The organism is Sinorhizobium numidicum, assembly GCF_029892045.1.
Taxonomy (GTDB): domain Bacteria; phylum Pseudomonadota; class Alphaproteobacteria; order Rhizobiales; family Rhizobiaceae; genus Sinorhizobium; species Sinorhizobium numidicum.
The window spans coordinates 1,354,681-2,264,813 of record NZ_CP120368.1; the positions used below are offsets into that span (position 1 = coordinate 1,354,681).

The 910,133-nt window shown below is 60.8% G+C and carries 846 protein-coding genes, 18 tRNA genes, 37 pseudogenes and 4 riboswitches (2 of these 905 only partly in view); of the genes and pseudogenes, 499 read left to right on the top strand and 402 right to left on the bottom strand.

From position 1 onward, the window contains the following. The 12 genes from nuoG to PYH37_RS17635 all read left to right on the top strand — a co-directional run. On the top strand, window positions 1-1,853 hold the 3' portion of the coding sequence (gene nuoG / locus PYH37_RS17580; protein WP_280732757.1) for an NADH-quinone oxidoreductase subunit NuoG. 229 nt of this gene lie to the left of the window's left edge; 1,853 of the gene's 2,082 nt are visible here — the last part of the coding sequence; the start codon falls outside the window, past its left edge; its stop codon occupies window positions 1,851-1,853. Window positions 1,854-1,873: 20 nt separating this feature from the next. Next, entirely contained in the window at window positions 1,874-2,917 is a 1,044-nt protein-coding gene (gene nuoH / locus PYH37_RS17585; protein WP_280732758.1) for an NADH-quinone oxidoreductase subunit NuoH, read from the top strand. Window positions 2,918-2,981: 64 nt separating this feature from the next. Continuing rightward, window positions 2,982-3,473 (top strand): NADH-quinone oxidoreductase subunit NuoI, encoded by a 492-nt coding sequence (gene nuoI, locus PYH37_RS17590; RefSeq protein WP_280736079.1) that lies wholly within the window; start codon window positions 2,982-2,984, stop codon window positions 3,471-3,473. 152 nt (window positions 3,474-3,625) lie between these two features. Further along, the gene (locus PYH37_RS17595; protein ID WP_280736080.1) at window positions 3,626-4,240 is read left to right on the top strand and encodes an NADH-quinone oxidoreductase subunit J; all 615 of its coding nucleotides are present in this window, start codon (window positions 3,626-3,628) and stop codon (window positions 4,238-4,240) included. A gap of 28 nt (window positions 4,241-4,268) precedes the next feature. Next, window positions 4,269-4,577 (top strand): NADH-quinone oxidoreductase subunit NuoK, encoded by a 309-nt coding sequence (gene nuoK / locus PYH37_RS17600; RefSeq protein ID WP_003531854.1) that lies wholly within the window; start codon window positions 4,269-4,271, stop codon window positions 4,575-4,577. A 7-nt stretch (window positions 4,578-4,584) separates the two neighbouring features. Continuing rightward, window positions 4,585-6,579 (top strand): NADH-quinone oxidoreductase subunit L, encoded by a 1,995-nt coding sequence (nuoL, locus tag PYH37_RS17605; protein WP_280732759.1) that lies wholly within the window; start codon window positions 4,585-4,587, stop codon window positions 6,577-6,579. Next, window positions 6,579-8,090, top strand: a complete 1,512-nt coding sequence (locus PYH37_RS17610; protein WP_280732760.1) for an NADH-quinone oxidoreductase subunit M — start codon at window positions 6,579-6,581, stop codon at window positions 8,088-8,090. The genes nuoL and PYH37_RS17610 overlap by 1 nt, the downstream gene beginning before the upstream one ends. Window positions 8,091-8,109: 19 nt before the next feature. Beyond that, complete coding sequence (gene nuoN, locus PYH37_RS17615; protein WP_280732761.1) at window positions 8,110-9,552, top strand: NADH-quinone oxidoreductase subunit NuoN; 1,443 nt, start codon at window positions 8,110-8,112, stop codon at window positions 9,550-9,552. Continuing rightward, complete coding sequence (locus tag PYH37_RS17620; RefSeq protein WP_280732762.1) at window positions 9,549-10,316, top strand: biotin--[acetyl-CoA-carboxylase] ligase; 768 nt, start codon at window positions 9,549-9,551, stop codon at window positions 10,314-10,316. Before nuoN ends, PYH37_RS17620 begins: the two co-directional genes overlap by 4 nt. Before the next feature lie 20 nt (window positions 10,317-10,336). Continuing rightward, entirely contained in the window at window positions 10,337-12,004 is a 1,668-nt protein-coding gene (locus PYH37_RS17625) for a ribonuclease J (RefSeq protein WP_280732763.1), read from the top strand. 51 nt (window positions 12,005-12,055) lie between these two features. Further along, entirely contained in the window at window positions 12,056-12,460 is a 405-nt protein-coding gene (mce, locus tag PYH37_RS17630) for a methylmalonyl-CoA epimerase (RefSeq protein ID WP_280732764.1), read from the top strand. Between the two features lie 254 nt (window positions 12,461-12,714). After that, window positions 12,715-12,984, top strand: a complete 270-nt coding sequence (locus PYH37_RS17635) for a DUF1467 family protein (RefSeq protein ID WP_280732765.1) — start codon at window positions 12,715-12,717, stop codon at window positions 12,982-12,984. Between the two features lie 64 nt (window positions 12,985-13,048). Here the strand turns inward: PYH37_RS17635 and PYH37_RS17640 are convergent, their stop codons facing one another. Further along, a complete protein-coding gene (locus PYH37_RS17640; protein WP_280732766.1) occupies window positions 13,049-13,348 on the bottom strand; it encodes a hypothetical protein in 300 nt (99 codons plus the stop codon). Between the two features lie 370 nt (window positions 13,349-13,718). Between PYH37_RS17640 and proS the strand changes: the two genes are divergently transcribed. The 3 genes from proS to PYH37_RS17655 are packed head-to-tail and all read left to right on the top strand — an operon-like array spanning window position 13,719 to window position 17,077. Then, entirely contained in the window at window positions 13,719-15,047 is a 1,329-nt protein-coding gene (gene proS, locus PYH37_RS17645) for a proline--tRNA ligase (protein ID WP_280732767.1), read from the top strand. 16 nt (window positions 15,048-15,063) lie between these two features. Continuing rightward, on the top strand, window positions 15,064-16,374 hold the full coding sequence (locus tag PYH37_RS17650) for a lipoprotein-releasing ABC transporter permease subunit (protein WP_280732768.1): 1,311 nt from the start codon (window positions 15,064-15,066) through the stop codon (window positions 16,372-16,374). Between the two features lie 16 nt (window positions 16,375-16,390). Next, window positions 16,391-17,077, top strand: coding sequence for an ABC transporter ATP-binding protein (locus tag PYH37_RS17655; RefSeq protein ID WP_280732769.1), 687 nt, complete (start codon window positions 16,391-16,393; stop codon window positions 17,075-17,077). Window positions 17,078-17,141: 64 nt separating this feature from the next. Here the strand turns inward: PYH37_RS17655 and PYH37_RS17660 are convergent, their stop codons facing one another. Together PYH37_RS17660 and PYH37_RS17665 are read right to left on the bottom strand one after the other, a co-directional pair. Beyond that, on the bottom strand, window positions 17,142-17,609 hold the full coding sequence (locus PYH37_RS17660; protein ID WP_280732770.1) for a DUF5680 domain-containing protein: 468 nt from the start codon (window positions 17,607-17,609) through the stop codon (window positions 17,142-17,144). An 82-nt stretch (window positions 17,610-17,691) separates the two neighbouring features. Beyond that, a complete protein-coding gene (locus tag PYH37_RS17665; protein WP_280732771.1) occupies window positions 17,692-18,267 on the bottom strand; it encodes a hypothetical protein in 576 nt (191 codons plus the stop codon). Window positions 18,268-18,770: 503 nt separating this feature from the next. Between PYH37_RS17665 and dnaE the strand changes: the two genes are divergently transcribed. Beyond that, window positions 18,771-22,268, top strand: coding sequence for a DNA polymerase III subunit alpha (gene dnaE, locus PYH37_RS17670; RefSeq protein WP_280732772.1), 3,498 nt, complete (start codon window positions 18,771-18,773; stop codon window positions 22,266-22,268). 29 nt (window positions 22,269-22,297) lie between these two features. Here the strand turns inward: dnaE and PYH37_RS17675 are convergent, their stop codons facing one another. Beyond that, a complete protein-coding gene (locus PYH37_RS17675; protein ID WP_280732773.1) occupies window positions 22,298-23,530 on the bottom strand; it encodes a L,D-transpeptidase family protein in 1,233 nt (410 codons plus the stop codon). 284 nt (window positions 23,531-23,814) lie between these two features. After that, complete coding sequence (locus PYH37_RS17680; protein WP_280732774.1) at window positions 23,815-25,107, bottom strand: DNA polymerase IV; 1,293 nt, start codon at window positions 25,105-25,107, stop codon at window positions 23,815-23,817. 75 nt (window positions 25,108-25,182) lie between these two features. Between PYH37_RS17680 and PYH37_RS17685 the strand changes: the two genes are divergently transcribed. After that, window positions 25,183-25,770 carry a GNAT family N-acetyltransferase gene (locus PYH37_RS17685; protein WP_280732775.1) on the top strand — a complete coding sequence of 196 codons (588 nt, stop codon included), beginning with the start codon at window positions 25,183-25,185 and terminating at the stop codon, window positions 25,768-25,770. A gap of 73 nt (window positions 25,771-25,843) precedes the next feature. On the opposite strand, the gene PYH37_RS17690 is transcribed toward PYH37_RS17685, so the two are convergent. Next, window positions 25,844-26,116, bottom strand: a complete 273-nt coding sequence (locus tag PYH37_RS17690; RefSeq protein ID WP_280732776.1) for a DUF3572 domain-containing protein — start codon at window positions 26,114-26,116, stop codon at window positions 25,844-25,846. Window positions 26,117-26,269: 153 nt separating this feature from the next. On the opposite strand from PYH37_RS17690, the gene PYH37_RS17695 reads away from it, so the two are divergent. Then, on the top strand, window positions 26,270-26,641 hold the full coding sequence (locus PYH37_RS17695) for a response regulator (protein ID WP_003537642.1): 372 nt from the start codon (window positions 26,270-26,272) through the stop codon (window positions 26,639-26,641). A gap of 17 nt (window positions 26,642-26,658) precedes the next feature. Continuing rightward, complete coding sequence (locus PYH37_RS17700) at window positions 26,659-28,026, top strand: PleD family two-component system response regulator (RefSeq protein WP_280732777.1); 1,368 nt, start codon at window positions 26,659-26,661, stop codon at window positions 28,024-28,026. Window positions 28,027-28,605: 579 nt separating this feature from the next. On the opposite strand, the gene rpmG is transcribed toward PYH37_RS17700, so the two are convergent. From rpmG to PYH37_RS17750, 10 genes are all read right to left on the bottom strand, one after another. Continuing rightward, the gene (rpmG, locus tag PYH37_RS17705; RefSeq protein WP_280732778.1) at window positions 28,606-28,773 is read right to left on the bottom strand and encodes a 50S ribosomal protein L33; all 168 of its coding nucleotides are present in this window, start codon (window positions 28,771-28,773) and stop codon (window positions 28,606-28,608) included. A gap of 93 nt (window positions 28,774-28,866) precedes the next feature. Further along, entirely contained in the window at window positions 28,867-30,051 is a 1,185-nt protein-coding gene (locus PYH37_RS17710) for an MFS transporter (RefSeq protein ID WP_280732779.1), read from the bottom strand. 13 nt (window positions 30,052-30,064) lie between these two features. Next, the gene (locus PYH37_RS17715; RefSeq protein ID WP_280736081.1) at window positions 30,065-30,688 is read right to left on the bottom strand and encodes an NUDIX hydrolase; all 624 of its coding nucleotides are present in this window, start codon (window positions 30,686-30,688) and stop codon (window positions 30,065-30,067) included. A gap of 89 nt (window positions 30,689-30,777) precedes the next feature. Beyond that, window positions 30,778-31,233, bottom strand: a complete 456-nt coding sequence (locus PYH37_RS17720) for a DUF983 domain-containing protein (protein ID WP_280732780.1) — start codon at window positions 31,231-31,233, stop codon at window positions 30,778-30,780. A 46-nt stretch (window positions 31,234-31,279) separates the two neighbouring features. Continuing rightward, window positions 31,280-33,649, bottom strand: a complete 2,370-nt coding sequence (rnr, locus tag PYH37_RS17725) for a ribonuclease R (RefSeq protein ID WP_280736082.1) — start codon at window positions 33,647-33,649, stop codon at window positions 31,280-31,282. A gap of 2 nt (window positions 33,650-33,651) precedes the next feature. Next, entirely contained in the window at window positions 33,652-36,321 is a 2,670-nt protein-coding gene (gene topA / locus PYH37_RS17730; protein ID WP_280732781.1) for a type I DNA topoisomerase, read from the bottom strand. A 228-nt stretch (window positions 36,322-36,549) separates the two neighbouring features. Next, the gene (gene dprA / locus PYH37_RS17735; protein ID WP_280732782.1) at window positions 36,550-37,701 is read right to left on the bottom strand and encodes a DNA-processing protein DprA; all 1,152 of its coding nucleotides are present in this window, start codon (window positions 37,699-37,701) and stop codon (window positions 36,550-36,552) included. Further along, window positions 37,701-38,312 (bottom strand): glycerol-3-phosphate 1-O-acyltransferase PlsY, encoded by a 612-nt coding sequence (gene plsY, locus PYH37_RS17740; protein WP_280732783.1) that lies wholly within the window; start codon window positions 38,310-38,312, stop codon window positions 37,701-37,703. The genes dprA and plsY overlap by 1 nt, the downstream gene beginning before the upstream one ends. Before the next feature lie 28 nt (window positions 38,313-38,340). Then, window positions 38,341-39,633, bottom strand: a complete 1,293-nt coding sequence (locus PYH37_RS17745; RefSeq protein ID WP_280732784.1) for a dihydroorotase — start codon at window positions 39,631-39,633, stop codon at window positions 38,341-38,343. After that, window positions 39,630-40,571, bottom strand: coding sequence for an aspartate carbamoyltransferase catalytic subunit (locus PYH37_RS17750; RefSeq protein ID WP_280732785.1), 942 nt, complete (start codon window positions 40,569-40,571; stop codon window positions 39,630-39,632). Before PYH37_RS17750 ends, PYH37_RS17745 begins: the two co-directional genes overlap by 4 nt. Before the next feature lie 158 nt (window positions 40,572-40,729). Here PYH37_RS17750 and PYH37_RS17755 point away from each other — a divergent pair, with 158 nt between their 5' ends. Continuing rightward, complete coding sequence (locus PYH37_RS17755; RefSeq protein ID WP_280732786.1) at window positions 40,730-42,382, top strand: acyl-CoA dehydrogenase family protein; 1,653 nt, start codon at window positions 40,730-40,732, stop codon at window positions 42,380-42,382. On the opposite strand, the gene PYH37_RS17760 is transcribed toward PYH37_RS17755, so the two are convergent. Beyond that, window positions 42,364-43,299 carry an AEC family transporter gene (locus PYH37_RS17760; RefSeq protein WP_280732787.1) on the bottom strand — a complete coding sequence of 312 codons (936 nt, stop codon included), beginning with the start codon at window positions 43,297-43,299 and terminating at the stop codon, window positions 42,364-42,366. The genes PYH37_RS17755 and PYH37_RS17760 overlap by 19 nt on opposite strands. 287 nt (window positions 43,300-43,586) lie before the next feature. Here PYH37_RS17760 and PYH37_RS17765 point away from each other — a divergent pair, with 287 nt between their 5' ends. Together PYH37_RS17765 and PYH37_RS17770 are read left to right on the top strand one after the other, a co-directional pair. Next, window positions 43,587-43,724, top strand: a complete 138-nt coding sequence (locus tag PYH37_RS17765) for a hypothetical protein (RefSeq protein WP_280732788.1) — start codon at window positions 43,587-43,589, stop codon at window positions 43,722-43,724. Continuing rightward, window positions 43,721-44,059: a DUF6105 family protein gene (locus PYH37_RS17770; RefSeq protein WP_280732789.1), complete on the top strand. Its 339-nt coding sequence runs from the start codon at window positions 43,721-43,723 to the stop codon at window positions 44,057-44,059. The genes PYH37_RS17765 and PYH37_RS17770 overlap by 4 nt, the downstream gene beginning before the upstream one ends. Here the strand turns inward: PYH37_RS17770 and ruvX are convergent. Then, on the bottom strand, window positions 44,002-44,490 hold the full coding sequence (ruvX, locus tag PYH37_RS17775) for a Holliday junction resolvase RuvX (protein ID WP_280732790.1): 489 nt from the start codon (window positions 44,488-44,490) through the stop codon (window positions 44,002-44,004). The two genes, PYH37_RS17770 and ruvX, sit on opposite strands and share 58 nt — an antisense overlap. Before the next feature lie 174 nt (window positions 44,491-44,664). Here ruvX and PYH37_RS17780 point away from each other — a divergent pair, with 174 nt between their 5' ends. From PYH37_RS17780 to gatA, 3 genes are all read left to right on the top strand, one after another. Continuing rightward, window positions 44,665-45,369 carry a metal-dependent hydrolase gene (locus PYH37_RS17780; RefSeq protein WP_280732791.1) on the top strand — a complete coding sequence of 235 codons (705 nt, stop codon included), beginning with the start codon at window positions 44,665-44,667 and terminating at the stop codon, window positions 45,367-45,369. A 109-nt stretch (window positions 45,370-45,478) separates the two neighbouring features. Beyond that, window positions 45,479-45,766 (top strand): Asp-tRNA(Asn)/Glu-tRNA(Gln) amidotransferase subunit GatC, encoded by a 288-nt coding sequence (gatC, locus tag PYH37_RS17785; protein ID WP_280732792.1) that lies wholly within the window; start codon window positions 45,479-45,481, stop codon window positions 45,764-45,766. 48 nt (window positions 45,767-45,814) lie between these two features. Next, the gene (gene gatA, locus PYH37_RS17790; RefSeq protein WP_280732793.1) at window positions 45,815-47,296 is read left to right on the top strand and encodes an Asp-tRNA(Asn)/Glu-tRNA(Gln) amidotransferase subunit GatA; all 1,482 of its coding nucleotides are present in this window, start codon (window positions 45,815-45,817) and stop codon (window positions 47,294-47,296) included. Between the two features lie 121 nt (window positions 47,297-47,417). Here the strand turns inward: gatA and PYH37_RS17795 are convergent, their stop codons facing one another. After that, window positions 47,418-47,672 carry a YjhX family toxin gene (locus tag PYH37_RS17795; protein ID WP_280732794.1) on the bottom strand — a complete coding sequence of 85 codons (255 nt, stop codon included), beginning with the start codon at window positions 47,670-47,672 and terminating at the stop codon, window positions 47,418-47,420. Between the two features lie 356 nt (window positions 47,673-48,028). On the opposite strand from PYH37_RS17795, the gene gatB reads away from it, so the two are divergent. The 5 genes and pseudogenes from gatB to PYH37_RS17820 all read left to right on the top strand — a co-directional run bounded on the left by gatB (window position 48,029) and on the right by PYH37_RS17820 (window position 51,595). Further along, complete coding sequence (gatB, locus tag PYH37_RS17800; RefSeq protein ID WP_280736083.1) at window positions 48,029-49,531, top strand: Asp-tRNA(Asn)/Glu-tRNA(Gln) amidotransferase subunit GatB; 1,503 nt, start codon at window positions 48,029-48,031, stop codon at window positions 49,529-49,531. 2 nt (window positions 49,532-49,533) lie between these two features. After that, window positions 49,534-50,031, top strand: a complete 498-nt coding sequence (locus PYH37_RS17805) for a GNAT family N-acetyltransferase (protein WP_280732795.1) — start codon at window positions 49,534-49,536, stop codon at window positions 50,029-50,031. 36 nt (window positions 50,032-50,067) lie between these two features. Then, a pseudogene (locus PYH37_RS17810) lies at window positions 50,068-50,533 on the top strand (N-acetyltransferase family protein). 108 nt (window positions 50,534-50,641) lie between these two features. Beyond that, window positions 50,642-51,037 carry an NADH:ubiquinone oxidoreductase subunit NDUFA12 gene (locus PYH37_RS17815; protein WP_280736084.1) on the top strand — a complete coding sequence of 132 codons (396 nt, stop codon included), beginning with the start codon at window positions 50,642-50,644 and terminating at the stop codon, window positions 51,035-51,037. Window positions 51,038-51,157: 120 nt separating this feature from the next. Next, window positions 51,158-51,595, top strand: coding sequence for a DUF2155 domain-containing protein (locus tag PYH37_RS17820; RefSeq protein WP_280732796.1), 438 nt, complete (start codon window positions 51,158-51,160; stop codon window positions 51,593-51,595). Between the two features lie 55 nt (window positions 51,596-51,650). Here PYH37_RS17820 and aat read toward each other — a convergent pair whose 3' ends face one another. From aat to PYH37_RS17845, 5 genes are all read right to left on the bottom strand, one after another. Beyond that, on the bottom strand, window positions 51,651-52,265 hold the full coding sequence (gene aat / locus PYH37_RS17825) for a leucyl/phenylalanyl-tRNA--protein transferase (RefSeq protein ID WP_280732797.1): 615 nt from the start codon (window positions 52,263-52,265) through the stop codon (window positions 51,651-51,653). 9 nt (window positions 52,266-52,274) lie between these two features. Continuing rightward, window positions 52,275-53,618, bottom strand: coding sequence for an acetyl-CoA carboxylase biotin carboxylase subunit (gene accC, locus PYH37_RS17830; RefSeq protein ID WP_280732798.1), 1,344 nt, complete (start codon window positions 53,616-53,618; stop codon window positions 52,275-52,277). Window positions 53,619-53,630: 12 nt separating this feature from the next. Further along, window positions 53,631-54,098 carry an acetyl-CoA carboxylase biotin carboxyl carrier protein gene (gene accB / locus PYH37_RS17835; protein WP_280732799.1) on the bottom strand — a complete coding sequence of 156 codons (468 nt, stop codon included), beginning with the start codon at window positions 54,096-54,098 and terminating at the stop codon, window positions 53,631-53,633. A gap of 24 nt (window positions 54,099-54,122) precedes the next feature. Continuing rightward, complete coding sequence (gene aroQ / locus PYH37_RS17840) at window positions 54,123-54,569, bottom strand: type II 3-dehydroquinate dehydratase (RefSeq protein ID WP_280732800.1); 447 nt, start codon at window positions 54,567-54,569, stop codon at window positions 54,123-54,125. Window positions 54,570-54,699: 130 nt separating this feature from the next. Further along, window positions 54,700-55,467, bottom strand: a complete 768-nt coding sequence (locus PYH37_RS17845; protein ID WP_280732801.1) for a DsbA family protein — start codon at window positions 55,465-55,467, stop codon at window positions 54,700-54,702. Between the two features lie 328 nt (window positions 55,468-55,795). Here PYH37_RS17845 and PYH37_RS17850 point away from each other — a divergent pair, with 328 nt between their 5' ends. After that, a complete protein-coding gene (locus PYH37_RS17850) occupies window positions 55,796-56,953 on the top strand; it encodes a pyridoxal phosphate-dependent aminotransferase (protein ID WP_280732802.1) in 1,158 nt (385 codons plus the stop codon). Between the two features lie 173 nt (window positions 56,954-57,126). Here PYH37_RS17850 and PYH37_RS17855 read toward each other — a convergent pair whose 3' ends face one another. After that, complete coding sequence (locus tag PYH37_RS17855; RefSeq protein WP_280732803.1) at window positions 57,127-59,913, bottom strand: Rne/Rng family ribonuclease; 2,787 nt, start codon at window positions 59,911-59,913, stop codon at window positions 57,127-57,129. 794 nt (window positions 59,914-60,707) lie between these two features. Between PYH37_RS17855 and PYH37_RS17860 the strand changes: the two genes are divergently transcribed. Next, window positions 60,708-61,907 carry an N-acetylmuramoyl-L-alanine amidase gene (locus PYH37_RS17860; protein ID WP_280732804.1) on the top strand — a complete coding sequence of 400 codons (1,200 nt, stop codon included), beginning with the start codon at window positions 60,708-60,710 and terminating at the stop codon, window positions 61,905-61,907. Here PYH37_RS17860 and PYH37_RS17865 read toward each other — a convergent pair. Further along, a complete protein-coding gene (locus PYH37_RS17865; protein ID WP_280732805.1) occupies window positions 61,845-62,201 on the bottom strand; it encodes a hypothetical protein in 357 nt (118 codons plus the stop codon). The genes PYH37_RS17860 and PYH37_RS17865 overlap by 63 nt on opposite strands. Before the next feature lie 68 nt (window positions 62,202-62,269). On the opposite strand from PYH37_RS17865, the gene PYH37_RS17870 reads away from it, so the two are divergent. Continuing rightward, complete coding sequence (locus PYH37_RS17870) at window positions 62,270-64,723, top strand: penicillin-binding protein 1A (RefSeq protein ID WP_280732806.1); 2,454 nt, start codon at window positions 62,270-62,272, stop codon at window positions 64,721-64,723. Between the two features lie 97 nt (window positions 64,724-64,820). Continuing rightward, window positions 64,821-65,952 (top strand): peptide chain release factor 2 gene (prfB, locus tag PYH37_RS17875; protein WP_280732807.1). Its coding sequence is split into 2 segments (ribosomal slippage): window positions 64,821-64,889 and window positions 64,891-65,952, totalling 1,131 coding nucleotides; the frame shifts between segments, so codons are not numbered across the junction. A 70-nt stretch (window positions 65,953-66,022) separates the two neighbouring features. Here the strand turns inward: prfB and PYH37_RS17880 are convergent. Further along, on the bottom strand, window positions 66,023-66,523 hold the full coding sequence (locus PYH37_RS17880) for a hypothetical protein (RefSeq protein WP_280732808.1): 501 nt from the start codon (window positions 66,521-66,523) through the stop codon (window positions 66,023-66,025). A gap of 87 nt (window positions 66,524-66,610) precedes the next feature. Beyond that, window positions 66,611-67,384, bottom strand: coding sequence for an NAD kinase (locus tag PYH37_RS17885; RefSeq protein WP_280732809.1), 774 nt, complete (start codon window positions 67,382-67,384; stop codon window positions 66,611-66,613). 157 nt (window positions 67,385-67,541) lie between these two features. Between PYH37_RS17885 and PYH37_RS17890 the strand changes: the two genes are divergently transcribed. Further along, window positions 67,542-67,617 (top strand) — tRNA-Thr (locus PYH37_RS17890). A 117-nt stretch (window positions 67,618-67,734) separates the two neighbouring features. Here PYH37_RS17890 and PYH37_RS17895 read toward each other — a convergent pair. Then, complete coding sequence (locus PYH37_RS17895) at window positions 67,735-68,676, bottom strand: LysR family transcriptional regulator (protein ID WP_280732810.1); 942 nt, start codon at window positions 68,674-68,676, stop codon at window positions 67,735-67,737. A 133-nt stretch (window positions 68,677-68,809) separates the two neighbouring features. Here PYH37_RS17895 and PYH37_RS17900 point away from each other — a divergent pair, with 133 nt between their 5' ends. Together PYH37_RS17900 and PYH37_RS17905 are read left to right on the top strand one after the other, a co-directional pair. Next, the gene (locus PYH37_RS17900) at window positions 68,810-69,430 is read left to right on the top strand and encodes an FMN-dependent NADH-azoreductase (RefSeq protein WP_280732811.1); all 621 of its coding nucleotides are present in this window, start codon (window positions 68,810-68,812) and stop codon (window positions 69,428-69,430) included. A 159-nt stretch (window positions 69,431-69,589) separates the two neighbouring features. Then, complete coding sequence (locus tag PYH37_RS17905; RefSeq protein ID WP_280732812.1) at window positions 69,590-69,856, top strand: hypothetical protein; 267 nt, start codon at window positions 69,590-69,592, stop codon at window positions 69,854-69,856. 9 nt (window positions 69,857-69,865) lie between these two features. On the opposite strand, the gene PYH37_RS17910 is transcribed toward PYH37_RS17905, so the two are convergent. After that, window positions 69,866-70,741: a TrmH family RNA methyltransferase gene (locus tag PYH37_RS17910; RefSeq protein ID WP_280732813.1), complete on the bottom strand. Its 876-nt coding sequence runs from the start codon at window positions 70,739-70,741 to the stop codon at window positions 69,866-69,868. A gap of 215 nt (window positions 70,742-70,956) precedes the next feature. Between PYH37_RS17910 and PYH37_RS17915 the strand changes: the two genes are divergently transcribed. The 14 genes from PYH37_RS17915 (at window position 70,957) to rpoC (ending at window position 87,025) form a co-directional block, all read left to right on the top strand. After that, window positions 70,957-71,041 (top strand) — tRNA-Tyr (locus PYH37_RS17915). Window positions 71,042-71,064: 23 nt separating this feature from the next. Beyond that, window positions 71,065-71,138: transfer RNA gene (locus PYH37_RS17920), tRNA-Gly, on the top strand. Window positions 71,139-71,398: 260 nt separating this feature from the next. Further along, window positions 71,399-72,574: an elongation factor Tu gene (gene tuf / locus PYH37_RS17925; protein WP_280732814.1), complete on the top strand. Its 1,176-nt coding sequence runs from the start codon at window positions 71,399-71,401 to the stop codon at window positions 72,572-72,574. Window positions 72,575-72,807: 233 nt separating this feature from the next. After that, the gene (locus tag PYH37_RS17930) at window positions 72,808-73,473 is read left to right on the top strand and encodes a hypothetical protein (RefSeq protein ID WP_425336155.1); all 666 of its coding nucleotides are present in this window, start codon (window positions 72,808-72,810) and stop codon (window positions 73,471-73,473) included. Between the two features lie 111 nt (window positions 73,474-73,584). Then, window positions 73,585-74,478, top strand: coding sequence for an NAD-dependent epimerase/dehydratase family protein (locus PYH37_RS17935; RefSeq protein ID WP_280732816.1), 894 nt, complete (start codon window positions 73,585-73,587; stop codon window positions 74,476-74,478). A gap of 167 nt (window positions 74,479-74,645) precedes the next feature. Continuing rightward, a tRNA-Trp gene (locus PYH37_RS17940) sits at window positions 74,646-74,721 on the top strand. 196 nt (window positions 74,722-74,917) lie between these two features. After that, window positions 74,918-75,118, top strand: a complete 201-nt coding sequence (gene secE, locus PYH37_RS17945) for a preprotein translocase subunit SecE (protein ID WP_012707741.1) — start codon at window positions 74,918-74,920, stop codon at window positions 75,116-75,118. Window positions 75,119-75,134: 16 nt separating this feature from the next. Next, window positions 75,135-75,665, top strand: coding sequence for a transcription termination/antitermination protein NusG (gene nusG / locus PYH37_RS17950; protein ID WP_280732817.1), 531 nt, complete (start codon window positions 75,135-75,137; stop codon window positions 75,663-75,665). 214 nt (window positions 75,666-75,879) lie between these two features. Continuing rightward, complete coding sequence (gene rplK, locus PYH37_RS17955) at window positions 75,880-76,308, top strand: 50S ribosomal protein L11 (RefSeq protein WP_280732818.1); 429 nt, start codon at window positions 75,880-75,882, stop codon at window positions 76,306-76,308. 4 nt (window positions 76,309-76,312) lie between these two features. Next, window positions 76,313-77,011, top strand: coding sequence for a 50S ribosomal protein L1 (gene rplA / locus PYH37_RS17960; RefSeq protein WP_280732819.1), 699 nt, complete (start codon window positions 76,313-76,315; stop codon window positions 77,009-77,011). Between the two features lie 326 nt (window positions 77,012-77,337). Continuing rightward, a complete protein-coding gene (rplJ, locus tag PYH37_RS17965; RefSeq protein WP_280732820.1) occupies window positions 77,338-77,856 on the top strand; it encodes a 50S ribosomal protein L10 in 519 nt (172 codons plus the stop codon). Between the two features lie 58 nt (window positions 77,857-77,914). Next, window positions 77,915-78,298 carry a 50S ribosomal protein L7/L12 gene (gene rplL / locus PYH37_RS17970; RefSeq protein WP_280732821.1) on the top strand — a complete coding sequence of 128 codons (384 nt, stop codon included), beginning with the start codon at window positions 77,915-77,917 and terminating at the stop codon, window positions 78,296-78,298. Window positions 78,299-78,492: 194 nt separating this feature from the next. Beyond that, a complete protein-coding gene (rpoB, locus tag PYH37_RS17975; RefSeq protein ID WP_280732822.1) occupies window positions 78,493-82,635 on the top strand; it encodes a DNA-directed RNA polymerase subunit beta in 4,143 nt (1,380 codons plus the stop codon). A gap of 184 nt (window positions 82,636-82,819) precedes the next feature. After that, window positions 82,820-87,025 (top strand): DNA-directed RNA polymerase subunit beta', encoded by a 4,206-nt coding sequence (gene rpoC / locus PYH37_RS17980; protein ID WP_280732823.1) that lies wholly within the window; start codon window positions 82,820-82,822, stop codon window positions 87,023-87,025. Between the two features lie 110 nt (window positions 87,026-87,135). Here rpoC and PYH37_RS17985 read toward each other — a convergent pair whose 3' ends face one another. Beyond that, window positions 87,136-87,429: a transcriptional regulator gene (locus tag PYH37_RS17985; RefSeq protein ID WP_280732824.1), complete on the bottom strand. Its 294-nt coding sequence runs from the start codon at window positions 87,427-87,429 to the stop codon at window positions 87,136-87,138. A 673-nt stretch (window positions 87,430-88,102) separates the two neighbouring features. Between PYH37_RS17985 and rpsL the strand changes: the two genes are divergently transcribed. The 31 genes from rpsL (at window position 88,103) to rplQ (ending at window position 107,296) form a co-directional block, all read left to right on the top strand. Then, the gene (rpsL, locus tag PYH37_RS17990; protein WP_003507760.1) at window positions 88,103-88,474 is read left to right on the top strand and encodes a 30S ribosomal protein S12; all 372 of its coding nucleotides are present in this window, start codon (window positions 88,103-88,105) and stop codon (window positions 88,472-88,474) included. A gap of 58 nt (window positions 88,475-88,532) precedes the next feature. Beyond that, entirely contained in the window at window positions 88,533-89,003 is a 471-nt protein-coding gene (gene rpsG, locus PYH37_RS17995; RefSeq protein ID WP_280732825.1) for a 30S ribosomal protein S7, read from the top strand. Window positions 89,004-89,032: 29 nt separating this feature from the next. Beyond that, window positions 89,033-91,132, top strand: a complete 2,100-nt coding sequence (fusA, locus tag PYH37_RS18000) for an elongation factor G (protein ID WP_280732826.1) — start codon at window positions 89,033-89,035, stop codon at window positions 91,130-91,132. A gap of 72 nt (window positions 91,133-91,204) precedes the next feature. Next, on the top strand, window positions 91,205-92,380 hold the full coding sequence (gene tuf / locus PYH37_RS18005; protein WP_280732814.1) for an elongation factor Tu: 1,176 nt from the start codon (window positions 91,205-91,207) through the stop codon (window positions 92,378-92,380). A gap of 145 nt (window positions 92,381-92,525) precedes the next feature. Beyond that, entirely contained in the window at window positions 92,526-92,834 is a 309-nt protein-coding gene (gene rpsJ / locus PYH37_RS18010) for a 30S ribosomal protein S10 (protein WP_003507767.1), read from the top strand. A gap of 121 nt (window positions 92,835-92,955) precedes the next feature. Further along, complete coding sequence (rplC, locus tag PYH37_RS18015; protein WP_280732827.1) at window positions 92,956-93,642, top strand: 50S ribosomal protein L3; 687 nt, start codon at window positions 92,956-92,958, stop codon at window positions 93,640-93,642. 12 nt (window positions 93,643-93,654) lie between these two features. Next, window positions 93,655-94,275, top strand: a complete 621-nt coding sequence (gene rplD, locus PYH37_RS18020) for a 50S ribosomal protein L4 (protein ID WP_280732828.1) — start codon at window positions 93,655-93,657, stop codon at window positions 94,273-94,275. Beyond that, on the top strand, window positions 94,272-94,565 hold the full coding sequence (locus tag PYH37_RS18025) for a 50S ribosomal protein L23 (RefSeq protein WP_012707756.1): 294 nt from the start codon (window positions 94,272-94,274) through the stop codon (window positions 94,563-94,565). The genes rplD and PYH37_RS18025 overlap by 4 nt, the downstream gene beginning before the upstream one ends. A 43-nt stretch (window positions 94,566-94,608) precedes the next feature. Further along, complete coding sequence (gene rplB / locus PYH37_RS18030; RefSeq protein ID WP_280732829.1) at window positions 94,609-95,445, top strand: 50S ribosomal protein L2; 837 nt, start codon at window positions 94,609-94,611, stop codon at window positions 95,443-95,445. 15 nt (window positions 95,446-95,460) lie between these two features. Beyond that, window positions 95,461-95,739 carry a 30S ribosomal protein S19 gene (gene rpsS / locus PYH37_RS18035; RefSeq protein WP_280732830.1) on the top strand — a complete coding sequence of 93 codons (279 nt, stop codon included), beginning with the start codon at window positions 95,461-95,463 and terminating at the stop codon, window positions 95,737-95,739. Between the two features lie 2 nt (window positions 95,740-95,741). Further along, a complete protein-coding gene (gene rplV, locus PYH37_RS18040) occupies window positions 95,742-96,131 on the top strand; it encodes a 50S ribosomal protein L22 (RefSeq protein WP_280732831.1) in 390 nt (129 codons plus the stop codon). Beyond that, window positions 96,131-96,844 carry a 30S ribosomal protein S3 gene (gene rpsC / locus PYH37_RS18045; RefSeq protein ID WP_280732832.1) on the top strand — a complete coding sequence of 238 codons (714 nt, stop codon included), beginning with the start codon at window positions 96,131-96,133 and terminating at the stop codon, window positions 96,842-96,844. The genes rplV and rpsC overlap by 1 nt, the downstream gene beginning before the upstream one ends. Window positions 96,845-96,882: 38 nt before the next feature. After that, entirely contained in the window at window positions 96,883-97,296 is a 414-nt protein-coding gene (rplP, locus tag PYH37_RS18050; protein ID WP_011975175.1) for a 50S ribosomal protein L16, read from the top strand. 12 nt (window positions 97,297-97,308) lie between these two features. Continuing rightward, the gene (gene rpmC / locus PYH37_RS18055; RefSeq protein ID WP_153442057.1) at window positions 97,309-97,509 is read left to right on the top strand and encodes a 50S ribosomal protein L29; all 201 of its coding nucleotides are present in this window, start codon (window positions 97,309-97,311) and stop codon (window positions 97,507-97,509) included. A 13-nt stretch (window positions 97,510-97,522) separates the two neighbouring features. Beyond that, window positions 97,523-97,759 (top strand): 30S ribosomal protein S17, encoded by a 237-nt coding sequence (gene rpsQ, locus PYH37_RS18060; RefSeq protein ID WP_018239490.1) that lies wholly within the window; start codon window positions 97,523-97,525, stop codon window positions 97,757-97,759. 178 nt (window positions 97,760-97,937) lie between these two features. After that, window positions 97,938-98,306 carry a 50S ribosomal protein L14 gene (rplN, locus tag PYH37_RS18065; protein WP_012707761.1) on the top strand — a complete coding sequence of 123 codons (369 nt, stop codon included), beginning with the start codon at window positions 97,938-97,940 and terminating at the stop codon, window positions 98,304-98,306. Between the two features lie 14 nt (window positions 98,307-98,320). After that, entirely contained in the window at window positions 98,321-98,632 is a 312-nt protein-coding gene (rplX, locus tag PYH37_RS18070; protein WP_280732833.1) for a 50S ribosomal protein L24, read from the top strand. Beyond that, complete coding sequence (gene rplE / locus PYH37_RS18075) at window positions 98,625-99,182, top strand: 50S ribosomal protein L5 (RefSeq protein ID WP_280732834.1); 558 nt, start codon at window positions 98,625-98,627, stop codon at window positions 99,180-99,182. Before rplX ends, rplE begins: the two co-directional genes overlap by 8 nt. Window positions 99,183-99,216: 34 nt before the next feature. After that, window positions 99,217-99,522: a 30S ribosomal protein S14 gene (gene rpsN / locus PYH37_RS18080; RefSeq protein WP_280732835.1), complete on the top strand. Its 306-nt coding sequence runs from the start codon at window positions 99,217-99,219 to the stop codon at window positions 99,520-99,522. Window positions 99,523-99,534: 12 nt separating this feature from the next. Beyond that, window positions 99,535-99,933, top strand: a complete 399-nt coding sequence (gene rpsH, locus PYH37_RS18085; protein WP_280732836.1) for a 30S ribosomal protein S8 — start codon at window positions 99,535-99,537, stop codon at window positions 99,931-99,933. Between the two features lie 40 nt (window positions 99,934-99,973). Beyond that, on the top strand, window positions 99,974-100,507 hold the full coding sequence (gene rplF / locus PYH37_RS18090; protein ID WP_280732837.1) for a 50S ribosomal protein L6: 534 nt from the start codon (window positions 99,974-99,976) through the stop codon (window positions 100,505-100,507). Window positions 100,508-100,519: 12 nt separating this feature from the next. After that, complete coding sequence (rplR, locus tag PYH37_RS18095; protein ID WP_280732838.1) at window positions 100,520-100,882, top strand: 50S ribosomal protein L18; 363 nt, start codon at window positions 100,520-100,522, stop codon at window positions 100,880-100,882. 133 nt (window positions 100,883-101,015) lie between these two features. After that, window positions 101,016-101,585, top strand: a complete 570-nt coding sequence (gene rpsE / locus PYH37_RS18100; protein WP_280732839.1) for a 30S ribosomal protein S5 — start codon at window positions 101,016-101,018, stop codon at window positions 101,583-101,585. A gap of 12 nt (window positions 101,586-101,597) precedes the next feature. Then, window positions 101,598-101,801: a 50S ribosomal protein L30 gene (rpmD, locus tag PYH37_RS18105; protein ID WP_280732840.1), complete on the top strand. Its 204-nt coding sequence runs from the start codon at window positions 101,598-101,600 to the stop codon at window positions 101,799-101,801. Between the two features lie 13 nt (window positions 101,802-101,814). After that, complete coding sequence (gene rplO / locus PYH37_RS18110; RefSeq protein ID WP_280732841.1) at window positions 101,815-102,285, top strand: 50S ribosomal protein L15; 471 nt, start codon at window positions 101,815-101,817, stop codon at window positions 102,283-102,285. A 234-nt stretch (window positions 102,286-102,519) separates the two neighbouring features. Continuing rightward, window positions 102,520-103,860 carry a preprotein translocase subunit SecY gene (secY, locus tag PYH37_RS18115; protein ID WP_280732842.1) on the top strand — a complete coding sequence of 447 codons (1,341 nt, stop codon included), beginning with the start codon at window positions 102,520-102,522 and terminating at the stop codon, window positions 103,858-103,860. Then, complete coding sequence (locus PYH37_RS18120; protein ID WP_280732843.1) at window positions 103,857-104,435, top strand: adenylate kinase; 579 nt, start codon at window positions 103,857-103,859, stop codon at window positions 104,433-104,435. The genes secY and PYH37_RS18120 overlap by 4 nt, the downstream gene beginning before the upstream one ends. Window positions 104,436-104,667: 232 nt before the next feature. Continuing rightward, entirely contained in the window at window positions 104,668-105,036 is a 369-nt protein-coding gene (rpsM, locus tag PYH37_RS18125) for a 30S ribosomal protein S13 (RefSeq protein ID WP_280732844.1), read from the top strand. Between the two features lie 230 nt (window positions 105,037-105,266). Further along, the gene (rpsK, locus tag PYH37_RS18130) at window positions 105,267-105,656 is read left to right on the top strand and encodes a 30S ribosomal protein S11 (RefSeq protein ID WP_003536496.1); all 390 of its coding nucleotides are present in this window, start codon (window positions 105,267-105,269) and stop codon (window positions 105,654-105,656) included. 102 nt (window positions 105,657-105,758) lie between these two features. Then, on the top strand, window positions 105,759-106,769 hold the full coding sequence (locus PYH37_RS18135) for a DNA-directed RNA polymerase subunit alpha (RefSeq protein ID WP_280732845.1): 1,011 nt from the start codon (window positions 105,759-105,761) through the stop codon (window positions 106,767-106,769). A 101-nt stretch (window positions 106,770-106,870) separates the two neighbouring features. After that, window positions 106,871-107,296: a 50S ribosomal protein L17 gene (gene rplQ, locus PYH37_RS18140; RefSeq protein WP_280732846.1), complete on the top strand. Its 426-nt coding sequence runs from the start codon at window positions 106,871-106,873 to the stop codon at window positions 107,294-107,296. A gap of 145 nt (window positions 107,297-107,441) precedes the next feature. Here the strand turns inward: rplQ and msrQ are convergent, their stop codons facing one another. Both msrQ and msrP read right to left on the bottom strand, forming a co-directional pair. After that, window positions 107,442-108,104 carry a protein-methionine-sulfoxide reductase heme-binding subunit MsrQ gene (msrQ, locus tag PYH37_RS18145; protein WP_280732847.1) on the bottom strand — a complete coding sequence of 221 codons (663 nt, stop codon included), beginning with the start codon at window positions 108,102-108,104 and terminating at the stop codon, window positions 107,442-107,444. Window positions 108,105-108,106: 2 nt separating this feature from the next. Continuing rightward, the gene (gene msrP / locus PYH37_RS18150; protein WP_280732848.1) at window positions 108,107-109,048 is read right to left on the bottom strand and encodes a protein-methionine-sulfoxide reductase catalytic subunit MsrP; all 942 of its coding nucleotides are present in this window, start codon (window positions 109,046-109,048) and stop codon (window positions 108,107-108,109) included. Window positions 109,049-109,331: 283 nt separating this feature from the next. Here msrP and PYH37_RS18155 point away from each other — a divergent pair, with 283 nt between their 5' ends. The 3 genes from PYH37_RS18155 to sugE all read left to right on the top strand — a co-directional run bounded on the left by PYH37_RS18155 (window position 109,332) and on the right by sugE (window position 112,513). Then, on the top strand, window positions 109,332-110,729 hold the full coding sequence (locus PYH37_RS18155) for a DegQ family serine endoprotease (protein ID WP_280732849.1): 1,398 nt from the start codon (window positions 109,332-109,334) through the stop codon (window positions 110,727-110,729). Then, complete coding sequence (locus PYH37_RS18160; RefSeq protein WP_280732850.1) at window positions 110,726-112,036, top strand: replication-associated recombination protein A; 1,311 nt, start codon at window positions 110,726-110,728, stop codon at window positions 112,034-112,036. The genes PYH37_RS18155 and PYH37_RS18160 overlap by 4 nt, the downstream gene beginning before the upstream one ends. 162 nt (window positions 112,037-112,198) lie before the next feature. Next, entirely contained in the window at window positions 112,199-112,513 is a 315-nt protein-coding gene (sugE, locus tag PYH37_RS18165; protein ID WP_280732851.1) for a quaternary ammonium compound efflux SMR transporter SugE, read from the top strand. Window positions 112,514-112,573: 60 nt separating this feature from the next. Here the strand turns inward: sugE and PYH37_RS18170 are convergent, their stop codons facing one another. From PYH37_RS18170 to lipB, 9 genes are all read right to left on the bottom strand, one after another. Continuing rightward, window positions 112,574-113,353, bottom strand: a complete 780-nt coding sequence (locus tag PYH37_RS18170) for an ATP12 family chaperone protein (RefSeq protein WP_280732852.1) — start codon at window positions 113,351-113,353, stop codon at window positions 112,574-112,576. After that, window positions 113,346-114,011 carry an HAD-IA family hydrolase gene (locus tag PYH37_RS18175; protein ID WP_280732853.1) on the bottom strand — a complete coding sequence of 222 codons (666 nt, stop codon included), beginning with the start codon at window positions 114,009-114,011 and terminating at the stop codon, window positions 113,346-113,348. Before PYH37_RS18175 ends, PYH37_RS18170 begins: the two co-directional genes overlap by 8 nt. Then, window positions 114,008-115,003, bottom strand: coding sequence for an RluA family pseudouridine synthase (locus PYH37_RS18180; protein ID WP_280732854.1), 996 nt, complete (start codon window positions 115,001-115,003; stop codon window positions 114,008-114,010). The genes PYH37_RS18175 and PYH37_RS18180 overlap by 4 nt, the downstream gene beginning before the upstream one ends. A gap of 154 nt (window positions 115,004-115,157) precedes the next feature. Beyond that, window positions 115,158-115,991, bottom strand: a complete 834-nt coding sequence (gene fghA / locus PYH37_RS18185; protein WP_280732855.1) for an S-formylglutathione hydrolase — start codon at window positions 115,989-115,991, stop codon at window positions 115,158-115,160. Further along, the gene (locus tag PYH37_RS18190; RefSeq protein WP_280732856.1) at window positions 115,988-116,668 is read right to left on the bottom strand and encodes a DUF1345 domain-containing protein; all 681 of its coding nucleotides are present in this window, start codon (window positions 116,666-116,668) and stop codon (window positions 115,988-115,990) included. The genes fghA and PYH37_RS18190 overlap by 4 nt, the downstream gene beginning before the upstream one ends. A gap of 36 nt (window positions 116,669-116,704) precedes the next feature. Beyond that, window positions 116,705-117,145: a YaiI/YqxD family protein gene (locus PYH37_RS18195; protein ID WP_280736085.1), complete on the bottom strand. Its 441-nt coding sequence runs from the start codon at window positions 117,143-117,145 to the stop codon at window positions 116,705-116,707. Window positions 117,146-117,227: 82 nt separating this feature from the next. Further along, a complete protein-coding gene (locus tag PYH37_RS18200; protein ID WP_280732857.1) occupies window positions 117,228-118,355 on the bottom strand; it encodes an S-(hydroxymethyl)glutathione dehydrogenase/class III alcohol dehydrogenase in 1,128 nt (375 codons plus the stop codon). Between the two features lie 194 nt (window positions 118,356-118,549). Next, window positions 118,550-118,948, bottom strand: a complete 399-nt coding sequence (locus PYH37_RS18205) for a helix-turn-helix domain-containing protein (protein WP_280732858.1) — start codon at window positions 118,946-118,948, stop codon at window positions 118,550-118,552. 225 nt (window positions 118,949-119,173) lie between these two features. Next, window positions 119,174-119,893 (bottom strand): lipoyl(octanoyl) transferase LipB, encoded by a 720-nt coding sequence (lipB, locus tag PYH37_RS18210; protein ID WP_342394675.1) that lies wholly within the window; start codon window positions 119,891-119,893, stop codon window positions 119,174-119,176. 192 nt (window positions 119,894-120,085) lie between these two features. On the opposite strand from lipB, the gene PYH37_RS18215 reads away from it, so the two are divergent. The 4 genes from PYH37_RS18215 (at window position 120,086) to PYH37_RS18230 (ending at window position 125,617) form a co-directional block, all read left to right on the top strand. Then, a tRNA-Leu gene (locus PYH37_RS18215) sits at window positions 120,086-120,170 on the top strand. A gap of 597 nt (window positions 120,171-120,767) precedes the next feature. After that, a complete protein-coding gene (locus PYH37_RS18220; protein ID WP_280732859.1) occupies window positions 120,768-122,717 on the top strand; it encodes a PrkA family serine protein kinase in 1,950 nt (649 codons plus the stop codon). Window positions 122,718-122,741: 24 nt separating this feature from the next. Next, window positions 122,742-124,058, top strand: a complete 1,317-nt coding sequence (locus PYH37_RS18225; RefSeq protein WP_280732860.1) for a YeaH/YhbH family protein — start codon at window positions 122,742-122,744, stop codon at window positions 124,056-124,058. 11 nt (window positions 124,059-124,069) lie between these two features. Beyond that, window positions 124,070-125,617, top strand: coding sequence for a SpoVR family protein (locus PYH37_RS18230; RefSeq protein ID WP_280732861.1), 1,548 nt, complete (start codon window positions 124,070-124,072; stop codon window positions 125,615-125,617). A 91-nt stretch (window positions 125,618-125,708) separates the two neighbouring features. Here PYH37_RS18230 and PYH37_RS18235 read toward each other — a convergent pair whose 3' ends face one another. The 3 genes from PYH37_RS18235 to PYH37_RS18245 all read right to left on the bottom strand — a co-directional run bounded on the left by PYH37_RS18235 (window position 125,709) and on the right by PYH37_RS18245 (window position 127,038). Continuing rightward, entirely contained in the window at window positions 125,709-126,080 is a 372-nt protein-coding gene (locus tag PYH37_RS18235) for a hypothetical protein (RefSeq protein WP_280732862.1), read from the bottom strand. A gap of 128 nt (window positions 126,081-126,208) precedes the next feature. Then, complete coding sequence (locus tag PYH37_RS18240; RefSeq protein ID WP_280732863.1) at window positions 126,209-126,472, bottom strand: hypothetical protein; 264 nt, start codon at window positions 126,470-126,472, stop codon at window positions 126,209-126,211. Between the two features lie 62 nt (window positions 126,473-126,534). Continuing rightward, on the bottom strand, window positions 126,535-127,038 hold the full coding sequence (locus PYH37_RS18245) for a peptide deformylase (protein ID WP_280732864.1): 504 nt from the start codon (window positions 127,036-127,038) through the stop codon (window positions 126,535-126,537). A 285-nt stretch (window positions 127,039-127,323) separates the two neighbouring features. Between PYH37_RS18245 and mgtE the strand changes: the two genes are divergently transcribed. Both mgtE and PYH37_RS18255 read left to right on the top strand, forming a co-directional pair. Next, a complete protein-coding gene (mgtE, locus tag PYH37_RS18250) occupies window positions 127,324-128,745 on the top strand; it encodes a magnesium transporter (RefSeq protein ID WP_280732865.1) in 1,422 nt (473 codons plus the stop codon). A gap of 69 nt (window positions 128,746-128,814) precedes the next feature. Continuing rightward, window positions 128,815-129,201 (top strand): MerR family transcriptional regulator, encoded by a 387-nt coding sequence (locus PYH37_RS18255; RefSeq protein ID WP_280732866.1) that lies wholly within the window; start codon window positions 128,815-128,817, stop codon window positions 129,199-129,201. A gap of 65 nt (window positions 129,202-129,266) precedes the next feature. Here PYH37_RS18255 and PYH37_RS18260 read toward each other — a convergent pair whose 3' ends face one another. From PYH37_RS18260 to PYH37_RS18270, 3 genes are all read right to left on the bottom strand, one after another. Next, window positions 129,267-129,740, bottom strand: a complete 474-nt coding sequence (locus PYH37_RS18260; protein WP_280732867.1) for a methyltransferase family protein — start codon at window positions 129,738-129,740, stop codon at window positions 129,267-129,269. Window positions 129,741-129,743: 3 nt separating this feature from the next. Beyond that, window positions 129,744-130,760, bottom strand: coding sequence for a heparan-alpha-glucosaminide N-acetyltransferase (locus PYH37_RS18265; RefSeq protein WP_280732868.1), 1,017 nt, complete (start codon window positions 130,758-130,760; stop codon window positions 129,744-129,746). A gap of 126 nt (window positions 130,761-130,886) precedes the next feature. Then, a complete protein-coding gene (locus PYH37_RS18270; RefSeq protein ID WP_280732869.1) occupies window positions 130,887-131,576 on the bottom strand; it encodes a DUF599 domain-containing protein in 690 nt (229 codons plus the stop codon). A gap of 157 nt (window positions 131,577-131,733) precedes the next feature. Between PYH37_RS18270 and PYH37_RS18275 the strand changes: the two genes are divergently transcribed. The 3 genes from PYH37_RS18275 (at window position 131,734) to PYH37_RS18285 (ending at window position 134,264) form a co-directional block, all read left to right on the top strand. Further along, a complete protein-coding gene (locus tag PYH37_RS18275; RefSeq protein ID WP_280736173.1) occupies window positions 131,734-131,958 on the top strand; it encodes a hypothetical protein in 225 nt (74 codons plus the stop codon). Between the two features lie 299 nt (window positions 131,959-132,257). Next, window positions 132,258-133,658 (top strand): L-serine ammonia-lyase, encoded by a 1,401-nt coding sequence (locus tag PYH37_RS18280; protein WP_280732870.1) that lies wholly within the window; start codon window positions 132,258-132,260, stop codon window positions 133,656-133,658. Window positions 133,659-133,826: 168 nt separating this feature from the next. After that, on the top strand, window positions 133,827-134,264 hold the full coding sequence (locus PYH37_RS18285; RefSeq protein ID WP_280732871.1) for a DUF1489 family protein: 438 nt from the start codon (window positions 133,827-133,829) through the stop codon (window positions 134,262-134,264). Between the two features lie 90 nt (window positions 134,265-134,354). Here PYH37_RS18285 and PYH37_RS18290 read toward each other — a convergent pair whose 3' ends face one another. The 6 genes from PYH37_RS18290 to PYH37_RS18315 form a co-directional block, all read right to left on the bottom strand. Continuing rightward, on the bottom strand, window positions 134,355-134,624 hold the full coding sequence (locus PYH37_RS18290; RefSeq protein WP_280732872.1) for a hypothetical protein: 270 nt from the start codon (window positions 134,622-134,624) through the stop codon (window positions 134,355-134,357). Window positions 134,625-134,701: 77 nt separating this feature from the next. After that, on the bottom strand, window positions 134,702-136,180 hold the full coding sequence (locus PYH37_RS18295; RefSeq protein WP_280732873.1) for a D-alanyl-D-alanine carboxypeptidase family protein: 1,479 nt from the start codon (window positions 136,178-136,180) through the stop codon (window positions 134,702-134,704). Between the two features lie 182 nt (window positions 136,181-136,362). After that, the gene (locus tag PYH37_RS18300; RefSeq protein ID WP_280732874.1) at window positions 136,363-137,097 is read right to left on the bottom strand and encodes a hypothetical protein; all 735 of its coding nucleotides are present in this window, start codon (window positions 137,095-137,097) and stop codon (window positions 136,363-136,365) included. A 299-nt stretch (window positions 137,098-137,396) separates the two neighbouring features. Continuing rightward, window positions 137,397-138,005, bottom strand: coding sequence for a transglutaminase-like cysteine peptidase (locus PYH37_RS18305; protein WP_280732875.1), 609 nt, complete (start codon window positions 138,003-138,005; stop codon window positions 137,397-137,399). A gap of 613 nt (window positions 138,006-138,618) precedes the next feature. After that, window positions 138,619-139,227, bottom strand: coding sequence for a PilZ domain-containing protein (locus tag PYH37_RS18310; protein ID WP_280732876.1), 609 nt, complete (start codon window positions 139,225-139,227; stop codon window positions 138,619-138,621). 106 nt (window positions 139,228-139,333) lie between these two features. Continuing rightward, on the bottom strand, window positions 139,334-139,948 hold the full coding sequence (locus tag PYH37_RS18315; RefSeq protein ID WP_280732877.1) for a PAS domain-containing protein: 615 nt from the start codon (window positions 139,946-139,948) through the stop codon (window positions 139,334-139,336). A 357-nt stretch (window positions 139,949-140,305) separates the two neighbouring features. Between PYH37_RS18315 and PYH37_RS18320 the strand changes: the two genes are divergently transcribed. After that, window positions 140,306-141,037, top strand: a complete 732-nt coding sequence (locus PYH37_RS18320; protein ID WP_280736086.1) for a rhomboid family intramembrane serine protease — start codon at window positions 140,306-140,308, stop codon at window positions 141,035-141,037. 422 nt (window positions 141,038-141,459) lie between these two features. After that, entirely contained in the window at window positions 141,460-141,888 is a 429-nt protein-coding gene (locus tag PYH37_RS18325) for a CBS domain-containing protein (protein WP_280732878.1), read from the top strand. 142 nt (window positions 141,889-142,030) lie between these two features. Here the strand turns inward: PYH37_RS18325 and PYH37_RS18330 are convergent, their stop codons facing one another. The 3 genes from PYH37_RS18330 to folE all read right to left on the bottom strand — a co-directional run bounded on the left by PYH37_RS18330 (window position 142,031) and on the right by folE (window position 144,389). Continuing rightward, window positions 142,031-142,993, bottom strand: coding sequence for a patatin-like phospholipase family protein (locus PYH37_RS18330; protein ID WP_280732879.1), 963 nt, complete (start codon window positions 142,991-142,993; stop codon window positions 142,031-142,033). Between the two features lie 302 nt (window positions 142,994-143,295). Then, on the bottom strand, window positions 143,296-143,748 hold the full coding sequence (hisI, locus tag PYH37_RS18335; protein ID WP_280732880.1) for a phosphoribosyl-AMP cyclohydrolase: 453 nt from the start codon (window positions 143,746-143,748) through the stop codon (window positions 143,296-143,298). A 23-nt stretch (window positions 143,749-143,771) separates the two neighbouring features. Continuing rightward, on the bottom strand, window positions 143,772-144,389 hold the full coding sequence (gene folE, locus PYH37_RS18340; protein WP_280732881.1) for a GTP cyclohydrolase I FolE: 618 nt from the start codon (window positions 144,387-144,389) through the stop codon (window positions 143,772-143,774). A gap of 340 nt (window positions 144,390-144,729) precedes the next feature. Between folE and PYH37_RS18345 the strand changes: the two genes are divergently transcribed. From PYH37_RS18345 to thrS, 5 genes and pseudogenes are all read left to right on the top strand, one after another. After that, window positions 144,730-145,176 (top strand): iron-sulfur cluster assembly scaffold protein, encoded by a 447-nt coding sequence (locus tag PYH37_RS18345; protein WP_280732882.1) that lies wholly within the window; start codon window positions 144,730-144,732, stop codon window positions 145,174-145,176. 3 nt (window positions 145,177-145,179) lie between these two features. Continuing rightward, the gene (gene yidD, locus PYH37_RS18350; protein WP_280732883.1) at window positions 145,180-145,542 is read left to right on the top strand and encodes a membrane protein insertion efficiency factor YidD; all 363 of its coding nucleotides are present in this window, start codon (window positions 145,180-145,182) and stop codon (window positions 145,540-145,542) included. After that, a complete protein-coding gene (locus PYH37_RS18355) occupies window positions 145,539-145,967 on the top strand; it encodes a DUF2267 domain-containing protein (protein WP_280732884.1) in 429 nt (142 codons plus the stop codon). The genes yidD and PYH37_RS18355 overlap by 4 nt, the downstream gene beginning before the upstream one ends. A 15-nt stretch (window positions 145,968-145,982) precedes the next feature. Further along, window positions 145,983-146,521: pseudogene (locus PYH37_RS18360) on the top strand (DUF1697 domain-containing protein). 215 nt (window positions 146,522-146,736) lie between these two features. Beyond that, a complete protein-coding gene (gene thrS / locus PYH37_RS18365; RefSeq protein WP_280736087.1) occupies window positions 146,737-148,719 on the top strand; it encodes a threonine--tRNA ligase in 1,983 nt (660 codons plus the stop codon). A gap of 173 nt (window positions 148,720-148,892) precedes the next feature. Here the strand turns inward: thrS and PYH37_RS18370 are convergent, their stop codons facing one another. Continuing rightward, window positions 148,893-149,894, bottom strand: coding sequence for a hypothetical protein (locus tag PYH37_RS18370; RefSeq protein WP_280732885.1), 1,002 nt, complete (start codon window positions 149,892-149,894; stop codon window positions 148,893-148,895). 100 nt (window positions 149,895-149,994) lie between these two features. On the opposite strand from PYH37_RS18370, the gene PYH37_RS18375 reads away from it, so the two are divergent. Both PYH37_RS18375 and PYH37_RS18380 read left to right on the top strand, forming a co-directional pair. Next, entirely contained in the window at window positions 149,995-150,579 is a 585-nt protein-coding gene (locus tag PYH37_RS18375; RefSeq protein WP_280732886.1) for a nitroreductase family protein, read from the top strand. Then, complete coding sequence (locus PYH37_RS18380; protein WP_280732887.1) at window positions 150,579-151,181, top strand: flavin reductase family protein; 603 nt, start codon at window positions 150,579-150,581, stop codon at window positions 151,179-151,181. The genes PYH37_RS18375 and PYH37_RS18380 overlap by 1 nt, the downstream gene beginning before the upstream one ends. 3 nt (window positions 151,182-151,184) lie before the next feature. Here PYH37_RS18380 and PYH37_RS18385 read toward each other — a convergent pair whose 3' ends face one another. Next, on the bottom strand, window positions 151,185-151,913 hold the full coding sequence (locus PYH37_RS18385; protein WP_280732888.1) for an aldolase: 729 nt from the start codon (window positions 151,911-151,913) through the stop codon (window positions 151,185-151,187). A gap of 72 nt (window positions 151,914-151,985) precedes the next feature. On the opposite strand from PYH37_RS18385, the gene PYH37_RS18390 reads away from it, so the two are divergent. Further along, entirely contained in the window at window positions 151,986-153,125 is a 1,140-nt protein-coding gene (locus PYH37_RS18390) for a DUF2336 domain-containing protein (RefSeq protein ID WP_280732889.1), read from the top strand. Window positions 153,126-153,247: 122 nt separating this feature from the next. Here the strand turns inward: PYH37_RS18390 and PYH37_RS18395 are convergent, their stop codons facing one another. Beyond that, window positions 153,248-153,664, bottom strand: a complete 417-nt coding sequence (locus tag PYH37_RS18395; protein ID WP_280732890.1) for a hypothetical protein — start codon at window positions 153,662-153,664, stop codon at window positions 153,248-153,250. A 235-nt stretch (window positions 153,665-153,899) separates the two neighbouring features. Between PYH37_RS18395 and PYH37_RS18400 the strand changes: the two genes are divergently transcribed. Then, window positions 153,900-154,370: a GNAT family N-acetyltransferase gene (locus PYH37_RS18400; RefSeq protein WP_280732891.1), complete on the top strand. Its 471-nt coding sequence runs from the start codon at window positions 153,900-153,902 to the stop codon at window positions 154,368-154,370. Window positions 154,371-154,524: 154 nt separating this feature from the next. Here PYH37_RS18400 and parE read toward each other — a convergent pair whose 3' ends face one another. After that, complete coding sequence (gene parE, locus PYH37_RS18405) at window positions 154,525-156,585, bottom strand: DNA topoisomerase IV subunit B (protein WP_280732892.1); 2,061 nt, start codon at window positions 156,583-156,585, stop codon at window positions 154,525-154,527. Between the two features lie 206 nt (window positions 156,586-156,791). Between parE and PYH37_RS18410 the strand changes: the two genes are divergently transcribed. Continuing rightward, window positions 156,792-157,721 carry an alpha/beta hydrolase gene (locus tag PYH37_RS18410; RefSeq protein WP_280732893.1) on the top strand — a complete coding sequence of 310 codons (930 nt, stop codon included), beginning with the start codon at window positions 156,792-156,794 and terminating at the stop codon, window positions 157,719-157,721. Between the two features lie 54 nt (window positions 157,722-157,775). Beyond that, window positions 157,776-159,089: an FAD-binding oxidoreductase gene (locus PYH37_RS18415; protein ID WP_280736088.1), complete on the top strand. Its 1,314-nt coding sequence runs from the start codon at window positions 157,776-157,778 to the stop codon at window positions 159,087-159,089. 19 nt (window positions 159,090-159,108) lie between these two features. Here PYH37_RS18415 and PYH37_RS18420 read toward each other — a convergent pair whose 3' ends face one another. Both PYH37_RS18420 and PYH37_RS18425 read right to left on the bottom strand, forming a co-directional pair. Beyond that, window positions 159,109-159,699, bottom strand: a complete 591-nt coding sequence (locus tag PYH37_RS18420; RefSeq protein ID WP_280732894.1) for a YceI family protein — start codon at window positions 159,697-159,699, stop codon at window positions 159,109-159,111. After that, a complete protein-coding gene (locus PYH37_RS18425) occupies window positions 159,696-160,316 on the bottom strand; it encodes a cytochrome b (RefSeq protein ID WP_280732895.1) in 621 nt (206 codons plus the stop codon). The genes PYH37_RS18420 and PYH37_RS18425 overlap by 4 nt, the downstream gene beginning before the upstream one ends. A 271-nt stretch (window positions 160,317-160,587) precedes the next feature. Between PYH37_RS18425 and tpiA the strand changes: the two genes are divergently transcribed. From tpiA to PYH37_RS18520, 19 genes and pseudogenes are all read left to right on the top strand, one after another. Beyond that, window positions 160,588-161,358, top strand: coding sequence for a triose-phosphate isomerase (tpiA, locus tag PYH37_RS18430; protein WP_280732896.1), 771 nt, complete (start codon window positions 160,588-160,590; stop codon window positions 161,356-161,358). 135 nt (window positions 161,359-161,493) lie between these two features. After that, window positions 161,494-161,943 carry a preprotein translocase subunit SecG gene (secG, locus tag PYH37_RS18435; RefSeq protein WP_280732897.1) on the top strand — a complete coding sequence of 150 codons (450 nt, stop codon included), beginning with the start codon at window positions 161,494-161,496 and terminating at the stop codon, window positions 161,941-161,943. Window positions 161,944-162,081: 138 nt separating this feature from the next. Then, window positions 162,082-163,719 carry a CTP synthase gene (locus PYH37_RS18440; RefSeq protein WP_280736089.1) on the top strand — a complete coding sequence of 546 codons (1,638 nt, stop codon included), beginning with the start codon at window positions 162,082-162,084 and terminating at the stop codon, window positions 163,717-163,719. Window positions 163,720-163,917: 198 nt separating this feature from the next. Next, the gene (locus PYH37_RS18445; RefSeq protein ID WP_280732898.1) at window positions 163,918-164,805 is read left to right on the top strand and encodes a VOC family protein; all 888 of its coding nucleotides are present in this window, start codon (window positions 163,918-163,920) and stop codon (window positions 164,803-164,805) included. Next, window positions 164,805-165,647, top strand: coding sequence for a 3-deoxy-8-phosphooctulonate synthase (gene kdsA / locus PYH37_RS18450; protein WP_280732899.1), 843 nt, complete (start codon window positions 164,805-164,807; stop codon window positions 165,645-165,647). Before PYH37_RS18445 ends, kdsA begins: the two co-directional genes overlap by 1 nt. 136 nt (window positions 165,648-165,783) lie before the next feature. Continuing rightward, complete coding sequence (gene eno, locus PYH37_RS18455; protein ID WP_280732900.1) at window positions 165,784-167,058, top strand: phosphopyruvate hydratase; 1,275 nt, start codon at window positions 165,784-165,786, stop codon at window positions 167,056-167,058. A 145-nt stretch (window positions 167,059-167,203) separates the two neighbouring features. After that, on the top strand, window positions 167,204-167,524 hold the full coding sequence (locus PYH37_RS18460; protein ID WP_280732901.1) for an FtsB family cell division protein: 321 nt from the start codon (window positions 167,204-167,206) through the stop codon (window positions 167,522-167,524). 137 nt (window positions 167,525-167,661) lie between these two features. After that, window positions 167,662-168,708, top strand: coding sequence for a pyruvate dehydrogenase (acetyl-transferring) E1 component subunit alpha (gene pdhA / locus PYH37_RS18465; RefSeq protein ID WP_280732902.1), 1,047 nt, complete (start codon window positions 167,662-167,664; stop codon window positions 168,706-168,708). 17 nt (window positions 168,709-168,725) lie between these two features. Beyond that, complete coding sequence (locus tag PYH37_RS18470; protein WP_280732903.1) at window positions 168,726-170,102, top strand: pyruvate dehydrogenase complex E1 component subunit beta; 1,377 nt, start codon at window positions 168,726-168,728, stop codon at window positions 170,100-170,102. Between the two features lie 15 nt (window positions 170,103-170,117). Continuing rightward, the gene (locus PYH37_RS18475) at window positions 170,118-171,476 is read left to right on the top strand and encodes a pyruvate dehydrogenase complex dihydrolipoamide acetyltransferase (RefSeq protein ID WP_280732904.1); all 1,359 of its coding nucleotides are present in this window, start codon (window positions 170,118-170,120) and stop codon (window positions 171,474-171,476) included. A gap of 15 nt (window positions 171,477-171,491) precedes the next feature. Next, window positions 171,492-171,983 carry a hypothetical protein gene (locus tag PYH37_RS18480; RefSeq protein ID WP_280732905.1) on the top strand — a complete coding sequence of 164 codons (492 nt, stop codon included), beginning with the start codon at window positions 171,492-171,494 and terminating at the stop codon, window positions 171,981-171,983. Further along, window positions 171,984-172,625, top strand: coding sequence for an SGNH/GDSL hydrolase family protein (locus tag PYH37_RS18485; protein WP_280732906.1), 642 nt, complete (start codon window positions 171,984-171,986; stop codon window positions 172,623-172,625). Window positions 172,626-172,627: 2 nt separating this feature from the next. Continuing rightward, window positions 172,628-173,209, top strand: a complete 582-nt coding sequence (locus PYH37_RS18490) for a GNAT family N-acetyltransferase (RefSeq protein WP_280732907.1) — start codon at window positions 172,628-172,630, stop codon at window positions 173,207-173,209. Between the two features lie 18 nt (window positions 173,210-173,227). Beyond that, window positions 173,228-174,673 carry a dihydrolipoyl dehydrogenase gene (lpdA, locus tag PYH37_RS18495; protein WP_280732908.1) on the top strand — a complete coding sequence of 482 codons (1,446 nt, stop codon included), beginning with the start codon at window positions 173,228-173,230 and terminating at the stop codon, window positions 174,671-174,673. Between the two features lie 78 nt (window positions 174,674-174,751). Next, window positions 174,752-175,003: a GlsB/YeaQ/YmgE family stress response membrane protein gene (locus tag PYH37_RS18500; protein ID WP_280732909.1), complete on the top strand. Its 252-nt coding sequence runs from the start codon at window positions 174,752-174,754 to the stop codon at window positions 175,001-175,003. A gap of 135 nt (window positions 175,004-175,138) precedes the next feature. Beyond that, on the top strand, window positions 175,139-176,110 hold the full coding sequence (gene lipA, locus PYH37_RS18505) for a lipoyl synthase (protein ID WP_280732910.1): 972 nt from the start codon (window positions 175,139-175,141) through the stop codon (window positions 176,108-176,110). Window positions 176,111-176,168: 58 nt separating this feature from the next. After that, window positions 176,169-176,519: pseudogene (locus tag PYH37_RS18510) on the top strand (P-loop NTPase family protein); the annotation flags it as partial. Between the two features lie 247 nt (window positions 176,520-176,766). Continuing rightward, window positions 176,767-177,966 (top strand): NAD-dependent formate dehydrogenase, encoded by a 1,200-nt coding sequence (locus PYH37_RS18515; protein WP_280732911.1) that lies wholly within the window; start codon window positions 176,767-176,769, stop codon window positions 177,964-177,966. Between the two features lie 232 nt (window positions 177,967-178,198). Next, on the top strand, window positions 178,199-178,648 hold the full coding sequence (locus tag PYH37_RS18520; protein ID WP_280732912.1) for a type II toxin-antitoxin system RatA family toxin: 450 nt from the start codon (window positions 178,199-178,201) through the stop codon (window positions 178,646-178,648). Here PYH37_RS18520 and PYH37_RS18525 read toward each other — a convergent pair. Next, the gene (locus PYH37_RS18525) at window positions 178,636-179,133 is read right to left on the bottom strand and encodes a CinA family protein (RefSeq protein ID WP_280732913.1); all 498 of its coding nucleotides are present in this window, start codon (window positions 179,131-179,133) and stop codon (window positions 178,636-178,638) included. The genes PYH37_RS18520 and PYH37_RS18525 overlap by 13 nt on opposite strands. After that, window positions 179,133-180,347, bottom strand: coding sequence for a bifunctional 2-C-methyl-D-erythritol 4-phosphate cytidylyltransferase/2-C-methyl-D-erythritol 2,4-cyclodiphosphate synthase (locus tag PYH37_RS18530; RefSeq protein ID WP_280732914.1), 1,215 nt, complete (start codon window positions 180,345-180,347; stop codon window positions 179,133-179,135). Before PYH37_RS18530 ends, PYH37_RS18525 begins: the two co-directional genes overlap by 1 nt. Window positions 180,348-180,496: 149 nt before the next feature. Between PYH37_RS18530 and dusB the strand changes: the two genes are divergently transcribed. The 9 genes from dusB to hflX all read left to right on the top strand — a co-directional run bounded on the left by dusB (window position 180,497) and on the right by hflX (window position 192,037). Then, window positions 180,497-181,525 carry a tRNA dihydrouridine synthase DusB gene (gene dusB, locus PYH37_RS18535; RefSeq protein ID WP_280732915.1) on the top strand — a complete coding sequence of 343 codons (1,029 nt, stop codon included), beginning with the start codon at window positions 180,497-180,499 and terminating at the stop codon, window positions 181,523-181,525. After that, complete coding sequence (locus PYH37_RS18540) at window positions 181,522-182,679, top strand: two-component system sensor histidine kinase NtrB (protein ID WP_280732916.1); 1,158 nt, start codon at window positions 181,522-181,524, stop codon at window positions 182,677-182,679. The genes dusB and PYH37_RS18540 overlap by 4 nt, the downstream gene beginning before the upstream one ends. Then, window positions 182,676-184,130 carry a nitrogen regulation protein NR(I) gene (gene ntrC, locus PYH37_RS18545; protein ID WP_280732917.1) on the top strand — a complete coding sequence of 485 codons (1,455 nt, stop codon included), beginning with the start codon at window positions 182,676-182,678 and terminating at the stop codon, window positions 184,128-184,130. The genes PYH37_RS18540 and ntrC overlap by 4 nt, the downstream gene beginning before the upstream one ends. A gap of 139 nt (window positions 184,131-184,269) precedes the next feature. Beyond that, window positions 184,270-186,585, top strand: a complete 2,316-nt coding sequence (locus tag PYH37_RS18550) for a sensor histidine kinase NtrY-like (protein WP_280732918.1) — start codon at window positions 184,270-184,272, stop codon at window positions 186,583-186,585. Beyond that, a complete protein-coding gene (gene ntrX, locus PYH37_RS18555) occupies window positions 186,575-187,939 on the top strand; it encodes a two-component system response regulator NtrX (RefSeq protein ID WP_280732919.1) in 1,365 nt (454 codons plus the stop codon). Before PYH37_RS18550 ends, ntrX begins: the two co-directional genes overlap by 11 nt. Before the next feature lie 90 nt (window positions 187,940-188,029). Beyond that, the gene (trkA, locus tag PYH37_RS18560) at window positions 188,030-189,406 is read left to right on the top strand and encodes a Trk system potassium transporter TrkA (protein WP_280732920.1); all 1,377 of its coding nucleotides are present in this window, start codon (window positions 188,030-188,032) and stop codon (window positions 189,404-189,406) included. Window positions 189,407-189,417: 11 nt separating this feature from the next. Further along, window positions 189,418-190,281 carry a D-amino-acid transaminase gene (locus tag PYH37_RS18565; protein ID WP_280732921.1) on the top strand — a complete coding sequence of 288 codons (864 nt, stop codon included), beginning with the start codon at window positions 189,418-189,420 and terminating at the stop codon, window positions 190,279-190,281. 109 nt (window positions 190,282-190,390) lie between these two features. Then, a complete protein-coding gene (gene hfq / locus PYH37_RS18570) occupies window positions 190,391-190,633 on the top strand; it encodes an RNA chaperone Hfq (RefSeq protein ID WP_112594048.1) in 243 nt (80 codons plus the stop codon). Between the two features lie 6 nt (window positions 190,634-190,639). After that, window positions 190,640-192,037, top strand: a complete 1,398-nt coding sequence (hflX, locus tag PYH37_RS18575) for a GTPase HflX (protein ID WP_280732922.1) — start codon at window positions 190,640-190,642, stop codon at window positions 192,035-192,037. Between the two features lie 24 nt (window positions 192,038-192,061). Here the strand turns inward: hflX and mazG are convergent, their stop codons facing one another. After that, the gene (gene mazG, locus PYH37_RS18580) at window positions 192,062-192,895 is read right to left on the bottom strand and encodes a nucleoside triphosphate pyrophosphohydrolase (RefSeq protein WP_280732923.1); all 834 of its coding nucleotides are present in this window, start codon (window positions 192,893-192,895) and stop codon (window positions 192,062-192,064) included. 4 nt (window positions 192,896-192,899) lie between these two features. Next, window positions 192,900-193,487: a deaminase gene (locus PYH37_RS18585; protein WP_280732924.1), complete on the bottom strand. Its 588-nt coding sequence runs from the start codon at window positions 193,485-193,487 to the stop codon at window positions 192,900-192,902. 228 nt (window positions 193,488-193,715) lie between these two features. Between PYH37_RS18585 and cysG the strand changes: the two genes are divergently transcribed. The 5 genes from cysG (at window position 193,716) to PYH37_RS18610 (ending at window position 198,664) form a co-directional block, all read left to right on the top strand. Next, window positions 193,716-195,176: a siroheme synthase CysG gene (gene cysG / locus PYH37_RS18590; RefSeq protein ID WP_280732925.1), complete on the top strand. Its 1,461-nt coding sequence runs from the start codon at window positions 193,716-193,718 to the stop codon at window positions 195,174-195,176. 11 nt (window positions 195,177-195,187) lie between these two features. Next, window positions 195,188-195,502 (top strand): DUF2849 domain-containing protein, encoded by a 315-nt coding sequence (locus PYH37_RS18595; protein ID WP_280732926.1) that lies wholly within the window; start codon window positions 195,188-195,190, stop codon window positions 195,500-195,502. Between the two features lie 14 nt (window positions 195,503-195,516). Then, entirely contained in the window at window positions 195,517-197,190 is a 1,674-nt protein-coding gene (locus PYH37_RS18600; protein WP_280732927.1) for a nitrite/sulfite reductase, read from the top strand. Window positions 197,191-197,205: 15 nt separating this feature from the next. Further along, window positions 197,206-197,706: a DUF934 domain-containing protein gene (locus tag PYH37_RS18605; RefSeq protein ID WP_280732928.1), complete on the top strand. Its 501-nt coding sequence runs from the start codon at window positions 197,206-197,208 to the stop codon at window positions 197,704-197,706. A gap of 145 nt (window positions 197,707-197,851) precedes the next feature. Further along, entirely contained in the window at window positions 197,852-198,664 is an 813-nt protein-coding gene (locus tag PYH37_RS18610) for a ferredoxin--NADP reductase (RefSeq protein ID WP_280732929.1), read from the top strand. A gap of 139 nt (window positions 198,665-198,803) precedes the next feature. On the opposite strand, the gene PYH37_RS18615 is transcribed toward PYH37_RS18610, so the two are convergent. Further along, window positions 198,804-199,421 (bottom strand): GntR family transcriptional regulator, encoded by a 618-nt coding sequence (locus tag PYH37_RS18615; RefSeq protein WP_280732930.1) that lies wholly within the window; start codon window positions 199,419-199,421, stop codon window positions 198,804-198,806. Window positions 199,422-199,512: 91 nt separating this feature from the next. Here PYH37_RS18615 and PYH37_RS18620 point away from each other — a divergent pair, with 91 nt between their 5' ends. Then, complete coding sequence (locus tag PYH37_RS18620) at window positions 199,513-200,406, top strand: dihydrodipicolinate synthase family protein (RefSeq protein ID WP_280732931.1); 894 nt, start codon at window positions 199,513-199,515, stop codon at window positions 200,404-200,406. A gap of 134 nt (window positions 200,407-200,540) precedes the next feature. Here PYH37_RS18620 and PYH37_RS18625 read toward each other — a convergent pair whose 3' ends face one another. The 4 genes from PYH37_RS18625 to PYH37_RS18640 form a co-directional block, all read right to left on the bottom strand. Beyond that, complete coding sequence (locus PYH37_RS18625) at window positions 200,541-201,317, bottom strand: amino acid ABC transporter ATP-binding protein (protein ID WP_280732932.1); 777 nt, start codon at window positions 201,315-201,317, stop codon at window positions 200,541-200,543. Window positions 201,318-201,330: 13 nt separating this feature from the next. Then, entirely contained in the window at window positions 201,331-202,485 is a 1,155-nt protein-coding gene (locus PYH37_RS18630) for an amino acid ABC transporter permease (protein WP_280732933.1), read from the bottom strand. Between the two features lie 4 nt (window positions 202,486-202,489). After that, the gene (locus PYH37_RS18635; RefSeq protein ID WP_280732934.1) at window positions 202,490-203,683 is read right to left on the bottom strand and encodes an amino acid ABC transporter permease; all 1,194 of its coding nucleotides are present in this window, start codon (window positions 203,681-203,683) and stop codon (window positions 202,490-202,492) included. 91 nt (window positions 203,684-203,774) lie between these two features. Then, window positions 203,775-204,800: an amino acid ABC transporter substrate-binding protein gene (locus tag PYH37_RS18640; RefSeq protein ID WP_280732935.1), complete on the bottom strand. Its 1,026-nt coding sequence runs from the start codon at window positions 204,798-204,800 to the stop codon at window positions 203,775-203,777. 339 nt (window positions 204,801-205,139) lie between these two features. On the opposite strand from PYH37_RS18640, the gene PYH37_RS18645 reads away from it, so the two are divergent. Continuing rightward, window positions 205,140-206,327 carry a cystathionine beta-lyase gene (locus PYH37_RS18645; RefSeq protein WP_280732936.1) on the top strand — a complete coding sequence of 396 codons (1,188 nt, stop codon included), beginning with the start codon at window positions 205,140-205,142 and terminating at the stop codon, window positions 206,325-206,327. 62 nt (window positions 206,328-206,389) lie between these two features. On the opposite strand, the gene PYH37_RS18650 is transcribed toward PYH37_RS18645, so the two are convergent. Together PYH37_RS18650 and PYH37_RS18655 are read right to left on the bottom strand one after the other, a co-directional pair. Continuing rightward, a complete protein-coding gene (locus tag PYH37_RS18650) occupies window positions 206,390-207,562 on the bottom strand; it encodes an FAD-dependent oxidoreductase (protein WP_280732937.1) in 1,173 nt (390 codons plus the stop codon). 27 nt (window positions 207,563-207,589) lie between these two features. Beyond that, window positions 207,590-207,835, bottom strand: coding sequence for a zinc-finger domain-containing protein (locus tag PYH37_RS18655; RefSeq protein WP_280732938.1), 246 nt, complete (start codon window positions 207,833-207,835; stop codon window positions 207,590-207,592). Window positions 207,836-208,065: 230 nt separating this feature from the next. Between PYH37_RS18655 and PYH37_RS18660 the strand changes: the two genes are divergently transcribed. The 8 genes from PYH37_RS18660 to PYH37_RS18695 all read left to right on the top strand — a co-directional run bounded on the left by PYH37_RS18660 (window position 208,066) and on the right by PYH37_RS18695 (window position 215,134). Further along, window positions 208,066-208,851 (top strand): alpha/beta fold hydrolase, encoded by a 786-nt coding sequence (locus PYH37_RS18660; protein WP_280732939.1) that lies wholly within the window; start codon window positions 208,066-208,068, stop codon window positions 208,849-208,851. A gap of 146 nt (window positions 208,852-208,997) precedes the next feature. Next, complete coding sequence (gene cysE / locus PYH37_RS18665) at window positions 208,998-209,825, top strand: serine O-acetyltransferase (protein WP_280732940.1); 828 nt, start codon at window positions 208,998-209,000, stop codon at window positions 209,823-209,825. A 185-nt stretch (window positions 209,826-210,010) separates the two neighbouring features. After that, complete coding sequence (locus tag PYH37_RS18670; protein WP_280732941.1) at window positions 210,011-210,214, top strand: DUF3126 family protein; 204 nt, start codon at window positions 210,011-210,013, stop codon at window positions 210,212-210,214. Between the two features lie 212 nt (window positions 210,215-210,426). After that, a complete protein-coding gene (locus PYH37_RS18675) occupies window positions 210,427-210,780 on the top strand; it encodes a phasin family protein (protein WP_280732942.1) in 354 nt (117 codons plus the stop codon). 331 nt (window positions 210,781-211,111) lie between these two features. Beyond that, entirely contained in the window at window positions 211,112-211,465 is a 354-nt protein-coding gene (gene clpS, locus PYH37_RS18680) for an ATP-dependent Clp protease adapter ClpS (RefSeq protein WP_280732943.1), read from the top strand. Between the two features lie 9 nt (window positions 211,466-211,474). After that, window positions 211,475-213,970: an ATP-dependent Clp protease ATP-binding subunit ClpA gene (clpA, locus tag PYH37_RS18685; protein WP_280732944.1), complete on the top strand. Its 2,496-nt coding sequence runs from the start codon at window positions 211,475-211,477 to the stop codon at window positions 213,968-213,970. Window positions 213,971-214,055: 85 nt separating this feature from the next. Further along, entirely contained in the window at window positions 214,056-214,793 is a 738-nt protein-coding gene (locus PYH37_RS18690) for an AzlC family ABC transporter permease (RefSeq protein WP_280732945.1), read from the top strand. Beyond that, window positions 214,790-215,134, top strand: coding sequence for an AzlD domain-containing protein (locus PYH37_RS18695; protein WP_280732946.1), 345 nt, complete (start codon window positions 214,790-214,792; stop codon window positions 215,132-215,134). The genes PYH37_RS18690 and PYH37_RS18695 overlap by 4 nt, the downstream gene beginning before the upstream one ends. 152 nt (window positions 215,135-215,286) lie before the next feature. Here the strand turns inward: PYH37_RS18695 and PYH37_RS18700 are convergent, their stop codons facing one another. The 4 genes from PYH37_RS18700 to PYH37_RS18715 are packed head-to-tail and all read right to left on the bottom strand — an operon-like array spanning window position 215,287 to window position 218,157. Next, window positions 215,287-215,706 (bottom strand): HIT family protein, encoded by a 420-nt coding sequence (locus PYH37_RS18700; RefSeq protein WP_280732947.1) that lies wholly within the window; start codon window positions 215,704-215,706, stop codon window positions 215,287-215,289. A gap of 51 nt (window positions 215,707-215,757) precedes the next feature. Next, complete coding sequence (locus tag PYH37_RS18705) at window positions 215,758-216,945, bottom strand: GNAT family N-acetyltransferase (protein WP_280732948.1); 1,188 nt, start codon at window positions 216,943-216,945, stop codon at window positions 215,758-215,760. Window positions 216,946-216,949: 4 nt separating this feature from the next. Beyond that, window positions 216,950-217,675 carry a glycerophosphodiester phosphodiesterase gene (locus tag PYH37_RS18710; protein WP_280732949.1) on the bottom strand — a complete coding sequence of 242 codons (726 nt, stop codon included), beginning with the start codon at window positions 217,673-217,675 and terminating at the stop codon, window positions 216,950-216,952. Between the two features lie 14 nt (window positions 217,676-217,689). After that, window positions 217,690-218,157: a RidA family protein gene (locus PYH37_RS18715; protein ID WP_280732950.1), complete on the bottom strand. Its 468-nt coding sequence runs from the start codon at window positions 218,155-218,157 to the stop codon at window positions 217,690-217,692. 138 nt (window positions 218,158-218,295) lie between these two features. Here PYH37_RS18715 and PYH37_RS18720 point away from each other — a divergent pair, with 138 nt between their 5' ends. From PYH37_RS18720 to lpxB, 14 genes are all read left to right on the top strand, one after another. Then, entirely contained in the window at window positions 218,296-219,120 is an 825-nt protein-coding gene (locus PYH37_RS18720) for a cell envelope integrity EipB family protein (protein ID WP_280732951.1), read from the top strand. Between the two features lie 176 nt (window positions 219,121-219,296). Then, window positions 219,297-220,064, top strand: coding sequence for a 30S ribosomal protein S2 (gene rpsB, locus PYH37_RS18725; protein ID WP_280732952.1), 768 nt, complete (start codon window positions 219,297-219,299; stop codon window positions 220,062-220,064). 252 nt (window positions 220,065-220,316) lie between these two features. Further along, complete coding sequence (gene tsf, locus PYH37_RS18730) at window positions 220,317-221,240, top strand: translation elongation factor Ts (RefSeq protein WP_280732953.1); 924 nt, start codon at window positions 220,317-220,319, stop codon at window positions 221,238-221,240. Between the two features lie 191 nt (window positions 221,241-221,431). Next, window positions 221,432-222,154, top strand: coding sequence for a UMP kinase (gene pyrH, locus PYH37_RS18735; RefSeq protein ID WP_280736090.1), 723 nt, complete (start codon window positions 221,432-221,434; stop codon window positions 222,152-222,154). Between the two features lie 57 nt (window positions 222,155-222,211). Continuing rightward, window positions 222,212-222,772: a ribosome recycling factor gene (frr, locus tag PYH37_RS18740; protein WP_280732954.1), complete on the top strand. Its 561-nt coding sequence runs from the start codon at window positions 222,212-222,214 to the stop codon at window positions 222,770-222,772. A 36-nt stretch (window positions 222,773-222,808) separates the two neighbouring features. Further along, on the top strand, window positions 222,809-223,552 hold the full coding sequence (locus PYH37_RS18745; RefSeq protein WP_280732955.1) for an isoprenyl transferase: 744 nt from the start codon (window positions 222,809-222,811) through the stop codon (window positions 223,550-223,552). Beyond that, on the top strand, window positions 223,552-224,385 hold the full coding sequence (locus PYH37_RS18750; protein WP_280732956.1) for a phosphatidate cytidylyltransferase: 834 nt from the start codon (window positions 223,552-223,554) through the stop codon (window positions 224,383-224,385). Before PYH37_RS18745 ends, PYH37_RS18750 begins: the two co-directional genes overlap by 1 nt. Before the next feature lie 126 nt (window positions 224,386-224,511). Continuing rightward, window positions 224,512-225,636, top strand: a complete 1,125-nt coding sequence (gene rseP / locus PYH37_RS18755) for an RIP metalloprotease RseP (protein WP_280732957.1) — start codon at window positions 224,512-224,514, stop codon at window positions 225,634-225,636. A gap of 250 nt (window positions 225,637-225,886) precedes the next feature. Beyond that, the gene (bamA, locus tag PYH37_RS18760; RefSeq protein ID WP_280732958.1) at window positions 225,887-228,220 is read left to right on the top strand and encodes an outer membrane protein assembly factor BamA; all 2,334 of its coding nucleotides are present in this window, start codon (window positions 225,887-225,889) and stop codon (window positions 228,218-228,220) included. A gap of 43 nt (window positions 228,221-228,263) precedes the next feature. Continuing rightward, complete coding sequence (gene lpxD, locus PYH37_RS18765) at window positions 228,264-229,328, top strand: UDP-3-O-(3-hydroxymyristoyl)glucosamine N-acyltransferase (protein WP_280732959.1); 1,065 nt, start codon at window positions 228,264-228,266, stop codon at window positions 229,326-229,328. Then, a complete protein-coding gene (gene fabZ / locus PYH37_RS18770) occupies window positions 229,321-229,785 on the top strand; it encodes a 3-hydroxyacyl-ACP dehydratase FabZ (protein ID WP_280732960.1) in 465 nt (154 codons plus the stop codon). Before lpxD ends, fabZ begins: the two co-directional genes overlap by 8 nt. 2 nt (window positions 229,786-229,787) lie before the next feature. Continuing rightward, complete coding sequence (lpxA, locus tag PYH37_RS18775; protein ID WP_425336096.1) at window positions 229,788-230,600, top strand: acyl-ACP--UDP-N-acetylglucosamine O-acyltransferase; 813 nt, start codon at window positions 229,788-229,790, stop codon at window positions 230,598-230,600. Window positions 230,601-230,605: 5 nt separating this feature from the next. Further along, window positions 230,606-231,487: an LpxI family protein gene (locus PYH37_RS18780; protein WP_280732961.1), complete on the top strand. Its 882-nt coding sequence runs from the start codon at window positions 230,606-230,608 to the stop codon at window positions 231,485-231,487. After that, complete coding sequence (gene lpxB / locus PYH37_RS18785) at window positions 231,484-232,668, top strand: lipid-A-disaccharide synthase (RefSeq protein ID WP_280732962.1); 1,185 nt, start codon at window positions 231,484-231,486, stop codon at window positions 232,666-232,668. The genes PYH37_RS18780 and lpxB overlap by 4 nt, the downstream gene beginning before the upstream one ends. A gap of 31 nt (window positions 232,669-232,699) precedes the next feature. Here the strand turns inward: lpxB and gltA are convergent, their stop codons facing one another. Together gltA and PYH37_RS18795 are read right to left on the bottom strand one after the other, a co-directional pair. Next, window positions 232,700-233,989 (bottom strand): citrate synthase, encoded by a 1,290-nt coding sequence (gene gltA, locus PYH37_RS18790; RefSeq protein ID WP_280732963.1) that lies wholly within the window; start codon window positions 233,987-233,989, stop codon window positions 232,700-232,702. Between the two features lie 75 nt (window positions 233,990-234,064). After that, window positions 234,065-234,535: a hypothetical protein gene (locus tag PYH37_RS18795; RefSeq protein WP_280736174.1), complete on the bottom strand. Its 471-nt coding sequence runs from the start codon at window positions 234,533-234,535 to the stop codon at window positions 234,065-234,067. A 141-nt stretch (window positions 234,536-234,676) separates the two neighbouring features. On the opposite strand from PYH37_RS18795, the gene PYH37_RS18800 reads away from it, so the two are divergent. The 9 genes from PYH37_RS18800 (at window position 234,677) to exoR (ending at window position 248,090) form a co-directional block, all read left to right on the top strand. Further along, window positions 234,677-236,779 carry a ComEC/Rec2 family competence protein gene (locus PYH37_RS18800; protein WP_425336097.1) on the top strand — a complete coding sequence of 701 codons (2,103 nt, stop codon included), beginning with the start codon at window positions 234,677-234,679 and terminating at the stop codon, window positions 236,777-236,779. Between the two features lie 170 nt (window positions 236,780-236,949). Beyond that, window positions 236,950-237,939: a tonB-system energizer ExbB gene (gene exbB / locus PYH37_RS18805; RefSeq protein ID WP_280732964.1), complete on the top strand. Its 990-nt coding sequence runs from the start codon at window positions 236,950-236,952 to the stop codon at window positions 237,937-237,939. 4 nt (window positions 237,940-237,943) lie between these two features. After that, window positions 237,944-238,369 (top strand): TonB system transport protein ExbD, encoded by a 426-nt coding sequence (exbD, locus tag PYH37_RS18810; RefSeq protein WP_280732965.1) that lies wholly within the window; start codon window positions 237,944-237,946, stop codon window positions 238,367-238,369. A gap of 231 nt (window positions 238,370-238,600) precedes the next feature. Further along, window positions 238,601-239,260, top strand: a complete 660-nt coding sequence (locus PYH37_RS18815) for a protein-L-isoaspartate O-methyltransferase family protein (RefSeq protein WP_280732966.1) — start codon at window positions 238,601-238,603, stop codon at window positions 239,258-239,260. Window positions 239,261-239,547: 287 nt separating this feature from the next. Beyond that, window positions 239,548-240,918 carry an outer membrane channel protein TolC gene (tolC, locus tag PYH37_RS18820; RefSeq protein WP_280732967.1) on the top strand — a complete coding sequence of 457 codons (1,371 nt, stop codon included), beginning with the start codon at window positions 239,548-239,550 and terminating at the stop codon, window positions 240,916-240,918. A gap of 273 nt (window positions 240,919-241,191) precedes the next feature. Beyond that, window positions 241,192-241,992 (top strand): PopZ family protein, encoded by an 801-nt coding sequence (locus PYH37_RS18825; protein ID WP_280732968.1) that lies wholly within the window; start codon window positions 241,192-241,194, stop codon window positions 241,990-241,992. Between the two features lie 296 nt (window positions 241,993-242,288). Further along, entirely contained in the window at window positions 242,289-245,132 is a 2,844-nt protein-coding gene (locus PYH37_RS18830) for a valine--tRNA ligase (protein WP_280732969.1), read from the top strand. 441 nt (window positions 245,133-245,573) lie between these two features. Next, entirely contained in the window at window positions 245,574-246,821 is a 1,248-nt protein-coding gene (locus PYH37_RS18835; RefSeq protein WP_280732970.1) for an OmpP1/FadL family transporter, read from the top strand. A gap of 468 nt (window positions 246,822-247,289) precedes the next feature. After that, the gene (exoR, locus tag PYH37_RS18840) at window positions 247,290-248,090 is read left to right on the top strand and encodes an exopolysaccharide production regulator ExoR (protein ID WP_280732971.1); all 801 of its coding nucleotides are present in this window, start codon (window positions 247,290-247,292) and stop codon (window positions 248,088-248,090) included. A gap of 175 nt (window positions 248,091-248,265) precedes the next feature. Here the strand turns inward: exoR and xth are convergent, their stop codons facing one another. Continuing rightward, on the bottom strand, window positions 248,266-249,057 hold the full coding sequence (xth, locus tag PYH37_RS18845; protein ID WP_280732972.1) for an exodeoxyribonuclease III: 792 nt from the start codon (window positions 249,055-249,057) through the stop codon (window positions 248,266-248,268). 206 nt (window positions 249,058-249,263) lie between these two features. Here xth and PYH37_RS18850 point away from each other — a divergent pair, with 206 nt between their 5' ends. Further along, window positions 249,264-250,727: a phospholipase D-like domain-containing protein gene (locus tag PYH37_RS18850; RefSeq protein WP_280732973.1), complete on the top strand. Its 1,464-nt coding sequence runs from the start codon at window positions 249,264-249,266 to the stop codon at window positions 250,725-250,727. Window positions 250,728-250,902: 175 nt separating this feature from the next. On the opposite strand, the gene erpA is transcribed toward PYH37_RS18850, so the two are convergent. Further along, window positions 250,903-251,235, bottom strand: coding sequence for an iron-sulfur cluster insertion protein ErpA (gene erpA, locus PYH37_RS18855; RefSeq protein ID WP_280732974.1), 333 nt, complete (start codon window positions 251,233-251,235; stop codon window positions 250,903-250,905). A 294-nt stretch (window positions 251,236-251,529) separates the two neighbouring features. Here erpA and PYH37_RS18860 point away from each other — a divergent pair, with 294 nt between their 5' ends. The 15 genes from PYH37_RS18860 (at window position 251,530) to PYH37_RS18930 (ending at window position 269,026) form a co-directional block, all read left to right on the top strand. Further along, a complete protein-coding gene (locus tag PYH37_RS18860) occupies window positions 251,530-252,747 on the top strand; it encodes a deoxyguanosinetriphosphate triphosphohydrolase (protein WP_280732975.1) in 1,218 nt (405 codons plus the stop codon). 94 nt (window positions 252,748-252,841) lie between these two features. Then, the gene (argS, locus tag PYH37_RS18865) at window positions 252,842-254,602 is read left to right on the top strand and encodes an arginine--tRNA ligase (protein ID WP_280732976.1); all 1,761 of its coding nucleotides are present in this window, start codon (window positions 252,842-252,844) and stop codon (window positions 254,600-254,602) included. 63 nt (window positions 254,603-254,665) lie between these two features. Beyond that, window positions 254,666-257,629: an SPOR domain-containing protein gene (locus tag PYH37_RS18870; RefSeq protein WP_280732977.1), complete on the top strand. Its 2,964-nt coding sequence runs from the start codon at window positions 254,666-254,668 to the stop codon at window positions 257,627-257,629. A gap of 142 nt (window positions 257,630-257,771) precedes the next feature. After that, entirely contained in the window at window positions 257,772-258,788 is a 1,017-nt protein-coding gene (gene nagZ, locus PYH37_RS18875) for a beta-N-acetylhexosaminidase (protein WP_280732978.1), read from the top strand. A 28-nt stretch (window positions 258,789-258,816) separates the two neighbouring features. Beyond that, the gene (locus PYH37_RS18880; protein ID WP_280732979.1) at window positions 258,817-259,683 is read left to right on the top strand and encodes a segregation and condensation protein A; all 867 of its coding nucleotides are present in this window, start codon (window positions 258,817-258,819) and stop codon (window positions 259,681-259,683) included. Continuing rightward, window positions 259,676-260,404 (top strand): SMC-Scp complex subunit ScpB, encoded by a 729-nt coding sequence (scpB, locus tag PYH37_RS18885; RefSeq protein WP_280732980.1) that lies wholly within the window; start codon window positions 259,676-259,678, stop codon window positions 260,402-260,404. The genes PYH37_RS18880 and scpB overlap by 8 nt, the downstream gene beginning before the upstream one ends. An 80-nt stretch (window positions 260,405-260,484) precedes the next feature. Beyond that, a complete protein-coding gene (locus PYH37_RS18890) occupies window positions 260,485-261,597 on the top strand; it encodes an ABC transporter ATP-binding protein (protein ID WP_280732981.1) in 1,113 nt (370 codons plus the stop codon). Between the two features lie 95 nt (window positions 261,598-261,692). Continuing rightward, window positions 261,693-261,899 (top strand): twin-arginine translocase TatA/TatE family subunit, encoded by a 207-nt coding sequence (locus tag PYH37_RS18895; RefSeq protein ID WP_280732982.1) that lies wholly within the window; start codon window positions 261,693-261,695, stop codon window positions 261,897-261,899. Window positions 261,900-261,973: 74 nt separating this feature from the next. Next, window positions 261,974-262,651, top strand: a complete 678-nt coding sequence (gene tatB, locus PYH37_RS18900; protein ID WP_280732983.1) for a Sec-independent protein translocase protein TatB — start codon at window positions 261,974-261,976, stop codon at window positions 262,649-262,651. Then, window positions 262,648-263,490: a twin-arginine translocase subunit TatC gene (tatC, locus tag PYH37_RS18905; protein ID WP_280732984.1), complete on the top strand. Its 843-nt coding sequence runs from the start codon at window positions 262,648-262,650 to the stop codon at window positions 263,488-263,490. The genes tatB and tatC overlap by 4 nt, the downstream gene beginning before the upstream one ends. Window positions 263,491-263,638: 148 nt before the next feature. Then, window positions 263,639-264,922 (top strand): serine--tRNA ligase, encoded by a 1,284-nt coding sequence (gene serS / locus PYH37_RS18910; protein WP_280732985.1) that lies wholly within the window; start codon window positions 263,639-263,641, stop codon window positions 264,920-264,922. Between the two features lie 26 nt (window positions 264,923-264,948). Next, the gene (surE, locus tag PYH37_RS18915) at window positions 264,949-265,719 is read left to right on the top strand and encodes a 5'/3'-nucleotidase SurE (protein WP_280736093.1); all 771 of its coding nucleotides are present in this window, start codon (window positions 264,949-264,951) and stop codon (window positions 265,717-265,719) included. A 35-nt stretch (window positions 265,720-265,754) separates the two neighbouring features. After that, complete coding sequence (locus PYH37_RS18920) at window positions 265,755-266,369, top strand: protein-L-isoaspartate(D-aspartate) O-methyltransferase (protein WP_425336156.1); 615 nt, start codon at window positions 265,755-265,757, stop codon at window positions 266,367-266,369. A gap of 305 nt (window positions 266,370-266,674) precedes the next feature. After that, entirely contained in the window at window positions 266,675-267,319 is a 645-nt protein-coding gene (locus PYH37_RS18925; RefSeq protein ID WP_280732987.1) for a biotin biosynthesis protein BioC, read from the top strand. A gap of 162 nt (window positions 267,320-267,481) precedes the next feature. Then, entirely contained in the window at window positions 267,482-269,026 is a 1,545-nt protein-coding gene (locus PYH37_RS18930; protein WP_280732988.1) for a peptidoglycan DD-metalloendopeptidase family protein, read from the top strand. Here PYH37_RS18930 and PYH37_RS18935 read toward each other — a convergent pair. Beyond that, window positions 269,014-269,907, bottom strand: a complete 894-nt coding sequence (locus tag PYH37_RS18935; protein ID WP_280732989.1) for an ATP-binding protein — start codon at window positions 269,905-269,907, stop codon at window positions 269,014-269,016. The genes PYH37_RS18930 and PYH37_RS18935 overlap by 13 nt on opposite strands. Before the next feature lie 340 nt (window positions 269,908-270,247). Here PYH37_RS18935 and yajC point away from each other — a divergent pair, with 340 nt between their 5' ends. The 5 genes from yajC to PYH37_RS18960 all read left to right on the top strand — a co-directional run bounded on the left by yajC (window position 270,248) and on the right by PYH37_RS18960 (window position 275,040). Next, window positions 270,248-270,583: a preprotein translocase subunit YajC gene (gene yajC / locus PYH37_RS18940; protein WP_280732990.1), complete on the top strand. Its 336-nt coding sequence runs from the start codon at window positions 270,248-270,250 to the stop codon at window positions 270,581-270,583. 54 nt (window positions 270,584-270,637) lie between these two features. Next, window positions 270,638-273,214, top strand: coding sequence for a protein translocase subunit SecDF (gene secDF / locus PYH37_RS18945; protein WP_280732991.1), 2,577 nt, complete (start codon window positions 270,638-270,640; stop codon window positions 273,212-273,214). Between the two features lie 2 nt (window positions 273,215-273,216). Next, on the top strand, window positions 273,217-273,603 hold the full coding sequence (locus PYH37_RS18950) for an Mth938-like domain-containing protein (protein WP_280732992.1): 387 nt from the start codon (window positions 273,217-273,219) through the stop codon (window positions 273,601-273,603). Window positions 273,604-273,624: 21 nt separating this feature from the next. Beyond that, the gene (locus tag PYH37_RS18955) at window positions 273,625-274,467 is read left to right on the top strand and encodes a phytoene/squalene synthase family protein (RefSeq protein WP_280732993.1); all 843 of its coding nucleotides are present in this window, start codon (window positions 273,625-273,627) and stop codon (window positions 274,465-274,467) included. Between the two features lie 90 nt (window positions 274,468-274,557). After that, window positions 274,558-275,040: a hypothetical protein gene (locus PYH37_RS18960; RefSeq protein ID WP_280736094.1), complete on the top strand. Its 483-nt coding sequence runs from the start codon at window positions 274,558-274,560 to the stop codon at window positions 275,038-275,040. 43 nt (window positions 275,041-275,083) lie between these two features. Here the strand turns inward: PYH37_RS18960 and trmFO are convergent, their stop codons facing one another. From trmFO to PYH37_RS18970, 3 genes are all read right to left on the bottom strand, one after another. Further along, entirely contained in the window at window positions 275,084-276,502 is a 1,419-nt protein-coding gene (gene trmFO / locus PYH37_RS18965; RefSeq protein WP_280732994.1) for a methylenetetrahydrofolate--tRNA-(uracil(54)-C(5))-methyltransferase (FADH(2)-oxidizing) TrmFO, read from the bottom strand. 100 nt (window positions 276,503-276,602) lie between these two features. After that, complete coding sequence (locus PYH37_RS32455; RefSeq protein ID WP_425336098.1) at window positions 276,603-276,746, bottom strand: DUF1127 domain-containing protein; 144 nt, start codon at window positions 276,744-276,746, stop codon at window positions 276,603-276,605. Between the two features lie 433 nt (window positions 276,747-277,179). Then, window positions 277,180-277,323 (bottom strand): DUF1127 domain-containing protein, encoded by a 144-nt coding sequence (locus tag PYH37_RS18970; protein WP_280732995.1) that lies wholly within the window; start codon window positions 277,321-277,323, stop codon window positions 277,180-277,182. A 1,071-nt stretch (window positions 277,324-278,394) separates the two neighbouring features. On the opposite strand from PYH37_RS18970, the gene PYH37_RS18975 reads away from it, so the two are divergent. From PYH37_RS18975 to tig, 4 genes are all read left to right on the top strand, one after another. Next, a complete protein-coding gene (locus tag PYH37_RS18975; protein ID WP_280732996.1) occupies window positions 278,395-279,507 on the top strand; it encodes a DUF2157 domain-containing protein in 1,113 nt (370 codons plus the stop codon). Further along, complete coding sequence (locus PYH37_RS18980; protein ID WP_280732997.1) at window positions 279,504-280,097, top strand: GDYXXLXY domain-containing protein; 594 nt, start codon at window positions 279,504-279,506, stop codon at window positions 280,095-280,097. The genes PYH37_RS18975 and PYH37_RS18980 overlap by 4 nt, the downstream gene beginning before the upstream one ends. A gap of 269 nt (window positions 280,098-280,366) precedes the next feature. Beyond that, a tRNA-Leu gene (locus PYH37_RS18985) sits at window positions 280,367-280,451 on the top strand. Between the two features lie 177 nt (window positions 280,452-280,628). Next, window positions 280,629-282,110 carry a trigger factor gene (gene tig / locus PYH37_RS18990; protein ID WP_280732998.1) on the top strand — a complete coding sequence of 494 codons (1,482 nt, stop codon included), beginning with the start codon at window positions 280,629-280,631 and terminating at the stop codon, window positions 282,108-282,110. A gap of 74 nt (window positions 282,111-282,184) precedes the next feature. Here the strand turns inward: tig and PYH37_RS18995 are convergent, their stop codons facing one another. Continuing rightward, window positions 282,185-282,406: a hypothetical protein gene (locus PYH37_RS18995; RefSeq protein WP_280732999.1), complete on the bottom strand. Its 222-nt coding sequence runs from the start codon at window positions 282,404-282,406 to the stop codon at window positions 282,185-282,187. Window positions 282,407-282,546: 140 nt separating this feature from the next. Beyond that, entirely contained in the window at window positions 282,547-283,953 is a 1,407-nt protein-coding gene (gene sthA / locus PYH37_RS19000) for a Si-specific NAD(P)(+) transhydrogenase (protein ID WP_280733000.1), read from the bottom strand. Between the two features lie 288 nt (window positions 283,954-284,241). Here sthA and PYH37_RS19005 point away from each other — a divergent pair, with 288 nt between their 5' ends. After that, window positions 284,242-285,225, top strand: a complete 984-nt coding sequence (locus tag PYH37_RS19005; RefSeq protein ID WP_280733001.1) for a magnesium and cobalt transport protein CorA — start codon at window positions 284,242-284,244, stop codon at window positions 285,223-285,225. Window positions 285,226-285,361: 136 nt separating this feature from the next. On the opposite strand, the pseudogene PYH37_RS19010 reads toward PYH37_RS19005, so the two are convergent. Continuing rightward, window positions 285,362-285,520: pseudogene (locus tag PYH37_RS19010) on the bottom strand (JAB domain-containing protein); the annotation flags it as partial. 528 nt (window positions 285,521-286,048) lie between these two features. Between PYH37_RS19010 and PYH37_RS19015 the strand changes: the two are divergent. Together PYH37_RS19015 and PYH37_RS19020 are read left to right on the top strand one after the other, a co-directional pair. Further along, window positions 286,049-286,672 carry a hypothetical protein gene (locus tag PYH37_RS19015; protein WP_280733002.1) on the top strand — a complete coding sequence of 208 codons (624 nt, stop codon included), beginning with the start codon at window positions 286,049-286,051 and terminating at the stop codon, window positions 286,670-286,672. A gap of 173 nt (window positions 286,673-286,845) precedes the next feature. Beyond that, window positions 286,846-291,054, top strand: coding sequence for a choice-of-anchor X domain-containing protein (locus tag PYH37_RS19020; RefSeq protein WP_280733003.1), 4,209 nt, complete (start codon window positions 286,846-286,848; stop codon window positions 291,052-291,054). 120 nt (window positions 291,055-291,174) lie between these two features. On the opposite strand, the pseudogene PYH37_RS19025 reads toward PYH37_RS19020, so the two are convergent. The 4 genes and pseudogenes from PYH37_RS19025 to PYH37_RS32240 form a co-directional block, all read right to left on the bottom strand. Further along, a pseudogene (locus PYH37_RS19025) lies at window positions 291,175-291,390 on the bottom strand (CopG family transcriptional regulator); the annotation flags it as partial. After that, window positions 291,391-292,371, bottom strand: a complete 981-nt coding sequence (locus tag PYH37_RS19030; protein WP_280733004.1) for an MBL fold metallo-hydrolase — start codon at window positions 292,369-292,371, stop codon at window positions 291,391-291,393. Between the two features lie 291 nt (window positions 292,372-292,662). After that, window positions 292,663-293,376: a calcium-binding protein gene (locus PYH37_RS19035; RefSeq protein WP_280736705.1), complete on the bottom strand. Its 714-nt coding sequence runs from the start codon at window positions 293,374-293,376 to the stop codon at window positions 292,663-292,665. A 78-nt stretch (window positions 293,377-293,454) separates the two neighbouring features. After that, window positions 293,455-293,619, bottom strand: a pseudogene (locus PYH37_RS32240) (hypothetical protein); the annotation flags it as partial. Between the two features lie 116 nt (window positions 293,620-293,735). On the opposite strand from PYH37_RS32240, the gene PYH37_RS19045 reads away from it, so the two are divergent. Continuing rightward, the gene (locus PYH37_RS19045) at window positions 293,736-294,242 is read left to right on the top strand and encodes a BA14K family protein (protein WP_280733005.1); all 507 of its coding nucleotides are present in this window, start codon (window positions 293,736-293,738) and stop codon (window positions 294,240-294,242) included. A 348-nt stretch (window positions 294,243-294,590) separates the two neighbouring features. On the opposite strand, the pseudogene PYH37_RS19050 reads toward PYH37_RS19045, so the two are convergent. Then, window positions 294,591-295,414: pseudogene (locus PYH37_RS19050) on the bottom strand (substrate-binding domain-containing protein); the annotation flags it as partial. An 11-nt stretch (window positions 295,415-295,425) separates the two neighbouring features. Here PYH37_RS19050 and PYH37_RS19055 point away from each other — a divergent pair. The 10 genes and pseudogenes from PYH37_RS19055 to PYH37_RS19100 form a co-directional block, all read left to right on the top strand. After that, window positions 295,426-296,050 (top strand): annotated as a pseudogene (locus PYH37_RS19055) (LacI family DNA-binding transcriptional regulator). Between the two features lie 440 nt (window positions 296,051-296,490). Then, entirely contained in the window at window positions 296,491-296,877 is a 387-nt protein-coding gene (locus PYH37_RS32460) for a DUF2950 family protein (protein WP_425336099.1), read from the top strand. An 80-nt stretch (window positions 296,878-296,957) separates the two neighbouring features. After that, window positions 296,958-298,820, top strand: coding sequence for a sensor histidine kinase (locus tag PYH37_RS19065; protein WP_280733007.1), 1,863 nt, complete (start codon window positions 296,958-296,960; stop codon window positions 298,818-298,820). A 4-nt stretch (window positions 298,821-298,824) separates the two neighbouring features. Then, window positions 298,825-299,439, top strand: a complete 615-nt coding sequence (locus PYH37_RS19070; protein ID WP_280733008.1) for a response regulator transcription factor — start codon at window positions 298,825-298,827, stop codon at window positions 299,437-299,439. A 123-nt stretch (window positions 299,440-299,562) separates the two neighbouring features. Next, entirely contained in the window at window positions 299,563-299,946 is a 384-nt protein-coding gene (locus tag PYH37_RS19075) for a response regulator transcription factor (protein ID WP_280733009.1), read from the top strand. A gap of 245 nt (window positions 299,947-300,191) precedes the next feature. Further along, window positions 300,192-301,829 carry an arylsulfatase gene (locus PYH37_RS19080; RefSeq protein ID WP_280733010.1) on the top strand — a complete coding sequence of 546 codons (1,638 nt, stop codon included), beginning with the start codon at window positions 300,192-300,194 and terminating at the stop codon, window positions 301,827-301,829. A gap of 77 nt (window positions 301,830-301,906) precedes the next feature. After that, window positions 301,907-302,461: a hypothetical protein gene (locus PYH37_RS19085; protein WP_280733011.1), complete on the top strand. Its 555-nt coding sequence runs from the start codon at window positions 301,907-301,909 to the stop codon at window positions 302,459-302,461. 49 nt (window positions 302,462-302,510) lie between these two features. Further along, window positions 302,511-303,509: an HAD family hydrolase gene (locus tag PYH37_RS19090; RefSeq protein WP_280733012.1), complete on the top strand. Its 999-nt coding sequence runs from the start codon at window positions 302,511-302,513 to the stop codon at window positions 303,507-303,509. 111 nt (window positions 303,510-303,620) lie between these two features. Further along, a complete protein-coding gene (locus PYH37_RS19095) occupies window positions 303,621-304,541 on the top strand; it encodes a formylglycine-generating enzyme family protein (protein WP_280736096.1) in 921 nt (306 codons plus the stop codon). A gap of 149 nt (window positions 304,542-304,690) precedes the next feature. Continuing rightward, window positions 304,691-305,041, top strand: a pseudogene (locus PYH37_RS19100) (IS110 family transposase); the annotation flags it as partial. A gap of 61 nt (window positions 305,042-305,102) precedes the next feature. On the opposite strand, the gene PYH37_RS19105 reads toward PYH37_RS19100, so the two are convergent. Continuing rightward, the gene (locus PYH37_RS19105) at window positions 305,103-306,257 is read right to left on the bottom strand and encodes an ROK family protein (RefSeq protein WP_280733013.1); all 1,155 of its coding nucleotides are present in this window, start codon (window positions 306,255-306,257) and stop codon (window positions 305,103-305,105) included. 204 nt (window positions 306,258-306,461) lie between these two features. Between PYH37_RS19105 and PYH37_RS19110 the strand changes: the two genes are divergently transcribed. From PYH37_RS19110 to PYH37_RS19135, 6 genes and pseudogenes are all read left to right on the top strand, one after another. After that, entirely contained in the window at window positions 306,462-307,742 is a 1,281-nt protein-coding gene (locus tag PYH37_RS19110) for an ABC transporter substrate-binding protein (RefSeq protein ID WP_280733014.1), read from the top strand. Between the two features lie 127 nt (window positions 307,743-307,869). After that, window positions 307,870-308,754 (top strand): carbohydrate ABC transporter permease, encoded by an 885-nt coding sequence (locus PYH37_RS19115; RefSeq protein WP_280733015.1) that lies wholly within the window; start codon window positions 307,870-307,872, stop codon window positions 308,752-308,754. Then, window positions 308,754-309,605, top strand: a complete 852-nt coding sequence (locus tag PYH37_RS19120) for a carbohydrate ABC transporter permease (protein WP_280733016.1) — start codon at window positions 308,754-308,756, stop codon at window positions 309,603-309,605. The genes PYH37_RS19115 and PYH37_RS19120 overlap by 1 nt, the downstream gene beginning before the upstream one ends. A 24-nt stretch (window positions 309,606-309,629) precedes the next feature. After that, complete coding sequence (locus tag PYH37_RS19125; protein WP_280733017.1) at window positions 309,630-310,766, top strand: ABC transporter ATP-binding protein; 1,137 nt, start codon at window positions 309,630-309,632, stop codon at window positions 310,764-310,766. Window positions 310,767-310,780: 14 nt separating this feature from the next. Continuing rightward, window positions 310,781-312,913 carry a beta-galactosidase gene (locus PYH37_RS19130; protein ID WP_280733018.1) on the top strand — a complete coding sequence of 711 codons (2,133 nt, stop codon included), beginning with the start codon at window positions 310,781-310,783 and terminating at the stop codon, window positions 312,911-312,913. A gap of 59 nt (window positions 312,914-312,972) precedes the next feature. Next, window positions 312,973-313,287 (top strand): annotated as a pseudogene (locus PYH37_RS19135) (hypothetical protein); the annotation flags it as partial. A 207-nt stretch (window positions 313,288-313,494) separates the two neighbouring features. On the opposite strand, the gene PYH37_RS32465 reads toward PYH37_RS19135, so the two are convergent. Together PYH37_RS32465 and PYH37_RS19140 are read right to left on the bottom strand one after the other, a co-directional pair. Further along, complete coding sequence (locus tag PYH37_RS32465; protein ID WP_425336100.1) at window positions 313,495-313,755, bottom strand: DsbA family protein; 261 nt, start codon at window positions 313,753-313,755, stop codon at window positions 313,495-313,497. A 31-nt stretch (window positions 313,756-313,786) separates the two neighbouring features. Next, complete coding sequence (locus PYH37_RS19140; protein ID WP_342394677.1) at window positions 313,787-314,710, bottom strand: LysR family transcriptional regulator; 924 nt, start codon at window positions 314,708-314,710, stop codon at window positions 313,787-313,789. Between the two features lie 82 nt (window positions 314,711-314,792). Between PYH37_RS19140 and PYH37_RS19145 the strand changes: the two are divergent. After that, a pseudogene (locus PYH37_RS19145) lies at window positions 314,793-315,656 on the top strand (NmrA family NAD(P)-binding protein); the annotation flags it as partial. Here PYH37_RS19145 and PYH37_RS32470 read toward each other — a convergent pair. From PYH37_RS32470 to PYH37_RS19160, 3 genes and pseudogenes are all read right to left on the bottom strand, one after another. Then, window positions 315,597-315,776 (bottom strand): annotated as a pseudogene (locus PYH37_RS32470) (Acg family FMN-binding oxidoreductase); the annotation flags it as partial. The pseudogenes PYH37_RS19145 and PYH37_RS32470 sit on opposite strands and share 60 nt — an antisense overlap. 124 nt (window positions 315,777-315,900) lie before the next feature. Then, window positions 315,901-317,037 carry a PQQ-dependent sugar dehydrogenase gene (locus tag PYH37_RS19155; RefSeq protein WP_280733021.1) on the bottom strand — a complete coding sequence of 379 codons (1,137 nt, stop codon included), beginning with the start codon at window positions 317,035-317,037 and terminating at the stop codon, window positions 315,901-315,903. A 43-nt stretch (window positions 317,038-317,080) separates the two neighbouring features. Continuing rightward, the gene (locus PYH37_RS19160; protein WP_280736097.1) at window positions 317,081-317,338 is read right to left on the bottom strand and encodes a hypothetical protein; all 258 of its coding nucleotides are present in this window, start codon (window positions 317,336-317,338) and stop codon (window positions 317,081-317,083) included. A gap of 548 nt (window positions 317,339-317,886) precedes the next feature. Between PYH37_RS19160 and PYH37_RS19165 the strand changes: the two genes are divergently transcribed. After that, window positions 317,887-319,044, top strand: coding sequence for a ceramide glucosyltransferase (locus tag PYH37_RS19165; protein WP_280736098.1), 1,158 nt, complete (start codon window positions 317,887-317,889; stop codon window positions 319,042-319,044). 258 nt (window positions 319,045-319,302) lie between these two features. Here PYH37_RS19165 and PYH37_RS19170 read toward each other — a convergent pair whose 3' ends face one another. Continuing rightward, complete coding sequence (locus PYH37_RS19170) at window positions 319,303-321,135, bottom strand: PHA/PHB synthase family protein (RefSeq protein ID WP_280733022.1); 1,833 nt, start codon at window positions 321,133-321,135, stop codon at window positions 319,303-319,305. Window positions 321,136-321,444: 309 nt separating this feature from the next. Further along, the gene (locus PYH37_RS19175) at window positions 321,445-322,260 is read right to left on the bottom strand and encodes a class I SAM-dependent methyltransferase (protein WP_280733023.1); all 816 of its coding nucleotides are present in this window, start codon (window positions 322,258-322,260) and stop codon (window positions 321,445-321,447) included. Window positions 322,261-322,556: 296 nt separating this feature from the next. Here PYH37_RS19175 and PYH37_RS19180 point away from each other — a divergent pair, with 296 nt between their 5' ends. Continuing rightward, window positions 322,557-323,651, top strand: coding sequence for an extracellular catalytic domain type 1 short-chain-length polyhydroxyalkanoate depolymerase (locus PYH37_RS19180; protein WP_280733024.1), 1,095 nt, complete (start codon window positions 322,557-322,559; stop codon window positions 323,649-323,651). Window positions 323,652-323,763: 112 nt separating this feature from the next. On the opposite strand, the pseudogene PYH37_RS19185 reads toward PYH37_RS19180, so the two are convergent. Next, a pseudogene (locus tag PYH37_RS19185) lies at window positions 323,764-324,046 on the bottom strand (Ros/MucR family transcriptional regulator); the annotation flags it as partial. On the opposite strand from PYH37_RS19185, the pseudogene PYH37_RS19190 reads away from it, so the two are divergent. Next, window positions 324,043-324,651, top strand: a pseudogene (locus tag PYH37_RS19190) (DUF899 family protein); the annotation flags it as partial. The pseudogenes PYH37_RS19185 and PYH37_RS19190 overlap by 4 nt on opposite strands. A 378-nt stretch (window positions 324,652-325,029) precedes the next feature. Continuing rightward, window positions 325,030-325,713, top strand: coding sequence for a DUF899 family protein (locus tag PYH37_RS19195; protein WP_280733025.1), 684 nt, complete (start codon window positions 325,030-325,032; stop codon window positions 325,711-325,713). A gap of 256 nt (window positions 325,714-325,969) precedes the next feature. Here PYH37_RS19195 and PYH37_RS19200 read toward each other — a convergent pair whose 3' ends face one another. The 14 genes and pseudogenes from PYH37_RS19200 to PYH37_RS19260 all read right to left on the bottom strand — a co-directional run bounded on the left by PYH37_RS19200 (window position 325,970) and on the right by PYH37_RS19260 (window position 338,343). Continuing rightward, the gene (locus tag PYH37_RS19200; protein ID WP_280733026.1) at window positions 325,970-327,505 is read right to left on the bottom strand and encodes an ABC transporter transmembrane domain-containing protein; all 1,536 of its coding nucleotides are present in this window, start codon (window positions 327,503-327,505) and stop codon (window positions 325,970-325,972) included. Then, a complete protein-coding gene (locus PYH37_RS19205) occupies window positions 327,502-328,548 on the bottom strand; it encodes a P-loop NTPase family protein (RefSeq protein ID WP_280733027.1) in 1,047 nt (348 codons plus the stop codon). The genes PYH37_RS19200 and PYH37_RS19205 overlap by 4 nt, the downstream gene beginning before the upstream one ends. Further along, a complete protein-coding gene (locus PYH37_RS19210; RefSeq protein ID WP_280736706.1) occupies window positions 328,541-329,398 on the bottom strand; it encodes an alpha/beta hydrolase family protein in 858 nt (285 codons plus the stop codon). The genes PYH37_RS19205 and PYH37_RS19210 overlap by 8 nt, the downstream gene beginning before the upstream one ends. Window positions 329,399-330,076: 678 nt before the next feature. Then, complete coding sequence (locus PYH37_RS19215) at window positions 330,077-331,282, bottom strand: NAD(P)/FAD-dependent oxidoreductase (protein ID WP_280733029.1); 1,206 nt, start codon at window positions 331,280-331,282, stop codon at window positions 330,077-330,079. 253 nt (window positions 331,283-331,535) lie between these two features. Beyond that, window positions 331,536-332,372 carry an alpha/beta fold hydrolase gene (locus PYH37_RS19220; protein ID WP_280733030.1) on the bottom strand — a complete coding sequence of 279 codons (837 nt, stop codon included), beginning with the start codon at window positions 332,370-332,372 and terminating at the stop codon, window positions 331,536-331,538. A gap of 121 nt (window positions 332,373-332,493) precedes the next feature. Next, entirely contained in the window at window positions 332,494-332,913 is a 420-nt protein-coding gene (locus tag PYH37_RS19225; RefSeq protein WP_280733031.1) for a cupin domain-containing protein, read from the bottom strand. A gap of 61 nt (window positions 332,914-332,974) precedes the next feature. Beyond that, entirely contained in the window at window positions 332,975-333,727 is a 753-nt protein-coding gene (locus PYH37_RS19230) for an SDR family oxidoreductase (RefSeq protein ID WP_280733032.1), read from the bottom strand. A 157-nt stretch (window positions 333,728-333,884) separates the two neighbouring features. After that, window positions 333,885-334,841 (bottom strand): MBL fold metallo-hydrolase, encoded by a 957-nt coding sequence (locus PYH37_RS19235; protein ID WP_280733033.1) that lies wholly within the window; start codon window positions 334,839-334,841, stop codon window positions 333,885-333,887. 195 nt (window positions 334,842-335,036) lie between these two features. After that, window positions 335,037-335,287: pseudogene (locus PYH37_RS19240) on the bottom strand (helix-turn-helix transcriptional regulator); the annotation flags it as partial. Window positions 335,288-335,360: 73 nt separating this feature from the next. Then, window positions 335,361-335,525 carry a hypothetical protein gene (locus PYH37_RS19245; protein WP_280733034.1) on the bottom strand — a complete coding sequence of 55 codons (165 nt, stop codon included), beginning with the start codon at window positions 335,523-335,525 and terminating at the stop codon, window positions 335,361-335,363. A gap of 426 nt (window positions 335,526-335,951) precedes the next feature. Next, window positions 335,952-336,899 (bottom strand): helix-turn-helix transcriptional regulator, encoded by a 948-nt coding sequence (locus PYH37_RS19250; RefSeq protein WP_280733035.1) that lies wholly within the window; start codon window positions 336,897-336,899, stop codon window positions 335,952-335,954. Window positions 336,900-337,053: 154 nt separating this feature from the next. After that, a pseudogene (locus PYH37_RS19255) lies at window positions 337,054-337,206 on the bottom strand (ATP-binding protein); the annotation flags it as partial. 5 nt (window positions 337,207-337,211) lie between these two features. Next, a pseudogene (locus PYH37_RS32475) lies at window positions 337,212-337,291 on the bottom strand (Mu transposase domain-containing protein); the annotation flags it as partial. Between the two features lie 131 nt (window positions 337,292-337,422). Then, window positions 337,423-338,343, bottom strand: a complete 921-nt coding sequence (locus tag PYH37_RS19260) for a LysR family transcriptional regulator (protein WP_280733036.1) — start codon at window positions 338,341-338,343, stop codon at window positions 337,423-337,425. A gap of 72 nt (window positions 338,344-338,415) precedes the next feature. Here PYH37_RS19260 and PYH37_RS19265 point away from each other — a divergent pair. Continuing rightward, window positions 338,416-339,163, top strand: a pseudogene (locus PYH37_RS19265) (SDR family NAD(P)-dependent oxidoreductase). Window positions 339,164-339,496: 333 nt separating this feature from the next. Here PYH37_RS19265 and PYH37_RS19270 read toward each other — a convergent pair. Next, window positions 339,497-339,787 (bottom strand): annotated as a pseudogene (locus tag PYH37_RS19270) (L,D-transpeptidase); the annotation flags it as partial. On the opposite strand from PYH37_RS19270, the gene PYH37_RS19275 reads away from it, so the two are divergent. Further along, window positions 339,759-340,142 carry a hypothetical protein gene (locus PYH37_RS19275; protein WP_280733037.1) on the top strand — a complete coding sequence of 128 codons (384 nt, stop codon included), beginning with the start codon at window positions 339,759-339,761 and terminating at the stop codon, window positions 340,140-340,142. The pseudogene PYH37_RS19270 and the gene PYH37_RS19275 sit on opposite strands and share 29 nt — an antisense overlap. 242 nt (window positions 340,143-340,384) lie before the next feature. Here the strand turns inward: PYH37_RS19275 and PYH37_RS19280 are convergent, their stop codons facing one another. Next, window positions 340,385-340,783 (bottom strand): RidA family protein, encoded by a 399-nt coding sequence (locus PYH37_RS19280; RefSeq protein ID WP_280733038.1) that lies wholly within the window; start codon window positions 340,781-340,783, stop codon window positions 340,385-340,387. 207 nt (window positions 340,784-340,990) lie between these two features. Between PYH37_RS19280 and greA (PYH37_RS19285) the strand changes: the two are divergent. Next, window positions 340,991-341,472, top strand: a pseudogene (gene greA / locus PYH37_RS19285) (transcription elongation factor GreA). Between the two features lie 485 nt (window positions 341,473-341,957). Here greA (PYH37_RS19285) and PYH37_RS19290 read toward each other — a convergent pair. The 5 genes from PYH37_RS19290 to PYH37_RS19310 form a co-directional block, all read right to left on the bottom strand. Then, window positions 341,958-343,208, bottom strand: a complete 1,251-nt coding sequence (locus tag PYH37_RS19290) for a bifunctional alpha/beta hydrolase/OsmC family protein (RefSeq protein WP_280733039.1) — start codon at window positions 343,206-343,208, stop codon at window positions 341,958-341,960. Between the two features lie 253 nt (window positions 343,209-343,461). Further along, window positions 343,462-343,968: a peptide-methionine (S)-S-oxide reductase MsrA gene (gene msrA / locus PYH37_RS19295; protein WP_280733040.1), complete on the bottom strand. Its 507-nt coding sequence runs from the start codon at window positions 343,966-343,968 to the stop codon at window positions 343,462-343,464. After that, a complete protein-coding gene (gene msrB, locus PYH37_RS19300; protein ID WP_280733041.1) occupies window positions 343,969-344,412 on the bottom strand; it encodes a peptide-methionine (R)-S-oxide reductase MsrB in 444 nt (147 codons plus the stop codon). A gap of 114 nt (window positions 344,413-344,526) precedes the next feature. Then, window positions 344,527-345,402, bottom strand: coding sequence for a LysR family transcriptional regulator (locus tag PYH37_RS19305; protein WP_280733042.1), 876 nt, complete (start codon window positions 345,400-345,402; stop codon window positions 344,527-344,529). A 1,777-nt stretch (window positions 345,403-347,179) separates the two neighbouring features. Beyond that, complete coding sequence (locus PYH37_RS19310; RefSeq protein ID WP_280736099.1) at window positions 347,180-347,815, bottom strand: response regulator transcription factor; 636 nt, start codon at window positions 347,813-347,815, stop codon at window positions 347,180-347,182. Between the two features lie 493 nt (window positions 347,816-348,308). Here PYH37_RS19310 and PYH37_RS19315 point away from each other — a divergent pair, with 493 nt between their 5' ends. After that, window positions 348,309-348,701 (top strand): response regulator transcription factor, encoded by a 393-nt coding sequence (locus PYH37_RS19315; protein WP_280733043.1) that lies wholly within the window; start codon window positions 348,309-348,311, stop codon window positions 348,699-348,701. 69 nt (window positions 348,702-348,770) lie between these two features. Here the strand turns inward: PYH37_RS19315 and PYH37_RS19320 are convergent, their stop codons facing one another. The 3 genes and pseudogenes from PYH37_RS19320 to PYH37_RS19330 form a co-directional block, all read right to left on the bottom strand. Beyond that, a complete protein-coding gene (locus tag PYH37_RS19320; RefSeq protein ID WP_425336101.1) occupies window positions 348,771-351,917 on the bottom strand; it encodes a PAS domain S-box protein in 3,147 nt (1,048 codons plus the stop codon). A gap of 157 nt (window positions 351,918-352,074) precedes the next feature. Further along, a pseudogene (locus tag PYH37_RS19325) lies at window positions 352,075-352,547 on the bottom strand (class I SAM-dependent methyltransferase). Between the two features lie 23 nt (window positions 352,548-352,570). Further along, the gene (locus tag PYH37_RS19330; protein WP_280733045.1) at window positions 352,571-353,233 is read right to left on the bottom strand and encodes a YybH family protein; all 663 of its coding nucleotides are present in this window, start codon (window positions 353,231-353,233) and stop codon (window positions 352,571-352,573) included. Between the two features lie 1,022 nt (window positions 353,234-354,255). Here PYH37_RS19330 and PYH37_RS19335 point away from each other — a divergent pair. From PYH37_RS19335 to PYH37_RS19365, 7 genes are all read left to right on the top strand, one after another. Next, on the top strand, window positions 354,256-355,044 hold the full coding sequence (locus tag PYH37_RS19335; RefSeq protein ID WP_280733046.1) for an ABC transporter ATP-binding protein: 789 nt from the start codon (window positions 354,256-354,258) through the stop codon (window positions 355,042-355,044). Next, window positions 355,041-355,913, top strand: a complete 873-nt coding sequence (locus PYH37_RS19340) for an ABC transporter permease (RefSeq protein WP_280733047.1) — start codon at window positions 355,041-355,043, stop codon at window positions 355,911-355,913. Before PYH37_RS19335 ends, PYH37_RS19340 begins: the two co-directional genes overlap by 4 nt. Next, window positions 355,913-356,545 (top strand): hypothetical protein, encoded by a 633-nt coding sequence (locus PYH37_RS19345; RefSeq protein ID WP_280733048.1) that lies wholly within the window; start codon window positions 355,913-355,915, stop codon window positions 356,543-356,545. Before PYH37_RS19340 ends, PYH37_RS19345 begins: the two co-directional genes overlap by 1 nt. Before the next feature lie 180 nt (window positions 356,546-356,725). Then, window positions 356,726-356,935, top strand: a complete 210-nt coding sequence (locus PYH37_RS19350; RefSeq protein WP_280733049.1) for a hypothetical protein — start codon at window positions 356,726-356,728, stop codon at window positions 356,933-356,935. Window positions 356,936-356,968: 33 nt separating this feature from the next. Then, window positions 356,969-357,961, top strand: a complete 993-nt coding sequence (locus tag PYH37_RS19355) for an ABC transporter substrate-binding protein (protein WP_280733050.1) — start codon at window positions 356,969-356,971, stop codon at window positions 357,959-357,961. A 74-nt stretch (window positions 357,962-358,035) separates the two neighbouring features. Further along, a complete protein-coding gene (locus PYH37_RS19360) occupies window positions 358,036-358,779 on the top strand; it encodes an ABC transporter permease (protein WP_280733051.1) in 744 nt (247 codons plus the stop codon). Next, window positions 358,751-359,485, top strand: coding sequence for an ABC transporter ATP-binding protein (locus PYH37_RS19365; RefSeq protein ID WP_280736101.1), 735 nt, complete (start codon window positions 358,751-358,753; stop codon window positions 359,483-359,485). Before PYH37_RS19360 ends, PYH37_RS19365 begins: the two co-directional genes overlap by 29 nt. Before the next feature lie 149 nt (window positions 359,486-359,634). Here the strand turns inward: PYH37_RS19365 and PYH37_RS19370 are convergent, their stop codons facing one another. Next, window positions 359,635-359,934 (bottom strand): hypothetical protein, encoded by a 300-nt coding sequence (locus PYH37_RS19370; protein WP_280736102.1) that lies wholly within the window; start codon window positions 359,932-359,934, stop codon window positions 359,635-359,637. 508 nt (window positions 359,935-360,442) lie between these two features. On the opposite strand from PYH37_RS19370, the gene PYH37_RS19375 reads away from it, so the two are divergent. The 7 genes from PYH37_RS19375 to PYH37_RS19405 all read left to right on the top strand — a co-directional run bounded on the left by PYH37_RS19375 (window position 360,443) and on the right by PYH37_RS19405 (window position 366,852). After that, a complete protein-coding gene (locus PYH37_RS19375; protein WP_280736103.1) occupies window positions 360,443-362,314 on the top strand; it encodes a methanol/ethanol family PQQ-dependent dehydrogenase in 1,872 nt (623 codons plus the stop codon). Window positions 362,315-362,467: 153 nt separating this feature from the next. Then, entirely contained in the window at window positions 362,468-362,989 is a 522-nt protein-coding gene (locus PYH37_RS19380) for a c-type cytochrome, methanol metabolism-related (protein ID WP_280733052.1), read from the top strand. 1 nt (window position 362,990) lies between these two features. After that, window positions 362,991-363,854: a substrate-binding domain-containing protein gene (locus tag PYH37_RS19385; RefSeq protein WP_280733053.1), complete on the top strand. Its 864-nt coding sequence runs from the start codon at window positions 362,991-362,993 to the stop codon at window positions 363,852-363,854. A 104-nt stretch (window positions 363,855-363,958) separates the two neighbouring features. After that, window positions 363,959-365,086, top strand: a complete 1,128-nt coding sequence (locus PYH37_RS19390) for an S-(hydroxymethyl)glutathione dehydrogenase/class III alcohol dehydrogenase (RefSeq protein ID WP_280733054.1) — start codon at window positions 363,959-363,961, stop codon at window positions 365,084-365,086. Window positions 365,087-365,155: 69 nt separating this feature from the next. Continuing rightward, a complete protein-coding gene (gene gfa / locus PYH37_RS19395; RefSeq protein WP_280733055.1) occupies window positions 365,156-365,731 on the top strand; it encodes an S-(hydroxymethyl)glutathione synthase in 576 nt (191 codons plus the stop codon). 252 nt (window positions 365,732-365,983) lie between these two features. Beyond that, on the top strand, window positions 365,984-366,385 hold the full coding sequence (locus tag PYH37_RS19400) for a hypothetical protein (protein WP_280733056.1): 402 nt from the start codon (window positions 365,984-365,986) through the stop codon (window positions 366,383-366,385). A 278-nt stretch (window positions 366,386-366,663) separates the two neighbouring features. After that, window positions 366,664-366,852, top strand: a complete 189-nt coding sequence (locus PYH37_RS19405; protein WP_280733057.1) for a hypothetical protein — start codon at window positions 366,664-366,666, stop codon at window positions 366,850-366,852. Between the two features lie 368 nt (window positions 366,853-367,220). On the opposite strand, the gene PYH37_RS19410 is transcribed toward PYH37_RS19405, so the two are convergent. Next, on the bottom strand, window positions 367,221-367,595 hold the full coding sequence (locus PYH37_RS19410) for a VOC family protein (protein ID WP_280733058.1): 375 nt from the start codon (window positions 367,593-367,595) through the stop codon (window positions 367,221-367,223). 381 nt (window positions 367,596-367,976) lie between these two features. Between PYH37_RS19410 and PYH37_RS19415 the strand changes: the two are divergent. The 3 genes and pseudogenes from PYH37_RS19415 (at window position 367,977) to PYH37_RS19425 (ending at window position 369,163) form a co-directional block, all read left to right on the top strand. Next, window positions 367,977-368,277: pseudogene (locus PYH37_RS19415) on the top strand (type II toxin-antitoxin system RelB/DinJ family antitoxin). After that, window positions 368,274-368,562 (top strand): annotated as a pseudogene (locus PYH37_RS19420) (type II toxin-antitoxin system RelE/ParE family toxin). The pseudogenes PYH37_RS19415 and PYH37_RS19420 overlap by 4 nt, the downstream one beginning before the upstream one ends. Window positions 368,563-368,596: 34 nt before the next feature. Continuing rightward, window positions 368,597-369,163, top strand: a complete 567-nt coding sequence (locus PYH37_RS19425) for a hypothetical protein (protein ID WP_280733059.1) — start codon at window positions 368,597-368,599, stop codon at window positions 369,161-369,163. Window positions 369,164-369,451: 288 nt separating this feature from the next. On the opposite strand, the gene soxR (PYH37_RS19435) is transcribed toward PYH37_RS19425, so the two are convergent. Next, window positions 369,452-369,886: a redox-sensitive transcriptional activator SoxR gene (gene soxR / locus PYH37_RS19435; protein WP_280733060.1), complete on the bottom strand. Its 435-nt coding sequence runs from the start codon at window positions 369,884-369,886 to the stop codon at window positions 369,452-369,454. A gap of 87 nt (window positions 369,887-369,973) precedes the next feature. Here soxR (PYH37_RS19435) and PYH37_RS19440 point away from each other — a divergent pair, with 87 nt between their 5' ends. Then, on the top strand, window positions 369,974-370,696 hold the full coding sequence (locus PYH37_RS19440; RefSeq protein WP_280733061.1) for an SDR family NAD(P)-dependent oxidoreductase: 723 nt from the start codon (window positions 369,974-369,976) through the stop codon (window positions 370,694-370,696). Then, window positions 370,693-371,853: an S-adenosylmethionine:tRNA ribosyltransferase-isomerase gene (locus PYH37_RS19445; protein ID WP_280733062.1), complete on the top strand. Its 1,161-nt coding sequence runs from the start codon at window positions 370,693-370,695 to the stop codon at window positions 371,851-371,853. The genes PYH37_RS19440 and PYH37_RS19445 overlap by 4 nt, the downstream gene beginning before the upstream one ends. Window positions 371,854-372,633: 780 nt before the next feature. Here the strand turns inward: PYH37_RS19445 and PYH37_RS19450 are convergent. Next, window positions 372,634-373,347 (bottom strand): BA14K family protein, encoded by a 714-nt coding sequence (locus tag PYH37_RS19450; RefSeq protein WP_425336157.1) that lies wholly within the window; start codon window positions 373,345-373,347, stop codon window positions 372,634-372,636. A gap of 427 nt (window positions 373,348-373,774) precedes the next feature. Here PYH37_RS19450 and PYH37_RS19455 point away from each other — a divergent pair, with 427 nt between their 5' ends. Both PYH37_RS19455 and PYH37_RS19460 read left to right on the top strand, forming a co-directional pair. Next, complete coding sequence (locus tag PYH37_RS19455) at window positions 373,775-374,419, top strand: DUF2267 domain-containing protein (protein ID WP_280736104.1); 645 nt, start codon at window positions 373,775-373,777, stop codon at window positions 374,417-374,419. Beyond that, the gene (locus PYH37_RS19460) at window positions 374,394-374,729 is read left to right on the top strand and encodes a hypothetical protein (RefSeq protein ID WP_280733064.1); all 336 of its coding nucleotides are present in this window, start codon (window positions 374,394-374,396) and stop codon (window positions 374,727-374,729) included. Before PYH37_RS19455 ends, PYH37_RS19460 begins: the two co-directional genes overlap by 26 nt. A 405-nt stretch (window positions 374,730-375,134) precedes the next feature. On the opposite strand, the gene PYH37_RS19465 is transcribed toward PYH37_RS19460, so the two are convergent. From PYH37_RS19465 to PYH37_RS19485, 5 genes are all read right to left on the bottom strand, one after another. Continuing rightward, window positions 375,135-375,920: an SDR family oxidoreductase gene (locus tag PYH37_RS19465; RefSeq protein ID WP_280733065.1), complete on the bottom strand. Its 786-nt coding sequence runs from the start codon at window positions 375,918-375,920 to the stop codon at window positions 375,135-375,137. 49 nt (window positions 375,921-375,969) lie between these two features. Continuing rightward, window positions 375,970-376,920, bottom strand: coding sequence for a sugar-binding transcriptional regulator (locus PYH37_RS19470; protein ID WP_280733066.1), 951 nt, complete (start codon window positions 376,918-376,920; stop codon window positions 375,970-375,972). Between the two features lie 22 nt (window positions 376,921-376,942). Next, window positions 376,943-378,412, bottom strand: coding sequence for an FGGY family carbohydrate kinase (locus tag PYH37_RS19475; RefSeq protein WP_280733067.1), 1,470 nt, complete (start codon window positions 378,410-378,412; stop codon window positions 376,943-376,945). A 75-nt stretch (window positions 378,413-378,487) separates the two neighbouring features. Continuing rightward, window positions 378,488-379,456 (bottom strand): transketolase family protein, encoded by a 969-nt coding sequence (locus PYH37_RS19480; RefSeq protein WP_280733068.1) that lies wholly within the window; start codon window positions 379,454-379,456, stop codon window positions 378,488-378,490. After that, on the bottom strand, window positions 379,456-380,265 hold the full coding sequence (locus PYH37_RS19485; protein WP_280733069.1) for a transketolase: 810 nt from the start codon (window positions 380,263-380,265) through the stop codon (window positions 379,456-379,458). Before PYH37_RS19485 ends, PYH37_RS19480 begins: the two co-directional genes overlap by 1 nt. 207 nt (window positions 380,266-380,472) lie before the next feature. Here PYH37_RS19485 and PYH37_RS19490 point away from each other — a divergent pair, with 207 nt between their 5' ends. The 4 genes from PYH37_RS19490 (at window position 380,473) to PYH37_RS19505 (ending at window position 384,829) form a co-directional block, all read left to right on the top strand. Continuing rightward, window positions 380,473-381,447, top strand: a complete 975-nt coding sequence (locus PYH37_RS19490; protein ID WP_280733070.1) for an ABC transporter permease — start codon at window positions 380,473-380,475, stop codon at window positions 381,445-381,447. A 126-nt stretch (window positions 381,448-381,573) separates the two neighbouring features. Further along, window positions 381,574-382,506, top strand: coding sequence for a substrate-binding domain-containing protein (locus PYH37_RS19495; protein WP_280733071.1), 933 nt, complete (start codon window positions 381,574-381,576; stop codon window positions 382,504-382,506). Window positions 382,507-382,537: 31 nt separating this feature from the next. Beyond that, window positions 382,538-384,025 (top strand): sugar ABC transporter ATP-binding protein, encoded by a 1,488-nt coding sequence (locus PYH37_RS19500; protein ID WP_280733072.1) that lies wholly within the window; start codon window positions 382,538-382,540, stop codon window positions 384,023-384,025. 15 nt (window positions 384,026-384,040) lie between these two features. Beyond that, a complete protein-coding gene (locus PYH37_RS19505; RefSeq protein WP_280733073.1) occupies window positions 384,041-384,829 on the top strand; it encodes an SDR family oxidoreductase in 789 nt (262 codons plus the stop codon). Window positions 384,830-384,887: 58 nt separating this feature from the next. Further along, window positions 384,888-385,034: riboswitch (FMN riboswitch) on the top strand. 91 nt (window positions 385,035-385,125) lie between these two features. Here the strand turns inward: PYH37_RS19505 and PYH37_RS19510 are convergent. Then, the gene (locus PYH37_RS19510) at window positions 385,126-385,941 is read right to left on the bottom strand and encodes a class I SAM-dependent methyltransferase (protein ID WP_280733074.1); all 816 of its coding nucleotides are present in this window, start codon (window positions 385,939-385,941) and stop codon (window positions 385,126-385,128) included. A 155-nt stretch (window positions 385,942-386,096) separates the two neighbouring features. On the opposite strand from PYH37_RS19510, the gene PYH37_RS19515 reads away from it, so the two are divergent. Continuing rightward, window positions 386,097-387,122, top strand: coding sequence for an AraC family transcriptional regulator (locus PYH37_RS19515; RefSeq protein WP_280733075.1), 1,026 nt, complete (start codon window positions 386,097-386,099; stop codon window positions 387,120-387,122). Here the strand turns inward: PYH37_RS19515 and PYH37_RS19520 are convergent. Next, the gene (locus PYH37_RS19520; protein ID WP_425336102.1) at window positions 387,081-387,332 is read right to left on the bottom strand and encodes an aldehyde dehydrogenase family protein; all 252 of its coding nucleotides are present in this window, start codon (window positions 387,330-387,332) and stop codon (window positions 387,081-387,083) included. The genes PYH37_RS19515 and PYH37_RS19520 overlap by 42 nt on opposite strands. Window positions 387,333-387,594: 262 nt before the next feature. Beyond that, a complete protein-coding gene (locus tag PYH37_RS19525) occupies window positions 387,595-388,920 on the bottom strand; it encodes an NAD(P)/FAD-dependent oxidoreductase (RefSeq protein ID WP_280733076.1) in 1,326 nt (441 codons plus the stop codon). Between the two features lie 234 nt (window positions 388,921-389,154). On the opposite strand from PYH37_RS19525, the gene PYH37_RS19530 reads away from it, so the two are divergent. Then, complete coding sequence (locus PYH37_RS19530) at window positions 389,155-389,631, top strand: Lrp/AsnC family transcriptional regulator (protein WP_280733077.1); 477 nt, start codon at window positions 389,155-389,157, stop codon at window positions 389,629-389,631. A 229-nt stretch (window positions 389,632-389,860) separates the two neighbouring features. Here the strand turns inward: PYH37_RS19530 and PYH37_RS19535 are convergent, their stop codons facing one another. The 7 genes from PYH37_RS19535 to PYH37_RS19565 form a co-directional block, all read right to left on the bottom strand. Beyond that, on the bottom strand, window positions 389,861-391,516 hold the full coding sequence (locus tag PYH37_RS19535) for an ABC transporter ATP-binding protein (RefSeq protein ID WP_280736105.1): 1,656 nt from the start codon (window positions 391,514-391,516) through the stop codon (window positions 389,861-389,863). Further along, window positions 391,516-392,379 (bottom strand): ABC transporter permease, encoded by an 864-nt coding sequence (locus PYH37_RS19540; protein ID WP_425336158.1) that lies wholly within the window; start codon window positions 392,377-392,379, stop codon window positions 391,516-391,518. The genes PYH37_RS19535 and PYH37_RS19540 overlap by 1 nt, the downstream gene beginning before the upstream one ends. Window positions 392,380-392,381: 2 nt before the next feature. Continuing rightward, window positions 392,382-393,332 carry an ABC transporter permease gene (locus tag PYH37_RS19545; protein WP_280733079.1) on the bottom strand — a complete coding sequence of 317 codons (951 nt, stop codon included), beginning with the start codon at window positions 393,330-393,332 and terminating at the stop codon, window positions 392,382-392,384. A 91-nt stretch (window positions 393,333-393,423) separates the two neighbouring features. After that, the gene (locus PYH37_RS19550; RefSeq protein WP_280733080.1) at window positions 393,424-395,034 is read right to left on the bottom strand and encodes an ABC transporter substrate-binding protein; all 1,611 of its coding nucleotides are present in this window, start codon (window positions 395,032-395,034) and stop codon (window positions 393,424-393,426) included. Between the two features lie 70 nt (window positions 395,035-395,104). Next, a complete protein-coding gene (locus PYH37_RS19555; RefSeq protein WP_280733081.1) occupies window positions 395,105-395,818 on the bottom strand; it encodes an HAD-IA family hydrolase in 714 nt (237 codons plus the stop codon). A gap of 229 nt (window positions 395,819-396,047) precedes the next feature. Then, window positions 396,048-397,424, bottom strand: coding sequence for an aspartate aminotransferase family protein (locus tag PYH37_RS19560; RefSeq protein ID WP_280733082.1), 1,377 nt, complete (start codon window positions 397,422-397,424; stop codon window positions 396,048-396,050). A 14-nt stretch (window positions 397,425-397,438) separates the two neighbouring features. Beyond that, entirely contained in the window at window positions 397,439-398,275 is an 837-nt protein-coding gene (locus tag PYH37_RS19565; protein WP_280733083.1) for a GNAT family N-acetyltransferase, read from the bottom strand. A gap of 317 nt (window positions 398,276-398,592) precedes the next feature. On the opposite strand from PYH37_RS19565, the gene PYH37_RS19570 reads away from it, so the two are divergent. Together PYH37_RS19570 and PYH37_RS19575 are read left to right on the top strand one after the other, a co-directional pair. Then, complete coding sequence (locus PYH37_RS19570; protein ID WP_280733084.1) at window positions 398,593-399,261, top strand: haloacid dehalogenase type II; 669 nt, start codon at window positions 398,593-398,595, stop codon at window positions 399,259-399,261. A gap of 70 nt (window positions 399,262-399,331) precedes the next feature. Then, window positions 399,332-400,606, top strand: coding sequence for an NAD(P)/FAD-dependent oxidoreductase (locus PYH37_RS19575; RefSeq protein WP_280733085.1), 1,275 nt, complete (start codon window positions 399,332-399,334; stop codon window positions 400,604-400,606). Window positions 400,607-400,945: 339 nt separating this feature from the next. On the opposite strand, the gene PYH37_RS19580 is transcribed toward PYH37_RS19575, so the two are convergent. The 6 genes from PYH37_RS19580 to argE all read right to left on the bottom strand — a co-directional run bounded on the left by PYH37_RS19580 (window position 400,946) and on the right by argE (window position 407,910). Beyond that, the gene (locus tag PYH37_RS19580) at window positions 400,946-402,403 is read right to left on the bottom strand and encodes an NAD-dependent succinate-semialdehyde dehydrogenase (protein ID WP_280733086.1); all 1,458 of its coding nucleotides are present in this window, start codon (window positions 402,401-402,403) and stop codon (window positions 400,946-400,948) included. Between the two features lie 16 nt (window positions 402,404-402,419). Next, complete coding sequence (locus PYH37_RS19585) at window positions 402,420-403,463, bottom strand: tartrate dehydrogenase (RefSeq protein ID WP_280733087.1); 1,044 nt, start codon at window positions 403,461-403,463, stop codon at window positions 402,420-402,422. A gap of 9 nt (window positions 403,464-403,472) precedes the next feature. After that, window positions 403,473-404,936 carry an aldehyde dehydrogenase family protein gene (locus PYH37_RS19590; protein WP_280736707.1) on the bottom strand — a complete coding sequence of 488 codons (1,464 nt, stop codon included), beginning with the start codon at window positions 404,934-404,936 and terminating at the stop codon, window positions 403,473-403,475. Window positions 404,937-405,462: 526 nt separating this feature from the next. Then, entirely contained in the window at window positions 405,463-405,816 is a 354-nt protein-coding gene (locus PYH37_RS19595) for a cupin domain-containing protein (protein ID WP_280733089.1), read from the bottom strand. A 25-nt stretch (window positions 405,817-405,841) separates the two neighbouring features. Then, window positions 405,842-406,765 (bottom strand): 2-hydroxyacid dehydrogenase, encoded by a 924-nt coding sequence (locus tag PYH37_RS19600; protein WP_280733090.1) that lies wholly within the window; start codon window positions 406,763-406,765, stop codon window positions 405,842-405,844. A gap of 20 nt (window positions 406,766-406,785) precedes the next feature. Continuing rightward, window positions 406,786-407,910, bottom strand: coding sequence for an acetylornithine deacetylase (gene argE / locus PYH37_RS19605; protein WP_280733091.1), 1,125 nt, complete (start codon window positions 407,908-407,910; stop codon window positions 406,786-406,788). Between the two features lie 300 nt (window positions 407,911-408,210). Here argE and PYH37_RS19610 point away from each other — a divergent pair, with 300 nt between their 5' ends. From PYH37_RS19610 to PYH37_RS19625, 4 genes and pseudogenes are all read left to right on the top strand, one after another. Further along, window positions 408,211-409,068: a GNAT family N-acetyltransferase gene (locus PYH37_RS19610; RefSeq protein ID WP_280736106.1), complete on the top strand. Its 858-nt coding sequence runs from the start codon at window positions 408,211-408,213 to the stop codon at window positions 409,066-409,068. Between the two features lie 106 nt (window positions 409,069-409,174). Continuing rightward, a pseudogene (locus tag PYH37_RS19615) lies at window positions 409,175-409,650 on the top strand (lyase family protein). A 321-nt stretch (window positions 409,651-409,971) separates the two neighbouring features. Further along, window positions 409,972-410,664 (top strand): TylF/MycF/NovP-related O-methyltransferase, encoded by a 693-nt coding sequence (locus PYH37_RS19620; protein ID WP_280733092.1) that lies wholly within the window; start codon window positions 409,972-409,974, stop codon window positions 410,662-410,664. 108 nt (window positions 410,665-410,772) lie between these two features. After that, a pseudogene (locus PYH37_RS19625) lies at window positions 410,773-411,204 on the top strand (CorA family divalent cation transporter); the annotation flags it as partial. Window positions 411,205-411,340: 136 nt separating this feature from the next. Here PYH37_RS19625 and radC read toward each other — a convergent pair. From radC to phaC, 4 genes are read right to left on the bottom strand one after another with little or no spacing between them, the layout of a single operon-like run. After that, entirely contained in the window at window positions 411,341-412,132 is a 792-nt protein-coding gene (gene radC, locus PYH37_RS19630; protein ID WP_280733093.1) for a RadC family protein, read from the bottom strand. Next, window positions 412,129-412,968: a type I methionyl aminopeptidase gene (map, locus tag PYH37_RS19635; protein ID WP_280733094.1), complete on the bottom strand. Its 840-nt coding sequence runs from the start codon at window positions 412,966-412,968 to the stop codon at window positions 412,129-412,131. The genes radC and map overlap by 4 nt, the downstream gene beginning before the upstream one ends. A 28-nt stretch (window positions 412,969-412,996) precedes the next feature. Then, window positions 412,997-413,716 (bottom strand): DNA/RNA nuclease SfsA, encoded by a 720-nt coding sequence (gene sfsA / locus PYH37_RS19640; RefSeq protein ID WP_280733095.1) that lies wholly within the window; start codon window positions 413,714-413,716, stop codon window positions 412,997-412,999. A gap of 17 nt (window positions 413,717-413,733) precedes the next feature. Next, the gene (gene phaC / locus PYH37_RS19645; RefSeq protein WP_280733096.1) at window positions 413,734-415,578 is read right to left on the bottom strand and encodes a poly(3-hydroxyalkanoate) polymerase subunit PhaC; all 1,845 of its coding nucleotides are present in this window, start codon (window positions 415,576-415,578) and stop codon (window positions 413,734-413,736) included. Between the two features lie 108 nt (window positions 415,579-415,686). Here phaC and PYH37_RS19650 point away from each other — a divergent pair, with 108 nt between their 5' ends. From PYH37_RS19650 to recJ, 4 genes are all read left to right on the top strand, one after another. Beyond that, the gene (locus PYH37_RS19650; protein WP_342394656.1) at window positions 415,687-415,992 is read left to right on the top strand and encodes an SHOCT domain-containing protein; all 306 of its coding nucleotides are present in this window, start codon (window positions 415,687-415,689) and stop codon (window positions 415,990-415,992) included. 123 nt (window positions 415,993-416,115) lie between these two features. Next, complete coding sequence (locus PYH37_RS19655) at window positions 416,116-417,333, top strand: LL-diaminopimelate aminotransferase (RefSeq protein ID WP_280733098.1); 1,218 nt, start codon at window positions 416,116-416,118, stop codon at window positions 417,331-417,333. A gap of 82 nt (window positions 417,334-417,415) precedes the next feature. Continuing rightward, window positions 417,416-418,738 (top strand): homoserine dehydrogenase, encoded by a 1,323-nt coding sequence (locus PYH37_RS19660; protein ID WP_280733099.1) that lies wholly within the window; start codon window positions 417,416-417,418, stop codon window positions 418,736-418,738. A 129-nt stretch (window positions 418,739-418,867) separates the two neighbouring features. Then, the gene (gene recJ, locus PYH37_RS19665) at window positions 418,868-420,670 is read left to right on the top strand and encodes a single-stranded-DNA-specific exonuclease RecJ (RefSeq protein ID WP_280733100.1); all 1,803 of its coding nucleotides are present in this window, start codon (window positions 418,868-418,870) and stop codon (window positions 420,668-420,670) included. A gap of 84 nt (window positions 420,671-420,754) precedes the next feature. Here recJ and PYH37_RS19670 read toward each other — a convergent pair. After that, window positions 420,755-420,830, bottom strand: a tRNA-Glu gene (locus PYH37_RS19670). A gap of 437 nt (window positions 420,831-421,267) precedes the next feature. Here PYH37_RS19670 and PYH37_RS19675 point away from each other — a divergent pair. Continuing rightward, window positions 421,268-422,044, top strand: a complete 777-nt coding sequence (locus PYH37_RS19675) for a sulfite exporter TauE/SafE family protein (protein WP_280733101.1) — start codon at window positions 421,268-421,270, stop codon at window positions 422,042-422,044. 134 nt (window positions 422,045-422,178) lie between these two features. On the opposite strand, the gene PYH37_RS19680 is transcribed toward PYH37_RS19675, so the two are convergent. The 5 genes from PYH37_RS19680 to gloA form a co-directional block, all read right to left on the bottom strand. Continuing rightward, window positions 422,179-422,253, bottom strand: a tRNA-Glu gene (locus PYH37_RS19680). Between the two features lie 90 nt (window positions 422,254-422,343). Next, window positions 422,344-422,419, bottom strand: a tRNA-Glu gene (locus PYH37_RS19685). A gap of 174 nt (window positions 422,420-422,593) precedes the next feature. Next, window positions 422,594-422,669: transfer RNA gene (locus PYH37_RS19690), tRNA-Glu, on the bottom strand. 122 nt (window positions 422,670-422,791) lie between these two features. Continuing rightward, window positions 422,792-424,117, bottom strand: a complete 1,326-nt coding sequence (locus PYH37_RS19695; RefSeq protein ID WP_280733102.1) for a D-Ala-D-Ala carboxypeptidase family metallohydrolase — start codon at window positions 424,115-424,117, stop codon at window positions 422,792-422,794. Window positions 424,118-424,517: 400 nt separating this feature from the next. Next, entirely contained in the window at window positions 424,518-424,958 is a 441-nt protein-coding gene (gene gloA, locus PYH37_RS19700) for a lactoylglutathione lyase (protein WP_280733103.1), read from the bottom strand. A 193-nt stretch (window positions 424,959-425,151) separates the two neighbouring features. Between gloA and PYH37_RS19705 the strand changes: the two genes are divergently transcribed. From PYH37_RS19705 to PYH37_RS19725, 5 genes are all read left to right on the top strand, one after another. Beyond that, window positions 425,152-425,730 carry a cold-shock protein gene (locus PYH37_RS19705; protein WP_280733104.1) on the top strand — a complete coding sequence of 193 codons (579 nt, stop codon included), beginning with the start codon at window positions 425,152-425,154 and terminating at the stop codon, window positions 425,728-425,730. Further along, a complete protein-coding gene (locus PYH37_RS19710) occupies window positions 425,730-426,212 on the top strand; it encodes a DUF192 domain-containing protein (RefSeq protein ID WP_280733105.1) in 483 nt (160 codons plus the stop codon). Before PYH37_RS19705 ends, PYH37_RS19710 begins: the two co-directional genes overlap by 1 nt. Before the next feature lie 90 nt (window positions 426,213-426,302). Next, window positions 426,303-426,379, top strand: a tRNA-Pro gene (locus PYH37_RS19715). A 324-nt stretch (window positions 426,380-426,703) separates the two neighbouring features. Continuing rightward, a complete protein-coding gene (locus tag PYH37_RS19720) occupies window positions 426,704-427,009 on the top strand; it encodes an ETC complex I subunit (RefSeq protein ID WP_280733106.1) in 306 nt (101 codons plus the stop codon). A gap of 31 nt (window positions 427,010-427,040) precedes the next feature. After that, window positions 427,041-427,117, top strand: a tRNA-Arg gene (locus PYH37_RS19725). A 218-nt stretch (window positions 427,118-427,335) separates the two neighbouring features. Here PYH37_RS19725 and PYH37_RS19730 read toward each other — a convergent pair. The 6 genes from PYH37_RS19730 to PYH37_RS19755 all read right to left on the bottom strand — a co-directional run bounded on the left by PYH37_RS19730 (window position 427,336) and on the right by PYH37_RS19755 (window position 431,681). Continuing rightward, complete coding sequence (locus tag PYH37_RS19730) at window positions 427,336-427,620, bottom strand: copper-binding protein (protein WP_280733107.1); 285 nt, start codon at window positions 427,618-427,620, stop codon at window positions 427,336-427,338. Window positions 427,621-427,640: 20 nt separating this feature from the next. Further along, complete coding sequence (locus tag PYH37_RS19735; protein ID WP_280733108.1) at window positions 427,641-428,120, bottom strand: cupredoxin domain-containing protein; 480 nt, start codon at window positions 428,118-428,120, stop codon at window positions 427,641-427,643. Between the two features lie 40 nt (window positions 428,121-428,160). Further along, complete coding sequence (locus PYH37_RS19740; RefSeq protein WP_280733109.1) at window positions 428,161-429,510, bottom strand: multicopper oxidase family protein; 1,350 nt, start codon at window positions 429,508-429,510, stop codon at window positions 428,161-428,163. A 15-nt stretch (window positions 429,511-429,525) separates the two neighbouring features. Continuing rightward, window positions 429,526-430,989 carry a TolC family protein gene (locus PYH37_RS19745; RefSeq protein WP_280733110.1) on the bottom strand — a complete coding sequence of 488 codons (1,464 nt, stop codon included), beginning with the start codon at window positions 430,987-430,989 and terminating at the stop codon, window positions 429,526-429,528. After that, window positions 430,986-431,213 carry a hypothetical protein gene (locus tag PYH37_RS19750; RefSeq protein WP_280733111.1) on the bottom strand — a complete coding sequence of 76 codons (228 nt, stop codon included), beginning with the start codon at window positions 431,211-431,213 and terminating at the stop codon, window positions 430,986-430,988. The genes PYH37_RS19745 and PYH37_RS19750 overlap by 4 nt, the downstream gene beginning before the upstream one ends. 90 nt (window positions 431,214-431,303) lie before the next feature. After that, on the bottom strand, window positions 431,304-431,681 hold the full coding sequence (locus PYH37_RS19755) for a hypothetical protein (RefSeq protein ID WP_280733112.1): 378 nt from the start codon (window positions 431,679-431,681) through the stop codon (window positions 431,304-431,306). A 219-nt stretch (window positions 431,682-431,900) separates the two neighbouring features. Here PYH37_RS19755 and PYH37_RS19760 point away from each other — a divergent pair, with 219 nt between their 5' ends. From PYH37_RS19760 to PYH37_RS19775, 4 genes are all read left to right on the top strand, one after another. Further along, a complete protein-coding gene (locus PYH37_RS19760) occupies window positions 431,901-432,353 on the top strand; it encodes a YqaA family protein (RefSeq protein ID WP_280733113.1) in 453 nt (150 codons plus the stop codon). Between the two features lie 66 nt (window positions 432,354-432,419). Then, window positions 432,420-432,746 carry a hypothetical protein gene (locus tag PYH37_RS19765; protein ID WP_280733114.1) on the top strand — a complete coding sequence of 109 codons (327 nt, stop codon included), beginning with the start codon at window positions 432,420-432,422 and terminating at the stop codon, window positions 432,744-432,746. Window positions 432,747-432,779: 33 nt separating this feature from the next. After that, window positions 432,780-433,208: a CopM family metallochaperone gene (copM, locus tag PYH37_RS19770; protein WP_280733115.1), complete on the top strand. Its 429-nt coding sequence runs from the start codon at window positions 432,780-432,782 to the stop codon at window positions 433,206-433,208. Window positions 433,209-433,239: 31 nt separating this feature from the next. Then, window positions 433,240-433,572 carry a four-helix bundle copper-binding protein gene (locus PYH37_RS19775; protein ID WP_280733116.1) on the top strand — a complete coding sequence of 111 codons (333 nt, stop codon included), beginning with the start codon at window positions 433,240-433,242 and terminating at the stop codon, window positions 433,570-433,572. A 43-nt stretch (window positions 433,573-433,615) separates the two neighbouring features. Here the strand turns inward: PYH37_RS19775 and PYH37_RS19780 are convergent, their stop codons facing one another. Together PYH37_RS19780 and PYH37_RS19785 are read right to left on the bottom strand one after the other, a co-directional pair. Further along, window positions 433,616-435,844, bottom strand: coding sequence for a copper-transporting P-type ATPase (locus tag PYH37_RS19780; RefSeq protein ID WP_425336103.1), 2,229 nt, complete (start codon window positions 435,842-435,844; stop codon window positions 433,616-433,618). A gap of 177 nt (window positions 435,845-436,021) precedes the next feature. Beyond that, entirely contained in the window at window positions 436,022-436,375 is a 354-nt protein-coding gene (locus PYH37_RS19785; RefSeq protein WP_280733117.1) for a hypothetical protein, read from the bottom strand. Window positions 436,376-436,470: 95 nt separating this feature from the next. On the opposite strand from PYH37_RS19785, the gene PYH37_RS19790 reads away from it, so the two are divergent. Then, window positions 436,471-436,722 (top strand): hypothetical protein, encoded by a 252-nt coding sequence (locus tag PYH37_RS19790; protein WP_342394657.1) that lies wholly within the window; start codon window positions 436,471-436,473, stop codon window positions 436,720-436,722. Window positions 436,723-436,786: 64 nt separating this feature from the next. Here the strand turns inward: PYH37_RS19790 and PYH37_RS19795 are convergent, their stop codons facing one another. Together PYH37_RS19795 and PYH37_RS19800 are read right to left on the bottom strand one after the other, a co-directional pair. After that, window positions 436,787-437,311, bottom strand: coding sequence for a hypothetical protein (locus PYH37_RS19795; protein ID WP_280733118.1), 525 nt, complete (start codon window positions 437,309-437,311; stop codon window positions 436,787-436,789). Then, on the bottom strand, window positions 437,308-437,487 hold the full coding sequence (locus PYH37_RS19800) for a hypothetical protein (RefSeq protein ID WP_280733119.1): 180 nt from the start codon (window positions 437,485-437,487) through the stop codon (window positions 437,308-437,310). The genes PYH37_RS19795 and PYH37_RS19800 overlap by 4 nt, the downstream gene beginning before the upstream one ends. Before the next feature lie 149 nt (window positions 437,488-437,636). Here PYH37_RS19800 and PYH37_RS19805 point away from each other — a divergent pair, with 149 nt between their 5' ends. Next, window positions 437,637-438,233, top strand: coding sequence for a TetR/AcrR family transcriptional regulator (locus tag PYH37_RS19805; protein WP_280733120.1), 597 nt, complete (start codon window positions 437,637-437,639; stop codon window positions 438,231-438,233). 4 nt (window positions 438,234-438,237) lie between these two features. On the opposite strand, the gene cueR is transcribed toward PYH37_RS19805, so the two are convergent. The 3 genes from cueR to PYH37_RS19820 form a co-directional block, all read right to left on the bottom strand. Continuing rightward, on the bottom strand, window positions 438,238-438,681 hold the full coding sequence (cueR, locus tag PYH37_RS19810; protein ID WP_280733121.1) for a Cu(I)-responsive transcriptional regulator: 444 nt from the start codon (window positions 438,679-438,681) through the stop codon (window positions 438,238-438,240). Window positions 438,682-438,764: 83 nt separating this feature from the next. Then, the gene (locus tag PYH37_RS19815; protein ID WP_280733122.1) at window positions 438,765-441,248 is read right to left on the bottom strand and encodes a heavy metal translocating P-type ATPase; all 2,484 of its coding nucleotides are present in this window, start codon (window positions 441,246-441,248) and stop codon (window positions 438,765-438,767) included. A 184-nt stretch (window positions 441,249-441,432) separates the two neighbouring features. Beyond that, window positions 441,433-441,999 (bottom strand): Crp/Fnr family transcriptional regulator, encoded by a 567-nt coding sequence (locus tag PYH37_RS19820; RefSeq protein ID WP_280733123.1) that lies wholly within the window; start codon window positions 441,997-441,999, stop codon window positions 441,433-441,435. A 58-nt stretch (window positions 442,000-442,057) separates the two neighbouring features. On the opposite strand from PYH37_RS19820, the gene PYH37_RS19825 reads away from it, so the two are divergent. Next, the gene (locus tag PYH37_RS19825) at window positions 442,058-442,576 is read left to right on the top strand and encodes a Spy/CpxP family protein refolding chaperone (protein WP_280736108.1); all 519 of its coding nucleotides are present in this window, start codon (window positions 442,058-442,060) and stop codon (window positions 442,574-442,576) included. A gap of 98 nt (window positions 442,577-442,674) precedes the next feature. On the opposite strand, the gene PYH37_RS19830 is transcribed toward PYH37_RS19825, so the two are convergent. Next, on the bottom strand, window positions 442,675-442,896 hold the full coding sequence (locus PYH37_RS19830) for a heavy-metal-associated domain-containing protein (RefSeq protein ID WP_280733124.1): 222 nt from the start codon (window positions 442,894-442,896) through the stop codon (window positions 442,675-442,677). 259 nt (window positions 442,897-443,155) lie between these two features. Here PYH37_RS19830 and PYH37_RS19835 point away from each other — a divergent pair, with 259 nt between their 5' ends. The 9 genes from PYH37_RS19835 to PYH37_RS19875 all read left to right on the top strand — a co-directional run bounded on the left by PYH37_RS19835 (window position 443,156) and on the right by PYH37_RS19875 (window position 452,643). Beyond that, window positions 443,156-443,560: a hypothetical protein gene (locus PYH37_RS19835; protein ID WP_425336104.1), complete on the top strand. Its 405-nt coding sequence runs from the start codon at window positions 443,156-443,158 to the stop codon at window positions 443,558-443,560. A 112-nt stretch (window positions 443,561-443,672) separates the two neighbouring features. Next, the gene (locus tag PYH37_RS19840; protein ID WP_280733126.1) at window positions 443,673-444,071 is read left to right on the top strand and encodes a FixH family protein; all 399 of its coding nucleotides are present in this window, start codon (window positions 443,673-443,675) and stop codon (window positions 444,069-444,071) included. Continuing rightward, window positions 444,068-445,495, top strand: coding sequence for an efflux RND transporter periplasmic adaptor subunit (locus PYH37_RS19845; RefSeq protein WP_280733127.1), 1,428 nt, complete (start codon window positions 444,068-444,070; stop codon window positions 445,493-445,495). The genes PYH37_RS19840 and PYH37_RS19845 overlap by 4 nt, the downstream gene beginning before the upstream one ends. Further along, window positions 445,492-448,662, top strand: coding sequence for an efflux RND transporter permease subunit (locus PYH37_RS19850; RefSeq protein WP_280733128.1), 3,171 nt, complete (start codon window positions 445,492-445,494; stop codon window positions 448,660-448,662). The genes PYH37_RS19845 and PYH37_RS19850 overlap by 4 nt, the downstream gene beginning before the upstream one ends. Window positions 448,663-448,988: 326 nt before the next feature. After that, a complete protein-coding gene (locus PYH37_RS19855; RefSeq protein WP_280733129.1) occupies window positions 448,989-449,255 on the top strand; it encodes a hypothetical protein in 267 nt (88 codons plus the stop codon). Window positions 449,256-449,348: 93 nt separating this feature from the next. Further along, the gene (locus tag PYH37_RS19860) at window positions 449,349-450,788 is read left to right on the top strand and encodes a multicopper oxidase family protein (protein ID WP_280733130.1); all 1,440 of its coding nucleotides are present in this window, start codon (window positions 449,349-449,351) and stop codon (window positions 450,786-450,788) included. Between the two features lie 30 nt (window positions 450,789-450,818). Next, complete coding sequence (locus PYH37_RS19865) at window positions 450,819-451,259, top strand: DUF411 domain-containing protein (RefSeq protein WP_280733131.1); 441 nt, start codon at window positions 450,819-450,821, stop codon at window positions 451,257-451,259. Continuing rightward, a complete protein-coding gene (locus tag PYH37_RS19870) occupies window positions 451,256-451,903 on the top strand; it encodes a TlpA family protein disulfide reductase (RefSeq protein WP_280733132.1) in 648 nt (215 codons plus the stop codon). The genes PYH37_RS19865 and PYH37_RS19870 overlap by 4 nt, the downstream gene beginning before the upstream one ends. Next, on the top strand, window positions 451,900-452,643 hold the full coding sequence (locus PYH37_RS19875; RefSeq protein ID WP_280733133.1) for an SCO family protein: 744 nt from the start codon (window positions 451,900-451,902) through the stop codon (window positions 452,641-452,643). The genes PYH37_RS19870 and PYH37_RS19875 overlap by 4 nt, the downstream gene beginning before the upstream one ends. Before the next feature lie 100 nt (window positions 452,644-452,743). Here the strand turns inward: PYH37_RS19875 and PYH37_RS19880 are convergent, their stop codons facing one another. After that, window positions 452,744-453,355: a class I SAM-dependent methyltransferase gene (locus PYH37_RS19880; protein ID WP_280733134.1), complete on the bottom strand. Its 612-nt coding sequence runs from the start codon at window positions 453,353-453,355 to the stop codon at window positions 452,744-452,746. Between the two features lie 229 nt (window positions 453,356-453,584). On the opposite strand from PYH37_RS19880, the gene PYH37_RS19885 reads away from it, so the two are divergent. Next, entirely contained in the window at window positions 453,585-453,839 is a 255-nt protein-coding gene (locus PYH37_RS19885) for a hypothetical protein (protein ID WP_280733135.1), read from the top strand. Between the two features lie 95 nt (window positions 453,840-453,934). On the opposite strand, the gene PYH37_RS19890 is transcribed toward PYH37_RS19885, so the two are convergent. The 3 genes from PYH37_RS19890 to PYH37_RS19900 form a co-directional block, all read right to left on the bottom strand. Continuing rightward, window positions 453,935-454,180: a hypothetical protein gene (locus PYH37_RS19890; protein ID WP_280733136.1), complete on the bottom strand. Its 246-nt coding sequence runs from the start codon at window positions 454,178-454,180 to the stop codon at window positions 453,935-453,937. 298 nt (window positions 454,181-454,478) lie between these two features. Further along, window positions 454,479-454,739, bottom strand: a complete 261-nt coding sequence (locus tag PYH37_RS19895) for a hypothetical protein (protein ID WP_280733137.1) — start codon at window positions 454,737-454,739, stop codon at window positions 454,479-454,481. Between the two features lie 127 nt (window positions 454,740-454,866). Then, the gene (locus PYH37_RS19900) at window positions 454,867-455,514 is read right to left on the bottom strand and encodes an outer membrane protein (protein ID WP_280733138.1); all 648 of its coding nucleotides are present in this window, start codon (window positions 455,512-455,514) and stop codon (window positions 454,867-454,869) included. 278 nt (window positions 455,515-455,792) lie between these two features. On the opposite strand from PYH37_RS19900, the gene PYH37_RS19905 reads away from it, so the two are divergent. After that, window positions 455,793-456,818: a GlxA family transcriptional regulator gene (locus PYH37_RS19905; RefSeq protein ID WP_425336105.1), complete on the top strand. Its 1,026-nt coding sequence runs from the start codon at window positions 455,793-455,795 to the stop codon at window positions 456,816-456,818. Window position 456,819: 1 nt separating this feature from the next. On the opposite strand, the gene PYH37_RS19910 is transcribed toward PYH37_RS19905, so the two are convergent. The 3 genes from PYH37_RS19910 to PYH37_RS19920 form a co-directional block, all read right to left on the bottom strand. Continuing rightward, the gene (locus tag PYH37_RS19910) at window positions 456,820-457,125 is read right to left on the bottom strand and encodes a hypothetical protein (protein ID WP_280733139.1); all 306 of its coding nucleotides are present in this window, start codon (window positions 457,123-457,125) and stop codon (window positions 456,820-456,822) included. Window positions 457,126-457,374: 249 nt separating this feature from the next. After that, entirely contained in the window at window positions 457,375-457,557 is a 183-nt protein-coding gene (locus PYH37_RS19915; protein ID WP_280736110.1) for a hypothetical protein, read from the bottom strand. A gap of 83 nt (window positions 457,558-457,640) precedes the next feature. After that, window positions 457,641-457,973 carry a hypothetical protein gene (locus PYH37_RS19920; protein ID WP_280733140.1) on the bottom strand — a complete coding sequence of 111 codons (333 nt, stop codon included), beginning with the start codon at window positions 457,971-457,973 and terminating at the stop codon, window positions 457,641-457,643. Between the two features lie 179 nt (window positions 457,974-458,152). Here PYH37_RS19920 and PYH37_RS19925 point away from each other — a divergent pair, with 179 nt between their 5' ends. Then, on the top strand, window positions 458,153-458,461 hold the full coding sequence (locus PYH37_RS19925; protein ID WP_280733141.1) for a hypothetical protein: 309 nt from the start codon (window positions 458,153-458,155) through the stop codon (window positions 458,459-458,461). Between the two features lie 401 nt (window positions 458,462-458,862). On the opposite strand, the gene PYH37_RS19930 is transcribed toward PYH37_RS19925, so the two are convergent. Beyond that, a tRNA-Lys gene (locus PYH37_RS19930) sits at window positions 458,863-458,938 on the bottom strand. A 249-nt stretch (window positions 458,939-459,187) separates the two neighbouring features. Here PYH37_RS19930 and PYH37_RS19935 point away from each other — a divergent pair. Together PYH37_RS19935 and PYH37_RS19940 are read left to right on the top strand one after the other, a co-directional pair. Continuing rightward, window positions 459,188-459,934 carry a cytochrome c biogenesis CcdA family protein gene (locus tag PYH37_RS19935; protein ID WP_280733142.1) on the top strand — a complete coding sequence of 249 codons (747 nt, stop codon included), beginning with the start codon at window positions 459,188-459,190 and terminating at the stop codon, window positions 459,932-459,934. Window positions 459,935-459,996: 62 nt separating this feature from the next. Beyond that, window positions 459,997-460,959 (top strand): AEC family transporter, encoded by a 963-nt coding sequence (locus tag PYH37_RS19940; RefSeq protein WP_280733143.1) that lies wholly within the window; start codon window positions 459,997-459,999, stop codon window positions 460,957-460,959. Here PYH37_RS19940 and PYH37_RS19945 read toward each other — a convergent pair. Beyond that, on the bottom strand, window positions 460,927-462,138 hold the full coding sequence (locus PYH37_RS19945; protein ID WP_280733144.1) for a UbiH/UbiF family hydroxylase: 1,212 nt from the start codon (window positions 462,136-462,138) through the stop codon (window positions 460,927-460,929). The two genes, PYH37_RS19940 and PYH37_RS19945, sit on opposite strands and share 33 nt — an antisense overlap. Window positions 462,139-462,415: 277 nt before the next feature. On the opposite strand from PYH37_RS19945, the gene pcsA reads away from it, so the two are divergent. The 8 genes from pcsA to PYH37_RS19985 all read left to right on the top strand — a co-directional run bounded on the left by pcsA (window position 462,416) and on the right by PYH37_RS19985 (window position 471,317). After that, on the top strand, window positions 462,416-463,141 hold the full coding sequence (pcsA, locus tag PYH37_RS19950) for a phosphatidylcholine synthase (protein ID WP_280733145.1): 726 nt from the start codon (window positions 462,416-462,418) through the stop codon (window positions 463,139-463,141). Between the two features lie 9 nt (window positions 463,142-463,150). Beyond that, window positions 463,151-464,128, top strand: coding sequence for a quinone oxidoreductase family protein (locus PYH37_RS19955; protein WP_280733146.1), 978 nt, complete (start codon window positions 463,151-463,153; stop codon window positions 464,126-464,128). 47 nt (window positions 464,129-464,175) lie between these two features. After that, on the top strand, window positions 464,176-465,750 hold the full coding sequence (locus tag PYH37_RS19960) for an ABC transporter ATP-binding protein (RefSeq protein ID WP_280733147.1): 1,575 nt from the start codon (window positions 464,176-464,178) through the stop codon (window positions 465,748-465,750). After that, window positions 465,740-466,834, top strand: a complete 1,095-nt coding sequence (locus PYH37_RS19965; RefSeq protein WP_280733148.1) for an ABC transporter permease — start codon at window positions 465,740-465,742, stop codon at window positions 466,832-466,834. The genes PYH37_RS19960 and PYH37_RS19965 overlap by 11 nt, the downstream gene beginning before the upstream one ends. Next, window positions 466,834-467,754: an ABC transporter permease gene (locus PYH37_RS19970; RefSeq protein WP_280733149.1), complete on the top strand. Its 921-nt coding sequence runs from the start codon at window positions 466,834-466,836 to the stop codon at window positions 467,752-467,754. The genes PYH37_RS19965 and PYH37_RS19970 overlap by 1 nt, the downstream gene beginning before the upstream one ends. A gap of 46 nt (window positions 467,755-467,800) precedes the next feature. Continuing rightward, window positions 467,801-468,871 carry a BMP family ABC transporter substrate-binding protein gene (locus tag PYH37_RS19975; protein WP_280733150.1) on the top strand — a complete coding sequence of 357 codons (1,071 nt, stop codon included), beginning with the start codon at window positions 467,801-467,803 and terminating at the stop codon, window positions 468,869-468,871. A gap of 253 nt (window positions 468,872-469,124) precedes the next feature. Beyond that, on the top strand, window positions 469,125-469,880 hold the full coding sequence (locus tag PYH37_RS19980) for a FadR/GntR family transcriptional regulator (protein WP_280733151.1): 756 nt from the start codon (window positions 469,125-469,127) through the stop codon (window positions 469,878-469,880). 144 nt (window positions 469,881-470,024) lie between these two features. Then, on the top strand, window positions 470,025-471,317 hold the full coding sequence (locus PYH37_RS19985; RefSeq protein ID WP_280733152.1) for a hemolysin family protein: 1,293 nt from the start codon (window positions 470,025-470,027) through the stop codon (window positions 471,315-471,317). 176 nt (window positions 471,318-471,493) lie between these two features. On the opposite strand, the gene PYH37_RS19990 is transcribed toward PYH37_RS19985, so the two are convergent. Genes PYH37_RS19990 through PYH37_RS20010 form a run of 5 tightly spaced genes read right to left on the bottom strand, consistent with a single transcriptional unit; the run spans window position 471,494 to window position 476,957 of the window. Then, entirely contained in the window at window positions 471,494-472,714 is a 1,221-nt protein-coding gene (locus tag PYH37_RS19990; RefSeq protein WP_280733153.1) for a molybdopterin molybdotransferase MoeA, read from the bottom strand. After that, a complete protein-coding gene (gene moaC, locus PYH37_RS19995; RefSeq protein WP_280733154.1) occupies window positions 472,714-473,208 on the bottom strand; it encodes a cyclic pyranopterin monophosphate synthase MoaC in 495 nt (164 codons plus the stop codon). The genes PYH37_RS19990 and moaC overlap by 1 nt, the downstream gene beginning before the upstream one ends. Beyond that, window positions 473,208-474,023, bottom strand: a complete 816-nt coding sequence (trpC, locus tag PYH37_RS20000; RefSeq protein WP_280733155.1) for an indole-3-glycerol phosphate synthase TrpC — start codon at window positions 474,021-474,023, stop codon at window positions 473,208-473,210. Before trpC ends, moaC begins: the two co-directional genes overlap by 1 nt. Before the next feature lie 9 nt (window positions 474,024-474,032). Next, window positions 474,033-475,046, bottom strand: coding sequence for an anthranilate phosphoribosyltransferase (gene trpD / locus PYH37_RS20005; RefSeq protein ID WP_280733156.1), 1,014 nt, complete (start codon window positions 475,044-475,046; stop codon window positions 474,033-474,035). A gap of 18 nt (window positions 475,047-475,064) precedes the next feature. Next, window positions 475,065-476,957 carry a peptidylprolyl isomerase gene (locus tag PYH37_RS20010; protein WP_280733157.1) on the bottom strand — a complete coding sequence of 631 codons (1,893 nt, stop codon included), beginning with the start codon at window positions 476,955-476,957 and terminating at the stop codon, window positions 475,065-475,067. A 379-nt stretch (window positions 476,958-477,336) separates the two neighbouring features. Here PYH37_RS20010 and PYH37_RS20015 point away from each other — a divergent pair, with 379 nt between their 5' ends. The 5 genes from PYH37_RS20015 to PYH37_RS20035 all read left to right on the top strand — a co-directional run bounded on the left by PYH37_RS20015 (window position 477,337) and on the right by PYH37_RS20035 (window position 483,746). Continuing rightward, a complete protein-coding gene (locus PYH37_RS20015; protein WP_280733158.1) occupies window positions 477,337-478,983 on the top strand; it encodes a Na/Pi cotransporter family protein in 1,647 nt (548 codons plus the stop codon). A gap of 222 nt (window positions 478,984-479,205) precedes the next feature. Then, window positions 479,206-480,576: a bifunctional UDP-N-acetylglucosamine diphosphorylase/glucosamine-1-phosphate N-acetyltransferase GlmU gene (gene glmU, locus PYH37_RS20020; RefSeq protein ID WP_280733159.1), complete on the top strand. Its 1,371-nt coding sequence runs from the start codon at window positions 479,206-479,208 to the stop codon at window positions 480,574-480,576. A gap of 144 nt (window positions 480,577-480,720) precedes the next feature. After that, a complete protein-coding gene (glmS, locus tag PYH37_RS20025) occupies window positions 480,721-482,547 on the top strand; it encodes a glutamine--fructose-6-phosphate transaminase (isomerizing) (RefSeq protein ID WP_280733160.1) in 1,827 nt (608 codons plus the stop codon). Further along, a complete protein-coding gene (locus tag PYH37_RS20030) occupies window positions 482,544-483,041 on the top strand; it encodes a GNAT family N-acetyltransferase (protein ID WP_280733161.1) in 498 nt (165 codons plus the stop codon). The genes glmS and PYH37_RS20030 overlap by 4 nt, the downstream gene beginning before the upstream one ends. Window positions 483,042-483,059: 18 nt before the next feature. Next, entirely contained in the window at window positions 483,060-483,746 is a 687-nt protein-coding gene (locus tag PYH37_RS20035; RefSeq protein WP_280733162.1) for a DUF502 domain-containing protein, read from the top strand. A gap of 35 nt (window positions 483,747-483,781) precedes the next feature. Here PYH37_RS20035 and recG read toward each other — a convergent pair whose 3' ends face one another. Next, window positions 483,782-485,887 carry an ATP-dependent DNA helicase RecG gene (gene recG, locus PYH37_RS20040; RefSeq protein ID WP_280733163.1) on the bottom strand — a complete coding sequence of 702 codons (2,106 nt, stop codon included), beginning with the start codon at window positions 485,885-485,887 and terminating at the stop codon, window positions 483,782-483,784. Between the two features lie 116 nt (window positions 485,888-486,003). Between recG and PYH37_RS20045 the strand changes: the two genes are divergently transcribed. Continuing rightward, window positions 486,004-486,306, top strand: coding sequence for an FAD assembly factor SdhE (locus tag PYH37_RS20045; protein WP_280733164.1), 303 nt, complete (start codon window positions 486,004-486,006; stop codon window positions 486,304-486,306). Between the two features lie 9 nt (window positions 486,307-486,315). Next, window positions 486,316-489,825, top strand: coding sequence for a transcription-repair coupling factor (mfd, locus tag PYH37_RS20050; RefSeq protein ID WP_280733165.1), 3,510 nt, complete (start codon window positions 486,316-486,318; stop codon window positions 489,823-489,825). A gap of 127 nt (window positions 489,826-489,952) precedes the next feature. On the opposite strand, the gene PYH37_RS20055 is transcribed toward mfd, so the two are convergent. Next, entirely contained in the window at window positions 489,953-490,618 is a 666-nt protein-coding gene (locus PYH37_RS20055; RefSeq protein ID WP_280733166.1) for a DsbA family oxidoreductase, read from the bottom strand. An 85-nt stretch (window positions 490,619-490,703) separates the two neighbouring features. Beyond that, window positions 490,704-492,491 (bottom strand): extracellular solute-binding protein, encoded by a 1,788-nt coding sequence (locus tag PYH37_RS20060; RefSeq protein ID WP_425336159.1) that lies wholly within the window; start codon window positions 492,489-492,491, stop codon window positions 490,704-490,706. Window positions 492,492-492,881: 390 nt separating this feature from the next. Here PYH37_RS20060 and PYH37_RS20065 point away from each other — a divergent pair, with 390 nt between their 5' ends. After that, window positions 492,882-493,511 (top strand): invasion associated locus B family protein, encoded by a 630-nt coding sequence (locus PYH37_RS20065; RefSeq protein WP_280733168.1) that lies wholly within the window; start codon window positions 492,882-492,884, stop codon window positions 493,509-493,511. 149 nt (window positions 493,512-493,660) lie between these two features. On the opposite strand, the gene hspQ is transcribed toward PYH37_RS20065, so the two are convergent. The 3 genes from hspQ to PYH37_RS20080 form a co-directional block, all read right to left on the bottom strand. Beyond that, complete coding sequence (gene hspQ, locus PYH37_RS20070) at window positions 493,661-493,990, bottom strand: heat shock protein HspQ (protein ID WP_280733169.1); 330 nt, start codon at window positions 493,988-493,990, stop codon at window positions 493,661-493,663. A 188-nt stretch (window positions 493,991-494,178) separates the two neighbouring features. Further along, window positions 494,179-495,588 (bottom strand): type I glutamate--ammonia ligase, encoded by a 1,410-nt coding sequence (gene glnA, locus PYH37_RS20075; RefSeq protein ID WP_280733170.1) that lies wholly within the window; start codon window positions 495,586-495,588, stop codon window positions 494,179-494,181. 81 nt (window positions 495,589-495,669) lie between these two features. Continuing rightward, window positions 495,670-496,008 carry a P-II family nitrogen regulator gene (locus PYH37_RS20080; protein ID WP_003528058.1) on the bottom strand — a complete coding sequence of 113 codons (339 nt, stop codon included), beginning with the start codon at window positions 496,006-496,008 and terminating at the stop codon, window positions 495,670-495,672. Window positions 496,009-496,353: 345 nt separating this feature from the next. On the opposite strand from PYH37_RS20080, the gene PYH37_RS20085 reads away from it, so the two are divergent. After that, window positions 496,354-497,829 (top strand): NAD(P)H-hydrate dehydratase, encoded by a 1,476-nt coding sequence (locus PYH37_RS20085; protein ID WP_280733171.1) that lies wholly within the window; start codon window positions 496,354-496,356, stop codon window positions 497,827-497,829. A 36-nt stretch (window positions 497,830-497,865) separates the two neighbouring features. Here PYH37_RS20085 and gpt read toward each other — a convergent pair whose 3' ends face one another. Next, window positions 497,866-498,363 (bottom strand): xanthine phosphoribosyltransferase, encoded by a 498-nt coding sequence (gene gpt, locus PYH37_RS20090; protein ID WP_280733172.1) that lies wholly within the window; start codon window positions 498,361-498,363, stop codon window positions 497,866-497,868. Window positions 498,364-498,578: 215 nt separating this feature from the next. Continuing rightward, window positions 498,579-499,325, bottom strand: coding sequence for a competence/damage-inducible protein A (locus PYH37_RS20095; RefSeq protein ID WP_280733173.1), 747 nt, complete (start codon window positions 499,323-499,325; stop codon window positions 498,579-498,581). A 385-nt stretch (window positions 499,326-499,710) separates the two neighbouring features. Between PYH37_RS20095 and PYH37_RS20100 the strand changes: the two genes are divergently transcribed. Together PYH37_RS20100 and PYH37_RS20105 are read left to right on the top strand one after the other, a co-directional pair. Then, complete coding sequence (locus PYH37_RS20100) at window positions 499,711-499,953, top strand: DUF2188 domain-containing protein (RefSeq protein WP_280733174.1); 243 nt, start codon at window positions 499,711-499,713, stop codon at window positions 499,951-499,953. 90 nt (window positions 499,954-500,043) lie between these two features. After that, window positions 500,044-500,262 carry a hypothetical protein gene (locus PYH37_RS20105; protein WP_280733175.1) on the top strand — a complete coding sequence of 73 codons (219 nt, stop codon included), beginning with the start codon at window positions 500,044-500,046 and terminating at the stop codon, window positions 500,260-500,262. Window positions 500,263-500,436: 174 nt separating this feature from the next. On the opposite strand, the gene PYH37_RS20110 is transcribed toward PYH37_RS20105, so the two are convergent. Beyond that, window positions 500,437-500,607: a hypothetical protein gene (locus PYH37_RS20110; RefSeq protein WP_280733176.1), complete on the bottom strand. Its 171-nt coding sequence runs from the start codon at window positions 500,605-500,607 to the stop codon at window positions 500,437-500,439. Beyond that, window positions 500,604-500,843, bottom strand: a complete 240-nt coding sequence (locus PYH37_RS32245; RefSeq protein ID WP_342394658.1) for a hypothetical protein — start codon at window positions 500,841-500,843, stop codon at window positions 500,604-500,606. The genes PYH37_RS20110 and PYH37_RS32245 overlap by 4 nt, the downstream gene beginning before the upstream one ends. A 918-nt stretch (window positions 500,844-501,761) precedes the next feature. On the opposite strand from PYH37_RS32245, the gene PYH37_RS20115 reads away from it, so the two are divergent. Next, window positions 501,762-501,846: transfer RNA gene (locus PYH37_RS20115), tRNA-Leu, on the top strand. A 19-nt stretch (window positions 501,847-501,865) separates the two neighbouring features. On the opposite strand, the pseudogene PYH37_RS20120 reads toward PYH37_RS20115, so the two are convergent. From PYH37_RS20120 to PYH37_RS20130, 3 genes and pseudogenes are all read right to left on the bottom strand, one after another. Further along, window positions 501,866-502,123 (bottom strand): annotated as a pseudogene (locus PYH37_RS20120) (HAD family hydrolase); the annotation flags it as partial. Between the two features lie 15 nt (window positions 502,124-502,138). Further along, the gene (locus PYH37_RS20125; RefSeq protein ID WP_342394678.1) at window positions 502,139-502,729 is read right to left on the bottom strand and encodes a hypothetical protein; all 591 of its coding nucleotides are present in this window, start codon (window positions 502,727-502,729) and stop codon (window positions 502,139-502,141) included. 81 nt (window positions 502,730-502,810) lie between these two features. Then, window positions 502,811-504,265, bottom strand: coding sequence for a TrkH family potassium uptake protein (locus PYH37_RS20130; RefSeq protein WP_280733178.1), 1,455 nt, complete (start codon window positions 504,263-504,265; stop codon window positions 502,811-502,813). Between the two features lie 159 nt (window positions 504,266-504,424). Between PYH37_RS20130 and ilvA the strand changes: the two genes are divergently transcribed. Further along, window positions 504,425-505,672 (top strand): threonine ammonia-lyase, encoded by a 1,248-nt coding sequence (gene ilvA / locus PYH37_RS20135; RefSeq protein WP_280733179.1) that lies wholly within the window; start codon window positions 504,425-504,427, stop codon window positions 505,670-505,672. A 179-nt stretch (window positions 505,673-505,851) separates the two neighbouring features. Next, window positions 505,852-506,172 (top strand): HlyU family transcriptional regulator, encoded by a 321-nt coding sequence (locus tag PYH37_RS20140; protein WP_280733180.1) that lies wholly within the window; start codon window positions 505,852-505,854, stop codon window positions 506,170-506,172. 97 nt (window positions 506,173-506,269) lie between these two features. On the opposite strand, the gene PYH37_RS20145 is transcribed toward PYH37_RS20140, so the two are convergent. After that, on the bottom strand, window positions 506,270-508,252 hold the full coding sequence (locus PYH37_RS20145; protein ID WP_280733181.1) for a bifunctional 2',3'-cyclic-nucleotide 2'-phosphodiesterase/3'-nucleotidase: 1,983 nt from the start codon (window positions 508,250-508,252) through the stop codon (window positions 506,270-506,272). Between the two features lie 216 nt (window positions 508,253-508,468). On the opposite strand from PYH37_RS20145, the gene PYH37_RS20150 reads away from it, so the two are divergent. Further along, window positions 508,469-509,716, top strand: a complete 1,248-nt coding sequence (locus PYH37_RS20150) for a GGDEF domain-containing protein (protein WP_280733182.1) — start codon at window positions 508,469-508,471, stop codon at window positions 509,714-509,716. A gap of 12 nt (window positions 509,717-509,728) precedes the next feature. On the opposite strand, the gene PYH37_RS20155 is transcribed toward PYH37_RS20150, so the two are convergent. Next, window positions 509,729-510,190: an Lrp/AsnC family transcriptional regulator gene (locus PYH37_RS20155; protein ID WP_280733183.1), complete on the bottom strand. Its 462-nt coding sequence runs from the start codon at window positions 510,188-510,190 to the stop codon at window positions 509,729-509,731. Between the two features lie 156 nt (window positions 510,191-510,346). On the opposite strand from PYH37_RS20155, the gene ald reads away from it, so the two are divergent. Further along, window positions 510,347-511,465, top strand: coding sequence for an alanine dehydrogenase (gene ald / locus PYH37_RS20160; RefSeq protein ID WP_280733184.1), 1,119 nt, complete (start codon window positions 510,347-510,349; stop codon window positions 511,463-511,465). Window positions 511,466-511,511: 46 nt separating this feature from the next. On the opposite strand, the gene PYH37_RS20165 is transcribed toward ald, so the two are convergent. The 5 genes from PYH37_RS20165 to PYH37_RS20185 form a co-directional block, all read right to left on the bottom strand. Then, complete coding sequence (locus PYH37_RS20165) at window positions 511,512-511,979, bottom strand: DUF1203 domain-containing protein (RefSeq protein ID WP_280733185.1); 468 nt, start codon at window positions 511,977-511,979, stop codon at window positions 511,512-511,514. A 90-nt stretch (window positions 511,980-512,069) separates the two neighbouring features. Beyond that, window positions 512,070-512,630, bottom strand: a complete 561-nt coding sequence (locus PYH37_RS20170) for a GNAT family N-acetyltransferase (RefSeq protein WP_280733186.1) — start codon at window positions 512,628-512,630, stop codon at window positions 512,070-512,072. A gap of 8 nt (window positions 512,631-512,638) precedes the next feature. Beyond that, window positions 512,639-513,502, bottom strand: coding sequence for a 3-mercaptopyruvate sulfurtransferase (gene sseA / locus PYH37_RS20175; protein ID WP_280733187.1), 864 nt, complete (start codon window positions 513,500-513,502; stop codon window positions 512,639-512,641). An 18-nt stretch (window positions 513,503-513,520) separates the two neighbouring features. Beyond that, on the bottom strand, window positions 513,521-514,270 hold the full coding sequence (locus PYH37_RS20180; protein WP_280733188.1) for an alanyl-tRNA editing protein: 750 nt from the start codon (window positions 514,268-514,270) through the stop codon (window positions 513,521-513,523). A gap of 7 nt (window positions 514,271-514,277) precedes the next feature. Then, on the bottom strand, window positions 514,278-515,318 hold the full coding sequence (locus tag PYH37_RS20185) for a cysteine synthase A (protein ID WP_280733189.1): 1,041 nt from the start codon (window positions 515,316-515,318) through the stop codon (window positions 514,278-514,280). Between the two features lie 326 nt (window positions 515,319-515,644). Between PYH37_RS20185 and PYH37_RS20190 the strand changes: the two genes are divergently transcribed. Beyond that, window positions 515,645-516,484: an SDR family NAD(P)-dependent oxidoreductase gene (locus tag PYH37_RS20190; RefSeq protein ID WP_280733190.1), complete on the top strand. Its 840-nt coding sequence runs from the start codon at window positions 515,645-515,647 to the stop codon at window positions 516,482-516,484. Here the strand turns inward: PYH37_RS20190 and PYH37_RS20195 are convergent. From PYH37_RS20195 to PYH37_RS20205, 3 genes are all read right to left on the bottom strand, one after another. Continuing rightward, entirely contained in the window at window positions 516,472-516,798 is a 327-nt protein-coding gene (locus PYH37_RS20195) for an SMR family transporter (RefSeq protein WP_280733191.1), read from the bottom strand. The two genes, PYH37_RS20190 and PYH37_RS20195, sit on opposite strands and share 13 nt — an antisense overlap. After that, window positions 516,785-517,141, bottom strand: a complete 357-nt coding sequence (locus PYH37_RS20200) for an SMR family transporter (protein ID WP_280733192.1) — start codon at window positions 517,139-517,141, stop codon at window positions 516,785-516,787. The genes PYH37_RS20195 and PYH37_RS20200 overlap by 14 nt, the downstream gene beginning before the upstream one ends. 81 nt (window positions 517,142-517,222) lie before the next feature. After that, window positions 517,223-517,297, bottom strand: a tRNA-Asn gene (locus PYH37_RS20205). Window positions 517,298-517,435: 138 nt separating this feature from the next. On the opposite strand from PYH37_RS20205, the gene PYH37_RS20210 reads away from it, so the two are divergent. The 3 genes from PYH37_RS20210 to PYH37_RS20220 all read left to right on the top strand — a co-directional run bounded on the left by PYH37_RS20210 (window position 517,436) and on the right by PYH37_RS20220 (window position 519,067). Beyond that, window positions 517,436-517,732 carry a hypothetical protein gene (locus tag PYH37_RS20210; protein ID WP_280733193.1) on the top strand — a complete coding sequence of 99 codons (297 nt, stop codon included), beginning with the start codon at window positions 517,436-517,438 and terminating at the stop codon, window positions 517,730-517,732. A 487-nt stretch (window positions 517,733-518,219) separates the two neighbouring features. Continuing rightward, a complete protein-coding gene (locus tag PYH37_RS20215; RefSeq protein ID WP_280733194.1) occupies window positions 518,220-518,747 on the top strand; it encodes a c-type cytochrome in 528 nt (175 codons plus the stop codon). A gap of 246 nt (window positions 518,748-518,993) precedes the next feature. Continuing rightward, window positions 518,994-519,067: transfer RNA gene (locus PYH37_RS20220), tRNA-Cys, on the top strand. Window positions 519,068-519,379: 312 nt separating this feature from the next. Here PYH37_RS20220 and lexA read toward each other — a convergent pair. The 3 genes from lexA to PYH37_RS20240 all read right to left on the bottom strand — a co-directional run bounded on the left by lexA (window position 519,380) and on the right by PYH37_RS20240 (window position 522,285). Next, window positions 519,380-520,096 (bottom strand): transcriptional repressor LexA, encoded by a 717-nt coding sequence (gene lexA / locus PYH37_RS20225; protein ID WP_280733195.1) that lies wholly within the window; start codon window positions 520,094-520,096, stop codon window positions 519,380-519,382. Window positions 520,097-521,208: 1,112 nt separating this feature from the next. Next, window positions 521,209-521,298 (bottom strand) — tRNA-Ser (locus PYH37_RS20235). 138 nt (window positions 521,299-521,436) lie between these two features. Next, window positions 521,437-522,285, bottom strand: coding sequence for a hypothetical protein (locus tag PYH37_RS20240; RefSeq protein ID WP_280733197.1), 849 nt, complete (start codon window positions 522,283-522,285; stop codon window positions 521,437-521,439). Window positions 522,286-522,664: 379 nt separating this feature from the next. Between PYH37_RS20240 and PYH37_RS20245 the strand changes: the two genes are divergently transcribed. The 4 genes from PYH37_RS20245 (at window position 522,665) to PYH37_RS20260 (ending at window position 526,709) form a co-directional block, all read left to right on the top strand. Next, window positions 522,665-523,708 (top strand): septal ring lytic transglycosylase RlpA family protein, encoded by a 1,044-nt coding sequence (locus PYH37_RS20245; RefSeq protein WP_280733198.1) that lies wholly within the window; start codon window positions 522,665-522,667, stop codon window positions 523,706-523,708. Between the two features lie 57 nt (window positions 523,709-523,765). Beyond that, window positions 523,766-524,920 carry a D-alanyl-D-alanine carboxypeptidase family protein gene (locus tag PYH37_RS20250; protein WP_280733199.1) on the top strand — a complete coding sequence of 385 codons (1,155 nt, stop codon included), beginning with the start codon at window positions 523,766-523,768 and terminating at the stop codon, window positions 524,918-524,920. 80 nt (window positions 524,921-525,000) lie between these two features. Next, the gene (tmk, locus tag PYH37_RS20255; protein WP_280733200.1) at window positions 525,001-525,681 is read left to right on the top strand and encodes a dTMP kinase; all 681 of its coding nucleotides are present in this window, start codon (window positions 525,001-525,003) and stop codon (window positions 525,679-525,681) included. After that, entirely contained in the window at window positions 525,678-526,709 is a 1,032-nt protein-coding gene (locus tag PYH37_RS20260; protein WP_280733201.1) for a DNA polymerase III subunit delta', read from the top strand. The genes tmk and PYH37_RS20260 overlap by 4 nt, the downstream gene beginning before the upstream one ends. Here the strand turns inward: PYH37_RS20260 and PYH37_RS20265 are convergent. Then, window positions 526,704-527,008 (bottom strand): annotated as a pseudogene (locus PYH37_RS20265) (pyrophosphatase). The gene PYH37_RS20260 and the pseudogene PYH37_RS20265 overlap by 6 nt on opposite strands. Before the next feature lie 179 nt (window positions 527,009-527,187). Here PYH37_RS20265 and metG point away from each other — a divergent pair. The 4 genes from metG to PYH37_RS20285 all read left to right on the top strand — a co-directional run bounded on the left by metG (window position 527,188) and on the right by PYH37_RS20285 (window position 531,966). Beyond that, entirely contained in the window at window positions 527,188-528,738 is a 1,551-nt protein-coding gene (gene metG, locus PYH37_RS20270; protein ID WP_280733202.1) for a methionine--tRNA ligase, read from the top strand. Between the two features lie 14 nt (window positions 528,739-528,752). After that, window positions 528,753-529,532: a TatD family hydrolase gene (locus PYH37_RS20275; protein ID WP_280733203.1), complete on the top strand. Its 780-nt coding sequence runs from the start codon at window positions 528,753-528,755 to the stop codon at window positions 529,530-529,532. A 1-nt stretch (window position 529,533) separates the two neighbouring features. Continuing rightward, window positions 529,534-530,370 carry an MBL fold metallo-hydrolase gene (locus tag PYH37_RS20280; protein ID WP_280733204.1) on the top strand — a complete coding sequence of 279 codons (837 nt, stop codon included), beginning with the start codon at window positions 529,534-529,536 and terminating at the stop codon, window positions 530,368-530,370. Between the two features lie 186 nt (window positions 530,371-530,556). After that, on the top strand, window positions 530,557-531,966 hold the full coding sequence (locus PYH37_RS20285; RefSeq protein WP_280732137.1) for an ISNCY family transposase: 1,410 nt from the start codon (window positions 530,557-530,559) through the stop codon (window positions 531,964-531,966). Here the strand turns inward: PYH37_RS20285 and PYH37_RS20290 are convergent. Beyond that, window positions 531,953-532,690: a hypothetical protein gene (locus PYH37_RS20290; protein ID WP_280732136.1), complete on the bottom strand. Its 738-nt coding sequence runs from the start codon at window positions 532,688-532,690 to the stop codon at window positions 531,953-531,955. The two genes, PYH37_RS20285 and PYH37_RS20290, sit on opposite strands and share 14 nt — an antisense overlap. A 349-nt stretch (window positions 532,691-533,039) precedes the next feature. Here PYH37_RS20290 and PYH37_RS20295 point away from each other — a divergent pair, with 349 nt between their 5' ends. After that, the gene (locus PYH37_RS20295; RefSeq protein ID WP_280732137.1) at window positions 533,040-534,449 is read left to right on the top strand and encodes an ISNCY family transposase; all 1,410 of its coding nucleotides are present in this window, start codon (window positions 533,040-533,042) and stop codon (window positions 534,447-534,449) included. Here the strand turns inward: PYH37_RS20295 and PYH37_RS20300 are convergent. Next, complete coding sequence (locus tag PYH37_RS20300) at window positions 534,436-535,173, bottom strand: hypothetical protein (RefSeq protein ID WP_280732136.1); 738 nt, start codon at window positions 535,171-535,173, stop codon at window positions 534,436-534,438. The genes PYH37_RS20295 and PYH37_RS20300 overlap by 14 nt on opposite strands. A 341-nt stretch (window positions 535,174-535,514) precedes the next feature. On the opposite strand from PYH37_RS20300, the gene PYH37_RS20305 reads away from it, so the two are divergent. Then, window positions 535,515-536,525, top strand: coding sequence for an IS30 family transposase (locus PYH37_RS20305; protein WP_280733205.1), 1,011 nt, complete (start codon window positions 535,515-535,517; stop codon window positions 536,523-536,525). Between the two features lie 62 nt (window positions 536,526-536,587). Beyond that, window positions 536,588-537,113, top strand: a pseudogene (locus PYH37_RS20310) (IS30 family transposase); the annotation flags it as partial. A 330-nt stretch (window positions 537,114-537,443) separates the two neighbouring features. Here PYH37_RS20310 and PYH37_RS20315 read toward each other — a convergent pair. After that, on the bottom strand, window positions 537,444-538,487 hold the full coding sequence (locus tag PYH37_RS20315; RefSeq protein ID WP_280731917.1) for an IS110 family RNA-guided transposase: 1,044 nt from the start codon (window positions 538,485-538,487) through the stop codon (window positions 537,444-537,446). Between the two features lie 120 nt (window positions 538,488-538,607). Between PYH37_RS20315 and PYH37_RS20320 the strand changes: the two are divergent. Next, window positions 538,608-538,858 (top strand): annotated as a pseudogene (locus tag PYH37_RS20320) (transposase); the annotation flags it as partial. An 83-nt stretch (window positions 538,859-538,941) separates the two neighbouring features. Here PYH37_RS20320 and PYH37_RS20325 read toward each other — a convergent pair. Continuing rightward, the gene (locus PYH37_RS20325) at window positions 538,942-539,430 is read right to left on the bottom strand and encodes a RidA family protein (RefSeq protein ID WP_280733206.1); all 489 of its coding nucleotides are present in this window, start codon (window positions 539,428-539,430) and stop codon (window positions 538,942-538,944) included. Between the two features lie 197 nt (window positions 539,431-539,627). Between PYH37_RS20325 and PYH37_RS20330 the strand changes: the two genes are divergently transcribed. Both PYH37_RS20330 and PYH37_RS20335 read left to right on the top strand, forming a co-directional pair. Continuing rightward, window positions 539,628-540,326 carry a TetR/AcrR family transcriptional regulator gene (locus PYH37_RS20330; protein ID WP_280733207.1) on the top strand — a complete coding sequence of 233 codons (699 nt, stop codon included), beginning with the start codon at window positions 539,628-539,630 and terminating at the stop codon, window positions 540,324-540,326. Between the two features lie 208 nt (window positions 540,327-540,534). Next, entirely contained in the window at window positions 540,535-540,927 is a 393-nt protein-coding gene (locus PYH37_RS20335; protein ID WP_280733208.1) for a GFA family protein, read from the top strand. Window positions 540,928-541,017: 90 nt separating this feature from the next. Here the strand turns inward: PYH37_RS20335 and PYH37_RS20340 are convergent, their stop codons facing one another. Next, window positions 541,018-542,532: a winged helix-turn-helix domain-containing tetratricopeptide repeat protein gene (locus tag PYH37_RS20340; RefSeq protein ID WP_280733209.1), complete on the bottom strand. Its 1,515-nt coding sequence runs from the start codon at window positions 542,530-542,532 to the stop codon at window positions 541,018-541,020. 128 nt (window positions 542,533-542,660) lie between these two features. Here PYH37_RS20340 and PYH37_RS20345 point away from each other — a divergent pair, with 128 nt between their 5' ends. Together PYH37_RS20345 and PYH37_RS20350 are read left to right on the top strand one after the other, a co-directional pair. Then, entirely contained in the window at window positions 542,661-542,918 is a 258-nt protein-coding gene (locus PYH37_RS20345; protein WP_280733210.1) for a DUF1127 domain-containing protein, read from the top strand. Window positions 542,919-543,020: 102 nt separating this feature from the next. Beyond that, the gene (locus PYH37_RS20350) at window positions 543,021-544,187 is read left to right on the top strand and encodes an MFS transporter (RefSeq protein ID WP_280733211.1); all 1,167 of its coding nucleotides are present in this window, start codon (window positions 543,021-543,023) and stop codon (window positions 544,185-544,187) included. A 627-nt stretch (window positions 544,188-544,814) separates the two neighbouring features. Here PYH37_RS20350 and PYH37_RS20355 read toward each other — a convergent pair. The 3 genes from PYH37_RS20355 to PYH37_RS20365 all read right to left on the bottom strand — a co-directional run bounded on the left by PYH37_RS20355 (window position 544,815) and on the right by PYH37_RS20365 (window position 548,950). Next, a complete protein-coding gene (locus PYH37_RS20355; protein WP_280733212.1) occupies window positions 544,815-546,143 on the bottom strand; it encodes a hypothetical protein in 1,329 nt (442 codons plus the stop codon). Continuing rightward, the gene (locus PYH37_RS20360; protein ID WP_280733213.1) at window positions 546,131-547,507 is read right to left on the bottom strand and encodes a UbiA family prenyltransferase; all 1,377 of its coding nucleotides are present in this window, start codon (window positions 547,505-547,507) and stop codon (window positions 546,131-546,133) included. Before PYH37_RS20360 ends, PYH37_RS20355 begins: the two co-directional genes overlap by 13 nt. Window positions 547,508-548,194: 687 nt before the next feature. Further along, the gene (locus tag PYH37_RS20365; protein WP_280733214.1) at window positions 548,195-548,950 is read right to left on the bottom strand and encodes an SDR family NAD(P)-dependent oxidoreductase; all 756 of its coding nucleotides are present in this window, start codon (window positions 548,948-548,950) and stop codon (window positions 548,195-548,197) included. A 320-nt stretch (window positions 548,951-549,270) separates the two neighbouring features. On the opposite strand from PYH37_RS20365, the gene PYH37_RS20370 reads away from it, so the two are divergent. From PYH37_RS20370 to PYH37_RS20400, 7 genes are all read left to right on the top strand, one after another. Next, window positions 549,271-549,855, top strand: coding sequence for a L,D-transpeptidase (locus tag PYH37_RS20370; RefSeq protein WP_280733215.1), 585 nt, complete (start codon window positions 549,271-549,273; stop codon window positions 549,853-549,855). 190 nt (window positions 549,856-550,045) lie between these two features. Further along, complete coding sequence (locus PYH37_RS20375) at window positions 550,046-550,186, top strand: ABC transporter (protein ID WP_280733216.1); 141 nt, start codon at window positions 550,046-550,048, stop codon at window positions 550,184-550,186. A gap of 150 nt (window positions 550,187-550,336) precedes the next feature. After that, on the top strand, window positions 550,337-550,921 hold the full coding sequence (locus PYH37_RS20380) for a hypothetical protein (RefSeq protein ID WP_280733217.1): 585 nt from the start codon (window positions 550,337-550,339) through the stop codon (window positions 550,919-550,921). Between the two features lie 145 nt (window positions 550,922-551,066). After that, on the top strand, window positions 551,067-551,654 hold the full coding sequence (locus PYH37_RS20385) for a protein-S-isoprenylcysteine O-methyltransferase (RefSeq protein ID WP_280733218.1): 588 nt from the start codon (window positions 551,067-551,069) through the stop codon (window positions 551,652-551,654). A 10-nt stretch (window positions 551,655-551,664) separates the two neighbouring features. Then, window positions 551,665-552,447, top strand: a complete 783-nt coding sequence (locus PYH37_RS20390; RefSeq protein WP_280736111.1) for a hypothetical protein — start codon at window positions 551,665-551,667, stop codon at window positions 552,445-552,447. Further along, window positions 552,444-553,304, top strand: a complete 861-nt coding sequence (locus PYH37_RS20395) for an SDR family NAD(P)-dependent oxidoreductase (RefSeq protein ID WP_280733219.1) — start codon at window positions 552,444-552,446, stop codon at window positions 553,302-553,304. Before PYH37_RS20390 ends, PYH37_RS20395 begins: the two co-directional genes overlap by 4 nt. Before the next feature lie 278 nt (window positions 553,305-553,582). Next, the gene (locus PYH37_RS20400) at window positions 553,583-553,993 is read left to right on the top strand and encodes a DUF4864 domain-containing protein (RefSeq protein ID WP_280733220.1); all 411 of its coding nucleotides are present in this window, start codon (window positions 553,583-553,585) and stop codon (window positions 553,991-553,993) included. Window positions 553,994-554,013: 20 nt separating this feature from the next. Here the strand turns inward: PYH37_RS20400 and tgt are convergent, their stop codons facing one another. From tgt to coaD, 5 genes are all read right to left on the bottom strand, one after another. Then, window positions 554,014-555,144: a tRNA guanosine(34) transglycosylase Tgt gene (gene tgt / locus PYH37_RS20405; RefSeq protein ID WP_280733221.1), complete on the bottom strand. Its 1,131-nt coding sequence runs from the start codon at window positions 555,142-555,144 to the stop codon at window positions 554,014-554,016. Beyond that, on the bottom strand, window positions 555,145-556,227 hold the full coding sequence (gene queA / locus PYH37_RS20410; RefSeq protein ID WP_280733222.1) for a tRNA preQ1(34) S-adenosylmethionine ribosyltransferase-isomerase QueA: 1,083 nt from the start codon (window positions 556,225-556,227) through the stop codon (window positions 555,145-555,147). A 76-nt stretch (window positions 556,228-556,303) separates the two neighbouring features. After that, a complete protein-coding gene (locus PYH37_RS20415) occupies window positions 556,304-556,813 on the bottom strand; it encodes a peptidylprolyl isomerase (RefSeq protein WP_280733223.1) in 510 nt (169 codons plus the stop codon). Window positions 556,814-556,836: 23 nt separating this feature from the next. Then, the gene (locus PYH37_RS20420; RefSeq protein WP_280733224.1) at window positions 556,837-557,409 is read right to left on the bottom strand and encodes a peptidylprolyl isomerase; all 573 of its coding nucleotides are present in this window, start codon (window positions 557,407-557,409) and stop codon (window positions 556,837-556,839) included. A 34-nt stretch (window positions 557,410-557,443) separates the two neighbouring features. Next, window positions 557,444-557,938: a pantetheine-phosphate adenylyltransferase gene (gene coaD, locus PYH37_RS20425; RefSeq protein ID WP_280733225.1), complete on the bottom strand. Its 495-nt coding sequence runs from the start codon at window positions 557,936-557,938 to the stop codon at window positions 557,444-557,446. 229 nt (window positions 557,939-558,167) lie between these two features. Between coaD and PYH37_RS20430 the strand changes: the two genes are divergently transcribed. Further along, a complete protein-coding gene (locus PYH37_RS20430; RefSeq protein WP_280733226.1) occupies window positions 558,168-558,299 on the top strand; it encodes a hypothetical protein in 132 nt (43 codons plus the stop codon). Window positions 558,300-558,561: 262 nt separating this feature from the next. On the opposite strand, the gene PYH37_RS20435 is transcribed toward PYH37_RS20430, so the two are convergent. The 3 genes from PYH37_RS20435 to PYH37_RS20445 all read right to left on the bottom strand — a co-directional run bounded on the left by PYH37_RS20435 (window position 558,562) and on the right by PYH37_RS20445 (window position 562,488). After that, entirely contained in the window at window positions 558,562-559,986 is a 1,425-nt protein-coding gene (locus tag PYH37_RS20435; protein WP_280733227.1) for an MATE family efflux transporter, read from the bottom strand. Window positions 559,987-560,162: 176 nt separating this feature from the next. Continuing rightward, window positions 560,163-561,422 (bottom strand): TCR/Tet family MFS transporter, encoded by a 1,260-nt coding sequence (locus PYH37_RS20440; RefSeq protein ID WP_280733228.1) that lies wholly within the window; start codon window positions 561,420-561,422, stop codon window positions 560,163-560,165. A 157-nt stretch (window positions 561,423-561,579) separates the two neighbouring features. After that, a complete protein-coding gene (locus PYH37_RS20445) occupies window positions 561,580-562,488 on the bottom strand; it encodes a LysR family transcriptional regulator (RefSeq protein ID WP_280733229.1) in 909 nt (302 codons plus the stop codon). 120 nt (window positions 562,489-562,608) lie between these two features. Here PYH37_RS20445 and PYH37_RS20450 point away from each other — a divergent pair, with 120 nt between their 5' ends. Further along, window positions 562,609-563,607, top strand: a complete 999-nt coding sequence (locus tag PYH37_RS20450; protein ID WP_280733230.1) for an aldo/keto reductase — start codon at window positions 562,609-562,611, stop codon at window positions 563,605-563,607. A gap of 45 nt (window positions 563,608-563,652) precedes the next feature. Here the strand turns inward: PYH37_RS20450 and ypfJ are convergent, their stop codons facing one another. Further along, complete coding sequence (gene ypfJ, locus PYH37_RS20455; RefSeq protein WP_280733231.1) at window positions 563,653-564,585, bottom strand: KPN_02809 family neutral zinc metallopeptidase; 933 nt, start codon at window positions 564,583-564,585, stop codon at window positions 563,653-563,655. Between the two features lie 43 nt (window positions 564,586-564,628). On the opposite strand from ypfJ, the gene PYH37_RS32480 reads away from it, so the two are divergent. The 3 genes from PYH37_RS32480 (at window position 564,629) to carB (ending at window position 569,537) form a co-directional block, all read left to right on the top strand. Beyond that, the gene (locus PYH37_RS32480) at window positions 564,629-564,784 is read left to right on the top strand and encodes a twin-arginine translocation signal domain-containing protein (protein ID WP_425336160.1); all 156 of its coding nucleotides are present in this window, start codon (window positions 564,629-564,631) and stop codon (window positions 564,782-564,784) included. Window positions 564,785-564,790: 6 nt separating this feature from the next. Continuing rightward, a complete protein-coding gene (locus PYH37_RS20460; protein WP_280733232.1) occupies window positions 564,791-565,819 on the top strand; it encodes a zinc-dependent alcohol dehydrogenase family protein in 1,029 nt (342 codons plus the stop codon). 232 nt (window positions 565,820-566,051) lie between these two features. Further along, a complete protein-coding gene (gene carB, locus PYH37_RS20465; protein WP_280733233.1) occupies window positions 566,052-569,537 on the top strand; it encodes a carbamoyl-phosphate synthase large subunit in 3,486 nt (1,161 codons plus the stop codon). A gap of 54 nt (window positions 569,538-569,591) precedes the next feature. On the opposite strand, the gene PYH37_RS20470 is transcribed toward carB, so the two are convergent. Further along, window positions 569,592-571,046, bottom strand: coding sequence for an MFS transporter (locus tag PYH37_RS20470; RefSeq protein ID WP_280733234.1), 1,455 nt, complete (start codon window positions 571,044-571,046; stop codon window positions 569,592-569,594). Window positions 571,047-571,331: 285 nt separating this feature from the next. Here PYH37_RS20470 and greA (PYH37_RS20475) point away from each other — a divergent pair, with 285 nt between their 5' ends. Together greA (PYH37_RS20475) and PYH37_RS20480 are read left to right on the top strand one after the other, a co-directional pair. Then, window positions 571,332-571,808 (top strand): transcription elongation factor GreA, encoded by a 477-nt coding sequence (gene greA, locus PYH37_RS20475; protein ID WP_280733235.1) that lies wholly within the window; start codon window positions 571,332-571,334, stop codon window positions 571,806-571,808. Between the two features lie 82 nt (window positions 571,809-571,890). Next, complete coding sequence (locus PYH37_RS20480) at window positions 571,891-572,946, top strand: glycosyltransferase family 4 protein (protein ID WP_280733236.1); 1,056 nt, start codon at window positions 571,891-571,893, stop codon at window positions 572,944-572,946. Between the two features lie 178 nt (window positions 572,947-573,124). Here PYH37_RS20480 and PYH37_RS20485 read toward each other — a convergent pair whose 3' ends face one another. Next, on the bottom strand, window positions 573,125-573,595 hold the full coding sequence (locus tag PYH37_RS20485) for an Lrp/AsnC family transcriptional regulator (protein ID WP_280733237.1): 471 nt from the start codon (window positions 573,593-573,595) through the stop codon (window positions 573,125-573,127). 509 nt (window positions 573,596-574,104) lie between these two features. Here PYH37_RS20485 and trxB point away from each other — a divergent pair. From trxB to PYH37_RS20515, 6 genes are all read left to right on the top strand, one after another. After that, entirely contained in the window at window positions 574,105-575,079 is a 975-nt protein-coding gene (gene trxB, locus PYH37_RS20490; RefSeq protein ID WP_280733238.1) for a thioredoxin-disulfide reductase, read from the top strand. 115 nt (window positions 575,080-575,194) lie between these two features. Beyond that, a complete protein-coding gene (locus PYH37_RS20495) occupies window positions 575,195-576,091 on the top strand; it encodes a LysR family transcriptional regulator VtlR (protein ID WP_342394659.1) in 897 nt (298 codons plus the stop codon). A gap of 612 nt (window positions 576,092-576,703) precedes the next feature. Continuing rightward, on the top strand, window positions 576,704-576,994 hold the full coding sequence (locus PYH37_RS20500; RefSeq protein ID WP_280733240.1) for an ArsR/SmtB family transcription factor: 291 nt from the start codon (window positions 576,704-576,706) through the stop codon (window positions 576,992-576,994). A gap of 53 nt (window positions 576,995-577,047) precedes the next feature. After that, window positions 577,048-578,169, top strand: a complete 1,122-nt coding sequence (locus PYH37_RS20505) for an alkene reductase (RefSeq protein WP_280733241.1) — start codon at window positions 577,048-577,050, stop codon at window positions 578,167-578,169. 129 nt (window positions 578,170-578,298) lie between these two features. Beyond that, window positions 578,299-579,093 carry an aminoglycoside phosphotransferase family protein gene (locus PYH37_RS20510; RefSeq protein WP_280733242.1) on the top strand — a complete coding sequence of 265 codons (795 nt, stop codon included), beginning with the start codon at window positions 578,299-578,301 and terminating at the stop codon, window positions 579,091-579,093. Window positions 579,094-579,338: 245 nt separating this feature from the next. Next, entirely contained in the window at window positions 579,339-580,325 is a 987-nt protein-coding gene (locus PYH37_RS20515) for a lytic transglycosylase domain-containing protein (protein WP_280733243.1), read from the top strand. 53 nt (window positions 580,326-580,378) lie between these two features. On the opposite strand, the gene PYH37_RS32485 is transcribed toward PYH37_RS20515, so the two are convergent. Together PYH37_RS32485 and gyrA are read right to left on the bottom strand one after the other, a co-directional pair. Then, window positions 580,379-580,663, bottom strand: coding sequence for a Rossmann-fold NAD(P)-binding domain-containing protein (locus PYH37_RS32485; RefSeq protein ID WP_425336106.1), 285 nt, complete (start codon window positions 580,661-580,663; stop codon window positions 580,379-580,381). Window positions 580,664-581,416: 753 nt separating this feature from the next. Next, entirely contained in the window at window positions 581,417-584,197 is a 2,781-nt protein-coding gene (gene gyrA, locus PYH37_RS20525) for a DNA gyrase subunit A (RefSeq protein ID WP_280733244.1), read from the bottom strand. Between the two features lie 303 nt (window positions 584,198-584,500). Here gyrA and PYH37_RS20530 point away from each other — a divergent pair, with 303 nt between their 5' ends. Continuing rightward, a complete protein-coding gene (locus tag PYH37_RS20530) occupies window positions 584,501-585,130 on the top strand; it encodes a MarC family protein (RefSeq protein ID WP_280733245.1) in 630 nt (209 codons plus the stop codon). A 42-nt stretch (window positions 585,131-585,172) separates the two neighbouring features. Here the strand turns inward: PYH37_RS20530 and PYH37_RS20535 are convergent, their stop codons facing one another. Then, on the bottom strand, window positions 585,173-586,087 hold the full coding sequence (locus tag PYH37_RS20535; RefSeq protein ID WP_280733246.1) for a 5'-methylthioadenosine/S-adenosylhomocysteine nucleosidase: 915 nt from the start codon (window positions 586,085-586,087) through the stop codon (window positions 585,173-585,175). 180 nt (window positions 586,088-586,267) lie between these two features. After that, entirely contained in the window at window positions 586,268-586,783 is a 516-nt protein-coding gene (locus PYH37_RS20540; protein ID WP_280733247.1) for a single-stranded DNA-binding protein, read from the bottom strand. 282 nt (window positions 586,784-587,065) lie between these two features. On the opposite strand from PYH37_RS20540, the gene uvrA reads away from it, so the two are divergent. From uvrA to PYH37_RS20565, 5 genes are all read left to right on the top strand, one after another. Then, on the top strand, window positions 587,066-589,987 hold the full coding sequence (gene uvrA / locus PYH37_RS20545) for an excinuclease ABC subunit UvrA (RefSeq protein WP_280736112.1): 2,922 nt from the start codon (window positions 587,066-587,068) through the stop codon (window positions 589,985-589,987). A gap of 207 nt (window positions 589,988-590,194) precedes the next feature. Then, window positions 590,195-590,998, top strand: a complete 804-nt coding sequence (locus PYH37_RS20550) for a DUF72 domain-containing protein (protein WP_280733248.1) — start codon at window positions 590,195-590,197, stop codon at window positions 590,996-590,998. Window positions 590,999-591,704: 706 nt separating this feature from the next. Beyond that, a complete protein-coding gene (locus PYH37_RS20555) occupies window positions 591,705-595,496 on the top strand; it encodes a vitamin B12-dependent ribonucleotide reductase (protein ID WP_280733249.1) in 3,792 nt (1,263 codons plus the stop codon). 243 nt (window positions 595,497-595,739) lie between these two features. Beyond that, window positions 595,740-595,815 (top strand) — tRNA-Ala (locus tag PYH37_RS20560). A gap of 136 nt (window positions 595,816-595,951) precedes the next feature. Then, window positions 595,952-596,440 (top strand): GNAT family N-acetyltransferase, encoded by a 489-nt coding sequence (locus PYH37_RS20565; RefSeq protein ID WP_280733250.1) that lies wholly within the window; start codon window positions 595,952-595,954, stop codon window positions 596,438-596,440. A gap of 637 nt (window positions 596,441-597,077) precedes the next feature. Here the strand turns inward: PYH37_RS20565 and PYH37_RS20570 are convergent. Next, window positions 597,078-598,025 (bottom strand): alpha/beta fold hydrolase, encoded by a 948-nt coding sequence (locus PYH37_RS20570; RefSeq protein WP_280733251.1) that lies wholly within the window; start codon window positions 598,023-598,025, stop codon window positions 597,078-597,080. Window positions 598,026-598,268: 243 nt separating this feature from the next. Between PYH37_RS20570 and PYH37_RS20575 the strand changes: the two genes are divergently transcribed. Further along, window positions 598,269-598,649, top strand: coding sequence for a hypothetical protein (locus tag PYH37_RS20575; RefSeq protein WP_280733252.1), 381 nt, complete (start codon window positions 598,269-598,271; stop codon window positions 598,647-598,649). A 66-nt stretch (window positions 598,650-598,715) separates the two neighbouring features. On the opposite strand, the gene PYH37_RS20580 is transcribed toward PYH37_RS20575, so the two are convergent. Both PYH37_RS20580 and PYH37_RS20585 read right to left on the bottom strand, forming a co-directional pair. Beyond that, window positions 598,716-599,699, bottom strand: coding sequence for a DUF1775 domain-containing protein (locus PYH37_RS20580; RefSeq protein WP_280733253.1), 984 nt, complete (start codon window positions 599,697-599,699; stop codon window positions 598,716-598,718). A 93-nt stretch (window positions 599,700-599,792) separates the two neighbouring features. Then, window positions 599,793-600,182 (bottom strand): hypothetical protein, encoded by a 390-nt coding sequence (locus tag PYH37_RS20585; RefSeq protein ID WP_280733254.1) that lies wholly within the window; start codon window positions 600,180-600,182, stop codon window positions 599,793-599,795. A gap of 163 nt (window positions 600,183-600,345) precedes the next feature. Further along, a riboswitch (glycine riboswitch) is annotated at window positions 600,346-600,433 on the top strand. 141 nt (window positions 600,434-600,574) lie between these two features. Here PYH37_RS20585 and gcvT point away from each other — a divergent pair. The 3 genes from gcvT to gcvP are packed head-to-tail and all read left to right on the top strand — an operon-like array spanning window position 600,575 to window position 604,957. Next, window positions 600,575-601,714, top strand: coding sequence for a glycine cleavage system aminomethyltransferase GcvT (gcvT, locus tag PYH37_RS20590; RefSeq protein ID WP_280733255.1), 1,140 nt, complete (start codon window positions 600,575-600,577; stop codon window positions 601,712-601,714). Between the two features lie 16 nt (window positions 601,715-601,730). After that, window positions 601,731-602,093: a glycine cleavage system protein GcvH gene (gcvH, locus tag PYH37_RS20595; RefSeq protein ID WP_280733256.1), complete on the top strand. Its 363-nt coding sequence runs from the start codon at window positions 601,731-601,733 to the stop codon at window positions 602,091-602,093. Continuing rightward, a complete protein-coding gene (gene gcvP / locus PYH37_RS20600; protein WP_280733257.1) occupies window positions 602,093-604,957 on the top strand; it encodes an aminomethyl-transferring glycine dehydrogenase in 2,865 nt (954 codons plus the stop codon). The genes gcvH and gcvP overlap by 1 nt, the downstream gene beginning before the upstream one ends. A gap of 123 nt (window positions 604,958-605,080) precedes the next feature. Here gcvP and sufA read toward each other — a convergent pair whose 3' ends face one another. From sufA to PYH37_RS20640, 8 genes are all read right to left on the bottom strand, one after another. Further along, window positions 605,081-605,473, bottom strand: a complete 393-nt coding sequence (gene sufA / locus PYH37_RS20605) for a Fe-S cluster assembly scaffold SufA (RefSeq protein WP_280733258.1) — start codon at window positions 605,471-605,473, stop codon at window positions 605,081-605,083. A 92-nt stretch (window positions 605,474-605,565) separates the two neighbouring features. After that, a complete protein-coding gene (locus tag PYH37_RS20610) occupies window positions 605,566-605,946 on the bottom strand; it encodes an SUF system Fe-S cluster assembly protein (RefSeq protein WP_280733259.1) in 381 nt (126 codons plus the stop codon). Between the two features lie 10 nt (window positions 605,947-605,956). Beyond that, a complete protein-coding gene (locus PYH37_RS20615; protein WP_280733260.1) occupies window positions 605,957-607,198 on the bottom strand; it encodes a cysteine desulfurase in 1,242 nt (413 codons plus the stop codon). A gap of 12 nt (window positions 607,199-607,210) precedes the next feature. After that, a complete protein-coding gene (gene sufD, locus PYH37_RS20620; RefSeq protein ID WP_280733261.1) occupies window positions 607,211-608,488 on the bottom strand; it encodes a Fe-S cluster assembly protein SufD in 1,278 nt (425 codons plus the stop codon). A 22-nt stretch (window positions 608,489-608,510) separates the two neighbouring features. Continuing rightward, window positions 608,511-609,266, bottom strand: coding sequence for a Fe-S cluster assembly ATPase SufC (sufC, locus tag PYH37_RS20625; protein ID WP_280733262.1), 756 nt, complete (start codon window positions 609,264-609,266; stop codon window positions 608,511-608,513). A gap of 11 nt (window positions 609,267-609,277) precedes the next feature. Next, window positions 609,278-609,469, bottom strand: coding sequence for a hypothetical protein (locus PYH37_RS20630; RefSeq protein ID WP_280733263.1), 192 nt, complete (start codon window positions 609,467-609,469; stop codon window positions 609,278-609,280). A 38-nt stretch (window positions 609,470-609,507) separates the two neighbouring features. Continuing rightward, window positions 609,508-610,977: a Fe-S cluster assembly protein SufB gene (gene sufB / locus PYH37_RS20635; RefSeq protein ID WP_280733264.1), complete on the bottom strand. Its 1,470-nt coding sequence runs from the start codon at window positions 610,975-610,977 to the stop codon at window positions 609,508-609,510. Window positions 610,978-611,130: 153 nt separating this feature from the next. Beyond that, entirely contained in the window at window positions 611,131-612,297 is a 1,167-nt protein-coding gene (locus tag PYH37_RS20640; RefSeq protein WP_280733265.1) for a cysteine desulfurase family protein, read from the bottom strand. A 222-nt stretch (window positions 612,298-612,519) separates the two neighbouring features. Here PYH37_RS20640 and PYH37_RS20645 point away from each other — a divergent pair, with 222 nt between their 5' ends. Then, window positions 612,520-613,197, top strand: coding sequence for an alpha/beta hydrolase (locus PYH37_RS20645; protein ID WP_280733266.1), 678 nt, complete (start codon window positions 612,520-612,522; stop codon window positions 613,195-613,197). 92 nt (window positions 613,198-613,289) lie between these two features. Here the strand turns inward: PYH37_RS20645 and PYH37_RS20650 are convergent, their stop codons facing one another. Together PYH37_RS20650 and PYH37_RS20655 are read right to left on the bottom strand one after the other, a co-directional pair. Further along, complete coding sequence (locus PYH37_RS20650) at window positions 613,290-614,468, bottom strand: GGDEF domain-containing protein (protein WP_280733267.1); 1,179 nt, start codon at window positions 614,466-614,468, stop codon at window positions 613,290-613,292. 131 nt (window positions 614,469-614,599) lie between these two features. Then, window positions 614,600-615,733: an anhydro-N-acetylmuramic acid kinase gene (locus PYH37_RS20655; protein ID WP_280733268.1), complete on the bottom strand. Its 1,134-nt coding sequence runs from the start codon at window positions 615,731-615,733 to the stop codon at window positions 614,600-614,602. Between the two features lie 128 nt (window positions 615,734-615,861). On the opposite strand from PYH37_RS20655, the gene tyrS reads away from it, so the two are divergent. Next, window positions 615,862-617,115: a tyrosine--tRNA ligase gene (gene tyrS / locus PYH37_RS20660; protein ID WP_280733269.1), complete on the top strand. Its 1,254-nt coding sequence runs from the start codon at window positions 615,862-615,864 to the stop codon at window positions 617,113-617,115. A gap of 52 nt (window positions 617,116-617,167) precedes the next feature. Here tyrS and PYH37_RS20665 read toward each other — a convergent pair whose 3' ends face one another. Continuing rightward, the gene (locus PYH37_RS20665) at window positions 617,168-620,554 is read right to left on the bottom strand and encodes a YhdP family protein (RefSeq protein WP_280733270.1); all 3,387 of its coding nucleotides are present in this window, start codon (window positions 620,552-620,554) and stop codon (window positions 617,168-617,170) included. Between the two features lie 397 nt (window positions 620,555-620,951). Between PYH37_RS20665 and PYH37_RS20670 the strand changes: the two genes are divergently transcribed. The 5 genes from PYH37_RS20670 to PYH37_RS20690 all read left to right on the top strand — a co-directional run bounded on the left by PYH37_RS20670 (window position 620,952) and on the right by PYH37_RS20690 (window position 625,825). Then, on the top strand, window positions 620,952-621,419 hold the full coding sequence (locus PYH37_RS20670) for a peroxiredoxin (protein WP_280733271.1): 468 nt from the start codon (window positions 620,952-620,954) through the stop codon (window positions 621,417-621,419). A gap of 18 nt (window positions 621,420-621,437) precedes the next feature. Further along, a complete protein-coding gene (locus PYH37_RS20675) occupies window positions 621,438-622,268 on the top strand; it encodes a ferritin-like domain-containing protein (RefSeq protein ID WP_425336107.1) in 831 nt (276 codons plus the stop codon). Between the two features lie 92 nt (window positions 622,269-622,360). Then, on the top strand, window positions 622,361-623,698 hold the full coding sequence (locus PYH37_RS20680; RefSeq protein ID WP_280733272.1) for a M23 family metallopeptidase: 1,338 nt from the start codon (window positions 622,361-622,363) through the stop codon (window positions 623,696-623,698). 199 nt (window positions 623,699-623,897) lie between these two features. Beyond that, window positions 623,898-625,406 (top strand): DEAD/DEAH box helicase, encoded by a 1,509-nt coding sequence (locus PYH37_RS20685; protein WP_280733273.1) that lies wholly within the window; start codon window positions 623,898-623,900, stop codon window positions 625,404-625,406. Window positions 625,407-625,417: 11 nt separating this feature from the next. Continuing rightward, window positions 625,418-625,825: an NUDIX hydrolase gene (locus PYH37_RS20690; RefSeq protein ID WP_280733274.1), complete on the top strand. Its 408-nt coding sequence runs from the start codon at window positions 625,418-625,420 to the stop codon at window positions 625,823-625,825. 12 nt (window positions 625,826-625,837) lie between these two features. On the opposite strand, the gene PYH37_RS20695 is transcribed toward PYH37_RS20690, so the two are convergent. From PYH37_RS20695 to PYH37_RS20725, 7 genes are read right to left on the bottom strand one after another with little or no spacing between them, the layout of a single operon-like run. Next, a complete protein-coding gene (locus PYH37_RS20695; RefSeq protein ID WP_280733275.1) occupies window positions 625,838-626,155 on the bottom strand; it encodes a TfoX/Sxy family protein in 318 nt (105 codons plus the stop codon). A 4-nt stretch (window positions 626,156-626,159) separates the two neighbouring features. Then, complete coding sequence (locus PYH37_RS20700) at window positions 626,160-627,776, bottom strand: NTP transferase domain-containing protein (protein WP_280733276.1); 1,617 nt, start codon at window positions 627,774-627,776, stop codon at window positions 626,160-626,162. Beyond that, on the bottom strand, window positions 627,773-628,480 hold the full coding sequence (locus PYH37_RS20705) for an XdhC family protein (protein WP_280733277.1): 708 nt from the start codon (window positions 628,478-628,480) through the stop codon (window positions 627,773-627,775). The genes PYH37_RS20700 and PYH37_RS20705 overlap by 4 nt, the downstream gene beginning before the upstream one ends. Window positions 628,481-628,483: 3 nt before the next feature. Further along, entirely contained in the window at window positions 628,484-628,816 is a 333-nt protein-coding gene (locus PYH37_RS20710; RefSeq protein WP_280733278.1) for an XdhC family protein, read from the bottom strand. 59 nt (window positions 628,817-628,875) lie between these two features. Further along, window positions 628,876-630,147 (bottom strand): vWA domain-containing protein, encoded by a 1,272-nt coding sequence (locus tag PYH37_RS20715; protein WP_280733279.1) that lies wholly within the window; start codon window positions 630,145-630,147, stop codon window positions 628,876-628,878. A gap of 5 nt (window positions 630,148-630,152) precedes the next feature. Further along, a complete protein-coding gene (locus PYH37_RS20720; protein WP_280733280.1) occupies window positions 630,153-631,082 on the bottom strand; it encodes an AAA family ATPase in 930 nt (309 codons plus the stop codon). 24 nt (window positions 631,083-631,106) lie between these two features. Beyond that, window positions 631,107-631,598 carry a flavin reductase family protein gene (locus tag PYH37_RS20725; protein ID WP_425336161.1) on the bottom strand — a complete coding sequence of 164 codons (492 nt, stop codon included), beginning with the start codon at window positions 631,596-631,598 and terminating at the stop codon, window positions 631,107-631,109. A 194-nt stretch (window positions 631,599-631,792) separates the two neighbouring features. Between PYH37_RS20725 and PYH37_RS20730 the strand changes: the two genes are divergently transcribed. From PYH37_RS20730 to PYH37_RS20760, 7 genes are all read left to right on the top strand, one after another. After that, window positions 631,793-632,881: a branched-chain amino acid ABC transporter substrate-binding protein gene (locus tag PYH37_RS20730; protein ID WP_280733281.1), complete on the top strand. Its 1,089-nt coding sequence runs from the start codon at window positions 631,793-631,795 to the stop codon at window positions 632,879-632,881. Then, window positions 632,878-633,882, top strand: a complete 1,005-nt coding sequence (locus PYH37_RS20735; protein WP_280733282.1) for a P1 family peptidase — start codon at window positions 632,878-632,880, stop codon at window positions 633,880-633,882. Before PYH37_RS20730 ends, PYH37_RS20735 begins: the two co-directional genes overlap by 4 nt. Before the next feature lie 175 nt (window positions 633,883-634,057). After that, complete coding sequence (gene rpe / locus PYH37_RS20740; protein WP_280733283.1) at window positions 634,058-634,735, top strand: ribulose-phosphate 3-epimerase; 678 nt, start codon at window positions 634,058-634,060, stop codon at window positions 634,733-634,735. Continuing rightward, window positions 634,732-635,475 (top strand): DUF2259 domain-containing protein, encoded by a 744-nt coding sequence (locus tag PYH37_RS20745; protein ID WP_280733284.1) that lies wholly within the window; start codon window positions 634,732-634,734, stop codon window positions 635,473-635,475. The genes rpe and PYH37_RS20745 overlap by 4 nt, the downstream gene beginning before the upstream one ends. Further along, window positions 635,475-636,032, top strand: a complete 558-nt coding sequence (locus tag PYH37_RS20750; RefSeq protein WP_425336108.1) for a hypothetical protein — start codon at window positions 635,475-635,477, stop codon at window positions 636,030-636,032. The genes PYH37_RS20745 and PYH37_RS20750 overlap by 1 nt, the downstream gene beginning before the upstream one ends. A 63-nt stretch (window positions 636,033-636,095) precedes the next feature. Then, window positions 636,096-637,403, top strand: a complete 1,308-nt coding sequence (purB, locus tag PYH37_RS20755) for an adenylosuccinate lyase (RefSeq protein WP_280733286.1) — start codon at window positions 636,096-636,098, stop codon at window positions 637,401-637,403. 123 nt (window positions 637,404-637,526) lie between these two features. Then, window positions 637,527-637,832 (top strand): PilZ domain-containing protein, encoded by a 306-nt coding sequence (locus PYH37_RS20760; protein ID WP_280733287.1) that lies wholly within the window; start codon window positions 637,527-637,529, stop codon window positions 637,830-637,832. Between the two features lie 50 nt (window positions 637,833-637,882). Here PYH37_RS20760 and PYH37_RS20765 read toward each other — a convergent pair whose 3' ends face one another. Further along, complete coding sequence (locus PYH37_RS20765; protein ID WP_280733288.1) at window positions 637,883-638,689, bottom strand: DUF2189 domain-containing protein; 807 nt, start codon at window positions 638,687-638,689, stop codon at window positions 637,883-637,885. A gap of 158 nt (window positions 638,690-638,847) precedes the next feature. On the opposite strand from PYH37_RS20765, the gene PYH37_RS20770 reads away from it, so the two are divergent. Next, complete coding sequence (locus PYH37_RS20770; protein ID WP_280733289.1) at window positions 638,848-639,402, top strand: RBBP9/YdeN family alpha/beta hydrolase; 555 nt, start codon at window positions 638,848-638,850, stop codon at window positions 639,400-639,402. Between the two features lie 115 nt (window positions 639,403-639,517). Here the strand turns inward: PYH37_RS20770 and PYH37_RS20775 are convergent, their stop codons facing one another. Next, on the bottom strand, window positions 639,518-639,835 hold the full coding sequence (locus tag PYH37_RS20775) for a DUF1476 domain-containing protein (protein ID WP_280733290.1): 318 nt from the start codon (window positions 639,833-639,835) through the stop codon (window positions 639,518-639,520). 227 nt (window positions 639,836-640,062) lie between these two features. On the opposite strand from PYH37_RS20775, the gene purC reads away from it, so the two are divergent. The 4 genes from purC to PYH37_RS20795 all read left to right on the top strand — a co-directional run bounded on the left by purC (window position 640,063) and on the right by PYH37_RS20795 (window position 642,368). Continuing rightward, window positions 640,063-640,827, top strand: coding sequence for a phosphoribosylaminoimidazolesuccinocarboxamide synthase (gene purC, locus PYH37_RS20780; RefSeq protein WP_180941342.1), 765 nt, complete (start codon window positions 640,063-640,065; stop codon window positions 640,825-640,827). Between the two features lie 16 nt (window positions 640,828-640,843). Continuing rightward, a complete protein-coding gene (gene purS / locus PYH37_RS20785; protein ID WP_280733291.1) occupies window positions 640,844-641,086 on the top strand; it encodes a phosphoribosylformylglycinamidine synthase subunit PurS in 243 nt (80 codons plus the stop codon). 149 nt (window positions 641,087-641,235) lie between these two features. Beyond that, complete coding sequence (gene purQ, locus PYH37_RS20790; RefSeq protein ID WP_280733292.1) at window positions 641,236-641,907, top strand: phosphoribosylformylglycinamidine synthase subunit PurQ; 672 nt, start codon at window positions 641,236-641,238, stop codon at window positions 641,905-641,907. A 53-nt stretch (window positions 641,908-641,960) separates the two neighbouring features. Next, on the top strand, window positions 641,961-642,368 hold the full coding sequence (locus PYH37_RS20795; protein ID WP_280733293.1) for a hypothetical protein: 408 nt from the start codon (window positions 641,961-641,963) through the stop codon (window positions 642,366-642,368). A 53-nt stretch (window positions 642,369-642,421) separates the two neighbouring features. On the opposite strand, the gene PYH37_RS20800 is transcribed toward PYH37_RS20795, so the two are convergent. Together PYH37_RS20800 and PYH37_RS20805 are read right to left on the bottom strand one after the other, a co-directional pair. Beyond that, window positions 642,422-642,715, bottom strand: coding sequence for a DUF1330 domain-containing protein (locus PYH37_RS20800; RefSeq protein ID WP_425336109.1), 294 nt, complete (start codon window positions 642,713-642,715; stop codon window positions 642,422-642,424). A 209-nt stretch (window positions 642,716-642,924) separates the two neighbouring features. Then, entirely contained in the window at window positions 642,925-643,260 is a 336-nt protein-coding gene (locus PYH37_RS20805; protein WP_280733294.1) for a DUF1127 domain-containing protein, read from the bottom strand. 1 nt (window position 643,261) lies between these two features. On the opposite strand from PYH37_RS20805, the gene PYH37_RS20810 reads away from it, so the two are divergent. The 7 genes from PYH37_RS20810 (at window position 643,262) to PYH37_RS20845 (ending at window position 651,430) form a co-directional block, all read left to right on the top strand. Then, window positions 643,262-644,680, top strand: a complete 1,419-nt coding sequence (locus tag PYH37_RS20810; RefSeq protein WP_280733295.1) for an aminotransferase-like domain-containing protein — start codon at window positions 643,262-643,264, stop codon at window positions 644,678-644,680. A gap of 349 nt (window positions 644,681-645,029) precedes the next feature. Then, the gene (gene purL, locus PYH37_RS20820; RefSeq protein WP_280733296.1) at window positions 645,030-647,261 is read left to right on the top strand and encodes a phosphoribosylformylglycinamidine synthase subunit PurL; all 2,232 of its coding nucleotides are present in this window, start codon (window positions 645,030-645,032) and stop codon (window positions 647,259-647,261) included. Between the two features lie 126 nt (window positions 647,262-647,387). After that, window positions 647,388-647,621, top strand: a complete 234-nt coding sequence (locus tag PYH37_RS20825) for a BolA family protein (RefSeq protein ID WP_057248940.1) — start codon at window positions 647,388-647,390, stop codon at window positions 647,619-647,621. Between the two features lie 7 nt (window positions 647,622-647,628). Further along, window positions 647,629-647,871, top strand: coding sequence for a hypothetical protein (locus PYH37_RS20830; protein ID WP_280733297.1), 243 nt, complete (start codon window positions 647,629-647,631; stop codon window positions 647,869-647,871). Between the two features lie 133 nt (window positions 647,872-648,004). After that, the gene (gene grxD, locus PYH37_RS20835) at window positions 648,005-648,340 is read left to right on the top strand and encodes a Grx4 family monothiol glutaredoxin (protein ID WP_280733298.1); all 336 of its coding nucleotides are present in this window, start codon (window positions 648,005-648,007) and stop codon (window positions 648,338-648,340) included. A gap of 466 nt (window positions 648,341-648,806) precedes the next feature. Then, the gene (locus PYH37_RS20840) at window positions 648,807-650,045 is read left to right on the top strand and encodes a multidrug effflux MFS transporter (RefSeq protein WP_280733299.1); all 1,239 of its coding nucleotides are present in this window, start codon (window positions 648,807-648,809) and stop codon (window positions 650,043-650,045) included. Window positions 650,046-650,140: 95 nt separating this feature from the next. Then, window positions 650,141-651,430, top strand: coding sequence for a multidrug effflux MFS transporter (locus PYH37_RS20845; RefSeq protein WP_280733300.1), 1,290 nt, complete (start codon window positions 650,141-650,143; stop codon window positions 651,428-651,430). Between the two features lie 58 nt (window positions 651,431-651,488). Here PYH37_RS20845 and PYH37_RS20850 read toward each other — a convergent pair whose 3' ends face one another. The 7 genes from PYH37_RS20850 to PYH37_RS20880 all read right to left on the bottom strand — a co-directional run bounded on the left by PYH37_RS20850 (window position 651,489) and on the right by PYH37_RS20880 (window position 658,613). Next, on the bottom strand, window positions 651,489-652,313 hold the full coding sequence (locus tag PYH37_RS20850) for an inositol monophosphatase family protein (protein ID WP_280733301.1): 825 nt from the start codon (window positions 652,311-652,313) through the stop codon (window positions 651,489-651,491). Beyond that, window positions 652,310-653,194: a tRNA 2-thiocytidine(32) synthetase TtcA gene (gene ttcA, locus PYH37_RS20855; RefSeq protein WP_280736116.1), complete on the bottom strand. Its 885-nt coding sequence runs from the start codon at window positions 653,192-653,194 to the stop codon at window positions 652,310-652,312. Before ttcA ends, PYH37_RS20850 begins: the two co-directional genes overlap by 4 nt. Before the next feature lie 111 nt (window positions 653,195-653,305). Beyond that, window positions 653,306-654,253, bottom strand: coding sequence for a glutaminase (locus PYH37_RS20860; protein WP_280733302.1), 948 nt, complete (start codon window positions 654,251-654,253; stop codon window positions 653,306-653,308). A 249-nt stretch (window positions 654,254-654,502) separates the two neighbouring features. After that, on the bottom strand, window positions 654,503-655,120 hold the full coding sequence (gene rpsD / locus PYH37_RS20865; RefSeq protein WP_280733303.1) for a 30S ribosomal protein S4: 618 nt from the start codon (window positions 655,118-655,120) through the stop codon (window positions 654,503-654,505). A 248-nt stretch (window positions 655,121-655,368) separates the two neighbouring features. Beyond that, window positions 655,369-656,883 carry a helicase HerA domain-containing protein gene (locus PYH37_RS20870; protein ID WP_280733304.1) on the bottom strand — a complete coding sequence of 505 codons (1,515 nt, stop codon included), beginning with the start codon at window positions 656,881-656,883 and terminating at the stop codon, window positions 655,369-655,371. Window positions 656,884-657,001: 118 nt separating this feature from the next. Further along, window positions 657,002-657,799: a glutamate racemase gene (murI, locus tag PYH37_RS20875; protein ID WP_280733305.1), complete on the bottom strand. Its 798-nt coding sequence runs from the start codon at window positions 657,797-657,799 to the stop codon at window positions 657,002-657,004. Then, window positions 657,786-658,613: an RNA methyltransferase gene (locus PYH37_RS20880; protein ID WP_280733306.1), complete on the bottom strand. Its 828-nt coding sequence runs from the start codon at window positions 658,611-658,613 to the stop codon at window positions 657,786-657,788. Before PYH37_RS20880 ends, murI begins: the two co-directional genes overlap by 14 nt. Window positions 658,614-658,824: 211 nt before the next feature. Between PYH37_RS20880 and PYH37_RS20885 the strand changes: the two genes are divergently transcribed. The 3 genes from PYH37_RS20885 to PYH37_RS20895 all read left to right on the top strand — a co-directional run bounded on the left by PYH37_RS20885 (window position 658,825) and on the right by PYH37_RS20895 (window position 662,988). After that, on the top strand, window positions 658,825-660,039 hold the full coding sequence (locus PYH37_RS20885; RefSeq protein ID WP_280733307.1) for an NADP-dependent isocitrate dehydrogenase: 1,215 nt from the start codon (window positions 658,825-658,827) through the stop codon (window positions 660,037-660,039). 203 nt (window positions 660,040-660,242) lie between these two features. Beyond that, on the top strand, window positions 660,243-660,995 hold the full coding sequence (locus PYH37_RS20890) for an HAD-IIB family hydrolase (RefSeq protein WP_280733308.1): 753 nt from the start codon (window positions 660,243-660,245) through the stop codon (window positions 660,993-660,995). Window positions 660,996-661,332: 337 nt separating this feature from the next. Further along, window positions 661,333-662,988 (top strand): SulP family inorganic anion transporter, encoded by a 1,656-nt coding sequence (locus tag PYH37_RS20895; protein ID WP_280733309.1) that lies wholly within the window; start codon window positions 661,333-661,335, stop codon window positions 662,986-662,988. A gap of 143 nt (window positions 662,989-663,131) precedes the next feature. Here the strand turns inward: PYH37_RS20895 and alaS are convergent, their stop codons facing one another. After that, on the bottom strand, window positions 663,132-665,795 hold the full coding sequence (alaS, locus tag PYH37_RS20900) for an alanine--tRNA ligase (RefSeq protein ID WP_280733310.1): 2,664 nt from the start codon (window positions 665,793-665,795) through the stop codon (window positions 663,132-663,134). A gap of 324 nt (window positions 665,796-666,119) precedes the next feature. Continuing rightward, a complete protein-coding gene (gene recA / locus PYH37_RS20905) occupies window positions 666,120-667,205 on the bottom strand; it encodes a recombinase RecA (RefSeq protein ID WP_280733311.1) in 1,086 nt (361 codons plus the stop codon). Between the two features lie 331 nt (window positions 667,206-667,536). Here recA and PYH37_RS20910 point away from each other — a divergent pair, with 331 nt between their 5' ends. Next, complete coding sequence (locus tag PYH37_RS20910; protein WP_280733312.1) at window positions 667,537-668,484, top strand: carbohydrate kinase family protein; 948 nt, start codon at window positions 667,537-667,539, stop codon at window positions 668,482-668,484. A 141-nt stretch (window positions 668,485-668,625) separates the two neighbouring features. Then, a complete protein-coding gene (locus tag PYH37_RS20915) occupies window positions 668,626-669,555 on the top strand; it encodes a pseudouridine-5'-phosphate glycosidase (RefSeq protein WP_280733313.1) in 930 nt (309 codons plus the stop codon). A gap of 78 nt (window positions 669,556-669,633) precedes the next feature. Here PYH37_RS20915 and cckA read toward each other — a convergent pair whose 3' ends face one another. After that, window positions 669,634-672,252, bottom strand: coding sequence for a cell cycle histidine kinase CckA (gene cckA, locus PYH37_RS20920; RefSeq protein WP_280736117.1), 2,619 nt, complete (start codon window positions 672,250-672,252; stop codon window positions 669,634-669,636). Between the two features lie 375 nt (window positions 672,253-672,627). Here cckA and PYH37_RS20925 point away from each other — a divergent pair, with 375 nt between their 5' ends. Continuing rightward, window positions 672,628-673,599, top strand: a complete 972-nt coding sequence (locus PYH37_RS20925; RefSeq protein WP_280733314.1) for a flagellar biosynthetic protein FliO — start codon at window positions 672,628-672,630, stop codon at window positions 673,597-673,599. A gap of 161 nt (window positions 673,600-673,760) precedes the next feature. On the opposite strand, the gene dksA is transcribed toward PYH37_RS20925, so the two are convergent. After that, on the bottom strand, window positions 673,761-674,180 hold the full coding sequence (dksA, locus tag PYH37_RS20930; RefSeq protein ID WP_280733315.1) for an RNA polymerase-binding protein DksA: 420 nt from the start codon (window positions 674,178-674,180) through the stop codon (window positions 673,761-673,763). Between the two features lie 421 nt (window positions 674,181-674,601). Between dksA and PYH37_RS20935 the strand changes: the two genes are divergently transcribed. The 4 genes from PYH37_RS20935 (at window position 674,602) to PYH37_RS20950 (ending at window position 678,591) form a co-directional block, all read left to right on the top strand. Then, window positions 674,602-675,135 (top strand): SixA phosphatase family protein, encoded by a 534-nt coding sequence (locus PYH37_RS20935; protein WP_280733316.1) that lies wholly within the window; start codon window positions 674,602-674,604, stop codon window positions 675,133-675,135. A 177-nt stretch (window positions 675,136-675,312) separates the two neighbouring features. Then, complete coding sequence (locus PYH37_RS20940; protein ID WP_280733317.1) at window positions 675,313-676,806, top strand: YcjX family GTP-binding protein; 1,494 nt, start codon at window positions 675,313-675,315, stop codon at window positions 676,804-676,806. Then, window positions 676,803-677,876 (top strand): YcjF family protein, encoded by a 1,074-nt coding sequence (locus PYH37_RS20945; protein WP_280733318.1) that lies wholly within the window; start codon window positions 676,803-676,805, stop codon window positions 677,874-677,876. Before PYH37_RS20940 ends, PYH37_RS20945 begins: the two co-directional genes overlap by 4 nt. A 169-nt stretch (window positions 677,877-678,045) precedes the next feature. Next, a complete protein-coding gene (locus PYH37_RS20950) occupies window positions 678,046-678,591 on the top strand; it encodes a hypothetical protein (protein ID WP_280733319.1) in 546 nt (181 codons plus the stop codon). Window positions 678,592-678,675: 84 nt separating this feature from the next. On the opposite strand, the gene folK is transcribed toward PYH37_RS20950, so the two are convergent. Genes folK through folP form a run of 3 tightly spaced genes read right to left on the bottom strand, consistent with a single transcriptional unit; the run spans window position 678,676 to window position 680,421 of the window. Continuing rightward, the gene (gene folK / locus PYH37_RS20955; RefSeq protein WP_280733320.1) at window positions 678,676-679,197 is read right to left on the bottom strand and encodes a 2-amino-4-hydroxy-6-hydroxymethyldihydropteridine diphosphokinase; all 522 of its coding nucleotides are present in this window, start codon (window positions 679,195-679,197) and stop codon (window positions 678,676-678,678) included. Continuing rightward, window positions 679,184-679,555 (bottom strand): dihydroneopterin aldolase, encoded by a 372-nt coding sequence (gene folB, locus PYH37_RS20960; RefSeq protein ID WP_280733321.1) that lies wholly within the window; start codon window positions 679,553-679,555, stop codon window positions 679,184-679,186. The genes folK and folB overlap by 14 nt, the downstream gene beginning before the upstream one ends. Further along, window positions 679,552-680,421: a dihydropteroate synthase gene (gene folP / locus PYH37_RS20965; protein ID WP_280733322.1), complete on the bottom strand. Its 870-nt coding sequence runs from the start codon at window positions 680,419-680,421 to the stop codon at window positions 679,552-679,554. Before folP ends, folB begins: the two co-directional genes overlap by 4 nt. A 204-nt stretch (window positions 680,422-680,625) precedes the next feature. Between folP and PYH37_RS20970 the strand changes: the two genes are divergently transcribed. Further along, window positions 680,626-681,255 carry a DUF922 domain-containing Zn-dependent protease gene (locus PYH37_RS20970; protein ID WP_280733323.1) on the top strand — a complete coding sequence of 210 codons (630 nt, stop codon included), beginning with the start codon at window positions 680,626-680,628 and terminating at the stop codon, window positions 681,253-681,255. A gap of 517 nt (window positions 681,256-681,772) precedes the next feature. On the opposite strand, the gene PYH37_RS20975 is transcribed toward PYH37_RS20970, so the two are convergent. Further along, a complete protein-coding gene (locus PYH37_RS20975) occupies window positions 681,773-682,093 on the bottom strand; it encodes a 2Fe-2S iron-sulfur cluster-binding protein (RefSeq protein ID WP_280733324.1) in 321 nt (106 codons plus the stop codon). Window positions 682,094-682,392: 299 nt separating this feature from the next. Next, entirely contained in the window at window positions 682,393-682,761 is a 369-nt protein-coding gene (locus PYH37_RS20980; RefSeq protein WP_280733325.1) for an Hpt domain-containing protein, read from the bottom strand. Between the two features lie 500 nt (window positions 682,762-683,261). Between PYH37_RS20980 and PYH37_RS20985 the strand changes: the two genes are divergently transcribed. Next, entirely contained in the window at window positions 683,262-689,507 is a 6,246-nt protein-coding gene (locus tag PYH37_RS20985; RefSeq protein ID WP_280733326.1) for an apolipoprotein A-IV repeat region-like domain-containing protein, read from the top strand. Window positions 689,508-689,810: 303 nt separating this feature from the next. Here the strand turns inward: PYH37_RS20985 and PYH37_RS20990 are convergent, their stop codons facing one another. Then, window positions 689,811-690,887, bottom strand: coding sequence for a D-alanine--D-alanine ligase family protein (locus tag PYH37_RS20990; protein ID WP_280733327.1), 1,077 nt, complete (start codon window positions 690,885-690,887; stop codon window positions 689,811-689,813). A 476-nt stretch (window positions 690,888-691,363) separates the two neighbouring features. On the opposite strand from PYH37_RS20990, the gene PYH37_RS20995 reads away from it, so the two are divergent. Further along, window positions 691,364-691,786 (top strand): VOC family protein, encoded by a 423-nt coding sequence (locus PYH37_RS20995; RefSeq protein WP_280733328.1) that lies wholly within the window; start codon window positions 691,364-691,366, stop codon window positions 691,784-691,786. Window positions 691,787-692,017: 231 nt separating this feature from the next. On the opposite strand, the gene PYH37_RS21000 is transcribed toward PYH37_RS20995, so the two are convergent. The 5 genes from PYH37_RS21000 to PYH37_RS21020 form a co-directional block, all read right to left on the bottom strand. Further along, on the bottom strand, window positions 692,018-692,908 hold the full coding sequence (locus PYH37_RS21000; RefSeq protein WP_280733329.1) for a cytochrome c1: 891 nt from the start codon (window positions 692,906-692,908) through the stop codon (window positions 692,018-692,020). Between the two features lie 32 nt (window positions 692,909-692,940). Further along, a complete protein-coding gene (locus PYH37_RS21005; protein ID WP_280733330.1) occupies window positions 692,941-694,221 on the bottom strand; it encodes a cytochrome b in 1,281 nt (426 codons plus the stop codon). A 14-nt stretch (window positions 694,222-694,235) separates the two neighbouring features. Beyond that, window positions 694,236-694,814 carry a ubiquinol-cytochrome c reductase iron-sulfur subunit gene (gene petA, locus PYH37_RS21010; protein ID WP_280733331.1) on the bottom strand — a complete coding sequence of 193 codons (579 nt, stop codon included), beginning with the start codon at window positions 694,812-694,814 and terminating at the stop codon, window positions 694,236-694,238. Window positions 694,815-695,124: 310 nt separating this feature from the next. Then, on the bottom strand, window positions 695,125-696,990 hold the full coding sequence (locus PYH37_RS21015; protein WP_280733332.1) for an ABC transporter ATP-binding protein: 1,866 nt from the start codon (window positions 696,988-696,990) through the stop codon (window positions 695,125-695,127). A gap of 114 nt (window positions 696,991-697,104) precedes the next feature. After that, window positions 697,105-698,958, bottom strand: a complete 1,854-nt coding sequence (locus PYH37_RS21020; RefSeq protein WP_280733333.1) for an ABC transporter ATP-binding protein — start codon at window positions 698,956-698,958, stop codon at window positions 697,105-697,107. 482 nt (window positions 698,959-699,440) lie between these two features. Here PYH37_RS21020 and PYH37_RS21025 point away from each other — a divergent pair, with 482 nt between their 5' ends. Continuing rightward, a complete protein-coding gene (locus PYH37_RS21025; protein WP_280733334.1) occupies window positions 699,441-699,902 on the top strand; it encodes a tRNA (cytidine(34)-2'-O)-methyltransferase in 462 nt (153 codons plus the stop codon). A gap of 14 nt (window positions 699,903-699,916) precedes the next feature. Here PYH37_RS21025 and PYH37_RS21030 read toward each other — a convergent pair whose 3' ends face one another. Together PYH37_RS21030 and PYH37_RS21035 are read right to left on the bottom strand one after the other, a co-directional pair. Beyond that, complete coding sequence (locus PYH37_RS21030; protein WP_280733335.1) at window positions 699,917-701,149, bottom strand: MFS transporter; 1,233 nt, start codon at window positions 701,147-701,149, stop codon at window positions 699,917-699,919. Then, on the bottom strand, window positions 701,146-701,721 hold the full coding sequence (locus PYH37_RS21035) for an NADPH-dependent FMN reductase (RefSeq protein ID WP_280733336.1): 576 nt from the start codon (window positions 701,719-701,721) through the stop codon (window positions 701,146-701,148). The genes PYH37_RS21030 and PYH37_RS21035 overlap by 4 nt, the downstream gene beginning before the upstream one ends. Before the next feature lie 75 nt (window positions 701,722-701,796). Here PYH37_RS21035 and soxR (PYH37_RS21040) point away from each other — a divergent pair, with 75 nt between their 5' ends. After that, window positions 701,797-702,285: a redox-sensitive transcriptional activator SoxR gene (soxR, locus tag PYH37_RS21040; RefSeq protein WP_280733337.1), complete on the top strand. Its 489-nt coding sequence runs from the start codon at window positions 701,797-701,799 to the stop codon at window positions 702,283-702,285. A gap of 72 nt (window positions 702,286-702,357) precedes the next feature. On the opposite strand, the pseudogene PYH37_RS21045 reads toward soxR (PYH37_RS21040), so the two are convergent. After that, window positions 702,358-703,573 (bottom strand): annotated as a pseudogene (locus PYH37_RS21045) (MFS transporter). A gap of 166 nt (window positions 703,574-703,739) precedes the next feature. Continuing rightward, window positions 703,740-704,000: a hypothetical protein gene (locus tag PYH37_RS21050; RefSeq protein WP_280733338.1), complete on the bottom strand. Its 261-nt coding sequence runs from the start codon at window positions 703,998-704,000 to the stop codon at window positions 703,740-703,742. 258 nt (window positions 704,001-704,258) lie between these two features. Between PYH37_RS21050 and hemF the strand changes: the two genes are divergently transcribed. Together hemF and PYH37_RS21060 are read left to right on the top strand one after the other, a co-directional pair. Next, window positions 704,259-705,170 carry an oxygen-dependent coproporphyrinogen oxidase gene (hemF, locus tag PYH37_RS21055; protein ID WP_280733339.1) on the top strand — a complete coding sequence of 304 codons (912 nt, stop codon included), beginning with the start codon at window positions 704,259-704,261 and terminating at the stop codon, window positions 705,168-705,170. An 83-nt stretch (window positions 705,171-705,253) separates the two neighbouring features. Further along, on the top strand, window positions 705,254-705,532 hold the full coding sequence (locus PYH37_RS21060; RefSeq protein ID WP_280733340.1) for a BON domain-containing protein: 279 nt from the start codon (window positions 705,254-705,256) through the stop codon (window positions 705,530-705,532). A 120-nt stretch (window positions 705,533-705,652) separates the two neighbouring features. Here PYH37_RS21060 and PYH37_RS21065 read toward each other — a convergent pair whose 3' ends face one another. The 4 genes from PYH37_RS21065 to PYH37_RS21080 form a co-directional block, all read right to left on the bottom strand. Next, the gene (locus PYH37_RS21065; protein ID WP_425336162.1) at window positions 705,653-706,270 is read right to left on the bottom strand and encodes an ABC-type transport auxiliary lipoprotein family protein; all 618 of its coding nucleotides are present in this window, start codon (window positions 706,268-706,270) and stop codon (window positions 705,653-705,655) included. Between the two features lie 87 nt (window positions 706,271-706,357). Further along, window positions 706,358-707,728, bottom strand: a complete 1,371-nt coding sequence (locus PYH37_RS21070; RefSeq protein WP_280733342.1) for an MlaD family protein — start codon at window positions 707,726-707,728, stop codon at window positions 706,358-706,360. Between the two features lie 92 nt (window positions 707,729-707,820). Then, window positions 707,821-708,633: an ABC transporter ATP-binding protein gene (locus tag PYH37_RS21075; RefSeq protein ID WP_280733343.1), complete on the bottom strand. Its 813-nt coding sequence runs from the start codon at window positions 708,631-708,633 to the stop codon at window positions 707,821-707,823. A gap of 12 nt (window positions 708,634-708,645) precedes the next feature. Further along, window positions 708,646-709,800, bottom strand: a complete 1,155-nt coding sequence (locus tag PYH37_RS21080) for an ABC transporter permease (RefSeq protein WP_280733344.1) — start codon at window positions 709,798-709,800, stop codon at window positions 708,646-708,648. Window positions 709,801-710,036: 236 nt separating this feature from the next. On the opposite strand from PYH37_RS21080, the gene dgcA reads away from it, so the two are divergent. After that, window positions 710,037-711,020 carry an N-acetyl-D-Glu racemase DgcA gene (gene dgcA, locus PYH37_RS21085; protein WP_280733345.1) on the top strand — a complete coding sequence of 328 codons (984 nt, stop codon included), beginning with the start codon at window positions 710,037-710,039 and terminating at the stop codon, window positions 711,018-711,020. On the opposite strand, the gene PYH37_RS21090 is transcribed toward dgcA, so the two are convergent. Continuing rightward, window positions 710,972-712,195, bottom strand: a complete 1,224-nt coding sequence (locus tag PYH37_RS21090) for an MFS transporter (protein ID WP_280733346.1) — start codon at window positions 712,193-712,195, stop codon at window positions 710,972-710,974. The two genes, dgcA and PYH37_RS21090, sit on opposite strands and share 49 nt — an antisense overlap. A gap of 128 nt (window positions 712,196-712,323) precedes the next feature. Then, a complete protein-coding gene (locus PYH37_RS21095; protein ID WP_280733347.1) occupies window positions 712,324-713,169 on the bottom strand; it encodes a UDP-2,3-diacylglucosamine diphosphatase in 846 nt (281 codons plus the stop codon). A gap of 178 nt (window positions 713,170-713,347) precedes the next feature. Between PYH37_RS21095 and PYH37_RS21100 the strand changes: the two genes are divergently transcribed. From PYH37_RS21100 to PYH37_RS21115, 4 genes are all read left to right on the top strand, one after another. Further along, window positions 713,348-715,660: an NADP-dependent malic enzyme gene (locus PYH37_RS21100; RefSeq protein ID WP_280733348.1), complete on the top strand. Its 2,313-nt coding sequence runs from the start codon at window positions 713,348-713,350 to the stop codon at window positions 715,658-715,660. 174 nt (window positions 715,661-715,834) lie between these two features. Next, window positions 715,835-716,572 (top strand): LuxR C-terminal-related transcriptional regulator, encoded by a 738-nt coding sequence (locus tag PYH37_RS21105; protein WP_280733349.1) that lies wholly within the window; start codon window positions 715,835-715,837, stop codon window positions 716,570-716,572. A 154-nt stretch (window positions 716,573-716,726) separates the two neighbouring features. Further along, window positions 716,727-717,371 carry an acyl-homoserine-lactone synthase gene (locus PYH37_RS21110; RefSeq protein WP_280733350.1) on the top strand — a complete coding sequence of 215 codons (645 nt, stop codon included), beginning with the start codon at window positions 716,727-716,729 and terminating at the stop codon, window positions 717,369-717,371. Window positions 717,372-717,536: 165 nt separating this feature from the next. Then, a complete protein-coding gene (locus PYH37_RS21115; RefSeq protein ID WP_280733351.1) occupies window positions 717,537-718,682 on the top strand; it encodes a DUF2865 domain-containing protein in 1,146 nt (381 codons plus the stop codon). Between the two features lie 57 nt (window positions 718,683-718,739). Here PYH37_RS21115 and bluB read toward each other — a convergent pair whose 3' ends face one another. The 3 genes from bluB to PYH37_RS21130 form a co-directional block, all read right to left on the bottom strand. Further along, on the bottom strand, window positions 718,740-719,468 hold the full coding sequence (gene bluB, locus PYH37_RS21120) for a 5,6-dimethylbenzimidazole synthase (protein WP_280733352.1): 729 nt from the start codon (window positions 719,466-719,468) through the stop codon (window positions 718,740-718,742). 44 nt (window positions 719,469-719,512) lie between these two features. Beyond that, window positions 719,513-719,724, bottom strand: a riboswitch (cobalamin riboswitch). Window positions 719,725-719,784: 60 nt separating this feature from the next. Then, window positions 719,785-720,606: an SDR family oxidoreductase gene (locus PYH37_RS21125; protein WP_280733353.1), complete on the bottom strand. Its 822-nt coding sequence runs from the start codon at window positions 720,604-720,606 to the stop codon at window positions 719,785-719,787. A gap of 85 nt (window positions 720,607-720,691) precedes the next feature. Continuing rightward, complete coding sequence (locus PYH37_RS21130; RefSeq protein ID WP_280733354.1) at window positions 720,692-721,885, bottom strand: phytanoyl-CoA dioxygenase family protein; 1,194 nt, start codon at window positions 721,883-721,885, stop codon at window positions 720,692-720,694. A gap of 314 nt (window positions 721,886-722,199) precedes the next feature. On the opposite strand from PYH37_RS21130, the gene PYH37_RS21135 reads away from it, so the two are divergent. After that, the gene (locus tag PYH37_RS21135) at window positions 722,200-723,222 is read left to right on the top strand and encodes a LacI family DNA-binding transcriptional regulator (RefSeq protein ID WP_280733355.1); all 1,023 of its coding nucleotides are present in this window, start codon (window positions 722,200-722,202) and stop codon (window positions 723,220-723,222) included. Between the two features lie 52 nt (window positions 723,223-723,274). On the opposite strand, the gene PYH37_RS21140 is transcribed toward PYH37_RS21135, so the two are convergent. After that, window positions 723,275-724,102 carry a TolB family protein gene (locus tag PYH37_RS21140; protein WP_280733356.1) on the bottom strand — a complete coding sequence of 276 codons (828 nt, stop codon included), beginning with the start codon at window positions 724,100-724,102 and terminating at the stop codon, window positions 723,275-723,277. Window positions 724,103-724,104: 2 nt separating this feature from the next. Then, window positions 724,105-725,787 (bottom strand): NAD+ synthase, encoded by a 1,683-nt coding sequence (locus PYH37_RS21145; protein WP_280733357.1) that lies wholly within the window; start codon window positions 725,785-725,787, stop codon window positions 724,105-724,107. 269 nt (window positions 725,788-726,056) lie between these two features. Between PYH37_RS21145 and PYH37_RS21150 the strand changes: the two genes are divergently transcribed. The 5 genes and pseudogenes from PYH37_RS21150 to PYH37_RS21170 all read left to right on the top strand — a co-directional run bounded on the left by PYH37_RS21150 (window position 726,057) and on the right by PYH37_RS21170 (window position 732,109). Continuing rightward, the gene (locus PYH37_RS21150) at window positions 726,057-727,979 is read left to right on the top strand and encodes an LTA synthase family protein (RefSeq protein ID WP_280733358.1); all 1,923 of its coding nucleotides are present in this window, start codon (window positions 726,057-726,059) and stop codon (window positions 727,977-727,979) included. A 70-nt stretch (window positions 727,980-728,049) separates the two neighbouring features. Continuing rightward, a pseudogene (locus PYH37_RS21155) lies at window positions 728,050-728,594 on the top strand (DUF1003 domain-containing protein). A 283-nt stretch (window positions 728,595-728,877) separates the two neighbouring features. After that, entirely contained in the window at window positions 728,878-729,300 is a 423-nt protein-coding gene (locus PYH37_RS21160) for a TadE/TadG family type IV pilus assembly protein (protein WP_280733359.1), read from the top strand. Between the two features lies 1 nt (window position 729,301). Beyond that, entirely contained in the window at window positions 729,302-731,029 is a 1,728-nt protein-coding gene (locus PYH37_RS21165) for a pilus assembly protein TadG-related protein (RefSeq protein WP_280733360.1), read from the top strand. A gap of 177 nt (window positions 731,030-731,206) precedes the next feature. Beyond that, window positions 731,207-732,109 (top strand): hypothetical protein, encoded by a 903-nt coding sequence (locus PYH37_RS21170; RefSeq protein WP_280733361.1) that lies wholly within the window; start codon window positions 731,207-731,209, stop codon window positions 732,107-732,109. Between the two features lie 12 nt (window positions 732,110-732,121). Here the strand turns inward: PYH37_RS21170 and PYH37_RS21175 are convergent, their stop codons facing one another. From PYH37_RS21175 to rpiA, 5 genes are all read right to left on the bottom strand, one after another. Continuing rightward, entirely contained in the window at window positions 732,122-732,520 is a 399-nt protein-coding gene (locus PYH37_RS21175; RefSeq protein ID WP_280733362.1) for a GFA family protein, read from the bottom strand. Between the two features lie 179 nt (window positions 732,521-732,699). Next, a complete protein-coding gene (locus PYH37_RS21180) occupies window positions 732,700-734,073 on the bottom strand; it encodes a class II 3-deoxy-7-phosphoheptulonate synthase (RefSeq protein ID WP_280733363.1) in 1,374 nt (457 codons plus the stop codon). A gap of 244 nt (window positions 734,074-734,317) precedes the next feature. Continuing rightward, window positions 734,318-735,709 (bottom strand): glutathione-disulfide reductase, encoded by a 1,392-nt coding sequence (gor, locus tag PYH37_RS21185; RefSeq protein WP_280733364.1) that lies wholly within the window; start codon window positions 735,707-735,709, stop codon window positions 734,318-734,320. 178 nt (window positions 735,710-735,887) lie between these two features. Then, window positions 735,888-736,433, bottom strand: coding sequence for a DUF2059 domain-containing protein (locus PYH37_RS21190; RefSeq protein WP_280733365.1), 546 nt, complete (start codon window positions 736,431-736,433; stop codon window positions 735,888-735,890). A gap of 116 nt (window positions 736,434-736,549) precedes the next feature. Beyond that, window positions 736,550-737,245 carry a ribose-5-phosphate isomerase RpiA gene (gene rpiA / locus PYH37_RS21195; protein WP_280733366.1) on the bottom strand — a complete coding sequence of 232 codons (696 nt, stop codon included), beginning with the start codon at window positions 737,243-737,245 and terminating at the stop codon, window positions 736,550-736,552. Between the two features lie 225 nt (window positions 737,246-737,470). On the opposite strand from rpiA, the gene PYH37_RS21200 reads away from it, so the two are divergent. Beyond that, entirely contained in the window at window positions 737,471-738,154 is a 684-nt protein-coding gene (locus tag PYH37_RS21200; RefSeq protein WP_280733367.1) for an HAD family hydrolase, read from the top strand. A 30-nt stretch (window positions 738,155-738,184) separates the two neighbouring features. Here the strand turns inward: PYH37_RS21200 and PYH37_RS21205 are convergent, their stop codons facing one another. After that, the gene (locus PYH37_RS21205; RefSeq protein ID WP_280733368.1) at window positions 738,185-740,080 is read right to left on the bottom strand and encodes a L,D-transpeptidase family protein; all 1,896 of its coding nucleotides are present in this window, start codon (window positions 740,078-740,080) and stop codon (window positions 738,185-738,187) included. A 521-nt stretch (window positions 740,081-740,601) separates the two neighbouring features. Between PYH37_RS21205 and fumC the strand changes: the two genes are divergently transcribed. The 3 genes from fumC (at window position 740,602) to PYH37_RS21220 (ending at window position 744,071) form a co-directional block, all read left to right on the top strand. Then, a complete protein-coding gene (gene fumC / locus PYH37_RS21210; protein ID WP_280733369.1) occupies window positions 740,602-741,993 on the top strand; it encodes a class II fumarate hydratase in 1,392 nt (463 codons plus the stop codon). Window positions 741,994-742,175: 182 nt separating this feature from the next. Next, window positions 742,176-743,246 (top strand): GGDEF domain-containing protein, encoded by a 1,071-nt coding sequence (locus tag PYH37_RS21215; protein ID WP_280733370.1) that lies wholly within the window; start codon window positions 742,176-742,178, stop codon window positions 743,244-743,246. A gap of 174 nt (window positions 743,247-743,420) precedes the next feature. Further along, window positions 743,421-744,071: a L,D-transpeptidase gene (locus PYH37_RS21220; RefSeq protein ID WP_280733371.1), complete on the top strand. Its 651-nt coding sequence runs from the start codon at window positions 743,421-743,423 to the stop codon at window positions 744,069-744,071. An 18-nt stretch (window positions 744,072-744,089) separates the two neighbouring features. Here the strand turns inward: PYH37_RS21220 and PYH37_RS21225 are convergent, their stop codons facing one another. Continuing rightward, a complete protein-coding gene (locus PYH37_RS21225; protein WP_280733372.1) occupies window positions 744,090-744,695 on the bottom strand; it encodes a pyridoxamine 5'-phosphate oxidase family protein in 606 nt (201 codons plus the stop codon). A 93-nt stretch (window positions 744,696-744,788) separates the two neighbouring features. After that, window positions 744,789-745,706 (bottom strand): alpha/beta fold hydrolase, encoded by a 918-nt coding sequence (locus PYH37_RS21230; protein ID WP_280733373.1) that lies wholly within the window; start codon window positions 745,704-745,706, stop codon window positions 744,789-744,791. 49 nt (window positions 745,707-745,755) lie between these two features. Here PYH37_RS21230 and PYH37_RS21235 point away from each other — a divergent pair, with 49 nt between their 5' ends. Next, complete coding sequence (locus PYH37_RS21235; RefSeq protein WP_280733374.1) at window positions 745,756-746,241, top strand: MarR family winged helix-turn-helix transcriptional regulator; 486 nt, start codon at window positions 745,756-745,758, stop codon at window positions 746,239-746,241. A 107-nt stretch (window positions 746,242-746,348) separates the two neighbouring features. On the opposite strand, the gene PYH37_RS21240 is transcribed toward PYH37_RS21235, so the two are convergent. Next, window positions 746,349-746,726, bottom strand: coding sequence for a gamma-butyrobetaine hydroxylase family protein (locus PYH37_RS21240; RefSeq protein ID WP_280736118.1), 378 nt, complete (start codon window positions 746,724-746,726; stop codon window positions 746,349-746,351). 363 nt (window positions 746,727-747,089) lie between these two features. Here PYH37_RS21240 and moaA point away from each other — a divergent pair, with 363 nt between their 5' ends. After that, entirely contained in the window at window positions 747,090-748,139 is a 1,050-nt protein-coding gene (moaA, locus tag PYH37_RS21245; protein ID WP_280733375.1) for a GTP 3',8-cyclase MoaA, read from the top strand. Between the two features lie 312 nt (window positions 748,140-748,451). Here moaA and PYH37_RS21250 read toward each other — a convergent pair whose 3' ends face one another. Next, window positions 748,452-751,001, bottom strand: coding sequence for a methyl-accepting chemotaxis protein (locus tag PYH37_RS21250; protein ID WP_280733376.1), 2,550 nt, complete (start codon window positions 750,999-751,001; stop codon window positions 748,452-748,454). A gap of 400 nt (window positions 751,002-751,401) precedes the next feature. On the opposite strand from PYH37_RS21250, the gene PYH37_RS21255 reads away from it, so the two are divergent. The 3 genes from PYH37_RS21255 to mobB are packed head-to-tail and all read left to right on the top strand — an operon-like array spanning window position 751,402 to window position 753,495. Beyond that, window positions 751,402-752,310, top strand: coding sequence for a DMT family transporter (locus PYH37_RS21255; RefSeq protein WP_280733377.1), 909 nt, complete (start codon window positions 751,402-751,404; stop codon window positions 752,308-752,310). A gap of 13 nt (window positions 752,311-752,323) precedes the next feature. Beyond that, window positions 752,324-752,986 (top strand): molybdenum cofactor guanylyltransferase MobA, encoded by a 663-nt coding sequence (mobA, locus tag PYH37_RS21260; RefSeq protein WP_280733378.1) that lies wholly within the window; start codon window positions 752,324-752,326, stop codon window positions 752,984-752,986. Then, on the top strand, window positions 752,983-753,495 hold the full coding sequence (gene mobB, locus PYH37_RS21265; protein ID WP_280733379.1) for a molybdopterin-guanine dinucleotide biosynthesis protein B: 513 nt from the start codon (window positions 752,983-752,985) through the stop codon (window positions 753,493-753,495). Before mobA ends, mobB begins: the two co-directional genes overlap by 4 nt. Before the next feature lie 122 nt (window positions 753,496-753,617). On the opposite strand, the gene PYH37_RS21270 is transcribed toward mobB, so the two are convergent. Beyond that, window positions 753,618-755,894, bottom strand: coding sequence for an OmpA family protein (locus PYH37_RS21270; protein ID WP_280736119.1), 2,277 nt, complete (start codon window positions 755,892-755,894; stop codon window positions 753,618-753,620). Window positions 755,895-756,310: 416 nt separating this feature from the next. Between PYH37_RS21270 and PYH37_RS21275 the strand changes: the two genes are divergently transcribed. The 4 genes from PYH37_RS21275 (at window position 756,311) to PYH37_RS21290 (ending at window position 759,363) form a co-directional block, all read left to right on the top strand. After that, window positions 756,311-757,093 (top strand): ABC transporter substrate-binding protein, encoded by a 783-nt coding sequence (locus PYH37_RS21275; RefSeq protein WP_280733380.1) that lies wholly within the window; start codon window positions 756,311-756,313, stop codon window positions 757,091-757,093. A 164-nt stretch (window positions 757,094-757,257) separates the two neighbouring features. Then, window positions 757,258-758,061: an ABC transporter permease gene (locus tag PYH37_RS21280; RefSeq protein WP_280733381.1), complete on the top strand. Its 804-nt coding sequence runs from the start codon at window positions 757,258-757,260 to the stop codon at window positions 758,059-758,061. Then, entirely contained in the window at window positions 758,058-758,888 is an 831-nt protein-coding gene (locus PYH37_RS21285) for an ABC transporter permease (protein WP_280733382.1), read from the top strand. Before PYH37_RS21280 ends, PYH37_RS21285 begins: the two co-directional genes overlap by 4 nt. 208 nt (window positions 758,889-759,096) lie before the next feature. Beyond that, window positions 759,097-759,363, top strand: coding sequence for an usg protein (locus PYH37_RS21290; protein ID WP_280733383.1), 267 nt, complete (start codon window positions 759,097-759,099; stop codon window positions 759,361-759,363). A 23-nt stretch (window positions 759,364-759,386) separates the two neighbouring features. Here the strand turns inward: PYH37_RS21290 and PYH37_RS21295 are convergent, their stop codons facing one another. Both PYH37_RS21295 and PYH37_RS21300 read right to left on the bottom strand, forming a co-directional pair. After that, window positions 759,387-760,091, bottom strand: coding sequence for an SDR family oxidoreductase (locus PYH37_RS21295; protein ID WP_280733384.1), 705 nt, complete (start codon window positions 760,089-760,091; stop codon window positions 759,387-759,389). Between the two features lie 207 nt (window positions 760,092-760,298). Further along, complete coding sequence (locus PYH37_RS21300; protein ID WP_280733385.1) at window positions 760,299-761,024, bottom strand: DUF2270 domain-containing protein; 726 nt, start codon at window positions 761,022-761,024, stop codon at window positions 760,299-760,301. Window positions 761,025-761,305: 281 nt separating this feature from the next. Between PYH37_RS21300 and PYH37_RS21305 the strand changes: the two genes are divergently transcribed. From PYH37_RS21305 to PYH37_RS21315, 3 genes are all read left to right on the top strand, one after another. Continuing rightward, entirely contained in the window at window positions 761,306-762,133 is an 828-nt protein-coding gene (locus PYH37_RS21305) for a class I SAM-dependent methyltransferase (RefSeq protein WP_280733386.1), read from the top strand. A 174-nt stretch (window positions 762,134-762,307) separates the two neighbouring features. Beyond that, entirely contained in the window at window positions 762,308-763,177 is an 870-nt protein-coding gene (locus PYH37_RS21310) for an NAD(P)-dependent oxidoreductase (protein WP_280733387.1), read from the top strand. Continuing rightward, on the top strand, window positions 763,158-763,871 hold the full coding sequence (locus tag PYH37_RS21315) for a DNA alkylation repair protein (RefSeq protein ID WP_425336110.1): 714 nt from the start codon (window positions 763,158-763,160) through the stop codon (window positions 763,869-763,871). Before PYH37_RS21310 ends, PYH37_RS21315 begins: the two co-directional genes overlap by 20 nt. Window positions 763,872-763,951: 80 nt before the next feature. Here PYH37_RS21315 and PYH37_RS21320 read toward each other — a convergent pair whose 3' ends face one another. The 3 genes from PYH37_RS21320 to PYH37_RS21330 form a co-directional block, all read right to left on the bottom strand. Beyond that, the gene (locus PYH37_RS21320) at window positions 763,952-764,437 is read right to left on the bottom strand and encodes an Lrp/AsnC family transcriptional regulator (RefSeq protein WP_280733388.1); all 486 of its coding nucleotides are present in this window, start codon (window positions 764,435-764,437) and stop codon (window positions 763,952-763,954) included. A gap of 64 nt (window positions 764,438-764,501) precedes the next feature. Then, window positions 764,502-765,140, bottom strand: a complete 639-nt coding sequence (locus PYH37_RS21325) for a uracil-DNA glycosylase family protein (RefSeq protein ID WP_280733389.1) — start codon at window positions 765,138-765,140, stop codon at window positions 764,502-764,504. After that, on the bottom strand, window positions 765,133-765,816 hold the full coding sequence (locus PYH37_RS21330; RefSeq protein ID WP_425336111.1) for a thermonuclease family protein: 684 nt from the start codon (window positions 765,814-765,816) through the stop codon (window positions 765,133-765,135). Before PYH37_RS21330 ends, PYH37_RS21325 begins: the two co-directional genes overlap by 8 nt. Window positions 765,817-765,985: 169 nt before the next feature. Between PYH37_RS21330 and PYH37_RS21335 the strand changes: the two genes are divergently transcribed. Continuing rightward, on the top strand, window positions 765,986-767,521 hold the full coding sequence (locus PYH37_RS21335) for a sensor histidine kinase (RefSeq protein WP_280733390.1): 1,536 nt from the start codon (window positions 765,986-765,988) through the stop codon (window positions 767,519-767,521). 30 nt (window positions 767,522-767,551) lie between these two features. Here PYH37_RS21335 and PYH37_RS21340 read toward each other — a convergent pair whose 3' ends face one another. Together PYH37_RS21340 and cobT are read right to left on the bottom strand one after the other, a co-directional pair. Further along, a complete protein-coding gene (locus PYH37_RS21340) occupies window positions 767,552-767,965 on the bottom strand; it encodes a diacylglycerol kinase (protein WP_280736122.1) in 414 nt (137 codons plus the stop codon). Window positions 767,966-768,202: 237 nt separating this feature from the next. Then, window positions 768,203-769,219, bottom strand: a complete 1,017-nt coding sequence (gene cobT, locus PYH37_RS21345; protein WP_280733392.1) for a nicotinate-nucleotide--dimethylbenzimidazole phosphoribosyltransferase — start codon at window positions 769,217-769,219, stop codon at window positions 768,203-768,205. A 140-nt stretch (window positions 769,220-769,359) separates the two neighbouring features. On the opposite strand from cobT, the gene PYH37_RS21350 reads away from it, so the two are divergent. The 3 genes from PYH37_RS21350 to PYH37_RS21360 are packed head-to-tail and all read left to right on the top strand — an operon-like array spanning window position 769,360 to window position 771,115. Next, entirely contained in the window at window positions 769,360-770,148 is a 789-nt protein-coding gene (locus PYH37_RS21350) for an adenosylcobinamide-GDP ribazoletransferase (RefSeq protein ID WP_280733393.1), read from the top strand. 47 nt (window positions 770,149-770,195) lie between these two features. Next, entirely contained in the window at window positions 770,196-770,417 is a 222-nt protein-coding gene (locus tag PYH37_RS21355) for a DUF1289 domain-containing protein (protein ID WP_280733395.1), read from the top strand. After that, window positions 770,414-771,115 (top strand): TIGR02281 family clan AA aspartic protease, encoded by a 702-nt coding sequence (locus PYH37_RS21360; RefSeq protein ID WP_280733396.1) that lies wholly within the window; start codon window positions 770,414-770,416, stop codon window positions 771,113-771,115. Before PYH37_RS21355 ends, PYH37_RS21360 begins: the two co-directional genes overlap by 4 nt. Before the next feature lie 3 nt (window positions 771,116-771,118). Here PYH37_RS21360 and PYH37_RS21365 read toward each other — a convergent pair whose 3' ends face one another. The 8 genes from PYH37_RS21365 to PYH37_RS21400 all read right to left on the bottom strand — a co-directional run bounded on the left by PYH37_RS21365 (window position 771,119) and on the right by PYH37_RS21400 (window position 779,512). Next, window positions 771,119-771,880, bottom strand: a complete 762-nt coding sequence (locus tag PYH37_RS21365; protein WP_280733398.1) for an ABC transporter permease — start codon at window positions 771,878-771,880, stop codon at window positions 771,119-771,121. Further along, window positions 771,877-772,803 (bottom strand): ABC transporter ATP-binding protein, encoded by a 927-nt coding sequence (locus PYH37_RS21370; RefSeq protein WP_280733399.1) that lies wholly within the window; start codon window positions 772,801-772,803, stop codon window positions 771,877-771,879. Before PYH37_RS21370 ends, PYH37_RS21365 begins: the two co-directional genes overlap by 4 nt. 98 nt (window positions 772,804-772,901) lie before the next feature. Continuing rightward, a complete protein-coding gene (locus tag PYH37_RS21375) occupies window positions 772,902-773,249 on the bottom strand; it encodes an ArsR/SmtB family transcription factor (RefSeq protein WP_280733400.1) in 348 nt (115 codons plus the stop codon). Window positions 773,250-773,261: 12 nt separating this feature from the next. Beyond that, window positions 773,262-774,152, bottom strand: a complete 891-nt coding sequence (locus PYH37_RS21380) for an MBL fold metallo-hydrolase (protein ID WP_280733401.1) — start codon at window positions 774,150-774,152, stop codon at window positions 773,262-773,264. 139 nt (window positions 774,153-774,291) lie between these two features. Next, entirely contained in the window at window positions 774,292-775,113 is an 822-nt protein-coding gene (locus PYH37_RS21385; RefSeq protein ID WP_280733402.1) for a sulfite exporter TauE/SafE family protein, read from the bottom strand. 253 nt (window positions 775,114-775,366) lie between these two features. Then, window positions 775,367-776,608, bottom strand: coding sequence for an extensin-like domain-containing protein (locus tag PYH37_RS21390; protein WP_280733404.1), 1,242 nt, complete (start codon window positions 776,606-776,608; stop codon window positions 775,367-775,369). A gap of 300 nt (window positions 776,609-776,908) precedes the next feature. After that, window positions 776,909-777,415 carry a Kazal-type serine protease inhibitor domain-containing protein gene (locus PYH37_RS21395; protein ID WP_280736123.1) on the bottom strand — a complete coding sequence of 169 codons (507 nt, stop codon included), beginning with the start codon at window positions 777,413-777,415 and terminating at the stop codon, window positions 776,909-776,911. Window positions 777,416-777,694: 279 nt separating this feature from the next. Beyond that, window positions 777,695-779,512, bottom strand: a complete 1,818-nt coding sequence (locus tag PYH37_RS21400; RefSeq protein ID WP_280733405.1) for a methyl-accepting chemotaxis protein — start codon at window positions 779,510-779,512, stop codon at window positions 777,695-777,697. A 214-nt stretch (window positions 779,513-779,726) separates the two neighbouring features. On the opposite strand from PYH37_RS21400, the gene PYH37_RS21405 reads away from it, so the two are divergent. The 5 genes from PYH37_RS21405 (at window position 779,727) to PYH37_RS21425 (ending at window position 783,650) form a co-directional block, all read left to right on the top strand. Next, the gene (locus PYH37_RS21405; protein ID WP_280733406.1) at window positions 779,727-780,116 is read left to right on the top strand and encodes an acyl-CoA thioesterase; all 390 of its coding nucleotides are present in this window, start codon (window positions 779,727-779,729) and stop codon (window positions 780,114-780,116) included. 11 nt (window positions 780,117-780,127) lie between these two features. After that, a complete protein-coding gene (locus PYH37_RS21410; RefSeq protein WP_280733408.1) occupies window positions 780,128-780,718 on the top strand; it encodes a hypothetical protein in 591 nt (196 codons plus the stop codon). A 170-nt stretch (window positions 780,719-780,888) separates the two neighbouring features. Beyond that, window positions 780,889-781,842, top strand: a complete 954-nt coding sequence (locus PYH37_RS21415) for an aliphatic sulfonate ABC transporter substrate-binding protein (RefSeq protein WP_280733409.1) — start codon at window positions 780,889-780,891, stop codon at window positions 781,840-781,842. Window positions 781,843-782,008: 166 nt separating this feature from the next. Next, window positions 782,009-782,791, top strand: a complete 783-nt coding sequence (locus tag PYH37_RS21420) for an ABC transporter permease subunit (RefSeq protein ID WP_280733410.1) — start codon at window positions 782,009-782,011, stop codon at window positions 782,789-782,791. Window positions 782,792-782,825: 34 nt separating this feature from the next. Beyond that, a complete protein-coding gene (locus PYH37_RS21425; protein WP_280733412.1) occupies window positions 782,826-783,650 on the top strand; it encodes an ATP-binding cassette domain-containing protein in 825 nt (274 codons plus the stop codon). 13 nt (window positions 783,651-783,663) lie between these two features. Here PYH37_RS21425 and PYH37_RS21430 read toward each other — a convergent pair whose 3' ends face one another. Next, complete coding sequence (locus PYH37_RS21430; protein WP_280733413.1) at window positions 783,664-784,017, bottom strand: DMT family protein; 354 nt, start codon at window positions 784,015-784,017, stop codon at window positions 783,664-783,666. 268 nt (window positions 784,018-784,285) lie between these two features. On the opposite strand from PYH37_RS21430, the gene uvrB reads away from it, so the two are divergent. Together uvrB and PYH37_RS21440 are read left to right on the top strand one after the other, a co-directional pair. Then, window positions 784,286-787,438, top strand: a complete 3,153-nt coding sequence (uvrB, locus tag PYH37_RS21435) for an excinuclease ABC subunit UvrB (protein WP_280736124.1) — start codon at window positions 784,286-784,288, stop codon at window positions 787,436-787,438. Between the two features lie 271 nt (window positions 787,439-787,709). After that, complete coding sequence (locus PYH37_RS21440; protein ID WP_280733414.1) at window positions 787,710-788,333, top strand: hypothetical protein; 624 nt, start codon at window positions 787,710-787,712, stop codon at window positions 788,331-788,333. A gap of 196 nt (window positions 788,334-788,529) precedes the next feature. On the opposite strand, the gene PYH37_RS21445 is transcribed toward PYH37_RS21440, so the two are convergent. Continuing rightward, window positions 788,530-789,141: a J domain-containing protein gene (locus tag PYH37_RS21445; RefSeq protein WP_280736125.1), complete on the bottom strand. Its 612-nt coding sequence runs from the start codon at window positions 789,139-789,141 to the stop codon at window positions 788,530-788,532. A 601-nt stretch (window positions 789,142-789,742) separates the two neighbouring features. On the opposite strand from PYH37_RS21445, the gene PYH37_RS21450 reads away from it, so the two are divergent. Beyond that, window positions 789,743-789,955, top strand: a complete 213-nt coding sequence (locus tag PYH37_RS21450) for a cold-shock protein (RefSeq protein WP_280733415.1) — start codon at window positions 789,743-789,745, stop codon at window positions 789,953-789,955. A gap of 274 nt (window positions 789,956-790,229) precedes the next feature. Here PYH37_RS21450 and dusA read toward each other — a convergent pair whose 3' ends face one another. Further along, window positions 790,230-791,450, bottom strand: a complete 1,221-nt coding sequence (gene dusA / locus PYH37_RS21455; protein WP_280733416.1) for a tRNA dihydrouridine(20/20a) synthase DusA — start codon at window positions 791,448-791,450, stop codon at window positions 790,230-790,232. 283 nt (window positions 791,451-791,733) lie between these two features. Here dusA and PYH37_RS21460 point away from each other — a divergent pair, with 283 nt between their 5' ends. Together PYH37_RS21460 and PYH37_RS21465 are read left to right on the top strand one after the other, a co-directional pair. Then, window positions 791,734-791,961, top strand: coding sequence for a hypothetical protein (locus tag PYH37_RS21460; RefSeq protein ID WP_280733417.1), 228 nt, complete (start codon window positions 791,734-791,736; stop codon window positions 791,959-791,961). 367 nt (window positions 791,962-792,328) lie between these two features. Then, window positions 792,329-792,631 carry a hypothetical protein gene (locus PYH37_RS21465; RefSeq protein WP_280733418.1) on the top strand — a complete coding sequence of 101 codons (303 nt, stop codon included), beginning with the start codon at window positions 792,329-792,331 and terminating at the stop codon, window positions 792,629-792,631. A 154-nt stretch (window positions 792,632-792,785) separates the two neighbouring features. Here PYH37_RS21465 and PYH37_RS21470 read toward each other — a convergent pair whose 3' ends face one another. Together PYH37_RS21470 and PYH37_RS21475 are read right to left on the bottom strand one after the other, a co-directional pair. Next, the gene (locus tag PYH37_RS21470; RefSeq protein WP_280733419.1) at window positions 792,786-793,049 is read right to left on the bottom strand and encodes a hypothetical protein; all 264 of its coding nucleotides are present in this window, start codon (window positions 793,047-793,049) and stop codon (window positions 792,786-792,788) included. 668 nt (window positions 793,050-793,717) lie between these two features. Continuing rightward, on the bottom strand, window positions 793,718-794,020 hold the full coding sequence (locus PYH37_RS21475; RefSeq protein WP_280733420.1) for a hypothetical protein: 303 nt from the start codon (window positions 794,018-794,020) through the stop codon (window positions 793,718-793,720). Between the two features lie 676 nt (window positions 794,021-794,696). On the opposite strand from PYH37_RS21475, the gene PYH37_RS21480 reads away from it, so the two are divergent. Then, entirely contained in the window at window positions 794,697-795,407 is a 711-nt protein-coding gene (locus PYH37_RS21480) for a DUF1236 domain-containing protein (RefSeq protein ID WP_280733422.1), read from the top strand. Between the two features lie 192 nt (window positions 795,408-795,599). Here the strand turns inward: PYH37_RS21480 and PYH37_RS21485 are convergent, their stop codons facing one another. Then, entirely contained in the window at window positions 795,600-795,815 is a 216-nt protein-coding gene (locus PYH37_RS21485; protein WP_280733423.1) for a hypothetical protein, read from the bottom strand. Between the two features lie 410 nt (window positions 795,816-796,225). Further along, window positions 796,226-796,474 (bottom strand): hypothetical protein, encoded by a 249-nt coding sequence (locus PYH37_RS21490; protein WP_280733424.1) that lies wholly within the window; start codon window positions 796,472-796,474, stop codon window positions 796,226-796,228. A gap of 524 nt (window positions 796,475-796,998) precedes the next feature. Between PYH37_RS21490 and PYH37_RS21495 the strand changes: the two genes are divergently transcribed. From PYH37_RS21495 to PYH37_RS21510, 4 genes are all read left to right on the top strand, one after another. Beyond that, a complete protein-coding gene (locus tag PYH37_RS21495; protein WP_280733425.1) occupies window positions 796,999-797,235 on the top strand; it encodes a DUF982 domain-containing protein in 237 nt (78 codons plus the stop codon). A gap of 435 nt (window positions 797,236-797,670) precedes the next feature. Next, the gene (locus tag PYH37_RS21500) at window positions 797,671-797,877 is read left to right on the top strand and encodes a hypothetical protein (protein WP_280733426.1); all 207 of its coding nucleotides are present in this window, start codon (window positions 797,671-797,673) and stop codon (window positions 797,875-797,877) included. Between the two features lie 200 nt (window positions 797,878-798,077). Then, complete coding sequence (locus PYH37_RS21505) at window positions 798,078-798,764, top strand: fumarylacetoacetate hydrolase family protein (RefSeq protein ID WP_280733427.1); 687 nt, start codon at window positions 798,078-798,080, stop codon at window positions 798,762-798,764. A 229-nt stretch (window positions 798,765-798,993) separates the two neighbouring features. Beyond that, window positions 798,994-799,524 carry a gamma carbonic anhydrase family protein gene (locus PYH37_RS21510; RefSeq protein WP_280733428.1) on the top strand — a complete coding sequence of 177 codons (531 nt, stop codon included), beginning with the start codon at window positions 798,994-798,996 and terminating at the stop codon, window positions 799,522-799,524. Between the two features lie 112 nt (window positions 799,525-799,636). On the opposite strand, the gene PYH37_RS21515 is transcribed toward PYH37_RS21510, so the two are convergent. From PYH37_RS21515 to PYH37_RS21525, 3 genes are read right to left on the bottom strand one after another with little or no spacing between them, the layout of a single operon-like run. Continuing rightward, window positions 799,637-800,032 (bottom strand): Fur family transcriptional regulator, encoded by a 396-nt coding sequence (locus PYH37_RS21515; protein WP_280733429.1) that lies wholly within the window; start codon window positions 800,030-800,032, stop codon window positions 799,637-799,639. Further along, entirely contained in the window at window positions 800,032-800,856 is an 825-nt protein-coding gene (gene znuB / locus PYH37_RS21520; RefSeq protein WP_280733431.1) for a zinc ABC transporter permease subunit ZnuB, read from the bottom strand. The genes PYH37_RS21515 and znuB overlap by 1 nt, the downstream gene beginning before the upstream one ends. Continuing rightward, window positions 800,849-801,757, bottom strand: a complete 909-nt coding sequence (locus PYH37_RS21525; protein WP_280733432.1) for an ATP-binding cassette domain-containing protein — start codon at window positions 801,755-801,757, stop codon at window positions 800,849-800,851. The genes znuB and PYH37_RS21525 overlap by 8 nt, the downstream gene beginning before the upstream one ends. 148 nt (window positions 801,758-801,905) lie before the next feature. Between PYH37_RS21525 and znuA the strand changes: the two genes are divergently transcribed. Then, window positions 801,906-802,919, top strand: coding sequence for a zinc ABC transporter substrate-binding protein ZnuA (znuA, locus tag PYH37_RS21530; protein WP_280733433.1), 1,014 nt, complete (start codon window positions 801,906-801,908; stop codon window positions 802,917-802,919). Between the two features lie 114 nt (window positions 802,920-803,033). On the opposite strand, the gene PYH37_RS21535 is transcribed toward znuA, so the two are convergent. Next, window positions 803,034-803,402 carry an RcnB family protein gene (locus PYH37_RS21535; RefSeq protein ID WP_280733434.1) on the bottom strand — a complete coding sequence of 123 codons (369 nt, stop codon included), beginning with the start codon at window positions 803,400-803,402 and terminating at the stop codon, window positions 803,034-803,036. Between the two features lie 126 nt (window positions 803,403-803,528). Beyond that, entirely contained in the window at window positions 803,529-805,145 is a 1,617-nt protein-coding gene (locus PYH37_RS21540) for a glycoside hydrolase family 43 protein (RefSeq protein WP_459117318.1), read from the bottom strand. 346 nt (window positions 805,146-805,491) lie between these two features. Here PYH37_RS21540 and PYH37_RS21545 point away from each other — a divergent pair, with 346 nt between their 5' ends. Both PYH37_RS21545 and PYH37_RS21550 read left to right on the top strand, forming a co-directional pair. Beyond that, window positions 805,492-806,067, top strand: a complete 576-nt coding sequence (locus PYH37_RS21545) for a TRAP transporter small permease subunit (protein WP_280733436.1) — start codon at window positions 805,492-805,494, stop codon at window positions 806,065-806,067. Continuing rightward, on the top strand, window positions 806,064-807,860 hold the full coding sequence (locus PYH37_RS21550) for a TRAP transporter large permease (protein WP_280733437.1): 1,797 nt from the start codon (window positions 806,064-806,066) through the stop codon (window positions 807,858-807,860). The genes PYH37_RS21545 and PYH37_RS21550 overlap by 4 nt, the downstream gene beginning before the upstream one ends. Window positions 807,861-807,963: 103 nt before the next feature. Here PYH37_RS21550 and PYH37_RS21555 read toward each other — a convergent pair whose 3' ends face one another. The 11 genes and pseudogenes from PYH37_RS21555 to PYH37_RS21595 form a co-directional block, all read right to left on the bottom strand. After that, window positions 807,964-809,070: a TRAP transporter substrate-binding protein gene (locus PYH37_RS21555; RefSeq protein ID WP_280733438.1), complete on the bottom strand. Its 1,107-nt coding sequence runs from the start codon at window positions 809,068-809,070 to the stop codon at window positions 807,964-807,966. A gap of 294 nt (window positions 809,071-809,364) precedes the next feature. Continuing rightward, the gene (gene mgrA, locus PYH37_RS21560; RefSeq protein WP_280733439.1) at window positions 809,365-810,393 is read right to left on the bottom strand and encodes an L-glyceraldehyde 3-phosphate reductase; all 1,029 of its coding nucleotides are present in this window, start codon (window positions 810,391-810,393) and stop codon (window positions 809,365-809,367) included. A 148-nt stretch (window positions 810,394-810,541) separates the two neighbouring features. After that, the gene (locus PYH37_RS21565) at window positions 810,542-811,675 is read right to left on the bottom strand and encodes a Gfo/Idh/MocA family protein (RefSeq protein WP_280733440.1); all 1,134 of its coding nucleotides are present in this window, start codon (window positions 811,673-811,675) and stop codon (window positions 810,542-810,544) included. A 19-nt stretch (window positions 811,676-811,694) separates the two neighbouring features. Next, on the bottom strand, window positions 811,695-812,456 hold the full coding sequence (locus PYH37_RS21570) for a sugar phosphate isomerase/epimerase family protein (RefSeq protein ID WP_280733441.1): 762 nt from the start codon (window positions 812,454-812,456) through the stop codon (window positions 811,695-811,697). A 122-nt stretch (window positions 812,457-812,578) separates the two neighbouring features. Then, window positions 812,579-815,053 (bottom strand): beta-mannosidase, encoded by a 2,475-nt coding sequence (locus tag PYH37_RS21575; protein WP_280733442.1) that lies wholly within the window; start codon window positions 815,051-815,053, stop codon window positions 812,579-812,581. 88 nt (window positions 815,054-815,141) lie between these two features. After that, window positions 815,142-815,411: pseudogene (locus PYH37_RS32490) on the bottom strand (TOBE domain-containing protein); the annotation flags it as partial. A gap of 12 nt (window positions 815,412-815,423) precedes the next feature. Then, window positions 815,424-815,513 (bottom strand): annotated as a pseudogene (locus PYH37_RS32495) (hypothetical protein); the annotation flags it as partial. Then, window positions 815,489-816,227, bottom strand: a pseudogene (locus PYH37_RS21580) (ABC transporter ATP-binding protein); the annotation flags it as partial. The pseudogenes PYH37_RS32495 and PYH37_RS21580, both read right to left, overlap by 25 nt. A 6-nt stretch (window positions 816,228-816,233) precedes the next feature. Beyond that, complete coding sequence (locus PYH37_RS21585) at window positions 816,234-817,151, bottom strand: carbohydrate ABC transporter permease (RefSeq protein ID WP_425336163.1); 918 nt, start codon at window positions 817,149-817,151, stop codon at window positions 816,234-816,236. Between the two features lie 19 nt (window positions 817,152-817,170). Next, window positions 817,171-818,079 carry a carbohydrate ABC transporter permease gene (locus PYH37_RS21590; protein ID WP_280733445.1) on the bottom strand — a complete coding sequence of 303 codons (909 nt, stop codon included), beginning with the start codon at window positions 818,077-818,079 and terminating at the stop codon, window positions 817,171-817,173. A gap of 204 nt (window positions 818,080-818,283) precedes the next feature. Further along, window positions 818,284-819,519: an ABC transporter substrate-binding protein gene (locus PYH37_RS21595; RefSeq protein ID WP_280733446.1), complete on the bottom strand. Its 1,236-nt coding sequence runs from the start codon at window positions 819,517-819,519 to the stop codon at window positions 818,284-818,286. A 637-nt stretch (window positions 819,520-820,156) separates the two neighbouring features. Here PYH37_RS21595 and PYH37_RS21600 point away from each other — a divergent pair. After that, window positions 820,157-821,218, top strand: coding sequence for a LacI family transcriptional regulator (locus PYH37_RS21600; RefSeq protein ID WP_280733447.1), 1,062 nt, complete (start codon window positions 820,157-820,159; stop codon window positions 821,216-821,218). Between the two features lie 135 nt (window positions 821,219-821,353). Here PYH37_RS21600 and PYH37_RS21605 read toward each other — a convergent pair whose 3' ends face one another. Continuing rightward, the gene (locus PYH37_RS21605) at window positions 821,354-821,593 is read right to left on the bottom strand and encodes a hypothetical protein (protein ID WP_280733448.1); all 240 of its coding nucleotides are present in this window, start codon (window positions 821,591-821,593) and stop codon (window positions 821,354-821,356) included. Window positions 821,594-821,823: 230 nt separating this feature from the next. Between PYH37_RS21605 and PYH37_RS21610 the strand changes: the two genes are divergently transcribed. Further along, on the top strand, window positions 821,824-822,129 hold the full coding sequence (locus tag PYH37_RS21610; protein ID WP_280733449.1) for a DUF718 domain-containing protein: 306 nt from the start codon (window positions 821,824-821,826) through the stop codon (window positions 822,127-822,129). Window positions 822,130-822,257: 128 nt separating this feature from the next. Here the strand turns inward: PYH37_RS21610 and PYH37_RS21615 are convergent, their stop codons facing one another. Further along, on the bottom strand, window positions 822,258-822,530 hold the full coding sequence (locus tag PYH37_RS21615) for a hypothetical protein (protein WP_280733450.1): 273 nt from the start codon (window positions 822,528-822,530) through the stop codon (window positions 822,258-822,260). A gap of 113 nt (window positions 822,531-822,643) precedes the next feature. Beyond that, the gene (gndA, locus tag PYH37_RS21620) at window positions 822,644-824,074 is read right to left on the bottom strand and encodes an NADP-dependent phosphogluconate dehydrogenase (RefSeq protein WP_280733451.1); all 1,431 of its coding nucleotides are present in this window, start codon (window positions 824,072-824,074) and stop codon (window positions 822,644-822,646) included. A 539-nt stretch (window positions 824,075-824,613) separates the two neighbouring features. Here gndA and PYH37_RS21625 point away from each other — a divergent pair. The 4 genes from PYH37_RS21625 (at window position 824,614) to PYH37_RS21640 (ending at window position 827,926) form a co-directional block, all read left to right on the top strand. Further along, window positions 824,614-826,032 carry an alanine/glycine:cation symporter family protein gene (locus PYH37_RS21625; protein ID WP_280733453.1) on the top strand — a complete coding sequence of 473 codons (1,419 nt, stop codon included), beginning with the start codon at window positions 824,614-824,616 and terminating at the stop codon, window positions 826,030-826,032. Between the two features lie 93 nt (window positions 826,033-826,125). Then, complete coding sequence (locus PYH37_RS21630; RefSeq protein WP_425336112.1) at window positions 826,126-826,995, top strand: helix-turn-helix domain-containing protein; 870 nt, start codon at window positions 826,126-826,128, stop codon at window positions 826,993-826,995. Window positions 826,996-827,145: 150 nt separating this feature from the next. Beyond that, the gene (locus PYH37_RS21635; protein WP_280733454.1) at window positions 827,146-827,589 is read left to right on the top strand and encodes an SRPBCC family protein; all 444 of its coding nucleotides are present in this window, start codon (window positions 827,146-827,148) and stop codon (window positions 827,587-827,589) included. Further along, a complete protein-coding gene (locus PYH37_RS21640; RefSeq protein ID WP_280733455.1) occupies window positions 827,573-827,926 on the top strand; it encodes a VOC family protein in 354 nt (117 codons plus the stop codon). Before PYH37_RS21635 ends, PYH37_RS21640 begins: the two co-directional genes overlap by 17 nt. 558 nt (window positions 827,927-828,484) lie before the next feature. Here the strand turns inward: PYH37_RS21640 and PYH37_RS21645 are convergent. From PYH37_RS21645 to PYH37_RS21705, 14 genes and pseudogenes are all read right to left on the bottom strand, one after another. Next, complete coding sequence (locus PYH37_RS21645; RefSeq protein ID WP_280733456.1) at window positions 828,485-829,195, bottom strand: PAS domain-containing protein; 711 nt, start codon at window positions 829,193-829,195, stop codon at window positions 828,485-828,487. A 370-nt stretch (window positions 829,196-829,565) separates the two neighbouring features. Beyond that, complete coding sequence (locus PYH37_RS21650) at window positions 829,566-830,489, bottom strand: lipid A biosynthesis lauroyl acyltransferase (protein WP_280736127.1); 924 nt, start codon at window positions 830,487-830,489, stop codon at window positions 829,566-829,568. A gap of 11 nt (window positions 830,490-830,500) precedes the next feature. Further along, on the bottom strand, window positions 830,501-831,529 hold the full coding sequence (locus PYH37_RS21655; RefSeq protein ID WP_280733457.1) for a zinc-binding dehydrogenase: 1,029 nt from the start codon (window positions 831,527-831,529) through the stop codon (window positions 830,501-830,503). A gap of 45 nt (window positions 831,530-831,574) precedes the next feature. After that, the gene (locus PYH37_RS21660) at window positions 831,575-832,858 is read right to left on the bottom strand and encodes a beta-ketoacyl-ACP synthase (protein ID WP_280733458.1); all 1,284 of its coding nucleotides are present in this window, start codon (window positions 832,856-832,858) and stop codon (window positions 831,575-831,577) included. A 12-nt stretch (window positions 832,859-832,870) separates the two neighbouring features. Further along, complete coding sequence (locus PYH37_RS21665) at window positions 832,871-834,073, bottom strand: beta-ketoacyl-ACP synthase (RefSeq protein WP_280733460.1); 1,203 nt, start codon at window positions 834,071-834,073, stop codon at window positions 832,871-832,873. Window positions 834,074-834,075: 2 nt separating this feature from the next. Further along, window positions 834,076-834,552: a 3-hydroxyacyl-ACP dehydratase FabZ family protein gene (locus tag PYH37_RS21670; protein WP_280733461.1), complete on the bottom strand. Its 477-nt coding sequence runs from the start codon at window positions 834,550-834,552 to the stop codon at window positions 834,076-834,078. A 115-nt stretch (window positions 834,553-834,667) separates the two neighbouring features. Continuing rightward, entirely contained in the window at window positions 834,668-834,946 is a 279-nt protein-coding gene (locus PYH37_RS21675) for an acyl carrier protein (protein ID WP_012708338.1), read from the bottom strand. 132 nt (window positions 834,947-835,078) lie between these two features. Next, window positions 835,079-835,420 carry a hypothetical protein gene (locus PYH37_RS32250; RefSeq protein WP_342394680.1) on the bottom strand — a complete coding sequence of 114 codons (342 nt, stop codon included), beginning with the start codon at window positions 835,418-835,420 and terminating at the stop codon, window positions 835,079-835,081. A 160-nt stretch (window positions 835,421-835,580) separates the two neighbouring features. Beyond that, window positions 835,581-835,853 (bottom strand): annotated as a pseudogene (locus tag PYH37_RS32255) (glycerophosphodiester phosphodiesterase family protein); the annotation flags it as partial. A gap of 27 nt (window positions 835,854-835,880) precedes the next feature. After that, on the bottom strand, window positions 835,881-836,864 hold the full coding sequence (cbiB, locus tag PYH37_RS21685; RefSeq protein WP_280733463.1) for an adenosylcobinamide-phosphate synthase CbiB: 984 nt from the start codon (window positions 836,862-836,864) through the stop codon (window positions 835,881-835,883). Beyond that, on the bottom strand, window positions 836,865-837,866 hold the full coding sequence (gene cobD, locus PYH37_RS21690; RefSeq protein ID WP_280733465.1) for a threonine-phosphate decarboxylase CobD: 1,002 nt from the start codon (window positions 837,864-837,866) through the stop codon (window positions 836,865-836,867). Next, a complete protein-coding gene (locus PYH37_RS21695) occupies window positions 837,863-839,164 on the bottom strand; it encodes a cobyrinic acid a,c-diamide synthase CobB (RefSeq protein ID WP_280733467.1) in 1,302 nt (433 codons plus the stop codon). The genes cobD and PYH37_RS21695 overlap by 4 nt, the downstream gene beginning before the upstream one ends. After that, window positions 839,161-840,003: a uroporphyrinogen-III C-methyltransferase gene (cobA, locus tag PYH37_RS21700; protein ID WP_280733468.1), complete on the bottom strand. Its 843-nt coding sequence runs from the start codon at window positions 840,001-840,003 to the stop codon at window positions 839,161-839,163. Before cobA ends, PYH37_RS21695 begins: the two co-directional genes overlap by 4 nt. Window positions 840,004-840,139: 136 nt before the next feature. Beyond that, window positions 840,140-840,601, bottom strand: a complete 462-nt coding sequence (locus tag PYH37_RS21705) for a cobalamin biosynthesis protein (RefSeq protein ID WP_280733469.1) — start codon at window positions 840,599-840,601, stop codon at window positions 840,140-840,142. A gap of 448 nt (window positions 840,602-841,049) precedes the next feature. On the opposite strand from PYH37_RS21705, the gene PYH37_RS21710 reads away from it, so the two are divergent. Further along, window positions 841,050-841,835: a TSUP family transporter gene (locus tag PYH37_RS21710; RefSeq protein ID WP_280733470.1), complete on the top strand. Its 786-nt coding sequence runs from the start codon at window positions 841,050-841,052 to the stop codon at window positions 841,833-841,835. A gap of 105 nt (window positions 841,836-841,940) precedes the next feature. Here the strand turns inward: PYH37_RS21710 and cobO are convergent, their stop codons facing one another. From cobO to cobU, 4 genes are read right to left on the bottom strand one after another with little or no spacing between them, the layout of a single operon-like run. Next, window positions 841,941-842,585, bottom strand: a complete 645-nt coding sequence (gene cobO / locus PYH37_RS21715; RefSeq protein WP_280733471.1) for a cob(I)yrinic acid a,c-diamide adenosyltransferase — start codon at window positions 842,583-842,585, stop codon at window positions 841,941-841,943. A 10-nt stretch (window positions 842,586-842,595) separates the two neighbouring features. Beyond that, on the bottom strand, window positions 842,596-846,846 hold the full coding sequence (gene cobN, locus PYH37_RS21720) for a cobaltochelatase subunit CobN (protein ID WP_280733472.1): 4,251 nt from the start codon (window positions 846,844-846,846) through the stop codon (window positions 842,596-842,598). 11 nt (window positions 846,847-846,857) lie between these two features. Next, window positions 846,858-847,922: a cobalamin biosynthesis protein CobW gene (gene cobW, locus PYH37_RS21725; protein ID WP_280733473.1), complete on the bottom strand. Its 1,065-nt coding sequence runs from the start codon at window positions 847,920-847,922 to the stop codon at window positions 846,858-846,860. Window positions 847,923-847,925: 3 nt separating this feature from the next. Further along, the gene (gene cobU / locus PYH37_RS21730) at window positions 847,926-848,453 is read right to left on the bottom strand and encodes a bifunctional adenosylcobinamide kinase/adenosylcobinamide-phosphate guanylyltransferase (protein WP_280733474.1); all 528 of its coding nucleotides are present in this window, start codon (window positions 848,451-848,453) and stop codon (window positions 847,926-847,928) included. Between the two features lie 131 nt (window positions 848,454-848,584). Further along, window positions 848,585-848,988, bottom strand: a riboswitch (cobalamin riboswitch). A gap of 275 nt (window positions 848,989-849,263) precedes the next feature. On the opposite strand from cobU, the gene PYH37_RS21735 reads away from it, so the two are divergent. Continuing rightward, window positions 849,264-850,202 carry a FecR family protein gene (locus tag PYH37_RS21735; protein ID WP_280733475.1) on the top strand — a complete coding sequence of 313 codons (939 nt, stop codon included), beginning with the start codon at window positions 849,264-849,266 and terminating at the stop codon, window positions 850,200-850,202. A gap of 322 nt (window positions 850,203-850,524) precedes the next feature. Here the strand turns inward: PYH37_RS21735 and PYH37_RS21740 are convergent, their stop codons facing one another. Both PYH37_RS21740 and PYH37_RS21745 read right to left on the bottom strand, forming a co-directional pair. After that, on the bottom strand, window positions 850,525-852,708 hold the full coding sequence (locus PYH37_RS21740) for a CHASE2 domain-containing protein (protein ID WP_280733476.1): 2,184 nt from the start codon (window positions 852,706-852,708) through the stop codon (window positions 850,525-850,527). A 187-nt stretch (window positions 852,709-852,895) separates the two neighbouring features. Further along, window positions 852,896-853,711 carry an alpha/beta fold hydrolase gene (locus PYH37_RS21745; RefSeq protein WP_280733477.1) on the bottom strand — a complete coding sequence of 272 codons (816 nt, stop codon included), beginning with the start codon at window positions 853,709-853,711 and terminating at the stop codon, window positions 852,896-852,898. 93 nt (window positions 853,712-853,804) lie between these two features. Here PYH37_RS21745 and PYH37_RS21750 point away from each other — a divergent pair, with 93 nt between their 5' ends. Next, on the top strand, window positions 853,805-854,428 hold the full coding sequence (locus PYH37_RS21750) for a class I SAM-dependent methyltransferase (protein ID WP_280733478.1): 624 nt from the start codon (window positions 853,805-853,807) through the stop codon (window positions 854,426-854,428). Window positions 854,429-854,472: 44 nt separating this feature from the next. Here the strand turns inward: PYH37_RS21750 and PYH37_RS21755 are convergent, their stop codons facing one another. Then, window positions 854,473-855,927 (bottom strand): cobyric acid synthase, encoded by a 1,455-nt coding sequence (locus PYH37_RS21755; protein WP_280733479.1) that lies wholly within the window; start codon window positions 855,925-855,927, stop codon window positions 854,473-854,475. Between the two features lie 246 nt (window positions 855,928-856,173). Here PYH37_RS21755 and PYH37_RS21760 point away from each other — a divergent pair, with 246 nt between their 5' ends. Further along, window positions 856,174-856,317, top strand: coding sequence for a hypothetical protein (locus tag PYH37_RS21760; RefSeq protein ID WP_280733480.1), 144 nt, complete (start codon window positions 856,174-856,176; stop codon window positions 856,315-856,317). Between the two features lie 162 nt (window positions 856,318-856,479). Here the strand turns inward: PYH37_RS21760 and PYH37_RS21765 are convergent, their stop codons facing one another. Next, window positions 856,480-857,142, bottom strand: a complete 663-nt coding sequence (locus tag PYH37_RS21765; protein ID WP_280733481.1) for a dihydrofolate reductase family protein — start codon at window positions 857,140-857,142, stop codon at window positions 856,480-856,482. A 1,105-nt stretch (window positions 857,143-858,247) separates the two neighbouring features. Here PYH37_RS21765 and PYH37_RS21770 point away from each other — a divergent pair. Together PYH37_RS21770 and PYH37_RS21775 are read left to right on the top strand one after the other, a co-directional pair. Next, complete coding sequence (locus PYH37_RS21770; RefSeq protein WP_280733482.1) at window positions 858,248-859,246, top strand: ABC transporter substrate-binding protein; 999 nt, start codon at window positions 858,248-858,250, stop codon at window positions 859,244-859,246. A 151-nt stretch (window positions 859,247-859,397) separates the two neighbouring features. Beyond that, a complete protein-coding gene (locus PYH37_RS21775; protein WP_280733483.1) occupies window positions 859,398-860,444 on the top strand; it encodes a quaternary amine ABC transporter ATP-binding protein in 1,047 nt (348 codons plus the stop codon). Between the two features lie 71 nt (window positions 860,445-860,515). Here PYH37_RS21775 and PYH37_RS21780 read toward each other — a convergent pair whose 3' ends face one another. Continuing rightward, the gene (locus PYH37_RS21780) at window positions 860,516-860,926 is read right to left on the bottom strand and encodes a tautomerase family protein (protein WP_280733484.1); all 411 of its coding nucleotides are present in this window, start codon (window positions 860,924-860,926) and stop codon (window positions 860,516-860,518) included. A 107-nt stretch (window positions 860,927-861,033) separates the two neighbouring features. On the opposite strand from PYH37_RS21780, the gene PYH37_RS21785 reads away from it, so the two are divergent. Together PYH37_RS21785 and bmt are read left to right on the top strand one after the other, a co-directional pair. After that, complete coding sequence (locus PYH37_RS21785) at window positions 861,034-861,897, top strand: LysR substrate-binding domain-containing protein (protein ID WP_280733485.1); 864 nt, start codon at window positions 861,034-861,036, stop codon at window positions 861,895-861,897. A gap of 115 nt (window positions 861,898-862,012) precedes the next feature. Next, the gene (gene bmt, locus PYH37_RS21790; RefSeq protein ID WP_280733486.1) at window positions 862,013-863,032 is read left to right on the top strand and encodes a betaine--homocysteine S-methyltransferase; all 1,020 of its coding nucleotides are present in this window, start codon (window positions 862,013-862,015) and stop codon (window positions 863,030-863,032) included. A 70-nt stretch (window positions 863,033-863,102) separates the two neighbouring features. Here the strand turns inward: bmt and PYH37_RS21795 are convergent, their stop codons facing one another. Both PYH37_RS21795 and PYH37_RS21800 read right to left on the bottom strand, forming a co-directional pair. Next, window positions 863,103-864,254: an aminotransferase class I/II-fold pyridoxal phosphate-dependent enzyme gene (locus PYH37_RS21795; RefSeq protein WP_280733487.1), complete on the bottom strand. Its 1,152-nt coding sequence runs from the start codon at window positions 864,252-864,254 to the stop codon at window positions 863,103-863,105. Window positions 864,255-864,294: 40 nt separating this feature from the next. After that, a complete protein-coding gene (locus PYH37_RS21800; protein ID WP_280733488.1) occupies window positions 864,295-864,933 on the bottom strand; it encodes a helix-turn-helix transcriptional regulator in 639 nt (212 codons plus the stop codon). Window positions 864,934-865,052: 119 nt separating this feature from the next. Here PYH37_RS21800 and PYH37_RS21805 point away from each other — a divergent pair, with 119 nt between their 5' ends. Further along, window positions 865,053-865,397 carry a hypothetical protein gene (locus tag PYH37_RS21805; RefSeq protein WP_280733490.1) on the top strand — a complete coding sequence of 115 codons (345 nt, stop codon included), beginning with the start codon at window positions 865,053-865,055 and terminating at the stop codon, window positions 865,395-865,397. Window positions 865,398-865,449: 52 nt separating this feature from the next. Here the strand turns inward: PYH37_RS21805 and PYH37_RS21810 are convergent, their stop codons facing one another. The 3 genes from PYH37_RS21810 to PYH37_RS21820 form a co-directional block, all read right to left on the bottom strand. Next, on the bottom strand, window positions 865,450-866,196 hold the full coding sequence (locus tag PYH37_RS21810; protein WP_280733492.1) for a phosphodiester glycosidase family protein: 747 nt from the start codon (window positions 866,194-866,196) through the stop codon (window positions 865,450-865,452). A 73-nt stretch (window positions 866,197-866,269) separates the two neighbouring features. Continuing rightward, window positions 866,270-866,974, bottom strand: coding sequence for a 4Fe-4S dicluster domain-containing protein (locus tag PYH37_RS21815; RefSeq protein WP_280733493.1), 705 nt, complete (start codon window positions 866,972-866,974; stop codon window positions 866,270-866,272). 107 nt (window positions 866,975-867,081) lie between these two features. Further along, window positions 867,082-868,656: a trimethylamine methyltransferase family protein gene (locus PYH37_RS21820; RefSeq protein WP_280733494.1), complete on the bottom strand. Its 1,575-nt coding sequence runs from the start codon at window positions 868,654-868,656 to the stop codon at window positions 867,082-867,084. A 515-nt stretch (window positions 868,657-869,171) separates the two neighbouring features. Here PYH37_RS21820 and PYH37_RS21825 point away from each other — a divergent pair. Then, complete coding sequence (locus PYH37_RS21825) at window positions 869,172-869,870, top strand: corrinoid protein (protein WP_280733495.1); 699 nt, start codon at window positions 869,172-869,174, stop codon at window positions 869,868-869,870. Between the two features lie 110 nt (window positions 869,871-869,980). Here the strand turns inward: PYH37_RS21825 and PYH37_RS21830 are convergent, their stop codons facing one another. Then, a complete protein-coding gene (locus PYH37_RS21830; RefSeq protein ID WP_280733496.1) occupies window positions 869,981-870,139 on the bottom strand; it encodes an entericidin domain-containing protein in 159 nt (52 codons plus the stop codon). A 39-nt stretch (window positions 870,140-870,178) separates the two neighbouring features. Here PYH37_RS21830 and PYH37_RS21835 point away from each other — a divergent pair, with 39 nt between their 5' ends. The 3 genes from PYH37_RS21835 (at window position 870,179) to PYH37_RS21845 (ending at window position 872,474) form a co-directional block, all read left to right on the top strand. Beyond that, entirely contained in the window at window positions 870,179-870,808 is a 630-nt protein-coding gene (locus PYH37_RS21835; protein ID WP_280733497.1) for a DUF1638 domain-containing protein, read from the top strand. A gap of 727 nt (window positions 870,809-871,535) precedes the next feature. Then, entirely contained in the window at window positions 871,536-872,249 is a 714-nt protein-coding gene (locus PYH37_RS21840; RefSeq protein WP_280736128.1) for a formyl transferase, read from the top strand. Between the two features lie 27 nt (window positions 872,250-872,276). Next, entirely contained in the window at window positions 872,277-872,474 is a 198-nt protein-coding gene (locus PYH37_RS21845; protein WP_280733499.1) for a hypothetical protein, read from the top strand. Window positions 872,475-872,539: 65 nt separating this feature from the next. Here PYH37_RS21845 and PYH37_RS21850 read toward each other — a convergent pair whose 3' ends face one another. Both PYH37_RS21850 and PYH37_RS21855 read right to left on the bottom strand, forming a co-directional pair. Continuing rightward, window positions 872,540-872,689 carry an entericidin gene (locus tag PYH37_RS21850; protein WP_280733500.1) on the bottom strand — a complete coding sequence of 50 codons (150 nt, stop codon included), beginning with the start codon at window positions 872,687-872,689 and terminating at the stop codon, window positions 872,540-872,542. A gap of 512 nt (window positions 872,690-873,201) precedes the next feature. Further along, a complete protein-coding gene (locus PYH37_RS21855; RefSeq protein ID WP_280733501.1) occupies window positions 873,202-873,687 on the bottom strand; it encodes a BA14K family protein in 486 nt (161 codons plus the stop codon). 348 nt (window positions 873,688-874,035) lie between these two features. On the opposite strand from PYH37_RS21855, the gene PYH37_RS21860 reads away from it, so the two are divergent. The 6 genes from PYH37_RS21860 to PYH37_RS21885 all read left to right on the top strand — a co-directional run bounded on the left by PYH37_RS21860 (window position 874,036) and on the right by PYH37_RS21885 (window position 879,519). After that, a complete protein-coding gene (locus tag PYH37_RS21860; protein ID WP_037423594.1) occupies window positions 874,036-874,338 on the top strand; it encodes a virulence factor in 303 nt (100 codons plus the stop codon). Beyond that, entirely contained in the window at window positions 874,331-874,915 is a 585-nt protein-coding gene (locus PYH37_RS21865; RefSeq protein WP_280733504.1) for a methylenetetrahydrofolate reductase C-terminal domain-containing protein, read from the top strand. The genes PYH37_RS21860 and PYH37_RS21865 overlap by 8 nt, the downstream gene beginning before the upstream one ends. Next, window positions 874,912-876,003: a methylenetetrahydrofolate reductase gene (locus tag PYH37_RS21870; RefSeq protein ID WP_280733505.1), complete on the top strand. Its 1,092-nt coding sequence runs from the start codon at window positions 874,912-874,914 to the stop codon at window positions 876,001-876,003. Before PYH37_RS21865 ends, PYH37_RS21870 begins: the two co-directional genes overlap by 4 nt. 143 nt (window positions 876,004-876,146) lie before the next feature. Further along, window positions 876,147-877,112: a methyltetrahydrofolate cobalamin methyltransferase gene (locus PYH37_RS21875; RefSeq protein WP_280733506.1), complete on the top strand. Its 966-nt coding sequence runs from the start codon at window positions 876,147-876,149 to the stop codon at window positions 877,110-877,112. Window positions 877,113-877,114: 2 nt separating this feature from the next. Next, window positions 877,115-877,450 (top strand): hypothetical protein, encoded by a 336-nt coding sequence (locus PYH37_RS21880; protein ID WP_280733507.1) that lies wholly within the window; start codon window positions 877,115-877,117, stop codon window positions 877,448-877,450. A gap of 20 nt (window positions 877,451-877,470) precedes the next feature. Beyond that, window positions 877,471-879,519 (top strand): ASKHA domain-containing protein, encoded by a 2,049-nt coding sequence (locus PYH37_RS21885; protein ID WP_280733508.1) that lies wholly within the window; start codon window positions 877,471-877,473, stop codon window positions 879,517-879,519. A gap of 12 nt (window positions 879,520-879,531) precedes the next feature. On the opposite strand, the gene PYH37_RS21890 is transcribed toward PYH37_RS21885, so the two are convergent. The 4 genes from PYH37_RS21890 to PYH37_RS21905 all read right to left on the bottom strand — a co-directional run bounded on the left by PYH37_RS21890 (window position 879,532) and on the right by PYH37_RS21905 (window position 882,305). Further along, complete coding sequence (locus tag PYH37_RS21890; RefSeq protein WP_280733509.1) at window positions 879,532-880,248, bottom strand: hypothetical protein; 717 nt, start codon at window positions 880,246-880,248, stop codon at window positions 879,532-879,534. 246 nt (window positions 880,249-880,494) lie between these two features. Continuing rightward, window positions 880,495-880,956, bottom strand: a complete 462-nt coding sequence (locus PYH37_RS21895; protein ID WP_280733510.1) for an SRPBCC family protein — start codon at window positions 880,954-880,956, stop codon at window positions 880,495-880,497. 55 nt (window positions 880,957-881,011) lie between these two features. Beyond that, window positions 881,012-881,347 carry an ArsR/SmtB family transcription factor gene (locus PYH37_RS21900; RefSeq protein ID WP_280733511.1) on the bottom strand — a complete coding sequence of 112 codons (336 nt, stop codon included), beginning with the start codon at window positions 881,345-881,347 and terminating at the stop codon, window positions 881,012-881,014. Window positions 881,348-881,414: 67 nt separating this feature from the next. Then, a complete protein-coding gene (locus tag PYH37_RS21905; RefSeq protein ID WP_280733512.1) occupies window positions 881,415-882,305 on the bottom strand; it encodes a LysR substrate-binding domain-containing protein in 891 nt (296 codons plus the stop codon). Between the two features lie 166 nt (window positions 882,306-882,471). Between PYH37_RS21905 and PYH37_RS21910 the strand changes: the two genes are divergently transcribed. Beyond that, window positions 882,472-882,816: a hypothetical protein gene (locus PYH37_RS21910; RefSeq protein WP_280733513.1), complete on the top strand. Its 345-nt coding sequence runs from the start codon at window positions 882,472-882,474 to the stop codon at window positions 882,814-882,816. A 98-nt stretch (window positions 882,817-882,914) separates the two neighbouring features. Continuing rightward, window positions 882,915-883,112 carry a hypothetical protein gene (locus PYH37_RS21915; RefSeq protein ID WP_280733514.1) on the top strand — a complete coding sequence of 66 codons (198 nt, stop codon included), beginning with the start codon at window positions 882,915-882,917 and terminating at the stop codon, window positions 883,110-883,112. A gap of 248 nt (window positions 883,113-883,360) precedes the next feature. Here the strand turns inward: PYH37_RS21915 and PYH37_RS21920 are convergent. Then, window positions 883,361-884,364: pseudogene (locus PYH37_RS21920) on the bottom strand (alpha/beta hydrolase family protein). Between the two features lie 190 nt (window positions 884,365-884,554). On the opposite strand from PYH37_RS21920, the gene PYH37_RS21925 reads away from it, so the two are divergent. Next, on the top strand, window positions 884,555-885,718 hold the full coding sequence (locus PYH37_RS21925) for an FAD-dependent monooxygenase (RefSeq protein ID WP_280733515.1): 1,164 nt from the start codon (window positions 884,555-884,557) through the stop codon (window positions 885,716-885,718). 174 nt (window positions 885,719-885,892) lie between these two features. After that, complete coding sequence (locus PYH37_RS21930) at window positions 885,893-886,501, top strand: YdeI/OmpD-associated family protein (protein ID WP_280733516.1); 609 nt, start codon at window positions 885,893-885,895, stop codon at window positions 886,499-886,501. 115 nt (window positions 886,502-886,616) lie between these two features. Here the strand turns inward: PYH37_RS21930 and dmeF are convergent, their stop codons facing one another. Both dmeF and PYH37_RS21940 read right to left on the bottom strand, forming a co-directional pair. Next, window positions 886,617-887,591, bottom strand: a complete 975-nt coding sequence (gene dmeF / locus PYH37_RS21935) for a CDF family Co(II)/Ni(II) efflux transporter DmeF (protein WP_280733517.1) — start codon at window positions 887,589-887,591, stop codon at window positions 886,617-886,619. After that, window positions 887,588-887,866, bottom strand: coding sequence for a metal/formaldehyde-sensitive transcriptional repressor (locus tag PYH37_RS21940; protein WP_280733518.1), 279 nt, complete (start codon window positions 887,864-887,866; stop codon window positions 887,588-887,590). Before PYH37_RS21940 ends, dmeF begins: the two co-directional genes overlap by 4 nt. Before the next feature lie 427 nt (window positions 887,867-888,293). On the opposite strand from PYH37_RS21940, the gene PYH37_RS21945 reads away from it, so the two are divergent. Continuing rightward, window positions 888,294-889,298 carry a GlxA family transcriptional regulator gene (locus PYH37_RS21945; protein WP_280733519.1) on the top strand — a complete coding sequence of 335 codons (1,005 nt, stop codon included), beginning with the start codon at window positions 888,294-888,296 and terminating at the stop codon, window positions 889,296-889,298. Window positions 889,299-889,508: 210 nt separating this feature from the next. Here PYH37_RS21945 and PYH37_RS21950 read toward each other — a convergent pair whose 3' ends face one another. Beyond that, complete coding sequence (locus PYH37_RS21950) at window positions 889,509-890,753, bottom strand: GGDEF domain-containing protein (protein WP_280733520.1); 1,245 nt, start codon at window positions 890,751-890,753, stop codon at window positions 889,509-889,511. Window positions 890,754-891,327: 574 nt separating this feature from the next. Beyond that, on the bottom strand, window positions 891,328-892,188 hold the full coding sequence (locus PYH37_RS21955) for a response regulator (protein WP_280733521.1): 861 nt from the start codon (window positions 892,186-892,188) through the stop codon (window positions 891,328-891,330). A gap of 452 nt (window positions 892,189-892,640) precedes the next feature. On the opposite strand from PYH37_RS21955, the pseudogene PYH37_RS21960 reads away from it, so the two are divergent. After that, window positions 892,641-893,062: pseudogene (locus PYH37_RS21960) on the top strand (hypothetical protein). A 422-nt stretch (window positions 893,063-893,484) separates the two neighbouring features. On the opposite strand, the gene PYH37_RS21965 reads toward PYH37_RS21960, so the two are convergent. From PYH37_RS21965 to PYH37_RS21985, 5 genes are all read right to left on the bottom strand, one after another. Next, window positions 893,485-893,868, bottom strand: a complete 384-nt coding sequence (locus tag PYH37_RS21965) for a YybH family protein (protein WP_280733522.1) — start codon at window positions 893,866-893,868, stop codon at window positions 893,485-893,487. 232 nt (window positions 893,869-894,100) lie between these two features. Continuing rightward, entirely contained in the window at window positions 894,101-895,333 is a 1,233-nt protein-coding gene (locus PYH37_RS21970) for an MFS transporter (RefSeq protein WP_280733523.1), read from the bottom strand. Window positions 895,334-895,461: 128 nt separating this feature from the next. Further along, entirely contained in the window at window positions 895,462-895,710 is a 249-nt protein-coding gene (locus PYH37_RS21975; RefSeq protein WP_280733524.1) for a dihydrofolate reductase family protein, read from the bottom strand. Between the two features lie 35 nt (window positions 895,711-895,745). Continuing rightward, window positions 895,746-896,279, bottom strand: coding sequence for an SRPBCC family protein (locus tag PYH37_RS21980; protein WP_280733525.1), 534 nt, complete (start codon window positions 896,277-896,279; stop codon window positions 895,746-895,748). Then, window positions 896,276-896,656: an ArsR/SmtB family transcription factor gene (locus tag PYH37_RS21985; protein ID WP_280733526.1), complete on the bottom strand. Its 381-nt coding sequence runs from the start codon at window positions 896,654-896,656 to the stop codon at window positions 896,276-896,278. The genes PYH37_RS21980 and PYH37_RS21985 overlap by 4 nt, the downstream gene beginning before the upstream one ends. Before the next feature lie 532 nt (window positions 896,657-897,188). Here PYH37_RS21985 and PYH37_RS21990 point away from each other — a divergent pair. Together PYH37_RS21990 and PYH37_RS21995 are read left to right on the top strand one after the other, a co-directional pair. Next, window positions 897,189-897,827: a LysE family translocator gene (locus PYH37_RS21990; RefSeq protein ID WP_280733527.1), complete on the top strand. Its 639-nt coding sequence runs from the start codon at window positions 897,189-897,191 to the stop codon at window positions 897,825-897,827. A gap of 17 nt (window positions 897,828-897,844) precedes the next feature. Continuing rightward, window positions 897,845-898,735, top strand: a complete 891-nt coding sequence (locus PYH37_RS21995; protein ID WP_280733528.1) for a dihydrodipicolinate synthase family protein — start codon at window positions 897,845-897,847, stop codon at window positions 898,733-898,735. A 122-nt stretch (window positions 898,736-898,857) separates the two neighbouring features. Here the strand turns inward: PYH37_RS21995 and PYH37_RS22000 are convergent, their stop codons facing one another. Further along, window positions 898,858-899,451 carry a TetR/AcrR family transcriptional regulator gene (locus tag PYH37_RS22000; RefSeq protein WP_280733529.1) on the bottom strand — a complete coding sequence of 198 codons (594 nt, stop codon included), beginning with the start codon at window positions 899,449-899,451 and terminating at the stop codon, window positions 898,858-898,860. Between the two features lie 118 nt (window positions 899,452-899,569). Between PYH37_RS22000 and PYH37_RS22005 the strand changes: the two genes are divergently transcribed. Continuing rightward, window positions 899,570-900,793, top strand: coding sequence for an MFS transporter (locus PYH37_RS22005; protein WP_280733530.1), 1,224 nt, complete (start codon window positions 899,570-899,572; stop codon window positions 900,791-900,793). A 245-nt stretch (window positions 900,794-901,038) separates the two neighbouring features. Here PYH37_RS22005 and PYH37_RS22010 read toward each other — a convergent pair whose 3' ends face one another. Then, window positions 901,039-902,043, bottom strand: coding sequence for an NAD-dependent epimerase/dehydratase family protein (locus tag PYH37_RS22010; RefSeq protein ID WP_280733531.1), 1,005 nt, complete (start codon window positions 902,041-902,043; stop codon window positions 901,039-901,041). Window positions 902,044-902,240: 197 nt separating this feature from the next. Here PYH37_RS22010 and PYH37_RS22015 point away from each other — a divergent pair, with 197 nt between their 5' ends. From PYH37_RS22015 to PYH37_RS22040, 6 genes are all read left to right on the top strand, one after another. Then, window positions 902,241-902,822: a TetR/AcrR family transcriptional regulator gene (locus PYH37_RS22015; RefSeq protein WP_280733532.1), complete on the top strand. Its 582-nt coding sequence runs from the start codon at window positions 902,241-902,243 to the stop codon at window positions 902,820-902,822. Window positions 902,823-902,835: 13 nt separating this feature from the next. Beyond that, window positions 902,836-903,129: a YciI family protein gene (locus PYH37_RS22020; protein WP_280733533.1), complete on the top strand. Its 294-nt coding sequence runs from the start codon at window positions 902,836-902,838 to the stop codon at window positions 903,127-903,129. Further along, window positions 903,126-903,731 carry a DNA-3-methyladenine glycosylase I gene (locus PYH37_RS22025; protein ID WP_280733534.1) on the top strand — a complete coding sequence of 202 codons (606 nt, stop codon included), beginning with the start codon at window positions 903,126-903,128 and terminating at the stop codon, window positions 903,729-903,731. Before PYH37_RS22020 ends, PYH37_RS22025 begins: the two co-directional genes overlap by 4 nt. A gap of 287 nt (window positions 903,732-904,018) precedes the next feature. After that, the gene (locus PYH37_RS22030; RefSeq protein ID WP_280733535.1) at window positions 904,019-904,456 is read left to right on the top strand and encodes a YybH family protein; all 438 of its coding nucleotides are present in this window, start codon (window positions 904,019-904,021) and stop codon (window positions 904,454-904,456) included. A 218-nt stretch (window positions 904,457-904,674) separates the two neighbouring features. After that, window positions 904,675-906,054: a transposase gene (locus PYH37_RS22035; protein ID WP_280731359.1), complete on the top strand. Its 1,380-nt coding sequence runs from the start codon at window positions 904,675-904,677 to the stop codon at window positions 906,052-906,054. Window positions 906,055-906,309: 255 nt separating this feature from the next. Then, the gene (locus tag PYH37_RS22040; RefSeq protein ID WP_425336113.1) at window positions 906,310-906,900 is read left to right on the top strand and encodes a hypothetical protein; all 591 of its coding nucleotides are present in this window, start codon (window positions 906,310-906,312) and stop codon (window positions 906,898-906,900) included. A gap of 140 nt (window positions 906,901-907,040) precedes the next feature. On the opposite strand, the gene PYH37_RS22045 is transcribed toward PYH37_RS22040, so the two are convergent. Then, window positions 907,041-908,801, bottom strand: a complete 1,761-nt coding sequence (locus tag PYH37_RS22045; protein WP_280733537.1) for an adenylate/guanylate cyclase domain-containing protein — start codon at window positions 908,799-908,801, stop codon at window positions 907,041-907,043. Window positions 908,802-909,240: 439 nt separating this feature from the next. Between PYH37_RS22045 and PYH37_RS22050 the strand changes: the two genes are divergently transcribed. Further along, entirely contained in the window at window positions 909,241-909,387 is a 147-nt protein-coding gene (locus PYH37_RS22050; RefSeq protein ID WP_280733538.1) for a hypothetical protein, read from the top strand. Further along, window positions 909,384-910,133 carry the 5' portion of a calcium-binding protein gene (locus PYH37_RS22055; protein WP_425336164.1) on the top strand. The gene runs 717 nt beyond the window's last position, so 750 of the gene's 1,467 nt are visible here — the first part of the coding sequence; it begins with the start codon at window positions 909,384-909,386; its stop codon lies off the right edge, out of view. Before PYH37_RS22050 ends, PYH37_RS22055 begins: the two co-directional genes overlap by 4 nt.

Here is a 910,133-nt window from a genome sequence, read left to right on the forward strand (position 1 = left end):
AACTGCCGGAAATCTTCACGACCACGCCGATGGTCAAGAAGGCGCGCGAAGGCGTCATGGAATTCCTCCTGATCAACCATCCGCTGGACTGCCCGATCTGCGATCAGGGCGGCGAGTGCGACCTGCAGGACCAGGCGATGGCCTTCGGGATCGACACGTCGCGCTACCAGGAAAACAAGCGCGCGGTCGAGGACAAGTATATCGGTCCGCTCGTCAAGACCGTGATGAACCGCTGCATTCACTGCACGCGCTGCGTTCGTTTCACGACTGAAGTTGCCGGTATTGCCGAACTCGGCCTGATTGGTAGAGGCGAGGACGCCGAAATCACCACCTATCTCGAACAGGCGATGACTTCGGAGTTGCAGGGCAACGTCGTCGATCTGTGCCCCGTCGGCGCCCTGACCTCGAAGCCATTCGCCTTCACCGCGCGTCCGTGGGAGCTCAACAAGACCGAATCGATCGATGTCATGGATGCTCTCGGCTCCGCGATCCGTGTCGACACGCGCGGCCGTGAAGTCATGCGCATCATGCCGCGCGTCAACGAGGACATCAACGAGGAGTGGATTTCCGACAAGACCCGCTTCATCTGGGATGGACTTAAGACCCAGCGCCTCGACCGGCCCTACGTCAAAAAGGACGGGCGGCTGCAGCCGGCAAGCTGGGGCGAGGCATTCCAGGCGATCAAGACCGCCATCGACGCGATCTCGGGCGACAGGATCGGCGCTATTGCCGGCGACCTTGCATCCGTCGAGGAAATGTACGCGCTGAAGGAATTGGTCTCCTCGCTCGGCTCTGAGAATATCGATTGTCGCCAGGACGGCGCAGCACTCGACCCGTCGCTCGGCCGCGCAAGCTACATCTTCAATCCGACGATCCAAGGCATCGAAAACGCCGACGCCCTGCTCATCATCGGCTCTAATCCGCGCTTCGAGGCTTCGGTCCTCAATGCCCGCATCCGCAAGCGCTATCGCATGGGCAACTTCCCGATCGCCGTCATCGGCGAACAGGCGGAACTGCGCTACGAATACGAATATCTCGGCGCCGGTGCCGATACGCTTGCCGAGCTCGTTTCGGGTAAGTCCAAGTTCTTTGCGACGCTGCAGAAGGCTCAGCGCCCGCTGATCGTGATTGGCCAGGGCGCGCTGATAGGGGAGGGCGGCGGAGCTGTTCTCGCTGCCGCGGCGAAGCTTGCAGCGGCTGTCGGTGCGATCGGCACGGACTGGAACGGCTTTGCGGTCCTCCACACTGCGGCCGCTCGCGTCGGCGGTCTCGATCTCGGCTTCGTCCCCGGCACGAGGGGCAAGTCGGCTGCCGAAATGGTCGGCGCGATGGACGTGCTCTTCCTTTTGGGTGCGGATGAGATCGACCTTTCGGCGAGAAAAGCCGGCTTCACGGTCTACATCGGTTCGCACGGCGACAACGGCGCGCATGCGGCCGACGTTATCCTTCCGGGCGCCACCTACACGGAAAAATTCGGCACATGGGTGAATACCGAGGGTCGCGTGCAGATCGGCAACCGCGCCGGTTTCGCGCCAGGCGACGCGCGTGAGGATTGGGCCATCATCCGCGCGCTCTCGGACGTGCTCGGCAAGAAGCTGCCCTTTGACTCGCTTGGCGAATTGCGTGCGAAGCTTTATGCGGCTCAGCCGCATTTCGCAGAGGTCGACGCGATCGCCGCCGGCAGGAGCGACGAAATTGCCGCACTTGCGCAAAAAGCCGGTGAGATGGCGAAATCCGTGTTTGCGTCTCCGGTCAAAGACTTCTATTTGACGAACCCGATAGCGCGCGCATCCGCCGTCATGGCCGAATGTTCGGCTTTGGCACGCAACAATTTCAAAGCTGCGGCGGAATGAGCGCGAGGGAATAGAGCATCATGGACGCTTTCGTTTCGACCTATGTCTGGCCCGCGGCCATCATCATCGGCCAGTCGCTCCTGCTGCTGGTCGCGCTGCTGATCTTCATCGCCTATGTTCTCCTCGCAGACCGCAAGGTCTGGGCTGCTGTGCAGCTTCGCCGCGGTCCGAACGTCGTCGGCCCCTGGGGGCTGTTCCAGTCCTTTGCGGACCTTCTGAAATTCGTCTTCAAGGAGCCGGTCATTCCAGCCGGCGCCAACAAGACGATCTTTCTGCTTGCGCCGTTGGTTTCGGTGACGCTCGCGCTCGCCGCCTGGGCCGTTATCCCGCTCAATGCGAACTGGGTCATCGCGAACATCAACGTCGGCATCCTCTTCGTCTTCGCCATATCTTCTCTCGAGGTTTATGGCATCATCATGGGCGGCTGGGCCTCGAACTCCAAATATCCGTTCCTCGGTGCATTGCGCTCGGCGGCGCAGATGGTCTCCTATGAAGTCTCGATCGGCTTCGTCATCGTGACCGTGCTGCTCTGCGTCGGGTCGCTCAATCTGACGGATATTGTCACCGCGCAGACCGACGGTCTCGGAACGATGATCGGACTTCCGGCCTCCTTCCTCGACTGGCACTGGCTGTCGCTGTTCCCGATGTTCATCGTGTTCTTCATTTCGGCGCTTGCTGAAACGAACCGTCCGCCCTTCGATCTGCCCGAGGCCGAATCCGAACTCGTCGCCGGCTTCATGGTCGAATACGGCTCGACCCCGTACATGATGTTCATGCTCGGGGAATATGCGGCGATCTGCCTGATGTGCGCGCTGACGACGATTCTCTTCCTCGGCGGCTGGCTGCCGCCGGTCGATGTCTGGTTCCTGAACTGGGTCCCGGGGATCATCTGGTTCGTGCTGAAGGCCTCGTTCGTATTCTTCATGTTCGCGATGGTGAAGGCTTTCGTGCCGCGTTACCGCTATGACCAACTGATGCGTCTCGGCTGGAAGGTCTTTCTTCCGCTCTCGCTCGCCATGGTCGTCATCGTCGCATTCGTTCTGAAGCTGATGGGGTGGGCGTAATGTCCGCTCAAGCTTCGCTGCATACCGCCGGCGCATCCCAGGCCGGCAAGTTTGGAGGTAAATGATGGCCGGTCTTTCGCAAGCCGTCAGCTCACTGTTCCTCAAGGAATTCGTCGGCGCATTCCTGCTGTCGATGCGCTATTTCTTCCGGCCGAAGGCCACGCTGAACTATCCTTTCGAAAAAGGACCGCTCAGCCCACGTTTTCGCGGCGAGCATGCGCTTCGCCGTTATCCGAACGGGGAAGAGCGCTGCATCGCCTGCAAACTCTGCGAAGCGATCTGTCCTGCCCAGGCGATCACCATCGAAGCCGGTCCGCGCCGCAACGACGGCACCCGCCGCACGGTGCGCTACGACATCGATATGGTGAAATGCATCTATTGCGGTTTCTGCCAGGAGGCCTGCCCGGTCGACGCCATCGTCGAAGGGCCGAATTTCGAATTCGCCACCGAGACGCGCGAAGAGCTCTACTACGACAAGGAAAAGCTGCTCGCCAATGGCGACCGGTGGGAGCGAGAAATCGCGCGCAACATTGCAATGGACTCGCCCTATCGCTGAGGCCATTTGCGTAACGCAGCATAGCGCCGCTCCCAAGAAAAGGCGGTGCGTGCGTAACGAGTTTGGGCACTGGCCGGACGGAATGTCCGGCTATGTCTCATGGAGTGGGGCGGAGCGCCTTCACGCCGAGCAAGACGAAAAAGGCACCGATCATGGGTCTGCAGGTTCTTTTTTTCTATCTCTTTGCCTTCATCGCTGTGGCGTCGGCATTCATGGTCATTGCGGCTAAGAACCCGGTCTATTCGGTTCTGTTCCTCATTCTGACCTTCTTCAATTCGGCAGGCCTCTTCCTGCTGACCGGTGCCGAGTTCCTGGCGATGATCCTGCTTGTGGTCTATGTCGGTGCGGTAGCGGTTCTTTTCCTTTTCGTCGTCATGATGCTCGACATCGATTTCGCCGAGCTGCGCGCCGGTGTGCTTGAATATGCACCGGTCGGCGCGCTGATCGGTCTGATCCTTGCCGCGGAACTCATCATCGTCGTCGGCGGCTCGACCTTCTCGCCTGAAATCGCCAAGGGGATCGCGATGCCGATCCCGCCGGTCAGCGAGCGGACCAACACCGCCGCGCTCGGCGACGTCCTCTACACGCACTACGCCTATTTCTTCCAGATCGCAGGGCTCGTACTGCTCGTCGCCATGATCGGCGCCATCGTGCTGACCCTGCGCCACCGTGAGAACATCAAGCGCCAGAGCGTTCCGCGCCAGGTTGCCCGCACGCCCGAGACCGCCGTAGAGGTGATCACGGTCAAGCCGGGGCAGGGTATCTAATCGGGACGCGAGGTCGAGGAACTACAATATGGAAATCGGAATTTCCCACTATCTGACCGTCAGCGCCATTCTCTTCACGCTCGGCGTCTTCGGCATCTTCCTCAACCGGAAGAACGTCATCATCATCCTGATGTCGGTGGAGCTCATTCTCCTCGCGGTCAACATCAACATGGTGGCCTTTTCGGCGTTCCTGAACGACATCACCGGCCAGGTCTTCGCGCTGTTCATTCTGACCGTGGCGGCCGCCGAGGCGGCCATCGGACTTGCAATTCTCGTCGTCTTCTATCGCAACCGCGGTTCGATCGCCGTCGAAGACGTCAACATGATGAAGGGCTGATAGGGCTATGGACACCATCATCAAGGCTATCGTCTTTCTGCCTCTGATCGGCTTTCTCATTGCCGGCCTCCTCGGCACGCAGATCGGTGCGAAGGCATCCGAGTATCTGACCAGCGGCCTGATGATCATCGCGGCCGTACTGTCGTTTTTCGTGTTCTTCGACGTTGCGCTCGGCGAAGAGGAGATGATCAAAGTTTCGGTCCTGCACTGGATCCAGTCCGGCAGTTTCGACGTCGAATGGGCATTCCGTGTCGACACGCTAACGGCAGTCATGTTCGTCGTCGTCAACACGGTTTCGACGCTGGTGCACGTCTATTCGATCGGATACATGCACCACGATCCGCATCGCCCGCGCTTCTTTGCCTATCTGTCGCTCTTCACCTTCGCGATGCTGATGCTCATCACGTCGGACAACTTGCTGCAGATGTTCTTCGGCTGGGAAGGCGTGGGCCTGGCGTCGTATCTGCTGATCGGCTTCTGGTATAAGAAGCCTTCGGCCAACGCCGCGGCGATCAAGGCCTTCATCGTCAATCGCGTTGGCGATTTCGGCTTCTCGCTCGGTATTTTCTGCGTCTTTGTTCTCTTCGGTTCGATCAATCTCGAAACAGTCTTTGCCGCCGCGCAGAGCTATCTGCCGGCCGAAGGTGCCGAAGCAGGGGAGGCCGTGATCACGCTGTTCGGCATGCAGCTCGACAAGGCGCATGCGTTGACGGCGACGTGCCTGCTTCTCTTCATGGGGGCGATGGGCAAGTCTGCGCAGTTTCTGCTGCACACCTGGTTGCCGGACGCCATGGAAGGCCCGACGCCGGTTTCGGCCCTCATCCATGCCGCAACCATGGTCACCGCCGGTGTCTTCCTGGTCGCCCGCATGTCGCCGTTGTTCGAGCTGTCGCCGGACGCGCTGACGGTCGTCACGCTGGTCGGGGCGATCACTGCCTTCTTCGCCGCAACCGTCGGTCTCGTACAGAACGATATCAAGCGAGTCATCGCCTATTCGACCTGTTCGCAGCTCGGCTATATGTTCGTGGCGCTTGGGGTCGGTGCCTATGGCGCAGCCATCTTCCATCTCTTTACGCACGCCTTCTTCAAGGCGCTCCTGTTCCTCGGCGCGGGCTCGGTAATCCATGCCGTCGATGGCGAGCAGGATATGCGTTACATGGGCGGACTGCGCACCCACATCCCCGTCACCTACTGGATGATGTTCGTCGGCACGATCGCGCTCACGGGCGTCGGCATCCCCGGTACGGTCATTGGCACGGCCGGCTTCTTCTCGAAGGATGCCATCATCGAGTCCACCTTCGCCTCGCACAGCGTCGTTTCCGGCGTCGCCTTCATCTTGCTGGTGATTGCGGCCCTGTTCACCAGCTTCTACTCTTGGCGCCTGACCTTCATGACGTTTCACGGCAAGCCGCGCGCTTCCTCCGACGTCATGCACCACGTTCACGAGTCGCCGCAGGTCATGCTGGTACCGCTCTATATTCTTGCGGCCGGCGCACTCCTCGCAGGCTTCCTGTTCCATGATTATTTCTTCGGCCATCACTATGTTGAGTTCTGGCAGGGCTCTCTCTTCACGCTGCCGGAAAACGAAATCCTCGAGGAGTACCATCACGTTCCGTTGTGGGTGAAGTGGAGCCCGTTCGTGGCGATGGCGCTCGGTCTCTACACGGCCTGGTACATGTACATCCGTTCGCCGGAGACCCCGAAATACCTCGCTCAGCAGCATCGTGGTCTCTACCAGTTCCTGCTCAACAAGTGGTATTTCGACGAGCTCTACGATTTCCTCTTCGTCCGTACCGCCAAGCGCCTCGGCACCTTCCTCTGGAAGGAGGGTGACGGCAGAGTGATCGACGGCTTTGGGCCGAACGGGGTTGCGGCGCGCGTGCTCGACGTCACGGATCGCGTTGTCCGACTGCAGACCGGTTACCTCTATCACTACGCGTTCGCCATGCTGATCGGCATTGCAGCGCTCGTTACATGGATGATGCTCGGGAGTTCCTTCTGATGACCGATTGGCCCGTACTTTCCGCGGTCACCTTCATGCCGCTCGTCGGCGTTCTGCTTCTCTTGCTGACAAGGGAAGACAGCGCTTACGGCCGCCGCAACATCCTGAACGTATCGCTGCTGACGACGATCTTCACCTTCGCCGTGTCTCTCTATATCTGGTACCAGTTCGATAGCTCGAACGCCGGCTTCCAAATGATCGAGAAGCACGAGTGGCTCGGCACCGGCATTTCCTATCATCTCGGCATTGACGGGATCTCGGTGCTGTTCCTTCCGCTTACCGCGCTTCTGATGCCGTTCTGCGTGCTCGCGAGCTGGGTCACGATCGAGAAGCGGCTGAAGGAATACATGATCGCGTTTCTGATCCTGGAGACGCTCATGCTCGGTGTCTTCGTATCGCTCGACATCGTGCTCTTCTACGTCTTCTTCGAGGCGGGCCTCATCCCGATGTTCATCATCATCGGCGTCTGGGGCGGCAGGGATCGCGTTTACGCGAGCTACAAGTTCTTCCTTTATACATTGCTCGGCTCGGTGCTTATGCTGCTCGCCATCATGGCGATGTACTGGCAGGCCGGCACGACCGACATCACCCAACTGCTCGCCTATAGTTTCCCGCGCGAGATGCAGACATGGCTATGGCTTGCCTTCTTCGCATCATTCGCGGTGAAGATGCCGATGTGGCCGGTCCATACCTGGCTTCCAGACGCGCACGTCCAGGCGCCGACGGCGGGTTCGGTGATCCTGGCCGGCATCCTGCTGAAGCTCGGCGGCTACGGCTTCCTACGCTTCTCGCTGCCGATGTTCCCGTTGGCGTCGGACTATTTCGCGCCGTTCGTCTATACTCTGTCGATCATCGCGATCATCTACACCTCGCTGGTGGCGATGATGCAGACCGACATCAAGAAGCTCATCGCCTATTCGTCCGTCGCGCATATGGGCTATGTGACGATGGGGACCTTCGCGGCCAACATACAGGGCGTCCAGGGCGCCATTTTCCAGATGCTGTCGCACGGCGTCGTCTCGGGCGCGCTCTTCCTTTGCGTCGGCGTCGTCTATGACCGGCTGCATACCCGTGAGATCTCCGCCTATGGCGGCCTCGTCAACAACATGCCGAAATATGCCGTCGCCTTCATGGTCTTTACCATGGCGAACGTCGGTCTTCCGGGTACCTCGGGCTTCGTCGGCGAAGTGCTGACACTGGTGGGCGCGTTCCGGGCCAATACCTGGGTTGCCTTCTTTGCGACCAGCGGCGTCATTCTGTCGGCAGCTTACGCCCTCTGGCTCTACCGGCGGGTGATCTTCGGCGCGCTCGAGAAGGAAAGCCTTAAGACTTTGCTCGATCTCTCCGCGCGTGAGAAGCTCATCCTCTATCCGCTGGTGGTTCTGACGATCTTCTTCGGAATCTATCCCGCGCCGGTCTTCGACGCGACCGCGGCCTCCGTGGACCTCCTCGTCAACAACTACTCCGCAGCCCTGCAGGCAGCGCAAAACGTTGCGCTTTCGGTGCAATGACCACAGGACGTGATTGGACATGACTGCTGAAACCCTTTTCGCAAGCCTGCAACTTTCCATCCCGGAAATCATCCTGGCGATCGGCGCGATGGCGCTGCTGATGATCGGAGTCTTTTCGAGCGAAAAGTCCACGTCGACAGTGACCGGGCTTGCGGTCGCCTTGCTCATCATCGCCGGGCTGTGGCTCGTTCTGAAAACAGGCGAGGGACAGGCCTATGGCGGCGCCTTCCTCTCCGATCCCTTCTCGAAGTTCATGAAGGTTCTAGCCCTGATCGGTTCCATCACCGTGATGGTCATGACCGTCGGCCATGCTCGCTCGGCACAGATCGACCGTTTCGAATTTCCAGTGCTGCTGGTGCTCGCGACGCTCGGCATGCTGCTGATGATTTCGGCCAACGATCTGATGTCGCTGTATCTGTCGCTGGAGCTACAGTCGCTCGCCCTCTATGTGGTGGCGGCGATCAACCGCGACAGCGTACGTTCGACCGAAGCCGGCCTGAAATATTTCGTTCTCGGCGCCTTGTCGTCCGGCATGCTGCTCTACGGCATGTCGCTGGTCTACGGGTTCACCGGTCATACCGGTTTCGATGAGATTGCCGCTGCGCTGACGGCGGAAGGTCGCTCGCTCGGCCTCGTCTTCGGGCTGGTGTTCATTCTCGCCGGTCTGGCCTTCAAGATTTCCGCCGTTCCGTTTCATATGTGGACGCCGGATGTTTACGAAGGTGCGCCGACGCCGGTGACCGCGTTCTTCGCGGCGGCACCGAAGGTTGCGGCCATGGCGATCCTCGTTCGCATCGTCATCAATGCATTCGAGCCGATCGTGGCCGACTGGCAGCAGATCGTCGTCTTCATCTCGATCGCTTCGATGCTGCTCGGTTCCTTCGCCGCCATCGGGCAGCGGAACATCAAGCGGCTGATGGCCTATTCTTCGATCGGGCACATGGGCTATGCGCTCGTCGGTCTTGCAGCCGGCTCGATGGCCGGCGTGCGCGGAGTGATCCTCTACATGCTGATCTACATGGTCATGACGCTCGGCAGTTTCGCCTGCATCCTCGCCATGCGGCGCAAGGAGGGTGAGCACGTCGAAAACATCGATGATCTCGCCGGGCTTTCGCAGACCAATCCGTTCATGGCGACGGTGCTGACGCTCCTGATGTTCTCGCTCGCCGGCATTCCGCCGCTTGCCGGCTTCTTCGCAAAGTATTTCGTGTTCGTCGCGGCGATCGAGGCGCATCTCTACGCGCTCGCGATTATCGGCGTGCTCGCTTCCGTCGTCGGCGCCTATTATTACCTGCGTGTCATCAAGGTCATGTGGTTCGACGAGGCCAAGGGTGAGTTTGCCCGCACCGCCGGCGAACTGCGTCTGGTCTTTGGCCTTTCCGGTCTGTTCGTGCTCGGATACGTGCTAATCGGCGGACCGCTCGGGAGCGCCGCGGAAGTTGCGGCGCGGACGTTCTTTTGACCAGCGGGCAAGGCGGCGGCCGGATTTCGCCTGACGATTTCCGGCATGTCGCGCTCGCCGAGACCGTCTCCACCAACAGCGAGTGCCTGGCGAGGGCACGGGAGGGTGATCCGGGCAATCTCTGGATCACCGCGACGCGCCAGACCGGAGGGCGGGGACGGCGTGGCCGTGCCTGGTTCTCCGAGCCTGGCAACCTCTACGCCTCTTTGCTGCTCATCGATCCGGCGCCGGTCGAGCGTCTGCATTCGCTGCCGCTTGCCGTGGCCGTCGCCGTCCATCGGGCCATTCACAGGGTAATGCCTCCGGGCTCGGCGGACGTGGCGATCAAATGGCCGAACGACATTCTGATCGACGGTCGAAAAGTCTGCGGCATTCTCCTGGAAGGCGAAAGATTGCCGGACGGGCGCCACGCGCTGGTGATCGGCTGCGGAATCAATGTTGCCGTCATCCCGGAGGAAGCCCTTTACCCGGTCACCTCGCTTCGGCGCGAAGGCGCTACAATCTCGCCGGATGAACTCTTCGCCCATCTTTTCGCCACGATGGCGGAAGCCCTGTCCGTTTGGTATCGGGGCGCTGGCGTCGGTGTCATCATCGACCAGTGGCGAGCGGCTGCGAGAGGCATCGGGGAGCCAATCACCGTGAATTTGCCGGACCGGTCGCTTTCCGGGCGCTTTGCCGGTATTGATCAAGACGGCCGGCTGATGCTCGACACGGGCTCCGGCACGCTGCAAGCCATTGCGGCGGGCGATGTATTTTTCAGATGAATAAGGAATAGAGGCGCACAATGGCGCAGGAAGAAGAATTGGTTTTCTTGCCGCTTGGCGGCGTGGGCGAAATCGGCATGAACCTCGGCCTTTACGGCTATGGGCGGCCAGGCAATCGCCAATGGATTATGGTCGACTGCGGCGTCACCTTTCCCGGACCGGAGTTGCCGGGTGTCGAACTGGTCTTGCCCGATATCGCCTTCCTCGCCGAGGAGCGCCGCAATCTGAAGGCGATCATCATTACGCATGCGCATGAAGACCACTACGGTGCACTGAACGATTTGTGGCCGGGTCTGAACGTTCCCGTCTACGCCTCCCCCTTCACCGCCGGCATGCTTGAGGCCAAGCGCGATTTCGAGAGGGGCCGTGGCGAGATCCCGGTCACCATTTTCAAGCAGGGGGACCGCATTAATGTGGGTCCCTTCAGTATCGAGGCAGTCGGCGTCAACCATTCGATCCCGGAACCGATGTCGCTCGTTATCCGCACGCCGCTGGGCACAGTCGTGCACAGCGGTGACTGGAAGATCGATCTGGAGCCGTCGCTCGGGCCTGTTACCGACGAGGCGCGCTTTCGTAAGATCGGCGAGGAAGGCGTGTTGGCCCTCGTCTGCGATTCTACCAATGCGCTGCGTGACGGTGTGTCGCCCTCGGAGAGACAAGTTTCCGAAAGCCTCGCCAAGATCATTGCCGACGCGGAAGGTCGTGTCGGCATTACTACGTTTTCTTCGAACGTCGGTCGTATTCGCTCCATTGCTGAAGCCGCCGAGGCAGCGGGCAGAGAGGTTCTCCTGCTTGGCAGCTCGATGAAACGCGTCGTCAACGTCGCCAGGGACCTCGGGCTCATGGAAGGACTGAAGCCTTTCCTCGCAGAGGATGAATTCGGATATATTCCGCGCGACAAGGCTGTCGTTATCCTGACGGGCAGCCAGGGAGAGGCGCGGGCCGCACTTGCCAAGCTTTCCCGCGACGAGATGCGCAATGTTGCGTTTTCCGCCGGCGACACCATTGTCTTCTCGTCACGCACCATCCCCGGCAACGAAAAGGCGATCAACGATATCAAAAACGGCTTGATCGAGCAGGGTGTCCACATCATTACCGACAGTGAGGCGCTGGTGCACGTCTCCGGTCATCCGCGCCGCAACGAGCTTCAGCAGATATATCAATGGCTCAAGCCGCAGATCGTCGTGCCCGTACACGGCGAGGCGGCTCATCTGACGGCACATGCCGAGCTGGCGCGGCATTCCGGCATCCCCAGCGTGCCGCGATTGCGTAACGGTGAAATGCTACGCCTTGCGCCAGGACCGGCGGAAGTCATCGACCAGGCGCCGCACGGCCGCATCTACAAGGATGGAACGCTGATCGGTGATTTCGACGAGATGGGAATCGGCGAGCGCCGCAAGCTCTCCTTCGCGGGCCATGTTTCCGTTAACGTGGTGCTCGATAATCGTTATGATTTCCTCGGCGATCCCGTTGTGGTTCCGATCGGACTTCCGGAGTTCGACGACGAGGGCGAGGACATGGACGATACGCTTTACGACGCCGTGCTCGGCGCTGTGGAGAGCATTCCACGGGCAAAGCGGAAGGACCTTTCGACACTCCAGGAAGCAGTCCGGCGCGCCGTGCGCAGCACCGCCAATCAGGTTTGGGGCAAGAAGCCGCTGGTGACCGTCTTTGTCACCAAAGTCTGATTCCCCTGACGATGGCCTGGTGGCCGTCGATGAAGGGGAGGGAAGGGATCGATGCTCGGAAGAGTGAACCACGTAGCGATCGCCGTGCCGGACCTATCGGCGGCCGCCGACAGCTATCGCTCGATGCTGGGCGCCGATGTCACAGCGCCGCAAGCGCTTCCCGAACACGGTGTTACCGTCGTCTTCGTCACGCTTCCGAACACGAAGGTGGAATTGCTGGAACCGCTCGGCGACGCATCACCGATCGCCGCTTTCCTTGCCAAAAATCCGGCCGGCGGCATCCACCACATCTGCTACGAGGTGGCGGATATCATTGGGGCACGTGACCGGCTGAAGCAGGCAGGGGCGCGCGTGCTTGGCGACGGAACGCCGAAGATCGGTGCTCATGGTAAGCCCGTTCTCTTTCTCCACCCAAAGGACTTCCAGGGTACCTTGATCGAACTGGAAGAAGTGTGACAGTCGGGCGCGCTCGATTTACTGCAGGTTTTCCTTAAGTCGGAGCCGATTTAGGATAAAAACATGCAGCAGTTCAAAGTGTTACAGCGAGCTTTGTGCGTCTGAAAAGACGCATGGCGCTGTAATTGCCGGCCGCGCCGCGCGGGGCTATAACGCAGGCGAGATCGCCTCGGCAGCTGTCTACAGCGCCGTGGGTCTTTTCAGACGCACAAAGCTCGCGGTAATGCTTCCAATTGAGACACGGGATTTCCGCAATGTCCGCTTTTTCGACCTTTGCCATCTACTTCATCATTTGGTGGCTGACGCTTTTCGCGGTGCTGCCGCTGGGGGTCAGGACTCAGGCCGAAGAGAACGATGTCGTGCCGGGCAGCGTCGAGAGCGCTCCTGCGCGGTTCCGCGCTTTGCGCGTCGTTGTTCTCACCACCATCATCGCCGCTGCCATACACCTCGGCTGGTATATCGTTTCAGTGAGGCTCGGATACGGCATCGATGCCATACCGCGCTTCGCACCGGAGTTCTATTGAACGGCCACTCAGAGCAAAAATCATGCCAGCGGGCAAATGCTCGTCGCCGCACCCTCCAGTGTCATCAGCGGGTGCCGGCGGTCGCGGCAGGCAAGAGAGGCGTTATGCCGAGGCGGGGCATAAGGCCTCTCTTGACAGTCATCAAATTGGCGAATTCGGTGGGATGATTCGTTGGAAGGCGATCGCGAAAAGCAAAAAAAAACAAGGCCAAAGCCTTGTTTTCTAAGTTTCGCGTGATCTTTAATCCGTTTCCGGCGGCAGCGACAAGCGCGCCTAAGATCTTATCCTCCCAAGACTTGACCGCGAATTTCGGCAGGAATTTGGTCTTCTTGCCTGTTTTGTGAGCCGAAATTAGCTCAAACATTGGGCGCTGTCATCTGCTTTTTTTGCATTTTTGCTACAGTCTGGCAAAATTTTCCCGTTGACAGCTACCGTCTTCGTCCTGTTACTAACGTGCTCTTTTGACGCAGGGTGCGGCCCCGCGTTTCCTCCTCAAGGATCGATCCTTCCACGGCTCTCTTCCGCTGCGGCAGGGTTTTCTTCCGTGCGCGAAGCGGCTATGAACGCTTAACTCGAAAGCTTCCCGCCGGCGATCTCGGCAGGAAAATCAAGAGCCCGATTTCAAAGGCAACAGCTGCCCTTTCCTGTTCGCAGGCGAAGAGAGTAGCCCAAGCACAACGTCATTTCGCCCGAATCCATCGATAGTGCGAAATTCACCAGTTCTGGAAACCGTCATGCGCCTGTCCCGCTTTTTCATGCCCATCTTGAAGGAAAACCCGAAGGAAGCGGAAATCGTTTCCCATCGCCTAATGCTGAGGACGGGCATGATCCGGCAGCAATCGGCCGGCATCTATACATGGTTGCCGCTCGGCAAGCGCGTGCTCGAGAAGGTGAACGCGATCATCCGCGAGGAGCAGAACCGTTCCGGTGCGATCGAACTGCTGATGCCGACCTTGCAATCCGCGGAGCTGTGGCAGGAGAGCGGGCGCTACGACGCCTATGGCAAGGAGATGCTGCGCATCAAGGATCGGCAGGACCGGCCGATGCTTTACGGCCCGACGAACGAGGAGATGATCACGGACGTATTCCGCGCCTACGTGAAGTCCTATCGTAACCTGCCGCTCAATCTCTATCACATCCAGTTGAAGTTCCGCGACGAAATCCGCCCGCGCTTCGGCACCATGCGCTCGCGCGAGTTCCTGATGAAGGATGCCTACTCGTTCGATCTCGACCGGGAGGGAGCGGAGCATGCCTATATAAGGATGTTCGCCGCTTACCTGCGCACCTTCGACCGCATGGGCCTGCGCGCCATTCCGATGCGGGCCGATACCGGTCCGATCGGCGGCAATCTGAGCCATGAATTCATCATTCTCGCAGATACCGGCGAGTCCGAGGTGTTCTGCCACGAGGATTTCCTCAGTTTTGACGTTCCGGGCGAAGACACGAATTTCGACGACGTCGTCGGCCTGAAGGCGATCTTCGACAAGTGGACGTCGCGCTACGCGGCGACTTCGGAAATGCATGACGAGGCAGCCTTCAACGCTGTTCCGGAGGACCAGCGCCTGTCGGCGCGCGGCATCGAGGTCGGCCATATCTTCTATTTCGGTACCAAATATTCCGAGGCGATGGGGGCCAAGGTGCTCGGACCTGACGGCAAGGAACACGCGGTGCACATGGGTTCCTACGGCATCGGCCCGACCCGCCTCGTGCCTGCGATCATCGAAGCCTCACATGACGATAACGGTATCATCTGGCCGAAGGCGATCGCACCCTTCGATATGGTCGTCATCAACATGAAAGCGGGGGATGCCGCTTGCGATGCTGCCTGCGGCACGCTCTACTCCGATCTCGGCAAGGCGGGATTCGACGTCCTTCTGGACGACACGGACGATCGCGCCGGAGCGAAGTTCGCGACTGCCGACCTCATCGGCGTTCCGGTGCAGATCATCGTCGGGCCGCGTTCGGTTGCCAATGGCGAAGTCGAGATCAAGGACCGCAAAACCGGTGAGCGCGAGACGATGACGATTGATGCCGCGATCAACAAGCTGATTGCGACGAGATAAAGCGAAGGGAACGAAGATGACCGCGGCCACGGAAGAGCAGGTGCAGGCTGCCGCTCAGTCTGGAATATCTTCCGGCCGTCCTTTTTCCGCTTTCGAACGCATGGTTGCCTGGCGCTACCTGCGCTCACGGCGAAAAGAAGCGTTCATCTCGGTCATCGCCGGCTTTTCCTTCATCGGCATCATGCTCGGTGTGGCAACGCTGATCATCGTCATGGCGGTGATGAACGGTTTCCGCACTGAGCTCATTTCCCGCATCCTCGGCATGAACGGGCATATGATCGTTCAGCCGCTCGATGGTCCGCTCACCAATTATGCCGATCTGGCCACCAAGTTCTCCGCGGTTCCAGGCGTAACGATGGCGATCCCGATGGTCGAGGGGCAGGTTCTCGCGCAGGGCATCGGCGATGCCTCGACGGGTGCTCTCGTTCGCGGCATCCGCGCCGACGACCTCATGAAGATGAAATCCATCTCGGAGCATATCCAGTCGGGCGATCTCGTCGGCTTTGCGTCGGGCAGCGGCGTCGCGATCGGCTCCCGGATGGCCGAACAATTGGGAATCCGCGTCGGCGGTACGATCACGCTGACCTCGCCGAACGGTGACGTGACCCCGTTGGGAATGAACCCGCGCGTCAAGGCCTACACGGTTTCGGCGATCTTCGAGATCGGCATGTCCGAATATGACGCGACGATCATCTTCATGCCGCTCGAGGAAGCCCAGCTCTACTTCAACGCCGAAGGCCTCGTCCAGTCCATCGAAATTTTCGCCGAACGTCCGGATGCCGTCGATACCTTGCGCAAGCCCATCGAAGATGCGGCCGGTCGACAAATCTTCATTACCGACTGGCGAGACCGCAACAAGACCTTCTTTTCGGCGCTCCAGGTGGAGCGCAACGTGATGTTCATGATCCTCACCCTGATCGTCCTCGTCGCGGCGCTGAACATCGTTTCGGGTCTGATCATGCTGGTCAAGGACAAGGGCAGCGACATCGCAATCCTGCGCACCATGGGTGCGACATCCGGATCGGTGATGCGCATTTTCTTCATGACCGGCGCCGCGATCGGCGTCGCCGGGACGGTTGCGGGTGTGCTGCTCGGAATTGTCGTCTGCCTCAACGTCGAGTCCATTCGCCAGTTCTTTTCCTGGGCCTCGGGCGAGACGCTCTTCAATCCGGAGCTCTACTTCCTGAGCCAGCTTCCAGCGGACATGAATGCCGACGAGACCATCTCCGTCGTCGTGATGGCAATCGCGCTTTCCTTCCTTGCCACGATCTTTCCGGCCTGGCGCGCCTCGCGCCTCGATCCGGTGCAGGCCTTGCGGTACGAATAACAAGGACAAGAACTGAATGAATGCGCGCGTGGCACTGCAGCTCACCGGTATCGAGCGGCACTATGGACAGGGCGACACCTTCCTTTCGATCCTCAAAGGAGCGGATTTCACCTTGAAGGGCGGCGAGACGGTTGCGCTCGTTGCGCCGTCGGGTACGGGCAAGTCGACGCTGCTTCACATTGCCGGTCTGCTTGAACATCCGGATGCAGGCGAGGTGATCGTGAACGGCATCGCCTGCAACGGGCTCAGCGATGATCGGCGAACGGCGATCCGTCGCAATGAGATCGGTTTCGTCTACCAGTTCCATCACCTCCTGCCGGAATTCTCCGCGCTCGAAAACATCATGATGCCGCAGTTGATCGCCGGTCTGTCCAAGGCGGAGGCGGCGGAAAGGGCAAAGGCCCTGCTCGACTACATGCGCATCAGCCACCGCGCCGCGCATCGTCCGACCGAGCTTTCCGGCGGCGAGCAGCAGCGCGTCGCGATCGCACGGGCGGTGGCAAATGCGCCGCTTGTTCTCCTGGCTGATGAGCCGACCGGCAACCTCGATCCCGAGACCGCCGGCTATGTCTTCGAAGCACTGGAGGCGCTGGCGCGTCAGTCGGGGCTGGCTGCGCTGATCGCCACCCACAATCACGAACTGGCCTCCCTGATGGACCGTCGCGTGACGATCGAGGACGGCAAGGTCGTCGAAATGAAATAGCTCGAAGGCGCCGCGACTGTTCAGAGGCGTAAAGGTCGCGGTAGCATTTTGATTTGCTGCCTGATCAGGGAACGATGAGCCCGCCGCGATAATTAAGCTCATAGGCTTCCTCGCCATCGACGAAGATCGTCTCGCGTCCGGAAAAATGCTCGGTCTCGCCGCTGCTGCTGTCGATGTAGCATCCATAAGCGTGCTGATACGCCATGCCGCCGAGGAAATGGCCTTTCTCGCGGTACATCGCCTGAAGTGCTGCCTTGATGATGATGCCGGTTCTTTGCGCGTCGATCAGATCCGGGCGGACGATGCGGCCGAAATAGTTCATCGCCCATCGGGGTTTCCCGTCGTGCCAGACGGTTTCCTGGCCGGCGAAATCGGTCCCGCCGAAATAGCTATCGAGATAGCGCCATGCGCCGCGTTCATGGCCGATATCGTTGGAGCCTGGCCGGCAGGCCGGAAGCATCGTGCCATTGCCCACATACGTCTTCGACTTGGCTTCGACGACGAAGTCCCTGAGTTCTTCGATGCTGACCATGATGTTTCCTCGATCTCCGCGCGCAAGATGCCGCAACATCCTCCGCGTGTAAAGAACAAATAGGGAACAAATAGCGGAAGTTTTACTCGGCACCGCAAGCCTTCTGACCGATGTCGTCACTCCAGTCCTTGAGCAAAACGGTCGCGCCTCTGGCGGTGATCGGCTTGTTGTTTCTCGTTCCTTTGCCACTCAATACGCTGAAATCGCATTGCATTGTGGCATTGGGGTCGAGCGTGTCGTAGGACGAGTAGGTGTAGCCGGCGACGACGAAATCGGATTTGCGAAAGGCGATCGTGAGCTTTTGTTCCCAGCGTTCACGGCCGATAGCGTCATTGTGCGATGTGATCTGTATCGAGCCGTTCGACAGGCCAGTAATCGATGGCGCCTGGCCATAGAGTTCGAACGTTCCCCATACTTTGTTGGGTATCTGCGACTTCAACGTGAGCCTGCCGACCTCATTGCTAAGATAGAGATAGATGGCATTGTCCTCGTCGCTGCCGTCGGCAGGCGCTACGAGAAGTGCCAGATCGCTTGCTCCATTCTTGTCCCAATCACCCGTTGCGGCAGAGACGATTCGGGCCGGGTCTATAGGCTCGGCGGCAAATCCGGGGGAGGGCAGCAGCAAAAGGAGAAAGGCGGAAATCAGACGTTTTTGCATTGGGACTCCCTGAGATGCAGTGTTCTTAAGAGCAGAACGAAGAGAGCATGGATAATTCGCCGCGCGCATCCCGCATCTTCGCGGCTGGGTTTCGATCGCTTTCACGATTTTGGATTGATTCGATCCGGGCCGCCATGGCTTGCAGGCCGTATGCACGGCAAGCCGGATTAGCTGGCGCATGCGCGCGCGTTAACCATAGTTGCTGAATAGCGGGTCTTTTATGCGCGCTTGCTTGACTATTGAACGAAAAAAGAACAAAAAGGGAACACTAGCGGAAAAGGAGCCATGTTATGACTGATTTCGTTCGTGATCTTGCCGCCTTCGCATCGATGAGCCTTTTCATCGCAAGCATTTCGGTGATTGCACTCAGCATGTGATCGCTGCTCGCCGGAACGCGGGCAATTTTCAGGCCGGCAAAAAACGCCCTGTGCTCGTCGTAAGGCTGGACAGCAGGGAACGGAAACGGGATATCCTCCGCACTGGACAGGAATCGGAGTGCGGCGATGGCAAGTGATGAAGGCGTTGGGCAGGGCGTGACGGGTGCAGCAGATCCGCAGTTCGTTCATCTGCGCGTGCATTCGGCATTTTCGCTGCTCGAAGGCGCCCTGCCGCTGAAGAAGATCATCGGCAAGGCTGTCGCGGACGACCAGCCTGCGATTGGTATTGCCGACACCAACAATCTATTCGCTGCCCTTGAGTTTTCGCAGAAGGCCGCGGAAGACGGGTTGCAGCCGATCATTGGCTGCCAACTGTCGATCGACATGGAGGATGAGGCGGAAGGCGAGCGACGCGGCCACAGTCAGCATCTCGCAAGGCTTCCCGCGGTCGTTTTGATCGCCGCGACGGATGAGGGCTATGTTCGCCTTGTGGATCTTGTCAGCCGCGCTTACCTAGATGGCGAAGGCAGTCATGCGGTGCGCATAACACGCTCGTGGCTCGCCGATGGCGGTACGGATGGGTTGATGGCGCTGACCGGCGCCGGCGGCGGCCCGGTCGACATGGCGCTCAAGGCGGGCTCGCCGGCCCTGGCTGAAGCGCGCCTGAAGGCATTGATCGAGCTTTTCGGCAATCGGCTTTACGTAGAGTTGCAGCGGCATGGCAACTTTGATCGTCGTCACGAAAATCGCATGATCGATCTTGCCTATCGGCTTGATGTTCCTCTCGTCGCGACCAACGAACCCTTCTTTCCATCGCCGTCCGATTATGACGCTCATGATGCGCTGATGGCCGTCGCCCATAACGCAATGGTGTCCGACGACAGCCGTTTCCGCCTGACGCCCGATCATTACCTGAAGAGCCGCAAGGAGATGGCGGCTCTGTTCGCCGATCTGCCCGAAGCGCTGGAAACCACTGTCGAAATCGCCCGCCGCTGCTCGTTTATACTGAAAACCCGCGGTCCGATCCTGCCGCGCTTTACCGGTGCATCGGACGATCCGGAGGAGGCCGGGCGCGCCGAAGCTGCGGAGTTGCGCCGCCAAGCGGAGGAGGGGCTCGAGAATCGTCTGGCAAAGCTTGGCATGGCGCCCGGCTACAAGGAGGAGGATTATCGGGAGCGGCTGGCTTTCGAACTCGGCGTTATCGAGCGGATGAAGTTTCCGGGCTATTTCCTGATCGTTTCGGACTTCATCAAATGGGCCAAGCAGCATGATATTCCGGTCGGCCCCGGCCGCGGCTCGGGCGCCGGATCGCTGGTTGCTTATGCGCTGACGATCACCGACGTCGATCCGATGCGTTTCTCACTGCTGTTCGAGCGGTTCCTCAACCCGGAACGCGTGTCGATGCCAGACTTTGATATCGACTTCTGCCAGGATCGCCGCGAAGAAGTCATCCGCTACGTCCAGAAAAAATACGGTCGTGAGCAGGTAGCCCAGATCATCACCTTCGGTTCACTGCAGGCGCGTGCAGCCCTGCGCGACGTCGGTCGGGTGCTCGAAATGCCCTATGGCCAGGTCGATAAGATCTGCAAGCTCGTGCCGAACAACCCGGCGAACCCGACGCCACTTTCGAAGGCGATTGAAGAGGAGCCGCGGCTGCAGGAGGAGGCGGAAAAGGAGCCGGTTGTCGCTCGGCTTCTTGACATAGCGCAGAAGATTGAGGGCCTCTACCGCCACGCCTCGACGCATGCGGCCGGCATCGTTATCGGCGACCGGCCTCTGTCGCAACTGGTGCCGATGTACCGCGATCCGCGTTCCGACATGCCGGTTACCCAGTTCAACATGAAATGGGTGGAGCAGGCCGGGCTCGTCAAATTCGACTTCCTCGGCTTAAAGACACTGACGGTCCTGAAGACCGCGGTCGATTTCGTCGCCAAGCGCGGGATTCACATCGATCTCGCGAGCATCCCGCTCGACGACACGAAGACTTATGAGATGCTGTCGCGCGGCGAAACGGTCGGCGTGTTCCAAGTGGAAAGCGCCGGCATGCGCAAGGCGCTGATCGGCATGCGTCCCGACTGCATCGAGGACATCATTGCGCTGGTTGCGCTCTACCGCCCCGGCCCGATGGAAAACATCCCGGTCTACAATGCCCGCAAGCACGGCGAGGAAGAGATCGAATCGATCCATCCGAAGATCGACTATCTGCTCAAGGAAACGCAGGGGGTTATCGTCTACCAGGAACAGGTGATGCAGATCGCCCAGGTGCTCTCGGGCTATTCGCTCGGCGAGGCCGACCTTCTGCGCCGCGCGATGGGCAAGAAGATCAAGGCGGAGATGGACCAGCAGCGTGCCCGCTTCGTCGACGGCGCCGTCAAGAACGGCGTGTCGAAGCCGCAGGCCGATCTGATTTTCGATCTTCTCGCGAAGTTCGCGAACTACGGCTTCAACAAGTCGCATGCGGCAGCCTACGCCATCGTTTCCTACCAGACCGCCTATATGAAGGCGCACTATCCGGTCGAGTTTCTAGCTGCCTCCATGACGCTCGACATGTCGAACACGGATAAGATCAACGACTTCCGTCAAGACGCGATGCGCCTCGGCATTCAAGTGAGTGCCCCCTCGGTGCAGAGCTCCTTCCGCCATTTCGAGACCGGCGACAATCGCATCTATTATTCGCTCGCCGCGATCAAGGGCGTGGGCGAATCGGCGGTCGAGCACATCGTTGCGGTTCGCGGCGATCGCCCCTTCGCCAGCCTTGAGGATTTCTGCCTCAGGATTGATCCCAAACTCTTGAACAGGCGTGTTTTCGAAAGCCTGATTGCCGCCGGCGCTTTCGATTGCTTCGGATATGACCGGGCCGAGCTGATCGGAGGGCTTGACCGGATACTTGGCTTCGCCCAGCGCGCCCAGGAAAACAAGGTGAGCGGGCAGAGCGACATGTTCGGTGCCGGCGCTGCGACCGGGCCGGAAAAGATCGCTCTGCCTGCCTACACGCCCTGGCTCGCCTCGGAGAAATTGCACCGGGAGTTTCAGGTCCTGGGCTTCTACCTTTCCGCCCATCCGCTCGATACCTACAACAAACTGCTGGCGAAGATGCGCGTGCAAACGTTTGCGGATTTTGCCGCGGCTGTGAAACAGGGGGCGACGGCAGGCAGGCTTGCGGGAACAGTGACGTCGAAACAGGAGCGCAAGACGCGCACCGGCAACAAAATGGGTATAGTCGCCTTCTCGGACGCTTCGGGCCAGTTTGAAGCCGTGCTCTTTTCGGAGATGCTGCACCAGTACCGCGACCTGCTGGAACCCGGCAAATCGCTGGTGATGACCGTGGCGGCGGAAGAGCGGCCGGAGGGCATTGGCCTTCGCATACAAACCTTGCGATCTCTAGAAGAGGAATCGCTGCAGATGCAGAAGGCGCTGCGCGTCTATGTACGCGACGCCGGACCCCTCCGCTCGATAGCCTCCCATCTGAATACCAAGGGCGACAGTCTCGTTTCCTTTGTCGTCATCAAGGATAACGGCCAGCGGGAGATCGAGGTCGAACTCAGCGAGAAATATCGGATCTCGCCCGAGATCGCCGCCGCACTTCGCTCCGCGCCCGGCGTTGTCGACGTCGAACTTGTCTAGACCCTTCAGCCATGATCGGGGCAGGGGAGTCAGCCGCCTGTCACCGTTCTTGTGATGGTGATGAAGTCCGTGCCCTCGCCGGTTTCCAGGCCGGAATCTGTATCGGAGATCGACAGCGACGAGCCGTTGGCGAGAAGACCTGCAATACGCTTACGGACGTCATCGGGGATGCCGATACGGCTGAGGCTTTGCTGCAGGCTATTGGAGGCTGGCGGATCCGCATCGGCCGTGATGCCGAGCCGTTTTCTCGTCGCTTTCGGCAGCTCGTTTTCGAGGGAAACGCCGAACCATTTGCCCTCTCCGGTCTTGGCGTCGAAATTTTGGAACTGCAGAAAATGCGTTCCGAGTGCCGCTTCGGGTTTGTCGATGGTGACGCCAGCTTCAAAGAGTGGCTGAAATTGCCGGCGTACGCGAAGAACACCGTTCGGCGGCATTTCACGTTGGGCCTTGCGAAATACGGCCTCGATCAGTTCCGGCGTTATTTTGCCATCCGCGGGTAGCCGTTCCGCCGTTTGAAATGCGCGGATCGCTGCGAGCGTCGCCGGGCCGCTAAGACCATCTGCCAAGCCCGCCTCGTGGCCAAGCATGTTCAAAAGGACCTGGAGGTCGCGTACGGTCTCGCGCATCCCGCGTCTGGTGATCAGGATGCGGATCGCCGCCTGCTCTTCGGCGGAGGCGGCCGGGGCCGGAGGCTTGACGGTCATCGCCACCTCGACGGCATTGTTATGGAGTTGGCCGATCGACGGGCGCAGAGGAACGTCCGACAGCGGCGGCAGTTCATGCTGTCGTGACTGTTTCGGTTGGAAGAGCACCGCACTCGACACCGCGGCAGGTGTCACCTGACGATCCGATATCAGGACGTGCATCCCATGGACGGTCATCTTGAAGAGATTGGCGGCGAACTTGCTCGGGAGCCGCACGCAGCCATGCGACGCGGGATAATCCGGCACGTGGTTCGAGCCATGGAGCGCGATCCCGGACCAGGTCAGCCTTTGCATGAACGGCATCGGCGCATTCGAATAGATGTTGGACTGGTGTTTCCGGCGCTTTTCGAGGATCGAAAAGATGCCTGTTGGCGTTCCGTGACCGGCTTTCCCGGTGGAAACTTTCGACGTGGCGACAATGGTGTCGCCGTCATAGACGACGAGGGATTGCTGCTCCGTCGAAACGATAATCTGCAATGGCGCCTTGGTCCCGCCGGCAACTGCTGCCGGCGATGACATGAACAGAACGGCAAACCCGACCCTGAGAGTGAAACGCAAAACCTACCCTCATCCGACACTGGAGCGCCGTACGTCCATGAGCGCGCAACGGCCGCACCTTCGATCAGAGCGCCTCATCCGCTTCCCTAAGACGGGCCGAAAGCGGAACACGCCCGAGTTGTCGAACGAGGGTATCGCTCAATATTTAAGGAATTGGATCACAGGCAGGCGAGGCTACAGCGCCGTGCTTTTTTCACGCGCAAAGGCGCTGTAGCACTTGAAGTGTGCATGATTTCATCCTTCCAATTCGAGGAATCATGCCGTAGCGAGCAGGGCCTCATAAACTACCGATCACGTCGGCGATGGCCGAAGGTATATCCGGTTTCGACGCTCGTTTTGCCGAATTTGTCGCGCAGCTTGTTGATCGCATCCTCCGCGGCCGCCCGTCTCGTCGCCAGCGGATCCACAAGGTCCGGCGGGTCGGCGCGAGCCGGATCCGAGAGGTCGCTGACACCGATGCCGATCAACCTGTATTTCGTTCCGTCGACCTCCTTTTCGAGCAGTCGCAGCCCAGTGCGGAAAATGCGGTCCGCAAGGCGCGTTGGGCTGTCCAGACGACGGTTGCGGGTGCGGCTCTTGAAATCGGCAGTCTTGAGCTTGAGCACGACGGTTTGTCCTGCAAGCGCCGACTTGCGTAGGCGCAGCGCGACCTGTTCGCTCAGTCGTCTGAGATGCGCAATGAGTTCTTCGGGACGCGAAATATCCGCGTTGAAGGTCGTCTCGGAGGACACGCTCTTCGCTTCACCGTTCGTCTCGACCGTCCTCTCGTCGAGCCCTCGGGAAAGCCGATAGAGCCTCTGTCCCATCGTGCCGTAGCGGCGCATGAGATCGGCCTCCTCCATCGTCTGCAACTGGCCGATCGTGCGGATGCCGTCCCGCTCCAGCGTCGTGGCAAAGCCCTTGCCGACGCCCCAGATCAGTGTAACAGGCCGCTCCTTCAGGAAGTCCACCGCTTCGGCCTGGCCGATGACGGAAAAGCCGCGCGGCTTCTGCAGGTCGGAGGCGACCTTGGCAAGGAACTTGCAGTAGGAGAGCCCCACAGAGACGGTGATGCCGACTTCCTGCTCTATGCGTCTGGCAAAGCGGGCAAGGGTGCGAGCAGGCGCATCATGATGAAGCCGTTCCGTGCCGCTGAGATCGAGAAATGCCTCGTCTATGGAGAGCGGCTGGACGAGCGGAGTCAATTCCAGCATCATCGCTCGCACTTCCCGCGTGACGCGCGAATATTTCTCCATGTCCGGCTTGATCACCACCGCCTGTGGGCAGGCTTCCAGAGCTTTGAACATCGGCATGGCCGAGCGGACGCCGTTGATCCGGGCGATATAACAGGCGGTGGAAACGACGCCACGTTTGCCGCCGCCGATGATCACCGGCTTATCCGCGAGTTCCGGATTGTCGCGCTTCTCGACCGAGGCATAAAAGGCGTCGCAATCGATATGGGCCAGGCTCAGGCTGCGGAGTTCCGGATGGCGGAGAAGTCGGGGGCTGCCGCAGGCCAGGCAGCGTCGCGCCCCGGAGGTTTGTTCCTTGAGGCAGTCTCGGCAGAACCCAGGAATCGATGCAGCGCTGTCGGGCATATCCGGAACAAATGTTGAACGTGGCGACTTTACGCTCTACGCTATTGAGTCTCAAGGCGGCGGTCGGAGGCGAGTTTGGATAATGCCCTACAGTTTGCTCCGGTGACAGCGGATCGCTGGCGGGATTTCGAGCAGCTCTTTGGTCCCCAGGGAGCATTCTGCGGCTGCTGGTGCGCGGCCTTGCGCCTGCCGCATGCCATTCGTACCAAAATGTCGGCTGCGGAACGCAAGGACTTCATCAAAAATCGGATCGAAACCGGCCCGCCGCCCGGCATTCTCGGTTACCGTGAGGGAGCGCCCGTTGCCTGGGTTCAGGTCGGACCACGCCATGACGTTCCCCAATTCAATTCGCCGCGCACGGTCTCGCGGCCGCTCGAGGATCGCGAGGCAGAGGACGAAACTGTTTGGGCACTGAGCTGCCTTTTCCTGTTGTCGCCGCTGCGCGGCAAGGGATTGAGTCGCAGCATGCTCGCCGCCGCCATCGACCATGCACGTGCCGGGGGTGCCCGCTATCTCGACGCGTGCCCGATCGATCATGCGAAACAATCGAAATCAGTCGTGCTCTGCACAGGCTCGACGGCGATCTTCGATGCTGCGGGCTTCGAGATCGTCGCCCGCCGGAAGGATGGGAGGCCCCTGATGCGATTGGACCTAATGCAGTGAAGAACGAGCTCGTCGACATCACTAACGATCAGCGGACGATCGCTGAGATGAATGCCTCGGGACGTGGGCATGATCAGTCGCCGTCAAAATCCATGGGGCCGGAGAGCGCCTGGTATGCCCGCACCACCTCTTCCGGAGGCGTTTGCGTTGCCGCACAGAAGGACATCAGCGTCGGCTCGTGGTCCATGAGAAAGGCGACCAGCCCACCCATGAAGCCTGGCTCACCGATCGCCGTGCGTAGCGAGGCCGCGTCGGTGCCCGTCAGCGTCAGGAAGCGCGACATGAGTTCCTGCTCGTCTGCAAGCCAGCCGAGAATGGCGATTGCCGTTTCATCAGCGCCCTTCATGGCATTGAACCTCTTTTCATTTTGCGGCGGGAATTACCTATTTTTCAACCAAATAGCGTTAGCCTGGCAACTACGGAAATGGGTCGAGTCGCTGATCGTGAAACTTATATGTCTCCGAGGGACTTGCAAGGCGGCGGACAGCAAGGGGTCGACATGCCCAAACAGGTGATGATTGTTGAGGACAACGAGCTGAACATGAAGCTCTTCCGCGACCTGATTGAGGCTTCGGGCTACGCGACGATCCAGACGCGCAACGGCATGGAAGCGCTCGAGCTTGCGCGCAAGCACCGGCCCGATCTTATTCTGATGGACATCCAGCTCCCGGAAGTTTCCGGCCTCGAAGTTACCAAATGGCTCAAGGAGGATGACGAGCTTCATGTCATTCCGGTCATCGCCGTGACTGCTTTCGCCATGAAGGGCGACGAGGAGCGCATCCGCCAAGGTGGATGCGAAGCCTATGTTTCCAAACCGATTTCTGTTCCAAAATTTATTGAAACGATCAAGACTTACCTGGGCGATGCCTGAATTCCGGGAAAATTGATATGACTGCGCGTATCCTCGTCGTCGATGACGTACCAGCCAATGTCACCCTCCTGGAGGCGCGCTTGATGGCTGAGTATTTCGACGTCTTGACGGCCGCAGACGGGCCTTCGGCATTGGCGATCTGCGAAAAGACATCGGTCGATCTGGTTCTGCTCGATATCATGATGCCGGGCATGGACGGGTTCGAGGTGTGCGCGAGACTGAAGGCGAACAGCCGAACCGCGCATATTCCGGTCGTCATGGTCACCGCGCTGGATCAGCCGTCCGATCGCGTGCGTGGATTGAAGGCGGGCGCGGACGATTTCCTCACCAAGCCGGTCAACGATCTGCAACTGATGTCGCGGGTGAAAAGTCTGGTGCGGCTGAAAAACGTCAGCGACGAGCTGCGCCTCAGGGCGCAGACCGCGCAGACGATCGGCCTGCAGGAACTCGCCCGCCACGATCGTCCGGACGAGCCCGGCAATGTGCTGTTGGTCGATGGGCGCGCCTCATCCCAGGAGCGGCTTCTGCGTGCCCTGAAACCGATCGCAGAGGTCTCGATCACATCGGATCCTCAGGCCGCCCTGTTCGAAGCGGCGGAGAGCAATTTCGATCTGGTGATCGTCAATGCGAACTTCGATGGCTACGACCCACTACGTTTGTGTTCGCAGTTGCGCTCGCTCGAGCGCACGCGCTTCATACCGATCCTGCTCGTCGCGGAGCAGGGGAGCGACGAAATGATCGTTCGGGCGCTTGAACTGGGTGTGACGGACTACATCATGCGCCCCGTCGATCTCAACGAGCTGGTCGCTCGCTCTCTGACGCAAATTCGGCGCAAGCATTGCAATGACCAGCTGCGCGCGAGCGTGCAGCAGACGATCGAACTGGCGATCACGGACGATCTCACCGGACTGCACAATCGCCGCTATCTGGACAGTCATTTGAAGATGCTGACGGATAGAGCGACCGCGCGGGGACGGCCGCTCTCCATCTGCATTACCGACATCGACCGCTTCAAGCGGGTTAACGACACTTATGGCCACGACGCGGGCGACGAGGTGCTGCGGGAATTTGCCAGCCGTGTCCGCGCAACCGTGCGCGGAGCCGACCTTGCGTGCCGGTTCGGCGGCGAGGAATTTGTGATCGTCATGCCGGATACCACGCCGGAGATGGCCGCAATAGTCGCCGAGCGCCTTCGGCTTATGGTTGAAAGTCGCGGATTTGGCATCCCGCAGGCGGATACGGTTCTAAGTGTCACCGCATCTCTCGGCATCGCCAGCCTGCGGCCGGAGGGCGATACGGCAGAAGCTTTGTTGAAGAGGGCTGACACGGCCCTTTACCAGGCGAAGAACAGCGGGCGAAACCGCGTTGTCGCGGCGGCGGCCTGACGCCCCGAAAGCCGCCAGTTCGAGAACCCCACGACTGTCGAAACGCGTGCTCGGCCCTTGCGCAGCTTCTCTTAAGTTGTATTCTCTGCCGCATCGCTGATGCTGGGGCAAAGCATTTCCATAAGCGGCGGGTTCGGTTCTGTCCGAATCCGAGACAGAATTAACCAAACGCCGAGCAACCTTGCTTCGGCGGTTAAGAATCCGTTGATTTTTTTTTATTTTCAGGCAATGCTGATAAGCAAGGAAGTATAGCTTCCACCATCAATCGGTTACCCCATGATGCTCAGGTCCGCCGCATCTCCTGGGTCGTGGGGTCGGCCGGCTGGCTTCCGGTGTCCGCGGATTCCTCGTGCCGCAACCGGAGCCAGCCGGCCCCCTTTCAAAAACGCCGCTTCGAAAGAAGCGGCGTTTTTCGTTTCGGCTCTGCTGCAAGATTCTCTTGGGTCGGAATCAATTTGAGCGACCTTTGTACGTGTGAAAGGACGCACGGCATCGATCGAGCAACTGGGGGCAGCGCTGAACGAAAAAGAGCGCCGAACCTTGCGGTCGGCGCTCTCCGAACGAATGGAAACGCTGATCTTACTTGATCTTCGCTTCCTTGAATTCGACGTGCTTCCTGGCGATCGGGTCGTATTTCGTCTTCGTCATTTTTTCCGTCATCGTACGGCTATTCTTGGTGGTGACGTAGAAGAAACCCGTGTCGGCCGTCGACAGCAGCTTGATCTTGATAGTGGTAGCTTTCGCCATGGTCGTCCTGCCTTTACAAAAATGGAAGCCGTGGACAACCGGTTGCGGGCCACGGTCAAGGTTGGCGCGAAACTACAAATCGCGACCGAAAAGTCAAGGCCGTTTTGGCTTCAAAACGATCCGCACAACGGAAAGCGCAACATAAAGCCCGAAGAAGCCCGCGATAGCCCAGGCAAAACCGTCGTTGCCGGTGACGTCCATTGCCGCTCCGATCGCCTGTGGTCCCGCTACGGTTCCGACGGCATAGGAGAACACGAAGGCGGCATTGGCAGCGGCAAGATCGGCGCCCTGAAGCCGAGAGCCGAGGTGGCTGAGACCGACGGTGTAAAGACCGGAAACGCACCCGCCCCAGAACAACAGCACAAGCGCCATCATAATCCAGCTCTCAACCAGCATCGGCAGAAACAAGGCGCCGATGAGTCCAATCAGCGTCATCGCCGATAGAAGCGTGCGGCGATCCTTCACGCGGTCGGAGAGCATGCCGATCGGGATCTGAAAGATGAAGTTCCCCACACCCATCACCGTCAACAACAGCGCGGCTTGCGATTCGGTGAAGCCCGCTCGCGTGCCGAAAATCGGAAAGAGCGAGAGCCCGCCTGATTCGACCGCGCCGAAGATGAACACGGCGGCGGTCGCCGTCGGTACCAGAAAAACGTAGCGCATGAAATGCCGGTCCGGCTTCTCGTCGAGGACGGGGCTCTCGTCGCGGGCGAGAAAGATCGGTATGGCCGCAAGCAGGATCACGCCCGCCCCGACAGCGAAAGGCAGGATCCCTTCGCTGCCGAGAATGGAAAAGAGCAGGGGACCGCTCGCAAAACCGAGCGAGAGCACGGTGCCGTAGATGCCGAGCACGAAACCGCGGCGATTGGGCGGCGCCGTCGCATTGATCCAGAACTCCGAGAGGATGAAGAGGACGGTGATCGCGCCGTGAAAGACCACGCGCAAGGGGAACCAGAGCCAGAAGTCGGTGATGTAATAGAAGCCGAGCGCACTGGCGGCCGCAAAGACGATCGCCAGCAGCATCGTCGGCGCGACACCGTGACGATGCGCGAACTTCGTCGTGAACGGAGCGGCGGCCATGGAGGCAAGACCGGCCATGGCAGAATTCAACCCGATCAGCGTGGAGGGAATCCCGCGCTTCTCCATGATGATGCTGAGCAACGGAAGACCAAGGCCGATGGCGATGCCGACGGCGCTGATCGCAGCGACCGCCGCGATCAGCGACGGCCAGTGGATTTCGTCAACCGGTGCAGGCGTACCGGACGGCGGCTTTGACATTCAGCAAGAATCCTTAGAGAAGCGTGCGGACGAACCGCCCATGGCGCGTGAAATAAAACGGTACGGCCCTTTCAGGAGGAAGCGAGGGATCCGATTCGAGGCCGCTTTTCAGATCCGCGAGGATGATGGCGGTGATCTCCGGTATGCGGAGGGACGAAAAATCGTTCACATCGATCCACTGCAAATCCTGAAGCTCCCGGCTGTCCAGCACCAGCGAAGGGTCGATGTCGGCTTCGTCCGCGAAAAGCGCGAAGAAACGCGTGTCGAACCGCCTCGGGTGTCCCGGAGGAGTGATGGCCCGAGCCATATAGCGCAAGTTTGCAAGATCGGGAAGAAAAGGAAGGATGGGCTCTGCCCGCTTATGCGGCCTGCCGACGCTGACGCCGGCCTCTTCGTAGAGTTCTCTTACGGCAGCGATCGCGAGCGCCCGCGCGCGTGCGTCGGTAATCGGGCGTCCTTCGCTTGTCTTGAGCGTCCGCAAAACCGTTGGATGAAGATCGCTGGCAAATCCCAGCCGATGATCGCCAGGATCCCGGCGCCCACCCGGAAAGACGTAAAGGTCCGGCATGAAAGCATGGGCGCCGTGGCGTCTTCCGACCAATACGCGAACGCGTGCGCCTGAGCGGTCAAGAAGCATGATCGAGGCCGCGTCGCGCGGCCTTACCGGCAAGCGCTTGGGTGTTTCAGACGGAGGCGAGGGGAGACTGGCGCTGCCGCGCTCCGGCATCATGCCGAAGGGTCTCGCTTCGGCAAGACGTCTTCCGGCCTATCTTCCTCACCGCCGAACCCATGCATTTTCAAAGCCCATTGCAGCCCGATGACTGCGCCCTTCACCGGTTGCAACAGGCCTATCGAACTTGCAAGCGTGACCGGTGCCCAGATCGCCAAATGCTGCCATGTCGAAAGCGGCAGCACGAGGTCCGTCATCATGTAGCCGCCGAGTACGAGGTGGCCGACGATCGTGACGACGATATAAGGGGGGAAGTCATCGGCGCGGTGATGGTCCATGCGCTCGCCACAGGCGCTGCAGGCATCCACCGATTTGATGAAGCTGCGAAACAGGCGTCCGCTGCCGCAGGCCGGGCAACTTCCGAGAAAGCCGCGCTTGATCGAGCGGCCAACAGGCCGTTCTTCCTTCTGCGCTCCGCCGAGCTGAAGCATATCCGTTGCGGTTGCCTTCATGTCATTTCCTTCGTCTCGAACGGGCAGTAGCTCCGCCGGCCGATTATTACCGCCCGCCGCGTGGCGGTCGCGTGCCCGGTCGCTTGCGTGCGCCGGCGCGATCGCGGCGGCCCGCCTTATGGAACGAGCGCGTCGCCGCTGGCATTTTTCGCCCCTCGCTCAACATCTCGAAGCGAAGCGCACCGGCAAGCGGTACCGCTTCGACAAGCTTGACACGCACCGGGTCGCCCAACCGATAGCCAAGTCCGGATTTTTCGCCGGAGAGGGCCTGGTGCGCTTCGTCGTAAATGAAGTAGTCACGCCCGAGCGTAGATATAGGGATGAAGCCGTCGGCACCATAGGCGGGGAGGGTGACAAAAAGTCCCGCCTTGATCACGCCGGAAACGCGTCCGTCGAATTCCTCGCCGACACGACCGTTCAGGTGATGAGCGATGAGCCGATCGACAGTGTCGCGTTCCGCCGCCATCGCGCGTCGTTCAAAGGTGGAGATTTCCGCCGCGATGTCGTCCAGTACGCCTTCTTCCTGCGGCGTGATTCCGCCTTCACCGAGGCCGAGCGTTCCGACCAGGGCGCGGTGCACGATCAGATCCGCATAACGCCGGATCGGCGAGGTGAAGTGTGCATAACGCATCAGGTTTAGCCCGAAATGGCCGATATTCTCCGGGCTGTAGATGGCCTGACTTTGCGAGCGCAACACCATCTCGTTGACTATCGTCTCGTACGGCTTGCCGTCGGCTTTCGAAAGAATCCCGTTGAAATGGTTCGATCGCATGCTGCCGCCCTTGGCGAGCGAGATGTCGAGGGTCGCAAGGAACTCGCGCAAGCTTTCCTGCTTGGCAAGCGAGGGCTGGTCATGGACGCGGTAGATCAGAACCTGCCGCTTCTGCTCCAGCGTTTCCGCTGCCGCGACGTTGGCCTGGATCATCATTTCCTCGATCAGCTTATGGGCATCAAGGCGGTCCGGCACGAAGACGCGATCGACAGTGCCGTCCGGCTTCAGGATGATCTTGCGTTCAGGTAGATCGAGTTCGAGCGGCTGGCGCCGCTCCCGGCCGTGACCGAGGATGCGATAGGCCTCCCACAGAGGTTTCAGGATCGTTTCCAGGATGGGGCCGGTTTTCTCGTCCGGGCCCCCGTCGATCGCAGCTTGCGCTTGGCTGTAGGAAAGCTTGGCGGCGCTCCGCATCATGATGCGGTGGAACGTGTGGCCCGCTTTGCGGCCTTCCTTCGAAAAGCGCATCCGCACCGCCAGTGCCGGACGGTCGACGCCTTCCTTCAGCGAGCAGAGGTCGTTGGAAATGCGCTCGGGCAGCATCGGCACGACGCGGTCGGGGAAATAGACCGAATTTCCGCGTTTCAACGCCTCGTTATCGAGCGCCGATTTCGGCCGCACATACCAGGAGACGTCGGCGATCGCGACCGTGACGATCACGCCGCCAGGATTATCCGGCGAAGGATCGGGCTCCGCATAAACGGCATCGTCGTGATCCTTGGCGTCTGCGGGGTCGATCGTGATGAGCGGCAGCGCGCGCCAGTCCTCCCGATGGGCCATGGTTGCAGGGGTCGCCGCTTCGGCTTCATCGAGGACGCGTTGCGGAAAGATGTGCGGGATTCCGTGCGCGTGAATGGCGATCATCGAGATCGCCTTCTCGGAGGCGACCGAGCCGATGACGGTCTGCACCTGCGCGCGCGGCAGTCCGTAGCGTCCGACCCGCGCAAGATGTACCTCGACGAGATCGCCGTCCTTGGCTTCGCCGGTGAACTCCGGGTCGACGAGAACTTCCTCGCCGCGCTTGTCGATCGGCATCAGCCGGCCACCGCCGCCCGGGGTGGCGCGGAAAACGCCGAGCACCGCATCCTTGCGCTTGTCGAGCACCTTGATGATGCGTGCGGTGTAGGCCGGGCCGCCGCGGTCCTTCGAGGGGAAGATCTTGGCGAGGACCCGATCCCCGAGGCCGCCGACCGGCGTCTTGCCCTTCGCCTTGCCAACTGCCGACTGCCGGATAAGAACCGCCGGCGCGACGCCGTCGTCATCCAGCCACTCCGCCGGCCGACCGATCAGTTCGCCGTCAATGTCGCGTATGGTGATGTCGAGAACGGTGACTGGCGGGAGGCTGCCCGGCCGGACGAGCGACTTGCGCTTCTTTTCGACGAGACCGTCCTCCTCCAGCGAGCGCAACAGGGCCTTGAGCTCGGCTCGGGCCTCCCCCTTAAGACCGAATGCCTTGACGATTTCCCGTTTTGAAGCTTGCTGCGGGTTTTCGGCGATGAAGCGCATGAGCACGTCGCGCGGCGGAACCGCACCGTGAATGATCGGTTCTTTTTCGGAGACAGATGCCGCCTTGGCCGCGCGCTGGGTCTTTTTGCCTGCGCCCTTTGCGGGCCGTTCGGTCGGGTCGCGCGGAATTCTGGTCAACATCAGTCCTTCTTGGCTTTTGCGGCCGTCTTCGGTTTAGCCTTGGTCGCGGCCTTCGCTTTGGCACTCTTTGCTGCACCATTCGCGGAAGCCTTGGTGGTCTTCGCCGCAGTCGATCTGGTTTTGCCGTTTTTCGTTGCGCCGCCCTTGCCGGCGCGCTCGGCGATCAGGGCAAGCGCCTCTTCGACGCTGATGGATTGCGGATCCTTGCCCTTCGGCAGGGTCGCGTTGACCTTGCCCCAATTGACGTATGGGCCGAAGCGTCCGTCGCGCACGGTGATCGCACCGCCATCGGGATGCTCGCCAAGTTCCTTCAGAGCCGCCGCTCCCGTACGCCCGCGCCCGCCACCGGCCGCCTTCGACTGCTTGTCGGCCAGCACCGAAACCGCACGGTTGAGCCCGATCGAGAAGACATCCTCGATCGAGTCCAGATTGGCATAGGTGCCGTTGTGGAGAAGGAACGGACCATAGCGGCCGAGTCCGGAAGAAATCATCTTGCCGGTTTCCGGATGTGGGCCGATGTCGCGCGGCAGCGAAAGAAGGGCGACGGCCTTTTCGTGATCGATCGATACGGGCGTCCAGCCCTTCGGCAGGCTGGACCGCTTCGCATCCTTGCCGTCGCCACGCTGCACATAGGGCCCGAAGCGGCCGCTGCGCAGCGTGATTTCTTCGCCCGTATGTGGATCCTTGCCGAGGCTCTGCGGCTCATTCGACGCGGACGCTTCCGCATCGCCGTTGCTTTCGGAAGAAAGCTGGCGCGTATAGTTGCACTCCGGGTAATTTGAGCAGCCGACGAAAGCGCCGTATTTGCCGAGCTTCAGGGAAAGCTTGCCGGTTCCGCAAACCTGGCAGATGCGTGGATCGCTGCCGTCCTCCCGCTTTGGAAAGACGAGCGGCGCCAGCTCTTCGTTGAGCGCGTCGAGCACATTGGTGACGCGCAACTCCTTTGTGTCCTCGATCTGGGAGAAGAAGTCGTTCCAGAACTCGCGCAGAACATCCTTCCAGTTGAGTTCGCCGGCGGAAATCTGATCGAGCTTTTCTTCGAGCGATGCGGTGAAATCATATTCCACATAGCGGGTGAAGAAGCTCTCGAGGAATGCCGTCACGAGGCGGCCCTTGGCCTGCGGCACCAGCTTGCGCTTGTCGGTCGTGACATAGTCCCGGTCGATGAGCGTGGTGACTGTCGCGGCATAGGTGGAGGGGCGGCCAATGCCGAGCTCTTCCATCTTCTTGATCAGCGTCGCTTCGGAATAGCGCGGCGGCGGTTCGGTGAAGTGCTGTGTCGCGTTGATCTTCTGTTTGGCGAGAGCCTCGCGCGCGTTGATCTCCGGCAGACGACCGCCTTCGTCACCCTCGTCCGCCTGCTCGCCATCTTCCTTCATGTCGGTGTAGGCGGCGATGAAGCCGTCGAAGCGGATGACCGAACCGGTCGCCCGCAGACCGGCCCTCTTGCCGCCGTTGTCGGCGGTAATCTCCGCAGTCGTCCTCTCGATCTCCGCAGACGCCATCTGGCTGGCGATGCCGCGCTTCCAGACGAGGTCGTAAAGCCTCAGCATGTCGCCGTCGAGAAAACGGCGCACCTGGTCGGGCGTGCGGTTGAAATCCGTCGGACGGATGGCCTCGTGCGCTTCCTGGGCGTTCTTCGCCTTGGTGGAATAGAAGCGCGGCTTTTCCGGCATGTAGCGTTCGCCGAACTGGCTGCCGATCGCACGGCGTGCGGCATCGATTGCTTCCGGCGCCATCTGCACGCCGTCGGTACGCATATAGGTGATGAGACCGACCATCTCTCCGCCGATGTCGACGCCTTCGTAGAGCTTCTGCGCGACCTGCATCGTGCGCGATGCCGAAAAGCCCAGCTTTGACGATGCCGCCTGCTGGAGTGTCGATGTCGTGAAGGGCGGCGACGGATTGCGCTTGACCGGCTTTGCTTCGACGCTGTCGACCACGTAAGTCGCGCCATCGAGCAGCGCCTTCAGCCGATTGGCCTCCTCGCTGTTGCCGATCGCCTTTGGCTGCAGCCGTTTGCCCTCCGCCGAGACAAGGCGCGCTTCGAATTCATCGGCCCGTGGCGTTTTGAGAAGCGCCGAAATGTTCCAGTATTCTTCCGAAACGAAGCGTTCGATCTCCCCTTCGCGATCGCAAACGAGGCGCAGCGCCACCGATTGCACGCGTCCGGCCGAGCGAGCTCCCGGCAGCTTGCGCCAGAGGACGGGCGAAAGGTTGAAACCGACGAGATAGTCGAGCGCGCGGCGGGCAAGATAGGCATCCACCAGCGAAATGTCGATGTCGCGCGGCTCGGCCATTGCGTCGAGCACGGCCTTCTTCGTGATCGCATTGAAGACGACGCGCTTGACCGGCTTGTCGCCGATGACCTTCTTCTTCTTGAGCAGATCGAGCACGTGCCAGGAGATGGCCTCACCCTCGCGATCGGGGTCGGTGGCAAGAATTAAACCATCGGACGACTTCACCGCGTCGGCAATATCTTTCATCCGTTTCGCGGAGGCGGCATCGACTTCCCAAGACATTTCGAAGTCTTCATCCGGACGGACCGAACCATCCTTCGCCGGCAGATCTCGCACATGGCCAAAGGAAGCAAGTACCTTGTAGCCGGGGCCCAGGTACTTGTTGATCGTCTTGGCCTTGGAAGGCGATTCCACCACTACAACATTCATCGTCATTCTCTGAGACAATCTGTTCTGGCAAAGCGCAAGCCCTGCGCGCCGATTATTGACGCCACGAAATGGACAGGGATTCGGGCGCGGTCAAGAGGGTTCCCTGAAAATAGCGATATCGCGAGCGACCGCAACCAAACGGCAACATTCGCCGTTACGCAACCAGAGGTCGTCTCTCTTCCTGTTTTGCAGGTGCCCCGATGTGGCAAACGGCGGCCGGTCGAAAGGTCATTCCTGCGGCGCGAGAGATACTAGGTTCCCCCCGTGCCGCGAGAGCTGGCCTGCAAGATCGAGTTCCAGAAGCACCAGATGGATCTGCGAGGCGGAAAGCTCCGTATGGCGGATGACATCGTCGATCGCGACCGGTGTCGGTCCGAGCGCCTCGATAATTCGGGCGCGGTCGCTATCATCCGGTGCCGCAGGCGTCGACCGGCTGTCTTCAACTGCCGGCTCCTTGACGTTGAGACGGGCGAAAAGATCTTCGCGGCTAAGGGGAGCTAGCGCCTCGAGCACATCCGCCGGAGATGTCGTGACGATCGCACCCTGTTTCAAGAGGTCGTTGGTACCATGACAGCGCGGATCGAGCGGGGAGCCCGGGACGGCAAAGACAAGCCTGCCGAAATCGGCGGCATAACGAGCGGTGATCAGCGAACCAGAGCGGCTGGCCGCTTCGATGATGGCAACGCCGAGGCTCACTCCGGCTATGAGCCGATTGCGCCGCGGAAAATCGCGTGCACGCGGCTCCCAGCCGAAAGGCATTTCGCTGATCGCCAATCCTTCACCGGACGTGATCTCCTGCAACAGCGCAACGTTCTCGGGCGGATAGGGCTGATCGAGCCCGCCGGCGAGCGCGGCGACGGTGCCGGTTTGAAGACTGGCGCGGTGGGCGGCGGTGTCGATGCCGCGAGCAAGCCCGGAGCTTATGACATAGCCGGACATACCCGCGTCGCGGGCGATCATGGCCGCAAATTTCGCTCCGCTGACCGAGGCGTTGCGCGAACCGACGATGCCGAGTGAGGGGCGGGTTACCGCCTTGAGATTGCCTTTGACGGCAAGAAGTGGAGGGGCGCCGTCGATCTGCCGCAAGGCGGGCGGATAGTCGGGTTCGCCGATGCCGACGAACACGGCGCCGAACCGATACGCCGCCTCGAGTTCCCGTTCGGCATCGGCAGCAGTTGCGACGCGAACTGCCCGAGCCGAGCCGCCGCGCCGGGAAAGCTCGGGTAATGCGTCGAGCGCGGCCTCTGCCGTACCGAAGTGATTGATCAGGTCCCGGAACGTGGCGGGGCCGACATTGTCGCTGCGGATCAGGCGCAGCCAAGCGATTTTCTGCCGTTCCGTCAGCGCGACCCCGGTTCGTTGAGCGCTGGCGTTCAGCATTATCCGTTTTCTCCGATCCTGCTTTCGGTGCCGCTCAGCAATCGTTGGATGTTGGCACGATGCTTGATCCAGGTGATGAGCGTCATTACGGCAAAGAGCACAGCCACGTTTCCGTGTCCAGTTGCATAAAGCGCAATCGGAGTAATGGCGGTTGCAACCAGGGCCGAGAGGGAGGAATAACGCGTGATCCTCGCCATCGCGAGCCATATCGCGCCGAACACGAGCACCATGACCGGAGCAAGGCCGAGCAGCACGCCGATATAGGTCGCGACGCCCTTGCCGCCCTTGAAGAAAAGCCAGACGGGATAGAGATGACCGAGAAAGGCAGCAAGGCCGGCGGCGATGCCGGCGTCGATACTCCACTGGGACGCGATCGCGGCAGCGGCCGTTCCCTTAAGGGCGTCCAGGAGCAGTGTGGCCGCGGCAAGCTTCTTGTTGCCGGTCCTGAGCACGTTAGTCGCGCCGATATTACCCGAGCCGATCTTGCGAACGTCGCCCAGTCCCGCCATGCGGGTGAGAATGAGGCCGAAGGGTATCGAGCCCAGAAGGTAGCCGAAGACGAGGCACAAGAGCGTTGCAGGCAGTCCGAGCTGCCAGGAAAACATATCCATCGGTTCCTCCCCGCCTAACCCGTTCGGCTCACAATGAATGAACGAGTTTACCGGCAACATAGGTTTGCACGACACGGCCGGTAAAGCGCGCATTTTCGAAAGGCGTGTTCTTTGAGCGGGAGACCAAGGCTTCCTTGTAAAGAACCCACGGCTCGTCGAGATCCAGCACGGCGATGTCCGCCTTCGCGCCCGGTTTCAGCGTACCGGCGGCGAGGCCGAAAATTTCGGCCGGGCGCGTGGACACCGCATCGATCAGCCGCATCAGCGGCACCTCGCCACTGTGATAGAGCCGGAGGGCGGCCGCCGCCAGCGTCTCGAGGCCGATCGCGCCATCCGCAGCATCTGCAAAGGGCAGCCGCTTGGTGTCCACGTCCTGCGGATCATGCGAGGAGACGATGATATCGATCGTGCCGTTGGCAAGCGCCTCGACCATCGCCACCCGATCGTCCTCACCGCGCAGCGGCGGCGACAGCTTGAAAAACGTCCGATACTCGCCGATGTCGTTCTCGTTCAGCGTCAGGTGGTTGATCGAGATGCCGCAGGTGACATTGGTCCCACGCTCGCGCGCCACGCGGACCGCCTCGGCCGATTCGGGAACGGAGATCTTGGCGGCGTGGTAAGCGGCCCTGGTCAGACCGGCGATGCGCAGGTCGCGCTCGAGTGGGATGATCTCGGCCTCGCGCGGCACGCCTGGAAGGCCGAGCAAGCTTGCGAGCAGTCCTTCGTTCATGACGCCATTGGCGCCGAGGTACTTGTCGCGGGTTTCAAGCGCGATCACTGCACCAAATTCCCGCGCGTAAGTCATGGCGCGACGAAGGACCAGCGTATCGTGAACCGGCTCCCTGCCGTTGGTGAAGCAGACAGCGCCGGCATCGCGAAGCAATCCAAGCTCGGTCATCTCTTCGCCGAGCAATCCCTTGGTGAGGGCGGCGGCCGGGTGGACGTTGACGAGCGCCCTGTCGCGGGCGGTCTTCTGCAGGAACTGAACGAGTGCGATCTCATCGATGACGGGATCGGTGTCCGGCATGGCGATGAACGAAGTGACCCCGCCCGTCGCTGCGGCCTTTGCTGCGGACTCGATCGTCTCACGGTGCTCGCTGCCCGGCTCGCCGACGAAGACCCGCGCATCGACGAGACCTGGGACGGCGACGAGGCCGGCGCAATCCTTCACGAACGCGCCGTCCGGTGCGCCCTGGTTCTGCGCATCCTTTCCTGCCGCAAGGATCCGGCCGTCGCTCCCGACGATGACAGTGCCTGTCTCGTCGAGATTTCGGGATGGATCGATTATACGCAGATTTTTCAGAACGAGTGGTCTGGTCATAGGCGCGGCCCCTGGTTCTGCGAGAGGAGAAGCGTTTCCATCACTGCCATGCGAACGGCGACCCCCATCTCCACCTGCTGTTCGATGACGCTTTGCGGCCCGTCTGCGATCTCGGAGGCGATCTCGACGCCGCGATTCATCGGCCCCGGATGCATGACCAGCGCATCGTCCTTCGCCGCCTTCAGCTTTTCCGCGTCGAGGCCGTAGTAGTGGAAATATTCGCGCACCGACGGCACGAAGGAGCCGGCCATGCGCTCGCGCTGCAGGCGAAGCATCATTACCACGTCCGCGTTCTTCAGGCCTTCCGCCATGGAATGGTAGACCTCCACACCCATCTGGGCGATCCCGGCGGGAAGCAAGGTCGCCGGTGCGACGACACGCACACGCGCACCCATCTGGTTGAGGAGCAGGATATTGGACCGGGCAACGCGCGAATGCAGCACGTCGCCGCAGATCGCGACGATGATCCGGGAAAGCTTGCCTTTGGCACGGCGGATCGTCAGCGCGTCGAGGAGCGCCTGCGTCGGATGTTCATGCTGACCGTCGCCCGCATTGACGACGGAGCAGGAGACCTTCTGGGCGAGCAGCGCCGCGGCGCCGGCCGAAGAGTGCCGGACGACGAGCACATCCGGGTGCATCGCGTTCAGCGTCATCGCGGTATCGATCAGCGTCTCGCCCTTCTTCACCGAGGAGTTGCCGACGGACATGTTCATGACGTCGGCGCCGAGCCGCTTGCCGGCCAGTTCGAACGAGGATTGGGTCCGTGTCGAGGCCTCGAAAAAGAGATTGATCTGCGTCAGTCCGCGCAGCGTCGACGTTTTCTTCTCCCTTTGCCGGGAGATTTTGACGGCTTCGTCGGCGCGGTCGAGCAGGAGCGTGATATCCTGTTCCGTCAGCCCCTTGATGCCGAGCAGGTGGCGATGCGGGAAAGTGATCATAAGCCGCCCTTGCATTTCTGGAATTTGGCTCGCTCTATAAAGCGTGGCCCCTGGCGCGGCAAGCGGCGCACGGCGCCTTGCGAGGAAAACTTGTGCGGGGCCGGTGATCTTCCCGCGCGCCTGTTTCGCACCCGCGAAACTTGCGCTAGAACCGGCGCATGAATCAGATGAACCGGACCGAACAGAAACTCGCCGAGCTGAACCAGCCCAAGCCCTGGTCCGGTATCAACGCCTATCGTTCCGATCCGCTGGTGGTCGATATCACCTCGAGCATGCCCAAGGCGCTGCGCGACGAATTCGACGCGCTCGGCCGTTATGTGACCTCGCCGGAGGCGCAGGAGCTGGCACGCATGGCGAACGAGGGCGTTCCGAAGCTGAGGACCCACGGGCCGCGCGGCGAGCGCCTCGATGTCGTCGAGTTCCATCCGGCCTGGCATGCGCTGATGCGCCGGTCGATGACGACCGGATTGCACTCGTCCGCCTGGGAGAATTTGCCGGACGAGCAGGGTCGATCGCACAAGGCGAGGGCGATCCGCTTCTATCTGACGGCGCAGCTCGAATGCGGCCATCTCTGCCCGCTGACGATGACGAGCGCCTCGGTTGCCGCGATCACCGCCTCGCCTGCCGTCCAGAAGGAATGGGCGCCGAAGATCCTCTCCCGCAAGTATGATTCGTCCAACCGGCCGTGGATGCAGAAATCCGCTGTCACGATTGGCATGGGTATGACGGAAAAGCAGGGCGGCACGGATGTGCGCGCCAACACGTCTACCGCCGAACGCGTGGGCGAGGGCATCTACCGTTTGAACGGACACAAGTGGTTCATGTCCGCGCCGATGAGCGACGCCTTCGTGATGCTCGCACAGACACGCGAGGGACTCGGTTGCTTCCTGGTGCCCCGGCTGCTCGAGGACGGTGGCGCCAATGGCTTGCGCTTCCAGCGGCTGAAGGACAAGCTCGGCAACCGCTCCAACGCGTCCACCGAGGTCGAGTTTTCGGATACTTTCGGGTTCTTGCTTGGAGCGCCGGACGCCGGCATCCGCACGATTCTCGACATGGTCACCCTGACGCGGCTCGATTGCGCGCTGGCTTCGGCCGGAATGATGCGCGCCTCGCTCGCCGAGGCCGTGCATCACACCCGCGGTCGCAAGGTTTTTGGCAAGGCGCTTGTCAGCCAGCCGATGATGACGCGGGTTCTCGCTGACATGGCTCTCGACGTCGCTGCTGCAAGTGCGCTCTCGTTCCGCCTCGCGGAGGCTTTCGACAAGGCCCACAGCAGTGCCGAGGACGCCGCGTACGCCCGCATTATGACGCCGGTGGCGAAATACTGGTGCTGCAAGATCGCCCCCGCCTTGATCTACGAGGCGATGGAGTGCCTCGGCGGCAACGGCTATGTCGAAGAAAGGGCGCTTGCCCGCCACTACCGCGAGGCGCCGGTCAACGCGATCTGGGAAGGCTCCGGCAACGTGATGGCGCTCGACGTATTGAGGGTGCTCGGACGCGGCAAGGAACTGTTCGAGCAGCTCTTCGCGGTCTTCGGTCGTGATCTTGGCCCTGCCGGTCGAAAGACGGTCGAAGTCCTGCGTGCAGCCATGTCACTCTGCGAGCGCGATGAAGGCGCGGCGCGCATGCTGGTCGAGCAACTGGCGCTCGCTGCGGCCGCGGCCGAACTCTATCGGCTCGGAGCCGGGCGCATCGCCGATGCGTTCCTGGAGTCGCGGCTGGCTGCCGGCTGGCGCTCGACCTACGGCATGCTCGATTCGCGCTTTGATTCGGCCTACGTGCTCGATCTGCTCTATCCGGCAGCGACATAACGGGTGATGGAAAGGACGAGCGGTATGGTGAAGAACGACACGGCCGTTTGTACCGTGGCGACGGCGGCGTAAAGCTCCGCATCTCCTCCCATCTGCTTGGCAAGAAGATAGCCGTTCATCGCGGTCGGAACGGCAGCACCAAGGGCGATGACCAGCAAGGCATCGCCGCGGATGCCGAGCAGGGCGCTTGCGCCGACCATGAAGACAGGCATGACGATCAGCTTGAGCGCCACCGCGAGCACCGCGGCTCCGCTCGGCTTCAAGGCATCCGCGATCTTGAGGCCGGCGCCGACCATGATTAGACCGAGGCTGAGTGAGGCGGTCGCCAGCATGTCGATCGCCGTCATTACGGGCGTATAGAGCTCGACACCTGCGAGATTGAACAATATCCCAAGTGCCGACGAGACGATGAGCGGATTGGTGATGATCTTCAAAAAGAAGTATCCGAGCCCGCGGCTGCGCCCGCTGAACCAGACCAGCACGGCAACATTATAGAAGTTGATCGGGATGATGATCAGCGTCATTACCAGCGCGGTCAGGCTGAGGCCGATCGCGCCGTAAAGCTTTTGTGCGATCGCGAGCGCCATGAACCCGTTCCAGCGCGTCGCGGTCTGAAAGATCGACGTGAAGGAGGCGCTGGAAATCCGCCTGCTGCGCAGGAAAGGCCAGGTGAGGAGGAGCGCTGCCGCCATCAGCGTCACGCTGCCGATCGTCGCGATCGCCGTCGCGTCCGCCTTCATTCCGGTGAAATCCGCCTGCGCCAACGTCGAGAAGAGCAGCGCCGGAAAGAGGAGATAATAGCCGAACTGCTCAAGCCCGACCCAAAGTCCCTGGTCGATGAGCTTCGTCCGCCGAAGCCAGATGCCGAGAAGCACGAGCAGAAAGACAGGCAGAATGCTTTCGAAAATAATCGTCATGACGAGCCCGAGCAGAAGGAGGGCCTACGGCGCCGCGCGTCTGATCAGACGCACAAAGGTCGCTGTAGCACTTTGAATTACCGCATGATTTTGCCCTTAAATCGGTTCCGATCTAAAGAATCATGCGACAGGCATAGTTCGCCGGATTGCCGCCCGCAAGCCGGAGTTCGTCTGTGAATATTAACCTTAACAAATGGTTTACGTTGCGCAGGGCCGCCGAGCGCGGAGATACTGCTTCGCAATTCACTGGAAATCCGGAGCGGAGCGGCTCGGTGAGAACTGGCTTATTGATCATCACAATGATGTTTTTTGCCGGACTGGCGCTGGACATAGGCAGCCTCGCGGTTGCGCTGGTCGCGTTTGTTCTGGCGGAACGCGCGATTTACCCGCTGTTTCGCGAGCCGAGCGCGGGGAGGGCAGCATGAAGTGGCTTCTGATCTTCTGGGGCGGCCCCGTGGTGCTTTTGACCGGCTGGTATGGCCTATCGTACCATGACATGAGCTTCGGCGTCTTCATGTTGACCCGCGAGGCGCATGATCTGGTATTTCGCGTCTACGGGCATGTTCTCGGAATTCCGCCGGAGAGCATTCCGCCGCTTGTTGCCCGGGCGATGGTTGTCGACAGCCTGATCGTATTTGCTCTCGTCGCGCTCAGGAAACGCCGGCAGATCGTCGCGTGGTATCGGTCCCGTTTCGCCGCGGCTCAATCGCCGGAATCGCTGTCGGCCGCGAGCGAGGCCAATCTGTCCAGCGCTCCCTGAAGGATGAAGGAGGCGGCAGCCGAGTCGATGCGCTCGGCTCGCTTCTTTCGGGAAACGTCCATCTCGATCAAGGCCCGCTCCGCCGCGACCGTCGAAAGCCTTTCGTCCCAGAGCACGAAGGGAATGTCCGTCTTCTCTCCCATATTCCGCACGAAGGCCCGGGTGGCTTGGCAGCGTGGCCCTTCGCTGCCGTCCATGTTGATGGGTAGTCCAATGATAAAGGCCGCAATCTTTTCCCTTGCAGCCATCGAGAGAAGAGCCTCGGCATCGACGCCGAACTTGACGCGGCGGATCACGCCGCGTGGCGTCGCAAAGCGCCGCCCGAGGTCGGACACCGACACGCCGATCGTCTTCGTGCCAAGATCCAGACCGGCGACCGCCTGGCGGGGCGGCAGCCATGCCGCCAGTTCTTCGATGGTGAGAATTGCCATGAGATTTGCCGATTCGATCTTTCCAATGATCTCGTTTGATCCATATGCTGGCCGACGAGACAAATCACAAGAGCGGATCGAGGAAACGCCGGCAGCGGTTTTCGACCGTCGTCAACTTATCAGAAGCGACCGCGCTGGATTGATCCGAATCCATCATGGTCGAAGGAGAATCTCATGAAGATCAAATGGCTGGGCCATTCCGCCTTCCATATCGAGACCGCGAAGTCCAAGATCCTGATCGATCCGTTCTTCAGCGGCAATCCGGCGTTTCGCGACAGCGAGCGCAAGGCGGCGACGGCAGGGCTCACGCATATCCTGCTGACGCACGGCCATGGCGACCACGTCGGAGACACGGTGGCGATCGCCAAGGAAACGGGGGCGACGGTCCTTGCCAATTTCGACCTTTGCATGTGGCTCGGTCGGCAGGGCCTGTCGAAGCTGGAGCCCGGCAACACCGGAGGCACCATCCAGCTCGGTGCGTTCTCGGCAACGTTCGTCAATGCGCTTCACTCCTCGGCGCAGATCACCGAAGATGGTGTCTCTCATTCGCTCGGCAACGCCAACGGTCTGGTTCTTCACTTCGATGATGAGCCGACGCTCTATCACATGGGCGATACCGATATCTTCTCCGACATGGCGCTGATTAACGAGTTGCACGAGCCGGATATCGGCATGGTGCCGATCGGCGACCGCTTCACCATGGGCGGTGCCGTCGCGGCTCTCGCATGCCAGCGCTACTTCAAGTTCGGCACTGTCTTTCCGTGTCACTACCGTTCGTTCCCGATCATCGACCAGACGCCGGAAACCTTCATAGCCGGTATGGACGGCGCCTCTACGTTTGTCGCAACGCCCGAGGTGGGCGACGTAGTCACGGCCTAGCGAAAGCCCTATGCGGCCGCCTTAGGCGGACGGCCCCTTGATTCCCCCGTTGCACGCCATGCAACTCGCCTTTATAGCGGGGGGAAATCTTCAGATACCGGAGACGATCATGTCCGTAGACATTGCCACCGTGAAGCGCGTCGCGCGCCTTGCCCGAATCGCCGTCAGCGAACAGGAAGCCGAGCGCATGACGGGCGAGCTCAATGGCATCCTCGGCTTCGTCGAGCAGCTCTCCGAAGTCAATGTCGAAGGCGTCGAGCCGATGACTTCGGTAATGCCCATGAAGATAAAGAAGCGGCCCGACATCGTTTCGGACGGCGACAAGGCGGACGACATCGTTGCCAACGCGCCGAATTCGGACCGCAACTTCTTCGTCGTGCCCAAGGTGGTCGAGTAACGAGCTGTCTCCCGCCCCGACCCCTTATTGCGAAAGTCCGATTGCACCATGACCGAACTCACGAGCCTTACGATCGCCGAAGCCCGCGCGAAGCTTTCCGCCAAGGAAATCACCGCCGTCGAACTGGCCGATGCCTATCTCGCCGCGATTGAGTCAGCCAACGAAACGATCAACGCCTACATCGCTGTCACGCCGGAAAAGGCGCGTGAAATGGCCAAGGCTTCCGACGTCCGTATTGCGGCCGGCAAGGCCGGCGCTCTCGAAGGCATCCCCCTCGGCATCAAGGATCTGTTCGGTACCGAAGACATTCATACACAGGCCTGCAGCCACGTTCTCGACGGCTTTAAGCCGCGCTACGAATCGACCGTCACCCAAAATCTCTGGAATGACGGTGCGGTTATGCTCGGCAAGCTCAATATGGACGAGTTCGCCATGGGCTCCTCCAACGAGACGTCCTATTACGGTCCCGTGAAGAACCCGTGGCGCGCCAAGGGCTCGAATCTCGACCTCGTTCCGGGTGGGTCCTCCGGCGGCTCGGCGGCTGCGGTCGCAGCCCATCTTTGCGCCGGCGCCACGGCAACCGACACCGGCGGCTCGATCCGCCAGCCGGCGGCTTTCACCGGCACCGTCGGTATCAAGCCCACCTACGGGCGCTGCTCGCGCTGGGGTATCGTCGCCTTCGCGTCGTCGCTGGACCAGGCCGGGCCGATTGCGCGCGACGTGCGCGACACGGCGATCCTTCTGAAGTCGATGGCAAGCGTCGACCCCAAGGACACGACCTCCGTCGACCTTCCGGTCCCGGATTACGAGGCGTCCATCGGCCAGTCGATCAAGGGCATGAAGATCGGTATTCCGAAGGAATATCGTGTAGAAGGCATGCCGGAGGAAATTGAGGCGCTCTGGCAGCAAGGTGTTGCCTGGCTGAAGGATGCCGGCGCCGAGATTGTCGACATCTCGCTGCCGCACACGAAGTATGCGCTGCCTGCCTATTACATCGTCGCGCCTGCCGAGGCGTCTTCCAACCTCGCGCGCTACGACGGCGTGCGCTATGGCCTGCGCATCGACGGCAAGGACATTATCGACATGTATGAGAAGACGCGCGCCGCCGGCTTCGGCCAGGAGGTCAAGCGCCGCATCATGATCGGTACCTACGTCCTCTCGGCCGGCTATTACGATGCCTATTACCTGCGTGCGCAAAAAGTCCGCACGCTGATCAAGCGGGACTTCGAGCTTGCCTTTCACGCTGGTGTCGATGCGATCCTCACACCGGCGACCCCTTCCTCGGCTTTCGGCATCGCCGACGAGGATCTCGCAGCCGATCCGGTCAAGATGTACCTGAACGACATCTTCACGGTGACGGTTAACATGGCGGGGCTTCCGGGCATTGCCGTGCCGGGCGGGCTCGACCACAAGGGCCTGCCGCTCGGGCTGCAGCTCATAGGCAAACCGTTCCAAGAAGAAACGCTGTTCAAGACGGCGCATGTCATCGAACAGGCAGCCGGCCGCTTTACGCCGGCCAAGTGGTGGTGACGCGTAAAGAGGCTGCGAGCCAGAAGTGACCTGAGCCGAGATCGGCCGACTCTTTGTCCGGATACCGGAGATGGGCGACACCCCCGGTATCCAACCTGCAGGTTGGGCGCTTTGCCGGTGCTCAGCGGTTGTCGAGCTCCGATCTGACGAGATGCAGTCCGCGTTCGGTAATGCGATAGGGCTTACCGGCCGACGATTTGATCGCCCTCTTGCGTTTCAGCTTGCGGAAAAGCTCGAGATCAACGCCAGGATAGACCCAGCCGTCTCTCGTAAAGCAGCGAATTTCCGCGATCGCTTTGCCATCGCGGGTGATTTCAATGCGGCCGCCCTGGGCCAAATGGTGAAGAATGCGCTGTTCTGCGCGTGAAATGTCCATGGTTGAGTATTCCGGAATGGCGTTCCTGAGAACGCAGAAAACGTTCCGCAAATCGTGAGATAAGCGGGGTTCACGTTTCCGGCCCGCGCGCGCAATCCTATTGATGCGGGCAGGGGCCCTTACCGGGACTCAGACTCAAGGTACATAAAGACTCCATTCGGACGTCAGGATTTCTAGGGAAGAGCAGCGTGACCGTCAAGATGATGTCGGGGCATCTTCAGCGGCAGCAGGACGGCGTGGCTCGGACGTCGGCAAGAAGCGACGCCTCGGCCGGCCGGCTGCTCTCAAGCCTTGCACCGGCGGATCAATTGCTCTACCGAGAAACCTCGAATTCAGGCTTCAAAGAAGAGCATGACATGAGCATTGTCGACGTCCGCACACCCGATCCGAAACGCTTCATTCCCGGAGCCACCGGCGACTGGGAAGTCATCATCGGCATGGAGGTCCATGCCCAGGTACTCAGCAATTCGAAGCTGTTCTCGGGAGCGTCGACGGAATTCGGCAACGCACCGAACTCCAATGTATCGCTCGTCGACGCGGCGATGCCCGGCATGCTGCCGGTCATCAACGAGGAATGCGTGAAGCAAGCTGTGCGCACCGGCCTCGGCTTGAAGGCCCAGATCAACCACCGCTCCATCTTCGACCGGAAGAACTATTTCTATCCGGATCTGCCGCAGGGCTATCAAATCTCACAGTACAAGGATCCGATCGTCGGCGAGGGCAAGATCATCATTTCCATCGGCCCGGACCGTCAGGGCCAGTTCGAAGATGTCGAGATCGGCATCGAGCGCTTGCATCTGGAGCAGGATGCCGGCAAATCCATGCATGACCAGCAGCCTTTGATGTCTTACGTCGATCTCAACCGCTCGGGCGTGGCGCTGATGGAAATCGTGTCGAAGCCTGACATGCGGTCGTCGGACGAGGCGAAGGCCTATCTCACCAAGCTGCGCTCGATCGTCCGCTATCTCGGCACCTGCGATGGCAACATGGACGAAGGCTCGATGAGGGCCGACGTCAATGTTTCCGTTCGCCGCCCCGGCGAGCCCTTCGGCACGCGTTGCGAAATCAAGAACGTCAATTCTATTCGTTTCGTCGGCCAGGCGATCGAATACGAAGCGCGCCGCCAGATATCGATCTTGGAGGACGGCGGCGTAATCGATCAGGAAACCCGGCTCTTCGATCCGAACAAGGGCGAGACCCGTTCCATGCGCTCGAAGGAGGAGGCGCACGACTATCGCTATTTCCCGGATCCGGACCTGTTGCCGCTCGAGTTCGACGACGCTTTCGTGGAGGCGCTGAGGGCGGATATTCCCGAACTGCCTGATGACAAGAAGGAGCGCTTCGTTCGCGATCTCGGGCTCTCCGTCTACGATGCTTCGGTGCTCGTATCCGAAAAGGCGATTGCTGACTATTTCGAGGCCGTGGCCGAAGGGCGTGACGGCAAGACGGCGGCGAACTGGGTCATCAACGACTTGCTAGGTGCGTTGAACAAAGCCGGCAAAACCATTGAAGAGACTCCCGTTTCTCCTGCCCAGCTCGGCGGTATCATCGATCTCATCAAAGCCGGGACCATTTCCGGAAAACTAGCCAAGGATCTCTTCGAGATCATCTGGAACGAGGGCGGGGATCCGGCGGAGATCGTCGAGACCCGTGGCATGAAGCAGGTCACCGATACGGGCGCCATCGAGAAGGCGGTAGACGAAATCATCGCCGCCAATCCCGATCAGGTGGAAAAGGCTAAGGCTAAGCCGTCGCTTGCCGGCTGGTTCGTCGGCCAGGTGATGAAGGCCACCGGCGGTAAGGCGAACCCGCAGGCGGTCCAGGCCCTGGTCAAGTCCAAGCTTGGCATCGAGGAATAGCGGTGTTCTTCGTCCGTACGGCAAGCGATCGCGACCTGGAAAAGGTGTGCGCCCTTTTGGCCGAGACATGGCATGCGACCTACGACACCTTCTACGGCGTCGACAAGGTCAATGAATTGACGGCCAAATGGCATTCGATCGGGGCTCTGAGAGCCCGGTTGCATCGGAAGAATGCGGAGTTTGTCGTTGCGGATAATGGCCGCGAACTGGCGGGCATGGGCTACGCCGCGATGTCGGATACCTTGAAAAAGACCGTCATCCTTCACCAGCTTTATGTTCTGCCGAAGTATCAACGGCACGGTATCGGCAGGGAGATGTTCGCAGAGCTTGAGACCTGTTTTCCCGATGCGGAGCTCATGCAGCTCGAAGTCGAACCGCAAAACCTGCATGCCCTGGCATTCTACCGGGCGCATGGGTTCTCCGAAGTCGGCAGGACAGCGAGTTGCGGAGACGAGGAATCCGGCGTGCCCGCGCTCATTCTGGAGAAGCGTCTTTCCTAACGTTGCGGCGGCCGGCACACGGGCGGGAAAACGGAAATGACGGTGGATGTTGATATTCGCGAAGCCGAACCGGCGGACCTGCCGGCAATCATTGCGCTTTTTCGCGAGTGACAGGGTCGGTGGACACGGCGATACGACTGAACCGGAAGTCTTCCGTGACTATCTAGCCGCCTTCGAACAAATCCGTGCCTCTTGTTACCAGGCCCTTTATGTCGCTCTGCTCGAAGGCGAGGTCGTCGGAACATTGCAGACGGCGAGCTTGATATCGCTCCCCGGCCGCGGCAGTTCCAGCCTCGTCATTGAGGCGGTACGGACGCGCGAGGACATGCGCGGCCTCGGCATCGGAGAATGTATGGTTCGCCACGCGATCGCGGAGGCGCGGCAGAAGGGAGCGTCGAAGGTCCAGCTCACGTCAAACGCGGCGCGTGTCGACGCGCACCGGTTCTACGAACGCCTCGGTTTCGAGCGCAGCCATATCGGCTTCAAGATGCGGGTGAAATGACCGCAGGCAAAGCGGAATCACTGGACAAGGCATGAGCGGCGCGGCATAAGCGGGTGCATAATATTGATATCCGGCTGCCTTCCCATCGGCCGGAAAAGGACGATGCCCATGAAACTTCTGCTGCAGATTTTCACCTGGTGGAACGGACAGACGATCGGTACGCGTTTTCACACCTGGCGCCATGGTGAGCGTGTGGGCGAGGACGAATTCGGCAATGTCTATTATCAGGGCGGCAAGGATTCCGAGGGCCGGACGCGCCGTTGGGTGATCTATGACGGTCCCGCCGAGGCATCGGCCATCCCGCCGGGCTGGCACGGCTGGATGCATCATCGTACCGATGTTTCCCCTGCCGACGAAAAATATGCCGCGCGTGAGTGGCAGAGGCCCCATCGCCCGAACCTGACCGGCAGTCCCTATGCCTATCGCCCGAAGGGATCGCTTGCCGGCAGGGGGCAGCGCCCGCGCGTTACCGGTGATTACGACGCCTGGACGCCGCGCTCCTGAGCGTTTTCACAATCTGCACGCATGCGAACGAGACATGTCGATCACGGCGCAGCCACATTTGCGGGTTAGCGCCTGATGTCTATCAAGGATGAACGAAAAGCGCGCGGGAGACTGGCGGAAATGGCGTGTTCCTCTCTGCAGAATTGGATCGGCCGGACGGGGCTTGCTCTTGTCGTGGCCCTGCCTTTGATTTCCGCCACGGAAACGGCGGCCACGCGCCTTTCTAGCCCGGTCGCCATCTTTTCCGGCATCGACAAGATCACCGGCCGCATCACCACGTTTGACGTCTATATCGGCGAAACGGTGCAGTTCGGCGCCCTGCAGGTAACCCCACGCGTGTGCTACAGCCGCGACGACACGGAAGCCCCGAAGACGACAACCTTCGTAGAGGTCGATGAAATCACCCTCGACCGCAAGATTCGCCGTATTTTCACCGGCTGGATGTTTGCCGATAGCCCGGGCCTTAATGCCGTCGAGCACCCCGTCTATGACGTCTGGTTGCAGTCCTGCAAGGCAAAATCCGACCTGCCCCCGCCGGATACAGCGGCGAAGCAATAGCGCTCATTCAACGGGAAGCGGCTAAGACCGGACCGGCGATCAGAAGCGGATCTACCTAAAACGCAAGATCCGGCGAGGCGATCGCCTTCGCGAGCAGAACTTCATATTCGGCTTTAGGCACATCGATCGCTCCGAACGATTTCAGGTGTTCGGTCGTAAATTGCGTATCAAGGAGCTGGAAGCCCTTTGCGCGGAGCCGCTCCACGAGGTGAACGAGGCAAATTTTCGAAGCGTCCCTGCGTCGCGAGAACATGCTCTCGCCAAAGAAGGCTGCTCCTAGCGAGACACCGTAGAGGCCGCCGACAAGCGTGTTGCCTTCCCAGGCTTCGACGCTGTGGGCATAACCCATATGGTGAAGTGCAGCATAAAGAGAGCGGATCTTATCGTTGATCCAGGTCGTCGGCCTGTCACGTGCGGGTGCTGCACATCCGTCCACCACCGCTTCGAAAGCCGTGTCGTAGCGAATGTCGAAGGGGCGCCTGCGAATCGTCTTGGCAAGACTGCGTGAGACGTGGAAGCGATCCAGCGGTATGACGCCGCGGATTTCCGGTTCGACCCAGAAAAGTTCCGGATCATCGGCGGAATCGGCCATGGGAAACAGGCCGATCGAATAGGCGCGCAACAGCATGTCCGGCGTTATGTCCGGTTGTCTGCTGCGCGGCCCTTTCAAAGCAGTATCCTATGCGGATGTCGTGGCCAGATGGTGCTCCAGCCAGTGGATGTCGTAGTCACCGTTGGCAATGTCCTGATTGTTGATCAGGTCCTGGAAAAGCGGAAGCGTCGTCTTGATGCCGTCGATGACGAATTCGTCGAGCACGCGGCGCAGGCGCATCATGCATTCGACGCGTGTCCGCCCGTGAACGATCAGCTTGCCGATCAGGCTGTCATAATAAGGGGGAATACGGTAGCCTTGGTAGGCGCCGCTGTCGACACGCACGCCGAGGCCGCCGGGCGCGTGGAAATGCGTAATCGTGCCCGGGGAGGGGACGAAAGTGCGCGGATCCTCGGCGTTGATGCGGCATTCGATGGCATGGCCCGAGAAAACGACGTCTTCCTGCTTGACCGAAAGCCCGGCGCCGGATGCGACGCGGATCTGCTCGTGCACGAGGTCGATACCGGTAATCGCTTCGGTGATCGGATGTTCCACCTGGAGGCGCGTGTTCATTTCGATGAAATAGAACTCGCCGTTTTCGTAAAGGAACTCGATCGTGCCGGCGCCGCGATATTTCAATTTCTTCATCGCGTCGGCGCAGATCTGTCCGATCTTCATGCGCTGCTCGACGTTGAGAGCGGGAGAATTAGCCTCTTCCCAGACCTTCTGGTGGCGGCGCTGCAACGAGCAGTCGCGTTCGCCGAGATGAATCGCATTGCCTTCGCCGTCGCCCACGACTTGGATTTCGATATGGCGCGGCTTGCCGAGAAATTTCTCCATGTAGACCGCGTCATTGCCGAACGCCGCCGCCGCTTCGGTACGCGCGGTCGCCACGGCATGTTCGAGATCGGCTTCGTTCCTGGCGACTTTCATGCCCCGACCACCGCCGCCGGCGGTGGCTTTGATGAGCACGGGAAAGCCGATCTCCCGGGCGACCTCAAGGGCGTTCTCGGGCTTTACTTCGCCGTCGGAACCGGGGACGACCGGAATGCCAAGCTTCTCCGCCGTCTTCTTGGCGGTAATCTTGTCACCCATGAGGCGGATGTGTTCGGCCGTCGGGCCGATGAAGGTTATGTCATGGGCGTCGAGGATGTCCGCAAACTTGGCGTTTTCGGAGAGGAATCCGTAACCCGGATGCACCGCATCAGCGCCGGTGATTTCGCAGGCGGCGACGATCTGGTGAATGTTCAGGTAGCTTTCGCGCGACGGCGGCGGACCAATGCAGACGCTCTCGTCTGCCAGCCGTACATGCATCGCGTCACTGTCCGCCGTCGAATGTACGGCAACGGTTGCAATGCCGAGTTCCTTGCAGGCCCGCAGGACGCGCAGAGCGATTTCGCCGCGATTGGCAATGAGGATTTTCGAGATCATCGCCACCGTGCCTTACTCGATCACGATCAAGGGTTCGCCATATTCGACCGGGGCGGCGTCCTGCACGAGAATCTCGATAACCTTGCCGGAGCGAGGAGACGGAATCTGGTTCATCGTCTTCATCGCCTCAATGATCAGGATAGTCTGACCTTCCTTGACCGTCGCACCGACCTCGACGAATGGGCGAGCGCCCGGAGCCGGCGCGAGATAGCAGGTGCCGACCATGGGCGCCGTTACTGCGTTCTTCGAGTTACGTCCGGTCTCGGGGGCAGGCTGAGCGGCCGTGGCGGGCTGCGCTGCGGCGACCGCGGGCGACGCCTGATAGGCGGGCATGGGCATTGCGACAGGCGTGCCGTTCCGCGAAACGCGGATGCGCAGATCTTCCTGTTCCACCTCGATCTCGGTCAGGTCGGTATCCTTGAGGATATTGGCGAGATCGCGGATCAGCGCCTGGTCGATACTCGGTTTCTTGTCAGCCATGGGAATATGAGCCTCGTGTTCTTCTTATTTCGACTTGTCTGTCAGGTTCTTTAGCGCATGCAGCGCCAGAATGTAACTCTGCGCGCCGAAACCGCATATCACGCCCTTTACGGCCGGTGCGATCATCGACTTATGCCGGAATTCCTCACGCGCATGAATGTTGGAAAGATGCAGTTCCACCACGGGGACCGTGATCGCGCGAATGGCATCGTGCATGGCGATCGAGGTGTGTCCGTAGGCGGCGGGATTGATGGCAACGCCGGCGGCCTTGTCGCCCGCCTCGTGCAGCCAGTCGACCAGCGTGCCTTCGTGGTTCGACTGCCGGAAGTCGACCTCGAACCCGAGCAACTTTCCTTCAGACTTGCACATTGCCTCGATGTCGGCCAGCGTCTGGCCGCCGTAAATGCCTGGCTCGCGCTTGCCGAGCGCATTCAGGTTTGGGCCATTCAGCACAAAAATCGTCGAGGGCATAAGGGATTCCGGTCAGATAATGGAGGGTTACCTATAGACTGATGGTTCCGCGAGGAAAAGCCCCTAGGGTCCTCGCGGGATTTGTCCACAAGTCACGGTGATTCTGGGAAGAAGCGGCCCTCGAGAGTGGTCAGCAGACGGTCTTGCCGCAACTGCGCATGTTTGCGACCTTCGTTTCGATTTCAGCGGCTCCCACGGCGCCGAAGACCGCCTCGTTGCCGATGACGTAGGAGGGGGTGCCGGTGATGCCGAGATCGTTGGCGAGTGTATAGGCCTCGCGCACGGCAGCGTCATTCGGTTCCTTTTCCATCTTCGCCCGCAGTTGCTCTTCGGTGACACCGAGCTTCGCGGCGACGGCAATCGCCGTTTCCTCCGTCGCGCGCTCTTCGCCGCCGAGCAAGGCGCGATGAAAGTCTCCGTATTTTTCGGGCGCGATCAGCCGAAACGCGGCGCTGACCTTGTGGGCTGCGAGCGAATCGGGGCCGAGAATCGGCAGTTCTTTCAACACGAAGCGGACGTTCTTGTCCTTGGTGAGAATCTCATCCATGTCGGAGAGCGCCCGTTTGCAATAACCGCAATTGTAGTCGTAGAACTCAACAATCGTCACATCCCCTTGCGGATTGCCCAGCGTCACGTCGTAAGCGGACTGGAAGATCGCCTTCTTGTTCTCGGCGATCGCCGCCTCGGCTGCTTCCTGCTGTTTGGCCCGTTGCTTGGCTGCAAGCGCTTCCTGGACCTCCAGCATGATTTCCGGATTGGCAAGCAGGTATTCTTTGATGAAGGCGCCGAACTCCTCCTTCTGCTTAGCATCAAGCGCTGCGGCCGACTGGGGCAGGGCGATGCCGGTTGCAAGCGCGATCAGCGTTCCGGCGGCAATCATCTTCCTGTTGAACGTCATTCTTTCCTCGTTGTCTTTCCGTGCCCTGTCTTTCGTCCATTTCTTAGCAGCGCGTCAATGCGCCTGTTTGAAAGACAACAATGACTTGATCACGGTGATTTTCGGTTCGATGAACCAAAAACACCGCGATGGGTCCTAATAAATGAGACCGGATGCGGGCGAGAAGCCGCGCCTCATCCCCGGCTTGCACCGGTTTGGTGGGAGCATAGAGTGAGCCGCAATGAAACGAAACGGCAATATCGGCGGAAATGCGGCACTCGCGGACTTGTGAAGCCGAAAGCGATCAGGCAAAGGGGCGGAATGCAGCCAACTCATGAGGAATTTGCCATTGGTAGAGATGTCGAAACGCAGCGCCGTCGAGCCTTTTCACGCCATGGATGTGCTGGCGGAAGCCACGCGGCGCCGTGATGCCGGCCATCCGGTAATCTCGATGGCAGTGGGCCAGCCGACCCATCCCGCCCCGAAGGCCGCTCTCGAGGCGGCGCGGCGCGCGCTCGAGCATGGCCGACTTGGCTATACGGACGCACTCGGCACCCTGTCCCTGAAGACTGCGATTGCACGCCATTACCATAGCCGCCACGGCATCACGCTCGATCCGCAGCGGATTGCGGTCACCACCGGATCGTCGGCCGGCTTCAACCTCGCGTTCCTCGCCCTCTTCGATCCGGGGGACTGGGTCGCCATAGCCCGGCCGGGATATCCAGCTTATCGCAACATCATGGCCGCGCTCGGTTTGAACGTGATCGAGATTGAGGCAAATGCCGAGACCGGCTTCACACTGACGCCCGATAGCCTTGAGAGCGCGGCAGCGCGTGCTGGCAAGCCGCTGAAGGGCGTGCTCCTTGCAAGCCCCGCCAATCCGACCGGAACGGTGACAGGAAAGGCGCGCCTGAAGGCTCTGGCTAACTACTGCCGCGCACAATCGATCGCTTTCATTTCCGACGAGATCTACCATGGCTTGACTTTCGCCGGCGAAGAAACCACCGCCTTGGAAGTTGCCGACGATGCGTTTGTGATCAACTCGTTCTCCAAGTATTATTGCATGACCGGTTGGCGCATCGGCTGGATGGTGCTGCCAGAGGGAGAGGTGCGTGCGTTCGAGCGCATCGCGCAGAGCCTCTACATCTCGCCGCCGGAGCTTTCGCAGATCGCTGCCGAGGCAGCGCTTGGCGCACATGAGGAACTCGACGGCTACAAGAGGGCCTACGCCGCTAACCGGGACCTTTTGCTTGAGCGTCTGCCGCAGATCGGTTTTTCGATCGTCTCGCCGATGGATGGAGCCTTCTACGCCTATGCCGATGTCAGCCGTTTCACGAACGACAGCATGGTCTTCGCCCGTCGAATGCTCGCAGAGATCAATGTCGCCGCGACACCCGGCTTCGACTTCGACCCGCTCGAAGGCCACCGCACAATGCGTTTCTCCTATGCGGGATCCGCGGCCGAGATGGCGGAAGCGATGGACCGGATAACGCGCTGGCTGGCGTAGGAGAGGGCCTGCAGCGCGTGCATTTTTCAGACGCACAAAAGGACGCTGTAGCACTTTGAACTGCTGCATGTTTTTGTCCTTAAATCGGCTCCGCTTAAGGAAACATGCAGTGGTCCTCACAAAAAAAGCCCGGAACACTCCGGGCTTTTTTGTTTCAGTTGACCTGCTTCCTCTCAGAAGAAACCGCGGCGTTGCCACCAGCCGCCCTTTTTGGGCTTGGCCTGCTCGTCGTCATTACCCTCTGTTTTGGTCGGCGCGTTCGACGTGATGACCGGCTCGGAGGCGATCGTTGCCAGGTCGCGATTTGCACGCGCCGGCTTTGCGCCTTCGAGGTCCGCAGCGGCTTCTTCGACAGCCGTTGCGTCTGCGGCTTCCGGCTGCGCCTCGACGGATTTCCCGGCGGCCGCGTCGATGTCCTCTGCGGCTTCCTCAGGCTTTGCCGCCTTCTTGCGGCTGCGCTTCGGCTTTGCGGGCTTCGGCTCTTCGATCACTTCTTCCGCGGCGGAGACTGCGGGAGCTGCGGCGACTTCTTCTACCGAAGCGGCCGCGGCACGATCCGCATCGTCGCCGCCAGCCTCCTCGTCACCGGCCTCGGCTGCAACCTCGCTCTCGTCTTCCGACTGCTCCAGTCGGTTGCGGCGACCGCCCCGCTTGCCACGGCGGCGGCGCTTGCGCTTTTGCTCGCTGTCGTCGGCTAAAGTCCCAGTGTCCCGAACGTCGCTCTCTTCCTCGGCTTCGTCGGTCTCGTCAGCCTCGTCGTCACCGGCGTCCCCGGCTTCGGAGGCGACTGCCTCCGGCGCCTGAGCTGCGCCTTTGCCGCGCCGGCGGCGGCGGCGCTTACGCTTGCGCTCAGCTTGACCGTCCGACTGCGTCTTTTGCTGCTCCGCACGTTCGGCCGGCTTCTCTTCCGCGTCCTCTTCGTCCAGATCGTCCTCGATCACGATCTCTTCTTCATCTTCTTCCGGCTCTGGTCCGAAGTGCAGGAGCTGTTCGATCTTGACCGGATTTTCGACCGGCTCGCCGCGGTCGATTGCAAAGTGCTGTGCGCCCACATGCGCATCGGCCTCGATGATGATCGAAACGCCGAAGCGCTGTTCATAATCCATGATCGAGCTGCGCTTCTGATTGAGCAGGTAGAGCGCGATTTCCGGAATCGTCCGCACGGTGATGTCGTGCGTGGTGTTCTTGAGCAGATATTCCTCAATACCGCGCAGGACATGCAAGGCGACGGAGGATTGCGAGCGGACGTGGCCCGTGCCGTTGCAGTGCGGGCAGGTCTGCATCGTGCTTTCCAGAACCGAAGCGCGAATGCGCTGGCGCGACATTTCGAGCAGACCGAAATGCGAGATCCGGCCGACCTGGATGCGCGCCCGATCGTTCTTCAGGCAGTCCTTGAGCTTCTTCTCGACGGAGCGGTTGTTCCGCTTCTCTTCCATGTCGATAAAGTCGATGACGATCAGGCCGGCGAGGTCGCGAAGTCGCAACTGTCGTGCCACTTCCTCGGCTGCCTCGAGGTTCGTCTGAAGGGCGGTGTCCTCGATCGAGTGCTCGCGGGTGGAGCGACCGGAGTTCACGTCGATCGAAACGAGCGCTTCAGTCTGGTTGATGATGATATAGCCGCCCGATTTCAGCGTGACCTGCGGCTGCAGCATGCGATCGAGCTGCGCTTCGATGCCGGAACGCGAGAAGATCGGATGCACGTCGCGATAGGGCTGAACGACCTTCGCGTGGCTCGGCATCAGCATCTTCATGAAGCTCTTGGCTTCCTTGTAACCCTCTTCGCCGGCGACGATGATCTCGCTGATATCCTTGTTGTAGAGGTCGCGGATCGAGCGTTTGATGAGGCTGCCTTCCTCATAAACCAGGCAGGGGGCGGTCGAGTTCAAAGTCAGTGTGCGGACGTTCTCCCATAGGCGCATGAGATATTCGAAGTCACGCTTGATTTCGACCTTGGTGCGGTTCGCACCGGCCGTACGCAGGATCACACCCATGCCTTGCGGCACTTCGAGGCCGCGGGCGATTTCCTTCAGGCGCTTGCGGTCCTGCAGGTTGGTGATCTTGCGGGAGATGCCGCCGCCGCGTGCTGTATTCGGCATCAGAACCGAGTAACGGCCCGCGAGCGAGAGATAGGTCGTCAGCGCCGCACCCTTGTTGCCGCGCTCTTCCTTCGCTACCTGAACCAGCAGGATTTGCCGGCGTTTGATCACTTCCTGAATACGATATTGTTTGCGCGGCCTGCGAATCTGGCGGTCGGGAACCTCTTCCATCGCATCTTCGGCACCGACGGACTCGATGACTTCCTTCTCGCCGTCATGGCCGTAGTCGTCGTCGTCTTCGTCCCGGCGGTGGCGCGGATCGACTTCCTCGGAAATCGAATCGGTATCGACCATGGCAGCCATTTCGCCGCCGCTGCTGCCTTCTTCGCTGAACTCTGCGCTCGCGTCCGTCTCGGCCGCCTCCTCCGCCGCCTTGGCTTTCGTGCGGCGCGCACGCTTTGGCTTAGCCTTCGCCTTGGGCTTCTCCGCCGGAGCTTCGAGCTCGGCCACTTCTTCTCCCGCCTCGCTCGCTTCGGCGTCCTCTGGCTCCATCACCGCGTCGGCTTCCGCCTCGAAGGATGCGGGCTTCCGATCGGCTGCGGTCTCAACCGGCTCGATATCGTCATCGCGGCGGGCCTCTTCGGCTTCCGCTTTCAACAGTGCCTGACGATCGGCGAGGGGAATTTGGTAGTAGTCGGGGTGGATTTCGGCGAAAGCCAGAAAACCGTGGCGGTTGCCGCCGTAATCGACGAAGGCCGCCTGGAGCGACGGCTCCACTCTGGTCACCTTCGCCAGGTAGATATTGCCGCGGATCTGCTTCTTATGTTCCGATTCGAAATCGAATTCTTCTATGCGGTTCCCGCGAACGACAACGACGCGCGTCTCTTCTGAGTGAGACGCATCGATAAGCATTTTCTCTGCCATCTAAGCTGTGCTCCTCGGCGCAACATTGCAACGGGAGACAGACCTGCTTCCTTGGGAAGGCTGCCAAACACGTTAGAAGCTGCGCCGGATGTGAAATATCCTGTTTGGCGCAGGTGATGGTGCAGCAGACAGACGGCAGCCGGAACGTTCATGTCCCGGGGCCTCTTTACTTCTGACCGATACTGCTGAGTCACATCAAAGACCAAACAAGAATGCCAATGTCCTGGACCTTAGGGAGGTCCGATGAATTGCCCGCGTGGGGCAGTGGTGAGAATCACCATCAAGAACTCCGGCCACCGCCGGAAATTTGCGATCCAGTATACGGGGAGGAAATGCAGCGACGGCGGATGAACACCTGCGGCCGCGGAAGTATGATACGGTTGCAACCGGCTGTTCCGGCTCGATCACTCCCTGGCGCCAAGCTCTGGAAAGCTCCGGCTGCCCGGCCGACGATTCTATCCCGTCAACACTTTCTCCTTGTGACGCTTTTATGTTTTCTATGTCACATTGGCAAGGGAAAAGCCTTTGCCGCCACAATATTGATCGATTCGGTTGCCCCGGTGAAAATTGACGTTAAGGAAGAGAATCAACCCGCCGAGCCGCGTCGCGCAGTGCCCATCCAAAGGCCTTGTCAAGGTTTGATTAACCATGAAGGTTCATTGGTTGGGGTGATGGCGGCTGGTGCCGAAAGGCCGCCGCTGGCATCTGAGAGGACTTATGGGAGACAGGGCGTGGTAGAGCCTTCAGCAGCAGAGCTGCGTTCCGTGTGCGCGATAGCGGCGTGGCGCTGCCGAATGCGAGCAATTGCGGTTGCCGTGGTGGCTGCCTTAGCGCTTCCGATTGCCGCAGTGGGGGCCGCCGAGCCAGCTCCGCTGCTCGCTTTCGGCGCCCGGATCGCCGGCGACGACGCCCGTACCCGCCTTGTGATCGAATTCGATCGCAAACCGGAGTTCTCGATTCACTATGTTGCAAATCCGCCTCGCGTCATCGTCGACCTGCCCGAGACGTCCTTTGGCTTGAAGCCGGAGAGCCTCGAACCGCGTGGGCTCTTCGATGCCATCCGCTATGGCGGGATGGGAGCAGGGGCGTCGCGCCTTGTGCTTTCCGCGAAGGGGCCGACCGAGGTGACGCATGCGGAAGTGAAGTCGGAGGAGGACGGCAAGGGGTTCCGGCTCGTGCTTGATGCCGCCAGAATAGACCAGGCCCGCTTCGACGAACTTCTCGGCGAACAGCGCTGGACGGGAACCGTACGTGCCGTCAAGACCGATCGACCGGTCATCGCCCCCGTCAAGAAGCCCGGCGCCTTCGTCATTGCCGTGGATGCCGGGCACGGCGGCATCGATACCGGTGCGATCGGCAGCCTCACCAAGACCGAGGAAAAACACGTAACGCTGGCTTTCGCAAAGGAACTGGTGGCGACGCTCAATCGCCAAAGCGGCATCGAGGCATTTCTGACGCGCGACCAGGATCAATTCCTCTCGCTGCCTCAGCGCGTGCAAATCGCTCGGCAGAGAAGTGCCAATCTGTTTATTTCCATCCATGCCGATACGCTGAAGCAGAAGGATATTCGCGGAGCCACCGTCTATACCATCTCCGATAAGGCATCCGACAACCTTGCCGCCGATCTTGCCGCGCGTGAGAACCTTTCCGACGAAATCGCCGGCGTGCCTCTGGAAAGCGAGCCGGCGGAGGTTGCGGATATTCTCATTGATCTCACGCGTCGCGAAACCCAGGCTTTTTCAGTCAATCTCGCGCGTAGCGTCGTTTCTTCTTTCGAAGGACAGATCAAGCTGATCAACAATCCGCATCGCCATGCCGGTTTCCGTGTCCTGCAGGCGCCGGATGTACCCTCTATCCTGCTGGAAATAGGTTTCATGTCGAACAAGGACGACGAGAAGCAATTGCTCGATCCGGAATGGCGCAAGAAAGTGTCAGAACTGCTTGCGGTTGCGGTTCAGCGCTACCGGCAGACAGCGGTTGCGAACGGCGGTTGAGTTCATGTCGCCCGCGGCGGGCGTATTGCGCGGGCTCGGCGGGCGCTTGCGTTCCGGAAGTGATTTGTGTCGCGCGGGTAACAGCGATATGCTTTTCAACAGGATGCGCACGGGATAATCGGAAATCAGCCCTATTTTACTCACAATCCGGGCACTTAGGAGATAGCCGCTCCGATTTGTCGGGAAACGGTGTTGATGCTTGAATTTCCTCGCCATATGAGGAAGCCGCAAACGCGTGTAGCTGATACCAGACGATTTCTGATGGAAGAGTTTGGCGAAGTCGATTTCGTTCACGGAAGACGGAGCCTTCAAGCACTCGGCGACCTGGCAATGGACGACAATAAGGTACCGGTATCTGACTGATGATCAGACTGATTGGATATTTTTTCGGCATTGGTGCGTTTCTGCTGCTTGGCATCGCCGCGGCCGTCGCGGTTTATCTCGGTGCTGTCACCAAGGACCTGCCTGACTATGAAGTGCTGGCCAAATATGCGCCGCCGGTAACCACCCGTTTTCATGCCGGCAACGGCGCGCTGATGGCTGAGTACGCGCGGGAGCGTCGGCTTTATCTGCCCATCCAGGCGATACCGGATCGCGTCAAAGCCGCCTTCATTTCGGCCGAGGACAAGAATTTCTACCAGCATCCCGGCGTCGACATTACCGGCCTTGTCCGCGCTATCGCAGTCAATGTCCAGAATTTCGGTTCCGGCCGTCGTCCGGTCGGCGCGTCGACGATCACGCAGCAGGTCGCGAAGAACTTCCTGCTGACCTCCGACCAGACGATCGACCGCAAGATCAAAGAAGCGATCCTCTCCTTTCGCATTGAGCAGGCCTACAGCAAGGACCGCATTCTCGAACTGTACTTGAACGAGATCTTCTTCGGACTGAATTCCTACGGAATTGCCGGCGCTGCGCTAACTTATTTCGACAAGTCGGTGACGGAGCTGACCGTCGCCGAGACGGCTTATCTCGCCGCCTTGCCGAAAGGCCCGGCCAACTACCACCCGTTCCGCAAGACGGAAGCCGCGGTCGAGCGCCGCAACTGGGTGATCGACCGCATGGTTGAAAACGGCTACGTAACCAAGGCGGACGGCGAGGATGCGAAGAGGCAGCCGCTCGGCGTCAGCCCGCGGCGCGGCGGGGCCCACCTTTTCGCCTCGGACTTCTTTGCCGAGGAGGTACGCCGGCAGATCATCCAGAAATACGGCGACAATGCCCTCTACGAGGGCGGGCTTTCGGTGCGTACGTCGCTCGATCCGAACCTGCAGATCGTGGCACGCAAGGCGCTGCAGGAAGGGCTCCTGAGCTATGACGAGCGTCGCGGTTTTCACGGCCCGATCAAGACGATCGAGATTGGCGGCGACTGGGGTGAGCCGCTCGGTAATATCCCCATGCTGAGCGATGTCCCGGAATGGAAGCTCGCTGTCGTGCTATCGGTCGACAGTGAGGGGGCGGAGATCGGCATTCAGCCGGCTAAGGAAGCGTCCGGAAAGATCGTCGCGGAACGTGTGACGGGACATATTTCGGCAAAGAACATGCAATGGGCCTATCGCTCGGCGGGTGGTCAGCGCAAGACAGCGAAATCGCCGGAAGGCGTCGTCGGCCCCGGTGACGTCGTCCATGTCGAGCCGCTGGAAGAGCAGGGCGAATATCGCCTTCGCCAGCCGCCGAGGGTGCAGGGCGGACTGGTTGCCATGGATCCCCATACCGGACGTGTGCTCGCGATGGTCGGTGGCTTTTCCTACGGCCAATCGGAATTCAACCGCGCCACGCAGGCAATGCGCCAGCCCGGCTCCTCCTTCAAGCCATTTGTCTATGCAGCGGCGCTCGATAACGGCTATACGCCCGCTTCGGTCATCCTCGATGCGCCCATCGAGATCGTCGCCGGCGGCCAGGTCTGGCGTCCGGAAAACTACGGCGGAGGCTCCGCCGGCCCGTCGACGCTCCGCCTCGGCATCGAAAAGTCGCGCAATCTGATGACGGTGCGGCTGGCGAACGACATGGGCATGAACCTCGTTGCGGAATATGCCGAGCGTTTCGGGATCTATGACAAGATGCCGCCGCTTCTTTCCATGTCGCTTGGCTCCGGTGAGACGACGGTGCTGCGGATGGTTTCCGCCTACGCGGTTCTCGCCAATGGCGGCAAGCAGATCAAGCCGTCGCTGATCGACCGTATTCAGGATCGTTACGGCAAGACCATTTTCCGGCACGAGGATCGCACCTGCGACAATTGCAATGCCAATGATTGGGCCGCTCAGGAAGAGCCAGTGCTGACCGACAACCGCGAACAGGTCCTTGATCCGATGACCTCCTATCAGATCACCTCGATGATGGAGGGGGTGATCTCGCGCGGAACGGCCGCGGGCAAGATCAAGCTCGACCGGCCGATCGCCGGCAAGACCGGCACCACCAACGACGAGAAGGATGCCTGGTTCGTGGGCTACACTCCCGATCTTGTTGCAGGTCTCTATCTCGGCTTCGACAATCCGGCACCGCTCGGCCGCGGTGCCACCGGCGGCAGCCTTTCGGCGCCGATCTTCAATGCCTTCATGCAGGAGGCAGTCAAAGGGACGCGTCCGAGCAAGTTTGTGGTGCCTGAGGGCATGAGCCTTATCCCGGTCAATCGCAAGACCGGCATGGCCGCCGTAGAGGGCGAGCCGGACACGATCATCGAAGCTTTCAAGCCGGGGACGGGCCCCGCCGATACCTTCTCCGTCATCGGCGGTCTCGACCAGTATGTGCCGCCGGAGGAGATTCTTAAGAACTCTCCCCAGGCCAATCAGGCCGTGACTTCCGGCTCAAACGGCCTGTTCTGACCTTTACCTGCCCTATAGCTGCCCGTCGCCTTTACATCGGCGGCGGGCGTCGCTATTTGAGCGTCAAATTCTTCAAAGGCACACAAGAAGCAGGATCATGCGCAGCGAAATCGAGAATATTGTCGACGAAATCAAGCAGGCCATAAGCCTGCTGAGGAGGCATCTTTGACTGGGATCAGGCAGTAAGACGGCTGGACTGGTTGAACAACAAGGCGGAAGATCCGTCGCTCTGGAACGATGCCGCCGAGGCACAGAAGATGATGCGCGAGCGCCAGCAGCTCGACGACAGTGTCACTAACTTGCGCCGGTTTGAGCAGCAGCTCAACGACAACATAGAGCTCATCGAACTTGGCGAAGAGGAAGGCGATTCGGCTATCGTCGCCGAGGCCGAGGAGGCGCTCAAGCAACTGCGCAATGAGGCTGCGAAGAAGCAGGTCGAGGCCATGCTTTCCGGCGAGGCGGACCAGAACGACACCTATCTCGAAGTCCATTCGGGAGCCGGCGGTACCGAAAGCCAGGACTGGGCGAACATGCTGCTTCGCATGTATACCCGTTGGGCCGAGCGGCAGGGCTACAAGGTGGAACTCATGGAGATCCAGGACGGGGAAGAAGCCGGCATCAAGTCGGCGACACTCCTCGTCAAGGGTCACAATGCCTATGGTTGGTTGAAGACGGAGTCGGGGGTCCACCGGCTTGTGCGGATTTCGCCGTATGACAGCAATGCCCGTCGCCACACGTCATTTTCGTCCATCTGGGTCTATCCTGTCGTCGACGACTCGATCCAGATCGACATCAACGAAAGCGACTGCCGCATCGATACCTACCGTTCATCGGGCGCCGGCGGCCAGCACGTCAACACGACCGATTCCGCCGTGCGCATCACGCATATGCCGAGCGGCATCGTCGTGCAGTGTCAGCAGGAGCGCTCGCAACACAAAAACCGCGCCAAGGCCTGGGACATGCTGCGCGCGCGGTTGTATGAGGCCGAGCTCAAGAAGCGTGAGGACGCGGCCAACGCCGAAGCGGCTTCGAAGACCGAAATCGGCTGGGGCCACCAGATCCGCTCCTATGTTCTCCAGCCCTACCAGTTGGTGAAGGACCTCAGGACGGGCGTCGAAAGCACGAGCCCCGGCGATGTGCTTGATGGCGACTTGAACGAGTTCATGGAGGCAGCGCTTGCCCATCGGGTCAGCGGCGGTGCCGATGCGGTCGTCGAAGACGTGAACTGATCACTGGCCGCGAAGCGATTTTTATTGCAAGGGCCGGGTGCTTGCGTCCGGCCCTTTTCTTTGTCGATTTTCAGTTCGTCGCGCGCTCGATCTTGATGTCGCCGAGGTCGTCGATCAGCACCGTCCAGGACTCCGGTTCCGTGGCGGACGGATCCGTTTTCAGATAAACGGTCGCAAACATCCCCGGTTGCCGCGTAATGCCGGTCGAAGTTTCCGGCCGAATGTCCGTGACATACGGTTTCAATGCCGAGAACTCGTCCAGTTCGGCGGAAGAAATCACCTCGGGGCCTGCCGGCGTCGAGGCGATCTGCTGAAGGTGTATCCGTGCGGTGCCGTCGGACTGACGGACGGCGATGAGCTTGTAGTAGCCACGTTGGCCGTCTGCGCCCTTCGCCGTCGTGCTGCCGGTCTGCCCGGGCTCATCGTCCGGCAGGAGCGCGCCCTGGCTCTCTTCCCAATAGCCGGTGCTGGTCACGAAGATGACATTCGACGGAACGATGTCCGCTTCCTGCGCCCACAATCCGCCCGCGGGCAGGGCAAGGCAAAGAGCAAACAACAGGGCCTTGTGCATCGTCGATTGATCCTTCGTAACGATCGGACGATCGTCCGGCAGCTATCGCTTTTGAACCATATCACATTCGCCTTGCAACGTGTGATTTCAATTGGAGAACTGTTCGGCCAGGATGCGGTCGGACCAGGAGTGATCCGGATCGGAAAGAATCCGTGCGGTCAATTTTTCCGACTCGGCGATCCAGACCTTGACGACCGATTTGACCTCTTGATGGTCGGCGACCGCGTTGACCGGCCGTTTTTCCGCCTCGAGAATCTCGATCTCTACGGTGACGCGATTGGGAAGCAATGCACCCCGCCAGCGCCGCGGCCGGAACGGGCTGACCGGGGTGAGCGCCAGAAGCGGCGCTTCCAGCGGTAGGATCGGCCCATGTGCGGAAAGATTGTAGGCGGTCGAGCCTGCGGGCGTCGCCAGCAGCAGCCCGTCGCAGGTCAATTCATCAAGCCGTGTCTTGCCATCGACGATAACCCGCAGCTTCGCTGCCTGATAGGACTGGCGGAAAAGGTAGACCTCGTTGATCGCCAATGCCGTAAAAGCATTGCCGTTGACGTCTGTCGTTCGCATTTCCAGAGGATGAAAGGCGTTTTCGACCGCATTGGCGATGCGCTCGTGCAGATGTTCGGTGCTGTACCGATTCATCAGGAAGCCGACCGAGCCGCGGTTCATGCCATAGACGAGTTTGCCGGTGTTCATCGTCCTGTGCAGCGTATGCAGCATGAAGCCGTCGCCTCCGAGGGCAACGATCACATCGGCCTCATCCGGCTCATGATTTCCGTAGATGGCCTTGAGATCTTCGGCTGCCTTCTGCGCCTCCTCTGCCGGGGAGGCGATAAAGGCGAGAGAGCTGAACTTGCGGGCCATGAACTCAGTCCGTTCCTCATTGCGGGGCAGAGCGGCGGTCAACGCAGCGCTCGCTTTTTCTGACACGGCGCCGCAAGGAACGCACTCGAAAAATTGGGAGAAACCGCATTTTTGCTTTACACGGAATCAGAATATGGTAACTCCCAGCACTGAAAGTGCCCTTATAGCTCAGTTGGTAGAGCGGCTGATTTGTAATCAGTAGGTCGGGAGTTCGAGTCTCTCTGGGGGCACCATTTTTTCAAGCATTTGCGCGAATTGGTCCGCCTCATCAGGCGCGTGGCGCCTCGGTTCAGGCTCCATGGCCGATAGTTATGCGCCATGCGCCGAATGTTCGGCCATGCGGCATCGCATCAGATGTCGAACGACGTCGCTGGCCTCGGGTCTATTTCTCGGCACTTGGCGAGCGCGCTGAAAAGATTATCCGCCAGATAGTCGATCAGCGCGCGGGTGGCTGGCAACAGGCCGTGGCGCGATGGGAAGACGAGGTGGACCATGACATCGCCGGATGTCCACTCGGGCAAGACGGGGACGAGCACGCCGGTGCGGAAGGCGCGTTCGCAGATGTGATCCGGCAGCAGCGCTATCCCCATGCCCTCGATCGCGGCGCGCTCGAGAATGAGAAAGTCGCTGCATCCGACGATCGGCCGATGGGCGATTTCAATGCTCCCTCCACTGGCATGGACGAGCCGCCAGATATCCGTGGGGTGCTGCTCGTTCATCGACAGCGTCGGCATTTGCGCCAGATTGTCGGTGGTGATTTCTCCGAGACGGGCAAGAAGCGTCGGGCTTGCGGCTAGCCGCTCCCGCACTTGGCCGAATTTGCGAACGATCAACTGATTGTCGGTATCGAGCTCCCCCCGCGCGCGCAGCGCAACATCAATTCGTTCTTCGATCAGGTCTATGCGTCGATTGGTGGCCGTGATCAGCAGGCGGACACCCGGGTACCTGCGATGAAACGCCGGCAGAATGTCGGCAACCATCGGCGTGAAGCCCACCGGACAGCCGAGCCGCACGATTCCCGTCGGTTCGGCGCGAACCGCGGCGATTTCTGCCTCCGCCGCCGCGACGCCCTCCAGAAGTCCCTGGCAATGTTCGTAGAAGACACGACCGATTTCGGTCATTCGCAACTTGCGCGTCGAGCGTTCAAGCAGGCGAACGCCAAATTGTTCCTCCAGGCGCGCCACATGCTTGCTGAGCTTGGATTTCGGGATATTCAGGTCGCGTGCGGCGGCGCTAAAGCCGTTGTTCTTCACGACGGCCGCGAAGAGAGCGATATCATTCAGGTCCTGCATCCTTGCCTCCATGGGCACCTTCTGATCGGAATTGTTTCCATCAGGAAACGGAATGTCAAATATTCGCGCACTTATCGCGTGATTGTTTTCCAATCATATGTTGTGCACCGCAACGCAATACAAAGGTGCTCCCATGAACATCCTCCATATCGACTCCGGCATCCTCGGCGAACACTCGGTTTCCCGCCGGCTGACGGCAGCGATCGTATCGCAGATCAAGGCCGATCAGCCTGATGCGAAGGTCACCTATCGCGATCTCGCCTCCGAACGCACACCGCATCTTACCGGCGCCCAGATCATGGCGCCTGCCGATCTCGATGGCGTCGATCCTGCTCTGGCCGCAGACGTTCAGATCGGCCGTCAGATGCTCGAAGAGTTCCTGGCTGCCGATACAATCGTCGTCGGCGCGCCCATGTACAACTTCTCCATTCCGAGCCAGCTCAAGGCCTGGATCGACCGCCTCGCCGTTTCGGGCAAGACCTTCCGCTACACCGAAGCTGGCCCGGAAGGGCTTGCCAAGGGCAAGAAGGTTATCATCGCCTCCACGCGCGGCGGACACTATTCGGCCGCCCCGGCTTCTGCCATGGACCATCAGGAAAGCTACCTGAGGACCGTCTTCGGCTTCTTCGGAATCACCGACGTTGAATTCGTCCGTGCCGAAGGCCTGAACCTCGGCGCCGACGCGAAGCAGTTTGCCATCGCCGAAGCCGAAAAGACGATCGCCCAAGGCACCGTCCTGCGGCTGGCAAGCTAGCGCATCGTCCGAAGCCGGGGAATCCGTTTTTTCGAAAAGGACCCTGCGCAGCCTTGATCTGGACCGGTGCGAATACCGGTCCGTTGCGGAAGAATGCCGGCTGCCTCAGCAGCCGGCATTCTTCATTTTAGAAGCCAAGCATTTGCGCTATGCTGAGCCATGAAACTGCGCGCCATATCGATTGCAGCATTGTCTTTGGTGGCCGCCACCTTGGCTGCCTCTGCGGCGCCGCCGGATGCCCGCTGCACCTGCCGCAATCGTGACGGCTCCAAGTATGAACTCGGCGAGGTCGTTTGCATCAGCGTGGGCGGCGTCTCCTATCTCGCGCGCTGCGAAATGAACCTCAACGTCCTGACATGGAAGAAGCTGCGCGACGGATGTCCGACCGCGCAGCTCGGAACGGTAAGCGGCGCACTGCTTTACTGAGCGTGGGCTTCAGCCTTTCAGGAACTGCCGCGCCGCATACATGGCGATCGCGGCGGCGTTCGAGACGTTCAGCGACTTGATTGCGCCCGGCATATCCAGTCGCGCCAGAGCCGTCACAATCTGTCTTGTCTTCTGCCGCAGTCCCTTGCCCTCCGATCCCAGCACCAGGGCGATCTTCTCAGCAGAGAAAGTGCCTTCGAGCGGTTGCGGGCCGTCGGAATCGAGACCGATCGTCTGGAAGCCGAGCCTGTGCAATTCCTCGATCGTGTCGGCGAGATTGGTTATCTGGATGTAAGGAATGAGCTCGAGCGCGCCGGAGGCCGACTTCGCCAGCACGCCCGATTCCGTCGGGCTGTGGCGCATCGTAGTGATGAGCGCACCGGCATCGAAGGCCACTGCCGAGCGCATGATCGCGCCGACGTTATGGGGGTCGGTCACCTGATCGAGCACCAGGATCAGAGGGCAGTCGCGCAACGCTTCGAGCCTTCGATGCGGCAGAGGCCGTGTCTCCAGCATCACGCCCTGGTGGATGGCGTCGGGGCCGAGAATTCTGTCCAGATCCTGCGGCGTCACGGTCTCGACCGGGAAGGGGAGCGCGGAGACGTCGCCGAGTTCCAGCCGGGCTGCGGCATTCTGCGTGACGCTGAGGCGTATGATCTGCCGCTCGGGATTGTCGAGCGCCGCACGGACGGTGTGCAATCCGTAAAGCAGCACCTGTTCCGGCGTCAGCGCCGGGGGCTTCCAGTCTGTTGCCAGCTTCTTGCGCTTGTCCTGACGCGGCGTCGGAATTTCGCCGCGCTCGCGGCGCGCATCGCGATGCGCTCGGCGAAGATTGGCGTAATGGGTGTCTCTGGCGCTCTTGTCGCCGGTCTTGTCCTTGCTCATGCGCGTCTTATAGTGGGGTTCGGCGAGCGTTGGAAATGGTTTCGGAATGTTCGCCGGGTGTGCCTGTGGAGAATTTCTGAAATTTTGCGTTTCGCCGTGTTGACAGGACGAATGCAGGCGGTCATATACCCGGCGCAGATCGAGAGGCGGCAACAAAACGGCGCCGGTTCTTCCGCGATCTCAAATGCTTGGTCGATTGATCCCGACAGAATAATGGAGGGATGCCCGAGTGGTTAAAGGGGACGGACTGTAAATCCGTTGGCTCAGCCTACGTTGGTTCAAATCCAACTCCCTCCACCATTCTGCTTCAGGATCGAAGGCCCGCGGGTATAGCTCAATGGTAGAGCAGCAGCCTTCCAAGCTGAATACGCGGGTTCGATTCCCGCTACCCGCTCCAGTCTGTTTCCCTTCAGAATTAATTAATACGCAACTTCAGGTCATGCTCGCATGTCGCTGATTGCGCTGGCTTTCACGTTTCCGGAACACCGACGTGCCGTCAGCTCGGCGGATCTCTGTCTCTGCTCTTCGAAGAGGGTCGAGTCATGCGCTCCTGGTGCACGCAATTAAGTCTTGCGCAAAGTCGACGAAACCCTTAAACGGCTCGACAAACCGGCCCAGCCGGCTGATCTGTTTTACTTGACCACAGGAAACGTACCCATGGCAAAGAGCAAATTTGAGCGCAACAAGCCGCACGTTAACATTGGCACGATTGGCCACGTTGACCATGGCAAGACGTCGCTGACGGCAGCGATCACGAAGTACTTCGGCGAGTTCAAGGCGTATGACCAGATCGACGCTGCGCCGGAAGAAAAGGCCCGCGGCATCACGATTTCGACGGCGCACGTCGAATACGAGACGCCGAACCGCCACTATGCGCATGTCGACTGCCCCGGCCACGCCGACTACGTCAAGAACATGATCACCGGTGCGGCGCAGATGGATGGCGCGATCCTGGTGGTTTCGGCCGCCGACGGCCCGATGCCGCAGACCCGCGAGCACATTCTGCTGGCCCGTCAGGTCGGCGTTCCGGCGATCGTGGTGTTCCTGAACAAGGTCGACCAGGTGGACGATGCCGAACTGCTCGAACTCGTCGAGCTGGAAGTGCGCGAACTTCTGTCGTCCTATGAATTCCCGGGCGACGACATTCCGATCGTCAAGGGTTCGGCGCTGGCGGCGCTTGAAGACTCGGACAAGAAGATCGGCGAAGACGCGATCCGCGAGCTGATGGCGGCGGTTGACGCCTATATCCCGACGCCGGAGCGTCCGATCGACCAGCCGTTCCTGATGCCGATCGAAGACGTGTTCTCGATCTCCGGCCGTGGCACGGTGGTGACCGGTCGCGTCGAGCGCGGCATCATCAAGGTCGGCGAGGAAGTCGAGATCGTCGGCATCCGTCCGACGACGAAGACGACCTGCACCGGCGTTGAAATGTTCCGCAAGCTGCTCGACCAGGGCCAGGCCGGCGACAACATCGGGGCGCTGCTGCGCGGTGTCGACCGCAACGGCGTCGAGCGCGGTCAGATTCTCTGCAAGCCGGGTTCGGTCAAGCCGCACAAGAAGTTCAAGGCCGAAGCCTATATCCTGACGAAGGAAGAGGGCGGCCGTCATACGCCGTTCTTCACCAACTACCGTCCGCAGTTCTACTTCCGCACGACCGACGTGACGGGCATCGTGACGCTGCCGGAAGGCACGGAAATGGTGATGCCGGGCGACAACGTGACGGTTGACGTCGAGCTGATCGTGCCGATCGCGATGGAAGAAAAGCTGCGCTTCGCCATCCGCGAAGGCGGCCGTACCGTCGGCGCCGGCATCGTCGCCTCCATCGTCGAGTAATTCCGGCTCATCCGGATTTCGAAAGCCCCGCAGGCAACTGCGGGGTTTTTTGTTTGCGGGCTGGGAGGCGGATGCTCGTCCCAGCCCCCGCGTGTGATGTTTACAACAGTGTTCATAGAGTTCGTTGCGCTGCGGCCGATTACCATGAGGTTTTTGCAGCCGGTTCGTGCTATTTTCCAGTCCTGACGATTTGCCCGAGTGCCAGCGGTTGCGACCGAGGATCGGAATTCCAAATGAAAAAAGGTATCGCTGCGCGGCTCGCCGCTGCTGGCATCGCTTTGGTCTGTATCGGTCCGTTTCCGCAAACGGCATCATCTGCCGACAACGATCTGCTGATATGGGCGCCTTCGAAGACCGGAACCAACGCCTACAAGCTGCGCGTTGGTATGCGTTTGCCATGGCGGTGGGATACGAGTGCGGGTGCCGAGCTGTCGATGGGCGCGGGGCCGGCTGGAAAAATCAATCCACCGGACGCGCCGGTTCGCCTCTGGGGGTCGTTTTCGCGCAAGAGCGGACGACGGGCGGTCACGCGTTCCTCACAGATCAGCATGGACTTCAACGCCTTGAGCGGCGCCGGCGGCGTCGGCGCTGGTACTGCACGGACCTGGATTGTTACGCCGACTCTGGATGCGGAGGTCCACCGAAGCATAGCGCTCCAGTGCAATGCCTATGAGAACAATTGCAGCAAACCGAGCCTGACCCAAACAGCCAGGCTCACATCTCCAGCAACCCGGACCGCACTCGTAGCGCAGGGTCAACTGTCAAGTGACGGCATCAGCGGCTTGAGCCGCATTGGCGTCGAGCAAGAGTTCGGCAATCTCCATCTCGGCGCGGCTGTCGCCGAACCGTTGTTGGCGCCCCGCAGCATCTTCGAACTCCGCTACAGCCTGAAATGGTGAGATTGCGACGCTCGTAGCGAGCGGTGCTCGCGGCAAATGTCGAGCGCAGAGGCATCTTGCGCAAAAGCGCAAACCACCTAACTATTGCTTGGATTTTGTGGGGGAGGCGTCATGAAAAAGCGTATTCTGTTTACCGGCGGCGCCGGCAAGGCCGGCCGGCACACGGTGCCCTATCTCGTCGAGGCGGGTTATGAGGTGCACAATGTCGATCTTGTTCCGCTCGACAGCCCCGGCGTCACCAACCTGATCGCCGACATCACCGATAGCGGCCAGATGTTCAATGCGCTCTCGATGCATCGAGATTTTCCCGATCTCGACCAGGGCCCCCAGCCTTTTGATGCCGTCTTGCACTTTGCCGCCATTCCCCGCATCCTGATCAAGCCGGACAATGAGACCTTTCGGGTCAATGTCATGGGCACCTACAACGTGATCGAGGCAGCGGTGAAGCTTGGCATCCGCAAGATCATCGTCGCTTCGAGCGAGACGACCTACGGCGTCTGCTTCGCCGAGGGGCATCGGGACTTCGATCATTTTCCGCTGGAAGAGGATTATGATGTCAACCCGATGGACTCCTACGGTCTCTCGAAGGTCGTGAATGAGAAGACGGCGCGCGCATTTGCCGACCGTTCCGGCTTCGACATCTACGCGTTACGCATCGGCAACGTAATTGAGCCGCACGAATACGCGCATTTCCCGCACTACTTCGCTCATCCGGAGATCAGAAAGCGGATCGCGTGGAGCTATATCGATGCGCGGGACCTCGGCCAGATCGTCAAGCTCTGCATCGAGAAGGATGGGCTTGGCTTCGCTGTATTCAATGCCGCCAACGACACGGTGTCGGCGAACACTCCGTCCCGCGAACTCGCCAGACGCTTTTATCCGAATGTCCCTTTCACAAGAGAGATCGGCGAGTTCGAAGGACTCCTTTCGAATCGAAGAATTCGCGAGGTCCTCGGCTTCAAGGAAGAGCACGACTGGCGGAAATACGTGCCTCTGGAGGAGTAGCGCACATCGCGGCTCGCATCATGGATCGGCGTGGCCGCCGTCCGCGCGGAATTTTCTGGGAACTTTTTCCCCTTTTGTTGCAAATGCGCTTGAAAGCGCCCGGTAAACTGAATAAGAAGCCGCTGACTTGAGATGCGTCAGCGTTTATTTGTGCGGCGTAACGATTTAGGGGTATAGCTCAGTTGGTAGAGCGGCGGTCTCCAAAACCGCAGGTCGGGGGTTCGAGCCCCTCTGCCCCTGCCAAACCTTCCATTCTGCCCTTCTTATATTCGGGTGGGATGAGAAGGGTGGGGTGGCGCAGTCGCCCTTTTTATATTCACAAAAAAGACTGATTGGCTCTTGTGGTTTTTGGAATCGGTCTTTATGTAGGGTTCAAACAGACACGCGGTGCGTGGGGCTGAATCATCGGCTTTACGCGCCGTAATGGCGTGAGCATTTTATGGCATCCAAAACGAATCCGTTTACGTTTCTGCAGCAGGTTCGCTCCGAAACGTCGAAAGTGACTTGGCCTTCACGGCGCGAGACGACGATCTCGACGCTGATGGTCTTTGTCATGGTCTCTTTTGCCGCCGCCTTTTTCTTTGGTGCGGACCAGTTGATGGGTTGGCTGATGAGCCTGATCCTCAACGTTGGCGCTTGATTGGGTGGAGGGTAGCATGGCTGCGCGCTGGTATATCGTTCACGCCTATTCGAATTTCGAGAAAAAGGTTGCCGAGTCGATCGAGGAGAAGGCCAAGCAGAAGGGGCTGGATCATCTCTTCGAGAAGATCCTCGTTCCGACCGAAAAGGTCGTCGAGGTTCGTCGCGGACGCAAGGTCGATGCGGAGCGGAAGTTCTTTCCGGGCTATGTCCTTGTTCGCGCCAATCTGACGGACGAGGCCTACCATCTCATCAAGAACACGCCGAAGGTTACCGGCTTCCTTGGGACGGACAGCAAGCCCGTTCCGATCCCGGACTATGAGGCCGAGCGTATTCTCGGTCAGGTTCAGGAGGGCGTCGAGCGTCCGAAGCCTTCGGTGTCCTTCGAGATCGGCGAGCAGGTCCGCGTATCGGACGGTCCGTTCGCATCCTTCAACGGCATCGTTCAGGATGTTGATGAAGAGCGGTCGCGCTTGAAGGTCGAAGTATCGATCTTTGGCCGTGCGACCCCTGTCGAGCTGGAATACGGCCAGGTCGAAAAGGTCTGACGAGAGCACAGACTTACAAGGATGGGCAGTCTGAATTGGTCTGCTCTGGCGGAGTGATCCGCATGCGCGTGGGAGGTGTCCGGTCTTAGCCGGGTCGGTTATCCGCACCACGCAACCGCAGCCGCCGGTCTTGTGATCGGCAGATGGCCGGGCAACCGGCTGAACAGTTCCTCTTCCGGCCCGGCTGTGAAGAGGCAATGAGAGGCAGAGAGAAATGGCTAAGAAAGTTGCAGGCCAGCTCAAGCTGCAGGTCAAGGCCGGCTCGGCGAATCCGTCGCCGCCGATCGGTCCTGCGCTTGGTCAGCGTGGCATTAACATCATGGAATTCTGCAAGGCGTTCAACGCTGCCACGCAGGAAATGGAAAAGGGTATGCCGATTCCGGTCGTCATCACCTACTACCAGGACAAGTCCTTCACCTTCGTCATGAAGCAGCCGCCGGTTAGCTACTTCCTGAAGCGCGAGGCGAAGATCCAGTCGGGCTCGAAGACCCCGGGCAAGGCGAAAGCCGGCGCGATCTCCAAGGCTCAGATCCGCACCATCGCAGAGGCCAAGATGAAGGACCTCAATGCGGCGGATATCGAAGGCGCAATGGCAATGGTCGAGGGCTCTGCCCGCTCCATGGGCCTGGAAGTGACGGGCTGAGACCATGGCGAAGATTGCAAAGCGTGTACAGAAGACCCGCGAGGGCATTGATCCGGCAAAGACATACGGCCTCACCGAAGCCGTGACGCTGGTCAAGGAACGTGCGACGGCCAAGTTCGATGAAACCATCGAAGTCGCGATGAACCTCGGCGTCGACCCGCGTCATGCCGACCAGATGGTCCGTGGCGTTGTCAACCTGCCGAACGGCACTGGCCGCTCGGTCCGCGTCGCCGTTTTCGCTCGAGGCGCCAAGGCTGATGAAGCCAAGGCTGCCGGCGCTGACATCGTCGGGGCAGAAGACCTGGTCGAAATCGTCCAGGGCGGCAAGATCGACTTTGATCGCTGCATCGCGACCCCGGACATGATGCCGCTCGTCGGCCGTCTCGGTAAGGTTCTCGGCCCGCGTGGCATGATGCCGAACCCGAAGGTCGGCACCGTCACCATGGACGTGGCTGCAGCCGTCAAGGCCTCGAAGGGTGGCGCGGTCGAGTTCCGCGTCGAAAAGGCAGGTATCGTTCACGCCGGCGTCGGTAAGGCATCCTTCGATGCCAAGTCGCTGGAAGAAAATATCCGCGCATTCGCCGACGCCGTTATCAAGGCAAAGCCGGCGGGCGCCAAGGGCAACTACGTCAAGCGCGTCGCGATTTCGTCGACGATGGGTCCGGGTCTGAAGATCGACCCGGCAACGCTCAGCGTAGCCTGATGAATTCCGGGCCTAGGCCCGGAAACTGAATTTCCGGCCTTTCGAGGCCGGAAATCCGGACCTCGGTCCGGAATTCCTGTCCGAGATTGCGGGTGGTTTTACCTTAATCACCATTGCCCGCATGAGACGGGTAAGATCTGGATTTCATGTGACGCCGCTGGCGTCGAAATTCGGTTCGAACCTCGCTTGCCTTGTGTCAGACCCGGCTTCCCGGGGACGCCAAGGGACAGGATCCTCAAGCGTCGCTTGGGATCGACAGTGATCCCGGGGGACAAAGGCAAACCCGGCAGGGCTGCAAAAGCAACCCTGTCAACTGGAGACAGACAGTGGAAAGAGCGGAAAAACGCGAATTTGTCACGGAGCTGAACGAAGTCTTCAAGGCTTCCGGTTCGGTTGTCGTGGCCCACTATGCTGGTGTCACAGTTGCGCAAATGAACGACTTCCGTTCGAAAATGCGCGCTGCTGGCGGCACCGTCAGAGTCGCGAAAAACCGCCTGGCCAAGATCGCTCTTCAGGGCACGGAGTCTGAAGGGATGACCGATCTCTTCACGGGACAGACGCTGATCGCTTTCAGCGCTGACCCTATGACGGCTCCGAAGGTCGTCATGGATTTCGCCAAGACCAACGACAAGCTCGTTGTTCTCGGTGGCGCCATGGGTGCAACCACGCTCAATGCCGAAGGTGTCAAGTCGCTTGCGACCCTGCCTTCGCTTGACGAACTGCGCGCGAAGCTGCTGGGCCTCCTCAATGCCCCGGCAACCCGCGTCGCGACGGTTGTCGCAGCACCGGCAAGCCAGCTTGCTCGCGTGTTCTCGGCCTATGCCAAGAAGGACGAAGCCGCCTGAGGCGGAATTTCGCTGTTGTAATTGAAACCAGTTCGAACCGAACAAAAGGAAAAGTAAAATGGCTGATCTCGCAAAGATCGTTGAAGACCTGTCCTCGCTGACCGTGCTGGAAGCTGCTGAGCTTTCCAAGCTGCTCGAAGAAAAGTGGGGCGTTTCTGCCGCTGCTCCGGTAGCTGTTGCTGCTGCTGGCGGTGCTGCCGGCGGTGCTGCTGCCGCTGTTGAAGAAGAAAAGACCGAGTTTGACGTCGTTCTCGTTGAAGCTGGCGCCAACAAGATCAACGTCATCAAGGAAGTCCGCGCCATCACCGGCCTGGGCCTCAAGGAAGCCAAGGACCTGGTCGAAGGCGCTCCGAAGGCGGTCAAGGAAGCAGTTTCCAAGGCTGAAGCTGCCGACCTCAAGAAGAAGCTCGAAGACGCTGGCGCCAAGGTCGACGTCAAGTAATTCGACGAAATGCGACGGGGAGGTGGCCGCTGTGGCCGCCTCTCTTTGACCGTTTTTAGAACATATTACCCAAAAGCCTGTCGAAAACGGCTTTTGGGTAATGGGTTCTTTGAAAGTCCCATTGATGACGGAGCCGACTGGCCAGCGGTGACCGTCTGTTGCAGGCCCGGATGCAAGATTGACAAGGAGCGACGATGGCTCAGACCCTTTCGTTCAACGGTCGCAGGCGCGTACGCAAGTTTTTTGGTAAAATTCCAGAAGTCGCGGAAATGCCGAACCTTATCGAGGTTCAAAAGGCCTCCTATGACCAGTTTCTCATGGTGGACGAGCCCCAGGGCGGTCGCCCAGACGAGGGGCTTCAAGCTGTTTTCAAGTCGGTATTCCCGATCAAGGACTTCTCGGGCGCTTCCATGCTCGAATTCGTCTCCTACGAATTCGAACCGCCGAAGTTCGACGTCGAGGAATGCCGCCAGCGCGACCTGACCTATGCGGCGCCGCTGAAAGTAACGCTGCGTCTCATCGTGTTCGATATTGACGAGGACACGGGCGCGAAGTCGATCAAGGACATCAAGGAACAGAACGTCTACATGGGCGACATGCCGCTCATGACGGACAACGGTACCTTCATCGTCAACGGCACCGAGCGCGTGATCGTCTCGCAGATGCACCGTTCGCCAGGCGTCTTCTTCGACCACGACAAAGGCAAGAGCCATTCGTCGGGCAAGCTGCTCTTTGCAGCTCGCGTCATCCCCTATCGCGGTTCCTGGCTCGACATCGAGTTCGACGCCAAGGACATCGTGCATGCCCGTATCGACCGCCGTCGCAAGATTCCGGTGACGTCGCTCCTGATGGCGCTCGGCATGGATGGCGAGGAAATCCTCGAGACCTTCTACACGAAGTCGCTCTATCAGCGCGACGGCGAAGGTTGGCGTGTGCCGTTCCAGCCCGACGTCCTGAAGGGCCAGAAGGCAATCGTCGAGATGGTCGATGCCGACACCGGCGAAGTGGTTGTCGAAGCCGGCAAGAAGCTTACGCCGCGGCTGCTGCGGCAGTTGCAGGACAAGGGTCTGAAGGCGCTCAAGGCGACGGACGACGATCTCTATGGCAACTATCTCGCCGAGGACATCGTCAACTTCGAAACCGGCGAAATCTACCTGGAAGCCGGCGACGAGATCGACGAGAAGACGCTTCCCGTCATTCTTTCTGCAGGTTTCGACGAGATCCCGGTTCTCGACATCGACCACATCAATGTTGGCGCCTATATCCGCAACACGCTTGCCGCCGACAAGAATGAGAACCGTCAGGACGCCCTGTTCGACATCTATCGCGTCATGCGGCCGGGTGAACCGCCGACCATGGATTCTGCCGAAGCCATGTTCAACACGCTTTTCTTCGACGCAGAGCGCTACGACCTCTCGGCCGTCGGCCGCGTGAAGATGAACATGCGCCTCGACCTCGACGTTCCGGATACGGTTCGCACCCTTCGTAAGGAAGACATCCTGGCGGTCGTCAAGATGCTGGTCGAACTGCGTGACGGCAAGGGCGAGATCGACGACATCGACAATCTCGGCAACCGCCGCGTCCGTTCGGTCGGCGAACTGATGGAGAACCAGTATCGTCTGGGCCTCTTGCGCATGGAACGTGCGATCAAGGAGCGCATGTCCTCGATCGAAATCGACACGGTCATGCCGCAGGACTTGATCAATGCGAAGCCTGCAGCCGCGGCCGTGCGCGAATTCTTCGGTTCCTCGCAGCTCTCGCAGTTCATGGACCAGGTGAACCCGCTCTCGGAAATCACCCACAAGCGCCGTCTTTCGGCTCTTGGCCCGGGCGGTTTGACCCGCGAACGCGCCGGCTTCGAAGTCCGCGATGTGCATCCGACGCACTACGGCCGTATTTGCCCGATCGAAACGCCGGAAGGCCCGAACATCGGTCTGATCAACTCGCTCGCAACCTTCGCCCGCGTCAACAAGTACGGATTCATCGAGAGCCCCTACCGCAAGATCGTCGATGGCAAGGTCACGGGCGACGTCGTCTATCTTTCGGCGATGGAAGAAGCCAAATACCACGTGGCACAGGCAAACTCGGTGCTGAACGATGACGGCTCCTTCGCGGAAGAATTCGTCGTGTGCCGCCACTCCGGCGAAGTCATGCTGGCGCCGCGCGACAACATCAACCTGATGGACGTCTCGCCGAAGCAGCTCGTCTCTGTCGCCGCGGCGCTTATTCCGTTCCTTGAGAACGATGACGCCAACCGTGCATTGATGGGCTCGAACATGCAGCGTCAGGCCGTGCCGCTGCTCCGCGCAGAGGCACCCTTCGTCGGCACCGGCATGGAGCCGGTCGTTGCCCGCGATTCCGGTGCGGCGATCGCTGCCCGCCGCGGCGGTGTCGTCGACCAGGTCGATGCAACGCGTATCGTCATCCGCGCCACCGAAGACCTCGATCCGTCGAAGTCCGGCGTTGATATCTACCGTCTGCAGAAGTTCCAGCGTTCCAACCAGAACACCTGCGTCAACCAGCGTCCGTTGGTCACCGTCGGCGACGTCCTGAACAAGGGCGACATCATCGCGGACGGTCCGTCGACCGACCTCGGCGACCTGGCGCTCGGCCGCAACGCGCTGGTCGCGTTCATGCCGTGGAACGGCTACAACTACGAAGACTCGATCCTGCTTTCCGAGCGGATCGTTCGCGATGACGTGTTCACCTCCATCCACATCGAGGAATTCGAAGTGATGGCGCGTGACACCAAGCTCGGTCCGGAAGAAATCACCCGCGACATTCCGAACGTTTCGGAAGAAGCGCTGAAGAACCTGGATGAAGCGGGCATCGTCTATATCGGCGCCGAGGTTCAGCCGGGCGATATCCTCGTCGGCAAGATCACGCCGAAGGGTGAAAGCCCGATGACGCCGGAAGAAAAGCTCCTGCGCGCCATCTTCGGTGAAAAGGCATCCGACGTTCGCGACACGTCCATGCGCATGCCGCCCGGTACCTTCGGTACGGTCGTCGAAGTGCGCGTCTTCAACCGCCATGGCGTGGAGAAGGACGAGCGTGCAATGGCGATCGAGCGCGAGGAAATCGAACGCCTCGCGAAGGACCGCGACGACGAACAGGCGATCCTCGATCGCAACGTCTATGCGCGTCTGGTCGACATGCTGCGCGGTCACGTCGCCGTTGCCGGTCCGAAGGGCTTCAGGAAAGGCACCGAGCTCTCCAACGCCGTCGTCAGCGAATATCCGCGCTCGCAGTGGTGGATGTTCGCCATTGAGGACGAAAAGGCTCAGGGCGAGATCGAAGCGCTTCGCGCCCAGTACGACGAATCCAAGTCGCGCCTTGAACAGCGCTTCATGGACAAGGTCGAGAAGGTCCAGCGCGGCGATGAAATGCCGCCGGGCGTCATGAAGATGGTGAAGGTCTTCGTCGCTGTGAAGCGCAAGATCCAGCCAGGCGACAAAATGGCCGGCCGTCACGGCAACAAGGGCGTTGTCTCGCGTATCGTGCCGATCGAAGACATGCCGTTCCTGGAAGACGGCACGCATGTCGACGTGGTGCTGAACCCGCTCGGCGTGCCGTCGCGCATGAACGTCGGCCAGATCCTGGAGACGCACCTCGGTTGGGCTTGCGCCGGAATGGGCAAGAAGATCGGAGCGATGCTCGATGCCTATAAGGCGGGCGCTGACATCCAGCCGCTGCGCGACACCATCGACAGCGTCATCGGCTCCGGTCCGAAGGGCGAGCCGATCAAGCAGTACGACGATGAATCGATCGTACGGCTTGCCGAGCAAACCCGCCGCGGCGTTTCGATCGCAACGCCGGTCTTCGACGGTGCTGTCGAAGCAGATGTCAACGAGATGCTGGAGCAGGCGGGCTTGAAGGTGACCGGTCAGTCGACACTCTATGATGGCCGTACTGGCGATCAGTTCGACCGCCAGGTGACCGTGGGCTACATCTACATGCTGAAGCTCAACCACCTGGTCGACGACAAGATCCACGCTCGTTCGATCGGTCCTTACTCGCTCGTTACCCAGCAGCCGCTGGGCGGCAAGGCGCAGTTCGGCGGTCAGCGTTTCGGGGAAATGGAGGTCTGGGCACTGGAAGCTTACGGTGCCGCCTACACGCTCCAGGAAATGCTGACGGTCAAGTCGGACGACGTGGCCGGCCGCACCAAGGTTTACGAGGCGATCGTCCGCGGCGACGACACGTTCGAAGCGGGCATTCCGGAGAGCTTCAACGTTCTCGTGAAGGAAATGCGTTCGTTGGGCCTCTCGGTCGAGCTGGAGAATTCCAAGGTCGACGACGTCGGTGCTGCGGCGCAGCTGCCGGACGCGGCCGAATAAGAGACATCAGGTGCGTGCCGCTAAGCGGCGCGCACCGTTTCCGCCGTCGGGCATCCGATTGTCTGCGGCAGGAACAGGGCCGCACCCGATGCGGTTTTAGCTGTTTATGGGGCAGGGGCCGGCGCCCGGGATTTGCCGGCACCCTCGCCAAGCTTAGGGCGCAATGCCCGCAAAGGAGACAGGCATGAACCAAGAGGTCATGAATCTTTTCAATCCGCAGGTGCCTGCACAGACCTTCGATTCCATCCGGATTTCGATCGCCTCGCCGGAGAAGATTCTTTCCTGGTCTTACGGTGAGATCAAGAAACCGGAGACGATCAACTACCGCACGTTCAAGCCGGAGCGCGATGGTCTTTTCTGCGCACGCATCTTCGGGCCGATCAAGGACTACGAGTGCCTGTGCGGCAAGTACAAGCGCATGAAATACAAGGGCATCATCTGCGAAAAGTGCGGCGTCGAAGTGACGTTGTCGCGCGTTCGCCGTGAGCGCATGGGCCACATCGAGCTGGCTGCGCCCGTTGCCCATATCTGGTTCCTGAAGTCGCTGCCGAGCCGCATTGCAACGCTGCTCGACATGACGCTGAAGGATATCGAGCGCGTTCTTTATTTCGAAAACTACATCGTCACCGAACCCGGCCTGACTTCGCTCAAGGAAAACCAGCTCCTGAGCGAAGAGGAGTACATGCTCGCGGTTGACGAGTTCGGTGAAGACCAGTTCACCGCGATGATCGGCGCTGAAGCGATCTATGAGATGCTCGCTTCGATGAATCTCGAGAGGATTGCCGGCGATCTGCGCGCGGAGATGGCAGAGACGAGCTCGGATCTGAAGCAGAAGAAGCTGATGAAGCGGCTGAAGATCGTCGAGAACTTCATGGATTCCGGCAACCGTCCGGAATGGATGATCATGAAGGTCGTCCCGGTCATCCCGCCGGACCTTCGTCCGCTGGTGCCGCTCGACGGCGGCCGTTTCGCGACGTCGGACCTGAACGATCTCTACCGCCGTGTGATCAACCGTAACAACCGTTTGAAGCGGCTTATCGAACTGCGTGCGCCGGGCATCATCATCCGCAACGAAAAGCGCATGCTGCAGGAATCCGTGGACGCGCTGTTCGACAACGGCCGTCGCGGCCGCGTCATCACGGGTGCAAACAAGCGTCCGTTGAAGTCGCTCTCCGACATGCTCAAGGGCAAGCAGGGCCGCTTCCGTCAGAACCTGCTCGGCAAGCGCGTCGACTATTCCGGCCGTTCGGTCATCGTGACCGGTCCGGAACTCAAGCTGCATCAGTGCGGCTTGCCGAAGAAGATGGCGCTCGAGCTCTTCAAGCCGTTCATCTATGCCCGCCTAGACGCCAAGGGTTACTCCTCGACCGTCAAGCAGGCAAAGAAGCTCGTGGAAAAGGAAAAGCCGGAAGTCTGGGATATCCTCGATGAGGTTATCCGTGAGCATCCGGTTCTCCTGAACCGTGCGCCGACGCTGCACCGCCTGGGCATCCAGGCCTTCGAACCGATCCTGGTCGAGGGCAAGGCGATCCAGTTGCATCCGCTCGTCTGCACGGCCTTCAACGCCGACTTCGACGGTGACCAGATGGCCGTTCACGTGCCGCTGTCGCTCGAAGCCCAGCTTGAAGCGCGCGTCCTGATGATGTCGACGAACAACATCCTGCACCCCGCCAACGGTGCACCGATCATCGTTCCGTCGCAGGACATGGTCCTCGGTCTCTACTACCTCTCGATCATGAACCAGAACGAGCCGGGCGAAGGCATGGCGTTTTCCGACATGGGCGAATTGCACCATGCGCTGGAAACCAAAGCCGTCACTCTGCACGCAAAGATCCGTGGCCGTTACAAGACCGTCGATGCCGAGGGCAACCCGGTTTCGAAGATCTACGAAACGACGCCCGGCCGCATGATCATCGGCGAGCTCCTGCCGAAGAATCCGAACGTTCCGTTCGATATCTGCAACCAGGAGATGACCAAGAAGAACATCTCCAAGATGATCGACACGGTTTATCGCCATTGCGGTCAGAAAGACACGGTGATCTTCTGCGACCGGATCATGCAGCTCGGCTTCTCGCATGCCTGCCGCGCCGGCATTTCGTTCGGCAAGGACGACATGGTGATCCCGGACACCAAGGTGAAGATCGTCGGCGATACCGAAGCGCTCGTGAAGGAATACGAGCAGCAGTACAATGACGGCCTCATCACCCAAGGCGAGAAGTACAACAAGGTTGTCGACGCCTGGGGCAAGGCGACCGAAAAGGTCGCCGAAGAGATGATGGCGCGCATCAAGGCGGTCGAGTTCGACGACAACGGTCGCCAGAAGCCGATGAACTCGATCTACATGATGTCGCACTCGGGCGCCCGCGGTTCGCCGAACCAGATGCGCCAGCTGGGCGGTATGCGCGGCCTTATGGCCAAGCCGTCGGGCGAGATCATCGAAACGCCGATCATCTCGAACTTCAAGGAAGGTCTGACCGTGAACGAGTACTTCAACTCGACGCACGGCGCCCGTAAGGGTCTGGCGGACACCGCCTTGAAGACTGCGAACTCTGGTTATCTGACCCGTCGTCTCGTCGATGTGGCGCAGGACTGCATCGTCACGCATACGGATTGCGGCACCGACAAGGGCCTCACGATGACTGCGATCGTCGATGCTGGTCAGGTCGTGGCCTCGATCGGCCAGCGTATCCTTGGCCGTACCGCGCTCGACAACATCGACAATCCGGTCACCGGCGAGCGCATCGTCGATGCCGGCAAGATGATCTTGGAACCCGATGTCGTCGAGATCGAGAAGGCCGGCATCCAGTCCGTCCGCATTCGCTCGGCGCTGACTTGCGAAATCCAGACCGGAGTCTGCGGCGTCTGCTACGGCCGCGACCTCGCTCGTGGTACGCCGGTCAACATGGGCGAGGCTGTCGGTGTCATCGCCGCACAGTCGATCGGTGAGCCGGGCACCCAGCTGACCATGCGTACCTTCCACCTCGGCGGTACAGCGACCGTGGTCGACCAGTCGTTCCTGGAAGCGTCCTATGAAGGTACGGTCCAGATCAAGAACCGCAACATGCTGCGCAACTCCGATGGCATACTCGTTGCCATGGGCCGCAACATGGCGATCCAGATCCTGGACGAACGCGGCGTCGAGCGGTCCTCGCAGCGCGTTGCCTATGGTTCGAAGATCTTCGTGGACGATGGCGACAAGGTGAAGCGCGGCCAGCGTTTTGCCGAGTGGGACCCCTACACCCGTCCGATGATGACGGAAGTGGAAGGTACCGTTCACTTCGAAGACGTTGTCGACGGCATCTCGGTTCTCGAAGCGACCGACGAATCGACCGGCATCACCAAGCGTCAGGTTATCGACTGGCGCTCGACGCCGCGCGGTACGGACCTGAAGCCGGCGATCGTCATCAAGGACAAGAACGGCAACATCGCGAAGCTCGCTCGTGGCGGCGAGGCTCGTTTCATGCTCTCGGTCGACGCGATCCTCTCGGTCGAGCCGGGGCAGAAGGTGAGCCAGGGTGACGTTCTCGCCCGTTCGCCGCTCGAAAGCGCCAAGACCAAGGACATCACCGGTGGTCTGCCGCGCGTTGCCGAGTTGTTCGAAGCTCGTCGTCCGAAGGACCACGCCATCATCGCTGAGATCGATGGTACGGTTCGTTTCGGCCGCGATTACAAGAACAAGCGTCGCGTGCTGATTGAGCCGGCGGAAGACGGTGTCGAACCGGTCGAGTACCTGATCCCGAAGGGCAAGCCCTTCCATCTTCAGGACGGCGACTACATCGAGAAGGGCGACTACATCCTCGACGGCAACCCGGCTCCGCACGACATCCTGGCGATCAAGGGCGTGGAAGCGCTTGCTTCCTATCTCGTCAACGAAATCCAGGAAGTTTATCGTCTGCAGGGCGTTGTCATCAACGACAAGCACATCGAAGTGATCGTGCGTCAGATGCTGCAGAAGGTTGAAATCACCGACGCCGGTGACTCGACCTACATCGTCGGCGACAACGTCGACCGCATCGAGCTCGAGGATGTCAACGATGCGCTGATCGCGGAAGGCAAGAAGCCCGCCTTTGGTGACCCGGTTCTGCTCGGCATCACCAAGGCGTCGCTGCAGACGCCGTCCTTCATCTCGGCCGCCTCGTTCCAGGAAACGACCAAGGTCCTTACCGAGGCCGCGGTTGCAGGCAAGACGGACAATCTTCAGGGTCTGAAGGAAAACGTCATCGTTGGCCGTCTCATCCCGGCCGGCACCGGTGGTACCATGACGCAGATCCGCCGGATCGCAACGGCCCGCGACGAGATGATTCTCGAAGAGCGCCGCAAGGGCACGGGCGCGGAGGCTGCTACGCCGATGCTCTCCGACATGGCGAACGAGAACGCCGCCGCGGAATAATGGCGAAGGAGAGGGCGGGCGTGCTCTCTCCAGGAAAATTAAAGAAGCCGCCCGGATCCTTCCGGGCGGCTTCTTTGTTTCAGTTTATGTCCGACTGCAAGAACTCTAAATCAGTTGAAGCGAATGATCGCGACCTCGCCTTCGAGCGCGCCCTGATAGGCGGAAGCGTGCGGCTCCTCGTCGGGTATATCCGTCAAGGTTCCGATCTGATCGAGATCCGCCTGAAGGAATCCTTCCTCGGCGAGCGCATTGAGTGCCTCCCGCACGGCCGTATCGTCGTCCGGAGCCCGGAGCATGACGTGAATGTCGACGCCCTCGTCGCCGTCGGCTTCGTAGGCTTTGCCGATGATGATGAAGACCAGTGGGTCGTCCGGTGAATTGTCGTTGTCCGGGGTAATAGGCATTGCATGTCCTCTTTCGAATAGCGCTCTGAGCTTAGCTCGGTTCTCTCCGGCGTGCGAAGGAAATAGCGCCAGGTGCGAAATTCTACGGGAGATCCTGTGCCGTTTTCCGCCCGAATCCCGCGCATCAATTTCGTCGGAATCAGCCGCTGCCATGGTCGAGCGCTTTCGGTCGAAGGATTGCTTCTCCGAAGACTGCCGTAAGCGCCGAGTCGTGATCGTGGAAAACGTCAGAAAGAAGTTGCTGATTCCTTAATCGCGAAGAACAATGCGTGTGGGTAAAATGCTGTTGATGCCCTTCCGGCAGTCTGTAGGCGCCGCAAAGCCTTGTTTTCCGGGCATGACAGGGCTGCAAAGCCGATATTATTTGTTAATTGCCCTTGACGGATCGCCCCGAAATCAGTACACCCCGCCGCATCGGAGCCCATGTGAGGCTGGCTGGTTCGGAACGTCGCGTTCTGGAGTTCGCCTCAAACAAGGTTCGAACCGCACGCTGAAGACAAAAATGCTGCACGCAAGACGCGCGAGATAGTGCGTCCTCTGCTTTTGGTGGGGCCATCTGCGAAAAAGCGGATCGGCCCTCGTTTTGCGCATTTCATAGGCGTTCGAGACCGCCGGCGACGGCAACGATCCGCCCGAAAGGGTAACGAGACAAGTTTTTGCAAGGGATGGTTACATGCCTACCGTAAACCAGCTGATCCGCAAGCCGCGTCAGGCACAGGTAAAGCGCAACAAGGTTCCTGCTCTGCAGGAAAACCCGCAGAAGCGCGGCGTTTGCACCCGCGTCTACACGACGACCCCGAAGAAGCCGAACTCGGCTCTGCGTAAGGTTGCAAAGATTCGCCTGACGAACGGCTTCGAGGTGATCGGCTACATTCCGGGTGAAGGTCACAACCTTCAGGAGCACTCCGTGGTCATGATCCGCGGCGGCCGCGTGAAGGACCTTCCGGGTGTTCGTTACCACATCATCCGTGGCGTGCTCGACACGCAGGGTGTGAAGAACCGTAAACAGCGCCGCTCCAAGTACGGCGCGAAGCGTCCGAAATAACATCGCAACCGGCGCCATTTCGCTGGTCACAAGATTTAAGAGTTGAGAGACGAAAAGTATGTCCCGACGTCACAGAGCAGAAAAGCGTGAAATCAATCCGGATCCGAAGTTCGGTGATATGGTTGTCACGAAGTTCATGAACGCAATCATGCTGCACGGCAAGAAGTCCGTGGCGGAAGGCATCGTCTATGGTGCTTTCGATGCGGTTCAGTCGAAGCTGAAGCAGGAGCCGGTCACCGTGTTCCATTCCGCGCTCGACAACATCGCTCCGCATGTCGAAGTGCGTTCGCGCCGCGTCGGTGGTGCCACCTATCAGGTTCCGGTCGATGTCCGTCCGGAGCGTCGCCAGGCCCTCGCTATCCGCTGGCTGATTGCGGCCGCGCGCAAGCGCAATGAAACGACCATGGTTGATCGCCTCTGCGGCGAACTCATGGATGCAGCAAATAACCGTGGCAGCGCCGTGAAGAAGCGCGAAGACACGCACAAGATGGCGGATGCCAACCGTGCGTTCTCGCACTATCGCTGGTAATCCGAACACGTCTCGAAAGGCAGTCTCTCATGGCTCGCGAATATAAAATCGAAGACTACCGCAACTTCGGTATCATGGCGCATATCGATGCCGGTAAGACGACGACGACCGAACGTATCCTTTACTACACCGGAAAGTCCCACAAGATCGGCGAAGTGCATGACGGCGCCGCTACCATGGACTGGATGGAGCAGGAGCAGGAACGCGGCATCACGATCACGTCCGCTGCGACCACCACCTTCTGGAAGGGTCGCGACGGCAAGACGCGCCGCTTCAATATCATCGACACCCCCGGTCACGTGGACTTCACCATCGAAGTGGAGCGCTCGTTGCGCGTTCTCGACGGTGCCATCGCGCTGCTCGACGCCAACGCCGGCGTTGAGCCGCAGACGGAAACCGTCTGGCGCCAGGCTGAGAAGTACAATGTTCCGCGCATGATCTTCTGCAACAAGATGGATAAGACCGGTGCGGACTTCTACCGCTCGGTCGAGATGATCAAGACCCGCCTCGGCGCGACCGCCGTCGTCATGCAGCTGCCGATCGGCGCTGAAAGTGACTTCAAGGGTGTTGTCGACCTGATCGAGATGAATGCCCTCGTGTGGCGCGACGAGTCGCTTGGCGCCCAGTGGGACGTTGTCGAAATCCCGGACGACCTGAAGGAAAAGGCTGAAGAATACCGCGAAAAGCTGATCGAGACGGTTGTCGAGATCGACGAGGCGGCAATGGAAGCCTACCTCGAAGGCACCTATCCGGACAACGACAAGATCCGTGAACTGGTTCGTCGCGGTACCATCGACGTCAAGTTCCATCCGATGTTCTGTGGCACGGCTTTCAAGAACAAGGGCGTTCAGCCGCTGCTCGACGCCGTTGTCGATTACCTGCCGTCCCCCGTCGATATTCCGGCGATCAAGGGCATCGACGTCAAGACAGAAGGTGAAATCACCCGTAAGGCTGACGACAACGAACCGCTCTCGATGCTGGCGTTCAAGATCATGAACGACCCCTTCGTCGGGTCGCTGACCTTCGCACGCATCTATTCCGGCAAGCTCGAAAAGGGCACGTCGGTCATGAACACGGTCAAGGAGAAGCGTGAGCGCGTCGGCCGCATGCTGCAGATGCATTCCAACTCGCGTGAAGACATCGAAGAAGCCTTCGCTGGCGATATCGTTGCTCTGGCTGGCCTCAAGGAAACCACCACCGGCGATACGCTCTGCGATCCGCTGAAGCCGGTTATCCTCGAGCGCATGGAGTTCCCGGAGCCGGTTATCCAGATCGCGATCGAGCCGAAGACCAAGGGCGACCAGGAAAAGATGGGCCTCGCGCTCAACCGTCTGGCTGCAGAAGACCCGTCCTTCCGCGTCAAGACCGACGAAGAATCCGGCCAGACGATCATCGCCGGCATGGGCGAACTTCACCTTGACATCATCGTCGACCGTATGCGTCGCGAGTTCAAGGTCGAAGCTTCGGTCGGTGCTCCGCAGGTTGCCTACCGCGAAACCATTACGCGTCAGCACGAAGAAGACTACACGCACAAGAAGCAGTCCGGTGGTACCGGTCAGTTCGCACGCGTCAAGATTGTCTTCGAGCCGAACCCGGAAGGTGAGGATTTCGTATTCGAATCGAAGATTGTTGGCGGTGCTGTTCCGAAGGAATACATCCCCGGCGTTCAGAAGGGTATCGAAAGCGTTCTGTCCTCGGGCCCGCTCGCCGGCTTCCCGATGCTCGGCGTCAAGGCGACGCTGATCGACGGCGCATTCCACGATGTCGACTCGTCGGTCCTGGCCTTCGAAATCGCTTCCCGTGCATGCTTCCGTGAAGCCGCAAAGAAGGCGGGCGCCCAGCTCCTCGAGCCGATCATGAAGGTCGAGGTCGTGACGCCGGAAGACTACGTCGGTGACGTGATCGGTGACCTGAACTCCCGCCGTGGCCAGATCCAGGGCCAGGAATCGCGCGGCGTTGCCGTGGTGATCAATGCCCACGTGCCGCTCGCGAACATGTTCAAGTACGTGGATAACCTGCGCTCGATGTCGCAGGGCCGCGCTCAGTACACAATGCTGTTCGATCACTACGCGCCGGTTCCGTCGAACGTCGCGCAGGAAATCCAGGCGAAGTATTCCGGTCAGAAGTGACCGGAATAGCCTCGCGCTGAAAACAGAATGAAAAGATTTCCCCTGTAGGGGACAGGAAACGGAGAGCCGGAAATGGCAAAGAGCAAATTTGAGCGCAACAAGCCGCACGTTAACATTGGCACGATTGGCCACGTTGACCATGGCAAGACGTCGCTGACGGCAGCGATCACGAAATACTTCGGCGAGTTCAAGGCGTATGACCAGATCGACGCTGCGCCGGAAGAAAAGGCCCGCGGCATCACGATTTCGACGGCGCACGTCGAATACGAGACGCCGAACCGCCACTATGCGCATGTCGACTGCCCCGGCCACGCCGACTACGTCAAGAACATGATCACCGGTGCGGCGCAGATGGATGGCGCGATCCTGGTGGTTTCGGCCGCCGACGGCCCGATGCCGCAGACCCGCGAGCACATTCTGCTGGCCCGTCAGGTCGGCGTTCCGGCGATCGTGGTGTTCCTGAACAAGGTCGACCAGGTGGACGATGCCGAACTGCTCGAACTCGTCGAGCTGGAAGTGCGCGAACTTCTGTCGTCCTATGAATTCCCGGGCGACGACATTCCGATCGTCAAGGGTTCGGCGCTGGCGGCGCTTGAAGACTCGGACAAGAAGATCGGCGAAGACGCGATCCGCGAGCTGATGGCGGCGGTTGACGCCTATATCCCGACGCCGGAGCGTCCGATCGACCAGCCGTTCCTGATGCCGATCGAAGACGTGTTCTCGATCTCTGGCCGTGGCACGGTGGTGACCGGTCGCGTCGAGCGCGGCATCATCAAGGTCGGCGAGGAAGTCGAGATCGTCGGCATCCGTCCGACGACGAAGACGACCTGCACCGGCGTTGAAATGTTCCGCAAGCTGCTCGACCAGGGCCAGGCCGGCGACAACATCGGGGCGCTGCTGCGCGGTGTCGACCGCAACGGCGTCGAGCGCGGCCAGATTCTCTGCAAGCCGGGCTCGGTCAAGCCGCACAAGAAGTTCAAGGCCGAAGCCTATATCCTGACGAAGGAAGAGGGCGGCCGTCATACGCCGTTCTTCACCAACTACCGTCCGCAGTTCTACTTCCGCACGACCGACGTGACGGGCATCGTGACGCTGCCGGAAGGCACGGAAATGGTGATGCCGGGCGACAACGTGACGGTTGACGTCGAGCTGATCGTGCCGATCGCGATGGAAGAAAAGCTGCGCTTCGCCATCCGCGAAGGCGGCCGCACCGTCGGCGCCGGCATCGTCGCCTCCATCGTCGAGTAACAAGAGAACGGCTCGGCCGTTTCGGCAGGGACATGGTCGCCCATGTCCCTGCGATTTTTGAAAGAAGCGGCTAAGCGAAACGAATTCAGAAGTTCAAGTGTGTGCTCTCGAAAGCACATTGGAAACACGAGCAAGGACAAGTCGAATGAACGGCCAGAATATCCGCATCCGCCTCAAGGCGTTTGATCACCGGATCCTCGATGCCTCCACGCGCGAAATCGTGTCGACGGCCAAGCGCACCGGTGCGAGTGTGCGCGGGCCCGTGCCGCTTCCGACCCGGATTGAAAAATTCACGGTCAACCGGTCGCCGCACGTCGATAAGAAGAGCCGCGAACAGTTCGAGATGCGCACGCACAAGCGTCTTCTCGATATCGTTGATCCGACCCCGCAGACGGTTGATGCGCTGATGAAGCTCGATCTGGCCGCCGGTGTCGATGTCGAGATCAAGCTTTAAGGTCCGGCGCAAGCCGAAATAAAAAGGAAGGTACGTGGAGTTTCTCCAACGGCTTCCAGGAACAGGAAACCGGAAGGCGCGAAAGTGCCGGACGGGAACCCTAAACAAGAGGCGTGAACCGATGCGTTCAGGTGTGATTGCACAGAAGGTGGGAATGACCCGCGTCTATAACGACGCTGGCGAGCATATCCCGGTAACAGTATTGCGGCTGGAAAACTGCCAGGTAGTGGCCCACCGCACGGAAGAGAAGAACGGTTATACCGCAGTTCAGCTGGGTGCCGGCCGTTCGAAGGTCAAGAATACGCCGAAGGCGATGCGCGGCCATTTCGCCGCTGCAAGCGTCGAGCCGAAGGCAAAGGTCGTCGAGTTCCGCGTGAGCGCTGATAACCTGATCGACGTCGGTTCTGAGCTGACGGCCAGCCACTTTGTTGCGGGCCAGCTGGTTGACGTGACCGGCACGACGATCGGTAAGGGCTTTGCCGGCGCCATCAAGCGCCACAATTTCGGCGGTCTGCGCGCCACGCACGGCGTTTCCGTATCGCACCGCTCGCACGGTTCGACCGGTTCCAACCAGGACCCGGGCCGTGTTTGGAAGGGCAAGCGCATGGCTGGTCACATGGGTCAGACGCGCGTCACCACTCAGAACCTGGAAGTCGTGTCGACTGACGAAGACCGTGGCCTGATCTTGGTCAAGGGTGCAGTCCCTGGCTCCAAGGGCTCCTGGATCGTCGTCCGTGACGCAATCAAGTCGGGCACCCCGGAAGGCGCTCCGCGCCCGGCCGCCGTGCGCGCCGAAGCATCGAAGTAAGGGAGCCGAATAATGGATCTCACCGTCAAAACCCTCGAGGGCAAGGACGCGGGAAAGGTTTCCCTTTCTGACGCCATTTTCGGCCTCGAACCCCGTGAAGACATCATCGCCCGCGTCATTCGCTGGCAGCTCGCCAAGAAGCAGCAGGGCACCCACAAGGCCAAGGGCCGCGCCGAAGTCTCGCGCACCGGCGCCAAGATGTACAAGCAGAAGGGTACGGGCCGCGCCCGCCACCACTCCGCTCGTGCTCCGCAGTTCCGCGGCGGCGGTAAGGCTCATGGTCCGGTTGTCCGCAGCCACGCCCATGACCTTCCGAAGAAGGTCCGCGCGCTCGGCCTGCGCCATGCGCTCTCGGCCAAGCTAAAGGCTGAAGAGATCATCGTCATCGACGACCTCGTCGCCAACGAAGCAAAGACGAAGGCTCTCGCCGGCGTATTCGCGTCGCTCGGCCTCACCAACGCTCTGATCATCGGCGGCGCCGAGATCGAGAGCAACTTCAAGCTCGCAGCCCAGAACATCCCGAACGTGGACGTTCTGCCGGTTCAGGGCATCAATGTTTACGACATTCTGCGCCGTGGCAAGCTCGTGCTTTCCAAGGCTGCCGTGGAAGCTCTGGAGGAGCGGTTCAAATGACGGATCTTCGCCACTACGACGTGATCGTGTCTCCCTCGATCACCGAAAAGTCGACGCTGGTTTCCGAACAGAACCAGGTCGTCTTCAATGTCGCCAAGGGCGCCTCGAAGCCTGAGATCAAGGCTGCTGTCGAAGCCCTGTTCGGCGTCAAGGTTACGGCCGTGAACACGCTCGTCCGCAAGGGTAAGCTGAAGCGTTTCCGCGGTTTTGCCGGAAAACAGAAGGACGTGAAGAAGGCGATTATCACGCTCGCCGAAGGTCAGTCCATCGACGTCTCCACCGGTCTCTAACGGATAGGCCCATTAGGGTAAAAACCCAAAAGGGAACAAGAAAATGGCATTGAAAAGTTTCAATCCGACGACCCCGAGCCAGCGTCAGCTGGTCATCGTAGACCGGGCCGGCCTCTATAAGGGCAAGCCGGTCAAGGCGTTGACCGAGGGCCTGTCCTCCAAGGGCGGTCGCAACAACCTGGGCCGCATCACCGTCCGCTTCCAGGGCGGCGGTCACAAGCGGTCCTACCGTCTGGTCGACTTCAAGCGTCGCAAGTTCGACGTTGAAGGCACTGTCGAGCGTCTGGAATACGACCCGAACCGCACCGCGTTCATCGCTCTCGTCAACTATGCCGACGGCGAACAGGCTTATATCCTGGCGCCGCAGCGTCTAGCCGCCGGTGACAAGGTCATCGCTTCGGACAAGGCTGTCGACGTAAAGCCCGGCAATTCGATGCCGCTGCAGTTCATTCCGGTCGGCTCCATCATCCACAATGTGGAGATGAAGCCGGGCAAGGGCGGGCAGATCGCTCGCTCCGCCGGAACCTATGCGCAGCTCGTCGGCCGCGACCAGGGCATGGCAATCCTTCGCCTGAATTCGGGCGAGCAGCGCCTCGTGCACGGCTCTTGCCTTGCATCGATCGGTGCTGTATCGAACCCCGATCACGGCAACATCAATGACGGTAAGGCTGGTCGTTCGCGTTGGCGCGGCAAGCGTCCGCACGTACGCGGCGTCGTCATGAACCCGGTTGACCATCCGCACGGCGGTGGTGAAGGCCGTACCTCCGGTGGCCGCCACCCGGTAACCCCGTGGGGCAAGCCGACGAAGGGCAAGCGCACGCGCTCCAACAAGTCGACCGACAAGTTCATCATGCGCTCGCGTCACCAGCGCAAGAAGTAAGAGAGGAAGTCTCAAGTGGCTCGTTCAGTATGGAAAGGTCCGTTTGTTGACGGCTATCTTCTCAACAAGGCTGAGAAGGTTCGCGACGGCGGTCGTAACGAAGTGATCAAGATGTGGAGCCGTCGCTCCACGATCCTTCCGCAGTTCGTTGGTCTGACCTTCGGCGTCTACAACGGCAACAAGCATGTTCCCGTCTCCGTGTCCGAAGAAATGGTCGGTCACAAGTTCGGCGAATTCGCTCCGACCCGGACCTATTATGGTCATGGCGCGGACAAGAAAGCGAAGAGGAAGTAACAATGGGCAAGGCAAAAGCCGAACGCCGGCTGAAGGACAATGAGGCGCAGGCCATTGCGCGCACGATCCGCGTCAGCCCCCAGAAGCTCAACCTCGTTGCCGCGTTGATCCGCGGCAAGAAGGTTGATCGCGCTCTGGCCGAACTCGAGTTCTCGCGTAAGCGCATAGCAGGTACCGTCAGAAAGACGCTTGAATCTGCGATCGCAAACGCTGAGAACAACCACGATCTCGACGTTGATTCGCTCATCGTCGCCGAAGCTTACGTTGGCAAGTCGATCGTGATGAAGCGCTTCCACGCCCGTGGTCGCGGCCGTGCATCGCGCGTCGAAAAGCCGTTTTCGCACTTGACGATCGTCGTTCGTGAAGTGGAAGCCAAAGGGGAGGCCGCATAATGGGCCAGAAGATTAATCCGATCGGTTTCCGTCTCGGCATCAACCGGACCTGGGACAGCCGTTGGTTCGCGGATAACGCGGAATATGGCCAGCTTCTTCACGAAGACCTGAAGATCCGCTCGTACCTGATGGAAGAGCTGAAGGCAGCCGGCATCGCCAAGGTCGTGATCGAACGCCCGCACAAGAAGTGCCGCGTGACGATCCACTCGGCTCGCCCGGGTCTGATCATCGGCAAGAAGGGCGCCGACATCGAAAAGCTCCGCAAGAAGCTTTCCGAGATGACGAACTCCGAAACGCACCTCAACATCGTCGAGGTGCGCAAGCCGGAAGTTGATGCGACGCTCGTTGCCCAGTCGATCGCTCAGCAGCTCGAACGCCGCGTGGCCTTCCGCCGTGCGATGAAGCGCGCTGTTCAGTCGGCCATGCGTCTCGGCGCTGAAGGCATCAAGATCACCTGCGCCGGCCGTCTCGGCGGTGCGGAAATCGCTCGTACCGAATGGTATCGTGAAGGTCGCGTTCCGCTGCACACGCTGCGCGCCGACATTGATTACGGCACGGCGGAAGCTGAGACCGCTTTCGGTATCTGCGGCATCAAGGTTTGGATCTTCAAGGGCGAAATCCTCGAGCACGATCCGATGGCTTCCGAGCGCCGCGCGACCGAGAGTGACAACCAGGGCGGTGGCGGCAGGGACCGTCGTCGTGAAAACGCGTAACATTCGCGCGTGGCAGCCAATATCGGAGAAGTAAAAAAATGTTGCAGCCAAAGCGTACGAAGTATCGCAAGCAGTTCAAGGGCCGCATCAAGGGTGTAGCCAAGGGTGGTTCTGATCTTGCTTTCGGCGAATTCGGCCTGAAGGCTCAGGAGCCGAACCGCGTCAACGCTCGCGAGATCGAGGCGGCCCGCCGCGCGATCACCCGCCACATGAAGCGCGCCGGCCGCGTTTGGATCCGTGTGTTCCCGGACGTTCCGGTCACCGCCAAGCCGACCGAAGTCCGCATGGGTAAGGGCAAGGGTTCGGTTGAATACTGGGCATGCAAGGTCAAGCCCGGCCGTATGATGTTCGAGATCGATGGTGTCAGCGAAGAACTCGCCCGTGAGGCACTTCGTCTTGGCGCTGCCAAGCTCTCTGTCAAGACGCGCTTCGTGCAGCGTATCGCAGAGTAAGGAGTGAAGCTCATGAAAGCCGCAGATGTTCGCGCTCTGAGCGCCGATCAACTCAACGAAGAGCTTGCCAAGCTGAAGAAGGAGCAGTTCAACCTGCGCTTCCAGAAGGCAACCGGCCAGCTCGAAAAGTCTTCGCGTATCAACGAAGTCCGCAAGGACATCGCACGCATCAAAACAATTGCCCGCCAGAAGGCGGCAGAAGCCAAGGCCTAAGGACCAGAAGAAAATGCCGAAACGCATTCTGCAGGGCACCGTCGTCAGCGACAAGAACGACAAAACCGTCGTCGTCAGGGTCGAGCGCCGCTTTGCGCACCCGATTCTCCAGAAGACCGTCCGCCGTTCCAAGAAGTACAAGGCTCACGACGAGAACAACCAGTACAAGGTCGGTGACGTTGTTTCCATTGAGGAATGCGCACCGATCTCGAAGGACAAGCGCTGGACGGTCGTTTCCGCCCAGGCTTGATTTGTGCAGGTTTTGTCGGCGAGACCCTTGCGTCTCGGGCAAATATCTGTATGAAGCACGCAATTAAAGCAGAGGAACGCTCGAGTCCGGGCGTTCTTTTGCTTTGAGATGAGCACAATAAGCCGGGCGAGGGGGTTTCGACCCAACCGGCCTGGTAACAACAAGAAGGCGACCTGACATGATTCAGATGCAAACAAACCTCGACGTGGCGGATAATTCCGGCGCACGTCGTGTCATGTGCATCAAGGTGCTGGGCGGCTCCAAGCGCAAGTATGCGTCGATCGGCGACATCATCGTCGTTTCGATCAAGGAAGCCATTCCGCGCGGCCGCGTGAAGAAGGGTGATGTCATGAAGGCTGTTGTCGTTCGCACCGCGAAGGACATCCGCCGTCCGGATGGCAGCGTCATCCGTTTCGACACCAACGCAGCCGTTCTTATCGATAACAAGAAAGAGCCGATCGGCACCCGTATCTTCGGACCGGTTCCGCGCGAACTCCGCGCCAAGAACCACATGAAGATCATCTCGCTGGCTCCGGAAGTACTCTAAGGGAGCGTTGAGAGATGCAAAAGATTCGTAAAGGCGACAAGGTTGTCGTGCTCACCGGCAAGGACAAGGGCCGCACCGGCGAGGTAATCCAGGTCATGCCGAAGGAAGACCGGGCTGTCGTGCGTGGCGTCAACATGGTGAAGCGTCACCAGCGCCAGACCCAGAGCCAGGAAGCCGGCATTATCAACAAGGAAGCCCCGATCCACCTTTCGAACATCGCGATCGCCGATCCGAAGGACGGCAAGCCGACCCGCATCGGTTTCAAGATCGACGGTGACAAGAAGGTCCGCGTGGCCAAGCGTTCGGGAGAAGTGATCGATGGCTAAGACCGCTTATGAGCCGCGGCTCAAGAAGGAATATGTAGAGCGCATCCGCAAGGCGATGCAGGAGAAGTTCTCCTACGCCAACGAAATGCAGATCCCGCGCCTCGACAAGATCGTTATCAACATGGGTGTTGGCGAAGCGACCGGCGATTCCAAGAAGCCGACCGTTGCTGCCGCCGATCTCGCTGCGATTGCCGGCCAGAAGGCGGTGATCACCCGCGCTCGCAACTCCATCGCTGGCTTCAAGCTCCGCGAAGGCATGCCGATTGGCGCCAAGGTTACCTTGCGCGGCGTTCGGATGTATGAGTTCCTGGATCGTCTGATAAACATCGCTCTTCCGCGTGTTCGAGACTTCCGCGGCCTCAATCCGAAATCCTTCGATGGTCGTGGCAACTTTGCCATGGGCATCAAGGAACACATTGTGTTCCCTGAGATCAACTACGACAAGGTTGATCAGATGTGGGGCATGGACATCATCGTTTGCACGACGGCAACTAACGACGACGAAGCTCGCGCTCTGCTTACAGAGTTCAACTTCCCGTTCCGTCAGTAATCCGTAACGACAAGCGTAAAGAAGGATAACTGTTATGGCGAAAACGAGCGCAGTTGAAAAGAACAAGCGCCGCCGCAAACTGGTTGTCGGGCAAGCCGCCAAGCGTGCTGCCCTGAAGGCAATCATCATGAACCAGTCTTTGCCGATCGAAGAGCGGTTCAAGGCCACCCTCAAGCTGGCAAGCCTGCCACGTGATGGATCGAAGACCCGCATCCGCAATCGTTGCGAAGTTACCGGGCGTCCGCGCGCCTACTATCGTAAACTTCGCATGTCGCGTATTGCGCTTCGCGAACTGGGCAATTTCGGCAAGGTGCCGGGCATTGTCAAGTCGAGCTGGTAAGGAGACGGGCACATGGCAATGACTGATCCCTTGGGCGATATGCTCACCCGTATCCGCAACGGTGCTGCCCGGCGCAAGTCGAGCGTTTCGACGCCGGCTTCGAGGCTGCGCGCACGCGTTCTGGATGTCCTTCAGGCTGAAGGCTACATCCGTGGGTACTCTGAAGTCGAATTCGGCAACGGCAAGTCCGAGCTGAACATCGAACTGAAGTACTACGAAGGCTCGTCCGTGATCCGCGAGATCGCACGCGTCTCTAAGCCGGGCCGCCGAGTTTATGTCTCGGTCAAGTCCATTCCGCAGGTCGCGAACGGCCTCGGCATCACCATCCTTTCGACCCCGAAGGGCGTGATGGCCGATCATCAGGCGCGCGAACAGAATGTTGGTGGCGAGGTTCTTTGCTCGGTCTTCTAAGGCCGGGCACGATCTCCATAGCGAACAGACAGGTATAAAAATGTCTCGTATCGGTAAGAAACCCGTTCAAGTTCCGGCAGGCGTCACGGCTAACGTTGATGGCCAGAAGGTAACGGCGAAGGGTCCGAAGGGCGAATTGTTTTTCGTCGCAAACGACGAAGTCTCGGTGAAGCTTGAAAACAATGCGGTCGTCGTTGAGCCGCTCAATGAGAGCAAGGATGCTCGTTCGAAGTGGGGCATGTCCCGCACGATGATTGAGAACATCTTCAAGGGCGTGAAGGACGGCTACGAGCGCAAGCTCGAAATCAACGGCGTCGGCTACCGCGCCTCCATGCAGGGCAGGAACCTGCAGCTGGCTCTCGGCTTCAGCCACGACGTCGTCTACCAGACGCCGGAAGGCATCTCGATCGCTGTGCCGAAGCCGACGGAAATCGTCGTTTCCGGCATCAACAAGCAGCAGGTCGGCCAGGTTGCCGCGGAGATCCGCGAATACCGTGGCCCCGAGCCCTACAAGGGCAAGGGTGTCAAGTATGCCGAAGAGCGGATTGTCCGCAAAGAAGGCAAGAAGAAGTAAGGATCACGCGAAATGGCTAGCAGGAAAGATACTCTTGTGCGTCGCGCCAGCCGCGTGCGCCGTCAAATCAAGGCGGTCGCCAACGGCCGTCCGCGCCTGTCGGTTCATCGCTCGTCGAAGAACATCTATGCGCAGATCATCGACGATGTTGCCGGCAAGACCCTTGCCTCCGCATCGACCCTCGACACGGATCTGCGGTCTTCGCTGAAGACTGGCGCTGATACCGCAGCCGCTACGGCTGTCGGCAAGCTCCTTGCGGAGCGTGCATCCGAGGCGGGCGTCAAGGACGTTGTCTTTGACCGCGGCGCCTTCATCTACCACGGCCGCATCAAGGCGCTGGCCGAGGCAGCTCGCGAAGGCGGCCTGAACTTCTAAGGTTCATCGCCCGGGCAGCAATGTCCGGGCGAAATTCGGCTTCGCACATCCCTGGCCGCTTCGATTTCCGAGGAAGTGAGGCGGCCTTCGTCAATCTGCCGATTGCACCCGGAAAAGAAAAAGGAAGAGGACAATGGCACAAGAAAGAAGAGGTTCTCGCGAAGATCGCCAGAGCCGTGAAGAGCGCGACAGCGAATTTGTCGACAAGCTCGTCGCAATCAACCGCGTCGCCAAGGTGGTGAAGGGCGGTCGTCGTTTCGGTTTCGCAGCTCTCGTCGTCGTCGGCGACCAGAAGGGCCGCGTCGGCTTCGGTCACGGCAAGGCGCGCGAAGTGCCGGAAGCCATCCGCAAGGCGACGGAAGCCGCCAAGCGTGACCTGATCTTCGTCCCGCTGCGCGGTGGCCGTACATTGCATCACGACGTTCACGGCCGTCACGGCGCCGGCAAGGTGCTGCTGCGCTCGGCGAAGGCCGGTACCGGTATCATCGCCGGTGGTCCGATGCGCGCCGTGTTTGAAACGCTCGGCGTTCACGACGTCGTTGCCAAGTCGACCGGTTCGTCGAACCCCTACAACATGGTTCGCGCAACGTTCGACGCGCTGAAGAACCAGATGCACCCGAAGGACATCGCGGCACAGCGCGGCATGAAATACGCCACGCTCCAGTCTCGTCGCGTTGCCACCGGCGCTGCTTCCGAAGAATAAGGGAGCTGACAGATGGCTAAGAAAGAAGTTGGCAAGAAGACGGTTACGGTCGAGCAGATCGGTAGCCCCATTCGCCGCCCTGCCGTGCAGCGTCAGACGCTTATCGGCCTGGGCCTCAACAAGATGCACCGGGTTCGCACGCTGGAAGACACTCCGGCCGTTCGCGGCATGATCCGGGCCGTCCAGCACCTCGTTCGCGTCGTCGACGAGAAGTGAGGGGGATCCACAAATGAAACTGAATGAAATCAAGGACAACGAAGGCGCGACCAAGAACCGCAAGCGTCTCGGCCGCGGCATCGGCTCCGGCTCCGGCAAGACGGCCGGTCGCGGTGTGAAGGGTCAGAAGGCTCGCTCGGGCGTTGCCATCAACGGCTTCGAAGGCGGCCAGATGCCTATCTACCGTCGCCTGCCGAAGCGCGGTTTCAACAACATCTTCGCTTCGGAGTTTGTTGTCGTGTCGCTCGGCCGCATCCAGGCTGCCGTCGACGCCAAGAAGCTCGATGCTTCGAAGACCGTCGATGCTGCCGCTCTCAAGGCTGCCGGCGTCATTCGTCGCGCCAAGGACGGCGTTCGCATCCTCGCTGACGGCGAGCTGAAGGCGAAGGTCTCGCTCGAGGTTGCCGGCGCTTCGAAGCCGGCGATCGAGAAGATCGAAAAGGCCGGCGGTTCGATCAAGCTGCTTGCAGCCGCCGCAGAATAATATGACTGATGAATCGCCCGGGGTGCTTCACGCCGGGCGGTTTTGCTCCCATATGTGAGCCTCACGTTCGGGGCGGCGAATCGCTCGCCGCGACGGACATAGCGGAAACCACGGTGAGGCATCCGATTGCAGCGACAATCGCCTCGCGTCAGGTTTTCAACGATGAAGACTTACTCTTTCCGGAACTGACCGGGTTTTCCCGCTGATTCCGAAATTTGGTACGCGGAGAATTGCATGGCTTCTGCAGCGGAACAGCTTGCTTCGAACCTGAATTTTTCGACTTTCGCCAAGGCGGAAGATCTGAAGAAACGTCTGTGGTTCACGCTCGGTGCCCTTCTGGTTTACCGTCTTGGCACCTACATCCCGCTGCCCGGGCTCAATCCGGAAGCGTTCGCGCAGGCCTTCCAGGGACAGAGCGGCGGTATTCTCGGCCTCTTCAATATGTTCTCCGGCGGTGCAGTGGAGCGCATGGCGATCTTCGCGCTCGGCATCATGCCCTATATTTCCGCCTCGATCATCGTGCAGCTGATGACGTCGGTCGTTCCTGCGCTGGAGCAGTTGAAGAAGGAAGGTGAACAGGGCCGCAAGATCATCAACCAATACACCCGCTACGGCACGGTGCTTCTCGGAGCGATGCAGGCCTACGGCATCGCCGTCGGTCTTGAGAGCGGCAGTGGTCTGGTCAACGATCCGGGTTGGTTCTTCCGAATTTCCACGGTGATCTCGCTTCTCGGCGGTACGATGTTCCTGATGTGGCTCGGTGAACAGATCACGTCACGCGGCATCGGCAACGGCATTTCGCTGATCATCTTCGCGGGTATCGTCGCAGCCCTTCCGTCGGCACTTGCCGGAACGCTTGAACTCGGCCGTACGGGCGCCCTCTCGACGCCGCTCATTCTTGCGATCATCGTCATGGTCGTCGCCGTGATCGCGCTGATCGTCTTCGTCGAACGCGCGCAGCGCCGTCTCCTCATTCAGTATCCGAAACGCCAGGTCGGCAATCGGATGTTCCAGGGCGACACCTCGCATCTGCCGCTGAAGCTCAACACCTCGGGTGTTATCCCGGCGATCTTTGCGTCGTCGTTGCTGCTGCTGCCGGCCACGCTGGCCGGCTTTGCCAACACTGCGACCATGCCCGGCTGGGCGACGGCGATCGTCGGCGCGCTTGCCCACGGCCAGCCGCTCTACATGGTGCTCTATGGGGCCATGATTGCCTTTTTCGCCTTCTTCTATACCGCGATCGTCTTCAATCCGAAGGACACCGCGGACAATCTGAAGAAACACGGCGGCTTCATTCCGGGCATTCGCCCGGGCGAACGTACGGCCGAATATATCGACTACGTGCTGACGCGGATCACCGTCATTGGCGCGATTTACCTGATCTTCGTCTGCATTCTGCCTGAAATCCTCATCTCGCAGACCGGCGTGCCGTTCTACCTTGGTGGTACGTCGCTTTTGATTGTTGTCAGCGTGACCCTCGATACGGTAGCACAGATCCAAGGTCACCTCATTGCCCAGCAATATGAGGGGCTGATCAAGAAGTCGAAGCTGCGCGGAGGAAAGAGGGGACGATGAGGCTTATTTTTTTAGGACCGCCGGGCGCTGGCAAGGGGACACAGGCCAAGCTCCTGACGGAGAGATACGGCATACCGCAGCTTTCCACAGGTGATATGCTGAGGTCGGCCGTGGCTCAGGCGACCGAGGTTGGCAAGCGTGCGAAAGCGGTGATGGATGCCGGCCAGCTCGTCTCCGACGACATCGTCAACGAAATCGTCTCCGACCGTATCGATGCACCGGACTGCGCCAGGGGCTTCATCCTCGACGGCTATCCGCGCACCGTTCCGCAGGCCGAAGCGCTTGATCGGATGCTCGACGGCAAGGGTCTCAAGCTCGATGCGGTTATCGAGTTGAAAGTCGACGAGGCAGCTCTTGTCCGGCGCATGGAGAATCGCGTAGCGGAAACTGTCGCCGCCGGCGGAGCCGTTCGCTCCGACGATAATCCCGAAGCTTTCAGGCGTCGCCTGAAGGAGTATCGGGAAAAGACCGCTCCGCTTTCGGAGCATTATGCCCGCACGGGTCGGCTGAAGACCGTGGACGGCATGGCGGACGTGAAGACGGTTACCGCCGAGATCGAGAAAATTCTGGCGTAGACAGTGGTCTTCGCCAAAATGGAAGCGCCGGGGAGTTGACTTTTCCGACCGATTCCTCCAAAGACAGCGTCAACTCGCGACATGAGAAGCGATCGGCGCGGTCTTCAAAGCAATGAAGTCCGGGTACGGTCGTTTTTGACGTGTCTCGAACCTCAATTAACGTGCGGCTCTTCGAGGTCGCGTAACGAAGCACCTATTGCCGGATGGCAACTGGAACGCAAGGAGAATAGACGTGGCACGTATCGCTGGCGTCAACATCCCGACGGCAAAGCGCGTCGTCATCGCGCTGACGTATATTCACGGGATCGGCCCGAAATTCGCACAGGAAATCGTTGAGAAGGTCGGTATTCCGACTGAACGTCGCGTGCATCAGCTGACGGACGCAGAAGTCCTGCAGATCCGCGAAACGATCGACCGTGACTACCAGGTCGAAGGTGACCTGCGTCGCGACACCGCGATGAACATCAAGCGTCTGATGGACCTCGGCTGCTATCGCGGCCTGCGCCATCGCCGCGGTCTGCCGGTGCGCGGTCAGCGCACGCACACCAATGCCCGTACCCGCAAGGGTCCGGCAAAGGCGATCGCCGGCAAGAAGAAGTAATTTCCCGAAAAGGGAAAGTGGGAGGCTGGCGCATGCGCCGGCCTCCTTTTGTAGTTTGGGAAGGGCAATTGTCCGACCGTCGCTGGGGCCGCTATCGGTTCTGCGAAATGCCCGCGAAGCCGGTGGGCCGGCTACCGCAAAATTGAAGATGCAGGGCAGGGGACGAACAATCCTTTTCCCGGTGGAGCCGCTGGAATTACGGCGGTGCAGAGATCTAAGAAAGGGATCCTATGGCCAAGGAAGCCACCCGCGTTCGCCGCCGCGAGCGCAAGAACATTACGTCTGGCGTTGCACACGTCAATTCGTCGTTCAACAACACGATGATCACCATCACCGACGCGCAGGGCAATGCGATTGCCTGGTCGTCTGCCGGTGCGAAGGGTTTCAAGGGTTCGCGCAAGTCGACCCCGTTCGCCGCACAGATTGCCGCTGAGGACTGCGCCAAGAAGGCTCAGGAACACGGCATGAAGTCGCTGGAAGTGGAAGTTTGCGGCCCGGGTTCTGGTCGTGAATCCGCTCTGCGCGCGCTGCAGGCTGCGGGCTTCATGATCACGTCGATCCGCGACGTGACCCCGATCCCGCACAACGGCTGCCGCCCGCGCAAGAAGCGCCGCGTCTGATCATATGCACACAACATGCCGGTGAGGGCGCTTGTGGTTCTCCCGGTCTTCGGGGCTCGGTTGTCACGATTGGATGGTGGCAACGAACGGAAGGCAGAAAACATGATTCAGAAAAATTGGCAGGAATTGATCAAGCCGAATAAGGTGGACTTCGCCTCCGCCGGCCGCACCAAGGCAACGTTGGTCGCGGAACCGCTCGAGCGCGGCTTTGGTCTGACACTCGGCAACGCGCTTCGCCGCGTGCTTTTGTCGTCGCTGCGCGGTGCTGCCGTTACGGCAGTGCAGATCGACGGCGTGCTGCACGAGTTCTCGTCTATCCCGGGCGTCCGGGAAGATGTGACCGACATCGTGCTCAACATCAAGGAAATCGCCATCAAGATGGATGGCGACGATGCAAAGCGCATGGTCGTGCGCAAGCAGGGTCCGGGCGTCGTGACGGCCGGTGACATTCAGACGGTTGGCGATATCGAAATCCTCAATCCGAACCATGTGATCTGCACGCTCGACGAGGGCGCCGAGATCCGCATGGAGTTCACCGTCAACAACGGCAAGGGCTACGTACCGGCTGACCGCAACCGCTCGGAAGACGCGCCGATCGGCCTCATCCCGGTCGACAGCCTCTACTCGCCGGTCAAGAAGGTCTCGTACAAGGTGGAAAACACCCGCGAAGGCCAGGTTCTTGACTATGACAAGCTGACGATGTCCATCGAGACGGACGGCTCGGTCACTGGTGAGGATGCGATCGCTTTTGCGGCCCGCATTCTTCAGGACCAACTGTCGGTCTTCGTCAACTTCGAAGAGCCGCACAAGGAAGCAGAGGAAGAGGCAGTCACCGAACTCGCCTTCAACCCGGCGCTTCTCAAGAAGGTCGACGAACTGGAGCTTTCCGTCCGTTCGGCCAACTGCCTGAAGAACGACAACATCGTCTATATCGGCGACCTCATTCAGAAGACCGAAGCAGAAATGCTCCGCACGCCGAATTTCGGCCGCAAGTCGCTCAACGAGATCAAGGAAGTTCTCGCTTCCATGGGCCTGCACCTCGGCATGGAAGTGCCGTCCTGGCCGCCTGAGAACATCGAAGATCTCGCCAAGCGTTACGAAGACCAATACTAACGCCGCACGCGTTCGAAGGAACGCGTGAAGCTGGCCTTAGAACGTTTAAACGACGCCCCATTAGACTGCGGGCGGATGCCTGCAAGTAAAGGAGAATAGCCATGCGCCACGGTAAAGCCGGCCGCAAGCTGAATAGAACCGCCAGCCACCGCAAGGCGATGTTTGCCAACATGGCAGCTTCGCTGATCGAACACGAGCAGATCGTCACGACTCTGCCGAAGGCTAAGGAAATCCGTCCGATCGTCGAGAAGCTCGTCACGCTCGGCAAGCGCGGCGACCTGCATGCCCGCCGTCAGGCGATCTCGCAGATCCGCGATGTTGCCGTCGTCGCGAAGCTGTTCGACACGATTGCCTCGCGTTACGCCACCCGCAATGGCGGCTACCTGCGCATCATGAAGGCCGGTTTCCGTCACGGCGACAACGCCGCTCTCGCTGTCATCGAATTCGTTGACCGCGACGTGGACGCCAAGGGCGCAAAGGACCGTGTCCGCGTTGCATCCGAAGCCGAGGCCGCGGAAGCAGCATAATCGCCTGCGAGTCACTACAGCGTCTTGCGTCTTTTCAGACGCACAAAGGTCGCTGTAGCACTTTGAATCACTGCATGTTTTTATCCTTAAATCGGTTCCGATTTAAGGAACATGCACTAGAAGCATTGAAGCGGCCGGATGATCGTCACCCGGCCGCTTTTTCCGTTGCGGGCCGTGATCGTATCGGACCGGCCTGCTGCCGCTTCGAGCGCAGAAATCGCATTCTGATCGCCCGCCAGGCGAGCAGAGCCGCGACCATGGCGACGTAGAGCATCTGCTCCGGCCCCACCACCTTGACCGACATGGCAAAATGCAGCGCCCCTGCGGCCGCGATGACATACACCAGACGGTGGAGCTTGTTCCATCTTTGGCCGAGCTTGCGGATCGACCAATTGTTTGAGGTGAGCCCGAGTGGAATCAACATCACGAGCGCGGCCATGCCGATGGTAATGAAGGGCCGGCGGGCGATGTCCGCTACGATGGCTTCAAAGCGCAGCGTCTGATCCAGCACCATATAGGCGAGGAAGTGCATCAGCACGTAGTAGAAGGCCAGCAAACCGAGGGCGCGGCGGTATCTCAGCCAGTTCACGGCGAAGAGGTCTCGGATAGGCGTGATCGCCAGCGTCGCGATCAGGAACCGCAAAGCCCAGAGGCCAAGCAAGTGTTCGAATTCCTTGACAGCGTTGCCGGGCAACTGACCTGTAGCGCCGAGATAGAAGGCGGATGCCGCGGGAACGAGGCCGACCGCATAGAGCATCCAAACCGAGGGACCGTGAAAGCGTTTCGGCAAAGTTGGAAAGACGGCCATCGTCAGAAATTCGCCCGGAGGTCGATGCCGGCATAGAGGCCTGCGACTTCGTCCGCGTAGCCGTTGAACGGAAGCGTGTCGCGCCGGTTGGCGCCGAAGAAGCCGCCTTCGCCGATCCGGTTTTCCGTCGCCTGGCTCCAGCGTGGGTGGTCGACCGCAGGGTTCACATTGGCATAGAAGCCATATTCGTCCGGGGCAGCGAGGTTCCAGGTGCAGGGAGGGGCGGTTTCGGTCAGCGAGATGCGCACGATGGATTTGATTCCCTTGAAGCCGTATTTCCACGGAACGACCAGGCGTATGGGCGCGCCGTTCTGGTTCGGCAAGGTCTTCCCGTAAAGTCCGACGGAGAGGATCGTCAGCGGATGACGGGCCTCATCGAGCCGCAGACCCTCGCGATACGGCCAAGGCAGGGGTTGGAAAAACCCGGATTGGCCGGGCATTTCCTCCGGCCGCACGACGGTTTCGAACGCAACATATTTTGCGCTGCCGAGGGGCTCCACCTCGTCGAGCAACGCCGCTAACGGAAAACCGATCCAGGGGATAACCATCGACCAGGCTTCGACGCAGCGCATGCGGTAGGTCCGCTCCTCTAGCGGGAAACCCAAAAGCTCCTCAAGACCGAATTCCCTCGGCTTGCTGACCAGGCCATCGACTTTCACCGCCCAGGGTGAAGCTTTGAACGCTCCCGAATTGGCCGCCGGATCGCCTTTGCCCGTGCCGAATTCGTAATAGTTGTTATAGCTCGTGACGTCCTTTTCCGGCGTCACCGGTTCGTCGATCTTGTACGGGCTCTCTGCCGCCTTGAGTGAGGTTGCGTGTGCCGTTGCCGCTCCGCTCACGAACAGGCCGCCAGCCGCAGCCGTCATGAAAGTCCTGCGATTGAGAAAACAGTGCTCGGGTGTGATCTCGGATGCGGCAATCCGCGGCGCGCGATAGCGGGGCATATAGTTCCTCGGTGTCGATTAGCGACTCTGAATATCAGATGACCAGAGTTTCGATCACCGGAAAAGGTGGGCGAGACCACGTTTTCGTGCGCAGTCCGTGACTATGCCGGCCGCAGGGCGAGACAGGAGTTGCGAACGTGCGCACATTTCCACAACGATCTGAATCGCTGGATAAATTCATTCCATCACCCATGGCGAAACAGGAGAATTATGCCCGCGACGCGTTTGCCTTTTTTCCTGCGAAATCCTATCTGATCGTAGCGGCAACGAAAGGAGATGCTTCATGATCTTTGGCCATCGAGCCCTCGCGGCTCTCGTCCTTGCCGTTGCCATGTCAACGCCCGCAGCAGCGCAGGATGCTAAGGCCGTACCGCAATCCCGCACAGAAATGCAGCTTTCCTTCGCGCCCCTGGTCAAGCAGACGGCGAATGCGGTGGTGAACGTCTATGCGGAGCGCGTTGTTGAGCGACGGTCGATCTTTGCCGGGGATCCTTTCTTTGAGGAATTTTTCGGCCAGCGCATGCCAAACAGGACTGAAAAGCAGTCGTCGCTCGGCTCCGGCGTGATCGTCAGCCGCAACGGTGTCGTCGTCACCAACAACCACGTGATCGAGGGCGCCGACGATATCAAGGTGGCGCTCGCCGACGGGCGCGAATTTCCCTGCAAGATCGTGCTGAAGGACGACCGTTTGGACCTTGCGGTCATGAAGATCCAGGCGGACGGGCCGTTCGATATCATCCCTATAGGTGATTCCGATGCGGTGGAGGTCGGAGACTTGGTTCTGGCGATCGGAAACCCGTTCGGTGTGGGGCAGACGGTGACGAGCGGCATCGTATCGGCGCTCGCCCGCAACCAGATTTCATCCGGCGATTTCGGTTTCTTCATCCAGACCGATGCGGCCATCAATCCCGGCAATTCCGGTGGCGGCCTGATCGATATGAAGGGGGAACTGATCGGTATCAACACGGCGATCTTCTCGAGGGGAGGCGGCTCCAACGGAGTGGGCTTCGCTATCCCGGCCAATTTGGTGAAGGTCTTCGTCGCCTCCGCGGAGAGCGGCGGCGGTTCTTTCATCCGCCCCTTCGTCGGTGCGAGCTTCGAGCCGGTCACCTCCGAGGTAGCCGACGCGCTCGGGCTAGACCGGGCTCGCGGTGCGCTGGTGACGGCCGTGGCCGCCGGCGGTCCGGCGGCGAACGCCGGCATAAAGCCTGGGCAAGTGGTCACGGCCGTTAACGGTGTACCCGTCGAGCACCCCGATGCCCTCGGATATCGTCTGACGACTGTCGGCATCGGACATGAAGCGCGCTTGACGATTTCGGAAAACGGCAAGCCGCGCGACGTCACGCTGAAGCTCGATCAGGCACCGGAAACCTCGCCGCGCGACGAGCGGCTGATCGAGGGAAGAAATCCGTTCGCCGGAGCGGTCGTGGCAAATCTCTCGCCGCGTCTTGCAGAAGAGCTCCGGATGCCCACCTCTTTGCAGGGCGTCGTCGTAACCGAGGTCAATCGCGGCTCGCCGGCAGCGCGGATCGGTCTGGAACGAAAGGACATCGTCCGCTCCGTCAATGGAATGGCGATCGATAGCTCGAAGACGCTGGAGACCGTCATGGCGGAGGATGCTTCGTTCTGGCGCGTCGAGATCGAGCGCGACGGCCAAATTATTCGTCAGTTCTTCCGATGAGCGACCTTTTTTCCCCCTCGGAACCCCCGGAGATGGCGTCGGCAAGACCGCTAGCCGACCGGCTGCGGCCGCGCACGCTTGCCGAGGTGACCGGACAGGAACATCTGACCGGCGAGCATGGCGCTTTGACGCGCATGATTTCCTCCGGTTCTCTCGGTTCCATGATCTTCTGGGGACCGCCGGGTACCGGCAAGACCACCGTGGCGCGGCTGCTTTCGGGCGAGGCTGGCCTCGCCTTCGAACAGATCTCGGCGATCTTCTCCGGTGTTGCGGACTTGAAGAAGGTGTTCGATGCCGCCCGCGTCAGACGAATGTCCGGACGCCAGACGCTGCTTTTCGTCGACGAGATTCATCGCTTCAATCGGGCGCAGCAGGATAGCTTCCTTCCGGTGATGGAAGATGGCACGATCATTCTCGTTGGCGCCACCACCGAAAACCCATCCTTCGAGCTCAATGCCGCGCTGCTGTCGCGGGCGCGGGTGCTGACGTTCAAGCCGCTTGGCGAAGCGAGCCTCGAAGAGCTCTTGAAGCGGGCAGAGAAAGCCGAGGGCAAGTCGCTGCCGCTCGATGAGAATGCCCGTGCAAACCTCATCCGGATGGCCGACGGCGATGGCCGCGCTGTGTTGACGCTCGCGGAAGAGGTCTGGCGCGCGGCGCGTCGGGACGAAATCTTCGATGCGGCCGCGCTCCAGGACATCGTCCAGCGCCGCGCTCCGGTTTACGATAAGGGCCAGGACGGCCACTACAATCTGATATCGGCGCTTCACAAGTCCGTGCGCGGATCCGATCCGGACGCAGCGCTCTACTATCTCTGCCGCATGTTCGACGCCGGCGAGGACCCGCTCTATATCGGCAGACGACTTGTGCGTATGGCTATCGAGGATATCGGACTCGCCGATCCGCAAGCACTAGTGATCTGTAACGCCGCCAAGGACGCTTACGATTATCTCGGGTCTCCCGAAGGGGAATTGGCTCTGGCGGAAGCTTGCGTTTATGTCGCCACGGCACCGAAGTCGAACGCGGTCTACACCGCCTACAAGGCGGCGATGCGCGCGGCAAAGGAAAATGGTTCGCTGCTGCCGCCGAAGCATATCCTCAATGCCCCGACGAAGCTCATGAAGGGCGAGGGATATGGCGAGGGGTATCGCTACGACCACGACGAGCCAGATGCGTTTTCGGGACAGGATTATTTCCCGGAGAAGATGGGACGAAAAACGTTTTACGACCCTCCGGAGCGCGGCTTCGAGCGCGAACTTCGCAAGCGGCTCGATTGGTGGGCGAAGCTCCGGCGCGAGCGGAATTCGTAGCGCAAGGTCTGTCGGGGTTGCAGGGCAGGCTTGTCGGGCGATGTCTTGCTGCCCCAATCGGCTTATGGCATAGCAACGCAACACTGCAGACGACTGCACGGGTTGACGTTGTCGATCCGCCCATCCGCGGGGACGGCCTCGCTCCAGACGAAGGAGCTTGAAATGGCCTGGATCACCCTTCTCATTGCCGGCATTCTCGAAATCGGTTGGGCAATCGGTCTCAAATATACGGATGGATTCACGCGCTTTATGCCGACGGTGCTAACCGTCGGCTCAATGGTCCTGAGTATTATGCTGCTCGGGATGGCCGTCCGTTCGCTGCCGCTCGGAACGGCCTACGCGGTGTGGACAGGCATCGGCACCGTTGGCACGGTCGTGCTCGGTATCGTCCTCTTCGGCGAGCCTGTGACTGCCGTGCGCCTCGGCTGCGTTGGCCTCATTGTCGCGGGTATTGGCGGCCTCAAGCTCATTGCCTGACGCGACGTCAGATACTTGCCCCTGCGACATGAACGCTATGACCCGCATGCCCGGCGGGCTTCAGCGCAGCGCCTCAAGGACGTTTGCCGCCGCCTGCATCTCCTGCCAGCGGTTTTCGCGGCGCCGGAAGGCCTCTTCGTCGGTTCCCCAATGTTCGATCTGCCAGTCTTCATCGACATGGGCGGCGGTCCAGGCCTCCTCTGCCGACAGACGTCCCATGGCACAGGCGAGCGCGAGCAGCGCGGACCCCGTCAGCGTCGTCAAGGTATGAAGGCAAGCGAGACCGAGCGGCGTCGCAAAGGCCCGCAGACCTTCGGCATAGGCCGAAATAGCCTCGCGGGGCTGCTCCTGGTGAATGACGCCCTCCGCGAGGATAAAACGGGCGCCGAGCGATTGAGCCGCCCAGTCGACAATCGGATTCCATGCGTCGTTCTGTCGGGCGACGAGCCCTTCAGGTCCGTCGGCTCGGTAGCAGATGAGATCGGTGCCGGCGAAGCGCAGAATGTCCTCGAACACGGCGCGAGGATCGGGGGCCACCCCGTCGATTGCGGTGTTGATGATCCGGGTAATCGGCATCGCCGCAGGATCGATGACATCAGCCTGCGCGTCCCATTCGGCCGCAAGGAGTTCGGCAAGCTTGGCGGTCGGGACCGCGAGCGGTTGCTTTGCCGGCGTGCGCACCGGCCGTCCGTCGAGGAGCACAGCGTGTCCGCCCGCAGCGGCGACGCTCACGTTCTTGTAGAAGCGCTTTGCCAGCGGCTTCAACATCTGAATCTGGGCGCGGCGCACCGGATCCTCGTCGCTCAGCGCCTGGTTCAATTCATCGCGAATATCAGGCATGATTGCGTTCCATCCACTCGATTATGTCTGCCGGCACGCGGGCAATATGATCCGCCCCGGCCTCGGTCAGCTCCCGCATGCTGGCATAACCCCAGGCAACACCGAGAGCATCCGCGCCGGCCGCCTTTGCCATCTGCATATCATAGATCGCGTCGCCGATGACGATCGTATCCTTCGGATCGACGCCCGCCTCTGCGCAGCATTCCATCACCATGGCCGGGTGCGGCTTCGAGGGGCAGTCGTCCGCCGTTCGCGAAACGAAGAAGATCTTATCGAAGCCGTGGGTTGCGGCTATATGTGTAAGCCCCTGACGAGATTTTCCAGTCACCGCTCCGATCAGCAGTTCGTCGCGAGCGGTAAGACTTTGCATCATTTCCGCGATGCCGGGAAACAGGAGTTCATGGAAGTCCTGCTCGCCCCGCACGGAGCCGAAGATTGCCTTATAATGGGCCGTCATCGCGGTTGCGCGGTTGTCGACATGATCCTGCCCGAGAAGACGGGCGATCGCGATGTCGAGCGTCAGCCCGATGATCGCTTTCGTCGCGTCGGAGGTCGGACGCGGTCGGTCGAAAGCCTCGAAGGTGCGCGCCATCACTTCATGGATCAGCCCGGCGCTGTCGACCAGCGTGCCGTCACAGTCGAAAAGAACCAACTTCATCGAGCTTCCTCGTCGGCGGCGTTTTCGTCGAAGCCGAGCAGGTTCCAGCTCTGCACCATGTGCGGGGGTAGGGGCGCGGTGACCTTCAAGCGTCCGCCGTTCGGATGCGGAATGTCGATGTGCCGGGCGTGCAGGTGCAGCCGGTTCTGCATGCCACCGGGGAAAGTCCAGTTGACATCCGCTTCGAAATATTTCGGATCGCCGATGATTGGATGGCCGATATGCGCGGCGTGAACGCGCAGCTGGTGCGTGCGGCCGGTATAGGGTTCCATTTCCAGCCAGGCGAGATTCTGACCGGCCTGTTCGACGATTCGGTAATAGGAAATGGCGTGGTCGGCGCCTTCATCGCCGTGCTTGGCGATGCGCATGCGGTCGCCATCCGGTGTCTGCTCCTTGACCAGCCAGGTGGAAATACGGTCTTCGCGCTTGCGCGGAACGCCCTTGACGAGCGCCCAATAGGTCTTCTTGGTGTCGCGCTCGCGGAATGCGGCCGTCAGCTGCTGCGCCGCACCACGCGTGCGGGCGATGACCAGCACGCCGGAAGTATCGCGGTCGAGCCGATGGACTAGGCGCGGCTTTTCGCCTTTCTGATTGGTCCAGGCTTCGAGCATCTTGTCGATGTGCCGGTTGACCCCCGAACCGCCCTGGACCGCGAGGCCGGCAGGTTTGTTGAGCACGATGACCTTCGCGTCCTCATGCAGCACCATCCGCGATAACAGTTCGCCGTCCGGCGAGTGACGGAGATCCCGGCCGCCGATCGGGCCGGATTTCGTATCCTTGGCATCGACGCCAAGCGGAGGAATGCGGATGGTCTGGCCAGGCTGTACGCGCGTATCGGATTTCGCGCGCGCGCCGTCCACGCGGATCTGGCCGGAGCGCAGCAGCTTCTGCAGCGGCCCAAAACCGAGCCCCGGAAAATGCACCTTGAACCAGCGGTCGAGGCGCATTCCTGCCTCGTCGCCGTCCACCTGCCTGTGTTCTATGCCTGCCATGTGCGCAATCCGCTTCTTGTTCTTGCTTCTTGTTCTTCAAGGGCTGGCTTTAGACCATTGCGCGCATCAGGGCCAGTCCGCTGAAGATTGCGAGCATCGAAAGAAGACGCTCGCTCCGTGAGGAAGCCCTCGCGCAAGACGCTCGGCCGCGATCTCAGCCGAGCCTCGCCGCGTGCCATTTCAGATGGTCGTCCATGAAAGTCGATATGAAGTAGTAGGAGTGGTCATAGCGCTCGTGCATTCGGAGCGTCAGCCCGATACCCGTTCCCTGGACAGCTTCCTCGAAGAGCCACGGGCGCAGGCCTTTATCGAGAAACCCGTCGGCCTCGCCCTGGTCGATCAGAAATTCCGGAAAGCGCGCGCCGTCCTTGACGAGCGCGCAGGCATCGTACTGGCGCCAAGCGGTCCGGTCCGTGCCGAGGTATTTTTCGTAGGCGCCGACGGACCAATCGGCGGTCGACGGTTCGACGATCGGAGCGAAGGCAGAGCAACTCCTGAAGCGGTCTGGATTTTTGAGCGCGATCGTCATGGCGCCGTGTCCGCCCATGGAATGGCCGAAGATGCCTTGGCGGCTCATGTCCACGCGAAAATGCTGGCTGACGAAGGCGGGCAGTTCCTCCGTGATATACGTATACATCCGGTAGTGTTCGGCCCAGGGCTCTTCCGTCGCATCGAGATAAAACCCAGCGCCTTTGCCCATCTGCCAGTTCGTCAACTCGTCCGGCACATCCGGCCCGCGCGGACTCGTATCGGGGCAAACGACGATGAGGCCGAGCTCCGAAGCCACGCGGCGATACTCGCCCTTCTCCATCACGTTCGCATGGGTGCAGGTGAGACCGGAGAGATACCAGAGAACCGGGCGAGGCTCCTTGATCGCCTGCGGCGGCACGTAGACGGCAAAGGTCATTTCGCCCTTGCAGGCTTTGGAGTCGTGGGCGAATACGCCTTGCATGCCGCCGAAGGCGGTATTCTGCGAGATTACTTTCATTGAGTGCTCCCTGGAACGGGTGGGACGCCGCCGGCGAGTTGTACCGCGGCGTTTACGGCGGCCGCGACGAGGACCGTGTTGAAGAAGAACGAGACGACCGCATGCGTCAGATTGAAACGCCGCATCGCCGTCGTGGTAATGGCGACATCGGAGGTCTGCGCGGTCATGCCGATGACGAAGGCGAAATAGAGAAAATCATGGCCGCCGGGCATGTCGGTCCCGGGAAACGCCAGTCCACGGGCTGCGGGATCGCTGCCATCATCATGACGGCCCGCAAGCCAGTAAAGATGGGCATAGTGCAATGCTGCCATGGTGTGAATCGTCGCCCATCCGAGCGTGACCGAGGCAAAGGTCAGGATCAGTTCGGGACCGCTCCCGCCACCCGCCCGGTTGAGCGCGAGAAAGAGCGCCACAAGCGAAACAGCGGCGACCGAAAGCGTCACGAGAAAGATGATCGGTTCCGGTTCGCCGGTGTCGCGGGCATTGGCCTTGAGATAGCTTCCGGTGAGGTTGGGAAGCCGGAATGTCGTTATCGAGAGATAAATGCAGAAGAAGAGGATGGCCGCGATCTCAATGGCCCAATCACGAAAAAACGGGACGCCGACCGGCAGGCTGAGAAAGGCGCCCGCGAGCGCAAAATAGAACGGCCAATGCCTCAGGCGTGTCTTGGAATTCATTTGCGTCTCGCGCTCACAGGCTGTCGCTTCCGATCGTCACCTTTTGATCTGACGGCAGAGCCGGTCAAGCGTTTCGAGAAAGGTTGAGCGGTCTCGGGCCGTGAAGGCAGGATTATAGCCCTTGCTTTCGCCCGTTTCCCGAAGGTGCGCGCCGAGGTCGCGCATCGCCGACGCCATGCCGATATTGGTCTTGTCGAAGACGCGGCCGGAGGGGCCAGTGACAAGAGCGCCCGCGGCGACACAGCGTGTGGCCAGCGGCACGTCGGCGGTGACCACGATATCGCCTTCGCCGGCGTGCTCGGCAATCCAGTTGTCCGCGGCGTCGAAACCCGCTGACACGATGACGTTGCGAACCATCGGGTCACGCGACGGGCGCAGTCCTGAATTGGCGACGAAGGTCACCTCGAAACCGTGGCGCTCTGCCACCTTCAGGATTTCCGCCTTTACCGGGCACGCATCAGCATCGACATAGATCATCATCGGCAATCAACTTCTCAACGGCACGGAAAAGCGCCGAAATTCAAACGATTCCGGCGCTTCCCTGATTTAAATCATGAGCTCAGTAGATCACGATGCTCCTGATGCTTTCGCCGGAATGCATCAGCTCGAAGCCCTTGTTGATGTCCTCGAGCGGCATCGTATGGGTGATCATCGGATCGATCTCGATCTTGCCTTCCATGTACCAGTCGACGATCTTCGGCACATCGGTGCGGCCGCGCGCGCCGCCGAAGGCGGTGCCCATCCAGGAGCGGCCGGTGACCAGTTGGAACGGCCGCGTCGAAATCTCCTGGCCGGCACCGGCAACGCCGATGACCACCGACTTGCCCCAGCCGCGATGGCTGGCCTCCAGCGCCTGGCGCATCACCTTGGTGTTGCCGGTGCAGTCGAAGGTGTAGTCGGCACCGCCGATCTGGTCGGCGCCGCGCTTCGTCAGGTTGACGAGATAGGGGACGATGTCGTCGCCGACCTCCTTCGGATTGACGAAATGGGTCATGCCGAACTTTTCGCCCCATTCCTTCTTGTCGTTGTTGAGGTCGACGCCGATGATCATGTCGGCACCGGCAAGCCTCAAGCCTTGAATGACGTTGAGGCCGATGCCGCCGAGCCCGAAGACGATGGCGGTCGCGCCGATCTCCACCTTGGCGGTGTTGATCACCGCGCCGATGCCGGTGGTGACGCCGCAGCCGATGTAGCAGATCTTGTCGAACGGGGCGTCGGGATTGACCTTGGCGACGGCGATCTCCGGCAGCACGGTGAAATTGGCAAAGGTCGAGCAGCCCATATAGTGGTGGATCTTGTCGCCACCGATCGAGAAGCGCGAGGTGCCGTCCGGCATCAGCCCTTGCCCTTGCGTGGCGCGGATGGCGGTGCAGAGATTGGTCTTTCGGCTGAGGCACGAGGGGCAGGCGCGGCATTCCGGCGTATAGAGCGGAATGACATGGTCGCCCTTCTTCACCGAGGTGACGCCGGGGCCGACATCGACGACGATGCCGGCGCCCTCATGGCCGAGGATCGCCGGAAACAGCCCTTCCGGATCGGCACCGGACAGGGTGAAGTCGTCGGTGTGGCAGATGCCGGTCGCCTTCACCTCGACCAGCACCTCGCCGGCCCGCGGTCCCTCGAGCTGTACCGTCATCACTTCCAGCGGCTTGCCGGCCTGAACGGCCACGGCGGCACGAACGTCCATGTCTCGTCTCCCTTGATTTGCAAATGGTTGGCGCTGCGATCGTCCATACAACGGCAATCGACATGCGTAACTGAAATTTAGAGCGGGATGGAAAAAATGTGCGGTCTTTCGCCCCATCCCGCTCTAGCTTATTAGGAATCGATCACGTTTATGATTTCGGGTCATTCGACCCCAAATCATCATGATCCAGTTAACTAACGAATATCGTGTTGCCCGCGCTCGAGCTCCGTCTCGAGCGCGGCAATGGCTTCGCCGGTCTGCTCATGCAGTTTCTTAACCAGGTCGAGCTGATCGCGAAGCGCATCCTTCGATCTTCCGGCGGGTTTATCGTCTGGTGCGCGGCCGATCCCGGCGATCAGCCAAGCGGGGGTCACGCCGAGTACGCCGGCAAGCATGAATAGCCGGTTTGTCCGCGGCTCGGCGCGGTCGCGTTCCCAGGCGGCGACGGTTTCGCTGCGTACACCGAGCTGGTTAGCGAGATCTCTGGTCGAAAGGTTCGCCGCGTCTCGCGCTCTCCAGATGCGTCCTCCGAGCGTATCGCCGTCTCCGACTTCGCGCAGGCGCGCCATCGTGGTTTCGGTGGATAAGCGCATGGATTTCTCCTTTGGCACTGTTACGTTCAAAGGGCCCGGACGGCGGCGGAAGCGTTTTTTTGACTTCGCGATTGCGGGCTAGGAGCGGTGAGCTTATAGGCATTCTCGCGCCGATCGACCACCCCGAAGCGTCAAAAACACCGCCAAATGCGGCTGAGCGCGTTTCGGTTCTCAAGAGCGAGCTTCATGTCGCACCCGGATCTGGCGCTTTCCTGCGAAGGAGTTTCACTCGTTCTCCGCGCGCGTCGGGCCGAAAACGCTTTCGAACGCTTCTCTGATGCGGATATCGACGTCAGGCATCATCACCGGCAGACCGAGGTCGACGAGACTGGTGACCCCGTAGCCGCGAATGCCACAGGGTACGATCCCCCCGAAATGATCGAGGTCCGGATCGACGTTTAAAGAGAAGCCGTGGAAACTCACCCACTTGCGCAGCCGGATACCAATGGCAGCGACCTTGTCCTCGGCGCTGGAGCCGTCCATGAGTGGCGGCTTCTCCGGGCGGCGCACCCAGACGCCGACCCGGTCTTCCCGGCGCTCCCCTTTGATGTTCATCGAATCGAGGGTGGCGATGATGACGCTTTCAAGGGCGGCGACGAAAGCGCGAACGTCCTGCCGGCGTCGCTTCAGGTCGAGCATCACGTAGACGACCCGCTGCCCGGGACCATGATAGGTGTATTCGCCGCCTCGGCCTGTCGCAAACACCGGGAAGCGATCGGGCATCACGAGGTCGGCGGCATCGGCGCTGGTTCCAGCCGTGTAAAGCGGCGGGTGCTCGACCAGCCAGACGAGTTCATCGGCGGCGCCGGCGGCAATTGCCGCGGCTTCCCGTTCCATTGTCTCGACCGCCTCGGGATAATCGACGAGGGCAGCGGCGATACGCCAGCGCACCGGCGGCGATTGCGGCGGCGCAAACATGTGCGAACTGAGATTTTCACGCTGCATGGGGGCCTGCATTGGTGATTTTCCGGCTTGTACATGGGATGGCTCGGGGCAAGAGTCCAGCGTTTCCGGCGCTTCGCGAATGCGCTGTCGAAATAGTTTCTGTTCTCGTCAAATTTCTGTCGTCATGCCCTTGTGCACCCCAAATGCTTTTGCTACATGCAGCCCGCCGACGCAATCGGCACCTACCACGATGCGGTCGTGGCGGAATTGGTAGACGCGCAGCGTTGAGGTCGCTGTGGGGCAACCCGTGGAAGTTCGAGTCTTCTCGACCGCACCATCAGAGAATGAAAAAGCCCCCGTAACCGAGTGGTTCTACGGGGTTTTTTATTTCTAAATTTCCTCAGTGTCTTACGGGCTTGCAGGACATGCAGCGGGCTTCGCCGGTGCAGCATCGCTCTTAGCCGGGTTTGAGGGCTCCTCCGACCACCAGGCCCCGCCCGCCAGCGCTGCCGGAATTGCTGTTCGCTCTCATCAGGACTCCCATCAAGACCTTCACATGCGCGGTCGCGGTCACGAAGCCACCGTCCCTACACGATATTGTTGATAGCTAAATTCGTGGAATCGTAAAAAAAAAGTCGGCGAAAGGGCGGGGATTGGTTATGATTCCATTGTCATGACGGATTCGCGAGAAGCGGCCGGCATGACGGGCGACAGAGCGACGAGTGTCTTGCGGAGCGCGCCTCGTGAAATTGATGAGGCGCCGATCGGTCGGTCCGAAACTGATAAGCGGATGTTCGTCGTTAGCTGCTGCTTCGGCATTCGCTTCAGTGTCGGTTACGTGACGGAACTTTGAACTCAGGAAACCGTTCACCTGAAGCAAGAGCCGACAGGCAGCGATCCCGGTCAACCAAGCGGCCTGCCGCGGGAGAGCACGATGCAAAGGAGTGAATCTGACGTCTTCGACCTCTTTTCGGAGATTTATACGAGTGCAGCGCAAGAAGAGATAAGTCTACAGGAATATCTTCTCGCATGTCGCGACGACAAGAGCATGTACGCTACCGCGCAGGAGCGAATGGTAGACGCCATTGGAGAACCGACCCTCGTCGATACAAGCGCTGACGAGCGTCTCGGTCGAATCTTCGCCAACCGAACCATCAAGATCTACCCTGCCTTCTCGGATTTCTTCGGCATGGAGGACACGATCGAACGGATCGTGGGATACTTCCGCTATGCTGCTCAGGGGCTCGAGGAACGCAAGCAGATCCTTTATCTCTTGGGACCGGTCGGCGGTGGCAAGTCCTCGCTGGCCGAGCGCCTGAAGAAGCTGATGGAGCAGCGTCCCATCTACACGCTGATGGTTGATGGCAAGATCAGCCCGGTATTCGAATCTCCGCTCGGCCTGTTCCATCCTGAGCGCATGGCCGATCTTCTGGAAGATAAATACGGTATTGCCCGGCGGAGACTGACGGGCCTGATATCGCCCTGGGCCGCCAAGCGGCTCGATGAGGTCGGTGGCGACATATCGAAATTCAGCGTCGTCAAGCTGATGCCCTCTCGGCTGCGCCAGATTGGCATTGCCAAGACAGAGCCGGGCGACGAAAACAACCAGGACGTCTCCTCGCTCGTCGGCAAGGTCGACATCCGTCAGCTCGAGAACTACAGCCAGGCCGATCCCGACGCCTATTCCTATAGCGGTGGTTTGAACCGCACGACACAGGGTCTGCTCGAATTCGTCGAGATGTTCAAGGCGCCAATCAAGGTCCTGCACCCGCTTCTGACTGCGACCCAGGAAGGCAGCTACAACGGCACGGAAAACTTCGGTGCGTTTCCGTATCAGGGCACCATCCTGGCCCATTCCAACGAATCGGAATGGCTTCAATTCAAGAACAACCGGAACAATGAGGCGTTTCTCGACCGTATCCTGGTGGTCAAGGTTCCCTATTGCCTGCGGGTCACCGAGGAGAAGATGATCTATGAGAAACTTCTTCGCGAGAGCGAACTGGTCCATAATCCTTGCGCGCCGGAAGTGCTGGAGAACCTGAGTCGCTTTACCGTCTCCACCAGGCTCGTTCCGCACGAGAATTCGCCTCTCTATACGAAGATGCGGGTCTATGACGGCGAGAACCTCAAGGACGTCGACCCGAAGGCGCGCTCGGTGCAGGAATATCGCGACGTCGCCGGCGTTGACGAGGGCATGACCGGCGTCAGCACGCGTTTTGCCTTCAAGGTCCTCTCCGAGACCTTCAACTATGACACCAAGGAGGTCGCCGCCGATCCGGTGCATCTCATGTATATTATGGAGCAGGCGATCAAACGGGAGCAGTTTCCAAAGGAGACGGAGGCAGCCTATCTCGACTTCATCAAATCGGAGCTCGCCACCCGTTATGCGGAATTCATCGGCCATGAAATCCAGAAAGCCTATCTGGAATCCTACAGCGAGTACGGCCAGAACCTGTTCGACCGCTACATCGCCTATGCCGATGCCTGGCTCGAGGATCAGGACTTCAAGGATCCCGATACTGGACAGATACTCAACCGGAAAATCCTCGACAGTGAACTGTCGCAGATCGAGAAGCCGGCCGGCATCGCGAACCCGAAGGATTTCCGCAACGAAGTCGTCAAGTTCACGCTGCGCGCTCGCGCAAAGAACCATGGGCGCAACCCGTCCTGGACGAGCTATGAAAAGCTTCGGGAAGTGATTGAAAAGCGCATGTTCGGTCAGGTCGAGGATCTGTTGCCGGTGATCAGTTTCGGTTCCAAAAAGGACAGCGCCACCGAGAAACAGCATGTCGAATTCGTCCAACGCATGAAGGAGCGTGGATACACTGAACGGCAGGTGCGGCGACTCGTGGACTGGTACATGCGCGTGAACAAGGCAGGTTAAGGATGCGAACGCAGGGGTTAGCTAATGCCGAATTTCATCGATCGCCGCCTTAACCCGAAGGACAAAAGCCTCGGCAACAGGCAGCGCTTCTTGAAACGGGCACGAGAGGAATTGAAACGGGCCATCAAGGAGCAGGTCAAATCGGGCAAGATTGCCGACGTCGACGCCGAACATAACGTGTCCATGCCCGCCCGTGGTGTCAGCGAGCCGACCTTTCAACCAGCCAGCAACAGTGGTGAAAGAAAGCATGTCCTTCCCGGCAACCGCGAGTTTGCGCCGGGTGACCGCATCCCCAAACAGGGTTCCGGTGGCGGTGCCGGGAGGTCGGGTGCCGGAACTGGTCGGAGCGAGGACGAATTTCAATTCGTCCTGTCACGCGAGGAGGTGCTCGATCTCTTCTTCGAGGACCTGGAACTTCCGGACATGGTAAAGCTCAACCTGAAGGAGTCCGTGGCCTTCAAGCGGCGCCGGGCAGGCTTCAGCGCTAGCGGGTCCCCGATGAACATCAATGTCGGGCGTACCATGCGCAACAGCTACGGTCGTCGCATCGCCCTGCGGCGACCGTCACGGCGGGAACTGGAGGCGATCTCCGACGAGATCGCCAAATTGGAGGCGAAACCGGACGCCGGTACGAAATACCAAAAACGCATCGACGAGCTGCGCGAGAAGCTGGAGAGGCTGGAACGCCGGCGTCGGCGCATTCCCTATGTCGATCCAGTCGATATTCGGTTCAATCGCTTCGAGCCCCAGCCGCTTCCGAATGCGAGCGCGGTGATGTTCTGCCTCATGGACGTCTCCGCCTCGATGGGCGAACGGGAGAAGGATCTCGCCAAGCGTTTTTTTGTGCTGCTGCATCTCTTCCTCAAGCGACGCTATGAGCGGATCGACATCGTCTTTATCCGCCATACGGATGAGGCGGGTGAGGTCGATGAGAACACTTTCTTCTACAGCAAGCAGAGCGGCGGTACGGTAGTTTCCACTGCACTGGAGGAGATGCTTCGCGTTATCCAGGAGCGTTATCCCGCACGGGAGTGGAACATCTATGCCGCCCAGGCCTCTGATGGGGAAAACATCTCCGGTGACTCGGAGGTTTGCGCTTCGCTTCTCAGTGACGAACTGATGCGGCTTTGCCAATATTATGCCTATGTTGAAATCATTGATGAACGCGAGACGGAGATTTTCGGCGCGACCGATAACGGGACGTCGCTCTGGCGCGCCTATCGCACCGTCGACAGCGAGTGGCCCAACTTCCAGATGACCCGGATTGCGAGGCCGGCGGATATCTATCCGGTTTTCCGGAAACTCTTCGGCAAGCATTCGACCATGCAATTGCGCAAGTGAAAGGCGACGGGATGGCACAGGCTCCGGCCTCAAACCTGCTGTTTCAGGGCTCTGACTGGAACTTCGAGACGCTGGCGCGCACCTACGATGCCATCGAAGAGATCGCGCTCAATGAACTCGGGCTCGATGTCTATCCCAACCAACTGGAGATTATCTCCTCCGAGCAGATGCTCGACGCCTATTCATCCGTCGGCATGCCGTTGATGTACCAGCACTGGTCGTTCGGCAAACGCTTCGTTTTTGAGGATCACTTCTATCGCAAAGGCCAGCGCGGTCTCGCCTATGAATTGGTCATCAATTCCAATCCCTGCATCACCTATCTGATGGAAGAAAATACCATGGCCTTGCAGGCCCTGGTGACCGCTCACGCGGCCTTCGGTCACAATCATTTTTTCAAGAACAACTACCTGTTCCAGCAGTGGACCGATGCCAGCGCCATCCTCAATTATATGGAGTTCGCCAAGAAATATATTGCCAAATGCGAGGAACGGTACGGGACGCCTGCGGTGGAATCCATTCTCGATTCCGCCCATGCGTTGATGGAACAGGGCGTCTTCAGATACAGGCGGCCGCCTCGGCTGTCGTCTGCAAAGGAACGGGAGAGGACGCGTGAGAGATTGGAATACGAGGAACAGACCTACAGCGACCTGTGGCGGACACTTCCGCCGACGACCGAAAGCAGCGATCCGACGGCAGTGGAACGCGACATCTCGGAGCGAAAGAAGGAACTGAACCTGCCCGAGGAGAATCTCCTCTATTTCCTGGAGAAAACCAGCCTCATCCTGGAGCCCTGGCAGCGTGAGATCCTGCGGATTGTCCGTGTCATCGCCCAGTATTTTTACCCGCAGCGACAGACAAAGGTGATGAATGAGGGATGCGCCACCTTCGTTCATTACACCATCATGAACAGGCTCTTCGATCAGGGCAAAATCAGCGAAGGCGCGATGCTGGAGGTTCTGCAGAGCCACACCAATGTCGTCTTCCAGCCAGGCTTCGACGATCCCAGGTTTCCGGGCATCAACCCTTATGCGCTGGGGTTTGCGATGATGCAGGATATCGAGCGCATCTGCACCAATCCGACATCGGAGGATCGCGACTGGTTTCCCGAGATCGCGGGCAGCGGCAAATGGCGCGAGACGCTGCTCGATGCCTGGGCAAACCATCGGGATGAATCCTTCATCCTCCAGTATCTGAGCCCGGCGCTGATACGCAAATTCAGGTTGTTCCTGCTGACGGACGAGGCGGATGAGAAATATTGCGAGGTCGCCTCGATCCACAATGAGCGCGGCTACGAGGCCATACGCACCGCCCTTGCGCGCAGCTATGATATCGGTGCGAACCAGCCGGACATCCAGGTGATGGATGTCGACCTCCTGGGCGATCGCCATCTCCGCCTTCAGCACAACGTGAAAAACGGGGTTCTTCTGGATGAAGACAACCGCGATGCCACGCTGAGTCACGTTCGTCACCTTTGGGGTTATGACGTCAGCCTGGAGGGCGTCGATGCCGAGAGCGGCGATACGCTCTACGAATGCACGACAGCGGAACTTTCGGAGTAAATGACCTCCTCGAGGGCTGGACACCAAAAATGCGGACCCTATCGGCCCGCATCTTGGTCAGCATTGCTCAGGAGTACCGCAGTTCGGCGGATCACTTCTCCGTGCCGTCGGGCGAAACCTGCTGCGATTCGCCGCCGGTGCCGGTTTGAGCGGTCGGATCTCTATCGGTCGGCGTTAGCGCCTGGCCGCCGGCCGGAGCGGGTTCATTGATGCTCCCCGTTTGCTCCGGCGAGGGACTCGGCTGAATTTGCTCTGTTTGGGTCGCCTGATCATTGTCGCTGCTTTCACCCCAGAGCTCCACGGCTCCCCATACGACAAGGGCAAGGAACAGCCCGGCCGTCAGCACTGCCAAAACGCGGACGCCAAGGGATCCCTGCCTCGCCTCTCGCGCGTCGAAGTTCTCTCTGTCCGCGTCATGCGTCGCAGAGGCTCGGTCGCCGCGCTCATCGAGATATTTGGCCATTGCATCGACTCCATTGATTGCCTCATTGGAGAACGAGAGTGAGCACGCAATGTTCCGGGATATGCCGCCTCCGGGTCTCTCGACGATAACCGGTCAGTTGCCCGGAGCGGTTCTGCAGCAGCTGAAGGCTAGCCCGGGGGCCAGGTGTCGGCGATGCTGCGGCGAACGAGCTTGTAGGAGTGATCAGGCTGAACCTCATAGGTCTCGTAGACCATGGTACCCTGATGCAAGAAGCGGTTTTGTATCATCGTGCCCGGGTCTGCTTGTGTCCTTCGAGAAGCAGCCTTCTCGCCGTAGGTAAGGCTGCCGGGAAGAGGCTCGAGATCGGGCGAGGCGGCCGTGCAGCCAGCCAGAGCAATCGTACAGAAGAGTGTCAGGCGCAGGACGTTCATGAATAGATCCTCGATTAACTTTTAAATTGGAGGCTGCGGCCTATGATATGGTTTGCGCCGGATTACCGATACTCTCTGGTCGATTTTTCGAACCGCTTCACTGCCCGCTCGCGCTTCAGTCTCGACAGCCGCTGAAGCCAGAAGATCCCGCGAAGCTGATCGATCTCGTGCTGAAGACAGACCGCCATCAGCCCGTCGGCCTCTTCCTCGCGCACTTCGCCCGACATCGCCTGGTAGCGCACGCGCACCCTGTCTGGCCGCTCGACCTCTTCGGAAATGCCGGGCATTGAGACGCTGCCCTCGCTATGGCGCGCGGTCTCGCTCGAATACCAGACGATCTCCGGATTGATGAAGACGCGTGCTTCCGCGTGGCGATCGAACTCGATTACCGTGACCCGCTGCAGAATGCCGATGTGAGGGGCCGTGATGCCGATCCCCGGAGCTGCCCGCATCGTATCAAGCAGATCGTCGGCAAGCCGGCGAAGGTCCTCATCGAATCTGCTGACCATTGCTGCCGCCGTGTTCAGCAGCGGGTTTGGAAACCGAATGATGGGGCGGACCGCCATGCAACAACTCTCTCTCTGAACGGTTGTTCTACCGTCTTGCCGCGATTCCGGCCAGCCGCTCTTGTCTCAGTTGTTTCATATGCGTTTGCAACAGCTTGGATAAAGCGCCATAGGTTCGATATTGACGCCGTCTCGGCTGTGGACCTTCTTGGAGCTTTGCGCTAGCAGGGCAATAGCCCACCGCCCGCTGAGGATGGTGGGGACAAGCCGGCCATTACCCCTCGCTTTCCCGGCCTTCGACAGAAGCTTGATCCGGGCGGCGGTATTCTTTTCGAGGACGGGTCCATGAGCAGTACGGGCGACGACGACCGCGGTTCCGATGAAATCACCGCCTATGACGGTTCGGATATCTACGCCGACGACGGTTCGGTGCGCTCCGACTTCTTGATGCATGTCGGTGCCGCGATCGCGGACCGCGATACGATCTATCTGCGCCAGCATGTCGCCCGCCTTCACGCCTCGGAACTCGGCGACCTTCTCGAGGCGATCCAGCCGGAGCAGCGCTTGGCGCTCGTTTCGCTGCTTGGAAAGGAGTTCGACCTTTCGGCTCTGACCGAGGTCGACGAGGCGATCCGCCTCGACATCGTCGAGCATCTGCCGAACGAGCAGATCGCCGAGGCACTTGGCGAAATGGATTCCGATGACGCGGTCTACATTCTCGAGGATCTCGATCAGGAAGATCAGGAAGAGATCCTCGCCAAGCTGCCGTTTACAGAGCGTGTTCGTCTTCGCCGCTCGCTCGATTATCCGGAAAGCACCGCCGGTCGGCGTATGCAGACCGAGTTCGTGGCCGTTCCGCCATTCTGGACCGTCGGTCAGACGATCGATTACATGCGCGAGGACGAGGATCTTCCCGATAGCTTTACGCAGATCTTCGTGATCGATCCGACCTTCAGGCTCCTCGGCACCGTCGATCTCGACCGGGTGTTGCGGGCAAAGCGCTCGGTCAAGATCGATGCGATCATGCGTGATACAAGCCATGCGATTCCGGCGGAGATGGACCAGGAAGAGGCGGCCCAGCTTTTCGAGCAGTACGACCTGCTATCCGCCGCCGTCGTTGACGACAATGGCCGTCTGGTCGGCGTACTGACGATCGACGACGTCGTGGACGTGATTCAGGAAGAGGCCGAGGAGGACCTGCTGCGCCTGAGTGGCGTCGGTGACGAGGAATTGTCCGACTCCGTTGCAGAGGCCTCGCGCTCGCGCGTGCCGTGGCTGTTCGTCAATTCGATGACGGCCTGTATCTCGGCCTCGGTGATCGGGCTCTTCGATGCCACCATCCAGCAGATCGTTGCACTCGCCATCCTGATGCCGATCGTCGCGGGCATGGGCGGCAATGCCGGCTCGCAGACCATGACCGTCACGGTTCGGGCGCTTGCGACCCGTGGCCTCGACATTCACAATGCTCCGAGGATCATTCGGCGCGAAGCGGGTGTCGGGCTGCTGAACGGCATAATCTTCGGGACACTCATCGGCCTCGTCGCCGGTCTCTGGTTTCAGGACCCCAACATCGGCGGCATCATCGCGACGGCAATGCTGATCAACATGATGGCGGCCGCACTCGCAGGCATCCTGATTCCGCTGCTCCTGGAGAAATCCGGCGCCGACCCGGCCGTTTCTTCGGCGGTCTTCGTCACGGCCATCACGGATGTAACCGGCTTCTTCACCTTCCTGGGCATTGCCACCTGGTGGTTTCACATCACGTGAAAGCGGTCTGTTTGACTTTTACGTCAAAGTCAACAATAGTGACCGCGTGTAATTTGATGGAATGGCGGCGTGGACAAGTACTATAGCATCACCGAGCTGACGCGGGAATTCGGCATCTCGACCCGCACGCTGCGCTTCTACGAGGACGAAGGCCTCATCCATCCGGAGCGTCGCGGCCGCACGCGCCTGTTTCGGCCGGCCGACCGGCACCTCATCAAAGAAATCCTGCGTGGCCGCCGCATCGGTTTCACGATTGCCGAAATCCGCGAGATCATTCAGGTCTACAAGGACCCGCCGGGCGAAATGGGCCAGCTGCAGCTTCTGATGAAGCGCGTCGAAGAGAAGCGCGAGGAATTGCGGCAGAAGCGCAAGGATATAGAGGATACACTCGCCGAGCTCGACAATGTCGAAGAGGCGTGCCTGACGCGCCTGGCGGAGATTGGCGTCGGCACCTAGCCCCAGCTCACTTGCAGATTTCCTTCGGAAGGGCGGCCTTGTGGCGGCTTTTCTTTCAGGAAGGGTCAGATCCACCGCGTGGTGTGGCGGCAATATATTTCAAATTCGAAGCCGAAGCGCGAGAGCAGATGCCGTTCCTCATTGCGGATGGCAAATAACGTCGTCACTGCGACAGCCGCAATTGCCATGATGAAGAACCAGGGATTGAGCATCATCAGTCCGAGGCCGATCATCAGCAGGGTGTAGCCGAGATAGATCGGATTGCGGGTGAAGCGAAACGGTCCGCACGTCACCAGGCACGTGGCGCACCGGTTCGGCAGGACGGCGGTGTGCCGGTCGAGCAATGTCTTCATAGCCCAAAGATCGAGCCACACCGCCAGCAGGATCAATCCGCCTCCTGTCAGCCATGGCATCCAGCTATGTCCATGCGATACCGGAATAGGGAAAAGGCGGCTCAAGACGAGGGCAAGCAGGACAGCCGCACCATAGAGCAGGGGCGGCCATGGAAAACTCAGCGGCTTGGCACGATAGGCATTCATGTCCTAATCCCCTGATCGTGCATCCATTGTGCACTGACCGGCGATTCGCGCAATGCGTTCATCCGTGTTCACGTCGATCTTGCCCAGGTTTAAATCTTCGAACAGGTTTTGCGCCTTCAGCCGGTCGAGCGTGCAGCCGCAGAAGGCAGCGCACGAGACGGCGGGATTTTCCCGACTGCAGGCTTGCTCGCAGTTCAATCGGTAGGCCTGCGCCGCATCCGGCACGGGGGCGGGGACGACAAGGGAAAAAAGATAGACGAGCCCTATGAGCAGCGGCTGGTGTACCAAGTACACGACCAGGCTGTGGCGCCCAGCAAAGGCGAGCGGCGCCATCCACAGATTCTGCCCATTACGTGGAGCGTGAGCGGATGCTTGACGGGCGAAAAGCCGGTGATGAAGCAGCTTTGCGGTTCCAAGCCCTAACAGGAAAGGGGCGAGCCAAGGAAGAAGGGGCACGTAGTCGTTAGAGCGAGGGACCGTCTCGGACAGTCCGACCCACCAGAGCGCGGGCGTGTCGAAGATGGGCGAGCGCAAGTAGAGCGGCGCGACGAGGACCGCTGCGGCGGCAAGAAAGGAAACCGCTGCGGGGAGCGGCAAGAACAAGAGGCCGACAACGCTTGCTGCCGCGATGGCATGGAGAATCCCAAAAAAGATGAAGGAATCGGGGATGACAAACCAGGTCGCGATGCTGATCAGGGCTGCGGCTCCAGCGATCTTGGCCAAGCGGCGGCCGAATGCGCCGGCGCGAAATTTCGGAAGCTGACCCAAGACGAGGCTATAGCCGGCGAGAAACAGGAAGCTGCTCGCGATCAATCGCGCAAAAAGCCGCCAGCCGCCTGTACCCGCGGTTCCGGCTGCCACATAACCGAAGAATTCAAGATCCCAGACAGAATGGTAGATCGCCATGGCGACGAGAGCCAGGCCCCGGAGCGCATCCAAGAGCGCGATCCGACCGGGTCTGCTGACGCTCGGTTGCGAGGTTTGCGGCGCATGAATCGTCGCCGCGGGACTATCGGACATGGGCATTGCTATCCTGTTGGTGGGATAAGGTTACACGTCTGATCTATGCCAGTCGCGTCTCGATTATGTTGAAATGAAGGCCGCACACACAGGCGCGTCGGGCACTGGCCGGGAGCTCATTCTGACCTAAAGGCCGTCCTCCAGCAGCATAGTGCGTGCTTCGGAGAAAAACTGCCGGCGCGTAAGCACGAAGATGACGAAGGCGGTTAGCACAATGAAGACATAGGGGCTGATGAACCAGCCGAGATAGCCGATCGAAAGGAAGATTGCCCTGAGGCCGGCATTGAAATGTTTGGCGGCCAGGATGTTCATGCTTATTGCGCGTTCCGCGGCCCGTTCGGCGGCCTGCCGATCCCGTGTCATGTCGGCCGTCATCGGAATGCCGCCCATCAGAATAGAACAATAATTGAACAGCCTGTAGGACCAGCCGAACTTGAAGAAGGAATAACCGAAGAGGCAGGTAAGTCCGCCGACCTTCAGCTCGAATCCCGTCCGCCCAGTCCGGAAGACCTGCGGCAGGTCGTTGAAGATCATTTGCACCTGCTCGGTCGCGCCGAGCAGCGCGAAACAACCACCAAGCGCAAAAATGGTCGTAGAGGCGAAGAACGCGGTGCCGTTCTGCAGACCGGCGATGATCTGCGTGTCGATCATCTTCAAGTCACGATTGAGTGAGTTGCGAATCCACCGCCGCCTGTTTTCGTTCATGAGCCGGGTCAGACTGACGCGCCGGAACTTGCGCCTTCCATCGGTCGCCCAACTGAAGCCGCCCCACAGCAAAATGAAGATGCCGAACGCTATATAATCCTCGAAAGTCATGCACGTGTTTTTGGCACGGCTGTTTGAAAATGCAAGCGCGCGCAGCAGGCTTCGTCGTATGGCCAGCTTTAACTAGTAAGGCGGAATCGCGGCCGAACGGGATCCGGAAGCACCGCGTGTGCGGGTGCATCACGGCCGGCCCGGCGGAGTCCGGTTCATGCTGCTCGAGCTCGACACGATTTTGCCATATTTCGATATTGCGCATTTACACATTCTTCAGTATGCAAGAGCCGAAATGCGGGCCTCAGAGCTTCTTGGCCCTCGGGTATTCGGAGAAATCATGGACAATACAATACAGAAGTCGTGCTGGGGCGTGACTATTCGCGCCGTGGCTGGTTTCGCTGGCGTTCTTGTTCTGGCTCATCTTTTTGGCGGCTTCTGAAAATCGAAAAAATCTATCAAGGACGACGCAGCCTAGAGACTGGGTCGTCCTTTTGATTCCGGCGGAACTTTTCCATCGCTAAATGCTGCCGCTTTCGGCACCATGTCGCACCAACAGAATCCAATGTCGGTCAGTCGCCTGATCCACCGGGATGGGATCGCATAGGGTTTCTTCCTATATTAAGGGAAAACCGGCATCGCCTGTTCTCGAAGGGGAGCTGAAGCGGGTTCGGTCATCATCGACAGATGCTCGTGCTGCCCGCGTGGCGGCGCTCTGTCAGGCTCCGGGGCAGGCAGTTTATGTTTCTTTCCGTCTTCGACGTTTTCAAGATCGGTATCGGTCCTTCGAGTTCGCACACGATGGGACCGATGTCGGCGGCGAACAGGTTCCTCGACCTCATTCTCTCCGAGGAATGGCCGCGGCCGACGCATGCGGCTGTTGCCGCCATCAGCGTCAGCCTGCATGGCTCGCTCGCGCACACGGGTATCGGCCACGGCACTGGCAGGGCGGTGATCCTTGGATTGATGGGCGAGCGTCCGGATCTGGTCGACCCCGATCAGATGGATGCAATCATCGACGAGGTGGAACGCACCGGCCGTATCACGCCGCCTGGACATCCGCCTTATGCGTTTCAGCCGAAGACCGATCTCGTCTTCGACAAGAAGGTGCCGCTGCCGGGTCACGCCAACGGCATGTCCTTTTCTGCGCTTGATCGCGACGGTCGATTGCTTCTCAAACGCATCTATTATTCGATCGGCGGCGGCTTCGTCGTCACCGATACCGAACTCGAGGCGATGCGTGCCTCGAAGAACAAACCCGCGGGCGTCAAGGTACCCTATCCCTTTGCGACGGCGCAGCAGATGCTTGATATGGCGGCCCGCTCGGGACTGACGATTGCCCAGATGAAAAGGGCGAACGAGGAATGCAGCATGTCGAGAGAGGAGCTCGACGAGGGACTCGACCGCATATGGGCGGCGATGAACAGTTGCATTGATCGTGGGCTCAGCCAAGACGGAATCATGCCGGGTGGCTTGAAGGTTCGCCGGCGCGCCCGGTCGATCCACGACCAGCTCCAGGAGGAATGGCGCTCCAACAAGACCAACCCGCTGCTCGCCAACGATTGGTTGAGCGTCTATGCGATGGCGGTCAATGAAGAGAACGCTGCCGGCGGCCGGGTGGTGACATCGCCGACCAACGGGGCGGCCGGCGTCGTTCCGGCGACCATCCGCTATTATTTGCATTTCCATGACGATGCCGACCAGGAAGGCATTCGCGATTACTTACTGACGGCCGCGGCCATCGGTGGCATCATCAAGCATAATGCCTCGATTTCGGGCGCCGAGGTCGGCTGTCAAGGCGAGGTCGGATCGGCCTCCGCTATGGCGGCGGCCGGGCTTGCCGCCGTGATGGGCGGTTCGCCCGAACAGATCGAGAATGCGGCCGAGATCGCCCTCGAGCATCACCTCGGCATGACCTGCGATCCGGTCGCCGGTCTCGTGCAGGTACCCTGCATCGAGCGCAACGCGCTCGGCGCCGTGAAGGCGGTCACCGCCGCGTCGCTCGCGCTTAAGGGCGACGGCAAGCACTTCGTGCCGCTCGACGCCTGCATCGAGACCATGCGTCAGACGGGCGTGGATATGAACGAGAAGTACAAGGAGACCTCTACCGGCGGCCTCGCGGTCAACGTGGTCGAGTGCTGAAATTGCTACCGCGCCGTGCGTTTTTTCAGAAGCACAAAGGCCGGTGCAGCACTTTGAATTGCGCATGTTTGAGTCGGCTCCGTTTAAGGAACCATGCTGCAGCTTTGGTGTGGACGGACTCGTTCAATACGCTTGACCGCGGCCGGCGGACGGGTGTTCAAGGTTCTCATGGCTTTGCATCTTATCAAGCTCTGCGTCGGCGCCGAATCGGTTGAAGACCTGCGCGAATGGGTATCGCGCAAGGCCCTTGCCGCTATTGCCGCCGGACAGGAGCCCCATTCGTTTCACACGACCCGCATGGTTCCGAAGCGGACCGAGGAACTTCTCGCGGGCGGTTCGCTCTATTGGGTGATCAAGGGACACGTGCAGGCGCGGCAATCGCTGATCGGCGTCGAAACCTTTACCGACAGTGAGGGTATCGGCCGCTGCAATCTTATTCTCGGGCCGGAGGTGGTGGAGACCGAGCTTCAGCCACGCCGAGCCTTTCAGGGATGGCGCTACTTGCAGGAGAAGGAAGCCCCGCGCGACCTCGCTTCGCTTTCTTCGGATGGCGCGGAGATGCCGCTTGAATTGCGGCGCGAACTTGCGGAGCTCGGCCTTCTATAGGCTGAAAGGCGGACTCCCTTCCGAGCGGTGCTCCAACGTGCATGAATAATGTTGAATGTGGAGCGTCGCTCGATGCACTGTGCTTCCGAGTCAGCTTATGCGCATTCTAAGCGGATAGCGGTGCCCGGGCGCCGTGACATGCAAATGAATCCCGGCCCGAGGCTGGGTCGCGCGCCAGGCGCGTGCGCCGTGCGTGAGAAGCATTCCGACGAGATCCCGGGTCTTTGCTTTCGATCGGTTCAGGCCGATGTCGGCTATGCGCATTGCTGCCTCGTGCAGCGGATGCAAGCCGAGGCGCGAAGACTTCGGCTTCTTCCCCGGCGTCGTGGTGAAGCCGGGTATGTTCTCGTTCATTGCCATGGCTGACCTCGTTACGCTTTACAAATCCGAGGACGACGGCGAAGAAAACTGGCTCCGCCGTCAAAACGCTGTTGCACCTATTGCTGGCTCGCCCAGCAGGCAAATCCCTTCTTTTTCAAAGTTTTGCATGCATTGACGGCCTTGTTCTGGTCTTCGAAGCCGCCGAAACGGGCGCGGTAAAGCTGACCGGCACCATCGCCAAAGGCGACGGTAAACGGCGTCGCGTTGCGCAACGCCTTTCCGCCCTTTTCCTTCGCATTATCAAGCAAGGTCATGGCCTGCGCCTTGTCGGGTGTGGCGCCGATCTGGATTACCCAGCCCTGCGGTTGCGGATCCGCGTCGGCTTGGGTCTCGGCCTTGGCGACCGAATTGGTGATCTGGGCGTCGACGTCCGCTCCGGCCGGCTGCTGGTCGAGCTTGGCACTCTGGGCGTCGAGTGTGTTCGGTGCGACTTTGGCGGAGAGGACCGGATTGTCGGATGCGGGTTTCGCCGCCGCATAGGCCATCTCCACCGTGCTCCCGTCGCCCCCGCTATAGCGGAAATCCGGAACAGGGCCGGTATTCGGCAGGTCCATCGCCGCCGCCGCGACTGCGGCGGGCGCGGCGGGCTGCACCTCGGCTTGAGCAACGGCGGCGACGGGTGCTGCCGGAGTCTCGGCGATCAGGTTGCCACCGCCGCGGCGCGAGGCGGCCGGCATATACTTCGCGACCAGTTTGCGCATCTGTGCGTCACGTGCGCCGCCGGATGTTCCGCCCATCACAACGGCAACGATGCTACGCCCGTCGAGCTGCGCGGAGGTTACCAGATTGAACCCGGAGGCGCGGGTATAGCCAGTCTTGATGCCGTCGACACCGCGGACGTTGCCGAGCAGCCGGTTATGGTTGCCGATCGTCTGCTTGCCGAAACGGAAGCTGCGGGTGGAGAAATAGTCGTAATATTGCGGGAAATGCTGCCGCAGCGCGAGCCCGAGCCGGGCCTGGTCGCGCGCCGTCGTCTTCTGGTCGGGGTTTGGCAGACCGTTGGCGTTACGGTAGGTCGTGCGCGTCATTCCGAGCGCCCGCGCCTTGTTGGTCATCATCCGGGCGAAGCGTTGTTCGGAACCACCGAGAAGTTCGCCGAGCGCCGTTGCGGCGTCGTTGGCGGATCGCGTCACGAGCGACAGGATCGCCTGTTCGACGGTAATCGACTTGCCGGCACGCACGCCAAGCTTTGACGGCGGTTCCGCGGATGCATTCTTGGAGAACGGAACGGGTGTGGACTTGCTGATCCGCCCGGTCTCCAAAGCTTCAAAGGTCAGGTACAACGTCATCATCTTGGTGAGCGAGGCCGGATAGCGCAGATCGTCCGAATCCTCGCCATAAAGCACCTTGCCAGTCTTCGCATCGACGACAATACCGGCGTATTTCGGATTGGCGGATGCGGGCGCCGAAAGAACCAGGGCCGCAATGGCTCCGGCAAGGACAATCCGTCCTACGATTTTTGAAAAGACCCCAAGCGGGCGTTTCGCGAGATCAAAAAAAACGGATTGAGACACTACGTTGCTCTTCATTCTCATGTCATGGATATCGTCCGGATGCCGTCTCCGGAAACGACTGTTCCCGAGACAGTAGCGGGATAGCGTTACCAATCGGTTTATGATGAATGATTGGTTGCTGGAGACGCGTCGTTTTGTTCAGGAACGGCACCGGCCGGCCACTTCGGCCGGCGCCCTGCCTCGATCACGACTCTTGGACAAATTCACGGCACGAGCCGCTTGCGGACGAAGGTTTCCACGGAATTGTCGATCTCGCGCCATTGCGCCAGGAGCTTGCTCGAAAAACGGTAGAGAACGGTGAGGTCCTTGCCCACATGCACGTCCCGCTGACAATCGGCACTCGTCGATGCTTCGATGCTCTTAGGCAGCAGGCAGCGCACGACGTAAGGCGGGCGCCCCGCGCGATCGCCTGTAAAGAAAACTTCCCCGGCATAGCCGGAATTCGGCCGGACCGCATGTTTGACCAGGCCCGCGGGACCGTCACGGGCCACATCTTCGAAGATGTGGCGATAGATGGGTTCCAGCCGCCCCGTCATATCGCGTGACATCGTGTTCTGTGCGATCTGCAGAAAAATCAGCTTTTCCGGCAGGCTGACATCGGCGAACAGGTGCCGGGTCTTGTCGCTGTAGCCCTCGAGCGCCGGCCAGGTGAGATAGAGGTCAACGCGTCCGGTAATGCTCGTAGCGCGCTGATTTTCGAAGCGAATGACATTCGCCGGAAGGCGTAGATGATCCTGTCCTATGAAGATATCGTATGTTTGGCGGCTGGAAGTGTGCCCGGCAAGCGCGAGGTTCTCCCCCAGCCAGCGTCCCGCTAGGGAAACGACAACCGCCAACGTCGCCAGCAGCGCAACGACCGCAATGGCCTTGTACGCGAAGCGTTGTGAAAGGAGCGGGACTAATTCCGCTTCGGGACCGCCATTGAGTGTCGTGTTCATGGATGCGCCGTCCGTTGCGGTGAGCCGAAAGGTTCATGGGCGCTCTCATCGGCCTTGAGGCTTGTCATCGATAAACTGAGATTCCGGTCGACACTGCGTGCCGACGCTCGTTGAAGATGGTTAATTTTTCATGAAGCGCCAGGGCGAGGCGAGCGGACAAGACGCGGTTACTGAAAAAAGAAAGGCCGGTTCCGGGGACAGCGGAACCGGCCGGGGCCTGGTCTGGACGGGGACAAAGCGGCTGACCGAAGCCCGATGGGTGGCGCTGGCAACCGGGCGAGCGCCCGGTCATTCGCGTTCTACTCAGTACGGACGCTGCCGACAGCAACGGCGCGGCCGTCCTGCAGCTTTACCCAACGTCCGGCATTCTCCGAAGACTGCCGCTTGAGAAAGGTATATTCGGTCTCCGACCACAGCAGTACCTTGCTGCGCATATTGTCGAGGACAAAGTCGCCCCGATCCGTGCGCACCGTCAGGACCGCGTGGCCGTCGCCATTCGGTTGCAGGACGACGGTGATGAGCAGGTCGGCGGGCGAGAAGCCGCCCTCGATCAGCTCGCGGCGCTTCAGAAGCACATAGTCCTCGCAGTCGCCGATGGCGTCCGGATAGGACCATTTTTCTTCGACGCCGTGGATATCCATATCCGTCATCGGCGTGATCGCCTGATTGACCTCGTAATTGACTTCAAGAATTTTCTTCCATCCTTCTCGCGTCAGCACGGCCGGGCCGTTATCGGCGCCATTGGCCTCGCATTCGGTCGGAGAGCTCCTGCAGAATTCGTAGTGACCGATCGGCGGGTTGGTTGCCCCGCTTACTGCCATGTTTGCCGGCAGGGCGAACGCTGATCCGGTCAGCACGCCGGTGATGAAGGCCGCGACAGCGATCGTCTTGCTGATGAGTTTGTGCATGTTTGTCTCCCCGTGATGGTTCGACAATGGCACAGAGTTTTTTATCGGCGGCGAAGATGCGAGGTAAAAACAAGTACAAATGCGAATAACATAAGAAGAAAATAAGAATAAAATTCGAGTTGTATTTGAGTGAGATTTGATTCAATTTTTAATGAAACCCTAGAATTCGGAGAATATGACAGCTGCGGAAGCAGCGTGATGCTCTTGTAAGCAATTGAATGCAAACGGAAATCCAGAGGGAACTGACAACGCGCGGCCGCAAAGCGCGCAATGTTGCGCCGGCGTCATGCCAGAACGTCGCCGGGAGAGGTCTGGTTTTGTGTAGTTGTGTTGCCGCGGTCGCCAGTTTTATTCTGGAAAATATTTCTGCTCTGGCAGGAGAGAACGACTTGCGAGCGCATGCGCTTGCCCGCGCACTATGCAACAATTCATTGCGACAGCGACATTTGGGCCTCTGGATGAATGCGGCCGTAGCGTTTTAGCCCGCAAGTCATCGAACTTCGCGGTCAACGGCATCGGCAATGAGACCGGAACTCGCGCACGCCCGCTTCAGGGGGTAATCAGGGCTGCAGAACAATTGGAAGCGTGGTTACACGCCGCTTGCCGTGGTGCCTCAAAGAAACTCGGTCAGTGCTTCTCGCGACTGGATGCCTGAGAACTCGATGGCGACGCCTTCCTGGAAATGACGGACAATCCTGCCCTTCATATTGCCGAGCTTGACCGGAGTACCGATCGCGGGCCGGTTCTCGATGTCGACCGCGGCACCCGAGAGAGAAAGGTCGATGATCCTGCAGGGATATTTCTCGCCTGTTTCGACCGTGAGTTCCGTCAATGTTTTGCGCGGTGCAAGCCGGTCGTGGCGCCGATCCTCGGGCAGGCCGAGTTCGTGCTTGTTGGCGATCCAGGTGAGCTGCGCGGCAAGCTTCTCGCGCTTGCGCTCCGTCGCGTTGAGCTGGATGACGAACGCGTCTTCCGCGAGCCGTGAAACGGTGCCTTCAAGGCGTCCGACGTGATCGATATAGGCGATGATGCGCTCGCCGGCACGCGGCCGTGCCGGTGATGAAAAAAGAACGTCGCCCGGCGACATGTAGAGAGCGGTGCAATCATATTCGTCGCGATTGGCAAGCATCAGCCGTCCCGAAAGATTGACGGAAACGCGCTGAAAGGCGCTTTCCTGATGTGGCTTCGGGCCGCTGTTTTGCGCGTGCTGAAACGAGAACATGGTCACTCTGCGATCGACGTATCTTTGCACGCGAAAGTATAGGTCGTCCCGGTTAATAGAAGGTTCGCCCATGGCTTGGAGCGGAGACAGCCGCATGAGCTCAGCTTCATCGGCCGCCTTCGAGGACCCGAAGATGTCGCACCTTCCGGACCATCATTCCGCCGTGGCCGTCCGGGCTGGCCTCCGTGACGTTGGAAACGATCTCTGGTCTTTCGGGCAAAGCATTCCTGGCGGGATCGAGAAATCGTAGGCCGCGTGTCAAAAGATGGGCGATCGGCGTCATATGGAGCCACGCCGGACGGGACAGAGGCGAGAGCGCTCCGAGCACGCGGTCGCCGGTCCCATCCCGTGAGGCGAGGGGAGCGAGCAATAATTCCGTGTCCAGCGGCTCTGCGGTTCCCGTCGCGCCCCAGGCGGATAAGAGGACGGGTGCGTGCTGCGCCATTACCTGCTCGGCAATCCGGGCGGTCTTATCCGCTTCCCCATCGAGCCATAGCGCAGCGAATTTCTGGTCGCGCAATTCCTGTCCGAACAACGCGCAGACATGAGTACCGGCAAGACGAAACCGGATGTCGCCGTCAGCCTGCCTTTGAAGAATGAAAAGGTTCGGCAGGAGCGAACGAATCTGGCCGGGGTCGATCTCATCGCGGCGCGGGAGGTCGCGCTCGGCCCGAATTGCGTTCCAATATTGGAACAGCTCCATTGTCGTTCTGCTGCGCATGATGCCCGCCAATTCCGTTTGGTGCGGACGCGAGCTGTGCCGGATTGATACAGCTAGCGTCCTTCAGTCGATCTTTGGAAGAGGTGGAGCGATTTCCGTGCCAAGCGGAAATTAAGGTTAATTATTGGTTTCGGTTGCGTCCTGCGGTTTTCGCCGGCATTCAAACCACCATCACTTCACGGAGGGTTGCCTTCGGCACATCGACTTGAGCGTCGGGAATACCGGCTCGACGGCCGTTCAGTTTTTGCTGGACGGCCTTTTTTTGTTTGCTTATCCCTTGCGCCCTGTCCGCTGGTCGTTCGTCGACGAGCCGGTCGAATGTGCGCAGAAGCGTTGCGCCAGCAGGAAGAGAGCGGCATGGAACAGGATCAGACGGCGACGCCAGGCGAAACGGACGCCGACAGCATGGCTGAGCGCAGTCGCGAACCCGCCTTCAATCTTCCGGCAGGGCTGACGGGCATCCTCTTGTTCCTCGTCGCGGTCCATGCGCTGAGAACATATGTCCTGTCCGTGGCAGCCGACCAGGAACTGATCCTCAACTTTGCCTTTCTGCCCGCCCGCTACACGATCCCGCTTGCCGACCAGGGTCTAGTCTGGCTCTGGACGCCCGTTACCTATTCCTTCCTCCATGGCAGTTGGGAACATCTCATCTTCAACATCTTCTGGATGGTCGCCTTCGGTGCACCGGTCGTGCGGCGGATCGGCTTGGCACGGCTCGCCATATTCTGGTGCCTGTCGGCGGCGTCGGCCGTCGCTCTGCACGTCGCCTTCCATTGGGGAGAAATGGTCGTCGTGATCGGGGCGTCGGGAGTCGTTTCGGGTTTCATGGGCGCGGCCGCACGTTTCGTCTTCTCTCCGAGCGGCCGCATCAGCCGCCAATTCGCTCACCTCAATCGCCGACTTTCATTGACGGAAACACTCAGCAACCGCTCGGTGTTGGTCTTCACGGGTATCTGGTTCCTGACCAATTTCCTGGTGGCATCTGGCATCTTTTCCATCGGAGGTGCGGGGACCGTGGCGTGGGAGGCGCACATCGGCGGCTTCCTGTTTGGCATCCTCCTGTTCGGACTTTTCGATCCGCGTCGCTGAAGCCGGCGAGCAAGCGGTTGTTACGCCGCTGACGATAATGCATTGTTTCAGCCTCGGAATCATAGTGATGGCCGATTCTCCCGAAGAGGCCGGAGCGGACGCGAGAAGGCTTGATTTCGCTGGGGCGCTGGAGCACCATTTGCCACGGTCGCCGATCATCTGAGCGTGAGGCGATCGCTGAAGGCTGGGTGTCGGTGCAACGTCGCGGATAGCGACGGCAGTTTCGGCACCGGAAGGGGTACAGGTTCCTGCGGCCGACTGCACGAATGAATTGGTCCTGAAAACCGGAATGGGTTTTCGGGACAGCCGTTGAGAAGCGCGAGTGTCATGGCGGCTTTGCGCATCCGAAGGGAAGTGCAGCAGCTGATACGGCCAGAACCTCTTCTCGTCGGCCCGGTTTTGTCGCAACGGGAGATGTGCGCATGTCAGTGAAAGCGATTCTCAACGAAAAAGGCCACAACGTCGTAACCGTCACCCCCCAGGTCACGGTCCAGCAAGCGGCGACTTTTCTGCATGACAATCATATCGGGGCTGTCATCATCATCGATGCGGATGAGCATATCGTCGGCATTATGACCGAGCGGGATATTGTGGCCTCGATCGCCAAATATGGCGCCGCCTGTCTCGACAAGCCGGTTTCGTCCGTGATGTGGCAAAATGTCTATTGCTGCCGCGAGGAAATGTCCGTGAATACGTTGATGGAGATGATGAGCAAGTTGCGTGCGCGTCATCTGCCGGTGGAAAAGGATGGCCGCCTCGCTGGGATCGTGTCGATCGGAGACGTGGTCAAGTATCATATTCGCGCCATCGAGCATGAGGCCGAACAGATCAAGGCCTACATTGCGGGCTAACAGGCAAGGGCGGCGCCGCGCCGCCCTTCAGTCGCGCGTCGCGCGGGACGCGTGAAACCATTACTCGGTCACTCGAACGAGTCTTCATCACAACCCGATTGGTGTCGATTGCGCCTGCGACAACAGCGCGGATCATTGTTGGTCAACGAACCAGCGCTTCCTGCATGCGCTTGATTTCGGCGAGTTTCGCCTTTGCTTCGTGGTAGCCGCGATCGATCGCTTCCCCGGCGCGATGAAACTCCGAAAGCCCGATATCGTTGAGCTTCGGATGAAGAGCGAGGTCTGGTGGATCGCCGGCGAGCCGAGCGCGCGAGATACGGTCCTGGATAATATTGAAAGCCTGCACCATAACGCTGGTCATGCCAAGGCGCGCCGAATAGTGGTTGGCCTCCTTCAAGGGCACGTCGGGCGTATCCACGCCGGCGCTGTGCTTGACGACGGCAGAGCGGCCGTAAAGGTCGTAATTGAGATTGACCGCGACAACGAGTTGCTGCTCGTACGCGCGGCAGACCGAGACGGGAACGGGATTGACGAGCGCACCGTCGATCAGGGTCCGGCCGTTGGCGTTGATCGGCTCGAAAATGCCGGGCAGCGCGTAGGACGCCCGGATCGCGGTAATCAGCGAGCCCTTCTCGAGCCAAACCTCATGGCCGCTGTGAACTTCCGTCGCCACGGCAACGAAGGGACGGTCGAGGCTTTCGATGCTGAGATTCTGCAGGTGCTCCTGCATGCGTTTGGTGAGCCGCAGACCACCGAATAGGCCACCGCCGCCGATCGCAAAATCGAGGAGGCCGGCAATGCGCCGTACGGTGAGGGAGCGGGCGAAAGCCTCCAGTTCATCCAGCTTGCCGGCGAGATAACAACCGCCGACGAGGGCGCCGATCGACGTGCCGGCAATCATGCCGACCTCAATTCCCTCTTCGTCGAGTGCTCTCAAGACGCCGATGTGGGCCCAGCCGCGCGCAGCGCCGCCGCCAAGGGCTATGGCGATCTTCGGTTTGGTAGGTTGAGGTGCCGGGGCTGGAGGAATAGTCGTGATCGATGATCCATCCGTGGTGGACAAATCGGTTGTCTGGCTGCTGCGCGTAAATGTCCAGTTCAACATCCGGCACCTCCAACACCGCCGAATAGAATACCTAGGTCGCGCCGCTTGTAGGGATCCCTGCCAAGCCGGCGATGGTGCCGGCCATGTCCGAATTCATCGCTGAAAGACTGGCACCATGATTGATATATAACATCGAACCTGTCGCCGATGCGGCCGGCCCGATAAACATTGGAGACAGCCTGCAACATATCCCGGTTCACCGCCGTTACCGCGGGTACCGGTTCCATGAACAATGATTAGGCGCCCATTTGGTTGCCAAAAAGTAAATATAGCACGTGGTTGCACCAAGAGAATGCAAATGCTTATTTTTCGCTGTAGATCTCTGCCGGATCGAAATGTCTATGGTCGTCGGTGATCGTCACCGTCGCTTTGCCTGCCTCGACGCCAACGGTGCGGTAGAAGCACGAGCGTCGGCCGGTGTGACATGTGGCGTCATGGCCGGCAACCGAGACCTTCAGCCAGATGGCGTCCTGATCGCAATCGGTCCGTATTTCCTGGACCGATTGCAAGTTGCCCGAACTTTCGCCTTTCTTCCATAGGCCCTTGCGCGAGCGGCTATAATAGTGGGCGATGCCGGTTTCGATCGTCAGAGCCAGCGCCTCGGCGTTCATATGCGCGACCATCAGCAATTCGCCATCGCGAGCATCGGTCACGACGGCCGTGATCAGGCCCTTGTCGTCGAAGCGGGGCGTGAAGGCCGGGCCTGTTTCAAGCTCGACCTTGTTTTCTGAGGGGGCATCGAAGGTGAGCGTCATCGCGAAAGCTCCGTTGACGGAGCTTACTTGAAGCCCCTGAGCATGGTCATGAAACGAGCCTGCTCGGCCGGCTCGGTTTGGAAGCTACCCGTAAATGTGGTCGTCAGTGTTGTCGAGCCCTGCTTCTGCACGCCGCGCATCGCCATGCACATGTGTTCGGCCTCGATCATCACGGCAACGCCACGCGGGGCGAGAGTTTCGTCTATGGCCTTGGCGATTTGCGCCGTCATCGTTTCCTGCGTCTGCAGCCGGCGGGCATAGATGTCGACGACCCGGGCAATCTTGGAAAGGCCGAGTACGCGACCGTTCGGCATATAAGCAATGTGCGCCTTTCCGATGATCGGCACCATGTGGTGCTCGCAATGCGAAAAGAACTGAATGTCCTTTACCAGCACCATGTCGTCGTAGCCGGCCACTTCCTCGAAGGTCGTCCCGAGTACGTCTTCCGGCACCAGATCGTAGCCGCCGAAGAGCTCACGATAGGACTTGGCGACGCGCGCCGGCGTATCCTTCAGGCCCTCGCGGGTCGGATCGTCGCCCGCCCAGCGCAAGAGTACGCGAACGGCTTCCTCGGCCTCCCTCTGGGTCGGCCGGCCGCTCACATCTTCGAGCACAGGAAAATTCTTCACTATGGCGTCCATAATGGCCCCTTTAAGCAATACGTGATTGCTGACGTTTTATCTTTCGGACAACTCGCCACTGGCCATTCGCCTAACCCTGCAGGCTTGGGTTCCGTTGGCGGGCTCCGGGGCTTTCGGGTCCTGGCTTAGCAGTGCACTGGACCGTCCGGCACGGTTTCCCAAACAACAGGCGACACTTAGTCCTCTTGCGGAAGTGTCGCCCCAACACGACATAGCATATAGTATGGTGCCACATGGATGAAAGAGGCCGAACATGCCATGCCGTGCTTTTTTCCTGTCTACCGAAGAAAATCATGCGCCTATCACTCAAAACCGAGAAAAATGAGCCGGATCGCGTCAAATGATGGATGAGATATACAACAGCAGGATTCTGGAATTCGCCGGCAATATTCCTCGTACCGGAATGCTGGTGGATGCGGATGCCGAGGCAGCCGCGCATTCGAAGCTCTGCGGTTCGAAAGTAAGGATCTGGCTGAAGATGGATGGCGATCTCGTGACCGATTTCGCCCATGACGTCAAAGCCTGCGCACTCGGGCAGGCGTCGTCCTCGATCATGGCGCGGCAGATTGTCGGCGCGCATAAGACCGAAATCCGGCAGGCCCGTGAAGACATGCTCGCCATGCTGAAGGCGGACGGTGAAGGTCCCTCCGGCCGCTTCGAGGACATGCGTTTCCTGAGGCCCGTCAAGGACTACAAGGCTCGTCACGCCTCGACGATGCTCACTTTCGATGCAGTGGTCGATGCCATCAACCAGATCGAGGCAAAGCGTTTGGCAGCGGCGGTCTGAGCGATGTGCCGGCAGTCGCAGCATCACCATGCCTCCGGTCCCAACATCAGGGCCAGCCGGAACTGGTCTGGGCGGTTTCGCAAGACGCCCGGTCGGCTGCTCGGCATGGCGCTGATCCGCGCCTATCAACTGACGTTGTCGAGCTTCATCGGCAATTCCTGCCGGCATCTGCCGACCTGCTCGGAATATGGCTTCGAGGCGGTTGCCCGCCATGGTCTCTGGGCGGGGAGCTGGATGACGCTCTTCCGCGTCGCGCGCTGCGGGCCCGGCGGGACGCATGGATTCGATCCGGTGCCGGAGGTGCTTGCGTCGCACCAGCGATGGTTCACGCCGTGGCGTTATTGGCAGTCGCGAAAGGAGGCGTGAAAGCCATGACGATGCCGACGGAATATCGGCAGGCCTCCGCCGATTTCGACCGTTTCATCCTGGATGTCCGCGACATCGCCGGCCTTCAGACGACCAACCAGGCCTATACGATGGTGCAATCCGTGTTTCAGACGTTTCGACGGCGCCTCGAGATTTCGGACGCGTTGCTGTTCGCCAATGTTCTGCCGCCGGTACTTCGGGCGATCTTCGTCGCCGATTGGGACCTCGAGGAGCCGATAGTGCCTTTCTCCGGTCGTCTCGCGATGACCCGCGAGGTTCAGTCCTTGCGCTCCGATCACAATCTGTCTCCGGATACGGCGATCGCCGACGTCGCTGCCGCTCTGCGCCGGAATGTGGATGAGGTAACGCTCGATCGCGTACTCGCCTGGCTGCCCGAAGGCGCCGTTGATTTCTGGCGGGCTTGAGGGGGATACGTCGGGATGAAGACTTATGTGGCGCTGCTCTACAGCATCCTCCTTGGCGAAAACCGCCGGGTTGTCATGTCGGATCTGAGGGCGATGACCGAGCGTCTCGGCTACCATTCCCCACGCACCCTCGTTGCCACCGGCAATCTCGTTTTCGATGCCCTTGAAAAGCCGCTCGCAGAAATCGAGGCGGAACTCGAATTAGCATTTGCGGCGACATTCGGCCGGCATGTCGACATCATCACGCGCTCCGCGGACGACTGGCTGAAACTGGCCGCCAGCAACCCGTTTCCCGCCGAAAGCCAGGAGGATCCGACCCGCGTCCACGTCGGGTGATGCGCTCGCCACTTCAGGCCGATGTGCTTGATGAACTCCGCCGCTATTGTTCCAGGGGCGAACGACTGGAAATCGTCGGCGGCGATCTTTGGGCGGACTTTAGCGGCAAAGCGAGCGAGTCGAAACTGCCCGGCGCCTTTACCACGAAACGGCTCGGCGTCGGGACGTTGCGCAACTGGAACACCGTGCAGGGCTTGCGCGCGATGCTGGCCGGTTGAGCGGCCGGCACGCCTTTACTCCACCGCCAAAAACCTTTATCAGGCCCGCGTCACTTCACCGGTAGCTATGGCGCCGCGTCTCATCACGCAATGGTTGCTGTAGCGCTCTGAATTCCTGCATGATTTCTCTTTAACCGGTGCTGACGTACGGGATCATGCAGTACCCGGAAACCATACCACCCGCATTCGTTGGCGGGACTGGATAGGAGATCATGATGTCGCATTCCGTTTCCCTTACATTTCCTGATGGCTCCGTGCGCGAGTTCGCCGCCGGTACGACCGGCGGCGCGGTAGCCGAGTCGATCTCGAAGTCGCTGGCCAAGAAGGCTGTCGCGATCGCCCTCGATGGCGAACTGCGCGACCTTTCCGACGCTGTGACCGACGGCAAAATCGAGATCGTGACGCGTGACGACAAGCGCGCGCTCGAACTCATCCGCCACGACGCGGCCCACGTCATGGCCGAAGCGGTGCAGGAATTGTGGCCGGGAACGCAGGTGACCATCGGTCCTGTCATCGACAACGGCTTCTATTACGACTTCGCCAAGAACGAACCCTTCACGCCCGACGACCTGCCGGTCATCGAGAAGAAGATGAGGGAGATCATCGCGCGCAACAAAGCCTTCACCAAGGAGATCTGGTCGCGCGAGAAGGCGAAGGAGGTCTTTGCCGCCAAGGGCGAGAACTACAAGGTCGAGCTCGTCGACACGATCCCCGAGGGCCAGGACCTCAAGATCTACTACCAAGGCGACTGGTTCGATCTCTGCCGCGGCCCGCATATGGCTTCGACGGGCCAGATCGGCACGGCCTTCAAGTTGATGAAAGTGGCCGGCGCCTACTGGCGTGGCGACAGCAACAATCCGATGCTGACGCGCATCTACGGCACCGCCTGGCATACGCAGGAGGAACTTGATCAGTATCTGCATGTGCTTGCGGAAGCCGAGAAACGGGATCATCGCCGCCTCGGCCGCGAGATGGACCTCTTCCATTTCCAGGAGGAGGGGCCGGGCGTGGTCTTCTGGCACGGCAAGGGCTGGCGCATATTCCAGGGTCTTGTCGCCTATATGCGCCGCAGGCTCGAAGGCGATTACCAGGAAGTCAACGCTCCCCAGGTGCTCGACAAGTCGCTCTGGGAGACTTCCGGTCACTGGGGCTGGTACCGCGACAACATGTTCAAGGTTACGGTCGCCGGCGACGACACGGATGACGACCGCGTCTTTGCGCTGAAGCCGATGAACTGCCCGGGGCACATCCAGATCTTCAAGCACGGCCTGAAGTCCTATCGCGAGCTTCCGGTCCGTCTGGCCGAGTTCGGCAACGTGCACCGTTATGAACCGTCCGGCGCATTGCATGGGCTTATGCGTGTGCGCGGCTTCACTCAGGACGACGCCCATATCTTCTGCACCGACGAGCAGATGGCTGCCGAATGCCTGAAGATCAATGACCTTATTCTCTCGGTTTATGAGGACTTCGGATTCAAGGAAATCGTCGTCAAGCTCTCGACGCGGCCGGAAAAGCGTGTCGGCTCCGATGCGCTGTGGGATCGGGCAGAAGCCGTGATGATGGAAGTGCTGAAGACGATCGAGGCGCAGTCCGAGGGGCGCATCAAGACCGGCATTCTTCCGGGCGAGGGCGCTTTCTACGGTCCGAAGTTCGAATACACGCTGAAGGACGCGATCGGCCGCGAGTGGCAATGTGGCACAACCCAGGTCGATTTCAATTTGCCGGAGCGTTTCGGCGCTTTCTACATCGACAAGGATTCGGAAAAGCGTCAGCCGGTCATGATCCATCGTGCCATCTGCGGTTCGATGGAGCGTTTCCTCGGTATTCTGATCGAAAACTTCGCGGGGCACATGCCGCTCTGGATCTCGCCGCTGCAGGTGGTGGTCGCGACGATCACTTCGGAAGCGGACGACTATGGACGCGAGGTTGCAGCGCTCCTGCGTGAGGCCGGGCTTACGGTCGAGACCGACTTCCGCAACGAAAAGATCAACTACAAGGTCCGCGAGCATTCGGTGACGAAGGTTCCGGTCATTGTCGTTTGCGGCAAGCGCGAGGCGGAGGAGCGTTCGGTCAATATCCGGCGCCTCGGATCGCAGGCGCAGACGGTGATGTTGCTTGAAGATGCGGTCGCTTCCCTTTCGGACGAGGCGATGGCACCGGACCTCAAGCGCAAGGCGGAAAAGAAAGCCCGGGGCTAAAGCTCCGGGACTTTCTAGTGCTCGAAAACCGCAGCGATTGAGAGCTATACCGGCTGAGCGCGTTTAGCAGGTGAGGGGGCATGTGAGTTCCGCCGCCTGACATTCAATCCCGGTTCACGCTATGTCAGGTCACTCGCGCACGGATAGGCGTCGGGCAAGGCAAGCTTCGGCAGCTAGTCCTGTGCTTCCGCGTTCGCGGCCGTATTGGCCGTACCGTTTCCGTTCAGCAGCACTTCCACGTCCGTGTTGACTCCCGCCTTCACGGCAAAATCCCGCTGATAAATTTTGTCCTTGTTACGCGCCACGGCCGTGTAGCTGCCTTCGGCGAGGACGAGCGTCGGAAATGCGCCGACGCTCTCGCTGACGACGTCACCCGAGGAGGTGAGGATCGACCAGGCGGTATCGGCGATGGCTTCGCCGCCGGCCTCCGAAACGAGCTTCAACGTCAGTTTCGCGGCACGATGCTGGATCGTCGCTTCGGTCAGTTTGCCGGCTTCGACCTGTATGTCGGCGCGGATGACGGCATTCACTGAGCCGTAGTCGGAAACGACGTGATAGGTCCCGGCGTTGAGCCGCACCACCATATTTGGTTTCACGTCGGCGACGATCAGGGCCCGTTCGCCGTCTTCCTTCACATCGGACGAGAAGATCGAAAAGCTGAGTTCATTCGGCGGAATGCGTACATCGCTGCCGGAAACGGCATTCAGCATGACGCCACCGGCGTCGAGCACCAGTACCTGCTTGTCGAGTGCACCCTGTTCGGGGACGCGAATCTTGCGTGTGGCGCCCGCACGGCCGAATGCGACGTTGACGAAATACTCCCCGGGTACCAGGTTGAAAGCCGTCGAACCGCCCTCGGAGGTGGCGAGCAGCGGCAGTTTTCCATCGCTGCCTGGAATCGGGCTGAAGACCCGCCAGGTCAAGCCCGACTCGACCGGCTGCCCCTTCGCCGTCAGCAGCGCCTCGAGCTTGATGTCTTTCAACTCGCCGCCCTGGGCCGGATCGCTGATCAGCGGGTTGAAGCTGGTGAGCTTCGGCATCTTGCGGCTGCCTGAGATCGACGGAAAGCTTTTGAAAGCATCCGTCGGGTCTTCCGCAAGCGCCCGTTCCGCACCGACGCCGGCGAGTGCGATCGCCAAGGCGGTTCTTAGACAAATACGAAGGCGGATGGGCATGAGGGCAGTTGACTTCCTGACTGAGTGACTCCACTTGAGACGCCGGTATGGCATTTTCGTGGCTGTCGGTCCGGCGGCAAATTAATGGAATTCACCCTACATGAAAACCGAAATTAAGCTTGTTGACTATCTCGCGTCGCGCAGGTCCATTCCCGCTTTCCAGATGGGGCCCCCGGGTCCTGGCAAAGCCGAGGTCGAGGAGATGCTGAGGCTTGCTTCGCGCGTGCCGGACCACGGCAAGCTGGCGCCATGGCGCTTCATCGTCTATCGCGGCGAGGAGCGGGCGCGCATCAGCGCCGAATTGAAGAAGATGGCGCTTGCGGCAAAGCCCGATCTTTCGGAAGAACTGATCAAGGTGGAGGAAACACGCCTGACACGCGCGCCTGTCGTCGTGGCCGTGGTCAGCACGGCGGCGCCGCATTTCAAGATTCCCGAATGGGAGCAGCTGATGTCCGCCGGTGCGGTCTGCCTCAATCTGCTGATGGCCGCGAATGCGCTCGGCTATGCTTCCAATTGGCTGACGGAATGGTACGCCTTCGACGAGAGAGCCTATCCGCTGCTCGGCGTCGCGCCGGGAGAAAAGATCGCCGGTTTCATTCATATCGGCACGGCGATGGTGCCTCCGACGGAGCGTCCTCGGCCGGAACTGGCCGAACTCGTCACCTGGGTCGGAGAGGACGCCTGATGTTCTATGACACGGTTGCAAACCGCCATGGTTTGCCGCACGACCCCTTCAAGGCAATCGTGTCGCCAAGGCCGATCGGCTGGATCGGCACGAGGGCCAAGGACGGTTTCCTAAACCTTGCACCCTATTCCTTCTTCAACGCGATCAGCGACCGACCGAAGCTCGTGATGTTTTCGTCGAGCGGCTACAAGGACTCCGTGCGCAATATTGAAGCGACGGGCGAATTCACGGCGAGCTTCGCTAGCCGCAATCTCAGCGAAGCCGTCAACCTCACGTCAGTTGCGGCGCCGCATGGCGAGAGCGAATTCGAAATCGCCGGGCTGACACCGGTCGATGGAACGCTTGTCGATGCGCCCTTCGTCGGCGAGGCCTTCGCTGCGCTCGAATGCCGGATGACGGAGCTGTTCCGTCCCAAAGGTCTCGATGGCGCGGTTTCGGACAACTATGTCGTCTTCGGCGAAGTAGTCGGCATTCACATTCGCGACGAAGCTATTCGCAACGGCCGGTTCGATGTGGCGACCGTCAAACCGCTCGCCCGTCTCGGCTACATGGACTACTGCGACGGCGGCGATGTCTTCGAAATGGTGCGGCCAAGCCGATAGGCTTCATCGAACCGCAGAGTAGCGCGTGCCCCGCGATAGAAGCGTAATCTGGCGGGGCGATCGGGCGACTACGGCCGAAAACCCGTTCCGGAGGCTAGTGGCAAAGCACCGTCCGACCGAGGCTTCCTCGGTCGCGGCTGCCGGGAGTATGTCGTAAGCCACAATGCCCGCTTCGGACGCTCTGAGGACCACCGCGGCGCGACCCGCAATGACAGCTGCGGGAACCTCCTTGTCTTTCACGTCAGGGGAAAAGATGCAGCCGCACGCTTCGGCGAGAGCCGATGCATCGAATATCAGCGCCGAAAGGCGCGAGGAGACGCCGGCCAACGAGTGAGGTGACAGCACGCTCGCCGGGGTTATGGCATATTCCGCAAGAAGCGCCGTTCGTCCGGCAGGTATTCCTCCGGCTGCCTCGGCCACCTTCAGCATCACATCGAGCTTCTGGACATCGGCAGGCCCGCGGCATCCGCTAAGAACGATGCCGTCGATGCGGCTGCCGAGGAGCGGACCAAGCTCGTCCTCTGTAAGGACTTCGGCCGGCTTCGTCCGCGCAAGCAAGAGGCAGCCGGCCGCCTTGCCGGTCGCTCTCGCTGTCAGGTGCGTGAGCTCCGGATCGCGCACCGCATCGATCACGACGGCCTGAATCGCGCCCAAGATCTCCGGTTCCGGAAACGGCTCTGTCGTCGGCAGATAGAGCAGCGGCTTGATGGCTTCCTTGCGGTTAACAGACATGGTGAACCAATCTTAAACCTTTGACCGCTAATATTCGGACATTGGGGCTGTTCGGTATCTAGTGGGGCATAGGTGGTCATACAAGCATTTCTTCGCTGGTTGGAAACGGCGAGAACGAGCGATCGCATGCGCGCCGCAGGCGCCCTTGGTCGCGCCTATGTCAAAGCCGAGATGAACGGGATCGATCGCCATGCCGCCGAAATGGCGATGACTTTTCTGCTGGACGACCCTTCACCCAAGGTGCGCCATTCCCTGATCGAAGCACTGGCCGATTGTCCTGCGGCACCGCGCGGGATCATCGTGGCGCTCGCGGAGGATCAGTCCGAGATCGCTTACGTCGCCATTTCCCGTTCGCCGGTGCTGACGGATGAGGACCTCGTCGACATAGCAGCGCGGGGAACGGCCGAGACGCGCGCATTGATTGCCGCTCGCACCACCGTGTCGTGCTCCGTCGCAGCCGCAATAGCGGAAATCGGCGGCGAGGAAGAAGTTCTTGTGCTGCTTGAGAACCGAGGCGCTATGCTGTTGCGGCAGTCGCTCAGAAGGATTGCCAGCCGTCTCGGTCATCTTGCCGTTGTCCGCGATCGGCTCTTGGCGCGCGTCGATCTGCCGAGCGATGCCAGATATTCGCTCGCCGAGAAGCTTGGTGAAGCGCTTGCCGCCTCTGGGCTGGTCCAGGCGGCAATCGGTGAAGGACAGGTGCAGCGCGTTAAGCGGGAGGCCTGCGATGCGGCCGCCCTTTTGATAGCTGGAGCCGCGCCTCAGGAAGAACTGCCTCAGATGGCTGCTCATTTGCGCGACCTCGGCCGCTTGACACCGGCCTTTCTTTTGAACGCACTCTGCAGCGGCAAGACGGAATTTTTTTCGGCCGCCATCGTCGATCTCTCGGGTGTGTCGCAAAAGCGCGTCCGCGCCATCCTTTCGGGCGGACGCATCCATTCGATCCGTGCGCTCTTCGAAAGTGCTGGGCTGGGCCGCGATGTCAGCGAAGCCTTCGCAGAGGCCGTTCTGCTCTGGCAAAGAGAAACAAAAGCGGAGCCGAACGGCGCATCTCCATCGGTCGCGGCCACGCTCCTGGATCGCCTCCGCCGTCGTGCCGTGCACTCGACCGCTTGCGACGCCGTGGCAGAACTGGTGGAACGATTAGCCTTTGCCGAGAAACGTCAAATCGCGCGAGATTACGCGTTGCTGGCCTCGCGTCAGGCGGCTTGAGTCGGCATGCCTACAGCGCCGCGCGTCTTTTCAGACGCACAAACGTCGTTGTTACACTTTGAATCGCTGCTTGGTTTTTTCCTTAGACTGGCTCCGATTTAAGGAACCATGCAGGAGGCGTGTCACTCGGCGAAGCGGCGCGCAACCCAGGAATAACCGTCTTCCACGTAGTGCACAGGCGCGCTGACGATTGCCTTCAGTTTTTCCCGGTCGGGCACTGCGCCGCTAAGCAGCGCTAGAGCCCGTTTCGGCAAACCTGGATTGGTCTCCTCCGCCGGAGGCAGCACTGCCGACTGCTGCGGCACGGGATTGGCTTCCGGCTGCCGTTCCGTCGATGCCGTCATGCCGGGCCCGGAGCTCTCGCAGACGGCGACGACGACCGGATAGTTCTTGTTGGAGAACTTCGGCAGCTCCTGCTGCGATTCGGTATCGCACTGGGCGATCGAAGGCCAACTGCCGTTGACGGTCGAAATGTAGTGGCATTGGCTGACATTGTCATCGCAGCCAAGAATGGTCATGACGATCAGGGCAGCTTTCATGGTCTCTCTTTGTCCATTGGGAACACTTCGGTTGACACCTTATGATCGCTCGGTTCTCTCCGAAGTAGGGCAAAGTTGCTGGCTGACGAAACAAATTGTTTCGGCCCGTCACGCGGATTGATTGCAGTACTCATATGTCCTGCGTCTTTTGACGTATTGGTTCGGCCACCGTTTGCTTCTAGTTTGTGCCCTCTGGAGCGAGAGTTCCGCATCATTTTGCATTGAGGATTTGAAATTGAGTGCCGTAGTCATCGCCGAGGAGCCGCCCCGCCAGCCGGCCATCATCCGTTTGCTCGAACTATCCGATGTCTATGCCGCATCGCTTTACCCAGCCGAAAGCAATCATCTGGTGGATATCGCCACGCTCGAAAAGCCGACGGTATCCTTCTTCGTGGCGCGGCGTGACGGCGAGATCGTCGGTTGCTGCGCGCTGGTCGAGGCAGGTGATCGCACGGCGGAGATCAAGCGGATGTTCGTCGATCCCGAGGCGAGGGGACTGAAAGTCGGCAAGCGGCTCCTTATGGCCATCGAGGCCAAGGCGGAAAGGCTCGGCCTCACGGCGATCCGTCTCGAAACCGGCATCTACCAACCCGAGGCGATCGGCCTCTACAAGACATCCGGCTATGTCGAACGGACGCCCTTCGGCGCCTATTTGCCCGATCCGCTGAGCCTATTCATGGAAAAGCCTGTCGGGCAGACGGTCTGAAGCGGCGGCCTTTTGCGCTCCTTCCGCCCCTCCGGGCACCTTCTCGCCGCACGTGGGTTGAGGGGACGCGCGGCAACCGCTGATCACAATACTCGCTCGCCCCGCTTGCGCGGAAAGGGGCTTGGGTGAGACGGAACCGTAAGCTTCGTTCTTCTCAGATATCCAGATTGTCGGCGAAGGCGGCACGCTCCTGGATGAAACGGAAGCGAGCATCGGCCTTCGTTCCCATCAGATTGTCGACGGCTTCGCGCGTACCCTCGAAATCGACATCGTCGATCTCGACCTTGAGCAGGGTCCGGTTTGCAGGATCCATGGTCGTTTCCTTGAGCTGTGAGGGCAGCATCTCGCCAAGACCCTTGAACCGCCCGATTTCGACCTTGCCCCGGCCGTTGAATTCCGTTCGCATCAGTTCCTCGCGATGCGCGTCATCCCGGGCGTAGAATGTCTTCGAGCCTTGACTCAGCCGATAGAGCGGCGGCACGGCGAGATAGAGATGACCGCCGCGGATGAGCTCCGGCATCTCCTGATAGAAGAAGGTGATTAGCAGTGAGGCGATGTGCGCGCCGTCGACGTCCGCGTCTGTCATGATGATGACGCGCTCATAACGCAAATCCTCGTCCCGATACTTCGACCGGGTGCCGCAGCCGAGTGCCTGGACGAGATCGGTGATCTGCTGGTTCGCCCCGAGCTTCTCCCGTCCGGCGCTGGCAACGTTGAGGATCTTTCCGCGCAGGGGAAGGATCGCCTGGTTGGCGCGGTTGCGCGCCTGCTTGGCCGATCCGCCTGCCGAGTCACCTTCGACGATGAAGAGTTCGGCACCCTCCGCCGTGCTTTGCGAGCAGTCGGCGAGTTTGCCGGGGAGACGCAGCTTGCGGACCGCCGTCTTACGGTTGACCTCTTTCTCCTTGCGTCGGCGAACGCGCTCTTCGGCCCGCTCGATCACCCAGTCAAGAAGTTTCGCGGCTTCCCCCGGATTGTCAGCGAGGTAGTGGTCGAAGGGATCGCGAAGCGCGTTCTCGACGATGCGCTGTGCCTCGACGGTCGCGAGCTTGTCCTTCGTCTGGCCCACGAATTCCGGTTCGCGGATGAAGACCGAGAGCATGCCTGCAGCCGAGATCATGACATCGTCGGTGGTGATGATCGCAGCCCGCTTGTTCTGCGTCAGCTCGGCGTAGTTCTTCAGCCCCTTGGTCAGCGCGATACGGAAGCCGGCTTCATGCGTGCCGCCCTCCGGCGTCGGGATCGTATTGCAATAGGAGTGGATCTGCTGGTCGCCGCCATACCAGGTGACGGCCCATTCGAGCGAGCCGTGGCCGCCGGACTTTTCCGATTTGCCGGCGAAAATCTCGCGAGTGACTGTGAATTCCTTGCCAAGCGTGGCGGCAAGATAATCCTTGAGGCCACCGGGAAAGTGGAAGACGGCCCTGTCCGGAATTTCCGAGCCTTCCAGCAACAGGGAAGGATCGCAGGACCAGCGGATCTCGACACCGCCGAAAAGATAGGCCTTCGAGCGTGCCATGCGAAAGAGCCGCGCCGGCTCGAAATGCGCATGCGGGCCGAAGATTTGCGGGTCCGGATGGAAGCGGACTTTCGTGCCGCGCCTATTGTGGACGTCGCCGAGCTCTTCAAGTCCCCCTTGCGGGATGCCGCGGGAGAAGCGCTGACGGTAGAGCTTCTTGTTGCGCGCGACCTCGACCTCGAGCGCGTCCGACAGCGCGTTGACCACGGAAACGCCGACGCCGTGCAGGCCGCCGGATGTTTCATACGCCTTGCCGTCGAACTTGCCCCCAGCGTGCAGAATGGTCATGACCACTTCGAGGGTGGACTTGTTCGGGAATTTTGGATGATTTTCGACCGGAATGCCGCGGCCGTTATCGATTACCGTCAGGAAGCCTTCCGCATCGAGGTTCACCTCGATGAAATTCGCGTGGCCAGCGACCGCCTCGTCCATCGAGTTGTCGATAACCTCGGCAAAGAGATGGTGCAGCGCCTTTTCGTCCGTGCCGCCGATATACATGCCCGGACGGCGGCGCACTGGCTCCAGCCCCTCGAGCACCTCGATCGCCGAAGCGTCGTAGTCGCTGCTATCGCTGCCTCTCGGCGCGGAGCGCGGTTCTTCGCTGGCGGCAGGTGTCGGCTTGCGCGAAGGCGCACCGTTTTCGGCCGGCTTCGGCTGCGGGGGAATTGCGGAGAAGAGATCGCTACTGTCGTCCATGGAGTCGTTCAGATCGTTCCTGTCGTCGGCGTCGCGAAGGCCATAGCAAGACCTCGGGCCCACCGCCATCTTTTGTCGCGCGAATCACCTGAATTCTGCCAGACTCTTGCGCCAAGCGCGAACAAAAGGCGAATCCGATACCCCGGCCAGATAAAATACCGTAAAAGCGGCGTTATTAACGTCAGTGTTGCTTTGCCGAAGTGTTGATGGCAAGGCATGCGCCGAACGAGGGAGCCGATCGGGTGACTATGTCCACAGCTGTTTTTTTCGTCCGGTGCAAGATTGTCGCGCTTCTTTTCCCCTGTCTTTTCCTTGCCGGCCTTACGGCCGAGGCTGCACCCCTGAAACCCTACAAGGACGAACTGTTCGCCTATGGCAACGTACTCGAACAGTCCGATGGCGGTGATTTCCGCACAATCGATTATCAGGAGCTGCGCGACATCAACCAGCGCGACCAGATTCCTGAGAGACGTGTAAAACGGGCCTATGTATCGCTGGGTGTCAAAAGTGTGCAGGTCACCGAGACGCTCCATCTCGGCCGACGCTCCATTGACGTCACGCGGGTCGGGCCGGATCGCGGCGCGGCATTCACGGTGATCTTCATTCATGGACGCGGCGGCGATCGGCGTCTTGGCGCCAACGATTTTTCCTTTGGTGGCAATTTCAACCGCCTCAAGAATCTTGTGGTCGCTAATGGTGGCACCTACTACGCGCCGAGCGTGCGATCCTTCGATGCGGCGGGCGTGGCGGATATTTCGGCGCTGATCCGATTTGCTGCAGACCGTTCCGGCGGCCGGCCGGTGGTGCTCTCCTGCGCTTCGATGGGAAGCCTTATCTGCTGGAGTCTGGCTCGCGAACAGGCGGCGGTGGCCGCGCTCGGCGGAATGATGATCATGGCTGGTGTCAGCGATCCGGATTTTCAGAAAAGCGCCGCCTACAGGGCGAAGCTGCCGATTTTTTTCGCCCATGGCAGCCGCGACAGCGTGTATCCTGCCGAGGTCCAGATCGCGCGCTATCGCGCGCTCAAGGCCAAGAATTATCCGACGCGTTTCGTCCTGTTCGAAACGGGTTCGCACGGTACGCCGGTGCGCATGACCGACTGGCGGGACGCGTTGAACTGGATCGCGAGCCGGTAGAGTAAAAGCGTGAATTGGTTTCCCCGCACTCAGCGCAAGGCCGCAACGAATAATATGGACGAGTTCGATAGCTGGGGGCGGCTCGTGCGCCGGCCGCGACGGGCGATTTCACCCGATGACTATGAGGACCGGATAGGCTCGATCGAGCCGATGGCGTTTCTGCCTTTCGGCAATGGCCTGAGCTACGGGGACAGTTGCCACAATGATCTCGGAATGCTTATCGAGAGCCGGAGACATAGTCGCATCCTTGCCTTCGGCCCAGGGACAGGGCTGATTTCCTGCGAGGCCGGCGTCAGCTTGCGCGATGTCCTCCTCCGGGCGATACCGCATCGTTTTTTTCTTCCCGTGACGCCGGGCACTGGTTTCGTCACCGTCGGCGGTGCCGTCGCCAATGACGTTCATGGCAGGAACCAACACGCCCGCGGCACCTTCGGCAATCATGTTGAGCGCCTAACGCTGCTGCGCTCGAACGGCGAGCGCCTGGTCTGCTCTCTCGACGAAAACGCCGAACTTTTCGCTGCCACGATTGGCGGCATGGGGCTGACAGGCCTCATCCTCGATGTCGATCTTCGGCTGATGAAGGTTCCGTCGCCGCACGTTCAGCGACATGCCATGCGTTTCGACAATCTCGATCACTATTTCGCGCTCGTTGATCGCGCCGAAGAAGAGCACGAATATTCAGTTGCCTGGATCGATCAACTCGCAACCGGACAGCGGCAGGGCAGGGGAATGTTGTTGGCGGCCGATCACGCCGACGCATCCTGCGAGCTCAACGACATTCCCAAGGAACCGAAGCTTTCGGTCCCGTTTTCACCGTCCTTCAACCTATTTAATACTGCGACGCTGAAGGCCTTGAACGAGTACCGCTTTCGCAGGGAGAAGCCTGGCGAAACCGTATCGACGGTAAACTGGACCTCTTACTTCCATCCGCTCGATTGGATCAGCGGCTGGAACCGGCTTTATGGTCCGGAAGGCATTTGCCAGCATCAAAGCGTCTATCCCGCGGAGAGTGCGCCGGAGATTACCGCTCGGTTGATGGAAATCGCCCGGCGGGCCGGCCATGCTTCTTTTCTCACCGTGCTGCAGCGTTTCGGGGACATCGCCTCTCGGGGGCTTCTTTCCTTTACCCGGCCGGGCTTCAGCTTGACCTTGGACTTCGGAAATCAAGGCGAGGCGACGACAAAACTACTCGACACGCTCGACCGGACCGTGGTGGATGCCGGCGGCGCGGTAAATCCGTCTAGGGATGCTCGCATGAGGCCGGCTGTCTTTGAAGCGTCCTTCCCATCCTGGGAAAAGCTCGAGGCATTGCGCGATCCGGCCATGGTTTCCGATTTCTGGCGCCGCACTGCACTGGCCCTGAGATAAGAAACAAGAGCGAGGGTGTTCAGCGCCGCACCCCTTTTATGTTCATGTCGAACTCGACCACGTTGGAATAAATGGGCGTACCTACGTCCATGCCGTAGGGGGCGCGGCGGATGCTGCCGCGAATGGTGAAGGAGATCGAGCGTTTGTCCCAGTCGGTGAGCCTCACGGCAAAGCGCTCCTTGCGCGTCTTGCCGCGGGCCGTCAGCGCGCCCTCGACCGTCGCGCTATCGGGCCCGGTTTGCCTGACGCTGGTGGAGCGGAAGGTGACCGTCTGAAAGTTGGCCGTATCGAAAACGGCGCTGGAACGCAGGAAATCTTCGATCCTCCGTTCGCTTGCCCTGACGCTGTCCGGATAGAGGGTAAATTCGACGGAAGACCGCTCGATGTTGCCATCGATTCGAAAGGCCCCGGAGAACTTCGCGAAATTACCGGCGATGCCGCCACCGCCACCGGTCTGTCCGACACTGAAATGGATCCTCGAGGAATTGGCGATGCGGTAGTTGCCGGCGGCGTCCGTCAATGCCGGTGCCTTCGCTTCGACAGTTGCCGCGATTGTTACGAGGGCGGCTGACAGTACCGTTTTCAATGCCAACTTGCACGAGACCATCATGGATCATTCCTCCCGGTGAGGTGCCGCGGCTCTTTTCGGTCGCCGAACACGGCAGTATCGCTCGATCCGGCGCGAAGCATGCGCACCAGCACATCGTCGTGCCGTATGAAGTGATGATAGAGCGCCGCCGCTGCGTGCATTGCGACCAGGCCGAGCATGACATAGGCGAGCAGTGCATGGACCAAGCTCCAGAAATCCTCCGAAGTCTCTGACTTCGCCAGCGGCAGATGCGGAATGACGATCACGTTGAAATAGAGGCTCGGGATATCCAGCGTCGAGGCGGAAGCGACCGCCCAGCCCGCAAGCGGCACAATCACCGCGAACGCGATGAGCGTCCTATGCGTCGATCGGGCTGCCATGCGTTCGAGCGGGCTGAGGCTCGCAGGCGCCAGTGGACTGCGTTCCGCGAACCACCAAACAGCACGGATGATGGCCAACGCCAGCGCCGTAAAGCCGAAGGATTTGTGCCACTGATAAAGCGAGAACTGCAGCACCGGGTCGATCTCGGTGCGCCGCATGACAAAGCCGGTCAGGATGAGCCCGAGGATCAGCACTGCAAGCGCCCAGTGCAGGACGATTGTCACCGACCCGAATCCGCCCTCGCCATTGCGCAGCATGCCAGCCTCCGGTGGCCGAGCCGCGAAGTGCTTTCTCCGTCGGCTGCTCAGTCACCAGCGTGAGACGGCGGAGGCTCTGCTTTTATTCGCTCTCCATGCTTAATTCGGTTTGAATTCAGCCGGCGGCCTTCGCCAAGAAACGCGGCGCGTATCCGCGGGCTCCGCGTCATCACGTCAGCAGACCGGATTATTCCACGTGAGGTGCTTTTTTTTAGCCGAGCTATTTGCTAGGCCGCTTGCAAGAGGAAGATCTGACCCCGGAGGAAACTTCATGACGCCTGATATCCGCCCGCTCGTTGCCGGCAACTGGAAGATGAATGGTACGCGTGCTTCCCTCGACCAGATCAAGGCAATGGCAGAGGGCGTCAAAGGCGCGCTTTCCAGCAAAGTCGAGACGCTGATCTGCCCGCCGGCGACGTTGCTTTACGTCGCGACAGCACTTTGCGACGACAGCCCGCTGATGATCGGCGCCCAAGATTGCCATCAGAAGGAGTTGGGGGCGCACACCGGCGATATCTCTGCTCAGATGATTGCCGATTGTTTCGGCACCCATGTCATCGTCGGCCATTCCGAGCGCCGCACCGATCATGCCGAGGACGATGCGCTGGTACGCGCCAAGACCGAAGCTGCGCATGCGGCGGATCTTGTCGCGATCGTCTGCGTCGGCGAAACCGGAGAGCAGCGCAAAAGCGGCAACACGCTCGAGGTGTTGAAACGCCAGCTCGCCGAAAGCCTGCCGGATGGCGCGACTTCCGAAAACACCGTCATCGCCTACGAGCCGGTCTGGGCGATCGGCACTGGTCTAACGCCGACTGTGTCCGACGTCGAGGAAGCACACGCATTCATGCGCAGTGAACTCGTCTCCCGCTTCGGTGTCGAGGGCGGCAAGATGCGCATCCTCTACGGCGGTTCCGTCAAGCCTTCCAATGCAAAGGAACTCATGGGCGTCGCCAATGTCGATGGCGCGCTGATCGGCGGCGCAAGCTTGAAAGCGGAAGACTTCCTCGCCATCTATCGTGCCTATGAGGAATTGCTGGCCTGATCGATCCAGCCGACCGGGCAGGGGCTTGGAATAGCCGGCGGCTTGGTATAAAGAGGCGCCAAATTTACGCGCGGCCGTGCGGCGGCCGGCGATCGTTTGATTCGGATGCCCCGAAAAGGGCAGGACTGGAAGCTGATGCAGACCGTACTACTCGTCATCTATCTCATGGTCGTCGTCGCCTTGATCGGCGTCGTCCTCATTCAGCGTTCCGAAGGCGGTGGTCTCGGCATCGGCGGCGGTTCGGGCTTCATGTCGGCTCGCGGCACCGCCAACGCGCTCACCCGCACGACGGCTGTCCTTGCCCTTCTCTTCTTCAGTCTCGCCCTCGCGATGGGGATTCTGTCGCGTTACGAGCCTCAGGCGACGGATATTCTCGAACGCATTCCGGGTACGAGCTCGAGCGGCGGGGTGCTTGATTCGCTCGGCGGCGGCCAGACGGCACCGGCCGGCACGAACACCCCAGCACCGCCTGCGGGCAATGGTGCCAACAATGCCGCTCCGGCTGGCGGCGCACCCGCTACCGGTCAGGCACCGGCCGGCGGCGCCAACAGCAATACGGGATCGCAAGTTCCGAGCGGCCAGTAAGGCCGCAAATCAGAAGAACCCGCCGGCGGATGGCTTCATCCGCCGGTTTTGTTTTGTGTGAAATCTGCCCCTCGAACGACGGAAAAATTCTGCAAGACGAATTTTTCGGTGGCGGAATCATTTGTGAAAAGGTATCCGGTGACTCCCATGGCGCGATATGTATTCATCACTGGCGGCGTGGTTTCCTCCCTCGGAAAAGGCATCGCTGCGGCCGCTCTTGGAGCGCTGCTGCAGGCGCGTGGCTATCGGGTGAGGCTGCGCAAGCTCGACCCTTATCTCAACGTCGATCCGGGCACCATGAGCCCGACCCAGCACGGCGAGGTGTTCGTCACCGACGACGGAGCGGAAACGGACCTCGATCTTGGCCACTATGAGCGTTTCACGGGCCGCTCGGCGACGAAGACCGACAACATCACCACCGGCCGGATCTACAAGAACATCATCGACAAGGAGCGGCGCGGCGACTACCTCGGCGCGACGGTCCAGGTGATCCCGCACGTCACCAACGAGATCAAGAATTTCATCACCGAAGGCAATGACGATTACGACTTCGTCATCTGCGAGATCGGCGGCACCGTCGGCGACATCGAGGCGATGCCCTTCATGGAGGCGATCCGCCAGCTCGGCAACGACCTGCCGCGCGGTACCGCCGTCTATGTGCACCTGACGCTGATGCCCTATATTCCGGCGGCGGGCGAATTGAAGACCAAGCCGACGCAACACTCGGTCAAGGAACTGCAGGCGCTCGGCATCCACCCCGACATCCTGCTCGTTCGCGCCGATCGCGAAATTCCCGAAGCCGAGCGCCGCAAGCTGTCGCTCTTCTGCAATGTCCGGCAATCCGCGGTGATCCAGGCCCTCGACGTCGCCTCGATCTATGACGTGCCGATCGCCTATCACAAGGAAGGTCTCGATAACGAAGTGCTTGCCGCCTTCGGCATCGAGCCGGCGCCGAAGCCGCGCATGGATGCCTGGGAAGAGGTTGCCCATCGTATCCGCACTCCGGAAGGCGAAGTCACGATCGCAATCGTCGGCAAATACACCGGCCTCAAGGATGCCTATAAGTCGTTGATCGAGGCGCTCTACCACGGCGGCATCGCCAACCGCGTCAAGGTCAAGCTCGAATGGATCGAGTCGGAGATCTTCGAAAAGGAAGATCCAGCCCCTTGGCTCGAAAAGGTCCATGGCATCCTCGTCCCCGGCGGCTTCGGCGAGCGCGGGTCGGAAGGTAAGATCAATGCCGCGCGCTTCGCGCGCGAACGCAAGGTGCCCTATTTCGGCATCTGCTTCGGCATGCAGATGGCTGTCGTGGAGGCGGCACGCAATCTCGCCGGCATCGAAAATGCGTCTTCGACGGAGTTTGGCCCGACCAAGGAGCCGGTGGTCGGCCTGATGACGGAATGGATCAAGGGCAATGCGCTCGAGAAACGTTCGGCAGCGGGCGATCTCGGCGGCACCATGCGCCTCGGTGCCTACCGGGCGGCACTCAAGGCGAACACCAAGATTGCGGATATCTACGGCTCGACCGAGATTTCCGAGCGCCATCGTCACCGTTACGAGGTCAATGTCGATTACAAGGGCCGGCTGGAGTCCTGTGGTCTGGTCTTTTCCGGCATGTCGCCGGATGGCGTCCTGCCGGAGACAGTCGAATACAACGATCATCCCTGGTTCATCGGCGTTCAGTATCATCCGGAGCTGAAGTCTCGCCCGCTCGACCCGCATCCGCTGTTTGCGAGCTTCATCGAGGCGGCACTGGAGCAGTCTCGCCTGGTCTAGCCGGTCTTTCGAGATAATTCAGATATTTCCACGGCTGGTCCCTTAAGGACCGGCCGTGCGCTTTTGTAGCTGGCGCTGCCAAGCGCGGCCCTCGCATCGACGACATGCCCTTTCGCCAGCGCGTGCTGCTACGCCCCCGCTTGCATTCATGCGGCAAAAGTTGCAAACAGCGGCGAACCGGCTATCAGGGAATCCGCCATGAGTTTATCCAAGCGAACGACCCGCCCGCTCGATCATGTCGTGCTGCCGGTGGCCGACCTTTCGCGGGCAAGACGGCGGCTGAATGATCTCGGCTTCACCGTTGCCGACGATGCCCGTCATCCCTTCGGCACCGAAAACGCCTGCGTCTTTTTCTCAGACAACACCTATCTGGAGCCGCTTGCGGTCGCCTCGCGCGAAGAATGCGAAGCCGCTGCCCTGGCCGGCAATGTTTTTGTCGCACGCGATCAGGCATTCCGCTTCCGTCAGGGGCCGGAGGGGCTCTCGGCGGTCGTGCTCGGCACGCCGGATGCCGCATCCGATCATATGCGGTTCCGCGCCAGTGGCGTCTCCGCCGGCGATATGCTGGAATTCTCCCGGCCGATGCGGCTGCCGGACGGGCGCGAAGGGCTCGGCTCCTTCCGGCTGGCGTTCGCCGCGGATCTGCGCGCGCCGGATTTCTTCCTCTTTAGCTGCCAGCGCATCCGCGCGCTGCCGGTCGACGGCGCCACGCTTCACAAGCATGAGAACGGCGTGCTCGGGATCGCCGAAGTCGTCCTCTCGGAGCAGAACCCAACGGATTTTCAGTATCTGCTGCAGGAAGGCATTGATGAGCGCGAGGTCGCGGCTCACTCCTTCGGCATGGACATTCAGGCCGGCGGTGTCAAACTGTCGGTCCTGAATCCCGCAGGCATGGAGGCTTTCTTCGGCCGTTCGGTCAGTGATGCGGAACGCGGCCTGCGCGGCCGTGCCGTGGTCTTCCGTGTCACGGACCTTGAAGCAACGCGCGCGCTTTTTGCGCACGGTATCGAATTTGCAGAAATGGGCGGGCGCCTCATTGTTCCGGAAGCGCCGGGGCAGGGGGTTATCTTCGCGTTTGGAGTGTGATGATGGAAACGAATGCCAGGGTTGTCGTCGGCGAGGGTGCCGGCCAGGTGATCTTTTCGCAAAAGGAGCGGCTGACGCTGATCGCCGGCCCTTGCCAGATGGAAAGCCGAGAGCACGCTTTCATGATGGCCGGGAAGCTCGTCGAACTTTGTAAGTCGCTCGGGCTCGGGCTTGTCTACAAGTCTTCCTTCGACAAGGCGAACCGTACCTCGCTCTCCGGCAAGCGCGGCATCGGTCTCGACAGTGCGATGGAGATTTTTGCCAATCTCAAGAAGGAGTTCGGCTTTCCCGTCCTGACCGACATCCATACGGAGGAGCAATGTGCGATCGTCGCCGAGACGGTCGATATCCTCCAGATTCCGGCCTTCCTGTCGCGCCAGACGGACCTTCTTGTCGCGGCCGCGAAGACGGGCAGAGTGATCAACGTCAAGAAGGGGCAGTTTCTCGCGCCCTGGGATATGAAGAACGTGCTCGCCAAGTTCACGATGAGCGGCAATCCCAACGTGCTCCTCTGTGAGCGCGGCGCATCCTTCGGCTATAACACTCTTGTCTCGGATATGCGCTCGCTGCCGATCATGGCAGCGCTGGGTGCTCCTGTGGTCTTCGATGCCACCCATTCGGTGCAGCAGCCCGGCGGTCAGGGCGGCTCGTCGGGCGGCCAGCGCGAGTTTGTCGAAACCCTGGCGCGCGCGGCGGTTGCCGTTGGCGTTGCTGGCGTCTTCATCGAGACGCACGAGGATCCCGACAATGCGCCTTCGGATGGTCCCAACATGGTGCCATTGAAGGACATGCCGCGGCTCCTTGAAAAACTGCTCGCCTTCGACGCGATCGCCAAGGCCTGAGGCGGCGCCGCTCTCCGTGAAGTTTTCACGAAGCGGGTGGCGCTTGGGCTTTTGCGTCTGGCGCGTCATTGTAATTTCGAGGCCATGAACTAAGACAGGCCGACCATCATCATCGTTCACAAGCAGGGAAGAGATCATGACTGCAATCATCGACATCATCGGCCGAGAGATTCTCGATAGCCGCGGCAACCCGACCGTTGAGGTCGACGTTCACCTCGAAGACGGCAGTTTCGGTCGCGCGGCCGTTCCGTCGGGTGCCTCGACCGGTGCGCATGAGGCAGTCGAACTGCGCGACGGCGGAACGCGCTATCTCGGCAAGGGCGTCGAGCGGGCCGTCGAAGCAGTCAACGGCGAGATCTTCGAAGCGATCGGCGGGCTCGATGCCGAAAACCAGATCCAGATCGACAAGACCATGATCGAGCTCGACGGCACAGCGAACAAGTCGCGCCTCGGCGCCAACGCCATTCTCGGCGTCTCGCTCGCCGTCGCCAAGGCCGCGGCCGAGGCTGCGGGCCTGCCGCTTTACCGCTATGTCGGCGGTCCCAATGCGCATCTCCTGCCGGTTCCGATGATGAACATCATCAACGGCGGCGCCCATGCCGACAATCCGATCGATTTCCAGGAATTCATGATCATGCCCGTCGGCGCCGAGACGCTGAAGGACGCCGTCCGCATGGGTTCGGAAGTTTTTCATACGCTGAAGAAGCAGCTTGCCGCCGATGGACACAACACCAATGTCGGCGACGAAGGCGGCTTCGCGCCGGGTCTTGCTTCGGCGCCGGCAGCGCTCGACTTCATCATGAAGTCGATTGAAAAGGCCGGCTACAAGCCCGGCGAGGACATGTACGTCGCGCTCGACTGCGCCTCGACGGAATTCTTCAAGGACGGCAAATATGTGCTCGAAGGAGAGGGCCGCACGCTGGAGCCGGGTGCAATGGCCGAATACCTTACCGAGCTTGCCGGCAAATATCCGATCATCTCGATCGAAGACGGCATGGCCGAAGATGATTGGGATGGCTGGAAGGCATTGACCGATCTCATAGGCAATAAGTGCCAACTCGTCGGCGACGACCTGTTCGTCACCAACTCGGCTCGACTGCGCGACGGCATCAAGATGGGCGTCGCCAACTCGATCCTCGTCAAGGTCAACCAGATCGGTTCGCTCTCCGAAACGCTCGACGCGGTCGAGACCGCACACAAGGCCCGCTACACGGCCGTCATGTCGCACCGCTCCGGCGAAACCGAGGACGCGACGATTGCCGACCTCGCGGTCGCCACCAATTGCGGGCAGATCAAGACCGGTTCGCTGGCGCGCTCCGACCGGCTCGCCAAATACAATCAGTTGATCCGCATCGAGGAGCAACTCGGCCTTCAGGCACAATATGCCGGCCGGTCCATCCTGCGCGGCTGATCGCTGCCACAGGCATGATTGTGAAATTTCAGACCCGTCTGCCTCGCGGCAGGCGGGCTTTGCTTTTCCTGCCATTCATGGTCAACGGTCGGTTAATCAATCGACGCTAGTCTCGATTTTCGTATTGCGTATCAGGATATGAGCGATGTGGACACGGCATCACAAGAAGCGGAGATTGGGGCGGGCGGTCGTGCCGTTGATGGCGGTCGCCTTTCTCTCCTACTTCGGTTATCATTCCATCCATGGCGGCTACGGCCTGAAGGCGACCGAAGAGTTCGATCGCCAGATCGCCGAGCGGCAAGCCCAGTTGGATGAGCTCACTCAAAGGCGAAAAGTCCTGGAAAAGGAAGTCGAGCTGATGAGTGACGGTTCGCTGGAAAGAGACATGCTGGATGAGAAGGCTCGCCTTGCGCTCAACATGTCGCGCAGCGACGAGATCGTTATTTTTCATTCATCTTCAAATTAACCTGAATTAGGTTAATCAGAAATAACATCAGAAAATCAGCCAGTTATCCTGAATGATAGCCATGCAAATATGGCATTGCTGCGACGCTTTTCTTTCCCTATGGTAGCCGACAAAAGGCTAACCATTGGGAGGAATGAATGGCTCCGCGAAAAACCGCGTCCGTCTCCAGCCGCAAGGCCGCTGCCAAGCCCGCGAAGAAAGACTTCACCGGCGGCACGATCGCCGAATTCTCCAAGGAAGATGATCTCAAAGCATACCGCGAGATGCTCCAGATCCGGCGCTTCGAGGAAAAGGCCGGCCAGCTCTACGGGATGGGCTTCATCGGCGGCTTCTGTCACCTCTACATCGGCCAGGAAGCTGTCGTCATCGGCATGCAGATGGCGCTGAAGGAAGGCGACCAGGTCATCACCGGTTACCGCGACCACGGCCATATGCTCGCTTGCGGCATGAGTGCCCGTGGCGTGATGGCCGAACTTACCGGTCGCCGTGGCGGCCTTTCCAAGGGGAAGGGCGGCTCGATGCACATGTTCTCCAAGGAAAAGCATTTCTACGGCGGTCACGGCATCGTCGGCGCGCAGGTGTCGCTCGGCACCGGGCTGGCGTTCGCCAACCGTTACCGGGGCAACGATAATGTCAGCCTCACCTATTTTGGCGATGGCGCGGCCAACCAGGGCCAGGTCTATGAGAGCTTCAACATGGCCGCTCTCTGGAAGCTTCCTGTGGTCTACATCGTCGAGAACAACCGCTACGCAATGGGAACCTCGGTGTCGCGCGCGTCAGCGCAGACCGATTTCTCGCAGCGCGGCGCTTCCTTCGGCATTCCGGGCTATCAGGTGGACGGCATGGACGTCCGCGCCGTCAAGGCGGCGGGCGACGAGGCTGTCGAGCATTGCCGTTCCGGCAAGGGGCCGATGATCCTCGAGATGCTGACCTACCGCTATCGCGGCCACTCTATGTCCGACCCGGCGAAATACCGATCGAAGGACGAAGTGCAGAAAATGCGCTCGGAGCATGACCCGATCGAGCAGGTCAAGGCCCGCCTTGTCGAAAAGGGTTGGGCGAGCGAGGACGAACTGAAGCAGATCGACAAGGATGTTCGCGACGTCGTTGCGGACAGCGCCGATTTCGCCCAGTCTGATCCGGAGCCGGATGTATCCGAGCTCTACACTGACATCCTGCTTTGATCCGGGGAGGGACAAATATGCCAGTAGAAATTCTCATGCCCGCCCTTTCCCCGACCATGGAGGAAGGCACGCTCTCGAAATGGCTGAAGAACGAAGGGGACAAGGTGACCTCCGGCGACGTTATCGCCGAGATCGAGACCGACAAGGCCACGATGGAAGTCGAAGCTGTCGATGAAGGGACGATCGGCAAGCTCTTGATCGCCGCCGGCACCGAAGGGGTGAAGGTCAATACGCCGATCGCCGTATTGCTGCAGGACGGCGAGGCCGCCGGTGATATCGCCAAGGTGGAAGCGCCGAAAGCGGAAGCTCCGAAGCCGGCTGCAAACGAGGCACCCGCCGCGGCGCCGGCTCCCGTCGCCGCTCAGCCAAAGGCCGAGGTGCCTGCCGACCCGGCGATTCCCGCCGGTACCGAAATGGCCACGATGACCGTTCGTGAGGCGCTTCGCGACGCGATGGCGGAAGAAATGCGCGCCAATGACGACGTCTTCGTCATGGGTGAAGAGGTGGCGGAATACCAGGGCGCCTATAAGATTACCCAGGGCTTGCTGCAGGAATTCGGCCCGCGCCGCGTGGTCGATACGCCGATCACCGAACATGGTTTTGCCGGCGTTGGCGTCGGCGCGGCAATGACCGGTCTGCGTCCGGTCGTCGAGTTCATGACCTTCAACTTCGCCATGCAGGCGATCGACCAGATCATCAACTCGGCCGCCAAGACGCTCTACATGTCCGGCGGCCAGATGGGCGCGCCGATCGTCTTTCGCGGTCCGAGCGGTGCTGCGGCCCGTGTCGCCGCGCAGCACTCGCAATGCTATGCCGCCTGGTACAGCCACATTCCCGGTCTCAAGGTCGTCATGCCCTATACGGCGGCAGACGCGAAGGGCCTCCTCAAGGCAGCGATCCGCGATCCTAACCCGGTGATCTTCCTCGAAAACGAAATCCTCTACGGCCATTCCTTCGAAGTGCCGAAGCTTAATGACTTCGTGCTGCCGATCGGTAAGGCCCGCATCCACCGCTTCGGCAAGGACGCGACCATCGTTTCCTTTGGCATTGGCATGACCTATGCGGTCAAGGCGGCGGCCGAACTCGAGGCGCAGGGCATCGACGTCGAAATTATCGACCTGCGCACCATCCGCCCGATGGATCTTCCGACGGTCATCGAATCCGTCAAGAAGACAGGGCGGCTTGTAACTGTCGAGGAAGGCTACCCGCAGTCCTCCGTCGGCACCGAAATCGCCACCCGCGTGATGCAGCAGGCATTCGATTATCTCGACGCGCCGATCCTGACGATCGCCGGCAAGGATGTGCCGATGCCCTATGCCGCCAATCTTGAAAAGCTAGCGCTGCCGAGCGTTGCCGAGGTCGTCAATGCGGTGAAGGCCGTTTGCTACAAATAAGGGGAGGGCGTTTCGATGCCAATCAACATCACAATGCCCGCCCTCTCTCCGACGATGGAAGAAGGCAACTTGGCCAAGTGGCTGGTCAAGGAAGGCGACAAGGTAAAGTCCGGCGATGTCATCGCCGAGATCGAAACCGACAAGGCGACGATGGAAGTGGAAGCGGTCGATGAAGGCACCGTCGCCAAGATCGTGGTTCCGGCGGGCACCGAGGGCGTCAAGGTCAATGCGCTGATCGCTGTATTGGCAGCGGATGGGGAGGATGTCGCGACCGCCGCCAAGGGCGGCAAGGGCGGCAATGGCGCAGCAGCGCCGGAACCGGCCGCGAAGGCGCAGGAAGCAGCTCCGGCAGCGCCCGCCAGCGCCCCGGCACCGGCTGCAGCCCCCGCTGCGCAGCCTGCCGCTCCGGCTGCCCCTGCACCGGCCGCAGGCGATGGCAAGCGCGTCTTTTCCTCGCCACTTGCGCGTCGTCTCGCCAAGGAGGCAGGCATCGATCTTTCGGCGATCGCCGGCTCCGGTCCGTATGGTCGGGTCGTCAAGAAAGACGTCGCGTCGGCTGTGGCGGGCGCTGTCGTCAAGCCGGCTGCAGCACCTGCTGCCGCGGCAGCTCCAGCCGCAGCGCCGCTCGCCAAGGGCATGACGGAAGAGGCCGTCCTCAAGCTCTTCGAACCGGGCTCTTACGAGCTCGTGCCGCACGACGGCATGCGCAAGACGATTGCCAAGCGCCTCGTCGAATCCAAGCAGACGATCCCGCATTTCTACGTTTCGCTCGACTGCGAGCTTGATGCGCTGCTGGCGCTCCGCGCCCAGCTCAACACCGCTGCACCTGAAAAGGACGGCAAGCCGGTCTACAAGCTCTCGGTCAACGATATGGTGATCAAGGCGCTTGCGCTGGCGCTGCGCGACGTTCCGGACGCGAATGTGTCCTGGACCGATAGCAACATGGTCAAGCACAAGCACGCCGATGTCGGCGTTGCCGTCGCCATTCCGGGCGGCCTGATTACGCCGATCATCCGGCAGGCGGAATTGAAGAGCCTGTCGGCCATCTCCAACGAGATGAAGGATCTCGGCAAGCGCGCGAAAGAGCGCAAGCTGAAGCCGGAAGAATACCAGGGCGGTACCACGGCTGTCTCCAACATGGGCATGATGGGCGTCAAGAACTTCGCCGCGGTCGTCAACCCACCACATGCGACGATCCTTGCGGTCGGCGCCGGCGAGGAGCGTGTCGTCGTTAAGAACAAGGAGATGGTCATCGCCAATATGATGACCGTCACGCTCTCGACCGACCATCGCTGCGTCGATGGCGCGCTCGGCGCCGAGCTGCTCGCCGCCTTCAGGCGCTACGTCGAAAACCCGATGGGCATGCTTGTCTGACCTTTGGGGGCGTGAATGGGTGAGGTGCGCAAATCGGCATCGCTGATTTCCCGTCTTTTGCGGGCTTTCGGAGTGTCGGCACGCGCATCTCTCTTGTCTGCGTTTGCAGGCATCTTGGCGTTCGGGGCGTTTGCCTCGCTGTTGACGTGGTTCTTTGAGGTCGACGAACTGCCGTTCGACGGACCGGATTTCGCGTTGGTGGGCCTTAACGTCCTCCCGGTGGCAGTGATCGCGGGTCTGGTATCGTTCGGCGCGCAGATGCGACCGGCAGCGACGCTGAAGCAATGCATGCTGGTCTTGCTGGCGCTTATGCTCGCTGCCGTGATGGCATGTGCTGGGGCGGCGATCTATTCGAACGATGGCATCGGCGTCGGATTGATTGATCTCCTCTGCCTCTTGGGTGCTGTGATCCCCTGCGGGCTTGCAGTGATCGCCCACTGGGCCCTCGTCAACTGGGCGTTAAGGCGAACCGGTTCAATTTTCCTCATCATTCCAGGCGGAACGTGAATGAAAACGGTTCTCTGCTATGGCGACAGTCTGACCTGGGGATACGATGCCTCGGACGGTGGTCGCCACGCGCTTTCCGATCGTTGGCCGAGCGTGTTGCAGAAGGCGCTGGGCGCGGACGTTCACGTCATCGCCGAGGGATTGAACGGCCGCACCACCGCCTACGACGACCATCTGGCGGACTGTGACCGCAACGGCGCGCGCGTCCTGCCGACCGTCCTTCACAGCCACGCGCCGCTCGACCTCATCATCTTCGTGCTCGGTTCGAACGACATGAAGCCGGTGATCCACGGTACGGCCTTCGGCGCCGTGAAGGGTATCGAGCGCCTCGTCAATCTGGTCCGCCGGCACGACTGGCCGGTCGAAACCGAGGACGGACCGGACATTCTCATCGTTTCGCCGCCGCCGCTCTGCGAAACCGCCAACGGCGCCTTCGCCGCCATGTTTGCCGGCGGTGTGGAGCAATCGTCGATGCTGGCGCCGCTCTATCGCGATCTCGCCGACGAGCTCGGCTGCGGCTTTTACGACTCCGGTTCCGTGGCCCGAACAACGCCGCTTGATGGCGTTCATCTCGATGCCGAGAACACGCGGGCGATCGGCCGCGGCTTGGAGCCGGTCGTGCGGATGATGCTCGGGCTCTGACGATGGCGGCTGGCGCGATCCTCAGACCGGCGGCGAGAAGCGACGCGGCGGAGTTAGCGATCCTGATCGACATCGCCTCGCGTGGCTTTGCGGCCTGGCTCTGGTACGGAGGCGTCTTGAGCGGTGCGGCGGAAACCGCCTTCGAGCACGGCCGCAACAGACTGCGGCAGGAGACCGGCTTGGGCACGTGGCGCGATGCGGTAGTCGCGGTCGTCGACGACGAAATCGTCGGCGCATCAGTGTCCTATGGGATCGACGCATCGATACACGACATCGAGCCGAAGCATGCGGTACTCGTCCCCTTGCTTGGCCTACAGACAAAGGCGGTTGGTCATTGGTTCATTGATAGCCTTGGCGTCTACCGGCACCACCGCGGCAAGGGGATCGGCCGGGCATTGCTTCAACACGAAATTACCCGCGCCGGATCGGCGCCGGTAAGCCTGATCACCGAAAGCCACAATGAAAAGGCGCAGGCACTCTACAGGCTCAACGGCTTCGAGGAGGTGGCGCGTGTAGAAGCCGTGCCGCTCTTCGAAGACAGCAGGAAACACGATTGGGTGCTGTTCACCCGCAACGTCGCTTGAGACAAAGGCAGGAGACACATGGCTGAGAATTACGACGTCATCGTTATCGGTTCGGGCCCGGGTGGCTACGTCACCGCTATCCGCTCGGCGCAACTGGGCTTGAAGACGGCGATCGTCGAGCGCGAGCATCTCGGCGGCATTTGCCTCAACTGGGGCTGCATCCCGACCAAGGCGCTGCTGCGCTCCGCCGAAATCCTCGACCATGCCAATCATGCCAAGAACTATGGTTTGACGCTTGAAGGCAAGATGACAGCCAACGTCAAGGAGGTCGTTGCCCGCTCGCGCGCCGTTTCGGCGCGGCTGAACGGCGGCGTCGGCTTCCTCATGAAGAAGAACAAGGTCGATGTGATCTGGGGTGAGGCGAAGCTGACCAAACCCGGCGAAATCGTTGTCGGGGCACCGTCGAAGCCGGCGGTCCAGCCGCAGAATTCGGTTCCGAAGGGCGTGAAGGGCGAAGGCACCTATTCGGCCAAGCACATCATCATCGCGACCGGCGCCCGCCCGCGCGCGCTGCCCGGCATTGAGCCCGACGGCAAGCTGATCTGGACCTATTTCGAGGCGATGAAGCCTGAGGACATGCCGAAGTCCATGCTCGTCATGGGATCCGGCGCGATCGGCATCGAGTTTGCAAGCTTCTACCGATCGATGGGCGTCGACGTCACGGTCGTCGAACTCCTGCCACAGGTCATGCCGGTCGAAGACGCGGAGATTTCGGCCTTCGCCCGCAAGCGGCTGGAAAAACGCGGCCTGAAGATCTTCACCGACGCCAAGGTGACGAAGGTCGAGAAGGGCGCGAACGACGTCACCGCCCATGTCGAGACGAAGGACGGCAAGGTGACGCAGATAAAGGCGGATCGTCTGATCTCCGCCGTCGGCGTGCAGGGCAATATCGAAGACCTCGGTCTCGAAGCACTCGGCGTCAAGACAGACCGTGGCTGCATCGTCACGGACGGTTACGGCAACACCAATGTCGCCGGCATCTACGCGATCGGCGACGTCGCCGGCCCGCCGATGCTGGCGCACAAGGCTGAGCATGAGGGTGTGATCTGTGTCGAGAAGATCGCCGGCGTTCCTGGCGTCCACGCGCTCGACAAGGGCAAGATTCCAGGCTGCACCTATTGCGACCCGCAGGTCGCTTCCGTGGGGCTTACCGAGGCGAAGGCGAAGGAGCTCGGCCGTGATATCCGGGTCGGCCGTTACAACTTTGGCGCCAACGGCAAGGCGATTGCTCTTGGCGAGGACCAAGGTCTGGTCAAGACGATCTTCGACAAGAAGACGGGCGAGCTGCTCGGCGCGCACATGGTCGGCGCCGAGGTCACCGAACTCATCCAGGGCTTCGTCGTTGCCATGAATCTCGAAACGACGGAGGAAGAGCTGATGCATACGGTATTCCCGCATCCGACCCTCTCGGAAATGATGAAGGAAAGCGTGCTCGACGCCTATGGTCGGGTGCTGAACGCCTGATGAGAAATGGCCGCCCGGAACTTTTGATCAGATCGCGCATTGAGATCGCTGCAGCTTTTTCAACGCGGAGAGGTCATCATGAGCGTGAACGGCGTGGGCATTTTGGCGGCAATCATCATCGGCGGCTTGGCCGGCTGGCTGGCGGAGAAATTCATGAGCAGCGAAATGGGGCTGCTCATGAACATCGTTCTCGGCATCATCGGAGCCGTCGTGCTGAACTTCATTCTGGCCGCCTTCGGCATGGCCTATGCCGGCTGGCTCGCCTATCTGATCATCGGCTTCATCGGCGCGTGCCTCTTGATTGCGGCAGGCCGCGCCGTCAGACGATAGAGCCGCATTCGCCATTCACTTGTGGTCGGGCTGCCATGCAAATGGTGGCCTGACTTTTCACGTCCGGCCATTTATATAGATCGATAAAGGGCGCACGGTCTTAAGCCGCAGGGCTCGCGCGATGAAGGAAAACACATGGTAACGGTTTTCGATGCCGTCTCGGATCGGGCACAGCGTGTTCGTCACCCCGAAAAGGCGCACAAGCCCGATACGGAAGTCTTGCGCAAACCGGACTGGATTCGGGTGAAAGCGCCGACCTCCAAGGGCTATATGGAAACCCGCTCGATCGTGAAGAGCAACAAGCTCGTCACCGTCTGCGAAGAGGCCGGCTGCCCGAATATCGGCGAATGCTGGGACAAGAAACACGCCACTTTCATGATCATGGGCGAGATCTGCACGCGCGCCTGCGCCTTCTGCAATGTCTCGACCGGCAGGCCGAACGCGCTCGATCCGGACGAGCCGGCCAATGTCGCCAACGCCGTCAAACAGATGGGCTTGAGCCACGTCGTGATCACCTCGGTTGACCGCGATGATCTGGAGGACGGCGGCGCCGAGCATTTCGAGCAGGTCATCTTCGCGATCCGGGAAGCTTCGCCGACCACCACGATCGAAATTCTGACGCCCGACTTCCTGAGAAAGCCCGGTGCGCTCGAGCGCGTGGTCGCCGCCAAGCCCGACGTCTTCAACCACAATCTCGAAACCGTCCCGTCGAACTATCTGACGGTCCGTCCCGGTGCCCGTTACTTCCATTCGATCCGATTGCTCCAGCGGGTGAAGGAACTCGACCCGACCATGTTCACCAAGTCCGGCATCATGGTCGGCCTCGGCGAGGAGCGGAACGAAGTGCTGCAACTGATGGACGACCTGCGCACGGCGGATGTCGATTTCCTGACGATCGGCCAATATCTGCAGCCGACCCGCAAGCACCACAAGGTCGAGAAGTTCGTGACGCCCGAGGAGTTCAAGTCCTACGAGACGGTCGCCTATACCAAGGGCTTCCTGATGGTTGCCTCGAGCCCGCTGACGCGCTCGTCGCATCATGCCGGTGACGATTTTGCGAAGCTGAGAGCGGCGCGCGAGAAGAAGCTGGCGGCCGCTGCGGAATAGTCCGCCTCCATCGCTGTAAGCCGCGGCGCTGCGACGTCGCGGCTTTTTTGAGGCGCGAATGGCGAGCGAGCTGACCAACATGGCGCAGGCGGCGTCGATTCTTTCGAAGGCGAGGCGCGTTTTGGTGATCGGCTGCTCGGGCGGTGGCAAGACGACACTGGCGCGTTGGCTCTCAGCACGATTTGATCTGCCATTCGTCTCGATGGACCAAGAGTTTTTCTGGCTGCCCGGCTGGGTTTCGAGACCGCGTACGGAGCAAAGGGCATTGATTGCGGCCAAGATCGATGAGCCGCGATGGGTCATGGACGGGACCAATCCGTCGAGTTTCGATTTAAGATTGCCGCGCACGGACGTGGTCATATGGGTCCGGATGCCGCGCCTTCTCTGCCTGTGGGGCGTTGCGGGCCGTAAGCCCAGATCGCAGCCTGCCAGCGGTCTATCTGTTCGCAGGCGACCTTACGGAGCACTTGAAACTGCGTCCGGCTCCTCCACCTTCTTCAGAGTGGTACCAATTCTACGAACGTGGGAGCGCCACGAGCGACCTTGCTGGCCATGGACAATTCAACAGAGCACATTGCCCTGCTGTTCGTGCGCATTGACCGGCAGCTTTGAAGGAGCCGTGGCCATCCTCTTCGTTTTCAGGAAGGGAGATGGAAATGGCAAAGGTCGTTTGCGTCCTCTATGACGATCCGGTCGATGGATATCCGACCACCTATGCGCGGGATGGCCTGCCGAAGCTCGAGCACTACCCCGGCGGTCAGACACTTCCCACCCCGAAGGGCATCGACTTTCAGCCGGGCGTCCTGCTGGGCAGCGTCTCCGGCGAGCTCGGCCTGAGGAAATTTCTCGAAAGCCAAGGGCATAGCCTGGTGGTGACCTCGGACAAGGACGGTCCTGACAGCGTCTTCGAACGGGAGCTAGTCGATGCCGACATCGTGATCTCGCAACCCTTCTGGCCGGCCTACCTGACCGCCGAGAGGATCGCCAAGGCAAGCAAGCTGAAACTCGCGATCACTGCCGGCATCGGCTCGGACCACGTGGATCTGCAGGCCGCGATGGACCGCGGCGTCACCGTCGCCGAGGTGACCTACTGCAACTCGATCAGCGTGTCCGAGCACGTGGTCATGATGATCCTCAGCCTCGCGCGGAACTATATCCCCTCTTACCAGTGGGTCGTGAAAGGCGGCTGGAATATCGCTGACTGCGTCGCGCGCTCCTACGATGTCGAGGGTATGGCGATCGGCACGGTGGGCGCCGGGCGGATTGGCAGCGCGGTGCTCCGCCGGTTGAAGCCGTTCGACGCCAAGCTGCACTACACCGATCGCCACCGGCTTCCCGACGCGGTCGAGAAGGAACTCGGCGTTACGTTCCATAAGACGGCGGCGGAGATGGTGCCGGTCTGCGATGTCGTCACCATCAACGCCCCGCTCCACCCCGAGACGGAAAACCTCTTCGACGAGGCGATGATCGCCAAGATGAAACGCGGCGCATATCTGGTGAATACCGCGCGCGGCAAGATCTGCAACCGCGATGCCGTTGCACGGGCGCTCGAGAGCGGCCAGCTAGCCGGCTATGCCGGTGATGTGTGGTTCCCGCAGCCGGCCCCGAAGGACCATCCGTGGCGCTCAATGCCCCATCACGGCATGACGCCTCATATTTCGGGTTCGTCGCTGTCCGCACAGGCGCGTTACGCCGCCGGCACGCGAGAGATTCTTGAATGCTGGTTCGAAGGCAAGCCGATCCGCGAGGAATATCTGATCGTCGCCGGCGGCAAGCTCGCCGGCGCCGGCGCGCACTCCTACAGCGCGGGAGATGCGACGCGCGGGTCCGAGGAAGCGGCACGTTTCAAGACCTAACGGGTGAGGGCCATTCCGAAGGCTGTGCGGACCGTCGCACAGCCGGGTGGCAAGTGGTTGGTGTTTTTCGGACGGCGGCGGCGCATTTCGCCCGATTTGCCGACGTTGCAGCCGGCCTTTCCTATACAACGGCTAAACTGCTCGATCTGCTCTTTCTGGAGGGCAGATAAGAAGCCGGGCACAAATGCGGGTGCTCCTTGATCTTCTGGCGGCGCGGCCTTAACTGCAAACCATGCCGCATTTTGAAACCAACCACGTCGTCAAGCATTCGGCCGACCAGATGTTCGACTTGGTCGCCGACGTCGAGCGCTATCCGGAATTCCTGCCGCTCTGCGAGGCGCTGAGCGTGCGCTCGCGCAAGGAGCGCGATGGCAAGGTCTTGCTGCAGGCGGACATGACGGTCGGCTACAAGGCGATTCGTGAGACGTTCACGACCCAGGTTCTGCTCAAAAGGGCCGAGCAGATGATCGACGTCAATTATATCGAAGGGCCGTTCAAGTATCTCGACAATACATGGCGCTTTGAGCCGGTGGACGAGAGCCAGTCGATCGTCCATTTCTACATCGACTACGAGTTCAAGAGTCGCATTCTGGGCGCGCTGATGGGTTCCATGTTCGATCGCGCCTTCCGCATGTTTTCGGAAGCGTTCGAGAAACGTGCCGACGCGATCTACGGTATCTGAGCGAGCTCTTCGAGAAGATCGAGCGCTGTCCGCACCGTTGCCCGCCGTACAGCGTCGCGGCCGATGTCGCCATAACGCATCTCGCGGTGCAGGACCGTACCCTTGCGGCCGGTCGCGGCAAGATGGACAAGTCCGACCGGCTTCTCCACCGAGCCGCCGCCAGGGCCGGCAATGCCCGTCACGGCGACGGCGAAATCCGCCTCGGAATGGGAGACGGCGCCGCGGGCCATCTCGATCGCGATTTCCCGTGAGACGGCCCCGTGAGCGGCGAGCGTCGCGAGGCTGACCCCGAGCATCTGTATTTTCGCGTCGTTGGAATAGGTGACGAAGCCGCGATCGACGACCGAGGATGAACCCGCAATCTCGGTCAGCGCGCCGGCAATCAGCCCGCCGGTGCAGGACTCCGCCGTGGCGAGCTTGAGCCCGCGGGCAGTAAAATCAGCGATGATAGCCCGCGCCTTCTGTTCGATGTCGACCGGCCACATCAGACCTTGTTCCGTGGTGCATAGACAACTGTCGCCGTGGCAATGGCGGCGATACCTTCGTTTCGTCCGATAAAGCCAAGCTTTTCATTGGTAGTCGCTTTGATCGAGCAGCGATCAAGCGAGATTCCAAGCATCTCCGCCAGATTCTCGCGCATCCTTTGCCGGTGCGGACCGACCTTCGGCGCCTCGGCGATCAGCGAGATGTCCGCATTGGTGATGGTGCCGCCGCGCTCGCGCACGATTCGCGCCGCATGTTCCACGAAAATGCGCGAAGGCGCGCCCTTCCATTGCGGATCGGATGGGGGAAAGTGGTCACCGATATCGCCTGCACCGCAGGTGGCAAGAAGCGCGTCGGTCAATGCATGAAGTGCGACGTCTGCGTCGGAATGACCGGACAATTTGCGGTCATGCGGGATGAACAGACCGCAAAGCATGACGCCGTCGCCTTCGACGAGTTGGTGCACGTCATAGCCGTTACCGGTACGCACATCGGGCATTGTCTGCCGGCTCAGCCTTTCGTCGGCCATCGAGATATCCCTCTGAAGCGTCAGCTTTAGATTATCCGCCAAACCCTCCACCACCACCACCGGGATGCCGGCCCATTCGGCGATGGATGCATCGTCGGTAAAGTCAGCACGGCCACTCGTGGCCGCGGCGCGATGAGCGGAAAGGACCGCTTCTAGGCGGAAACATTGCGGCGTCTGGGCGGCATAGAGATCGTTCCGGGATACTGTTTCCTGGACGAGACCATCCGCCTTGGCCCGCTTCAGCGTGTCGGCGACCGCGACTGCTGGAAGCACCGCCTGTGCTCCGCCCTCAAGCGCCGCGCCGCAACGGTCGAGCAGGCTGTGATCGACGAACGGGCGCACCGCATCATGGATCATGACGTATTTGGTGCCGGTGGCGGCAATCGCTTCCAGACCCGCGAGCACGGAGAGCTGCCGTGTTGCTCCGCCATGAACCACGGTCGCGTCAATCTGGTGCAACATCTGCTTCCGTGCCGCTACGAGCAACTCCTCGTCGTCCTGATGGATGACGATCACGACCGGTCCGAGAGCGGCCCATGTCGCGAAAATGTCAAGCGTATGCGCGATAACCGGCCGGCCGCCGATGGTGCGGTACTGCTTCGGTCCTTCCGCCGATTGGCCGGCGCGCTCGCCGCGCCCGGCTGCGACGATGACGACACCACAGGAGAACTGTTCTTTAGGTTGCATCTTCTATATGTGGTCCCGCATTTCGCCAATCTTCGCCGTGATGTACCGCTTAGATCCCGCCATTGCCAGTCATGTGGGGAATTTTGTCCGGTGCGTCGAAATCGCTTGGCAATCCGAATAACAATGTCTAAAAATAGTGCAAGAAGAGTATGTGCCCGAAAGATATGCATTTGCCACTGTCGGCCCTGTCATCGTCGCTCCGGATCGGGAATGTTGAAATTCGCAACCGGGCAGCGCTCGCGCCGATGTCCGGAGTGACGGATCTCCCCTTCCGCATGCTTGCCTGGCGCTTCGGTGCCGGATTTGTCGTGACCGAGATGGTGGCGAGCCGCGAACTGGTCTGCAATGCCGCCGAGTCCTGGGCACGGTTGCGCAATTCCGGCATTAAGCCGCACATCGTTCAACTTGCGGGGCGTGAGGCGCAATGGATGGCCGAGGCGGCGAGGATCGTCGAGGCCAACGGCGCGGACATCATCGACATCAACATGGGCTGCCCCGCCAAGAAGGTCACCGGCGGCTACTCCGGTTCCGCACTGATGCGTGATCCGGATCATGCGCTGTCCCTGATCGAGGCGACGGTCAAGACAGTCAGCGTGCCCGTCACTCTGAAGATGCGGCTCGGCTGGGACGAGAATTCAATCAACGCGCCGTTGATCGCCCGCAGGGCCGAGGCGGCCGGCGTACAAGCGATCACGATACATGGCCGCACCCGCATGCAATTCTACAACGGCAAGGCCAACTGGGATGCGATTCGGGCGGTCCGCGACGTTATTTCCATTCCGCTGATCGCCAATGGCGACGTGGATACGGTTTGCGATGCCGTCGAAATTCTGCGCCGCTCTGGTGCAGATGCGGTCATGGTAGGGCGGTCGTCACAGGGTCGGCCATGGCATGCGGGCGTCCTCGCCGGTGTTGCCGCTGATCCAGATGCCATGGGCGTTGCTCGGATCTTCGCCGAGCACTACGCCATGATGCTTGAATTCTATGGAACGGAGATCGGTCTTCGACACGCCCGCAAGCATGTCGGCTGGTATCTCGATCGCTTCGCGCCGGACCTTCCGGCAACGGAAAAGGCCGCAATTTTGACGTCCACGGACGCGGCGCTGGTTAGCGATCAGGTGGCGGCGGCGATCGCGCGTTCCCGGATAGAGACGCTCAGCGAGGAGATTGCGGCATGACCGAAAAGGCAATGGTTCCCGAACCGCCATTAGACGCGAACGGTCTCTCTCTGGCTGTTCTGAATGCCATCCAGAACCCGGTCATCCTGGTGGATGAAAGCGGCCTTGTCGCCTTCGCCAACTGGGAAGCGGAGTCCTTTTTCGGAGCCAGCGCCAATCATCTCGCCCGGCACGATATCAGCGCTTTCATTCCGTTCGGGAGTCCGCTTCTGACTCTCATCGACCAGGTGCGCGAGAGGCGGGCGCCGGTCAACGAATACCGGGTCGACTTGAGCTCGCCGCGTCTTGGCGCCGACAAGCTCGTCGATCTCTATGTTGCCCCGGTTCTCTCGGCGCCGGGATCCGTGGTGATCGTATTCCAGGAACGCTCGATGGCCGACAAGATCGATCGGCAATTGACGCATCGGGCGGCTGCCCGTTCGGTCACAGGCCTCGCATCGATGCTGGCCCACGAAATCAAGAACCCGCTTTCCGGCATTCGCGGCGCCGCGCAGCTCCTCGAGACTTCGGTCAATGACGAGGATCGCGCCTTGACGCGGCTGATCTGCGACGAGACCGATCGCATCGTCTCGCTCGTAGACCGCATGGAGGTCTTCTCCGACGAGCGACCCGTCGACCGCGTGCCGCTCAATATTCATTCGGTGCTCGATCATGTGAAGGCGATCGCCAAGGCGGGTTTTGCCCGCCGGATAAGGATTTCCGAGAACTACGACCCGTCGCTGCCGGCCGTTTACGCCAATCGTGATCAACTCGTTCAGGTCTTCCTCAACCTGATCAAGAATGCCGCCGAGGCCATCGGCGATCGGGCAGACGGCGAGATCATGCTGACGACGGCTTATCGTCCGGGCATTCGCCTTTCGGTTGCCGGAACGCGCGAAAAGATCTCGCTGCCATTGGAATTCTGTGTGCACGACAACGGACCGGGCGTTCCGTCCGATCTGCTGCCACATCTTTTTGACCCCTTCATCACCACGAAGACGAATGGGTCAGGTCTCGGGCTGGCGCTCGTGGCCAAAATCATTGGCGGCCACGGCGGCATAGTCGAATGCGACAGCCAGCATAGCCGCACGACCTTCCGCGTTCTGATGCCGGCATCCAAGGGACTGGTGGCGGACGATGACGAAATTCCGATGACAAAAGGAAACAATGCATGACGGGCGCTACGATTCTCGTCGCGGATGACGACGCAGCCATTCGCACCGTGCTCAACCAGGCCCTGAGCCGTGCCGGATATGATGTGCGCATCACCTCCAATGCGGCGACGCTCTGGCGCTGGATCTCCGCCGGTGATGGCGATCTCGTCGTCACCGACGTCGTGATGCCGGACGAGAATGCTTTCGATCTGCTGCCACGGATCAAGAAGGCGCGGCCGGATCTGCCGGTTCTTGTGATGAGTGCGCAGAATACCTTCATGACTGCGATCAAGGCTTCGGAGAAGGGGGCCTATGATTATCTGCCGAAGCCGTTCGATCTGACCGAGCTGATCGGCATTATTGGCCGGGCATTGGCCGAACCGAAACGCCGCCCCTCGAAGCTGGACGATGATTCGCAGGATGGCATGCCACTGGTTGGCCGCTCGGCCGCCATGCAGGAAATCTACCGGGTGCTGGCGCGATTGATGCAGACCGATCTGACCTTGATGATCACGGGTGAATCGGGCACCGGCAAGGAACTGGTCGCACGCGCGCTACACGACTACGGCAAGCGCAGGAATGGCCCCTTCGTCGCCATCAACATGGCGGCGATCCCGCGCGATCTCATCGAATCGGAATTGTTCGGCCATGAAAAGGGAGCCTTCACCGGCGCGCAGACCCGCTCAACCGGGCGCTTCGAGCAGGCCGAAGGCGGAACGCTCTTCCTCGATGAAATCGGCGACATGCCGATGGATGCCCAGACGAGGCTTTTGCGGGTGCTGCAGCAGGGCGAATATACCACCGTCGGCGGGCGGACACCGATCCGCTCGGACGTGCGCATCGTCGCAGCGACGAACAAGGACCTAAAACAGTCTATAAATCAGGGGCTTTTCCGCGAAGACCTCTATTATCGCTTGAACGTGGTGCCGCTGCGTCTGCCGCCGCTCAGGGATCGGGCGGAGGACATCCCGGATCTCGTTCGCCATTTCGTCCAGCAGGCTGAAAAAGAGGGCCTGGACGTCAAGCGTTTCGACCAGGAGGCGCTGGAACTGATGAAGGCGCATCCGTGGCCGGGCAACGTGCGCGAGCTCGAGAATCTCGTCCGGCGCCTGACTGCGCTCTATCCCCAGGATGTGATCACCCGCGAGATCATCGAGAATGAACTGCGTTCGGAGATTCCGGATAGTCCGATCGAGAAGGCGGCTGCGCGCAACGGCTCTATGTCGATATCGCAGGCGGTTGAGGAGAATATGCGGCAGTATTTCGCGAGCTTCGGCGAAACTCTGCCGCCCTCCGGGCTCTATGACCGCGTGCTCGCCGAAATGGAATATCCGTTGATTCTCGCGGCACTGACCGCGACGAGAGGCAATCAGATCAAGGCTGCCGATCTTCTCGGGCTTAATCGAAACACGCTCAGAAAGAAAATCCGCGAACTTGGAGTGTCGGTCTATCGCAGCTCACGCAGCGCTTGACTGCTATGCAACACCGTTGCATTTTCGCCACAATGCGTTGGTTGAAGGTCCGGTAAGCGTCGATTCGCCAGCGCCTCATCGGAGCCGGTTCACCTGAACCGACGCGTACCGGCATGGATTGGGCCGGGAACGCAGGCGTGTGCCGGTGTCATCTCGCGCCGGTTTGGGGGAAGCATTATTCATGGTGGATGGAATGGCCTTGCCACTGGGCACGGAGGACCGCGTCACGGCTGCCCAGGATCGGCGAGCGTCATTTGCTCTGCCGGGGCTGATGCTGGCTACGGGAGCGCTGATTTGTGCGACCCTGTCGCTGCTCGTCCTTCTTGGGCTTACTCCCATTCGGCCGGAAAGAAACATCGTTATCGCCTGCGCGGGCGTCAACGGCGTCTTCGTGGTCGGTCTGATCTACCTCATCGCCCGCGAAATCCTGCGCCTCCTCAGAGCACGCAGCAAGGGAAGGGCAGCGGCGCGTCTGCATGTGCGTATCGTCGCCTTGTTTTCGATCGTCGCGATAACGCCGGCCATCCTGGTCGCGATTTTCGCCAGTATCACCCTCGACGTCGGGCTCGACCGATGGTTCTCATTGCGCACCCAGGCGATCGTCCGCTCGTCCTTGAACGTCGCGCAGGCCTACGTTCTTGAGAATGCCAGCTATCTCCAGGGGCAGACGGTGTCGATGGCGAACGACCTCGAACGTAACCGGCAGCTCTACAGCCTCGACCGCACCGGATTCATTGAATTGATGACCCGGCAGGCACGAGGTCGGGGAATGCTCGGCGCGTTCCTGGTACGCGCCGACGGCAGCGCCATCCTTCAGGCCAACATCTCGACCGAGCGGCCACTGCCGGCAATTCCCCAGGACGCGCTGAAAAGCACCGTTTCCGGCCAGCCGACGCTCATTCCCCCGGGTGTCACGAATCTCGTGGGAGCGGTCATTCCGCTGGACAACATACCGGGCACGTATCTCTACACGGTCCGCAATGTCGATCCGGAAGTGATGCGGTCGATGCGGCTGATGGAGGAGAACACTGCTGAATACAAGGCGCTGGAGGCCGGGCGGACATCGCTTCAGATCGCCTTCGGCGTCCTTTATATCGGCTTCGCGCTGATCGTGCTGTTGGCGGCGATCTGGACGGCAATTGCCGTGGCCGACCGCATCGTTCGGCCGATTCGGCAGTTGATCGGCGCGGCGGACAGCGTTGCTTCCGGCAATCTCGACGTTGTGGTGCCGGTGCGCGCCGTCGACGGCGACGTCGGAAACCTGTCCCGCACCTTCAACAAGATGGTCACCGAAATTCGCACGCAGCAGGAACAAATTCTGGTGGCGAAGGATGAGGTCGACCATCGCCGCCGCTTCATCGAGGCGGTGCTGTCCGGCGTTACTGCTGCGGTGATCGGCGTCGGCAGGGATCGGCGCATCACGATTGCCAATCCCTCCTCCGAGGAGTTTTTGAGGAAATCGGCGCCCAGTCTGCTCGGAGCAAGCCTCAGCGAAGTCGCGCCGGAGATCGAGGCAGTGCTGGTCGAGGCGGAGAGCCGCTATCGCAACGACTACCGCAAGCAGATCAACATTATGCGCGGCGGAACCGAGCGTACGCTCAACGTACAGGTCACGCGGGAGGAGGGCGACGAATCGCGCGGCTCCTACGTCATCACCATTGACGACATCACCGATCTGGTGATCGCGCAGCGCTCTACTGCCTGGGCAGACGTGGCGCGGCGTATTGCCCACGAGATCAAGAACCCGCTGACGCCGATCCAGCTTTCGGCCGAACGGCTGAAGCGCCGCTACGGCAAGCAGATCAACCAGGAAGACAGGACGGTCTTCGACCAGTGCACGGACACGATCGTGCGCCAGGTGGAGGACATAGGCCGCATGGTCGATGAATTCTCGGCCTTTGCGCGCATGCCGAAGCCGACGAAGGAAAAGTCCGATCTTCGGTCGATTCTGAAGGACGCCGTGTTTTTGCGCGAGATGGGCAACACCCACATCACCTTCGTGCGCGATTTCGGCGACGAGCCGCTGGAGGGCCAGTTCGACAGCCGCATGCTCGGCCAGGCTTTCGGCAACATCGTCAAGAATGCGGTGGAGGCGATCGAAGCAGTGCCGGGCGAAACGGGGCGCGGAGCGCCGACAATTGTCGTTCGGTCCCGCCGCGATAGCACGTCCGGCCGTTTCGTCGTCGACGTCGTTGACAACGGCAAGGGGCTTCCGACCGAGAATCGGCACCGAATTCTGGAGCCGTATATGACCATGCGCGAAAAAGGCACGGGGCTCGGTCTCGCAATCGTCAAGAAAATCATCGAGGACCATGGGGGACAACTGGAACTGCACGACGCGCCGGCCGATTTCGACGGCGGCGTCGGGGCGATGATCCGGGTGATCCTGCCGCCCGCCGGCGAAGCCGTGGGCGAGAATACTTTAAAGGATAAGGGAAATACCAATGGCGGCTGATATTCTGGTTGTGGACGATGAGGAAGATATCCGCGAGATCGTCTCGGGAATCCTGTCGGACGAAGGCCACGAGACGCGGACGGCTTTCGACAGCGACAGCGCGCTTGCGGCGATCAACGATCGTGTGCCGCGACTGGTTTTTTTGGACATATGGATGCAGGGTAGCCGCCTCGACGGGCTGGCGCTTCTCGACGAAATCAAGGGGCGTCATCCGGACCTGCCGGTGGTGATGATTTCCGGTCATGGCAATATCGAAACGGCTGTCTCCGCCATCAAGCGCGGTGCCTATGATTTTATCGAGAAGCCCTTCAAAGCAGACAGGCTCATTCTGATCGCCGAACGGGCCTTGGAAAATTCCAAGCTCAAGCGCGAGGTTTCCGAACTGAAGAGAAAGTCCGGCGATCCGGTGGAACTCATCGGAACCTCCGTCGCCGTCTCGCAGCTACGCCAGACGATCGAGAAAGTGGCGCCGACCAACAGCCGGATCATGATCCAGGGACCCTCCGGTGCCGGCAAGGAACTCGTGGCGCGCATGATGCACCGCAAGTCCGCCCGCGCGTCCGGCCCCTTCGTTGCGCTGAACGCGGCCGCGATTACGCCGGATCGCATGGAGATCGCTCTTTTCGGCACCGAGGGCACGGCCGGCCAGCCGCGCCGGACGGGCGCGCTGGAGGAGGCGCATGGCGGCATCCTCTATCTCGACGAAATCGGCGAAATGCCGCGGGAAACACAGAACAAGATTCTGCGCGTGCTTGTCGATCAGCAATTCGAAAGGGTCGGCGGCTCGAAGCGCGTCAAGGTCGATGTGCGCATCATCTCCTCGACCGCCTACAATCTTGAAAACATGATTTCCGAAGGTCTCTTCCGCGAGGACCTGTTCCACCGGCTCGCGGTGATTCCGGTGCGTGTCCCGGCCTTGGCCGAGCGGCGCGAAGACATTCCCTTCCTCGTCGATATGTTCATGCGCCAGATTAGCGAGCAGGCGGGCATTCGGCCGCGCAAGATCGGCGAGGATGCGTTGGCCGTTCTGCAGGCGCATGACTGGCCGGGCAATATCCGTCAGTTGCGTAACAACATCGAACGGCTGATGATTCTCGCCCGCAGCGACGGGCCGGATACGCCGATCACCGCAGACATGCTGCCGACCGAGGTGGGGGACACGCTGCCGAAGATTTCCGCTCAGGGCGACCACCATATCATGACCCTGCCGCTGCGCGAGGCTCGCGAAATGTTCGAGCGTGATTATCTGATCGCCCAAATCAACCGATTTGGCGGGAATATCTCGCGCACCGCAGAATTCGTAGGCATGGAGCGCTCCGCTCTTCATCGAAAACTGAAGTCTTTGGGCGTCTGAGCTGTAACGGAATACGAAAGAGAGCGGCAAGCGGCTTTCGGGCAGCATGCGTCCTGATTTGCAATCCTGTCCCAGGATGAGGGTACGACGGTGAAAGTGATCATATGCGGGGCGGGGCAGGTCGGTTACGGCATCGCCGAGCGGCTGTCGCAGGAGGGTAACGACGTCTCGGTCATCGACACCTCGGCCGCGCTCATCGCCTATATAACCGAGACCCTGGATGTACGCGGTTATGTCGGCCATGGAGCGCATCCGGACGTGCTGGCCAAAGCCGGCGCTGACCAGGCGGACATGATCATCGCGGTGACCCTCTATGACGAGGTAAACATCGTCGCCTGCGAAGTGGCGCATGCGATCTTCAATGTGCCGACGAAGATTGCCCGCATTCGTGCGCAGAACTATCTCGCGCCCGAGTATTCCGACCTGTTTTCGCGCGAAAACGTACCGATCGATGTAACGATCTCGCCGGAGATCGAGGTCGGGCGCCTTGTCCTCCGCCGCATTTCCTTTCCCGGTGCGACCGACGTGGTTCGTTTCGCCGAGGACCGCATCGCGATGGTCGCGATCGAATGCATGGAAGATTGCCCGGTCGTCGACACGCCCTTGCAGCAACTGAGCGAACTCTTCCCTGACCTGCTCGCGACCGTCACCGGCATTTTCCGGGACGGCAAGTTGATCGTTCCGCATTCGTCCGACCAGCTCCAGACCGGAGATCTCGCCTATGTCGTCTGCGATCGCGACCACGCTCGCCGCACCTTGGCGCTCTTCGGGCATGAAGAGCAGGAGGCGCGCCGGATCATTATTCTTGGCGGCGGCAACATCGGCTACTTCGTCGCCCGCACCATCGAGGAACACCAACCCCGCGTGCGGGTCAAACTCATCGAAAACGATCGCGACCGTGCTGTGCTTTTGGCCGACAAGCTGAGCAACACCGTGGTTCTGCACGGCTCTGCCATGGATCAGAGAATTCTGATGCAAGCCGACGTTCAGGACGCCGATCTCGTGGTTGCGCTGACAAACAACGACCAGATCAACATTCTCGGCAGCATGATGGCGAAGCAGCTCGGGACGAAATCGACCCTGGTCTTGATCAACGAGCCTGCTTATCAGGATTTCGCCGGCGCGGCCGGTGTCGATGCGCATATCAATCCCCGGGCGGTGACGATTTCCCGCGTGCTGCAGCACGTCCGCAAGGGCCGCATCCGGTCGGTCTATGCCGTGCAGAAGGGCATGGCGGAGGTGATCGAGGCGGACGCGCTCGAGACGTCGCCTCTGGTCGGCACGGTTTTGCGTGAGCTTGAACTGCCTGACGGCATCCGCATCGGTGCGATCTATCGCGACAAGACGTTTGTTCGACCCGACGGCAACACGAAGATCAAGGCGAAGGATCGCGTGGTGCTCCTCGCCTCCGCCGAAGCCGTGCGCGACGTCCAGCAGCTTTTCCGAGTGAGTATCCAGTATTTCTGAGGCCGCCATCCATGCCAAGAATAGCTTATGTCAACGGCGCTTACGTGCCCCACTCCGAGGCCGCCATTCATGTGGAGGATCGGGGGTACCAGTTCGCAGACGGTGTTTACGAGGTCTGCGAGGTGCGGCACGGCTTTATCGTCGACCTTAGCCGTCATCTGGATCGTCTCGACAGATCCTTGAAGGAGCTGCGGATCTGCTGGCCGATGAGCCGGCGGGCCCTGGTTCATGTCATTCGCGAAGTGCTGCGCCGGAACCGGGTGCGCAACGGGCTTTTTTATCTGCAGGTGACGCGCGGGGTTGCGCGCCGTGACCATGTTTTCCCGGCCAATGACACGCCGCCGTCGATCGTCGTCACGGCCAAGCGGACGGATGCCGCCGCGATTGCCAGGAAAAACGCCGACGGCATTTCGGCAATAACCGTTCCGGAAAACCGTTGGGATCGGGTGGACATCAAATCTGTGGGTCTTCTGCCAAACGTTCTCGCGCGTCAGAAGGCGAAGGAACTGGGAGCGCAGGAGGCGATCTTCGTCGATGCGGATGGCACGGTCAAAGAGGGGGCGGCCACGAATGTCTGGATCGTCGACCGCGACGGCATTCTTCGCACGCGCCCGGCAGACCATGGAATTTTGCGCGGCATAACCCGCACGACTCTGATGGACGTCGCCAAGCCTCTGGGCCTCAAGATCGAGGAGAGGGCGTTTTCGGTCGACGAGATGCTCTCGGCGCGCGAGGTATTCATCACGGCAGCAACCAGCATCTGCTTTCCGGTCGTTTCCATCGACGGAAGGACCATCGGCAATGGCCATCCAGGAAGCATAGCACAGAATATTCGTGAAGCCTTTTTCGACGTTGCGGAAAAGACATTGATTTGATACCAAACTTGGAGAGGTGTCGGGGAAGGCTACTGTGACGCCTCGAATCGCAGAATTTGACAAAATGCACCGGTGAAAAAAGGCCGGCAAATAAGAAAGAAGCGGCGCGATGGCGGAACGTTCTCAAAACTTGCAGGATCTCTTTCTCAATACGGTCCGCAAGCAAAAGATTTCTTTGACGATTTTTCTCATCAACGGCGTAAAGCTGACTGGTGTTGTGACATCGTTTGACAATTTCTGTGTCCTGTTGCGCCGCGACGGCCATTCGCAGCTTGTCTACAAGCACGCCATCTCGACGATCATGCCGGGTCAACCGCTGCAAATGTTCGAGAACGAAGAATCCGCATCCTGACGGAGCGTGAGGAACATTACCAAACGTGATTCAAAATCGTCGTCGATCATTCCGGAGCCGGAAAAGCCCCGCGATGATATGCGCGCGGTTGTCGTCGTTCCGGTTCTGAAGAAGGCCGGCAAGGCATCCTCCGACGTTTTGTCCGCGACCGCGAGCCGCTCCGACGAGAGCCGGCTGGAGGAGGCTACGGGCCTTGCCCTGGCGATCGATCTCGACGTGGTGCGTGGCATGATCGTTCCGGTGGCGCAGCCGAAGCCCGGTACGCTGCTCGGCAGCGGTAAGATCGAGGAGATCGGCCATATCCTCAACGAACAGGATGCGGGACTTGTCATCGTCGACCACCCGCTGACACCGGTCCAGCAGCGCAACCTCGAGAAGGAATGGAACGCCAAGGTCATCGACCGGACGGGCCTCATTCTCGAAATCTTCGGTCGCCGCGCCTCCACCAAGGAAGGCACGCTTCAGGTCGATCTCGCGCATCTCAACTATCAGAAGGGCCGGCTGGTCCGAAGCTGGACCCACCTTGAGCGCCAGCGCGGCGGTGCCGGCTTCATGGGCGGCCCGGGTGAAACGCAGATCGAAGCCGACCGTCGCCTGCTGCAGGAGAAGATCGTCCGGCTGGAGCGCGAACTGGAGCAGGTGCGGCGCACCCGGCAGCTGCATCGTGCGAAGCGCAAGAAAGTGCCGCATCCGATCGTGGCGCTGGTCGGCTACACCAACGCCGGCAAGTCGACGCTCTTCAACCGGATGACAGGGGCGGGAGTGCTGGCCGAAGACATGCTTTTCGCGACGCTTGATCCGACGCTCCGGCGCCTGAAGTTGCCGCACGGGCGGATGGTCATTCTGTCCGATACGGTCGGTTTCATCTCCGATCTGCCGACGCACCTCGTAGCAGCATTCCGCGCGACGCTCGAAGAGGTTCTGGAAGCCGACCTGATCCTGCATGTGCGCGATCTTTCCGATCCGGACAACCAGGCGCAGGCCGGCGACGTGCTGCGCATCCTCGCCGATCTCGGCATTGACGAGAAGGAAGGGGCGGAGCGCATTCTGGAGGTCTGGAACAAGATCGACAAACTCGAGCCGGATGTTCGCGAGGCGCTGGTGAAGAAGGCGGCGAGCGCCGACAACACGGTTGCTGTTTCCGCGATTTCAGGTGAGGGCGTCGATGAACTGCTTTTTGAAATCGGCCGGCGGCTCTCGGGAGTTTTGACGGAGTGCACCGTCGCGCTCGGCCTGGATCAGTTGCAACTCCTGCCCTGGGTCTATGAGCACGCGATCGTCGACGGACGCGAGGACCTCGAAGACGGAAGGGTCAGTCTCGATCTTCGTCTGACTGAGGGAGAGGCCGCCGAGCTCGAAAGACGGCTGGGCAACGGGCCGAAACCGGTCGAAGAGGACTGGTGAGCTTATTGACGTAACGGCATGCCGTTACGTCAACTGACGCTCTATTGCCTTGGCGGCTTGCCAAAGTTCTTCCATGCGCTCCAGAGATGCAGCATCGAGCGTCTCGCCACCTGCTTGCAATTCCTGTTCGATATGTCCGAAGCGGCGTCGGAATTTGGTATTGGTGCCGCGCAGCGCCATTTCCGGATCTGTGCCGACGTGACGGCCGATGTTGACAAGCGCGAAGATCAGGTCGCCCAATTCATCCGCGATCTTGCGCTGGTCGCCATCCTTCAGCGCGTGCCGCAGCTCGGCGATCTCCTCCTCTATCTTGTCGAGGATCGGCTCCGGCTCCGACCAGTCGAATCCGACCTTCGCTGCACGCTCCTGCAGCTTCAGGGCCTCGACGAGCGCCGGAAAGCTCCGCTGCACCGAACCCAGATGACCGCTATTCGCCTCCTGCGGCACTCCGCGCCGCATCCGCCGCGCCTGCCGGTCGGCCTTTTCGGCCTGCTTTATCTCTTCCCATTGCAGCTTGACCGCCTCGGGCGTATCAGCATCGGAGCGGGCAAAGACATGCGGATGGCGGCGGATCATCTTGCGGGTGATCGCTTCGACGACATCGCCGAAAGCGAACTCGCCCGCCTCTTCCGCTATACGCGCATGAAAGACCACCTGCAGCAGCAGATCTCCGAGCTCATCGCAGAGATCGTCCATGTCGTGACGTTCGATCGCGTCGGCGACTTCGTAGGCTTCCTCGATCGTGTAGGGCTTTATCGTCTCGAAGGTCTGAACGATATCCCAGGGGCAGCCGGTCTCCGGATGACGAAGGGCGGCCATGATCTCCAGCAGGTGTTGTATGTCGCGGGAAGATTCCATCGGTTCAGTTCAGCGGTATTTCGTTGTTGTTCTTGCCCGCCTGATAGGTTTCGGACAGGCGACTGTAATGCTCACGGATGCGGGCGTCCTGCGCCGCGAGCCGTTCCTTCGTTTCCGCATCGGCATCGCGCGCCAGCGCCGCTACCGATCCCGACTTCCAGAAAGCGTTTTCCCGGGCGTAACCGCCGGGCCCCAGCCGGAAGACTTCCTTCAGGATCTTCAGGTCGTGCGGGATCGAGAAACTATCGCGCGAGTCCTCGTGGCTGAAGAAATAGTAGAAATTGTCGAAACCCGCCCAGGTGATCGCGGAAAGGCACATTGAGCAAGGCTCATGAGTGGAAAGGAAGATCAATTCGCGCGTGTCCGGCCTCTCGGCCATCTCGTAGAAGCGCTTGAGCGTGTGGACCTCACCGTGCCACAGCGGGTTTTCTGTCTCGTTGTTGGTTTCGGCAAGGACCAGCGAGAGATCCGATTTGCGCAGGATTGCAGCGCCAAATACCTTGTTGCCGGCGGCCACCCCCTTTTCGGTCAGAGGCAATATGTCGTTTTCAATGACCGTCAGCAGGCGCTCGGCCAATTCGGTTTGCTTCATCTCTGCAGTCTCCCGCGCATATCTGCCGCATTTAACGGAGGTCGGTCGATCGGCGCAATGGCCTAACGCCGCCTCGTCGCGCAGTGCTTCGGAGATATTTGCTCAAAAAGATAGGCTGTCGAGCAAAACAATACGTGGCCGTAAAAGCATTGAAATTTCTGTTTCTTCAATTGTTGCCGGCTATGGAGGATATTCGCCGCAGCCTGTAGAAGGAGCCGCTCTCTCGATATGTCGCAGCAATTGTCCGTTTTCCCGGCATTTTTTCGCGTTGCGCAGAAAAGCGTGGCGGTGTTCGGCAATGGAGATGAGGCTTTCGCCAAGGTACGGTTGTTGCTGAACACCGAGGCGCGCATTGTGGTCTATGCGGATGCGCCAGAGGCGGCCTTCGAGACTTTTCTGAAGACCAAGAGCATCGAGACTGTTCGAGAGCCTTTTGCACCGCACCAGGTCGACGGTGCAACGCTCGTCTTTGCCGCGACCGGGGATGCCGCCGCCGACAGGGAGATTGTTGGGGCGGCACGCGAGAGAAAAATTCCCGCGAATGCCGTCGACCAGCCGGATTATTGCGATTTTCTGACGCCTGCGCTCGTCAATCGCGCGCCAGTCGCTGTCGCGATCGGCACGGAAGGGGCAGGGCCGGTTCTTGCCCAGATGATCCGTGCGCAGGTCGACCAATTGCTGTCGCCATCGCTGGGTATAGTCGCATCTTTGGCGGCGGGCTACCGCGATGCCGTCGATCGATTCGTGCCGCGCGGGGTAGCGCGCCGGGTCTTCTGGCGGCGGTTCTTCTCTGGGCCGGTGGCGGACCATGTCGCACGTGGCGATATCGCCTCGGCCCGCCGTGAGGCGTCGCGGCTACTCGACGCGGCCGATCATGTCTCCGGGCATGTCTGGCTGGTGGGAGCCGGTCCCGGAGCCGAGGATCTCCTGACGCTCAGGGCCCAGCGGGTGATGATGGAGGCCGACGCGATCGTTTACGACGCGCTGGTGCCGCAGGCGATCGTCGATATGGGCCGTCGCGATGCTGAGCGCCTTTCGGTTGGCAAGCGCAAGGGCTGCCATACGAAGTCGCAGGACGAGATCAATCAATTGCTGGTGAAGCTCGCCGGCGAAGGCAAACGCGTTGTCCGGCTGAAGTCCGGCGATCCGCTGATCTTCGGGCGCGCCGGCGAAGAGATGGCCGCCCTGCGGGAAGCCGGCATCAGCTATGAGATCGTGCCCGGCATCACTTCCGCATTCGCCGCAGCGGCCGATTTCGAGTTGCCTCTCACGCTCCGAGGCGTGGCGTCGTCCTTGGTCTTTACCACAGGGCACGACCTTGCCGGCGATGTGCTGCCGGACTGGGCGCGGCTTGCCGTTTCGGGCGCTACGATTGCGGTCTATATGGGGCGCACGGTAGCGGCCTCCGTTGCCGGCCGGCTCATGCAGGCAGGGCTTCCGCCGGAGACAACCGTGGCGGTGATCGAGAACGCCAGCCGCGCCGAGCGGCGGCTGCTGCACGGGACGCTTCGCGACCTGCCCGATCTTGAGAGCCGCAGTGAACTCGACGGTCCGGTCATGGTGATCATCGGTGATGCGGTTGCCGGCGCGAATTTCAACCGGTCGGAGCCGCTCGCTGCCGGCCGACGTAAAGGCGCCGATGCTAGGGATGCCGCGGCAGCGAAACAACCAGAACAGATTTGGAATTGAGGACGACGGGAATGGTGGACAAGGTTTTGACGGCAAATCGCCTTTCGGATGGCATATCCGTCTGGCTTGACGCCTCCGGCAACTGGGGCGAGTCCCTTCAGGACGCCTTCGTCGCTCGCCACGCCGAGGCGGTCGCATCACTTGAAGCGACCGGCAAACGCTCTTTCGAGGACAACAAGGTCGTCGACGTCAATGTCGTCGACGTGGAAGAGGTGGACGGAATACTCCGCCCGCTCAGAATGCGCGAGCGGATCCGGGCCGAGGGTCCGTCGATTGTCTATGCGCCTGGATATCATGGGCTTTCCGCCCCTAAGAATGCTGCCTGAGGACCTGAGGACCCATGTACCGTTACGACGAATTCGACCACGCCTTCGTTTCCGCACGCGTCGAGCAGTTCCGCGACCAGGTCCAGCGGCGCTTGTCCGGTGAACTGGCTGAGGATGCCTTCAGGCCTCTGCGCCTGATGAACGGTGTCTATCTGCAGCTTCATGCCTACATGCTCCGCGTCGCCATTCCCTATGGCACGCTGTCGAGCCGCCAGATGCGCATGCTCGCCCATATCGCCCGCAAGTACGATCGCGGCTACGGTCATTTCACCACGCGCCAGAACATCCAGTACAATTGGCCGCGCCTTTCCGACACACCGGACATCCTCCAGGAACTGGCAAGCGTCGAGATGCATGCGCTGCAAACCTCCGGCAACTGCATTCGCAATGTGACCGCGGACCATTTCGCTGGCGCTGCTGCCGACGAAGTCGCCGATCCGCGTCCCTACGCGGAGATCCTCCGGCAGTGGTCGAGCGTGCATCCCGAATTCTCGTTCCTGCCGCGCAAGTTCAAGATCGCCGTGACCGGCGCGGAGCGAGATCGCGCGGCCATCCAGGTGCATGACATCGGGCTGCATCTGAAGAAGGACGAAAACGGCAAGCTTGGCTTTGCTGTCTATGTCGGCGGCGGGCAGGGCCGGACGCCGATGATCGCCAAGAAGATCCGAGAATTTCTGCCGGAAGAGGATCTGCTGTCCTATACGACGGCGATCATGCGCGTCTACAATCTGCACGGTCGCCGGGACAACAAGTACAAGGCGCGCATCAAGATTCTCGTTCATGAGACCGGTACGGAAGAGCTGGCGCGCCAGGTCGAGGTCGAGTTCGCCAATCTCAAGGACACCGAGCTAAAACTCCCCGATGCCGACATCCAGGCGATCTCCGCTTACTTCGCCCCGGCCGCGCTCCCCAATCGCCCGGAGGGCTGGGGCAATCTTGCCCGTTGGAAAAAGGCTGATCCGGAGTTCGCCAATTGGGTTGGCCAGAACGTCCAGCCGCACAAGCATCCGGACTATGGCATGGTGACGATCTCGCTGAAGCCGATCGGCGGTATCCCTGGGGACGCGAGCGACGGGCAGATGGAAGCGGTCGCCGACATCGCCGATGAATACGCCTCCGACGAGATCCGCGTCAGCCATGAGCAAAACCTCATCCTGCCGCATGTGGCGCTCGCCGACCTCGAGCCGGTCTATCGCGCGCTTGTTGCTGCAGGCCTCGCCACGGCCAATGCCGGCCTGATCACCGATATCATCGCCTGTCCCGGCCTTGATTATTGCGCGCTCGCCAATGCACGCTCCATTCCGGTCGCCCAGGAGATTTCAGGCCGTTTCGGTTCGCCCGAACGGCAGGCCGAGATCGGCGAACTCAAGATCAAGATTTCCGGCTGCATCAATGCCTGCGGACACCATCACGTCGGCCACATCGGTCTTCTGGGGGTCGAAAAGAAGGGCGCCGAACTCTACCAGATCACGCTTGGCGGGTCCGGAGACGAGAATACGTCGATCGGTGAGATCATCGGCCGCGGTTTTGAACCGGAAAAAGTGACGGATGCCGTGGAGACGATCGTCGACACCTATCTCGGCCTGCGCCGGGACAAGGCGGAGACCTTCCTGGAAGCCTATCGCCGGGTCGGGCCACAGCCTTTCAAGGACGCACTCTATGGCGGCAGCGCTCAGGAAGCCGCTTGAAGCACGGATGAGAAGATGACGAAAATCTGGAAAGAAACCGGCTTCGTGAACGATGACCCCTGGGTCGTCGAAACCGACGAGGCAAAGGCCGGATCGAACGAAAAGGCGATACTCGGCCTGGATGCCTTCCTGGAAGCGGCTGCGGCAAGCGGTGCCTCCGGGCTCGGAGTGCTGATTGCCCCCGCGGATGATGCGACCCGCATCGCCCCCTATCTCGACCGGATAGCGCTGGTGGCGGTTGCATTTCCTGCCTTCAATGACGGCCGCGCCTTCAGTCATGCTTCGCTGCTGCGCACGCGCATCGGCTTTGAGGGGGAGATCCGAGCTGTCGGCGATGTGCTGATCGATCAGATCCCGCTGATGCTGCGTTGTGGCATCGACAGCTTCGCCATAACGAACGCAACCGCGATCAAGCGGCTCTCCGAGGGGCGCCTGCCGGGTATTGCCAATCACTACCAACCGACGGCAAGGCCCTCCGTTGATGCAAAATCCTACAGCTGGCGCCGCGTTTCTTAAAAGGGATGCGGCCGCGACAGTGTGAAGCAAGCCGAAATCCCCGAAAAGGACTATATTTGGAAGGGAATTCCTTCCAATTTGGTGTGGCTTGGAATATCCGCTTATACTTGATAGACACGGTCACGATTACAGGACTGAAGCCACGATGAATGCTCCGGCAAAAACGGAAGATTTCGCGATCCAGGCACCGGCGGGCGTCTACGTCGAAACGGTCACGAGTGTCACTCATTATACGGACCGGCTCTTCCGCTTCCGCATGACCCGTCCTCAGGAGTTTCGCTTCCGATCGGGCGAATTCGCCATGATCGGCCTCATGGTCGGGGACAAGCCTGTCTACCGGGCCTATTCGATCGCGAGCCCGGCATGGGACGAGGAACTCGAGTTCTTCTCGATCAAGGTTCCGGATGGCCCTCTGACCTCGCATCTACAGAAGATCAAGCCCGGCGACCAGGTTCTGATGCGCAAGAAGCCCACCGGCACCCTGGTGCTCGATGCGCTCGTGCCCGGCCGCAGGCTCTACATGTTCTCGACCGGCACGGGCATCGCTCCTTTTGCGAGCCTTATCCGCGATCCGGAAACCTACGAGAAATTCGAGGAGGTTATCCTCACCCACACCTGCCGCGATGTGGCGGAACTGAAATACGGCTTCGACCTCGTCGATGAGATTCGCAATCACGAGTTCCTGAACGAAATCGTCGGCGACAAGCTTCGTCATTACGCGACGGTGACGCGCGAGGATTATCCCTTCAAGGGCCGGATCACCGACCTGATGACCAATCGCAAGTTCTTCGCGGACCTCGGTCTGCCGTCGTTCGATCCGGCCATCGATCGCGGCATGATCTGCGGTTCGACGGCGATGCTGAAGGACACCAAGGAAATTCTCGAGGCAGCCGGCCTGACGGAAGGTGCCAACAACAAGCCTGCCGAATTCGTCATTGAGCGCGCTTTCGTCGGCTGAGACGATGGACTGGACTCCCGTTCAAGGAAGCGGCGTATCCTGGATGCGCCTCTTTTCGTCGGGAGTGCCCGGCATAGAGCCGGAGCATCATCTTAGGCTTCCGCGCCCTGTCGCTCTGACGTGAGCGGTAGTAAACGGCTCACGTCTCCGCCATGTAGTCCATCAGTCCGGACATGGCGGCGGCAGCCCCGGCGGCATCGGCCCTTTGGATTGCGTGCATCACCTTCACGTGCCGCTCTACCGATTCCTTCATCTTTCGCGGTGAAGCGGTTGCAAACCACAAGCGGCGTGCATGGGTTTGCAGCGGCGCGAGTGCGGCCGTCAGGAACCTGTTCGGGCAGGCATCTTCCATGATCTCGTCGAACGCTTTGTCCGCGACGAGAAATCCTTCCATATCGCCGCTATCCGAGCAGTCGATCATCTGCTGCGCGCAATCGATCATCGATTGTCTGGCTTCGGCACTGGCATGCTCCGCCACAAGGGCCGCCGCCAAGGGCTCCAGTTGTCGACGCGTCTGCATGACGTGGGCCTGATCCTCAGGTCGGATCGTCGTAATCTGCAGCCCCACGCGCGGGCGGATTTCGATCAGGCCCTGCCAGGCAAGCTTCTGGATCGCTTCGCGAACGGGTGTTCGGCCATGGTTGGCGAGTTCGAGGAGCTGGCGCTCGGTGACGAGCGTTCCCGGCTTCAGCTTTAATGTAACGATAAGGCGTTCGAGCGCCAGATAGGCGAGGTGGGACTGAGACTGGCTTGCCATGGGCATCCTGATGTTCTGATATATCAGAGATTGACACAGTTTCGAAATGGTGGCAAGTAAACCTGATATATCAGCCCAAAGGAGGCCAATCATGTGGCGCGGCGTATTTCCGGCAGTTACCACGAAGTTCACGATTGAGGGCGACCTCGACAAGCGGGAGATGGAGCGCTGTTTTGCGCTGCAGTTTGAGGCCGGCGCCGACGGCATGATCGTCTGCGGTTCGCTCGGCGAAAACATGACGCTGGAGCCGGACGAGAAGATCGAGATCCTGAAGATCGCCAAATCGGTCGCCAGTGGCAAGCCGGTCTTGATGACGGTTTGCGAAAGCGCGACCCGCCGCGGCGAGACAGCGGCAAAGGCTGCGGCAAAGGCCGGTGCCGATGGTCTTATGGTTCTACCGGGCGTCCCCTACAAATCCGCGCCGGCCGAAACGCTCGCTCACGTCCAGAGCATTGCCGCCGCCGGCGGTCTGCCGATCATGGTCTATAACAATCCCGTCGCCTACGGCGTCGACGTGACGCTTTCGATGTTCGACGAGTTGGCGAAGAACGATCTCGTCGTTGCGATGAAGGAATCGACCGACGACATCCGTCGCATCACGGAGGTGCTGACGCGGTTCGGGGACCGCTTCGATTGCTTCACCGGCGTCGACAATCTTGCGCTCGAAAGCTTGCTGATGGGCGCGCATGGCTGGGTCGCCGGCCTTGTCGTGGCCTTTCCGAAGGAAACGGTTGCCATTTGGAAGCTCGTTCAGGCCGGCCGGCTCGAAGAGGCGAGGGTTATCTACCGCTGGTTCCGGCCGCTCCTCGACCTCGATGTCTCCACCAATCTCGTGCAGAATATCAAGCTCGCCGAAGTATTTGCGATCGGCTCCAACGATCGCGTCCGCGCACCCCGCCTGCCGCTTGCGGGCGTCGAGCGCCAGCGTGTGCAGGGTATCATCGAAGCCGCTCTTGCCAAGCGTCCGACGCTGCCGGTCCTCTGACGGATTCCGCGACCGATCATGAGGCGGGTCCACCATTTTTGCGTAGCGTCGTCCCGTGTGACGGTTTCATGTAGTTAAAAACGAAACGGCCCGCCTCTTGAGCGGGCCGTTTCGTATGAGCGTGTATTCTGATGTCAGTGCAGGATCTGGCTGAGGAACAGCTTGGTGCGCTCATGCCGCGGATTGTCGAAGAATTCAGCCGGCGAATTCTGCTCGACGATCTGGCCTTGGTCCATGAATATCACGCGGTGGGCGACCTGGCGGGCAAAACCCATTTCGTGGGTGACGCAGAGCATCGTCATGCCTTCTTCGGCGAGGCCGACCATCGTATCGAGCACTTCCTTGATCATTTCCGGGTCGAGCGCCGAAGTCGGCTCGTCGAAAAGCATGATCTTCGGATTCATGCAGAGCGAACGGGCAATCGCGACGCGCTGCTGCTGGCCGCCCGAAAGCTGGCCCGGATATTTGTGGGCCTGCTCGGGAATCTTGACGCGCTTGAGGAAATGCATCGCGACTTCCTCGGCCTGCTTCTTCGGCATCTTGCGCACCCAGATCGGTGCCAGCGTGCAGTTTTCCAGGATCGTCAAGTGCGGGAAGAGGTTGAAGTGCTGGAAGACCATGCCGACTTCGCGGCGCACCTCGTCGATCTTCTTCAGGTCGTTGGTGAGTTCGATGCCGTCGACAACGATCTTGCCCTTCTGGTGCTCCTCGAGCCGGTTGATGCAGCGGATCATCGTCGATTTGCCGGAACCGGACGGGCCGGCAATGACGATGCGCTCGCCGCGCATCACCTTGAGATTGATGTCGCGCAGCACGTGGAAATCACCGTACCACTTGTTCATGCCGGTGATTTCGATCGCGACATCCGTCGTCGAGACGGTCATTTTTGAAGCAGTGGCGTCGTGTGCCATATGTTTCCCCTGTTTATCGTTGGCTCTTGTCGAGCAGGCGTTCCATGAAGCCTGAATAGCGCGACATGCCGAAGCAGAAAAGCCAGAATATGAAGCCTGCGAAGATCAGGCCGGTCAGCGGCGTTACCGCGGACGCCCAGTTCGTGTCGGTAAAGTTCAGGCGAACGATGCCGAGCAGATCGAACATGCCGATAATCGAGACGAGCGACGTGTCCTTGAACAGGCCGATAAAGGTGTTGACGATGCCGGGAATCACCAGCTTCAGCGCTTGCGGCAGGACGATGAGATTCATCTTCTGCCAATAGCTGAGCCCGAGCGAATCGGCGCCTTCGTACTGGCCCTTCGGAATAGCCTGCAAGCCACCGCGCACGACTTCCGCCATGTAGGCGGAGGCGAAGAGCGACACACCGATCAGGGCGCGCAGGAATTTGTCGAAGGTGACACCCTGCGGCAGGAACAGCGGCAGCATCACGCTCGCCATGAACAGAACCGTGATCAGCGGGACGCCGCGCACCATCTCGATGAAGACCGTGCAGAGCATCTTGATCACCGGCATGTTCGACCGTCGCCCGAGCGCCAGCAGAATGCCCAATGGCAGTGAAACCGCGATACCGACAAATGAGAGAACCAGGGTGACCATGAGGCCGCCCCACAGCGGCGTCTCGACGTAAGTGAGGCCTAGCCAGCCGCCGGGAAGCAGGATCGTGGCGATGATCGGTAGGACCACCAGCAGCAGAACCGCGTTCAACCCCTTGTACGGAACCTTGGGGATCAACATCGGTACGAGGAACAGCACGAAAAGAATGCCGACGAGAGCGGGCCGCCACCGTTCCTCAGGCGGATAGCGGCCAAAGAGGAACTGGCTGAATTTCGCGTTGACGAAAGCCCAGCAGGCGCCGCTCCAGTTCTCTGGCTGTGACCCGCCCTGGGAGATCGTCGCGCAGACGCCGCGACCGCCGCCGGTCCAGGCTGCGTCGATAAAGAGCCACTGTATTGCCGGGGGCACCAGCCACGCCAACACCAGCAGGCTGATAATGGTCAAGGCTGTGTCCTTCGGCGTGGCGAAGAGGTTCTTCCGCAGCCAAAGAGCAATGCCACTTTCCAGCGCCGGGGCGGGTGAGGCTTCGATCAACGAAGCACGAACGAAACTTGCCTGATGCGTGCTCATGTTCTTACCTCTCCACCAGCGCCATACGAGCGTTGTACCAGTTCATGAACGCCGAGGTGGCAAGGCTCAGGCTGAGATAGACGATGAGCCAGATGCTTACGACTTCGATCGCCTGTCCGGTTTGGTTGAGGATCGTCCCGCCGACGGCGACGAGATCCGCATAGCCGACGGCAACCGCTAGCGACGAGTTCTTGGTGAGGTTGAGATATTGGCTGGTCAAGGGCGGGATGATGATGCGCATCGCCTGCGGCACGACGACCAGACGGGTGGTCAGCCTTGGGCGGATGCCGAGCGCGTGGGCCGCTTCCGTCTGTCCTTTTGAGACCCCGCGGATGCCTGCCCGGACGATCTCTGCGATGAAGGCCGCAGTGTAGAAGGAAAGCGCGAGGAAGAGCGACATGAATTCCGGTCCGACGACCGAGCCCCCCGTCAGGTTGAACTTGCCCGCGACGGGCACATCGAAGGCGAGCGGCGCGCCGCTTGCGAGGAACGTCACCAGAGGTATGCCGATGACGAGTCCGAGCACAATCCACAACACGGGCAATCGTTGGCCGGTCGCCATCTGTTGCTGACGGGCGTAGCGGGCAAAGACGACGCTCGCGATGATGCTGATGATGAGCGCGATGAGCGTATAGTGTGATCCTTCTCCGAACATGGGCTTCGGAAAGGCGACGCCGCGGTTGCTCACGAAAATGTCGAAGGGCAAGGCAAGCGCCTCGCGCGCCTGAGGCAGGATCGCCAGAACGCCGCTGTACCAGAAGAAGATGACCAGCAGCGGTGGAATGTTGCGGAACACCTCGACATAGGCGAGCGACAGCTTGGCGATGATCCAGTTGTGCGAAAGACGTCCGATGCCGACGATGAAGCCGATGACAGTTGCCGTGATGATACCGGTAATCGCCACCAGCAACGTATTGACAAAGCCGACCACCAAAGCACGGCCATAGGTGGAATCGCTTGTGAAGGCGATCAGCGATTGTCCGACATCGAATCCCGCCCGGCTTCTCACAAAACCATAGCCGGACGCGATGTTCGCGCGCTTCAGGTTCTCGACCGTGTTGTCGACGATCCAGTAGATGAGGACCGCCAGAATGATGATGGTGACTGCCTGGTAGAATATCCCGCGCACCTGAGGGTCGTTAATAATCGATCCTGAGGATTTGCTTTTCTCAGGCGCGTTCGTAACGCCAATGGCCATGTAATGCCTCTTTCCCCAATCCGCCCTTGCCGGGCGTTTTTTATTGCAACGGAGGAGCGGTGTGCCGCCCCTCCGGATTTCCCGAACCGGTTTAGCGAACCGGCGGGGCGTACTGGATGCCGCCCTTGCTCCACAGCGCGTTCAGTCCGCGCTCGATCTTCAGCGGGCTGCCTGCACCGATGTTGCGATCGAAGATTTCGCCGTAGTTGCCGACGGCCTTGATGACGTTCACTGCCCACTCATTGGTGAGGCCGAGGTCGGTGCCGATCTTGCTGTCGGCTTCGACGCCGAGGAAGCGCTGGACGTCAGGGTTCGTCGACTTCTTCATTTCCTCGACATTCGCCTGCGTCACGCCGAATTCCTCGGCCTGGATCAGCGCGTAGTGGACCCAAGTGACGATATCGAACCATTGGTCGTCACCTTGGCGGACGGCCGGGCCGAGCGGCTCCTTGGAGATGATTTCCGGCAGAATCACGTGGTCGTCCGGCTTGGAAAGGGTGAGTCGCAGCGAATACAGGCCGGATTGGTCGGTCGTGTAAACGTCGCAGCGGCCGGCATCGTAAGCCGCGTTGACTTCTTCGAGCTTCTCGAAGACCACCGGATTGTACTGCAGGTTGTTCGACTTGAAGTAGTCGGCAAGGTTGAGCTCGGTCGTCGTTCCGGTCTGCACGCAAACTGCGGCGCCGGACAGTTCAAGCGCCGACTTCACGTCGAGGCCCTTGCGAACCATGAAGCCCTGGCCGTCATAGTAGTTGACGGGGCGGAAGTTGAAGCCGAGTGCCGTGTCGCGGTTGATGGTCCAGGTCGTGTTGCGGGCGAGGACGTCGACTTCACCAGATTGGAGAGCCGGGAAGCGCTCCTTCGCGGAGGTCGGCGTATACTTCACTTTGGTGGCGTCGCCAAAGACAGCGGCAGCAATCGCCTTGCAATAATCGACGTCGAAACCGCTCCAGTTGCCGGCTGCGTCGGGCGAGGCGAAGCCGGCGAGACCGGTGTTAACACCGCATTGGACGAAGCCCTTGGCCTTCACGTCGTCAAGCGTCGCGGCCGATGCCGCATGTGTGCCAATCCCCATGACAGCAGCGCCAACGAGAGCTGTCAGAATCCTTCTTGCCATTTTTTGAACCTTTTCGGTTGTCGTTTGTTCGCGTCTGCATAGTCGCGCTCCGTAGGCGCGTGCAGTCTCCGCCACCCTCCTGGCGTGAGTGCAATCTATCTCATGCTCAAAATCCACAAGGGTCAAGAGATGTTGCCGATTTTCTGATTTTCCATGTGAAAAACCCGAAATTCGCCAGAAGTTTAGGCAAGTTTCGCGGAAAATGCGGCGCCACTGAATAAAAAACGGCCAGTTCCCCGTTTTGCACGTCTCAGCTGTTCTCGCACACGGAATTTTTCCTTGACCCCGCCGGTGCCGCGTTCGATGAGTTGGCATCGAGTTTCAACAGCGGACCTTTCAATGCCAGACAAGATCAGCGCGCTCGGAGAGACGGGCATCAACACCCGCCTTGCGCACACCGGCAACAATCCCGCCGATTTCCACGGTTTCATCAATCCGCCGGTGGTTCACGCCTCCACCGTGCTGTTTCCAAACGCAAGGACGATGGAAACCCGCGCACAGAAATATACCTATGGCACGCGCGGCACGCCGACGACCGATGCACTTTGCGATGCTATCAACGAGCTCGAGGGTGCAGCCGGAACGATCCTCGTCCCATCAGGACTCGCGGCGGTCACCGTGCCGTTCCTGGCCTATCTCTCGTCAGGCGATCACGCTTTGATCGTCGATTCGATCTATTTCCCGACCCGGCACTTCTGCGACACCATGCTGACCCGTCTCGGCGTCACGGTCGAGTATTACGATCCGATGATCGGTGCAGGAATCGAAGGCCTGATCAGGCCGAACACGCGGCTGGTACACACTGAAGCGCCGGGCTCGAACACGTTCGAGATGCAGGATATCCGCGCGATCGCCGCCGCGGCCCACCGGCATGGCTGCCTCGTGACTATGGATAACACCTGGGCGACGCCGGTTTACTTCAGGCCGCTCGACCACGGCGTCGACGTGTCGATCCATGCGGCAACAAAATACCCTTCGGGGCATTCGGACGTGCTGTTTGGAACGGTGTCCGCCAATGCAGCCCATTGGAGCGCCTTGACCGAAGCGATGATCACGCTTGGCGTTTGCGTGTCGCCGGATGATAGCTATCAGATCCTGCGCGGCTTGCGCACCATGGGGATCCGTCTCGAACGCCATCAGGCAAGCGCGCTTGCGATCGCCGAATGGCTCGAAAGCCGCGATGAGGTTGCGCGCGTGCTGCATCCGGCGCTGCCGAGCTTTCCGGGGCACGACCTCTGGAAGCGCGATTTCGCGGGCGCGAGCGGGATCTTTTCCTTCGTCCTGAAAGCCGAAGCGGAGAACAGTCGAGCGAAAGCGCACGCCTTCCTCGACGCCCTCTCGCTTTTCGGGCTTGGCTATTCCTGGGGCGGATTCGAGAGCCTTGCCGTTCATGTGAACCTCTCCGACCGTAAGATTGCCAAAGCACCTCCGGAAGGGCCGGTTATCCGACTGCAGATCGGGCTCGAAGATGTTCCGGATCTTCTTCGCGAGGTCGAGGCCGGCCTGGCTGCGGCGAACGCCGTCTGAGACCCAGCTTTGCGCGTCTGAATAGACCCGGAAAACCGCACGCACTTTTTCGTCGTGCGGCGCTATCGTTCCGGGGCGCCGTAGCCGTAGAGCCAATCGAGATCGGCCGCCAGCGCTTCAGGCCCTTTAAGCGCCAGGACAAGGTCGCGGCCGATCCGTACGGGGCCGCGTGCATGATAGGCGAAGCGATTGAAAGCGGCCCGTTGACGTACGCGGGCAATCCGCGGTCTGCGGGCACTATCGTATTGCGCCAATGCAGACGGGACATCGGCGCTGCAGGCAAGATACCGGGCGAGCTCGCAGGCATCTTCGATCGCCATAGCGGCGCCTTGTGCTGCAAATGGTGTCATGGCGTGGGCTGCGTCGCCTATAAGGACAATGTCGCGCCCATTGTGCCACGCGCCGTCGCCGACGGTGTATAAGGGCCAATACGTGGCCGAGGCGGCGTCATCGAGGAGCGCATGCAGATCGGGATGCCAGCTTTCGAATGCAGCGGTGAATTCCCGCTGCCTGTCTTCGGAATTCCTGCCCGCCCAGGTCCCGTCGGTCGGCTTGCCTTCGATGATCGCGACGAGGTTGAAACTGTCGGTTTCCCGGATCGGGTAGGCGACGAGATGTGCATTCGGTCCGAGGAACGCCGTGACCCGGTCGGCCGACAAGTGGGCGTTGGCGCTGTGGCGAGGCAACATCAGGCGCCAGGCTACATTGCCCGAGAAACAGGCGCTGCCGGCGCCCGCGATGGACGCTCTCACGCGCGACCAGATACCGTCCGCGCCGATGATCATGGACGCACGACATCCGATTCCGTTGGTGATGGCTGCCTCCGGGTCGCCTTCGATTCGGCGGCCAAGATGAAGGCGGCAGAGCGGCTCTGCTTCGACTGCCTTAAGCAGAACCCTTTGCAGGCTGCCACGATGCAGGACACCATAGGGCGCTGCCCAGCGGTTACGGGCGCTGGAGCCCGCCGGAACCCTTGCAAGCAGTCGCAGCGAGCGGCCGTCGACAAGCGCGATCGAGTCCGGTTCGCTCCAGACGTCTTGAAGGGCGGGGAGCAGGCCGAGCTCGATCAGGATACGTGACGCATTCGGCGAGAGCTGCAAGCCGGCCCCTGTTTCCTCCAGCGCCTCGGCCTGCTCGAAAATATCTGTTTTGAAACCCCGTCGCGCAAGACAGAGCGCTGCCGTCAGTCCGGCAATACCGGCACCCACGATCGCGACCGGGTCAGCGCTTTGCATCGACGTCGTGCCGGCACGCGCGAAAAATCACGCGGCCTTGCTTGTGAAGAGGCAACCGGGCGGGTTTGTCTCCGTCGCCTTCAAGGATGGATTGTAGCGATAGAGCGTCGAGCAATAGGTGCAGACCTTCTCGTTCTCGTCGCCCATGTCGATGAAGATATGGGGGTGGTCGAACGGTACGGACGCACCCGTGCACATGAATTCCTTGACGCCGATCTCGATTGCCTGGTGTCCGCCGTCATTCTGAAAATGGGGGATGTTGTGGTCGGCCATGCGATGCTCCGATGTATGCAAGTCTTTGGATATCGATTTTCGCCGGCACCATAGTGAGCTTTGTTCGAAATGTGTAGCAGCAAACATGCCGCGCCTGTGGTTTTCGAGCTGCCGGGGGTTTCCGCCGATGGCGTTACAACCTAGTTTGCGGCGAAACAGCCGGAGCGGAATGAGGAAAGGTGTATTTCCGCCCGCATGCCGCTCTAATCTAAATGTGTCAGGAAAAAGCAATGGACCTCAACGCTCCGCCATTTTCCCGTTTCGTGCACGAGGGACTGGAAATCGCCTTCTTCGACGAAGGCGACCCGTCCGGAGATCCGGTCCTCCTCATCCACGGCTTTGCTTCGAGTGCCAACGTCAACTGGGTGTTTCCGGGCTGGCTGAAGACGCTCGGCGACGCCGGCTACCGAGTTATCGCGTTCGACAATCGCGGTCATGGCGCCAGCAGCAAGCCTTACGATCCCTCCCGCTATCATCCACAGCAAATGGCGGGCGATGCGGCAGCGCTTCTGGTGCATCTTGGCATCGGCGAGGCGCATGTCATGGGCTATTCGATGGGCGCGCGCATTTCCGCCTTCCTGGCCTTGCAGCATCCGGATCGCGTCCGCTCGCTCGTGTTCGGTGGGCTTGGCATAGGTATGGTGACCGGCGTCGGCGATTGGGACCCGATCGCCGATGCCCTGCTTGCCCCATCGCTAGAGGTCGTGACGCATGGGAAAGGCCGGATGTTCCGAGCCTTTGCCGACCAGACGAATAGCGACCGCCAGGCGCTTGCCGCCTGCATATCGACGTCGCGTGATCTGCTTTCCGCCGAGGAGGTTGCGCGCATCGATGTGCCGGTCTTGATTGGCGTCGGAACGAAGGATGAAATAGCCGGATCGGCCCAGGAACTTGCCGCGCTGATGCCGCATGCGAAGGCGCTGGATATTCCAGGGCGAGACCATATGCTGGCGGTTGGCGACCGTGTGTTCAAAAGGGCGGTGCTCGAATTTCTGGCAGAGGTGGGGCGAGCCTAGCTTTCTCTGCGACTCACGGCTGAAATCGGAGGCACCCATTTATGTCGGCCGGGAATTGTCCTATATATGACCCACGAGGGGACAGGCCGAACATGGACGCGGCAAGGACTGACCACACCACGGACTGACCAGGAAGGAGAGCGACCATGGTCGCCAATACCGAACTTCGCCAGACAGAACCGCTCAAGGCGATCGATCCTATCTGGGACAGCCTGCGGCAGGAGGCGCGTCTCGCCGCCGAGCGGGACCCTATGTTGGCAGCCTTTCTCTATTCGACCGTCGTCAATCAGCATTCGCTGGAAGAAAGTGTGATCTACCGGATTTGCGAGCGGCTGGATCATCCGGACCTTCAGGCAAACCTGTTGCATCAGACCTTTGCCGAAATGCTTGAGGATTGGCCCGAATGGGGTACGATCCTGCGCGTCGACATACAGGCCGTCTATGATCGTGATCCGGCCTGCACGCGCTTCATCGAACCCGTCCTTTATTTCAAGGGATTCCATGCGATCCAGACGCACCGTCTCGCCCATTGGCTATGGAGTCGGGGTAGGAAGGATTTCGCGCTCTATCTCCAGAGTCGCTCCTCGAGCGTTTATCAGACTGACATCAATCCGGCCGCCCGCATCGGACGCGGCATCTTTCTCGATCACGCGACCGGCCTTGTCGTCGGCGAAACCGCGGTCATCGGCGACAACGTGTCGATCCTGCACGGCGTCACGCTCGGCGGCACCGGCAAGGAAGGCAGCGACCGTCATCCGAAGATCGGCAACGGCGTGCTGATCGGTGCAGGGGCGAAGATTCTTGGCAATATTCATATCGGCCATTGCTCGCGCATCGCTGCCGGCTCGGTCGTGCTGAAGGCGGTTCCACCGAAGACGACGGTGGCCGGGGTTCCGGCAAAGGTGGTCGGCGAGGCCGGCTGCTCCGAGCCGTCGCGCCAGATGGACCAGATCCTGGCCAGCTTCGATATCTGAGAGGCGCTATGGAGCGGCTCCAGTTTCTTCGATGGTCAGTGATCGAAGGAAAAATTCGTGCAGCAATTCAAGATGTTGCAGCCGCCCCCGCGCGTCTTAACAAATGCCTGGCGCTGTAGTGGGTTTACACCTGGCGATGCAGCATGCGAGAAGCGCCGCAAATCAACCGGCTACGGAGAGTAGATTTGAATCCCGAAGAAATCCGCAAGCTTGAAGCCTATTTCAAGCGCACCTTCAATCAGTCGATGATCGTCAAGGCGCGTCCGAAGAAGGACGAGTCAGCCGAAGTCTATATCGGCGACGAATTCCTCGGGGTCGTCTTTCGCGACGAGGAGGACGGTGAGCTTTCCTACAACTTCTCGATGGCGATCCTCGATATCGATCTCTGAGGTCGCCACCTCCACTTGTCATGCCCGGCGCTGAGCAATCAGGCCGGGTTTTTTGTTATTTATCATACTTTTAGGAAAAATTTCTGGAAGCGAACAGATCTTCATCAAGTCGTTGCAAGAACAGTGTTTTATTGCAATGCACACTTACCTTGACTTTTTGTGCAGTGCACATAGACTAACCTAGCACACCCGTCAAAAAGGAGACACCCACAATGTTTAACTTCGACGATGCAAACAAGAAGAGCAAGGAAGCCATGGATGTGGCTGTTAAGAGCTATTCTGCTCTGACCAAGGGCTATCAGGCCATCGCGACCGAAGCGGCGGATTATTCGAAGAAGTCCTTCGAGGACGGAATTGCCCATATCGAAAAGCTGTCCAGTGCCAAGAGCCTCGAGGTCGCGTTCGAACTTCAGACGAACTATCTGAAGGCGAGCTTTGAAGGGTTCATGGCCGAAGCAACGAAGATCGGTGAAATGTATGCCGATCTCGCCAAGGACGCTTACAAGCCCTATGAGGCCCCGGTCGCCAAGACGGCCGCAGCGATGAAATCCGCCGCTGCCGCCTGACGACAAGACAATCCGCCATCGTACGAAGGCCGGTCGCGGATGCCGCGGCCGGCCTTCTTATTTTGGCTCGCGGTGTTTTCTGGAAGCGTCGTCGGGAACAGAATGAGCCTTCGGCAATTGACAGCAGTACGGCGGCGTTGACGCTTGCGGCAGCGCGCAAAAGTTGCTCGCGGCGCCCGAAAAAAATTTGATCAATCTTGTGTTTCGCCGTGCGAATATGATTGCAGTGCGTCGGTTCGGTCTTAAAATCCAGAAACGAACCATTAGATAAAGGCAAGCATGTCGCGGCCATGTTCGATGAGCCCCGCGGCCGTCAAGGGAATGAACAAGAATGATCGCCATGCCGGTCCGGATGCAGCAGGGAAGCGAAGGAGACGGAGGCGGCCCGAGTCGAGGCACGTCCGTTATCACGCGTACCAAGCCGAAGACCAAGAAGCCGAGTTTGTATCGCGTTCTGCTTTTGAATGACGATTACACGCCGATGGAATTCGTCATCCATATCCTGGAGCACTTCTTTCAAAAGAACCGGGAAGAAGCGACGCGCATCATGCTCCATGTCCACAACCACGGCGTGGGAGAATGCGGCGTCTTCACCTACGAAGTCGCCGAAACCAAGGTGACGCAGGTGATGGATTTCGCCAGACAGCATCAGCATCCGTTGCAATGCGTCATGGAAAAGAAATGAGGAACTAACGTGCCAACTTTTTCGCCCAGCCTCGAAAAGGCGCTGCATCAGGCACTGACATTTGCCAACGAGCGCCATCATGAATATGCGACGCTCGAGCACCTGCTCCTGGCATTGATCGATGACACCGATGCGGCGGCCGTGATGGGCGCGTGCAACGTCAATCTAGAGGCGCTGCGCAAGACCGTGACGGACTATGTCGACAATGAATTGTCGAATCTCGTCACCGGCTATGACGAGGATTCGAAGCCGACCGCCGGGTTTCAGCGTGTGATCCAGCGTGCCGTAATCCATGTGCAATCTTCCGGCCGAGAGGAAGTGACCGGTGCCAACGTGCTCGTCGCGATCTTCGCCGAGCGCGAAAGTCACGCCGCCTATTTCCTGCAGGAGCAGGAGATGACGCGCTACGATGCCGTCAATTTCATTTCCCACGGCATCGGCAAGCGGGCGGGCAGCTCCGAGGCGCGGCCAGTGCGCGGCGCGGAGGAGGAATCCGAGCAGAAAGCATCCCGTGAAAATGAGGAAAGCGGTCCGAAGAAGCAGCAGGATGCCTTGACTGCCTACTGCATCAACCTCAACGAAAAGGCGAAATCCGGAAAGATCGATCCGCTGATCGGCCGCAATGCCGAGGTCAACCGTACGATCCAGGTGCTCTGCCGCAGATCCAAGAACAATCCGCTTTACGTCGGTGACCCTGGCGTCGGCAAGACCGCCATTGCCGAGGGTCTGGCCAAGCGCATTGTCGAAAAGAAGGTGCCGGAGGCGCTTGAGGACGCCACGATCTTTTCGCTCGACATGGGAACGCTGCTGGCCGGGACACGCTACCGCGGCGACTTCGAGGAACGCCTGAAGCAAGTGGTCAAGGAGCTCGAAGAATACCCGGGCGCAGTGCTCTTTATAGATGAGATCCATACGGTCATCGGAGCGGGTGCGACGTCCGGCGGCGCGATGGACGCGTCCAATCTCCTGAAGCCGGCGCTCTCTTCGGGTGCGATCCGCTGCATTGGTTCGACGACCTACAAGGAATACCGCCAGTTCTTCGAGAAGGATCGTGCGCTTGTACGCCGTTTCCAGAAGATCGACGTCAACGAGCCGACGATTGCCGACACGATCGAGATCATGAGGGGGTTGAAGCCTTATTTCGAGGACTATCACCACCTGAAATATTCGAACGACGCGATCAAGGCGGCGGTCGAGCTTTCCGCGCGCTACATCAATGACCGCAAGTTGCCAGACAAGGCGATCGATGTCATCGACGAGTCGGGTGCGGCTCAGATGTTGCTGCCGGCGGGTAAGCGTCGCAAGTTGATCACCGAGCGGGAGATCGAGGCGACGATCGCGACCATGGCGCGCATCCCGCCGAAGACAGTTTCCAAGGACGACGAGGCGGTCCTCGCCAACCTCGAAAAGGAACTGCGGTCGGTCGTCTATGGCCAGGATCTGGCGATCGAGGCTCTGGCCTCGTCAATCAAGCTGGCGCGTGCCGGCCTGAGGGAACCCAACAAGCCGATCGGCTGCTACGTGTTCACCGGTCCGACCGGCGTCGGCAAAACCGAAGTTGCCAAACAATTGGCGACGTCGCTCGGCGTCGAGCTTCTTCGTTTCGACATGTCGGAATATATGGAGCGGCATACGGTCTCGCGTCTGCTCGGTGCGCCTCCCGGTTACGTCGGCTTCGATCAGGGCGGCCTTCTGACCGACGGCGTCGACCAGCACCCGCATTGCGTGCTGTTGCTCGACGAAATTGAGAAGGCGCATCCGGATCTGTTCAACATCCTGCTGCAGGTCATGGATCATGGCTCGCTGACTGACCACAACGGCAAGAAGATCGACTTCCGTAACGTCATTCTGATCATGACGACCAATGCCGGTGCGTCGGATATGGCCCGGCCGGCGATCGGTTTCGGTTCATCGAAGCGAACCGGCGAGGATATGGAGGCACTCAATCGGCTGTTCACGCCGGAGTTCCGCAACCGTCTGGACGCGGTCATTCCGTTCAGCTCGCTGCCGACCCCTGTCATCCATCAGGTCGTGCAGAAGTTCGTTATGCAGCTTGAAACGCAGCTTGCCGAACGCAACGTCACCTTCGATCTGGCACCGGACGCGGTCGCCTGGCTCGCGGATAAGGGCTATGATGAAAAGATGGGCGCACGGCCGCTGGCCCGTGTCATCCAGGAAAACATCAAGAAGCCGCTGGCGGACGAAATCCTCTTCGGCAAGCTGAAGAAGGGTGGCGTGGTCAAGGTAACGATCGGCACGAAGGAAGACGGGACCGAGGGGCTGATCCTCGACGCCGTGCCGGAAACGGCGCCGATCAAGCCCAAGGCCGAAGTGTCACGCCCCACTGGCAAGAGCGCCAAGCCGAAGAAGGAGAAAGAAACCGTCTCCGCCGACGCCGATTCAAAAGCGAAGCCGAAAAAGTCTTCGGCGAAAGCCGCCAATGGCGCTCCCGATGTGATCCCGCTGAAGGGACGAACGGTTCCCAAAGTGCCGCGCAAGAAGTAGCGCGGTCGCGATTGCACCTGACGGTGCCGGGTGGCCTCGCCCGGCACCGTTTCGTTGAGCAGCGAGCGCAGTTCTCAGGACCGGTATGGATAGCGTTGAAGACGAGCGATCATCTTTTGGCTGGTTTCTAGCCGGGGCGCGCGGGATATTCAGCCTGCCCGCCATGATTCTGATGCTTTCCTTCGTCGGTTTTTGTTCGTTGACCGTTCAGGCGGGGATACCGCCGGAGCAGGTCGTGTTCATGACGGGTGCGGTCTGGGCATTGCCGGCAAAGGTCATCCTCGTAAGCTCGGTCCTTGGGGGAGCCAGCCTTGCGACGGCCTTTCTCGCGGTGACCCTCTCGTCGGTTCGGCTGATGCCGATGGTGGCGGCGCTCATTCCCGAACTGCGGACATCGAAGACGCCGACGTGGCTGCTGCTCGTACTGTCGCATTTCGTTGCGATCACCGCTTGGGTCTTCGCAATGGAGCGCGTGCAGCACGTGCCGCGCGATCATCGCGTCACGTTCTTCGCCGGTTTCGGCATCACGCTGGTCGCGGCGAACATGTTGCTGGTGGCGATCGTCTATCACCTCGTCGCCGAGTTTCCGCCGATCGTCGCTGGCTGTCTCTTTTTCCTCACTCCTGTCTATTTCCTCACCTCGATCTGGCATTCGGCGCGCCACCCCGTCGTCTATGTGGCGCTCGCGACTGGGCTCGCCCTGGGGCCGCTCTCTTACTGGATCGCACCGGAGTTCGATATTCTGCTTGCCGGCGTTGGCGGCGGCACATTTGCGTGGCTTGCCGAACGCCTGTGGCATTCGCGGCGGGAGCCGCGCGCATGAATTGGCTTGAAGGATGGTGGGCCTACGCATTCATCGCCATTGCCGGCTGGCTCGCGACCGATATCTGGCGATGGCTTGGCGTACTCGCCGGCAAGCGGCTCCGTGACGATTCCGAGGCGTTGAACTGGGTTAGATCGGTCGCGACCGCGCTGGTCGCCGCCGTCATCGCCAAGCTCATCCTTTACCCGACAGGCGTGCTCCAACAATCACCGCTCTGGTTGCGACTCGGAGCCGTAGTGCTTGGCGCGATTGCCTTTTTCCTTGGGGGTCAGAAGCCGGCTGCCGGCATCGCTACGGCAATTGCCGTGCTGGCCGCCGGGCTCTGGTGGCTGGGCTTTTAGATAGCTCGGACAAGCGGTCGAGCCGGCGCTCTACTGCATGGTTCCTTAAATCGGAGCCGACTTAAGGACAAACCATGCAGCAGTTCAAAGTGTTACAGCGTCCCCCTTTGTGCGTCTGAAAGGACGCACGGCGCTTCAATCGGCAGCGGCGCCTAAAGCGCCCGGCGAATCTTCTCCGCATTCGCTGCCAGAACGGCGTCATCCTCCATTTTCCCGGAATGCGGCTTCAGCGGAACGCCCGCGCGACGAGGGACGACGTGAAAATGCAGGTGGAAGACGGATTGGCCAGCCGGCGCCTCGTTGAACTGGAACACCGTCACGCCGTCTGCGTCGAAGGCGTTCTTTGCCGCGACGGCGATCTTCTGAACCGTTGCGATCAGCGCGGGCAGGGTAGCGGGGTCGGCATCGAAAAGATTGCGGGAAGGCGCCTTCGGCAGCACCAGAACATGTCCTTCCCCTTGGGGCATGACATCCATAAAGGCCAGCGTCGCCTCGTCCTCGTAGACGCGGTGCGAGGGAATTTCGCCCCGCAATATCTTGGCGAAGATGTTGTTGGTGTCGTACGCGCTCATAATCATTTCCCCTTTGCTTTGGGCTCGGTGCGGGGAATCTCCCCGGCCGTTTCAATCCTCTTGGCGCTCACCTTTGCGGAAAGGCCCGTGCTCCGCAAGAAATTCGCCCGTCTCTTCCACATCCCTGCGTTCCCGCGCGAGGTAATCGGCGACGGCGCGCGCCAATCCCGAGTGGGTGATGAAATGTGCCGAATGGGTGGTCACCGGCATATAGCCGCGCGCAAGCTTATGCTCGCCCTGCGCCCCGGCTTCGACGCGCTTCAATCTCTTTGCAATCGCAAAATCGATCGCCTGATGGTAACAGACTTCGAAATGCAGGAAGGGATGGTCCTCGATGCAGCCCCAGTGCCGTCCGTAGAGCGCGTCGCCACCGATGAAGTTGATCGCGCCGGCGATATATCGGCCGCCACGCTTGGCCATGACCAGCAATATGTCGTCGGCCATCCTTTCGCCGATCAGCGAGTAGAAGGCGCGCGTCAGGTAGGGGCGGCCCCATTTGCGTCCGCCGGTGTCCATATAGAAGGCGAAAAACTGGTCCCAGATCGACTCCGTGAGATCACTCCCCGTCAGCCAGTCGATCGTGGTCCCGTTTTCGACGGCCGCCCGGCGCTCCTTTTTCAAGGCCTTGCGCTTTCGCGATGCCAACGTTTCAAGAAAGTCGTCATACGACCCGTAGCCTTCATTGGTGAAATGAAACTGCTGGTCGGTTCGATGCAGAAATCCGGCCCGCTCGAAGATCGGCATCTCATCGAACGGCACGAATGTGACGTGAGCCGAGGAGACGCCGTGGCGGCGGGTGAGTTCCTTCAGGCCTGCGGCGAGCGCCTCGCGAACCGGTCGCGGGTCGCGTCCCTCGGTCGTGAGCAGGCGTGGTCCGGTAACCGGCGTAAAAGGCACGGAGCATTGCAGCTTCGGATAGTAGCGACCGCCCGCGCGCTCGAAGGCATCCGCCCATCCATGGTCGAAAACATACTCGCCCTGGCTGTGGCTCTTCATATAGCAGACGAGCGCGCCGCGCAGGAAGCCGTCCGCATCCTCCATCAGGAGGTGCTGCCCGAGCCAGCCCGTTTCCGCCGCGGCGGAACCCGATTCCTCCAGTGCCGACAAATAGGCGTGCGAGACGAAGGGATTGTAGGCTACGCCTGCATGCTCTTTCGATGCGCCGGCGAGCCTCTTCCAGTTAGCCGCCGAGATCGAAGTGAACGAGTGTTCTATCCGGATGTTGATCGCATCTGTCATGGGCCTATGAAATCATGGTCTCCCGTGGATCGAAACCCTCGAATGTCATCTGATCGGCATGGGCGAATGAATGTTCCTGTGCCTGCCTATCGCGCACCGTCCAGGTGATGAGCGTGTGGCCGAGTGCGCGTTCCTTGCTGATGAAGGCATTCGGCAAATGGCCGTAGAAATAGGAGATGAAATCGAGACCGAGTTGCATTGCCTCCTCGTGAACGAAGAAGGTTTCCGGGTTGGCGCCCTCTGCCGTGAGGCCGAGCGGATAAGGCGCGTCGAGCGCCTTCAGATCCTTGAGCAGCCAATGATCGAAGCTCATCAGCGCCACATGCCCCTGATAACCTTCGAGCGTGTCGAGCACCGCTGCGGCAAACCCTTCGTCGTCGTCCCTTCGGCCTTTGAGCTCGATGATGATCGGCACGCGGCTATTAACGACGCGCAGCATTTGCGATAGCGTTGGAACCTTGTCTTTGGTGCCGCCGATTGACAACAGCCCGAGTTCGCCGGCCGTCTTCGCCCGGACGTCACCCTTAATGCCGCAGAGACGCTCCATGTCGTGGTCGTGAAAGACGACTGGAACGCTGTCGGCCGTATATTGCAGGTCGCATTCGATCGCGAAGCCTGCGTCGGCCGCACGGGAAAATGCTGAGAGCGTATTTTCCCATACCTCTCGATTCATGTCGTGGTAGCCGCGATGGGCGATCGGCTGAGCCTTGAGCCAGGAGATATCTGTCATGATACGATCCCTGATCAGCCGATCTCGATGATGGCATCGATTTCGACGGCCGCATTGAAGGGGAGGGAAGCCAGGCCGACGGCAGCGCGCGCGTGTTTGCCGCCTTCGCCAAGCACGCTGGCGAGCAGGTTCGACGCGCCATTGATGACGAGGTGCTGTTCCGTGAATTCAGGGACGGAGGCGACGAAACCGTTGATCTTGACGAGGCGGCGAATGCGGCCGAGGTCCCCTGCGAGAGCGGCTTTGGCCTGCGCCAGAATATTGATTGCGCAAAGCTCCGCTGCACGCTGCGCCGCCGCGACGTCGACATCCTTGCCGACATGCCCTGTCACGGCGACCTTGCCGGCTTCCATCGGCAACTGCCCGGAAATGTAGAGCATCGAACCACTGACCACATAGGGAACATAATTCGCAGCGGGCGCTGCGGCTTGGGGCAGAACGATGCCGAGTTCAGTGAGGCGCGTTTCGATCTCTGCGGACATAGAAGCTCCGTTGTTGTCTTTTGTGATAAAATCCTGCATGCAAGCGGATCACGACAGGCGTATGCCAGAACGGATCTGCCGCGCTTCTGCCGAAGGCTTGTTTATAGCATTGCCGGCGAGTCCAACAGGAGGAAACGGATGTTTCGTAATGGCTTCGGTCTGGTCAGTATGGGGAGCGTCTGCTTCGCCTTGATGACGGCCCCTGTTGCGGCGAATGCGAGCGCGCTCGCCCCCCACCGCGCCGTCTATGACCTCGAACTGAAGGACGCCTCCGAACGATCCGGCATTTCCGGTATGTATGGACGCATGGTCTACGAGTTCAACGGCTCGGCCTGCGAAGGCTATACGGTAAGTTTCAGGTTCGTCACCCAGGTGGATACCGGCGAGGAAGTTCGCCTGACCGACCAGCAGACGACCACTTACGAAGACACGAAGAACGGCAGCTTCCGCTTTCTGACCCGCTCCTTCACCGACGAGAAGTTGGATAAGGAGGTCCGCGGAAGCGCGCGTGACGAAAAATCCGGCGTTAAAGTCGAACTGACGGCTCCTGACAAGCGCGAGGTGGCGCTTGCCGAAAGCCGTTTCCCGACCGAGCACATGCTGGAGGTGATCGCGCGGGCGAAGAAAGGCGAGACGTTCTTCGAGGCCCGCATCTTCGATGGCTCCGATTCGGGAGACAAGACGCTGATCACATCGACCTTCGTCGGCAAGCCGCGCAAGCCGGCGCCGGACGACGCGGATGTCGGCAAGGCCGGCAAGCTCGCCGGGGAGAGCTACTGGCCGGTGACGATATCATACTTCAATGATGACAGAGGCAACGGCGACGCGCTGCCCATCTACCGCATGTCCTTCAAGCTTTATGAAAACGGCGTCACCCGCGATCTGACCATGGACTACGGAGAGTTCGTATTGAGTGGAAAACTCGCCAAACTCGAAGTCTTCAATGCGGAAGATTGCAAATAGCGGCGGCAAAACAGACTTCCAGTCTTGATTTATCGGGCAGTTGCCGCTAAGGGGCTGTCCATTCCACACGTGAGGCATGGGATTTTCCGGGAGAAATCCGGACCGTTCCGCCGGTGGGTGCATCGACGATGCATTCGACGCCTTGCGGAGGTTCAACCGGAAAAGGAGACAAAGGCATGGCATTGCCTGATTTTAGCATGCGCCAGCTTCTCGAAGCAGGCGTTCACTTCGGTCACCAGACGCACCGCTGGAACCCGAAGATGAAGCCGTACATCTTCGGCGACCGTAACAACGTCCACATCATCGACCTCGCCCAGACCGTTCCGATGCTGTCGCGCGCCCTGCAGATCGTCAGCGATACCGTTGCAAACGGTGGTCGCGTTCTGTTCGTCGGCACCAAGCGCCAGGCTTCCGAAATCATTGCCGACGCTGCGAAGCGCTCTGCCCAGTACTACGTCAATGCCCGCTGGCTCGGCGGCATGATGACCAACTGGAAGACCATCTCCAACTCGATCCAGCGCCTGCGCAAGCTTGACGAAATTCTCGCTTCGGAAGCCTCCGGCTTCACGAAGAAGGAGCGTCTGAACCTCGAGCGCGAGCGCGAGAAGCTGAACCGCGCGCTCGGCGGTATCCGCGACATGGGCGGCACGCCGGACCTGATGTTCATCATCGACACCAACAAGGAATCGATCGCGATCGACGAAGCCAAGCGTCTTGGCATCCCGGTCGTTGCCGTTATCGACTCCAACTGCGATCCGGACCAGATCGACTATCCGATCCCGGGCAATGACGACGCGTCGCGTGCGATTGCGCTCTATTGCGATCTCATCGCTCGCGCTGCCATTGACGGTATTGCCCGTCAGCAGGGCGCGGCCGGTCGCGATATCGGTGCATCCGCCGAGGTTCCGGTCGAGCCGGCTCTCGACGAAGCCTCCGAAGCCTGATCGGCCTGGGCGGCAGATTGAATGCTGCCGTACCGCATGAAATGTCAGGGCGAGGCCGTTTGTGATGGAAAATCTGAACGGCCTTGTTCTTTTTCTGCTGGGAATGGCGCTGCCGACGGTCTGTCGCCCGCGCATCATCGCGATGAAAGCCTTCATAACGATGTCACATAGAGAAGCCATTCCCTGCCAAACTTGCTGGCATTGCGCCACTCGCGGGTGAGCGCGCCAGCCAACCAGACAAGAGGCAAGAAGATGAGTGTTACTGCCGCAATGGTGAAGGAACTGCGCGAAAAGACCGGCGCAGGCATGATGGATTGCAAGAAGGCGCTTGCTGAGACCAACGGCGACATGGAAGCCGCGATCGACTGGCTGCGCGCCAAGGGCATTGCCAAGGCCGACAAGAAGTCCGGCCGCACGGCTGCCGAGGGCCTCATCGGCATCGCCAGCGCCGGCAACAAGGCTGTTGTCGTAGAGATCAATTCCGAAACCGACTTTGTCGCCCGTAACGATGCCTTCCAGGACCTCGTTCGCGGCGTGGCAGCCGTTGCTGTTGGCACCGACGGCTCGGTTGAAGCGATCAGCGCTGCCCTCTACCCGGCGACCGGCAAGTCCGTCGCCGACACGATCACCGATGCGATTGCAACCATCGGCGAGAACATGACGCTGCGCCGCGCGGCACTCCTGTCCGTCGATGAGGGCGTGGTCGCGACCTACGTCCACAATTCGGTTGCCGATGGTCTCGGCAAGCTCGGCGTGCTGGTCGCGCTGAAGTCGAGCGGCGACAAGGAAGCGCTGAACGCAATCGGCCGCCAGGTTGCTATGCATGTGGCGGCGACCAACCCGCTGGCCGTCCGCCCGAGCGAGATCGACCCGGCGGTTGCCGAGCGCGAGCGCAATGTTTTCATCGAACAGTCGCGTGCATCGGGCAAGCCGGAGAACATCATCGAAAAGATGGTCGAAGGCCGCATGCGCAAGTTCTTCGAAGAAGTCGCCCTGCTTTCGCAGGCTTTCGTCATGAACCCGGACCAGACTGTGGAAGCAGCAATCAAGGAAGCCGAAAAAACCGTCGGTGCGCCGATCGAGGTTGCCGGCATCGCGCGCCTGCTGCTCGGCGAAGGCGTCCAGAAGGAAGAGTCGGATTTCGCAGCAGAAGTTGCAGCGGCCGCAAAGGGTTGATTTCTTCATCCTGATTGGGGAAACGTGGGGGCATCGCGTGACAACGCGGTGCCCTTCGTGTATCCGGCATCCGTCAATGGGTCTGGCCTGCCGGAATTGCCTCGGAGCGGTCGATACCGTGCACCCAGATTACGTCCCAGCCGCTGTGCGCCGTCTCTCGCACATGCGTGCCGTTCTGTTCAGGAGTGATGATGTCGGCCAAGCCAATCTACAAGCGCGTTCTTCTCAAAGCCTCCGGTGAAGCGTTGATGGGAAGCCAGGGCTTCGGCATCGACGTGGCAGTCGCCGATCGGATAGCCTCCGATATCGCCGAGGCGCGTGCGATGGGCGTCGAGGTCGGCGTCGTCGTCGGCGGCGGCAACATTTTCCGCGGCGTTGCGGTTGCCTCCAAAGGCGGCGACCGAGTGACGGGTGACCACATGGGCATGCTGGCGACGGTCATCAACGCTCTCGCGCTTGCGACGTCACTGCGTAAGCTCGATGTCGATACGGTCGTTCTGTCGGCAATCGCAATGCCGGAGATCTGTGAAAGCTTCTCGCAGCGCGCAACGCTTTATCATCTCTCGCTTGGTCGCGTCGTGATCTTTGCCGGTGGCACCGGCAATCCGTTCTTCACGACGGATTCCGCAGCGGCGCTTCGCGCAGCGGAGATGGGGGCGGAGGCGATTTTCAAGGGAACGCAGGTCGACGGCATCTATTCCGCCGATCCGAAGAAAGACCCCTCGGCGACCCGTTTCGAGCGCCTGACCCATAGCGAGGTCCTCGACAAGGGATTGGCCGTGATGGATGTTGCAGCCGTGGCGCTCGCGCGGGAAAATGCTATTCCGATCATCGTCTTCTCGATCCACGAGAAGGGCGGTTTCGCGGAGATATTGACCGGTGGCGGTCATGCCACCATGGTGACGGATAATTGATAAGCTGCAGAAGGGCCCGCAGGGGCCGTTGAAAGACAGGAACGGGAGTCTTGAGCCATGAGTGAAGGTGTGGATCTGAAGGAACTGAAGCGCCGCATGGACGGAGCGATCTCCGCATTCAAGCATGACATCGCTTCGCTTCGTACCGGCCGCGCATCGGCAAATGTTCTCGATCCGGTGACCGTCGAAGCTTACGGTTCGCGCATGCCGCTGAACCAGGTCGCCAATATCACGGTTCCGGAGGCGCGGATGCTCTCGGTATCGGTATGGGACAAGTCCATGGTCGCCGCCGTGGAGCGTGCGATACGGGAGTCCAATCTCGGCCTTAATCCGATTGTCGATGGGCAGAACCTGCGCATTCCGCTGCCGGAACTGAACGAGGAGCGCCGTAAGTCGCTGGTCAAGGTCGCTCATGACTACGCGGAGAAAAGCAAGGTTGCGGTCCGCCATGTTCGCCGCGACGGTATGGACGACCTGAAAAAAGCCGAAAAGGACGGTGAGATCGGCCAGGACGAGAGCCGTGCTCAATCCGAGCGCGTTCAAAAGATGACCGACGACATGATTTCCGAAATCGACCGCTTGCTCGCGGAGAAGGAAAAGGAAATCATGCAGGTCTGACGGCGGATATCCTGAGTCTCTATTTTCGGACAGCCCATGCAAGAGCTTATTCCCACAAACGTACCGGCCCACGTCGCGATTATCATGGACGGCAACGGTCGTTGGGCGAATGCGCGTGGACTGCCCCGTGCGATGGGGCATCGAAAAGGCGTCGAGGCGGTACGGGTCGCGGTCAAGACGGCCGCAGAGCTTGGCATTCGCTATTTGACCCTTTTCGCGTTCTCCTCGGAAAACTGGAGCCGGCCGGAAGCCGAGGTGAGCGACCTCATGGGCTTGCTAAAGGCCTTTATACGACGGGACTTGGCCGACCTGCACCGCGAGAACGTCCGCATCCGCGTCATTGGCGACCGCACGAACCTCGGCAGTGATATCCTGCCGCTGCTGATCGAGGCTGAGGAAACGACGAGCGCGAACACCGGAATTACCTTGGTGATTGCGTTCAACTACGGTGCGCGAGACGAACTGGCGAGGGCCATGCGTCACCTGGCGACGGAAGTAGCCGCCGGCCGTCTTCGCCCCGACGAAATCACCGCGGACCGGATCACTGCGACGATCGATACCGCGGGCATCCCCGATCCCGATCTTATTCTTCGGACGAGCGGCGAGGAACGCCTTTCCAATTTTCTGCTTTGGCAGGGAGCCTATTCCGAATTGCTGTTCATACCCGAACTCTGGCCGGATTTCACACGCGAGACATTTCTCGCGGCGATTGAAAAATATGCCTGCCGCGAGCGCCGCTTCGGCGGCCTCTCGCAACCGACTCTGGCGGTCGGCTCCTGATGCAAACTGAACTCAAGTCGCGGATCGCCTCCGGCGCTGTACTCGCCGCAGTTGCCCTTGGCGCCACCTGGGCGGGCGGGTTCGCATTCCAGCTCCTCGCGGTCGCGATCAGCTTGCTGGTCTACTATGAATGGTCGACGGTAACGAAGCTCGCTGAACGGGATTTCCAAGGCAACGCTTTCGGGTGGTTGTCGCAGGCCGTCATCGCTGCGCTCGTTCTCCTCGATTATATGCCACTCACTCTGCCTGTCCTCGTCACCTGTGCAGCCATCGCCGCTCTTTGGGTGGGGCTCAGGAAGACGAGTTGGTGGCTGTTCGGCGGCATTGTCTACGCCGGTTTGACCGGCATATCGCTGGCTGCGATTCGCGGGGCGGATTATCTCGGGCTGGTGGCGATGCTGTTCGTGTTCGCCGTGGTCTGGGGAACGGATATTTTCGCCTATTTCACCGGCCGGGCGCTTGGAGGGCCGAAACTGGCGCCCGCAATCTCGCCGGGCAAGACCTGGTCGGGGGCAATCGGCGGCACGATGTGTGGCGTTCTTGCAGGCGTCGCCGTCTTTATGGCTCATTTCTCACTGCAAGATCTGCGTATCCCGCTCATCGCGCTGGTGCTATCCGTCGCCAGTCAGGTGGGGGATCTGTTCGAATCCTTCATCAAACGCCGCTTCGGCGTGAAAGATTCGGGTCGGCTGATCCCCGGGCATGGCGGGGTCATGGACAGGGTCGACGGATTGATATTCGCCTGTGGCGCCGCGTTGCTTCTGGTGCTGGGTCAGCTCCTGCTTGCCGGCGGGCGCGAGGTCCCCTTCGGTTCGGTTCTGTTAGGTCTCTGAAACTGCCGGACGTTCCTTAAATCGGGATCGAATTGAGTGTAAACTTATGCAGCTATTCGAAATGTGGCAGCCTCCGCGCCTGTGAGGAGGCGAGGCGCCGCGACAGCGGATGCGTTAGGAAATACGATGAGCCTTCTGCTTAACAATCTGCAATACGCCATCCCCACGTTCCTGTTCCTGTTGACCTTGCTGGTCTTCGTTCACGAAATGGGGCACTACCTTGTTGGCCGTTGGTCGGGGATACGCATCGTCGCTTTCTCGGTCGGTTTCGGCCCGGAACTCTTCGGCTGGACCGACCGCCACGGCACCAGGTGGAAGTTTTGCGTCATCCCGCTTGGCGGCTATGTGAAATTCTTCGGCGACGAGGACGCGGCGAGCACGCCTGACTATCAGCGGCTCGAAAAGATTGCGCCGGAGGAGCGCGCCCGCACATTTCTGGGTGCCAAGCTATGGAAGCGAGCTGCAACCGTTGCTGCCGGCCCGATTGCCAACTTTCTTCTCGCGATCGCCATCTTTGCCGTCCTCTTCTCTATCTATGGTCGCGCGGTTGCCGACCCGGTGGTGGCGATTGTCGCGCCAGGCAGTGCAGCGGAGAAGGCCGGCGTCCTGCCAGGGGACAAGCTGGTATCGATCGACGGAACGCCGATTGCGACCTTCGACGATGTGCGCCGCTATGTCAGCGTTCGGCCAGAACTGCCGATCACCGTTCGAATCGAGCGTGATGGCGCCATGATCGACTTGCCCATGGTGCCGCAACGCACCGAATCCGTCGATCCGCTCGGCAATAAAGTAGAAGACGGCAAGATTGGCATCGGAACGAGCCAGGAGGCAGGCAACTTCCGAATCGAAACCTATGGGCCTCTCGAAGCCGTCGGGCAGGGTGCCCTGCAGAGCTGGCGCATCGTCACCGGCACCTTCGACTATTTGTCGAATCTGGTCGTCGGCCGAATGAAAGCGGATCAGGTGGGGGGGCCGATCCGTATCGCTCAGATGTCCGGTCAGATGGCGAAGCTGGGCATTGCCGAAGTGCTGAACTTTGCGGCTGTCCTTTCGGTTTCCATTGGATTGCTTAACCTCATGCCCGTGCCGGTCCTTGATGGCGGCCATCTCATGTTTTATGCGGTGGAGGCGTTGCGCGGGAAGCCAGTCAGCCCGGCAGCGCAGGATGTCGCGTTCCGTATCGGATTCGCCATGGTGCTGATGCTCACGGTCTTCGCGGCTTGGAACGATATCAATTGGCTCTTTGGATAGAGCTCCGGCCGTTGACAGGGTGTGCTGATCTTTATGGATTTAGTGAACGATTGAATTTCAGCGGCTTGCTCTGCAACGATTTGTTTACGATAAGGCGAGGCTGTAGTGGCTGTTAAGCCACGGTTCGAATTGAAGTAAACAGAAATTAACGAGCTGGCTTGCTTGTATGGGAAAAGCGGGTAAAACGGCAACCGTGACCGGAGTCGGTACGAAATTGCCGCGGGACGTTGGGAAAAGGTAAGATTTGAACATGAAAGCTGGTTCAAGGTTTTTGAACGCGGTGTCGGCGTTTGCGCTTTCGGCAAGCATGGTTGCCACGGGTACCGGTGTTGGATTGATCGCCGGGACGTCGGTCGCACAAGCCGCGGTCATCAATCGTGTCGAAGTACGTGGTGCCACCCGTGTGAGTGCGGAAACCGTCCGTGCGAACATAACGATCGTTCCCGGCAAGAGCTTTAGCAATGCCGATATCGACGCTTCGGTGAAGCGCCTGTATGCGACCGGCTATTTCTCTGATGTAAGCATCACCGTTTCAGGCGGTACGCTCGTCGTCAGTGTCAGCGAAAACCAGCTCGTGAACCAAGTGGTCTTCAACGGCAACCGCAAGATCAAGGACGACAAGCTTCAGGGTGTCGTGCGGACCCAGCCGCTTGGCCCCTATAGTGAGGCCACGGTCGAAAGCGATATTCAGGCCATTAAAAGTGCCTATGCTGCGATCGGGCGCAGCGACGTGACTGTGACGACGCAGGTCGTGCCAGTTGCCGAAGGTCGCGTCAATCTGGCCTTCGTCATCAATGAAGGTGAGCGCACGAAGATCACTCAGATCAACTTCGTCGGCAACGAAGTCTACAGCGATGGCCGCTTGCAGTCGGTGATTGCGACGAAAGAATCGGGCATTTTCTCGTTCCTGACGCGCAAGGACGTTTACAATCCGGACAAGTTGCGGGCCGATGAAGAGTTGCTGCGGCAGTTTTACTACAATCGCGGTTACGCCGATTTCCAGGTAATTTCGTCCGATGCGACGCTTAACGAAGAGACCAATGAATATACGGTGACGATCACCATTGAGGAAGGTCCGCGTTATGACTTCGGCGCCATCAACGTCGAATCGACCGTTGAGGGCATCGATGCCGAAGAATTGAAAGGTCTGGTCCAGAGCCGTGAAGGCTCGGTCTACAAGGCCAAGGACATCCAGGAGACGATGAGTGAGATTTCGAAGCGGGTAGCTTCGGAGGGGTATCCCTTTGCTCGCGTGACGCCGCGCGGTAATCGCAATCTCGCTAATCACACGATTTCGGTCGACTATCTCGTTGATCAGGGCGAGCGCGCCTATGTCGAGCGTATCGAGATTCGCGGCAACACCCGCACGCGTGACTACGTCATCCGTCGCGAGTTCGATGTCGGTGAAGGTGATGCCTTCAACCAGGAAATGATTGCGCGCGCCAAGCGCAGGCTTGAGGCGCTGGGCTATTTTTCGACGGTGAACATTTCGACGGCGCCGGGCAGCGCAGCCGACCGCGTCATCATTATCGTCGATGTGCAGGATCAGTCGACTGGTTCGTTCGGCATCGGTGCCGGCTATTCGGCCGGCAGCGGCGGCGGGTTCCTTGTCGAAGCTTCGATCGAGGAGAAGAACTTCCTCGGACGCGGTCAGTATATTCGTCTGGCTGCCGGTCGTGGCGAAGATAGTCAGACTTACAATGTTTCGTTCACCGAACCGTATTTCCTTGGATATCGTCTGGCCGCCGGCTTCGATCTGTTCAAGAACGAGAACGACTTTGATGACGATCACTATAGCTATAACGACCAGGGCATCAGCCTGCGTGTAACGGCACCGATCACCGAGAACCTCTCGACGACGCTGCGCTATAACTACACGGAGCTCGAGTACTTCGGCGATGAGGACGAGCTTTCGTCGCCTTATATTCGAGCGATCAACGACAGCCCGTGGACGCGCTCCTCGGTGTCGCAGTCGATCACCTACAACACGCTTGACGACGTTCAGCTGCCGCATGAGGGCATCCTCGCGACCGTGACGCAGGAGTTTGCCGGGCTTGGTGGTACATCCGACTTTTACAAGCTCACCGGTAAGGCCAAGTGGTATTACACGGTAAGCGACGAGGCGGACATCATCGCGTCGCTCGCAGGAAGTGCCGGTCACGTGTTCAAGACGTCCGGTTCCATGGAGGTCTTCGACCAGTTCCAGTTGGGCAGCAACGACATCCGAGGCTTCGAGCGCAACGGCATCGGTCCGCGTGCCAACAACGGCGACGCGCTGGGCGGCACGACCTATTTCACCGCGTCGGCCGAAGCGTCGTTCCCGCTTCCTGGGATCCCGCGCGACAGCGGCTTCCGTGGTGCGTTCTTCGTCGATGCAGGCACGCTCTACGGTAACGATTTGGATCTGACCGGACCCGGCGAATTCGCACGTGGCACAGATGCGTCCTTGCGTGCGTCCGTCGGCGTCAGCCTGATCTGGGCTTCGCCGTTCGGCCCGCTGCGCGTCGATTACGCGGTACCGGTCGCGAAGGAAGATTTCGACGAAGTCCAGAACTTCAAGTTCGGTATCAACTCGTCGTTCTGATAAGAGCAGTCCAGAACTGCCAGAAAATCGTTCTGGAGTGTCCATGGAACAGAACTGGTTTTTTCCGCCCCATCAGGGGATTCGTTTGGGCGACCTTGCGAATCAGATTGGGGCGGAACTGTTGGACGTTACGGTCGTAGATCGCGTCGTTCGCTCGGTAGCGCCGGTCTATCGGGCGAAGCCTGGCGACGTTTGCTATATGCTTTCGCGCAAGAGCCGCGATGAGTTGCAGAGCTGTCACGCCTCGGCAATTATCTGCGACAAAGCGATTTCCTCGATTATTCCACCCAATATTCCGGTGCTCCTTGCTTCGAAGCCGCACACGGCTTTCGCGCTCGCTGGCGCGCTGCTCTATGAAAGGGCGCTGCGTCCCTCGCGGAACACCAGCGAGCAGGGAATAGCGCCGGGAGCCTTCGTCGATCCCACGGCCCGTCTAGAGCCGGACGTCGAGGTGGAGCCTATGGCGGTGATCGGGGCCGGAGCTGAGATCGGCAGCGGCACAAGGATCGCAGCCGGCGCCGTCATCGGGCCCGACGTTCGGATCGGTCGGGATTGCACGATTGCTGCAGGCGCAAGCATTCTCTGCGCCATGATCGGCAACAATGTCATCATTCATCCCGGCGCACGCATCGGGCAGGACGGTTTCGGTTACGCACCGGGTCCCAAGGGCGGAATGATCAAGATCGTTCAGGTCGGGCGTGTGATCATTCAGGACTATGTGGAGATCGGCGCCAACACGACGATCGATCGCGGTACCATGGATGACACGGTGATCGGCGAAGGTACCAAGATCGACAATCTCGTCCAGATCGGACACAACGTCCGCATCGGCCGCTATTGCGGCATCGTCAGCCAGGTCGGTATCGCCGGCAGTACGCGGATTGGCGACGGCGTGATGATCGGCGGCGGCACCGGCGTGAACGGTCATATCACTGTTGGCGACGGCGTGCAGATTGCAGCGATGAGTGGTGTGGCGAGCGATGTGCCGCCCGGGGAACGATATGGTGGAATTCCGGCGCGGCCCATGCGGGACTTCCTGCGCGAAATCGCCGAGATGGCCTTGAGGGCAAGCGAAAGGCAGAAGAAGAAGGGTGGCAAGGATGAATGAAGCTGCAACGGTTCTCGGTACGGCAGATATTCAGGAGATCTTGAAGCTTCTTCCTCACCGGTATCCCTTTCTGCTCGTCGATCGTATCATTGAGATCAATGATGATAATTCGGCGATCGGGATCAAGAACGTGACGGCCAACGAGCCGCACTTCACGGGGCACTTCCCGGAAAAGCCGATCATGCCTGGTGTGCTGCTGATCGAAGGCATGGCTCAGACGGCCGGCGCCATTTGCGCGCGCCGGAACGGTTTAGGCAGCAACCTCGTTTACTTCATGACGATCGACAATGCTCGTTTCCGCAAGCCTGTGGTGCCGGGCGATCGGGTCGAGTTCCACGTCACCAAGCAGAAGCAGCGGGGCAATATCTGGAAATTTCACTGTGATGCAAAAGTTGACGGGCAACTTGTTGCGGAAGCTGATATCGGCGCGATGATTGTCAGCAAGGAAGACGCCTGAAAATGATTGCATCAACTGCGAAGATCCACCCGTCCTCGGTCATCGAAGACGGTGCAGTGATCGGCGAGAATGCGAAGATCGGCCCATTTTGCCATGTCGGGCCGAATGTCGTTCTCGGAGACGACGTCGAACTCTTGAGCCATGTCGTGGTGATCGGCCGCACGACCGTCGGCAAGGGCACGAAGATCTTTCCAGCAGCGGTCATCGGCGGCGACTCGCAAAGCGTGCATCACAGCGCGCTCAACACCACCCTGGTCATTGGCGACAACTGCACGATCCGCGAAGGCGTGACGATGAATACCGGCACCGTCGAACACGGCGGCACGACCATCGTCGGCAACAACAACCTGTTCCTTGCCAATTCACATGTGGCCCATGATTGCCGGCTCGGAAATAACATCATTCTGTCGAACAACGTGATGCTCGCGGGTCACGTGACCGTCGACGACCGCGCCATTCTGGGCGGCGGGTCGGCTGTTCACCAATTCACCCGTATAGGCAAGCTGGCCTTCATCGGCGGGTTGTCGGCGGTGAGCTACGATGTCATTCCCTATGGCATGCTCAACGGCAATCCGGGCGTTCTAATGGGCCTCAATGTCGTCGGCATGACGAGGGCGGGCACCGACCGCGCAACCATTCACACGGTTCGGCGCGCCTACAAGCAGATATTCGAAGGGCCGGAGTCGATCCGGGCCAATGCGGCTGCCATCCGTGATGAATATCCGGATTGCGCACCGGCGATCGAGATTCTGGACTTTATCGCTGCGGAGAGCGACCGTGCGCTGTCATCGCCGAACCGCGGCAACAAAGGTTGATCACCGTGGCAGCCCGCGGCCTGCCGGCGTCTAAAGGCAGGCTTGCCATCATCGCCGGCGCCGGTGCGCTTCCTCATCACGTCGCTGAAGCAGCGCGCAGGCAAGGGGAGGACCCCTTCATCATCGCATTGTCGCGCGAGGCGGATGCCGAATGGACGGGCTTCGATCATTCCATTCTCGCGATCGGCGATTTCGCTGCGATCAGCCGGACGTTCGAGGCGGAAGGGATCGACCGGGTGGTGCTTTCCGGCAGCGTTCGGCGGCGGCCGGAATGGCGCGATATTCGCCCGACGCTGAGCACGCTGGCCAAAGTGCCGAGTGTGCTGCGGACGCTGATGTCGGGCGGCGACGATGCGGTTCTGCGCATGGCGATGGACCTCATAGAAGCGAGCGGCGCCCGCGTGATCGGCGCACAGGAGGTCGTCCCCGGCCTCCTTGCCGAAGTCGGGCCGCTTGGCGCTCGTGTGCCGACCGAGGACGATTGGCGCGACATTGAGGCCGGTATCGCCGCTGCCAACGCGCTGGGGGCGCTCGACGTCGGCCAGGGCGCCGTTGCCGTTGGCGGCCGTGTGATCGCGCTCGAGGGCGCGGAAGGGACCGACGCGATGTTGTCGCGTGTCGCGGCACTCAAGACCGATGGCCGTGTTTCGACCCGCCGTCGTGGGGTTCTGGTCAAACTTTGCAAGCCGCAGCAGGACGAGCGCGCCGATCTTCCCTCGATCGGTCCTTCGACGATTGCGGGCGCCGAAGCGGCCGGATTGGCCGGTATTGCTGTTGAATCCGGGCGTGCGCTTATCCTTGAACGCTCGAGGGTCGTCAAGGCGGCCGATAGAAGCGGGTTGTTCATTCTGGGTGTCGAACGTGAGGGCGGGCGGGGTCGCAGATGACGAACCGGAGCTACAAGCTGGCGGTCATCGCGGGTGAAGTCTCCGGAGATCTGCTGGGCGCCGATTTGGTGCGCGCGCTCCGTTCACGGATCGGGGAACCGATAGAGCTCGTCGGTGTCGGCGGCGAGGCGCTCGAGGCCGAAGGGCTTAGATCTTTGTTCGACTATTCCGAACTGTCGATTATGGGATTTTCGCAGGTCCTTGCACGGCTGCCGAAGCTTGTTCTTCGCATCCGTCAGACAGCCCGCGCGATCATCTCCGCGCGGCCGGACGCATTGCTGATCATCGACAGTCCCGATTTCACTCATCGTGTCGCTCGGCGCGTGCGCGCCGCTTTGCCGGGCCTGCCGGTAGTCAACTATGTCTGCCCGAGCGTTTGGGCGTGGAAGCCCGAACGGGCGCCGCGGATGCAGGCCTATGTCGACCATGTGCTTGCCGTTCTGCCGTTCGAGCCGGGTGTCATGCGCGAGCTCGGCGGCCCACCCACCACTTACGTCGGGCATCGTCTGGCGTCCGACATGAATGTGCTCGCGGTGCGCAGCCATCAACGCAAAAAGCAGCAGGCGGAGCATCAGCGCGAAGTCACGACCTGCTTGCTGCTTCCCGGGTCGCGCGCCAGCGAAGTGAACCGCCTGCTGCCGATCTTTCGCGAAACGGTCGAGGAGCTCGCAGCGCGGCACGATTGCATGCGCTTTCTGCTGCCGACCGTCCCTCGCCAGGAAAAGCGCGTGAGGGAATTGACCGCGTCCTGGAAGATCCGGCCGGAAATATCGGTTGCAGCCGATAGGAAGTGGGAGGCCTTCGCCGAAGCTGACGCCGCGCTTGCAGCTTCCGGCACGGTCATTCTCGAACTGGCGCTTGCCGGTATTCCCGTCGTTTCGACCTACAGCGCCGACTGGCTTGTCAGTTTCCTGCATACGCGAATTCGGATATGGACGGCGGCGCTTCCGAATCTCGTTGCCGATTTTCCAGTCATACCCGAATATTTCAATAAAACGATCCGACCCGGGGCTCTGACACGCTGGTTCGAGCGACTTTCGAGCGACACGCCGCAGCGTCGCGCCATGCTCGACGGTTTCGCCATCGTACAGCAGCGCATGGCGACCGACCGCCCGCCAGGCGAAAAGGCCGCGGAAATCCTCTCCGATTATCTTCAAGAAAAAAAGCCCGGCCATTTCTGACCGGGCTTTTCCTGTCTGCTTCGCTGCCTGCTCAGCGCTTGGAGAGCGGCACGTAATCCCGCAACGGTGCCCCGACGTAGAGCTGACGCGGACGGCCGATACGCTGTTCCGGGTCCTCGATCATTTCGTTCCACTGGGCGATCCAGCCGACGGTACGGGCGAGGGCGAAGAGCACCGTGAACATGGTGGTGGGGAAACCCAGCGCCTTCAGCGTGATGCCCGAATAGAAGTCGATATTCGGATAGAGCTTCTTCTCGATGAAGTACTCGTCGGTCAGCGCGATGCGCTCGAGCTCCATCGCCACTTCCAGCAACGGGTCGTCCTTGTGACCGAGTTCGGCGAGGACCTCATGCGTCGTTTTCTGCATGATCTTCGCGCGCGGGTCATAGTTCTTGTAGACCCGGTGGCCGAAGCCCATCAGACGGAACGGGTCGTTCTTGTCCTTGGCCTTGGCAATATATTCCGGAATACGGTCGACCGTGCCGATTTCCGCAAGCATGTTGAGCGCCGCCTCGTTGGCCCCGCCGTGAGCCGGTCCCCAGAGGCAGGCGATGCCCGCGGCGATGCAGGCGAAGGGATTGGCGCCCGACGAACCGGCAAGGCGCACGGTGGAAGTAGATGCATTCTGCTCGTGGTCGGCATGCAGGATGAAGATGCGATCCATGGCGCGCGCGAGGACAGGGTTCACGACATATTCTTCGCAGGGCACGGCAAAGCACATACGCAGGAAGTTCGAAGCGTAGTCGAGATCGTTCTTCGGGTAAACGAATGGCTGACCGATATAGTACTTGTAGGCCATCGCGGCGATGGTCGGCATCTTTGCGATCATGCGCAGCGAGGCGACCATGCGCTGGTGCGGGTCGGTGATGTCCGTCGAGTCGTGATAGAAGGCTGACAGAGCGCCGACACAACCGCACATCACGGCCATCGGGTGGGCGTCGCGGCGGAAGCCGGTGAAGAACCGCGACATCTGCTCGTGAACCATCGTGTGATGAGTCACGCGATAGTCAAAGTCAGCCTTCTGGGCCTTCGTCGGCAGCTCGCCGTAGAGCAGCAGGTAGCAGACTTCGAGGAAGTCGCCGTGCTCCGCCAACTGTTCGATGGGATAGCCGCGGTGAAGCAGCATGCCTTCGTCGCCGTCGATATAAGTGATCTTCGATTCACAGGATGCTGTCGACGTAAAGCCTGGATCGTAGGTGAACATCTTCGTCTGTTTGTAGAGCGAACCGATATCTACGACATCCGGACCGATGGATCCCGATCGCACTGGCAGGTCCGCTGATTTTCCATCGATTGTTACGACCGCGCTTTTTCCTGACATGGGAACCCTCCGTCTTGTGGCAACGTGACACAGCAATATGCCACGAGAGTAAACGTTGCGAATTTGCTATATGATTTATTTTCGACTGCCAAGCTGTACGAAAGGCAAATGGTGCGATGCGAAAATGAGCATATGGCGACGCAATAATCGCACGTTACAGCACCAGATCCAATAAAAACAAGGATCGGCAATCTGATTATACGGTACCATTCCATATAGCTTTGCCGCTTTTTTCAGCAACTGGCCTTCGGTTGCAATAGCCCGTCTTTGGTTGCAGGATCGGTCCGCAACGGCCAGAAGGGGCAGGCGAGCATAATGGGGGAGGGTCAAGGAGAGGCGGCAGCGCGGAATGCGGAATACCACGCATTTCGTTTCATCGGCGCCGAACGTCTCCTTGAAGCCGCTGAATTGCCCGGAATCTCTACCAAGAGCCGATTGCCGCCTGTCCTGAACGATCCGGTTGTGGGCAACCGTGTGCGTTCTGCGGCCACCTCGGTTTTTCATGGCTTGCGAGCAGCCGCGCGCGAGGAAGGGGAGTTCGGCCATGGCTTCGTTCTGCTTCCGGTGCTCCTGGGGCTCGGCTCGCTGGCATGGTTTTCCTCCGCAGAAACCGTGGGAATCGCCAAACTTGCAGCGCTGCTTTGCGTTTTCGGCATATCGGCCTTCTGCTGCCGCGGGAGTTTTCGCGTGTGGAGGCCGTTTGTCCTCGGGCCTGCTCTCATCGTAGGCGGCATGCTGCTTGCCGCGCTCGAGACTGCCCGGCTAGACACCGTTGTTCCCGATAGTCCGGTGACGACGAACCTTCGCGGGACCGTTCTGTCGCGGGAACCGGACGACAAAGGACGATGGCGGTATGTAGTCGAGGTCAAGGAGACCTCGCGGCCGCAATTGCGCAGACCGCCAGCCAAGGTAACGCTGCTGGCGCGGAGCCGCCACGAGCCTTTTGCTGTGGGTTCTGTCATAGAAGGCAGGGCCCGACTGTCGCCGCCGTCCGGTCCGGCTTTACCCGGGCTCAACGACTTCGCGTTTGACGCCTACTTCAGAGGTGTCGGCGCGGTCGGTTTCTTCTACGGCGCGCCTCGGGGGCCTGCGGACATTGCCGCTTACCCAGGTGAGAGGTCCCTCCTGTCACGGGCGAGCGCCTATCTCGGGGCGGTACGCGAGACGGTGGGCAATCGGATCCGGGTGGCGATAGGTGGCGACACCGGCGCGATTGCTGCGGCGCTTGTTACCGCGGAGGAACGCGCCATCAGCCGTGAAACCGTCGAGACCCTGCGCGCGGCCGGCCTGTCACACGTTCTCGCGATCTCCGGGCTCAACATGGTTCTGGCGGCGGGCACCTTCCTCGTCGGCGCGCGAACGCTACTGAGCCTGGTTCCGAGTCTTGCGGAAAGGCTGCCGGTCAAGAAGATCGCGGCTGCCGGCGCCCTGTTGATGGTTTTCGTTTATATTCTGATTTCCGGCGGTGCGGTCTTCGCGCTGCGCTCCTGGATCATGATCTCCATCATGCTTGTTGCCGTCTTCTTCGATCGCGTTTCGATCAGCCTGCGCAATGTGGCCCTTGCCGCTCTCATTATTATCGCCTGGACGCCCTCGGCGGTTGCGGGACCGGGATTTCAGATGTCTTTCGCGGCGACATTGGCTCTCGTTGCAGGCTACGCCCGCTGGCGCGACCATCGCGCGAGGGATCGGGAAAAGGCGGCGCGCGGGCCGGCCTGGGGCGCCGTATCGGGCCTCGCCGTCGGTACCGCCGCGACATCTCTCATCGGCGGACTGGCGACGGCTGTCTATGCTGCGGCGCACTTTCACCGGCTGCCGGCCTATGGATTGGTAGCCAACGTCCTTGCAACACCGCTGATCAGCATCCTCATTATGCCGTTCGGCTTGTTTGCCATGTTGCTTATGCCTTTTGGGCTGGAGCATTACCCCTTGATCGTGATGGGGAAGGGACTTGACTGGATGCTCGCCGTCGCCGGCTACGTGGCGTCATTTGACGGGGAGTGGATCACCGGCCGCGTCGGCGACGCCGGTTTCTTTTTGGTCGCGTTCGGTGGCGTCATTCTCTGCGTACTGAGAACGCGATTGGCGCTTGCAGGTGCGGCACTCGTCCTTTTGGGCGGATCCGCCATCGCGCTGGAACGCCAGGCGCCGCGGCCATCGATCACCATTTCGGAAGATGGCCTGCTGGTCGGCCTGGTTGGCGATGACGCAATTGCGACCAACCGGAACCGGCCTCCTGACTTCGTCTTCTCGCAATGGCAACGGGCGCTTGCCGTTACCGATCACGTGCCGCCGATGGATGCTTCCCCCGACGATGTCACCGCTTCGAAAGCTGTGGCCGGCCGGAAACCCAGGATGGCCGCCAAATCGGAGCTGCTCGACGCAGCGACAAGCGCTGCCGAAGCGAAGGCAAGCCTGGCAACGGCGCGACCGGGCGCTTTCGTCTGCAGGAAGGATGAATGGTGCGTCGCTCGAAGCCGGGAAGGCTGGACAATAGCAGTCTTCGACAAGCCCGAGATCTTCCCCGCGCTTTGCGAAAGTGCCGATCTGGTGATCGCCGCAACGCGCCGGCCCTTGCCCGCCTGTTCATCGGGCAAGGCGTTGGTCGTCACAGGTCAGACGTTGCGAAAGAGCGGTGCGATCGAAATCTACGCCGATCAAACGCGGACCGACAGCTTGCCGCACCTGCGGGTGGTGAAGGCGTTCACCTCTACCGAAAGACCGTGGCAGCGCCACCGCCGTTACGATTGGCGTAGCGGCAGCTTTTCGTCCGAGGAACCGGTTCTTTAACGCATGCCGGCCGCCTGCATCCTTCGCAGTCATTATTCTTGATTATAATACTCCACAAATCCTTGTCATCCGGTCATAGTTTGTCGTAAAGAGCGTACAGAAGGGCTTCGCCCATACGTTTGATTGCATGCCACGCAATGTCGGCAAATGCACGAAATATGAGGAACGAGATGTCGAACCGGATCCGGCCGAAGTTGAACATGTTGCATGCCGCGACGCTTGCTATCTGCTTTGCCGGCCCCGCCTCGATCGGCTTCGCCGAAACGACACAGCAGGCGCAGTCTGCACCGATCACCGAACAATCCGCAGCCCCGACGCAAGATGGTTCGGGCGGCAATCAGCCAGCTGTCACGCCGACGGGACCGGCCGAAGCCGCGGATGCCGACGCGCCGACGACGGGAATCAACCCGATTCTGCCGCACGATCTTTCTCCGGTCGGCATGTTTCTCGCCGCCGATGTCGTCGTCAAAACCGTGATGGTTGGCCTAGCACTGGCGTCGGTCGTTACCTGGGCGATCTTTCTCGTGAAGACGCTGGAGCTCGCCTCGGCCAAATCGCGGCTCAGGCGCGCGCTTGCAATCCTGACGGCCGCGAACAGGCTTGCCGAAGTGGAGGACGGACTCGGCCGCACGAGAGGCGTCGCCTCGGAAATGGTCACTGCGGCAAGTGGCGAAATGGCGCGTTCGGACGCCGTCCTGGATCACGCGCCCGCCGCCGGTGTCAAGGAACGTGTCTCCTCCCTGCTGACCCGCATCGAGGTGCGAGCCGGTAAGCGGATGGCTCTCGGCACCGGCATACTTGCCTCGATCGGCTCGGTCGGACCCTTCGTCGGCCTCTTCGGCACCGTCTGGGGAATCATGAATTCGTTCATCGGCATCAGCAAGGCGCAGACGACCAATCTGGCGATCGTCGCGCCGGGCATTGCCGAAGCGCTGTTGGCAACTGCAATCGGTCTGGTCGCAGCCATCCCGGCGGTGGTGATCTACAACTACTTTGCCCGTTCGGTGGGGGGATACAAGCTCATCCTGGCGGACGCGGCGGCAGCGGTCGACAGGCTGGTCAGCCGCGATCTCGATCACCGCCTTGTCCGCAAATCGCAGCCGCGCCGGCAGGAGGGCTATGCTCATGGCGCCGACGCCTCGATAGCCAGAGTCCGGTAAAGCCATGGCAGGGAAAATTTCCGAAGGAAGCGCCGATCTCGACGAGAACAGCGAGATCAACGTCACGCCCTTCATCGACGTCATGCTCGTCTTGCTGATCATCTTCATGGTCGCCGCTCCGCTCGCGACGGTCGATATGAAGGTCGATCTGCCGCAATCGGTGGCGAAGCCGGCGCCGCGCGACGACAAGCCGGTTTTCGTGACCTTGAAGGCCGACCTGAGCCTTGCGATCGGCAATGAGGAAACGGCCCGTGAGGCTTTCGTTTCGGAGCTGAACAGGATTACCAACGGCAACAAGGAGATCCGAGTGCTCCTGCGCGCCGATCGGCTGGTCGACTATGGCGAGCTGATGACGGTGATGAACCTCATTCAGAGTGCAGGCTACGGCAAAATTGCCCTAGTCGGCCTCGAAGCCGCGCCGGATCGCTGAGGATCACAGCAGCACACTGTGGTGCTGTCCCATTACGCCGGCGCCTTTTCCGATCCTCGCTTTGTCGCACCGCGAAATTTCCTTTTTGCACCCCGGAATGCCACGGTCGCTTGAAACCGGCGGTATGGCGAATTATGAGCTTATGCGACAGGCTGTCAGCCAGCCAGACGCAAGATCGCGCGGATATCCTTATTAAGGTCGCCGCGCCCAGCCGGACACGAGGGCAGTACCATGAACTTCGAAGCAGCGCGCACTAAGATGGTGGACAATCAGATCCGGACCACGGATGTGACGTCCCATTCGATACTGTCTGCGTTTCTCTCGGTGCCGCGCGAGGAATTCGTGCCCGCCAAGATGAAGGAACTCGCCTATATCGACGCCGATATCCAACTCGTCGGCGGTCCCGAGCCGCGTTACCTGATGGAACCGTCGCCGCTGGCGAAGCTGCTGCAGCTCGCCGAAATCTCCAAATCCGACGTAGTTCTCGAAATCGGCTGCGGCACCGGCTACGCATCGGCCCTGCTGTCGCTGATTGCCGGCTCCGTAGTTGCGCTGGAAAGCGATGAAACGCTGGCCGCCACGGCGACCGCGACGCTGGCTCGCCTGGGCTATGACAATATCGCAGTCGTAATCGGCGATCTTGCCCAAGGGTATCCGGCAGAAGCGCCCTACGACGTGATTTTCATCAACGGGGCCGTCGAGATGATTCCTGCCGCCCTTTTCGAGCAGCTTCGCGACGGCGGCCGCCTTGTGGCTGTTGAAGGGTTTGGTAACGCATCGCGTGCTAAACTCCATGTGCGAGAAAACGGCAGGACGTCGAAGCGATCTGACTTCAATACGGCCGTGAAGCCGCTTCCCGGCTTCCGTCGTGAGCGGTCATTTGTTTTTTGAAGTGCCTCCTATTGAGGTAGCTCAGCATATGAGTGTTGAAGCTAAAACTGCAATGTTGCCAATTGGCAACGTATTACCTGTTTCTTTTTGAAATGCCTGCGTAGAGTGCCAGTGGACAGTTGTCGTAAGGCCGAATCCGGGTTTCAAAGAGCATGGAAGTGGTGATTTGCCCGCCAGTGGGTGGCGCGGGCATCATTGCAGTGGTTTGAGCGGGTCGCCCATAATGGGCTTGACCCGCCGGAAATTACGGGGCGCGCATTTGCCTGTCCCGGCTGATCGGAGGGAAGATGGTGTCGATTGTCCGCAAAGCAGCCTTGTGGGCGGCTGTCTCGACCAGTGTGCTGCTCGCGCCGCACGCCGTACTCGCGGAGACGATCTTCGGGGCTATGGCAAAGGCCTATGCGAACAACCCGGATCTCAATGCTGCGCGCGCCGGCCTTCGCGCCACCGACGAAGGAGTCCCGATCGCCAAATCGGCCTTCCGGCCGCAGATTGCCGCGTCGGCGACGGGCACGCTAACCCGCACCGACATCGAGAAAACGGGCACGCGCGATTTTCACAGTGGACAGATCGGCATCAGCGTTACCCAGATGATTTTTGACGGGTTTCAGACGCTGAATAACGTCAGAGCCGCCGAATCGACTGTTTTTTCCAGCCGCGAAACGCTGAAGGCGAATGAAATCCAGATCCTCCTGGCTGCAGCGCAGGCTTACGCGAATATCGCCCGCGACCAGCAGATCGTCTCCATCCGCCGCCAGAACCTGGCCTTCCTTCGGGAACAGTTGAACGCCTCACAGGCGCGCCTCGAAGTGGGCGAGGGCACCCGTACGGACGTGAGCCAGGCGGAAGCCGAGCTGGCAAATGCGCAATCGCTGCTCGTCAGTGCAATAGCGCAGTTGAAGCAGAGCGAAGCGGTCTATGTACAGATCGTGGGCGCGACGCCCACGGGAATCAGGCAGCCGGCGCCGGCGAACAAGGCCATGCCGAGATCTCTCGATCAGGCGGTGGCAACGGGGCTGCGTGAAAATCCGCAGATTCTGGCTGCGCAATATGCGGTCGACACGGCTGGCTTCCGGGTGAAGTCGGCCGAGGGCACGATGCTGCCGGGCGTCGTCCTTCAGGGTGCAGTCACGCGCAACACCGGCAACGTCGGCACCGGCCTCGACGACACAACGGCAAGCATAACAGCTCGTGTTGAGGTGCCAATCTACCAGGGCGGCATCGAATACGGCCAGGTACGCCAGGCGAAAGAAACTTTGGGCCAGCAACGCATCCTCGTCGATTCGGCGCGCGCGTCGGTCCAGCAGACGGTCGTCACGGCGCATGCCCAACTCGAGGCTGCATTGGCCCGAATCACGGCAAGCAGATCGCAGATCTCCGCGGCGGAACTCGCGCTTGCCGGTGTCATCGAAGAGCGGAAAGTCGGCCAGCGCACGACGCTCGACGTGCTCGACGCGCAGCAGACGGTGTTGGATGCACAGGAGTCGCTCGCTTCGGCCCGGCGTGATGCGGTCGTCGCAAGCTACTCCCTGCTCGCGGCCATGGGCCGTTTGACGGTCAGGACGCAGGGTCTCCAGGTCGCGGAATACCGCTCTGAAGAGCACTACGAGGCCGTCAAGGACAAGTGGTTCGGCCTGCGCACGGTCGACGGCCGCTAAAAGCGCGAATGCTTCTAGCCCCGTGCGTCTTTTTCAGACGCACGGGGCTATAACACTTTGAAGTGCTGCATGATTTATCCTTAAATCGCATCGATTTAAGATACCACGCAGTGAAGCGGCGGCACGATCTCTGCCCCGAAAAACAAATCTGTGCAACAATTCCTGGGGTTGATTCGCGGCGTTTGTTTCGCCCGCGAACTCACCTAAGGTTTGTTTGAAATCGGCACACGGAGATTTTCGATCCGTGCTTGTCCGCACCAAACGGGGATTGAAATGGCACAGCTCAATGTCGCGCGTGAACCTTCGATGGATGAGATTCTGGCATCCATTCGCAAGATCATCGAGAACAACGAGCCAGGGCCGACCGGAGCCTCTGGCCGGCAAGCATTCGAAGATGAAGCGGAAGACGAGATCGAGTTGACCATCGACTCGGAAATCGAGGCCGCCGCCTTCAGCCGGAGCGAAACGCGGATCTCGCCAAGCACGCCCTCCTCGGATGCGGCAAACGGCGGGAATGCTCCTGTTCCTGAAACACCGCCGCCGGCGCCGCTTTCGCTTGCCGATGTCGCGGCCAGGGTCAGGGCTGCATCCGAGCGCCACGCCGTAAGCTATGCTTCGAAGGACGAACCCGGCATGGAGGGAGCGGAGCCGGTGCGTCCGGTAAAGGATAGCCCGATGATCACGTCCCGCATGGCGGCGATTTCGTCCCCGATGACGACGGAGACAAGCGCGACCTTGTCGAACGGCGCTCCGCTGCATCACGTTGCTGCGGATCCGGCGCAGGCGGAATCCGAGCCGCCAATCTCCTTCCAATCCGCTGTCGGGGAGGAGACGGCGGAATCGGAGCAAGGGGCCGATGCAATCGTTTCCCCGGCTGTCAGCCGCCAGGTGGCGCGTGCCTTCGACGATCTGGCGCATGCGGTCGAGCAGGGACCACGGCGCTCCTTCGATGAAATTGCCGAAGCCATGCTCCGTCCGATGCTGCAGGAGTGGCTGGACGATAATCTGCCTAAGCTGGTCGAACGGCTGGTGCGCGAGGAAATCGAGCGCGTTGCCCGCGGCCCGCGGCGCTGAGGCACCTCCGAGGCGCCGCTTGTCCGATCGTCGGCCGCGGCGACCTTGAATTGAATCAACTCAAATTCGTCGTGATCTGCTACAGTATGGTTCCTTAAATCGGAACTGATTTAAGGATGAAACGATGCAGCAGTTTAAAATGCTATGGCGATCTCTGTGCGTCTGAAAAGACGCACAGCGCTGTAGGATGAGAGCCGCGTTCGCGATGGTCTGCGGCTTTTTTTCCGTTTGTGTTGACTTGCGATGGGCCTTCCGGTTTACCAACGCTGACATCAATCTCAAAAATTGGCCAAAAAATGCTTGATAAGACCTACGATTCCGCATCCGTCGACCCGCGTATTGCCAAGAAGTGGGACGAAGAAAACGCGTTTCGTGCGGGCGCTGGCGCAAAGCCTGGCGCCGAGGCTTTCTGCATCGTGATCCCGCCGCCGAACGTCACGGGCTCGCTGCATATGGGCCATGCGCTCAACAATACGCTGCAGGACATCCTGGTACGCTTCGAGCGCATGCGCGGCAAGGATGTCCTCTGGCAGCCAGGCATGGACCACGCCGGCATCGCGACGCAAATGGTTGTGGAACGCCAGCTTGCCGAGCGGCAGCTTCCCGGCCGCCGCGCGCTGGGGCGCGAGGCTTTCGTCGAAAAGGTCTGGGAGTGGAAGGCCGAGTCCGGCGGGCTTATCTTCAACCAGTTGAAGCGGCTCGGCGCGTCCTGCGACTGGTCCCGCGAACGTTTCACGATGGATGAGGGCCTTTCCGAAGCCGTCATCGAAGTTTTTGTCAGCCTCTACAAGGAGGGGCTAATCTATCGCGACACGCGCCTGGTCAATTGGGACCCGAAGCTGCAGACGGCGATATCAGACATCGAAGTCGAGCAGGTCGAGGTTAATGGTCATCTTTGGCATTTGCGCTACCCGCTCGAAGAGGGCGTCACCTACCGGCATCCGGTTGCCTTCGATGAAAACGGCAACGCCACGGAATGGGAGACCCGCGATTATCTGGTCGTTGCGACGACGCGTCCGGAGACGATGCTTGGCGACACGGGCGTTGCCGTTCATCCGGACGACGCCCGTTACAAGGGAATTGTGGGCAAGCATGTGATCCTGCCGATCGTCGGACGTCGCATTCCGATCGTCGCCGACGAATACCCGGATCCGACGACCGGCACCGGCGCAGTCAAGATGACGCCGGCCCATGACTTCAATGATTTCGAGGTGGGCAAGCGGAGGGGGCTCCGCCAGGTCAATGTCTTGACGCCGGACGGACGCGTTACGATCAAGAATAATGAGGATTTCCTGGAGGGCCTTGATCATCCGGCGGCCCTGCATGGCGCCTGGGACCAGTTGGAGGGCAAGGACCGGTTCGAGGCTCGCAAGCTGATTGTCGAGATCCTCGAGGAAGCCGGTCTCGTCGACCATATCGAGCCGCACAAGCATACGGTGCCGCACGGCGATCGCGGCGGCGTCCCGATCGAGCCGCGCCTGACCGAACAATGGTACGTCGATGCCAAGACACTGGCAAAACCGGCCATTGCCGCCGTCAGGGAAGGGCGGACGACCTTCGTCCCGAAGAACTGGGAGAAGACCTATTTCGAATGGATGGAGAACATTCAGCCCTGGTGTATTTCGCGCCAGCTCTGGTGGGGCCATCAGATCCCTGCATGGTATGGTCCGGATGGACAGGTTTTCGTCGAGAGGACCGAGGAAGAAGCGCTGCATGCGGCGATTCAGCATTACCTGGCACATGAAGGGCCGATGAAGGCCTACGTCGAAGATCTTCTCGAAAACTTCAAGCCGGGTGAAGTCCTGACACGGGACGAGGATGTGCTCGACACGTGGTTCTCGTCGGCGCTTTGGCCTTTCTCGACGCTAGGCTGGCCGAAAGAAACGCCGGAGCTCGAAAAATACTACCAGACCGACGTTCTGGTAACGGGCTTCGACATCATCTTCTTCTGGGTCGCCCGCATGATGATGATGGGCCTTCACTTCATGAAGGACGCCGATGGCACGCCGGTCGAACCCTTCCATACCGTTTACGTCCATGCGCTCGTTCGCGACAAGAACGGGCAGAAGATGTCGAAATCGAAGGGCAACGTCATCGATCCATTGGAATTGATGGACGAATACGGCGCCGACGCGTTGCGCTTCACCCTTGCCATCATGGCCGCACAAGGGCGAGACGTGAAGCTCGATCCCGCCCGCATAGCCGGTTATCGCAACTTCGGCACCAAGCTTTGGAATGCCACGCGCTTTGCCGAGATGAACGGCGTGACGAGCAGTGAAGGCTTCATTCCCGAAGCTGCCTCGCTGACCGTCAATCGCTGGATCCTGACGGAACTTTCGCGCACGATCCGTGACGCGACCGAGGCGATCGAGAGCTACCGGTTCAATGAAGCGGCCGGAAGTCTCTACCGCTTCGTATGGAACCAGTTCTGCGATTGGTACCTCGAATTGCTGAAGCCGGTTTTCAACGGTGACGACGAGGCAGCCAAACTCGAGTCGCAGGGCTGCGTCGCCTATGTCCTCGATGAGATCTATAAGCTGTTGCACCCGTTCATGCCCTTCATGACTGAAGAGCTCTGGTGGCAAACCGAAAGCGAGGGGCGCACGCGCGACACATTGCTGTGCCACGCCGAATGGCCTTCCGCCTTTTACGCTGACGACGACGCCGCGGACGAAATCAACTGGCTGATCGATCTCGTGTCGGGTATTCGTTCGGTGCGCGCGGAAATGAACGTTCCCCCGGCCGCGACGGCGCCGCTGGTGATCGTCGGGGCGAACGGACTGACGAGCGAACGGCTGGACCGGCATGCATCCGCGATCAAGCGCCTGGCTAGGGTGGAGAGCATCGAGCATGCGGCGGTGGCGCCGCGCGGCAGCGCCCAGCTCGTCGTCGGCGAAGCGACGGCCTGCCTTCCGCTCGGCAACTTGATCGACCTAGCGGCGGAAAAGTCGCGGCTGGAAAAGGCGATAGCCAAGGTCGAGGCTGAACGGGAGAGAATTCTTAGCAAGCTCGCCAACGAAAAATTCGTCGCCAACGCAAAGGCTGAACTGGTCGAGGCGGAACGCGAGCGACTGGTGGAGCTCGATCTGCAAAAGGATTCGCTGGGCGTGGCCCTCCGCCGCGTGGCGGAAGCGGGCTGATTCCAGGCATTCCGGATGAATGTGCAGTCCGCGGCAGAAATGCCGCGGATTTCCTATTTTTGTGGCGGCACTACCGAATCGGGCTTTGGGGCGAGCGACTGGATCCGGGCGCTACACGCATGGGTTTTGTTGATGGTCTTTCAAAGCCGCTGACCTCTGACGGATTGCAAAAAGCGATGTTGTTGTGTTGCGGTCACACACCGCGGCAGAAACAGAATTTTTTTTCAGCTAGGGCCCGAGTATTCCGCCCAGGCGGAACCTGATTCCAAAACTTTTCAAATTGTGTCTAGATTTTGAAATTCTTACGTAAATTTGAAGGCGGCTCTGCCGACCTTCGTCTCAAGTCGGCTATTTGCCAATTCACGCAATCGTGAGGATACTCCCCTCCAAGCGCGGCATGAGGTGGATTGCCGCATTCTGAAAGTGCAGGGGAGGAGCTGAATGGCTCGTAGTGGATTGAAGAAGGGCGTTCTGGCCGCGGTTACCGGGATGCTTGTGGCATCGGCTGCGCAGGCGGGGGGGCTTGAGCGCAGCGGCTATAATATCGATCTGCTGTTCGACCCATCGGATTATGCCGCCGAAGCGACGGCCACATATGTCAATCCGCAGCGCGAGCTCAAGAACGTTGAGGACATCAATCCCGCGAACGGCATTGGATCCAACGGGATCGGTGGCGGTAGCACAAGTGTTCGGGACACGGAAAGTTATTGGGCGCCCCGCATCGGTGTAAAGGCTGGTCTGGGTGACAGTATTGACTGTATGGCGGACTACTCGCAGCCTTGGGGCGCCCACACCAATCCTGGCAAGAACTGGATGGGGGCGAACGACAATATCGAAACGAAGGTCGAAAGTGATAACTACGCTGCGACGTGCTCCTACAAATGGGACATGGGACCGGGCGTGTTTCGCATCATCGGCGGCGCGTTCTATCAGGAAGTTGGCGGGTTTAAGGATCGCCTCGTAGCGCCGGCGGCTGCTGTTGCACCGCTTACCGGTATCGGTCGTCTCGAGCTTGAAGGCGATGGCTGGGGTTGGCGTACAGGTGTCGCCTACGAGATTCCCGAATACGCGATGCGCGCGAGTCTTGTTTACAACAGCAAGGTCGACCTGGATAATTTGTCCGGTTTTATTGACCTGACGCAGTTTGCATTTCCCACCCCGTTGGGCCCGATCAGGGGTACCAAGTACGACGTCTCCGGCTTCGCCTCAATGCCAGACTCGCTGGAATTAAAGGTGCAGTCGGGTATCGCCCCGGGCTGGCTGGCATTCGGCTCGGTGAAGTGGACGGATTGGAGCCAGTTGCAAGTCCTCAAATTCTGCCCTGCAACTGAAACACCGCTCACCCCGTGCACGAGCCTCGACCTACTCTATCGCGATGGTTGGACGGTTACCGGCGGTATCGGTCATAAATTCAACGATCAGTGGAGCGGAGCGGTCAGCCTCACCTGGGATCGCGGCACGAGTCAGGGCTATGGCACGCAGACCGATACTTGGACGGTCGGCACCGGCGTTTCCTACACTCCCACGCAGAATGTCGAACTTCGCCTCGCCGGCGTCGTCGGCATAATGACCAGTGGAAGTTCCGGCCCGGTCACCTTCGACGGCGAGGAGATTGGAAACGAGGTCACATACGACTTCGACAACGACTTCGTCGGAGCGATTTCAACTTCGTTAAAAGTCCGGTTCTGATCCCCCATTGAAGAATGTTCGAGGCCCGGTTTTTACCGGGCCTTTCTCTTGTTGCCGGAGCTTTTGGGGTACGGCTTATGAGCGGTTGCGAATGTGACGATTCAGCAACACATTTGCTGCTATGGTCTGGTAGTATCGGGACCGCGTCGGTTATGTCCATTTCCCGCCACAAAATGAGAGCAGCGATGATAGCGACAAACGTGCGATCGAGTGCCGTGCCTGCGTTTGAGGTGATTTGAGTTTGTATGCTGTCATGACATCCCTTAGCAACTGGCATCGGACGTACGGTCGGGCCAAACCCGGCCGTGCGGCAAGGGAATTCGTGTGGCGCGCGGGAACTTCCTCACGGAAATTCACGGGGGAAGTCCCTTCGATGAGCGCCCCGATGGCAAGCGACTGTGCAGGGATGAATGTTTGCAGCGGTGATGGGTTCGGCGTGGCCGGCTCGAACGGAAGAAGCTGATTGTGATGCTCGCGGGTGAATTCAAGTCTCTTAAGATTGCCGTGCTGAGTATGTCGCTGGCAGTTGGCGCAGCCGCAGGGCCGGTGCGGGCCTTCGATCCCGGGGCCGGCATCAGCAAAGAATCCGGTCCGTTCGCCCTCTTCAAGTTCGGTTTCTCCGCCTACAAGAACGGCAGGAAGGACGAGGCGGTTGAAGCCTATCGTTATGCCGCCGAGAAGGGGCACACCGGGTCGCGCTGGGCGCTCGCGAACATGTATGCCTATGGCGATGGTGTCGCCGAGAACGACCTCGAAGCCTTCAAGATCTATAGCGAGATTGCCCAGCAGGGCGTCGAACCCGGCTCCGAGGACACGGGATACTTCGTCAATGCGTTGATTTCGCTTGCGGGCTACTATCGGCGCGGCATTCCTGATAGCCCGGTGAAAGTGGACCTATCACAGGCCCGGCAGCTGTATTTCCAGGCGGCGTCGACTTTCGGCGTTGCGGAAGCGCAGTTTCAGCTTGCGCGGATGCTGCTCTCGGGCGAGGGGGGCAGCGTCAACGTCCAGCAGGCCAAGAAGTGGCTGAACCGCGCGCGCAAGAATGGCCATGCCGGCGCAATGGGCGTTTTCGGAAACGTCATCTTTCAGGAGGGCCAGACCGTTCGCGGGCTCGCCTACATGACCGCGGCACTCGACCAGTGTTCGCCCAAGGACAGGCCCTGGCTCCAGGCGATGCAGGAGCAGGCTTTTTCCCTCGCCACCGAGGACGACCGCCGCGTGGCGATCGTGATGTCGCAGAACATGCACCTGCAGGCAGACGACTGAGCTCGCCGACCCAGTGGCCGAGAATTACTGCATAATTCCTTAAATCGGAATCGATTTAAGGACCAAATTATACAGCAATTCGAAATGCCACCGCGATCTTTGCGCGCCTGAATCGACGCGCGGCGCCGTAGGAACGCGGCTGCGGGCGGTAACCGGGCACGTTCGTCGTCCCGCTTTACTCGAGCTCGAACGCAAACTCCCCTGCGACCGGAACGTGATCGGACGGTTTTTCCCACGATCGGACGTGCTTTTCGATCGATGTCGACAGGAGCTTGTCGGCCGCTTCCGGCGACAGCATCAGATGGTCGATCCGGATGCCGAAATTCTTCTGCCAGCATCCCGCCTGGTAATCCCAAAATGAATAGAGCGGCACTTCGTCCGAGGTCGCGCGCACCGCGTCGGTGAACCCGAGATTGCGAAGGCGCCGGAATGCCGCCCGCGTTTCAGGCAGGAAGAGCGCGTCATTTTGCCAGACCTTGACGTCCCAGCAGTCATGGGCTTCCGGAATGACATTGTAGTCGCCTGCGAGGATAAGCGGTTCCTCGAGCCGCAGTCTCTGCTCGGCGAAGCCTGCCAGCCGCTGCATCCATCCGAGTTTATAGGCATATTTTTCCGTACTCACCGGGTTCCCGTTCGGCAGATAAAGGCAGCACACACGAATAGCCCCGCCGCTGACGGAAAAGACGCCTTCGATGAACCGCGACTGCTCGTCCGAATCATCTCCCGGCAGCCCGCGATTGACCTCGTCCGGCCGCAGCTTCGAAAGCAGGGCGACGCCGTTGAAGCCCTTCTGTCCGTGCGTCTCCACATGGTAGCCGAGGGCTTCGATCTCGCTCCGCGGAAACGCCTCATCGACCGCTTTGATCTCCTGCAGGCAAGCAATGTCGGGATTCGATGCCTTCAGCCACGCGACGAGACCGTCGATCCGCGCCTTGACGCCGTTGATATTCCAGGTGGCGATCTTCATGGGGCAGAACTGCCTTTCTTGTCGGTGAATCCTTGCAAGCGATTGGTTGTAGCGGCTGCGAATTCTTTTGACAAATCTGATACCTGGAACAATTGTGCCGTCAAAGACCGGGCGAGCGTACGGCGATTTCCCGGTGCCTCTGGGCGCTTGATGCAGCCGAGAGTGGCGGAATTGATTCCGCTTGGCGTCCGTCTATAGTCCCGCGCATGATTGCTTTCGTAGACAACTATTGGCCTCATTTTCTGGCGCTGCTGTCCTTCGCCTTGGGCGTGCCGGCAATCATCCATGCGGCAATGACCAAGGACGATGTGCGCGCCGCTGCCGGCTGGGTCGGCGTGGTCCTCCTATCGCCGGTTATCGGCGCCGCTATTTATGCCGTCGCGGGCATCAACCGCATGCGCCGCTCGTCGATCGGTCTGCAGCGTTCGCTCCTGCGTTCGACCGGACCGGATCAGTTCGGCCGCTTCGATATTACCCACGACGACGTGGCCCGCCGCTTCGGCCAGCGCTTCGCGGCGATGAAGATTCTTGGCGATCGAGTCGCGCGCTTTACGATGTCGACCGGAAATCGCATCACCATGTTGGAAGGCGGCGACGATGTTTATTCGGCAATGCTCGATGCGATCGCCGGCGCACGCCGCAGCATCCTGCTGGAAAGCTACATTTTCGATCGCGATCCGATCGGGCTGCGTTTTGCCGACGCCCTGATCGCCGCCGTGAAACGGGGCGTCAGTGTTCGCGTTCTGATCGACGCCGTCGGTGCGCGTTATTCCGTGCCGAGCATTGTGGGCTACCTGAAGGAGGGCGGCGTGCCGATTGCGGTCTTCAACGGCAACATCATCATGGGCCTGCGGCTGCCTTATGCCAATTTGCGAACCCACCGCAAGGTCATCGTGGTCGACGGCGCGATTGCTTTCGCCGGCGGCATGAACATCCGGGCGGGTTTCACGACGGAGCTTGCGGGCAAGGAGGCGTCTTTCGACACCCATTTCCTTGTTACCGGCCCGATCGTCGCCGACATATTCCAGGTCGCCGCGGAAGATTGGCAGTTTTCGAGCGGTGAGGTCCTCTCGGGCGACACCTGGCAGTTGGCTGACCTTCCGGAGGAAGAGGATTTACCAACGGTGCTGATGCGCGCCGTGCCTACCGGGCCCGACAGTACCAACGAGACGAACCATAAGATGCTGATGGGAGCGTTTTCGATCGCGCGAAACCATATCCGGCTGATGTCGCCCTATTTCCTGCCGGACAAGGAACTCGTCAGCGCACTGGTGACGGCGGCAAGAAGGGGGGTCGAGGTCGATATAGTCGTGCCGGCGATCAACAATCTGACCCTCGTCGACCGAGCGATGACCGCGCAATTCGACCAGGTGCTGAAAGGCCACTGCCGCGTATGGCGCGCCCGGGGAGTATTCAACCATTCGAAGCTGATGGTCGTGGACGAACGTTGGACCTATGTCGGTTCAACCAATCTCGACCCGCGCTCTCTGCGCCTCAATTTCGAGTTCGATCTCGAAGTTCTCGATGAGGCGTTTGCGCGCTCCGTCAGCGAGAAAATCTGCACGCTCATTACGACCGCCGAGGAGGTAACGCTTGCAGGGCTTCGCGCGCAACCTTTCGCGAACCGACTGGCAAATCGCTTGCTCTGGCTGGGATCACCCTATCTCTAGAGCGGCATGAGAGGCGGCATGAGAGAAAGTGCGTGCAGTTTTTCGCCCGCATCCCCGTTCTAACTTACTGGAACGATCAGGTTTATGCTTTTGGGTCGATTCGACCCAAAAGCATAATGATCAAACGGAAATGCATTGCTGAATCGCGCCCGCCGCGTTGCGCAACCGTTGTTCGTCAGATCGAGAAGCTTGTTCCGCAGCCGCAGCTTGCAACCGCGTTCGGATTCTTGATCTGAAAGGACTGGCCGAGCAGGTTGTCGACGAAATCGATTTCCGAGCCGCCCATATAGATGAGGGAAAGACTGTCGATCAGGACCTTCGCGTTGCCCTTTTCGAGAACGAGGTCGTCCTCATTCTCTGCGTCTACCAGATCGAATTTATAGGAGAAGCCGGAGCAGCCCCCGCCTTCGACGGAGACGCGCATCGCTTTTTTATCTTTTTCAGCCTGGAGAATTGCGGCAATGCGGTTGGCCGCCGCGTCCGAAAGCGTCACTGTTTCCTGCGTCATGTCTGCCTCCAACCGGGGTCAAGAACCGGAGAGATTGATTTTTCGCCTTACAGCGCCGCGTCTTTTCACGCGCACAAATGTCGCTGTAACACCTTGAAACTGCTGCACGGTTTAAGGAACCATGCCGTAGCGTTACAATCGCCCCAGAGGACAAGTCAGCTTCACGATTCTCCGTCAAGCCCTTGTTCTTCCGCGAGGATCATGCGGCAAATCCCTCGCCGCTTTCCTGTAACGTGTACTATAGGTATGAAGGCTTGAATGTCCCGTCAATGGGATGACCTGCGCAGGTGTGAAATGACCTTCGATAGACAGACCCTCGGATTCGGCTATGGCGAACACGCAGTTTTTGCTTCGGATCCATGGGCCTCACGCGGCAGGCTCTATCCCGAATCCGCCAGCCCGACGCGTTCCGATTTCCAGCGCGATCGCGATCGAATCGTCCATACGACGGCTTTCCGGCGGCTGAAGCACAAGACGCAGGTGTTCATAGCCGCGGATGGCGACCATTATCGGACGCGCCTGACGCACACGATTGAAGTGGCCCAGATCGCACGAGCACTGGCGCGGGCCCTCAAGCTCGACGAGGATTTGGCGGAGGGCGTCGCTCTCGTCCATGACTTCGGCCACACGCCGTTCGGCCATACCGGCGAGGATGCATTGCACGACGCGCTAAAGCCCTATGGCGGCTTCGACCACAACGCCCAGTCGCTGCGGATCGTCACCAAGCTGGAGCGGCGCTATGCGGAATTCGACGGGTTGAATCTCACTTGGGAGAGTCTCGAAGGTCTCGTCAAGCACAACGGCCCGCTGATGACGCAGGACGGGCAGGGAACGCGTGGCCCGGTTCCGCAGCCGATTCTCGACTATTGCGCCATTCACGATCTCGAACTTGCGAGCTTTGCCAGCCTTGAAGCGCAGGTTGCCGCAATCGCCGACGATATCGCCTATAATACCCACGATATCGACGACGGCTTACGTGCCGGTTATCTCACTTTCGAGATGCTGGAAGAGGTTCCGTTTCTCGCCCGCCTGATGCGCGAGGTACACGATCGCTATCCGGGGCTGGAAAGCAGCCGCTTCACGCATGAGATCATGCGACGGCAGATCACGGCGATGGTGGAGGATGTCATTGGCGTTGCGCAGGAGCGGCTCGAAGAAATTCGGCCGCAAAGCGTACGTGACGTGCGTATGGCTGGCAAAGTCATCGCGACCTTCTCGGAGGCGATGAGCGAAACCGATCGACAGATCAAGAATATGCTCATGATGCGGATCTATCGTCATCCCGATGTGATGCGCGTGCGGCAGGGGGCGGCGTCGATCGTCACCGATCTCTACCGAGCTTTCATGACCGATCCGCTGTTGATGAAAGAACACTACTGGATCGATCAGATCGCGGGGATGGCGGAGCCGGCGAGAGCCCGCCACGTGGGAGACTATCTTGCGGGCATGACGGATACTTTCGCGATCAGCGTGCACAGGCGTTTGTTTGACCATACGCCCGATTTGCGATAGGGACCCGCCCGGAGGCTGCAGGTTCCCCGGGGAGCCCGGCCTCCTTTGAGTTTTGCGCAATTCTCCAGTGCAACTGGAAAAGCGGACGGATCAGATGAATCTTTTCACAGACTTCGAATCAAGAATTAAAAACATTCTCGAAACCCTTGATATCGTGCGTGAAAAGCGATCCGAACTTGACTTCGGGCGCATCAATGTCGAGCCGCCTCGCGATGCAAGCCATGGCGATGTGGCGACCAACGCGGCGATGGTGCTCGCAAAGCCGCTGGGCATGAATCCGCGCGCCCTCGCAGACCTTATCGTTGAGAAACTGCGACAGGATGCCGAGGTCACAGAGGTCTCCGTTGCCGGCCCTGGTTTCATCAATGTCCGCTTGTCCGTCTCCTATTGGCAGAAACTTCTGTCCGCCGTAGTGCGGGCAGGTATCGACTATGGGCGCAGCACCGTTGGCGCCGGGCGGAAGGTGAACGTCGAATACGTCTCGGCCAATCCGACCGGTCCGATGCACGTCGGCCATTGCCGCGGCGCGGTTGTCGGCGATGCGCTTGCCAACCTTCTTGCCTTTGCCGGGTACGACGTGACTAAGGAATACTACATCAACGACGCCGGCTCGCAGATCGATGTACTCGCCCGGTCGGCATTCATGCGTTACCGCGAGGCGCTGGGTGAGGATATCGGCGAGATTGCTGCCGGTCTTTATCCCGGCGACTATCTCATGCCGGTCGGTGAGGCGCTCGCGGACGAATTCGGCACGAGCCTCAGGATCATGCCGGACGAAAAATGGATGCCGTTGGTCAAGGAGCGCGTGATCGACGCGATGATGGCGATGATCCGGGAGGATCTGGCGGCGCTGAACGTCAATCACGACGTCTTCTTTTCCGAACGCACCTTGCATGACAATGGCGCGACGCCGATCCGCACGGCTATCAACGACCTCACCTTCAAGGGTCATGTCTACAAGGGCACGTTGCCGCCGCCGAAAGGGCAACTGCCTGAGGATTGGGAAGATCGCGAGCAGACGCTCTTCCGTTCGACAGAGGTTGGCGACGATATCGACCGACCCCTGATCAAGTCCGACGGGACTTATACCTATTTCGCGGCCGACGTTGCTTACTTCAAGGACAAGTTCGATCGTGGTTTTCACGAGATGATCTATGTGCTCGGCGCCGATCACGGTGGCTATGTCAAACGGCTGGAGGCGCTGGCGCGCGCGGTTTCCGGGGGAGCGGCGGAGCTCACGGTGCTGCTGTGCCAGCTCGTCAAACTCTATCGCAATGGCGAACCGGTCAAGATGTCCAAACGGTCGGGCGACTTCGTCACCCTGCGTGAGGTGGTCGACGAAGTCGGCCGCGATCCGGTTCGTTTCATGATGATTTACCGGAAAAATACCGAGCCGCTCGACTTCGATTTTGCCAAGGTGACGGAACAGTCAAAGGACAATCCGGTCTTCTACGTGCAATACGCGCATGCGCGCTGCCGTTCTGTCTTCCGTCAGGCCGCCGAGGCGTTCCCTGATCTCGATTTGTCTTCGGTCGATCTTGCCAATGCAGTGATCGGAAAGCTCGTTGATCCCACCGAAATGCAGCTTGTCGCCAAGCTGGCAGAATATCCGCGCGTGGTCGAGGCGGCAGCACTCTCTCACGAGCCGCACCGAATCGCTTTTTACCTGTATGATCTTGCTGCGGTCTTCCATGGACACTGGAACAAAGGTAAAGAAAATCCGGACTTACGCTTTGTTAACGATAAGAACAGAGAATTGAGCATTGCCAGACTCGGGCTGGTGCATGCTGTCGCCTCGGTATTGAAGTCGGGCCTGTCCATTACAGGCACCTCAGCGCCGGAAGAGATGCGGTAAGTAGTGTCACCATTTCCCCACAATGCACTGGCAAATCAACGCAGGCAATTGTGAGTGGAGAGTATGGCAGACAAACAATTCGCACGAAGCGGGCCGGCAGAGTTCGATGTATTGGCCGATGATGATCCGTTGAGCGAACTTGCCCGCATTGTCGGTTACGATGCTCGGCCGGCCGTTCAGCAATTGCAGGAACTGCAGCGACACCAAGAGGCGATCCGTCGCGATCCGACTTTCGATCTCGAGGAAGAGCTTCTTCGCGCGTTCGACAGCTACGATGCCCCTCGCGCCGCGCCGGTTCAGCCGGATAGCGGCCTCGTCGATCATCCGGTTGCCGCCGCCGTAGCCGAACATCGGGATGCTGGAGAGGAGCCGTCCGCCGAGGCGGAGATACTCGTCGACGACATCGTTCCGGCCGTTGAACACCATGCCGCCCCGACACTCGCTCCAGTCGAGCAGCAGGCCGACGATTTGCTTCCGTCCTCTTCGCTCGCCGATCCCGGATTCTCGGGTGACGACGAGGACGTTGCACGCGCCCAGGAAGCTGATCCCGCGGTGGACTTGGAGCGTGAGCTCGAGTTGTCGCTCGGCTACGAAGATCCGTCGGCCGAAACGACTGCAAGCCAGGATACTGTGCGGCAAACGAGCCACCAGCCTGAGGTGGACGAACTGCCGGCCTTTGACGACTGGCAGGAGCCGCTCGCATCCAAGCTTGCCGCCGCTGCCAAGGTGGACGAGCCGGCAGATGCCTCTGGGGCCCTCTATGTCGATATGGTCGATGACTTCGCCGCGCGCCGTGATGGTGAGGCTCTGCGTGCTGAGGCCGTAGCCGATACGCCGATGGTCGCGCCTATTGGTGTTTCCGATCAGGTCGATCATCTTTTGGCGGATGTCGAGCGTTTTCCCGTTCCTTCGGCTACAGACCTGGTCGCGGCAGCGGTTGCCTCGCATCCCGCCGTTCACGTGCGTCCTGCCGCGCCGGTAAAGAAGAGCAGTTATCCCTTCACACCGACTTTCAGCCGCGCGACGCCGGTCGCGTCGCCTGCCGGCGTTTCGCAGCAGCGGGCCTTCGCAAAGCCGATGGCCGAGTCTGCTGCGGCGAGTCTCATAAGCCCGGTTGTTTTGCCTGAGGCAGCACCCTCAGCCATCCCAGGAGCTCTGCCGTCCGGAGCCATGCAGGGCGGCCTGCCGGAAGCCGAGGTGGAGCCGAGCTTCGATCTCGACGATTTCGAGCTTGAGCTGTCCGACCTCGCCTTGGACGTCGATCTGGCCGACAACGGTGCGCCGAAAGCTGATGAAAGCGCAGCCGAACAGCCCGTTGTGACGCACCCTGCGTTGGTCGAGCCCTCCGCCCAGCCGTTCCTGCAAGCACTGACCACGCCGAGTGAACCTGAACCGAACCGGCACGAGCCTCTGGCATCCGCGCTGCCGGAGATCGAAGAGGCGCCGGCTGAAAACCCGCTGCCTTTCGATCCGGCCATGATCGGTGAAACCGAAAGCGGCGTGGCGCCGATCGCCGACATGGACGTACCGCAACTGCCCGCGCTGGATACCGAGGAGAAGCCGGTCTCCTATCCGGCCGACTACGACCTGGATATCGATGCCGAAATGGCGCAGCTCTTTGGCACGCCCGCGCCTGCTGCGAAGAGCGCTTCTCATGCCGGAGACTTCGATCTCGACGTGGGGGCTCGCGCTGCGTCAGCGGCCAAGGCAAGCCCGGCGGTTGCTTCGCTGGATGACTTCGATGAATTCGAAAGGGCGATGGAAGAGGACTTCCAGCGTTCGATGGCGGAACGTCAGAGCCCGACGCATGATGCAGAGCGTCTGGCGGCAAGGCCGCGGCTCGACGAGGCTGCCGAATATGGCGAGCCGGCCTATGGCGGTCGTTCACAGCGTACGATGCTGATGGCTGCGAGTGTCGCCGGCGTCATCATTCTCGGCGGTGCCGCTGTCTACGCCTGGATGGGCGGAAGCAGCGCGGTCCTTTCCGGTGACGGTCCGAAGATCATCCTGGCCGACAAGGAACCGGTGAAGGTCGTGCCCGAAGTGAAGGGCGGCAAGACGGTGCCCAATCAGGATAAGGCCGTCTACGACCGCGTGGCCGGCGATCAGGGCAGCGCACCGCGCCAGGAGGCTCTGGTCTCCTCGACGGAAGAGCCGATGGATGTTGTGCAGAGGACGCTGACGCCCGAGACCTTGCCGCTCGAAGGCAGCGACGAAGGCGAGGCGCTTGCCGGCGTTTCCACTGGGGACGAAGACGAAGTCGCGCGCTTGCTGCCGGATGAAAATAACGGCAACGCCGCCGAGGAAGAAAGGGCGCCTGCCGTCGCGCCGCGCAAGGTCCGCACCATGATCGTCAAGCCGGATGGAACGCTTGTCGCTCGCGAGGAGCCCGCGGCAAAGCCGGCGGACGACATTGCGGCAAACGGCAATGATCAGCCAATCCCGGCAACCGCTTCGGGCGAGGCAGTAGCCTCCGTTTCTCAAGGCAACACTGCGGTCGCAGAGGTGGGTTCCGAGCTGCGCGCCGCCGAACAACCTAACGCTAGCGACGAGGTCGCACTGGCCGCTGCTGGCAAGGGCCCCGCAAATGAAGCGCCCGTTCGCTCTGTCAAGACGACGGCTGTCGGTGGCGGGCAGGCACCGTTGCCGGAGACGCGCCCGGCAGCACAGACCGGTACTGCCGCCAAGCCAGAGACGGCTGCAAGCCCTGCGGAAAGTCGGGCTCCAGCGGAGACGGCAAGTGCAGCCCAGACCGCTCCGCTTGCGACCGCTTCCGTTCCGGCCGGCACTTACGTGATCCAGATCGCCTCTCTGCCCTCTGAAGCCGAGGCGCAGAAGAGCTACAACAATCTTTCCGGCAAGTTCGCGAGCGTTATAGGCGGTCGCGGCGTGGACATCCGCAAGGCGGAGATCGCGGGGAAGGGCACCTACTATCGCGTGAGAATCCCCGCGGGTACGCGTGAGGAGGCCAATTCGCTTTGCTCTCGATACAAGAGCGCCGGTGGAAGCTGCCTCGTGACAAAGTAGTGCTGAAAAGATTGAATGCGGAAACCGGGCGCGGCAGAAATGTCGCGCCCTTTTCTTTGCGACGAACACTTTGTCTGTGCATGACCTGGCGCGAGAAGGTTTGTGACTTCGCGTTGAAGCTTGGGGACACTATGGTTTTATCATGAGCGAATCAAAAGCATTTATCGCCGGCTGCAAGGGCCTTTTCCTGACGGAAGAGGAGCGCAGTTTCTTCGCCGGCGAACGCCCATGGGGCTTTATTCTTTTCGGGCGCAATATTGGCGAGGAACAGCAGATCTGCGACTTGGTCGACGCGTTACGCGACAGTATCGGCAACCCCGTGGCACCTGTCCTGATCGATCAGGAGGGTGGTCGGGTCCAGCGCATTCGCCCGCCGCTCGTGCAGCAATATCCGACTGGCGCGGCACTTGGCGAGATCTACGGGCGCGATAGGGAGATGGGGGTGCGCGCCGCCTGGCTGATGGGGCGCCTTCACGCCTTCGATCTGATGCGCTTCGGTATCACGGTCGACTGCCTGCCGGTTCTCGATGTTCCGGTACCCGGTAGCCATGATGTTATCGGGAACCGCGCCTACGGCCACGACGCCGCAACGGTAACGGCGGTCGGCCGTGCCATGGGCGAGGGTTTGAAAGCGGGGGGCATGCTGCCGGTGATGAAGCATATGCCCGGCCATGGCCGCACCTTCGTGGATTCCCACCACGACCTGCCGGTCGTCAGTGCCGATCTCGAAGATTTGAAGCGGAGTGATTTTCTGCCTTTCATAGCCATGAAGAACGAAGCCATGGCTATGTCGGCGCATATGGTTTTCACGGCGATCGATCCCGAAAATCCAGCCACAACCTCTCCGAAGGTCGTGGAGGAGATCATTCGCGGCCATATCGGCTTCGACGGCCTCTTGATGTCCGACGACGTTTCGATGAACGCGCTTGCCGGCGACATTGCCACGCGGGCCTGCGAGATTATTGGTGCCGGCCTTGATCTCGTCCTGCATTGTCATGGCATAATGGAAGAAATGAAGGCAGTTGCCGACGTTGTTCCGGTTCTGTCCGGCGATCGGCTGCGCCGAGCACAGGCGGCCGAGGCGGCCTTTCGAAAGCCCGACAATGCCGAGGAAGACGTGTTGCGGGCGGAATTCAATGCAATGTTCGCTCTGGCCTAGCAAGGCGAGGCGCTGAAGGGGCAAGATCGTGAGCAATTCGCGCGAAAGGCAGGTACACCCTGCTACGAAGGCACCGCTGGAGCCTTTGTGGCAGGACGAGTCCGCCGGCCGCGGCTTACACGAAGAAGAACTCGTGGTCGACATCGCCGGTTTTGAAGGGCCGCTGGACCTGCTTCTGCATCTTGCCCGCAGTCAACGTGTAGATCTTTCCCGCATTTCCGTGCTGGCGCTTGCGGAGCAATATATAGCCTTCGTCGAACGGGCCCGGTCCATTCGTATCGAACTCGCAGCCGACTATCTGGTCATGGCGGCGTGGCTCGCCTATCTCAAGTCCCGCCTGCTGATACCGCAGCAGACAAAGGACGAGGGACCCTCCGGTGAGGAGATGGCCTCGGCGCTGGCGTTCCGGCTGAAGCGCCTTGAAGCGATGCGGGACGCGGCGACAAGACTCGTCAACAGGAATAGGCTCGGTCGCGATATTTTCGCACGCGGCGCGCCGGAACACATCGTTTCGGAGAAAAAGTCCGGCCACGACGCTTCGCTCTACGACCTGCTGACGGCCTATGCCACCCTCAGACAGCGTCAGGCGATAACGCAGGTGACGATCGAAAAGCGCCACGTCTGGTCGCTCTCCGACGCGCGCCTGATGCTGGCGCGGATGATCGGCAGCCTGGAGGATTGGACCGCGCTCGACCACTTCCTCATCCGCTACATGACAAGTCCGAAGGAACGCGCGACCGCGATAGCGAGCTCCTTCGCCGCGTCCCTCGAAATGGTCCGCGAAGGAAGGTTGGAAATCCGGCAGGATGGCGCTTTCACGCCGATCTACTTGCGGCGCGGACCCAAGCCCATCGATGCGGCGACCTTGGCGGAAATGGAGGCAGCGCGTGGCTGAAGCGCAAAAATATTTGCCGGGAATGCCGGACGAAGAGGACGAGCTCGACGAGGCTTCCGTCGGCCCGGGGCTCGAGCAGGAGGCGGAGCGGATTGCGGAGGCGCTTGTCTTTGCATCATCGCAGCCCGTCTCCGAAAGCTATATCGCCACCCGACTTCCACGGGGTGCCGACGTTGGGCGGATCATGTTGCGGCTGAAGGCGCTCTATGCAGCGCGCGGCGTCAACCTCGTTCAGGTTGCCGACCATTGGGCCTTCCGCACGGCGGCCGATCTCTCCTTCGTCGTGCAGACGGACGAGCAGGAGGTCAAGAAGCTCTCTCGCGCAGCGCTCGAAGTGCTGGCCATCATCGCCTACCACCAGCCGGTCACCCGAGCGGAGATCGAGGACATTCGCGGCGTACAGACTTCGAAAGGTACGCTCGACGTTTTGATGGAGGCGGGTTGGGTCCGCTTTCGCGGACGCAGGCGGACGCCGGGACGCCCGGTGACGTTCGGGACGACGAGGGAATTCCTGGATCACTTTGGGCTGGAGGAGATCCGGGACCTTCCGGGCATCGAGGAACTAAAGGGCGCCGGCCTGCTATCCGGCCGTATCCCCTCGAACTTGCATATTCCGGTTCCGGTTGGTGAGGATGAGCTTTCCGAAAACGAGGATCCGATCACACAGATGGACCTCGAGGAACTGGGCCTCTTGACACCGAAGGCTGAAGAAGACGATTAAAAATCCTGAGTAGGGATATCGGCTTTAAAGCCCGCATGGGTACGCGAGCCGAAACGCCTTCGGTCCAAGGAATGCGCAGCATGGTTTCAGATCCGCTCAACGGCGCCGTCATGGCGACGCGACGGTCGGCAGGGGTGTCCTTCGCGGCAAGCCTCTCTTTCGAGAATATTAGTCATCGCTATCATTCCAAGGAAACGATCAAAGGCGTCACGCTGACGGCCAAGGCCGGCGAGGTACTCTGCCTGCTCGGACCGTCGGGGTCGGGCAAGACCACTCTGCTGCGCATCGCGGCAGGCATTGAGATGCAGACGGGGGGCCGGCTTCTCCTCAATGGCCAGGAAATTTCCGGACCTTCCGTCTTCCTCCCGCCGGAAAAGCGCGGGGTGGGGCTGATGTTTCAGGACTTCGCGCTTTTCCCGCATATGACGATCCGGGAAAATGTCTGCTTCGGGCTCACCGCCTTGCCGAAGAAGGAAGCGCTCGTTCAAGCGGATGCGGCTTTGGAACGCGTGGGGCTCCTGCACTATGCCGACCGGTATCCGCATGTGCTTTCAGGCGGTGAGCAGCAACGGGTGGCGCTCGCCCGCGCCCTCGCACCGCGGCCTGCGGTGTTGCTGATGGACGAACCGTTTTCCGGTCTCGATTCCCGTCTGAAGGATTCGATCCGTGCCGACACTCTGGCCATTCTGCGCGAGACGCGCGCAACCGCCATCGTCGTCACTCACGACGCCGAAGAGGCGATGCGCATGGCCGACCGGATTGCGCTTTTGAAGGATGGCTGTCTGGTTCAGGTCGGTACCGCCGACGAACTCTATCGCAAGCCGCGCAATCTTTTTGCCGCCGGTTTCTTTTCCGAAATAAACGTATTCGACGCGCATGTGCATGGCGGCCGCGTCGAGACGCCGCTCGGGGTCGTGGCTGCTGGACACTATAAGGAGGGACAGCCGCTGAGCGTGGCGGTGCGGCTTTCCGGCGTTCACCTCAAAGAAGAGGGAGGCGATATCCCGGCCCGCATCGTGTCGCGGCGCTTCCTGGGTGTCGTCGAGTTGTTGGAGCTCGCGGTGCCGCAGTCCGAGCGGACGGTGCGCGCGCGGATCCGCGCCGATCTGCTGCCTCAAGGATTGCGCGACGTCACGCTTTCGGTTAACGAGCGCGACATATTGGTGTTTGAAAAAGACGCCTCAACATCTTAGGGTCCATCGAGAATGATGGTGTGCCCCTCGGTACGCCTGAAAAATGACAACGTGATGGGCTCTACACTGGGTAAGGGCTGCGAGGGAGTAAGTGAATGGGTTCCTTTAGTATCTGGCATTGGTTGATCGTCTTGGTGGTGATCCTCCTGCTGTTCGGCCGTGGCAAGATTCCGGAGCTGATGGGCGACGTTGCCAAGGGCATCAAGAGCTTCAAGAAGGGCATGACCGACGATGATGCCGCTTCGGCCGACAAGACGGTCGATGGCAAGACCGTCGAGCAGAAGTCTGACGAAGTCCGCTGACGATCGGAAGCTGGCGGGATCGGGCGGAAGCAGGTGCCCGGTGAGCCGCAATACGAGTTTGTAGGGCGCGTCGGATGCTTGATATCGGCTGGACCGAGCTTGTTGTTATCGCAATCGTTCTGATTGTTGTCGTTGGGCCGAAGGACCTTCCGCCGATGCTGCGGGCATTTGGGCGGATGACATCCAAGATGCGCGGCATGGCGGCTGATTTCCGGCGGCAATTCGACGAAGCATTGCGCGAGGCCGATCTCGAGGACGTGCGCAAGACGATCAGCGATGCGCAAAGCCTTAATCCGACCACCGCATTGCGGGACGCGATGAACCCGTTGCGGCAGCTTGGAAACGAGATCAAGTCCGATCTGCAAAAGGCGGCAACGCCGGATATACCAGCGCAAGCCGGGGCGGCGGAACCTGCGGTCGAGCCGGCGGCGGCGACTGCCGCGCCTGTTGAAGCGCCGGCAAGGCCAGCCGATCAAGTGGCTGCCGCCGCAATCAGTTCGGCGTCACGGCAGATGGATCGTGTAACGGCGGAAGAACCAAAGCTGGCCGAGACGAAGCCGAAGCGCGCTGCCAAGCCCAGGACCGGCACTGCATCGAAGGCACCCGCCGCCGCAGCGGCAGCTCCCAAGAAAGCCGCGGGTGCAGCGACGGTGAAGAAGCCGGCCGCCAGCAAGACCGTCGCCGGTGAGGGGCAGCCTGAGACCGGGACCAAGAAGACACGCGCGCCCTCGCGCAAGAAAGGTAACGCATGAGCGGCGATATCGAGGACCGGCCGCAGCCGCTGATCGAGCACCTGATCGAGCTACGAAAACGGTTGATGTGGGCTGTCGGCGCGTTTTTCGCTGCTTTCCTCGTCTGCTTCTACTTTGCCAAGCAGTTGTTCAACGTCCTTGTTCAGCCGTTCAAATGGGCCGTCGAGTGGGCGGGGCTCAGCCACCGCAACGTCGAGCTTATCTACACGGCGCCACAAGAGTTCTTTTTCACCCAGATCAAAGTTGCGATGTTCGGCGCGCTGGTCATCGCGTTTCCGGTCATCGCGTCGCAGATCTACAAGTTCGTGGCGCCTGGTCTCTACAAGAACGAACGCGCGGCCTTCCTGCCGTTCCTGATTGCCTCGCCGATTTTGTTTCTCCTCGGCGGAGCGCTGGTCTATTTCTTCTTCACGCCAATGGTCATGTGGTTCTTCCTTGCGATGGAGCAGGGGGGCGGCGAAGGGCAGGTCGCGATCCAACTCCTGCCGAAGGTCTCGGAATATCTAAGCCTGATCATGTCCCTGGTCTTCGCGTTCGGCCTGGTCTTCCAATTGCCGGTGGTCACGACGCTTTTGGCACGCGTCGGTTTCGTCACCTCGCGGGGGCTCGCCGAGAAGCGCAAATACGCGATCGTTATCGCCTTCGTCGTCGCTGCCGTCCTGACGCCGCCCGACCCGGTTTCCCAGATCGGTCTTGCGCTGCCAGCCATCCTTCTCTACGAAATTTCGATCTATACGGCGCGACTCGTCGAAAGACGGCGAGCAGCCGAGGCGCTCGCAACCGACGTCGCCTCTTCGCAGGAAAGTTCTTCAGAGACGGCTGGACCCGCCAAGGGCTGATCGTCTGATGTTCTCGCGCCGTGACCTACAGCGCCGCGCGTCTATTCAGGCGCGGAAAGGCCGCTGTAGTACTTTGAATCCCTGCATGATTTTTCCTTAATCGATTCCGATTTAAGGAATCATGCAGTAACCAACGCGTGGAACGATTATGCTCGATATCAAATGGATCCGTGAGAATGCAGACGCGCTCGATGACGCCCTGACGAGACGGGGTGCGGAGCCATTGTCCGCTTCGCTGATTGCGCTTGATGAACGCCGCCGCGCGATCCTCCAATCGCTGCAGGACATGCAGTCGCGTCGCAATGCCGCTTCGAAGGATATCGGCGCGGCGATGGCACAGAAAAACGGCGAGCTTGCCGAAAAGCTCAAGGCCGAAGTGGCCGAGCTCAAGAACGCGATGCCGGCGGTCGAGGACGAGAGCCGCGAACTCGAGGCCGAGCTTTCGGATGCGCTGTCGCGCATCCCCAACATTCCCCTTGAGGATGTCCCCGTCGGGCTGGACGAGAGCGCCAATGTCGTAACTCGGATCGTCGGCACCAAGCCGACCTGGAACCACAAGCCGCTCGAGCATTTTGAAATCGGTGAAGCGCTGGGTTTCATGGATTTCGAAGGCGCGGCGCGGATTGCCGGCTCGCGCTTCACGATTCTCAAGGGGCAACTCGCCCGTCTTGAGCGGGCACTCGGTCAATTCATGCTCGATCTGCACACGCAGGAGCACGGCTATACCGAAGTTCAGCCGCCGCTGCTTGTCCGCGATGATGCGATGTACGGAACGGGGCAACTGCCGAAATTCGCGGAGGATCTCTTCCGCACGACGGACGAACGTTGGCTGATCCCGACCGCCGAAGTGCCGCTGACGAACATGGTTCGCGAACAGATCCTCGACGGCGAAGCGTTACCGCTGCGCTTTACGGCCTTGACCCCCTGCTTCCGCTCGGAAGCTGGTTCCGCCGGCCGCGACACCCGCGGCATGCTGCGCCAGCACCAATTCAACAAGGTCGAACTGGTTTCGATCACGGATGCCGAAAGCTCCGTTGACGAGCATGAGCGGATGACGGCCTGTGCTGAGGAGGTGCTGAAGCGGCTCGGTCTGCACTATCGCGTCATGACGCTTTGCACTGGCGATATGGGATTTGGTGCACGCAAGACCTATGACCTTGAGGTCTGGCTGCCGGGGCAGGGCAGCTATCGCGAAATCTCGTCCTGCTCGGTCTGCGGCGACTTCCAGGCACGCCGCATGAACGCGCGCTACCGCACGAGAGAAGAAAAAGGAACGAAATTCGTGCATACCCTGAACGGTTCTGGCGTTGCCGTCGGCCGCGCGCTGATCGCCGTCATCGAGAATTACCTGAACGATGACGGCTCCGTCACCGTGCCGGACGTCCTTGTTTCTTACATGGGCGGCCTGCGGCGGATCGAGAAAGCCGTCTGAAGGCGAGGAAGCGAATGAAGACCGAAATGCGGATCCTGTTGACGAATGACGATGGCATCCATGCCGAGGGGATCTCCGTCCTTGAACGCATCGCGCGGACGATTTCGGACGACGTCTGGATCGTTGCACCCGAGGTCGACCAGAGCGGCCTTGCCCACTCTTTGACGCTTTCCGAGCCGTTGCGCTTGCGGCAGGTATCGGAACGGCATTTCGCATTGAGAGGGACGCCGACGGATTGCGTGATCATGGCGGCGAAGAAGATCCTGGATCGCAAGCCGGATCTGGTTCTTTCGGGTGTCAATATCGGCGCCAACCTTGCGGACGACGTCACCTATTCCGGTACGGTGGCTGGCGCCATAGAAGGTACGCTGCAAGGAATCCGGTCGATCGCGCTCAGCCAGGCCTATCAGTATGCTGTTGGCAAGGCCGTCCCATGGGATGTGGTCGAAACCCATGCGCCGGCGCTTATCCGCACGTTGATGGATGTCGAACTGCCGGATGGAACCTTCATCAATTTGAATTTCCCCAATTGCCCCGCCGACGCGGTGACTGGCGCGGAGGTCACGTCGCAGGGCAAACTTGAGTTCGGGCTCAGCATCGACGAACGCACCGACGGTCGCGGCTTTCCATATTTCTGGTTGCGTTTTGGCGAGCGGTCCGGTGACTTCCGCTCCGGCACCGACATTCGTGCCATGCGTGAGAACAGGATTTCAGTGACGCCGCTGAAACTGGACATGACCGATTACACCGTCCAAGATCGCGTAGCGCGTGCATTGCGGGAAGGGACAGTCGCTTGAACGGACGCGTTTCCCAGCAGGAGGGATTTGCGGCGATGATGCTGCGCCTTCGCGGCGCTGGCATGGCCAATCACGATCTTCTGAAGGCGGTGGAGCAAACGCCGCGCGGCCACTTCTCTCCGCCGCAATATCAGGCGGACGCCTATTCTCAGCGGTTGATCCCGCTGGATTGCGGCTCGTTCATGGAGGGGTACGACTTTGCGGTTCGGCTGCTGCATTGTCTCAACCTCAAGCCGGGGCAGCGCATTCTCGAGGTTGGAACAGGAAGCGGTTTTACAGCGGCCGTCATGGGACGCATCGCCGAACGTGTCCTGACGATCGATCGATACCAGACGCTGGTGAGCTCGGCACAGAAGAACCTCGAGAAGGCCGGCATTCGCAATGTTGTCGCGAGACACGCCGACGGCAGCGCGGGTGTGCCGGGCGAAGGCACCTTCGACCGGATTCTCATCACCGCCGCGTTCAACAATCTGCCGCGCATGTTCTCCGATCATCTTGTGTCCGGCGGCACCTTGCTCGTCCCGATCATGATGAGCGAAACGCAATGCCGGATCGTTCGCGTCAACCGCACCGGCAGCCGCTTCGACCGCGAAGACCTGTTCGACGCGCCCTATCTTCCAATCGTGCCGCAATTGGCATCGTTCCTATAGATCCCCGGTCTCGTCTGTACGGACGAAAAGCTCGCCGCGCTCGACGATCCCCTTCACGCGGCCGGCCTGGAAATCATCGTTGTCGCGAGCTGATCCTGATTCTCTCCGCAGCTGTCGCCGGATTTCTGCTTGCCAACCTCGGCCGATCGGTCGGCCTTCGTTTCTTAAAACAGACGGTTAACGTTTTCTTAACAAAATCCAGCTCCGCGCAAGCTTGCCGCAATAGCCCGGAAAGGCACGATTGTTCATGGCGCATGGGCGCCTGGTTCTGCGTTGTTCGAGCGTGCAAATGACGGAGACGGCAGATGCAGATTGCGAACAGGTTGACTGCAGCAACAACCGGCGACGGCTTGGGCAATCTTGCCGGACGTTCCGCCGGGCAGGTTGCTCCGGGAAGCAAGGACGAGAGCGGCGCGCCGGCCTCGCAAACGGGCTCGTTCGATCCAACGCCGCGCATTTCATTGTCGGTTGACGCTCTGCTTTATCTCAGCCGGACGAAGAAGGCGCCGGAAAAGCAGCCGCCTCTTACCAAGGATGAATGGAACAACAGGCTTTCACCGCAACTGGCGGCGCGGGAATATCAAGCCTTCGGGAAGTTCGCCGAGACCGGCGATTACAAGGCCTACTACGGTGCCTTCGTCGACTACTACGACAATCTCCGCCCGGAGGACCAGAACAGCCTGCGCTATTTCGGAACACGCGAGGCGGCTGTCGCCGGCTTGCGGTCGCTTGAATATGACGCCGAAAGCGGTCTCGACATCGAGGCGAACTTCGAGAAGCTTGTCAGCGTCTTCCTCGATGAGGACAAGGCCCCGTCTGAAGCTTCGACCGCTCCGCCGACCGAAAATGCTTTTTTCGGTTGGGATCGATCCAATATCAGCTACGAGGATCAGACCGCTGAGCCGAGACCGATATCGGAAATCGAACGCCTTTATTCCGAGCTTTTCTAGGCCTATTGATGCGTAAGCCGACCGAGCCGCTCCTTAAACAGCGTCCGGTGCTATCTCGCTATGGTTAGCATTTGGTCAAATCGGTGCCGTCCTTAACCGGGCGGTAACTCTAATGCGCTTTAATCATTCCGAAGAGAGTTGCGTTCGGAGTGGGTAAGCGTCATGCGTAAATTTGTATCTCCCAGTGCAGGGAAGTCGATGATCCGCCTGTTTGCGGCGGTCTTGCTGGCCAGCGTTGCGACCGGCTGCAGCTCCGACGTCAGCCGTTTCGATGGGCTCTTTTCGAGATCTGACGATGTCACCACCGGTTCGATCCCGCGGGACGTGGCGCCTGTGCCGAAGGGTGATGTTGCAAGTGGGCAGTTCACGGCTTCCGGCTCCGGCGTCGCCCAAAATCAGGCGTACCCGGCTGCGGGTCAAAGCGCCGGCTATGATCCAATGACCACGGCAAGCGCGCCGGTCTCCAGTGCGCGTGTCGCCTCCACGCCGATGAATGTTCAGCGTTCCACTCTCGCCGAACCGTCCGCCGTTACCCGCCAGCAGCCTCCGGCTCAGGCGTATCCGACGCGCCAGGCGCAGCCGGCGCTCGCGAAAGCCGAGACGATGGCGGCGGTCGCCAAGGAGACGGCGAGCCGGGGCGGTTGGACTACCGAGAACGCGCCGGCGGTCATGGTTCGCCAGGGCGATACGGTTGCTGTCCTCGCCAGGCGGTTCGGTGTGCCAGAGAGGGAAATCCTCAAGGCGAACGGCTTGAAATCCGCAGGGCAGGTCGAGCCTGGCCAGCGTCTCATTATTCCCGCATTCGGCACCGCAAGCAGCGCTGCAAAAGCGGCCGCGTCGAGTTCGATGGCGGACCTCGATGGCGGCAGAAAGCGGCCGTCCCCTCTGCCGACGGATCAGCGGGAGGTGGCCATCCTCCCCGGCCAATCGCAGTCGCGTGAAAAGCCCGAAGGTCGCAGCGACGTAGCTGCAGGCAAACTGAATGCCGCTGGCGAGGGTAGTCGCGGCGAAGGCGTCTACACGGTCAAGCCAGGTGACTCGCTGAACCGGATCGCCAAAGCCAACGGCGTGTCGGTCAACGCTCTGAAGCAGGCAAACGGCCTTACGACAGAGGCTATTCGAGTCGGGCAAAAACTGAAGATGCCTGGTGCCACAGGTGCTGCAACCGACGCAGTTGTCACAGCCTCCGTTTCCACCAACAAGGTGGAAACCAAGGTGGCGTCGATCGACCAGAGCAAGCCGGCGGAATATAAGCCGCCGGTCGCCAAGGAGAGCGTTTCCGAGGTTGCGATCAAGTCCGACGTTGACGAGGACCTGCCGAAATCGACCGGTATCAGCAAATACCGGTGGCCGGTACGCGGCGCAGTGGTCGCCGCCTACGGTGCAAATGTCGACGGCAACCGCAACGACGGCATCAATATTTCGGCGCCAGAAGGTACGCCCATCAAGGCAGCCGAGAACGGCGTGGTCATCTATTCGGGCAGCAGCCTGAAGGAATTGGGCAATGCGGTGCTGGTCCGCCATGATGACGGGACGGTCACGGTCTACGGCAATGCTTCGGAACTCAAGGTGCAGCGCGGCCAGAAAGTGCAGCGCGGCCAAACGCTTGCCGCTTCGGGCATGACCGGCAAGGCGGCCCAGCCGCAGGTGCATTTCGAGGTTCGCAAGAACGCGACCCCGGTTAATCCGGTCAGCTATCTTGAATAGGTGCCATCGCTAGGGCTTTCGAGCTGCCGGCGTAGGCGGCCGGCCAAGTCCTGAATGAACTGCCAGGCGACGCGGCCGGATCTCGCTCCCCGCGTCGTTGCCCATTCCAGAGCTTCCGCGTGGAGAGCATCGCGCTCGACCGGCATTTGATAGAAGCGGGCATATCCGTCGACCATCGCCAGATAATCTTCCTGGCTGCATTTATAGAAGCCGAGCCATAGGCCGAACCTGTCCGACAGCGAAACCTTCTCCTCCACCGCTTCCGACGGATTTATCGCGGTCGACTGCTCGTTCTCCATCATGTTGCGCGGCAGCAGGTGCCGGCGGTTGGAGGTTGCATAGAGCAGCACATTGGCCGGGCGGCCCTCGACGCCGCCGTCAAGAACAGCTTTCAGCGACTTGTAGGACGTATCGTCGTGGTCGAAAGAAAGGTCGTCGCAGAAGACGATGACCGGCATCGGCGCAGCCTTCAAAATGTCCAGCAGGACCGGCAACGTCGCAATGTCTTCGCGGTGCACCTCGACGAGCTTCAGCGCGGCGCCGGTATCGCGCGCGACCTGCGCATGGACCGCCTTGACAAGCGAGGACTTGCCCATGCCGCGTGCACCCCAGAGAAGCACGTTGTTCGCCGGATAGCCTTCGGCGAAGCGAAGAGTGTTGTCGAAGAGAATATCGCGGACATGGTCCACGCCCGTGATCAGCGCAAGCTCGATGCGGTTCGGCCTCGCGACCGGCTGCAGATGGCGCGTGGCGGGCGCCCACACGAAGCACTCGGCCTGAGCCCAGTCGTTCGCCGCAGCTTGCGGGCCCGCTATCCGTTCGACCGCTGCCGAAAGCTTCTGTATTTCGCTGATCAGAATGTCGATCTTGCTTTCGCGCATATGTATTCCTCCGGCAAACTGAAACGGCGGCCTTGGCCTGCGCCGCCTTGCATCGGCTTGAAAGCACAAGCGCCGTAATTCCTTGAAATGCTGCGCCGTTCATCCTCCGGTCGTATCCATCAAGGCGGATCGGCGACAGCTTTTTTTCGGTAGCACGATGGTTTGCGCTGGAAAAGGCCGAGTGCGCGTGCTCGGGGGGTTCTCCTGTTGCGCAATTTGTGTCAGAGGCACAGGAACGGAGAAGGGCGCCGACGTTTTGCGTTGGGGTAACGCTTCCCCCCATATTCCGGCGGATTTCGCGTGGGGCAAGCCCGCGCATTTTGAACTCAAGGAGTGATCGATGTTTATTACCGAAGCTTTTGCGCAGACAGCCGCCCCCGGTGGTGCCGGCGGCGCCGATATTTTGATGTCCATCCTGCCGTTCCTGCTGATCTTTGTCGTCATGTATTTCCTGATTATCCGCCCGCAGCGCGCGCAGATGAAGCGTCGTGAAGAACTGCTGAAGAACATTCGCCGCGGCGACCAGATCGTCACTGGCGGCGGCATCGTCGGCAAGGTGACCAAGGTGGTGGACGATGCGGAACTCGAGGTCGAGATTGCCGAAGGCATCAAGATCCGCGTCGTCCGCAGCGGTGTCTCCGAAGTTCGCGTAAAGGGTGAGCCGGTCAAGGAATAGTCCCCAGGCACGAGCCACGACCGGCGGAGCCCGGCGAATGGAGCATTTCGAGGCATGCCCAAGTTCTCGCCGTTGAAAAACACGCTCATCTGGCTAGTCGTTCTGGCCGGCTTTGTTTTCGCTCTGCCGAACCTCTTCTCAAGAGAGCAACTTGCTGCATGGCCGGAGTGGCTGCCGCATCGCCAGGTGCCGCTTGGACTGGATCTCCAAGGCGGTTCGCACATCATGCTGAAAGTCAGCCGCGACGACGTCGTAGCGGAGCGGCTGGAGGCGACGATAGACGCGATCGGCAAGGCCCTCAGGGATGCAGACATCGCGTATATGGGCCTGTCCGGCAGCGGCCAGGCGATTCAGTTCCGGCTTCGCGATCCGTCAAGGACGGCGGCGGCGCGCGAGGCACTGCATGCCCTGACCGCTCCCGTCGATGGGGCCGGACTTATCCGGAACCCGGTTCAGGAGCTGGTTTCCGTGGCAAACGACACCGGCGACACAATACGGCTGCACCTGACGGATGAGGGCCTGGATCTGAGGGTTTCCGCAGCCGTTACACAGTCTATTGAGGTCGTTCGTCGGCGCGTCGGAGAGGTCGTCGCCGTCGAGCCGACCATCCAGCGCCGCGGCGGTGACCGCTTGATCGTCCAGGTGCCTGGGTTGGACGACCCTCAGCGTTTGAAGGATCTCCTCAGCCAGCGTGGCAATGTCACCTTCCAATGGCTTGATCCGTCGATGCCGCCGCAAGAGGCGGTCGATACCCGGCCGCCGGCGACATCCGAGGTGCTCTATTCCCTCGACGATCCGCCGGTTCCCTACCTGGTCGAAAAACGTGCCGTCGTTTCGGCGGCGGACTTTGTCGAGCCGCAACCGGGCTTCGATCGGGCGACCGGCGAGCCGATCGTCAACGCCAAATTGACGCCCGGTGCATTCGAGCGCATCGGACCGTTGCTGCAAACTGAATCAAAAAGGCAATTCGCAATCGTGCTCGATGGCCAGGTCGTCTCGACGCCGGCCCTCGCGGACGCGATACGCGACGGCACCGTCATGATTTCGGGCAATTTGTCCGAAGAGGGCACCAACGATCTCGCTGCGCTGCTGCGCGCCGGGCCGCTTCCAGTGTCGCTGACGGTGATAGAGGAGCGCACTGTCGGGCCGGAGGTCGGCACCGATGCAATCGCGAACGGGCGCAACGCCGGAATGATTGCAGCGCTGGCGGTCGCCGCATGCATGATTGCCTTCTATGGCTTCTTTGGGCTCGTCGCCGTGGTTGCGGTCATTGTAAATCTCGTACTGATCATAGCAGTGCTTTCGCTGCTGGGCGCCACGCTGACCTTGCCCGGTATCGCAGGGATAATCCTGACGATCGGTGTAGCGGTCGACTCGAACGTTCTCATCTATGAGAGGCTGAGGGAGGAAGCGCGCAGCAGCAGCGAACCCCTGCGAAGAGCGCTCGACAACGGTTTTTCGCGGGTCTTGAGAAGCATCATCGACGCGAACCTGACGATGCTGATCGCGGGCGTCATTCTTCTCTATCTCGGTTCCGGCGCCATTCGCGGCTTTGCCGTTACTCTCGCCATCGGTAGCGTGACCACCATTCTGACAGCGCATAGCCTGACGCGCCGGCTTATTCGCGGATGGTTTCGCCGCCGTCGGCCAAAGCGCCTGCCGAGAGGGATCCGCACTGGCTTCTTCGGCCAGGCTGACATCCGGTTCATGGCTATCCGCAACCCGGTCTTCATTCTGATGGCGGCGCTCTCGCTCGCCTCGCTCGTCCTCCTGACCAGCCTTGGGCTCAATCTCGGCGCCGACTTCAAAGGCGGTTCCATCATTGAACTCAGGGCGAAAGCGGGCGCAGCCGATGTCGCCGACATCCGCGCGCGTCTCGATGAGTTGAACCTCGGCGAAGTTCAGGTCCAGGAACTCGGTTCGGGGCGCGATGTCCTTGTCCGTATTCCTTCGCAGGAGGCCGGCGATAATGCCGAGCAGACCGCTATCGGGCTTGTTCGCGCCGAACTGGAAGATCGGTACGCATTTCGGCGCGTGGAGGTGGTCGGTCCCGCCGTCTCCGGGGAACTGACGCGGGCCGGAACGCTTGCCTTGGCGGCCGCGATGCTTGCTGTCCTGCTCTATGTCTGGCTTCGTTTCAGCTGGCGGTTCGCTGTCGGGGCTATCGTTGCGACACTGCACGACCTGCTGTTGACCTTGGGGTTCCTCGTGGTGGTGGGCGTGGAGTTCAATCTTGCCAGCATCGCTGCGCTGCTGACGATTGTCTGTTATTCTCTGAATGACACCATGGTGATCTACGACCGTATTCGGGAAAATCTTGTGCGTTATCGCAAGATGTCGCTTTCCGTGTTGATCGACACATCGATCAATCAGACCTTGTCGCGCACCGTTCTAACGGCTCTGACGACGACGCTGGCGCTCGTCGCGCTCCACCTGTTCGGGGGCAGTGGGCTTATCGAATCCTTCAGCGCGACGCTGCTTTTCGGCGTGCTCGTCGGAACGCTATCGTCGATCTATATCGCAGGACCCGTTCTTATCCTCTTCAATCGTCGAAACGAGCACTTCCACAACGGCGAGAGTCCAACCGACCGATCCGCTGCACCTGAAAGCACAACAACGGGTACTGCCTGACCATGGCAAAAGGTATCGAGATGCGCGAAGCGCACTTTCCAGGCCGTGCGCCGATTGATGCTTACGGCAACGGTGGCTTCCGGTTTGCCGATATGTCGCATCGGGGCTCGGTGCTGATGTTGCCGTCCGGCGTCTACGCATGGGATGTCGCCGAAGGTGATGCGTTTACGGTCGAACAATTCCAACGCGTTCTGGATGAGGCAAGGCAGATCGAAGTGCTGCTGGTCGGGACCGGTCGCGAAATCCGTCCTTTGCCTGCGGAGCTGAAGGCGGCGCTGCGTGCCGCCAAAATTTCTTCCGATCCGATGAACACCGGGGCGGCAGTGCGGACCTATAATGTGATGCTTGCTGAATCGCGCGCCGTCGCTGCGGCATTGATCGCGGTGTGACGAGTTTAAAGGAAGCTGCGCGTGCAAGACCCTGATGCCCAGATTCTCGCAATTCTGCGAGACACAGACCGCGACCGCTATCTCGCCTGCCTGCTTTCGCCCGCTGAGAAACAGCCTTCACTTGCCGCCCTCTATGCATTTTATGCGGAGATTGGCCGGGTCCGCGACCTGATACACGAGCCGTTGCCGGGCGAAATCAGATTGCAGTGGTGGCGCGACATTCTGGAAAAAGACCGATCGACAGGCGAGGGCCATCCATTGGCCGAGGCTCTGCTGCAGTGCATCCGCGAACATCGTCTGCCGGTTGCCGTGCTGCTGAACATGATCGACGCGCGGATTTTCGATCTTTATGACGATCCCATGCAGGACCGATCGGCGCTGGAAGGATATGCCGGTGAAACCGCGTCGGCGCTCATTCAGCTTTCGTCGCTGATTCTCGACCCGGAGAGCGCAGCGAGCTCGGCAGAGGCCGCCGGGCATGCCGGTGTCGCCCAGACGATAGCCGGTCTGCTGATGCTTCTGCCAACCCACACCCGGCGTGGTCAGGTCTATCTGCCGGCGGAACTCCTGCGGGCGACGGGGCTCGAGAGGGAATCGCTGCTGGCCGGCCGCGACGAGGAGGCGATTGGCAGGGCGGTTCGAGCCTTCTGCGGTCTCGGCCGGGACCATCTCGCAAAGGCACGCCAGAACATAGGTTCGATCTCTGCCAAGAATTTCCCGGCTTTCATTCCAGTCGCCCTAGCCGAGCCGGTGTTCGATCGTGCCGAGGCAGCCGGGGACCGCACCCTTCAGCATTCCGTTCAGCCGCCGCAATGGCAGCGGCAATGGCGGATGTGGCGGGCGAGCCGTCGCAGGCGCTTCTGACGACGAAGCTGCGATTGCTTGGTCAAATTGGCACAAGCCTCGCAAGATAGAACTCCCGTTTATCGGATTCCTGCCTTAAGGGCCCACGCAATGCTTTGGTTGCTGCTCATCGTATTGGTTATTCTCGTCGGTGCGTTCTACATCTGGATGAACGCGCGGGCAGAGCGTGATCTCGACAATCCCGATGCCGGTTCTGCCATGGTCGAATTCGGCCGCGCGTTCCCGGAGGAAGCAATCCGTGCGCTGCATTCGACGATCGATAGGAAAGCCATCTTTCTCCGCCTGCATGACGGCAAAGCGGGCTTCATTCAATCACATGGCACCCACTACGTGTGCCATGTGATTCATCCGGGCAAGGTACGGGTGAACAGTTCCGCGACGGGCCAGGGGCTGATCGTTCACTTCCCCGATTTCGCCTATTTGGACAACACCTTTGAATTCCAAACGGCCGCCGAGGCCGCCGAAGTCTCGCTCTGGCTGCTTGGCAGTTTCAGTCCCAAATCCGAGCTGGAGGCGGAGTCGCCGGACGTTGCTGCGGTGTGTGTCGCTTCAGATCCGCAAAACCCGCTCTAATATTTCGATTGCTGCAGACGGCACGGGTAACTGATTGAATCTGCTACGCGGATTTACCGAGCCAGCTTGCGCAATCGCTGAGAGCCCGTGAAGCGATCGCCTGCTTCTTCGCCTGTGCCTTTTCCTTGCCGCGGAAGCGCTTGGCGCCATCGGGTTTTGTCAGAGCGCCAGCTTCCAGCGGCGGGAACAGGCCGAAATTGATATTCATCGGCTGGAACGAGCGCTTGCCCGGCTCGTCGTCGGAAACGATATGGCCACCGGTGATATGATTGAGCAGCGCCCCGAACGCCGTGGTCGCGGGTGGAATCGACGGCGTTTCCCCCTTGCGCTCGGCTGTCGCGAACCGGCCGGCAACCAGGCCGATGCTGGCGCTTTCGACATAGCCCTCGCAACCGGTGATCTGGCCGGCGAAACGCAAACCAGGCCGGGACTTTAGCGTCAGTGACTGATCGAGCAGCGTCGGCGAATTAATGTAGGTGTTGCGATGCAGGCCTCCGAGCCTTGCAAATTCGGCGTTCTCGAGGCCGGGAATCATCCGGAAGACTTCCGCCTGCGCGCCATATTTCAGTTTCGTCTGGAATCCCACCATGTTGTAGAGGGTTCCGAGCGCATTGTCCTGGCGCAGTTGCACGACGGCATAGGGCTTGACGGTCGGACTATGGGCATTGGTTAGACCCATCGGTTTCATCGGGCCGTGGCGGAGCGTCTCGCGCCCGCGTTCCGCCATCACCTCGATCGGCAGGCAGCCATCGAAATAGGGCGTGCCTTCCCATTCCTTGAAGCCCGTCTTGTCGCCGGCAATCAGCGCGTCGACGAAGGCGTTGTACTGCTCCTCGGTCATAGGACAGTTGATGTAATCCTTGCCCGTACCGCCGGGGCCGACCTTGTCATAGCGCGATTGGTGCCAGCATACGTTCATGTCGATCGTTTCGGTATAGACGATCGGCGCGATCGCGTCGAAGAAGGCGAGGGCATCGGCGCCGGTTTCGTGACGGATTGCCTCGGCAAGAGCGGGCGCCGTGAGCGGGCCGGTGGCAATGATCGCGAGGTCCCAATCCTCCGGCGGAAGGCCGGATACTTCTTCGCGGACAACCGTGATCAAGGGGTGATTCTCGATCGCAGTGCTGACGGCTTGCGAGAAGCCATCGCGGTCGACGGCAAGCGCTCCGCCGGCCGGCACTTGGTTGCGGTCGGCGGCCTGCATGATCAGGGAGCCAGCGAGCCGCATCTCAGCGTGAAGCACGCCAACGGCATTGCTTGTCGCATCATCGGAGCGGAAGGAATTGGAGCAGACGAGTTCGGCAAGCCCATCGGTCTTATGCGCATCGGTACCGCGCACCCCACGCATCTCGTGCAGGATGACGGGCACGCCGGCCTCGGCGATCTGCCAGGCGGCTTCCGACCCGGCGAGACCGCCGCCGATGACATGAATGGGGGAATAGGAGGACGTGTTATGCTTCATGCGCGGCTTCCTACCACAGCGGCCCCCCGGTTCCAATTACGAAGAAACGAAAACGGCGCCCGAAGGCGCCGTCTTGGAAGGTCGATAACGTCCGTTCCGATTAGCGGAAGGAACGGGCCGCAATGTTGCGGATATCATAGCGGGTGATGCCGATATCATTGAGAGCGTGGTTCGACAGGCTGCCGAGCTCACTAACGGTGCGGCGATAGTTGATCCAGCTTTTTGCAATACGAATCGGGTTCATGGTCTTTTCCTCAAGATCGATTAGTCGCGACAGTGATTTGTCTGCGTCGTTGAGGTTCTTATACGCTTGTCTAACTAGGACATGGAGTGCAAAGTAGATGCATCTGCTATGCATTTGTGCACTGCATCGCCAAATTCGTGGGCACAAAATCGGCAAGCCCGAAAATGCGCCAGGCGTTGAGATTTGATTAAAATTGCGAGCTGCTCCGCTAAGCGCATGTATGTCCGCCGTTTTTCACCATTTGGATCGCTGCCTCGTGCGCGCCGAGGAATAAAGCTGGCGATGCATCTCATCTGATAATCGCCGGTGCGCCGGAAAGCAGTTTCGCAGGTGCGAAGACGCATTGCAGCGGGGAACATTCCGGCAAAGAAAAACGCCCACCGGAGGGAATCCGGTAGGCGTTTTCTAGGGTCGCTAATTGCGAAACTTTTACTTACTTGACCGCCTGGCGAGCAACGTAGGGAATGTCGCCACGGCCGATGCCGAGGTCATTCAGTTCACGGTCGCTCATGCGGCCGAGTTCGTTGCAGGTCTGACGGTACTTGCGCCAGTTGTTGAAAGAGCGTGCGAGGTTCATGATCCTAATCCTTTCCTAGGGTCGTTTGCCAGCGCTTGTCTCTCTTGCTGGCCGTCATCTCATGGTCTGGAATATAATCGATTTGACCGGTAATTACAGAGACGATGCTGCATCGCACCCATGCAGTTCCTGCAATCCTCGCCATGGGCGTTAACTCGTCTTTAACCCCTCATTGTCCTCCCCGTCCGGTCACGCCGGTCGGGGCCGCAAGCAACGGCGGAGGAGGCGCAAAAAACAACGCCCGCTGGGGGAGGAGATCCAGCGGGCGTTGCTTGTTCTGATTGGCAACCGGGAGGAGGAGTGTCGCCAATCCGTATCGGGAGCGCTGGGAGGAGGAGTGCGCTTCCCGATCGATGAATTGAAGATAGGTACAAACCCCTGAATTGTGTAGGGCGTATGCTGAATGGCACCTATGCGAAATGTGCATGGCTTTCCAGCCGAAGTGGGGAAAGTGCTTCAATATTGTGCAAATTGGCTCTTCGCGCTGCGGAGCTTGCCAGATGCCTCAAGAAGCTTGGAAAAGAATAACGCCCGCTGGGGGAGGAGATCCAGCGGGCGTCACAAAAGCGATTGGCAACCGGGAGGAGGAGTGTTGCCAACCATATCGGAACAGCGCTGGGAGGAGGAGTGCGCTACTCCGAATTCCGACGAGCTCAAGCTCGGGTCTTTCCGGACTTCCGGGAGCGGGCGACCAGTCCCGCCGGCTTCCATTCGGTTCGTCGCCTCCTGTAGCCTTTCGATGGTTTCAATATAGTGGTCTTAAATCGATTTGTGCAGTGCAATATTAACATGGAAGATATGCGCGTTACGCAATTCCAAATCCGGCTGCCGGGTGAACGGACAGCCGCCGCTGAAATTCGCGGAGTTGACCGGATTATCCGCGCTAGCTTTCTGTTGTTTTTTCGGGCCGATCCATGATTTGTTGTGCGGACCGAAAAGTCTGAGTGTCTCAGCGTAGCCCCGCGTCTATTCGGATGCGCAAAGTCGCTGTAGCACTTTGAATTCGCATAAGTTCCTTAACTCGATTCCGATTTAAAGAATAATGCAGTCCCGCCGAGATCAGGAGATGGCATGTATCGCGGACGCTTGGAACGGGACCTGAAGCGCTGGGTGGATCTCGGCTTGCTGCCGGAGCCATCCGCGAGGGCCATACTGTCGGAATACGACTCGCGCAATTCCGCGTTCAATGTCGGCCGCGTGCTTCTCGTTTTGGCTGCGTTGCTGGTTTCGGCAGCCGTTTTACTTCTGGTTGCGGCAAACTGGGAACTATTGCCTCGGCTTGTGCGCGTCGCGGGCATAGCCCTGTTGATATGGACTAGCCATTTCCTGGGTGCCTATCTCCTCGGGCGCGGCGCACGGGCGCCGGCTGCCGCTTTGCTCGTTCTCGGTACGATGTCCTTCGGCGCCGGAATAGCGCTCGTCGGCCAGATGTATCACCTCTCCGGCGATGCGGCGGACGCCATGCTCGTCTGGTTTACCGGAGCGTGTTTTTCCGCCGCCGTTTTTGCTTCGCCGGCCGTCACTGCTGTCGCTGCGGCCCTTGCTTGGGCCTTTCTCGTCACCCTGCTGATGACAGGGGGCGGCCTCGTGCCGACCACCGGCATCCACATATGGCTTGTGCCGATATTGGCCGCGATCGTGATCGTGCTCGTCCGCTATACCGAGGCCGGACGCGTCCGCCATCTGGCTTATCTTCTCTGTGTTGCCTGGTTAGGCGCTCTTTATGCCTCAACTGACGAAATTTGGTTCGCCGCCCTTCTATTCGTCGGCGGCCTTGCCGGCTTCCTGCTGGCGTCGCTGCCGCAATCGCCGCTGTACCGATTGGCCTCCGAGGCCGGATCCGCGCCCTCGTTCTATTCCTTCGCTGTCGCGATCCTTGGGTTGGTCGCGCTACAGACCGAACTGATGAGCCTATGGGGTGAGATCGCCGTCGGCGCTGCTCTGCTGGCCGTCGCTCTGCTGGGAATTGGCCTCGGCGGCGCCCGCAACGGCGCGGTTCGCTATCTGGGCTATGTCGCTTTTGCCGGGGAGACGTTGTATCTGGCATTCGCGACCCTTGGTTCGATCCTCGGCACCTCGGGTTTCTTCCTGGTAGCCGGCGTGGTCGTCGCACTTGTCGCCTGGCTCGTCATCCGTCTTGAAGGTCGATTGAGGCGAGCGCCGCCGGAGGGAGCTTCGTCATGACCGACACTTCGCCGTCCCGTCGCCGGATTCGCCCTTTCGTTGCCGCGCTTGCGGTCGCCGTGCTGCAAACCGCAGTGCTTGGCTACATGATCGAAAGTCGAGCTTCTATTCTGCGCAACGGCAAGGATGTCCTCTTGAAGATTGCGCCTGTTGATCCGCGCGACCTGTTGCGCGGTGATTATATCATCCTGAGCTATGAGATTTCCCGAATTCCGGCGGATCTCGTCGTGGGCGGCTTTCCCCAAGAGGGCACTGACGCCGTACTTTTCGTGCGGCTCAGGGAGCAGGCGGACGGCTTCTGGGCGCCGGCGGAGGCTTCTTTCAATCCGCTGACCCCGACCGCCGACAGTGTGGTCATCCGATCGCTTCCATTCTCTTATTACCCGCTGCCCGGCATGCCGATGGAAGCCCTGCGCCCGGACTACGGCATAGAGCGTTACTATGTTCCCGAAGGGGAAGGGCGGGCGCTCGAAGCTGCGCGTTCCAATCAGGGGTTCGCCATCAACGTTCGCATCGACTCCGCTGGGCGCGGCCAGATTAGGCGTGTTTTGATGAATGGGACGCCAATCTATGAGGAGCCGCTTTATTGAAGCCGCCCCTCGCGATTGAATAGGAGCGGCATCATTTTCTTGCCTGTATCCGCGAATAGAATCCCTGCGTCGACTGGTCGATATCGGGCCTGGGCAGTGATGGCGGCGGGTGCGCAGCGTCATGCATTTTCCCTTTGATCCCGCGAAAACGAGTGATATAGAGACGCCGCGCTCGGGATGCCCTAAACCCTTCGCACGTCCAGAATATCCGCGGCGTTCCCGCTGGTTGGTGTTGCGGTAATGCGATTGGGCGGTGCGATTGTCTGAACGCGGGTATGGTGAAATTGGTAGACACGCCAGATTTAGGTTCTGGTGCCGCAAGGCGTGGGAGTTCAAGTCTCTCTACCCGCACCAGGACAATATAGCAGCCACGTTGTCGGTATTCGACGACGATGAGGGCGGTGGAGTGCCATTTTGCTTGCAAAACGGTCACGGATTTGCGTAAAGCCACTCCCGGCAGATGGATCGGCTCACGTGCTCGCCAAGCCTTTCGAGGGAAGAGCACTGTCAACGTGAAATGAAGGTTTGAACATGCAGGTTATCGAAACGCTCGCTCAAGGGCTGAAGCGCGAACTCAAGGTCGTCATTCCGGCCAAGGACATGGAAGCTCGGATGAACGAGCGTCTGGCCGAAGTGAAGGACCGCGTCCGCATCAACGGCTTCCGCCCGGGCAAGGTGCCGGTTGCGCATCTGAAGAAGGTATACGGCAAGTCAATCATGGCCGATCTCGTCAACGAGATCGTTCGTGACAAACCGACCGAGATCCTGACGGAGCGCGGCGAGAAGTCGGCAACCCAGCCGGAAGTTGCGATGACCGAGGACGAGGCCGAGGCCAACAAGATCCTCAATGCCGAAGCCGATCTGGAGTTCACGGTTGCCTACGAAATCATTCCGGCGATCGAGCTCAAGGATGTGAGCGGCATCAAGGTAACCCGCGAAGTCGTCGATATCGGCGAGGACGAAGTCAACGAGCAGATCCTCCGCATCGCCGAGAGCGCCCGCACCTACGAATCGAAGAAGGGCAAGGCCGCCAACGGCGACCGCGTCACCATCGACTACCTCGGTAAGGTTGACGGCGTCGCCTTCGACGGCGGCAAGGATGAGGACGCCGAACTGGTGCTTGGCTCCAACCGTTTCATCCCGGGCTTCGAAGAGCAGCTCGTCGGCGTGAAGGCGGGCGACGAGAAGTCGATCACCGTAACTTTCCCGACTGATTACCCGGCTGCCAATCTCGCCGGCAAGGAAGCGACCTTCGACATCACCGTAAAGGATGTTGCTGCTGCCGCCCCCATCGAGATCAACGACGAGCTGGCGACCAAGCTCGGGCTCGAATCGGCTGAAAAGCTGAAGGAAATCGTTCGCGGTCAGATCGAAAGCCAATACGGCTCGGTGACCCGCCAGAAGGTCAAGCGCCAGATTCTCGACCAGCTCGACGAGCTCTACCAATTCGAGACCCCCGAACGTCTCGTCGACGCCGAGTTCGAAAACATCTGGCGGCAGATCAACACCGACCTGCAGCAGGCCGGCAAGACCTTCGCTGACGAAGACACCACCGAAGAGGAAGCGCGCGCCGAGTACCGTAAGCTCGCCGAGCGCCGCGTCCGCCTCGGCCTCGTTCTTTCCGAAATCGGCGAAAAGGCCGGCGTTCAGGTCAGCGACGAGGAAATGCAGCGTTCGCTGTTCGAGCAGCTACGTCAGTTCCCGGGCCAGGAAAAAGAGATCCTCGAATACTTCAAGAAGACGCCGGGTGCTGCCGCTTCGCTGCGCGCACCGCTCTTCGAAGAGAAGGTCGTCGATCACCTGCTGTCGGAAGTCTCGGTAACCGACAAGACGGTTTCCAAGGAAGAACTGATGGCTGACGACGAGGAGGCCGACAGCAAGCCGGCTTCCAAGAAGACGCCTGCCAAAAAGAAAGCTGCTACCAAGTCTGAAGCCGGCGAAGGCGAAGAAGCTGCCGCGCCGAAGAAGAAGGCACCGGCCAAGAAGAAGGCCGCCGACGAGAGCGCCGAGTAATCGGATCTGCTCTTTGGAAATTGGGAGGCCCTGCCGCGTGGCGGGGCCTTTTCCGTTTCGGGTTCCGATGTCGTCTACGGAAGGTCGAGCAACAGCGCGCGATCCTCGAAGCGGATGATGTCGACATCCTTCGTCACCAACATGTAGTCGGCAAAACGACCGTACTTGCCATAGTGCGAGGTGCGTGTGTCGGTATACGCGCGTGAGACGACGAGCCAGTCTGGCGAAACGCCGGGAGAGCGCACGACCTCCTGCAGGCATAGGACATCTACGTCGACATGGGCAAGATACGTCATCAACGGCTCAAGGAACTTGCCGCCCCCCGGGCATTGAGGGATACGATCCGCATCTTCATCACCTATTTACCGACGCACTCGGCAGGCGCGGCTACCTGATTCGGGATCGGCGCTTAGGTGCCTGCCAGTGTTGCGCGCATTCAGACCGTTGACTTTATCTCGCCCATCCGGTTCCAAGCATCGAGCCCGGCAATCTTGTAGGCCTCGGCAAGCGTTGGATAGTTGAAGGTATTTTCGACGAAATATTCGACCGTGCCCTTGAGGTTGAGAACTGCCTGGCCGATGTGCACGAGTTCTGTTGCGCCTTCGCCGATGATGTGCACCCCGAGCAGACGCCGAGTCTTTAGCGAAAAGATCATTTTTAAGAGGCCGGAGTCGAGGCCCATGATGTGTCCGCGCGATGTTTCGCGGAACCTTGCGATGCCGCATTCGTAGGGAATGCCGCGTTCCTTGACCTCTTCTTCCGAAAGCCCGCAGGTGGAGATCTCGGGCACTGCATAGATCCCGTAGGGAAAGTACTTCTGTGGTTCCTTGGCGATTGCGCCGACGGCGACGCGTGCGGCGACGCGCCCCTGTTCCATCGATGTCGAAGCGAGGCTTGGAAAGCCCACGACGTCGCCGGCCGCATAAATGTTCGGAACCGAGGTCTGGAACGTTTCCGGATTCACCTTGAGCCGTCCGCGGCTGTCGGCTTCGAGACCGGCTGCGGGCAGGTTGAGGGCGTCGGTCGCGCCTATGCGGCCGGCTGCGAACAGAACCATTTCGGTCGATATCTTGCGGCCATTGTTCAGCGTCAGCTGCACTTTGCCGTCATCCAGCCGCTCCACCTTCTCCGCCTTCTGGCCGAGATTGAGCTTCATGTTGCGGTCACGCAACTGATAGGTGAAGTCTTCGACGATTTCCCTGTCGATGAAATCGAGCATCGTCGATTTCGGGTCGATCACTGTCACCTGTGTGTCGAGCGCACTAAAGATCGTAGCGTATTCGATGCCAACCACGCCGGCGCCGATCACCACAAGCGAACGCGGTAGTTCTTCTATGTCCAGAAGCTCATCGCTGTCGACGACGGTCTTCCCGTCGAAGGGTATGTAGTCCGGACGGAACGGTTTCGTTCCAACAGCGAGCAAAACGCTCGTGCCGGAGACAAGGATGCTTTCACCATCGTCCATGATGACATCGAGCGTGGTCGGGCTTACGAAACTCGCCTTGCCGCGAATGTGCTGCACCCGATTTCGCGCAAACTGATGTTCGAGAACCTCAACCTCGTGGTCGAGCGTGATGAGGAGACGCCGGCGCAGGTCTTCGGCGCTAATTTCTTGCTTCACCCGGTAGGCGCGACCGTAAAAACCGCGCTCGCGCCAGCCGGACAGGTTCAGCGCCGTCTCCCGAAGGGTCTTCGACGGAATGGTTCCGGTATGAACGGAAACGCCGCCGACACGCTTGCCCTGCTCGATGACAAGAACCTTCTTGCCGAGCTTTGCGGCCTGGATCGCGCCCCTGCGCCCTGCGGGACCGCTACCGACGACAATGAGATCGAACTGATTCATGAACGCTTCCCGTGAGGCCAGAGTGGACCGTTGTGCAATGCGGCAAATTTCGCGCGACTCCATCTATACCGTCAACCGCATGATTTGATGAAGTGCAATACGCAATGATCTGTCGTGGATGCGTCCGTTGCGAAATGTGGTTATTCTGGAGCGGGCTAGGGATGCTGATTCCAGCCCGCGGCGAAGAGGTTAATGGAGCGCTCGAATGGATTGGGTTGGATGAACGAATCTGGCGCAAGCTCGCGGCCCACCGCTGATGACCGAGGTCAAGCGCTTCCGCCGGAAGAAATGCATAGCAACCGGCCCGGCGTCGTGGCGGCCGCCGTCTATCAGAATGGCCAGCGTCTTCGCGACATTCAGATCGAAGAAGCCAGTCAATGGAGAAACCGGGAGAATGTCGTCGTCTGGATCGGTCTGCACGAGCCGGATGAGATGCTGCTGCGCCAGGTGCAGGCCGAGTTCAATCTGCATGACCTGGCGATTGAGGATGCCGGAAAGGCGCATCAGCGGCCGAAGCTGGAAATCTACGGGGATGCGATCTTCGCCGTGGCCCGGACCGCCCACATGATGGGTGACGAGATCGCGTTCGGCGAGACGCATCTTTTCGTCGGGCGCGGCTATATCGTTTCTGTGCGCCACGGAGCGTCCACGTCCTATATGGCGGTGAGGCAGCGATGCGAATCTTCTCCCGCGGCGCTCGCCCACGGTGAGAACTACATTCTCTATTCCATTCTCGATTTCATCGTCGACAACTACATGCCGGTGGTCGAAACGATCCACGGTGAGGTCGAAAAGCTGGAGGACCGCCTGCTGCGCGGCCGGCTGGACAAGGCCGACATCGAGCGGCTTTACAAGCTGCGTCGCAACCTGCTTCGCCTGCGCAACGCGGTGGTGCCCCTGGTGGATGTGTGCCGCCGGCACGAGCATCTCGAACTTCCGGGAATGGACGCGGCAATGCAGCCTCTGTTTCGTGATGTCACCGATCATGTCCGGCGGGTTCAGGAGGACATTGACGCCCTACGAGAGGTGCTTGCCTTCACGTTCGAGGCGAGCCTGATGATCGGCCAGTCGGAGCAAACGGAAATCTCGCGCAAGCTTGCCTCATGGGCAGCCATTCTGGCCGTACCGACGGCGATCGCCGGTATTTATGGCATGAACTTCGATGCCATGCCCGAACTCAGATTCCGCTACGGCTATTTTGTCGTCCTGGCCGTGATCTTCGCACTCTGCGCGACGCTCTACCGGCTCTTCCGGCGCGCGAGATGGCTGTGATCAGAGCGAAATGCGCGGGGGTTTTCGCCCGCCGTCCGGCTAGAGCGCCGTGCGTTCAAGTGAACGCACAAAGGACGCTCTAGCACTCTAGATTCTAGAGCATCTTGTCCGCTTCCAAGCTTGAAAGCGGGATGCTCTAGAACAATCGAAGTCCCTTGAGGCTCGCGTGCCCGTCCTTGCCGATGATGATATGGTCATGGACGGTAATCCCGAGCGGCTTCGCGGCTTCGGCAATCAGCTTGGTCATTTCAATATCCGCACGCGACGGTGTCGGATCGCCGGACGGGTGGTTGCGCATGACGCCATTTGAAGGGCCTAACCCGCTGGAATAAAAGGAATAACCTTGACGCGCAGGTAGGCGCGGGGACCGGTAATTGGGGGCGGTCAAAAATGCTCCGTAGGAACTACGCGACGCCCGTTGGGCCAATCTGTTGATCAAAAACTGTAACAGCTCGTCTTTGCAACTATGGAATTTCAGAGAATGGTTGTATAAACGGAGGCCAATGAAACCTCTCCACTAAGCGGCACCGTTTGCAAGTGGGCGTTGTAGAATCCAACTATATCTCAGCTAGACGTCCGAGAATAAGTTAGCCCCAGGTTTTTGGGACACTTGCAAGCGGGTCCGTTTCAATTCAAGGGGCCGGCTCATCTGGCAGCCACGTTCATGAACTTGAAAGTGTGTGGCTGAGAGCTGTTTCAGAAGTAACTGCGTTGCGGATCGCGTTCTGGCAGGTTTTTGCGAGTGCCTGTAGGACGTTGAGATCAATTTAATGTTATTCTTTTCGGCCGGACGCATTTGACCGACGATTGGATGATTGCTCCAATGAAGCTTAGGCTTGTCCTTACCTGGCTGCTGATCGTCGTGGCATTGACGGCTCGTGCCCAAGAGTCGCGCGAGGCCGCTGACTGGCCGATCCGGGTTGAGGAATTGCTCGCCGTGCACCGCTTCGAACTCGAGGAAGGCTTCGAATTCGACTGGAGCGCCGAAGCAAGAACCGTACGCTCCGGCACGCTGGTCGTCATCAAGGTCGACCCGGATATCGTCGTGCCGCGCAATGCGCCCGAGCCGATCCTATATGCCGGGGATCGCACCGTGCAGCGACTCAATCGAGGCTCCGGCTCCGGCGTGGTCATTGGCATCATCCCTGGCGACATTGACCTTTCTGTAGCGCCGCTCTGGTTCGGCGCGCCGGGGCTTCCGGAGAGCGTGACGGCCGAGACCATCCGCAATGAGCGCCTGCTCGCCGAGCGCGCAGAGATCCGGCCTTTCGCGAGGGAAGTGGTCGAACGCGTCAGGGCCGAGCCGCTGGTCGCCAATGATCTAGCCGAGCTATTACGCACGCATGTCGCTGATCTTGTGCTGCAATATGCGCCCCAGGAGAGGGACTTGGCCGAGAGTTGGCGGCTGCCGGTCGTTTCTGCGCCCCAAAAGGATCGCCGCCCCTAAAACGTCTCGCGTTCAATCGGATTCATTCGAGGCGCTTTAGATTTCGCTTTTGTTGCATGTCGTTACTCCGAAACCGCTGCGCATTGAGACACCAGGCGTGAAATTTCGAACACGTATTTCCGAAGGACGCTTTGATGTCACCCTTCCGGGGAGCCTTTGTTTGCATATCGGGCGTGTTGACGGCGCTGCAAGCAGCGTGTGTCTGGGCTCAGACCGCTACTGAGCTGGCCGGAAATCCACTAACGGAATTTCCGCGTTTCGAGTATGTGCGCGCGTTTAATCAGAACGCGCCGGTATCCGTCGCAATCGATACGACGCGCTTTCCATCGATCGCGGGGCAAACCTGCGATGTCTACGTGACCGCCGCCAAGACGGCCAGCCAATGGGCTTCGAACGCGACCTTGATCGATGTGACGCCGGGCGGCGCGCAGGCCAAGGCATTCTCGGCCGGAACGATCCAGGCCAATACCGTCCAGGTCGCCTCGGCAGGCGATCTCAATGCCGATGCGGGCACAGGGCTCGGCGTCGGTTACGACGTGGTACTCGACTGCGACCAGAACGGGATGTTGAGCACCGCCGATTTCATTGACGGGCTGGACGACGAGGCGGGGCTCTACGTGGTGCACGACACAACCGAAGCCGGCCCTCTCGCAGTGACAGAGCTCCAATACTCAATCGATTCCACCACCGGCTCGACCTATGGCATCCCGAGCAATAAGCTCGCGCAGGACCTCTACTATCCCGAAAACATCGGTTCGCTCGGTCAGCTACCGCTAATCATCATCAGCCGCGGCAACGGCCATGACTTTCGCTGGTACGACCACATCGGCTTTCACATGGCCTCTTACGGCTATGTGGTGATGAGCCATGACAACAACACCGAGCCCGGCACGCAGTCGGCTGCGGTCACGACGCTCGGCCACACCGACGCATTCATCGACCTCGCAGGCTCGGGTGCGATCGCCAGCGGAGACCTTGTCGGCCACATCGACACCAGCCGGATCGTCTGGATCGGCCATAGCCGCGGCGGCGAGGGCGTGGCGATCGCCTATGACCGTCTGGTGAACGGCTCCTATACCCCATCGAACTTCACGCGCTCGGCAATCAAGCTGATCAGCTCGATGCTGCCCACGGATTTTTACGGCACCGGTTCGGCCTCGTCCCTGCCTTCGAACGCGCCGTCGCTCGGCATCGCCAATCCGCACGATGCGAACTACCACCTCTGGACTGCCGCGGGCGATTCGGATGTTAACGGCTCTGCCGGGTGTCCTCTTTGTCAGACATTCCATATCCATGACCGCGCCACAGGCTACCGCCAGTCGACCGTGGTGCAAGGCACCGGGCACGGCTGGTTTCACGATCAAGAAAGCGCGAGCGCAGCATTCACAGGGCCATGCGCCATCGGCCCGCCGAACGATCTGACCCACGACATCCAGCTCGGTCACTTCCTACCGCTGATCAAGCACTATGTCGAAGGCAACGTGCCCGCACTTGATTTCCTGACCCGCCAGTACGAGCGTTTCCGGCCGATCGGCGTGACGACAAGCAACCCCTGCGTGGTCGTTACCCACGAATACCGCAACGCGTCTACGCTCGGGAACTTCGTCATCGACGACTACCAGTCACAACCAAGCGACGGCATCAGCAGCTCGGGCGCCCAGGTGCTCTACGACGTCCAGAACCTGACCGAGGACCGGCTCGACGACAACGACAGCTCCTTCAGCTGGACGACCTCCGATCCCTTCAACGGCGCGACGCAGGCGCATGATACCGACGACAGCCGTGGCGTGATCTTCGACTGGACCGACCAGGACCGGTTTTACGAGTGGGAGGTGGCAGCAGGGCGGCGCGACTTTACTGCGCACACTTTCCTGTCGTTCCGCGGTGCGCAAGGGACGCAGCACCCCAACACACTAGCCGACACGAACGATCTGACCTTCACGGTGACATTGCGCGACCTCTCCGGCAACACGAGCTCGATCAATATCGGCGCTTATGGCGGCGGGCTCGAGCAACCCTATGCCCGATCGGGCGGCTGGCACAACGAGGTGGAAACGGTGCGGATACGCCTCACCGATTTTCTGAACAATGGCAGCAACCTCGACTTGTCGAACATCGTCGCCGTCCGACTCAATGTAGGACCAAGCTGGGGTTCGAGCCGCGGCCGCGTCGTCATCGACGACGCAATGCTGACAAATGACGTTCCGCCCGGTGCCCCGGCGCTGCCAATGCTTCGCGTTTCCGAGGTGGTGCTCGACTACGGCGAAGTAGAGCTCGGCTTTGCCTTCAGCAAGGCCATCGTCCTGCACAACGACGGCACAGCGCCTCTCACCGTATCGGTCGACCTCACCACGTCGCCGGGCGATCCCGGCCTGGCCCATTGGTCCGAGATTGACGAGGCGCCACCGACCACCATCGCGCCGGGCGATCCGCCGCTGATCCTGCGCCAAACCTACGAGCCGCAGGGGATCGGCAATCATCTGATCCAGATGCAGGTGACAAGCAATGATCCGGCAGCGGCGACCGTGCCGATCACGCTTGTTGGCGAGGGCGTCACCCCCATACCGCTCGACTCGATGCTGGTTCTCGACCGCAGCGGCAGCATGAGTGATCCCGCCGGCGACCGGATCAAGATCGAGGCATTGCGCGACGCAGCGATGCTTTATACCGACCTGCAGCGTCCGGACATCGGCGGCACCGGCTTCGGCGACAAACTTGGCTTCTGGAAGTATAACCACCAGAACAGCCAGTATCTTGCGCTCGACTTCGTTACCGCCGCCACGAGCGGCGACGTCGCGGCGTCCGAGCTGAGCGCAGCGGCACTCACCGACACGGCGCGGCTGCGCCCCGCCGGAAGTACGGGTATCGGCGGCGCAATGCAGAACGCCGCCGCGGCGATGGGCGGCCCGCTGACCGACCGCAAGCAGGCGATGGTGGTGCTGACCGACGGCATCGAAAATGTGAGCCCCTACATTCTTGATGTCATCGGTCCGATCCAGGCGGCCAATCCCAATCTTCAAATCTACAGCGTCGGCCTCGGCTCGAACATCGAGGCCGGCAAGCTGCAAAGCATCACCAACATGGGGACCGAGGGCTATCACCAGGTCTCCGACTCGTTGACCGGCGAAAGCCTGTTCGAACTGGAAAGCTTCTATTTCAAGATCTTCTCGAACGCGACGGGCATGGATCTGGTGGTCGATCCGACCCATGTGGTCGACCTGCGCTCGCCGGATCCGATCATCGTCGACACCGCACGGATCATCTCGTCGGACCGGAACGCCAACTTCCTGGTGATCGATGATCCCGCGCTCAGGAGTTTCTACGATCTCGAACTCCTCAGCCCCACCGGCGCTGTCATCGTACCCGGCGTCACTATCGGCGGCATCCCGATCCAGGAATCGCGGCGCGGTACCTATCGCATCTACCGCATCGTGTTCCCGGATGTTTCTCAGGCGGGCAGCTATGTGGGTGACTGGGTCCTCCGGCTTACTCCCAACGGCAAGTGGAACCCCAGGAGCGTGAAGCAGGCGCTCGGCGAATCGCGCTTTACGCATTCGAGCTTCATCGACCCCAACCGCGGACTGATCCCGATCGGATTCGCCGCGGCGGTGTCGTCGAACTACCGCCTTGCGGTGAGCACCCGGCCCGACCGCTTCCTGCCCGGGGTGTCGGTGCGACTCGAGGCGCGGCTGAGCGATCGCCACTGGCCGATGCCAGAGGGCCAGGTGAACGTCCGCGTGACCGGCCCGGACCATGCCACTCACACCGTGGTGCTCTTCGATGATGGGACCCACGGCGACACAGTCGCCGGCGATGCGGTCTGGACGAACAGCGTTACCGACACAGGCAAGGCCGGCGTCTATGAATTCCTGTTCCGTTCAACGGGAAGCAACGGACGGGGCGAGCTGGCGCCGCGCGAGGCCAGCCGGTTCGTGACCCTTGCTGAGGTCGAGCCGACGCCCGACGGCGATCTGGGTGAGCCCGGCAAAGGCGCCGGCACTGCTGTGGCGTCCTATCTCGTCGGCACCTATGATTTGCGCGAAGGCCGGACGCGTATCCATGTGATGAACCCAACCGGCGAGAAGCTGATTGCCCTGATCGCGCTCTTTAGCGTGGATGGAAAACCGCAGCGCTGCGTCGACCGCGAGCTCCCGCCCAATGGTCTGTTTGAGCTTCAGGTCGGTGACCTGGACCCTGAAGTGCTGTTCGGCGTCGTCAAGGTGGTCTCCCTCGACCCCGAACGCCGCCTTCCGAAGCTCGGTGTTGTTGGTAATCAGCATATCCGTTACGAGCGGGGTGCCGTAAGCGAGACAGGTCTCCACCCGGTTTCGGACGCCATCCTGAACGGCGATTTCAGGCGGATCATGGGTGCTTGCCGATAGGATTCTGTGCTGCGACTTGCAGGCTCGCCATGTGACCGGTGCGCCTCTATGCAAATGTCTGCGAAGGTCGGAAGCCGACTTGCTTATAAGCTTGTGCCGGGACTTTGTCGGAAGGGCCTCGACGTCCTCTGATATTTCCTGCCTCAGCTTGGGCCTTTTGGCGAGACGGCGCTTTCGTCGCCGCCCTAGGCCGTCGTAGCGCTCGCCGCCCTTGGCTGGCGCAGCGGCCTGCGCCGGTTCGGGCAGCGGCGGATTGGTGGTCAGCCAGAAGCGAACGAAGACAGCGAGCGTCTCGACGGCAATGCCCAGATCGCGCTCCAGACGGGCGAGGGCGCGCTACAAATCCCACATCCAATCGGCTTGAATCCAGCGGTAGGCCGTCCCTTCTCGGGCGACGTGGCCCAAGCCCGGGAACGGGAGATGATAGCTTGCGACGAGAACCTTTTTCGAAGCGGCACTATCGAGGAACGACCGGCGAGTCTTAACGCCCTGATCGAGGTCGAGATCGAAGCCACCACGCCAGTCAGGATGCTGAAATCCGACAGCGCGATTTCCGACCACGTCGCCGGTGCAGACGAGTTCTTCCCCTTCCGACGCTATGCGAATCGAAACGTGGCCTGGAGTATGGCCGGGCGTGCTCATTGTCATGATACCAGGGGTGACCTCGCCGCCCGCCTTTATGGTGCGGATGCGATCATCGATTGCTTCGAAGTTGTACGTGTTGCGGCGCCAAACGAAGCTCCAGTTGGCGTCTGTTTCGAACGGATGGTTTGGCATGCGCCAGAAATTCAGTTCGTCCTCGCAAAACACGTATTCGGCGTTCACGAAGGTCCGCTCTTTATCCGCGGCATCGGTGACACCCCACAGATGGTCCGGGTGAGCATGCGTGACGAGGACAGTATCAACCTGCTCCGGCTTAACTCCCGCGACTGCGAGATTTGAAAGGAATTTGCCCGCCGTAGGCATGAACTTCCCGCGCGACCCTGCATCGATGAGAATAAGACGATTCCCGGTGTTGACGACAAGCACGTTGGTTTGAAGGACAACCGTCCCGGTTGAGGTGAAATCACTGCCGAACACAGCATCCCGCTCACCCTTACTCGCCTCTGGCCAAAGAACTTCGGGCGGAAAGCTGATGGTGCCGTCGCTAACGACAGTGATCTCAAATGAACCAATTTTGAAGCGATATACTCCGGGAACCTGAACGCCGCTGAGGGGTGCTTTTGCTATAGCCTCGCGTGCAGTCGGCAAAGCTAGCAACATGCCGACCGCTCCCACGGAAGAATAGGTCAGCAAATCACGTCGGGAAATGGTCATAGCATCCTCCCTCCTGCCCTGGAGGCCGCTAGACAAGCCAATCCTGCCAAATCACAACCCGAAGGGCCGCATCACTACGATGTAACTTTTCAGGTTAAGGCACAAGCTTGGCTAGCTTCCCGAGCTGTTCGAGATGGTGGTTGCTGCCTTGGTTGTGCGGCGGTTCGCCCTGGCGCCTAGATCGCATCGCAGGTAGACTCAAAGCTGCCGCTCGGACGCGCGCTACGCGCCAAGAGTGCGAGCCGCTCAAGGCAGCGTCGGCGCTGACGTGGAAGCGTTTCACGACCTTCGTCAGACAATCTCCAGGTCTGCATTCGAGAAGACGAAGTTGGCAGCGCTGAGATCGGCCGTCTGGACGCGAAGCAGGGTGACTTGGTCGACCGTGCCATTCAGATGCACGACGGCGTTCCCGTTGGCATCGTCGCTGATGTTAGGCAGCAAGTCGGCGAAGTTGCTGTAGCCGTAGTCGAGCGAGACCTGGATGACATCCTTGTCGATCTCGAAGTCGAAAATGTCGTCCCGCCCACTGTGCTGGGCAAACAGGAACCGGTCGGCACCCGTTTGCACCACGAAAGACGAGGTAAGCCCACCATCGCCCCAGAGCTGATCGTTGCCGCGGCCGCCAATCACCACGTCGTCTCCACCCGCGGTCTCCACGCCAGACTCTGCATCGCCGTATAGGAGATCATCGCCCGAGCCACCGTCGAGCAGGTCGTTGCCGCCACTGCCGAAGCGTGCGGAAAGCACATCGCCGACGAGGAAGTCATTGCCCGAGCCGCCATAGAGCTGGTCGTTGCCGCCAGTGCCCGAGTCTAGGACGCCCTCGGTGAGGCCGTCGCCGTAGAGCCTGTCCTTACCCTGTCCGCCCTCGAGCCGGTCGTCCCCGCCAACCACAAAGTCGCCGAAGATGAAAGCGTCGCCGACGAGGATATCGTCTCCGGCGCCGCCGTCGAGCCAGTCGTTGCCGCCGCGTCCGCTGATGGACTCGAAGCTATCGCCGTACAACGTATCGTTCCCTTTGCCGCCGTCGAGGCGGTCATCCCCGCCGGCGACGGCAAAGAAGTCGGGAACATCAATCGAGAAGGCATCACCATAGAGCGTGTCGTTCCCTGTGCCGCCGTCGAGCTGGTCGTTGCCGCCGCGACGCAGGTCGGTGATCGCCCACGCGTCGCCGAAGATCGTGTTTTTCGCGCGGGGCGATGCGACACCGCGAACGGGCCAGTTTTGAACGAACGCTTTCCTGCTGATGCATAATCCCTCAAATCAAAATCGATTTTAGGGTAAAATTAGGCAGCGCATTAAAGGCTGCAGCGTCCTTGCGCGCCGTATTCGACGCGGGGCGCTGTAGAGGAAAGGTGAAGCCAATGAAAAGGTTAGCAATCGTTACCCTGTCGCTGGTGACGGCGCTGACGAGCGTCCCGCCGGCCGTGGCGTTTCCCACCGTTGCCGTGCCGAAGATCGAAGTCCCAGAGGCGCAGCCGGTCCAGTACAGGCGTTACCGCGGCGGCTACGACCGTGGATACCGGGGCGGCTATCGAGGCTACCGCGGGCATAGACACCACAATGGTGACGACGATTGGGCTTGGGCACTCGGCGGGCTCGCGACCGGCGCAATCATCGGCGGATTGCTGGCGCAGCCGAGGTATTATGGCCCCAGCTACTACGATCAGGGCTACTACGATCAGGGCTACTACGGGGCGACTTATTACCGTCCGCGCTACTACGCGCCGCGCTATTACCGCCAGGTCTATTACGGCGCCAACACACATACGCGCTGGTGCTATGCACGCTACCGGTCCTACAGGGCTTACGACAACACGTTCCAGCCCTTTTACGGTCCGCGACGGGCGTGCGTCTCGCCCTACTATTGATTGCGGGCGTACTTGGAGACCCACTTTGCCTGGCGTCTTTCCGGACGCGCAGGCTATCGGATTCTTCGGCTTCTCCGAGTGGAGTTTGAACCGTTGAGGTGTGCGCGGGAAGGACTGCAGTGGGGGCTAAGCGGAAGTTCGAGGCGAACGAGCGAATCGGCCGCTATGCGCCAAAAACCAGGCATTCGGCGGCGTTTTTCAACGCGAATATCCGAATCCGACACATGCGCGACGTAAAGCGCCCACACTGGCGTCGATGCATGGGAAATGTGTGGGCGCTGCCCGCTGGAGTTCTCCTCGGTCGGTAGGTCCGTGACAGTATGAGTTAGGTGCATTCTGCGGCGCATCTCACATATTCTCCGGCGTCACGATATCAAAAGCGACGGTGCGGTGGATTGTGCTGCCCGGTACGCCCGGATTGATCGTCTCGATCATCGTCTGCACCAAGGTAGCGGAAGTCTTTTTCAAGGGATGACAAAGGGCCGCTGTAATCAGCCCCTCGGACAGACCTTTTCGTGTCTCCGGGCCGATATCCCGGCATACCAGACGGATATTTTTGCGCCGATCCTCGGGGCCCTCTCTGAGTGCTCGTAAGACCCTGGAGATGCCGCCCCCGACAATCAGGATGCCGGCGAGATCATCCGTAGTCGTCAACAACTCCTTGACCATCCGGTATGCCTCGTTCGATTTCTCATGGGTGGGGCGACTGTCGTCAATGGTCAGATGCGGCGCGTGTTCGCGTATGTAGGAGCGGAAGCTTGCATCGGCCACGTCCTGACATTGATAGCGGTGGTTACCAATGAATACAGCAATACGCCCTGGCCCGTGAGTCATGTGCCCGATAAGCCACGCCGCCGTTCGCCCCATCTTCCAATTATCGGCTCCAACGTAGGCGGCTCTTTCCCGCGCGGATTGATCGGTAATATAGGCGGTGACCGGTTTGCGCTTGTCGTGCAACTCGCGGATGGCCTGCGCGATGACGGGATGATCTGCGGCGATCACCGCGACGGCGTCGCAGGCCTCACAAGCGCCTTCAGCCGGCCTGCTATATTTTCCGGCGTTAGCAGATCCACGAAATCGATGACCGGATCGACGACCTCGTCACGCCTGGCATGGCACGCATCGACGATTTTCTTGCCAAAGAGTTGGTAAAGCTCTCGGCTGCACCATTGATGACGAGGGGATGCTTGCCGCGACGCGGGACTTCGACAAGCCAGTGGTACTGCTCAATGGTGACGACCCGTTCATGAGGCTATCGAGCGTAACCCCTTGCAACCGCTCGAGCGCACGGCTGGCAACCGATCGCCTCATCGATCTCGGCCATAGCCGCATCCTCTTTCTCATGCGGCCTGGCCGCAGAACCATCGAGCGGCGCTTCGAAGGCTGGCGCGATGCACTGCTGGCGAAAGGACTGCCGGCAACGGATGATCTGGTCGTCCCCGTCGACGACTGGCTACCCGGAGCTTGCGATGCATGCTGTTGCCCAACGGATTTCGGCCCGCGGGCTGGATTTCACGGCCGTGCTGGCTGCCGGCGACAGCCTCGCCGTGGGCGCGATGATCGGCATTCGACAAATGGGCTTTTCGATACCTGGCGATGTCTCGGTGATGGGTATGGACGACCTGCCGCAGGCGGCTTTCCTCAATCCTCCGCTGACGACGATGCACATTCCGATGTGCGAGATCGGTTCGATCGCGCTCGACCTCCTGCGCGACAATCTTTCCGGCCTGCCCATGCCGCCGCGCCGGGTGGAACTCGCCTGTCATTTGGTCGAGCGAGCATCGACGGGAAAGGCGCCGGCAAGCTAATCGGCGGTGTGAAGCCTCTCTGAACCTCGCTGGTCCGCCCAACACGATCTCGCCGTCGTCATTCTCGCTTCCATCGTCAAATGGCTCATGTCCAGGCGACCGCTCGTAGACCGGCGTATCGAAGGGGCGTTCCCAGCGCGTCTTGCACGTGACAGCCTCACCCAGTGACGGCCGATCCTCGACACGACCCGAAGCTTGATGCCGTGGGGCGACCCAACGCTCTCATGGCCGGTCGAGGCGGCTGAATGTCGAGCTGGCGCCACATTTGACGTTCTATGCGGGCCCGAGAACGTCGTTCGTTCCGGGCTCAGCCGATGGCCGTGGCGGGCTCGATTATCCGCTGGCCATACAGTTCGCCCTCTGCGGGTTAAATTCTTTGCAATCGTCGGAACCTGCCGAACAGTTCAAGTCTATCGCGCATTCTCAACTGCTGATACGGCATGACGATCGCTCCATTGACGAAAGGTCCGGCGCGACCTGAGTTAATCAGGGCGTTGAAATTTCGATCGTCGCTTGGCCGCTATTTCGGCTATCACTATCGGATTCTGACCGGTCAGGGCGCAAACGTCGCCGGCGGCCGGTACGACCATGTCATCAACGGCAACATGATTGGCGGCTTTGCCTTGTCGCCACGCTTAGGATCAGGCGTCGTGAATGCGCCGGCCATTGCATGTCTCGAAACCGCCGAAGCAGTTCGCAGTCTTATCCTCGGCTTTCTCATGCCCGACCGACACTCACCATGGACGAAGCTTAGTGATAAGCTAGCGTCTATAATATTGTCCTTTGGTGCAACGGCACGTAGTGGTATGCTCCAAGCGCAACTTTAGCAGCGTTCCCCGATGACATATTCCAGCCCTCTGGTGGCGCATAATTCCCTGATTCCTGGCTCGTCTCGGCAGTGAACCGCATGAGCCCTTTGCCCGAGAATGCGTCCGCCCTCATTTGCCTTCTGTTGGTCGCAATATTCTCAGCGACTGGCGTGGGTTCCGCAGGAGCGGCGGGTCCGGTTCCGCGTGTCCTGATCCTCTACCCCTATGACGAGCGAATTCCTGCTACGAACATCGTCGGCGAGGCAACAAGAACGCGGCTGCTCGAGGCGACCGCCGGCAAGATCGAACTCTTTTCGGAGTTCCTCGACCTTTCCAGATTCCCCGAGACGCGCCACGTCGAACGCATGGCGCGGTATCTTGCTGAGAAATATACCAATCGCCGTCCGGACCTGGTCATCGCCCTGGGCGAGGAATCAACCCGCTTCATTGTAACAAACCGGAATGCGATCGCACCGAATGCGAAGATCGTCTTTGGCGGTTTCGGCAGTGCGACTGCCGAGGAATTGCGCTTGCCCGACGACGTCGTCGGCGCCTTGACGGAATTCGAAATCAGAAAAACCATCGAGATGGCGATCGGACTTCAGCCCGACGCTCGCAAACTTGTGGTGATCGCGGGATCCGCGGAATTCGACAAAGCATGGATAGCCGCAGCGCAGGAGGACCTAGCCGGTCTGCCGCCGAACATCCAGACGACCTATCTCACCGGATTGTCGATCGATGAGTTTGCCGAGCACGTGGCAGCTCTTCCGCCAGACACGATCGTCATCGTCTTGACCGTACTTAGTGATCGCACCGGCCGGAACTTCGTCCCGCGCAATTCGCTGGAGAAGATCGCAAGCGCGGCCAACGCCCCCGTCTATGGTCCATACTCAACATATCTTGGACATGGGGTCGTTGGCGGCAATGCGGCGACCTTCGAATCCACGGGGGCCGCCGTCGCCGGTCTGGCCATCGACGCCCTTGGCGGCAACGCGATCACCGACGTGACTGTGCCGCAAAGCTACATGGCCGATGCACGGCAGTTGCGGCGTTGGGGGCTTTCGGAAGCCGATCTTCCTCCGGGCACTGTTGTGTCCTTCAACGAAGGATCACTGTGGGAGGAATATTGGAAGGAGATCATAGCGATTTCCGTCTTTGTCGCAGCCCAGAGCCTAGTCATTGTGTCGTTGGTCTTCGAACGCCGTCGACGGGCAGCCGCGGAGTTTCAGGCGCGGCGCCGTCTTCTCGAGGTTATCCATCTAAACCAATCGGCAACTGCCGGTGCACTGTCGGCCTCGATCGCCCATGAACTCAACCAGCCGCTCGGTGCCATCCGCATCAACGCCGAAACCGCGGCCGTGATGCTTGAAAGCAAAGAACCCGACTTGAAGCTGATCAGGCAGATTCTGGCGGATATCCGCGACGACGATCAGCGCGCCGGCGACATCATTGCCCAAATGAGGGGATTGCTGAAGAAGCGAAGCGAGATCGACTGGCAGGAATTCGACCTGAAGGATGTGATCCAGAGCGCCATTCACATACTCAAACCGGAAGCTGAGCGCCGAAACGTCGTCGTGAGTTCGATGGGGCCACTACAGGGGTTGCCGGTTCGCGCCGATCGGGTCCATGTCCAGCAAGTCATCCTCAACCTCGCGACAAACGCCATGGACGCCATGCTCCATGCGTCGGCCGCCGAGAGGAATTTGGTGTTTCAAACGACGCTGACCGGGACAAATGGAAAGGTTGAAGTGTCGATCTCCGACACCGGCTCCGGGATTCCGAGCGACAAGCTCAGCAGTATTTTCGATGCTTTCTATACGACGAAGCCTGCGGGCACCGGCCTTGGTCTTTCGATTGCCCGTGTGATAATAGAAATCTATGGCGGCAAGATCTGGGCCGCCAATCGCCCCGAGGGCGGTGCTGTATTTCGCTTTGTCCTACCCCTTGCGCGACCGGGGTGAATCAGTGAACCCGACCGTTCACATCGTCGATGACGACAAATCGTTCCGCACGGCGGTGGGGCGAATGCTGGAGGCTTCAGGCTTCCACGTCGCGTCCTATGCATCGGGGGAAGAGTTACTGGCGCGCCTACCAAGTGGACATGGCTGCATTCTGCTCGACTTGCAGATGCCTGGCCTGTCCGGCTTGGAGCTGCAGGCTCGTCTTGCCGACCTGGCGCCTCTCCTGCCTATCGTATTCCTGACCGGCCGTGGCGATATCGGGACCACTGTGCGGGCGATGAAGGCCGGCGCCCATGACTTTCTCGAAAAGCCGGCCTCGAGCGCGGCGTTGCTTGAGGCCGTTGAACGGGCGCTGCAGCTTTGTGAGACGAGACGGCTGGAGCAAGATCGCGTCCAGGCCTTTCACATGCGCATCGCCAGCCTCACACCGCGGGAATCACAGGTCTTCGACCTGATCGTCCGCGGCAAGCGCAACAAGCAGATCGCCTATGAGCTCAGCACATCCGAGCGAACCGTCAAGGCACATCGGCACAACGTCATGGAAAAGCTCGGCGCCCGTTCTCTGGCCGAGGTCGTGTCGATGGCGGAAAGGCTGGGAAGGCTTGAAAAAACCACATGACTGAAGTGCCAGCCATCCAATCACATCCGTCTTCCCCTAAGGACAATAGGCGACACCGCGATTTTGCCTCCTAATGCCTTTCGGGCCGTATTCCGCGGCCAGCCGGCTTGGAGAGGCAACACCTTGGACAAACGACCACGCACGGTTGCTGTCGTGGAAGACAATCCGAGCATGCGAACAAGTGTCGAGCGGCTGCTGAACGCACATGGTTTGACGACCGAGGGATACTCGTCGGCCGAAGCCTTCCTCAGCGACCCTAAGGCCACGGAGATTGGCTGCCTCGTGCTCGACATCCACCTTGACGGCATGTCGGGCATCGAGTTGCGACACCGGCTGAAACCCGCGCATTGCAGGCTCCCAGTCATTTTCATCACGGCAGTCGACGACGATGCGCTCGAACTGGAGGCACGTAGGGTGGGTTGCGTCGCCTATCTTCGCAAGCCGTTTCCCGCCGCCTCGTTGATTACCGCCATCAATGAGGCACTCGCGGGGAATGCAACCGATTGAACGTTGGATCGTCCTTATCATTGCTAGGCTGGTCTACGCGCTTAGGAGGTATCTTCCCCAAAGTACAATAGCGCCGCGAGCAATACTCCATAGAATTCCCGCTGAAAATCCGGGGCGCCATGAAGGGAGAGCGTCGACAAATCCGCATTCATTGAGGGCGTGTTCCGGCCCAAGCGGCCCGGACGTCAGAGGGCTTGCCGTCGGCATGTCCGCGCATTCGTTCAAACCAGTCAGGGAGAAGAAAGATGAGCGACAAGCAAGCAAATCCGCGCCACCATCCAAGCCGGCGTGACATTCTTCTGGCGGGCGGATCCCTGCTTGCCCTAACGGCACTGGGGCCGATAACCAGCGGGAGTGCGAAAGCGCAAGCACCAGGTCCCAAGCCGAATATCCTGGTCATCTTCGGCGACGACATCGGCTGGTGGAACACGAGCGCCTACAACCGCGGCCAGATGGGATATCAGACGCCCAATATCGATCGCATTGCCGACGAAGGGGCGATCTTCACTGACCTTTACGCCCAACAGTCGTGCACGGCGGGACGCGCCGCGTTCATTACCGGGCAAAGCTGCTTCCGTACCGGCTTGCTCAAGGTCGGCCTGCCAGGTGCCAAGGAAGGCCTCTCGGACAAGGATCCGACGCTCGCCGAACTGCTCAAGCCGCATGGCTACGCGACCGGCCAGTTTGGCAAGAACCATCTGGGCGACCGCAATGAGTTCCTGCCTACGGTTCATGGATTCGATGAGTTCTTCGGCAATCTCTATCACCTCAATGCCGAGGAAGAGCCGGAAAATCCGGACTACCCGAAGGACCCGCAGTTCCGCGCCAAGTTCGGGCCGCGCGGCGTGCTTAGATGCGTGGCAAGCGACACGGATGACCCGACTGAAGACCCGCGCTTTGGCAGGGTAGGCAAGCAGAAAATTGAGGACACCGGACCTCTCGACAAAAGGCGCATGGAGACCGTGGATGCGGAATTCCTGGGCGCCGCGATGAATTTCATCGATAAGAACCAGAAGGCCGGAAAGCCGTTTTTCTGCTGGTTCAATGCGACCCGCATGCATATCTACACGCATCTGAAGCCGGAGTCGCAAGGCAAGACCGGCCTCGGTTTGGTGGCCGACGGGATGACGGAATTCGACGGCATGGTCGGCCAGCTTCTGAAGCAACTGGATGACTTGGGCATCGCCGACAACACCATCGTACTGTGGACGACCGACAATGGCGCGGAGCTCTTTTCGTGGCCGGACGGCGGCTCCACGCCGTTTCATGGGGAGAAGAACACCAACTGGGAAGGCGGCTACCGAGTTCCTGGGGTCATTCGCTGGCCGGGGGTCATCAAGCCCGGCACGGAAATCAACGACATCGTCTCTCACGAAGACTGGGTGCCGACATTGGTGGCCGCGGCAGGGGAGCCGAACGTCAAGGAGAAGCTGCTGGCGGGCTATGAGGCGGCAGGGAAAACATTCAAGGTCCATCTCGACGGGTACAATCAGCGGGAGCTCCTCGCCGGCACTGGGCAAAGTTCGCGCAAGGAATACTTTTATTGGACCGACGACGGCAATCTCGCCGGGCTGCGCTATGACCGCTGGAAGATCGTGTTTATGGAGCAGCGGGCCGAAGGTCTCGATGTGTGGCAGGACCCGTTGATAACGCTGCGCTTCCCCAAGCTTATAGACTTGCGCGCTGATCCTTTCGAGATGGCCCAGCACGTCGCCGGCGACTACGCCAGATGGCGCGTCGAGCATGCCTTTGCGCTCGTACCGGCGCAGGCCTTTGTGGCCCGGCACCTGCAGACCTACGTCGATTTCCCGCCGCGGCAAAAGCCCGGCAGTTTCGCGCTGAACGAGGTGCTGGCGAAGCTGCAGGAGGCAGGGAAACACTGATTGTTTTCTGAAATCATTCCAAGGTCGCGCCAGGCAGGCAGCGGGCGCGACCTCCAGGGCGAACGGGAGGCAGACTCATGACGGAAGCCCATTCGACTGCGACGATTGCCCAGCGGGCGAAGCGCGAGCTGAAGGAATATGCCCTCCTATCCGCGTATCTGTATGTCTGCTTCGGCGCGCTCGTCCTCTACAAGATGGCGATACTTGGCAGTCAGGGGGTGCATTTCTCTGCATTCGGCGTCCCGGTTATCAAGGCGCTGATCCTGGGGAAGTTCATTCTTCTCGGGCACGCAGTCAAATTGGGTGAACGATATGGACGGCTGCGGCTCGTTTCCGTCATCGCCTACAAAGCAGTGCTCTACCTTCTTCTGCTCATCGTTCTTTCCATCATTGAGGAAGCGATCATCGGGCTCAGCAACGGCAGAACGATCGCCGTCACACTCGCGGAAATTGGAGGCGGCAAGCTGCCCGAGATGCTCGCGACGAGCGTGATCATGCTGCTCATACTGATCCCCTATCTGGCTTCGAGGGAATTCGCCGTTGCACTTGGCGAAGGCCGGCTCTGGGACCTGCTGTTCGAGTATCGCGACGGCCTTCATCACGACGGATCGGCAAATATCGCGAAGGAGTGACGTCACCCCATGGCATGCCTGCCGCTGACAACCGTAAGGAGATCAGGCCATGACCTATTTCATTCGTGTTGCAAAGAGCTACCTGTTGCCCATCATTCTGCTGGTATTCGCTTCATCTGCCCAAGGCGCAGATGCGCTTCCCTCCTGGAATGAAGGCAGGGCCAAGCAGTCGATAGTCTCGTTCGTCGAGCGCGTGACCGCTCAAGGTTCGGCGGATTTCGTACCTGTCCCGGAGCGTATCGCCGTCTTTGACAATGATGGCACCTTGTGGGCCGAGCAGCCGATGTACTTTCAGCTCCTGTTCGCACTTCACCGTGTGAAGGTGCTCGCCCCTCAACATCCCGAATGGGCCTCGCAGGAGCCGTTTGCCTCGCTGCTGAAGGGTGACCTGAAGGGGGCGCTCTCAGGCGGCGGAACGGCAATCATGCAGATCGTAATGGCCACTCATTCGGGCATGACCACCGAGGAGTTTGAACAGATCGTCCGCGACTGGACTGCCAGCGCCAAGCATCCGAAAACCGGGCAGCTCTACACGAAGATGGTCTACCAGCCGATGCTGGAGGTGCTGGCCTACCTGCGCGCCAACGGTTTCAAGACTTACATCGTCTCTGGTGGCGGGATCGATTTCATGCGCGTTTTCAGCGAAGAAGTTTATGGCATTCCACCCGAGCAGGTGATCGGCAGCAGCGGCAAGACCAAGTTCGAAATGCGCGACGGAACGCCCTTGCTGATGCGGCTGGCCGAAGTCAACTTCATCGACGACAAGGCTGGCAAGCCGGTAGGCATCCACCAGCACATCGGCCGTAGACCGATAGCGGCGTTCGGCAATTCCGACGGCGATCTTCAGATGCTGCAATGGACGTGCAGGCCTCCCGGCCCACGATTTTGCCTTTTCGTCCGTCACACCGACGGGGACCGAGAATGGGCTTATGACAGGGCCTCGTCGATCGGCCGGCTGGACAAAGGCCTGGACGAAGCCGGGATCATGAACTGGACGGTTGTCGACATGAAGACCGACTGGAGAAAGGTGTTCGCGTTCGAACCGTGATCTCGGGACATGGCCCGAACCCTGCATGGAACGAGGAAACGAAAGGTCATGTCAAAGCTTGCCGAACTAAGCCGCGCAGATGCTTCATCGAGACCCTCCATCGACCGAGCGATGGTGTGGATTCCCGGCGGCACATTCCTCATGGGATCGGACAGGCACTATCCCGAAGAGGCGCCGGCACACAAGGTGGCGGTGACTGGCTTCTGGATCGACGTCTGTCCGGTCACCAATCGCGATTTTGCGGCATTCGTCGAGGCGACCGGCTATGTCACCGTGGCTGAGCGGCCCGTCGATCCCGCAGATTATCCGGGTGCGAAGCCGGATATGCTGCTGCCGTCCTCCGTGGTGTTCAGCAGGACCAAGGCGCGTGTCGATCTCCGCAATCACTACAACTGGTGGGCCTACGTCAGAGGCGCGAACTGGCGGCATCCTTATGGACCAGCAAGCTCGATCAAGCGCCTGCAGGATCATCCGGTGGTCCATGTGGCCTACGAGGATGCGGAAACCTATGCCACCTGGGCGAAAAAGGAGCTGCCCACCGAGGCCGAGTGGGAGTTTGCGGCGCGCGGCGGGCTCGAAGCGGCAGACTATGTCTGGGGTGATGAACTGACACCCGGTGGCAGGCAGATGGCCAACACCTGGCAGGGCGAATTCCCCTGGCAGAACCTCCGCGAAGACGGCTACGAGAGAACCTCGCCTGTCGCCGCCTTTCCAGCGAATGGCTACGGCCTTTTCGACATGGCTGGCAATGTCTGGGAGTGGACCTCCGACTGGTATCAGGAACATGGCAGGATCGACAGCCCGTGCTGCACGATCTCCAACCCGAAGGGCGCGGACCAAGCCGACAGCCTCGATCCGCTCCAACCGCACATTAGAATCCCGCGAAAGGTCATGAAAGGCGGCTCACATCTTTGCGCCCCGAACTATTGCCGGCGCTACCGTCCGGCGGCCCGGATGGCGCAGCCCGTCGACACTTCGACGTGCCATGTGGGGTTCCGCTGCATTTCGCGCGATCCGACTAGAGATGTTTGATGGCAAGCGACTTCGCACCAGTGACCGCTTTTGTAGCATGCGAGTCCGGCTCGAACTGACGCTGCTGTGTCCGTTTACCACCACCCTTAGCGGCAGCTTCGGATTATCAGGACAGAGGACCGCTTCGAGGCCAAATTGCGCCGTAGGGCGAGCAAGGCCAGGATCAGCTTGATCTTCAGGCCTGCCATCGTGTTCGGTCGCGACTGGTCTCCCGGCGCACGGCGACGATCAATCAGATCCGCGCCTTCCTCATTGAGCAGGGCATTGCCGTCAGGCCGGGTGCAAGGGCACTGCGCAATTCGCTGTTCGCGATATTGAAGAACCGTGAGGACGAGCTCTCGCCCCGGATGCACGATCTGATTGTCGGTCTCTACGAGGACTGGCTCTGGCTCGACGAGCGCATCGAGACTGTCAGCCGAGAGATCGAGGAGATCAGCCAGAACGAGGCCAATTGCCGGCGCCTGATGAGCGTTCCCTGCGTCGGCCCACTGATCTCGACGGGCGAGGGAGTGGACTCTATTGCTCGTTGGACGCAAAGCAACCATGCGAGATGAACGAAACTCAACCGCTGGGCAGGCGCTCGAAGTCAAATATGCCTTGTGTTGCCAAGGCTGCGGCGCCTCTCGCCCAGGAACTGGGCACCCAGTCCGTCTGTATCTCGGGCTTGGAGAAAAACAGAAACTGGTCCATTGATCGCTTGAGCGGGTCGAGGAGGGCGTCGCCGAACTGGACGGCTTCGCCTCCGACGACGATCACTTCGGGATCGAACAGGTTGACCAGGTCCGCCAGGTGTCTGCCGATGCGCGATCCCGCGTTCTCCAGGATCTCCAAGGCGTCTTCGTCGCCGGCGGCGGCGGAAGCGACGAAGTCGTCTCTTGTAGGTTCGACGCCTCTCCTGCGTCCCCATTCGGCAATCATGTATGGCTCGGCGGCGTGTGCCATGAGGCATCCGCGCCGGCCGCATTCGCAGAGTTCCCCGTCGGGCACGGAGGTGATGTGCCCGAGCTTGCCGGCCGCGCTGTTGCTTCCGTGGTAGATATCGCCATTCAGCACCAGAGAGCAGCCGATCCCGGCGCCGATCGCAAGGGCCGCGAAATTGCGGTGGTTGCGGCCGGCGCCGAACAGCTTTTGCGCGATCGCGAAGGCGTTGACGTCGTCGTCTATCCAGACGGGGGCATGCACTCGCTCCGCCAGCATTTCCGCGAAGGGAAGATCACGCCAGCCAAAGCGCGGGCTCTGGAGACAGACGCCGTTCCTCGGGTCCACCTCGCCGGGGATGGATACGCCGATCCCCATGATGTCCTTCTCGTCACGCGCGGCCCCCGCCAGAAGGCGCGGAATGGCGCCCCGGATTGCCTCGATCATGCCCTCCGGACTGGTATCGCCAACGGTCGCCTGCAATGTGGAAAGGGGCGAAGTGGCGAGGTCGGTGAGCACGCAGTCGATGCTGCTGCGGTTGAGCTTGAAGCCCAATGCCAGGTGGGCCTCGTAGTTGATATCCATCGGTATGGGCCGGCGACCGTTCGAGCTCGCGACCGCCTCCCGTTCCACCACCAACGCCTCATCCATCAGTTCTGTGACGACGAACGTGACGGCTGCAGGGCTGAGACCCGTCACCGAGGCGAGTTCGGCTCTCGATACGGGTCCGCGGTTGCGCAGCAGATTCAAGATCAGCCGCCTGTTCAGCGCGCGCGACGTGCTCGCATTCCCTTTCAACGCTGCGTCTCCTAGTTAGTTTATTTCTTAAATTAACTATTGTTCCTGATCCGAAGTTAGGCTAGCTTTTCTCCGTTGGCAATGAGGAGGAGTGTGCGGAGCGCCAATTTCCCGAACTCCGCATGATCGCAAAATTTCTTTTTCCAAGAGGCCTGGGCGCTGCTCGCCCGGGCGTGGCGGAGCTTTGTCCTGGGAGAATATGGAATGGCATCCAACGATATCATCAAGCTGGTCACTCGCGCCCCGGCGTCGCGTCGCCAGTTCCTCATCGGCGCGGGGACAGCGCTTGCGGGAATGACGCTCGGCGCTCCGGCCATCGCGCAGAGCAAGGAACTGACGATCATCTCCAACATTGGCAACGCCTCGCAGCGCGAGGTGCTCCAGCGGATCGCGAGCGCCTACGCGCAGGAGAGCGGCGTCAAGGTGGCCATCAACAACATGGATCACGAGGCGCACAAGACCGCCATCCGCAGCTATCTCGTCGTGGGTGCGCCGGACATCTGCTTCTGGTTTTCGGGCAACCGCATGAAGACCTTCGTCAAGCGCGACCTTTTCGACGACATCTCCGATCTGTTCGAGCGCGAGAACTACAACAACGTGCTCGGCCCCGCGGCGGGCGCAGTCACAGTTGACGGAAGGCATTACGGCCTTCCGCTTGGCGGTCTCCTCTGGGGTCTCTTCTACCGCAAGGACGTCTTCGAGGACAAAGGCTGGGCGCCGCCCAAGACGATTGAAGGCCTGCTTGCGCTCGGCGAGCAGGCCAAGTCGGCCGGTATGATCCCCGTCAGCATGGGAACGAAGGAGATGTGGCCAGCGGCCGGTTGGTTCGACCACATGAACCTGCGCATCAACGGCCTCGACAAGCATATGGCGCTGATGGACGGTAAGATGTCCTACACCGACCCCGCAATGCTTCCGGTCTTCGACAAGTGGGCAGAACTGATCAATGCCGGGCTGTTCAGCCCGAACGGAACGTCCTTCGGCTGGGAACAGGCAGCGGCCGCGCTTGCCCAGAAGAAGGCCGCCATGATGGATCTCGCAGGCTTCATCAAATACGGCTTCCCGGAAGACCAGCAGGACCAGATCGCATTCGCCCCATTCCCCGAGATCATCCAGGGCATGTCGCGTTACGAGGATTTCGCGCTTAATTCGATCCACGTTCCGAAGAACGCCAAGAACAAGGAAAACGCGCGCGATTTCCTTGCTTTCTTCTACAAGCCCGAGAATCTCTCCGCTTTCCTTGAGACGGAGAGTGCGGTTCCGCCGCGCAATGACTGCCCGCCGAGCAAGGACCCGCTCGTCAATGCGGCGGTCGAGTCCCTGAAGACCGTCGAAGGCTCCGCGCAATACTACGACCGCGACACCGACCCCGACATGGCGCAAGAAGGCCTGAAGGGCTTCCAGGAGTTCATGGCCAAGCCTGACCGGCGCGACCAGATCCTCGAGCGCCTCGAAACGACGCGCAAGCGCATCTTCAAGGCCTGAGCCTCGCGCGGCCGCTCTCCTCTCCCAAGAGCAGACCGCAACAGGGCAGGGCCGCAGCACAGACCTGTGGTCCTGCCTGCTTCCGGTCAGTGAGGCCAGCTTTCGAAGCCTTCGTGAGTGATCTTAAATGTCTACCTTCTGGCGAAACCATCGGCATTGGATAGCCCCGACCCTGTTCATCATGCCCGGAGCTTTGCTGTTTGGGGTCGTGATCATCTTGGCGTCCGCGGAGACCATCTGGGTGTCCTTCTTCGACTGGGACGGCGTCGGAGCAAAACAATGGGTGGGGCTGGCGAACTATGCGCAGTTGCTGGACGATCCGCAGTTCCACGTGTCGCTGAAGAACAACCTGATCTGGCTTGCCATGTTCATGCTTGCGCCGCCGCTGGGCCTGGCGCTGGCGCTGCTGCTCAATCAACCGATTCGCGGCATGCGGGTCATGAAGTCGCTGTTCTTCGTGCCCCTGGTGCTGGCGTCTATCACCGTCGGCGTCGTCTTTACTTGGGTCTATGATCCCACCTTCGGCCTGCTGTCGCTCATCTTCAGCTATTTCGGCGCGACGGCCCCGGCGCTGCTTTCGGATGAGCATCTCGTCACCTTCGCAGTCGTCGTGGCGGCGCTCTGGCCGCAGGTCGCCTTTTGCCTCGTGCTCTTCCTGGCGGGCCTGAACAACTTGAGCGAAGACCTCATCGGGGCGGGACGGGTCGATGGTGCGCGCGGATGGCCCATGCTGATACACGTGATCCTGCCGCAACTGCGCGAAGTCAGCTTCATTGCGCTCGCGGTAACGGTCATTGGCGCATTGCGGTCCTTCGACATGGTGGCGGTGATGACGTCCGGCGGCCCCTTCGGCTCTTCGACGGTCCTCGCCTACCAAATGTACGAGCAATCGATCTTCTCCTACCGGTTCGGTTACGGAGCCGCGATTGCCACCGTGCTCTTCGTGATCATGGCGGTCTTCATCGCCTGGTATCTGCGCACCCTTCTCAAGCCTGAACGGGAGGGCGTCTGATGTATCCAAGGCCCATAGCTGAAGACGCTCCCGTCCGGCGGTTTGCATATGCGTCGATGGTCGTGCTGATCCTCGCTCTCTGGCTCGTGCCGCTGATGGCGGTCATGGCGACGTCGCTCAGGTCGTTCGAGGAGGTGATGGCGGGCAATTATTGGGGTTGGCCGAAGAGCTTCAACTTCATCGAAAATTACATGGCGGTCTTCACGCAGACCGCCATGGCGCGATACTTTCTCAACAGCCTGATCGTGACGCTGCCCTCCGTCGTCGGCGTGCTCGTCCTGTCGACGCTCACCGGCTATGTCCTCTCGCGATACCGTTTCCGCGGCGCGAACCTGATGTTCGCGCTGTTCGTTGGCGGCAACTTCCTGCCGGCGCAGATCATGATGATCCCGGTCCGCGACCTCATGGTCTCGATCGGGCTCTACGACACCTACTACGCGCTGATCGTCTTTCACATCGCCTTCCAGACCGGTTTCGCGACGCTTTTCATGCGCAACTTTATAGCGGCACTGCCGGACGAACTGTTCCAGGCGGCCCGAGCGGAAGGTGCTTCGCCGTGGCAGACGCTGTGGCATGTGGTGCTTCCGTTGATCCGGCCCGCCCTCGCGGCGCTTGCGATCCTGACATTCACCTTCGTCTGGAACGACTATTTCTGGGCGATCGTGCTGACCCAGAGCGACGCGGTGAAGCCGGTGACCGCGGGGCTGAACAATCTTCGCGGCGAATGGGTGTCCGCATGGAATCTGGTGGCCGCGGCAACGATCCTGGTCGCGATCCCGCCGGTCGTGATGTTCTTCCTCATGCAGCGCCACTTCATCGCCGGCCTGACGGTCGGTGCGGTTAAGGGTTGAGGCGTAACTCAAGGAATCCTTCACATGACGAGCGTTGAACTGATCGACATCGAGAAACACTATGGCGGCTTCCATGCCCTGAAGGACGTCAACCTGACCATCGCGGAAGGCGAGTTCGTGGTCATGGTCGGCCCGTCCGGCTGCGGAAAGTCGACGCTGCTGAAGACGATCGCGGGTCTTGAGACCACGAGCGCTGGAACGCTCCTCATCAAGGGGCGGGACGTCACCAGGCTCGAGCCCGGCGACCGCGGTATCGCGATGGTGTTCCAGTCCTATGCGCTTTATCCGCACATGACCGTCGCCGAAAACATGGGGTTTGGCCTCAGGATGGCGAAGCGGCCAAAGGCGGAGATCGACACGGCTGTCGCGAGGGCCGCGAGGGTTCTCAGGCTCGAGGAGCAGCTCGAAAAGAAGCCGAAGCAGCTGTCGGGCGGCCAGCGGCAGCGCGTCGCCATCGGGCGGGCGATCACACGGTCGCCCGACGTCTTCCTCTTCGATGAACCGCTGTCGAACCTGGATGCGGCATTGCGAACGCAGATGCGGGTCGAGCTTTCGACACTTCACGCCGAGCTCGGATCGACCATGATCTACGTCACGCACGACCAGGTCGAGGCCATGACGATGGCGAACCGGATCGTCGTCTTGAACCGGGGCAGGATCGAACAGGTCGGAGCGCCGCTCGATCTCTATAACAACCCCGACAACATGTTCGTCGCCGGCTTTCTCGGCGCGCCCCGCATGAACTTCGTGGCCGGCCAGGTCACCGAAGTCAGCGGATCCTCTGCGAGGGTCGTCTGCGCCGGCGGCCTGAAGGTGGCGTTTGAGGCTCTCGTTGGAAAGGTGAGCGTAGGTGAGACCGTCACCCTGGGCATCCGGCCGGAAAGGCTGCGGCTCGATGATGCGGCAGCGCAGATCCGCTTCGCGGGAAGCGTCAGGCTGACCGAATATCTTGGCCGCGAGACGATTGTCTATGCCGATGCGGGGCGACTGGTCACCACCGGATCTGACAGCGGCACCAATGTCTTCACCGTGCAGATCGCCGATATCAGGCCCTTCCACAACGGCAGCGCGGTGTCGCTCGGCTTCGATCCCGCCGACGCTTACCTCTTCGCCGCTGACGGCACAACCATCACGCCTCGCAAGGCCGTCGCGAAAATCTAAGCAAGGACAAAATCATGAAGCGTACCCCTCCGGCGCCGCTCTCGGTCTGGCGCACCCTCAACCTGGACGATTTCCTGCTCGGCGTGCCGCATTATCCGGAGCATGTCGACGAGAGCTATTGGCTGCGCGATGCAGAGCGCATTGCGGCTGCGGGGTTCAACGTGGTCCGCCTTGGCGAATTCGCCTGGCATCTGATGGAGCCGAGGGAAGGGGTGTTCGACTTTTCGCTGTTCGATCGGGCCATCGGCGTGCTCGCCTCGGAAGGCCTGAAGACCATCTTCTGTACGCCGACCGCGACCCCGCCGCGGTGGCTGACCGCAACCTATCCGGAAGTGCTGCGCGTCGATGAAAGAGGCCGAACTGCCACGCATGGTTCCCGCCAGCATGCGGACACCAACAGCCCCGTCTACCGCATGCATAGCCGGCGCATCACGGAGGCCTTAGCGCGCCATTATGCGGATAGTCCGAACGTCATCGGCTGGCAGACCGACAATGAGTTGAACACGACCGCTTCGACCTCCTATTCCGAAGCGAGCGAGCGCGAGTTCCGCCGCTATCTTCACGATCGATATGAGGCGATTGACAAGCTCAACTTCGCCTGGGGCGGAAACTTCTGGGCGCTTGCCTATGACAGTTTCGATCAGATCACCATCCCGAGGAAGGACAATCCGGGATTTGTCGCGCCTGGGCACATGCAGGACTACCATCGCTTCCTCGCCCATGCGACGGCGGCCTTCCAGCATGACCAGGTTGAAATCCTGCGCCGGGCCAATCCCGAATGGTTCATCTTCCACAATCTCGGACGGCTCGACGACATCGACTTCCGCGGCCAGTTCGGTCAGGATCTCGACTTTCTCGGCTTCGACATCTACCCGATGCTCTATGACGAGATGCGCCGGGCGGGCGGTCATCCCGCCACTCAAGCATTGCATCTCGACGTCTGCCGCGCCTGTTCCGGCAACTTCATTGTGCCTGAGCAGGCATCCGGTTTCGGCAGTCAGCCGGGTTTCTCGACCATGACGCCCGAACCGGGCGAGATGCGCCGGATGGCGCTGAGCTCCGTCGCGCGTGGTGCCGACGGCCTCCTGTTCTTCCGCTGGCGCCCGGCGCACTTCGGCGCGGAAATCTACTGGATGGGCGTGATCGACCACGACGATGTGCCTCGCCGCCGGTATCAGGAAGCAAAGCAGTTCGCCGAGGACATCGGCAGGATCAAGCAGGACCTCCTCGGCACCACCGTGCGCATGGACGTCGCGATTGCGGGAGCCGACTTCGACAACCAGGAGGCCTACAGGACCTATCCGATGGGCATGCCGAGCCCCCTTGAGGACGGCACGCTGCTCCATCGGTACTGCTATTCGAAGGGCATCGCCTGCGGCTTCATCCATCCCGGGGACGACCTCTCCCGGATCAAGGTCCTCTACGTGCCGCACTGGGTGATGTGGAAGCCGGAGTGGAACGAGAACGTCGAGACCTTCGTCCGCAACGGCGGAACCCTGATCGTCGGCGCCATGAGCGGCACCCGCGATGAAAACAACCACATACCGACGGACCTCGCGCCCGGCCCAGGGCTTTCGAAGCTCTGCGGCGTGCGCGTCGAGGAGTTCGGCCGGGTGGCAGAACCGGGTGCCGACGGTCTGTTCGGGCTTCATGGAACCGAGTTCGGCTTTCACAACCCGGGGAAGCGCCTGCCGTCCAGTTCGGCGTCGCGGCGTTATCGTTTCACCCTGGGCAACCGGGAGCACGGGGCCGCACACCTTTACGAGCTTCTCGCGCTCGACGAAGACGTGGAGGTTCTGGGGCACTGGTCGAACCGCTTCGCGAGCGGCAGGGCAGCGGTGACGAGCCGGAAGGTCGGCAAAGGCCGGGCCTGCTACGTCGGAACCTATCTGACCCAGTCCCTCGTCGAAGGATTGGTGGACCATGTCCTCGGCGCGGATATCCAGCCGCTGGTCCCGGACTTGCCGCCTGCCGTAGAGGTCGTCCTGAGGGAAGCGGAAGACAGAAAGCTGCTTTTCCTGCTGAATTGTGACGCAGAACCGGTAGAGTTGAGCTCTGTCCCCGCTGGAACGGACCTCCTTTCGGGCAATCCGGTCGACGGCGGGCTGGTCCTGGGGCCCTATGGTTGTGTGGTTCTGCGCGTGTGAAGAGACTCGGCTTGCGGCAGAGTCCGCGTGCGGTCGACATGTCCGGTATTTGGGCTCCAAGTGCGCTCAACGTCGGCCTTCGCCGCGCCGACTGGGTGGTCGAGGCGCTGCGCTCAACATCCGTGTCGCTCGCTTTCGCCGCACGTGGCATCTTTGACGGTCACCTCCAGAAGATCACGACCATGTGGGACATCGCCGGCGGCGCGGTACTCGCCCGCGAGGCAGGTCTCCAGGTCCGTATCGGCACCCGTGATGGATCGGGGACTCCGTGGATCGCGGCCGGAACGGCCTCCCTAATGGCGGTGACGGAAAGCCTCTGGCCGAAGATCCGCCCCGGTAAAGACGACGCGGTTGCGGCGACGGCCGCTGAGTAGCTCTGACGTTTTTCAAATCTCAGTCGAGCCTCTCTCGTTGCGCTCTACCGCGGGCTCTCGACGGTTTACGCCGGCAGCGACCGACGATGTGCATCCGGTCTAACGGAGGTTCGGGTCGAACCTGACCTGTCCTCTCGGAGTAGAAGACAAGTGTGACTCAAGCACCATTACGATTGGCGCGGCGAGGCGGCTCGCTAGGACTGTGTGCTATGGAAAAGCTTCCGGCCTGCGAAGCGGAAGATTCCGCGTAGCAGCGATCCGTTCGATATCGCGCCACATGTATGCACCCTTGAGAGGATAGACGTTGAACGGGGACGTGGACAGGCCCCGAGCCGCGAACATCGGCCCCAGCAGAAAGGGCCGCGATTCCAGCTTCCGTCCTCGGGCGGCGCCTGTCTCGTCGGCACGCATTGCGGCCAGGTAGGAGCAACTGGAGGTTAACTCGTACCAAAACTCAATCGTGTCCATCGCTCTCTTCGGCTGCGTGATTTAAGTCCCGTCAAAGCTCCCCTGCGGTCATTTCGGTCGCCGCCGCGACGATCGTGTTTCGGAGCCACTTATGCCGGGGGGAGTCGTGGTGGCGCGCGTGCCAAGCCAGACTCATGGCAAAGTGACCGAGATCGAGGGGCGGAACCAGGGAAACGAACCGCCTCATGTCCGCCGCCGTCCGCGCCAGACTCGACGGAAGGGTCATGACGAGGTCGGCACGGGCGGCAATCTCCACCGCCGCGAAGAAGTTCGGCACCCGCAGCTTCACCCGTCGCCTCCGCCCCAGACGGGCAAGGGCTTCATCGACGGGCGCCGGCCCTAGGCCGGGAACGCTCACCACGATATGTTCAAGCGCTAGGAAGCGGTCGAGCGTGAGTTTCCCGGCCGCGGCCGGATGTTCAGCGCGCATGAGTGTTACCAACTCCTCATCATAAAGGTGGCGGCGGCGGATGCCGGCCGGCGCTTCGTCGACCAGTGCCACCATGGCATCCGCCGCATTGTCCTCCAGCGCTTCGATCCCGTTCGCGCCCGGCGCGACGATGTCGAAATCGAGGGACGGCGCTTCGCCTGCAACGCGCGCGAGCAGACGCGGCACAATCACGGCGGCCTGAAGATCGGGCATCAGGAGCCGAATTTGGCCCGTTGCCGTCGCAGGATTGAACGGGCTCGCCTCCAGCATCTCGCCGATGCCGGCCAGCATTCTGCGTAGCATTGGACGCACTTCTTCGGCACGGGCGCTAAGCACGTAGCCGCCGGGTCCGTCGGCAAGGAGCGCATCCGCAAACAGCGTCCGCAATCGTCCCAATGCCCGGCTTGCGGCCGGCTGGCTCATGCCGAGCCGATGGGCCGCGCGTGTGACGTTCTTCTCCTCGATCAGCGCGTCCAGCGCCACGAGGAGGTTGATGTCGATCTTTCGTAAATCCACTTGGCGCATGCTGACTATGTACCTCATGCATTGGACGCATGGGAAGCTCTGCTCCTATTCTCGCGCGGGCGAATTTGAGACGGAGGAAGTCATGTACGTGGTGCTAGGAGCAAATGGGCGAGCCGGCGGTGAAACGGCCCACGCCCTCATAGAATGCGGCGAGGCCGTGCGCGTCGTCGTGCGTCGCCCTGAACATGGCGAAAAGTGGAGGTCACTCGGCGCGGACGTAGCCATAGCGGATATCGATGACGCCGACTCCATCGCTGAAGCCCTGGACGGCGCGTTGGGAGCGTTTCTCCTCAATCCGCCGCCGGTGAGCGGAGATCCCTATGCGCGGACCGTTGAGATCGGCACCGCACTCGCCAAGGCGGTAAGACGCGGGCGCGTGCCAAAGGTGGTCGTCCTGTCATCGATCGGCGCGCAACACGCTTCGGGCACGGGCGTCATAACGACTCTCCATCAGATTGAGAGGCTGTTGGATCATGTAGCGCCTGCAACCGCCTTCCTACGATCGGGTTACTTTGTTGAGACCTGGGGCGAGGTCGCTGGGATCGCCATCTCGGAAGGGGTGCTGCCGACCTTCCTCGAACCCGATCAGCGTATTCCGACGGTGAGCACGAGCGATGTCGGGCGCACGGCCGCAGCGCTGCTTCGCGAGGACTGGACCGGCAAGCGGATCGTCGAACTGAGCGGACCGGAAGATTGGAGCGCCGGCGACGTAGCATCGGCCTTCGCCGATGCTCTCGGCTGTCCGGTGTTCCCGGCATTCGTTCCGCCGCAGCAGCGCGCAGCCATCCTGGCCGGTGACGCCATCCCCTACGAGGTGGCGACTGCTTTGCTCGGCATGTACGAAGGCATCGCCGAGAATCGGTTCGCGCACGAGGGTGGGGGGCTCGCCCAGCAACGCTGCGAGTTCAGGCCTCAGCCGCGCCACATCGACCGGCTGGTTGACGAAGGCGTGCTTGAGGCCGAGCCCCGTCGCGGACAGCGCGAAGCGCTGGCAGGCACGCCCGAAGGCAATCCAGTGCGCCTTGTCCTCGCGCTCAGCGAGGAGGACGGCGATGCCGGCCGAGCTGTCGCTCTACGCGACGCCGCTGTGTTCCGCGAGATCTCGTCGCAAAGGCGCAGTAGCGGCACCAGCGGTATCCGTCGGCACCGTGGCCCGTGGCAGGAACGCCGGCGATCCGTCCGCACCGGCGTTAGCTTTTCGCCGGCTTCAAACGCAATATCATGCCGGATGCCTCGTCGGTGAGCGCGAGTACCGAGCCATCGGAGGCTTGGAGGACATCGCGAATCCGGGCTCCCAGGGAAAGAACCTCCTCGTTGGTCACCTCCTGTGTGTCCGTCTCCACTCGGACGATTCCTTCGGCCGACAGGCCACCGATCAGGAGATCGCCCTGCCATTCAGAGAACATGTCGCCGGTATAGAAGGTCATGCCGGAGGGTGAAATCACGGGTGTCCAGCTGTGGATGGAGCCGGCAAATTCAGACCGGGTTGGCGGATCGGGGATTTCCTCGCCCGAATAGTGGCGGCCCCAACTGACCACAGGCCAGCCATAATTCTCGCCGGCCTTCGGGATGTTCAATTCGTCTCCGCCCCTCGGGCCCATCTCTGCCACCCAAAGTACGCCCGTCTCGGGATGGATGGCCGCCCCTTGAACGTTGCGGTGGCCATAGGACCAGACCTCGTCGGCGCCTTCCTGGTCGATGAAGGGATTGTCCCTCGGAATCGATCCATCAGGGTTGAGGTGGACGATCGTCCCGAGATGGTTGGCCGGATCCTGGGCCTGCCGCATTTGGAAGCGCTCTCCGAGAGTCACGAACAGCGTACCGTCCGGCGCGAAAGCCAGCCGGGAGCCGAAATGGTTTTCGCCCGAAACCGCCGGTTCCTGCCGGAAGATCACCTCGAAATCTGATATGGCGGTAGCGTCCTCGTTCAACTGGCCGCGCCCGACCGAGGTGGCCGCGCCGCCTTCGCGCTCCTCGGCAAAGGAAAGATAGATGGTCCGGTTGCTCGCGAATTCCGGATCAAGGACAATATCGAGAAGTCCGCCCTGACCTTGTGCGAACACATCCGGGACCCCTTCGATCGGTTCGCCGATGGTTCCGTCGGCCGAAACAAGGCGCAGCCGACCGGGACGTTCGGTCACAAGCATGTCGCCGTCCGGCAGAAGCGCAGCGCCCCAGGGATGCTCAAGACCATTCGCGAAGACTTCCACATTAACGGGACCGCTTTCGGTGTCGAGCGTCCGCGGCGTGTCTTGCGCCCCGACCGCCTCGTGTCGCAGAGCGATGAGCACCATCGCCAATGCGAAGAAAATGACTGCTCGCAACATGGCCAACTCCGTCGTTTCAAGTTCGTGGCAAATGTCGATCTCGTCAGGGCTTTGAGCTCTGTTGCGGAGGCAACTCCTCCGGGCGGATCACCGGTGTTTTTCCCTCGTTCGGCGCCGGCTCGACAATTTCACTATCGCCGATCGCAGGCGGCTCTAGGACTCCGTTGCATTCATCGAGCTTGTCCGCGTAGGATTTCTGATCGCCATCTACGCCCGGGTCGACGCGGCAGCGACCATTCTCAACACCTTCGGCCTGCTGAGACAGACCTGGCGACGCATTCAAGGCCGTAAGGGCCAGCACCAACGCCGCAACAGATTTTCCAGCTAGTGTACGCCTCATCCTCCTCGTCCTTCGATTTTAAACTCCAACCGCAGGGGTTTCCGCAGGACAGGCCATTACAAGCCAAACCCGAGCTTCCCGGGTTGGTTCCGACAAACCCTTCCGGAGAATGCGAAGCGCAGGGGCGAGCGTCGACGCTATCCAGCATCTCGGTCGCGGCAAGGACAGTCGACGTCTAGTCGCCTTCCTGCGGCGTACAACTTCAGCCGATATCTTTGTGGCGGTGCCGCCATATTTTTCGCGTGCCAAGACAAGCTGCTGGTCTTGAGTTCGAAGCTCCTCAAGGCGAAGGGGTTTGAAGGTCGGCTGTTGGGCTCAAAGCAGTCACCTCGACACAACAGGGCCTAAGAGGTCGAGTTCGGGACGACTGCTCTTCATCCGCCTTCTGGGGATCTGCTCCTGGCTTTTGTCTTAGGCGTCAGGTGTCATAGGCATGTCATCTTTCGGTGATGGTTATCCGGGTGCCTAAGTTCGTTAGAATGGCGGCGCGGCTCGTCGCTGGGTAAATGATGCTGTATTTGTTCGCCGCCGCCGGTGCATTCCTGGCCATCAATGTGTTGAGCCTGATGATTGCGGGCTGGCGTATCTGGCCTCATCTGGGCCCTCAGCCTAGGACGATGCATCGACCTCCTGTCTCTGTCGTGATCCCGCTCTGCGGCCTCGAGAAATTTTCCCGAGAAACGCTCGAGAGCGCGTTTCGCTTGGATTGGCCGGACTACGAAGTCATCTTCTGCGTAGCTGACGCAAAGGATGCGGTGATCCCCTTGATCAGGGAAGGGCGCGAGCGCTACCCAGCCATTCCCACAAAAATTCTTGTCGGTGACGACCTGATCAGCGCCAATCCCAAGCTGAACAACTGCGTGAAAGGTTGGAATGCGGCTTCGCATGAATGGGTGGTTCTCGCCGACTCGAACGTCCTTATGCCGACCGATTATCTCATTCGTCTGATGGCAGCGTGGCGGTCGGATACTGGGCTGGTATGCTCGACCCCGCTCGGTTCCCGCCCGTATGGATTTTGGGCGGAGGTTGAATGTTCGTTCCTCAACGCCCACCAAGCGCGCTGGCAATACGCCGGCGAAGCCCTTGGATTCGGGTTCGCGCAGGGCAAAAGCATGCTCTGGCGTAAAAGCATGCTGAATGCCCATGGCGGCATTCAGGCGCTGGCGTCGCAGATCGCCGAGGATGCGGCCGCAACGAAACTCGTGAGAAATCTCGGCTTGAAAGTGCACCTGGTTTCATCGCCGTTCGAACAGCCGCTCGGTACCAGGACATTTCGAGAGGTCTGGGCTCGGCAGTGCCGTTGGGCGAGGTTGCGACGCGTGACCTTTCCTCACTTCTTCTCGCCAGAAGTCCTGCTTGGCGTGATGCCGCCACTTCTGCTGTCGGTGATCGCCGCTATCGTTGCAGGTCACAGCGTGTTGGCCATCGCCGGTTTTGTCGTAAGCGCTACCTACTTACCGGAAATCGCCCTCGCGTATCGGAAGAACTGGCACGCTTCCCCACGGTCGCTCATCGCCATGTTCACGCGCGATGCATTGCTCCCGATAATATGGGTTCGCAGTTGGCTTGCGGGCAGCGCCGATTGGCGAGGCAACAGGATGTTGATCGGCTCGGATGAGTCCCGGCTTGAAACAAGTGCGCCCCGGCCGCTCGCGAGCACCTCGTAACAACCCGGCGCCGGTGGACAGAAGTCGTTTGATTAAATGCGGATGATTTCGGTCCGATTCGACATTCTCCCGAGATCGCCTTTGGCGCAAAGCGCAAAGTGCAATCCCGTCCCGATCACATGTTCTCGTTATGTGCTTCGAAGTCGCATAATGTATCCACTGGACCGCAAAAAATGACACGGTCGCAACTGCGGCCGACGCGACTAAGCTTCGATTGCCTTTAGGCGGTGCCGGCCCACCCCCCCCCTGAAAATGGCTTTACCGCTGATGCACATAAGTGCCGGGCGCATCATCGATCGGGGGATAGCCTTTTTTGGGGGCGCCGATGACCGGAGGTGCCAGCCGTTCCGGCGCTGAATGGCCGGCGAGCCACTCGACCCAGTCCGGCCACCATGAGCCGTCCTTCGATGTGGCTGCCGCGATCCATTCCTCCGCACTGGCGCTCGACTCGATCTCACGTGTCAATGCGATGCGAAAAGCTCTCCCGGGATGGTCTGGCTCGGAGACGATGCCGGCATTGTGGCCCCCGCTTGTCAGCACAAAAGTGACGTCGGTGTCGGTGAGATAATGTATCTTGTAGACGGAATGCCACGGTGCGACATGGTCTCGCTCCGTCCCGACGACGAACATGGGAACGCGGATGTTCTGGAGGTGAGCCGGGCGTCCGTCAACGATGAAACGGCCGGCGGCAAGTTCGTTGTCGAGATAGAGGCGCTGCAGATATTCCGCATGCATCCTGTAGGGCATATGGGTCGGGTCCGCGTTCCACGCCATGAGATCGGTCATCGGCTTGCGTTCACCGATCAGGTAGTCGTGGACGAGTCGCGACCACACGAGATCGTTGGTGCGCAGCAGTTGAAATGCCCCCGCCATCTGATCGGCGGAAAGACAGCCACTATGCCACATCATGCTGTCCAGAAAATGCAGCTGGCTATGATCGATGAACAGCGCCAGTTCGCCAGGTTCGGAGAAGTCCGTCTGGGCGGCAAACAGCGTAACCGAAGCCAATCGCTGGTCTTCGGTGCGCGCCATCGCGGCCGCCGCGATCGCTAGAAGCGTCCCTCCTAGACAGTAGCCCGTTGCGTGGATCTTGCGTTCAGGAACGATGGCGCTGACGGCATCAAGCGCGGCCACGATTCCCAACCGCCGGTAATCGTCGAGAGTGAGGTCTCGGTCCTTCGCGGTCGGATTGCGCCAGGAAATGCAGAAAACGGTGTGGCCCCGCGCGACGAGATAGCGGATCAGGGAATTATGCGGTGAAAGGTCGAGGATGTAGTATTTCATGATCCAGGCCGGCACGATCAGGATCGGCTCGGCCAGGACCTCCTCCGTCGCGGGCGCATACTGGATCAGCTCGATCAGGTGGTTTCGGTAGACGACCTTTCCAGGCGTGGCCGCGATGTCGCGACCTACGCGGAACGCTTCCGTACCGACCGGGGGTTGCCTCATGGCCAGCCGGCCGACGTCTTCGAGCCAGTTGCGGAATCCCTGCGAGAAGTTCGCCCCGCCCGTCTCCATTGCCTTGTGGATCACTTCCGGGTTGGCGAAGGGAATGTTGGACGGCGAGAACACGTCCAGCCACTGGCGCGCGGTGAAGGAGACGACGTCCTCGTGGTGCGGTGTCATGCCGGGGACGTTGCGCGTAACATTGTGCCACCATTGCTGGCACAGCAAGAAAGCCTGCGCCCAGACTGTGTAGGGTTGCCTTTGCCAGCACTCCGCGCGGAACCGGTTGTCTCCCGGCAGCGCCTCGATGCAGGGCGGCGCGTCCGGACGCGTGGCGGCTGCAGCCATGTAAGTCAGCAGAAGGCCCCAATTCTGCCCTGCCTTATCGGCAAGTTCCATGCGCTTGCCCGGAGCCGATGCGAGGTGGATCGACCAGTCGAAAAAGGCGAGCACCAATGCGGCAGGTGAAAGACCTCCCGTCGCCATTGCACTCAGAGCCTCACGCATCCGATCGATCGCCCGGAATGCTTCGCCGTCCGAGCCCTCGTCTTCCAATGGCAGCGCCGATTGAGCCGCTATCGAGTTGGCCGACCCTGCTTCCGTCGCGCGGTCTGCGGCCAAAACTGATCTGTCACACGTCTCCATCGCGAAACTCCATTCAGCCTTGCCGCCGCAGTCGTTGATGCCGATTAATGCCGATCGCCGACGGGGAATAACGAAGTGTCCTTGATCGGGGCAGAAGACGGAAGTTTTACTATTTATGATGGTGCGCTGCTTCTCAGGTCTGTGCAAGTCAGGCTTTTCGGGACTTCCATAAGTGGGCCTCGAAGGGCAGGTTCGGGCCGCCTTGCGCTGTAGGACGGTCACATCAACTTCCGCAGAAGAGCTCTCATCCCGAAAACTCGTCAGCGTTCGGGAGGCGCGTGGCGCTGTCTGGCTTATGGTGCGAATGTCTCAGAAGCCATATCGAACTAGGCGCCCCATACGATAGGGTGTCAGGATGGTGCTGAAGAGCTGCAGCGCGATTTGGGCGGGCGGTGACATCCGCGCCACCTGTCCGATGTCCCAATCCGAACGATCCTCGATGAGCTTTAGCCTCGGTACCCGCCGCTCTACCTCTGCCGGGTCGTCGAGCGCCCAATGGAGACAGGCACCGGTGGCGCGGATCGCCGGATTGAAGCGCAGCAGTCGGATTGCGAAGCTGCTATAGGCATCGAAGGCTATCTCGCCCGAGGGAAAGTGACCGGCGATCCGCCGCAGAACCTGCGAAACCTGGTATTCCTTCAGATAAGGCAGAACGCCCTCGGCGACGATCATGGCCGGCCTGTCGGCGGGAAGTTTCGCAATCCACCCGTGCTCGAGGATCGAGCCGGCAATCATCGTGCAGTCCGCACGGTCGGGGTAGATCTGCTGACGCAAGGAGATGACATCGGGGAAATCCAGTTCGAACCAGCGAACTCCCGGCCCCGGATCTATCCGGAAGATGCGACTGTCGAGGCCACAGCCGAGATGGAGAACAGTCGCCTCCGGGCAGCGCTGAAGGAATGCCTGCGTCCAGCGATCAAGCATATAGGCGCGCAGCGCGATGCCGATGGTCATGTCGTGACCAACCTTAAGGTGCCGACTGTCCTGATCGATACGGCGCAATGCATCTGCGGCGAAGCGGTCGCAAAGCAGCGAATCCGGCATGGCGCTTTCGGCTGCCTTGGCTTGGAGCGTGATCAGCAGGGTTTCCCTTGCGCCGGTGAGGCGGACTTGCTCCGGTTGCATGGCTTCCTCCAAGGTGGCCCGGCATCAGCAGGGTACTCTCTCTGCCGCCGCAGCAGCAACGATCTTCTTATCCTCGGCATCAATCATTGAGAGCCAGGAGGCTGAGGTGAAAATCTACTCACAAGCCGTCTTAGCGAAATCAGCGTCCATTCCTCCGAGTTTCGACGGAAATGTGCAAAGCACGTCATTTTTAAAGGACAAGGCAGCCGAACTAGAATATTGTGCAGTGCAGCAACAAGAGGCAATCTTGCCGCGTAGCACCCATGATCGCCTGCTGGCGACAGCGAGGAGGCGACATGCGATCCCTTGCCGATACACTGGAGCGACTTGCCAGATTTCGTAGAGGCAAGAGCGGCCACGCTACTGCGGCAACCTCGAATCTGTCTCGGCTCCAACGCTTGGGTCCCAATTCCGCAGCTTTGGAAGCATGGTTCCATGTTCCTGAGGCCCTGACCGAAGCGCCGGCGTTGGTCGTGGTCCTCCATGGATGTACGCAGAACGCCGCCGGTTATGATCACGCATCCGGGTGGTCGGAACTCGCTGAGGATTTCGGTTTCGCGGTCCTTTATCCGGAGCAGGTCCACGCCAACAACCCCAATTTATGCTTCAACTGGTTCAACCTCAGCGATGTTCGCCGAGGGCAGGGAGAGGTCCATTCCATACGGCAGATGGTGGAGACGATGATCGCCGAACACGGCATCGACCGTCGCCGGGTTTATATCACCGGACTGTCGGCGGGCGGCGCGATGGCGAACGCCGCGCTTTGCGCCTATCCCGAGGTTTTCGCCGGCGGCGCGATCATCGCCGGCCTTCCTTATGCCGCTGCTACATCAGTACCGGAAGCCTTCGACCGCATGCGTGGACACGGAATCCCAAACGCGGAAAACCTGCAAAAGCGGCTGTCCGGGGCATCACCTCATGCCGGTGCCTGGCCGACGATATCGGTCTGGCACGGCACGAATGACAGGACCGTCGCCGAGGCGAACGCCAATGCGATCATCGCTCAGTGGAGCGGCGTCCATGGCGTGCCATCCAGTCCGTCGTCGGTGGAAACCGTCGACGGACACAAAAGGCTGGCTTGGCGAGACCGATCCGGCAGGGACGCGATCGAGCTTTACCTCATAGAGGGAATGGGCCATGGGACACCGCTCGACGTCGCATCAGGCTACGGGCACACCGCGCCGTACATGCTGGACGCAGGAATCTCCTCTACTCTCCATGTAGCCCGCTCGTGGGGCCTGACCCCGTCTTTCCAGCGTCGACGGGAAAGAGCTGATTATGCCAGGTCCGCCCGACCAGCTCAGGCAGCCAGCCGATCACGGCCAGCTAGGCAGGGAGACATTCAGGCGGTGATCGAGAGGGCACTGCGTTCGGCAGGACTGATGCGCTGACAGCGCCGCGTCGAAGGCATCTTCTTCGGTCGTCAAGTCTCGCCGGTCGATCATTGGCTCTTCCTGCTTGGCGACATGCTCACTTGCGATGGGTCACTCTCTGGCCGCGGCATCAGCTGAACTTCAGGCCTATCTTCTTGCGAATAGGAGGCGGGGCTTCTGCGGGCACTGATGCCCGTTTCTTTCCCAGGCCGGTCGCGCGTGCGAGTTCGGAGCGCTGTCGGGCATAATTCGGAGCTGTCATCGGGTAGTCGGCTGGAAGGGTCCATTTCTCCCGATTTGCTCCGGCGTGAGAGCGTACTTCGCCATCAGGTGCCGCCTCAGGGATTTGAATTTCCCGCCGTCCTCCAGGCCGATGATGAAGTCCTCAGCGCAGATTTCTTGATCGGGACGCACGAGGATCGACAAGGCGTATCGCTTCGACACCGACGCGGGGAGCGCCTCGCTCGAGGATCTCTTCCTGGGGCGTTCGCGGGCCGACTACACGGCCGGCTGTCCCGCCTGCTCGGCGATCGCGGACGGCTTCAACGGCTTCGCCATCCACCTGGCCAACCATGACGTGATGCTCTGGGCGGTATCGCGGGCGCCGTTCGAGAAGCTGGAAGCGTACAGGCGCCGCATGGCCTGGACCTTTCCCTGCGCCTCCTCACACGGCAGCGACTTCAATGCCGATTTCAACGTTTGGATCAGCGAGGATGAGCAGCGCGCGGGAGGCACCGAATACAACTACCGGCCCGAGGCGGTCTGGCGTGACAGGCCGGACACCGACGGGAGTGATGCCATTTTCGCGCGCATGACCGGAACCGACACGGAGACCTGTGTCCGCGAGAGGCCGGGCATGAGCGCGTTCGCGCTTGAGGACGGCGGCGTCTACCATATCTATTCCGCCTATGAGCGCGGGCTGGACGGCCTCTAGGGCATGTATCAGTGGCTCGACCGCGCCCCCAAGGGCCGCAACGAGAAGGCCCCCGGGTTCCGCCGCCATGACGAGTACGGCTAGGCCTGAAAATTCGAGCCGGGTGGAGGCGACAACTGATCTGGATGGGCGGTCGATGGAGGTCGGAACGAGACATGAAACCGGAGTACCCGCGGTGGCCGATCGGTGCACCTTTCAGACGGAGCTGGACGTCTTGGTTCGAGAGAAGGCGCACACAAGGGAAGGCGACGCGGTTGGAAGGCGACCATCCCTACCGCGCCGATGGACGTCCCATGGTCCAGTGGCCTCGCGTGAAGGCCGGGTTTCCGACGATCTGGGCGCCGACGGGCGCTGAACCGTTCCGCCCCGCGCGCTCATGACAGTGACGTCACCGCGATAAAATGGGCGGATCGCGCGATACGCATTCGAACCGCCGTACGAAGAGAGAACAGGAGAGAGAACATGAGTGAACTGCGATATCCGAACGAAAGCAGGAAATATCGTGACGCACGCGACCTGCTGCTCAAGGACGAGCAAGAGCTCGTCGACAAGGTGAAAGCCGTGGCGGCAAAACGCCGTGCCCTCCCTCGCGGCGGGGAGCTGAAGGAGGATTATGTTTTCCAATGGGCCAACGAAGGAAAAGTAGGCAAGAGCGTGAAATTCTCCGAGCTGTTCGGAAACAAGAATACGCTGCTGCTTTACTCATGGATGTTCGGTCCGAACTGGGACAAGCCCTGCCTGTCCTGCACGTCGCTGGTCGACGGGTTTGACCGAACCGCGTACCAGGTCACCCGGCACGCCGCCTTCGCGGCGATCGCCAAGGCTCCGGCCGACCGCATCAACGCCTGGGCGAAAGAGCGCGGGTGGTCCGAGATCGATCTCCTTTCCGGATCGCAGTCTTCCTATCAGGCGGACTACAAATGCCAGGGCGACTCCGACGACATGCAGTGGCCGGTGATGCATGTCTTCACGAAACGCGATGGCAAGATCTTTCACTTCTGGGGAACCGAGCTCCCGGGGAACCATGTTGATACGGTATGGGCCTACTGGAACCTGATGGACTTCACGCCGGAGGGTCGGCCGGACATTGACACTCCGCCGCAAAGATACAGGTCCGAATTCCTGGAAAAGCATTATCCGGAATAGGAGGGCGCATCTTGCCGACCATGCAACGGAGGACGGGGATGGTTTCGCAGCGAACGTCAGAGCCGTCTTTCTTGGCCGTTTCGGCGCTGCTCTTCGCCAGCGCGGCAGCCACGATCGTCTGGAGCGCGCCCATGTGAGGGATGGGCGGGATGCCGATGCCTGGCGGCTGGACGATGTCGAACTCGTCGAGCATAAGACTCGGAGCCGATCGCATCGGGTGTTCGCCGCCCCCTGCTTTTGGAAAGCGGGAGCCAGGTCAGTCCAAAGAGCATATCGTCGGACCAAACGCCGCATCCGGATGCCGGCAAGGCACTAACCAGAGCCGCGTCGCGGGAAGGGCTCGGGCCCAAACGTCAATGGATGGGTCAGGCAGGTTCGCGGCAATTACGAGCAAGCCCGGACGCCCCAGCGCTGCGCGCAGGGCGGCAAGGCGGATACGTTCGGCATCCGATAGGTCCGCGGCCCCCTCGGCAATTCGACGGTCCAGACCGCCAAGACCCTCAAGGATAGGTCCAAGGTTCTGTACGGCCAGTCTCTTGCAAATGGTCTCATCGGAAGGACGGTCCAACACGCCAAGCGTCAATGCACGCCTTATGCTTCCACGCAAAACCGCTGGCTTTGCACCAATGACGGCGACGCTGCGGCGCAGACTTCCCAATGTCAGCCGCCCGATCGGCTGCCCTCCGAGCGTAACTCCATCCACAGGCGCAACGTCGTGGCCGCTTAGGATGGGCACGATTGAAGATGCTGTTTCAGGGAGATACCCGTCTTCGCCCGGCCCCAACGTCAATGGGGGTATGCCGGTAAGCGTGAGAGCAAGCGACAGAGGACCTCTCCCTAGTCGAACGTCGCGGAAGGAATCGGTACGGAGAGGGCGGGCGAGAGCCGCTGCCAGCTTAGCATGTGCGGCGCGGAAGGCGGCGAAGTGGTTTACGACTCCCATTACCTGACGCAACGGATACAGCGAGAGACCAAGGGCCGCCAACGCTGCTGCGATAGTTCCCGAGGCCATCCCGGAATGCGATCCATAGATAAGGATGACCGCGGCGGCGATTCCGACTAGCGCCTCCGGCAGACCGTGCAGCAATTCGGCCAATGCGACCCGTTCGAGGGCCACGTGGCGCAAGGCAGCACTACGCTTCCTGATGAGGCGTAACTCGCGCGCGCGGCGCCCCAGCGCAGCCAGTTGCGGGGCGAGCGGCAGCCTTTCCGTCATGTCGGCCGCCAACTGCGCCCTACGTGCCCGCAACAGCCTGTGCGACGCCGTTAGAGTCTTGCCTCCAACCAAAAGTGCCACAAATGCCGCGGCCGTCATCACCAAGCCGGTCCACCCGAAAGGGGCCGCCAACCAGAACAACACGCCGATGGCGGCAGGCAATAGTGCGGCCGCTTGCACGAGCCGTGGCAAACCAAGACCCGGCCAATTCTTTAACGCAGCTAGGTCGCCGATAAACCGCATCGCCATGTGGCCAGTCCGTCGCTTCGTCAGTTCCGAGGCGGCGGCTCGACTGGTATGGTCGAACAGAGCCAGGCGCACGTCACGGGCATAGTCCTGACCGAAATCTTCAGCCAGCGTCCTGAACAACGGGCGTAATGCGGCCATCGCCAACCCTGTGCCCGCTAACGCACAGAGCACGGAGGGTGGAATCTTCCCTGTCTCGTCGAGCCAGGAGAACGCCGCCCTTGTTGCGAAGGCGGTGGAGGCCAATGCGACCGCCTGAGCGAGCGCCGCTCCGATCAGACCTGCGAGCAGTATCCGCCGGCGCCCGGAGAAGAGTAGCGGCGCGTTCATGCCGCACTCGCAACCCGTTGCGCCCCGACCTGCGCGGCAAAACGGTTCGCTTCCGCCGGATCCAAAAGCTGTGATCGATTGATGACAGGAACGCCCGTGGCGGCAAGCGCCTCGGCAGAAGCCATCGGTGAGCAAGACAGAAGGCCGGTCAGCGCCAATGGATGTACCCCCTGGCGGGCCAACTCCGCCACACCGCCGGCCGCCGCCACAGCGTCCCCACAGGCAAAGATGACACCTGATGCCCATGTCCGGAATCCTGGATCAGCGATCAATGCCGCCGTCTCCCGCTGGAAAATGCCATCCGCAATCTCCATTACTGCTAAGTCGCAGCCCGCATCTTCGGCGGCGGCCAGCAGGTCCATGATTCCCTGCGCTACGCGCGCCAACGGCTCGCGGTAGGTCGTCACCATTCCTGCATCGGTGAAATCGGCGACGAAGGCTGAGCCGGCATCCTGATAGTGGTTAAAGTCGCCAAATGATCCCGTCCCCGTACCCTTCAAGGTCGCCACGCGCCATCCCGCCAGCGTCAGACCGTGCGAAAGCGCGACTGTCGCCGTCGTCTTGCCGGAATTCATTGCGGTACCCAAGACGATGATTACCGGCAGCGCGGGCGTGGCCGTCGCGCGGGGCAGGGCAAAATTCATCGTATCCAGCACCTGCCCATCGGCAGCGGTTATGCGTCCGAGCGGCTGCACCCGCGTCGGTGGCTTAATTCGATCATTGCGGTGCATCATTCGCCCCAAGCATCCACCGCCCGCCAGCATATCACAGCCCTTGGGATCGATCTCGGCAACCCCCTCGAACTGGTCCGGGGCATAACGCGCACCGCAGGGCATGACGATGAGATCGCCGGGGTAGAGGGTCGAGGGCCGCCCTGACGCGAGTTGCATCCGGCCGTGCTGTCCGATGGAAATCACCTGCCCAAGGATGAGCTGTCCGGGGACCACCTCGTCCCACCGCTGGTCAAGATCGGACGCAAGGGCACGGGTCGCACGCCGGGTGGAGAAGGCCCATTTAGCACGGGCGAAGAGATGCTCATTCATAGTCGTCTCCTTTGGTTATTGACAATCCGCAGACCTGGGCAGCGAGGCCAGCGGCCTGGGCGCATTGGGGGAAATCGTGGCCGCAGCCGGGTAGAACCGTAAAGCTCAGGGTCGGAACGATCCCGCGCGCGTGCGCAGCGCTCTTAAAGGCAGCGGCAAATGCATGGGCACGAGCCACGCGATCCCGGCCTTGCAATGCATCTATGCGTCGGTCCCGCCGGAGGGCGGGGTCTCGCAGGCGATCATCTTCGCCTACGTAGATTCGAAGCGGGAGTTTCAGGAAGGCTGAAAGCTGCGCCAGCATCAAACCCGCGATATCCGATTCGCCCGGGGGAACCATGTTGGCTTCAGTTCGCAGTCCCATGGGGAACGGCACGCTATCGTCCGGCAAGCAATACCAGCCGGCAGCAGCCACATGGAGCGCCGCCACATGCTGCGGATAGAGCATCGCAAACCGGTGCGCGAGTTGCGCGCCACCTGAAAAGCCGAAGAGGTCAACTTTCCTCGTATCCGCCAGCCCCATCGCTTGCAATCGGGCGAGAAGCGCCAGCACAGGCTTATCTGGCCGCGCGCCGCCGATCCGCTGAAATACTGGCCAGTCGCCTGGTGGAAATCGCGGAACGATCAACACCCGCCCCGCGGCGGCGGTCAGCGGAGCAAATGCTGTGGAGAGTGCATTCGCGGCGCGCGAGATCCCGTGTAAGGCTAAAAGCGGAGGCACCGAAGCCTGGGGGTTAGCCGGCACAAAAACGTCTGCACGCAGGCGTCCCTCTCGCAATCGTACCCACAGCCGTGTCGTGGTGGGCTTCTCTCTCCCGGCCAGCACCTCCGGATTCGCAATGTTGGGCATCGCGGCCCTTCTCCCGTTGAAATCGGAAGTAGAACGGGCAAGCCCCCCGGTTATTCCATGGAACTTTTATGACTTCGTTTCTCATCCTCGTCGCCGAAGGCAGGGGAATGCATGGGATATCGGACAGTTCGCGTGCTCCTTAATTCGGCTACACAGCGGACGGCTGCACTGCTGGCGCGGTGGCGACTGCGAAGTTTCGTGTCGCACCAACTGCTCACAGCATCTGGAGGCCACAGCTATCGCATATCGGACACGGGGGCGGTCTCCTGTCCGCAAGCCGTGACGGCTCGTCTGTAGTGATTCGGGTCGATCAGGAACTGTAGGCCTGCTGAGCCTGGGGGAACGTCGCCAAGGGGTGGAGAGCGGAAGTTCACTACCAAGGCGCGGGACGACTGCTTAGCGCCAAGAAGCAGTCGCACGGGCCGGAGCGACTCTTATCGGTCCTTCGCGAGCTAGGTTCCGCGAGATCCTACTGCCTCCCACAATTATCTAGACTCTCGCGCAATAGGTGCCACATCATGGAAACATGATCGGCGGGAATACTGCGGCGTCGAGATGATCCGGCATGTCTCCGCAGCGCTTGCGGGCATGCGAATGGCCACGAGGACTGCCAGTTTGCTCGAAGATATGAATGAGCTTCGCCCTTGCGCAGGGAGAAGCTCATATCGCGTGAGACGCTTACAGATCGGTCACACGCTCCGGATCAGCTGAGGCCAGCGCCGCGGCACGCTCGGCCTTCGGCGGATATATCCACACCCTATTGATCTCCTGCTTGGTCTTCTTGGCGCCCTCGCCGACCATCTCGACCTTGCGGTCCCAGCCGCGGGTGAAGATTGCGCCGGCTTCGCCGAGGTCGAGGCAGGTGACGTAGGCCTTCTGGTGATAGCATCGGGTCGGCACACCCAGCAGTTCGGCGGCTGCGTTGTTGCCCGCGAAGGCGCCCATGCGGGTGGCGTGCTGGCACGACATCAGCACATAGTTGCCGACGTCATCGCATGCGGCGCGCGCCGCGTCGCCGGTGGCGAAGACGCCAGGCACGGACGGCACGCGCAAGCACTTGTCGACGAGCAGCCGGTCAAAATTGTCACGCGCGGCGGGAATTTCCATCGTCAGCGGATTGGCGCGAAAGCCTGCCGCCCAGATCACGGTCGCGGCTTCGATGCGCTCGCCGGTGCTCAGGCTGACGCCGGATTTGTCCAGCGATACGACGCCGGCATTGAGCCGCGTCTCAACGCCGACGCTGCGCAGTGCATCTTCAATGATAGGGCGAGGAAATTCACCCATGTCCGGGGCGACTGCAGGGCTACGATCGACGATAATGACGCGCGGTTTGGCTTTTTTGTCGAAGATGGTCCGCAGGCGTGAAGGCATCTCCGTTGCCGCCTCGATTCCTGTAAAGCCGGCCCCTGCAATAACGACGGTGTCGCGTGCCTTTGAGGCGGGCATAGTCGCAAGCTTATGCAGGTGGCGGTCGAGGGCGATTGCGTCATCGAGATTGTCGATGCTGAAGCCGTGTTTTGCGAGGCCGGGAATATTCGGGCGGAACAGCCGGCTACCGGTTGCGATCACCAGGCGATGATAGGAAAGGGACTTGCGCTCCCCCTTGGCATTGACGACGTCCACGGCGCGGGTTTTGGTGTCGACCGCTTCGACGCTGCCTTGCACGTAGACCACGTTGACGGCGTCAAGCACCTCCTTCAGAGGCGCGGTAAGGGTCTCGGGCTTCGGCTCATAAAGCCGAGGGCGGATCACCAATATCGGCTGAGGAGCTACCAGCGCGATCTCAAGTTCTTCGGGCGAAACGTCTTCGATGTCGCGCAGGCGGGCTGCGGAAAGCGCGGCGTACATGCCGGCGAAGCCGGCGCCTACAATAACGAGTCTCATGTTACTCCACTCCAGGGTTTTAGTTTCAAACGCCCGCGCGTCATCGTTGCCGCTCTTGATGAGAGATGACGATGCGGATCCGTGAAGCGAGATCGCGATGGCGCTCATCACCGACTCCAGGCCGGTCACAACCGGCCTCAGCACAGGCGCGATCAACCCCGCCAGCCAGATGGATTGTTGCCGATGTCCAGGTAAACAGTTTCGTTGGAAATGAGCTGCGGCATTTGATTGCCGCAGCTCGCCCTTGAGGACGTCAAGCCTGGACGAGGGCCAGTAGATCGGCGTTCAGCGCATCGGCATTGATGGTCAGCATGCCGTGCGAGAAGTTCGGATAGGTCTTCAAGGTGCCATTCTTCAGAAGCTTGACTGACTTCAGCGCGGAGTCCGCGATCGGCACGATCTGGTCGTCCTCACCGTGCAGCACCAGCGTCGGAATGGTAATGGCCTTCAGGTCCTCGGTCTGATCGGTTTCCGAGAAGACCTTGATGCCGTCGTAATGAGCCTTGGCGCTGCCCATCATGCCCTGACGCCACCAGTTCTGGACCGCCGCTTCCTGCACCGCGGCGCCCCCGCGGTTGAAGCCGTAGAAGGGACCGGCGGCGACGTCGCGAAAGAACTGGGCACGGTTTGCAGCAAGCGCGGCACGGAAACCGTCGAACACTTCAATCGGCAGACCTTCCGGATTGGCCTCGGTCTTGAGCATCAGCGGGGGAACGGCGGAGACCAGGACGGCCTTGGCAACACGGCCCGCCGGCTCGCCGTGCTTTGCGACATAGCGGGCGACCTCGCCGCCACCGGTGGAGTGGCCGATATGGACGACAGTCTTCAGGTTCAGCGCTTCGACGACGGCGAAGGCATCTGCTGCATAGTGATCCATATCATGGCCTTCTGACACCTGTGAGGAGCGGCCATGGCCGCGGCGATCATGGGCGATGACGCGATAACCCTTGGAGAGAAAGAAGAGCATCTGAGCATCCCAGTCGTCCGAGCTCAGCGGCCAGCCATGATGGAACATGATCGGCTGTGCGCCCTTCGGACCCCAGTCCTTGTAGAAGATGTCGATGCCGTCTTTGGTGGTAACATATGCCATTGCCTTGGTCCTTTAGTGAATTGTCGGGGTGAGCGTCCGCTGCGTGGCAGGGGTCACCAGCGCTGAATTTTAACGATCGAGAAAAGGGCCGGATGCCGCAGACGACAGCTGGCCCTTTCGCCTACTTCTTGATCGGGAAGGTCAGGTCCACCTGATCGGTATCAACGACGAAGACCGCCAGCAGCTTCGCCGGTCCGGTCTCGCTGGCATTCTCGCTGACGCCGTGGCGGTCTCCCGGCATTTCAGAGAAGCTCTCGCCCGCCTTGTAGGTCTTGACGGGACCGTCGTTGACCTGGCTGCGGATGGCACCCTCCAGGACAGTCGCATAGATGAAGGCCGACTCCGGATGCGTGTGGGCCGAGGAGAAGCCGCCGGGACCATATTCAACGAGAACACCTTTCATGCTCTTGCCCGGAACATTCGGCAATTCGTGCTCGTAAACCAGCGTGACCTTAGCATCCTTATCGCCGACGTCGTGAGCAGCGGCGGCAGCAGACAAGAGAGCCGTCATGGCAAAGGCGGCAAAGATTGACTTGATCATGTCGAAACTCCTTTCATGAGGTCGGAAGGTGCGCCGCCTCATGCGACGCACCGGTGCTCGGTCATTTCCGCGCTGCGGTTGCGAACCACTGCTCGAAGGTGATGCGGCCGATGCGGGGATTGTTGTCGGAGACGAGCGAGCCATCTTCCAGTTTTGCGCCGAAGTAGCGAGCCTCCGGATCTGCCTCGACCTTGCGAGCATCGCCCATTGCTTTCAGGTAGCGGGCAACGAGTTCGTTCAGCCGGACACGCCCTGGCCCCGAGATCTCCACAATGCCATTGATCGGCGCGGCCGTCGCAACGGCGGCCATGTTGTCGGCCACATCGTCCGAGGCGATGGGCTGGACGTAGGCTGGCGACAGATGCACCGTGTCGCCGATGGTGCCAGACTGGGCGATGCCGCTAAGGAACTCCATAAATTGCGTCGAGTGGACGATCGTATAGGGAATGCCGGATTCCCGGATAATCTTTTCCTGGGCGACCTTGGCCCGCATGTAGCCGCTGTCAGGCAGCCGATCGACGCCGACGATGGAAAGCGCGATGTGATGCTTTACGCCGGCGTCCTTTTCCGCAGCCATCAGATTGCGGCCCGACGTCTTAAAGAATTCGAGCACGGCCTTGTCTTCGAAGGACGGCGAGTTTGCGAGGTCGATAACGACGGAGGCGCCGGCGAGCGCCTCGGCGAGACCTTCGCCGGTGATCGTGTTGACGCCGGTGTTCGGAGCGGCGGCAATGACTTCATGGCCTTGCTTGCGAAGGCGGTCGGCTGTCTTTGAACCGATCAGGCCGGTTCCGCCGATAATGACGATTTTCATGAGTTTCTCCATTCGCGGGCGCTCGGCGCGCCGCATTGTCCATTCGTTCCAGTAGGTGGTTGCGCCGTCTTAGCTCGGGCCGGTCCTGTCGAGGCCATAGACGTGTCGGCCGAACTGGAAGGATACGCACCCAGTTCGGCCCTAACTCAACAAGGGGTCAGTAGTCCCAGAAGGCCGCGACCCAACGAAAGTCGTCGCCGTCGACCGCCACCCGGCCGACGGACGGGAACGGCAGGTGAGTGGCCACCAGCTGTCCGCCGGTCTCCGCCAGCTCGCGCAAAAGACGGACCCGAACGCGCGCCGCCTCCTCGGGGTCGTGTTCGAAACCGTTGTGCCAGTCCGGGTGTTCGAACCCGACCGCGAATACGGCGTCGCCGGCGAACATAAGCCGGTCGCCGCCGGACGCCACGCGGACCACGCTGTGCCCGGGGGTGTGGCCTCCGGTACGAGAGACGACCACGCCCGGCGCCACCTCGTACTCCTCATCGAACAGCCGCAGCTGGCTCTGATACTCCTTCGTGAACCGCTTGGCGGTCGCGCGAAGCGCGTCCGGGAAGCCCGGCGGCATGGAGACGTGGGAGAAATCGGGCGACTCCCAGAACTTGACCTCGGCGGCGGCCACGTGGATCCGGAGGTCCGGACGCAGCTGCTCCTTCACCCCCTCAACGAGCAGCCCGCCGACGTGATCCATGTGCATGTGGGTAAGCACCACGTCGGTCACCGATGCAAGGTCGATGCTGGCGGCCTCCAGTCGCTTGATCAACTGCCCGGCCCGCGGCAAGTTCAGGTTCGGATCCAACCCTAGCCCAGCGTCGATGAGTATGGTCTGGTCGCCGCTCCGCACCACGACCACATTCAGCGCCCAGTCGAAGGCGTCCTGCGGCAGGAACATGTCCTTCAGCCAGGCCGCCCGGGCGGCCGGGTCGGCGTTGTGTCCCAACATCTGGGTTGGGAGCGGCAGCACCCCGTCGCTGATTACCAGCACTTCAATCTCGCCGACCTGCACCGCGTAGCGCGACGGAACCAACTCTTCGGGTCTCGATCTACCGGAGGGTGGGGTGTTGTCCAAGCTCATGTTCTGCTGCTGCTGTGTGTTGGAGATAATCTGGTTCATCTTTGAAAACTCCTGCGTTCGATGTTGGCGCTCGATCCTGCGTCCGCCGCGCTTCCCGCGTGGAAGCGCGGTCAATGCGGGTGAGGTGTTCAGAGATCGGTGACACGCTCATTGCTGGTGTGTCACCATGATGATCTATCGAACTTGACTTGCGACTGCGCCAGAGCGATTGCCGTCGCTATAGAGCGATTGCTGCTAAACACTGCGCCTCCGCCAATCGCTCAGGGTTTCGCCGGTCAGCTTCCTGAATGCGGCCGCGAAGGCAGTCTGGGAGGAGTAGCGAAGCGCCGCGGCGATCGGGACCACGATTCGTCGGTGGCGCGCAGCATCGTCATGGCCTGCTCCAGCCGGTGCTGGCGCAGCCAGACATGCGGCGAGAGCCCGGTGCTCTCCTTGAAAGCGCGGCAGAGTTGGAAGCGCGACAGGCCGGCATCCGAAGCCAGCGCTGCTGGCTGACCGCGGTTATGATGCCGACTGCCTGGGCGAATATCCCTCCAAAGAGCAATCGGCGAAACGCGCTCAGCTCATTCGGTCGATTGTCGTTTCGGGCGATTCGGCGTCGTCGATCTTCTCGGGGATCTCGACATCATCGATGCGCGCGCGCCTGCGCTGCCGGAAATGATGTAAGGGCTTGAAGCGGGCGATGGCCGGCAGCCAGGCCGAGACGCTTGGATCGGCATTCAAAGTATCCGCGGCGTGCTAGACATCGAGGAAGGTCTGGCTGACGACGTCCTCCACATCTTCTCTCGCGGACAAGCCGACGGATGTAATTGAAGGCCTTGGCGCGATAGCGCACATAAGAGAGTGTGCATGGCAGCGGCATCGCGTCCGGCAATGCGTTTGATGAGGTCGTCGTCTCAGACGAGGACTTGGCTGCAGGCGCGTGACGCTCGATCGCAGCGATGACGGGCATGGGCCTTCGTGAGGTGGCAGGGTCTTTTAGCTGGACGGAAGACCCCGTTTCCGCCGCGAGATACCCGGACATCGCTCATGGAGTGTTGCCAGACCATACCTTCGTCTCCGCTTCCTTGGCGTGCGTACAGCGATGAATTAGCGGAGCGGATGGCTGACTGCCCCTGAGCGATTGACGTGACTGAAGAGCAATTGCTGCTAACGCGATCGATGTCGCCATTCGGTCGGGGTCTCGCCGGTCAACTGCCTGAACGCCGCAGCGAAGGCGGTCTGCGAGGCATAGCCGAGCGCCGCGGCAACCGATGCGACCGACATGTCGGGGTCACGCAGCATGTCCATGGCCTGATCGAGCCGGTATTGGCGCAGCCAGGCATGCGGCGAAAGCCCGGTGCTTTCCTTGAAGGAACGGCAGAAATGGAAGCGCGACAGGCCGGCATCCGAAGCGAGAGCAGCGAGAGAGACGTCCACATCGGTATCCGAGCGTAAGCGTTCGATGGCGCGGCGCAGCACCGTCGGCGACAGCCCACCGACGACTGGCTGGAGGGTGGTTGGCGAGCCGGCGTGCGCAACCAGGAGGCGCGTGGCAAGGAGCTCTGTCAGCTGTTGCCTGAACAGTGCATCCAGGGGCCCATTGCCGTCCAGGGCATCGACCGCGCCCAGGAGCAATCGGGATGTAATGGGGTCGGGATGCGCGGTTCGGTCGAGGAGATCGGTCTGTGTGGCGGTCTCGGCTTCGTCCGCGACGCGCTTCAGCATTGCGGGAGGAAGGTAGAGCTGAACGACATCAACAGGTTTCGGAATATCCCACCGGGAGCTTGATCCGGCCGGAATGATGACCACAACCCCACGACGAAACGTTCCAGGCGAAACCGATCTTCCTGATCGCCGCTCCATGCGCTGTACCATGCCGTTGTAAGCCATGATGACGTGATCGCTCATGGGCTCGACGATGTCGTGCAATGGTTCATGTTTCCAGTGGGCGATCCCGCCACCGGAGGGGTCCAATGCCATGCGAAATGGTGTGGTCCCGAGCGCGCGGGCCATCTCCGCATCGGCGGCACGCCCCCGGACGCCCTTCGATGCGTTGCTCCTTTGCGCCGCGGCCGACAGATCTCCCGAATGATCATGCAAGTTGGACTTGCTCATGGCTGGTGCTTGCCTTGGCTCGTGATTGCTGGAGACGTAGAGGAGTTGGCCGCAACTATGACGACAGACACCGCCGGTGTCAACGCGAGTAAGACTCGACTGTTGGCGCGTAAAACGAGCCTAGGTTTGGTGCGCAGGGGAGCGCCGGGAGGGCCTAGCCCGCGCGGGGTCTCCTGCGCGGGATAATTTTTCCTACCGGTGTTGGCGGGGCTGTCGGGGCGCGACTTTGAGCGAAGCGATAGCTGTCGCCGTTCATTTCGAGGATGCTGACGTGGTGGGTGATGCGATCGAGCAGCGCGCCGGTGACATCGCGACCCAGACGTCCTGATGATCCAGGCGACCGGGACCGAATAGTCGTTGGTCTTGTAGCGCACTAGCGACTGGGAGAAGACGCATGCCCGAGGACGCAAGGGCGGACCACGACGGGTAAGACGCCGTCGTTTCTACTGCTAAAGAGGCAGTGCTTGAATTCACCGGGCTTTACACAGGCAGGTCGCATCCTGAAACGCCTCACGGTCGCGACTCACATTACTGCGATCGCTTTCGCTGCTTCAGCGACGAAGTCGCAGAACAGTCTCACCCGCAAGGGCGGGGTGCGCCCGAAAGCGTGCAGGGCATTGAAGGGAAGCTTGGGAAGGGCGATCCGTGGCGCGAGATCTACAAGCGTGCCGGACTTCAATTCTGCTGCCACCAGGCATCGTAAAAGGTAAGCCGCACCAAGTCCGCTTTGCGCCGCTTGGATCATCGCAAATCCTGAGTCGCAGTCGACGCGACCGCTAGGGATAAAGCTGGTTCCATCGCCCAAACGCACCGGCGCCACCATGCCGTCCAATGCGAACCGAGCGAACGGCAGGCCTGCGAGAGCTTCTGCGGACGCCTGACTGCCCCACCTGCGGAGAAAAAGCGGCGATGCAACTACGACCAATGGCAGATCTGCCAGATGGCGTACCATCAGGTCGCCCTGCGTGGGATAGCCCACGCGCAACACGACGTCGTAGTCCTCTTTGATCAGGTTCACGAACCGATCTGTCAGTCCGACGTCGAGATGCAATTCGGGATAAGCAGCCGCAAAATCGGTAAACACGGCGGGTAGCAACAGCGGCGCCAATTCACCCGGCATGCTGACCCGCAGGCGCCCCGCCGGTCCCGTGCGTGACATGATCACCTCGTCGCTCGAATTGAGGTCGCGCAAAAGCGGCGCAACACGTTCGAAAAAGGCCTGGCCGTCCTGGGTGAGGGTCAGCGCGCGTGTGGAGCGCAAAAAGAGGCGTGTTCCGATTTTCTTTTCCAGCCGCGCCACACTTTTGGAGATCGCAGATGGCGTCGTATTCAAGTCGCGCGCGGCAGCGCTGAAGGAGCCGGCCTCTACAGTCCGCACAAATGCCATCAGTCCTGACGTCTCACCCAGCAGATTTGGCACTTGCACCTCCCGGGCACAAATCATGTGCCCGACATCAATCTAACAGCTCGCGCCGCCCGCATTTATCTCAAAGGTCAACGGAAATGGAGATAAGCGATGCAGCACTTGAAAGACGAGGTCGCCATCATCACGGGTGGCAACAGTGGCATAGGCAAGGCGACCGCGCAGCTGTTTGCGGAAGAAGGGGCTCAGGTTCATCACCGGTCGGCGACAGGACGTCGTCGATGAGGCGGTGGGCGAAATCGGCCACGGCGCGATTGGCATTGTTGGCGATGTCGCTGACATCGCGCATCATCGAACTCTCGCGGAGACAGTCAAGAACCGCTTTGGCGGCCTGGACGTCTACATGGCCAATGCCGCAATCCTTAATCTCACCGCATCCGGCAATATCACTCCTGAAGAATACGACCGGCACTTCGTCATCAACACGCGCGGGGTGTTCTTCGGCGTCCAAACAATCGAGCCGCTGATCCGCGACGGCGGCATCATCATCGTCACGAGTTCGCTGGCCGCGACGAAGGTCCTTCCGGATCATACCGTCTATGCCGGTTCGAAGGCAGCAGTCGCAGCATTCGCCAAGAACTGGTCGATGGAGTTCAAAGCGCGGCGGATTCGCGTCAACATCCTGAGCCCGGGACCGGTCGACACCGCCATTCTGGGCAAGCTCGGTGTTTCGGACGCCGAGCGTCCGGCATTCGAACAGCACATGGCTTCACTCATTCCGGCAGGGCGGCTGGGCCGGCCTGAAGAACTCGCGCGTGCGGCTCTTTTTCTCGCCTCCGAGGCAGGTAGTTTCGTCAATGGCATCGAGTTGCATGTTGACGGCGGCATGACATTGGCCTGAAAGGGCAAGTACATTTCCTGCACGCCGCCTACCGGAAAGGTTTTCCTGAGCTTGGTCAGTCGAGGCGGGCGCCCTGCATCCCGTGGTTTCAGACTGGTCGAGAGCGATATATCTGAACATGTTTTCGATCTAGCGGTGCGTCCGCCAACGCCCTTAAGACCGGAAATTCGGGGGTGCTGTCGGCAAATGGCCGTAGTGGGTCGAACGCGGTCATAGAGATTTTTCAGCGAAATTTGCCACGTCAGCCATACGGCTCGTGAACATAAACCGGTTTGTATGCAGCGATCAGCGCGCGAAACCGCTCGCCCGCGAAAAAGCGCAGGGTCCTTCTAGCTACAGGACGATCACTTTCGCGCCGATCTTCACTCGTTCATAGAGGTCGATGACGTCCTCATTCATCATGCGGAAGCAGCCTGACGATGAGGAGCGCCCAACGCTCTCCGGCTCGTTCGAACCATGGATGCGGTAGAGAGTGTTTCCCAGATAGAGGGCCCGCGCACCGAGAGGATTGTCGACACCGCCGGCCATATGAGCGGGAAGGTCCGGTCTTCGGGCGCGCATGTCTGCCGGCGGGCGCCAATCCGGCCAGGAGCGCTTGGCGCTCACCACCTCGGTTCCGAGCCATAGAAAGGGACCTGTCGGCGTCAGCCACTCCGGCCTGAACGGCGGCGATGGTGAGAAGCGAGAAAGCCACGACGCCGCCCAGCATCCAGGTCGTGCGCGCGGGCCTTTGGGCCTTACTGCCCGACAGAGCCCGCGCCGGTTCGGAAAGGCTAAGGCGCGCGCTGCCGAGCGAAACCGTAACGGGCGTCTTTACCTGAAGGCCATGGCCGACAGGAACCGTCGTATCGTCGACGACCACATCGGCTCCGACCGCCTGACGAAGTCGTGCCGGCTCGCGGACGGAGCGCCCGTTGGTGTCGTGAACTGGAGTAAGAGTATCGTCAGAACCAACGGCATTCAGAGTCACATCGAATGAGGCGGCTGACGTTCCGGTGCAGCATTGTTTGTGGTTCTGATCGCTACCATTGCTGTGCGGTGCAATAAATGCGTGGTCTTCAATAGCGGCGGATTATTGCAGTTATATAAACTAGTGATCTGTCTTGATAACGGTTGTGTAGCGTAAGGTTGTGCTAACTTGCGACTGAGGTGCGAGATATCGTGCACCCATGTTTTGGATGACTTCATTCCAAGGATCAGGACCGCTCCGGCAGGAAGAAGCTATGCCTCTTCAGGAATGCGAGCGATGACCTTGATCTCGAAATCGAAACCGGCGAGCCAGTTCACACCGATTGCGGTCCAGTTGGGATAGGGCGGACTGCTGAAGATCTGGTTCTTGACGGCCATGATGGTCTCGAACTGGTTTTCCGGATCGGTGTGGAACGTGGTCACATCGACGATATCGTCGAAGGTGCAGCCCGCCGCTTTCATCGTTGCCCCGAGGTTGTCGAAGGCCAGTTGCACCTGACGCCCGAAATCAGGTTCGGGCGTCCCATCGGAACGGCTGCCGACCTGCCCGGAGACGAAGAGCAGGTCGCCGGAGCGGATCGCGGCTGAATAGCGGTGTGCCTCGTAAAGTGCATGCCTATTGGCAGGAAAAATTGCGTCGCGCTGCGTCATCTTTTAATCCCTCTTCATCGTTGCTGGGTGGCACTCAACAAGCGGAATGCTAAGCTTCGGGAGCTTCACACGCTGCCGCCGTTTGATATACGCCACGTATGTGAAGTATCGAGCATACGCGGCGTATGTCAACCCATATACGCCACCTATGTAAACGGTGGGCGAAATGCGCTGTAAGAGCGCACCGCATCTAAACGGAGTTCGATCTTGAGCGTTGCCTTCACTAAGGAAGAGAGTGCCGAAACCGCTTCGGAAACCCTGCTGCCTGACCGTGCAATTTCACCTCACCCGAACCTTGTTACGGAGGCGGGACTGAAGGCTCTGGAATTGCAGCTCCAACAAGCTCGCGAGGCCCGCGAGGCTACAAGCACAATCGAAGACGTGAATGAGCGACGACGACAAGCAGCAAGCCCGTTGCGTGATCTGCGCTACTTTGCGGAAAGAGTTCGCACGGCCCAGGTTGTCCCTGACCCGCTTTCAATTGGCTCCGTCGCCTTTGGGAGCACGGTCACCTTTAGCCGTGACGATGGACGGGTGCAGAAGTATCGCATCGTGGGAGAAGACGAAGCTGATCTCAAGGCCGGATCCATTTCCTACGTAGCCCGGTCGCAAGGATGCTGATGGGCAAAGCTATTGGGGACGTCGTGAGCGTAGGCGATCAAGAGCTCGAGATTACCGCCATCTCGTAGAGCGCCTATCTCGCCATCATGCGAACGCAGGTTCGTTTGTTGATGTTTCGTTCTGTAGTTCGACAGTTGCGATGGCGGCGTCAACTATCTTATGCATTTCGACAGCCCTGCCGGGTGCAGGGTTGTCTACGCGGTCGACAGGGACCGCACGATGAGGCTTTGCGGGAGGAGCCTTCCTATGTCGCATACGCACGCCCCATCAAGGCTGATACAATCATCCATGGGCGTTCTCTCCGATAGTTGCCAAGGCCTGTGCGAATCGTGAGCCCGTCTGTCCATCTTATCGGGGAACAGCCACTCTCTCCGTTCTTGGGACTACTTTAGGGCGACTTGCTCCCGCAATTGCCCCATGTCGCATAACATCTCAAAGGGAACCATTTCCGGCTTCTGTTCATAGTGTCTAGTGGAACGCGAGGCGTGGTCGGCACAGATGGGTTACAACACTTCCGCAAACCACTTGTAGCCAAGAGTTGCCACCGCTGAAGCTATCGTCCTATCGCTTGGGGTTCCGATTTTACGACGGTCTTTATCTTCGCCGCAGTTTCGAGCGTGCGATGGACCGGGCATTTGCCGGCGATTTCGGCAATCTTGCTGCGAAGCTCCTCCGAGACCTCGCCATCGATGGAAATGACGCGCTCGAAATGGTCGATCCTGGCGCTACCCTCGCGTTCCGATTCGGTGCACTCCGCGCAATCCTTGGCATGGATCTTGGCATGCGAGACGTCAACGCCGATGCGCCCGAGTGTCAGCTTCTTATGATCGGCATATAGGCGCAGCGTCATCGAGGTGCAGGCGCCAAGTGCGATCGACAGGAAATCATAGGGCGATGGCCCGGAATCGAGCCCGCCCAGGTTTTCGGGTTCATCGGCGAAAAGCCGATGGCTGCCTGCCTGAACCGCGTTCTGAAACTTGCCTTCGCCCGTTTCCATCAGGCGGACATGTTCGATTGGTCTGGTGCCCTGCGGCTCGTCGCCGGCGAGATAACGCGTCAGCCACCCCGAAATGATCCGTCCGGCGAAGGCCGCGTCCTCAAGGTTCGTTAGCAGGTGGTCGGCCTTGTCCAGCGAAACAAAGCTCTTGGGATGTCTGGCCGCGAGGAAGATTTCGGTAGCGTTCTCGATTCCGACCGTCTGGTCCAGCGGCGCGTGAAGGATGAGGAGCGGCTTTTTCAGTGTCGCAACAGCGTCTTTGATGCGCTGTGTACGCGTGTCCTCGACAAATTGCTTTCTGACAAGGAACTTGCGCCCGGCAAGATCGACTTCGGCCGCACCGCTCTTCTCGATTTCCTCGAGGCTCGCTCCGAAGTTCTTCAGTACGTGGCCGACATCAGCCGGCGCACCGATCGTAGCAACGGCGCGCACTTCAGGAATGTCCTTGGCGACGGCCAGGACCGCTGCGCCGCCGAGCGAGTGGCCGATCAGCAGCGACGGTGCCTGATAGTGATGGCGTAGATAGTCGGCGGCCGAAAGAAGGTCGGCGACATTGGAGGAGAAATTTGTCGAGGCGAATTCGCCTTCGCTCGATCCCAAACCCGTGAAATCAAAACGCAGGACAGCGATACCTTCGCGCACAAGCTCCGCTGCAACACGGCGCGCTGCCGCCAGATCCTTGGAACAGGTGAAGCAATGGGCAAACAGTGCATAGGCGCGCAAAGGCCCGTTGGGCAGATCGAGGCGGCCGGCCAGGGTTGCGCCGGAATGACCGGCAAATTGGAGCCGTTGCGTGTTGAAAGCCATAGTGACACTCCTTCGCTGTCAGGCAATGATCATTCTACATCTGCAACGGCAACCGACTACCTAGATGTCGGTTCAAAAGCCGAAGCTTCGCTCGTATCTCTGATGTTAGCTCAACGCCGGCAGTGCCGGCGTTCTTTGGTGGAGGCGTCCAAACCGGAGGGCGTGCTCCTTCCGGAGGCCTGGCGTATCCGCCGGGCCTCCGGAGTCGGCTCGAAGGCGACGATAATCTGTGCAGCCGGAGATAGGCGGCCGGTTATTCAGCCGCCGACCGCCGGGGCAGCACCCAGTTGGGGCGCGGGAAGTGGCAGGTGTAGCCGCTGGGGTAGCGCTCCAGGTAATCCTGGTGCTCCGGCTCCGCCTGCCAGAAATCGCCCACCGGCTCGACTTCGGTCACGACCTTGCCCGGCCACAGGCCGGAAGCATCGACGTCTGCGATGGTGTCCTCGGCTATCCGCTTCTGCTCATCGTCGACGTAGTAGATCGCCGACCGGTAGGAGCTGCCGATGTCATTGCCCTGTCGGTTTCTCGTGGTGGGATCGTGGATCTGGAAGAAAAGCTCCAGAATCCGCCTGTAACTGATCGTCTCGGGATCGAAGATGATCTCGATGCCTTCGGCGTGGGCACCGTGATTGCGGTAGGTCGCGTTCGGCACATCGCCGCCGGTGTAGCCCACGCGGGTGTCGATGACCCCGGGGAGCTTGCGGATCAAGTCCTGCATCCCCCAGAAGCAGCCACCAGCCAAAACAGCTCTCTTGGTCATTCAGATGTCCTCCACCTGGTTGAGATACGCGCCGTAGCCCACGGCCTCCATTTCCTCGCGCGGAATGAAACGCAGTGCAGCGGAATTGATGCAGTAACGCAGCCCGCCCCGGTCTTGAGGGCCGTCGGGAAACACATGGCCGAGGTGACTGTCACCATGCATCGAGCGCACCTCGGTGCGGGTCATACCATAGGAGTCATCCCGCAGTTCCTTGACATTTGCCGATACGATCGGCTTGGTGAAGCTCGGCCAGCCGCAGCCGGAATCGAACTTGTCGGCCGAGGCGAACAGCGGTTCGCCGGAAACGACGTCGACATAGATCCCCGGTCTCTTGTGGTCATGATACTCCCCCGTGAAGGGCCGTTCGGTGCCGTTCTGCTGGGTCACCCGATACTGCTCGGGCGTCAGCTTCCTGACCGCTTCATCAGTCTTTGCGTAGGTCATTGCCCAATCTCCATTCTTCGATTTGTTGCCTGAATATGGCGAAGGGCCGCGAGGATTCCCAATATAGGGGATGCATAGATTCAATAGCCGCGCGATTAGGGCGGTTCCCCCCGCTCATGCCCAGCCGTGGCGCGCCGCCAACTGCGCGATCTTACGGATCTCGAGCGGTGTGCCGGAACCGGAGACCGTTACAAACACCAGTTCGCGCTCCAGGGATATTCCTTCAACTGCGCGGGTCGCTATGCCTTGCACCACGGCGGACCGCTCGGGCATGATGCAGATCGCGCGGCCTTCGGCTACCATCTGCTGGACCCAGTCCTCGCGCTCGGCACTGAAGCGCGGCTGCATGACCGCATCATGGTCCATCAGGTGCTCGGTGATCTCGGTGTGAAACTCACACGCCAGCCGGTCGACGTAGGGATAGGCGGCGATCGCCTCGGTGCTGACGACATTTTCGCTCGCCAGCGGATGGTTCTCCGAACAGGCGAGGAGGAATCGCTCGCGAAACAGCGGCACGACGTTGAGCTTGGGGTTGGGACGCAGCGCCCGCGGCAGGATACAGGCGTGGTACTTGCCCGAAAGCACCTCGTCCGAACCTTCGCCGGCCAAGAGCTGATGCATGTTGATCTTAACCGAAGGGAGCTGGCCAAGCGCGTCGTCAAAGAATGCGGCAAATGCAGCGGGACCGATGGTCGGGGCAACAGCGATGTCGAGAATACGGCGCCGGCCGAGCACTGTACTCTCGGAATGCTCGCGCACGTTTCGGAGAGCGAGTTCGATCCGCATGAACTCAGCCTGGACGTCGCGGCCGAGTGCGGTCAGGCGGCTGTCCTTGCCGTCGCGATAGATCAGCGGACTGCCCACTTCTTCCTCGAGACGCTGGATTGCTCGGGTGAGACTAGGCTGCGAGACACCACTTTGACCCGCGGCTTCGGTGAAGTTCAATGTTTCGGCCAGATTGAAGAAATACCTGACCTGATTGATGTCCATGACGCACATCTCGCTTGGGTTTGCCGGATGCAATTGCAGTGTCTCATGATACAACCACGCAAGCCAATCGCCTGTTCGCTGTTCAGCCGCCAGCCGGCTGGAGAATCGTTGCCGTTGCGCCGCTCATCCTCGTCGGCGTCCTTGCGCAGGATGGCAGCCGTCGCTGCAGGACGAGGCCGGTCCCAGGCTTCCTTTGTCTTGCAGTCCCTCCGGTTTATCGCGTCCCTTTCTTCGAGTGGCTAATCACACCTCCCGCAGTTATCGCCCTTTCGTCTCGGCTGCAGGAGTGCTGGGAGCACGATGGACCCGTAGACGTCTAGAGGTTGACCACAGACGGGCCTCTGTAGGAGATCCCGGCCGTCGCCATTGCTTCCAGGTGGTTGTACAGGCCGATCAAGCGGGCAATCTTTTGGGCGGGCCTAATTGGGTAAACGCCTTGGCGCCGGCCCGCCAGCGGCCGCGAGAAGCGAGACGGCCACCTTCTTGCTCAACGAGGAACACTTGCATTGACACCGCCTCGGCCCTGTCGTTGGGCAAGCGTACGGCCAACGTGACCTCTCTAGAGGCGGCACGATGATGGAAGACTTCGTCTCTCGGCTCGCCGGCCTTGCGTCCGGCGGCCGGCAACTTGTGGCGATTGCGGGGCCGCCAGGCAGCGGCCACCACAGCTGCAGAGCGGGTTAGAAATGCGTGTCGCCGACAATCGGCTGAGACGCCAGATTAAATTCATCCTTCTGGAGCGACCTAGACGACCGTATAGGTCATCCCTTCCTCCTTGGTATCCAATCCGTCCTCCCGATCAATAGTCGGATCGCGGACCGTGCTGCTATGGTCAGTGAACATCCTCCCGAGGGGCCGCGCCAAGAATGGTTAGTACATACGGCGCTTCGAGAGGCGGAGCCGCCTGAAAAGACGGAGTCGGTTACGGCGGATCGAACTCGATAGAAAGCTTCGCAACCGAAGCTGGCCCTATTTACCATCGAGGAAAACGCATCATGTGCAAGCCAGCAGCTATTCTCTTTGCAGCCGTAACCGCTGCTCCAGCGGCGGCACATGATGCTACGCCAACGGCGGCGCACCCAAACGGATGGACATATCCATTTTCGTGCTGCAGCGGAATGGATTGCCGCGAAATCCGAGATCAAGCGGTACTCGAAGGCCCTCAAGGCTATGTCATCAAGCTCACTGGGGAGCTCATATCCCCAAGGGATACTCGCATCAAGTACAGCCCGGACGGGCAGTTTCACCAATGTACTGTAGCTGGGGAGCCCACAGGTCGCACCATTTGCCTCTTCGTTCCTCCGCGTTCCTTCTGAGGATTGTGACCATGACACAGGAACTAAACCGCGTCGAAATCGATCTGGTCCCGTTGAAGCTATTCTCCCGGCGTATTTCGGAAGGCTGGACTATGCTACCAGGCAATCCGCTCCAGATGCTGCCAGACTTTCAGCCAAGGTCGAATGGTGAATCCGAAGCACATTTGATGACGTTTTCCGTCATGCCACGCGAAACACGCGCGCCCCTCGGGGGTCTAGCTTTGCACGCCCGGACATCTGCCTTCACCCTGTACGTGACTGGGACGCGGTTCGGACTTTCGTGCTACTCGCTCGGGCTTTTCCGCCTGGTAGAGGACTTTGAGGAGCTTTGCCTTTCGGAGCGCTCCGTGACTATACATTAAGGCAAGCGATCGGCGTCCTTCAGAGGGTCTGTCGCCGACTAGACGAGTAAACCGGCCAGGAAGGGTGCTGACCATAACGGTCCTGCAACTTGTGCGGACTTAAGAGCCTTGCGGCTCTCCTGACGCGACCTTTAGCTTGTCCGCCATGCGGGCGAGTTCGGGCAAGGACTTAGCGCGCATCTTCTGCATGACCTGGCTGCGGTGAACCTTCACCGTAATTTCGCTCACGCCCAGATCGGCGGCAATCTGCTTGTTGAGCCGTCCAGTCACGACCAACGCCATCACCTCGCGCTCCCGGGGAGTCAGGCTGTCGAACCTCGCGCGCAACGTCGCCAAGGCCTTTTCATTCTCAAGCCACACACGGTCGCGCGCCAGACCGACGTGTACGGCGTCTAGCAGATCCTGATCGCGGAACGGTTTTGTCAGGAACTCGATCGCGCCCTCTTTCATCGCTCGGACAGACATCGGAATGTCGCCATGCCCGGTGATGAAGATGATCGGGAGCTGAATGTTTCCCCGCGATAACTCTCGCTGAAAATCAAGACCGCTTTGTCCAGGCAGCCGGACGTCCAGCACGAGGCAGGTCGGCCCGTCGGGTCGCCCAGATTTGAGGAAGTCGCTCACAGAAGCGAGAAGTTTCACTTCAAAGCCGACGGATCGCAGCAGGCTGCCAAGCGCGTCGCGGATCGCCGGATCATCATCGATGACGATGACGGTTGCTGGCACCTCGGTCATCGTCAGTGCTCCCCAAAGGGAACTGGCCCTTGCAGACGAGAGCTGTTTGCACCCGTTAGGGTATCGGGGGGAGCCCGAACGGCAGAGCGCCGACAATGTGTTGAGAACACTCCGCTCTCTCCTCGGCCAGTGCGAAAACGCAGTTCCTCGCTTATCAGAATGCGCGCTAATTACCTCAGCCACAAGGCCAATTGCGAGGCAATCGGGTGGCCGCCTGAGCGTTGCGCCTCCCGCGGGCTGCCATCGATCGCATGTCAATGCGCGGCTAAGCAGCGAGGGCACTGGTGGACCAGTACCGACAGACCCGGCGAAACCAAGAAAATCTGCGAAACCGGGAAGCTCTCGCCTGCTGTGGCACCGCAATTCTCAAACGATCTATACCATCGTATAGCTTCCTCTGGCTTTGTTGCCCCTAGATGCTGATGTATGTTTAGCCACCGCGCCGTAATACTAGATTTTCTCAAAACGTTCATCGCGAATTTTGGAGGCGGGAGTGCCAACCAAGAAGCCTCTGATTGCGATCGTTGATGACGACCAATCAATGCGCGAGGCTACCAAGGGCCTCATGAGGTCGCTGGGATTTGATGCCGAGGCCTTTTCCTCTGCCGATGACTTCTTGAAATTCCCCCATCTCCGCCGCACGGCCTGCTTAGTAACGGACATCCATATGCCGGGAATGAGTGGGCTTGACCTACATCGCCAGCTCGTCGCGTTGGGGGAGAGCATTCCGACCGTTCTGATCACTGCCTATCCGAATGAGAATCTGCTCGCGCGCGGGTTGGGTACGGACATCGTCGGCTATCTGGCAAAGCCGTTTGGTGAGCAGGATCTGCTGGATTGCATCCGTTCTGCGCTGGCGCGCGGTACCGACGGCGAAAGTGATTGATGACGGCCGCTGATGCCGGGCATCTGCACGTCTAGGATGGGACAGGAGGTGTCGCCCGGAGCTGCCGCCTCACACGGCCGGCGTTTGACCGCCATGCTCGCCAGGAGCGCTCCCGTCCTGGTCTGAAGGCAGGGTGAATTGAAACACAGCTCCGCAAGGCTCGCTCGCCGCGGCCCACAGCCGCCCCCCGTGCGCCTCGATGATCGACCGGCAGATGGCCAGGCCCATACCCAGACCCTCCGCTTTCGTCGTGTAAAACGCCTCGAACACCCGCTCCACATTCTGCGGCGCCAGCCCCACGCCGGTGTCCTGCACTGCTACCAGCACGGCCTCGGATGCGTGGGGTCGGGAGCTGATCAGCAGCTCGCGTGGCCGGTCCTCTACCTTCTTCATGGCCTCTATGCCGTTCATCACCAGGTTTAGCATCACCTGCTGCAACTGCACCCGGTCGCCTGCAACGCGCGGGAGATCGTGTGCCAGCTCGGTCCGCAGCAGGATCCGATGGCGGCGCACCTCACCATCGACGAGGGCTAGCGAGTCTTCGATAAGGCCGTTCAGGTCCACTTGCGCCGTGGCGGTGGCCGTCTTCTTGAGGAGCGCGCGCACCCGGCCGATCACCTCGCCGGCCCGGTGGCCGTCCCGGACAATGCGCTCCAGCGTTTCCCGCGCTTCGCCGACGTTGGGAGGATGGCTGGCGAGCCAGCGCAGGGCCGCGTTGGCGTTTGTGACCACGGCCGCCAGCGGCTGGTTAACCTCGTGGGCGATGGACGAGGTCAGCGCCCCCATCGTCGTCACGCGCGTGACATGCGCAAGTTCGGCCTGTGCCTTCTGCAGCGCCTCCTCGGCCCGCTTGCGGCCTTCGATGTCTACGAGGAAACCATACCATTTTAGGACGGTTCCATGCTCATCCCGCAGCGGCACGGCACTTTCTAACCACCAGCGATATTCGCCGTCAGCCGCACGACGGATCCGCACCTCAGCCTCGAACGAGTGGCCTGTTGCCAAGGACGTACGCCACTTGGACATATATTGCTCAAGGTCCTCAGGGTGAAATCGGGCTTCGGGTTCCCAAGTCCCTCCCGACGTTCCGTCGAGGGACAGGCCTGTGAACTCCTGCCAGCGCCGGTTGATGAAATCGACACGGCCGTCGGGCAGGGCGGTCCATACCATCGCTGGAACTGTCTCGATGACCTGGCGAAGCTCTTCTTCACTCCGTCGGGCTGCCTCTTCGGCGCGCTTGCGCTCGGTGATGTCCTCGCACACGATCAGGATGACGGGTCGCCTCCTGATCAGCATCGCCCGCGCCGTCTCGCGGACCCAGAGCATCGAGCCGTTCTTGCGGATCTTGCGCAGCTCCCAGCTCATGGCGCGGCCGAGATGTTCGAGGCAGGCGGCCGCATGCCTTTGGACGGCGTCTCGGTCCGCCTCGTAAAAAATGTCCTGTACGGGACGGCCGATCAGTTCGTCGACCGTATAGCCGAGCTGCTCCGCCCCAAAGGGATTCACAGACACGATGGTGCCGGTCGCGTCCACCATGAAGTACATCGTCGGATTGTTCTCGAATACGGCTCTCCACTGCTCCTCGCTGTCTCGCAGCGCCTCTTCCACGCGCTTGCGCTCGGTGACGTCCTGGATCGTACCAAACATGCTGCGCGGGCTGCCCGACGTGTCCCTTGTCAGATCGCCCTGACTGTGGACAATGCGCACCTCGCCGTTTGGCCGCACGATCCGGTACTCCAGGTCGTAACGAGATTCGCCACGCACGGCCTCCGCCGCGGCATTGTTCCAGATCGGCCGATCCTCTGGATGTATCCTCTCAATCGCCTCGGCAAGACCGACCACCGTGCCTGGGCGCGGAGTGAGTCCAAAGATGCGATATGTCTCGTCTGACCAGGTAAGACAGTCCGTGCCGAGGTCACGTTCCCAGTAGCCGACATGGGCGACGCGTTGAGCTTCTGCGAAGTTGGCCTCGCTTCGACGTAGACCCTCCAACGTCTCCTTGAGACGGGAAGTCATGAGAGCAAACGCTTGGGCAAGCAGGCCGACTTCATCGGTTCGAGAAACCTTCGGCACGTCTCGCCATTCCCCCTTTGCGATCGCGTGCGCGGCCCGCGTCAGGGCAGTCAGCGGCCCCAACGTGCGTTCGACCGTCCCTAATCCGAGGACCACGAATGCAGCGACGATGACCGTGCCGATGCCAACAGAGACATAGGCGGCGCGATACACAGGCCTCAGGAAATCCGAAGCTGGTACCGCCGAGATGATGGTCCACTTAAGTGCTCCGGGTGCAACGCGATCGACCGCCGCATAGATCCTGCCGCGCTCAGGGTCAATGAAAGAAAATACTCGCGGCCCAGCCGACGAGGCCCCGGCGATGCCTGGGTGCCGACCAAGATAGCGGGCGGTTTCGCGGACAATGGGATCGGTGGCCTCTGACGCCTGCAGGCGCAGATGCCCGCCATCGGCGCCGACGGTGACGGGTGATACTCCTCCCGACGCGCCAATCAAATGTCCGGTGGCATCGATGATGAAGGCCCGCCCGTTGTCGCCGATTTCGAGCGTTTGCAAGAATCTCGAAAGCTGAGTCAGGATGAGATCGATCCCGCACACTCCGACGAAGTTGCCATCCTTGTTGAAGACTGGGGCGGAAAGCGAGACGCCCAGGATCGGCTCGACCAGACCGAGATAGGGCTCGGTCCAGTATCGCTCGCCCGTCTCCTTCGCCTGCGCGTACCAGATCCTCCGACGTGAATCGAATGCGCCTTCCGACTTCCGCAAACGGCCGACCCTGCCGCCTGGCAAGGCTTCGAATTCGCGCACGACGCCGGCGCGAAATTCATCGGTCATCAGAAACACGCCGCTTGGGTCTGCCAATCGCCCGACTGAAACGAGCCCGCCGGCCTCGTTGCCGAAAAACAGCCAGTCGACACCCGGTTCTTCAGCGAGCAATGCATAGAGCTCGCGTGCGACAGCATGTTGGTTGGCGAGTGGCACGTCGTGACGAACAAGACCGTTGGCCAAACGGGATACCGCTTTGTCGGCGCCGTGTACCAAATGACCAACGTCGCGATGCACAGCCTGCGTCGCCTCTCGGATCAGGCGTTCTGACATGATCGAGACAATGACGTTTCCCGTCCAAATCCATAAACCGGCTAGGACAAGGCTTAGAACGAGAACGACGCCGGCGACGGGGAAGATTAAGCGGTGCCGTAACATGATCGCCAAGTTTCCCCCAGATAATCAGATGAATATTCTCTTTCGCTTATATTGCTCCCATGGATCGGCGCCGGCAATCCGCGCCCAGTATCGATGCCGGGTGGGTGTCCGATCCGTCCGTGGACGCAAGAAGGCTCGCTCAGCACTGACGTCGGCGCTATCTCCGGAGTCGAATCTTGAAAGCCGGCCGGGCATCGAAAAAGTGGCCACGCCTTCGGCGCACCGACTGAACGGCCCCGACCAAGAAAGCGAGGAAACCAATTCGATGCGGATCGCTACAGGCAACGACCAGCACCCGCCCTCCAGGTTTGACAACCCGCGTCATCTCCCGAATGCCCTTCGGCATGTCGGAAACAGCATGACCCCAAACTGCGATCCGGCCATGTCGAAGCTGTCATCGCCAAACGCAAGCGCGTGCCCGTCCATCGCGCGGGTGTCTATTTGCAGGCTTTCCCGGCTGGCGCGCTCGCGCAGCAGGCGGAGCATGACGGGCGACTGGTCGACCGCGACCACCTCGGCGCCGATCCGCGCTGTCGAGATGCTGAGGGCACCGCTGCCCGATGCAACGTCGAGGAAGCGCGCGCCGGGACAGAGACCTGCCCGGAGTAGAGCCTCATTACCGAGCCACATCTGCGCAGGGCAGGGACTGAACGTCAATTGAACGTATGTAGCTTGATCTTCAAGCTGCCATCGGCCTGTCGCTCGAAAACATGTGTGGCAATTCCGCCCCACGGCTGGTCCTTGCCCTGAGCATCCTTGCCCTTCGCCGACCATTTCGCTGCGCCGTAAATCAATTTCTCGTCGCCATCCACCCTGATTGCCTCGAGCCTGTGATCAGTGGCGCCCGTACCGAATATGCCGCTGAAAAACTTTTCAACGCCAGCAGGTCCTTCGATTACGTCATGACTGGGGGGAAGAAGAAGCGCGTCCTCAGTATAGAAGGTGGCAACCGCCTTAGCGTCCCCCTTTCCGAAGGCCTCGTCCCAAGCCGTGTAGGCGGCCTTGACATCGTCTTCAAGGGGACCGGCCCGAACCTCCGTTGACGCCATAGAGATGGAGCATGCTGCAAGCGCAATTAGCCAACTAACGCACGTCGTCGACATAGCTTTCCTCCTTATAATTGTAATTATGCTCCTGCTATTTTCATAGTATATCAAAGAATTCGCGATCTCGAACTTCCTCGGCTGGAAGAAGGAGCTGGCCTCGAGCAGAGAGTGCACGCGGGAATAGTTTAATAACGCCGCATACGGTGTGGCATAACATGGCAGATACGAGTTAATATGGAGGTAAACTATTGATTTCACTGTGTCTGCCATAGAAGGACGCCTATCAGAGTAAAATAGCGGCGGCCACCCCGGCATCATGGGTGGTGCACGTCTTCCGAATGCCGCGCCCCTGCTATCGGCATCTGCGGCCCCGTGGATGTCCACTGGTCCCACGCTCGCGCCGGGAGGTCCGGGGTCTCAAAAGCAAGAAGACGCCGTGTACGTCGGAACCGTAGGGCGAAGCGACGTCATCCTAGTGTCTGTTTGAAATCAGCGCCATCTCAGTTAAGCTATCTGCCGCACCGAGGAATTACACAGATCCGATGGGTCGGACCTGATGTACTTTGTCGACTAAGCTGGATGTGCGGTGCTCTATGTCCGCATATTGTTTATCACTGCTTTTCTCGGGGTCTCCAAGCCTCTTCAGTGCCGTCGCGCAGGAGCCTTCGCCCGCGCCGACGAACAAGACGGCTCAAACCGAACGGGTTTCGGAAATTAAGCTGGGCTATCATCGTGCCTATGCGCCCCAGCTTGCCCTTTCGGTGCTTGACGTGCGGCCGCGCGACGAGGGTGTCGCGGGGGCGAAGGTGGCCATCGGCAACAACCTCTCGCGACGCAGCTTCTGTCGATACCCGATCTCGCTCGCGATAAGGACGTCCTGATGTTGAGCGCCACTGAAGACCCTCTGCGCGAGGAGGAGTGCGGGGTCCACACCGCCTCAACGCGCACCATGCTCGCCGATGGGCTGGCGCAGTATCTGATCTGGAAACAGTAGCGCCGATGGGTGCTGGTCTACGGCTCCCATGAGCCCGATAAGCCATTCGCCGATGCGCTCCGCCGTGCCGCCACGCGCGTTGGCGGTAAGATTGTCGCAGAAGAGGAGTTCACCGATACTGGTACAGCACGGCGGACGGACACTGGGAAGGCGCGATGCAGGTGCAGTCCACGACGATCCGACAAGGTGGCTCGCGTGACCGTTCCAGATCTTGCCGACGAGGCCATGCAATGAACGATCACCATCAAATAGGCTGGGATGGGGGTTAACTTTGGTGTTCGCGGAAGAAGACGGCACCATGCAGCATGTGAATGCGAATGATGGAGTTAGCTTGCCTGCCGCACTTGACGTGTCGGCGGTCAATTATTGGTATGGCCAGAAGCAGGTTCTGGCTGACATTTCCTTTTCAATTGCGCCGGGGCGCTTTGCCGTCTTGCTTGGCCTCAACGGAGCCGGCAAGACGACGCTGTTCTCCTTGATCAGCCATCTCTATGACGCGCGCCACGGGACGGTCCGCATCTTCGGCCACGACGTCAGCCGGGAGCCGGGTGAGGCGCTGCGCCGGCTCGGCATCGTGTTTCAAGCGCGCACGCTCGATCTCGATCTCAGCGTCTACCAAAATCTCTCCTACCACGCGTCGCTGCACGGCATTGGGCGGCCAGAGGCCTTGTCGCGGATCGGGACGCTGCTTGCCCAGATCGACATGAGTGACCGGTTGCACGAAAAGGCGCGCAGCCTCTCCGGGGGACAGATGCGTCGCATCGAAATTGCGCGGGCTCTGTTGCACCGGCCGCCGCTGCTGCTGCTCGACGAGGCGACCGCTGGGCTGGACATACACTCGCGTGCTGAGATTCTCGCTATCATCCGTGAGCTCGTGATTGCCGAGGGCATCAGCGTCTTTTGGGCGACCCATCTGATCGATGAGGTCGAAGACAGCGATCATGTCGTCATACTCCATAAGGGCAGGGTGCTCGCTGACGGCACAGTCGACGACGTCGTCCGTTCCTGTGGCGCCAACAGCATTCGAGAGGCGTTCGCGATGCTAAGCGGGGTCGCTCCGGTTACGGTGGATGGAGTACCTCGATGACCTTGCAATCTGCCGCAGGCCGCATTCCCGCCGAGCCCACCACAGAACGTGGCTTCAGCGCCCGTCAGTATCTCGTGTGCCTCAAAGGCATCCTGATCCGGGAAGGACTTCGCTTTCTCAATCAGCGAGAGCGCTTCGTCTCGTCACTGGTTCGTCCGCTTCTGTGGCTCTTCGTCTTCGCCGCCGGCTTCCGTCAGGTGCTTGGTGTCTCGATGATGCCACCCTACAAGACCTACGTGCTTTATGAGGTCTATATCACGCCCGGCCTGTGCGGCATGATCCTGTTGTTCGGCGGCATGCAGTCCTCGCTCTCGATGGTCTATGACCGGGAGATGGGAAACATGCGGACCCTGCTGGTCAGCCCGTTTCCGCGCTGGTTCCTCCTGGTGTCGAAGCTGCTCGCCGGCGTCACGGTGTCGATCATGCAAGTCTATGCTTTTCTGGCGGTAGCCTGGTTCTGGGGCGTCAATCCACCATGGATCGGCTACCTATTGATCCTACCCGCGCTGTTCCTGTCAGGGATGATGCTGTGCTCGCTCGGCATGCTCTTGTCGTCGATGATCAAGCAACTGGAGAATTTCGCGGGGATCATGAACTTTGTTATCTTCCCGATGTATTTTGCCTCTCCAGCGCTCTATCCGCTGTGGCGCATCGAGGAATCGAGCCCGCTTCTCCACAAGATCTGCCTCGCAAATCCGTTCACTTATGCGGTCGAACTGATCCGCTTCGCCCTCTATGGACAGATCGACTGGGGATCGCTCATGATCGTGGTTGCGTTCACCGTGCTGTTTCTGGGCGGCGCGATCCTCGCCTATGATCCATCAAACGGCTTTCTCGGCCGCAAGCAAGATACCGGAGGAAATGCCTGATGCGGTGGCCATCCCTCACGCGCATCATCCCCGCCGCGGCAGTCGCTGCAATCCTTGCCTGGCCGGCCTTGGCCGCGCAGGGGGGCGACCCGGACTGGCCGTGTATCCAGCGCAAGGTTCCGGAGCTTTCGCTCGGCCAGTTCTGGACCGGTACCGAACTGCCCCAGACGGCCGCCGACTGGTCCAAAGATGCGGGCATTTCTGCTTTGGTGAGGGAACTGTCGGCGCGCCGCGTGCCGCTGCCGGAGGCGCAGCAAAAGATTAGAGGCTACGCGGAAGGCCTGCCGGAGGGCGAGAGGGAACCGCGCATGACCATGCTCGTGCAGGGTCTGTTCGATCATATGAACCGAGAGCGCTCGCACGTTATCGCCGGCATCGCACGCTACGCCCACAGGCAGAGGGACATGGCGGAACTCCTGCGGCAGGAGACTTCTGCCGTGGATGCCTTGCGGGCGAACGCCGATGCCGACCCGAACGAGCTCGCTCTGCGGAGTGATCGGCTCGCGTTTCAGATGCGTGTTTTTCAGGAGCGCGCGCAATCACTGAGCTTCGTCTGCGAGGTGCCGACGCTAATTGAGCAGCGCTTGTACGCTCTGGTCAAGACGATTGCGGAAGCGCTGAAAGCCAGATGAGCACCGCGCCTCCCGCTGCCGAGCGGCGCCTCGCAGGATAATTGACGCTCGTTTGTCGCACGCGTATCCTCGTCGCAGGCTTTCCATCAGGGCACCTCGTGAAAGCCAATCTAACGGATTCGCATGCGAAGCGTGCCAATCAGGTTCTTTCTGCGCGCGTTCGCGCAGGGAGGTGCTCAAGTGAACCTCGTCGATCTCGTCCTGACCGTCTGCGAGTTGGCCAACCCTACGAGTTGCCGCACCGAGCATCTGTATTTCGAGAGCCGCGGGTCGCTTGTCCAATGCATGCTCTTGGCCCCGACCGAGATCGCGAAGTGGTCCGAGCGCCATCCGGGGCTGAAGATCGTGCGATGGACATGTGTCTTCCCTGAGAAGGGCCGGGAAATTTGACGTCGCTGCAAGCATCTGCTGGGAGATAGCATCATGAACATATCGCGGCGCGTGTTTTGCGGGGTGGCCTTGCTGGCTGCTGCAAATCCTCTGGGATTCCGTGTCTTGGCAAACCCATCCGCTCCGAAGATACGGGTGGGTGTCCTGAAATTTGGCACGGTGAACTGGGAGCTCGACACCATCAAGCACAATCGATTCGACGCGGCCAACGGCATCGACGTGGAAGTCGTCTATTTCGCTGGCGAAGACGCCACCAACGTAGCAATCCTGGCAGGCGACCTGGACATCATCGTTTCCGACTGGTTGTGGGTATCGCGCCAGCGTTCGCAGGGCGAGGATCTCACGTTCGCACCTTACTCGACCGCAGTTGGCGCTATCATGGTCAAGGAGGACGCGCCAATTCGTGGCATCCCCGACCTCGTGGGAAAGAAAATCGGCGTAGCCGGTGGATCGCTCGACAAGAGCTGGCTTCTGATCCAAGGACTTGCACAGCGGGACTACAAAATCGACCTGACCAAGGAGGGCGACATCGTTTTCGGCGCGCCGCCGTTGCTGTCGGAAAAGGCCATCTCCGGCGAGCTCGATGCGGTCTTGAACTTTTGGCATTTCTGCGCGCGTCTGGAGGCAAACGGCTTTCGCCGCCTAATCGGTGCCGACGACGCAGCCAAGGCGCTCGGGGCGTCGGGACCGGTCTCTGCGCTGGGATATGTATTCCACGACGAATGGGCGAACGAAAAGCCGGATGCGGCGATGAGCTTTGTCAAGGCAAGCGCACAGGCCAAGAAACTTCTGGCTGATTCCGATGCCGAATGGCAGCGTCTGGCACCTATAGTGAGAGCCGAGGGGAGGGAGCTCGAGGTGCTGCGCGATCGCTATCGGGAAGGCATTCCAAACCGGCCTCTCTCCGAAGAGGAAAACGATGCCGCCAAGCTGTACGAAGTCCTTGCAGACCTGGGCGGCGAGAAGCTCGTTGGCGAGGCGCGGCAGATGGCTCCTGGGACTTTCTGGGCGGCATTGAAGACATGAGAGGATTCGGATCGGACAACGGGGCATCTATAAGCGGGCGCGCGCGCACCGTCTCTCGCGGGAGTGGCATCGCGTTGCCTGCGGCGACGGCCTTGGCATCGCTGCTCGGACTGTGCTTGCTCTGGAGCCTCGCGGCCGGAATCTGGCCGAGTCGCGCGTTTCCGCCCCCGCTCGAGGTCTGGCGGGTGCTTCTCAAGGAAGCGGCGAGCGGCGACCTTGGCTATCATCTGGCAATGACGCTCTCGCGGGTCGCGGCCGCCTATGTCGTCGCGATGATCGTCGGCTCGGTCATCGGTGTCCTGCTCGGCATGCACCGACGGGCGGATTCCTTTTTCAATCCGTGGCTTGTCCTCTTTCTCAACCTCCCGGCGCTGGTCGTTATCGTCCTCGCCTACATTTGGTTCGGCCTGACGGAGGCTGCCGCGATCGGCGCCGTTGCGATCAACAAGATACCCAATGTCGTCGTCACCATGCGCGAGGGTGCGCGCGCGCTCGACTCCCGTTTTGCGGAAATGGCCACCGTCTACCGGCTGGGACCGATCGACCGTATCCGCCATATCCTGATGCCTCAGTTGCAGCCCTATTTCGCGGCCGCCTCGCGCTCCGGCATTGCGCTGATCTGGAAGATCGTGCTCGTCGTCGAGCTGCTCGGCCGCTCCAGCGGTGTCGGCTTCCAGATCTATCTCTACTTCCAGATATTCGATGTTGCCGCCATTCTTGCCTATACGCTGGCCTTCGTGGCCATCATGCTGTTGATCGAACTCCTTCTGGTGCAGCCACTTGAACGACATGCAACCCGCTGGCGCCGCCCCGCTTAAAGTCGACATTACCGACAAGACGTTCCGATCGGCTAAGGGGGTTACGATTGCCGCATTGCGCGGACTTTCCTTCGAGGTCAGGCACGGCGAATTTGCCTGCCTGCTGGGTCCCTCCGGCTGCGGCAAGACCACGACCTTGCGAATCCTGCTGGGTCTCGATCGGCAGTTTTCGGGCAGTTATCAGTTGCCCGAAGGCGGCTCCAACCGCATCGCTGCGGTCTTCCAGGAGCCGGTGCTTCTCCCCTGGCGAACAGTGGAGCAGAACGTCCGACTTGCGCTGTCTCGGAGCCTCAGGGATAAAGACCTGGACTGGCTGTTCGACATTCTAGGTCTTTCCGCAGTGCGCTCGCTCTACCCTTCGGAGCTTTCGCTGGGGCTTGCGCGCCGCGCCGCCCTTGCGCGGGCCTTTGCCACGGAACCCGCCATTCTTTTTCTGGACGAGCCTTTCACCTCGCTCGACGAACGGACCGCCGACAGCTTGCGCCGTCTTCTGATGACGGTTTGGGCGGCCAGGCCTACCACCGTGCTAATGGTGACCCACAATTTGCGCGAGGCCCTTCTGCTTGCCGATCGTATCATCGTGCTATCACCGCGTCCGGCGCAGGTGCTTGGCATCTTCGACGTGCGTCTCTCACGCCATTTGCGCGACACGCCAGCGCTCGACGAGCTCGTTTTGGCCTTTCACGAACGATTTCCGTTGGTGTGATCGCCAACGGCGGGACGGCGGGTACAAAACTGGCTTTTCTTTGAATCGGAACATGCAGCAATTCAAAGTCCTTCAGCGACACTTGTCTTATCAGACGGGGACGCGCTGTCGGCGATCGGGGCGCGCGGATCTTGATTTGAATTCGAGGGTCAGAAGCAGCGGACCTCTGCTTCAGCCTGCGCTCGTCTCAGGTCGGCGTCGGCGGATTTCGCCGGAGCACTCTGACGAAACAGAGCCCCTCTTTCGCCTGTTTGAAGTCCTAAGCTCCTGAATGTCTCGGCCGCCTCGTAGCGCTCGTAGGGCATGATCGAAGCTATGACGTCGATAGAGCAAGAACAGCTCTCGAGTGCGGTCCGTGTTTCGCCATTGGCTTTCATGCAGCCGTACACATAGTCCACGACTGCAACTGTCGGATAGCCTCCGGCCGCCGACGCTGTGACAGCACACATAAGCGCAGCGAGAAAGGCTATCGCGCCCAAAGTTCGAGTGGTCACCGTGAAATCTCCGGTGGGCATGGATATAGACAGAAGCCAAGTTAATCCTATTGATACTCTATATTACTGCAGTATGTCCGGAAACGGTTAAATTAAATACTCCGAAGAATTAGTAATATCTATATTGCGAAGCAGCATTTTCGTTTCGCGCCGCACAAGTATCGTCAGATTTAATCTTGTGTTATTTGGGCTAATGGCCTATTCTCCATCGGTTTTCGGCTTCAAGGCTTGTCTCTTGGGAGCGGCGCAAGTGTCGCAGGTCAAGAGGACGGGCAATGACGGTGCCCTCTGCCCTTCCAAACGAACTGTGACACGCTGACGGAAGCGCATGTCCAGGACAAGCATGACATCGCTTGAGCTGGCCTTTGTGATACCCCGAGGATTTATGATGACGAGCCTCGGGTGAATATCACCATCGGGAGGATTTCACATGCGCATGCTCGAAAAATTCGCATATCTGTCAATGACCGCCGCTGGATTTCTGACAGCGGCTATTGCCGGAAATGCATTGGCCAACGACGAACTGATGGCCCTGGCGGCCGACGCGAAGAACTGGGCGATGCCCACGGGCGATTACGCCAACACCCGCTATTCGAAACTGAACCAGATCAACAAGGACAATGTTAAGGACCTGCAGGTCAAGTGGACGTTCTCCACGGGCGTATTGCGCGGCCATGAAGGTGGTCCACTCGTGATTGGCGACGTTATGTACGTGCATACGCCATTCCCGAACATCGTCTATGCGCTTGATCTCAAGAACGAAGGCAAGATCCTCTGGAAATACGAACCAAAGCAGGATCCGAACGTCATTGCGATCATGTGCTGTGACACCGTCAACCGCGGCGTGGCCTATGGTGACGGCAAGATCATCCTGGCCCAGGCTGATACGATGGTCACCGCGCTCGATGCCAAGACCGGCAAGGTCGCTTGGCAAGTCCAAAATGGTGAGAAAACCGACGGGGGCATGGCCGAGTCCAGCACGTCCGCGCCCATGGTGGTCAAGGACAAGGTCATCATTGGCATATCCGGTGCCGAGTACGGTGTCCGCGGTCACCTCACGGCCTACAATCTGAGTGATGGCAAGCGAGCCTGGCGGGCATATTCGACGGGTCCTGATTCAGAAACGCTGATCGACCCGGAGAAGACAACGCACCTCGGCAAGCCGGTGGGCAAGGACTCGGGGATGAACACCTGGGAAGGCGAGCAATGGAAGACCGGTGGCGGAACGACGTGGGGGTGGTACGCCTATGATCCGGAACTGAACCTGATCTACTATGGTACCGGCAACCCTTCGACCTGGAACCCCAACCAGAGACCCGGCGACAACCGTTGGTCTATGACGATCTTCGCGCGCGACGCCGAAACGGGTATGGCCAAGTGGGCCTATCAGATGACGCCTCACGACGAATGGGACTATGACGGCGTCAACGAAATGATCCTTGTCGATGACATGGAGATCAACGGTCAGCCGAGGGACGTGCTCGTGCATTTTGACCGCAACGGCTTCGGCTACACGCTCGACCGTGCAACGGGTGAGCTTCTTGTTGCCAAGAAGTATGATCCGACGGTCAACTGGGCGACCGAGGTCGTGATGGACCCCAACAGCGAGCAGTATGGGCGTCCGCAGGTCGTAGACAAATACTCCACTGAACATAACGGCGAGGACGTCAACACCACCGGTATCTGCCCGGCAGCGCTCGGAACGAAGGACCAGCAACCGGCGACCTATTCGCCGAAGACGAAACTGTTCTACGTGCCGACCAACCATGTCTGCATGGACTACGAGCCGTACAGAATAAGCTACACGGCCGGCCAGGGCTATGTGGGCGCGACCGTGAACATGTATCCCACCCCGAACAGCCACGGCGGCATGGGTAATTTCATTGCCTGGGACGCGGCCAAGGGTGAGATCGTCTGGTCGAAGCCGGAGCGGTTCTCGGTGTGGTCAGGTGCGCTCGCAACTGATGGCGACGTCATCTTCTACGGCACGCTTGAAGGCTACATCAAGGCGGTGGATACGCAGGGAAACGAACTGTACAAGTTTAAGACTCCCTCCGGCATCATCGGCAACATCAACACCTTCGAACACGGCGGCAAGCAGTACGTTGCGGTTCTGTCGGGTGTTGGCGGCTGGGCAGGCATTGGACTCGCCGGCGGTCTTCTTGGAGTTGAGGGTGCAGCAGCCTGGCAGGAGGCGATGGCCGGTGAGAGAGTTCCGACCGAGGAAAGCGAAGTCGTCGCCACGGCAGGTTTGGGTGCGGTAGGTGGCTACGCCGCATTGGCCGAATATACCACGCTGGGCGGACAACTGACGGTATTCGGCCTTCCGGATTAATGACGGGGTGGTCCGCTACCGCCGAAGCGAGAGCCCGAACCAACTTCAGCGGCAACGCTACCGGGCTCTCGACTGCGTCAGATAAGAGAATCTCGAACCCGTCTGCCAAACTCGGAAAGAGTAGAGCATGGCGGCCGGAGAAAGAGGTTATGAATGTCACCAGGCTTCATCATCTCGGCGCTTGCCACAGTTCTTATTGCCTGTGCGAGCAGCGGTGCCCGGGCTGAAGACAACAAGGAAAAGGCGGCCAGCGTTAAGGAGGAAGACGGGAAGCATTTCGACGCCGAGGGTAATCCCACCTTCAAGATCGAAAACGGCACCGTCGATTGGTACACGTTCAGCGGATATCGCCGCTATCATGCCGATTGCCATGTCTGCCACGGACCTGATGGCGTCGGATCCTCCTATGCTCCGGCCCTCACCACATCGATGAAGAACATAGATTACGGGACATTCCTTGCGATCGTAGCCGAAGGACGCAAGAGTACCATCGGCGGCAAGGAAGCCGTCATGCCGGCGTTCGGCGATAATAAGAATGTCTACTGCTACCTCGATGACCTCTATATTTACCTGCGCGCCCGCGCCGTCGACGCTGCGCCCCGAGGTCGTCCGCCCAAGAAGGCGGACAAGCCCGAAGCGGCGACGGCCAACGAAGCGTCCTGCATGGGTGGATGATATGGCACACGGCGTCCAGTGGACTTGCAGGACAGCCCTCGTCTCCATGGCCATGGCCGCGCTGATGCCGCTCCAAGTTCATTCGCAGAGCGCCGGGCTCGGTGCTGCTGGCGAACTGGTTGACACGGATACGCTCCGGGTCTGCGCCGACCCGTCCAACATGCCCTTCTCCGATAAGAGCGGGGAGGGATTCGAGAACAAGCTCGCCGAGATGGTCGCGGCCGGGACAGGAAGGAGCTCTGTTGCCTATACGTGGTTTCCCTCGATCCCTGGCTTTGTGCGCAATACACTGGGCGCCAACCGCTGCGACATCATCATGGGTTATGCGCAAGGCGACGAACTCGTCCAGAATACCAACGCTTATTATCGCTCCTCCTATGTGCTGCTTTACAAGAAGGATGGCGATCTTGCCGGCGTGAAAACGCTGACCGATCCGAAGCTCGTCGATAAGAGGATCGGCGTGGTCCATGGAACGTCACCCTCCGCGAACATGGCGGCAGCGAAACTGATGCGCAAAGCGAAGATCTATCCTCTCGTCGTCGACACGCGCGTAGCGCCGTCGATGGCTGAGGTGATGATCCGGGACATGACGGCGGGCGTAATTGACGCCGCAGTGATCTGGGGGCCGATGGCCGGTTACTATGCCAGCAAGTCGGCGGTCGAGCTCGCGGTCGTGCCCTTGACCAGAGAGAAGGGCGGTTCGCGCATGACCTATCGGATCACAATGGGTGTGCGGCCGTCCGACCAGGAGTGGAAACGGACACTTAATACCTTCATCAGGGACAATCAGACGGACATCAACGAGCTCTTGCTCTCGTACGGTGTCCCGCTTCTCAATGAGCAGGACGAGATGATCACGGAGTGACGTTCGAGTACGGCAGGTCATCTGTATCCGGTGGCCGCCGCTGTTCGAGTTCTTCCGAATGAACCAGTCCCGGGTGGAGATGATGTTCAAGGGAGGATGGAGACATGGACGTACGCGCTGCCGTTGCCAGCGAGGCCGGCAAACCTCTGGAAGTAAAGACGGTGCAACTCGAAGGGCCGAAGGCCGGCGAGGTGCTCGTCGAAGTGAAGGCGACCGGCATCTGCCACACCGACGACTTCACCCTCTCCGGCGCCGATCCGGAAGGGCTGTTCCCGGCGATCCTCGGCCATGAGGGCGCCGGCATCGTCGTCGATGTCGGCCCCGGCGTCACCTCGGTGAAGAAGGGCGACCACGTCATTCCGCTCTATACGCCGGAATGCCGCGCCTGCCCCTCCTGCCTGTCGCGCAAGACCAATCTCTGCACCGCCATCCGCGCCACGCAAGGCCAAGGCCTGATGCCGGACGGCACCTCGCGCTTCTCGATCAACGGCGACAAGCTGCACCATTACATGGGCTGCTCGACCTTTTCGAACTTCACCGTGCTGCCGGAGATCGCCGTCGCCAAGGTCAACCCGGACGCCCCCTTCGACAAGATCTGCTATATCGGCTGCGGCGTTACCACCGGCATCGGCGCCGTGATCAACACGGCCAAGGTGGAGATCGGTTCGACGGCGATCGTCTTCGGTTTGGGCGGCATCGGCCTCAACGTCATCCAGGGCTTGAGGCTTGCCGGCGCCGACATGATCATCGGCGTCGACATCAACAACGGCAAGAAGGAATGGGGCGAGAAGTTCGGCATGACCCACTTCGTCAACCCGAAGGAGGTCGGCGACGACATCGTTCCCTATCTCGTCAACCTGACGAAGCGCGGCGCTGACCAGATCGGCGGCGCCGATTACACCTTCGACTGCACCGGCAACACCAAAGTGATGCGCCAGGCGCTCGAGGCCTCGCATCGCGGCTGGGGCAAGTCGGTGATCATCGGCGTCGCCGGCGCCGGCCAGGAGATATCGACGCGGCCGTTCCAGCTGGTCACCGGCCGCACCTGGATGGGCACCGCCTTTGGCGGCGCGCGCGGCCGCACCGACGTGCCGAAGATCGTCGACTGGTACATGGAGGGCAAGATCGAGATCGATCCGATGATCACCCACACCTTGGCGCTCGACGACATCAACAGGGGCTTCGAGCTGATGCATTCCGGCGAAAGCATCAGGAGCGTCGTGATCTACTGAGCGTAACCGCCGGGAAACAGAACAAGCCGAAGCGTCGCGACGGCTTCGGCACAACAGGGAGGATACGCAATGGAAAGTTCAATTCGCATTCATCCGGCTGTTGATAGTGGCGTGAAATCGGGGAGCCCTGACTTTCAGGGGGGCACGCTTGTTTGTGCCTGCACGGACAGGCCGGTCAAGGTTAGGATCGAGGGACAGATTGCCCACAACCACGCCTGCGGCTGCACCAAGTGCTGGAAGCCCAGCGGCGCCACATTCTCCATTGTCGCGGTTGTCCCGCATGACAAAGTGACCGTGCTCGAGAACGGCGACAAGCTGCAAGTGGTCGATCCCTCGGCACTCATCCAGCGGCACGCCTGCAGGGAGTGCGGCGTACATATGTATGGGCCGGTGGAGCGAGAGCATGCCTTCCAGGGACTTGACTTCATTCATCCCGAGCGCTTCCAGGAGTCCGGCTGGGCTCCACCCGGCTTTGCGGCCTTCGTGTCTTCCATTATTGAATCGGGCGTCGACCCCAGTCGCATGGATGACATCCGGGCCCGTTTGAGGGAACTCGGGTTGGAGCCCTATGACTGCCTGTCGCCAGCCCTGATGGACTATATCGCCACCTGGGTTGCGAAGAATTCGGGAGCACTTCCCAGCTAATCATGCAGACGGAGTCGATGCAGCCCTGTCGGCGTGCTGGTCAAGCCGCTGACAGGGTGTTTGTGCCAGGCACTTTGTATGGAAGCACCGGCTATCTGCGAGCCTGGCCGCATGAAGTGACAATAGAGCTTAATCGCGAGCTGAATTTAAAAGAGAATGAGGCATCTGCATGGAACTCATCGGGTAGAGCTTGGTTTGCCCCACAAAGTGCAATGGATGCATTGCGTCCCTAAACAGCGAGTGAAGAGCAAAATGTTGATACGTCTCATAGCAGCTACCGCCCTTCCCCTTCTGCTGGCTGCGCCGGCATTCGCGGACTGCAGGCAAGAACTCGAGAAACTCGGGCAAGCTATCGTTGCCGCGGAAACGGGCGCAAGCGGCAGCGGGTCCGGAGCGCCAGTTACGGAGCACCAGGAAGAAGTCATGCCCGGCAAACAGAAGAAGGGCGTTGGAACGGAAATAACAGGATCAACCGGTACCCAGACCGAGGCGATTTCGCCTCATCAGGAGCAGGTAACCGGGACACGGACCGGTGAAAGTGCCGACAAGCCAACCCAGCTCATAGCGGAGGCTCGCAAAATGGCCGATGCCGGTGATGAGCAGGGCTGCATGAGGAAGCTGGCGGAAATCAAAGACCTGATCGGAGCAAAGTGAGGACCTCGTCTAAACAATGACGGGTTGATGGCTTTCCGACCGTGTGGCAGCCAAGTTGAAGGACGCCTCGGCAGCCGGTCGTCAGTTGGATGTGATGCATCTCCTGAGGAAGTTCTCGCCCCTTCTCGACAAAGAGGAATTGAAGGGCCGGGATGTTGCCAAACAGCTGAACGAGATCGGTAAACTGGTGGCATCCATCACCCAGGCTTTTGCAGAGGGGTCCGGCGCCACAGTGAGGGACGTGCTGGAGACTGTGCACTCGTCTGGGCTCTACACACTTGATACCCGATACCCGGCCGGCCGCATATGTTGAGCCGGCGCCGGTCGTCGCTGCGGAAGAATTGGCCGAGGAAGTGAAGGTTGATGTCGGCGAAGAGGATAACGGAGAGGAACTCTCCAAGGAGATCGCGGCCATCGATCGCTTCTTGTCATATCCTGTGCGCCAGAGTCTCCCTTACGAGATCTGAGCGAAGGGTTAGGCCGCATTCTCGCACGATGCGACTGAAGTCACGCCGGTAGGTGAAGAAGTTCTCTACCACCTACATCACCTGACCGCATTCGACCGGCTCGGCGAGTTCCTCTGCCATCTCGCGAACCACAGCCGAAGACCCGAGTTCTCCCCCCCCTCGACGCGCCCGCCGGGGAAAGATCAGAAGGCGGCACCTCTCCAGCCGGTGCAAGAGGACTTGGCTCCCGTTCGGAACGATCGCCGCTGCCCGCAGATTTGAACCGCCGGGAATCTGGACCGAAGGAGATCATGCGGCCTAACGTTTGACATGAGGGGCGGCCGCAAGTGGGCGAAGCCCCGCTTGTGGACGTCCCCTCGATGGAAGGGTTAGGCCTCAGGTTCGTGGCAAACCGCTTCGATGTTGTGCCCGTCAGGACCAATGACGAAAGCTGCATAGTAGTTCGCGTGGTAGTGCGGGCGCAGACCAGGCGCACCATTGTCTTTTCCACCCGCCTCCAGAGCCGCGCGATAGAAAGCTTCGACTTGCTGGCGATTCTCGGCCGTGAACGCCAAGTGAAGATGCGCCGGCTTCTCCTCGGTTTGGTACAGGCACAGTGAAGCCTTACCCTTTGGGCTAAGCTCGACACCGTACGTCGGCGGCCCCTCCGAGACAACGGCTACGCCGAGCGGTTCGAGTGCCTTGAGGAAGAACGCTTTGCTCGCTGCATAGTCACTGACTCCGAATTTGACGTGGTCAAACATGAGTTCTCCTGAAGTGTGTGGGCCTGCGCGAGGCCTAATGTGCTTTGTAGGCATGGGCAAGCGGATGTGCCTAGAACTAGCGGGGCGCCGGGAGCGAAAGTCCGGTCCTCGCCAGCGTGACTGTCTGCTATGGGTCACGACTTTCCCCTGACCTGCCTAAAGGGAAGGTCCGCAAGGGGTCGAGGGCAGCCGTTCTTCACGAGCCTCTTGCGCGGCTCATCGCTAGGTTGTTCCCGTTCTGTAAAAAGGTTGCATAATGTATCGTCGGGAACTCCGCTTGATCGACGCGATGAATGCGAGCTTTTCGGATGAGACTCGGAGTGGTTCTGGATTTTGTCATGCAGGTGCATTACACTGACATCAGTGAAGGGAGACTCGCATATGGTTTCAAATGCCCTGGTTCAGACTCGGATTGATGCTGACGTCAAAGAGCGCGCCACGGCGGTTCTAGAAAACATGGGTCTGACGGTCTCGGATGCCGTTCGAATCCTATTAACCCGGACGGCGAACGAAGGCGCCCTGCCGGTGGAACTTGTCAGCCACAGCGAGGCCTATGACGCCTGGTTCCGCGCCAAGGTGTTGCAGGCGCTTGAGGACACCCGACGTCGATGATGCCGACGCCGATGCGCGCTTTCGCGAGCGTCGGGCGGCCTTGCGCAAGGCCGTGGCGGGTGACCGATGAGGCTTGTCCGGGCGCAATATGCCCTGGACGATCGCGACACCGTCTTCAGTCACATTGAAAGAGAGAATCCGAAGGCGGCGGTTCACGTCGACGAGGAGATCGTCCGCGCAGCGCGTCGCCTTCGTGACTTCCCGAAAGTGGTCGGCCTGGCCGAATTGCCGGAACTCGCGAGCTCGTCATCCGGCGCCTTACATTGCTGCCTATGTGGTGATGGCGGATAGGATTCGTATTCTGCGCGTGTTGCATGGGGCCCAGATGTGGCCCGACGAGCTTGACGACGAGTAGAATCGGCCGCCGCATTCACTGGGGGACAGCTCTGATGGTAAGTGACGCCGAGGATGATGGCACGCGCGACGACGATCTCGTCTGGCGATGGCACGACAATCTTATCTACGGGATACGGTTCGATATTGGCGATCCCGAAAAGCAGGATTGGCGCAGCGATCTGGTGCTCGACATCGACTTCATCGTCGAGTGGCTCTGTGAAGGTTCTGAGGAGGCTCGCTTCCGCGTAGCGCCCGCAACGCTGACGTTTCACGACGTCGCTGATCTGCAGCTTTCCATAGATCACGGCGACAGCGAGGGGCAAACCGTGATGAGTGAGCTGTCTATCGACCGGGTCACTCGGGAGCGTTTGGTGCGACCATTTAAGTTTTGGCGGTGGACGATCTGCTTGAACTCGCCTCCGGCCGGCAGGATCGCGTTCTCTGCCAGCGGGTACTCCCAAATGCTGCGGGCCGATCCCCGGCTAGTAAGCGAGCAACGTCTGCCGCGCGGCGAGCGCTCTTGGGGCCGTAAGCTGCTATCAAGTCCCCGCGATGAGACCTTTGCAATCTTTTGGTCGACCCATGCCGAAAGATCGTTTCAAAGCTGCCGAATCAGCTGAACGTGGCGCGCAATGGCGATAATCTCCTGATGGGAGATGGGCGTGACACGGTGGGGTAACTCCGCCAGCTACCGCTATTCGAGAGGGCTGATCCGGCTGGGCCAGCTGGATGCAGGCATCGAGCCCTTGCTCACAAGTGGCGAATTTCCGCTTCACATCGAGTGTCTCTCCTGACATTCGACCGAAGCGAACGAAACAATGCTTGCTACCGTCATCCATCGTCCGGGCGACGTGCGATAAGAACAGGTCGAAGCCCCAAGATCGTCAACCCTGTCGCCGGAGGCCGATTCACCCCAGCCAATATCTTGGCCCCGACCCCTTGCGTCCTGCCACATCGGCAGGGTTCGCCAGGCTACACCGGTCGATCGACAGGCAGCCGCAACCGATGCACTCGGTAAGCCCGGACCGCAGGCGCTGCAACTCGGCGATGCGCTCGTCGATGCGCTGCGCCCACTCTTCCGACAACCGCGACCAATCCCGACGCGACGGCACGCGATCGGCCGGCAACTTGGCGAGCTCGGCGCCGATCTCCTCAAGCGTCAGCCCAATGCGCTGCGCAAAGACGATGAAGGCGATCCGGCGCAGCACCGACCGGTGATAGCGCCTATGTCCCGACCCGGCCCGCTCGGACGCGATCAGCCCGCGCTCCTCGTAGAAACGCAGGGCCGATGAGGCGACGCCGCTGCGCCGAGACACGTCGGTGATGGTGAGCATCGGATCCATGCATTGACGAAAGCACGATTCCTGCTTGACTTCAAGTTAACTTGAACTTGTAGCAACGACTCCGTACGGATTGAAGGAGCACCGACAATGCAAACGAATATCGATCTTCAGGGGCTTCGCGTGGCGGTCACGGGCGGCACGTCCGGCCTCGGACTGGCGCTGGTGCGACAGCTTACCGCAAAAGGTGCGTGCGTCGCCTTCGTCGCCCGAACCGCCACGAATGTCGAACGCATCGCTGACGAGACGGGCGCGCACGGCATTGTCGCCGACGTCGGCAAGAAGGAGGACATCTACCCGATCGCGTTGCAGGTCACGGCAAGCCTCGGCGGGCTCGACGTCCTGATCAACAATGCGTCGAGCCTTGGTCCTGTCCCTCTGGCGCTTCTTGCCGATACCGAGTGCGAGGACCTGGAAGGGGCGCTTGCGGTCAACCTCCTCGGCGCGTTCCGGCTGACGAAAGCCCTGTTCGGTGCGCTTGCCGCGTCCGCACGCGAGGGCCGTGACGCCTTGGTGATCAACATCTCCAGCGACGCGGCGGTGAACGCCTATCCCGACTGGGGCGCCTATGGTGCGAGCAAAGCCGCTCTTGCCCATCTGACGGCGATTTGGAACGAGGAGGCGAAAGCCGACGGCATAAGGCTCCTCGCGCTCGATCCTGGCGATATGGACACCCCGTTGCACGCGCTGGCGCTCCCGAACGCCGATCCGTCCACCTTGAAGGCCCCCGAGCTGGCCGCTGCCGAGATCATCGAAAAGATGCTCGATGCATTGCCGGTTCGCGCTCAGCCTACCGCCGGGGCACATGCATGATTGTCGCTGACCGCCCCGATCGGCACTCAGCCAGGCTGTTCGTCGTCGAGACGGACGGCACGATGCGCGACCTGCCGCGCACCGGGCTCGCGACGCTATTCGATCCTGGCGATCTGGTCGTCGCCAATGACGCCGCGACCTTGCCAGCCAGCCTGCACGGCACGCATCTCCCCAGCGACGAGGCGATCGAGATTCGCCTCGTGGGCTGGCTGTCACTTTCCGATCCAGCCCGCTTCGTGGCGATTGCCTTCGGCTCGGGCGATCACCGCACGCGGACGGAAGACCGGCTGCCTCCGCCTGCGCTGTCACCAGGCGACCGGCTCCGGCTCGGCCCGCTCGAAGCGGTCGTAGAGCGCCTTCTCGACCATCCTCGCCTTCTTGAACTGCGCTTCCTAAGCAACCGCGCAGCGGTGCTTGCAGGACTGGCGCGGTGCGGTCGGCCGATCCAATACGCGCATGTTCCCGAACCGTTGGCACTGTGGGATGTTTGGACGAAGATTGCCGCCGGGCCGGTTGCGTTCGAGGCGCCATCGGCAGGCTTCGCACTCGACTGGCGCACGCTCCAAGCCTGGCGTCCGCGCGCCGTCGGTTTCACAACACTCACGCATGCCGCGGGCGTTTCTTCCACCGGCGATCCAGCGCTCGACTTGCGGCTTCCCTTCGACGAGCCGTATCGCATCCCTGAGCATACCGCAGCGCAGGTCGCGCGGGCGAAGCTCCGTGGCAGCCGCATCATCGCGATCGGCACGAGCGTCGTGCGCGCGCTTGAGTCAGCCGCCAATCCCGATGGCAGTGTACGTGCCGGAAATGGCATTGCGACGGGGCGCATCGCGCGGGGCATGCCGGTTCGCGTGGCCGATGCGATTCTCACAGGCATCCACCAGCCCGGCGAAAGCCATTTCGAGCTCCTGCGCGCCTTTGCCGACGATGCTCTCCTCGCCAGGGCCTCTGCAACCCTCACCGCGCACCGCTACCGCGCGCATGAATTCGGCGATTCCATGCTGCTCAATCGCCAACCGCTGCTTCTTTCGGCGCGAACCGAACCGGGCCGAGGTGATCGAGACGAAGCCTTTACTCGAGGATCGAGGCGTCGCTATGCTGACGGCAAGATCGACGGTGTTCCCGGCACTCGGCGCGCGACGGAAGTGAAAATCTAGCCGATTTCTTCGCCAATTCGGGGCAGCTGCTACATTCATCCGATTTTAATTTGAGTGGCCGCCGGTGCGAGTCCTCTCAAGGCGACGGATGCACAGTCGACTCCCGAGGGCGGCGGTCGCATCGGCCATCCATCGATCGTCTCAGGTGGGTGGCAAGCCGAGTTCCGGACGCCCGTCAGCCGAGGTCTGGTTCGCGCCAGAAGCGGCTGATTGACCTTTCCCGTTCAGCGGCTAGAACCGACGCCATGGCGGACCTTTCTGGCGCCGTAGGGCTCGGTCTGCAATTATTGCCTAACGAGCGGATGTTCACGGTTACTGCAAAGCTCCAATGGCGGTGACGGAGCCTATTCTGGCTCCGCTCCGGTGAGACCCGTCAAGTCGACACGGCCGGCGTCGTCGCCGCTTCGATGCGGTCGGCGACCCGCCGGGTGCTGGCATCAATCCTGCCGATCTTATCGCAGGATCTGACTGCTCTGGGCTGGGATCCGGAACTAGATATGTAACGGACGAATGCCCGCGTAGCGCGCAGGACTACGGGCTTACATACGAAGGCAAGTCTGACACGCCGACGCACTTGGAATTGCCCGAGAAAGGCGTCGTGTCCGTCATTGGCCTTTTGCGGAAAGCTCCGCCCGCGCTGGGGGAGCCAGCTTCGCAGGGCGACCGCCTGCTGGATCTACGTCTGTAACAGCTTCTCGTCGAGTTGGTCGTCCTCATGGATGTCGAGATAGCGTACTTCCTTGTGCTTGGATTCGCCGGAGGACGCAGCAACGTGCCGCGTTACCGGCACTGTCTGCGCGCCCCGCCATCATAAGGCTGGTAACTGTTGTCCTCCGGGCGGTACGAACGGTAGCGGCTAAAGCAATAGCTAACGTGTTCCTGCGTCAGGTTTGTACCTTCACTCGGGTCGACCGAGAGGTCCATCTGTCTTGATGGGTCGTCGGCGTCTTCCGCATAGATGTCGCGTGGTGGCGGCGAAACATCTTCTGTCGGGCTCCTGGCCGCATCGATGTAGGGCGAGATGCAGGTCCGCCGTCCGCCACTAAAGGGTGTGTAGCTGTTGTCGTGTGGACGGTAAGACCGGTAGCGGCTCGCACACCATTCGACATGGGCAGTCGGCCTGGCCTTCGGCATCGGTTGAATCGATCCGGTGACCGTCGTGTCCAAAGGCTCCGAAGGGAGTTCCTCCTCGGCCCCGTTGCCAATTGTGGTCATCCTAGGCTCGGAAGGGCGTTCCTTTTCGGCCTCGTTGGCCGTTGCGATCACCTTGGAAGAGAGATCAGTTGCGGCCGCGCGAGCCGGGAGTCGCTCGAACTGCTGCGCCGCCGTGTCCACTGCCCGCGCGTGCTTGGTCCATATTTCCGACTGGTTCATGTCCAGCCGCGGCTCACGCGCTGGCTTCCCTGTGAGGATGAAAGTTGCGACAGCCGCCCCGCTCAGGAATAACGCGAGGGACAGTGCGAATCCGCAAAGTCCCGCCAACAACCCTTTCACTTTACCCTCCTTCGTTTGTCCATACGAAGAATGCGACGGCTGCTGCTCAAGTTCCGGCGGGGAATGAGAATGCTTGTGCTTTTCAGGATAGCTTTCCGAGGACCAGGCCCCGTTGCTGTCTATGGGGCGACAAATCTGGATGAAATCACGCATTGCCTCAGCTAAGGACGTTCCCGAGGCTTTCAACCGGTAACAGCGGCCTGGCATCGAAACCTGCCACCGACCGTATGAAGCCCCGGCGGTTCTCTCCCCCTGCACAGGAGAGAGGTCACGTCGCTGCTTATTCCAACCGGATCAGTGGTCCAGCGCTTCGGCGGTCTTGGGACGCGCCAAGCCTGCCCGGCCGGAGCTTACATCCGCCTCCCGTCGATTGGGAACTGGCTTGTTAAAGCGGTAACGCCCATTCGCCGAAGTGGTATTGCCCGAGATGCATGGGCAAGCAATTATCTGCGCTGGAACATCTGCCCATCGATCTGGTTCGACCGGCATCGATCATCAACAACGGGAAAGCATCATCAGTGCTTCCGGTGTCGCCGTGTTCGACAGGACGGTCCAGATCACGAATACCTGGCTGGGTGAAATCATCGAACATCAGGGGCCAGACCGTCAGCGCGCATTGCATATTCTGAGCGCTGTTCTCCACACCCTGCGCGATCGCTTGCCCGCCGACCTTTCGGCCCATCTCTCGGCACAACCCCCGCTGCTCATGCGGGGGACCTATTACGATGAATACGAGCCCTCCAAGCAGCCGGCACAGTCGCGGACCCTGGATGGGCCCCTTGCCCAGGTGAAGGACGAACTCGCCTTCACACTCCCGGTCGATGCAAAGGAGGCAGTGCAAACGCTGTTTCACGTGCTGTCGCACCACCTTGATCCGGGCGAAGTGCGCAAGATCCGCGAAAGTCTTCCCAGGATGTGCGGGCTCTCTGGCCAGACCCGACCCAGCGTCAGTAGTCCGGCCAAAAGGGAGGTCATGCACCTGCCATGTCGTCGAGAGAGTTGCTGGGGCGAGATCTCTGGTGTGTACATCTTGACGGAGGAACCAAATGTCATTGTTCGAGATCCTGGCTGACCAGGAAACCACCGATAAGCTCGGCGCCGCCATGATCATTTTGACCCGTGACGAAGGTGGTGGCCATCCCCGCAAAGGCATTATACTCACACACGAGCTCGTCGAGGATGCATTCGCAGGCGACCGCGACCGAGCCGCTGAGGTTATCAGGTCCGGAGTAATCGATCATCAGGCTATGCGCAGGATCGACAGTCCGGACAGGGTGACCTATCAGACGCTGGATGCGGCGACCGCTCTCGTCCGCTGGCACTTGGCTACCTTCAGCCGCGATGATCTGGGGCTCTTCGAAGGAGCGGTACGTTCCAAATGAGATTGCAGGGATCAAAGAGCCAGCTCCCGCCATGGGCTCTGTCATGGGATGCCCGGCAAGTCCGCCGTGGTTTCATCCGGCAGCCAGAGTGTCGGTCTCGTCGAAAGAGTTTCGGGTCCTATTGGCCAAGGGCACCCTTGGGTCGATGGCAGCCGTTCCTCATGAGCCTCCTGATCGGCTGATTGCGAAGGTGTTCGCGTTCTGTGCTTCGAAATTCGCATAATGTATCACTTGGAACGGTGTTCTGCGGAACGCCGCATTTTGCGAGTCTGCTGTTACACTCCACGCAAGACCGGAGGTTTTGGTGCCCGCGACCTCCGAGGTAGTGTACGTGCCCGTACACGGCGCGCGACTTCCGACGCTCGCCCAGTCCGTGCATTGGATCGTGCGGTTAGTAATGATGCGCTAGGACATGATCAGCCCGCCATCGACATTGATGGTCTGGCCGGTAATGTAAGCGGCATCGTCCGAGGCGAGAAAGGCGACGAGCGCGCCGACTTCGGCAGGCGTGCCGGCGCGGCCCATGGGGATCCCTTCGACCCATTCGGCCATCAGTTCGCCGGGGCCGTATTCGCCGAGCATTTTCCCCCAGACCCGGTCGTTATAGTCCCACATCTCAGTGTGGATGATACCGGGGCAAATGGCGTTGACGGTGATGCTTTCGCGGGCAAGTTCTTTTGCAAGGCTCTGCGTCAGGCCGACCACGCCGAACTTCGAGGCGGCATAGTGCGGGGTGTAGATGAAGCCCTGGCGGGCCTGGCCGGAGGCGGTATTGATGAGGCGGCCTTTGGTGCCGCTGGCGCGGAAGCGGCGGATCGCCTCCTGACAGCAAAGGAAGACACCCTTGGTGTTAACGTCGAGGTTGAGGTCCCATTCGCGCTCTGTGAGGTTCTCGACCTTGGCGATGGTGATGACGCCGGCGTTCTGCACGGAGACGGAAATGGCGCCGAGCTTCGCTTCTGCCTCGCCATAGGTCTCCTGTACGGCCTTGGCGTCAGTCACGTCCAGCGCAAGGCCGATCACCTCAGCGCTGGTTTCCTCGGCGAGCGCCTGGGCGGCTGCGGGCGTGTCCTTTTCGATCGCCGCGATTGCCACCTTTGCGCCCTCGTCGGCAAAACGCTTGGCGATACCGCGCCCTATGCCCTTGTTGCCCCCGGTGACCAATACTGTCTGGCCTGCAAAACGTCTCATGGTCTTTCCTCCATAAAGCGCAGCAGGCCGAACACTGACTCCGGATGGATCAGGCCGTGAGGCGTGCCGCAGTGAACTTGTCGGTCACAAGCACATCGATGACGCCCAATTTGAGGGCGCCGGCGATGGCTTGGGTTTTGGATTCTCCACCCGCGACCGCCATGACGCGGTCGGTCTTGCGCAGGTCCTCCAGCGAAATACCGATGACGCGCTCGTTGAGCGGCGTTTCGACCGGCTTTCCGTCCTTGTCGTAGAACCGGTAGGAAATCTCGCCGACGGCGCCGGCCTCGTGCAGCATCGACATTTCCTGGCGGGAGAAGATGTTGCCGGAGCGGGCGAGAAGTTCGGAGGGCTCGACCGCGCCGATGCCGACAATGGCGAGGCTGAGACGGCCGAAGAGGTCCATCGTCTCGCGCACGACCGGATCGGCCAGCATGACGAGCTTTGCCTCGCGCGAGGAGGTGATGCCTTGGACGAGGAGCAGCCGCGGCTCGCCGCCGGTGAGCCGGGCGAAGCGCGCGGTCAACTGCGTGGCGTGGGTCTGGACCGAGGCGTCGCCCATGCCGCCGAGGATCTGCACGATGTATTTGGCCTTGGCGTTCTTGAACGGGTGGATGTTGTCCACCATGCGCAGGATTGTCTGGCTCCAACTGGAGACGCCGATAATTTCGTCCTGCTGCAGCGTGACTTCGAGGAAATGGGCGGCCGCCTCGCCGATGCGGGCCATGATCGCGCCGTCGCGATCCTCCGAACAGTCGATGACGATCGCTTCGGTCAGCCCGTAGCGCTCACGCAGCGCGGTTTCCAGATCCGCGAAGGTACCGGCAGGGGGAATGACCGTCGTGCGCACGATGTCTTCCTGCTCGGCCCGTTTCAGCATGCGTGAAACGGTCGCCTGCGACATGTGCATGATCTCGGCGATCTCGGCCTGCCGCTTGCCTTCGATATGGTACATCTGGGCAATGCGGGCGATCAGTCGCAGCTCGTTGAGCCGTCCCATGGGGTCCTCCGACAGTGAATTTTTATTCACTCATAATTGAAGGACCCGGAACGGTCGAGCGATAGATTGCGTCCTGCCAAACCCGAATCCGTTCTACGGCGTCGCATGGATGCGGCAGGAGGGGATTGCCGGCGCGCGGCAGGGAAGCGACGGCGGCGAGATCGGCCCATACGCCCAGTGAGAGACCCGCCAGATAGGCTGCGCCGAGGGCTGAGGCCTCGGGTGCGTCGCACTGCGTGATGACATGGTTTAGTGTGTCGGCCACGCATTGCATCAGGAAGGTGTTCTTGCTCGGCCCGCCATCCGCATAGAGACGACCGAGCGGGGTCGGCGATTGCGCGGACATCGCCCTGAAGACGTCATGCACCTGGAAGGCCATCGAATCCGTCACCGCACGCGCCATCTGGGCGCGCGTGGTGTTGAAGGTGATGCCGGAAAAAAGCGCCCGTGCATCGGCTTGCCAATAGGGCGCGCCGAGGCCCACGAAGGCCGGCACGAAACCCGGCCCGCCGGGCTCGGCGGTGGCCGCGAGATCGATCAAGGACTGAACATCGGGGAGGCCAAGCATCTCTGCCATCCACGGTAGCGCTGCGGCCGAGACGAGGATATTGCCCTCGAAAGCATAGGTCGGCTGACCGTCGATCGACCAGGCGATCGTCGTCGTGATGCCGCGCTCCGGCGCGATGAAGCGGGGCAGCGTCGTCATGACGGACGAGCCGGTTCCGAACGTCACCTTGCCGTCGCCGGGATTGAACGCGCCGTGGCCAAAGAGTGCGGCATGGCTGTCGCCGATGGCCGAGGCGATCGGGATGCCGTCCCTGAGGCCAGGGACGTTCTTCGTTACGCCGAAGCGCGAGGCGCTGTCGCGCACCTCGGGCAGGGCGGATTTCGGCACGCCGAAGAGGTCGCAAAGCTCGTCGCTCCAGGCTTGGCGGTTCAGGTCGTAAAGCTGGCTGCGGGCGGCATTGGCGGCATCGCAGGCATGGACCGCGCCATCCGTGAAGCAATGGATCAGCCAGGCGTCGATCGTGCCCAGCCGGACCTCGTGTCCCGAGGGGACGCGATCGAGCAGCCACTTCATCTTGGGGCCGGGAAACATCGGGTCGACGGGAAGGCCGGTGAGCGCCTGGACGCGCGCAGCATGGCCCGCCGCGATGAGTTCGGCGCAGGCCGGCGCGCTGCGGCGGCATTGCCAGCTCACCACCGGGCCGAGCGGCTTGCCCGTAGCGGCGTCCCAGACGGTAACCGACTCGCGCTGGTTGGAAATCGCGATACCGAGAATGTCGGCCACGGGGCCTGCCTGCAAACAGGCGGCAATCGCCTCCTGAACCGATTCCCAGATGCGTAGCGGGCTCTGCTCGACCCAGCCGGGTTGCGGGTGCTCGATGCCAACGGGTGACGCGCCGCGGGAGAGGATTTCCCCGGTCGTTGAAACGAGCACGGCCTTGGAGTTCGTGGTGCCCTGGTCGATGGCGAGAATGGCGGTCGTCATAGCGGCTCCGGCAGGCAGGAATTGGGGGCGCGGCAGGAGGATTGCCGCGCCCGGCACGAACCTAAACGCGCAGGATCATGCGCGTGAAGACTTTCGTGCAATCAACGCGACGGCCGCTTCGGCGATGGCGGCGGGGGACATGCCGAATTCGTCGAGCAGGAACTCGGCCGAGCCGGTGGGGGCGAAGATGCCCGGCACGCCGAGGATCTTCATCGGCACGGGGGCTTCGGCCACCACGAACTCGGCGACGGCCGAGCCGAGACCGCCGAACGTGGAATGCTCTTCCGCCGTCAGGATGGCGCCGGTTTCGCGGGCGGCGGCCACGACGGCATCGACGTCGATCGGGCGGACCGTCGCCATGTTCAGCACGCGTGCCTCTATGCCCTTCGCCGCCAGCAGGTCTGCGGCCTTCAGCATGCGGTGTGTCACCGTGCCGTTTGCGACGAGGGTGATCGCGTCGCCGTCGCGCAGCAGGTTGGCCTTGCCCAGTTCGAACTTGTGGCCGGCCGGCAGCAGGTCCGGAACGCCGACGCGCGAAAGGCGCAGGAAGACCGGCCCGTCATAGCGGGCAGCCCATTCCACGGCGGCGGCGGTTTCGACCGAGTCGCAGGGCGCGACGACCGGAAGGTTCGGCAGCACGCGGGTCCAGGCGAAATCCTCGATGGAATGATGTGTCGGCCCGAGCTCGCCGTAGGCCATGCCGGAGGAAATGCCGATGAGCTTCACGTTTGCGTTGGAATACGCGATGTCGGCCTTGATCTGCTCAAGCGACCGGCCGGTAAGGAAACAGGCGGCGCCGCAGACGAAGGGCAGCAGCCCGCCATTGGCGAGGCCGGCGCCGACGCCGACCATGTTCTGTTCGGCGATGCCGACATTGACCAGCCGTTCCGGCCATTTGGACTTGAAGCCGCCGAGCTTGGAGGAGCCGACGGAGTCGTTGCAGACGGCCACGATCCTAGGGTTGTCCGCCCCGAGGCGTTCCAGCACGGCAACGAAGGCGTCGCGGCAGTCATTGAGCTTGGCAGAAGGTGTCACGGCGTTCATCACAGGGCCTCCGAAAGCTCAGCCACGGCAATCTCGAATTGTTCGGCATTCGGCACCTTGTGGTGCCAATCGACCTTATCCTGCATGAAGGAAATGCCGTGGCCCTTGTTGGTGTGAGCGACGATACAGTGCGGGCGCGCTCCGCGGCGCTCCAGCGCCGGGACGATCTCGTCCATGGCGTTTCCGTTGATCTCGGTGACGTCCCAGCCGAAGGCTTCGAGCTTGGCGGGGAAGGGGGCGAGGTTGTTGGTGTCCTTCAGCGCCGCGCCCTGCTGGAAGCGATTGTGGTCGATGATCAGGGTCAGGTTGTCGAGGCCGAACTGCGCGGCCGATGCGATGGCCTCCCAATTGGATCCTTCCTGCATCTCGCCGTCACCGGTCAACACATAGGTGTGGTATTTCGCGCCCGTCAGCTTGGCTGCCTTCGCCATGCCGACGGCGACCGGCAGGCCATGGCCGAGCGGGCCGGTATTGGTCTCGACGCCCGGCACCTTGGTGCAGTTCGGATGCCCGTTAAGGCGCGAATGCGGCTTCAGGAATGTACTGATCTCTTCCTCCGGAATGAAGCCCCGCTTGGCCAGCGTGACATAGAGCGCCAGCGCCACATGACCTTTCGACAGCACGAAACGGTCGCGCACCGGATGCTTCGGCTGTTCGGGCCAGATGCGCAGCACGCGGAAATAGAGCGCCGTCAGTATGTCTATGGCGGACATTTCCCCGCCGATATGGCCGGCGCCGGCTTCGTAAACCGCCTGCAGATCGCGGAGGCGGATCTGTCGAGCGATGCGGTCGAGATCGTTCGGCTGCATGAATTCCTCGTGTGAATAAATATACAGTTCAACATATACTTGCACGGCATTCGAGCAAGTCAAGCGAAAATGGACGCCGACCGCGCAGAAAATGCCATGGTAGCTCGTATTGACACAGCGCTGATCAATCGTTTACGAATATGCAAACGCTAATGAATAATTATGCGAAACAATGGTGGCGCGGCGAAGAGACCGGGAGGAGCGCTCATGGTGGCGGCAGCAAAGGAAAGACCAACGATCGCGGGCGGCATGCTTCCGTCGCTGCGCGGCGCCACGGGGCCGCTGATCGGCCTCATCCTTCTGTGCCTTTTCCTGACTTTTGCGACGGACAAGTTCCTGTCGGTCCGGAACTTCCTCAATGTGCTCGACCAGATCACGGTGCTCGGCATCATGGCCGTGGGGATGACGCTCGTCATCCTTATCGGCGGCATCGACCTTGCGGTCGGCTCGGTCATGGCGCTGGCGATGATGGTGCTCGGTTATCTCAATGTCGTTGCCGGCGTGCCGATGGGGCTCGCCGTTCCGCTCGCCCTCGCAGTCGCCGCGCTGAACGGCCTGGTCGCGGGCCTGCTCATAACGCGCTTCAATGTGCCGGCATTCATAGCGACGCTCGCCATGATGTCGATCACGCGCGGCCTTGCGAACATGATTACCGATGGCCAGCAGATCATCGGCTTTCCTGCCTGGTTCAACACGATGGCGATCGTGCGTTTCGGCGGCTTCCTGACGCTGACCGTCGCCGTGATGCTGGTCGTCTTCATCGTCGGTCTTCTATACCAGCGCTACCGCCATGGCGGACGCGTGCTCTATGCCATCGGCGGCAATGCGGAAGTGGCGCGGCTTGCAGGGATCAACGTCCAGCGGGCGACCGTGCTCGTCTATGTCGTCTGCAGCCTGCTCGCCGGCCTTTCCGGCATGGTGCTCGCGGCGCGTCTCGACTCGGTCCAGCCTTCCTCCGGCGTCTCCTATGAACTCGACGCCATCGCGGCGGTCGTCATCGGCGGCACCTCGCTCTCGGGTGGCACGGGCGGTATCGGCGGCACCATCATCGGCGTGTTGATCATCGGCGTGCTGCGCAACGGTCTCAACCTGCTCAGCGTCTCGCCGTTCATGCAACAGGTCATCATCGGCGCCGTCATCGTGCTCGCCGTCACGGCCGAAACCTATCGCAAGCGGAAGTAACGATTTTCAACCCCGCTGCCGGAGCGCGGCGGGGTGCGGGAAACGGTCCGCAATGGTGCGGGCCGGCAAAAGGCAAGGTGGTCTCCTGCGAGGGCGGGAATCACCGGGCAATTCGGAGGAGAAACCATGAAACTGTCCAAACTGATGATGGCCGCAACCGCAGCTGCGGTCCTTGCGTCTCCCGCGGCCGCCGCGGAGGTCAAGAAGATCGGCCTTGCCGTTCCGAACCTCCAGGCTGACTTCTTCAACCAGATCAAGCTCGGCGTCGAAAAATACGCGAAGGAAAAGAGCATCGAGGTCATCGTCGTCGATGCGAAGAACGACACCGCCACGCAGGTCAACCAGGTACAGGACCTGATGACCCAGGGCATCGACGCTTTTATCTATATCCCCGCCGGTGCCGCCGCGGCCGCCGTGCCGACCCGCCTTGCCCGCGAAGCCGGCATTCCGGTGATCAACGTCGACCGCGTTCCGGAAGGTGCGCCGGGCGACACCTTCATCGCCGGCGAGAGCGTCGAATCCGCCTATGCTGTCTGCAAGCACATCATCGAAAAGGCCGGCGGTTCGGGCAAGTTGGCGATCATCCACGGCCAGAAGGGCACGACGCCGGAGGTCGACCGCTTCACCGGCTGCAAGCGCGCCATCGACGAGAGCCAGGGCGTCGAGCTGGTCGACCAGCAGTGGAGCAACATGTGGTCGGCGGACGAGGGCTTCTCGATCGCGCAGAACATGTTGCAGGCAAATCCGGACATCACCATCATCTTCGGCCAGGCCGACGGTCTCGCCATGGGCGCTGCGAAGGCGGTCGATGTTGCCAACCTCTCAGACAAGGTGATCATCGGCGGCTATGACGGCGACGTCTCGGCCCTCGAATATCTCGCAAAATGCAAGGGTCCTTTCATCGCCACCGCGACCCAGAGCACGCAGAGGATGGGCGTCCTCGCCGTCGAATCCGCGCTTGCGGTCGCCGCCGGCCAGAAGGTCGAAGAGCGGCAGACGCCGAACGCGGTTCTGACGACCTGCGAAAACGCGCCCGAATTCGTAAAGAGCCATCCGTAATCCGGCTTGATACCCGAAAGGCAGCAGCGCCATGACGACCCGCTCTCCCATCCTGTCGCTCCGCGGAATCCAGAAGTCCTACGGTCCGATCAAGGTTCTCCACGGTGTCGACCTCGACATCTACCCGGGAGAAGTCGTGGCGCTGCTCGGTGAAAACGGTGCCGGGAAATCGACCCTGTCGAACATCGTTTCCGGCACCGTCCAGCCCTCGGCCGGGGACATGACCTGGCTCGGCAAGACCTACGCCCCCGCCGATCCCCGAGCCGCGATGGACGAGGGGGTGGGCATGATCCATCAGGAACTGAAACTGCTTCCGAAGCTCTCCATTGCGGAGAATGTGTTCGTCGGTCGCTACCCGACGAAGGCGGGCCGGGTCGACCGCAAGGCGATGGAGGATCGGGCACGCAGCGGCCTTCACCGGCTGGGTCTCGACATATCGCCCGATCGCCTCGTCGAGGGGCTTTCGACCGGCAAGCAGCAACTCATCGAAATCGCCAAGGCGCTGACGCTCAATGCACGCCTCCTGATCCTCGACGAACCGACCGCCGCGCTCGGTGGCGAGGAGACCGAGCTTCTCTTCCAGCAGATCGAACGGCTGAAGTCGGAAGGGGTCGGCATCATCTACATTTCGCACCGACTGGAAGAAATCCGTCAGATCGCCGACCGCATCGTCGTCATGCGCGACGGTGCCAAGGTGCAGGAGTTCGAGAGTGGCGATGTGCCGATACGCACGATCGTCGAGGCCATGGTCGGGCGCTCTCTCGAGCGCATGTTCCCGACCCTTCCGACCCCGACGGACCGGGTGACGCTGGAGGTACGAAACCTTTCGTCGCCGTCCAACGCATTCCGCGACATCAGCTTCTCGGTTCGCAGGGGCGAAATTTTCGGCATCGCGGGCCTCATGGGAGCCGGCCGAACCGAACTCGTACGCGCCATCAGCGGCGCCGACCCCATCTCCGGCGGAGAGGTCTTGCTGCACGGCAGGCCCGTCACGCCCCGCTCCCCGATCGATGCGATCCGCAATGGCATCGTTCTTGTGCCGGAGGACCGGAAGCTTCAGGGCGTAGTGCTCGATCATTCGATTGCGGAAAATATCGGCTATGCCAATCTCGGCGAAATCTCCCGCAACGGCTGGATCTCGCCGCACCGCATCCAGCAGTTCGCCGAGCACTGCATCAAGAAGTTCGGGGTAAAGGGCCGCGGCGGGCAGAATGCAGGCGAGCTGTCCGGCGGCAACCAGCAGAAAGTGGTGCTCGCCAAATGGCTGGCGCGCAAACCGCAGGTGGTCGTGCTGGACGAGCCGACGCGCGGCATCGACGTAGGCGCCCGCTCGTCGATTTACGATCTCATCATCGATCTGGCGCGCGAGGGCGTCGCGGTCGTAGTGGTCAGCTCGGATCTCGAGGAGGTGCTCGGCGTTTCCAGCCGCATCATGGTCATGGCACAGGGCAAGCAGGCCGGCATCCTGAACCGCGAGGACGCGAACGACGTCTCGGTTATGGAACTGGCAACGATTTAAGCAGGGAATATCCATATGTCTGAAATCACTCTCGACGCGCCGAAATTGTTCGTTCTTTCCGGAAACGTCGCTTTCGTGACAGGCGCGGGCAGCGGCATTGGTCAACGCATCGCTATGGGTCTCGCCCAGTGCGGCGCAGACGTCGCGCTGCTCGATCGCCGCACCGATGATGGCCTCGCGAAGACAGCCGATTTCATCGCAAAGGCGGGACGTCGCAGCATCCAGGTCGCCGCGGACGTCACCAGCGGCGCGGCGCTCAACGACGCGATTGCGCGCACAGAAGCGGAACTGGGCCCGCTGACCCTCGCGGTCAACGCTGCCGGCATCGCCAATGCCAATCCGGCCGAGGAGATGGAGGAAAGTCAATTCCAGACGATGATGGACATCAACCTGAAAGGCGTTTTCCTCTCCTGCCAGGCGGAAGCACGCGCCATGTTGAAGAACGGCCGCGGATCGATCGTCAACATCGCCTCCATGTCCGGCGTCATCGTAAATCGCGGCCTCAACCAATGTCACTACAACGCCTCCAAGGCGGGCGTGATCCACCTGACGAAGTCCATGGCGATGGAATGGGTCGGCAGCGGCATCCGCGTGAACACGATCAGCCCGGGCTATACGGCAACCCCCATGAACACCCGGCCGGAAATGGTGCACCAGACCAAGCTCTTCGAGGAGCAGACGCCGATGCAGCGCATGGCGAGCGTGGACGAGATGGTCGGCCCCGCCGTCTTCCTCCTGTCGGATGCGGCGAGTTTCGTGACCGGCGTCGACCTCCTCGTGGATGGCGGTTTTTGCTGCTGGTAGATATTGCAGGGCCGGCGAAATCCAGCCTTGCATTTTGCTGCGGGAATTTCTTAATTACGCGTGTTCTCAAGGCGGGGTGAAACTCCCCACCGGCGGTGTCCGGAGCGATCCGGGAGCCCGCAAGCGCTCCCATGCACGTGGAAGGTCAGCAGACCCGGTGAGAGGCCGGGGCCGACGGTTAAAATCCGGATGGAAGAGAACATGTCTGCACAACTGCTTTTCAGGGAGCGGGTGCGGGCCTGTTCGCCCAAGGGATGAATAGCGCAATCATCGACCCTGCAAACTCTGATTGGCGCTCAACCTGTATGTGGATGTTCTGGGCTCTTACGTGCCGTGATGATGAGCGATGGCATGTCGAACTCGATGGTGCCTCGATCGATCACGAAGGGTCGCAAGGCCGTCTTCGACTCCTTGAGGAGCCGAGCAAACTCTTCGTCGGTGAGCACGCCGCCAAGCGTCCACACGCAGGCACGCTCGGTAGACACAAGCGCATCGATCGACTCGAATTGAACCTTTCCGTTACGTTGCACGACCCCGGCATCATCAATGGCGGCCTCTCGGCAGATATCGTGCAGAAGCTTGGCATCGCCAAGAATGAAGGGCGTGCGGAAGGCGTCGCCGACCCGTTTGCCGAACAGCCGATCCAGCAATTGCGCAAAGGCGTTATAGCCCGGCGAGTTCTCGATTGCATCGCAAATGGCAACCGCCAAACTGCCGCCCGGCTTCAGAACCCGCATCATCTCGCGCAAGGCCTGTGGCTTGTGCTGGAAGAACATCAAGCCAAACTGGCTGACGACAGCGTCGAAGCTGCTGTCTGGCAGCGGCAGGGATTCGGCCGTGCCTTCCAGCCATTCGACCTGCACAGGCTTGCGACGCGCCACTGCCAGCATCTCGGGATTGGCGTCCAGTCCGACGACCGAACCCGTCGGCCCGACAATGTCGGCTACCGCAATCGTGAGCGCGCCGGTGCCGCAGGCCACGTCGAGCACGCGCTCGCCCTCACGCACTTCCGCTTCCGCAGCGACCACGGGGCCCCATCGAGCAAAAAGCGCCGGCACGAAATGGGCATCATAGACTTCGGCAGGACTGCGCACATCCTCGAGCGTGTTCATGGTCTTGTCTCCAACCCGATCCGCAAGCTGGCACATCCAGTGGATATGCCGGCATACACAGGCTATCCTTGCGCATGGTACAAGCCCATGATCATACGTCTTTGTCGCTTGCCGCATCGTCCACGATCTTACGTCGCGACCGGCCGGCTGGCACTGTGACGGTGGTGAAGCCGCCCGTTTCGCGAGCTACACATGGCGCGGACCCGCTTTCGGACGTCCTGCGGACGGTCAAGCTCATGGGGGCGCTGTTCTTCCTGGTGGATGCGTCCTTCCCTTGGGGAGTGGAGGTGCCGCACACGGATGCGTTCTCTTCCATCCTCCTGCCGCGCGCACAGCATGTGGTCTCTTATCACATCATTTTAAAAGGCTCGGGCTGGGCGACTATACCTAACGTGGCGTCTACCTGGTTTGAGGCGGGCGACATCCTCGTGTTCGCGCATGGCGACCCCTATGCGATGCTCAGCGCGCCCGACCAGCCGCCTGAATTCGATGCGGCTGCGACACTGGACTTTTTCCAGGACATGGCGAGCGGCAAGCTGCCCTTCGTGATCCGCGAAGGCGGCGGTGGCGAGCCGCGCAGCGAATTCGTGTGCGGCTATCTCGGCTGCGACATGCGCCCCTTCAATCCCTTGCTCTCCACGCTGCCCCGCCTCCTGCGCGTCAAGCGGCCTGATACCGAACGCGACGACCTGCTGGGTCGGCTGATCGACCTGACCCTTGCCGAAGCGCGTCGACCGCGGGTTGGCGGCGAGTCCATTCGCTTGCGGCTGGCCGAGCTCATCTTCGTCGAGGTGGTGCGTCAATATCTGGAGACCCTGCCGAGCCATGAAACGGGCTGGCTATCGGGCCTGCGCGATCCCGTTATCGGCAAGGTCCTAGGGATGCTCCACGAGGAGCCGGCACATCCATGGACGCTGAACGAGCTAGCGCGCCGGGCCGGAATGTCGCGCGCGGCGCTGGCCGCGCGCTTTGCGCATCTGATTGGCCATGCACCGATGCAGTATCTGACGTTGTGGCGCATGCAGATCGCCGCTCGTTTGCTTGCCGAAAGCTCCATGAAGGTGGCCGCTGTAGCCCACGAGGTCGGCTATGAATCCGATGCGGCTTTCAGCCGAGCCTTCAAGAAGATTGTCGGTGTGTCACCAGCCATCTGGCGCGACAACGCTGTTGCGTCGAACTGAAATCATGGTTGCAGCGGTTGCGGCCTCATTGAGGATCGCCAGGGTGCGCTTCAGCAGCGCCAACCGTTCTTCCTTCGTCGTCTGCGAGAAAGAGACAAAGGCATTACGCGCGGCTGCGATTGCCTTTTGCGCGTCGGCGGCACTGCCGATCGCCATCGTCCCAATCGGCTGCTCGGTCGACAGGTCGATGACCTCGCGTATCCTTGACACCGCGGGCTCTACCCATTTACCGCCGATCTAGAACTTGTGAGCATATTTCGTTGCTTTCTCCGTCGCTTGGCTATGCCGTTCATCGTCGCTTACGGACGAGATTGGCCATGCGTTCGGCAATCATTTCGGTACATTGGTGTTCGCACAGGGAACGGAGTGCAACCGGGGTGCACTGTATTCCCGCAAGCCATCGATTCGATTGACACGACATAAACCGTTCTTTGCGCCGACATAGGTCTTCGATGCCTCCAGCTCGCCTCAATTAAAAATCGGCCACTTTGCCCCAGGCAGATTTCCGGAAGCGATCCGGGTGGTAGGGGCCGGGATCGACGAGCGGTTCGTCGCCGGTAACAATGTCGGCGATCAGGCGGCCTGCCCCTGGTCCGATGCCGAAGCCGTGGCCACTGAAGCCCGCAGCCAGGATGAAGCCCGGCACGCTCGCAATCTCGCCGATCCCCGGCACCCCGTCCGGCGTGCTGTCGATATAGCCAGCCCAAGCTGCGGTAATGCTGGTGTTCTTCAGGGCCGGCAATAGTTCAAGCGCACGCGAATGGGTGAGGCGAATGGTGCGCTGGTCGACCGCCGGATCGAGGATACGCATGCGCTCCATGGGCGTCGGGGCATCGAGACGCCAGCGCGCCAAGGACTCATGTCCGGAGCGAAGTCCTTCGAGACTTCCGGGCGCGAGGCTGCGCCAGCGTCTCAGAAACATTGGCAGAAACTGCGGCGAAAAACGCAATTGCTGCAGCGTCGGGTCGACGCGACCCCGGCCGCTGATCGCGAGCGTATAGCCACCGTCGCCGCGACGCGTCACGGAGACGGCAGCCGTATGCAGAGCGTCCGGCAGGCCGACTGCGCCCGGGGAGACGGCAAGAATCGAAGAGCGGATTGAGGCCTGCGGAAAGCGGATGCCAAGTTGGCGGCAGAAGGAGGAGGCCCAGGCGCCGCCCGCGAGGATTGCCGTCTTCGTGCGGATAGTGCCATGCTCCGTGACGACGCCGGAGAGACGACCGCCCTCCGTTTCGATGCCTCGGGCGGCGCAGGATTGGTGCACCGTGCCGCCAAGCTTCATGATCGCGCGCGCCACGGCGGGTGCCGCGCTTGCCGGATCGGCCGTGCCGTCGGTCGGGGAAAAGACACCGCCCTTCCATTTCGCGGCGGTGGCACGGCCGCGCTCGCTTGCCTCAGCACTGTCGAGCATATGGGTCGTGACGCCGACAGTGAGGGCGAAGTCGCGCCAGCGTGCCCAGCCGGCCAGTTCCTCGTCGTTGTTGCTGAGATAGAAGAGGCCGCAACGCCGGAAGCCGGCATCCTCACCGCTCTCGGCGGCGAAGCGCTCCCAGAGATCGAGGCTCTTCGTCGCCATCGGCAGTTCGCGAGCATCGCGGTTCTGTTGCCGGCACCAGCCCCAGTTGCGGCTCGACTGCTCCGCGCCGATCCGTCCCTTCTCGACGAGCGCCACCTTCAAGCCCCGGCGGGCGAGGTAGTAGGCCGCAAACACCCCGACAATGCCACCGCCGATCACCACGGCGTCGGCAGCCTCGGGCAGTTCCGGCGTTGTATCGACGAGTTTCAGCGGTGCGGGCATGCTCGGTCTCCGTTGTTGAGCGCAGTCTACAGGTTCTATTGCCTAGTCGTTGCCGGAGATCGGCGAGCCGGCAGCAGAAGATTCTGTCTTATCGGAGTATCACAGACCTTCCTGCTTAGGGCGAACGAACGAAACGGAATCGACAGGTGGCGGCAATGTGTTACGGTCCTTGCCAGGAACATCGCGGCATAATCTGCTGCGGCTCTGACCTCACAACCGCGGGAGGCGCGTGCGATGAAACTCGACCGGATCGACGTAAAAATCCTCTACGAACTGCAGAAGAATGGCCGCATCACCAATGTGGAGCTTGCCGAGCTGGTCAACCTCTCGCCGAGCCCTTGCCTGATGCGGGTGAAGAAGCTGCAGTCGGACGGCTATATCGAGGGCTATTCGGCACAGATCAACGTCGGAAAGCTGGGACAGACGCTGACGGTTTTCACCGAAATCACCCTGAAGAACCATCGGCAGATCGATTTCGCCCGCTTCCTGGCGGCGATCGACAAGGTCGATCAGGTGATCGAGTGCCATCTTGTCTCTGGCGGCTACGACTATCTCCTGAAATTCGTCACCGCCGGGATCGGCGAGTACCAGACGATCATGGAGCGCCTGACCGACATGGATGTCGGCATCGACAAATACTTCAGCTTCGTCGTTTTGAAGTCGCCGATCGTCAAGGCGCATATGCCGCTGACCAGTTTGTTTCCGCTTTAGTTCTTTCGTCACGGTCGTAGGGGCTGCAGTATTGTAATTGCCTCTCAACCATCCCTCTCGCCGTTGTAACGGGGAGAGAGACTGGAGCGTGGCTTCCACTCCGCTCCGCCGAATCGTCGCACTGAAAGTCTATGTTTCGAGAAAGGGAGCCGAGAGGTGGCGCAGGTCTCCTTCGCCCCGCTTGCGGGAGAAGGTGGCCGACAGGCCGGACGACGGGCATTTCGGGCTTTTAGCGCCGGCAATAGGCCCGCACCAGCTCGGGATCCTGTTCCAGGCCGTCGAGCCACGCGGGATCAAGCTTCGGCACCGACGAGAACAGCAGTTGCGAATAGGGGTGCTGCGGTGCCTTGACCTTGGCGGGGGTGATTTCCTCGACCTTCCTGCCGCCATACATCACGACGATTTCGTCGCAGATCGCCTCCACCACCGACAGGTCGTGGCTGATGAAGATGTAGGAGAGGCCGAGCTCGCGCTGCAGTTCCTTGAGTAGCTCAATGACCGCGGCGGCGACCACCGTGTCGAGGGCCGAAGTGATCTCGTCACAGAGAATCAGCTTCGGATCGGCGGCGAGCGCCCGGGCGAAATTCACGCGCTGCTTCTGGCCGCCCGAAAGCTCTCCCGGCCGGCGATGACGCAGGTTGCGCGGCAGGCGCACCATGTCGAGCAGCTCGTCGATGCGGGCGCTCCGCGCCGTTCGGTCCATGCCGTGGTAGAAGACGAGAGGCCGGTCCAAAATGTCTTCGACGGACTTTGCCGGGTTAAGCGCCGTGTCGGCATATTGAAAGACGATCTGCATTTCGCGCAGGTGATCGCGACTGCGCTCGCGAGCGCTGAGGCCGAGTTCTTTGCCGTCAAAGACAACCTTGCCCGCGGCGGGCGGCAGGATACCCGCTATGGCACGGGCAAGCGTTGACTTGCCGCAGCCGGATTCGCCAATGATGCCGAGATTGCGGCCCTTCTCGACTTCAAGACTCACATGCTCAACGGCCCGCACCAGTGGCAGGCCGTCGGCCTGGCGCGGGCCGTAGCCGGCGACGAGCTTTTCGATCTTCAGCAGCGGAGTCGGAGTGGCCCGGGCAAGGCCGGCATCCCCACGCGGCTTCGGTTCGAAGGCGGCAAGCAGCTCGCGCGTATAGGGGTGCTTGGCCCCCTGGAGGATCTCTTCGGTGGTGCCGGTCTCCTGCGTCTCGCCGCCCTTCAACACGACGATGCGGTCGGCGATCTGGGCAACGACGGCGAGGTCGTGCGAGACATAGACGCCGGCGATGCCGCCCTTCTTCATCACCGACTTGAAGGCGCGCAGCACCTCGATCTGCGTCGTCACATCGAGCGCCGTCGTCGGCTCGTCGAAGATGACGAGCTGCGGGCCGCCGATGAGGGCCATGGCGGCCGAAAGGCGCTGCAATTGCCCGCCTGAGACCTGATGCGGATAGCGGCTGCCGATCGTCTCCGGCTCCGGCAGCGATAGCGCCCGGAAGAGCTCGATTGCGCGAGCGCGCGCCTCGTCGGGCGACATCAGCCCATGGATGCGAGTGACTTCGATCACCTGGTCCATGATGGTGGCGGCCGGGTTGAAGGCCGCGGCAGCCGATTGCGGCACATAGGCGACCTCGGTGCCGCGCACCCTCGCGCGCTGCTTTTCGCTGAGCGTCACCATGTCCTTGCCGGCGACGGAGATGCTGCCGCCGGAGATGCGACAGCCGGGGCGGGTGTGGCCCATCAGCGTCAGCGCGATCGTCGTCTTGCCGGAGCCGCTTTCGCCGATCAGCGCGACGATCTCGCCCTCGGCGATGTCGAAGCTGACGTCGTTGATGATCTCGACGCGGCGGCCGGAATCGGTGGTGGCTTCGACCTTCAGGTCACGGATTTCTACGAGATTGACCATCATTCGCTCCGATCGCGGATTTTCTGCGGCAGGTTGTCGATCAGCAGGTTGACGCTGATCGTCAGGCTGGCGATCGCAAAGGAGGGAGCCATTACCGCCGGTGCGCCGAAGGGCAGTCCGCCGATGTTCTCGCGCACCAGCGCCCCCCAGTCGGCATGGGGCGGCTGGACGCCGAGGCCGAGGAAGGAGAGGCCGGAAAGCAAGAGCACGATGAAGACGAAGCGAATTCCCAAGTCCGCCAGCACCGGCCCGGCGATGTTCGGCAGAATTTCCGAGCGGATCAGATAGAGCGTGCTTTCGCCGCGGATCCGGGCGACGGTGATGAACTCCATCGCGTTGATGTTGACGGCGAGGGCGCGGGCGAAGCGATAGGCGCCGGGGATGTAGATCACCGACAGCGTCAGGATCAGCACCGGAATGGAGGAGCCGACGGCGGCGACCACCACGAGGCCGAAGAGCTTGCTCGGGATCGAGTGGAGGGCATCAAGAAAGCGGCTGAGCACCGTGTCGAGCCAACCGCCGGCGACCGCTGCGATCATGCCGAGCACCACGCCGCTGAAGCAGGCGATGGTCACCGCCGCAAGCGAGATGCCGACGGTGTAGCGGGCACCCATCAGGATCCGCGAGAGCATGTCGCGGCCGAGATAGTCCGAGCCGAGCCAAAAGTCGGCGCTCATCGGGCCGAAGTAATCGAGGTCGACGATCTCGCCGACCGGATAGGGGATGATCAGCGGCGCGAAGATCGCGACGAGCGCCCAGAAAAGAATGACCGCAAGGCCGATCATACCGACGAGATTGAAGCGGTAGCCAAGCCGGGTTCCGGATGTTCGGGCGGAAGTCGTCGAAGTGCTCGAAGTAGTCATTGTCATCGAAGCCTCGGATTGGAAAGGATGGCGATAATGTCGGCCGTCGTCATAAGGAGCAGGTAGCCGAGGCAGAAGATCATCGCGCAGCTCTGGATCAGCGGCAGGTCGCGGGTGGCGACGGCATCGACCATCAGCTTGGCGATCCCCGGATAGTTGAAGATCGTCTCGACGATGATGACGCCGCCGAGCAGGTACGACAGCGAAAGCGCAACGGCATTGACGATCGGCCCCAGCGCGTTGGGCAGCGCATGGCGAAAAACCATGCGCGGCCGCGAGGCGCCCTTGAGCAGCGCCATCTCGACATAGGGCGTATTGAGCGTCTCGATCACCGCCGCCCGCGTCATGCGGATCATCTGCGCCGAGACGACGAAAGTGAGGGTGACCACCGGCATGGCATAGATGCGCAGCATGTCGGTGAGGCTATGGACCTCATTGGCGAAGGAGAGCGCCGGCAGCCACTTCAGATAGACGGCAAAGATCAGCACCGCGGAGGTCGCTATCATGAATTCCGGTACGGAGATGACGCCGATCGTCAGTACCGTGACGGCCCGGTCGTAGAGCGAGCCGCGCAGCATCGCCGACGTAATCCCGAGGGTGAGTGCGATCGGCACCGAGAAGAGGGCGGTAACGCCGGCGAGCTTCAGCGTGTTGACGAAGCGTCCGCCGATCAGGTCGGCGACCGGCATCTCGTTGGCATAGGAGGTTCCGAGGTCGCCCTGCAAGAGGCCGACGGTCCAGCGCAGGAAGCGGAAGATCGCCGGCTCGTCGAGATGCATCGCCTTGCGCAGACCTTCGACCGCCTCCGGTGTGGCGGCCTGGCCGAGCAGGATCGTCGCCGTGTCTCCGGGTAGCAGCGTCGTCGCGAAGAAGACGGCAAACGAGACGATCAGCAAGGTGATCACGGCGATGAGCAGCCTGCTCAGCACAAGCGATAGGACACGTTTGTTCACGCGCGCTTCCTTTCGGCGTTCGAAACAAAGAATACTATAAAGCGGCGAGGGCTGCAGCGGCGCGGCTGCAGACCCCGTGCCGCTTGCTTGATCAGGCCTCGAGCCAGACATACTCCGCGAAGGCATAGCCCATCTGGCCGCCGAGCGGGTTGGCTTCCAGGCCCTTGAGCTTGGCGGTGATGGCGTCGACGTTGGAGATGTAGGCCGGAATGATGGTGCCGGCTTCTTTCGAAACCATAACCTGCATCTCGTCGTAGATCGCCTTGCGCTTCTCCTGGTCGAGCGAACCGCGCGCCTCGATCAGCATCTTGTCGAACTTCTCCGACTTGTATTGGCTCTCGTTCCACGGCGCTTCCGAGGTGTAGAGCAGCGAGAACAGGATGTCCGGCGTCGGACGCGGGTTGATGTTGCCGAAGTGGACCGGCGCCTTCAGCCAGTAATTGTCCCAGTAACCGTCTGCGGGAACGCGCTGAACGTCGAGCTTTAAGCCGATCTCGGCAGCCGATGCCTGGATGATCATCGCCATGTCGATCGAGGCCGTGGCCGCATCGGAGGCGACTACCGGGATCGACTGGCCGAGAACGCCGGCCTTCTCGAAGTGGAACTTGGCCTTTTCCGGATCGAAGGCCCGCGGCTTCAGCTCGGCATTATGGTAGAAGTTGGCGGGGGAAACAGGCTGGTCATTGCCGACTTCACCCAAGCCCCGCAGCGCCGACTTGACGATCTGCTCGCGGTTGACGAGGTACTTCATGCCTTCGATGAAGTCCCGCTTGTTACCCGGCGCCATGTCCAGTCGCATGTTGAGGTTGGTGTAGTTGCCGGAGGTCGTCTTCGACAGCACGAAGCCATCCCCCTGGCTCTCGACAAGGCGCATGGAGCGGGGATTGATCGCGGCGGCGAGGTGGATATCGCCGGAAAGCAGTGCGTTGACGCGGGAACTGTCATCGCTGATTGCGAAGTACTCGAAGGAATCGACGTTCGGGCCGGACTTCCAGTAGTTCTTGTTCTTGATGCCAACGGAGCGCACGCCCGGCTCGAAGACTTCCTTGACGAAGGCGCCCGTGCCGTTCGCCTTGGAGAAGTCGGTGGTGCCGTCGGCGACGATCATGAAATGATGCATCGACAGGATCGTCGGCAGGTCGGCGTTCGGATCGGCGAGGGTGATCTCGACGGTCTGCTTGTCGACGGCCTTGAAGCCAGTCATCTGGGCGGCAATCTTTGCGACCTTCGAACCGACGGACGGATCGAGATGGCGCTTCAGCGAGAAGATCACGTCGTCGGCGCTTAGCGGCTTGCCGTCATGGAAGGTGACGCCGCTCCTCAGCTTGACGGTCCAGGTCTTAGCGTCCTTGGATTCGATCGACTCTGCCAGTTCCATTTGCGGCGTGCCGCTCTTGTCGAGGAAGGTGAGGCGGTTGTAGAAGGAGCAGCAGCGGACATAGTCGGTGGAAAGCGATGCCTTGGCGGGGTCGAGCGTATCGGCGGTCGAGGACGACCAGCCGGCCGCCTTCAGCGCACCGCCTGCGACCGGCGTCGCCGCAACCGCATTGCCGGCCCGGCCGAGCACGAGACCGCCGGCAGAAAGGGCAACGCCGCCGGCGAGCATCATCTGCAGGAGCTCGCGGCGGGTGGCGCCGCGGCGGATGGCGTTTTCCACCATCGCGTCGTCAGATCTGGTCCAATTGGTGATCTTGTTGTTCATGTTATTCCCCTTTTCGTCTGTTGGCGGGCTGCCCGTCTTGCGTAGGCTTGGACCCGATCCGGTGAACTGGTCAGCTAGGTGCGACGGCCACGGCATCGGCAAGCCCGGCCATGGAGGTGAAATGGTAGTCGGGCTTGGTGAACTCGACCGGCTCTATGGTGCCGCCGTAGCCTTTCTGGGCGTGACGCCGCTCGATCCAGCAATTGGTGATGCCGAGTTTCTTCGAAATGCCGATATCGTGATATTGGCTTTGAGCGACGTGCAGGATGTCGTCCTTCGAATTTCCTTCCGAGGCGACAAAGTCGAAAACCTTCTCGAAGAAGGCGGGATCCGGTTTCTCGGTACCCGTATCGTCCGCCGTGAAGGCGGCGTAAAAGGGGTTGCCAAGCTCCTTCGCAAAGAAATCGAAGGCCCAGCGGCGTGCATTGGTCATCGCCACGAGGCGGTAATTCGTCGCAAGACGCGCCAGCGCTTCGGCGCTGTCGGAAAAACCTTTCCAGCTCTTCGCAGAGTCGCGCAGACGCTCTCCGTATTTGCGTTCGGCCGGCAGGCCGAGCTTCGGCGCGATCGCGAGATAGACGCGCACGAGGTCATCCGGGAATAGGCCCGCGTCATCGGAATAGCGCGCCGCGCGATAAAGCGTCAGCGCTTCCTCGCCGTCGATCTCGACGCCAGCCTCCGCGGCCATCCCGGCGAGGCAGTCCTTGAGGCCACCTTCGAAGTCGATCAGCGTGCCTACGACGTCGAAGGTCAGGTATTTGAATTCCGGAAGACCCTTGCGCACATCAATTCCCCAGTTTTGGGCTCCCGCAGGGGCGCCGGCTTCGTGAAGAAGAATATTCTGTCCCCGTCGGCGGGGTGATTTTTCCCGCTCTTGTCGAAAAGGCCCGTATTTCCTGGGATCCGGCCCTTTTTCTTGATTTGAGTTTGGCACTTGTGCCGCACCAAAGTCTCCGAAATGGCGGCATGGGGCGGCACAAAATTGCGAATATGACGTTTCCGCGATATATCCGTCAGGCCTTCGAGGCGTGGCGAACATCGGGATCTTCCAAGGTCTCATCGAGCGTCTGGCGGGTCCGCTCGACGATCGCGTCGATCTCCGCCTCGGTGCAGCAGAGCGGCGGCGCATAACCGAGGACGCCATTGGCGAAGGCGCGGATGACAAGACCGTTTTCCCAGGCGCGATCGAAGATGCGGCGCGCCGGCTCTGCAGCTGCCGGCAAAGGAGTCTTCTTCGCCTTGTCGACGACGAGCTCGACGGCGGCGAGCATGCCGCGGCCGCGCACGTCGCCGACCAGCGGATGATCCTTCAGACTCTCAAGGCCCCGCATCAGGCGGACGCCCGCCTTTCGGCCGTTTTCCAGGAGACCGTTCTCGTAAAGCTTCAGCACCTCCAGGCCGACGGCGGCGCTGACCGGATGAGCCGAATAGGTGTAGCCATGGCCGACTGCCGAGGCGCCGGCGCCGTCGGCGATCACATCATAGACGTGATCGGCCATGAAGACCGCGCCCATCGGGACATAGCCGGAGGTGAGACCCTTCGCTGCAGTTATGAAATCCGGCACGATCTCGTCCTCGGTTGAGGCAAAGAGCGGCCCGGTGCGGCCGAAGCCGGTGATCACCTCGTCGGCGACGAAAAGGATGCCGAGTTCGCGGCAAAGTTCGCGCATCGCCTTCATCCAACCCTTAGGCGGCACCAGCACGCCGCCCGAGCCCTGTATCGGCTCGGCATAGAAGGCGGCGACGCGCTCGGGGCCGATCTCTTCAACCTTGCGCCTGAGTGCGGCGAGCGAGGCGTCGATGATCGCCTGCGGGTCGTCGCCCACCGGATTGCGATAGGCATAGTGGGACGGAATTTTGTGCTGCCAGTCGAAGGGAATGCCGAACCCGGCATGGAAGGCTGGCAGTGCGGTCAGGCCTGCTCCGACCGTCGACGAGCCGTGGTAGCCCTGTTCGACCGATATGAACTGGTCGCGCTGCGGCTGCCCTTGGGCAATCCAGTAGTAGCGGATGAAGCGGATCGTGCTGTCTACGGCGTCGGAGCCGCCGAGCGTGAAATAGACGTGGTTAAGATCGCCCGGCGCGCGTTCGGCCAGTTCCGAGGCAAGGCGGATCGCGGGCTCGGAGCCGATCCCGAAATAGGCCGTGGCATAGGGAAGCTCGCGCATCTGCTGTGCCGCCGCCTCGACGATGCTCTCGTGGCCGTAACCGGCATTGACGCACCAGAGGCCCGCAAAGCCGTCGATCAGTTGCTTGCCCGAAGCGTCCGTGACCATCGCGCCCTTCGCCGAGGCGAGCACGCGCACGCCCCGCTTCTCATGGCCGCGATAGGAGGCGACCGGATGGACGAGGTGGGCGCGATCGAGTTCGATGAGGGAGTTGCTGTACATGGATTGCTCCTGGATCAGCCGAGCGCCTGGTTGGCGAGGGCGAAGGTGGTGGCAGCGGGATCGGTGGTGCGGCGATTCGGCGGCTTCGCCATGACGATGCCGCCGCCGACATGAGCGAGGCCCTGTTCGGCAAGCCAGGGAGAAAGGCTGGTGTCGGCAGTCGTGTCGACGCGGAGGAACCGGCTCGGCCGCGCGGTGATGAAATGTGCGACGAGTGCCTTGGCATCCTTAAGGTGGGCGGCGACGACGGGACCGATGACCTCGCCACGGCCGAAGGCGCGCAGCGCAGCGAATCCAGAGACGCGGCCGTCGCGGCGAAGAACGGCGAACTCGCCGACTTTGGCGAGATAGGTAATGAGCCCTTCACGGTTGGCGCCGAAGGCAAGGCGGTCGAGATTGGCAATCGCTTCGACATCGGCCGTGGTCGCAGCCTCCGTTTCGGCCGGTGCGGCGATGTCGCCGACAATGCCCTGGTGCTGAAGCACGGCACCAGTCACTTGAAAACCAAGTTTTTCATAGAGCGGCAGTCCTTCCGCCGTCGCCACCAGGCGCAGTGGCCGGTTGGCGGCGATCCGCAGTGCGGCGTCCATCAGCTTGCGGCCGAGGCCTCGGCCGCGCATCGCCTTGTCCACGATGACCATGTTGATCATCGCGCAGTCCCCCTTGTAGGACGTCGTCAGCACCGTCCCGACGACCCGGCTGTCCTCGATGGCGACGATGCCCTCGCTGAGCGCGAGCGCCATCTGCCAGTCTTCGAGCCGATGTGGCCACCCAGCCAGCCGGGAGAGGGTGACGGCGGCTTCGAGGTGTTCGGGGCCGAAGGCGGCAAAATTGATCTGACTTGTCTGCATGGGATATCCTTCGCTTCCTACCGTGAAGTCTGAAGGAGTAGTGACCGGCAGATCGTCTGAAGGCCTCGGTCCGCGCGGTATCTTATAGCTTTGCTCTCATGGGCTGCCGCATCTTATGCTGGCAGGGGATCGCGCGAGTGGAAATTCGGACGAGAAAACGAGTAGGCCGGCCGGCAAGATCCACAACCTTCTGCCAAAGCCGACATTGGATACGATAGATTCTGCTTCGATCGCCGCTAATTCAGGCGAGCGCTGGGCGGGCTCGCGCCTATGATCGTCAGAGATACCCCGGTCCCGCTCTTTCAAGGATAGTGCAAATGACGACCTTCCGTCCGAAATACATCACCTTCGACTGCTACGGCACGCTGACCAACTTCCAGATGGCGGAGGCGGCGCGCGACCTTTATAGCGAACAGCTGGACGAGCCGCGCATGGCGGAGTTCATCAAGAATTTCGCCGCCTATCGTCTCGACGAGATTTTGGGTGACTGGAAGCCGTATGCGGAGGTGGTGCACAATTCGCTGGAACGCACCTGCAAGCGCAACGGCATTAAATTCCGAGACGAAGCCGCGCGGATGGTCTATGAGCGCGTGCCGACCTGGGGCCCCCATGCGGACGTACCGGCCGGCCTTGCCAAAGTCGCCAAGGAGATCCCTCTCGTCATTCTCTCGAATGCGATGAATTCGCAGATCATGTCGAATGTCGAGAAGCTCGGTGCGCAGTTTCATGCGGTCTACACGGCCGAGCAGGCGCAGTCCTACAAACCGCGCTTTAAGGGCTTCGAATACATGCTCGATATGCTCGGCTGTGGTCCGCAGGACATTCTTCACTGCTCGTCCTCCTTCCGCTACGACCTGATGTCGGCTCATGACCTTGGCATCAAGAACAAGGTCTGGGTCAACCGCGGCCACGAGCCCGCCAACCCCTATTACGGCTATGTCGAGATCGCTGACATCTCCGGCCTGCCGGGCGTCGTCGGTCTCTAGAGCGGGATGAGGAAAAGTGTGTGCGGTTTTCCGCCCGTATCCCGCGTCTCTTAGAAAAGGCAAATCCGCCATGAAATTCGTCTCCTACTGGCACGACACGGCCCCGGCCTTTGCCGGGGCTGCGGAAGGTCCGGTCGACGGCCATTACGACGTCGCCGTGATCGGCGGCGGTTTCACCGGCCTGGCTGCGGCTCGGCAGCTCGCCAAGGCTGGCGCAAAGGTCATCGTGCTGGAGGCGGAGAAGGTCGGCTGGGGTGCCTCCGGCCGCAACGGCGGACACTTGAACAATGGGCTCGCGCACAGCTATCTCGCGGCAAAGGCGGAGCTCGGAAAGGACAGGGCGATTGCGCTTTACAAGGCATTTGACGATTCGGTCGATACGCTTGAAGCGCTGATTGCTGAAGAGGGCATCGACTGCAATTTCCGCCGCGCCGGAAAGCTGAAGCTCGCCTCCAAGCCGCAGCATTTCGAGGCGATTGCCCGCAATTTCGAGGCGGTCAACGCCGAAGTCGATCCCGACACGGCGCTTCTCAGCGCCGACGACCTGAAGGGAGAGGTTGGCTCGCCCTTCTACGGGGCGATGCTCTCGAAGAAGAGTGCGATGATGCATATGGGCCGCTACGTCGTCGGGCTCGCGGCGGCGGCCAAGCGTCACGGCGCAACGATCTTTGAACACGCGGCCGTCACGGAGCACAAGCGCTCGAATGGCCGGCACACATTGAAGACCGCCCGCGGCAGCGTCACCGCAGACCATGTGCTGGTCGCCACCGGCGCCTACACAACCTCGAACTTCGGCTATTTCCGCCGTCGCATCATCGCCGTCGGCAGCTTCATCATCGCCACCCGGGAACTGACCGAGGCGGAGGTGAACGCGACAATGCCGGGCAACCGCACCTGCGTCACGTCGATGAACATCGGCAATTATTTCAGGCTCTCGCCCGACAACCGCCTGATTTTCGGCGGCCGCGCACGTTTTTCGGCAACCTCCGATCAGAACTCGGACGCCAAAAGCGGCGCGATCCTCAAGGCAAGCCTTGCCGAGATCTTCCCGCAGCTTGCCAATGTCGAGATCGACTATTGCTGGGGCGGTCTTGTCGACATGACCAAGGACCGCTTCCCGCGTGCCGGTTATCATGACTGCGTATGGTACGCGATGGGCTATTCGGGCCACGGCGCGCAGCTCTCGACGCATCTCGGCATGATCATCGCGGACGCGATCCTCGACCGGCCGGATCGCAACCCGCTGAAGGGCCTTGAGTGGCCGGCCGTTCCCGGGCATTTCGGCAAGCCCTGGTTCCTGCCGCTGGTCGGCATGTATTACAAGATGCTGGACAGGATCCAATAGGCTAGCGGCGAAGGGGCAGATCCGCATGCGCTTTCCAGGCGCATGTTCAAGGCACTGCCCCTCAATTATGCCTCATGCCAGATCGAAAAGACTGCCGCAAATCCAACGAAATCATAGAATTGATCACCACCTGGGAAGTTGGAGCGGTATCCGGAGCGAGAAGCATGCCCGCTTCGCTCACCTCCACTTAACCTGCTCGCGTCAGGCCCTGCGTCTGGAAGGAGGCGGCCGGACAAACCAATGTCGGGCGGGCTGGCGGCCGCCCGGCGATGGCCATCACGCCGGCACCCGGCCGATGCCGGCAAACGGGTGAGAGGCGAGGTGCCAAATATCGGCGGGCTATGCGAGCCCGCCGATGTGGAAGCTCTTCATTTCGAGATATTCCTCGATCCCGACCTGGGCGCCCTCGCGGCCAAGTCCGGATTGCTTGACGCCGCCGAAGGGCGCGACTTCGGTGGAGATGGCGCCGGTATTGAGGCCGACCATGCCGAATTCGAGCGCCTCGGCCACTCGCCAGGAGCGCTTGAGGCTTTCGGTGTAGAAATAGGCGGCAAGCCCGAAGGGCGTGCCGTTGGCGATAGCGATCGCCTCTTCTTCGGTCTCGAAGCGGAAGAGGGGAGCGACGGGACCGAAGGTCTCTTCGCTGGCGAGCAGCATGTCGGTGGTGGCGCCGGTAAGCACGATCGGGGCCGTATACTGCCGCCCTTCCGGCAGCGATCTGCCGCGCCCCGCGATCTTCGCACCCTTTGCAAGCGCATCCTCGACATGGCGGTCGATCTTCTCTATCGCCGCCGCGTTGATCATCGGGCCGATCGCGATGCCCGGCTCCGTTCCCGGGCCGACCTTCATGGCGTTGACGCGAGCGCCGAGCTTGTCCGCGAAGGCATCATATACACCGGCCTGTACCAGGATGCGGTTGGCGCAGACGCAAGTCTGGCCGCCGTTGCGGAACTTCGAGGCGATCGCACCTTCGACCGCGAGATCGAGGTCGGCGTCGTCGAAGACGATGAACGGGGCATTGCCGCCGAGTTCGAGAGAGAGGCGCTTGATGCTATCTGCGGCCCCGCGCATCAACAGCGAACCGACGCGGGTCGAGCCGGTGAAGGAGATCTTCCTCACCGTCTCGTTTGCCATGAACTCGTTGCCGATCGCCGTCGGCATGCCGGTGACGATGTTGATGACGCCTGCGGGAATGCCGGCCCGCTCGGCGAGCACGCCGAGAGCGAGCGCCGAAAAAGGCGTGAATTCCGAGGGCTTGACGACCACAGTGCAGCCGGCGGCGAGCGCCGGGGCGATCTTGCGGGTTATCATCGCATTCGGGAAGTTCCAGGGCGTAATGATGGCGCAGACGCCGACCGCTTCCTTGAGTACGACGATCCGGCGATCCGGCGTCGGCGAGGGGATCGTGTGGCCGCCGATACGGCGCGCTTCCTCAGCGAACCACTTGACGAAGGATGCACCATAGCGAATTTCGCCGCGCGCTTCGTCGAGCGGCTTGCCCTGTTCCATCGTCAGCAGCAGCGCCAGATCCTCGAGGTTTTCGATCATCAGTGCGTGCCAGCGCTCGAGGAGGGCGGCGCGCTCGGCATGCGTCTTCTTTTTCCACGCTCCGAAGGCGGCAGCGGCGGCATCGATGGCAGCCCGTGTTTCGGCCGTCCCCATATCCGGAACGATGCCGAGGGCCTCCTGGGTCGCCGGGTCGATGACCTCGACGACCTCCCCGGAGGCTGCGTCGATCCAGGCCCCGTCGATGAGGCCCGATTGCCGGAAAAGGTCCTTGTCATTCAATTTCAACATGTTATTCCCCTGACGATTAGTCGAGCGCGGCAAGAACCGCGGCTGTGATGGTTTCCGTGCTATCTCTGCCGGGCACCGTGCCGATGCCGGCTGATGTCGCAGCGGCGATTGCCGCTATGATCCGTTCCGCCGCGGCCGCCTCGCCGAGATGCTCTAGCATCATCGCGGCCGACCAGATGGCGGCAATGGGATTGGCGATGCCGAGATGAGCGATGTCGGGCGCCGAACCGTGCACCGGTTCGAACATCGACGGAGCGCTCCGACCCGGATTGATGTTGGCGGACGCGGCAAAACCGAGGCCTCCCTGAATGGCCGCGCCGAGGTCAGTGAGTATGTCGCCGAAGAGGTTCGATGCGACGACGACGTCGAGGCTTTCGGGGGCCATCACCATGCGCGCGGCCATGGCGTCTATGTGATAGCTCGTCACCTCGACGTCTCGATATTCGGCGGCAAGCTCTCGCGTGACCTCGTCCCAGAACACCATCGAATATTTCTGCGCGTTCGATTTGGTCACCGAAGCGAGCTTCCCACGCCGCGCTCGCGCCTGTTCGAAGCCGAAGCGCAGGATTCTTTCGACGCCGGTGCGGGTGAAGATCGAGGTCTCGACCGCGACCTCGTCGGCCGTTCCCTGGTGCACGCGCCCGCCGGCACCGGAATATTCACCCTCGGTGTTCTCGCGGATGCAGAGGATGTCGAAGCCTTCCGCCCGCAAGGGTCCCTGGACCCCCGGCAGCAGCCGGTGCGGGCGGATATTGGCATATTGCACGAAGGCCTTGCGGATCGGCAGCAACAGGCCATGCAGAGAGATGGAGTCCGGTACTTCGGCGGGCCATCCGACAGCCCCCAGCAGGATCGCGTCGAACCGGCGCAGGGTTTGGATGCCGTCCGCTGGCATCATCGCGCCGGTCTCCTTGTAAAAGGCACAGGACCAGGGAAAAGGCGTACCGGTCAGCGTAAAACCCGAATGCCTGGCTACGGTCGAAAGAACCTGCCAGGCCGCCTCGGTTACGTCTTGGCCGATGCCGTCGCCGGGGATAAGGGCGATCGAATAGGACTTCATGGCTTCTCCCTAAAGGCTGATAAGCACGCTCTTGCTCTTGCGATTGGCGTCATAGGCTTCGCGGCCGAGGTCCTTGCCAATGCCAGAGCGCTTGTAACCGCCGGTCGGCAGGATGTGGTCGCGCGAACGGCCGTAGCGGTTGACCCAGACGGTGCCGGCCTGGAGCTGGCGGGTGAGACGCAGGGCGCGCGACAGGTCGCGGGTGAAGAGGCCGGCGGCGAGACCATAGGTCGGATGCTCTGCGAGCAAAAGCGCCTCTTCCTCGTTGGTGAAGGTCTGCATGCTGAGGACTGGTCCGAAGATTTCCTCGGTGATTGCCGGCGAGGAGCCATCGCGGACGGCGATCAACGTCGGCTGGTAGAAATAGCCCGGCGCATCCATGGGAGCGCCGCCGCACAGGCATTCGCCGCCCGCCGCAGCGGCTGCCTCGACGATGCCGTGGATGCGATTCAACTGGCGCTTGGAGATGATCGGCGAGTATTGGGTTGCCTCGTCCCAGGTTGGACCGGCCTTCGCCGCCTTCATGCGCGCGACGATCGCGTCGGCAAGCGGGGCGGCGACGCTTTCCTCGACAATTAGCCGCGAGCCGGCGACACAGGCCTGGCCGGCATTGGAGAGCATGCTCTGGGCGATCGCGGCGGCGGCCTTGCCTAGGTCGGCATCGGCGAAGACCAGTTGCGGGCTCTTACCGCCGAGCTCCAGCGTCATCGGCTTGATGCCCGTGCGGGCGATATTGGCCATGATGGCCGAGCCGGCCCCCGTCGAGCCGGTGAAGCTCACCTTGGCGATGTCCGGATGGCCGGTGATGGCATTGCCCGTCACCGGACCATCGCCGAGCACGATATTGATGAGGCCGGCCGGCAGGCCGGCGCGGATCGCGAGTTCGGCAAGGTAGACCGTCGAGAACGGCGTCATTTCCGAGGGTTTCAGCACCACCGCATTGCCGGCCGCGAGCGCGGGTCCGAGCTTCCAGGCGGCCATCGAAACGGGAAAGTTCCACGGCGTGATGGCACCGACGACGCCATAGGGCTCGGTCATGATCATGCCGAGATTGCTGTCGTCGGTCGGCACGAGATCGCTGCCTTCTTTATCGGCGAATTCGGCGAAGAAGCGGATCTGCTCGGCGCTGACCGCAATGTCGCCGGCGACGAGATGGCCGACAGGGCGGGTCGACGAAAGCGCTTCCAGTTTGGCGAGGGTTTCTGCTTCCTTTTCGATCAGGTCGGCCCAACGCTGCAGCGCGATCGTGCGCTCGCGCGGCCGCACGCCGCCCCAGTTGCTCTCCTTCAAAGCCTTCTTGGCGGTCTCCACAGCACGGTCGACGAGGGCCTCATCGGCAAGCGGGCAGCCGGCATAGGCCTTGCCGTCGGACGGCCGATGCATGTCGATGACCCCCTCGGCCGGAACCAGCCGGTCGCCGATGAAGTGTCCGACGGGAAGGGGAACTGTGTCGGGATCAAAGCTGAGTGTCATCGGCGCGTCCTCGGCGTGGGCTCAATGCGAGAGTAGCGGAGCGATGCGAGCAGCATGCATCGACTGGCCATGCCGGTGCGGCGGAAAATTACGTTTTCGGGCGGCGCGACAGCTGAATCTTCGGCAGTCGCCCGGACACTAGCTAACACCGCGAAGCGTCGACAAAGGCACTCTTGATGCATTCGGACAAATGGAAGCGCGATGCCCGGGGGAACGCTCTGTCGTTCCACGGCGGCTTAGGCATTCTCCTCGATCAGGGCCGGAGTGCCGGGAAGGAACACGGCGGATGTAGCGTTCCCGGGCCCAGGCGGCTCCGAATGCAAGCCGTTTAGCGTACTGGGCAATGATTTTCCGGCGCCGCGAATGCTCCGGCACCGCTGTAACCTATTCGAGCGTTATGCCGTGCGTCTCGAGACTGGTTGGCAGAGAACCGGCCGACCCCCATCGGATCGAGGCGAGCGCGATCCGAGCTTCGGAGTAACCATCATGGAGCCCTCGGAGACGATCGGATCGCGTGACATCGGGATCACATCACGGTGACGTAGATTTTGCGCACCGTTTCGATGGTCTTCCAGGCACCGACGAAGCCCGGCTTCATAACGAAGCTGTCCCCGGCTTTGTAGACTACCGGCTCGCCGTTTTCCGGCGTGAGTTCGACAACGCCCGAAAGGATGTGGCAGAACTCGAAAGTTTCACCCTTGATCGAGCGCGTCTCGCCGGGCATCGCTTCCCATATGCCAGTGTGAATCATATCTCCGCGAGCGACGTCCTGAGCCCAGGTTTTGAAGGAGGGAGTGCCCGATATCAGGCGTTCTGGTAGCGGAGAAGATTCCCGCGGAGCGAAGGAGGGGTTGGTGTCGATGGTTTTCAGGAGCGACATGTTTTTCCTTTCCTGGCTTGAGAGCTTAGTAGCCGCGGCTGCGATCGACCAATCCGATCGGATCGAAACCGGCTCGATGGCGTTTGATGTTCTCGATCACGGCCCTCGCGGCGGTTTCCGGCTGGGTGACGCTTGCGACATGGGGCGTCAGCAGGATTTTCGGATGGCGCCAGAAGGCATGGCCGGCCGGAAGCGGCTCCGGATCGGTGACATCGATCACGGCGCCGGAGAGATGATGAGTATCGAGCCCATCGAGTAGCGCCTCGTGGTCGAGCTGTGGCCCGCGGCCAGCATGGACGAGCGCGGCACCGGAGGGAAGTTTCGCGAAGAGATCGGCATTGAGGAAGCCGCGCGTCTCGTCGGTGAGAGGCAGGAGGCAGATCAGAATGTCGGTGGAGCCGAGCAGAGCATCGAGCCCGTCCTTGCCGCTAAGGCATCTGACGCCCTCGATGTCGCGCGGGCTGCGGCTCCAGCCGGAAAGCGGGAAGCCGAAGGGCCTCAGCCGGTCGAGCACCGCAGTGCCAAGCATTCCGAGCCCGAGCACGCCGACGCGACGTGCCGAAGCCTGGGCCGCTGGAATCGCCTGCCAGATCTCGCGCCGCTGCTGGTCGATATAAGTCGGCAGGTTGCGATGGAGCGCGAGCACGCCGAGCGTCACATATTCCTGCATCATCCGGATGATGCCGTCCTCGACCATGCGCACTACATTGACATGCGCCGGCACCGCATCGATGCGGAACTGGTCGACGCCGGCGCCGATCGAGAAAAGGATTTCGAGATTGCGGTAGCGCGCGAGATTTTCAGGCACCGTCCAGGTGATAAGGTAGCGCACATCGTCCGGCTTGACCGTGGCCGGATCCATGGAGAAGGGAATGTCCGGCAGTTCGCGCGAGAACGCGTCGGCGAAGATCAAACCACGCTTTGCGTCAGAATTGAAGAGGAAGGTCATGCGTGCCTCTTTCCAGGTTGTCAAGCGCTGCAGCGGGCGCCGAGTGCCTCGATCATCGCCTGACAGGCCAAGAGTTCGGCGACCAGGATGTACTCATCCGGCTTGTGGGCGCGGCCGATGTCGCCAGGACCGCAGATGATCGCGTCGATGCCGGCGCGCTGGAAAAGGCCCGCCTCGGTGCCGTAGCTGACGGCTGGGAGGGGCGCGATGCCCGTCAGTTCCTCCAGCAGCGCTGCGAGCGGCGCGTCGGCAGGAAGCGAGAGCGCGGGATAGGCGCTGAGCTCGTCCCATTTCACGGCAAAGCCACGTTCCGTCAGCTTCTCGGCCGTCCGCCGCAGTGGGTCCAGCAGATTGGTCGCATCGACGCCCGAAATGGCACGGGCCTCGAATTCCACCTCGCAAGTGTCAGGGATAACGTTGACCGCCTGACCGCCCTTCACCGTCCCGATCTGGAGAGAAGAGTAGGGCGGCTCGAAGACGTCTTCAAATGGGCCACGGGTCAGCTGGTCGGCTTCCACGACTGCGCGGGTAAGCACGTCCGATATGGCATGGATGGCATTCAGTCCCTGGTCCGGACGTGAGGAGTGGCCCGATTGACCCCTCACTGTAAGCCTCGCGGCCGCCTTGCCCTTGTGGGCGCGGATTGCGCGCAGGCCGCTCGGCTCACCGATGATCGCGCCGAGAGGGTTTTCGCAGAGTTCTGACAGGCGGGTGATCATGTGTGGCACGCCGCGGCAGCCGGCCTCCTCGTCATAGGAGAAGGCGAGGTGGATCGGGCAACGAAGCCGCATTTCCGCAAGCCCCGGCACCGCGGCGAGAACGGCAGCAAGGAAGCCCTTCATGTCGGAGGTGCCGCGGCCATAGAGGCGCCCCCCGTCGGCACGCAGGCGGAAGGGATCGCTCGTCCAGCCGCTTTCGGCGGCGGGGACAACGTCCATGTGGCCCGAAAGGATGTAGCCTGGCACCTCCTTCGGGCCGATTGTGGCAAAGAGGTTCGCGCGGTCCCCCTCCGGGCCAGGGAGCACAGCAGCGGCAATTCCGTGGCTTTGCAGATAGTCGCGAACCCAGGCCACGATGTCGGCATTCGGCATGCCGACGACGGAGGGGAAGCCGATCAGTTTGTCGAGGATGTCCACTGCCTGCATAGGTGTGTCCCTCACAGCATGCCGGGCTTGCCGAGGTCAGCGCCGTCCCGATTAGGTTGGATTCCATATACCGTAGCAGTTGGCTGAGCGCTAAAATGCCGAAATCGGGGTGGGATTTGGTCGATTGTAGTGTTTGTGGCGGCCTCACAAGCGATTTCTTCCGACCGCGCTGCCGTATCTTACTGCCCATGCGTGACGCCATCCGAGCTGCATTGGTCGGTACTGCGTTGGCCTGAAGATTGATGTTCGTGGAGAACTCACGTGACCGCAGTCGGATCGAGAGTTGTCGATAGCTTCGAGATGCGCATTGGCGATATCAATAATGCAGATATCGAGCAGTTACATGCATTGTCGATTGCCGTCGGCTGGCCGCATCGCGCTGAAGATTGGCAATTCGCGCGAGAGGTCGGCAAGGGCATCGTGGCGCTTGATGAAATCGGCCGCATACAAGGCTCGGCGATGTGGTTTCCCTATGGTGCGCATTTTGCCACGATCGGCTTGGTCATCACCACGCCGCGCCTGCAGGCGAACGGCGCCGGGCAATGGCTGATGGGCCATGTTCTGGATCGGGTCGCTGGGCGCAATCTGGGACTTAACGCAACACGGGCCGCGCGGCGCCTCTATCGTTCTCTGAACTTCGTCACAGAAGCGCTGGTCTCCCAATGCCAGGGCGAATCGACCATCCCGCCGGATGTGGAATCTTCGCCTGGTACGGTGCTTCGCGCGCTCGCGCTGACTGATCTTGAGCCAATCGCTGAATTGGACAGGGTGGCGTTCGGCGCAGACCGAAAGGTGCTTCTGGCTCGATTGCTCGCATGCTCCAAGGGCGTTGGGCTGATCCGCGACGGTAAGATCGAAGCCTTCTCGCTTTGCCGGCGGTTTGGGCGCGGCCACGTTGTCGGCCCCGTGGTGGCGGGAAAAGACGCGGATGCCATCGCCGTCGTTCGCCCGCACGTGGCCGAACATGCAGGATCGTTCCTGCGCCTCGACACACGTGAGAAGGGCGGAGCGTTTTCCGATTTCCTCTCCCGCTGCGGTCTTCCAGTTTACGATACCGTGACGACCATGTCGCGGGGTCGCCCATGGCTTACTGTTCCGGGGCGTCAAGAGCCGCGCGAGCCAAGAACCTACGCTCTTGTTGGTCATGCGCTCGGCTGACCCAAGTCAATCTAGCGCCAATCAGGCCAATCGGAAGCTCGGAATTTTGAGCGATGCAAATGAATAGGCAATTTCCCATGCCTGCGACGAGATCATCGCCGGAAAGCTGCATGACCAGTTCGTCGTCGAGATGATCCAGGGTGGCGCAGGCACATCGACCAACATGAACGCCAACGAGGTCATTGCCAACCGTGCCCTCGAACACCTCGGTTATGGCAAGGGCAAATACGCCGCCCTCCATCCGAACAATCATGTCAACCTCTCCCAATGGAGGAATGACGTCTACCCGACGGCTGTGCGCCTATGCATTCTGCGAAGCTATGGCGATTTGCGGCGCCGGATGGACGAACTGCGCGTTGCGATGCTGGCCAAAGGCGACGAGTTCCGGCATGTCGTAAAAATGGGGCGGACCAGCTTCAGGACGCCGTGCCAATGACACTCGGTCAGGAATTCCGGGGCTTTGCCACCACGATCGGAGAGAATATCGTCCGGCTCGATGAGGCTGTTCACCTTTTTCGCGAAGTGAACATGGGCGCCACTGCGATCGGCACGGGGAATAAATGGCCCAATCGGATATTCTGAAATAGTGGTCGCGGAGTTGTCGGACATTAGCGGCGAGAAGCTGGTGCCTTGCCCCGACCAACGTCTGCTACAATTGTATCGACCGCCACTTGAAGACCCATGCGACAAGACGGCGATCATCTGGGAAGGCGACAATCCCTATCTCGGCAAGAGGTAAGGACCTCCCGACCCACTTGCCCGAGCTATGCGGCAAAATGTGAATGGTTTGCTTAGCTAGGCGGTTGCACATCAGGACGGGCGAATCGATAAAAGGAGGGGAAGCGAAAACTGTTGGGAGGAGACATGCCCCGTTTGAGCTCTGTTATCTGGCGTACGCGCCACATGCTTGAAACTTCCCGATTGAGTGCCACGGCGCGGTCGGTGCGGCGAGAGCGCCTCACCTACCTTTCGCCTTGGAAGCTGAGACGTCTCGAGATAGCACTGAAGGAAGTTCTGAAAGAGAATGTACCTGGCGATATAGCCGAATTCGGCATTGCCCTGGGAGGAAGCGCAATCATCCTGTCCAAGAAAGCAAACGACCATGGACGCCGCTTTCACGGCTTCGATGTTTTCGGAATGATCCCTCCACCTCAATCGGCGAAGGACGGTCAGAAAGCGAGGGACCGTTACAAGACGATCGCGAGCGGGGAATCAAAGGGGCTCGGCGGCGATCTTTACTATGGCTATCGCGACAATCTTTATGATGAAGTCTGCCGTTCCTTCGCGAAATATGGCCTCGCTGTCGATGGGCCGATGGTCAACCTGCATAAAGGGCTATTCGAGAACACCCTTCCGGCGGCAGGGATAGAGAAGATCGCTTTCGCCCACATCGACTGCGACTGGTATGATCCGGTCAGCTATTGCCTGAATAGCCTGGCGGACCGGATAAGTCCGGGAGGGGTCATCCTGATCGACGACTACCATGACTACGGAGGATGCCGAACGGCGACAGACGAGTTCCTGCAGGCTCGTCCTGACTTCGCATTCGAAGACGGAGCAAACGTCATCCTACGCCGGACGAGGCTGAATGGCTGAATAACAAGAGTGGCGAGCGCGTCAGAATAGGCTCAGCGGTTCCGAGCACGGAAAGCCCTCAAAAAGCCCTTGATTACCTCAATGGGCGAGATTCTGCTGATGGTTTGCGAGCGGCTTTACAAGCTGCGTCGCAACCTGCTTCGCCTGCGCAACGCGGTGGTGCCCCTGGTGGATGTGTGCCGCCGGCACGAGCATCTCGAACTTCCGGGAATGGACGCGGCAATGCAGCCTCTGTTCCGTGATGTCACCGATCATGTCCGGCGGGTTCAGGAGGACATTGACGCCCTACGAGAGGTGCTTGCCTTCACCTTCGAGGCGAGCCTGATGATCGGCCAGTCGGAGCAAACGGAAATCTCGCGCAAGCTTGCCTCATGGGCAGCCATTCTGGCCGTACCGACGGCGATCGCCGGTATTTATGGCATGAACTTCGATGCCATGCCCGAACTCAGATTCCGCTACGGCTATTTTGTCGTCCTGGCCGTGATCTTCGCACTCTGCGCGACGCTCTACCGGCTCTTCCGGCGCGCGAGATGGCTGTGATCAGAGCGAAATGCGCGGGGGTTTTCGCCCGCCGTCCGGCTAGAGCGCCGTGCGTTCAAGTGAACGCACAAAGGACGCTCTAGCACTCTAGATTCTAGAGCATCTTGTCCGCTTCCAAGCTTGAAAGCGGGATGCTCTAGAACAATCGAAGTCCCTTGAGGCTCGCGTGCCCGTCCTTGCCGATGATGATATGGTCATGGACGGTAATCCCGAGCGGCTTCGCGGCTTCGGCAATCAGCTTGGTCATTTCAATATCCGCACGCGACGGTGTCGGATCGCCGGACGGATGGTTGTGCACCAAAATCAATGCCGTCGCGGAAAGCTCCAGCGCACGCTTAACCACCTCGCGCGGATAGACCGGCGTGTGATCGATCGTTCCCCGCTGCTGCACTTCGTCGGCGATCAGTGTATTCCGCTTGTCGAGGAAAAGGATACGAAACTGCTCCTTCGTCTCATGCGCCATCGCGGCATGACAATAATTGATCACCGCGCTCCAGGATGACAGAACCTGCTTGTCGCGCAGTTCGCTCTTGAGCATCCGCTGACCTGCAGTGGCTATGAGCTTGATATCGAGCGCAACGGCCTCGCCGACGCCCTTGACCTCCTGCAACAGGTGTTGCGGCGCGCCGAAGACGCCTGCGAGCGTGCCGAAGCGGCCGAGGAGCGCCTTGGCAATCGGCTTGGTATCGCGGCGCGGGATAAGGCGGAACAGGATGAGCTCCAGGATTTCGTAATCGGCGAGCGCCGCATCGCCATGTTCGCGGTAGCGAGCCCGCAGCCGGTCGCGGTGACCGTGATAGTGCTGCTCCGGCGGGGCATCTGACGATGCCGGCGCCTTGGAGGCCCGCGTTTTCTGCTGCGCAAAGAATTGCCGCTCGTCGCCCGGCCGCAGTGGATCGGCTTCGGGGAGGGGCGGGATTTTCGTCACGCGTTGCCCAGCGCGCTGACGCCGGGCTTGAACAAGCCGGCCGGGGAAAGCGTGAAGATTTCGCAGCCGTCAGCGGTAACGCCGATGGTATGCTCGTATTGGGCCGAGAGAGAGCGATCACGCGTGACGGCGGTCCATCCGTCGGAGAGAACCTTCACATGCGGCCGACCAAGATTGATCATCGGCTCGATCGTAAAGATCATGCCTTCCTTGAGCTCTGGCCCCTCGTTGGCATGGCCGTAGTGCAGAATGTTCGGCGCGTCGTGGAACAGCCGTCCGACGCCGTGGCCGCAGAAGTCGCGCACGACGGAGCAGCGCTCTGACTCCGCATAGGCTTGTATCGCCGCTCCGATTGCACCGGTGCGGGCCCCCGGGCGAACGGCGGCGATGCCCCGCATCAGACATTCATGCGTTACGTCGAGCAACCGCTCAGCGGCGCGCTTGATCTCGCCGACCGGATACATCCGACTGGAATCGCCATGCCAGCCGTCGACCACATAGGTGACGTCGATGTTGATGATATCGCCTTCGCGGAGTGGTTTGTCGTTCGGAATTCCATGGCAGACGACGTGATTGATCGATGTGCAGGACGATTTGGTGTAGCCGCGATAGTTCAGCGTCGCCGGAAGCGCGCCATGATCCATGCCGAATTCGAAGACGAAGCGATCGATCTCTTCCGTCGTGATACCGGGCCGCACGCGTGCGACGAGCTCGTCCAGGCAGCGCGCCGTCACCTGACAGGCCTTGCGCATGCCTTCAAATCCCTCCGGTCCATAAAGACGGATGACGCCGGTGTTTTTATAAGGGGCAGCGCCGGCCTCGATATAAGTTACCATTCCAGAACTTTCATTGTTTCGAGCATTTTCATAAAACAGCGAGGACCGGTTCGTCCACCGTCATCCGCCCGGCTGGTATTATTTGCGAGGGCGACACCGCGCATTTGATGGCATAGGCCTCGACGCCGCGCGCGGCCGCCCGCTCGAATGCACGAGCATAAACCGGATCGAGCTCGCGGCATATGCGGAAGACGTCGCAATCATCTCTTTGAACAAGGTAGAGCATAATGGCGCGGTGACCCGCCTCGACCATGTCTCCGAGTTCCTCCAGGTGCTTGGCGCCGCGCTGCGTCGGGCTGTCCGGGAATTCGGCGAGACCTTGAGCTCGGCTGAAATGGACGTTCTTCACCTCGACATAAGCGAGGCCCTTTGCAGGGTCGCTGAGAAGGATGTCGATCCTTGAGTTCCGGCCGTATTTCTGCTCCCGGCGGAGCGCTTCATAGGTATGGAGATCGCCGACCAGCCCGGCCGCAATCGCTTCTTCGGCAATCCGGTTCGGCAATCCGGTGTTGATTCCGACGAGCGTGCCGTCTGCCTCGACGATTTCCAGCATATGCCGATATTTGCGCGTCGCACTATCATGTTCCGAGAGCCAGATCGCCGAACCCGCCGCCGTCAAGCCGCGCATGGAGCCGGTGTTCGGGCAGGAACCGGTAATGGTTCTGCCATCTGAGAGAATGGCGTCGAAGAGGAAGCGCTTGTAGCGCTGTACGAGCGTTGCCGGAACGAGCGGGCGGGAGAAATTCACGATGCGTTTCCGTCGCGTCAGGCGCGCACACGCACGTAGGAGCCCGGTGCTTCCTCAAGGGAATTCAGCGGTCCGCCGGCCTTGCGGGCCGGAACACGTCGTTTGTCGAACTGTTCGATCCATTTTTGCCAGTGCGGCCACCAGGAGCCCGGCGTTTCTTTTGCCTTCTCCATCCACGCTTCGAAGTCGCCCTTCGGAGGCCCCCCCGTCCAGAATTGGTATTTGCTCCGGTCCGGCGGGTTGACGACGCCGGCAATGTGGCCCGAGCCGGACAGCACAAAGGTCACCTTGCCGCCGAAGAACTTGCTGCCGAGAAAGGCGGATTTCGCCGGCGCTATGTGATCTTCCTTGGTTGCCAGATTGTAGATGGGGATCTTGACGTCGCCCAGCGATATCTGTCGGCCGGCAAGTACCATCTCGCCCTTTGAGAGCTTGTTCTCCAGGTAGCAGTTGCGAAGATAGAAGGAATGGTTGGCGGCCGGCATCCGCGTCGAATCGGAATTCCAATAAAGCAGGTCGAAGGGCAGGGGTTCCTGGCCCTTGAGATAGTTGTTGACGAAGTAGGGCCAGATCAGTTCCGAAGCCCTGAGCATGTTGAAGGCGGTCGCCATCTTCGAACCTTCGAGATAGCCGGTCGTGCTCATACTCGCTTCGATCTGGCGAAGCTGGTCGTCGTCGACGAAGACCTTGAGGTCGCCCGCATAGGTGAAATCCACCTGAGTGGTGAAAAGCGTCGCCGTCCGGATACGGTCGTCGCCTTCGGCGGCGTGGAGCGCCAGGGTAGCCGCAAGCAAAGTCCCGCCGACACAGTAGCCGACCGCGTTGACCTCGCGCTCGCCGGTCGCCTGCTCAACGGTATCGAGAGCGAAGCCGATGCCTTCGCGCGCATAGGCTTCCCAGTCCTTCCCGGCGTGGCGCTCGTCGGGATTGACCCAGGAGATGACGAACACTGTGTGGCCCTGATCGACCGCCCATTTGATGAAGGACTTCTGAGGGTTGAGGTCGAGCACGTAGAACTTGTTGATCCAGGGCGGGCAGATCAGCAGCGGCCGTTTCAGCACGGTCTCGGTGCTCGCCTCATATTGTATGACCTGGCAGATGTCGCTCTGCGCGATCACCTTGCCTGGGGTGATCGCAATATTCTCGCCGACGGCAAACTTGCTCGTATCCGTCTGCCTGAGGCGGAGATCGCCGCGGCCGGCGGCGATATCCTCCGCGAGCATCTGCATGCCCTTGACGAGATTTGCGCCGCTCGATGCCACGGTCTCTCGATAGAGCTGCGGATTGGTGGTGATGAAGTTCGTCGGAGAGAGCGCACTCGCTATTTGGCGAACGTAAAATGCCGCCTTGTGCCGGGTGTGCTCGTCGAGCCCTTCGGCATCCTTGACCATGCCCTCCGCCCAGTCGGACGTCGCGAAATAGGCCTGGCGGATGAAGTCGAAGAAGGGATTCCTCACCCAATCCTCGTCCGCGAAACGCTTGTCGTTGCGCGTCAGGCTCTCCTGCTCCGCGACGGTGTGGCCGGCCATGCGGTGAACCGATCGCGACCAAATCTCGAAGAAACTGCCCATGAGGTGCGTCTGCGCCTCGAGCGTCCGGCGCGGATCGGAAAGCCAGTACTCGCATACCTTCGAAAGCGTCTTGACCATGTCGGTGAGGGGTTCGGCGAAGGTGTGGCTCTTTTCGCCAGCTTCGCGCGGAGCGAGCCACGCCGAGGCCGCCTTGCCGAGTTGCTCGGCTGCGCGCGCCATGTTGATGGCCAGGCCCTCCGGGTCCTTGACGATATAAGGCTCGACCGACTTTGGGTCGAAGCCGTGAAAACCGCTCTTGCCCGTGGTGTCCTCGGCCTTGTCTGCTGTCACCCGGCTTCCTCCACAGCATCTTGTTTGTTTTGTATTTTTACATTCTGCCCGAAAATGATTACAAGGGCTAGCGCATCGTCGCGCCGCAAAAATAGAGGTCTTGCCAGCATGCTTGTCGTCGGAAAACAGCGTTCGCTATCCGGGATGTCCGGGCTGATTCTCGCAGGTATGCTTGCCGGTTGCAGTTCGACGGCCGATCTCGCCACCTATCCTTCGGTCTATGGGCAAAAACCTGCAGCCACGCAGCAGATGTCCAATGAGGAAGCAGTGAACATGCAGGAGCGGCTGACGGCGCTTTCCGCGCAGCGCCGGTCCGGCGCGATCTCCGAGGAGGAGTATCAGCGGCGTCTCAAGGAGTTGCAGTTGCTCGCGGAGCAGCACGGTGCGGACGCCCTGAAGCAGATCGAGAATTAGCGCTTGCCTTTCCGGTAATTTGGACGCAAAGCGTTCAATGGCCGCGATGACGGCCTTTCACCCGCGCATGTCTTCGCAACAGCCGAACGGCCGGCAAAGGCTTGCGCCAAACGAGGTTTGGAGATGGAAGAGTTTCATAAAGTCCGGCGTTTGCCGCCCTATGTTTTCGAACAGGTCAACCGTTTGAAAGCAAGCGCGCGAGCGGCCGGTGCTGACATCATCGACCTCGGCATGGGCAATCCGGATCTTCCTACTCCGCAGTCGATCGTCGACAAGCTCTGCGAGGTCGTGCAGGATCCGCGCACCCATCGTTATTCCTCCTCGAAGGGCATTCCCGGCCTGCGCCGGGCCCAGGCCGCCTATTATGCCCGCCGCTTCGGCGTCAAGTTGAACCCGGAGACGCAGGTCGTCGCCACCCTCGGTTCGAAGGAAGGCTTCGCCAATATGGCGCAGGCAATCACCGCGCCGGGCGACGTGGTCCTGTGTCCGAACCCGACCTATCCGATTCATGCATTCGGCTTCTTGATGGCCGGCGGCGTCATCCGCTCGATTCCGGTGGAGCCCGACGACACCTTCTTCCCGCCACTCGAGCGGGCCGTGCGGCATTCGATCCCGAAGCCCTTGGCGCTGATCCTCAACTATCCGTCCAATCCAACGGCGCAGGTCGCGACGCTCGATTTCTACAAGGAGGTCGTCGCCTTCGCGAAAAAGCACGACATCATCGTGCTTTCCGATCTCGCCTATTCGGAGATCTACTTCAATGACGCTCCGCCACCCTCCGTTCTGGAAGTGCCGGGCGCGATCGACGTGGCGGTCGAATTCACGTCGATGTCGAAGACCTTCTCGATGCCCGGCTGGCGCATGGGCTTTGCCGTCGGCAACGAACGGCTGATCGCCGCCTTGACCCGGGTCAAGTCCTATCTCGACTACGGTGCCTTCACGCCGATCCAGGTGGCGGCCACCCAGGCGCTCAACGGCGACGGCAGCGACATTGCCGAGGTGCGTAACATCTACAAACGTCGGCGCGACGTGATGGTCGACAGCTTCGGCAAGGCCGGCTTCGAGGTGCCGCCGCCGGCGGCGACGATGTTTGCCTGGGCGAAAATTCCGGAGAAATTCCGGCATTTGGGATCGCTCGAGTTCTCGAAGCTGCTGGTCGAAAAGGCGGACGTCGCCGTTGCGCCCGGTATTGGCTTCGGCGAGCAGGGCGACGACTATGTCCGTCTGGCGCTTGTCGAAAACGAGCACCGCATCCGCCAGGCGGCGCGCAACATCAAGCGCTTCCTGTCTTCCGCGGACGAGACGATGCACAACGTCATCTCGCTGAACGCACACCGGTAAGAAGCCGGGCAATTACCGGCTTTTGTGCCAAAATAGCCTCGCCGGATCCGGCGAGGCGTCCTCTACATGTTAGGAACTTGCTATGGCAGACGCCCTCAAAATCGGCATTGCGGGCTTGGGAACGGTCGGTGTCTCGCTCGTGCGGATTCTCCAGGATCGTCATGAGATGCTGGCAACCACATGCGGAAGGGCGATCGAGATTACGGCCGTGACGGCAAGGGATCGCAACAAGGACCGCGGCGTGGACCTCGCGAATATCGCCTGGTTCGATGACGCGGTTTCGCTTGCATCTTCCGCAGATATCGACGTCTTCATTGAACTGATGGGCGGTGCGGGCGATCCGGCCTATTCGTCGGTGAAGGCGGCACTGCAGCGCGGCATTCACGTGGTGACGGCGAACAAGGCTCTCTTGGCGGCGCACGGCATCGAGCTTGCAGGCATTGCAGAGGAGCGCGGCGCGCTGCTTAATTACGAAGCAGCTGTTGCCGGTGGCATTCCGGTCATCAAGGCCCTTCGTGAATCGATGACGGGCAATACCGTCTCCCGCGTCTATGGGATCATGAATGGCACCTGCAATTACATTCTGACGAAAATGGAGAAAGAGGGGCTCTCCTTTGAGGTCTGTCTGAAGGAAGCGCAGCGTCTTGGCTATGCCGAGGCAGATCCGGCTTTCGACATCGAGGGCAACGACACAGCGCACAAGCTTTCGATCTTGACGAGCCTTGCCTTCGGCACGGCAATCGCCGCCGATGACATCTACCTCGAAGGCATCACCAACATCTCGATCGAGGATATCCAGGCGGCTGCCGACCTCGGCTACCGCATCAAACTGCTCGGGGTTGCACAGCGCACCGAGAGCGGCATCGAACAACGCGTGCATCCGACGATGGTGCCTTACGACTCCGTCATAGCCCAGGTCGACGGCGTGACGAATGCCGTGGCTATCGAATCCGACATTCTTGGCGAATTGCTGATGGTTGGCCCCGGCGCCGGCGGCAATGCCACGGCCTCGGCGGTGTTGGGCGATGTCGCCGATATTGCCAAGAGCCGCCCCGGTGCGCAGCACGTACCAGCATTCGGACGTCCGACGAAGGCGCTGCTGCCTTACAAGCGGGCCCGTATACAGAGCCACGAAGGCGGATATTTCATCCGGCTGAAGGTACTCGATCGCACCGGCGTCTTCGCCAACATTGCCGGGCACATGGCCGAAAACGACATCTCGCTTGAATCGATCATGCAGCATTCCAAGCATTATGTAGATTCCGCCGAGCCGAAGACGATCATCCTCGTCACGCATGAGACATTTGAGGCTTCCGTGCGCAGGGCGATCGTTTCGATCAAGGGTGAGGGCTATCTCGTCGGCGAGCCGCAGGTCATCCGGATCGAGCGGCCGAAGGCCGACTGATCGCCGCACCCACGCTAAAAACTGTTGAGAAACCGCTTCGACGGCGCTTGTTTGGCGGGAGCCGCCGCCATGCCGGTTTTGCCCGGCCGAAATGTTCGCTAAGAACGGACGACTTCGGGCAGGTATGACATGGACGCATTGGCGGATCCGATCCAGCGAGCATTTCTCGGCGTCGAACGCTCGGTCAGCGGCCAGCGTTGGGTATCCCGCCTCGATCAGGCCGGCCAAAATCGCGCGCTCGCGATCAGCCAGATCCACGGCTATTCCGAACTCATTGCCCGGGTGCTCGCGGGCCGGGGCGTGGGATTGGACGATGCGGCGGCTTTTCTCGATCCAACCCTTCGCTCGCTGATGCCGGATCCGGATAGCCTGACCGACTGCCGCAAGGCGGCGGAGCGGCTGGCGCATGCAATTCGCCGCGGCGAGAAAGTGGCGATATTCGGCGACTACGACGTCGATGGTGCAGCGTCTTCCGCGCTGATGGAACGTTTCCTGCGCCACTTCGGCATCAAAGCCGACATCTACATTCCTGATCGCATTTTCGAGGGCTACGGCCCGAATCCGCAGGCCATCGAGCAGTTGATCGACAAAGGAGCTCGCCTCATCGTTACGGTCGATTGCGGCTCGACCAGCCACGAATCGCTAGCCGTCGCGGCAGAACGGGGCATCGATGTGGTCGTTATCGATCACCATCAGGTCGGCTCGACGCTGCCGCCCTGCCATGCACTCGTCAACCCGAATCGCGAAGACGATCTGTCCGGTCAAGGACACCTTTGTGCGGCAGGCGTCGTCTATCTCGTCCTCGTAAACACGCTCCGAGTGCTACGCTCGCACGGAGACGCGGATGCGGCATCGTTCGATCTGCTGTCCGAGCTTGATCTCGTGGCGCTTGCGACCGTCTGCGACGTCGTGCCGCTCAAGGGGCTTAATCGCGCCTATGTGGTCAAGGGGCTGATCGCCGCGCGGCACATGCGCAATCCGGGTCTCGCAGCGCTTCTTCGCAAGGCTGCGATCGGCGGGCCGGTGACGCCCTACCATTTTGGATTCCTCATCGGCCCGCGTATCAACGCTGGCGGCCGGATCGGTGACGCTGCACTCGGCAGCCGACTGCTGACGCTCACTGATGCAGCGGCCGCCGAAATCATCGCCAGTCAACTGGACGATCTCAACCGCGAACGCCAGGCTATGGAAGCGACGATGCTCGCCGAAGCCGAGGCGGAAGTGCTGGCGGAATACGGCACGGGAGAAACGGCCTCGGTGATCATCACCGCTAGGGACAATTGGCACCCGGGCATCGTCGGCCTGATCGCGGCACGCATCAAGGAAAAGTTCCGCCGCCCCGCCTTTGCCATCGCCTTCGATCTGAACGGCAAGGGAACGGGGTCCGGTCGATCGATCAATGGTTTCGACATGGGGAAACTCGTCCGGGCTGGGGTCGAGACTGGTCTCCTCGTCAAGGGCGGCGGACATGCGATGGCTGCCGGTCTGACGGTCGAGCGCGCCAAGCTTGGCAGCCTGCGCCGATTTTTCGAGGAGCGCGCGGAAAACACTGTGCGCGAGCTGGCGGCCGTTCAGACCCTTAAGATCGATGGCGCGCTCGCCGCGGCCGGCGCAACGCTCGAGCTCGTCGATCTTCTCGAACAGGCAGGCCCCTATGGCTCTGGCCACCCGCAGCCGGTCTTTGCCTTTCCCCAGCACCGGCTGCGCGATTGCCGGCAGGTCGGTTCCAGTCATGTCAAGGTGACGCTGGAAGGCCAGGATGGCAGCCGCATCGACGGCATCGCATTTCGCGCCACGGAAACGCCGCTTGGAGCATTCCTTCTCGGCAACCGGGGCTCGACGGTTCATGTCACGGGTTCGGTTTCAGCCGATCTCTGGCAGGGAACGCGCCGCGTCCAACTGCGCGTTACGGATGTGGCCAAAGCGACCTGAAAATCGCGCCTTGCGGCACGACGTTGCAGCGCCGAATCAGCGATTTGCGAGCAGCATCTAAACGCTTTTGTGAAGACCGGAGAGTGGCACGCCCAACGGGAATCGAACCCGTGTTTCCGCCGTGAAAGGGCGGCGTCCTAGACCGCTAGACGATGGGCGCCCAAGACAAGGCGGCTTATAGAGAGAGCTTTGGATTCCCGCAAGTGACCGGAAGGTACTAAGTTCGATTTTCCTCGGAAATGTCGCAGGAATTGCGTGCCCTGCGACGCACCAACTCTGCGCCTGGAAGAAGTGATGGTACCCCTAACGGGACTCAAGCCCATGTTACGTGAGAGGGCTTTTGGCGATGGTTCTCGGTTGCGCCGCCGTTCGCATAAATTCAGCGAGCTCAATTAGTTAATTCGACCTGTTCACGGAAGTACGCTGGCACTACGACATCGCAAAGGGGCTGCCTTTGCCGCACTCACGGAACAAGCCGGATAGATGGTCCGTTTTTCCTGCTTGCGAAGAGCATCACGACTGCAGCTTGGCCAAGCCGCATAAGTGGTGAGGCTTCGTTGTGCACGATGCCCAAGCTATTCATGCGCGGAGCCTCTCATGGAAGACTTCCTTCTGTTCGCAGCAGTCGGGTTTCTGGCCCAGTCGATCGACGGTGCTCTGGGGATGGCCTACGGCGTGATCTCTTCGACGGTGCTGCTCACCTTCGGGGTGCTACCGGCGCAGGCATCAGCCTCAGCCCATGCCGCGGAGATGTTCACCACGGCGACCTCGGGATCAGCTCATCTTTATCATCGCAACATCGACTGGAAACTCTTTTGGCGGCTGGTTCCCTTTGGCGTCGCCGGCGGCATGCTCGGCGCTTTTGTGCTCACCTCTTTCGACGGAAATCAGGTCAAGCCATTCGTCACAGCCTATCTCGCGGTGATTGGGAGCTGGCTGCTATATCGGTCGTTTCATCGCATCCCTACCAATCCGGTGAAACTGGCGATCGTAGCCCCGCTCGGCGCCACAGCCGGGTTCCTGGATGCCGCAGGGGGCGGCGGCTGGGGGCCGGTCGCCACCACTGGCCTGCTTGGCGCGGGTGGACAGCCTCGGTATGTCATCGGCACCGTCAATGCGAGCGAATTCCTGATTGCCCTTTCGGTATCGTTGAGCTTCCTCGCTACGATTGTTACCGGGCATTGGGAGCAAGCAGGCGAATTCCGCGACTATCTCACGTCCGTTGCCGGCCTGATCGTTGGGGGCGTTATCGCGGCACCGCTTGCGGGCTGGATCGTCAAGAAATTGCGCGAAAGGACGCTGCTGCGGCTCGTCGGCTCCCTGATCACGCTTCTGGCCGGCTATCAGACGCTTGAACTGACAGGAGTGCTTTGAACAGGATCAGCGCGATGCAGAAGATTGCCTCCGCTGAGTTCCGGTGAAATTGGCAGTGACGCAGCAGCCGCAAGTACACGTGAGATGGCGATCGCAGCCGCAACGTCAGCTAAATCTGGGGTGTTTGATTTTGTTGGTACGCCCAACGGGACTCGAACCCGTGTTACCGCCGTGAGAGGGCGGCGTCCTGACCGCTAGACGATGGGCGCCCTAAACCTGAAATCGGCTGCGCCATGGTCACAGCAGCCGATTATTCCGACACCATACTATGAAAGGCGGCGAAAATGGAAGAGTGCGAATGGCACGCCCAACGGGAATCGAACCCGTGTTTCCGCCGTGAAAGGGCGGCGTCCTAGACCGCTAGACGATGGGCGCGCAAGACGAGGTGGCTTATAGAGGCGCCTTTGGATTCTCGCAAGCGATCACAGCCAATTATTTTGAATTTCCTGCAGAAAATTAAGAGCATCGCTCCAGACTTTTTTTCGGCAAAAGCATAAGCCCGCGCCTTGGCGCAGGGACAAAGTATCCGCAAGTATAAGGAAAGAGGAATGGCACGCCCAACGGGAATCGAACCCGTGTTTCCGCCGTGAAAGGGCGGCGTCCTAGACCGCTAGACGATGGGCGCCCAAGACAAGGCGGCTTATAGAGAGGGCTTTGGATTCCCGCAAGCGGCAAATTTCATTTTTTCTCAGAAAAATGACTGTGCCGTTCAGCCGCCGTTCGTGTCGCCTGGCGCGACCAATTCAATCAGCCCTTGCGCCTGCGGCAGCGCCAGTTCCAGTCCCGCTGCGGGCCGACGTCGATGTGCACAGATTCGGTATGGCAGTAGGTGCCGACGCCGCCTCGGCCGGGAATGCTCCGCAGGAAATCGGCGAGTTCCCATTTGTTGACGCCTTGCACCTGGATATCGGCGGCCTCGCAACGCGTATGGAGGGACTGGCGTTTTCGGTTGACCTTGATCGCTCGAAGCCCCGACGTCACCATCACCTTGCGACCGTAATGCCTTTCCACCGTCTTCAACATGTGGAGGAGCTCCGGCTTGAAGCAGCCTGTCTCGACCTTTTCCGTCTGCAAGATCAGGCCGTTGGGCGTGAGGCGAGCGAGGCCGGAAAGATTGGCCACCTCAATCGGCCCTTCATCCTCGTCGGCCACGTGATCCTCATGCTCCATGCTGAACAGGGGATTCATGTTGACGCCCGGCAGCGAGGTGTAGGCGAGGGAGGCGACTTGCGGCCGGCTGGCATTGCTGGTCGTGATCGTTTTCTTCTCGGCCGCTTGCGCACCGGCGGAACGAGATTTGTGCTTGCGTTTGGCCGCAAAGAGGCTTGCAAACGTCCAGGTCTTCGTTGCCTTTGTCTCTTCCTCTGTGTCACCGGAATCGGTCGGCTGAGTGCTGCTTACCGGCAGGGCCACTGCCGCCGCGGAGGCGACTTCGATCGCCTGCAGAGCAGGCGCCGACTTGCCGGCCAAGGCCGCTTGCGCGCTGAGCGGCAGCGGAACCGCGGAGGGGAGATCGCTCTGGGTGGTGGACGCGGCCGCGTCGCTGGCAGCGGTCGGTCCCTCTGCCGGCGTTTCGTTGCTGGCGCCCTCCTGGGGCTCGATCACGGTTTCTGTTGCCGGCTGTCCGCCACTGAAGAGACTGTTGGTCGTTGCGTTGAGCGCCGGCTGCGTACCATTGCCGGCCGTCGTCGCGCGTGTCTGGCCGATGCCAGGGGCGGTAGGCGCTGGGGAAGCCTGCCCGTAAATGCTGGATGACGCGGCACGCAGGCCAGTGCTCTGCATCGTCAGCCCTTGTTGTGCCGTTGCCGTATCCTGACCGTCTTGCGTCGGCCCGCTCGCTGCCTGCTGCCCCGTCGCTCCGGCACTGACCGCAGCGACCTGCGCATCGTGAATTTCGCCGTCGGCCTTTGAAGCGGCGGCGGGCGATGATGCAGCTGGCTGCGATTTGAGTGAATTGCCCGCTTCGCTATCGGCCACCGCCGACACACAGCTCGCCAAGGCGAACAGTGATATGGACACTGCCGCTGCGCGTCCGATCGCAAGGAGCGCGCATCTCGCTTCCAGATGTTGCAACGTCTTATCCCCGCTCTCCGTGCATGCTTCAGCCCTCGCCAATGCATGCATTAAGTCTCAGTTCCGAAACATCGCCTCAGAACAACAACTCGTTTTTCTCGCGGTGAGCAATTGGCTCGCCGCGGGAAAGGTCAGGCCAAGTAAAGGGCTTTTTACACCGCAAGTGATTGCGAAGCAGAACCCCGTTTCAACGTCTGCCGCGGCAAGTTAATGAATGCCGCATGATTTGTAAACCTGCGCTAACCTTTTTCAACTTTAGAAAATGCTAAAGCCCGGCGCCTTGGCCGGGCTTTAGATCATCTTTTGCTGTTGCTGATCTTCGGACCGGCTTAGGCGCCTTGCCGTGCCGGTCAGGCCGGTGGGCATTGGCGCACCATGATTGGCCGGAATTGTGCGAAGCTTACCAGCTACCGGTGTTGGACATGGAAGCCCAGGGCTCCTGCGCCGGCATATGCTCGCCCTTCTGCAGGATCTCGATCGAGATTCCATCGGGCGAACGGACGAAGGCCATATGCCCGTCGCGGGGCGGCCGGTTGATCGTAACGCCGTTATCCATCAGATGCTTGCATAAAGCATAAATGTCGTCGACCTCGTAGGCGAGATGCCCGAAATTGCGACCGCCGGTATAGTCCTCGGTATCCCAATTGTAGGTGAGCTCCAAGCAGGGCGAAGCCTCCGTTTTCGCACTGTCGAGGTCGCCGGGCGCGGCCAGGAAGACGAGTGTGAAGCGGCCCTTCTCGTTTTCATACCGGCGGATTTCCTGAAGCCCAAAGAGCGTGCAGTAGAAGTGGAGAGCCTGGTCCAGGTCTTTTACCCTTACCATCGTGTGCAGATAGCGCATTGGATTGTCCCTGTTTTGCAGAAGATGGCGTATACTGAAGCGACAGCAAGCCAGAGGCAAGGCTGCGTCCCTATAAACGACCCCGGCCAAAATACGTCGAGGGACTTGCGCATGCGCATCGGGACGATGTTATTCTGGTCAATAAGAATCAGTTAACCGTATCAGAGTTGCGCGTAAACGAGGGGCTGGGAGAATGGCGGACAGAACATCCTCAAAAGGCGTCGTGCACAATGACGACTTTGGTAACGACGCTTTGGACCTCATCGAGATCACCGGCGTTATCAAATGGTTCGACGTCGCGAAAGGTTTCGGCTTCATCGTACCCGACAACGGTATGCAGGACGTGCTATTGCACGTCACCTGCCTGAGGCGCGACGGCTATCAGACGGTGCTTGAAGGCGCGCGTGTGGTCGCGCTGGTGCAAAAGCGGGACCGTGGGTATCAGGCTTTCCGCATCCTCTCGATGGATCAGTCGACTGCGGTTCATCCCTCGCAGCTTCCGCCGGTGCGCACGCATGTTCAGGTCACGCCGACGAGCGGTCTGGAGCGGGTGCTGGTCAAGTGGTTCAATCGCACCAAGGGTTTTGGCTTCCTGACGCGCGGCGAAGGGACCGAGGATATTTTCGTCCACATGGAAACGCTGCGCCGCTTCGGCCTGACGGAACTGCGCCCGGGCCAGGTGGTTCTGGTCCGCTTCGGCGACGGTGAAAAAGGTCTGATGGCAGCGGAAATTCACCCGGATGGCCCGACGCCAACCAACCGGTCGCACTGATGCGCGTGCCCTTCCGGATATTTGCAAGAAGCGCCGTAGCGGCGCTTTTTTTGTTGTCTGTCCTTGTCGCTTCTGTCGCCGCCGATGTTTCCTTTGCGAGGGAACGGGTCCGGCTCCTGACCAGTGATGGGCGCACGCATGATCTGACGGTCGAGCTCGCGATCGATCCCGGCCAGCGTGAGCAGGGATTGATGTATCGCCGCCAGATGGCTGAGAACCATGGCATGTTGTTCGATTTCGGCGAGACGCGACGGGTGATGATGTGGATGAAAAACACCTATCTGCCGTTGGACATGCTTTTTATCGCTGAGGATGGCACCGTCAGGACCATCCACGAGAATGCCGTGCCACTCTCCGAAGCCATCATCGATTCCGAGGAGCCCGTTACGTTTGTGCTTGAGCTCAACGCCGGAACCGTGAAGCGCCTCAGCATAAAACCTGGAGACCGGCTTGCAGGCGCCCGGATCCGGGCGGCGAACTGAGTCCGCCGCGACGGTCGTCGCAAGCGGCGCAGGAGCGAAATTTCATGTTGCAGGCCGGGGGCGAAGCGTGTATCTCCGCCCTCGTTGGCACGGAGTGTAGCGCAGTCTGGTAGCGCATCTGGTTTGGGACCAGAGGGTCGGGAGTTCGAATCTCTCCACTCCGACCATCTAACCAACAAGAAATCTTTACGTTTTCAGCATTCATTCAGCACGCGCAATTTACCTTGTGGGCGCACGGTGGGAGCACGCAGCTTCCCTTGCCTGTGTTTCTGCAGTCTCAGGATGATTTCCTCCGTCGGCCGTCTCGGCCCTCTAGCGCGATGCCGGCAGCTCAGCCGTATCCTCGCTCACATGCGTTGCACCGAGCGGCACATCGTTGGAAAAGCGGGTTTTCCTCTCGGAAGTCATTCCGTTTTAAATTATTCTGCGCTAAGGGAATGTCGCACAGTGAGGCGAAGTGGCCTTGACGATAACGGGAGCCGTTCGAAACAATGTCTGCGAAGATCTATCGTCCCGCAAAGACAGCCATGCAATCCGGCAAGGCGAAGACAAACTTGTGGGTGCTGGAGTTCGATCCGGAAAAGCCGCGTACGATTGACCCGATCATGGGTTATACGAGCTCCGGCGACATGCGCCAGCAATTGCGGCTGACCTTCGAAAGCGCCGAGCAGGCGATCGCCTACGCCGAACGCAACGGCATCGAATACCGCGTCATCGCGCCCAAGGACGCGACTCGCAAGAATGTGTCCTATTCGGACAATTTCCGTTTCAACCGGATGCAGCCCTGGACTCATTGAGGTCCTAGTGTCCGAGCGGGCGACGCCCAACGGCCCCTTAGCTCAGTTGGATAGAGCACCTGCCTTCTAAGCAGGTTGTCGCAGGTTCGAATCCTGCAGGGGTCGCCATTCATTCTCTCGACACATCCTTTGGGAAAATAGACGAACCTTTCGGACTGATCGGCAGAACCGTTAGGGCTCAATCCCGCCGTCAACTTAGAAGTTGTATTAGATCGTCACATCCCTCGGCGATTCTTCACACGGCCCGGCGTATCCTCTGCACGATTGGAATGCGTTTCGCGCCGACCTAGGACGCGCCCACGTCATGGCCGCATCCTTTTTCGCAATTACTTGATCTCGGTCACCGTCAGCTTGCCGTTGATCCGCTCAGCGGTGAACTCGATGTTTGCGCCTTCCTTGAGCTTCTCCATGATCGCGTCGTCCTGGACGCGGAACACCATGGTCATGGCGGGCATTTCGAGGTCTTTCAGCTCCTCATGGATCAGCGTGACCTTCTTTGCCTTGGCATCGACTTTCTTGACGGTCCCCTTGGTAAACTCGGCTGCTAGAGCGCCGTAGGCGCTCCCGAGAGCAAGAGCGGATGCGAGCGTGAGCTTGATGAGCGTTTTCATGTCAGACTCCTTTGCAGTGACTATTTCTCGGCGACTGTAACGTCGCCATGCATGCCGGCGTCATAGTGGCCGGGCACCAGGCAGGCGATCTTGAACGTGCCGTCATTGGTGAACTTCCAGACGATCTCGCCGGACTCTCCCGCGGCGAGACGGATCGCGTTCGGATCGTCGTGCTCCATCTCCGGGAACTTCTCCATCACGGCCCTGTGCTCCATGATCTTGTCTTCCTGGTCGAGCACGAACTCGTGGTCGAGTTCGCCCGCGTTCTTGATCGCGAAGCGGACGGTCTGGCCCTTGCGGACCTTGAAAGTCGACGGCGTGAAGATCATCTTGCCGTCCTCCGTCTCCTTCATCGTGACCCGGATCGTCTGGGTAGCATTGGCTTTCTTGCCGGGTTCACCGACGGCCATCGCTTCGCCGTGACCGCCCGCGTGATTGCCAGAAGCAAACGCCGGGGAGGCGAGAGCGGCGACTAAAAGTCCGAACATTGCAGCTTTCATCGTGTGGTCCTTTGGTTGATTGAACATCGGCATGCGGGGATCACCCGTGATTCGTATGTTTTGGAGTGATCTGGGTCTTTGCGTCCTTGGCTTTGGTCGCGTCGGGAAGCTCGCCCGTCCACTCCCACGCCTGGGTTCCGGGTGGGTTTTCGTACCAGCCTGGATCGGAGTAATCGTCGGCCGAGATGCCCTCGCGCACCTTCACGACCGAGAACATGCCGCCCATCTCGATGGGGCCGTGCGGACCCCAGCCTGTCATCATCGGCACGGTGTTTTCGGGGATTTCCATTTCCATCTCGCCCATGTCGGCCATGCCTTTTGTGCCCATCGGCATATATTCCGGGCGGAGCTTCTTGATCTTCTCTGCAACCTTCTTCTTGTCGACGCCGATGAAGGTCGGGATGTCATGCCCCATGGCGTTCATCGTGTGGTGCGACTTATGGCAATGGATCGCCCAGTCGCCCACGTATTTGGCGTCGAACTCGTAGGCCCGCATCGCGCCGACCGGAATGTCGATGCTGACTTCCGGCCAGCGTGCTTCCGGCCGCACCCAGCCGCCGTCGGTGCAGGTGACCTCGAAGTCATAGCCGTGCATGTGGATCGGGTGGTTGGTCATGGTGAGGTTGCCGACCCGCACCCGCACCCGATCGTTCTTCGAAACGACGAGCGGGCTGATGTCCGGAAACACGCGGCTGTTCCAGCACCACATGTTGAAATCGGTCATCTCCATGATGCGCGGCACATAGGAGCCGGGGTCGATGTCATAGGCGTTGAGCAGGAAGACGAAGTCCCGGTCGACCGGCATGAACTTCGGGTCCTTGGGATGAATGACGAAGAAGCCCATCATCCCCATCGCCATCTGCACCATCTCGTCGGAATGAGGGTGGTACATAAAGGTGCCGGATTTCACGAGATCGAACTCGTAGACGAAGGTCTTGCCGACGGGGATGTGCGGCTGCGTCAGGCCGCCGACGCCATCCATTCCGGACGGCAGGATCATGCCGTGCCAGTGGATCGTCGTATGCTCCGGCAGCTTGTTGGTGACGAAGATGCGCACCCGGTCGCCTTCGACTGCCTCGATCGTCGGGCCCGGCGACTGGCCGTTATAGCCCCAGAGATAGGCGGTCATGCCTTCGGCCATCTCGCGCTCGACCGGCTCGGCGACGAGGTGGAACTCCTTGACGCCGTTGTTCATCCGGTAGGGCAGAGTCCAGCCGTTGAGCGTGACGACTGGATTGTAGTCGGGTCCGGACGTCGGCCTGACCGGGGTTTGCGTCTCCGCCGTCTCCATCACGGCTGCCTCGGGCAGGCCCATATTGGAGGTCTTCGCCCACGCGGCGGTCGACACCAGTGCGGCGCTCGCGCCGAGTAACTGTCTTCTGTTGAACATTGCCTGTTCCTTTCCTCAGTGACCGCCACCGCGGTTTTCGGCGGCCGCCGCGACCTCCGTTTCGCCGGTAGCCGCTCCCGCGCCGCCGCCATAGATCGCAGGCGCCAGGTCCGCCTCGGCGAGCCAGAAGTCGCGCTTGGCGTTGACGGCAAGCAGGATCGAATTGATCTTCTCGCGACTATCGGCGAGCAGTTCGAAGGTGTTGGTGATCATCGCATTGTAGGTGAGGAGGGACTCCTCCTCGATCTTGGTGCGCAGCGGCACGACGCTGTCTCTGTAGTGTCGGGCGATGTCGTAGTTTGCGCGATAGGCCTGGTAGGCGGAGCGCGCTTCGGAGCGGACGTTGACGGCCTTTTCCGCAAGAAGGTTCGCCGCCCGCATATAGGCGAGTTCCGCCTTGCGCATGCGGGCCTTGCCGCTGTCGAAGATCGGAATGACGAATTCGAGTTCGGCCTGGCCGGTTGTCTCGGTTTCGACCTCGCCATCCTCTTTCTCCCGCTCCGTCTCGAAACCAGACAGGAGTTCGAGGTCGGTGACGTAGCGGGTCGTTTCCGTCAGCTTGTAGGATCTGGCCGTCGCTTCGAGGTCGAGCTTCGCCATCTGCAGGTCGACGCGGCGTTGCAATGCTTCCGCCTCGATCAGATCACGCTTCATCAAGCCCTTCGGCAAGGACGGTAGCCGGTTCGGCACCTGATAGTCGATGTCCGAGCCCCAGAGCCCCATCAGCCGCGTCAGTTCTTCCTTGGCAAGCCGGGCCGCCAGCCGCGCTTTCGCCGTCTGACCCGCGAGCTCGGCGTAGAAGACGTGCTCGCGAGCCTGAGCCCCCTTGGTCATCGCTCCGGTTTCGCCGAGCTTCTCAGCCAATTCGGACGCGGCATCGGCCGCCGCCTGCGCCTCGTTGATCTGGGCGACCGTTTCCCAAGCCGCCACGGCATTGATCCAGGCGCGGCGCGTGTCTGCGGCAAGCTGCAGGGTGCGAAGCGCCGCATCCAACTGTGCCTTGCGGAACTCGGTGTCGGCGATGGCGATGTTCCGTTCGCGCGTCGCCAGCGCCAGGATGTTGGAGGCGATAATGCCTTCGACGGTTTTGAAGGCTTCAAGCCCCGGCGTGCCGATGCCGGTTAGGCCGACGGAGACGGTCGGATTAATGAGCATCGTCGACTGCCAGGCGTCGGCGGCCGAATCTCCGAGGTCGGCATAGGCCGCCTGCAGGCCTTTGTTGTTCAGGAGCGCGACCTGCACGGCGGTCTCGACGTCGATGCTCTTCTTCGCCATCAACGTCTTCACCCGGTCGGAGGCGACCCGAGCCTGCTCTTGGTTCTGCACCCAGCACGTCTGTTTGCCCGTCGACTCGGCGGTCTTGCCCTTGACCAGGGAGAACCCGGCATCCGTCGCTGCGTATTCGCTGGCGGATACGCAGCCGCCGAGGGCTATCGGAAGAGCCAGCATTGCGACCAGTCTGATCCTGGCTCCCATCATGACGCGTCTCCTTCCGGAGCCTGCTCGTCATTCTGGTTGCGCCAGGGTTTGGGGTCGACCGGAGCGCGGTGGGTGTAGCCCGAGACCGGGCTGATATAGCGGAGGGGGCGGACTTCGGCCTGGGAGGCGGCGAGGTCGCCCGCAGCAATGACATCGGGAGGCAACGTGGTGGCGCATCCGCTCGCAAAAAGCGGCAGTGCGGCCACGAAAAACAAAGGTCTCATGGTGATATCCGAATAGGGAATTGCAGCGGCGATCGGAGCAAATCGCGCTCACGAACGCTCGTTAGACCCGTGATGACGGGTGGGTCCTGTTCAGATATTCGGGGGACGGTGCAGCGGCGGGAGTTCGCCGTATGTATGGGCGTCGTCGGCAAACTCCCGGATGGAGGCCACACGCGGACCGCCAGCCGTGTCAGCATCATTGACGATTGCCATGCTGACGCAGAAGCCCTTGCAGCAGTCCTGCTTCACGAGCTTCTGAGCGTCGTCGGGGGAGGATTGATGATCACCGTGCGCATGATCGGCAGGCGCCATTTCATGATGGTCATTGGACGCAACGATGTCGGGGTTCGCCCACGCTCCGTGCATGGCGGCGGAGGCAGTCGGCAGCGAGTATCCCGCCAGTGACATGACAATCACCAAGCGAAGCAGAATCAGCATCTTTTGCAATGTGATTCGAGGCATACCCATACCCGAGGACTACCATCGGTCCCGAAGTTGTCAATTGTCAGCTTCTATCCTCGACGCGATTCGCGTCTATTATGTGGCACCGCAGCAAACCGGCCTGACCGCCTACCGATGCTGATTGAAGGGTGTAAGGGTTCCAACGATGGCAAGGTCAAGCGAGAAAATGACCGAACGCAGAACGAGGCGTCCGTCGTTCTTGTCCCCGAACCCGTACGGGGCCCGATGACGAGCCTGAGCGCGTACATCGGCCTATTCCTGATCGCATTCGGAGCGGCGACGGTGCTGCCTTTCCAATCCGAGCCCCTGCTCGTCGGTCTTCTTGCGACCGGGAAATTCTCGGCCACGTGGCTGCTCGTCGTCGCCAGCATCGGCAATGTGCTGGGATCGGTCTGCAACTGGGTGCTTGGACGCTTCATTGATCGTTTTCACGACCGCGCATGGTTCCCGGTAAAGGCGTCCTCGTTGGAGAAGGCTGGCGGATGGTATCGGCGCTACGGCCGCTGGTCTCTGCTTCTTTCGTGGATGCCAATCTTCGGAGACGCACTGACTGTGCTGGCGGGTGTTTTGCGGGAGCCGTGGTGGTCCTTCCTGCTGCTGGTTACAATTGCGAAGACGGGTCGCTACCTTGTCCTGGCCGCAGCGACGCTCGGAACGCAGTCGGCACTCGGACTCTGATCGATCCTTCTGGTGCGGAACTTTCATATCGAAGCTTGGTTTGAGGCGCGGAAGGAATTGCGCCTCATGTCTGCTTTCAGAGCAGTTTCCCGGCTGATTGGAATTGCGGTTCTATGCCTCATGGTGGTGAACCTGCATGGCGCGGCGGCTGCTGCCGCCTTCCACACTGATCACCATTGCCCGTCCGTCTCGGAGCCGGGCCAGGTTTCTCCCAATACTATCCATCCGGCGAACTGCTGCACGAAGTTGCAGTGCTGTGCAGTTGTGGCGGATGTGACGTTCGCCAACCCGCAAGTTGCCATCTCCCACCTGCGGACTCCGCTTATGGACGAAGCCAGCCCATTCTTGCTCGTGCGGGCGCTCTACCCGCCGCCGAAGCCCACGTTCTCCTGAGCCGAAGATTGTCGCAACCAACAGGAGCGTGAAATGAAAACCGTTCTCAAGATCGCGGTCGCCGCTGCGGCTGTGCCGACCATCTTTCTAGCTGCAGCGCTTGCGGCATCCGCTCAGATGACGATGCCGGACGCATGCAAATCGGAGACGTCCGCAAGCGGCAGCATGCAGATGCAAGACGACGAAATGCACAAAGGGCAGATGGCCGAGTATCAGAAGGCACTGATGGGAGGTATGCAGGAGATGCATTCCGCCATGATGCCGGGAATGATGGCCCAGGATCCTGACGTGGCGTTCGTCTGCGGCATGATCGCCCACCACAGGGGGGCGATCAGCATGTCGGAAGTCGAGCTGAAATACGGCGACGATCAACAGGCCAGGTCGATGGCCGAGAAGATCATCGACGCGCAGAAAAAGGAAATCGAGGAGATGACCACCTGGGTGGAGGAACATGCCAAGTGATCCTTCCAGTCCTTCGAAAAGGAGAAGCGCCATGCATCATCAATCACCGGAAATGAAAGCCTGTATCGACAACTGCCTGGCCTGTTATCAGGAGTGCCTGTCGACGGCGATGAACCACTGCCTGGAACTGGGTGGCCAACACACCGAGCCCAAGCACTTCAGGCTGATTATGGCCTGCGCGGAAATCTGCCGGACGTCGGCGCATTTCATGCTCATAGGCTCCGAGCACCATAAGCACGTGTGCCGAGAATGCGCCGAAATCTGCGCCGAGTGCGCGGAGGACTGCGAGAGGATCGGCGACATGCAGAGCTGCGTCGACGCCTGCCGCCGCTGTGCCGAAAGCTGCCGAAAAATGGCGGCATGAACCTCCTACAGGCACGAGGGTCTCTCCTTGGGACGCTCGTGCCTTAAACGGCTGATCCTATTCGAATACTCCTCAGTCTCAGTGAATTCCCGATCACGCTCACCGACGACAGCGCCATAGCCGCTGCGGCGATGATTGGCGATAGCAGAAGCCCGAAAGCCGGATAAAGAATGCCAGCGGCGACGGGCACTCCGGCCGCGTTGTAGATGAAAGCGAAGAACAGGTTCTGCCGGATGTTCTTCATGGTAGCATGGCTGAGTTGCCGTGCCCGCACGATGCCCTGAAGATCGCCCTTCAGCAGCGTAACGCCTGCACTCTCGATGGCCACATCCGTTCCCGTTCCCATAGCGATGCCGACATCCGCGGCGGCAAGCGCCGGGGCGTCGTTGACGCCGTCTCCTGCCATGGCGACGATCCTGCCTTCGTTTCGCAGACGCGCGACGATCTCGCTCTTATGCTCCGGCAGGATTTCCGCCTCGACCTCCTCGATCCCAAGTTTCCGGGCAACGGCATTGGCGGTGGTCTTGTTGTCCCCCGTGAGCATGACCACCCGGATGCCGTCTTTTACCAACGCCTCGACCGCGGAGGCCGTCGTCGTCTTGATCGGATCCGAGATCGCGAAAAGTCCGCCGACGCGTCCGTCTATGGCGGCAAAGATCACGGTCGCTCCTTCACCCTGCAGGGCTTCCGCCTTTTCGGTGAGGGTGGACAGATCGACGTTTTTTTCGGCCATGATGTGGTGGCTTCCGACGATGAGCCTGCGTCCCTCAACCGACCCGGTGACGCCTTTGCCGACAGGACTGTCGAAGTCCTCCGCGGTGCCGAGAGCCAGGCCGCGTTCATTGGCGGCCTCGACGATTGCCGCCGCAAGCGGATGCTCGCTTGCCCGTTCCAAGGTGGCGGCCAGCCGCAGGAGTTCGTCCTCGGTGATCCCGTTCACGGCCGCAATCGACGTGACCTTGGGCTTTCCCTCCGTCAGGGTGCCGGTCTTGTCGATCACGACCGTATTGATCTTTTCGAAGCGTTCCAGTGCTTCGGCGTTCTTGATCAGCACACCGGCACGCGCGCCCTGTCCAACGCCGACCATGATCGACATCGGGGTCGCGAGACCAAGCGCGCAGGGGCAGGCGATGATCAGCACCGCGACCGCGGCGACCAGTCCGTGCGCAAAGCGTGGCTCTGGTCCCACCGTCATCCATGTGGCGAATGCGACAACCGCGATTAGGATGACAGCCGGCACAAACCAGCCGGAGACTTCGTCTGCCAAGCGCTGGATAGGGGCGCGCGAGCGCTGCGCATCGGCGACCATTCGCACGATCCGCGACAGCATGGTGTCGCGCCCGACCTTCCCGGCCTCCATCACGAAGCCGCCCGTTCGGTTCATCGTACCGCCGATCAGCTTGGCACCGACTTCCTTAGTGACGGGCATCGATTCTCCCGTGATCATCGATTCATCGACCGAACTGCGGCCCTCGATGAGGTTGCCGTCGACCGGGACCTTCTCGCCCGGACGAACACGCAGCCGGTCGCCGACAGCCACGGCTTCGAGTGGTACGTCCTCATCCATACCGTCGCTGCGGACGCGGCGGGCGGTCTTTGGCGCAAGGTCCAAAAGCGCCCGGATCGCACCTCCCGTCTGCTCGCGCGCCCGCAGTTCGAGAACCTGTCCGAGCAGGACCAGCACCGTGATGACGGCGGCCGCTTCGAAGTAGATCGCGACCGATCCCTCGTCAGCACGAAACGTCGTCGGGAAGAGGCCGGGGGCGACCGTCGCGACCACGCTGTAGACCCAGGCGACGCCTGTTCCCATTGCGATGAGCGTGAACATGTTGAGGTGCCGAGTAACGATGGACCGCCACGCCCGCTCGAAGAAGGGAGCGCCCGCCCACAAGACCACAGGCGTAGCGAAGACAAGCTGCAGCCAGTTCGATGTCTGCGAGTCGAGCAGCATATGCAGGTTGGTGAGATGGCCGCCCATTTCCAGGGCAAGCACCGGTATTGTCAGGGCGAGTCCGATCCAGAACCGGCGCCTCATATCGGAGAGTTCGGGGCTTGGCCCCGTTTCCGCGGTGACGACTTCCGGTTCAAGCGCCATGCCACAGATCGGGCAATTGCCGGGTCCGATCTGCCGCACCTGCGGATGCATCGGGCAGGTGTAGATCACATCGTCTCTTCCTGCCGTCTGCGGGCCTTCGGTACGAGCCCCGCTGGCGGCGCCGTGATGTGCATGATTATGGTGATCGTGTTCGTTGTGGTGCTTGTGCTCGTCCATTGTGGAACTCCGGGGTGCTACAGCGCCGTGCGTTCAGACGCACAAAGGTCGCTGTAGCACTTTGAATTGCTGCATGTTTTTATCCTTAAATCGGCTCCGATTTAAGGAAACATGCAGCAGGTGAGCGGCCTTGGCGTCCGCCGGCAAGGAGAGGACGCGACTTCGTTCGGCACTCTGTCACACAAAAGTTCGAGGAGGACCGAGAAGAGGCCTGGAGGTGCCGCCCGCGATCGACGTTTGCGGACCAGGATGCTGTTGGTCGCCGGAGTGCGGAAGGAACGCAATGAGGTATTCGCCTGTAAGGGCCGCATTGCACACGCTGCACACGCTCTTACAGCACGACACTTGATCGGCGGGCTGGAAATCGTTCTGGTGCCCTAGGTTGTCTTGCGTTTCAGCATGTTCGATGGAAGGACTGTCGCATTGCACGGAAGTAGCCAGAGCCATCGGCGCGAAAAGAAACATAATTGCGACCAAAACGACCAGCAATTCTCTCGCGCGGCTTCGAATGGTTTGGCTGACGGCGATCATGATCTCGCTCGATACTTGCCCCGCTATTCAAGCACAGTGTCTAGCGGTTGCAAGGCTCGCGTTGACTTTAAAATGGAAATGACGGGCGGGAACGAATGCCCGTAAACGGTAAGGTGACGCAAACGGCCATGCTCGCACTCGCGGTAGCCTCAACGGCGGCCGATCGCAATCCGGAGGCCCTCGGCCCTGGAATGCGCATGCGAGGCGGCGATGCCATGATGGGCGGTCCGCTCGCAAAGACAATCGATGCGAGGGATGCCGCGGCGATGTCCGCGGAGCACGCTTTTCACCTGATGCTGCAAACTTGTATCTCGTGTCACGCGAGGTTTCGCATCGAGACCGAGTAGCCGACGGCCTGTTCAACGGCCTCCCAGAAGCAGCAATGGGTGGGCGGCCGTGGAACTGACCTCGCTATACCCGGTTCCCGCGCTGGTTCTGATGTTTGCGCCAACCATATCGGGTCATGCCGCGCGGCTTATAGACCGAGAGCACCGTCGTCAGTAGCAGCACAACAAGGCCGCCAGCGGCGTGGACCACGAGTGAGTGTCTCAGATCGAGAAGATCGACGTTCGACAACGCCGCCTCGACGGCGGCTGCCGCGACATAGGTTATTCCGTCCATTTGGAGCAGCAGGACGATAGCGGTGAGGAGTGTCAGGAGGAATTTCGCGAGCACCCAGTAATATCGGAACAGGCCCCACGTGGTCCCGAGCGCCTGGACTAACCCGGTAAGAAACGACGCGAAAACCAGGGGGACTATGACGAGCCGTGCAACGGCGTCCATCGCGACATACGGGCTTCGCGCCGTTTGAGCATCCGCGCTACCAAGCCCGATCAGGCCGAGCGCAAGGAAGCACGCTACCGCGCCGAGTGAACTCACCGAGGAGATGATGTGGACGACGAGGATGAACTTGCGGAGGGCAGGAGGCATCGTCATGGGCGGTCACCTGCGGGCGGCATTTCGCCATTAGGCGACAGGTGGCGACCCGATCCGTGGGGACCGCCAATGTCAAAGGCAATCACAATCGCCGCCAGCAATATCATCACGGCGAAGACAATCCCGGAGATTTTCACCCAGCGCGGCATGCCGGGATAGTCGTCCCTATCCGCCATCCACTTTCGTCTCCCGCTGCTAGGTTTCGGCCAATCAGGCCCCGCGTAATTGAACACCGTCTCTGATACCGGATAAAATGGGCTGCCTGTGAACGGCAGCAAGCGGGAAAGCATGATTCTGGACAATGTCGCGATTTTGACCGGAAACAATGATGGAAACGCGCCGAATTGACCGCCGTGTCGCCCGGACGAGGAAATCGCTGCACCGCGCGCTGATTTCGCTCATTCTGGAGAAGAGCTATGAGTCGATCACTGTCGAGGACATCTGTCAGGCGGCCAATGTCGGTCGTTCCACCTTCTATCTCCACTATACGAGCAAGGACAATTTGAAGCGGAGCGGCCTGGACAGCTTGCGCAGAGAACTCACGGACAAAACCATTTCAAGACAGGCAGGCAGACGGCACGGCATTTTCGACTTCAGCCTCGCCATGTTCGAGCACGCCGGTGACCATATCGAACTCTATCGGGCGTTGGCCGGCGGGCGCGGCGGCGCGGTCGCTCTCGGCACGATCCGGCAGATCCTGTCCGACCTGGTGCGTGAAGAACTGGCGGTAAGGATGAATGAGGCCTCTTCCGAGGCCATCCCACATGAGCTCGTCGTCCAATATGTCGTCGGTGCCTATATGGCGGTGCTCACCTGGTGGCTCGACGGAGGAGCGAAGTTGCCACCCGAGCGGATCGATGCAATCTTCCGCCGGCTCGCGATGAAGGGCGTGACAACAGGCCTCGAACCTCGGAAATCGTAAATCCTCATTTCAAGGCGGCTACTCCAAACAGTGCATTGATCCCCGGACCCTTGCCACCCGACGGATTCGCGATCTCCTCAATAATCGGGCAATCCGGTCGATCATCGCCGTGGCAATGGTTCACGAGATATTTGAGGGTCTTGGTCATCTCCTGGATGGCGGCCGCCTTGCGTTCCAGTTCCGCAATGTGCTCCAGCGCAATGGCCTTCACGTCCGAACTGGCTCTGGATCGGTCGCGCCAAAGAGCCAGCAACTCTTTCATCTGCTCCACCGAAAATCCGAGATCGCGGGCGCGGCGGACGAACCGGAGGGTGTGAATATCGTTGTCGGCATAGGTGCGATAGCTGGATTCGGTCCGATGAGCCGGACTGATCAAACCGATCTGCTCGTAGTAGCGGATCATTTTCGAGGAGACGCCGCTCGCCTTCGAGGCTTGGCCTATGTTCATGTGTTCCTCCTTTCACTCGATTCTCATAAGTTAGAGCGGGATGTGGCACGCGCATACTTTTTGCTCATCCCGCTCGATCGCTCTCAGGCAGGGTTGACAGACCGCAGCCGCAGGGCGTTGCCGAGAACGAAGACGCTCGACATCGCCATCGCCGCCGCCGCGAATATCGGCGAGAGCAGCATGCCGTTCAGCGGGTAGAGCACGCCAGCCGCGACGGGAACGAGGCTGACGTTGTAGGCGAACGCCCAGAACAGGTTCTGCTTTATGTTCCTGATCGTTGTCTTGCTAAGGGCGATCGCTTTCGGAACGCCGTTCAAGTCCCCGGACATGAGCACGACATCGGCGCTCTCGATCGCGATGTCGGTGCCCGTGCCGACGGCGATGCCGACGTCGGCTTCGCTGAGTGCCGGGGCGTCGTTGATGCCGTCGCCTATGAAGGCGACCTTGCGTCCGCCGTGCCGGAGCCTCTTGACTGCATCGACCTTGCCGTCCGGCAGGACCTCAGCGACGACTTCGTCGATCCCGAGCTGCCGTGCTATGGCGTCGGCAGTGCGACGGTTGTCGCCGGTAATCATCGCCACCTTCAACCCGAGATCGTGCAGGGCCTTGACTGCTTGCGGCGTGGTATCCTTGACGGGATCCGAGACGGCGATGATCGCCGCGAGCCGGCCGTCGATCGCGGCATAGAGCGGCGACTTTCCGCTGTTTCCGAGCAGTTCCGCTTCGTTGGCGAAGGCGGATACGTCGATCCCGTCCCTTAGCAGCGCGCGATCCGCTCCGACAAGGACGTCCGATCCGTCCACCATGCCACGGACGCCGAACCCGGGCGTTGCCTCGAAGTTCGTGACAACGGTCAGGCCGAGATTCTTTGCCCTGGCCGCCGAAACTATCGCTTCTGCGATCGGATGCTCGGAAAAGGCTTCGATGCTTGCGATTCGTGCCAGGACGAGGTCGGCGTCGAATCCTTCGGCGACGATGATATCGGTCAGTTCCGGTCGTCCCTTCGTCAAGGTTCCGGTCTTGTCGAGAGCGACGACGTCGGCCTCACGCAGGCTTTGCAGAGCCTCGCCCTTGCGGAAGAGAATGCCGAGTTCGGCCGCGCGACCGGTGCCGACCATGATCGAGGTCGGTGTTGCCAGCCCCATGGCGCAGGGGCAGGCGATGATCAGAACGGCGACGGCGTTGACGAGCGCGAATGTCAGCGCGGGTGAGGGGCCGAAGACGTACCACGCAGCAAAGGTCACGACGGCTGCGAGGATCACGGCGGGAACGAACCAGCCGGTGACCTTGTCGACCAGTGCCTGGATCGGCAGCTTCGAGCCCTGCGCGGCCTCGACCATCTTGATGATCTGAGCGAGCAGCGTCTCGCTGCCGACCTTCGTCGCTTCGAAGGTGAAGGAGCCGTTCTTGTTGATCGTGCCGCCGACGACCTCGCTCCCGGCGGCCTTCTGGACGGGCAGGGGCTCCCCGGTGATCATCGATTCATCGACATAGGATCTGCCATCAAGGACGCTCCCATCGACGGGGATCTTCTCGCCTGGTCTGATCCGGATGATGTCGCCGACGACAACGTCATCGATCTGAATCTCGATGAATTCACCGCCGCGGGAAACGAAAGCGGCTTTCGCCTGCAGCCCCACAAGCCGCCTGATGGCCTGGCTGGTTCGCCCTTTTGCCCTGGCTTCCAGGTAGCGGCCGAGCAGGATCAGCGTGACGATGACGGCGGCGGCTTCGTAATAGACGTTCACTGTGCCGGAAGGCAGCAAGGCGGGAGCGAATGTCGCAACGACCGAATAGCCCCACGCTGCTGTGGTACCGAGTACGACAAGCGAATTCATGTCCGGCGTCCAGCGCAGGAGGTTCGGCACGCCCTTCTGGAAGAACCGCAGGCCAGGCCCGAACAGGACAATAGTGGCGAGCGCGAACTGCAGATAGAGGTTGTTGCGCATCCCGACGGTGCCCATGATCAGCTCATGGACACCGGGAATGAAGTGAGAACCCATCTCGAGCAGGAAGAGGGGCAGGGTCAGCAGCGCCGCGAACATCAGCAGCATCTTCAGCGTTCTGATTTCGACCGCGCGATGATCCTCGACCTCCTCGCGTGCTTCGGCAGCGGTCGCCTTGCGGACCTCGTAGCCGGCACCTCTGACCGCAGCTTTGAGTGCAATGACGTTGTCCAATCCGGAGATCAGGCGAACGGTCGCCTTTTCCGTTGCCAGGTTGACGGAGGCTTCCGTGACACCCGGCACGGCCTTCAGCGCCTTTTCCACGCGAGAAACGCAGGAGGCGCAGGTCATGCCTTCGACGCCGAATTCCTGGGTGACGATCTTCGGTTCGTAGCCCGCCTTCTCGATGGCGCGAAGAACGCCTTCGGCATCGGGCTCTCCCGTGAACTGTACCGTCGCTCGCTCGGTCGCCAGGTTGACGTTTGCCGAGGCGACACCGGGCACCGCCGTGATGGCCTTTTCCACGCGCCTGACGCAGGAGGCACACGTCATGCCTTCGATATCAAAGTTCGCCGAGACAGGAACGGAGGTGGCCTTTTCGATTTGTGACAATGCAGTCATCGGAGCAATCCCATTTTACAACTGCACTATCAGATAATCCTTCCAACAATGGTAAGGTCAAGAAGGCTTCAACAGATTTTTGAGCGTATCGTGAAAAGGGCCCGCTGCCTGGCGTGAAACGTGAACTTCCCACAGGATCGCAGCCCCAAAACGGATATGGCAGGGATGCGATACCTGACGCAAGTTATGGGTCCCGCAGCCGAACTAAGCCACGGCGTTTGGAAATCTCCCGGTATAGTGCTTCCGGCGACACACCTATTTCTTCTGCCAGCCTTCGCCATTCGCCCTTTGGCGGGAGATCACCATCGTTCCACGTCAGCCAAGCGTCCAGACGGGCTCCGACCGTTCGCAAGGATATGATCTCGGCACGCTTCCTTGCGCTCTGCAGCTCCCGCGAAAGGTGCCTTGCCCACTCCAAGGCAAAGACATGGTCCTGGTTCAGGAGCCGCCGAATTTCGCTCACCGGGACCGCCATGACTTCCGTCGCTGTCGCGGCGACGGCATCACAGTGGTAATGCTCCGAAAACAAAGAGGCCTCGGCCAAAACCGTGCCCGGCGTCGAGCGTTGCAAGACAGCGGGGCTCCCGTCTTCCTGATAGCGGATGAGGTTCGCGCATCCATCGGTCACGACGAACATGGTGCGCACCGGATCACCTCGGTGGAATAGGTGCTCGTTCTTTTCAAATGACCTGTGCGTGACGGCCCGCGGCAGAAGGTAGGCGATAATTTGCTCCGACATGATAGCTATCATGTCCACGATAATCATTGGTTGGCAAGGTCACGCTCTCGAAACAGTCATCCGGTGTCCCATGAAACCGCTGTTGCTCGCGCTCCTTGCCGCGCTTCTGCCCTTGCCCGCTATAGCGGAGGGAGAACACGTCCACGCTTCGCCCTATGTCGGACAGGAGCTCCGCGAAATCAAAAGCCTGTCGGCGGAGGATGTCTCTGAACTCGAAAAAGGAGGAGGGTGGGGATTGGCGAAGGCGGCCGAGCTGAACGGCATGCCGGGACCCTCGCATGTTCTGAAGATGAAGCGTGAGCTTGACTTGACCACGGACCAGGAGGCCTCGACGCAGCGCATTTTCGCAAAGATGCGAGACGACGCCGCCGGCGAGGGGAAACGGTTGATTGCAGCGGAGATGGCGTTAGAGGCCGACTTCCGGGAACGTTCAATCGACGAGGACAGCCTTCGAGCGCGACTTCGCCAGATTGAAGCGAGCCGGGCGACCCTTCGATACATTCATCTGGTTGCCCATCTGCAGATGATGCGGATTCTAAACGAGGATCAGGTCAAGCGGTACAACGAACTGCGCGGATACAGGCGCTGAGTACGGTCTCAAAAAGCAGCTCGTTCGACGTTGAATTTTGTCCCATAACACGCGCTGTTTTGGCGGCGCGTGTTTATGCTGTTGAGGTCAATCCGACGTCAGGCGACGTGGCTGCAGCAGGACGTCCTGAATGACGCCTGGTAACCGGCGTCTTCAATCGCGGCAATGAACGCATCGGCGCCGACCTCAGAGTCGATGGACGCGGTTTTCGCCTCAAGATTGACGGCGACCTTCGCATTAGGATCGACTGCTTTTACTGCCTTTTCCACCGCGCTGACGCAGTGCCCGCAAGTCATGTCGGGTACGTTGAGATGATACATTGGAAATCTCCAGTTGATTTGACTTGGCTGAATGTGGAGCTTCCAACGATGGCAGGGTCAAGAACTTCATGCGAAATTTTGTTGTTGATATCAGGGCCTGTGGTGGTGATCATAGTGCCGGATGAGGAAAAGTGTGCGCGATTTGCCGTCCGCACCACGCTCTAACCCACTGGAGTCGATTACGTTTCGTGATCTTAACCGGTGGCGACGCAGTGGACGAGTGCGGCCGTCCGTCGCAACTTTCCGTGACCGTCTTCCAATGAACGCCGCCCTATGCCAGCATATGCGCATGTTCGTTGTCGTCGCGCTCCGGCGCTTCCTGTATCTGTTGGCGTTGCTCGCGATCGTGCTCGGTCCGGTGAGCGTGAGCTCGGCCGCGAGCGCGATGGCGCTTTCATCCGACATGCAGATGGAAGTGATGCCGGGCATGGACGGTCCCGACGACATGTCCTGCTGCCCGGAGGAACAACCGGCGCAGAAGAGCGACTGCGGACATGGCTGCCCTTTCGCACTGATATGCACCTCGATCATTCTGGCTCATGAGGACAAGGCAGACGGCTGGCGCGTCGAGCTCATGTCGCGCGGCCTGGCGCAAGCTATCCTCCAAGAAAGCCATATGCCGTCGGCGATCGTCCAGCCGCCTGCACGACCTCCCAAAGCCTGATCTCACCCTTTGATTCGCGAGGACGCGTTCTGCCCGAACTGCAGCGGGCGTGTCCGACCATCCTTATTTTTCAAGGGCGTGGCTCGAAGTGCGCGTCCTGGGTGAGATTTGCATGACAAGCTATTTTTTCAACAGACGAATTCTCGGTTCGGCCATCTTTCTGGCCTCAACAGTCACATCCTTCGCGGCCGCCACGGATTATGAGTTCCGACTCATTCAGCCCGAGATCGCCCAGGGACCGGAAGCGACCGTCGCCGTCCGCCTGATCGACAAGAGAACGGAAAGAACCGTGCCGGATGCCGTGATCTTCACCACACGGCTGGATATGGCACCGGAAGGCATGGAGGCGATGACCACCTCGGTCGAGGCCATGCCGTCGACTGAACCCGGCGTCTACGTCTTCAAGACGAACCTCAGCATGGGGGGCGGCTGGCGCTTCAAGCTGGCGGCCAAGGTCCAGGGCGAGACCGATACGGTGCAGGGCGAACTCGTTTTGCAGGCGAAGCCGTGAAGACGTTCAAGTTCCTGTTCCTCGTCAGCTCCCTCGCCGTCGCTGGCGGGGGAGGCTACGTGGCCGGCACGCGCGGCCTCGCCACCAATTTCGACCAGCTTTTCTCCGGGCGGGCGCTCGGGGAGACCGTTCCGCCTGCGCCGATGCCAACGGGCAAGGTCATCTACTACCGCCACCCGGACGGAACGCCGGAGTATTCGGCGACGCCGAGGGAGACTCCGGACGGGCGTGCCTTCGTCGCCGTGCGGCAAAGCGAGGACGTCAGCTTCGAGCCCGTGAAGCCAGCCTCCGAGGAGGCGCAAGCCGCTCCGGCCACGGGCGAGCGGAAGATACTCTATTATCGCAATCCCATGGGCCTGCCGGACACCTCGAAGGTGCCGAAGAAGGACTCGATGGGCATGGACTACATCCCGGTCTACGAGGGCAATGAAGCAGACGGTTCCGTGGTCAAGGTATCCTTGGGCAAGCTACAGCGGACCGGGGTGAAGACGGCCACGGCGGAGCGAACCGTTGTCGCCCGCAAGGTTCGCGTGCCCGGCACGATCGCATTTGACGAGCGGTTGGTGCGGATCGTCTCGATGCGGGCCGACGCCTTCATCGAAGGCGTCGCCGACGTCACGACCGGCGATCGGGTGAGGAAGGGGGGCGGCCTCTTCCATTTCTATTCGAAGGAGATCGCCAAAGCCGGAGCGGAATACGCCACCGAGCTGCGCGCCGGCGGCAAGCCGGGCCTCGACGTCGGCGGCGCGCTGCAACTGCGCAATCTCGGTGTACCGGAAGAGACGATCAGGGCAATGGCAAAGGACCGGGCGGTACCAAAGAGCGTCCCCTACCTCTCGCCGAGCGACGGCGTCGTCCTCGAACGCAACGCGACCACCGGCATGATGGCGGAAGCAGGCGATGTCCTCTTCCGTATCGCCGACACCTCGAGAATATGGGTGATCGCGGACGTCCCCGAATACGACGCCGCGGCCATCCGGAAAGGCGCTGCCGCAACCGTCAGGGTGCGAAACCTCCCCGGCAGGCCCTTTAAGGCCACAGTCGACCTGATCTATCCCGAGATCCAGGCGCAGACCCGGACGACCAGAGTGCGGATCGAGCTTCCCAACGCGGAGGGACTGTTTCTTGCCAACATGTACGTCGAGGTCGAGGTCGCTTCGGGCGACCCGGCTCCCGTCGTCGCCGTGCCGAACAGCGCGGTGATCGATACTGGCGACCGCCAGATTGTGTTCGTTGACAAGGGCGAAGGCCGTTTCGAACCGCGCGACGTTGCTCTCGGAGCGCGCGGCGATGACCGGACGGAGATCACGAAGGGGATCGAAGCCGGCGAGAAGATCGTGGTCTCGGCGAACTTTCTGCTCGACGCCGAAAGCAACCTCAACGCGGCGCTGAATGCGCTGACCGCGAGCGAGGCGCAGCCATGATCTCGAACGTTATCGCCTGGTCTGCCCGCAACCTCGTCCTGATCGTCGTTGGAGCCGCACTCTCGATCGCTGCGGGCGTCTATTCCCTGCGCACGCTTCCTCTCGATGCCATCCCGGACCTGTCGGACGTGCAGGTCATCGTCTTCACCGACTATCCGGGGCAGGCCCCGCAGGTGGTCGAGGACCAGGTGACCTATCCGTTGACGACGTCGATGCTGACGGTACCGCGATCAAGGGTCGTCCGCGGCTTCTCGTTCTTCGGGGTCTCATTCGTCTACGTCATCTTCGAAGACGGTACCGATCCCTACTGGGCACGGAGCCGGGTGCTCGAATACCTGAATGCCGCGTCGAGCCGGCTGCCGGAGGGAGTATCCCCGAGCCTCGGCCCGGACGCCACTGGTGTGGGCTGGGTCTACCAGTATGCCCTTGTCGCGAAGGAACTCTCGCTCGCCGAAATCCGCTCGCTGCAGGACTGGATTGTCCGTTTCGCCGTTTCCAAGTCGGAGGGCGTGGCCGAGGTCGCGAGCGTCGGCGGCTTCGTCAAACAGTATTCAATCGTGGTGGACCCCACCCGACTGAAGGCACAGAACGTGACGCTGAAGCAGATCGCCGACGCGGTCCGGGCCAGCAACCGGGATGTCGGCGGGCGGACGGTCGAAATCTCCGAGTTCGAATTCATGGTGCGGGGCCGCGGCTATCTGGAGGGCATAAAGGACATCGAGAACATCGTCCTGATGACCGGGGGTGGGACTCCCCTCCGTCTCGGCGACGTCGCGCGGGTGGAGGCGGTTCCCGACGAGCGCCGCGGTATCACCGAACTGAATGGAGAAGGGGAGGTCGCGGGCGGCATCGTGCTCCAGCGGGTCGGGGAAAACGCTCTAAACGTAATCGACAGCGCCAAGAAGAGCCTGGCTGCGATCGGGGATAGCCTGCCCGCCGGCACGGAAGTCCTGCCGGTCTATGACCGCTCGGAACTGATCGAGGCCGCCATCGAGACGCTCAAGGGCACGCTGATAGAAGAGTCCGTCATCGTCGCCCTGGTGACGATCGCCTTCCTGCTGCATGTCCGCAGCGCGCTCGTCGCCATCATCATGCTTCCGATCGGCATTCTGATTTCCTTCGCTGCCATGCGTGCGCTGGGCATCGGAGCCAACATCATGAGCCTTGGCGGCATCGCCATCGCCATCGGGGCGATGATCGATGCGGCAATCGTTATGATCGAGAACGCCCACAAGCATCTGGAACGCGCGCCGCCTGACAAGTCTCGCACCGAGGTCCTGATCAAGGCAGCGGGCGAGGTCGGGCCTGCGCTCTTCTTCAGCCTGCTGATCATCACCGTATCGTTTCTGCCGATCTTCACGCTGGAATCACAGGAGGGGCGTCTGTTCGGACCGCTCGCCTTCACCAAGACCTTCGCCATGGCGGCGGCCGCCTTGCTGTCGGTAACGCTGGTGCCGGCGCTGATGGTCGTGTTCGTGCGCGGCCGGATCGTCCCCGAGCACAAAAATCCGCTCAATCGCTTCCTGATCTGGATCTACCGACCGGTCATCGCCGGAGTGCTCCAGGCGAAGACGATCACGATCTTGCTGGCGGTAGCGGCGCTCGCCGTGGCGATCTGGCCGGCCCGCCAGATCGGCAGCGAGTTCATGCCGAGCCTCAACGAAGGCACGCTCATGTACATGCCGACGACCTTGCCCGGCCTGTCGGTGACGAAGGCGGCCGAGCTGATGCAGATGCAGGACCGGATCATCAAGTCCTTCCCGGAGGTCGAGACGGTCTTCGGCAAGGCGGGAAGGGCACTCACCGCCACCGATCCCGCGCCGACGGAGATGTTCGAGACGATTATCACGCTGAAGCCGAAGTCCGGATGGCGGCCGGGCGTGACCATCGACAGCCTCAAGCAGGAGATGGATGCGGCGCTTCAATTTCCCGGCGTTTCCAACGCCTGGACCATGCCGATCCGTGCCCGCATAGACATGCTGTCGACGGGCATCCGCACGCCCGTCGGCGTCAAGGTCTACGGGACCGACCTCAAGGAAATGGAGCGGATCGCCCGCGACATCGAGGCCGTGCTGAAGACGATCCCGGGCACCTCCAGCGCTTATGCCGAGCGCGTGATCGGCGGCTACTATCTCGACATCGTCCCGGACCGGATAGCGCTCGGGCGTTACGGGCTCAGCGTCGACGATGTCCAGGACGTGATCGGCATGGCGCTCGGTTCAGAGGTGGTCACCTCGACGGTCGAGGGACGCGAGCGCTACGGCGTGGCCATCCGCTATCCACGCGCGTTCAGAAGCGATCCGCAATCGATCGCCCGCGAGGTCAATGTCGCGCTGCCGGGCGGCGGCTCGGTCCCCCTGGGTGCGGTCGCCGACGTGAAGCTGGCACGCGGTGCCACGACGATCCGGACCGAGAATGGCCAGCTTGCCGTCTACATCTTCGTCGACATCGCCGATCGCGATATCGGCGGATATGTCGCGGAGGCGCGAGAAGCCGTCGCCAGCAGCGTTTCGCTGCCGCCCGGCTACTCGGTCGCTTGGAGCGGCCAGTACGAATACCTGGAGCGGGCGAAGGCTCGTCTGGCGATCGTCGTGCCGCTGACGCTCGCCTTAATCTTCCTGCTGCTCTATCTGAACTTCAAGGCGTTGACGGAAACACTGATCGTCATGCTGTCGCTTCCCTTTGCGCTCGTTGGCGGCATCTGGCTGATGTGGTGGCTGGGCTTCAACGCCTCTGTGGCGGTGGTCGTGGGTTTCATCGCGCTCGCCGGTGTCGCTGCCGAGACGGGCGTGATCATGCTGATTTACCTCGACCAGGCGCTTAGGGAACGGCGTGCCTTGTGCGTGGCGGAAAAGCGCGCGTTCACGAGGGACGACCTCCATGAATCGATTATGGTCGGAGCGGTCGAGCGGGTGCGGCCGAAGATGATGACGGTGGTCGCGATCATCGCCGGGCTCGTGCCGATCCTCTGGAGCACGGGGACCGGATCGGAAATCATGCAGCGCATCGCCGTGCCGATGATCGGCGGCATGATCTCGTCGACCGTGCTCACGCTCGCCGTGATCCCGGCGATCTACGGGCTCGTCAAGGGCTGGCGGCTGCCGGCACGCGCCGGTCATTTCTCGGCGGAGGCTGAGCCAGCAGCCCTGATGGAGGCGGCTGAATGAAGGGAGATAGCCATGATGAACGACATGATGGGCAGCGGCATGATGTGGGGCATGGGGGGCATCGGCATTATCGCGCTGCTCATGATCGTGCTCGTGATCTCGGCCCTGATCAAGTATCTGTTCTTCCGCTGAAGTCTCCGCGCGTCGCATAACGCAATGTTGACGTTGGGTCCTCCGGAAGGGCGCATCATGGCTTGTATTTGCGGAGATTCGGCGCGATTCTCTCTGGTGTCATGAAGCACTGGTCGGTCCGACAGCTTGTCCTTTTGCTCCTCGCGGTTTTCGTTGCCGCGGGGATGGGTTTGTCGGTTGCCCAAGCGAGCGGCATGGCAGCCAAAATGGCCACCATGTCCGATATGACAATGTCGGATCATGGCGACTGCCAGGGTTGCCCCGACCAGCCCGGCGACAGCGGAATGAAGGCCATGGCCTGCGGCAACGTCTGCGCCGCGGCCGTCGTGGCGCCGCTGCCAGCGGCGGTGCTCGTGCCGGTCGGGGAAAACTCGGCTTCAGCCGTCTCCCGCGACCCGCTCCTCCTTGGCAGAGTCTTGCCTCCCGACCCCGGTCCGCCACGAACCTCCGACATCGGCTGATTTTCGGCTGTCGCGAACCAGCGACGGGCGAGCGAACGCGTGCGCATTGAAGGCCCATGCGTTCCGCCACCACGATGATTGGAAGGATCGAATGTGAAGAGAGTATCCAACCGCGTTGTATCGCGCCGGGGTCTGCTCCAGGCTGGCGGAGGCCTTCTGCTGTCGGCTGCACTGCCGCCGTTTCCGGCACGGGCTATTTCCTCCGACGGTTACCGGATCGTCGCCGCGCCCACCCGCGCGCGACTTGCGGGTGCGGATCAGACCGAGACGGATGTCTGGGCCTACAACGGAACCGTGCCCGGTTCGCTCGTGCGCCTCCGCCAGGGAAAGCCCGTTCGCCTTCTGGTCGAAAACCGTCTTGACCAGGAGACGACGGTTCACTGGCACGGCATCAGGCTTTCCAATACCATGGACGGGGTGCCGGGATTGACGCAATCGCCGATCAAGCCGGGGGAGAGCTTCGTCTACGAATTCACCCCGCCAGACGCGGGAACCTTCTGGTATCACCCGCACGCCAACAGCCTGGAACAGCTCGGCCGTGGTCTCGCCGGAGCCGTGATAGTCGAGGAGCGCGAGCCCGTCGCCGTCGATCGTGATCTTCTCTGGCTGTTTTCAGACTGGCGATTGACCGACGAGGGCCGGATCGCCTCGGGCTTCGGCAACCGGATGGAAGCGGCGATGTCCGGCCGCGTCGGCAACACGGTAACGCTCAACGGCCGGGTTTCGGAGGCGGAGCCCTTCCGGGCTGGCGAGCGCGTCCGCCTGCGCCTCGTCAACGCATCGCTCGCCCGGATCATGGCGTTGCGTTTCCCAGGACATCGGCCGGTTGTCATCGCGATTGACGGCCAGCCCTGCGACCCGCACGAGCCAGCGGCAGGCCGAATCCTTCTCGGCCCGGCCATGCGGGTTGACCTCGTGTTCGATCTGCAGGGGGAACCCGGAGAGCGCTACGATGTGATCGACGACTTCTATAACGGCCTCTCCTATCGGGTGACGCAGCTTGCCTACGATCAGGGGACGGTGCGCCGGCACGCTCTCGACGCGTCCCTCGAATTGCCCCGCAATCCGCTTCCCGAGCCGGACCTCGCCTCCGCCGCGCGCCACACGCTGACCCTGCAGGGTGGGATGATGAGCATGGCCGGAATGTCAGGCATGAACGGGATGATGCGCGGCGGCATGATGGGCATGGGCCATGGCGCTGTCTGGGCGATGAACGGTCTGTCGATGACCGGCGACGGCCATGCAGGCATGGAGCCGGCACTTACATTCGAGCGGGGCCGCAGCGTGGTGCTGGTGCTGCGCAACGAGACCGCTTGGTGGCACCCGATGCATTTCCACGGGCACAGCCTGCGGGTGCTGAGCCGCAACGGCAAGCGCGTTCCGCATCGCCAGTGGCAGGACACGGTGCTGATGGCACCGAAGGACGTCATCGAAGTCGCCTTCGTCGCGGACAATCCCGGCGACTGGATGCTGCACTGCCATGTCATAGATCACCAGATGGCCGGCATGATGACCGTGCTCAGCGTCACCTGAGACAAACAGACTTACTCAAGGAGAACCGAAATGAGCCGCACAATCCGCTTCGCGAGCCTCGCCGCTCTCATCGCCTTCGCCACGCCGGCGCTCGCTGATCCGCTGCAGGCGACGCTCTACAAGAACCCGCAATGCGGCTGCTGTGAGGGTTATGCCGCCTACCTCCGCGAAAACGGCTTCGCGGTCGAGGTGAAGCCGACCAACGACCTTCTCGAGATCAGCCACAAGGCGGGCGTTCCGGAAGGAATGGAGGGCTGCCACACGATGTTCATCGACGGCTACGTGATCGACGGGCATGTCCCGGTGAACGTCGTCCGCAAGCTTCTCAAGGAGAAGCCGCCGATCGCCGGTATCACCTTACCGGGAATGCCGATGGGCTCGCCGGGCATGGTCGGCACCAAGGCCGAGAAATTCGTGATCTACACCGTGCCCAAGGACGGCAAAGCACCGGAGGTTTACGCGACGGAATGAGTAAGCCGGACATCGACATAGGACGCCCATCCAAAGCGTTCGTCCCGCGCCGCCGGCTGCTGCTTCTGATGGCGGTCGTGGGCTTCGTTGGGCTTGCGGGTATACTTACGCTCCGCGCCCCCGCAGGCCCTGCGCTTGAGTCTCCCCCGAAGAGCTTTGTGCTGAACGATGCCCCGAAGCCCGTCCCAGAAGTCCAGTTCACCGATGGCGAAGGGCGGCCGCGTACGCTCGCGGATTTCCGCGGCAAGATCGTGCTGCTCAACGTCTGGGCAACCTGGTGTCTACCGTGCCGCAAGGAGATGCCAACCCTCGATCGGCTGGATGCCGCGCTCGGCGGTCACGACTTCGAGGTCGTCGCCCTCTCGATCGACCGACAGGGAGCGGAGGCAGTGAAGACGTTCTACGCGGAAGTCGGGGTGCAGCGTCTCGCCGTTTACGTCGACACTTCGGGCCAAGCGCTCTCCGCTCTCGCAGCGCTCGGATTGCCGACGACAATACTGATTGACGCGGAGGGGCGCGAGCTCGGCCGCCTGATGGGCCCAGCCGAATGGGACGCTCCAGACATGGTCGCTTTTCTAAAATCGATCATCGAACGGGAAGGGGAGCGCACGGCAGTACCCGAGAACAAGGAAGATGCGCTATGATCGCTCCTGCTTCCAGCGGAGCCCTCCGGGCTGTCGTTTCTTCGACGTGGCCGAGTATCCTGCGAGTGGCAATGCTCGCAATCGCCGCGCTGTTGTCCGCACCTGCAGGAGCGCACTCGCTCGAGGGGGTAGACCAGGACCTTCGCGCCAAGGAACAGTATTTCCAGCCCATCGACAGCGAAGCGCCGGGTTTCACGCTGCAGGACGCCAACGGCCGCGTCGTCAGTCTTGGCGACCTCCGAGGCAAGGTCGTCGTGCTGAATTTCGTCTATACCAACTGCCCAGACGTCTGTCCGCTTCACGCGGAACGGATCGCCGAGCTTCAAGCGATGATTAACCAGACGCCGATGAAGGGGATGGTCGAATTCGTCACTATCACTACGGACCCGAAGCACGATACCGGCTCAGTTCTCAAGGAATATGGCGAAGCGCACGGTCTCGATCCTGTAAACTGGGCTTTCCTGACGTCCGCGCCGGACAAGCCGGAGGACACGACCCGCAAGATCGCCGAAGCCTATGGGCTCAAGTTCACCGAAGGCGAGGAGGGCATGCAGATGCACGGGATCGTCACCCACGTGATCGATCAGGACGGCCGCCTTCGGGCCCGCTTTCATGGGTTGAAGTTCGAACCCGTCAATCTTGTCGTCTTCGTCAATGCGCTGACAAACCGGACCCAGAAGCCGCATCCGCATCCGCAGCCGAGTTTCTGGGACAAGCTCAAGGGATCGTTCCCTTGGTAGTAGGCGTGCCAGACCATTCGCCCTCCGACCCGGGGCCCGATAGCGATCGCCGATGCGCACTGGCGTCTGCGGCGATCGGAAGCAGAGCTGGGCACTGTCGTCACTTCGGCCGGGCACTGCCTTCGTACATGAACGTCATCGGCTTCGGTCCAGGCATGTAGCCGGTCTCGATACGATCGATCCGGAAACCCTCGCCTTCGATCATCGACCGGATCGGGCGGTTGAGATGACAGCCGCCGCTGATGCGACGCCAGACCGGAGTCAGCCGATTCTGCCACCACCGTACACCGCGGTCGGGCGATAGCCCGTGCTCGACGAACAGCAGCTTGCCTTCTGGTTTGAGCACCCGACGCATTTCCGCAAGCGCCGAGGTGGCCTGTGGGATCGTGCACAAGGTCCATGTCGTCACGACCGTATCGACGCTCCCGTCGTCGAGCGGAATGGACTCCGCTGAAGCCTCGATGAAGCTGACAGGCATTCCCGGATGCGGAACGCGGCGGGCCATCGCGAGCAGCGATGGGGCAGGCTCGAGCGCCAGAATTTCTCGCACCGCCGGGTGATAGAACGGCAGGTTCAGGCCGGAGCCGACGCCGATCTCGAGGACACGCCCCTCCGCCGCGCCGATCACACGCTCGCGATAGGGGTGCAGGCGCTCGTTGCGCATGGAAAGATCACAGAGCTTTGGAAGGATGACGTCGCTGTAAAAACCCATGGGCCTCTCCGCGCGGCCGCGGGCTCCCGGGCCGCTCTCGCTCGACCATTTCACATCGAAGTGTAGCTGCGCTGCTAGCTGAAAGCCAGCAACAGAAAATATGGCTCAGCCTGCTACAAACCAGCACGCACGCGACTTCCGTCCGTTTTCATTTTCACGATGTCCTCGGCATGCGGAACGATCTCAACGGACAGCTATTTGTTCACGAGAAGACTAAGGGAAAAGCAACATGCCGGACATCAAGCAGACACCGATCAATCGAACAACCCCGCCGATCTCTACAGATGCGCCCGACCCGGCCGCGGTCGGCGTCGAGCCGGAACCTATGCCCGACAAAGCATCGAAGGTCGACGCGGACAAGACAAAGAACCCGCCAGCTCGAAGCGGTCCAGCGCCGGAAAGCGGTGAGAAGCCGACGGAGTCGGAGAATGATACCAACCCGACGCGTCACAGAGGGAGGATGCCGCCTAACGTATCGGAATAGCGGGCTGCAGCGTTCTCAAGTGGCTCCAACTCCGGGTGTTGCCGGCGCGGCAGCTCGCGCGATCCTGAGATCGTCGGAGATTCACCATGCGAGGGTCAGTGCAAAGTTTTCAGATTGGTTGGAGCGACCAGAGCGCCTTCGGCTCTTTCGGCGTTGGAACGCATGACCATCACGTATTCTTCAGTTAATTCCATCAATGCGAGAGCAATCTCCTGCCACGACCAACCCGCGCTCTCGGCCAAACTGGTCAACGCCTGAAACTCCTCCTCCATCGCGCGCTGGCATTGACGCTGGCGTTCGGAGTTGTCTTGGTGAATGGTTGGTGCAACGACTTTCAACATGACTCCTCCTGCCGCACGCGTCCATCCAAACGCACGAAGGTCGCTGTAGCTCATTGATTTGCTGCATAATTTTGTTCTTAAGTCGGTTCCGATTTAAGGAATTATGCATGAGTTCTAAAATGAACTCCGGGAGGGGCGGCCCGGTTCCATCCTTTGTTCGATATAGAGACGATATAGCCGAACTTGCCGATGCTCGCGGCGGTGGAGGCGCCGAGCCGGTTGCCCAAGCGGCATGGCCACTGCATGGTTCGTTAAATCGGAACCGTCTGAAACGATGCACGGCGTTATAGGCGTTCTCTCACTCTTTTTTGGACGGCGCCCGCCGATCGAGGAGTTGCTGGAAGATCTCCGCCTGCCGCTCTGAAGCCGTGCGGATTGCCGCCAGGTGATCGAGCATCGCCCCGAATGCGACCAGGATAAGCCCGCCGGCGATCGCCGGGAAAGCCCAGGGCAGGACCGTAAGCAGCGTTCTGATATCCAACGGCGTTAGCGTCGTCGCCGTCAGTGCCAAAGTGCCAATTGTCACAATACCGCCCAGGATCTCGAGAAACTTTCCCATCGTTGATTCCGTCCGTTGTGTCCACTCGAGCAAGCTACCACAGCGCCGGGCAATAGAAATACGGCAGTCTCCTTGCATAAAAAACCCCGGCGCTGGCCGGGGTTACTGATCGAAATGACGATAGTGCTCAGAATTTCACGCCGACGCCGACGGTGAACTGGTGCTGATCGAGATCGACATTGACGTCTCCGACATTCTTGTCGCCGAAGTCGTTGTAACGATACTCGGCGCGGCCGAAGACGCTGTTCGTGAATGCGTAGTCGACACCGGCCCCGATAGTCCAGCCGTTGAAGGTCTCCTTCTCGTCCGACGCGCCGGCGACATCGACGAAGCCGCGCGTCACGGCCCAGCCTCCCGTTGCGTAAACCAAGGCGTTCTCATTGAATGTATAGCCGACGCGTCCGCGTACGGACCCCGATACGTCTGTCCCCACTTCGGTGCTCGCGCCGAAGACTGTAAAGGTCTTGTCGTTCCAGTTGTAACTGACGTCGCCTTCGACACCGAAGACCCAATCGCCCTGCTGGTAATTGTAGCCGGCAAAGGCGCCGAACAGACCGCCGTTGAGATCTCTCGAAGCGCTTGCGCCCGGAACGCTAAGGTCGCTGTTGAGCCACCCGCCGCCGCCCTGAAGGCCGACATACCCGCCCGTCCACACGAAGGTGGGCGTCGCTTCGACGACCGGAGCAGGTTCGGGAGTCTCCGTAAGGTCTGCCGCATGAGACGCTCCGGCCAGCATCGACGCGCCGAAGATGGCAACAAGCACATTTCTGATCATCACAGATGCCTCCTGTTGTCTATCCCGGAGATTAGCAACTAATGCGAAACGAGTCTGCCGAAAACAAGGCCTTGGCGAATCACTTGCTCTTACAATGAGACGACAAAAAAACGGGCCGGTGGGATTTAGTCCCAACCGGCCCGTCCCGGAATATCGCGGAAAGGGGAACGTCTCTGCGCGGAGCTGCAATGCGCCGCGCGAAGGGAGATCGATTTACGTTCTGATAATGCCTGAACGCTGCATTACGAATTGACATAGCCCGTAGAGAATTTGACATTATGCGCATGCAGCCAAATGCGGGAAGACAATCTCCGATTGAGGTGGTGGTGGTCGTTCTGCCCGAGTCGTCGATCATGTCGCTCGCCTCGGTTTTGGACCCGATGCGCGCAGCAAATCGTGTGACCGGTCGGCAGGTCTTTCGCTGGCGACTTCTGTCCGGCGACGGGCAGGCGGTCATGCTGACCTGCGGCGTTCCAATCGCCGTCGATGGCAGGTTTTCGCTGCCGCTCGGTGGTGATCTCCTGCTGGTCATCGGCGGCTTCAATCTCCACAGGCACGTCGGCAACCGTTTCGTCGCCACACTGCAGGAATGCGCCCGCCATTTCGACATCGTGGCGGGCATCGAATCGGGCTGCTGGCTGCTCGGCCGGTCCGGTCTGCTCAACGGTCGCAAGGCGACTGCGCATTGGGAAGAGCTCGAAGATTTCAACCAGGCGTTTCCCGGGCTCACCGTTCTCGGCGACCGTTTCGTGACCGACGGCAAATATTGGACCTCCGGCGGTGCCTCGCCGACGTTCGATATGATGCTGCACCTGATCACCGAGCGGCTGGGGCCGGCGGTGGCGCTCGATGTCGCCAGCATTTTCGTCTACGACCAGATGCACAGCCCGACCGATATTCAGCCTTTCGTTTCGCTCGGACGCATTGAGGCGCGCGATCCGGAGCTTGCCGCTGCCATAAGGCTGATGGAACGTACGCTCGAACGCCCGATGACGGTTGCGGCCTTGGCGCGGCGGCTGTCCATTTCCCAGCGCAAGCTCGAACTGCTTTTCGCAAGAGGGCTTTCGACCAGCCCCGGCGCCTATTATCTCCGCCTCCGGCTGCAGGTTGCGCACCGTCTTGTGCGCGACTCGGGCATTCCCATGCGGGACATTGCTCTGCGTTGCGGTTTCGACAGCCTCTCGGCTTTCTCGCGAGCGTACAGCCGCGAGTATCAATCGAGCCCTTTAAAGATGAGAAGCGCCAATCGCGCGGAAAGTCCTGCGGCGGAAAGTGGTGGCATGCGTGCTCAGTCGCGAAGGTAGGTCACTTTCGTGCGTGCGGACCGGCGGAACCAGCGAGCGAACAGGCCTCTTCGAATTCCTTGACCGTCTCCGCCGAGTTGTCCTCCGGCAGCACCGCGTCGGCCGCTTCCTCCGAAGCCGCGGCCTCGCCTTCATAGACATAGGACTGGATATAATACGCCAGTTCCCCTTTCCAGACCTTGCGTCCGTCGATCTGCCGGCAGGCGACGGCGGTCTCGAAATCCGTTTGCAGGTCCTCCACCGATGCGGATGTGGACAGGGTGTTCGAAGGTGCCACGAGCGAGGCGATCAGCAGGGCGGTGAACATGGCGGACTCCTCCGTGTCGATTCACAGGGAAACTGCCGGATAGTTTCCTTGGTTCCCCTTGATAGAGAGCGAATCCGATTCGGACGGAAGGGGGAATCGCGCCATGCTCGATCTAATCAAGCGGTCGATGTGTATGCGCCACAGTGTGGCTTCTCCGGTGTTGCAACCGTAGCGAAGATCGCGAGACGGCTGCTGGCGAGTACGAAATCACTCGATTAAATCCGCGGCAGTCGACTACGAGGACTGACCTTAAGTTGCCCCACCAGTGACCGGGTTCACTTTCGGTTTCTCGCTCGTGTCCTTGGCACCGGGAGGCTGGACCGTCGGAGGTGCAATCGACTCCTCATCCGGATGCTTCTTGCGATCTGCGGGTTGATGGACGTCGGCGGGCTTCGCCTGTTCTGGTTTTGCGTTGGTGTCCTTGGTAGACATGATCGTTCTCCTTTTCAGGCCGAGAAGGAGAACGATGCCGGGCATCGTACGGTTCCTCAGGGCGCGTAAGGCAAGGAGGGCTGCTACTTACAGTCCTTGCTCTTGATCGATGATTCGATCGCATTCACCTTGCCCTTCGAGACGGCGACCTGGCCCTCCTTGTCGCCTCCAAACGTGCTCGACATCGGAACACCGACGAGGAACACACCCACGGCGTCTCCTGTGGCGGCTTGGTTCTGTTGCTTTGAAACGGCCGCGAGATTGTTTTGCTCTTTCAGCAGCTCTTGCGCCAACCCTTCGCAGCTCTGATTGCTGTAGGCTGCCATCGGAATATCGACCGGCACGATAGCGTCAGGACGCTTGGCGCAGGACGCTACTGCCAGCGTGGACGCCAGCACGATCAAACGGACTTTCATTTATTGCCCCTCCAAGAAGAACTTTGCCCCCGCCGCAATAAAGCATGGTCTGCATCCGCGGGGAAGGGAGGGCTGTCATTCTCAACGTTTCCGACGTTCAAGAGCTCTGCATGTGATGGCGTTCATCGGCGGTTCAGGCTCGATGGTTCAATCTGATAGCCAGCGAGGAGGAGTCCACGATGAAAAAGCTCTTATCCGCCCTCACAGCCGTAGTCTTGGCTGCGTCTTTCGCCGTACCACTAAACGCCGCACCGATCTTCGTGCCAAAACCCGAGCAAGTGCAGACCGGCGCTGTCGAACAGGTCAACCACTGGCGCCATCGTCATTGGCGCGCGGAGCGCCACTGGAACAGGCGGCACGCTCGGCTTTCCTGCCGTTACTACGGCAGGTGCTACCCTCGCCATTACGGTTACTACGGCTATCGTGACTATCACCGATACCACAGGTATCACCGTCGGCCTGGAGTCACCGTATACTTTAATTTCTAGCGACGGTTCACACTGGCGCCAGCCCCTCGCTCTTCGTGGGCGAGGCGCTTTTTTGTTGATATCAATAAGGCGAACGGTGGTCCTGCTCTGAAGCGGAAGCGCTGGCGCCACGCTTAGCCCTATGCTGGCCTCCTCAAAGTGGCCCATCTAGCCTCCGAATCACATCAAACAATGCGATTCTGATGGCCGGTTGTTGGAAAAGAAAGCCTTGCTGAAGCGTTCCGCTAGTGGCCGGCGGAGTTCCGTTGCTCGGCGCTTGGTCAGCGACTTCAGCTCACTGACATGTGCCGTGTGCCATCATGTGCCGTAAAAGCCGGAAATGTGGCGTAAGTATCGTGAATCTAGCATGCATCATAACGCTAGAAAATGTAGGCAAGTCATTGTTTTCGTTGATGTTCCGATGGTGAGCGCGCAGGGATTCGAACCCTGGACCTACTGATTAAAAGTCAGTTGCTCTACCGACTGAGCTACGCGCTCCCGTGCCGGGGCCGTAAAGCCCTGCGGAAGTGGCCGGACATATGCACGCGAGCTCCGCGCCGGTCAACCCAAAAATTGCGCAGAACCGCGTTTATGAACGCGGATCGAGGCACGCGGAAATCGCCGTTCGGCGAACTCGTTTGCCGCCGAGCAGAAGGCCGTGCGGCAAAATGATCGCCAAAAGGTGATTGGTTTCAATATATACATGCGCGTAAGAAGGCGACAAGCCGAGTGCCGGAGTTCTAAGCCTTGTCGATTGCCGATATTTCCATCTGGACCGCCATTCTCGCGGGCGCCCTGTCCTTTCTGTCGCCCTGCGTACTGCCGCTCGTTCCGCCTTACCTCTGTTACATGGCGGGCATTTCCGTCGACCAATTCCGCGGTGGCGACGCGGCGGCAATCGGCAATACGCGCAGGGCAGTGCTCCCGGCGGCACTGTTCTTTACCCTCGGCTTCGCGACAGTTTTCGTGGCACTCGGGGCAGGGGCCTCGTCGATCGGTCTATTGTTACGGCAGCACATGGATCTGTTGTCGCGCATCGGCGGTATCATCATCATCGTCATGGGGTTGCATTTCCTTGGTGTCTTCCGCATCGGGCTGCTTGCCCGCGAGACGCGCTTTCACGGCGGCGGCAAGCCGGCGACGCTGTCCGGTGCCTATATCATGGGGCTTGCCTTCGCCTTCGGCTGGACGCCCTGCATCGGGCCCGTGCTCGGCACCATTCTCGGCGTCGCCGCCGCGCGGGATACGGTTGGCGACGGTGCGCTGCTCTTGGCAATCTATTCGCTCGGCCTTGCCATCCCGTTCTGGATTGCGGCAGGGTTTTCGGGGGCCTTCATGCGCTTTCTCTTGCGCTTCAAGCGTCATCTCGGTCTCGTCGAAAAATTGATGGGCGCCTTGCTCGTGGTCGCCGGACTCGCCTTCGTCTTCGGATGGATCAGTTCGGTTGCGATCTGGTTTCAGCAGACCTTCCCCATCCTCATGCAAATCGGCTAAGCACGGCCGGCAAGGCTACTGCATGCGTCTGAAAGGACGCGGCGCTGTAGAGCGGGGGCGCTATGACGGAAATCGCTGGGCTGGTGCTGCCGTTCTTCGGCCTGATCTTTCTCGGTTATGTGACGGCCCGTTTCGTCGATCATCCGGGCGAGGCGATGGGCTGGCTGAACACCTTCATCATCTATCTCGCCTTGCCGGCGCTCTTCTTCAAGCTCGTCTCGCGTACTCCTGTCGAGCAGCTTGCGCGCGCGGATTTCATCCTCACGAGTGTCGGGACGACCTATGTCGTTTTTGCGCTGATCTTCGCGATGGGCCTGTTTCTGCGTCGGAACACGATTGGGGAGGCGACGATTCAAGGATTTGCCGGCGCCTATGGCAATATCGGCTATATGGGACCGGGCCTTGCTTTGCTGGCGCTCGGGGAGACTGCCGCCGTTCCCGTCGCGCTGATCTTCTGCTTCGAAAATGCGGTGCATTTCACCGTTGCCCCTGCGATGATGGCGATCGCGGGCGGCCGGCAGGAAAAGCCTGCCGTCCTTGCGTTCGGCATCGTTCGCCGGATCGCGCTCCACCCCTTTATTTTATCGACCTTTGCCGGCGTCGCAGCAGCATTTCTTGCGCTTCAGCCGCCGGTGCCGGTGCAGCGGCTGATCGATTACCTGGCGCAAGCTGCTGCTCCCTGCGCTTTGTTCGCAATGGGTGTGACTTTGGCATTGCGGCCGATCAAACGGATTCCTGTCGAGATCGGCTATATCGTTCCGGCCAAGCTCGTCTTTCACCCGGTGCTGATGTATCTCGCCCTCAGCCTTGGGGGCGATTATGACCCGATCTGGATACAGACGGCCGTCCTGCTTGCCTCGCTGCCAACCGCGACGAACGTCTTCATGATCGGCCAGCAATACGGTGTGTGGCAGGAACGCGCATCCGCGACCATCCTGATCACGACGCTGCTCTCCGTCGCAACAGTGACCGGTCTCCTCTACCTGATCCGGTCAGGCGCTCTTCCGGCCGATCTTTTCCCGTAAGCTCTCCTTGAGCGACCGCAACGCGCTGCCCGGATGGATCCCTTCGCGCATCAAAAGGCCGCGAAGCGGGCCGGCCGACGAGAGAAGTTGCAGGCCGACGGCGCGTATCGCCTGGACGGGCAGGAAACCGGAGAGCAGCGAACGATTGAGCAGGTCGACGCTCGCCGTTCTGCTGACGATATCGATGCGCCGGCGCCTGTCGAAACGATCGCCCGTATCCGCCGGCAGGCGGGCGCCGGTCGCCGGGCCGAGGAGTTCGACAAGGGTCATCACATCGCGGAGGCTGAGATTGAGTCCCTGGGCGCCGATCGGCGGGAAGGCATGCGCCGCCTCGCCGACGAGCATTACGCGGCCTTTTCCGAAGCGGCGCGCGGTCATGCCGGAAAGCGGGAAGGACTGCGGCACGCCCTCGACCTTGACCTTTCCGAGGATCGACTCCATCCGGTATTCGATCGTCCGCGACAGGAGGTCGGGCGGCAGCCTCAGGGTCTCTTCCGCGTCGCGCGGTTTTTGAACCCAGACGAGACTTGAGCGATCGCCCGGGAGAGGCACCTGCGTGAAGGGTCCGCTTTCCGTGTGGAATTCCGTGGAAACTTCCTGATGTGGAAGCTCGTGGCTGAAGTTCAGGACGACTGCCGTTTGCGGATAGGACCAGGTGAATACGTCTATTTCTGCCGCTCCCCGTACGGCTGAGCGCCTCCCGTCGGCCCCGACGACCAGATCTGCGGTGATCGTTCGTCCATCCTCCAGCCCGACGCGCACCTCCAGAGCGCCGAAGTCCAAGGTCGTGGCTGAGGCGGTCAGCCGATCGATCGTCGGCAGGCTCGCTTCGCGCTTCTCCAGGATTCCGAGGAAGGGCGCATTCGGAATGTTGTAGCCGAAAGCTTTGAGGCCTACTTCCGCGGCGCGGAAATTGACCGGCGGGGCTCGTAAAAGCCGCTTCGTGGCGTCGATAATGTGAATGGCTACAAGCGGTGCCGTCAGTGGCGCGACCCCGTCCCAGAGATCGAGTGCCTTGAGGTACTCGATCGACTGATCCATGAGGGCGGTAGTGCGCCCGTCCGCAATAACGGGCCTTGGCCCGACGAGCGCGACGCGGTGGCCATCGCGGGCGAGCGCTATCGCCGCGAGCGAGCCTGCAAGCCCGGCGCCGATGATGACGATGTCGTAGTGATCCATGGCGGAGAGGACCTCTTCCCGGGCGGTGCCAGCCGCTTTTTTCAGTGTCTCGGCTTGTTCTACCCGCTTAGCCCATTGAAATAAATGGGCTGAATCAGCGCAGACGCGTTCGCGGCGTGTCCACAGGACAATTCCGCTCGGCGCTTCATGCAGTTGAATTTTGCTGGCGATGCCGGGGAAACGGTGCATATTAGCCGCAAAAGTGCCGCCAATGCGGTCAACGGCGGCCAGGCGCGGCGCGAAAAGACGAAACGAAGGGGACGGGCGGCATTCGCAGATGAAATTCTTCAATTACAGACGCGTTCCCTACGCCGAAATCCGCGCCTTTTCCGTGCACATTCTCACGGCGTCCGGTTCGTTCCTGGCCTTCCTCGGCGTTGTCGCCGCAGCCGAGCACCGTTTCGTCGACATGTTTTGGTGGCTCGGCCTGGCGCTGCTCGTCGACGGCATCGACGGGCCGATCGCGCGCAAGGTGCAGGTCAAGGAAGTGCTCCCCAACTGGTCGGGCGATACGCTCGACAACGTCATCGACTACGTGACCTATGTGCTGCTGCCCGCATTCGCGCTCTATCAAAGCGGTATGATCGGCGAACCCTGGTCGTTCGTCGCAGCCGGCGCCATCGTGGTGTCGAGCGCCATCTACTATGCGGATATGGGCATGAAGACGGATGAGTATTTCTTCTCCGGTTTCCCGGTCGTCTGGAACATGATCGTCTTCACGCTCTTTGTCATCCAGGCGAGCGAAGTGACTGCGTCCGTTGTGGTTTTCCTGTCTGTTGTGCTGACGTTCCTGCCCATCAACTTCCTGCATCCGGTCCGCGTGAAAAGATTGAGGCCTCTCAATCTCGGCGTCTTCCTGCTCTGGTCCGCCCTCGGCATGTACGCACTGCTCTTGCATTTCGAAACGCCGCCTTGGGTCGTTATTGGCGTTGTGGTTACAGGGCTCTATCTCTACGTCATCGGCTTTGTACTGCAGATTTTCCCCAATCTTGGCCGCGTTTAGGAGTTTCTCATGGCACAGGCGATCCTCGTTCGCGAACTTGGCGGACCGGAAGTTTTGAAGATGGAGGGCGTGACGCTGGCGGCGCCAGGACCGGGTGAAGTGCAGATCCGGCAGGTGGCAATCGGCCTGAATTTCATCGATGTGTATTTCCGGACCGGGCTCTACAAGTCCGCAACCGGCCTGCCCTTCGTTCCGGGCAAGGAGGGGGCGGGCATCGTCACGGCTGTGGGTGATGGCGTAAGCCTCTTTTCGGTGGGCGATCGGGTGGCCTACGCCTCTGCCGACGGCGCCTATGCGAGCGAACGCAACGTCGACGCCTCGCAGCTTGTGAGGGTTCCGGACGGCATCAGCCTCGAGACGGCAGCAGCCATGATGCTGAAGGGCATGACCGCGCAGTATCTGCTCAATCAGACCTTCAAGGTCGGCCCCGAGACGATCCTACTCTTTCACGCCGCCGCCGGCGGCGTGGGGCTGATCGCCGGACAATGGGCGAAGGCGCTCGGCGCAACGGTGATTGGTACGGCAGGGTCGCAGGAGAAGATCGATCTGGCGCTCGCCCACGGCTACGACCACGTCATCAATTATCGGACGGACAATTTCGTCACCCGCGTGAAGGAATTGACCGGCGGCCGCGGGGTCGATGTCGTCTACGACTCGGTCGGCCGCGACACCTATCCGGCTTCGCTCGACTGCCTTAAGCCACGCGGCCTCTGGGTCAGTTTCGGCAATTCGTCAGGACCGGTCGAGGCCTTCAACATCGGTATGCTGGCGCAGAAGGGTTCGCTCTTCGCCACGCGCCCGACGCTATTCAGCTATGTCGCCACACGGCCGGCGCTCGAGGCATGTGCAAATTCCTTGTTTGATGTTGTGCAAAGCAACAAAGTGCGTATCAATATTAATCAGACCTATCTGCTCGCCGAGGCCGGCCGGGCGCATACGGATCTCGAAACAAGAAAAACGAGTGGAACGACATTGCTGATTCCCTGACGAGGCCTCTATGCGGCGGGAATCGAAAGAGGGGAAAAGAGGGCAGCGTGCCTGTTAAGGGACAAACCGCGAGCGGCCCGTTGCTGGCCGTAAGCAACCTAACGAAATTGTTTGGCTCTTTCGCAGCCTGCAATGCGATCAACCTGCAGATAGAATCCGGAGAAATCCACGCGCTCCTCGGTGAAAACGGGGCCGGGAAATCCACTCTGGTGAAGATGCTTTTCGGCGTGCTCGCGCCGACAGACGGCGAGATCCTGTGGAGCGGCGATAATGTTCGGATCACCAGTCCCGGTGACGCGCGCAGGCTCGGCATCGGCATGGTTTTCCAGCATTTCTCCCTATTCGAGGCACTGACAGTCGCCGAAAACATCGCGCTTTCGATGGATCGCAACATCTCGCTTGCCCGCGTCGCCGAAGAGGCGTCGCGGCTTTCGCACGTCTATGGCCTGCCGCTCGATCCGAAGGCGCACGTCGCCGATCTGTCCGTCGGCGAGCGGCAGCGGATCGAGATCGTGCGCGCGCTTCTGCAGAACCCGCAGCTGATCATCCTCGACGAGCCAACGTCGGTGCTGACGCCGCAGGAAGCCGACCGCCTGTTCGAAACGTTGGAGAAGCTGAAATCGGAAGGACGGTCTGTCCTCTATATCAGCCATCGCCTCGAGGAGGTGCAGCGCCTTTGCGACCGCGCTACGGTCCTGCGGCATGGCAAGGTGACCGGCGCCTGCGATCCGCGCGCAGAAACGCCGGCCTCGCTCGCCCGGATGATGGTGGGCAGCGATGTTGCGGTCGTGACGCCGGAGGGGACGAACACCAGAGGCGACGTGCAATTGGAGGCACGCCATCTCTCCGTGGCCGCGCGCACGCCTTTTGCTGTTTCGCTCAAGAATATCTGTCTCAAGGTGAGAGCCGGCGAGGTGCTGGCCATTGCCGGCGTTGCGGGCAACGGCCAGGGCGAGCTGTTCGACGCCCTCTCGGGTGAATATCCGGTGGCGGACGACGATGCGGTCCAGATCCGCCAGAAGCCGGTCGGAACGAAGAACATCAACGCGCGCCGGCTGATCGGGGCTGGCTTCGTGCCGGAAGAGCGGCATGGGCATGCAGCGGTCTCGACACTCTCGCTTTCCGACAATCTGGTCCTGGCGCGCAACCAGTCCGACCGGCGCGCCTTTCTCGGCGGCGGCTTTTTGAGGATCATCCGCCAGGGGGCGGTCAAAGCCGCAACGAAAAGGATTGCCGAAGCCATGGACGTTCGCAAGAGCGGCGAGGATCCGCCGGCGGGTTCGCTCTCGGGCGGCAATCTGCAGAAGTTCATCGTCGGCCGCGAACTCGACCGGCAGCCGGCCGTGCTTGTCGTCAATCAGCCGACCTGGGGCGTCGACGCCGGTGCGGCAAGCCGCATCCGTCAGGCTCTAGTCGATCTTGCCAAGGCGGGTTCCGCGGTTTTGGTGATCAGCCAGGATCTCGACGAGATATTCGAAGTGGCGACGGAGATCGCGGTGATCAGTGAAGGCCGCCTTTCAGACCCCTATCCGGCGCGCGAACTCTCGCGTGAAAAGATCGGCCTCCTGATGGGCGGCATGTACGGCAAAACGGAAGGCGCGGGAACTGCACATGCGCATTGAGCTCGAAAAACGCGTCAAGATCTCGGCGCTCTTCTCGATCCTGTCGCCGTTCATCGCCCTCGCGCTGACGATCGTCTTTGGCGGCATCATGTTCACGCTGCTCGGCAAGAACCCGGCCACCGCTCTCTACAGCTTCTTCATCGAGCCATTGAGCGAGGTCTGGTCGCTGCATGAACTGGCGATCAAGGCGGCGCCGCTGATTCTGATCGGCGTCGGTCTCTCGGTCTGCTTCCGCTCTAACAACTGGAACATCGGTGCCGAAGGCCAATTCATCATGAGGGCGATCGCCGGCTCGATCCTGCCGGTCGTCTTCTACGATTGGCAATCGCCGATGGTGCTGCCGCTGATGATGGTTCTCGGTATGGTTGGCGGCGCGCTTTTTGCGGCGATACCGGCTTTCCTAAAGGCGCATATGAACACCAACGAGATTCTGACGAGCCTGATGCTGGTCTATGTCGCCCAGCTCTTCCTCGACTGGCTCGTACGCGGCCCCTGGCGCAACCCGCAGGGCATGAATTTTCCGGAAACACGCACATTCGCTGTCGATGCGATCCTCCCCGAAATGCTCGCCTCCGGACGCACGCACTGGGGATTTGCCTTCGCGATAATCGCGGCGCTCGTGGTCTGGTTCATGATGCGCTTCACCCTCAGGGGCTTCGAGATCACGGTTCTCGGCCAGTCCGAGAGGGCAGGGCGATTTGCCGGCTTTTCGTCACGCAAGATGATCTGGTTCTCGATGCTGTTCTCGGGCGCCTTGGCGGGCCTAGCCGGGATGGCGGAAGTGAGCGGCGCCATCCAGCAGTTGCGGCCGGTGATTTCGCCCGGCTACGGTTTCACGGCGATCATCGTCGCCTTTCTCGGCCGGCTCAACCCGCTCGGCATCATCGCCGCTGGCCTCGTGCTGGCGCTGACCTATCTTGGCGGCGAGGCCGCACAGCTTTCTCTTGGCGTGTCGGACAAGGTGACCCGCGTCTTCCAGGGGCTGCTGCTGTTTTTCGTGCTGTCCTGCGACACGCTCATTCACTACCGCGTCAGGCTCGTGTGGGAGAGATTCGCCGCGATCAAGACGGATGAGGCACACTGATGGGTATTGTCGAAGCAATCCTCTTGAGTGTGATCACGGCAGCAACACCGCTCGTTCTGGCTGCCGCGGGAGAGCTCGTCACAGAGCGATCGGGTGTGCTCAATCTCGGCGTCGAAGGCATGATGATCATGGGGGCGGTCTGCGCTTTCGCGGCGACGCAACTCAGCGGCTCGCCCTATATCGGCTTTCTTGCCGGCGTTGCCGCCGGGGCGCTGTTTTCGCTGCTGTTCGGTTTTCTGACGCTCACGCTCGTCGCCAACCAGGTCGCGACCGGTCTCGCGCTGACGCTGCTCGGGCTCGGCGTGTCCGGCATGCTTGGCGAGAGTTTCCTGGGAATGCAGGGGATCAAGCTGCAACCGATCGTGATCCCGCTCTTTTCGGAAATTCCGTTCCTTGGGCCGCTGCTCTTCCGGCAGGACGTGATCTTCTATCTGTCGATTGCGATCGTCGCGGGCATTCATTGGTTCCTGTTCAAAAGCCGCACGGGGCTGAAGCTTCGCGCCGTCGGCGATAGCCATGCCTCGGCGCATGCGTTGGGCGTCGATGTCATTCGAACGCGGTATCTCGCAGTGTTGTTCGGCGGCGCTTGCGCTGGTCTTGCCGGCGCACAGCTTTCGCTGGTCTATACGCCGCAATGGGTGGAGAACATGTCAGCCGGCCGCGGCTGGATCGCGCTGGCGCTGGTGGTTTTCGCCTCATGGCGCCCCTGGCGCGTGGTCGCCGGAGGATACCTCTTCGGGGCCGTCTCGATCAGCCAGCTTCACGCGCAGGCCTTCGGCATCGGCATTCCTTCGCAGTTCCTTTCTTCGCTTCCCTATGTCGCGACAATTGTCGTACTCATTCTCATATCGCACAACCGGCGCATGACCTTGATCAATACGCCGGCATCGCTCGGCAAACCGTTTGTGCCGGACCGGTGAACCAACAACAGCCAGACGGACATCTCTCAAACCGACAGAGGTAAAAATGAAAAAACTACTCCTCGCCCTCGCAACCACGACGGCCGTGCTCGGCTTCGCAGCGGCCGCAAGCGCTCAGGAAAAGGCCAAGATCTGCTTCGTCTATGTGGGTTCGAAGACCGACGGCGGGTGGACCCAGGCGCATGACATTGGCCGCCAGCAGGTTGAAAAGGAACTCGGCGACAAGGTCGAAACCCCGTTCCTCGAAAATGTCCCCGAAGGTCCGGATGCGGAGCGCGCGATCGAACGCCTGGCGCGCTCTGGCTGCGGATTGATCTTTACGACGTCCTTCGGCTTCATGGACGCGACGATCAAGATCGCGCAGAAGTTCCCGGACGTGAAGTTCGAGCACGCGACCGGTTATAAGACGGCGCCGAACGTCGCGACCTATAACAGCCGCTTCTACGAAGGCCGCTACATCCAGGGCCAGATCGCTGCCAAGATGTCTGAGAAGGGCGTTGCCGGCTACATCGCGTCCTTCCCGATTCCGGAAGTGGTGATGGGCATCAACTCCTTCGTGATCGGCGCCCGCTCGGTCAATCCGGACTTCAAGATCAAGGTCGTATGGGCGAACACCTGGTTCGATCCAGGCAAGGAGGCGGATGCCGCCAAGGCGCTCATAGACCAGGGTGTCGACATTCTGACCCAGCATACCGACACGACCGCGCCGATGCAGGTCGCCGCCGAACGCGGCATTAAGGCGTTCGGGCAGGCGTCCGACATGATTGCCGCCGGCCCCAAGACCCAGTTGACTGCCATCGTCGATACCTGGGGCGCCTATTATGTGAAGCGCACGAAGGCCTTCCTCGACGGCAAGTGGGAAACGACGTCAAGCTGGGACGGCCTCAAGGATGGTATCCTGACCATGGCGCCTTACACCAACATGCCGGACGACGTGAAGGCGATGGCCGAAGCGACAGAAGCCAAGATCAAGTCCGGCGAATTGAAGCCGTTCACCGGCCCGCTCAATAAGCAAGATGGTACCCCGTGGCTCAAGCAAGGCGAGACGGCTGATGACCCCACGCTCCTCGGCATGAACTTCTATGTCGAGGGCGTCGACGACAAGCTGCCGCAATAAGATTGAAAGACCGCCTCTACAAGCAGCGGTTTGCGGAGCATGGCAGACCCCGCGCTGGTCGCGCGGGGTCTGTTCTTTTCCTGACCGGTCTCGCAGCGCTGTCTTCCTGTGGCCCTCAGGCTTTCGGGAATCGAGTATTCGATCTACTGTTATTGATGCCGACGCTGGAACGGGGACAGCGGGTGGCGCTCCGATCGCTGAGTAGTGCCGCCGGCCGCAGCGATGGAGAGGAATTCTTGGGGAGGGGATACGGTTGAACAAGAACCTGCTTGAGACCGTGATATCCGGAACGCCAAAGCGGACGAGCCATGCTCAGGTCGTGGATCAGCTCGGCAAGGCGATTGTTTCAGGGGAATTTCCGATAGGGAGTATCCTGCCTGGCGACCCTGAGCTGGCGGCGCGCTTCCGGGTGTCGCGTACTGTCTTGCGCGAAGCGATGAAGACTCTCGCCGCCAAAGGTCTGGTCGTGCCGCGCGCCCGCATAGGCACCCGGGTCACGCCGCGAAAGCAATGGAACCTCTTCGACAGCGACATACTGAACTGGCATTTCGCCTGCGGCGTAGATGAGGATTTCCTTTACCATTTGAGTGAGGTGCGGCTTGCCTTCGAGACACATGCCGCGGCGTTGGCGGCAAGGAACGCATCCGAGGCCGAAATCAGCAGCATGATGCGGCTTGCGGTTGCCTTGGGAGATGTCAACCACACGGCGGAAAGCCTTGCCGTTGCCGACCTCAAATTTCACCTGGCCGTTCTCGACGCTTCCGGCAATCCCTTCCTGCGAACGGTCGGCAGCTTGATCGAGGCGGCCCTGGTCGGCGCTTTCAGGTTGAGTTCGCCGACCGCCGACAAAGGCGGCATTGATGAGGTTGCCCGCAATCACATCCGCATCGTCGAGGAAATCGGGCGGCGAGACGAGGCCGCAGCGCGGCAGGCTATGGAGCACGTTATTAAGGTCGGACGCGAGCGCATCCGTCAGGCGTTAGGCACAGGCAAGGGCGGAAAGGCGTGAAGTCGTTTCGACCTTCCATGCCGGTCTGACTGTTTGGAACAATCCAAATTGCGGGCGTGACCTTGCCCGACCTGCCGGCGTAGCCTATCTGGGAAGCGGTCGTTCCTGAAGGCGCGATCTCTCATCAATGGTGAACCGGAGATCATGTCCGAGCTTCTCGTCATTCTCGTTCTGCTTTTAATCAACGCTTTTTTTGCGCTATCGGAAATGGCAATTGTCTCTGCAAGCAAACCGCTGCTTCGCCAGATGGTGAAACAGGGGAACGAGCGCGCCGAAGCCGCGCTGAAGCTGGCGGAGGACCCCGGCAAATTCCTGTCCACGGTGCAGGTCGGCATCACTCTGGTCGGGATCCTGGCGGGTGCCTACGGCGGCGCGACGATCGCGTCGAAGATAGCACCGGTCTTGAATGAAGTGACGTGGATCAATCCCTACGGTGACACCGTCGCGGTGGCGATCGTCGTTACGTTCATCACTTTCCTGTCGGTCGTTATCGGTGAACTCATCCCGAAACAGATCGCGCTCAAGAATTCGGAAGCATTGGCAATGTTTGTCGCGCGACCGATGACATTGCTTTCTCGCATAACTGGGCCCGTCGTTTACCTGTTTGAAACCGCGGCTGCCGCGGCGATGCGCCTTTTCGGCATGCGGCCCGACGATGCCGATCACGTGACGGAAGAGGAGGTGCAGGCGATTATGGCGGAGGGCGTCGAGAGCGGCGCGATCGAGAAGAGCGAGCACGAGATGCTGCGGCGGATCATCCGTCTCGGTGATCGCAACGTGAAGTCGATCATGACTCATCGCACACAGATAAGCTTCATCGACGTCAACGACAGCCCGGAGGTGATCCGCCGCAAGATCCGGCAGGTTGGCCATTCCCGCTATCTCGTCATGGACGGTCCGACGGGTGACGTCCTCGGAGCAGTTCTGGCGAAGGAAATATTGAACGCCCCGGAGGAAGAGGCTTTCGACGTGCGAGCTTATATCCGCGAAATCCTGACGTTGCCGGAGACGGCCTCGTGTCTTAAGGCGCTCGATGCCTTCAAGGCGTCAAGCATCAACATGGCGATGATCGTTGACGAATATGGCAGCACGGAGGGAATCATCACGACGGCCGACATTCTCGAGGCCATTGTCGGCGTATTGCCATCGAACTATGACGATATCGAGCACGCCCTCATCCGACGGCGTGAGGACGGCAGCTATCTCGTCGACGGACGCACGCCGATCGACGAGATTCACCTGGAAATCGGCATAGACGGCATAGAAGCGGACGGCGACTTCGAAACCATAGCCGGCTTCCTTGTCCAGCAACTCCGCAAGACGCCGGAGGAGGGCGATAGCGCCGAGGCTCACGGTTATCGCTTCGAGGTGATCGACATGGACGGACGCCGCATCGACAAAATTCTCGTCAGCCGCTGCACGGAAGACGCATCCTGAGGTTCAACCCGTTTCAGCCAGCGAAAAAAGCAAAAGGCCGGGCAAGACCCGACCTTTCCTCAAACCACTGCGGTGTCTGCTAGTTCATCCGTAGTCAGCCACCCGGCAGATGATTGAGTGCTTTCTTATTATAAGCATAGCATGACAGGGGTATGACGGAGTGCCTGTTGCGCCGTTCAAGCTGGATCTCTGAGCCCGAGCACGTCGCATGTGTCGCCGCTTGATGCCTCTGGAGCGTTCGGCCGCCGAACAATAAGGCCATCGGACTGCGCGAAGATTTTCACCATCGACGAATCCTGACGCGTGAAGGGATGCGCCAGAAGGAGGCCGTCCGGTCCGACCGTCAGGCGCGCGCGTATATAATCCTGACGACGATCGTTGGCCGGCAAAGGTGCGGCGAGGCGCGCCGAGATGATGCGGGAGCGCGGCGGCAGCAGCGCGAGCTTGCGCGTCAGAGGCTCCAAGAAGAGCAGCGCACAGACGAGGCTCGATACAGGATTGCCGGGCAGGCCGAGCACCGTCATGCCGGCAAGTTCGCCTACCATAAGCGGTTTACCCGGACGCATGGCAATGCGCCAGAAATCAAGCGTCATGCCGCAACCGAGAAGCGTCGATTGGACAAGATCGTGATCGCCAACGGAGGCCCCGCCGAGCGTGACGAGCACGTCGGCTTCGGCCATCTGCGCTTTGGCGACGGCAGCGGCAATCGCCTCCCGATCGTCGGGAACAATTCCCAGATCCAGGATTTCCGCGCCGTTTTCACGGGCAATCGCAGCGACGCCGAAGGTGTTCGACGCAATGATCTGGTCGGCGCCGGGGGAACTGCCTGGCGGCAGAAGCTCGTCGCCGGTAGCGACGATCGCAATTCGCGGTCGCGCAAAGACCGGCAAGCCCTCATGATTCATGCTGGCGGCAAGAGTCAAGCGGCCGGCATCGAGGACGTTTCCACGGCTAAGCGCAACGTCGCCCGCCTCGAAGTCCTGGCCCGATGACCGGATATGGCGGCCTTTTGCCGGCGCAAACAAGGTACGGATGCGGCCGTCCGGCAGGCTCTCCGTATCTTCCTGGATAATGACCGTGTCCGCCCCGGCGGGGAGCGGCGCACCGGTAAAGATGCGCACCGCTTCACCACGTCTGACCTCTCCACGAAATCCGCGTCCCGCGGCCGACTGACCGACGACGGCAAGCTCCGCACCGGCGTCGGAAATATCCTCGTGGCGAACGGCATAGCCGTCCATGGCGGAATTGTCGAAGGGGGGGTGCGTTAGCCGTGCGGCGATGTCTTCCGCCAGGACCCGGCCGAGGCAATCATGGAGCGAAAGCCGTTCCGTCCCGTGTGGCGGCCGGGCTTTCGCGATAACCCTGGATTGGGCGTCTTCGACCGAAAGCAGCGACATCAGTGCGCGTCTCCCTGGCGCCGATAATCGCCCGAGCGTCCGCCGGACTTGCTAATAAGCTGAATTCCGCCGATCTCCATCTCGCGGTCCGCGGCCTTGGCCATGTCATATACCGTCAGGCATGCAATGCTGACCGCGGTCAGCGCCTCCATCTCGACGCCCGTTCTCCCGGTCAGCTTTGCCATCGCCTCGACACGCAGGCCAGGAAGCGCTTCGTCCGGTACGATATCCACCGACACCTTCGTCAGCATCAGCGGATGGCAGAGCGGAATGAGATTTGATGTCTGCTTCGCTGCCATGATTCCGGCCAGCCGGGCAATGCCAATGACATCGCCCTTCTTCGCATTGCCCTCGAGAATGAGCTTCAGCGTTTCCGAGCGCATCCTGACGAAGCCTTCCGCCACGGCGACGCGCACCGTTTCGGCCTTGTCCCCGACGTCGACCATGTTCGCTTCGCCGGAATTGTCGATATGGGTGAGGGAGGGGCCGCTCATTATTCTGCCGCCAGAACGCTTCCGGAGCCGGTCAGGAGCGCACGCGTCGCCGCCTCCACATCGTCCTTTCTCATCAGACTTTCTCCAACCAGGAAAGTCGTGATGCCGCTCCTCTCGAGGCGTCTGCAGTCGCCATGGCTAAAGATGCCGCTTTCGCCGACCAGCAGCCGGTCGGCCGGAACCATTGGCGCAAGCTTTTCGGAAACGGCAAGATCGACGTTGAAAGTTCTGAGATTGCGGTTGTTGATCCCGACCAGCGGTGAGGCCAGTCGGAGCGCGCGCTCCATCTCCTCCGCGTCGTGGACCTCGATCAGAACGTCGATTCCAAGCGCAAATGCCGTATCTTCGAGCCGCCGCGCATCATCGTCCGTAAGGGATGCCATGATCAGCAAGATGCAATCGGCGCCCCAGGCACGGGCTTCAAACACCTGGTATGTGTCGAACATAAAGTCCTTGCGTAGCGCCGGAAGCGGGCAGGCAGCGCGCGCAGCCGTCAGGAATTCCGGTGCGCCCTGAAAGCTCGGCGTATCCGTGAGAACGGAAAGGCAGGCCGCGCCAGCCGCGGCATAAGCCTGCGCCAAAGCCGGCGGATCGAAGTCCGGCCGAATCAGCCCTTTCGAGGGACTTGCCTTCTTGATTTCCGCGATCAGGCCGAATTCACCTTTCTCCCGGCGCAAGGCAAGCGCGTCATGGAAACCGCGCGGAGGCGATTGATCAGCGATCCGCGCCTTCAGTTCCTCAAGCGGAACGCGCGATTTCGCCGCCGCGATCTCGTCACGCTTGTAGACTTCGATCTTGCGCAGGATGTCGGTCATATCTTTTCCTCAAGCGGCGTTGGAAACGGTGATCAACCGCTGCAAGGCCGTCTTCGCAGCACCGCTCGAAAGCGATTGCCGGGCGAGCGCCATGCCCTCGGCAAGATCATTGGCGCGCCCCGCTATCATCAATGAAGCGGCAGCGTTCGCAAGCGAAATATCCCGATAGGCATTCTCGGCTCCGTCGAGCACCGCCTGCAGGGCGACCGCGTTGTGCGCTCCGTCGCCTCCCTTCAATGCGTCAAGGGCGACTGTGGGAAGACCGAAATCGGCCGGCGTCAATTCGAACGTCGTAATTTTTCCATCCTTGAGCGCGGCGACCTTCGTCACGCCGGTCGTGGTGATTTCGTCGAGCCCTTCGCCGTGAACGACCCAGACGCGCTCCGAGCCGAGATCGCGCAGAACCTCCGCGAGCGGGATGACCCATTGCGGCGCGTAGACGCCGACGAGCTGATATTTGACGCCGGCCGGATTGGAGAGCGGGCCGAGCAGGTTGAAGATCGTTCGCGTTCCAAGCTCGACCCGTGTCGGACCGACATGCCGCATGGCCGAATGGTGCTGTTGGGCGAACATGAAACCGAGGCCCGCCTCGCGGATGCAACGGCCGATCGCCTCGGGTCCGATATCGAGCTTGACGCCGAGGCAGGAGAGCGCATCGGCGGTTCCGGATTTCGAACTCAGCGCTCGGTTGCCATGCTTGGCGACAGGCACGCCTGAACCGGCAACGATCAGCGAAGCAAGCGTCGAAATGTTATAGGTGCCGGCACCGTCGCCGCCGGTTCCGACGATGTCGATCGCCCCCTCCGGCGCCTCGACCGGCAGCATGCGCGCCCGCATCGCGCTCACAGCCCCGACGATTTCATCCACGGTCTCACCACGCACGCGAAGCGCCATGAGGAAACCGCCGATCTGCGAGGGCGTCGCCGCTCCGGACATGATGATCTCGAAGGCCGCCCGCGCGTCGTCGCGATTGAGCGCCTCGCGAGCTGCGACTTTCGCGACGAACGGCTTCAAATCACTCATAAGTATATCCCTCCGCCGTCATCGCTGCGCCAGTGCCGTTTCGGCAAGCGTCTGGTTGATCGATACGCCATAAGCTGCCTGCAGGGTAGCGACCATCTGGTCGAGAATGTCGTCTCCGCTGGCGCGCGCGACGGCTTCGATCTGACGGTTGTCGTCTTCGAGGACATTGGTCGGCGCGCTATCGTCGACCGCCGTGACCTGAAGCAGGATCTGGCCTTCGCCGCCAACGCCCGGTGCATTGGTGACATGACCGTTCGGCCCGTCGAAGGCTGCCGCAACGGCAGCCGGGCTCAGAGCAGCGTCCTCGGTCGATCGAGTCAGCCCGACCTTGGTCTCCACCACGAGGCCAAGCTCACTTGCAATATCCGCGAGTTTCGCGCCTTTTTTGACACGCTCCTTGAGCTCCGTCGCCTTCGTCGCCAGCGCTGCCCGCTGCTGTTCGGCGGTCCAGTCTGCCGCGACCTCATCGCGCACCTCGTCAAGCGTGCGGTCGCGAGCGGGGATCACTTCCTCGAGGTCGAACCACGCAGACCCGTCGCGTCCGATATTGACGGAGAGCGTATCGACCCCGACCTCGGCCTGGAAAACCTCCTGGAGAAGAGTGCGCGCCTCCGGAATTCCCTTCACTTCGTCGCCGTTCGGATCCTTGCCAGTGGAGTCGACCGCATCGATGGTGACGAGCTTCAACTTCAATTGATCGGCCACTTCCTTGACCGTAGCGCCGGCGGCACGCTCGTCCTCGATCTTGTCATGAAGGCCGACGAGTTGCTCGCGCGCGGCCGAAAGCGCGATGTCCTTCCGCAGTTCTTCCTTCACTTCATCGAAACTACGAACCTTTTCCGGCCGAATATTGGTTACGCGCAGGATGACCGGCCCGAATGCTCCTTCAACGACGGGGGTTACACCGCCGTCAACGGTAACGGCGAAGGCGGCATCTGCGATCTTGGCGTCAGGCATCCGCTCCTTGGTGAAATCGCCGAGCAGAACGTCTGCCGCGGTCTTGCCCTGCTCTTTGATGATATCATCAAAAGAGGTGCCGGCAGCGAGTTTCGTCGATGCAGCATCGGCCGCTTCGCGCGATGGGAAGGCAAGCTGTTCGACGGTTCTCGTGGCCGGCGAGCGGAAGGTTTCCTTGCGCTTCTCATAGTCCGCACGAAGCTCTTCGTCCGAGACGATCCCGGTCGCAAGCAGGTCTTCCGGCTCCAGCTTGATAAAGCTGAACTTGCGATATTCGGGAGCGCGATAGTTCGCCTTGTGGCTTTCGAACCACGGCGCGAGCACATCGTCGGCCGGCGCCTTGACCGGGTCGATATTCGCGTTCGAGAGGAGGAGATAGTCGATGGAGCGCTTTTCGTGGCGATATTTGCTGACCGCGTCGACGAGGATCTTGGGAGCGGTGAACCCATCGGAAAGCGCATCGACGATCTGCGTCCGAACGGCCACTTGGCTGCGGTTGTTGATGTAGTCCTGTTCGCTCAGCCCGGCGTTGCGCAATACGCTTGAGAAGGTCAGCCGATCGAACTGGCCGTTGACGCTGTGAAAGGCGGGGTCCTCGCCGATGAGCCTGGCGAGCCGGTCTTCGGACAGGCCGAGATTCATGTTTTCGGCGAGCTGATCCAAGGCGGCGCCTGCAACGAGCTGAGAATAAACCTGTGCTTCCACGCCGAAAGCACGAGCCTGCTGCCGCGTCAGAGGGGTTCCGAGCTGCCTCGAAAGCAGACTCAATTGGCGCTCATAGGCCAGGCGAAAATCGCTGGGAGACACCTTGATGTCGCCTACGGTCACCACTGCGTTGGGCGTGTTCGCGACCATCAATGTTTGCCCGCCCCACACCATGAATGAGACGACGAGAATGGCCATGAGGCCTTTGACGACCCAGGTCTGGGCGGCTTTTCTCAGGAAATCGAGCATAGGGGCAGAAACCTCGTTGCAATGCGGTGGCTTTATGCCGAACGAATTCGTTCCTTAGAACAAACCAAACAGGAATTGAAGGGCGGTTCGCCGCAAATCGCGACGCCTGCGCAAGCAAGCCCGCCTCTATTCATTCCGGCGCTTTCATGCCGCCTCCAAGCCTCGGTAAATCCGCCGAGCGTGCCGTCAAGGCGGCCGCGTCCAAAATCATGGGCGCGAACAAGAAAGCCAATGTCGGATTCGTTAGCCGGCAATTGAAAATGATCTGCGAAATTGTCGGTTTCCGGCACGTCATTCTATGGCAAACCGAAAGGAATCGTGTCTTCGATAATCAGGCGGGGTATTTTGATATCTGGCGGCCGTTACGGGAAATCCAGCCATGCAATCTACCATCGTGATGATCAATCTGTTCGGGGCGGTTGCGCTGCTTCTGTTCGGCCTCTCGCTCGTCAAAGACGGGGTGACGCGCGCGTTCGGATCGAAGTTGCGGGCCGGATTGGCACAGGGAACGAGCGGCTCCATCCGCTCGTTCGGGACCGGGCTCGCCGCGACGCTTGCCCTGCAGAGCTCGACGGCGACAGCCTTGATGACGGCGTCCTTCGTCGAGAAGGGGCTGGTGCGCTCCCAAATGGCGCAGATCGTGCTGCTCGGTGCGAATGTCGGCACCGCTATGACCGCCTGGATCGTGGCCATGGGGATCGGATGGCTATCACCGCTGCTCGTTCTTGCAGGTGTCGTCATACAGCGGATGAGCCGATCGAGCGCACGCCAGGGCGGCGGCTTCGCCCTTGTCGGCATTGGCCTGATGCTTCTGTCGCTCGATCTCCTCCGCATCGCGACGGAGCCGATGCGCGAATCCCAGGCCCTTGCGGCGTTCCTGGGCATGCTCGACAGCGCCTGGCCGGTTGCCATGATCATATCGGCGGGCCTCGCCTTCGCATCGTCGTCAAGCCTGGCGATCGTCATGCTGGTGCTTTCGCTCTCTTCAGCCGGCGTGCTCTCCGCTGGGCTGACGGTTGCGCTGGTGCTCGGGGCCAACCTCGGGGGAGCGATTCCGCCGGTCATTGCCACGCTCAGTTCGGCGCCTCCCGCCCGCCGCGTGACGCTTGGCAACTTCGTGGTGCGTGGAATCGGCTGCCTGATTGCGCTTCCGCTTGCCGGTATCGGCGCCGATTTCCTGCAGAACTTGCCGCTGCCGCGGCAGAACCTGCCGGTCGACGTCCACCTGTCCTTCAATCTGGTCGTCGCGATTCTCGCGTGGCCGTTCGCAGGAATGCTCGCACGGCTGATGAGGCGGTTCGTTCCTGACGTGGAAGGAGGCGACGCGGGGCCACGTTATCTCGACGAAGCGACGCTCGACACTCCGGTCATGGCGCTTTCGGGAGCGACGCGTGAGGTGCTGCGCGTAGGGGACCTGATCGAAGCGATGCTGATTCATGCTTCGAATGCATTCAGCAACAATGATGTCAGCGAATTGCGCAACATCGGCAAGCTGGAGAAGCAGGTCGATCTTTTGCAACAGGAGGTGAAGATTTTCCTCTCACGGTTGGGACGCGACGGGTTGGACGAGGAAGATGGCCGCCGCTCGATCGTGATTATCGACTATGCGATCAATCTGGAACATATGGGCGATATCATCGAAAAAGGACTTTGCGACCAGATCTCCAAGAAAGTCACCAACGGATTGAAGTTTTCTGAGGATGGCTATCAGGAACTGAAAAGCCTCTTCAACCTCACCGTCGACAACTTGCGCATCGCCCAGACGATTTTCGTCACGCGCAATGCCGATCTGGCCCGCCATCTGATCGAGGTCAAGGTGAATGTCCGCCACATGGAAAAACGATCGGCGGAGCGGCACCTGGAACGCCTCCGTGACGGACGGCTCGAGAGCCTGCAGACGAGTTCACTGCACCTTGATATGCTGCGGGACCTGAAGCGCATCAACGCTCACGTCGCCTCCGTCGCGTATCCCATACTCGAAGAAAGCGGACTCCTGACGGAGAGCAGGTTGCGACCTCCGGGCTGATCCAACGGCTGCACCGTGGGCGACGTTCGCGGCGTGCTCGGAGGGGAGTATCGCGGACGCAAGCGTCGAACTCGACTCGGTGCTCTCATTGCGTTTTAACCGGGGTTAACGCGACGTGATTGTGCGAATTATGCTTCTCGCAATATCTTGCTGATAGGAACCGTCGACTCGGGCGACGGGCACCCGCAGGAATACCCGGGGGCATACCAAGGAGATCAGAGTATGGAACGGACTTGCCTGGCGATCATCCTGGCGGCTGGCGAGAGCACGCGGATGAAATCGTCCATGTCGAAGGTGCTGCATCCGGTGGCGGGCAGACCAATGGTTGCGCATGTCGTCGACGCCTTGGCGAGTGCATCGATCTCCGACGTCGCGCTGGTTGTCGGCCGCGATGCAGAAACCGTTTCGGCTGCTGCGAGCACCGGTGAGGTCGAGGTGGCCTCCTTCCTCCAGAAGGAGCGGCTGGGCACGGGCCATGCCGTTCTTGCGGCTCGCGAGGCGATCGCAAAGGGCTACGACGACATTCTCGTGGTCTTCGGCGATACGCCGCTTGTTACCGGGGCACCACTGAAGGCTGCGCGCGACGGTTTGGCCAAGGGAAATGATGTTGTTGTCATCGGCTTTCGAACGGCCGATCCGACCGGCTATGGGCGTCTCATCGTAGAGGGCGGAGCGCTGATCGCGATCCGTGAGCACAAGGACGCTTCCGAGGAAGAGCGTCGCATCGCCTATTGCAATGGCGGGCTGATGGCGATCAATGGCCGCAAGGCGCTCGATCTGCTCGATCGCATCGGCAATGCCAACGTGAAAGGCGAATACTACCTGACCGACCTCGTTGAAATCGTGCGGTCCGTCGGCGGTCGCGCGATCGCCGTCGAGGCCCCGAAGGACGAACTGACGGGATGCAACACCCGCGCCGAGCTAGCCTATATCGAACGTCTCTGGCAGCAACGCCGCCGTCATGAGCTGATGCTGGCGGGCGTATCGATGATCGCCCCTGAGACAGTTTTTCTCTCCTGGGACACAGAGCTCGCGCAGGATGTTCTGGTGGAGCCTAACGTCGTCTTCGGTCCCGGTGTGAGGGTCGAGAGCGGCGCGATCATCCATGCTTTTTCACATCTCGAAGGCGCGCATGTCCGCGCAGGCGCGACGGTCGGGCCCTTTGCACGCCTTCGTCCTGGCGCGGAGCTTGGGCCAAAATCGAAAGTCGGCAATTTCTGCGAGGTAAAGAAAGCGGAAATCGGTGCCGGCGCCAAGGTCAACCACCTGACATATATCGGCGATGCCTTCGTTGGCGCCGGATCGAATATCGGCGCCGGAACCATCACATGCAATTATGATGGGGTGAATAAGCACATAACCCATATCGGCGAAAACGCCTTTGTCGGCTCGAACTCCTCGCTTGTGGCCCCGGTTGCGATCGGTGATGGCGCGCTCGTTGCTTCCGGCAGCGTGATTACGGCTGACGTCCCTGCGGATGCGGTTGCCTTCGGTCGCGCGCGCCAGGAAATCAAGCCGGGCAGGGCGCGGATACTGCGGGAGCGCTACGAGGCGGAGAAGGCTGCCAAAAAGAAGGCCAAGGCCGCCGAGTAGGTCTCGTTAATTATTGAAACTGAAAGTGAAATCAGAGCGCATTGCCTCGCGCGACAATTTCGCTACCAAGGGCTTTAAGAGGGCGGCGAGGTCGCCTCAAGCGAGCTTCCGCCCAGGGGCGTTAAGAAGAATACGGAGAGGGATATGTGCGGGATTGTTGGCATCGTGGGTAATCAGCCCGTGTCGGAACGGCTAATCGATGCGTTGAAGCGGCTCGAATACCGGGGGTATGATTCGGCTGGCGTCGCGACGATCAACGGCGGCAAGCTGAAGCGGCGCCGAGCGGAAGGCAAGCTGGTCAACCTCGAGGTGAAGCTGAAAGAGGAACCGCTGCCCGGCACCATCGGTATCGCCCACACACGCTGGGCAACGCACGGCGCGCCGACCGAGCGTAACGCCCACCCGCATTTCACCGATGGCGTGGCCGTGGTCCACAACGGCATCATCGAGAACTTCGCGGAATTGAAGGATGAGCTTGCTACGTCGGGCGCCGAGTTCCAGACCGACACGGATACGGAGGTCATCGCGCACCTTCTTGCAAAATTCTGCCGCGACGGGATGGGGCGACGCGACGCGATGCATGCGATGCTGAGGCGCGTCACCGGCGCCTATGCGCTTGCCGTGCTGTTCGAAGATGACCCGTCCACCATCATGGCGGCGAGAAACGGACCGCCGCTGGCGATCGGCCACGGCCAGGGCGAGATGTTCCTGGGCTCGGATGCGATCGCCTTGGCGCCCTTTACCAATGAAATCACCTATCTGATCGATGGCGATTGGGCCGTCATCGGCGCGGCCGGCGTGCACATCTTCGACATCGAAGGCAATGTTGTTACGCGTCCGCGCCAGGTTTCGATGGCCGCGGCCTATATGGTCGACAAAGGCAACCATCGTCATTTCATGGAAAAGGAAATCTATGAGCAGCCTGAGGTCATCTCCCATGCGCTCGGCCATTACATCGACTTCATCGACAACCGGATAACGCCGGTGTCCGATGGCATCGATTTTGCCAACGTGCCAAGCCTTGCCGTCTCCGCCTGCGGCACTGCCTATCTCGCAGGGCTTGTCGGCAAGTACTGGTTCGAGCGCTATGCGCGTTTGCCGGTCGAGATCGACGTCGCTTCCGAGTTCCGCTATCGCGAGATTCCGCTCTCGCCGCAATCGGCCGCTCTCTTCATCTCCCAGTCGGGCGAAACCGCCGACACGCTGGCATCGCTCAGATATTGCAAGGAGCATGGCCTAAAAATCGGCGCCGTCGTCAATACCCGCGAATCGACCATCGCGCGGGAGTCGGACGCCGTCTTCCCGATCCTCGCCGGTCCGGAGATCGGCGTCGCCTCGACCAAGGCCTTTACTTGCCAACTCGCCGTGCTCGCCGCACTCGCCATCGGTGCCGGCAGGGCTCGCGGCATCGTCAGCGAGGCGGAGGAGCAGGCGCTGGTAAGAAGCCTCGTCGAAATGCCGCGAATCATGGGCCAGGTTTTGAACAGCATCCAGCCGAAAATCGAGCTCCTGTCGCGCGAACTGTCGAAATGCCGTGACGTGCTCTACCTTGGGCGCGGCACCAGTTTCCCCCTGGCGATGGAAGGTGCGCTCAAGCTCAAGGAGATTTCCTACATCCACGCCGAAGGCTACGCGGCCGGTGAATTGAAGCATGGTCCGATCGCCTTGATAGACGAGAACATGCCGGTGATCGTCATCGCGCCGCATGACCGCTTCTTTGACAAGACGGTTTCCAACATGCAGGAAGTGGCCGCCCGCGGCGGGCGGATTATCCTCATCACGGATGAAAAAGGGGCGGCCGCATCGAAACTCGACACGATGCATACAATCGTGCTGCCGAGTGTCGACGAGATCATCGCGCCGATGATCTTCTCGCTGCCGATCCAGCTTCTCGCCTATCACACGGCGGTCTTCATGGGCACGGATGTCGACCAGCCGCGCAATCTCGCGAAATCGGTCACCGTCGAATGATCATCCGGCCGGAGAGTGAGGGCGACCGCGAGGCGATCCGGCGCGTGACGGAGGCGGCTTTCGCCAGTCATCCGCACAGCGATCAGACCGAGGCGCTGATCATCGAACGCCTGCGTGCCGACGACGCTTTGACGCTGTCGCTCGTTGCGGAGGAAAATGGTGATGTGATCGGCCACATCGCCTTTTCGCCGGTGACGATCACGCCTTTTGCGGCCGGCTGGTGCGGGCTCGGCCCTCTGTCCGTGCGGCCGGATCGGCAAGGGCGCGGCGCGGGCAGCGCGCTCGTCCGCCAAGGGCTTGATATGCTGCGAGACTCCGGTGCTTCCGGTTGCGTCGTGGTCGGCGATCCGGCTTTCTACGGAAAGTTCGGCTTTCGCCGTGAACCCGCTCTTGTCTTTCCGGGTTGTGCCCCGCAATATTTCATGGTTTTGGTTTTGTCGGAAACAAAAGTTTCCGGCACGGTCGCTTATCATCCGGCCTTTGGGTCGGCTTGACGGATTGATGGCACGAGTATGACGGACGGCTCCAAACGCGGCATCATAGCGGCCCGACTGCGCAATTATTTCCTCACCGGACTAATCATCTGCGCGCCGCTGGCGATTACGGTCTGGCTGGTTCGCTCTTTCATCGAATGGGCGGACGGTTGGGTGAAGCCGTATCTGCCGAACTTCTATAACCCGGACACCTATTCTCCGGTCGCCATCCCGGGTTTCGGCCTCCTCGTCGCGATCATCGTCATCACGCTCGTCGGCTTTTTGACGGCCAATCTCGTCGGCCGCTCGATCGTCGGCTTTGGCGAGTCGCTGGTCAGCAGGACCCCACTCGTCCGCACGATCTACAAGTCGCTGAAGCAGATTTTCCAGACGGTGCTGCAGGAGCAATCCTCCTCCTTCAAGAAGGCCGGACTGATCGAATATCCCGGGCCCGGTCTTTGGTCGCTGGTCTTCATCGCGACCGATGTGAAGGGGGAGATTGCTGCCAAGTTCGACGAACGAGGCATGGATATGGTCACGGTTTTCTTGCCGCCCACGCCGATCCCGACGGCGGGGTTCCTGCTGTTCGTGCCGCGGGAGAAGATCATACCCTTGCAGATGAGCGCGGAGGACGCCGCCAAGCTCCTGATTTCCGGCGGGCTCGTGGCTCCGGATTATAAACCGCTCGTGAATGCGCCGCTGTCTATTACGCAGAAAACTGCTTAACCTCCTGAATGATTGATCGTTAGAACTCGCGAGCTCTAACCGGCACGCAGGAACCTGATCGCCTCGTCGCGGCGGTGGAGATAAAGAAGCGTTCTCAATGCTTCGCCGCGCTCCGAGATCAGCTCCGGATCGCGGTCGATGATATAGGCGGCATCCTTGCGTGCGATCTCCAGGAGATCGCCGTGCGCTTCCAGGCTGGCGATACGGAAGCCAGGTGTACCGGACTGGCGGGTACCGAGAAGTTCGCCTTCGCCACGCAATTTCAGATCTTCCTCGGCGATCACGAAGCCGTCCTCCGTCTCACGTAGAATCGAGAGGCGCGCACGGCCTGCATCGCTGAGCGGGCTCTTATAGAGAAGGATGCAGGTCGATGCATGGTCGCCGCGCCCGACGCGGCCGCGCAACTGATGCAATTGCGCCAGGCCAAAGCGCTCCGCATGCTCGATCACCATGATCGTCGCATCGGGAACGTCGACGCCGACCTCGACCACCGTCGTCGCCACGAGCAGGCGAATTTCGCCGCTCTTGAAGGCGAGCATGACGGCATCCTTCTCCGGTCCCGCCATGCGGCCATGAACGAGCCCGACCTCCTCGCCGAAGCGCTGAACGAGACTTTGGTGGCGCTCTTCGGCGGACATCGTGTCGGTCTCTTCGGATTCCTCGACCAGCGGACAGATCCAGTATGCCTTTTTGCCTTGCCGGAGCGCCGCTTCCAGCCTGTCGATGATCTCGCCGGTCCGCTCGGTCGGGATGGTCACCGTTTGTATCGGCTTTCGCCTGGCCGGCTTTTCGGTAAGCTTTGACACGTCCATGTCGCCGAAGGCCGCGAGCACGAGCGTTCGTGGGATGGGCGTCGCCGTCATTACCAGCATATGCGGAGAGATACCTTTGGCCGTCAGCCGAAGCCGTTGGTGGACGCCGAATCGGTGCTGTTCGTCGACGACGGCGAGCAGAAGCTGGTTATAGTTTACCGCGTCCTGAAACAGCGCATGCGTGCCGATCACCATCTGTGTTTCGCCGGAGGCGACGCGTTCCAGGATGGCGTCACGCTCCTTGCCTTTCGTTCTGCCCGTCAGCACATCGATTGCGATGCCGCCCGGTGCCGCCATCTTCGAAAGCGTGGCATGGTGCTGCCGCGCAAGAATTTCCGTCGGTGCCATCAGCACGGCCTGGCCGCCGGATTCGATCGCGGCGAGCATCGCCATAAAGGCGACGGCGGTCTTGCCGGACCCGACGTCGCCTTGCAGCAGCCGCAGCATACGGTCGCTGCCGGACATGTCGGAGAGGATGTCGCGGACGGCAGCCGATTGGCTAGCCGTGAGGGAAAAGGGAAGCGCGCCGATCACCGGCCCGCTCAATCTGCCGGTCGCGTGAACCGGCGTGCCGGCCACCTTGCGCAACCGCTGACGCACCAGCGAGAGCGAAAGCTGGCCCGCGAGAAACTCGTCATAGGCAAGCCGCCGGCGCGCCGGGGCCTGCGGATCGAGGTCGGCCTCGTCGCGTGGTTCATGCAGGCGGTGGAAGCTCTCTTTCGCACATTGAAAGCCCTGCTGACGAAGAAGCGTCTCCTCGATCCATTCGGGCAGGTCCGGTACCCGGGCTACGGCAGCCTCGATCGACTTGCGAAGCGTCCGCGGCGAGAGCCCGGCCGTCAGTCCGTAAACGGGTTCGACAAGCGGCAAGTTCTCCGCTTCACTGGCCCGGACCATATAGTCCGGATGCACCATCGAGGCTCGCCCGTTGAACCAATCCACCTTGCCGCTGACGATGACGGTTTCGTCGATCGGCAAGGCTTTCTCCAGCCAGTTTCCCTTGACGCGGAAGAAGGTGAGCGCCAATTCGCCGGTGTCGTCGTGCAGAAAGATACGATAGGGCACGTTCGGTCTGCCAGGCGGCGAAGGCTGGTGGCGGTCCACGCGGCCGGTAATGGTGACGATCGATCCCTGCGGTGCATAAGCGACGCCGGGCTGCTGGCGCCGGTCGATCAGCGAATAAGGGGCATGAAACAGGAGATCGATCACGCGGCAGTCTTCAATCGCCTCGCGCCCAAGCAGGCGTGCATAAAGCTCGCCGGTCTTCGGACCGATGCCGGGCAAGATGTCGAGGGGTGAAAACAGCGGGTCGAGGAGAGCGGGGCGCATAACAATGAAAATGCGATGATAATTCCGGCTTTGACAAGGCTGACAAGCTGCTTTCCAGCGTTTATAGAGCCCATGACCGGAAGCCGCTGAGCGGCAGGCGGCAGGAAGGACATTCCATGACCGGCATCACGCGCACCAGCGCCGATCTAGACCCGCGTCGGCGCAGGATCCTCTTTCGCGCCTGGCATCGCGGCATCCGAGAGATGGACCTGATACTCGGGCAGTTCGCAGAGGCGGAGCTTGCGACGTTGTCCGAGACGGAACTTGACGAGCTGGAAACGATCATGCGCGAGGAAGATAACGACCTCGTGCGCTGGATTACCGGTGAACAGACCTTACCTGAACGCTACGCAACAGAGCTCTTCGCACGCATCGCCGCTTACCGCCCCGACTTCGAACCCGTGCCGGAAACGAAATAGACGTAAACGATGATACCCGGTCTCGATTCCAAAAAGATTCTTGCCGCAACGCGCGAGGTGACGATCGGCCCGGTCCCGTCCGGAGCCGAAGCGTTGATCCTCGCCGAATTGGCGCGGGCGGGAGCTCCGGTCGCTTATCTCCTCTCGGACGGCCAGCGGGTCGCTGATTTGGAGCAAATACTGGGTTTCGTGGCGCCGGACATTCCAGTGCTTACATTGCCCGGCTGGGACTGTTTGCCCTATGACCGCGTCTCTCCGAGCGCCGACACCTCGGCGCGAAGACTATCCGCGCTGAGTGCGCTGATCGCGCATCGGGCGAAACCGCATCCGGCGATCGTGCTGGTCACCGTCAACGCGGTCCTTCAGAAGATCTCGCCGCAAGATGTGATCGAGAGTCTCTCCTTTTCGGCGCGGCCGGGCAACCAGATCCGCATGGACGATCTCGCCGCGCGGCTGGAACGAAACGGTTTCGAGCGGGTGCCGACGGTACGCGAAGTCGGCGAGTTCGCCGTGCGGGGCGGCATCCTGGATGTCTATGTCCCCGGCAGCGGTGAGCCACTCCGTCTCGATTTCTTTGGCGATACGCTGGAGACGATCCGCTCCTTCGATCCGGCAAGCCAGCGCACGACCGGGCAGATCCGCTCTCTCGATCTTAATCCGATGAGCGAGGTGTCGCTGACGCCGGAGACGATCAGCCACTTCCGCAAGCAATATCTTTCGCTCTTCGGTGCGGCGACCCGCGACGACGCTCTCTACCAGGCGGTATCGGAGGGGCGCCGCTACGCCGGCATGGAGCATTGGCTGCCGCTCTTCTATGACCGCCTCGAAACGGTCTTCGATTATCTTCAAGGCTTTCGCATCGTAACGGATCACCTGGTGCGCGAAGCGGCGTCGGAGCGCTCGAAGCTCATCCTTGACTACTACGAGGCACGTCGCGCTTCCGCCTCGCCTGCCAAATCGCAGATTTCACAAGGAACGCCCTACAAGCCGGTGCCGCCGGAACTGCTTTACTTGAGCGCCGCGGGCTTCGGTGCGGCGCTCAACGAACGCAGTGCGGTTCGCCTCTCGCCGTTCATGGAACACGAAGGTGAAGCGAGGCAGGTTGTTACCATCGAGGCTCGGCAAGGACAGCGCTGGGCGAAGGCGGCGGGCGAAGCCGAGCACGGCGGCGAACGCGAAAATGTCTTCGATCAAGCTGTAAAGCACATCGCCGAAAAGCGAAAAAAGGGCGCAAAAGTTGTCATTTCCGGCTGGACGGAGGGATCGCTCGACCGCCTTCTTCAGGTCCTCGCCGAGCATGGCCTTGGCAATGTTCGTCCGGTCGAGGCGCTCGCCGATCTGCGTTCGCTGAAGCCTGGCGAGGCGGCTTCCGCCGTGCTCAGCCTAGAGGCGGGCTTCGAAACCGGTGACCTCGTGGTGATCGGTGAGCAGGACATTCTCGGCGAGCGGATGGTGCGCAGGTCGAAACGGCGTAAGCGCGGTGCCGATTTCATCGCCGAAGTAACGGGCCTCGACGAAGGCAGCTACGTCGTTCATGCCGAACACGGCATCGGCCGTTTCGTTGGCCTGCGCACGATCGAGGCAGCCGGCGCGCCGCATGATTGCCTTGAACTCGTCTATGCCGACGATGCCAAGCTCTTCCTGCCGGTAGAAAACATCGAGCTTCTGTCGCGCTATGGCACCGAGGGCACCGACGCGATGCTCGACAAGCTCGGCGGCGTCGCGTGGCAGGCGCGCAAGGCCAAGCTCAAGAAGCGATTGCTCGACATGGCCGGCGGTCTGATCCGCATCGCCGCCGAGCGGCATACGCGACATGCACCCGTCGTGGTCGCTCATGACGGTGTCTACGACGAATTCGCCGCGCGCTTCCCCTATGATGAGACCGAGGATCAGCTGAGTTCGATCGAGGCCGTTCGCGACGATCTGGGCAGCGGGCGTCCGATGGACCGTCTGATCTGTGGCGACGTCGGCTTCGGCAAGACGGAAGTGGCGCTGCGTGCCGCCTTCATCGCCGCGATGAACGGCTTACAGGTCGCTGTTGTCGTGCCGACGACCCTCCTTGCGCGCCAGCATTTCAAGACCTTTTCCGACCGGTTTCGTGGCCTTCCGGTGCGCATTCACCAGGCTTCCCGCCTCGTGGGCTCAAAGGAACTGTCGCTGACGAAGAAGGAAGTGGCGGAAGGCAAGACGGACATCGTCGTCGGCACGCACGCGCTGCTTGGTTCATCCGTGAAATTCGCCAATCTCGGCCTTCTCATCATTGACGAAGAGCAGCATTTCGGCGTCAGGCACAAGGAACGGCTCAAGGAGTTGAAGTCCGATGTGCACGTTTTGACCCTGTCGGCGACACCGATTCCGCGTACGCTGCAACTGGCATTGACGGGCGTCCGCGAGTTGTCGCTGATCACCACGCCGCCGGTCGACCGAATGGCTGTGCGCACGTTCATTTCGCCCTTCGATGCCCTGGTGATCCGCGAGACGCTGATGCGCGAGCACTATCGCGGCGGGCAGAGCTTCTATGTCTGCCCGCGTTTGAGCGATCTTTCGGAGATTCACGATTTCTTGAAATCCGACGTACCGGAACTGAAGATCGCGGTGGCGCACGGGCAGATGCCGGCGACCGAACTCGAAGACATTATGAATGCCTTCTATGAAGGACGCTTTGATGTGCTCCTGTCGACGACGATCGTGGAGTCCGGTCTCGACGTGCCGACCGCCAACACCTTGGTCGTCCATCGCGCGGACATGTTCGGCCTTTCCCAGCTTTATCAGCTTCGCGGCCGGGTAGGGCGCTCGAAGGTGCGCGCCTTCGCGCTCTTCACGCTGCCAGTGAACAAGACGCTGACGTCAACGGCCGAGCGCCGCCTGAAAGTGCTGCAATCGCTCGACACGCTCGGCGCTGGCTTCCAGCTCGCCAGCCACGACCTCGACATCCGCGGCGCTGGCAATCTCCTCGGGGAGGAGCAGTCCGGGCACATCAAGGAAGTCGGTTTCGAACTTTATCAGCAGATGCTGGAAGAGGCCGTCGCGGAACTCAAGGGCGAGGAGGAGATCCACGACACCGGCTGGTCGCCGCAGATATCGGTCGGAACACCAGTGATGATACCTGAACATTACGTGCCCGATCTCAACCTCAGGCTCGGGCTTTACCGTCGTCTCGGCGAACTGACGGACCTTAACGAGATCGACGGTTTTGGTGCGGAACTGATCGATCGTTTCGGCCCGCTGCCGACGGAGCTCCAGCATCTCTTGAAGATCGTCTACATCAAATCGCTCTGCCGCACCGCAAATGTCGAGAAACTCGATGCCGGGCCGAAGGGTGTTGTCGTCCAGTTCCGCAATCGGGAATTCCCGAATCCCGCCGCTCTCGTTGGCCATATCGCCAAGCAGGGAACGCTCACCAAGATCCGGCCGGACCAGAGCATCTTCTTCCAGCGCGAGCTTGCGACGCCGGAAAAACGGCTGTCCGGCGCCGCCATGGTGATGACCCAGCTTGCCGCTCTGGCCAAACCAGCCTGATAACGAGCGCACCGCCCGCGTCCTACAGCGGCGCGTCTCATGAGATGCTGCATGCTTCCTTGCACCGGGTTGGATTTAAGGAAGCATGCGCCAGCAGACGGCGTCTTTCAGTGTAGATAACGGCGGATCAGTGCAGTGGGCCGGCCGCTTTCATCTGTGCGATCTCGCGCAACGCGTTCATCAGCACCTCGACTGATTGGGCGCCCATCACCGCATATTGCTGCTCGATGATGAAGCAGGGGACGCCGCTGACGCCCATTTCCTGAGCCATCTCGATTTCCTGCTGCACGGCGTCTTTGTCCGCCTCGGAAGCAAGCAGCGCCGCGATGACCGGTCGATCGAGACCGGCCCGTTCCGCAATGTCGAGGAGAACGGCGTGATCGCCGACATTTCGACCTTCCTCGAAATTCGCCTTGAAAAGCAGACCCACTACCTCGGTCTGGACCGCCTCGCCACTGGTTGCGGCCCAGCGTATCAACCGATGGGCGTCGAGCGTGTTCGGGCTAATCTTGACCGCATCGAAATTGAAGGCGATGCCGTCCTCTTGCCCGAGTCCTTCCAGCGTCCGATGCGCTCTGTCGACGGCAGCCTGGCCGCCGAGTTTTGCAGCGAGATGCTCCTTGTGATCGACGCCCTGGGGCGGCAGATCTGGGTTGAGCTGATAAGGACGCCACTGAATGATGACCTGAATGTCGCCGGCGACGCTGGCAACGGCCTGATCAAGTCGGTTTTTTCCGAGGTAGCACCACGGGCAGACAACGTCCGAGACGATATCGATATTGACGGTTTCCATAATGCCGGTGCCTTTCCTGCTCGGTAAAACAGCGAGATAGGCAGCTACGCTGCGTCTTTCAATGCGTTACCAAAAAGGAACCAGCTTATTGCGCGCGTTCATCCCACCAGCTTGGAAGATGATAGCCATAGAGCGGCACGGTGGAGGGGCGGCCGATATGCTTCCATCGTGCGACCCACTGCGCATCGAGGTGATAGAGAGGCACGACGTAGCAATTCGAGATCAGCAGCCGGTCGTGGGAGCGGACGGCGGCGGTGAAATCTTCGGTCGTGCGGGCCTGCAGGATGTTGTTTATTAGCTTGTCGACGTCCTTGTCGGCGACGCCGGCAAAGTTGGAACTGCCTGGCCTCTCGCGCGAAACTGATCCCCAGTACGATATTTGCTCGGTACCTGGTGAAAGGGATGAGGGGTAGGATTTGATAATGACGTCGTAGTCGAAGGATTGGCTGCGCTGTTGATATTGGGAGTCATCGACCGTGCGTACCCTCGCAACGATCCCGAGCGGCGCGAGAAACCGCTGATAGGCCAATGCGATCTTTTCCTGGCCGGCGTTCTGGCTCATGATCTCGAAGGCAAGCGGCGTGCCCTTGGCATCGACCATCTTGCCGTCCTTGATCGAATAGCCGGCCTCCCTGAGCAGCGTCACCGCTTCGCGAAGCACATTGCGGTCGCGGCCGGAACCATCGGTGACCGGCAGACGGTAGGTGCCATCGAGGATCGCCGGATTGATTCGCTCTCTCACATCGCCCATGAGCTCAAGCTCGCGGTCGTCGGCTGCCACCCCGAGGAAGGAAAGCGACGAATTCTGCCAATAGCTCTGCGTCCGCGTATAGGCGCCGTCGAAAAGGTTTTTGTTCACCCACTCGAAGTCGAACACGAGCGCCAGACCCTGCCGCAATTTTATGTTGTCGAACACGGGTCTGCGGGTGTTGAAGACGAAGCCGAGCATGCCGGAAGGCGTCTTCGGTTTGAAGGTCTCCTTGATCACGTCGCCGGAACGAACGGCCGGAAAATCATAGGCGCGCGCCCATTTGGTCGCACTGCCTTCCGGATAGAGGTCAATCTCGCCTTTCTTGAACGCTTCGAAGAGGGTGTTTTCCTGGAGGAAATACTCGACTGAGATCTCATCGTAGTTATCGAGACCGACCTTTGAGGGAAGATCCTTGCCCCAGTAATCCGGGTTGCGACGATAGATGATGCGCTCGCCAGGCTTGACCTCGGCAACGCGGTACGGGCCAGAGCCGAGCGGCGGCTGAAGCGTCGTCCTATCGAACGTATCGACATTGATGGCGTGCTTCGGAAGCACTGGCGAAAGCGCCACCAGCATCGGGAATTCTCGGTCGACATCATCCTTGAAGGTAAAGCGCACGCTGCGCTCGCCGACCTTTTCCATTTTGTCGACCTTCGAGAGGCGGTTGCCGAAGGGAGCACGCCCTTTGTCGCGCAGCAATTCAAATGTGAAGATGACGTCTTCGGCGGTCACCGGCTGACCGTCGGCCCAGCGTGCCTTGGGATTGAGATTGAACTGGATGAAGGTGCGATCGTCATCCCACTCGACCGTCTCGGCGAGCAGCCCATACATCGTGAAAGGCTCGTCCTGCGAGCGCTGCATAAGCGATTCATAGACGAGATTACCGAAGCCCGGGTCCCACATTCCCCTGGCCGTCGTGCGCATGCTCTTCAGGATAAAGGGGTTGAGGCTGTCGAACGTGCCGACGACGCCGTACGAGATCTTTCCGCCCTTTTTCACGTTCGGATTGACGTAAGGAAAGTTCTTGAAGTCGGCCGGAAGCGCAGGTTCGCCATGCATCGAAATGGCATGCACCGGTGCGGCCAGAGCTTGATGGCCGAACATGCTGGCTGCCAAAAGCATGACCAGGCCGGAAAGAACTGCGCGCAACTTCACCTCCCGTGGGTTTTCTACAGGCCGATTCCCGGCACGTTACCAATGCGGGCACATATTTCCAACCTTCCGGACCGCAGGAACGGCTTTCCACCGGCGTCCCGCTCCTTTCTGCAAGCATCATCAGGACGATCTTTGCCGAACTAACCGACGACCGCCGTGATCTTTGAGAAAATCAGGTGCCGATGATTGCAAAAATTGCAACGAAACACTGGATAAACGCTACGAGCCAATGTAACAGGTGTTTCCGAAAACGGGGCCATTCAATTGCCTCATTTGGCCAACAGGACAACGGCGGCTGACGATACTCACCAGCGGAACAGTTTGTTCCGTGACCGGATTTCAGGAGACGGAATCACAATGATCTTCAACTCGAACTTCACCAATCGCGCGGGAATGGCAGCGCTGGCGCTCTCTGTTGCAGCTGCCGGTGTGCCGAGCGTCGCATCCGCGCAGCAGCCGGGCGGTCGCCCGCCGCAGGGTTGGTTCAAGGTCTGCACCAAGCAGGAAGACAATGACGTCTGCATCGTCCAGAACCTGCTCACCGCCAATAATGGCCAGCTCATCACCGCCGTCGGCCTCATTAGCGTCTCGGGCAAGATCAACCGTAAGGTGGTGCAGATTTCCGTCCCGTCGGCTCGAATGATCCCGCCAGGCGTTCAGATGCAGATCGATGGCGGCAAGGGCATCAAGCTCGACTACGCAATCTGCATGCCCGATAAGTGCGTTGCCGAAGCGCCGCTTTCCGACGCCTTAATCGCCAACCTGAAGAAGGGCAACGAGGTTGTCTTCACCTCGGTCAACTTCCAGCGCGCTCCGAATCCGATCAAGATGACGCTGGAAGGCTTCACTGGTGTCTACGACGGCGAGCCGATCGAACAGTCCCAGCTCGAGGAGCGTCAGCGCCTGCTGCAGGAAGAAATGCAGAAGAAGGCGGAAGATGCCCGCAGGAAGCTGGAAGAGGCACAGAAGGCTGCCAAGCAGCAGTAATCCTTTCCGCCTTCCGGAATGAAGAACGCCCGGCCATTCGTCCGGGCGTTTTTTATTGTGACGCTTTTCAGCGACCGGCTCCGGTGTTGACAACCGCATCTGGTCTCGCAGCCTACAGCTGCGGCGCACTCACTTGAGTGCGCTGGAGCTTAATGCCGATAGGTGACCTTGGGCTTGTAGTGTCCAACGTCCGTTTTCTCGAACAGGGCGTCTACCTGCGGGTGGCGGATCGGCCTGTCGCTGTCGTCATATTCGAGGTTCTGTTCCGAGACGTAGGCGACGTATTCGCTATCGTCGTTTTCGGCGAACAGGTGATAGAAGGGCTGATCCTTCGCTGGCCGGATCTCCTGCGGAATAGCGTTCCACCATTCTTCGGTATTGGCATATTCCGGATCGACATCGAAGATGACGCCGCGAAACGGGAAGATCCGGTGGCGAACGACCTGTCCGATCTCAAATTTGGCGTTTCTTTGTTTCATGACGCAACACATCCTTTCAGACAATTATCTGGGTTGTCCCGCGCGGAACATCAATAGGGAGGCGAAGGTCGGCGGCGGACCGTTCGCGCCAGTGTTGCATTGAAAAAAGGCGGGGTTCGAACGAAACCCGCCTTTTCTTGCATCGCTACGAACGGACCGGCGTATTTGAGGGGCCGGTCCACTCGCCATCAGACGGAGTAGTACATATCGAATTCGACCGGATGCGGGGTCATTTCGAAGCGCATGACTTCCTGCATCTTCAGCTCTATGAACGAATCGATCTGGTCGTCGTCGAAGACGCCGCCGGCCGTCAGGAATTTGCGATCCCTGTCGAGGCTTTCGAGTGCTTCACGCAGGCTGCCGCAAACCGTCGGGATTTTCTTCAGTTCCTTCGGCGGCAGGTCATAGAGGTCCTTATCCATCGCCTTGCCCGGGTGAAGCTTGTTCTTGATGCCGTCAAGGCCAGCCATCAGCATGGCTGCGAAGGCGAGATAGGGATTGGCGCTGGGGTCGGGGAAGCGGACTTCGACGCGCTTCGCCTTCGGGTTGCTGCCAAATGGAATGCGGCACGAGGCGGAACGGTTGCGGGCGGAATAGGCAAGCAGGACCGGCGCTTCATAGCCCGGGACGAGACGCTTGTAGGAATTCGTCGACGGGTTCGTGAAGGCGTTCAGGGCCTTGGCATGCTTGATGATGCCGCCGATGAAGAAGAGGCAGTTTTCGGAAAGGCCGGCATATTCGTCACCGGCGAAGGTCGGCTTGCCGTCCTTCCAGATCGACAGGTGCACATGCATGCCAGAGCCGTTGTCGCCAAAGACCGGCTTCGGCATGAAGGTTGCGGTCTTGCCGTAGGCGTTCGCGACCTGGTGCACGACATACTTGTAGATCTGCATCTTGTCGGCGTTGCGGACGAGCGCGTCGAACTTGACGCCAAGCTCGTGCTGAGCTGCCGCCACTTCGTGGTGATGCTTTTCGACCGTAACACCCATCTCCGCGAGCACGGTCAGCATCTCAGAGCGCATGTCCTGGGAGCTGTCGATCGGCGGGACAGGAAAGTAGCCGCCCTTGATGCGCGGGCGGTGGCCGAGGTTGCCCGTCTCATACTCCGTGTCGTCGTTGGACGGCAGTTCGGACGAATCGACCTTGAAGCCGGTGTTGTACGGATCGGCCTTGTACTTGACGTCGTCGAAAACGAAGAACTCGGCTTCGGGACCAACGAAAACGGTGTCGCCGATGCCGGATGCCTTGAGATAGGCCTCAGCCTTCTTCGCTGTACCGCGCGGGTCGCGGTTATAGGCTTCGCCGGAAACCGGGTCGAGAATGTCGCAGAGAATGACCATGGTGGACTGCGCGAAGAACGGGTCCATATGCGCCGTTTCCGGGTCGGGCATCAGCACCATGTCGGACTCGTTGATGGCTTTCCAGCCGGAAATCGAGGAACCATCGAACATGACGCCGTCGGCGAACATGTCTTCGTCGACGCAGACGACATCCATCGTGACATGCTGCAGTTTGCCCTTCGGATCGGTAAAGCGCAGATCGACGAACTTGACGTCGTTCTCCTTGATTTGCTTCAGAACTTCACTCGCAGTCGTCATTTGTTGTAATTCCCTGTGATGACGAGGTTTGAAAAAATTGGGGCCGGGCGGCCCCTGGATCGGATGATCAGGATGATGTCGTCAGATGGCGTCTAGGCCGGTTTCGCCGGTGCGGATTCGGATGACTTCTTCCACATTGGATACGAAAATCTTTCCGTCACCAATGCGGCCCGTTTGCGCTGCATTGCGGATGGCCTCGATGACGGCCTCCGCGTTTTCGTCCGCCAGTACCACCTCGACCTTTACTTTCGGCAGAAAGTCCACGACGTATTCGGCGCCCCGATAGAGTTCCGTGTGTCCCTTTTGTCGGCCGAATCCCTTCGCTTCCGTGACGGTGATCCCTTGCAGGCCGACTTCCTGAAGAGCTTCCTTCACTTCATCAAGCTTGAAGGGCTTAATGATCGCTTCGATCTTTTTCATGAGAAAATGTCTCTCCGCTTCTCCCTTTAAAGCAGGGTCATGCCCGCTCGGCCTTCAATATGCACGTACCGTGCCAGTTTTGTAGCGAAATGACGCTCGAATGATTAAATTTCGCCGGTTTGTAGCGCCGCCGGTAGTGGATCGATACGACTCAAGATTGGCATTCTGCCTATTTTTTATGAAGTTTAATGATTGAAGTGGGTGTGGATGCGGTGATCAGTGCACTTTGGTTGCGAAAGCACGCTATTTGGGCACCAATAATATGCAAATGCACAAATATTGTTCATTATGACTTGCGGGCGCCGCGCCCTTGCCTTGCCGGCTCTGCCACGCTTAGATCGGTTGATGGGTGAAACGATCCAAGATATTCTGGTGACACCGGCGGAAATGACGGCGATCGACAGGGATGCTGCCCGTTCCGGCATCGACAGCTTCGCGCTTATGCGTTCGGCAGGAATGGCGGTGTCGGCGGCGGCGTTGCGGCTCTTTCCTGCGGCGCTTCGCTTCGTTGCTCTATGCGGCCCGGGCAATAACGGCGGCGACGGCTATGTAGCGGCTGGCGCCCTGGCGGACAGCGGCGCGAACGTCACCGTTTTTGCGCTCGGCGACCCAAAAGCGTTGAAGGGTGATGCCGCGCGGGCGCACCGCGCGTGCTCGCTGGCTGCATCGCCTGCCGAAACCTATGAGCCGCAGCCAGGCGACGTCGTCATCGACGCGTTATTCGGCGCGGGGCTCGCCCGCGATCTGCCCGAACAGGTGAAGGAGATCGTCGAGCGCGTGACTGGGAACGGGACCCCGGTGCTCGCCGTCGATCTGCCCTCGGGCATCGACGGGCATACCGGCGGTGTGCGCGGCTCAAGCTTCATCGCCGCGCACACCGTCACTTTCATGGCGCTGAAGCCCGGGCATCTCCTGATGCCGGGGCGAGCCCGCAGCGGCACCGTCGAAATATTCGATATCGGCATTCCGGCGCGGCTGGTCGCTGCGCGAGCCGGGAACTTGCGGCTCAATACGCCAAGAAGCTGGGCGCACTATGTCAGTGCACTCGATCCGGCCACGCACAAATACAAACGGGGTCACCTCGGCGTGCTTTCGGGCGGGGAGCTCTCGACCGGCGCTGCGCGTCTGTCGGCTGCAGCCGGTCTCAGGGCCGGCGCTGGCCTCGTGACGCTTGCCTCGCCGTCAAAAGCGCTCGCTGTCAACGCGTCGCACCTCACCGCCGTGATGCTCAAGGAAATAAAGGATGCCGGCGATCTCTCCGGATGGCTGCAGGACAAGCGGTTGAACGCATTCGTGCTTGGCCCCGGCTTCGGCATCGGCAAGAAGGCGAGGGACTTTGCCCTGATGCTTTGCGACCGGGCACTCGTCCTTGATGCCGATGGGATGAGCTCCTTTCGAGAGGGGAGAGCCGAGCTCTTCGAAAAAATAGCAAGCAGCGGCGGGGAGGTGGTCATGACACCGCACGAGGGCGAGTTCGCGCGCCTCTTTCCCGAGATCGCCGCGGACGCTGCTTTGTCGAAAATAGAAAAGGCGCAAGCCGCCGCCAGACTGAGCCATGCGGTGATCGTCTATAAAGGCCCGGACACGGTTGTCGCAGCGCCCCGCGGCCGCTGCGTCGTCAACACGAACGCCCCGCCCTGGCTTGCCACGGCAGGCTCCGGCGACGTGCTGGCCGGCATCATAGGCGCCCATCTGGCGCAGGGATTTCCGGCCTTCGAAGCGGCGGCCGCTGCGGTCTGGCGCCACGGCGAGGCCGGAACCGAGGCCGGCCGCGGCATGACGGCCGAGACGCTGGTAGAAAACATACCGCCGCTTGCATGATGGCGGCCGCGCGTCCTCTGGGCGTTATGGACGGCGTTAAACGCGCGTACCTTTGGCGATCGGCTCCTGATAGGTGAAGCCCATGTCCCAGGGGAAATAAATCCAGGTGTCCTGGCTGACTTCGGTGACGAACGTATCGACCAGCGGGCGACCTTTGGGCTTTGCGTAAACGGCAGCGAAATGCGCCCTGGGCAACATCGCACGGACCTCGGCTGCGGTCTTCCCGGTGTCGGTCAGATCGTCGACGATCAGCACGCCTTCGCCGCCGTTCTCGGCGATCTCCGGAGCGATGCCCTTGAGCACCTTCATCTGACCCTGCGTGTCGTAGTCGTGATAGGAGGCGACACACACGGTTTCGATCATGCGGATGTTGAGTTCTCGGCTGATAATTGCCGCGGGCACGAGACCGCCGCGGGTGATGCAGACCATCGCCCGCCATTCCTGTCCGTTATCGGCCAGCCGCCAGGCGAGCGCGCGGGCATCGCGGTGGAACTGATCCCAGGATACGGGAAAGGCTTTATCTGGAAGGGACATAGGCGGCTCCGGCTTTTCGTCGAACACAGGCGGCGAAGCGCCGCGGCGAACTACTATTGGCCGGAAGCGCTCCACCAGATTTTTTTAAATGCAATACCGGCAATGAAGGCCGAAGCGCAAGGGCCGACAGGATCTTCGCAAATCCGGCCTCCGAGGTTGTCCGCGGGCCAATCGAATGCCGGCCGAAGCGCCAATGCAGCGGCCGACCGGCGATGCTAGCGGGACTGGGCAATTGCCTCGATCATTGCCGTTACGTCGACCTCGGCGGCGGCGAGCGCCACGGCGTCGCGAGCCCGGATGACGATGTCCGTCGAGAAGCTCTTGCCGTCGAACTTCGGATAGGAGCCGATGCTCGTTTCTGGATGATTCCTTTGAACCTCGGTCAAGGGTCCTCCGATATCGCCTTCGCCGTAGGGCGAACGGACGGTGCGCGACAGGACGGGCGTACCCGTCTCGAGACTCGGCAGCAAGGTGTCGAGCATCGCCTGAAACACTTGCGGCACCCCGGCCATGACGTAGACATTGCCGACTCTGAATCCGGGCGCGGTCGATACGGGATTCGGAATATGGATCGCGCCGGCCGGCATCCGCGCCATCCGTCTCCGCGCCTCCGTGAACTCCATCCCACGACGTTCATACATGGCGCCGAGCAGTTCCATCGCTTTCGGATCGTGAATGCAGTTGAGCCCGAATGCCTTTGCCATGGCGTCGGCGGTAATATCGTCATGCGTCGGGCCGATGCCGCCTGACGTGAAGACATGGTCGTAGCGCTGGCGCAAGGCATTGACGGCGTCAACGATTGCCTCTTCGTCGTCGGCCACGATGCGAACCTCACGTAGGTCGATTCCGATCATGGTCAGCATCTCGGCCAAATGGCCGATGTTCTTGTCCTTGGTTCGGCCGGAGAGAAGCTCATCGCCAATGGCGAGCATGGCGGCCGTGACGATCCTGGTGTTACTCATTTGTGCTCCGGCGATATCGGGATCGTCTCGTGCGATCTCATCAGGGTTGAAAGGCTGAACAGTCTGTCGACGTCCATTTCCTGGCGACAGCATGACTTTTGATAAATCCTGCCGGCCACGGCGATCAAGCGGAATTGCCCGAAATCGAAGGAGCACTATCGTGGCTAAGATATTGGTTCACTATTCCGAGCACCGAGAGTAATTTCGATCATCAGGGCGAGGTTTGGCAGCGGGAGGCGGCTCTCAAAAGTGGCGCAGCCGCGCCATTTTTGCTAACATCGCTCCGTTCGGCATGTAAGTGCCAGAGGCAAGGAGGAGCAACGAGGACCGTGTGGCACGGTCATCGGGGACAGGGGCAGTCCCTGGAAATCCACGGGAGTGAAGAATGGCACGGATCATTTATTCGATCGTTCCACACGACGGAGGCTGGGCCTACAGGGCTGCCGACGTATATTCAGAGACCTTTCCCACTCGCGAGGAGGCCCTGGAAGCTGCAAAGATCGCAGCGGCCGAACAGCAAGTCGGTGGCGACGATGAGGAAATCAGCTTCCAGGACGAAAACGGAATCTGGCACTTCGAGCACGCCGATGGGGGCGATCGACCCGAAGCAACAGTCGAGGATGGCTGATGATGTTTGGAAGGGGCAGTTGCGTTCCGGCATGTGTCGCCCCTGAATATGCCGTCCACGTACGCGGCAATAACGCGACGGAGGATTTCCATGCACTACAGCGTACAGATCTTCACCTGGACCCCCCGTCAGGGTGTTCATCAGGTTGGATCGGTCATCGAAGTCGACGCGCCCAATCCCAAGGCGGCGGCAGTATCGCTGCTCGGCTTGCGGCTTGACGATACAGGCAAGTCGTCAAAACTGGCGGTGAGGGTCTGGCGTAGCGAAGATGCCTCCCATGCCGATTGTGATTGCTTCTACTATCACTGACGGACTTTGAGTTCCTGCGATAGGGCTTCTTCGGTGAATGGAAGAGCATTTGCCGCATGATCGCCATTGCGCGAAGGCGAATGGTGAAGGTCGGCATGCGTGCAGGAGATAGACGGTAGGCAAACCCAAAAGATTAGCCGTCCGCATTATGGATGCAGGTGCAAATCGTCCCCGTCAGGACGGCTTGCCGGCAGGCACCAGTCTCCAGTTCTGTCCGGCGAATTCCTGCGCACGCAGTTCGGCCTGCCGGGCCTGGATGGCACTGGCAAAAGCCTCCTTCATCGCGTTAATGGTGCGGCGCCTTTCAGCAAGTTCATCGTACTCGGGCCGAGCCTCCGTCGTCATGCCGGTCTCCGTTCCCGATGAGATCGGCTGACGAACGAGCGGCCAGCGAGAAGAAGCAGCCGCTCATCGGTTGTACCCGCCTGAAATTCTTGGATCAGCATTCTGCCGCATCGTTGCGCCTGTGCGCTCTCGCGCGGCCATCTGTACTCGTAGCAAAGGCGGTCGAACACCCTCTGAAGCGCTTGGAGGTCCTCCGGGAGCAAAGGTATGCTGTTGAAAGCTTGCAATGGACGCACGCCGTTACCCTCTGCCATCAATGCAAGGACATTTTCGAAGCGACCCTACATTGCCAGCAACGCGAAATGATTGAACCCCTGACGAATCAGGGGTTCGTGCAATTTTGCGAGGAGCGTGCTCTGCGCATGGCGAAAATCAAGCAACCGTTCTGACCTCACACGGCACGACACATTGGCGAATTCCTAACCGAGGCATTGCTGCAAATTGGGCGCCACTATTGGTAGAGTCGAGACACACGAGATGATTAGGAGAATGGCAACGCCATGATGGGTTTCAGTTAGGCAGGAAGGGTCACCTGACTACGCGGCGATTATCCGCGCCGCCGCGCTCTGATTTTTGATAATCTTTTCGGTGGGTCGATGAATAGCACCAGTACAACTGCGAATGCTACGAGTATGTATGCAGGAATTCCTGTTGCTGCACTGACAAAAGCAGCAATCACCATAGCGCTCCCGATGTAGATTCCGATCGATAGGGGGCTGGATATTATTCGCCATAGAAAGTCAGAGACATGCTTTTTCCACCTGATGTCTGAGATTGCCATGAGTAAAGATCCCGATAGACGTGCCTTGAATGGTCGATAGACCGTGATTTGTCGGTCCGCTATGGGTTCTTCAATATGTGCCGGGCGGAGCATATGGCAACCGGTCTCAGACCTTTGGCGACCAAACGCACACTGGCGCCGGACTAAGGTCCGTATGGATCTAAGATGATGAGATCCTTGGCCCCAAAAATGCCAAGCGAGCCGCTGCGCAGCTGTCTGCGAAACAAACGGCGCCCCTCGATCCGCTGCCGGAGCGGGTCGACCTTGCTGGCGCCGCTCGCATCGAAGCCGCCGGTCGGGTTTGCAGAACGCAAAGGAACGCTGCAAAACATTCCCTTGACTGAATCGTGTAAGTGTTTGATTTAGGCCGCGAGCGGACGTGGCGAAACTGGTAGACGCAAGGGACTTAAAATCCCTCGGGCTTGCCCGTACGGGTTCGATCCCCGTCGTCCGCACCAATGTCGCCAATGCGGCGGTTCATTTATCATGCCGCAACCCTCTCCAGCACTGTCTGGAGTTCTCTGAGATCGCGATTTCGCGGAAGCGTGACTGGTTCTCCGGATTCTCGTCGTGTTCGAACGACCATGTGAGCGCGTGCGGGCGTAGACGCCCCAACTGCCGGCTGCAAGTGCGGGCACGATATCAGACTTGAGCGAATTGACGACCATAAGGCTCTTCGCCGGCCCATCGCCCGTGTCGCGAGAATATTCGCTCATAGGTCGCCACTGTCTTGTCGTCGCGCATCGGTCTCTAAGGTGCGGCGATCTTGAACGGCTGGTCTATGCTTGCACTCTTGCCGCTGTTGACGTCGTTGAAGCGGAAACGCAAGACATAGTCGCCGGATGGAGCGCCCGTCACATCAATGGTCAGTGTCGAGTATATCTCCTGATTGCGCAGATAGCCTCTGAACGTGAAATCGCCAAAGGCCTTCTGGCTGGCAAGGACTTCGCCCTTGGGATTGAGGATGTCGAAATCAACGGTGAAGCGGGTTTCGAGCTTGCCCTTGGCGCTCGCTTCCTTCCATGTAAGGCCAACGGGCTCCACATAGGATACCAGCGCCTCGCCGGCCTTGAAGACCGCATCGCCCTTAGGCTCGTACATCGCATAGCCTGCCGGTTCGCCGGTGACGAAGACAGCCTTGCCGATCGCGAAGGGGAGCGTCTGGGAAAAATCGCTCACCGCCTGACGCAACGTTTCCCGGGCGCCCGCTGCATCGCCCGAGGTTGACTGCTTTTCGGCCTTCGCTGCCGCATCGGAAAGTGGTCCGGCCAAAGCTCCGGAGTCGGTCAGAACCGCGGTCGCCGCGGCCAGCGCCGCAAGCAAGGACAGGTATTTCGGCATTGCCTTCCCCCAGTACCCGATCGGCAAGACTTTCGGCATTTGCCACGCCAAGTCAAGACGAGGCCGCGTGTGCGGGTCGGTTCAGTGTTTCCAAAAGATCGGGGTTAGAATGACGAGGACGGTCAGCACTTCAAGGCGACCGAGCAGCATCATCAGTGACAGCAGATAAAGTTCCGGGTCCTGAAGCGTCGAAAAGTTTCCGGCGGGGCCGACAATGCTGCCGAGGCCGGGGCCGACGTTGGAGAGGCAGGTGATGACGGCGGAGACGGCCGTGACGAGATCGTAGCCGAGCGCTCCCATCATCAGGCTCCCGAAAACCCAAAGCAGGACATAGGTGATGAAGAAGAGGAAGATCGCGCGCTGCGTATCGGCGTCAACCGTGTTGTCGCCGTAGCGCACGGCATAGATGGCATTGGGGTAGACGAGCCTGTTCAGTCCGGATCGGATCGCATTGAAGAGCACGACGAACCGATAGGCCTTAATACCGCCGGCAGTCGACCCGGAGCATCCGCCGATGAAGGTGGCGATGAACGCCGCCATGACGACGAAGGGCCCCCACAAGGTGTAGTCTTCGCTGGCATAGCCGCTGGTCGACAGGATCGAGGTAATGTTGAAGAATGAATGCGCCAAGGCCAGATCAAATTCGACGCCGTTTACGAGCCGGTGATAGATGGCAACCGAGACCGAAAATGCCGTGAGATAGCCCAGAAAAACAATGATCTGCGGATCGCGCAATGCATCGAGCCGACCGCGGACGACGAGCACGATCAGGATCGAGAAAGGCAAGCTGCACACCGTCATGAAGAACGTGCTCGTCCACAAAAGAGGAATGCTGCCGAAATAGCCGAAAGATGCGTCATGGGTCGAGAAGCCGCCCGTCGCAACGGTCGACATTGCGTGGTTGATCGCGTCGAAGCGGTTCATCCCGGTCATGTTGTAGCCGATCGCGCAGAGGAGGGTGATCGTCACATACACGACGAGAAAGGCGCGGCTGAAGCTTGCGATGCGGGCAAACGGCTTGTCGCTGATGTCGGAGGATTCCATTTTGAAAAACGACATGCCGCCGACGCGCAGGTAAGGAATGATGAAGAGGCCGAGAACGACGATCCCGATGCCACCGAGCCAGCAAAGAAGCGAGCGCCAGAGCAGAATGCCGGGTGGCGCATCGTCCAGGCCGACGATGACGGTGGAGCCGGTCGTCGTCGCCGCAGAAACAGACTCGAAGAGGGCCTGCGCGAAATCAAGATTGAGCGAGGAAAGCCACAACGGGATTGCGCCGACGACTGAAAAGACGAGCCACAGCACGTTAACGAGCAGGAAGCCGAATTTCTTGGAGAATGGCGGAGGGCCGGAGCGTGTCGCCATGAAAGTCGTCGCCGACAGGCCGCCGATCATGAAGGCCGTCACGCCGAAAACCTGCCAATCCGCATGGCCATAGTAAAGGTCGATCAATGCCGGGATCAGCATCGCGCCGGAAAGATAAAAACCGAGAATCGCCGCGATATGGACAGCGTGCCGGATCAGGGTTGCATTCAAGCTGGGATTTCCCGGGAACAGTTGTCTTAGAACTCAGTGATCGCTCGGTGCTCAAGCAATAGTGGCTTGCGCGATCGATTCGTGTCAAATCGATGGCCTAGGGCGCAACAATATGCAATAGCGGCGACCATCGGCAAACCCAGTGGATGATGTCACGTGATGAAGCAGCATGTTGAAAAAGCAATGGCGGCGCTGCGCGAAATCTTTCCGCCGACGCCGTTGCAACTCAACGACCACCTGAGCGCCCGCTACGGCGCCACAGTCTTTTTGAAGCGCGAGGATCTTTCGCCGGTGCGCTCCTACAAGATTCGTGGCGCTTTCAATTTCTTCCGCAAGGCGCTTGCCGCCGGTGCTGGGGGAAAAACCTTCGTCTGCGCTTCCGCGGGAAACCATGCCCAAGGATTCGCCTTTGTTTGCCGGCACTTCGGTGTTCCGGGCGTGGTCTTCATGCCGGTGACGACGCCGCAGCAGAAGATCGACAAGACGCGAGTATTCGGCGGCGAGTTCATCACGATCCGCCTCGTGGGCGACATTTTTGACCAGTGCTATCACGCGGCACGCGACCATGTTGAGGCGATCGGGGGTGTCATGGTGCCGCCCTTCGACCATGCGGACATCATCGAGGGGCAGGCGACGGTTGCGGCTGAGATTGCCGAGCAACTGCCGTCCGGTATCATCCCCGATCTCGTCGTCCTGCCGGTTGGCGGCGGCGGATTGGCGGCCGGTGTTACCGGCTATTTTGGTCGCGGCCTATCCGCCGATTGCTTCCGGTTTTGCGAGCCGGCGGGAGCGCCGAGCTTGCGGCGGAGTCTCGAGGCCGGCAGCGTGATCACGCTCGATCAGGTGGACAATTTCGTCGATGGTGCGGCGGTCGCCCGCATTGGCGATCTTAACTTCGCGGCACTCAAGGCTTTTGCGCCCGAACAGGTGATGCTGCTGGCCGAGAACGCAATCTGCCTGACGATCATCGACATGCTGAATGTCGAGGGCGTGGTTCTTGAGCCGGCCGGTGCGCTTTCCATTACGGCACTGGAGGCGTTCGGTCGCGAGGGACTCGAAGGAAAGACCGTGGTTGCCGTCGTATCGGGAGGCAATTTCGACTTCGAGCGCCTGCCCGACGTGAAGGAGCGGGCGATGCGGCATGCCGGACTGAAGAAATACTTCATATTGCGCATGGCGCAACGGCCCGGCGCGCTCCGCGACTTTCTCAATCTGCTCGGTGACGAAGATGACATTGCCCGGTTCGAATATCTGAAAAAATCGGCACGCAATTTCGGTTCTATCCTGATCGGCATTGAGACCAGGCACGCGGAAAATTTCCCGATTCTCAAACAGCGCTTCGACGCGGCAGGATTGCGCTACCAGGACATTACCGAGAACGAGATTCTTGCCAATCTCATCATTTGATCGCGCAGGCTGACTACTGGATGTTTCCTTAAATCGGAGCCGATTCAAGGATAAAAACATGCAGCAATTCAAAGTGCTACAGCGGCCTTTGTGCGTCTGAAAAGACGCACGGCGCTGTAGTCGCTGCCGGCGTCAACTTTGGCTTTGACAGCGCCGCCTGCCACGGCTAACCATGACGCATGGCATCGTTTTTCTCGAAATTATTCGGCTTCTCCGGTGGCTCCGAAAAGCACGCCCCGCCTGTTGCGGGCAAAACGGAAACCTATGCGGATTGCTTGATCCGCGCGACGCCGATGCGCGAGGGCGCGCAATACCGGTTGGCCGGCAGCATCGAAAAGAAAATGCTCGATGGCACGACGAAAGTGCGCAGCTTCATTCGCGCCGACCTCTTCACATCCGAACAGGACGCGATCGACTCGGCCCTGCGCAAGGGCCGACAGATCATCGACGAGCAGCGCTCCAATCTTTTTTCCGACGATTCGCCATCTCGCTCGGTGTGACTTGAGCAGTAGCCGTATCATTTGACGACAACAGGTTACGGCTCTTTTCTCAGACTCGACATTTACCGTGATGGCTTTGAAGCGCCCTCCGCGCGCCTCAAAGCCTGATGCGGAATCGTGCAAAGCCCTCTACGCCGTCACCCGCTTCTTCGATGGCGATGGCTTTGACCTGCGTCAGAAACGGCCGCGCCTTCGGGCTAGTGTCGAAAACCACGCTGGTGTTCTTGAGCGGCGCGAATTTCCAGTTCGTATCCGCGGAGGGATTGATCGTTCCTTGCTCGACGATGTAGCGGACGATGACGTCGCGATTGGTGTCGGGCGCGACGAACACCACCTTGTCGGCGGCGATCTCCGGGAAGTGGCCCCCACCGCCGGCGCGGTAATTGTTGGTCGCCACCACGAATTTCTGTGCGGGATCGATCGCCTTGCCATCGAACAGCAGGTCGCGGATACGGTTCGCTTCGGGGTTTACGAGATTGCCGTCCTTGTCGAACTTCGCCGGCTGCGACAGATCGATCTGATAGGTGACGCCGTCGATCACATCGAAATTGTAGGATGGGAAGTCGCCATTGATGAGGGCTGCGTCGACCGCTCCGGGCGGAATCTGATTGAAGATGCCGGCGGACATCTCGAGCCAGTTGCGCACCTGCTCGCCGGTGACAACGACCGCCTGCACGGTGTTCGGATAGAGATAGAGATCGGCGACATTCTTGATGGCGATATCGCCCGCCGGGACATCGGTATAGTAGTCGGCGCCGCCGCGGCCGCCGGCCTTGAATGGGGCAGCCGCAGAGAGCACCGGCAGGTCCTTGTGCTCGGTGTCCTTGAGCATGTCTCGGATGTACCAGGTCTGCGCCTGACTGACGATTTGCACGGAAGGATCGTCGGCAACGAGCGCGAAATAGGAATAGAGTGGCGCCGAAGTCTTGCCCACCGGGGTGCGAATATAGGCGAGTGTCGCCTCGTGATCCTTCTGTGCAGCGGCCAAGACCTCCGGCTTGTCGCCGACTTCGGCGATTACCTTTTTCTCTTCACGCCGGTAAATAGGCCGCGCCTCACTCGTTGAATCGACCACGCGCCAGACTCCCGCTTCGCGTTCGAGCAGGAGATCGATCAGGCCGAGATGCGAGCCCCAGAAGCCGCCCATCACACCGGGCTTGCCGGAGATGAGCCCCTTCGCATTATCAACGCCACGCAAGCCGGCGAATTTCGGTCCGGGAAAATCGAGATGGCTGTGGCCGGTCACGATGGCGTCGATGCCGTCGAGCGCGGCCAAAGGCACCGAGGCATTTTCGAGGTTTTCGGTATAAGCCTGCTGCCCTATGCCGGAGTGGGATAGCGCGATGACGATGTCGGCGCCTTCCTCCCGCATCTGCGGGACCCAGGCTGCTGCCGCTTTAACGATGTCGCGCGCGTTCGCCTTGCCTTCAAGATTCTTTGCGTCCCAGGTCATGATCTGAGGCGGCACGAACCCGATCAGGCCGACGCGAATGGCGTGCGCCTGGCCCGCGCCATCCTTAACCTCCCGGTCAATGATGACGTAAGGTTTGAGGAAAAGCGCATCCTGCCGCGGGTCGGCGGCGAGCGCGCCCTTCGTCAGATTTGCGCAGACGACCGGAAAATTGGCGCCGTTGAGCACATTGAACATGAAGTCCAGGCCGTAGTTGAACTCGTGATTGCCAAGCGTGCCGCAGTCATAGCCGAGCACGTTCATCGCGGAGATGATCGGATGTGTGTCGCCTTCCTTCATGCCGCGCTTGTAGGCGATGTAATCGCCCATCGGATTGCCCTGCAGGAAGTCGCCGTTGTCGACGAGGATCGTGTTGGTGGCCTCGGCGCGGATTGTGTCGATGATTGAAGCGGTGCGCCCAAGACCGAGCGTGTCGTTCGGTTTGTCGGCGTAGTAATCGTAGGGGAAAACGTGGACGTGCAGGTCCGTCGTCTCCATGATCCGAAGATGCGCCTGGTTCGTAGCCGCCAGCACGGAAAAGGGGTGCAGCACTGCGAGAGCGGAAGAAGCAGCAAGACCGCCGAGGAGGCTCCGGCGGGAAATCGGATTGAGAATGGTCGTCGTTGGCATCGCGGTCTCCGTGGTGAGCACTCTTCCGAGTGCATATGCTGCAAGCGCCCGCCAGGGTCGTGGCACGCGACTGAACGTGCCGACTATGGCCGACTGCGCCCGCGTGGCAAAGCGGTGGTTTCTTGCATGGTCGCGCTCTGCACCCGCGCAGGTAAAGTTTTCTTCAAAATTTAACCCTAAGTAACAACTGAGTAAAAAACGGAAGCCTCGCCGCGCATGCCAAACGCCAATCTCATACTCTTTCTCGGCGAGGCGCTGGTCTATGTCGCGGTGATGATCTGCCTTCTGCACCTGCGCGCCCGCCTGGGGCTTGGCGTCTTCGTGGCGGCGCTGGGCGTCATGCACTTCATCGAGACTTATCTTGCCGCGGTGTTCTACGTTGCACTGCCGTTTGGAGTTATCTCTCCGGGCTCCGCGGTGCTCTTTTCCGGTAAGCTGATGATGATCCTGCTCCTTTACGTGAAGGAGGACGCGGCAACGGTCCGCCAGCCGATCTACGGCCTGCTTGCCGGCAACTTCCTGACCGTTGCCTTGAGCTTGCTGCTGAGGCGGCACGATACGGTTGCGATCGTGCCGAACCGTGTCGCTGACCTCGCCTTCATCGATGAAATGGGATGGCTGATGGTCTGGGGCACGACGCTTCTCTATTTCGACTCGCTGATCATAATCCTGCTTTACGAGAGACTCGGGCGGTGGTTGCGCAGCTTTGTTACATTGCGATTCCTGATCTGCGGCGTGGCCGTATTGACGTTTGACCAACTCGGCTTCTATGCCGCACTTCGCTTCGTGAACGGTGCGCCCGCCGACGTGTTTTGGGGCGGATGGATGGCCAAGATGCTGGCGGCGCCCTTCTACGCAATTGCCATCGGCCTGTACCTCAACGCATCGCGTCACCCGTTCCTGGCGATCTCGGACCGGCCGCTGGGGGATATCTTCAACGATCTGACGTTCCGCGAACGCTACGAGGACCTGCTTTCGCGCTCCGGTCAAGATACCTTGACGGGAGCACTCGATCGTGGGCGTTTCGAAGCTGAAGGCCAGCAGATGTTGCGCGACGCCGCGACGAGGAATTCTTCCGTGAGCTTGATGATCATCGATGTCGATCATTTCAAGGGCGTCAATGACCGGTTCGGCCACATCGAAGGCGACCGGGTGCTGCAAAAACTGGTTGAAACGGTAAAGGCGAAGCTGAGGCCCACGGATCGCCTGTTTCGCTACGGCGGCGAGGAATTCGTCGTGCTTTGTCCGGGGCTTGCCTATGCGGATGCGCTGTCGCGGGCCGAGGACATACGGCTTGCAGTCTCCGCTCAGGTCGCCACGCCGAACGGCCACCCGGTCACCGCCAGCATCGGCATTTCCTCGACGCTCGCCGACGGCTCGGGGATTCGTGATCTGCTGTCGCAGGCTGATATTCGCCTCTATGCGGCAAAAAGCGGTGGCCGAGATCGGGTCGTCGGGCGTTGACCCGCCGGCGTTTCAGATTCCGACGTTCGGTCGGTCGATGATCTCGCGAAGCGAGAAGCTCGAATTGATCTTCACCACATGCGGCAGGGCCGACAACCAGTCCCGATGGATACGCTCATAGTCCTCCAGATCCTTTGCCGCGACTCGCAGGATATAGTCGTATTCGCCGGACATCAGGTAGCAAACGAGCACGTTGGGGCAGAGCTTCACCGCCGCTTCGAACTCCGAGAGCGTCTTGGCGAACTGGCCGGAAAGCGAAATATGCACGATGACCATGATCTTGTAGTCGAGCGCCTTATGGGCGATGCGGGCGTGATAGCCGCTGATGGTCCCGGATTTTTCCAGAATGTCGACGCGCCGTGAGCAGGCGGAGGGCGAAAGGCCGACTTTCGTCGCGAGGTCGGCGTTGGATATTCTTCCATTCTGCTGGAGTATACGCAGAATCGCATGATCGATAGTGTCCAGCCCGTGCATTCGCGTTTTCCTTCAAAACATCCGCGAGTGGCGCAATAATATACGAAACGAGTGCGCCATTACGAGCTTATTTGCAAGGACATTCGCAGTATCATCTGTTTTGCTTGGCTCCTCACAATGCGGTGGAAAGCCCCCAGATAGGAGAGGAACGCAAAAATGCGTGTCGGTTGCCCGAAGGAAATCAAAAACCATGAATACCGTGTCGGCCTGACGCCCGGATCGGTCCGGGAATATATCGCCCATGGCCACGAAGTGATCGTGGAAACCAAGGCCGGGGCAGGGATCGGAGCGGATGATGACGCCTATCGCGCCGCCGGCGCGAAGATCGTGCAGACGGCAAAGGAAGTGTTCGAAAAATCGGACATGGTCGTCAAGGTCAAGGAACCGCAGCCTTCCGAATGGACCCAGCTGCACGAAGGACAAATTCTCTACACATATCTGCATCTGGCACCGGACCCCGAACAGACAGGAGGGCTTCTCAATTCGGGTGTGACGGCGATCGCCTATGAGACGGTAACGGATGACCGCGGAGGATTGCCGCTGCTTGCTCCTATGTCGGAAGTAGCGGGCAGGCTCGCCATCCAGGCTGGCGCCACCTCGCTTCAAAAGGCCAATGGCGGCCGCGGCATTCTGCTTGGCGGTGTTCCCGGGGTGCTTCCCGCAAAGGTCGCGATCATCGGCGGTGGTGTCGTCGGCCTGCACGCGGCCAAAATGGCCGTCGGCCTCGGCGCCGATGTTTCGATCGTCGACCGCTCGATCCCCCGCCTGCGTCAGCTCGACGACATTTTCAACGGCCGCGTTCACACGCGCTACTCGACGATCGACGCACTGGAGGAGGAAGTCTTTTCTGCCGATCTGGTGATCGGTGCGGTGCTCATTCCTGGCGCCGCCGCCCCGAAACTCGTCACCCGCGAAATGCTGTCGGGCATGAAGAAAGGCGCCGTCATCGTCGACGTCGCAATCGACCAGGGAGGTTGCTTCGAGACCTCGCATGCGACGACGCATTCCGACCCCACTTTCGTGGTCGATAGCGTGGTGCATTATTGTGTCGCGAACATGCCGGGCGCCGTGCCGATCACCTCGACCCATGCCCTCAACAACGCGACGCTTCACTACGGGCTGCAACTTGCCGACCGCGGCCTCAAGGCGATTGCCGAAGACCGGCACCTTCGTGCGGGTCTCAACGTGCACAGGGGCCGCGTGACGAATGCAGCGGTTGCCGAAGCGCTCGGTTACGATGCCTATTCACCCGAGGCAGTCCTCAACGTCGCCTGACGTGATCGTAGTCATCCGGCCCGAATCTCCTGATTCGGGCCGGAATTCAGGCCGTCTCGATGCGGCACTGATAACAGTTGTTCTTGGCGGAACGCACATGCACATAGGCGACATCGGGTCGCTCCAGCAATTCTTCGGCGCGCTGCTCAAGCTTCTCCGCCGCGATGACACCACCGGTCCCGTAGACGATGCGCTCATCGGCGCTGTACCCACGAAGCAGATAGTCCTTGCTGGACGAAAGAATGGGCGGGAACGAATGTGCATCCGGCGGGCCGCATTCCTCGGCATGCATGAAAATCGGCCCGGTCTCAGCATAAGGCTGAACGGAGGAAAACGGCCGATAGGCGAGAATCAGATAGGGTTCACCCGCATCGACGTTGCGAAGGCAATGTCTGCACGGCACGCCTTCGCCATCCGAGATGCGCCGCTCGGGGCGATTGCCATAGGCGTCGCGACCACCCTGCCATAGCCGTCGAGCCTCTTCGTCGGGCATTGGAATGTAACGTAAGTTCATTGTGCATCTCCCGATCAGGATGGATCCTTCAAGGAGAAGATGCAGCCTCGGAGATCGCGTCGACACCCGAAACTTGCCGCCCGGCTTTGCTCAGAGTTTTTTTGCGAAAGCGAGAAGCTCATCGTCGCTCAACGGTTCTATAAGCACTTCGCGTGTAGCGACCGGCGAAAATCCGAACTGCTGATAGAGCTGCAAGGCGCGGGGGTGATCAAGGTTGTTCGTGGTTACCTTGACCTTGAGCGGGTTCATCGCCCATGCCGCAAGCAGCGTCTGCAGCAGGAACCACTTGCCCAAGCCAAGACCGAGTGCATGCTCCATCAGCCCGAAATGGGTGAGTTCGACAACGTCCTCCAGTTGATGCAGCTCGAAGAACCCGGCCGGTGCGCCGTTGACGTAGAGCACCGTGACGGAGGTACTTTTGTCGTGAAGCACGGCGGCAAGGTCTTCGTCGCTCATGCGCAGGCGCTCGGCCCAGTGCCAGCGTTTCCCGACACGGAGATAAAGGAAGCGGTAATAGGGGAGCGGAATGTCCGAAACGCGCAGGACTGCCGTCTGTATGTTGACCGGCATCGGCAGGCTCTGTTTCGGCGGTGCCGTCATTTCGAGTTCGGTTACGTGCGCCGTGATCGCGGCGGGCTTGGACCCTTGCATGGCGACGCTCACTCTCTGCCGGTAACGACCGGCGTGTCGGTCCTTCCGCCCCATTCCGACCAGGAACCGTCATAGAGCGTGTTGTCCGAATGTCCCAACGATTGAAGCGCCAGGGTTATGATCGCGGCGGTAACGCCGGATCCGCAGGTGGTGACAACCGGCTTCGTCAGGTCGATGCCGGCGTCCCCGAAGGTCTGGTGCAAAGCCTCCAGGCTTTTGAGCGTGCCGTTCTCCGAGAAGACACCGGAGGGCAGGCTCTTTGCGCCGGGCATATGGCCCGATCGCATTCCAGGTCGCGGTTCCGGCTCCTCGCCCGTGAAGCGGCCGGCGCCGCGCGCATCGGCAATCTGAGCGAGTTGCTTTTCGACGATGTCCTGCATGCGCTCGAAGGAGGTGACGGCTTTTAGATTGAACGTGGGATTGAAAACGCGCGGTTCGGGCCTGGGCACTTCCGTGGTCGTCGGCCGCCCTTCCGCCCTCCAGCCGTCCATGCCGCCGTCGAGAACGAGGACATTCTTGGCGCCCATGATGCGGAACATCCACCAGACCCGCGGCGCAGTGAAAATGCCCGGTCCGTCGTAGACGACGATCGTATCGTTCTCGCTGATGCCCATTGCACCGACCGCTCGGGCGAAGACCTCGGGCGAGGGCAGGGTGTGCGGTAGACTGCTTGTCTGGTCGGCAATCGCATCCTGGTCGAAGAAGACCGCTCCGGGAATATGCGCCGCCTCGTATTCGGCCTTCTGATTGCGGTTTTGCGCGGGCAGGTACCAAGCAGCGTCGAGGATCTTTACCGTCGGATCTCCGAGCCTCTGCTCGAGCCAATCTGCAGAAACGACAAAGGCGCTCTTGTTATCGTTCTTGTTGTTCATTGTCGTCACTCCACGCACTCAAACGGCTGTGCGATCTTCGGGTGCTCCGAAGCGTATCCGAAAACGCCGGTTTTCCTTACCTTTCTTTTCGATTTTTGCGATGTGGATCGCGCCCACTTCCTGGGTTTCCGAAACATGGGTGCCTCCGCACGGCTGACTGTCGATGGCCGAGTTTTCGCCGATGCAGACGAGGCTCACCCGACCGAGGCCGATCGGCGGGCGGACATTCTTCGACTTGACGATGCCAGGATTGGCGGCGAGGTCCTCATCGGTGATCCATTGCAGGTAGACGGGATGGTTCTCCTCTACGAGCTTCATCAGCGCCGCCGTCACCTGGTCCTTGTCGATGGTCTCGCTCATGTCGAAATCGACACGGCTTTCCTCTTCGCCGACGGCGGCACCCGTGATCGGGAAGGGGCAGACGACGGAAAGCAGGTGGCAGGCCGTATGCATGCGCATCAGCCGGTAGCGACGCGGCCAGTCGATGTGCAAGACCAGCTTCTCGCCGACTGACGGTGATGCCTGTCCCTCGGTGGGCACGTGTACGATGACCTCCTTCGTCTCACCGTGCCGGGTGCCGACTATGGTGATGCGGCTGCCGTCCTCGCGCTCGAAGAAGCCCGTATCGCCGGGCTGCCCGCCGGACGTGGCGTAAAAGCAGGTCTGGTCAAGCTCGATGCCGCCGTCCTCCAGAATCCCCGTCACGCTTGCTTCGCAAGTCGAGAGGTAAAAATCTTCACGGAAGAGGGCGGTCACGGTCCTTGTCATCGCAAATCTATCCGACTGGTTCGTATGGCACTGTGATGGTCGAAGTCGTCGTCATCCAAGCCGGAACAGGCAGGCCCTTCGAGACCAGGAAGTCCGGGTTGAAAAGCTTCGATTGATAGCGGTTACCATAGTCGCAGAGGATCGTCACGATCGTATGTCCAGGGCCGAGTTCCCTGGCGAGCCGTACAGCGCCGGCAATGTTGATGCCCGTGGAGCCGCCGACGCAGATGCCCTCCTTTTCGATCAGATCGAACACGTAGGGCACGGCCTCCGAATCGGGAATCTGATAGGCGAAATCCGGCGTGAAGCCTTCAAGATTGGCCGTGATTCGGCCCTGGCCGATGCCTTCCGTGATCGAGCTCCCGCTCGCCTTGAGCTCGCCATGGGCGTAGTAATTGTAAAGCGCTGCCCCTTCGGGATCCGCAAGGCCGATCTTGATCGAAGAGTTCCTGGCCCGCAGCCCTTGCGCCACTCCCGCCAGCGTCCCCCCAGAGCCCACCGCGCAGATGAAGCCGTCGACCTTGCCACCCGTATCGTTCCAGATTTCCGGAGCCGTCGTCTCCACGTGTGCGTCGCGGTTGGCGACATTGTCGAACTGGTTCGCCCAGATGGCGCCGTTCGGCTCGGTCTTGGCAAGCTCGGAAGCCAACCGACCGGAAATCTTCACGTAATTGTTGGGATTTTTATAGGGCACCGCCGGAACTTCGACCATTTCGGCGCCGAGCAGGCGGAGCGCATCTTTCTTTTCCTGGCTTTGTGTCTCTGGAATGACGATCACCGTTCGATAGCCGAGCGCGCTGCCGACCACGGCAAGACCGATTCCGGTGTTGCCGGCAGTGCCTTCGACGATGACGCCGCCCGGCCGCAGCTGCCCGGCTTTTTCCGCCTGGCGAATGATCCATAGCGCCGCCCGATCCTTCACCGATTGGCCGGGATTGAGAAATTCCGCTTTGCCAAGGATGGTGCAGCCGGTGGCTTCGGATACAGCCTTGAGGCGGATCAACGGCGTGTTGCCGATTGCTTCGAGCACGGACGGAAGAACGGGCATTTTGAAAACCTCACGCTGGACGTAACAGACGCCGGGCTTAAGCCAAGCATTAACCTCGATGAACGGCAAGCCGATAAACATTTGGTTTATGGGAAGGATCGCCGAAATATTGGCGTGTTTTCGGCTCAGCGTGTTCAGCAGGCAAGAAATAGCGTTTCGCAGCTTTCCTGTCCCGGACAAAAATCGTCCCCGTCGCCAGACCGACGGCGGGAAAGCGGATGGTGCGGGCCCGCATTTGCCATGGGAGAGACAACAGGTTTCGGCAGGGGAGTAGATGCCGGCCTTTTGCGGAAGAGGAACTCTTCCCGATGAATGCGGAGGACGAAATGACAACTGCTTTCATAGCCCGACCCGAGCATGGATTGGCGTGGATAACCGGTGCGAGTTCCGGCATCGGGCGCGCCGTGGCGCTCCGGCTGGTAGAGGAGGGGTATTCGGTCGTCGTTACCGCGCGCAGCCATGACAAGCTGGTGGCGCTTCAACATGAAGCAACCGGCGCCGGCAAAATCATCGTTCTCGATGGGGATGTCAGCGATCCGCGTGACATGGAGCGGCTGCTGGCGGCAATCGAGTACGAGCATGGACGGGTGGCGCTCGCCATCCTCAATGCCGGTGTGGTCATTCCGGTTCGCGGCGACGACCTGCATCGTGAAGCTTTCGACAAGAGTTTCGCCGTTAATCTGCATGGCGTCGTCAATTGCCTCGTGCCAGTCGTCGAGCACATGAAGGCAAGAGGTCATGGCCAGATCGCGATTATGTCCTCGGTTGCCGGCTATGGCGGACTGCCTATGGGGGCCGCTTACGGCGCAACCGAGGCTGCCCTGATCAATATGGCGGAAAGCCTGAAGTTCGACCTTGATCGCATAGGCATCCGCCTTCAGCTGATCTGCCCAGGCTTCGTCGATACCCAAGGGTCGGCCGGGCGCGGTTTTCCGAGGCCGGCGCTGGTAAGCGCTACCAAGGCAGCGGACTGGATATGCGCGGGGCTGAAGTCCAGGCGCTTCGAGATCACCTTTCCGAAACGCTTCACCTATGTCGTGAAGTTGCTGCAGTGCTTGCCCTACGGCGCCTATTTCGCGCTTCTCAACTGGCTCATTCCTTGGCGGCCGCCCACCGTAGCGAAGAAGCAGTCCAATTCGGACGAACAGCCGCGTCAGGCCGTATGAAGGACGAGGACTGCGCCGAAGACCAGTGAAAGGCCGACCCAGCCGATCGGCTTCAGCTTTTGACCGAAAAGGAGACGGCCGCAGATGGCCGTCCCGAAGACGCCGGTGGCACCGAGCACGGCATAGGCGATCGCAAGCTCCATGCCTCTGACCGCTTCCGCGAGCAGCGCGAAAGCGGCAAGCACGAGCACAATCGAGAGAGCGCCCCAACCGCGGTGGGCAAAGCCGTTCGATTTAGTGGAAGCGAGGTTTGCGGCGACATCGACGAGGCCGGCCAGAACCGCAAGGGCGAAATGGAGATTAGAGGGGGTCACCGGTTGCTTCCTCCGTTTCCTCTTCGCCGCTTTCACCGGCGTTGACGAGGAGAATTCCGGCAACCGCCATCGACAGGCCGACCACCTCGCGCGCGGTCAGCACATGGCCGAAGACGAATATCGAGACGAGCGTAATGAGGGCGACACCCGCCCCCTCCCAGATCGCATAGGCGACGCCGACCGAAATCGTCTTCACCGCCCGTGACAGGAACACATAGGAAAGCGCGATCGAGGCATACATGACCGCGTGGCCGAGATATGCGCCGGGGGCCGCCCTCATCGCCGTGAGGCCAGCGACCTCGGTCGCGATCGCGAGTGTCAGGAAAAGCCATGCAGGACGCATGAGGAGCCTTCATGAAAGATCTTGCTACACGACAAACGAAAAGAGCCATTCGGGCCTTTGCCGCGAATGGCTCTTTGAAACTGGCTCCCCGGGCCGGATTCGAACCGGCGACCTATCGATTAACAGTCGAGTGCTCTACCGCTGAGCTACCAGGGATCATCTGCGCCGCAGAAGTGAGGCTGCTAATACAAATGCTTTCTCGATTTGCCAAGCGCTTTTTCAAAAAAAATCACCGGACCGGTTGCGAGACTGTGGAGAAAGACCCAACTCTGGGGGACCAGTCGTGAAAGAGGAATGATGACGAAGGGTAGAAAAAAAATACATTTCGGCATCGATCCGCAGACGCATGAGATCGTGCTGGGCAAATGGCGCCTCAAACTGCCGGAATCACCGGCAGTGCGGGTTTTGATCGGCTCGCTCCTTATCGTCGGCGGCGTGCTGGGCTTCCTGCCGGTTCTTGGCTTCTGGATGATTCCTTTGGGCCTGCTCGTGCTTTCGCACGACATACCCTTTGTCCGGCGCCGACGCCGTAAACTTGCAGTGTGGTGGGCGCGCTGGCGCGGTACGCAGAATTCCTCCAGCAAATCCTGAGAATCGATCAATCCAGTTGCTGTGTCCGCAAGCTACACACATTGGCGCCAAGCAACTAATCGTCGGCTAGATAGGCACGACGGCGGTGATCTATGCCGCGTTCCGGGTCGATAGCGGGCCTGCCGTAGATCATCTCAATTCGGCCACTGCCCCTCATGGCGGATTTCCATTCATTCATTTCCATTCCAGGCGGCGCTCGAAACAGACCAATTCGGCTTGACTTGCCGATCCGGAAATCCAATCCGCCGCAATTCTTGCGGCCTGCACGCCCGCAGTAGTGGACATACGGGACAGCCTTGCAATGCAGTTCCGCGCCCTGTTCATCACTCGCACTTCAGGATCATAAGAGTATGGAGTATATCTATTAGATAACTCTGAATTAGGTGCGTGGATACGCGCCGCTTATTAACGAAAATAGACAAGGACGCGCCATGGCACGACGTCTCGTCGGTCCGTCAGCGTTCCAATATATAAAGGGAGGGTAATGATGTTTCCGTCATCCGTTCGGTTCGTTTTTGTTGCCGCCTCTGCTTTGGGATTGCAGCCTTTCACGGCACAGGCCGATGACACGCAGATTGCGCGAGGGGAATATCTCGTCACGATCGGCGGCTGCAACGACTGCCACACACCAGGGTATTTCTTCGGAAAGCCGGACACCTCGCGTTTTCTCGGTGGTTCAGATGTTGGTTTCGAAATTCCAGGGCAGGGTGTTTTTGTCGGCCGCAACATAACGCCCGACAAGGAGACTGGAATTGGCAGCTGGACCAAGGAGCAGATCGTGACTGCGATACAGACCGGAGAGCGGCCCGACGGCCGTATTCTCGCGCCGATCATGCCGTGGCACGCATTCGCGCAGCTCACCGCTGAAGACGCCGCGGCAATCGCTGCTTTCCTTCAAAGCCTGAAACCGGTCAGCCATGAGGTGCCGGGTCCGTTCAAGCCGGACGAGAAGGTATCGACCTTTATGTTCCGGATCTTGCCGCCGGGCGAAACCGCAGCCGCAGCGCCAAGATAGCCTTACGCATGCCGGGGGGAAGGCCGGCCGGAGGCTGAGACGGAAGAACGCCGTCTTACCAGACGGTGCTGACGCCTGAGATCGATTACCTGGACGGAGGAGGGCAAGCTGCGGCAGCCTTCGTTCAGGAGCGTTGTGGAAACCTCATATCGGAAATCACCGAGGACAAATTTCCGAAATTGCCTCTTGCGGTTTCCAGCCAATCATTCTAAATCCGCGCCACGACTTGAGAATTCAAGTCAGAGAGGCCTCGTGGCGGAGTGGTGACGCAGAGGACTGCAAATCCTTGTACCCCGGTTCAATTCCGGGCGAGGCCTCCAAGATTCCCCCTAATGAAATCAACGACCTAAGCTTCTAACACCGATGCGGTGAGGTGATCAGCCAAATCGGTTGCGCGGAATTGGCAACGCCGCTCTTAACAGAGGCGAGCCAGCAACGAAGTTCTGATTTTATGCCGCGGAGAAGGTCGGTTCGGCGACTGGGGTTGGAACGAAATATGGACAGCCGCGGGGCGTTAGTATCCATTAGCGTCGGTTGTGGCTTCTGTCCGAACGAGGCTGTCAAAGCATCGTCGTCTCGCAACGAGCAGCGGCAGATCTTGTTGCGTCAGACCAGTGCTGCCGTCCATCAAGCTAATGATAACGGCGGATGAGCCCGACGAGCTTACCCTGAATCTTGACCCGATCCGGCCCGAATATTCGTGTTTCATAAGCCGGGTTAGCCGCCTCGAGTGCGATCGAAGCACCCTTGCGGCGGAATCGCTTCAAAGTCGCTTCCTCGTCGTCGACCAGAGCAACGACGATGTCCCCGGGATTGGCCGTACTCGTGTTTCGGATGATTACCGTATCACCGTCGAAGATGCCCGCCTCGATCATCGAGTCGCCCTTGATTTCAAGCGCGTAGTGCTCGCCGCTGCCGATCATTTCAAGCGGCACGGTAATGTCGTGCGTGTTGTTCTGGATTGCCGAGATCGGAACGCCCGCTGCGATTCGTCCCATCACAGGCACAGTTACGGATGCAGTCTCTACCGGCGGTGCCGACCTCGCCGTCGGCGGCGTTGCGGGCGGTTTGCCTAAGCTCCCCTCGATGACGCTAGGCGAGAAGCCACGCCGGGGTTGAGCTGTTCCCGAATAGGCTTCCGGCAGCTTGATGACCTCCAGCGCGCGGGCCCGATTGGGCAGCCGGCGAATGAAGCCGCGCTCCTCAAGCGCGGTGATCAAGCGGTGAATGCCGGATTTCGATGCGAGATCGAGAGCGTCTTTCATCTCGTCGAAGGAGGGCGGCACCCCGGTTTCCTTCATTCGTTCATGAATGAAAAGAAGCAATTCCTGTTGCTTGCGGGTCAGCATGGCGCGTCACTCCAGAATCGCGAAACAAATCAAGAACAGACACTATCTGTTCCATATGTGTTCCGCAAGTACCTAAAATTCCGTGAATTTCGCCGACTATTTAAGTTTCGAGGTCAGTGGAGTGGTTTGGGCAGCATACCGACGGACCATTACCGGAAGCCTCGGGGCCGGCGGCGAGGAATGGTCATATTGGCTGCGGCCGAAAACAACGGTTACCCGGCTCGTTCTAAGCGCCTGCGCGCAATACCGGTGCTGGTGACGTGGATCCGAAGGCCCAGGGAAATATTCGTATCAAGACCGTTTGGGCTCGGCGTGAGGTGGTTCTTCCTTTTCGTCAGGTTTCTTGCCGGGTTCCTCTTCGGGAAGCTTGTCAGGCTGTGGTTCTTTGGTCGGGGGATCGGGCACCTCGAGCGGAGGCACAGGGTTCGGAGGGATAACTCCTGGCCCTGGCCCAGGGCCGATCGGATCAGGTACTGCATAGGACGCCATCATCAACCTCCTTTCGGTGTGATGCTGAACCCCCTGCAGTCGCAAATGTTCCTGTGGAAGTGGCCCGGGCTTACCCTGTACAGTGAGCATTCCCGCGGTTGTTGGTCAGGCGCCAGAAAGCGTCGGGCGCGGCACTCGCGCAGCATGATCGCCCGCAAGCTCCGGCGACCCCTACGCTTATAGTTTGCAGACGTTCCGCCGGAGTACCGCACGTCACGTGCGGCTCGATGCCGCCCCATTGCATGTCGCCTGATCGAGTTCCGATCCTAGTAGGCCAAGCGCAGACCGCCCGGGGTCAGAACGTCGAAATCGGGTTCAGGATATGGTCCGTACCATTGAGTGTATGTCGTGTTGCCTGCTCCAGTGCTTGCACATCCAGAGAGTGTGAAAAGTGCAATTGCCGCGGCTGCCATCAGAAATTTAACAGGCATGGTTTTTCGCCACCTAGTTGCCCAGGCCTCAAGGGCCAGACTGTAACTTTCCCTCAGATCATCTTCCTTGGCAAGCGCACCGCGAGGGTCGGGGCGCGTGTCGGATATCGAGACGAAGCTATTCCTGTCCGACCTTCGCGTCTCTATCGATCGGAAGAATAAATGGCATGGAGTCAAACAGTTAAAAGCCAATGGCGGAGGAGGTGGGATTCGAACCCACGGTACGCTTTCGCGCACGCCGGTTTTCAAGACCGGTGCCTTAAACCGCTCGGCCACTCCTCCGGGCAGCGCGTTATTGCGCGAAGCGAGCCACGTTTGCAAGTTTTAACCGGCGAGGCCGCGCGATTTTCTTGACGCGCAATAAACGGGTGGCCGGCGCGCCTGTCGTACCGTCTTGTCGAGGACCGACTCGGTATTTGCCTACCGCAGACGGCGCTCCGGTCGACCATGATCTGTGGTTGCTTTGCTCCCGTGCGCCTTCGGCGTCATCTTGGCGGTGGCGTATGAGGCCATGGCTGTGGACTTGCCGGACCACGAATTGTGGGCCTGCTGCGCGACGTAGAAAACGAGTGCGAAGGCGGCGTTTAACTCGAGCATTTCCTCTACGGCTGAAAGAGCCCTGGAGTCGGTGGCGACGTCGATGACCTGCGCGAGGCCGATGAATCCTATGTGGAGAAAGATGAGGATGTGATCCGTCAACCACGAGCCTGCGCCCCTCAGCCCGTTCCCCAACTGCCTGGCGGCAAACAGCATCGCGCCCGCAGACACGGCAAGCATCAGCCCCACCCACAGCCAGGCGAGGATCGAGCTGATGCCGTTCAACAACCGGTAAGCCAGTATCAACAGGTCGTGGAAACCGTCCAATTCGCCGCCGCCATAGAGCTCCGGTGGCTCAAATCCGAAAACCCTGGAGCCGAAGCTGGTTTCGTCCAATAACTCGGCGAGTCCGATCAGCCCTGCCACTACGAGCGGCGTGCGCAAGCCCCATATTGCCGATGCCGCTCCCGCTCCGAACGCGGCTATCGCCAGGCACACGACGCTCGCCATCTCGATGATGCCGTCCTCCTGCAGGAGCAGGGGACGGACGTGCGGAACGAGAACCGCCGCGGAGGCAGCAGCAAGGGTGCAGAACCCTATTGCGGCCAACGCGCAGACCAGCAGCCGGGATTGGTCGGTCGACCGGGCCAGCCGCGGATCCGCCAAAGCAATGGCCGCGGCTTCACTTGCGGTTTCGGCATGGCGGCCTCTTTCCTGCGTGATCTGTGCCAAGGTGTCTTCCCTCTGTAACAAAACTGCCAAGAAAACGTCACATAAGGCCGCTTTCCGGCGAGGGAAGGGCGAGGCGGCAAATGACCTAAAGCCGCGCTCATGCCTTTATAGGCGACCCCCTGGCGGACCGCCGCAGGACCGCAATGGTGAGGCGCACACCGCGCCGCCACCTTCATCGCCAGGCTTTGTGCGGCTGCCTTGCCTTTACCTTTCGTAAACCATAAGGCGAGGTTTCAGGCACACCTTCGTCTCTTGGTTCGCAATTTCGCCTTGTTGTTGTCATGATTAGCCGACTGTCTCGTTTCGAGACGCCGAGATTTCCGCGGGGGCTAGAGCGGAATGTTTCGGGTACGGCTTTGCGAATCACCTTGTGGGACAGATGACATCCAGTAGAAATGCGGCATATCTTGTGAGGGGATTACGTCTCGCAGCAGTTCCTCTGCTTTGTGCGGCGCTTGCCGCGTGCGGCTCGACGTCCAGCATCAAGAAGACCAAATCGCGCAGCAAGGAATACTTCGCCGAATCTGTTTACGGCGTCAAAGCGAGCCCGCGTGTCGCCACCGGACGCAACATCCCGAAGGGCGGCGGTCGCTACCAACTCGGCGGGCCCTATCAGGTCAAGGGCAAGTGGTACCAGCCGAAAGAGGATTTCGGTTACAGCAAGACCGGCATGGCTTCGTGGTATGGATCCGCCTTTCATGGGCGGCTGACTGCGAATGGCGAAGTCTACGACAAATACCATCTTTCGGCCGCGCACCCGACCTTTCCGCTGCCGAGCTATGCCCGCGTCACGAATCTTGAGAATGGCACTTCGGTCATCGTGCGTGTCAATGATCGCGGTCCCTATGAATATGGGCGGATAATCGACGTTTCCTCGAAGACCGCCGATCTTCTGGACATAAAGGGCAAAGGCAGCGCCAAGGTTCGCGTGCAGTATGCCGGCCGCGCGCCGCTCGAAGGCAACGATATGCCCTATCTTATGGCTTCCTATGTCAAGAAGGGCGATCGCAGTCCGGGCGTTATGCCGGAGGGGCAGATTGCGACCGGCGTCATGGTCGCCTCCAACGAGCCGTTGCGCAACCAGGTTCAGGATCTCGGTACCGTGACGATCCCTCGGAAATCGACGGTTGATACTGGCGTGCCGGTGACCGCCCTTGCGGAGCCGACGCAGGGCTCTGGGACGCCGCGGGCACTCACGGATTTCGTGATGCTGCCGGAGATCGGACCGATTCCGACGGAACGGCCGGAATTGATCCCACTGCCGAACGGTAACATGGCCTATGCTGCTGCGGCTTACGTCGAAGTTCGCGTCAGCGACAAGGCCTCGCCGTTCGAGGCGATCATGGTCGATCCAAATCCGTTGACGCCCGATTCCATTCTTGCCTATGCGAGACGGCAGAATAGGAGCACTTCCGCGAATTGACGCCGGTTGAACCGGGCGCAGCGCGCTGCTATGCCCGTGAAGAAACCGGAGTTTCTCATGTGCATGAAGTTGCTAGCGGTTGCAGCCCTTCTGGCGGCGATCGTTTTTGGGGAAGCCGCAGCGCAAACGGCTGCGTTCGACACCAAGGCGAAGCAGATCTATCTCGTCGATGCCGAAACGGGAACGGTGCTTTTCGCACGCGGCGAGGACGAACCGGTGCCGCCCGCCTCGCTCGCCAAACTGATGGCGATGGAGGTTGTTTTTGAGGCGTTGGACAAGGGCGAGTTGACGCCCGAGACGACTTTCGAAGTCTCCGAGCATGCGTGGCGGACGGGCGGCGCTCCCTCCGGTACATCCACGATGTTTGCTGCGATCAAGTCCAAAATCCGCGTCGCGGATCTCATCCTGGGCGCCACGGTGCAGTTCGCGAACGACGCCTGCATTATTCTGGCCGAGGGAATGACCGGGAGTGAAGCAGCCTTTGCCAAGCGCATGACCGCGCGTGCGCGCGAACTCGGGATGCCGGTCGCGAACTTCAATAACGCTACCGGCCTGCCGGACCCCGCAAACAGCATAACGGCGCGGGAGGTGGTTACGCTGATACGACATCTGCATGAGGCCCATCCGAATTTCTACCGTCTCTATTCCCAGCCCGAATTCGAGTGGAACAAGATCCTTCAGCGCAACCGCAATCCGCTGATTGCTGCCAATGTCGGCGTAGATGGCCTGGCGACGGGATTTGCCGAAGGGTACGGCTTCTCGGTCGCGGCGTCGATGCGGCGCGGCGACCGCCGGGTATATCTCGCCATGGGCGGGCTCGAGAGCGACAAGGAACGCACCGAGGAAAGCCGCCGCGTGCTCGATTGGGCGATGACCGCTTTCGAGAAACGGCGCATCTTTGCTGAAGGCGAGACGATCGGCGAGGCGAGCGTCTATGGCGGGGCGGCGTCCCGTGTGCCTCTCGTCGCCGGTGGGCCGGTCGATGTGTTGCTCCCCGTCAACAATCCTGAGCGGCTGACGGCCCGCATCGTTTATAAATGGCCGCTCTCGGCGCCGGTCGCAGCCGGCCGGCAAGTGGGAGTGGTCAGGCTCTGGAATGGCGACAAGCTGTTGCGGGAAGTTCCGGTCAGAACGGCCAACGCCGTCGAGGTCGGTACGCTCACCAGTCGCTCGATCGACGCGCTGCAGGAACTGCTTTTCTTCTGGCTGTAACAAATGCAAGCTGCGGCGGTTTCTTCCGCCGGACCATTCGGTTAAACAGGGCCGATACGCACGTCGATCTGGGAAAACATGTGTCGTTGACAAAGGGTTTGTTTGTAACGTTCGAAGGCGGGGAAGGGGCGGGAAAATCGACCCAGATGCGCCTCCTTGCCGATTCGCTGAGCGCGCGTGGCTACCGCGTGCTCACGACCCGTGAACCTGGAGGCTCCGTCGGAGCGGAGGCGGTTCGCCACGTGTTGCTGTCCGGTGCGGCCGAGCCCTTCGGCGTTCGCATGGAGGCGATACTTTTCGCGGCAGCGCGCAGCGACCATGTCGAGGAGGTGATCCGCCCGGCACTTCGGAAGGGGATCATCGTCCTTTGCGATCGCTTCATGGATTCATCCCGTGTCTACCAGGGTGTAACCGGCAATCTCGAGCCGGCTTTCGTCGAGACCCTGGAGCGCGTCGCCGTCAATGGCGTCGTTCCCGATTGCACGATCATCTTCGATCTTCCCGCTGCCGTCGGGCTCGAGCGTGCGCGCCGCCGCGCCGCCAATGACAGCCCCGACCGTTTCGAGAAGGAGCAACTAGAGACGCACGAGAAACGGCGCGAAGCCTTTCTCGATATTGCCGAAGCAGATCCTGAGCGTTGCCGCGTCGTCGACGCGACACGACCGCCCGACGTCATCGCAGCGGAAGTCCGGGAGCTTATCGAAGCGTTGTTGCCACGTCTTGGCGAGCCGGGACCGCCGAATGCGGAAGCGGCATCATGACGACGGAGCGTGCGGGCGTGCTGGAGGGTGCGATAGCACCGGCAGAAAACAACAAGCTCTTTGGCCACCTCCAGGCCGAAGCCTTCCTTGCTCAGAGCTACAAATCCGGCAAGGGGCATCACGCGGTCCTGATCGAGGGACCTGAAGGCATCGGCAAGGCGACGCTCGCCTTCCGATTTGCCAATCACGTGTTGAGCCATCCGGAGCCTGCGGAGGCGCCTGACAGCCTCGTCGATCCCGATCCGGCTTCGATCATTACCCGGCAGCTTGCGTCCGGCGCCTCGCACAACCTGCTGCATCTTACACGACCGCTGGACGAAAAGACGGGCAGGGCGAAGGGTGCGATCACCGTCGACGAGGTGCGCCGCGCCGGCAAGTTTTTTGGGCAGACATCCGGCACCGGAAACTGGCGCATCGTCATCATTGATACGGCCGACGACCTCAATCGGAATGCGGCCAATGCGATTCTGAAGATCCTGGAGGAGCCGCCGCGCCGTTCGCTGTTCCTCGTGCTGACCCATGCGCCCGGCAAGCTGCTGCCGACCATTCGCTCGCGCTGCCTGCCTTTGAGGCTGAAGCCGCTGGATAAGGAGCCTATGCGCCAGGCGCTTGCGCATCTAGGTTTCGATCTGACGGGCCCAAATGCCGATCGGATTCTCTCTGCGGCGAACGGCAGCGTCTCCGAGGCGCTGAAGCTGCTGAACTACGGTGGCCTGGATATCGCCGCGGCTTTCGAAGAAATTCTTTCGGGACAGGGCCCCGCCGTTCGCAAACAGATGCACAAGCTCGCCGACATTCTCGCGGCGAAGGACAGCGAAACGATTTTCGACTTTTTCTCCTCACTGCTTATGGGGCGCGTCATGCAGCTTGCACGGGATGCTGCAACCGCCGGCGATCTCGAAAGGGCCGAGCGGCTCGCGAGGCTCTCCAGCGGCTTTGCGGAGCGCCTGACGGTGAGCGACGCTTATAATCTTGATCGCAAGCAGACGATCCTGGCGTTGCTGGATGACCTGAAGAACGCGTTATAGGAAGGGGCTGAATTTCCACTTCCGCTCGATCGCTGCGGCGAGGTCGATATCGTTGCGGTATGCGAAGAGCAGGATATGGCCGAGCAGGTCCGCTGTTTCGTCGGCAAGCGATCGGCGCAGTTCCTCCGGCGATTTTCCGCCGATGCGTCCCCGTCCGCTGAGTTTGTTCCAAGCCTGTGTCAGTTCGCCCATTTCTTCCTGCAGTTTCAGGATGTACCAGTCTCATCGCACAGGACGCCGTGCTCGGCCGCATAGGCAGCCGACGCTTCCTCGAATTTGCGCTTAAGCTCGCTGAGCACGGCACTCCCCCTTTTTGTTTGTTTCTGTTTTGTTCTTGTTTGTCGTGTGTGTGTCAACAGGCTGCCGCTCGTGCTGCGCCATTCTCCAAGGAGGTTTTTCTAGCACCGGCGGTTCCCTACCTGAAGGCGATGCGCTAATAGCTGCGGTAGTTCCTGACCCGAGATATATCGAAGCCATCATGAGAGATACGTCCCCCTTCTACATCACGACCGCGATTTCCTATCCGAACGGCAAGCCGCATATCGGCCACGCCTATGAGTTGATCGCGACGGATGCGATGGCGCGCTTTCAGCGATTGGACGGGCGCGAGGTCTTCTTTCTGACCGGAACGGATGAGCATGGTCAGAAGATGCAGCAGACGGCGAAAAAGGAAGGCATTTCACCGCGGGAGCTCGCCGATCGCAACTCGGCCGAATTCCAGAAGATGACGCGGCTGTTGAACGCGTCGAACGATGATTTCATTCGCACCACCGAAAAGCGCCACCACGAAGCCTCGCAGGATATCTGGATCCGCATGAGCAATGCGGGCGACCTTTACAAGGACTCCTATGCGGGCTGGTACTCCGTCCGCGACGAAGCCTATTACCAGGAGAACGAGACCGAGTTGCGCGGCGATGGCGTGCGCTACGGACCGCAGGGTACGCCGGTCGAATGGGTGGAAGAGGAAAGTTATTTCTTCCGCCTGTCCGCCTATCAGGAAAAACTCCTCAAGCACTATGAGGAAAACCCGGATTTCATCGGTCCGGCCGAGCGGAGAAACGAGGTCATCTCCTTCGTCAAATCGGGTCTCAAGGATCTTTCTGTCTCGCGCACGACCTTCGACTGGGGCATCAGGGTTCCGGACGACCCTGCCCATGTCATGTACGTCTGGGTGGACGCGCTGACCAACTACATCACCGCGACGGGTTATTTGACGGATCCGGCGGGGCCACGTGCAAAATTCTGGCCGGCGGACATCCACGTCATCGGCAAGGACATAATCCGCTTCCACGCCGTCTACTGGCCGGCCTTCCTGATGTCGGCCGGACTGCCGCTGCCGAAGCGTGTCTTTGCCCACGGCTTTCTGCTCAACAAGGGCGAGAAGATGTCAAAGTCGCTCGGCAACGTGGTCGATCCGTTCAACCTTGTCGAGCATTTCGGTCTCGACCAGATCCGCTATTTCTTCCTGCGCGAAGTGTCGTTCGGCCAGGACGGCAGTTACAGCGAGGAGGGGATCGCGACACGCATCAATTCCGATCTTGCCAATGGCATCGGCAATCTCGCCAGCCGCTCGCTGTCGATGATCGTCAAGAACTGCAATGGTCAGATCCCTGTCTGCGGACCGCTGACGGATGAAGACAAGGCAATGCTCGCCGCCGCAGATTCGTTGATTGGGACTACGCGCGACGAGATGGGCAAGCAGATGATCCATCGTGCACTCGCCGCAATCATCGCGGTCGTTTCCGAAGCCGATCGTTATTTTGCCGGTCAGGAGCCGTGGGCGCTGAAGAAGACGGATCCGGAACGGATGGCAACGGTGCTCTACGTCACCGCCGAAGTCGTGCGCCAAATCGCGATTCTCTTGCAGCCCTTCATGCCGGAATCGGCGGGAAAGCTGTTGGACCTCGTAGCCGTTCCGGCCAGCAAGCGTGACTTCGCCGAGCTCGGCGAATCGGGTCGGTTGGTCTCTGGAGCGCCGCTCGAAGCGCCGAAGCCCGTCTTCCCGCGCTATGTCGCGCCGGAAACTTAAGTGAGCGCCAACGCATGCTGATCGACACCCATTGTCATCTGGATTTTCCCGATTTCGAAGCTGAGCGCGATTCAATCGTGGAACGCGCCCGTGACGCTGGCGTGACCCAGATAGTGACGATTTCCACGCGCGTGAAGCGGTTCGACAGTATTCTCGCGATCGCCGAGGCCTATTCGAACGTCTTCTGCTCCGTCGGTACCCATCCGCACAACGCCGATGAGGAGATCGACGTGACAACCGAGGATCTCGTTCGCCTCTCGGCGCATCCGAAGGTGGTTGCGATCGGCGAGGCGGGACTTGATTATTACTACGACAATGCGCCGCGCCATGCGCAGGCCGACGGGCTTCGCCGGCATATAGCGGCGGCGCGGGAGACCGGGCTGCCGCTCGTCATCCACAGCCGCTCGGCGGATGACGATATGGCCGCCATCCTGACCGAGGAAACGGGGAAGGGCGCCTTCCCTTTTCTTCTCCATTGCTTTTCCTCCGGCCCGAAGCTTGCTCGCGTCGGCGTCGAACTCGGCGGTTACGTTTCGTTCTCGGGCATTTTGACGTTCCCGAAATCGGCAGAATTGAGGGATATCGCCAGGACGGTCCCGCGCGACCGAATGCTCGTGGAGACGGACGCACCTTATCTGGCGCCGAAGCCTTTCCGCGGTAAGCGCAACGAGCCGGCTTACGTTGCGCATACGGCGGAGGTGCTAGCGGAGACGATCGGCGTATCGAAGGTGGAGATAGCGGAAATTACCACGGAAAACGCCTTCCGCATCTTCTCGAAAATGCCGAGACTCTGAGGTGGCGTTCCGGCGGGTCTTCACCATTCTCGGGTGCGGTTCTTCGCCGGGTGTGCCGCGCATTACCGGCGATTGGGGCGCATGCGATTCGTCTAATCCGCGCAACCGCCGTATGCGTGCGGCGCTTCTTATAGAACAATTTGCGCCCGACGGCAGCAAGACAACCGTCGTTATCGACACGGGCCCGGACTTCCGTGCCCAGATGATCGCGGCCAATGTGCGCCATATCGATGCGGTGCTCTATAGCCACGCGCATGCCGATCATCTGCACGGTATCGACGATCTTCGCGGTTTCGTCATCGAGAATCGCAGGCGCGTGCCGATCTGGGCAGATACGCTTGCAATGGCCCGAATCCGTGAAGGCTTTCATTACTGTTTGGAATCGCCGCCCGCGAGCGGCTATCCGCCGATCGTGGAGCCTCACATCATTGCGGACGACCTGCCGCTGATCACAGTGCACGGCGCCGGCGGCCCGATCTCGTTCGAGCCGTTGATGCAGTTTCACGGCAACGTTCATTCGCTGGGTTTCCGCGTCGGTGATTTTGCCTATTGCACCGATGTCAGCGATTTTCCGCCGGAAACCGTCGGCAAGCTCGGTGATCTCGATCTGCTGGTAATCGACACGTTGCAGTACAAGTTTCATCCGAGCCATCTGTCGCTGGTGCAGTCGCTTGGCTGGATCGCGAGGCTTCGGCCGAAGCGCGCAGTGCTGACCCATATGCATGTGCCGCTGGACTACGAGACGGTCTGCAACGAAACGCCCGATCATGTCGAGCCGGCTTATGACATGATGCGACTGGAGTTCGAGATCGACATGCCGTCCGCTGATGAGGCGTGAGCTGGTATTGAGAATTCAAGCGCTAAGCCGTTGATTTCGCATACTTGTATCCGTCGACGTAAGTATCTGTGAGTTCCATAATCTATCTTATGCGACTTCGCCCTGTAGCCGCAAAGTTAAAGTGTCCTGTTCCTGCAAAGTAAGAATGTCACTCTCCCCGCGTTTTGATGACGTGGGAGATTGCGGATGGGATTGATTGCGATGAGCGAGCGCGACCTGCAGCGGATTGAGGTTTTGTCGAAGGTGGTCGACGGCCGCATGACGCTGGTGTCGGCGGCGCATGTCCTGGGCTTGAGCACGCGTCAGGTTCGCCGGCTCCTGGAGCGGATCCGGACGGATGGTGCGGCATCGATCCGGCACAGAGCGATCGGCCGCCCATCGAACAACCGGATTTGCGACGGCGTGCGCGATTATGCCATGGCGATCGTGCGCGAGCGCTATGCGGACTTTGGTCCGACACTGGCGGCCGAGAAGCTTGCCGAGCGCGACGGGCTGACGGTGTCGCGCGAGACCTTGCGCCAATGGATGGCGGCGGCCGGTCTGTGGCTGTCGCGCAAGCAGCGCCGCACCTTTCACCAGCCGCGGCCGCGGCGCGAGGCCTATGGTGAACTGGTGCAGATCGACGGTTCCGAGCATCGCTGGTTCGAAGATCGCGGTGCCCCATGTTCGCTGCTGGTGTTCATCGATGATGCGACCGGCAAGCTGATGCAGTTGCGCTTCGTACGATCGGAAAGCGCGTTTACGTATTTCGAGGCGCTGGAGCTCTATCTGAAGGCGCATGGTGCTCCGGTCGCCTTCTATTCCGACAAGCATTCGGTGTTCCGGGTGGCGAAGAAAGACGCCAAGGGCGGCCAGGGCATGACGCAGTTCGGGCGTGCGCTTTCAGAGCTAAACATCGAGATTCTTTGCGCAAACTCGAGCCAGGCGAAGGGCCGGGTCGAGCGGATGAACCGGACGCTACAGGATCGGTTGATCAAGGATCTGCGTCTGGAGGGCATCTGCGGGATGGACGACGGCAACGCTTTCCTGCCTCGGTTCATGGAGCGCTATAACCGGCAGTTTGCCATTTCCCCTGCCCGGCCTGATGACCTGCACCGGCCGATGAACCTTGCCCCGGATCGGCTGCGCGAGGTCCTGTGCAAACGTGAGCAGCGTTATGTCGGTGCGCAACTGACGTTCTCCTACGAGCGCCAGCGGATCATGCTGGAAGAGAACGAGGTGACGCGTGGGTTGGTCGGACGCTATGTCGAGACCTACGCTTTCGCCGATGGCCGGCTGGATGTGCGCTGGAAGGGGCATTCCCTGCCCTGCCGGGTGTTCGACAAGGACCAGCGGGTGACGCATGCGGCGATCACCGAGAACAAGCGGCTTTCCGATGTGCTGGCCTATATCAAGGAGCGCCAGGACGAGCGGCCGGCGCCGAAGGTGAAGACCAACAGCGAGAAGATTGGCTACACGCCGCGCGGTCGCAAGCCGGGCAAGCGGACGGATTTCATGAACGATCCCGCGATCATTGCTCGGCGGCGGCAGGCGCTTTCCCAGCAAAGTGCGGTGGAGCAAGGGCAACCCTACCCGGCACAGTTCAATGGAGAATAAACTCGGAATGCATGTTTGATTCCAGCTTTAAACAGGCAGGCCACAAGGGTGTCTTGTGGTAGGTTCCGTGCTGCCAAATAGTCAGCCCCTCGCGTTCTTCGTGCAGCAATCCCAGCCAGCACAGCGGGCGAATGATATCGTAGCGGAGCGCCGACCTTTCCGCCCAGGTTTCGACAGTCATTTCTGCTGGCTCCGGGTACGATTCGCTCGGGTATAGCTCGTTCGCCAGTTCGTCCAACGAACAGCCCGTTTCTGCTTTCATATTGATAAGATTGAGAAAGACGTGCCACCAACGCATCCGATTGCGGACAGCCTCCTGCGTCTGCCCGTGGTGGATATAAGCATAAAGGTAATCCGTCGCGATCAGATCGAAGAAGGCCTGCGGTCTCGCCAAAAAGTCCTGGCCACGTTTTGTGGGCAGCAGGACGTCTTTTTTCCGGCGAAGAAGCTTTAGATGTCGGACCATATCCCGTACCACCCAGAGCGGCGGCATGTCGGCTTCATTGAGGACCTTATTCATCCTGTACAGGTCTTCGAATGTGTACCCGGGCCAATCGAAATGAACGGCGGCCCAGTGCACGAACTTGCGATTCATGGCGCCCGTCGCTGTTAATCCAATGCCATTGTGAGTGTCGGCATAGGATATCGTCACGATCATCCCGCGAAGCAGCGGCGACAGCGCGGCTACATCGACATCACCCATCAGCCTGATTTCCGGAAGCATCGCGAGATCCTGGCCCAGCACATACAGCTGCCTGCAACATCTACCAGGAACGCAATAAATGAAACTGAGAAAGCTAAAGCCGAAGGGGTGCCCTTCAGCCGCCCCCTCCCTTCCCTTGCAACCCGGCCCAGCCGGTCCGGTCGGGGGCTTGCCTCAGCGCAAGTGGAGATGCCGAGTGTCGTATTTCTAAATGGCTGAAGACGTATCCAAAGTGACATTTCTACTTTGCGCCACAGCGGACATTTCAACATGGCCGCCACACGCCCTGTAGCCGCAAAGTTAAAGTGTCCTGTTCCTGCAAAGTAAGAATGTCACTCTCCCCGCGTTTTGATGACGTGGGAGATTGCGGATGGGATTGATTGCGATGAGCGAGCGCGACCTGCAGCGGATTGAGGTTTTGTCGAAGGTGGTCGACGGCCGCATGACGCTGGTGTCGGCGGCGCATGTCCTGGGCTTGAGCACGCGTCAGGTTCGCCGGCTCCTGGAGCGGATCCGGACGGATGGTGCGGCATCGATCCGGCACAGAGCGATCGGCCGCCCATCGAACAACCGGATTTGCGACGGCGTGCGCGATTATGCCATGGCGATCGTGCGCGAGCGCTATGCGGACTTTGGTCCGACACTGGCGGCCGAGAAGCTTGCCGAGCGCGACGGGCTGACGGTGTCGCGCGAGACCTTGCGCCAATGGATGGCGGCGGCCGGTCTGTGGCTGTCGCGCAAGCAGCGCCGCACCTTTCACCAGCCGCGGCCGCGGCGCGAGGCCTATGGTGAACTGGTGCAGATCGACGGTTCCGAGCATCGCTGGTTCGAAGATCGCGGTGCCCCATGTTCGCTGCTGGTGTTCATCGATGATGCGACCGGCAAGCTGATGCAGTTGCGCTTCGTACGATCGGAAAGCGCGTTTACGTATTTCGAGGCGCTGGAGCTCTATCTGAAGGCGCATGGTGCTCCGGTCGCCTTCTATTCCGACAAGCATTCGGTGTTCCGGGTGGCGAAGAAAGACGCCAAGGGCGGCCAGGGCATGACGCAGTTCGGGCGTGCGCTTTCAGAGCTAAACATCGAGATTCTTTGCGCAAACTCGAGCCAGGCGAAGGGCCGGGTCGAGCGGATGAACCGGACGCTACAGGATCGGTTGATCAAGGATCTGCGTCTGGAGGGCATCTGCGGGATGGACGACGGCAACGCTTTCCTGCCTCGGTTCATGGAGCGCTATAACCGGCAGTTTGCCATTTCCCCTGCCCGGCCTGATGACCTGCACCGGCCGATGAACCTTGCCCCGGATCGGCTGCGCGAGGTCCTGTGCAAACGTGAGCAGCGTTATGTCGGTGCGCAACTGACGTTCTCCTACGAGCGCCAGCGGATCATGCTGGAAGAGAACGAGGTGACGCGTGGGTTGGTCGGACGCTATGTCGAGACCTACGCTTTCGCCGATGGCCGGCTGGATGTGCGCTGGAAGGGGCATTCCCTGCCCTGCCGGGTGTTCGACAAGGACCAGCGGGTGACGCATGCGGCGATCACCGAGAACAAGCGGCTTTCCGATGTGCTGGCCTATATCAAGGAGCGCCAGGACGAGCGGCCGGCGCCGAAGGTGAAGACCAACAGCGAGAAGATTGGCTACACGCCGCGCGGTCGCAAGCCGGGCAAGCGGACGGATTTCATGAACGATCCCGCGATCATTGCTCGGCGGCGGCAGGCGCTTTCCCAGCAAAGTGCGGTGGAGCAAGGGCAACCCTACCCGGCACAGTTCAATGGAGAATAAACTCGGAATGCATGTTTGATTCCAGCTTTAAACAGGCAGGCCACAAGGGTGTCTTGTGGTAGGTTCCGTGCTGCCAAATAGTCAGCCCCTCGCGTTCTTCGTGCAGCAATCCCAGCCAGCACAGCGGGCGAATGATATCGTAGCGGAGCGCCGACCTTTCCGCCCAGGTTTCGACAGTCATTTCTGCTGGCTCCGGGTACGATTCGCTCGGGTATAGCTCGTTCGCCAGTTCGTCCAACGAACAGCCCGTTTCTGCTTTCATATTGATAAGATTGAGAAAGACGTGCCACCAACGCATCCGATTGCGGACAGCCTCCTGCGTCTGCCCGTGGTGGATATAAGCATAAAGGTAATCCGTCGCGATCAGATCGAAGAAGGCCTGCGGTCTCGCCAAAAAGTCCTGGCCACGTTTTGTGGGCAGCAGGACGTCTTTTTTCCGGCGAAGAAGCTTTAGATGTCGGACCATATCCCGTACCACCCAGAGCGGCGGCATGTCGGCTTCATTGAGGACCTTATTCATCCTGTACAGGTCTTCGAATGTGTACCCGGGCCAATCGAAATGAACGGCGGCCCAGTGCACGAACTTGCGATTCATGGCGCCCGTCGCTGTTAATCCAATGCCATTGTGAGTGTCGGCATAGGATATCGTCACGATCATCCCGCGAAGCAGCGGCGACAGCGCGGCTACATCGACATCACCCATCAGCCTGATTTCCGGAAGCATCGCGAGATCCTGGCCCAGCACATACAGCTGCCTGCAACATCTACCAGGAACGCAATAAATGAAACTGAGAAAGCTAAAGCCGAAGGGGTGCCCTTCAGCCGCCCCCTCCCTTCCCTTGCAACCCGGCCCAGCCGGTCCGGTCGGGGGCTTGCCTCAGCGCAAGTGGAGATGCCGAGTGTCGTATTTCTAAATGGCTGAAGACGTATCCAAAGTGACATTTCTACTTTGCGCCACAGCGGACATTTCAACATGGCCGCCACACGCCATGTAGCCGGGTGGGTTCAAGGATGAAGTGCGACTTGCGATAGATACCAATGGGTTATCGCTCGCAAGGAATGTTCATGAGACGCACCTACTCCCAGATCGATATGGATGAACGTCGTAGGATCGCTCGCTGGCGAGCAGCCGGCCTGAGCGTCACCGTCATCGCCGAGAAGCTCGGACGGCATCGTTCGACGATTTTCCGCGAGCTCAAGCGCAATGCTTTTGAGGATCCGCAAATGCCGGATCTGAGCGGCTACTATTGCGTGACCGCCAACGAGATGGCACGTGAGCGCAGAGCCAAGCTGCGCAAGCTCGCCCGGTTCTCCCATGTGCGCCAATCGGTGATCGAGCGGATCATCCATGGCTGGTCGCCGCAGCAGATCGCCGGCCGCATGCGGCTGGAGCGCCATCCGATTTGCGTCAGTTACGAGACGATCTATAAGTTCGCCTATTCCGCAGACGGCCAGGCGATCAAGCTGTGGCGGCACCTGCCGGAGCGTCGTGCGAGACGTCGGCCGCGGCATGCCCGACGGCGTCACGGTCGCCGCTTCAGCCCGGAACTCAACATTCTTCATCGTCCTGAGACTGTCGCCGAACGCAAGCAGTTCGGGCACTGGGAGTGCGATCTCATTCAGTTTCGCAAGAAGTTCGGCAAGGCCAACGTGACGTCACTGGTCGAGCGGGTCAGCCGGTTTGCGGTCTTCCTGCGCAACAACGACAGGCAATCGAAACCGATCATGGACGGGCTGATCGAGGTGCTCCAACCCCTGCCCCACGCTGCTCGACGCTCCATCACCTTCGACCGTGGCACTGAGTTCAGCGAATGGCCCTATCTGCAGGCTGGCATCGGAACGCAGACATGGTTCTGCGACCCGCAGTCGCCCTGGCAGAAAGGCACGGTCGAGAACACCAATGGCCGGGTTCGCAAATGGCTTTCGAGAGAAGTGGATCCCCTGTCGATCACCGACGGCGAGCTGAAGGACATCTGCGACCGGCTCAACTCGACACCGCGGAAGTGCTTAGGCTACCGAACGCCCGCGGAAGTCTTCCGCAAGAAACTGCTCGCGCAAATGCGACGTGTCGGCTAGCGTCACACGCGCAAGTCGCAATTCGGCATGAACTTACACCGGGTGGGTTCAAGGTGATCGATCGACTGAAGGCGCATTGGTCGCCGGAGCAGATTGCCGGCCGGCTGCTCGCTGACGGAGTGAGTGCCGTTCGCGTCTGACCGGAGACGATCTATCGCTTCATCTACGGCAAGGAGAACTATGCAGTCGGGCTCTATCGGCATCTGCCGGAAGGCCGTCGCAAGCGCCGCCGACGCGGATCACGCAAGCCATGCGACGGCTTGATCCCATTTGATAATCGAATCGCGCAACGTCCTGATTTCATTGGTGCTCGCTTGCAGTTCGGCCACTGGGAAGGCGACCTGCTGATCTTCCGCCGCGAGCTCGGCGAGGCCAATGTCACCTCGCTCGTCGAGCGCAAGAGCCGTTATACCGTAATGATCAAGAATGGCAGTCGGCACTCGCGGCCGATCATGGACAAGATCGTTGATGCCTTCGCACCGCTGCCGGCCTTTGCCCGCCAGAGCTTTCACCTTCGACCGCGGCACCGAGTTTCGCGGCTTCAGGGCTTTGGAAGATGGCATCGGTGCCCGGAGCTGGTTGTCTGATCGCGGCTCACGAGTCAATCGCGTTTGAGTATGCGCGATGAGCTCCGAATGCCAGCGCGGCACGGATTCGGCAACGTCATATGGCGCATTCATGTTCTTAGTCGTCGCCCAGCGCTCCATTTTGACGTGAGAGCAATCGTATGTCGGGAACAGGGTTGTCTTCGCGGTCGGTACAAGCCCGCCGCATGATGGTCTTCGCAGGCAAGGTCTTCCTATGTTCTGCGCGCAGTCTCTGGGAGCTGCCGCCAACTTCACGGAATGGCCAGACCTACGTCCACGACAGGGACGCCTTGTCGCGCCAGAAAGGTGATGCGCGGAGAGTAATCGGCTGTCAGACCTTCATTAATGCGTTGGTGCCGGCTGAAGGATTGAAGGTTTCTCCCGTCTTGAGCATGGTATGCATGATAACCGCGAGTTTGCGGGCGACGGCCACAGCCGCCCGCTTAAAGCCAAGCCGCTCGCGCAGCTTAAGTCCCCAATTCTTGAGACTGCTCTCAGTTCTGGCACTGGTTCTCGTCAGCAGCGTTGTCGCCGCTTCGTAAAGCAGCCCGCGCAGCCGGTTGTCGCCTCTGCGTGAGATATGGCCGTCATAATCGACTTCGCCCGACTGATAGCGGCGGGTGGTCAGCCCGAGCCAGGCGCCAACCGAGCGCGAAGTTCGGAAGTTTTCCGGATCCTCGATGGCGGCGATGTAAGAGACCGCCGTAATGGCGCCGATACCTGGAACTGTCATCAACAACTTCGTAGCCGGGCTCTGCCGCGCCGCTGCAATGAGCTGACGGTCAAGAATGGCCGCACGCTTGCGAATATTGTGCCACGCATCAAGCAAGGGCAAAATGATCTGCGCCAGAGAAGTTTGCCTCTCCAGGAGCTCTCGAACATGGGTATCAAAAACCCGACCTGTGCCTTTGGGTACGATAAGGCCGAAGGTCTTCATGACACCGCGGATCTGATTGCCGAGTTGGGTTGAGAGATTCAGGAGCTGATTGCGGGCCGCCACCAACGCGCGGGTCAGCATAGCGTCAAACGACTTGACCCGAACCGCTTTGTAGAAGCCGGCTTCTGCGAGCTGCGCCAGACCATCGGCATCATTGGCATCGGTCTTGTTGAGTGTCTCGTTCAATACCTTTTGCGCGTGCCGCGCTTCAATGCAGATCGCCGGAGCCCCTTCGGCCGTCAGGGCATGATAGAACCACGTCGACAGCGGCCCCGTTTCGAAGACGACGCGCCTGGCGTGCGGCGCGTGCTTGCGGATAAGCTCGGCCAGAAGCGTTGGGTCCGAAGGGCACTTTCCCCGCCAGATCCGCTTGCCGTCCTCCCGAACCGAGATTGCTGTGTCTTTCAATGAAACATCAAGCCCAATATACTGGTCCATGGTTGCTCTCCATCTGATGTTGGGCCCGGTTTCCCATCGTGAGCCCGTTTCACCATCTTATCGGGAGCAACCACCCCCGGTAGCATCTGCTTGGGGCGGTCGCGCCGCGATTACCCCATGTTCTGCGATCCGAACTCACCGTGGCAGAAAGGCGCGGTCGAGAACACCAACAAGCGCATCCGCCGCTTCGTGCCGAGCGATACCGGCCTATCGACCGTCCGCGAGCAGCAGCTGGTCGCCCTCGCCCACCATCTCAATTCGCTACCCAGGAAGTGCCTTGGCTATCGGACACCAGCCGAGGTGTTCATGTGCATTTGCGTGATTGCGGGCAATCCCCTACCCTTCACACGCCCATGTTGCACCTGGCGTAGATCCCCACGGCAATTTAGCAATGCGACAGTTGAGCAAATTAGAGATGCGACATTTGCCGCAGCTCTGGCAGCCCTGCCCGCCACTATTCCAGAATGACGACGGCTTCCACCTCGAAGAGCATGGGGTCAATTGCAAGCTTGGGGACGGGAATCAGAGTCTGCGCCGGCAGCGCCTCGCCGAACATTTCCTTGACGTTCTTGGTCAACACCTCAAGCTTGGACATATCGTGATCGACCACGAAGATCGTGAGCTTGGCGACCTGATCCGGCCTGGCACCGAGCGCATCGAGGGCGGTGCGCAGATTTGCGTAGGCCTGCTCGACCTGGATAGCGAAGTCGGGCGACAAGTCTCCCGTGCTGTCTTGGCCGCCCTGTCCGGAGATGTAGGCCAACCGTGCTTGGCGGGGCACAATCACCGCCGTGCTGTAGCCATTCGGCGTCGGGTCGTAGAGGTTTTGTGGATTGACGATGGTCAGCTTGAGATCATTCTCATTCGCTGTCGTCGCATTGGGAACTCCCATGGTCATGATGATTAGCCCTCCGATAAGCAGATGCTTAATTGCGCGTGACATGATTTTCTCTTGGCTCTGAGGACTGCGAGCAACGTACCCTCGTGGCCTGCAGGATTGAACTTTAACTCATCGCCCACATAATTGACTCGTACGGCGTACGATTCAATTGCATCGTGCGCTGTACGAGTCAACCGTTCAGGATCGACATTCGTCGCATTGTCGGCTTAAATCGACGTTCTGATCAGCAAGGAAGACGGATGGCAGCCAAACGTAGCGGCGCTCAGAGCAAACGGTCTCAACGGGTGGGTGTGTCACTCCAGTCCGTGCAGGAGCCGCGCAGTGAACCGCCTCTCTCTCTGGAACGGATCGTAGCGGCCGCAATAGAACTGCTGGACGCCCAGGGAATCGATGGATTGAAGATGCGTCGGCTGGCCGATCGCCTCGGCTCGGGCGTGATGAGCCTATATTGGCACGTCAACAACAAAGAGGATGTCTTTGATCTGGCGCTCGACTCGGTGCTCGAATACCGCGGACCGCCGCAAATAGTTGAGTCTCAAGACTGGCGCGGAGAAGTCGTTCATATGCTCGAAGACTGGCGCGCCAGCATGCTGCGCCATCCTTGGTCGGCATTGCTGTTGCCGCGCCGGGCGCTCGGCCCGAACATCCTCAGTCGCCTAGAACTGCTGAGCAAGACCTTGTCCAGAGCCGGTGTAGCGGACGCAGATTTGAACGTTGCGATATGGTCGCTCTGGAACTATGTGATGGGCGCCACCATCACCCGGGCGAGCTTCGACCTCTCGGACGACGACAGGGCCGCCGCGCAGCAGCACCTTACACGTTGCAGCGAACGCTACCCGACAATCGAACGCTCTCGTCTGCTGTTGGATAACGATTGGGACGGCGCTTTCAGGAAAGGCCTCGACTTTCTGCTTGATGGCCTCGCTCCGAGACAATGAACACTCCTGCAACCTTCGACTTTGGCCCTAGATCGCCTCGCCCGATCGGGCGGAAGGAAGCCTGGTGGCTTGAAGAAGCGTGGCTGAGGCCATGAGCGTTCGGAGTCGCCATGTCTTGTTTGATCACCATGTCGCAGAAGGCTGGCGCATCTTTCATGGACGCCCGACGGGGTTCGTTATAAACATTCCATTTTAGAGGAGACGCAGCATGGACCGATTCACGGGCGGTTGCCTGTGCGGCAACGTCCGAATTGTGGCGTCGGGTCTCCCATACCGGGTCGGCCTTTGTCACTGTCTCGACTGCCGCAAGCATCATGGGGCCCTTTTTCACGCTTCCGCAGTGTTCCCTCAGAATGCGGTGACGATCGAGGGCGAAACACGCGACTACGCCGGGCGATTTTTCTGTCCCCGCTGCGGTTCGTCCATTTTCGCACGCACCGCGGACGAAATCGAAGTGAACCTAGGATCCTTGGATGCCCCTGACCAACTGATGCCAACCTACGAAAGCTGGATCATCCGTCGCGAGTCCTGGTTGCCGCCGTTTCCGCTCACGAGACGTTACGACCGCGATCGTGACGCCACGGGCCGCTTTGAGGAGTAGGTCGCACGAACGGTGCGCAGGCGCCCGTTACGAGTGACCGAGATGTATGGCTTGATCGCTCGAGGACAGCGCCTTCGATCACGCGGCGCGTCACTCCGGAAGACCGGCCTTGCGGTAGCCATCAACGAAATGCTCAAGCGTCGCAGCGTCGCGGAATGGCTCCGTCGCGGCCCAGTGGCGGGTTGTGAAATGCGGGTTGCCGACGAGGAACAATTCGACCTCTGCGCGCGCCTCGTCGAGCCGGCCGAGTTGGGCAAGGCTTGCCGCCAGGAAACGGCGTGAGCTTGTACGATAAGTCTCGTCCCTGCGCAGCGTCTCGACGGCGGCTTCGTACTCGCCGGCCGCATATTGCGCCTGGCCGAGCGTTAGATAGTACCAACTTGCCGGAAACGGGTTCAGCCGGAACGCCTTGCGAATGTGCTCAAGGCCCTCCTCGACCCGCCCGGCCAAGACGGCGATGTCGGATAGTGCCGCCCAGGCGTCGGCCTCGTTCGGGTCGAGCTCGATCGCCTTGGTGAATTCCGCATCCGCCTCGGCGAAGCTGCGTTCATATGCAAGCAGGTAAGCCAGGACCCAGCGGCAGCCGGCATCGTTGGGGTCGATCGCTACGGCTTTGCGCGCCGATTCCAAAGCAACGCTACGGGAAGATTCAGTTGGTCCGCCGGAATGCACCCATCCCATCCAGTGGTTTATGGCAAGCCAACGATAGGCCTCGGCGTATTCCGGATCGAGCGTAACCGCGCGCGTGAGCATCAGATGCGCTTCCCGCGCCGTCTGCGGTGAATCATCCATCAGCTTGCGCGCCCGCACGCAGAGATCGTAAGCCTCGAGATTCCTGGGCCGATTGCGCGGCGGCGATGGTGCGCGCAGCCGGCCGAGTAACGCCTCCACGATCTTGCCGGTGACTTCGTCCTGAACGGCAAAGATATCTTCCAGACTGCGATCGAAGCGTTCCGCCCATAGATGATCGCCACTCACCGCGTCGACCAGTTGGGCGTTGACGCGCACGCGCCCTGCTGCGCGTCTTGCGCTACCCTCCAGCAGGTAGCGCACGCCAAGGTCCTGTGCGATCTCGCGCACGTCCATCGCCTTTCCTTTGTAGGCAAAGGCCGAGTTGCGTGCGATGACGAAGAGGCTGGAGATCCTGGACAGGTCGGTGATCAGGTCTTCGGTCAACCCATCCGCGAAGGATTCCTGCTCGGGATCGTTGCTGAAACTAACGAAAGGCAGCACGGCTATCGACGGTTTGTTAGGCAGCGGCAATGGTTTTCGCTTCGCGCCACCGACGTGTTCGACAGGCCCCGTGAAGCGGTAGCCGACCCGCGGAACCGTGGCGATCCATTCGCCGCCGTCGGCGGCCGCACCAAGCAACTTCCGCAGCTGCGCGATCTGGACGGTGAGGTTGCCTTCCTCGACGGCCCTGCCCGGCCATGCCGCGTCCATCAACTCGGCTTTTCCCAGGATTTCGCCGGGCCGTCCGACGAGTGCCGCAAGCAGCTTCAGCCCGCGGTAACCGATGGCAACGGGATCATCGTTCCGAACGAGCGTTCCCGCACCCGGATCAAGCACGAACGGACCAAAAACAAAGCGCGACATACGGCGCATCTATAGTCCGTTTGGAAGTTTTTGAGAACTTTTTGGAAGAGCTTAATTACGACGCTGTTCGCATCCTGCAGAATTCGTCCTCTTTCAGGTCGAAGGCCCCCGGACCTTCAAACCATATGGAGGTTGCTATGAACGATACTCCCATCCTTGCATCGGCCCCGCATCAGGCAGCGCGGCCGGGAACGCCCGTGGGGCGGGCGGAACTGTCGCGTCGGCACTACAGCCCGGCGACCTTGCGAAGCATCATCGCGACCTGGGGCGAGCGGATACGCTTTCGCTGGGAACTTGAGCAAAAGTTGAAGGACGATCCCCATTTGATCGACGATATCGGCCTGACGAGACGGCAGTTCGAGGCAGAGATCGCCAAGCCCTTCTGGCAAGTATAAGGCGAATGTTGCAATGACACCGGGTCGCCAGTTTCCATGTGCCGCAGTGGTTCGCCTGCACATGCACTTGCCGGAATTTGCCGGTTCTGCTTCGAAATCTGTATGACTGCCGAAAGCACGACATCACCGCGAGAGGCTCGGATCCCATGGGCCGCGATGGCGGGCATCATCGCCACCGTCACGGTGTTCGCCATGGCACAGGGGCTGAGCTATCCGCTGTTCAGCTTCATCCTGGAGCGGCAGGGGACGACGCCCGGCCTGATCGGCTTGTCGGCGGCGATGACGCCGCTGGGTTTCATTGTATCCGCGCCCTTCATTCCGGCGCTGGCGCGGCGCGTGGGCGGGGCGCGGCTTGCGATCCTGTGTTCGATCCTCGCCGCGCTCGCTCTGATCGCGATCGCCTGGAGGCAGGAAGTCTGGGCCTGGATGCCGCTGCGCTTCCTGCTCGGCTTCTTCGCCAATCCGCTTTACGTGATCAGCGAAACCTGGCTGATCTCGATCACGCCCGCGCCACGCCGGGGCCGCATCATGGGCCTCTATTCATCGATCGTTTCGGGTGGCTTCGCCATCGGCCCGCTGTCGCTCGGCTTGGTCGGCACGCAGGGGTGGCCGCCCTTCATGATCGGTATCGTGGCCTTCCTTCTCTGCGGCCTGATCGTGCTTGCGGTCGTGCCGCGCCTGCCGAAGGTCCCGCACGAAGGCGAGGCAACATCGGTCGGCAGCTTCTTCGCACTGGCGCCGCTTCTATTGTTCGCGGTTTTCGCCGCAGCCGCCTTCGAGCAGATCCTGCTTTCCTTGTTCGCGGTCTATGGCACCGCGCTCGGCAGCGCCGAGGAGCGCATCGCTTCGCTCATCACCTGCTTCATCGCAGGCAATGCCGTGCTGCAGATTTTGCTCGGGCGCGTGGCCGAACAGTTTGGCTCGACGCGGACCATGTTATTCTGTGCCCTGGTTTCGCTGGCCGGCTGCCTGCTGCTGCCGCCGATCTTCAACTCGTGGCTCATCTGGCCGCTCGTTTTCGTCTGGGGCGGGGTCTCGTTCGGGATCTACACCATGTCGCTGATCCAACTCGGCGAGCGTTTCACCGGTCAAGCCTTGATCGCCGGTAACGCGGCCTTCGCGTTCGTATGGGGCATCGGCGGCATCGTGGGCTCGCCCGCGACAGGACTGGCGATGCAACTGATCGGACATCAGGGGCTGCCATCGTCCCTTGGCCTGCTGTGCTGTCTGCTGGCGGTGTTTCTGATGGCGGAGAGACGGCGGGTCTGATCGAGCACTTGCCTCGTGCCGCGTCGATTGTATGCCGGCTTCCACCAATAGGGAGCCAGCATGACCGCCGAAGATCTCCCAATTCGAAAAGCGTGCGGCCGCGCCTGCTTCCATCGGGACCGCCGTTGCTGGCGGCACACCAACTCGCCGCTGCAGACAGAGGACGAATGACGCTATCGATCTTCGACACAGGTGCCAGGTGAAAGCGCAAGGATTTCCGCGACGGTGGAGGACGCCGTCGGCCGAGTGGGGTCGAATTCAACACAATCGGTCGGAGAGTTCATGGAGGCATACGAGGCGATAAGGTTGGATCTGGCCCGCTGCGCCTCATGGACATGCGCTTGGTGCAGCGTCTAGCCGCAGCAACAAACGTCAATGTTTGCGACCTCGGCGAAATTCTCGATTGCGAAGGAGAGGTAGGCCGAACTTTTGAAGTCAAGCGCCGGGTGGCCAGTGCCGTGTCCAAAACAGTGGGTTCGGGCCGCTTTCCCTTGTTCTAGCTTGGAATTGCAACGCCGACGGCAATATTGCCTGCTTCGGCGCAGAGCGCCGCTAACTTGATCGATGCGCCGCGCCAGGCTGCCGTCGTCAAATGTCAACGATGGTGAAGCAGGAGAAAGCGCTTAATCATCTAACAAAAGTAGCACGCGGCCGTGATGGAGAGGCAGGCTCTGCAGATCGGCTGGGGCCGCAATAAGCTGACGGATCGGTTGAACGAGGATCCATAAGCGGGGGATAGTTGATGATGGCCAAGATGACGAAACAGGCTGCGAAGAGTGGTCCCGAGAAGCGGCGCCCGACGTAGCCGGGAGCAGCGGCTGCGAAAAGGAGCAAAATCCATTGGCTGCTGTAGAGCATCGCCTCGGCAGGATTGAAGTAGAGGTAGAATATGAACAAGCTACCAACTGCCATCAAAGTCCACAGTGTTATCGAGCGCCGTCGACGGTCGCGCAATGCACTGAAGGCGCCGAAGCTGAGCGCGAACATGACCACGATATAGCCGGCGAGCCTCAATCCAGAACTGCCAAGGGCGACAGTCGCCTGCGACGTATACCGGTATTGCACCATGTCGAGCGGCGATACCAAAGCGAAGACCCAGAAGCTTGACAAGTAATCGGCGAGCACATCGGGCGATACGAAATTGGCAATGCTCGCTAAACTATCAAGATAATGCCTTTGCCATGCGAAGGCTGCCGCCAAATCCGTATAAAGCATTGGCACCGAGGAGAGAGCGGTTGCAATGGCTACCGGTAGTGCGAGCACCAAGATGAATCTCTGCCATGGGTTGTCGGATGCAGAAGCTTTGGCCAGTCCAGCGTATAGAAGCACGCACGCTAATGCCGGCAGGTTGGCCGTACCAGGAATTGCCCCCGCTATGCCAGCGGATATGGAGCAAAGCACCGGGTGGTTTTTTGAATGTCGCGCAATGACGATGAAGGCGAGCATGGCGACAGCCATTGCGCTGAATGTGAAGCCGTAGGTCTCAACGACGCTGAAAATCGTTAAGGAACCAAACGCGAAGATTGCCGCAAGCACCATGAAAAATGTGGCGCCACATCCTAACCCAAGCAGGCGCAAGTAGAGAAAAAACGCTAGTGATCCGATCGCGACAAAAGCGGCAAGAGCAATAATAGCCGCGGTCGCAGCTGAAACACCCATCTGCGTGAGTGGCCAGCCAATAGCCGCGATAGACGCGACGGCCAAGGCGTGCTTGCGGATGCGAAAAACGCCCCAGTGACCACTGGATAGTCCCCGGAAGTAATCACCTACGTCAGCGCCTAGAATACAGTTGTTTACCCGGATTGCTTCGGAGGTGACGCCAAGCCTAATCAGAAAGTAGCCAAAGACGAGGGCAGTCAGCAGGCCGGCCGACGCCCAGGTTCGGACACCGAACATTCGCAAGCCACCCAAGCCGACCTGATCCTCGGCTATTCCTGCGATCGTCAATGCGCCCATTGGAGGATCCCAAAAACGACTGCTCCGCAAAGGAGGCTCTTGGCGTCGGTGGCGGCGAACACAATGGGGTCCTCAAGCATGTCACCGCGGTGTGTCAACAGAACCATGCGGCCCAGCCAGTATACCAGCACGGGAATAGCGAACCAAAGTGCGCGTGGCGTGCTGTAGACCTCAGTTTGCACTTCAGACCAAACGAATACGGCATAGATCGTGACCGCACTGAACGCCGCCGACGAGGCGAGCGCGGCTACTACAGAGAAATCCTCGGTTCTGTAGGAACGGTTGCCAGCTCTTTTCCGTCCGATCTTCATCATGGTGGCAAGTTCAGCCTGTCGCTTAATAAGTGCCAGCGCCAGGAAGAAGAGCGCCGAGAATGCGATCAGCCACTCGGACAGTCGGATCCCAGTCGCTTCCCCCCCGGCGGCAATTCGGATCGCATAGAGGCAGCCGAGGACGACGACATCGATCATCAGCATGCGCTTCAGATAAATCGAATAGAGGCAGGTCAGTACGAAATAGACTACCAGCGTAATTTGAAAGCTGATGGCGAGCGGGAGCGCGGCAAAGCAAGCGGCAATCAGCAGGGTCGGTATAAGGAAGAGCGCGCTTGCGACCGGCAGCGCGCCGCTTGCAAACGGGCGCAACTTTTTGGTCGGGTGGGCTCTGTCAGCCTGCAGGTCGAGAAGGTCGTTACAGACGTAGCTGATCGAGGCGACCAGAGAAAATGCCAAAAAGGCAAGTATCGATTGATACCAGTTCTCGGTGGTTGAGACTGGCGACACCATCACGGGCACGAAGACCAGTACATTCTTGGACCAATGGCGTACTCGGATCGCCGAAATGATCGCGAGGACAGTCGGCCAGACGGGAGCCGCACTTTGTCCCGTGTCCGGAAGTTCAACTTTCAAAACGTGAAAATCCGCTGGCGAAGAAATGAGTTCGAAATCGCCGCTAGATAATCCAAGCTCCCGGGCTACGCACTTACGGCAGAGGTCCTGATCGTTTTGGCTAGTAGCATCCAGGACCAAACACCTCGAGAATATGCCGTGATACTCACAAACTGCTTTTACAACAGAGAACGGAAGCGCCGAATATAAAACTAGCTTCCGCCCGTTTTTACGCTCATTTTTCAGGGCGGCTAGAAGATCTTGATTGTACAGGAGGACTCTTGGATCCGGAGAGCTCTTCTTTTTAGTGTTCCATTGACGGCTTACAAGAAACCCTTTTATACTCGCAGGGAGAGTGAATATCTCTTCTCTTACGAAAATTATTGCGCCCTCGTGATGAATGTTGCTCCTTAAAAGAGCATGCTCAAGATTGATCACCAAGGGCGGACTTAGCGCGTTTGTGCCGGAATTCTGCATTCGCCGGATCCCATAAAACAAACTTAAATAAGGATTAATTTCATCGATTTTTCTTGGAATGTTTTACAGCATACTACATTTCTGCGTTAGCTTATCACTAGCGGTGGCGTTAAGGCTGCGAAGCGGCTGTAGCTCCTAAAAGATCGCGGCGGTCCTCCTCGCTGCCCGTTGAAGGGTCTTTCGGCATCTCCGAGTGCATCATCACGCAGACCTCCTGAGCGTCATTACGGGTAATGCGAAGATGAACGCCACAAATATACTGGCATTGCCGAGGGTTCCTGAAAATATAGGGAACTCTATAGGTGCGGAGCGCACCGTAGGTTGAGAGCAGCACTGTTACGGCGGGTGGTGTCACGACTGCCAAGCGGCCGCAACTTTTCAAAATTCGCGTCGATCCTCCGGCACGGGCCCGTCGTGCTCTCAGGCTCGATGATCTGTTCTACGCGTGGCGATGCGTTGGCAAATGGACGCGATTTCGACGAGGTCCGTCCGGCTCTTGCCGTTTGCCCGTTATGATCGCCTCAGACCTTTCCTGGGCGGGCATCGAGGAGGTCTCGTGAACGTCATTGTCGAGATGCTCCGGCGGCCCGGCTTTGGCGAGCTCAAAAGCGCAACAGTTTTCTCGATCAGCAGATATGGAGATCAAAAGCTACACAGCCGCCAGGACGAGCGGTGAAGCGCATCCGGCTAATGCGCTGTGTAAGCGCCGTCGACGAGATGGTAGCTGCCCGTGATGAAACTTGCCTCGTCTGACAGGAGAAAAGACACAAGCGCCGCCACCTCTTCCGGCGTGCCGCGCCTGCCCATTGGCTGAAGCGCGTCCAAGCGCCGGCTGTTCATTACCTCCCGATGTTCTGACAGAAGCGGTGTCTCGATCCAGCCGGGACCGACTGCGTTGATACGGACGCCAATTCTTGCGTATTCGATCGCGGCGGCCTTGGTCAGTCCGACGACTCCGTGTTTCGCTGCGGCGTATGCCGAAGCAGTCGGCACAGCAACGGAACCAAGAATGGAGGACATGTTGACGATGGCGCCTCCGCCCTGCGCGAGTATGGCGGCGATCTCGTATTTCATGCAGTAGAAGACGCCGTTCAGGTTCACGTCAATGATTCTCTGCCAGTTATCGAGGGGGTAATCCGCAGTCGCCTTCCGCGCGCCTTCGGTTCCGGCGTTGTTGACCGCCAGATGCAACCCGCCGCACTCTCGAACGGCGAAGTTGACCAACTGCTCCACAGTGCCCGCGTCGGCAACGTCGACCGCAAAATCGCGGGCCCTGCCTCCGGCCGAGCGTATTTCGGCCGCAACCGCAGCGGCCGCGTCGGCATTGAGATCGGCAACAACGACCTGGGCCCCCTCGTCGCCGAGTCGCCGCGATACGGCCGCGCCGATTCCGGAGCCTGCGCCGGTTACGATGGCGACCTTTCCTTCGAAGCGAAGTTTCATCACATCCATTCCTGCTTCTATTCCCGGCCTAGTCGAGCAGACGCGGACGGTTGCCGCAACAAGTTTCGTTCGGTCACAAAAATTGACCCCGGCGCTCGCGCTTTTCTGCGGCACCCGATCCTGGCAGAAATCTCCTGCGCATAGCCACGAAAATGCGAGTTCGGCATGACTGCGCGCGGTCCCCCGGGGGATTTTCTGAGGCGTCGCAGTGCTCGTTCTCTGCGCCTCCCTTCCCATCTGCCCGTGCAAGGCTTGGCCGGCACGCGCAGTGGTGTTAAACACGATTCACGTAGGGAGTCGCAATTGCTTAGCAGGTGAAGATGGACAAGAACCGCGTGACGCGCCGGGTGCTCCTATTGGGCAGTCTGGCTTTGTTGGGCTCCGGATGCAGTTCGACGTGGGGACCCACGATAAGCCCCATAGCAGCCAAGCCGCGGGTGGACCCGCGGTACCGAAGGCGGGAAGTGCCCTACAATGGAAGCGAGCCGCCGGGAACGATCGTCGTCGATACAGTGGAGCGCTACCTCTATTACGTCGAGGGCGGCGGCTCGGCGATTCGCTATGGCATCGGCGTCGGAGAGGAAGGGCGCACTCTTAAGGGCAGAGTGAGGGTCGGCCGCAAGGCGGAATGGCCCTCATGGACGCCGACGGAAAACATGATGCGCCGCAAGCCGCACCTGCGGCAGTATGCTGGCGGCGTCTCGGGCGGCCTTCACAACCCATTGGGCGCCTCTGCGCTCTATCTCTATCGCGGCGCGGAAGACACCATGTTCCGGCTGCACGGGACGAACGAGCCGTGGACGATTGGTCAGGCGGTATCGAGCGGTTGCATCCGTCTTACAAACGAGGATATCGTTGATCTTTACGACCGTGCGCCCGTGGGGACGACGGTATTAATCGTCTGATGGTGTTTCTGCTTGTATTTGGGTATAAATAGATGAGCCATGTGTGTTTAGGCCCCGTTGAACGGTCCCGCAACGACAAACCCGATGCCAACTGTGTCCTTCTTGCACTAGGCTAAGGCCAGAATCGCCATTATTACTTGAAGTGTTGCCTTCGATAACCCATTCCCACTATTGAGGAAAGGACTTCTTGATGAGCAGAATTCTAGTCGTGATGATTGCGTTGCTTTCTGTTGCCGGTCTTAGCGCCTGCGGTACGATTGGCAAAGGTAAAGGGAAGGCCCCGCCGCCTGCTGCAGAGGTAGCAGCAGAACCGGCTCCAGTATTTAAATAGCATCTAACATTCCGTGGGGAAGGTTAGGCAGCCCTTCCCCACGGAATGCAAAATCAGGGCCGAGCCGGCTTTGAGATCGACGGCGTTCCGACGCCAGTAAAGGTAGGCTTAGGCCTGCGCTCATCTGACTTAAGGATCTAGAGCGTAGTGATGACGCTTGTGCGAAGCCGTATATTCCCAATGATCTTGCTTGTATTCGCGGCAGCAGGATGTCAGTCGCAAGACAAGACGCCCGAACCGCGTTTCGTGTCGAGCAGCCCGGGCGCCCCGGCCAAACTTTTATCCGAAAGCCGGGAAGAAGGTTATTTCATCGAGTTTCGCTCGCGCTACGCACTGAGCTACGGGCACACCTATGTCGTTTTCGGGCGCGCGACCAAGTCCGGCGCGATGATCAACCCAGAGGTTGCAGGGCTTGCCCCCGCTTCGAACGATCCCACGCCGTATGTTTTCGGGCATTTCGTGCCGGTCCCAGCGGAAACGGGCTTGAGCGATGGCGACTTGGAAGAAGAATACAGGTCGGCGAGCTGGCGTGTCATGCTTACCGAGCCGGAATACAGGAAGGTCGTTGCGGACATTCGCAAGCTGAAGGAGAAGTCTCGCTTTTGGCATGCGACCTTCTATAACTGCAACGCCTTCGTGGCGGACATCGCGCGCTCTATGGGATATAAGACTCCCGGCATCTGGCTCAGGCCGCAAGAATTCATTACAAAGCTTCGGGAAATGAACGGGGGGTGAATGCGATCAGGTGGGACCCTCTCCGTCTAATTGGCAGAAAAACAGGCGTGGATACCGGCACGTTGTCGGTCGGAATGAGGCGGTGACACCTTTGGCAGGAGAGCAGCAATCCTCGATCGCAGAAGCTCTGGTGAGCTAAGTGAGCATGTCGGTAGCTTCCGTCGGTGAGATTTTTTGGGTACTCGGGATCATCGCCTGGTACTTCATCCGGCGTCCTTACGAGCGCCGCGCCAAGCGCGTGCGGGTGGTCAGCCACCGCCGCTCACCTTCCGAGATAGCCGGGCTTGCGGCCGCCCTGCTTGGCCTTGCCATCATACCCGGGTTTTACGTTGCCAGCGGCATGCCGGAAGCGGCCGACTACCCTGCCCGCCCATGGGCCGTGGCTGTCGGGGCGATGATCTTCTTCGCCGCAATGTGGGTCTTTCGCAGAACCCACAAGGAGCTCGGCCGGAATTGGTCCGTCACGCTGGAGATTCGCGACCAGCATGAACTGGTTTGCGGGGGGCCTTACGTCCTCGTCCGCCATCCCATGTACACTTCTTTCCTGCTCATGGGGCTTGGCCAGGCCTTTCTATTGTCGAACTGGGTCGCCGGGCTCTCGGGCTTGATCGGCTTCGCTGTGCTTTTTCTTCTAAGGGTGGACGAGGAGGAGCGTATGATGTTGGAAATATTCGGCTCGCGTTATCGCTCCTATATGGAGAGAACCAAGCGAATTATCCCTTATCTGTACTAGAGGTGGCATGATGCGCGGCCGAGCTCTCAAGCTTTCGGCGCCACGGCGCCTCGTTTGTGATCTGATGAGGTTCTCGATCGGGGTGCCGCGGGTCACCGTGCAGCGGCAGATGAATCTCGGTCCGCTCCAAGAGAGCAGGGTGGCTCAGCAAAGCAGACCGTCCTGGACGGTGCTTTTCCTGAAGGGTTACGCGCTTCTTGCCCTGGAGACGCCGGAGTTGCGGCGCGCTTATGTCAAGCTGCCAAGGCCGCAGCTCTATGAATATCCTGCAAACGTCGCCTCCATTGCCCACGAGCGCGAGCATCACGGCGAACGGGTTGTGCTGCTGAGTACTATCAAAAGTCCCGAGCGCCGATCGATCGGCGAATTGGGAGCATTGATTCACGCGGCCCGAACACGTCCCGTGCTTGAGATCAAGGAGTTCCGGCGCGCCTTGAAGGTTGCCCGCATGCCGGGGCCCATCAGATGGCTGCTGATGTGGCTTGGGCTGAATATCGGGCGGCAGCGGGCGCGCCATTTCGGCACGTTTCAACTGTCGGTCTATTCCGGCCTCGGGGCAGAGTCCCTCAACCCGCTCACGCCCTTGACCACCCTCCTCAATTACGGCCCGATCGACGAGGATGGATCGGTGAGTGTCCGCATCCACTACGATCACCGGGTCATGGATGGCGCCAACGTGGCGCGAGCCCTGGAGCGGTTCGAAGAAATCCTGAACGGCGAAATCACCGCTGAAGTGCAAGGCCTTGCTCAAAGCGAAAGCGTTCCGGCCGCCGCGTCAAGGGTCGCAACATGACCCTGCACAGCCTGGTCCGGCCGGCCGTCGTCGTGGTCGGCGCGTCACGCGGCATTGGGAAGGCCATTGCCGAAGTCGCTGCGAAGGAGGGAGCTACCGTCGTTTTGGTGGCACGTTCGCCTGAGGGGCTTGCCGCGGCCGCAACCGACATCCGGAAGGCGGGCGGCGAGGCAATCACGTTGGCGTTGGATCTCATGGCCGAGGACGCAGCGGCGCGCCTGGAGGACTTCCTTTCCGCAAACAGCTTGATGTGCGATGTCCTCGTCAACAGTGCCGGCTATGGCTTGCGCGGCGGCGCGACGGTGCTCCCTGTCGATGATCAGCTTGGGATCATTGATCTCAACATACGCGCCCTTACCCATCTTACTTTGCACTTTCTGCCAGGCATGGTGGCGCGCGGGCGTGGCGGCGTCATCAATCTCGGTTCCGTCGCCAGCTTCACTCCCGGTCCCTATATGGCGTTGTACTATGCCAGCAAGGGCTTCGTGCGCTCCTTTTCGGAAGCGCTTCATCAAGAACTGCGCGGCACCAGCGTGACCGTCACCTGTGTCGCCCCCGGCCCGGTATCAACAGAATTTCTTGAAAAGTCCGGCGCCAATCGGGCGGCATTGTTCAAGATCTTGCCGAAGCTCGATTCCGAGTACGTGGCCGAACGCGCGTGGCACGGATTCAAATCCGGTCGTCGCCTCGTCGTGCCAGGCATCTCCGCCAAGTTGACCGCTTTTGTGGCGGCGTTGTTACCCTCCGCAGTCATGCTGCCGCTGATCGGCCGCTTGCAGCGCAGGAGCAATGACCCGTGCCCATGCGGTTCGGGTAAGAAGTTCAAGGCATGCTGCGGTGCCCGCAGCAACTCTTAGCGGATCATAGCCAAAAGTTGGTGACCGGAAGGGTCGTTCGCCAATCGGGCTCTTGGGACTCGATGCGAGATGACGAATGCGTCTCTCACAAGCCCTGCCATGCAATCACGCAATTATGATTGCTGAGCCGATGGTTTAAGCGATTTCCGCACTCCATTGAAAACACGCGAATATCCCAGAATATCTGTCGGGCGCGCCAATTGCAGAGGAAAAGCAGCGCTTATCAGAGTAATCGGCAAGCCTATCCTTCTGACGATGACGTCCTGATGGAGGCCGACATGACAAGAGTGGTCGCTATCGCGCTGTATCTCGGGCTCGCGGGAGCCGCCTTCGCGGACGAACCGGTGGATACGGCAAAGTTCGTCATTCGTGCCCAGATCCAGGCTTTTCTCGACGACGACGCGGATACCGCCTATTCCCTCGCCTCGCCGGCGATCCGGGCAAGGTTTCCGGACAAGATGCTTTTCCTCGACATGGTAAAGCGAAACTATCAGCACCTCTACCGGCCGGGCAGTTTCGCCTTCGGCCGCTCGAAGGTCGTCGGCGATGAAGTGATCCAGGAGGTACTGATCTCCGGATCGGACGGCAAGGACTGGACGGCGATCTACGCCTTGGTCAAGCAGCCGGACGGCAACTATAAGGTCAATGGCGTGATGATGATTCAGACCGCGCCTGGTCCAGAGCTTTGATCATAGATCAGCGGTGAGCCTTAGACCGGGGGGAGATCCCCGCGTTGCCAACCTTCCTGGGTCTCCGCCATGAAATCGGCATAGCGCCCCTCCTCGATTGCCTTGCGGATGCCGGCCATCAAGTCCTGGTAATAGGCAAGATTGTTCCAGCTAAGCAGCATGCCGCCAAGCGATTCATTTGATCGAATCAGGTGGTGTAGGTAGGCGCGCGAATAATCGCGGGTGGCCGGGCATGACGACTGCTCGTCAAGCGGCCGCGCGTCTTCAGCGTGCCGCGCATTGCGCAGGTTGATCCGGCCGTAGCGGGTGAAAGCCAAGCCATGGCGGCCGGAACGGGTCGGCATGACGCAGTCGAACATATCGATCCCATGCGCGACCGATTTCAGGATATCGTCGGGCGTGCCGACGCCCATCAGATAACGCGGCTTTTCCTCCGGCAATGCCGGGCAGGTGACATCGAGCATGTCAAGCATGACCTCCTGCGGTTCTCCAACGGCGAGGCCGCCGACGGCATAGCCCTTGAGGTCGAGATCTTTGAGCGCCAGTGCCGAGCGCTCTCGCAGCTTCGCGGTGTCGCCGCCCTGGACGATGCCGAACATCGCCTTGCCTGGCTGATCGCCGAAGGCAACTTTGCATCGCTCCGCCCAACGCAGCGACATCTCCATTGCCCGCTCGACGTCGTTTGGCTCGGCCGGCAGCGCGACGCACTCGTCGAGCTGCATCTGGATATCGCTGTCGAGGAGGCCTTGGATCTCTATCGAGCGCTCGGGCGACATATGGTAGAGGGCGCCATCGATGTGGCTCTTGAAGGTTACGCCCTGCTCATCGAGCTTGCGCAATCCGGAGAGCGACATGACTTGGAAGCCGCCGCTGTCCGTCAGAATAGGCCCCTCCCAGCGGATGAAGTTGTGGAGGCCCCCGAGCCGCGCGACGCGCTCGGCACCGGGACGCAGCATCAGATGGTAGGTGTTTCCGAGAATGATATCGGCGCCGACGTCGCGTACCTGCTCCAGGTACATCGCCTTGACCGTGCCGACTGTTCCGACCGGCATGAAGGCCGGGGTGCGGATCGTCCCGCGGGGCATGGAAACCTCGCCGCGGCGCGCCTTGCCGTCGGTCGCAAGCAACTTGAATTGGAACGTCTCGGTCATCTAGTCTTTCCGGAAAAGCAGGCTCGAATCGCCATAGGAATAGAAGCGGTAGCCGGTGGCGATGGCATGGGCATAGGCGGCACGCATGGTCTCGAGCCCGGCAAAGGCCGAAACCAGCATGAACAGCGTCGATTTCGGCAGGTGGAAATTGGTCATCAGCATGTCAACGGTGCGGAAACGATAGCCCGGCGTGATGAAGATGCCGGTCGGGCCCGACCAGGGGCGGATCGTGCCTTCCTTCGTTGCAGCGCTCTCGATCAACCGCAGCGACGTTGTGCCAACACAGACGATGCGCCCACCCCTCTCCCGAACCGCATTCAGCTTTTCCGCCGTTGCCGCGTCCACGTGGCCGATTTCCTCGTGCATCACGTGATCGTCGGTATCGTCGGTCTTGACCGGCAGGAAGGTCCCAGCGCCCACATGCAAGGTCACGAAATGCCGCTCGACGCCGGCCTCATCGAGCTTGGCGAAAAGGCGGTCGGTGAAATGCAGGCCGGCGGTCGGTGCGGCTACCGCCCCCTCCTCCCGAGCATAGACGGTCTGATAGTCGGCCCAATCACGCGCGTCTTCGGCCCGCTTGGAAGCAATATAGGGCGGCAGCGGGATATGTCCTACAGCCGTGATCGCCTCGTCGAGAACCGGTCCGGAAAGCTCGAAACGAAGGGTCACCTCGCCAGCATCGGCCTTTTCTTCGACCGTCGCGTCCAGTGTGCCGAGCAGGCAACTGCTTCCGCCATGACCGAAACTGATCCGGTCCCCCAGCTTCAGTCGGCGCGCCGGCCGTGCGAATGCCTTCCAGCGATCGGGTGCAACGCGCATGTGAAGCGTCAGCGAAACCGGTGTGGTGATCTCTTCACCGCGCCTGCGGATGCCTTCGAGCTGTGCCGGTATGACCTTGGTGTCATTGAAGACCAGCGCGTCGCCAGGCTTCAGGAAGGAGGGCAAGTCGAGAACGCCGCAATCGCTGAGAACCGGTTCGCCCTCCGGCCGCACAACGAGCATGCGGGCGCTGTCGCGCGGGCTCGCGGGCCGCAGCGCGATAGAAGTTTCCGGCAGGTCGAAATCGAACAGGTCTACGCGCATCGAAGGTGCCAAACAAAAGCAAACCCGCCCCGGCGCCTTTCGGCGCGACCGGGGCGGGTCTGTGCATTAGCGCAAATCAGGCGTCGGCGGCAACCCGCATCGACACGATCGTATCGGGATCGCGCACCGGCTCGCCGCGTTTGATCTTGTCCACGTTCTCCATGCCTTCGATCACCTGGCCCCAGACGGAATATTGCTTGTTGAGCCAGGGAGCGTCGGTGAAGCAGATGAAGAACTGCGAATTGGCCGAGTTCGGCATCTGGCTGCGGGCCATGGAGCAGGTGCCGCGGACATGGCTGACATTGGAGAACTCGGCCTTCAGGTCAGGCTTGGACGAGCCGCCCATGCCGGCACGTGCCGGGTTGAAGTCATCACTGCCGGTCTTGCCGTACTGCACGTCGCCTGTCTGCGCCATGAAATCCTCGATCACGCGATGGAAGACGACGCCGTCATAGGCGCCCTCCCGTGTCAGTTCCTTGACACGAGCAACATGACCGGGAGCCACATCCGGCAGCAGTTCGATCACGACCTTGCCCTTGGTGGTTTCCATGATGATCGTGTTTTCCGGATCCTTGATCTCGGCCATGGTTCTTCTCCTTCTGTTTAAACTTACTTGCCGACCTTCACACTGATCATGCGGTCTGGATCGTTGACGGCACCGTTGCCGGCCTCGTCGCCAAGCTTGATCTTGTCGACATTTTCCATGCCTTCGATAACCTTTCCGACGACAGTGTATTGTCCGTTGAGGAAATCGCCGGGCGCGAACATGATGAAGAACTGCGAGTTGGCGCTGTCCGGGCTCTGCGCGCGCGCCATGCCCACCGTACCACGTTCAAAGGGAACATCGGAGAATTCTGCCGGCAGATCGGGCTTGGACGACCCGCCTGTACCGGCAAGCTCAGCCTGAAAACCGTCCTTCATGTCGCCATATTGCACGTCGCCGGTCTGCGCCATGAACCCTTTGATCACCCGGTGGAAGGCGACATTGTCGTATTCGCCTGCCGCCGCGAGTTCCTTGATCTGCTGGACGTGCTTCGGCGCAACGTCTGGACGGAGTTCGATCACAACCGGGCCATCCTTGAGCTGGATCGTGAGGAGGTTTTCGCTCGACTGCGCGAAGGCGCCTCCGGTCAGGGTGGCGAGCGCCAAGGCGCCTGAGAAAGCGAGTTGGAGGATTTTCATGGTTTCTCCCTGCGTGGTGAAAACTTCTGCCGCTTCAGGCTTTGCGTTTCGCCTGTAGCGCCTGATAGACCGCCGATGGTACGAAGGCGCTGACATCTCCCCCCATGGCCGCGATCTGGCGGACCAATGTGGCCGTAATGGGCCGGGATGCGGTGCCCGCCGGCAAAAACAGTGTCTGAATGTCCGGAGCCATCTGCCGATTCATCCCGGCCATCTGCATCTCGTAGTCGAGGTCCGTTCCGTCGCGCAGGCCACGGACGAGGAGGCTTGCGCCGTGCTCGCGGGCAGCATCGACCACCAGATTATCGAACGAGACGACGGCGATGTCCCCCGCTCTTTCCGGCAGCAATTCGCTTAGCGACTGTCGGATCAGGTCCGCCCGCTCATCGAAGGAAAAAAGCGGTGTCTTTCCCGGATGGACGCCGATTGCCACGATTACCTTGGCCGCGACGTTTAGTGCCTGCACGAGCACGTCGAGATGCCCGTTCGTCATCGGATCGAAGGAACCGGGATAGAAAGCGGTGGTCATCGTGCCTGTTTCCGTTTGGTGAAGCCTTTTGTCACGGACAGGCGCGAACCGCAAGGGTTGCACGATCCGGCGCTCGCCTGTTCCCATGGAAACAGCGTCACGGAAAAAATGAATGCTACATGAATGCAGCGTTCAAGATGGTTTCACACCGGAAGTTGTAATGTCGCACAAGCAATGAGTGGAACTTTTTCGAGTACATGCCGTTTTAAGAGCTGAAAGGATCACGGTCATGGAACTTGTTCTGTTTTCGATGACGATGTTTCTCGCAATGCTCTTTGCGACGATCCATGCGCTTCGGGCGGAGGCCCGTGACAGTTCGACGACTCTGTCGGCAGTGAGCGACAGGCTGAGGAGAAAATGATGGCGACCACGATGATGATGTCAGCGGCGCTCGCCGTCGTTTTCTTGCTCGATTATTCCAGGGTCATGCTTGCTCTGCAGCCTTATGGGCTACCGGCCAGAGTCGCGGCGCCTGATATGTGAATGCCTCCAGAACTTCTTGCGAGAAGTTCACAACAGCGGCCCCATTTCTTCCCCTGATGCGGCCGCATTTATAAGCCGGACGGCGTCCCCTGCCCGTCCGGCTTTTTCTTGTTTATTCGAAATTGTCGCAACCGACGCGCCTAAGCGGTTTCCGATTTAAGGAGTTGTGCGTTTGGCATTGCATGCATAGAGCGAAGCAGGCGGAAGAAGCGCCAGTTGAGCAGCAATGCGGCTGCCGCCAAACCGAGCACAAAGCCGAACCAGACGCCGATGCCGCCGAAGTTCAGCGGGAAAGCGAAGGTCCAGGCACAGAAGAAGCCGATTGGCCAGTACGAGATCATTGCCAGGATCATCGGTATCTTGGTGTCCTTGAGGCCCCGCAGCATCCCTGCGGCAATTGCCTGCAGACCGTCAACAAGCTGGAAGGCGCCGGCGATGACGATCAGCGGACCGGCGAAGGCAAGAACCTCCGCGGCATCGGGCCTGCTCGTGTCGAGATAAAGCGCAGCAAGATGACGGGGAAATAGCGCGAAGATCGTGCTGCCGACGGCCGCGAAGCCGCAGCCGAGGACGAGAACGGCGATCGCGGCCCGCCGGACGCCGAGCATATCGCCTCTGCCATAGGCAAAACCGACACGCACCGTTCCGGCTTGAGCCAGACCGAGCGGAATCATGAAGGCGATGGAAGCAAACTGAAGCGCGATGCCGTGCGCCGCCAATTCGATTGTGCCGATCGTTCCCATGAGCAGTGATGCGACAGTGAACAAGCTAACTTCTGCGAGGATCGTCAACGAGATCGGAATGCCGAGATGGATAACCTCGCGGAAGGCCGGCCAGTCCGGACGCCAGAAGCGCGCAAACAGCTCATACTGGTTGAGCTCCGGGCGGCCGCGGATGTAGGCGATCGTCAGGATGGCGCCGAGGAGCGCCACGCCGAGTGCTGCGATGGCGGCGCCGAATATACCCAGCGCCGGAAAACCGAAATGGCCGTAAATCAGCAGGTAACACAGCACTGCGTTCAGGACGAGCGTGGCCAATGTCACGTAAAGAATCACCCCTGCCCGCTCAAGGCCACTCAGAAACGCCCTCAAGACCATGAAAATGAGGCTCGGAAAAATCGCCCACTGCGCTATGCGCAGATATTCTCCGGCGAGTGCTGCGACTTCCGGCTTCTGGCCGGCGAAAAGCAGGATCGGTTCGGCCATCCAGAGGATTGGTGCGGTCAGCACGCCATAAAGCAGAACCACCCACATGCCCATGCGCACCGAGCGCCGGACGGAGATCCTGTCCCCACGGCCCTGCGCTTGCGCGGCCATCGGCACGACCGCATTGGCAAAGCCGCTGCCAAAAATGAAGATCATGAAGAAGGTCTGCGTCGCAAGGATGATCGCTGCGAGCTGCGTCGCTCCCAACTTGCCGACCATCAGCACATCGGTCGTGTTGATCGCCAACTGCGCGAGTTGAGCGCCGATGAAGGGAACGCCAAGATAGAAGCTTGCGCGATAGTGATTGCCCCACGAATTGTCGGTTTGCGGAAGCACCTGGTCTTTATTCGCGGTTAGCATAGGAAATCCTGGCTCTTGCGGCGGGCAGAAAATCACATCGAAGAAGACCTGTGCGAATTAAAGCACCACCACGGCGAGCGCCAGCGACAAAGGACACTCTGCTCAATTTTTCATCGGACGATCAAAAATATTGATCAATCCGAAGGCGCTCGTTTCGCGAGAAAACCGGACCGCGTCTATGCCTCGGTCGGTTCCGGCGCGGCATTCCGAAACGTGCCATTGGGAATTGACCGCACTTTCGAGACGAAAACCGCAAGAGCCGCGACGATCAGGCAACCAGCCAACGCGTAAGGCGCTCCGGAGAACGGATAGCCTGCGGCCGGGCTCGTGAAATATCCGAAGACTTGCGTGAAGACGAGCGGTCCGAGGATCGTCGTTATGCTCGAAATGCTGGTCAGCGCTCCCTGCAATTCGCCCTGTGCCGATGGCGGAACGTGGGCGGATGCGATGCTGCGCAGAGGAGGATCGGCGAGGCTTTCGAGCGCTGTCGCGACGATCACCACATAGATCATCCAGCCTTCCCAAGCGGCTGCGTAACCCGCCATGCCGAGTGCAGTGAAGGCGAGACCGAGCGTAGCCGTCCGCCTTTCCCCGAAGCTTGACACGACACGCGGCAGCACAACCGCCATCACCAACGCGCCACCGACGCCGAAGATGCCGAGCGACAGGCCGATCTGCCCTTCGCTCCACCCATAGCGGTAGGACGAAACGAACGACCACACCGCCGGATAGACGGCATGGGCGAGCCAATAAAGGAAGAAGACCAGGCCTATCCAGCCGATTCCAGGATAGTTGCGCATCTGTTTGAGCGCTCCGAGCGGATTGGCCCGACGCCATTCAAAGCGCCGCCTGTTTGCCCTCTCAAGCGTTTCGGGCAGCAGAAACAGTCCGATGACGAAATTGAGGAAGGACAAGGCGGCGGCACCGTAGAATGGTACGCGAGGCCCCAACTCGCCGAGGAAGCCGCCGATGACCGGGCCGAGAGCGAAGCCGGTGCCGAACGCAATACCGATCAGCCCGAAATTCTTGGCGCGATTTCCGTCGTCGCTGACGTCGGCGATATAGGCGGATGCGGTTCCGAAGCTCGCGCCGCTGATGCCCGCGAGAATGCGTCCGATGAACAGCATCCAATAGCTGGTGGCAAGCGCACAGATCAGATTGTCGATCGCGAAGGTGAGTACGGAAGCAAGCAGGATCGGCCGCCGTCCGAACCTATCGCTCAAATTGCCAATCAGCGGCGCAAAGAGAAACTGCATCGCCGAGTAGGCGAGCAGCAGCCAGCCGCCGTCGATCGCCGCTTCGCTGACGTTCGCACCGGTCAGTTCCTCGAGGTAGGTCGGCAGCACTGGCACGATGATGGCGATGCCCATGATGTCGAGAAAAAGAATGAGAAAGACGAGGAACAGGCCGCGTCGTACGAATTTCCTGTCGAGCATCAAGCCCCTCTCCGCTATCCGCCGGAGCGGAGACAGAACGTGAACGACGTCACCAAATAAGGTGTATCGCATCGCCGGAACCGAAACAATGCGTGAACATTTCAAAGTTTATGATCGAAGGCATCGCTTCCGCTGATCGTTTCGGTGCAAGCGCCTCTTACCGTTCCGCGCGGCGCTGTTCCGATTTCAGGAAATCGACGAAGGCCCGCAGCGGAGCGGGCATGTGCCGCCGGCTGGCGTAATACAGAAACGGCCCGGGAAAGCTCGTCACCCAGGCGTCGAGTATCGGCACGAGCCGCCCTGCTTTGATTTCCGGCATCAGAAATTCCTCGAATGTCCGGATCACCCCTAGCCCGTCGACCGCTGCGCCAATCTCGAGGTCTATTGTATTGGCGACGACGGCCGCCGGCGGCGCTATGGTGAGCGCCTCCTCGCCCTCCCCGAATTCCCAAGCCAATGCTATCCCGTTCAGGAAACGGTGACGGATGGTGGCGTGTTCCAGAAGATCGCGCGGATGTTGCGGTATGCCGCGCTTCACAAGATAGTTCGGCGCAGCCGCGGTGATGTAACGCTGCACCCGCGGCCCGATTGGAATCGCGATCATGTCGCGCTCTACCCGTTCCTCATAACGCACGCCGGCATCGAAGCCCGCAGCGAGCACGTCAATAAGGCCATCTTCGGCGGTAACCTCCAACACGATGGCCGGATTGGCATTCAGAAAACGACCGACGAGCGGCGGCAGGATTTCGCGGGCGACGACGGTAGGCACGTTCAGCCGCAGCGTGCCTGCGGGACTGTCGCGGAGGCTGCCCACCTGATCGAGAGCCCCCGCGATCTCGCCCAACGCCGGCGACAGCCGCTCGAACAGGCGCGTGCCTGCTTCTGTTAGCGTAACGCTGCGGGTCGTGCGGTTGAGCAGCCTTACGCCAAGCTTGGTCTCCAGTCGTCGCAAAGCTTCGCTGAGAGCCGAGGCCGAAACACCGCGTTTGCGCGCGGCGGTCCGAAAACTGCGTTCGCGCGCGACGGCTGCAAAAGCATCGAGATCTGCGAGAGGGAGCTCATTCATTGTGCAAAAATCAGGACAGCTCGTTTGGCTAATGCACAATTATCGCACAGTAACATCTGAAGTAAATATCGCGGCGAAGGAAAACGGCCGAGCGACGGCCATCATCGATGGAGAAGTGAGATGCACAAGGTTTCTCTTGGAAAATCCGGCCCGCTGATCTCTGCACTCGGACTTGGCTGCATGGGCATGTCGGGCATGTACGGTCCTTCCGACCGCAGAGAGAGCATAGCCACCATCCATGCCGCTCTCGATGCGGGTATTACCTTGCTCGACACCGGCGATTTTTATGGGATGGGCCATAACGAGATGCTGATCGGCGAGGCGCTTAAGGGTCGCGATCGCGATCAAATACAGCTGAGCGTCAAGTTCGGCGCTTTGCGCGATCCAGCCGGCGGCTGGTCCGGTTACGATGCCCGGCCGAAGGTGGTGCGCAACTTTCTCGCCTGTACGCTGCAGCGTCTTGGCGTCGACTACATCGACATCTACCGGCCCTCTCGCCTCGACCCGGATGTGCCGATCGAAGAAACGGTCGGCGCAATAGCCGATATGGTCAAGGCCGGTTATGTGCGTCATATCGGTCTTTCAGAGGTTGGTCCCGAGACGATCAGGCGCGCGGCAGCCGTCCATCCGATTTGCGATCTGCAGATCGAGTATTCGCTGGTTTCGCGTGGAATAGAGGACGAGATCCTGCCGACGTGCCGTGACCTCGGGATCGGCATCACCGCCTATGGCGTTCTCTCGCGCGGCCTGATCAGCGGGCACTGGCGCAAGGATGCGGTCGGTGCCGGTGACTTCCGCGCCTTGAGCCCGCGCTTCCAGGAAGGCAACGTCGATCGTAACCTTGCCCTGGTAGAGGCGCTGGGACGCGTTGCCGCAGCAAAAGGCGTAAGTGTCGCCCAGATCGCTATCGCCTGGGTTGCGGCTCAAGGGGCCGACATTGTGCCGCTTGTGGGCGCCCGCCGGCGGGGCCGGCTTTCCGAGGCGCTCGGCTCGCAGGCGGTTCACCTCGATGCGGATGATCTGGCGGCGATCGAACACGCCGTCCCGAAGGGGGCGGCCGCCGGCGCGCGCTATCCGGAAGCGCAACTCGTGCACATGGACAGCGAACGTCACGGTTGACCGAGCAATCTGGACCGGGGTTCGGCTCCGGTCCAGACGAAGCAATCAGACCGAGCCGGAGAAGGTGTCGCAGTCTGACATCTTGCCGCTGTTGAAGCCGCGCTGGAACCACTTCATCCGCTGCTCGGACGTGCCATGATTGAAGCTTTCCGGAACGACATAGCCTTGCATACGCTTCTGCAGCGTGTCGTCGCCGATCTGGGTGGCGGCATTCAGCGCCTCCTCGAGATCGCCGCGCTCAAGCAGACCTTTCTGTTCGGTATACTTGCCCCAGATACCGGCGAAGCAATCGGCCTGCAGCTCGACGCGGATCGACATCTGGTTCGCCTCGGCCTCGTTCATGCGCTGGCGCATCTGGTTGAATTTCGGCAGGACGCCGATCAGGTTCTGTACATGGTGACCGACCTCATGCGCCAGCACATAGGCTTGCGCAAAGTCGCCGGCGGCATCGAATTTTTGGGCGAGCTCGTCGAAGAAGCTCATGTCGAGATACACCTTGCGGTCGCCGGGGCAATAGAACGGACCGGAGGCGGCCGAAGCGAAGCCGCAGGCTGAGCGAACCGAGTCACTGAACAGCACCAGTTTCGGTTCCTCATATTGTTCGCCGCTTGCCTGAAATATGCCGTTCCAGGTATCTTCTGTCTCCGCCAGCACCGTCGCCATGAAGGCCTTCATCTCCTCCTCCTCGGCCGTGCCGCGCGGGACCTGCGAACCGTCAGTCTGCTCGAAGCCCGGCGTGTTCACCGGACCGCCGCCTTCGAGGATCTGCAGCATGTCGATGCCCATTGCTCTCAAGACGAAATAGAGAATGACGAGAAAGACGATCGTCCCGAAGCTCATGCCGCCGCCGGCGCGGCGCATGCCTCCCCCGCCGGTCGGGATGCGAAACCCTCCGCCGCGGCCGAAAGGGCCACCCCCGGGGCTCGCCCCGCGCTGATCCTCGACGTTTCCGGATTGCCGGCGGCCCTTCCATTCCATGATCTGTCCTCCCGGCTCGCAAGGTTAATGAATTGAATGATGTATATGCCCTAGCGACAATCGTTGTAAACGCAACCGCGGCCGCACGGTTTCATCGCGCCGTTCTTTTCTCCGGGGCCTTGGATCAGGGACATCGGCAGCATGGAGCGGATTGACCTCCCATCCCTTTCCGGGTCCTATGGCACGGGTGGAGGAGTGAACATAGATGAAAGCGGTGCGTCTGGAATCGATAGGCAAGATCTTCCTTCGGCAGATCGAGGTACCTGAGCCGGGGCCGGACGATCTGCTCGTGAAGGTGGAAGCCTGCGGCGTCTGTGGGACTGACCGTCACCTGCTCCATGGCGAATTTCCTTCCAGCCCGCCGGTCACTCTCGGGCACGAATTCTGCGGGATCGTCGTAGAGGCCGGCAGCGCCGTCCGGGGCATCGCTCCAGGGGCGAGGGTCACTGGCGACCCGAATATTTCCTGTGGCCGCTGCGCCCAGTGCCGGGCGGGCCGGGTCAATCTCTGCCGCAACCTCCGCGCCATCGGCATTCACCGCGACGGCGGTTTCGCCGAGTACGTTATCGTTCCTCAGAAACAGGCCTTCGAAATTCCGCTCAGCCTCGATCCGGTGCACGGTGCCTTTTGCGAACCTCTCGCCTGCTGCCTTCACGGCATCGACATGGCAGGGATTCGTGCGGGGTCCACAGTGGTGATCCTCGGCGGCGGTGTGATCGGTCTGCTGACGGTGCAACTAGCAAGACTGGCGGGGGCGACGACGGTAGTCCTTTCCACCCGGCAGGCATCGAAGCGCCGCCTGGCCGAAGAGGTCGGCGCCACTGCGACGATCGATCCGGCGGCCACCGACATCATCGAGGCGATTGCCGGCCCCTCCGGCCTCGTTCCCGGCGGCGCGGATGTGGTGATCGAATGCGCCGGCGTGGCGGAAACCGTGAGGCAGTCGACGCGACTCGCCAAGGCGGGCGGCACTGTCGTCGTCCTTGGCGTGCTGCCGCAGGATGAGAAGGTCGAGATCGAGCCCTTCGACCTTCTCTTCCGCGAACTGCGCGTGCTCGGGTCCTTCATCAATCCCTTCACCCATCGCCGCGCTGCCGATCTGGTCGCCTCCGGCGCAATTGAGATCGACAAGCTGATTTCACGGCGCGTATCGCTCGACGAGGCGCCGGGCATTATCGCAAATCCGCCTGCCGCCGGAGAGGTAAAGGTATTGGTGATCCCATCCATCGAATAGATCAGGCAGGGACCATCGAAGAGAACTACCGATTTTCCCCCGAAGCAGCCATTTTGTCCCCGCGCGCAAATATGTCGACCTTTCTTGTCGATTCCGGAACTTTCGGGGTTTCGCTTGCAGAAACATTTGCCTATAAGCCGCTTCTAGCCTGAAAAGACTATCAATGCGCGCCCCGGCCGGTGACCTCCCACCCTGGCCGGTTTTTCGCGCAGCTAGAAACGGATGAGAGCCCATGCCGAAGCGCCAAGACATCAAATCGATCCTCATCATCGGCGCGGGGCCGATCGTCATTGGTCAGGCATGCGAATTCGACTATTCCGGCACCCAGGCCTGCAAGGCGCTGAAGGAAGAAGGCTACCGGGTCATCCTGGTGAATTCCAACCCGGCGACGATCATGACCGATCCGGGACTGGCGGACGCGACCTATGTCGAGCCGATCACACCCGAAGTGGTTGCGAAGATCATTGCTAAGGAACGGCCGGACGCGCTGCTGCCGACGATGGGCGGCCAGACGGCGCTGAACACCGCCCTCTCGCTTCGCCGCATGGGCGTGCTCGACCGCTACAATGTCGAGATGATCGGCGCCAAGCCGGAGGCAATCGACAAGGCGGAGGACCGTGCGCTATTCCGCGAGGCGATGGCGAAGATCGGCCTCGAGACGCCGAAGTCGCGGCTCGCCAACGCCACCGATATCAAGGATCACGATCGCAAGGTGCACGAAGCTGAGCGTGCCGCGCTCAAGGCGAAGCTTTCCGGACCCGAGCTCGACACGGCGCTCGACGAACTCGAAAATCAGTGGAATCTCGGCGAAGGCGATCGCAAGCAGCGCTACCTGAACCACGCCATGGCGATCGCAGCACAGGCGCTCGACGATGTCGGCCTTCCGGCGATCATTCGCCCCTCCTTCACGCTCGGCGGCACCGGTGGCGGCATCGCTTACAACCGTTCGGAATTCTTCGAGATCGTCGGCAGCGGTCTCGACGCCTCGCCGACGACGGAAGTGCTGATCGAGGAGTCGGTGCTCGGCTGGAAAGAGTATGAGATGGAGGTCGTCCGCGACAAGGCGGACAACTGCATCATCATCTGCTCGATCGAGAACATCGATCCGATGGGCGTGCACACGGGTGATTCGATCACCGTCGCGCCGGCTCTGACCTTGACCGACAAGGAATACCAGATCATGCGCAACGCCTCGATAGCGGTGCTGCGCGAGATCGGCGTCGAAACCGGCGGGTCGAACGTGCAGTTCGCCGTCAACCCGGAAAATGGCCGCCTCGTCGTCATCGAAATGAACCCGCGCGTCTCGCGTTCCTCAGCGCTGGCATCCAAAGCGACCGGCTTCCCGATCGCCAAGATCGCCGCCAAGCTCGCTATCGGTTACACGCTCGACGAACTGGAGAACGACATTACCGGCGGTGCGACCCCGGCGTCCTTCGAGCCGTCGATCGATTATGTCGTTACCAAGATCCCGCGCTTCGCCTTCGAAAAGTTCCCGGGCGCTGAGCCCACGCTGACCACCGCGATGAAATCGGTCGGCGAGGTCATGGCGATCGGCCGCACCTTCGCCGAATCGCTGCAGAAGGCGCTTCGCGGTCTGGAAACGGGGCTGACCGGCCTCGATGAGATAGAGATTCCGGATTTTGATGAAAACGGCGACGGCCGCAACGCCATCCGCGCAGCCCTCGGCACGCCAACGCCGGACCGGCTGCGCATGGTCGCCCAGGCGCTCCGTCTCGGCATGAGCGAGGCGGAGGTTCACGAGGCCTGCAAGATTGATCCCTGGTTCATTGCCCAGTTCAAGGCGATCGTCGACATGGAGGTGCGTATTCGCGAGCACGGCCTGCCGCAGGATGCCGAGAACCTGCGCATGCTGAAGGCCATGGGCTTTTCCGACGCGCGCCTTGCAACGCTCACCGGCAAACGGCCGAAGGAAGTGGCCGAACTGCGCAACGCGCTCAATGTGCGCCCCGTGTACAAGCGTATCGATACATGCGCGGCCGAGTTCGCTTCGCCGACCGCCTATATGTATTCGACCTACGAAACGCCGTTCGTCGGCACAGCCCGCTCGGAGGCCGAGGTTTCCGATCGCAAGAAGGTCGTGATCCTCGGTGGCGGCCCGAACCGCATCGGCCAGGGCATCGAGTTCGACTATTGCTGCTGCCATGCGGCCTTCGCGCTGAAGGATGCCGGCTATGAGGCAATCATGGTCAACTGCAATCCGGAAACGGTGTCGACGGACTATGACACCTCCGATCGGCTCTATTTCGAGCCGCTGACGGCGGAAGACGTGATCGAAATCATGCGCGCCGAACAGGAAAACGGCACACTCCACGGCGTCATCGTCCAATTCGGCGGCCAGACGCCGCTGAAGCTCGCTGAGGCGCTGGAGAAGAACGGCATTCCGATCCTCGGCACGGCCCCCGACGCGATCGATCTGGCGGAAGACCGTGACCGGTTCCAGAAGCTCCTGATGAAGCTCGACCTCAACCAGCCGAATAACGGCATCGCCTATTCCGTCGAGCAGGCCCGCCTTGTCGCCGCCGAGATCGGCTTCCCGCTGGTCGTGCGCCCGTCCTATGTGCTTGGCGGCCGTGCGATGCAGATCATCCACTCGGAGAGCATGCTGCAGACCTACCTGCTCGATACGGTTCCCGGGCTCGTGCCGGAAGACATCAAGCAGCGCTACCCGAACGACAAGACCGGCCAGATCAACACGTTGCTCGGCAAGAACCCGCTCCTCTTCGACAGCTATCTGACGAACGCGACCGAAGTGGATGTCGACTGCCTGTGCGACGGCGAGGAGGTTTTCATTTCCGGGATCATGGAGCACATCGAAGAAGCTGGCATTCATTCGGGCGACTCTGCTTGTTCCTTGCCGGCCCATACGCTGGACAAGGAAGTCGTCGACGAACTCGAGCGCCAGACGACGGCGCTTGCCAAGGCGCTGAACGTCGGTGGCCTGATGAACGTTCAGTTCGCCATCAAGGACGGCACCATCTACGTGCTCGAGGTCAACCCGCGCGCTTCCCGCACGGTCCCGTTCGTGGCAAAGACCATTGGGGCGCCGATCGCGAAAATCGCCGCCCGCGTTATGGCCGGCGAGACCCTCGAGGCAGCCATTGCGGCCTACGGCGAGAAACCGGATCCGCGCAACCTGAAACACATCGCCGTCAAGGAGGCCGTCTTTCCGTTTGCGCGCTTCCCCGGTGTCGACACGCTGCTCGGGCCCGAAATGCGCTCGACCGGTGAGGTGATCGGCCTCGATACCGACTACGCCCTTGCCTTTGCCAAGTCCCAGCTCGGAGCGGGCGTCGACCTGCCGCGCGACGGAACGGTGTTCGTGTCGGTCCGTGACGAGGATAAGGAACGGGTGCTACCGGCAATCCGCGTTCTCGCCGATATCGGTTTCAAGGTCATGGCGACCAGCGGCACGGCGCGCTTCCTTGGCGAACATGGGATCGTGGCCACCAAGGTCAACAAGGTGCTGGAAGGTCGGCCACATGTCGAGGACGCCATCCGCAATCGTCAGATCCAACTGGTGATCAACACGACCGACGGCAACAAGGCGATATCAGATTCGAAATCGCTGCGCCGCGCCACACTGATGCAGAAGGTTCCCTACTATACGACGATGGCCGGCGCCGAGGCCGCGGCGCACGCGATCAAGGCACTGAAGGCCGGCAATCTTGAAGTCCGTCCTTTGCAGAGCTATTTCTGATCGTTTAGTAGCTTGCGCGCCCGCAGGAGGGCGCGCATTCACGCGGTCAAGGCATCACGTTGTCGCCGGGTTGGCTGAATCTGCCGCAAGGCGCATCATCCTTAAGCCGAAGAAAAGCGAGGCGGTCGCGACCACGCAGCCTATGCCGAAAACGGCAAGCATTGCACCTTTCAGTGCGGCATCGCTGGCGTGCTCGCCGAAGCCGCGGGCGTTTGCAACCAACCCGAAGAATGCGGCACCGATGGCGTAGCCCGCGGATTGCAAAGTTGGCAGAAGCGACGAGGTTTTGTCGCGTTCTGCCGCGGGAGACACCTCCATCAGAAGCTGGCTCAGAGTGCCCCAGCAGATACCGAAGCCGGCACCGATCGCAATTTGACCCGGAATAACCGCCCAGAAGCGACCGAAATTGACCGCAAGCGTCAGCGCTGCAAATCCGGCGCTGAGTAGCATGGGGCCGGTGCAGATCAGGGATTGACGAAAATCTTTGGATCGGAGGCTTGCGACGAGAATTGCAGTGACGCTCCAGGACATGGCCATGACGGCACTGGAGAATCCCGCCGTCGTTGGCCCGAGGTGCCAGAGACGCTCCAACACGTAGACGAGAAAGACCGAGCTGGACGCTTGCGCCACAGGCATCAGCAACACAACCCAGAGGCCCGCTGCGAGAGCGCTATTTGCCATGAACGCGCCTGACGGCAGGACGGGCTGGTAGGATCGCCGGTCGGTCTGCACCGTAACGTAAAGCATGGTCAATGCCGCAGCCAGCAGAGTGGCCATGCCAAGCTCATTCTCGACCCGGTTCGAAATCGAAATCAGCAGGATTCCGGCGCCGGTCGCCAGTACGCGCAAAACAGGTATCGGCGCCGCGCTCAAGTTTGCCCCGCCACGGCGCGGCACGATCGACAGCACAAGGATGATGAAGACCAGCGCTGCAGGTATGTTGACGAAGAACGCTGCCCTCCAGGACCAGTATTCCGTCAACGAGCCGGCAATCAGAGGCCCAGTGAAGGCCGCTGCAGCCCAAACGATCGCCTCCGCGCCGAACACTTTTGGTACAAGTCGCTTTGGAAAGAGCTCCGGTATCAGTGAGTAACAGGTCGCGGCGACGATCCCCTCGCCTAAGCCCTGGAAGATCCGGCCGGCTAGGACGGTGGGCATGTTCGCGGCAAAGGTGGCGATCAGTGTTCCGGTGCTGAAGACCACTGCCGCAGCAACGAGGCTGTTTCGTGCGCCAAATCGCAATTTCAGATTGGCGGCGAGAGTCCCGCCGAGGATCGCGAAGACCAGATAGAGCGTAAACGCCCAGGAGAGCAGTGCCGCTCCGCCGAATTCCGCGACTGCGGTTGGCAGGGACGTGGAGATGAAGAACTCGTTGAAGGCGAAAAGCGCTACACCCAGACAGAGCGTTGCGGTGGCAGCGAGACGTCCGGGACTCAGAATTTCTCGCCAGTCTTGCGCGCGTTCCTGTTCCACGCTGCCGTGTTTGTCGTCTTCTGCGGTCGAATTCATCGGCCTTGCTTCCTCGTCGATGTTCCTCGGAAGCGGAACTGTTAAGGCCTCAACCGCACTTGAGGTAAAGTCATTTTTTGCGCTGTATTGCGTTTTGTGGGTGGGCGTGCCGCGCCAGCAGGTCGAAAGCGGACTGGCGAAAAATCTGGCAATGCCGATTGGCTTTCTGCTATAAGGGCGGTTCGGATGTTTCGGACGGTTCCGGCGCTCACGCGCCGGGGGCCGTTTTCTTTTGCGTTGGCGCCGCCGAAAGGCGGCGCTGCGTGCTTAATGAAGGATAATGAAATGGTCGACAAAGTGCCGATGACTCAGGGTGGATTCGTCAACCTGCAGGAGGAGCTGCGCTGGCGCCAGCAGGAAGAACGCCCGCGAATCATCGAAGCGATCGCCGAGGCACGCGCCCATGGCGATTTGTCGGAAAACGCCGAATACCACGCTGCCAAGGAGGCTCAGAGCCACAATGAGGGCCGGGTCGCGGAACTCGAGGATTTGATCGCTCGGGCCGAAGTTATCGATCTTTCGAAGATGTCCGGTTCGAAGATCAAGTTCGGCGCCAAAGTAAAGCTCGTCGACGAGGATACCGAAGAAGAAAAGACGTATCAGATCGTCGGCGATCAGGAAGCCGACGTCAAAGCCGGCCGCATTTCCATCTCCTCCCCGATCGCTCGTGCGCTGATCGGCAAGGAAGTCGGAGACTCGATCGAAGTCAACGCACCCGGCGGCTCCAAAGCCTACGAGATCCTCGCCATTCATTGGGGCTGACCAGCCCAGGGGCCGTGCATATCACTCCGCCCCACCCTTTCCCCTGCGAGACAATTATCGCACGCGCGAGGAGAGCGCTGACGTGGCCGATATCCGGGACATTGAGGTCATTGCGCCGAATTTCAAACGCCGCCTGTCCGGGGTGACCTCAACGATCATTCAGCTTGTTCCGGTTCAACGCACGCTCGGTCAGAAGATTGCCGTTCTCGGCCCCGGGCTGCCGCCAACATTGCCATCCGTCCGGTTCCGCGACCTCATGCATCTGTGGAAGCCCCCGGCGGGGCGGCGCTGCCGGATATGGCATGCCCGACGCAATGTCGAGATGCTGCCGGCAATCATCCTCCGCGATCTGCTTCGCATGAAGATCAGGATCGTTTTCACCTCCGCCTCGCAGCGCCGGCATTCCGTTTGGAGCAAATTTCTCATTCGCCGAATGGACGCGGTGATTGCAACCAGCGGCAAAACGGCCGCCTACCTGCAGGTGCCGAATACGGTGATCCTGCACGGCATAGACACCGAGCGCTTCCATCCGCCAGCCTACAAGCTCCAGGCGAAGACCGCTGTCGGCCTCGATCCTTCGAAAAGGTTTGTCGGGTGTTTCGGGCGCGTGCGTCGTCAGAAGGGAACTGACCTCTTCGTCGACAGCATGATTGCCCTCCTGCCCGGCCGCCCCGACTGGTGTGCGGTCGTTGCCGGGCGCGCCACCGGGCCGCATCTTGCATTCGAGGTCGAACTGAAGGAGCGCGTCGCCAAGGCGGGGCTTGCCGATCGCATTCTCTTCGTCGGCGAACACACCAACATTCCCGATTGGTATCGCGCTCTTGACCTCTTTGTCGCGCCGCAGCGCTGGGAGGGCTTCGGTCTGACGCCGCTCGAGGCCATGGCAACCGGTGTGCCGGTGGTGGCAACCGATGTCGGCGCCTTTTCCGAGTTGATCTCCGAAGGTTCGGAGGAAACGGGGATCGTCGTTCCGGCTAACGATCTGAAGGCAATGGCCGACGGCGCGGCCGCGTTCATGGACGATTTGCCGCGACTTGCCGCCGCCGCCGCCAACGGTCTGGCGCGAACCTCGAAAAGCTTCGCCATTGAGGGGGAAGCCCGGGCGATCGGAGAGATCTACGAGCACCTGATGCGCTGACGCGTCAGCACCTGCCGGAGACTATCGCTTGGAGGCAAACAGCTTCGATAGGCGTCGGCAATCGCCTCTTTAGAGGCCTAATTGATCGATGCAATCGCCGAGATAGGCCTCCTCACTCAAGCAGATGATGAAGGCGGAAAGCGGAAGCTTTCGTTGAATGGCGGCGTCGCACGCGGCCCTAAATTTCTACCTGACACACGTCCTTCACCTGACGGATCGTCAGCATTGTCCGTACCGTATCGACGTTGTCGGTTGCAGTGAGCTCCTCAATAACGAAATCCTGGAAGCTCGCGAGGTTCTCGGCCACGCATTGAAGCAGAAAGTCCGACTCGCCGGATACCATCCAGGCCTCTCGAACAAGCCGCCATGAGGCCGTGCGGGCGGCGAAAGCCTTGAGATTGGCATCCGACTGGTGCTTGAGGCCGACCATGCAGAAAGCGACGAGGTCATAGCCGAGCGCCGACGCGTTCAGGAGGGCACGGTAGCCGCGAATGACGCCCGCTTCCTCGAGCTTGCGAACGCGCCGCAGGCAGGGAGGAGCTGAAATTCCCACCCGCTCGGCGAGTTCGACATTCGTCATCCGGCCGTTGCCCTGCAGTTCCCGCAGGATTTTCATATCGATGGCATCGAGCTCGACGCGCATGACCATTGCCAAATATCCCCATTTCCAGTCGGCCTTGGCGCATCAGGCCTTATTTTGTCCGCCAGTACAAATAGCCCGCTTGCACCGAAATCGCAGCTGCAGTCACCACTGCAATCCGCGATGTTCCCGATTCCTGGTTCAGCCGGCGAGCGGCCGACCCGGCCTCGCCTGAGCGGCTGCGTTCATGACGTGCGTAGCACGTAACCGAACGGTAAAACGAGAGTACTCGCGGTTGCATGCACAAAAACCTGCACAGCCTGGCGGTGGGAGCGGTCGTCGGGCGTCGCGACCATTTGCGCCGCCGCGGCACGCCGCGATCGCCCGTATCCATCAAAACGATGCAAAAATGCCCGATCTGGTGTCAAATTGCTGGTGCTGACGCAACCACTTGTGTGTATCAGGGGGCGCACCCTTGAAAGTGCGCGCTGTGAATACCTAAAGTAAGGCAATATTTTGCAGCATTGAACCAAACCGGATGATGCCGCCTGGCCCGCCGGCGAATTAAGGACAAGAGCATGACCGCCCGCCACACCAAAGTGCTGATCATCGGTTCCGGCCCTGCCGGCTACACCGCCGCCATCTACACGGCGCGTGCCATGCTTTCGCCGGTGCTGATCGCGGGCATGGAACAGGGCGGCCAATTGATGATCACCACCGATGTGGAGAACTACCCGGGCTACGCCGATCCGGTCCAGGGACCTTGGATGATGGAGCAGATGCTGAAGCAGGCGACGCATGTCGGTGCGGAGATCATCAATGACCTGGTCACCGATGTGGATCTCTCTATTCGCCCCTTTCGCATCAAGACGGACAGCGGCACGGACTGGACGGCCGATGCGCTGATCATCGCCACCGGTGCCAAGGCCAAATGGCTCGGCATCGAAACCGAGCCGACCTTCATGGGCTTCGGCGTGTCGGCCTGCGCCACATGCGACGGGTTCTTCTATCGCAACAAGGATGTTATCGTTGTCGGCGGCGGCAACTCCGCCGTGGAGGAGGCACTCTATCTTTCAAATCTGGCGAAGACGGTCACGGTCGTCCACCGCCGCGATGCGTTCCGGGCGGAGAAAATCCTGCAGGAGCGCCTTTTCGCCAAGCCGAATGTGAAGGTCATCTGGGATCACGAGGTGGTTGAATACCTCGGCACAGCTGCAAAGCCGCCTATGCCGGCGTCCGTCAACGGCGTGAAGCTGCGCAACACCAAGACCGGGGAAACCACGGAGATGGCGGCCGATGGTGTCTTCGTCGCCATCGGCCATGCGCCGGCGGTGGAGCTCTTCAAGGGCAAGCTTCGACAGAAGCCGAACGGCTATCTCTGGACCGCGCCCGATTCAACCGCGACCGACGTCGCCGGGGTCTTTGCTGCCGGCGACGTGACGGACGATGTCTATCGCCAGGCGGTTACGGCCGCCGGCATGGGTTGCATGGCCGCACTCGAGGCCGAGAAATATCTGGCGGGTCATATGCCCGTCGCAATTGCAGCCGAATAGAAGCTGCGAATCGGGGCCTGCGCCTTGAGGGCGCGGCCTCGCATGGGAACAGATGTATCAGCCGTGTCCGGAGGACGGAAGCCAGTTCCCCGGCGGGCGGTTTATGGGGGATTTCATGTCGCTAGACTGGGACAAACTGCGCATATTTCATGCGGCGGCCGAGGCCGGCTCGTTCACACATGCGGCAGACAAGCTCCATCTCTCGCAATCGGCAATCAGCCGGCAGGTCAGCTCGCTCGAACAGGATGTCGGCATCAAGCTGTTTCACCGCCATGCCCGCGGGCTGATTCTGACCGAACAGGGCGAAATGCTCTACCGCACCGCGCATGAAGTGCTGATGAAGCTCGAAAGCGTCAAGGCGCAGCTGAGCGAAACGACCGACAAGCCGAGCGGCAAGCTGCGTATCACGACCACGGTGGGGCTCGGCCAAGGCTGGCTGACCGACAAGATACAGGAGTTCATGGCGCTGCAGCCGGAAGTGCAGGTGCAGCTCATCCTCGACAACGAAGAGCTCGACGTAAACATGCGGCATGCCGATTGCGCCATCCGGCTGCGCCAGCCGCAGCAGTCGGACCTTATACAGCGCAAGCTCTTTACCGTTCACATGCATGTCTATGCCGCCCCCTCCTACATCAACAAATACGGAGAGCCGCAATCGGTCGAAGATCTGGACAATCATCGGATCATCACCTTTGGCGAGCCGGCGCCCAGTTATCTGCTGGACGTGAACTGGCTGGAGATTGCCGGACGGGATCCGGACACTCCGCGCATTTCCCATTTGCAGATCAACAGCCAGACTTCGATCAAGCGAGCCTGCCTGCTCGGCATCGGCGTTGCGATGCTTCCGGATTACATCGTGGGCCGCGATCCCGGACTGATTCAGCTTCCGATCAGCGCCGACATCCCCTCGTTCGACACATATTTCTGCTATCCGGACGAGATGAAGAACGCCGCGAAATTGAAAGTCTTCCGCGACTACATCGTTGCCAAGGCTCGCAATTGGAATTTTTAACCGCGCAATTGGCTGCTCGATTTCTGAGCAATTGCTCACATTGCATGTAATCGCTTGTTCTAAAACGATATTATTTTCTGGCGCGGAAGTTTTTTTGCAAAGCAATATCATGCGCGCCGCAAAAATGTGCAGGGATGCGCACATGGCATGGCTGTCATGCATATTAAATGATTGCTGCCAGCCCAAAAAAACAGCATACCACACCTAGCTGATGCATCTTGGTGGCTTCTCCTCCCAGTGCCACCGCAGCAGCTGTTCCCCTCTGGAGGTTCTAATTACCTTCACAACTACAAGGGCCCAAGTTTTTCTTGTGGCCCTCTTTTTTTGCCTGCGTTCGCGCACATCCCTCAGTTGCGAAAATCGTGGGTCGGCTATTGAAAGCCGCCTTTGCGCATCCCATATCATTTTTGGCTGATGCATCTGGCGGCTTTCTCCTCCCCAGCCGCTGCATCAGCTGTTCCCCTCTGGAGGTTTTGAAACCTTCACAACTGAAAGGGCCCAAGTTCTCTTGTGGCCCTCTTTTTTTACCCTGCTCAAATTCACGCGGTTGTGACTTGCATATCGATGAACATCGATACATGTATCGATAAAACGCGATATATCGAAATGGCGATGGATAGAGACGAAATTCTGAAAGCCTTGGCGCACCCGGCGCGGATAAACATTCTGACCTGGCTGAAGGAGCCGGAGGCGCATTTCTCCGGCCAGGAGCATCCGCTCGATTTGGGTGTTTGCGCGGGGCAGTTCGAGCGCTGCGGCCTGTCGCAGTCGACGGTGTCCTCACACTTGGCCGTGCTGCAGCGCGCCGGATTGGTGACGACGCGCCGTGTCGGCCAGTGGGTCTTCTACAAGCGCAACGAGGAAACGATCGCTGGTTTCCTGAAGGAAATCGGCAGCCTCTGACCTCCCTATTTCTCCTCCTCCCAGGTCTCAACCGAAAACGGAAAGGACACTTCATGGCTTCTCTCTTCGACCCGATCACCATCGGCGACATAGCCCTCAAAAGTCGTGTCGTGATGGCGCCGCTCACTCGGAACCGGTCTCCCGGAGCGGTGCCCAACACGCTCAACGCTACCTACTATGAGCAGCGGGCGTCCGCCGGGCTGCTCATCACGGAAGGGACGGCGATCACACATCAGGGTCAGGGTTATGCCGACGTACCCGGCCTCTATACGCCGGAAGCGCTTGAGGGCTGGCGCAAGGTGACCGACGCGGTCCATAAGGCGGGCGGCAAGATCGCCGTCCAGATGTGGCATGTCGGCCGGATTTCGCACACCTCGCTGCAGCCGGATGGCGGCAAGCCGGTTGCCCCGTCGGCTATCCGCGCCAAATCGAAGACCTACCTCGTCAACGAGGACGGAACGGGTAGTTTTGCCGAAACCTCGGAACCGCGGGCGTTGGAGCTGGCGGAGATTGCCGGGATTGTCGAGGATTATCGCAAGGCGGCGCGCGCTGCGCTCGATGCCGGTTTCGACGGCGTCGAGATCCATGCCGCCAACGGTTACCTGGTCGATCAGTTCCTGCGCTCCGGTTCCAACGAACGCACCGACGCCTATGGCGGCTCGATCGAAAACCGCGCCCGTTTCCTCTTCGAGGTGGTCGACGCTATCACCGAACAGGCTGGCTCGGGCCGGGTCGGCATCCGTATTTCGCCGGTCACTCCGGCCAACGACGCCTTCGATCCGGAGCCGCAACCGCTCTTCACCTATGTCGTGGAGAAGCTGGCCCGCTACCCGCTCGCCTACATCCACGTCATCGAAGGCGCGACCGGCGGCCCGCGCGACCACCAGCAGGGCGAGCGCCCCTTCGACTATGCGGCGCTTCGTGCCGTTTACACGGCGGCCGGCGGTAAGGCGGCGTGGATGACGAACAATGGTTACGATCGCGATCTGGCGATAATGGCCGTCGAAAGCGGCGAAACCGATCTGGTCGCGTTCGGCAAGCCGTTCATTGCCAATCCGGACCTCGTGCGCAGGCTGAAGGACAACGCTCCGCTTAACGCGCCGGATAACGCGACCTTTTATGGCGGCGACGCCCGGGGTTACACGGATTATCCGGTGCTCGAACAAGTCGCCTGAGATACCTGAGAGAAGAGAAAGGCCGCCGCACAAGCATGAATTGACCCCCGAAAGTTGGACATCCACTTTCAGGGGTCAATTCAGGCGGCGCGGGACCTTTTTGCATCGCGAATCATCTATTCTCGGCGGATGTTTGGTCCCCTGATCGAAAGATGGTCGCTGGAGCCGGACGGCGAGCCGATCGCCACCCGTTCGAGCCGGCTGTTGCCTGTCCGTTGGCGCGGCCTGCCGGCAATGCTCAAAATTGCGCGAATGGCGGAAGAAAAGTCCGGCGGTCGGTTGATGCGCTGGTGCGATGGCCATGGTGCAGCACGCGTCTTCGCGGAGGCCGGCGATGCCATTCTTCTTGAGCGTGCCGAAAGCCGGCGTTCACTCTTTCACCTGGCGATGACCGGCAGCGACGACGCGGCGACCAGGATCATCTGCCGCACCGTCGCCATGCTGCATGCCCCGCGTGCCACGCCCCTTCCCGAGCTTGTACCGCTCGATCGATGGTTCGAAGCTCTGGAACCGGCGGCACGCGCGCACGGAGGCATCTTCGAGATCTGTGCTGGCGCCGCAAGATTTCTCTTCACTGATCCGCATCCTCCGACCGTGCTGCACGGTGACATTCACCACGGGAACATCCTCGATTTCGGCGCGCGCGGTTGGCTCGCCATCGACCCAAAGGGACTCTACGGCGACCGAGGCTTCGATTACGCGAACCTTTTCTGCAATCCCGAACTGCCTGTCGTGACCGCGCCGGGGCGCCTGCAAAAGCAATTCGCGATCGTCCTGACGGAAGCGCGCCTCGAAGCGCCGCGACTTCTGCGGTGGATACTCGCCTACGCCGGTCTCTCGGCGGCCTGGTTTCTGCAAGACGGCGAAAGCGCTGAAAACAACTTGGTGGTGGCCGAGATTGCAGCCGCCGAGCTGAACCACTAGTCGTGAAGTGTACGATCACGAGCGCTGCTACGTGCAGGGGGAGACCACGCCGGAGAGCAACATGCAAATCAGCGATGAGCAAACCGGCACATGAAGGAGGTCGCATGAAATTCGGCCGCTACGTCGATCTCACCTCATGTACTTGATGCTCAAACCAGCTTTGCGAACTGACAGTCGCCTCGGCAGTTTTTCGTCCTCGACGAAGATGCTATGTATGCTTCCCTCGTTTGTCGCTGAGGAGCCGCATGGTCGAGCAAGGCAGGGCGGGCAGATGCCGCATCTGGGACGGCCGAATGGGACATCTGGTGCGCGCTGTCGCGGCCGCGCTGTCGATTTGCGCCTGCCTGGCCGCAGCTATCCCGCGCCCGGTCGAAGCCCGCACCGACGCGCCGGTCGTTCCGCGAAAATGCCTCTATTCGGGTTTCTCCGCGGCCAACCCGCTTGTTCCGCTTTGCATAACTCGTGAGAATTTTGCCCAGGATGTTTGCCGCATCATTGAGCACTATGCCGCGACGAACGACCTGCCGGCGCCGTTCTTTGCCCGCTTGATCTGGCGCGAGAGCCTGTTCCAGCCAGACGCCATCAGTCCAAAGGGCGCCGAGGGAATTGCCCAATTCATGCCGGGAACGGCAAAGCTGCGCGGCTTGGCCAACAGTTTCGATGCGGTCGCGGCCCTCGGAAAATCGGCCGAGTATCTGAGCGAACTCAATCTGCGCTACGGAAATCTCGGTTTTGCCGCAGCCGCCTACAATGCCGGCGAGGCTGGGTTGGAGCGCTTCCTGGAGACCGATTGGATCCCCTATGAAACGCGCGATTACGTGCGGGCGATCACTGCCCATCCGGTGGAGGATTGGAGAGACAACCCGCCGAAATCGCTCGACCTCGCGCTCGACAAGAACAGGAACTTCCTCGACGGATGCGTTGCGCTCGCCAGCACCCGAAGGCTGCGTGAGATCGTCGTCGCTGACGAGGCAAACTGGGCTCCTTGGGGCGTCCAAATGGCGGCGCATTACCAGAAATCCATAGCGCAGCGCTTGTTCCTGAACGCCGTGAAGAGGCTGCCGGCGCCAATCAATGGCGAAAAGGCGCTCCTTGTCCGCGAGCGCAACGGAAGCTTCGGAGCGAGAAGCCGCTACGCCGCCCGTATCGGCCGACAATCGCAAGCCGAGGCGAATGCGCTCTGCGCCGCCATTCGCAAGAGCGGCGGCGCGTGCCTCGTTTTCAAGAATTGACGGAAGTTTTCCGGTGCACGGCCGAGCGCCGCGCGTTTGTCCGATCTGAGGAATTATGCAACGGCAGCAGCGGACAACTGCGGAACTGGTTTCGGAGGACGGCAGCCGAGCGATGCGAGGGTGGTGCTGACGGCCTGGTCGATCGGCGTATGCGGCTCCTCGCCAAGTAATTTGATCAGCCGATCATTGCGCATTTCAAGTCCTTCTCGCCAGAGATAGCGCATCTCCCGGAGCTCGTTGAAGAAAGGCACAAAGGGGGAGGCGATCGCCAGGAGCCACCGGAGAAAGGACCGGACCTTGAGGTCCCCGCCTGCCGCACGGCTAATCTGTGCGATCATCTTCGTGCCGTCATCGTCGAGGAAGCCTCGCATATGTTAGACGGCGAAAGCCGGGAGTGTTTCGGCTCGCTCGATCAGACCGACCATCGGTTCCGCAACGTCGGGCAGATACGCCCATTGATGGCGATCCCTTTCGGCCGGGATAGGTGATCGACGTCAGTGGTTTGCCTGGCTTCACCAGCCCCTGGGAAAACCAGTTGTTTGCGGCGTTAGGACCGAAGAAATCCCCTACCCGCAGAATGATGACACCGGTACCTGCGTCAGACGCTGCCTTTAGCCGGCCCTCCATCTCCTTGCGGACCGCACCCTTGCTCGTCTTTGGGTTGTGCGGCGAATTCTCATGGAGAACCGGAAAGGCATCAGGCCCGAAGTTGTAGACTGGGCCGGCACGATGCGGGCGCCGACCGCGCTGGCTGCGGCGATGATGTTGTCAAATATCGGCAACACCAGCTTGCCCCAATTGCGATAGCCGGGCGGATCGACTGCATGGATCATGACCGCCGCGCCTTCAGCGACGTCCTCACGTCGGTCGCATTCATTGCGTCGCCCTGAATCCACTCGAAGGCCGGTGCCTTTCCGCCTTTTCGGCATTGCGGTCCAACATCCGGCAGTAGCGCCCGGCGCCGACCATGGTGCCGATATGATCCCGCTTGAGAAACGCTTCTTGCGCGCTTCCACGAATACAAAAGGGAGGCCCAGGTTAAACCAGGGCCTCCCTCAAATCTCTGTTCTGGACGAAGCTTCGCGCCCCGATCACTCCTCAGCGTCGGCCGGCGGCTCGGCTACGATGGCCTCGCCGGCGGTGACGATCTCTTCGATCTCGTCCTCGCCCTCCGGTTCGCTGATCCGCTCGACCGATACCACCTTCTCATCCTTGGCGGTCGAGAAAATCGTAACGCCCTTGGTGGCGCGGCTCGCCAACCGAATGCCGTCGACCGGCACGCGGATGAGCTGGCCGCCGTCTGAAACGAGCATGATCTGGTCGTTGTGCTCGACCGGGAAGGTCGCAACCAGTTCGCCGATTTCTGCCGTTTTCGAGGTATCGGTAGCGCGAATGCCCTTGCCGCCGCGGCCGGAGGTGCGGAAATCGTAGGACGAAGAGCGCTTGCCGAAGCCCTTCTCGGAGACCGTCAGCACGAATTGTTCGCGCGCTTTCAGTTCTTCGTAGCGCTCGTTGGACAGCTCGCCGCCGTCGATGACGTCTTCGCCGACAAGCGCAATTTCCTCTTCTTCACCGTTCGTGCGTCGTTCCGCTGCAGCACGCTTCAGATAGGCGGCACGTTCCCACGGTTCGGCTTCGACATGGCCGACAATCGCCATCGAGATGATGCGGTCGTCCTCGCCAAGAGAAATTCCGCGTACACCGATCGAGTTGCGACCGGCGAATACGCGCACGTCGGAGACGGGGAAGCGAATGCACTGGCCGAGCGCCGTCGTCAGCAGCACGTCGTCGAGCTCGGTGCAGGTGTCGACCGAGAGGATCTCGTCGCCCTCCTCGTCGAGCTTCATCGCGATCTTGCCATTGCGGTTGACCTGGATGAAATCCGACAGCTTGTTGCGCCGGACCGTGCCGCGCGTCGTCGAGAACATGACGTCCAGGTTCTCCCAGGTGGCTTCATCCTCGGGCAACGGCATGATCGTGGTGATGCGTTCGCCTGGCGCCAGCGGCAGCATGTTGATGAGCGCCTTGCCACGCGACTGCGGCGTGCCGATCGGCAGTCGCCAGACCTTCTCCTTGTAGACGATGCCGCGCGAGGAGAAGAACAGGACCGGCGTGTGGGTGTTGGCGACGAATAGCCGGGTAACGAAATCCTCGTCCCGCGTCGCCATGCCGGAACGGCCCTTGCCGCCGCGACGCTGCGCCCGATATGTCGTCAGGGGCACGCGCTTGATATAGCCGAGGTGGGAAACGGTGACGACCATGTCCTCCTGAGCGATCAGGTCCTCGTCTTCCATCTCCGGTCCGCCTTCGGCGATCTCGGTGCGGCGCGGCGTACCGAATTCGTCGCGGACTGCTTCCAGCTCCTGTTTGACGATTCCCATGATGCGCAGGCGCGAGGAGAGAATGTCGAGATAATCCTTGATCTCATCGCCGATCTTATTGAGCTCATCGCCGATTTCGTCGCGGCCGAGCGCGGTCAGGCGCTGCAGGCGCAGGTCGAGGATGGCGCGGGCCTGTTCTTCGGAAAGATTGTAGGTGTTGTCCTCGTTGATCCGGTGGCGTGGATCGTCGATCAGTCGGATCAGGGCGTCGACGTCATGGGCGGGCCAACGGCGGGTCATCAGCTGTTCGCGCGCCGTTTGCGGGTCGGGCGCCTGGCGAATGAGCTTGATCACCTCGTCGATATTGGCCACCGCGATGGCGAGGCCGACCAAGACATGCGCCCTCTCCCGCGCCTTGCGCAGCAGATATTTTGTTCGCCGGCTAACAACTTCCTCGCGGAACGAGACGAAGGCGCGCAGCATGTCGAGCAGAGTCATCTGCTCCGGCTTGCCGCCATTTAGCGCGACCATATTGCAGCCGAAGGAAGTCTGCAGCGGCGTGTAACGGTAGAGCTGGTTGAGGATGACCTCTGCGTTGGCGTCGCGTTTCAGTTCGATGACGACGCGATAGCCTTGCCGATCGGATTCGTCGCGCAGGTCCGAAATGCCTTCGATGCGCTTCTCGCGCACGAGCTCAGCCATCTTCTCGATCATCGTCGCCTTGTTCACCTGATAGGGAATTTCGGTGATGATGATTTGCTCGCGATCGCCGCGCATCGGTTCGATATGGGCGCGTCCGCGCATGATGACCGACCCGCGGCCGGTCTCATAGGCCTGGCGGATGCCGGCTCTGCCGAGGATCAGGGCGCCGGTCGGAAAATCCGGCCCGGGAATGATCTGCATCAGTTCCGCCAGCTCGATCGCCGGATTGTCGATGAGCGCGATGCAGCCGTTGATGACCTCGACGAGATTGTGCGGCGGGATATTGGTCGCCATGCCGACGGCAATACCGCCGGCGCCGTTGACGAGCAGGTTCGGAAACTTCGCCGGGACGACAACCGGCTCCTGCAGCGTTCCGTCGTAGTTGTCGCGAAAATCGACCGTTTCCTTGTCGAGATCGTCCAGCAGCGAATGCGCCGCCTTCTGCAGCCGGCACTCGGTATAGCGCTCTGCCGCCGGCGGATCACCGTCGACCGAGCCGAAATTGCCCTGCCCGTCGATCAGCGGCAGCCTCAGCGACCAGTTCTGCGCCATGCGCGCAAGGGCATCGTAAATCGCCATGTTGCCGTGCGGGTGGTATTTACCCATCACGTCACCGGTGACGCGGGCGCATTTGACGTATTTCTTGTTCCAGTCGATGCCGAGTTCGCTCATTCCGTAGAGGATGCGCCGATGAACCGGTTTCAGCCCGTCTCGCACATCTGGAAGCGCGCGGGAGACGATCACGCTCATGGCGTAATCGAGATAGGATCGCTGCATTTCCTCGATGATGGAAATCGGCTCGATGCCTGGCGGATTTTTTCCGCCGCCGGGAGTGGTTTGTTCAGTCAATGTTGATCACGATCTTTGTTCAGAATCAGACGGGTTTTTATAGCTGAATTAAGCTCTAAGCGCCAATTTTGGCAGGCGGTTGTGAACAGTCTTTTGCCGCCGGAAGGGGCTTTTCTAGGGCACGCATGCGCGAATCGGTGGGGCTTCGAAAGCGCCGTGTCGACGTCGGTCGGAGCTTCAGCAGGATCCGGGTTTAAGCCATTGCGAAGCACTTGGCTAGCGCCCCTTTTCAAGCACGCATGGCTTGCCTAACAATGCGGCCGCGCTACCGGAAAGGCCGGGGTGGATTCCGAGAGGGAACGGATGTTCAATATCGATCTCTTGATCAACGCGCTGACGACCCTGCTCGTCACGCTTGATCCGCCTGGCCTCGCACCGATCTTTCTAAGTCTTACCGTCGGAATGAGCCGGCAGGAACGTTTTCAGGTCGCGACGCGCGGCTCGCTGATCGCCTTTTTCATCCTTGCCGCCTTCGCCCTCTTCGGCAATGGCATCCTCGGCCTGCTCGGCATCTCGATTGGAGCTTTTCGCATTGCCGGCGGACTGCTGCTCTTCTGGATCTCTTTCGAGATGATCTTCGAAAGGCGCCAGGAGCGAAAGGAAAAGACCGGCGAAACGGCGGTGACCAAGGACCACATCCACAACATCGCAGTCTTTCCCCTTGCCCTGCCACTGATTGCGGGACCCGGCGCCATCTCTGCGACCATCCTTCTCGGCAGTTCGTTTCCCTCCGTGGTCGAGCGCGCCCAGCTTCTCGTCGTCATCGCGGCATCGATGGTGTTGCTGTTTCTGGCGCTCGTGATCTCCGAACGTATCGACCGTTTTCTCGGCGTCACGGGTCGGGCGATCCTCACACGCCTTCTCGGCGTGATCCTGGCGGCGCTGGCCGTGCAGTTCGTCCTCGATGGCGTTCGTTCTGCCTTCCTGGTCTAGATTCTCGCTTCAAAGCGGAGCACTGCCCTGAGGGAATGCACTTCAGGGCAACGCTGTCAGAAACGCCTCGACCACCTTTGCCGAGTTGGACGAGGCAAGGGCGAAGAATACACCCATCTCGTTTTCGCCGTCGCCGCCGCCGGCAAGGTCGGAGAGGCTGCGGAAAGCAATGAAGGGAATGCCGTTGCTGTAAGCGACGTGGGCAGTGGCGGCGCTCTCCATGTCGACAACCTTGGCTGCAAAGGTGTCGAAGGTGAACTCCCGGAATTTCGCATTATCGGCAAAGGTCTGCCCCGACACGCCATTGCCGCCGACGACGATGCGAGGTGGGCGGGCCAAACACTTTCCGGCGTCGGCGCAAACCTCGAGCGTCACTGTATCGGCGATCTTGCGGGCAATTTCGAGAAGCTTGCCGTCGACAGGAAACCAGAAGCGGTTTTCAGGCTCCTTGACGCCGTTGCGCAACACTTCCGTGTTTTTGGGGAAGATCATGCCGAAATTCGAAAAAGGCGTTTCGATGAAACCGGGTGGCGTGAATTTCCCTTCCGTCTCCCGCGCGAAGACGGATTCCAGATATTGCCCCCATTGTTCGCTGACCACGACATCGCCGATGTTGAGCGAGGGGTCGACGCCACCGGCAATGCCGGAGAAAACGATCGTGGTGATGTTGAAATGATCAATTGCCTGCTGCGTGGTCATCGCCGCATTGACCATGCTGATACCGCTCAGAAATAGAACGACCTCCTTGCCTTGCAGCCTGCCGGTCACGAAGCGGCGGCCGTTGACCACATGCTCTTTCGGCTGGTCGACGGCAGCTTTAAGCGTCTGCCATTCGGGGGCGAAAGCTGACATCACCGCGATGCGCGGCCGATCATCGAGAACGGTGGCGGCGCCTTGAACCTGTTGTGCCGTGAGCAGGCAGCCGAACGCCACGATAAGCAGTTTCATCAATCGCATGCGGAGTTCCTCGTTGGTGACATGGCGACGCAAGCAACAGGCGTGCCATTCCTGTGCCGCCATCTCTACCGGAGGCGTGAAACGGCAAAGCCGGCCCTTGGCCGGCCGGCTTCATCAATGGATCGGTCCCTGCCGCTGGTCTCCGCTGCCGAAAATATCCCTCAGCGACGGAACGACGGATCAGAACGGAATGTCGTCGTCGAGATCGCGCGAGAGATTGCCGCCTTGGTTCGACTGGCCGCCCGCGCGTCCGCCGCCGGAGGATTGCCGCGGCTGGTCGTATTCCTCATAGCCGCCGCCGAACTCGCCGCCACCGCGGCTGACGCCGGAGCCACCGCCCTCGCCGCGACCGTCGAGCATCGTCAGCGTCGAGTTGAAGCCTTGCAGCACCACTTCGGTCGAGTAGCGGTCGTTGCCGTTCTGGTCCTGCCATTTGCGGGTCTGAAGCTGGCCCTCGATGTAAAGCTTGGCGCCCTTCTTCACATATTGTTCGACCACCTTGCAGAGGCCTTCGTTGAAGACGACGACGGTGTGCCATTCGGTCTTCTCGCGGCGCTCTCCGCTGTTGCGGTCTCGCCATGTCTCCGAGGTGGCGATGCGCAGATTGGCGATCGGCCGGCCGTCCTGCGTGCGCCGGATTTCGGGGTCGGCCCCGACATTTCCGATCAAGATCACCTTGTTGACGCTACCAGCCATGTCGCTTTTCCCGTGCTTTCCGCCGAACTGACGTTCGAGTTTCCAATATATCAGAAAACGCATCTTAACGGCCAGTCGCGGCCGATACGCCCCCGCATCGCGCATAATCCACAACAGATTTCGCTAGCTTACGGCTGACATTTGTTCTTTTTTTGTTCTATAATTTCCCTATTATCCTGTCAACCGAATCGAATTGAGCCGCCTCTTTTGCGATTGCGCCTCGACACGGGCGCTGCCGTCATTACATAGGAGGCTTTCAACGACATGCAAAGCTGGCTTCCGATGAGCGAACTCAAGACCATCTCCATTCGCGGTGCGCGCGAGCACAATCTTAAAGGTATCGACCTTGATCTGCCGCGCAACAAGCTGATCGTGATGACCGGGCTTTCCGGTTCTGGCAAATCCTCGCTCGCGTTCGATACGATCTATGCGGAAGGTCAGCGCCGCTATGTCGAGAGCCTGTCTGCCTATGCCCGGCAGTTCCTCGAAATGATGCAGAAACCGGACGTCGATCAGATCGACGGCCTGTCGCCGGCGATCTCGATCGAACAGAAGACGACCTCGCGCAATCCGCGCTCGACGGTTGGAACGGTCACCGAGATCTACGACTATATGCGCCTTCTCTTCGCGCGTGTCGGCGTGCCTTATTCACCAGCGACCGGTCTGCCGATCGAGAGCCAGACCGTCAGCCAGATGGTCGATCGCGTGCTGGAATTCGGCGAAGGCACGCGCCTCTATATCCTCGCGCCGCTCGTGCGCGGCCGCAAGGGCGAGTACAAGAAGGAACTCGCCGAGCTGATGAAGAAAGGCTTCCAGCGGGTCAAGGTCGACGGCCAGTTCTACGAAATCGCCGACGTGCCGGCGCTCGACAAGAAGTACAAGCACGATATCGACGTGGTGGTCGACCGCGTCGTGGTGCGTCCAGATCTCGCCACCCGCCTTGCCGACAGCCTCGAGACCTGCCTGACGCTCGCCGACGGCCTTGCGATCGCCGAATTTGCCGACAGGCCGCTGCCGCCGGAAGAGACCTCCGCCGGCGGTTCTGCCAACAAATCGCTCAATGAGACCCATGAACGCGTATTGTTCTCGGAAAAATTCGCCTGCCCCGTTTCCGGCTTCACCATTTCGGAAATCGAGCCGCGGCTCTTCTCCTTCAACAATCCGTTCGGAGCTTGTCCGACCTGCGACGGCCTTGGCAGCCAAAAGAAGATCGACGAGGCGTTGATCGTCCCGGAGCCGCACAGAACCTTGCGGGATGGCGCCATCGCGCCGTGGGCGAAGTCGTCCTCACCCTATTACAACCAGACGCTGGAAGCGCTCGGCAAGGTCTTCGGATTCAAGCTCGGCAACCGCTGGAGTGAGCTTTCCGAGGAAGCGCAGAAGGCGATTTTGCACGGAACGGCGGAGAAGATCACCTTCCAATACCAGGACGGTGCGCGCTCCTATAACACGACGAAGACATTCGAAGGCATCGTGCCCAATCTAGAGCGGCGCTGGAAGGAGACCGACAGTGCCTGGGCGCGCGAGGAAATCGAGCGCTTCATGTCGGCGGCACCCTGCCCTGCCTGCGCCGGGTTCCGGCTGAAACCGGAGGCCCTCGCGGTCAAGATCAACAAGCTGCATATCGGCGAAGTCACGGATATGTCGATCCGTGTTGCCCGCGAATGGTTCGATGCCCTGCCCGAGCATCTCAGCACCAAGCAGAATGAGATTGCCGTGCGCATTCTCAAGGAGATCCGCGAGCGGCTGCGCTTCCTCAATGACGTCGGCCTCGAATATCTGAGCCTGTCGCGCAATTCCGGCACGCTGTCCGGCGGCGAGAGCCAGCGTATCCGGCTCGCCTCCCAGATCGGTTCCGGACTGACCGGCGTGCTCTATGTACTCGATGAGCCTTCGATCGGCCTGCATCAGCGCGACAATGCCCGTCTGCTCGACACGCTCCGCCATCTGCGCGACATCGGCAACACGGTTATCGTTGTCGAGCACGATGAGGATGCGATCCTGACGGCCGATTATGTCGTCGACATCGGTCCGGCGGCCGGCATCCATGGCGGCGAAATCGTCGCGGAAGGCAGCCCGTCCGATATCATGAGCAATCCCAATTCGCTGACCGGAAGATATCTCTCCGGCGAATTGGCCGTTGCCGTGCCGAGCGAACGACGAAAACCGAAAAAGAAAAAGGGAATCACGGTTGTAGGCGCGCGGGCTAACAATCTGAAAAATGTGACTGCCTCGATCCCGCTCGGTGTTTTCACGGCCGTCACCGGCGTTTCTGGCGGCGGCAAATCGACCTTCCTCGTCGAAACGCTGTACAGGGCGGCGGCGCGCCGCATCATGGGCGCACGCGAAAATCCCTCCGAGCACGACCGAATCGACGGTTTCGAGCATATCGACAAAGTCATCGATATCGATCAGTCGCCGATCGGCCGCACGCCCCGCTCGAATCCGGCGACCTATACCGGCGCCTTTACGCCGATTCGCGACTGGTTCGCGGGGCTGCCGGAGGCGAAGGCACGCGGCTATCAGCCGGGGCGCTTCTCGTTCAACGTCAAGGGCGGCCGCTGCGAGGCTTGTCAGGGCGACGGCGTCATCAAGATCGAGATGCACTTCCTGCCGGATGTCTATGTCACCTGCGATGTCTGCCACGGCAAGCGCTACAACCGCGAAACGCTCGACGTGCATTTCAAGGGCAAGTCGATCGCCGACGTGCTCGACATGACGGTCGAGGAAGGTGTCGAGTTCTTTGCCGCCGTCCCGGCCGTGCGCGACAAGCTCATCACGCTCAATCAGGTGGGCCTCGGCTATATCAAGGTCGGCCAGCAGGCGAACACGCTTTCCGGCGGCGAAGCCCAGCGCGTGAAGCTTGCCAAGGAATTGTCGAAACGCTCGACAGGGCGCACGCTCTATATTCTCGACGAGCCGACAACAGGCTTGCATTTCCACGACGTAGCGAAGCTGCTTGAAGTTTTGCATGAGCTCGTCAACCAGGGCAACTCGGTCGTGGTCATCGAGCACAATCTCGAAGTCATCAAAACGGCCGACTGGATCATCGACTTCGGCCCTGAAGGCGGCGATGGCGGCGGCGAGGTCATTGCCCAAGGCACGCCGGAAGACGTTGTGAAGGAGCCGCGTTCCTATACCGGGCATTTCCTGAAGGAGCTTCTGGAACGCCGGCCAATGAAGAAGGTCGAGGCTGCAGAATGAGCGCAGGCCTAAGACAATAGAGCGTCTGCGCCTCCGGTTCGAGCTATCTGGTGCATCGGCACTTCGGCTGGGTACGTTCAGGAAATGGGTCGCTGTTCGAATCCGCTTCGGTCAGAATGGCCATCAATTGCAAACCTCCGCCGGCAAATCACGCGGAACCAACAAGCAAGCGCGGCCAGAAGATGCGGCGGCCCCGAGGAGGAGACGATGACAAAATCCGGAAAGATCCGCGTCGGTATCGGCGGCTGGAGTTTCGAGCCTTGGGAAGGCACCTTCTATCCGTCCGACCTTCCGAAGAAGCGGCAATTGCAATTTGCCGGCATGGAACTGCGTGCGATCGAGATCAACAGCACCTATTACAGCTCGCAGAAGCCGGCGACCTTCGCCAAATGGGCGGCGGACGTTCCCGATGGTTTTGTCTTCTCGCTGAAAGCCAGCCGCTTCGTGACGAATCGCAGGGTTCTCGCCGAAGCCGGTGAATCGGTGGAGAGGTTCCTTACTCAAGGCCTGACGGAACTGGGCGATCATTTAGGCCCCATTCTCTGGCAGTTTGCGCCGACGAAGAGGTTCGAACCGGAAGACTTCGAAGCTTTTCTGAAGCTTCTGCCGGAAAAGCAGGATGGCCTGAAACTCCGGCACGTGGTCGAAGTTCGTAACCCCAGCTTCCAGGCGCCGGATTTCGTGAAACTGCTTGAGAAGCACAAGGCAGCGGTCGTACTCGCCGAACATGCGGACTATCCAATGATCGCCGATGTCACTGCAGACTTCGTCTATGCGCGCCTTCAAAAAGGCAGCGATGAGGTGAAGACCTGCTACCCTCCGAAGGAGCTCGATCTCTGGGCCGAACGATTGAAGACGTTTGCGGCGGGTGGCGAGCCGGACGACCTTGAAAAGAGCGCGCCGGACCGCAGGGCCGACAACACGCCTCGCGATGTCTTCGCCTTCTTTATCACCTCGGGCAAGGTCAATGCGCCGAATGGCGCGCGGGAATTGCAGAAGCGCGTGGACTGATCGATGCTCCGCCTTTGACAGACGCGCACGTACGGCGGCCGGACGATCAGCGTGATCCACAGTGAACAACGCGATTGGACCGGCCGCTCGCCTCTCGTAAGGCCGAATCAGAAAGAGCACCTCACATTCCGAGCTCCTCCGCAATCGCGGGTAGCGCTACGCCATGTCTTTACCTACTTTTTTACCCTTGAAAAATTTGATTTTCCGCCTGCCGCTGCGGCATCGCCGCAGGCAAACAGCGGAAGTCCCTGATTTTCAACGGCTTGGTCGATGTCCCCGTTTTCCACAGCCGGTCCACACAAGATATAGCGCTCATACTTCCGTCACAAACCACCCCTTGACGCCTCGACGCGATTCACGGTTAATGGATTTCACGTTGCGACGGCGGCGGACCGGGAAGTTACGAGGCCGGTTCATCCCCCTAAATCGTCAGTCCTAGCATGCGAGCCACGCGGATAACGCCGCTTGGCAGCAGCAGGGGAATTTTGCGCGATTTTTGAGCGGCCGAAACGACATTTAGGCTGGCATGAAGGTTCTGTTAATACTATATTTAGTGTTTGCAGCCAGCATCATCACAAGATACAGGGCAACCCAGGCAATGGGTTCCTTCAAATGACGGAAGCTGGATCTGGCTGCGGGTATCCTCGCGGCCGGGCGGGGTTAACTGCGCCTTGGCTTGGCGCATGGCAACAAAGGACACGGGACAATGCAGATCGAACGTCGTTTCACGAAGGCAGGGCAATCCGCCTATGCCGAGATAGATTTCCGCAAGGCGACGAGTGAGATCAAGAACCCGGACGGGTCGATCGTCTTCCGCCTCGCTAATATCGACGTCCCCGCGCAATTCTCCCAAGTCGCTGCCGACATCCTGGCACAGAAATATTTCCGCAAGGCCGGCGTGCCAGCAAAGCTGAAGCGCGTCGAGGAAAATGACGTGCCCTCTTTCCTGTGGCGCTCTGTACCTGACACGGATGCGCTGAAGGCGCTTCCCAAGGACGAGCAATACGGCTCCGAAACCGATGCCCGCCAGGTTTTCGATCGTCTGGCCGGCACCTGGACCTATTGGGGCTGGAAGGGCGGCTATTTCGACACGGAAGAAGACGCTGCCACCTTCCGTGACGAGCTTGCCTATATGCTCGCCACCCAGCGCGTTGCGCCGAACTCGCCGCAATGGTTCAACACCGGCCTGCACTGGGCCTATGGCATCGATGGTCCCGGCCAGGGCCACTTCTATGTCGATCCCTTCACCGGCAAGCTGACGAAGTCCAAGTCGGCCTACGAGCACCCGCAGCCGCACGCCTGCTTCATCCAGTCGGTCGCAGACGATCTCGTCAACGAGGGCGGCATCATGGACCTCTGGGTGCGCGAGGCGCGCCTCTTCAAATACGGCTCCGGCACCGGCTCCAATTTCTCGCACTTGCGCGGCGAAGGCGAAAAACTCTCCGGCGGCGGCAAGTCCTCCGGCCTCATGAGCTTCCTGAAGATCGGCGATCGTGCCGCCGGCGCCATCAAGTCGGGCGGCACGACGCGCCGCGCCGCCAAGATGGTCGTCGTCGATATCGATCACCCGGATATCGAGGAATATATCAACTGGAAGGTCAAGGAAGAGCAGAAGGTTGCCGCCCTCGTCACCGGCTCGAAGATCGTCGCCAAGCATCTGAAGGCGATCATGAAGGCCTGCGTCAATTGTGACGGCAGCGACGACGCCTGCTACGATCCCAAGCAGAACCCGGCTCTGAAGCGCGAAATCCGCGCCGCAAAGCAGGCGATGGTTCCGGAGAACTACGTCAAGCGCGTCATCCAGTTCGCGCGCCAGGGCTATAAGGACATCGAGTTCAAGACCTATGACACCGACTGGGATTCGGAGGCCTACCTGACCGTCTCCGGCCAGAACTCCAACAATTCCGTCTCGATCAAGGATGATTTCCTGCGCGCCGTCGAAGCCGATGGCGAATGGAACCTGACCGCCCGCAAGGACGGCCGGGTGCTGAAGACGCTCAAGGCCCGCGACCTTTGGGAGTCGATCTCCCATGCCGCCTGGGCCTCCGCCGATCCGGGCCTGCACTTCAACACGACGATGAACGATTGGCACACCTGCCCCGCGGCCGGCCCGATCCGCGCGTCGAACCCGTGCTCGGAATACATGTTCCTCGACGACACGGCCTGCAATCTCGCCTCGCTGAACCTGATGCAGTTCAAGGATGCCGCAACGAAGCGGATCAACATCGGCGATTACGAGCATGCCGTCCGCCTCTGGACGATCGTGCTGGAAGTCTCGGTGATGATGGCGCAGTTCCCATCCCGCGAGATCGCCGAGCTCTCCTATGAATACCGCACGCTCGGCCTCGGCTACGCCAATATTGGCGGCCTCTTAATGTCGTCCGGCATTCCTTATGACTCGGCCGAAGGGCGTGCCATTGCCGGTGCGCTGACCGCCATCATGACGGGTGTTGCCTATGCCACCTCGGCCGAGATGTCGGCCAAGCTCGGCCCCTTTCCGGGCTTTGCCCCGAACCGCGACAATATGCTGCGCGTCATGCGCAATCATCGCCGCGCGGCTTACGGCGAAACCTCCGGCTATGAGAACCTCTCGGTCAACCCGGTTGCGCTCGTCCATGCCGATTGCCCGGACCAGGAACTGGTTGCTCATGCCAAGAGCGCCTGGGACAAGGCCGTCGACCTCGGTGAGAAGCATGGCTACCGCAATGCCCAGGCGACAGTGATCGCGCCGACCGGCACGATCGGCCTCGTCATGGATTGCGACACCACCGGCATTGAGCCCGATTTCGCGCTGGTCAAGTTCAAGAAGCTCGCCGGCGGCGGCTATTTCAAGATCATCAACCGCGCCGTTCCGGAGGCGCTGCGCACGCTCGGCTATTCGGAAAGCCAGATCGCCGAGATCGAGGCCTATGCTGTCGGCCACGGCAATCTCAACCAGGCGCCGGCAATCAACCCTGCGACGCTGAAGGGAAAGGGCTTCACCGATGAGAAGATCGAGGCGGTCAACGCCGCGCTGAAGTCCGCCTTCGACATCAAATTCGTCTTCAACCAGTGGACGCTCGGCGCCGACTTCCTGAAAGGCACGCTGAAGGTCAGCGACGAGCAGCTTGCCTCGATGGATTTCAACCTGCTCGAGCACCTGGGCTTCTCGAGGAAGGACATCGAAGCCGCGAACATCCATGTCTGCGGCGCGATGACGCTCGAAGGCGCGCCTTTCCTCAAGGCCGAACACCTGCCGGTCTTCGATTGCGCCAATCCCTGCGGCAAGATCGGCAAGCGCTACCTTTCGGTCGAAAGCCACATCCGCATGATGGCGGCCGCCCAGCCCTTCATCTCGGGCGCCATCTCCAAGACGATCAACATGGCGAACGAGGCGACCGTCGAGGATTGCAAGAACGCCTACATGCTTTCCTGGAAGCTGGCACTGAAAGCCAACGCGCTCTACCGCGACGGCTCAAAGCTGTCGCAGCCGCTGAACGCCTCGCTGATCGAGGATGAAGAGGACGAGGAGGCGCTCGAAGAGCTGATGCAGGCACCGGCCGCCGCCCAGGCCGTCGCCATCACCGAGAAGATTGTCGAGCGGGTCATCGAGAAGGTCGTGCGTGCCCGCGAAAAACTGCCGAACCGCCGCCAGGGGTATACCCAGAAGGCAATCGTCGGCGGGCATAAGGTCTACCTGCGCACCGGCGAGTTCGGCGACGGCCGTCTCGGCGAGATCTTCATCGATATGCACAAGGAAGGTGCCGCCTTCCGCGCAATGATGAACAACTTCGCGATCGCCATCTCGCTCGGCCTGCAATATGGCGTGCCGCTCGAAGAATATGTGGAGGCCTTCACCTTCACCAAGTTCGAGCCGGCCGGCATGGTCCAGGGCAATGACGCGATCAAGAATGCGACGTCGATCCTCGACTACGTGTTCCGCGAACTCGCCGTTTCCTATCTCGGACGGCACGACCTTGCTCACGTCGACACCTCGGACTTCAGCAACACCGCACTCGGCCGCGGCATTCAGGAAGGCAAGACCAACCTCGTCTCCACCGGCTGGACCCGCGGCTACAAGCCGACCATCGTTGGCGGCACGGGAGAGCGTTCGGAGCCGAAGGGTGCGTCGACCGCTGCGCCCGCCCGCGCATCCGGCGGCGCCACGGTCACCTCGATTGCCGGCAATGCCGTCCGCAAGCTGGAACCGGCAGTCGCGGCTGCAACCTCCGAAGTCGTCGCCTTCAAGCGCGACTATGAAGAGCGCGCCGCCGAACTCGCCGAGGAGATAACCGAAGAAGTCGAACAGGAGGTAACCGCCCTCTTCTCCGACAAGGCCGCCGCCGAAGCCGCATCCGCCAAGTCCGACGCGAAAAAGGTCGAAGCCGAACGCCGCGCCCGCTCGATCATGCAGGGCTACACCGGCAACATGTGCTCCGAGTGCCAGAACTTTACGATGGTCAGGAACGGCACGTGCGAGAAGTGCGACACATGCGGTGCGACAAGCGGGTGCAGCTAATACGTGGATAAGTAGTAGTAGCGCAAGATTTCATTCGCGTAGTTTAGCGTAACTACCCCACGGTGATTGAATTCGCCGTGGGGACTTTGAAGGATTGCGGATTCAGCTCATCGAACGATCGCGCGTACATTCCTCTTCTAAAAGCGTTGGGTTTTATCGCCGGATGGTAAACCGACATCGCGTTATCACTCCTATCGAGACACTGGTGCGCTCGGCCGAATTCTCTTATACATTGGAACGGATGGGGTCGTAGCTCAGTTGGGAGAGCGCCGCAATCGCACTGCGGAGGTCGAGGGTTCGACTCCCTTCGACTCCACCAGGTTCTTTGTGTCCAGCCCGGAGACATAGGTAACAGAACGTACATAAGACATGGGTGACAATCTCGTGCAACGGATGGTCGATGCTTGCACGGTTCTCTGTTCCAGGGCGGTATGACCTTGAGGCGGCGTCGTTAAATGTCTGATCCTATTATCGAAAGCATTCCGGCAGATCCCAATGCCGACGATATCCGCGCCATCGTCGCGACACTTGACGCCTACAACAACGCCAACAGCGGCATGGCCGACCGGCCGGGCTTCGCCGTGCTCATCCGCGATCCGGAAACGCGCGCCACCATCGGCGGGCTTTATGCCACCGACGGCTATGGCTGGGCGTTCGTCAGGTATCTGGCAATCCCGGAAGAATATCGCGGATCGGGCCTTGGCAGACGGCTGATCGCCGAGGCGGAGACGATTGCCAAGGCGCGCGGCTATGTTGGTATGTGGCTCGACACGTTCGAGTTCCAGGCGCGGCCCTTTTATGAAAAGCTCGGCTTCGAGCTCTTCGGCGAGTTGGAAGGCGGATCGGGCGCTATCCCGCGCTATTTCCTGAAAAAGCGCTTCCGACGGCGGCCGTTTGCAACCGTTGAGGAAGCCTCACGCGGCTCTCCTCCAGATTCCTTTTAATCGAACGACCGCCGGTTTTTGACTAGCGGGACGCTTCCAGCGACGTGTCCGGACCGGGCAATCACCTCGGTGGAACAATGCCGCGGTAATACTGCCCTTCGCCACCGACGTAGCCGACTCGGTTTTGCGAGCACGACGCGAGAGTTGCGACTGCGAGCAACAATATGATGATGCGCATAGGCCTTCGTCCCTTTCCTAACGGATTGACGGCCATTGATATTCTGCCATCCGCGCAGGATCAATTCCCTTCCTTGTGATAGCGGCTATCGTTTCGGCCTCTTAACGGCCGGCGACCCGCAAGTGTTCAAAATGCTTCTACAATTGAGTTGGCGGCACAATGCCCGGGTAGTAATCCCCTTCCCCGGAGTGGTACTGAGAAGTGGTTGTCCGTCCTGTTTGCGAGCACGCACACAGGGCAGAGAGCGCTAGCAATAATACGATCATGCGCATAGACCTTCGTCCTTTCCCAATTGACTGACGTTGCCTGATGCTCTTGCATTTGCGCAGGATTTGGCGCTGTTTCTCTTCGCTGCGGCCACGATTGTACTATGTTGCTCAACCGGCGGTATAAAAAAGATTGGGTCGATGAATAAGCACGGCTTTTCGCAGGCGGCGGCCAGGCTGCCGGCGCGCCGCCCTACTTCCCCCCCTCCACCTCTTCCGCCCAGCTCTTAGCGCCGCTTTCCCCGTTGAGGAAAGGCAGCACGGTTTCGACCAGCCTCGGTGAGACGAAGATATCGTAGTGGGTAAGATCGGGCAGGATCGCCAGGCGGTTCTTCGACATGTTCTCCCGCATCCAGCCGGCATCCCTCAGTCCGCCGCCGAGCTTGTGGTAGAAATCGACGATGTGCTCGAGCCGGAACATGTCGTTGTCGCCATAGACGAGCATCACCGGCATCGTGAGTTTTGCAACCGCGGCCGACGCATCAAAGTCGCGGCGCATCAGCTCGCCCATGGCGTCGAGCAGTTTCGGGAACTCCGAGACATCCGGCGCAACGGCCGCGTAGGATTTGTACATCGGCGTCTCCTTCATCATTTCGGCCATGCCGGAGCCGACCTGAGCCTGCGCCTGAAGTATTTCCGGATAGAAGCCGTCCTTGGCGAAGGGCGTGGAGACCAGCGCCAGGCGCCGCACGATCTCAGGCGCCTGCGCCGCCATCTGCGAGGCGACGCCGCCGCCCATCGAACAGCCGAGCACGTCGACCTGGCTGTAGCCGAGTTCTCTGACGAGCACCGCCATGTCGGCGCCCATCGCGGCGAGATCGATCGGACGGTCGCCGAGCGGCGTGCGGCCGTGTCCCTGGAGATCGACGCCGATCACCTGCCGGCTTTCGGCCAGTTTCGTCAGATTCGGCCCGAACATCTCGATGATCCCGAGCCCGCCATGGAGCAACAGCAGCGGCTCGCCTTCGCCATGGATCTGGTAGTAATAGTTGATGCCATTGACGGCGAGATGGCCGCTCTTCTTGGGGGCGTGCGTGGTCTGCTCGGCCAATGGTTTTGCGGTCCCCTCTGCTGCGCTTGTGGCAGGCACGCACGCAATGCTCATAGCAGTAACAAGCGGGATCAGAATCATCTTCAGCATGTCTCGTCCTCCTTTGGAGCGCCCGCCGTCGGCGAGGTCTGGCGCGTTCATGCCTCAAGGACGGCAAGCGAGGCGGCGCGCCGACAGCGCGGCGGAAATTTTCCGGCCAAGCCGCGCGAGCCCGTCAAAAGCTAGGATTTACATAAAATCGGAGCACGAGATTTCACGCGGCGGCAAGCGGAGTCTGGCACAGAAGAAGGCTTGTCGAGAGAAGCCGCGCGGCGCGCAGGGAGGCGAAACGTCGTGACTCAGGTCGTTACCATCTCCGCGACGACGGCGGCTTGCGCCATGGAAGCCGTGAAGCCGTCCGCCCGCGTGCGCGGCGACGGCCCGGCCGACGAGGCGATCACACTGCTTTCGATTCGCCGGCAGGATGGGTCCGCGGCCGCTGCATCCGCTCCTAAAATCAAGAGCGCCCTGCCCTTGGGCTTGATGCTGATCAGCGCCGAGGACCGCCCCCCGCAGGAGACGGAGACCGAGGCACTGCGTCGGTACCGTGAACATCTGCAGGACGAGGAAAGCGGCGAACAACGAGACAGCCGGCAGGAGGAAACTGCCGGCGACCGGGACGAAGACGCAGACGAGATCGTCGCCATGCTCGACCAATTCATTCAAAGGGCATGAGCAAGCCGGTGGAGCGGGATGGTAAAGCGATCCCGTTCCGATGCAATAGCGGCGAAGTCGCGGATCTTAATTGTGCTTGTGCACGCCTGACGCGCCGCTGGCGGCGGTGACCGGCAGCACATATTCGACCCGTCCGGCTTTTTCGAAGATGAGCGTCACCGGCACGGTTTCACTTTCGGCAAAAGGCTTTTTCACCTCCATGAACATCAGGTGCAGGCTGCCGCTCGTGAGTTCGACCGTCCCGCCTGCCGGTATCACGACGCCGTCGAGCTTGCGCATCTTCATGACGTCGTTTTCCATCGTCATCTCATGCAGCTCGACCCGACCCGCGGCCTGGGCTTCGACAGCAAGCAGCCGATCGTCGCTGCTGCCGGCGTTCTTCACGACAAAGCCGCCGCTGCCGACCTTGGCGCCCGGCAGCATCGCCTTGATCGCGCCGGCGGAGATTTCGAGATCACCTGCGTTGACTGGACCACCGGCTATTTGGTCGGCGTGCTTTCCACCGTGGCTGCCATGCACATTGCCGCCGCTTGCGAGCGTGACGGTCACGGTCGGTGCGGGCCTTTCGAGGTCGTGAGCGCTCTGGCCTTCGGCCGGCAGCTGATCCCAGACGACACTGCCTTCGCTGCCGCACAGCTGCGTCGTCGGGAAGGCGAGCACGGTCTCCTTAGCGAAGCCCGAGAGCTTTCCGCGCACGGCGAAGGTGTCGTAGTGTTCGTCCGGCAGATTGCCGCCTTTCCAGCGGATTTCAACAGGACCGGACGAGACGTTGGTTCCGTGGTCGTCATAGGTCTTTTCGTAATCGCCCTTGATGATTTCGAGTTCCCAGCCGGGCTTCGGCTGCGGCTTGGCAAAGACGAAGCCCTCCGGCAGCGTCACCTGCACTTCCGTGGTCGGCCTGCCGTCGCAGCCATGCGGGATCTGCAGAACCGCCTTGAAGGTCGTCTCTGCCGGAGCGCTGTCGGTTTCAAATGTGGCATGCGCATGCGCAATGGCGACAGCGGAAAGCGCGAGGCCGGCGGTGAGGAATGTAAGTCTGGTCTTGGTCATATCGTAATCTCCGGACCACGTGCGCTCGGACCTCCGGCTTTTCGTGGTCAACGCCGCTTCGGCGGCAGATGCAAATGGAATGAATCGGGAGAGTTACGACAGCCGTGGGGGACCGCGCGAGGGCGGCAGCAGGCGCAAGGGCGCAAGCGTTGCCGCGGCCTCTTCGATCGGCGCCTGCGCAAGCCAGTTGCCATTCTCGGCCGGCTCGCTTTCTTCGGGCGGCATAGGCAGGAGTACCGATCCGGCGAGCCGGCAGGCTTCGCAGACCCGGGGGCCCGAAGAAGGCTTGTCGTGGTCATGGTCGACGCCTTGAGCGCCGAAACAGATGTCCGCGAAGGTGCCGTCGGGCAGAAGATAGTCGGCGGCGATTGCCCGGCTCGGCCCTTTCGCGAGCGCCGGTTTGTGCGCGAAAGACAGGAATACGAGTGCGAAGGCTGCGAGTAGCCGCACCGCAATCCGCCATGTTTGCCTGCGCCCTGTCATCGTCGCCTCGTTGTCGGACCTTTCGTTATCTGCAACCGGCAGGAATTGCAAAGGCAGAATTGCCGCACGCGCCGGATTTCGAATGATGAAGCCGTGGCGACAAAAATTTGTTCGGTCGCGACATAGGCTCTTGCCAAATTCCGGCCTTGGTCGTTATCTGGAGACGATCTTGTTGGGAGAAGCCGGTTCAATCCGGTGCCGAAGGAGCAACCGCCCCGGAAACTCTCAGGCCAAAGGACCAGCAAGGTGCCGGTAGGACTCTGGAGAGAAGCGGTTTCGCTCGCCGAAGGGATAACAATCTCAGGCAAAGGGACAGAGGGGGCTCGAATTTGTCGGCGCTTTGACGCCGGTAGTGTGAGCCGGCGCGCGAGCGCCAGACCTGGAGGCCGGACTTGGAAGGTATTTCCCATTTGAAGCATACGCCGCTGCATGCGCTGCACCTTTCGCTCGGTGCGCGGATGGTGCCCTTCGCCGGCTATGAGATGCCGGTGCAATACCTTGAGGGCGTGCTGAAGGAGCACCTGCACACCCGCGCCGCCGCCGGCCTTTTCGATGTCTCCCATATGGGCCAGATTATCATCCGCCCGAAGTCCGGCCGCATCGAGGACGCCGCTCTGGCGCTCGAAAAGCTCGTGCCGGTCGATGTCCTCGGCCTTGCCGAAGGTCGCCAGCGCTACGGGCTGTTCACCAATGCCGAGGGCGGAATCCTCGACGATTTGATGATCACCAACCGTCGCGATCATCTCTTCCTCGTCGTTAACGCCGCCTGCAAGGACGCCGATTTCGAGCATCTCAAAAACGGCCTCGGCGGCACCTGCGAGGTGACGATGCTCGATGACCGCGCGCTGATCGCGCTTCAGGGCCCCCGCGCGGAACCCGTCCTTTGCGAGCTCTGGGCGGACGTTGCCGGAATGCGCTTCATGGACGTCGCGGAAGCCGATCTTCACGATGTCGCCTGCATCATTTCACGCTCCGGATACACTGGCGAGGACGGTTTCGAGATTTCGATTCCGGTTGGTTCGGCCGCCGATGTGACGCAGCGCCTGCTCGAACATCCAGATGTGATGCCGGTCGGTCTCGGTGCGCGCGATTCGCTTCGCCTCGAGGCCGGTCTGTGTCTTTACGGAAATGACATCGACACCGGCACGACGCCGGTGGAGGCGGCGCTTGAATGGGCGATCCAGAAGAGCCGACGCGCCGGTGGCGAGAGGGCGGGCGGCTTCCCCGGTGCCGATCGCATCCTTGCGGAGTTCACTGACGGTACGAGCCGCCGTCGTGTCGGCCTAAGGCCGGACGGCCGCGCGCCGGTTCGTGGTGGCGCCAAGCTTTTTGTCGACGCGGAAGGCAAGGCGCCGGCCGGCGCCGTCACCTCGGGCGGCTTCGGCCCGAGCGTCGATGGCCCGATCGCCATGGGCTATGTCGACGCCGCTCATACGGAGAACGGCACCAAGCTTTTTGCGGAGGTGCGCGGAAAATACCTGCCGGTCACGGTTTCCGCCCTGCCCTTCGTCAAACAAACCTACAAACGCTGATCAGGAGAGAGCGCGCATGCTGAAATTCACCGAGGAACACGAGTGGCTGAAGATCGAGGGCGACGTCGCGACCGTCGGCATCACCGAACACGCGGCCGGGCAGCTCGGCGATCTCGTCTTCGTGGAACTGCCGGAAACGGGCGCCAGCTTCTCCAAGGGAGATTCGGCCGCGACCGTCGAATCCGTCAAGGCAGCTTCCGACGTCTATTGTCCACTCGATGGCGAGATCATCGAGATCAATCAGGCGATTGTCGACGATCCCGCGCTCGTCAACAGCGACCCGCAGGGAGCGGCCTGGTTCTTCAAACTGAAACTCGCGGATCCGAGCGCCGCCAACGCCCTGCTCGATGAAGCGGCCTATAAGGAGCTCGTCGCCTGATGAGCATGCCCAAGGACTTCACCTTTACCGATTACAAGCCTTATGATTTCGCCAATCGGCGCCACATCGGCCCCTCACCTGTCGAAATGGAAGACATGCTGAAGGTCCTCGGCTATCCGAGCCTCGACGCCTTCATCGACGACACCGTTCCTCCGTCGATCCGCCAGAAGACGCCGCTCGTCTGGGGCACGCCGATGACGGAGCGGGAGGCGCTCGACAAGCTGCGCGAGACGGCGAACCGTAACCAGAAGCTCGTTTCACTGATTGGTCAAGGTTACTACGGCACGATCACGCCGCCCGTCATCCAACGCAACATCCTTGAAAATCCGGCTTGGTATACGGCCTATACCCCCTATCAACCGGAAATCAGCCAGGGCCGTCTCGAAGCGCTGCTCAATTATCAGACGATGGTCTGCGATCTAACCGGGCTCGATATTGCGAATGCTTCGCTGCTCGATGAAGCGACGGCGGCTGCGGAAGCGATGGCCATGGCCGAGCGCGTCGCCAAATCCAAGGCGAAAAGGTTCTTCGTCGATGAAAACTGCCATCCGCAGACGATCGCATTGCTCAAGACCCGGGCAGCGCCGCTCGGCTGGCAGGTCCTCGTCGGCGACCCCTTCACGCGGCTTGATGCCGCCGAGGTTTTCGGTGCCATCTTCCAGTACCCGGGCACTTACGGGCATGTACATGACTTCACGGCGCTGATCGCCAAACTGCATGAACATGGCGCGATCGCCGCCGTCGCCGCGGATCCCTTGGCCCTCGCGCTCCTCAAGTCTCCTGGCGAAATGGGGGCGGATATCGCCGTCGGCTCGACCCAGCGTTTCGGCGTGCCGGTCGGCTATGGCGGCCCGCATGCCGCCTATATGGCCGTCAAGGACGCCTATAAACGCTCCATGCCGGGCCGGCTCGTCGGCGTCTCCGTCGATTCGCGCGGCAACCGCGCCTACCGCCTGTCGCTACAGACGCGCGAGCAGCATATCCGCCGCGAGAAGGCGACGTCGAACATCTGCACTGCCCAGGTGCTGCTTGCGGTGATGGCGTCGATGTATGCCGTCTTCCACGGTCCGCAGGGCATCAAGGCCATTGCGCAAAGCGTGCACCAGAAGACGGTGCGTCTTGCCATGGGGCTCGAAAAACTCGGTTATACCGTAGAACCCGGCGTCTTCTTCGATACGATCACCGTCGAAGTCGGCAAGCTGCAAGGGATCATCTTGAAGACTGCGGTCGCGGAGGAAGTAAACCTTCGCAAGATCGGTGACACCAGGATCGGCATCAGTCTCGACGAACGCTCGCGGCCGGTCACGCTGGAGGCCGTCTGGCGCGCCTTCGGCGGCGATTTCAAGGTCGAGGAGTTCGAGCCGGATTATCGCCTGCCGAAGCCGCTGCTGCGCACCAGCGAATATCTGACCCATCCGATCTTTCACATGAACCGCGCCGAAAGCGAGATGACACGCTATATCCGCCGTCTCGCCGACCGCGATCTGGCACTTGATCGTGCGATGATCCCGCTTGGCTCCTGCACGATGAAGCTCAATGCAACGGCGGAAATGCTGCCGATCAGTTGGCCCGAATTCTCCGAGATCCATCCCTTCGCGCCGGCGAACCAGGCGCTCGGCTACAAGCACATGATCGATGATCTGTCGGAGAAGCTTTGCGCCCTGACCGGCTATGATGCGATCTCCATGCAGCCGAACTCGGGGGCGCAGGGCGAGTATGCCGGTCTGCTGACGATCCGCGCCTACCACATTGCCAACGGCAACGGTCACCGCGACGTTTGCCTGATTCCGACCTCCGCGCACGGTACCAATCCGGCGTCGGCGCAGATGGCCGGCATGAAAGTGGTGGTCGTGAAGGTCAGCGACATCGGCGAGATCGACATGGACGATTTCCGCGCCAAGGCCGAGCAATATGCAGACACTCTTTCGTGCTGCATGATCACCTACCCGTCGACCCATGGCGTTTTCGAGGAAAACGTCCGCGAAGTCTGTGACATCGTCCACAAGTATGGTGGCCAGGTCTATATGGACGGCGCGAACATGAACGCCATGGTCGGTCTTGCTCGACCGGGTGATATCGGTTCGGACGTCAGCCACCTCAACCTGCACAAGACGTTCTGCATCCCGCATGGCGGCGGCGGTCCCGGCATGGGACCGATCGGCGTCAAGGCGCACCTCGCACCGTTCCTTCCCGGTCATCCGGAAACGGACGAAGAAGATGGTGCGGTGTCGGCGGCCCCGTTCGGCTCGGCTTCGATCCTGCCGATCTCCTGGAGCTACTGCCTGATGATGGGCGGCGAAGGTCTGACCCAAGCGACCAAGGTCGCGATCCTCAATGCCAACTACATCGCTGCTCGGCTCAAGGGCGCCTACGACGTCCTCTACAAGTCGGCAAGGGGCCGCGTTGCGCATGAGTGCATCATCGATACGCGTCCGCTCGCCGAGAGCGCCGGGGTGACCGTCGATGATGTCGCCAAGCGTCTGATCGATTGCGGTTTCCACGCCCCCACCATGAGCTGGCCTGTCGCCGGCACGTTGATGGTCGAACCGACGGAATCCGAAACCAAGGCGGAACTTGACCGCTTCTGCGATGCGATGCTGGCGATCCGCGAGGAAGCCCGCGCCATCGAGGAAGGCCGAATGGACAAGGTCAACAATCCGCTGAAGAACGCGCCGCACACGGTCGAAGACCTCGTGGGCGATTGGGACCGGCCCTATTCGCGCGAGCAGGCGTGCTTCCCGCCGGGCGCCTTCCGCGTCGACAAGTACTGGTCGCCGGTCAATCGTGTCGACAATGTCTACGGCGACCGCAATCTCGTCTGCACCTGCCCGCCGATCGAGAGCTACGCGGAAGCGGCGGAATGATGTGACGCGGCGGGTATGTGTCTTGCACGCCCCCGCCATTTTCATCTGTCGAAAACAGCTATGATAAGAACAAAAAAGCCCAGCGAACACCGGGCTTTTGAATTCTAGTCAATGCGCCAGCAGTCAGTTCGCGCGAACCATCGCCTCGCCTCGCGCGGCAAGCGCCGCCAGGTCGGCCGGTTTCAATTCGACCGATTCGCCGCAACCGCAAGCGGATGTCTGGTTCGGGTTGTTGAAGGTGAAGCCCGAGCGGAGCGTCGTGACTTCAAAATCCATTTGCGTGCCGAGCAGATAAAGAACGGCTTCGGGCGCAACCCAGACCTTCGCATCTTGATTTTCGACGAGATCGTCCTTGGTGTTGGGCTCGGTCACAAGATCGATCGCATATTCCATGCCGGCGCAGCCGCCCTTCTTGATGCTGACGCGAATGCCTTTGGCATCCCCTCCGGCATTCTCAACGATCGACCGCACACGGGCGGCGGCGGCGTCGGTCAGGCTCATTATGGCAAAGCCCATCAGCTTCATCTCCTTGACGTCGCCGGGTTAAAGGCCCGGCGCTTCTAGAATCTAATGTAATGCCGGCATGTTAACGGATCAATATCGCCGCGTCAGTACCAGCCAAGCGCGACCTGCGCTTCTTCCGACATGCGGTCCGGCGTCCACGGCGGATCGAACGTCATGGTGACCTCGACCCCGGAAACACCCTCGACGGCGCCGACGGCGTTCTCGACCCAGCCGGGCATCTCGCCGGCTACCGGGCAACCGGGTGCGGTCAGCGTCATGTCGATCTTCACCATTCGGTCGTCTTCGATATCGATCTTGTAGATTAGACCGAGTTCGAAGATATCGGCCGGAATTTCCGGATCGTAGACCGTCTTCAGCGCGGCAATGATGTCGTCGCTGAGGCGCGCCAATTCCTCAGCGGGAATGGCCGAGTGCACGATGCCTTCGCGGACATCGACTTTTTCTTGAGTTCCATCGAGACTCACATCGGCCTCCTTAGGCAAAAAACTTGCGCGCGTGTTCGAGCGCATCCGCCAGCACATCGATCTCAGCCCGGGTATTGTAAAGGCCGAAGGACGCACGGCATGTGGAGGTGACGCCGAACCGTTTCAAGAGCGGCTGGGCACAATGGGTCCCGGCCCTGACGGCAACGCCGGCGCGATCGATCACCATCGAAACGTCGTGCGAGTGTATGCCGGCGATCTCGAAGGAAAAGATGCTCCCCTTGCCCGGCGCGTCGCCAAAGACCCTCAGCGAGTTGACCGACGACAGACGCTCGCGCGCATAGCCGGTCAGATCCGCCTCGTGCGCCCGGATCGCCTCGCGTCCGATTTCTTCCATGTAGTCGAGCGCATAGCCGAGCCCAATCGCCTGAACGATCGGCGGCGTGCCAGCTTCAAAGCGGTGCGGCGGATCGTTGTAGGTGACGCGGTCCTCAGTCACTTCCTCGATCATCTCGCCGCCGCCCATGAACGGCCGCATCTCGCTGAGGCGCTCCGTCTTGCCGTAGAGCACGCCAATGCCCGACGGGCCGTAGAGCTTGTGGCCGGTCATCACGTACCAATCGCAATCGATGTCCTGGACATCGACCGGCATATGCACCGCGCCCTGGCTGCCATCAACCAGCATTGGAATGCCGCGCTCGCGCGCAATCCGGCAGATCTCCTTCACCGGCACGACCGTCCCGAGCGCATTCGACATATGGGTGATGGCGATGAGCTTCGTCTTTTCGGTCAGGCACTTGACGAAGTCTTCGATGTGAAACGCGCCATCGTCATCGATGGGCGCCCAGACGAGCTTCGCACCCTGACGTTCGCGAATGAAATGCCAGGGAACGATGTTCGAGTGGTGCTCCATGATCGAAAGCACGATCTCGTCGCCTTCGCCGAGCTTCGGCATGCCGTAACCATAGGCCACAGTGTTGATCGCCTCGGTCGAGGATTTCGTGAAGATGATGTTGTCCGCCGAAGGTGCGTTCAGAAACCGGCGAACTTTTTCACGCGCGCCTTCATAGGCCTCCGTCGCGGCATTCGAGAGGAAATGCAGCCCGCGATGGACATTGGCATATTCATTGGCATAGGCATGGGCCACGGCGTCGATGACGACTTGCGGCTTCTGTGCCGATGCGCCGTTGTCGAGATAGACAAGCGGCTTGCCATAGACCGTCCGCGAAAGGATCGGGAAATCCTTTCTGATCGTTTCGACGTCGTAGGCCGGCACCGGCACAGCATGTTCCATGTCTTTATCCAATCAGGCGTGTTTTTCGAGCCACGTCGAGATCACGCCCTCGAGCGCCTCGACCAGCGCCTCGTCATCTTCCAGTTCCTCGACGATCTCGGCGACGAAGGCATTGACGAGCATCGCCCGCGCCTTGTTTTCCGGAATGCCGCGGGCGAGCATGTAGAAGAGCTGCGTATGATCGATATCGATGACCGTTGCACCGTGACCGCACTGCACGTCGTCTGCAAAGATTTCGAGTTCCGGCTTCGCAGAGAAATCGGCGTCGTCGGACAAGAGCAACGTGTTGCACGACATTTTCGCGTCGGTCTTCTGCGCGTCCTGCGCGACCAGGATCTTGCCCTGGAACACGCCTTTCGCGCGGTCGAAAACGACGTTGCGGATGATCTCGCTAGAGGTCGTATGCGGCACGTCGTGGCTGAGCGTGAAGGTGACGTCCGTGTGGCTCTCGCCGCCAAGCAGGTTGATGCCGCGCAGCGTCAGATCGGCGCCCTCGCCTGTTGCGCTGCCGTGGAGTTCCTGGCGCACCAGTTTGCCGCCGGCATTGATGACGAAGAGGTGGAGCTTCGCATCTTTGCCGAGGTCGAAGCGGATCTGACCGAGATGGGTATCGGCCGGGCCCTGCTGCTGCAGGATGATCCAGATCACGTCGGCGCCTTCGGCAAGCGTCACGTCGCTGATGGAGGAAACGAAGCTCGCCTCCGCATTCGTCGACAGATGGCGTTCGATCACCGTTGCTTTGGAGCCGGCGCCGAAGGAAACGGGAAAGCGCGTATGCGCCTGGCCGTGGCTTTGCGCGACCTGGATCTCCAGCGGTGCCTCCAATTCGGCACCTTCGGCAATCGCGATTTCGAGGCCGCCCTGCACAAGCCCGCCATTGATGCGGCCGATCGCGTCGTCGAAGCCGAGCACCGCAAGGCCGGCCGCAGCCGAGCCGTCGAGCAGGCTGTCGGTATAGGAGCGCGCGGTCACGCCTTCGGGAACGCTCTTGAGATCAGCCTGGCCGTTGCGCACCGAAAGCACGGACGAGCCCGGAACTACGGGGTCGACCCGGTCGGCAAAGGCGGACGGATCGGCGGCAGGCACCGCGCGCAGCAATGTGCGCAGATCGGTGTAATGCCACGACTCCACGCGACGCGTCGGCAGGCCGGCGGTCCTCAGCTCGTGCACCAGCGTGTCTCGAAGCGACAGCACCGCGCCGTCACCCGGCAGATCGCCGATCTGCGCGGTGTAGGCATCGACGAGCGCCGTTTCGGCTGCCGTCATCTTGATAGCCTGTTGCATATTCATTCGCACACTCCTTCAACAGGCGTCAGGCTGCCGCCTCGATGATATCCGCATAGCCATTGGCTTCAAGTTCGTGCGCCAACGCCTTGTCGCCGGACTTGATCACCTGTCCCTTGTAGAGGACGTGGACCGTGTCGGGAACGATGTAGTTGAGCAGGCGCTGGTAATGGGTGATGACGACGACGGCGCGATCCGGCGAACGCAGCGCGTTGACACCATCGGCCACGACCTTGAGCGCATCGATGTCGAGGCCGGAATCGGTTTCGTCGAGAACGCACAGCTTGGGCTCGAGCAGCGCCATCTGCAGGATTTCCGCGCGCTTCTTTTCACCGCCGGAGAAGCCGACGTTCAGCGGACGCCGCAGCATTTCCGGTGCGATCTTGAGTTCGGCGGCAGCTTGCTTGACGCGGCGCATGAATTCCGGCGTCGTCAACTCATCCTCGCCGCGATATTTGCGCTGCTCGTTTATTGCCACTTTCAGGAACTGCATCGTGGCAACGCCCGGAATTTCGACCGGGTACTGGAAAGCGAGGAAGATGCCCTTGGCTGCACGTTCGGAAGCGCCGAGTTCCAAGATGCTCTCGCCATTATAAAGGATGTCGCCCTCGGTCACTTCGTAGTCTTCACGCCCCGAGAGGATGTAGGAGAGCGTCGACTTGCCGGAGCCGTTCGGGCCCATGATGGCAGCAACTTCGCCGGCCTTCACGGTCAGGTTCAGGCCACGGATGATCTCGGTGCCGTCTTCGGCGATGCGAGCGTGCAGGTTCTTGATTTCAAGCATGTGTTCGTCTCTCAATCCTGTCTTTCTCTTCCAAGGAGAAAGCGATCCAATGTCTCACTGCGAAACCAGTCGCTCAGCCAGATGATGCCGACCATTAAAGCGCTGGAGCAAATTGCTAATGGCTTGCCTAGTTCCATTCCCAGGAAAAGAGCAGCCAACCCAATGACGAGCCCGAGAGCGGCAATGAAGATCAGCAGAACCATAATCTTCGTTGCTATCGTCAACTCGGACGTTTGCGGCATTACCCGACGCTACCTTCCAGCGAGATGCCGATAAGCTTCTGCGCCTCGACGGCGAACTCCATCGGCAGTTCCTGGATGACCTCCTTAACGAAGCCGTTGACGATCAGCGCGATCGCCGCCTCTTCCGGAATGCCGCGCTGCAGGCAGTAGAACAACTGGTCCTCCGAAATCTTAGACGTCGTCGCCTCGTGTTCGAACTGCGCGGTCGAATTCTTCGCTTCGATGTAGGGCACCGTATGGGCACCGCACTTGTCGCCGATCAGGAGCGAGTCGCACTGGGTAAAGTTACGGGCGTTCTCCGCCTTGCGGTGGGCCGAGACCTGGCCGCGATAGGTGTTGTCCGAAACGCCAGCGGCGATACCCTTGGAGATGATGCGGCTCGACGTGTTCTTGCCGAGATGGATCATCTTCGTGCCCGAGTCGACCTGCTGGTGTCCGTTGGAAACGGCGATCGAGTAGAACTCACCGCGCGAACCATCGCCGCGCAGGATACAGGACGGGTATTTCCACGTGATCGCCGAACCGGTTTCGACCTGCGTCCAGGAAATCTTCGAGTTCTTGCCACGGCAATCGCCGCGCTTGGTAACGAAGTTGTAGACGCCGCCCTTGCCGTGCTTGTCGCCCGGGTACCAGTTCTGCACCGTCGAATACTTGATCTCGGCATCATCGAGCGCGATCAGTTCGACGACCGCGGCGTGAAGCTGGTTCTCGTCACGCTGCGGCGCCGTGCAACCTTCGAGATAGGAAACATAGGCGCCTTCGTCGGCGATGATCAGCGTGCGCTCGAACTGGCCCGTGTTCCGCTCGTTGATGCGGAAATAGGTCGAAAGCTCCATCGGGCATCGGACACCCTTCGGCACGTAGACGAAGGAACCATCGGTGAACACGGCGGAGTTCAGCGTCGCATAGAAGTTGTCCGTCTGCGGCACGACCGTACCGAGATATTTCCGCACCAGATCCGGATGCTCCCGCATCGCCTCCGAGATCGACATGAAGATCACGCCGGCCTTCTTCAGTTCCTCCTTGAAGGTGGTGACGACGGAGACGGAATCGAACACCGCATCAACAGCGATTTTCGATTTCTGCACGCCGGCCAGGACCTCCTGCTCCCTAAGTGGGATGCCGAGTTTCTCGTAAACCTTCAACAATTCCGGATCGACTTCGTCGAGCGACTTCGGCCCGCTCGTGCCTTTCGGCGCGGCATAGTAGTGGATTTCGTTGAAGTCGATCTTCGGATAGCGGACACGCGCCCAGCTCGGCTCTTCCATAGTCAGCCAACGGCGGTAGGCTTCAAGGCGCCACTCCAGCATCCAATCCGGCTCGTTCTTCTTGGCGGAAATCAAACGGATGATGTCCTCGGACAGGCCTTTCGGAGCCTTGTCCATCTCGATCTTCGTCTCGAAGCCGTATTTATACTGATCCACGTCGATCTGGCGGACCTGATCAATGGTTTCCTGCACAGCAGGCATGTCGCTCTCCAATCTCGCCGGATCCAAGGTCCGGCAGCTTGTCAATACGATGCAAAATCGTGCACCGCTTATGTAATGGCTAAAAGGCGGTTTTCACCCCGTTTGCCAAGCGGAAAATTGCTTTTCCGCAATTTCATTCAATCGTTTCCCAACTCATGCCGCCTGACCGGTCGAGCGGCGTCGCGCTGCCACTTTCGCGAACACCGCAGCGCAACGCTCGATCTCCGCTTGCGTTGTCGCCTCGCCGATGGAAATGCGCAGGCCGCCCTGGCGGGGATCATAGCCCATCGCCGTCAGCACATGGCTTTGTCCGACCTTGCCCGAGGAGCAGGCAGACCCCGCCGACAGGGCGACACCTTCGAGATCGAAGGCGATTTGACCGGTTTCCGCCTTCAAGCCCGGAAGGCTGAAGAAGGAAGTGTTGCCGATCCGCAAAACATCACGCCCGTGGATTACGACGTCGGGGGCCGAAGATTGCATTTCCGCTTCAAGACGATCGCGCATTGCGGCAATGGCGGCCATGCGCTCTTCTACGTTGCTTGCTGCGGCGCGTGCGGCCGCGGCAAAGCCGGCGAGTGCCGGCGCGTTCTCCGTACCCGAACGGTGCCCTTTCTCCTGTCCGCCGCCGCGGATCAGGGGTGACGGCATCATGATCTCGCCCCGCGCGATCAAAGCACCTGCGCCTTTCGGGCCACCGATCTTATGCGAGGAGACAATCAAGAAATCCGCACCGAGATCGTTAACCGACAGCCGCAAGCGCCCCGCCGCCTGCACCGCATCGACGACCAGCATGCCGCCATGGGCACGCACGATAGCAGCGACTTCGGCAATGGGCTGGACGATGCCGGTCTCGTTGTTGGCGAGCATGACGGCAACCATCGGCAATCCCGTCTGCCGATCATGAGCCGCAAGCAACTCTTCGAGAGCTACGCAATCCACCACGCCGGCGGGCGTCACCGCAATCTCGCAAACATCTTCGCGGGCGAAGCGCCCACCCTCGCGGATAGCCGGATGCTCGATTGCGGAGACATAAAGCTTACCGATTTTGAGCGGTGTGCGCCCCATGCGGAAATCCGGCGTCAGCACCATATTGGCCGCTTCGGTCGCGCCGCTGGTGAAGGTGACGGAGGCGGACTGCGCGCCGCAAAGCTTGGCGACGTCGCGCCGGGCGCTTTCGACCATTGCGCGGACCGCCCGCCCCTCGCCATGCACTGACGAAGGATTGCCGAAAAGGTCGAGCGCGGATAGAAACGCCTCGCGCGCTTCGGTCAGAAGCGGCGCCGTGGCGTTCCAGTCCATGTAAATGCGCGGTTCCGACATCGTTTCCTTCGCTAGAACAAATGGTCCAGCCCTTACTATCGGCGTTGTTGCATTTTCCTTGAATTTTCCGCGCCGCTTGCCTTATGAGACGAGCACATGGCGGAATGCCCGCGCCGAAGTTTTGAACGGTTCTAAAGTAGGTTTTAGAAAAGCTGACTGCTTTAGTCAAGACAGATCGGCACTGAAACCGTGATTTGAACCAGAAACATTCCCGGAGAGCCAATGCCCGAAATCATCTTCAACGGACCAGCCGGTCGCCTGGAAGGCCGCTACCAGCCTTCGAAGCAGAAGAGCGCACCGATTGCGATCATCCTGCATCCGCACCCGCAGTTCGGCGGTACGATGAACAACCAGATCGTTTACCAGCTCTTCTACATGTTCCAGAAGCGTGGTTTCACTACCTTGCGCTTCAACTTCAGGGGCATCGGGCGCAGCCAGGGCGAATTCGATCATGGCGCGGGCGAGCTTTCCGACGCAGCTTCCGCACTCGACTGGGTGCAGAGCCTGCATCCTGATTCGAAGAGCTGCTGGGTCGCCGGCTATTCCTTCGGCGCCTGGATCGGCATGCAGCTGCTGATGCGTCGTCCGGAGATCGAAGGATTCATGGCGGTGGCGCCACAGCCGAACATCTACGATTTCTCGTTTCTGGCGCCCTGCCCCTCGTCCGGGCTGATCATCAACGGCGATGCCGACAAGGTCGCGCCGGAGAAGGACGTAAACGGCCTCGTCGACAAGCTCAAGGCGCAGAAGGGCATTCTGATCACGCACAAGACCATTCCCGGCGCAAACCATTTCTTCAATGGCCAGGTCGAAACGCTGATGGCGGAATGCGAGGATTATCTCGACCGCCGCCTCAATGGCGAACTGGTGCCCGAGCCCGCGGCAAAGCGCATCCGCTGACGAACCGAGTCCGTTCCGATAATTCAGCCCGAAATCGAGATCGATCTTCGGGCCGACATGCATTCTTCACACATTGGCCGCACGACGGCCGGCTAAGGCCTTCCCACCAGATGGGGCATGACGCGCGCTGGCGGTTCTGCGCATTCCACCCGGTTTCTGCCAGCTGACTTGGCGGCGTAAAGCGCCTTGTCGGCCCGCTGTATCGCCGCCTCCAGTGATTCTCCCGACATAATCGCCGCGACGCCGAAGCTTGCCGTAACCGCAGTGGCTTCCGGCAGACCGTCGATCCGCATCGAAGTGATCGCCGCGCGCATCCCGTGCGCGAGCACACGCGCCTCGTCCAGTTCGACGCGCGGCAGAAACACGGCGAACTCTTCGCCACCGAGACGGCCGGCCACGGCCCGACTTGGCATCAGCTCGAGAAGGACGCGCGAAAACTGGCGGATCACCTCGTCGCCGACAGGATGGCCATAGGTGTCGTTGACCAGCTTGAAACGGTCGAGATCGGTGAGGATCAGCGTGCCGGGATCGCGCTGTCGCAGCAGAGGCGCCACGCGCTCTGCGAAGCCTCGGCGGTTGCAGAGATTGGAAAGCGCGTCGATTTCAGAACTGGCACGGGCCTCGTCGACGATATCCTTGACCATGACACCGAGCATCGCCACTCCCGTGCCGACGATCAGCATGGCGCCTATCGCCTGCGAGATCAGCGCGAACGGGCTGGCAAGGTAATCCGCCGCAGTCGTCCCGGATCCGGCGGCGATCGCGGCATAGATCTTGAAAATGAAATAGGCTGAGCTCAGCGCCAGAAGCCCAAACAGGATCCAATCCGCATAAGACCGGCGGCGCGACCGGATGATCGTCGAGGCGGACCACGCCTGAATGACGAAGAACGGCATTTGATAGAAGAAAGCGTGCTGCAGCGTTCCGCGCCGAAGGTCATAGATCGCGAGATCGACGATCACCGAGCCAACGAAGAAGGCAGCAAGCACAGGCAGACGCACCGGGACGCGATAGAAGAACCCGAGCCCCAGGCGAAGCAAGCTGAAGCCGGCAAGCACGCTTGCAAAGGCGCCGATGGCAAAGAGCCGCGGCACTGGCGTAAACGGCAGAACGGTCTCAAAGACGGCCGATAGCGAGGCGACGCCGAATCCGGCGGCACACCAGATCGCCGGCTGTCCAGCGCGGCTCTTCGCCGCGATAGTCAGAAAGGCCACAACGAAGATCTGGGCAATGATGAAGTTCACGGCCAGAAGCGAAATCGCACCACCCATCGACAGAATCCGAAAGTCCTCATTGCAGACCGATCGATCCGCAAAATCGCTCGTCGCGGAACGAGAGCAGATTAGCGATCGCGCACGAAAAAATGATTAAACGGCGCCGCTCGACGTCAAAGTCACGCTTCCTACGCTTCGGGCTTTGCTGCCAAGCGCCCGCCACTCACCGGATGGCTGACGCCCGTTGTCTGAGGATATGTCAAGGGCAGGCCGCGGAGCGATCTGACGGCGAGATAAGCCCAGGCTTCCGCTTCCATCGAATCGCCGTTCAGCCCTAGCGCTTCGGCCGCCAGCACCCGCGCGCCCGTCGCATCCGCCAGCGAGGCAAGATCCCGCATGATGACCGGATTGAGGCGGCCTCCGCCACAAGCGACGTAAGTCGCGGGCGCGGCCGGAAGATGCCGCGCAGACTGGATGATGGCTGCGGCCGTCACATGCGCCAGGGTGCGAGCACCATCCTCAAGGCTCGCCTCACTGCCCGAGGGGGGCGCAAAGTCGTTGCGGTCGAGCGAACGGCGTTTTTCAGCGGTAAAGAAGGGATGAGAAAGATACCGTTTGGCAAGCTCCGGCAAGACGGCGCCTTCGCTCGCTATCATCCCGCCCTGATCGTAGGGGATGCCGGCATGTGCCTCTACCCACTGGTCGATCAGGGTATTGCCGGGACCGCTGTCGTAGGCGATGACTCCGTCGCCGCCGATGAAGGTGAGATTGGAGATGCCGCCGATATTGACGAAGACGACAGGAGCGTCGATTTCCCCTCTTTCCGACAAGCCGCGCGCCAGCGCTGCATGATAGGCGGGAATGAGCGGCGCTCCCTGCCCGCCATGGATCATGTCGTTGGCCCGCATGTCATAGACCACGTCGATATGCGTTTCCCGTGTCAGTAGCGCGCCGTCACCAATCTGCACGGTCAAGGCATGGTCGGGGCGGTGCAGAACCGTTTGCCCATGAAAACCTATTACGTCAATCTTTTCCTCTAGCAGGTTGTTTTCACGTAAAAATGTCCTGACTGCGTCGGCATGTCGCTCAGTCAGATCGCGCTCAAGCTCTGCGAGCGTTCCGGGCCGCTCGTCCCGTTTGCCAATCGATCTGGCGTCGTCGAGCCCCTGCTTCAGCCGCTCTCGGAATCGCGCATCATAGGCGTACCCCGCCGACGGTCCGCGCAGGACAAGCGTCTCGCCATCGGTCTGCAGCAGCGCGACGTCGATACCGTCCATGCTCGTTCCGCTCATCAGCCCGATTGCCGTCCACACCCTGCCCATGCATTCCTCCGCACCGCTTGCTTCGCACGTTCATAACAAAAACACCGGCCAAGCAAAAAGGTGCACTTTCGACAAAACAATGATAAACGCCGCCCGCAGACGTCCTACCCAGCCGAAAGAGCCTGCTTATGTCTGAGTTCAAGTCCGATTTCCTCCATACCCTCAGCGAACGCGGTTTCATCCACCAGATTTCCGATGAAACCGGCCTCGACGATCTGCTGCGGAAGGAAACTGTAACTGCCTATGTCGGATATGATCCCACGGCATCGAGCTTGCATGTCGGACACCTTACTCAGATCATGCTCCTGCACTGGTTTCAGGCGACGGGCCATCGGCCGATCTCGCTGATGGGCGGTGGTACGGGCATGGTCGGAGACCCGTCTTTCAAGGACGAAGCGCGGCAACTGATGACAGTGGAGACGATTGAAAACAACATCGCTTCGATTAAGCGCGTTTTCGCCAACTACCTCGATTACGACAACGGTCCGAACCGGGCGTTGATGGTTAACAACGCTGAATGGCTGCGTTCGCTTAACTACCTCGAATTTCTGCGCGATGTCGGCCGCCACTTCTCGGTGAATCGTATGCTCTCCTTCGACAGCGTGAAGACGCGGCTCGATCGGGAGCACTCGCTGTCATTCCTCGAGTTCAACTACATGATCCTCCAAGCCTACGATTTCGTTGAGCTTAATAAGCGCTATGATTGCCGCCTTCAGATGGGTGGCTCTGACCAGTGGGGCAACATCGTCAACGGCATCGATCTCGGCCACAGAATGGGTACCCCGCAGCTTTACGCGCTTACTTCCCCGTTGCTCACGACATCCTCAGGCGCGAAGATGGGCAAGTCTGCTTCGGGTGCAGTATGGTTGAATGCGGAACTACTGTCCGTCTACGATTTCTGGCAGTACTGGCGAAACACCGAGGATGCCGACGTCATCCGCTTCATGAAACTCTTTACGAAATTGCCGATGACGGAAATCAACCGTCTCGCCGCCTTGGGTGGATCGGAGATCAACGAGGCGAAGAAAATCCTGGCAACTGAGGTGACTGCAATCCTTCACGGTCGAGATGCGGCTGAAAATGCTGCCGAAACCGCACGCAAGACCTTCGAGGAAGGCGCGCTTGCCGAGAATCTGCCGTCGGTCGAGATCCCTGCTCCCGAACTTGAATCGGGCCTCGGCCTGTTGACGCTCGTCGTGCGTGCCGGCCTTGCGGCTTCGAACGGCGAGGCTCGACGTCACGTGCAGGGCGGAGCCGTCAGGGTCAACGATGAGCAGATCAACGACGAACGTCGGGTCGTCGGAAGCGGCGACATCACCGCAGATGGCGTCATCAAGCTATCGCTCGGCAAGAAGAAGCACATTCTCGTGCGGCCGCTCTAAGCCAGCGAAGAGCAGAAAATATCTGCAGGCCGGTCCCAGTACCGGCCTTTTTTCATTGGAACTCGAAAATATTGCGGAAGACGCCGGGGGCTATGATCGACAGCGGGTTGATCGTCAGATTCGGCTGGTCGAACCGTCCCGTCAGCTTGAAGGTGATGCCGAGCAGGCCGCGATCGCGACCATTGCCGAGCAGGACGCCGATCAGCGGCAGTTCGCCGAAGAGTCGGTTCAGCCCATAGGCCGGCATGAATGTTCCCGTCATATCCATGCGGCCGTTGGCGTCGCGGACCGTGCCCTGGAAAGTCGCGCCGACGTCGACGCCACGCAGGACACCGTTATCCACCCGGATGGCACCCTGATCCAGAAGGAGTTGGGCGAAGCCGCGCTCGAACCGCGCCGTGCTCACGTCGATATCGCGTCGTACCGCCTGATTGAGGCTACGGCCATCCTGGCCCGCCGGTGTCGAGACCATCGATTGCAGCCTCTGCTCGCCTACAAGGGAGAACTTTCTGAAGTCCACGCTGCCGCGCCAGGAGTTAGCGCCGCGGTCGCGCAGGCGCAAGTTCAGGAGCCCGCCGCGCATATTGCGATAGATATCGACGAAGCGCGCGAAAGCGCCGGCGTCGCTCGTCGTCAGTTCGAGCGTGTTGTCGGCTCCCGCTTTGACCAGCCGGGCGACCACCGCCTGCCCGCTTACCGTAAGAGCCGAGAGATCGATGTCATCGATCTGTTGTCCGCGTTTCGAATAGACGAAGTTTACATTGGAGAGGACTTCACCGTTGAATCCGGTGACGCGGTCAAGCCGCGCATTGATCTTGATATTGCCGCTGTCACGGGAGCCGGATTCACTCTTGGCCCGGACCAGCGCCGGTCTGATATCCGCAGCGGCGCCGGTGAGCGCCACGGCGTAACCGCCCTTGCTCCGATCGACTGTTACCGCGAAATCGTCGCCACCTGCCAAGCGAACGCCGTTCAACTTGGCAGATGCCAGGCCAGCGTCGTCGACGCGCAGGTCGCCGCTAGCACCGAAGCCGTCGCCGGTAATCTGGAAATCGTTTATCTCCGTCAGCCTCTCGCTCGCCTTGACCGTGAACTCGGCCTTGGCGCTGATACCGGCACCCTTGCTCCAGCCGATCCACGGCAGCGACAGCGAGGCCCTGCCGAGGTCAGCCTTCACGACCTGGCTGCCGTCTTCGGCAAGCGAAACATCGACACCGACCGGCCCGCTGACGATGCCGGACAAGGCGGGTGCGATCTTTCGGCGCGCAGCGCCGTCAAGCGTTCCGGAGATTTCGCGCGTTCTCGTTACTTTCGATGTCGGGTCCACCGGTTCGGTCAAGGCGATCCGCATCTTTGCGCCGTCGATCAAGGCGTCCGCCTCAAGGCGGGCCCGGGCGTTATCGATCCTCATCGTCCCGGAAAGATTGGCGATCGAACGACCGGCGACAGGTCGATTGATCGAGACGTCCTGAAGCTGCATTTCCGCCTGCCATAGCGGTGGCGGCGGCTTCTGATCCGAGATGAGGCCAAATCGCGCGCCGACCAGGGCCGTCATCGGGCCGGTGAAATCTTCCGGTATGAAGGGCGTCTTCTGAAGCGCCTGGATCGGCTTATAGCGGACGAGCTCGGCTATGGCGTCGGCCTGGCCGCCGACCTCGATCTTCATTTCGGCCATCAGCGGCTTGCTGTAGACGTCCGGAATGATGAAGTCGCCGCCGTTCAGTCCCACGGAGCGGCCCGACGGGAAATACGCCGCACCCTTTCGAACATCGACGGACATGCGCTCGCCGCTCAGCGTGAAATGCCCGGATGTGTCGCGGAGTGGCGGAATCTCTCCGGTAATATTGATGCGTGTATCGTCGATGGCGAAGTTGATGTTGAGTTCGTGCTCGTTGAGCTTCAACTCGCCCTCGGTGTTGGCGATGCGCCCTTCCGGAATGGAAACCTCTATGCGCGCATCGCTCACCGTGCCGCCGAAGAGGTTGCCGATCGCCCATCGCCGGGCGCCCCTCGCAACCCACCAGGGCCACAACTGCTTGACGGCTGTCGAATGCATCCTGTCGCTGAGAGCGGCAAAACTGATCTGCGGCGATGTCTTGCCGAAAGCGACCGAAAGCGAGCTCGCCATGGAGCCGAGCGGGCTCGATATCGCCAGTTGGTCGAAAATCAGGCGGTGGGTGTCGGATTCAAATCGCCCGCTCGCCTTGGCGTCAAAGGTGAGCGGCGGCTCCTGCATGTCTTCGGGGTTGGAATTGGCGTTCGTCAGTAGAAGATCGACGGCGAAGCCCTTCTCGTCGGGGTTGGCAACCTTGTCGAGATCGATCAAGGCACCGGTGAAGGGAAAGGTCGAACGACCGATCTTGATCATCGATGGCAGTATTTCAACCGACGCGCGCTCGAAGTCATAGGAAGCGTCCAGCTTCGACGGGTTGAGAGCGGAAACCAGCCCCCCGGCATGGAAGGCCCCCTCGGAAGTCTTGACGCTCACTGTGAGCGCCGGCTTCCTCCCTTCCGCCCCGCGCGTGGCTTTCAGGTTGACGCCGGCGGCCGCCTCGATGCCGAAGGCCTCCTCGTTGCCGGACTTGCCATGGTAAAGGAACGGCGCGAGCGGCAAGGCGTCGAGCGCCGCCTCGATACCGGCGATGCGTTCCTCGTCGCCGAACGCCCGCGCCGCGAGATGCGCTTCGCTGCCGTCGAACGCGACGGTGCCCTCAACGCGTATGGAGCCGTCCGGATCGCGACTGAACGCCAGCTTTTTTATATCGACGGGAACGGCTCGTCCGCGCGTGCCGGTCACGGACAGGCTGAAATCCGAAAGCTCAACGGTCTGCGTCGCGCTTCTCGCGGTTAACCGCGACATCCCGTCGATATGCCCGAACAGTTTTTCGAGGGCGGCACCGACATCGGCGATTCGGATAGCGGTCAGATCGATCGGCTCGCCACGTGGCAACAAACCGGTGTCGAGTTCCCCTCCCTCCGCTTCGAGCCTCGACACCGCGATGCGTCCAGTCATCAGCGCAAAAGGATCGAGGGCGATCGAGACTGCACCGAGCCTGGCAACGGGGCGGCCGGAACCACCCTCGTTCAGGGTCACGCCGCGCGCCTTGAGCGCAAGCGCGCCGCCCGCCGTCACGCGGAGGACGGTGTCGTCGACATCGGCGCTGTAGTTCCCCCCGAGGGCGCCGTTGAGCGCCGCGCGCGCGCGGTCGTTCAGCGGCCTGTCGACAAAACCGCTCTCGATCACGGCGACGAGGAAGGCAACGATGAGGAAGCTAACGAGCAGGCAGCAGAGAAAAATCTTGCCGCAAAGGCGCAGCATACCGCCAGGCCGCGGTGCATGCACGATGACCGGATTATGAGCTTGCGCCGAGGGCAGCGCGTGCAGAGCGACGATGTCGTCCTTGCGAAAGCAAACCCTTTCGCCCCGGATATCACTCATCGGAGCGGGCGCCCCCCACCTGATTTTGGCATTGCATATTTCCCTGCGAGGCCTGCCGCGCGCAAAGGCCGAGCCTCTTCTCGCCCATGTAAATCACAATTCGCCGAACCAAGTCACCACGCTTTGTCGCTCATGCTGTGGAAAGCGCGACACGTCCGTTTGCATGCGACGGCGCTTTGACAGGGCCTTAGCCATAAAAGCCATCCGCCACCTGTCAAACCTAACACAAATCCGCTGGACGACCGTTGAGGATTTTCGTTATTGCCCTAGCCCCGCGCGCATGTTCGACTGAGGCGCCGGCACTCCAGATGGCTGGATGCGGAGCCACTTCACGCTTTTTCTCGCTTCGCTCTAGTCTCGGAATGTTCGCAAAACTTGGCGTAAGAAAGGTTTATTCATGGCACGATTGGGACCTGGCGATGTCGCCCCGGACTTCGAACTTCCTCGCGACGGCGGGGGTTCAATCTCGCTTGCCGCACTTCGCGGCAAACCGGTGGTGCTGTTCTTCTACCCCAAGGACGATACCAAGACCTGCACCGAGGAGGCCATCTCCTTTTCGGAGCTGGCCGATGAATTCGCCTCCGCCGGGATTGCTTTGGTCGGAGTATCGCCTGATTCGGCCAAGAGCCACGATCGCTTCACTAAGAAGCATAATCTGACGGTCGCTCTGGCGGCGGATGAGGAAAAGGCCGTCGTCAACGCCTACGGCGTCTGGGTCGAAAAGAGCATGTACGGCCGCGAATACATGGGCGTCGAGCGCACGACGTTTCTCATTGGGCGGGACGGCAAGATCGACCGGATATGGGAAAAAGTCAGAGTGGCGGGACATGCGAACGAAGTGCTGGCCGCAGCGAAAGCACTCTGAGAAGATCGGGGCGACGGGATGCTGTCGAACCTTACACGATTCCACAGTTTGCGCGGCGGTGCCGTCGAAGCGATCCGTGCGGCGGACCTCGCCGTCAAGACTGAGCTCGCGCAGGAGGCGGCTCGGCGGTGGCAGGCGCGTACGCTGTCGCTTCGGTCTCCGCTCGATCGGGCCGTCCCAGCGCGGCCGGGCCGGCCGGCAAAACCGCTGCTGATACCGCCGACGCAGGTCAAGCGGCGCTCGCTCGGTTCACTGAAAGGCCGCATCGCTCTCCTCCATGCGATCGCTCATATCGAATTGAACGCGGTCGATCTGGCTCTCGACATCGTCGCCCGCTTCGCTGCCGAGCCGGTACCCAATTCCTTCTTCGATGGGTGGATGCAGGTCGCCTTCGAGGAAGCCAAGCATTTTCGTATGGTGCGGCAACGGTTGAACGAACTCGGAGCGGATTACGGCGATCTCCCGGCCCATGACGGTCTCTGGCAGGCCGCTCACGATACGCGCAACGACCTGACGGCGCGCCTTGCCGTCGTCCCTCTCATTCTCGAGGCCCGCGGCCTTGACGTGACGCCGGCCTTGCAGGCGAAGATGCGGGAAACCGGCGATCATGAAAGTGCCGCCGTTCTGGACGTTATCTACGAAGACGAGAAAGGCCATGTCGCCGTCGGGGCGAAATGGTTCCGCTTTCTCTGCGCACGGCAGAAGAGAGATCCGGCCGCGACTTTCCAAGCGCTGGTGCGGGCGAATTTTCGCGGTCCGCTGAAGGCGCCCTTCAACGATATTGCCCGCGCAGAAGCCGGTCTGACGCCGTCCTTCTACCGATCGATGACGGCGTCCACCAACATCTGATGGCGCAAGCCACTCAACTCTTTCTTAACCCTAATAAAGTGTAATTGCCGTGGGGAAACGCGAGTGAGTTCGCATCTGGCAGGGGTGATGTGGTGTCTGTTCGTCCGGCAAACGGCGGCTTCGGAAAACGCAGGCAGAATCACGTTCTGATACTGGCGAGCGGCGACAAAGTCAGGCACATGACGGTTCGGCCCTGGATGGTGGCGCTCGGTGCGTCCGTCATAGGCGTCTTTGGCATCGGATATCTCGCCGCGACTACCTATCTCGTGCTCCGGGACGATCTCATCGGCGGCACGATCGCGCGCCAGGCGCGCATGCAGCACGAGTATGAGGACCGAATCACGGCACTTCGGGCGCTCGTGGACCGGGTGACCAGCCGGCAACTGCTGGATCAGCAGATCGTGGAAGAGAAGGTTGAAAAGCTGCTGCAGCAACAACTGGCGCTGTTCTCGCGGAGCGGCAAAGTCGGAGCGCTAGCCGAGGGTGGCGAGCTTGTAGAAGATGCGGGCCAAGCTGCGGCCGTGCGGGCTACGGAGCCGCTGGCCTATGGAAAAAGCGCCGCGGGTAACGGCGGTGCCGAGGCGATCGAAGAGATCATGGGCATCGGCGGGGAGACTTCCGAAGCACCGCCGCCTCTCGGTGCGCTCGGCTACGGCCCCGCTTTCACCGCGAAAGGCGACCAGGAACCCATTTCCGATCAGACCGACCGGATTTTTTCAAAGGTCACGCTGTCGCTGAAAGGCATAGAGCGCGAGCAGATGGCGCACGTTCTGCAACTGACGAGCAGCGCCTCCCGGACATCCGACGCCATCAGGACGATAGTCGAACAAACAGGCTTTACACTGCCCGCCCCCACGACCACAGAAGCTTCAAACGCCGCAAGCCCGGCTGACGAAACGGCGATCGGCGGTCCGTTCGTGGAGCCGCAGATTGAGGATCGGTTCGATCAGTCGCTTGCTGCGCTCGACAGCGCTCTTCTGGAACTGGAACAGACCCGTGATGCAGCCCGAAAGCTTCCCTTGGCAAATCCTGCGCCGGCAAGCGATATTACCAGCAACTTCGGCAACCGCCTGGATCCCTTTCTCGGGCGTTTGGCGCTTCACGCCGGCATCGATTTTCGCGCGGCGACCGGCACGCGCATTCGTTCGACCGCAGCCGGTACAGTCACCATGGCCGGACCGGCGGGCGGATACGGTAATATGATCGAGATCGACCACGGCAACGGCGTAGCGACGCGCTATGCTCACCTGGCCGTCATCCTCGTCAGTACCGGCGATCGCGTGACGGCGGACGAAGTCATCGGCAAGTCCGGAACTACCGGACGATCAACAGGCCCGCACCTGCATTACGAGATCCGCCTGAACGGCCAGGCTGTGGATCCGATGCGCTTTCTCCGAGCCGGCGTGAAGGTTGCCGGCTACATGAACTGACGACCGGAAATCGGCAGCCGCCTGCCTCTCTTATTGACAAGACGCATGACAGATTCGCATCTGTTCACCTTACCGCGCTTCAAGGTGCTGGATTTCTTGACTTTCGCCGCCTTTGGGCTTAAGAGCGCCGCCACGTGGTGGTGTATTTCCCATCGATCGAGCAGTGTTCTATTGAACCGGAACGGAAACAGTTTCCCCTTTGACAAATTTTGCTGACCTTGGCCTGAGCCAAAAAGTTCTCTCCGCAGTTACCGACGCGGGCTATACGACTCCAACACCGATCCAGGCTGGCGCCATTCCCCCGGCACTGCAACGTCGTGATATTCTCGGTATTGCGCAGACCGGAACCGGGAAGACGGCATCCTTCGTGCTGCCGATGCTGACCCTTCTGGAAAAGGGACGCGCCCGTGCGCGCATGCCGCGCACACTGATTCTGGAGCCGACGCGCGAGCTTGCCGCTCAGGTTGCCGAGAACTTCGACAAGTACGGCAAGAATCACAAGCTGAACATCGCTCTTCTGATCGGCGGCGTTTCGTTCGACGAGCAGGACCGGAAGCTTGAGCGCGGCGCCGACGTTCTGATCTGCACGCCCGGCCGCCTTCTCGACCACTTCGAGCGCGGCAAACTCTTGATGAGCGGCGTCGAGATCTTGGTTATCGACGAAGCCGATCGCATGCTCGACATGGGTTTCATTCCGGATATCGAGCGCATTGCCAAGCTCATTCCGTTCACCCGGCAGACGCTGTTTTTCTCGGCGACGATGCCAGCGGAAATCCAGAAGCTCGCCGACCGTTTCCTGCAGAATCCGGAGCGCCTGGAAGTGGCGCGCCGCGCCTCGACGGCAACGACGGTGACGCAACGCTTCGTTGCTGCACATGCGAAGGATTACGAGAAGCGCGCCACGCTTCGCGATCTTATTCGCGCCCAGGACGATTTGAAGAACGCGATCATCTTCTGCAACCGCAAGAAGGATGTCGCCGATCTCTTCCGTTCGCTTGACCGCCACGGCTTTTCGGTCGGCGCTCTCCACGGTGACATGGACCAGCGTTCGCGCATGGCGATGCTCGCAAATTTCAAGGACGGCAACATCAAGCTGCTCGTTGCTTCCGACGTCGCGGCGCGCGGGCTGGATATTCCGGACGTCAGCCACGTCTTCAATTTCGACGTGCCGATCCATGCTGAAGACTATGTTCACCGCATTGGCCGCACCGGGCGCGCCGGCCGTTCTGGCGCCTCCTTCACGCTCGTCACCAAGCGCGACATCAAGTTCGCCGACGCCATCGAAAAGCTGATCGACCAGAAGGTCGAGTGGCTGAACGGCGATCTTTCCGAACTGCCGGAGCCGATGGAAAGCCACGACAATCGGCGCGAACGTGGACGCGACGGTCGCAGGGATCGAAAAAAAGATGTGGAACGCTCCAGCAAGGGCCGTTCCGATCGTAGACCTGATACCGCGACCGCCGATAGTGCGGCTGAAATCGAACCAGTCGTGGAAAGGGCGGAAGCCGTGAAACCGCAACGCAATACCGACACCAGCAAGCAGGGCCACGCTGGCCGCAACGATCGTCTTGGCCGTGCACAGAGCGCGGCAAATGACGACAACCGCGACCGCCGCAGCCGGCACCGCCGCGATTATGACGATGGCCCGACGCCGATCGGTTTCGGCGACGAGATTCCGGCCTTCATGCTGATCGTTGGCAAGGCCTGATCTTAGGCCCGATGGCGCGTCCCGGCGTCGATTTTCCCGGTCTCGGCTGCGGTCTCGCTGTCATGCGCGACGGCAAGCTTCTTCTTTGCCGCCGGTTGAAGGCGCCGGAGGCAGGACACTGGAGCATCGTCGGCGGCAAGGTCGACCACATGGAGCGCTCGGAGGATGCCGCGCGGCGCGAGGCCGAGGAGGAAAGCGGGCTCGCGATTCATTCGGCGCGCTTTCTCTGCCTCAGCGAGCAAATGATCGAAGCCGACAGGCAGCACTGGATCTCCCTCATCTATGTGACGGAAGATTTTTCCGGCGAGCCGCGCCTCACTGAGCCGGACAAACTTTCCGATATCGGCTGGTTCGACCTCTCCGCCCTGCCCCAACCGCTGTCACGCTTCGCTGCGGATGCCGTGCGGGCGCTCGGTTAGAGGCCTTCAATTTTATTTCTTCGCTCTGAGTGCGGCCTCGTAAGCGGTCCTCGCCCAACGGGCCATTTCGTCCGGATCGTCGAGAGCGGAGTCGGGAATGCTCCAATAGGGCATCTTCACCGGTTTGCCCTTGCCGTCGTAGGTCCATTGCCGACTGCCTGCCTCTTCGAATTCGGGCGCCGACTGTGCGTCACCCTTCAGAAGGATCTCACCGTCCACTTCGAGCGCGAAGATGACACCTTCTAAATAGATGCCCTTGCCGCCGAACATGCGGCGGATCTTGACCGGTCCCAGGGTTTCGAACATTTCCTCGATTGCCGTGTTGTCCATCGTGTCACTCCCTTAATACACCACCGGCCGCAACGATGACTTCCGGCGTGTCGAGGTCCAGGCGGGCGGCGGCACCGAGTTCCACATCGATCACCGGAAGCCCGCTGCGCTCGACGATATGTCTTGCTCCGACATCGCCGACGAGCTGCCTGACGGCGCCAAAAGTTTCTCTCGGTAGAATGACGGGATTACCGCGTTGGCCGCCGGCGACGGCCCGTACGACCGCTTTTCCTGATTCTGCATCGAAGGCCGAGATTAGCTTCGACAGATGGTCGGAGGTAATGCCGGGCATGTCGGCGAGCATCACCAGCATGCCGCTGACTGTTCCCTCCAGCGCCGACAGCCCCGCCACAAGCGATGAGGCCATGCCGCTGGCATAATCTGGATTGGACACGAATGTCACCGGCAGGCCGGTGAGCGCGGCCCGGATCTCTGCCTCGCGATAGCCGGTAACGACGACGACCCTGCTTGCTCCTGCGGCAAGGGCCGTGTCAACCGAACGGCGGATCAATGGAGTGCCGCCGAATTCGGCGAGGAGCTTGTGCTGGCCGCCTGGTCCCATCCGGGTTGCCGTGCCCGCAGCCAGGACCACGATCGCCACGGGGCCTTGCTGTTGCCTGATGGCCGTTTCCCGGGGTTGCGGCCTGGTCGGGATTTCCTTGAGAAGCCCGCCGACGCCGAGCCCGGTGATGTCTTCCCGGCTCGGCCACTCTCCAGCAAGCAGACGATCGAGAATCCAGTCGAAACCGTTCTCTCTCGGGCTCCGGGCGCATCCCGGCGCTCCAACAACCGGAATGTCGCCAAGCCGGCCGAGGACCAGCAGATTGCCGGGGTCGACGGGCATCCCGACATGCTCGACAACGCCGCCCGCATGCCGGATGGCAGCCGGGATCACATCATCCGGATCGGCGACCGCAGAGGCGCCAAAGACGATGAGCAGATCATGGGTCGACTTGAGCTCGGCGATGGCATCGGCAACTGCCCTCTCCGAATGAGCGACGCGATGCTCGGTCAGGAGTGGGCTTCCGGACCGGGTAAGGCGAGCGGCGAGCACGGCATGGGTCTTGTCCATTACCTGGCTCTTCAGCGACGGCAACTCGGTTGCAATCAGCGCGGCACGCCGCCGCGTAAATGGTTTGACCTCGAAGGCCGGCTCGGCGCGCAATACGGTTTCGGCTCGCGCGATGAACTTGCCTGGCACTGCGAGCGGGATGATCTTGATCGTCGCCACCATGTCGCCGGCGTCGACGGCAACGTGGTCGGCGAGACAAGCGAGCGTGATCGCCGGATCAATCCGGTTTATTCGATCGATGGCCGCGCGATTCGCGACGAAAAGACCGGCGACTGTAGCGTAGACGTTGACCCTGCCGGTCGATGCCTCGGAGAAGCGTAGGTGATCCGGGGCGATGGCTGCGGCAATTTTTGCTGCGGCCTCGTTTTCCGGCAGGTCGTCCGGGTCGAGCCTGGCCACAATTACCTCCGCCACATCGGCTTCGGCAAGTAAGGCGAGGTCCGCAGCGGTCAAACGATGGCCTTTCGCCAGCTTCTGCGTCGCGGTCTTCACCGCATGTGCGAGAATGGCGCCTTCCGCCTCGGCGAGCTGCGCGGGGCCGAACCTCATTTTGCCTCTCCCTGCTGGCCGGTCAGGTCGCGGCGGCGCAATGCTTCGATGATCTCCGCCAGCACGGCGACGGCGATTTCGGACGGGCTCGAAGCGCCGATGTCGAGGCCGATCGGTGCCTTGATCCGTGCGGTCTCCTCGGCCGAAACGCCAGCTTGCGACAGACGCTCCACGCGCTTCGCATGGGTCTTGCGGCTGCCGAGCGCTCCGACGTAGAAGCAACCGGCCTCCAATGCGGCGCGGATGGGATAATCATCGATCTTCGGGTCGTGGGTCAGAGCGGCGAGAGCCGTATAGCGGTCCAGCGGCCGCGCGGGCAGAATGTCTTCCGGCCAATCGGCGAGAAGCTCGACGCCGCCAAAGCGCTCGACCGTCGCGAAAGCAGTGCGTGGGTCGATAATCGCCATGTCGAAGCCTGCGACCGGTGCAAGGCGGGCCAAAGCCTGCGAGATATGAACGGCACCGATGACCACGATGCGTGGCGGCGGCATATGAACATTGAAAAAAAGCGACCGCCCTCCGAGTTCTGCAAGACGAGGCCGACCCGAACGCAGAGCTTCGCCGATTGCCGCTTCCCACATCGGCGGAAGGGGGCCACCCTCCGGGAAGACCTGGCTGCCGCCATCCGAAAGGTCACTGACGACCACGGCCGCCTGGCGCGCTGCGCGGACCGAATTCAATGTCTGGAGGGTGGACAGTTGCATCGTTCAGCCGTCAATTCGCTCGACATAGACCCGGATACGGCCGCCGCAGGAAAGACCGACGCGCCATGCGGTTTCGTCGGCAACGCCGAATTCGAGCACCTTCGGCACGCCGGACGCGATCACGTCTGCGGCCTCGGCGATCACGGCGCCTTCAACGCAGCCGCCCGAAACCGAACCCTGAAAATTCCCGTCGCTGTCGATCGCCAGATGACTGCCGACTGGACGCGGCGCGGAGCCCCAAGTCTCGATTACCGTCGCAAGCGCCACGGCGCGGCCTTCCTTGTGCCAGGTTTCAACGATCTCCAGCGGATCGAGGACGTTCGGCTGATTCAACATCGAATGGCACTCCCACTTTTCCCTTAGATCGCGATGATCCTCGGCCGAATCAATCCACATCATCGTGATCGGCCGACTTGTGCCGCATGCATGAAGCGTCGTGGATCGGCTTCACGTGCACCTCGACCGGCGAGCGATCTTACCAGTTCCGCGACGGATTCGAGATTGTGTGCCGCTCGAAATTCGTCGACATGCGGCAAGATCGCTCTGACTCCCCGTGCGCGCGCCTCGAATCCGTCGAAACGCAGCAGCGGGTTGAGCCAGATGAGACGGCGGCACGAGCGATGCAGACGGTCGATCTCGATCTCGAGTTCCGCCGTGTCATCGCGTTCGAGACCATCGGTGATCAACAGCACGATGGCCCCCTGCCCGAGCACACGGCGCGACCAGCGCCGATTGAACTCGTGCAGCGTTTCGCCGATGCGCGTGCCGCCCGACCAGTCCTTGACCGCCGCCAAGCATTGGTCGAGCGCCTCGTCGGGATCGCGGTTGCGCATCTGCCGGGTGACATTCGTAAGCCGCGTGCCGAACAGGAACGTATGAACCCGATGTCGCTGTTCCGTCAGTGCGTGCAGGAAATGCAGGAAAATTCGCGTGTATCGGCTCATGGAGCCGGAAATATCCGCCAGTACGACAAGCGGCGGATGAACGAGACGCGGCTCGCGAAAGCGGGGCAGAATGAAGTCGCCGCCGAGGCGCATGGCATCGCGCATGGTGGTGCGCGGGTCGATCCGTATCGGCCGGCGGGAAGAGCGATAGCGCCGCGTCCTCACGCGATCAAAAGGCAACAACAGGGACGACAGCGCCTTCCTCGCCTCTGCGATTTCCGCAGCCGTCATCTGCGCGAAGTCCGCTTTGCGGAAAAGCTCTCGGCCGGAAGCGGTGTAGCGCGCATCGACCTCGATTTCCGGTTCGTCAGCCGGCGGGCGGGTCTCATCTCGTCCGCTGAGGAGCGCCTCGCTGAGGCGCACCTCGCCGGCACGCCTCAGCCGGCTTTCTTCATGGCGCTGAGGCATCACGGGCGACATCAGCGCGATCATCTTCCGAACGACGTCGCGCGAGCGCCAGAAGAGCCGGAAGGCTTCATCGAACAGGGCCTGATCTTCGTGACGCTTGACGAATGTACATTGAAGAGCTGCATAGAATTCATCGCGCGAACCAATGCCGATCAGGGTCACGGCGTCGATGGCATCGGCAATGGCGGCGGGACCTATCCTCATCCCTGCTCGCCGCAGCGCGCGGGCAAAAAAAACGATGTTGTCGGCGAGCCGCCCTCCGCCCGGCGGTAGCGCCGAAATATCGGTGCGGTCGGGATGGGGCTCGCCCGTCATGATGTTCAGCCCTGCGCCAACAGCTCGGCCTTTACTTCGGCAAGCAGCTTGTGTCCCTCCGCGCCCTCGATCCGCGCGATATCGTCCTGGTACTTGAGAAGCGTGCCAAGCGTATCAGCCAGCGTCTCCGGATCGAGTGCCAGCGTGTCGAGCTCGGTCAGCGCTGTCGCCCAGTCGATCGTCTCCGCCACGCCGGGATTCTTGAAGAGATCGACCGTCCTCAGCTTCTGGACATAAGCGACGATCTCCCGGGACAGGGTTGCGTTGCAGCCCGGCACCTTGCGCCGGATGATCTCCAGTTCCTGTTCCGCTTTCGGATAATCGACCCAGTGATAGAGGCAGCGCCGTTTCAGCGCGTCGTGAATTTCACGCGTTCGATTGGTTGTGATGATCACAACGGGCGGTTCGTTGGCCTTAATCGTTCCAAGCTCCGGTATGGTGACCTGAAAATCTGAGAGCACTTCCAGCAGAAAGGCCTCGAAAGCCTCATCGGTGCGATCGAGTTCGTCGATCAGGAACACCGGAGCTCGCCCGACGGTCGCCGAAATCGCCTGGAGCACCGGGCGGCGTATGAGGAACCGCTCGGAGAAGATATCGCTCTCGATCCGCTGCCGATCGACCAAGCCGGCCGCCTCCGAAAGGCGGATTTCCAGCATCTGCGCCGGATAGTTCCACTCATAGACGGCCGATGCGACGTCGAGCCCCTCGTAGCACTGCAGGCGGATCAGCGGGCGGTCGAGCGAGCGGGCGAGAACTTTGGCGATCTCCGTCTTGCCGACACCGGCCTCGCCTTCAAGGAAGAGCGGCCGTTTCATCCTGAGAGCCAGGAAAAGAACAGTCGCGAGGGCAGTGCCGGCGAGATAATCGTGCGCCTCCAGCATCGCCATCGTTTCATCGATGGATTGGGGCAGCTTTCCGATCTCCTGCGTCGCCATATTTCCTCCGCAACTGAGGGAAACTTAAAGCGTGTGGTATCCCCGGTCCACATAAATGAGCGGCGGTTTCTTTCCGCCGATCTGCACGTCGACAACCTCGCCGAAGAGGATGAGATGGGTGGCCATGATCTTGACCTCGATCAGGCGGCAATCGAAGGCGGCGATGGCATCGACGAGAATGGGCGCGCCGGTCGTCAGCTGGATCCACCGGCCGAGCGCGAAGCGGCGGCTCATGTCGAGTTGGTCCCGGCCGGAGAATGCATGCGCCAACCGGATATGCTGGGGGCCAAGGAGATTCAAAGCGAAGCTGCCGCTGCGCGAAAAAATGTCGTTGCGCGGATTGGCCGCGTTGAGGCAGGCCAGAATCGTCGGCGGATCATCCGATACCGAACAGGAGGCAGTAATGGTTACGCCACGCCGCTCAGTGCCGTCGGCCGCGGTGATCAACTGCACATGGGCGGACATGCGACTCATCGCGTCGCGGTAAGTTATCGGGTCCAGCCGGGTTTTCTCCAACACATCTCGCTCCGCATCGAGTCTCGCACATACATAGACTCTCGCGGAAAATATAAAACCCGGAATGCGAGAATTCTTGCGGATCAGCGGCCATTGCGATCACGCGAGCGACAAGGCATGCATCCGCCCCATCTTTTCCTTTGACGAGAAGGGCCGCATCCTTAAAACATGGCATCCGACAGCGGGGAAAATGCATGCTTAAGTCAATTGTTACGAGCCTTTTCGTCGCCGGACTGGCGCTGGCTGCCCCTGCCTTCGCCGCCGGATTGAAAGTCGCTGTCGTCGCTCCCGCCGAGGGCCCCTTCGCCACGCTTGGCAAGCAGGTGACCGACGGAGCCGCCTTCCAGGCCGGCGACCGTGGAAGTCAGACGATCTTTATCAACGAGAGCTGCGATCCCGCGGGCGGCGAAGCGCTGACGAAAGCGCTGCTCGCAAGCGGCGCGGAAGCCGCGATCGGCTTCCTCTGCACCGAGAGCCTGGAGGCGGCCCTGCCAGCGCTCGCCCAAGCCGGCATTCCGGCGATTACGCTCAGCGTCCGCTCGGATATCCTCATGGAGGACGCCCTCAAGAAGAAATGGCCGCTTTACCGCTTGGCGCCGAGCGGCAAGGCTGAAGCCGCCGCGATCACGGAGTTGATCATAGCGAATTGGCGAGGCAAGCCGCTCGCGCTGATCGACGATGGCACGATCCATAGCCGCGAGCTTGTCGAAGGCGTCCGCAGCGCCCTCGCGGAAATCGGGATAACGCCGGTCTTTACCGACACGTACCGTCCCGCCCAGGAACAGCAGGTCAGTCTTGTCCGGCGACTGGCAAAGAGCGGCGCAACCCACGTCTTCACCGGCGGCGACCGCTACGACACAGCGATCATCGCGCGGGATGCAAAGGCAGAAAATGTCCAGATCACGCTTCTTGGCGGAGATACGCTGAATGCCGCCGACCTGGATGTGCCGCTGCAGGACGGCGTGCTTGCCGTGACCGTTCCGGACGCGGCGCGGTCCAACGAAGCCGCTCCGGTGGTGAAGGCTATGCGCGCCGCGGGCATCGAGCCGGAAGGCTACGTGCTTCCGGCCTTCGCCGCCATGTCGCTGCTCGAGCGGGCAAAAGATCAGGCCGCAAAGGACGGCAATGCCCTTGCCGACGCTCTCCTGAAAGGGCCTTATGCAACAGTACTAGGGCCGATCAAGTTCAATGGCAGCCACGAAAGGGCTGAGACGCCGTATAGGCTGATGCAATGGCAGGGCGGTCGCTTTGTCGACGTCCCGGACGCAGGTAGTGCGGAATGATGCGCCAGGGGCCTAATAATCTGATCACGGATGTCGCGGGATTGCTGGTCGGCAATGCCGAGGATCATCAGTTGAAGTCAGGCGTCACAGCAGTGCTGTGCGACCCACCCGCGACGGCAGCGGTTCAGGTTCTCGGCGGCGCCCCCGGCACGCGGGAAACCGAGTTGCTCGCCCCTCATAACACGGTCCAGACCGTGGACGCAGTCGTGCTCTCCGGCGGTTCCGCTTTCGGTCTGGATGCGGCATCCGGTGTCCAGGCAGCCCTTCGCGAGATGGGACGCGGTTTCGCCGTCGGCCCGCACCGTGTCCCGATCGTGCCGGCGGCTATCCTCTTCGATCTCGCCAACGGGGGCGATAAGGATTGGGGGCGTTTTTCCCCCTATCGCGATTTGGGCTACGAAGCCGTACGCGCCGCAGCCGCGACATTTCGGACCGGCAGTGCCGGTGCAGGCACGGGCGCGCTTACAGCCACCTTCAAGGGCGGCCTCGGCTCGGCATCGGCGGTGCTGGCAAACGGCGTCACCATCGGTGCGCTTGTTGCCGTCAACGCGCTTGGTTCGGCGACGATTGGCGAGACGCGCCATTTCTGGGCCGCGCCCTTCGAATTGGGGGACGAGTTCGGCGGACTTGGCCTGCCCGTTCCCTGGCCGAAGGACGCTGCAGTCCCTCGCTTCAAGTTTCGCGAGCGGCAGGCGGCGGCCACCAACACGACCATCGCGATCATCGCTACCGATGCGATTCTCACCAAGGCCGAGGCGAAACGGCTGGCGATTGCCGCGCATGACGGTTTTTCCCGTGCGCTGTGGCCATCGCACACGCCGCTCGACGGCGATCTCGTCTTCACGCTTTCCACCGGCGCCAGCGGCAAGGCTCTCTTGCTCGAAGATTTCATCGACCTTAGCGCCGCGGCGGCGGCGACGATGGCGCGGGCGATCGCGCGCGGCGTCCACGACGCCGCGGCGGCGGCGAACGATGTCAAGTCTTGTTGGTCGACTCCGTAAGGATCGCTGGCGCGTTCCCATCGCATGTTGTTTGCGCGGCTGCGGAATGCTACTGCGTACCTCAAATCGGAATCGATTTTAAGGAATTACGCAGCAATCCAAGGTGTTACAGCGACCTTTGCGCGTCTTCAGACGCGCGGCGCTGTACGGCGCGGGAAAGAGCCGGAGGCTGTTCATGACCCATCCCATTCGCATTGCCCCGTCGATCCTGGCGGCCAACTTCTCCAAACTCGGCCAGGAGGTGCGCGATGTCGTCGAAGCTGGCGCGGACTGGATTCACCTTGACGTGATGGATGGCCATTTCGTGCCGAACATCACCTTCGGGCCGGACGTCATCAAGTCTCTGCGCCCCCACACCAAGGCGACATTCGATTGCCATCTCATGATTTCCCCGGCGGATCCTTTTCTCGAGGCGTTCGCCAAGGCTGGTTGCGATATCCTGACCGTGCACGCCGAGGCAGGCCCGCATCTTCATCGCTCGCTGCAGACGGTGAAGTCTCTCGGCAAGAAGGCCGGCGTCTCACTCAATCCGGCAACGCCGGAAAGCGCCATCGAATATGTTCTCGACACGGTGGATCTCATTCTGGTGATGACGGTCAACCCTGGCTTCGTCGGCCAAAAGTTCATCGATGCCGCGGAAGAGAAGATCCGGCGGATCAAGGCGATGATCGGCGGTCGCCCGATCGAGATCGAGGTGGACGGAGGCATCGCTCCCGAGACGGCCGGCGTGGCCGCCAAGGCCGGCGCCAATGTGCTGGTCGCAGGCTCGGCAATTTTCAAGGGTGATGCCGTCGACGCCTATCGCAGCGCCATCGAGGCGATCCGGGCGCCGGCTGAGAAGGCACGCGGATGACCGGCCGGGTGGCTATCGCGGGCTTGCTTCTCGCCACAACGGCGATTGCCGCGCCTGAAGCGGTGGCGGGCGACTATGCAGCCCTTCAGCCGATCGGGTTTTCTATCGACGGCAATGTCTTCGCCTTCGAGGAATACGGCGTGCAGGACGGTTCGGGTTTTCCCTATTCAACGATCTACGTACTCGATACGCGCACCGATACGTTTCTGCCGGGCGCTCCGGTCCGCGCTGTCGTCGAGGAGGATGGCTCCGCCTTGCACAAGGCTCGCCATGAGGCGCGTCGGCGCGCCGCGCCGTTGATCGATGCCTACCGCCTTGCGGATACGCCGGGCACGCTCGCCGCCTACAATCCGGTGACCGAAGCAAGCGCTGCGCCGCACACGCTAAACTATGATTCCTTTCCGGCCGATGCGCCGTTTCGCAAGCCCTATGCCTTGAAGCTTGAAGAAAAGATCTTCGAGCCGGAGGGGATCTGCAAGGACTTCCTGAAGGAGGTCAAAGGCTTCCGGCTGGTCATGACGGAGAAGGCCGGGGGTCCCGCATCGGACGTGTTGCAGGACGACGCCCGCCTCCCGGAAAGCCGCCGTTGCCCGACCGGCTATCGCCTCGGCGGCGTCGTGACCCGCATCAACGACGATGGTTCCGAGGTCCACATGGTGATGATCCTCGTCAAGTCACTCGGATTTGAAGGCACGACTGACGGCCGCTGGATCGCGGTGCCGGTCCGGCTTGCCCGCTGATGAACGAAGAGTCGGCCACGCCAACGACAGTGCTCACAACGGATGCGGACCTGGCGAAGCGAACCCGTTTCATCCGATCGCTTCCGACGCTCCGGGAAACAGTCATAGGTGCCATCGGCTGGAGTCTTATGATGACGCTCTCGGCCTGGTTTTCGCTCTGGCTGCGCGAAAACGACGTCACGTTTCATCTGAGAAGCGTTTTGCTGCTTTACGCGCTCGGCGGTGTACTTGCCTGGCCACTTTCGCTGTTTGCGGCCCGTTTCGCGGCGCAGGACCGCGCGGTCGAGACCCGCTTTGCGGCTTTCGTCCTATGCCTTGCAGCAGGCACGATAGGCACGACGGCGTTCTTGTTCGCGCTCGACTATCGCGTGTTTTATTCGCAATGGCATGCCACGACAGGCACGCTCACGTGGTTCTTCCAGGCCCTATTCACTTCGCTGGCTGCTATCTACCAGTTTCTGGTCCTCGGCGTCCGGCATTATCTGCCGCTCGGCGCCGTCGCCGTCGGCATCGTCAGCCTATGGCTGGCGCAAAGGGACATGCGCCAAGGGCGTTGAGCTTCACCGTCATCTTTGATAGAGGCACAGGCATCCTCCAATGACGACGAAAGCTTAGAGCCCATGATCCCCCGTTACTCCCGGCCGGAAATGGTGGCCATCTGGTCGCCGGAAACCAAGTTCCGCATCTGGTTCGAGATCGAGGCGCACGCCTGCGACGCGCTCGCCGAAATCGGCGTTATCCCCAAGGAAGCGGCAAAGACCATCTGGGAAAAGGGCGGCGCGGCAAAGTTCGACGTCGACCGGATCGATGAGATCGAAGCCGTGACCAAACACGACGTCATCGCCTTTCTCACCCATCTCGCAGAATTCGTCGGTCCGGACAGTCGCTTCGTCCACCAGGGGATGACGTCTTCGGACGTGCTCGACACCTGCTTCAACGTGCAGCTCGTTCGCGCGACGGATCTGCTCCTTGCCGACATGGACAAGCTGCTGGAGGCGTTGAAGCGCCGCGCCTTCGAACACAAGGACACGGTTACCATCGGCCGTTCGCACGGCATCCACGCGGAGCCGACGACGTTCGGTATAAAGCTGGCACTTGCCTACGCGGAATTCGATCGCTGCAAACAGCGCCTTCTCGCCGCTCGTGAAGAGGTCGCAACCTGCGCTATTTCCGGCGCCGTCGGCACCTTCGCCAACATCGACCCGCGCGTCGAGGAACATGTGGCAAAGGCGCTCGGGCTGAAGCCTGAACCCGTCTCGACACAGGTGATCCCGCGTGATCGCCACGCGATGTATTTCGCAACCCTCGGCGTGATCGCCTCCTCGATCGAGCGTCTTGCGACCGAAATCCGCCATCTGCAGCGTACCGAAGTGCTGGAAGCGGAGGAATATTTCTCGCCGGGTCAGAAAGGCTCCTCGGCAATGCCGCACAAGCGTAACCCGGTGTTGACGGAAAACCTGACTGGTCTCGCCCGCATGGTCCGCGCCTTCGCTGTTCCGGCGATGGAAAACGTCGCGCTCTGGCACGAACGTGATATTTCGCATTCCTCGGTCGAACGCATGATCGGACCGGACGCGACGGTGACGCTCGATTTCGCGCTGGCGCGGCTGACCGGCGTCATCGACAAGCTGCTTGTCTATCCGGACAACATGATGAAGAACATGAACAAGTTCCGCGGGCTTGTTCATTCGCAACGCGTGCTCCTCGCCCTCACCCAGGCCGGCGTCTCACGCGAGGATGCCTATCGGCTGGTGCAGCGCAACGCCATGAGGGTCTGGGAAGAGGGCAAGGATTTCCTGGAGGAATTGTTGGCCGATGCGGAGGTCCGTGCAGCCCTTTGCGAGGAACAAATCCGCGAGAAATTCGACCTCGGCTATCACACCAAGCACGTTGATACGATCTTCCGCCGGGTTTTCGGCACGGCGTGATTTGCTTCGCCGGTTCGAGATCGCCCGCATTTGACGCTTGGCGCAAATGCGGGCGTTTTTTAGCAAACCCTTAACTGTCGCATGGAATAATCGAAGTCTGTCAAATCAGGTTTCGAGGAAGCCATGGCATTTAGGGAGAGCGGTCAGCGCACATCCGTGCGCAATCAGACAAAGATAACCGGCACGGTCACATGCAAGACCGGCTCGAGCAACGGGGTCGTGACCGACCTCTCTGCTGAAGGCATCTGTTTCCAGCTCCTCTTCGACATCGGCGCGCGGATGGGCCAGGAGGTGACGATCCGCAGCGATGAGCTCGGCTACCTCGCCGGCATGGTGCGCTGGTGCCGCGGCGACAAGATCGGCATCAAGCTCAACCTCTCGTCAAACACCGCCGCGCAGATCTCATCCTATTACAAATTCTTTCGCTAATGGGCGGAAAGCGACCGGTCCTGAATAGAGGACCGGTCGCTTGTTCCCTGCTAGCCAGCCGGTCCAGCCGGCTCGACCAGCTTGCGGTAGAGGTGCCAGGTCGCGTGCCCGAAAATCGGCATGATGAGGGCAAGACCGACAAAGATGGGGATGGACCCGATCACCAGTCCGGCAGCGATGATCAGGCCCCAGCAGGCGACCGGCACCGGGTTGGTGAGCGTCGCCCGTATCGAGGTATCGATCGCGGCAACCGCGCCGATATCGCGATCAAGCAGCAAGGGGAAGGTGACCACGCTGATTGAAAGCACGATCACGGCAAACACGAACCCGACAGCGTTGCCGACGAGGATGAGTGTCCATCCCTCTTCCGTACCGATGATGCTGTTCCAGAAGGCCGAAATCGAATCCGGCGGTGTTCCGAATATTCGCATGTAAAGCGCCTGCGCGACCAGCAGCCAGGCGATGAAGATGATGAAGAGCAAGATGGCCACCGCCAGGATCGAGGGCAGCGCCGGCGACCGGTATAGCCGCAAAGCGTGCGGCCAGCGCGCATCCATGCCCAGTTCACGACGCCGGCTGATCTCGTAAAGGCCGATCGCCGCGACAGGCCCGATGAGGGCGAAGCCGGATGCGAGCGGGTAGAGCAGAGGCAACATGTTTGCCCCGGCGCTCCAGGTCATGAGCACCGCACCGGCAACGGGATAAATGAGACACAGAAATACATAATGCGACGGCTTCTCGCGGAAATCGTCCAGCCCGAGACGCAACGCGTCGAACACATCTGCAATGCCAATCTTTCGTATGCCGGGATGGTCAACACTCGCATTCGGTCCCGACAGGACATGGAAGGTTGTCATGGCTCACACTCCTCAACGAACCAGAGCGGCCACGGACTCACGACAACGGCGAAACTGGGCCGCTGCCTCCGCGACCGGCAGATCGATTATACAGAAAACGCGGCCTCTGTCGCCTGCGCCTTGACTTCGGCTCTTTTCGGCTCCACATCGCGGCGGTCATGAAGGTTTCAGAAGCGCATATCCTCATCGTTCCGGGCTATACGAACTCCGGTCCGGACCATTGGCAAACCAGATGGGAGCGAAAGCTCTCGACCGCACGGCGCGTCGAACAGGCGGAATGGTCGAAGCCCGTGCGGCAGGACTGGGTGGCGCGCATGGCCCAGGAGGTCAATGCCGCCAGCAAGCCGATTGTCGTCGTCGCGCACTCCCTCGGCGTCGCCACGGCGATTCATGCCCTGCCCCATTACAAAAAGAAAATCGCCGGTGCCTTCCTGGTCGCCCCGCCGGATGTGGCCAATCCCAAGATCCGGCCGAAGCACTTGATGACCTTCGGCCCCTATCCGCGCGATCCGCTGCCCTTCCCATCGCTGATGGTCGCGAGCCGAAACGATCCGTTCGGATCCTACGAACATGCCGGTGACATTGCCAACGCTTGGGGATCGCTTCTTGTCGATGCAGGAGAGGCCGGTCACATCAACGCCGCATCCGGACATGGCCCCTGGCCCGAAGGAACGATGGTCTTCGCTCAATTTCTCAGCCGGCTACGCCTTTAGGGGAACGCGGGGCACCATCTTCTCCGCGCGCGGCTCGATGGCCCTTTGGAACAGAGACGAAAAAAGCCGCCCGGCATTGCTCTCGGGCGGCGTCGCTTCCGGAATGCCGGGTCGCTTAGCTGTTCTCAATCTGTTCGACGGCTTCGGCCAGAAACTCTAGCATCCGAACGCGGATGTCGTCTTCCGTCAAGGTCAACCCGGCAGCGTCGAAATCGGCCTTGATCTTGCGCACGACGTCCTCATGGCCGACTTCCTCAAAGTCGACGGCGATGACCTCTTTCGCATAGGCTTCGGCATCCGGCCTGTTCAAGAGACCGGCGGCCCAGAGGCCGAGCATCTTGTTGCGGCGCGCTTCGGCCCTAAACCTCAACTCTTGGTCCCGCGCAAACTTCGCCTCGAAGGCTTTCTCGCGATCCTGCATCGTGGTCATCAATCGATCTCCCTGAAAAATTCCAGCCGGAAACAGTTATCGCCATAAACCAAAACACTGCTCAAAGTGCAATGCGCCTTTTCGTCTTTGCTGACTTTCATGATACCCTAATCTAAATCGGGGGAAGGGAAGATACGCCGATTGTGAAATGCGTTCTTTTCAGATATGGACCCGCTGAGAAAACTCCAATTGCGCGACCCAAGCGCGCCAACAACCACAGAGACAAATCCATGAATCGTCGGCGCCGTATCTACGAGGGCAAGGCTAAGATCCTTTACGAGGGTCCGGAACCTGGCACACTGATCCAGTTTTTCAAGGATGATGCGACCGCCTTCAACAAGAAGAAGCATGATGTCATCGACGGAAAGGGTGTGCTCAACAATCGGATTTCCGAGTACATTTTCACCCATCTGAACAAGATCGGCATTCCGACGCATTTCATCCGCCGCCTCAACATGCGCGAGCAGTTGATCAAAGAGGTGGAAATCATTCCACTCGAGATCGTCGTGCGCAACGTTGCCGCCGGCTCGCTCGCAAAGCGCCTCGGTATCGAGGAAGGCACGGTACTGCCGCGTTCGATCATCGAATTCTACTATAAGGCCGACGCGCTCGACGATCCGATGGTGTCCGAAGAGCACATCACCGCTTTCGGTTGGGCGAGCCCGCAGGAACTCGATGACATCATGGCGCTCGCCATCCGCATCAACGACTTCCTTTCCGGCCTCTTCCTCGGTGTCGGTATCCAGCTCGTCGACTTCAAGATCGAATGCGGCCGCCTGTTCGAAGGCGACATGATGCGTATCGTGCTTGCCGATGAGATTTCCCCGGACAGCTGCCGTCTCTGGGATGTCGAAACCAAGGAAAAGATGGACAAGGACCGGTTCCGCCGCGACATGGGCGGTTTGGTCGAAGCCTATCAGGAAGTGGCCCGCCGTCTCGGCATCATCAACGAGAACGAGCCGCCGCGCGGCTCCGGTCCGGTGCTCGTCAAGTAATATGGGGATAAGACAAGTGATCAAGGCACGCGTAACCGTGACGCTGAAGAACGGCGTTCTCGATCCGCAGGGCAAGGCTATAGAAGGCGCGCTCGGCGCCCTCGGCTTTGACGGCATCGGCCAGGTTCGCCAGGGCAAGGTTTTTGACTTGCAAATCGAGACGGCCGACAAGGCCAAGGCTGAGGCCGATCTCAAGGCGATGTGCGAAAAACTCCTGGCAAACACCGTCATCGAAAACTACAGCATTTCCCTCGCCTGACTGGCGGGGGAATGAGATGCGCTGGCAAATTTGCTCGGCGTCGGGGCTCAGCCCCGCAATCGCCGAACCATTGAACCAGCGTTTCCACTGCGTTGAAAATCGCCTCGAAACGCGCAGCGCTTCGAGGCCAAGGCAAGGTATGTACGTCTATGAAATCAGCCGTCGTCCAGCTTCCAGGCCTCAACCGTGATCGCGACATGATCGCAGCGCTCACGAAGATCTCCGGCAAGCCGCCGGTCACCGTATGGCAGACCGAGACGGAAATTCCGGATGTCGACCTGATCGTCATTCCCGGTGGCTTTTCCTATGGCGATTACCTGCGCTGCGGTGCGATCGCGGCGCGGATGCCGGTGATGCAGGCGATCAAGGCCAAGGCGGATCAGGGCGTGCGAGTTCTCGGCGTCTGCAACGGATTTCAGATCCTCGTCGAAGCGGGCATGCTGCCGGGCGCGCTGATGCGCAATGCCTCGCTGAAATTCGTCTGCCGCGAGATCAAGCTCGAAGTCGCCAACGCCGACACGGATTTCACCCGCGCCTATTCGAAGGGTCAGATCATCCGCAGCCCCGTCGCCCATCATGACGGTAATTTCTTCGCCGATACGGAAACCCTGAAAGTGATCGAAGGCAATGGGCAGGTCGTGTTCCGCTATGCCGACGGCACCAACCCAAATGGCTCGATCAACGATATTGCCGGCGTCATGAATGCTAAGGGCAACGTGCTCGGCATGATGCCGCATCCGGAAAACCTAATCGAGGCGGCGCATGGCGGTTCGGACGGCCGCGGCCTCTTCGCATCTGCGCTCGAGGTAATCGCCGCTTAACCATATGGCTGCTAGAAGGCGGCATCCCTCACCGCGATCCAGCGAGACCGCCTATGCCATCCATGACCTACGGACGCTTTCTTGCGCTCGCCTGCGCCACCGCAAGCCTGACGCTTGTAGCCGCGTGCCAATCGAACCGCCCGGCTGCGCCGGCGGCGAGCTCCGCTGCGCTCCCGACAATGGAGCGCGTGGCGCTCGGCGCCAATGGCTGCTGGTTCAAGTCGGGTGATCCCGCGTTCAAGGCTTACCGTCTCGCACCGGAGCTCAACTCCTTCTCAGGGCGTCCACGCATTCTGATCGTACCGCGCAAGTCGCCCGAAGCGCGGCCGCTGGCGGTCATCCAGGCCGAAGGACACCCTGCCCGGCTACAGGCCTTCGGACCGCTGCTCAGCGAGCCCGTGGGCACGCGCATGGCGGCGGACGTGCGGCGATGGGCTGCCGGCGGCCAAGGCTGCAATTGATCTTAGGTGAGAGCCGCTCGGTTGCGCATCTCCAAGGCGACCTTCTGCCGGCTTCAGGAATCTGATGGCTGGGGACCGTCGTAACCGTCGATTATCGCCAAATCCATCACCGATCTGCCCTGCCGCAACGCCATGGCTTTCGCATATTCGGGCGAGTGATAGCACTCCAGCGCGGCGCTGTAAGTAGGGAATTCGATCACGACAATGCGTGAGCGCAGCTTTCCTTCGGGGGTCTCGCGTTGGCCACCGCGGGCAAGAAAGTGCCCGCCGTACTTTCGAAAAGCATTCGCGTTCTCGGCTATATAAGCCTTGTATCCCTCCGGATCGGTAACATCGACGGACGCCACCCAATATCCCTTTGTCATCGCTTCTTGCCTCTTGCTTGGAACAATCGCCGATTGAAAACAGCCTTGGCTTCTGCGCATGCAACGATACCACTTCGCCGGGTATCGCGACATACCCCAATCTCGCAGCCTCCATGCGGATTGCTTGCCGCTGAGAGCACCTAAATCTCTTGAGTGCTTGCATGCACTGAAAAAATCTAAGATCGGCGCAGCTACCGCCAGAACGGAACGGCAGCCTCCCGCCGCGCCTCGGCCTTGGAAATCCCGATATCCTTAAGTTGCTTATCGCTCAATTCGTCGAGCGCCAGGCGGCTGCGCTTCTTGGCAGCCAGCGCGCAGTAAAAGCGCCAGAGCCGGACAAAAACACTGACCACATCGAACACCAACCGCGGTGCGAATCCCGACCTCTGCAACCGAGCGTCCGGCTCTTCGAACGGCGGCAACTGAATTGTATCAATTGTAATCATTGCCTTCACCAATGTCCTTGTTGATCTTATTGGCTCAGTGATAATTGACTCAATCTCTGAAGCAATATAGATAATTGTCACGATGACAACTTGGCTTCCCGACATTCAGCAGGGCACCGGACCGCTCTACGCCCGGATCGCCGACCAGATAGAACAGGCGATCAGCACCGGTACGCTGCCCGCTGGCACGAAGCTGCCGCCGCAGCGCAACCTCGCCTTTGACATCGGCGTGACGATCGGCACGATCGGGCGGGCGTACAATATCGTGCGCGGGCGGGGCCTCGTCAGCGGCGAAGTCGGCCGCGGGACATATGTGCTCGATCATCCGGAGAGCCGGCCGCCCGAACAGTCTGATCCCCTCACCACCTCTCTCGCCGGAACGCGGCCGATCATAGCGCCCGCGGGCAAGCTGCGTTTCGACAGCACCGCCGCACCGGATATCGGCCAGGGCGAGATTTTGGCGAGATTGCTGGGTGACATTAGCCGTGAGCATCACACGGATATTGCGAGCTACGCCCGCAACTTTCCGGATCATTGGTTCGATGCGGGCTCGCAGTGGCTGGCACGCGGCAATTTCCGGCCGGCACCTGAGAGCATTGTACCGACGCTCGGCGCCCACGCAGCCGTCGTCGCGGTGATTTCAGCCGTCACCTCCCCCGGCGACCGCATAGCGTTCGAGACTCTGACCTATTCCCAGGTTAGCCGCAGCGCTGGATTGATCGGCCGGCGCATTGCGCTGATGGAAAGCGATGAATTCGGTCTGATACCGGATGACTTCGAGCGTGTCTGTGCTCAGCAGCATCCGAAGCTTGCCTTCCTGATGCCCGGTGCACAGAACCCGACGGTCTCCGTAATGCCGTTGGATAGACGTCAGGCGGTTGCCGAAATTGCGCGGAAATACGGCGTGTGGCTGGTCGAGGATAACCTTTATGGCTCCATGACGGGTGACCCGATACCGCTCTTAGCGGAACTTGCTCCCGAGCGCACCTTTCTCGTTGGCGGCCTTTCGAAGTCGGTTGCCGCCGGCGTGCGCGGCGGCTGGGTCGGCTGCCCGCCACATTTCAGCCAACGCATCCGTATTGCGCACAAGATGGTGAGCGGCGGTCTTCCTTTCATCCTCGCCGAGCTTTGCGCCCGTCTGGTTCTTTCGGGGGCCGCTTCCGCCCTGCGTAACCGCGGCGTCGAAGAAATCGGCGCGCGCGAGGCTATGGCGCGCCAAATCTTTTCCGGCCTCGAATTCAACTCCCACCCCAGGGTTCCGTTCCTCTGGCTGAAGCTGCCGGATCCCTGGCTTTCGGGAACCTTCAAGCAGGCAGCCCTGCAGGAAGGTGTCCTCATAGACGACGAGGACGAATTCAAGGCGGGACGCGCCAACCGCGTCTTCCACCGCATCCGCATCGGCTTCTCCTCCCCCGTCGAGCGATCCGAAGTGCAGAGAGGGTTTCAAGTTCTAAGGCGACTGCTCGATAGCGGTCGCACGGGCTACGACAGCTTCGATTGAGGTCTTTTTGAGGGTGACTTTGGCGCAAGCCAAGGCAATCTGTTGTCGATTCTGCATGATTGATATGCGTGGAGAGGGTTTCGCACGAGCTTTGCGACGGCCCAAACGACGGCCTGACGCGCGCGGGGCTGATGCTCGGCTACAAGTTCTAGAAGCACAGGAATATGGGGCCCGCGAGCCGGGTTCGCGCGCCCTGCCCGGCCTGTTGATCGAGCGTATTTTTCTGTCGCGCCACGCCGCAGCATAGGCTAAAGAAGCCGCAAAGCGCTCCCAGTGTCTGTTGCGGTTCGCACGCGCCCGTGTCCCTCATGGAGGATTTGCGCGCCGCCCGAAGGATTGACGGTCGACGATGACGATTTCCAACACCCGCCCCATCACCCCGGACCTCATCGCCTCGCACGGGCTGAAACCCGACGAATACGAGCGGATCCTGAGCCTGATCGGGCGCGAGCCGACCTTCACCGAGCTCGGCATTTTCTCGGCAATGTGGAATGAGCATTGTTCCTATAAATCCTCGAAGAAGTGGCTGCGGACGCTTCCGACCAAGGGACCGCGCGTCATCCAAGGTCCGGGTGAGAATGCCGGTGTCGTCGATATCGACGACGGCGACTGCGTCGTCTTTAAGATGGAGAGCCACAACCATCCATCCTATATCGAGCCCTATCAGGGCGCGGCGACAGGCGTCGGCGGCATCCTGCGCGACGTCTTCACCATGGGCGCACGTCCGATCGCCGCGATGAACGCGCTTCGCTTCGGCTCTCCCGACCATCCGAAGACCCGACACCTCGTCTCCGGCGTCGTTGCCGGCGTCGGCGGCTATGGTAATTCCTTCGGCGTTCCGACCGTCGGCGGCGAAGTCGAGTTCGACGCACGCTACAACGGCAACATCCTGGTCAATGCTTTTGCGGCGGGCTTGGCGAAGAGCGATTCGATCTTCTATTCGAAAGCCGAAGGCGTCGGCCTTCCCGTTGTCTATCTCGGCGCCAAGACCGGCCGCGACGGCGTCGGCGGAGCGACGATGGCATCGGCGGAGTTCGACGAGTCGATCGAGGAGAAGCGCCCGACCGTGCAGGTCGGCGATCCTTTCACGGAAAAATGCCTGCTCGAAGCCTGCCTGGAACTGATGGAGACGGGCGCCGTCATCGCGATCCAGGACATGGGCGCTGCCGGTCTCACCTGCTCCGCCGTCGAGATGGGCGCTAAGGGCGATCTCGGCATCGAGCTTGATCTAGACAAGGTGCCGGTCCGTGAAGAGCGCATGACGGCCTACGAGATGATGCTCTCGGAGAGCCAGGAGCGCATGCTGATGGTGCTCCGCCCGGAAAAGGAAGAGGAAGCCAAGGCGATCTTCGTCAAGTGGGGTCTCGATTTCGCGATCGTCGGCAAGACCACGGATGATCTGCGCTTCCGCATTCTGCACCAGGGCGAAGAGGTGGCTAACCTGCCGATCAAGGAACTTGGCGACGAGGCTCCGGAATATGACCGCCCGTGGACACCGGCAACGACGCCCTCGCCGCTCGCCACCAATGACATTCCCCGGGCCGACGTTGCCGACGCGCTCCTCAAGCTGGTCGGTTCGCCCAACAACTCCTCGCGCCGCTGGGTGTATGAGCAATATGACACGCTGATCCAGGGCAATTCGCTGCAATTGCCGGGGGGCGATGCCGGCGTCGTTCGCGTCGAAGGTCATGGGACCAAGGCGCTGGCCTTCTCCTCGGACGTTACTCCGCGCTATGTCGAGGCCGACCCCTTCGAAGGCGGCAAGCAGGCCGTTGCCGAATGCTGGCGCAACCTCACCGCGACTGGGGCGCTGCCGCTGGCGGCGACCGACAATCTGAACTTCGGCAATCCCGAACGCCCGGAGATCATGAGCCAACTCGTTCACGCGATCAAAGGCATCGGCGAAGCCTGCCGTGCGCTCGAGTTCCCGATCGTTTCCGGCAACGTGTCGCTCTACAACGAGACGAACGGCCAAGCGATCCTGCCGACACCGACAATCGGTGGCGTCGGCCTCATCAAGGACTGGTCGAAGATGGCGCGTGTCCGCTTCGCCGCCGCCGATGAGGCGATCCTGCTTGCAGGAGCGCCGGAAAGCTGGGGCACCCACATCGGCCAGTCGGTCTATTTGCGCGACATTCATGGCCGCACCGATGGTCCGGCGCCGCATGTGAATCTCGCGCATGAACGCAAGGTCGGCGATTTCGTCCGTGGCTTGATCGAGGACGGCCTGGCAACGGCCGTGCATGACTGCTCCTCGGGCGGCCTCGCACTTGCTGTCGCGGAAATGGCGATGGCCTCCGGCATTGGCGCGACGATCGAAGCGCCGGTAGCACATGATCCGATTCCCGTCTTCTACGGCGAGGACCAGGGCCGCTACGTCGTCACGGTAGCCGTCGCCAATGTCGATGCGGTTGCGGCGCGGGCGAAAGCCGCGGGCGTTGCGCTGCCGTTAGTCGGCAAGACGGGCGGCGATGCGGTGAAGCTCGGCGGTGCGAGAGCTGTCGCGATCAACGATCTGCGCTCCGCTCACGAATCCTGGTTCCCCGAATACATGGGCGGCGACCTCGCTCCCGACAATTGAGCCCGATGCGGAGACGAGTTCGGGGCCGATTCACTATTTGCTTTCCGCCCCTGAATCGTGGTTCCCTTAAAACATGAATGGCGTCGGCAATGCTGCCGCCGCAGAATAAAAGGGAGTTGGCATATCATGCCCATGACACCAGGCGACATCGAAGACATGATCAAGGCCGGGATTCCCGGCGCGAAGGTCACGATCCGCGATTTGGCCGGTGACGGCGACCACTATGCCGCCGAAGTCGTGGCCGAAGCGTTTCGTGGCAAGACCCGCGTGCAGCAACACCAGATGGTCTACAACGCATTGAAGGGCAACATGGGCGGCGTGCTTCACGCACTCGCCCTTCAGACCAGCGCGCCGGAGTGAGCCTCACATGGCGGACCTGATCAAGGAGCTCGTCAGCGGCGTCGTTGACAGCGCGCCGAAGGAGATCCTGAGGAAGACCGGCGCGAGGCGAACCGCGACGAGGCGGACGAAGCGCCGGACGAGCAAAGCCACATCGGGCGGCGTTCTCGCGGACATTATCGAAGCCGCGATCCGCAAGCCGGCAAAAAAACAGCTGAGCCGTCGCCGCACGGCTGCAGCCCGGAGCAAGTTACGTCGCCGTTCCTCCTGAGAGTGGTTCGGAAGCCACATCTTGAAGCCCATCAATATTTGTTGCGATTGGGTGGTGAAAATCACGCGCACGCATGCTATCTAAGCGGCAATCGACATCCGGTCCTTGAAGCCGGCGCAGGAAGGAAGACAACATGAGCGGAATTCACGATTTCATTGATAACGAAGTCAAGACGAACGACGTCGTTCTTTTCATGAAGGGCACGCCGCAGTTTCCGCAGTGTGGCTTCTCCGGCCAGGTGGTGCAGATTCTCGACTATATCGGCGTCGACTACAAAGGCATCAACGTGCTGGCCGATGCGGATCTTCGTCAGGGCATCAAGGACTACTCCAATTGGCCGACAATTCCGCAGCTTTACGTGAAGGGCGAATTCGTCGGCGGCTGTGACATCGTGCGGGAAATGTTCCAGGCCGGCGAATTGCAGTCGCACCTGCAGGAGCAGGGCGTTTCCGTGAAGGGCGCCGCCTGACGCCTCTCCATCGGTCTCTTTCGCGACCATCGGAAAAGGCGGGCTGACCGCCTTTTTTTGATTCTGGACATATATCCTGGCTATCTAAATTTCGATGCGCTCCATCAGCGGTGCGAGATTTTCGGCCGGTCGTGAAGCGTTCTGATAGCTCGGCCTAAGCGGATCTTGAGTACCCTTTTCCCGGATCGCAGCGGGAAGTGACATCGATTTCGCCCGGCACCTTGCTTGCTGCATTCTCAGCAATTCAAGTGCGCTATAAGCCCGACATGCCGACCGGCAGCGCCAGCCGACTGTCTTCCTCCGATTTCGGACGCGAACGCGGAGCACGATTGGCGCTTGGTTGCTTGAGCCCAAAGGCTGCGGTTCCGCAGTAAATTTTAAAGCGTCAAAGCGACATCCGCGTATCCTTGTACATGCGGACATTTGAAACCGGCTGTAGTGCCTTGCGGTCGGCAGGATATATGAAATGACAAAGCCATTAGATCAAACAGCCGCCTTATCCGGACTGACGAAGGTCCAGTTCATCGCCCTGATGGCGATGCTAATGTCGATCAATGCGATCTCGATCGACATCATGCTGCCGGGACTGCAGGAAATCGGCGCCAGCCTTGGCGTCAGTGACGAAAACGATCGGCAATATGTGATCTCGGCCTATCTTGTCGGGATGGGGTTCGCGCAGCTGTTCTTCGGTCCGCTTTCCGATCGGCTTGGCCGGAAGGCACCCCTAATCGGAGGGCTGACGCTCTACGCGCTCTGCGCTCTGGCGATCGTCTTTGTGCCCACATTCACGATGCTGCTGCTCTTGCGCTTCGTGCAGGGTGTCGGTGCGGCGGCAACCCGGGTCGTCACCGTCTCGGTCGTCCGCGACGTGTATGGCGGACGCCAAATGGCGGAGATCATGTCGCTCGTGATGATGGTGTTCATGATCGTTCCGGTGATCGCGCCGAGCATCGGACAATTGATCATGATTTTTGCCGAATGGCGCATGATCTTCGTCGTCATCGCGCTCTTCGCGCTCGCTATTTCAGTCCCGGTAGCGACACGCCTTCGCGAAACGCTGGCTCCCACCCATCGGCGCGCCTTCACGGCCGCGGTGATTCTCGACGGCTTTCGCGTCGTTCTGACGAACCGGATCGCACTGTTCTACACGCTGGCGACATCGGTTCTCCTCGGCGCGCTTTTCGGCTTCATCAACTCCGCTCAGCAGATCCTCGTCGGCGTCTATGGGCTGGGCATCTGGTTCCCGGTCGTGTTTGCGTCCTTCGCCGGCATGATGGCGGTCGCTTCCTTCACCAATTCGCGCCTGGTGCAGCGGTTCGGAATGCGGGCTCTATCGCATACCGCGCTGCTCGGCTTCACGCTGGCGAGCTTTGTCTGGGTGGCCGTGTCGCTGCTCGGGACATTGCCCCTGCCGCTCTTTGTGATCGTCTACGCCGCTGTGATGTTCCAGTTCGGCCTGATGGCTGCCAATTTCAACGCGATGGCGATGGAGCCGCTGGGGCACGTGGCCGGCACGGCGTCATCCGTGCTCGGCTTCATGCAGACGATCGGCGGCGGCGTTATCGGCGCGTTTATCGGTCAGGCCTTCAACGGCAGCGTGACTCCGCTCGCCATCGGCTCCTTCGCGGTCGGCGTGCTTGCCGTGGTTTTCGTGCTGGTCGCGGAGCGCGGCAGGCTCTTCAGGCCGCACAATCCGGCAGGTTAGTCGGACGCGGGATCTGACACCCGGAGCTATACTTCGCGCCACACCGACTGCGACGTTTTTCGTCCCAAAAAGATGACCATTACGGATATTTGAAAATGACTTCCATAACCGAGAATTCCGCCTCATCGAACGAGGTCTCGGGCGCCGCCCGCATCAGCATGGGCCTCGTCGAGTTCATCGTCACCATCGCCCTCATGACCGCGAGCGTCGCGATCGCGATCGACAGCATGCTGCCGGCTCTTCAGAGCATCGGGCAGTCGTTTGATGTCGCCAATGCCAACGACGCGCAGCTCGTCATCGGCATCTTCCTCCTCGGATTCGGCTTCTCGCAGATTTTCTTCGGCAGCCTCTCCGACGCCTTCGGGCGGCGTATCGTGCTGCTCGGCGGGCTGGCTTTCTTCACCCTCTCGACCTTCGCCGCGTCGCAGGCGACGAGCTTTGAAGCGCTGCTCGTGCTGCGCTTCGTTCAGGGCATTGGGGCGGCGGCCATCCGCATCACGACCATGGCGATCGTTCGCGACTGTTTCGGCGGCCGCGAGATGGCGCGCGTCATGTCCTATGTCATGATCGTCTTCATGATCGTGCCGATCGTCGCTCCGTCCCTCGGCCAGCTCGTGATCGTTTATGCCAACTGGCACTGGATCTTCATTTTGATCGGCGCGATCGGCACAGTCCTATTCCTTTGGGCCTTGACGCGGATGAAGGAGTCGCTGGCGGAGGAGGAACGCCTGCCGCTTTCGGTAGGCGCCGTCCTTTCTGGCTTCCGTACGGTTCTGACGAACCGCATCACCTGTGGCTATATGATCGGGCTTACGCTCTTCTCTGCCGTCATCTGCGCCTATATCGTCAGCGTTCAGCAGATCTTCGGCGAGATCTACGGCCTTGGCGACTGGCTGCCGATCGCTTTTGCGGGAACGGCGGGCGGCATTGCGGTCGCCAATTTCGCCAACGGCTTCTTTGTCCGCAGCTTCGGCATGCGCCGCATATCGCATGCGGCAATGATCGTCTTCACCCTGCTTGCAGCTGTCGGCTACGCCATGTCGCTTGTCGGCACGCCGGCCTTCGCCGTCAGCTATCTCCTGTTCTCGGCCCTGCTGATGCTCTTCGCTCTCATTGCCACCAACTTCACCGCGATCAGCCTAGAGCCGATGGGACATCTTGCCGGAACGGCAACCGCGATCACCGGCTTCGTTTCGACAACCGGCGGCACGCTCCTCGGCGCTGCGGTCGGCCAGCTCTTCAACGGTACGCTGCAGCCCTTGTTCGGTGGCTTCGCCCTCTTCGGTTTGTTCACCATCCTCGCAACGTTGTGGGCGGAGGAGGGAAAGCTCTTCACGCATCCGGGCGACAAGGACGCGGCGCTCGACCCCGGCGGCCACATGTAACGAAAAAGCCCGCTCGGTTAGCCGAGCGGGCTTCCCCTTTTATATGTTTTCCGCACGATCAGACGATAAACACCTCGCGCCGTAGCGCATCCCAGCTTTCCTTGTCCGTGGCGAGAAGCAGGCCGCCATTAATGTGTGCCGGCAGATAGCGCGAACCGTCGAAGCGCGCCGCATAGGCGCCCGCCTCTTCGGCGATCAGAGTGCCGGCGAGATGATCCCACGGCATCAGCTTCTGATACATCAGGAAGTGCAGGTGGCCGCCCGCAAAGATACGGTATTCATGTGCTGCACAGCGGTAACTGGTCGTCATCCGAACCTTTGCCATGTTGGCCATGACGATCCGGCGGTCGTCCTTCTTGTAGAAACCCGTCGATGCGCCACCCACCATGCTTTCGAGCGGCACACCGGCGGTGACCGCCAGTTTTTCCTGCGAACCATCAGGCCTGCACATCCAGGCGCCAGAGCCTTTCTCCGCGATGACCCAGTCGTTGCCGAGCGGATCGTAGATGATGCCGGCGACCGTCTCGCCCTTGGCAACCACGCTTGCCATCACCCCGAAAAGCGGCAGACCGGCTGCGAAATTGAAGGTCCCGTCGATCGGATCGACGACGATTGCAAGATCGGCACCGTCGAGCTTGTCCAAAAGCGCGGGATCGGCGGCGACAGATTCCTCGCCGATGAAGACGGCGCCCGGCGCGATTGCATCGATCTTCGATTTGATCAGCCTTTCGGCTGCCTCATCGCCTTCGGTGACGAGGTCGATCGCCTCCGATTTCATCCGCACATCACCCGATCCGAGATTACGGAACCGCGGCAGGATTTCCTTGACCGCCGCCTCCTGCAGAAGATTGGCAAGCGCGGCGATATCGACGGATTGGCTCATTCTTTGGGCTCCGGAGAGAGGGATAGGAAATCGAAAAGCTTCGGATCGAGCAGGTGCGACGGATTTACATGCCCGAGCGCGCGCAGCATCGTGTCCTTGCGGCCCGGCATGCGACGCTCGATATCGGCGAGCATCGCCTTCATCGCATTGCGCTCGAGACCGTCCTGCGAGCCGCAGAGGTCGCAAGGGATGATCGGAAACTCCATTGCCGCCGCGAACTTGGCGAGATCGTCTTCAGCCGCATAGGCAAGCGGCCTCAGCACCATGAGGTCGCCTTCGTCGTTGAGAAGCTTCGCCGGCATCGATGCAAGCCGCCCGCCATGGAAGAAATTCATGAAGAAGGTTTCGAGAATGTCCTCGCGATGATGTCCCAGCACCAGTGCGTCGCAGCCCTCCTCCCGCGCGACGCGGTAGAGATTGCCGCGGCGGAGCCGCGAACAGAGCGAGCAATAAGTAGCGCCTGTCGGCACCTTTTCCTTCACGATCGAATAGGTGTCGCGATATTCGATCCGATGCTTGACGCCGATAGAGGAAAGGTATTCCGGCAATATGTGTTTCGGGAAATTCGGCTGGCCCTGATCGAGATTGCAGGCGATGAGTTCGACCGGAAGAAGACCGCGCCATTGCAGGTCCATCAAGAGCGCCAGCAGGCTGTAACTGTCCTTGCCGCCGGAGACACCCACCAGCCAGCGCTTCGACTCCTTCAGCATACCGAAATCTTCGATCGCCTGTCGTACCTGCCGCAGCAAGCGCTTCCGGAGTTTGTTGAAGGAGACGGAGGACGGCATCCGCGCAAAGAGCGGATGAGTATCGGCGCTGGCGTCCTCGTCATCGACGGCGGTGTTCGCCGTGTCGTGCCGGGGCGATTGGGAGAGTTCCATGGCGGCGGTCTCGAAATAGCAGGCGGAAAAGGAAACACCCGAAAAAGCCTGAATCAGCACTTGCCCCGTCCGGTCCCGAAGATCAAGGGAAAACGGGTTTTGACCAGATTGTCAGGGGCCGAAAACCGACCAACCGGTACGGGCGGCCAGCATTTCGAGCGCCAGCGATCCGAGCAGCGAGTTGCCGTTCTCGTTGAGCCCCGGAGACCAGACCGCGACGGAAGCTTTTCCCGGCGCGACCGCCAGGATGCCTCCACCGACGCCGCTCTTGCCGGGCAGGCCGACGCGATAGGCGAAATCACCTGAGCCGTCATAGTGGCCGCAGGTAAGCATCAGCGCATTGATGCGCCGCGCTCGCTGACGCGAGACAACGGAGTGTCCAGTCAGCGGATTTGTGCCGCCGGCGGCGAGAAACAATCCGGATTTGGCAAGCTGGCTGCAGGTCATCGCCAGCGCGCAATGGTGGAAATAGACACCAAGCACGTGCTCAACCGGATGATCGAGCTTGCCGAACGACCGCATGAAACTGGCAAGCGCGAAATTTCGGTAGCCGGTTGCAGTCTCCGAGCGCGCGACTTCGTGGTCGATGACGATATTGTCGTCATCCGCGAGATAGCGGACGAACTGCACGATTTCGCCGATCAGTTCCTTCGGCGTATGGCCTGCGAGGATGAGGTCGCTGATCGTGATCGCCCCGGCATTGATGAAGGGGTTCCGCGGCTTGCCACCTTCATGTTCGAGCTGAACGATCGAATTGAAGGCGGAGCCCGACGGCTCGCGCCCTACCCGATGCCAGATGTTCTCGCCGTGCTTGCCGAGCGCCAACGTCAGTGTGAAAACCTTGGAAATGCTCTGAATCGAAAATGGAACCTCCGCATCGCCGACGCGATGCACCTGACCACCGGTTGTGACGATCGCCATGCCGAACCGGCCCGCATCGACGCGGGCGAGCTGTGGGATGTAGTCGGCAACTTTGCCTTCGCCGAGGCGCGGCGTCAGCTCGCGATAGATGTCGTCGAGGATCAATTGCAGATCCTGTTGCGCATTCTGCTCCGGCATACGGCACTCCTCGATCCTACAGCGCCGCGCGTTTTATCAGACGCGCAAAAATCGCTGTAGCGCTTTGAATTGCTGCATAATTCCTTAGATCGAAATCGATCTAGGGAATTATCCGATAGAGCGGGATGGGAAAGTGCGTGCGGTTGTCCGCCCCGCATTCCGCTCTGACTTATTTGTCCGGCATTTCCGTATAAAAAAACCGCCCGTCTCCGGGCGGTTTCGAAAGCTTTACAAGGCCAAGGCCCCGGATTAGCGCGAATAGAATTCGACGACCAGGTGCGGTTCCATGACGACCGCGTACGGAACGTCGGAGAGAACCGGAACACGGACATAGGTCGCAATCATCTTGTTGTGATCGGCTTCGATGTAGTCCGGAACGTCGCGCTCAGCGAGCTGTATCGATTCGAGAACCGAAACGAGCTGCTTGGACTTTTCCTTGACTTCGATGACGTCGCCCGGCTTGCAGCGGTACGAACCAATGTTGACGCGAACGCCGTTGACCTTCACGTGGCCATGGTTGACGAACTGGCGAGCGGCAAAGACCGTCGGAACGAACTTGGCGCGGTAGACGATCGCGTCGAGGCGCGATTCGAGCAGACCGATCAGGTTCTCCGGGGTATCGCCCTTGCGGCGGGAAGCCTCGGCGAAGATCGCACGGAACTGCTTCTCACGGATATCGCCGTAGTAGCCCTTCAGCTTCTGCTTGGCGCGCAACTGCACGCCGAAGTCGGAGAGCTTGGACTTGCGGCGCTGGCCGTGCTGGCCGGGGCCGTATTCACGACGGTTCACCGGGGACTTCGGGCGGCCCCAGATGTTTTCGCCCATGCGGCGGTCAATTTTGTACTTGGACGATTCGCGTTTGCTCATCGCATTTCCTTTCAAACAGTTACACCGGTTTGTTGCCAAACCGGATCAAGGAAACACGCCCTCCTCTGAACCCCATTTTGGGAGTTCTGACAGGCCTCTCACGATCACGCTGCCGGAGAAACCACGGGACATGTCAAATGAAACACCGGGCATTTCCGCCCGGCGTTGGGCGGGTCTTTACGCACTGACCACTGAATTGTCAACGGAATATGACGGAAACACAGCGATTTCCCACACTCTCCGCCACCTCACTCGGCGGCCGCGCGTTCGGAGCTGCCGATATCCGGTCCGTTCGCATCCCCAGGCGCGGTCTCTTTGCCAAGATCGGGAAAAGCGACGATGCGCTTACCGGAGAAATCCGCATGCACGACGATCAGGCCGTGCTCCTCGAAATAGCCGAGCAGCCGGCGCGCGCGGCGTGCGGAATGCGTCCCGTAGGCGCGGGCGATCATCGCGTCCGACGGGCATGGTAGACCACGTAGAGCCGCCTGCGCCATCATCAGGAAGACGCCTTGCAGATCCTCTGTCACACGGTCAGCGAGCCGCAGCGCCGATTCCCAGCTCTCGGTCACCGCCGTCCCTGAGTCGACCCCCGACCGGGCAACGGCCATCTTGCGGCGGAAGGCGCTCAAGGAGAGCGCCGGCCCCGGCACGCGACGGATGCGGCAGCGGACCAGAAAATCCTGAAAGAGCTCCGCGTCTGGCCGGAAAGCGGCTTCCGGATTGGCCAATATCTCTGCGAACAAACTATCGAGCAGCGCTTCGCGCTCTTCCGTCGACATTTCCGGCTGAACGGGCCTGCTCTCCACCGGGGCCAATGGCTCCGGACGCGGTCGTGACAATTCAGCGAGAATATCGGTCGTCGGGCGCGGCGGTGGGGCGGGGCGACGCATGACCGGGCGCGTCAACTCTTCGGGATCGGGGGTGAAGATAAGGTCCTCGACATCCTGCGGTGCCTCCGGTAGCGGCATCAGCTTCGGACTGGTCGACCGCGCCGAGGTTTCGACCGTTCCGATCGTCACCTTCAGCGGCCGGCGCGAAAGCGCCGGGCCAAGCGCCACGAAGGATCCGCGCTTCAGATCGCGAAACATCTCGGCAGTGCGGCGATCCATGCCCAGCAGGTCGGCGGCGCGCGCCATGTCGATATCGAGGAAGGTCCGCCCCATCAGAAAGTTCGAGGCTTCGGCGGCGACGTTCTTCGCGAGCTTTGCCAGCCGCTGCGTCGCGATGACGCCGGCGAGACCTCTCTTGCGGCCGCGGCACATCAGATTGGTCATGGCGCCAAGCGAAACCTTGCGGGTTTCCTCCGAGACGTCGCCGCCGACTGACGGCGCGAACATCTGCGCCTCGTCGACCACGACAAGGACCGGATACCAATATTCCCGATCCGCATCGAACATTGCATTCAAAAACACGCCGGCGCTGCGCATCTGCTGTTCGATATCCAGGCCTTCCAACGACAGCACGCAGGAGACACGGTGCTGGCGGATGCGCGTAGCGATGCCGATCAGTTCCGCATCCGTGCGCTCGCCTTCGACCACCACGTGACCGAACTTGTCTGCGAGCGTGACGAAATCACCTTCCGGATCGATGATACACTGCTGCACCCATGGGGCCGACTGCTCGAGCAAACGGCGCAGAAGATGCGACTTGCCGGAGCCCGAATTGCCCTGCACCAGAAGACGCGTCGCCAGCAACTCCTCGATATCGAGCGAGGCCGAGATCCCTTCGGACGTCGTTCCCATGTCGATGCCGACTTTCATTCCTACCTCACCTGAGCGCATATCAATCCAGCGGGAACCGCCGCGAGCTTCGACGTCTAGCACCCTTCCCGGGGCTTTGCGCGGCGCAACGAACGAAACCCACAGCTTAAGAGTTTGTTTATCTTACTGTCAGGCCAAAGCCCTGCATCAGCCGGCGCGTGGCGAAGTCGGGCTTGCAGGACGTGAAGATCGCCGGGTCAAAACCATTGAGCGGCTCGAATCCGTTCGGCAGCGGCACCAAGGAGCGCGCACGCCTGGCGATTGCCTCGGCCGGGTCGAGCCAGTCGACCGGCCATGGTGCAAGCCTTCGAAAGACATTCGCCATAAAGGGATAGTGAGTGCAGGCGAGGACGACGATATCGGTCTTCTTCCCGTCCATCTCGATGAAGCAGGGCGCGATCTCTGCAAGCACCGCATCGTCATCCAGCCTTTCACCGCGAATATAGGCTTCCGCCATCCGCGCCAGGTTTTCCGAGCCGACCAACCGCACATGGCATTGCGAGGCGAAGGACTGGATGAGATCGCGCGTATAGGCGCGTTTCACCGTGCCGGGCGTCGCCAGAACCGATACCAGCCCGGAGCGCGTGCGCTCGGCCGCCGGTTTGATCGCTGGCACCGTGCCGACGAAAGTCATCTGCGGGTAGGCGGCACGGAGATCCGCTCCGACGAGTGTGAAGGCGGTGTTGCAGGCGATGACGCAGATTTCCGGATCGTGCTCGGTGAGCAACTCGCCGAAGAGCGCGATCACACGCGCCTTCAAGGCGCCCTCCTCCCAGCCGCCATAGGGAAACGCGGCATCGTCCGCGACATAGATGAAATGCCGCTCCGGCATCAACACGCGCGCTTCCCGTAGCACGGTCAGCCCACCGATCCCGCTATCGAAGACGAGGATGGGCTTCAGATTATTCGTTGTCACCGCCGCGCTGCGCTTTCCTGCTGCGCTCCGGCGCGCCCGAGCCACGCGGGTTTTCGCGTGTGAACCGGTCGAGCGAAGAGATAACGCCGCGCAGCACCTGGATTTCGGATTCGGTAAAGGATGCTCTGGTCAGAACGGCGCGGAGATTTTCGACCAATTTCGGCTTTTTATCGGCCGAGCGAAAATAATTGCGCGCCTCAAGCGCCTCCTCGACATGATCGAACAGGCCCTGCAGGTGCTCCTTCGTGGCGGGCCGTTGTTCGATCGCCTGGAAAGAAGTCTGCTCCTCCGACTCCATGCCGGTCTTCATCCACTCATAAGACATGAGCAAGACCGCCTGTGCGAGGTTGAGCGATGCGAAAGCCGGATTGACCGGGAATGTGACGATCTCGTCCGCGAGCGCCACCTCCTCATTGGTCAATCCGGTCCTCTCGCGGCCGAACATGATGCCGACCGCCTGCCCGCTCTCGAACCGCTGGCGCAGCGTACGGGCCGCGACGATGGGCGAGCGCACCGGCTTGTAGCCGTCGCGGTCGCGTGCCGTGGTCGCATAGACGAAGTTGAGGTCGGCGATCGCTTCTTCGAGCGAGCCATAGAGCTTGGCGCCGTCGATCACATGATCGGCGCGGCTTGCGGCGGAACGGGCCTTTTCACTCGGCCAGCCGTCGCGTGGGTTGACGAGGCGCAGTTCCGACAGCCCGAAATTTGCCATGGCGCGCGCCACCATGCCGATGTTCTCGCCGAGCTGCGGATAAACGAGGATGATCGCCGGACCTTCCGTCAAGAGTTCGCGCTCGCTATTGGTGCCTGCCATTGCCTTGCCTTCGCCTTCTGTTCGGCGTTTCCCTCGCATAAATGGCTGCGAAATTAAAGCCTGCTATGCCGCCGGGTCACCCGGTCCTTGTTGACCCAAAGTTTCGGCCAAGCATGCTTTGCCTTGCCGGTTCACAATGCTATAGGGCTCTGGATTTCTCCCACCGGAGGGACATCGCATTTTGGTGTCCCACAAAAGACGAGGCATATTCATGATAAAGATCAAGGTCGCCAATCCGGTCGTCGAACTCGACGGCGACGAGATGACCCGCATCATCTGGCAGTTCATCAAGGACAAGCTGATCCATCCTTATCTCGACCTCGATCTGGAATATTACGATCTCAGCGTCGAGAACCGCGACGTCACCGAAGACCAGGTGACGGTCGACGCAGCAAACGCCATCAAGAAGCATGGCGTCGGCGTCAAGTGCGCGACGATCACACCGGACGAGGCCCGCGTCGAGGAATTCAAGCTGAAGAAGATGTGGAAATCGCCAAATGGCACCATCCGCAACATTCTCGGCGGCGTCATCTTCCGCGAGCCGATCATCTGCAAGAACGTGCCGCGCCTCGTTCCTGGCTGGACGAAGCCGATCATCGTCGGCCGCCACGCCTTCGGCGACCAGTACCGCGCAACGGATTTCAAGTTCCCGGGTAAGGGCAAGCTTTCGATCAAGTTCGTCGGCGACGACGGACAGACGATCGAGCACGACGTCTATGACGCGCCCGGCGCCGGCGTGGCGATGGCCATGTACAACCTCGACGAATCGATCACAGAATTCGCCCGCGCCTCGTTCAATTACGGCCTGCAGCGCAAGGTGCCGGTCTATCTGTCGACCAAGAACACCATCCTCAAGGCCTATGACGGCCGCTTCAAGGACATCTTCCAGAAGGTGTTCGAGGAGGAGTTCGCCGACCAGTTCAAGGCGGAAAAGCTCTGGTACGAACACCGCCTGATCGACGACATGGTCGCCTCGGCGCTCAAATGGTCCGGCGGCTACGTCTGGGCCTGCAAGAACTACGACGGCGACGTCCAGTCCGACATCGTCGCCCAGGGCTTCGGCTCGCTTGGCCTGATGACCTCGGTGCTGATGACGCCGGACGGCAAGACCGTCGAGGCCGAAGCTGCCCACGGTACCGTCACCCGCCACTATCGCCAGCACCAGAAGGGCGAAGAAACCTCGACCAACTCGATCGCCTCGATCTTCGCCTGGACCCGTGGCCTCGCCCACCGCGCCAAGCTCGACGGCAATGCCGAACTCGCGAAATTCTCCGAGACGCTTGAGCGCGTCTGCGTCGAGACGGTAGAATCCGGCTTCATGACCAAGGATCTGGCGCTCCTGATCGGCCCGGACCAACCGTGGCTCTCGACCACCGGTTTCCTCGACAAGATCGACGAAAACCTCAAAAAGGCGATGGCGGCTTAAACCGCCACTCTAAACGCCACTATGTCAGAAACCCGGCCTCGCGCCGGGTTTCTGACATTCCGACCTGCCTGAGTAGGTGTCGAACCTTCCGCGGGAATCCGCCCTGCCGCCGCCCCAACAAGATGGAACATGCGCAGGCTTGGCCCGTTTCATTGCAATCGGCCAAGGATAGACCGATCCGTTCGAGGCAGGGCGATGCAGCCATGGAAGAGTGGCGATTGAAGCCGGTGAGGCTGCTGGCATCGGATATTGACGGGACTCTGCTCGGCGATGATGCCGGCGCAGCACGCTTTCGTTCCGCCTGGCAGGCGCTCGATGCAGCCAGGCGACCGCTTCTCGTCTATAACAGCGGTCGAATGATAGACGATATCCTATCGCTGGTGGATTCCAGGCAGTTGCCGCCTCCGGACTACGTGATCGGCGCCGTCGGTACGATGATCGCCGACGGACGGCTGCGGGAGCGTTTGGAAAAGTTCACGATGGAGCTCGGCCCGCCCTTCGACGCGGCTATCGTCAGCACGATCATGATGACCATCGAGGGCGCTCTACCCCAAGCTGCCGTGGACCATCCGCACAAGGTGAGCTGGCATCTCCCGGACGCTGCAGAGGAGCGGCTACGCGATATTGCCGAACGGCTGGCAGGCGGCGGTCTGGATGTGAAGCTGATCTACTCCTGCAGCCGCGATCTCGACATACTGCCGCGTGCCGGTGGCAAGGGCAGCGCACTTGCCTGGATTTGCCGCGAGCTTGCGGTGAATCTGGAAGAAGTGGTCGTCGCCGGCGACACCGGCAACGACCGGGAGATGTTCGACATGCCGCATGTGCGCGGTGTCGTCGTCGCCAATGCTCTTCCCGAGCTACGCCAGGTGGTCGCGAAAGAGCGCAGGCACTTTCTTGCGCGTTGCTCCTACGCCGATGGCGTGCTTGAAGGCCTGCGGCACTGGTGCGCCATATAGTAGAGCGGGATCGCAGCAAGACCGCGTGCACTGAGGCCGAGCGCGACGAAATCATTTCCGTCAGCAAATCCGTCGGGGCGACCTCACCTGGGTTGCCGAGGTATTTCTCGAACATAACGTTGTCGCGAATTTCATGGCCCACTGCGGCAACCAGATTGCATAGAACCAATGATAGGCCTTCGGCATATCGGCCGCCTACACACACCACAGATGATTTGAGAAATCCTGCTGAACTCACGCCTTCGCCCGCATCGCTTGTTCGGCGCTGCGACTCAGTTAGGCTAAGCATGCCCGGCGTTCGATCCCGCAACGTGACGGCATTCGGAAACTCTCGTCGATGCCCGATTCTCTTGTTCCAAAAACAGTCAGCGTCTTTGCCGAGGGGTATGACCTCACCCGCCTGAAGGCGGATGCCTTAGCCGGATTGACCGTTGCCATCGTCGCCCTGCCGCTTTCCATGGCGATCGCTATCGCCTCCGGTGTTACGCCGGATCGCGGCCTCTATACCGCGATTGTCGGCGGCTTTCTCGTCTCGCTCCTTGGCGGCAGCCGCGTGCAAATCGGCGGCCCGGCGGGAGCTTTCATCGTGCTCGTGGCCGCAACCGGCGCCCGGCATGGCCTCGACGGTCTGCTGCTCGCGACCGCCATGAGTGGCGTCATGCTCATCGCCGCCGGTTATCTGCGGCTCGGCAATTACATCAAATTCATCCCGTATCCGGTGACCGTGGGCTTCACGGCCGGGATCGCCGTAATCATCTTCGCCAGCCAGTTGCGCGACCTTTTCGGTCTAACGCTTGCAGGCAGCGAGCCGGGCCCGATCGTCGAAAAGATCCTCGTGCTCGGCAGCGCGGCAGGTACAGTCAACTGGGCGGCAGTGCTGACAGCAGCGCTGACGATCGGCATCATCCTGGCGCTTCGGCGACTGCGGCCGCACTGGCCCGGCATGCTGATCGCGGTCGCTGCCGCATCCGCTTGCGTCGCCTTCCTGCAACTGCCCACCGAAACGATCGGCACCCGCTTCGGCGGCATCCCGCGCGGCCTGCCGCTTCCGGCCCTGCCGCCGCTCTCCTTCGAAAAAGCGGCTGCGGTCTTTCCGGACGCGGTATCCTTTACCCTTCTCGGCGCGATCGAGTCGCTGCTCTCGGCCGTTGTCGCCGATGGCATGACTGGCCGCAGGCATCGATCGAGCATTGAACTAATCGCCCAGGGGATTGCCAATTTCTGTTCGGCGCTTTTCGGCGGCATTTGCGTTACGGGCACCATCGCGCGAACTGCGACGAACGTGCGCGCCGGCGGCACAAGCCCGGTCTCCGGCATGCTGCATTCCGCCTTTCTCCTCCTTTTCATGCTGCTCGCGGCCCCTCTTGCAAGCTACATCCCACTCGCCTCGCTTGCAGGCGTCCTTGCCATCGTCGCTTGGAATATGATCGAGAAGCCGGCCTTCACGGCGCTGCTGCGATCGTCCTTTGGCGACGCTGTCGTGCTGCTCGCCACGTTCCTGATCGTCGTTTTCCGGGAACTTACCGAGGGGATAGTCATTGGCTTCGCGCTTGGCGCGGTCCTGTTCATCGATCGCATGGCAAAAAGCATCTCGATCGGGGAAACAAAAGCACTCGTCTCCGCTCGGCAGGAGAATGGGGAGGAGAATCCGGTCGTAGCCGACGATCCCGACACGGTGATCTACCGCATATCCGGCATCTTTTTCTTCGGTTCGGCAGCAACCGTCGGCACGGTCCTCGATCGCATCGCCGACCAACGCCGGAACTTCGTTCTCGACTGCTCCGAGGTGCCATTCATGGACTCAACCGCCGCGAATGTGATCGAGGGCACGCTTCGGAAGGCGGAGCGAACCGGCGTGCGCTTCATCATCACCGGCGCGAGACAGCAGGTCCGCCGCAGCCTCTATCAGCACGACGTGCGTCCGCCGCGCGTCTTGATGCGTCCTTCCGTCAAGGCAGCGCTCGATACCATCCGAAGCGAAAAGAGCACATGAAAAAAGGGCGCCGCGGCGCCCTCTTCTTACAGCGTCGTGCGTCGTTTCAGGCGCACAAGGTCGCTGTAGCACTTTGAATTGCGCATGTTTTTAAATCGGCTCCGAATTAAGAAACATGCAGTAGCCTTCCATGTTCGGCGGCCTCAACCGGCCAGCGCGACCGCAACGGCTTCGATCGCTTCGGCGGCACGTCCGCCGTCCGGGCCACCGGCCTGGGCCATATCCGGACGGCCACCGCCACCCTTGCCGCCGAGTGCGGCGGAGGCAACACGAACGAGATCGACAGCGCTCACCTTCGAGGTGAGATCGTCGGTGACAGCGACGACAGCACTCGCCTTGCCGTCGACGGAAACGCCGACAAAGGCGACGACGCCGGACCCGAGCGTCTTCTTGCCGTCGTCGGCGAGACTCTTCAAGTCCTTCGGTTCGACGCCGGAGACGACCTTGCCGAGGAAGCGGACACCAGCGATCTCGCGGGCAGAATCGCCCGAGCCATTCTGGCCGTCGCCGGCGAGCGCCAGCTTTTTCTTCGCTTCCGTCAGTTCCCGTTCAAGCTTCCGCCGCTCGTCGAGAAGCGCTTCGACCCGTCCGACAACGTCCGTGGGCTGTACCTTCAGCGCGGCCGCGAGCGTCTTCACCCGCTCGTCCTGTTCGTTGAGGTAGGCGCGAGCCGCATCTCCGGTCAGCGCTTCAATACGGCGCACGCCGGCACCGACGGCACTTTCCGAAACAACGCGAACCAAGCCGATGTCACCGGTGGCGGACACATGGGTGCCGCCGCAAAGTTCGACCGAATAGGGCTTTCCGCCCTTCGAGCCGCGAATGCCCTGACCCATCGACACGACGCGCACCTCGTCTCCGTACTTCTCGCCGAAAAGCGCCATCGCGCCTTCAGCAATCGCATCGTCGACGCTCATCAGCCGCGTCGTCACCGGCGTGTTCTGGACGATGATCTCGTTCGCCATCTCCTCGACCGCCTTCAATTCCTGGGCTGTCATCGGCTTCGGATGCGATACGTCAAAGCGCAGCCGATCCGGCGCCACGAGCGAGCCCTTCTGCGACACATGCGTGCCCAGAACCTCGCGCAGCGCCTCATGCAGGAGGTGGGTCGCAGAGTGATTGGAGCGAACGCGGGTGCGCCGTGCATGGTCGACCGTCAGCGCGGCGGCCTCGCCGGTCTTGACGCTGCCTTCCGCAACCACGCAATAGTGAACGAAGAGCCCCTCGCCGCGCTTCTGCGTGTCGGTCACGGTCAACTTGCCGGTCTCGGTGGTAATCACCCCGGTATCGCCCACCTGGCCGCCGGACTCGCCATAGAAAGGTGTCTGGTTCAGGACAACCTGAACGTTGTCGCCGTTATCGGCGGATTCGATCACTGCGCCGTCGCGAACGATCGCCTGGATAACGCCTTCTGCCGTTTCCGTGTCGTAGCCGAGGAATTCCGTTGCGCCGTGCTTCTCCTTGAGCTCGAACCAGATCGTCTCGGTTGCGGCTTCGCCCGAACCGGCCCAGTTGGCGCGGGCCTCAGCCTTCTGTCGCTCCATTGCGGCGGAGAATGCATCCGTATCCACGGTAATGCCCTTGGCGCGAAGCGCGTCCTGCGTCAGGTCGAGCGGGAAACCATAGGTATCGTAGAGCTTGAAGGCGGTCTCGCCATTGAACTGGTCGCCTTCGGAAAGACCGGCGGAGGCTTCCGAAAGCAGGCTCAGGCCGCGCTCCAGCGTTTTGCGGAAGCGGGTCTCTTCGAGCTTCAACGTTTCGGAGATGAGCGCTTCGGCACGAACGAGCTCCGGATAGGCGCGGCCCATCTGACCGACAAGCGCCGGCAAGAGCTTCCACATCAGCGGGTCCTGTGCCCCGAGCAGTTGTGCATGGCGCATGGCGCGGCGCATGATGCGGCGAAGCACGTAGCCGCGGCCTTCATTCGAAGGCAGCACGCCATCGGCAATCAGGAAGGCGGAGGAGCGCAGATGGTCGGCGATAACGCGATGGCTCGCACGGCGGTCGCCCTCGGCCTTGACCCCGGTTGCTTCTTCGGACGCGGCGATCAGGGCGCGGAAGAGGTCGATGTCATAGTTGTCGTGCTGGCCCTGGAGCACGGCCGCGACCCGCTCCAATCCCATGCCGGTATCGATCGACGGACGCGGCAGGTCGACGCGCTCTTCTTTCGTGACCTGCTCGTACTGCATGAAGACCAGGTTCCAGATCTCGATGAAGCGGTCGCCATCCTCGTCTGGGGAGCCGGGCGGTCCGCCCCAAATATGCTCGCCATGGTCGTAGAAGATTTCCGAGCACGGGCCGCAGGGGCCCGTATCGCCCATCGCCCAGAAGTTGTCGCTGGTCGGAATCCGGATGATGCGGTCATCGCTGAGGCCGGCGATCTTCTTCCACAGGCCGAACGCTTCATCATCGGTATGATAGACGGTGACGAGCAGCCGCTTGGCATCGATCCCGTATTCCTTGGTGATCAGGTTCCAGGCAAGCTCGATCGCGCGTTCCTTGAAATAATCGCCAAAGGAGAAGTTGCCGAGCATCTCGAAGAAGGTGTGATGCCGGGCGGTATATCCGACATTGTCGAGGTCGTTGTGCTTGCCGCCGGCGCGGACGCATTTCTGTGCCGTTGCCGCGGTCGAATAAGGGCGCTGCTCCAGGCCGGTGAAGACGTTCTTGAACTGCACCATGCCGGCATTGGTGAACATCAATGTCGGATCGTTGCGCGGCACCAGGGGGCTCGACGGCACGATCTCGTGGCCGTTCTTGCGGAAATAGTCGAGAAACATCGACCGGATTTCATTCACGCCGCTCATCTTACGTCCTATCTCTGCACCAGTCTCAGTCGCGACGGCACTTGCAGGCCGCGCAACCGTTCCATCTTGCCGCATCCCTCAACTATAGATGCGCCACCCAACGTCCTCGGATCACGACGATTTTGGGTTCCAAAATCATAAATGTGATCGGCTCTTACAAGGTAGAAGAGAATATGTGCGGAAAATCGCTTCGCACTTTTCTTCATTCCGCTCCAGCCGCCGGAACCACAGGCTTTTATCGTCCGCATATCAAGCTGTCCAGACCGCAAAAAACCGGCCGCTTGTTACGGCGGCCGGTTTCGTCAAATCTTCGACAGGTCAGATTTACATGTCCGCCGCTTCGTCGCCTTCGCTCTCCGGCCCGCCATTCTCCAGGAACCGATCTGCGATCAGGCCGGCATTCTGCCGCAGCGCCATCTCGATTTCGCGTGCGAGATCCGGATTCTCACGCAGGAAAAGCTTGGCGTTTTCACGGCCCTGCCCGAGGCGCTGGCTGTTGTAGGAGAACCAGGCGCCCGATTTCTCAACGATGCCTGCCTTGACGCCGAGATCAACGAGTTCGCCCGTCTTGGAAACGCCCTCGCCATACATGATGTCGAATTCGACCTGCTTGAAGGGCGGCGCCATCTTGTTCTTGACGACCTTGACGCGGGTCTGGTTGCCGACGACCTCTTCACGCTCCTTGACCGAGCCGATGCGGCGGATATCGAGGCGGACCGATGCATAGAATTTCAGCGCGTTGCCGCCCGTCGTGGTTTCCGGCGAACCGAACATCACGCCGATCTTCATGCGGATCTGATTGATGAAGATCACCATGCAATTGGACTTGGAGATCGAGGCCGTCAGCTTGCGCAGCGCCTGACTCATCAGGCGCGCCTGCATGCCCGGCAGGCTGTCGCCCATTTCCCCTTCGATTTCGGCGCGCGGCACCAGCGCTGCAACCGAATCGACGACCAGCACGTCGATGGCGCCGGAGCGGACCAGCGTGTCGGTGATTTCCAGCGCCTGCTCGCCGGTATCGGGCTGCGAGATCAGAAGGTTCTCGAGATCGACACCCAGCTTGCGCGCATAGATCGGATCGAGCGCGTGCTCAGCATCGACGAATGCGCAGATACCACCCTTTTTCTGCGCCTCGGCAATCGTCTGCAGCGCCAGCGTCGTCTTGCCCGAGCTTTCCGGACCATAGATTTCAACGATGCGGCCCTTCGGCAGACCGCCGATGCCAAGCGCGATATCGAGGCCGAGCGAGCCGGTCGAGACGGTTTCGATCTCGACCACGCTGTCCTTCGCTCCAAGCTTCATGATCGATCCCTTGCCGAACGAACGTTCGATCTGGGAAAGGGCCGCTTCAAGTGCCTTGCTTTTGTCCACCGATTTGTCCTCTACGAGCCGCAAAGAGTTTTGTGCCATTGGGTCCACCTTTAGGTTATTGGAGCTATCGAGGCAATGAAGCCGCCGCAGGAGTTTTTGTACATGTTTTGTTCTACTTTGGCAATGGCGCACCAACTCCTTGAATAAATTATGCTATTTCAGAAGCGTTCGATTCTTGTTCACGGATATTGTACTCCATTTCCACAGCCTGCGCTGCGACTCTTCCAAGCATGCACCGACAGGCCCGATTCGCCGCAGCATCAGGATGGATCGAACCGGCCCAAAGTCGTAAACATAATTTCGGCGGATCGGACAAAGCAGGCGCGAGAACCGCTCGACCTTCCTTTCTCATCCGCAAAGAGGAGCATACATGAAGGAACGGGAAATCGCCGTTTTCGGAGGCGCTCATGTCGACCGGCGCGGCCGCATCAGCGGCGCGACTGTGCTGGGCGCCAGCAATCCGGGCACCTGGTTCGAGGAAGCCGGAGGCGGCGGGTTCAACGCCGCGAGAAATCTCGCGCGTCTCGGCCATCGCGTGCGGATGATCAGCCCGCGAGGCGGCGATGCGGCTGACGACATAGTGGCCGCGGCCGCGGCCGCCGCCGGCGTGATCGATTGCCCGTTCATCTTTCTCGACCGAAAGACGCCGAGCTATACGGCGATCCTCGAAAGCGACGGCAACCTCGTGATCGCGCTGGCGGACATGGATCTCTACGCGCTGTTTTCGCCGCGCCGGCTGCAGCAGCGAGCGATGCGCGAGATGCTGGCGGCGAGCGATCTCGTGCTGATGGATGCGAACCTCCCGGAGGAAACGCTCGCGGCGCTCACCGATACCGCCTCCAGGGGTGACCGCCTTGTCGCCGGCATCGCCGTTTCCCCCGCAAAGGTCGTCCGCTTCAGGGAATGTTTGTCGGGTCTCAGCTTTCTCTTCATGAACGAGGCGGAAGCGCGGGCGTTGACGGGAGCTGAGGTCAGCGAAGCCGATGAATGGCCGGCGCTGCTGCGTGCCGCGGGCCTTGCCGGCGGCGTCGTGACGCGCGGCGACCGGGCGGCGGTCGCCTTTGACCGCTCCGGCACCTGCCTTGCCATCCCGCCCGCTCTTCCAGCACTTGCCGATGTCACCGGGGCGGGAGACGCGCTTGCCTCCGGCTTTCTCGCCGCACGGCTTTCGGGCCTCGACGTCGCCGCATGCCTGCGCCACGGCATTGCTGCCGCAGGAATAACACTCCGCTCGCCGTTCGCCGCCTCAGAAGAAATGTCGGCGAGCAATATCGAACGGGCTCTGGCCCTTGTGCCGGTGCCGCAAATGCTGTCATGAGAACCGACAGCCGAACCCGGAGCGGGATGAAAGAAGTGTAAGCGGTTTTTCGCCTGCATCCCTCTCTAATTTTGCTAGAAACGGTCACGCTGATGATGCGGGTTAAAGCCGCCAAACATCATTGTGATCCAAGGAAAAGCCATGACCAAACGCTCCTCCCCGCTCCTGCCGATGGAATATTCCGATGAAGTCGCCGCCGCCAAAGCGCGCGGCGCGCCGATCGTCGCGCTGGAGTCGACGATCATCACCCACGGCATGCCCTACCCCGGCAATCTCGATATGGCGCGCAGTGTCGAAGCGATCATCCGCGAAGAGGGGGCGGTGCCCGCGACCATAGCCGTCATTCACGGCGTGCTCCACATCGGCCTCGACGATGCGAAGCTGGAGGCGCTTGCGAAGACGGAAGGCGCGATGAAGCTTTCGCGCGCCGATCTCGCCTTTGCGATTGCCGAGCGTCGCACTGGCGCCACGACCGTCGCGGCAACGATGATCGCCGCCGCCCGCGCCGGCATCAGCGTCTTTGCAACCGGCGGCATCGGTGGCGTCCACCGTGGTGCGGAGGAGAGCTTCGACATTTCAGCCGATCTCGATGAACTCGCCCGTACCGGCGTAATCGTCGTCTGCGCCGGTGCCAAAGCCATTCTCGACATTGCGAAGACGCTCGAAGTGCTCGAGACCAGAGGCGTCCCGGTCGTCACCTATGACAGCGAAATCTTCCCGGCCTTCTGGTCGCGCGATTCGGGCATCAAGAGCCCGCTGATGCTGAACAGCCCGGCCGCAATCGCCAATTTCCAGAAGATGCGCGAGCTGCTCGGTATCGACGGCGGCATGCTCGTTGCCAATCCGGTACCGGAAGAAAACGAAATCCCGCGTGAGGAGATGGAAATCTACATCACCCGTGCGCTGGACAACGCGGCAAGCGACGAGGTTTCCGGCAAGGCCGTCACGCCCTATCTGCTCGACAACCTCTTCCACATGACTGAGGGCCGCAGTCTCGAAACCAACATCGCGCTGGTCGAGAACAACGCGCGCCTCGCGGCCGAAATCGCGGTCGCACTGTCTGCAAGTTGAGACGCAGGCATAAGCAGCGAATGAATTGAACCCGGTGCCGAAAGGCGCCGGGTTTTTGCATGACTGGGGTGAGGCAGCTTAGGAATCGAGCATCTCGCGTACGGCAACGGCCAGCTGCTTCAGCGAGAACGGTTTCGGCAGAAAACCGAATTTCGCATCGGCCGGCAGATTGCGGGCGAAAGCATCTTCCGCATAACCGGACACGAAGATGAACTTCAGATCCGGGTATTTCTTGCGCAGTTCCCGCAGCAGCGTCGGTCCGTCCATCTCCGGCATGACGACGTCCGAGACGACGATATCGACCGCGCCATGGAGCTCTTCCATGATCTCGAGTGCCTCTACGCCCGATCCAGCCTCATGGACGGTGTAACCGCGCGTCTCAAGCATGCGCTTGCCGCCTCGGCGAACGGCCTCTTCATCCTCTACCAGTAGCACGACGGCGGAATCTCCGGTGAGGTCCGCAGGTTCCGTTGCCGGTGTCGCCGGCGCAACGACCAGATTGCGCGCCGCCGGCATCGGCGTTCCGGTCGAGCGGGCTTCGCCGTCAACCGGTTCCTCGCGCTGTTCTTCGATATGGCGCGGCAGCAGGATGCGGAAGGTCGTGCCCTTGCCGACGTCGGATTCCGGATAGATGTATCCGCCCGACTGCTTGACGATGCCATAGACCATCGACAGCCCGAGACCCGTGCCCTTGCCGACCTCTTTCGTCGTGAAAAAGGGCTCGAAGATCTTGTCCATGATCTCTTGCGGAATGCCTGTTCCCTGGTCTGAAACCTCGACCATAACGAAATCGTCCTCTGGAAGCTCCCGCCGTCCGAGAGCGGCGACTTCGCTCGCCGGAAGATTTCGCGTCCGGAGCATAATGGTTCCACCTTGAGGCATTGCGTCGCGCGCATTGACGGCCAGGTTGAGCAGGACCTGCTCGAATTGGCCGAGATCGGTCTTTACCGGCCAAAGGTCCCGACCGTAGTCCACCTCCACCTTGACATTGGTGCCGGTCATTCGGTCGACGAGCATGCGCAGATCGCCGATCACGTCGGTGAGATTGAGTACGGTCGGGCGCATCGTCTGCTTGCGCGAGAAGGCGAGCAGTTGCCGCACAAGAACGGCGGCGCGGTTGGCATTGCGCTTGATTTCCATGAGATCGGCGAACGTCGCATCCGCCGGTCTTGCCGAAAGCAGCAGGTGATCGGCAGAAAGCAGGATCGCCGTCAGCACGTTGTTGAAATCATGCGCGATGCCGCCGGCGAGCGTGCCGACGGCGTTCATCTTCTGGGTCTGCGCCATTTGCGTTTCGAGCGCCTTCTGCTCGGTGATTTCCAGCGCATAGATGATCGCAGCTTCCTCCGGCGCCTGCTCGCTCTGGTCGATCACAGCATTGACGTAGAAGCGGAAGTGGCGCCCTTCGTCCCTTGGATGCAGCGCATCGATCGGCGCAATATCGCCCTGCCGGTCCTTTGCCGCGGCCAGCGCTTCCTGCAGGCGCCCCTTCTCTGACTGGTGCACGACTGCATCGATCAGTGCACCGCGTTCGACGTCGTCCTGCGAGACGAGGCCCGCGAATAGTTTCAGGAAGGGAGCGTTGGTTCTAAGAATCCGTCCGTTGCCGTCGACTGAGGCGATCGCCATCGGCGTATTGTTGAAGAAGCGCGTAAAACGCATGGCGGCGTTCGAGGCCGACTGGTCGCCCTCATCGCCCTCGCGCGACATGACGATCGTCCGGCTCTCGCCGGGTGCGCCGTCGCGGGTCGACGAGACACGGTGGACGAGCCGCACGGGCAGGCTCTGACCGTTTACCTTGCGCAGATCAAGATCCAGCACCTTCGTCTTTTTGAGGCCGGGTTCGGCCTGAACCGATTGCACGAGCGTGAGGCCCTCGCCTGCAACGAGATCGGCAATGCTGATCGAGCCCGGCTGGAACTTGGTGAGATCGATCCCGAGCCAATCGGCGAGCGTGGCATTGATATAGAAGATCTCGCCCTTGCGGCCGGCCGAGAAGAAGCCGGCCGGCGCATGATCGAGATAGTCGATCGCGTTTTGCAGTTCCTTGAAGAAGCGTTCCTGATCGTCGCGCTCGGCGGTGATGTCGGCGATCTGCCAGAGATAGAGAGGATTGCTGTCGCTGTCCTCCAGCGGCAACACGCGCGCCTTCAGGCGGTACCAATGGGCGCCGGGGCCGCTTGCCGCGCCGTTCGCCAGCGGCTTGAGCAGCCGAAATTCCTCGTGCCCCTGCTTGCCCTCATGCAGGCCGTTGGTTAGGCGGTAGATCGCTTCGGTGGCCTCCCGGTTCCGCGACAGGATGGTTTCGAGCGATTGTATGCCGGACGCGCTTTTTGCCCCGGTCAGGGCGCCATAGGCGGCATTGGCATAGATGATCCTGCCCTTGCGATCGGTCACGATCGTGCCATCCTCGTGGGCGTCGAGAAAGGCGCGCGCCAACTCGTCCGGCCGAGACTGCGGCATGACCTCGATGAAACCGATCACCGACGAAACCAGAAAGAATATCCCGACCATGGCCAGCACGCCGAGAATGCCGAGAACGATCTCGTTTTCGAGCTGGTTCTTGAAGACGACGAAGGCCGCGGCTGACGCGGTCAGCACAATCGCCAGCAGGATGATCCTGAGGACCGTACCCGGCCGCACGCCTCGGTCAACGACCGGCATCTGGTAGCCACCTGACTGCCGCAATTTCGTCATCGGGTCCTCACCTGCTGCCGGGTCGATTGCCACGCGGGCGCGATCCAGCGCGCTCACAGCGCCACGCATCCCTGCGGACGCACAAAGGCCGCCATAATAGTTTGAATTGCTGCATAATTTACCCTTAAATCGGCTCCGGTTTAAGGAACTATGCAGTGCTCGGCGTCCGACGAAATCTTCGCGAAATCTGCAAGCGCCGCACCTGCTTCCCGTCCATCGAACTGGAATCATCTTTAACAATCAGAGATAACAGCAAAAAGCGTCTCTGCGGAAGCTTGCAAGTCAATTCACAGGGAATGTCGGAGGCAAGCTTGTCGCAGCCCGAAAAAAGCCGTCAAATACTGACATTCGGGAAGCGAGTAAGGAGTTCAGCCCATGATGGAAGCGATTGTCGGGGACAACGGTAGCCGATTCATCATCGCCGCCGGAGCCGTTGCCATCGGCCTCCTGTGCCTCGTGGCGGTGCTCTGGATCATGCGCAACCGGCCCTCCTCTCCCTTTGTACGAGGCGGCAAGAACAGGCAGCCCCGGCTTGCCGTGCTCGATGCTGCCGCAGTGGATACGCGCCGGCGCCTTGTGCTCGTTCGCCGCGACGACGTCGAGCATTTGATCATGATCGGCGGCCCGACTGATATCGTCATCGAAAGCCGCATCGCACCCGATGAGGCGACGCCAGCGACACAGGCGAGCGCTCGCACGGCGCCGGAACAAAAGACCGCCGGTGCACCGGTTGCGGCGCGCTCAGAACCGAAGCCGCTTGCCGTTTCGACACCAGCACCGCCGGCGCCCGCCGCGATCGAGCCGATGCGGCCCACCGTGCGGCCGGACGAACAGACATCGAGCCCCGCGCGGATGGAACCGGCACCGCCGGCTCGCGTTGCCGCCGATCAAAGGTCCGCGCCGATCATGCAGCCGCCGATCATCAAGGCTTCGCAACCGGAGCCGGCTGCTCGGCCCGTATCTGCGGGTGAGCTGTCACAGGATGTTTTCGGCGCCGCGCGCGACCGCGTGCTACCGATGGCGCAACCTCAGCGCGAGGATCGCCCGGCGCAAGTGGCCTCGGGACCGGCGGAACCCGTGAGGCCGGTACCGACGCAGCCCAACATCGTGCAGCCGATAACGGCCGACAGAGCCGCGGAATTCGACCGCATTCTCGATGCGGAGATCAGCGGCGACCTCCAACGCCTGGCTCCCACGCCCGCGACAAGGCCGGAAGGCCGCCCGGCTGCGACCGGACGCCAAGAGCCTGTGCTCGGGGCGACCCCCGAAAACATCCGCAAGGAACCGACGATCGAGGAAGAGATGAACCGGATGCTGGCCGACATTTCCGTCGGTCGCAAGCCCTGAACGATTGCCGTGCCGGACAGGCGAGACCAATCGGGCGCCACTGCGCCGTGCGTCTTTGAACTCATTAAATCGGTTCCGAACTAAGGAACCATGCCAACGAGAGAAAGAAAAACGGCGCGGTCAGACCGCGCCGTCTCTTTAGATCCAGAAGATTTCAATACTTACTCGTCCCGATAGACCTTCTCGCGACGCTCATGGCGCTCCTGCGCCTCGATCGAAAGGGTCGCGATCGGTCGGGCATCCAGGCGCTTCAGGCCGATCGGTTCACCGGTTTCCTCGCAGTACCCGTAGGTGCCTTCGTCGAGCCGCTGCAACGCGGCGTCGATCTTGGCAATCAGCTTGCGCTGACGGTCCCGGGCACGCAATTCGATGGCCCGATCTGTTTCGGAGGAGGCTCGATCCGCAAGATCAGGATGATTGGCGCTCTCCTCTGCCAAGTGATCCAGTGTCTCGCGGGCTTCGCGAAGGATATCGTTTTTCCAAGCATTCAGCTTTGCACGAAAATATGCCCGGTGATTGGCATTCATGAACTCCCCGTCTTCGGAGAGAACAAAGGTACTAAGATCGATCTTCTCACTCAACGCGATTCTCCTGAAGAACATCTCATTGCGGCGGTGTATAGCCCCAAGGAAGCTCCGATTCAACCCTTGTAGCCGCCGCTCGACCCGCATTTTAGCAATGCTTGCATCTCAGGCTAACTGGCGAATATTTCATCAAAATTACAAAGTAAATCTTGATTCCTGGTTCATCGCCGGCGGCCGCCGGCAAGCTCTGCCCCGACCCGCACGACATTCGATAGGTTCGCAATATCGCATTCCGGACCGCGAGATTTGGTGCGTGCGAGGCGTCGGTTCAATGGTGCCGCCGATTTACCGAAAACGTGAAACCATGGCTTGATCTTTGCGCCGACAGCGAGACAAGGTACCGATCTCGTCTGCGTAGGTCCCGCAACCGGCATAGGCAGCACGCTCCAGCCCGGGGCGAGCACAATCGGATGAATACATGCAAGACAGCGTCGCCGCGGCCTTCCGCCTCTTTCTCCTTCGCCACGCCCGTTCGGGCTGGGCTTTGCCGGGCCAGCGGGATTTTGACCGCGCGCTCGACGACATCGGCTATGCCGAGGCGGAGCTGATTGCTCAGGCGGCCGCCGATCATGGTATCCGACCCGATCTCATCCTTTGCTCGACCGCAGCGCGCTGCCGCCAGACGGCCGAACCGCTCTACCGCGCTCTCGGCGAGGACATCGACGTTCGGTATGTCGATCCACTCTATACAGGACCGACGAGCGTCTACATGGACCTCATGGAAGCGCACGCCAATCGACCGTCGCTGATGATCATTGGACATAACCCGATGATCGAGGAGCTGTTTCGCCAGATTCTTGGAGAACAAGCCGCGAGCGCAGCTCTGCCGGACGGTTATCCGCCGGCGGCGCTGGCAGCAATCGATTTCTCGGCGCGGCCAGGCACCGGCGCCACCTGGACCGCAGTGCTTTCAACGCTGTTGGTGCCGGCTCCGGAGGAATCGGAGAGATGACGATTCAATGCCTCCCCCGAGTTCGGCTCCCGTTCAGGCAGCAAACGAAATACCGTCCATGTCGTTGCGCCGGCGGAAACATTCCCTATATCGCGACGGCAAACAACGTGAACGCCTTTAACCCGTTGGGATATCGGCAATAACGCTGCACCGACGATTTACTCCCGAGGGGAACACTTGGCGCCCATCCTGACCAGCTTCAAAGACGAAGCGCTGATCGCGCTGGATAATCTTGCCGATCGTGCATCCGGGCTCGTCAATCCTTCCGTGCGGCTCGGCGTCACCGGCCTGTCGCGTGCCGGCAAGACGGTTTTCATCTCGTCACTCGTACACAATCTCCTGAACGGCGGCCGCCTGCCGGTGTTCGAGCCGGTCCGGTCCGGCCGCGTCTCGAAAATCCGTCTCGAACCGCAGCCTGACGACGCGGTGCCGCGCTTTCAATATGAAGACCATATCGCCGCCCTCGTGCGCGATCGGATCTGGCCTGATTCGACCAGAGCGATCTCGCAGTTGCGCATCACGCTCGACTACGAGAGCGCCAGCGGCTGGAGTCGGCTGTTTTCTCCAGGGCGGCTGTCGATCGACATCGTCGACTATCCGGGTGAATGGCTGCTCGACCTGCCGCTGCTTGCCCAGGATTTCCGGCAATTCAGCGACATGACCGTTCGGCGGGCACGCGCAGGGACGCGGGCGACCCTTTCCGGCGATTGGCTGGCACTCGCCTCGTCGATCGGTGCGGAGACGACGGCCGACGAAGGCAGCGCCCGCCGGCTCGCGGAAAGCTTCACCGATTATCTCAAGGCCTGCAAGGCCGACGATCGGTCGCTGTCGACTTTGCCGCCCGGCCGTTTTCTCATGCCGGGCGACCTCGAGGGCTCGCCCGCACTCACCTTCTCGCCGCTTCCGGACCTACCTGCAGGCCGGGCACCGAAGGGATCGCTCTGGGCGATGATGGAACGCCGATACGAGGCCTACAAAACTTATGTAGTGAGCCCGTTCTTCCGCGAACATTTTGCCCGCCTTGACCGTCAGATCGTCCTCATCGACGCGCTGCAAGCGATCAATCGCGGACCTGAGGCGCTCCAGGACCTAGAGCAGGCGCTCGCCGACGTGCTCGCCTGCTTCCGGCCCGGCACCACTTCGTGGCTGTCCTCCTTCCTCACACGCCGGATCGACCGAGTGCTCGTCGCTGCGACGAAAGCCGATCACCTGCACCATGAGAGCCATGACCGGCTCGAGCGCATTGCCTCCCGCCTCGTCAGCCGCGCAGCCGAACGAATTGGCATGAGCGGCGCCGGCCTTGAAGTGATGGCGCTCGCCTCCGTAAGGGCAACGCGCGAGGCGACAGTAAGCCACGACGGCCACACATTGCCGGTTATCGTCGGCATACCGATCGCCGGCGAACGGATCAATGGCGAGATCTTTGATGGCGAAAGAAAAACAGCCATATTTCCTGGAGACTTACCGCAGACTCCTGAAGTTCTCTTCGAAGCAATTGACGCCAATTCCGCCTCGGGCCTGCCTGAAGCGAAGCGCGCGATTCCCGAACTGAATTTCGTTCGCTTCCGGCCTCCGCACCTCGAAGAGACACGCGGCGGGCTGAAACTCTCGGTCCCGCATATCCGGCTCGACCGAGCCATGCAGTTCCTGCTCGGAGATCGCCTGGCATGAATGACGATTTCAAGCATCGCGGGCGAAAGCCTGCCGCCTTCTCGATCGATCCGGAGCAAAATGAGGAAGTTCCGGCACGCGCGCAGTCGCGGCGCGCACCGGCAAGCTTCAGCGACGATGTGGTCATGACGCCTGACGCGGAGGACCCATTTATCGAGACGACCGCAGCGATCGAAGCGCTCAACCCGCCGGAAACGCGCCCGCGTCGCCGTCGCCTGTCTTTCGCCAAAGTCGCTGCCGGCGCCTTTGGGATCCTGCTTTCGCTGGCCTTGGGGCTTTGGATCGATCGTCTCGTTCGGGACCTTTTCACCCGCGCCGATTGGCTCGGCTATCTGGCGATCGGGGCAGCGGTCGTCGGCGCCCTCGCCGTCCTGATCGTCATTGCCCGCGAACTCTCGGGAATGATGCAATTGACAGCGGTCCAGGCGTTGAAGTCGGAGGTCGCCGAGGCTGCCGGGCTCAACAACACCAAGACCGCCCGCGCCGCAAGTAACCGACTTGTCCATCTGCTGGCCGCCAACCCGCGTACAGCCAAAGGCCGGGCGCGACTTGCGGAGACCGAGGGTGAAATTATCGACGCGCCTCACCTCATCGAATTGACAGAGCGTGAACTGCTGACGCCGCTCGACCGGGAAGCGCGCCGCATGATCCTCGCAGCTTCGAAACGTGTATCGATCGTAACCGCCGTCAGCCCGCGCGCGCTCGTCGATCTCGGCTATGTTCTCTACGAGTCCGCACGGATGATCCGAGCCATGGCGCAACTTTATGGTGGGCGGCCGGGCACCCTCGGTATGCTGCGGCTGATGCGGGATGTGATCGCCCATCTGGCGGTGACCGGCTCGATCGCCGCCGGCGACAGCCTTATCCAGCAGGTCCTCGGCCATGGCATCGCGTCCAAACTCTCCGCCCGTCTCGGTGAAGGCGTGATCAACGGGCTGATGACGGCACGCATCGGCATAGCGGCGATGGATCTCTGCCGTCCGATGCCGTTCCGAGCGCTGAAGCGACCGGGCATCGGTGATTTTCTCGCCGATCTTGCGCCCGGCATGACCAGATCCGAAAGCAGGTAAGGACCGATCGCCATCTTCTGATAGCCCGCGGAGGCTGCAATTCGGTGGTCGCCATGCTAATCTTTCGGTGCGCAAACGGGGCGCATATAGCGACAAAGAAACCATCCATTAACCATTTGCGCGCAAATGTGATTGCCAGATTTGGACGTTGACCCATCAAGGATCGTTTATGTTCTTGCGCCCTTCTTTGATTGCTCGCGGCGTAGCCGCTATCGCCCTTGCTGCCAGCCTCGCGACCCCGGCCTATTCCGGCGCCCGCGACAGGGCTTTCTTCGAGAAGGTCGCTGGACAATGGAAGGGCCCGGGCGAAATCGTGGCCGGGAAATACCAGGGTACGAAATTCACCTGCGACCTGACCGGTGAACCAACATCGGGCAAGGACGCCGGAATCAAGCTTGACGGATTCTGCCGCGTCGGCGTCTTCAAACAGCCGATGTCGGCGGTGATCATGCAGAAGGGCAACGGCTACACCGGAAAGTTCCTCGATGGCGCCGACGGCAAAGGGCTCGACGTCGTTTCCGGCAATGTCGGCAAGGACAAGGTCGTTGTCGGCATCAACCGCAAGCAGCTCAACGGAGCCATGATCGCCCGTCTCCAGGACGCGGAGACCATGAACATCACGATCTCCGTCAAGGTCGAGGAGACCATGGTCCCGGTCATCGGCGTCAGCCTCAACCGGCAGATGGACAACATCGCCGTCGGCTCGATCGAGTAGCGGTCTCAAAAAAATTTCGGGGAAGCCTGGTTCAGCGCCGGGCTTTTGTTGTCGATACGGATATTTATACGGAACGACGCCCGTTCAACCGCTGCGCCACCAATCGGCGTTTTCGTCGGCGATCTCGATTCCGGCCACATCGGCATCTTTCAGCCATTCGCCCACGGTCCGCCCCTCGACACTGAGCTCGGCCGCAAAATCGGCAAGCGGCATAAGAACGAAGCCGCGCGCCGTCATACGCGGATGCGGCAATTGCAGGGTTTCGCCGGCAGATTTCTGCCCATCATAGGTCAGCACATCGATGTCGATCGTGCGCGGCCCCCACCGTTCCTTTCTCACCCGTTTCATTGCGCGCTCGATATTGAGGCAGAGGTCGAGCAGCGCCTCCGCTTCGAGGGTCGTTTCGACCTCGGCACAGGCATTGAAGAACCAGGCCTGGTCAGTCTTGCCCCACGGCGGCGTTCGGTAGAGCCGCGAGACGGCGGTAATCTTGCAATCCGGTCTTTCATCAAGCGCCTGCAGGGCTTCGGCCATTGATCGGCGCGGATCGCCGATATTGCCGCCGAGGCCGAGCGTGGCGCGGCGCCAGGGCTTACTCGGCGACATGTTCGACCGTGACTTCCACGTAGTCCAGAACGCCCGGAACCGGCGCGTTCGGTTTGCGGATTGAAACTCTCGCCCGTCTGATCTGCCGGAAGCGCGCGCAAAGCGTCTTGGCGACCTCCAAGGCTAGAGCTTCGATGAGATACCGGCGCCGTCCGGTGACGATTCTTTCGATCTCCGCGAAGGCAATTCCGTAGTGCACGGTGTCATCAATGCAGTCCTCGACCAGTGCGGTGCCCTGCTCGACCTCAAGTTCCGCATCGACAAAAAAGCGCTGCCCGAGGAACTCCTCCTCATCGAGTACGCCATGGCGGGCAAAGAAGGCGCAGTTTTTCAAGGTGATGATGTAAGTTGCAGTCATGGCTTCATGTCCCGTCGGCTATTCTTTGCGGTCAGCATAGCATCCGCCATCACCAGCGCATCCCTGTTGATTGCGACATCGTGTACGCGAAAAACCGCGGCCCCTGCAGCCCTGAGAAGGGCGGTCGTCGCTGCCGTGCCGCCGTCACGAGCCGCCGCATCCCGCCCGGTAACGGCACCGATGAAGCGCTTGCGCGACGTTCCGACGAGAAGCGGCAGGGCAAATCGATGCAACTCTGCGAAACGGGCCATCAGCTCCAGATTCTCCTCGGTATCCTTGGCGAAGCCGAAACCGGGATCGAGCACGATGCGTTCTCGGCCGATCCCCGCATCGGCCGCCATCTGCAAGGACCGATCGAGAAAATGGAACTGGTCGTCGACGACATCGCCAAGTTTCTGGCGGCCACGTCCCGTGTGCATGATGCAAAGGCCCGCACCCGTCTCCGCCGCAACGGCCGCAATCGCCGGTTCGCGCTGAAGACCGTGGACGTCGTTGACGATATGCGCACCGGCATCGATGGCAAGCCGCGCCGTCTCGGCGCGATAGGTATCGACGGAAATGAGCGCGGCCGTCTCGCGCGCAAGCGCGGCGATGACCGGAAGGATGCGCGCCTGCTCGTCTTCAGCGCTCACGGGCTCCGCGTCCGGACGGGTAGACTCCCCACCGATATCGAGGATTTCCGCCCCCTCTTCGACGGAGCGCAGCGCTGCGGCCACGGCGGCCGCAGTATCGGCGAAGCGCCCGCCATCGGAAAATGAATCCGGCGTGACATTGATGATCGCCATCAAAACGCCACGCGGCCCCAATTCGAGATTGCGCCCATGCGCCAATTGCCAACGAGACGTTTCAAACGGGTTATACGTCATCTTCCTGCGATCCACAGTTTCGGGAGAATGCGTCTGTCATCGATCTTGCGGAAAGGTCACAAACGCCTTCAAAAATCAATGCTTAGATGCATTTGTTCATGTTTCCTGGGCACTTGTCGAATGAAGCTTTGGCTGATTTGTGTTGCGCTCGGCTCGGCTATGCCCCAAGCTTGAACGAAGTTCAATCGAAGAGAATACGCAGCGATGTCCCGGCTACATGTTCCGCTGAAAGCCGCCCTGATTGCATGCCTGGTCGGCCTTCCGCTTGGCAGCGCCTCGGGTGAAACCTTGATCAGCAAGAGCTTTACCTATTTCTCGATCGGCGGGCGCACGGCAGCTGAGCTCGATAAGGCGCTTTCATCTGCCGGCCCCCTGATGAAGAGCACCGGGACCCGCCACCCCGGCGCCACGCGCATCAAGTTCGGCGGCACCATAACATATGTCAGCCGAAGCGGACGATGCGCCGTCGGCACTGCGCGCGTCATGCTTAGCACGCGGATCATATTGCCGCGCTGGAAATACCGCAGGCAGGCAGGACGCGATCTTGCAGTGGTATGGGATACGCTGGCGGCCGACATAAAACGCCACGAAGAGCGCCATGCCGAGATCGCGCGCAACCACGCACGTCAGATGGAGAAGGCACTTCTGGAGCTGAAGCCGGAGGCCGATTGCGAGCGCATGCAGGCCCGTGTCGCGCGAGTGAGCGCCGAGGAGGTCGAACGCCACGACAAGGACCAGGCGCGTTTCGACCGAACGGAGGCGGCAAATTTTGACCGCCGCATGATCCGTTTGCTTCAACATCGGCTCAAAAGCCTGAAAAACGCCGAGCGTTAGAAAATGGATGGGCGGGTGACCGCCCGCACCCCTTGGATGCGAAGCTTCCCTACGCCTTCATTGCCGAAGACGAATTCACTCCCCCAAGAACAGGGTGACTATAGTCGACGCGTGTCTGAGAGAGAGGCATAAACCCACAGTATTTTATTGGTGGATTCTTACGATGGCAGGCCGCCGCCGACTCAGCTATATTGAAATCATCAAACGAGTGGCGGGATTAAAGTTCAACCATTCGAAGAGGTAGATGTTTAGTTGCCGATCGCCGGTAAGACTTTCGCGCCTAAATATCTACTTATTTAGCTTCGCGTCATTGCCCTTGGTGTTTTTACAATACCGGGCGATGAAGCAACCCAGGTTCTCCTGGCGTGTCCTGGTGCGGCAGATGCTCCCTCCCTCGTCTGCATGCGATACGCCCTCCTTGCCTCGCTCGTCGATGACCAGCGAGGCTTTTTTTGCGTACCACATGCTTCGGGCGCCATTCGGGCCGCCGAGCCACTCATGAGGCGGTCGGAACTGCTCAGGCCTGACGCTCCGGAACGTGAACGATCAGCCCGTCCAGGGCTTCGTTCATCTTGATCTGACAGGAAAGCCGCGAGGTTGGCCGCACGTCATAAGCGAAGTCGAGCATGTCCTCTTCCATCGCCTCCGGCGCGCCGACGACCGCGGCCCACTCGTCGTCGACATAAACATGACAGGTCGCGCAGGCGCAGGCGCCGCCGCATTCTGCTTCGATCCCGGGCACCGAATTGCGCACTGCATTCTCCATGACCGTGGAGCCGTTCTCGACATCGAGTTCGTGGCGCGTGCCGTCAAAGGCTACGATCGTGAGTTTTGTCATTTTTCTTTCCGGAACGAATTATGGGATGGGCCGGCCAGCACGAGGCCCTGCTACGGCAGGTGGCGCTGCGGCGTGAATTCAGCGGACGTTCTTCCAACAAATCGGCCGGCCAGTCAACACGAGTTGGCCGCCTTGCCGCGATTGCCGGGCTGCGCCGCAAGGCCTAATTAGCGCGTCGGATGCGCAAAACTACTGCACGTGTCCTTAAATCGGAACCGATTCAAGGACAGAGACATGCAGCGGTTCAAAGTGCTACAGCGACCTTTGTGCGTCTGAAACGACGCACGACGCTGCAGAGATCAACGGCAAAGCTTCAGAATGAAGAGCTCCGTCTCGAGAACGGCGACGCTGAGTGTGCTCTGCAGGGTCGCGTCTGCGGGGTCGCGTTCGATCGCGGCGGCCGCTTTCGCCACGTTGACCGCGCCGACTGCGAGCGCGGCGCCGTTGAGGCGATGCGCCGCCTGGCTGCGACGATCGGAGTCAGTCCCGGCGATGTCGATCATTGCCTGACGCGCTTGACGGGCGAAAAGTTGCAGGACCTCGCTTTCGAGCGCCTTGTCGCCCATCGTCTGGTTGTCAAGATGGACAAAATCGATAGGCTTCCCTTTCGAAGCAGAAGACCTACCCGCATTGTCAAGTGCCTCGAAGTCTATCTTGGCTGCAGCCATGGACCGGGTTCCCGTTATCAGTCGCGGCAAAGACCGCATCGTTTTCAGACAGGCATCATCGGTGGGTGGTGCTGCCAGCGGCTTAAAACGACGCGCAATAGAGGCAGAAATCTGGGGAAATGGTTAATGGCCGTTAAACCGGCTGATTTCCTTGGCTTTTTAGGCCGCAAGCCCGTCATTTCGTTAAGAAATCGTTAGGATTTTAGTGAATGCCGATTGCTCATAATTGTAAGAACTTGGCTAATGTGTCACTACGATACGGTTAGGAACAGGCCTGCATATGAAGTAGCAACTGTTCTGGTGGATAAGCTCTGCGCGTGGTGCCCTGAGGCGAAGGCTGCAGCTATCCATCGAGACAATGCAATGGGTGATCAGTCAGGATATTGCGCAAATGTTATGCGCATATCTTGCCGTCACCGCCCTGTTTAGGGTGTCTTTTGGCCCGCTTGCGGCGCCAAGCAGGCGGCTGTTGGCGGGCAATAGTAGTGAGGCGTATCCCTATGGCGACGAAGAAGAGCAACGAGTCGATCGACGAAAAGGCATTCCAGGCTTTGGAAGCAGCGCTGAAGATCGACTTTGACGACCTTAAGTCGGCGGCCCTGAACGACCAGACTTCCTTGGATGACCCGGAGGAAAAAGTGGCCGAGCCCAGCAAGCAGGCGGCCGCACCCGACAAGGCGCGCGTTGCGACAACGCAGGACGAAGCAAGCGCGGCACGCGCCAGCGAACCGCCGCGCAGTCTTGCGCCCGAGCCCGCGCCGAAGCAGCCGCCGCTTGCGGCAGCGAACGATGACACGCGTAGGTCGCCCGCCGCGATGCTCCGTTCACTTGAGGTACGCTCCAGCCGGGCTGCGATCCGTGTCGCCGCGCTCGTGTCGCTGCTTTGGGCGCTTGCCGGAATCGCCGTCGCCCACCTCCTCTACGCGCCGCAGATCTGGCAGATTCGCTCGCCCGGCGATCTCGCCGCCACACCGGGTGCGATCGCCATCCTGATCGGGATCGCGCTACCCATTATGCTCTTCTTCTCCTTTGCCATCATGATCGCGAGGGCGCAGGAACTGCGCAACGCGGCACGCTCGATGGCTGAGGTCGCCTTGCGGCTGGCAGAGCCGGAGACGGCTGCCGCCGACCGCATCATGACCGTTGGCCAGGCTGTTCGTCGCGAAGTCTCGGCCATGAACGAAGGCATCGAGCGCACGATTGCGCGCGCAACCGAGCTCGAAACACTTGTGCATTCCGAGGTGAATGCGCTGGAACGCAGCTATAGCGAAAATGAGCTGCGGGTTCGCACGCTCCTGCAAGAACTCGGGCTCGAACGCGAAGCCATTATCGGCCACTCCGATCGCATCCGCACTTCGATTGCCGGTGCGCATACCAAGTTGAAGGACGACCTTGAACTGGCGAGCGAAGATATCGCCTCGCGTATCGCCGTGTCCGGTGAAGCCTTTGCGTCGCTGATAGACACGCGCGCCGCTGCGCTCAGTGAAAAATCCGAGAATGCGCTTCAGACCATCAGCACCATGCTGTCCACGCGCACCGATGCGCTTCTTTCCGGTCTGACCACCGCGGGCGTCACGCTCAGCGACGAGTTCGATGCCCGGCTCGATGCGCTCAGCGACGCCTTGACGAAACGTGGCGAGCAGTTGCTCAGCCAGTTTGAAACCCGTGCCTCGACTCTGGATGCCAGCACCGAGAAGTTGAACGCCGCCCTTAACGAGCGTGCGCGCCAGCTCAATGAGACCCTGATCGCCAGGACCCGCGACCTCAACGACAGTCTCAGCGTCGGCCAGCAGGCGATCACCGGCGGTCTCGACAATATACTTGCCTCGCTCAACGCCGCTCTCGACGAAAAAGGGGCAAGCTTCCGCCAGAGCCTCAAGTCGAGCGCCGACGATGCGATCATGGATCTCGATCTGAGGGGTGGCTTCTTCGAAGAAAAGTTGCAAACGACCGTAGGGCAGCTTGCGACGGCCTTCGACGAGCGCTTCCACGAATTCGCCAACGCATTCGACAAGCGGGCAAGCCTGCTCGATACCAAGTTGATGGAGAGCCTGCATCGCATCAACGAAACCGTCAGCGGCGGTTCGGAGGCAATCGGCAGCGCTTTGGACAGCAGCGTGGAGAAGATAGGTTCCGCCCTGTCCGATCAGTCGCTGACGCTCGCAACCGCGCTTGGTGCGACGCAGGACTTCATCGAGGAAACGATCGGCAGCCGCACTTCGGAACTCAGCAATCTCATCGGCAGTGCCCATAGCCGCATCGACGGCGTGCTCTCGGAAAAGACCGGCTCGCTTATGGGCGCCCTGACTGAGGCGCAGGAGCGGATCGAAAACGGTTTCGGCCAGCGCGCCGACGCGCTTGCGAATGCCCTGACGACAAGCGAGCAGCGCCTGACCGAAGGCCTCGATTCGCGCACATCCGCCTTCATCGATGGTCTGCAGACCGCCCACTCCCGCATTGAGCAGACGCTGACCGGGTCGACCGACGAGATAACGAGCGCGATCGCGGCAAGCCAGCATCGCCTCGACAACACGCTTTCAGAACGCACCGCCGCTCTCTCGTCCGCACTCGCCTCCGGTGTGAGCGTCGTCGAAGGCGCCGTGGTTGGTACCGCCGATCGGTTAGAACGGCTTCTCTCTGAACGCGGTCAGGCGATTTCCGAAACGCTGGGCAGCCAGACGGCGGCGTTGGACGGCGTTCTGTCGCAGCGCAGCCAAGCAATTACGGATACGCTCACCAGCCAGACAACAGCACTCGACGGCGCTCTGTCGCAGCACAGCCGCGCAATTACGGATGCGCTCGGCAGCCAGACGGCGGCACTCGACGGCGTCCTGTCGCAGCGCAGCCAAGCCATCAGTAATACCCTCACCAGCCAGACCGCAGCGCTCGATAGCGTGCTCTCGGAACGGGCGAGCGAGATCAGTTCGACCATGTCTGTACGCGCCAACGAAATGGCCGACTCGCTCAGCCGCCACGTCGAAGACGTCGCCGATAACCTGACGTTCCGTGCCATGGCTGTTGCCGAGACCATGACCGACCGCGTCGGCGATATCGAGAACAAACTTTCGCAGAGCGTGTCCGAGATTGCGGAGAACCTTGGCGGCCGCGTCAGCCAGATCGCCCACACCCTGACCGACACAAGCGCTCGCATCGCTGAAGACCTGAGCGGGCGTGTCAGCAAGATCTCGGACGCCCTGGCGGGTACCAGCGCCGAAATCGCCGAGGCGCTCACCGCCCGCACGTCGGAGGCGACAGCCTCGCTCGCCGACAAGGCCGCCGAAATCGAGCAGACGCTTTCCGGCAAGGCCGAGCATCTGCGCGACACGCTTGCGACGACACATGACCAGATTCAGGCGACACTCGACAACCGCATCCACGCGATCAATCTTGCTGTTGGCCACGGGCGCGAGCAGCTAGAAGACCTCTTGTCCGACCAGTCGATGTCGATCGCCACCACTCTTGCGACCAGCGCAAGCATGCTGGAAATGTCGCTTGAAGAGCGTCAGGCCTCGATTGCCGGTGTCATTGACCGCAGCGCCGAGGCGCTCGATGCGCGGATGCGCTCGACGACCGGCAACATCGCGGAGCGTCTTGCCGAAACGGCCGATCAGATCAGCCTTGCCGCGGACACGCTGACCAATCGCGTCGACATTTCGATCAACGGCATCAACAGCCGCCTCGACGATACCGGCGCTCGCATCGAAACAAGCCTCGGCTCGCTCGAAGACCGTATCCGTGGCAGCGTCGGCACAGTGAGCGCGATCGTCGACGACACCGGTGCCCGCATCGAAACGACCCTCGGATCGCTGGAAGACCGTATCCGCGACAGCGTTAGTGGCGTCAATGCGATCGTTGATGACACCGGAGGCCGCATCGAAACGAGCCTTGGTTCCCTCGAAGAGCGCATTCGCGACAGTGTGGGGAGCGTCAACACCGTCGTCGATGACACTGGCGCCCGCATCGAAACGAGCCTCGGCTCGCTCGAAGAGCGCATTCGCGACAGTGTTGGCAGCGTCAATGCCATCGTCGACAATGCCGGACAGCGGATCGCCGACAGCCTCGGCGAGCGTGCCGGTGAGATCGACCGTATCAGCGAGGTGGCGGCAACGCGCATCTCGACCGCTATCGAGGCGGGTACCGGTCGCATCGAAGAGCGACTCGGAACAATGGACCGCGCTTTGAATATCGGCCTTGACAACGTCAACCGCACGATCGAGGGCAAGGCCGCGGCGCTTGTGACGAGCCTGCGCGGTGCCGTCAGCGATGCCGCCCAGGAGATCGACGCGGAGGCCACCCGCTCCACCGACCTGCTGTCCAAGGCCGGTGCGGACTTCGCCAGCGCGCTCGCCTCGCGCAACGCCGAATTCGCTGCATCGATCGAACAGACCGCATCAGTTACTGCCGCTCGTCACGCGGACCTCGCCCGCTCGGTTACAGATGCGGCGGACACGGCGACGGCCCGCCTCGCCTCAACGCACAATCAGGTGGCCAACCACGCTCAGAGCATCCAGCAAAGTCTCGCCGATGCGGAAAAGGCACTCGACGCGCGCGGTCAGTCGATCCGGAGCACGCTCGACGAAAGCACGCGCGAGCTCAATTCGATGCTCGCCGGCCGCTCGCTCGAACTTTCTCGCCTTCTCGACGAACAGGCGCGACCGGTCATTGAGCAATATGCGGCAACGGGCAAGGAAGCGGCCGAGCGGATCGCTGCGCTCACTCAGGAGAGTGCAGACCGCATGCGCGCCGAGAGCGCAGCCCTGGTCAACGCCATCACCGAGCGGACGGGTGAAACGCTCGACGCCATCTCATTGCGGGCGGAAGAGACTGCCAAGGCGATGAAGATGGTTGAAAATCGCCTCCAGTCGACCGCGATGGGTCTCATCGACCAACTGGCGACGAACAATTCCGCGATCGCCTCGGTTATCGAGCAGGCGAGCAGCAACCTCGGGGATATGGACCAACGCCTCGAGGCCACCGCAGCCAAGGTCTCGGAATCGGCCCGGCAGGCATCCGACATGCTGTCCACCTCCACCCGCCTCATCGAGGGCAAGGTTGACAAGTTGTCCAATATTTCCGCTTCGACGCTCTCCCAGATTGGCGGGATCGTCGGCCGCTTCGAGGACCATTCGAAGGTCCTTGGACAGGCGTCCGACCTGTTGGCCGCAGCCCAGTCGAACCTCGTGAGCACGCTCGAAGAGCGGCAGGACGCGTTGCGGACGCTTTCTGTCGGCCTGGTTCAGCGTTCGGAGGAAATCGAACGCACGATGCGGGCATTGGAAGGCTTCGTCGATGGCGCTTTCCAGCGTGCGGAAGAGCGCTCGGGACAAGTCGCCGGCAATCTTCGCAGCGGCATCCAGTCGTCCTTCACCGATGTCGGCCGCCTGCTATCGAGCACCGAACAGCGCGCCGCCGAGGCCGCGGAGGCCATGCGCAACACCCTGGCGCAAGCCGGCGAAGAAGCCACCGCTTCGGTCGAAAACGTCTTCGCACGCGCCGAGGAGCGCTCGCGGCAAACGGCCGATACGCTGCGCTCCGGCGTCGAAGGATCGTTTGCTGACGTCAACAAGACGCTCTCCCAGGTGGAAGGTCGCGCCCTCAGCGCGTCCGAGTCCCTGCGCCAGGCGATCGCCAAAGCCGGCGAGGAAGCAGGCCACTCGCTCGAGAGTGCCTTTGCCAGCGCCGAGGAGCGCTCGAAGGAAGTGGCGGCGCGCCTGCGCGGTAGCGTCGGCACCTCCGTTGCCGATATCGAACGCATGCTGGCCGAAAGCGGCAAGAAGTCCGACGGCGTCGCCGCTCACCTGCGCGAAGCCGTCCGCCAGGCGATCGACGAAGCGATCAGCCGCTTCAGCGGCGCGACCGATGACATCCGCCGTTCCGCTGGCGAGATCCGCAAGGAACTCGACCAGACCCGGGAGGAGCTGAAGCGTGGCGCTTTCGACCTGCCGGAAGAAGCCAAAGAGAGCGCTTCGATGATGCGCCGTGCGGTTTCCGAGCAGATCAAGGCACTGCAGGAGCTTTCCGAAATCATCGGCAAGTCTTCGACCCAGCTCGAGGTCGCACAGCCAGCTCGCCAGCAGGCCGTCTCGAACACTCCGGCCCGCGTGGTTCAACAACCCGTCACTCAGCAACCCGTCCTCCAGCAACCGGTGGCGGAAGTGCGCCGCGAGCAGCCAGCAACTCCGGCTTCGACGCCGGCACTGCGTGGAAGTCTGGGCCTCGAGCAGGCCACGCGTCCGCTGCAACCCGCCCGCCCGCAGTCGGAAGAACGCGTTGAGGAAGGCGGCGGCTGGATGCGTGACCTGCTTCGCGCCGCGTCTCGCGAGGAAGAGCCGTCAGCCCCGCGGCAGCGTCCGGCGGAAAGTCAGCCAGCGCCGCGCACCGGGGATAATCGCAATCCGCGCCATGTCGTCGAATCGCTGAATTCGCTCTCGGTGGACATTGCCCGGGCGATCGACCACGATGCCTCGGTAGATCTGTGGCGCCGGTACCAGCGCGGCGAACGCGACGTCTTCACCCGCCGCCTCTACACGCTCAAGGGGCAGCAGACATTCGACGAGATTAAGCGCAAGTACGATCGCGAGCCAGAATTCCGCACGGCCGTCGACCGCTACATCGCCGATTTCGAGAAGCTGCTCGCCGACGTAGCACGCAACGATCCGGACAAGCGTATCACGCAGACTTACCTGACATCGGATACCGGTAAGGTCTACACGATGCTCGCGCACGCCGCAGGACGCTTCAGCTGATCAGCCGCAAGGTGCTATTGCGAACGGCCCCGTCGAAAGCGGGGCCGTTTTGCGTCAGCGGTGGCCGGAAGCTGACGAAAACTGCCGCTAATTGGAGTGTGCGCGAGGATTGGATGTGGCAAGTGTGTCGTTGCCGGCCTGCTCGTGCGCTCATTAAGGCCCCGTAATCTACCGCGAGATGAGACATTGGGCATTACGAACTAAACCAGCCCAACGGACTTGCATTTCGATTTAAGCTTCTACGATGGCCGGCAGCCGCCCAACTGGCGATCGTTAAAATCGCGCCTTACGGCCCAAAGCGTCTTACTGCCCCGCCCGCGATAGCCCATGCTGCACGAGCCGGTCGATAATTTCGGCATAACTCACGCCGCTTGCTGCCATCGCCTTCGAATACATGCTGATGTCGGTGAAGCCGGGGATCGTGTTGATCTCGTTGACGAGCAAGCGCATGTCCGCAGTCACGAAGAAATCGACGCGCGCCATGGCGTCGCAGCCGACCGCCCTGAACGCCTGCCCCGCCATCTCGCGGATTCGGCTTTCGACCTCTTCCGGCAGTTCAGCAGGCACCTTCAGCGCCGCGCCCTTGTCGTCGATGTATTTCGCTTCATAGCTATAGAAGCCGTGGCTCTCAGCTGGAACGATCTCACCCGGACGCGAGACGAAGAGCCCGCCAGTCGTGTCCTCCAGTACGCTGCATTCGATCTCGCGGCCGCGGACAAACTCCTCCGCAAGCAGCTTGCGATCATGCTGGAAACCCTCCCCAAGCGCCGTCTCGAATTCCCTTTCGGTCGTAACCTTGCTTACGCCAACCGACGACCCCTGCCGGGCGGGCTTGATGAAGACCGGCAAACCAAGTTCGCGCTCGAGTTCGACGAAGGTGGGCGCGACGCCCTGATGAATTGTGGTCGAACGCGCGATCGGCAGGCCCGCCTCTTTCAACAGACGCTTGGCCACTTCCTTGTCGAGGGCGGCCGCCGAGCCGAGGATGCCGCATCCAGCAAGCGGTACGCGGGCGACTTCCGCAAGCCCCTGGACCGAGCCATCCTGGCCGTGCAGCCCATGAAGCACGGGAAAGAGGATGTCGATCTTCGGCAGGTCGTAGGCGGCGCCGTCAGCCGGAATTGCAATCAACCGCCCGCACCCGCCCGGCACGAGACAGACCTCCATGCCGTTCTCCGGCTTCGACAAGTTGCCATAGTCGAAAGAGCTCACAAGCCACTGTCCTTCGCGGGTGATAAAGACAGGAACGGCATCGTATTTGGCAGGATCTAACGCTCGCATCACATTCGTTGCCGAGAGCACCGAGACATCATGCTCGGCGGAGCGCCCGCCGAAGAGTACGGCAATACGCAGCTTCAAAGGATTCAAAGCATCAGTCATGAAGGAGCTCCGGAACGATTGAGGTTGAAAAGACTTAGAGGCAAACGGCGATGCCGCGATTGGCGAAAAAGCAGTCGAAGACGGAAAGTGGCAGCGTCACATCAGCTTGGCTTTGCCTTGTTCTACAACCAAAGCGTCTGTTTTGCGGCAAAGCGAAGAGCCAGGCTAGCGCCAAAAGCTAACTACAGCCGTAATACTGTTTCTCACTTGTTCGCTCTTGCCGTTGTGTAGCGCGCTTTCAACGCCATTCCCTCTTGATATTTTAATAGCCACCGCTTCTGCCGCCCGCGCATCGCGAGCCCGCCATGCGATACATCGATACGAACGCTGTGCGCCGGAACCAGCGCCGATAGCTTACGGCTGGATGAAATGAAGCCGCGGCACGCTATTTTTCAAGGGCGCTGCAACATTGTGAATTGCCGCGTCGTTTTCCCTTAATCGACCATAGGCACGGCGCGACGGAACGGGAGTCGGATATGAGACCGCGAATAAAAGTCATAACGCTGGCGGTGAACGATCTTCAAAAGTCCCTCGCCTTTTATCGTGACGGCATGGGGCTGCCGACGGAGGGGATTATCGGCGAGCAGTTCGAAGATGGCGCCGTGGTCTTCTTCCATATGGGCAAGGAGTTGATACTGGCGCTCTACCCCGCAACTTCGCTTGCCAAGGACGCAAAGATAAGCGCGACCCAAACGCGCCTCGGCGCAGTATCGATCGGGCACATAGTCAAATCGAAGGACGAGGTCGATACGGTCATGAAGCAAGCCGAAGACGCTGGCGCCGTCGTTACGGACCCCGCCAGCGACCGCTTCTGGGGCGGGTATTCCGGTTATTTCCATGATCCCGACGGCCACCTCTGGGAAATCGCTTGGAACCCGCAGTGGACCGTCGATGACTGACCGTGAACGCCGTTCGTCTGCGAACGGGCTCGATCCTCGAGTCACTACAGCGCCGTGCGTCTTTCAGACGCACAAACATCGCTGTAACACCATGAATTGCTGAATGTTTTTATGCTTAAATCGACTCCGATTTAAAAATACAGCAGAAAAAAAGGCCCCGGACGGGGCCTTTGTCGATGAATGGTCTACAGTGCCGTGCGTCTTCTCAGACGCAGCCGCGCCAAGTCGCGATCAATGTTCCTTGTTCGCGTAGACCGATTTCTTCGTCAGATAGATGAGGCCCGTGAAGATGAACAGGAACACCATGACCATGAAGCCGGTGCGCTTGCGATCTTCAAGATGCGGCTCTGCCGCCCACATCAGGAACGCCGAAACGTCTCTCGCGTACTGGTCGACCGTCTGCGGCGCGCCGTCGTCATAGGTGACCTGTTCGTCGGAGAGCGGCTGCGCCATAGCCAGGGCCGAAGCGGCAGCGAAATACGGGTTGTAGTGCGTACCTTCGGCGACCTGAACGCCCTGCGGTGGATCCTGGTAGCCGGTCAGCAGCGCGTGGATATAGTCGGGTCCGCCTTCCTGATAGGGCCAGAACATATCGAAGATGAACTGTGGGAAGCCGCGTTCGATGCCGCGCGCCTTGGCGATCAGCGAGAAGTCGGGCGGGGCGGCGCCGTTATTGGCCGCGGCCGCCGCTTCCTTGTTCGGGAAAGGCGACGGGAAGTAATCGGACGGCACGGCTTTGCGGCTGAACATCTCACCGTCGGCGTTCGGGCCGTCCTGGACTTCATAATTAGCCGCGAACGCTTTCACCTGAGCCTCGGAGTAGCCGAGGTCTTCCAGCGTGCGGAATGCAACGAGGCTCATCGAATGGCAGGCCGAACAGACTTCGGTGTAAACCTTTAGGCCGCGCTGCAACTGCCCCTTGTCATAGTGGCCGAAGGGACCGGCGAAGGTCCAGTCCTGCTGTTCCGGCTTGTGGATCGGATAGTGGGGCGTGCCGCCGCTAACCGCATGCTCCTCACCGCCTGCCGTTTCCTGGGCAGCGGCCTCCTGGGCGACAGCCGCTCCCAGCCCGAGACCGGCGACGACAGCGAGTGACAGAATGCCTGTGACAAGCTTTTTCATTGTTCTGGGTTCCTTATCCATCGCTGTTCTGATCAAGCGCGTGCGGTTGCCGGCTGCGCCTTGGCATTCTGCTTTTCCAGCACCGCTTCGGTGATGGAGTTCGGAATGCGTTTCGGCGTCTCGATCAGGCCGAGGACCGGCATGACGACGAGGAAGAAGGCGAAGTAGTACAGCGTACCGAGCTGAGACATCACGACATACAGGCCTTCCGCCGGGCGGGAACCCAACCAGCCGAGCATGATCGCATCCGCGACGAAGATCCAGAAGAACAGCTTGTACCACGGACGGTAGACGGCGGAGCGGACCTTTGACGTATCGAGCCAGGGCAGGAAGAACAGGATGATGATCGAGCCGAACATCACCAGAACGCCGCCGAGCTTGGAGTCGATCGGGCCGATATTGAAGGTGATGGCGCGCAGCATCGCGTAGAACGGCAGGTAGTACCATTCCGGGACGATGTGTGCAGGCGTCTTCAGCGCGTCAGCCGGAATGTAATTGTCCGGATGGCCGAGGAAATTCGGCATGTAGAAGACGAACCAGGCATAGACGATCAGGAACACCGATACGCCGAGCGCATCCTTGAGCGTTGCATAAGGCGTGAACGCAACAGTGTCGGTCTTGGACTTCACCTCGACGCCGGTCGGGTTGGTCTGCCCCGTGACATGCAGGGCCCAGATATGCAGGACAACCACGCCGGCGATCATGAAGGGCAGCAGGTAGTGCAGCGAAAAGAAGCGGTTCAGCGTCGGCTGATCGACGGCGAAACCGCCGAGCAGGAACTGCTGGATCCATTCGCCCACAAGCGGGAAGGCCGAGAAGAAGCCGGTGATAACGGTCGCGCCCCAGAAGGACATCTGGCCCCAGGGCAGAACATAGCCCATGAAGCCGGTCGCCATCATCAGGAGGTAGATGACGACGCCGAGAATCCAGAGAATCTCGCGCGGCGCCTTGTACGAGCCGTAATAGAGGCCGCGGGCGATGTGCAGGTAGACAGCAATGAAGAAGAAGGACGCACCGTTGGCGTGCAGGTAGCGCAGCAGCCAACCCTGGTTGACGTCGCGCATGATCTTTTCGACCGAGTTGAAGGCGACGCTCGTGTCGGCCGCATAATGCATCGCCAGCACGATGCCGGTCAGGATCTGCACGATCAGCATCACCGACAGCATGGCGCCGAAGGTGTAGGCGTAGTTCAGGTTGCGCGGCACCGGATAGGAGACGAACGAGTCGTGAATGAGGCGCGGCAGCGGAAGACGGGAATCAACCCACTTCTCGATGCCCGTCGTTGGCGTGTAGGTTGAATGATCAGCACTCATTATCAGTAGTCCCCTCAACCGATCTTGATAACTGTGTCGGAAACGAACGTGAAGGTCGGCACGGGGAGATTCTCCGGTGCCGGACCCTTGCGGACGCGGCCGGCCGTATCGTAGTGCGAGCCGTGGCAGGGACAGAACCAGCCACCGAAATCACCGGCCTGGCCGAGCGGAACGCAGCCGAGATGCGTGCAGGAGCCGATCATGACGATCCAGTTTTCCTTGCCCTCGCCGGCGGAGCGATCGAGATCGTTCGCCTCGGCGTCAGGCGCGAGATTGGCGTTGCGCGCAACCGGGTCCTTGAGTTCCTCGAGCGGAACCGCCTTGGCATCTTCCACTTCCTTGTCGGTACGATTGCGGATGAAGACCGGCTTGCCGCGCCATTTCGCCGTCAGCGACATGCCCGGCTGCAGGCTCGAAACATCTACCTCGATCGAAGCGAGCGCGAGCGTGGAGGCATCCGGACGCATCTGGTCGATGAACGGCCAGGCTGCCGCACCGGCACCGACAGCGCCGGCCATGCCGGTAGCCAAGTAAAGAAAATCGCGGCGAGTGGGCTCGCCCAAGGTCTCGCTTGAAGTGTCGTGTTCGCTCACGGCCAAACCATCCTCTCACGCAATGTGCGGACACCGCATCCGCCCCCGGCGCAACTCCTGCCTCTTCCTGAGAGGAACCGCGCCCTATCATTCACGCTGGCACCCTCCCCGGCTTGCGGAAACAAGCTTCGGATCGGAAGTCAGAACCCGGGAAATCCTGCACGCAGATTCCCCGTCAATCCGGCGCGTTCTATGCTTGATCGCAAATTATGTCCAGCCTTGACAAGGGGTGGTGGGCAGATTGTCGCGGGGGAAAAGCGCGGCCAAATGGCACAAGGGCTTGACGCGATCCCGGGGCGGCTGCGAGACCCTATTCCGCTGCCTCATCCCGGGCGATGAACCCACCCGACTGGCGGGACCAGAGTTCCGCATAGGGGCCGCCGCGCGCGATCAGTTCCGCATGCGCGCCATCTTCGACGATATGCCCGTCATCCATCACCACCAGGCGGTCGAGCGCAGCAATCGTCGAGAGCCGATGCGCGATCGCGAGCACCGTCTTACCCTGCATCAGGCGCTCCAGATTGGACTGGATCGCAGCCTCCACTTCCGAGTCGAGCGCCGACGTCGCCTCGTCAAGGACCAGGATCGGCGCATCCTTCAGCATGACGCGGGCGATGGCGATCCTCTGGCGCTGGCCGCCGGAAAGCTTGACGCCGCGCTCGCCGACATGGGCATCGAAACCCTTGCGGCCGCGCTGGTCCTGCAGGTTGACGATGAAGTCATAGGCTTCGGCCTTACGCGCAGCGTCGATCAGTTGCGCCTCGGTCGCGCCCGGTCGGCCGAAGAGAATATTGTCGCGGATCGAGCGATGCAGCAGCGATGTGTCCTGGCTGACCATGCCGATCTGAGCGCGAAGCGATTCCTGTCGTACCGCCGATATATCTTGACCATCGATCAGGATCCGCCCGTCTTCGAGGTCGTAAAAGCGCAACAGCAGGTGGACGAGCGTCGATTTGCCGGCGCCCGAGCGCCCGACGATGCCGACCTTCTCGCCCGGGCGGATGGCAAGGGAGAAATCGTCGATGACGCCGCCGCCCCTCCCGTAGTGAAATTTGAGATGCTCGAAGCGGATCTCCGGCCGATCGACTTTGAGATCCGGCGCCCCCGGTCGATCGATAAGGCCGATCGGCTGCGACACGAGTTCGGCCGAATTCTGGATCGTGCCGATGTTGCGCATGATGGCGTTGAACTGGCCCATCATCCGGCCGAGCAGCATGTTGAGCCGCAGCACCAGCGCCAGTGTAAACGCGACCGCCCCGGAGCTGACCGCTCCCGCGAGCCAGAGATGAATCGAATAGACGGCGATCACGGTGATCATCAGCCCGGAAAGCAGAGCAAGTGAGGTCCGCACCCCCGTCAGCAATCGCGTGAAGGGAATGACCGCGCGCTGGAACCGATCGAAGCCGGCTCGGATGTAGCGATCGTTCTCCTCATCGCTGCCGAAGAGCTTGAGTGTCTGGATATTCGAATAGGCATCGACCATGCGGCCGTTGAGCATCGACGCCATTTCGGCCGTCTCGCGGGCGTGCTTGCGGACGCGCGGAACGAAATAGCGGGCAAGCGACAGAAAGACGACGATCCAGAACGCCACCATGGCTGCCAGTCGCCAGTCGAGCTGGGCGATCAGCGCCATGGTTGAGGCGGTATAGATCACGATGAACCAGACGACCTGCAGGAGGGAGACGATCAGATCGCTTGTCGCCTGGGCACCGGACCACACCTTGGTGACGATGCGGCCGGAAAAATCGTTCTGAAAGAAAGAAAGCGATTGGCGGGCCACATGGACGTAGGACTGCCAGCGCACCAGGTTGAGAAAGCCGGTGATAATCGCCTGCTCCTCGACGAGCGCAGCGAGCGCGACGGCGAGAAAGCGGAACACCAACACCGTCAGCAGCATGAAGAGCAGTTCCGGCCCGTTGGCGGAAATCAATCCGCTCCAACCGGCTTCCGGCTTCACCGTATCGAGCACATCGACGAGCCGGCCGACGAAATAGAAGAGCCCGGCTTCGAGCATCGCCACAACACCGCCGAGCACAGCCATGGCGAAAAACGGACCTTTTGCCTGGCTTGCGTAGAACCAGGCAAAGCCCCAGAGCGATCCAGGCGGCTGCAGCCGGTCTCGCGGAGCAAAGGGTTTGATCCAGTTCTCGAAGATGGTGATGATCGCGCGCAGCATTGTTCCGATAATAGGGTGCTCAGGAGGGACGGCAATCGGTTTCCGCCGCCGATGCCATTACAAATGCGTAAGCTTCTTCCCTGCCCCTGACGGGAACAGCGCGGAAGCGGCGGATTACTCCGCCGCCTCTTCCTTCTCCACGTCGTCCGCGATGAAACCACCGGACTGGCGCGACCAAAGATCGCCATAGAGGCCGCCCTTGGCGACGAGTTCGGCATGCGAACCGGTTTCGACGATCCGCCCAGCTTCGAGAACGACCAGGCGGTCCATCTCGGTCAGGGTAGACAGCCGGTGAGCGATGGCAATCACCGTCTTTCCCGCCATCAACGCGAAGAGGTTTTCCTGGATCGCCGCCTCGACTTCGGAGTCGAGCGCCGAAGTCGCTTCGTCGAGGACCAGGATCGGCGCATCCTTGAGGAAGACACGGGCGATTGCGATCCGCTGGCGCTGGCCGCCGGAAAGCTTCACGCCGCGTTCGCCGACCTGCGCGTCAAGCGCTCGCCTGCCCTGGTTGTCCTCCAGCGCCTGGATGAAGTCCCAGGCGTTCGCCTTCTTCGCGGCCGCGACAATATCCGCATCGCTCGCTTCCGGATGACCATAGGCGATGTTGTCGCGAATCGAACGATGCAGCAGCGATGTATCCTGTGTGACGACGCCGATTTGCGAGCGCAAGCTGTCCTGTGTGACGGTGGAGATATCCTTGCCGTCGATCCGTATCTCGCCGGACTCCAGGTCGTAGAAACGCAGGAGCAGGTTCATCAGCGTCGTCTTGCCGGCGCCCGACCGGCCGACGAGGCCGATCTTCTCCCCGGGACGAATATCGAGCGACAGCCGGTCGATGACGCCCTTCGCCTTGCCATAATGGAAGCGGACATTCTCGAAGCTGATCGCCCCCTTGTCGGCTGTGAACGTTGCAGCATTCGGCCGGTCAGTAATCTCATGCGCCTTCGTCATCATGCCCATGCCGTCATAGACCGTACCGATATTCTCGAACAGCGCCGAGACTTCCCACATGATCCACTGCGACATGCCATTGATGCGCATGGCAAGGCCCATCGCGATGGCGATGGCCCCCACCGAGATCGCGCTGGTCAGCCAGAGGTAAATGCCGAGTGCGCTGATGGCGAAGAGCGCCACGCTGTTGTTCGCGTAGACGAACACGTGGAACAGCGTGACCTTGCGCATCTGCCGGTAAACGGTATCGAGGAACTCCTCCATCCCCGCCTTGGCATAGGTTTCTTCACGCCCAGCATGCGAGAACAGCTTGACCGTGCTGATATTGGTATAGCTATCGACGATGCGCCCCGTCATCATCGAGCGCGCGTCCGCCTGCTCCTTGGAGATCTTCTGCAGCCGCGGCACGAAATAGCTGACGATCGAGAGATAAATCACCAGCCAGATGGCGAGCGGAGCGACCAGCCGCCAATCGGCGTTCGCCACCACGATCAGCATCGTCACGAAATAGCTGACCACGTAGACGAAGACGTCGAGGATCTTCATCACCGTTTCGCGTACGGCAAGCGATGTCTGCATGACCTTCGTCGCGACGCGTCCGGCGAACTCATTGGCAAAGAAGGTCATGCTTTGGCGCAGCAGATAGCGGTGCATCTGCCAGCGGGCGATCATCGGATAGTTGCCGAGCAGTACCTGGTGCATGATGAACGAATCGAGCGCCACCAGGCCCGGCAGACCGACGAGGATCAAGGCTGCCATCCAAGCAAGCCTGCCGCCCTCGGTTTCGAGGAAGGTCTCGCGATCGGCGTTGGACAGCCAATCGACCACGTTGCCGAGAAATTGGAACAGCGCCACCTCGCCGATCGCGATCAGCATGGTGCAGACCGACATGATCAGCAGCCACGGTGCTGCAGGCTTCGAATAATGCCAGCAGAAGGCAAAAAGGCCCTTCGGCGGGAGCGTGGGCTCCTCCGCCGGATATGGATTAAGGCGGGATTCAAACCAGCCGAACATTGTCTAGCTCCTTCAGATCATTTTGAAGGAAGGCGGGACTGCCCGCATTCTTTATCTTTGGAAAAACGGAAATTCAGAAAATAACCCCGGAACGGGCCAGGCCTCCGGAGAACCGGAGCACGCGTCAGTCGATCGATAGAAAGAAAAGGCGCGGAACCGGTTAGGCCAGGAGCGGCCCGGCTACTCGTGGGAGGCGGGTCAACATCAAAGCAGTCATGCATGCCTCCGTCGGTTCGCGTTGAAGAGGATTGACCTTTATCCTTATTCGCGCCGCAATGCCAGATTGTCGCAGGCATTTTTTTGCCTCTTTTTTCATCGCCCGCAGGCCTGTTGCCAATACGGCACAAATTAGCGAAGGAAAATCCAGCTATATCGAATAGACAGTTCCGCGCACATTTCACTGATGGATTGCCAAGCAAATCAGTGCAATACCAGCTGTCGCTGTACCGCCTCTCGCCACTTTCCGATTTGTTTGACGGCCCATGAGCAATCTCCGCATCGCCCTCTATCAGCCAGACATTCCCGGCAATACCGGAACGATCCTTCGGCTTGCCGCTTGTCTCGGCATTGCTGTCGATGTCATCGAACCGGCCGGCTTCGATCTTTCTAATCGCAACCTCAAGCGTGCCGGCATGGACTACCTCGCCTCCGTCACCCTCACCCGTCATATCACCTGGGAGCGTTTCGAGGCGTGGCGGGAAAGCACCGGCAGGCGGCTCGTGCTGGCCTCCACCAAGGCCGCCGAGCCCTATACGCGGTTCAGCTTTCGCTCTGACGACGTCCTTCTCTTCGGCAGGGAAAGCGCCGGCGTACCCGATCATGTTCATGACCGCGCAGACGGGCGTATCATCATTCCTATGGCGGGGGGCCAGCGATCCCTGAATGTCGCCATATCCGCCGCCATGATCGTCGGCGAAGCGATCCGGCAGACAGAGGCGCTCTAACCCCGGCATCAGGCTCATGAGACCGCGTCCTCCCGCGGCCGCATGACGGCCAAGGTTCTGCTCGCGAGGCATGCAACAGCGAGTGCTGCAAGCAATGCACCGGCGGCGGAGAAGGTCGCCGCGTAGCCCCAGACGCGGATCAGCGGCTGACTGACGAGCGGCGACAGGAACTGGCCGGCAAAGATGCTGGCGATCAGGGCTCCGGAGAGTCGTCCCCGCAGAGCAGGCGGCGCAATTGCGAGCAGCGTTGCGGAAAGGTTCGGCGTCATCACGCCCATGCTGACGCCAGTTATCGCCGTCGCCGCCAGGATGCCTGCATAGGACTCAACGGTTCCGAGCCCCCAATAGCCGGCACTGAGCGCCGCAAACCCCAGGGCGAAGACGGCCATGCGGCCGATGCGCTCCCTCATCCGCGCGAAGGTAAGGGCAGCCGCGACTCCGACCGCTTGCGCGAGGCCGATCGCGGCACCGGCTTGACTGGGCTGTGCGAAGCCCAGGCTCTTCAGATAAAAGGGTAACTGGGTCGGCAGCATGTAGAACATCGCAAAGTGCAGGCCGGCCGCAAATAGCAGCAGGACAAGCGGCAAGGCGGCGCCTCTGAAATCGCTCTGGTCGACGTGAGCCGCCGGTGTGATCTTAGGTTTCAGCGGCTCGGGAATGAGCGCCAAAGCCGCTGGCAGCAGCGCGAAGGCAAGACAATAGATCGCGAACGGAGCACGCCAATGGATGTCCGCGAGCAACCCGCCGCCGGTCAGGAAAATCGTTCCACCGATGCCGACGAAGGCGGCCTGAAATCCCACGTAGCGCTCGCGCGCGGCACCCTCGAAGAAGTCCCCGACCACCGCCGTCGCCGCGGTCATGATGCCGGCGACCGAAACGCCGAGCACCGCACGCCCGACGAGCAGGCCCGGAAGGCCGTCGAGAACAAGTCCGGACGACCCGGCCAGAGCAAAGAGGATCAGCGAGCTGAGCAAAAGCCGCTTTCGGCCGAAACGATCGGCAATGACACCCGCGATTGGGGCGAGCATGGCGATAAAGATCGCAGGTAAAGTCAACATCAGCCGGCTGAGCAGCGCCACGCCCTCCATGCCGGCAAAGTGAGTCTCCATGCCCGGCAGCGATGCCGAGATCGTTGCACCTGACATGATCGTCAAGGCGCTGACGCAAAGAAGGGTGAGATTGCGGCCGCGGTTTCCGGCGGAAAGCACACCCGGCGCCGGATTGTCCCCCAAGCTCTTTTCGGTCATGCCGCGACCTCGTTATAGGGTTGCGCCTTGCGCGCGGATTTCAGCGTGCGCGCCCACCAGGTCAGCCGGTCCATCATCAGGAACAGCGGCGTGCGCACCTCTTCCGGCTTGTAGAGATTTCCCGCCGCATCGAACTTCGACCACGCCTTGGGGAAGGCGATGCCGTCACGCAATGTGACCGTGTGCAGTTCTCCGAAAACCTGGCGCAACTGCTCTACGGCTCTGATGCCGCCCGATGCGCCGCCATAGGAGACGAAGGCGACCGGCTTGGCATGCCAGGGCTCATAGACAGCGTCGATCAATTCCTTCAACGGCGCCGGGTAGCCGTGGTTGTATTCCGGCGTGATGACGATGAAGGCGTCTGCCTCGGCGACCTTTCGCTCCATCCACTCTGCCGGATCCACTGCCTTTTCGACGCTGCGGGAGCTCCTCAGTCTCGCTGGATCGATGATCGTCAGATTGAAGACGGTGGAGTCGGAAAGCTCGCGGATGAGCCAGCTAGCGACGGTATCGCAGAAACGGCCCTGCCGTGCGCTGCCATAGATCAAGGCGAGGGTCATCTTCTCTGTCATCACGTATCAGCTCCTTGTGGTTGTCAGGGAGCTGATGCTATAAAACCTCAACTATAGTTGAGGTCAATAGCGCTGATGAAAAAAGACAAGGCCGATGAATTCAAACGCGAGCTGACGGTCGGCGAGGTCGCCGAGCGCAGCGGTGTTGCGGTATCCACGTTGCATTTTTACGAGACCAAGGGGCTCATTCGCAGCGATCGCAGCCGCGGCAACCAGCGGCGGTATCCGCGTGCGGTGCTGAGGCGCGTGGCGGTGATCAAAGTCGCCCAGCGCACCGGCATCCCCCTCGCCGAGATTCAGTCGGCGCTTTCAGTGCTGCCCGACGATCGTCCGCTGACGGTGGAGGACTGGGGCCGGCTGTCAAAAACCTGGCGGCATCAACTCGACGAACGCATCGCCAAGTTGACGGCCTTGCGCGACCAGTTAACCGGCTGCATCGGTTGCGGCTGCCTCTCGATGCGCGACTGTCCTTTGCGCAACCCCTATGACGTCCTCGGGGACGAAGGCGCGGGACCGCGCCTGATCGATCCGGCTGAGGAATCGGGCAAAGGCGAAATGAGCTGAGGAAGTGCCCTACTGCATGTTTCCTTAAATCGGAGCCGATTTAAAGATAAAAACATGCAGCAATTCAAAGTGCTACAGCGACCTTTGTGCGTCTGAAAAGACGCACGGCGCTGCAGCTGCAGGTCTCATTCGGATGAGGAGAACCATGCTCGCCAGGGTGCCTAAGGAACAGAGAAGCGCGATCGAGAGCGTCCAGCCATTTCCCGCTTCTCCAAGCACGAACGAGAAGAAAGGCGGCGCGGCCGCGAAGGCGAGGTTGAGCGGCAGGCCGAGACGCGCAATGACCGCGGCATACTGCGCCGAGGAGAAAAACACGAGAGGCATGGTCGCCCGGCTGACGGACATGGCGCCGCTCGAAAGACCATAGAGCACGAGGAAAAGGACGATCGACCATTCCGAGCCGTTGCCGAGGATCAGTGCCAGCAACGCCGCCGGCATGATCACCGCGGCCACCAGTCCGGTCGTAAGCCCCTCCCACCGGTTACCGCCGAGAAAATCGAAAAGTCGCGCCGAGAGCTGCATGAAGCCGATGGCGGAGCCGAAACCGACGGCAAGATAATCCGCGACCGCAAAACTGCGGAAAACGTCGATCACGACCAGTTGGAAACCCCAGGTGACGAAACCGTTGAGCGCGACAGCGGCCGCAATCAACCCGACGATGCGCCAGTAACGATCGGTTTGCGGATGCTCCGACTCTCTCGGAAGAGGTCCGAACTGCGCGAGCCCGCGGGTTGTTTCTCGGCAGCGCAAAGAAATGCAACGGTGCGCAGATGAACAGCATCACGGCGCCATAGAGGACGAAGGTACCGCGCCAGCCGAGGGCAGCATCGAGGAAGACCGTCACGGGCCAGGCGACGCTTGGCGCGAGCGCCATGGCGAGCATCTGCGCTCCGATGGCGCGGCGTGCACCCTCCCCAGCCATCTCTGTCAGGTATACGTGCGCAGAGGTCGTCAAGCCGGCAGCGCCCGCAATGCCGAGAATGGCCCAGGCCCCGAAATAGGAAAGCGGCCCGTGGGCGGCGGCGAGAAGCCATAGTGCAGGTGCCGCAAGCGCCGAGCCGACCGTCAGCACCAGCCGTGCGCCAAGGCGCGCATAGAGCGATGCAAGAAGCGGTGAACACAGTGCCATCGCCGCCAGCATGACGGTAGGCCCGAGATAGATGATGGGCAGTCTCAGACCGAGATCGCCGGCCATTCCGGCAGCCGTCACCGACACGAACATGAACATCGCGCCCCAGGCGATGATTTGCGTCACGGAGAGCACGACGATTGAGCGGAAAACAAGCATGGGGTGGAGCCGGAGGGAAACACGCGAAGATGGTGTCAGCGAAAAGCGACACTATCTGGTTTTAACGTGACTGCATGATCTTGGCCACGCCGTTTATTGATCGCCAGCATATTTTTGTGACCGCAGCGCGTCGGCGCCTGTGGGGGTATGGAAAGCCAATTCCCCGTCAGTCGGCGCTCGGCAAACGGCGCATCGTGAACTCGATCTCGTCGCCTTCGAGCTGGCGCCAGCTCTCCACTTCCGTCCAGTAAGCGGCCTTCGGCCAAGTATCGAACCACTCGCGCGCCTTGGCACGGGCTGCGCTGCGTTCGAGCCGAAACGTCTCGCGTACGAAGAGACCATCGCTTCGCGCGGGATGTTCCCGGCGGTGCCGGGCGATCTGGCGCCGCAAGCCATCAAGCGGCGGTCCTGCAGGTATCTTTGCCATGGGCTGTACCTCTAGAAGGAAAGATAGGATGAGCGCGACGGCTTTGCCAGCCCTTTATCTTCAACGGCTTGCGGCCCATCCAAAAAAGCGATCGAGCGACTTTCGCCCGTCGAAATCGACCCCAAGCGCCCGTCTCTGCGGTAGACTGTCACGCAGATCGTGCCGTCGTTGCCATTCGGGCAAAAATATGGACTGTGGCGACAAAGATCGAATCGGCGGCTTTCCGGGACGGAAACCGCGAATGGAACTGAAGCTCCCATGGAAAGACCGCAATTGCCGCAGGGCCTGCCTGCCGACATCGAAGACAAGAAGGCTGAAGCGAAGGCCTGGTTCGAAAGCCTGCGCGACACGATCTGCGCCGCCTTCGAGGCGATCGAGGACGATCTGACCGGACCGCTGTCGGATCGCCCGCCGGGCCGCTTCGTCGGCAAGGACTGGAGCCGGGACGAGGGAGCCGGCGGCGGCGGCCGCATGTCGATGATGGAAGGTAGGGTCTTCGAAAAGGTCGGCGTCCATACGTCCACGGTCCATGGCGAGTTTTCACCCGAGTTCCGTGACCAAATTCCGGGCGCGAGTGACGATCCGCGCTTCTGGGCTTCGGGCATTTCGCTGATCGCCCATCCGGTCAATCCAAACGTGCCTGCCGTTCACATGAACACGCGGATGGTCGTCACCACGAGCAACTGGTTTGGCGGAGGTGCGGATCTGACGCCCGTTCTCGACCGTCGACGCGTCATGACCGATCCGGACACGACGCTCTTCCACCGCGCGATGGAGATCACCTGCAATCATCATGCGGTCGCCGATCACGCGAAATTCAAGCAATGGTGCGACGAGTATTTCTTCCTGAAGCACAGGAACGAACCGCGCGGCACCGGCGGCATATTTTACGATTGGCTGCACTCGCCGGAAGAATTGGGCGGCTGGGAAGCCGATTTCGCCTTCACCCGAGACGTCGGCAGGGCCTTCGCCCTCGTCTACCCGAAGATCGTCAGGACGAATTTCAATGCGCCGTGGACGGAAGAGGAGCGCGACGAGCAGCTCGTGCGCCGCGGCCGCTACGTCGAGTTCAATCTCCTCTACGATCGCGGCACGATTTTCGGCCTTAAGACTGGCGGGAATGTCGAAGCGATTCTCTCGTCCCTGCCCCCTGTCGTGCGCTGGCCCTGATCGCGTCGGCGCTCGCCTTCGCGAAGAGGAACTGAACAATTTCACGCGTCCGGCGTTTTCCCGAACACGGGAAGGATCGGCGCATGATCTTCAAGAAGCGGACATTCTTCGGCAAGGACCCCGAGAGACTGCCGGCCGAGCACCCGGCCGAACTCGAACGCCGCGTCGCGCATTGGCTTGCCGTCTCACCGGGACTCGACGCCATTGACATCACGGTCACCTGCACGGGCAACACGGTCGTGCTGGGCGGCACGGTGGCGACCAAGGAAGAAATTGCCCGCGCAGAGGAAGCCGCAAGATCTGTCGAGGGCGTCGCCGACGTGATCAACGGAATCGAGATTTCGAAAGTCGGCAGGGGCTGAACGCCGCCTTAAGCCTACAGCGCCGTGCGTCTTTTCAGACGCACAAAGGTCGCTGTAGCACTTTGAATTGCTGCATGTTTTTATCCCTAAATCGGCCCCGATTTAAGGAAACATGCAGAGTCAGATGGACGCGAGCGTCCAGCCGACGATATCGGAGGCTACCTGCGCGAACGCCGCATCCAGGGCGGACACGAAGGCGGGATTTCCGGTGCCTCGCACAGGCGCAACAGCGCGGAACGCCTTCTGCGTTTGGACAGTCCCGTTCCGATCATTCAGCACCTTGGCAAAAATCTCGACGACGGCCGTGGCCGGTCCATTGGTGGATATTTCAAAAGCGCGGATTTCTGTGATGACCTGATAGTCGATGGCCAGTCCCTGGCCGGGCTTACCAACGCCTGCCACCTTACCTGTGTTTTCAAAGGTCTGGACGAGCCTGTCCTGAACTATCCTCGGCAGCCGATCGCCCCATTGCGCCCTTGCGAGATACTGCAGTTCCGATTTCGAGAGGCGAATGACGATCTGGTCGCCGTCGTGGGTCTTCAACGCCGATGGCTCCGGCACGAGAATCTGCCTGCTGGTCGCGGCTGCTCGCTCGACGATGGGTGTGGAAGCGAGACTGAACGTATCTCTGACCGCCGCGCGCGTGCCGCAGCCTGCCAGCACCATCGCCAATGACAAAACCATGGCAGACCGGGTCGTCCCCACCTTACACACAGCTACCAGACCCGGAAAACTCATACTGCAAACATCCCCAAACAATCCCGCGTGCCGTGCTGTTGCCCTGCCCGGCTCGACCTGCCCCCGATCCCCGAACAATCCCGCGAATCACCGTCGCGTGCGGCCATCATATTGCTTAACCGTCTCGCCGCCGAATAGAAGGCGCTGCGGATTTTTATCGAAATCGGAAATTGTATTCTGCAGGCTCTGCACGGTGCGGCGCGTGTCGGTGACAAGCGCCTCCACGTCCCGCAGCCCCGAATTCGAGAAGCGGTGCAGGTTATCGGTGATCGGGCCGATTTGCGCACTGAGGTTATTCGCCATCTTGCGGAACGATTCCAGCGTCGCGCGTACCTCGGCCGAAAGCGACGGCGTATTCGCATCGCCGAGGAAGCCATCGATCTTCACCAAAATCCCGTCGACCCGGTTGGAAGCAGCGTTCAGCTTGTTCGACATCTGGGTGAAATCGGTGATCGTCTGATCGATGTCTTCCTGCCGGGCCGAAATCTTTTCGGCGAAGCTGGATATCTGGGCGACAGTCTTGCGCGCCTGCGCGCTCGCCGCCGAGATATCGTTGACAACGAGGCCGACCTTCTGCGTATCGACGGATGCGACCAGTTCGTCGACACGTTTCAGTGTCTGCTGCGCATTCTTGCCGAACTGATCATAGGTCTCGACCGTCCTCCGGAAGCCCGCGATTGCTTCCGATACGCCGCCGGATGCCGCCTTGAGGTCGTTGCTCAACTGCTCGACGTTGCCGACGATATTATCGATCTTCTTCGGATCTACCGACTTGATCAGCGCGTCGGCGCTTTCAAGCGTCGTGTCGAGCTTTTTCGATGCGGCACTGACCGATCCCGACAGTTGCTCAACACTCTTCAGGAACTCATCGATCGCACCGGAATTGTTGGCAAGTGCCTTGGAAAAGCGTTCCGCATTGCCGATCGTTGCGGTCAGCGGGCCGCGAACGTCGGTGACGAAACCCTGTATGTCCGTGATGGCGTCATTCGCTCGGTCGAGGATCTGGTCTGCGGTCGCGAGCAGACTGGTGACGCTCGACTGATCGGCGAGGATGTGCGCCTGGGTCCCTTTTTCCAGTGCGGTCTTCAAGATGTTTTCGTCGCCCTTACGTCCGCCGCTAAGCTCGATATAGGCCGCGCCCGTCAGGCCCTGGATCTCCAGCGTCGCCCTGGTGGATTTCAGCACCGGTGCGTCGGCAGAGACCTCTGTAATGGCAATCGAATAACGCGGGTCGTTCGCATCGATCGCGAGATTGCGGACGGTCCCGACATTGATGCCGTTGAAACGCACGGGCGAACCGACCGACAGGCCGTTGGCCGACCCCGGAATGTTGACGATAAGCTCGACCATCTCGCCGCTTCGGCCATACTGCGCCATCCAGTAGACAAATCCGAAGGCGGCTGCGATGACGAACACCGTGAAAAAGCCGACAATGGCATAGTTTGCTTTAGTTTCCATCGGCTGCGACTACCTTTGCGGCTCTCGCCGCCCTTTCATCCTGCTTCGGCATGCGGGCTTGTCCGAAGCTTTCCTTCTTGTACAGCGCCGTGTCATCCGTGTTCACGCACGATCGATCTCGCCCGCTTGCCCCGGAAATAGGACTTCACCCAGGGCTCCTCGCAGGCCAGCATGTCCTCGATGGTTCCCGAAACCAGGACGTGCTTATTTCCCAAAACTGCAATCCGGTCGCAGACCGAAAACAGGCTGTCCAGATCGTGTGTGACCATATACACGGTCAATCCAAGCGTGTCCCGCAGCTTGGCAATCAACTCGTCGAACTCCGCCGCACCGATCGGATCGAGGCCGGAGGTCGGTTCGTCGAGAAAGACGAGATCGGGATCGAGCGCGAGCGCGCGTGCGAGTGCGGCGCGCTTGGTCATCCCACCGGAAAGTTCCGACGGATATTTCTCGGCCGCCTCAGGCGCCAGGCCCACAAGTTCGATCTTCAGGCGCGCCAGCTCGTCCATCAGGTCCTGCGGCAGATCGAGATATTCCCGCATCGGCACTTGGATATTTTCGCGCACGGTGAGCGCCGAGAAAAGAGCGCCGTGCTGGAACATCACGCCGAGGCGCATGTCGAGCGCGATGCGCTCGACCTCGCTCACCTTGTCGTATTCGGCGCCGAGGATCTCGATGCTGCCCGACCGCTTTGGCAGGAGCCTGAGCACTGTGCGCATCAGCACCGACTTGCCTGTTCCGGAAGCGCCGACGAAACCCAGAATTTCCCCGCGCAACACTTCCAGGTTGAGCTTGTCGAGAACGATATTGTCGCCGAAGCCCACCGTCAGGTCGCGAACGGAAAGCACGGTTTCGCGTGGTTCCGCCGCTTCGTCCGGTTGTTTTTTCATCACCGCCTGAACCATGTTCCGTCTGCCTTAGAAGTCGATTGCTGCGTAGAACATGGCGAACAATCCGTCGATAAGAATGACGACGAAGATCGATTTGACGACCGACGACGTCACGCGCCGCCCGAGCGATTCCGCGCTGCCACCGACCTTTAATCCTTCGACCGCGGCAACGACGCCGATGATCAGCGCCATGAAGGGCGCCTTGATCATGCCCGCCGCCACCGACGAGAAGTCGACGGCTTCCTGCAGTCGCGCCAAAAACGTCGGAATCGTGATACCCGAGTAGCTCCAGGCGACGAGGGCAGCGCCGGTGAGCGCGGCGAAGTTCGCGATGATCGTCAGGAGCGGCAGTGCGACCGTCAGCGCCACGAGTCGCGGAAAGACCAAGACTCCGACGGGGCTCAGCCCCATGACCTTGAGTGCGTCGACCTCTTCACGCATCTTCATGGAGCCGATTTCGGCCGTGATCGCGCTGCCCGATCGGCCGGCAATCATGATCGCCGTCAAAAGCACGCCGATTTCCCGCAGTTGCAGAATGCCGACGAGATCGACGACGAAAATTTCAGCGCCGAAGGAGCGCAACTGAAAGGCGCCCTGCTGCGCGATGATGGCGCCGATCAGAAACGACATCAGCGTGATGATCGGCACGGCCATCACGCCCATGCGGTCGATCTGGTGGACGATCGCGGCCGGTGATACGCCGGCATGGCGCCCCAGCTTGAGCTGCGCGCCGCGGACCGCCGAGCCCAGGATGAACATGGCCGCAAAGATATCGGTCCATATCGATACCACCAGCTCGCCGAGCGGCGCAAACAGCCGCTGGAAAAGCGGTGACATTGCGGTGTCTCGTTCGGGCTGGCGCAATTCGGTCGGCAACGCCCTGACCAATTCGATATAGCGCTGCCCGCCGCCGGTGAAACGGACCTCGCCGCCGGCCTCGCTGCCGATGCCGTTTATGAAGCGCCGAATGATCCAGGCGCCCGCCGTATCCATCGCGGTGATGCCGGAAAAATCGATCTCATTCTGCCCTCCGACGGGCTTTCTAAGCCGCTTCAATTTGGCGGCCATGGCCTCCGCGGTTTCGTGGCGCCAAACGCCACTGAACACATAGCGACGACCGGTTCCCCCGGCGCCCTCGTCGAGGACGACATCGGCAGCGATCTGGGACTGTTGGCTCGTCACGTGATCTTGGTCTTCCCGGGTTGCTCTTGCATAATCTCTTTAAACCAGATTCGACCCAAGGACAAAATTATTGCAGAAATTCAAAGTCGTACATCGGACCTTGTGCGACTGAAAAGACACAACGTGCTGTAAGGCTCGACGTCACCACGTCATAAAAGGTCGCATTGCCGATGTCATCCAACGATATCGCCAGAACGGCACCAACCCGCAGATCAGGCGCGGCGGAGAAGATTTAAATGCCAATTTCGCTTACCGTAGCCGTCGAGCACTTTCCAATCGCCGGCACTTTTACGATTTCACGCGGCTCCAAGACGACTGCGAGCGTCGTCACCTGCCGAATCAGCGACGGCGCGGCGTCTGGTCGCGGTGAATGCGTACCCTATGCACGCTACGGCGAATCGATCGAGTCGGTCCTGGCCGAGATAGAAGCCATCCGTTCACTGATTGAAGATGGGATGACCCGCCCCGCCCTGCAGCAGACGATGAAAGCGGGTGCGGCTCGCAATGCCGTCGACTGCGCTCTCTGGGATATCGAATCGAAGCAAAGCCGCAAATCCGTCGCCGCGCTTGCCGGCGTCGCCGACCCCGCACCCTTGACGACAGCCTACACCATCTCGCTTGCCGAGCCTGAGGAAATGATGGCGCAGGCAGCGAAGTTTGCCCACCGGGCACTCCTGAAGGTAAAGGTCGGCACGGCGGACGATGCGTCGCGTATCCGCGCGGTCCGGACCGGCGCGCGGGATAGCAAGATCATCCTCGATGCCAATGAAGGTTGGACGGAGGACAATCTCGCCGCCCATTTCGCCATCTGTGCCGAGAACGGCATTGCGCTCGTTGAACAGCCTCTGCCGGCGGGCCGGGATGAAGCACTTGCCGCCATTGCCCGTCCGGTGCCTGTCTGCGCAGATGAGAGCGTGCATGCCACCGAAGACTTGAAAGGCCTTCTCGGGCGGTACGATGCGGTCAACATCAAGCTCGACAAGACCGGCGGTCTGACCGAGGCGCTCCGGATGCGTCGCGCGGCCGAAGCCCTTGGGCTCAAGATCATGGTCGGCTGCATGGTCGGCAGTTCGCTTGCCATGGCGCCGGCGGTTCTGGTGGCCCAGGGCGCCGATTTCGTCGATCTCGATGGACCGCTGCTGCTTGTGGAAGACCGCAGTCCCGGCTTGCGCTACGAAGCCTCCCTTGTCTTTCCGCCCGATGCCAGCCTCTGGGGCTGAAGAAACCAGCCGGCGAAGGCAAAACAGCAGCCGCCGAACGCGACGACCGACATCGAATAGAAGCCGGCAACCCCGTACCAGGCGTAGAAATAGCCGGAAAGAAAGGTGAATATCGCCGTGAAGATGCCTGTATAGAAGAAGTAGAGCCCCTGCGCAGAGGCCTCCTGCTCCTCGGCGACCCGCTCCACCAGCTTGTGCTGCATGCCGGTATGCATGATCGCGTAGGTGAAGGCATGGAAGCACTGCAGAACGAAATAGCCGGGAAAGCCTAGGTCCATCGGAAAGATCAGCCAGCGCACGACTGCCAGCAGACAGCCGGAGAAGATCATCGCCCAAACGCTGAAGCGCCGGATGATCGCCTTGGCGAGGAAGAACATCAGCACTTCCGCCGCGACACCGGCACTCCAGAGAATGCCAATCTGGGTGCCACTGTAGCCGATATGCTGCCAATAGATCGCCGAGAAAGCAAAAAGCATGGCATGGCTGCTGTTGACGAGGGTAACGCCGATCAAAAGCAGCTGCAGATCGGTTTGGCGCAAGGATTGCGGCGGCGGTTCAGTCAGCGCCGTGATCGGCGACGGGCGGCGGGGCCGGCCGATCCGCGGCGCCGCGAAAGCCATCAGGACGGTGAGCCCGAAGCCGACGGCCATCGCCGGCAAGACCATTGCCCCGCCGAACAGACCCATCATCCAGCCGCCGAGCATGGTGGCACCGATGAAGGCGATCGATCCCCAGACCCGCATATGCGCGTAATCGAATCCCCAACGCCTGACGCCCGAAAGCGCGATCGCCTCTACGATCGGCAAATAGGGCGAATAGACTGCCGATTGCAGCGCATAGATCACCAGCACCGGCCAGAAGTTCTGCGCGAAGAAGAGAATGAGAGCCGTGGCCAGAGACAAGATCCCGGACCAGATCAGGACGATGGTGCGCTCACCCAGCCTGTCCGCCAGCAGGCCCGCCAGGGGCGCGGTGATCACGCGAACGAACATGGGAAGGGCAAGCACCACGCCGATCTCGAAATCGGTCATTGAAAGCGTGCTGAGCCAGACCGGAAAATAGGGCATCGCGAAACCGTTGACGATCAACGGTGCGCAGAAGAGCAGCGCGATGCGGAGCGCAAAATGACGCGGCGGAGGCCCCACGACAATGGGGAGCGCAGATGAGGGAATCATGGGAAGACCTGATGGCTATCCGCAACCTCTAGCACAGCCGAGCGGCCGCTCGCCATAAGCTAGTTTTCGCCACATGCAGGCAGCGCCGACGAATGGAGAGGCTTTCCGTGGCCTCTCCCTCCCGATTGTCAGGCCGCCTGCTGTGCGAGAACCTGCGCCAGCATTTTCTCGGCTTCGCCCGAACTTTCCGTGACAGTCGCGTCGCCGCGCATTCTATGCCAGGTGATAAGCTCCATCGTCCCGTCGTGATGCTCGCCGATCGCCGTGCAGCTTTCGACCCAGTCGCCGGTGTTGATGTAGCGGATTTCGTCGATATCCTCGATCACGGCATGATGAATGTGGCCGCAGATCACGCCCTGCGCGTCGTGGCGGCGAGCCTCCTCGGCTACGACCTTCTGGAACTCGCCGATGAAATTCACAGCATGCTTGACCTGAAGCTTCGCCCACGACGAGAACGACCAGTAGGGCATGCCTAGCCGCCGGCGTATCGCCGCAAGACCTATGTTGATTGCGATGGCCGTGTCGTAGGCCCAGTCGCCGAGATAGGCGAGAACTCGCGCATTGCGTACGACGACGTCGAATTCGTCGCCATGCAGCACGAGATAGTTCCGCCCGTCCGCCGCCCGATGCATGTAATGTTGCGCCACCTCGATGCCGCCGAAATGGACGCCCGGAAAATCCCGCATGAATTCGTCGTGATTGCCGGGGATGTAGATAATGCGCGAACCCTTGCGCGCCTTGCGCAAGAGCTTCTGGACGACGTCGTTGCAGGGTTGCGGCCAATACCAACTGCGCTTCAGCCGCCAGCCGTCGACGATGTCGCCGACAAGGACGATCGTCTCGGCCTCATGATGCCGCAGGAAATCGAGCAGGTAATCCGTCTTGGCCGCCTTCGAGCCCAGATGGACATCGGAAATGAAGAGTGTTCGCAGTTTGCGAACCGGGTGGTGTCGGGATGCCGATGCCGCAGCCATGCCAGCCTCGCCTTGATTGAGCCGTTTAATGACCGTCAAAACCAGACTCGTGTTTCAGGAAGATGACACGAGATCCGGAAGCAACCACTCGACCCGCGCAAAAGAACCACGGTGAAACTGTACGCCGCGGGCTTTTCGTGCCAAAAGGCCTCGATCTTGAACTCAAGGAATGCAAGGCATGAACACGGGCGACAAAGTGAAATCCGAACCGGCTCCCGCAAGCGGTGACATCGATCAGCAGGCACTTTTCTTCCATCGCTATCCTCGCCCCGGCAAGCTCGAGATCCAACCGACCAAGCCGCTCGGCAACCAGCGCGACCTGGCGCTCGCCTATTCGCCCGGCGTTGCCGCGCCCTGCCTCGCAATCAAGGACAATCCGGAGACGGCTGCGGATTTCACTGCACGCGCCAACCTCGTCGCCGTCATCTCTAACGGCACTGCGGTCCTCGGCCTCGGCAATATCGGGCCGCTCGCATCCAAGCCGGTGATGGAAGGCAAGGCGGTGCTCTTCAAGAAATTTGCCGGCATCGACGTCTTCGACATCGAGATCGATGCACCGAGCGTCGAACGCATGGTGGAGGTCATCTCGGCACTGGAGCCGACTTTCGGCGGCATCAATCTCGAGGACATCAAGGCGCCGGAATGCTTCGAGGTGGAGCGGCGTCTGCGCGAGCGGATGGAGATACCCGTCTTCCACGACGACCAGCACGGAACCGCAATCATCGTCGCCGCTGCTGTTCTCAATGGGCTCGAACTCGCCGGCAAGGATATCGCCAAGGCGAAGATCGTCGCCTCCGGTGCCGGGGCGGCAGCGCTTGCCTGCCTCAACCTGCTCGTCACGCTCGGCGCCAAGCGCGAGAACATCTGGGTCCACGATATTGAAGGCCTCGTCTACAAGGGACGCGAAGTTCTGATGGACGAGTGGAAGGCCGTCTATGCGCAAGACAGCGATAATCGGGTACTCGCCGACAGCATCGGCGGTGCGGACGTCTTCCTTGGGCTCTCGGCCGCTGGCGTCCTCAAGCCGGAACTGCTCGCCCAGATGGCCGAAAAGCCCCTGATCATGGCGCTCGCCAATCCGACCCCTGAAATCATGCCGGAAGTCGCGCGCGCCGCGCGGCCGGACGCAATGATCTGCACCGGACGGTCGGACTTCCCGAACCAGGTCAACAACGTCCTCTGCTTCCCGCATATTTTCCGCGGCGCGCTCGACTGCGGCGCGCGCACCATCAATGAAGAAATGAAGATGGCCGCCGTGCGGGCAATCGCCGGGCTTGCGCGCGAGGAGCCGTCGGACGTCGCCGCCCGCGCCTATTCCGGCGAGACGCCGATCTTCGGACCGGACTACCTCATCCCCTCGCCGTTCGATCAGCGGCTAATCCTGCGCATCGCCCCGGCCGTCGCCAAAGCCGCTGCCGAAAGTGGTGTCGCCGCGCGCCCGATCCAGGATTTCGACGCCTATCTCGACAAGCTCAACCGCTTCGTCTTCCGGTCCGGCTTCATCATGAAACCGGTCTTCGCCGCAGCCAAGAACGCCGCCAAGAGCCGTGTGATCTTCGCCGAGGGCGAGGATGAACGGGTGCTGCGCGCGGCCCAGGTGCTGCTGGAGGAAGGCACCGCCAAGCCCATTCTGATCGGCCGCCCGCAGATTATCGAGACCCGCCTTCGCCGGTACGGCCTTAGGATCCGGCCCGATGTCGATTTCGAAGTCGTCAATCCGGAAGGCGATCCGCGCTACCGCGACTATGTCGACGACTACTTCGCTCTCGTGGGCCGCCTCGGCGTCATCCCAGAAGCGGCCCGCACGATCGTGCGCACGAATACGACAGTGATCGGCGCGCTGGCAGTCAAACGCGGCGAAGCGGACGCGCTGATCTGCGGCGTCGAAGGCCGCTACAGCAGACACCTGCGCGATGTCTCGCAGATCATCGGCAAGCGATCCGGCGTGCTTGATTTTTCCGCGCTCAGCCTGTTGATCTCGCAGCGCGGCGCAACCTTCTTCACCGACACCTATGTGAGTTACAATCCGACTGCTGAACAGATTGCCCAGACGACCGTGATGGCGGCGGGGGAAATTCGCCGCTTCGGCATCACGCCGCGCGCGGCGCTCGTCTCGCATTCGAACTTCGGCTCGCGCGATTCCGAAAGCGCGTTCAAGATGCGCGCCGCTCTCCAGCTCGTCCGCGAGCTTGCGCCGGACCTCGAAGTCGACGGCGAGATGCACGGCGACGCGGCGGTGTCGGAAATTCTGCGGCAGCGCGTGATGCCGGATAGCACCTTGAACGGCGAAGCCAACCTCTTGGTCTTCCCCAATCTCGACGCGGCCAATATCACGCTCGGAGTGGTCAAGACGATGACGGACAGTCTGCATGTCGGCCCGATCCTTCTCGGCTCGGCGCTGCCGGCCCACATCCTTTCGCCGTCCGTTACCTCTCGCGGCGTCGTCAACATGGCGGCGCTAGCAGTCGTCGAGGCAAGTTACCCCATTTGAGGCAGGATGCTCTCCCAAAAACCGTCGAACGGCCGGTTCGACGGTTTTTTCTTGCTCAAAATTCAACCTGAGATTGATAACAAGGCATGGATGCAGCGTTTACGAAATATAGCACTAGACAAAGCTTGCCCCCGAAACCATGCTTATTATAGGGGCAAGATTCGGTGTTGCGGCATGACTAATCAACAGGCTGTCCTCGATCTGCTGGACATCGTGGAATACGGAGGCTGCGCCGAACCGGAGCGGTTCTTCGCCTTGATGCGCCGCACCTTCAACATCGCGCATCTGCTCTATCTCGAGGCCGAGCCTCTTGCCGATGGCCTGAAAGTTTGCCGGCTACACCATACCTTCGGCGCCTATGCCGCCGAGATCTACCTGTCGCGAGCTCTCTATCGGATCGATCCGATCCTGCGGCTCGCTCTTGGCGGCGTACGGCCAGTGGAATGGGCGACGGCGCGGCGGCGCTTTCCGGAATGCGAGCCGCTGTTCGAGGCGGCTGAGGAAATCGGCCTTTCGACCGAAGGGGTGGCGCTGCCGCTGCCGTCGCCTGCCGGCCGTATGGCGCTCTTGGCGATCAATGCCAACATGTCGCCGGCGGAGTGGTCGGCCTATCGCCGTTGCCACCTGCGCGACTTCCAATTGGCTGCCAATCTGTTTCACGCCTCCATGCTGGAACATGCGGCAATGGCCGGGGCGATCGATGAGCGGGATATGCGACTAACGGGCCGCGAGACCGAGGTTCTGACGTGGTCGGCTGCCGGCAAGAGTTATTGGGAAATCGCGACAATCCTCGGCATCTCCGAGCGCACCGTTCGCTTCTTCATGACCAATGCGCGGCGCAAACTGAATGTCGTTTCAAATACCCAAGCGGTCGCGCAAGCCGTCCGGCATGCTTTGATCCCCACGATCTGACGGGTGGCTTCCTGCCGGTGGCACGGTATTTTGGGCAAAGGCCCCCCAAATCTAGTGGGAAAAAATGCGAGATTAAACTGTCACTACCGACAGTTACATATGTCACAAGAGCCTGACAGCATCTGTCCATCGCGCAATAACGATGGAGCGACAGATGATCAGGATAGTGAACGGAAACGCTCGCGGGCAATACCCGCAAGCGATCGACGAAATGTTCCGACTGCGCAAGCGCGTGTTTCACGACTTCCTGAAATGGGACGTGAAAACCGACGGCGAGTGGGAAATCGACCATTACGACAAGGCCAATCCGCTTTACGTGATGTCCTATTCTCCGGAAACCGGAAAGCTGCGTGGTTCGCTACGGCTCCTGCCGACGCTCGGGCCGAACATGCTGGACGACACCTTTCCGATCCTGCTCGGCGACAATCCGGAAATCCGCAGTGCCGCGGTCTGGGAATCGAGCCGATTCTGCATCGATCCGGACATTTCGCAGGACCGATCGTCGAACCAGGTGACGGTCGCCGCCGCCGAACTCATGTGCGGTGTCGGCGAACTGGGCCTTGCCTCTGGCATCAGCCACATCGTCACGGTCACCGACGTTTTCCTCGAACGGATGTTCCGGCGGATGGGATGCCCGGGAGAGCGGATCGCCGAGCCGCATCGGATCGGTTCCGTCTACGCCGTCGCCGTCGCGTGGGAGGTGACCAGAAGCCTGCTCGAGACGATGAAGGCAATCGCCGCGATCGAGGGCACCGTGCTCGAACGCCCCATGTCGCTTGAAACCGCACGGGCAGCCTGACAAAACGCTCTGGGCCGTTCCGGCGGCCCGGGCCTACGATTGCATGTTAACGCAAACGACGTCTTGCCGTTGCGCCACCGCGTCAACGCCTTATGATGGCGAGGAGCAGGAATTCACGGCGGCAAGCACCCCTTGGGTGGCCCGCCGGATTGCAGGATGAGACGAGTGTCCGTATCCCGGAGGATGGCGCCCCGGAGTATCAAGCACGTGGCAGCGGCCGTCGCGCCGCTGGCGTTCGCCCTCGCCGGTGAGGTCTGGGCCTCGGATGTTTGCGAACGCCTCACCGCCAGACTCGCCGATCTTCCGGCGGCAGTCACCACCACTGCCAATCTGCGCGATTTCACCGGCGCAATCTCCCGCCAGAACATTGAGCTTCGCCGCGCGAAGAATGATCGCCGTCGGATGGAATGCAGCAATGGCAGCGTCATCGTCATCGGCGGCGATAATGACGGCGCTTGTGCCGCGCTCGATGACACCATCGCTCGGATGGAGGACAATCTCCGGGAGCTCAAAGCGCAGCGCCAGGGGCTGCTTTCGGGCGGCAATGACGATATGCGCCGGCGCATTCTCGCGGCGATGGAAGTCAATGACTGCACGGGGGGACCTAGCGAGAATTGGGACGCGAGTCAGGACCAGTTTGCCGGCGCAGCCGAGGAAGGGACCGAAGTCCGCCGCAACATTCTTCGGGATCTCCCTCCGGACAGCGAAGACTATCCGCTGCTCTTCGACGGCTCCGGAATGCGCGATGTTCCGTCGATCGATGAAGGCGGTCTCGGCAGCTTCAGAACGATGTGCGTGCGCACCTGCGACGGCGCTTTTTTTCCGATTTCGTCGAACGCTACTCCGGCCGACTTCTCCCGCGACGCCGAGCTTTGCCGGGCACGGTGTCCCGGTGCCGAGACCGAGCTCTATTATCACGTGCTCGCCACCGAGGAGAGCGACCAGATGGTGTCCGCCTCGACCGGGAAGCCTTATACCGAACTCTCGACGGCTTTCGCCTATCGCGCGCGTGGCGTCGGTGCCCCCGGCACCTGCGGTTGCCAAGTTCCGAAGATCGCGGCCAAGACCAGCAGCGGAAATACCGCAGCCGCAAGCAAGCTTTCGGCCGTCTCCCCCTCGGTCATCACCATTGATGGCAAAATAGAGCCCACCACCGGACGGGCGAGCTCAAGGCCGGTGGAAGAGCGTCGCTACGATCCGGCAAAAAGCAACGTCCGCCAGGTTGGTCCGATCTTCCTTCCCAAGGAGGAAAGCGCGATCGATCTCAAGCATCCGACGGGACCAGGTTATCAACCGCTGCAGGAGAATTGACCTCGACACTCGTTAAATCTCCTGCAGACGAAAATGCCCTTACGGGTTGACCACTGGCTATTTGCTCGCCTTACAAACGTCTTTGGGCATAGACCCTCCGCCCTGGCGGACACCCCATCCTTCCTCGAAAACCAAGTCCTCCAGCGGCAGGCGTTCGCGCCAGCCCTTCACCGCAAGTTCAGGCTGTTGATAGAGCCGATCCACAAAGCCGAGGCAGAGCCACGCAACGATCTCGATATGCGCCGGTATGCCCAGGATCGTTTTGATCTCGGCCTCATGGAAAATGCTGACCCAGCCGACGCCTACGCCTTCGGCACGTGCTGCCAGCCAAAGGTTCTGGACAGCACAGACGGTCGAATAGACATCCATCTGCGGGTTATGCGTGCGCCCCAGCACCACCGCGCCGCCGCGCGTGCGGTCGCAAGTGACGCAAATGCTGAGCGGTGCCTTGCGAATGCCTTCGAGCTTCAGCGAACGATATTTCGCCTGCGTCTCGCCTGAAAACATCTCCGCCGCCTCTTCATTGGCGCGCCGGAATGCCTCCCAGACCTTTTCCCGCGTTTCGTTGCCGCGGACGAGGACGAAATTCCAGGGCTGCATGAAGCCGACCGACGGTGCATGATGGGCGGCGGCAAGCAGCCGGGCAACCAGCGCATCGGGCAACGGCTCGGGAAGAAATTCGTCGCGCACGTCGCGGCGCGTTTCGATGGCACGGTAGACGGCGGCGCGCTCGTCCGGCGGGAAAGCATCGGCCGCGGCAAGACGGCCCTTCGGGTCAGGCAGCATCGTTCGATCCCCAACAATGCACAACCTCCCGCCGTCCGCGCGGGGCCGGTCTATCTCGCCAGGCCGGTCTTCTGACTTTGGATCGCCCGATCGCGCCGCCTTCCCAAATCGCTTCAAGATTCAGTGGCAAGGTTGTGAAAAAGCTCAGAACCTACTCTGGCGCGACCGTCCCCATCACAGCGTTGGGCACGTACCGGATTTGCACCGGCTTCCCGATTCTCCCGCCTTCGCGGGCACCTGACGGGCGCATATGGTCACACTCGTCGTCGGATGGCAAGACGAGCGGAAGGCCGGAGCGGACTCCTCCGCCGAGGGCTCACAGCGGTGTTGCCGGATGCGGCGAAGCATCATAGGCGCCCCAGATCGACTGGTCGAAGCAGATCACCGAACCGGTCATAAGACCGGATTCCGCCGAGGAGAGATAGGCACAGGCGCGCGCGACCTCTGCAGGATCGACGAGCCTGCCGAATGGCTGGCTTGCCGACGCCTTCTCGAGCCAGTCCACAGAGGCCCCGTGATACTCGCGCTGGATGCGGTCCTCGCCCTCGGACGCCATCCAGCCGATGTTCAGGCCGTTGACCCGGATGCGGTTGCGCAGCAAGGCGTAGGCGGTGTTCTTGGTCAAGGTCTCCAAGGCACCCTTCGATGCGCAATAGGCGGCGATAAAGGGTTGACCCGCCTTTGCCGACATCGAGCCGATATTGACGATGGTGCCCTCCGTCTTTTCACGCCGCATCACCTTCACCGCTTCCTGCATCAGGAAGAACGGGGCGCGCACGTTCACCGCGAACATGCGGTCGAAGAGCTCCGGCGTGGTGTCGAGGATCGTCCCGCGATCGGTGATTGCGGCAGCGTTAACGAGCGCGTCGACACGGCCGAACTCCTTGTCGCAGGCCGAAACCACCTGGCGGGCGTCCTCCACCCGCTCGAGGTCGGCCGGGACATAGACCACCTTGGTCCCGGTCGCCTCGGCAATTTCAGCCGCTCTCGTCTCACCTTTTGCAGCATTGCGCCCGCAGATGACGATGCCGGCGGCACCGCGTTCGGCGAAGAGTGCCGCGATCGTCGCGCCGAGCCCCTGCGTGCCGCCGGTGACGATGGCGATCTTGCCATCCAGCCTGCCATAGTCTTTGCTCATCAAAAATCCTCCCCTGGTAACTGATCCAAGCGGTTCGGCTCCCGCAGCCACTGCGCCGGGGCCCGTCGTTATCTGGCCGTGTCCGTCAGCTTCTCTTCTTTACCGCCTGCTCGGCAAGCGCCTGTGCGAAGGCCTCGCTGCTCCAATCGGCCGCAAGCGCCTCATGCATCAGTTGCGCTTGCGTCTTTGGCGCCAGGCCCCCTATCGGCGGATCGCGATCGAGATTGGTCGGGAACGAATATCCCTCGGCACAGGCTGCAATGGCGTTGGCGATTTCGCCGGTCGAAAGCGTCCCACGGGCCGCGAGCGCCTTCAATGCCGGATAGAGCACGGTGCTCATCCGCTCGCGGTCGACCGTTTCCATTGCGCGCCCGAAGGCAGACGAGACCTGCAGCAGGTTCGCCACGCGCTTGATATCCGTCGAGCGGTTCGTGCCGGCAGCGTGGAAAAGCGCCGGATTGAAGAACACGAGGTCGCCTTTCTCCAGTGGCAGCTGCACATGGTGCTGCTCGAAATAGTCGCGGAATTCCGCGCGCTTCAGCGCCAGATAGCCGGGCACATAGGTCTGGCTATAAGGCAGGAACAACGTCGGTCCGCTCTCGATCGGCATATCGCAATGGGCGACCGCCCCCTGCAGAGTGAGGACCGGCGAGAGCTTGTGCACATGCGCGGGATAGCGCTCTATGATCGCCGAACTCTGAAAGCCGAGGTGGTAATCGCGATGGGCCGATTGCGCTGCGCCGCCCGGATTGACGCGGTTGACCTGAGCCGTCATCTGGTAGTTGGGTCCAAGCCAGGCCTCGCTGACGAGCGCGATGATCGGATTGCCGTAATAGGCCGCAAAGTTCTCTGCCGAGTGCAGACAATGCTTCTCCAACGAATTCCAGATGCGGTCGTTAGCGCCGGGCTTGGCAAAATGATCGCCGCCGCCGCTGTCTGTGCGGCGCTGCTCTTCGATGATCTCGTCGAAGATGCGGCTCGCCTCATCGATCACGCGGAGATCAGCGAAGGCGCGCTTGAACACGGCGACACCTGGCCCCTCCGCAAGGAGGTCGCAGATCTCGGCCAGCACCGCACGCCTGCCCTCGCCAGTGGCACAATCGGCAATCAGGCCGGCGCTGTCGTAGATCAGGATGTTCTTTTGACAATCCACCGCATGAGGATACTCCGCGAGATTTGTGTGGCGCTCGACTTCGGCGCGGAATGCTTCAATGTCGCAGGAATCCTCGGTCAGCCAGACGCGCCCGACGCGCTGCCTCGGATGATTGTCGGTCTTCATCGGATCTCCTCCCTACAGCGCCGTGCGTCTTTTCAGACGCACAAAGGTCGCTGTAGCACTTTGAATTGCTGCATGTTTTTATCCTTAAATCGGCTCCGATTTAAGGAAACATGCAGTAGCGCGGGATGAGGAAAATGTGCGCGGTTTTCCGCCCGCATCCCGTCGCTAACTTACTAGAATCGATCACGTTCATGATTTTAGGTCGATCCGACCTAAAATCATCGTGATCTAAGAAACAACGAAGTACCGACTATACGTGCCGTCCATTCCTGATATAGAGCAGGAATCCATCAAAAAGCCATCAAGGGGCGGGCGTGGCGCATCAGTTTCTGGTCAAGGACATCGCCTTCCAGGCAGGGCTGAGTACGGCCACGGTCGATCGCGTGCTGAACGAGCGGCCGGGCGTCCGCCACCAGACTGCGGCTCGCGTCAAGGCGGCGATCCGCGAGCTCGAGAAACAGCAGGCGGGCACGGAGGTGCAGGGGCGGAAATTTGCGATCGACGTGGTGATGGAGGCCCCGGAACGGTTTACCGATGCAGTGCGCCAGGCCCTCGAAGGCGAGGCGGCGACTTTCGTACCCACAATCTTCCGCTGCCGCTTTCATTTTGCCGAGACGATGCGGCCGCAGGAGATCGCTCAACTGCTCGATCGTATCCGCCTGCGCGGAACCGATGGCGTCGTGCTGAAGGCGCCGGATGTTCCGGAGGTGACCGGCGCCGTAGCGAGGCTTGAGAGCGCGGGCATCGCCGTCGTAACGCTTGTTACCGACCTTCCGCACTCCGCGAGAACGGCCTACGCCGGAGCCGACAACCGTGCGGCGGGCGAAACCGCCGCCTATCTGATCGGCGAGCGCCTCTCCGGGCAGCCGGCGACCGTGCTGGTGACGATTTCAAGCAGCCGCTTTCGCGGAGAAGAGGAGCGCGAGATCGGCTTTCGCCGCACGCTGCGTGAACATTATCCGTTGATCGCCGTCGTCGAGATCAGCGAAGGCTATGGCAAGAACGAAGAAACCGGCGCCCTCGCCTTGGATGCCTTGATCCGCCACTCCGAGATCAACGCCGTCTATTCGATCGGCGGGGGCAACCGCGCGGTGCTCGCCGCATTTCGGCAATTGGGGCGCACCTGTACGCTCTTCGTCGCCCATGACCTCGACAAGGATAATCTCGAACTGCTGAAAGGGGGCAAGGTCCACTTCGTGCTGCATCACGATCTGAAGACGGACGCTCGCACGGCCTTTCGCGCCATCATGGAACGTCGTGGCGCACTGGCGGCCCCCACAGGCCGACATCTTTCCGCCGTCGAAGTGATCACTCCTTACAATCTGCCGCGCATCTGACGCCACCGTCGACCGGATTAGCCATATTGGTCTGCTGCCGACGGGCCGGTGTTTATTGCTCCGGGTAATAGCGTACGAAAGCAAAGGCTCGTCCAGATGGCGCCCAGTTTGGAACGTTCATCGTTCCCTGGCCGCCGAAAAGCTCGAGCAGAACGCGCGCATCGCCACCCTCCGGGTTCATCAGACGGAGCCGCACGTCGAGATCGCGGGGATGGTCGAAAACATCGCCGTCATAGGAAAGCACGAGCAGATGCCTGCCGTCTGGAGACGGGTGGGGAAACCAGTCGCCATAAGGGCTGTCGGTGATCCGCTGGACATCGCTGCCGTCAGGCCTGACCCGCCAGATCTGCATGCGGCCGGTGCGGCTGCAGTTGAAATAGATCCATTGCCCATCTGGCGCCCAGTCCGGCCCGTCGTTGCGACCTTCGCCATGGGTTAGGCGACGCTCCTCGCCGCCATCGACCGAGATCGTGTAAATGTCGAAAACCTGATCGCGGATCCCGCAATAGGCCAGGCTGCCGCCGTCCGGCGACCAGCCGTGCCAGTAGGACGGCAGGTTCGGCGTCACAAGACGCGGCGCACCGCCCTCGATCGGCAGGAGGTAGATCGCCGACTTGCCGAATTCGGTCTTGTCGCTGATGACGAGCGTCCGCCCGTCCGGGGAAATGCCGTGGTCGTTGTTGCATTGACCGGCAAAACCGGTGTCGATTTCCAGCGGAGCGGAGCCGTCGATCGGAAGGCGGTAAAGGCGGCCCTCGCCGTTGATGATCAGGAACGTTCCGTCACGCGACCAGTTCGGTGCCTCCACGAGCCGCTCCGTCTGCCAGACGACGCGCGTCTCGCCGGTGTCGATGTCGAAGATCTCCACCGAACTGCGCATGGTTAGCCCCTGTCGCGAAAGCGGTTGGTGATCGGATAGCGTCGATCGCGGCCGAAGTTCTTCTTGGTGATCTTCACGCCCGGCGCCGACTGTCGGCGCTTGTATTCGGCGATGTAAAGGAGATGTTCGATGCGATGCACGGTCGCCACGTCATGGCCGCGGGCGACGATTTCCTCGGTGCTCATTTCCCTCTCGACCAGGCATTCGAGAATGTCGTCGAGCACCGGATAGGGCGGCAGCGAGTCCTGGTCGGTCTGATTGGGCCGCAGCTCGGCAGACGGCGCCTTGTCGATGATATTCTGCGGGATGACTTCGCCGTAGGGGCCGAGTGCGCCCTGCGGCATGGTGTCGTTGCGCCAGCGTGCCAGAGCATAGACCTGCATCTTGTAGAGGTCCTTGATCGGATTAAAGCCGCCGTTCATGTCGCCATAAAGGGTGGCGTAGCCTACCGACATCTCCGACTTGTTACCGGTCGTCACCACCATCGAGCCGAACTTGTTGGAGATCGCCATCAAGATCGTCCCGCGCGTGCGGCTCTGGAGGTTCTCTTCGGTGATCCCGGGCTCCGTTCCCTCGAACGCATCGGAGAGCGCATCGAGGAATCCTTCGACCGGCTCCTCGATTGCAATGATGTCGTAGCGGCAGCCGAGCGCCTCGGCGCAGGTCTTGGCATCCTTCAGCGACTCTTGCGACGTATAGCGATAAGGCAGCATGATGGTGTGCACACGCTCTTCCCCGAGCGCGTCCACCGCCAGCGCCGCGCACATCGCCGAATCGATGCCGCCCGAAAGGCCGAGCACGACGTTCTTAAAGCCATTCTTGTTGACGTAGTCCCGGAAGCCAAGCATGCAGGCGCGATAGTCCGCCTCCTCGCTTTCCGGCAAGCGCGACTGCAGCCCGTTGGACGAGGCCCAGCCGTCCTCGCCTCTCCTCCACTCACAGATCGAAACTGCCTCCTCGAACTGGCTCATCTGGAAGGCAAGCGACCGGTCGGCATTAAAGGCGAAGCTTGCCCCGTCGAAGACCAGTTCGTCCTGGCCGCCGAGCTGGTTGGCGTAAATCAGCGGCAGGCCGGTTTCGATCACCTGCTTCAGGACCACCTGGTGGCGGACGTCGACCTTGCCGCGGTAATAAGGCGAGCCATTCGGAGAGAGCAGGATCTCGGCGCCGCTCTCCTTCAGCGTCTCGCAAACGCCGAGATCGCCCCAGATGTCCTCGCAGATCGGAATGCCGATGCGCACGCCGCGGAAGTTGACCGGACCCGGCATTTCGCCGGTGTCGAACACACGCTTCTCGTCGAATTCGCCGTAGTTCGGCAGGTCGACCTTGTCGCGGATCGCGATGATCTTGCCGGCGTCCAGCACCGCCACCGAATTGTGACGGAGAGAGCCGGCACGCCGCGGGAACCCGATGACGACACCGGGCCCGCCGTCCTCCGTCTCCGCCGCGAGCTTCTCGACCGCCTGGAGGCAGGCCTTCAGAAAGGCCGGCTTCAGAACGAGATCCTCAGGCGGGTAGCCAGAAATGAAAAGTTCGGTGAACAGTAGCAGATCGGCGCCCTGGCGCGCTGCGTCGGCCCGCGCCTCGCGCGCCTTTGCCAGGTTGCCGGCGATGTCGCCGACTGTTGGATTTAGCTGTGCGACGGCGATCCGTAGCGTTGAAGGAGCGGCTATCTGTGCGGTCATGAGCGTGCCTGTCAGTATTTTCTCAACGAATGCGTTCGGCGTAAGCCATGTTCTTAGCGCATCCTGCCACCAAAAACCCACACCCAATCGTTATCGGCGCTAAAAATCCCAAAAAATTATGCGTTTCCCGGCTCTTACGCCGCTTCGCGGCGGTCCTTTGACAGCGCATGGAACATTGGGATTGGCGGCCACGTTTCGCCATTCATCCCCTGTTCAAGATGACAGTCGTATGACAGTTGAACGACAGATTTATGAAATTGGAGAACCTGTTGGCCAGTATCGATTCCGCCGCCGCGAAACGTTCTCAGGTCTATGTCGATAGGCTTGGCTTTTCCGCGAGGCACGCAAAGACGCTGGCAGGTACACGCAGCGCGCTGTTCTCGCTTTTCATGGCGGCAGCGCTTGTCTTCACAGTCGAATTCATCGTACGCCAGTCTTTTTCGGACACCGCCGCCTATTTTATGGACCCGATGCGCCCGGCCTGGACGACCATTGCGGCCTTTTTTCTCGTTATGCTTGCACTTGATGCGGCCTTCGGTCGTGAGCACAAGGCTGCACTCCTCGTCGCGCCGCTTGCCATTGTGCCGGCCTTCATCTGCCAGCAGAAACAGGTCTTCCTGTCCGATCCGCTTTATCCGACCGATTTCCTTTTCGGCCGGCAAATCATGGAACTGATGCCGGTTCTCGTGAAGGATCGGCCCTGGACCGCTGTCGGCGTCGTGGTCGGACTGATTGCCACGGTCGTAACCGGGGGCCTTCTGCTGCGCTACGCCTGGCAGAACTTTCCCAAGCTGACGCGCAAGGAACGTCTCGCTCGCATTGCCTTCGCTCTGCCGCTGCTCGTCGCCTTCTGGAACATCATGGACTACAACCAATTCTCTTGGATCCGCGACCGGCTGCGGGTCGTCCCCATCATGTGGGATCAGACAGAGAACTACCGTCACAATGGGTTCGCGCTCGCCTTCGCGATCAATCTTCCGATGGCAAATGTCAGCGCTCCGGCCGGTTATATGGCGGATGCGATCGACCGCATCCCGGTGAAGCCCCTGCCCGCCGGAACGAGCCATCGCGGCAAACCGGATGTGATCGTGCTGATGAGCGAATCCTTCTGGGATCCGACCCGCCTTCCGAATGTGAAGCTGACGCCTGACCCGATGCCGACGGTCCGAGAAATGCAGGCTGGCAACGTCTTCTCGCCGGAGTTCGGCGGCATGACGGCCAATGTCGAGTTCGAGGCTCTGACCGGCTTTTCGAACGCGTTCCTCCCCTACGGGAGCATTCCCTACCAGCAGTATATCCGCAATCCGATCCCTTCGCTCGCGACGTTCTTCCGCGGTGAAGGTTACGTCTCTCGCGCCATCCACCCTTTTCAGGGCTGGTTCTGGAATCGCACTGCCGTTTACAAGGCCTTCGGCTTCGACATGTTCAAGTCGGAAGAGAATATGCCGGCGATGCAGAAGCGCGGGATCTTCGCCTCGGATGAATCGCTGACGAAGGAGATCATTCGCCAGGCGGACGCCTTGAACGACCCGTTCTTCTTCTTCGCCGTGACGCTGCAGGGCCACGGCCCCTACGAGCCTAACCGCTACGCGAAGAATACTATCAAGGTCGAGGGCAATCTGCCCGAAGGTGACCGGCAGGTGCTCGCCACTTATGCGCAAGGCATCAAGGAAGCGGACGACAGCCTGAAGATGCTGATGGACTGGGCGAAGCAGCGGGACCGCGAGACGATCATCGTCCTCTTCGGTGACCATCTGCCGCCCCTCAACACGGTCTACACGAGTACCGGATACATGAAGGACATAACCGCCGAGCGCAAGGGGCCGAAGGATCAGATGAAGGCGCAGCACGAAACGCCGCTCGTCGTCTGGTCGAATAAGACCGGCCCGAAGAAGAATATCGGCACCATCAGTCCGGCTTTCCTTTCCCATCAGATCTTGAAACACGCCGGCTACGAGCACCCTTACTACACTGGGTTTCTCGGCAAGGTGCACGATCACTTCCGCGTCCTCGACCGCTACATGCTGATCCGCAAGAACGGCAAGGCCGTCGCGGAATGGTCGCGGCAGCCGAAGATACCGGCATCGCTCCGCGATTACCGTTTCCTGCAGCACGACATGATGTTCGGCAAGCGTTACAGCACCGACCGCTTCTTCAAATCCCATGCCGAGCTGTTCCAAACGGGCTCGTAGCGTCCGTTCAGCCGCACAAGGGCAACACTTTGAATTAAAGATGCTTCCGAATCACGCTTCGGAGGTAGGCATGCCGCATCTCAACGACATTTCTCGGGTTCTAGGCAAACCGATCAGCGAATTGACCGAAATCGAGCGCCGCATCCTCAGGCATGCAAAAGAACGGCGCACCGTCGCGACGGATACGAACGCGGAATTTGTCACCCGTCTTCCTTCGGAGCGCGCCTTGCCGACAGTATCGCCCGTATCGGCGGCTCCTGGGGCTTCATCGTCAGCTTCGGCGCCTTTCTCGCGGGCTGGGTCGCCATAAATTCGATCCTCTTCGTACGACACGCCTTCGATCCCTACCCCTATATTTTTCTCAATCTCGTGCTGTCGATGCTCGCCGCGCTACAAGCGCCGATCATCATGATGTCGCAGAACCGGCAAGCCGAACGCGATCGCTTCGCCGCCTCGAAAGACTACGAAGTCAACCTGAAATCCGAAGTCGAATTGATCGCGCTTCACCACAAGATCGACGATGTTCTGCTGCGCGAAATCGCCGAGCTGCGTTCCGATCTTGCAAGCCTCAATCGCCAGTTGACGCAACACCAGCGACCTGCCGATCGTGATTGAAACCGGGCGCGTTTCCGTCCGCCCTTCCGCTTCCTGCTGCTACTGGCATCCCGTGGCCGCGCCCTTTTTCGACCATGCTGCGCAATGCGCGGCGTTGGCCCAAATGTGGCAAAGCCCGCACCGAGATCAATTAAAAGGCGAGTACATATTTACTAAAATGCAGAAAACTCAAGCCATTACAATAAGTTGAAATAGTATGAGAAAATTAACGATTTAGGTCGCACCTTATAGGTGCAGGGATATTGCAAGCTATTGCAGATTTAAGATACTCGGAGATCCTGCCATGCCTGTTCTGAAGCGCCTACTTGGCAGCCGCAAGGGTGCAGCCGCCATCGAATTCGCCGTTATTGCCCCGCTCTTTTTCATGTGCGTGCTGACCCTGGTCGCCTATGGCATCTATCTCAGCGCCGCCCACTCCATCCAGCAGATCGCCGCCGATGCCGCGCGCACGGCGATAGCGGGCCTTTCGGAAGAAGAACGGGAGCGACTTGCAACCGACTACATCCGTCGCACGACGATGAACCAGACTTTCATCCGGTCCTCGCGGATGAATGTCAGCGTCCGCGACGACGCCAACAACGCGAACCAGTTTACCGTCACCATCACCTACGACGCCAGCGATCTCCCCATTTGGAAGCTCTTCACCTTCGCATTGCCGGGCGAGCAGATCGAGCGCTACGCGACCATACGCGTGGGAGGGATCTAACATGCCCGACACCACGATGCGGCAATACCTCAAGTCCCGGAGCGGCAACATCGGCATCTCGGCGGCCCTCGTCATGCCGCTCCTGATCACGTCGATGGGGCTCGGTATCGATTACGGCTATCTCACGCTTCAAAAGCGTGAGTTGCAGTCCGTAGCCGACCTCGCGGCAATCGCGGCGGCCGCCAATGTCGGCTCGGCCGAACAGGCGGTTTTGGGTCACTTCAAGAGCAATGGGATGGCCTTTGCCGTATCGACCTCTGCCGGCCTGATGACCCCCGACGGCAAGGTGTTGCCGAACGAGGTCGAAACGGCCGCCAAGGGCGTGGCCACGATCGCCCGCGGGCGCTATGCCCCCGACCCTGCGATCGATGCGGGGCAGCGCTTCATCAAGGATGCCGTGCCCGCCGACGCGGTGCAGGTCACGCTCGAGAAAAAGGGCATTCTTTATCTCGCAGCCATGTTCAGCGACCCGCCGGACCTGAGCGTCGTCGGAACGGCGGCGAGTTCAAAGGTGGCGGCGTTTTCCGTCGGGTCCCGCCTCGCCAGCCTTAATGGCGGCCTGCTGAACGCCGTTCTCGGCCAGATGCTCGGAACGACCATTTCACTCAAGGTCATGGACTACGAGGCGTTGATTGACGCCGATATCGATATCCAGCCATTTCTCAAGATCCTCGCAACCCGTCTTAGCCTGACGACGGCGTCCTACGAAGACGTGCTGACAGCCGATTTGACGATGCCGCAATTGCTCGGGTCACTGCGCCTCGTTCCAGGGCTTTCCGGCACCGTGACTTCTGCACTCAAGAGCATCGAGCTTGCCACCGCCGGCAATAAGCAGACTTTCACGTTGGCGCAGATACTCAACATCGATCCAAAAAAGAGCCTGAGCGTCGATGCCGGTTCGGATTGGGCGATGAAAGTGAACGCATTACAGATCGTCTCGGCCGCCGCGGCAATTGCCAACGGCGATCACCAGATTGCGCTCGACGCCATTGCCGGTCTGCCGGGCATCGCATCGGCGAAGGTCCGGCTCGCAATCGGGGAACCGCCAGTCGCGACGCCCAGCCATCGCCTTGGCACGCCCGGCTCCGCGGTGCGCACCGCTCAGACCCGCCTGGCAGTCGAGGTAACGGTCGATGGCCTCGCGGCTCTCGCGGGAACCCGCATCCGCCTGCCGGTCTATGTGGAGCTTGCGCATGCCGAAGCGAAACTGTCCGACATCCGCTGTTATGGCGGGACCCCGGAGAACGCTGCCGTTGTTGTCGACGCGGTGCCAGGCATAGCGGAAATCGCGCTCGGCGATGTCGACCCGACGGTTCTCGCGAGCTTCTCGTCCGATGCGCGGGTGACGCGAGCCCGCATTCTTGACGGTCCGATCAAGATCGACGCCATCGCCCATGTCGAAGCCAAAAACTTGCAGGCCTCCCGCCTGACGTTCAGCCCGAACGAGGTTGCATCGCACACAATAAAGAGCGTTTCGACCAAGGACATTCTTTCCTCGACGACGAAGACCCTGCTGGGCAATCTTGACGCGCGAATCAATGTGGGTGATCTGTTATCACTCGGAGCTCCGACATTGCTGACGCAAGCCCTTGCACAAACGCTCGGCGCCGCCACCGCCCCTGTCGATCAGCTGCTCTATAACCTGCTGCTACTGGTTGGCGTCCGTGTCGGCGAGGCCGATGTCCGCGTCACCGGCGTCAAATGTCAGCAACCGGTGCTTGTACAATGACAAAGGCACGCACGCTCAGGTCGAGCCGGGCCTGGAATTTAGCTTGAAACAAAACAATGGGCTTGCACGTTGAGGATAACATAGGAAAGTTGGAAGCAACCGTAGCGGGGTTGCACTGCATCGGAACAAGGGGCGATCGCAGCTTCCGGTGCGTAAAGGTGGGGGCACGCGCAACAAATGCAGCGGGTTGCGGAGAAGGAAGACGTCGGCGAGAAAGGTCCGCCCGGCTTCGGGGCGGATGCGCTTCTGCAAAATCCCGAATTCCTTGAAGTCTTGCAGGCGGGCGCCCGCACACTGATTTCGGTGAACGATCTCTTTCCGCGCGTCGCGCGCATGGTCGCCTCCCACCAGAAGTGGATGCTCACACAGGCCGCCTACGCCCTGCACCTGGAGCGGGACCGCACCAATCCCGAGTCCGGCATCACGGCCGCGCGGTTGCTGAAATTCATGCGCGATACTGGCGGCGCCAGCCGCAATACCACAGCAGCTTTCCTCGCGGAACTCGTCGCCTACAAGCTGCTTCGTACCGCCGACGGGAGACGGACGAAGAGAACGCGACCGCTCGAGCCGACGGAGCTCAGCGAGCGGGCCATGCAACTCTGGTTCACTGCCCAGATGAGCACGCTGGATCTTTTGGACGGCGGAACGAGGGTGAAACGTGTCGAGGCCGACGGGACGATCTTCGAGCGCGCCCAACCGCTCGCCGCCCGACGTCTCCTCTCCGACGCAAAATGGACGCGACCGCCCGAAGGCGTTGCGATCTTCGTCTGGTCCGAGTCCGGCGGCGTGCTCCTCGACGACCTCATGGCACGCCCGACGAGCCTCACGCCCGTCGACGGCAAGGTCTGGATCAACGTGAATCTAGCAAGCTTTGCGGAGCATTACCTCATATCGAACACGCATGTTCGCCGCCTGTTCGCTCGCGCTGAAGCAGCAGGCTTTCTCGGCAGGGCAGATGACCGTACGCGCGGCCGGTTCTGGCTGAGCGCCCGGCTGATCGAGGAATACGCCTTCTGGCAGGCGGTCAAGTTCGAAGCATTGGCGAGCGCCTTCAACCGCGCCGCGGTACTGCATCAGTGAAGCGAATAGGCGTTAGCTACGCACTTTGGCGAAGCGCGGCAGGTCGTCGCCGATTTCATAATAATCGCCCTTGTCCGCGCAGAAAATATGATAGCCGGGCTCGAGCTTGGTCGACGCATCGAATGTCCCGGCCAGGATCGAGGTGTAGTCGAGACCATCCGCTTTCCAGAACAGCGCCGACCCGCAATGCCGGCAAAACCCGCGTTGTGCCTCGCTGCTGGAACGATACCAGGTGATGTTGTCGCCCCCCTCAACATCCATCTCGCTGTTCAGCACATTCGTTGCTGCATAGTAGAGCCCGGTCTGCTTCCGGCATTGCGAACAATGGCAGAAGATCAGTTCCCTGAGTTTTCCGCGCGCTCTGAAACGAACAGCGCCGCAAAGGCAGCCGCCTTCATGAATTTCCGACATGCTCTCTCCCCAAATGAAAAGCCGGGCCAGCTTTAGCGGCTGCCCCGGCTCTGTCAAATTCAGAAGATACGGCGGAGATACAGAAATTTTGAAACTACAGCGCCATGCGTCTGTTCAGACGCACAAACATCGCTGCAGCACTTTGAAACATTCAGTAGATCACGCCGTCTCTCAACGCGTCAGCCGTTCACGACCATTTTCTTTTCATCGCGGCCGCCCTTCATGCGTTCGGCAAGCAGGAAGGCAAGTTCCAGGGCTTGGTCGGCATTGAGGCGTGGATCGCAATGGGTGTGATAGCGGTCGGCGAGATCGTCGCCGGAAAGCGCGCGGGCGCCACCGGTGCATTCGGTCACGTCGTTGCCGGTCATCTCGATGTGGATGCCGCCCGGGTGCGTGCCTTCGGCGCGGTGGATCTGGAAGAAGCTTTCGACCTCCGACAGAATCCGCTCGAAAGGCCGGGTCTTGTAGTTGTTGAGCGTGATGGTGTTGCCGTGCATCGGATCGCACGACCACACGACCTTCTTGCCTTCGCGCTCGACGGCACGGATCAGCCGTGGCAGGTGCTCGGCAACCCTGTCGTGGCCGAAACGGCAGATCAGCGTCAGGCGGCCTGCTTCGTTGGCGGGGTTGAGCAGGTCGATCAGCTCCAGGAGACCATCGGCCGTCAGCGACGGACCGCATTTCAGGCCGAGAGGATTCTTGATGCCGCGGCAATATTCGATATGCGCATGGTCCGGCTGGCGCGTGCGGTCGCCGATCCAGATCATGTGCCCGGAGGTCGCGTACCAGTCGCCCGAGGTCGAGTCGACGCGGGTCAGCGCCTGCTCGTAACCGAGCAGCAGCGCCTCATGGCTGGTGAAGAAATCGGTCTCGCGCAGGCTCGGATGGTTTTCCGAGGTGATGCCGATCGCCTTCATGAAATCCATCGTCTCTGAGATCCGGTCGGCAAGCTTGCGGTAGCGTTCCGCCTGCGGGCTGTCCTTGACGAAGCCGAGCATCCACTGATGCACGTTCTCGAGATTGGCGTAACCACCCATCGCGAAGGCGCGCAGGAGATTGAGTGTCGCGGCGGATTGGCGGTAGGCCATGATCTGCCGCTCCGGATTGGGCACGCGCGCCTCTTCCGTGAATTCGATGCCATTGATGATATCGCCGCGGTAGCTGGGCAACGTAACGTCACCCTGTTTCTCGACGCCCGAGGAGCGGGGCTTGGCGAACTGGCCGGCGATGCGACCAACCTTGACGACCGGCTGCTGCGCCCCAAAGGTCAGGACAACGGCCATTTGCAGGAAGGCCCGGAAGAAGTCACGGATCGTGTCGGCGCCGTGCTCGGCGAAACTTTCGGCGCAGTCGCCGCCCTGCAGCAGGAAGCCGCGGCCTTCGGCGACATTGGCAAGAGCACTCTTCAGACGCCGCGCCTCGCCGGCAAAGACGAGCGGCGGATATTTCGCAAGGCGTGCTTCCACTGCCTCGAGCACTGCGTGGTCCGGATAGTCCGGCACCTGCTGAATGGGTTTTTGCCGCCAGCTATTCGGAGTCCAAGTCTGTGCCATTTCCATCACCTGTTGTCTGACGCGGGTATGCCCGCGCGCATCGTCTGCGGCTCCAACCGCCCGGTATTCGGATTTCCATGCCTCCGCGCCGCCAGTTTGGCGCGGATCAAGGTCGTCGCGCCCGCCCTGAGCCCCGCCTGAGCCGAGAACTTCGCGGTTGCGGGCTTATAAACGTTAACAGGGGGCTTGCAAAGCCATTCTACCAGAAAACATCGCCCCTCGCGTTTCCGTCGAGCAAGCAGGTTTAAGCGATCTTTTCGCCCTTTCGGACGCGATAAGACGGCTGGTACATGGTCACCAGTTCCTCCGCCGCTGTCGGGTGCACCGCCATAGTCCGGTCGAAGTCATCCTTGGTGCAGCCGGCCTTGAGCGAAATTCCGAGCAACTGCGCCATCTCCCCGGCATCATGGCCGAGTATATGCGCGCCTACCACCTTGCGATCGGCGGCATTGACCAGAAGCTTCATGATCATTCTTTCCTTGCGTCCGGAAAGAGTCGCCTTCATCGGCCGGAACTCGGCGCGATAGACTTCCAGCTCTTCGAATTGCCGGGCCGCCTCCTCTTCCGACATCCCGACCGTGCCGATCTCCGGCTGCGAAAACACAGCGGTCGCGATCAGGTCGTGGTCCGGTGAGGTCGGATTGTTCTTGTATTCGGTCTCGATGAAGCACATCGCCTCATGGATCGCCACCGGCGTCAATTGCACGCGGTCGGTGACATCGCCAAGCGCATAGATGCCGGGCGCGCTCGTGCGCGAGAAGGCGTCGACAATGATCGCGCCGCGTTCGTTGGTCTTGACCCCGGCGCTTTCGAGCCCCAGGCCATTGGTATTCGGTACGCGACCGAGCGCGAGCATCACCTGATCGACGACGATCTCGCCATGCTTCATTGTCTTGGCTATGCGATGGCCGGCCCCGCCAGCCGACACCGACTGGATGATGTCCTCGCAGATGATGCGGATGCCCTTTTCCTCCATTGCCGCATGCAGGCCGCGCCTTAGATCCTGGTCGAAGCGCGAGAGAATTTCCTTGCCTCGATAGATCAGCGTCGTTTGCACCCCAAGTCCATGGAAGATGTTGGCGAACTCGACGGCGATGTACCCGCCGCCGGCAATCAGGATCGACTTCGGCAATTCCGCTAGGTCGAAGGCTTCATTGGAGCTGATGCAAAGCTCGTGCCCGGGCAGCGCGTCGTGCGGGCTCGGATGGCCACCGACCGCAATCACGATGCGCTCCGCCGTAACCGTCCTGCCACTCTTTAACAGCCGGACGGTGTTGGGATCCACCAGTTCGGCGCGCGTGTCGAGAATTTCGGCTCCGGCGTTGGCAAGTCCCTTGCGGTAGAGGCCTTCGAGCCGGGTGATCTCCTGTTCCTTGGCTGCGACGAGCTTCGCCCAGTCGAAACGGCTTTCGCCAACGCTCCAGCCGAAGCCGACCGCATCCTCGAAATGCTCCGAAAATTGCGACGCATAGACATAGAGTTTCTTCGGAACGCAGCCGCGGATGACGCAGGTGCCGCCATAGCGAAACTCCTCCGCGATCGCCACCTTCTTGCCTAGGGCCGCGGCAAGCCGCCCGCTCCTGACACCGCCCGAACCGCCACCGATCACGAAGAGGTCATAGTCGAAAGCGGGCATGGGGAACTCCTGAACGAAGCTGGATGTCGGACGAATGCCGTCGGCCAAGGAACGTCAGGCTGACGATGAAAGCCGAACGGCAGTCGCCATTCGCCACTGATATAGGATTGTGATGCACAAAAAGAAAAGCCCGGATCGCTCCGGGCTCTCGGACGGACCGGTCACCGATCCGCCGCCCTTACTGTTGTGCCGGTGCCTGAGTGCCGGCATCAGCCGCAGGAGCGCCGCCGAGCGTGGCGTCAAGCGACTTGGTGGCATCGTTCGTGAGGTCGCGCGAAACGCCGGCCGCCCAGATGTCAGCCGCCTTCAAAAGCTCGCGGGAGGCGATCGGACCGTCGTTCAACAGCTTCTTGCCGGCCGGCGAATTGTAGAACTCGGTGATCGCGTTCAGTTCTTCGATCGTGAAGGTCTTCGCGTAGATCGTCGCCGCCTCGCGCTCGAGATCCGAGCGCCGCGCCGCAAGGCTAAGCGCCTTCTCGTCCACCGTGGCGGTGATCAGCTCCTGATGGTTCGGCGAGGCCTGGATCAGCGTGTTCTTCAGACGCTCGGCGAGACTCGGTAAAATGTTGTCGAAACTGTTGGTCACTCCAAGCGCTGCAATGGTCGCGCGTGCCGCCTTGACCTGATCTTCCGCCACGTCCTGTGCCTGAACCGCCGGGATCGAAACCGAAAAGAGAACCGCAGCGGCTGCGAATGTGCGGGCGAGACCTGTGAGTCTGTTCATTTTTATCCATGCTCCTATTGTTGGCACTTGCCGCCCGGCCGATCGCCGCCGCCAGGCATGCATGTGCGGAAACTTGTTTTCTGCGCGTGGCATTCCGTCGACCGACAAGCGCCGGCTCAGGACGCCTTCAAGGTACGCGCTGCCTCCGGACCGGCAATGATCGCCAATGAAGCCAACCCGATGAAAAGCCCGTGCTCGACCACGCCGGGAATGGCGTTCAGCTCTCCCGCGAGCGCATCTGCATCAGGAATACGGCCAAAAGATGCATCGAGAATGAGGTGTCCGCCGTCCGTCATGAAGGGCCCGTCGCCCGAGGCACGCACGCCGATATCGCCCGTCAAACCCAGGCGGGAAGCCGCTTTCTCGATCGCCAGCCGGGTTGCAACCTGACCGAAGGGATTCACTTCTATCGGAAGCTTGAAGGCGCCGAGCACGTCGACGACCTTCGATTCGTCGGCAATGACGATCATCCGCGCGGAGGCGCTCGCGACGATTTTCTCGCGCAGCAATGCGCCGCCGCCGCCCTTGATCAGGCGCAGCCTTCCGTCGACTTCATCGGCGCCATCGATCGTCAGATCCAGCTCGGGCAATTCATCGAGCGACTTCAACGGTACGCCCAGTTCGAGGCAAAGCCGTGCTGTACGCTCGGATGTCGGGACGCCGTGGATCTGGAACCCGGAGGCGACTTTTTCGGCAAGCAGTCGGACAAATTCTTCAGCGGTCGACCCGGTGCCGATCCCGAGCCGCATGCCGTCTTCGACATATTCCAGCGCCGCTTGAGCGGCCTTGATCTTCATTTGGCGGGCGTCCATGCGCCACTCGCTCCCTCTAATCCCTTCAAACGGCAGCTCGGCCATCCGCGAGCTCCCGTCCAATTCCGCTGAGACACTTACACGCCCGTCGCGGCAAACGAAAGCCAAAATACGAGATCCCTCCCCGTTTCCCGCCAACCGCTGCGCGCATCGGTCGCCATTGCTTTATTCGCTAACTTCGCCTACCCGAACAGGTAAGGTTTTTCGCCAAACACGAGGTTCCAAGTGTCTTCGCCCCTTGTCGTCTTTGATCTCGACGGTACGCTCGTCGATACCGCGCCCGATCTCGTTGCCAGCCTCAACCACGCGGTCGTTCAGGCAGGTGTCGAACCGGTTACCTATGGCGATCTCACGCATCTGGTCGGGCACGGCGCGCGCGCCATGATCGAGCGAACATTCGCGCTGCGCGGCAAGACGATCAGCGAGGAGCAACTGGCGTGGCAAATGAAGGAGTTCGTGGATTTCTACCACGGCTCGATGCCCGGCGGTTCCATGCCCTACCCGGGACTCGTCGCAGCGCTTGACCGGCTGCAAGATGCCGGCCTGAAACTCGCTGTCTGTACCAACAAGCCGGAAATGCTGGCGATGCGCCTTCTCGAGCGGCTGGGCCTTCTCGGCCGTTTTGCCGCCGTCTCTGGCGGCGACACTTTCGCCGTCAGAAAGCCGCATGCCGAACATCTGCTCTCGACCGTTGCCACAGCCGGTGGCAGCGCCGGGCGCTCAGTAATGGTCGGAGACAGCCTCAATGACATCCTAGTCGCGCGCAATGCCTCCGTTCCGTCGATCGCAGTGCCATTCGGCTATTCCGACGTGCCGATCGAGAGTCTTTCGCCCGATCGGATCATCCAGCATTTCGATGAGCTGACACCGCACCTGGTCGAGACGGTTCTCGGCCGCAAGACGAAATGACGCGGGCCGCTTTCGCGGCCCTCTTCTTTCTTATCCTTCCGCACGCCGAGCGCTGCGCGTCGCTTCGAATGCGCGCTGCATGTACATGTCGCGCTCGTAGACATCGTTGAAATATTCGACGCTGCCGTCCTTGTTCGGCCATGCGGTGAAATAGGAAACATAGACCGGCACTTTCTGCGGCACCTGCAACGCCTTGTTGCGCCCGCCGGCGATCTCCTTGCCGACGTTGTCGACGCTGACGCCGAGAACCGCCGCTGCCATTCGGCGTGGCTCGGCAAGGCGCACGCAGCCGTGGCTCAGCGCCCGCTGGTCACGCTTGAAGAAGCTCTTCGAGGGCGTGTCGTGCATGTAGATCGCATGGGCGTTCGGGAAGAGGATCTTGAGCTCGCCAAGCGCGTTGTCGCTGCTCGGCGGCTGGCGCACAGCGACGGAAGCCGTCGAGCCGTACCAGTTCACCGCCGACGACGGGACCGCACGGCCGCCGACTTCCACCTGATATCCCATGCGGTCGAGATAGCCGGGATCGTGGCGCAGCTTCGGCAGCATTTCGTTGACGATGATCGACTGCGGCACGCCCCAATAGGGATTGACCTCGACCGTCTGGATCTCATCCTGGAAGAAATAGGTCTGGTTTGCCTTCGAGCCGACCACCACGCGCATGGAGAACTGCTCCGTGCCCTGATCGGTATAGGATGCCGTGAAAGCCGGCTGGTTGATGAACACATAGCGGCTGCCGAGACCGTCCGGTAGCCAGCGCGCTTGCTCCATCGCGATCTCGACCTTGTTGATCTTGTCGGCGGTGCTGTCGCCCCCGGTCAGCACGCGGATCGAGGCTTGGCCCACGACGCCGTCGGCTTTCAAGCCGCGCTCCTTCTGAAAGGCCTCCACCACCGAAACCAGCTCCGGCGTGTAATCTGGCGTCCCCTGGTAGCTGGCGAGTACGACCGCATGTTCGGTCTTCAGCGCTTCCGATGCCTTGAGTTTGATGCCGGCGATGACATTGGCGAGTTCCGGGTTGCTCTCGCCGGGCTTCAGCAGCGTCCCCGAAGCGATTTCCACGCGCGCGGCCGCATCGGTTTGCGCGCGCAAGCGTTCGAGCTCCTGCTTCAGCGCTGCAAACTGCGGGCTTTTCGGATCTTGACTTTCAATGAGCGCGGCAACGTTACCGCTTCCGGCGATCTTCTCCAGGAAGCCGGAAAGATCGACGCTCTTGCGTTTGAAATCGTGATAGCCGGAGATCTTGTTCGGATCGATGCGGCCGCGAACAGTATCCTGAACGTAGGTGAGCGCCGCTACCGACATCGCAATCTCGAAGCGCATCAATTCCTTCTGGCGAGCGATCATGTCGCCGTGATCGAAGGTGTCGGATGGAACATCGACGGCATAGTCGACCGGGTCGAGCCCGACCTTGGCGGCGTCCGAAAGCACAGCGAGCGCCGATTTGGCGCGGGCCTTTATGCCGCTGCCTTCGATCCAGAGGAAATCCATCCGCGCTCCGTAGTAGTTCTCAACGGCCTTTGCGACATCGGCTTGGGCGCGCACATCGATTTCCGGCAGAAACTGGCGCGCACCCGAAAGCGGCGTGCGCAGCATGGGCGGAAGAGCGCCGTTCTGCACCGAACCCGTAACCACGGGATCCAGCAAGCGGTCGGTCGCGATGCGGCGCAGCGGTTCCGCCTTGTAGGTGTAATAGCGTGGTCCGGTCACGCGTGGCGGCTTCGCCATGCCCTCGTCAATCCGCTGCGGCATCATCGTCTGGACGCCCGGCAAAGGCTGCGAAGGCTGGACCTGTTCCCGCGAGGTGCGCTTCTTGCCGCCGCGGATGAAGTCCATCAGGGTGATCGCCGACGCCGGCCGTACATCCATGGTTGCAATCGCGCACCCACCCATGAGCGCCACAATCGCTGCCGATCTGATAATTTTCATAAGAGTAAATGTCCCCGTATCGCGTTGCTGCCGAATTCGGCCGCTGCCAGATCCTCGCCACGCCCTCGTGCTCGAAGCGTTATAGAAAAGGTTGGTGAATGAAAAGGAAACGCGCCTCCCCCAAACCGCTCGCCAACGGTTAGAAACTGTTCCGAAATCAGCCATCGAAAGGCGCGCGGGCTGCAGCAAGAATTTGATTTGCATCCATTTTGCGCTCGAGCGGTCCTCTCCTCTTGTTTCCTGGGGTACTTTTCGCGCCGAGGAATGAAGATGCCGGATGTGACCGAAAGGCCACAACCTGAGCGATCGGACGGCGTCGCTGCGCCGTGCCCGCCGCATGAGAGCCAATGCTTTATGTCCCGCAGCAATTCAAACGATTGTAGCGATATCCCTGGCCCGTATGGGCTCTTTACAAGCTGCCGTGACCCGGGCAGAGAGATGCCCGGCACCGGGGGAACCGACCGGCGGAGACCGGTTCTCGCCTCGGCTTCATGAACCGTATGACGAAGGCAGGTATCACCATGACATCGACGCGCACGGAAACAGATACGTTCGGCCCCATTGAAGTGGCGAGCGACCGCTATTGGGGTGCCCAGGCCCAGCGCTCGCTTGGGAATTTCAAGATCGGCTGGGAAAAACAACCACTGGCAATCGTCCGGGCGCTCGGCATCGTCAAGCAGGCAGCTGCGCGCGCCAACATGGCCCTCGAGCGCCTCGATCCAAAGGTCGGCGACGCCATCGTCAAGGCGGCGCAGGAGGTGATCGACGGCAAGCTCAACGAACACTTCCCGCTCGTCGTCTGGCAGACGGGCTCCGGCACGCAGTCGAACATGAACGCCAACGAAGTCATTTCCAACCGGGCAATCGAACTGCTCGGCGGCGTCATGGGGTCCAAGAAGCCGGTACATCCGAACGATCACGTCAACATGAGCCAGTCGTCGAACGACACCTATCCGACGGCCATGCACATCGCCTGCGCGGAACGCGTGATCCATGATCTGCTGCCGGCGCTCAAGCACCTGCACAAGGCGCTTGATGAGAAGGTCAAGACCTTCGACCACATCATCAAGATCGGCCGCACGCATACGCAGGACGCGACGCCGCTGACGCTTGGCCAGGAATTTTCCGGCTACGCGGCGCAGGTTTCCTCCTCGATCAAGCGGATAGAGATGACCCTGCCCGGCCTCTGCGAACTCGCTCAGGGCGGGACCGCCGTCGGCACCGGCCTCAACGCCCCGGTCGGCTTTGCGGAAAAGGTCGCTGAGGAAATCGCTGCGATCACCGGCATCGCCTTCACCTCCGCCCCGAACAAGTTCGAAGCGCTGGCGGCGCACGACTCCATGGTGTTCAGCCACGGTGCGATCAATGCCACCGCCGCCGCGCTCTTCAAGATCGCCAACGACATCCGCTTCCTCGGCTCCGGCCCGCGCTCGGGCCTTGGCGAACTGTCGCTGCCCGAAAACGAGCCCGGCTCGTCGATCATGCCCGGCAAGGTCAATCCGACCCAGTGCGAAGCGCTGACGCAGGTCTGCGTTCAGGTCTTCGGCAACCATGCGGCGCTGACGTTCGCCGGCAGCCAGGGCCATTTCGAACTCAACGTCTACAATCCGCTGATGGCCTACAACTTCCTGCAGTCGGTACAGCTTCTTGCTGACGCTGCCATTTCATTTACCGACAATTGCGTCGTCGGCATCGAAGCCCGCGAGGACAACATCAAAGCAGCCCTGGACCGCTCGCTGATGCTCGTGACGGCGCTGGCGCCGAAGATCGGCTACGACAATGCGGCGAAGATCGCGAAAACCGCGCACAAGAACGGCACGACGTTGCGTGAAGAAGCCGTCGGCGGCGGTTACGTGACGAATGAGGAATTCGACGCGGTCGTGCGTCCGGAAACAATGATAGGCCCTGCCTGATCGAATTCGGTGGCCGCGGTCCGTTTGCAGGCGCCGCGGCCACCGCATGCATAGGCTGAAGCGGCCCCTTCAAAGCGGTCGAATTACGCGGTGCGCACGCAAGCAATTGTTAACGTTTCACAAATCATTTCCCCCTAAAAATCGTGAGCTATTAGACGTCAATAATTTAAGGAGGATTGCATATGCAAACAGCAACCTCGAACAGGACGCCCGTGCCCGATGTCGCCGCGCAGGTCGCGCACGCCATGCGGATGATGGGCGTCGCGCCGATACCGCGCAATTACGAACTGTATTACGAGGCCTATCTAGGCTCGAACCCGCAACTGTCGAAGGAGCTTGCCGCGCTCGGCAGCCGTGCGACGCAGGAAGAACTCGACGCGATCGGCGCACGATATTTCAGCCACATTCACTACCCGACCGGCATCGAACGCGCGCATAACACTCTCGCGGCCAAGCTGACCGAGCTCGTCAGCCTTTTGAAGGACGAGCAATATGCACTCGATAACTATAACAGGGTCCTCGACGAGGCATTTCATAAGATGACCAGCAAAAGCGCCGCAAGCGCCGATATTCTGCGTCATGCGATCGACATCCTGACGGAAGCCACCGCCGACACGATGAGCCAGGGCAAGGAGCGCGTTCAGTCCGTCGTTCAGAAATCCTTCGAGATGGAGGTGATCCGTCAGGAACTCGACGAATACAAACGCATCGCCAATACCGATTCGCTCACGCGTCTCGGAAATCGCCGCGCTTTCGACGAAAATCTCGCCGCCGTCTATAACAGCGAGCACCTGCGCAACTTCACCGGTCTGCTCGTCGCCGACATCGACCACTTCAAAAAGGTCAACGACAGTTTCGGCCATCCGGTTGGCGACAAGATTCTCGCCACCGTCAGCAACGTAATCCGCGCAAACCTCAGGCGCGACGCTTTCGTTGCGCGCACCGGTGGCGAGGAGTTTGCCGTGATCCTGGGCGGAAGCAGCCAGGAGGAATGCCTTCAGGCGGCTGATAGGATCCGCACCGTGCTCGCGGGCACGCCGTTCAAGAATTCCAAGACCGGGATCAACTATGGCCCGATCACCCTCTCCGTCGGCGTCTGCATGGCGACGGCGGCCGATGACCCTTTCGACCTTTACAACAAAGCGGACATCGCCCTTTACTCCGCCAAGAATGCCGGCCGCAACAGGACAGTCCTGTTCGAAGATGGCATGCGCAAGGATTCCGGCCGCAACTGGCTGATCTATCGGCGGTAGCACATCCCTTTCTCCCTTTTCCGAAACAACGCTCTTCGCACGCTGCTCGCGCCGGACGAACCTCGTTCCCGCGGAAACAGCGCATCGATCGCGTCATCTCTAGAAAAGGTTGCAACAGGAAGCGATCGCGGTTGAGGCCAGACGCGCTTCCCGCAACCAGATGGGGAGATCAAAATGAAAAGCGTACTTGCAGCTTTCGTCGCGTCGGCGGTCTTGGCCGGAGCAACTTGCTCGGCAAATGCCGCAGGCGGCGGAACAATCACCTTCGCCTCGCTCGACAGTAATGCCGCAAAGACGGGATGGCTCAAGGTCCTCTCGGAAGGCGGGCAGCCAAAGGCGAAAACCCGCGCTCGCCGCGATGTCAATCATTCGCCCATCCCGCGCGAATTGGTGGCCTTCCAGGAGGACGCCGCCCCGGGCACCATCGTCGTCGACAACTCGGAACGGCGGCTCTATCACGTTCTCGGCCGCGGCATCGCGATGAAATATGCCATCAGCGTCGGTCGCGAGGGGTTTCTCTGGACCGGCACCAACGCGGTCAGCCGCAAGTCCGAATGGCCGACCTGGGTACCGCCGGAAGAGATGCGCGCCCGCGAGGCGAAGAAAGGCAAGATCCTGCCCGTGAGCATGAAGGGCGGCATCGACAATCCGCTCGGCGCCCGCGCCATCTATCTCGGCTCGACGATCTACCGCATCCACGGAACGAACCAGCCATCCTCGATCGGTAAGGCCATGTCGTCAGGCTGCATCCGCATGGCAAACGAGGACGTCGAGCACCTCTATGCCAATGTCAGCATCGGCACCAAAGTTATCGTTCATAACTGATTGCGCCTTGTCCGCGCGCTACCACATCGTCTTCGCGGCACGCTCCGGCCATTCCCGATCATACGTTTCCTTGTCAAAGTCAGCCTTGGCAGCCTTGAGAAGCGTGCCAGGGGTCGGCAAGGATCCGGGATCCGCGAAGCGCGCGGGGTTCCATAGCTGGGAACGGATCAGCGCCCGGGCACATTGGAAATAGACCTCGCCGATCGTGACGACGATGACGCTGCGCGGATGCTTGCCGTCCATCTCGAACGAGCCGGTCAACGCCGGATCGACGCTGACGACCGCCGTGCCGTTGATGCGCATCGCGGTATTCGAGCCGGGAACGAGAAACATCAAGGCCACGCGCGGATCGCGAACGATATTGGCAAGGGAGTCGACGCGGTTGTTGCCGCGCCAATCCGGCATCAGCACGGTCTCGTCGTCGGCGATCCGCACAACGGAGCAATCGTCGCCGCGCGGCGAACAATCCAACCCCTCCGGTCCTACGGTCGCGAGCGCCGCAAAAGGCGACGCCTCGATCATCCGCCGGTATTCGGCGGTCAGCGCCTTGGTCACCTTGACGATCGATGCCTCGCCCGTATCGCCATAAAGCTCCCTCAAGTCCTCAACCGTCCTGATGATCATTCTATCCTCCGGCAATAACCATCAACTCACCTGCGCTTGAGCGCAATCAGCGGGCGAACGTTTCGAGGGGTAGCATGACATCCTGATGACGCATCAGGCGATTCTTCTTAGCTGGGCTCCGTTTTTTCCTTCGCCGAGGAACGCCGTTATCCTGTCGATGACTTGAGGCGCGGAAACGATGCGGCGGTGGCCGAGGCCGTTCGCCCAATGCAATTCGACATTCGGTCCGGCCGCGCTGTAGCGACGCGCGTGATCGGCGGAGACCTCCTTGTCATCCTCGGCATGGATCACCAGCACAGGCTTCCTGAGCGCGCCGAGAATGCGGGCGGCGTCGAAGCCCTCCACGCGCCGACCGGAGAGGCGTTCGACCATGCCCTCGAAGGCCGCCTGAACCGCCGGTGCAAGGCCCATCACCTTGCCGAAGCCCCTGAAGAGCCATGTCATCTCGCTCGGCGCGCCAATCAGCACGAGCTTCGCCGGAACACGGGCCGGCACATCGCAGACCACCGCTCCCGCCGCGCAAGCAAGGCTGGCGCCGCCGAAGGAGTGACCGATACCGGCATCGAAACCTTCGAAATGGCGCCAGGCGGCATCGATCGCCCTTACCGCCTGCGGCATGGTGAGCGACCGGCCTGGCGAAGCGCCGTGACCCGGCCAGTCGAGCGCAACCACCTCGGCGCCGGCCGCGAGCAGACCGTCGATCATGGCGGCGAGATAGTTGCTGCGCGAGCCCCATCCGTGGGCCAGCAGGACGCGCGGTCCGATGCTGCCCGCACGACGCTCGAAATGGCGCGCGACGACCCAGCCGCCGGCGAAGGAGAGCGTCACCTTCTGCGAACGCGCCATGATCGGCACTGCCGCCTTCAGCAAGGCAGCCTCCTTGCTGTTTTTCGGTTTGCGGCTCGGGGTGCGACAAAAGATTCGGAAAGCCATTTTGCCAGCCGCCTCGGGAGAGATCGCCGATACGGCCTTCAGCGAGAGACGGATGACCTTGATCGCAAAGGATGCCATAGTGAAATTCTCTCTTGAAATGTTCAATATTGAACATAATTGTACAACGATGAACAAAAAGCAAGCCACGACTGAAGATCACCATTTTCCCTGGGATCACCCGCGCTTTCGAAGCTGGATCGCCGCCGCCCGCGCCTGCCAACTGATGCAGCAGACGTTGGCGCGTGCGCTCGCGCATCTCGACATCAAGCCTCCGCATCTCGACATATTGGTCAATCTCTACCGCTTCGACCGCATCACGCAGCAGGAACTCGCCCGCAAGCTGCTCGTCGGCCGCTCCAATATGAGCATGCTGCTGCCGCAACTCGAAAGGCGCGGCCTGATCGACCGGCGAGGCGATGAAAGGGACAAGCGGGTGCTACGGCTCTCGCTGACGGCGGACGGCCGAATACTTACCGAGGAAGCGATGGACATCCAGACGGCGCTGATCGAGAAAACGCTCGGCGGCTCGCCGATCGAGGACTGCATGACGGTCGCGCAGTCGATGGAGCGGATCATCGCCATCCTGCTCAAGGAGGACGGCGACCTTCCGTGACGACCAATATAGCACCGTGCGTCTTTTCAGGCGCACAAAGGTCGTTGTAGCACTCTGATTGCTGCATGTTTTTATAAATCGCTAGGATTTAAGGAAACATGCAGTGATCAGCGGGGCTTCTCGGGCTTGTCGCGCGACATGCCCTTTTCGGCAAGTTCCCGCTCATACGCCTGGAAGAGCTCCTTGCCCTTCTCGCCGAGCTCGCGCAGATAGGTCCAGGTGAAGATGCCGGTGTCGTGAAAATCGTCGAAACCGATCCGCACGGCATAATTTCCCGTTGGCTGTACCGAGATGATCTGGACGTTTCGCTTGCCCGGCACGGTCACCCGTTGACCTGGTCCGTGCCCCTGCACTTCGGCCGAAGGCGAAAGCACGCGCAGCATTTCTGCCGAAAGATCGAAGGAAGCGCCGTCGTCGAAAGTGACGGCAAGCCGATGGCGATCCTTCGATACGCGCAGTTCGGTTGGCCAGAATTCGCTCATCATCATTGCTCCGTATGAATGCATGTCGCCCAAGAGTGTGCAGCGGTTTTGGGACAACGACATGCCTAAAAACAAGAGGTAAAGCGCTTCGCATGAATCCATTTGAGTGCGACGCGCTTAAATCCATCCGCGCAGTAAAGCAGAATTGAACTCTAGAGCATCCCGCTTTCGAGTGGAATCACCAGGAGCGGAAAGATGGCCTAGATTCAAGGTATTAGAGCGCCCTTAGCGCGTTCGTTCTGAACCCGCGACGCTTTGGAGAAGCTCCCGGGTAGCCCTTTCCCGCTATTTGAGACAGTTTGCGACAGTATGCGCCTTGACGCGACCTTTTTTGGCCACGACATTGAAAGCGCAGGGAGAAAAGATTTGAACACGGCCGCCATAGATCAAACCAACGCACGACCGCTCGACAAGACAACGGCGCCGATGATCGACCCGTTCGGCCGCGCCGTCACCTATCTGCGTGTCTCGGTCACTGATCGCTGCGACTTCCGCTGCACCTATTGCATGGCGGAGCACATGACCTTTCTGCCGAAGAAAGATCTGCTGACGCTGGAAGAACTTCACCGGCTCTGTTCCGCCTTCATCGCCAAGGGCGTGCGGAAGCTTAGGCTCACCGGCGGCGAACCGCTGGTGCGCAAGAGCATCATGTTTCTCGTACGCGAGCTAGGCAAGGAGATCGAGGCCGGTCGGCTGGATGAGCTGACGCTGACGACCAACGGTTCGCAGCTCTCGAAGTACGCGGCCGAGCTCGCCGATTGCGGCGTCCGCCGGATCAACGTCTCGCTCGATACGCTCGATCACGACAAGTTCCGCCAGATCACCCGTTGGGGCGAACTGGCGAAGGTGCTGGAGGGCATCGACGCGGCGCAGGCAGCCGGCCTCAAGGTCAAGATCAACACGGTCGCACTCAAGGGCTTCAACGACGCCGAGATTCCTGACCTGATGCGCTGGGCGCATGGGCGCGGAATGGACCTGACGCTGATCGAAACCATGCCGATGGGCGAGGTGGATGAGGACCGAACCGACCATTACATGCCGCTCTCGGAGATGCGCGAACGGCTCGAAACGCAGTTCACGCTGAAAGATATCCCATATCGTACCGGCGGCCCTGCCCGCTATGTCGAAGTACTGGAGACCGGCGGCCGACTCGGGCTCATCACACCGATGACCCATAACTTCTGCGAAAGCTGCAACCGCGTCCGCCTCACCTGCACCGGCACGCTCTATATGTGCCTCGGCCAGAACGACGCTGCCGATCTGCGTGCGGCGCTGCGCGCCACCGATGACGACGCCTATCTCTCGCAGGTCATCGACGAAGCGATCGGCCGCAAGCCGAAGGGTCACGATTTCATCATTGACCGCGACCACAACCGCCCGGCCGTCGCCCGCCACATGAGCGTAACCGGCGGCTGACCCTTTACCCAGAACCGCCGCCAGCAGGCGCGCAGGCATCCGAGTACTACTGCCCTTCAGCCGCCTTCAGGCAGCTTCTCCACGCGAGCGGGGCGAAGGGACAAGCGGCCACCTCCGTACCCCTACAGCGCCGCGCGTCTTATCAGACGCGCAAAGGACGCTGTAGCGCCTTGAATTGCTGCATGTTTTTATCCTTAAATCGGCTACGATTTAAGGAAACACGCAGTAGTGTTGCAGCGATATCCGCCTCCCCCTGAGAGCGTCCTCTCTCCCCACAGAGAGAGGGCTTACGGCGAGAGTGCAAGGTCACATTTAAGCAGCGTAGGTCGATCTGTAGGCGCCCCGGCCCTGGCCACCGATGCCACTGGTTCCGGTCTTGAAGCGTTCGATCTTTTCGTTGAGAACTTCCACCTGCCGACGCAGACCGTGGATTTCGGCGGTGTTCTCCTCGACCATCGCGGCGTTCTGCTGCGTGATCAGCTCGACCTCGTGAACGGCCGCATTGACTTCGCTGAGCCCGGTATACTGGTCTGCCGCGGCGGCCTCGATGTTGCTGACGAGCTGGTGGATGGTGGTGATGTGATCATTGATGACCGCCAGTGCGTCGCCGGTCTCCTGCACCAACGAAACGCCGCTGCGCACCTGGGCGGAGCTTGCGGAGATCAGCCCCTTGATTTCGCGCGCGGCACCGGCGCAGCGCTGTGCCAGTTCCCGCACTTCCTGCGCCACCACAGCGAAACCGCGGCCGGCCTCACCCGCCCGTGCCGCCTCGACGCCGGCATTCAACGCCAGAAGGTTGGTCTGGAAGGCGATCTCGTCGATCACCCCGATGATCGTGCCAATCTTCTCCGACGAACGATTGATTTCCGCCATGGCATCGATCGCCTTGGCGACGACCTGGCCGGAATGCTGCGCATAGGAATTCGTCTCGTCGACCGAGACCGTCGTCTGCCGCGCGCTCTCGGCGGTCGAGCGAACGATTTCGGTGAGCTGCCGGAGCGCCCGCGAGCTTTCCTCGAGCGCTGCCGCCTGCTGTTCGGTGCGGCGCGCAAGATCATCGGCAGACGCCGAGAGATTGCCGGTGCCGCCGGTGATCTCTTCTGTGACGAGCCGGACGTCGGTTAGGGTCGCACGCAGGGCTTCGACGGCATTGTTGTAGGTGCGCGCCATGACGACGTAATCCGCCGGCAGGTCTTCCGCCATGCCCTCTTCGAGGTTGCCTGCGGCAAGCTGGGCAAGGACATCGGAAAGGGCGTTGAGCGCCTGCATCTGCTCGGCCTCGATGCGAGCACGTTCTTCGGAGCGGCGCGCCTGTTCCTCGGCCGAGAGTGTGCGCGCGGCCTCCGCCTCGCGTTCCAGCCGCACATTCTCCAGTGCATTGTCGCGGAAGACGGCGACGGAACGGACCATATCGCCGATCTCGTCGCCGCGATTGCGGCCTTCGATTGCCACTTCCAGGTCACCATTGGCGAGCCGCGTCATGGTGTCGGTGACGCGCCTCAAAGGCCCACGCAGCGTCTCGACGAGCATCAGGCCGCCGATGATCGCCAGCAACGTTCCAGCGACCATCGCCACGATCGAGACCGTCGCCGAACGCTGGCTATCCTGCTTTCCGGCTTCCTGGGCGCTGCTGACGAAGCTCTCCAGCGTGCCGCTCGCGTCGGCGACAAGGGTCGCGGCTTCCGACTTTGCCGCCTGCCAGCGTGCGCCGACATCGATCAGTGCGGCGGTGCCCATGTCGATGTTGTCGAGCGAGGGTCCGAGCTTCGTCGGCAGATCACGCAGCGCCGCGTTCTTGCCGCCGAGTTCTGAGAGTTTTTGAGCCGTTTTGCGAACGGCGTTAATGTCGGCGATTACCAGTTCGCGGCTTGCTGCCTCGAGCCGGCGGTGCAGTTCGCTGATGTGGAAACGCGTGTCGTCCAATCCCTTGAACGTCTCGCCCATCAAGGCAATCAGCGTCTTCAGCGTCGAGATTTCACCATCCATGCCAACGAAGCGTTTGGCGGCCGTGTCGGAATTTTTCGCCGCCTCCTTGGCGAAGTCGGCCTCGTATTTCGAGAACTTGCTGAGGATCGGCACAAGTGCGCTCTTCTTGGTTTCGCTATCCTCGGCGCCAGCGAGGATCGCCTGGACCTTCAGTGCCTGCTCCTTGACCTCGCCGATCGGCTTCTTGGTCTTGTCGGAGGCGATCTTCTCAGACTCTCCGATCTGCTTCAGCAGGTGGGGCAGCAGCTTGTTCGCCTGTTCGATCTTTGCATCCGGATTGACGGCCATGGTCACCGGCAGGCGGAATTTCTTGATCCGTTCTGCAAGACCCTGATAGGCGGCCGCGTCGAAGAGCAGCGCCTTGGCGAAGGCTTCCTTCTCGCCCGACTCCTTCTGGATGATATCGATCTGCTTATAGGCGCCATTGCCATTTTTGATCATGTCGGCGAGCGCCGCTTCCAATGATGTCGTTACCGAATCCCGTTCGACCTTGATCGCCCAGAGCTTCTCCGTCTGGCGGCGCATCTCACCGCCGAGCGCAACCACCGAGGCAATCTGGGTCTTATCCGCATCCCGCGTCAAAAGCGCATCAAGGGCTTTCACCCCCTCTTCCTGCTCATCGATCTCCTTGGCCAGCGTGTCCCGCGTCTCCTCGCTCGGGTCATCCGCAAAAGACTGCAGGGCACTGCGCAAGGCCTGGAAATCCGAGAGATTATTGATCGTCTCGCGCGTCACGGTCATGTGCCCGTTGAGGGTGCGCGCGGTGAAAAAGCCGACAAGTCCGATCCCGGCGATCAGCGCTACGAGCGGGACCACGAAGAGGAGGACTTTTGTGACGATGCGAAGGCGCTGCAGAAGACGATCTATGAAAGACATTGCGGGACCCCGGATTCTTATCATGGGAAGAACATGCCCGCGCGGCTGGCTTCCTTGCGGCGCGCTGCGCCAGCGGTGGAAGCATTGACGAACTGCCGGCGGAAGCACCTGCCAGGCTCCAGCGGGGCAGTTCCGGATCGACGGACAGACAGATGTCCGGGCCGTCATCCACCGATCGCTTCATGCGATTGGACTGCGGATTCGCAAGGACGATAGAAAGCGAAGCTTAAGATTCAACGAACGGGCCTTTTCCGCTGCCCGGCTAGCCTCCCAGCTGGTCTGCAGACAGAGAATGCGTTTGCGCCGGATGGCAGCCAATGCTTAAACATTAGGCGATTTCTCAACGGATTCGCCCGCTGCCCGACGGCCAAGCGCCACCCAAGACCATCAGGAAGAACGAATGCATTCCTCTGCCAATTTCCGCGGCATCGTCTTCATGTGCCTTGCCATGGTCGCCTTCGCTTGCAACGACGCACTGGTCAAATCCGTGACCGGGGTCATGAATACCGGCCAGATCATGTTCATACGCGGCCTGTTGACGACGATGATGGTGGTCGTGATCGCGCATCGGTTCGGCGCGCTGCGGCCGGTGCGAACGATCTTGAGGCCGGTCATCATCCTGCGCATCGTGATGGAGGCGCTGGCCTCCATCACCTATATCTCCGCGCTCGGACAGATCCCGCTCGCCAACGCGTCCGCGATCATGCAGGCGCTGCCGCTCGCCGTCACGCTTGGCGCCGCACTCTTCCTTCGGGAGCCGGTCGGCTGGAGACGATGGGCGGCAATCATCGTCGGCTTCCTGGGCGTGCTGATCGTGCTTAGGCCAGGACCGGAAGGTTTCACCCCGGTCGCGCTGACCGTCGTCGCCTGCGTCTTCGTCACGGCGACGCGTGATATCTGCACGCGCCGAATCGGCGGCGAGGTGCCATCGCTCTTCATCACCGTCACGACCGCATTTGTGACGACGTTGGTGGGCGCGGCGCTCATCGTGCCGTTCGGCGGCTGGCAGCCGATATCGTCGACCTCCTTCACGCATATCGCCGGCGCTAGCGTGCTCTTGATGCTCGGTTACCAGACGATCGTGCTCGCGATGCGCGACGGCGATATCTCGGTGATTGCGCCGTTCCGTTACACGAGCCTTCTCTGGTCGATCACTCTCGGAATCGTCTTCTTCGCAGAAACACCGGATCGCTGGATGCTCGCGGGCGTTGCCGTCATCGTCGCCTCCGGGCTTTACACTTTCTATCGCGAAAGCATGCGCAGCCGGCAGAAGGTCGCGCAACGTTCTCTCGCCGGTCCGCTGGAATAGGGAAAGAACCTCGATGCCCACGGCACGCGGGACAGATCGACAATGGCGCCCGCCGGCGGTCATCCTCGCTGGCGGCCGCTCCTCGCGTATGGGAAGCCCCAAAGCAGGGCTCCTGCTCCGTGGCCGGACGATGCTCGACCGCATCATCGAGCGGCTAGAGCCGCAGGTCGAAAGCATCGCGCTCAATCTCAACGCCGATCCCGGAGTTGCATTGCCGCCGAACCTCGTCGTGGTCGCCGACACGATGCCTGGTTTTTTCGGCCCGCTTGCCGGCATCCTGACGGCGATGCGCCACGCCGGGCGGACGGCGCCAGCCGCAAGCCACGTCCTCACCGTGCCAACCGACACGCCGTTTTTTCCGGACAATGTCGCAAGCCGGCTCGTAGACGCAGTTACCTCGGGTGAAGAAATTGCCGTTGCATGGTCCGACGGCAAGATGCACCCGCTCTTCGCGCTCTGGCCGGTCGCGCTTGCGGATGACCTGGAGGCGTGGATCCGTACCGACGAAAAGCTGCGCGTGCGCGCCTTCATTGCACGCCACCGGTCGACGGCGGTAGACTTTCCCTTGAGCGCGACGAAGGCAGGACCGCTCGACCCCTTCTTCAACATCAACACGCCGGAGCAGCTTCGACAGGCTGAAGAATGGCTGAAACGCCTTGAGGATCACTCACGATGAGCCAACCCAGGACATTCGGCATCGCCGGCTGGAAGAATTCGGGCAAGACCGGCCTAATGGTTCGTCTCGTCAGCGAAATGACGCGGCGCGGCTATGTCGTCTCGACCGTCAAGCACGCCCACCACGATTTCGACATCGACAAGGTCGGTGCCGACAGTTATCGCCACCGCGAAGCGGGCGCCCATGAGGTGACGATCGTCTCCTCAACGCGCTTTGCGATCATGCACGAATTGCGCGGCGCGCCGGAACCTTCCTTCGAGGAGATCCTGGCGCGGCTTGCACCTTGCGATCTCATCCTGATCGAAGGCTATAAGCGCGAGCCGATCCCGAAGATCGAAGCTCGCCGGCTGGAATCGGCCAATCGCGAGCCCTTGGCGCCGACAGACCCGCACATCGCCGCGATTGCCGCCGATCATCCGGTCACCGACACCGAGCTTCCCGTGTTCGATCTCGACGACACGGGTGCAATCGCGGATTTTGTGGAGAAGGTTACGGGGCTACGAAGATAGCATCTGAAATGGCGTCAATTGGCGCGCCACAAATAGAATCGGGGCCGGTTCACCCGGCCCCGATTTTTTATGGAACAGTGGGAGCCGCGATGGAAACAACGCTGCTCCTGCTGTCCGTTGCCTTACCGCTGCGCCACCGGGCGCACCAGCGGCGTCACGCGACGAATCGTGACGCGGCGGTTCTCCTGCTCGGCCTCCGGCGTACGCACCTTGAGGAAGCGCTCGCCATAGCCCTGGGTGACCAGGTTTTCCGCCGGGATTCCATAGGCTTCGGTCAATAGTACAGCCACCGACTCGGCGCGTTGGTCGGAAAGCACCAGGTTCGACCGGTCGGAACCGACGGCATCGGTATGGCCTTCGATGAAGAACGTCTCGCCTGGATCCTTGGCGAGGACTTTCTCCATCGCCGCCGCGACGCCACGCAAGGTCTTGGCCTGAGACATCGAGACTTCAGCACTGCCTGTGGCAAAAGTGATCGTATCGAGGTCGATACGGCGCACCTTATCGCGCAGGCGGGCTGAATTCCGGACTTCGTCGATCGTATAGACACGCTCGACCTGCTCGACCGGCGGCTCCGACAGGAACTCGTAATAGTCCCGGTCCGGGTCGTCGGCCACATCGACGATGTATTCGTCAACCGGTATCGTCAGGCGCATCGGCGGCAGCTCATAGCCGACGTCGACGATCGCCGGACGCCGGTCTTCTTCATACTCCGGCGCATAGATCATCACGTATTCGTTGTCGTCCCGATCGACGCGCGTCCGCTGCAGGATGTCGCCGTAACGGTTGTAGATGGTGACGATCCGGTAACCGCCGGGGCGAACGATCGTTTCGCGAACGCGGCCGCGTGGCAGCTGATCGTAGAAGGTCTCTTCCGAATCACGCCGCAGACGCGGCCGGTCGTCGCCGCGAACGAAGATCCGGTCGCCGACACCGAGGATAACTCGGTCATCGACCTCCTCGACAACCTGCACTTCCGTCACATTATTTTCCGTGTTGACGGTCGTGTTGTTGATCACCGTATTGTTTATCACGATGTTGGTCGTCTCTGGCACGGCAAAGGCCGGAGCTTCCTCGACGCGCTCGCCCTCTTCGCTCAGCGCAGCCTCAATCTTCTGCGGAATTTCCGCCCTCATCTCAGCCGGAATTTCCGCTTGAGCGGCGGCATCGTCGGTCGGCGGCGCTACCTCTTCTTGGGCGCGCAACTCTTCGCGCTGTTTACGCCGGGCTTCGCGTGCCCGGTTGCCGCCGACGTTATCGGCGTCCTTGTCGCTGTCGAGGACAGCGGCACCCCTTTCGACCGGAAGCACGACCGTGTCGTCGCTGGCAGCCGGGTCCTCGGCGATCTTCCGTTTCTCTTCTTCAGTTCGCTCGTCGACGACTTCCGGAGCCCGCTGAGGCTGCTCACCCTCTGCCGTGGCAGGCTGTTCCGCACCCGGAACGGGCACCTGCTCGCCCTCACCGGTCTGCTCGGTCTCGCCTTCCGGTGTTACCCGAGGCTCGGTTGCCTGCTGACCCTCAGCCGGGGCACGCGGCTCTTCAGCCTTCTGTTCTTCTTCCTGGCGCTGCTGCTCGGCCTGACGCTTCCTGCGGGGCTTTGCCTGTTGCTCCTCCTCAGTCTGCTGTTCTTCCGCTTGACGCTGCTGCTCTTCATCGGCGGCACGCTGCTGTTCTTCGGCCTGGCGCTTCTTGCGAGTGGCTCGTTGCTGCTCCTCGGCCTGCTGCGCTTCCTGTTCAGCGGCGCGCTGCTGCTCTTCTTCGGCTGCGCGCTGCTGCTCAGCCTGGCGCTTCTTGCGAGTGGCCCTCTGCTGCTCTTCGGCTTGCTGCGGGGCCTCCTCGGCGGCCGGTTGTTGCTCTTCAGCCTGTTGCTGTTTGCGCTTCTTGCGCGCGGGGGCTTGCTGCTCTTCAGCCTGCTGCGGGGCCTCCTCGGCGGCCGGTTGCTGCTCTTCAGCCTGTTGCTGTTTGCGCTTCTTGCGCGCGGGGGCTTGCTGCTCTTCAGCCTGCTGCGGGGCCCCCTCGGCGGCCGGTTGCTGCTCTTCAGCCTGTTGCTGTTTGCGCTTCTTGCGCGCGGGGGCTTGCTGCTCTTCAGCCTGCTGCGGGGCCTCTTCGGCGGCCGGTTGCTCTTCAGCCTGTTGCTGCTTGCGCTTCTTGCGCTCGGGAGGCTGCTGCTCTTCAGCCTGGCGTTGCTGCTCTTCCGCCTGGCCCTGACCTTCCTCTTCGGCCTGCTGTTTCTTACGCTTCTTGCGCGGCAGCAACTCCTCCGGCGACGGTTCCTCGACGCCTTCCTGAGCGATTTCGAACGGAGCCTTCAGGCTGTCTGCAAGCGCGGGTTGGCCCGCAAGGGTCGCCGCGAATACCGGCAAGGCCACCGTTGCGAAAAGTTTGTATCGAATGGACATTGTCTTCCTTCCTCTTACTGGAGGTCCCCGCCGCTGTCGCGCGTCTTGCTCGCTCCGGACTTCCCGATCGAGCGCCACAGCACCTGTAACCTTCCCAGGGGCCTTGATCCGCGGTTCCGACTTTTTTGTGTCAGTCGAATATTGCAGCCGCAACGCCGCAGCCACGGATCGGTTCCGCTTCAACGCCTATCGGACGCGACATTAACCTCCGCTGAACGGGCCGTTCATCTCCCTTGGGACACGGAGGAGCGAGAAAGGCGGACGAGCACCGTTTCCCGGTGCGTGATTCCGCTTTCCTATTGATTTTTTCGGGAAAAGCGTACGAATATCGCGGCAACCGGCGGCAAACGACCCCGGTCCTAATTGGCATCCGCGCAAAAGAAAAAACCGGATGTCAGCCAACAGAGAGGATAATCATGCGTATTTCCAGACGGCTGGCAGCCGCCGCATCGGCTGCCGTTTTCGTGCTCATGGCGAGCACAGCCATGGCGGCCGGCGAAAAAGTCGTTATCGGCACGGAAGGCGCTTACCCGCCCTTCAACAATCTCGAGGCTGACGGCTCGTTGACGGGCTTTGACATCGACATCGCGAAAGCCCTTTGCGAAGAAATGAAGGTCGAGTGCACTTTCGTGACGCAGGACTGGGACGGCATCATTCCGGCGCTGATCGCCAAGAAGTTCGACGCTATCATCGCCTCCATGTCGATCACCGAAGAACGAAAGCAAAAGGTCGACTTCACCGAGAAGTACTATAATACGCCGCCGGCAATCGTCGTGCCGAAGGACTCAACGATCACCGACGCAAGCGAAGCCGCTCTCGCCGGCAAAACGCTTGGGGCGCAGGGCTCGACCACCCACTCCAATTATGCCGAAGCGCATATGAAGGAGTCGGAACTGAAACTCTACCCGACCGCGGACGAATACAAGCTCGACCTCGCCAACGGCCGCATCGACGCCGCGATCGACGACGTCGTCGTGCTCTCCGAATGGCTGAAGAGCGAGGATGGCGCCTGCTGCAAGCTGCTCGGCACGCTGCCGATCGACCCGGTAATCAATGGCGAGGGTGCCGGCATCGCCGTGCGCAAGGGCGACGACGAACTGCGCGAGAAATTCAACAAGGCGATCGACGCCATCCGCGCAAGCGGCAAGTACAAGGAAATCAACGAAAAGTACTTCCCGTTCGACGTCTACGGCAGCTAATCGCCGCGATTCCTACGCATATGCAGCGATCATGCCGGGGAAAGCTCGGTTCATGAAAAAAATGCAACGGCGGACGGCTTGCCCTTCCGCCGTTTTTGTTTGACAAGAAATCTCGAAAATATGCGTCATTGACGCCAAAAAGAACGTTAGGGGAATTTGTTGGCATGAGCGGACTGTTCGCCGGCCTTTTCTCGGCTCTGGCTTGGATCGGGTCGATCATCGATCCGCTTTGCGGACCGGTCGGAGTGTTCCGTTGGTTCGGTTCCGGTACGCTTCTGGCATGCGGCGACACCGGTTGGGGCGATGAGATCGCCTATGGTTTCCTGGTGACCGCAAGCCTAGCGCTCGCCACCCTGCCCGTCGGACTTGTCGTCGGCTTCTTCATCGCGCTTGCGAAGCAAGCGGAGGAGCGATCGTTGCGGCTTGCAGCCAACATCTACACCACGATCTTTCGCGGCTTGCCCGAGCTCCTGACGCTCTTCATCGTCTATTACGGCCTGCAAATTCTCGCGCAGCAATTCCTCGCGACGGTTGGCTATGAAGGACCGGTGGAGATCAATGCCTTCGTTGCCGGCATGATTGCACTCGGAGTCGTCTTCTCCGCCTATTGCTCGGAAGTACTGCTATCCGCTTTCAAGGCCATTCCCCATGGTCAGTACGAGGCCGGCGACGCCCTCGGTTTTCATCGAGGCAAGACCATGCGGCTCATCATCCTGCCGCAGCTCGTGCGCATCGCGCTTCCCGGCCTCGGCAATCTCTGGATGGCGCTATTGAAGGATACGGCGCTCGTCTCGGTGGTCGGTCTGCCGGATATTCTCCGCCAGACCGGCATTGCAGCTCGCGTCACGAAGGAGGCATTCCAGTTCTTCGGCATTGCCTGCCTTCTCTTCCTCGTCCTGGCAATGATTTCGTCGGTTGTCTTCTCGGCACTCGAACGCTGGACGAAACGCGCGGAGATCCGCCGATGAGCATTGCCGAAACCATGATTCCGCCGCAGGCCCCGCCACCGGCTCCACCGAAGCCTTACACGCTCTCGCGCTTCCTCGGCAGCGTGATGCTCGGCATCTGGCTGGCGCTTGGCGTTGGCGTTTTCCTGACCGTCGTCAACGGCTGGGACCCGGAGAAATTCTCGCGATACGGACCGAGTTTCCTGTCCGGACTAGGCGTGACACTGACGCTCGTCACATCCTCGATCCTCATGGGGGCGGTGCTCTCACTTCCCGTCGCGCTCGGGCGCATGTCGAAGAACAAGATTTGGTCCTGGCTTGCCTACGCCTACGTCTATTTCTTCCGTGGCACGCCGCTGATCACCCAACTCTTCCTTGTCTATTACGGCCTCGGCAGCTTCCGTCCCGAGCTGCAGTCGGTTGGGCTGTGGTGGTTCTTCCGCGACGCCTGGAACTGCGCGCTGTTCACCTTCACGCTGAACACCGCCGCCTATCAGGCCGAAATCCTGCGCGGGGCGATCGAGAGCGTACCGCGCGGCCAGCACGAGGGCGCGGCCGCCCTCGGCCTGCCGGAGCGTGTCGCCTTCTTCAAGATCATCCTGCCGCAGGCGATGATCGTGGCGCTGAGGCCCTATGGCAACGAAATCATTCTGATGATCAAGGGATCTGCGATCGTCGCTATCGTCACTGTCTTCGACCTCATGGGTGAGACCCGGCGCGCCTTCTCCCGCACCTTCGACTACCAGATGTACGTCTGGGCGGCGGTCCTCTACCTCCTGATGGTGGAACTGCTGCGCAATGTCTGGGGCTGGGTCGAAGCTCGGCTGACGCGCCATCTGAAACGCTAGCGCGGGATTGTAGCACAAGCCTCTATGCCCCCGACGCTGGTCCGCGGCAAACTGAATTCCTTGCTGAAGCCTTGGCAGCACTCCGCCTTGACGGCTGCCAAGTCTTTGTTATCTCTAGGTAAATTTCCTGTCAGTCGGAATTTTAGGACTTGATTAAGGAATCAGGCGCTCCATCATAGAGACCACCTTTGCGAAAAGTGAGGTCCATATGACGAACGACATGGAACTGCAGCTCAAGGGTTACGGCCTGACGACGGCCCAGATTCTCTACCGCATGCCCGACCATCCGGCCCTCCTGCAGAGCTATATCTGGCAGCAATACGATATCGCGCCGGATTTTCCGGAAATGCACAGCTTCCTGAAATTCTGGCAGGAGAAACTGGACGGGCCGTTGCATTCGGTGCGCTATGTGCATCGCAAGCTGATATCGGCCACGGAGTGGCGGGCTCTCAAGGGAGAGTTGATTCTCCACTGAGCGCAATGCCTCCGCCGGAAGCGTCAGACCGAGCGGGTGATCCCGCCATCGATGCGAATATTCTGGCCGGTGATATAGCCGCCCCGTTCGGTCGCAAGCAACGCGATCAGTTCGGCCACCTCCTCGGAAGTGCCGTAGCGCTCCATTGGTATTCGCAGGCGCCGCTCCTCCGTCTCCGGCAAGCTGTCGATGAAGCCGGGGAGAACATTGTTCATGCGAACGTTGTCCGGTGCGTAGCGGTCGGCAAAGAGCTTGGTGAAAGCGGCAAGACCCGACCGGAACACGCCCGAGGTCGGAAACAGCGGATCGGGCTCGAACGTCGCATAGGTCGAAATGTTGACGATGCTGCCGGATTTCTGGCTGACCATGATCGGCGTGACCAGCCGCGTCGGCCTGACGACATTGAGGAAATAGACCTCCATGCCTTTGTGCCAATCCTCGTCGGTGAGTTCCAGTACCGGCGCCCGCGGACCGTGTCCGGCCGAGTTGATCAGCGCATCGACCCGGCCCCAGGTGTCGTAAGCGGAATCGACCAAACGCTTCAGATCGTCATTCGACTGGTTCGATCCGGTGACGCCGATGCCGCCCAGTTCGCGCGCCAGCGCCTCGCCCTTGCCGGACGAAGAGAGGATCGCCACCCGGTAACCTTCCGCCGCCATTCTCCGCGCCGCGATGGCACCCATGCCGGAGCCGCCGGCCGTCACGATCGCTACCTTGTCTTCACTCATTCTTGCCATTCCCCCTCGGCCATGCGCGTCCTAGGCAAGCGCAAAGACCCATTACCCAAAGTCAATCCCGCACTCGACCGGTACCTGCCGCGAGCGCCGGTGTAGTTGAAGCAGCCATTTTCGCTGATCTCAAACGAGAATTTCTGATGGCAGCAACAAAAACGCGCACTCTACAAAAACGCCGGTTCGAACGACGGATCCGGTTCGTCAGACATGCACTTCGCCATGGGCAAGCTCGCCCTCGTGCCGTTCCTTGTGCAGCGAGCCGTAGAGGACAAGGCCGTAACACAGCGCGACGCCGATCACCACTCCCCAGCCCGGGAGGGGCCCGAGTGCGGCGTTCTCGGTGAAGTCGGTCCAGGAGCGGACATGGCCGAAGGGTTCGCCATTGGCGGAAATCTTCGGCGAGGAGATTTTCAGCCCCCAGGCCAAGAGCAAGATCAGGTACATCCAGCAATAATTGCGTTGAAGGCGCCGGCAGACGGCCTCCTTGTAGCTCATCAGGAAGGCCGGCTTGCGCAGACTCTTTGCGATCGACGCCGACCATTTGGAGGTCGGCGCGCCCTCCGGCGCGAGAATCTGCGCGAAATAGCCGCGCTCGAGTTGGCGGACGCGAGCGCGATAAACGTCGAAGAAACGGTAGCGCCGCGCTTCGATCAGCAGCAGCAAGGTGATCAGGAGCATGGCGAAGAGAAGTACGCCATGGTGTGAGGTCGGTGTCGAAAGGGAGACGGAAAGCATCGCGGCGACAACCGTTATCGCCCAGTTGGACGTCCGGTCGATGCGATCCCGCCAACCGGCCATTCGCCCCATTTCACCGCGATAATAATGAACGATGGTGTTGATCGTCTCCTGCGTCGACTGCGGCAGCGGCGGACCTTCCCGCTCCGGCAACTCCGTTTCCAAAGTCAGAGGACTGAGTTCGGCAGACATCGGCGTTCCTCCTGATTTTTATTGTCAAAGGATGATGACTCCTTTCCCCTCGGCGATAAATCCCGCCGGCCTTTGCTTCGGTCATTTTTTAACCAAACGCTAAATATTCGCCTTCCGTTCCAGGCGAAATCAGCGGCAAAGCCCGGCGATGCCACGCGGCTGACCGAGCACTGTCGCGGCCTCGCAGAAAGACGGCGTATCATGCGCACGCATCGGTTCCGGCGCAGGATGGCCGTTGACGGAGATTGCCAAAGCCGGTTTGCGGTCGTAAGAAGCGCCTTATGACCCAAAAGACGACGAAGATCGACGAGGAAGCCTTGGCGGAAGCGTATAACCGCGCGCTTTCCCTTGAGAAATCCGGCAATTACGACGCGGCCGCCGCCGCTTACCGGGAGGTGCTGGAACTGGACCCGGAGGACCATGGAGGTGCTGCCATCCGGCTTGCATCCATGGGGCGCGGCGAGACACCGCTGAAGGCTCCGGATGCTTACGTCGCAACGCTGTTCGACCAGCACGCCGACGTCTTCGATAATGTGCTTGTCGACCAGCTCGCCTATTGCGTGCCGCTGCTCGTCCGCCAACGCATCCAGGCGCTAAAGCTCGGGCCCTTCAAGCGAGTGCTCGATCTTGGTTGCGGCACGGGGCTCACCGGCGGCGCATTGCGTGACATGGCGGAAGATATCACCGGCGTCGATATTTCCGAGAACATGATCGAGATTGCTCACGAGAAGGATCTTTACGAGACGCTCTACGTTGCCGAAGCGGTCGATTTCCTGGATGACAACGACGACGAGCCGTTCGACCTGATCGTCGCGACCGATGTCTTGCCCTATATGGGCGCGCTCGAGGCCTTCTTCTTCGGCGCCGTCGACAACCTAGTGCCCGGCGGCCTCCTGATCCTCTCGAGCGAGACTCTACCAGCCGAGACGTTCGCCGAACGCGGCTACGTGGTCGGTCCGCATCAGCGCTTCGCCCATTCAGAAACGTACCTGCGCGATCGCCTGGGCGCGACGGGATTCGAAATCGTCGAAGTCGGCGATATCATTGTGCGGATGGAAGAGGGCGAACCAATTGCCGGGCATTTGGTGATCGCGCGTTTCAAGCCCTGACCTTGAGTGCCCTTCCACGCGCGGCCGCCATCGGCTAAATCTTACTGCATAATTCCTTAAGTCGGACCCGATTTACGGACGAAATTATGCATTAGTTCAAAAGGTTGCAGCGACCTTTGCGCGTTTGAAAAGACGCGCGGCGCTGTAGCCAACGCAAATGGGAGTCTGCAGGACATGGCCAAAGTCGCATTCATCGGTCTCGGAGTCATGGGATATCCCATGGCCGGTCATCTCAAGGTCCGCGGGGGACACGAACTGACGGTCTATAACCGTACTGCGGCCAAGGCGGAGCAATGGGCCGCCGAGTTCGGCGGGCGGACGGCGGCGACCCCGGCCGAAGCGGCAAAAGGCCAAGATTTCGTTTTCGCCTGCGTCGGCAACGACGATGACCTTCGCTCGGTTACGATCGGCAAAGGCGGAGCCTTCGAAACGATTGGGCCCGATACCGTCTTCGTCGATAACACCACGGCCTCGGCAGAAGTCGCACGCGAACTTTATGCGGCTGCCCGGTCTAGGAACGCGCACTTCATCGACGCCCCGGTTTCCGGGGGCCAGGCCGGTGCGCAAAACGGCGTGCTTACGGTCATGTGCGGCGGCGACGCGGAGGCATTCGACAGGGCGAAGCCCGTAATCGACGCCTATGCCCGCATGGTCGGCCTGATGGGCTCCGCCGGTGCCGGCCAGCTCACCAAGATGATCAACCAGATCTGCATCGCCGGTCTTGTCCAGGGCCTCGCCGAAGGCATTCACTTCGGCAAGCGGGCCGGGCTCGACATCGAGAAAGTGATCGAGGTCATCTCGAAAGGCGCGGCTGGTTCCTGGCAGATGGAGAACCGCTACAAGACGATGAATGCGGGCAAGTATGATTTTGGCTTCGCCGTCGACTGGATGCGCAAGGATCTGGATATCGTTCTGGCCGAGGCGCGACGAAACGGCGCCAAGCTTCCCGTCACCGCCCTTGTCGACCAGTTCTATGCCGACGTCCAGGCGCTCGGCGGCAACCGTTGGGATACTTCATCCCTGCTTGCTCGCCTCGAAAAATGACGCTCTCGCCGGCTTCTCGGCTGAAGAAATCATCGACCATATGCGCGCCATCGGTTCGGCGGAAAACGTCGCCGGCATGGCGCGCTTCGGCATCGTGACCGAGACGGCGCTCGGGCTTTCGAATGTCGAGCTTCACCGCATTGCCCGGCTGGTGAGGATCGATCATGCCCGCGCGATCGAGCTCTGGCGGACCGGAATCCGCGAAGCGCGTATCCTTGCAGCTTTCACCGCCGCCCCCAAGGCACTGACGCTCGAGGAAGCGGGGCGCTGGGCCGATGAATGCAATTCCTGGGAAGTCGTGGACACCATCGCCGATCTCTTCGTCGGCGCGCGCTTCGAGGACGTGCTGATACCGGAATTTGCCGCCGATCAGCGCGAGTTCGTCCGTCGCCTTGCTTTTGCGATGATGGCGACGGCGGCCGTGCATCTCAAGAGAGAACCCGATTCCAAGCTTCTCGCTTGGCTCCCGCTGATCGAGGCGCATTCCAATGACGGCCGCAATTTCGTGAAGAAGGCGGTCAATTGGGCGCTGCGACAGATCGGCAAGCGCAGCGCCGCCTGCCACGGACCGGCATTGGCGCTCGAGGAAAAGCTCGCAGCGAGCGAAGATCGCACGGCGCGATGGATCGGCAAGGAAGCGCTGCGCGAACTCGGCAGCGAGAAGGTCCGCAGCAAGCTCGACCTCCCGATCTGAATCTGTCCGCGACCGTGCGCGTCTGAGTTGACGCGCGGCGCTGTAGCGAAAGATGCCGTGCTCACCGGAGCATGGAAGGTCTACTCTTCGCCAGTCTTCTGATCGATGATCATGTAGTCGAGCGGCAGCTGCGTCGTATACTTGATCTGCTCCATTGCAAAGGCCGAGGAGACGTCGCGAATCTCGATCTTGGCGATCAGTCGCTTGTAGAATGCGTCATAGGCCGCAATATCCGGCACCACCACGCGCAGGAGATAGTCGACGTCGCCGCTCATGCGATAGAACTCCACCACTTCGGGAAACTCGGCGACCACTTCGGAAAAACGCCGCAGCCATTCCATCGAATGGGAATTGGTGCGGATCGAAACGAACACCGTAACCTTGGTGTTGATCTTCACCGGATCGAGCAGAGCCACGCGGCGTCGGATGACGCCGTCCTCTTCCATCTTCTGGATGCGTCGCCAGCAAGGTGTCGTTGAAAGCCCCACCTTCTTGGCAAGGTCGGCAACGGCCAGAGTCGTGTCCTCCTGCAAAAGGCGCAGGATCTTGCGGTCTAAGCGATCCATGGAAAGTCCTCTCGAATATTTTTCCTTCTATAACCCGAAATTCGTGAAAATAAAGAAAATTGTTTCAGGCAGTCAGCGCTTCGACACGCTCGCGCAGGAAAGGCAGCACCTCGGTTTCGAACCACGGATTTTTCCTCAGCCATCCCGTGTTGCGCCAGCTCGGATGCGGTACCGGCAAGACGGCAGGAGCGGCATTGCGCATTGCATAGCGCCGCCAGTTCCGCACGGTTTCGGTCATCGATCGAGGACAATCCGGCCCCAGATGCCAGCGCTGAGCATAGTGACCGATCGCCAGCACCAACTCGATCTGCGGCATGGCGTCGATCACCCGCCGGCGCCACAACGACGCGCACTCGCTTCGTGGCGGCAGATCGCTGCCGTGCCTGTCGTAACCCGGAAAGCAGAAGCCCATCGGCACGATCGCGAAGTTGCGCGGATCGTAGAAAGTCGCCCGGTCGACCGCGAGCCATTGGCGTAGCCGGTCGCCCGACGCGTCGTTGAAGGGCAGCCCGCTTTCATGCACCCGCAGGCCTGGCGCCTGGCCGGCGATCAGGATCCGCGCCGATGCGGAAATGACCGCCACCGGCCTCGGCTCATGCGGCAGCCGGTATTCGTCGCCACGCGGAGGATTGTCGCGACAGAGGCGGCATGCGGCGATGGCCGCGCGCAGGTCCTGCAGCCGGTTTCCGTCGCTATCAGCCATTGCCGATCCCCTTAACGATCTCCCGCGCCTCCTCCTCGAGCCATCGAACAATGAACTCCAGCCAATCGCCTGCGCGGTGCGATGTTTCCTCTCCTCCGCCGCTCGTCCGGCGCCATTCCTGCGGCCTGACGAAATCACCAGCCCAGAGGCCGCTCCGTTCGCTCTGCGCCCTTTCCTCCTCGTCGCGGTAAAGGCCGTAGCTCACGGCATGCCCGGAGAGAACCATCTCGCGACCGATATCGCGGCCACCCGCCTCGCAGACGCCAAGATCCCGCCCGTAGCGGTCGCGGCCGTGAAGGCGACAGCTTGCGGTCGTCCCGTCTACCAGAGCCTTCAGTCGACGACGCGCTTCCCCGCCGCAATCCCAGACGGTCTCGCCGCGCCGGCATGTCTGGCCGATCTCGGGCGCATCGATGCCCTCGATCCGCACGCGTCGCCCGCCAAGCTTCAAACTATCGCCGTCGCTCGCCGAGGCCGAGCCGCGCAACTCGCCGGTCACGGACCGCTCCGGCGGTGGCAGCTTCGCCGCGACGTAGGCGCCGAGACTGAGCAGAAGGAGGAATATCCACCCGCCAATCGTTCCGCCGCGCCCTTCGGAACCTATGCGCCGATCGTTTCGGCCCGCAGCCCTTGCCCCGATACCACCGATCCGGAACTTGCGATTTCTCGGTCTCACACACGGACCTCTTCATTTCGCACCGCCATCGGCTCCATTCTCTGCCTATCCCGTCGAGGCCAAAAACCGCAATCGCGCCACAATGGTTGTTGAATCCTTCATGCGGAGCAGCAACTTCTTAAGGATTGCATCCTAGACTGCAAGCTCAACGCAATCCTCGATCAAGAGCATGAGTATCGCCGCCAGCACATCGACGGATAAGATCATTGTCGACAAGTCGCGAAGCCATCGGAACAAGGCCGTTTCGAAGACCGTGCGCGCGACTCGTCAGCGGCTGCAGACCGGTTCGTCCGCCCCTTCCGGTTTCGACCGCGAGATGCTTTTTCTCCATATCGACTCCGTCCTGCATGGCGCCATCGCCATGCCGCTGCTCGTTGGCCTGATTGCGGCCGGCGGTGTCTATCTTTCCGAGGATCCGGGAATCCTCGCCTGGGCCTTGATGACGCTTTCCGCCCACGCGGTGACGATCTTCCTGGCACGCAAGGCAAGGCGAGAGAACTTCGGCGCGGAGAAAGTCGCAACTTGGCGCCGCCGCTTCCTCGCCGCCCAGGTGCTGATGGGCTTGTGCTGGGCCGTTTTCGCGACGCAGGATTGCCCAGCCTGCGGCGATATCAGTTTCGGCCTCTTCGAAGGAACCGGCCTGCTGATTGCCCTCGCTGCAACAGCAATGGGCACGTTCCTGCTGCGCAACGCGCTGCTCTATACATTCGTGCCGGTCGTCGTCGCGCTCGGCTTCTCTTCGCTGGCGGCCGGCGATCCGGTTCACATCGGTCTGACCGGAATCCTCTCGCTTTCGCTCGTCTTCCTGGTGTTCATGACCGGCCGCATGAACCGCGCCAATGTCCATATCCTCTCGGTTCAGTCGGAGAAGGACGATCTCATCGCCGAACTCGAAGTGGCGAAATCCATGTCCGACGAGGCCCGCCGGCGCGCGGAGGAAGCCAATCTCGCCAAATCGCGTTTCCTCGCCTCGATGTCGCACGAATTGCGCACGCCGCTCAACGCCATTCTTGGCTTTTCGGAGGTCATGTCGACCGAAGTGCTCGGGCCGCTCAGCAATCCGACATACAAGGAATATACGAGCGACATCCACCGTTCCGGCGAGCATCTCCTCAATCTCATCAACGAGATCCTCGACCTCTCGCGGATCGAGGCGGGCAGGTACGAACTCAATGAAGAAGCGGTGAACCTCGTGGAAATCGCCGAGGACTGCATCGGCATGGTTCAGCTTCGCGCCCGAGGCAAGAACATCACGATCGGCCAGCAATTCGAGCAGGGCATGCCGGCGGTTTGGGTTGATGAAAAGGCGATGCGTCAGGTCACGCTGAACCTGTTGTCGAACGCCGTCAAATTCACGCCCGCCGGGGGCGAAATCACCGTCAAGGCCGGCTGGACCGCCGGCGGCGGCCAGTATGTTTCGATCCGCGACAACGGACCGGGAATTCCGGAGGAAGAGATCCCGATCGTGCTTTCCGCCTTCGGCCAGGGCTCGATCGCCATCAAGAGCGCCGAACAGGGCACCGGGCTCGGCCTGCCGATCGTTCAGGCGATCCTCGCGAAGCACAACGGCCAGTTCATCCTACGCTCGAAGCTGCGCGAAGGCACCGAGGCGATCGCCATCCTGCCCTCCCGACGCGTCCTCGAGAGCTTGCCGCCGGTGGAAGATGTCCCCTCGCCCGCGCGCCGCCGCAAGAGCTTCGCCTGATGCAGAGAGCCGCCGGGTGTGACCCCTTTCTCAGCCCAGGAACCCTACCAGAAACACCACGTAAAAGGCGTAGCCGGCATTGGCGAGGATAAGGCATAGGCAGGCGAAGGATCCGAGATCCTTGGCGTTCTTGCCCATTTCGGAGATTTCCGGCGACACGCGGTCGACAATCTCCTCGATCGCGGTGTTGATCGCTTCGAAGGCCATCATCAGCAGGAACAGGATCGCCATCGCCACGTATTGGAAAAGCGTCGCGCCGGCGATGACGAAGGCGACCATCGCGACGGCGAAGGCGATGAGTTCGTGGCGGAAGGCAGCTTCGCCGATCAGCCGTTTCGCACCCCCGAGCGAATAGCTGGCAGCAGCAAAAAGATGCCGGATACCGGTGTGCTTGGCGAAGGTTCCGGTCTGTCCGCTGCGTGAGGTCGTGTTCTTGGCGTCCATTTCGTCTCGACGGGCTTGAAACTGCGGAGCTTCGACATTGCGATTGAGGCGATTGCAAGGCGGCTTCAGTTGCAGGATGTGCAGGTATTCCCGCTGCACCCGGCGATTCCGCCTCAAAACGGAATGCCCGGATATGCGAGAAGATGCCCGGCATCAAGTCCTGCGAGACAAAAGCATATCATGCACGACAGCCAACCGACAGCAACGGACGAAGTTCCGCGCCGCGGAACGATACTCTCACGCCTTATTGCTGACGCCCGCCTGAGCGAAGGTTGCCATGCCGCTATGGCACGCGGCGGCAGCCTTGACGATGCCGGCTGCGAGTGCGGCACCCGTGCCTTCGCCGAGCCGCATGCCGAGCGCCAGAAGCGGCGTCTTGCCGAGCTTCTCGATCGCGCGCATATGCCCTGGCTCCCCCGAAACATGACCGATCAGGCAATGGTCGAGCGCGGCCGGATTTGCCGCCTTGAGGATCGCCGCCGCGGCGGTGGCCACGTAACCGTCTATGATGACCGGCACCTTCTGCATGCGGGCTGCAAGAATGGCCCCGGCCATTGCCGCGATCTCGCGGCCGCCGAGCCGGCGCATGAGTTCGAGCGGATCGGAGAGGTGATCGCGGTGCAATGCCACCGCCTTCTCGACTGCCGCGATCTTGCGCTTCAGCACTTCGCCGTTTGAGCCGGTTCCCGGCCCCACCCACTCCTCCGCCGCGCCGCCATAAAGGCCGAGATTGATCGCCGCGGCGATCGTCGTGTTGCCGATGCCCATCTCGCCGATGCAGAGAAGATCCGTGCCGCCGGCAATCGCCTCCATGCCGAAGGCCATGGTAGCGGCGCAATCGCGCTCCGAAAGGGCGGCTTCCTCGGTGATATCTCCGGTGGGATAGTCAAGCGCGAGGTCGAATACCTTGAGGCCCAGATCATGGCTGATGCAGATCTGGTTGATCGCAGCGCCGCCGGCGGCGAAGTTCTCCACCATCTGTGCCGTGACAGACGGCGGATACGGCGTCACCCCCTGCCTGGTCACGCCGTGATTGGCGGCGAAGACAGCGACCAAGGGCCGGTTCACCGCAGGCGGACGCCCCGTCCAGGCGGCGAGCCAGAAGGCGATTTCCTCAAGACGCCCGAGAGCACCCGGCGGCTTCGTCAGTTGCGCGTCCCGCTCACGCGCGGCAACGAGCGCCGCGGAGTCCGGTCCCGGGAGGTTGCGCAACAATTCGCGGAAATCATCAAACGGCAGGCCGCTGGCACTCATGGGAAATCCTTGCATGTATGAAGCCTCGTAGGCGCACCTCATAGAGGGTGGGGCCGCTTCCGGCAACGGCATTTGCGCCAAATGCCGTCGTCTGCGCATCATCGGCGACGGCGCGGCGATTCGGGGCCGCTGGAGGGGCAATGACATATTTGCGTGATCTCTGGGATGACGTAGCGCGGTCGGTGGCGTTCTTGAGTCGCATTCCGATGTCGCAGCGGCATTTTCTCGATTACGACGGCCGGCTGAGCCGCGCCGTGCGCGCCTTCCCGCTTGCCGGCATGCTGATTACGCTACCCGCAGCAGCCTTGGCAGCGCTGCTGATCGCGTTTCACGTAAGCTCGCTCTTTACAGCCTTCGTCGTTGTCGCCGTCCAGGCCCTCGTGACCGGCGCACTGCACGAGGACGGGCTCAGCGACGCCGCCGACGGTTTCGGCGGCGGCCGTGATCGCGAGAGTACGCTGGCGATCATGAAGGATAGCCGCATCGGCACCTACGGCGCGGTCGCACTCATCCTCTCCTTCGGCCTTCGCGTTGCCGCGCTCGCCTCCTTCCTGCCGCTGCTCGGGGCTTGGGGGGCCGGCCTTGCGCTCCTCGGCACTGCGGCTCTCAGCCGCGCAGCCATGGTCTGGCACTGGTCGCGCCTGCCGCCAGCACGTCGCGACGGCGTGGCGGCGTCGGCTGGCATGCCTGACGCGCAGGCGACCTCGGTCGCGCTCGGCTCCGGCGCTATCCTCTCGCTGCTCATGTTCTTTGCGGCGGGCGTTCCTACGATCGGCGCCTTGCTGTCGTTCGCCGCTTTCGCACTCACCGTACCGGGATTTGGCGCGATCGTCGCGCGCAAGATCGGCGGCCATACTGGCGACACGATCGGCGCAACTCAACAACTGACCGAAATCGCCGTTTTTGCCGCTCTTGCGCTGGCGATCTGAAAAGCCGATATAATTCAAGCAATACAGAGCGGAACAAGCCTGGAAGCATGGAATCTCCCTGCATTCTCGTCTGTGCGATCGACGACAAGACCGGCTACTGTTTCGGCTGCGGCCGCACGCGCGACGAAATCGGTTCCTGGACGCTCTATACCGACGCCGAGCGGCACCGCATTATGATGGCTCTGCCGGAGAGACTGGCCGCGGTGGAGCGCAAGCCGCGACGCGAAACGCGCCGGTCACGTATGGCGCAAGAACGAAACGGCGCATGAACCCTCTGATCCTTTTGCTCGCAATCCTCGCTGCCGGGCTCGCACTGTTGATCTTCAATCACGACAGCGGCCGGACCTTGGGCATGAACAATGATGATTTCGGGCAGCTTGTCGCGCTTGGAGCACTCGCAACGCTTCTCGCGGCCGCCATTCTCCGCAGACCCCGCCAGATTGGCGAGAGCTTGCGCCAGATCGCCATCTGGCTCCTCATCGCCCTCGCGCTCGTCTCCGCTTACGTCTATCGTTTCGAGCTTCAATCTTTCGGTGACCGGCTGCTTGCAGGACTCGTTCCCGGCCGGGCGATGGTCGTCACCGACGGCGAAGGACATCAGGAGGTCGTGCTGCAGAAGAGGCTCGACGGCCATTTCGAGGCCGACGTGACGATCAACGGCCGCGACGTCAGCATGCTTGTCGACACCGGCGCAAGCAGCATCGCCCTCACCTACGAGGACGCCGAGAGGATCGGCCTCGACCCGGCGAACCTCAGCTATACGGTAACGGTAATGACGGCCAACGGGCCAGCGCTCGCCGCCCCGGTGATCTTGCCGGATATCGCGATCGGTCCGATCAAGCGGAAGAATATCCGCGCAATGGTGACGGCCGAAGGCAAGCTCGACGGTAGCCTGCTCGGCATGAGCTTTCTCTCGACCCTCGACTTTCTGCAGATGCGCACCGACCAGCTAAGGCTCAGGGACTGAGCGTCACGCCCGAAGCTTGTAGCCGGTGCGAAAGATCCAGGTCAGGATGGACATGCAGACCGCGAGGAAGACGAGAATGATTGCCGCGCTCGCGAGCGGATTGACGTCGGAAATCTCGAAGAAGCTCCAGCGGAAACCGCTAATCAGATAAAGCACTGGATTGAAATGGCTGACCGCCCGCCAGAACGGCGGCAGCATGTCGATCGAATAGAAGCTGCCGCCGAGAAAAACCAGCGGCGGGACCACCAGCATCGGGATCAGGTTCAATTGCTCAAAATCCTTCGCCCAGATGCCGATGATGAAGCCGAAGAGGCTGAAGGTCACCGCAGTGAGCACGAAGAAGAACAGCATCACGAAGGGATGCGCGATGCTCAAATCGACGAAAAGCGATGCCGTCAGCAGGATGATCGTGCCGATCATCAGCCCCTTCGTCGCCGCCGCACCGACATAGCCAAGCACGATTTCCACCATCGACACCGGCGACGACAGCACCTCGTAGATCGTGCCGGTGAACTTCGGAAAATAGATGCCGAAGGAGCCGTTGCCGATGCATTGCGTGAGCAGCGTCAGCATCATGAGGCCAGGCGTGATGAACGCGCCATAGGACACGCCGTCGATCTCCTGGATGCGACCGCCGATCGCTGCGCCGAAGACGATGAAGTAGAGAGAGGTTGATATGACAGGCGACACGACGCTCTGCAGCAGCGTCCGGCGTGTGCGCGCCATTTCGAAGAAATAGATGGATTTGATTGCTTCGATGTTCATCGCGCCGCTCCTACGATCTCCACGAAAATATCCTCGAGTGAACTCTGCCGCGTAGAGATGTCCCGAAGCCGGATGCCGGCCTCGGCCAGCGCCGCAAGCAGCGCAGTGATGCCCGTCCGATCCGCGCTCGTGTCGTAATCATAGATCAGACGGTGCCCTTCATCTTCGAGCCTCAGATCGTAGGAGGACAGCGTATCCGGAACCCGTTCCAATGGCTGGGCGAGCTCGACGCGCAACTGTTTGCGGCCGAGCTTCGTCATCAGCGCTGCCTTGTCCTCGACCAGAAGGATCTCGCCGCCATTGATGACGGCGATGCGGTCGGCGATCTCCTCCGCCTCCTCGATATAATGTGTCGTCAGAATGATCGTCACGCCCGAAGCGCGCAGCCGCTCGACGACCTCCCACATACTCTTGCGCAAATTGACGTCGACGCCGGCGGTCGGCTCGTCGAGAAAGAGTATCCGCGGCTCGTGCGACAAAGCTTTGGCGATCAGCACGCGCCGCTTCATGCCGCCCGAAAGTTCGCGCAGCACGTTGTCCTTCTTGTCCCAGAGCGAAAGGTCTTTCAGCACTTTCTCGATGTGCGCGGGATCCGGCTTCTGGCCGTGCAGCCCGCGCGAGAACGAGACCGTGTTCCAGACGGTTTCGAAGGCGTCTGTCGTCAGTTCCTGCGGCACCAGCCCGATCATCGCCCGGGTCTGGCGGAAATCCCGTATGACGTCATATCCCCCGACCGTGACCTTGCCGCCGCTCGGATTGACGATACCGCAAATAATCGAGATCAGGGTCGTCTTGCCGGCGCCGTTCGGGCCAAGCAAAGCGAGGATTTCACCGTCCTCAATATCGAGGCTGACTCCCTTCAGTGCCTGGAAACCCGAGGCATAGGTTTTCGAGAGATTGGAAACGGAAACGATGGGCGCCATGAAGTGGATCCGGGAGCAATCGGCAGGGTGCCGCTCTATATGGGCCGATTCATGTGCAATTGCAGCCCGGCCGATAGAAAAAACGGCATGACGCACCGTCAACTGCGGCGATCACGTTCACTCCTTCCCTCACGGCAGAAGATCTCGTAGAGCGCCATCACCAAGCGGCAGGCCTTTTCCTCGGCCAGCCGATAGAAAACCTGCTTCGCATCGCGCCGCGTCGTGACAATGCGGGCGTCGCGAAGTACCGTCAGTTGCTGCGATAGCGTCGGCTGACGTATGCCGAGCAACTCTTCCAGTTGGCCGACCGAGTGCTCGCCTTCCACGAGGGTGCAGATGATCATCAGCCGGTTCTGGTTGGCGAGAGTCTTGAGAAGCGCCGCAGCCTCACCCGCCCGCCTGCTCATGTCCGGGCGCAGGTTACGAAATTTCGTCACAGTGCCCATTGTTGTCTCCTGTCAGTTCCAGGCAGCGCCCTGGAGCGCGTTGAGCGGGAACTTGAGATAACGCGCGCCGTTCGCTTCCGGTTCGGGGAGTCGCCCGCCGCGGATGTTGACCTGCAGCGCGTGCAGGATCAGCTTCGGCATAGGCAGCGTCTTGTCGCGCGCTTCGCGCAGTCTGACGAACTCCTCCTCGGTGACGCCGACGAGATGCGGATTGCAGCGCTTCTGTTCGCCGATCGTGCTTTCCCAGCGCGGCTCGCGGCCATTCGGCCGGTAATCGTGGCCGGTGAAAAGGCGGGTCTCGTCCGGCAGGGCGAGGATGGCGTTGATCGAGCGCCACAATTGGCGTGCATCGCCGCCCGGAAAATCCGCGCGCGCAGTGCCGCTATCCGGCATAAAGATCGTGTCGTGAACGAAAGCCGCATCGCCGACCACGTAGGTGACCGAGGCTAGCGTGTGCCCTGGCGAATGCATGACTCGCCCCTCGATGGAACCGACCGAAAAATGGTCTCCGTCGGCAAAGAGCCGGTCCCATTGCGAACCATCGGCCGCCAACTCCGGCCAGTTGTAGATCGCCTTCCAGAGGTTTTGGACCCGGATGATTTCGGCGCCGATCGCGGTCGGCGCGCCGGTTTTCCCCTGCAAGTAGGCGGCTGCTGAAAAATGGTCCGCATGCGGGTGCGTATCGAGAATCCATTCGACGGTGAAGCCCTGCGCGGTCACATAATCGAGGATCAGATCGGCCTGCTCGGTCGCAGTCGCACCGCATTTCTCGTCGAAATCGAGCACCGGATCGATGATGGCGCAACGCTTCGTCTGCGGATCCGAAACGACATATTGTACGCTGCAGGTACGCGGCTCATAAAAACCTTTTACGTCGGGTGTCGCTACCCTGGTCGCAGGCATGGATGCCTCCGTTTCGCAACAAATATATAATTACGTATAATAATATTCTGACCCGTTTCATCGGGTCTCGTTGAAGATCGCGGCAGTTAGGCTACTGCCGAGAATAACAGAGTGAATCCACGAAATGAATTGCCGTTCGTCAGCCGTAGAGGCTGTAGAAGAAACGCGTTGCTATCAGGATCATGAAAATGCCGAAACCCGCCTCGAGCTGGCGACGATCCATCGCATGGGCCAGTCGCACGCCGAGCGGCGCGATGAGAAGCGTGATTGGAATGATCAGCGCCACGGCGATCCAATTGATGAAACCGGTCGAAAGCGGCGGCAGGCCGGGTTCGCCCCACCCCGCCCAGATGTAGCCGAAAAGGCCGGGGATCGAGATCAGCACGCCGACGCCAGCGGACGTCGCGACCGCCTGATGGATCGGCCGGTTGTGTAGCGTCATGAAGGTGTTGTTGAGCACGCCGCCGCCGATGCCCATGAGACCGGAGAGAATGCCGATCACCACGCCAACGAGCCACGTCACCGGGTTCTTCGGCAGATCATTACCGATCCGCCAGTTCGCCCGATTGAAGAGCATCCGGAAGGCGACGGCGAGCGCAATCACCGCAAAGATCAGCCGCAGCGTTTCGCTGCCCACATAGGCCGCGATGATCGAAGCTAGGATGGCCCCGAGTGGCACGGCGACGATCCAGTTGCGCAGCAGCTTCACGTCCACCACCCCGCGCTGGTAGTGCGACAGAAAGGACCGTACCGACGTGGGCACGATGATAGCCAGGGACGTGCCGACGGAAAGATGCATCCTGACCGTGTCATCGATCCCAAGCAGCCCGAAGACCTGGTAGAAGACCGGCACGAGGATGGCCCCGCCGCCGATACCGAAAAGGCCGGCAAGCACACCGGCAACGACACCGGCCGCAGCCAGCGCCAATGCAAACATCATCAATTCCGAGACAGGCGGCATGGAAAATTCCGGTCGGGTGGAATCCGGCGAAGGAACATCGCGGATTTGCGCTGAACGGCTATGACTGTCATGAAACGGTGATGCTTTTCAATCACTTTGACCACGCGCGGAGCGGCTTCGCTCTCGTGATTGCACGCTGGAGCCTCCCCTAACCTCCGGTGTTTTAGCCGGCTTCCTCGCCGGCTTCTTTTTTCCGAGCGGGGCTGGAGAAAAGTCCACGACGGTTTTCCGCCCGCATCCCGCTCACAGAGACTCAGTCGCAATGGCGGTAGCCGGATTTGCGCGTTCTCAGATCGAAGTGGAAATGGTCTTTGTGGAAAGGATCGCTGCCGGGGCCGAGCACGGTGTTGAAATACTTGCAGCTATCGGTGCGCACCGCCTTCAATAGTCCGCGCTCACGGAAAGCGAAAAAGCCCTTCTTCCGCACGTCGATTTCCTTGCCGTTCTTCAGCACGAACTTGCCGACGTCGATCGCGTTGCCGCGCGCGTGTTCCGACATCGGATTGCCGCGGCGGGAGTTCATCGTGCGGCAGGAATAGCCGCCGAGCGGCTTGATGGTCTTGACGCCGGACCAGTAACGATAGCGCGAGGACGGCGCGAGTTCGTACTTGACCCACTTGGCAAACGCTTCGGTGACCTCGCAATTGAGCTTCACCGCAGGCTTGACCGCAATATTGCCGGAAAGGCCTCGAAGTTCGATCGGGTAATCGATGCCGCAGGAGGGTCCGTTATAGATGCGCGGAACGTCGCGGAAAACGACGCCGAGTTTCTTCAGGCTCTGGCGGCATGCAATCTCCGAGCGCGGCATTTCGCCGGTATATTCCGGCGCCGACAGCGGATTGCGCGCGCGCGGCAGGAAGGCCACCTGCTGTGGCTCCTCAGCGCGGCGAAGCGCCCGCTGCTGCGGTTGATAGCGCGCCTTCTTTCCCTCTTCGGCGGAGATCCGCTCCGGAGTCAGCGGCGGCAGGTCTGGATCGTAGCCAGGGGTTGCATCCTCGGCCGGCGCGGACTGAGCCGACCCTACGAGCTGGCGCACCGTGTCCTCGCCGATGCCGCCTACCACCGGCTGGCTGGCATTGCCTTCGGCGATTTCATTGCGTTGCTCCTCGGCCAGCCCCACCACCGGCTGAACGCCGAGCATCGCATCCATGTTGACCCCTTCGGAGGGGATCGTCATCGCGCCGGCGCTGGCCGTTTGCGGTTGCACCGGCGGCTCGCTGTCGATCATCGGCAGCTTGCGCTCTCCCTGCATGGGTATGCCGGCGGGAGCCGTACCGGTATTGCCCCTGAAGGTCGATACCGGCTCGCCCGAGGGATAGGCGGCGGCAACCTCCTGCTCCGGATCGGCAATAACCGGCGCCGCCCTGATCGCCCCGACCCGGGAACTGCCGTCGACCCTGGCAGGCGGTGAAAGCACATCGGTCGTGCAGGCGACGAGTGGAATGGAGAGCAGAAGCGCCGTCAACGGTCGATGGAGAAGAGAAACATACGCCATACTCATTGCCGCCTTCATCCATGACAAAGCCAGGGCCCCGTCGATGCGCCGCCCGCCCACAGCCGAAGGGTGACCGGCGGCTATGTCGCCAAGCGGGCACGCGGGCAAAAAAGCGAGATTTGCGGAGCAGTTTATTCAAACGTGGTAAATGAAGGCTTTCAAATGGGACGCTACATCCGGCCATTCACTCGACGGCACCGCGTCGCTGCGTCGACAGCAGGACGACACCGGAGAGGCCCGCACCTCACGGATACAGGCCTCTCGATGGAAACCGACATTTGTGTTCGGCTTGCTTTCCGATCAGCGGCATTCCCCGCGATGGATAACCTGGAACCCGTCCGCGCCTGCCTCGCAGGCATTGGGGAAGGTCCGCAGGCGCCCGCCCCGCTGACCGCATACCGGCGCGAATTCCCGCGTGCAAAACTGCTGTTGCGGCGGACGATCGTCGCCGCGGCGGCATTCGCCCGGCGCGATCACGCGGAAACCTTCGGACCGTGCCGTGCAGGCGTTCGGGAAAGTCTGCCTTTGTGCCCCGCGCTGACCGCAGACCGGCGCGAACTCGCGGGTACAAGCCTGCTCCACCGGCGGACGGTTGTCCGGGCGGCATTCGCCGCGATGCAGGATACGGAAACCGTCGGCACGCGCGTGGCAGGCATTCGGGAACGTCCGCAGGCGGTTGCCGCGCTCGCCGCAGACCGGTGCGAATTCCATCGTGCACATTTGCGGACCCGGTGGACGGATCGGACCCGGACCGGGGCGCGGCTCATCCACGACGACCGTGCAAGCCGACAGAAAGCCGATGACCATGAGGATCAATGCGGACGGGCGCGTGATGAAAAGCTTGAGAAGCGACACAGGAATACCCTCTCTGGATCCGTGATGAAGCGCTGCGGCCCCGATAGTCTTGCGACAGCCGTCGCCCCCGTGAGCTCATCTCACCCGCCGCGCACCATTGCGTCAAGACCCGCGAACTCCTCATCCACATACAACCGGCGATAGGATCGACGGAGGAACGCACGAATAAAAAAGCCCGCGTCCTTTTCGAACGCGGGCCAGTTTGCAAGATCATTTTCTATTTGTCTTCCTTCAGGCTGCAGCCTTGCCGTAGGCCGACTGGCTATCCCGCTGCTGCAGGCAGAATCTTTCCAGCAGCGCCTTCAGTTCCCGGCTCTCCTGGGCCAGCGTCTGGCTAGCCGCGGTCGTTTCCTCGACCATGGCCGCATTCTGCTGTGTCATCTGGTCCATGCTGTTGACCGCCGTATTGACCTCATGGAGGCCTGTGGCCTGCTCGCGGGATGCGGTTGCGATCGAAGCCACCTGCTCGTTCACGCGATTGACCAAGGTTTCGATTTCCATAAGGGCATCGCCCGTCGAGCGCACCAGGTTCACGCCGGCGCCGACCTCCTTGACCGAGGTGCCGATAAGGTCCTTGATCTCCTTTGCGGCACCGGCCGAGCGTTGGGCAAGCTCGCGCACTTCCTGGGCGACCACTGCAAAGCCGCGTCCAGCCTCGCCCGCCCGCGCCGCCTCGACGCCAGCGTTGAGCGCGAGCAGGTTGGTCTGGAACGCGATCTCGTCGATAACGCCGATGATCTGGCTGATCCGGCTGGAGGAGGCTTCGATCCGCCCCATCGCGTCGATCGCATTGCGGACGATGCCGCCGGATTTCGCGGCACTCGCCTTGGTTTCATTGACCACGTCGCGCGCTTCGATGGCGCGCTCCGAAGCGTGGCGAACGGTCGAGGTGATCTCATCAAGAGCGGCCGCCGTCTCTTCCAATGCTGCCGCCTGCTGCTCGGTGCGGCGCGAGAGATTGTTCGCCGCCTCGGAAATGTCACCGGCGCTGCCGTGGACGATTTCGGTCGACTGCGAAATGGCGCCGATCACGTCGCGGAGCGCTGCGGCGGCAGTGTTGAAGTCGTGCTTCAGCTTGCCGTATTCCGGCGCGATCCGCTCGATTTCGGCGGTGAGATCGCCACCAGCCAACCGCTCGAGCGCGGCGCCGATCGTCTCCATCGCATCGGCCTGCGCTTCGGCAGTGGCGCGCTGGCGTTGCTCGTTGCCGCGCCGTTCGGCACTCAGCCTATCCTGCTGCTCCGCTTCGCGCGAGCGCAGTTCCAGACGCTCCTTGACCGAGTCGCGGAGTACCACCAGCACCTTCGCCATTTGGCCGATCTCGTCGCCGCGGTCGGTCTCGGGCACCTCGGAGGACAGGTCCTCATCTGCAATCGCGCGCATCGAGACCTTCAGCTTTTCGACCGGCCGCACCACGCTGCGCACGATCGCCAGCGCCGCCAGCAGGATCGCCAGCGCCGCCGCGGCGAGAATGCCGCCCATCTGCCAGGCGCGCTCGCGGAACATCGCCGCGAGATCGTCCGCATAGACGCCGGTACCGACCACCCAGCCCCAGGGCTTGAAACCGGCCACATGCGAATATTTCAGCACGGGCTCATCGAAGCCGGGCTTCGGCCAGTAGTAATCGACGAAGCCCTGCCCTTTGGCTTCGACGGTCTTGACGAATTCTATGAAGAGGAACTTCCCGTGCGGGTCCTTGTTCTGGGAGAGATCCTTACCGTCCAGTTCCGGCTTGATCGGATGCATCACCATCGTCGGGTGCATGTCGTTCACCCAGAAATAGCCGCTTCCCTGGTAACGCATCGCCTTGACCGCTTCCAACGCCCGCTTTTGCGCCTCCTCGCGCGAAAGCGTTCCCGCCGTTTCCTGCTTGTAGTAGGCGTCGAACACCGCGATGGCGTTTTCGTTCATCGCCGAAAGCATTGCCTTGCGCTCGGCGACCAGCTTGTCCTGCGCCTGAAGCAATCCGAAGATCAGTGCCGCGGCCATGGTCAAGAGCGCGAACGCCACCAGCGCGTAAAGACGCGCCGAAATCCGAAATCTTTTCATCCCCTGCCTCCATTTAGAGAACTGCAGCATAGAGGCAGGTATTTGCAAAGCTCCTAACAAACGCTCACTAGATTTGACGGTCGGCAATTAACGCTTCGGAAACCGAGACGAGCAGGCCCTGCCCTCACTCAGCGTGGAATTGTCGATGCATACCCTTTCCTCGGACGCCAGCCGTACGCTAAAACCCTTGTCCGGCAACAGGGAGACAGGCCGCATGACTGCAGTGATCAAGCCGAACGGAGAGCTTACCTTGCGTACGCTCGCCATGCCCGCCGATGCCAATGCCGCCGGCGATATCTTCGGCGGCTGGGTCATGGCCCAGATGGACCTTTCCTGTGGTATCCGGGCTGCCGAGCGCGCCAGGGGCCGCGTGGTGACCGCCGCCGTCAAGGAAATGGCCTTCGCGCTGCCGGTGAAAATCGGCGACACGCTCTGCATCTATACCGACGTCATCAAGGTGGGGCGCACCTCCATGACGCTCAAGGTCGAAGCCTGGGCGCAGCGCTACCTCTCACATGTGATGGAGAAGGTCACCGACGCCATTTTCGTGATGGTGGCGCTCGATGCGACCGGCAGACCAACGCCGGTGCCGCCGGGGGAATAGGGAACACAGCGATGGACGCGCCGCAACCGGATCCGGCTGTCTTCTCCCATATCCGCGTCGTGATGGGCATGATCATCAGCCTGAGCCTGGCACGACTCTTAAGCGGCGTCGCGCTCTTCGTGCAGCATCCCGGCAAGACCCGGGTCTACTGGGTCCATCTCGGCTGGGTGCTGTTCATGTTCGTGTTCCTCGTCCATTTCTGGTGGTGGGAATATCACCTGCATGCGCTCCCGGTGATCGACGTCAGCGTCTATCTCTTCGTCATCCTCTACGCCTGCGTCTTTTTCTTTCTCTGCGTGCTTCTCTTCCCGACCTCGCTCGAAGAGTACAGCGGATACGAGCACTATTTCATGTCGCGGCGCGCCTGGTTCTTCGGCTTTCTCGCCCTCGCCTTCGCCGTCGACATCGTCGATACGGCTGTAAAAGGAAGTGCCTATTTCCAGTCCTTCGGCATCGAGTATCCGCTGCGGAATGCGGCCTATATTGTCCTATGCATCGCGACCGCCCTGACGCCGAACCGGCGCTTCCATGGCGTTTTTCTCGTGGCCGCGGTTCTCTATCAACTCACCTGGATGTACCGCGCTTTCGACCTGCTCGACTGACCGAGGCGAAAATCCGCTCCGGTCTGATCAAGGCCGCTGCAAAATCGTTTCTCTTCCATGCCCGTGCGCAGAGCAAATAAACTCTATAAATTTAGTGATGTTCTATTACACTGGTTCCCACGAAATCGGACCGGCCTCGAATGCCCGTCCCGACAGCAGGAGTGGGATCGATGTTCAAACTGACCAAACGACTTTTCGGCACCGGGCTCTTCACCGCCGCCGTCCTCGCCTCCTTCGGCGTCATGGCGGAAGATCTAAGGGAATTCCGTATCGGTTTCCAGAAGACCGGGCTGCCGGTCGTTGCCCGCCAGCAGAAGGTGATCGAGAAGGTGCTGGAACCGCAGGGCGTTTCGGTTTCCTGGGTCGAATTCACCGCTGGCCCGCCGCTGGTCGAAGCGCTGAACGTCGGCTCGATCGATGTCGGCTGGACTGGCGATGCGCCGCCGATCTTCGGCCAGGCGGCAGGCTCGGCGATCGTCTACGCGGCCGCCCTGCCCTCGAACGGCAAGGGCGAGGCGATCTTCGTCAAGCCGGACTCGCCGGTACGATCGCTTGCAGACCTCAAGGGTAAGAAGATTGGCGTTGGCAAAGGCACCAGCGCGCACAATCTCGTCGTGGCCGCCCTCGAAAAGGCCGGCGTCGGCTTCAACGAGGTTACGCCGGTCTATCTCAACCCCGCGGAGGCGGCAGCAGCCTTCGCCAGCGACAAGATCGACGCCTGGGCGGTATGGGATCCCTTCTTCGCCATCGCAGAAACGCGCTACAAGCCGCGCATTCTGACGACGTCGGCCGAGACGCTGAACGTCAACACCTATTTCCTCGCCAATCGCGACTTTGCGAAAAACCATCCGGAAACCGTATCGGCCACGATTGCCGCCTTGAAGGATGCCGCCATCTGGGCGGACGCCAATCGAGACAAGGTGGCCGAAGCCCTGCACGAGGTGACCGGCGTCCCGCTCGAACCGCAGACGCTCGCCGCCAATCGCACCGTCTTCGACATCGGCCCGATTACGCAAGAGATCGTCGCCGGCCAGCAGCAGACAGCGGACCGGTTCCACAAGCTTGGAATCATCCCGAAACAGATCACCATCTCGGATGCGGTCTGGACAGCGCCGGGCAACTGATTCCGCAGGACGATCCTGCGATCATCCTGAAACGTTGGAGCGGATGCGGGCGGACCGCTTCAAACCTTACTTATCCCGCTCCGAGAATGAACCCTCCCAGGGCGAGACCATGCCGGCGTCGGCTTTAAGGCCGGCGCGGGCGGGGCAGTCATCTAAAGGACAGGCCATGATCAAGCGGCATGCAGCATCATACCTTCGCACTCTCACCGGCTGGGCGCTGCCTGCGATCGTCATCCTGGTTTGGGAGATCGCCGCCCGCGTTGGCTGGATTTCCCCGAACGTCATGGCGGCACCTTCGTCCGTGGTCAAAGCATTCCTCCGCCTGTTTGCCTCAGGCGAGCTTTTCGAAAACATTGGCGTCAGCACCCTGAGGGCATTATCGGGCTTCGCGGTCGGCGGCTCGATCGGGTTGGTCTTCGGTCTCGCCAACGGGCTGTCGACCTTGAGCCGCGACGTCACCGACACGACGCTACAGATGGTGCGCAACATCCCCCATCTTGCGCTGATCCCGCTCGTCATCCTCTGGTTCGGCATCGACGAGGAAGCGAAGCTTTTCCTGGTTGCCCTCGGCGTCTTCTTTCCGATCTACGTCAACACCTTGCTCGGCATCCAGAGCGTCGATCCGCAACTGGTCGAAATGGGCCGCATCTACGGCATGTCGCGACGCGAACTGTTCTTTCGCGTGATCCTGCCGGGCGCTCTGCCTGCCATCTTCGTCGGGCTGCGTTATGCGCTCGGCATCATGTGGCTGACGCTGATCGTCGCCGAAACGATCGCCGCCTCTTCCGGCCTCGGCTACATGGCGATGCAGGCGCGCGAATTCCTGCTGATCGACGTCGTGGTGCTGTCTATCCTGATATACGCCCTGCTCGGCAAGCTCGCCGATAGCCTCGCACGGCTCCTCGAACGTTTCACGCTGCAATGGCACCCGGCCTTCCAGAGGGCCTGAATACACGCCGGCACTCAAAAAGGAGCGAACCCGCATGTCCGTCATAGCTCTCCATCCGCAGGGCAAATCCGCCACCGCAGAAGGCACGACCAGAAACCGCGTTTCACAGCCTTCGCCGGAGCCCGGCCACAGCGCCGCGCCCGCCTTTTCCTTCAGGGGCATCATCAAGCGCTTCGGCGACAAGACGGTGCTCGACGGCATCGATCTCGACGTGGCGCAGGGTCAGTTCGTCGCCGTGATCGGCAAGAGCGGCTGTGGCAAGAGCACGCTGCTGCGGCTGCTTGCCGGCCTCGATCGTCCGACCGGCGGATCATTGGTGATCGCCAACGGCAAGGCCGAAGGCCAGCGTAGCCGCATCATGTTCCAGGAGCCGCGCCTCCTGCCCTGGGCGACGATCGGCAGGAATGTCGAAGTCGGCCTCGCCGGTATCGTCAAAGGTCAAGGGGCCCGCGAACAATCGCTGGCGATCCTCAACGAGATCGGCCTGGCCGACCGCGCCGGCGAATGGCCCTCGGTTCTCTCCGGCGGACAGCGCCAGCGCGTGGCGCTCGCCCGCGCCCTCGTCGCCCATCCCTTCATTCTGGCCCTCGACGAGCCGCTCGGGGCGCTCGACACGCTCACGCGCATCGAGATGCAGCAGCTTCTCGAACGCATCTGGCAGCAGCAGAAATTCACCGCCGTCCTCGTGACCCATGACGTAACGGAAGCCGTGGCGCTCGCCGATCGCGTGGTGGTGATCGACAACGGCCGCATTTCGCTCGACCTGCCGATCCCGCTCGAACGCCCGCGCCGGCACGGCGCGCCGGAACTGGCGCGGCTGGAAGGCGTCATTCTCGATCAGTTGTTCCGGCGGCGCTGAGGCGCAGCGAGCCTCACGCCTTGAAGATGAACGAGGCACCGAGGGCGATCAGCGCGAAGCCGACGAACTGCTGCCAGCCGATCGGCTCTTTCAGCCAGAAGACCGAGAAGATGACGAAAATGGTGAGCGTGATCACCTCCTGCATCGTCTTCAATTGCGCCGCCGAATAGACCGAGTGGCCGATGCGGTTGGCCGGCACCGCAAGCCAATATTCGAAGAAGGCGATGCCCCAGCTCGCGACGATGACGATATAGAGCGGCGAAGAGGTGAACTTCAGGTGCCCATACCAGGCGAAGGTCATGAAGATGTTGGAGATGAGGAGCAGCAGGACCGGCCAGACATAGGCGGGATTGACGGCGAAGGGCATGAAAACCTCGGGAGAGCACGAATCAGAGGCCAAGAATGATCCGGCCTCACCCGCCGTTGCAAGCGCCTTCGGCTCCTCGACGCAAGACCGCTCCAAGCCTTCGTTAAAGGCCACGTCCTGCCAGCGATCAAGGCAGCTATGCCGCAATCCTGCCGCGCAAGCGGGGCGGCGATGTCAACCGTAGAGGCGGAAAAATCCACCCTCTCCGTTTCCCTTTTGTACTCATTCCCTCTTGGCTTTCCGCATGACTCTGTCCATATTCCCCCGCATGGCCCAGTCTCCTAAAAATCCCCGGAAGAAATCGTCAGCACCCAGCGGTTTCGAGGAAGCGCCACAGGCGCCGCTCTCGGGCACGCCGCTTTCCGGCAATGTCTCGGATTGGGTGAAGCAGCTCGAGGCGGAGGCGGAAGCGTCCACCTTTGAAACCCAGCGCGAAATCGCCTCGAAGGCCGGCAAGCACCGCAAGAAGGTGGAGATTGCCGCCTCGAAATCGAGCGGCAACAGGTCCGCAGAGGGACCCGAGGGAGCGAAATCCAAGGGCGGCAACGTCACGGCGATGAAATCGGCCCGCGGTACTTCGATGGGCGGTTCAACCGATCCAAAGACCCGCGCCGCCGCGGGGCTCAACCCGGTGGCCGGACTCGACATGTCGCTGGAAGAAGCGGAGCGGCTAGGCATTGGCAGGCAAGGGACGTCCGGAGCGAAGCGCAGCGGACAAGCGTCCGCCGCCGAACGTCCGGCGCCCGGCGCGGAGGCCAGCCCGGAGGGCGATGCGGCCGTGAGCGCAGGAACTGGCGTAACCGCGACCGTCGAGGCGCTTGCGGCGCTGATCGAGAGCGGCAATCCGCTGTTCAAGGATGGCAAGCTCTGGACGCCGCACCGCCCGTCCCGGCCGGAAAAATCCGAAGGCGGCATCCCCATCCGCATGCAATCGGACTACGAGCCCGCAGGCGACCAGCCGACGGCGATTGCCGACCTCGTCGAGGGCCTTACCTCGGGTGAGCGCAACCAGGTGCTGCTCGGCGTCACCGGCTCCGGAAAAACCTTCACCATGGCCAAGGTGATCGAGGCGACACAGCGCCCTGCCGTCATCCTGGCGCCGAACAAGACGCTCGCCGCACAGCTCTATTCCGAGTTCAAGAATTTCTTCCCGGATAACGCCGTCGAGTATTTCGTCTCCTACTACGACTACTATCAGCCGGAAGCCTACGTGCCGCGCTCGGATACCTATATCGAGAAGGAATCCTCGATCAACGAACAGATCGACCGCATGCGCCACTCGGCGACGCGCTCACTGTTGGAGCGCGACGACGTGATCATCGTCGCCTCGGTCTCCTGCATCTATGGTATCGGCTCGGTCGAGACCTATACGGCGATGACCTTCCAGATGAATGTCGGCGACCGGCTCGACCAGCGGCAGCTGCTGGCCGACCTCGTGGCGCAGCAATACAAGCGCCGCGACATGGATTTCCAGCGCGGCTCCTTCCGCGTCCGCGGCGATACGATCGAGATTTTCCCTGCCCACCTGGAGGATGCCGCCTGGCGCATCTCCATGTTCGGCGACGAAATCGACTCGATCACCGAGTTCGACCCGCTCACCGGCCAGAAGACCGGCGACCTGAAATCGGTGAAGATTTACGCCAACTCGCACTATGTGACGCCGCGCCCGACTCTCAATGCCGCGATCAAGGCGATCAAGGAGGAGCTGACGCAGCGCCTCGCCGAACTGGAGCGCGCCGGGCGCCTGCTGGAAGCGCAGCGGCTGGACCAGCGCACCCGCTACGACATCGAAATGCTCGAGGCCACCGGCTCCTGCCAGGGCATCGAGAACTATTCGCGTTATCTGACCGGCCGCAAACCGGGCGAGCCGCCGCCGACGCTGTTCGAATACATTCCGGACGATGCACTGATCTTTATCGACGAGAGCCACGTCACCATTCCGCAGATCGGCGGCATGTATCGCGGCGACTTTCGCCGCAAGGCGACGCTCGCCGAATACGGCTTCCGCCTGCCCTCCTGCATGGACAACCGGCCGCTGCGCTTCGAGGAATGGGACGCGATGCGTCCGGACACCGTCGCCGTTTCGGCGACGCCCGGCGGCTGGGAGCTGGAGCAGTCCGGCGGCGTCTTCGCCGAGCAGGTGATCCGCCCGACCGGCCTTATCGATCCGCCGGTCGAGGTGCGCTCCGCGAAGACGCAGGTCGACGACGTGCTCGGGGAGATCCGCGAGACCGCCGCCGCCGGCTACCGCACTCTGGTCACCGTGCTGACCAAGCGCATGGCCGAGGACCTCACGGAATATCTGCATGAACAGGGCGTGCGCGTGCGCTACATGCACTCCGACATCGACACGCTGGAGCGCATCGAGATCATCCGCGACCTCCGCCTTGGCGCATTCGACGTGCTGGTCGGCATCAACCTGTTGCGCGAGGGCCTCGACATCCCCGAATGCGGCTTCGTCGCCATCCTCGATGCCGACAAGGAAGGCTTCCTGCGCTCGGAAACCTCGCTCATCCAGACGATCGGCCGCGCCGCCCGGAACGTCGACGGCAAGGTCATCCTCTATGCCGATACCATCACCGGCTCGATGCAGCGGGCGATGGAGGAAACCGCCCGCCGCCGCGAGAAGCAGATGGCCTACAACCTCGAGCACGGCATCACGCCGGAATCGGTGAAGGCGAAGATTTCCGATATCCTCGACAGCGTCTACGAGCGCGACCACGTCCGCGCCGACATCTCCGGCGTCTCCGGCAAAGGCTTTGCCGACGGCGGCCACCTCGTCGGCAACAATTTGCAGGCGCATCTCAACGCGCTGGAAAAACAGATGCGCGACGCCGCCGCCGACCTCGACTTCGAAACCGCCGCCCGCCTCCGCGACGAGATCAAACGCTTGAAAGCCGCCGAACTCGCCGCGCTTGACGATCCGATGGCACGCGAAGAGGCGAGAAGCGCCGAAGGCGCGACAGGGAAAAGGAAAGGAGAGGCGAAGAGCGCCGAAGGTCGCAAAGGGGGTAGCAAGGGCGCGCCTAGCGCAATCTCCCCCTCGGCGGGGGAAATGTCCCGCAGGACAGAGGGGGGTAAGCCCGCGTCAACCCCGGGCTACTTCCAAAAACCCTCGATCGACGACATGGGCCCGGGCACCGACACCGAACGCCCCCTCTTCCGCAAGCCAGACCTCGATGAAATGGGCCGCGACGTGGCTATTCCCGCCGGGCGGAAATCCGATGAGGGGCAATCGCTGTTCCGGAAGAATTCCCTCGATGAGATGACGGTCGGACGGACGGAGAAGCCGGTGATCGGGAAAGTGCCGGAGAAGCCACTGATCCGGGCGAAGCCGGGGGTCGGGTCTTATGAGGACCCGGCGGAGGAAAAGCGGCGCAAGGGGCGGACGAAGGGCAAGACGGGGCGGCCGGGGCGGTGATGGTTGGAGAGCTTGCGCGCGGCGGGACGGTCGAGCTCGCCTGCCGTTGACCAGATTTTCAGCACACGTCAACCCGGAACCACGTCCTTCTACACCGTTTGAGCAACGACGCGTGGGAAACGCGCAACCCCGCGCGGGAACCACAACTTTTCATGGGGTTAGGGGGAATCGCAGCCAATTTCTCCACTACGGCCTACTCAAACCCCTAAGATTTTACGGAACAATCCTCCCGATTGTGAATTTCAGTAGCTACTAATTTAGGGAGGTTTCAATGAAAACCTTAGATACACTTCTCACGAGCACCGGGCTGGCTCTGGTGTCGGTCGGTTTTCTGGCGGCGCCGGTCCCCGCGCGGGCTCAGGCGGTCGAGACGACCATAGTCACAGCGGAGCAGTGCAGCCCGCTGACGCAGGCGAATTATGCGGCCTGCTGCATGGCTGAGAACAGGGTCGACATACTGACGCCCGAGCAACTCAGACAATGCCCGCCCTTGACCACTGCAGTGATACAAGCCATCGCAGAGGAAAGGGGCAGCGACCGCGAGAGCCGGCGCAATAATGGCGGTGATAACACCGGCGGTGGCGGCGGCGGCGGCGGTGGCGGCGGCGGCGGCGGCGGCGGCGGTGGCGGCGGCGGCGGTGGCGGCGGCGGCGGTGGCGGCGGCGGCAATCCCGATCCGGGCGGCGGTGGCGGCGGCAATCCCGATCCGGGCGGCGGCGGCGGTGGCGATCCCGATCCCGGCGGCGGCGGTGGTGGCGATCCTGATCCGGGCGGCGGCGGTGGCATCCCTGATCACGACGGCAATGGCAGCAACGGTGACCGCGATCCTGGCGGCAGTGCTGACAATGATCACGGCGACAACGGCACGTCAGACGGTTCGAGGGATAGACAGTAAGACTATAAGCGAGCGCCCGACATGGGCGGAGACAGATGAACGAGAGCGGTCGCGCCGGTCCACTGCCGGCGCGAGCCGTTCGTTCGCTGCAACGCCTCGGATATGAGATGGACTGGTTGCAGGCGCCGCCTGCTGAAGCGGCCGGAGACCCTATTCGCGCGGAGCCGATGAAAATCCGGCTTAACGCCGCAGCGAGCTACTCCGCCGCCTTCACTTCGAGCGCTTCCAGTTCATACGAATACCCCTCGAGCATCTCATATGCCTGCTCGATCGCCTCGATCTGGGCTTCGGCGTTCTTGATCGCGTCGGCGATCGACTGGCTGCGGGCGCGCAGCATCGAGCCGAGGACGTCCGTCTCCGGTCGGCGGCCGAGACGGTCCATGTGTTTGCGGACGCGGGAGCGGTGGCGTTCCAGCTCGAGGATATGGAAGCGGTTCTTGACGATATCGTCGGAGAGCTTGCGCCGCATCGCCGCGACCGGATCGAAGCTGCCGGGCTCGCGCACGTCGAGGATGAACTCGTTGACCAGCGTCTCCAGCATCATCAGGCCCTTGAGATCCTTCGGATCGGCGAGTTGCGGATCGTAGCCGGTATCGTCATAGACCTTGCGCCGCACCGGGTCCTTCAGGAGGTCGTAGGCAGCCTGCAGCTTGCCGAACTGCTCGGCATCGCCGCCGCGGTCGGGATGCGCGGTCTTCACCGCCTTGCGGTAAGCCGTCCGGACCGCCCGCTCATCGGCATCGCGCTCAATTCCAAGGAGGACATAGGGATCGATCACGCCGGCCACCTGTTCTTCGTCAACTGTAATTTCCTCTGCGCGCCCAGACGTAACGGCTCGGTCTCCGGGCATCAAGACACGACATTAGCGCGGCCGACTCGGCGGCGCTACGTTTAGCAGCGGTCAGGACCAAAATGTGGTGGGAACAGGGCAATCCACCGCTTCGGTGAAGCATTGGATGCGGGAAACTCGGCCTCGCTCTACTTTGATGGGCCATCCGGTGCGATCAATGTCTCGCCTGGCCTGCTCCGAGGTGAAAGCCGGGCACAAATCCCTTGCCTTTTTTGCCGAATGCTGTCACTTCTAACGCCGTTCGGGCGTTTTCAATCCCGGAGACTGGACTTTCGTATGAGCCCGGCGTGAACCGGGACTGCCGCAAGCGGCATCGTTGACGTCTTTTCCCCGATATCGTGACCACTCGACGCCTTTCAGCGCTGCTGCACGAACAAATGCAGCGGCTCAAAGTTTACAGCGATCTTTGCGCGTCTGAGACGCGGCGCTGTAAGACGCTGAAGACGACAGGTTCGCATCCCTTTTTGGGGCGTGAGCATACTACCTGCGGCAACCTAAGCATGATATTGAAGCTGAGGGTTGCGGCAAAATGACAGACTGAAGGAAAAGGACTTCTTCCATGGCCACCACGGGCACCGTAAAATTCTTCAACCAGGACAAGGGCTTCGGCTTCATCACGCCAGATGGCGGCGCGAAGGACGTTTTCGTCCACATCTCCGCCGTTCAGGCCGCCGGCCTCGCAACGCTTAACGATGGCCAGAAGGTCACGTTCGACACCGAGCCGGACCGCATGGGCAAGGGCCCGAAGGCCGTCAACATCCAGGCTGCCTAAGCCGGACGTTTCGCGCAGAATTTGAAGAGCGGCGCTTCGCGAGAGGCGCCGTTTTTCGTTTGTGGGCGCTTACCGGGAGTTGGGCTAGCTAGCGCCGGTTCGTCCCTTCGCTCCCTCCTTCCTGTGCCCGTCACAGGAATCCAGCGCCCAAGTCCTTGGGCGCGGGAGTTTGAAATTCCATGCTTCGATTGCGTCACGCACAGCGCCGACGCGCTGTGCGTGGATTCCTGTGGCGAGCACAGGAATGAGGGCGTTCAGGGAAGAAGCTTCCGCCCTACTCCGCTGCTTGCCTTGCGCTCGCCGCCTCGAACACCGCGTCAAAGGCGGCGTGGATCACCTCCGGGCCGGCGCCCTTGCGGGTGGCCTCCGCGGAGAGAAGCTGGCGGTAGCGCCGCGCGCCGGGCCAGCCCTGGAAGAGGCCGACCATGTGGCGTGTGACATGGACCAGCCGGCCGCCGGCCGCGATGTGAGCGGCGGCATAGTCCGCCATGGCATCGCGCACGCCGGCCCAGAAATCGAGCGACAGGCGGTGGTGGCGTTCCGAGAAGGCGTGTGCCCCAATCGGTTCGGGTGCGGCACCCGTGAGTGGATGGGCAAAATAGCCGTCTGCCGCCGTCAGCAGTGCGCTGTCGTGGTAGGCGGCGCGGCCGAGCATCACGCCATCGAGAGCAGGTTGCGGACGGTCATGAGACGCAGCCGCATCCTGCTCCGGCGTGGCAGAACCGGCCGGACGCAAGGCGCGGTCGCCGACCTGCTCGCCAGCCTTCGCCGCGCTGATGTCGAGCACCGGTAAACCCACATGCTCCAGCGCCTGATCCAGCATTTGAAGACCGCCGTTCAGGCCGATGAAAAGGTTCGGATTTTCCGCCTTCAGCCTATGCACGATACCATAGTCGAGCGGCGGGACCTCGCGGTTCTCCCGAGGGCTCAATCCCTGCAGCCAGGCCTTGCGCGCGTGTACCCAGACGGCATCCGTGCCGGCGTCCCTGACGCAGGCGACGAGCCTGCGCAGCGCCACTTCCGGGTCCTGGTCGTCGACGCCGATACGGCACTTCACGGTCACGGGAATTTTCACCGCCGCCTTCATCGCCGCAACGCATTCGGCGACGAGCTCGGGCTCTCGCATCAGACAGGCGCCGAAGGTGCCGGACTGCACGCGGTCGGACGGACAGCCGACATTCATGTTGATCTCGTCATAACCGAAAGCTTCGGCGATCCGTGCCGCCTCCGCCATCTTTGCCGGATCGTTGCCGCCGAGCTGCAGCGCGACCGGATGCTCGGAGGCGTCGTAACCGAGCAACCTCTGCCGATCGCCGCGAAGGATCGCATCGGCGACGATCATCTCCGTATAGAGCAATGCATGCCGCGAAAGCTGCCGCGCGAAGAAGCGGTAGTGCGTATCCGTCCAATCGATCATAGGGGCCACGGCGAAAACAGGGGCATTGAAGTACCTGCCCTTTCCCGCTTTTCCAGCCGTTTGCACCATTTCTTTCATGTCCGATTAGCTCTCGTTTGAGCCCTCTCAACCCGTTCTTGCTGTGCTAATGCTAAATGTAGCAACGCGGCGAGGCATGTAGCAAAAACATGGGCATCACTACTGAGCGAAAAGCCCGAAATGGGCAGAGATCATATACAGCGCAGATCCGCATAATGCGAGATGGCGCGACAGTCCACAGCGAAACGCGACCACTTATGTAACTCTAAAGAGGTATATGGCATCATATTAGCTTCTTAGCTTCCGCTGTAAAATGCCGAAAGCAATCTGGAAGGAGAATCCTATGGATAAGCCTACAGAACAGCCCTCGCGGAGCGATGAGGATCGGCGCGAGTTTCTGAAAAGTTGCGGGCGTTTCGCAGCAGTAACTCCGCCGCTGGTGACGATGCTGCTTTCAACCAGCCTCACTTCCGAGGCGATCGCAAAATCCGGCAGCGGCAAGGGTGGTAAGGGGTGGAATGCCGGAAAGGGCGGAAATAACGGAAAAGGGAAAACCAAGACTCGCATTTAAGCATAGCAAAGCGCTCTCGAGCGCTCGCATACGGAACATTTTAGCACTTTGTGAATTGATAAACGTTCGCCCACCCACCGGGGCAACCCTGTCCCCCAAAAATATACGCAAGCAGTGTCTGCAACACCGCGGGCACTGTTTTTCATTTCTTCGCAAGGTACTGCATCGCCTCCTCGCGGCTTGGTCCGGCCTCGGGGATCGCCTCAAGGGTCTTTGCCTGCTGACCTCGGCGACTCGCATCAAATAAGCGACCGCGTGCCTAGAAACGAGCTTGCGGTCGAGACCCTGCTTGCCGGCGGCAAGATTGGATTAGCTGAGTTCAACGAGAAACGGGAGGGCGTCTTCCTGTGAGCGACCGCCCTCCCGAATGTTCTGCAAGTTAGCGATCGGCGTCGCTTTTGCCGGATTTACTTACCGGGCACGCCGTCACCACCGCGGTAACCGGGCCCCCCGCTATTACCACGTGAGGCCATTGCGGTTAGTCATCATCATCGTGGTCATCGTGGTCATCGTGGTCATCGTGGTCGTCGTCATCGTCATCGTCGCGGTCATCATCGTCGCGATCATTATCGCGGTCGCGGTCGCGGTCGCGGTCACGGTCGCGGTCACGGTCGCCATCGCGGTCACTGCGACTGTCATCACGTTGGACATCGGCTTTTGCAATATCTAGCGTGAATGGGGCAGCGAATGTCGCCATCAACGCTAGCGCCGTCGAAAGAGTAAGAATGCGTCTTAGTCTATCCATTACGCCCTCCCTGCTTTGTCGTGGTCTCCCACGATCGTCAGATTGGCGGACTTCCGTCCGCCGCGAGTACTTATGAAGACTAAAGCAAAAATTCACCCGACATATTGCTTGCGGTATCACAAGTCATTCGGGCTAGAGCTTGAATTACATCATTCGCTCTTTGTCTCTCCATTTTATCTTTATGCGCGCGTAGCACTGACGCGCACATATACGGGCAAATCTCGTTGAACGTTGCCAACAATTGCCCGCTTGCGATGGAGATATTCGCAACAACTAATTTACCACCAAGACGCTGAAGGCAAAATAACCCAACAGGGTTATACGCCGCTTCTAAATCGTTCAAAACGTACTTCCAAGCGCGAAATCGTCCTGAATTATAGGGCGGAGACGCCGATAGTTTCGTTGACCACGGACATGGGGGACTTCACAAAGGCAGCCTAGCCTCCCTTTTTCACCTTCGCCGCCAACCATCGCATGAACAGCACCTCGGAGCCGCGCGGATCCAGATCTGCTGATCCGCGACTTCATCGACCTGGTCGGCCAAAGCTGCCCGCGCTGGGTGCGTCCCACCAAGTGGGCAGACCTGCGGCTTGGGCTGCGATGATCTGCTCTACATGTTCATGCCGGCGACGGCGACCCACGCTTAATGCCAGGAATCAGAACGAGGAGTTCGAGCGATCTCATGGACGATGAAAGCCCTCTAGAGCGCCGTGCGTTCAAGTGAACGCACGAAGGACGCTCTAGCACTCTAGATTCTAGAGCATCTTTTCCGTTTCCAGCGGTTCCGCTTGAAAGCGGGATGCTCTAGCTCGCGAGAAGGCATTAGGAGCAGGGGCGAAGCCAGGAGCCAAACTCCGAACCGCGCGTTGGCTATCAGTCACCGCTTTGATCACGAAATGTGGAAGCCTCCCATGCCAACCGGCAGGAGAGGCCCGAGTGTTCCACCTCGCAGGCGACGCGAAAATAGACGGACCTAAACCTAAGCCGGCGTCCGAGAGCGACCGCTCGTTGCTATTGCTGTGCGCCGCCCGACGGCGCTGGGGTTCCCTGTCCGCCCGATGGGGCCTGCTGAGTTCCCTGTCCGCCCGAGGGGGCCTGTTGAGTTTCCTGTCCGCCTGAAGGTGCCTGCGGCGCTTCAACATTCGGCACGTTCACATCGACGTTGGTATTTCCACCGCCGCCACCGACGCCATCGAACAGATCGCCCCCGAACAGGAACAAGGCTCCGACAATTACCAGAACCACGATTACCGCGACGGCCCAACCACCGCCACTCCCCCCAGTATTGACTACTGTTGGTCCTCTATCAGCCATTTAGAGTTCTCCTTCATGTTCTTTTCCCTGAGGAAACCCTCACGACAGAATTAAGTTCCGACAAGAACAGTGAAGAGTAGACGAACGCTACTGACAGTGCTGGAGAGAAACTTTCCCAAGCTGATGCAGGAAAGTGAGCCGCCGAAGGGCGGCAATGCGGTCTCAGCAAGTTTGCCGCCAAATATTTACTATTCTGATCTCCGGCAGATAGGGACTTTTGTCCAGTAACCTATTTCGGCAGCGTGCAACTCCCGCGCTAGGCAACAATGACGAGATCAATCCCGAAAAGCTTGGGGCAAAACACCGATTCGAGATCCGCGGAACACAGGGCAGCATGAGGTCGGGCGATCAGCAGAGGCCGTCAGGATCTCCATCTTCGCTTGGCTCGCAAAATCATGACCAAGCGGGATCGCGTCGCCACAGGCTAAGCCAACAGACAAACGGGGCCCGTGCTTCTACGACGGTCCCCGCTCTAAATCGCTTCTGAAATAAATAGGTTCTTGTGGGTGCGTCACCGCGGCAACCCCTACGAACCTAGGGTGTCATCATCTTAGATCCATACGGACCTTAGTCTGGCGCCAGCGATCGAATGTACGGCCAAAGGTCCGATACAGGAACAAGGCTTAGACCGCCCGGGTTAGTCATTCAGAAGGGATGCATAATTGGAGAACTTCTAATGACAGGTATCCTCATAAAGAGTGCCATTGCTTTGGGCCTCGGTGTTGCTTGCGGACCGGTTTTCGCACAGACGGAGCAACCGGCGCAGGGACAATCGACCGAATGCCCGGCGGGCGCGGAATGCCCGCAAGGTGGTGCGGAACAGGGTCAACAGCCTGACCAGCAGCAGCCAGACGCTCAAGGTGGAGCAACCCAGCAGGATCAAGACCAGCCAGCCCCTGACGGGCAGCAAGGTCAGGCCACAGATGAGCAGCAGCCGGATGCCGGTCAAGGCGGAACCCAAACAGATCAACAGCAGCAGCAGCAGCCTGACACCGGTACGACTGAGCAGCCGGACCAGCAGCCGGCGCAAGGCGAGACGGAACAACAGCCGTCGCAAGGCGGAACCGAACAGCAAGACCAGAGCGACTCCCAGCAAACACAGGAGCAGACCTCAGGTTCGTCCGGTGACGTCGACGTGACGGTGGAGCAGAAGACCGAGATCACTCAGATCATCAAAGAGGAAAACGTCGAGCCTATCGACGTTGACGTCGACGTTTCCGTAGGCGTCGTGGTTCCGGAGACAGTCAAGGTTAAGCTGAAACCTCTCCCGCCGCGCATCGTCAAGATCGTGCCTAGATATGAGGGCTACCTGTTCTTTGTGCTGGCGGACGGTCGAATTGTGATCGTGGAACCGTCTTCGTTGAAGATTGTCGTGATCCTAGCATAGCGAGCTGATATCTCGCGATTTGACCCTCCCGGGGTGGCAATCCTGCCCCAACCCGACGCAAGCAGTGTCCGCAGTCCGACGGGCACTGCTTTTTCATACTCGACAGGTATTCGTTCGACGCCGGAAGGCTGCACTAAGGAATTTCGCCAGCTTCCCCGAGCGCAGAAGCCCCGATCAGCCGGCCTGGTGAGCTCAAATTGCGCCGGTTCCGATTGTTGGCGGCGGCGTGAAATCGGGGAATCCGAGCGTCGGATAATCGCAGCGCCTATCAAACTTGGACGGCGGTTCAGTACGTTTACAAGTCGGATCGGTTTTGTAGGCGTATCCGGGCAAGTACACATAGCGACTGCTTTGGCTGTAGACCGCTATCATCGCCCAGGAAAGCGTTATTGCCAGCACGGTTCTCATGAGTGGGCCCCCTCAAGGGCACGTTATCGGGCTTGCATCCGCCTTCACTCAGTCTTGGATATTGTTCGTGCGTTAGAGACGAGTGACTGAGATATCCAGGGTCCTGGCTGGCGGTCGCCCTCGACGCTCTCTTGCGAATTCTCTCATGAACCCATCGTGATGACGATTCACACAAACGGATTAGGGGATGGTGGCCTAGCTACCTACTCCTGCGGCTGGCTAATAAGACCATGTACGCGAGACAGGAACAGCTGTTGATGCATCCACTCCTGAAAGCATGCGTGGTGTTGTTGACAGACAAAGTCCTGCTACAAATTTGCCCATCCAACTGGCATGTCGGTTCGCTTGCGACCGTCTGCTATGAGGGCGTGAGAAGCGCAAGCGGCGCCGCGCCGATCTCCGGCAACCGTTCATTGAAACCCTGCTTGGCGGAACCACTCCTGGACGCCGGCAAGGACCTCCGCCTTAGCGCCTTCGAGGGTCGGCGCATAGCGGAAAGCGGTTTCACCGGTGCCGTTGCACTGGGAAATCCGCCAGGCCCAGTCGCTCATTGTTTGGCGCTTCATGACGAAAGCGATCTCATGTCGGCCGAGCATCGCGCAATAGGTTCCGTTCTGCAGCGGCAACCATGTCAAACGAATTTCCTCAACCCTCACCATCCCGGCCCTCCAACAGCAAAAGAGATATAGAATGGCCGCCAAATGCTTGGAACCCCAGCAATTGAGGGGCTTCAGCGCGATACGCGCGCTGATTGCAAAAAGAACTCTGGACGAGCTTCTTTCCTGCAGCTCCATGCGTGTTTTCAGACGCAAGAAAGCTAGCTGGGCCGTTGCGCCATTTCCGGCATCTCAAGCCGGCATTTGGCCACCGTGTCCGGCCGCTGCCGCGATGCCCCTCTCGCTCTCTTACATAGACGAGCCGTCGCCGCGACGGCCTGAGAACCAGCCTTTCGCAAAACTGCGGACAAACCGAAATTCCTGAGCTACATTGAAGCGCTTGGGCCTGGTGCCGCGCGCAGCAACCGCGCGGAACAAGGACCTGCATGATGACGTTCTTGTAGATGATCTCAGGAGCGGGAGGAGCATTGTGCGAGCAGTATTACGCATGCCCCACCCGACTGATTGGACCGATCACGGCGATGAATCGGACATGTCCGAACCATCGCGATCCAGGAGGAGAAAGCATGCAGCAGATGTTCTGGAGCCACCCCATCGAGCTTGGATTGACCGGCGGCAAACGCACGGTCAAGGGACCGTATGACGCGCTCGCGTGCCTTGCGGGCCAGTGGCCCCATCGCGGCCCTTACTACGTTGCCGCACGCAGCGCCTGCCGTGCCGCCATCGAAGGCCGCCGCACGGTAGAGGAGGCGCGCAAGCTCTTCATTTCCGCCGCCGAGGAAGCACATCTGAAGGCGCATTGACCGGCCGCGGCCAAGTGCCGCCCGCCGCCAAAAAGAGGCTGCGGCGAAGGAGCCATGCCGACCGTTCGCCTCCTTACAATAGGGCTGCCGATCGCTCTCGCGCGAACGCAATAGTATTTATAATACTTATCTATCTCCCTGTATTTGTAATATTAATGGCGCGAATTCCCTAAGATTTTTCTCGCCGCCTTGCTTGCAGGGCAAAGTCCTTTCTAATATAAGCTATGGCGTAACTATTAAACCGCAGGCGTGCCGCCGAGATCATCCCGAGCGGCACGACCGATCTCGAAATGACACGGAAATCTTCGCGAAACCGCCCGATTTCTGTCGCGAATCCTTCATTTGTTGCCGCTATATTCTGAGGTGCCTCATAAAAAACAATTTCGGGGCGTTCTAATCCTCAGCAAAAGGGAAAAAATAAACGGGAGAGTCACCATGAGCGAGAGCAATCTCTATCGCATCGTCGAAGTCAGCGTGAGGCGCGAAAGCGGCCGCAAAGACATCGGCATCATGACCGTGCGCCAGGCCCTTGAACTTCCCGAGGTACCGAGCCTCGAATACAGCCACCCCGAGCTCAACTCGCGCTCGGATGGCCGGTTCCTCACCCGCGACCAGCTTAAGGCCTACGCCCGCTATGCCTGAGCGCGGCGATCGCGGACCCAACCGTCGCCAGCACAAGTTTGTCTTTTGCGGCAGCCCCTTCGGCTGCTAACTTCCAGATCCAGATTCGCTACAGCACCCCGTGTCCATTCGGACACGCGAGGTCGCTGTAGCGTTTCGATTTTTTTCAGGTTTCCGGCGGGACCGCGTCCCGTCGGGCAACGCGATGAACCCGGACGATCATGGAAACCGTCATACCGCCCTCGCCCGCCGTGCTGCTGCCGATTTCCGGCCGCCTCGTCGGCTTTCCCGTGCGACGCGTCTATTGCGTCGGCCGGAACTATGCCGCCCATGCTGTCGAGATGGGGCACGATCCCGACCGCGAACCGCCCTTCTTCTTTCAGAAGAACCCCGACAACCTATTGCCACCCGGCCAGGATTTCCCCTATCCGCCGCGCTCCTCCGATGTGCATCACGAGGTGGAACTGGTCATAGCCTTGCGGAGCGGCGGCGCCGACATTCCAGTCGAGGATGCGGTCAACCACATCTACGGCTATGCGGTCGGCATCGACTTCACCCGTCGCGACCTGCAAGCGGAGGCAAAAAAAGCCGGCAAGCCCTGGGCAGCCGCCAAGGCTTTCGAGCACTCCGCACCGATTTCGGCAATCGTGCCGGCCCAAACGATCGGTCACCCGACCCGGGGCAATATCTGGCTGAAGGTCAATGGCGACCTACGCCAGCAGGGCGATCTCGACCAGATGATCTGGAAAGTGCCGGAAGTCATCGCCGAACTTTCGAGCATCTTCACGCTGGCGCCGGGCGACGTCATCATGACGGGAACACCCTCCGGCGTCGGCCCGGTAGAGCGGGGCGACGTCGTGACCTGCGGCGTTGACGGCGTTGCGGCGCTGTCCGTCAAGGTCGTCTAGATCACGATGATTTTGGGTAGGGTCGACCCAAAAATCATGAACGTGATCGATCCCGATAAGTTACCGCGGGATGCGGGCGGAAAACCGCGCACATTTTTCCTCATCCCGCTCTGCAGCGCCGTGCGCCTTTTCAGACGCACAAAGGTCGCTATAGCACTTTGAATTGCTGCGTGGTTTTATCATTAAATCGATCCGATTAAGGACACATGCAGTAGTGAAGGAGCCTCCAATGCCACTCTACGCCCTCGGATCACTGCAGCCGCAAACGCCGCCGGAAGGCAGCTACTGGGTCGCGCCTGACGCCAACGTCATCGGCCAGGTCGAGATCGGCGAGGACGTCGGCATCTGGTTCGGCGCGACGCTGCGCGGCGACAACGAGCCGATCCGCATCGGCGCGCGCACCAATATTCAGGAAGCCGTCGTCATCCACGTCGATTCGGGTTTCCCGACGACGATCGGCGAAGGCTGCACCATCGGCCACCGCGCGATCATTCATGGCTGCACGATCGGCGACAATTCCCTGATCGGCATGGGCGCCACGGTGCTCAACGGCGCGAAGATCGGCAGGAACTGCCTCATCGGCGCCAATGCGCTGATCACGGAGGGCAAGGAATTCCCGGACAATTCGCTGATCGTCGGCTCCCCGGCCAAGGTGGTGCGCACACTCGATGATGCCGCCGTGGAAGCGTTGAAGCGCTCGGCCGAACATTATGTGAAGAACTCGGAGCGCTACGCCGCCCAGCTCACGCTGCTGGATTGAGTTGCCACCGGTCTTTCCCGCGACGAGACGCAGCGCCTCCACGAAAATAGCTTCGCATAGAGCTGAACCACCGGCGCGGCCTGCTGCTGATCAAATAGCTCCGTGATGTCAATCAGACGCAGCTCTTGCAGTGGCCGCGAATTTCGATGGTCGTCTTCTCGGTCTTGAAGTCTTGCGCGCGAACAAGTGTCGAGAGACGCTGCTCGATCGCTTCGTCGTGGAACTCCGTGACCTGTCCGCAGTCTTCGCAGATGGTGAAGGCCGTTACCCCGTGATCGTGCTCATGCTCGTGCGGGCATGTACAGGCGACGAAGGCGTTGAGGCTTTCAAGCCGATGAACGAGCCCGTATTCGAGGAGCTTGTCGAGCGCGCGGTAAACCTGCAGCGGCGCGCGAAAGCCCTGGTCGCGCAACTTGTCGAGAATGGTGTAGGCGCTGAGCGGCCCATCCGAATGGGCAAGCGCACCCATGACCAGGGACTGGTTTTTCGTCAGTTGCGGCATGCCCATCAGTGACGTCCTCCATGCGAATGTGACGCGCTCTCGATCCGCCGGCCGACCGGCAGGAGACTGAGCACGAAAAGTGACAGCGCCGCGACGACGATAGACGGTCCGGATGGCGTGTCCCAGTGGAGCGAGCCGAAAAGACCGCCGGCGACGGCAAGTGCGCCGATCAGCGACGCGAGAACCGCCATCACCTCCGGCGAGGTTGCGAAACGGCGGGCGGTCGCCGCCGGTATGATCAGGAGCGATGTGATCAGCAGGATGCCGACGATCTTCATGGCGATGGCGATCACCAGCGCCATCAGCAGCATGAAGAAGAGCCGCGCTCTCTCCGGTTTCAAGCCCTCGGCCTCGGCGAGTTCAGGATTGACGGTCGAGGCGAGCAGCGGCCGCCAGAGATAGACGAGCGCGAAGATCACCAGGATGCCGCCGCCCCAGATGATATCGATGTCGTATTCGGAGACGGCAAGAATATCGCCGAAGAGGAAGCCGACGAGATCGATCCTCACCCAGGTCATGAAGGCGACGATCACAAGGCCGATCGACAGCGCCGAGTGCGACAGAATGCCGAGCAGCGCATCCGTCGACAGCACGCCGCGCTTCTGCAGGAAGAGCAGGAGCAGCGAGACGATCGAGGCGACGATGAAGACGCTCACCATCAGATTGAGTTCGAGAAGCAGCGACAGCGCGACGCCGAGCAGCGCCGAATGCGCCATGGTGTCGCCGAAATAGGCCATGCGACGCCAGATGACGAAGCAGCCGAGCGGACCCGCCACCATGGCGATGCCGATGCCGGCGACGAGCGCGCGAATGAAGAAATCGTCAAGCATCGCGCTTCTCCTCCGTTTCAAAGCCGTGCAGCCGCGCGTGGTGTCCGCATCCGCAGTCGGGATCATGATCGTGCACGTCCTCGGCCGCTTCGTGGTGGTGGTGGCCGTCGCCCGGAAAACAGCTTTCGGCGATGCTGCCGTCCGCGTGCAGCACCCGCCCGTCCGGAAGATGGGTGTGGTCGTGGTGGTGACTGTAGACGGCAAGCGCGCTGGCGGCGCGGCGGCCGAACAGTTTCAGATATTCGGGGCTCTGGCTCACCGCCTGCGGCGTTCCGCGGCAGCAGACATGGCCGTTCAGGCAGACGACCGTATCGGTTTCCGCCATGACGATATGAAGATCATGCGAGATCATCAGTATGCCGCAGCCGGTCCGGTTACGGATCTGCTTAATCAGCTCGTAAAGTGCGATTTCGCCGGAAAAATCGACGCCCTGTACCGGTTCGTCGAGAACGAGCAGATCGGGCTTGCGGGCAATCGCGCGTGCCAAGAGCGCCCGCTGGAATTCGCCGCCGGATAGATGCTGCACCTCCGCCTTTGCCATGTGCAGCATGCCCGTCGCGGCAAGTGCTTCCTCGATCTCGCGGCCCTTCAGCGGTCCTGTCAGCGTCATCAGCCGCTCGACCGTCAGCGGCAGGGTCCAGTCGACGGAAAGCTTCTGCGGCACATAGCCGACCTTCAGGCCTGCGATCCGCTCGACATGGCCCTCGTCCGGCTTGAGCACGCCGATCGCCGTCTTCGCCGTCGTCGATTTTCCCGACCCGTTCGGCCCAATCAGCGTCACGATTTCACCGCGGCTGATCGAAAACTCGACGCCCCGCACGAGCCATCGCCCGTTGCGGCGCACGCCCGCATTGGTGAGGCCGACGAGCGGAGACGCTTCTGGTGATCGGAAATTCAGCATCGAAAAAATTCCGGATTGGTCGTTGCCACTGGCTATCGCACACGTTATAGCATAACGCAATTGATGTAATAACATTACAGGACGGTGTTGCGCAACGTCGAAGCGCAATGTCGTTACTGCGCCATAACTTTCAACCTCGGAGTAACCGATGAAATCGACGTCCGCCCTGCTCTTTGCATCCACCGTCCTCCTGTCGTCGCCGGCCTGGGCAGATGGACCCGATGTGGTGGCCTCCATAAAGCCGGTCCACTCCCTCGTCGCCTCGATCATGGAGGGCGTGGGCGAGCCGTCGCTGATCGTGGAGGGTGGCGCCTCGCCGCATACCTACAACATGAAACCGTCGAATGCCGCCGCTTTGCAGGCGGCAAAGCTTGTATTCTGGATGGGTCCCGGTCTCGAAGCCTTCCTTGAGAAGCCGCTCGATGCGCTTGGCGAGGGCGCCAAGGTCGTTGAACTCAGCGAAGCGCCGGGGATCGAGAAGCTGAAGTTCCGCGAGGGCGGCGCTTTCGAAGCCCACGTTGACGAGGACGAACATGGTGCCGAGGAAGCCGGCAAGGACCATGACGGCGATGACCATGCCGCCCAGCCGGAAGCCGCCGCCGAACACGATCATGACGAGGGTCACGATCATGCCGAGGGCGAATTCGACATGCATATGTGGCTCGATCCGATGAACGCCAAGGCGATGGCCGCAGAGATCGAGAAGGCCCTGGCCGAGGCGGATCCGCAAAACGCCAACGCTTACAAGACCAATCTGGATAAGCTCAATCAAAGGCTCTACGCGCTGGACAAGAACCTCGCTGAGACGGTGGCACCGGTCAAGGACAGGCCTTTCGTCGTCTTCCACGACGCCTACCAGTATTTCGAGCATCGTTATAAGGTGCGCGTCGCCGGCTCGATCACCGTCAGCCCCGAAGTGTTGCCGGGCGCCGAACGGCTTTCGGAGATCCACGCCAAGATCGAGGATCTCGGCGCAACCTGCGTCTTCGCCGAGCCGCAGTTCGAGCCGAAGCTGATCAATGTCGTCATCGAAGGCACGCCGGCAAAATCCGGTACGCTGGATCCTGAGGCGGCGACCCTCGACGCCGGGCCGGATCTCTACTTCCGCCTGATGGAAAATATCGGCGCGTCGCTGAAATCCTGCCTCGCCTCGGCGAGCTGAAGTCGTCCTCCCAAGACGGCGAAGGCGGGCTCGCAAGCCCGCCTTTTCTTGTTCCGTGACGTCTGACCCGGCCGGCGGACTGCGCCCCTCCCGTGCCTTTCTGCGATCGCGGGATCAGTGAGCTGATGCCAAGCCGACGATCACACCGGTCGCAAGGCTGATTAGCAGGAACTCGTTGTCGACGCGCACCCATTGCTGCCCCCGCGGCGGCGAGCGCAGCTTGTAGCGGCGATAGTCGCGAACATAAGCCATATGGCGGCGCTCGGCCGGGCTCAGCCGATTTCCGCGTGTCCAGCGATGTTTCCTGATGATGACGCGTTTTTCAACCGTCTTTTCGACACGCTTTTCGATATGGCGATCAGCCGGCCTGTGGCGATAGCGGTCATGCGCCTGTGCAAGCTCGAAGGAGCCCGCTGTTTGGGCAAGCGCCATCGGCGTTGCGAGGAAGGAGCTGGCGACCAGCATGATCAGAAGACGTTTCATAGGGTTTCCTTTCGTAGTGCCCCTTGAAACTAGGCTCTCAAAGCTGAACGGAATATGAAGTCATGCATTACAATTCTGTAATGATAACTGAGGCTTATATCGATTTTCTTATAGACGGATTTCAGCCTAGACGCTGATCGCCTGGTAACGAAACCGGTCGAAATCGGCCGGCATGGCGCAGCCAGAGGTGTCGAACGCGAACATGCCCGTGAAGGCTCCGGTGAAGGAGCCGTGCTCACCACGCCCGCCTTCGTCCGAAATCATGCCGGCATCGAGCACCGGCCCGACCGGGATCCAGCGATCCCGCGCCACCGCTCTCCAGAAGAACTGAAGATCATTGTCCCTCACCTCCATGGCGAGATGGACCGGACCTTCAGGGATGGCGACGCCGCTGCCGACCGGGAACTCCAGCCGCCCATGCGGAAAATCGCCCGGGCAGGAAAGGATAATCACGACACGTCCGAGCGTCTCATGCCGGGTGACGCCGAGCGCATGAAATTTGTGCCGGTTATAGTAGTGCGTGAGGCCCGCGACCTGCTGGTAGGTTTCGGGCGCAAACTCGACGGCGGTCTCCGCCCGGAAGAAATGGTGCTCCTGCCGCCGCGCCACCAGCGCCTGCTCGAACCAACTGCCAATGCTCTCGCGGCCGAAGAGGCGGAGGTGCCCCTCGCGCCATGTGAGCGAGAATATCCGCTCCGGCACGGGTGTACGCAGCCATTGGAACTCGAAGGGAAGCTCTGGCTCGTCAAAATCGGTCTCGATCGCGGCCGGCTGCAGGAGAGCGCTCGTACGGGCCGGCGCAGCCACTGTTACGTCCGGTACCACGCTGCCGTTTTCGAGATAGAGCCAGCCATCCTCGCGCCAGACGCATTTTTGCAGCGCCGTCTCGCGGCCGAGCGTGCAGCGGCGCAAGGGCGGCAACGGACGGCCGCAAAGATGGGTGTGGTAGGGCTGCCCGTCCGGCGTCTCCACGTACTGGCCGTGCCCGGCCCGCTGGAGCGCGGCCTCGGGGTGATCCTTCGACGTGATGAGATGGACGTTCGGATGCATCTCGTAAGGGCCGTCGATCGCGCGCGAACGCGCCATCGTCACCGCGTGGTCATAGCCCGTACCGCCTTCGGCCGTTGTCAGATAGTACCAGCCGTCGCGCTTGAAGAGATGCGGCCCCTCGACCAGGCCGAGCGCGCTGCCGGCAAAGATGTTCTTGACCGGACCGACGAGCTTGCGGGTGCGCTCATCCCATTCCTGTAGCAGAATGCCGTCGAAGGCGGGATGCTTCGGCGCCCCGCCGAAGCTCTCGGTTCGGTGGTTCCATTGCATGTTGAGGAACCATTTGCGGCCGTCGTCGTCATGGAAGAGCGAGGGGTCGAAACCCGACGAATTGACATAGACCGGATCGGACCAGGTCGCCTCGACGGCTTCCGCGGTGACGATGTAATTGTGGGCGTCCTTGAAGTTTCCGTCGAAGCGCTTGACGTCGGTGTAGACGAGCCAGAACAACCCGTCGCAATAGGAAAGGCATGGTGCCCAGACGCCGCAACTGTCGGGATTGCCGCGCATGTCGAGCTGGCTCGCACGCTCAAGCGGGCGGCGTATCAAGCGCCAGTTCACGAGGTCGCGTGAATGGTGGATCTGCACACCCGGATACCATTCGAAGGTTGAGGTGGCGATGTAGTAATCGTCGCCGACCCGGCAGATCGACGGGTCGGGATTGAAGCCCGGCAGGATCGGATTGCGGATCATCGCGGCCATCTGTTGCTCCTCCATTTCGGCGAAGCATCCAGCCCGAAACTCGGGGCCGTTTCAAGGCCTGTGTGACGGTTTCCCCATCAGGAAATAGCGTCCGCCAGGCCCCGAATCGCCTCTGCATCGGGGCGACGGTTCGCGTGCCCTCGAAGACGTTGAAGTGGTAGCCATTCGCTTGCGCCTAAGCTCTAGGCATTCCCGACCGCCTCAACACCCTACTTTCGTATAAGGATCTGTCGCCAAGTTGAAAAATGGGAGCGCGGACTTGAAAGGAGGCTTGAAATCGGCACTGTAACTGTGCTTGGCAAAAGACTAAAAAACCAGCCATGCGGGGAGGTATTTGATGAAATCGTTACTCGGCTTCAGCCGATTGATAGACGCCGTCACCGAAAAGATCGGTAAGGCAGTCTCCTGGCTCATTCTGGTCGCTGTGCTCGTCAGCGCCGGCAACGCCGTTATCAGAAAAGCGTTCAACGTGTCGTCCAACGCCTGGCTCGAGGCGCAATGGTACCTGTTCGGCGCAGCCTTCATGTTTGCCGCCGCCTACACCTTGAGCCAGAACGAGCACATTCGGATCGATGTCGTCTACGGCATGTTTTCGCGCCGCGTGCAGCATTGGATCGACCTCTTCGGCCACGTCTTCTTCCTCATGCCGTTCGTGCTGCTGATGCTCTATTACCTCGTGCCCTACGTCCGGATGTCCTACGTATCAGGCGAGCTCTCCTCGAGCGCCGGCGGGCTGGTCATATGGCCGGCCAAGGCCATCCTGCTGATCGGCTTCATCCTGCTCGCGCTGCAAGGCGTTTCGGAAATCATTAAGAAGATCGCCATCATGACCGGAAACATGGACGATCCGACCCCTTATGTGCCGACCCACGCGCCGCTTGAGGACGCCGTCGTTCCGGAGGTGCGCCCGTGATCGAATTCATCGCTGAAAATCTGGCGCCGATCATGTTTCTTTCGCTGATCGTGTTCCTGTTGCTGGGTTATCCCGTCGCCTTCTCGCTCGCCGCCAACGGCCTCCTGTTCTTCATCATCGGCGTGGAACTCGCACCCCTTTCCGATTCGATCAATCTCTCCTGGCCGCTGCTCAATGCACTGCCGGAACGGTTCTGGGGGGTGATGTCCAACGACACATTGCTTGCCATCCCCTTCTTTACCTTCATGGGCATCGTGCTCGAACGCTCCGGCATGGCCGAGGACCTTCTCGACACGGTCGGCCAACTTTTTGGTCCCATCCGCGGCGGGCTTGCCTATGCGGTGATTTTCGTCGGCGCGCTACTCGCCGCGACGACCGGCGTGGTCGCGGCCTCGGTCATTGCGATGGGCCTGATTTCGCTGCCGATCATGCTGCGCTACGGCTATGACCGGCGCGTCGCCTCCGGCGTCATCGCCGCCTCCGGCACGCTCGCTCAGATCATTCCGCCGTCGCTCGTGCTGATCGTTCTCGCCGACCAGCTCGGCCGCTCCGTCGGCGACATGTATGCCGGCGCGCTGATCCCGGGTCTCGTGCTGACGGGCCTCTACATGGGCTACATCCTGCTCATGTCGTTCCTGAAGCGCGATTCCATGCCGGCGCTACCGCTCGAGGCCCGCACGCTCGGTTCGGGGGTGACGTCGCTCATTATCGCGCTCGCCGTCGCCGCCGGCATCGCCTACGCGGCCCATGTCTATCTGTCGCCGACGCAGGGCGAAAACGCGGATATCCTCGGGGCGACCGTCGGCGTCGCGTTCATCTATGTGGTTGCTCTCATCGACAGGACTCTCAAAGTCAATGCGTTGTCTCGGCTGGCGCAGCAGGTCATCATCGTCCTGATTCCGCCGCTGGCACTGATCTTCCTCGTGCTCGGCACCATCTTCCTCGGTATCGCGACGCCGACGGAAGGCGGAGCGATGGGCGCGGTCGGCGCCCTGATCATGGCCGCGGCCAAGGGCCGGCTGAACATGGATGTCATCCGCGCCGCACTCGCCTCGACGACGCGTCTTTCCGCCTTCGTGCTGTTCATCCTGATTGGCGCGCGTGTGTTCTCGCTGACCTTTTATGGCGTCAACGGGCACCTGTGGGTGGAGCACTTGCTGACCGCGCTGCCGGGCGGCGAAGTTGGCTTCCTGATCACCGTCAACGTGCTCGTCTTCTTCCTGGCGTTCTTCCTCGACTTCTTCGAGCTCGCATTCATCATCGTGCCGCTGCTCGCACCGGCGGCCGACAAGCTCGGGATTGATCCCATCTGGTTCGGCGTGCTGCTCGGCATCAACATGCAGACGAGCTTCATGCATCCGCCCTTCGGTTTCGCGCTCTTCTACCTGCGCTCGGTTGCAGCGAGAGTGCACTACCTCGACAAGGTAACCGGCAAGATGACGCAACCGGTGACCACCGGCCAGATCTATTGGGGTGCCGTGCCCTTTGTCGGCATCCAGATCCTGATGGTGGCGCTGACGATCCTCTTCCCGCAGATGGTCCTGCACTACAAGGGAAGCGGCGCGGTGGTTGATCCGTCGACGATCAAGATCGAAGTGCCCGGCTTCGGCCAGGGAGGCGGAGGCCTGACGCTGCCGGACAACGGCGGTGGCCTGGGTCTCCCCGGCGGTCTGCAACTCCCCGGTGGCAGTCCGCTCGACGGCGGCCAGCAGCAGCAACCGGGGCAACAGAACGCCCCTCAGCAGAACAAGCCGCCGGCGACCGATCTTAGCGCACCGCCGTCATTCAACTGAATGCGGAAGGGCCGTCCGCCGCGTCGGCCCTCCTCCTCTCGTCCATAAAACAAAAACCCCGGAGCGCCGCTCCGGGGTTTTTGTTTCGACGATGAAGCGCAGCTCAGACTTTGCCGTTGCGCTGCTGGATCATCATGAAGGTGTCGTAGTTGTATTCGGCGATCTGCGCGTTGAGATAGTACTCGCCGCGGAACGCCTTGATCGACCCCCAGATCTTCTTGAAGGTCGGGTTCGTGGCCTCCATTTCCGCATAGACCTTGTTGGCCTCATCGAAGCAGGCGGAAAGGATTTCCGGGCTGAACGGGCTCAGCTTCGCGCCGGCCCCGACGAGACGCTTGATCGCCGCCGGGTTGAGATAGTCGTACTTCTGCAGCATGTTGGCGTCGGTCGCCTGGCAGGCGGTGCGCAGCAGCGACTGGTAGGCCTTCGGCAGGCCGTCGAAAGCAGCCTTGTTGAACATGGCATGCACGGTCGGCCCGCCTTCCCACCAGCCGGGATAGTAGTAGTACGGCGCGACCTTGTAGAAGCCGAGCTTCTCGTCATCGTAGGGACCGACCCATTCCGCGGCATCGATCGTGCCCTTTTCCAGAGCGGGGTAGATATCGCCACCTGCAAGCTGCTGCGGGACGAGACCGAGCCTTTCCATGACCTTGCCGGCGAAACCGCCGACGCGCATCTTCAGGCCCTTCATGTCGGCAACGGTCTTAATCTCCTTGCGGAACCAGCCGCCCATCTGCACGCCGGTATTGCCGCCGGGGAAGCCGATCAGACCCTGGCCCGCCAGGAACTCGTTGAACATGTCGATACCGCCGCCATGGTAGTGCCAGGCGTTCATGCCGCGCGCATTAAGCGCGAAGGGCACGGCAGAGCCGAGCGCCCAGACCGGGTCCTTGCCCCAGTAATAGTAGGCAACCGTGTGGCAGGCCTCCACCGTGCCCGCTGCGGTCGCGTCGGCGGCCTGCAGGCCCGGGACGATTTCGCCCGCGGCAAAGACCTGGATCTGGAAATTGCCGTCCGTGGCTTCTGACACATATTTCGACAATACCTCGCCGCCGCCGTAGATGGTGTCGAGCGACTTCGGGAACGACGAGGCAAGGCGCCAGTTGATCTTCGGATTCGTCTGCGCGATGGCCGGTGCTGCGAGCGCCGTTGCGGCAGCCGCACCCAGGCCCCCGAGGCTCGCGTTTTTGATGAATGAACGGCGATCCATAATTCCTCCCTATTTCCCGCCATGACGGTCGCAGGCGCGTTCGCTACCTGCAGTACCGTCCGTTGAGCCATTTTCTCGACCCGCCCCAGCGTGCCGAAAGCTCACTCCTCCTTGTTTTACCCGCCGCGCGAAACAAAAAACGTCCCCGCAAGTCGGCCGGCAACATCGCACCATACATATTCACTAATGCATGTCCAGCAGCGGTTTTCCGGCGCCTTCTTCGACTTTTGTCTAAGACACCGGAGTCGCTTAGAAATTGCCTAAAATCCAGGCAAATCAAAGCATTCGGGGCTTTCAGAGCTCCGCGGAAGAGGCCCAGAGATTGATATCGGCCTCACGCGCGTAAATATCGATCTCGGCCAGTTCCTCCGTCGTGAAGGTGTCGTTATCGAGTGCATTGACACAATCGATGATCTGCGAGGAACGGCTGGCGCCGATCAGCGCCGAGGTAACGCGCCCGCCGCGAAGCACCCAGGCGAGCGCCATTTGCGCCAGCGTCTGCCCGCGCCGCTCGGCTATGGCATTCAGCTTCCAGATGTTGTCGATGATCGAGGGGCGGATGAAGTCCTTCTTGAGGAAATGGTTCTGGGCCGCGCGGCTATCCTCGGGGATGCCGTTCAGATACTTCGTCGTCAGCATGCCCTGGGCGAGCGGCGAAAAGACGATCGAGCCGATACCGAGCTCTTCGAGCGTGTCGATGAGATTATCATCCTCGACCCAGCGGTTGAGCATGGAATAGCTCGGCTGGTGGATGAGGCACGGCGTGCCGAGATCCTTCAGGATCGCCGCAGCCTCGCGGGTGCGCTGCGAATTATAGGATGAGATGCCGACATAAAGCGCCCGGCCCGAACGCACGATGTGATCGAGCGCGCCGCAGGTTTCCTCGAGCGGCGTATCAGGGTCGAAGCGATGGGAATAGAAGATGTCGACATAGTCGACGCCCATGCGTTTCAGGCTCTGGTCGCAGGAGGCGATCAGATATTTGCGGCTGCCCCATTCGCCATAGGGCCCCGTCCACATGTCATAGCCCGCCTTTGAGGAGATGATCAGTTCGTCGCGCAGGCCGGCGAAATCGCTTCTCATGATCTCGCCGAACGCGGTCTCCGCCGAGCCGGGTGGCGGGCCGTAGTTGTTGGCGAGGTCGAAATGGGTGATACCGAGGTCGAAGGCGGTCCGGCACATGTCGACCTTACGCTCATGCGGCGTGTCGCCACCGAAATTATGCCACAGCCCCAGCGAGATCGCCGGCAGCTTCAGGCCGCTCCTGCCGCAGCGATTGTATTTCATCGTCTCGTATCGGTTTTCCGCCGGTTGCCAGGCCATTTGTCATGTTCCTTCGTTTCGGATCGGTGCTTGGATACCCCTCGCCGGCCCCTCCCCACAAGAGGGAGGGGCTCGCATGGCCGACATTCTACCGCCGCGCCCTAGCCTGCGTGTGGTGGGGAGCCCGGCGTCAGCTCCCGGCAAGACATCAGCGCAAGAGCGCCTGCGCCTCTTCGATGCCAAGCGCCGCCGGCTGCGTGCAGGTTGTCGAAAGCGTCACGAATTTGCCCTCCTCGCCAGACTTCAGGATCGACACCATGACGTCGACGCCGTGCAACGCACGCTCGAGTGAGCAGCGCGCGTCGCGGCCCTTGAGGATGGCGTCCGCCAAGTCGGCGAGCCCCGCGGTTCGGTAATTGGCGATCGGCCCCTGCGGGTGATCCCAATTGTCGACAGCGAAGGGATGCTCCCACATTTCCAGCGGCTGGATATCCTTGTTCCGCCCGCTCGCCTCGACCTTGCCGCCGAAGAAATTCGGGTCCGGCACGAACAGCGATCCATCGGTGCCATAGAGCTCCATATTGCCGTGGCGGTGCGACCAGACATCCCAGCTTGCCGAAAGCGTCACCGTCGCGCCGTTGTGAAATTCGAGCAGCGCATGGATATTGGTCGGCGTCTCGACCGAGATCACCTCCCCCTTGCGTGGTTCGCTGGTGATGGTGCGCGTCGGGTTGGCGATGGAGGAAAGCGCTGCGACGCGCTTGACCGGTCCGATCAGGTTGATGAGATTGGCGATGTAATAGGGACCGAGATCGAGGATCGGGCCGCCGCCCGGCAGGAAGAAGAAGTCCGGATTGGGGTGCCACATCTCCATGCCGGGGCTCATGACATGGCAGGTTCCGGAGGTGACGCGGCCGATCTTGCCGGCATCGATATAGTCGCGGGCAAGCTGGTGCGCGCCGCCGAGGAACGTATCCGGCGCACAGCCGACCGTCAGCCCCTTCGCCTTCGCAACCGCCCTTAGTTCCTCTCCCTGCTCCAGCGTGAGAACGAGCGGCTTTTCCGAATAGACATGCTTGCCTGCCTCGAGGATCCCCTTCGAAACCGGGAAATGTGCGTCCGGGATCGTGAGGTTGACAATGATGTCCACCTCCGGATTGGCGAGCAGCGCCTCGATGCTCTGCGCCGTCACGTCATATTCAGCGGCGCGCGCGTCCGCCGCCGCCGGATTGAGGTCGGCGCAGGCGACGATCCTTATGCCCTTGAAGAGCGGCGCGAGCTTGAAATAGGTGGTGGAGATGTTGCCGCATCCGATGATGCCGACGCCAAGTTCTTTTGCCATGGAGCTACCCGTTAATTGATCAGTAGGATTGAATGGAGGCCAGCGAGCGCTTGGCGAAACGCCGGAAGTCGCTCGGATTGTCATGTTCGGCGATGAAGTATTTCGCCGAGGTCGCGGAGAGCGCGTCGATAAGCCTCTTCCAGTCGAGCGTGCCGTCGCCGACGTCTGCCCAACCATCCTCGTCGGTTTTCTCGCCCTTCGGCGCGATATCCTTGACGTGGACGGCGGTGATGCGGCTGCCGTATTTCGAAATCCAGGCGAATGGATCGGCGCCGCCGCGTACGATCCAGGCGATGTCGGCTTCCCAGGAAAGCTCGGGTCCGCCCGCGAAAATGTGGTCCAGCGGCACCGAGCCGTCCGGAAGGGCGTGGAACTCGAAATCATGATTGTGCCAGCCGAAGTCGAGCCCGGCGTCACGGAACGGCTTACCCGCTGCCTGCAGCCTTTCGCCGAAGGCACGCCAGCCAGCCGCGTCGCTCGGCCGCTGATCCGGCATGAGATAGGGGCAATAGATGGCCCGGATGCCGAGCGCATTGGCAATCTGCAGGACGCGCACCGGATCGTTTTCCAGCATGTCGAGGCCAAAATGGGCGGTCGGCATGGTAAGGCCGTTGCGCTCAAGGCCGGCCTTGAAGGCAGCGATCTCCGCATCGGTAAGTGCGGCGTAGAGCGCGCCGTATCCTTCCACCTGGGTGTAGCCGGCGGAGCCAAGGGCTGAGAGCACTTCGGCCAGCGGCGGAAAATTGCGGGCGCTATAAAGCTGGAAGCTGACGTTTTTCATCGAAATTCTCCTCGTGTATTTCGTTGGAACGGTTTGCGGAAAATGGGAACGGCCGCGCCGGATGCTTGGGCTATTGGATCGTCTTCGGTTGCGGAGGGCCACGTGTTTTCGATGGATTGCGCTCACCCCTTCCCTTGGCAGGATTCGAGGTCATAGGCGCTGAACCGCGGCATCGCGCCTTCGCCGAGCGCCACCCTCGGCATGAAGCGGATGGCTTTGGATTCGCCCGCCACCAGATCGAAGGCATTATCGGAATAGCGGCCTTCGACGTCCGCCTCGACCATGACATGAAGCGCGAGGCGGGCGGCGGTAACCGTCAGCTCGTAACTGCCCTCCGGTTGCGGCGTCGCCTCGACCGTGAGGCCGGACGGCGCGAGGTCCAACGACTTGTAGGTGCCGTGCACGTAATGCCCCTCGCCGCGCATGCCGTTGGATGCCTCGAAGGACCAGAAGAGAAGCGCATCCTCCGGAATGTCCTTTGCCGCGATGGTGACAAGCGTTGCGGCGCGATCCGGCGAACACGTGCCCGCCACTGCTACCAGCGGCCGGCGCTTGCCATCGAGCGAGACCAGGAACGTCTGGAGCTCGACGGCGGCCGGTTCGGCAGTGTCGTTCACCATCGAGAAGGCGATCTCGTTGCCGTCTGCGGACGGAATGGCGGCGACCGCGACCGGCTGGAAGAAGCGCCGCGCCATATAGTGCAGGGCTTTCCAGTTGCCGCCATAGTCGAGGCTCGACCAGGAGGCGACCGGCCAGGTATCGTTGAGCTGCCAATAGAGCGTGCCCATGCAATGGGGTTTCAGCGACCGCCAATAGTCGACGGCGGTGCGGATCGCCAAACCTTGCTGGATTTGGCTCAGATAGACGAAGCTCGGAAAATCCTTCGGAAAGCGGAAGTAGCGGAACATGGTACCGGCGATCCGCTCGTTGCCACCGGCATTCTTCTGGTGCGCCTCCATCACCGGTGAGGCGATGTTGAGGTCCCGCGCCCCGGCGAACTGGCGGATCACCGGCATCGACGTGTAGGACTGGAAGCCGAACTCCGAACAGAAGCGCGGCCGCACGCTTCGGTAATTGTCGAAAGACTTGTTCTCGTGCCAGACGGACCAATAGTGCATGTCGCCGGCGCCGTCCGCATGCCAGGCATCGCCGAAATTGAGGTACCCGACCGAAGGGCTCGACGGCCACCAGATCGCCTCCGGGCAGGCCGCCTTCATCGCCGTTTCGACCGTTCGGTTCAGCCGGTCATAGGAAACGAGATAACGGTCGCGGTCCTTGCGGCTTTCTTCAAACCAGTTGAGCGCACCGACGAGTTCGTTATCGCCGCACCAAAGCGCGATCGACGGGTGGGAAGACAGCCGTTTGACCTGGTAGTCCACCTCGGCAGCGACGTTCTCCAGGAAGTCTGGCGTCGAGGGATAAAGGTTGCAGGCGAACATGAAATCCTGCCAGACGAGCAGGCCCAGCCGATCGCAGAGATCGTAGAACCAATCGGGTTCGTAAAAGCCGCCGCCCCAGACGCGGATCATGTTCATGTTGGCCTCGACTGCCGATCGCAGCAGATCCTCGACCCCTTCAGACGTCACGCGCGACATCAGCGCATCGGCGGGTATCCAGTTCGCGCCGCGGCAGAAGATCTCGCGACCGTTGACACGGAAAGCGAAGCGGTTACCCGCCTCGTCGTTGTCGGTAACGAGCTCGATCATGCGGAAACCAACCTGGCGCGTCACGATCTCTCCGGGAAGCTCCACCTTCAGGATCGAAAAGGCCTGCTCGCCGCTACCGGCCGGCCACCAGCGCTTCGGGCTAGCGACGGTGAAGACATGGGTGATGCTGGTTTCGCCGGCGCCGACCGCGCAGTCCAGGCGCTCGCGTTCGCCACTCAGCTCGAAATGGATGGGCACGATGCCGGGATCGCGGGCAAAGAGCGTGGCGGTCACCAGGAGATCGACCGAACCGTCCTCCAGCCAAAGCTGGCGCGTCGTGACATGCTCGATGCGCGCCGTCTCCAACCGGCAGAGCGCAAGCGAGCCGTAGATGCCGAGCGGGGCGATGGCGATGTTCCAGTCCCAGCCGAAATGGCATTGCGGCTTGCGCAGCATGTTGCCGTTGGCGATCGGAGAATTGCCCTCGTGATAGGGCACGTAGAAGGGCTGTGCCGCCTGCCGGCGCGCGCCCTCGGCAATCGAGGAATGAAGCACTATGCGGATGCGGTTCTCGCCGGCGGCAAGGGCATCCGAGACATCGGGGCGGTAGCGGCGAAAGCAGTTCTCCGCCTGCAGCACCAGCCGCTCGTTGACGAAGACCGAAGCCACCGTGTCGATGCTCTCGAAATCGAGATACCAGCATCCGCCCAAATCATCCGCATCGACGATGACGGTGCGCTCGAGCACCCAGTCCTTGTGCGCCACCCATTGGACGCCCGCCTCGTTCCGGCCGATATAGGGATCGGCGATGAAATCGGCCCGCTGCAGGGCACTATGGACGTCGCCCGGCAGCGTTATGGTGAGCGCATGACTGTTGTCAGTGGAGGCGAGCAGCCAGTCACCGGAAAGATCGATGCGGCCGGCGTCGCGGTTCGAGGTTTCGGAAGACATTTCCACAGTCCACTCATTCGCCGGCGACGGCACCGGCATCTCACCGTTCATACGAACCGGGTTACGGGCCCGGCGCGCTCGATTGCTGTTAGAGGCGGTTTTCGCTGGCGGCGTCGAAGATGGAGGCAACGCCCATGTCGAACGAGAGGCGGACAGTGCTGCCCGGGGGATAGCGCCGCTGGCCGGCGATGCGCACCGACATGGATTGACCGGCAAACGTCAACCACAGCAGATTGTCCGCACCCATCGGCTCTTCGATGTCGACGACGGCCTGATGTGCCGCTGCGCCGGCGCCCGCCTCGTCGACCCTGACGTGCTCCGGCCGCAGGCCTAGCACCACCTTCTGCCCCGGCTGAAGCTTCGCACGCCCGGGATAGGCAGTGACGTCGAAGGCGATTCCATCGACGCGAACAAGGTCGCGGCCGTCCCTCGCCTCCACCTCGCCGCGGAAGAAATTCATCGACGGCGAGCCGATGAAGCCTGCGACGAAAAGGTTTTCCGGCGCGTTGTAGATCGTCATCGGATCGGCAAGCTGCTGGATCACACCGCTTTTCATGACGGCGATGCGATCGGCCAAAGTCAGCGCCTCGATCTGGTCGTGGGTCACGTAGATCATGGTGTTCTTCAGCGACTGGTGCAGCCGCTTGATCTCCACGCGCAACTCGGACCTCAGCTTGGCATCGAGGTTCGACAACGGTTCGTCGAAGAGAAAGACATCGACGTCGCGCACCAGCGCCCTGCCGATGGCCACGCGCTGGCGCTGGCCGCCGGAAAGCTCTGAAGGCTTGCGCTTCAGCAGCGGCTGGATCTGCAGAATTTCCGCAGCGCGCTTGACCCGCTTGTCGATCTCAGCCTGCGGCAGCTTCGCGACCTTGAGGCCGAAGGAAAGGTTCTTCTCGACCGACATTTGCGGATAGAGCGCGTAGGACTGGAACACCATGCCGATGCCGCGGTCCTTCGGCTCCTCCCACGTAACATTGCGATCCTTGATGAAGATCTGCCCTTCGGAGACGTCGAGCAGGCCGGCGATGCAGTTCAGGAGCGTGGATTTGCCGCAGCCGGACGAACCGAGGAGAACAAGGAACTCGCCGTGGTCAATGTCGAGATTGAGCTTGTCGAGGACGGTGACGGCGCCGAAATTGAGCGACAGATCCCTGACCGAAACACTTGTCATGCTTGCTTATCCTTTCACTGCACCGGCCGCGATGCCGCGCACGAACAGCCGGCCCGAAATGAAGTAGATCGTCAGCGGTACGAGCCCGGTCAGGATCGTCGCCGCCATATTGACGTTGTATTCCTTCACGCCCTGTACCGAATTGACGATGTTGTTGAGTTGAACGGTCATCGGGTAATATTCCGGCCGGGTGAAGACCACGCCGAACAGAAAGTCGTTCCAGATGCCGGTCACCTGCAGGATCATCGCAACCACGAAGATCGGCAGCGACATCGGCAGCATGATCTTCAAGTAGATCGTCCAGAAGCCTGCGCCGTCGACGCGTGCCGCCTTGAATAGTTCCTCCGGCAAGCCGGCGAAATAATTGCGGAACAGCAGGGTCAGGATCGGCATGCCGAATATCGTATGCACGATGACGAGGCCGGTCAGCGTCCCATAGACGCCTATTTCACGAAGCACGATCACGATCGGATAGATCATCACCTGGTAGGGGATGAAGGCGCCGACGATCAGAATGGTGAAGAACAGATCGGCGCCTTTGAAGCGCCAGTTGGCGAGCGCATAGCCGTTGATGGAGGCGATCGCGATCGAGATGATCGTCGAGGGAACGGTAATGCGCACCGAGTTCCAGAAGCCGCGCGAAAGCCCGTCGCAATTGAGTCCGGTGCATGCCTCCGCCCATGCCTTCACCCAGGGCTCGAAGGTGATCTCCAGCGGCGGCGCGAATGTATTGCCGACGCGGATTTCCGGCATGCCCTTAAGCGAGGTCATGATCATCACGTAGAGCGGCAGCAGGTAATAGAGAGCCACCACGATCAACGTGCCGTAGACTATGATATTGCGGCGCGAGAGCCTCCTGCGCGGCTTGCGCCCGCGCGGACCGGACGTGACCCTGGCGGGAACCGCGTCGGTAGCAGCAATCATCCTCTTGTTGGTGGCGATATCATCCACGCTTGCGCCCTCCTCCGAATTCCAGATACGCCCACGGCACGATGATGATCGCCACTGTCACGAGCATCATGGTGGAAGCGGCGAAGCCTTGGCCCAGGTTTTGGGCCAGGAACATGTAATCGTAGACGTATTTCGCCGGCACCTCGGACGCGATACCCGGACCGCCGCTCGTTTGCGCCACGACGAGGTCGTAAACCTTGACGATACCGCTCGCGATGATCACCAGGGTGGTGATGAAGACCCCGCGCATCATCGGAATGATGACGAAGACATAAGTCTTCCACATCGGGATGCCGTCGATACGCGATGCCTTCCAGATATCCTCATCGATGCCGCGCAGGCCCGCGAGCATCAAGCACATGACAAGGCCGGTACCCTGCCAAAGCGCTGCGATCAGGATGCCATAGATGACGATGTCGGCATTGTAGAGCGGGTCGAAGGAGAAGCTTGTCCACCCGAGAGCCCGCACGACCGACTGGATTCCATATTGCGGATTGAGCAGCCATTGCCAGACCAGCCCCGTCACGATGAAGGACAAGGCGAACGGATAGAGCATGATCGTGCGGAAGGTGTTCTCGAAGCGAATCTTCTGATCCATCAGCGCTGCAAGCACAAAGCCGATCACCAGGCTGAAGATCAGCGAGAAGAAACCATAGACGGCGAGATTCTGGATCGACATGAGCCAGCGCGGCGCCGCCCATAGCCGCTCGTACTGATCGAACCCGACGAAGGTCAGGCGCGGCAGCAGCTTCGAATTGGTAAAGGAATAGACGACCGTCCAGACTGTGCCGCCGAGGAAAATGACCAAGGCCGTCAGAATCATCGGGATAGAGGCGATCTTCGCATTCAGGTTCCGCAGCCACCGATTCGGGCGAGCCGAGCCGCGTATTTGACCTGCCATGTTTCCTCCTCCGGAAATGCAATGGTTTTCGGATGGGCGGCACGCGCGGCAAACAACCCGCCGATACGCCGGGCGCCTCACCACAGTCGTAGCCCTTGCGCGCCGATGCCGGCCGCCGTGGACCTCGGTCCCTGCCCCGGCGCGAATTCCTCGTGCCAAAGGCTGGCCCCGCGAAAAACGCAGGGCCGCCTCAGGAGCCGGACGTCAGTCTGCCGCCGCAATGATCTCGGCGAAGCGCTTCTGAGCGTCTTCCGGCGTCATCGACGGATTTGCAAAGAACTCCGAGAAGAGGTCTTCCTTCTGCTTCTGGCTGTCGGGCGAAAGCAGCTGGTCGGTGCCTTGGATCACATTGCCCTTGGCAAGGATGTCGAGGCCTTTCTTCATGCAATCGTTGGCGGCTGCGAGATCCACGTCGCCGCGCACCGGCAGAGAGCCCTTCTTCAGGTTGAACGCGACCTGGGTTTCAGGCTTCAGCAAGGTCGATGCCAATACGTCCTGAGCCTTCGACTTCTCCTCGTCCTCCAGCAGCGGGAAATAGAATGCGTCGCCACCGGTCGAGATCACCTCGTTGACGCCGAGGCCGGGAAGGCAGGTATAGTCCACGCCGGCTTTCTGCCCCGCCAGCTGGAACTCGCCCTGCGCCCAGTCGCCCATGATCTGGCCGCCGGCCTTGCCGGTGATGACCATATTCGTCGCCTGGTTCCAATCCTGGACATTGCTGCCCTTCGCCATGCGGCGGGCATCATCGGCAGACTTGAAGACCTTGGCGATCTCCGGTCCGGCAGCCACTTCCGCGTCCTTCTTACCAAAGACATTCTCGAACGTGTCCTTTCCGGCGATCGCCACCATCAAGACGTCGAAGGCTCCAGCTGCCTGCCACGGCTGACCGCCGAGAGCGAGCGGCACGATGCCGGCCTTTTCAAGCGCGGGGGCCGCGGCAACGAATTCATCCCAGTTCTTCGGCACCGGGACGCCCGCCTGTTTGAAGGCGGCGTTCGAAAGCCATAGCCACTGCCAGGAGTGGATGTTTACGGGGGCGCAATAAATCTTGCCCTCGATGGTGCAGGAGTCGAGCAGGCTCGACGGCTTGACGATCTCCTTCCAGTTCTCGCGCGTGGCGACATCGGTGAGGTCGCGCATCAGCCCCGCCTCCACCAATTCCTGCGCCTGACGGCCATGGTTGAATTGGGTCGCGCCCATCGGGTCGCCGCCGGTGATGCGGCTGATCATGATCGGACGCGCGGTACCGCCAGAGCCGGCGATCGCGCCGTCGACCCACTTGTTGCCGGTTGCATCGAATGCCTTCGCCAGTTCGGCGACGGCTGCGGCTTCGCCACCGGAAGTCCACCAATGCGTCACTTCGAGATCGACGGCATTGGCCGCGCCGAAAGGCAGAGCGACGGTTGCGGTCAGGGCCGCAGCCAGAGAACGTATTTTCATGAGTCTCCTCCCTCACTGTAACGTTACCGGAAAAACTTAGTTCAAACGATTTTGGTACGCAACACCCACAACGAACAATTCAAAACAATAATCTATTTACACGTTTAGAGCGCATATCATTTCCAGTTGAGCGCCGATTGGTGATGCGTTCCAGTATTGAATCGGACGCGCGGGCCATCCGGTAACATACGTGTTTTTAAAGGATATTTTAGAACCTATACAGTCTCCGTGAAACCGAAGGCGTTCGCAAGTGCAGCATCAGCGTCCGCGCATGCAGGATTCAACCATATGGTTATGCGCTTCGCACCGCAGCAACGAAAAAGCTCGACATCGCTACTGTATCGTTACAGATTTTAGGGAGCGATATGGCCCGACGGAATCTGGTCACCCGTTACAATTCGTATATAAGCGGGCGGGGGACGCGTGGGGCGCATCGCGATCGATGCTGGCGGCATGCTGCAGTTCAAGTATCGAGATTGGAAACGGTCAGCAAAAAATGTCCCGGAGCGGGATGAGCATAACGGGCGGTCCTCCGCCGGTGCCCCCCGCTCTATCTTAGGATTGGTGATCGCGATGACGTGGAGTTCATGCAGCCCACAATCACCGCGAGACGAGAGAGCGGGCTAAAGTGACGGGGATGGACAGCAAGACGAAAAACAGGACGGCGGCGACGCCGCCACCGGACGGCGGCAGGCCGACGCTGAAGACGATTGCCTTCATGACCGGGCTCGGGATAACCACCGTTTCCCGCGCGCTGAAGGACGCCCCCGATATCGGCGCCGAGACCAAGGAACGCGTGCGCCTCGTCGCAAAACAGATCGGCTATCAGCCGAACCGTGCGGGCGTGCGCCTTAGAACCGGCAAGACCAATGTCATCAGCCTCGTGCTGACGCTGGAGGAAGAGATCATGGGCATCACCAGCCCGATGGTCATCGGCATCACCGAAGTCCTCGCCGGCACGCAATATCACCTGGTCGTTACCCCCTATAGTTCCACCAAGGATCCGCTCGGCCCGATCCGCTATATTCTCGACACCGGCGCGGCCGACGGCGTCATCATCTCCCGCACCGAGCCGCACGACCCGCGCGTGACGCTGATGACCGAACGTCACCTGCCCTTTGCCACGCATGGACGCACCGAGATGGGGATTACCCATCCCTATCACGATTTCGACAACGAACGCTTCGCTTATGAGGCCGTGCGCAAGCTGGTCGGAAGGGACAGGCGGCGGCTGGTGCTCTTGGAGCCGCCGCCGAACCTCACCTATCATTCGCATATGCGCACCGGCTTCGAACGGGCCTTGCGAGACTTCGGCGCGGAATCGGTGAGCTTTCACCAGGTCAACATCGACTACAGCCTCGTCGCCATTCGCGATGCCTTCGAGAAGCTGATGCGCTCCTCCGACGCTCCGGACGGCATCGTCTCCGGGTCCGGCTCCGGCGCCATCGCGCTGATCGCCGGCGTCGAAGCGGCACGCAAGAAGCTCGGCGTGGATGCCGACATGGTCTCCAAGGTACCAAGCGATTTCCTGCGCTGGCTTCGCCCCGAAGTCATCACCATGCATGAGGATATCCGCCTTGCCGGCCGCGAACTCGCCAAGGCGGTGATAGGCCATATCGAAGGCCGACCGCCCGAAACCCTGCAGAGCCTCAGCCAGCCGGAATTCCAGCCGCCGGTGTCCGCCTCGATGAAAACCTAGCGCGGGATGAGGAAAAGTGTGCGCGGTTTTCCGCCCGCATCCCGCGCTAACTTACTAGAATCGATCACGTTCATGATTTTAGGTCGATCCGACCTAAAATCATCGTGATCTAGAGCCGAACGGAAGCACCGCAGATCAGCTAAACGCAGCGCCGTAAAGCAGACAGATCCCACCGACCACCATCAAGGCCACGCCGGGCCAATTGCGCGTCAGCCCAAGGAAACCGAGCCCCTGCCGCCTGGGTTCCAACGTTGGCTCGGCCCCGTTTCGGGAAAGGCGGGATGGGTCGCTCAACCGCCTCCGGGCAAGTGCCTCCCAGAGCGTGTAAAGAACACCGCAAATCAGCAGAAATGCACCAAAGAGAACTATCGACACGTCATTCTCCTCCGGCCTTCGTCCAGATCCTCTCTCATGTAGGGCGAAAGGCGTCCACGGCGACACCCGACGGTAAGCGATACGCTCATCAGCGCGGCGGAAGGCCATTCGCGGGTTGAACGCGCGGCAATTTTGCGGGCGGGCGTTCTCCACTCAAGCATGGTATAGTCGGGCCACACGGAAAACGCGTGCATCGAACATAGTGAAACCACTTGTCCGGGGGGCGCAGGATGACAGCGTACAATGTGGTAAAATTTCGGGTAAAGCCAGGTGAGCAGGGGCAATTCGAAAGCTGGTACCGCGAGCTTCCACGCAATTTCGACGGCTTGAGAAAGGTGTCGCTTATCAAGACCGGAGAACGGCACTATTGCGCGATCGGGGAGTGGGAGAGCTTCGATCACATGGTCGCAGCCCGCCCTCTGATGGTCGGCAATCTCGAGAAATTCCGCCATACATTGGAGGACCTCGGCGAAGAGCGGGGTGTCACCGACGCCGTTTCCGGCGAGGCGATCTACGAGAGCGTTCCGAATAAATAGAGGCAGGCGACGCATAGTCGCTTCGCGCCGCTACTTCCCTGTCGGAGACTGTCTTCGATGCAACTACCATTTGCGTGCCGAAATTTTCGCTTCAAGGCGAAGGAGGGCGCACGCATCGGCTCACCTGCCTAAACGGCGGGCCAATATTTGTCCTCGGTAAAATCCGCAGGGAGCGGATTGAGCCGTTCGAGTTTCTCGGCGACGAAATCGATTTGCAGTTTCAGATACCGGATCGGCCCTGGTATCGGCACGCCGGTCGCAAGGCTGCGGGCCCGCCACTGATGGTAACCGCTAGCCTCTATGCGCCTTGCCGCCTCTGCGCGAATGGTCATTGCAAGTGGTGCGCCAAGAGCGGGAGCCGGTTCGCTCGCCCTACCGCCGTCGATAACTCTCAGTTTCATGCCGTACTCTCGAATGCCCCTGTAAAGGGTATAGCTGCTTTTGCTTGCTTGGATCTTTCGGTCGAAGGGCGACCGAAGCCGCCCCTCTTTGCAAGCCTGCGAAGGACGCGAGGTTACGCGCCGAGGCCGCTGCCCCATGGTCCGTGGTGGCTGTCGGCACCGTCGATGCGGTCGAAACCATGGGCGCCGAAGAAGTCGCGCTGCGCCTGAATGATGTTCGCCGTACCGCGGCCGCGGCGGTAGCTGTCGAAATAGCCGAGCGCCGAGGCGAGTGCTGGAACGGGCAGGCCACCGAGTACGGCGGCCGAGACGACGCGGCGCAGTGCCCCGTCGGTTTCCTTGACCATCGTCGCGAAGGCAGGTGTGACGATCAGGTTTGCCACATCGGGAGCCTTGGCGAAGGCGGTGGTGATCTCATCGAGGAACTGCGAGCGGATGATGCAGCCGGCGCGCCAGATCTTCGCGATCGTCGGCATCGGCAGGTTCCAGTTGAACTCCTTGGAGGCCGCCGCCATGACCGCGAAACCCTGCGCATAGGCGCCGATCTTGGCGGCGAGCAGCGCGTTTTCGAGATCCTTGATGAAGGCTGCCTTGTCTGCCACCTTGAATTCGCCCATCGACGGCAGGCCGAGAATCTTCTCGGCTGCCTCGCGCTCCTCCTTCATCGAGGAGATGCTGCGGGCGGCGACGGCCGCTTCGATGCCGGTCGCCGGAATGCCCAGGTTCTGCGCCTCGATGACCGACCATTTGCCGGTGCCCTTCTGACCGGCCTTGTCGAGGATCATGTCGACGATGGGATTGGCGGTCAGCGGATCGGCCGCCTTCAGCACCTTTTCCGTGATCTCGATCAGATAGGAATTGAGCCGCCCTTTATTCCAGGCGCCGAACACTTCTCCGATCTCCCCGGCACTCATCTTCAGCCCGTCGCGCAGGATGCCGTAGATTTCGGCGATCATCTGCATGTCGGCATATTCGATGCCGTTGTGGATCGTTTTGACAAAATGGCCCGCGCCGTTTTCACCGAGCCAGGCGACGCAGGGAACGCCATCATATTTCGCGGCGATCGAGGTCAGCACCTTCTCGACGCGGCGATAGGATTCCTCCGTGCCGCCAACCATGATCGAGGGACCATGGCGCGCGCCCTCCTCGCCACCCGACACACCCATGCCGATAAAGGTGAGGCCGCTGTCCTTCAAGGCATCGAAGCGGCGCATCGTATCGCGGAAATTGGCGTTGCCGGCGTCGATCATGATGTCGCCCTTGGCGAGGTGAGACTCAAGCGCCTCCATCTGCTGATCGACGGGATCGCCGGCCTTGATCATGATGATGATCGGACGCGGCGGGCGGATCGCAGCGACGAACTCTTCGATCGTCTCGCAGGGAACGATCTGATCCTTGAGCGCGCCGGCCTCAGCATAAAATCTCCGCGTGGCGTCAACCGTGCGGTTGAAAACGGCGATTTTGTTGCCCTTTTCAGCGATGTTGAGCGCCAGGTTCGACCCCATGACGCCGAGACCGATTAGACCGATTTCCGCCTGTGACACGTGTTGCCTCCATTGGACAGGAGAGCCGGACGCGCTCGGGATGAGCGCGAAGTGCCGAGCTCCCGAAGTGATATGCGCATATCTCATGCCCGTGGAGAACGGGCGAAAGGAGGCATGCGACGGCGGAGGCCGTTTTGGCACCCAAATCGATTTACGACAAGACATTCTCGCCAGAATCGCTGCTTTTCCGGTATGTCGCGACCATCGTCGAGGGCACGCGATGTCAGCGCACTTTCGATCGCAACAGGAACTGTGGGGACCGCCGACGGATGAAGACGGCCCCGAGGCCACGCGCGGCATTTGGCGGGTTCAGCCGTGAGTCGATGGATGCGGCGGTTTTTCCGATTTCGAGTGCATTTTGCGTGAATTTCCCCGGATATCTCGTCTTTCGGACCGTGTTCCGGCCGATTCGAACGCTCTGAGCCTTGATCTGCATCAAGTTTGCGCGGTAATGCCGCCATACGCCGAGTCGCCCACAACGGGAAATTGACGGGCGGCGCGCAATCTCCAATCGGTACAATAAGAGGAGCGAGGACCGCATGGATACGATCATCGGCTTTCTGAACACGATCTTCTGGGGCTATGTGCTCATCTATGGTCTGCTGGCCGTCGGGATTTATTTCACGCTGCGCCTCGGCCTTCCCCAGATCATTCATTTCGGAGAGATGTTCAGGGTGCTCAGCAGCGGCGGCAGCAAGGACGCGGCCGGCATCAGCCCCTTTCAGGCACTGATGGTCAGCCTCGCCTCGCGCGTCGGCACCGGCAATCTCGCCGGCGTCGCGGTTGCGCTCTATCTCGGTGGTCCGGGCGCAACCTTCTGGATGTGGATGGTAGCGCTCGTCGGCATGGCAACGGCCTATGCCGAAAGCGCGCTTGCGCAGCTTTACAAGATACGCAACGAAGACGGCCAATATCGCGGCGGGCCGGCCTTCTATATAGCGCGCGGCCTCAACGCGCCCTGGGCGGCGACGATCTTCTCCGTCTGCCTCATCATCTCTTTCGGTCTCGTCTTCAACGCGGTTCAGGCCAATTCGATCGCCGATGCGGTAGAGGGCGCTTTCGGTGTTCCGAAGCTAACGGTCGGCATCGTCATTGCGGTGCTTTCCGGTGTCGTGATCTTCGGCGGCATCCGGCAGATCGCCCGTGTCGCCGAAGTCGTCGTCCCGTTCATGGCCGTCGCTTATCTGCTGATGGCGGTTTACGTGCTGATCGCAAACGCATCGCTGGTGCCGAACGTGCTCTGGACGATCATTTCCAGTGCCTTCGGACTGCAGGAGGCGGCCGGCGGCATCACCGGCGGGATCGCCGCGGCCATGCTCAACGGCGTCAAGCGCGGTCTCTTTTCCAATGAAGCAGGCATGGGCTCGGCCCCGAACATTGCCGCCGTCGCGACACCGGTGCCGCATCATCCGTCCTCCCAAGGTTTCGTTCAGTCGCTCGGTGTCTTTATCGACACCATTCTGATCTGCACCGCGACATCGGTGATGATCCTGCTTTCGGGTACGCTGGAACCGGGCTCCGGCGTCACAGGCACGCAGCTCACCCAGGCTGCAATGAACGTCCATATCGGTACGGCGGGCACCTATTTCATCGCCGTCGCGATCTTCTTCTTCGCTTTCACATCGATCATCGGCAACTATTCCTATGCCGAGAATGCGCTCACCTATCTCGGCGCGGGCAACCGGTTGGGTCTTGCCGCCATGCGCAGCGCCGTGCTTGCGATGGTGGTGTGGGGCGCCTATGAAAGCATCAGCACCGTTTTCGATGCGGCCGACGCCTCCATGGGCTTGATGGCGACGATCAATCTCATCGCCATCCTGCTTCTCTCCGGCACCATTGCCAAGCTGACAAAGGACTATTTCGACCAGCGGAAACAGGGCGTTGTGCCGGTGTTCCACGCCGCGGACTATCCGGAGCTGCAGGGCAAGATCGATCAGGAGATCTGGTCGCGCGACTAGCTAGAGGGAGGGGCGCGCCGCACTGGCGCGCCTTTCTGCCCGATTTGCATTGTAGAGTCCGCCCCAGGATCACCGTAATGCCGGATCGAAATCATGGTCGGGGTCGCGTTCAACGAGCCGCAGCGGAATGTAAGTGAAGGATCACCTCGCCTGCGCTCTGGTCTCTGTTTGGCCCAAAGCTCGGGGATCTATCGCGAGCGGCAGACAACAGGTGCGCTGGCCGCCACGGTGAAGTGCTTGTGGACGCACCGCCTGCCTCGCGACGAGACACCGCACATCGCCGTGGTGCCGGATGGTTGTGCCGATATCATCTGGTCGGCGACAGGTCTGGCAACAGTGGGTCCCGACAGGGTCGCCGCCTTTCCTGCACTTGCCGCGGGCGAAACAATCTTCGGCGCCCGCTTCCGCATCGGCGCCGCGGCGTCCTGGCTGCGCACCCCGCTTGATGCGATCACGGGCCAGACTTTGCCGCTGGAGCTCTTCTGGGGCGTAGCGGCCCGAGATCTCGACGCGCGAATGACGGAAGCGCGTAGCGCGTCGGAACGGCTCACCATTCTTGCTGCGGCGCTCGAAGAACGTCTGCCGGCTGCGCCACAACTGCCGTCGGACATCGCCGTCCTGCGAGCGCGTTTGGACGAAGGTCGCGTGCCGGCCGCCGATCCCGTGAGGACACTGGCGCGAAACACCGGCATAAGCGAGCGAACCCTGCGGCGCCGCTGCCATGAGCATTTCGGTTACGGCGCCAAAACGCTCGATCGCATTCTTCGCCTCCAGCGTTTCCTGACTGCGTGCCGTGCGCAGCCGCAAGGATCGCTGGCGATGCTCGCCTTGGATGCCGGCTACGCCGACCAGGCCCACCTCGCTCGCGAGGCGAAAGAACTCACATCGCTGACACCGCGCCAGATCCAAACACAATTGGCGATCAACGCGAAACAGGATGAGAACATCTCCACAACCGTTTGATGCAGAATGGTTTTATTCCTCGCATTCAGCTTGCGAGCTTTTTGCGAGCTTTCTGCGGGCTTTCTCTCTACATCAGCCGGAGACGTTGGCCGTTTCGTTCAAGACCGCCGCACGGCGGAGTGCTATCAATCACTCGAACGGAGCGAACGCATGACCACAATGATCGCCAGGATCATTCACACATCGATCGCGCGAGACTGGCGCGAGGTTTATGCCTTTATGGCCGATCACGAGAAAATGCCGCTTTGGGCCTCCGGCCTCTCCTCCGGGCTCACCCGCGATGGCGACGAGTGGATCGCGCCCGGGCCGCTCGGCACCGCCCGCGTGCGCTTTGCGCCGGATAATGAGTTCGGCGTCATCGATCATCTCGTGACGCTGGACAACGGCCTCGAGGTTCACAACGCGCTCCGTGTCGTCCCCAATGGCGACGGCGCGGAAGTCATGTTCACGCTGCTCCGCCAGCCGAACATGAGCGACGAGCAATTCGCCGCCGATGCCGCATGGGTGGAAAAGGACCTCGCCACCCTCAAATCAATTTTGGAATCCGACAGCGACAAACGAAACGACGGGAAGAAACATGGGCAGCAAAGATAACGACCGCCGCATCGACTATATCGAGTTCAACGTGGCGGACATCTCCGCGAGCAAGGCTTTCTATGGCGGCGCTTTCGGCTGGACCTTCACGGACTACGGGCCGGAATATTGCGAGTTTTCCGATGGCCGGCTGACGGGCGGCTTCACTACGCTCGGGCCGATCGGAGGCGGCGGACCGCTCGTCATCGTCTATGCGGACGACCTGGAAGACGCGCAACGAAGGGTCGAAGCGGCCGGGGGCAGGATCGTCAAGCCGATCTTTTCCTTCCCCGGCGGCCGGCGCTTCCACTTTGCCGATCCGGACGGTTACGAACTGGCGGTCTGGTCGGCGCAATAGCATAGTCAGGCAGGCGGCTTCCCGGCCGTCTGCCTGGTCTCAACTCTAGAGCGCCGTGCGTTCAAGTGAACGCACAAAGGACGCTCTAGCACTCTAGATTCTAGAGCATCTTGTCCGCTTCCAGCGGTTCCGCTTGAAAGCGGGATGCTCTAGGATCGGTTGTCGTCCCGGTTGGAGCTATTCGCCAAACCGGATGAACAGCGCGCTGACGAGGCCGAAGACGACGATGCACTGCAGGATGAACATTGGCCATTCCTGTGACATCTCGGTTCCTCCTCTCGAGTATCACCGCTGCCACAACTGCTTGTCCGCCCAAAAGGGCGCAAGGGCGCCGCGATGCCGACGCTTGCTGCAGGTTACAGTTGCATCAAGGCCTATCCGTGATGGCACGGCAGCAGCAGAGCGTAGCATCTCGACTCGAGTTCGGCACGAAAAGTCGAGTGGAGGGATATGCGAAGCGGTTTTCCTTCCGTTCCCGCGCACCTCTCGGCTTTGGTCCGAGGCCATCTCCTCACTGGTAGTCGCAACGAACCCACCGGGCCCGTCCTCGACCGGAGCTCACGCCGCGATCGCTCTGCGCCGGTCCGCATGTTCCTGAATGACCAGGATCGCACCGATCAGCTTTCCGGTGCTCGACATGCACGGCGTCATGCTACAGCGAACGACCACTGTCCGGTCATTGACTGTTTTGGCAAAGTTGTAGTCGAGGATTTCACCGGCGAAGCAGCGGTCGAGGTAGGCCTTGACGCGCTGCTCGAACCGCTGAATGCCGATGAACTCGACGATGTGCCGGCCGATCAGATCCATCGGCCTGCTTTGAAGGTAATTCGCATTCACCGGATTGGTATAGAGGTAACGATAATCGGGCGTGATCACGGCAATCCGATCGGGAAAGCAATCAAGGATCGCCTCGTTGAGCAGACCCTCGTCCGCGCGGCCTTTGCTCGGTACCTTCCGCGAGCGGTCAAGATCGAGCCCTGCGAGGCTCGCCGCCCCGGTCGCTGCGAAATAGCGATTGACCAGAGATCGCAGCAATTGCGAATTGCGCAGGACCGAGTTCACGTCATCGGCCTCGACACGCAATATGTCGATCAGAAACTGGAACTGGAGGCGGGCCTCTTCGACGCTGACAGCCTTCTCGTCGTAGATCGCCCTCAGCATCGGATCGAGTTCACGATCGAGAATGCCGATCAGATGTTCGTCCGCCGTCCTCACGGCATATTGTAGCTGCGAATACTTGAACCAGAACAGCTCGATCAAATGGTTCAATTTGAAAAACCCCATTCCCCGCGGCGAAGCCGCGCCAATGCACTTCAAAACAGGCGGAGATGCTGCAGCCCGGCGATCCAGATTTTGATGAGTTCCCCCTCTTTCCATGCAAAACCGCGTTGCGCTCGTTGCCCAAAGCGCTTGCAGTCGCTCCCCAAATACAACGAAGAGTTTACACGCATTGCGCGACCGTTCAACAGCGGAAAGCCGAGGCAGAAGTCCACAAACGTTTCCGGAACCGCTTCCCGTTGCGTCCGCCCAGAATTGGCGGCCGACGGCGACGGAAAACGCGCGCGACACTTTCGAGTCGTCATTCGCCGCGTGGGATCACTTGCTGAGTGGCAGGCAGGCGGGCGCTTTTCCCGCGGCCTCAAAGATGGCGCTTGATGTTCCAGCGGTCGTGGTACCAGAGCCATTGGCCGGGATATTCGCGGACCCAGCTCTCGACTTTGTCGTTCAGCATCTGAGCGGTGGCGTTGACGTCGACGCTGCCGTCGGCCCTGCGCGGAATTTCAACTGCCGGCTCCAGTTCCAGCCGGAAGCGGCCGCCGGGCAGACGAATGCAGCGGGCGGGATAGACTTCGCAATTGAACTGGCGGACGAGTTTGGCGAGCAGCGGATTGGTCTGCACGTCCTGACCGAAGAACTTGGTCTTCAAGCCTTTGCGGAACTTCTGGTCGACGAGCACACCGACACCGCCGCCGCGTTCGAGCTGGCGGGCGAGCGCGAAGGAGGAGCCCGCATGCGACGGCACGAGGTTGCCCATGCGCTCCCTGCGGAATTCGAACACCTTGTCGGCGAGATAGGGATTGTTCGGCGGGCGAAAGAGCACTGTGACGTCCAGCCCGAAGGCGGACCCTGCGACCGGCAGCATCTCGAAATTGCCGCTATGGGCGGTGAACACGATGAATGGCCGCGGATTATCGCGCAGCTCCAGGAAGAGCGGGATCCCGGAGACCTCCACCCTGCCCGGCTCCGCCCGGTTCGGATCGAAATCGAAGAGACGATCGAGGAAGACATATTCGGCCGCAAGCCGCCCCATGTTGCCCCAGCTTTCGAGCGCGATCGCCTCAATCTCCGCCTCGCTCTTTTCCGGGAACGCGTTGCGCAGGTTGGTGAGCGTCAGCTTGTGACGGCTGGTCTTCGGGCCGATCCAGCGGGCGACACGATCCATGAAGTTGATCGCACCATCCGACGGAAAGAGCTTGAGAACGGTCAGCAACAGAACCACGAACTGCGCGATCAGCCATTGCCTGAAACGATCGGCAGAAAGCACCAGTCGTGTGATCAGCATGCGCACGGAGATCAATCCATCCGAAGAATGATCTTGCCGAAGACCTGACGCGACTCCATCCGCTCCAGCGCGCGGTCGATATCGTGAAGGCCCACCTCGGTATCGATCACCGGATGAACGAGGCCGCGCGCCATTTTCTGCATGGCGTTCGCCATGTTCTCCATCCGGCAGCCGAAGGAGCCGAGCAGTTTCAACTGCTGCTGGAAGAGCATCATCAGATTCATGTCAGTCGAAACGCCGGAGGTCGAGCCGCAGGTGACGAGACGTCCGCCCCGCTTCATGCACAGCATCGAGCCCGCCCAGGTGTTCTTGCCGACATGCTCGAAGACGACATCGACGCCCTTCTTCTTCGTGAGCTTGCGCACCACGCCTTCGAAGCGATCGGTCCGGTAGTTGATGACGTGATCGGCGCCGAGCGCCTTTGCCCTCTCGATCTTGTCATCGGAACCGACCGTCGTGATGACGGTGCAGCCGATCTTCTTGGCGAGTTGAATCGCGGCCGTGCCGATGCCGGAACCGCCCGCATGAACGAGGATGGTCTCGCCTGGCTCGAGCTTGGCATTGTCGAAAAGCATGTGCTCGACGGTGCCGAAGGTAACCGGAGCAAGCGCAGCGCCCACCTCATCGACGCCCGGAGGCGCCGGAATCAAGAGGCGGGCCGGAAGATTGACCTTCTCCTGCGCAAAACCGTCCAAGTGGAAGCCGTGCACGCCGCCGACATGTTCGCAGAGATTGTCGCGCCCCTCGCGGCACGCGCGGCAGAGCCCGCAGGTGCGCGCTCCGTAGATCGAAACGAGCTGGCCGGGCAGAACGTTTGCGACGCCGGGGCCGATGCTCTCAACCACGCCAGACGCTTCCGCGCCGATGACGAGCGGCATCTTGCGCTTGGCAAAGGCCATGCCGCGCCAGCCCCAGACATCGATATGATTGAGCGCGACTGCCTTGACCCGCAGGGTCACCTCGCCCGGACCCGGCGCTTCCGGTTCCGGAAGATCGCTGATTTCAAGCTTGCGGTCATCGAGCAATTGCAGGGCGCGCATGGTCTTTCCTTTGCGGGAGCGGTATTCCGGTCGCCGAGCGACGGCTCAAGCCGGCTCGGCGGTCATCACAAGGCTGGCGTTCTGGCCGCCGAAACCGAACGAATTCGACAGCACCGCAGTCACCTGCTGGCTGCGCTTCGCGTTCGGCACGACGTCGAGAACGATCGCCGGGTCCGGGTTCTGGTAGTTGATCGTCGGCGGCAGCGTGCCGGTGAGCATCGTCTGCAGCGAGAACACCGCCTCGACCGCGCCGGCGGCCGTCAGCGTATGGCCGATCATCGATTTGTTGGACGAAACGGGGATCGCCGGCAGACGCTCGCCGAAGACGGCGGACATGGAGAGATATTCCATCTTGTCGTTTTCGGGCGTCGACGTGCCGTGGGCATTGATATAGCCGATGCCGGTTTCGTCGATGCCGGCGTCTTCGAGCGCGGCGCGAATGGTCGCGATCGCCGGTCCGCCATCGGGCGACGAGCGCGTGCGGTGGAAGAGATCGGCCTTTTCGCCGCAACCCTTGAGAATGCCATAGACGCGAGCGCCGCGGGCAAGCGCTGCTTCCAGCGATTCGAGCACCAATGTCGCTGCACCTTCGGCAATGACAAAGCCGTCGCGATCCTTGGTGAAAGGCTTCGAGGCCTTTTCCGGCGCGTCGTTCTGGGTGGAAAGCGCGGAAAGCAACGAGAAGCGGATGAGCGCCTCGGCGCTGACCGAGCCGTCGGTCGCGACCGTGAGTGCGCGGTCAGTGCGCCCCTGGCGGATTGCCTCGACGCCAAGCTGGATCGCGGTCGCGCCGGAAGCGCAGGCTGTCGAAAGCGTCACAGGAAGACCGCGGGTCCCGAACCGGTCCGCAAGCCGCTCCGAGATCGATCCGAAGAGAGCGGCCTCGTGAAATACCGGATCCGCCTTCTGGCGCATCGCCGCGAGGAAACGGTTATAAGCGTCGCCCGGACGCTCCGACGGCGGCGAGCGATCGGCAAGCTCGAAGCGGGCGCTCCATTCCGGTTCGATCGGCGGGGCGGCCAGAAACAAGGGACCGTTGAAATCGCCGGAAAGGCCGGCCTGGGCCAGCGCTTCCAGCGTCGTCTCGCGCGCCATCGCATAGGAACGCTCGACGGCGTTTGCCGCCGGCAGTTCGATGAAATCCACCGTCCCGCTGATGCGCGTGGAAAGCTTCTCGGTCGGGAAACGGCTGATCTTGTGAATGCCTGAAACGCCGCCGGTGAGCGCCGCCCAATTGTCTTCGAGACCTTGGCCGAGCGAGGTGATGACGCCCATGCCGGTAACGGCGACGATCGGACGGCCGAGGTGATCGGTGTAAGCCTTGCTCATGGTTGAGCTCCCTTATTCCGCGGAAAGCACGGCGATGCCTTCGCCGCGGGCATGGCCGATGGTTGTGACGATCGCCGCCTTGGCAGGTGCCGCCATAGGCGCTTCGGCGTTGGGATCGAAGGACGGAACCTTCGCCGCATGACCGAGCGAAAGAGCGGCAAACGCCATGCCGACCGGGAACTGCGCTTCGATGCCATGGCCGACCAGGCCGCCATAGGCGCGGACCGGTCGCCCGGCGAGTTCCGTCTCAAGGAATGCCTTTTCACGCTGGGCGAGGTCGTGGAAGCCCGAGGTGCCGGAAAAGACGACGGTCGATTGCGGATCGAATGTCGCCGCGGGCTCTGCCAGATCCTTCAGGCGCGCCTCGAACCGGCCATCCTCGCGGCTGCCACGGTCGCCACCGATCGCCTCGATCGTGGCGTAGATGCGGGCGCCGCGCGCTTCCGCATATTGGCGGGATTCGAGAACGAGGAAAGCGCCGACCGAGCCGAGGATAAGGCCGCCACCGTTTTCGGGCTTGCGCGACCAGATCGGCTGCCATTCTCCGAGCGCATGACCGTGGATGGCCTCGATCAGCAGGATGATGTCGAGACGCTCGGCCGAAAAAGCGCCGCCGACGAGCGTATGCGTCGATTGCCCGGCCTTGATGCGGGCAAAAGCGGTCTCGACCGCCGAAATTCCGGCGGCTTCTTCGCCCATGAAGGTGCGCGACGAACCCGTCACCTTGTGGACGATGGAAATATTGCCGGCGAGCAGATTGGAAAGTTGGGCGAGAAAGAGCGTCGGACGCAACTCCGTCGTCAGCTTCTCGTTCAGAAGATGTTCGCGGTCGTTGCGCTTCAGGCCTTCGTCGACGATCAGCGAATCGACGGTAATGTCGCGCTCCCCACCGCCGGCAGCGACGATCATATCCATGCTGCCGCAGGCGTCGAGATTGTCCTTCAACCCCGCGTCATCGAGCGCAAGGCCGGCGGCGAAAACGCCAAGGCGCTGCCAGTTCTCCATCTGACGCTGATCGCCGCGCTTGGCGATCTGCTGCGACCAATCGATCTCCGGCAGCGGATGGACGGGATAGGGCGCAAAACGTTCCGTCTCGATCCTGACCTTCGGCGGCTCGGCAGCGCACAACAACGCCACGTGCGGCTCGACGCCAACGCCCTGGCTCGTCACGATGCCGACGCCTGTGATCACCACGTCGTTTGCGGATTTCGTCATCTTCACTTCTCCGAACCGGCCGTCGCGGCCATCAGCCCCAGTTCCTCGGCACGCTTGCGGACGATATCGCCGAGCGGTACCTGATCGAACGGAAGCGTTCTCAGCTTCAACTGGGCGTCGCATATCTTCTTGCCGCCCGAAGTGATCCTGGCCTTGGTCACGGCAAAGCCGGACCCTTCATGCTCAAGCAGGGCTTCGATCTCAAGTTCGGCGGAAGGCTCGACGAAGCTGCGCATTTTGGCGCCATCGACCGACATCAGGAACGGCATCGCCGCAAATTTCGTCGCCGCCAGCACGAGGAAGCCGGAGGCCTGTGCCATCGTCTCGATCAGCAACACACCGGGAACCAGCGGATAGCCCGGGAAATGCCCCTCGAAGACCGGACTCTTCTCCGGCACGACGGACCGCGCCGTCAGGCGACCGGCCGCAAGATCGATGCTCTCGACCCGATCGATCATCTGAAAATATTCAAGGAGCATGAAGGCTCACCCTATTGGTTTCGCGCTCAAGTAAAAATGCCGATGCCGCCTGTCAAGCGCCGGACGTGACAGGCGGCATCGGGAAACGGATCGAACCGTGCCAGCGGAAGGTCAATCAGGCCTTAGCGGCCCGGAGTTCATCGATCTTCGCGCAAAGATTCTTCAGAACAAAGTATTCTTCGGTCGAGACCTTGCCTTCGTTGACTTCCTGAGTCCACTGCTCGAGCGGGATCTTGATGCCGAATTCCTTATCGATCGCAAAAACGATATCCAGGAAGTCCAGACTGTCGATGCCGAGATCATCGATCGTGTGGCTTTCCGGCTTGATCGTCTCGCGGTCGATCTCGCTCGTTTCCGCAATGATATCGGCAACCTTGTCGAATGTAGCTGTCACGCGCTTACCTCTTAAAATTCGAGTCTTGCGAACCCTATAGAAAAATGCACCGCAAAAGCCAATGCCCCTCGCCTTTTGCGGGCGCGATTTGAAAAACGGTGTTGCTAAACGGCGACCGAGTTCCGGCGCCGCTCAGAGCCTTTGCTCGCCGGTCGCCGAAGCGCCGAGGCCGAATATATCTACCGCTGCCAATCGCGGATCATCGAGAAGAATCGCATCGGGACCGGCAGAGCGCAGCCTTTCGAGCCCTTCGCTGTCGACCAAGCCGACCGGAAACGGCGGATATTCAGGCAACGGGATTGCGCGGGGTTGCCCGACCATAACGGCGAGGCGCAGCCCGGCAGTGCGCACGGCGGCTGCGCGTTCGGCATTCGCTTCTCCCTGCCACAGCCTGAACCAGCTTGCGCCCGCCCGCCGCGCTGCCGGAGCCGAATCCGGATCGCCGAGAAAAGCCAGGATTGCGATGTCTGCCATGGCGGCGCGGGCTGCGACGATAAGATTGACGCAGCATTGTTCGCCCGACTGCCTTTGCGCGCACCACTTCATGGATGATTTGCGAAAGATACGCCAGGCCTGTGAGCTTGATGTCCAGCAGGATACCCATCGGCTCGGAAGCCGAGAGCGCATCCTCGAGCGTCATCACCGCCGGTAGCATGCTTCGAAGCGTCGCCATATCAACGTCCGCCACCGCGCGAGGATCGCTGCATAGCCGCCGGAGATCGGCGTCGTGCATGCAAACGAGAGCTCCGTCCTTCGTGAGGCGAACGTCCGTCTCGACCGCATGCGCCCCAGCCACCGCGGCAGCACGGAACGCGGCTATTGTATTTTCAGCGGCGAGAGTTGCACCGCCGCGATGTGCGATAATGAGCGGTTTGAGTTCGGAGGTGTTCCAAAAGTTGCCGGTCATCACCTATCCGAAGCGCCGCCGAGATTTTTAAAAAAGCAGGAAAGGAAGAGCCAGCACGGCAAAAGCCAGTGCCATCGCCAAACAGGCCGCATAGAAGACGGATATGGCGTCATCGACATCGTCTGCGGTCGCGACCGGCCGGCCGGCGTCATGAATCATAGGCTCGTCGACCACCACTCCGCCGTAGGTCCTGGGTCCGGCAAGCTGTATATCCAGCGCACCCGCCATTGCAGCCTCGGGCCAGCCGGAATTGGGCGAGCGGTGGAGTCCGTGATCGCGCAGCGCCACGTCGATTGCGGCCTTCGCGGCCTCCGCACCCCGCTTCAAGTAGGCGCCTGCGGCGACGAGCAGGATCGAAAGTCTTGCGGCCGGCAGGTTGGCAAGGTCGTCCAGCCGCGCCGAGGCCCAGCCGAAATGGAGATATTTCGGGCTCTTGTGACCGATCATCGAATCTGCGGTGTTCAACATCTTGTAGGCGAAGAGGCCGGGAAGCCCGCCGACCGCATACCAGAAGGCAGGCGCGACCACACCGTCGGAGAAGTTTTCGGCGAGGCTCTCGATCGCGGCGCGGCAGACGGCAGGTTCGTCGAGCGTCTTCGGATCGCGTCCGACGATCATCGATACTGCCTCGCGGCCGCCCGCAAGGCCGTCTCGGCGCAAACCCTCGGCGACACGCGCAACATGATCGCCGAGACTTTTTTGGCCGAGGAAAACGGCAATGACCATCGCCTCGAACACGAAGCCGACGGCGCCGAGAACATCAAACAGGCGGTGCAGGACGACGCCCGCCGCGATGCTTGCGACGAGCAGGATGAGGATCGTCGCCGCACCCCACATCTTCAACATGCCGTTTCCGGCCCTGCCGCGGTTGAACGTCTCATCGAAAAAGCCGATTGCCTTGCCGAAGAGGACCACCGGATGGGTCAAGCGCGACCAAAGCCAGTCCGGATCGCCGACGAAACGGTCGATCAGCAGCGCGACGACGAGGATGAGGAGAATTTCCACTGACACTTACGCACCTACCCGGCTCAAGGCATCGGCAAGACGACGATCGCCGCTTTCATCCGCCGCAAGTCCGATCCGCAGCCAGTGCGGATTGTAGTCGAACTTGCGCGTCAGGATGCGCTCTTCGCAGAGTGTCGTATGAAGATCGTATGCCCGTTCATGTTCGATAAGGGCGAAAAGCCCCGTGCCGCCGATGATCCTGAGCCTAGCACCATGCAGCACGGCATCGAGCCCGGCCTTGCGCTCCGCGATGCCCTTCGCAATCGCGCCGTTATCGGCGTCCATAAGCTTCGCAGAGACAGCGAGCGCTGGGCCTGAAACGGCCCAGGGGCCGAGCCATTCACGGAAGCCGTCCATGATCGCGCCGATGGCGACCACGAAGCCGAGCCTCAGGCCCGCAAGCCCGAAGAACTTGCCGAAGGAGCGGAGGACGATGAGGTTGTCGTGAGCGTTCACGTGAGGCGCGACGCTCGCCTCTGGCTGAAGATCGCCGAATGCCTCGTCAACGATGAGAAGGCCGCCATGCGCCTTCATCGTCTCGGCCATGGCGAGGATTTCCGCACGCGGGAAAAGCCTGCCGGTCGGATTGTTGGGATTGACGATCACGGCGAGGTCGCGCTCGACGGCAAGATCGTCGGCACACTCGACATGGTCTACAATCAGCCCGGCGGCTTTCAGCACCCGGGCATATTCGCCGTAGGTCGGCGCGAAGACTGCGGCGCGCTTCGTCGCCTGCGCAAGTCGCGGCAACAACTGGATCACGGCCTGCGTGCCGGGCGCCGGCAGCGGCATGAGATCGCCAGTTCCGTAGTAACGGCTCGCCGCGGCGCGGGCCGCCTCCTCCAAGTGCCGGTCCGGCAGGCGGTGCCAGACGCGCGGATCGATTTCCGGAACGGCGACGGGGCAAGGATTGATGCCGGTCGAAAGGTCGAGCCAATCGCCCGGCGCGCCGCCGAAGCGAGTTGCAGCTTCCGTGATGTCGCCGCCATGGATGATCGGAGCGGTCATGATTGCTCCGCAAGATCGATGAGATGCATGAAGGAGCCGGCGACGTTACTACGCCTCAGGCCTGCACGGCCGAGATCGATGCCTGCCGCATCCCGGACCGCAAAGAGCGGTTCTGCCGCTCCTTCGACAAGAATGGTCGCGTAATGAAATTCGTGCGCCGTCATCGGTCCATCGAAAAATGCGTTGTCGAGCGGCGCGACGCGCCGGTAGCCGAGATGCCGCTTGCGCTCGGCAAAGCTGGTGACGAGCGGTAGCAGGCCGAGCATTTCGTAACGTCTGCCGTCCGCGGCGACAAGCCCCTCGCCCAGCATCATGTACCCGCCGCACTCGCCGAAGATGCGCGTTCCGGTCTCGGCCGTAACGCGCATCGCATTATGGAAACGCGAGGCGCCGGCGAGGATTTCGGCGTGCAATTCAGGATAGCCGCCGGGGAGATAGATCGCGTCAGCCACCAGGTCGGGCGCCTCATCCGCAAGCGGCGAGAAGAAGGAGATTTCGGCGCCCTGCCCGCGCCAGCCGGCGAGCAGATGCTCATAGCAGAAGGCGAAGGCAAGGTCGCGGGCGACGGCGATTCGCTGACCGAGCGGCTTCAGAGCGGAAAGTTCCAGCTTCGGCTCCGCCGTCACAGGTGTCGCCGCGGCCAGGATGGTATCGAGGTCGCAATCGGCCTCAATGCGCGTTGCAGCGTAGTCGATGAACGTATCGAGGGTGCCGTGCTCGCCTGCCTGGACAAGGCCGAGATGACGTTCCGGCAGCTTCAATGCGCCATCCTGGCGGAGCACGCCGAAGATCGGCACCGCGACGTGGCCGAGCGCCTCGCGCAGCATCATTTCATGGCGGTCGCTGCCGACCCTGTTCAGGATGACGCCGGCAACCCGGATATCCTCACGATGATCGGCAAAGCCGCGCACCAGTGCCGCAACCGAATGGGAGAGACGCGCACAATCGACGACCAGGACCACCGCGAGCCCGAGCGTTGCAGCGAGGTCCGCCGGCGCGCCCGTGCCATCGGCGGCGCCATCGTAAAGGCCCATCATGGCCTCGACGACGAGTGTATGTCCGCTGGCAACCGCCCGCGCCGCATTGGCAACAAGCAGGTCGGGCCGCATCGCCCAGGGGTCATAATTGAGACAGGGCTCGCCGGTTGCGGCCGTGTGAAAGGCCGGGTCGATATAATCCGGCCCTGCCTTGCCCGGCGCGACAGCGATGCCGCGCCTTTTCAGCGCTCGCATCAGACCGAGCGTGACCGTCGTCTTGCCCGAACCGGAGCTCGGAGCCGCAACCAGCAGACCGCTCATGCCGGGTTCCGAAGAATGCGGCTCGCAAAGGGGTCGGCCGCGAGCGCACGGCCATTGAGGGCGCCGAGCCAGTCGAGCGCAGCGCGCAGCCGAACGACCTCGCCGACGACGACGATTGCCGGCGGCTCGATGCCCGACGCCGCGACATCCGCTTCCGCACGCGAAAGCGTGGTTTCGAGCACCACCTGCTCGGGCGTCGCGGCATTGCAGACGAACGCGACCGGCTCGTCCGGCGCGCGGCCGCCGGCGATCAGGTTCGCGGAAATCTGGCCGATATGCTTCATCGCCATATACATGACGATCACCGGCGAACCCTTGGCGATGCCTTCCCAATTGATCCGGTCCGGCACGACACCGGATGAATCGTGGCCGGTGAGGAAGGTCACCGCATGATTGATCTCGCGATGCGTGACTGGAATTCCCGCATAGGCGAGCCCGCCGATGCCGGCTGTGATACCCGGGACGATGCGGAAAGGGATGCGATGCTCCACGAGCATCAAGGCTTCTTCGCCACCCCGCCCGAAGACGAAGGGATCGCCGCCCTTGAGCCGCAGCACCCGCTGCCCGGCGCGCGCCAGCTCGACGAGCCGCAGCGAAATGTCGCGTTGTTTCGGCGACGGCTTGCCGCCGCGTTTGCCCGCAAATTCGAGCGTTGCGCCCGGCTTCGCGAGCTTCAGGCAATCGGCGTTCACAAGTGCATCATGGACGATGACGTCCGCCTGCCGCAGGGCATTGGCCGCATGGAGCGTCAGGAGGCCCGGATCGCCAGGCCCGGCGCCGACCAGCCAGACGGAACCAGGTTCGAGTTCGGGGAGGCCGGCGAAAAGCGCGTCCGTCATGGCTTCATACTCCGGTCCCGGCAAAACAGCCGATTTGGCCCGCCTTCGACAGCAGCCGATTCAATTTCACGAGAAGCAGCGGCAGGTGGCTGATTTTGTTTCCTAAACCACGTGCATGTATGAGGACTTGAAACCATCAGAAAGCCTCTGCGCCGCTTGTCACCGCATCCCGCACTCCGGCGCAACGGGCTGGTCCCGCGACGGCTGCAGTCGCACGCGCCGAGCGGACCTTCGGAACGATCAGCACAGCATCCTGCCCCGCGCCGGCAAGTGCCGCCCCTTCCGCCACCCCATGGCAGCCGGTATGGGCAAAGACGATCTCCGAGGGATTTTGCAACCGCGGGCTTTCCGCTTCCAGCGTCGCCGCATTGAAAAAGCGGACCGGCACCGAAAAATGCCGAGCCGCCGCGTGAATGGCCGGCTCCCCTGCCCGCGCGTCCAACGAAGCGACGAAAACGACTTCGCGCGCCGATGCGCCGGCACCGGCGAGCGCCCGCTCAGCGACCGCGATCACTTCCTCGGGCGCCGTGCCGCGCTCGCAGCCGAGGCCGAGCACAAGCTTCGCGGTGGTGGCGATTGGTCCTTTGACCGAAGACATTTGCGGTGCGGCTCCCCTGCAGCAGCACGCATCCGCTTCGATACGCAATTGCTGCAACTTTGATTACTGCATCGCTCACCGAAACTCTTCGAGTCCCAGGACATGCAGCGGTCGGCGTCCATACGAAGCGCCGGCCTGGGAGACACCCGCACCGGTCTGGACAGCACCGGATCAGGCCCCCTGAATGGGTCGGCCGCACCGGACGCTCTTTCAGTCCGCGTGAACGGACGCCGTCGCATGATTGTCGTTTTTACCGAAGCCTATCCGGCCGGTCAAACCGGATTGCGCCATCGACGCGTCGTAAACGGCGCAGATGAGCCCGAGCGGGCATGATCGAGGTGCCAAGGCCGCGCACCTGCGCCGAACCCGTCCGACAATCCTTTGCATTTCGTCCCGGGCTCTGACACAACGCGGAAGCAATTTCGCTGCCTTCTTTTTCGAGTCTCCCGTGCCCGAACTCGCGCTTCATCTCCTGCTCTTCCTCTTCGCCGCAGCCTTCCTTGCCGGTTTCATCGATTCGATTGCCGGTGGCGGCGGGATGGTCACCATTCCCGCCATGCTGATCGCCGGCATTCCGCCGCTCGAGACGCTCGGGACCAACAAGTTGCAATCGCTCTTCGGCTCTGGTTCCGCGAGCCTCGCCTATGCCCGCCACGGGCACGTAAACCTCAAAGAACAATGGCCGATGGCTCTGATGTCGGCGCTCGGCTCGGTCTTCGGCGCCTTGCTTGCGACAGTCGTTCCGGCCGACGTACTCAAGGCCGTGTTGCCCTTCCTGCTCATTGCCATCGCGCTCTACTTCGGTTTCAAGCCGAACATAGGCGACGTGGACAAGCATCGCCGGATGTCGGTCTTTCTCTTCACCCTCACATTCGTTCCGGTGATCGGCGTCTACGACGGCGTCTTCGGTCCTGGCACCGGCTCTTTCTTCATGCTCGGCTTCGTCTCGCTCGCCGGCTACGGCATCCTCAAGGCGACGGCCCACACGAAGTTCCTGAACTTCGGCTCGAACTTCGGCGCCTTCATCGTCTTCGTGCTCTACGGCGTCGTGCTGTGGAAAGTCGGCCTGATGATGGGCGCAGGCCAGTTCCTCGGCGCGCAGGTTGGATCGCGCTACGCCATGGCGAAAGGCGCAAAGATCATCAAGCCGCTGCTTGTCGTGGTCTCGATCGCGCTGGCGATCCGGCTGCTTGCCGATCCGGCGCATCCGCTCAGGATATGGCTCGGGATGTGAGAGCCCGCACCGGTCTCGCGGCATAGACCGATCGGCGGATCCCAAAGTGCTACAGCGCCGCGCATCTGAAAAACGCGCCGCTGTAGCACTGCCATATTTGAACCATCAGAATTCAACGCCCTTCTGGGCCTTGATGCCGGACCGGAAGGGATGTTTGACGAGCTCCATCTCGGTCACCAGATCGGCAATCTCGATCAGATCCTCCTTGGCGTTGCGCCCGGTCAGAACCACATGCGTCATGTGCGGCTTCTCTTCTTTCAGAAAGCGCACGACCTCGGCGACGTCGATATAGTCGTAGCGCAGCGCGATGTTGACCTCATCGAGCAGAACCATCGAGTTGCGCTCGTCGCGGATGAGTTCCTTAGCCTTCTCCCAGGCCCTTTGCGCCATCGCCACATCGCGCGCGCGGTCCTGCGTTTCCCAGGTAAAACCTTCGCCAAGCGTGTAGAACTGGCAGAGATCGCCGAAATGCTTCTCGATAAGGTCGCGCTCGCCGGTCTGCCACGCGCCCTTGATGAACTGCACGACAGCGCACGGCATGCCATGGGCGATGTGGCGGAAGATCATCCCGAAACCGGCGGTGGATTTCCCCTTGCCTTTGCCGGTATGGACGATGATCAGACCCTTCTCGTCGGTCTTCGTCGCCATGATCTTTTCGCGCGCGGTCTTCTTCTTTGCCATTTTCATGGCGTGGCGGGCGTCGTCCTTCTCGGCGACAGGTTCGCCGCTGTTTGCCGTTTCCTCGCTCATGTCTTTCTCCCTATTCGTTTCCCGCCCGCTGCCGGTTGGCGGCCGGCCTCGCTGCGAGTTCCATTAATTCAAAGCGCGCGGAGTTGGAGCGCGGGTTCCAGAGGTCCCGATCGATTGTTTCCAGAAAACGCTCGGCCAGTTCGGTAAGGGCAGCCGGGTTCTTGTCGCGCAGGAAGTCGCGCACGCGCTCATCGGCGATGAAGGCCTGGTAGGCGGCCTCGAAATGATGGTCGCGCACCGCTCCCGTCGTCGCGGCGAAGGCGAACATGTAATCGACGGTCGCCGCGATCTCGAACGCGCCCTTGTAGCCGTGGCGCATCACGCCCTCAATCCATTTCGGATTGACGACGCGTGCACGCACCACGCGGCCGATTTCTTCATCGAGCGAACGGATCACAGGCTTTTCCGGCCGCGAATGGTCATTGTGGTAGATCGACGGACGCGTGCCGGTGAGATGCTCGGCGGCAGCGCTCATGCCGCCCTCGAATTGGTAATAGTCGTCGCTGTCGAGGAGATCGTGTTCACGGTTGTCCTGGTTCTGGACGACTGCCTCGATCGAACGAAGGCGCTCCTCGAAGAGGCCGCGCTCAGCCCTGCCGTCCTCGCCGGCGCCGTAGGCATAGCCGCCCCAGGTGAGATAGGCGTCCGCGAGATCGCTGCGTTGTTCCCACCCCTTTTCGTCGATCAGCGCCTGCAAACCGGCGCCATAGGCTCCGGGCTTGGCGCCAAAGACGCGGTAGGATGCGCGGCGTGCAGCCTCTTTCGTCTCGACGCCCATTTCTTCCAACCGCAGCGTCTCCGCACGCATGCGCGCTGCGATCATGTTATCGGCGTCGTCCTCCTCCAGAGCCCCGACGGCGCGGATCGCCTTGTCAAAAAGCGCGATCTGTTCCGGGAAGGCATCGCGGAAAAAGCCGGAAATGCGCAAGGTGACGTCGACGCGCGGCCGCCCGACCACGGCGAGCGGCACGATTTCGTAACCCGTGACGCGGCGCGAGGCCATGTCCCAGACTGGCTTTGCCCCGATCAAGGCCAGCGCCTGGGCAATGTCGTCGCCGCCGGTGCGCATGTTGGACGTACCCCAGGCGGTTAGCCCGAAGGATGACGGCCATTCGCCATGGTCCTGCAGATAGCGGCGGATAAGCAGTTCGGCGGACTTTTTACCGAGCTCATAGGCTGCCGGCGTCGGCACGGCGCGGCTGTCGACGGAGTAGAAATTGCGCCCCGTCGGCAGCACGTCCGGACGGCCGCGCGTCGGCGCACCGGAGGGGCCGGGCGCGACGAAGCGGCCGTCGAGCCCGGTCCGCAGCCCTCTGATTTCGGCTTCGCCAGACCCCACGATGGCGGGCTTCAGGCGAGCTTCGATTTGATCAAGCACGGCACGGGTCGCAGACCAGCCAACCGGGCAGGCGATTTCACCGGAGACGAACTTCGCAGCGAGGAGCTCGATGCGCTCAACGGTGTCGCCGGCCGTGCGCCAGGGGGCATCCGAGAGGGTCGCGAGAAGATCGGGCTTCGAGCCCGTCCAGGGTGCGGAGAGGAGGCAATCGAGGGGGTCGAAGGGTTGCGACTGAGGGGACATACCCCCCTCTGCCCTGCCGGGCACCTCCCCCGCAAGGGGGGAGATTGGCGTGCGGCCACCGCCTCTTCCCCAAGTGCCGTCGGAAATGACTGCACCCTTGTCGGAAATGACCGCACCGTCAACCGTCGGCGAAATCTCGGCCTCGACGGCGTTGGGGGGGCGAGAGCTCGCATCCCTCATCTCCCCCCTTGCGGGGGAGATGTCCGGCAGGGCAGAGAGGGGTACATGGCCAAGAGCACCCAACCCCGCATCCACCGCGATCGCCCGCTGCAGGCTCTGGTCGCCGCCTTCGCCCAGACCGCGCGGCACACGAGCGAGCGCAACGGTGAGGTCTGTCAGCAGCCGCCCCTCAGGCGCCACGCCAAAGATGTGCAAGCCATCGCGGATCTGCATCTCCTTCAGATCGCAAAGATAGGCGTCGAGCTTTTCCAGCGCCTTGTTCTCACTGTCGCCCTTCTCGATGCCCGCATCCTGGTCGAGACCGATATCGCGGACGAGGTCGAGAATCTGCCGGCTGAGCAGCCGCAGGCGCCGCGGATCGCCGCCCGCGGCCTCGTAATATTCATCGACCAGAGCTTCCAAATCCTTCAGCGGACCGTAGGATTCGGCCCGCGTCAAAGGCGGCGTGAGATGGTCGATGATCACCGCGCTCGTGCGGCGCTTCGCCTGCGTGCCCTCGCCCGGATCGTTGACGATGAAGGGGTAGAGATGCGGCATCGGCCCGAAGACTGCCTCGGGATAGCAAAGCTCGGAAAGCGCCAGCGCCTTGCCGGGCAGCCATTCAAGGTTGCCGTGCTTTCCCATGTGGATGATGGCGTCGGCGCAATAGACCTGGCGTAGATAGGCATAGAAGGCGAGATAGCCGTGCGGCGGCACGAGGTCCGGCGCGTGATAGGTTTCCTTGGGATCGATATTGTAGCCGCGCGCCGGCTGAATGCCGACGATCACCTCACCGAGGCGGGCGAGCGGCAGCGCGAAGACACCATCCAAGAAGAAGGGATCGGCTTGCGGCATACCCCAGCGCTCGGTCACTTCCTGCTGAATCTTTTTCGGAAGAGAGTCGAGGAACTCCTTGTATTGATTTAGCGAAATTGTTTCACGGGTTTCGCGGTCGCGGCTCGCCGCATTGGTCGGCCCCGCCATCAGGAAGCGCATCAGCGCATCTCCGTCCTCCGGCACATCACCGACGACATAGCCCTCCGCCGCCATCGCCTTCAGCACCTCGATGGTGCCAGCCGGCGTGTCGAGACCGACACCGTTGCCGAGCCGCCCGTCGCGGTTCGGGTAATTGGCCATGATGATCGCGACGCGGCGCGCTTTGGGCTTCGCCCGGCGCAGTCTTGCCCAATTGGCGGCAAGCCGGGCGGCAAAGCGGACACGGTCCGCCAGCGGCTCATGGCCGACGATATTGGCCTCGACGGCCGCGTCATAGGTAGATGCGGCCTTGAAGGAAACGGCGCGGGAAAGGATGCGGCCATCCACCTCCGGCAGTGCGACATTCATGCCGAGGTCGCGCGCCATCAGCCCCTGCGGCGAGGCCTCCCAGGCGTCGCGCGAAGAGCCGGAAAAGATCACCTGCAGCACCGGCGCGCCAGTCGATTCCAGCACCGTCGGCTGACGATCGGCGCCGGGTGCGGAAACGGCAAACCCGGTTGCGTTCATGACGACGTCCGGCGCGGCTTGCGCGAAGATAGCCTGAAGCGTGCCGATGGAGATCTGGTCCTTGAGGCTCGACACGAACACCGGCAGCGCCCGCATGCCTTCGGCCGCAAGCGCCTCGATCAGCGCCTCGACGGGTTTGATTTCACCGCTTTGGACAAGGGCGCGGTAGAAGCAGATGGCGATGGTTGGGGGTGCGAGAGCATCAGATTGGCCATCCCCCTCTGCCCTGCCGGGCCTCTCCCCCACAAGGGGGGAGATCGCCGCGCGGCCGCCGCTCGTTCCCTGATTTCCGTTGGAAATGACAGAGCCATCAGCTTCTGAGGGGCTTGCCTGCAATTCGACTGCCGTTAAGGAGCGAGCACTTGCCTCCGTGTTCTCCCCCCGTGTGGGGGAGATGCCCGGCAGGGCCGAGGGGGGTATTTTCTCACCGCCGCTCGCAAGGCGCATCCACGCGCCGATATCAATCACGCCCCGCCCCGGCCACCATATCCCGGCCTTCAGCAGCGGCCGCGCCGGCTCGGGCTTTTCGCCGCCGGTAATCAGTGCCTCGGCATAGTCGAGAAACAGGCCCGCATTGTCGGCGCCGCCTTCGGTGAAATAGGCCCAGAGGCGTTGACGGTCCTCCGGCGGTACCGTGGAAAAGGGGGCAAGCCCGGGATCCGGCTTGTCGTCGCCGGGCAGAACCGCGATCTGGAATTTGTTGGTGACGGCCGCCGCATGCAACGCCTCGAGCACGTAACGGAAATAGCTGGCGCCGCCGAGCGGACGTACGACGATCAGCTTGGCATGGCGCGCCGTCCGCTCGACATAAGTGTCGACCGACATCGGATGCATGAGGCTCATCAAGCTGGCGATGCGCAGACTTCTCGCCCCCGGCCGCTGCCGATGGGCGGCGGCAATCGAGGCAAGCTCCGTATCGGCGGCCGACAGGAACAGGATGTCAGCCGGGCTTTGCCCGAGATCGATTGCCTCGTTTCCGTCGGCGATCGTTCCTTTCTGGGCGAGAAGCAGATGCATCTTCTATCCGATCAGACGAGCGCCGAAATCGCGGCGCGCACGGCTGTCTCGTTCATGTCATGCAGGCCGATGACGACGAGGCGTGTGCCGCGCATCTCTCCGGAGGTCCAAGCACGGTCGAAATATTGGTCGATGCGGCTGCCAACTGCCTGGATCAGCAGGCGCATCGGTTTGCCTGGCACCTCGGCGAAGCCCTTGAGGCGTAGTACGTCGTGCTCGGCGATGATGCCCTTCAGCTGGTCGATGAAGACAGCCGGCTCGGCGATCGGGCCAAGCTCGACGACGAAGCTGTCGAACTCGTCGTGATCGTGCTCCTCGCCTGCCTCGTGCTCCATCTCGTGATGCGATTTGCGGTTGGCGATCTCGCCTTCCGTGCCGACCCCAAGGCCGAGCAGGATGGCCGCCGCCACCTCGCCGTTCCTCGCCTCGATCATCGTCGGCTTCCGGCTGATGCGGGACGCGACCTCCTCGCGCACGGACTGAAGGCCAGACGCGTCGATGAGATCCGTCTTGTTGAGAACGATGAGATCGGCCGCGGTGAGCTGGTCTTCGAAGAGCTCCTCGAGCGGACTTTCATGGTCGAGGTTCTCGTCATTGACGCGCAGCGCATCGACCCTGTCGTGGTCGTCGGCAAAGCGCCCGGCGGCGACGGCGGCGCTGTCGACGACCGTCACGACGCCGTCGACGGTCACTTCGCTGCGGATATCCGGCCAGTTGAAGGCGGCGACCAGTGGCTGCGGCAGAGCGAGGCCAGAGGTCTCGATGACAATATGATCCGGACGGTTCTCGCGCTCCAGCAGCTTTGTCATGGTCGGGATGAAGTCATCGGCAACGGTGCAGCAGATGCAGCCATTGGTAAGTTCGATGATGTCTTCCTCCGAGCAGGCCTCCGCGCCGCACCCCTTCAGCACGTCGCCATCGACGCCGAGATCGCCGAATTCGTTGATGATCAGCGCGATGCGCTTGCCATCGGCATTCTGCAGCAGATTGCGGATCATCGTCGTCTTGCCGGCACCGAGGAACCCGGTGATGACGGTTGCCGGAATCTTGCCCTGGTGGGGCTTGGCGAGTGTCATGGATCAACCCTTCATTTTCAGCGGCAATCCGGCCGCGACAAAGTAAACTTCGGCGGATTTCTCCGCCACAATCTGGTGGAGCCGGCCGGCGTGGTCGCGAAAGTCCCGCGCCATGCGGTTCTCCGGCACGATGCCGAGGCCGACCTCATTGGAAACGAGAATGAGCCGCGCCCGAGCGTCGGAGAGAAAGGCGGCGAGCGCCGCGAATTCGGCCGCCATGTCCCGCTCTTCCATCATCAGGTTCGTGACCCAGAGCGTCAGACAATCGATGAGGATCGCGCGCGCCGGATCGTCGATGTGGCGGAGCGCCCCGACGAGATCGAGCGGCTCCTCATGCGTCGTCCAGCCCTTGCCCTGCCGCGCGGCCTGATGACGGCCGATGCGCTCGCGCATCTCGTCATCGAAGGCGCGGCCGGTCGCGACGTAATGCATCGGCAGCCCGGAGGCCTCGACGAGCTTTTCCGCAAAGGAGGACTTGCCGGAGCGGGCGCCGCCGAGCACGAGAACCGGTCCGGTATTGGGAATGATCATGGCCCGGCTTCAGTCCGACGAACTCAAACCGCAATAGCAAGGGGGAACGGGCGCGTGCAAAGAGCGCCCGGAGAAGAACTGATAAGCCACGACAACCTCCGTGCTGGCATTGGGGACGGATCCCCTCGGGCGGAATGCCCTGACGGATGGCAGGTCTCCTGGCTCACGGCGTCACGGGCTGAGGCATTACGGGCGCAAGAATCGCTCACCAATGCCAGGCCGAACGGGTCCGCCTCACCTTCCCGGCGCTTGTCTAGCATCATGAAAGGCGGACGATTCGTAGAAGAAGAGGCGTCCAGCCCGGCTGACCATGATGCCACGCCAGTGGCTTTTCCGGCACGTCACCCATCCCGCGTGAAACTGCCCCATGCAGTTCATCGAAGGAAGAATGGCGTGGCCGATGGCGAACCCTGACCGTTCTACAGTCGCGGGGTCGGCTGCGATAAGGGTGCCCGGTGTGGGTCCGCCCCGTCGCATTCCCATTTACTCCCCCGCTCCGCTCCGGCGCAGGGGAACCATCCATTGAGCGTTAATTATGAAGCGGGACGGGCAAAGTCAATCGATGGCGTGCGACACACCGCGAGCGAATTGCGGCAAAGCGGCTTAAAGAGCGGCCTGAGCCACAACCTGCGGCATTGGCGCGCCATGTCCTCGCCCAAACGGATGAGAAGACAGCCATCGCTGCCGCATGGTAAGACTGAGCGCTTGGAGCGCGACGCCCATATACTGCCGCATCCCGCTCCAACTGAAGAATCGATCATGTTCATGATCCTGGATGGCTTTCGCCAGAGGATCATCGAGGAGGGTGCGATGTCGTATTTACGTCGTACCGCAATCGCTACGCTATGCGTCGCGCTTTACGGTTTCATACCGACACAGGCCGCCGAAAGGGTCGGCGAGGCGATCCGGATCAAGACCGAAGTTACCGGCGCGAGCGGACCGCTGGCGGTCAAGTCCCCGGTTCACCGGGATGAACGGATTCGCACGTCGAAATCCGGGCTCGGGCAATTCGTGTTTCGCGACGGCACCAAGCTCGCGGTCGGGTGGGGCTCTTCCATTGTTATCGACAAGTTCGTCTTCGACGATTCCAGATCGTTGCAGAAGCTTACGGTCATGGCCGCGAAGGGCACCTTTCGCTGGATCAGCGGAAACTCGAAACACACGGCTTATGAGATCCTGACGCCCGCCGGAACGATTGGCGTGCGAGGAACCGTGTTCGACTTTTACGTCGGCGGCGATGGTACGACAGCGGTCGTGCTGCTGAGCGGAGCGGCCCAGTTCTGCGGGCCTGGCGGCTGCCAGCAACTGACGCGACGCTGCGATTGCGTGGTCGCCAAGCCCAATGGCAGCCTGACCGATACTCGCCGGGTCAATAGAGGTGTTCTCAGGACGCTCGGCAATCAGAATGCCCTGCCCTTTCTCTCCGGCAGTCAAAAGCTTTCGGGCGGGTTCGGAAACATCGGCGGCAGCTGTGGTCTTGCGGCGGCATTGGAAGTCAAGCCCCCACCAGCTCCTCCTTCGCGTGTCCGCGAAATCAGCCCCACGCCGGAGAAGCCGCCGAAGCCGGACAAGCCCCATAAGCCCGACAAGCCGGACCGACCGGATAGGCCAGATAGGCCAGACAGGCCAGATAAGCCAGATAGGCCAGATAAGCCGGATAGGCCGGACAAGCCCGGGGACAAGCCGCACGATGATGGGAAGCGAGCTGACGACAACGAGGATCGGCCGCACGACGACAGCAGGGGCTAGAGCCTTTCATGGCTGAATGGAAACATTCTGCCGGAGCAGATTTTCGTCAGGCAGAGGCGATTGCCGAGTGCCGTGCACAGACGTACGGCCGAGGCGATCGCCTCGGATCCTGGCGGAAAGATGCCCGGCCCTTCGGGTTGCCTGAAGCGGGCGGCCTGTTTGCTCGGCTGGCTTGGCCGTATGCTTTGGCTACGCCACGCGCCAGCCGAGCAAACATTCCACTCCGCTTAAGCCAACAGAATTGTTTCCATTCAGCCATGAAAGGCTCTCGTGCCCTGCTGCTCTCGATGACACCGCAGTGAGGCTTTTGCCTGCGGTGCGGTCACTTCGCGGACGTGCCGGCCTTCCGCTCAGGCTCGTCGGCAAAATGGTCGGCCCTGCGGGAAATCCGGCGGTAGAAGTCCGGCAACCCTGCCGCCAGTCCAACCGTCAGCCCAGCCGCCTTCAGCTTTGCCGCGCTCACGATCTGGCGGCTTCTCGGCGAGCGCGAACGCAATGCGTCGGTCAGTTGCCCGTGTATGTGCCGCAGCTCGACAAATTCGGCGGAGGTTGCGAGACGCTCGTCGCCGACGACCGCGAAGAGCCTGGTTAGCGTACTCTTGCCCTTGAGGCCCAGCGCCCCGGCGTCGAGCAACGCGCAATCAGCAAGCAATTTTGCCGTGCTCTCCGAAACGAGGACGTCGAAGCCCACGTCCTTGCACGCGGACTCGATCCGTGCAGCGACGTTGACCGCGTCGCCGACGGCCGAATAGTTGAAATGCGTCTCGGCGCCCATGTTGCCGACGCAGGCAAGTCCCGTATGGATGCCAATGCCGATCCCTACCCTGTGCGCACTTCCGAAACCGAAGGCATCGCTGTCGTTGAGCCGGGCAAGCGTCTCGCGCATCGCCAACGCCGCGCGGACAGCCTTGCCGGCGTGGTCTGCGACATCGATTGGGGCATTCCAGAACGCCATGATCGAATCGCCGATGAACTTGTCGAGCGTGCCCTCGTTCGCAATCACGTGGCGGCTCAACGCATCGAGTAGCGTGTTCAGGAAACCGACAACCTCGGTTGGCGCCAGACGCTCGCTGATGGCGGTGAAATTGCGGACATCGACGAACATGATCGTCAGCTCGCGATCGTCGCCCCCCAGGCGCAGGGCGTCATGCGTATGCTCGATGCGATAGAGCAGCGATGGCGACAGATACTGGCCGAAGGCTCTCCGGACCACGCGGCGCTCCCGGTCGGTCACGAGAAAGCGAAACGCCGTCGCGGCGAAATGCGTGATCGATCCGGCGACGATCGGAGCCAGCGGATCGAGGAGAAGCCCCGCGTAGAGAAAGGCCAGCCAGGAGGCGACAAGGGCCATCGCGGTGATCAGCAAGCCGCAGGCGAGCGCGACGGCGGGGCTGACGAAGGTAGTCAGCGTCACGAGCAGACTTCCCGCCACAGCAATCGACAGAATTTCGAGGCCGTTGGCCCAGTCGGGCCGGGAAAGAAAGCGGCCGGACAATATCTGCTCGACCGTTTGCGCATGCAGCGAAACGCCGGGAACATTATGCCCGAGCGCTGTCGTGCGGATGTCCTGCAGCCCGGCAGCCGATGTTCCGACGAAAACGATGCTGCCGTCGATCGCGGCCCTCGTGTCGGGAGACGCTTCCCCGGCCGCGAGCACTTCCGCGGCAGAGACATACCCTTCCGCCTTGTCAGGGCTGACGTAGAGCCAGAGTTCGCCGGCCGCCGTCACCGGAATGACGAAATCTCCGACCTTCACCAGGGTTATGGTATCAGGCACGTCCGTGGCACCGGCCAGCAGATAAGTGGAGGCGCCCTGCGCAACGCGCAGCGCTTCAAGCGCAAGGTTTGGATAAAGCTGCTCGCCATCGCTAAGGAGGAGCGGCACGGCGCGTACGATCGCCGACCGGCTGCCGGGATTGAGGCTGATATGTCCGATGCCGGCGGCATTCGCCTCGAGTTGCGGCCGCAAGGGCGTCGCGGCCGTCAGGCGGGGCGGCGCGTCGAAGGGGCTCTCGCCGGTGAAGGCGAAGCCGGCCTTCACCGGCGGACGGTAGTTTCCCTCATTGGAAAGGCCGAAGCCGAGTACGACCGGCTTTCCTTCAATCGAGCGGGCGAAAATCTCGTCATTGTCCGGCAACCGATCGATCAGCGAAGGCTCAATTCCGCCGACGTCGCGTACGACGGTGCGCGGCGACAGGCGATCGGGTTCGGCGAAGAGAATGTCGAAGGCGATGACGGCCGCCCCCATCTCGGACAACCGGTCGACCAGGGCTGCTATTCGGTCTCTCGGCCATGGCCATTGCCCGAGTTGTTTGAGAGAGGCTTCATCGATGTCGACGACACGTACGGGAAGGTTCTCGAAGGCCCGTGGCGCCAGGCGCTGGTATTCGTCAAAGGTCACGTCGCGGGCAAGCTTCAGCAATTGCGGGTCGCTCGCCCGCAGCATCGTGAGCGCCGCTACGATCGCCAGGCCGATGAAGACGCCAACTTGCTGCGCGCGTGTCATGACCGCCGTATCTGACCTCTGTGCCGAATGCCGGCATCGGGTATCGTTCCGAGGGGAAATAGTCCCGTCCGCCACAGCGGCGTGCGTTCTTCATGGGCGCCAAAGCCGCTGCGGTTAAGCCATGCTGCATCGTTCGCAACAGCTATGCAATCCTGAACGTCATCACCCGCCAACCGCGGCAGATGTGTCATTTCTTCCCGGGGAGCACCCTGTCGAGGAAGTCGCACATCACTTCGTTGAATAGCTCAGGTCGCTGCAGGGGCGCGAAATGGCTTACTCCGGCAAGCAGGATCAGTTCCGCTCCGGGAATACTCCCCGCAAGATAATTGGCATGTTCGGCTTTGATGAAGTCGTCGTGCTCGCTGTGGACGATCGCGACCGGCACGCGAATATCGGCCAGAGCGGCCGCAGAATAGTTGGGTTCCGTCTTCATCATCTCGCTGACCGCTTCGACAAAGGCCTCGAATTGATCGGGCGTGGTCGACAGGTCGGCATAGTCCTTCGCGTGCCGGCGGAAACAGCGGTCGATGGTGGGTGTGGACACGAATTCCTTTGCGCCGCTCGGATCCATGTTGCAGCCGAAGAAGAATACGCCGGCGATGCGGTCGGGGACCTTCATTGCGAGGATCAAGGCGGTGCACGCACCGTCACTCCAGCCGACGACGGCCGCCTTTTTCAGCCGCAGCGCGTCCATCACCGCGAGCACATCGGAGGCCATCAGCTCATAGGTAAAGCGCCTGAGATCGCGCGTGCTGCGGCCATGACCACGGCTATCGATGAGCACCACCTGGCGTCCGGACTTGAGCAGCGCCGGAACCTGATAGCCCCAATTGCCGCTGTGGCCGAGGCCGCCATGCAGCAGAATGACCGGCGGACCGGCCCCATGGGTCGCGTACCGGATTCGAGCGCCGTCATTCTCGACATAACCTTCATCGTCGGCCGGCGGCAAGGGTGCCGCGCCATGCGCCTCGAAATTGCTGAGATCGTCGTCGTGTCGTTCCATGCCGATTTGCCCACGCTGCTGGAGAGTACCGGTAGCCTTGCGTTGCCGAGCGGGGGCGACCATATCTGAATCTGGTCCAGAGAGGAATGATGGATGGAGCGTGAGAGCCGCCAGACCCATTGGGAAAACGTCTATACCCGCAAGGGCGAGGACGAGGTCAGTTGGTTTCAGGAGAGTCCCACGCCCTCGCTGGAGCTGATCGCCGAGGTTGGCGCAACGCCCGAGACCGCCATCGTCGACATCGGCGGCGGGGCCTCGCGCCTTGTCGACAGTCTCGCTGTCAAGGGATTTCGCGCCGTCACCGTGCTGGACCTGTCGGGCGCTGCGCTCACGGCCGCGAAGGCCCGCCTTGGCGACCGCGCCGCAAGCATTCGCTGGATCGTCGCGGACGTGACGATGTGGCAGCCGAAGGAGAGCTACGATATCTGGCACGACCGGGGCACGTTCCACTTCCTCACAGAAGCGACCGAGCGGGCCGCCTACATCGAGCGCCTGCACAAAGGTTTGAGGACAGGTGGACACGCGATTATCGCGACATTTGCACCGGATGGGCCGGAGCGGTGCAGCGGTCTGCCGGTCATGCGCTACAGCCCGGAAAGCCTGGCCGAGACACTTGGCAACGCCTTCCGTCTCGTCGATAGCCGCAGACACGAACACTCCACACCCTGGGGCTCAAAGCAATCCTTCCAGTTCAGCGTGTTCCGGCATGAGGCATGACGGGGAGGCCTGATAGGGAAGCCTGACAAGGGGGCAGATCGCCCCTACCCCAACAATCCCTCCAGCCAGGCCCGGTCGAGCACCGCTTCGAGTTCGACGGCAATGTCATCGAGCGCGGCATCGACCGACTGGCGGTAATTGCTGCCACCGCCCTCGATGCCGAAGCTTCTGAGCAGTGCGGCCCGGTAGGCGTCGCTGCCGAAAAGACCGTGCAGATAGGTTCCCATTACCTTGCCGTCCGCGGATAACGCTCCGTCGCGGCGCCCGTCGATCGAAACGGGGGCGCGATCGCAATCGGCGCCCGTGGTCCTGCCGAGATGTATCTCGTAGCCTTCGAGCACCACATCGTGCTCCAGCGACCACGCGCGGCTGTTGCGCACGGTCTTTTCCGGCGCCATCTCGGTTTCGACCGCCAGCAGCCCGAGACCGGCGATCTCGCGCTCGCTTCCCTCGATGCCGAGCGGATCGGTGACGCAGGTGCCGAGCATCTGGTAACCGCCGCAGATGCCGATCACCCGGCCGCCGCGGCGCACATGGCGCTCGAGGTCGCGGTCCCACCCGTGAGCGCGAAAATCGCTCAGATCGCCTATGGTCGATTTCGAGCCTGGAATGATCACCAGCGCCGCGTCGTCAGGAAGAGGTGCGCCCGGCCGAACGAAGACGAGATCGACATCCGGCTCATTGATCAGCGGGTCGAGATCGTCGAAATTGGCAATGCGTGACAGGACCGGCACGGCGACCTTCAGCGCCTTGCCGCTGCCGCGCGTGAGCCTCTCCAGCACGACAGAGTCCTCTGCCGGCAATCGTGCGGCACTCTTCAGCCAGCGCACGACGCCGAAGCAGGGCCAGCCGGTGAACTGCTGAACCGCCGCGATCCCGTCCTCGAAGAGCGTGACGTCGCCACGGAACTTGTTGATGAGATAGCCGGTGACCATCTTCCGGTCTTCTTCCGGCAGGATCGCATGCGTGCCGACCAGCGAAGCGATGACACCGCCGCGGTCGATGTCGCCGACGAGAACGACCGGCACGTCGGCGCGTGTGGCAAAGCCCATATTGGCGATATCGCCGGCCCTGAGATTGATTTCGGCGGGCGAACCCGCACCCTCGACGACGACGAGATCGGCACCGGCCGAAATCAGCTCGAAGCTCTCCATTACCGCGCCGAGTAGCTTCGGCTTCAGTGCCTGGTATTCCCTGCCCTTCGCATGCCCCGCGACCCTGCCCTGCAGAATGATCTGGCTGCCCACATCCGACTGCGGCTTCAGCAGCACCGGGTTCATGTGCACGGACGATGGCACGCGCGCGGCCAGCGCCTGCAGCCATTGCGCCCGGCCGATCTCGCCGCCATCATCGGAGACGGCGGCATTGTTCGACATGTTTTGCGGCTTGAACGGTGTCACCTTCAAGCCGCGATTGGCGGCGAGCCGGCAGAGCCCGGCCACCAATACCGATTTTCCGACATCCGAGCCGGTTCCCTGAAGCATGATCCTGCGCGTCATGCCGTCTCCCGTAACATCGAAATCCGCGCCCGCAAAGCGTTGTTTCGACGCGATTTCGCCATAATCTCATTCGCCGCGATCACCGCCTGTTTCGACGCTTCATCAAGCTTGTCGGAAATCTCCTCCGACTAGCGGAATTGCGACATGCAATGGCGAAGTTGGCATTCAAATCCGACCGGCCCCCGCCTATATCGGCGCCATCGTAACAACACGGGCAAAACGACCCGACTCCCAAGGTAAAAAGCTATGCTGTTCGTCTTCAGCAAACCCAATTTCGTCCAGATCGCCTGGAACTCCAAAGCGCCGAACAATCAGTCCCGAGTCCGCAATGTCGTGATGGATGCGCCGTTCGGTCCGCTCGGCTTCGTTCGCACGTCGAACGTCGGATAAGGAAGACCCACTCCCCAACTGAGGCCGCTCCTTTTCGGGGCGGCTTCTCTATTGGGGGAGCATCTGTCAAGCAGCCAACGTGCAAGATGTCAGCTTTGCGGGACATTCCTGTCGTTCGCGTAGCGACACGTTCGCGGTTAACAGATCTCATTGCCACCGCGATCACGCTTCCTCGGCCGCCAGACGCCGGCGGCGCGCCAATTCTGCCTTGGAGGCATGCCCCCCGAACGATCCGGGCTTGACCGGACCATCCGGCAGATAGCGGCTGGTGATCACGCCGGTTGACGATTGTTCGGTTTCCACAAGCCGCAATGCCCGTGGCGGTGTGCCCTCTTCGAACAGCCGCTTGCCGCGGCCAAGGACCAAGGGATAAGTCCAGATCAGATATTCGTCGATCAGGTCTGCCGCGATCAATGCCTGCAGAAAGCTGCTGCTGCCATAGATCTGGATTTCGGGACCTGTGCCGGACTTCAGTTGACGCACAGCTTCGACCGCATCGCCCTGCAGGGCCTGTGAGTTCACCCAATCAAGTTCGGGCTTGCCGCGTGTCGCCACGTATTTGGTTGCGCGATTGAAGCCGTCGGCGATCGGGTTTTTCCCGGCATAGGGCCAGTGAGCGGCGAATATCTCATAGGTGCGGCGCCCAAGAAGCAGGTCGAAGGCACCGGAAACAGCCTGGTCCAGCCGTTCACCCATCTGCTCGTCCCAATATGGCACGATCCAGCCTCCGAGTTTGAAACCGTTTCTCGGATCCTCTTGCGGTCCGCCCGGCGACTGCATGACACCATCCAGCGATACATGGTTGATCGAGATTAGCTTCCTCATTTCTTCCACTCCTCCGTTCATTGAAATGATACAAGGACGAAGAGCGGGCCGCCAATCCGATATCTGGTAGAGAAAATTCACAGCATTGAGGTCGCCAGCATGGAGCGGCTCCCGGGTTCAACACGACTGGCCGGCCTGGTTCGCAGGCCGCCATAATTTCTTAGACGTGGTACCGCACATTGCGGTCGATCCCGGCAGGTGTGTTGCTTCTCTTCGAAGTCGGCACCGAGCCGCTTGATGATGGGGTCGGAAGGAAAGGCATCCTAATCTTTTTTGCGCGCTGCTACTGAAACCGCGTCCAAGCCGCCCACGAGATTGCCTGCCCACCCGTCCTGCACATGCAACAATCCAAAGTGCTACAGCGACCTTTGTGCGTCTGGAAAGACACACGGCGCTATAGATGGCGCAACGACTCCGCTGTTCATGAAATGCGAAAGCCCTCGAGATGAAGGTGGGCGCGGCTCTAAAAGAAACACATGGCTTCGCCGGAAAACGCCGCGCAGATCCCTCAGCGCTGCCGGCAAATCGGATAACCGCTGAATTAGCAGGTCCGGTACGCAACACCTGATCCGGACCTGCGGCAGTCGCCCGCCGCGCAAACAATTAGCCTGACATCGTTACCGGATGGTTATTGAGGTCTTAACCAAAGGTGAATTGAGGATTTTTTCCGCCGTTTTCTAAGTGGTGCAGTCGCGACAGGAGATTGCCGATTGAAAGAGGTCAGCAGATGCTTGAACTCACTGACCCCCATTTTGCGGCACTTATTATCGCAAAAGCTTATATTTGCGACTTTCGTCCGCAACAGCGTCTCTCTAGCCCCGCCGGAAACAGACGCATGCGGTCCCGCCTGAGGTCCGCGGCGATGTTGAAGAGGTTGATTTCTCATCGGGAATACTTAGGCTTGCTGCAACGGTGACGAGGAAATCCGGACGGCGACGGGGTTCCGCGGCTAGAACTTGAACGACCGCACCGCCGCAGCGAGGCACGAACTTGGCCATTCCGATGCCGAACCTTGCGCTGCTCACCGAATGACCGGGTGCTTTCCATGCAGGGGGCCCGCGGCGCGCTCGATACGGCTGCACAAAGACGCGGAGGTCTTGACGAGATGAAGAAACTCCTTGCTTCCACCTTCCTCGCGGCGGGCATCCATGCCCTGGCGGGTTCCGCCGAGGCTGCGGAATGCGGTGAACTCAGCATTGCGGAGATGAACTGGGCCTCCGCGGGCGTTGCAGCTCATGTGGACAAGTTCATCCTCGAAAGCGGCTATGAATGCACGGTAAGGCTCGTCGCCGGCGACACGATGCCGACCTTCGCGTCGATGAACGAAAGGGCTCAGCCGGATATGGCGCCGGAACTCTGGGTCAACTCCGTGCGCACGCCGCTGAATGCAGCCATCAAAGAAGGCCGCCTTATTCAGGCTGCCAGGATCTTGAGCGAAGGCGGCGTGGAAGGCTGGTGGATTCCGAAGTTCGTTGCCGACGCCCATCCGGAAATCAGGTCGGTCCCGGATGCGTTGAAACATCCAGACCTCTTCCCCGCACCGGAAGACCCGTCCAAGGGGGCGATCTATAACTGCCCCTCCGGCTGGAACTGCCAGGTCTCGACGGCCAACCTCTACAGGGCGCTGGAAGCGCAGAAAGCCGGCTTCGAGCTCATCGATACCGGCTCCGCCGCCGGTCTCGATGGCTCCATTGCAAACGCCTTCGAGAAGAAGACCGGCTGGCTCGGCTACTATTGGGCGCCGACTGCCATCCTCGGCAAATACCAGATGGTCCGTCTCTCCTTCGGGGTCGATCACGACAGGGCCGAGTGGGACGCCTGCTCCACCGTTCCCGATTGCCCCAATCCGAAGGTCAACTCCTATCCGGTCTCCGACGTGTACACGGTGGTCACCAAATCCTTCGCCGAGAGGGCCGGCGTCGCCATGGACTACGTCAAGGCGCGCAACTGGGACAACGCCACCGTCAACAAGGTTCTAGCCTGGATGGATCAGAACCAGGGCACCAACGAGGATGCCGCCCGATATTTCCTCGAAAACTTCCAGGATACGTGGACTCGGTGGGTCAGTCCGGAAATCGCGGAAAAGATCAAGACAGCCCTATGACGGACGTACGGACGACTGCTTGATCCTCATGGCGACGCAGTATCTTCGCCTGCGTCGCAAACAGTAAAGCGGACGGCATGTTCCGCTGTCATTTTCGATCGTACCAGCCAGGCCTTCGGCAGGCGGCTGCAAAAGCACTCGGAGGTTGTCCATGGCTAGTCACGCAATCGAGGTCAAGAACCTCTACAAGATCTTCGGCCCCCGCGGCGAAGATTATGTCGAAGCCGTCAGGAACGGCATGGGCAAGGCAGAGCTCAACGAGAAGCACGGCCACGTGCTCGGCCTGAAAGATATCAACATCCACATGCCCGCAGGCTGCGTGACGGTGGTCATGGGGCTTTCGGGCTCCGGCAAGTCGACGCTCATCCGGCACATCAATCGCCTGATCGACCCGACTGCCGGCGAAGTGCTCTATGACGGCGTCGACGTTTGCAAGATGAACGACAGCGACCTTCGCCAATTCCGCCGCCACAAGACTGCGATGGTGTTCCAGAAGTTCGCGCTGCTGCCGCATCGCACCGTGCTCGAAAACACCGTCTACGGTCTGGAGATCCAAGGCGTGGATCGGCGTGAGAGCGAAAAACGGGCGCTCGGCTGGATCGACCGCGTCGGCCTGAGCGGTTTCGAGAAGCACTACCCGAACCAGCTTTCCGGCGGCATGCAACAGCGCGTGGGTCTCGCCCGGGCGCTCACGAACAACGCCGACATCCTGCTGATGGACGAGGCCTATTCCGCGCTCGACCCGCTGATCCGGATGGACATGCAGAGCGTGCTGCTCGAACTGCAGAAGGAACTGAAGAAGACCGTGGTCTTCATCACCCACGATCTCGACGAGGCGCTGAGGCTCGGCGACAAGATCGCCATCCTGCGCGACGGCTGCGTCGTGCAGCAGGGAACTGGCCAGGAAATCGTGCTCTCGCCGGCGGATGACTACATCACCGCCTTTGTCAAGGAAGTGAACCGCGGTCGCGTCGTTCATGTCGAAACGATCATGCGGCCGCTTTCCGGGAATCCGGAGGGCCTGCCGCTCCCGGCTGGCACGGTCCTCGAGGTGGCAGCCCGCACGATGACCGGCGCCCATATCAACACGGCCCATGTCGTCGACGCCAACGGCCGGCCGATCGGCGCGATCGACTTGCAGACGATCATCGCCGCCATGGTAACGCCGACAAGCCATGCCGACCGACAGGCGGCGTGAGCTTGATTTAGTCGTGCTGTGAGGAAGGGCACCCGCGACGGTGCCCTTCCGTCGGAAACGCGCTTTGCCTATTACGCCGCCGGCTGCAATTTGCCGCTGATGAAACGGAATTCCTGCGTCGTGCCGCCGTAGCCATAGGCGGCGGCGGATACCTCGTGGACAAGCACGTAACTCTCCGGGTGGACTTTTCCGAGGAGCTTTTCGAATGCGGCGAAGATCGCTTCGATGTAGCCGGCTATTTCCTGCTTGGTGTTGGTGCCGTCGACAACCTTGATGTCGAGCCAGAAGCTATTCGTCTCTTGCGACGCAATCGATTTTCCGCCGGCGAACCAGTGCTGCGGATCGACATAGCTGATCGCAACGGCGGTGACGGTTGGATCCTTGCGCAGATGCGCTTGCGTCAGAGCACTGACCTCGACTGCAATCTCTTGAGAGCGTTTCGGGTCCGGCCGGCCGGTCACGGCAATATTGATGATGGGCATGGTGAGTTCCTTCCTCTATGAGCGTTGTCTTCAAGGATCACCCTGCCAGCACTGACGAATCAAGAAAATCGAATTGTTTCGAAGAAAAACTTCCATAAAATAGAAGTATGACAAACCTCGATCCCGACCTGCTGCGCACCTTCCTCGCCTTTGCCGAAGGCGGTTCGCTCGCCCGCGCCGCAGAAAAGGTCAATCGATCGCCATCCGCCGTGACGGCGCAGATGCAGCGCCTGGAGGCACTGGTCGGCGAACCGCTTCTGGCACCGGCGGGGCGCGGGCGATCATTGACGCCAGTTGGCGAGGAACTCGTGGACCATGCCCGCCGGATTCTCGATGCGCATCGCGATGCCTGGCTCAGCCTCAAGGGTGCCCGGGCCGACGGCCGGGTCTCGCTCGGCAGCACGCAGGATTTTGCGGAAACGACACTGCCCGACCTTTTGCGCCGCTTCGCCCGTTCCCACCCTCGGGTTCGCCTCGACCTCCGCATCGGCAGGACGAAGGAATTGACCGCCGCCTATGAGCAGGGTCAGGTCGACATTCTTCTCGCCATGCGGCAAGCGCCCGCGACCGACGAACTGCTTGTGCTTAGAGAGCCGATGATCTGGCTCTCATCCGAAAAGGGGCTTGCTTCTTTTGATACGGAAATTCCACTGGCCGTGCTCGATCCGCCCTGTGGCTTTCGCTCGGCTGCGATTTCCGCCCTTGAAGCCGCCAAGCGTCCCTTCCGGATTGCGGCGACGAGCCCCAGTCTGTCGGGTCTGCACGCCGCTGTTCTGAGCGGCATTGCTGTTACCGCGCGAACGGAGCAGTTTCGGAGTAACGGCATAGAAGCAGCTCCCAGCCAGCTTGAGCTGCCGGCTCTGCCCATCGCTGAGTTCAACCTCCGCGTCCACCCCCGAGCTGATAAGATTGCCGGCAATCTGGCTGCGCTTCTTGCTGATGAGCTACCGCGTTCGGGCGCCGGCGGCTGAATCGCTACCGGCGCCCGAACGTCGCACAATCGTCTCCGCGAGCCGCAAATCTGGTTGCCATCACATAAAGATATCTTTATATGTTGTTGTAACTTCATTCAGCCGGGAAAAGCCGATGTCCGTTGCCGCCAATGTCCTGTCCGATCTCCTCGCCCAGAAGGGCGTTCTGCTTGCCGATGGCGCCACCGGCACGTCGCTCTTCGCTATGGGCCTGGAAGCCGGTGAGGCGCCGGAGCTCTGGAATGAGACGAAGCCGGAAAACATCACCAAGCTGCATCAGGATTTCGTCGATGCCGGCGCCGACATCATTCTCACCAACTCCTTCGGCGGCACGCGCCATCGGCTGAAGCTTCATCAGGCAGAAGACCGCGTGCATGCGCTCAACAAGCGCGCCGCCGAGATCGCCCGCGCCGTCGCCGACAAGGCTCCGCGCAAGGTCATCACTGCAGGCTCCGTCGGCCCGACCGGCGAACTGCTGATCCCGCTGGGCGCACTCTCCTACGAGGATGCCGTCTCGGCTTTTGCCGAGCAGATCGAGGGCCTGAAAGCCGGCGGCGCGGAGGTCGCCTGGATCGAGACCATGTCTTCGGCGGATGAAATTCGCGCAGCGGCCGAAGCGGCTACGAAAGTCGGCCTCCCCTATATCTATACCGGCTCCTTCGATACCGCCGGCAAGACGATGATGGGCCTGCACCCGAAGGACATTCACGGCGTTGCCAGCGACATCGGCGAGGGTCCGGTAGCGGTCGGCGCCAATTGCGGCGTCGGAGCATCCGACATTCTCTCCTCGCTCCTCGACATGGCCGCCGCAAAGCCGGAAGCCACCATCGTGGTCAAGGGCAATTGCGGCATTCCGGAATTCCGCGGCTCGGAGATCCACTATTCCGGCACGCCACCGCTGATGGCGGAATATGCGCGGCTGGCAATGGATGCGGGCGCGAAAATTATCGGCGGCTGCTGCGGCACCTCCTGCAGCCATCTGGCGGCAATGCGCCTTGCGCTCGACAATCACACGAAAGGCGAGCGCCCGACGCTCGATGTCATCATCGAGAAGATCGGGCCCCTGCGCAACAAGACCGCCAACGAGGGTGCTTCGGCACCGCCGCGCGAACGCAGCGGCCGCCGGCGCGCCTAAAATCGGCCGGACATTCGACAGCAAAGGCTCCGATCTACGGTCCGGAGCCTTTGCTGTGCATGGAGTAAACTCAAGCGCTGTGGCGCCCCACGCTCTGGCGCAGATGATTGCGCCAGGCTTCGAGCCCTGCCTCGATATTCTTGCGGCCGAAACCGACGCGGAAGCGGTCCTCAGCGACCGGCAGGAGTTCGGAGACGAAGAGGCTGGATGGGAGCAAGAGAACGCCGGACTTCTCGACCAGACGCCGGCAATGCTCCTCGACGCCGTCCGCCCCGAGATAACGGGCGAACCCGACGCAGCCGCCGTCCGGCGCGTGCCACTCGTAAAGTTCGGGGAATTCGGCGAAGAAGGCTCCGAGTTTTTCAAGGTTGGCGGTACACAGCGAGCGATTACGTTCAAGAATCCGCTCGCGCGATTTCAGCGCGATCGTCGCCAGCACTTCCGACGGTCGCGAGTTGCAGATCGAGAGATAATGCTTCAGGCCCTCCATGCGCTTAAGCAGCCCACGGTCGCGGCAGGCGATCCAGCCGATCCTCAGGCCCGGCAGTCCATAAGCTTTGGACATGACATTCAGCGAGACGCCGCGGTCGAAGAGTGCGGCCGCCTGCGGCAGGCGCTTACCTTCGTCGCGTTCGAGCCCGCGATAAACCTCATCGCTAAAAAGATGGATGCCACGCTCGGCGCAAAGCTCGGCAAGCGCCCGGAAGGTCGCCTGATCGGCGATTGCGCCGGTCGGGTTGTTGGGAAAATTGACAGCGATGAGCTTGGTATTGGGCTTCAGCGCCGCCCGCACGTCGGCGATATCGAGCTGCCAGCGGTTTTCAGGCCGAAGCGGCACGCCGGTAACCGATGCGGCGATCGTCACCGGCAGCGTCTCCATCGACTGGTAATTCGGCACGGTGACGATGGCGTGATCCTCGCGGCCGAGCAGCGCCAGCATGGCGCAATAGAGGCCTTCCTCGGCACCGGCAAAGCAGAGAATGTCCGCCGCCTCGAGCCCGGCATAGGTGACAGCGATCGCTTCGCGCAGCGCGGGTGCACCGTAGGTCTCCGTATAGCCGAGCGTCAGCCGCTCCCAGGCCTCGCGGTCGGCATCGTCGGCGAAGGACAGCAATTCGGCCATCGACATCGTTTCACTGTCGCTTGCCGTCATGTGATGGCGTGCCGTGAATTCCCAGCGGGAGAAATGGCTTTCGAGCCGGAAGGCAGGCAAGGTTGTCATATCGATTGTCCTCCTCGCACATTGCAGGATGTGCCAAATTTTACGCGGGATCCTGTCGGCGAGCGGCCGCGAGATAGTTGTAGATCGAGGCCCGTGATGCACCGATCAGGCTCGCCAGATGATCGACGGCGTTGCGGGTTTTAAAGAGCCCCTGCTCCTCGAGCGCCGCGACGAGCGCAATGCGGTCGGCGCGCTTCAAAGCCGAAAGCGCGAGCCCGCTCGCCTTGAGCCACGCGTGCAGCGCAGCGTTGATCTCCTCCCGCCAGTCGCGCGAAAACAGCGCCGGCGGCCGCGGCTCAGGCGTTCCGGCAAAGGCTGCAAGCAGCTTCACGGCGTCATCGATTCGCGAAACGTCGAGGTTGATGCAGAGAAGCCCCGTGGCGCGCCCGTCGACGTCACGCAACACGGCCGATACGGATTTCAGCCGCCGGCCGTCGGGGCCGATTTTCTCATAGGGTCCGAGCACGGAAACACGTTCGTCGACGTCTCCCAGACCATCCTCGATGAGGGAGTCCGTACCGGCCGTCCGGCCGGAAAAGGCATTCCAGATCGCCGCAACACGGCCGCTCGCAAGATCGTGCAGAACGACCTCGGCATGGGGATAAAGCAGCGCGCTGATCGCGGCGGCACTTGGTGCGTGCATCCCGAGGCTGAAGGGAACTGGCTGCTCGATGTTCATGGCGCCCACCTGAACGGAGATTGGATGTTTTGTCAAGATTAGACTTAATATCAACCGTTGCGGATGGTGGACCGCTCGCCTATCCCCGACGAGACATTCGATTCGAGGGAGACGATTCCATGAGCGGGCCAGCCGCCTTTTTGGACAAGGACACGACCGACGGCAAGTTTTCGACCTTCGGCGAAGCGGACCAGGCCTTCGTCAAGCTGCTGATGGAAAATCCCGAGCAGGACGAAAACCTAATGGAAGGCCTGCACCGCCATCTCGACCTTGCCACCGAAGCGCGGTTTCTCAACTCGCTGAAGCTCGAGCAGCTCGGAAACTGGCTCGGCCATGAAGCGCCCGCGCGCTTGCAGATGCGCCTCATGGAAGCGGCCCGCTCCAGCCAGCACCCCGCCTACCAGGCTTTCAAGGCAGGCCTCACAAAATCCGGTGGATTGCAGCGCGTTTTCCCGAAGGCATGAGCGGGCTGCGTTCGGAACACGGCCGAAAATTTCAGCCTTTGCGTCCTCATCGCTAAAATCGGGCTACGACGGCGATGATGGGGCCGAGCGGGAACAGCCAGTCGTGGCGGTTGATCTCCGGCGCATAAAGGCTCGAAATCGTGCCGTCGAGGAAAAGCGCGTTCGGGCAGTTCAACCGATCCCGAAATAGCGTCGCGAAATCATGGAAGCGCACCGACCGCTTCGATACGGCGAAGACCACCTCGCCCGTGGTCGTGACACCGACGCCGTTGCGGGTCTTCAGGCTGTCGCTGTCCGGCAGGAAGCGCGGATGGAGCGCACCGTCGATCACCAGCATCGGCCCGGACTGCGTCGCAAAGCGCGGCTTGATCCCGGCGGCACGATACGCCTCCGCCGCCATGACGCCGGCCTTGCCGTCGGCGATAAAGAAAACGCCGTTCGGCAGCAGATGGAAATTGCCCCAGCCGGAACTGGTGTTGAGCGGCGCTTGCTCCGCACCCTCCTCCACATGCAAGCCGACCGGTGAAAGATCCTCATGATACATGCCGCCATTCATCGCGAAGACGAGATATTCGTCGCGATGGCGCAATTCGAGCGCGAGCGCCTTGAAGGATTTGAACGGCACGCCGGCCTGATCCTTGTTGTAGAGGCGAATGTCGTTCGCCGCCGGATCGAAGGAGCAGACGATATAATCCTGCCCGAGATGGTCGACGTCGCGGCAGGCGGCGAGCGCCGGTTCGGCAAGGGCGGCCGAGAGGATGGCAGCGCCAAGGAGAAAAGATCTGGGAAACAGAGGCATGGGTCCGAAACTCAGGTGGAATCGTCACGTGAAGCATCGCATAGATTGCGGCGGTTTGATGCGTGCTTCGCCACTAAAGCCTGAGCGCCGCCATATGGAAACTTAGTTGCGCAGGCGGGTAGTGATAGTCTCGCCCGACCGGACAGGCATCGCGGGAAAGACAGCCTCGGGCGAGGCACCCGTCCGCCCCCGCCTCCGATCTCAGATGCGTGCGACAGCGATCGATATCGAACGCGCCAGATGCCAAAGCATCAGCCGGACAGGCTGACACGCAAGGCTTCTCCGCGCACGTTTCACAGGGATGGAAAGAAGCCATTTCTCCTATTGCCGGCAGCGCCCGATCGAACCCGAGCGCGCCGCGGTAACCGTGCCAGAGGCCGTAACGCGGATGGATGAGGATGCCGAGCGGCGACGGCTTCAAACCCTCGGCCGTCATCGCCCATTGCTGGAAGGGCTGCCAAGGCGGATCGGAGGGGAAATAGGCGGTGGCGCCGACCGCGTCGGCAACGGGACCGATCACCTGCTTTGACCAATTGTCGAGCGGGTCCGCCCCGCCCTGGTCGGGCTCGCGTTCGCGCCAGCGGGTGAACGGTTCCCAAATCGAGCCGCCGATATTGCCGATCAGGACAATACTTGCCGCGGGCCGGCCGCTGTCCAGCTCCGGCGCCGCCTCGCCCTCCCCGAAATTCACGGTGCCGCGCAAAAAAAGTCCGTGCGGCCGGAGAGCCGCACGGATGGTTTCGAGAGAATTGTCCGCCGATGCGGAGGGAACCGTCATTTTGGTTTCGGCCCCTGAGTTTCGTAATGCGGGCGCCAGACCTCCTTCTGGATCATGTCAGCCACCTGCGCCGCGCCGCCTTGCTCCCTGGCTCGTTCGGGAGCCCTTCAGGTGAAGGCGTCCGGCATCGAGTCCTTGCGCTTGGCGATATATTCCTTAAGCGCCTCGTCGATCGCCGGATCGAGGTAAGGCGCCTCGTAATGTTCCAGCCAAGAGCGGGCAAGCGCATTGGCACGCTGCTCGATCCGCTTCTCGCCTTCGATTTCCCACTGCTCGAAGGAATTGTTGTCGGCGAGCGGCGAGCGGTAGAAGGCCGTCTGGAAGTTTGCCTGCGTGTGGGCGCAGCCGAGATAGTGGCTTCCCGGACCGACTTCGCGGATTGCGTCCAGCGCCTGAGCGTCCTCGGAAAGGTCGACGCCCTCGGCCATCTTCTGCATCATGCCGAGCTGGTCCTGGTCGATCATGAACTTCTCGTAAGACGAAACGAGGCCGCCCTCCAGCCAGCCGGCCGCATGCAGCACGAAATTGGTGCCGGCAAGCAGCGTCATGTTCAGCGTGTTGGCCGATTCATGCGCGGCCTGGGCATCCGGAACCTTGGAGCCGCAGAGCGAACCGCCGGTACGGAACGGCAGGCCAAGACGACGGGCGAGCTGTGCGGCACCGTAGGAGACCAGCGATGGCTCCGGCGTGCCGAAGGTCGGCGCGCCCGACTGCATCGAAATCGAGGCGGCGAAGGTGCCGAAGAGCACCGGCGCGCCCTTGCGGATGAGTTGGGTGAACGAGGCGCCGGCGAGCACTTCGGCAAGGATCTGCGTCAGCGTGCCGGCAACGGTCACCGGGCTCATCGCGCCGGACAGGATGAATGGCGAAAGCACGCAGGCCTGATTATGGCGTGCATAAACCTTGAGCGCGCCCACCATCGTCTCGTCGAAGACCATCGGCGAGTTGGCGTTGATGAGGTTCAGCGTCACCGTGTTGTTTTCGACGAAATCGTCGCCGAAGACGATCTTCGCCATGGCGATCGTATCTTCGGCGCGTTCCGGCGCCGTCACCGAGCCCATGAAGGGTTTGTCGGAATAGCGGATATGGCTGTAGACCATATCGAGGTGGCGCTTGTTGACCGGAACGTCGACCGGCTCGCAAACCGTGCCGCCGGACGAATGCATCGACGGCGCCATATAGGCGAGCTTCACGAAATTGCGGAAGTCCTCGATCGTCGCATAACGGCGGTTGCCTTCCAGATCGCGGACGAAGGGCGGGCCATAGACCGGTGCGAAAACGGTGGCCTTGCCGCCGATATGGGCGTTGCGCTCGGGATTGCGCGCATGCCAGGTGAAGTTCGACGGCGCGCTCTTCAGGAGCTCGCGGCAAAGTCCCTTCGGGAAGTGAACACGCTGGCCACGCACGTCGGCACCAGCTGCTTTCCAGAGCTCGAGCGCCTCCGCGTCATCGCGGAACTCGATGCCGATTTCCTCGAGCACGGTGTCAGCATTGCGCTCGATGAGTTGCAGGCCTTCCTCGTCGAGCACTTCATATTCGCGGATCTTGCGCTGGATATAGGGCAAAGACGGCCCCGGACCGCCTCCAGTGCGCGACGCCCGGCGCGCCGCCGCTCCCCGCCCCTCGCCACGCGCGCGGCGTCCGCCGCCCTCGACCGCGCCTTTTTCTGTCACGTCGCTCATTCGCTCGTCCTCTCCCGCCACGCCCGCGTAATCCTATACGAAGGACGCAGCAACACTTTGATAGATGGCGCATAACCCTTTCGGAAGGTCGATTCCAGTGGTCGGAGCCTGCGCCCGGCATCGATTTGGCCTAATGCTACCAATGCGCCGTACCGGTACGGGTCTTAATGCGCCAACGGGTGGCGCATCTTAGACACTCGGCCGGGGCGCCAGCAGAGCCCTCGTAAACTGCAACGGATGGCAGGCGCCGGCATCCGCCGAGTCACGCCTAACTCGGATGTAACGCTTTGAACTGTTGCATAATTTTACCGGCCGCTGGATTCCGGAGAGGGAAATTATGCGATAGGACTATTCCAAAGGCGGGACTGACGGGCGCGCCGTCGTTTTTCATCACATGCGACGTCGCTTTCGAAAAGAGTTTTTTAGGTGTGGCCCGCTAAGGATGTGCTACGCGTCCGGATCGTGCCGAGATCACCGCGCGAAGACTACCGTGCCAGGAACCGAGGAACCCTACTATGGCAGATGATGAAATCATTCTCGAGGACCTTTCCGACGAGGAACTCGTGCAGCAGATGCATGACGACCTTTATGACGGTCTCAAGGAGGAAATCGAGGAAGGGACGCGGATCCTCCTCAAGCGTGGCTGGACACCCTACGACATCCTGACCCAGGCGCTCGTCGAAGGCATGCGCATCGTCGGCATCGACTTCCGTGATGGCATCCTCTTCGTGCCGGAAGTGCTGCTTTCAGCCAATGCGATGAAAGCCGGCATGTTTATCCTTCGCCCGCTGCTTGTCGAAACCGGCGCGCCGAAACTGGGCAAGATGGTCATCGGCACGGTCAAGGGCGACATCCACGACATCGGCAAGAACCTCGTCGGCATGATGATGGAAGGCGCCGGCTTTGATGTCGTCGACCTCGGTATCAACAATCCGGTCGAGAACTATCTCGAAGCGATCGAGCGCGAGCAGCCGGATATTCTCGGCATGTCGGCGCTTCTGACCACGACCATGCCCTATATGAAGGTCGTCATCGACACGATGAAGGAAAAGGGTCTGCGCGACGACTACGTCGTCCTCGTCGGCGGCGCGCCGCTCAACGAGGAGTTCGGCAAGGCGGTCGGCGCCGACGCCTATTGCCGCGATGCTGCTGTCGCCGTCGAGACCGCCAAGGATTTCATGAAGCGCAAGCACAACAGGCTCGCTGCCGGCTAAGCCTGAATGCTTTTCAACAAGAAAGCCGGCTGCACGGGTGAAAACGGCAGCCGGCTTTCTTATTTTAAGGCGACAGGAAGGGCGCAGATGCGGCGCCCGGCCTTAGATCGTCAGTTCGCGGCTCTGGCGACCCGGCGACCGGCCGACTCTGTCGCGTTGACGGTATTTGCAGTATCCTGCCCGATGCCGCGGATGGTGTTGGCGCAGGAACTCAGGGTTGTCAAAGCCATCAGAATGGCGCCGATCGTTGCGAGAGTCTTTGTTGTCATGACCATGATTCCTTTATGTTGCTGCAAGGCGGAATAAAGATGGAAAACGCAACGTCGGCAAGAGAACGTGCACAACCAAAGAAAGTTCATGTCATAGGTTGCGGAGCGATCGCGCGCGAAATTCTTGCCGTCTGCGAAGCCAACAATCTCGACCACATCGATCTCCACTGTCTGCCCGCCATCTGGCACAACACACCGGAAAAAATCACGCCGGGCGTGCGCGAGGCGATCGCGAGGGCACGCGCCAATGGCTTCGAGCGTATCTTTATCGCCTATGCCGATTGCGGCACCGGCGGCGTTCTCGACCGGCTCTGCGAGGAGGAAGGCGTGACACGCATTCCCGGCCCGCATTGCTATTCCTTCTTCGCCGGCAATGCCGATTTCGCCGCGCGCTGGGACGACGATCTCACCGCCTTCTTCCTCACCGATTTCCTCGCACGCCAGTTCGAAGCCTTCGTCGTCGAACCGCTCGGCCTCGACCGCCATCCGGAACTGCGCGACATGTATTTCGGCCACTACCGCAAGCTCGTCTATCTCTCGCAGGTGGAGGACGAGGCCTTGCAGGAAAAGGCCCGCCGCGCCGCCGAATACCTTGGGCTGGCCTATGAATACCGCCACACCGGCTATGGCGATCTCACCCGCTCGCTCATCGAGGCGTCATCGCACTAGAGCGCCGTGCGTTCAAGTGAACGCACAAAGGACGCTCTAGCACTCTAGATTCTAGAGCATCTTGTCCGCTTCCAGCGGTTCCGCTTGAAAGCGGGATGCTCCAAGGGTCTCGCGCCGCTTCAACGCGCAAGGGTCGCCGCAAAAAAGAGTGCGTAGCTGCGTAGTTCCTTCCAGACCGGACCATGGCCATAACCAGGTGAACAGTTCTTGGATGGAATCTGACGCAAGAAAGCGGCCATTCACGGCCCGGACGCACCGTGGCTGGATCCCTGTGACAAGCACAGGAAGGGGGAGCTTGCTGGACCCGCAAAACACCAGGGCCCTGACCGGGACGAGCGCAGGCGCGATGCCCCCTCCGAAAAATGTTACGATCCTGCTTCCAGTAATTCCCTCCCATTTGCCAATCCTTTGTCTGGTGAGCGCCTCAGTGGGGCGTCCCTCATCCCTGTGCTTGTCACAGGGATCCAGCCGCGGCGCGTCGGCGGCGCGGAAAACTCCGTGCCACCCACCGCTGTCCTCGCGCGGCTCAACATCCCTCACTTAAGTCGACGGTAAGGTCTTCGGTCGTATTCCTTGGTGTGTTTCCATCGCCTGCGCACATCGCATCATCCAAGAAATCCATCCGAAACCAACGGAAAACTCTGTGATTGCAGAAGAGGTAAAACCAAGCGCACGGACCAGCCGCCCGATCGTCATCGTCACCGCCGGCGGCGAAAATCCGAATGTCATGATCAATGCGCTCGCCGCACATTTCGATGACGTCGTGGTCCTGCAGGAACCGCCGGAGCCGAAGGCGCTTTTCGTCAAACGCCGCGCCCGCAAACTCGGCTGGCCGACGGCCCTTGGCCAATTGGCGACGATGGTCGCCTCCCGTTTCGGCAAGCGCTTCATCCGCCGGCGGGCGGCCGAGATACTTCGTCGGTATGGCGCGTCCGCGGAGCCCAATTCGTTGGTTCCGGTGCATCGCATAGGCTCGATCAACGATGCCGAAGGGCGGGCACGGCTGAAGGCACTTCAGCCCGCGGTCGTGTTCCTCATCAGTTGCCGTATGCTGAAGCCGGAAACGCTTGCGGCGATCTCCTGCCCGGTTCTCAATTTTCACGCGGGCATCAATCCGCAATATCGCGGTTTGATGGGCGGCTACTGGGCACGCGTCAGCAACGACCTCGAAAACTTCGGCGCGACCGTCCACCTGGTCGATGAAGGCGTCGATACCGGCGGCATACTCTACCAGTCGCGGCAAGTGCCGACGCGTGCCGACACAATGCACACCTATCCGCTCCTGCAGACCGCCGCCTCGACCGGTATCGCGATCCGGGCCGTCGAGGATGCGCTTGCCGGACATCTCCGCCCGCAAGATATCGCAGCCGCCTCCCGGCAATGGTACCATCCGCCCCTCTGGACCTGGGTCTGGAATGGCTTGTGGCGCCGAACCTGGTAGACCAAATTACGAAGTGAGGGAAATTCAATGCCGCAAGAGCGCTACGAACTCGTTCTCGATCCGACCGACCATTGGACGGTATGGGACAATGTAACGGGTGTACCGGTGGTTTTCGCCGATCGGATACTTGGTGGGCTTACCGAAGACGAGGCGGAAGCGGCTCTCAAGCTGCTCGTCGAGCTAGATCGGAACCGCGCGACGGCCGCTGTCGGAGACGCCGCGTAGGCGGAGCGGCACCCAAGACCGTTCACGCACGCCGGTGTTTGCGGCGTCGGACGCATCAGGCGCTATTACTGACCCGCCTTCAGCACACGATGGGTGGCGCTATCTACGGCGCGGCCCGTTTCAGCGCTGTCCTGCCTGAAACCGCGCGCTGTATTGGCGCAGGCGGAAAGCGCAAGCAGCGCCAGGCACATGATTGCGATTACAGCTCTGGACATCCTCAACTCCGATCACAGCGCCGTGCGTCTTCTCAGACGCACAAAGGTCGCTGGACACTTTGAATTGCTGCATGGTGTTGTTCTTAAATCGGTTCCGATTTAAGGAACCATGCAGTGACCAGCGATCGAAAGGAGATGATGCGCATTCCCGCGAAATCAAGCCGCATGAGCGCTTGCCTTCGGCGGGCAACGGAGAGAACATCGCCCCCCCCGTCATATCCAATCCATGATTGGAGACAGTGATGACCCGCAAATCTTCGATAGTCGCAGCCGCGATAGCCCTTTTGACACTCGCGGGCTGCATGAGCGATCAGTCCAGCCGAAGGAATACTGCCCCTCCGCCTCCGAGTAGTGCCGGCAGTGCCGGCGGCGGCAGCATGGGCAGCTCGGGAGGCGGAAGTTCAGGCTACTAGAGCGTCGAGCTTTTTTCCGCCGCACAGAGCTCGCTGCAGCACCTTGAAGTGCCGCATGGTAGTCCGCTAGTCTCGCGACGAACGGGCCTCCGAAGGGCGTCAATAGTAAGGCGAATAGCACTGCTGACGCGGGCCGCCGTATGGTTGGAACGAATTGTCCCAGGCGCGATAGGAGCGATACCGGTTGTAGCACCAGTTCGTGTGGCGCTGGCTCAAGCCGGGCTCGGCGTAGCGCGGAGGCGCTGCGATCGTGCCGCCAATGATGGCTCCCGCCCCGAAAGCCGCGAGAGGGTACCACCAGCCGTCGTTGTGTCTGCGGTACCCGTGCCGGTGATATCGGTATCCGCGATGGCCGTTATACCAGCTGTAGCGATAGCCCTCGCCGCGCCAGCCCGGCCGTGGGCGATATCCGCCATGGTGCCAGCCTGGCCGCGGACGCGGCCTGTGGCCATGCCAGCGCTCTCGATGCCGAACCAAGTCGACGTCGTTCGCCTGCGACAGCGGAACGGCGGGCATGGCCTGAGCGGGCGCATAGCTCGTGAAAGCTGTTACGGCCGCAAGGAATAGGATGCCAATCTTCTTCATCTCCACACCTATCTGTTGCGATAGGTGCAGATTTCCCGCCCTTACGTGAACCCGTAGTGAATGCCAACTTGATGATGTTCTAAGGTAAGTTGCAAAAAAGGCCATCTCTCCCTGTGCGATTCTTGGCGAATGTCGCAGGGTGCTGGACATCAAATGCTTCCAACACCGGCTCCATGGACGGATTTCACCACCTGGGACTGCCGGAAACGGCCGTGAATATGCGCATGACGCATTCCGGCGGATGCGCGACTGTGCAGCGTCGTTTTTGGACATATCCAACGTCGTGGCAAGGTGAGCCACAGCGCATGGACATGCGCATTGTCGGCTCTAGAGGAGAACAGGAATCCCATGGCAGACCGCATTATCGTCTACTGGCGCGATATTCCCGCCCAGGTCATCATCAAACAGGGCCGCAAGAGCGCCAAACGCGAGCTTTCGCTGCGCTTCACCGAGGCGATCGACATGTGCGCGATGCGCACCGGCGCCGCCGAAACAGACGACTATCTTGCGGAATGGCGCAAGGCCGATCCTGTTCCGGTCTCCGACGACCTGGAGGCGGAGGCCGACAAGGCGGCGGCAGAACTCGAGGCCGCCTATGACCGGGAGCGGCTCGTCGCGCTCGTCAAGGCCGGAGGCCGCGACAATGCCTGATCCGAAGGTCGTGACCGGCAACGCCCAACCCGCCAAGAAGGCGGCGACCGGCGCCTATACGCCGTCGGCCGTCTCGCCAAGCCGGCGTTCGCGCCACAAATATACGGTCCGGCTCTGGGCCGTGCGGCATTCGCGCTTCCTCGAATGGTTCTACAACCGCTTCGCCGACCTGTTCTTGAAGCTCCATCCGCTATGGAACGCGATCGGCTATGGACGGGTTGAGCGGCCTATCACCTTCGTCGAACGCCACGTGAAGGGTTTTCTCTTCGACTGCCGCATGTGCGGCCAGTGTGCGTTGTCGTCGACGGGCATGTCCTGCCCGATGAACTGTCCGAAGCAATTGCGCAATGGCCCCTGCGGCGGCGTGCGCGCCAACGGCAATTGCGAGGTGGAACCGGACATGCCCTGCGTCTGGGTGCAGGCATGGAAGGGTTCGCAGAACATGGTGAAGGGCAATGCGATCATGAACGTGCAGCCGCCGGTCAACCAGTCGCTGCGCGAGACGTCGGCCTGGCTGCGGGTTACGGCCGAGGCTGCGGCCCGTCAGGAAGCGGCGAAGAAGGAAGGCCAGCAATGAGCCCGGATATCAACCCCTTCGATCCTAGCGCGCCGCTCGATCCGCTGCCCGGCCATTCCTCGCGCGGGCGGCTGGAGCGGGTGCTTCGCCGCGGCGAATTCGCCGTGACGGCGGAGCTCAACCCGCCGGACAGCGCCAATCCGCAGGACGTCTATGAACGCGCGGCGATCTTCGACGGCTGGGTCGACGGCATCAACGCGGTCGACGCCTCGGGTGCCAATTGCCACATGTCCTCGGTTGGCATCTGTGCGCTGCTAACGCGCATGGGCTATGCGCCGATCATGCAGATCGCCTGCCGCGACAAGAACCGCATCGCCATCCAGGGCGACGTGCTCGGCGCATCCGCCATGGGCGTGCAGAACATCCTGTGCCTGACCGGCGACGGCGTGCAGGCCGGCGACCAGCCGGGCGCCAAGCCCGTTTTCGATCTCGATTGCATGTCGCTGCTCGAAACCGTGCGGATCATGCGCGACAACTCGAAGTTTCTTTCCGGGCGCAAGCTGACGACGCCGCCGCACGTCTTTCTCGGCGCCGCGATCAACCCCTTCGCCCCGCCCTATGACTTCCGTCCCTATCGGCTCGCGAAAAAGATCGAAGCCGGGGCGCAGTTCGTCCAGAGCCAGTATTGCTTCGACGTGCCGATGTTCCGCGAATACATGAAGAAGGTGCGCGACCTCGGCCTGCATGAGAAGTGCTTCATCCTCGTCGGCGTTGGCCCGTTGGCGTCGGCCAAGACCGCCCGCTGGATCCGCTCCAACGTTCCGGGCATCCATGTCCCCGACAGCATCATCACGCGGCTCGAAGGCGCTCAGGATCAGAAGAAGGAAGGCAAGCAGATCTGCATCGACATCATCGACGAGGTGAAGGAGATCGAGGGCGTCTCCGGCGTCCACGTGATGGCCTACCGTCAGGAAGAGTACGTGGCCGAGATCGTCCATGACTCGGGCGTTCTGAAGGGCCGCAAGCCCTGGAAGCGCGAAAGCTCGCCGGCGGATGCGCTCGTCGCCGAGCGATTCGAACATCTTCGCGAGGGTAAGGAAGAGAACCAGCAGGAGATGGCCGAAGCCGCAGCGCACCATCCGCATTGAGGCGGCCTGACAAGAAAGAGCGCAACAAACTGTGCGCTCGCTTCGATAGCAGAGGAAAACCGGCGTATCGGCCCGCCCGGCGCCTTACAAACACAGACGGGGCCTATTACATAGCCCCACGCCACAGGATCAGAGGATCTTATATGACCCGTACCATCGTCGCCTCCGCCACTCGCGAGATCATCATCGGTTTCGACCAGCCATTTTGCGTCATCGGGGAACGCATCAATCCAACCGGCCGCAAGAAGCTCGCCGCCGAGATGATCGAGGGCAACTTCGACACCGTGATCAAGGACGCGCTGGAACAGGTCGCGGCCGGCGCGACGATGCTGGACGTCAATGCGGGGGTCACCGCCGTCAACCCGAATGAGACCGAGCCGCCGCTGCTCGTCAAGACGCTGGAGATCGTCCAGGGCCTCGTCGACGTGCCGCTGTCGATCGACAGCTCTGTGACGGCCGCGATCGAGGCCGGCCTCCGTGTCGCCACGGGTCGCCCGCTCGTCAACTCGGTCACCGGCGAAGAGGAAAAGCTGGAGGCGATCCTGCCGCTCTGCAAGAAGTACGATGTGCCGGTGGTGGCGATCTCCAACGACGAGACCGGCATTTCGATGGATCCGGACGTCCGCTTCGCGGTCGCCAAGAAGATCGTCGAGCGCGCCGCCGACTACGGCATCAAGTCGCACGACATCATTGTCGATCCGCTGGTCATGCCGATCGGCGCCCTCGGATCGGCCGGCCAGCAGGTCTTCGCGCTGCTTCGTCGCCTTCGCGAAGAACTGAAGGTCAACACCACCTGCGGCCTCTCCAACATCTCCTTCGGCCTGCCGCACCGCCATGGCATCAATGCCGGCTTTATCCCGATGGTGATCGGCGCGGGCATGACCTCGGCGATCATGAACCCCTGCCGTCCGCAGGAAATGGAGGCCGTGCGCGCCGCGAACGTCTTGAACGGCACCGACCCGAACTGCACGAACTGGATCAGGACCTATCGCGACCACAAGCCGGCCGAAGGCGGTCATGCCGTCGCTGCGGCAGCACCGGCAGGCGTCGGCGGCGGACGGCGCGGCGGACGCGCGGCCCGGGCGGGCGCCGCCGCAAGGGCGGAATGATCATGGCCAAGCACCATTCCCTTGCGAGCGATCTGGCGGCGCTCTGGTTTCAGGCGCCGATGGTGATCGCCGCGCGCACGCAGGCAGCAGCCGTTGCCGCGATGACAGGCTCTGCGACCGACCATGTCGAGGCAAGCCGGATGGTAACGGAAAAGGTGGCGGCGATCGCCGAAAGCGTCGTCGCCGCCAATGTGGCGATGATCAAGGAAGGCATGGGAATGGCCGTGGCACTCGCCGCTGGGAAGACCGTTTCCGGCGGTCATGACCGGGTGACGGCAGCCGTCTTGCGCCCCTATGCAAAGAGGGTGCGGGCCAATGCCCGCCGGTTGTCGAAATAGGTCCACTGGCGAGATAGGAAATGTTGAACGTGTCGCCGAAGGAAGACAAGAACGATCCGCTGGTGCTCTTCATGCCATCGGGCAAGCGCGGCCGCTTTCCGGTCGGCACGCCCGTGCTCGATGCCGCCCGCTCCCTCGGGGTCTACGTTGAAAGCGTCTGCGGCGGGCGCGGCATCTGCGGACGTTGTCAGGTCGAGGTGCAGGAGGGCCGCTTCGCCAAGCACGGCATCACCTCCTCGAATGAGCATATTTCCGAACTCGGCCCCAAGGAGACGCGCTACGCGGAAAAGCGGGACCTGAAAGAGGGCCGCCGCCTCTCCTGCTCCGCCACCGTACTCGGCGATCTCGTCATCGACGTGCCACAGGATACCGCCGTCAACGCCCAGATCGTGCGCAAGGACTCCGATGGCCGCGTGATCGAGCGCAATGCCGCGATCCACATGTGCTATGTCGAGGTCGAGGAGCCGGACATGCACAAGCCCCTTGGCGATCTCGACCGGTTGAAGGCGGCCCTTGCCGCGCAATGGGGGCTCGCCGAAATCGACGTCGATTTTCACATTCTGCCGCAGGTTCAGTCGATTCTGCGCAAGGGCGAGTGGCAGGTAACGGCGGCGATCCACCGCGACGAGGAGCATGAGCGCCCGCGAATGATCGCGCTCTATCCGGGCCTCAAGAACGAGGCCTACGGGATTGCCTGCGACATCGGTTCGACGACGATCGCCATGCATCTGTCGTCGCTGCTTTCCGGCCGCACCGTCGCTTCCGCCGGCGCATCGAACCCGCAGATCCGCTTCGGCGAGGATCTGATGAGCCGCGTCTCCTACGTCATGATGAACCCGGATGGCCGCGAGGCGATGACGAACGCGGTACGCGAGGCGCTGAACGGCCTCATCGACCGCGTCTGCGCCGAGGGCGGCGTGTCGCGCGAGGACATTCTCGACGCCGTCTTCGTCGGCAATCCGATCATGCACCACCTCTTCCTCGGCATCGACCCGACCGAGCTCGGCGGCGCCCCATTCGCACTTGCCATTTCCGGCGCCGTCTCGCTTGCCGCGCATGAAATCGGTCTGTCGATGAACCGCGGAACGCGCGTCTATGTACTCCCCTGCATCGCGGGTCATGTCGGTGCCGATGCCGCCGCCGCCACGCTGACGGAAGGTCCGCACCGCCAGGACGAGATGATGCTGCTCGTCGATATCGGCACCAACGCCGAGATCGTGCTCGGTAACCGGAAGCGCACGGTCGCCGCATCCTCGCCGACCGGTCCTGCCTTCGAGGGCGCCGAGATCTCCAGCGGCCAGCGCGCAGCACCCGGCGCGATCGAGCGCGTGCGCATCGATCCGGTCACGCTCGAGCCGCGCTTCCGCGTGATCGGCATCGAACCGTGGTCGGACGAGCCGGGATTTGCCGAGGGCGCGGCAGCGATCGGCGTCACCGGCATCTGCGGTTCGGGCATTATCGAGGTGATCGCCGAGATGTTCCTCGCCGGCATCATCTCCGAAGACGGCGTCGTCGACGGGTCGCTCGCAGCCCGCTCGCCGCGAATCCTGCAGACCGGGCGTACCTTCTCCTATCTGCTCCATGAAGGCGAGCAACGCATTGCGATTACCCAGAACGACGTGCGCGCCATCCAGCTCGCCAAGGCGGCGCTCTATGCCGGCGTCAAGCTCCTGATGGACAAGCAGGGCATCCATCATGTCGATCGCATCGGCCTTGCCGGCGCCTTCGGCACCTTCATCGACCCGAAATATGCGATGGTCCTCGGCCTCATTCCCGACTGCGACCTTGCCAAGGTGAAGGCCGTCGGCAACGCCGCCGGCACCGGCGCGCGCATGTGCCTCCTCAACCGCGGTCACCGCCGCGAGATCGAAGAAACCGTAAGGAAAATCGAGAAGATAGAGACCGCTCTTGAATCGAAGTTTCAGGAGCACTTCGTTTACGCCATGGCCATGCCGAACAAGGTGGACGCCTTCCCGAAACTCGCCGAAGTCGTCACCCTGCCAGAGCGCAAGGTGCTTGCCGAGGATGAAGGCGGCGGTGGTCGTCGCCGTCGCCGCAGCCGGGAGTAGACGGCGGTCCAATCAAAACGTCGTTCGGGAGACAATGCTTGCCCGCTCGCGCGGAGCGATACGCTGCGTTGACGGTGGCAGTTTAAACGCACGTCCCATCGACAACGTCGATGAGCCCGGAATTGCCGCTTCGACGGCCGCGACGTGGTCCGCGCTGACTTTGTTGCGGACACAGGCTCCCCGGATGTCCCATAGATTCTTCGCCACGGCGCTGTTCACGGCTGCTGTGATTGCCGAGCCGGCGATGTCGTCGCGCCGAACGCTTCCGGCTTCAACCAGACCCCGGATTGCCTCGCCCAAGACAACGGCCGAGTCCCGAAAGGTGACATGCCGGACGTCATCGAAGCGCGCGTCATCCTCCCCGTCTAGAATGCAATGATGCGCAGTGAACAGCCAGTCATGGATCATATAGGCGGGAGCATAACCCCACGGCGAAAGCCCCTTAAACATTTGCGCCACCTTTGGAATGGATCCGCCATCCGTGTACATCAACCCCGGCCTGATGACGGCACCGGGCGCACCGGAATCGGAGCGGCGAAACGTCAAGGGATCCTTCGGATCCGGCACGAAGACAAACCGCCCGTCGCCTGACGACGCGCTGCCTTCGCCTACCCACATGACGAAAAGACTGCCGCTGAAGGTGCCCGGTTTAAGATCAGAATAATCCAGAGAGATACATCCGCTCAACGCCGCCAGAACGCTGAGCCTGAGAACGACCGGCTTGAGCATCAGGTTCCCCGTTTCTGACCGGTTGAGGTAAGCCGACAGTCTGTATATGAACTTGCTGCGCTTAAAGCTGCCTAGAGCGACGACTGAATTTCGGCCGTCGATCTAGGCAGACATTTTGGCAATTGCCTTATTAGCAATTCAGAAAACACGCGAAGGAATGTGACGCTCTCGGGCGAGCATGTCAATCGTTCACCACCTGCGCGAGCTTTCTACATCTTGGCGACCGTCGGCAGGCTTCGACGATTCTCACGCCATCTTGGCAGCATACGACGCCAACAGGCCGCCCCAGCCTTTTTCGGAATCGAACACGCCGTGCATGTCCGCGGCCTTCGCACCGTAATTCGCCAGTTGGCGATGTTCGAGAAGGACGGTGGTCTCGTTCTCTCCCGTCGCTTGAAAATAGACTTCCACCTCGGTGTGGAAGGCTGGGTCGAAGTCGAAATCGGCATTGAGCTGCCAGGCGAAAAGGATGCGATGCGGTGGGTCGCAATCGATAACGCGACCCCAGTCGCATTCCTCGCCGGCGTTGCCGATTTCGTACCAGCGGCCACCGGCAACGGGCTCGACGATCACCGTCTTCTGGCCTGATTGGGACACGCTGTGGCCCTTGATCCACCACGTCCCCATGCCGTTGACGAAGAGGTCGAACGCCTTTTCCGGCGATGCGCGGACGATAACGGATTTACGGACCGGCTCGATCGTCTGCATGATATCTCCTCCCGTTGGTTCAACTATCGTCGCTCGGATGCGACGGAAGACCGCCTTACGATTCTCCACCCGGCGGCCGTGACAGATCGTCCACCGCCTCAACGGCCGTCTTGAAGGCGGTAAGCTGGTCGCCCCAGAAACGGTCCAGCCATTGCCTGAGCGGTCCGAGTGCCGCCGGGTCGATCGAATAGATACGCCGCGCGCCCGACGGTTCGTCGCGGACGAGGCGCGCCTCTTTCAGAACCTTCAGATGCTGCGAAATCGCCGGTTGCGAAACCGGCATCGTCCGCGCGAGCTCCGCAACGGACTGCCGCCTTGCGGCCACGCTTTCGAAGATCGCGCGGCGCGTCGGGTCGGCGAGTGCCATAAACAATTTACCTTCATAAGTCATAACTTATTATAAGTCGTGACTTATGAAAGTCAACTGCGTCTGAGCCGGGACGGCTGACCGCCCTCGCCTATTGGGTCTGGAGTTCGGCGAAGGCCTCGCGCACATGGTCGGCGACCGCCAGCACCGGCGCCGGCGCATCGTCGATCACCTTGAGGCCGATATCGTAATGGCCGAGATCCGGCAGGCCATCGCGCTCGCCGAGCTGGATCATATCCCCCTGCACGAGGTAGCGTGGCAGCGGCGCAATGGCGAGCCCGGCCCGAACCGCCGCCCGCTGTCCGGTCGTATAGGCGCTCAGGAATGCGACGCGGAAGTTGCGGCCGGCCCGGGACAGCTTCTCGACGGCATCGGCACGCCATACGCAGCCATCCTCCCACATGGAAACCGGCAGCGGATCGCGCAGATGCGCGTTGCCGCATTTCGCACCAGCCCAGACAAGCTTTTCCTGCATCAGGATCTCACCATCCTTCGAAGCCTCGTCCGAAAGGCTGTTGTAGATGGCGATGTCCAGGCGGTGTTCGTCGACCCGCTTGCGCATGGCGTTGCTCATGCCGATCGAGACGTCGATCGTCACATTGGGATAGGTTTCGGCAAAGCGCTTCAACACGTCCGGCAGAATCCGCTCACCCACGTCCTCGGGCGCGCCGACACGGACCACTCCGTTCATGTCGGGCACCAGGAAGCGCGACACGGTCTCGTTGTTGAGCGACAGCAGACGGCGGGCAAAGCCGAGCAACAGCTCGCCCTTCGGCGTCAGCGATACCGAGCGCGCATCGCGCAGGAAAAGCGTGCAGCCGAGCATCTCTTCGAGCTTCTTGATCTGCATCGAGACGGCTGACGGCGTGCGATAGACCGTCTCCGCTGCGGTCGTGAAATTGCCGGTCTCGGCGATGGCCACGAAAGTCTTCAGCACATCCATTTCGAGCAGCGGAAGCGCGTGGCGCAGCATCATATTCATGGCGGCATCCTCATTCAGAAAAACTGAAAGATAGCTTAACTTCATTTCGTTTGATTGAACATCACACTGGAGCGATAGTCAAGCTGCAAGGACGGACGGAAGCGTGAACTTAAGATGCAAAGCGGTTCTTCGCCCGAACCCCGCTCCAACTCAGGAGGAGAAGACAATGTCTGCTCTAACATTGGCGATCAACAACGCCGCAACCGCTGAAAGAAGGAGGACGGGTCAAGCGAGAGGGCAGCGAACGGCTCTTCGCGGTGAAGCCGCTCCACACACCGCGGACGACGGCGACGTCGTTCTCGCCCTGCTGTCGCGGGCGCGCTCGTTCATCGAACGCATGGCCACCAAACGGCAGGCCAGCAACGTAAACAGGAATCGGGTGGAAAGCCGCCGCCAATTGGCGAAACTCCCGGTACAGGTCAGAAACGACCTGTTACTTCCGGAACAGCCACCGATCAGAACGCCTGATAGAAACGGTTGGTATGGAGCGGCAACCGATCACAATGTTTGATGAAGAACATCAAACATATTCGTTTGAATGATCAATCAGGTTGCACCATAAACCGATCATGGTCGCGACCTTTTGAGAAACTCAGAAGGAACCAGAAAATGTCCACGAACGAGCATTCAACCCTATCAAGCCAGAGCCTTTCGGCCCTGCCCGGCCTGTTCAGCTTGCGCGCCCGCGCCTGGGCCGCCTGGAAGCGGCACCGCAACGAACGCGTGCTGGAGAACCTCTCCTATGACACGCTGAAGGATATCGGCTTTCCCTCCGTCGACGATGCGGTGCACAAGACGGAACAATGAATACCAACGCCAAATGCCACCCTCCCGGCATTGACCGCAAAGTGAACCTCTGAAGGGCATTCCCGCAAAACGGAATGCCCTTTTTGTTTTGGGGCGCGGGCGCTTTGCGCCATGAGCAGTCAGAGCGACTTGGTATAAAGCAAAGCTAGCGCGGGATGAGGAAAAGTGTGCGCGGTTTTCCGCCCGCATCCCGCGCTAATTTATTAGAATCGATCACGTTCATGATTTTGGGTCGATCCGACCTAAAATCATCGTGATCTAGGGAACGGAACCAGCCTTGCTGCCATTTGCGCGAGGATATCGTGAATAGCCCGCCGATCCACGCCTTCCGCATCGGTGAAGACTTCGGGTGCAAGCGTCATGCCGCGAGGCGTCGGTTCTGACACGAAGACATAATGGTCTATTCCACCCTTCAAGATATCGAGCTTACTACTCTTCACCTGTCCATGGAGCCAGCCGCAGCACTCCTCCGCTGGCGCAATCGTATCGGCATCTCCGCCGATAATTTGAATCGGCCTTGTGACCTGCCTCAGGCTCACAGTCGAAAAACCCAACACCGAGCGCCCAGGCGCAAGAACGAGAGCAGCATCGAATCGGCATCGCCATAGTCATCTGATCGGCGATTCCACGACGCTCGGAAGATTTCGCTCTCTCTCAGCAACGGAACTATTCGGTCCGCCAGATCGGGAAATTCTCTAGGCCCGCGAATCGGGCTCTTTACCGGGTTTGCGGGTTCAAATTGAGAATAGGCGACACGAGCCCCCATCAGTAGCATCGCGGTATAGGCACCGGCAGAGAAACCGGCGACGCAGGCACGGGCACTGACCCGACCTCCCAGTTGTTTTCGCCAAGTATGATCGTCGAGTAAGAGGCTAAGGTCGCGTGCTCGTTCCCAAAGGCAGATGAACCCTTCCGGCCTACGGGGTTCGGCACCGGTATGACCGTGATGATTGGCCGCCAGACAAACGAACCCTCTTTGCGCCAATCGGTAAGCGAGCCATTCGAGCCCGGCCGCAATTCCTCCGGTTCCATGGGATAGCAACACTAAGGGATGTGGCGTGTCCGTGGGTCTGAGAGCCGCATCACCCGCTACTGGCCCCCTCTGAAACAAGGATGCGCCAGGTATTGCAACCTCAAGTGCGCCATCATCGGCAGGGTACCAAACCGCCCAGGACAGAGGACGCGGCCCATCGCCAGACCAGTTTAACCTGCCCTCGTCAAAAGAGAGACCTTCAGCGAAACCAACCGGCACTTTCCTGCTCCCAGGCGTGGCTCTCAAGCGTCGCGAACTTTGGCATATCAGACTCGCCAGCATTGCGGCGTTGATCGTCGATCCGTCTGCCTATTTCGGCCCAGATCGGAACCGTAGCAAAGAGCGGCCGTTAGGAGAACAGCCACGAGCGGCTTCGCTTGCCGTCGATCTCAATGCTGAAGGGTATATCGTGCGGGCTGTAATCATAGGAGCAGGGATAGCGGGACTGACTGCGGCCAAAGGCTTGCGCCTCCTTGGATGGGAGGTGGAGATCTACGAACAGGCACCGGAGCTGAAGGCACTGGGAGCCGGGCTCAGTCTCAGTGCCAATGCGCTTCGGGCCCTGCGCGTCCTCGGGCTTTACGACGCGGTCATCGCGGATGCCCAGCCGATTGACCGGCTTGACCTCCTAAACCGGCAAGGGGCTGTTCTCCAGACCACAGATTTCGCGCAGTTCAGCGCGAGATACGGTCATCTGAGCATGGTCGTGCTCCACCGTGGCGCTCTGCAGCGGGCGCTTCTTTCGGAACTGTCGGTCCCGATCCACACAGGAATGGAGTGCGTCACCGCCTGTGAGGATGAGAAGCGGGTCGTCCTGACCTTTGCCGGCGGCGAGACTGTTGAGGCCGAATTCGTGCTCGCCTGCGACGGTATTCACTCGGCCGTTCGCAAATCGCTGTTTCCTGATTCTCGCGAGCATTTCGCGAAATACACCTGCTGGCGTGCCATTTCCTCCGGCCTGCCGCGTGGGCTGTCGCCCACCCGTCTCACCGAAACCTGGGACGCCGGCAAGCGCCTCGGTCTCGCCGCGATCCCCGGCGAGCAGGTGTATTGGTTTGCCTGCTGCAATGCCGACGCGATCGCCGATCCCGCACTGTCGCACATCGGCGTTTCCGAGCTTCAGGCAATGTTCTCGGACTTCCATGATCCCGTACCGGAGGTCTTGGGCAAGACGCCACCTGATTCGCTGATTTGGACCGACATTCTGGACATTGATCCGTTGCCCTCCTTCACCCGCGGGCGTGTCGTTCTGCTCGGCGATGCAGCCCATGCAGTGACGCCGGACCTCGGGCAAGGAGCGGGCCTCGCCATCGAAGATGCGGCCGTGCTCGCGGCGCTTCTCGGAAACCACCCGGTCAACGACGCTCTGCGCGAATATGATGCGCGCCGCGTCGGTCGGGCACACAAGATTGCGGCCGCGTCGCGGCTCTATGCGAAAGTGGCTCAGTGGCACAATCCGCTGATCGTACCGATCCGCAATGTCCTTGTCAGAAGCATTCCGGAGCGCTTTATGGACCGGCAACTCGATGCCGTTCTCGACATCGCGTTCGAGCCGGTCAAGGCGGCGGCGTAGCAAAGACGATCGATGTTTCACGGATCAACGTCCGGCGATACCGCGTGGCTCGGGAGCCGAAGCAACCTTGAAATCTTGCAACTGGCGCATGTCGTTCATTTTTGCTTTCGTAAGCGCGGCGGCAATCCGTCCGCCAAGCCAGCGGAACCGTTGGGTTTTTTACGAGAGCGGGTCATGGGCGAGAAGGAACTGCCGGTCATTCACTTTCCGGACGCCAAGGCGTTCGAGGCGTGGATCGCGCAAAAGGGCAGCGATTGCCCCGGCCTTTGGGTGAAATTCGCCAAGAAGGCGTCCGGCATCGCGAGCATCACGCCTAAGGAAGCGCTCGACGTTGCGCTTTGCCACGGGTGGATCGATGGGCAGCGGAGCGGGCTCGACCACAACTATTACCTGAACAAGTACACGCCGCGGCGGGCACGGAGCAGGTGGTCCGAGATCAATCGTGCACGCGCGCTGGAATTGATCGAGGAGGGACGCATGGCGCCCGACGGTCTTGCCGAGGTGGAGCGGGCCAAGGCGGATGGGCGGTGGGATGCCGCCGCCGCGCCCCCGAGCAAAGCGACCGTGCCGGACGATCTGCACGAAGCGCTCGCGCGGAACGCCCCCGCGAAGGCGCTGTTCGACGAACTGGACAGCCAAAATCGCTACGCGATCCTCTTCCGTATCCAGGACGCGAAGAAGGCGGAGACACGAAAAGCTCGCATCGAGAAATTTGTCGAGATGCTTGCGAGAGGCGAAACGCCCTATCCGAGAAGAAAGGCGCGCTCGGAACGAAAATCCTGAGCGTAACGCCGCTAGAGCGCCGTGCGTTCAAGTGAACGCACAAAGGACGCTCTAGCACTTTAGATTCTAGAGCATCTTGTCCGCTTCCAGCGGTTCCGCTTGAAAGCGGGATGCTCTAAGCCGCCAAGCGCTCGACTTCGATCGTCACGTGAGAAAGTTCATGGATATGCGCGAGCTTGCCGCGGTAGAGCGACGGGCTTTGTGGATTCTCCGTCACCAGCGAAACAATGGCTCCGTGATGGCCGGGGCCGAGCTGCCAGACATGCAGGTCGGTAATCCGGTCGCCGTCCTTTTCGATCGCCGCGCGGATTTCGTCCGGCAGATCCTCGCCGGGCGGGACGTAATCCAGAAGGACGCTGCCTGTATCCCTAATCAGCCCTGAGGACCAGCGGGCAATCACCAGCGCGCCGACGATGCCCATCAGTGGATCGAGCCATAGCCAGCCATAGAGGCTGCCGGCCGTGAGCGCCACAATGGCGAGAACGGAGGTGAGCGCATCCGCCAGCACATGGAGATAGGCGGCGCGCAAGTTGTTGTCGCGGCCGTGGCCATGATCCTGATGATCGCCGTGGTCGTGATCATGGCCGTGGCGATGATGGTGGCTATGACCGTGGTGATGCGCATGGTCTTCGCGAAGCAGCCAGGCGCAGGCGAGATTGACCACGAGGCCGAGCACGGCGACGGAAATCGCCTGCGGAAAGCTGATTGCAACCGGATTGGCAAGCCGAACGAGGCTTTCCCAGCCGATAAGCAGCGCAATCAGGGCGAGCACGATCGCGCTCGCAAAGCCAGCGAGATCGCCGAGCTTGCCAGTGCCGAAGGTGAAGCGCGGGTTGCGGGCATTGCGCCGGGCATAGAAATAGGCGAGCGCCGCGATCAGCATGGCCGCCGCGTGGGTTGACATGTGCCAGCCGTCGGCGACCAGCGCCATCGAACCGTAGAACGTGCCCGCAGCGATTTCCCCAACCATCATTGCTGTGGTCAATGCGATCACGAGCCAGGTGCGACGCTCGTTGCGCCGGTGATTGCCGCCGAGGAAGACATGGTCATGGCCGAGCCGTTCGGATGCGGAAGATTGGGCTTTGCTCATTTCAGGTATCTCCTGACGACCTCGATCAATTCGGCGGCACCCTGCTGCCGGTCGCGGTCGGTTTCGACGCCCGGGCCGGCCACGTGCTCGCGGATATGGTCCTCGATCAGCTCGACGGTCAGCCCCTGGACGGCGCCGCGCACCGAGGCGACAAGGTTGAGAATGTCCCCGCAGGGCTGTTCGGCTTCGAGCGCGCGCTCGATCGCCTCCATCTGTCCCTTGAGGCGGCGGACACGGGCGAGCAGTTTGGTTTGATTTCTGATCGTGTGTGACATAGTATAGGGGCCTACCCTATTTTCCCTCAAATGCCAAGCGCTTCGGGACCCGGCAGACAACAGCATAGTGCCGGATTTCGGGCCGCAAACCTACCGGCGCAATAGAGCCCGCCGTCCCGGCTTGTCAGATACCGACATTCCACAATCCGGGAATTGGAGCGTCGCAATCGGCAAGTATGCAACCGGAGCGAGCGAGCACAAAATTTGTTCAGGTCTGAGCGATTTTTGCCCAATTGCGCCAGTGCTGCCCAGTATTTTGTCGCATTCTGCAAATTCGCCGAAATGTCGGTCTGAACGGTCTCAATCCGCGATGTCGCAATGCGAAATTTCTTTCCAGTCGCGGCTTTCCATGCCAATGTCGCAAATCGACAAGCCGAGCGATATGTTCCACGCGACGAATATACGCAGCCGTAGCTTGGGAGGCCTTATGAACAAACCGTTGACCAAAAAGCGTTCGCTCGTCTTCTTTCTGGTACCGAATTTTTCCATGCTGCCTTTTTCGGCAGCAATCGAAACGCTCCGGATTGCCAACCGGATGCTCGGTTACGACGCCTATACGTGGCGTCTCGCGTCGACCGACGGTCAGAAGGTGATTTCCTCCGCTGGCATTGCTCTCGAGGTCAACACCTCGCTCGCGGACGAGCGCAAGTTTCTCGGCGGCGAAAACCGTCCGTCGATGGTGCTGGTCTGTTCCGGCGTCTACGTCGAGGAGTTCCAGAACAAATCGGTCAATGCCTGGCTGCGCGAGGTCTATAACCGCGGCGTTGCGGTCGGCAGCCTCTGTACGGGAGCCCATGTGCTGGCCTCGGCAGGCCTGCTCACGGGCAAGCGCTGCGCTATCCATTGGGAAAACCTGCCGGGCTTCTCCGAGAGCTTCCCGCAGGCTGAAGTCTATGCCGACCTCTACGAGATCGACAGCAACATTTACACCTGTGCCGGCGGCACCGCCTCGCTCGACATGATGCTGAACCTGATTGACCAGGATTTCGGCGAGAACCTCGTCAACCGGGTTTGCGAGCAGGCGCTCACCGACCGCGTGCGCGGGCCGCATGACCGCCAGCGCCTCCCCTTGCGCGCCCGCCTCGGCGTTCAGAATTCCAAGGTTCTCTCGATCATCGAGTTGATGGAAAGCAACCTCGCCGAGCCGCTATCGCTGCTCGATATCGCCGAAAGCGCCGATCTCTCGCGCCGCCAGATCGAGCGGCTGTTCCGCCAGGAAATGGGCCGCTCGCCGGCACGCTACTACCTGGAGATCCGGCTCGACCGCGCCCGGCACCTGCTTATCCAGTCGTCGATGCCGGTCGTGGAAGTGGCCGTTGCCTGCGGCTTCGTCTCCGCGTCGCATTTTTCCAAGTGTTATCGCGAACTCTACAATCGCTCGCCGCAGCAGGAACGCGCCGAGCGCAAGCTGACGCTGCAGATGGCGCGCTGACGGGGGAAAAGGGCGAGCGGATTGGAAAACCGCCGCTCGTTTACCTTTTTCGTACTCGCAGAGCGCTGATAACGCCGCCACCGCATAATTCCTTAAATCGGAATCGATTTATGGAAAAAGTTATGCAGCAATTCAAAGTGCTACAGCGATCTTTGACCGTCTGAATAGACGCGCGGCGCCGTAGGCGACCGAAGATGGCCGGGTCCTCGATCAGGACGCCAGCGCATCGAGCAGCGCCAGTTCCGACATCACCCGGTTCCGGCCGGCATGCTTCGCCATGTAGAGGAACTGGTCGGCGGCGTGCAGGTAGTTTTCAAAGGATTCGGGCGCTTCGATCGTCGCAAGGCCGATCGAGACCGTGATCGTCAGTTCTTCGTCATCGGCGACGATCTTTGCCTTCGCCAACTCGGCCCGCAGCCGTTCGCAGAAGGCGAAGGCCTGGCGGACATCGAGCCCGTCGAAGAGAATACCGAATTCCTCGCCGCCGAGACGCGCCAGCAGATGCTCCTCACCCACTAGAGCTTTCAATCGCCGCGCGACATGCTTCAGCACAAGGTCGCCGATTTCGTGCCCATAGGTATCGTTGAGCCGCTTGAAATGGTCGATGTCGAGAACGGCGATCGACGTGCCCTCGCCGCGTCTTAGGTATTGCTCGACGAGCCGCGGCCCGGTGAGGAAGAAATGGCGGCGGTTGAAGATATCCGTCAGATAGTCGCTTGCCGCCGCGCGCCGGAGCGCCTGGATGCGTTTCTGGAGCGTGGCGGCATGGCGCACGCGGCCGCTGAACTCGGCTTCCAGGAAAGGCTTTCGGAGGAAATCCGCGCCACCCGCCTCGATGAAGCGCGCCGCGAGCCGCGCATCGCCATGCTCCGAGAGCCCGATAACCGGCACGGCATACTCGCCCTGACGTTTGCGGACCTCGTCAAGCAGGTCTGCACCCGCCATATCGGCAAGCTCCGTGTCGGTCACGATGACGTCGATCGTCTCGCCCGCGTCAAACATCTGCAATGCTTCGCCGGCCTCGGTCACTTCGATGACGGAAAGCCGCTGCCGCCGCAGAATGCCAGCGAGGTCTAGTCGCGAGGCTTTGTTCGAATCGACGAGCATCACCGTGGTCCGACCATTGGTAAGCGCCCGATCGACCGCTGCGATCAGCCGGCCGATCGATTCCGGTTCGTTCTTGATGACGCAGTCGATAACGCCCCTCTCCAGGATCTGATCGCGCGTGCGGTCATTGAAAGTCGCGGTGAAGACGATGACAGGCACTCCACCCGCAAGCACAAACTCCAGCGCCTCGCAGTTCGGCGCATCGGGCAGGTTAAGATCGACGACGGCAAGCGAAAACGCCTCCGCGGCTACGGCGAATTCCGCTTTCGCCGCTTCAAGCGAAGCGCAATGGGTGACATTTATGCCGTGCATCAGCTCGAGGCCGGATTTTAGAGCCGTCGCGAACATCCGCGAATCCTCAATGAGAAGCAAACGCTTGTCGCGATGCTTCTGCACGGAATTCAACCGTCCCGGCGCGCGGCGCAATCTCACGATCTCTTGAGCCCCATCCCCCAAAACACATTCACGATGTCAAACCGTTCCGACATCACTTGACCAGCAGCCGCGCACGGCGGCGTTGGCAGGCGTATCTTGCTATAGCGCCGCGCGTCTTTTCAGACGCATAAAGGACGCCGTAGCACCATGAATTGCAGCATGTTTTTGTCTTTGAATCGGCTCCGATCCAAGCGCCCTACGCCGTTCAGGCACAGAAGGACGCCCCATGTCCGATTCACGAAATCATGCAGCAAGTGATGCTGGTCGAGCATGCAAATGCACCCGGTCCGCGCCTGCCGAAGTTGCCGTTCGAAAAAAGCGGGCGTCGCCGGGAATTCCCCATTCTTTTGAGGGAATTGAAGGCCCAATCGGTTGCGATTTCGTTAACGCATCAACCAGGGCACCGAATTGTCGGCGGATCAGGCGGAGATTTTCATCATGATCATGATCATTCGGGACCAATCCAGAATCTCGAATGTGATCGGTCTTAAGAGCTGAGCCGCGGAAAACGGGGTCGCTCAGTCCTTTCCTCGTCCCGCGCGAGTGTCCGGATCTTCGTCAGCGTGTCGAGGTTTTGGTTGACGCGGCAATAGAACTCCTCGTTGACGAACGGACGCACGACGAAATCATTGCCGCCGGCCTTGAGGAAGCGCGCCGAAAGCAGCCGATTCGTGGAGGACGAAACGCCGATGATGCGCAGCTGATGCGGGCCGTACGCGGCCCGGATGCGACGCGTCAGTTCGAAGCCGTCGATGTCGGGCATGTTGTAATCTGTGATGACGAGCGCGATATCGGGATCGCTCTTCAGGATTTCGAGCGCCGCTGCGCCGCTCTCGGCGGAGCTCGTGCGGAAATTGTAGCGCTTCAGCTGCGTCGTCAGAACGGCACGCGCCGTCGGGCTGTCGTCGACGATCAGCACGTGGTGCTTGTTGTTGGTCAGGAACCGGCAGACCGATTCCGCCAGCATGTCGACGGCAAAGACGCTGTCCTTGATGACATAGTCGACGATGTCCTTGGCAAGGATCGCCTCGCGTGTCGACTCCTGGAACGAACCGGTAAAGACGATCGTCGGCACGCTCATATCGATCAGATAGTTCAATGCTTCGCCGTTTTCGGCACCCGGCAGATTTATGTTGGAGATGGCGAGCGCAGCCGGAAAGGAGGCATTCTCGACGGCGAACTGCAGATCCTCGTAATCGCGGCAGACGACCACGTCGATATCGAACAGCTCCTTCAGTCGCTTCGAGACCATGGACGCGAAGAGATTGGAGTCCTCGGCAAGCACGATGCGGTGCTCGCCAAGGGATTCGCCGGAATAATACATTCCAGAAATGCCGAAGAATGACATTGATCGCCTATGATGAAAGAGTGTCCCCGGAGCATGGTAGGGGCAAAAGACTTTATTGCGTGTTAATGGGGGATGGGGCTTCGAACTGAGCGTAATGACCGTCGGGGGCCGGCGCAGACCGTCACGTGCGTTGCATTCGCTTCACGCCAAAGCAGGACTTTGTGGCCGCTCGCCCGTGCCTCGTTCCGACCCTTCCCGGACTTTCCGCCGAAGAAATCGAAGGCCAAGCCTTGACCCAAACCGAACATCGATCGATGTCGACCACCGGCTGGGCGACGCGCCCTGGCACGAGGACCCCAGCGGTTTATGGAACGCCCGGAGTCTCTCGCGACCACGAGCGCGTAGTGAGCTTAGACAGGACTAAATCGGATGGCCGATTGACTCTCGGTCGCAGCCGCCGCAGGCTGGATGGTTGGCCTACTTCTCCGAACAATTTGGCTAGGGAGGAAGCAATGGAAGCCATCAATCGTAGAACCACACTCGCACTCGGTCTTACAACGGTCGCAACCCCTCTGATCGCTGGGGCAACACCAGCAGCCGCCCAAACTTACGGCCCAGATGAGGGCGAGGAGGTCGGCCCCGGTGTCAGAGTTGTAAAGCTTGGTGAACGGGCTTCGGTCATACAGCTTATGCAATGGTCAAGCTGCGCGACGTTGTTATCCAGCCCGGGGCGAAGACCCCGGATAACGTAATGAAGAACGACATGCTCTGCCACATGACTGAGGGAGAACTTTCGGTCGTTCAGAACGGAAAGAAATTCACAGTCAAGAAGGGTGACGTTTGGACCTGCGCTAACGCCGATACGACGGAAGGTACGCAGAACACGAGCAGTGCGGTCGCGATCATGCGGGTCATCGATTTGATGACCGCATGAGCGAGGGGCGAAGCGTGGAAGTGCGGCAGCGGCGGCACTAAAGAGGGAGTCGGGGCGTCGCTGCCGTCGTGCGGGCGATTTATAGGAAAGCCACGCAACGGGCACACACCAAGCTGGTGGGCCGGCACGGCATCCCAGCCTCGCCACACCGCCGACGATAGCCGACGCTCTTGCTCTAAGAGTGCGCCAACGTCGAACCTCTACCAACATTTTGGACTTACTGCATGTTTCCTTAAATCGGAGCCGATTTAAGGATAAAAACATGCAGCAATTCAAAGTGCTGCAGCGACCTTTGTGCGTCTGAAAAGACGCACGGCGCTGTAGGCGGGTTGATCACCGCCGGGACTGCTTGTGCATCGAAGCCTGCGGGTTGAGCTGCGGCCGCTTTTTCGGACCCGAAGCTGACATGGAGACGACGGCTGTCAGCTTCGCGGGGTCAGGAGATTTGCGTCGCGCGCAAGCCTCCAGTGGCCATCGGCCTCCTTACGCAGCAACGTCAACGTATAGCCAGATCGGCGAATGCTGTCGCCGCCAGGCAAGATGGCGATCATATCGATGTGATTGCGGATGAATGCCCAATCGCCCAGCACCTGTAGCTCCACAATTTCACACGTGCCATTCATCTGCGTGCCGGCCATGTCTCTCGATGCATCGGCAAACGCCTCCTTGCCGAACGGCTCTTGGCCTGGCACCATGAAAATCACGTCGTCCGTCATCAAAGTCAGGACTGTTGTGATATCGCCTTCCCTGCTTGCGGCCATCCAGGTGTCGACCAGTTGGCGGATCGCTCTTTCGTCGTCGGTCACGTACTCTCCTCCAATTCCACTTTCCTTGATCAGCTCGATGCATGGCCCACATGATCAATCAACTCAGGATCGTCGGTTGATCCGCCTTTTGCCTGTCGCGCAGGCGACCAGAACGCCGACGGTGCATGTGCCCGCCGGCTCCGACCGACAACATAGTTGCGCGGTCCGGCAGCCGGGCCGGTCGGTTCCAGCTCGAAGGAGTCATCACCGCTGCCGGCCCGATCAATGATCGTCAAGCTCGCGCTGGCACCGGCTGGGCTTTCGGGAACGGCCTGAAGGTCGATGCGATCAGGAAGGCGCCAATTCCAATGCCCCAGGCGCCGATATAGAGCCAGCGGTAACTGTCGAAGGCGTCGTAGATCAGACCTCCAGCCAAGGGGCCGGTTGCCATGCCCAGGCTCCCAGCCATCGCCGTTCCGCCGATGACGGTGCCCATCATGCGCAGCGGAAAATTCTCACGGGCGATTACGGCGTAAAGCGGCATGACACCGGCGTAGATGAAGCCGACCAGTGCCGCCACGGCGTAGAACGCACCGAGTTGGCTTACAAAAACGTAGGCCAGGACGCCGAATGCCTGCAGGAGCAACCCCGTGACCAGAATGCTCTTGGCGCCAAACCGGTCTCCCAGGAGACCGAAGGCAACGCGACCGCCCATGCCTGCCAACCCTTCCACGCTGTAGATCGAGACCGCTGCAATCATAGGAATGCCACAGGTTATGGCGTAACTCACCGTATGGAAAATCGGGCCTGAGTGCGTGGCGCAACAAAAGAAGGTCGTCAACAGCAGGATGATGAACTGGGGCGACCTCATCGCCTGCCCCACGGACATAGCGGATTGCGGCTCTCCATCGGAGAAAGCGGCGGCATTTGCGCCTTCCAAAGCCGGAGGGCGGCGTACCAGAAACGCCACGGGGATCATCAACGCCGCGGCAAGAGCGGCGATGATCAGCAGGGACGTTCTCCAATCATAGATGGAGACGAGCCACGCCGCCAAAGGAGACATGGTCATTGGCGCCATTCCCATGCCAGCAGAGACCAGAGACACGGCAAGACTGCGTTGTGTGTCGAACCAGCCCGTCACGCAGGCCATCATCGGCGCAAAGATCGCCGCGGTCGCCCCACCGACAGCCAGCCCGAAAACGAGTTGAAACTCAATGAGGGATGTCGCCCTGCTCGCCAGAGCCAGCGCTGCCGCCAGAACAACCGATCCTATCAATACGACACGGCGGGGCCCCCAGCGATCTGACAGGGTGCCCCAGACCATGCTTGCCAACGCCAGGGCGACGAAGCCAATCGTCATGGCGCTGGACACTCCGGTAACGGACCAGCCGGTATCCCGAGATATGGGCAAAAGGAAAACAGGCAATGAAAACATGGCGCCTATTGCGACGCAGCCCAACAGGCCACCGGCAGCAACGATCACCCAGCGATAGGAACTTTGCGTCTGAATCTGTGCGTGCAACATGAGAATACCTCGTGGCAAAAATTGGCGACGCCGATCTAAGGTGGAGCGACGCTCCTGTAAGACGAACGCGCTGCTTGAAAAGCGACATGCCTGCCAAAAAATTCGTAACTGCAGCGCCGCGCGTCTGATCAGACGCGCAGGTAAATGTCTTTGCCGGGCTGCTGCTTGAGGGCAGCGATGTCTTCGCGTGCCCGGACGAAGCGCGTCTGCGGCCAGAGAGCCGAAGTCAGGGTGCTTGACAGCACATAACGTGGGGTCCGCTTCGTGAAGCGGGCCCATTTGATTTCAGCCGGCGTCGGCACGGCACCTGTGATCCAGGCGGGCTTGTCCGGCTCGTTCTGGATCGAGGTCCAATACTGCTCGTAGCCGCGGTCCATACCGCCCCCAAGCACGCAGGCGTCCACATGCGGCGTCAGGCCGGCAGCCGCCGGTCGTATTCCCGCTTGAGGCGGCGCCAGCCGTCCCAGAAGGGCTCCGGCTCCTTGCCGGTCGCACGGGCGACTAGAATGTCGAGATGCATGTGCCAGCCGGCTCCGATCATCAGCATGGTTGCACGGTCGGGCAGGCGGCGATGGATGACGGTGAGCAACACTTCGCTGCCCTGCGGCTCCAGCTCGAAGGAAACGTCGCCGCTGCCTTGCCAGGCGATGGCGAGCCTGCGCGGCGGATCGAGTTCGGTGATCCGACTCTGCATCCGGTGCTCGTCGGGGAAGCCGGTCGGCCGCTCGCCGGGCGGGCTGGTCAACGCGTCGTTTCGCCAGACGAGCTCGAAGGCCGCGCCGACCCTCATCTCCATCTGACCCGCCGCCAACCACTGGCGACGCAGATCGCTCTCGGTCAGATACGCCCAGACGCGCTCGATCGGGCCGGGCAGAAGGCGCTGGATCTTCAGCGTGGCAGGTTCGGTCAGCACGCCATAGGCGTCGAGGGTCGCGACTTCGGTCATTGGTCGTCTCCTTTTTTGCGGGTGGTTTTGGGGCTGGGGGATTGACGTTGATCCTCCTCGCGGAGAAGCCGCTCGAGTGCATCCAGACGATCGGTCCAGAAGCGCTCGTAGAAGCTCAGCCACTCATGGGCGCCGGCGAGCGGTCCAGGGTCGAGGCGGCAGAGATGCGTGCGGCCGCGCACCTCGCGACGGAGCAGCCCGGCATTCTCCAGCACCTTGATGTGCTTCGAGGCGGCGGCGAGCGAGATGGCGAATGGCTCCGCAAGCTGGCTCACCGTTCGCTCGCCTTTGGCGAGGTCGCGAAGCATCCGCCGGCGCGTGGCATCGCCGAGGGCATGAAAGACGGAATTCATCTGGGGTGTTTCTAATTCAACCATGTAGTTGAATATAGACGCATGGCTGCAGATAGTCAACCGTTTGGTTGAATTAGGGGCTGGTGAGCGATCAGGGCGTGGCGACGATTGCAGCGCCGTGCATCTTTTCAGATGCACACAGGTCGCTGTGACGCTTTGAATTGCTGGGCGGTTCCTTAAATCGGCTCCGATTCAAGGAACCATGCCGTAGCCTTGGGGCGCCTTACTCCTGCAGCAGCGCATGAGCCCGGGTTTGGAAGCCGCCACGACGGCATCGCCGCTTTCGACCCCCTTCCGGACGAAGCGACCGCATGCCCACCGTTGGTCCGAAGTGGAAATCGTTTTCCGCCGCTTCCGGCCCGTCACAGCGACGAAGTTCCGGTATTTTGGCCGCGAATTTCCGGGAGGATGGGGAGAGCACTGCGCTCTGTCTCGCTTTCGGCGACGGTTGTGGGAAATTCGATGGCGGCGGCAAAAGATAGAGACAGGCGGCCGGTTTGCGCGTTACGTTTCGACCGACCTTCGTTAACAACCAGCAGCAGGATTGGGGCTCAAATTGTCCTCCGAACTCCACCATCTCCTCATCGTCTATACCGCCTATGTGATCGCAGCCGGGAGCCCCGGCCCCAGCAATATGCGGATCATGGGGGTGGCGATGCATAACGGAAGACGTGCGGCCCTCATGCTCGCTGCCGGCGTCGTCAGCGGTTCGATTTTCTGGGGTGCGATGGCTGCAACAGGTGTCTCCGCGGTTCTGACCCGTTATGCGGAGGCGCTGATCGTTCTCAAAATCTTCGGCGGTCTTTATCTCCTCTATCTCGCCTTCAAGGCTGGCAAAGCCGCGCTTGCTTCCGACGCCCAGGCTGCTGCGCATACGGGGCCGAACGGTGCCGCATTGTCGGGAGCAGATCTCTATCGGCGCGGATTGCTCATGCATCTTAGCAATCCAAAATCGATCCTTGCTTGGATCGCCCTTGTAACGCTTGGACTTGGGCCGGACTCGTCATGGCATACGCTTGCTGCGATCCTCGGCGGTTGCGCGGTGCTGAGCGTCACCATCTTTTGCGGTTATGCGATCATCTTCTCGACCGCACCCATGGTGCGCCTGTACCGTCGCGTGAGGCGTTGGATCGAGGGGCTTCTGGCCGTGTGTTTTGGCTTTGCCGGTCTCCGGCTGCTGTTATCGCGCGCATAAGACTTAAGGGGAGCACCATGAAATTGTTCGCTGGCCTTTCGGCTTTTTCCATCACGCCTGCGGATGCGTCGGGGCATGTCGATACGGGAGCGCTCGCGCGGCTCCTCGAGCGGATATCTGCGGCCGGTGCCGACTCGATCGGACTGCTCGGGAGCACAGGCGGTTACGCCTTTCTGTCGAGGCACGAGCGACAGCGCGCCGTCGAGGCGGCCATGGAGTGCGTTGGCGGCAAGATACCGGTCATCGTCGGCGTCGGCGCGCTAACAACCGACGAGGCTCAGGCGCTTGCCCGCGACGCAAGGAAGGCGGGGGCGAATGGTCTCCTGTTGGCCCCGATGTCCTATACGCCCCTGACGGAAGAGGAAGTTTTTCAGCATACTTCCGCCGTCGCGGCAGCGGGTGAACTGCCCCTATGCATCTACAACAACCCGAGCACCACCCGCTTCACCTTCACCGACGATCTGATCGTCCGTCTGGCGAGCGTGCCGAACGTTGCCGCCGTGAAAATGCCGCTCCCCGCTGAAGGCGATTTCAAGGGTGAACTTGCGCGTCTGCGCTCGCGCACACCAGACGGTTTTCGCATCGGTTACAGCGGCGATTGGGGGGCTGCAGACGCCATGCTGGCGGGCTGCGATGCTTGGTACAGCGTTATCGCTGGTCTTTTGCCTTCTGAAGCCGTTGCCCTCACGCGAGCAGCCCAAGCCGGCAACGCACCCGAAACCGAACGCCTCGATCAGGCCTTCCAGCCCTTGTGGAGCCTGTTCAAGGAGTTTGGCAGCTTCCGCGTAATGTATGCGATAGCCGACGTGCTTGGCCTTTGCGGGGCCGTGCCACCACGGCCAATTCTGCCCTTGCCGCCAGCCGACATGCCAAGAGTGAAAGACGCTCTCGATCGCATCCTGATCTGATCGCTGTTGGCGCACAGCAGCAGGATTGGACCCGCGTATGTGCGACCGCTTTCCACAATCGAGAATGCACTCCCCCGATCAAAACGCTGAGCATCGTCGGGAGAGCTTCGACCGCGTCTCCATCAAGGCCCCTTCACTCTCAGTCGTTCAAGCAATGTCCGGAAGCCCTGCACCGCCCTTTTGGATGTTTCCTGCGGGTCATCGGAATTGGCGATCCACAAAGCGGCATGGCTGCTGGCACCATTGATCAGGCGCGCCGTCGCTTCCTCGTCGACATCGACAATCACGCCGTCTGCCTTGAGTTGGCTCAGACTTCGGCTGAGGGCCGCTATGCAGCCGTTGGTGCTCGGCCATTGAGATATGTCGCCCAAGACGGCAGGACCATCGCGAAACATGATCCGTTGAATTTCCGGCTCGAGCGCCATCTGAATATAGGCCACGCACTCATCTACGAAACCTTGCCAGCGTGTCGGCGCACTTGACGAAACCCGATTCAACCGTGCCGTCATCTCGGCATCGATCTCTTGAATCACCGCCTGCAGCAAACCCTTCTTGTCTCCGAAGTGGTGATAGAGCGCACCGCGCGTCAATCCCGCCCCTGCGGTGAAATCATCCATTGAGGATTGCGCGTAGCCAACGGTCCCGAAGGCGTGCCGAGCCGCGGCAATCAACTTCGCGCGTGTTTCGGCGATCATTTCCGGGCGTGGTTTACTCATGAACTCTCCTTCTGCACATACGCAGCGTATTTTATTTGACATACGCTACGTATGCAACTATTTGATCACATACGCCACGTATGTAGTGGTGCGCCCCAGATGATTGAAGGAGCATCTCATGTCTAACCCTTACAAGGAAATATTCAGGGTGCCGGGTGCGAAGGGCTTCTCTGCCGCAGGTTTTTTTGCCCGCCTGCCCATTGCGATGGCACCAATCGGCATTGTTGCCATGCTGTCGCAGACACGCGGCGAGTATTGGATCGCGGGTGCGGTTTCAGCGACGTTCGCGTTGACGAACGCGCTGGCCTCCCCTCAAATCTCACGACTGGTCGATCGGTTCGGCCAGGCGGCGGTTATAACGCCGACTACAATCATCTCGATCATGGCCTTCATCGCGCTCATTGTGGGAGCCAACCAGGACTGGCCCGCATGGGCGCTATTCGCCTCGGCCTTTCTTGCGGCGGCAATGCCCAGTATTCCCGCGATGCTGCGGGCGCGCTGGACAGAAATCTTCCGAGACCGCCCCGAGTTGAACACCGCCTTCGCATTTGAATCGGCAGCGGATGAACTGGTTTACATCGCCGGAGCGTCGCTCTCGGTCGGGTTGGCGGTCGCACTGTTTCCGGAAGCCGGGATGCTGGTCAGCACGATTTTCCTCGCGCTCGGAACCGCTGCTTTCGCCCTGCAACGGTCGACCGAACCGAAAGTGCGTCCTGTGGAGAGCGGCGTTTCCCAAAGATCGGCGATTCGCTCGCGCCCGGTGCAGATCATAACGCTCGCTCTCGTATTTGTCGGCTCGACGTTCGCTACAGCGGAAGTCAGTACCGTTGCGATAACGAAGGAGCTCGGACAGTCCAATGCCGCAAGCCTTGTCATCGGCGTCTACGCGATCGGGTCGTTCGTCGTTGGGCTGATCCTCGGTGCCTTGAACCCCAGAATGCAGTTGCACAGGCAATTGCTGATCGCCGTCAGCGTCCTTGCGGTAACGTCCCTGCCGCTCCTCATTGCCGATACGGTACCGCTTCTGGCACTCGCCGTCTTCGTGAGCGGCGTCGCCATTTCGCCGACCTTCATCACTGCCTTCGGCTTGATAGAGCGTCGGGTTCCGGAATCAATGCTGACCGAGGGCATTACCTGGGTGATGACCGGCATCGGGATTGGCATGGCCCTCGGAGCCTTCCTTGCGGGCTGGGTCGTCGATAATTTCGGCGCGCAGAATGGCTTCTTCGTATCCGTAGCTGCTGGCATCGCGACCGTGGTGACGATCGCTCTGGGTCAGCGGATCCTGGCCGGAGGCAAAGTAGAAGCCGCTATGGGTCCGCTGCCTCAGCCGGCAGAGTAGGAAGTCGAAGAGACGACGTACGGATCAACTTGCCGATGGCCTTGCCTGATCGTGAAATGGGAAACAGCATGTCGCGCCCTTCCAGCGCGCCGTGCTGCTTGTGGTTTCCTCCACCAGCAAGACAGCCCAGACACGATGTCGAAAGCGCTCCATTTTACGGGAAACTGGGTTTCGCCAAAAGTTCATCGAACTTGCTCCGCTTCGGTCGATAAGCATCCCTTCTGAAAGATGGTCATCACTGCCGTTCAGGCCGAGCGCGACAGAGCACTAAGAAGATTATCTTCGCGTTCGTAGTCGAACTGTTCCCAAGGATAGGCAGCGAGTTGCGGCAAGACGCTTCGCCAATCCCGGTTGCGCGTCGCCTCGATAAGCCAAAGCACCGCATCCGGCACCGTCTCTTTATAGGTGCCGGCGTTGGGTGCCAAACTCGAGCAGACGACGGGACATTCGACTGACCACGGGCTCATTCCAGCGGACGGCGGATACGGCTCATCGCTGAGCCCGACGATATCGGCATATCGGTCCATCGTCGCCATGATGGCTTTGCCAATCTCAGCTGCGGTCGGCGCATCGGCGTCGGCGACGTTCAGGATCGACGGTTCGCCTTCCTCAACCGCCCACACCACCGCCTCGGCGATCGCAGCAACGGAGGTGGTTTGAAACCGGCTTCGCCCCCCGTATGCCAGCGGAATGCGCTGGCGGCCATCCAGGAGCCGACGCACGAACCACCACTCCCGCGCGTGCTTGCTATAGGGTCCGTGGATCGCTGCAGGACGGAGAATGGTGGCGCGGCCCTGAGCGTGATCAAGGAGCCGCTTCTCCATTGCTACTTTCCTGGTGGAGTATGTCTTTGGGCCCGGTTCGACGGTCGGCTGATTCTCACCGATGGGTACGGGAAAGCACGGGAAACCGCATTGACTGGCTTCATCCAGGGTACGGCCATGCTCGTCGCGATAGACGCTGGCACTGGACACCGCAATGATGTGGCCAACGGAAGCTTCCACCGAGAGGAGCTTGTCCGCGTCTGGTTCGTCAAACGCTATGCAGTCCATCAGTAAATCTGCACCGTGGCCGATCGCGGTCGCTAACGCCCCCGGTTCACGGTGGTCAAAGGGGACGTGCCGCCACAGGCCTTCGAGGGGCGGCGGCGTTCGCGAAGCAAGCCGGACGGTCCAACCCTCCCGCGCCAATCGCTTGGCAACCCCGATTCCGATCTGACCGGTGCCGCCGATGATGAATGCAGAAGCCATGCCGAGAGCATGCCGGTACCAGATGAGCTGTCAATGCGTTAAGAGTGATTTCCGCTTTGGGTAGTGGGGAGCGGTCACTCAAGGCTGGCACTCGGAACGGCCGAATTTGCGCACGAAGCTGACATTTAATGCGGCTGGTGTTGACCAACTAGGACAGTTGTCCTAGTTGGTTGAGGCTCACAGGATAACAACCGCACATGCCCGCATCATCAACCCGTGACCTCATAATCGAAAAGGCGGATGCCCTCTTCTACGAGGGCGGGTTCGAGGCCACTTCCTTTGCTGACATCGCCGCAGCCGTGGGCATCTCGCGCGGGAATTTCTATCACCACTTCAAAACCAAGGACGACATACTGGATGCCATTATCTCGCTCCGAATCGAGCGAACACGCGCGATGCTCGATGGCTGGCAGGCCACAGGCGACGGCCCGCGCACGCGCATCCTGTCCTTCATCCATATGCTGATCGCAAACCGGACCAAGATCATGGCCTTCGGCTGTCCGGTAGGGACGCTCTGCTCGGAACTCGCCAAACTCGATCACGCAGCGCAGGACCACGCGACCGCAATTTTCAGCCTGTTCCGCGACTGGCTCGCCGGACAATTTCGGGCACTGGGCGCCGGCGACCGGGCTGAGGGGCTGGCGCTGCATCTTCTCGCCTGGTCCCAGGGAGCGGCGGTCATGGCCACTGCTTTCCGGGACGAGGCATTCATTCACAGCGAGGTGGCCGGGATTGAACACTGGCTGGCCACCCTGCCGGAGCTTTCCCAACCCAACTAATCAAGGAGCGCCGATGTTCGTCACCTTCCTGAGATTCGCGGAGAACCGGGCCGCTGCGCCGGAGTTCATGGCCGCGCATAATGACTGGATCGCGGAGGGGTTCGCGGACCGCGCATTCCTCTGCGTCGGCTCACTCCAGCCTGCCGCCGGGGGCGCGATCCTCGCCGATGGCGAAAGCCGGGCGGAGCATGATGCACGCATCGCTGCCGATCCCTTCGTCGTGCAGGGTATTGTGACCGCCGAGACCTACGAGATCGACCCCAAGCGCACCGTCCCTGCGCTCGACTTCGTGAAGGCACCGGCATGAGCGCGACCGTTCCCGGTCCAGACGGCCGGCCACGCTGCCGCTGGTGCGCTGCAGCGCCCGAGTTCTTCGACTATCACGACCGCGAATGGGGCTTCCCGGTCGTGGACGACATCAGGCTTTTCGAGAAGCTCTGCCTCGAGAGCTTTCAGTCTGGCCTGAGCTGGCGCACCATTCTTGCCAAGCGCGAGAATTTCCGCGCCGCGTTCGCCGGGTTCGATTTTTGCAAGGTGGCGCGGTTTGACGAGAGAGACGTGACGCGACTGTTGGCGGATGCCGGGATCGTGCGCCATCGCGGCAAGATCGAGGCGGTCATCAATAATGCCCGCCGCGGCTGCGAACTGGCCGATGCCGAAGGCTCGCTTGCGGCATTCCTCTGGCGCTTCGAGCCGACCGACGATGGCGCCCGGCCGCAAAGCCGCTCGACGTCCCCCGCTTCCGAGGCCCTGTCGAAGGAACTGCGCAAGCGCGGCTGGAAATTCGTCGGGCCGACCACCGTCTATGCCTTCATGCAGGCGATGGGCCTGATCAACGACCACGCGGAGGAATGTGTCATGCGGAGTGAAGTCGAGAGAGCCCGCGCGGCGTTGTCCCTCCCTACGTGATGGCATGTCCGCAATGGGCTCAATCGAGCCATTCATCGCGTAGAACGGCAATGACAGCAAGGGGTCGACCTTTCCCGTTCCGATCGTCGCAAAGGGGTGGAGAGCGGCCATTTACCGAACCGTCTCAAAACGCTGTCGCGAACCTTGTCTCGCGCCGTGCTATACTGACTAAGCCAACCTGCACTGCGCCGCAGTTAGCGAAAATGCCTCGCCGCTGCGGACACACAGAACGTTGAACCGCGGGAGTCGCCAGTCCGGACCAGAGATAAAACGACAGGGAGGATGACGTGTCCCTTGACGCAAATGACTTCGATCAAGCAGTCGAAAAATACCACCTGGCTCTGGATGAGTTCATGAAAGGAAACCCCGCGCCTGCGAAGGAGCTCTTTTCCCAACGAGACGATGTAACACTGGGCAATCCCTTCGGCCCTTTCGCGCATGGATGGAAGCAGGTCGTTGAGACGATGGAGCAGGCGGCATCGAATTACAGGGACGGCGATGCTACCGGCTTCGAAAATATAGCGAAGTGTGTGACGTCTGAGCTGGCATACCTCGTCGAAGTAGAGCGGCTCAGGTCCAAGGTCGGCGGTCGGAGCGATATCACCCCTCTGGCGTTACGCGTGACGAGCGTCTTTCGCCCAGAAGATGGTCTCTGGAAGATTGTGCATCGTCATGCCGATCCGATAACGACGGCTCAGCCGGCCGATTCGGTACTCCGCCGATAGACGCGGTTGCGGTTTGGGGAAGCGGTTCCATCTCGTAACATCCTCGCTGCGGCAGAGCGGCTATTCTTCAGTCCGTTCTCTGCTAGGGGTCGGCCCGCGTCATCGGGCTCGCAGCATCGGACGGCCGCTCTGGGAGCGATATTGTTGAAAAACTTGGCATTGCCGATGCTTGGGACGCGTGATTCAATCCTCTGAGTGATTTGCAGGGGATCAGGCGAATGATGGGATGTCAGGCGGTTCCGGCGCAGCTCTTCTACGACTTCTGCCTCGATGAACATGTCCCTGCGGATCATCTGCTGCGCGGGATCGATCGTCACCTCGATCTCGATAGCGTTCGAGCACAGTTGAAGCCTTTCTATAGCAACACTGGTCGGCCCTCAGTTGATCCTGAGCTGATGATGCGAATGCTGATCATCGGCTACAGCATGGGTATCCGGTCGGAACGGCGACTTTGCGAGGAGGTCCATCTCAATCTCGCATATCGGTGGTTTTGCCGCCTTGGCCTGGACGGAAAGGTACCGGATCATTCCAGCTTTTCGAAGAACCGTCATGGCCGGTTCCGGCAAAGTGATATCCTCCGGCACATGTTTGAGACTGTGGTGGAACGGTGCCTTGCCCAAGGGCTGGTGGGAGCAGAAGGCTTTGCGGTTGATGCCAGCCTGATCGCGGCGGACGCCAACAAGCAGCGTTCGGTGCCCGGCACTGAATGGAAAGCCGAAGACGATGCTGGCCGCTCGGTTCAGGAGTATTTGGCGGTTCTGGATGACGCTGCTTTTGGCGCTGCCTCGCCGGTGACGCCGAAGTTCATTTCGCAATCCGACCCGGCAGCTCAGTGGACAGGTGCTCATAAGGGGCATGCCTTCTTCGCCTACGCCACCAATTATCTGATCGATACTGATCACGGTATCATTCTTGATGTCGAGGCGACGCGAGCGATCCGTCAGGCGGAGGTCGGAGCATCCCGCACGATGATCGACAGAACCGAGAACCGCTTCGGCTTGACGCCAGGCTATCTGGCAGCCGACAGCGCTTACGGTTCTGCTGACAATCTTGCCTGGCTGGTGAAGGAAAAGGACATCGCGCCGCACATTCCCGTGTTTGATAAATCCAACAGGACGGACGGGACCTTCTCGCGTTCGGACTTCACCTGGGATGGCGAGGGAGATCGCTACATCTGCCCGGCGGGCAAGGAATTGGTTCAGTTCCGCCGCACCTACGCGACGCCCCGATCGGGCATCACCAGTGAAGGCACCCGGCTTTATCGGGCCAGCAAGAAGGACTGTGATGTGTGCGATCTGAAGCAGCGCTGCTGCCCGAATGCAGTTGCTCGCAAGGTGCCGCGTGATCTCAACGAAGATGCCCGCGATGTGGCCAGAGCAATTGCCGCCACACCCGCTTACGAGCGTTCCCGGCATCGCCGCAAGAAGGTCGAGATGCTCTTCGCTCACCTCAAACGCATTCTCCGGATGGCGCGTTTGAGGCTGCGAGGTCCATGTGGTGCGCGAGACGAATTCCTGCTTGCAGCAACCGCCCAGAACCTCAGAAGACTGGCGAAACTCAGACCACAAAGGCCACCACACGGCGTCATTGCCGCATAAAAGCAGCCAGTAAGGATACCCTGCGCCAAAGTGCGGGGCAGATAACCGATCATCCCTACCGGAAAGATGCTGCAACAGCCCGATGAACAGTTAACTGGCCGAGTTTTTCAACGATATCGGAGCAATTGCGGACATTGGCAACAAGCCTGATCATCGGCCAGGTGCCATTGCTCAGCAAAGGGTCAGAACTTGCTCATGCCGCTCACGGTGGCCTAAGCTAGATTGAAGGCCTCACTCGTGCCCGGAGACAAGGCAATGGCAGGAAACACGGAAAGCGGTGGCGGACGGCGCAGGCGTTTTTGGAGGATAGCGCCTTGGGTGATCGCAGCACTCATATTGCTGCTGCCCCTGATCGCGATGCAGTTCACCGATGAAGTGGTCTGGGACGAGACGGATTTCGCGGTCATCGGCGCCATGCTGTTCGGCGCTTGCGGCGCCTACGAGCTGGCAGCAAGGATGACAGGCAATATCGCCTACCGCGCCGCCGTCGGCGTTGCGGTCGTGGCGGCATTCATCCTCATTTGGATAAACCTTGCGGTCGGCATCATCGGGTCTGAGGATCAACCAGCCAACCTGATGTATGGCGGAGTGCTCGCCGTCGGGATCCTCGGCGCCCTCATCGTGCGCTTCCAGCCCCATGGCATGGCGCGCGCGTTGGCCGCGACGGCGCTCGCTCAGGCGTTGGTCGGCGTGATCGCCCTGATCGCCGGATTGGGCTCCACCGGGGCGAACTGGCCAGGGGCTATTGTCGTCCTGACCGGATTCTTCGCCTTGCTGTGGCTTGTATCGGCCTGGCTGTTCCGGAAAGCGGCGCGGGAGCAAACATCCGCGGGCGCAGCGCCGTAGGTTCGGCCTGCAACGTCCGCTGTCCACCGAGGGCGCGGTGTCCCATCTCAATTCACAGCCTTCATGTGACGATGGTCTGGGAAGCGATGGAACTCTGCTGGTCAACGTGGCTGAAGCCGCATGTCTGTCCCGTTGCGTATTTAGATGGAGACTCCGGCCTGGCGGAGTCCGTCCACCAGCCGATCGAACAGATTGGCATCGCGGTAGGGTAAGGCCCGCTTGAGGTGATCGACAGAGAAATTCGGCTTAATCTCCAGCATCTCCCGCCAATAGCGTCGCGCTTCTTCGTGGCGGCCGATGCGACCATAGAGACAGGCGAGATAAAACCGCGTCATGTCCGATCGTGGCGCAAGTGTCAGCCGTCGCTTGAAGGCGATCTCGGCCTCGTCGAAGCGCCCGAGGCTCAACAGAGCCCGCCCCAGGAAATGCAGCGACATATCGAATTGCGGGTCGAGCCGGTGGGCGCGCGTGTACAGCGCCACCGCCTCTTCGTGCCGACCCTCAAAATCCCTTATCGTGCCCAGTGCGGTATAGGCGCTGGCCGAATTGGGGTCGAGTTCGATCGCCCGCTCTGCGGCGTCCTCCGCCTCGTCCAGACGCCGCATCCAGGCAAGGACAAGCGAGAGTGCGTGATGGCCTAGCGGCTCGGTGTCGTCCGTATCAATTGCCTTTTGGGCCAGTTCGAACGCCTGTGTGAGATTTTCCGGCGTCGCGCCGTTCCACTGGTTGATGAAGTCGGTTAAGGCGATGATCGACAGCAAAGCATAGGCGGCCGCCAGCCCCGGATCGATGGCGACGACGCGCTCCAGCATGGCGCGCGCCTCCATGGACGATACCGCGCTGAACTGCAGCATCGTCTGGCGCGAGCGGACGAGCAGGTCGTAGGCTGCCGGATCGACCTTGCCGCGGCTCTCGCGCCGCTCCTCTTCGCCGGCCGTCAGCTTCACTCTGAGCGCGTCGACGATGGTGCGGGTCACTTCGTCCTGAACCGCGAAGATATCCTCGATGCCGCGATCGTAGCGCTCGGCCCACAGATGACCGCCGGTCGTGCCGTCGATCATCTGGGCGTTGATGCGGATGCGGTCGGCGGCCCTGCGCACGCTGCCTTCCAGGACATAACGGACGCCGAGTTCCCGGCTGACCTTGCGGATGTCCGGCGTCTTGCCCTTGTAGGCGAAAGAGGAATTGCGGGCGATCACGAAGAGACCGGACACCTTGGAAAGATCGGTGATGATGTCCTCGGTGATGCCATCGGCGAAATAACCCTGCTCCGGGTCGCCGGACATGTTGTCAAACGGCAGGACGGCGATCGACGGCTTCGCCGGAAGCCGCGGCGGGGTTTCCACGGCAGTCTTGATGGGATCGTTCGTGCGGTTCGGCGACCATTTCCAGACATGCACCGGACGCTCGATGTTCTTGACCTCGTGATAGCCGCTGTCGACGAAATCGATGCCGGCGCGGCCATGCACATATTCATGAACGCCGTCCGAAATCGCCACGCCGCCGGGATCGGCGAGCGTCTCGAGACGGGCAGCCACATTGACGCCATCGCCGTAGAGATCGCTGTCCTCGACCATCACGTCGCCGAGATTCACGCCGACACGCAGCACGATAGCCCGGTCTCTCGGCATGTCTCTGTTTGCGGCCGCCATCGCCTGCTGAAGGGCTGCGGCGCATTCGACGGCATTGACGGCGCTGCCGAATTCGACGAACACGCCATCGCCGGTCCGCTTGAAGACGCGGCCCTGATGACACGTGACAAGCGGCTCCAGCACCTCTTTCCATCGCGCCATGAGCAGCGTATGCGTAGCCGTCTCGTCGCGCTCCATGAGCCGGCTGTAGCCGACCACGTCAGCGGCCAGAATGGCGGCGAGCCGACGTCTGATGGATTCGTTGGCCATATGCGATGGCGCCTTCCTAGCCCGATTGCTCAAACTTTACTGCCGTCCTGCGTCCGAGTCTATTCGGCTTGAAGCTGACCTTCGTCAACATCCAACGTTCATTGCAGTGCGCGCCAACGTCCGGAAAGGCTGCCCGGAAGGGTCCTCTTTCGTGCCGCCTCGATCCCGGCGATTGGTGCAGAACCGATGGCGTGCGCCGGTAGCTAATCTTTTAGGGGCGTCATCGAGAAGGCCGAGCCCGTCAGGCGCAAAACGCCTGAGTGAATGAAGTGTGGTTCGATTATTCAATTATACCTATTGTATTGTCGACGTAATTTTGAAATATATTCGCGCTAATTTGACAGTTTTATAATATTATTAGCCTTTCTCTTAGGTGTTATTCTGTTTTGATCTCACTGCGCTATAAGTTCTCTGTAACTACGGCGGAGGGAACGAGGTCATGACAAATCTCATCGGAACGAGTGGCGACGACACGCTGCGCGGCATATTGGAGAAGGATCGGCTGTGGGGGCGTCCGGCAACGATGATCTCGGCGGCGGAGAAGGCGGCGACCTGCTCGATGCCGGCGCCGGCGACGATCTCCTGACGAGTGCGAGCGGCTATGACAGGCTGGATGGCGGAGAAGGCGACGACAGGATTGTCCTTCTCGGCGTCGGCGGAGCGGTCACGGGTGGTGCCGGTTTCGATCGCTTCACGGTCGACCTTTCGACGACGAGCGAGACGGTGCGGTTCAACGGCGTCGCCGGTCACGCCATGATCGGCCGTGGCCAGGAGCTCACCGATCATATCTTTTTCAGCAACATCGAGCGGCTGGAGCTGACGACCGGGAGCGGCGATGACCGCATCCTGGGCACTGTAGGAAACGATTTGATTTCCACCCGAGGTGGGAACGATGTGATCGGCACCGCGTGGGCGCTCGACGTGGGTCCGATTGCTTTCGGCGACGATGTCATCGATGCCGGCGACGGCGACGACATGATCAGCGACGGAGTCGGCGCCAACCGCCTCTCTGGCGGGGCCGGCAACGACGTCGTCATCACGACGTTCAGCACAGCGGAGGCGGACGGCGGCACCGGCAACGATGTGCTCTACTTGCAACATCACGGCGAGCCTCAGGACATCACCGTCGATCTGGAGCGGGGCACGGCCTCGACCGGCCTCGTTTTCCGCGGCTTCGAGAAAATCGACATCACCCTCGGCAGCGGCGACGACGTGGTCTTCGGCTCGTCAAACATGATGGGCTCCGTCTTTGCCGGCGAAGGCGACAATGTTCTGATCGGCGGCAGCAGCAGAGATCATTTCGATGCCGGTTCCGGTGACGACGTGATGCTC

Excerpts from the sequence above, each read along its gene's own strand:
- nuoH (WP_280732758.1), top strand. The coding sequence starts at position 1,874 with ATGGACGCTTTCGTTTCGACCTATGTCTGGCCCGCGGCCATCATCATC.
- nuoI (WP_280736079.1), top strand. The coding sequence starts at position 2,982 with ATGGCCGGTCTTTCGCAAGCCGTCAGCTCACTGTTCCTCAAGGAATTC.
- PYH37_RS17595 (WP_280736080.1), top strand. The coding sequence starts at position 3,626 with ATGGGTCTGCAGGTTCTTTTTTTCTATCTCTTTGCCTTCATCGCTGTG.
- nuoK (WP_003531854.1), top strand. The coding sequence starts at position 4,269 with ATGGAAATCGGAATTTCCCACTATCTGACCGTCAGCGCCATTCTCTTC.
- nuoL (WP_280732759.1), top strand. The coding sequence starts at position 4,585 with ATGGACACCATCATCAAGGCTATCGTCTTTCTGCCTCTGATCGGCTTT.
- PYH37_RS17610 (WP_280732760.1), top strand. The coding sequence starts at position 6,579 with ATGACCGATTGGCCCGTACTTTCCGCGGTCACCTTCATGCCGCTCGTC.
- nuoN (WP_280732761.1), top strand. The coding sequence starts at position 8,110 with ATGACTGCTGAAACCCTTTTCGCAAGCCTGCAACTTTCCATCCCGGAA.
- PYH37_RS17625 (WP_280732763.1), top strand. The coding sequence starts at position 10,337 with ATGGCGCAGGAAGAAGAATTGGTTTTCTTGCCGCTTGGCGGCGTGGGC.
- mce (WP_280732764.1), top strand. The coding sequence starts at position 12,056 with ATGCTCGGAAGAGTGAACCACGTAGCGATCGCCGTGCCGGACCTATCG.
- PYH37_RS17635 (WP_280732765.1), top strand. The coding sequence starts at position 12,715 with ATGTCCGCTTTTTCGACCTTTGCCATCTACTTCATCATTTGGTGGCTG.
- PYH37_RS17640 (WP_280732766.1), bottom strand. The coding sequence starts at position 13,348 with ATGTTTGAGCTAATTTCGGCTCACAAAACAGGCAAGAAGACCAAATTC.
- proS (WP_280732767.1), top strand. The coding sequence starts at position 13,719 with ATGCGCCTGTCCCGCTTTTTCATGCCCATCTTGAAGGAAAACCCGAAG.
- PYH37_RS17650 (WP_280732768.1), top strand. The coding sequence starts at position 15,064 with ATGACCGCGGCCACGGAAGAGCAGGTGCAGGCTGCCGCTCAGTCTGGA.
- PYH37_RS17655 (WP_280732769.1), top strand. The coding sequence starts at position 16,391 with ATGAATGCGCGCGTGGCACTGCAGCTCACCGGTATCGAGCGGCACTAT.
- PYH37_RS17660 (WP_280732770.1), bottom strand. The coding sequence starts at position 17,609 with ATGGTCAGCATCGAAGAACTCAGGGACTTCGTCGTCGAAGCCAAGTCG.
- PYH37_RS17665 (WP_280732771.1), bottom strand. The coding sequence starts at position 18,267 with ATGCAAAAACGTCTGATTTCCGCCTTTCTCCTTTTGCTGCTGCCCTCC.
- dnaE (WP_280732772.1), top strand. The coding sequence starts at position 18,771 with ATGGCAAGTGATGAAGGCGTTGGGCAGGGCGTGACGGGTGCAGCAGAT.
- PYH37_RS17680 (WP_280732774.1), bottom strand. The coding sequence starts at position 25,107 with ATGCCCGACAGCGCTGCATCGATTCCTGGGTTCTGCCGAGACTGCCTC.
- PYH37_RS17690 (WP_280732776.1), bottom strand. The coding sequence starts at position 26,116 with ATGAAGGGCGCTGATGAAACGGCAATCGCCATTCTCGGCTGGCTTGCA.
- PYH37_RS17695 (WP_003537642.1), top strand. The coding sequence starts at position 26,270 with ATGCCCAAACAGGTGATGATTGTTGAGGACAACGAGCTGAACATGAAG.
- PYH37_RS17700 (WP_280732777.1), top strand. The coding sequence starts at position 26,659 with ATGACTGCGCGTATCCTCGTCGTCGATGACGTACCAGCCAATGTCACC.
- rpmG (WP_280732778.1), bottom strand. The coding sequence starts at position 28,773 with ATGGCGAAAGCTACCACTATCAAGATCAAGCTGCTGTCGACGGCCGAC.
- PYH37_RS17710 (WP_280732779.1), bottom strand. The coding sequence starts at position 30,051 with ATGTCAAAGCCGCCGTCCGGTACGCCTGCACCGGTTGACGAAATCCAC.
- PYH37_RS17715 (WP_280736081.1), bottom strand. The coding sequence starts at position 30,688 with ATGCTTCTTGACCGCTCAGGCGCACGCGTTCGCGTATTGGTCGGAAGA.
- PYH37_RS17720 (WP_280732780.1), bottom strand. The coding sequence starts at position 31,233 with ATGAAGGCAACCGCAACGGATATGCTTCAGCTCGGCGGAGCGCAGAAG.
- topA (WP_280732781.1), bottom strand. The coding sequence starts at position 36,321 with ATGAATGTTGTAGTGGTGGAATCGCCTTCCAAGGCCAAGACGATCAAC.
- dprA (WP_280732782.1), bottom strand. The coding sequence starts at position 37,701 with ATGCTGAACGCCAGCGCTCAACGAACCGGGGTCGCGCTGACGGAACGG.
- plsY (WP_280732783.1), bottom strand. The coding sequence starts at position 38,312 with ATGGATATGTTTTCCTGGCAGCTCGGACTGCCTGCAACGCTCTTGTGC.
- PYH37_RS17745 (WP_280732784.1), bottom strand. The coding sequence starts at position 39,633 with ATGACCAGACCACTCGTTCTGAAAAATCTGCGTATAATCGATCCATCC.
- PYH37_RS17750 (WP_280732785.1), bottom strand. The coding sequence starts at position 40,571 with ATGATCACTTTCCCGCATCGCCACCTGCTCGGCATCAAGGGGCTGACG.
- PYH37_RS17755 (WP_280732786.1), top strand. The coding sequence starts at position 40,730 with ATGAATCAGATGAACCGGACCGAACAGAAACTCGCCGAGCTGAACCAG.
- PYH37_RS17760 (WP_280732787.1), bottom strand. The coding sequence starts at position 43,299 with ATGACGATTATTTTCGAAAGCATTCTGCCTGTCTTTCTGCTCGTGCTT.
- PYH37_RS17770 (WP_280732789.1), top strand. The coding sequence starts at position 43,721 with ATGAAGTGGCTTCTGATCTTCTGGGGCGGCCCCGTGGTGCTTTTGACC.
- ruvX (WP_280732790.1), bottom strand. The coding sequence starts at position 44,490 with ATGGCAATTCTCACCATCGAAGAACTGGCGGCATGGCTGCCGCCCCGC.
- PYH37_RS17780 (WP_280732791.1), top strand. The coding sequence starts at position 44,665 with ATGAAGATCAAATGGCTGGGCCATTCCGCCTTCCATATCGAGACCGCG.
- gatC (WP_280732792.1), top strand. The coding sequence starts at position 45,479 with ATGTCCGTAGACATTGCCACCGTGAAGCGCGTCGCGCGCCTTGCCCGA.
- gatA (WP_280732793.1), top strand. The coding sequence starts at position 45,815 with ATGACCGAACTCACGAGCCTTACGATCGCCGAAGCCCGCGCGAAGCTT.
- PYH37_RS17795 (WP_280732794.1), bottom strand. The coding sequence starts at position 47,672 with ATGGACATTTCACGCGCAGAACAGCGCATTCTTCACCATTTGGCCCAG.
- gatB (WP_280736083.1), top strand. The coding sequence starts at position 48,029 with ATGAGCATTGTCGACGTCCGCACACCCGATCCGAAACGCTTCATTCCC.
- PYH37_RS17815 (WP_280736084.1), top strand. The coding sequence starts at position 50,642 with ATGAAACTTCTGCTGCAGATTTTCACCTGGTGGAACGGACAGACGATC.
- PYH37_RS17820 (WP_280732796.1), top strand. The coding sequence starts at position 51,158 with ATGGCGTGTTCCTCTCTGCAGAATTGGATCGGCCGGACGGGGCTTGCT.
- accC (WP_280732798.1), bottom strand. The coding sequence starts at position 53,618 with ATGATCTCGAAAATCCTCATTGCCAATCGCGGCGAAATCGCTCTGCGC.
- accB (WP_280732799.1), bottom strand. The coding sequence starts at position 54,098 with ATGGCTGACAAGAAACCGAGTATCGACCAGGCGCTGATCCGCGATCTC.
- aroQ (WP_280732800.1), bottom strand. The coding sequence starts at position 54,569 with ATGCCCTCGACGATTTTTGTGCTGAATGGCCCAAACCTGAATGCGCTC.
- PYH37_RS17845 (WP_280732801.1), bottom strand. The coding sequence starts at position 55,467 with ATGACGTTCAACAGGAAGATGATTGCCGCCGGAACGCTGATCGCGCTT.
- PYH37_RS17855 (WP_280732803.1), bottom strand. The coding sequence starts at position 59,913 with ATGGCAGAGAAAATGCTTATCGATGCGTCTCACTCAGAAGAGACGCGC.
- PYH37_RS17860 (WP_280732804.1), top strand. The coding sequence starts at position 60,708 with ATGCGAGCAATTGCGGTTGCCGTGGTGGCTGCCTTAGCGCTTCCGATT.
- PYH37_RS17870 (WP_280732806.1), top strand. The coding sequence starts at position 62,270 with ATGATCAGACTGATTGGATATTTTTTCGGCATTGGTGCGTTTCTGCTG.
- PYH37_RS17880 (WP_280732808.1), bottom strand. The coding sequence starts at position 66,523 with ATGCACAAGGCCCTGTTGTTTGCTCTTTGCCTTGCCCTGCCCGCGGGC.
- PYH37_RS17885 (WP_280732809.1), bottom strand. The coding sequence starts at position 67,384 with ATGGCCCGCAAGTTCAGCTCTCTCGCCTTTATCGCCTCCCCGGCAGAG.
- PYH37_RS17895 (WP_280732810.1), bottom strand. The coding sequence starts at position 68,676 with ATGCAGGACCTGAATGATATCGCTCTCTTCGCGGCCGTCGTGAAGAAC.
- PYH37_RS17900 (WP_280732811.1), top strand. The coding sequence starts at position 68,810 with ATGAACATCCTCCATATCGACTCCGGCATCCTCGGCGAACACTCGGTT.
- PYH37_RS17905 (WP_280732812.1), top strand. The coding sequence starts at position 69,590 with ATGAAACTGCGCGCCATATCGATTGCAGCATTGTCTTTGGTGGCCGCC.
- PYH37_RS17910 (WP_280732813.1), bottom strand. The coding sequence starts at position 70,741 with ATGAGCAAGGACAAGACCGGCGACAAGAGCGCCAGAGACACCCATTAC.
- tuf (WP_280732814.1), top strand. The coding sequence starts at position 71,399 with ATGGCAAAGAGCAAATTTGAGCGCAACAAGCCGCACGTTAACATTGGC.
- PYH37_RS17930 (WP_425336155.1), top strand. The coding sequence starts at position 72,808 with ATGAAAAAAGGTATCGCTGCGCGGCTCGCCGCTGCTGGCATCGCTTTG.
- PYH37_RS17935 (WP_280732816.1), top strand. The coding sequence starts at position 73,585 with ATGAAAAAGCGTATTCTGTTTACCGGCGGCGCCGGCAAGGCCGGCCGG.
- secE (WP_012707741.1), top strand. The coding sequence starts at position 74,918 with ATGGCATCCAAAACGAATCCGTTTACGTTTCTGCAGCAGGTTCGCTCC.
- nusG (WP_280732817.1), top strand. The coding sequence starts at position 75,135 with ATGGCTGCGCGCTGGTATATCGTTCACGCCTATTCGAATTTCGAGAAA.
- rplK (WP_280732818.1), top strand. The coding sequence starts at position 75,880 with ATGGCTAAGAAAGTTGCAGGCCAGCTCAAGCTGCAGGTCAAGGCCGGC.
- rplA (WP_280732819.1), top strand. The coding sequence starts at position 76,313 with ATGGCGAAGATTGCAAAGCGTGTACAGAAGACCCGCGAGGGCATTGAT.
- rplL (WP_280732821.1), top strand. The coding sequence starts at position 77,915 with ATGGCTGATCTCGCAAAGATCGTTGAAGACCTGTCCTCGCTGACCGTG.
- rpoB (WP_280732822.1), top strand. The coding sequence starts at position 78,493 with ATGGCTCAGACCCTTTCGTTCAACGGTCGCAGGCGCGTACGCAAGTTT.
- rpoC (WP_280732823.1), top strand. The coding sequence starts at position 82,820 with ATGAACCAAGAGGTCATGAATCTTTTCAATCCGCAGGTGCCTGCACAG.
- PYH37_RS17985 (WP_280732824.1), bottom strand. The coding sequence starts at position 87,429 with ATGCCTATTACCCCGGACAACGACAATTCACCGGACGACCCACTGGTC.
- rpsL (WP_003507760.1), top strand. The coding sequence starts at position 88,103 with ATGCCTACCGTAAACCAGCTGATCCGCAAGCCGCGTCAGGCACAGGTA.
- rpsG (WP_280732825.1), top strand. The coding sequence starts at position 88,533 with ATGTCCCGACGTCACAGAGCAGAAAAGCGTGAAATCAATCCGGATCCG.
- fusA (WP_280732826.1), top strand. The coding sequence starts at position 89,033 with ATGGCTCGCGAATATAAAATCGAAGACTACCGCAACTTCGGTATCATG.
- tuf (WP_280732814.1), top strand. The coding sequence starts at position 91,205 with ATGGCAAAGAGCAAATTTGAGCGCAACAAGCCGCACGTTAACATTGGC.
- rpsJ (WP_003507767.1), top strand. The coding sequence starts at position 92,526 with ATGAACGGCCAGAATATCCGCATCCGCCTCAAGGCGTTTGATCACCGG.
- rplC (WP_280732827.1), top strand. The coding sequence starts at position 92,956 with ATGCGTTCAGGTGTGATTGCACAGAAGGTGGGAATGACCCGCGTCTAT.
- rplD (WP_280732828.1), top strand. The coding sequence starts at position 93,655 with ATGGATCTCACCGTCAAAACCCTCGAGGGCAAGGACGCGGGAAAGGTT.
- PYH37_RS18025 (WP_012707756.1), top strand. The coding sequence starts at position 94,272 with ATGACGGATCTTCGCCACTACGACGTGATCGTGTCTCCCTCGATCACC.
- rplB (WP_280732829.1), top strand. The coding sequence starts at position 94,609 with ATGGCATTGAAAAGTTTCAATCCGACGACCCCGAGCCAGCGTCAGCTG.
- rplV (WP_280732831.1), top strand. The coding sequence starts at position 95,742 with ATGGGCAAGGCAAAAGCCGAACGCCGGCTGAAGGACAATGAGGCGCAG.
- rpsC (WP_280732832.1), top strand. The coding sequence starts at position 96,131 with ATGGGCCAGAAGATTAATCCGATCGGTTTCCGTCTCGGCATCAACCGG.
- rplP (WP_011975175.1), top strand. The coding sequence starts at position 96,883 with ATGTTGCAGCCAAAGCGTACGAAGTATCGCAAGCAGTTCAAGGGCCGC.
- rpmC (WP_153442057.1), top strand. The coding sequence starts at position 97,309 with ATGAAAGCCGCAGATGTTCGCGCTCTGAGCGCCGATCAACTCAACGAA.
- rpsQ (WP_018239490.1), top strand. The coding sequence starts at position 97,523 with ATGCCGAAACGCATTCTGCAGGGCACCGTCGTCAGCGACAAGAACGAC.
- rplN (WP_012707761.1), top strand. The coding sequence starts at position 97,938 with ATGATTCAGATGCAAACAAACCTCGACGTGGCGGATAATTCCGGCGCA.
- rplX (WP_280732833.1), top strand. The coding sequence starts at position 98,321 with ATGCAAAAGATTCGTAAAGGCGACAAGGTTGTCGTGCTCACCGGCAAG.
- rplE (WP_280732834.1), top strand. The coding sequence starts at position 98,625 with ATGGCTAAGACCGCTTATGAGCCGCGGCTCAAGAAGGAATATGTAGAG.
- rpsN (WP_280732835.1), top strand. The coding sequence starts at position 99,217 with ATGGCGAAAACGAGCGCAGTTGAAAAGAACAAGCGCCGCCGCAAACTG.
- rpsH (WP_280732836.1), top strand. The coding sequence starts at position 99,535 with ATGGCAATGACTGATCCCTTGGGCGATATGCTCACCCGTATCCGCAAC.
- rplF (WP_280732837.1), top strand. The coding sequence starts at position 99,974 with ATGTCTCGTATCGGTAAGAAACCCGTTCAAGTTCCGGCAGGCGTCACG.
- rplR (WP_280732838.1), top strand. The coding sequence starts at position 100,520 with ATGGCTAGCAGGAAAGATACTCTTGTGCGTCGCGCCAGCCGCGTGCGC.
- rpsE (WP_280732839.1), top strand. The coding sequence starts at position 101,016 with ATGGCACAAGAAAGAAGAGGTTCTCGCGAAGATCGCCAGAGCCGTGAA.
- rpmD (WP_280732840.1), top strand. The coding sequence starts at position 101,598 with ATGGCTAAGAAAGAAGTTGGCAAGAAGACGGTTACGGTCGAGCAGATC.
- rplO (WP_280732841.1), top strand. The coding sequence starts at position 101,815 with ATGAAACTGAATGAAATCAAGGACAACGAAGGCGCGACCAAGAACCGC.
- secY (WP_280732842.1), top strand. The coding sequence starts at position 102,520 with ATGGCTTCTGCAGCGGAACAGCTTGCTTCGAACCTGAATTTTTCGACT.
- PYH37_RS18120 (WP_280732843.1), top strand. The coding sequence starts at position 103,857 with ATGAGGCTTATTTTTTTAGGACCGCCGGGCGCTGGCAAGGGGACACAG.
- rpsK (WP_003536496.1), top strand. The coding sequence starts at position 105,267 with ATGGCCAAGGAAGCCACCCGCGTTCGCCGCCGCGAGCGCAAGAACATT.
- PYH37_RS18135 (WP_280732845.1), top strand. The coding sequence starts at position 105,759 with ATGATTCAGAAAAATTGGCAGGAATTGATCAAGCCGAATAAGGTGGAC.
- rplQ (WP_280732846.1), top strand. The coding sequence starts at position 106,871 with ATGCGCCACGGTAAAGCCGGCCGCAAGCTGAATAGAACCGCCAGCCAC.
- msrQ (WP_280732847.1), bottom strand. The coding sequence starts at position 108,104 with ATGGCCGTCTTTCCAACTTTGCCGAAACGCTTTCACGGTCCCTCGGTT.
- msrP (WP_280732848.1), bottom strand. The coding sequence starts at position 109,048 with ATGCCCCGCTATCGCGCGCCGCGGATTGCCGCATCCGAGATCACACCC.
- PYH37_RS18155 (WP_280732849.1), top strand. The coding sequence starts at position 109,332 with ATGATCTTTGGCCATCGAGCCCTCGCGGCTCTCGTCCTTGCCGTTGCC.
- PYH37_RS18160 (WP_280732850.1), top strand. The coding sequence starts at position 110,726 with ATGAGCGACCTTTTTTCCCCCTCGGAACCCCCGGAGATGGCGTCGGCA.
- sugE (WP_280732851.1), top strand. The coding sequence starts at position 112,199 with ATGGCCTGGATCACCCTTCTCATTGCCGGCATTCTCGAAATCGGTTGG.
- PYH37_RS18170 (WP_280732852.1), bottom strand. The coding sequence starts at position 113,353 with ATGCCTGATATTCGCGATGAATTGAACCAGGCGCTGAGCGACGAGGAT.
- PYH37_RS18175 (WP_280732853.1), bottom strand. The coding sequence starts at position 114,011 with ATGAAGTTGGTTCTTTTCGACTGTGACGGCACGCTGGTCGACAGCGCC.
- PYH37_RS18180 (WP_280732854.1), bottom strand. The coding sequence starts at position 115,003 with ATGGCAGGCATAGAACACAGGCAGGTGGACGGCGACGAGGCAGGAATG.
- fghA (WP_280732855.1), bottom strand. The coding sequence starts at position 115,991 with ATGAAAGTAATCTCGCAGAATACCGCCTTCGGCGGCATGCAAGGCGTA.
- PYH37_RS18190 (WP_280732856.1), bottom strand. The coding sequence starts at position 116,668 with ATGAATTCCAAGACACGCCTGAGGCATTGGCCGTTCTATTTTGCGCTC.
- PYH37_RS18195 (WP_280736085.1), bottom strand. The coding sequence starts at position 117,145 with ATGATCTATGTCGATGCTGATGCGTGCCCGGTAAAGGCGGAAATCCTG.
- PYH37_RS18200 (WP_280732857.1), bottom strand. The coding sequence starts at position 118,355 with ATGGACGTTCGTGCCGCCGTGGCCGTTCAGGCCGGCAAGCCGCTGGAA.
- PYH37_RS18205 (WP_280732858.1), bottom strand. The coding sequence starts at position 118,948 with ATGCGCTTATCCACCGAAACCACGATGGCGCGCCTGCGCGAAGTCGGA.
- lipB (WP_342394675.1), bottom strand. The coding sequence starts at position 119,893 with ATGCAGCGTGAAAATCTCAGTTCGCACATGTTTGCGCCGCCGCAATCG.
- PYH37_RS18220 (WP_280732859.1), top strand. The coding sequence starts at position 120,768 with ATGCAAAGGAGTGAATCTGACGTCTTCGACCTCTTTTCGGAGATTTAT.
- PYH37_RS18225 (WP_280732860.1), top strand. The coding sequence starts at position 122,742 with ATGCCGAATTTCATCGATCGCCGCCTTAACCCGAAGGACAAAAGCCTC.
- PYH37_RS18230 (WP_280732861.1), top strand. The coding sequence starts at position 124,070 with ATGGCACAGGCTCCGGCCTCAAACCTGCTGTTTCAGGGCTCTGACTGG.
- PYH37_RS18235 (WP_280732862.1), bottom strand. The coding sequence starts at position 126,080 with ATGGCCAAATATCTCGATGAGCGCGGCGACCGAGCCTCTGCGACGCAT.
- PYH37_RS18240 (WP_280732863.1), bottom strand. The coding sequence starts at position 126,472 with ATGAACGTCCTGCGCCTGACACTCTTCTGTACGATTGCTCTGGCTGGC.
- PYH37_RS18245 (WP_280732864.1), bottom strand. The coding sequence starts at position 127,038 with ATGGCGGTCCGCCCCATCATTCGGTTTCCAAACCCGCTGCTGAACACG.
- mgtE (WP_280732865.1), top strand. The coding sequence starts at position 127,324 with ATGAGCAGTACGGGCGACGACGACCGCGGTTCCGATGAAATCACCGCC.
- PYH37_RS18260 (WP_280732867.1), bottom strand. The coding sequence starts at position 129,740 with ATGAATGCCTATCGTGCCAAGCCGCTGAGTTTTCCATGGCCGCCCCTG.
- PYH37_RS18265 (WP_280732868.1), bottom strand. The coding sequence starts at position 130,760 with ATGTCCGATAGTCCCGCGGCGACGATTCATGCGCCGCAAACCTCGCAA.
- PYH37_RS18270 (WP_280732869.1), bottom strand. The coding sequence starts at position 131,576 with ATGACTTTCGAGGATTATATAGCGTTCGGCATCTTCATTTTGCTGTGG.
- PYH37_RS18275 (WP_280736173.1), top strand. The coding sequence starts at position 131,734 with ATGCTGCTCGAGCTCGACACGATTTTGCCATATTTCGATATTGCGCAT.
- PYH37_RS18280 (WP_280732870.1), top strand. The coding sequence starts at position 132,258 with ATGTTTCTTTCCGTCTTCGACGTTTTCAAGATCGGTATCGGTCCTTCG.
- PYH37_RS18285 (WP_280732871.1), top strand. The coding sequence starts at position 133,827 with ATGGCTTTGCATCTTATCAAGCTCTGCGTCGGCGCCGAATCGGTTGAA.
- PYH37_RS18290 (WP_280732872.1), bottom strand. The coding sequence starts at position 134,624 with ATGGCAATGAACGAGAACATACCCGGCTTCACCACGACGCCGGGGAAG.
- PYH37_RS18295 (WP_280732873.1), bottom strand. The coding sequence starts at position 136,180 with ATGAGAATGAAGAGCAACGTAGTGTCTCAATCCGTTTTTTTTGATCTC.
- PYH37_RS18300 (WP_280732874.1), bottom strand. The coding sequence starts at position 137,097 with ATGAACACGACACTCAATGGCGGTCCCGAAGCGGAATTAGTCCCGCTC.
- PYH37_RS18305 (WP_280732875.1), bottom strand. The coding sequence starts at position 138,005 with ATGCACAAACTCATCAGCAAGACGATCGCTGTCGCGGCCTTCATCACC.
- PYH37_RS18310 (WP_280732876.1), bottom strand. The coding sequence starts at position 139,227 with ATGTTCTCGTTTCAGCACGCGCAAAACAGCGGCCCGAAGCCACATCAG.
- PYH37_RS18315 (WP_280732877.1), bottom strand. The coding sequence starts at position 139,948 with ATGCGCAGCAGAACGACAATGGAGCTGTTCCAATATTGGAACGCAATT.
- PYH37_RS18320 (WP_280736086.1), top strand. The coding sequence starts at position 140,306 with ATGGAACAGGATCAGACGGCGACGCCAGGCGAAACGGACGCCGACAGC.
- PYH37_RS18325 (WP_280732878.1), top strand. The coding sequence starts at position 141,460 with ATGTCAGTGAAAGCGATTCTCAACGAAAAAGGCCACAACGTCGTAACC.
- PYH37_RS18330 (WP_280732879.1), bottom strand. The coding sequence starts at position 142,993 with ATGTTGAACTGGACATTTACGCGCAGCAGCCAGACAACCGATTTGTCC.
- hisI (WP_280732880.1), bottom strand. The coding sequence starts at position 143,748 with ATGACGCTCACCTTCGATGCCCCCTCAGAAAACAAGGTCGAGCTTGAA.
- folE (WP_280732881.1), bottom strand. The coding sequence starts at position 144,389 with ATGGACGCCATAGTGAAGAATTTTCCTGTGCTCGAAGATGTGAGCGGC.
- PYH37_RS18345 (WP_280732882.1), top strand. The coding sequence starts at position 144,730 with ATGATGGATGAGATATACAACAGCAGGATTCTGGAATTCGCCGGCAAT.
- yidD (WP_280732883.1), top strand. The coding sequence starts at position 145,180 with ATGTGCCGGCAGTCGCAGCATCACCATGCCTCCGGTCCCAACATCAGG.
- thrS (WP_280736087.1), top strand. The coding sequence starts at position 146,737 with ATGTCGCATTCCGTTTCCCTTACATTTCCTGATGGCTCCGTGCGCGAG.
- PYH37_RS18370 (WP_280732885.1), bottom strand. The coding sequence starts at position 149,894 with ATGCCCATCCGCCTTCGTATTTGTCTAAGAACCGCCTTGGCGATCGCA.
- PYH37_RS18375 (WP_280732886.1), top strand. The coding sequence starts at position 149,995 with ATGAAAACCGAAATTAAGCTTGTTGACTATCTCGCGTCGCGCAGGTCC.
- PYH37_RS18380 (WP_280732887.1), top strand. The coding sequence starts at position 150,579 with ATGTTCTATGACACGGTTGCAAACCGCCATGGTTTGCCGCACGACCCC.
- PYH37_RS18385 (WP_280732888.1), bottom strand. The coding sequence starts at position 151,913 with ATGTCTGTTAACCGCAAGGAAGCCATCAAGCCGCTGCTCTATCTGCCG.
- PYH37_RS18395 (WP_280732890.1), bottom strand. The coding sequence starts at position 153,664 with ATGAAAGCTGCCCTGATCGTCATGACCATTCTTGGCTGCGATGACAAT.
- parE (WP_280732892.1), bottom strand. The coding sequence starts at position 156,585 with ATGGACGACAGTAGCGATCTCTTCTCCGCAATTCCCCCGCAGCCGAAG.
- PYH37_RS18410 (WP_280732893.1), top strand. The coding sequence starts at position 156,792 with ATGGCAAGGCATGCGCCGAACGAGGGAGCCGATCGGGTGACTATGTCC.
- PYH37_RS18415 (WP_280736088.1), top strand. The coding sequence starts at position 157,776 with ATGGACGAGTTCGATAGCTGGGGGCGGCTCGTGCGCCGGCCGCGACGG.
- PYH37_RS18420 (WP_280732894.1), bottom strand. The coding sequence starts at position 159,699 with ATGATGGTCTCGTGCAAGTTGGCATTGAAAACGGTACTGTCAGCCGCC.
- PYH37_RS18425 (WP_280732895.1), bottom strand. The coding sequence starts at position 160,316 with ATGCTGCGCAATGGCGAGGGCGGATTCGGGTCGGTGACAATCGTCCTG.
- tpiA (WP_280732896.1), top strand. The coding sequence starts at position 160,588 with ATGACGCCTGATATCCGCCCGCTCGTTGCCGGCAACTGGAAGATGAAT.
- secG (WP_280732897.1), top strand. The coding sequence starts at position 161,494 with ATGCAGACCGTACTACTCGTCATCTATCTCATGGTCGTCGTCGCCTTG.
- PYH37_RS18445 (WP_280732898.1), top strand. The coding sequence starts at position 163,918 with ATGAGTTTATCCAAGCGAACGACCCGCCCGCTCGATCATGTCGTGCTG.
- kdsA (WP_280732899.1), top strand. The coding sequence starts at position 164,805 with ATGATGGAAACGAATGCCAGGGTTGTCGTCGGCGAGGGTGCCGGCCAG.
- eno (WP_280732900.1), top strand. The coding sequence starts at position 165,784 with ATGACTGCAATCATCGACATCATCGGCCGAGAGATTCTCGATAGCCGC.
- PYH37_RS18460 (WP_280732901.1), top strand. The coding sequence starts at position 167,204 with ATGTGGACACGGCATCACAAGAAGCGGAGATTGGGGCGGGCGGTCGTG.
- pdhA (WP_280732902.1), top strand. The coding sequence starts at position 167,662 with ATGGCTCCGCGAAAAACCGCGTCCGTCTCCAGCCGCAAGGCCGCTGCC.
- PYH37_RS18470 (WP_280732903.1), top strand. The coding sequence starts at position 168,726 with ATGCCAGTAGAAATTCTCATGCCCGCCCTTTCCCCGACCATGGAGGAA.
- PYH37_RS18475 (WP_280732904.1), top strand. The coding sequence starts at position 170,118 with ATGCCAATCAACATCACAATGCCCGCCCTCTCTCCGACGATGGAAGAA.
- PYH37_RS18480 (WP_280732905.1), top strand. The coding sequence starts at position 171,492 with ATGGGTGAGGTGCGCAAATCGGCATCGCTGATTTCCCGTCTTTTGCGG.
- PYH37_RS18485 (WP_280732906.1), top strand. The coding sequence starts at position 171,984 with ATGAAAACGGTTCTCTGCTATGGCGACAGTCTGACCTGGGGATACGAT.
- PYH37_RS18490 (WP_280732907.1), top strand. The coding sequence starts at position 172,628 with ATGGCGGCTGGCGCGATCCTCAGACCGGCGGCGAGAAGCGACGCGGCG.
- lpdA (WP_280732908.1), top strand. The coding sequence starts at position 173,228 with ATGGCTGAGAATTACGACGTCATCGTTATCGGTTCGGGCCCGGGTGGC.
- PYH37_RS18500 (WP_280732909.1), top strand. The coding sequence starts at position 174,752 with ATGAGCGTGAACGGCGTGGGCATTTTGGCGGCAATCATCATCGGCGGC.
- lipA (WP_280732910.1), top strand. The coding sequence starts at position 175,139 with ATGGTAACGGTTTTCGATGCCGTCTCGGATCGGGCACAGCGTGTTCGT.
- PYH37_RS18515 (WP_280732911.1), top strand. The coding sequence starts at position 176,767 with ATGGCAAAGGTCGTTTGCGTCCTCTATGACGATCCGGTCGATGGATAT.
- PYH37_RS18520 (WP_280732912.1), top strand. The coding sequence starts at position 178,199 with ATGCCGCATTTTGAAACCAACCACGTCGTCAAGCATTCGGCCGACCAG.
- PYH37_RS18525 (WP_280732913.1), bottom strand. The coding sequence starts at position 179,133 with ATGTGGCCGGTCGACATCGAACAGAAGGCGCGGGCTATCATCGCTGAT.
- PYH37_RS18530 (WP_280732914.1), bottom strand. The coding sequence starts at position 180,347 with ATGCAACCTAAAGAACAGTTCTCCTGTGGTGTCGTCATCGTCGCAGCC.
- dusB (WP_280732915.1), top strand. The coding sequence starts at position 180,497 with ATGTGCCCGAAAGATATGCATTTGCCACTGTCGGCCCTGTCATCGTCG.
- PYH37_RS18540 (WP_280732916.1), top strand. The coding sequence starts at position 181,522 with ATGACCGAAAAGGCAATGGTTCCCGAACCGCCATTAGACGCGAACGGT.
- ntrC (WP_280732917.1), top strand. The coding sequence starts at position 182,676 with ATGACGGGCGCTACGATTCTCGTCGCGGATGACGACGCAGCCATTCGC.
- ntrX (WP_280732919.1), top strand. The coding sequence starts at position 186,575 with ATGGCGGCTGATATTCTGGTTGTGGACGATGAGGAAGATATCCGCGAG.
- PYH37_RS18565 (WP_280732921.1), top strand. The coding sequence starts at position 189,418 with ATGCCAAGAATAGCTTATGTCAACGGCGCTTACGTGCCCCACTCCGAG.
- hfq (WP_112594048.1), top strand. The coding sequence starts at position 190,391 with ATGGCGGAACGTTCTCAAAACTTGCAGGATCTCTTTCTCAATACGGTC.
- mazG (WP_280732923.1), bottom strand. The coding sequence starts at position 192,895 with ATGGAATCTTCCCGCGACATACAACACCTGCTGGAGATCATGGCCGCC.
- PYH37_RS18585 (WP_280732924.1), bottom strand. The coding sequence starts at position 193,487 with ATGAAGCAAACCGAATTGGCCGAGCGCCTGCTGACGGTCATTGAAAAC.
- cysG (WP_280732925.1), top strand. The coding sequence starts at position 193,716 with ATGTCGCAGCAATTGTCCGTTTTCCCGGCATTTTTTCGCGTTGCGCAG.
- PYH37_RS18595 (WP_280732926.1), top strand. The coding sequence starts at position 195,188 with ATGGTGGACAAGGTTTTGACGGCAAATCGCCTTTCGGATGGCATATCC.
- PYH37_RS18600 (WP_280732927.1), top strand. The coding sequence starts at position 195,517 with ATGTACCGTTACGACGAATTCGACCACGCCTTCGTTTCCGCACGCGTC.
- PYH37_RS18605 (WP_280732928.1), top strand. The coding sequence starts at position 197,206 with ATGACGAAAATCTGGAAAGAAACCGGCTTCGTGAACGATGACCCCTGG.
- PYH37_RS18610 (WP_280732929.1), top strand. The coding sequence starts at position 197,852 with ATGAATGCTCCGGCAAAAACGGAAGATTTCGCGATCCAGGCACCGGCG.
- PYH37_RS18615 (WP_280732930.1), bottom strand. The coding sequence starts at position 199,421 with ATGGCAAGCCAGTCTCAGTCCCACCTCGCCTATCTGGCGCTCGAACGC.
- PYH37_RS18620 (WP_280732931.1), top strand. The coding sequence starts at position 199,513 with ATGTGGCGCGGCGTATTTCCGGCAGTTACCACGAAGTTCACGATTGAG.
- PYH37_RS18625 (WP_280732932.1), bottom strand. The coding sequence starts at position 201,317 with ATGGCACACGACGCCACTGCTTCAAAAATGACCGTCTCGACGACGGAT.
- PYH37_RS18630 (WP_280732933.1), bottom strand. The coding sequence starts at position 202,485 with ATGAGCACGCATCAGGCAAGTTTCGTTCGTGCTTCGTTGATCGAAGCC.
- PYH37_RS18635 (WP_280732934.1), bottom strand. The coding sequence starts at position 203,683 with ATGGCCATTGGCGTTACGAACGCGCCTGAGAAAAGCAAATCCTCAGGA.
- PYH37_RS18640 (WP_280732935.1), bottom strand. The coding sequence starts at position 204,800 with ATGGCAAGAAGGATTCTGACAGCTCTCGTTGGCGCTGCTGTCATGGGG.
- PYH37_RS18645 (WP_280732936.1), top strand. The coding sequence starts at position 205,140 with ATGCCAGACAAGATCAGCGCGCTCGGAGAGACGGGCATCAACACCCGC.
- PYH37_RS18650 (WP_280732937.1), bottom strand. The coding sequence starts at position 207,562 with ATGCAAAGCGCTGACCCGGTCGCGATCGTGGGTGCCGGTATTGCCGGA.
- PYH37_RS18655 (WP_280732938.1), bottom strand. The coding sequence starts at position 207,835 with ATGGCCGACCACAACATCCCCCATTTTCAGAATGACGGCGGACACCAG.
- PYH37_RS18660 (WP_280732939.1), top strand. The coding sequence starts at position 208,066 with ATGGACCTCAACGCTCCGCCATTTTCCCGTTTCGTGCACGAGGGACTG.
- cysE (WP_280732940.1), top strand. The coding sequence starts at position 208,998 with ATGGTCGCCAATACCGAACTTCGCCAGACAGAACCGCTCAAGGCGATC.
- PYH37_RS18675 (WP_280732942.1), top strand. The coding sequence starts at position 210,427 with ATGTTTAACTTCGACGATGCAAACAAGAAGAGCAAGGAAGCCATGGAT.
- clpS (WP_280732943.1), top strand. The coding sequence starts at position 211,112 with ATGATCGCCATGCCGGTCCGGATGCAGCAGGGAAGCGAAGGAGACGGA.
- PYH37_RS18690 (WP_280732945.1), top strand. The coding sequence starts at position 214,056 with ATGGATAGCGTTGAAGACGAGCGATCATCTTTTGGCTGGTTTCTAGCC.
- PYH37_RS18695 (WP_280732946.1), top strand. The coding sequence starts at position 214,790 with ATGAATTGGCTTGAAGGATGGTGGGCCTACGCATTCATCGCCATTGCC.
- PYH37_RS18700 (WP_280732947.1), bottom strand. The coding sequence starts at position 215,706 with ATGAGCGCGTACGACACCAACAACATCTTCGCCAAGATATTGCGGGGC.
- PYH37_RS18705 (WP_280732948.1), bottom strand. The coding sequence starts at position 216,945 with ATGACAGATGCGATCAACATCCGGATAGAACACTCGTTCACTTCGATC.
- PYH37_RS18710 (WP_280732949.1), bottom strand. The coding sequence starts at position 217,675 with ATGACAGATATCTCCTGGCTCAAGGCTCAGCCGATCGCCCATCGCGGC.
- PYH37_RS18715 (WP_280732950.1), bottom strand. The coding sequence starts at position 218,157 with ATGTCCGCAGAGATCGAAACGCGCCTCACTGAACTCGGCATCGTTCTG.
- PYH37_RS18720 (WP_280732951.1), top strand. The coding sequence starts at position 218,296 with ATGTTTCGTAATGGCTTCGGTCTGGTCAGTATGGGGAGCGTCTGCTTC.
- rpsB (WP_280732952.1), top strand. The coding sequence starts at position 219,297 with ATGGCATTGCCTGATTTTAGCATGCGCCAGCTTCTCGAAGCAGGCGTT.
- tsf (WP_280732953.1), top strand. The coding sequence starts at position 220,317 with ATGAGTGTTACTGCCGCAATGGTGAAGGAACTGCGCGAAAAGACCGGC.
- pyrH (WP_280736090.1), top strand. The coding sequence starts at position 221,432 with ATGTCGGCCAAGCCAATCTACAAGCGCGTTCTTCTCAAAGCCTCCGGT.
- frr (WP_280732954.1), top strand. The coding sequence starts at position 222,212 with ATGAGTGAAGGTGTGGATCTGAAGGAACTGAAGCGCCGCATGGACGGA.
- PYH37_RS18745 (WP_280732955.1), top strand. The coding sequence starts at position 222,809 with ATGCAAGAGCTTATTCCCACAAACGTACCGGCCCACGTCGCGATTATC.
- PYH37_RS18750 (WP_280732956.1), top strand. The coding sequence starts at position 223,552 with ATGCAAACTGAACTCAAGTCGCGGATCGCCTCCGGCGCTGTACTCGCC.
- rseP (WP_280732957.1), top strand. The coding sequence starts at position 224,512 with ATGAGCCTTCTGCTTAACAATCTGCAATACGCCATCCCCACGTTCCTG.
- bamA (WP_280732958.1), top strand. The coding sequence starts at position 225,887 with ATGAAAGCTGGTTCAAGGTTTTTGAACGCGGTGTCGGCGTTTGCGCTT.
- lpxD (WP_280732959.1), top strand. The coding sequence starts at position 228,264 with ATGGAACAGAACTGGTTTTTTCCGCCCCATCAGGGGATTCGTTTGGGC.
- fabZ (WP_280732960.1), top strand. The coding sequence starts at position 229,321 with ATGAATGAAGCTGCAACGGTTCTCGGTACGGCAGATATTCAGGAGATC.
- lpxA (WP_425336096.1), top strand. The coding sequence starts at position 229,788 with ATGATTGCATCAACTGCGAAGATCCACCCGTCCTCGGTCATCGAAGAC.
- lpxB (WP_280732962.1), top strand. The coding sequence starts at position 231,484 with ATGACGAACCGGAGCTACAAGCTGGCGGTCATCGCGGGTGAAGTCTCC.
- gltA (WP_280732963.1), bottom strand. The coding sequence starts at position 233,989 with ATGTCAGGAAAAAGCGCGGTCGTAACAATCGATGGAAAATCAGCGGAC.
- PYH37_RS18795 (WP_280736174.1), bottom strand. The coding sequence starts at position 234,535 with ATGGCCGAACTCCCCTTCCTCGCGCGCGGCTGCTCGCAAGCCATGAAA.
- exbB (WP_280732964.1), top strand. The coding sequence starts at position 236,950 with ATGTCGAACCGGATCCGGCCGAAGTTGAACATGTTGCATGCCGCGACG.
- exbD (WP_280732965.1), top strand. The coding sequence starts at position 237,944 with ATGGCAGGGAAAATTTCCGAAGGAAGCGCCGATCTCGACGAGAACAGC.
- PYH37_RS18815 (WP_280732966.1), top strand. The coding sequence starts at position 238,601 with ATGAACTTCGAAGCAGCGCGCACTAAGATGGTGGACAATCAGATCCGG.
- tolC (WP_280732967.1), top strand. The coding sequence starts at position 239,548 with ATGGTGTCGATTGTCCGCAAAGCAGCCTTGTGGGCGGCTGTCTCGACC.
- PYH37_RS18825 (WP_280732968.1), top strand. The coding sequence starts at position 241,192 with ATGGCACAGCTCAATGTCGCGCGTGAACCTTCGATGGATGAGATTCTG.
- PYH37_RS18830 (WP_280732969.1), top strand. The coding sequence starts at position 242,289 with ATGCTTGATAAGACCTACGATTCCGCATCCGTCGACCCGCGTATTGCC.
- PYH37_RS18835 (WP_280732970.1), top strand. The coding sequence starts at position 245,574 with ATGGCTCGTAGTGGATTGAAGAAGGGCGTTCTGGCCGCGGTTACCGGG.
- exoR (WP_280732971.1), top strand. The coding sequence starts at position 247,290 with ATGCTCGCGGGTGAATTCAAGTCTCTTAAGATTGCCGTGCTGAGTATG.
- xth (WP_280732972.1), bottom strand. The coding sequence starts at position 249,057 with ATGAAGATCGCCACCTGGAATATCAACGGCGTCAAGGCGCGGATCGAC.
- PYH37_RS18850 (WP_280732973.1), top strand. The coding sequence starts at position 249,264 with ATGATTGCTTTCGTAGACAACTATTGGCCTCATTTTCTGGCGCTGCTG.
- erpA (WP_280732974.1), bottom strand. The coding sequence starts at position 251,235 with ATGACGCAGGAAACAGTGACGCTTTCGGACGCGGCGGCCAACCGCATT.
- PYH37_RS18860 (WP_280732975.1), top strand. The coding sequence starts at position 251,530 with ATGACCTTCGATAGACAGACCCTCGGATTCGGCTATGGCGAACACGCA.
- argS (WP_280732976.1), top strand. The coding sequence starts at position 252,842 with ATGAATCTTTTCACAGACTTCGAATCAAGAATTAAAAACATTCTCGAA.
- PYH37_RS18870 (WP_280732977.1), top strand. The coding sequence starts at position 254,666 with ATGGCAGACAAACAATTCGCACGAAGCGGGCCGGCAGAGTTCGATGTA.
- nagZ (WP_280732978.1), top strand. The coding sequence starts at position 257,772 with ATGAGCGAATCAAAAGCATTTATCGCCGGCTGCAAGGGCCTTTTCCTG.
- PYH37_RS18890 (WP_280732981.1), top strand. The coding sequence starts at position 260,485 with ATGGTTTCAGATCCGCTCAACGGCGCCGTCATGGCGACGCGACGGTCG.
- PYH37_RS18895 (WP_280732982.1), top strand. The coding sequence starts at position 261,693 with ATGGGTTCCTTTAGTATCTGGCATTGGTTGATCGTCTTGGTGGTGATC.
- tatB (WP_280732983.1), top strand. The coding sequence starts at position 261,974 with ATGCTTGATATCGGCTGGACCGAGCTTGTTGTTATCGCAATCGTTCTG.
- tatC (WP_280732984.1), top strand. The coding sequence starts at position 262,648 with ATGAGCGGCGATATCGAGGACCGGCCGCAGCCGCTGATCGAGCACCTG.
- serS (WP_280732985.1), top strand. The coding sequence starts at position 263,639 with ATGCTCGATATCAAATGGATCCGTGAGAATGCAGACGCGCTCGATGAC.
- surE (WP_280736093.1), top strand. The coding sequence starts at position 264,949 with ATGCGGATCCTGTTGACGAATGACGATGGCATCCATGCCGAGGGGATC.
- PYH37_RS18920 (WP_425336156.1), top strand. The coding sequence starts at position 265,755 with ATGATGCTGCGCCTTCGCGGCGCTGGCATGGCCAATCACGATCTTCTG.
- PYH37_RS18925 (WP_280732987.1), top strand. The coding sequence starts at position 266,675 with ATGCAGATTGCGAACAGGTTGACTGCAGCAACAACCGGCGACGGCTTG.
- PYH37_RS18930 (WP_280732988.1), top strand. The coding sequence starts at position 267,482 with ATGCGTAAATTTGTATCTCCCAGTGCAGGGAAGTCGATGATCCGCCTG.
- PYH37_RS18935 (WP_280732989.1), bottom strand. The coding sequence starts at position 269,907 with ATGCGCGAAAGCAAGATCGACATTCTGATCAGCGAAATACAGAAGCTT.
- yajC (WP_280732990.1), top strand. The coding sequence starts at position 270,248 with ATGTTTATTACCGAAGCTTTTGCGCAGACAGCCGCCCCCGGTGGTGCC.
- secDF (WP_280732991.1), top strand. The coding sequence starts at position 270,638 with ATGCCCAAGTTCTCGCCGTTGAAAAACACGCTCATCTGGCTAGTCGTT.
- PYH37_RS18950 (WP_280732992.1), top strand. The coding sequence starts at position 273,217 with ATGGCAAAAGGTATCGAGATGCGCGAAGCGCACTTTCCAGGCCGTGCG.
- PYH37_RS18960 (WP_280736094.1), top strand. The coding sequence starts at position 274,558 with ATGCTTTGGTTGCTGCTCATCGTATTGGTTATTCTCGTCGGTGCGTTC.
- trmFO (WP_280732994.1), bottom strand. The coding sequence starts at position 276,502 with ATGAAGCATAACACGTCCTCCTATTCCCCCATTCATGTCATCGGCGGC.
- PYH37_RS32455 (WP_425336098.1), bottom strand. The coding sequence starts at position 276,746 with ATGAACCCGATTCGTATTGCAAAAAGCTGGATCAACTATCGCCGCACC.
- PYH37_RS18970 (WP_280732995.1), bottom strand. The coding sequence starts at position 277,323 with ATGAACCTCGCACGCTCTTTCAACAACTGGCGCAAGTACCGTCAGACC.
- PYH37_RS18975 (WP_280732996.1), top strand. The coding sequence starts at position 278,395 with ATGTATCGCGGACGCTTGGAACGGGACCTGAAGCGCTGGGTGGATCTC.
- PYH37_RS18980 (WP_280732997.1), top strand. The coding sequence starts at position 279,504 with ATGACCGACACTTCGCCGTCCCGTCGCCGGATTCGCCCTTTCGTTGCC.
- tig (WP_280732998.1), top strand. The coding sequence starts at position 280,629 with ATGCAGGTTATCGAAACGCTCGCTCAAGGGCTGAAGCGCGAACTCAAG.
- PYH37_RS18995 (WP_280732999.1), bottom strand. The coding sequence starts at position 282,406 with ATGACGTATCTTGCCCATGTCGACGTAGATGTCCTATGCCTGCAGGAG.
- sthA (WP_280733000.1), bottom strand. The coding sequence starts at position 283,953 with ATGAATCAGTTCGATCTCATTGTCGTCGGTAGCGGTCCCGCAGGGCGC.
- PYH37_RS19005 (WP_280733001.1), top strand. The coding sequence starts at position 284,242 with ATGCATAGCAACCGGCCCGGCGTCGTGGCGGCCGCCGTCTATCAGAAT.
- PYH37_RS19015 (WP_280733002.1), top strand. The coding sequence starts at position 286,049 with ATGAAGCTTAGGCTTGTCCTTACCTGGCTGCTGATCGTCGTGGCATTG.
- PYH37_RS19030 (WP_280733004.1), bottom strand. The coding sequence starts at position 292,371 with ATGACCATTTCCCGACGTGATTTGCTGACCTATTCTTCCGTGGGAGCG.
- PYH37_RS19045 (WP_280733005.1), top strand. The coding sequence starts at position 293,736 with ATGAAAAGGTTAGCAATCGTTACCCTGTCGCTGGTGACGGCGCTGACG.
- PYH37_RS32460 (WP_425336099.1), top strand. The coding sequence starts at position 296,491 with ATGACGATCGCTCCATTGACGAAAGGTCCGGCGCGACCTGAGTTAATC.
- PYH37_RS19065 (WP_280733007.1), top strand. The coding sequence starts at position 296,958 with ATGAGCCCTTTGCCCGAGAATGCGTCCGCCCTCATTTGCCTTCTGTTG.
- PYH37_RS19080 (WP_280733010.1), top strand. The coding sequence starts at position 300,192 with ATGAGCGACAAGCAAGCAAATCCGCGCCACCATCCAAGCCGGCGTGAC.
- PYH37_RS19085 (WP_280733011.1), top strand. The coding sequence starts at position 301,907 with ATGACGGAAGCCCATTCGACTGCGACGATTGCCCAGCGGGCGAAGCGC.
- PYH37_RS19090 (WP_280733012.1), top strand. The coding sequence starts at position 302,511 with ATGACCTATTTCATTCGTGTTGCAAAGAGCTACCTGTTGCCCATCATT.
- PYH37_RS19095 (WP_280736096.1), top strand. The coding sequence starts at position 303,621 with ATGGTGTGGATTCCCGGCGGCACATTCCTCATGGGATCGGACAGGCAC.
- PYH37_RS19110 (WP_280733014.1), top strand. The coding sequence starts at position 306,462 with ATGGCATCCAACGATATCATCAAGCTGGTCACTCGCGCCCCGGCGTCG.
- PYH37_RS19115 (WP_280733015.1), top strand. The coding sequence starts at position 307,870 with ATGTCTACCTTCTGGCGAAACCATCGGCATTGGATAGCCCCGACCCTG.
- PYH37_RS19120 (WP_280733016.1), top strand. The coding sequence starts at position 308,754 with ATGTATCCAAGGCCCATAGCTGAAGACGCTCCCGTCCGGCGGTTTGCA.
- PYH37_RS19125 (WP_280733017.1), top strand. The coding sequence starts at position 309,630 with ATGACGAGCGTTGAACTGATCGACATCGAGAAACACTATGGCGGCTTC.
- PYH37_RS19130 (WP_280733018.1), top strand. The coding sequence starts at position 310,781 with ATGAAGCGTACCCCTCCGGCGCCGCTCTCGGTCTGGCGCACCCTCAAC.
- PYH37_RS32465 (WP_425336100.1), bottom strand. The coding sequence starts at position 313,755 with ATGGACACGATTGAGTTTTGGTACGAGTTAACCTCCAGTTGCTCCTAC.
- PYH37_RS19140 (WP_342394677.1), bottom strand. The coding sequence starts at position 314,710 with ATGCGCCAAGTGGATTTACGAAAGATCGACATCAACCTCCTCGTGGCG.
- PYH37_RS19155 (WP_280733021.1), bottom strand. The coding sequence starts at position 317,037 with ATGTTGCGAGCAGTCATTTTCTTCGCATTGGCGATGGTGCTCATCGCT.
- PYH37_RS19165 (WP_280736098.1), top strand. The coding sequence starts at position 317,887 with ATGCTGTATTTGTTCGCCGCCGCCGGTGCATTCCTGGCCATCAATGTG.
- PYH37_RS19170 (WP_280733022.1), bottom strand. The coding sequence starts at position 321,135 with ATGGAGACGTGTGACAGATCAGTTTTGGCCGCAGACCGCGCGACGGAA.
- PYH37_RS19175 (WP_280733023.1), bottom strand. The coding sequence starts at position 322,260 with ATGCAACCGGAGCAAGTCCGCCTCACCGGCGCAAGGGAAACCCTGCTG.
- PYH37_RS19180 (WP_280733024.1), top strand. The coding sequence starts at position 322,557 with ATGCGATCCCTTGCCGATACACTGGAGCGACTTGCCAGATTTCGTAGA.
- PYH37_RS19195 (WP_280733025.1), top strand. The coding sequence starts at position 325,030 with ATGAGTGAACTGCGATATCCGAACGAAAGCAGGAAATATCGTGACGCA.
- PYH37_RS19200 (WP_280733026.1), bottom strand. The coding sequence starts at position 327,505 with ATGAACGCGCCGCTACTCTTCTCCGGGCGCCGGCGGATACTGCTCGCA.
- PYH37_RS19205 (WP_280733027.1), bottom strand. The coding sequence starts at position 328,548 with ATGAATGAGCATCTCTTCGCCCGTGCTAAATGGGCCTTCTCCACCCGG.
- PYH37_RS19210 (WP_280736706.1), bottom strand. The coding sequence starts at position 329,398 with ATGCCCAACATTGCGAATCCGGAGGTGCTGGCCGGGAGAGAGAAGCCC.
- PYH37_RS19215 (WP_280733029.1), bottom strand. The coding sequence starts at position 331,282 with ATGAGACTCGTTATTGTAGGCGCCGGCTTCGCCGGCATGTACGCCGCG.
- PYH37_RS19220 (WP_280733030.1), bottom strand. The coding sequence starts at position 332,372 with ATGGCATATGTTACCACCAAAGACGGCATCGACATCTTCTACAAGGAC.
- PYH37_RS19225 (WP_280733031.1), bottom strand. The coding sequence starts at position 332,913 with ATGATCAAGTCAATCTTTGCCGCCTTTGCCATGACGGCTCTCTTGTCT.
- PYH37_RS19230 (WP_280733032.1), bottom strand. The coding sequence starts at position 333,727 with ATGAAAATCGTCATTATCGGCGGAACCGGCCTGATCGGTTCAAAGACA.
- PYH37_RS19235 (WP_280733033.1), bottom strand. The coding sequence starts at position 334,841 with ATGAACCAGATTATCTCCAACACACAGCAGCAGCAGAACATGAGCTTG.
- PYH37_RS19250 (WP_280733035.1), bottom strand. The coding sequence starts at position 336,899 with ATGAGCAAGTCCAACTTGCATGATCATTCGGGAGATCTGTCGGCCGCG.
- PYH37_RS19260 (WP_280733036.1), bottom strand. The coding sequence starts at position 338,343 with ATGATTTGTGCCCGGGAGGTGCAAGTGCCAAATCTGCTGGGTGAGACG.
- PYH37_RS19280 (WP_280733038.1), bottom strand. The coding sequence starts at position 340,783 with ATGACGCAGCGCGACGCAATTTTTCCTGCCAATAGGCATGCACTTTAC.
- PYH37_RS19290 (WP_280733039.1), bottom strand. The coding sequence starts at position 343,208 with ATGGCTTTCAACACGCAACGGCTCCAATTTGCCGGTCATTCCGGCGCA.
- msrA (WP_280733040.1), bottom strand. The coding sequence starts at position 343,968 with ATGACCAAGAGAGCTGTTTTGGCTGGTGGCTGCTTCTGGGGGATGCAG.
- msrB (WP_280733041.1), bottom strand. The coding sequence starts at position 344,412 with ATGACCTACGCAAAGACTGATGAAGCGGTCAGGAAGCTGACGCCCGAG.
- PYH37_RS19305 (WP_280733042.1), bottom strand. The coding sequence starts at position 345,402 with ATGGACATCAATCAGGTCAGGTATTTCTTCAATCTGGCCGAAACATTG.
- PYH37_RS19310 (WP_280736099.1), bottom strand. The coding sequence starts at position 347,815 with ATGACCGAGGTGCCAGCAACCGTCATCGTCATCGATGATGATCCGGCG.
- PYH37_RS19320 (WP_425336101.1), bottom strand. The coding sequence starts at position 351,917 with ATGTTACGGCACCGCTTAATCTTCCCCGTCGCCGGCGTCGTTCTCGTT.
- PYH37_RS19330 (WP_280733045.1), bottom strand. The coding sequence starts at position 353,233 with ATGGCAGACACAGTGAAATCAATAGTTTACCTCCATATTAACTCGTAT.
- PYH37_RS19335 (WP_280733046.1), top strand. The coding sequence starts at position 354,256 with ATGCAGCATGTGAATGCGAATGATGGAGTTAGCTTGCCTGCCGCACTT.
- PYH37_RS19340 (WP_280733047.1), top strand. The coding sequence starts at position 355,041 with ATGACCTTGCAATCTGCCGCAGGCCGCATTCCCGCCGAGCCCACCACA.
- PYH37_RS19345 (WP_280733048.1), top strand. The coding sequence starts at position 355,913 with ATGCGGTGGCCATCCCTCACGCGCATCATCCCCGCCGCGGCAGTCGCT.
- PYH37_RS19355 (WP_280733050.1), top strand. The coding sequence starts at position 356,969 with ATGAACATATCGCGGCGCGTGTTTTGCGGGGTGGCCTTGCTGGCTGCT.
- PYH37_RS19365 (WP_280736101.1), top strand. The coding sequence starts at position 358,751 with ATGCAACCCGCTGGCGCCGCCCCGCTTAAAGTCGACATTACCGACAAG.
- PYH37_RS19370 (WP_280736102.1), bottom strand. The coding sequence starts at position 359,934 with ATGTGTGCTGTCACAGCGTCGGCGGCCGGAGGCTATCCGACAGTTGCA.
- PYH37_RS19375 (WP_280736103.1), top strand. The coding sequence starts at position 360,443 with ATGACCGCCGCTGGATTTCTGACAGCGGCTATTGCCGGAAATGCATTG.
- PYH37_RS19380 (WP_280733052.1), top strand. The coding sequence starts at position 362,468 with ATGTCACCAGGCTTCATCATCTCGGCGCTTGCCACAGTTCTTATTGCC.
- PYH37_RS19385 (WP_280733053.1), top strand. The coding sequence starts at position 362,991 with ATGGCACACGGCGTCCAGTGGACTTGCAGGACAGCCCTCGTCTCCATG.
- PYH37_RS19390 (WP_280733054.1), top strand. The coding sequence starts at position 363,959 with ATGGACGTACGCGCTGCCGTTGCCAGCGAGGCCGGCAAACCTCTGGAA.
- gfa (WP_280733055.1), top strand. The coding sequence starts at position 365,156 with ATGGAAAGTTCAATTCGCATTCATCCGGCTGTTGATAGTGGCGTGAAA.
- PYH37_RS19400 (WP_280733056.1), top strand. The coding sequence starts at position 365,984 with ATGTTGATACGTCTCATAGCAGCTACCGCCCTTCCCCTTCTGCTGGCT.
- PYH37_RS19410 (WP_280733058.1), bottom strand. The coding sequence starts at position 367,595 with ATGTTTGACCACGTCAAATTCGGAGTCAGTGACTATGCAGCGAGCAAA.
- PYH37_RS19425 (WP_280733059.1), top strand. The coding sequence starts at position 368,597 with ATGGTAAGTGACGCCGAGGATGATGGCACGCGCGACGACGATCTCGTC.
- soxR (WP_280733060.1), bottom strand. The coding sequence starts at position 369,886 with ATGGATCCGATGCTCACCATCACCGACGTGTCTCGGCGCAGCGGCGTC.
- PYH37_RS19440 (WP_280733061.1), top strand. The coding sequence starts at position 369,974 with ATGCAAACGAATATCGATCTTCAGGGGCTTCGCGTGGCGGTCACGGGC.
- PYH37_RS19445 (WP_280733062.1), top strand. The coding sequence starts at position 370,693 with ATGATTGTCGCTGACCGCCCCGATCGGCACTCAGCCAGGCTGTTCGTC.
- PYH37_RS19455 (WP_280736104.1), top strand. The coding sequence starts at position 373,775 with ATGCATGGGCAAGCAATTATCTGCGCTGGAACATCTGCCCATCGATCT.
- PYH37_RS19460 (WP_280733064.1), top strand. The coding sequence starts at position 374,394 with ATGTCATTGTTCGAGATCCTGGCTGACCAGGAAACCACCGATAAGCTC.
- PYH37_RS19465 (WP_280733065.1), bottom strand. The coding sequence starts at position 375,920 with ATGAGACGTTTTGCAGGCCAGACAGTATTGGTCACCGGGGGCAACAAG.
- PYH37_RS19470 (WP_280733066.1), bottom strand. The coding sequence starts at position 376,920 with ATGGGACGGCTCAACGAGCTGCGACTGATCGCCCGCATTGCCCAGATG.
- PYH37_RS19475 (WP_280733067.1), bottom strand. The coding sequence starts at position 378,412 with ATGACGACCGCCATTCTCGCCATCGACCAGGGCACCACGAACTCCAAG.
- PYH37_RS19480 (WP_280733068.1), bottom strand. The coding sequence starts at position 379,456 with ATGAACGCCGTGACACCTTCTGCCAAGCTCAATGACTGCCGCGACGCC.
- PYH37_RS19485 (WP_280733069.1), bottom strand. The coding sequence starts at position 380,265 with ATGCAGCCGAACGATCTCGACCGCATCGCTCGACAGATCCGCCTCCGC.
- PYH37_RS19490 (WP_280733070.1), top strand. The coding sequence starts at position 380,473 with ATGGTGGCGGCAGCAAAGGAAAGACCAACGATCGCGGGCGGCATGCTT.
- PYH37_RS19495 (WP_280733071.1), top strand. The coding sequence starts at position 381,574 with ATGAAACTGTCCAAACTGATGATGGCCGCAACCGCAGCTGCGGTCCTT.
- PYH37_RS19500 (WP_280733072.1), top strand. The coding sequence starts at position 382,538 with ATGACGACCCGCTCTCCCATCCTGTCGCTCCGCGGAATCCAGAAGTCC.
- PYH37_RS19505 (WP_280733073.1), top strand. The coding sequence starts at position 384,041 with ATGTCTGAAATCACTCTCGACGCGCCGAAATTGTTCGTTCTTTCCGGA.
- PYH37_RS19510 (WP_280733074.1), bottom strand. The coding sequence starts at position 385,941 with ATGAACACGCTCGAGGATGTGCGCAGTCCTGCCGAAGTCTATGATGCC.
- PYH37_RS19525 (WP_280733076.1), bottom strand. The coding sequence starts at position 388,920 with ATGCCCGCACCGCTGAAACTCGTCGATACAACGCCGGAACTGCCCGAG.
- PYH37_RS19530 (WP_280733077.1), top strand. The coding sequence starts at position 389,155 with ATGAAACTCGACCGGATCGACGTAAAAATCCTCTACGAACTGCAGAAG.
- PYH37_RS19535 (WP_280736105.1), bottom strand. The coding sequence starts at position 391,516 with ATGGTCAATCTCGTAGAAATCCGTGACCTGAAGGTCGAAGCCACCACC.
- PYH37_RS19540 (WP_425336158.1), bottom strand. The coding sequence starts at position 392,379 with ATGACTACTTCGAGCACTTCGACGACTTCCGCCCGAACATCCGGAACC.
- PYH37_RS19550 (WP_280733080.1), bottom strand. The coding sequence starts at position 395,034 with ATGAACAACAAGATCACCAATTGGACCAGATCTGACGACGCGATGGTG.
- PYH37_RS19560 (WP_280733082.1), bottom strand. The coding sequence starts at position 397,424 with ATGTACAGCAACTCCCTCATCGAACTCGATCGCGCCCACCTCGTCCAT.
- PYH37_RS19565 (WP_280733083.1), bottom strand. The coding sequence starts at position 398,275 with ATGCAGACAAGTCAGATCAATTTTGCCGCCTTCGGCCCCGAACACCTC.
- PYH37_RS19570 (WP_280733084.1), top strand. The coding sequence starts at position 398,593 with ATGACGACCTTCCGTCCGAAATACATCACCTTCGACTGCTACGGCACG.
- PYH37_RS19575 (WP_280733085.1), top strand. The coding sequence starts at position 399,332 with ATGAAATTCGTCTCCTACTGGCACGACACGGCCCCGGCCTTTGCCGGG.
- PYH37_RS19580 (WP_280733086.1), bottom strand. The coding sequence starts at position 402,403 with ATGTTGAAATTGAATGACAAGGACCTTTTCCGGCAATCGGGCCTCATC.
- PYH37_RS19585 (WP_280733087.1), bottom strand. The coding sequence starts at position 403,463 with ATGAAGTCCTATTCGATCGCCCTTATCCCCGGCGACGGCATCGGCCAA.
- PYH37_RS19590 (WP_280736707.1), bottom strand. The coding sequence starts at position 404,936 with ATGACACTCAGCTTTGATCCCGACACAGTTCCCCTTCCCGTCGGACAC.
- PYH37_RS19595 (WP_280733089.1), bottom strand. The coding sequence starts at position 405,816 with ATGTCGCTCCTGAAAACCATCGACACCAACCCCTCCTTCGCTCCGCGG.
- PYH37_RS19600 (WP_280733090.1), bottom strand. The coding sequence starts at position 406,765 with ATGACCTTCCTCTTCAATTCTGACGCAAAGCGTGGTTTGATCTTCGCC.
- argE (WP_280733091.1), bottom strand. The coding sequence starts at position 407,910 with ATGCAGGCAGTGGACATCCTCGACAAACTGATCGGCTTCCCCTCCGTC.
- PYH37_RS19610 (WP_280736106.1), top strand. The coding sequence starts at position 408,211 with ATGCGCATTGGCGATATCAATAATGCAGATATCGAGCAGTTACATGCA.
- PYH37_RS19620 (WP_280733092.1), top strand. The coding sequence starts at position 409,972 with ATGCTTGAAACTTCCCGATTGAGTGCCACGGCGCGGTCGGTGCGGCGA.
- map (WP_280733094.1), bottom strand. The coding sequence starts at position 412,968 with ATGGTAACTTATATCGAGGCCGGCGCTGCCCCTTATAAAAACACCGGC.
- PYH37_RS19650 (WP_342394656.1), top strand. The coding sequence starts at position 415,687 with ATGCTTGTCGTCGGAAAACAGCGTTCGCTATCCGGGATGTCCGGGCTG.
- PYH37_RS19655 (WP_280733098.1), top strand. The coding sequence starts at position 416,116 with ATGGAAGAGTTTCATAAAGTCCGGCGTTTGCCGCCCTATGTTTTCGAA.
- PYH37_RS19660 (WP_280733099.1), top strand. The coding sequence starts at position 417,416 with ATGGCAGACGCCCTCAAAATCGGCATTGCGGGCTTGGGAACGGTCGGT.
- recJ (WP_280733100.1), top strand. The coding sequence starts at position 418,868 with ATGGACGCATTGGCGGATCCGATCCAGCGAGCATTTCTCGGCGTCGAA.
- PYH37_RS19675 (WP_280733101.1), top strand. The coding sequence starts at position 421,268 with ATGGAAGACTTCCTTCTGTTCGCAGCAGTCGGGTTTCTGGCCCAGTCG.
- gloA (WP_280733103.1), bottom strand. The coding sequence starts at position 424,958 with ATGCGCTATCTGCACACGATGGTAAGGGTAAAAGACCTGGACCAGGCT.
- PYH37_RS19705 (WP_280733104.1), top strand. The coding sequence starts at position 425,152 with ATGGCGGACAGAACATCCTCAAAAGGCGTCGTGCACAATGACGACTTT.
- PYH37_RS19710 (WP_280733105.1), top strand. The coding sequence starts at position 425,730 with ATGCGCGTGCCCTTCCGGATATTTGCAAGAAGCGCCGTAGCGGCGCTT.
- PYH37_RS19720 (WP_280733106.1), top strand. The coding sequence starts at position 426,704 with ATGTCTGCGAAGATCTATCGTCCCGCAAAGACAGCCATGCAATCCGGC.
- PYH37_RS19730 (WP_280733107.1), bottom strand. The coding sequence starts at position 427,620 with ATGAAAACGCTCATCAAGCTCACGCTCGCATCCGCTCTTGCTCTCGGG.
- PYH37_RS19735 (WP_280733108.1), bottom strand. The coding sequence starts at position 428,120 with ATGAAAGCTGCAATGTTCGGACTTTTAGTCGCCGCTCTCGCCTCCCCG.
- PYH37_RS19740 (WP_280733109.1), bottom strand. The coding sequence starts at position 429,510 with ATGTTCAACAGAAGACAGTTACTCGGCGCGAGCGCCGCACTGGTGTCG.
- PYH37_RS19745 (WP_280733110.1), bottom strand. The coding sequence starts at position 430,989 with ATGATGGGAGCCAGGATCAGACTGGTCGCAATGCTGGCTCTTCCGATA.
- PYH37_RS19750 (WP_280733111.1), bottom strand. The coding sequence starts at position 431,213 with ATGAGACCTTTGTTTTTCGTGGCCGCACTGCCGCTTTTTGCGAGCGGA.
- PYH37_RS19755 (WP_280733112.1), bottom strand. The coding sequence starts at position 431,681 with ATGGGTATGCCTCGAATCACATTGCAAAAGATGCTGATTCTGCTTCGC.
- PYH37_RS19760 (WP_280733113.1), top strand. The coding sequence starts at position 431,901 with ATGACGAGCCTGAGCGCGTACATCGGCCTATTCCTGATCGCATTCGGA.
- PYH37_RS19765 (WP_280733114.1), top strand. The coding sequence starts at position 432,420 with ATGTCTGCTTTCAGAGCAGTTTCCCGGCTGATTGGAATTGCGGTTCTA.
- copM (WP_280733115.1), top strand. The coding sequence starts at position 432,780 with ATGAAAACCGTTCTCAAGATCGCGGTCGCCGCTGCGGCTGTGCCGACC.
- PYH37_RS19775 (WP_280733116.1), top strand. The coding sequence starts at position 433,240 with ATGCATCATCAATCACCGGAAATGAAAGCCTGTATCGACAACTGCCTG.
- PYH37_RS19780 (WP_425336103.1), bottom strand. The coding sequence starts at position 435,844 with ATGGACGAGCACAAGCACCACAACGAACACGATCACCATAATCATGCA.
- PYH37_RS19785 (WP_280733117.1), bottom strand. The coding sequence starts at position 436,375 with ATGATCGCCGTCAGCCAAACCATTCGAAGCCGCGCGAGAGAATTGCTG.
- PYH37_RS19790 (WP_342394657.1), top strand. The coding sequence starts at position 436,471 with ATGCCCGTAAACGGTAAGGTGACGCAAACGGCCATGCTCGCACTCGCG.
- PYH37_RS19795 (WP_280733118.1), bottom strand. The coding sequence starts at position 437,311 with ATGACGATGCCTCCTGCCCTCCGCAAGTTCATCCTCGTCGTCCACATC.
- PYH37_RS19800 (WP_280733119.1), bottom strand. The coding sequence starts at position 437,487 with ATGGCGGATAGGGACGACTATCCCGGCATGCCGCGCTGGGTGAAAATC.
- PYH37_RS19805 (WP_280733120.1), top strand. The coding sequence starts at position 437,637 with ATGATGGAAACGCGCCGAATTGACCGCCGTGTCGCCCGGACGAGGAAA.
- cueR (WP_280733121.1), bottom strand. The coding sequence starts at position 438,681 with ATGAACATAGGCCAAGCCTCGAAGGCGAGCGGCGTCTCCTCGAAAATG.
- PYH37_RS19815 (WP_280733122.1), bottom strand. The coding sequence starts at position 441,248 with ATGACTGCATTGTCACAAATCGAAAAGGCCACCTCCGTTCCTGTCTCG.
- PYH37_RS19820 (WP_280733123.1), bottom strand. The coding sequence starts at position 441,999 with ATGATAGCTATCATGTCGGAGCAAATTATCGCCTACCTTCTGCCGCGG.
- PYH37_RS19825 (WP_280736108.1), top strand. The coding sequence starts at position 442,058 with ATGAAACCGCTGTTGCTCGCGCTCCTTGCCGCGCTTCTGCCCTTGCCC.
- PYH37_RS19830 (WP_280733124.1), bottom strand. The coding sequence starts at position 442,896 with ATGTATCATCTCAACGTACCCGACATGACTTGCGGGCACTGCGTCAGC.
- PYH37_RS19835 (WP_425336104.1), top strand. The coding sequence starts at position 443,156 with ATGAACGCCGCCCTATGCCAGCATATGCGCATGTTCGTTGTCGTCGCG.
- PYH37_RS19840 (WP_280733126.1), top strand. The coding sequence starts at position 443,673 with ATGACAAGCTATTTTTTCAACAGACGAATTCTCGGTTCGGCCATCTTT.
- PYH37_RS19850 (WP_280733128.1), top strand. The coding sequence starts at position 445,492 with ATGATCTCGAACGTTATCGCCTGGTCTGCCCGCAACCTCGTCCTGATC.
- PYH37_RS19855 (WP_280733129.1), top strand. The coding sequence starts at position 448,989 with ATGGCAGCCAAAATGGCCACCATGTCCGATATGACAATGTCGGATCAT.
- PYH37_RS19865 (WP_280733131.1), top strand. The coding sequence starts at position 450,819 with ATGAGCCGCACAATCCGCTTCGCGAGCCTCGCCGCTCTCATCGCCTTC.
- PYH37_RS19870 (WP_280733132.1), top strand. The coding sequence starts at position 451,256 with ATGAGTAAGCCGGACATCGACATAGGACGCCCATCCAAAGCGTTCGTC.
- PYH37_RS19875 (WP_280733133.1), top strand. The coding sequence starts at position 451,900 with ATGATCGCTCCTGCTTCCAGCGGAGCCCTCCGGGCTGTCGTTTCTTCG.
- PYH37_RS19880 (WP_280733134.1), bottom strand. The coding sequence starts at position 453,355 with ATGGGTTTTTACAGCGACGTCATCCTTCCAAAGCTCTGTGATCTTTCC.
- PYH37_RS19885 (WP_280733135.1), top strand. The coding sequence starts at position 453,585 with ATGCCGGACATCAAGCAGACACCGATCAATCGAACAACCCCGCCGATC.
- PYH37_RS19890 (WP_280733136.1), bottom strand. The coding sequence starts at position 454,180 with ATGTTGAAAGTCGTTGCACCAACCATTCACCAAGACAACTCCGAACGC.
- PYH37_RS19895 (WP_280733137.1), bottom strand. The coding sequence starts at position 454,739 with ATGGGAAAGTTTCTCGAGATCCTGGGCGGTATTGTGACAATTGGCACT.
- PYH37_RS19900 (WP_280733138.1), bottom strand. The coding sequence starts at position 455,514 with ATGATCAGAAATGTGCTTGTTGCCATCTTCGGCGCGTCGATGCTGGCC.
- PYH37_RS19905 (WP_425336105.1), top strand. The coding sequence starts at position 455,793 with ATGCGCATGCAGCCAAATGCGGGAAGACAATCTCCGATTGAGGTGGTG.
- PYH37_RS19910 (WP_280733139.1), bottom strand. The coding sequence starts at position 457,125 with ATGTTCACCGCCCTGCTGATCGCCTCGCTCGTGGCACCTTCGAACACC.
- PYH37_RS19915 (WP_280736110.1), bottom strand. The coding sequence starts at position 457,557 with ATGTCTACCAAGGACACCAACGCAAAACCAGAACAGGCGAAGCCCGCC.
- PYH37_RS19920 (WP_280733140.1), bottom strand. The coding sequence starts at position 457,973 with ATGAAAGTCCGTTTGATCGTGCTGGCGTCCACGCTGGCAGTAGCGTCC.
- PYH37_RS19925 (WP_280733141.1), top strand. The coding sequence starts at position 458,153 with ATGAAAAAGCTCTTATCCGCCCTCACAGCCGTAGTCTTGGCTGCGTCT.
- PYH37_RS19940 (WP_280733143.1), top strand. The coding sequence starts at position 459,997 with ATGACGGAAATCGCTGGGCTGGTGCTGCCGTTCTTCGGCCTGATCTTT.
- PYH37_RS19945 (WP_280733144.1), bottom strand. The coding sequence starts at position 462,138 with ATGGATCACTACGACATCGTCATCATCGGCGCCGGGCTTGCAGGCTCG.
- pcsA (WP_280733145.1), top strand. The coding sequence starts at position 462,416 with ATGAAATTCTTCAATTACAGACGCGTTCCCTACGCCGAAATCCGCGCC.
- PYH37_RS19955 (WP_280733146.1), top strand. The coding sequence starts at position 463,151 with ATGGCACAGGCGATCCTCGTTCGCGAACTTGGCGGACCGGAAGTTTTG.
- PYH37_RS19965 (WP_280733148.1), top strand. The coding sequence starts at position 465,740 with ATGCGCATTGAGCTCGAAAAACGCGTCAAGATCTCGGCGCTCTTCTCG.
- PYH37_RS19970 (WP_280733149.1), top strand. The coding sequence starts at position 466,834 with ATGGGTATTGTCGAAGCAATCCTCTTGAGTGTGATCACGGCAGCAACA.
- PYH37_RS19975 (WP_280733150.1), top strand. The coding sequence starts at position 467,801 with ATGAAAAAACTACTCCTCGCCCTCGCAACCACGACGGCCGTGCTCGGC.
- PYH37_RS19985 (WP_280733152.1), top strand. The coding sequence starts at position 470,025 with ATGTCCGAGCTTCTCGTCATTCTCGTTCTGCTTTTAATCAACGCTTTT.
- PYH37_RS19990 (WP_280733153.1), bottom strand. The coding sequence starts at position 472,714 with ATGTCGCTGCTTTCGGTCGAAGACGCCCAATCCAGGGTTATCGCGAAA.
- moaC (WP_280733154.1), bottom strand. The coding sequence starts at position 473,208 with ATGAGCGGCCCCTCCCTCACCCATATCGACAATTCCGGCGAAGCGAAC.
- trpC (WP_280733155.1), bottom strand. The coding sequence starts at position 474,023 with ATGACCGACATCCTGCGCAAGATCGAAGTCTACAAGCGTGACGAGATC.
- trpD (WP_280733156.1), bottom strand. The coding sequence starts at position 475,046 with ATGAGTGATTTGAAGCCGTTCGTCGCGAAAGTCGCAGCTCGCGAGGCG.
- PYH37_RS20010 (WP_280733157.1), bottom strand. The coding sequence starts at position 476,957 with ATGCTCGATTTCCTGAGAAAAGCCGCCCAGACCTGGGTCGTCAAAGGC.
- PYH37_RS20015 (WP_280733158.1), top strand. The coding sequence starts at position 477,337 with ATGCAATCTACCATCGTGATGATCAATCTGTTCGGGGCGGTTGCGCTG.
- glmU (WP_280733159.1), top strand. The coding sequence starts at position 479,206 with ATGGAACGGACTTGCCTGGCGATCATCCTGGCGGCTGGCGAGAGCACG.
- glmS (WP_280733160.1), top strand. The coding sequence starts at position 480,721 with ATGTGCGGGATTGTTGGCATCGTGGGTAATCAGCCCGTGTCGGAACGG.
- PYH37_RS20030 (WP_280733161.1), top strand. The coding sequence starts at position 482,544 with ATGATCATCCGGCCGGAGAGTGAGGGCGACCGCGAGGCGATCCGGCGC.
- PYH37_RS20035 (WP_280733162.1), top strand. The coding sequence starts at position 483,060 with ATGACGGACGGCTCCAAACGCGGCATCATAGCGGCCCGACTGCGCAAT.
- recG (WP_280733163.1), bottom strand. The coding sequence starts at position 485,887 with ATGCGCCCCGCTCTCCTCGACCCGCTGTTTTCACCCCTCGACATCTTG.
- PYH37_RS20045 (WP_280733164.1), top strand. The coding sequence starts at position 486,004 with ATGACCGGCATCACGCGCACCAGCGCCGATCTAGACCCGCGTCGGCGC.
- mfd (WP_280733165.1), top strand. The coding sequence starts at position 486,316 with ATGATACCCGGTCTCGATTCCAAAAAGATTCTTGCCGCAACGCGCGAG.
- PYH37_RS20055 (WP_280733166.1), bottom strand. The coding sequence starts at position 490,618 with ATGGAAACCGTCAATATCGATATCGTCTCGGACGTTGTCTGCCCGTGG.
- PYH37_RS20060 (WP_425336159.1), bottom strand. The coding sequence starts at position 492,491 with ATGCTTTTGGCAGCCAGCATGTTCGGCCATCAAGCTCTGGCCGCACCG.
- PYH37_RS20065 (WP_280733168.1), top strand. The coding sequence starts at position 492,882 with ATGATCTTCAACTCGAACTTCACCAATCGCGCGGGAATGGCAGCGCTG.
- hspQ (WP_280733169.1), bottom strand. The coding sequence starts at position 493,990 with ATGAAACAAAGAAACGCCAAATTTGAGATCGGACAGGTCGTTCGCCAC.
- glnA (WP_280733170.1), bottom strand. The coding sequence starts at position 495,588 with ATGACGACTGCGAGTGAAGTTCTGAAGCAAATCAAGGAGAACGACGTC.
- PYH37_RS20080 (WP_003528058.1), bottom strand. The coding sequence starts at position 496,008 with ATGAAAAAGATCGAAGCGATCATTAAGCCCTTCAAGCTTGATGAAGTG.
- PYH37_RS20085 (WP_280733171.1), top strand. The coding sequence starts at position 496,354 with ATGGGTGAAACGATCCAAGATATTCTGGTGACACCGGCGGAAATGACG.
- gpt (WP_280733172.1), bottom strand. The coding sequence starts at position 498,363 with ATGTCCCTTCCAGATAAAGCCTTTCCCGTATCCTGGGATCAGTTCCAC.
- PYH37_RS20095 (WP_280733173.1), bottom strand. The coding sequence starts at position 499,325 with ATGAGTAACACCAGGATCGTCACGGCCGCCATGCTCGCCATTGGCGAT.
- PYH37_RS20100 (WP_280733174.1), top strand. The coding sequence starts at position 499,711 with ATGGCACGGATCATTTATTCGATCGTTCCACACGACGGAGGCTGGGCC.
- PYH37_RS20105 (WP_280733175.1), top strand. The coding sequence starts at position 500,044 with ATGCACTACAGCGTACAGATCTTCACCTGGACCCCCCGTCAGGGTGTT.
- PYH37_RS20110 (WP_280733176.1), bottom strand. The coding sequence starts at position 500,607 with ATGACGACGGAGGCTCGGCCCGAGTACGATGAACTTGCTGAAAGGCGC.
- PYH37_RS20125 (WP_342394678.1), bottom strand. The coding sequence starts at position 502,729 with ATGCCGAAATACCTGTCCTTGCTTGCGGCGCTGGCCGCGGCGACCGCG.
- ilvA (WP_280733179.1), top strand. The coding sequence starts at position 504,425 with ATGAAGCAGCATGTTGAAAAAGCAATGGCGGCGCTGCGCGAAATCTTT.
- PYH37_RS20140 (WP_280733180.1), top strand. The coding sequence starts at position 505,852 with ATGGCATCGTTTTTCTCGAAATTATTCGGCTTCTCCGGTGGCTCCGAA.
- PYH37_RS20145 (WP_280733181.1), bottom strand. The coding sequence starts at position 508,252 with ATGCCAACGACGACCATTCTCAATCCGATTTCCCGCCGGAGCCTCCTC.
- PYH37_RS20150 (WP_280733182.1), top strand. The coding sequence starts at position 508,469 with ATGCCAAACGCCAATCTCATACTCTTTCTCGGCGAGGCGCTGGTCTAT.
- PYH37_RS20155 (WP_280733183.1), bottom strand. The coding sequence starts at position 510,190 with ATGCACGGGCTGGACACTATCGATCATGCGATTCTGCGTATACTCCAG.
- ald (WP_280733184.1), top strand. The coding sequence starts at position 510,347 with ATGCGTGTCGGTTGCCCGAAGGAAATCAAAAACCATGAATACCGTGTC.
- PYH37_RS20165 (WP_280733185.1), bottom strand. The coding sequence starts at position 511,979 with ATGAACTTACGTTACATTCCAATGCCCGACGAAGAGGCTCGACGGCTA.
- PYH37_RS20170 (WP_280733186.1), bottom strand. The coding sequence starts at position 512,630 with ATGCAAGGGTCCAAGCCCGCCGCGATCACGGCGCACGTAACCGAACTC.
- sseA (WP_280733187.1), bottom strand. The coding sequence starts at position 513,502 with ATGAACAACAAGAACGATAACAAGAGCGCCTTTGTCGTTTCTGCAGAT.
- PYH37_RS20180 (WP_280733188.1), bottom strand. The coding sequence starts at position 514,270 with ATGACAAGGACCGTGACCGCCCTCTTCCGTGAAGATTTTTACCTCTCG.
- PYH37_RS20185 (WP_280733189.1), bottom strand. The coding sequence starts at position 515,318 with ATGCCCGTTCTTCCGTCCGTGCTCGAAGCAATCGGCAACACGCCGTTG.
- PYH37_RS20190 (WP_280733190.1), top strand. The coding sequence starts at position 515,645 with ATGACAACTGCTTTCATAGCCCGACCCGAGCATGGATTGGCGTGGATA.
- PYH37_RS20200 (WP_280733192.1), bottom strand. The coding sequence starts at position 517,141 with ATGCGTCCTGCATGGCTTTTCCTGACACTCGCGATCGCGACCGAGGTC.
- PYH37_RS20210 (WP_280733193.1), top strand. The coding sequence starts at position 517,436 with ATGATGACGAAGGGTAGAAAAAAAATACATTTCGGCATCGATCCGCAG.
- PYH37_RS20215 (WP_280733194.1), top strand. The coding sequence starts at position 518,220 with ATGTTTCCGTCATCCGTTCGGTTCGTTTTTGTTGCCGCCTCTGCTTTG.
- lexA (WP_280733195.1), bottom strand. The coding sequence starts at position 520,096 with ATGCTGACCCGCAAGCAACAGGAATTGCTTCTTTTCATTCATGAACGA.
- PYH37_RS20245 (WP_280733198.1), top strand. The coding sequence starts at position 522,665 with ATGACATCCAGTAGAAATGCGGCATATCTTGTGAGGGGATTACGTCTC.
- PYH37_RS20250 (WP_280733199.1), top strand. The coding sequence starts at position 523,766 with ATGTGCATGAAGTTGCTAGCGGTTGCAGCCCTTCTGGCGGCGATCGTT.
- PYH37_RS20260 (WP_280733201.1), top strand. The coding sequence starts at position 525,678 with ATGACGACGGAGCGTGCGGGCGTGCTGGAGGGTGCGATAGCACCGGCA.
- metG (WP_280733202.1), top strand. The coding sequence starts at position 527,188 with ATGAGAGATACGTCCCCCTTCTACATCACGACCGCGATTTCCTATCCG.
- PYH37_RS20275 (WP_280733203.1), top strand. The coding sequence starts at position 528,753 with ATGCTGATCGACACCCATTGTCATCTGGATTTTCCCGATTTCGAAGCT.
- PYH37_RS20285 (WP_280732137.1), top strand. The coding sequence starts at position 530,557 with ATGGGATTGATTGCGATGAGCGAGCGCGACCTGCAGCGGATTGAGGTT.
- PYH37_RS20290 (WP_280732136.1), bottom strand. The coding sequence starts at position 532,690 with ATGCTTCCGGAAATCAGGCTGATGGGTGATGTCGATGTAGCCGCGCTG.
- PYH37_RS20295 (WP_280732137.1), top strand. The coding sequence starts at position 533,040 with ATGGGATTGATTGCGATGAGCGAGCGCGACCTGCAGCGGATTGAGGTT.
- PYH37_RS20300 (WP_280732136.1), bottom strand. The coding sequence starts at position 535,173 with ATGCTTCCGGAAATCAGGCTGATGGGTGATGTCGATGTAGCCGCGCTG.
- PYH37_RS20305 (WP_280733205.1), top strand. The coding sequence starts at position 535,515 with ATGAGACGCACCTACTCCCAGATCGATATGGATGAACGTCGTAGGATC.
- PYH37_RS20315 (WP_280731917.1), bottom strand. The coding sequence starts at position 538,487 with ATGGACCAGTATATTGGGCTTGATGTTTCATTGAAAGACACAGCAATC.
- PYH37_RS20325 (WP_280733206.1), bottom strand. The coding sequence starts at position 539,430 with ATGTCACGCGCAATTAAGCATCTGCTTATCGGAGGGCTAATCATCATG.
- PYH37_RS20330 (WP_280733207.1), top strand. The coding sequence starts at position 539,628 with ATGGCAGCCAAACGTAGCGGCGCTCAGAGCAAACGGTCTCAACGGGTG.
- PYH37_RS20335 (WP_280733208.1), top strand. The coding sequence starts at position 540,535 with ATGGACCGATTCACGGGCGGTTGCCTGTGCGGCAACGTCCGAATTGTG.
- PYH37_RS20340 (WP_280733209.1), bottom strand. The coding sequence starts at position 542,532 with ATGCGCCGTATGTCGCGCTTTGTTTTTGGTCCGTTCGTGCTTGATCCG.
- PYH37_RS20345 (WP_280733210.1), top strand. The coding sequence starts at position 542,661 with ATGAACGATACTCCCATCCTTGCATCGGCCCCGCATCAGGCAGCGCGG.
- PYH37_RS20350 (WP_280733211.1), top strand. The coding sequence starts at position 543,021 with ATGACTGCCGAAAGCACGACATCACCGCGAGAGGCTCGGATCCCATGG.
- PYH37_RS20355 (WP_280733212.1), bottom strand. The coding sequence starts at position 546,143 with ATGGGCGCATTGACGATCGCAGGAATAGCCGAGGATCAGGTCGGCTTG.
- PYH37_RS20360 (WP_280733213.1), bottom strand. The coding sequence starts at position 547,507 with ATGCAGAATTCCGGCACAAACGCGCTAAGTCCGCCCTTGGTGATCAAT.
- PYH37_RS20365 (WP_280733214.1), bottom strand. The coding sequence starts at position 548,950 with ATGAAACTTCGCTTCGAAGGAAAGGTCGCCATCGTAACCGGCGCAGGC.
- PYH37_RS20370 (WP_280733215.1), top strand. The coding sequence starts at position 549,271 with ATGGACAAGAACCGCGTGACGCGCCGGGTGCTCCTATTGGGCAGTCTG.
- PYH37_RS20375 (WP_280733216.1), top strand. The coding sequence starts at position 550,046 with ATGAGCAGAATTCTAGTCGTGATGATTGCGTTGCTTTCTGTTGCCGGT.
- PYH37_RS20380 (WP_280733217.1), top strand. The coding sequence starts at position 550,337 with ATGACGCTTGTGCGAAGCCGTATATTCCCAATGATCTTGCTTGTATTC.
- PYH37_RS20385 (WP_280733218.1), top strand. The coding sequence starts at position 551,067 with ATGTCGGTAGCTTCCGTCGGTGAGATTTTTTGGGTACTCGGGATCATC.
- PYH37_RS20390 (WP_280736111.1), top strand. The coding sequence starts at position 551,665 with ATGCGCGGCCGAGCTCTCAAGCTTTCGGCGCCACGGCGCCTCGTTTGT.
- PYH37_RS20395 (WP_280733219.1), top strand. The coding sequence starts at position 552,444 with ATGACCCTGCACAGCCTGGTCCGGCCGGCCGTCGTCGTGGTCGGCGCG.
- PYH37_RS20400 (WP_280733220.1), top strand. The coding sequence starts at position 553,583 with ATGACAAGAGTGGTCGCTATCGCGCTGTATCTCGGGCTCGCGGGAGCC.
- tgt (WP_280733221.1), bottom strand. The coding sequence starts at position 555,144 with ATGACCGAGACGTTCCAATTCAAGTTGCTTGCGACCGACGGCAAGGCG.
- queA (WP_280733222.1), bottom strand. The coding sequence starts at position 556,227 with ATGCGCGTAGACCTGTTCGATTTCGACCTGCCGGAAACTTCTATCGCG.
- PYH37_RS20415 (WP_280733223.1), bottom strand. The coding sequence starts at position 556,813 with ATGGCCGAGATCAAGGATCCGGAAAACACGATCATCATGGAAACCACC.
- PYH37_RS20420 (WP_280733224.1), bottom strand. The coding sequence starts at position 557,409 with ATGAAAATCCTCCAACTCGCTTTCTCAGGCGCCTTGGCGCTCGCCACC.
- coaD (WP_280733225.1), bottom strand. The coding sequence starts at position 557,938 with ATGACCACCGCTTTCTATCCCGGTTCCTTCGATCCGATGACGAACGGG.
- PYH37_RS20430 (WP_280733226.1), top strand. The coding sequence starts at position 558,168 with ATGGAACTTGTTCTGTTTTCGATGACGATGTTTCTCGCAATGCTCTTT.
- PYH37_RS20435 (WP_280733227.1), bottom strand. The coding sequence starts at position 559,986 with ATGCTAACCGCGAATAAAGACCAGGTGCTTCCGCAAACCGACAATTCG.
- PYH37_RS20440 (WP_280733228.1), bottom strand. The coding sequence starts at position 561,422 with ATGCTCGACAGGAAATTCGTACGACGCGGCCTGTTCCTCGTCTTTCTC.
- PYH37_RS20445 (WP_280733229.1), bottom strand. The coding sequence starts at position 562,488 with ATGAATGAGCTCCCTCTCGCAGATCTCGATGCTTTTGCAGCCGTCGCG.
- PYH37_RS20450 (WP_280733230.1), top strand. The coding sequence starts at position 562,609 with ATGCACAAGGTTTCTCTTGGAAAATCCGGCCCGCTGATCTCTGCACTC.
- ypfJ (WP_280733231.1), bottom strand. The coding sequence starts at position 564,585 with ATGGAATGGAAGGGCCGCCGGCAATCCGGAAACGTCGAGGATCAGCGC.
- PYH37_RS20460 (WP_280733232.1), top strand. The coding sequence starts at position 564,791 with ATGAAAGCGGTGCGTCTGGAATCGATAGGCAAGATCTTCCTTCGGCAG.
- carB (WP_280733233.1), top strand. The coding sequence starts at position 566,052 with ATGCCGAAGCGCCAAGACATCAAATCGATCCTCATCATCGGCGCGGGG.
- PYH37_RS20470 (WP_280733234.1), bottom strand. The coding sequence starts at position 571,046 with ATGAATTCGACCGCAGAAGACGACAAACACGGCAGCGTGGAACAGGAA.
- greA (WP_280733235.1), top strand. The coding sequence starts at position 571,332 with ATGGTCGACAAAGTGCCGATGACTCAGGGTGGATTCGTCAACCTGCAG.
- PYH37_RS20485 (WP_280733237.1), bottom strand. The coding sequence starts at position 573,595 with ATGGTCATGCGCGTCGAGCTCGATGCCATCGATATGAAAATCCTGCGG.
- trxB (WP_280733238.1), top strand. The coding sequence starts at position 574,105 with ATGACCGCCCGCCACACCAAAGTGCTGATCATCGGTTCCGGCCCTGCC.
- PYH37_RS20495 (WP_342394659.1), top strand. The coding sequence starts at position 575,195 with ATGTCGCTAGACTGGGACAAACTGCGCATATTTCATGCGGCGGCCGAG.
- PYH37_RS20500 (WP_280733240.1), top strand. The coding sequence starts at position 576,704 with ATGGATAGAGACGAAATTCTGAAAGCCTTGGCGCACCCGGCGCGGATA.
- PYH37_RS20505 (WP_280733241.1), top strand. The coding sequence starts at position 577,048 with ATGGCTTCTCTCTTCGACCCGATCACCATCGGCGACATAGCCCTCAAA.
- PYH37_RS20510 (WP_280733242.1), top strand. The coding sequence starts at position 578,299 with ATGTTTGGTCCCCTGATCGAAAGATGGTCGCTGGAGCCGGACGGCGAG.
- PYH37_RS20515 (WP_280733243.1), top strand. The coding sequence starts at position 579,339 with ATGGTCGAGCAAGGCAGGGCGGGCAGATGCCGCATCTGGGACGGCCGA.
- PYH37_RS32485 (WP_425336106.1), bottom strand. The coding sequence starts at position 580,663 with ATGATCGCACAGATTAGCCGTGCGGCAGGCGGGGACCTCAAGGTCCGG.
- PYH37_RS20530 (WP_280733245.1), top strand. The coding sequence starts at position 584,501 with ATGTTCAATATCGATCTCTTGATCAACGCGCTGACGACCCTGCTCGTC.
- PYH37_RS20535 (WP_280733246.1), bottom strand. The coding sequence starts at position 586,087 with ATGCGATTGATGAAACTGCTTATCGTGGCGTTCGGCTGCCTGCTCACG.
- PYH37_RS20540 (WP_280733247.1), bottom strand. The coding sequence starts at position 586,783 with ATGGCTGGTAGCGTCAACAAGGTGATCTTGATCGGAAATGTCGGGGCC.
- uvrA (WP_280736112.1), top strand. The coding sequence starts at position 587,066 with ATGAGCGAACTCAAGACCATCTCCATTCGCGGTGCGCGCGAGCACAAT.
- PYH37_RS20550 (WP_280733248.1), top strand. The coding sequence starts at position 590,195 with ATGACAAAATCCGGAAAGATCCGCGTCGGTATCGGCGGCTGGAGTTTC.
- PYH37_RS20555 (WP_280733249.1), top strand. The coding sequence starts at position 591,705 with ATGCAGATCGAACGTCGTTTCACGAAGGCAGGGCAATCCGCCTATGCC.
- PYH37_RS20565 (WP_280733250.1), top strand. The coding sequence starts at position 595,952 with ATGTCTGATCCTATTATCGAAAGCATTCCGGCAGATCCCAATGCCGAC.
- PYH37_RS20570 (WP_280733251.1), bottom strand. The coding sequence starts at position 598,025 with ATGCTGAAGATGATTCTGATCCCGCTTGTTACTGCTATGAGCATTGCG.
- PYH37_RS20580 (WP_280733253.1), bottom strand. The coding sequence starts at position 599,699 with ATGACCAAGACCAGACTTACATTCCTCACCGCCGGCCTCGCGCTTTCC.
- PYH37_RS20585 (WP_280733254.1), bottom strand. The coding sequence starts at position 600,182 with ATGACAGGGCGCAGGCAAACATGGCGGATTGCGGTGCGGCTACTCGCA.
- gcvH (WP_280733256.1), top strand. The coding sequence starts at position 601,731 with ATGCTGAAATTCACCGAGGAACACGAGTGGCTGAAGATCGAGGGCGAC.
- gcvP (WP_280733257.1), top strand. The coding sequence starts at position 602,093 with ATGAGCATGCCCAAGGACTTCACCTTTACCGATTACAAGCCTTATGAT.
- sufA (WP_280733258.1), bottom strand. The coding sequence starts at position 605,473 with ATGGGCTTTGCCATAATGAGCCTGACCGACGCCGCCGCCGCCCGTGTG.
- PYH37_RS20615 (WP_280733260.1), bottom strand. The coding sequence starts at position 607,198 with ATGGAACATGCTGTGCCGGTGCCGGCCTACGACGTCGAAACGATCAGA.
- sufD (WP_280733261.1), bottom strand. The coding sequence starts at position 608,488 with ATGAATATGCAACAGGCTATCAAGATGACGGCAGCCGAAACGGCGCTC.
- sufC (WP_280733262.1), bottom strand. The coding sequence starts at position 609,266 with ATGCTTGAAATCAAGAACCTGCACGCTCGCATCGCCGAAGACGGCACC.
- PYH37_RS20630 (WP_280733263.1), bottom strand. The coding sequence starts at position 609,469 with ATGGTTCTGCTGATCTTCATTGCCGCTCTCGGGCTCGTCATTGGGTTG.
- sufB (WP_280733264.1), bottom strand. The coding sequence starts at position 610,977 with ATGCCTGCTGTGCAGGAAACCATTGATCAGGTCCGCCAGATCGACGTG.
- PYH37_RS20640 (WP_280733265.1), bottom strand. The coding sequence starts at position 612,297 with ATGTCGGAACCGCGCATTTACATGGACTGGAACGCCACGGCGCCGCTT.
- PYH37_RS20645 (WP_280733266.1), top strand. The coding sequence starts at position 612,520 with ATGCCCGAAATCATCTTCAACGGACCAGCCGGTCGCCTGGAAGGCCGC.
- PYH37_RS20650 (WP_280733267.1), bottom strand. The coding sequence starts at position 614,468 with ATGGGTGGTGCGATTTCGCTTCTGGCCGTGAACTTCATCATTGCCCAG.
- PYH37_RS20655 (WP_280733268.1), bottom strand. The coding sequence starts at position 615,733 with ATGGGCAGGGTGTGGACGGCAATCGGGCTGATGAGCGGAACGAGCATG.
- tyrS (WP_280733269.1), top strand. The coding sequence starts at position 615,862 with ATGTCTGAGTTCAAGTCCGATTTCCTCCATACCCTCAGCGAACGCGGT.
- PYH37_RS20665 (WP_280733270.1), bottom strand. The coding sequence starts at position 620,554 with ATGAGTGATATCCGGGGCGAAAGGGTTTGCTTTCGCAAGGACGACATC.
- PYH37_RS20670 (WP_280733271.1), top strand. The coding sequence starts at position 620,952 with ATGGCACGATTGGGACCTGGCGATGTCGCCCCGGACTTCGAACTTCCT.
- PYH37_RS20675 (WP_425336107.1), top strand. The coding sequence starts at position 621,438 with ATGCTGTCGAACCTTACACGATTCCACAGTTTGCGCGGCGGTGCCGTC.
- PYH37_RS20690 (WP_280733274.1), top strand. The coding sequence starts at position 625,418 with ATGGCGCGTCCCGGCGTCGATTTTCCCGGTCTCGGCTGCGGTCTCGCT.
- PYH37_RS20695 (WP_280733275.1), bottom strand. The coding sequence starts at position 626,155 with ATGGACAACACGGCAATCGAGGAAATGTTCGAAACCCTGGGACCGGTC.
- PYH37_RS20700 (WP_280733276.1), bottom strand. The coding sequence starts at position 627,776 with ATGAGGTTCGGCCCCGCGCAGCTCGCCGAGGCGGAAGGCGCCATTCTC.
- PYH37_RS20705 (WP_280733277.1), bottom strand. The coding sequence starts at position 628,480 with ATGCAACTGTCCACCCTCCAGACATTGAATTCGGTCCGCGCAGCGCGC.
- PYH37_RS20710 (WP_280733278.1), bottom strand. The coding sequence starts at position 628,816 with ATGTTGAATCAGCCGAACGTCCTCGATCCGCTGGAGATCGTTGAAACC.
- PYH37_RS20715 (WP_280733279.1), bottom strand. The coding sequence starts at position 630,147 with ATGACGGGCGAGCCCCATCCCGACCGCACCGATATTTCGGCGCTACCG.
- PYH37_RS20720 (WP_280733280.1), bottom strand. The coding sequence starts at position 631,082 with ATGGCGACGCAGGAGATCGGAAAGCTGCCCCAATCCATCGATGAAACG.
- PYH37_RS20730 (WP_280733281.1), top strand. The coding sequence starts at position 631,793 with ATGCTTAAGTCAATTGTTACGAGCCTTTTCGTCGCCGGACTGGCGCTG.
- PYH37_RS20735 (WP_280733282.1), top strand. The coding sequence starts at position 632,878 with ATGATGCGCCAGGGGCCTAATAATCTGATCACGGATGTCGCGGGATTG.
- rpe (WP_280733283.1), top strand. The coding sequence starts at position 634,058 with ATGACCCATCCCATTCGCATTGCCCCGTCGATCCTGGCGGCCAACTTC.
- PYH37_RS20745 (WP_280733284.1), top strand. The coding sequence starts at position 634,732 with ATGACCGGCCGGGTGGCTATCGCGGGCTTGCTTCTCGCCACAACGGCG.
- PYH37_RS20750 (WP_425336108.1), top strand. The coding sequence starts at position 635,475 with ATGAACGAAGAGTCGGCCACGCCAACGACAGTGCTCACAACGGATGCG.
- purB (WP_280733286.1), top strand. The coding sequence starts at position 636,096 with ATGATCCCCCGTTACTCCCGGCCGGAAATGGTGGCCATCTGGTCGCCG.
- PYH37_RS20760 (WP_280733287.1), top strand. The coding sequence starts at position 637,527 with ATGGCATTTAGGGAGAGCGGTCAGCGCACATCCGTGCGCAATCAGACA.
- PYH37_RS20765 (WP_280733288.1), bottom strand. The coding sequence starts at position 638,689 with ATGACAACCTTCCATGTCCTGTCGGGACCGAATGCGAGTGTTGACCAT.
- PYH37_RS20770 (WP_280733289.1), top strand. The coding sequence starts at position 638,848 with ATGAAGGTTTCAGAAGCGCATATCCTCATCGTTCCGGGCTATACGAAC.
- purC (WP_180941342.1), top strand. The coding sequence starts at position 640,063 with ATGAATCGTCGGCGCCGTATCTACGAGGGCAAGGCTAAGATCCTTTAC.
- purQ (WP_280733292.1), top strand. The coding sequence starts at position 641,236 with ATGAAATCAGCCGTCGTCCAGCTTCCAGGCCTCAACCGTGATCGCGAC.
- PYH37_RS20795 (WP_280733293.1), top strand. The coding sequence starts at position 641,961 with ATGCCATCCATGACCTACGGACGCTTTCTTGCGCTCGCCTGCGCCACC.
- PYH37_RS20810 (WP_280733295.1), top strand. The coding sequence starts at position 643,262 with ATGACAACTTGGCTTCCCGACATTCAGCAGGGCACCGGACCGCTCTAC.
- purL (WP_280733296.1), top strand. The coding sequence starts at position 645,030 with ATGACGATTTCCAACACCCGCCCCATCACCCCGGACCTCATCGCCTCG.
- PYH37_RS20825 (WP_057248940.1), top strand. The coding sequence starts at position 647,388 with ATGCCCATGACACCAGGCGACATCGAAGACATGATCAAGGCCGGGATT.
- PYH37_RS20830 (WP_280733297.1), top strand. The coding sequence starts at position 647,629 with ATGGCGGACCTGATCAAGGAGCTCGTCAGCGGCGTCGTTGACAGCGCG.
- grxD (WP_280733298.1), top strand. The coding sequence starts at position 648,005 with ATGAGCGGAATTCACGATTTCATTGATAACGAAGTCAAGACGAACGAC.
- PYH37_RS20840 (WP_280733299.1), top strand. The coding sequence starts at position 648,807 with ATGACAAAGCCATTAGATCAAACAGCCGCCTTATCCGGACTGACGAAG.
- PYH37_RS20845 (WP_280733300.1), top strand. The coding sequence starts at position 650,141 with ATGACTTCCATAACCGAGAATTCCGCCTCATCGAACGAGGTCTCGGGC.
- PYH37_RS20850 (WP_280733301.1), bottom strand. The coding sequence starts at position 652,313 with ATGAGCCAATCCGTCGATATCGCCGCGCTTGCCAATCTTCTGCAGGAG.
- ttcA (WP_280736116.1), bottom strand. The coding sequence starts at position 653,194 with ATGGAACTCTCCCAATCGCCCCGGCACGACACGGCGAACACCGCCGTC.
- PYH37_RS20860 (WP_280733302.1), bottom strand. The coding sequence starts at position 654,253 with ATGCCGGAGCAGAATGCGCAACAGGATCTGCAATTGATCCTCGACGAC.
- rpsD (WP_280733303.1), bottom strand. The coding sequence starts at position 655,120 with ATGAGCAAACGCGAATCGTCCAAGTACAAAATTGACCGCCGCATGGGC.
- PYH37_RS20870 (WP_280733304.1), bottom strand. The coding sequence starts at position 656,883 with ATGAAAGTCGGCATCGACATGGGAACGACGTCCGAAGGGATCTCGGCC.
- PYH37_RS20880 (WP_280733306.1), bottom strand. The coding sequence starts at position 658,613 with ATGGCAGGCACCAATAGCGAGCGCGAACTCTTGACGGAAGGTCCGGCG.
- PYH37_RS20885 (WP_280733307.1), top strand. The coding sequence starts at position 658,825 with ATGATAAAGATCAAGGTCGCCAATCCGGTCGTCGAACTCGACGGCGAC.
- PYH37_RS20890 (WP_280733308.1), top strand. The coding sequence starts at position 660,243 with ATGGAAGAGTGGCGATTGAAGCCGGTGAGGCTGCTGGCATCGGATATT.
- PYH37_RS20895 (WP_280733309.1), top strand. The coding sequence starts at position 661,333 with ATGCCCGATTCTCTTGTTCCAAAAACAGTCAGCGTCTTTGCCGAGGGG.
- alaS (WP_280733310.1), bottom strand. The coding sequence starts at position 665,795 with ATGAGCGGCGTGAATGAAATCCGGTCGATGTTTCTCGACTATTTCCGC.
- recA (WP_280733311.1), bottom strand. The coding sequence starts at position 667,205 with ATGGCACAAAACTCTTTGCGGCTCGTAGAGGACAAATCGGTGGACAAA.
- PYH37_RS20910 (WP_280733312.1), top strand. The coding sequence starts at position 667,537 with ATGAAGGAACGGGAAATCGCCGTTTTCGGAGGCGCTCATGTCGACCGG.
- PYH37_RS20915 (WP_280733313.1), top strand. The coding sequence starts at position 668,626 with ATGACCAAACGCTCCTCCCCGCTCCTGCCGATGGAATATTCCGATGAA.
- cckA (WP_280736117.1), bottom strand. The coding sequence starts at position 672,252 with ATGACGAAATTGCGGCAGTCAGGTGGCTACCAGATGCCGGTCGTTGAC.
- PYH37_RS20925 (WP_280733314.1), top strand. The coding sequence starts at position 672,628 with ATGATGGAAGCGATTGTCGGGGACAACGGTAGCCGATTCATCATCGCC.
- PYH37_RS20935 (WP_280733316.1), top strand. The coding sequence starts at position 674,602 with ATGCAAGACAGCGTCGCCGCGGCCTTCCGCCTCTTTCTCCTTCGCCAC.
- PYH37_RS20945 (WP_280733318.1), top strand. The coding sequence starts at position 676,803 with ATGAATGACGATTTCAAGCATCGCGGGCGAAAGCCTGCCGCCTTCTCG.
- PYH37_RS20950 (WP_280733319.1), top strand. The coding sequence starts at position 678,046 with ATGTTCTTGCGCCCTTCTTTGATTGCTCGCGGCGTAGCCGCTATCGCC.
- folK (WP_280733320.1), bottom strand. The coding sequence starts at position 679,197 with ATGTCGCCGAGTAAGCCCTGGCGCCGCGCCACGCTCGGCCTCGGCGGC.
- folB (WP_280733321.1), bottom strand. The coding sequence starts at position 679,555 with ATGACTGCAACTTACATCATCACCTTGAAAAACTGCGCCTTCTTTGCC.
- folP (WP_280733322.1), bottom strand. The coding sequence starts at position 680,421 with ATGACGTATAACCCGTTTGAAACGTCTCGTTGGCAATTGGCGCATGGG.
- PYH37_RS20970 (WP_280733323.1), top strand. The coding sequence starts at position 680,626 with ATGTCCCGGCTACATGTTCCGCTGAAAGCCGCCCTGATTGCATGCCTG.
- PYH37_RS20975 (WP_280733324.1), bottom strand. The coding sequence starts at position 682,093 with ATGACAAAACTCACGATCGTAGCCTTTGACGGCACGCGCCACGAACTC.
- PYH37_RS20980 (WP_280733325.1), bottom strand. The coding sequence starts at position 682,761 with ATGGCTGCAGCCAAGATAGACTTCGAGGCACTTGACAATGCGGGTAGG.
- PYH37_RS20985 (WP_280733326.1), top strand. The coding sequence starts at position 683,262 with ATGGCGACGAAGAAGAGCAACGAGTCGATCGACGAAAAGGCATTCCAG.
- PYH37_RS20990 (WP_280733327.1), bottom strand. The coding sequence starts at position 690,887 with ATGACTGATGCTTTGAATCCTTTGAAGCTGCGTATTGCCGTACTCTTC.
- PYH37_RS20995 (WP_280733328.1), top strand. The coding sequence starts at position 691,364 with ATGAGACCGCGAATAAAAGTCATAACGCTGGCGGTGAACGATCTTCAA.
- PYH37_RS21000 (WP_280733329.1), bottom strand. The coding sequence starts at position 692,908 with ATGAAAAAGCTTGTCACAGGCATTCTGTCACTCGCTGTCGTCGCCGGT.
- PYH37_RS21005 (WP_280733330.1), bottom strand. The coding sequence starts at position 694,221 with ATGAGTGCTGATCATTCAACCTACACGCCAACGACGGGCATCGAGAAG.
- PYH37_RS21015 (WP_280733332.1), bottom strand. The coding sequence starts at position 696,990 with ATGCTGCGCGCGATCATCACCATCTTCGAGAACTGGATCAAACCCTTT.
- PYH37_RS21020 (WP_280733333.1), bottom strand. The coding sequence starts at position 698,958 with ATGTTCGGCTGGTTTGAATCCCGCCTTAATCCATATCCGGCGGAGGAG.
- PYH37_RS21025 (WP_280733334.1), top strand. The coding sequence starts at position 699,441 with ATGAGCAATCTCCGCATCGCCCTCTATCAGCCAGACATTCCCGGCAAT.
- PYH37_RS21030 (WP_280733335.1), bottom strand. The coding sequence starts at position 701,149 with ATGACCGAAAAGAGCTTGGGGGACAATCCGGCGCCGGGTGTGCTTTCC.
- PYH37_RS21035 (WP_280733336.1), bottom strand. The coding sequence starts at position 701,721 with ATGACAGAGAAGATGACCCTCGCCTTGATCTATGGCAGCGCACGGCAG.
- soxR (WP_280733337.1), top strand. The coding sequence starts at position 701,797 with ATGAAAAAAGACAAGGCCGATGAATTCAAACGCGAGCTGACGGTCGGC.
- PYH37_RS21050 (WP_280733338.1), bottom strand. The coding sequence starts at position 704,000 with ATGGCAAAGATACCTGCAGGACCGCCGCTTGATGGCTTGCGGCGCCAG.
- hemF (WP_280733339.1), top strand. The coding sequence starts at position 704,259 with ATGGAAAGACCGCAATTGCCGCAGGGCCTGCCTGCCGACATCGAAGAC.
- PYH37_RS21060 (WP_280733340.1), top strand. The coding sequence starts at position 705,254 with ATGATCTTCAAGAAGCGGACATTCTTCGGCAAGGACCCCGAGAGACTG.
- PYH37_RS21065 (WP_425336162.1), bottom strand. The coding sequence starts at position 706,270 with ATGAGTTTTCCGGGTCTGGTAGCTGTGTGTAAGGTGGGGACGACCCGG.
- PYH37_RS21070 (WP_280733342.1), bottom strand. The coding sequence starts at position 707,728 with ATGGAAACTAAAGCAAACTATGCCATTGTCGGCTTTTTCACGGTGTTC.
- PYH37_RS21075 (WP_280733343.1), bottom strand. The coding sequence starts at position 708,633 with ATGGTTCAGGCGGTGATGAAAAAACAACCGGACGAAGCGGCGGAACCA.
- dgcA (WP_280733345.1), top strand. The coding sequence starts at position 710,037 with ATGCCAATTTCGCTTACCGTAGCCGTCGAGCACTTTCCAATCGCCGGC.
- PYH37_RS21090 (WP_280733346.1), bottom strand. The coding sequence starts at position 712,195 with ATGATTCCCTCATCTGCGCTCCCCATTGTCGTGGGGCCTCCGCCGCGT.
- PYH37_RS21095 (WP_280733347.1), bottom strand. The coding sequence starts at position 713,169 with ATGGCTGCGGCATCGGCATCCCGACACCACCCGGTTCGCAAACTGCGA.
- PYH37_RS21100 (WP_280733348.1), top strand. The coding sequence starts at position 713,348 with ATGAACACGGGCGACAAAGTGAAATCCGAACCGGCTCCCGCAAGCGGT.
- PYH37_RS21105 (WP_280733349.1), top strand. The coding sequence starts at position 715,835 with ATGACTAATCAACAGGCTGTCCTCGATCTGCTGGACATCGTGGAATAC.
- PYH37_RS21110 (WP_280733350.1), top strand. The coding sequence starts at position 716,727 with ATGATCAGGATAGTGAACGGAAACGCTCGCGGGCAATACCCGCAAGCG.
- bluB (WP_280733352.1), bottom strand. The coding sequence starts at position 719,468 with ATGCTGCCTGACCCGAAGGGCCGTCTTGCCGCGGCCGATGCTTTCCCG.
- PYH37_RS21125 (WP_280733353.1), bottom strand. The coding sequence starts at position 720,606 with ATGAGCAAAGACTATGGCAGGCTGGATGGCAAGATCGCCATCGTCACC.
- PYH37_RS21130 (WP_280733354.1), bottom strand. The coding sequence starts at position 721,885 with ATGAAGACCGACAATCATCCGAGGCAGCGCGTCGGGCGCGTCTGGCTG.
- PYH37_RS21140 (WP_280733356.1), bottom strand. The coding sequence starts at position 724,102 with ATGCGCAGTTCGGTGGAGATCTTCGACATCGACACCGGCGAGACGCGC.
- PYH37_RS21145 (WP_280733357.1), bottom strand. The coding sequence starts at position 725,787 with ATGACCGCACAGATAGCCGCTCCTTCAACGCTACGGATCGCCGTCGCA.
- PYH37_RS21160 (WP_280733359.1), top strand. The coding sequence starts at position 728,878 with ATGCCTGTTCTGAAGCGCCTACTTGGCAGCCGCAAGGGTGCAGCCGCC.
- PYH37_RS21165 (WP_280733360.1), top strand. The coding sequence starts at position 729,302 with ATGCCCGACACCACGATGCGGCAATACCTCAAGTCCCGGAGCGGCAAC.
- PYH37_RS21170 (WP_280733361.1), top strand. The coding sequence starts at position 731,207 with ATGCAGCGGGTTGCGGAGAAGGAAGACGTCGGCGAGAAAGGTCCGCCC.
- PYH37_RS21175 (WP_280733362.1), bottom strand. The coding sequence starts at position 732,520 with ATGTCGGAAATTCATGAAGGCGGCTGCCTTTGCGGCGCTGTTCGTTTC.
- PYH37_RS21180 (WP_280733363.1), bottom strand. The coding sequence starts at position 734,073 with ATGGCACAGACTTGGACTCCGAATAGCTGGCGGCAAAAACCCATTCAG.
- gor (WP_280733364.1), bottom strand. The coding sequence starts at position 735,709 with ATGCCCGCTTTCGACTATGACCTCTTCGTGATCGGTGGCGGTTCGGGC.
- PYH37_RS21190 (WP_280733365.1), bottom strand. The coding sequence starts at position 736,433 with ATGAACAGACTCACAGGTCTCGCCCGCACATTCGCAGCCGCTGCGGTT.
- rpiA (WP_280733366.1), bottom strand. The coding sequence starts at position 737,245 with ATGGACGCCCGCCAAATGAAGATCAAGGCCGCTCAAGCGGCGCTGGAA.
- PYH37_RS21205 (WP_280733368.1), bottom strand. The coding sequence starts at position 740,080 with ATGAAAATTATCAGATCGGCAGCGATTGTGGCGCTCATGGGTGGGTGC.
- fumC (WP_280733369.1), top strand. The coding sequence starts at position 740,602 with ATGACATCGACGCGCACGGAAACAGATACGTTCGGCCCCATTGAAGTG.
- PYH37_RS21215 (WP_280733370.1), top strand. The coding sequence starts at position 742,176 with ATGCAAACAGCAACCTCGAACAGGACGCCCGTGCCCGATGTCGCCGCG.
- PYH37_RS21220 (WP_280733371.1), top strand. The coding sequence starts at position 743,421 with ATGAAAAGCGTACTTGCAGCTTTCGTCGCGTCGGCGGTCTTGGCCGGA.
- PYH37_RS21225 (WP_280733372.1), bottom strand. The coding sequence starts at position 744,695 with ATGATCATCAGGACGGTTGAGGACTTGAGGGAGCTTTATGGCGATACG.
- PYH37_RS21230 (WP_280733373.1), bottom strand. The coding sequence starts at position 745,706 with ATGGCATCCTTTGCGATCAAGGTCATCCGTCTCTCGCTGAAGGCCGTA.
- PYH37_RS21235 (WP_280733374.1), top strand. The coding sequence starts at position 745,756 with ATGAACAAAAAGCAAGCCACGACTGAAGATCACCATTTTCCCTGGGAT.
- PYH37_RS21240 (WP_280736118.1), bottom strand. The coding sequence starts at position 746,726 with ATGATGAGCGAATTCTGGCCAACCGAACTGCGCGTATCGAAGGATCGC.
- PYH37_RS21250 (WP_280733376.1), bottom strand. The coding sequence starts at position 751,001 with ATGTCTTTCATAGATCGTCTTCTGCAGCGCCTTCGCATCGTCACAAAA.
- PYH37_RS21255 (WP_280733377.1), top strand. The coding sequence starts at position 751,402 with ATGCATTCCTCTGCCAATTTCCGCGGCATCGTCTTCATGTGCCTTGCC.
- mobA (WP_280733378.1), top strand. The coding sequence starts at position 752,324 with ATGCCCACGGCACGCGGGACAGATCGACAATGGCGCCCGCCGGCGGTC.
- mobB (WP_280733379.1), top strand. The coding sequence starts at position 752,983 with ATGAGCCAACCCAGGACATTCGGCATCGCCGGCTGGAAGAATTCGGGC.
- PYH37_RS21270 (WP_280736119.1), bottom strand. The coding sequence starts at position 755,894 with ATGTCCATTCGATACAAACTTTTCGCAACGGTGGCCTTGCCGGTATTC.
- PYH37_RS21275 (WP_280733380.1), top strand. The coding sequence starts at position 756,311 with ATGCGTATTTCCAGACGGCTGGCAGCCGCCGCATCGGCTGCCGTTTTC.
- PYH37_RS21280 (WP_280733381.1), top strand. The coding sequence starts at position 757,258 with ATGAGCGGACTGTTCGCCGGCCTTTTCTCGGCTCTGGCTTGGATCGGG.
- PYH37_RS21285 (WP_280733382.1), top strand. The coding sequence starts at position 758,058 with ATGAGCATTGCCGAAACCATGATTCCGCCGCAGGCCCCGCCACCGGCT.
- PYH37_RS21290 (WP_280733383.1), top strand. The coding sequence starts at position 759,097 with ATGACGAACGACATGGAACTGCAGCTCAAGGGTTACGGCCTGACGACG.
- PYH37_RS21295 (WP_280733384.1), bottom strand. The coding sequence starts at position 760,091 with ATGAGTGAAGACAAGGTAGCGATCGTGACGGCCGGCGGCTCCGGCATG.
- PYH37_RS21300 (WP_280733385.1), bottom strand. The coding sequence starts at position 761,024 with ATGTCTGCCGAACTCAGTCCTCTGACTTTGGAAACGGAGTTGCCGGAG.
- PYH37_RS21305 (WP_280733386.1), top strand. The coding sequence starts at position 761,306 with ATGACCCAAAAGACGACGAAGATCGACGAGGAAGCCTTGGCGGAAGCG.
- PYH37_RS21310 (WP_280733387.1), top strand. The coding sequence starts at position 762,308 with ATGGCCAAAGTCGCATTCATCGGTCTCGGAGTCATGGGATATCCCATG.
- PYH37_RS21320 (WP_280733388.1), bottom strand. The coding sequence starts at position 764,437 with ATGGATCGCTTAGACCGCAAGATCCTGCGCCTTTTGCAGGAGGACACG.
- PYH37_RS21325 (WP_280733389.1), bottom strand. The coding sequence starts at position 765,140 with ATGGCTGATAGCGACGGAAACCGGCTGCAGGACCTGCGCGCGGCCATC.
- PYH37_RS21335 (WP_280733390.1), top strand. The coding sequence starts at position 765,986 with ATGAGTATCGCCGCCAGCACATCGACGGATAAGATCATTGTCGACAAG.
- PYH37_RS21340 (WP_280736122.1), bottom strand. The coding sequence starts at position 767,965 with ATGGACGCCAAGAACACGACCTCACGCAGCGGACAGACCGGAACCTTC.
- cobT (WP_280733392.1), bottom strand. The coding sequence starts at position 769,219 with ATGAGTGCCAGCGGCCTGCCGTTTGATGATTTCCGCGAATTGTTGCGC.
- PYH37_RS21350 (WP_280733393.1), top strand. The coding sequence starts at position 769,360 with ATGACATATTTGCGTGATCTCTGGGATGACGTAGCGCGGTCGGTGGCG.
- PYH37_RS21355 (WP_280733395.1), top strand. The coding sequence starts at position 770,196 with ATGGAATCTCCCTGCATTCTCGTCTGTGCGATCGACGACAAGACCGGC.
- PYH37_RS21360 (WP_280733396.1), top strand. The coding sequence starts at position 770,414 with ATGAACCCTCTGATCCTTTTGCTCGCAATCCTCGCTGCCGGGCTCGCA.
- PYH37_RS21365 (WP_280733398.1), bottom strand. The coding sequence starts at position 771,880 with ATGAACATCGAAGCAATCAAATCCATCTATTTCTTCGAAATGGCGCGC.
- PYH37_RS21370 (WP_280733399.1), bottom strand. The coding sequence starts at position 772,803 with ATGGCGCCCATCGTTTCCGTTTCCAATCTCTCGAAAACCTATGCCTCG.
- PYH37_RS21375 (WP_280733400.1), bottom strand. The coding sequence starts at position 773,249 with ATGGGCACTGTGACGAAATTTCGTAACCTGCGCCCGGACATGAGCAGG.
- PYH37_RS21380 (WP_280733401.1), bottom strand. The coding sequence starts at position 774,152 with ATGCCTGCGACCAGGGTAGCGACACCCGACGTAAAAGGTTTTTATGAG.
- PYH37_RS21385 (WP_280733402.1), bottom strand. The coding sequence starts at position 775,113 with ATGCCGCCTGTCTCGGAATTGATGATGTTTGCATTGGCGCTGGCTGCG.
- PYH37_RS21390 (WP_280733404.1), bottom strand. The coding sequence starts at position 776,608 with ATGGCGTATGTTTCTCTTCTCCATCGACCGTTGACGGCGCTTCTGCTC.
- PYH37_RS21395 (WP_280736123.1), bottom strand. The coding sequence starts at position 777,415 with ATGGTCATCGGCTTTCTGTCGGCTTGCACGGTCGTCGTGGATGAGCCG.
- PYH37_RS21400 (WP_280733405.1), bottom strand. The coding sequence starts at position 779,512 with ATGAAAAGATTTCGGATTTCGGCGCGTCTTTACGCGCTGGTGGCGTTC.
- PYH37_RS21405 (WP_280733406.1), top strand. The coding sequence starts at position 779,727 with ATGACTGCAGTGATCAAGCCGAACGGAGAGCTTACCTTGCGTACGCTC.
- PYH37_RS21410 (WP_280733408.1), top strand. The coding sequence starts at position 780,128 with ATGGACGCGCCGCAACCGGATCCGGCTGTCTTCTCCCATATCCGCGTC.
- PYH37_RS21415 (WP_280733409.1), top strand. The coding sequence starts at position 780,889 with ATGTTCAAACTGACCAAACGACTTTTCGGCACCGGGCTCTTCACCGCC.
- PYH37_RS21420 (WP_280733410.1), top strand. The coding sequence starts at position 782,009 with ATGATCAAGCGGCATGCAGCATCATACCTTCGCACTCTCACCGGCTGG.
- PYH37_RS21425 (WP_280733412.1), top strand. The coding sequence starts at position 782,826 with ATGTCCGTCATAGCTCTCCATCCGCAGGGCAAATCCGCCACCGCAGAA.
- PYH37_RS21430 (WP_280733413.1), bottom strand. The coding sequence starts at position 784,017 with ATGCCCTTCGCCGTCAATCCCGCCTATGTCTGGCCGGTCCTGCTGCTC.
- uvrB (WP_280736124.1), top strand. The coding sequence starts at position 784,286 with ATGGCCCAGTCTCCTAAAAATCCCCGGAAGAAATCGTCAGCACCCAGC.
- PYH37_RS21440 (WP_280733414.1), top strand. The coding sequence starts at position 787,710 with ATGAAAACCTTAGATACACTTCTCACGAGCACCGGGCTGGCTCTGGTG.
- PYH37_RS21450 (WP_280733415.1), top strand. The coding sequence starts at position 789,743 with ATGGCCACCACGGGCACCGTAAAATTCTTCAACCAGGACAAGGGCTTC.
- dusA (WP_280733416.1), bottom strand. The coding sequence starts at position 791,450 with ATGAAAGAAATGGTGCAAACGGCTGGAAAAGCGGGAAAGGGCAGGTAC.
- PYH37_RS21460 (WP_280733417.1), top strand. The coding sequence starts at position 791,734 with ATGGATAAGCCTACAGAACAGCCCTCGCGGAGCGATGAGGATCGGCGC.
- PYH37_RS21465 (WP_280733418.1), top strand. The coding sequence starts at position 792,329 with ATGTTCTGCAAGTTAGCGATCGGCGTCGCTTTTGCCGGATTTACTTAC.
- PYH37_RS21475 (WP_280733420.1), bottom strand. The coding sequence starts at position 794,020 with ATGGCTGATAGAGGACCAACAGTAGTCAATACTGGGGGGAGTGGCGGT.
- PYH37_RS21480 (WP_280733422.1), top strand. The coding sequence starts at position 794,697 with ATGACAGGTATCCTCATAAAGAGTGCCATTGCTTTGGGCCTCGGTGTT.
- PYH37_RS21485 (WP_280733423.1), bottom strand. The coding sequence starts at position 795,815 with ATGAGAACCGTGCTGGCAATAACGCTTTCCTGGGCGATGATAGCGGTC.
- PYH37_RS21490 (WP_280733424.1), bottom strand. The coding sequence starts at position 796,474 with ATGGTGAGGGTTGAGGAAATTCGTTTGACATGGTTGCCGCTGCAGAAC.
- PYH37_RS21495 (WP_280733425.1), top strand. The coding sequence starts at position 796,999 with ATGCAGCAGATGTTCTGGAGCCACCCCATCGAGCTTGGATTGACCGGC.
- PYH37_RS21500 (WP_280733426.1), top strand. The coding sequence starts at position 797,671 with ATGAGCGAGAGCAATCTCTATCGCATCGTCGAAGTCAGCGTGAGGCGC.
- PYH37_RS21505 (WP_280733427.1), top strand. The coding sequence starts at position 798,078 with ATGGAAACCGTCATACCGCCCTCGCCCGCCGTGCTGCTGCCGATTTCC.
- PYH37_RS21510 (WP_280733428.1), top strand. The coding sequence starts at position 798,994 with ATGCCACTCTACGCCCTCGGATCACTGCAGCCGCAAACGCCGCCGGAA.
- PYH37_RS21515 (WP_280733429.1), bottom strand. The coding sequence starts at position 800,032 with ATGGGCATGCCGCAACTGACGAAAAACCAGTCCCTGGTCATGGGTGCG.
- znuB (WP_280733431.1), bottom strand. The coding sequence starts at position 800,856 with ATGCTTGACGATTTCTTCATTCGCGCGCTCGTCGCCGGCATCGGCATC.
- PYH37_RS21525 (WP_280733432.1), bottom strand. The coding sequence starts at position 801,757 with ATGCTGAATTTCCGATCACCAGAAGCGTCTCCGCTCGTCGGCCTCACC.
- znuA (WP_280733433.1), top strand. The coding sequence starts at position 801,906 with ATGAAATCGACGTCCGCCCTGCTCTTTGCATCCACCGTCCTCCTGTCG.
- PYH37_RS21535 (WP_280733434.1), bottom strand. The coding sequence starts at position 803,402 with ATGAAACGTCTTCTGATCATGCTGGTCGCCAGCTCCTTCCTCGCAACG.
- PYH37_RS21540 (WP_459117318.1), bottom strand. The coding sequence starts at position 805,145 with ATGATCCGCAATCCGATCCTGCCGGGCTTCAATCCCGACCCGTCGATC.
- PYH37_RS21545 (WP_280733436.1), top strand. The coding sequence starts at position 805,492 with ATGAAATCGTTACTCGGCTTCAGCCGATTGATAGACGCCGTCACCGAA.
- PYH37_RS21555 (WP_280733438.1), bottom strand. The coding sequence starts at position 809,070 with ATGGATCGCCGTTCATTCATCAAAAACGCGAGCCTCGGGGGCCTGGGT.
- mgrA (WP_280733439.1), bottom strand. The coding sequence starts at position 810,393 with ATGGCCTGGCAACCGGCGGAAAACCGATACGAGACGATGAAATACAAT.
- PYH37_RS21565 (WP_280733440.1), bottom strand. The coding sequence starts at position 811,675 with ATGGCAAAAGAACTTGGCGTCGGCATCATCGGATGCGGCAACATCTCC.
- PYH37_RS21570 (WP_280733441.1), bottom strand. The coding sequence starts at position 812,456 with ATGAAAAACGTCAGCTTCCAGCTTTATAGCGCCCGCAATTTTCCGCCG.
- PYH37_RS21575 (WP_280733442.1), bottom strand. The coding sequence starts at position 815,053 with ATGTCTTCCGAAACCTCGAACCGCGACGCCGGCCGCATCGATCTTTCC.
- PYH37_RS21585 (WP_425336163.1), bottom strand. The coding sequence starts at position 817,151 with ATGATTGCTGCTACCGACGCGGTTCCCGCCAGGGTCACGTCCGGTCCG.
- PYH37_RS21590 (WP_280733445.1), bottom strand. The coding sequence starts at position 818,079 with ATGGCAGGTCAAATACGCGGCTCGGCTCGCCCGAATCGGTGGCTGCGG.
- PYH37_RS21595 (WP_280733446.1), bottom strand. The coding sequence starts at position 819,519 with ATGAAAATACGTTCTCTGGCTGCGGCCCTGACCGCAACCGTCGCTCTG.
- PYH37_RS21600 (WP_280733447.1), top strand. The coding sequence starts at position 820,157 with ATGGACAGCAAGACGAAAAACAGGACGGCGGCGACGCCGCCACCGGAC.
- PYH37_RS21610 (WP_280733449.1), top strand. The coding sequence starts at position 821,824 with ATGACAGCGTACAATGTGGTAAAATTTCGGGTAAAGCCAGGTGAGCAG.
- PYH37_RS21615 (WP_280733450.1), bottom strand. The coding sequence starts at position 822,530 with ATGAAACTGAGAGTTATCGACGGCGGTAGGGCGAGCGAACCGGCTCCC.
- PYH37_RS21625 (WP_280733453.1), top strand. The coding sequence starts at position 824,614 with ATGGATACGATCATCGGCTTTCTGAACACGATCTTCTGGGGCTATGTG.
- PYH37_RS21630 (WP_425336112.1), top strand. The coding sequence starts at position 826,126 with ATGGTCGGGGTCGCGTTCAACGAGCCGCAGCGGAATGTAAGTGAAGGA.
- PYH37_RS21635 (WP_280733454.1), top strand. The coding sequence starts at position 827,146 with ATGACCACAATGATCGCCAGGATCATTCACACATCGATCGCGCGAGAC.
- PYH37_RS21640 (WP_280733455.1), top strand. The coding sequence starts at position 827,573 with ATGGGCAGCAAAGATAACGACCGCCGCATCGACTATATCGAGTTCAAC.
- PYH37_RS21650 (WP_280736127.1), bottom strand. The coding sequence starts at position 830,489 with ATGCTGATCACACGACTGGTGCTTTCTGCCGATCGTTTCAGGCAATGG.
- PYH37_RS21655 (WP_280733457.1), bottom strand. The coding sequence starts at position 831,529 with ATGCGCGCCCTGCAATTGCTCGATGACCGCAAGCTTGAAATCAGCGAT.
- PYH37_RS21660 (WP_280733458.1), bottom strand. The coding sequence starts at position 832,858 with ATGAGCAAGGCTTACACCGATCACCTCGGCCGTCCGATCGTCGCCGTT.
- PYH37_RS21665 (WP_280733460.1), bottom strand. The coding sequence starts at position 834,073 with ATGACGAAATCCGCAAACGACGTGGTGATCACAGGCGTCGGCATCGTG.
- PYH37_RS21670 (WP_280733461.1), bottom strand. The coding sequence starts at position 834,552 with ATGCTCCTTGAATATTTTCAGATGATCGATCGGGTCGAGAGCATCGAT.
- PYH37_RS32250 (WP_342394680.1), bottom strand. The coding sequence starts at position 835,420 with ATGGCAGACATCGCAATCCTGGCTTTTCTCGGCGATCCGGATTCGGCT.
- cobD (WP_280733465.1), bottom strand. The coding sequence starts at position 837,866 with ATGACCGCTCCGATCATCCATGGCGGCGACATCACGGAAGCTGCAACT.
- PYH37_RS21695 (WP_280733467.1), bottom strand. The coding sequence starts at position 839,164 with ATGAGCGGTCTGCTGGTTGCGGCTCCGAGCTCCGGTTCGGGCAAGACG.
- cobA (WP_280733468.1), bottom strand. The coding sequence starts at position 840,003 with ATGACGGACGCGCTTTTCGCCGGCCTCCCCGAACTCGAACCTGGTTCC.
- PYH37_RS21705 (WP_280733469.1), bottom strand. The coding sequence starts at position 840,601 with ATGTCTTCGGTCAAAGGACCAATCGCCACCACCGCGAAGCTTGTGCTC.
- cobO (WP_280733471.1), bottom strand. The coding sequence starts at position 842,585 with ATGAGCGAGGAAACGGCAAACAGCGGCGAACCTGTCGCCGAGAAGGAC.
- cobN (WP_280733472.1), bottom strand. The coding sequence starts at position 846,846 with ATGCATCTGCTTCTCGCCCAGAAAGGAACGATCGCCGACGGAAACGAG.
- cobW (WP_280733473.1), bottom strand. The coding sequence starts at position 847,922 with ATGACACTCGCCAAGCCCCACCAGGGCAAGATTCCGGCAACCGTCATC.
- cobU (WP_280733474.1), bottom strand. The coding sequence starts at position 848,453 with ATGATCATTCCCAATACCGGACCGGTTCTCGTGCTCGGCGGCGCCCGC.
- PYH37_RS21735 (WP_280733475.1), top strand. The coding sequence starts at position 849,264 with ATGTCGTATTTACGTCGTACCGCAATCGCTACGCTATGCGTCGCGCTT.
- PYH37_RS21740 (WP_280733476.1), bottom strand. The coding sequence starts at position 852,708 with ATGACACGCGCGCAGCAAGTTGGCGTCTTCATCGGCCTGGCGATCGTA.
- PYH37_RS21745 (WP_280733477.1), bottom strand. The coding sequence starts at position 853,711 with ATGGAACGACACGACGACGATCTCAGCAATTTCGAGGCGCATGGCGCG.
- PYH37_RS21750 (WP_280733478.1), top strand. The coding sequence starts at position 853,805 with ATGGAGCGTGAGAGCCGCCAGACCCATTGGGAAAACGTCTATACCCGC.
- PYH37_RS21755 (WP_280733479.1), bottom strand. The coding sequence starts at position 855,927 with ATGACGCGCAGGATCATGCTTCAGGGAACCGGCTCGGATGTCGGAAAA.
- PYH37_RS21760 (WP_280733480.1), top strand. The coding sequence starts at position 856,174 with ATGCTGTTCGTCTTCAGCAAACCCAATTTCGTCCAGATCGCCTGGAAC.
- PYH37_RS21765 (WP_280733481.1), bottom strand. The coding sequence starts at position 857,142 with ATGAGGAAGCTAATCTCGATCAACCATGTATCGCTGGATGGTGTCATG.
- PYH37_RS21770 (WP_280733482.1), top strand. The coding sequence starts at position 858,248 with ATGAAGAAACTCCTTGCTTCCACCTTCCTCGCGGCGGGCATCCATGCC.
- PYH37_RS21775 (WP_280733483.1), top strand. The coding sequence starts at position 859,398 with ATGGCTAGTCACGCAATCGAGGTCAAGAACCTCTACAAGATCTTCGGC.
- PYH37_RS21780 (WP_280733484.1), bottom strand. The coding sequence starts at position 860,926 with ATGCCCATCATCAATATTGCCGTGACCGGCCGGCCGGACCCGAAACGC.
- PYH37_RS21785 (WP_280733485.1), top strand. The coding sequence starts at position 861,034 with ATGACAAACCTCGATCCCGACCTGCTGCGCACCTTCCTCGCCTTTGCC.
- bmt (WP_280733486.1), top strand. The coding sequence starts at position 862,013 with ATGTCCGTTGCCGCCAATGTCCTGTCCGATCTCCTCGCCCAGAAGGGC.
- PYH37_RS21795 (WP_280733487.1), bottom strand. The coding sequence starts at position 864,254 with ATGACAACCTTGCCTGCCTTCCGGCTCGAAAGCCATTTCTCCCGCTGG.
- PYH37_RS21800 (WP_280733488.1), bottom strand. The coding sequence starts at position 864,933 with ATGAACATCGAGCAGCCAGTTCCCTTCAGCCTCGGGATGCACGCACCA.
- PYH37_RS21805 (WP_280733490.1), top strand. The coding sequence starts at position 865,053 with ATGAGCGGGCCAGCCGCCTTTTTGGACAAGGACACGACCGACGGCAAG.
- PYH37_RS21810 (WP_280733492.1), bottom strand. The coding sequence starts at position 866,196 with ATGCCTCTGTTTCCCAGATCTTTTCTCCTTGGCGCTGCCATCCTCTCG.
- PYH37_RS21815 (WP_280733493.1), bottom strand. The coding sequence starts at position 866,974 with ATGACGGTTCCCTCCGCATCGGCGGACAATTCTCTCGAAACCATCCGT.
- PYH37_RS21820 (WP_280733494.1), bottom strand. The coding sequence starts at position 868,656 with ATGAGCGACGTGACAGAAAAAGGCGCGGTCGAGGGCGGCGGACGCCGC.
- PYH37_RS21825 (WP_280733495.1), top strand. The coding sequence starts at position 869,172 with ATGGCAGATGATGAAATCATTCTCGAGGACCTTTCCGACGAGGAACTC.
- PYH37_RS21830 (WP_280733496.1), bottom strand. The coding sequence starts at position 870,139 with ATGACAACAAAGACTCTCGCAACGATCGGCGCCATTCTGATGGCTTTG.
- PYH37_RS21835 (WP_280733497.1), top strand. The coding sequence starts at position 870,179 with ATGGAAAACGCAACGTCGGCAAGAGAACGTGCACAACCAAAGAAAGTT.
- PYH37_RS21840 (WP_280736128.1), top strand. The coding sequence starts at position 871,536 with ATGATCAATGCGCTCGCCGCACATTTCGATGACGTCGTGGTCCTGCAG.
- PYH37_RS21845 (WP_280733499.1), top strand. The coding sequence starts at position 872,277 with ATGCCGCAAGAGCGCTACGAACTCGTTCTCGATCCGACCGACCATTGG.
- PYH37_RS21850 (WP_280733500.1), bottom strand. The coding sequence starts at position 872,689 with ATGTCCAGAGCTGTAATCGCAATCATGTGCCTGGCGCTGCTTGCGCTT.
- PYH37_RS21855 (WP_280733501.1), bottom strand. The coding sequence starts at position 873,687 with ATGAAGAAGATTGGCATCCTATTCCTTGCGGCCGTAACAGCTTTCACG.
- PYH37_RS21860 (WP_037423594.1), top strand. The coding sequence starts at position 874,036 with ATGGCAGACCGCATTATCGTCTACTGGCGCGATATTCCCGCCCAGGTC.
- PYH37_RS21865 (WP_280733504.1), top strand. The coding sequence starts at position 874,331 with ATGCCTGATCCGAAGGTCGTGACCGGCAACGCCCAACCCGCCAAGAAG.
- PYH37_RS21870 (WP_280733505.1), top strand. The coding sequence starts at position 874,912 with ATGAGCCCGGATATCAACCCCTTCGATCCTAGCGCGCCGCTCGATCCG.
- PYH37_RS21875 (WP_280733506.1), top strand. The coding sequence starts at position 876,147 with ATGACCCGTACCATCGTCGCCTCCGCCACTCGCGAGATCATCATCGGT.
- PYH37_RS21880 (WP_280733507.1), top strand. The coding sequence starts at position 877,115 with ATGGCCAAGCACCATTCCCTTGCGAGCGATCTGGCGGCGCTCTGGTTT.
- PYH37_RS21885 (WP_280733508.1), top strand. The coding sequence starts at position 877,471 with ATGTTGAACGTGTCGCCGAAGGAAGACAAGAACGATCCGCTGGTGCTC.
- PYH37_RS21890 (WP_280733509.1), bottom strand. The coding sequence starts at position 880,248 with ATGCTCAAGCCGGTCGTTCTCAGGCTCAGCGTTCTGGCGGCGTTGAGC.
- PYH37_RS21895 (WP_280733510.1), bottom strand. The coding sequence starts at position 880,956 with ATGCAGACGATCGAGCCGGTCCGTAAATCCGTTATCGTCCGCGCATCG.
- PYH37_RS21900 (WP_280733511.1), bottom strand. The coding sequence starts at position 881,347 with ATGACTTATGAAGGTAAATTGTTTATGGCACTCGCCGACCCGACGCGC.
- PYH37_RS21905 (WP_280733512.1), bottom strand. The coding sequence starts at position 882,305 with ATGAATATGATGCTGCGCCACGCGCTTCCGCTGCTCGAAATGGATGTG.
- PYH37_RS21910 (WP_280733513.1), top strand. The coding sequence starts at position 882,472 with ATGTCTGCTCTAACATTGGCGATCAACAACGCCGCAACCGCTGAAAGA.
- PYH37_RS21915 (WP_280733514.1), top strand. The coding sequence starts at position 882,915 with ATGTCCACGAACGAGCATTCAACCCTATCAAGCCAGAGCCTTTCGGCC.
- PYH37_RS21930 (WP_280733516.1), top strand. The coding sequence starts at position 885,893 with ATGGGCGAGAAGGAACTGCCGGTCATTCACTTTCCGGACGCCAAGGCG.
- dmeF (WP_280733517.1), bottom strand. The coding sequence starts at position 887,591 with ATGAGCAAAGCCCAATCTTCCGCATCCGAACGGCTCGGCCATGACCAT.
- PYH37_RS21940 (WP_280733518.1), bottom strand. The coding sequence starts at position 887,866 with ATGTCACACACGATCAGAAATCAAACCAAACTGCTCGCCCGTGTCCGC.
- PYH37_RS21945 (WP_280733519.1), top strand. The coding sequence starts at position 888,294 with ATGAACAAACCGTTGACCAAAAAGCGTTCGCTCGTCTTCTTTCTGGTA.
- PYH37_RS21950 (WP_280733520.1), bottom strand. The coding sequence starts at position 890,753 with ATGTTCGCGACGGCTCTAAAATCCGGCCTCGAGCTGATGCACGGCATA.
- PYH37_RS21955 (WP_280733521.1), bottom strand. The coding sequence starts at position 892,188 with ATGTCATTCTTCGGCATTTCTGGAATGTATTATTCCGGCGAATCCCTT.
- PYH37_RS21970 (WP_280733523.1), bottom strand. The coding sequence starts at position 895,333 with ATGTTGCACGCACAGATTCAGACGCAAAGTTCCTATCGCTGGGTGATC.
- PYH37_RS21975 (WP_280733524.1), bottom strand. The coding sequence starts at position 895,710 with ATGGACCGCGGCTACGAGCAGTATTGGACCTCGATCCAGAACGAGCCG.
- PYH37_RS21980 (WP_280733525.1), bottom strand. The coding sequence starts at position 896,279 with ATGACCGAAGTCGCGACCCTCGACGCCTATGGCGTGCTGACCGAACCT.
- PYH37_RS21985 (WP_280733526.1), bottom strand. The coding sequence starts at position 896,656 with ATGGTTGAATTAGAAACACCCCAGATGAATTCCGTCTTTCATGCCCTC.
- PYH37_RS21995 (WP_280733528.1), top strand. The coding sequence starts at position 897,845 with ATGAAATTGTTCGCTGGCCTTTCGGCTTTTTCCATCACGCCTGCGGAT.
- PYH37_RS22000 (WP_280733529.1), bottom strand. The coding sequence starts at position 899,451 with ATGAGTAAACCACGCCCGGAAATGATCGCCGAAACACGCGCGAAGTTG.
- PYH37_RS22005 (WP_280733530.1), top strand. The coding sequence starts at position 899,570 with ATGTCTAACCCTTACAAGGAAATATTCAGGGTGCCGGGTGCGAAGGGC.
- PYH37_RS22010 (WP_280733531.1), bottom strand. The coding sequence starts at position 902,043 with ATGGCTTCTGCATTCATCATCGGCGGCACCGGTCAGATCGGAATCGGG.
- PYH37_RS22015 (WP_280733532.1), top strand. The coding sequence starts at position 902,241 with ATGCCCGCATCATCAACCCGTGACCTCATAATCGAAAAGGCGGATGCC.
- PYH37_RS22020 (WP_280733533.1), top strand. The coding sequence starts at position 902,836 with ATGTTCGTCACCTTCCTGAGATTCGCGGAGAACCGGGCCGCTGCGCCG.
- PYH37_RS22025 (WP_280733534.1), top strand. The coding sequence starts at position 903,126 with ATGAGCGCGACCGTTCCCGGTCCAGACGGCCGGCCACGCTGCCGCTGG.
- PYH37_RS22035 (WP_280731359.1), top strand. The coding sequence starts at position 904,675 with ATGATGGGATGTCAGGCGGTTCCGGCGCAGCTCTTCTACGACTTCTGC.
- PYH37_RS22040 (WP_425336113.1), top strand. The coding sequence starts at position 906,310 with ATGGCAGGAAACACGGAAAGCGGTGGCGGACGGCGCAGGCGTTTTTGG.
- PYH37_RS22045 (WP_280733537.1), bottom strand. The coding sequence starts at position 908,801 with ATGGCCAACGAATCCATCAGACGTCGGCTCGCCGCCATTCTGGCCGCT.
- PYH37_RS22050 (WP_280733538.1), top strand. The coding sequence starts at position 909,241 with ATGACAAATCTCATCGGAACGAGTGGCGACGACACGCTGCGCGGCATA.